The 785,794-nt window shown below is 66.8% G+C and carries 712 protein-coding genes, 12 tRNA genes and 5 pseudogenes; 349 read left to right on the top strand and 380 right to left on the bottom strand.

Annotated features, from left to right (window positions below):
* From ACSFA7_RS15665 to ACSFA7_RS15650, 4 genes are all read left to right on the top strand, one after another.
* A partial coding sequence (locus tag ACSFA7_RS15665) for a thioesterase domain-containing protein (protein WP_435500212.1) occupies window positions 1-978 on the top strand: 978 nt, incomplete at its 5' end.
* 102 nt (window positions 979-1,080) lie between these two features.
* A complete protein-coding gene (locus ACSFA7_RS15660) occupies window positions 1,081-2,154 on the top strand; it encodes a PLP-dependent cysteine synthase family protein (RefSeq protein WP_435500211.1) in 1,074 nt (357 codons plus the stop codon).
* Complete coding sequence (locus tag ACSFA7_RS15655; protein ID WP_435500210.1) at window positions 2,154-3,233, top strand: lipocalin-like domain-containing protein; 1,080 nt, start codon at window positions 2,154-2,156, stop codon at window positions 3,231-3,233. The genes ACSFA7_RS15660 and ACSFA7_RS15655 overlap by 1 nt, the downstream gene beginning before the upstream one ends.
* An 80-nt stretch (window positions 3,234-3,313) precedes the next feature.
* The gene (locus ACSFA7_RS15650; protein WP_435500209.1) at window positions 3,314-3,781 is read left to right on the top strand and encodes a YXWGXW repeat-containing protein; all 468 of its coding nucleotides are present in this window, start codon (window positions 3,314-3,316) and stop codon (window positions 3,779-3,781) included.
* 46 nt (window positions 3,782-3,827) lie between these two features.
* Here the strand turns inward: ACSFA7_RS15650 and ACSFA7_RS15645 are convergent, their stop codons facing one another.
* The 6 genes from ACSFA7_RS15645 to ACSFA7_RS15620 form a co-directional block, all read right to left on the bottom strand.
* Complete coding sequence (locus ACSFA7_RS15645; RefSeq protein WP_435500208.1) at window positions 3,828-4,826, bottom strand: branched-chain amino acid ABC transporter permease; 999 nt, start codon at window positions 4,824-4,826, stop codon at window positions 3,828-3,830.
* Window positions 4,827-4,836: 10 nt separating this feature from the next.
* Complete coding sequence (locus ACSFA7_RS15640) at window positions 4,837-5,712, bottom strand: branched-chain amino acid ABC transporter permease (RefSeq protein WP_042581796.1); 876 nt, start codon at window positions 5,710-5,712, stop codon at window positions 4,837-4,839.
* Between the two features lie 45 nt (window positions 5,713-5,757).
* Window positions 5,758-6,951 carry an ABC transporter substrate-binding protein gene (locus ACSFA7_RS15635; protein ID WP_435500207.1) on the bottom strand — a complete coding sequence of 398 codons (1,194 nt, stop codon included), beginning with the start codon at window positions 6,949-6,951 and terminating at the stop codon, window positions 5,758-5,760.
* Between the two features lie 46 nt (window positions 6,952-6,997).
* Window positions 6,998-8,146, bottom strand: coding sequence for an ABC transporter substrate-binding protein (locus tag ACSFA7_RS15630; RefSeq protein WP_307648506.1), 1,149 nt, complete (start codon window positions 8,144-8,146; stop codon window positions 6,998-7,000).
* A 92-nt stretch (window positions 8,147-8,238) separates the two neighbouring features.
* Complete coding sequence (locus ACSFA7_RS15625; RefSeq protein ID WP_435500206.1) at window positions 8,239-8,946, bottom strand: ABC transporter ATP-binding protein; 708 nt, start codon at window positions 8,944-8,946, stop codon at window positions 8,239-8,241.
* Entirely contained in the window at window positions 8,946-9,716 is a 771-nt protein-coding gene (locus ACSFA7_RS15620) for an ABC transporter ATP-binding protein (RefSeq protein WP_013542391.1), read from the bottom strand. Before ACSFA7_RS15620 ends, ACSFA7_RS15625 begins: the two co-directional genes overlap by 1 nt.
* 234 nt (window positions 9,717-9,950) lie before the next feature.
* Between ACSFA7_RS15620 and ACSFA7_RS15615 the strand changes: the two genes are divergently transcribed.
* The 8 genes from ACSFA7_RS15615 to ACSFA7_RS15580 all read left to right on the top strand — a co-directional run bounded on the left by ACSFA7_RS15615 (window position 9,951) and on the right by ACSFA7_RS15580 (window position 18,434).
* Entirely contained in the window at window positions 9,951-10,928 is a 978-nt protein-coding gene (locus tag ACSFA7_RS15615; RefSeq protein WP_435500205.1) for a LacI family DNA-binding transcriptional regulator, read from the top strand.
* Between the two features lie 130 nt (window positions 10,929-11,058).
* Window positions 11,059-12,300, top strand: coding sequence for an ABC transporter substrate-binding protein (locus ACSFA7_RS15610; protein WP_435500204.1), 1,242 nt, complete (start codon window positions 11,059-11,061; stop codon window positions 12,298-12,300).
* A 55-nt stretch (window positions 12,301-12,355) separates the two neighbouring features.
* On the top strand, window positions 12,356-13,222 hold the full coding sequence (locus tag ACSFA7_RS15605) for a carbohydrate ABC transporter permease (RefSeq protein WP_435500203.1): 867 nt from the start codon (window positions 12,356-12,358) through the stop codon (window positions 13,220-13,222).
* Window positions 13,215-14,066, top strand: coding sequence for a carbohydrate ABC transporter permease (locus ACSFA7_RS15600; RefSeq protein ID WP_435500202.1), 852 nt, complete (start codon window positions 13,215-13,217; stop codon window positions 14,064-14,066). The genes ACSFA7_RS15605 and ACSFA7_RS15600 overlap by 8 nt, the downstream gene beginning before the upstream one ends.
* 3 nt (window positions 14,067-14,069) lie before the next feature.
* Window positions 14,070-15,191 (top strand): ABC transporter ATP-binding protein, encoded by a 1,122-nt coding sequence (locus ACSFA7_RS15595; RefSeq protein ID WP_435500201.1) that lies wholly within the window; start codon window positions 14,070-14,072, stop codon window positions 15,189-15,191.
* Between the two features lie 33 nt (window positions 15,192-15,224).
* The gene (locus ACSFA7_RS15590; RefSeq protein ID WP_435500200.1) at window positions 15,225-16,475 is read left to right on the top strand and encodes a YbiU family protein; all 1,251 of its coding nucleotides are present in this window, start codon (window positions 15,225-15,227) and stop codon (window positions 16,473-16,475) included.
* An 18-nt stretch (window positions 16,476-16,493) separates the two neighbouring features.
* Window positions 16,494-17,702, top strand: a complete 1,209-nt coding sequence (locus tag ACSFA7_RS15585; protein WP_435500199.1) for an AGE family epimerase/isomerase — start codon at window positions 16,494-16,496, stop codon at window positions 17,700-17,702.
* Between the two features lie 105 nt (window positions 17,703-17,807).
* Complete coding sequence (locus tag ACSFA7_RS15580) at window positions 17,808-18,434, top strand: cysteine hydrolase family protein (RefSeq protein ID WP_435500198.1); 627 nt, start codon at window positions 17,808-17,810, stop codon at window positions 18,432-18,434.
* Here ACSFA7_RS15580 and ACSFA7_RS15575 read toward each other — a convergent pair.
* The 5 genes from ACSFA7_RS15575 to ACSFA7_RS15555 form a co-directional block, all read right to left on the bottom strand.
* Complete coding sequence (locus ACSFA7_RS15575; protein WP_435500197.1) at window positions 18,413-19,330, bottom strand: LysR family transcriptional regulator; 918 nt, start codon at window positions 19,328-19,330, stop codon at window positions 18,413-18,415. The genes ACSFA7_RS15580 and ACSFA7_RS15575 overlap by 22 nt on opposite strands.
* A gap of 81 nt (window positions 19,331-19,411) precedes the next feature.
* Window positions 19,412-20,974 carry a DHA2 family efflux MFS transporter permease subunit gene (locus tag ACSFA7_RS15570; RefSeq protein ID WP_435500196.1) on the bottom strand — a complete coding sequence of 521 codons (1,563 nt, stop codon included), beginning with the start codon at window positions 20,972-20,974 and terminating at the stop codon, window positions 19,412-19,414.
* Window positions 20,975-21,011: 37 nt separating this feature from the next.
* Window positions 21,012-22,352, bottom strand: coding sequence for an efflux RND transporter periplasmic adaptor subunit (locus tag ACSFA7_RS15565; RefSeq protein WP_435500195.1), 1,341 nt, complete (start codon window positions 22,350-22,352; stop codon window positions 21,012-21,014).
* A gap of 55 nt (window positions 22,353-22,407) precedes the next feature.
* Window positions 22,408-23,889 carry an efflux transporter outer membrane subunit gene (locus ACSFA7_RS15560; RefSeq protein WP_435500194.1) on the bottom strand — a complete coding sequence of 494 codons (1,482 nt, stop codon included), beginning with the start codon at window positions 23,887-23,889 and terminating at the stop codon, window positions 22,408-22,410.
* On the bottom strand, window positions 23,882-24,418 hold the full coding sequence (locus ACSFA7_RS15555) for a MarR family winged helix-turn-helix transcriptional regulator (RefSeq protein WP_435500193.1): 537 nt from the start codon (window positions 24,416-24,418) through the stop codon (window positions 23,882-23,884). The genes ACSFA7_RS15560 and ACSFA7_RS15555 overlap by 8 nt, the downstream gene beginning before the upstream one ends.
* Window positions 24,419-24,497: 79 nt before the next feature.
* On the opposite strand from ACSFA7_RS15555, the gene ACSFA7_RS15550 reads away from it, so the two are divergent.
* Entirely contained in the window at window positions 24,498-26,282 is a 1,785-nt protein-coding gene (locus tag ACSFA7_RS15550) for an ABC transporter transmembrane domain-containing protein (protein ID WP_435500192.1), read from the top strand.
* A 22-nt stretch (window positions 26,283-26,304) separates the two neighbouring features.
* Here ACSFA7_RS15550 and ACSFA7_RS15545 read toward each other — a convergent pair whose 3' ends face one another.
* The 26 genes from ACSFA7_RS15545 to ACSFA7_RS15420 all read right to left on the bottom strand — a co-directional run bounded on the left by ACSFA7_RS15545 (window position 26,305) and on the right by ACSFA7_RS15420 (window position 51,333).
* Window positions 26,305-26,757, bottom strand: coding sequence for a DUF1178 family protein (locus ACSFA7_RS15545; protein ID WP_435500191.1), 453 nt, complete (start codon window positions 26,755-26,757; stop codon window positions 26,305-26,307).
* 7 nt (window positions 26,758-26,764) lie between these two features.
* On the bottom strand, window positions 26,765-27,370 hold the full coding sequence (locus ACSFA7_RS15540) for an NUDIX domain-containing protein (RefSeq protein ID WP_435500190.1): 606 nt from the start codon (window positions 27,368-27,370) through the stop codon (window positions 26,765-26,767).
* Between the two features lie 167 nt (window positions 27,371-27,537).
* Window positions 27,538-27,843: a DUF2818 family protein gene (locus ACSFA7_RS15535; RefSeq protein WP_435500189.1), complete on the bottom strand. Its 306-nt coding sequence runs from the start codon at window positions 27,841-27,843 to the stop codon at window positions 27,538-27,540.
* A gap of 15 nt (window positions 27,844-27,858) precedes the next feature.
* Window positions 27,859-29,346: an NADH-quinone oxidoreductase subunit NuoN gene (nuoN, locus tag ACSFA7_RS15530; RefSeq protein WP_435500188.1), complete on the bottom strand. Its 1,488-nt coding sequence runs from the start codon at window positions 29,344-29,346 to the stop codon at window positions 27,859-27,861.
* 26 nt (window positions 29,347-29,372) lie between these two features.
* On the bottom strand, window positions 29,373-30,851 hold the full coding sequence (locus ACSFA7_RS15525) for an NADH-quinone oxidoreductase subunit M (protein WP_435500187.1): 1,479 nt from the start codon (window positions 30,849-30,851) through the stop codon (window positions 29,373-29,375).
* A 25-nt stretch (window positions 30,852-30,876) separates the two neighbouring features.
* On the bottom strand, window positions 30,877-32,919 hold the full coding sequence (gene nuoL / locus ACSFA7_RS15520; protein WP_435500186.1) for an NADH-quinone oxidoreductase subunit L: 2,043 nt from the start codon (window positions 32,917-32,919) through the stop codon (window positions 30,877-30,879).
* A 7-nt stretch (window positions 32,920-32,926) separates the two neighbouring features.
* The gene (nuoK, locus tag ACSFA7_RS15515) at window positions 32,927-33,235 is read right to left on the bottom strand and encodes an NADH-quinone oxidoreductase subunit NuoK (RefSeq protein ID WP_007837741.1); all 309 of its coding nucleotides are present in this window, start codon (window positions 33,233-33,235) and stop codon (window positions 32,927-32,929) included.
* Window positions 33,232-33,888, bottom strand: a complete 657-nt coding sequence (locus ACSFA7_RS15510) for an NADH-quinone oxidoreductase subunit J (RefSeq protein WP_435500185.1) — start codon at window positions 33,886-33,888, stop codon at window positions 33,232-33,234. The genes nuoK and ACSFA7_RS15510 overlap by 4 nt, the downstream gene beginning before the upstream one ends.
* 37 nt (window positions 33,889-33,925) lie before the next feature.
* Window positions 33,926-34,471 (bottom strand): NADH-quinone oxidoreductase subunit NuoI, encoded by a 546-nt coding sequence (gene nuoI, locus ACSFA7_RS15505; protein ID WP_013542405.1) that lies wholly within the window; start codon window positions 34,469-34,471, stop codon window positions 33,926-33,928.
* Between the two features lie 17 nt (window positions 34,472-34,488).
* The gene (gene nuoH, locus ACSFA7_RS15500) at window positions 34,489-35,565 is read right to left on the bottom strand and encodes an NADH-quinone oxidoreductase subunit NuoH (RefSeq protein ID WP_435500184.1); all 1,077 of its coding nucleotides are present in this window, start codon (window positions 35,563-35,565) and stop codon (window positions 34,489-34,491) included.
* Complete coding sequence (nuoG, locus tag ACSFA7_RS15495; RefSeq protein ID WP_435500183.1) at window positions 35,562-37,733, bottom strand: NADH-quinone oxidoreductase subunit NuoG; 2,172 nt, start codon at window positions 37,731-37,733, stop codon at window positions 35,562-35,564. Before nuoG ends, nuoH begins: the two co-directional genes overlap by 4 nt.
* A gap of 20 nt (window positions 37,734-37,753) precedes the next feature.
* Window positions 37,754-39,094: an NADH-quinone oxidoreductase subunit NuoF gene (gene nuoF / locus ACSFA7_RS15490; protein ID WP_280807443.1), complete on the bottom strand. Its 1,341-nt coding sequence runs from the start codon at window positions 39,092-39,094 to the stop codon at window positions 37,754-37,756.
* A complete protein-coding gene (locus ACSFA7_RS15485) occupies window positions 39,094-39,633 on the bottom strand; it encodes an NADH-quinone oxidoreductase subunit NuoE family protein (protein ID WP_435500182.1) in 540 nt (179 codons plus the stop codon). Before ACSFA7_RS15485 ends, nuoF begins: the two co-directional genes overlap by 1 nt.
* A 10-nt stretch (window positions 39,634-39,643) precedes the next feature.
* Window positions 39,644-40,897, bottom strand: coding sequence for an NADH-quinone oxidoreductase subunit D (locus ACSFA7_RS15480; RefSeq protein ID WP_013542410.1), 1,254 nt, complete (start codon window positions 40,895-40,897; stop codon window positions 39,644-39,646).
* Window position 40,898: 1 nt separating this feature from the next.
* The gene (locus ACSFA7_RS15475) at window positions 40,899-41,510 is read right to left on the bottom strand and encodes an NADH-quinone oxidoreductase subunit C (RefSeq protein WP_435500181.1); all 612 of its coding nucleotides are present in this window, start codon (window positions 41,508-41,510) and stop codon (window positions 40,899-40,901) included.
* Window positions 41,511-41,523: 13 nt separating this feature from the next.
* Window positions 41,524-42,003, bottom strand: a complete 480-nt coding sequence (locus tag ACSFA7_RS15470; protein ID WP_007837763.1) for a NuoB/complex I 20 kDa subunit family protein — start codon at window positions 42,001-42,003, stop codon at window positions 41,524-41,526.
* A 12-nt stretch (window positions 42,004-42,015) separates the two neighbouring features.
* Window positions 42,016-42,375 carry an NADH-quinone oxidoreductase subunit A gene (locus ACSFA7_RS15465; protein WP_041943881.1) on the bottom strand — a complete coding sequence of 120 codons (360 nt, stop codon included), beginning with the start codon at window positions 42,373-42,375 and terminating at the stop codon, window positions 42,016-42,018.
* 67 nt (window positions 42,376-42,442) lie between these two features.
* A tRNA-Leu gene (locus ACSFA7_RS15460) sits at window positions 42,443-42,527 on the bottom strand.
* A gap of 119 nt (window positions 42,528-42,646) precedes the next feature.
* On the bottom strand, window positions 42,647-43,048 hold the full coding sequence (gene secG, locus ACSFA7_RS15455; protein WP_435500180.1) for a preprotein translocase subunit SecG: 402 nt from the start codon (window positions 43,046-43,048) through the stop codon (window positions 42,647-42,649).
* 37 nt (window positions 43,049-43,085) lie between these two features.
* On the bottom strand, window positions 43,086-43,871 hold the full coding sequence (gene tpiA / locus ACSFA7_RS15450) for a triose-phosphate isomerase (RefSeq protein ID WP_435500179.1): 786 nt from the start codon (window positions 43,869-43,871) through the stop codon (window positions 43,086-43,088).
* Window positions 43,865-44,863: an NAD(P)H-quinone oxidoreductase gene (locus tag ACSFA7_RS15445; RefSeq protein WP_206174357.1), complete on the bottom strand. Its 999-nt coding sequence runs from the start codon at window positions 44,861-44,863 to the stop codon at window positions 43,865-43,867. Before ACSFA7_RS15445 ends, tpiA begins: the two co-directional genes overlap by 7 nt.
* 87 nt (window positions 44,864-44,950) lie before the next feature.
* Window positions 44,951-47,275: a polyribonucleotide nucleotidyltransferase gene (pnp, locus tag ACSFA7_RS15440; RefSeq protein WP_435500178.1), complete on the bottom strand. Its 2,325-nt coding sequence runs from the start codon at window positions 47,273-47,275 to the stop codon at window positions 44,951-44,953.
* Between the two features lie 206 nt (window positions 47,276-47,481).
* A complete protein-coding gene (gene rpsO, locus ACSFA7_RS15435) occupies window positions 47,482-47,748 on the bottom strand; it encodes a 30S ribosomal protein S15 (RefSeq protein ID WP_007837783.1) in 267 nt (88 codons plus the stop codon).
* A 90-nt stretch (window positions 47,749-47,838) separates the two neighbouring features.
* Window positions 47,839-48,768: a DMT family transporter gene (locus tag ACSFA7_RS15430; RefSeq protein WP_435500177.1), complete on the bottom strand. Its 930-nt coding sequence runs from the start codon at window positions 48,766-48,768 to the stop codon at window positions 47,839-47,841.
* Between the two features lie 78 nt (window positions 48,769-48,846).
* Window positions 48,847-50,019: a pyridoxal phosphate-dependent aminotransferase gene (locus tag ACSFA7_RS15425; RefSeq protein WP_435500176.1), complete on the bottom strand. Its 1,173-nt coding sequence runs from the start codon at window positions 50,017-50,019 to the stop codon at window positions 48,847-48,849.
* A 21-nt stretch (window positions 50,020-50,040) separates the two neighbouring features.
* Window positions 50,041-51,333 (bottom strand): branched-chain amino acid ABC transporter substrate-binding protein, encoded by a 1,293-nt coding sequence (locus tag ACSFA7_RS15420; RefSeq protein ID WP_435500175.1) that lies wholly within the window; start codon window positions 51,331-51,333, stop codon window positions 50,041-50,043.
* A 124-nt stretch (window positions 51,334-51,457) separates the two neighbouring features.
* Here ACSFA7_RS15420 and ACSFA7_RS15415 point away from each other — a divergent pair, with 124 nt between their 5' ends.
* A complete protein-coding gene (locus tag ACSFA7_RS15415; protein WP_435500174.1) occupies window positions 51,458-51,829 on the top strand; it encodes an Hsp20/alpha crystallin family protein in 372 nt (123 codons plus the stop codon).
* 77 nt (window positions 51,830-51,906) lie between these two features.
* Here the strand turns inward: ACSFA7_RS15415 and tsaD are convergent, their stop codons facing one another.
* Entirely contained in the window at window positions 51,907-52,968 is a 1,062-nt protein-coding gene (tsaD, locus tag ACSFA7_RS15410) for a tRNA (adenosine(37)-N6)-threonylcarbamoyltransferase complex transferase subunit TsaD (RefSeq protein WP_435500173.1), read from the bottom strand.
* Window positions 52,969-53,060: 92 nt separating this feature from the next.
* Between tsaD and ACSFA7_RS15405 the strand changes: the two genes are divergently transcribed.
* From ACSFA7_RS15405 to ACSFA7_RS15390, 4 genes are all read left to right on the top strand, one after another.
* Window positions 53,061-54,338 carry a nitrate- and nitrite sensing domain-containing protein gene (locus ACSFA7_RS15405; RefSeq protein WP_435500172.1) on the top strand — a complete coding sequence of 426 codons (1,278 nt, stop codon included), beginning with the start codon at window positions 53,061-53,063 and terminating at the stop codon, window positions 54,336-54,338.
* Window positions 54,339-54,685: 347 nt separating this feature from the next.
* Complete coding sequence (locus tag ACSFA7_RS15400) at window positions 54,686-55,930, top strand: CmpA/NrtA family ABC transporter substrate-binding protein (RefSeq protein WP_435500171.1); 1,245 nt, start codon at window positions 54,686-54,688, stop codon at window positions 55,928-55,930.
* Between the two features lie 13 nt (window positions 55,931-55,943).
* Window positions 55,944-56,864, top strand: coding sequence for a nitrate ABC transporter permease (gene ntrB, locus ACSFA7_RS15395; protein WP_435500170.1), 921 nt, complete (start codon window positions 55,944-55,946; stop codon window positions 56,862-56,864).
* Window positions 56,861-57,670, top strand: a complete 810-nt coding sequence (locus ACSFA7_RS15390) for an ABC transporter ATP-binding protein (RefSeq protein ID WP_435500169.1) — start codon at window positions 56,861-56,863, stop codon at window positions 57,668-57,670. The genes ntrB and ACSFA7_RS15390 overlap by 4 nt, the downstream gene beginning before the upstream one ends.
* 25 nt (window positions 57,671-57,695) lie before the next feature.
* Here the strand turns inward: ACSFA7_RS15390 and ACSFA7_RS15385 are convergent, their stop codons facing one another.
* On the bottom strand, window positions 57,696-58,976 hold the full coding sequence (locus ACSFA7_RS15385) for an ANTAR domain-containing protein (protein ID WP_435500168.1): 1,281 nt from the start codon (window positions 58,974-58,976) through the stop codon (window positions 57,696-57,698).
* A gap of 269 nt (window positions 58,977-59,245) precedes the next feature.
* Between ACSFA7_RS15385 and ACSFA7_RS15380 the strand changes: the two genes are divergently transcribed.
* Complete coding sequence (locus ACSFA7_RS15380; protein WP_435500167.1) at window positions 59,246-60,511, top strand: MFS transporter; 1,266 nt, start codon at window positions 59,246-59,248, stop codon at window positions 60,509-60,511.
* Window positions 60,512-60,528: 17 nt separating this feature from the next.
* Here ACSFA7_RS15380 and ACSFA7_RS15375 read toward each other — a convergent pair whose 3' ends face one another.
* The gene (locus ACSFA7_RS15375; RefSeq protein ID WP_435500166.1) at window positions 60,529-62,235 is read right to left on the bottom strand and encodes a bifunctional protein-serine/threonine kinase/phosphatase; all 1,707 of its coding nucleotides are present in this window, start codon (window positions 62,233-62,235) and stop codon (window positions 60,529-60,531) included.
* A 64-nt stretch (window positions 62,236-62,299) separates the two neighbouring features.
* Between ACSFA7_RS15375 and nirB the strand changes: the two genes are divergently transcribed.
* The 15 genes from nirB (at window position 62,300) to ACSFA7_RS15300 (ending at window position 78,809) form a co-directional block, all read left to right on the top strand.
* Complete coding sequence (nirB, locus tag ACSFA7_RS15370; RefSeq protein WP_435500165.1) at window positions 62,300-64,768, top strand: nitrite reductase large subunit NirB; 2,469 nt, start codon at window positions 62,300-62,302, stop codon at window positions 64,766-64,768.
* Window positions 64,769-64,781: 13 nt separating this feature from the next.
* Window positions 64,782-65,180, top strand: a complete 399-nt coding sequence (gene nirD, locus ACSFA7_RS15365) for a nitrite reductase small subunit NirD (protein ID WP_435500164.1) — start codon at window positions 64,782-64,784, stop codon at window positions 65,178-65,180.
* Between the two features lie 94 nt (window positions 65,181-65,274).
* On the top strand, window positions 65,275-68,079 hold the full coding sequence (locus ACSFA7_RS15360) for a nitrate reductase (RefSeq protein ID WP_435500163.1): 2,805 nt from the start codon (window positions 65,275-65,277) through the stop codon (window positions 68,077-68,079).
* A gap of 176 nt (window positions 68,080-68,255) precedes the next feature.
* Window positions 68,256-69,161, top strand: coding sequence for a DNA-binding protein YbiB (gene ybiB, locus ACSFA7_RS15355; RefSeq protein ID WP_435500162.1), 906 nt, complete (start codon window positions 68,256-68,258; stop codon window positions 69,159-69,161).
* Window positions 69,158-69,958, top strand: coding sequence for a uroporphyrinogen-III C-methyltransferase (cobA, locus tag ACSFA7_RS15350; RefSeq protein ID WP_435500161.1), 801 nt, complete (start codon window positions 69,158-69,160; stop codon window positions 69,956-69,958). The genes ybiB and cobA overlap by 4 nt, the downstream gene beginning before the upstream one ends.
* A gap of 99 nt (window positions 69,959-70,057) precedes the next feature.
* Window positions 70,058-71,083, top strand: coding sequence for an ABC transporter ATP-binding protein (locus ACSFA7_RS15345; protein WP_435500160.1), 1,026 nt, complete (start codon window positions 70,058-70,060; stop codon window positions 71,081-71,083).
* Window positions 71,084-71,140: 57 nt separating this feature from the next.
* Window positions 71,141-72,409 (top strand): ABC transporter substrate-binding protein, encoded by a 1,269-nt coding sequence (locus tag ACSFA7_RS15340; RefSeq protein ID WP_435500159.1) that lies wholly within the window; start codon window positions 71,141-71,143, stop codon window positions 72,407-72,409.
* A 16-nt stretch (window positions 72,410-72,425) separates the two neighbouring features.
* On the top strand, window positions 72,426-73,343 hold the full coding sequence (locus tag ACSFA7_RS15335) for an ABC transporter permease (RefSeq protein ID WP_176656408.1): 918 nt from the start codon (window positions 72,426-72,428) through the stop codon (window positions 73,341-73,343).
* Between the two features lie 2 nt (window positions 73,344-73,345).
* Window positions 73,346-74,236: an ABC transporter permease gene (locus ACSFA7_RS15330; protein WP_435500158.1), complete on the top strand. Its 891-nt coding sequence runs from the start codon at window positions 73,346-73,348 to the stop codon at window positions 74,234-74,236.
* Window positions 74,237-74,299: 63 nt separating this feature from the next.
* Complete coding sequence (locus ACSFA7_RS15325; RefSeq protein ID WP_435500157.1) at window positions 74,300-75,424, top strand: sterol desaturase family protein; 1,125 nt, start codon at window positions 74,300-74,302, stop codon at window positions 75,422-75,424.
* Window positions 75,421-76,212 carry a YaeF family permuted papain-like enzyme gene (locus ACSFA7_RS15320; RefSeq protein WP_435500156.1) on the top strand — a complete coding sequence of 264 codons (792 nt, stop codon included), beginning with the start codon at window positions 75,421-75,423 and terminating at the stop codon, window positions 76,210-76,212. The genes ACSFA7_RS15325 and ACSFA7_RS15320 overlap by 4 nt, the downstream gene beginning before the upstream one ends.
* Window positions 76,213-76,217: 5 nt before the next feature.
* The gene (locus ACSFA7_RS15315) at window positions 76,218-77,450 is read left to right on the top strand and encodes a BaiN/RdsA family NAD(P)/FAD-dependent oxidoreductase (RefSeq protein ID WP_435500155.1); all 1,233 of its coding nucleotides are present in this window, start codon (window positions 76,218-76,220) and stop codon (window positions 77,448-77,450) included.
* Between the two features lie 111 nt (window positions 77,451-77,561).
* Complete coding sequence (rpsU, locus tag ACSFA7_RS15310) at window positions 77,562-77,774, top strand: 30S ribosomal protein S21 (protein ID WP_007833691.1); 213 nt, start codon at window positions 77,562-77,564, stop codon at window positions 77,772-77,774.
* 109 nt (window positions 77,775-77,883) lie between these two features.
* A complete protein-coding gene (locus ACSFA7_RS15305) occupies window positions 77,884-78,333 on the top strand; it encodes a GatB/YqeY domain-containing protein (protein WP_206174382.1) in 450 nt (149 codons plus the stop codon).
* Window positions 78,333-78,809, top strand: a complete 477-nt coding sequence (locus ACSFA7_RS15300) for an NUDIX domain-containing protein (RefSeq protein WP_435500154.1) — start codon at window positions 78,333-78,335, stop codon at window positions 78,807-78,809. Before ACSFA7_RS15305 ends, ACSFA7_RS15300 begins: the two co-directional genes overlap by 1 nt.
* Window positions 78,810-78,825: 16 nt before the next feature.
* Here ACSFA7_RS15300 and ACSFA7_RS15295 read toward each other — a convergent pair whose 3' ends face one another.
* Window positions 78,826-79,587: a sulfite exporter TauE/SafE family protein gene (locus ACSFA7_RS15295; protein ID WP_435500153.1), complete on the bottom strand. Its 762-nt coding sequence runs from the start codon at window positions 79,585-79,587 to the stop codon at window positions 78,826-78,828.
* A gap of 101 nt (window positions 79,588-79,688) precedes the next feature.
* Between ACSFA7_RS15295 and ACSFA7_RS15290 the strand changes: the two genes are divergently transcribed.
* The gene (locus tag ACSFA7_RS15290; protein ID WP_435500152.1) at window positions 79,689-80,597 is read left to right on the top strand and encodes a LysR family transcriptional regulator; all 909 of its coding nucleotides are present in this window, start codon (window positions 79,689-79,691) and stop codon (window positions 80,595-80,597) included.
* Here ACSFA7_RS15290 and ACSFA7_RS15285 read toward each other — a convergent pair.
* From ACSFA7_RS15285 to ACSFA7_RS15265, 5 genes are all read right to left on the bottom strand, one after another.
* Window positions 80,581-81,561: an SDR family oxidoreductase gene (locus tag ACSFA7_RS15285; protein WP_435500151.1), complete on the bottom strand. Its 981-nt coding sequence runs from the start codon at window positions 81,559-81,561 to the stop codon at window positions 80,581-80,583. The two genes, ACSFA7_RS15290 and ACSFA7_RS15285, sit on opposite strands and share 17 nt — an antisense overlap.
* Entirely contained in the window at window positions 81,558-82,460 is a 903-nt protein-coding gene (locus ACSFA7_RS15280) for a bile acid:sodium symporter family protein (RefSeq protein ID WP_435500150.1), read from the bottom strand. Before ACSFA7_RS15280 ends, ACSFA7_RS15285 begins: the two co-directional genes overlap by 4 nt.
* A 17-nt stretch (window positions 82,461-82,477) precedes the next feature.
* Window positions 82,478-83,806: a flavin-containing monooxygenase gene (locus ACSFA7_RS15275; protein WP_435500149.1), complete on the bottom strand. Its 1,329-nt coding sequence runs from the start codon at window positions 83,804-83,806 to the stop codon at window positions 82,478-82,480.
* A complete protein-coding gene (locus ACSFA7_RS15270; RefSeq protein WP_435500148.1) occupies window positions 83,806-84,627 on the bottom strand; it encodes an SDR family oxidoreductase in 822 nt (273 codons plus the stop codon). Before ACSFA7_RS15270 ends, ACSFA7_RS15275 begins: the two co-directional genes overlap by 1 nt.
* A 93-nt stretch (window positions 84,628-84,720) precedes the next feature.
* Window positions 84,721-85,107, bottom strand: a complete 387-nt coding sequence (locus ACSFA7_RS15265) for a DUF4280 domain-containing protein (protein ID WP_435500147.1) — start codon at window positions 85,105-85,107, stop codon at window positions 84,721-84,723.
* 221 nt (window positions 85,108-85,328) lie between these two features.
* Here ACSFA7_RS15265 and ACSFA7_RS15260 point away from each other — a divergent pair, with 221 nt between their 5' ends.
* The 16 genes from ACSFA7_RS15260 to ACSFA7_RS15185 all read left to right on the top strand — a co-directional run bounded on the left by ACSFA7_RS15260 (window position 85,329) and on the right by ACSFA7_RS15185 (window position 107,867).
* Entirely contained in the window at window positions 85,329-85,898 is a 570-nt protein-coding gene (locus ACSFA7_RS15260) for a Pvc16 family protein (RefSeq protein WP_435500146.1), read from the top strand.
* Between the two features lie 5 nt (window positions 85,899-85,903).
* Window positions 85,904-86,911: a hypothetical protein gene (locus tag ACSFA7_RS15255; RefSeq protein ID WP_435500145.1), complete on the top strand. Its 1,008-nt coding sequence runs from the start codon at window positions 85,904-85,906 to the stop codon at window positions 86,909-86,911.
* A gap of 34 nt (window positions 86,912-86,945) precedes the next feature.
* Complete coding sequence (locus tag ACSFA7_RS15250) at window positions 86,946-88,313, top strand: phage tail sheath family protein (protein ID WP_435500144.1); 1,368 nt, start codon at window positions 86,946-86,948, stop codon at window positions 88,311-88,313.
* A 53-nt stretch (window positions 88,314-88,366) separates the two neighbouring features.
* Window positions 88,367-88,801: a phage tail protein gene (locus tag ACSFA7_RS15245; protein ID WP_435500143.1), complete on the top strand. Its 435-nt coding sequence runs from the start codon at window positions 88,367-88,369 to the stop codon at window positions 88,799-88,801.
* 23 nt (window positions 88,802-88,824) lie between these two features.
* Window positions 88,825-89,265: a phage tail protein gene (locus ACSFA7_RS15240; protein ID WP_435500142.1), complete on the top strand. Its 441-nt coding sequence runs from the start codon at window positions 88,825-88,827 to the stop codon at window positions 89,263-89,265.
* 11 nt (window positions 89,266-89,276) lie between these two features.
* Window positions 89,277-89,438 carry a DUF5908 family protein gene (locus ACSFA7_RS15235; protein WP_172672138.1) on the top strand — a complete coding sequence of 54 codons (162 nt, stop codon included), beginning with the start codon at window positions 89,277-89,279 and terminating at the stop codon, window positions 89,436-89,438.
* A gap of 326 nt (window positions 89,439-89,764) precedes the next feature.
* Window positions 89,765-90,433 carry a CIS tube protein gene (locus tag ACSFA7_RS15230; protein WP_435500141.1) on the top strand — a complete coding sequence of 223 codons (669 nt, stop codon included), beginning with the start codon at window positions 89,765-89,767 and terminating at the stop codon, window positions 90,431-90,433.
* Between the two features lie 14 nt (window positions 90,434-90,447).
* Window positions 90,448-92,178, top strand: coding sequence for a type VI secretion system tip protein VgrG (gene vgrG, locus ACSFA7_RS15225; protein ID WP_435500140.1), 1,731 nt, complete (start codon window positions 90,448-90,450; stop codon window positions 92,176-92,178).
* Between the two features lie 4 nt (window positions 92,179-92,182).
* The gene (locus ACSFA7_RS15220; protein ID WP_435500139.1) at window positions 92,183-92,623 is read left to right on the top strand and encodes a GPW/gp25 family protein; all 441 of its coding nucleotides are present in this window, start codon (window positions 92,183-92,185) and stop codon (window positions 92,621-92,623) included.
* 1 nt (window position 92,624) lies between these two features.
* Window positions 92,625-95,756 carry a hypothetical protein gene (locus ACSFA7_RS15215; protein WP_435500138.1) on the top strand — a complete coding sequence of 1,044 codons (3,132 nt, stop codon included), beginning with the start codon at window positions 92,625-92,627 and terminating at the stop codon, window positions 95,754-95,756.
* 3 nt (window positions 95,757-95,759) lie between these two features.
* On the top strand, window positions 95,760-98,489 hold the full coding sequence (locus tag ACSFA7_RS15210; protein WP_435500137.1) for a hypothetical protein: 2,730 nt from the start codon (window positions 95,760-95,762) through the stop codon (window positions 98,487-98,489).
* A 34-nt stretch (window positions 98,490-98,523) separates the two neighbouring features.
* Window positions 98,524-101,259, top strand: a complete 2,736-nt coding sequence (locus ACSFA7_RS15205; RefSeq protein WP_435500136.1) for a hypothetical protein — start codon at window positions 98,524-98,526, stop codon at window positions 101,257-101,259.
* 2 nt (window positions 101,260-101,261) lie between these two features.
* Window positions 101,262-102,764 carry a contractile injection system tape measure protein gene (locus tag ACSFA7_RS15200; protein ID WP_435500135.1) on the top strand — a complete coding sequence of 501 codons (1,503 nt, stop codon included), beginning with the start codon at window positions 101,262-101,264 and terminating at the stop codon, window positions 102,762-102,764.
* A complete protein-coding gene (locus ACSFA7_RS15195; protein WP_435500134.1) occupies window positions 102,761-104,140 on the top strand; it encodes an ATP-binding protein in 1,380 nt (459 codons plus the stop codon). The genes ACSFA7_RS15200 and ACSFA7_RS15195 overlap by 4 nt, the downstream gene beginning before the upstream one ends.
* Window positions 104,141-104,151: 11 nt before the next feature.
* Complete coding sequence (locus ACSFA7_RS15190) at window positions 104,152-107,250, top strand: eCIS core domain-containing protein (RefSeq protein ID WP_435500133.1); 3,099 nt, start codon at window positions 104,152-104,154, stop codon at window positions 107,248-107,250.
* Between the two features lie 47 nt (window positions 107,251-107,297).
* Complete coding sequence (locus ACSFA7_RS15185; protein WP_435500132.1) at window positions 107,298-107,867, top strand: GAD-like domain-containing protein; 570 nt, start codon at window positions 107,298-107,300, stop codon at window positions 107,865-107,867.
* Window positions 107,868-107,886: 19 nt separating this feature from the next.
* Here ACSFA7_RS15185 and ACSFA7_RS15180 read toward each other — a convergent pair whose 3' ends face one another.
* Genes ACSFA7_RS15180 through ACSFA7_RS15160 form a run of 5 tightly spaced genes read right to left on the bottom strand, consistent with a single transcriptional unit; the run spans window position 107,887 to window position 113,112 of the window.
* Window positions 107,887-108,939, bottom strand: a complete 1,053-nt coding sequence (locus ACSFA7_RS15180) for an NAD(P)-dependent alcohol dehydrogenase (RefSeq protein ID WP_435500131.1) — start codon at window positions 108,937-108,939, stop codon at window positions 107,887-107,889.
* A gap of 43 nt (window positions 108,940-108,982) precedes the next feature.
* Complete coding sequence (locus tag ACSFA7_RS15175; protein ID WP_435500130.1) at window positions 108,983-110,086, bottom strand: ABC transporter ATP-binding protein; 1,104 nt, start codon at window positions 110,084-110,086, stop codon at window positions 108,983-108,985.
* A gap of 31 nt (window positions 110,087-110,117) precedes the next feature.
* A complete protein-coding gene (locus tag ACSFA7_RS15170; protein ID WP_435500129.1) occupies window positions 110,118-110,954 on the bottom strand; it encodes a carbohydrate ABC transporter permease in 837 nt (278 codons plus the stop codon).
* A complete protein-coding gene (locus tag ACSFA7_RS15165; RefSeq protein ID WP_435500128.1) occupies window positions 110,954-111,835 on the bottom strand; it encodes a carbohydrate ABC transporter permease in 882 nt (293 codons plus the stop codon). Before ACSFA7_RS15165 ends, ACSFA7_RS15170 begins: the two co-directional genes overlap by 1 nt.
* The gene (locus ACSFA7_RS15160) at window positions 111,832-113,112 is read right to left on the bottom strand and encodes an ABC transporter substrate-binding protein (protein WP_435500127.1); all 1,281 of its coding nucleotides are present in this window, start codon (window positions 113,110-113,112) and stop codon (window positions 111,832-111,834) included. The genes ACSFA7_RS15165 and ACSFA7_RS15160 overlap by 4 nt, the downstream gene beginning before the upstream one ends.
* A 333-nt stretch (window positions 113,113-113,445) precedes the next feature.
* Here ACSFA7_RS15160 and ACSFA7_RS15155 point away from each other — a divergent pair, with 333 nt between their 5' ends.
* The 4 genes from ACSFA7_RS15155 (at window position 113,446) to ACSFA7_RS15140 (ending at window position 118,030) form a co-directional block, all read left to right on the top strand.
* On the top strand, window positions 113,446-115,182 hold the full coding sequence (locus tag ACSFA7_RS15155) for a M4 family metallopeptidase (RefSeq protein ID WP_435500126.1): 1,737 nt from the start codon (window positions 113,446-113,448) through the stop codon (window positions 115,180-115,182).
* Window positions 115,183-115,287: 105 nt separating this feature from the next.
* Window positions 115,288-115,737: a DUF4124 domain-containing protein gene (locus ACSFA7_RS15150; RefSeq protein ID WP_435500125.1), complete on the top strand. Its 450-nt coding sequence runs from the start codon at window positions 115,288-115,290 to the stop codon at window positions 115,735-115,737.
* 188 nt (window positions 115,738-115,925) lie between these two features.
* Window positions 115,926-116,789 (top strand): alpha/beta fold hydrolase, encoded by an 864-nt coding sequence (locus tag ACSFA7_RS15145; protein WP_435500124.1) that lies wholly within the window; start codon window positions 115,926-115,928, stop codon window positions 116,787-116,789.
* A 5-nt stretch (window positions 116,790-116,794) separates the two neighbouring features.
* Window positions 116,795-118,030: an MFS transporter gene (locus ACSFA7_RS15140; protein ID WP_435500123.1), complete on the top strand. Its 1,236-nt coding sequence runs from the start codon at window positions 116,795-116,797 to the stop codon at window positions 118,028-118,030.
* 4 nt (window positions 118,031-118,034) lie between these two features.
* Here ACSFA7_RS15140 and ACSFA7_RS15135 read toward each other — a convergent pair whose 3' ends face one another.
* Together ACSFA7_RS15135 and pmbA are read right to left on the bottom strand one after the other, a co-directional pair.
* Window positions 118,035-118,985 (bottom strand): helix-turn-helix domain-containing protein, encoded by a 951-nt coding sequence (locus ACSFA7_RS15135; RefSeq protein ID WP_435500122.1) that lies wholly within the window; start codon window positions 118,983-118,985, stop codon window positions 118,035-118,037.
* A gap of 63 nt (window positions 118,986-119,048) precedes the next feature.
* Window positions 119,049-120,419 carry a metalloprotease PmbA gene (gene pmbA / locus ACSFA7_RS15130; protein WP_206174399.1) on the bottom strand — a complete coding sequence of 457 codons (1,371 nt, stop codon included), beginning with the start codon at window positions 120,417-120,419 and terminating at the stop codon, window positions 119,049-119,051.
* Between the two features lie 107 nt (window positions 120,420-120,526).
* On the opposite strand from pmbA, the gene yjgA reads away from it, so the two are divergent.
* On the top strand, window positions 120,527-121,183 hold the full coding sequence (yjgA, locus tag ACSFA7_RS15125) for a ribosome biogenesis factor YjgA (RefSeq protein ID WP_435500121.1): 657 nt from the start codon (window positions 120,527-120,529) through the stop codon (window positions 121,181-121,183).
* Entirely contained in the window at window positions 121,180-121,773 is a 594-nt protein-coding gene (gene mog, locus ACSFA7_RS15120) for a molybdopterin adenylyltransferase (RefSeq protein ID WP_435500120.1), read from the top strand. The genes yjgA and mog overlap by 4 nt, the downstream gene beginning before the upstream one ends.
* 9 nt (window positions 121,774-121,782) lie before the next feature.
* Here the strand turns inward: mog and ACSFA7_RS15115 are convergent, their stop codons facing one another.
* From ACSFA7_RS15115 to ACSFA7_RS15075, 9 genes are all read right to left on the bottom strand, one after another.
* Window positions 121,783-122,190, bottom strand: a complete 408-nt coding sequence (locus ACSFA7_RS15115; RefSeq protein ID WP_435500119.1) for a cupin domain-containing protein — start codon at window positions 122,188-122,190, stop codon at window positions 121,783-121,785.
* A 66-nt stretch (window positions 122,191-122,256) separates the two neighbouring features.
* The gene (locus tag ACSFA7_RS15110) at window positions 122,257-123,009 is read right to left on the bottom strand and encodes an SDR family oxidoreductase (RefSeq protein ID WP_435500118.1); all 753 of its coding nucleotides are present in this window, start codon (window positions 123,007-123,009) and stop codon (window positions 122,257-122,259) included.
* 407 nt (window positions 123,010-123,416) lie between these two features.
* Window positions 123,417-126,182: an Ig domain-containing protein gene (locus ACSFA7_RS15105; protein ID WP_435500117.1), complete on the bottom strand. Its 2,766-nt coding sequence runs from the start codon at window positions 126,180-126,182 to the stop codon at window positions 123,417-123,419.
* 103 nt (window positions 126,183-126,285) lie between these two features.
* On the bottom strand, window positions 126,286-126,495 hold the full coding sequence (locus ACSFA7_RS15100) for a DUF4287 domain-containing protein (protein ID WP_435500116.1): 210 nt from the start codon (window positions 126,493-126,495) through the stop codon (window positions 126,286-126,288).
* A 147-nt stretch (window positions 126,496-126,642) separates the two neighbouring features.
* Window positions 126,643-127,578: a cation diffusion facilitator family transporter gene (locus ACSFA7_RS15095; protein ID WP_435500115.1), complete on the bottom strand. Its 936-nt coding sequence runs from the start codon at window positions 127,576-127,578 to the stop codon at window positions 126,643-126,645.
* On the bottom strand, window positions 127,568-130,789 hold the full coding sequence (locus tag ACSFA7_RS15090; RefSeq protein ID WP_435500114.1) for a CusA/CzcA family heavy metal efflux RND transporter: 3,222 nt from the start codon (window positions 130,787-130,789) through the stop codon (window positions 127,568-127,570). Before ACSFA7_RS15090 ends, ACSFA7_RS15095 begins: the two co-directional genes overlap by 11 nt.
* 9 nt (window positions 130,790-130,798) lie before the next feature.
* Window positions 130,799-132,160: an efflux RND transporter periplasmic adaptor subunit gene (locus ACSFA7_RS15085; RefSeq protein ID WP_435500113.1), complete on the bottom strand. Its 1,362-nt coding sequence runs from the start codon at window positions 132,158-132,160 to the stop codon at window positions 130,799-130,801.
* Between the two features lie 18 nt (window positions 132,161-132,178).
* The gene (locus ACSFA7_RS15080) at window positions 132,179-133,522 is read right to left on the bottom strand and encodes a TolC family protein (protein WP_435500112.1); all 1,344 of its coding nucleotides are present in this window, start codon (window positions 133,520-133,522) and stop codon (window positions 132,179-132,181) included.
* 95 nt (window positions 133,523-133,617) lie between these two features.
* The gene (locus tag ACSFA7_RS15075) at window positions 133,618-133,992 is read right to left on the bottom strand and encodes a hypothetical protein (RefSeq protein WP_435500111.1); all 375 of its coding nucleotides are present in this window, start codon (window positions 133,990-133,992) and stop codon (window positions 133,618-133,620) included.
* Between the two features lie 160 nt (window positions 133,993-134,152).
* Between ACSFA7_RS15075 and ACSFA7_RS15070 the strand changes: the two genes are divergently transcribed.
* Window positions 134,153-134,830: a heavy metal response regulator transcription factor gene (locus ACSFA7_RS15070; protein ID WP_176656377.1), complete on the top strand. Its 678-nt coding sequence runs from the start codon at window positions 134,153-134,155 to the stop codon at window positions 134,828-134,830.
* Window positions 134,827-136,149, top strand: coding sequence for a heavy metal sensor histidine kinase (locus tag ACSFA7_RS15065; protein ID WP_435500110.1), 1,323 nt, complete (start codon window positions 134,827-134,829; stop codon window positions 136,147-136,149). The genes ACSFA7_RS15070 and ACSFA7_RS15065 overlap by 4 nt, the downstream gene beginning before the upstream one ends.
* 21 nt (window positions 136,150-136,170) lie before the next feature.
* Here the strand turns inward: ACSFA7_RS15065 and ACSFA7_RS15060 are convergent, their stop codons facing one another.
* Both ACSFA7_RS15060 and ACSFA7_RS15055 read right to left on the bottom strand, forming a co-directional pair.
* The gene (locus ACSFA7_RS15060) at window positions 136,171-137,445 is read right to left on the bottom strand and encodes a cation:proton antiporter (protein WP_435500109.1); all 1,275 of its coding nucleotides are present in this window, start codon (window positions 137,443-137,445) and stop codon (window positions 136,171-136,173) included.
* Window positions 137,446-137,478: 33 nt separating this feature from the next.
* Window positions 137,479-137,817, bottom strand: a complete 339-nt coding sequence (locus ACSFA7_RS15055) for a winged helix-turn-helix transcriptional regulator (RefSeq protein WP_435500108.1) — start codon at window positions 137,815-137,817, stop codon at window positions 137,479-137,481.
* Window positions 137,818-138,028: 211 nt separating this feature from the next.
* Here ACSFA7_RS15055 and ACSFA7_RS15050 point away from each other — a divergent pair, with 211 nt between their 5' ends.
* On the top strand, window positions 138,029-138,514 hold the full coding sequence (locus ACSFA7_RS15050) for a carboxymuconolactone decarboxylase family protein (protein ID WP_435500107.1): 486 nt from the start codon (window positions 138,029-138,031) through the stop codon (window positions 138,512-138,514).
* A 101-nt stretch (window positions 138,515-138,615) separates the two neighbouring features.
* A complete protein-coding gene (locus ACSFA7_RS15045; protein WP_435500229.1) occupies window positions 138,616-138,858 on the top strand; it encodes a hypothetical protein in 243 nt (80 codons plus the stop codon).
* 5 nt (window positions 138,859-138,863) lie between these two features.
* Here the strand turns inward: ACSFA7_RS15045 and ACSFA7_RS15040 are convergent, their stop codons facing one another.
* The gene (locus ACSFA7_RS15040; protein ID WP_435500106.1) at window positions 138,864-141,155 is read right to left on the bottom strand and encodes a heavy metal translocating P-type ATPase; all 2,292 of its coding nucleotides are present in this window, start codon (window positions 141,153-141,155) and stop codon (window positions 138,864-138,866) included.
* Window positions 141,156-141,227: 72 nt separating this feature from the next.
* Here ACSFA7_RS15040 and cadR point away from each other — a divergent pair, with 72 nt between their 5' ends.
* Window positions 141,228-141,701 (top strand): Cd(II)/Pb(II)-responsive transcriptional regulator, encoded by a 474-nt coding sequence (gene cadR / locus ACSFA7_RS15035; protein WP_435500105.1) that lies wholly within the window; start codon window positions 141,228-141,230, stop codon window positions 141,699-141,701.
* Window positions 141,702-141,772: 71 nt separating this feature from the next.
* Here cadR and ACSFA7_RS15030 read toward each other — a convergent pair whose 3' ends face one another.
* Together ACSFA7_RS15030 and ACSFA7_RS15025 are read right to left on the bottom strand one after the other, a co-directional pair.
* The gene (locus ACSFA7_RS15030; protein WP_435500104.1) at window positions 141,773-142,642 is read right to left on the bottom strand and encodes an NmrA/HSCARG family protein; all 870 of its coding nucleotides are present in this window, start codon (window positions 142,640-142,642) and stop codon (window positions 141,773-141,775) included.
* A 60-nt stretch (window positions 142,643-142,702) separates the two neighbouring features.
* A complete protein-coding gene (locus ACSFA7_RS15025; protein WP_435500103.1) occupies window positions 142,703-143,650 on the bottom strand; it encodes an NADP-dependent oxidoreductase in 948 nt (315 codons plus the stop codon).
* A 102-nt stretch (window positions 143,651-143,752) separates the two neighbouring features.
* Between ACSFA7_RS15025 and ACSFA7_RS15020 the strand changes: the two genes are divergently transcribed.
* Entirely contained in the window at window positions 143,753-144,628 is an 876-nt protein-coding gene (locus ACSFA7_RS15020) for a LysR family transcriptional regulator (RefSeq protein WP_435500102.1), read from the top strand.
* 54 nt (window positions 144,629-144,682) lie between these two features.
* On the opposite strand, the gene ACSFA7_RS15015 is transcribed toward ACSFA7_RS15020, so the two are convergent.
* From ACSFA7_RS15015 to ACSFA7_RS15005, 3 genes are all read right to left on the bottom strand, one after another.
* Window positions 144,683-145,924 carry an MFS transporter gene (locus ACSFA7_RS15015; protein ID WP_435500101.1) on the bottom strand — a complete coding sequence of 414 codons (1,242 nt, stop codon included), beginning with the start codon at window positions 145,922-145,924 and terminating at the stop codon, window positions 144,683-144,685.
* 118 nt (window positions 145,925-146,042) lie between these two features.
* A complete protein-coding gene (gene cysE / locus ACSFA7_RS15010; protein WP_435500228.1) occupies window positions 146,043-146,834 on the bottom strand; it encodes a serine O-acetyltransferase in 792 nt (263 codons plus the stop codon).
* A gap of 57 nt (window positions 146,835-146,891) precedes the next feature.
* Complete coding sequence (locus tag ACSFA7_RS15005; protein ID WP_435500100.1) at window positions 146,892-147,635, bottom strand: RNA methyltransferase; 744 nt, start codon at window positions 147,633-147,635, stop codon at window positions 146,892-146,894.
* A gap of 132 nt (window positions 147,636-147,767) precedes the next feature.
* On the opposite strand from ACSFA7_RS15005, the gene ACSFA7_RS15000 reads away from it, so the two are divergent.
* From ACSFA7_RS15000 to ACSFA7_RS14975, 6 genes are all read left to right on the top strand, one after another.
* On the top strand, window positions 147,768-148,817 hold the full coding sequence (locus ACSFA7_RS15000) for an inositol monophosphatase family protein (RefSeq protein WP_435500099.1): 1,050 nt from the start codon (window positions 147,768-147,770) through the stop codon (window positions 148,815-148,817).
* Window positions 148,817-151,054 (top strand): FUSC family protein, encoded by a 2,238-nt coding sequence (locus ACSFA7_RS14995; RefSeq protein ID WP_435500098.1) that lies wholly within the window; start codon window positions 148,817-148,819, stop codon window positions 151,052-151,054. Before ACSFA7_RS15000 ends, ACSFA7_RS14995 begins: the two co-directional genes overlap by 1 nt.
* Window positions 151,054-152,118 carry a mechanosensitive ion channel family protein gene (locus tag ACSFA7_RS14990; protein WP_435500097.1) on the top strand — a complete coding sequence of 355 codons (1,065 nt, stop codon included), beginning with the start codon at window positions 151,054-151,056 and terminating at the stop codon, window positions 152,116-152,118. The genes ACSFA7_RS14995 and ACSFA7_RS14990 overlap by 1 nt, the downstream gene beginning before the upstream one ends.
* 64 nt (window positions 152,119-152,182) lie before the next feature.
* Window positions 152,183-152,647, top strand: coding sequence for a helix-turn-helix transcriptional regulator (locus ACSFA7_RS14985; RefSeq protein WP_435500096.1), 465 nt, complete (start codon window positions 152,183-152,185; stop codon window positions 152,645-152,647).
* A gap of 13 nt (window positions 152,648-152,660) precedes the next feature.
* Complete coding sequence (locus ACSFA7_RS14980) at window positions 152,661-153,071, top strand: VOC family protein (protein WP_206174433.1); 411 nt, start codon at window positions 152,661-152,663, stop codon at window positions 153,069-153,071.
* A 30-nt stretch (window positions 153,072-153,101) separates the two neighbouring features.
* Window positions 153,102-155,501 carry an ATP-binding cassette domain-containing protein gene (locus ACSFA7_RS14975; RefSeq protein ID WP_435500095.1) on the top strand — a complete coding sequence of 800 codons (2,400 nt, stop codon included), beginning with the start codon at window positions 153,102-153,104 and terminating at the stop codon, window positions 155,499-155,501.
* A gap of 6 nt (window positions 155,502-155,507) precedes the next feature.
* Here ACSFA7_RS14975 and ACSFA7_RS14970 read toward each other — a convergent pair whose 3' ends face one another.
* Complete coding sequence (locus tag ACSFA7_RS14970; protein WP_435500094.1) at window positions 155,508-156,170, bottom strand: suppressor of fused domain protein; 663 nt, start codon at window positions 156,168-156,170, stop codon at window positions 155,508-155,510.
* A 181-nt stretch (window positions 156,171-156,351) separates the two neighbouring features.
* On the opposite strand from ACSFA7_RS14970, the gene ACSFA7_RS14965 reads away from it, so the two are divergent.
* On the top strand, window positions 156,352-156,672 hold the full coding sequence (locus ACSFA7_RS14965) for a collagen-like protein (protein ID WP_435500093.1): 321 nt from the start codon (window positions 156,352-156,354) through the stop codon (window positions 156,670-156,672).
* Window positions 156,673-156,675: 3 nt separating this feature from the next.
* Window positions 156,676-156,930 (top strand): DUF1488 family protein, encoded by a 255-nt coding sequence (locus ACSFA7_RS14960; RefSeq protein ID WP_435500092.1) that lies wholly within the window; start codon window positions 156,676-156,678, stop codon window positions 156,928-156,930.
* A gap of 23 nt (window positions 156,931-156,953) precedes the next feature.
* On the opposite strand, the gene ACSFA7_RS14955 is transcribed toward ACSFA7_RS14960, so the two are convergent.
* Window positions 156,954-157,661, bottom strand: coding sequence for a Crp/Fnr family transcriptional regulator (locus ACSFA7_RS14955; RefSeq protein WP_435500091.1), 708 nt, complete (start codon window positions 157,659-157,661; stop codon window positions 156,954-156,956).
* 111 nt (window positions 157,662-157,772) lie between these two features.
* Window positions 157,773-158,513: a Crp/Fnr family transcriptional regulator gene (locus ACSFA7_RS14950; RefSeq protein WP_435500090.1), complete on the bottom strand. Its 741-nt coding sequence runs from the start codon at window positions 158,511-158,513 to the stop codon at window positions 157,773-157,775.
* Between the two features lie 172 nt (window positions 158,514-158,685).
* On the opposite strand from ACSFA7_RS14950, the gene ACSFA7_RS14945 reads away from it, so the two are divergent.
* Together ACSFA7_RS14945 and ACSFA7_RS14940 are read left to right on the top strand one after the other, a co-directional pair.
* Complete coding sequence (locus ACSFA7_RS14945; RefSeq protein WP_435500089.1) at window positions 158,686-158,976, top strand: hypothetical protein; 291 nt, start codon at window positions 158,686-158,688, stop codon at window positions 158,974-158,976.
* The gene (locus tag ACSFA7_RS14940) at window positions 158,977-159,198 is read left to right on the top strand and encodes a hypothetical protein (protein ID WP_435500088.1); all 222 of its coding nucleotides are present in this window, start codon (window positions 158,977-158,979) and stop codon (window positions 159,196-159,198) included. It begins immediately after the preceding gene.
* Between the two features lie 24 nt (window positions 159,199-159,222).
* Here the strand turns inward: ACSFA7_RS14940 and ACSFA7_RS14935 are convergent, their stop codons facing one another.
* Window positions 159,223-159,834, bottom strand: a complete 612-nt coding sequence (locus ACSFA7_RS14935) for a Dps family protein (RefSeq protein ID WP_435500087.1) — start codon at window positions 159,832-159,834, stop codon at window positions 159,223-159,225.
* A 156-nt stretch (window positions 159,835-159,990) separates the two neighbouring features.
* Between ACSFA7_RS14935 and ACSFA7_RS14930 the strand changes: the two genes are divergently transcribed.
* Window positions 159,991-160,767 (top strand): YoaK family protein, encoded by a 777-nt coding sequence (locus ACSFA7_RS14930; protein ID WP_435500086.1) that lies wholly within the window; start codon window positions 159,991-159,993, stop codon window positions 160,765-160,767.
* A 117-nt stretch (window positions 160,768-160,884) separates the two neighbouring features.
* Here the strand turns inward: ACSFA7_RS14930 and ACSFA7_RS14925 are convergent, their stop codons facing one another.
* Both ACSFA7_RS14925 and ACSFA7_RS14920 read right to left on the bottom strand, forming a co-directional pair.
* Window positions 160,885-161,568 carry a hypothetical protein gene (locus tag ACSFA7_RS14925; RefSeq protein ID WP_435500085.1) on the bottom strand — a complete coding sequence of 228 codons (684 nt, stop codon included), beginning with the start codon at window positions 161,566-161,568 and terminating at the stop codon, window positions 160,885-160,887.
* A 57-nt stretch (window positions 161,569-161,625) separates the two neighbouring features.
* Window positions 161,626-162,144, bottom strand: a complete 519-nt coding sequence (locus ACSFA7_RS14920; protein WP_435500084.1) for a MarR family winged helix-turn-helix transcriptional regulator — start codon at window positions 162,142-162,144, stop codon at window positions 161,626-161,628.
* A gap of 97 nt (window positions 162,145-162,241) precedes the next feature.
* Between ACSFA7_RS14920 and ACSFA7_RS14915 the strand changes: the two genes are divergently transcribed.
* The 12 genes from ACSFA7_RS14915 to ACSFA7_RS14855 all read left to right on the top strand — a co-directional run bounded on the left by ACSFA7_RS14915 (window position 162,242) and on the right by ACSFA7_RS14855 (window position 177,139).
* Window positions 162,242-163,240 (top strand): Bug family tripartite tricarboxylate transporter substrate binding protein, encoded by a 999-nt coding sequence (locus ACSFA7_RS14915; RefSeq protein WP_435500083.1) that lies wholly within the window; start codon window positions 162,242-162,244, stop codon window positions 163,238-163,240.
* A gap of 37 nt (window positions 163,241-163,277) precedes the next feature.
* A complete protein-coding gene (locus ACSFA7_RS14910) occupies window positions 163,278-164,273 on the top strand; it encodes a Bug family tripartite tricarboxylate transporter substrate binding protein (protein WP_435500082.1) in 996 nt (331 codons plus the stop codon).
* Window positions 164,274-164,289: 16 nt separating this feature from the next.
* A complete protein-coding gene (locus ACSFA7_RS14905) occupies window positions 164,290-165,606 on the top strand; it encodes a sulfatase family protein (RefSeq protein ID WP_435500081.1) in 1,317 nt (438 codons plus the stop codon).
* An 89-nt stretch (window positions 165,607-165,695) separates the two neighbouring features.
* Window positions 165,696-166,082 (top strand): DUF2946 family protein, encoded by a 387-nt coding sequence (locus tag ACSFA7_RS14900; protein WP_435500080.1) that lies wholly within the window; start codon window positions 165,696-165,698, stop codon window positions 166,080-166,082.
* Between the two features lie 100 nt (window positions 166,083-166,182).
* Entirely contained in the window at window positions 166,183-168,360 is a 2,178-nt protein-coding gene (locus tag ACSFA7_RS14895) for a TonB-dependent siderophore receptor (RefSeq protein ID WP_435500079.1), read from the top strand.
* A 1-nt stretch (window position 168,361) separates the two neighbouring features.
* A complete protein-coding gene (locus tag ACSFA7_RS14890) occupies window positions 168,362-169,927 on the top strand; it encodes an ABC transporter substrate-binding protein (protein WP_435500078.1) in 1,566 nt (521 codons plus the stop codon).
* A gap of 26 nt (window positions 169,928-169,953) precedes the next feature.
* Window positions 169,954-170,931 carry an ABC transporter permease gene (locus ACSFA7_RS14885; RefSeq protein WP_435500227.1) on the top strand — a complete coding sequence of 326 codons (978 nt, stop codon included), beginning with the start codon at window positions 169,954-169,956 and terminating at the stop codon, window positions 170,929-170,931.
* Window positions 170,928-171,770 (top strand): ABC transporter permease, encoded by an 843-nt coding sequence (locus ACSFA7_RS14880; RefSeq protein ID WP_435500077.1) that lies wholly within the window; start codon window positions 170,928-170,930, stop codon window positions 171,768-171,770. The genes ACSFA7_RS14885 and ACSFA7_RS14880 overlap by 4 nt, the downstream gene beginning before the upstream one ends.
* Window positions 171,767-173,182: an ABC transporter ATP-binding protein gene (locus ACSFA7_RS14875; RefSeq protein WP_435500076.1), complete on the top strand. Its 1,416-nt coding sequence runs from the start codon at window positions 171,767-171,769 to the stop codon at window positions 173,180-173,182. Before ACSFA7_RS14880 ends, ACSFA7_RS14875 begins: the two co-directional genes overlap by 4 nt.
* 396 nt (window positions 173,183-173,578) lie before the next feature.
* The gene (locus ACSFA7_RS14865) at window positions 173,579-173,875 is read left to right on the top strand and encodes an SLAC1 family transporter (protein ID WP_435500226.1); all 297 of its coding nucleotides are present in this window, start codon (window positions 173,579-173,581) and stop codon (window positions 173,873-173,875) included.
* A gap of 11 nt (window positions 173,876-173,886) precedes the next feature.
* Complete coding sequence (locus tag ACSFA7_RS14860; RefSeq protein WP_435500225.1) at window positions 173,887-174,345, top strand: SLAC1 family transporter; 459 nt, start codon at window positions 173,887-173,889, stop codon at window positions 174,343-174,345.
* Between the two features lie 367 nt (window positions 174,346-174,712).
* Window positions 174,713-177,139: a hypothetical protein gene (locus ACSFA7_RS14855; protein ID WP_435500075.1), complete on the top strand. Its 2,427-nt coding sequence runs from the start codon at window positions 174,713-174,715 to the stop codon at window positions 177,137-177,139.
* 161 nt (window positions 177,140-177,300) lie between these two features.
* Here the strand turns inward: ACSFA7_RS14855 and ACSFA7_RS14850 are convergent, their stop codons facing one another.
* Window positions 177,301-177,747 (bottom strand): hypothetical protein, encoded by a 447-nt coding sequence (locus tag ACSFA7_RS14850; protein WP_435500074.1) that lies wholly within the window; start codon window positions 177,745-177,747, stop codon window positions 177,301-177,303.
* A gap of 128 nt (window positions 177,748-177,875) precedes the next feature.
* On the opposite strand from ACSFA7_RS14850, the gene ACSFA7_RS14845 reads away from it, so the two are divergent.
* Entirely contained in the window at window positions 177,876-178,505 is a 630-nt protein-coding gene (locus ACSFA7_RS14845) for a PadR family transcriptional regulator (RefSeq protein ID WP_435500073.1), read from the top strand.
* A gap of 15 nt (window positions 178,506-178,520) precedes the next feature.
* Window positions 178,521-179,363, top strand: coding sequence for a siderophore-interacting protein (locus tag ACSFA7_RS14840; protein WP_435500072.1), 843 nt, complete (start codon window positions 178,521-178,523; stop codon window positions 179,361-179,363).
* Between the two features lie 45 nt (window positions 179,364-179,408).
* On the opposite strand, the gene corA is transcribed toward ACSFA7_RS14840, so the two are convergent.
* Window positions 179,409-180,386 (bottom strand): magnesium/cobalt transporter CorA, encoded by a 978-nt coding sequence (gene corA, locus ACSFA7_RS14835; protein WP_435500071.1) that lies wholly within the window; start codon window positions 180,384-180,386, stop codon window positions 179,409-179,411.
* Between the two features lie 42 nt (window positions 180,387-180,428).
* Window positions 180,429-181,052, bottom strand: a complete 624-nt coding sequence (locus tag ACSFA7_RS14830; protein ID WP_435500070.1) for a hypothetical protein — start codon at window positions 181,050-181,052, stop codon at window positions 180,429-180,431.
* Window positions 181,053-181,206: 154 nt separating this feature from the next.
* Here ACSFA7_RS14830 and mutS point away from each other — a divergent pair, with 154 nt between their 5' ends.
* From mutS to ACSFA7_RS14815, 3 genes are read left to right on the top strand one after another with little or no spacing between them, the layout of a single operon-like run.
* Window positions 181,207-183,804 carry a DNA mismatch repair protein MutS gene (gene mutS, locus ACSFA7_RS14825; protein WP_435500224.1) on the top strand — a complete coding sequence of 866 codons (2,598 nt, stop codon included), beginning with the start codon at window positions 181,207-181,209 and terminating at the stop codon, window positions 183,802-183,804.
* 28 nt (window positions 183,805-183,832) lie between these two features.
* The gene (locus ACSFA7_RS14820) at window positions 183,833-184,672 is read left to right on the top strand and encodes a proteasome-type protease (protein ID WP_435500069.1); all 840 of its coding nucleotides are present in this window, start codon (window positions 183,833-183,835) and stop codon (window positions 184,670-184,672) included.
* Window positions 184,673-184,686: 14 nt separating this feature from the next.
* Window positions 184,687-185,505: an alpha/beta fold hydrolase gene (locus ACSFA7_RS14815; RefSeq protein ID WP_435500068.1), complete on the top strand. Its 819-nt coding sequence runs from the start codon at window positions 184,687-184,689 to the stop codon at window positions 185,503-185,505.
* On the opposite strand, the gene ACSFA7_RS14810 is transcribed toward ACSFA7_RS14815, so the two are convergent.
* On the bottom strand, window positions 185,488-186,021 hold the full coding sequence (locus ACSFA7_RS14810; RefSeq protein ID WP_435500067.1) for an MOSC domain-containing protein: 534 nt from the start codon (window positions 186,019-186,021) through the stop codon (window positions 185,488-185,490). The genes ACSFA7_RS14815 and ACSFA7_RS14810 overlap by 18 nt on opposite strands.
* Window positions 186,022-186,118: 97 nt before the next feature.
* Here ACSFA7_RS14810 and ACSFA7_RS14805 point away from each other — a divergent pair, with 97 nt between their 5' ends.
* The 5 genes from ACSFA7_RS14805 to ACSFA7_RS14785 all read left to right on the top strand — a co-directional run bounded on the left by ACSFA7_RS14805 (window position 186,119) and on the right by ACSFA7_RS14785 (window position 191,632).
* Window positions 186,119-187,384, top strand: coding sequence for an RNA polymerase sigma factor (locus ACSFA7_RS14805; protein ID WP_435500066.1), 1,266 nt, complete (start codon window positions 186,119-186,121; stop codon window positions 187,382-187,384).
* 17 nt (window positions 187,385-187,401) lie between these two features.
* The gene (locus ACSFA7_RS14800; RefSeq protein ID WP_435500065.1) at window positions 187,402-187,782 is read left to right on the top strand and encodes a YciI family protein; all 381 of its coding nucleotides are present in this window, start codon (window positions 187,402-187,404) and stop codon (window positions 187,780-187,782) included.
* 97 nt (window positions 187,783-187,879) lie between these two features.
* Window positions 187,880-188,686 (top strand): SDR family NAD(P)-dependent oxidoreductase, encoded by an 807-nt coding sequence (locus tag ACSFA7_RS14795; RefSeq protein WP_435500064.1) that lies wholly within the window; start codon window positions 187,880-187,882, stop codon window positions 188,684-188,686.
* Window positions 188,687-188,904: 218 nt separating this feature from the next.
* Window positions 188,905-189,612, top strand: a complete 708-nt coding sequence (locus tag ACSFA7_RS14790) for a response regulator transcription factor (RefSeq protein WP_435500063.1) — start codon at window positions 188,905-188,907, stop codon at window positions 189,610-189,612.
* 214 nt (window positions 189,613-189,826) lie between these two features.
* Window positions 189,827-191,632, top strand: coding sequence for a sensor histidine kinase (locus ACSFA7_RS14785; protein ID WP_435500062.1), 1,806 nt, complete (start codon window positions 189,827-189,829; stop codon window positions 191,630-191,632).
* A gap of 13 nt (window positions 191,633-191,645) precedes the next feature.
* Here the strand turns inward: ACSFA7_RS14785 and ACSFA7_RS14780 are convergent, their stop codons facing one another.
* Window positions 191,646-192,473, bottom strand: a complete 828-nt coding sequence (locus tag ACSFA7_RS14780) for an undecaprenyl-diphosphate phosphatase (protein ID WP_435500061.1) — start codon at window positions 192,471-192,473, stop codon at window positions 191,646-191,648.
* A gap of 162 nt (window positions 192,474-192,635) precedes the next feature.
* Here ACSFA7_RS14780 and ACSFA7_RS14775 point away from each other — a divergent pair, with 162 nt between their 5' ends.
* The gene (locus ACSFA7_RS14775; protein WP_435500060.1) at window positions 192,636-193,508 is read left to right on the top strand and encodes a hypothetical protein; all 873 of its coding nucleotides are present in this window, start codon (window positions 192,636-192,638) and stop codon (window positions 193,506-193,508) included.
* Here ACSFA7_RS14775 and ACSFA7_RS14770 read toward each other — a convergent pair.
* The 3 genes from ACSFA7_RS14770 to ACSFA7_RS14760 are packed head-to-tail and all read right to left on the bottom strand — an operon-like array spanning window position 193,500 to window position 196,468.
* On the bottom strand, window positions 193,500-194,156 hold the full coding sequence (locus ACSFA7_RS14770; RefSeq protein ID WP_435500059.1) for an aspartate/glutamate racemase family protein: 657 nt from the start codon (window positions 194,154-194,156) through the stop codon (window positions 193,500-193,502). The two genes, ACSFA7_RS14775 and ACSFA7_RS14770, sit on opposite strands and share 9 nt — an antisense overlap.
* 17 nt (window positions 194,157-194,173) lie before the next feature.
* A complete protein-coding gene (locus ACSFA7_RS14765) occupies window positions 194,174-195,085 on the bottom strand; it encodes a transporter substrate-binding domain-containing protein (RefSeq protein WP_435500058.1) in 912 nt (303 codons plus the stop codon).
* A 48-nt stretch (window positions 195,086-195,133) separates the two neighbouring features.
* Window positions 195,134-196,468 (bottom strand): aspartate aminotransferase family protein, encoded by a 1,335-nt coding sequence (locus ACSFA7_RS14760; RefSeq protein WP_435500057.1) that lies wholly within the window; start codon window positions 196,466-196,468, stop codon window positions 195,134-195,136.
* Between the two features lie 136 nt (window positions 196,469-196,604).
* Here ACSFA7_RS14760 and ACSFA7_RS14755 point away from each other — a divergent pair, with 136 nt between their 5' ends.
* A complete protein-coding gene (locus tag ACSFA7_RS14755) occupies window positions 196,605-197,468 on the top strand; it encodes a MurR/RpiR family transcriptional regulator (protein ID WP_435500056.1) in 864 nt (287 codons plus the stop codon).
* 94 nt (window positions 197,469-197,562) lie between these two features.
* Entirely contained in the window at window positions 197,563-197,928 is a 366-nt protein-coding gene (locus tag ACSFA7_RS14750) for an SPW repeat protein (protein ID WP_435500055.1), read from the top strand.
* Window positions 197,929-198,025: 97 nt separating this feature from the next.
* Here the strand turns inward: ACSFA7_RS14750 and ACSFA7_RS14745 are convergent, their stop codons facing one another.
* The 4 genes from ACSFA7_RS14745 to ACSFA7_RS14730 all read right to left on the bottom strand — a co-directional run bounded on the left by ACSFA7_RS14745 (window position 198,026) and on the right by ACSFA7_RS14730 (window position 208,298).
* Window positions 198,026-199,525, bottom strand: a complete 1,500-nt coding sequence (locus ACSFA7_RS14745; RefSeq protein ID WP_435500054.1) for an efflux transporter outer membrane subunit — start codon at window positions 199,523-199,525, stop codon at window positions 198,026-198,028.
* A 10-nt stretch (window positions 199,526-199,535) separates the two neighbouring features.
* On the bottom strand, window positions 199,536-202,808 hold the full coding sequence (locus ACSFA7_RS14740) for an efflux RND transporter permease subunit (protein WP_435500053.1): 3,273 nt from the start codon (window positions 202,806-202,808) through the stop codon (window positions 199,536-199,538).
* Window positions 202,809-203,559: 751 nt separating this feature from the next.
* The gene (locus ACSFA7_RS14735) at window positions 203,560-206,685 is read right to left on the bottom strand and encodes an efflux RND transporter permease subunit (RefSeq protein ID WP_435500052.1); all 3,126 of its coding nucleotides are present in this window, start codon (window positions 206,683-206,685) and stop codon (window positions 203,560-203,562) included.
* The gene (locus tag ACSFA7_RS14730) at window positions 206,682-208,298 is read right to left on the bottom strand and encodes an efflux RND transporter periplasmic adaptor subunit (RefSeq protein WP_435500051.1); all 1,617 of its coding nucleotides are present in this window, start codon (window positions 208,296-208,298) and stop codon (window positions 206,682-206,684) included. Before ACSFA7_RS14730 ends, ACSFA7_RS14735 begins: the two co-directional genes overlap by 4 nt.
* A 246-nt stretch (window positions 208,299-208,544) precedes the next feature.
* On the opposite strand from ACSFA7_RS14730, the gene ACSFA7_RS14725 reads away from it, so the two are divergent.
* Genes ACSFA7_RS14725 through ACSFA7_RS14705 form a run of 5 tightly spaced genes read left to right on the top strand, consistent with a single transcriptional unit; the run spans window position 208,545 to window position 212,288 of the window.
* A complete protein-coding gene (locus tag ACSFA7_RS14725) occupies window positions 208,545-209,066 on the top strand; it encodes a DUF6622 family protein (protein WP_435500050.1) in 522 nt (173 codons plus the stop codon).
* Between the two features lie 45 nt (window positions 209,067-209,111).
* Window positions 209,112-210,059: a sterol desaturase family protein gene (locus ACSFA7_RS14720; RefSeq protein ID WP_435500049.1), complete on the top strand. Its 948-nt coding sequence runs from the start codon at window positions 209,112-209,114 to the stop codon at window positions 210,057-210,059.
* Complete coding sequence (locus ACSFA7_RS14715) at window positions 210,056-210,352, top strand: 2TM domain-containing protein (protein WP_435500048.1); 297 nt, start codon at window positions 210,056-210,058, stop codon at window positions 210,350-210,352. The genes ACSFA7_RS14720 and ACSFA7_RS14715 overlap by 4 nt, the downstream gene beginning before the upstream one ends.
* Window positions 210,353-210,396: 44 nt before the next feature.
* Entirely contained in the window at window positions 210,397-211,425 is a 1,029-nt protein-coding gene (locus ACSFA7_RS14710; RefSeq protein ID WP_435500047.1) for a sensor histidine kinase, read from the top strand.
* A gap of 17 nt (window positions 211,426-211,442) precedes the next feature.
* Entirely contained in the window at window positions 211,443-212,288 is an 846-nt protein-coding gene (locus tag ACSFA7_RS14705) for a LytR/AlgR family response regulator transcription factor (protein ID WP_435500046.1), read from the top strand.
* A gap of 81 nt (window positions 212,289-212,369) precedes the next feature.
* Here the strand turns inward: ACSFA7_RS14705 and ACSFA7_RS14700 are convergent, their stop codons facing one another.
* Complete coding sequence (locus ACSFA7_RS14700; protein ID WP_435500045.1) at window positions 212,370-212,726, bottom strand: hypothetical protein; 357 nt, start codon at window positions 212,724-212,726, stop codon at window positions 212,370-212,372.
* Between the two features lie 146 nt (window positions 212,727-212,872).
* Between ACSFA7_RS14700 and ACSFA7_RS14695 the strand changes: the two genes are divergently transcribed.
* Entirely contained in the window at window positions 212,873-214,687 is a 1,815-nt protein-coding gene (locus tag ACSFA7_RS14695; RefSeq protein WP_435500044.1) for a glutamine--tRNA ligase/YqeY domain fusion protein, read from the top strand.
* 54 nt (window positions 214,688-214,741) lie between these two features.
* Here ACSFA7_RS14695 and ACSFA7_RS14690 read toward each other — a convergent pair whose 3' ends face one another.
* Window positions 214,742-215,044 (bottom strand): hypothetical protein, encoded by a 303-nt coding sequence (locus ACSFA7_RS14690; RefSeq protein ID WP_435500043.1) that lies wholly within the window; start codon window positions 215,042-215,044, stop codon window positions 214,742-214,744.
* A gap of 145 nt (window positions 215,045-215,189) precedes the next feature.
* Here ACSFA7_RS14690 and ACSFA7_RS14685 point away from each other — a divergent pair, with 145 nt between their 5' ends.
* The 4 genes from ACSFA7_RS14685 (at window position 215,190) to ACSFA7_RS14670 (ending at window position 218,064) form a co-directional block, all read left to right on the top strand.
* Window positions 215,190-215,738, top strand: a complete 549-nt coding sequence (locus tag ACSFA7_RS14685; RefSeq protein WP_435500042.1) for a pseudouridine synthase — start codon at window positions 215,190-215,192, stop codon at window positions 215,736-215,738.
* Window positions 215,739-215,786: 48 nt separating this feature from the next.
* A complete protein-coding gene (locus ACSFA7_RS14680) occupies window positions 215,787-216,701 on the top strand; it encodes a peptidoglycan DD-metalloendopeptidase family protein (protein ID WP_435500041.1) in 915 nt (304 codons plus the stop codon).
* 145 nt (window positions 216,702-216,846) lie between these two features.
* Window positions 216,847-217,725: a restriction endonuclease gene (locus ACSFA7_RS14675; protein ID WP_435500040.1), complete on the top strand. Its 879-nt coding sequence runs from the start codon at window positions 216,847-216,849 to the stop codon at window positions 217,723-217,725.
* Between the two features lie 15 nt (window positions 217,726-217,740).
* Window positions 217,741-218,064 carry a hypothetical protein gene (locus ACSFA7_RS14670; protein WP_435500039.1) on the top strand — a complete coding sequence of 108 codons (324 nt, stop codon included), beginning with the start codon at window positions 217,741-217,743 and terminating at the stop codon, window positions 218,062-218,064.
* Here ACSFA7_RS14670 and ACSFA7_RS14665 read toward each other — a convergent pair.
* The 5 genes from ACSFA7_RS14665 to ACSFA7_RS14645 form a co-directional block, all read right to left on the bottom strand.
* Window positions 218,054-218,461, bottom strand: a complete 408-nt coding sequence (locus ACSFA7_RS14665; RefSeq protein ID WP_435500038.1) for a DoxX family protein — start codon at window positions 218,459-218,461, stop codon at window positions 218,054-218,056. The genes ACSFA7_RS14670 and ACSFA7_RS14665 overlap by 11 nt on opposite strands.
* Window positions 218,462-218,466: 5 nt before the next feature.
* A complete protein-coding gene (locus ACSFA7_RS14660; RefSeq protein ID WP_435500037.1) occupies window positions 218,467-219,402 on the bottom strand; it encodes a M14 family metallopeptidase in 936 nt (311 codons plus the stop codon).
* 163 nt (window positions 219,403-219,565) lie between these two features.
* Window positions 219,566-220,534, bottom strand: coding sequence for an MBL fold metallo-hydrolase (locus tag ACSFA7_RS14655; RefSeq protein WP_435500036.1), 969 nt, complete (start codon window positions 220,532-220,534; stop codon window positions 219,566-219,568).
* Between the two features lie 71 nt (window positions 220,535-220,605).
* Window positions 220,606-221,808: an ammonium transporter gene (locus ACSFA7_RS14650; protein ID WP_435500035.1), complete on the bottom strand. Its 1,203-nt coding sequence runs from the start codon at window positions 221,806-221,808 to the stop codon at window positions 220,606-220,608.
* Window positions 221,809-221,960: 152 nt separating this feature from the next.
* On the bottom strand, window positions 221,961-222,929 hold the full coding sequence (locus ACSFA7_RS14645) for a LytTR family DNA-binding domain-containing protein (protein WP_435500034.1): 969 nt from the start codon (window positions 222,927-222,929) through the stop codon (window positions 221,961-221,963).
* Between the two features lie 155 nt (window positions 222,930-223,084).
* Here ACSFA7_RS14645 and ACSFA7_RS14640 point away from each other — a divergent pair, with 155 nt between their 5' ends.
* Window positions 223,085-224,314, top strand: a complete 1,230-nt coding sequence (locus tag ACSFA7_RS14640) for an acyltransferase family protein (protein ID WP_435500033.1) — start codon at window positions 223,085-223,087, stop codon at window positions 224,312-224,314.
* Here ACSFA7_RS14640 and ACSFA7_RS14635 read toward each other — a convergent pair.
* Entirely contained in the window at window positions 224,238-224,678 is a 441-nt protein-coding gene (locus ACSFA7_RS14635) for a PaaI family thioesterase (RefSeq protein WP_435500032.1), read from the bottom strand. The two genes, ACSFA7_RS14640 and ACSFA7_RS14635, sit on opposite strands and share 77 nt — an antisense overlap.
* A 220-nt stretch (window positions 224,679-224,898) precedes the next feature.
* On the opposite strand from ACSFA7_RS14635, the gene ACSFA7_RS14630 reads away from it, so the two are divergent.
* Window positions 224,899-226,536 carry a DUF4139 domain-containing protein gene (locus ACSFA7_RS14630; RefSeq protein WP_435500031.1) on the top strand — a complete coding sequence of 546 codons (1,638 nt, stop codon included), beginning with the start codon at window positions 224,899-224,901 and terminating at the stop codon, window positions 226,534-226,536.
* A gap of 19 nt (window positions 226,537-226,555) precedes the next feature.
* Here ACSFA7_RS14630 and ACSFA7_RS14625 read toward each other — a convergent pair whose 3' ends face one another.
* From ACSFA7_RS14625 to ylqF, 10 genes are all read right to left on the bottom strand, one after another.
* On the bottom strand, window positions 226,556-228,739 hold the full coding sequence (locus tag ACSFA7_RS14625; RefSeq protein ID WP_435500030.1) for a TonB-dependent receptor: 2,184 nt from the start codon (window positions 228,737-228,739) through the stop codon (window positions 226,556-226,558).
* A gap of 52 nt (window positions 228,740-228,791) precedes the next feature.
* Window positions 228,792-230,264 carry an ABC transporter permease subunit gene (locus ACSFA7_RS14620; RefSeq protein ID WP_435500029.1) on the bottom strand — a complete coding sequence of 491 codons (1,473 nt, stop codon included), beginning with the start codon at window positions 230,262-230,264 and terminating at the stop codon, window positions 228,792-228,794.
* Window positions 230,265-230,279: 15 nt separating this feature from the next.
* Window positions 230,280-231,680, bottom strand: coding sequence for an ABC transporter permease subunit (locus ACSFA7_RS14615; protein ID WP_435500223.1), 1,401 nt, complete (start codon window positions 231,678-231,680; stop codon window positions 230,280-230,282).
* A gap of 13 nt (window positions 231,681-231,693) precedes the next feature.
* Window positions 231,694-232,401: an ABC transporter ATP-binding protein gene (locus tag ACSFA7_RS14610; protein ID WP_435500028.1), complete on the bottom strand. Its 708-nt coding sequence runs from the start codon at window positions 232,399-232,401 to the stop codon at window positions 231,694-231,696.
* A 128-nt stretch (window positions 232,402-232,529) separates the two neighbouring features.
* Window positions 232,530-232,679, bottom strand: coding sequence for a type B 50S ribosomal protein L36 (gene ykgO, locus ACSFA7_RS14605; protein ID WP_013542562.1), 150 nt, complete (start codon window positions 232,677-232,679; stop codon window positions 232,530-232,532).
* A gap of 90 nt (window positions 232,680-232,769) precedes the next feature.
* Window positions 232,770-233,219: a Fur family transcriptional regulator gene (locus ACSFA7_RS14600; protein ID WP_435500027.1), complete on the bottom strand. Its 450-nt coding sequence runs from the start codon at window positions 233,217-233,219 to the stop codon at window positions 232,770-232,772.
* 31 nt (window positions 233,220-233,250) lie between these two features.
* Complete coding sequence (locus ACSFA7_RS14595) at window positions 233,251-233,760, bottom strand: anthrone oxygenase family protein (protein WP_435500026.1); 510 nt, start codon at window positions 233,758-233,760, stop codon at window positions 233,251-233,253.
* Window positions 233,761-233,810: 50 nt separating this feature from the next.
* Window positions 233,811-234,431 carry a Crp/Fnr family transcriptional regulator gene (locus tag ACSFA7_RS14590; protein ID WP_435500025.1) on the bottom strand — a complete coding sequence of 207 codons (621 nt, stop codon included), beginning with the start codon at window positions 234,429-234,431 and terminating at the stop codon, window positions 233,811-233,813.
* Window positions 234,432-234,458: 27 nt separating this feature from the next.
* A complete protein-coding gene (locus tag ACSFA7_RS14585; protein ID WP_435500024.1) occupies window positions 234,459-234,929 on the bottom strand; it encodes a hypothetical protein in 471 nt (156 codons plus the stop codon).
* Entirely contained in the window at window positions 234,929-235,894 is a 966-nt protein-coding gene (gene ylqF, locus ACSFA7_RS14580; protein ID WP_435500023.1) for a ribosome biogenesis GTPase YlqF, read from the bottom strand. The genes ACSFA7_RS14585 and ylqF overlap by 1 nt, the downstream gene beginning before the upstream one ends.
* Before the next feature lie 208 nt (window positions 235,895-236,102).
* Between ylqF and bamE the strand changes: the two genes are divergently transcribed.
* The 3 genes from bamE (at window position 236,103) to ACSFA7_RS14565 (ending at window position 237,743) form a co-directional block, all read left to right on the top strand.
* Complete coding sequence (gene bamE / locus ACSFA7_RS14575; RefSeq protein ID WP_435500022.1) at window positions 236,103-236,702, top strand: outer membrane protein assembly factor BamE domain-containing protein; 600 nt, start codon at window positions 236,103-236,105, stop codon at window positions 236,700-236,702.
* 134 nt (window positions 236,703-236,836) lie between these two features.
* Window positions 236,837-237,265: a CBS domain-containing protein gene (locus ACSFA7_RS14570; protein WP_306883191.1), complete on the top strand. Its 429-nt coding sequence runs from the start codon at window positions 236,837-236,839 to the stop codon at window positions 237,263-237,265.
* 118 nt (window positions 237,266-237,383) lie between these two features.
* Window positions 237,384-237,743, top strand: coding sequence for an HPF/RaiA family ribosome-associated protein (locus ACSFA7_RS14565; RefSeq protein WP_435500021.1), 360 nt, complete (start codon window positions 237,384-237,386; stop codon window positions 237,741-237,743).
* 24 nt (window positions 237,744-237,767) lie between these two features.
* On the opposite strand, the gene ACSFA7_RS14560 is transcribed toward ACSFA7_RS14565, so the two are convergent.
* The 5 genes from ACSFA7_RS14560 to ACSFA7_RS14540 all read right to left on the bottom strand — a co-directional run bounded on the left by ACSFA7_RS14560 (window position 237,768) and on the right by ACSFA7_RS14540 (window position 241,040).
* Window positions 237,768-238,238, bottom strand: coding sequence for a MerR family transcriptional regulator (locus ACSFA7_RS14560; protein ID WP_435500020.1), 471 nt, complete (start codon window positions 238,236-238,238; stop codon window positions 237,768-237,770).
* Window positions 238,228-238,650 carry a nuclear transport factor 2 family protein gene (locus tag ACSFA7_RS14555; RefSeq protein ID WP_435500019.1) on the bottom strand — a complete coding sequence of 141 codons (423 nt, stop codon included), beginning with the start codon at window positions 238,648-238,650 and terminating at the stop codon, window positions 238,228-238,230. The genes ACSFA7_RS14560 and ACSFA7_RS14555 overlap by 11 nt, the downstream gene beginning before the upstream one ends.
* 100 nt (window positions 238,651-238,750) lie before the next feature.
* Window positions 238,751-239,677: an SDR family NAD(P)-dependent oxidoreductase gene (locus tag ACSFA7_RS14550; protein ID WP_435500018.1), complete on the bottom strand. Its 927-nt coding sequence runs from the start codon at window positions 239,675-239,677 to the stop codon at window positions 238,751-238,753.
* A 114-nt stretch (window positions 239,678-239,791) separates the two neighbouring features.
* Entirely contained in the window at window positions 239,792-240,172 is a 381-nt protein-coding gene (locus tag ACSFA7_RS14545; RefSeq protein ID WP_435500017.1) for a response regulator, read from the bottom strand.
* 163 nt (window positions 240,173-240,335) lie between these two features.
* Entirely contained in the window at window positions 240,336-241,040 is a 705-nt protein-coding gene (locus tag ACSFA7_RS14540) for a glutathione S-transferase family protein (RefSeq protein ID WP_435500016.1), read from the bottom strand.
* A gap of 183 nt (window positions 241,041-241,223) precedes the next feature.
* Here ACSFA7_RS14540 and ACSFA7_RS14535 point away from each other — a divergent pair, with 183 nt between their 5' ends.
* The 6 genes from ACSFA7_RS14535 (at window position 241,224) to ACSFA7_RS14510 (ending at window position 247,533) form a co-directional block, all read left to right on the top strand.
* Complete coding sequence (locus ACSFA7_RS14535) at window positions 241,224-242,045, top strand: SDR family oxidoreductase (RefSeq protein WP_206174509.1); 822 nt, start codon at window positions 241,224-241,226, stop codon at window positions 242,043-242,045.
* Between the two features lie 34 nt (window positions 242,046-242,079).
* Entirely contained in the window at window positions 242,080-243,672 is a 1,593-nt protein-coding gene (locus tag ACSFA7_RS14530; RefSeq protein WP_435500015.1) for a class I adenylate-forming enzyme family protein, read from the top strand.
* Between the two features lie 103 nt (window positions 243,673-243,775).
* Window positions 243,776-244,963: an alpha/beta hydrolase family protein gene (locus tag ACSFA7_RS14525; RefSeq protein WP_435500014.1), complete on the top strand. Its 1,188-nt coding sequence runs from the start codon at window positions 243,776-243,778 to the stop codon at window positions 244,961-244,963.
* The gene (locus ACSFA7_RS14520) at window positions 244,950-245,681 is read left to right on the top strand and encodes an enoyl-CoA hydratase/isomerase family protein (protein ID WP_435500013.1); all 732 of its coding nucleotides are present in this window, start codon (window positions 244,950-244,952) and stop codon (window positions 245,679-245,681) included. Before ACSFA7_RS14525 ends, ACSFA7_RS14520 begins: the two co-directional genes overlap by 14 nt.
* 77 nt (window positions 245,682-245,758) lie before the next feature.
* Window positions 245,759-246,730, top strand: coding sequence for a tripartite tricarboxylate transporter substrate binding protein (locus ACSFA7_RS14515; protein WP_435500012.1), 972 nt, complete (start codon window positions 245,759-245,761; stop codon window positions 246,728-246,730).
* A 38-nt stretch (window positions 246,731-246,768) separates the two neighbouring features.
* Complete coding sequence (locus ACSFA7_RS14510; RefSeq protein ID WP_435500011.1) at window positions 246,769-247,533, top strand: alpha/beta fold hydrolase; 765 nt, start codon at window positions 246,769-246,771, stop codon at window positions 247,531-247,533.
* Window positions 247,534-247,555: 22 nt separating this feature from the next.
* Here ACSFA7_RS14510 and ACSFA7_RS14505 read toward each other — a convergent pair whose 3' ends face one another.
* A complete protein-coding gene (locus ACSFA7_RS14505) occupies window positions 247,556-248,329 on the bottom strand; it encodes an IclR family transcriptional regulator (RefSeq protein ID WP_435500010.1) in 774 nt (257 codons plus the stop codon).
* A 178-nt stretch (window positions 248,330-248,507) separates the two neighbouring features.
* Between ACSFA7_RS14505 and ACSFA7_RS14500 the strand changes: the two genes are divergently transcribed.
* Genes ACSFA7_RS14500 through ACSFA7_RS14485 form a run of 4 tightly spaced genes read left to right on the top strand, consistent with a single transcriptional unit; the run spans window position 248,508 to window position 251,922 of the window.
* Window positions 248,508-249,269 (top strand): SDR family NAD(P)-dependent oxidoreductase, encoded by a 762-nt coding sequence (locus ACSFA7_RS14500; protein ID WP_435500009.1) that lies wholly within the window; start codon window positions 248,508-248,510, stop codon window positions 249,267-249,269.
* Window positions 249,270-249,289: 20 nt separating this feature from the next.
* Window positions 249,290-249,616, top strand: coding sequence for an NIPSNAP family protein (locus tag ACSFA7_RS14495; RefSeq protein ID WP_435500008.1), 327 nt, complete (start codon window positions 249,290-249,292; stop codon window positions 249,614-249,616).
* A 5-nt stretch (window positions 249,617-249,621) separates the two neighbouring features.
* Window positions 249,622-250,932: a homogentisate 1,2-dioxygenase gene (gene hmgA, locus ACSFA7_RS14490; protein WP_435500007.1), complete on the top strand. Its 1,311-nt coding sequence runs from the start codon at window positions 249,622-249,624 to the stop codon at window positions 250,930-250,932.
* An 18-nt stretch (window positions 250,933-250,950) separates the two neighbouring features.
* The gene (locus tag ACSFA7_RS14485; protein WP_435500006.1) at window positions 250,951-251,922 is read left to right on the top strand and encodes a tripartite tricarboxylate transporter substrate binding protein; all 972 of its coding nucleotides are present in this window, start codon (window positions 250,951-250,953) and stop codon (window positions 251,920-251,922) included.
* Window positions 251,923-251,946: 24 nt separating this feature from the next.
* Here the strand turns inward: ACSFA7_RS14485 and ACSFA7_RS14480 are convergent, their stop codons facing one another.
* A complete protein-coding gene (locus tag ACSFA7_RS14480) occupies window positions 251,947-252,858 on the bottom strand; it encodes a LysR family transcriptional regulator (RefSeq protein WP_435500005.1) in 912 nt (303 codons plus the stop codon).
* Between the two features lie 102 nt (window positions 252,859-252,960).
* Between ACSFA7_RS14480 and ACSFA7_RS14475 the strand changes: the two genes are divergently transcribed.
* Window positions 252,961-253,983, top strand: a complete 1,023-nt coding sequence (locus tag ACSFA7_RS14475; protein ID WP_435500004.1) for an aldo/keto reductase — start codon at window positions 252,961-252,963, stop codon at window positions 253,981-253,983.
* Between the two features lie 105 nt (window positions 253,984-254,088).
* A complete protein-coding gene (locus ACSFA7_RS14470) occupies window positions 254,089-254,979 on the top strand; it encodes a cyclase family protein (RefSeq protein ID WP_435500003.1) in 891 nt (296 codons plus the stop codon).
* Window positions 254,980-255,000: 21 nt separating this feature from the next.
* Here ACSFA7_RS14470 and gshA read toward each other — a convergent pair whose 3' ends face one another.
* The 3 genes from gshA to ACSFA7_RS14455 form a co-directional block, all read right to left on the bottom strand.
* On the bottom strand, window positions 255,001-256,557 hold the full coding sequence (gshA, locus tag ACSFA7_RS14465; protein ID WP_435500002.1) for a glutamate--cysteine ligase: 1,557 nt from the start codon (window positions 256,555-256,557) through the stop codon (window positions 255,001-255,003).
* 171 nt (window positions 256,558-256,728) lie between these two features.
* Window positions 256,729-257,040: a putative quinol monooxygenase gene (locus ACSFA7_RS14460; protein ID WP_435500001.1), complete on the bottom strand. Its 312-nt coding sequence runs from the start codon at window positions 257,038-257,040 to the stop codon at window positions 256,729-256,731.
* 51 nt (window positions 257,041-257,091) lie between these two features.
* Entirely contained in the window at window positions 257,092-257,754 is a 663-nt protein-coding gene (locus ACSFA7_RS14455) for an alpha/beta hydrolase (protein ID WP_435500000.1), read from the bottom strand.
* Between the two features lie 119 nt (window positions 257,755-257,873).
* Here ACSFA7_RS14455 and ACSFA7_RS14450 point away from each other — a divergent pair, with 119 nt between their 5' ends.
* Complete coding sequence (locus ACSFA7_RS14450) at window positions 257,874-258,182, top strand: hypothetical protein (RefSeq protein WP_435499999.1); 309 nt, start codon at window positions 257,874-257,876, stop codon at window positions 258,180-258,182.
* Between the two features lie 6 nt (window positions 258,183-258,188).
* Here ACSFA7_RS14450 and ACSFA7_RS14445 read toward each other — a convergent pair whose 3' ends face one another.
* From ACSFA7_RS14445 to ACSFA7_RS14430, 4 genes are all read right to left on the bottom strand, one after another.
* Window positions 258,189-259,178, bottom strand: coding sequence for a Bug family tripartite tricarboxylate transporter substrate binding protein (locus tag ACSFA7_RS14445; RefSeq protein WP_435499998.1), 990 nt, complete (start codon window positions 259,176-259,178; stop codon window positions 258,189-258,191).
* Window positions 259,179-259,287: 109 nt separating this feature from the next.
* The gene (locus ACSFA7_RS14440) at window positions 259,288-260,454 is read right to left on the bottom strand and encodes an FAD-dependent oxidoreductase (RefSeq protein WP_435499997.1); all 1,167 of its coding nucleotides are present in this window, start codon (window positions 260,452-260,454) and stop codon (window positions 259,288-259,290) included.
* 8 nt (window positions 260,455-260,462) lie between these two features.
* Complete coding sequence (locus tag ACSFA7_RS14435) at window positions 260,463-261,398, bottom strand: tryptophan 2,3-dioxygenase (RefSeq protein ID WP_435499996.1); 936 nt, start codon at window positions 261,396-261,398, stop codon at window positions 260,463-260,465.
* A gap of 81 nt (window positions 261,399-261,479) precedes the next feature.
* Complete coding sequence (locus ACSFA7_RS14430) at window positions 261,480-262,457, bottom strand: AraC family transcriptional regulator (RefSeq protein WP_435499995.1); 978 nt, start codon at window positions 262,455-262,457, stop codon at window positions 261,480-261,482.
* Window positions 262,458-262,582: 125 nt separating this feature from the next.
* On the opposite strand from ACSFA7_RS14430, the gene ACSFA7_RS14425 reads away from it, so the two are divergent.
* The gene (locus tag ACSFA7_RS14425) at window positions 262,583-263,056 is read left to right on the top strand and encodes a Fur family transcriptional regulator (protein WP_435499994.1); all 474 of its coding nucleotides are present in this window, start codon (window positions 262,583-262,585) and stop codon (window positions 263,054-263,056) included.
* A 6-nt stretch (window positions 263,057-263,062) separates the two neighbouring features.
* On the opposite strand, the gene zigA is transcribed toward ACSFA7_RS14425, so the two are convergent.
* The 3 genes from zigA to ACSFA7_RS14410 all read right to left on the bottom strand — a co-directional run bounded on the left by zigA (window position 263,063) and on the right by ACSFA7_RS14410 (window position 266,158).
* Complete coding sequence (gene zigA, locus ACSFA7_RS14420; RefSeq protein WP_435499993.1) at window positions 263,063-264,256, bottom strand: zinc metallochaperone GTPase ZigA; 1,194 nt, start codon at window positions 264,254-264,256, stop codon at window positions 263,063-263,065.
* Between the two features lie 90 nt (window positions 264,257-264,346).
* On the bottom strand, window positions 264,347-265,246 hold the full coding sequence (locus ACSFA7_RS14415; protein ID WP_435499992.1) for an SDR family oxidoreductase: 900 nt from the start codon (window positions 265,244-265,246) through the stop codon (window positions 264,347-264,349).
* Between the two features lie 42 nt (window positions 265,247-265,288).
* Window positions 265,289-266,158 carry a helix-turn-helix transcriptional regulator gene (locus ACSFA7_RS14410; RefSeq protein WP_435499991.1) on the bottom strand — a complete coding sequence of 290 codons (870 nt, stop codon included), beginning with the start codon at window positions 266,156-266,158 and terminating at the stop codon, window positions 265,289-265,291.
* 67 nt (window positions 266,159-266,225) lie between these two features.
* Between ACSFA7_RS14410 and ACSFA7_RS14405 the strand changes: the two genes are divergently transcribed.
* On the top strand, window positions 266,226-266,885 hold the full coding sequence (locus tag ACSFA7_RS14405) for a glutathione S-transferase (RefSeq protein WP_435499990.1): 660 nt from the start codon (window positions 266,226-266,228) through the stop codon (window positions 266,883-266,885).
* Here the strand turns inward: ACSFA7_RS14405 and ACSFA7_RS14400 are convergent.
* The gene (locus ACSFA7_RS14400) at window positions 266,882-267,784 is read right to left on the bottom strand and encodes a LysR substrate-binding domain-containing protein (RefSeq protein WP_435499989.1); all 903 of its coding nucleotides are present in this window, start codon (window positions 267,782-267,784) and stop codon (window positions 266,882-266,884) included. The genes ACSFA7_RS14405 and ACSFA7_RS14400 overlap by 4 nt on opposite strands.
* Before the next feature lie 142 nt (window positions 267,785-267,926).
* On the opposite strand from ACSFA7_RS14400, the gene ACSFA7_RS14395 reads away from it, so the two are divergent.
* Entirely contained in the window at window positions 267,927-269,240 is a 1,314-nt protein-coding gene (locus ACSFA7_RS14395; protein WP_435499988.1) for an MFS transporter, read from the top strand.
* Window positions 269,241-269,276: 36 nt separating this feature from the next.
* A complete protein-coding gene (locus ACSFA7_RS14390) occupies window positions 269,277-270,380 on the top strand; it encodes a M14 family metallopeptidase (RefSeq protein ID WP_435499987.1) in 1,104 nt (367 codons plus the stop codon).
* Between the two features lie 16 nt (window positions 270,381-270,396).
* On the opposite strand, the gene ACSFA7_RS14385 is transcribed toward ACSFA7_RS14390, so the two are convergent.
* The 3 genes from ACSFA7_RS14385 to ACSFA7_RS14375 form a co-directional block, all read right to left on the bottom strand.
* The gene (locus ACSFA7_RS14385; RefSeq protein WP_435499986.1) at window positions 270,397-271,194 is read right to left on the bottom strand and encodes an enoyl-CoA hydratase/isomerase family protein; all 798 of its coding nucleotides are present in this window, start codon (window positions 271,192-271,194) and stop codon (window positions 270,397-270,399) included.
* Window positions 271,195-271,254: 60 nt separating this feature from the next.
* Window positions 271,255-271,683: a hypothetical protein gene (locus ACSFA7_RS14380; RefSeq protein ID WP_435499985.1), complete on the bottom strand. Its 429-nt coding sequence runs from the start codon at window positions 271,681-271,683 to the stop codon at window positions 271,255-271,257.
* Window positions 271,684-271,752: 69 nt separating this feature from the next.
* A complete protein-coding gene (locus ACSFA7_RS14375) occupies window positions 271,753-272,025 on the bottom strand; it encodes a DUF2164 domain-containing protein (protein ID WP_435499984.1) in 273 nt (90 codons plus the stop codon).
* Window positions 272,026-272,127: 102 nt separating this feature from the next.
* Here ACSFA7_RS14375 and ACSFA7_RS14370 point away from each other — a divergent pair, with 102 nt between their 5' ends.
* The 3 genes from ACSFA7_RS14370 (at window position 272,128) to ACSFA7_RS14360 (ending at window position 275,474) form a co-directional block, all read left to right on the top strand.
* On the top strand, window positions 272,128-273,315 hold the full coding sequence (locus ACSFA7_RS14370) for a lactonase family protein (protein WP_435499983.1): 1,188 nt from the start codon (window positions 272,128-272,130) through the stop codon (window positions 273,313-273,315).
* A gap of 304 nt (window positions 273,316-273,619) precedes the next feature.
* Window positions 273,620-275,221, top strand: a complete 1,602-nt coding sequence (locus ACSFA7_RS14365; protein ID WP_435499982.1) for a PPC domain-containing protein — start codon at window positions 273,620-273,622, stop codon at window positions 275,219-275,221.
* A 40-nt stretch (window positions 275,222-275,261) separates the two neighbouring features.
* Window positions 275,262-275,474 carry a hypothetical protein gene (locus ACSFA7_RS14360; protein ID WP_435499981.1) on the top strand — a complete coding sequence of 71 codons (213 nt, stop codon included), beginning with the start codon at window positions 275,262-275,264 and terminating at the stop codon, window positions 275,472-275,474.
* Between the two features lie 64 nt (window positions 275,475-275,538).
* Here the strand turns inward: ACSFA7_RS14360 and ACSFA7_RS14355 are convergent, their stop codons facing one another.
* On the bottom strand, window positions 275,539-276,447 hold the full coding sequence (locus ACSFA7_RS14355; protein WP_435499980.1) for a DUF808 domain-containing protein: 909 nt from the start codon (window positions 276,445-276,447) through the stop codon (window positions 275,539-275,541).
* A gap of 76 nt (window positions 276,448-276,523) precedes the next feature.
* Window positions 276,524-277,042 (bottom strand): GNAT family N-acetyltransferase, encoded by a 519-nt coding sequence (locus tag ACSFA7_RS14350; RefSeq protein ID WP_435499979.1) that lies wholly within the window; start codon window positions 277,040-277,042, stop codon window positions 276,524-276,526.
* Window positions 277,043-277,128: 86 nt separating this feature from the next.
* Here ACSFA7_RS14350 and ACSFA7_RS14345 point away from each other — a divergent pair, with 86 nt between their 5' ends.
* The 3 genes from ACSFA7_RS14345 to ACSFA7_RS14335 are packed head-to-tail and all read left to right on the top strand — an operon-like array spanning window position 277,129 to window position 277,855.
* Window positions 277,129-277,278: a hypothetical protein gene (locus tag ACSFA7_RS14345; protein WP_013542593.1), complete on the top strand. Its 150-nt coding sequence runs from the start codon at window positions 277,129-277,131 to the stop codon at window positions 277,276-277,278.
* Window positions 277,275-277,577 carry a VF530 family protein gene (locus ACSFA7_RS14340; RefSeq protein WP_435499978.1) on the top strand — a complete coding sequence of 101 codons (303 nt, stop codon included), beginning with the start codon at window positions 277,275-277,277 and terminating at the stop codon, window positions 277,575-277,577. The genes ACSFA7_RS14345 and ACSFA7_RS14340 overlap by 4 nt, the downstream gene beginning before the upstream one ends.
* Window positions 277,574-277,855: a 2Fe-2S iron-sulfur cluster-binding protein gene (locus ACSFA7_RS14335; RefSeq protein ID WP_435499977.1), complete on the top strand. Its 282-nt coding sequence runs from the start codon at window positions 277,574-277,576 to the stop codon at window positions 277,853-277,855. Before ACSFA7_RS14340 ends, ACSFA7_RS14335 begins: the two co-directional genes overlap by 4 nt.
* On the opposite strand, the gene ACSFA7_RS14330 is transcribed toward ACSFA7_RS14335, so the two are convergent.
* The gene (locus tag ACSFA7_RS14330) at window positions 277,852-279,135 is read right to left on the bottom strand and encodes an MFS transporter (protein ID WP_435499976.1); all 1,284 of its coding nucleotides are present in this window, start codon (window positions 279,133-279,135) and stop codon (window positions 277,852-277,854) included. The genes ACSFA7_RS14335 and ACSFA7_RS14330 overlap by 4 nt on opposite strands.
* A gap of 90 nt (window positions 279,136-279,225) precedes the next feature.
* On the opposite strand from ACSFA7_RS14330, the gene ACSFA7_RS14325 reads away from it, so the two are divergent.
* A complete protein-coding gene (locus tag ACSFA7_RS14325) occupies window positions 279,226-279,888 on the top strand; it encodes an RluA family pseudouridine synthase (RefSeq protein ID WP_435499975.1) in 663 nt (220 codons plus the stop codon).
* On the opposite strand, the gene ACSFA7_RS14320 is transcribed toward ACSFA7_RS14325, so the two are convergent.
* The 5 genes from ACSFA7_RS14320 to egtB form a co-directional block, all read right to left on the bottom strand.
* A complete protein-coding gene (locus ACSFA7_RS14320; RefSeq protein WP_013542598.1) occupies window positions 279,875-280,315 on the bottom strand; it encodes a universal stress protein in 441 nt (146 codons plus the stop codon). The genes ACSFA7_RS14325 and ACSFA7_RS14320 overlap by 14 nt on opposite strands.
* Window positions 280,316-280,442: 127 nt before the next feature.
* The gene (locus tag ACSFA7_RS14315) at window positions 280,443-281,198 is read right to left on the bottom strand and encodes a 2OG-Fe dioxygenase family protein (protein ID WP_435499974.1); all 756 of its coding nucleotides are present in this window, start codon (window positions 281,196-281,198) and stop codon (window positions 280,443-280,445) included.
* Complete coding sequence (locus ACSFA7_RS14310; protein ID WP_435499973.1) at window positions 281,195-281,476, bottom strand: DUF427 domain-containing protein; 282 nt, start codon at window positions 281,474-281,476, stop codon at window positions 281,195-281,197. Before ACSFA7_RS14310 ends, ACSFA7_RS14315 begins: the two co-directional genes overlap by 4 nt.
* Before the next feature lie 729 nt (window positions 281,477-282,205).
* Window positions 282,206-283,204: an L-histidine N(alpha)-methyltransferase gene (gene egtD / locus ACSFA7_RS14305; protein ID WP_435499972.1), complete on the bottom strand. Its 999-nt coding sequence runs from the start codon at window positions 283,202-283,204 to the stop codon at window positions 282,206-282,208.
* Between the two features lie 2 nt (window positions 283,205-283,206).
* Window positions 283,207-284,466, bottom strand: coding sequence for an ergothioneine biosynthesis protein EgtB (gene egtB, locus ACSFA7_RS14300; RefSeq protein WP_435499971.1), 1,260 nt, complete (start codon window positions 284,464-284,466; stop codon window positions 283,207-283,209).
* A 155-nt stretch (window positions 284,467-284,621) separates the two neighbouring features.
* Between egtB and ACSFA7_RS14295 the strand changes: the two genes are divergently transcribed.
* Both ACSFA7_RS14295 and ACSFA7_RS14290 read left to right on the top strand, forming a co-directional pair.
* Complete coding sequence (locus tag ACSFA7_RS14295; RefSeq protein WP_435499970.1) at window positions 284,622-285,968, top strand: NAD(P)/FAD-dependent oxidoreductase; 1,347 nt, start codon at window positions 284,622-284,624, stop codon at window positions 285,966-285,968.
* Window positions 285,969-285,984: 16 nt separating this feature from the next.
* Window positions 285,985-286,236, top strand: a complete 252-nt coding sequence (locus ACSFA7_RS14290) for a hypothetical protein (protein WP_435499969.1) — start codon at window positions 285,985-285,987, stop codon at window positions 286,234-286,236.
* A gap of 18 nt (window positions 286,237-286,254) precedes the next feature.
* Here the strand turns inward: ACSFA7_RS14290 and ACSFA7_RS14285 are convergent, their stop codons facing one another.
* The 5 genes from ACSFA7_RS14285 to ACSFA7_RS14265 all read right to left on the bottom strand — a co-directional run bounded on the left by ACSFA7_RS14285 (window position 286,255) and on the right by ACSFA7_RS14265 (window position 293,026).
* Entirely contained in the window at window positions 286,255-288,186 is a 1,932-nt protein-coding gene (locus ACSFA7_RS14285) for a PhoX family protein (protein WP_435499968.1), read from the bottom strand.
* Window positions 288,187-288,271: 85 nt separating this feature from the next.
* The gene (locus ACSFA7_RS14280) at window positions 288,272-288,799 is read right to left on the bottom strand and encodes a thermonuclease family protein (protein ID WP_435499967.1); all 528 of its coding nucleotides are present in this window, start codon (window positions 288,797-288,799) and stop codon (window positions 288,272-288,274) included.
* 135 nt (window positions 288,800-288,934) lie between these two features.
* On the bottom strand, window positions 288,935-291,409 hold the full coding sequence (gene fhuE / locus ACSFA7_RS14275; protein ID WP_435499966.1) for a ferric-rhodotorulic acid/ferric-coprogen receptor FhuE: 2,475 nt from the start codon (window positions 291,407-291,409) through the stop codon (window positions 288,935-288,937).
* A gap of 70 nt (window positions 291,410-291,479) precedes the next feature.
* The gene (locus ACSFA7_RS14270) at window positions 291,480-292,526 is read right to left on the bottom strand and encodes a FecR domain-containing protein (RefSeq protein WP_435499965.1); all 1,047 of its coding nucleotides are present in this window, start codon (window positions 292,524-292,526) and stop codon (window positions 291,480-291,482) included.
* On the bottom strand, window positions 292,523-293,026 hold the full coding sequence (locus tag ACSFA7_RS14265; protein ID WP_435499964.1) for a sigma-70 family RNA polymerase sigma factor: 504 nt from the start codon (window positions 293,024-293,026) through the stop codon (window positions 292,523-292,525). Before ACSFA7_RS14265 ends, ACSFA7_RS14270 begins: the two co-directional genes overlap by 4 nt.
* Window positions 293,027-293,397: 371 nt before the next feature.
* On the opposite strand from ACSFA7_RS14265, the gene ACSFA7_RS14260 reads away from it, so the two are divergent.
* Window positions 293,398-294,537: a DUF72 domain-containing protein gene (locus ACSFA7_RS14260; protein ID WP_435499963.1), complete on the top strand. Its 1,140-nt coding sequence runs from the start codon at window positions 293,398-293,400 to the stop codon at window positions 294,535-294,537.
* Window positions 294,538-294,551: 14 nt separating this feature from the next.
* Here the strand turns inward: ACSFA7_RS14260 and ACSFA7_RS14255 are convergent, their stop codons facing one another.
* The 28 genes from ACSFA7_RS14255 to ACSFA7_RS14120 form a co-directional block, all read right to left on the bottom strand.
* A complete protein-coding gene (locus ACSFA7_RS14255) occupies window positions 294,552-295,403 on the bottom strand; it encodes a hypothetical protein (RefSeq protein WP_435499962.1) in 852 nt (283 codons plus the stop codon).
* A gap of 28 nt (window positions 295,404-295,431) precedes the next feature.
* Window positions 295,432-296,223 carry a DNA adenine methylase gene (locus ACSFA7_RS14250; protein ID WP_435499961.1) on the bottom strand — a complete coding sequence of 264 codons (792 nt, stop codon included), beginning with the start codon at window positions 296,221-296,223 and terminating at the stop codon, window positions 295,432-295,434.
* The gene (locus ACSFA7_RS14245) at window positions 296,171-296,383 is read right to left on the bottom strand and encodes a Com family DNA-binding transcriptional regulator (protein WP_435500222.1); all 213 of its coding nucleotides are present in this window, start codon (window positions 296,381-296,383) and stop codon (window positions 296,171-296,173) included. Before ACSFA7_RS14245 ends, ACSFA7_RS14250 begins: the two co-directional genes overlap by 53 nt.
* A gap of 185 nt (window positions 296,384-296,568) precedes the next feature.
* The gene (locus ACSFA7_RS14240; protein ID WP_435499960.1) at window positions 296,569-296,802 is read right to left on the bottom strand and encodes a hypothetical protein; all 234 of its coding nucleotides are present in this window, start codon (window positions 296,800-296,802) and stop codon (window positions 296,569-296,571) included.
* Window positions 296,799-298,682 carry a hypothetical protein gene (locus ACSFA7_RS14235; protein ID WP_435499959.1) on the bottom strand — a complete coding sequence of 628 codons (1,884 nt, stop codon included), beginning with the start codon at window positions 298,680-298,682 and terminating at the stop codon, window positions 296,799-296,801. The genes ACSFA7_RS14240 and ACSFA7_RS14235 overlap by 4 nt, the downstream gene beginning before the upstream one ends.
* Window positions 298,675-299,079 carry a hypothetical protein gene (locus ACSFA7_RS14230; RefSeq protein WP_435499958.1) on the bottom strand — a complete coding sequence of 135 codons (405 nt, stop codon included), beginning with the start codon at window positions 299,077-299,079 and terminating at the stop codon, window positions 298,675-298,677. The genes ACSFA7_RS14235 and ACSFA7_RS14230 overlap by 8 nt, the downstream gene beginning before the upstream one ends.
* Window positions 299,076-300,095, bottom strand: a complete 1,020-nt coding sequence (locus ACSFA7_RS14225; RefSeq protein WP_435499957.1) for a LamG domain-containing protein — start codon at window positions 300,093-300,095, stop codon at window positions 299,076-299,078. Before ACSFA7_RS14225 ends, ACSFA7_RS14230 begins: the two co-directional genes overlap by 4 nt.
* A 20-nt stretch (window positions 300,096-300,115) precedes the next feature.
* Entirely contained in the window at window positions 300,116-301,345 is a 1,230-nt protein-coding gene (locus ACSFA7_RS14220; RefSeq protein WP_435499956.1) for a hypothetical protein, read from the bottom strand.
* Between the two features lie 20 nt (window positions 301,346-301,365).
* Window positions 301,366-304,947, bottom strand: coding sequence for a hypothetical protein (locus tag ACSFA7_RS14215; protein WP_435499955.1), 3,582 nt, complete (start codon window positions 304,945-304,947; stop codon window positions 301,366-301,368).
* 2 nt (window positions 304,948-304,949) lie between these two features.
* On the bottom strand, window positions 304,950-305,357 hold the full coding sequence (locus ACSFA7_RS14210; protein WP_435499954.1) for a hypothetical protein: 408 nt from the start codon (window positions 305,355-305,357) through the stop codon (window positions 304,950-304,952).
* Window positions 305,357-308,920, bottom strand: a complete 3,564-nt coding sequence (locus ACSFA7_RS14205; RefSeq protein ID WP_435499953.1) for a tape measure protein — start codon at window positions 308,918-308,920, stop codon at window positions 305,357-305,359. The genes ACSFA7_RS14210 and ACSFA7_RS14205 overlap by 1 nt, the downstream gene beginning before the upstream one ends.
* A 98-nt stretch (window positions 308,921-309,018) precedes the next feature.
* A complete protein-coding gene (locus ACSFA7_RS14200) occupies window positions 309,019-309,762 on the bottom strand; it encodes a phage tail tube protein (protein WP_435499952.1) in 744 nt (247 codons plus the stop codon).
* Window positions 309,763-309,774: 12 nt separating this feature from the next.
* Entirely contained in the window at window positions 309,775-310,239 is a 465-nt protein-coding gene (locus ACSFA7_RS14195; RefSeq protein WP_435499951.1) for a phage tail terminator protein, read from the bottom strand.
* A complete protein-coding gene (locus ACSFA7_RS14190; protein ID WP_435499950.1) occupies window positions 310,236-310,724 on the bottom strand; it encodes a gp436 family protein in 489 nt (162 codons plus the stop codon). Before ACSFA7_RS14190 ends, ACSFA7_RS14195 begins: the two co-directional genes overlap by 4 nt.
* Before the next feature lie 21 nt (window positions 310,725-310,745).
* Window positions 310,746-311,132 (bottom strand): DUF2190 domain-containing protein, encoded by a 387-nt coding sequence (locus tag ACSFA7_RS14185; RefSeq protein WP_435499949.1) that lies wholly within the window; start codon window positions 311,130-311,132, stop codon window positions 310,746-310,748.
* A gap of 61 nt (window positions 311,133-311,193) precedes the next feature.
* Entirely contained in the window at window positions 311,194-311,469 is a 276-nt protein-coding gene (locus ACSFA7_RS14180; RefSeq protein ID WP_435499948.1) for a hypothetical protein, read from the bottom strand.
* Window positions 311,470-311,572: 103 nt separating this feature from the next.
* Window positions 311,573-312,541 (bottom strand): hypothetical protein, encoded by a 969-nt coding sequence (locus ACSFA7_RS14175; protein WP_435499947.1) that lies wholly within the window; start codon window positions 312,539-312,541, stop codon window positions 311,573-311,575.
* Between the two features lie 43 nt (window positions 312,542-312,584).
* The gene (locus tag ACSFA7_RS14170) at window positions 312,585-313,601 is read right to left on the bottom strand and encodes a hypothetical protein (RefSeq protein WP_435499946.1); all 1,017 of its coding nucleotides are present in this window, start codon (window positions 313,599-313,601) and stop codon (window positions 312,585-312,587) included.
* 255 nt (window positions 313,602-313,856) lie between these two features.
* Window positions 313,857-314,369, bottom strand: coding sequence for a phage virion morphogenesis protein (locus tag ACSFA7_RS14165; RefSeq protein ID WP_435499945.1), 513 nt, complete (start codon window positions 314,367-314,369; stop codon window positions 313,857-313,859).
* Window positions 314,366-315,145: a phage head morphogenesis protein gene (locus ACSFA7_RS14160; RefSeq protein WP_435499944.1), complete on the bottom strand. Its 780-nt coding sequence runs from the start codon at window positions 315,143-315,145 to the stop codon at window positions 314,366-314,368. The genes ACSFA7_RS14165 and ACSFA7_RS14160 overlap by 4 nt, the downstream gene beginning before the upstream one ends.
* Window positions 315,145-316,725, bottom strand: a complete 1,581-nt coding sequence (locus ACSFA7_RS14155) for a DUF935 domain-containing protein (RefSeq protein WP_435499943.1) — start codon at window positions 316,723-316,725, stop codon at window positions 315,145-315,147. The genes ACSFA7_RS14160 and ACSFA7_RS14155 overlap by 1 nt, the downstream gene beginning before the upstream one ends.
* The gene (locus tag ACSFA7_RS14150; protein ID WP_435499942.1) at window positions 316,718-318,028 is read right to left on the bottom strand and encodes a phage terminase large subunit family protein; all 1,311 of its coding nucleotides are present in this window, start codon (window positions 318,026-318,028) and stop codon (window positions 316,718-316,720) included. Before ACSFA7_RS14150 ends, ACSFA7_RS14155 begins: the two co-directional genes overlap by 8 nt.
* 107 nt (window positions 318,029-318,135) lie before the next feature.
* Window positions 318,136-318,708 (bottom strand): phage protein Gp27 family protein, encoded by a 573-nt coding sequence (locus tag ACSFA7_RS14145; protein ID WP_435499941.1) that lies wholly within the window; start codon window positions 318,706-318,708, stop codon window positions 318,136-318,138.
* A gap of 3 nt (window positions 318,709-318,711) precedes the next feature.
* The gene (locus tag ACSFA7_RS14140) at window positions 318,712-319,023 is read right to left on the bottom strand and encodes a hypothetical protein (protein ID WP_206175640.1); all 312 of its coding nucleotides are present in this window, start codon (window positions 319,021-319,023) and stop codon (window positions 318,712-318,714) included.
* On the bottom strand, window positions 319,020-319,403 hold the full coding sequence (locus ACSFA7_RS14135) for a hypothetical protein (protein ID WP_206175641.1): 384 nt from the start codon (window positions 319,401-319,403) through the stop codon (window positions 319,020-319,022). Before ACSFA7_RS14135 ends, ACSFA7_RS14140 begins: the two co-directional genes overlap by 4 nt.
* Before the next feature lie 102 nt (window positions 319,404-319,505).
* Window positions 319,506-319,919, bottom strand: a complete 414-nt coding sequence (locus ACSFA7_RS14130; RefSeq protein ID WP_435499940.1) for a hypothetical protein — start codon at window positions 319,917-319,919, stop codon at window positions 319,506-319,508.
* A complete protein-coding gene (locus tag ACSFA7_RS14125; protein WP_435499939.1) occupies window positions 319,916-320,581 on the bottom strand; it encodes a transglycosylase SLT domain-containing protein in 666 nt (221 codons plus the stop codon). The genes ACSFA7_RS14130 and ACSFA7_RS14125 overlap by 4 nt, the downstream gene beginning before the upstream one ends.
* Window positions 320,581-320,940 (bottom strand): putative holin, encoded by a 360-nt coding sequence (locus tag ACSFA7_RS14120; RefSeq protein ID WP_435500221.1) that lies wholly within the window; start codon window positions 320,938-320,940, stop codon window positions 320,581-320,583. The genes ACSFA7_RS14125 and ACSFA7_RS14120 overlap by 1 nt, the downstream gene beginning before the upstream one ends.
* Window positions 320,941-321,095: 155 nt before the next feature.
* On the opposite strand from ACSFA7_RS14120, the gene ACSFA7_RS14115 reads away from it, so the two are divergent.
* Both ACSFA7_RS14115 and ACSFA7_RS14110 read left to right on the top strand, forming a co-directional pair.
* Window positions 321,096-321,530 carry a Gp49 family protein gene (locus ACSFA7_RS14115; RefSeq protein ID WP_435499938.1) on the top strand — a complete coding sequence of 145 codons (435 nt, stop codon included), beginning with the start codon at window positions 321,096-321,098 and terminating at the stop codon, window positions 321,528-321,530.
* Window positions 321,517-321,741, top strand: a complete 225-nt coding sequence (locus ACSFA7_RS14110) for a hypothetical protein (RefSeq protein WP_435499937.1) — start codon at window positions 321,517-321,519, stop codon at window positions 321,739-321,741. Before ACSFA7_RS14115 ends, ACSFA7_RS14110 begins: the two co-directional genes overlap by 14 nt.
* A gap of 2 nt (window positions 321,742-321,743) precedes the next feature.
* Here ACSFA7_RS14110 and ACSFA7_RS14105 read toward each other — a convergent pair whose 3' ends face one another.
* Genes ACSFA7_RS14105 through ACSFA7_RS14090 form a run of 4 tightly spaced genes read right to left on the bottom strand, consistent with a single transcriptional unit; the run spans window position 321,744 to window position 323,841 of the window.
* Window positions 321,744-322,532, bottom strand: a complete 789-nt coding sequence (locus ACSFA7_RS14105) for a hypothetical protein (protein WP_435499936.1) — start codon at window positions 322,530-322,532, stop codon at window positions 321,744-321,746.
* Between the two features lie 6 nt (window positions 322,533-322,538).
* Window positions 322,539-322,931: a hypothetical protein gene (locus ACSFA7_RS14100; protein ID WP_435499935.1), complete on the bottom strand. Its 393-nt coding sequence runs from the start codon at window positions 322,929-322,931 to the stop codon at window positions 322,539-322,541.
* A complete protein-coding gene (locus ACSFA7_RS14095; protein WP_435499934.1) occupies window positions 322,928-323,407 on the bottom strand; it encodes a hypothetical protein in 480 nt (159 codons plus the stop codon). The genes ACSFA7_RS14100 and ACSFA7_RS14095 overlap by 4 nt, the downstream gene beginning before the upstream one ends.
* Window positions 323,404-323,841, bottom strand: coding sequence for a helix-turn-helix domain-containing protein (locus ACSFA7_RS14090; protein WP_435499933.1), 438 nt, complete (start codon window positions 323,839-323,841; stop codon window positions 323,404-323,406). The genes ACSFA7_RS14095 and ACSFA7_RS14090 overlap by 4 nt, the downstream gene beginning before the upstream one ends.
* Before the next feature lie 105 nt (window positions 323,842-323,946).
* Here ACSFA7_RS14090 and ACSFA7_RS14085 point away from each other — a divergent pair, with 105 nt between their 5' ends.
* From ACSFA7_RS14085 to ACSFA7_RS14005, 17 genes are all read left to right on the top strand, one after another.
* On the top strand, window positions 323,947-324,186 hold the full coding sequence (locus ACSFA7_RS14085) for a DNA-binding protein (RefSeq protein WP_435499932.1): 240 nt from the start codon (window positions 323,947-323,949) through the stop codon (window positions 324,184-324,186).
* 136 nt (window positions 324,187-324,322) lie between these two features.
* A complete protein-coding gene (locus ACSFA7_RS14080) occupies window positions 324,323-324,808 on the top strand; it encodes a hypothetical protein (protein WP_435499931.1) in 486 nt (161 codons plus the stop codon).
* 11 nt (window positions 324,809-324,819) lie between these two features.
* On the top strand, window positions 324,820-325,206 hold the full coding sequence (locus tag ACSFA7_RS14075; protein ID WP_435499930.1) for a hypothetical protein: 387 nt from the start codon (window positions 324,820-324,822) through the stop codon (window positions 325,204-325,206).
* Between the two features lie 160 nt (window positions 325,207-325,366).
* The gene (locus ACSFA7_RS14070) at window positions 325,367-325,678 is read left to right on the top strand and encodes a helix-turn-helix domain-containing protein (RefSeq protein WP_206175652.1); all 312 of its coding nucleotides are present in this window, start codon (window positions 325,367-325,369) and stop codon (window positions 325,676-325,678) included.
* 15 nt (window positions 325,679-325,693) lie between these two features.
* Entirely contained in the window at window positions 325,694-326,617 is a 924-nt protein-coding gene (locus ACSFA7_RS14065; protein ID WP_435499929.1) for a hypothetical protein, read from the top strand.
* A 13-nt stretch (window positions 326,618-326,630) separates the two neighbouring features.
* Window positions 326,631-328,421, top strand: a complete 1,791-nt coding sequence (locus tag ACSFA7_RS14060) for an integrase (RefSeq protein ID WP_435499928.1) — start codon at window positions 326,631-326,633, stop codon at window positions 328,419-328,421.
* A 1-nt stretch (window position 328,422) separates the two neighbouring features.
* Window positions 328,423-329,661 carry an ExeA family protein gene (locus ACSFA7_RS14055; RefSeq protein WP_435499927.1) on the top strand — a complete coding sequence of 413 codons (1,239 nt, stop codon included), beginning with the start codon at window positions 328,423-328,425 and terminating at the stop codon, window positions 329,659-329,661.
* 9 nt (window positions 329,662-329,670) lie between these two features.
* On the top strand, window positions 329,671-329,820 hold the full coding sequence (locus tag ACSFA7_RS14050; protein WP_435499926.1) for a hypothetical protein: 150 nt from the start codon (window positions 329,671-329,673) through the stop codon (window positions 329,818-329,820).
* On the top strand, window positions 329,817-330,038 hold the full coding sequence (locus ACSFA7_RS14045) for a hypothetical protein (RefSeq protein WP_435499925.1): 222 nt from the start codon (window positions 329,817-329,819) through the stop codon (window positions 330,036-330,038). Before ACSFA7_RS14050 ends, ACSFA7_RS14045 begins: the two co-directional genes overlap by 4 nt.
* Window positions 330,038-330,667: a hypothetical protein gene (locus ACSFA7_RS14040; RefSeq protein WP_435499924.1), complete on the top strand. Its 630-nt coding sequence runs from the start codon at window positions 330,038-330,040 to the stop codon at window positions 330,665-330,667. The genes ACSFA7_RS14045 and ACSFA7_RS14040 overlap by 1 nt, the downstream gene beginning before the upstream one ends.
* The gene (locus ACSFA7_RS14035; RefSeq protein ID WP_435499923.1) at window positions 330,664-330,873 is read left to right on the top strand and encodes a hypothetical protein; all 210 of its coding nucleotides are present in this window, start codon (window positions 330,664-330,666) and stop codon (window positions 330,871-330,873) included. Before ACSFA7_RS14040 ends, ACSFA7_RS14035 begins: the two co-directional genes overlap by 4 nt.
* Window positions 330,870-331,106, top strand: coding sequence for a hypothetical protein (locus ACSFA7_RS14030; protein ID WP_206175660.1), 237 nt, complete (start codon window positions 330,870-330,872; stop codon window positions 331,104-331,106). Before ACSFA7_RS14035 ends, ACSFA7_RS14030 begins: the two co-directional genes overlap by 4 nt.
* Window positions 331,107-331,115: 9 nt before the next feature.
* A complete protein-coding gene (locus ACSFA7_RS14025; protein WP_435499922.1) occupies window positions 331,116-331,649 on the top strand; it encodes a host-nuclease inhibitor Gam family protein in 534 nt (177 codons plus the stop codon).
* The gene (locus ACSFA7_RS14020) at window positions 331,646-331,885 is read left to right on the top strand and encodes a hypothetical protein (protein ID WP_435499921.1); all 240 of its coding nucleotides are present in this window, start codon (window positions 331,646-331,648) and stop codon (window positions 331,883-331,885) included. Before ACSFA7_RS14025 ends, ACSFA7_RS14020 begins: the two co-directional genes overlap by 4 nt.
* 103 nt (window positions 331,886-331,988) lie before the next feature.
* A complete protein-coding gene (locus ACSFA7_RS14015) occupies window positions 331,989-332,219 on the top strand; it encodes a hypothetical protein (protein WP_435499920.1) in 231 nt (76 codons plus the stop codon).
* Window positions 332,220-332,572: 353 nt separating this feature from the next.
* Window positions 332,573-333,250 (top strand): gp16 family protein, encoded by a 678-nt coding sequence (locus tag ACSFA7_RS14010; protein WP_435499919.1) that lies wholly within the window; start codon window positions 332,573-332,575, stop codon window positions 333,248-333,250.
* Window positions 333,250-333,633, top strand: a complete 384-nt coding sequence (locus tag ACSFA7_RS14005) for a Mor transcription activator family protein (protein ID WP_187111999.1) — start codon at window positions 333,250-333,252, stop codon at window positions 333,631-333,633. The genes ACSFA7_RS14010 and ACSFA7_RS14005 overlap by 1 nt, the downstream gene beginning before the upstream one ends.
* 227 nt (window positions 333,634-333,860) lie before the next feature.
* Here the strand turns inward: ACSFA7_RS14005 and ACSFA7_RS14000 are convergent, their stop codons facing one another.
* The gene (locus ACSFA7_RS14000) at window positions 333,861-335,558 is read right to left on the bottom strand and encodes a long-chain fatty acid--CoA ligase (protein WP_435499918.1); all 1,698 of its coding nucleotides are present in this window, start codon (window positions 335,556-335,558) and stop codon (window positions 333,861-333,863) included.
* 192 nt (window positions 335,559-335,750) lie between these two features.
* On the opposite strand from ACSFA7_RS14000, the gene ACSFA7_RS13995 reads away from it, so the two are divergent.
* The 3 genes from ACSFA7_RS13995 to ACSFA7_RS13985 all read left to right on the top strand — a co-directional run bounded on the left by ACSFA7_RS13995 (window position 335,751) and on the right by ACSFA7_RS13985 (window position 337,901).
* The gene (locus ACSFA7_RS13995; RefSeq protein WP_435499917.1) at window positions 335,751-336,299 is read left to right on the top strand and encodes a CHRD domain-containing protein; all 549 of its coding nucleotides are present in this window, start codon (window positions 335,751-335,753) and stop codon (window positions 336,297-336,299) included.
* A gap of 131 nt (window positions 336,300-336,430) precedes the next feature.
* Entirely contained in the window at window positions 336,431-336,871 is a 441-nt protein-coding gene (locus tag ACSFA7_RS13990) for an OsmC family protein (RefSeq protein ID WP_206174559.1), read from the top strand.
* Window positions 336,872-336,923: 52 nt separating this feature from the next.
* Entirely contained in the window at window positions 336,924-337,901 is a 978-nt protein-coding gene (locus ACSFA7_RS13985; RefSeq protein ID WP_435499916.1) for a Bug family tripartite tricarboxylate transporter substrate binding protein, read from the top strand.
* A 13-nt stretch (window positions 337,902-337,914) separates the two neighbouring features.
* On the opposite strand, the gene ACSFA7_RS13980 is transcribed toward ACSFA7_RS13985, so the two are convergent.
* The gene (locus tag ACSFA7_RS13980) at window positions 337,915-338,637 is read right to left on the bottom strand and encodes a Crp/Fnr family transcriptional regulator (protein ID WP_435499915.1); all 723 of its coding nucleotides are present in this window, start codon (window positions 338,635-338,637) and stop codon (window positions 337,915-337,917) included.
* A 133-nt stretch (window positions 338,638-338,770) separates the two neighbouring features.
* Between ACSFA7_RS13980 and ACSFA7_RS13975 the strand changes: the two genes are divergently transcribed.
* From ACSFA7_RS13975 to ACSFA7_RS13880, 20 genes are all read left to right on the top strand, one after another.
* Complete coding sequence (locus ACSFA7_RS13975) at window positions 338,771-339,286, top strand: ester cyclase (protein WP_435499914.1); 516 nt, start codon at window positions 338,771-338,773, stop codon at window positions 339,284-339,286.
* Window positions 339,283-340,050 (top strand): SDR family NAD(P)-dependent oxidoreductase, encoded by a 768-nt coding sequence (locus ACSFA7_RS13970; RefSeq protein ID WP_435499913.1) that lies wholly within the window; start codon window positions 339,283-339,285, stop codon window positions 340,048-340,050. The genes ACSFA7_RS13975 and ACSFA7_RS13970 overlap by 4 nt, the downstream gene beginning before the upstream one ends.
* 207 nt (window positions 340,051-340,257) lie before the next feature.
* The gene (locus tag ACSFA7_RS13965; RefSeq protein WP_435499912.1) at window positions 340,258-341,331 is read left to right on the top strand and encodes an MBL fold metallo-hydrolase; all 1,074 of its coding nucleotides are present in this window, start codon (window positions 340,258-340,260) and stop codon (window positions 341,329-341,331) included.
* Window positions 341,332-341,355: 24 nt separating this feature from the next.
* Window positions 341,356-342,690 carry an MFS transporter gene (locus ACSFA7_RS13960; RefSeq protein ID WP_435499911.1) on the top strand — a complete coding sequence of 445 codons (1,335 nt, stop codon included), beginning with the start codon at window positions 341,356-341,358 and terminating at the stop codon, window positions 342,688-342,690.
* Window positions 342,691-342,786: 96 nt separating this feature from the next.
* Window positions 342,787-343,560: a GntR family transcriptional regulator gene (locus ACSFA7_RS13955; RefSeq protein ID WP_435499910.1), complete on the top strand. Its 774-nt coding sequence runs from the start codon at window positions 342,787-342,789 to the stop codon at window positions 343,558-343,560.
* Window positions 343,557-344,357: a transporter substrate-binding domain-containing protein gene (locus ACSFA7_RS13950; protein ID WP_435499909.1), complete on the top strand. Its 801-nt coding sequence runs from the start codon at window positions 343,557-343,559 to the stop codon at window positions 344,355-344,357. The genes ACSFA7_RS13955 and ACSFA7_RS13950 overlap by 4 nt, the downstream gene beginning before the upstream one ends.
* Before the next feature lie 15 nt (window positions 344,358-344,372).
* The gene (locus tag ACSFA7_RS13945; protein WP_435499908.1) at window positions 344,373-345,035 is read left to right on the top strand and encodes an amino acid ABC transporter permease; all 663 of its coding nucleotides are present in this window, start codon (window positions 344,373-344,375) and stop codon (window positions 345,033-345,035) included.
* Between the two features lie 27 nt (window positions 345,036-345,062).
* A complete protein-coding gene (locus tag ACSFA7_RS13940; RefSeq protein WP_042581113.1) occupies window positions 345,063-345,716 on the top strand; it encodes an amino acid ABC transporter permease in 654 nt (217 codons plus the stop codon).
* Complete coding sequence (locus ACSFA7_RS13935) at window positions 345,700-346,482, top strand: amino acid ABC transporter ATP-binding protein (RefSeq protein WP_435499907.1); 783 nt, start codon at window positions 345,700-345,702, stop codon at window positions 346,480-346,482. The genes ACSFA7_RS13940 and ACSFA7_RS13935 overlap by 17 nt, the downstream gene beginning before the upstream one ends.
* Before the next feature lie 183 nt (window positions 346,483-346,665).
* Window positions 346,666-347,151, top strand: a complete 486-nt coding sequence (locus tag ACSFA7_RS13930; RefSeq protein ID WP_435499906.1) for a P-loop nucleotide/nucleoside kinase family protein — start codon at window positions 346,666-346,668, stop codon at window positions 347,149-347,151.
* A gap of 15 nt (window positions 347,152-347,166) precedes the next feature.
* The gene (locus ACSFA7_RS13925) at window positions 347,167-347,655 is read left to right on the top strand and encodes a GNAT family N-acetyltransferase (protein WP_435499905.1); all 489 of its coding nucleotides are present in this window, start codon (window positions 347,167-347,169) and stop codon (window positions 347,653-347,655) included.
* Between the two features lie 72 nt (window positions 347,656-347,727).
* Window positions 347,728-348,309, top strand: coding sequence for a DUF1439 domain-containing protein (locus tag ACSFA7_RS13920; RefSeq protein ID WP_435499904.1), 582 nt, complete (start codon window positions 347,728-347,730; stop codon window positions 348,307-348,309).
* A complete protein-coding gene (locus tag ACSFA7_RS13915; RefSeq protein ID WP_435499903.1) occupies window positions 348,306-349,298 on the top strand; it encodes a glycerophosphodiester phosphodiesterase in 993 nt (330 codons plus the stop codon). Before ACSFA7_RS13920 ends, ACSFA7_RS13915 begins: the two co-directional genes overlap by 4 nt.
* Window positions 349,295-349,573, top strand: a complete 279-nt coding sequence (locus ACSFA7_RS13910) for a hypothetical protein (RefSeq protein ID WP_435499902.1) — start codon at window positions 349,295-349,297, stop codon at window positions 349,571-349,573. Before ACSFA7_RS13915 ends, ACSFA7_RS13910 begins: the two co-directional genes overlap by 4 nt.
* Before the next feature lie 24 nt (window positions 349,574-349,597).
* Window positions 349,598-349,999 carry a hypothetical protein gene (locus tag ACSFA7_RS13905; protein WP_435499901.1) on the top strand — a complete coding sequence of 134 codons (402 nt, stop codon included), beginning with the start codon at window positions 349,598-349,600 and terminating at the stop codon, window positions 349,997-349,999.
* A 77-nt stretch (window positions 350,000-350,076) separates the two neighbouring features.
* The gene (locus ACSFA7_RS13900; RefSeq protein WP_435499900.1) at window positions 350,077-351,552 is read left to right on the top strand and encodes a TolC family protein; all 1,476 of its coding nucleotides are present in this window, start codon (window positions 350,077-350,079) and stop codon (window positions 351,550-351,552) included.
* Window position 351,553: 1 nt separating this feature from the next.
* Entirely contained in the window at window positions 351,554-352,933 is a 1,380-nt protein-coding gene (locus ACSFA7_RS13895; RefSeq protein ID WP_435499899.1) for a multicopper oxidase family protein, read from the top strand.
* 32 nt (window positions 352,934-352,965) lie between these two features.
* Window positions 352,966-353,481 carry a cupredoxin domain-containing protein gene (locus ACSFA7_RS13890; RefSeq protein WP_435499898.1) on the top strand — a complete coding sequence of 172 codons (516 nt, stop codon included), beginning with the start codon at window positions 352,966-352,968 and terminating at the stop codon, window positions 353,479-353,481.
* A gap of 23 nt (window positions 353,482-353,504) precedes the next feature.
* Window positions 353,505-353,966 (top strand): DUF411 domain-containing protein, encoded by a 462-nt coding sequence (locus ACSFA7_RS13885; protein WP_435499897.1) that lies wholly within the window; start codon window positions 353,505-353,507, stop codon window positions 353,964-353,966.
* Between the two features lie 12 nt (window positions 353,967-353,978).
* Window positions 353,979-354,275, top strand: a complete 297-nt coding sequence (locus ACSFA7_RS13880) for a copper-binding protein (protein WP_435499896.1) — start codon at window positions 353,979-353,981, stop codon at window positions 354,273-354,275.
* Here the strand turns inward: ACSFA7_RS13880 and ACSFA7_RS13875 are convergent.
* On the bottom strand, window positions 354,268-355,566 hold the full coding sequence (locus tag ACSFA7_RS13875; protein ID WP_435499895.1) for an NAD(P)/FAD-dependent oxidoreductase: 1,299 nt from the start codon (window positions 355,564-355,566) through the stop codon (window positions 354,268-354,270). The two genes, ACSFA7_RS13880 and ACSFA7_RS13875, sit on opposite strands and share 8 nt — an antisense overlap.
* 39 nt (window positions 355,567-355,605) lie before the next feature.
* On the opposite strand from ACSFA7_RS13875, the gene ACSFA7_RS13870 reads away from it, so the two are divergent.
* From ACSFA7_RS13870 to pabB, 3 genes are read left to right on the top strand one after another with little or no spacing between them, the layout of a single operon-like run.
* Entirely contained in the window at window positions 355,606-356,640 is a 1,035-nt protein-coding gene (locus ACSFA7_RS13870; protein WP_435499894.1) for a P1 family peptidase, read from the top strand.
* A gap of 28 nt (window positions 356,641-356,668) precedes the next feature.
* Window positions 356,669-358,063 carry a TAXI family TRAP transporter solute-binding subunit gene (locus ACSFA7_RS13865; protein WP_435499893.1) on the top strand — a complete coding sequence of 465 codons (1,395 nt, stop codon included), beginning with the start codon at window positions 356,669-356,671 and terminating at the stop codon, window positions 358,061-358,063.
* A 4-nt stretch (window positions 358,064-358,067) separates the two neighbouring features.
* Window positions 358,068-359,828: an aminodeoxychorismate synthase component I gene (gene pabB / locus ACSFA7_RS13860; protein WP_435499892.1), complete on the top strand. Its 1,761-nt coding sequence runs from the start codon at window positions 358,068-358,070 to the stop codon at window positions 359,826-359,828.
* Between the two features lie 21 nt (window positions 359,829-359,849).
* On the opposite strand, the gene ACSFA7_RS13855 is transcribed toward pabB, so the two are convergent.
* Window positions 359,850-360,239 (bottom strand): hypothetical protein, encoded by a 390-nt coding sequence (locus tag ACSFA7_RS13855; protein ID WP_435499891.1) that lies wholly within the window; start codon window positions 360,237-360,239, stop codon window positions 359,850-359,852.
* A gap of 206 nt (window positions 360,240-360,445) precedes the next feature.
* On the opposite strand from ACSFA7_RS13855, the gene ACSFA7_RS13850 reads away from it, so the two are divergent.
* The 3 genes from ACSFA7_RS13850 to ACSFA7_RS13840 are packed head-to-tail and all read left to right on the top strand — an operon-like array spanning window position 360,446 to window position 362,131.
* Window positions 360,446-360,958, top strand: coding sequence for a MerR family transcriptional regulator (locus tag ACSFA7_RS13850; protein ID WP_435499890.1), 513 nt, complete (start codon window positions 360,446-360,448; stop codon window positions 360,956-360,958).
* Window positions 360,873-361,295, top strand: a complete 423-nt coding sequence (locus tag ACSFA7_RS13845; RefSeq protein ID WP_435499889.1) for a carboxymuconolactone decarboxylase family protein — start codon at window positions 360,873-360,875, stop codon at window positions 361,293-361,295. Before ACSFA7_RS13850 ends, ACSFA7_RS13845 begins: the two co-directional genes overlap by 86 nt.
* The gene (locus ACSFA7_RS13840; RefSeq protein WP_435499888.1) at window positions 361,292-362,131 is read left to right on the top strand and encodes a virginiamycin B lyase family protein; all 840 of its coding nucleotides are present in this window, start codon (window positions 361,292-361,294) and stop codon (window positions 362,129-362,131) included. Before ACSFA7_RS13845 ends, ACSFA7_RS13840 begins: the two co-directional genes overlap by 4 nt.
* Before the next feature lie 85 nt (window positions 362,132-362,216).
* Here ACSFA7_RS13840 and ettA read toward each other — a convergent pair whose 3' ends face one another.
* Window positions 362,217-363,878 (bottom strand): energy-dependent translational throttle protein EttA, encoded by a 1,662-nt coding sequence (gene ettA, locus ACSFA7_RS13835; protein WP_434789462.1) that lies wholly within the window; start codon window positions 363,876-363,878, stop codon window positions 362,217-362,219.
* Between the two features lie 289 nt (window positions 363,879-364,167).
* Between ettA and ACSFA7_RS13830 the strand changes: the two genes are divergently transcribed.
* Both ACSFA7_RS13830 and ACSFA7_RS13825 read left to right on the top strand, forming a co-directional pair.
* The gene (locus ACSFA7_RS13830; RefSeq protein WP_435499887.1) at window positions 364,168-365,979 is read left to right on the top strand and encodes a DEAD/DEAH box helicase; all 1,812 of its coding nucleotides are present in this window, start codon (window positions 364,168-364,170) and stop codon (window positions 365,977-365,979) included.
* 113 nt (window positions 365,980-366,092) lie between these two features.
* Complete coding sequence (locus ACSFA7_RS13825; protein ID WP_435499886.1) at window positions 366,093-367,133, top strand: endonuclease/exonuclease/phosphatase family protein; 1,041 nt, start codon at window positions 366,093-366,095, stop codon at window positions 367,131-367,133.
* 18 nt (window positions 367,134-367,151) lie between these two features.
* Here ACSFA7_RS13825 and ACSFA7_RS13820 read toward each other — a convergent pair whose 3' ends face one another.
* Complete coding sequence (locus tag ACSFA7_RS13820) at window positions 367,152-367,895, bottom strand: FadR/GntR family transcriptional regulator (protein ID WP_435499885.1); 744 nt, start codon at window positions 367,893-367,895, stop codon at window positions 367,152-367,154.
* A gap of 150 nt (window positions 367,896-368,045) precedes the next feature.
* Between ACSFA7_RS13820 and ACSFA7_RS13815 the strand changes: the two genes are divergently transcribed.
* The 5 genes from ACSFA7_RS13815 (at window position 368,046) to ACSFA7_RS13795 (ending at window position 372,650) form a co-directional block, all read left to right on the top strand.
* A complete protein-coding gene (locus ACSFA7_RS13815) occupies window positions 368,046-369,782 on the top strand; it encodes an IlvD/Edd family dehydratase (protein ID WP_435499884.1) in 1,737 nt (578 codons plus the stop codon).
* Between the two features lies 1 nt (window position 369,783).
* Complete coding sequence (locus ACSFA7_RS13810; protein ID WP_435499883.1) at window positions 369,784-370,698, top strand: 2-dehydro-3-deoxygalactonokinase; 915 nt, start codon at window positions 369,784-369,786, stop codon at window positions 370,696-370,698.
* On the top strand, window positions 370,695-371,336 hold the full coding sequence (locus tag ACSFA7_RS13805; protein WP_435499882.1) for a 2-dehydro-3-deoxy-6-phosphogalactonate aldolase: 642 nt from the start codon (window positions 370,695-370,697) through the stop codon (window positions 371,334-371,336). The genes ACSFA7_RS13810 and ACSFA7_RS13805 overlap by 4 nt, the downstream gene beginning before the upstream one ends.
* A gap of 37 nt (window positions 371,337-371,373) precedes the next feature.
* A complete protein-coding gene (locus tag ACSFA7_RS13800) occupies window positions 371,374-372,111 on the top strand; it encodes an aldolase (protein WP_435499881.1) in 738 nt (245 codons plus the stop codon).
* A 218-nt stretch (window positions 372,112-372,329) separates the two neighbouring features.
* On the top strand, window positions 372,330-372,650 hold the full coding sequence (locus ACSFA7_RS13795; protein ID WP_435499880.1) for a hypothetical protein: 321 nt from the start codon (window positions 372,330-372,332) through the stop codon (window positions 372,648-372,650).
* A gap of 62 nt (window positions 372,651-372,712) precedes the next feature.
* On the opposite strand, the gene ACSFA7_RS13790 is transcribed toward ACSFA7_RS13795, so the two are convergent.
* The 3 genes from ACSFA7_RS13790 to ACSFA7_RS13780 all read right to left on the bottom strand — a co-directional run bounded on the left by ACSFA7_RS13790 (window position 372,713) and on the right by ACSFA7_RS13780 (window position 376,018).
* A complete protein-coding gene (locus tag ACSFA7_RS13790) occupies window positions 372,713-374,131 on the bottom strand; it encodes an MATE family efflux transporter (RefSeq protein ID WP_435499879.1) in 1,419 nt (472 codons plus the stop codon).
* Window positions 374,132-374,150: 19 nt separating this feature from the next.
* Window positions 374,151-375,470 (bottom strand): MFS transporter, encoded by a 1,320-nt coding sequence (locus tag ACSFA7_RS13785; protein WP_435499878.1) that lies wholly within the window; start codon window positions 375,468-375,470, stop codon window positions 374,151-374,153.
* Between the two features lie 92 nt (window positions 375,471-375,562).
* The gene (locus tag ACSFA7_RS13780; protein WP_435499877.1) at window positions 375,563-376,018 is read right to left on the bottom strand and encodes a MarR family winged helix-turn-helix transcriptional regulator; all 456 of its coding nucleotides are present in this window, start codon (window positions 376,016-376,018) and stop codon (window positions 375,563-375,565) included.
* Window positions 376,019-376,093: 75 nt separating this feature from the next.
* Between ACSFA7_RS13780 and ACSFA7_RS13775 the strand changes: the two genes are divergently transcribed.
* Entirely contained in the window at window positions 376,094-376,642 is a 549-nt protein-coding gene (locus tag ACSFA7_RS13775) for a PaaI family thioesterase (protein ID WP_435499876.1), read from the top strand.
* Window positions 376,643-376,688: 46 nt separating this feature from the next.
* Here ACSFA7_RS13775 and ACSFA7_RS13770 read toward each other — a convergent pair whose 3' ends face one another.
* The gene (locus tag ACSFA7_RS13770; protein ID WP_435499875.1) at window positions 376,689-377,894 is read right to left on the bottom strand and encodes a hypothetical protein; all 1,206 of its coding nucleotides are present in this window, start codon (window positions 377,892-377,894) and stop codon (window positions 376,689-376,691) included.
* Between the two features lie 258 nt (window positions 377,895-378,152).
* The gene (locus ACSFA7_RS13765; RefSeq protein ID WP_435499874.1) at window positions 378,153-378,926 is read right to left on the bottom strand and encodes a hypothetical protein; all 774 of its coding nucleotides are present in this window, start codon (window positions 378,924-378,926) and stop codon (window positions 378,153-378,155) included.
* Between the two features lie 315 nt (window positions 378,927-379,241).
* Here ACSFA7_RS13765 and ACSFA7_RS13760 point away from each other — a divergent pair, with 315 nt between their 5' ends.
* From ACSFA7_RS13760 to ACSFA7_RS13735, 6 genes are all read left to right on the top strand, one after another.
* Window positions 379,242-380,306, top strand: a complete 1,065-nt coding sequence (locus tag ACSFA7_RS13760; protein ID WP_435499873.1) for a Fe(3+) ABC transporter substrate-binding protein — start codon at window positions 379,242-379,244, stop codon at window positions 380,304-380,306.
* Between the two features lie 43 nt (window positions 380,307-380,349).
* On the top strand, window positions 380,350-382,023 hold the full coding sequence (locus ACSFA7_RS13755; protein ID WP_435499872.1) for an ABC transporter permease: 1,674 nt from the start codon (window positions 380,350-380,352) through the stop codon (window positions 382,021-382,023).
* Entirely contained in the window at window positions 382,020-382,703 is a 684-nt protein-coding gene (locus ACSFA7_RS13750; protein ID WP_435499871.1) for an ABC transporter ATP-binding protein, read from the top strand. Before ACSFA7_RS13755 ends, ACSFA7_RS13750 begins: the two co-directional genes overlap by 4 nt.
* Before the next feature lie 99 nt (window positions 382,704-382,802).
* Window positions 382,803-383,483, top strand: a complete 681-nt coding sequence (locus ACSFA7_RS13745) for a glutathione S-transferase family protein (RefSeq protein WP_435499870.1) — start codon at window positions 382,803-382,805, stop codon at window positions 383,481-383,483.
* 63 nt (window positions 383,484-383,546) lie between these two features.
* Window positions 383,547-383,960 (top strand): lactoylglutathione lyase, encoded by a 414-nt coding sequence (gloA, locus tag ACSFA7_RS13740; protein WP_435499869.1) that lies wholly within the window; start codon window positions 383,547-383,549, stop codon window positions 383,958-383,960.
* Between the two features lie 17 nt (window positions 383,961-383,977).
* Window positions 383,978-384,538, top strand: a complete 561-nt coding sequence (locus tag ACSFA7_RS13735) for a DUF1697 domain-containing protein (protein WP_435499868.1) — start codon at window positions 383,978-383,980, stop codon at window positions 384,536-384,538.
* Here the strand turns inward: ACSFA7_RS13735 and ACSFA7_RS13730 are convergent, their stop codons facing one another.
* The 4 genes from ACSFA7_RS13730 to ACSFA7_RS13715 all read right to left on the bottom strand — a co-directional run bounded on the left by ACSFA7_RS13730 (window position 384,539) and on the right by ACSFA7_RS13715 (window position 388,501).
* A complete protein-coding gene (locus ACSFA7_RS13730) occupies window positions 384,539-385,267 on the bottom strand; it encodes a haloacid dehalogenase type II (protein ID WP_435499867.1) in 729 nt (242 codons plus the stop codon). It abuts the gene before it with no gap.
* A 2-nt stretch (window positions 385,268-385,269) separates the two neighbouring features.
* Entirely contained in the window at window positions 385,270-385,911 is a 642-nt protein-coding gene (gene eda / locus ACSFA7_RS13725; RefSeq protein WP_435499866.1) for a bifunctional 4-hydroxy-2-oxoglutarate aldolase/2-dehydro-3-deoxy-phosphogluconate aldolase, read from the bottom strand.
* Window positions 385,902-387,737, bottom strand: coding sequence for a phosphogluconate dehydratase (edd, locus tag ACSFA7_RS13720; protein ID WP_435499865.1), 1,836 nt, complete (start codon window positions 387,735-387,737; stop codon window positions 385,902-385,904). Before edd ends, eda begins: the two co-directional genes overlap by 10 nt.
* Window positions 387,738-387,937: 200 nt before the next feature.
* The gene (locus ACSFA7_RS13715) at window positions 387,938-388,501 is read right to left on the bottom strand and encodes an OmpA family protein (RefSeq protein ID WP_435499864.1); all 564 of its coding nucleotides are present in this window, start codon (window positions 388,499-388,501) and stop codon (window positions 387,938-387,940) included.
* A gap of 135 nt (window positions 388,502-388,636) precedes the next feature.
* On the opposite strand from ACSFA7_RS13715, the gene ACSFA7_RS13710 reads away from it, so the two are divergent.
* Together ACSFA7_RS13710 and ACSFA7_RS13705 are read left to right on the top strand one after the other, a co-directional pair.
* Window positions 388,637-389,344 carry a gamma-glutamylcyclotransferase gene (locus tag ACSFA7_RS13710; RefSeq protein WP_435499863.1) on the top strand — a complete coding sequence of 236 codons (708 nt, stop codon included), beginning with the start codon at window positions 388,637-388,639 and terminating at the stop codon, window positions 389,342-389,344.
* The gene (locus ACSFA7_RS13705) at window positions 389,341-389,880 is read left to right on the top strand and encodes a superoxide dismutase family protein (protein ID WP_013542668.1); all 540 of its coding nucleotides are present in this window, start codon (window positions 389,341-389,343) and stop codon (window positions 389,878-389,880) included. The genes ACSFA7_RS13710 and ACSFA7_RS13705 overlap by 4 nt, the downstream gene beginning before the upstream one ends.
* A gap of 5 nt (window positions 389,881-389,885) precedes the next feature.
* Here ACSFA7_RS13705 and ACSFA7_RS13700 read toward each other — a convergent pair whose 3' ends face one another.
* A complete protein-coding gene (locus tag ACSFA7_RS13700) occupies window positions 389,886-390,452 on the bottom strand; it encodes a nucleotidyltransferase family protein (protein ID WP_435499862.1) in 567 nt (188 codons plus the stop codon).
* A 29-nt stretch (window positions 390,453-390,481) separates the two neighbouring features.
* Between ACSFA7_RS13700 and pdxH the strand changes: the two genes are divergently transcribed.
* Entirely contained in the window at window positions 390,482-391,135 is a 654-nt protein-coding gene (gene pdxH, locus ACSFA7_RS13695) for a pyridoxamine 5'-phosphate oxidase (RefSeq protein WP_042581071.1), read from the top strand.
* 6 nt (window positions 391,136-391,141) lie between these two features.
* Here pdxH and ACSFA7_RS13690 read toward each other — a convergent pair whose 3' ends face one another.
* Complete coding sequence (locus ACSFA7_RS13690; protein WP_435499861.1) at window positions 391,142-392,332, bottom strand: OmpA family protein; 1,191 nt, start codon at window positions 392,330-392,332, stop codon at window positions 391,142-391,144.
* Window positions 392,333-392,371: 39 nt separating this feature from the next.
* Here ACSFA7_RS13690 and ACSFA7_RS13685 point away from each other — a divergent pair, with 39 nt between their 5' ends.
* Window positions 392,372-392,722, top strand: a complete 351-nt coding sequence (locus tag ACSFA7_RS13685; protein WP_435499860.1) for a hypothetical protein — start codon at window positions 392,372-392,374, stop codon at window positions 392,720-392,722.
* Window positions 392,723-392,871: 149 nt separating this feature from the next.
* Here ACSFA7_RS13685 and ACSFA7_RS13680 read toward each other — a convergent pair whose 3' ends face one another.
* From ACSFA7_RS13680 to msrA, 4 genes are all read right to left on the bottom strand, one after another.
* Window positions 392,872-393,822, bottom strand: coding sequence for an AEC family transporter (locus ACSFA7_RS13680; protein ID WP_435499859.1), 951 nt, complete (start codon window positions 393,820-393,822; stop codon window positions 392,872-392,874).
* 147 nt (window positions 393,823-393,969) lie between these two features.
* Window positions 393,970-396,066: a TonB-dependent receptor gene (locus tag ACSFA7_RS13675; protein WP_435499858.1), complete on the bottom strand. Its 2,097-nt coding sequence runs from the start codon at window positions 396,064-396,066 to the stop codon at window positions 393,970-393,972.
* A 78-nt stretch (window positions 396,067-396,144) separates the two neighbouring features.
* Complete coding sequence (locus ACSFA7_RS13670) at window positions 396,145-396,540, bottom strand: hypothetical protein (protein WP_435499857.1); 396 nt, start codon at window positions 396,538-396,540, stop codon at window positions 396,145-396,147.
* A 14-nt stretch (window positions 396,541-396,554) separates the two neighbouring features.
* Window positions 396,555-397,106 (bottom strand): peptide-methionine (S)-S-oxide reductase MsrA, encoded by a 552-nt coding sequence (msrA, locus tag ACSFA7_RS13665; protein WP_435499856.1) that lies wholly within the window; start codon window positions 397,104-397,106, stop codon window positions 396,555-396,557.
* A 104-nt stretch (window positions 397,107-397,210) separates the two neighbouring features.
* Between msrA and ACSFA7_RS13660 the strand changes: the two genes are divergently transcribed.
* The 4 genes from ACSFA7_RS13660 (at window position 397,211) to ACSFA7_RS13645 (ending at window position 400,571) form a co-directional block, all read left to right on the top strand.
* A complete protein-coding gene (locus ACSFA7_RS13660) occupies window positions 397,211-397,888 on the top strand; it encodes a TetR/AcrR family transcriptional regulator (protein ID WP_206179630.1) in 678 nt (225 codons plus the stop codon).
* 92 nt (window positions 397,889-397,980) lie between these two features.
* On the top strand, window positions 397,981-398,658 hold the full coding sequence (locus ACSFA7_RS13655; protein WP_206174622.1) for a protein-L-isoaspartate O-methyltransferase family protein: 678 nt from the start codon (window positions 397,981-397,983) through the stop codon (window positions 398,656-398,658).
* 13 nt (window positions 398,659-398,671) lie between these two features.
* Window positions 398,672-399,007: a rhodanese-like domain-containing protein gene (locus ACSFA7_RS13650; RefSeq protein WP_435499855.1), complete on the top strand. Its 336-nt coding sequence runs from the start codon at window positions 398,672-398,674 to the stop codon at window positions 399,005-399,007.
* A gap of 22 nt (window positions 399,008-399,029) precedes the next feature.
* The gene (locus ACSFA7_RS13645; RefSeq protein ID WP_435499854.1) at window positions 399,030-400,571 is read left to right on the top strand and encodes a TolC family outer membrane protein; all 1,542 of its coding nucleotides are present in this window, start codon (window positions 399,030-399,032) and stop codon (window positions 400,569-400,571) included.
* A gap of 32 nt (window positions 400,572-400,603) precedes the next feature.
* Here the strand turns inward: ACSFA7_RS13645 and ACSFA7_RS13640 are convergent, their stop codons facing one another.
* From ACSFA7_RS13640 to ACSFA7_RS13625, 4 genes are all read right to left on the bottom strand, one after another.
* A complete protein-coding gene (locus tag ACSFA7_RS13640; protein WP_435499853.1) occupies window positions 400,604-401,062 on the bottom strand; it encodes a hypothetical protein in 459 nt (152 codons plus the stop codon).
* Window positions 401,059-403,566 carry a M23 family metallopeptidase gene (locus ACSFA7_RS13635; RefSeq protein WP_435499852.1) on the bottom strand — a complete coding sequence of 836 codons (2,508 nt, stop codon included), beginning with the start codon at window positions 403,564-403,566 and terminating at the stop codon, window positions 401,059-401,061. The genes ACSFA7_RS13640 and ACSFA7_RS13635 overlap by 4 nt, the downstream gene beginning before the upstream one ends.
* A 138-nt stretch (window positions 403,567-403,704) precedes the next feature.
* Window positions 403,705-405,087 (bottom strand): 3-deoxy-D-manno-octulosonic acid transferase, encoded by a 1,383-nt coding sequence (locus ACSFA7_RS13630; RefSeq protein WP_435499851.1) that lies wholly within the window; start codon window positions 405,085-405,087, stop codon window positions 403,705-403,707.
* A gap of 8 nt (window positions 405,088-405,095) precedes the next feature.
* Window positions 405,096-406,478: a phosphomannomutase/phosphoglucomutase gene (locus ACSFA7_RS13625; protein ID WP_435499850.1), complete on the bottom strand. Its 1,383-nt coding sequence runs from the start codon at window positions 406,476-406,478 to the stop codon at window positions 405,096-405,098.
* 110 nt (window positions 406,479-406,588) lie between these two features.
* Here ACSFA7_RS13625 and ACSFA7_RS13620 point away from each other — a divergent pair, with 110 nt between their 5' ends.
* Genes ACSFA7_RS13620 through ACSFA7_RS13610 form a run of 3 tightly spaced genes read left to right on the top strand, consistent with a single transcriptional unit; the run spans window position 406,589 to window position 409,637 of the window.
* Window positions 406,589-408,187, top strand: coding sequence for a DNA-3-methyladenine glycosylase 2 family protein (locus tag ACSFA7_RS13620; protein WP_435499849.1), 1,599 nt, complete (start codon window positions 406,589-406,591; stop codon window positions 408,185-408,187).
* A gap of 6 nt (window positions 408,188-408,193) precedes the next feature.
* The gene (locus ACSFA7_RS13615; protein ID WP_206174628.1) at window positions 408,194-408,691 is read left to right on the top strand and encodes a methylated-DNA--[protein]-cysteine S-methyltransferase; all 498 of its coding nucleotides are present in this window, start codon (window positions 408,194-408,196) and stop codon (window positions 408,689-408,691) included.
* Between the two features lie 13 nt (window positions 408,692-408,704).
* Complete coding sequence (locus ACSFA7_RS13610) at window positions 408,705-409,637, top strand: DMT family transporter (RefSeq protein ID WP_435499848.1); 933 nt, start codon at window positions 408,705-408,707, stop codon at window positions 409,635-409,637.
* A 9-nt stretch (window positions 409,638-409,646) separates the two neighbouring features.
* Here the strand turns inward: ACSFA7_RS13610 and ACSFA7_RS13605 are convergent, their stop codons facing one another.
* A complete protein-coding gene (locus ACSFA7_RS13605; RefSeq protein WP_435499847.1) occupies window positions 409,647-410,303 on the bottom strand; it encodes a DUF1345 domain-containing protein in 657 nt (218 codons plus the stop codon).
* Between the two features lie 200 nt (window positions 410,304-410,503).
* Here ACSFA7_RS13605 and ACSFA7_RS13600 point away from each other — a divergent pair, with 200 nt between their 5' ends.
* Window positions 410,504-411,343, top strand: coding sequence for a hypothetical protein (locus ACSFA7_RS13600; protein WP_435499846.1), 840 nt, complete (start codon window positions 410,504-410,506; stop codon window positions 411,341-411,343).
* A gap of 144 nt (window positions 411,344-411,487) precedes the next feature.
* Window positions 411,488-413,095, top strand: coding sequence for a class I adenylate-forming enzyme family protein (locus ACSFA7_RS13595; protein WP_435499845.1), 1,608 nt, complete (start codon window positions 411,488-411,490; stop codon window positions 413,093-413,095).
* Here ACSFA7_RS13595 and ACSFA7_RS13590 read toward each other — a convergent pair.
* The 4 genes from ACSFA7_RS13590 to ACSFA7_RS13575 all read right to left on the bottom strand — a co-directional run bounded on the left by ACSFA7_RS13590 (window position 413,080) and on the right by ACSFA7_RS13575 (window position 418,630).
* A complete protein-coding gene (locus ACSFA7_RS13590) occupies window positions 413,080-414,093 on the bottom strand; it encodes a LysR substrate-binding domain-containing protein (RefSeq protein ID WP_435499844.1) in 1,014 nt (337 codons plus the stop codon). The genes ACSFA7_RS13595 and ACSFA7_RS13590 overlap by 16 nt on opposite strands.
* A gap of 79 nt (window positions 414,094-414,172) precedes the next feature.
* Entirely contained in the window at window positions 414,173-415,798 is a 1,626-nt protein-coding gene (locus ACSFA7_RS13585) for a tannase/feruloyl esterase family alpha/beta hydrolase (RefSeq protein WP_435499843.1), read from the bottom strand.
* Window positions 415,799-415,801: 3 nt separating this feature from the next.
* Window positions 415,802-417,247, bottom strand: a complete 1,446-nt coding sequence (locus ACSFA7_RS13580; protein ID WP_435499842.1) for an FAD-binding oxidoreductase — start codon at window positions 417,245-417,247, stop codon at window positions 415,802-415,804.
* Between the two features lie 63 nt (window positions 417,248-417,310).
* Window positions 417,311-418,630, bottom strand: coding sequence for an MFS transporter (locus tag ACSFA7_RS13575; RefSeq protein WP_435499841.1), 1,320 nt, complete (start codon window positions 418,628-418,630; stop codon window positions 417,311-417,313).
* A 254-nt stretch (window positions 418,631-418,884) separates the two neighbouring features.
* Here ACSFA7_RS13575 and ACSFA7_RS13570 point away from each other — a divergent pair, with 254 nt between their 5' ends.
* Window positions 418,885-419,721 carry a phosphate/phosphite/phosphonate ABC transporter substrate-binding protein gene (locus tag ACSFA7_RS13570; protein ID WP_435499840.1) on the top strand — a complete coding sequence of 279 codons (837 nt, stop codon included), beginning with the start codon at window positions 418,885-418,887 and terminating at the stop codon, window positions 419,719-419,721.
* A gap of 66 nt (window positions 419,722-419,787) precedes the next feature.
* A complete protein-coding gene (locus tag ACSFA7_RS13565) occupies window positions 419,788-420,492 on the top strand; it encodes a glutathione S-transferase N-terminal domain-containing protein (RefSeq protein WP_435499839.1) in 705 nt (234 codons plus the stop codon).
* A 32-nt stretch (window positions 420,493-420,524) separates the two neighbouring features.
* On the opposite strand, the gene ACSFA7_RS13560 is transcribed toward ACSFA7_RS13565, so the two are convergent.
* The 7 genes from ACSFA7_RS13560 to ACSFA7_RS13530 form a co-directional block, all read right to left on the bottom strand.
* Entirely contained in the window at window positions 420,525-422,942 is a 2,418-nt protein-coding gene (locus ACSFA7_RS13560; protein ID WP_435499838.1) for a penicillin acylase family protein, read from the bottom strand.
* 39 nt (window positions 422,943-422,981) lie between these two features.
* Entirely contained in the window at window positions 422,982-423,221 is a 240-nt protein-coding gene (locus ACSFA7_RS13555; protein WP_206174642.1) for a hypothetical protein, read from the bottom strand.
* Window positions 423,222-423,364: 143 nt separating this feature from the next.
* The gene (locus ACSFA7_RS13550) at window positions 423,365-424,780 is read right to left on the bottom strand and encodes an efflux transporter outer membrane subunit (protein ID WP_435500220.1); all 1,416 of its coding nucleotides are present in this window, start codon (window positions 424,778-424,780) and stop codon (window positions 423,365-423,367) included.
* 32 nt (window positions 424,781-424,812) lie between these two features.
* Window positions 424,813-426,801, bottom strand: coding sequence for a MacB family efflux pump subunit (locus ACSFA7_RS13545; protein WP_435499837.1), 1,989 nt, complete (start codon window positions 426,799-426,801; stop codon window positions 424,813-424,815).
* On the bottom strand, window positions 426,798-427,958 hold the full coding sequence (locus ACSFA7_RS13540) for an efflux RND transporter periplasmic adaptor subunit (RefSeq protein ID WP_435499836.1): 1,161 nt from the start codon (window positions 427,956-427,958) through the stop codon (window positions 426,798-426,800). The genes ACSFA7_RS13545 and ACSFA7_RS13540 overlap by 4 nt, the downstream gene beginning before the upstream one ends.
* Window positions 427,959-428,032: 74 nt before the next feature.
* The gene (locus tag ACSFA7_RS13535) at window positions 428,033-429,334 is read right to left on the bottom strand and encodes a lysine N(6)-hydroxylase/L-ornithine N(5)-oxygenase family protein (protein ID WP_435499835.1); all 1,302 of its coding nucleotides are present in this window, start codon (window positions 429,332-429,334) and stop codon (window positions 428,033-428,035) included.
* A 65-nt stretch (window positions 429,335-429,399) separates the two neighbouring features.
* A complete protein-coding gene (locus ACSFA7_RS13530) occupies window positions 429,400-431,082 on the bottom strand; it encodes a cyclic peptide export ABC transporter (RefSeq protein ID WP_435499834.1) in 1,683 nt (560 codons plus the stop codon).
* Between the two features lie 276 nt (window positions 431,083-431,358).
* On the opposite strand from ACSFA7_RS13530, the gene fhuF reads away from it, so the two are divergent.
* The 3 genes from fhuF (at window position 431,359) to ACSFA7_RS13515 (ending at window position 435,465) form a co-directional block, all read left to right on the top strand.
* Window positions 431,359-432,180, top strand: coding sequence for a siderophore-iron reductase FhuF (gene fhuF, locus ACSFA7_RS13525; RefSeq protein ID WP_435499833.1), 822 nt, complete (start codon window positions 431,359-431,361; stop codon window positions 432,178-432,180).
* 153 nt (window positions 432,181-432,333) lie between these two features.
* On the top strand, window positions 432,334-433,179 hold the full coding sequence (locus ACSFA7_RS13520; RefSeq protein WP_435499832.1) for a formyltransferase family protein: 846 nt from the start codon (window positions 432,334-432,336) through the stop codon (window positions 433,177-433,179).
* A gap of 114 nt (window positions 433,180-433,293) precedes the next feature.
* The gene (locus ACSFA7_RS13515; RefSeq protein ID WP_435499831.1) at window positions 433,294-435,465 is read left to right on the top strand and encodes a TonB-dependent siderophore receptor; all 2,172 of its coding nucleotides are present in this window, start codon (window positions 433,294-433,296) and stop codon (window positions 435,463-435,465) included.
* An 87-nt stretch (window positions 435,466-435,552) separates the two neighbouring features.
* Here ACSFA7_RS13515 and ACSFA7_RS13510 read toward each other — a convergent pair whose 3' ends face one another.
* From ACSFA7_RS13510 to ACSFA7_RS13460, 11 genes are all read right to left on the bottom strand, one after another.
* On the bottom strand, window positions 435,553-442,905 hold the full coding sequence (locus ACSFA7_RS13510; protein WP_435499830.1) for an amino acid adenylation domain-containing protein: 7,353 nt from the start codon (window positions 442,903-442,905) through the stop codon (window positions 435,553-435,555).
* 89 nt (window positions 442,906-442,994) lie between these two features.
* Window positions 442,995-446,126: a non-ribosomal peptide synthetase gene (locus ACSFA7_RS13505; RefSeq protein WP_435499829.1), complete on the bottom strand. Its 3,132-nt coding sequence runs from the start codon at window positions 446,124-446,126 to the stop codon at window positions 442,995-442,997.
* Between the two features lie 9 nt (window positions 446,127-446,135).
* Complete coding sequence (locus ACSFA7_RS13500; RefSeq protein ID WP_435499828.1) at window positions 446,136-451,934, bottom strand: non-ribosomal peptide synthetase; 5,799 nt, start codon at window positions 451,932-451,934, stop codon at window positions 446,136-446,138.
* The gene (locus tag ACSFA7_RS13495) at window positions 451,934-461,791 is read right to left on the bottom strand and encodes an amino acid adenylation domain-containing protein (RefSeq protein ID WP_435499827.1); all 9,858 of its coding nucleotides are present in this window, start codon (window positions 461,789-461,791) and stop codon (window positions 451,934-451,936) included. The genes ACSFA7_RS13500 and ACSFA7_RS13495 overlap by 1 nt, the downstream gene beginning before the upstream one ends.
* Window positions 461,791-468,288 (bottom strand): amino acid adenylation domain-containing protein, encoded by a 6,498-nt coding sequence (locus ACSFA7_RS13490; RefSeq protein WP_435499826.1) that lies wholly within the window; start codon window positions 468,286-468,288, stop codon window positions 461,791-461,793. Before ACSFA7_RS13490 ends, ACSFA7_RS13495 begins: the two co-directional genes overlap by 1 nt.
* 7 nt (window positions 468,289-468,295) lie before the next feature.
* Window positions 468,296-472,903 (bottom strand): type I polyketide synthase, encoded by a 4,608-nt coding sequence (locus ACSFA7_RS13485; protein ID WP_435499825.1) that lies wholly within the window; start codon window positions 472,901-472,903, stop codon window positions 468,296-468,298.
* Window positions 472,903-478,209: an amino acid adenylation domain-containing protein gene (locus ACSFA7_RS13480; RefSeq protein WP_435499824.1), complete on the bottom strand. Its 5,307-nt coding sequence runs from the start codon at window positions 478,207-478,209 to the stop codon at window positions 472,903-472,905. Before ACSFA7_RS13480 ends, ACSFA7_RS13485 begins: the two co-directional genes overlap by 1 nt.
* Before the next feature lie 6 nt (window positions 478,210-478,215).
* A complete protein-coding gene (locus ACSFA7_RS13475) occupies window positions 478,216-478,959 on the bottom strand; it encodes a thioesterase II family protein (RefSeq protein ID WP_435499823.1) in 744 nt (247 codons plus the stop codon).
* The gene (locus tag ACSFA7_RS13470) at window positions 478,959-479,210 is read right to left on the bottom strand and encodes an MbtH family protein (RefSeq protein ID WP_435499822.1); all 252 of its coding nucleotides are present in this window, start codon (window positions 479,208-479,210) and stop codon (window positions 478,959-478,961) included. The genes ACSFA7_RS13475 and ACSFA7_RS13470 overlap by 1 nt, the downstream gene beginning before the upstream one ends.
* 201 nt (window positions 479,211-479,411) lie before the next feature.
* Window positions 479,412-479,660: a DUF4880 domain-containing protein gene (locus ACSFA7_RS13465; protein WP_306882824.1), complete on the bottom strand. Its 249-nt coding sequence runs from the start codon at window positions 479,658-479,660 to the stop codon at window positions 479,412-479,414.
* 110 nt (window positions 479,661-479,770) lie between these two features.
* A complete protein-coding gene (locus tag ACSFA7_RS13460) occupies window positions 479,771-480,310 on the bottom strand; it encodes a sigma-70 family RNA polymerase sigma factor (protein ID WP_435499821.1) in 540 nt (179 codons plus the stop codon).
* Between the two features lie 356 nt (window positions 480,311-480,666).
* On the opposite strand from ACSFA7_RS13460, the gene ACSFA7_RS13455 reads away from it, so the two are divergent.
* Window positions 480,667-481,446: a 4'-phosphopantetheinyl transferase family protein gene (locus ACSFA7_RS13455; RefSeq protein ID WP_435499820.1), complete on the top strand. Its 780-nt coding sequence runs from the start codon at window positions 480,667-480,669 to the stop codon at window positions 481,444-481,446.
* A complete protein-coding gene (locus tag ACSFA7_RS13450; protein ID WP_435499819.1) occupies window positions 481,443-482,288 on the top strand; it encodes a plasmid replication/partition related protein in 846 nt (281 codons plus the stop codon). Before ACSFA7_RS13455 ends, ACSFA7_RS13450 begins: the two co-directional genes overlap by 4 nt.
* Window positions 482,289-482,321: 33 nt before the next feature.
* Here the strand turns inward: ACSFA7_RS13450 and ACSFA7_RS13445 are convergent, their stop codons facing one another.
* Window positions 482,322-482,906 (bottom strand): BPSL1445 family SYLF domain-containing lipoprotein, encoded by a 585-nt coding sequence (locus ACSFA7_RS13445; RefSeq protein WP_435499818.1) that lies wholly within the window; start codon window positions 482,904-482,906, stop codon window positions 482,322-482,324.
* A gap of 274 nt (window positions 482,907-483,180) precedes the next feature.
* Between ACSFA7_RS13445 and ACSFA7_RS13440 the strand changes: the two genes are divergently transcribed.
* Window positions 483,181-483,894 (top strand): DUF418 domain-containing protein, encoded by a 714-nt coding sequence (locus ACSFA7_RS13440; RefSeq protein WP_435499817.1) that lies wholly within the window; start codon window positions 483,181-483,183, stop codon window positions 483,892-483,894.
* On the opposite strand, the gene ACSFA7_RS13435 is transcribed toward ACSFA7_RS13440, so the two are convergent.
* Both ACSFA7_RS13435 and ACSFA7_RS13430 read right to left on the bottom strand, forming a co-directional pair.
* Window positions 483,884-485,713, bottom strand: a complete 1,830-nt coding sequence (locus tag ACSFA7_RS13435; protein WP_435499816.1) for a bifunctional metallophosphatase/5'-nucleotidase — start codon at window positions 485,711-485,713, stop codon at window positions 483,884-483,886. The genes ACSFA7_RS13440 and ACSFA7_RS13435 overlap by 11 nt on opposite strands.
* An 84-nt stretch (window positions 485,714-485,797) precedes the next feature.
* Window positions 485,798-486,265 (bottom strand): hypothetical protein, encoded by a 468-nt coding sequence (locus tag ACSFA7_RS13430; RefSeq protein WP_435499815.1) that lies wholly within the window; start codon window positions 486,263-486,265, stop codon window positions 485,798-485,800.
* 69 nt (window positions 486,266-486,334) lie between these two features.
* Here ACSFA7_RS13430 and ACSFA7_RS13425 point away from each other — a divergent pair, with 69 nt between their 5' ends.
* Both ACSFA7_RS13425 and ACSFA7_RS13420 read left to right on the top strand, forming a co-directional pair.
* Window positions 486,335-487,129 (top strand): 2-keto-4-pentenoate hydratase, encoded by a 795-nt coding sequence (locus tag ACSFA7_RS13425; protein WP_435499814.1) that lies wholly within the window; start codon window positions 486,335-486,337, stop codon window positions 487,127-487,129.
* Between the two features lie 8 nt (window positions 487,130-487,137).
* Complete coding sequence (locus ACSFA7_RS13420; RefSeq protein WP_013542717.1) at window positions 487,138-488,025, top strand: LysR family transcriptional regulator; 888 nt, start codon at window positions 487,138-487,140, stop codon at window positions 488,023-488,025.
* A 21-nt stretch (window positions 488,026-488,046) separates the two neighbouring features.
* On the opposite strand, the gene ACSFA7_RS13415 is transcribed toward ACSFA7_RS13420, so the two are convergent.
* The 22 genes from ACSFA7_RS13415 to folC form a co-directional block, all read right to left on the bottom strand.
* Window positions 488,047-488,955 carry an NAD(P)-dependent oxidoreductase gene (locus ACSFA7_RS13415; protein ID WP_435499813.1) on the bottom strand — a complete coding sequence of 303 codons (909 nt, stop codon included), beginning with the start codon at window positions 488,953-488,955 and terminating at the stop codon, window positions 488,047-488,049.
* A 4-nt stretch (window positions 488,956-488,959) separates the two neighbouring features.
* Complete coding sequence (locus ACSFA7_RS13410; protein ID WP_435499812.1) at window positions 488,960-490,411, bottom strand: aldehyde dehydrogenase family protein; 1,452 nt, start codon at window positions 490,409-490,411, stop codon at window positions 488,960-488,962.
* A 31-nt stretch (window positions 490,412-490,442) separates the two neighbouring features.
* On the bottom strand, window positions 490,443-491,843 hold the full coding sequence (locus tag ACSFA7_RS13405; RefSeq protein ID WP_435499811.1) for an amidase: 1,401 nt from the start codon (window positions 491,841-491,843) through the stop codon (window positions 490,443-490,445).
* A 4-nt stretch (window positions 491,844-491,847) separates the two neighbouring features.
* A complete protein-coding gene (locus tag ACSFA7_RS13400) occupies window positions 491,848-493,341 on the bottom strand; it encodes an ABC transporter substrate-binding protein (protein ID WP_435499810.1) in 1,494 nt (497 codons plus the stop codon).
* Between the two features lie 40 nt (window positions 493,342-493,381).
* Window positions 493,382-494,194 (bottom strand): ATP-binding cassette domain-containing protein, encoded by an 813-nt coding sequence (locus ACSFA7_RS13395; protein WP_435499809.1) that lies wholly within the window; start codon window positions 494,192-494,194, stop codon window positions 493,382-493,384.
* Window positions 494,191-495,180, bottom strand: a complete 990-nt coding sequence (locus ACSFA7_RS13390; RefSeq protein WP_435499808.1) for an ABC transporter ATP-binding protein — start codon at window positions 495,178-495,180, stop codon at window positions 494,191-494,193. The genes ACSFA7_RS13395 and ACSFA7_RS13390 overlap by 4 nt, the downstream gene beginning before the upstream one ends.
* A 3-nt stretch (window positions 495,181-495,183) precedes the next feature.
* The gene (locus ACSFA7_RS13385; RefSeq protein ID WP_435499807.1) at window positions 495,184-496,068 is read right to left on the bottom strand and encodes an ABC transporter permease; all 885 of its coding nucleotides are present in this window, start codon (window positions 496,066-496,068) and stop codon (window positions 495,184-495,186) included.
* Window positions 496,065-497,015: an ABC transporter permease gene (locus tag ACSFA7_RS13380; protein WP_435499806.1), complete on the bottom strand. Its 951-nt coding sequence runs from the start codon at window positions 497,013-497,015 to the stop codon at window positions 496,065-496,067. Before ACSFA7_RS13380 ends, ACSFA7_RS13385 begins: the two co-directional genes overlap by 4 nt.
* Before the next feature lie 35 nt (window positions 497,016-497,050).
* The gene (locus tag ACSFA7_RS13375; RefSeq protein WP_435499805.1) at window positions 497,051-498,133 is read right to left on the bottom strand and encodes a tartrate dehydrogenase; all 1,083 of its coding nucleotides are present in this window, start codon (window positions 498,131-498,133) and stop codon (window positions 497,051-497,053) included.
* A gap of 200 nt (window positions 498,134-498,333) precedes the next feature.
* The gene (locus tag ACSFA7_RS13370; RefSeq protein ID WP_435499804.1) at window positions 498,334-499,329 is read right to left on the bottom strand and encodes a Bug family tripartite tricarboxylate transporter substrate binding protein; all 996 of its coding nucleotides are present in this window, start codon (window positions 499,327-499,329) and stop codon (window positions 498,334-498,336) included.
* A 54-nt stretch (window positions 499,330-499,383) separates the two neighbouring features.
* Entirely contained in the window at window positions 499,384-500,580 is a 1,197-nt protein-coding gene (locus ACSFA7_RS13365) for an acyl-CoA dehydrogenase family protein (RefSeq protein WP_435499803.1), read from the bottom strand.
* 14 nt (window positions 500,581-500,594) lie between these two features.
* Window positions 500,595-502,166 (bottom strand): AMP-binding protein, encoded by a 1,572-nt coding sequence (locus ACSFA7_RS13360; protein WP_435499802.1) that lies wholly within the window; start codon window positions 502,164-502,166, stop codon window positions 500,595-500,597.
* 100 nt (window positions 502,167-502,266) lie between these two features.
* Complete coding sequence (locus tag ACSFA7_RS13355) at window positions 502,267-503,268, bottom strand: LysR family transcriptional regulator (RefSeq protein ID WP_435499801.1); 1,002 nt, start codon at window positions 503,266-503,268, stop codon at window positions 502,267-502,269.
* A 73-nt stretch (window positions 503,269-503,341) separates the two neighbouring features.
* A tRNA-Asp gene (locus ACSFA7_RS13350) sits at window positions 503,342-503,418 on the bottom strand.
* Window positions 503,419-503,487: 69 nt separating this feature from the next.
* Window positions 503,488-503,563, bottom strand: a tRNA-Glu gene (locus tag ACSFA7_RS13345).
* Between the two features lie 54 nt (window positions 503,564-503,617).
* Window positions 503,618-503,693: transfer RNA gene (locus tag ACSFA7_RS13340), tRNA-Ala, on the bottom strand.
* A 72-nt stretch (window positions 503,694-503,765) separates the two neighbouring features.
* The gene (gene gltX, locus ACSFA7_RS13335; protein WP_435499800.1) at window positions 503,766-505,154 is read right to left on the bottom strand and encodes a glutamate--tRNA ligase; all 1,389 of its coding nucleotides are present in this window, start codon (window positions 505,152-505,154) and stop codon (window positions 503,766-503,768) included.
* A gap of 10 nt (window positions 505,155-505,164) precedes the next feature.
* Window positions 505,165-506,385 carry an O-succinylhomoserine sulfhydrylase gene (locus ACSFA7_RS13330; RefSeq protein WP_435499799.1) on the bottom strand — a complete coding sequence of 407 codons (1,221 nt, stop codon included), beginning with the start codon at window positions 506,383-506,385 and terminating at the stop codon, window positions 505,165-505,167.
* A gap of 8 nt (window positions 506,386-506,393) precedes the next feature.
* Window positions 506,394-507,899, bottom strand: a complete 1,506-nt coding sequence (gene purF, locus ACSFA7_RS13325) for an amidophosphoribosyltransferase (protein WP_435499798.1) — start codon at window positions 507,897-507,899, stop codon at window positions 506,394-506,396.
* 11 nt (window positions 507,900-507,910) lie between these two features.
* Window positions 507,911-508,396, bottom strand: a complete 486-nt coding sequence (locus ACSFA7_RS13320; RefSeq protein WP_435499797.1) for a CvpA family protein — start codon at window positions 508,394-508,396, stop codon at window positions 507,911-507,913.
* Between the two features lie 18 nt (window positions 508,397-508,414).
* Complete coding sequence (locus tag ACSFA7_RS13315) at window positions 508,415-509,305, bottom strand: SPOR domain-containing protein (protein ID WP_435499796.1); 891 nt, start codon at window positions 509,303-509,305, stop codon at window positions 508,415-508,417.
* A gap of 61 nt (window positions 509,306-509,366) precedes the next feature.
* A complete protein-coding gene (gene folC, locus ACSFA7_RS13310; protein ID WP_435499795.1) occupies window positions 509,367-510,674 on the bottom strand; it encodes a bifunctional tetrahydrofolate synthase/dihydrofolate synthase in 1,308 nt (435 codons plus the stop codon).
* A 36-nt stretch (window positions 510,675-510,710) separates the two neighbouring features.
* Here folC and ACSFA7_RS13305 point away from each other — a divergent pair, with 36 nt between their 5' ends.
* From ACSFA7_RS13305 to argG, 4 genes are all read left to right on the top strand, one after another.
* Window positions 510,711-511,064, top strand: coding sequence for an ArsC family reductase (locus ACSFA7_RS13305; RefSeq protein ID WP_435499794.1), 354 nt, complete (start codon window positions 510,711-510,713; stop codon window positions 511,062-511,064).
* A 58-nt stretch (window positions 511,065-511,122) separates the two neighbouring features.
* Entirely contained in the window at window positions 511,123-511,773 is a 651-nt protein-coding gene (locus tag ACSFA7_RS13300; RefSeq protein ID WP_435499793.1) for a hypothetical protein, read from the top strand.
* 113 nt (window positions 511,774-511,886) lie between these two features.
* Window positions 511,887-512,213: a pyrimidine/purine nucleoside phosphorylase gene (ppnP, locus tag ACSFA7_RS13295; RefSeq protein WP_435499792.1), complete on the top strand. Its 327-nt coding sequence runs from the start codon at window positions 511,887-511,889 to the stop codon at window positions 512,211-512,213.
* Window positions 512,214-512,228: 15 nt separating this feature from the next.
* Window positions 512,229-513,575, top strand: a complete 1,347-nt coding sequence (gene argG / locus ACSFA7_RS13290; RefSeq protein WP_435499791.1) for an argininosuccinate synthase — start codon at window positions 512,229-512,231, stop codon at window positions 513,573-513,575.
* Between the two features lie 70 nt (window positions 513,576-513,645).
* Here argG and ACSFA7_RS13285 read toward each other — a convergent pair whose 3' ends face one another.
* Together ACSFA7_RS13285 and murB are read right to left on the bottom strand one after the other, a co-directional pair.
* Window positions 513,646-514,476: a glycine-rich domain-containing protein gene (locus ACSFA7_RS13285; RefSeq protein ID WP_435499790.1), complete on the bottom strand. Its 831-nt coding sequence runs from the start codon at window positions 514,474-514,476 to the stop codon at window positions 513,646-513,648.
* Between the two features lie 4 nt (window positions 514,477-514,480).
* Complete coding sequence (murB, locus tag ACSFA7_RS13280; RefSeq protein WP_435499789.1) at window positions 514,481-515,533, bottom strand: UDP-N-acetylmuramate dehydrogenase; 1,053 nt, start codon at window positions 515,531-515,533, stop codon at window positions 514,481-514,483.
* Window positions 515,534-515,576: 43 nt separating this feature from the next.
* On the opposite strand from murB, the gene ACSFA7_RS13275 reads away from it, so the two are divergent.
* Both ACSFA7_RS13275 and ACSFA7_RS13270 read left to right on the top strand, forming a co-directional pair.
* A complete protein-coding gene (locus tag ACSFA7_RS13275; protein WP_013542743.1) occupies window positions 515,577-516,062 on the top strand; it encodes a YajQ family cyclic di-GMP-binding protein in 486 nt (161 codons plus the stop codon).
* Window positions 516,063-516,067: 5 nt separating this feature from the next.
* The gene (locus ACSFA7_RS13270) at window positions 516,068-516,718 is read left to right on the top strand and encodes a retropepsin-like aspartic protease family protein (protein WP_435499788.1); all 651 of its coding nucleotides are present in this window, start codon (window positions 516,068-516,070) and stop codon (window positions 516,716-516,718) included.
* 3 nt (window positions 516,719-516,721) lie between these two features.
* Here ACSFA7_RS13270 and ACSFA7_RS13265 read toward each other — a convergent pair whose 3' ends face one another.
* From ACSFA7_RS13265 to ACSFA7_RS13245, 5 genes are read right to left on the bottom strand one after another with little or no spacing between them, the layout of a single operon-like run.
* Window positions 516,722-517,075 carry a RidA family protein gene (locus ACSFA7_RS13265; RefSeq protein WP_306882796.1) on the bottom strand — a complete coding sequence of 118 codons (354 nt, stop codon included), beginning with the start codon at window positions 517,073-517,075 and terminating at the stop codon, window positions 516,722-516,724.
* Between the two features lie 8 nt (window positions 517,076-517,083).
* Window positions 517,084-517,719 carry a glycerol-3-phosphate 1-O-acyltransferase PlsY gene (gene plsY, locus ACSFA7_RS13260; RefSeq protein ID WP_435499787.1) on the bottom strand — a complete coding sequence of 212 codons (636 nt, stop codon included), beginning with the start codon at window positions 517,717-517,719 and terminating at the stop codon, window positions 517,084-517,086.
* 58 nt (window positions 517,720-517,777) lie between these two features.
* Window positions 517,778-518,590 (bottom strand): DUF6348 family protein, encoded by an 813-nt coding sequence (locus ACSFA7_RS13255; RefSeq protein WP_435499786.1) that lies wholly within the window; start codon window positions 518,588-518,590, stop codon window positions 517,778-517,780.
* A gap of 8 nt (window positions 518,591-518,598) precedes the next feature.
* Window positions 518,599-519,090, bottom strand: a complete 492-nt coding sequence (locus tag ACSFA7_RS13250; protein ID WP_435499785.1) for an aminoacyl-tRNA deacylase — start codon at window positions 519,088-519,090, stop codon at window positions 518,599-518,601.
* On the bottom strand, window positions 519,087-520,148 hold the full coding sequence (locus ACSFA7_RS13245) for an aldo/keto reductase (protein WP_435499784.1): 1,062 nt from the start codon (window positions 520,146-520,148) through the stop codon (window positions 519,087-519,089). Before ACSFA7_RS13245 ends, ACSFA7_RS13250 begins: the two co-directional genes overlap by 4 nt.
* 115 nt (window positions 520,149-520,263) lie before the next feature.
* Between ACSFA7_RS13245 and ACSFA7_RS13240 the strand changes: the two genes are divergently transcribed.
* Window positions 520,264-521,190, top strand: coding sequence for an alpha/beta fold hydrolase (locus ACSFA7_RS13240; RefSeq protein WP_435499783.1), 927 nt, complete (start codon window positions 520,264-520,266; stop codon window positions 521,188-521,190).
* On the opposite strand, the gene ACSFA7_RS13235 is transcribed toward ACSFA7_RS13240, so the two are convergent.
* Entirely contained in the window at window positions 521,187-521,885 is a 699-nt protein-coding gene (locus ACSFA7_RS13235; protein ID WP_435499782.1) for an aspartate/glutamate racemase family protein, read from the bottom strand. The genes ACSFA7_RS13240 and ACSFA7_RS13235 overlap by 4 nt on opposite strands.
* A 50-nt stretch (window positions 521,886-521,935) precedes the next feature.
* Window positions 521,936-522,946, bottom strand: a complete 1,011-nt coding sequence (locus ACSFA7_RS13230; protein WP_435499781.1) for an aldo/keto reductase — start codon at window positions 522,944-522,946, stop codon at window positions 521,936-521,938.
* Between the two features lie 127 nt (window positions 522,947-523,073).
* Here ACSFA7_RS13230 and ACSFA7_RS13225 point away from each other — a divergent pair, with 127 nt between their 5' ends.
* The 3 genes from ACSFA7_RS13225 to ACSFA7_RS13215 all read left to right on the top strand — a co-directional run bounded on the left by ACSFA7_RS13225 (window position 523,074) and on the right by ACSFA7_RS13215 (window position 526,264).
* Window positions 523,074-523,973, top strand: a complete 900-nt coding sequence (locus tag ACSFA7_RS13225; RefSeq protein WP_435499780.1) for a LysR family transcriptional regulator — start codon at window positions 523,074-523,076, stop codon at window positions 523,971-523,973.
* A gap of 102 nt (window positions 523,974-524,075) precedes the next feature.
* Window positions 524,076-524,909 carry a MetQ/NlpA family ABC transporter substrate-binding protein gene (locus ACSFA7_RS13220; protein WP_435499779.1) on the top strand — a complete coding sequence of 278 codons (834 nt, stop codon included), beginning with the start codon at window positions 524,076-524,078 and terminating at the stop codon, window positions 524,907-524,909.
* Complete coding sequence (locus ACSFA7_RS13215) at window positions 524,906-526,264, top strand: LLM class flavin-dependent oxidoreductase (protein WP_435499778.1); 1,359 nt, start codon at window positions 524,906-524,908, stop codon at window positions 526,262-526,264. Before ACSFA7_RS13220 ends, ACSFA7_RS13215 begins: the two co-directional genes overlap by 4 nt.
* Window positions 526,265-526,434: 170 nt before the next feature.
* Here ACSFA7_RS13215 and ACSFA7_RS13210 read toward each other — a convergent pair whose 3' ends face one another.
* The 4 genes from ACSFA7_RS13210 to ACSFA7_RS13195 are packed head-to-tail and all read right to left on the bottom strand — an operon-like array spanning window position 526,435 to window position 529,203.
* Window positions 526,435-526,788 carry a hypothetical protein gene (locus ACSFA7_RS13210; protein ID WP_435499777.1) on the bottom strand — a complete coding sequence of 118 codons (354 nt, stop codon included), beginning with the start codon at window positions 526,786-526,788 and terminating at the stop codon, window positions 526,435-526,437.
* 24 nt (window positions 526,789-526,812) lie between these two features.
* Window positions 526,813-527,634 (bottom strand): MetQ/NlpA family ABC transporter substrate-binding protein, encoded by an 822-nt coding sequence (locus ACSFA7_RS13205; RefSeq protein ID WP_435499776.1) that lies wholly within the window; start codon window positions 527,632-527,634, stop codon window positions 526,813-526,815.
* A gap of 41 nt (window positions 527,635-527,675) precedes the next feature.
* Window positions 527,676-528,338, bottom strand: a complete 663-nt coding sequence (locus tag ACSFA7_RS13200; protein WP_176656114.1) for a methionine ABC transporter permease — start codon at window positions 528,336-528,338, stop codon at window positions 527,676-527,678.
* The gene (locus ACSFA7_RS13195) at window positions 528,331-529,203 is read right to left on the bottom strand and encodes a methionine ABC transporter ATP-binding protein (protein WP_013542755.1); all 873 of its coding nucleotides are present in this window, start codon (window positions 529,201-529,203) and stop codon (window positions 528,331-528,333) included. The genes ACSFA7_RS13200 and ACSFA7_RS13195 overlap by 8 nt, the downstream gene beginning before the upstream one ends.
* Before the next feature lie 236 nt (window positions 529,204-529,439).
* Here ACSFA7_RS13195 and ACSFA7_RS13190 point away from each other — a divergent pair, with 236 nt between their 5' ends.
* From ACSFA7_RS13190 to ACSFA7_RS13140, 11 genes are all read left to right on the top strand, one after another.
* The gene (locus ACSFA7_RS13190; RefSeq protein ID WP_435499775.1) at window positions 529,440-530,252 is read left to right on the top strand and encodes a MetQ/NlpA family ABC transporter substrate-binding protein; all 813 of its coding nucleotides are present in this window, start codon (window positions 529,440-529,442) and stop codon (window positions 530,250-530,252) included.
* 166 nt (window positions 530,253-530,418) lie between these two features.
* A complete protein-coding gene (locus ACSFA7_RS13185) occupies window positions 530,419-531,153 on the top strand; it encodes an SIMPL domain-containing protein (protein ID WP_435499774.1) in 735 nt (244 codons plus the stop codon).
* Window positions 531,154-531,234: 81 nt separating this feature from the next.
* Window positions 531,235-532,339 (top strand): peptide chain release factor 2 gene (gene prfB / locus ACSFA7_RS13180; protein ID WP_155403914.1). Its coding sequence is split into 2 segments (ribosomal slippage): window positions 531,235-531,315 and window positions 531,317-532,339, totalling 1,104 coding nucleotides; the frame shifts between segments, so codons are not numbered across the junction.
* A gap of 3 nt (window positions 532,340-532,342) precedes the next feature.
* Window positions 532,343-533,029, top strand: coding sequence for an HAD family hydrolase (locus ACSFA7_RS13175; protein WP_435499773.1), 687 nt, complete (start codon window positions 532,343-532,345; stop codon window positions 533,027-533,029).
* On the top strand, window positions 533,016-535,721 hold the full coding sequence (gene pepN, locus ACSFA7_RS13170; protein WP_435499772.1) for an aminopeptidase N: 2,706 nt from the start codon (window positions 533,016-533,018) through the stop codon (window positions 535,719-535,721). Before ACSFA7_RS13175 ends, pepN begins: the two co-directional genes overlap by 14 nt.
* A 30-nt stretch (window positions 535,722-535,751) precedes the next feature.
* On the top strand, window positions 535,752-536,768 hold the full coding sequence (locus tag ACSFA7_RS13165; protein WP_435499771.1) for a class 1 fructose-bisphosphatase: 1,017 nt from the start codon (window positions 535,752-535,754) through the stop codon (window positions 536,766-536,768).
* 25 nt (window positions 536,769-536,793) lie between these two features.
* Window positions 536,794-536,869 (top strand) — tRNA-Thr (locus ACSFA7_RS13160).
* A gap of 249 nt (window positions 536,870-537,118) precedes the next feature.
* Window positions 537,119-538,393 (top strand): DNA cytosine methyltransferase, encoded by a 1,275-nt coding sequence (locus tag ACSFA7_RS13155; RefSeq protein ID WP_435499770.1) that lies wholly within the window; start codon window positions 537,119-537,121, stop codon window positions 538,391-538,393.
* A 9-nt stretch (window positions 538,394-538,402) separates the two neighbouring features.
* Entirely contained in the window at window positions 538,403-540,763 is a 2,361-nt protein-coding gene (locus tag ACSFA7_RS13150) for a sensor histidine kinase (protein ID WP_435499769.1), read from the top strand.
* The gene (locus tag ACSFA7_RS13145; RefSeq protein ID WP_435499768.1) at window positions 540,760-541,671 is read left to right on the top strand and encodes a response regulator; all 912 of its coding nucleotides are present in this window, start codon (window positions 540,760-540,762) and stop codon (window positions 541,669-541,671) included. The genes ACSFA7_RS13150 and ACSFA7_RS13145 overlap by 4 nt, the downstream gene beginning before the upstream one ends.
* Window positions 541,672-541,680: 9 nt before the next feature.
* A complete protein-coding gene (locus ACSFA7_RS13140) occupies window positions 541,681-542,106 on the top strand; it encodes a very short patch repair endonuclease (RefSeq protein WP_435499767.1) in 426 nt (141 codons plus the stop codon).
* A gap of 40 nt (window positions 542,107-542,146) precedes the next feature.
* Here ACSFA7_RS13140 and ACSFA7_RS13135 read toward each other — a convergent pair whose 3' ends face one another.
* Both ACSFA7_RS13135 and ACSFA7_RS13130 read right to left on the bottom strand, forming a co-directional pair.
* Window positions 542,147-542,323, bottom strand: coding sequence for a hypothetical protein (locus tag ACSFA7_RS13135; RefSeq protein WP_435499766.1), 177 nt, complete (start codon window positions 542,321-542,323; stop codon window positions 542,147-542,149).
* A gap of 390 nt (window positions 542,324-542,713) precedes the next feature.
* Window positions 542,714-542,950, bottom strand: coding sequence for a hypothetical protein (locus ACSFA7_RS13130; protein ID WP_435499765.1), 237 nt, complete (start codon window positions 542,948-542,950; stop codon window positions 542,714-542,716).
* Between the two features lie 283 nt (window positions 542,951-543,233).
* On the opposite strand from ACSFA7_RS13130, the gene ACSFA7_RS13125 reads away from it, so the two are divergent.
* From ACSFA7_RS13125 to ACSFA7_RS13105, 5 genes and pseudogenes are all read left to right on the top strand, one after another.
* Entirely contained in the window at window positions 543,234-543,800 is a 567-nt protein-coding gene (locus tag ACSFA7_RS13125; protein ID WP_435499764.1) for a helix-turn-helix domain-containing protein, read from the top strand.
* A 142-nt stretch (window positions 543,801-543,942) separates the two neighbouring features.
* Complete coding sequence (locus ACSFA7_RS13120) at window positions 543,943-544,911, top strand: phosphate acetyltransferase (RefSeq protein ID WP_435499763.1); 969 nt, start codon at window positions 543,943-543,945, stop codon at window positions 544,909-544,911.
* 64 nt (window positions 544,912-544,975) lie between these two features.
* Window positions 544,976-545,533: pseudogene (locus ACSFA7_RS13115) on the top strand (HD domain-containing protein); the annotation flags it as partial.
* The gene (locus ACSFA7_RS13110) at window positions 545,534-546,049 is read left to right on the top strand and encodes a GNAT family N-acetyltransferase (protein ID WP_435500219.1); all 516 of its coding nucleotides are present in this window, start codon (window positions 545,534-545,536) and stop codon (window positions 546,047-546,049) included.
* 389 nt (window positions 546,050-546,438) lie between these two features.
* Window positions 546,439-548,244, top strand: coding sequence for an Ig-like domain-containing protein (locus tag ACSFA7_RS13105; RefSeq protein ID WP_435499762.1), 1,806 nt, complete (start codon window positions 546,439-546,441; stop codon window positions 548,242-548,244).
* Window positions 548,245-548,292: 48 nt separating this feature from the next.
* On the opposite strand, the gene ACSFA7_RS13100 is transcribed toward ACSFA7_RS13105, so the two are convergent.
* From ACSFA7_RS13100 to ACSFA7_RS13030, 15 genes are all read right to left on the bottom strand, one after another.
* A complete protein-coding gene (locus tag ACSFA7_RS13100; protein WP_435499761.1) occupies window positions 548,293-549,366 on the bottom strand; it encodes a DUF6708 domain-containing protein in 1,074 nt (357 codons plus the stop codon).
* A 65-nt stretch (window positions 549,367-549,431) separates the two neighbouring features.
* Complete coding sequence (locus tag ACSFA7_RS13095; RefSeq protein WP_435499760.1) at window positions 549,432-549,641, bottom strand: hypothetical protein; 210 nt, start codon at window positions 549,639-549,641, stop codon at window positions 549,432-549,434.
* Between the two features lie 105 nt (window positions 549,642-549,746).
* Complete coding sequence (locus tag ACSFA7_RS13090; protein ID WP_435499759.1) at window positions 549,747-550,604, bottom strand: hypothetical protein; 858 nt, start codon at window positions 550,602-550,604, stop codon at window positions 549,747-549,749.
* Between the two features lie 2 nt (window positions 550,605-550,606).
* Entirely contained in the window at window positions 550,607-553,438 is a 2,832-nt protein-coding gene (locus ACSFA7_RS13085) for a T6SS effector BTH_I2691 family protein (protein ID WP_435499758.1), read from the bottom strand.
* Window positions 553,435-554,358: a DUF4123 domain-containing protein gene (locus ACSFA7_RS13080; RefSeq protein WP_435499757.1), complete on the bottom strand. Its 924-nt coding sequence runs from the start codon at window positions 554,356-554,358 to the stop codon at window positions 553,435-553,437. Before ACSFA7_RS13080 ends, ACSFA7_RS13085 begins: the two co-directional genes overlap by 4 nt.
* The gene (locus ACSFA7_RS13075; protein WP_435499756.1) at window positions 554,355-557,201 is read right to left on the bottom strand and encodes a type VI secretion system Vgr family protein; all 2,847 of its coding nucleotides are present in this window, start codon (window positions 557,199-557,201) and stop codon (window positions 554,355-554,357) included. The genes ACSFA7_RS13080 and ACSFA7_RS13075 overlap by 4 nt, the downstream gene beginning before the upstream one ends.
* Before the next feature lie 342 nt (window positions 557,202-557,543).
* Window positions 557,544-557,617 (bottom strand) — tRNA-Cys (locus ACSFA7_RS13070).
* Window positions 557,618-557,743: 126 nt separating this feature from the next.
* Window positions 557,744-557,819 (bottom strand) — tRNA-Asp (locus tag ACSFA7_RS13065).
* Window positions 557,820-557,839: 20 nt separating this feature from the next.
* A tRNA-Gln gene (locus ACSFA7_RS13060) sits at window positions 557,840-557,911 on the bottom strand.
* Between the two features lie 9 nt (window positions 557,912-557,920).
* A tRNA-Glu gene (locus ACSFA7_RS13055) sits at window positions 557,921-557,996 on the bottom strand.
* A 14-nt stretch (window positions 557,997-558,010) separates the two neighbouring features.
* Window positions 558,011-558,086 (bottom strand) — tRNA-Trp (locus ACSFA7_RS13050).
* Window positions 558,087-558,103: 17 nt separating this feature from the next.
* Window positions 558,104-558,181, bottom strand: a tRNA-Pro gene (locus tag ACSFA7_RS13045).
* Between the two features lie 24 nt (window positions 558,182-558,205).
* Window positions 558,206-558,282: transfer RNA gene (locus ACSFA7_RS13040), tRNA-Leu, on the bottom strand.
* Window positions 558,283-558,462: 180 nt separating this feature from the next.
* Window positions 558,463-558,669 (bottom strand): hypothetical protein, encoded by a 207-nt coding sequence (locus ACSFA7_RS13035; RefSeq protein WP_435499755.1) that lies wholly within the window; start codon window positions 558,667-558,669, stop codon window positions 558,463-558,465.
* 130 nt (window positions 558,670-558,799) lie between these two features.
* Window positions 558,800-560,254 carry an esterase-like activity of phytase family protein gene (locus ACSFA7_RS13030; protein WP_435499754.1) on the bottom strand — a complete coding sequence of 485 codons (1,455 nt, stop codon included), beginning with the start codon at window positions 560,252-560,254 and terminating at the stop codon, window positions 558,800-558,802.
* Window positions 560,255-560,399: 145 nt separating this feature from the next.
* Here ACSFA7_RS13030 and ACSFA7_RS13025 point away from each other — a divergent pair, with 145 nt between their 5' ends.
* The gene (locus ACSFA7_RS13025; protein WP_435499753.1) at window positions 560,400-561,329 is read left to right on the top strand and encodes an SMP-30/gluconolactonase/LRE family protein; all 930 of its coding nucleotides are present in this window, start codon (window positions 560,400-560,402) and stop codon (window positions 561,327-561,329) included.
* Here the strand turns inward: ACSFA7_RS13025 and ACSFA7_RS13020 are convergent.
* The 3 genes from ACSFA7_RS13020 to ACSFA7_RS13010 are packed head-to-tail and all read right to left on the bottom strand — an operon-like array spanning window position 561,326 to window position 565,936.
* Window positions 561,326-562,258 (bottom strand): dimethyl sulfoxide reductase anchor subunit family protein, encoded by a 933-nt coding sequence (locus ACSFA7_RS13020; protein WP_435499752.1) that lies wholly within the window; start codon window positions 562,256-562,258, stop codon window positions 561,326-561,328. The two genes, ACSFA7_RS13025 and ACSFA7_RS13020, sit on opposite strands and share 4 nt — an antisense overlap.
* Window positions 562,259-562,262: 4 nt before the next feature.
* A complete protein-coding gene (locus ACSFA7_RS13015; RefSeq protein WP_435499751.1) occupies window positions 562,263-563,000 on the bottom strand; it encodes a 4Fe-4S dicluster domain-containing protein in 738 nt (245 codons plus the stop codon).
* On the bottom strand, window positions 562,997-565,936 hold the full coding sequence (locus ACSFA7_RS13010; protein WP_435499750.1) for a molybdopterin oxidoreductase family protein: 2,940 nt from the start codon (window positions 565,934-565,936) through the stop codon (window positions 562,997-562,999). Before ACSFA7_RS13010 ends, ACSFA7_RS13015 begins: the two co-directional genes overlap by 4 nt.
* 82 nt (window positions 565,937-566,018) lie before the next feature.
* On the opposite strand from ACSFA7_RS13010, the gene ACSFA7_RS13005 reads away from it, so the two are divergent.
* The gene (locus ACSFA7_RS13005) at window positions 566,019-566,951 is read left to right on the top strand and encodes a LysR family transcriptional regulator (protein ID WP_435499749.1); all 933 of its coding nucleotides are present in this window, start codon (window positions 566,019-566,021) and stop codon (window positions 566,949-566,951) included.
* 5 nt (window positions 566,952-566,956) lie between these two features.
* Here ACSFA7_RS13005 and ACSFA7_RS13000 read toward each other — a convergent pair whose 3' ends face one another.
* The gene (locus ACSFA7_RS13000; protein WP_435499748.1) at window positions 566,957-567,727 is read right to left on the bottom strand and encodes a GntR family transcriptional regulator; all 771 of its coding nucleotides are present in this window, start codon (window positions 567,725-567,727) and stop codon (window positions 566,957-566,959) included.
* 126 nt (window positions 567,728-567,853) lie between these two features.
* Here ACSFA7_RS13000 and ACSFA7_RS12995 point away from each other — a divergent pair, with 126 nt between their 5' ends.
* From ACSFA7_RS12995 to ACSFA7_RS12975, 5 genes are read left to right on the top strand one after another with little or no spacing between them, the layout of a single operon-like run.
* Window positions 567,854-568,135 (top strand): UxaA family hydrolase, encoded by a 282-nt coding sequence (locus ACSFA7_RS12995; protein ID WP_093238744.1) that lies wholly within the window; start codon window positions 567,854-567,856, stop codon window positions 568,133-568,135.
* A gap of 52 nt (window positions 568,136-568,187) precedes the next feature.
* Window positions 568,188-569,363, top strand: a complete 1,176-nt coding sequence (locus tag ACSFA7_RS12990) for a UxaA family hydrolase (RefSeq protein ID WP_093437190.1) — start codon at window positions 568,188-568,190, stop codon at window positions 569,361-569,363.
* 7 nt (window positions 569,364-569,370) lie between these two features.
* A complete protein-coding gene (locus ACSFA7_RS12985) occupies window positions 569,371-570,300 on the top strand; it encodes a hydroxyacid dehydrogenase (RefSeq protein WP_435499747.1) in 930 nt (309 codons plus the stop codon).
* Window positions 570,297-571,298, top strand: a complete 1,002-nt coding sequence (locus tag ACSFA7_RS12980) for an Ldh family oxidoreductase (RefSeq protein WP_435499746.1) — start codon at window positions 570,297-570,299, stop codon at window positions 571,296-571,298. Before ACSFA7_RS12985 ends, ACSFA7_RS12980 begins: the two co-directional genes overlap by 4 nt.
* Window positions 571,299-571,357: 59 nt before the next feature.
* Window positions 571,358-572,344: a Bug family tripartite tricarboxylate transporter substrate binding protein gene (locus ACSFA7_RS12975; RefSeq protein WP_435499745.1), complete on the top strand. Its 987-nt coding sequence runs from the start codon at window positions 571,358-571,360 to the stop codon at window positions 572,342-572,344.
* On the opposite strand, the gene ACSFA7_RS12970 is transcribed toward ACSFA7_RS12975, so the two are convergent.
* From ACSFA7_RS12970 to xsc, 3 genes are all read right to left on the bottom strand, one after another.
* Window positions 572,341-573,555 (bottom strand): lipase family protein, encoded by a 1,215-nt coding sequence (locus ACSFA7_RS12970; RefSeq protein ID WP_435499744.1) that lies wholly within the window; start codon window positions 573,553-573,555, stop codon window positions 572,341-572,343. The two genes, ACSFA7_RS12975 and ACSFA7_RS12970, sit on opposite strands and share 4 nt — an antisense overlap.
* A gap of 108 nt (window positions 573,556-573,663) precedes the next feature.
* The gene (locus ACSFA7_RS12965; protein ID WP_435500218.1) at window positions 573,664-574,854 is read right to left on the bottom strand and encodes an acetate/propionate family kinase; all 1,191 of its coding nucleotides are present in this window, start codon (window positions 574,852-574,854) and stop codon (window positions 573,664-573,666) included.
* On the bottom strand, window positions 574,851-576,674 hold the full coding sequence (gene xsc / locus ACSFA7_RS12960; RefSeq protein ID WP_435499743.1) for a sulfoacetaldehyde acetyltransferase: 1,824 nt from the start codon (window positions 576,672-576,674) through the stop codon (window positions 574,851-574,853). Before xsc ends, ACSFA7_RS12965 begins: the two co-directional genes overlap by 4 nt.
* A 169-nt stretch (window positions 576,675-576,843) precedes the next feature.
* On the opposite strand from xsc, the gene ACSFA7_RS12955 reads away from it, so the two are divergent.
* The 10 genes from ACSFA7_RS12955 (at window position 576,844) to ACSFA7_RS12910 (ending at window position 588,888) form a co-directional block, all read left to right on the top strand.
* Window positions 576,844-577,674 carry an IclR family transcriptional regulator gene (locus tag ACSFA7_RS12955; protein ID WP_435499742.1) on the top strand — a complete coding sequence of 277 codons (831 nt, stop codon included), beginning with the start codon at window positions 576,844-576,846 and terminating at the stop codon, window positions 577,672-577,674.
* A gap of 27 nt (window positions 577,675-577,701) precedes the next feature.
* Window positions 577,702-578,685: an AAA family ATPase gene (locus ACSFA7_RS12950; protein ID WP_435499741.1), complete on the top strand. Its 984-nt coding sequence runs from the start codon at window positions 577,702-577,704 to the stop codon at window positions 578,683-578,685.
* A complete protein-coding gene (locus ACSFA7_RS12945; protein WP_435499740.1) occupies window positions 578,682-580,421 on the top strand; it encodes a cobaltochelatase CobT-related protein in 1,740 nt (579 codons plus the stop codon). The genes ACSFA7_RS12950 and ACSFA7_RS12945 overlap by 4 nt, the downstream gene beginning before the upstream one ends.
* 129 nt (window positions 580,422-580,550) lie before the next feature.
* On the top strand, window positions 580,551-581,345 hold the full coding sequence (locus tag ACSFA7_RS12940; protein WP_435499739.1) for an IclR family transcriptional regulator: 795 nt from the start codon (window positions 580,551-580,553) through the stop codon (window positions 581,343-581,345).
* Window positions 581,342-582,331, top strand: coding sequence for a tripartite tricarboxylate transporter substrate binding protein (locus tag ACSFA7_RS12935; protein WP_435499738.1), 990 nt, complete (start codon window positions 581,342-581,344; stop codon window positions 582,329-582,331). The genes ACSFA7_RS12940 and ACSFA7_RS12935 overlap by 4 nt, the downstream gene beginning before the upstream one ends.
* A gap of 17 nt (window positions 582,332-582,348) precedes the next feature.
* On the top strand, window positions 582,349-583,785 hold the full coding sequence (gene sauS / locus ACSFA7_RS12930; RefSeq protein WP_435499737.1) for an acylating sulfoacetaldehyde dehydrogenase: 1,437 nt from the start codon (window positions 582,349-582,351) through the stop codon (window positions 583,783-583,785).
* Window positions 583,782-585,299, top strand: coding sequence for an AMP-binding protein (locus ACSFA7_RS12925; protein WP_435499736.1), 1,518 nt, complete (start codon window positions 583,782-583,784; stop codon window positions 585,297-585,299). The genes sauS and ACSFA7_RS12925 overlap by 4 nt, the downstream gene beginning before the upstream one ends.
* The gene (locus ACSFA7_RS12920; RefSeq protein ID WP_435499735.1) at window positions 585,296-586,093 is read left to right on the top strand and encodes a TSUP family transporter; all 798 of its coding nucleotides are present in this window, start codon (window positions 585,296-585,298) and stop codon (window positions 586,091-586,093) included. The genes ACSFA7_RS12925 and ACSFA7_RS12920 overlap by 4 nt, the downstream gene beginning before the upstream one ends.
* A 214-nt stretch (window positions 586,094-586,307) precedes the next feature.
* Entirely contained in the window at window positions 586,308-587,918 is a 1,611-nt protein-coding gene (locus tag ACSFA7_RS12915; RefSeq protein WP_435499734.1) for a hypothetical protein, read from the top strand.
* Window positions 587,919-587,967: 49 nt separating this feature from the next.
* Window positions 587,968-588,888, top strand: coding sequence for a DUF2272 domain-containing protein (locus tag ACSFA7_RS12910; protein ID WP_435499733.1), 921 nt, complete (start codon window positions 587,968-587,970; stop codon window positions 588,886-588,888).
* A gap of 20 nt (window positions 588,889-588,908) precedes the next feature.
* Here ACSFA7_RS12910 and ACSFA7_RS12905 read toward each other — a convergent pair whose 3' ends face one another.
* From ACSFA7_RS12905 to ACSFA7_RS12895, 3 genes are read right to left on the bottom strand one after another with little or no spacing between them, the layout of a single operon-like run.
* Window positions 588,909-589,157, bottom strand: a complete 249-nt coding sequence (locus ACSFA7_RS12905) for a DUF3297 family protein (protein ID WP_042582123.1) — start codon at window positions 589,155-589,157, stop codon at window positions 588,909-588,911.
* A 57-nt stretch (window positions 589,158-589,214) separates the two neighbouring features.
* On the bottom strand, window positions 589,215-589,682 hold the full coding sequence (locus ACSFA7_RS12900) for a ribonuclease HI family protein (protein WP_435499732.1): 468 nt from the start codon (window positions 589,680-589,682) through the stop codon (window positions 589,215-589,217).
* A 33-nt stretch (window positions 589,683-589,715) separates the two neighbouring features.
* On the bottom strand, window positions 589,716-590,165 hold the full coding sequence (locus tag ACSFA7_RS12895) for a DUF4124 domain-containing protein (RefSeq protein ID WP_435499731.1): 450 nt from the start codon (window positions 590,163-590,165) through the stop codon (window positions 589,716-589,718).
* Between the two features lie 97 nt (window positions 590,166-590,262).
* Between ACSFA7_RS12895 and ACSFA7_RS12890 the strand changes: the two genes are divergently transcribed.
* Together ACSFA7_RS12890 and ACSFA7_RS12885 are read left to right on the top strand one after the other, a co-directional pair.
* Complete coding sequence (locus ACSFA7_RS12890; RefSeq protein ID WP_435499730.1) at window positions 590,263-591,405, top strand: hypothetical protein; 1,143 nt, start codon at window positions 590,263-590,265, stop codon at window positions 591,403-591,405.
* The gene (locus tag ACSFA7_RS12885) at window positions 591,398-592,438 is read left to right on the top strand and encodes a DNA methyltransferase (protein ID WP_435499729.1); all 1,041 of its coding nucleotides are present in this window, start codon (window positions 591,398-591,400) and stop codon (window positions 592,436-592,438) included. The genes ACSFA7_RS12890 and ACSFA7_RS12885 overlap by 8 nt, the downstream gene beginning before the upstream one ends.
* Window positions 592,439-592,586: 148 nt before the next feature.
* On the opposite strand, the gene ACSFA7_RS12880 is transcribed toward ACSFA7_RS12885, so the two are convergent.
* The gene (locus ACSFA7_RS12880; RefSeq protein WP_435499728.1) at window positions 592,587-593,402 is read right to left on the bottom strand and encodes an IclR family transcriptional regulator; all 816 of its coding nucleotides are present in this window, start codon (window positions 593,400-593,402) and stop codon (window positions 592,587-592,589) included.
* A 97-nt stretch (window positions 593,403-593,499) separates the two neighbouring features.
* Between ACSFA7_RS12880 and ACSFA7_RS12875 the strand changes: the two genes are divergently transcribed.
* Window positions 593,500-595,125 (top strand): GMC family oxidoreductase, encoded by a 1,626-nt coding sequence (locus ACSFA7_RS12875; RefSeq protein ID WP_435499727.1) that lies wholly within the window; start codon window positions 593,500-593,502, stop codon window positions 595,123-595,125.
* Window positions 595,126-595,176: 51 nt separating this feature from the next.
* A complete protein-coding gene (locus tag ACSFA7_RS12870; RefSeq protein ID WP_435499726.1) occupies window positions 595,177-596,517 on the top strand; it encodes an MFS transporter in 1,341 nt (446 codons plus the stop codon).
* 6 nt (window positions 596,518-596,523) lie between these two features.
* On the opposite strand, the gene ACSFA7_RS12865 is transcribed toward ACSFA7_RS12870, so the two are convergent.
* From ACSFA7_RS12865 to ACSFA7_RS12855, 3 genes are read right to left on the bottom strand one after another with little or no spacing between them, the layout of a single operon-like run.
* Complete coding sequence (locus ACSFA7_RS12865; protein ID WP_435499725.1) at window positions 596,524-597,159, bottom strand: DUF6134 family protein; 636 nt, start codon at window positions 597,157-597,159, stop codon at window positions 596,524-596,526.
* Complete coding sequence (locus tag ACSFA7_RS12860) at window positions 597,156-597,962, bottom strand: DUF1295 domain-containing protein (protein WP_435499724.1); 807 nt, start codon at window positions 597,960-597,962, stop codon at window positions 597,156-597,158. The genes ACSFA7_RS12865 and ACSFA7_RS12860 overlap by 4 nt, the downstream gene beginning before the upstream one ends.
* Entirely contained in the window at window positions 597,959-598,372 is a 414-nt protein-coding gene (locus ACSFA7_RS12855; RefSeq protein ID WP_435499723.1) for an SAM-dependent methyltransferase, read from the bottom strand. Before ACSFA7_RS12855 ends, ACSFA7_RS12860 begins: the two co-directional genes overlap by 4 nt.
* 277 nt (window positions 598,373-598,649) lie before the next feature.
* Between ACSFA7_RS12855 and ACSFA7_RS12850 the strand changes: the two genes are divergently transcribed.
* Window positions 598,650-599,669: a LysR family transcriptional regulator gene (locus ACSFA7_RS12850; protein ID WP_435499722.1), complete on the top strand. Its 1,020-nt coding sequence runs from the start codon at window positions 598,650-598,652 to the stop codon at window positions 599,667-599,669.
* On the opposite strand, the gene ACSFA7_RS12845 is transcribed toward ACSFA7_RS12850, so the two are convergent.
* The 4 genes from ACSFA7_RS12845 to pdxR (ACSFA7_RS12830) all read right to left on the bottom strand — a co-directional run bounded on the left by ACSFA7_RS12845 (window position 599,587) and on the right by pdxR (ACSFA7_RS12830) (window position 604,668).
* A complete protein-coding gene (locus ACSFA7_RS12845; protein ID WP_307648883.1) occupies window positions 599,587-600,435 on the bottom strand; it encodes an ABC transporter permease subunit in 849 nt (282 codons plus the stop codon). The genes ACSFA7_RS12850 and ACSFA7_RS12845 overlap by 83 nt on opposite strands.
* A gap of 40 nt (window positions 600,436-600,475) precedes the next feature.
* Window positions 600,476-601,264: a taurine ABC transporter ATP-binding protein gene (locus ACSFA7_RS12840; protein ID WP_176659782.1), complete on the bottom strand. Its 789-nt coding sequence runs from the start codon at window positions 601,262-601,264 to the stop codon at window positions 600,476-600,478.
* A 17-nt stretch (window positions 601,265-601,281) separates the two neighbouring features.
* Window positions 601,282-602,289 carry a taurine ABC transporter substrate-binding protein gene (gene tauA, locus ACSFA7_RS12835; protein ID WP_435499721.1) on the bottom strand — a complete coding sequence of 336 codons (1,008 nt, stop codon included), beginning with the start codon at window positions 602,287-602,289 and terminating at the stop codon, window positions 601,282-601,284.
* Between the two features lie 840 nt (window positions 602,290-603,129).
* Window positions 603,130-604,668: a MocR-like pyridoxine biosynthesis transcription factor PdxR gene (pdxR, locus tag ACSFA7_RS12830; RefSeq protein WP_435500217.1), complete on the bottom strand. Its 1,539-nt coding sequence runs from the start codon at window positions 604,666-604,668 to the stop codon at window positions 603,130-603,132.
* Window positions 604,669-604,820: 152 nt separating this feature from the next.
* On the opposite strand from pdxR (ACSFA7_RS12830), the gene ACSFA7_RS12825 reads away from it, so the two are divergent.
* The 10 genes from ACSFA7_RS12825 to ACSFA7_RS12780 all read left to right on the top strand — a co-directional run bounded on the left by ACSFA7_RS12825 (window position 604,821) and on the right by ACSFA7_RS12780 (window position 615,733).
* Window positions 604,821-605,225, top strand: a complete 405-nt coding sequence (locus tag ACSFA7_RS12825; protein WP_435499720.1) for a nuclear transport factor 2 family protein — start codon at window positions 604,821-604,823, stop codon at window positions 605,223-605,225.
* A 113-nt stretch (window positions 605,226-605,338) separates the two neighbouring features.
* The gene (locus tag ACSFA7_RS12820; protein WP_435500216.1) at window positions 605,339-606,751 is read left to right on the top strand and encodes an NAD(P)/FAD-dependent oxidoreductase; all 1,413 of its coding nucleotides are present in this window, start codon (window positions 605,339-605,341) and stop codon (window positions 606,749-606,751) included.
* Window positions 606,752-606,948: 197 nt separating this feature from the next.
* Window positions 606,949-608,547, top strand: a complete 1,599-nt coding sequence (locus tag ACSFA7_RS12815) for an ABC transporter substrate-binding protein (RefSeq protein ID WP_435499719.1) — start codon at window positions 606,949-606,951, stop codon at window positions 608,545-608,547.
* Window positions 608,548-608,557: 10 nt separating this feature from the next.
* Window positions 608,558-609,535 carry an ABC transporter permease gene (locus ACSFA7_RS12810; RefSeq protein ID WP_435499718.1) on the top strand — a complete coding sequence of 326 codons (978 nt, stop codon included), beginning with the start codon at window positions 608,558-608,560 and terminating at the stop codon, window positions 609,533-609,535.
* Window positions 609,532-610,452 (top strand): ABC transporter permease, encoded by a 921-nt coding sequence (locus ACSFA7_RS12805; protein ID WP_435499717.1) that lies wholly within the window; start codon window positions 609,532-609,534, stop codon window positions 610,450-610,452. The genes ACSFA7_RS12810 and ACSFA7_RS12805 overlap by 4 nt, the downstream gene beginning before the upstream one ends.
* On the top strand, window positions 610,452-611,504 hold the full coding sequence (locus ACSFA7_RS12800) for an ABC transporter ATP-binding protein (RefSeq protein WP_435499716.1): 1,053 nt from the start codon (window positions 610,452-610,454) through the stop codon (window positions 611,502-611,504). Before ACSFA7_RS12805 ends, ACSFA7_RS12800 begins: the two co-directional genes overlap by 1 nt.
* Window positions 611,501-612,538: an ABC transporter ATP-binding protein gene (locus ACSFA7_RS12795; RefSeq protein ID WP_435499715.1), complete on the top strand. Its 1,038-nt coding sequence runs from the start codon at window positions 611,501-611,503 to the stop codon at window positions 612,536-612,538. Before ACSFA7_RS12800 ends, ACSFA7_RS12795 begins: the two co-directional genes overlap by 4 nt.
* The gene (locus ACSFA7_RS12790) at window positions 612,535-614,214 is read left to right on the top strand and encodes an amidohydrolase (RefSeq protein ID WP_435499714.1); all 1,680 of its coding nucleotides are present in this window, start codon (window positions 612,535-612,537) and stop codon (window positions 614,212-614,214) included. The genes ACSFA7_RS12795 and ACSFA7_RS12790 overlap by 4 nt, the downstream gene beginning before the upstream one ends.
* 14 nt (window positions 614,215-614,228) lie before the next feature.
* Window positions 614,229-615,203: a CobW family GTP-binding protein gene (locus tag ACSFA7_RS12785; RefSeq protein ID WP_435499713.1), complete on the top strand. Its 975-nt coding sequence runs from the start codon at window positions 614,229-614,231 to the stop codon at window positions 615,201-615,203.
* A 56-nt stretch (window positions 615,204-615,259) separates the two neighbouring features.
* Complete coding sequence (locus ACSFA7_RS12780) at window positions 615,260-615,733, top strand: GNAT family N-acetyltransferase (protein WP_435499712.1); 474 nt, start codon at window positions 615,260-615,262, stop codon at window positions 615,731-615,733.
* Window positions 615,734-615,748: 15 nt separating this feature from the next.
* Here the strand turns inward: ACSFA7_RS12780 and ACSFA7_RS12775 are convergent, their stop codons facing one another.
* From ACSFA7_RS12775 to paoA, 4 genes are all read right to left on the bottom strand, one after another.
* Entirely contained in the window at window positions 615,749-616,147 is a 399-nt protein-coding gene (locus tag ACSFA7_RS12775; protein WP_435499711.1) for a nuclear transport factor 2 family protein, read from the bottom strand.
* A 70-nt stretch (window positions 616,148-616,217) separates the two neighbouring features.
* Complete coding sequence (paoC, locus tag ACSFA7_RS12770; protein ID WP_435499710.1) at window positions 616,218-618,416, bottom strand: aldehyde oxidoreductase molybdenum-binding subunit PaoC; 2,199 nt, start codon at window positions 618,414-618,416, stop codon at window positions 616,218-616,220.
* A gap of 3 nt (window positions 618,417-618,419) precedes the next feature.
* Entirely contained in the window at window positions 618,420-619,379 is a 960-nt protein-coding gene (locus ACSFA7_RS12765) for an FAD binding domain-containing protein (protein ID WP_435499709.1), read from the bottom strand.
* The gene (paoA, locus tag ACSFA7_RS12760) at window positions 619,376-620,023 is read right to left on the bottom strand and encodes an aldehyde dehydrogenase iron-sulfur subunit PaoA (protein ID WP_435499708.1); all 648 of its coding nucleotides are present in this window, start codon (window positions 620,021-620,023) and stop codon (window positions 619,376-619,378) included. Before paoA ends, ACSFA7_RS12765 begins: the two co-directional genes overlap by 4 nt.
* Before the next feature lie 198 nt (window positions 620,024-620,221).
* Between paoA and ACSFA7_RS12755 the strand changes: the two genes are divergently transcribed.
* On the top strand, window positions 620,222-621,193 hold the full coding sequence (locus tag ACSFA7_RS12755) for a LysR family transcriptional regulator (protein WP_435499707.1): 972 nt from the start codon (window positions 620,222-620,224) through the stop codon (window positions 621,191-621,193).
* Between the two features lie 40 nt (window positions 621,194-621,233).
* On the opposite strand, the gene ACSFA7_RS12750 is transcribed toward ACSFA7_RS12755, so the two are convergent.
* Complete coding sequence (locus tag ACSFA7_RS12750) at window positions 621,234-621,572, bottom strand: hypothetical protein (RefSeq protein WP_435499706.1); 339 nt, start codon at window positions 621,570-621,572, stop codon at window positions 621,234-621,236.
* A 107-nt stretch (window positions 621,573-621,679) separates the two neighbouring features.
* On the opposite strand from ACSFA7_RS12750, the gene ACSFA7_RS12745 reads away from it, so the two are divergent.
* Genes ACSFA7_RS12745 through ACSFA7_RS12730 form a run of 4 tightly spaced genes read left to right on the top strand, consistent with a single transcriptional unit; the run spans window position 621,680 to window position 625,206 of the window.
* Complete coding sequence (locus ACSFA7_RS12745; RefSeq protein WP_435499705.1) at window positions 621,680-622,900, top strand: helix-turn-helix domain-containing protein; 1,221 nt, start codon at window positions 621,680-621,682, stop codon at window positions 622,898-622,900.
* 50 nt (window positions 622,901-622,950) lie between these two features.
* Window positions 622,951-623,625, top strand: a complete 675-nt coding sequence (locus ACSFA7_RS12740) for a Vgb family protein (protein WP_435499704.1) — start codon at window positions 622,951-622,953, stop codon at window positions 623,623-623,625.
* 30 nt (window positions 623,626-623,655) lie between these two features.
* A complete protein-coding gene (locus tag ACSFA7_RS12735; protein ID WP_435499703.1) occupies window positions 623,656-624,450 on the top strand; it encodes a DUF899 domain-containing protein in 795 nt (264 codons plus the stop codon).
* A 15-nt stretch (window positions 624,451-624,465) separates the two neighbouring features.
* Window positions 624,466-625,206, top strand: coding sequence for a hypothetical protein (locus ACSFA7_RS12730; protein WP_435499702.1), 741 nt, complete (start codon window positions 624,466-624,468; stop codon window positions 625,204-625,206).
* Window positions 625,207-625,235: 29 nt separating this feature from the next.
* Here the strand turns inward: ACSFA7_RS12730 and ACSFA7_RS12725 are convergent, their stop codons facing one another.
* Window positions 625,236-626,075 (bottom strand): alpha/beta hydrolase, encoded by an 840-nt coding sequence (locus ACSFA7_RS12725; protein WP_435499701.1) that lies wholly within the window; start codon window positions 626,073-626,075, stop codon window positions 625,236-625,238.
* A gap of 58 nt (window positions 626,076-626,133) precedes the next feature.
* Window positions 626,134-626,610 carry a helix-turn-helix domain-containing protein gene (locus ACSFA7_RS12720; protein ID WP_435499700.1) on the bottom strand — a complete coding sequence of 159 codons (477 nt, stop codon included), beginning with the start codon at window positions 626,608-626,610 and terminating at the stop codon, window positions 626,134-626,136.
* Between the two features lie 79 nt (window positions 626,611-626,689).
* Between ACSFA7_RS12720 and ACSFA7_RS12715 the strand changes: the two genes are divergently transcribed.
* Both ACSFA7_RS12715 and ACSFA7_RS12710 read left to right on the top strand, forming a co-directional pair.
* Window positions 626,690-627,550: a class I SAM-dependent methyltransferase gene (locus ACSFA7_RS12715; RefSeq protein WP_435499699.1), complete on the top strand. Its 861-nt coding sequence runs from the start codon at window positions 626,690-626,692 to the stop codon at window positions 627,548-627,550.
* Window positions 627,543-628,052 (top strand): DUF2938 domain-containing protein, encoded by a 510-nt coding sequence (locus ACSFA7_RS12710; RefSeq protein WP_435500215.1) that lies wholly within the window; start codon window positions 627,543-627,545, stop codon window positions 628,050-628,052. Before ACSFA7_RS12715 ends, ACSFA7_RS12710 begins: the two co-directional genes overlap by 8 nt.
* Before the next feature lie 6 nt (window positions 628,053-628,058).
* Here ACSFA7_RS12710 and ACSFA7_RS12705 read toward each other — a convergent pair whose 3' ends face one another.
* The 5 genes and pseudogenes from ACSFA7_RS12705 to ACSFA7_RS12685 all read right to left on the bottom strand — a co-directional run bounded on the left by ACSFA7_RS12705 (window position 628,059) and on the right by ACSFA7_RS12685 (window position 632,192).
* Window positions 628,059-629,612 (bottom strand): serine hydrolase domain-containing protein, encoded by a 1,554-nt coding sequence (locus tag ACSFA7_RS12705; protein ID WP_435499698.1) that lies wholly within the window; start codon window positions 629,610-629,612, stop codon window positions 628,059-628,061.
* Between the two features lie 108 nt (window positions 629,613-629,720).
* Complete coding sequence (locus ACSFA7_RS12700; RefSeq protein ID WP_435499697.1) at window positions 629,721-630,068, bottom strand: hypothetical protein; 348 nt, start codon at window positions 630,066-630,068, stop codon at window positions 629,721-629,723.
* A 124-nt stretch (window positions 630,069-630,192) separates the two neighbouring features.
* Complete coding sequence (locus ACSFA7_RS12695; protein ID WP_435499696.1) at window positions 630,193-630,939, bottom strand: phospholipase D-like domain-containing protein; 747 nt, start codon at window positions 630,937-630,939, stop codon at window positions 630,193-630,195.
* 247 nt (window positions 630,940-631,186) lie between these two features.
* Window positions 631,187-631,759: pseudogene (locus tag ACSFA7_RS12690) on the bottom strand (phospholipase D-like domain-containing protein); the annotation flags it as partial.
* 142 nt (window positions 631,760-631,901) lie between these two features.
* Entirely contained in the window at window positions 631,902-632,192 is a 291-nt protein-coding gene (locus ACSFA7_RS12685) for a GIY-YIG nuclease family protein (RefSeq protein ID WP_435499695.1), read from the bottom strand.
* A 28-nt stretch (window positions 632,193-632,220) separates the two neighbouring features.
* Here ACSFA7_RS12685 and ACSFA7_RS12680 point away from each other — a divergent pair, with 28 nt between their 5' ends.
* The 3 genes from ACSFA7_RS12680 to ACSFA7_RS12670 all read left to right on the top strand — a co-directional run bounded on the left by ACSFA7_RS12680 (window position 632,221) and on the right by ACSFA7_RS12670 (window position 633,596).
* Entirely contained in the window at window positions 632,221-632,490 is a 270-nt protein-coding gene (locus tag ACSFA7_RS12680; protein WP_435499694.1) for a helix-turn-helix domain-containing protein, read from the top strand.
* A 17-nt stretch (window positions 632,491-632,507) separates the two neighbouring features.
* Window positions 632,508-633,014 carry a hypothetical protein gene (locus ACSFA7_RS12675; RefSeq protein WP_435499693.1) on the top strand — a complete coding sequence of 169 codons (507 nt, stop codon included), beginning with the start codon at window positions 632,508-632,510 and terminating at the stop codon, window positions 633,012-633,014.
* Between the two features lie 198 nt (window positions 633,015-633,212).
* Entirely contained in the window at window positions 633,213-633,596 is a 384-nt protein-coding gene (locus ACSFA7_RS12670) for a DUF4259 domain-containing protein (protein ID WP_435499692.1), read from the top strand.
* Window positions 633,597-633,651: 55 nt separating this feature from the next.
* Here the strand turns inward: ACSFA7_RS12670 and ACSFA7_RS12665 are convergent, their stop codons facing one another.
* Window positions 633,652-633,837, bottom strand: a complete 186-nt coding sequence (locus tag ACSFA7_RS12665) for a hypothetical protein (RefSeq protein ID WP_435499691.1) — start codon at window positions 633,835-633,837, stop codon at window positions 633,652-633,654.
* 171 nt (window positions 633,838-634,008) lie between these two features.
* On the opposite strand from ACSFA7_RS12665, the gene ACSFA7_RS12660 reads away from it, so the two are divergent.
* Window positions 634,009-634,452, top strand: coding sequence for a GFA family protein (locus ACSFA7_RS12660; protein WP_435499690.1), 444 nt, complete (start codon window positions 634,009-634,011; stop codon window positions 634,450-634,452).
* Between the two features lie 13 nt (window positions 634,453-634,465).
* Here the strand turns inward: ACSFA7_RS12660 and ACSFA7_RS12655 are convergent, their stop codons facing one another.
* Window positions 634,466-634,960 (bottom strand): low molecular weight phosphatase family protein, encoded by a 495-nt coding sequence (locus tag ACSFA7_RS12655; RefSeq protein WP_435499689.1) that lies wholly within the window; start codon window positions 634,958-634,960, stop codon window positions 634,466-634,468.
* A 118-nt stretch (window positions 634,961-635,078) separates the two neighbouring features.
* Between ACSFA7_RS12655 and ACSFA7_RS12650 the strand changes: the two genes are divergently transcribed.
* Both ACSFA7_RS12650 and ACSFA7_RS12645 read left to right on the top strand, forming a co-directional pair.
* Window positions 635,079-635,468, top strand: coding sequence for a hypothetical protein (locus ACSFA7_RS12650; RefSeq protein WP_435499688.1), 390 nt, complete (start codon window positions 635,079-635,081; stop codon window positions 635,466-635,468).
* 155 nt (window positions 635,469-635,623) lie between these two features.
* Window positions 635,624-636,550 (top strand): protein NO VEIN domain-containing protein, encoded by a 927-nt coding sequence (locus ACSFA7_RS12645; RefSeq protein ID WP_435499687.1) that lies wholly within the window; start codon window positions 635,624-635,626, stop codon window positions 636,548-636,550.
* 5 nt (window positions 636,551-636,555) lie between these two features.
* On the opposite strand, the gene ACSFA7_RS12640 is transcribed toward ACSFA7_RS12645, so the two are convergent.
* Genes ACSFA7_RS12640 through ACSFA7_RS12620 form a run of 5 tightly spaced genes read right to left on the bottom strand, consistent with a single transcriptional unit; the run spans window position 636,556 to window position 641,634 of the window.
* Window positions 636,556-636,981 (bottom strand): hypothetical protein, encoded by a 426-nt coding sequence (locus ACSFA7_RS12640; protein ID WP_435499686.1) that lies wholly within the window; start codon window positions 636,979-636,981, stop codon window positions 636,556-636,558.
* Window positions 636,982-636,989: 8 nt separating this feature from the next.
* Window positions 636,990-638,327: an adenylosuccinate synthetase gene (locus ACSFA7_RS12635; protein WP_435499685.1), complete on the bottom strand. Its 1,338-nt coding sequence runs from the start codon at window positions 638,325-638,327 to the stop codon at window positions 636,990-636,992.
* A 15-nt stretch (window positions 638,328-638,342) separates the two neighbouring features.
* Entirely contained in the window at window positions 638,343-639,311 is a 969-nt protein-coding gene (locus ACSFA7_RS12630) for a VWA domain-containing protein (RefSeq protein ID WP_435499684.1), read from the bottom strand.
* 18 nt (window positions 639,312-639,329) lie between these two features.
* Window positions 639,330-640,307, bottom strand: a complete 978-nt coding sequence (locus ACSFA7_RS12625; protein WP_435499683.1) for a protein kinase family protein — start codon at window positions 640,305-640,307, stop codon at window positions 639,330-639,332.
* Window positions 640,308-640,323: 16 nt separating this feature from the next.
* A complete protein-coding gene (locus tag ACSFA7_RS12620) occupies window positions 640,324-641,634 on the bottom strand; it encodes a hemolysin family protein (RefSeq protein ID WP_435499682.1) in 1,311 nt (436 codons plus the stop codon).
* A 23-nt stretch (window positions 641,635-641,657) separates the two neighbouring features.
* Here ACSFA7_RS12620 and ACSFA7_RS12615 point away from each other — a divergent pair, with 23 nt between their 5' ends.
* On the top strand, window positions 641,658-642,509 hold the full coding sequence (locus tag ACSFA7_RS12615; protein WP_435499681.1) for a symmetrical bis(5'-nucleosyl)-tetraphosphatase: 852 nt from the start codon (window positions 641,658-641,660) through the stop codon (window positions 642,507-642,509).
* 24 nt (window positions 642,510-642,533) lie between these two features.
* Here ACSFA7_RS12615 and ACSFA7_RS12610 read toward each other — a convergent pair whose 3' ends face one another.
* Window positions 642,534-644,090, bottom strand: coding sequence for a M20/M25/M40 family metallo-hydrolase (locus ACSFA7_RS12610; RefSeq protein WP_435499680.1), 1,557 nt, complete (start codon window positions 644,088-644,090; stop codon window positions 642,534-642,536).
* A 124-nt stretch (window positions 644,091-644,214) separates the two neighbouring features.
* Window positions 644,215-644,934, bottom strand: coding sequence for a GNAT family N-acetyltransferase (locus ACSFA7_RS12605; protein WP_435499679.1), 720 nt, complete (start codon window positions 644,932-644,934; stop codon window positions 644,215-644,217).
* Window positions 644,935-645,059: 125 nt separating this feature from the next.
* Between ACSFA7_RS12605 and pdxR (ACSFA7_RS12600) the strand changes: the two genes are divergently transcribed.
* Window positions 645,060-646,559 (top strand): MocR-like pyridoxine biosynthesis transcription factor PdxR, encoded by a 1,500-nt coding sequence (gene pdxR / locus ACSFA7_RS12600; RefSeq protein ID WP_435499678.1) that lies wholly within the window; start codon window positions 645,060-645,062, stop codon window positions 646,557-646,559.
* Between the two features lie 18 nt (window positions 646,560-646,577).
* Here the strand turns inward: pdxR (ACSFA7_RS12600) and ACSFA7_RS12595 are convergent, their stop codons facing one another.
* Window positions 646,578-647,042 carry a response regulator transcription factor gene (locus ACSFA7_RS12595; protein ID WP_435499677.1) on the bottom strand — a complete coding sequence of 155 codons (465 nt, stop codon included), beginning with the start codon at window positions 647,040-647,042 and terminating at the stop codon, window positions 646,578-646,580.
* 187 nt (window positions 647,043-647,229) lie between these two features.
* Between ACSFA7_RS12595 and ACSFA7_RS12590 the strand changes: the two genes are divergently transcribed.
* Window positions 647,230-648,306 (top strand): AraC family transcriptional regulator, encoded by a 1,077-nt coding sequence (locus ACSFA7_RS12590; protein ID WP_435499676.1) that lies wholly within the window; start codon window positions 647,230-647,232, stop codon window positions 648,304-648,306.
* Here ACSFA7_RS12590 and ACSFA7_RS12585 read toward each other — a convergent pair.
* The 8 genes from ACSFA7_RS12585 to ACSFA7_RS12550 form a co-directional block, all read right to left on the bottom strand.
* On the bottom strand, window positions 648,303-649,274 hold the full coding sequence (locus tag ACSFA7_RS12585) for an ABC transporter substrate-binding protein (protein ID WP_435499675.1): 972 nt from the start codon (window positions 649,272-649,274) through the stop codon (window positions 648,303-648,305). The two genes, ACSFA7_RS12590 and ACSFA7_RS12585, sit on opposite strands and share 4 nt — an antisense overlap.
* Window positions 649,275-649,309: 35 nt before the next feature.
* Window positions 649,310-650,470 carry a c-type cytochrome gene (locus ACSFA7_RS12580; protein WP_435499674.1) on the bottom strand — a complete coding sequence of 387 codons (1,161 nt, stop codon included), beginning with the start codon at window positions 650,468-650,470 and terminating at the stop codon, window positions 649,310-649,312.
* 1 nt (window position 650,471) lies between these two features.
* Window positions 650,472-651,260: an ABC transporter ATP-binding protein gene (locus tag ACSFA7_RS12575; RefSeq protein WP_435499673.1), complete on the bottom strand. Its 789-nt coding sequence runs from the start codon at window positions 651,258-651,260 to the stop codon at window positions 650,472-650,474.
* The gene (locus tag ACSFA7_RS12570) at window positions 651,254-652,318 is read right to left on the bottom strand and encodes an ABC transporter permease (protein ID WP_435499672.1); all 1,065 of its coding nucleotides are present in this window, start codon (window positions 652,316-652,318) and stop codon (window positions 651,254-651,256) included. Before ACSFA7_RS12570 ends, ACSFA7_RS12575 begins: the two co-directional genes overlap by 7 nt.
* Complete coding sequence (locus ACSFA7_RS12565) at window positions 652,315-653,316, bottom strand: ABC transporter substrate-binding protein (protein ID WP_435499671.1); 1,002 nt, start codon at window positions 653,314-653,316, stop codon at window positions 652,315-652,317. The genes ACSFA7_RS12570 and ACSFA7_RS12565 overlap by 4 nt, the downstream gene beginning before the upstream one ends.
* Window positions 653,317-653,342: 26 nt before the next feature.
* Window positions 653,343-654,167 (bottom strand): class II aldolase/adducin family protein, encoded by an 825-nt coding sequence (locus ACSFA7_RS12560; protein WP_435499670.1) that lies wholly within the window; start codon window positions 654,165-654,167, stop codon window positions 653,343-653,345.
* A 146-nt stretch (window positions 654,168-654,313) separates the two neighbouring features.
* Entirely contained in the window at window positions 654,314-655,423 is a 1,110-nt protein-coding gene (locus ACSFA7_RS12555; protein ID WP_435499669.1) for an LLM class flavin-dependent oxidoreductase, read from the bottom strand.
* 36 nt (window positions 655,424-655,459) lie between these two features.
* Window positions 655,460-656,473: an ABC transporter substrate-binding protein gene (locus tag ACSFA7_RS12550; protein ID WP_435499668.1), complete on the bottom strand. Its 1,014-nt coding sequence runs from the start codon at window positions 656,471-656,473 to the stop codon at window positions 655,460-655,462.
* Between the two features lie 156 nt (window positions 656,474-656,629).
* On the opposite strand from ACSFA7_RS12550, the gene ACSFA7_RS12545 reads away from it, so the two are divergent.
* The 5 genes from ACSFA7_RS12545 to ACSFA7_RS12525 all read left to right on the top strand — a co-directional run bounded on the left by ACSFA7_RS12545 (window position 656,630) and on the right by ACSFA7_RS12525 (window position 661,406).
* Window positions 656,630-657,865, top strand: coding sequence for an acyl-CoA dehydrogenase family protein (locus tag ACSFA7_RS12545; protein ID WP_435499667.1), 1,236 nt, complete (start codon window positions 656,630-656,632; stop codon window positions 657,863-657,865).
* The gene (locus ACSFA7_RS12540) at window positions 657,862-658,842 is read left to right on the top strand and encodes an ABC transporter substrate-binding protein (protein ID WP_435499666.1); all 981 of its coding nucleotides are present in this window, start codon (window positions 657,862-657,864) and stop codon (window positions 658,840-658,842) included. Before ACSFA7_RS12545 ends, ACSFA7_RS12540 begins: the two co-directional genes overlap by 4 nt.
* Window positions 658,839-659,438, top strand: a complete 600-nt coding sequence (locus ACSFA7_RS12535) for a cysteine dioxygenase family protein (RefSeq protein ID WP_435499665.1) — start codon at window positions 658,839-658,841, stop codon at window positions 659,436-659,438. The genes ACSFA7_RS12540 and ACSFA7_RS12535 overlap by 4 nt, the downstream gene beginning before the upstream one ends.
* Entirely contained in the window at window positions 659,435-661,057 is a 1,623-nt protein-coding gene (locus ACSFA7_RS12530; protein ID WP_435499664.1) for a rhodanese-related sulfurtransferase, read from the top strand. The genes ACSFA7_RS12535 and ACSFA7_RS12530 overlap by 4 nt, the downstream gene beginning before the upstream one ends.
* A 127-nt stretch (window positions 661,058-661,184) precedes the next feature.
* Window positions 661,185-661,406, top strand: a complete 222-nt coding sequence (locus ACSFA7_RS12525) for a hypothetical protein (protein ID WP_176659731.1) — start codon at window positions 661,185-661,187, stop codon at window positions 661,404-661,406.
* A gap of 45 nt (window positions 661,407-661,451) precedes the next feature.
* Here ACSFA7_RS12525 and ACSFA7_RS12520 read toward each other — a convergent pair whose 3' ends face one another.
* The 7 genes from ACSFA7_RS12520 to ACSFA7_RS12490 form a co-directional block, all read right to left on the bottom strand.
* A complete protein-coding gene (locus ACSFA7_RS12520) occupies window positions 661,452-662,924 on the bottom strand; it encodes a DEAD/DEAH box helicase (protein ID WP_435499663.1) in 1,473 nt (490 codons plus the stop codon).
* A 140-nt stretch (window positions 662,925-663,064) separates the two neighbouring features.
* The gene (gene ypfJ, locus ACSFA7_RS12515; protein WP_435499662.1) at window positions 663,065-663,952 is read right to left on the bottom strand and encodes a KPN_02809 family neutral zinc metallopeptidase; all 888 of its coding nucleotides are present in this window, start codon (window positions 663,950-663,952) and stop codon (window positions 663,065-663,067) included.
* Window positions 663,953-664,063: 111 nt separating this feature from the next.
* Window positions 664,064-664,630 (bottom strand): dCTP deaminase, encoded by a 567-nt coding sequence (gene dcd, locus ACSFA7_RS12510; RefSeq protein ID WP_435499661.1) that lies wholly within the window; start codon window positions 664,628-664,630, stop codon window positions 664,064-664,066.
* A 76-nt stretch (window positions 664,631-664,706) separates the two neighbouring features.
* Window positions 664,707-665,993: a guanine deaminase gene (gene guaD, locus ACSFA7_RS12505; RefSeq protein WP_435499660.1), complete on the bottom strand. Its 1,287-nt coding sequence runs from the start codon at window positions 665,991-665,993 to the stop codon at window positions 664,707-664,709.
* A 105-nt stretch (window positions 665,994-666,098) separates the two neighbouring features.
* A complete protein-coding gene (locus ACSFA7_RS12500) occupies window positions 666,099-667,199 on the bottom strand; it encodes a BMP family ABC transporter substrate-binding protein (RefSeq protein ID WP_435499659.1) in 1,101 nt (366 codons plus the stop codon).
* Between the two features lie 89 nt (window positions 667,200-667,288).
* Complete coding sequence (locus tag ACSFA7_RS12495; RefSeq protein ID WP_435499658.1) at window positions 667,289-668,113, bottom strand: SDR family NAD(P)-dependent oxidoreductase; 825 nt, start codon at window positions 668,111-668,113, stop codon at window positions 667,289-667,291.
* 89 nt (window positions 668,114-668,202) lie between these two features.
* Entirely contained in the window at window positions 668,203-669,153 is a 951-nt protein-coding gene (locus ACSFA7_RS12490; protein WP_435499657.1) for a GlxA family transcriptional regulator, read from the bottom strand.
* A gap of 105 nt (window positions 669,154-669,258) precedes the next feature.
* On the opposite strand from ACSFA7_RS12490, the gene ACSFA7_RS12485 reads away from it, so the two are divergent.
* The 3 genes from ACSFA7_RS12485 to ACSFA7_RS12475 all read left to right on the top strand — a co-directional run bounded on the left by ACSFA7_RS12485 (window position 669,259) and on the right by ACSFA7_RS12475 (window position 673,223).
* Window positions 669,259-669,732 (top strand): (2Fe-2S)-binding protein, encoded by a 474-nt coding sequence (locus ACSFA7_RS12485; RefSeq protein ID WP_435499656.1) that lies wholly within the window; start codon window positions 669,259-669,261, stop codon window positions 669,730-669,732.
* Between the two features lies 1 nt (window position 669,733).
* Window positions 669,734-671,917, top strand: a complete 2,184-nt coding sequence (locus ACSFA7_RS12480) for a xanthine dehydrogenase family protein molybdopterin-binding subunit (protein ID WP_435499655.1) — start codon at window positions 669,734-669,736, stop codon at window positions 671,915-671,917.
* A gap of 94 nt (window positions 671,918-672,011) precedes the next feature.
* Complete coding sequence (locus ACSFA7_RS12475; RefSeq protein ID WP_435499654.1) at window positions 672,012-673,223, top strand: MFS transporter; 1,212 nt, start codon at window positions 672,012-672,014, stop codon at window positions 673,221-673,223.
* A gap of 22 nt (window positions 673,224-673,245) precedes the next feature.
* On the opposite strand, the gene ACSFA7_RS12470 is transcribed toward ACSFA7_RS12475, so the two are convergent.
* Window positions 673,246-674,196: a LysR substrate-binding domain-containing protein gene (locus ACSFA7_RS12470; protein WP_435499653.1), complete on the bottom strand. Its 951-nt coding sequence runs from the start codon at window positions 674,194-674,196 to the stop codon at window positions 673,246-673,248.
* Between the two features lie 97 nt (window positions 674,197-674,293).
* Between ACSFA7_RS12470 and ACSFA7_RS12465 the strand changes: the two genes are divergently transcribed.
* On the top strand, window positions 674,294-675,595 hold the full coding sequence (locus tag ACSFA7_RS12465) for an MFS transporter (RefSeq protein ID WP_435499652.1): 1,302 nt from the start codon (window positions 674,294-674,296) through the stop codon (window positions 675,593-675,595).
* On the opposite strand, the gene ACSFA7_RS12460 is transcribed toward ACSFA7_RS12465, so the two are convergent.
* Window positions 675,556-676,617: an adenosine deaminase gene (locus ACSFA7_RS12460; RefSeq protein WP_435499651.1), complete on the bottom strand. Its 1,062-nt coding sequence runs from the start codon at window positions 676,615-676,617 to the stop codon at window positions 675,556-675,558. The two genes, ACSFA7_RS12465 and ACSFA7_RS12460, sit on opposite strands and share 40 nt — an antisense overlap.
* A 79-nt stretch (window positions 676,618-676,696) precedes the next feature.
* Window positions 676,697-677,500 (bottom strand): IclR family transcriptional regulator, encoded by an 804-nt coding sequence (locus ACSFA7_RS12455; RefSeq protein WP_435499650.1) that lies wholly within the window; start codon window positions 677,498-677,500, stop codon window positions 676,697-676,699.
* Between the two features lie 197 nt (window positions 677,501-677,697).
* Here ACSFA7_RS12455 and ACSFA7_RS12450 point away from each other — a divergent pair, with 197 nt between their 5' ends.
* The 5 genes from ACSFA7_RS12450 to ACSFA7_RS12430 all read left to right on the top strand — a co-directional run bounded on the left by ACSFA7_RS12450 (window position 677,698) and on the right by ACSFA7_RS12430 (window position 682,324).
* Complete coding sequence (locus tag ACSFA7_RS12450; RefSeq protein ID WP_435500214.1) at window positions 677,698-678,480, top strand: ABC transporter substrate-binding protein; 783 nt, start codon at window positions 677,698-677,700, stop codon at window positions 678,478-678,480.
* A 15-nt stretch (window positions 678,481-678,495) separates the two neighbouring features.
* Window positions 678,496-679,164 carry an ectoine/hydroxyectoine ABC transporter permease subunit EhuD gene (gene ehuD / locus ACSFA7_RS12445; RefSeq protein ID WP_206174852.1) on the top strand — a complete coding sequence of 223 codons (669 nt, stop codon included), beginning with the start codon at window positions 678,496-678,498 and terminating at the stop codon, window positions 679,162-679,164.
* On the top strand, window positions 679,161-679,919 hold the full coding sequence (locus ACSFA7_RS12440; protein ID WP_435499649.1) for an amino acid ABC transporter ATP-binding protein: 759 nt from the start codon (window positions 679,161-679,163) through the stop codon (window positions 679,917-679,919). The genes ehuD and ACSFA7_RS12440 overlap by 4 nt, the downstream gene beginning before the upstream one ends.
* Complete coding sequence (locus ACSFA7_RS12435; RefSeq protein WP_435499648.1) at window positions 679,916-681,193, top strand: NAD(P)/FAD-dependent oxidoreductase; 1,278 nt, start codon at window positions 679,916-679,918, stop codon at window positions 681,191-681,193. The genes ACSFA7_RS12440 and ACSFA7_RS12435 overlap by 4 nt, the downstream gene beginning before the upstream one ends.
* Before the next feature lie 150 nt (window positions 681,194-681,343).
* The gene (locus tag ACSFA7_RS12430) at window positions 681,344-682,324 is read left to right on the top strand and encodes a zinc-binding alcohol dehydrogenase family protein (protein WP_435499647.1); all 981 of its coding nucleotides are present in this window, start codon (window positions 681,344-681,346) and stop codon (window positions 682,322-682,324) included.
* A gap of 3 nt (window positions 682,325-682,327) precedes the next feature.
* Here the strand turns inward: ACSFA7_RS12430 and ACSFA7_RS12425 are convergent, their stop codons facing one another.
* The gene (locus ACSFA7_RS12425) at window positions 682,328-683,212 is read right to left on the bottom strand and encodes a LysR family transcriptional regulator (protein ID WP_435499646.1); all 885 of its coding nucleotides are present in this window, start codon (window positions 683,210-683,212) and stop codon (window positions 682,328-682,330) included.
* Between the two features lie 123 nt (window positions 683,213-683,335).
* Here ACSFA7_RS12425 and argC point away from each other — a divergent pair, with 123 nt between their 5' ends.
* The gene (gene argC / locus ACSFA7_RS12420) at window positions 683,336-684,262 is read left to right on the top strand and encodes an N-acetyl-gamma-glutamyl-phosphate reductase (protein WP_435499645.1); all 927 of its coding nucleotides are present in this window, start codon (window positions 683,336-683,338) and stop codon (window positions 684,260-684,262) included.
* Here argC and ACSFA7_RS12415 read toward each other — a convergent pair.
* The gene (locus ACSFA7_RS12415) at window positions 684,232-684,804 is read right to left on the bottom strand and encodes a GrpB family protein (RefSeq protein ID WP_435499644.1); all 573 of its coding nucleotides are present in this window, start codon (window positions 684,802-684,804) and stop codon (window positions 684,232-684,234) included. The genes argC and ACSFA7_RS12415 overlap by 31 nt on opposite strands.
* A gap of 58 nt (window positions 684,805-684,862) precedes the next feature.
* On the bottom strand, window positions 684,863-685,873 hold the full coding sequence (locus ACSFA7_RS12410) for a GlxA family transcriptional regulator (protein WP_435499643.1): 1,011 nt from the start codon (window positions 685,871-685,873) through the stop codon (window positions 684,863-684,865).
* 43 nt (window positions 685,874-685,916) lie between these two features.
* Here ACSFA7_RS12410 and ACSFA7_RS12405 point away from each other — a divergent pair, with 43 nt between their 5' ends.
* A complete protein-coding gene (locus tag ACSFA7_RS12405) occupies window positions 685,917-687,053 on the top strand; it encodes a DJ-1/PfpI family protein (protein WP_435499642.1) in 1,137 nt (378 codons plus the stop codon).
* A 62-nt stretch (window positions 687,054-687,115) separates the two neighbouring features.
* Here the strand turns inward: ACSFA7_RS12405 and ACSFA7_RS12400 are convergent, their stop codons facing one another.
* From ACSFA7_RS12400 to ACSFA7_RS12380, 5 genes are read right to left on the bottom strand one after another with little or no spacing between them, the layout of a single operon-like run.
* A complete protein-coding gene (locus ACSFA7_RS12400; RefSeq protein WP_435499641.1) occupies window positions 687,116-688,078 on the bottom strand; it encodes a tripartite tricarboxylate transporter substrate binding protein in 963 nt (320 codons plus the stop codon).
* On the bottom strand, window positions 688,075-688,971 hold the full coding sequence (locus ACSFA7_RS12395; RefSeq protein WP_435499640.1) for an amidohydrolase family protein: 897 nt from the start codon (window positions 688,969-688,971) through the stop codon (window positions 688,075-688,077). The genes ACSFA7_RS12400 and ACSFA7_RS12395 overlap by 4 nt, the downstream gene beginning before the upstream one ends.
* A gap of 7 nt (window positions 688,972-688,978) precedes the next feature.
* On the bottom strand, window positions 688,979-690,166 hold the full coding sequence (locus tag ACSFA7_RS12390; protein WP_435499639.1) for a CaiB/BaiF CoA transferase family protein: 1,188 nt from the start codon (window positions 690,164-690,166) through the stop codon (window positions 688,979-688,981).
* A 21-nt stretch (window positions 690,167-690,187) separates the two neighbouring features.
* A complete protein-coding gene (locus ACSFA7_RS12385) occupies window positions 690,188-691,177 on the bottom strand; it encodes a tripartite tricarboxylate transporter substrate binding protein (protein ID WP_435499638.1) in 990 nt (329 codons plus the stop codon).
* A 39-nt stretch (window positions 691,178-691,216) separates the two neighbouring features.
* Window positions 691,217-692,086 carry an HpcH/HpaI aldolase/citrate lyase family protein gene (locus tag ACSFA7_RS12380; RefSeq protein WP_435499637.1) on the bottom strand — a complete coding sequence of 290 codons (870 nt, stop codon included), beginning with the start codon at window positions 692,084-692,086 and terminating at the stop codon, window positions 691,217-691,219.
* Between the two features lie 76 nt (window positions 692,087-692,162).
* Here ACSFA7_RS12380 and ACSFA7_RS12375 point away from each other — a divergent pair, with 76 nt between their 5' ends.
* The 3 genes from ACSFA7_RS12375 (at window position 692,163) to ACSFA7_RS12365 (ending at window position 698,239) form a co-directional block, all read left to right on the top strand.
* The gene (locus tag ACSFA7_RS12375) at window positions 692,163-693,050 is read left to right on the top strand and encodes a LysR family transcriptional regulator (RefSeq protein ID WP_435499636.1); all 888 of its coding nucleotides are present in this window, start codon (window positions 692,163-692,165) and stop codon (window positions 693,048-693,050) included.
* Window positions 693,051-693,212: 162 nt separating this feature from the next.
* Entirely contained in the window at window positions 693,213-696,254 is a 3,042-nt protein-coding gene (locus tag ACSFA7_RS12370; protein ID WP_435499635.1) for a sensor domain-containing diguanylate cyclase, read from the top strand.
* 98 nt (window positions 696,255-696,352) lie between these two features.
* On the top strand, window positions 696,353-698,239 hold the full coding sequence (locus ACSFA7_RS12365; RefSeq protein WP_435499634.1) for a GspE/PulE family protein: 1,887 nt from the start codon (window positions 696,353-696,355) through the stop codon (window positions 698,237-698,239).
* A 10-nt stretch (window positions 698,240-698,249) separates the two neighbouring features.
* Here ACSFA7_RS12365 and ACSFA7_RS12360 read toward each other — a convergent pair whose 3' ends face one another.
* Window positions 698,250-698,999, bottom strand: coding sequence for an EAL domain-containing protein (locus tag ACSFA7_RS12360; RefSeq protein WP_435499633.1), 750 nt, complete (start codon window positions 698,997-698,999; stop codon window positions 698,250-698,252).
* 291 nt (window positions 699,000-699,290) lie between these two features.
* Here ACSFA7_RS12360 and ACSFA7_RS12355 point away from each other — a divergent pair, with 291 nt between their 5' ends.
* Window positions 699,291-700,115, top strand: coding sequence for a hypothetical protein (locus ACSFA7_RS12355; RefSeq protein WP_435499632.1), 825 nt, complete (start codon window positions 699,291-699,293; stop codon window positions 700,113-700,115).
* A 28-nt stretch (window positions 700,116-700,143) separates the two neighbouring features.
* Here ACSFA7_RS12355 and ACSFA7_RS12350 read toward each other — a convergent pair whose 3' ends face one another.
* The 16 genes from ACSFA7_RS12350 to ACSFA7_RS12275 form a co-directional block, all read right to left on the bottom strand.
* The gene (locus ACSFA7_RS12350; RefSeq protein WP_435499631.1) at window positions 700,144-700,524 is read right to left on the bottom strand and encodes a hypothetical protein; all 381 of its coding nucleotides are present in this window, start codon (window positions 700,522-700,524) and stop codon (window positions 700,144-700,146) included.
* Window positions 700,525-700,593: 69 nt separating this feature from the next.
* Complete coding sequence (locus tag ACSFA7_RS12345; RefSeq protein ID WP_435499630.1) at window positions 700,594-701,766, bottom strand: BMP family ABC transporter substrate-binding protein; 1,173 nt, start codon at window positions 701,764-701,766, stop codon at window positions 700,594-700,596.
* A gap of 51 nt (window positions 701,767-701,817) precedes the next feature.
* Entirely contained in the window at window positions 701,818-702,738 is a 921-nt protein-coding gene (locus ACSFA7_RS12340) for an ABC transporter permease (protein ID WP_435499629.1), read from the bottom strand.
* Window position 702,739: 1 nt separating this feature from the next.
* A complete protein-coding gene (locus tag ACSFA7_RS12335; protein WP_435499628.1) occupies window positions 702,740-703,882 on the bottom strand; it encodes an ABC transporter permease in 1,143 nt (380 codons plus the stop codon).
* Window positions 703,875-705,401, bottom strand: coding sequence for an ABC transporter ATP-binding protein (locus ACSFA7_RS12330; RefSeq protein ID WP_435499627.1), 1,527 nt, complete (start codon window positions 705,399-705,401; stop codon window positions 703,875-703,877). The genes ACSFA7_RS12335 and ACSFA7_RS12330 overlap by 8 nt, the downstream gene beginning before the upstream one ends.
* Before the next feature lie 99 nt (window positions 705,402-705,500).
* On the bottom strand, window positions 705,501-706,901 hold the full coding sequence (locus ACSFA7_RS12325) for an NCS2 family permease (protein WP_435499626.1): 1,401 nt from the start codon (window positions 706,899-706,901) through the stop codon (window positions 705,501-705,503).
* 75 nt (window positions 706,902-706,976) lie between these two features.
* Entirely contained in the window at window positions 706,977-707,966 is a 990-nt protein-coding gene (locus ACSFA7_RS12320) for a LysR family transcriptional regulator (RefSeq protein ID WP_435499625.1), read from the bottom strand.
* A gap of 103 nt (window positions 707,967-708,069) precedes the next feature.
* Complete coding sequence (gene xdhB, locus ACSFA7_RS12315; protein ID WP_435499624.1) at window positions 708,070-710,538, bottom strand: xanthine dehydrogenase molybdopterin binding subunit; 2,469 nt, start codon at window positions 710,536-710,538, stop codon at window positions 708,070-708,072.
* Between the two features lie 2 nt (window positions 710,539-710,540).
* Complete coding sequence (gene xdhA / locus ACSFA7_RS12310) at window positions 710,541-712,136, bottom strand: xanthine dehydrogenase small subunit (protein WP_435499623.1); 1,596 nt, start codon at window positions 712,134-712,136, stop codon at window positions 710,541-710,543.
* Window positions 712,137-712,321: 185 nt separating this feature from the next.
* Entirely contained in the window at window positions 712,322-713,581 is a 1,260-nt protein-coding gene (locus ACSFA7_RS12305) for a TCR/Tet family MFS transporter (protein ID WP_435499622.1), read from the bottom strand.
* Window positions 713,578-714,543 (bottom strand): glycosyltransferase family 2 protein, encoded by a 966-nt coding sequence (locus ACSFA7_RS12300; RefSeq protein ID WP_435499621.1) that lies wholly within the window; start codon window positions 714,541-714,543, stop codon window positions 713,578-713,580. Before ACSFA7_RS12300 ends, ACSFA7_RS12305 begins: the two co-directional genes overlap by 4 nt.
* A gap of 10 nt (window positions 714,544-714,553) precedes the next feature.
* Window positions 714,554-714,766: an MbtH family protein gene (locus tag ACSFA7_RS12295; protein ID WP_307503226.1), complete on the bottom strand. Its 213-nt coding sequence runs from the start codon at window positions 714,764-714,766 to the stop codon at window positions 714,554-714,556.
* Window positions 714,767-714,797: 31 nt separating this feature from the next.
* Window positions 714,798-716,117, bottom strand: coding sequence for a glycosyltransferase (locus tag ACSFA7_RS12290; RefSeq protein ID WP_435499620.1), 1,320 nt, complete (start codon window positions 716,115-716,117; stop codon window positions 714,798-714,800).
* An 11-nt stretch (window positions 716,118-716,128) separates the two neighbouring features.
* Entirely contained in the window at window positions 716,129-723,604 is a 7,476-nt protein-coding gene (locus tag ACSFA7_RS12285; RefSeq protein ID WP_435499619.1) for a non-ribosomal peptide synthetase, read from the bottom strand.
* Between the two features lie 75 nt (window positions 723,605-723,679).
* Window positions 723,680-723,865 carry a hypothetical protein gene (locus ACSFA7_RS12280; RefSeq protein ID WP_435499618.1) on the bottom strand — a complete coding sequence of 62 codons (186 nt, stop codon included), beginning with the start codon at window positions 723,863-723,865 and terminating at the stop codon, window positions 723,680-723,682.
* Window positions 723,866-724,012: 147 nt separating this feature from the next.
* Window positions 724,013-724,927: a LysR family transcriptional regulator gene (locus ACSFA7_RS12275; protein WP_435499617.1), complete on the bottom strand. Its 915-nt coding sequence runs from the start codon at window positions 724,925-724,927 to the stop codon at window positions 724,013-724,015.
* Window positions 724,928-725,049: 122 nt separating this feature from the next.
* Here ACSFA7_RS12275 and ACSFA7_RS12270 point away from each other — a divergent pair, with 122 nt between their 5' ends.
* The 9 genes from ACSFA7_RS12270 to ACSFA7_RS12230 all read left to right on the top strand — a co-directional run bounded on the left by ACSFA7_RS12270 (window position 725,050) and on the right by ACSFA7_RS12230 (window position 735,191).
* Window positions 725,050-726,246 (top strand): PQQ-dependent sugar dehydrogenase, encoded by a 1,197-nt coding sequence (locus ACSFA7_RS12270; RefSeq protein ID WP_435499616.1) that lies wholly within the window; start codon window positions 725,050-725,052, stop codon window positions 726,244-726,246.
* Window positions 726,243-726,896 carry a c-type cytochrome gene (locus ACSFA7_RS12265; protein ID WP_435499615.1) on the top strand — a complete coding sequence of 218 codons (654 nt, stop codon included), beginning with the start codon at window positions 726,243-726,245 and terminating at the stop codon, window positions 726,894-726,896. The genes ACSFA7_RS12270 and ACSFA7_RS12265 overlap by 4 nt, the downstream gene beginning before the upstream one ends.
* A 94-nt stretch (window positions 726,897-726,990) precedes the next feature.
* Window positions 726,991-729,150 carry a thiamine pyrophosphate-dependent enzyme gene (locus tag ACSFA7_RS12260; protein ID WP_435499614.1) on the top strand — a complete coding sequence of 720 codons (2,160 nt, stop codon included), beginning with the start codon at window positions 726,991-726,993 and terminating at the stop codon, window positions 729,148-729,150.
* A gap of 8 nt (window positions 729,151-729,158) precedes the next feature.
* Window positions 729,159-730,775: an indolepyruvate oxidoreductase subunit beta family protein gene (locus ACSFA7_RS12255; RefSeq protein WP_435499613.1), complete on the top strand. Its 1,617-nt coding sequence runs from the start codon at window positions 729,159-729,161 to the stop codon at window positions 730,773-730,775.
* 42 nt (window positions 730,776-730,817) lie between these two features.
* The gene (locus ACSFA7_RS12250; protein WP_435499612.1) at window positions 730,818-731,816 is read left to right on the top strand and encodes a Bug family tripartite tricarboxylate transporter substrate binding protein; all 999 of its coding nucleotides are present in this window, start codon (window positions 730,818-730,820) and stop codon (window positions 731,814-731,816) included.
* Between the two features lie 83 nt (window positions 731,817-731,899).
* A complete protein-coding gene (locus ACSFA7_RS12245; protein ID WP_435499611.1) occupies window positions 731,900-732,946 on the top strand; it encodes a TRAP transporter substrate-binding protein in 1,047 nt (348 codons plus the stop codon).
* A gap of 3 nt (window positions 732,947-732,949) precedes the next feature.
* On the top strand, window positions 732,950-733,474 hold the full coding sequence (locus ACSFA7_RS12240) for a TRAP transporter small permease (RefSeq protein WP_435499610.1): 525 nt from the start codon (window positions 732,950-732,952) through the stop codon (window positions 733,472-733,474).
* On the top strand, window positions 733,471-734,772 hold the full coding sequence (locus ACSFA7_RS12235; protein ID WP_435499609.1) for a TRAP transporter large permease: 1,302 nt from the start codon (window positions 733,471-733,473) through the stop codon (window positions 734,770-734,772). Before ACSFA7_RS12240 ends, ACSFA7_RS12235 begins: the two co-directional genes overlap by 4 nt.
* Window positions 734,772-735,191 (top strand): acyl-CoA thioesterase, encoded by a 420-nt coding sequence (locus tag ACSFA7_RS12230; protein ID WP_435499608.1) that lies wholly within the window; start codon window positions 734,772-734,774, stop codon window positions 735,189-735,191. Before ACSFA7_RS12235 ends, ACSFA7_RS12230 begins: the two co-directional genes overlap by 1 nt.
* A 4-nt stretch (window positions 735,192-735,195) precedes the next feature.
* Here ACSFA7_RS12230 and ACSFA7_RS12225 read toward each other — a convergent pair whose 3' ends face one another.
* Window positions 735,196-735,666 (bottom strand): low molecular weight protein-tyrosine-phosphatase, encoded by a 471-nt coding sequence (locus ACSFA7_RS12225; protein ID WP_435499607.1) that lies wholly within the window; start codon window positions 735,664-735,666, stop codon window positions 735,196-735,198.
* A gap of 394 nt (window positions 735,667-736,060) precedes the next feature.
* On the opposite strand from ACSFA7_RS12225, the gene ACSFA7_RS12220 reads away from it, so the two are divergent.
* The 4 genes from ACSFA7_RS12220 to ACSFA7_RS12205 all read left to right on the top strand — a co-directional run bounded on the left by ACSFA7_RS12220 (window position 736,061) and on the right by ACSFA7_RS12205 (window position 741,109).
* Window positions 736,061-736,267 (top strand): hypothetical protein, encoded by a 207-nt coding sequence (locus tag ACSFA7_RS12220; protein ID WP_435499606.1) that lies wholly within the window; start codon window positions 736,061-736,063, stop codon window positions 736,265-736,267.
* A 195-nt stretch (window positions 736,268-736,462) separates the two neighbouring features.
* Window positions 736,463-737,230, top strand: coding sequence for a hypothetical protein (locus tag ACSFA7_RS12215; RefSeq protein ID WP_435499605.1), 768 nt, complete (start codon window positions 736,463-736,465; stop codon window positions 737,228-737,230).
* 53 nt (window positions 737,231-737,283) lie between these two features.
* Entirely contained in the window at window positions 737,284-740,052 is a 2,769-nt protein-coding gene (gene mgtA / locus ACSFA7_RS12210) for a magnesium-translocating P-type ATPase (protein WP_435499604.1), read from the top strand.
* Between the two features lie 340 nt (window positions 740,053-740,392).
* Window positions 740,393-741,109 (top strand): MgtC/SapB family protein, encoded by a 717-nt coding sequence (locus ACSFA7_RS12205; RefSeq protein ID WP_435499603.1) that lies wholly within the window; start codon window positions 740,393-740,395, stop codon window positions 741,107-741,109.
* On the opposite strand, the gene ACSFA7_RS12200 is transcribed toward ACSFA7_RS12205, so the two are convergent.
* From ACSFA7_RS12200 to xdhC, 4 genes are all read right to left on the bottom strand, one after another.
* Window positions 741,110-742,552 carry an NAD-dependent succinate-semialdehyde dehydrogenase gene (locus ACSFA7_RS12200; RefSeq protein ID WP_435499602.1) on the bottom strand — a complete coding sequence of 481 codons (1,443 nt, stop codon included), beginning with the start codon at window positions 742,550-742,552 and terminating at the stop codon, window positions 741,110-741,112. It abuts the gene before it with no gap.
* A 171-nt stretch (window positions 742,553-742,723) separates the two neighbouring features.
* Window positions 742,724-744,064 carry a glycerate kinase type-2 family protein gene (locus ACSFA7_RS12195; protein ID WP_435499601.1) on the bottom strand — a complete coding sequence of 447 codons (1,341 nt, stop codon included), beginning with the start codon at window positions 744,062-744,064 and terminating at the stop codon, window positions 742,724-742,726.
* Between the two features lie 68 nt (window positions 744,065-744,132).
* Entirely contained in the window at window positions 744,133-745,338 is a 1,206-nt protein-coding gene (locus ACSFA7_RS12190) for a urate hydroxylase PuuD (RefSeq protein WP_435499600.1), read from the bottom strand.
* 213 nt (window positions 745,339-745,551) lie between these two features.
* Complete coding sequence (xdhC, locus tag ACSFA7_RS12185) at window positions 745,552-746,358, bottom strand: xanthine dehydrogenase accessory protein XdhC (RefSeq protein ID WP_435499599.1); 807 nt, start codon at window positions 746,356-746,358, stop codon at window positions 745,552-745,554.
* 53 nt (window positions 746,359-746,411) lie between these two features.
* Between xdhC and ACSFA7_RS12180 the strand changes: the two genes are divergently transcribed.
* Window positions 746,412-746,909 carry a hypothetical protein gene (locus ACSFA7_RS12180; protein ID WP_435499598.1) on the top strand — a complete coding sequence of 166 codons (498 nt, stop codon included), beginning with the start codon at window positions 746,412-746,414 and terminating at the stop codon, window positions 746,907-746,909.
* Window positions 746,910-746,911: 2 nt separating this feature from the next.
* Here ACSFA7_RS12180 and uraH read toward each other — a convergent pair whose 3' ends face one another.
* Window positions 746,912-747,262 (bottom strand): hydroxyisourate hydrolase, encoded by a 351-nt coding sequence (uraH, locus tag ACSFA7_RS12175; protein WP_198786816.1) that lies wholly within the window; start codon window positions 747,260-747,262, stop codon window positions 746,912-746,914.
* Window positions 747,263-747,357: 95 nt separating this feature from the next.
* Between uraH and ACSFA7_RS12170 the strand changes: the two genes are divergently transcribed.
* Genes ACSFA7_RS12170 through ACSFA7_RS12155 form a run of 4 tightly spaced genes read left to right on the top strand, consistent with a single transcriptional unit; the run spans window position 747,358 to window position 752,030 of the window.
* Window positions 747,358-748,032 (top strand): GntR family transcriptional regulator, encoded by a 675-nt coding sequence (locus ACSFA7_RS12170; protein ID WP_435499597.1) that lies wholly within the window; start codon window positions 747,358-747,360, stop codon window positions 748,030-748,032.
* A gap of 7 nt (window positions 748,033-748,039) precedes the next feature.
* A complete protein-coding gene (puuE, locus tag ACSFA7_RS12165; protein ID WP_435499596.1) occupies window positions 748,040-749,005 on the top strand; it encodes an allantoinase PuuE in 966 nt (321 codons plus the stop codon).
* A 2-nt stretch (window positions 749,006-749,007) separates the two neighbouring features.
* Window positions 749,008-750,786 (top strand): 2-oxo-4-hydroxy-4-carboxy-5-ureidoimidazoline decarboxylase, encoded by a 1,779-nt coding sequence (uraD, locus tag ACSFA7_RS12160; RefSeq protein WP_435499595.1) that lies wholly within the window; start codon window positions 749,008-749,010, stop codon window positions 750,784-750,786.
* Between the two features lie 17 nt (window positions 750,787-750,803).
* Window positions 750,804-752,030 carry a M20 family metallopeptidase gene (locus ACSFA7_RS12155; RefSeq protein WP_435499594.1) on the top strand — a complete coding sequence of 409 codons (1,227 nt, stop codon included), beginning with the start codon at window positions 750,804-750,806 and terminating at the stop codon, window positions 752,028-752,030.
* 22 nt (window positions 752,031-752,052) lie between these two features.
* Here ACSFA7_RS12155 and ACSFA7_RS12150 read toward each other — a convergent pair whose 3' ends face one another.
* Window positions 752,053-752,436: a DUF1090 domain-containing protein gene (locus tag ACSFA7_RS12150; protein WP_435499593.1), complete on the bottom strand. Its 384-nt coding sequence runs from the start codon at window positions 752,434-752,436 to the stop codon at window positions 752,053-752,055.
* Between the two features lie 201 nt (window positions 752,437-752,637).
* On the opposite strand from ACSFA7_RS12150, the gene ACSFA7_RS12145 reads away from it, so the two are divergent.
* The 3 genes from ACSFA7_RS12145 (at window position 752,638) to ACSFA7_RS12135 (ending at window position 755,748) form a co-directional block, all read left to right on the top strand.
* Window positions 752,638-754,335: a CehA/McbA family metallohydrolase domain-containing protein gene (locus ACSFA7_RS12145; RefSeq protein ID WP_435499592.1), complete on the top strand. Its 1,698-nt coding sequence runs from the start codon at window positions 752,638-752,640 to the stop codon at window positions 754,333-754,335.
* A gap of 154 nt (window positions 754,336-754,489) precedes the next feature.
* A complete protein-coding gene (locus ACSFA7_RS12140) occupies window positions 754,490-754,813 on the top strand; it encodes a hypothetical protein (RefSeq protein WP_435499591.1) in 324 nt (107 codons plus the stop codon).
* A 119-nt stretch (window positions 754,814-754,932) separates the two neighbouring features.
* Complete coding sequence (locus ACSFA7_RS12135) at window positions 754,933-755,748, top strand: MipA/OmpV family protein (protein ID WP_435499590.1); 816 nt, start codon at window positions 754,933-754,935, stop codon at window positions 755,746-755,748.
* A gap of 91 nt (window positions 755,749-755,839) precedes the next feature.
* Here the strand turns inward: ACSFA7_RS12135 and ACSFA7_RS12130 are convergent, their stop codons facing one another.
* The 7 genes from ACSFA7_RS12130 to ACSFA7_RS12100 all read right to left on the bottom strand — a co-directional run bounded on the left by ACSFA7_RS12130 (window position 755,840) and on the right by ACSFA7_RS12100 (window position 764,296).
* The gene (locus ACSFA7_RS12130; RefSeq protein WP_435499589.1) at window positions 755,840-757,210 is read right to left on the bottom strand and encodes a sensor histidine kinase; all 1,371 of its coding nucleotides are present in this window, start codon (window positions 757,208-757,210) and stop codon (window positions 755,840-755,842) included.
* On the bottom strand, window positions 757,207-757,872 hold the full coding sequence (locus ACSFA7_RS12125) for a response regulator transcription factor (RefSeq protein WP_435499588.1): 666 nt from the start codon (window positions 757,870-757,872) through the stop codon (window positions 757,207-757,209). Before ACSFA7_RS12125 ends, ACSFA7_RS12130 begins: the two co-directional genes overlap by 4 nt.
* A 194-nt stretch (window positions 757,873-758,066) precedes the next feature.
* Window positions 758,067-758,960 carry a 2OG-Fe(II) oxygenase gene (locus ACSFA7_RS12120; RefSeq protein WP_435499587.1) on the bottom strand — a complete coding sequence of 298 codons (894 nt, stop codon included), beginning with the start codon at window positions 758,958-758,960 and terminating at the stop codon, window positions 758,067-758,069.
* Window positions 758,961-758,975: 15 nt separating this feature from the next.
* On the bottom strand, window positions 758,976-759,641 hold the full coding sequence (locus ACSFA7_RS12115; protein ID WP_435499586.1) for a hypothetical protein: 666 nt from the start codon (window positions 759,639-759,641) through the stop codon (window positions 758,976-758,978).
* Window positions 759,642-759,690: 49 nt separating this feature from the next.
* Window positions 759,691-760,350: a hypothetical protein gene (locus ACSFA7_RS12110; RefSeq protein ID WP_435499585.1), complete on the bottom strand. Its 660-nt coding sequence runs from the start codon at window positions 760,348-760,350 to the stop codon at window positions 759,691-759,693.
* A complete protein-coding gene (locus ACSFA7_RS12105) occupies window positions 760,347-761,744 on the bottom strand; it encodes a cytochrome-c peroxidase (protein ID WP_435499584.1) in 1,398 nt (465 codons plus the stop codon). The genes ACSFA7_RS12110 and ACSFA7_RS12105 overlap by 4 nt, the downstream gene beginning before the upstream one ends.
* A 113-nt stretch (window positions 761,745-761,857) precedes the next feature.
* Window positions 761,858-764,296, bottom strand: coding sequence for an alkaline phosphatase family protein (locus ACSFA7_RS12100; protein WP_435499583.1), 2,439 nt, complete (start codon window positions 764,294-764,296; stop codon window positions 761,858-761,860).
* A 613-nt stretch (window positions 764,297-764,909) separates the two neighbouring features.
* On the opposite strand from ACSFA7_RS12100, the pseudogene ACSFA7_RS12095 reads away from it, so the two are divergent.
* Window positions 764,910-764,987: pseudogene (locus tag ACSFA7_RS12095) on the top strand (XRE family transcriptional regulator); the annotation flags it as partial.
* 120 nt (window positions 764,988-765,107) lie between these two features.
* Here ACSFA7_RS12095 and ACSFA7_RS12090 read toward each other — a convergent pair.
* From ACSFA7_RS12090 to ACSFA7_RS12075, 4 genes and pseudogenes are all read right to left on the bottom strand, one after another.
* A complete protein-coding gene (locus tag ACSFA7_RS12090; protein ID WP_435499582.1) occupies window positions 765,108-765,527 on the bottom strand; it encodes an outer membrane protein assembly factor BamE in 420 nt (139 codons plus the stop codon).
* A 37-nt stretch (window positions 765,528-765,564) separates the two neighbouring features.
* Complete coding sequence (locus tag ACSFA7_RS12085) at window positions 765,565-766,671, bottom strand: YadA family autotransporter adhesin (RefSeq protein ID WP_435500213.1); 1,107 nt, start codon at window positions 766,669-766,671, stop codon at window positions 765,565-765,567.
* 384 nt (window positions 766,672-767,055) lie between these two features.
* A pseudogene (locus tag ACSFA7_RS12080) lies at window positions 767,056-769,410 on the bottom strand (hypothetical protein); the annotation flags it as partial.
* A 60-nt stretch (window positions 769,411-769,470) separates the two neighbouring features.
* Window positions 769,471-770,871, bottom strand: a pseudogene (locus ACSFA7_RS12075) (ESPR-type extended signal peptide-containing protein); the annotation flags it as partial.
* A 431-nt stretch (window positions 770,872-771,302) separates the two neighbouring features.
* Here ACSFA7_RS12075 and ACSFA7_RS12070 point away from each other — a divergent pair.
* The 6 genes from ACSFA7_RS12070 to ACSFA7_RS12045 all read left to right on the top strand — a co-directional run bounded on the left by ACSFA7_RS12070 (window position 771,303) and on the right by ACSFA7_RS12045 (window position 779,530).
* Window positions 771,303-772,040 (top strand): response regulator transcription factor, encoded by a 738-nt coding sequence (locus tag ACSFA7_RS12070; protein WP_435499581.1) that lies wholly within the window; start codon window positions 771,303-771,305, stop codon window positions 772,038-772,040.
* A 225-nt stretch (window positions 772,041-772,265) separates the two neighbouring features.
* Window positions 772,266-774,581 carry a CHASE2 domain-containing protein gene (locus tag ACSFA7_RS12065; RefSeq protein WP_435499580.1) on the top strand — a complete coding sequence of 772 codons (2,316 nt, stop codon included), beginning with the start codon at window positions 772,266-772,268 and terminating at the stop codon, window positions 774,579-774,581.
* Between the two features lie 259 nt (window positions 774,582-774,840).
* The gene (locus ACSFA7_RS12060; RefSeq protein WP_435499579.1) at window positions 774,841-776,334 is read left to right on the top strand and encodes an NCS1 family nucleobase:cation symporter-1; all 1,494 of its coding nucleotides are present in this window, start codon (window positions 774,841-774,843) and stop codon (window positions 776,332-776,334) included.
* A gap of 29 nt (window positions 776,335-776,363) precedes the next feature.
* On the top strand, window positions 776,364-777,101 hold the full coding sequence (locus tag ACSFA7_RS12055) for an aspartate/glutamate racemase family protein (RefSeq protein WP_435499578.1): 738 nt from the start codon (window positions 776,364-776,366) through the stop codon (window positions 777,099-777,101).
* Between the two features lie 49 nt (window positions 777,102-777,150).
* The gene (locus tag ACSFA7_RS12050; protein WP_435499577.1) at window positions 777,151-777,915 is read left to right on the top strand and encodes a GntR family transcriptional regulator; all 765 of its coding nucleotides are present in this window, start codon (window positions 777,151-777,153) and stop codon (window positions 777,913-777,915) included.
* A gap of 124 nt (window positions 777,916-778,039) precedes the next feature.
* Window positions 778,040-779,530, top strand: coding sequence for a nucleobase:cation symporter-2 family protein (locus tag ACSFA7_RS12045; RefSeq protein WP_435499576.1), 1,491 nt, complete (start codon window positions 778,040-778,042; stop codon window positions 779,528-779,530).
* A gap of 4 nt (window positions 779,531-779,534) precedes the next feature.
* Here the strand turns inward: ACSFA7_RS12045 and ACSFA7_RS12040 are convergent, their stop codons facing one another.
* Entirely contained in the window at window positions 779,535-780,392 is an 858-nt protein-coding gene (locus tag ACSFA7_RS12040; RefSeq protein WP_435499575.1) for an aldo/keto reductase, read from the bottom strand.
* 132 nt (window positions 780,393-780,524) lie between these two features.
* Here ACSFA7_RS12040 and ACSFA7_RS12035 point away from each other — a divergent pair, with 132 nt between their 5' ends.
* Window positions 780,525-780,941, top strand: coding sequence for a hypothetical protein (locus tag ACSFA7_RS12035; RefSeq protein WP_435499574.1), 417 nt, complete (start codon window positions 780,525-780,527; stop codon window positions 780,939-780,941).
* A gap of 150 nt (window positions 780,942-781,091) precedes the next feature.
* Here the strand turns inward: ACSFA7_RS12035 and ACSFA7_RS12030 are convergent, their stop codons facing one another.
* From ACSFA7_RS12030 to ACSFA7_RS12020, 3 genes are all read right to left on the bottom strand, one after another.
* Window positions 781,092-784,520 carry a T6SS effector BTH_I2691 family protein gene (locus tag ACSFA7_RS12030; RefSeq protein WP_435499573.1) on the bottom strand — a complete coding sequence of 1,143 codons (3,429 nt, stop codon included), beginning with the start codon at window positions 784,518-784,520 and terminating at the stop codon, window positions 781,092-781,094.
* Entirely contained in the window at window positions 784,513-785,457 is a 945-nt protein-coding gene (locus ACSFA7_RS12025) for a DUF4123 domain-containing protein (protein ID WP_435499572.1), read from the bottom strand. Before ACSFA7_RS12025 ends, ACSFA7_RS12030 begins: the two co-directional genes overlap by 8 nt.
* A 12-nt stretch (window positions 785,458-785,469) precedes the next feature.
* Window positions 785,470-785,794, bottom strand: a 325-nt coding sequence (locus tag ACSFA7_RS12020; RefSeq protein ID WP_435499571.1) for a DUF2345 domain-containing protein, incomplete at its 5' end; no start/stop codon positions are given.

The following is a 785,794-nucleotide window of genomic DNA, read 5'->3' as shown; positions in this document are numbered from 1 at the left end:
ATGCGCGCTCCGCGCACCCCGCAAGAGCAGATCCTCTCCACACTCTTCTGCGAAGTCCTCGGTCTGGCGCTTGTGGGCATCGACGACAACTTCTTCGACCTGGGCGGCCACTCCCTGTTGGCCACCCGCCTGGTCAGCCGCATCCGGTCCACCCTGGGCGTGGAGCTTGCCATCCGGACCTTGTTCGAGGCCCCCACCGTGGCCCGCCTCAGCGAGCGCATCGACAACTTCGAAGGAAAGAGCAATTCCTTCGATATGCTGATTCCCATCAGATCCGGCGGAAATTTACCGCCCCTGTTCTGCGTTCATCCAGCGGGAGGGTTGAGCTGGGCTTATTCTCCCTTGGTGAAGCATCTTAAAAAGGGACATCCGATCTTTGGATTTCAGTCACGGGGATTTTTGGATTTCGATTTCATCCCAGAAACCATTCAGGAAATGGCAAAGAACTACATCGAACAGATCAAGAAGATTCAACCGACCGGCCCTTACAATCTGCTTGGATGGTCTTTTGGAGGCTACGTCGCCTATGAAATGGCGAACATACTCATCCAAAGAGGAGAATTAAATAACACGCTATTTCTCCTCGATACCCACCCTGTGAATATCTATCGAAAAAAAATATCCTCGGCTCGCGCAGAGGAGATACGCAGGAACGAAGAAAAATTCTATGAACTATTCAAACCTTTTCTTCGAAAGAAAACCGATTCCAATGACCTGGGAGACGACGAGTTTGAAAAAATGTGGAAGATCATGCAGCACAACCTCTCGCTGATCAAATCTTATGTCCCCCCAAAACTCAATGGAGACCTGACGATATTCAAGGCCACCCAAGCAGCGCAACCACTCAATCAGGATGCTTGGTCCTCCATCGTCATGGGAGAAATACATACACACGAAATAGACTGCCAGCATGGAGAAATGACAAATCCGGAATCGATGGCAGAAATTGGAAAAATACTTTCCTCCAAACTTCGTTAGAAAGAATGCCCCGTCACTCTGCGTCTCGGAGGTATCGCGCGCATCCTATTGATCCGCCCGCCGCGCCACAGAACACAAGAACATGACTTGTAGACTGGTGTCATGCGCCACCCTCTCTCCTCCTCCTGCAGCGCCTGGCTCGACAGCGCCATCCGCCGCATCGAAGCCGACTACCAACGCAGCGCCGACACGCACCTCATCCCGCTCCCCATGCCCGCACTCGCCGCAGCGGGCATCGACCTGTACCTCAAAGACGAATCCACCCACCCGACCGGCAGCCTCAAGCACAGGCTCGCGCGCTCGCTCTTTCTCTATGCGCTGTGCAACGGCTGGGTGCGCGAGGGCACGACCATCGTCGAGGCCTCGAGCGGCTCGACGGCCGTGAGCGAGGCCTACTTCGCGCGCCTCCTGGGCCTGCCCTTCATCGCGGTGATGCCGCGCAGCACCTCGCCCGAGAAGGTCGCGCAGATCGCGTTCTACGGCGCGAGCTGCCACTTCGTGGACCACGCGGCAGAGGTGTACGAGGAGGCCCGCGCGCTGGCCGAGCGCACCGGCGGCCACTACATGGACCAGTTCACCTACGCCGAGCGTGCGACCGACTGGCGCGGCAACAACAACATCGCCGAGAGCATGTTCCAGCAGATGGCGCGCGAACGGCATCCGATACCGAAATGGATCGTGGTGGGCGCGGGCACCGGCGGCACCAGCGCGACCATCGGCCGGTACCTGCGCTACCGCTGCCACGACACGCAGGTGTGCGTGCCCGATCCCGAGGGCTCGGTGTTCTCGGCCTATCACCGCACGGGCGACGCCACGCTGACGGCCGTGGGCTCGCGCATCGAAGGCATCGGGCGGCCGCGCGTGGAGCCGAGCTTCATCCGCACACTGGTGGACCGCATGATCGAGGTGCCGAACCTCGATTCGGTGGCTGCGATGCATGCGCTCTCGACGCTGCTCGGGCGCAAGGTGGGGCCTTCGACGGGCACCAACTTCATCGGCATGCTGGCCGTTGCGCAGGAGATGCGCGTGGCCGGGCGGCAGGGCTCGATTCTTTCGCTGCTGTGCGATTCGGGCGAGCGCTACCTGCCGAGCTATCACGATGCGGCCTGGGTAAAGAACGCGTTCGGCGACATCGGGCCTGCGCAGCAGCGCATCGATGCGCTGGTGGCGGGGTGATGCCTCCCTCTTCCTTCGGTTCTTTCGGGCTCTCGCGGCGCAGCCTGCTGCTTGCCGTGCTGGCCGCGACGCCTGCTGCGAGTTGGGCATTGCCTCTGCGCACGCTGCAGTTCCCGCGCGACTTCGGCAGCCATCCCGACCTGCACACCGAGTGGTGGTACATCACCGGCCACGCGAAGAACGCAGCGGGGCGCGAGTTCGGCTTTCAGGTGACCTTCTTCCGCTCGCGCATCGACGCGACGCAGAACATGCGCTCGGCCTTCGCCGCGAAGAACCTCGTGTTCGCACATGCGGCCGTCACCGACCTCGAAGGCCGCGTGCTGTTGCACGACCAGCGCATTGCGCGCGCGGGTTTCGGCGTCGCATCGGCCAGCGAGGCCGATACCGAGGTGCGGCTGCGCGACTGGTCGCTGGTGCGCAAGGACGGTGGCTACACCGCGCGCATCCCGGCCGGCGAGTTCGCACTCGACCTGCGCTTCACACCGACGCAACCGGTGCTGCTGCAAGGCAACGCCGGCCTCTCGCGCAAGGGGCCCGATGAAGCCCAGGCGAGCTACTACTACAGCGAGCCTCAGCTCAAGACGCAGGGCAAGCTCACGCTCAAGGGCCAGGCCTTCGAGGTCGAGGGCACGGCATGGCTCGACCACGAATGGAGCGAGGCGTTGATGCACCCCGAGGCCGTGGGCTGGGACTGGATCGGCATGAACCTCGACGACGGGAGTGCGCTCACCGCCTTTCATTTGCGCCGCAAGGATGGCGGCGCCCTGTGGGGCGGCGGCTCGTTCCGCACTCGGGACGGCGTCCTGCGTGTCTTCAGGAACGACGAGGTGCGTTTCGAGAGCGTCAACGCGTGGAGCAGTCCGCGCACGCAGGCGAAGTACCCGACGCAGTGGCGCGTGCAGACGCCTTCCGGCAACTTCGAGGTGCGCGCCCTGCTCGACGACCAGGAACTCGACAGCCGCGGCTCGACCGGCGGCGTCTACTGGGAAGGCCTCAGCGACCTGCTCGATGCAGAGGGCCGGCGCGTGGGCCGCGGCTACCTGGAAATGACTGGTTATGCCGCCCCGCTGAGGCTGTAGGCAATGCAAGTCCTGACAACCGCCCGGCACCGGGCTGCGTTGGAGGCGTGGATCACACCCCATCAAGAAGAGAGGCCCCCATGAAGATTCGATTCGCCGCGCTCGGCCTGGCCAGCGCTTTTGCATTGCTGGCCACGCCCCTTGGCGCGAACGCACAGGTCTCGGTGAACATCAACGTTCCCGGGTTGGTCATGGTGGCGCCGCCGCCACCACGCTACGAGGCACCACCGCCACCGCGCGGCGGCTATGTCTGGGTGCCGGGCCGCTGGGCCTGGGACGGTCGCGCGTATGCGTGGCGACGCGGCGACTGGCGGCCCGCGCGGGCAGGCTATGCCTACGCCCCGGGCCGCTGGGTCGAAGACCGTGGCGGCTGGCGCTGGACCGAAGGCGATTGGCGCCGCCGGGAAGCCCGCCGTGAGGCCCGCCGCGACCGCGAATGGGACGACGGCCACCGGCGGCACGATCGCGACGATCGCCGCCATGGCAATCGGCACGGGCACGACCGCGATTTCTGCCCACCCGGACAGGCGAAAAAAGGCAACTGCTGACCCAATGAAAAAGGGAGCCTGCGCTCCCTTTTTTGTTATTGGCTGGTCAGTCCTTGGCCTGTTTGGCCCGTCGCCGGTCGATGAACGCGATGATCTCGCCCATGATCCCCTTGCGGAAAGCCAGCACGCAGATCACGAAGATCAGGCCCGTGACCATGGTCACCGACTCGCCCAGGGTGTTGAACCAGTCGATGGTCGTGATGCGTGCGAGGAAGTTGCCCAGTTCGCCGATCTTGTTCTCCAGCAGCACCACCACCGCCGAGCCCACGATGGGACCCGAGAGCGTGCCAAGGCCGCCCACCAGCGTCATCAGGATGACCTGGCCCGAGGCGGTCCAGTGCACGTCCGACAGCGTGGCGAAGCCCAGCACCAGCGTCTTGAGCGAACCCGCGAGACCTGAGAGCGCCGCCGAGATCACGAAGGCCAGCAGCTTGAAGCGGCTCACGTCGTAGCCCAGCGAGAGCGCGCGCGGTTCGTTCTCCTTGATGCCCTTCAACACCTGCCCGAACGGCGAGTGGATGGTGCGCACGATCAGGAGGAACGCAGCCACCACGACCACCAGCGCGACGTAGTACATCGTGAGGTCGTTCGACAGATCGATCACGCCGAAGAGCTTGCCGCGCGGCACGCCCTGCAGGCCGTCTTCGCCGCCGGTGAACTTGGCCTGCAGCGCGACGAAGAACATCATCTGCGCGAGCGCCAGCGTGATCATCGCGAAGTAGATGCCTTGGCGGCGAATGGCAAGGATGCCGAAGATCCAGCCGAGGAAGGCACCGCTCAAGGTCCCGGCGATGAGGCCCAGCTCGGGGGTGAGGCCCCAGACCTTCATCGCATGGCCCGCCACATATGCCGAGCCGCCCAGGAAGGCCGCATGGCCGAAGGACAGCAGGCCGGTGAAGCCCAGCAGCAGGTTGAAGGCCGCAGCGAACAGCGCGAAGCACATGAGCTTCATCACGAACACCGGGTAGGCGCCGAAGAACGGCGCGAGCACTAGGGCGACCAGCAGCAATGCGTAGACGACGGTAGAGATTTTTTTCATGTTCATGCCATCCGCCTTATTTCTCTTTGCCGAACAGGCCGGCGGGGCGAATCAAGAGCACGATGACCATGATCACGAACACAACAGTGGAGGAAGCCTCCGGGTAGAAAACCTTGGTAAGCCCCTCGATCACGCCGAGGCCCAGACCGGTGAGGATGGCACCCATGATCGAACCCATGCCGCCGATCACGACCACCGCGAACACCACGATGATGAGGTTCTGCCCCATCAGCGGCGACACCTGCATCACCGGTGCGGCCAGCACGCCGGCGAAGGCGGCAAGCGCGCAGCCGAAGGCGTAGGTCAGCGTGATCATCAGCGGCACGTTGACACCGAAGGCTTCCACGAGGCGCGGGTTCTCGGTGCCGGCGCGCAGATAAGCGCCCAGGCGCGTCTTCTCGATCACGTACCAGGTGGCAAAGCAGATCACCAGCGAGGCGACGACCACCCAGGCACGGTAGTTGGGCAGCACCATGAAGCCAAGGTCGGTGGCGCTCGACAGTGCATCGGGCGCGTCGTAGGGCAGGCCCGAGACGCCGTAGACCGAACGAAACACGCCTTCGATCAAGAGCGTGAGGCCGAGCGTGAGCAAGAGGCCGTAGAGGTGGTCGAGCTTGTAGATCCAGCGCAGCAGCAGCCGCTCGATCACCACGCCGAAGAGGCCGATGAGGATGGGCGCCGCGATCAGCATCACCCAGTAGTTGATGCCGAAATACTCCATGGCCATCCAGGTCAGGACGGCCCCCAGCATGAACAGCGCGCCGTGCGCGAAGTTGATGACGTTGAGCAAACCGAAGATCACCGCCAGCCCGAGGCTCAGGATGGCGTAGAACGAGCCGTTGACCAGCCCCAGGAGGAGCTGGCTCAACAAGGCAGGGAGGGAAATGTTCATAAGCGTTTCAACGAACCCGGGCGCCGAAGCGGCGCCCGCGGGAGATCACTTCCAGAGGGCGCACTTGCTCTCGGCCTTCGTGGTGAAGACCTCTTCGCCCTTGAGCTTCTGGATCACCTTGTAGTAGTCCCAAGGCTGCTTCGATTCGGCTGGCGACTTGACCTGCACCAGGTACATGTCATGCACGAAGCGGCCGTCGGCGCGCACGGTGCCCTTGGCATAGAAGTCGTCGATGGGCGTGGCCTTGATGGTCTCCATGACCTTGTCGGCATCGACCGTCTTGGCAGCCTGCACGGCCTTCAGGTAGGTCATGGTGGCCGAGTAGTCGGCCGCCTGGATGTCGGTGGGCATGCGCTTGGTCTTCTCGAAGAAGCGCTTGCCGAAGGCGCGCGTCTTGTCGTCGAGGTTCCAGTCCCAGCTGGTGGTGAGCAGCAGGCCCTCGGTGTTCTTCAGTCCCAGGCTGTGCACGTCGGTCACGAAGACCAGGAGGCCCACCATCTTCATCGACTTGGTGATGCCGAATTCCTTGGCCGCCTTGATTGAATTGATGGTGTCGCCGCCGGCATTGGCGAGCGCGAGCACCTGCGCCTTGGAGTTCTGCGCCTGCAGCAGGAACGAAGAGAAGTCGGACGTGTTGAGTGGGTGCTTCACGCTGCCGAGCACCGTGCCGCCCTTCTCTTTCACGACCTTCGTGGCGTCGGCTTCCAGCGCCTGACCGAAGGCGTAGTCGGCGGTGAGGAAATACCAGCTCTTGTCGCCGCGCGCGATCACCGCGCTGCCGGTGCCCTTGGCCAGCGCCACGGTGTCGTAGGCGTAGTGCACGGTGTAGGGCGAGCACTGCTCGTTGGTGAGCGCCGAGCTGCCCGCGCCGTTGACGATGAAGACGCGCTTCTTCTCCTGCGCCACCTTCGCCATCGCAAGGCCCGTGCCCGAGCTGGTGCCGCCGAACAGCATCGTCAGGCCCTGCGTGTCGATCCACTCGCGCGCCTTCGAGGCGGCGATGTCGGCCTTGTTCTGGTGGTCGGCCGACAGGAGCTCGATGGGCATGCCGTTGACCTTGCCGCCGAAGTCGTCGATGGCCATCTGGATCGCCAGGGCGCCGTTCTTGCCCTCCACGTCCGCGTAGAGGCTCGACATGTCGGTGATGAAACCGATCTTGACCTTGTCCTGCGCCTGCGCGGCGCCGGCGGCCAGCGCAATGGCAAGAGAGAGGCCGGAAAGCACGAACGTCTTTTTCATGGTCAAGAACTCCTAATGAAGGAACGAAAAATCACGGAGGCGCGAATCACTTCCAGGCGGCGCACTTGCTCTCGGCCTTCGTGGTGAAGACCTGGTCGCCCGGCAGCGTCTTGAGCACCTTCAGGTAATCCCAGGGCTTCTTCGACTCGGCGGGCGACTTCACCTCGACCAGGTACATGTCGTGGATGAAGCTGCCGTCGGCGCGGATCTGCCCCTTGGCGTAGAAGTCGTCGATCTTCATGCTCTTGAGCTGCGCCATCACCTTGTCGGAATCGGTGGTCTTCGCGGCGGCCACGGCCTTCAGGTAAGTGGTGGTGGCCGAGTAGTCGGCTGCCTGCACGTCGGTGGGCATGCGCTTGGTCTTCTCGAAGAAGCGGTTGGCGAACTTGCGCGTGTCGTCGTTCAGGTCCCAGTACCAGCTGGTGGTGTGCAGCAGGCCTTCGGTGTTCTTCAGGCCCAGGCTGTGCACGTCGCTCAAAAAGACCAGCAGGCCCGCGGTCTTCATGGTCTTGTTGATGCCGAATTCCTTCGATGCCTTGATCGCATTGATGGTGTCGCCGCCCGCATTCGCCAGGCCCAGGATCTGCGCCTTGGAGTTCTGCGCCTGCAGCAGGAACGACGAGAAGTCCGATGCGTTCAGCGGGTGGCGGACCGCGCCCACCACCGTGCCGCCCTTTTCCTTCACCACCTTGGTGGTGTCGGCTTCCAGCGCGTGGCCGAAGGCGTAGTCGGCCGTCAGGAAGAACCAGCTCTTGCCGCCACGGTCCACGACCGCCGCGCCGGTGCCCTTGGCCAGCGCCACGGTGTCGTAGGCGTAGTGCACGGTGTAGGGCGAGCACTGCTCGTTGGTGAGCACCGAGCTGCCCGCGCCGTTGTTGAAGTACACGCGCTTCTTCTCTTCCGCCACCTTGGCGGTGGCCAGCGCGGTGCCGGAGTTGGTGCCGCCGAAGATCATGGTCACGCCCGCCGTGTCGACCCACTCGCGAGCCTTGGAGGCGGCGATGTCGGCCTTGTTCTGATGGTCGGCCACCAGCAGTTCGATGGGCTGGCCCAGCACCTTGCCGCCGAAGTCGTCGATGGCCATCTGGATGGCAGTGGCGCCGCCCTTGCCTTCGAGGTCGGCATAGAGGCTCGACAGGTCGGTGACGAAGCCGATCTTCACTTTTTCCTGGGCCTGTGCGGCGCCTGCGCCCATGGCGAGGACAGCGACGGCGGTGGCGATGAGGCCGAGTTTCTTGTTCATGGTTTTGTCTCCTGAAAAATCTTTGGGTGTTTGTTTGAATGGGTTCAGACGCCGAGCAGCTCGGTGAGCACCGGCATCTTGGCTTCGAGCTCGGCGGCGCCGAACTTCTCGACGATGCGGCCATGCTCCATGACATAGAAGCGGTCGGCCAGCGGCGCGGCGAAGCGGAAGTTCTGCTCCACCATCACGATGGTGTAGCCCTTGGCGCGCAGCGTGGTGATCATGCGGGCCAGTGCCTGGACGATGACCGGCGCGAGGCCTTCGGAAATCTCGTCGAGCAGGAGCAGCTTGGCGCCCGTGCGCAGGATGCGCGCGACCGCGAGCATCTGTTGCTCGCCGCCCGACAGGCGCGTGCCCTGGCTGTGGCGGCGCTCGGCCAAGTTGGGGAACATGGCGTAGATCTCTTCGACCGACATGCCCGGGCCCGCGCCCTTGAGCTCGGGTGGAAGCAGCAGATTTTCTTCGCACGAAAGGCTCGCGAAGATGCCGCGCTCCTCGGGGCAGTAGCCGATGCCCAGATGAGCGATGCGGTGCGTGGGCATCGCGATCGTCTCTTTGCCGTTGACTTCGATGCTGCCCTTGCGCGCACCGGTCAGGCCCATGATCGCGCGCAGCGCGGTGGTGCGGCCCGCACCGTTGCGGCCCAGCAGCGTGACGACTTCGCCCGGCTGCACGACCATGTCCACGCCATGCAGCACATGCGATTCGCCGTACCAGGCTTGAAGGCCCTTGATTTCGAGTGCGGCGGTCATCAGTGCGCGCCCTGCATTTCGCCGTCCGTCGTGCCCATGTAGGCCTCCATGACCTGCGGGTTCTTCGAGACTTCGGCGTAGGGGCCTTCGGCCAGCACCGCGCCGCGTTGCAGCACGGTGATGGTGTCGGCGATGGTGGAGACCACGCTCATGTTGTGTTCGACCATCAGGATGGTGCGCCCGGCCGACACGCGCTTGATGAGCTCGGCCACGCGGTGCACGTCCTCGTGGCCCATGCCCTGCGTGGGTTCGTCCAGCAGCATCAGCTCGGGTTCCATCGCCAGCGTGGTGGCGATCTCGAGCGCGCGCTTGCGGCCGTAGGGCAGGTTCACGGTCTGTTCGTCGGCGAGTTCTTCCAGGCCGACTTCAGCAAGCAGCTCGCGGGCTCTGGCATCCAATGGCTTGAGCGACTTCTCGCTCTTCCAGAAGTGGTACGAGGTGCCCAGGCGCCGCTGCAGGCCCAGGCGCACGTTCTCCAGCAGCGTGAGATGCGGGAACACGGCCGAGATCTGGAACGAGCGGATGATGCCCCGCCGTGCGATCTGCGCGGGTCGCTCGCCGGTGATGTCCTGCCCGTTGAACAGGATCGTGCCGGTGGTCGGCTCCAGGAACTTGGTGAGCAGGTTGAAGCAGGTGGTCTTGCCCGCGCCATTGGGGCCGATGAGTGCGTGGATCGAGCCGCGCACCACCGAGAGGTTGACCTTGCTGACCGCGGTGAACCCCTTGAATTCCTTGGTGAGCTGGCGTGTTTCGAGGATGACGTCGCTCATCTCGCGAGGTCGCCGGGGTTCGGAAAAAAGAAGTCGGTCATGCGGTCCATCTTGGCGCGCCACCATGGAGCGCGGACCGATTGTTGGTGGGCGACCCGCGCTTGCATACTGGGGCAAATGCCTATGCTGCAGTGCAACCTGCACAAGACGGACAAGTTATGCACGATCACCAACTGTCGTCGCGTTGACAATGACGCCCCGTCCGCCCTCTCCCGACAGCTCTTCATGCCATCCATGCCCGTAACGATCCGCGATGTGGCCGAGGCCGCCGGTGTGTCGATCAGCACCGTCTCGCGTGCCCTGAAGAACCAGCGCGGCCTCTCGGACGACACCCGCCGCATGATCCGCAAGATCGCCAGCGACGTCGGCTACAACGCCGGGCGCCTGCGCAGCGCGAAGGCCAAGCGGCTGGTCTTCATGGTGCACCGCCAACACAGCCACTTCTCGGTCAACCCCTTCTTCTCCGACGTGTTGCACGGGGTGGAGGAGGCCTGCCGCGAATTCGGCGTCGTGCCCACGCTGCTCACCTGCGGCCCGACCGACCCGATCCGCGAGCAGCTGCGGCTGCACGAGCCCGACATGATCCTGGCGGCCGGCTTCTTCGAGACCGAGGTGCTCGACATGGTGGCCGGGCTCGACCTGCCCTTCGCGCTGATCGATTTCTCGCTGCGCGACATGCTCGCGGTGAACCCCGACAACGCGACTGGCGGCTACCTGGCCACGCGCCACCTGCTGGACATCGGCCGCCGGCGCATCGCCTACATCGCAGGGTCGCTCGCGCACGTGAGCATCCTCGAGCGGGCCCATGGCTACCGCCGGGCGATGTTCGAGGCCGGCATCCTCGCCGATCCCGAACTGGAAGTGGTCGCGCCGCTGGGCCTGCCGCACGACCGCGGCGCCTCCGCTGCAATGCAGCAGCTGCTGCGCCTGCGCAAACCGCCCGACGCCGTGTTCGCCTGCAACGACATGGCGGCGCTCGCGGCGCTCGACACCTGCCTGGCCGCGGGTCTGCGCGTGCCCGAGGACGTCGCGATCGTGGGCTTCGACGATGTGCAGACCGCCGCATCGGCCAAGCCGCCACTCACCACGGTGCGCGTGGACCGCCAGGCGCTGGGTCGCATGGGCGTCGAACTGGCGATGCACGGCAGCTCGCTGCCGCGCCTGAACACGCTGCCGGTCGAGCTGATCGTGCGGCAGAGCACAGTGGACTGAGGCCCTCTTTTCTCTCCGGCGAAGTGGCCTTTGTTGCGCTGCCAACGCCGTGTTTCGTCCGGGAAAGCACAAGGCGGAAAGGCAGGTAGCGCTGCCTAAACTGCCGCGCACCCTGCAACCGGAGAAACACATGAAGAAGAGCATCGTCGCCGTCGCCATCGGTCTTGCCGCCAGCGCCGCCATGGCCCAGCAACAAAGCGTGGAGGTCCTGCACTGGTGGACCTCGGGCAGCGAGGCCGGCGCGCTCAACGTGCTGAAGTCCAACCTCGAGAAGCAGGGCGTGAAGTGGAACGACATGCCCGTGGCCGGCGGTGGCGGCGAGGCCGCGATGACCGCGCTGCGCGCCCGCGTGACCTCGGGCAATCCGCCCACCGCATCGCAGATGCTGGGCTTCGACATCCTCGACTGGGGCAAGCAGGGCGTGGTGGCCGACCTCAACGCGCTCGCGCAGAAGGACGGCTGGGACAAGGTGGTGCCCCCTGCACTGCAGAAATTCTCGAAGTACAACGGCAAGTGGATCGCCGCGCCGGTGAACGTGCACTCGACCAACTGGGTCTGGGCCAACCAGGCCGTGCTCGCGAAGGCGGGCGTGACGGCCGAGCCGAAGAACTGGGACGAGTTCATCGCCGCCGCCGAGAAGGTGCAGAAGGCCGGCTTCATCGCCCTCGCCCACGGCGGCCAGCCGTGGCAGGACGCGACGCTCTTCGACAGCGTGGCCATGTCCACCGGAGGCGTCGACTACTACCGCAAGGCCTTCATCGAACTGGACACGAAGACCATCAATTCGCCGACCACCGAAAAAGTGTTCCAGCGCATGGCGCAGCTGCGCAAGCTCGTGGACAAGGACTTCTCGGGCCGCGACTGGAACGTGGCCTCGGGCATGGTGATTGGCGGCAAGGCCGGCTTCCAGATCATGGGCGACTGGGCCAAGGGCGAGTTCGTCAACGCCAAGCTGGTGCCGGGGAAAGACTTCGCCTGCTTCCGCTTTCCGGGCACGCAGGGCACGGTCACCTTCAATGCCGACCAGTTCGTGATGTTCACGCTCAAGGATGCCGGCAAGTCCGCCGCGCAGCAGAAGCTGGCCGCCGCGATCATGGACCCGGGCTTCCAGTCGACCTTCAACGTGGCCAAGGGCTCGGCGCCCGCGCGCACCGACGTGCCCGACACCGCCTTCGACGCCTGCGGCAAGAAGGCCATCAAGGACCTGGCCGAGGCCAGCAAGGCCAACACGCTGGTCGGCTCCATCGGCCACGGCCATGCGGAACCGGCCTCGATCAAGAACGCGTTCTACGACGTGATCACGCGCCACTTCAACGGTCAGCTGGACGACAAGAAGGCGGTGGCCGCCATGGTGTCGGCCGCGAAGAACTGATGCGCTGCGGCTCCGAGATGTCCAGAGTGTCCGGCGTGCCCGCGCGTTCAAGTTCATGAAGGCCGGACTGCTGCCCAAGCTGCTGCTGAGCCCGAGCGCCCTGCTCGTGCTGGTGTGCGTGTACGGCTACATCATGTTCACGGTCTACCTGTCGTTCACGACGTCGACCATGCTGCCCACCGCCGAGTGGGCCGGCACGGCGGCCTACGAGCGGTTGCTGGGGCTGGAGAACTGGGAGGTGTCGCTGCGCAACCTCGCGATCTTCGCGAGCCTCTACATCGTGGTGGCGATGGCGCTGGGCCTCGTGCTGGCGATCCTCATCGACCAGAGGGTGCGCGCCGAGGGCGTGCTGCGCTCGATCTACCTCTATCCGATGGCGCTCTCGCTGATCGTCACCGGCACCGCGTGGAAGTGGCTGCTCGACCCGGGCGTCGGCATCGAGCACACGCTGCAGAGCCTGGGCTGGAGCGACTTCTCGTTCGGCTGGATCAAGGATGGCGACATGGCGATCTACTGCGTGGTCATCGCCGCCGTGTGGCAGACCACGGGCTTCGTGATGGCGATGTTCCTCGCGGGGCTGCGCGGCGTCGACGGGGAGCAGATCAGCGCGGCCCGCGTCGACGGCGCACGGCCCTGGCAGATCTACACGCGCATCGTGATCCCGCAGCTCGGGCCGGTGTTCGTCTCGGCCTTCGTGATCCTCGCGCACATGGCGATCAAGTCGTACGACCTGGTGATCGCGCTCACCAACGGCGGGCCGGGGCGCTCGACCTGGCTGCCTTCGGTCTTCATGTACCAGTACACCTTCACGCGCAACGAGATGGCGGTGGGCGCAGCGAGTTCTGTGCTGATGCTCGCGGCCATCGGCATCGTGGTGGTGCCCTACCTGCTGCGCGAGATGCGGGGAGCTAGGCATGGCTGAACGTTCGATGCGCTTCGTGCTGTATGCCGTGCTGCTGGTGCTGGCCTTCGTGTTCCTGATGCCGGTCTACGTGATGGTCATCAACTCGCTCAAGCCGCTGGAAGAAATCCGCAGCGGCAACCTGATGACGCTGCCGATCGACTGGACCCTCGATCCATGGCGCGCAGCGTGGAGCACGGCGCAGATCGGCGTGCAGCCCACGGGCCTGAAGCCCTACTTCATCAACTCGTTCCTGCTGGTGGTTCCTGCCGTGGTCATCTCCACGCTCATCGGTGCGCTGAACGGCTACATCCTCACGCAGTACCGCATCCGCGGCGCGCACCTGCTGTTCGCGGCGATGCTGTTCTCGGTGTTCATTCCGTTCCAGATCGTCTTGATCCCCATGGCGCGCACGCTGGGGTTCCTGGGCATCGCAGGCACGGTGACGGGGCTGATCTTCGTGAACGTGGTGTACGGCATCGGCTTCACGACGCTCTTCTTCCGCAATTACTACGCGGCGTTTCCGCAGGAGCTGGTGCGCTCGGCGCGCATGGACGGTGCGGGCTTCTTCGGGGTGCTGCTGCGCATCTTGCTGCCCAACAGCACGCCGATCATCGTGGTGACGGTGATCTGGCAGTTCACCAACATCTGGAACGAATTCCTGTTCGGCGCTTCGTTCAGCGACTTCAGTTCGTTCCCGATCACGGTGGCGCTCAACAACCTGGTGAACAGCTCCACCGGGGTCAAGGAATACAACGTGCATTTCGCGGGGGCGTTCATTGCGGCGCTGCCCACGCTGGTCGTGTATCTCATCTCCGGAAAATATTTCGTGCGCGGCCTCATGGCCGGCTCGGTCAAAGGTTAGTGAATGGCTTCGTTGGACCTGATTGGTATTCGCAAGAGCTTCGGCCCCGTCCAGATACTGCACGACATCTCCATCACGCTGAAGGACGGCGAATTCCTCGTGCTCGTCGGCCCCTCGGGCTGCGGCAAGAGCACGCTGATGAACATCATTGCGGGGCTGGAGGAGCCCACCGAAGGCGAGCTTCGCCTCAATGGCGCGGACATCACGAAGACCGCGCCCGCGGAGCGCAACATCTCGATGGTGTTCCAGTCGTACGCGCTCTACCCCAACATGACGGTGGCGAAGAACATCGAGTTCCCGCTGGAGATGCGCAAGGTCGACAAGGCCGCGCGCGCCGAGCGCGTGAAGAAAGTGGGCGAACTGCTGCAGATCGGCCATCTCATGGACCGCAAGCCCCGCCAGCTCTCGGGCGGCCAGCGCCAACGCGTGGCCATCGGCCGGGCGCTGGCGCGCGAACCGCAGCTCTACCTGTTCGACGAGCCGCTCTCCAACCTCGATGCGCAACTTCGGCTGGACATGCGCACCGAGATCAAGAGGCTGCACCAACGGCTCAACGCCACCATCGTCTACGTCACACACGACCAGATCGAGGCGATGACGCTGGCCACGCGCATCGCGGTGATGAAGGGCGGCGTGCTGCAGCAACTGGGCACGCCGCACGAGGTGTACAACCGGCCGGCCAACACCTTCGTCGCGAGCTTCATGGGCTCGCCGCGCATGAACCTGCTGCGCATGCGGGTAGCGATGACGACGGCCGGCGGTCTGGAACTGCTGACCGCCGGTGGCGGCGGCGCGGTGCGCATCGACCTGCCGCTGTCGCTGACGCCCGCACAGCTGCATGCGTATGCGGGCCAGGAAGTCATCGTGGGGCTGCGCGCCGAAGCGGTCGGGCTGGCGGATATCGGCGCCGAGGCGCGCGGCATGCAGCGGCTGGTGAATGCGCGCGTTCAGGTGGTCGAGCCGACCGGGGCCGATACGCTGGTGCTGCTCGACCTTGGCGGGCATGATTTCACCGCGCGCCTGGCGCCCGACGTGACGCTGCAGCCCGGGGCGACGGCGCATTTCGCGATCGACCTGTCGAAGGTCGTCTTCTTCGACACCGAGACAGAGACGCTGATCGCCTGACGGCACGCCACCGACGACAAGGAAAGGACGCTCATGACCGACTGGATGAACGACATTCCCCATGCGGTGGTGCAGGCCCAGCGCGAGTTGCGGGCCAGCGTGCCCGATCTCGCCCGGCGCTTCGCGCTCGAAACCGAATTCCTCGAGGACGAGGTCGCCACGGTGCGTGCCGAGCAGGCCAGCGGCGGCGCGGTGCCCGAGCTGGCCTATGCCGACATCGCGCACGGGCGCGTATCGCCCGAGCAGATCGCGCGCATCCACCGGCGCGGCTGCGTGGTGGTGCGCGGCGTGTTCGACCCGGCGCAGGTGCGAGCCTGGAACGAAGAGATCCACCGCTACATCGATGGCAACGACTACCTCGCGCACGCACGCGCCAAGGCCGGCCTCGACAAATACTTCAGCGCGCTGGCCTCGGGCCGGCCGCAGATCTTCGGCCTCTACTGGTCGCGTCCGCAAATGCAGGCGCGCCAAGACGAGCGCATGCACACGACGCGCGCTTTTCTCAACCGCCTCTGGACCTTCGAGAAGAACGGCACCCACTTCTTCGACCCCGACCGCCAGGCCAACTACGCCGATCGCATCCGCCGCCGCGAGCCCGGCGATTCGACGCTGGGCCTCTCGCCGCACTCGGATGGCGGCTCGGTCGAGCGCTGGTGCGAGCCGACCTTCCGGCACGTGTATCGCGAGGTGTTCGAAGGCGACCTCGCGCGCTTCGACCCCTTCGATGCCGAAGGCCGCATCGACACGCGCGAAATCCCCTCCCCCGCCGTGTGCTCGGCCTTTCGCACCTTCCAGGGCTGGACCGCACTGTCGCGCCAGGGTCCGGGCGACGGCACGCTGCGGCTGGTGCCGATCGCGCGCACCGCGCCCTGGATGCTGCTGCGCGCGCTGCAACCCGACGTGCCCGAAGGCGATCTCTGCGGCGCCCAGCCGGGCCGCGCACTCGGGGCCACAGCCGAATGGCATGCCGAGCTGCGCGACGGGCTGATCCCGATTCCGCTGGTCGAGCCCGGCGACACCGTGTGGTGGCACTCCGACGTCATCCACGCCGTGGAGGACGAGCACCGCGGCACCCAGCACAGCAGCGTGATCTACATCGCCTCGGCGCCCTGGTGCGAGAAGAACCGCGCTTTCATGGAGCGGCAGGCGCCGGCCTTCCTGGCCGGACGCAGCAGCCCCGATTTCGCACCCGAAGACTACGAAGTCGATTTCAAAGGCCGTGCCACGCCCGACGACCTGACGCCCCTGGGGTTGCGTCAGATGGGCCTGCGCGCCTGGGATTGACGAACCCCTTTCCTTTTCATGCCCGACTTCCGCTCACCCGATTTCCTGATCGCCCACATCCGGCACACGCTGGCCTTCTACGAACCGCGCGATATCGACCCTTCGGGCGGTTTCTTCCATTTCTTCAGGGATGACGGCACGGCCTACGACCGCCGCACGCGTCATCTGGTGAGCAGCGCGCGCTTCGTGTTCAACCACGCGAACGCGTACCGCCGCTTCGGCCAGGTAGCGGACCTCGAAGCGACGCGGCACGGCCTGGCCTTCCTGCAGGGCGCGCATGCCATGCCCGCGGGCGGCTATGCATGGCTGCTCGACTGGCATGAGGGCCGCGCCACCGTGCTGGACGGCACCCAGCACTGCTACGGCCTGGCCTTCGTGTTGCTTGCGCACGCGCACGCGCTGATGGCCGGCGTGAGCGAGGCGCGCGAAGGGCTGGAGCACGCATGGGACCTGATGGAGCGGCATTTCTGGGAGCCGCACCACCACCTCTACGCCGACGAAGCCACGGCCGACTGGCAGGTATCGCCCTATCGCGGACAGAACGCCAACATGCACGCCTGCGAGGCGATGATGGCGGCCTTCGAGGCGACGCACGACACGCGCTATCTCGACCGCGCGCTCGCACTCGCCGAGGCCGTGACGGGTCGGCTGGCCGCGCTGGCCGATGGGCTGGTATGGGAGCACTACCGCGCCGACTGGTCGGTTGACTGGGACTTCAATCGCGGCGACCGCAGCGACATCTTCCGGCCCTGGGGTTTCCAGACCGGGCATCTGACCGAGTGGGCCAAGCTGCTGCTGCAGCTGGAGCGCCTCCTGGATTCGCAAGGCCGAGAGGCCGGCTGGATCGTGCCGCGCGCGCGCCACTTCTTCGATACCGCGATGTTCCGCGGCTGGGATGCGGACAACGGCGGCCTGGTCTACGGCTTCGCGCCCGACGGCTCGCTGTACGACGGCGACAAGTATTTCTGGGTGCAGGCCGAGAGCTTCGCCGCCGCCGCGCTGCTGGCCGTGCGCACCGGCGATGCGAGCTACTGGGACTGGTACGACAGCATCTGGGCGTATTCGTGGGCGCACTTCATCGACCACAAACACGGCGCGTGGTATCGCATCCTCACGCCGCAGAACGGGAAGATCAGCGACGAAAAGAGCCCGGCCGGCAAGACCGACTATCACACGATGGGCGCGTGCTATGACGTGCTGAAGGCGCTCGAAAGCCCCGTGAAATAACAGCCGGTCGTCACGATCCGCACAAGTCTTGTGCGGCTGCGCATCTACACGGCAGCGCTGCCGCTTCGTACGCTTCAGGCTTCCTTTTTCACGCAGAGAAGCCGCATGAAGCACCCCAGCATCCGCACCCTCACCGGTGCCCAGCCGACGACCCGCCTCGACCCCGCCACCACGGCGTTGATCGCGATCGATTTCCAGAACGAGTATTTCGACGGTCGCATGCCCATTCCCGATGGCCTGGCGGCGCTGCGCCAGACGAACCGCCTGATCGAGTGGGCGGACCGGCATGCGATGCCGGTGTTCCATGCGCAGCACCTCGCGCCCGCGGACAGCCCGATCTTCGCGGAGGGCAGCGAGGCCTTCGCCATCCATCCAGAACTGCGCCCGGCGGCACACCACACCGTGCTGACGAAGGCGACACCGAGCGCCTTCGCAGGCACGGAGCTTGAAGCAGCGTTGCAGGCGCGCGGCATCAAGACGCTGATCCTGACCGGCCTGATGACGCACATGTGCATCTCGGCCACCGCCTTCGATGCCGCACCGAGCGGCTACCAGAGCCTCATCGTGAGCGATGCCTGCGCGACGCGCGACCTCGATCTGGAGGAAGGCGGCGTCCTGGACCACCGCGAGTTGCATCGCGCGGCACTGCGCGGCGTGTCGGACGTCGTCGCCGAAGTGCGGACGACCGACGACGTGCTGCAGTTGCTGAATCAGTCGCTGCTGCCTGCCTGAACGGCTGGCGACGAGTAACGCGCGGCCGCAAAGTCGACGAAAGCGCGCACCTTCGGCGACAGGTGCCGGTTCTGCGGATAGAGCGCATAGAGGTTCAGCCGCTGCTGGCTGAACCCCGCAAGCACGCGCACCAGCTCGCCGCGCGCGACATGCTCGCGCACGAGGAATGCCGGAGACGCCGCGAGCCCCGTGCCGGCCAGCGCGGCCGCGCGCAGCACGATGCCGCTGTTGGCCTGCAACCGTCCACCCACGTCGACCGTGTGGACGCTGCCGTCCTCCGCGGTGAAGCTGGGTTGGCCGGCCTTCCCCGCGAGCGAATAGTTGAGGCACTGGTGCGCGCACAGGTCGGCAGGAACGACAGGCGTGCCGTGCCGCTCAAGATAGGCGGGCGATGCCACCCACCACTCCTCGAAGCTCGCGAGGCGCTTGACGATCAGCGTCGAATCCGAGAGCGAATAGGCAAGGCGCAGGCCGACGTCGAAGCCCTCTTCGATCAGGTCGACGAAGCGGTCGTTGCACACGAGATCGACCCTGACCTGCGGATGCGCCTCGAGAAAGGCGGGCAGCCACTGCGCCAGCTCTTCCAGACCGAAGGACATCGGCGCGTTGATGCGCAGCAGGCCCGTCGGCTCTATCTGGTGCTGCGCGACGACGAGCGCTGCCGCCTCGACCTGGTCCAGGATCTGGCGGCTGTGTTCGTAGTAAGTCTGGCCGGCTTGCGTGAGGGCGAAGCGCCGCGTCGTGCGGTTGAGCAACTGCACGCCGAGCGCCGTTTCCAGTTGCTTGACGTGGCGCGAGACGACGGTGTGCGAAACGTCCATCGCCTCGGCCGCGGCGGTGAAGCCGCCGGCCTCGACGACCGCGCGAAAAGCCTTCATGGCTGCGAATTGATCCATGCGAGAGGCTGCCTTTCGAAAGAAACCCCCAGGGGTCTTGCGACGCCTGGGGGTGATGGGGGATGAGAGGCAAGAGTGCGGTCAGTGCGCGCCGGCCGCGGCGTCGCCGCCGGCGCCGCCCTTCTGCGGCTTGGCCAGCCACACCAGCGGAATCAGCAGCAGGAACAGGATCGCCGACGCATAGAAGATGTCGTTCGTCGCCAGCATGTAGGCCTGCTGGTCGACGAGGCGGTTGATCTGCCCCATCACCTGGTCGGTGCTGAAGCCGCCGCTGGAGAGCCCCGACATCGCACTGGTGGCTGCGTTGTTGCCCTGGTTGATGGATTCCGCGAGCTGCGCGTGGTGCAGCGTCGCACGGTTGTCCCACAGCGTGGTGGTGAGCGACGTGCCCATGGCACCTGCCGTGATCCGCAGGAAATTCGACAACCCCGATGCGGCCGGAATGCGGTCGGGCGTGAGGCCCGACAGCGTGATCGTCACCAGCGGGATGAAGAAGAACGCCATCGCGATGCCCTGGATCACCGTCGGGATGATGATGGTGACGAAGTCGGCCTGCGTGTTGAAGTTCGAACGCATCCACAGCACCAGCGCGAACACCAGGAACGAGAAGGTCGCATAGCGCCTCGGATCGATCTTGGACACGGTGAGCCCGACCACCGGCGAGAAGAAGATCGCCAGCAAGCCCACCGGCGCCATGATCATCCCCGCCTGCGTTGCGGTGTAGCCCATCCACTGCTGCAGCCACAGCGGCAACAGCACCACGTTGCCGAAAAACAGGCCATAGGCCACGGCCGTTGCCACGGCGCCCGACCAGAAGTTGCGGCGCTTGAAGAGCGACAGGTCAACAACCGGGTGCTTGTCAGTCAGCTCCCAGATCAGGAAGAACGCAAAACCGACCACGGCCACCACCGCCATCGTGACGATCTGCGGCGAGTGGAACCAATCGAGTTCCTTGCCCTTGTCGAGCATGAGCTGCATCGAGCCGACCCACAGCACCAGCAGCGCGAGGCCGATGGCGTCGATGGGCACCTTGTGCGTGGTGCTCTCGCGCTTGCGATAGAGCGCCCAGGTGATGGAGGCCGCGACGATGCCCACGGGGATGTTGATGTAGAAGATCCACGGCCACGAGATGTTGTCGGTGATCCAGCCGCCGAGCAGCGGCCCCATCACCGGCGCGACCAGCGTGGTCATCGACCACATCGCCATCGCAAGGCCGGCCTTGGCCTTCGGATAGCTCGACAGCAGCAGCGTCTGCGACAGCGGAATCATCGGACCGGCGACAAAGCCCTGCAGCGCGCGGAACAGGATCAGCGTGGTCATGTTCGGCGCCAGGCCGCACAGCAGCGAAGCCACCATGAACAGGATCACGCTCGCCATGAACAGGCGCACCTGGCCGAAGCGCTGGGTCATGAAACCCGTGAGCGGCACCGCGATGGCGTTGGCCACCGCGAAGCTGGTGATGACCCAGGTGCCCTGCGTGGTGCTCACGCCCAGGTCGCCCGAGATGGCGGGCAACGACACGTTCGCGATCGACGAATCGAGCACGTTCATGAAGGTTGCCGCAGACAGCGCGATCGTGCCCCACACGCGGGCCGAGCCCTCGAGCGGTGCGTGCGCTATGTAAGCGGGAGCGGCGGTGGCCATTGCGCGTGCTTTTCAGTTCAAGCGAAACGGGCAACGATCAACCGGGCTGGCCCTGCACCGCCACCTGCGCGCCGGTGGCCGGCGTCGCAGCCGGATGCTTCACGGGCGCGCTCGCGGCGCTTGCGGCATTGGCCGAAGCGCTGCGGCCGAGGTTGGCAGCAACGATGCGGTCCACTTCGGCATCGGCGCCGCGGTCGAGCTGGCTGTAGACCTGCGTCTGCGTGAGCGCGCTGCCGCGCGGTGCGTCGGCGAGCATCTTGCCGCTCTTCGAAGTGATGTCGATCTCGGCGTCCATCGAGAGGCCGATGCGCAGCGGGTTGGCCTTGAGCTGCTCGGGGTCGAGCGCGATGCGCACGGGCACGCGCTGCACCACCTTGATCCAGTTGCCGGTGGCGTTCTGCGCAGGCAGCAATGCGAATGCGCTGCCGGTGCCCACGCCCAGGCCGGCGACCTTGCCGTCGTACTCGACCTTCTTGCCGTACACGTCGGCCGTGAGCTTCACGGGCTGGCCGATGCGGATGTTGCGCAGCTGCACTTCCTTGACGTTGGCATCGACCCACAGCTGGTTGAGCGGCACGATCGACATCATCGGCGTGCCGGCCGAGACACGCTGGCCGAGTTGCACGGTGCGCTTGGCAACGTAGCCGTCAACGGGTGCGGGCATCGCGACGCGTTGCGTGGCGAGGTAGGCCTCGCGCACCTTGGCGGCGGCGGCCAGCACGCTCGGATGCTGCGCCACGCTGGTGCCTTCGGTCAGCGACTGGTTGCTCACCAACGCTTCCTTGGCGGCGACCACACCGGCCTGCGCGGCGGCGAGCTGGCTCTTGGCCGTGTCGAGCTGCGTTTCGGCGTGGTTGAGTTCTTCCTTCGACACCGCGCCGTTGCCCGAGAGCGCGCGGCGGCGCTGCAGGTCGTCCTGCGCCTTGGCGATGTCGCTCTGGGCCTTGACGATGTCCGACTGGCGCAGCGTGATCTGCGCGGCCAGCGAACCGTTGTTGGCGTAGAGCGTGCGCGTCTGGCGCACGGTCTGGGCCAGCGCGGCCTCGGCCTGTTCGAGCGAGACCTTGGCATCGGCCGGGTCGAGCTGCACCAGCGGCTGGCCGGCCTTCACGAAGTCGGTGTCGTCGGCGTTGATGGCCATGACAGTGCCGCCGATCTGCGGCGTGATCTGGATGACGTTGCCCTGCACGTAGGCGTTGTCGGTGTCCTCGTAGTGGCTGGCGACCAGCCATTCGTAGAGGCCCCAGCCGCCGCCGGCGACGATGACCACGGCCGCGAGGGCCGTGAGCGCGCGGCGGCGCTTGCCGTTGCCGGCGGGCGCTTCGGGTGCAACAGGGGCTGCGGAAGCAGCGGACGTCGGAGTGTTGTTGTCGCTCATGATGAATTTCTTTCCGAAAACGAGGGAGTCGGGAGCCGGGTCAGCGCGGTTCTGTTCAGTTCACTGCGGCCGTCGGAGCCGATGCCGTGGCGGTCGAGGTTGCCGGGGGCTGCCAGCCACCGCCCAATGCGCGCGCAAGACCCACCTGGGTGTCGAGCGCACGTGCGGCCAGGTCGACGGCCAGCCGGCGCTGCGACAGCACGGAGGTTTCCGCCGTCAGCACGTTGAGGTAGTTGCCGAGGCCCGCGCGGTAGCGCTGCACGGCAATGTCGTAGGCACCTTCGGCCGCCGTTTGTGCGGCGCGCTGTTCGGTCTGCTGGCGGGTGATCGACTGGGCGCTGGAGACCTGGTCGGCCGCATCGCGCACCGCGTCGAGCACCGTGGCGTTGTAGCTTTCGACCGCCACGTCCAGGTCGGCCGACTTGCCGCGCAGGTTGGCGCGCAGCTTGCCGCCTTCGAAGATCGGCAGGCTGATGGCCGGGCCCACGCCCCACTGCTCGCTGCCCGACTTGAGCAGCTTGCCGAAACCCAGGCTCTGGAAGCCGACGAAGGCCGTGAGGTTCACGTTGGGATAGAACTGGGTCTTGGCATTGGCCACGTCGCTGGTGGCCGCCTCGACGCGCCAGCGGGCGGCGGCGATGTCGGCGCGGCGGCCCAGCAGGTCGGCCGGAATGTTGGCCTGCAGCGCCATCGGCTTGACGCCGGCGAGCACCGGCGGCTTGAGCGAGGCCGAGACATTGGGCTGGCCAACGAGTGCGTCGAGCGCGTGCTGCTGCAGCGCGATCTGTTCGTTGAGCGCTTCGATCTGCTGGCGGGCTTCGGGCAGGCCGCCTTCGCTCTGGCGCAGTTCGAGGCGGGTGTCGAGGCCGGCCGAAACGCGGTCGCGCACGAGCTTCAGGGTTTCGTCGCGCTGGGCGAGCGTGCGCTGCGCCACCGTGAGCTGGTCGTTCAGGCGCGCCCACTGGAAATAGCTGCGCGCCACGTTGCTGGCGAGCAGCACGCGCGCCGCATCGGCATCGGCCGCGGCGGCGTTGGCGGCGCCGATGGCGGTGTCCAGCGCGGTGCGGTTCTTGCCGAAGAAGTCGAGCTCCCAGCTGGCGCCGAGCTGCAGCAGGCCGATGTTCTGCGTCGAGCCGCCGAGCGGTGCCGGGTAGATGTAGTTGCTATTGAACTTCTGGCGGTTCAGGTCGAGTTCGCCGTTGACCTTGGGCTTGAGCGCCGCACCGGCGATGTCCGCCGAGGCCTGCGCGCGCACGAGGCGGGCCTGCGCGACCTGCAGGTTCGGATTGCCGGCCACGGCCTGGTCGATCAGCGTGTTGAGCTGCGTGTCGCCGAAGGCGAGCCACCACTGGGTATCAAGCCGCGAAACGGGCGCTGCGGCGCTGTCGGGCGCGATGCCCAGCGACGAGGCATCGCGCAGTTTCGCCTGCGAGCCGATGCCGGCCATGTCGGCACAGCCGGCCAGCGCAACCAGCAGCAACGCAGCTGCCACGACGGGAGTGCGACGCACAGCGCGCACGGCGAGGGAATCATTCATTTTTATCTCCACGGGCCGCGAGGGCCTGCGCGTTGTCGAGGATGCGGCGCAGGTAACCCTTGAGCTGCTCCCATTCCTCGGTGGTGAAACCTGCCAGGTGCTCGTTCTGCACGCGGCTGAGCACGTAAGGCACTTCCTTGGCGGCGGCACGGCCTTCGTCGGTGAGCTCGATGTTGACCACGCGGCGGTCTTCGAGCGAACGCACGCGACGGCACAGGCCCTTGGCTTCGAGGCGGTCGAGCAGCCGCGTCATCGCGCCGGTATCGAGTTCGCAGGCCCGGGCCAATTCGGCCACGGTGGTGGCTGCGCCGATGTGCAGTTTGTACAGCGGTACCCACTGCGGATAGGTCGGGCTGCCGGGCTCGCACATGCGGGTTTCTACCGACTGACCCACCGCCGAGACGATGCGGCGCATCAGATAACCGATGCTTTCCTCGGTCTGGTAACTCTCCGCCCGATAGAAGACAGGCGGACGACGCACAGCGTCATCGGAGTCCGACGAGGCTTGGGGGTTGATTGCATCGCTCATGGGTCGAAATATTAGCTGCCATGGCAGTTATTGTCAAGGCTGCCTTTGTAGGGGCAAGGTTTCGGTAGAATCCGCGCCCATGGCTTCCTCCCCACCGTCTTCCATGGCCAAGGGCTCGCCCCGGTCGCTGTCGGGCCTGAGCCCCTTCCTTCGTCCTTACCGCGTGCAGATCGTGGCGGCGGGCGTTTTCCTGGTGATGGCAGCCATCACGACGCTGGCCTTTCCGCTGGCGCTGCGCAGCCTGATCGACGGCGGGCTGATCAACCCCGACAAGGGCGCTCAGACCATGGCGCTGCGCGAGCACTTCGGCGCCCTCTTCGCGGTGGCCGTGGCGCTGGGCCTGTTTTCAGCCGCGCGCTTCTATACGGTGAGCTGGCTCGGCGAGCGTGTCACGGCGGACCTGCGCAACGCGGTCTACGGCCACGTGCTGCACCAGAGCCCAGCCTTCTTCGAGACCACGCAGACGGGTGAAGTGCTCTCGCGCCTGACGGCCGACACGACGCTGGTGCAGACGGTGGTCGGGTCGTCGCTGAGCATGGGCCTACGCAATGCGGTGATGGGCGTGGGCGCGCTGGCGGTGCTGGTCTGGACCAATCCTTATGTGATGGTGCAGGTGCTGGGCATCCTGGTGTTGGTGGTGCTGCCGAGCATGTGGTTCGGCCGACGGGTTCGGAAACTCTCGCGCGCGAGCCAGGACCGCGTGGCCGATTCAAGCGCCATCGCCGCCGAAGTGCTGAATGCGATTCCGGTGGTGCAGAGCTACACGGCCGAGGGGCGCGAGGCCGACCGCTTCGATGCCTCGACCGAAAATGCCTTCCGCACCGCCGTGCGCCGGACCAAGGCGCGCTCGGTGCTGGTGGCCTTCATCATCATCGCGACCTCTGCTGCGCTGCTCTGGGGCCTCTACCAAGGCACGCAGGCCGTGCTGCGGGGCGACATCACGGCCGGCCACCTCGGCCAGACCGTGGTCTACGTGGCCATCCTCGCGAGCGCAACTGCCGTGCTCGGCGAGGTGTACGGCGACCTGCTGCGCGCAGCCGGGGCCACCGAGCGGCTGATGGAACTGCTGCATGCACCCGCCGTCATCACTTCGCCGCCGAATCCGACAGTCACGCCAATTCCGGCTGCGGGCAGCACGATCAAGCTGGACGCAGTGACCTTCCACTACCCATCGCGGCCCGGCACGCCGGCACTGCGCGACTTCAGTCTCGACATCGCCCCCGGCGAGACGGTGGCGCTGGTCGGGTCCAGCGGCGCGGGCAAGAGCACGGTGTTCCAGTTGCTGCTGCGCTACTACGACCCGCAATCGGGCCAGTTGCTGCTCGACGGCGCGCCGCTCGCCTCGCTCGCCCTGCCCGACCTACGCACCCGCATCGGCCTCGTGCCGCAGGACGCGGTGATCTTCTCGGCCAGCGCGTTCGAGAACATCCGCTATGGCCGCCCCGAAGCCACGGCGGATGAGGTGCATGCGGCCGCCCGCGCCGCTTTCGCGCACGATTTCCTGACGGCATTGCCCGAGGGCTACGACACCTTCTTGGGTGAACGCGGCGTGCGCCTCTCCGGCGGCCAACGCCAGCGCATCGCGATCGCACGCGCGATCCTCAAGAACCCGCCCCTGCTGCTGCTGGACGAGGCCACCAGCGCCCTCGATGCGGAAAGCGAGCGCATGGTGCAGGCCGCGCTCGAATCGGCCATGGAAGGCCGCACGACGCTGGTCATCGCCCACCGCCTGGCGACCGTGCAGAAGGCCGACCGCATCATCCTGCTGGACCACGGCGGCATCGTCGAACAGGGAACGCACGCGGCGCTGGTGGCGCAAGGCGGGGTCTACGCCCGCCTGGCCGCGCTTCAGTTCACGGCCTGAGCCGCGGGCGCGGGGCGGTTGGTTACTGCAGCGTCTCTTTGAGCGCTGCGGGCATCGGCAGCGGCATCACCGCGATGCCCTCGTCGAGCAGCGCTTCGGTCTGCTCGGGCGTCGCCTGCCCCCGGATGCCGCGCTCTTCGGCTTCGCCGTAGTGCATCTTGCGTGCTTCCTCGGCAAAGCGGTCGCCGACGTCTTCGGTCTTCGCAATGACCTCGCGCACGGCGCGCATCCAGCGGGCTTCGGGAGAGAGTTGTGGAGCCGGCACCTGCGAAGGCGCGGCGGGCGCCGCTTCTGCCGGCGCCTTGGCATTCCCGAGATTGAGGCGCGGCGCGCTCAGCAGCTTGACGACGGCGGTGTCGCCGCAGACCGGGCATTCGACCAGTCCAGATGCGAGTTGGGTCTCGAAAGCCTCGTTGGACGCGAACCAGCCTTCGAAGCCGTGGCCATGCGTGCAGCGGAGATCGAGGACCTTCATGCGCGGATTATCCCGCGCCGCCTTGCGACGCCGCCGCTTTCCAGTCGAGTGCCCATGCGCCCGAAAGGACGTTCTGCAGCCAGAGCGTGCAGGTCAGCGTCTTGGCGTCGGTCACCGTGCCGTCGCCGCACCAGCTGGCCAGTTCCTGTGGCGTGGCGGTGAACACGTCGAGGAATTCGCCGTGGTCAAGCTGGCGTTCGCCGAGCGAGAGGCCCCGCGCGAAATAGATGTGGATGATCTCGGTCGAGTACGCCACGGCCAGGTGCATCGCACCGGCATGCGCCCATTCGCGCGCGGTGTAGCCGGTTTCCTCGAGCAGCTCGCGCTGGCCGCAGACCAGCGGGTCTTCGCCCGGATCGAGCTTGCCGGCCGGAAACTCGACCATCACGTGGCCCACCGGGTAGCGGTACTGCCGCTCCAGCACCACGCGGCCATCGTCGAGCAGCGGAATCACCACCACCGCGCCAGGATGTACCACGTACTCGCGCGTGGCGTTGTGGCCATCAGGCAGGCGGACGGTGTCGCGCTTGGCCTGCAGGAACTTGCCCTTGAAGAGTTCTTCGCTGCTGACGAGCTCTTCCTTCAGGTGCGAATCGGCGATGAGTGAAGTCATGTCAGTTTTCCATCACGCTTCGCGTGACCCACGATGCATGAAACTGCCGCGATTCAGTCGGGAGACACCGCAGAACCGGCTTTGCCGGGCTGCTGGTGTCGCCCCCTGAAAGGGGGTTGGCGAAGCGACACGAAGTGCGCGAAGACTGGGGGTAAGCCACATCTTGGTCAGTGCCTGTGCTTCATCAGGTAGCGCCAGGTGAACCCTGGAAAGGCCAGCACGATGAAGAGCGCGCCGGTCACCGCGTAGAACTCCCAGCCCTGCGGTGAGATCTGCCCTGCCCTGCGTTCGAACAGCAGGCCGATGCCACCGGCAATGAAGTACAGCACCACCAGCTCGGCAAAGCGGATCGCGAGCGACTTGCGCTTTGCCGACAGCGGCACTGCGCCGAACAGGCGCTCGTTGAAGAACGGCAGGTTGGCGGCCAGCAAGGCCACCAGCAGCACGACCCAGACCGACGCGGTTTGCGACACCCTGCGCCGGCCGCGTCAGTGGGCCAGCGTGGCCGCGATGGCGTCATAGCACAGCGTCATCAGACCGCCGGGCAGCACGCCGAGAATCAGGATCAGTGCGCCGTTGATCGTGAGCACGGTGCGCACGTCGAACGAAGCCGACACGGTCGTGGCCGTGACCGGTGCGTCGAAGTACATGACCTTGACCACGCGCAGGTAGTAGAAGGCGCCGACCAGCGACATCATCACGGCGAACACCGCCAGGCCGATGTAGATGGCCTGGCCCGAGGCGATCAGCGCCTGCAGCACCGCCAGCTTCGCGTAGAAGCCGACCAGCGGCGGCAGGCCCGCCAGCGAGAACATCGCGATGGCCATCACGCCGGCGTACAGCGGGCTGCGCTGGTTGAGGCCTGCGAGGTCGGTGATCTCTTCGCTTTCGAAGCCTTCGCGCGCCAGCAGCAGGATGATGCCGAAGCTCGCGAGCGTGGTCAGCACATAGGTCACGATGTAGAACATCGAGGCGCTGTAGGCGGCCTGTGCGTTCTGCGTGCCCGAAAGGTCCGAACCGGCGACCAGGCCCAGCAGCATGAAGCCCATCTGTGAGATGGTCGAGTAGGCGAGCATCCGCTTGAGGTTGCTCTGCGCGATGGCGGCGAGGTTACCGATCAGCAGCGAGGCGATGGCCAGCACGGCCAACATCTGCTGCCAGTCGATCGCGAGCGGCTGCAGGCCGTCCACCAGGAGGCGGATGATGATGCCGAAGGCAGCCAGTTCGGGCGCCGCGCCGATCAGCAGCGTGACGGCCGTCGGAGCGCCTTGGTAGACGTCGGGCACCCACATGTGGAAAGGCGCCGCCCCCACCTTGAACGCCAGGCCGGCCACGATGAACACGAGGCCGAACACCAGCACCTGGTGGTTGACCTTGCCGGTCGAGATCGCCTTGAACACTTCGTTCAGGTCGAGCGAGCCGGTCGCGCCGTACATCATCGAGAGGCCATACAGCAGGAAGCCGCTGGCCATCGCGCCGAGCACGAAGTACTTCATCGCCGCTTCGCTGGCCACCGCGTTGTCGCGGCGCAGCGCCACGAGCGCGTAGCTCGAGAGCGTGAGCAGTTCCAGGCCCAGGTAGATCAAGAGGAAGTTGCTGCCCGAGATCATCACGAACATGCCCAGCAACGCGAACATGCTCACGGTGAACAGTTCGCCGCCGCGCAGCATCTCGCGGTCGGCCGCGTAGGGACGGCCGTAGATCAGAGTGACCATCAGCGCGATGGTGGAGAAGCACTTGAGCCAGTTGCCCATCGAGTCGCTCACGACCATGCCGCCAAAGCCGTACAAGGTCTTGCCGTCGAGGGCGGCCATGCATGTGAGCACTGCCACCACCAGCAGCGTGAGCAGCGTCAGCACATAGGTGCGGGTGCGGCGCGGGCTAGTGTCGGACAGGTCGACCAGCGCAATGATGCAGGCCATGACCAGCAACACGATTTCGGGGTAGATCGTGACCCAGCTGAGTTTGTCAATCATCTCGTTCTCTTGTCTTCAGCGTGGCATCAGGAGGGCAGCTTCGAAATCGCCACATGGCGAAGAAGCTCAACGACCGAGGCGTCCATCGCATCGGTGAAGGGCTTCGGATACAGGCCCATCCACAACACGGCGATCGCCAGCAGCGACAGCATCAGGAACTCGCGGGCGTTGATGTCGGAGAGTTCCTTGACATGGTCGTTGCCGACCGGGCCGAGGTACACGCGCTTGTACATCCAGAGGGTGTAGGCGGCGCCGAAGATCAGCGCGGTGGCTGCCCCCAGGCCGATCCAGAAGTTGGCCTTCACGGCACCCAGGATCACCATCCACTCGCCCACGAAACCGGCGGTGCCCGGCAGGCCGCAGTTGGCCATGGCAAACAGCAGCGCGAACGCGGCGAACTTGGGCATGGTGTTGACCACGCCGCCGTAGTCGGCGATCTGGCGCGAGTGCACGCGGTCATACAGCACGCCGATGCCCAGGAACATGGCACCCGAGACGAAGCCGTGGGCGATCATCTGCACGATGCCGCCGGACACGCCGAGCTCGTTGAAGATGAAGAAGCCCAGCGTCACGAAGCCCATGTGGGCGACCGACGAATAAGCCACCAACTTCTTCATGTCCTGCTGCACCAGCGCCACGAGGCCCACGTAGATCACCGCGATCAGCGACAGCGCGATCATGAGCCAGGCCCATTCGTGCGAGGCGTCGGGGGCGATGGGCATCGAGAAGCGCAGGAAACCGTAGGCGCCCAGCTTCAGCATGATCGCGGCCAGCACGGCCGAGCCGCCGGTGGGCGCCTCGACGTGCACGTCCGGCAGCCACGTGTGCACCGGCCACATCGGCACCTTGACGGCGAAGGCCGCGAAGAAGGCGAAGAACAGGAAGGTCTGCGCGGTCGACCCCAGCGGCAGCTTGTGCCAGGCCAGGATGTCGAAACTGCCGCCCGACTTGTTGTACAGGAAGATCAGCGCCACCAGCATCAGCAGCGAGCCGAGCAAGGTGTAGAGGAAGAACTTGAACGCCGCGTAGATCTTGTTCGGGCCGCCCCAGATGCCGATGATCAGGTACATCGGGATCAGCGTGGCTTCGAAGAACACGTAGAACAGGACGCCGTCGAGCGCGGAGAACACGCCGATCATGAAACCCGACAGGATCAGGAACGCGCCCATGTACTGGTTCACGCGCTCGGTGATCACTTCCCAGGCCGAGATGACAACCACGACTGTGATGAACGAGGTCAGCAGCACCATCCACAGCGACAGGCCGTCAAGACCGATGTGGTAGTTGACGTTGAAGCGGGAGATCCAGCTCGTCTTCTCGACGAACTGCATGGCGGCGGTTCCGTTCTGGAAGCGCGTGAACAGCGGCACCGTGACCAGGAAGCTCACGATGGCACCGACGAGCGCGACCCAGCGCACGCCCTTGGCATGCTCTTCGCGGCCAAACGCCAGCAGCACGGCGCCGAATGCGATCGGCACCCAGATGGCAAGGCTCAACAAACCCATTTTTCTTTTTCTCCAGCGTTCGGGCTCAGCGTTTGAACCAGACGAAGTACGTCATCAGGATGAAGATGCCGAGCAGCATCGCGAAGGCGTAGTGATAGATGTAGCCCGACTGCACCCAGCGCACGACGCTGGAGACACGGCCGATCACTTTCCACGAACCATTGACCACCGCACCGTCGATCAGGGCCTGGTCGCCGCCCTTCCACAGGCCGGTACCGAGCGCGCGTGCACCGCGGGCGAGGATGTTCTCGTTGATCCAGTCGAGGTAGTACTTGTTCTCGAGCAGGTTGTAGATGGGGCTGCAGGCGCGCTTGATCGCTGCCGGCACCGCCGGGAACTGCATGTACATCAGGTAGGAGGTCACCACACCTGCCAGCGCCAACCAGAACGGCGCAGTCTGCAGGCCGTGGATCGCCATGGCAATGGGGCCGTGGAAGGCTTCTTCCAGCTCCTTCATCGCATGGTGCTTGGTGCCGTCCACGAAGATCGCGCCCTTGAAGAATTCGCCGAACAGCATCGGATCGATGGTGTAGAAGCCGATCAGCGCCGACGGGATCGCCAGCAGCACCAGCGGCAGCCACACCACCCAGGGCGATTCGTGCGGCTTGTGATCGTCGTGGCCATGGCCGTGACCGTGGTCGTCATGCGCCGCATGGTGATCGTCGTGGTGCGCATCGGGGTTCTGGTCGTAGCGCTCCTTGCCGTGGAACACCAGGAAGTACATGCGGAACGAATAGAAGGCCGTGACGAACACGCCGATCAGCACCGCGTAGTAGGCAAAGTTCGCGCCCCACAGGTGGCTCTCGTGCACCGCCTCGATGATGCTGTCCTTCGAGTAGAAGCCCGAGAACAGCGGCGTGCCGATGAGCGCGAGCGAACCGATCAGCGAAGTGATCCAAGTGATCGGCATGTACTTGCGCACACCGCCCATCCAGCGGATGTCCTGGTTGTGGTGCATGCCGATGATCACCGAGCCCGCGCCGAGGAACAACAACGCCTTGAAGAACGCGTGCGTCATCAGGTGGAACACCGCGACCGAGTAGGCCGAGGCACCGAGCGCGACTGTCATGTAGCCCAGCTGCGAGAGCGTCGAGTACGCCACCACGCGCTTGATGTCGTTCTGGATGATGCCCAGGAACCCCATGAAGAGCGCGGTGATGGCGCCGATCACGAGGATGAAGCTCAGGGCCGTGTCGCTCAGTTCGAACAGCGGCGACATGCGCGCCACCATGAAGATGCCGGCCGTCACCATCGTTGCCGCGTGAATCAGCGCGGAGATGGGCGTCGGGCCTTCCATCGAATCGGGCAGCCACACATGCAGCGGGAACTGCGCGCTCTTGCCCATCGCGCCGATGAACAGGCAGATGCAGATCACGGTGATCAGCATCCACTCGGTGCCCGGGAAGGTGATGCCGGCCAGCGTGTTGGCCTTGGCGAAGGCTTCGCCGTAGTTCAGCGTGCCGGCGTAGGCGGCGATCAGGCCGATGCCCAGGATGAAGCCGAAGTCGCCCACGCGGTTGACCAGGAACGCCTTCATGTTCGCGAAGATGGCCGTGGGCTTGTTGAACCAGAAGCCGATCAACAGGTACGACACCAGGCCCACCGCTTCCCAGCCGAAGAACAGCTGGAGCATGTTGTTGCTCATGACGAGCATCAGCATCGAGAAGGTGAACAGCGAGATGTACGAGAAGAAGCGGTTGTAGCCGTCGTCTTCTTCCATGTAGCCGATGGTGTAGATGTGCACCATCAGCGACACGAAGGTCACCACACACATCATCATGGCGGTAAGGCCGTCGACCAGGAAGCCGACTTCCATCTTCAGGCCGCCGACGATCATCCATTCGTAGAGCGTCGCGTTGAAGCGGGCGCCGTCGACCACCACGCTCTTGAGCGTCATGGCCGAGATGATGAAGGCGACGAGCACGCCGAGGATGGTCAGCGAATGCGTGACCTTGCGGCCGATGTGATTGCCGCCGAACTTGGTGCCGAAGAGGCCCGCGACGGCAGCGCCGACCAGGGGTGCCAGCGGCACGGCCAGCAGGGTGGATGCGGAAAGGGTTGCGCTCATGTTGATTTCAACCCTTGAGCGAGTTGAGCTCGTCGACGTTGATGTTCGACTTGTTGCGGAACAGCAGGACCAGCAGCGCCAGGCCGATGGCCGACTCGGCCGCGGCCACCGTCAGGATGAAGAACACGAAGATCTGTCCGTGCATGTCGCCCAAGTAGTGCGAGAAGGCCACGAAGTTCATGTTGACCGCCAGCAGCATCAGTTCGATGGCCATCAGCAGCACGATCAGGTTCTTGCGGTTCAGGAAGATGCCGATCACCGACAGCGCGAAAAGCATCGCGCCGAGCGAGAGGAAGTGTCCGAGCGTGAGCGTCATGCCTTGTTTTCCTTTGCAGCATCGGCCGGGGGGGCTTCCCCCACGGGTTCAGCCGCACGCGTGACCGGCATCTGCACGATGCGCACACGGTCGCGCGCCTTCACGCGCACCTGGTCCGACGGGTTGGTGTACTTGCTGTCCTTGCGGGTGCGCAGCGTCAGTGCAATGGCGGCGATGATGGCCACGAGCAGGATGACCGCGGCGATTTCCAGCGGATAGAGGTACTCGGAATAGAGCAGCTTGCCCAGTTCCATCGTGTTGGACGTGTTGGGAGAGGTGACCGCCATGGCGCGCGGCGCCTCGCCCAGGCGGAAGCCGCCCATGAGCACGGCCGCCATTTCGAGCGCGATCAACGCGCCCACGCCGGCAGCCAGCGGGAAGTGCTTCCAGAAGCCCTGCCGCAAGCTGTCGACATTGATGTCCAGCATCATCACGACGAAGAGGAACAGCACCATCACGGCGCCGACGTACACCAGCACGAGCGAGATCGCGAGGAACTCGGCGCGCAGCAGCAACCAGATGGCCGAAGCCTGGAAGAACGCCAACACCAGGTACAGCGCGGCGTACACGGGATTGCGGGCGGTGATGACGCGGAAGGCTGCAAACAGCAGCACCACGGCAAACAGATAGAACAGACCGGTCTTGACGTCCATTGGAATTCGGGTGGGTACGGGTTTCGGGCTGGACGGATCAGCGGTACTTGGCGTCGGCCGCCTTGTTCGCTGCAATTTCTTTTTCGTAGCGGTCGCCCACGGCCAGCAGCATGTCCTTGGTGAAGTACAGGTCGCCGCGCTTCTCGCCGTGGTATTCGAAGATATGGGTCTCCACGATCGAGTCGACCGGGCAGCTCTCTTCGCAGAAGCCGCAGAAGATGCACTTGGTCAGGTCGATGTCGTAGCGCGTGGTGCGGCGCGAGCCGTCGTCGCGCACATCCGATTCGATGGTGATCGCCAGCGCCGGGCAAACGGCTTCGCAGAGCTTGCAGGCAATGCAGCGCTCCTCTCCGTTTTCATAGCGGCGCAGCGCGTGCAGGCCGCGGAAGCGCGGCGACAGCGGCGTCTTCTCTTCGGGGAACTGCACCGTGATCTTGCGGGCGAAGGCGTACTTGCCCGTGATCGCCAGGCCCTTGAACAGTTCGAACAGCATGAAGCTGCCCAAAAAATCCTTGAGCGAGAACGGAGCGGAAGCCAGCTTGGACGGGCGCGAGAGTCCGCCCGCGGTATGTGAAGCAGTCATGATGTCGGCGCTTCCAGTTATTTCCAGATGTTGAACGGCGTCTGCATCCAGCCGCCCACAACGACCAGCCACACGAGGGTGACGGGGATGAAGATCTTCCAGCCCAGACGCATGATCTGGTCATAGCGGAAGCGCGGGAACGTCGAGCGCACCCACAGGAACATGGTGACCACGCAGAAGGTCTTGAGGCCCAGCCAGATCCAGCCCGGGATGAAGCTCAGGAACTCGAACGGTGGCAGCCAGCCGCCGAGGAACAACACCACGGTGAGGATCGAGACCAGCCACATGTTGGCGTACTCGGCCAGGAAGAACATCGCGAAGCTCATGCCCGAGTACTCGATCATGTGGCCCGCAACGATTTCCGATTCGCCTTCCACCACGTCGAACGGGTGACGGTTCGTCTCGGCCAGGCCCGAGATGAAGTAGACGACGAAGATCGGCAGCAGCGGCAGCCAGTTCCACGACAGGAAGCCAAGCCCCAAGTCGTGGAACATGCCCTTGCCCTGCACCGTGACGATGTCGCTCATGTTCAGGCTGCCGGTGACCATCAGCACCACGACGAAGCAGAAGCCCATCGCGATTTCGTAGCTCACCATCTGTGCAGAGGCGCGCAGCGCGCCCAGGAACGCGTACTTCGAGTTCGATGCCCAGCCGGCGATGATCACGCCGTACACCTCGAGCGAGGTGATGGCCATCACGAACAGCAGACCCGCGTTGATGTTGGCGAGCGCCACATCGGGGCCGAACGGAATCACGGCCCATGCGGCGAGCGCCGGCATGATCGTCATGATCGGGCCGAGAAGGAACAAGCCCTTGTTGGCGACCGTCGGAATGATGATTTCCTTGGTCATCAGCTTGAGCGCGTCGGCGATCGGCTGGAGCAGGCCCAGCGGTCCGATGCGGTTGGGGCCAATACGGATCTGCGTGAAGCCGATGGCCTTGCGTTCCCAAAGCGTGAGGTACGCCACGGCGCCCATCAGCGGGATCACGACCACGATGATCTTGATCAGCGTCCAGATCACGGGCCATGCCACGGCCGTCCACCAGCCTGCGGCGATCAGCCCCTGGCCGAAGCCATGAATCGCGTCGATCATGCCAATGCCTCCTCGGCCTGACCCGATGCGACGGGTGCGGTCGATGCGTTGCGCGCATCGGCGGTCAGTTGCAACGACGGTGCGCGGCGCACGATGGAGTCGAGCTGGTAGATGCTCGCGACCACGGGTGCCAGCGCAGCGCCGTTGGATGCGACGGCGTTGGCGGCCGTTTCGTTGTTCAGGGCGTTGACCGGAACGGTGCCGCCCTCGCCCACCGTCTTGAGCACGTCAGCGGTCGATTCGAACGCGAAGCCGGGCAGGCCGAGCAGGTTGGCCAGCACGCGCAGCACCTTCCACGCCGGACGCGCTTCGCCTTGCGGCTTCACGACGGCATGGAAACCTTGCAGGCGGCCTTCGGCATTGACGAAGGTGCCGGGCGTTTCGGTGAACGGCGCGATCGGCAGCAGCACGTCACTGAATTCGAGGTTGGCCTTGAAGGGGCTCAGCGTGACGACCATCTGCGCATTGCCGATGACATCGGCGGCGGCAGCGCCGGCGGCCGAGTCGAACACCGGTTCGGTGTTCAGCAGCAGCACGGCCTTGAGGCCGGAGCCGCTGGCGAGCATGCGGCCGGCATCGAGGCCGCCGTTCTTCGGGAAGGCCCCGACGAGCTGCGCGCCCACGGTGTTGGCGGCTTCGGTCAGGTATCCAACGGTCGCGCCGGTCTGTGCGCCGATCCAGTTCGCCAGGGCCAGCAGGCTGCTGGCTTGTGCGTGGTGGGCGGCGGCGTTGCCGAGCAGGATGGCCTTGCGCTCGCCGCTCAGCAGCGATGCTGCGATGGCTTGTGCAGCGGCGTCGGGCTCGCTCTTCGGTGCCAGCGGTGCGGCGGTGCCGTTGGTCTTGCCGATGGCGGCAGCGACTGCCGTCAGCGCTTCAATCCACTGGTCGGCTTCGACGATGGTCGACTGCGCCACATTGATGGCCCAGGCGTCGCGGTCTGCCATGAGGCTGGCCGACGTGATCACCGACAGCGCGGCGCCCTTGCGCACAGCCTGGCGGATGCGCTGCGCGAAGAGCGGGTGCTCCTTGCGAAGGTTGGAGCCGACGACCAGCGCGCGCTGCACTTGCGTGAGCGATGCGATCGAGGTGCCGAGCCAGCGCACGCCTTCGAACGCCGTGAATTCGGCGTTGCGCAGGCGATAGTCGATGTTGTCGCTGCCCAGTTCACGCGTGAGCATGGCGGCGAGCTGCAGCTCTTCGAGCGTGCTGTGCGGGCTGACCAGCGTGCCGATGCTTTGCGCACCGTGGTCGGTCTTGATCTGCTTCAGGCCATTGGCCACGTATTCGAGCGCGGTCTGCCAGTCGACCTGCTGCCATTGGCCGCCTTGCTTGAGCATGGGCTGCGTCAGGCGTTCCGGGCCGTTGAGGGCTTCGTACGAGAAGCGGTCGCGGTCGGCGATCCAGCATTCGTTGACGTCTTCGTTCTCCAACGGCACCACGCGCATCACGCGGTGGTTCTTGACCTGGACGATCAGGTTCGAGCCGGTGGAGTCGTGCGGGCTCACCGACTTGCGGCGCGACAGCTCCCAGGTGCGGGCGCTGTAACGGAATGGCTTGCTCGTGAGCGCGCCGACCGGGCAGATGTCGATCATGTTGCCCGACAGCTCCGAGTCGACCGAGTCGCCGAGGAAGGTCTCGATCTCGGAGTGCTCGCCACGCTGCGTCATGCCCAGCTCCATCACGCCGGCCACTTCCTGGCCGAAGCGGACGCAGCGCGTGCAATGGATGCAGCGGCTCATCTCTTCCATGCTGATCAGCGGGCCGACGTCCTTGTGGAAGACGACGCGCTTCTCTTCTTCGTAGCGCGAAGAAGAGCCACCGTAGCCCACGGCCAGATCCTGCAGCTGGCATTCGCCACCCTGGTCGCAGATCGGGCAATCCAGCGGGTGGTTGATCAGGAGGAACTCCATGACCGACTGCTGCGCCTTGATGGCCTTTTCGCTCTTGGTGCGGACGATCATGCCCTGCGTGACGGGCGTGGCGCAGGCCGGCATCGGCTTGGGTGCCTTTTCCACGTCGACCAGGCACATGCGGCAGTTGGCGGCGATGCTGAGTTTCTTGTGATAGCAGAAGTGCGGGATGTAGGTGCCCGCCTTGTCGGCCGCATGCATCACCATGCTGCCTTCGGTCACTTCGACCTTCTTGCCGTCGAGTTCGATTTCGATCATGAGTATGTTTCTTCTCGCGCTCAGGCCTGGACGGGCGCCTTCGGGACGTAGCCCGGGATCAAGGCCTCGAACTCGTGACGGAAGTGCTTGATCATGGCGCGCACCGGCATCGCCGCCGCATCGCCGAGGGCGCAGATGGTGCGGCCCTGGATGTTGTCTGCCACGGAGTTGAGCAGGTCCATGTCGGTCGCCCTGCCCTGTCCGTTGTGGATGCGGTCCACCACGCGGTAGAGCCAGCCCGTGCCTTCGCGGCACGGCGTGCACTGGCCGCAGGACTCGTGCATGTAGAAGTACGACAGGCGCTTGAGCGACTCGACCATCGAGCGGCTGTCGTCCATGACGATCACCGCACCCGAGCCGAGCATGGAGCCGGCCTTGGCGATGGAGTCGTAGTCCATGGTGCAGGCCATCATGATGTCGGCCGGCAGCACCGGCGACGACGACCCACCGGGAATCACGGCCTTGAGCGTGCGGCCCTTGCGGACACCACCACACAGCTCCAACAGCTTGGAGAACGGCGTGCCCATGGGCACTTCGTAGTTGCCGGGCAGTTCGACGTCACCGCTGACCGAATAGATCTTGGTGCCGCCGTTGTTCGGCTTGCCGCATTCGAGGTAGGCCGGACCACCGTTGTTGATGATCCAGGGCACCGCCGCGAAGGTCTCGGTGTTGTTGATGGTGGTGGGCTTGCCGTAGAGGCCGAAGCTCGCCGGGAACGGCGGCTTGAAGCGCGGCTGACCCTTCTTGCCTTCGAGCGATTCGAGCAGCGCGGTTTCTTCGCCGCAGATGTAGGCGCCGAAGCCGTGGGCCGCGTGCAACTGGAAGTTGTACGTGCTGCCCATGATCGCGTCGCCGAGATAGCCGGCGGCGCGCGCTTCTTCGAGGGCTTCCTCGAAGCGGTCGTAGCTCTGGAAGATCTCGCCGTGGATGTAGTTGTAGCCCACGCTGATGCCCATCGCGTACGCAGCGATGGCCATGCCTTCGATCACGATGTGCGGGTTGAACTGCAGGATGTCGCGGTCCTTGCACGTGCCCGGTTCGCCTTCGTCGGAATTGCAGACGAGGTACTTCTGGCCCGGGAACTGGCGGGGCATGAAGCTCCACTTCAGGCCCGTCGGAAAACCTGCGCCGCCGCGACCGCGCAGGCCCGAGGCCTTCACTTCAGCGATCACCTGGTCGGGCGTGAGGCCCTCGGTGAGGATCTTGCGCAGCGCCTTGTAGCCGCCGCGTGCTTCGTAGTCGGCCAGGCGCCAGTTGGTGCCGTTCAGGCCCGCGTAGATCTGCGGCTCGATGTGGCGGTCATGGAAACAGGTCTGGACGCCCGTTGCCTGGAACTGCTGGAGTACTTGTTCGGGCGACATCAGGCAGCCTCCCCTTTGGTGGAAGCGCGCAGGCCTTCGATGAGCTGGTCGAGCTTCTCGTTGCTCATGAAGCTGCACATGGTGCGGTCGTTGACCAGCATCACGGGCGAATCGGCGCAGGCGCCCAGGCACTCGCTCTGCTGCAGCGTGAACAGGCCGTCGTCGGTCGACTCGCCCATCTTGATGCCGAGCTTCTTCTCGAGGTGAACGAGCGCGGTGACACCGTCACGCAGCTGGCACGGCAGGTTGGTGCACACGTTGAGCTTGAACTTGCCCACCGGATGCTGGTTGTACATGTTGTAGAAGGTCGTCACTTCATGCACGGCGATGGGCGCCATGCCGAGGTAATCGGCGATCTCGCGCTCGCGCTGCATGCTGATGTAGCCCTCGCCCTGCTGGACGATGGCCAGGCACGCCATCACGGCGGAGGCCTTGCCGGCTTCGGGGTACTTGGCGACCTCGCGCGCAAAGCGCTCGAGCACGTCGGCCGTCAACGGGGCCGAAGGGGCCGCGTCATGGTGGTGGGCGGAGGAAGTCATTCGCTCTTTCTCACCTGTCGATTTCGCCGAACACGATGTCCATCGTGCCGATCACCGCGACAGCGTCGGCGATCATGTGACCGCGCGACATTTCGTCGAGGGCGGCAAGGTGCGGGAAACCAGGGGCACGGATCTTCAGGCGGTAGGGCTTGTTGGCGCCGTCGCTCACGAGATAGATGCCGAACTCGCCCTTCGGATGCTCGACGGCGGCATAGGCCTCGCCTTCGGGCACGTGGAAGCCTTCGGTGAAGAGCTTGAAATGGTGGATCAGCTCCTCCATGTTCGCCTTCATCGATTCGCGCGCGGGCGCGGCGACCTTGTGGTTGTCGGTGATCACCGGGCCGGGATTCACGCGCAGCCATGCCGAGCACTGCTGGATGATCTTGTTGGCCTGGCGCATCTCTTCGACACGCACGAGGTAGCGGTCGTAGCAGTCGCCGGTCTTGCCCACGGGCACGTCGAACTGCATCTGGTCGTAGACGTCGTAGGGCTGCTTCTTGCGAAGGTCCCATTCGATGCCCGAGCCACGCAGCATGGGGCCGGTGAAGCCCAGGTTCAGCGCGCGCTCCGGCGTCACGACGCCGATGCCCACGGTGCGCTGCTTCCAGATGCGGTTGTCGGTGAGCAGCGTCTCGTACTCGTCGACCATCTTCGGGAAGCGCTTGCAGAAGTCGTCGATGAAGTCGAGCAACGAACCCTGGCGGTTTTCGTTCAGGCGCTCGATGGCCTTCGCGTTCTTGATCTTGCTGACCTTGTACTGCGGCATTGCATCCGGCAGGTCGCGGTAGACGCCGCCCGGACGGAAGTACGCCGCGTGCATGCGCGCGCCGGAGACGGCCTCGTACATGTCGAACAGGTCTTCACGCTCGCGGAAGCAGTAGATGAGCATGTTCATCGCACCGCAATCCAGACCGTGCGCACCGAGCCACAGGAGGTGGTTGAGCAGGCGGGTGATCTCGGCGAACATCACGCGGATGTACTGCGCGCGGATCGGCACGTCCAGGCCCATCATCCGCTCGATGGCCAGGCAGTACGCGTGCTCGTTGGACATCATCGACACGTAGTCGAGGCGGTCCATGTAGGGCAGCGACTGGATGAAGGTGCGCGATTCGGCAAGCTTCTCGGTCGCGCGGTGCAGCAGCCCGATGTGCGGGTCGGCGCGCTGGATCACTTCGCCGTCGAGCTCGAGCACCAGGCGCAGCACGCCGTGCGCGGCCGGATGCTGAGGGCCGAAGTTGAGGGTGTAGTTCTTGATTTCGGCCATATCAGTGCAAACCGCCGCCGTAGTTGTCTTCACGGATCACGCGCGGCGTGATTTCCCGCGGCTCGATCGATACCGGCTGGTACACGACGCGCTTCTGTTCTTCGTCGTAACGCATCTCGACGTGACCCGACACCGGGAAGTCCTTGCGGAACGGGTGACCGATGAAGCCGTAGTCGGTCAGGATGCGGCGCAGATCGTCATGGCCGTCGAACACGATGCCGTAGAGGTCGAACGCCTCGCGCTCGAACCAGGTGGCGGCGCTCCAGACGGGCTGGAGAGAGTCGACCACGGGCAGGTCTTCGTGGGGCGCGAACACCTTGAGGCGCACGCGCTGGTTGAGCGTGATCGACAGCAGGTGCGAGACGACGCAGAAGCGCTCGCCCTGCCACTCGCCTTCGCGGTAGTCGGAATAGTCCATGCCGCAAAGGTCGATCAGTTGCTCGAAGCGGCAGCCGGGCGCGTCGCGCAGCAGCGTGGCGGCGTCGATGTAGTCAGCCGCGCTCACCACGACAGTCACCTCGCCCAGCGCGAGCGTCACGCTCTTGGCCTTGGCGCCGAGCGTCTCGGTGATGGTGGCGCGCAGCACCTCCGGCGAAATTGCAAAGTCAGTCATCGTCGGCAATCTCTCAGGCGCGGGCAATGGTGTTGGTGCGGCGAATCTTCTGCTGCAGCTGGATCACGCCATAGAGCAGCGCTTCGGCGGTGGGCGGGCAGCCCGGAACGTAGACGTCGACCGGCACGATGCGGTCGCAGCCGCGCACGACTGAATAGCTGTAGTGGTAGTAGCCACCGCCATTGGCGCACGAGCCCATCGAGAGCACCCAGCGCGGCTCGGGCATCTGGTCGTAGACCTTGCGCAGCGCCGGCGCCATCTTGTTGCACAGCGTGCCGGCCACGATCATCAGATCGGACTGGCGCGGGCTGGGACGGAACAGCATGCCGAAACGGTCGATGTCGTAGCGGGCCGCGCCCGCATGCATCATTTCGACCGCACAGCATGCGAGGCCGAACGTCATCGGCCAGAGAGATCCGGTCTTCGCCCAATTCACCACCGAGTCGTAGGTGGTGGTGACGAAACCTTCTTTGAGAACGCCTTCAATGGCCATCGTGATTCCTTGTCATTCCCAGTCGAGCGCGCCTTTTTTCCACTCGTAGATGAAACCTACGACGAGGATGGCGAGAAAGATCATCATGGCCCAGAAGCCGACAGCACCGATCTCCTTGAGCGCAATGGCCCACGGGAAGAGAAAGGCAATTTCGAGATCGAACAGGATGAAGAGAATGGCAACGAGGTAATAGCGCACGTCGAACTTCATGCGCGCATCCTCGAAGGCTTCGAAGCCGCACTCGTAGGGAGCGTTCTTCGCAGCGTCTGGCCGATTGGGGCCGAGGATGTATCCGATGACTTGGGGGGCGACGCCTACGCCGACTCCGACCAAAATGAACAAAAGGACGGGAAGGTAGGAATCGAGGTTCATCGAGAAATTTTCACCGCTTGCCACCGGCAAGAAGAACCTCTGGATGAGGTTTTCTGCCGATGAGATTTGGTGCGGTCGGCGAGACTCGAACTCGCACAGCTTTCGCCACTACCCCCTCAAGATAGCGTGTCTACCAATTTCACCACGACCGCGGTTTTTGCTGTTCAGATGGCATGAGGTACCTGTTAAGGCATTTGGCTTTCTGAACAGCTTTAGAGTTTACCCTGAAATACAGCCGTTTCTCGCTGACGACTGCATGAAAACGACTGGATTACTTGTTCGGAATCTGACCGGCGCCCGAAACGGGTGCGGCAGGTGCCGAAGCCGGTGCGCTCGGAGCGCCCGCGCCAGGGATTTGGCCAGCCGCGCCAGATGCCGGTGCAGCAGGCGTGCCCACAGCCGCACGCTCGAGAAGACTGCCGCCGCCCGCAGGACGCGCATGGCTGAAGTACGCAAGCAGCAGCGTGCATGCAAAGAACACCGCAGCCAGCACGGCCGTGGTGCGCGAGAGGAAGTTCGCGCTGCCGCTGGCACCGAAGAGGCTGCCAGCGCTGCCGCTGCCGAAGGCGGCGCCCATGTCGGCACCCTTGCCGTGCTGGACCAGGATCAGGCCGATCATCGCCAGGGCCGCCAGCATTTGCACGCCGACCAGAAGGTTGAGGACCACGTTCATTCGTTCTTACTCCTAATTGATGACAGCCGTTGCGCGTTCAGCGCGCAGCGGCAGAAATGATCTGCAGAAAGTCGGGGGCCTTGAGCGACGCGCCGCCGATGAGGCCGCCGTCGATGTCGGCCTGCGCCAGCAGTTCGGCGGCATTGGCCGCGTTCATGCTGCCGCCGTAAAGAATGCTGATGCCGGCAGCGTGCTCGCTCGCGGCGTGATGCAACTGCGCACGCAGCACGGCATGCACCGCCTGCGCCTGTTCGGGCGACGCCGTCTTGCCCGTGCCGATGGCCCAGACAGGCTCGTAGGCCACGACGATTTCGCTGATGCAATGGCCATTCACATGGATCACCGCAGCGAGTTGGCGCTTGACGACTTCTTCGGTCTGCCCTGCTTCGCGCTGCGCCAGTGTTTCGCCAACGCAGACGATCGGCGTGATGCCATTCGCCAACGCGGCGGCAGCCTTCGCAGCCACCGTCTCATCGGTCTCGCCGTGGTACTGCCGACGCTCGGAGTGCCCGACGATGGCATAGCGCACACCGAAATCCTTCAGCATCGCCGCCGATTGCTCGCCGGTGAACGCACCTTGGGGATGCGCCGAGACGTCCTGTGCGCCGAGCGCCAGCGACGGCGTACCCGCCAGCAACGATTGCAGTTGGGCGAAGTACGGCGCCGGAGCGCACAGCGCCACATCGCAAGCGGCCGGGCTTGCCGCCAGGCCTTGCTGCAGAGCCTTCACCAGCGCCTCGTTGGCGGCCAGGCCGCCATTCATCTTCCAGTTGCCGGCGATCAGTTTCTTCTTGGTTGTCATCGCGTTGTTCGTTGTCACCATGTCAGCACGATCTTGCCGATGTGCTGGTTCGATTCCATCAGCGTGTGAGCCTGGGCCGCGCCACTCGGTTCACCCGCCGCCGCAAAAGTGCTGTGGATCACGGGCTTGATCGCGCCGCTTTCAAGCAGCGGCCAGACCTTCTCGCGCAAAGCCTTGGCAATCGCGCCCTTGAACGCCACTGGCCGGGGCCGCAGCGTGGAGCCGGTGATCGTGAGGCGCCTGCGCAGCACGAGGCCCGCATTGATCTGGCTCTTCACACCGCCCTGCACCGCGATGATCACGAGCCGGCCGTCTTCGGCCAGGCATTCGATCTCGCGCGCCACGTAGTCGCCGGCGACCATGTCGAGGATCACGTCCACGCCCTTGCCGCCCGTGAGTTCCTTCGCCTTTTCGACGAAGTCGCTCGTGCGGTAGTTGATGGCGTGGTCGGCGCCCAGCTTCTTGCAGGCTTCGCACTTGTCGTCGCTGCCGGCCGTGACGATCACCGTCGCGCCCAGCGCCTTGGCGATCTGGATGGCTGTGACGCCAATACCGCTTGAGCCACCCTGGATCAGCAGCGTCTCGCCCTTTTGCAGGCGGCCACGTTCGAACACATTACTCCAGACGGTGAAGAAGGTCTCAGGCAGCGAAGCCGCATCGACATCGCTCCAGCCCTTGGGCACCGGCAGGCATTGCGCCACGGGCGCCACGCACAGCTCGGCATAGCCGCCACCCGCAATCAATGCGCAAACGTGGTCGCCGATCTTGAAGCCCGCTTCGGCCAGCGCCGCGGCGTCGCCCGACACGATCTCGCCGGCCACTTCGAGGCCCGGCAGGTCGGAGGCGCCAGGCGGCACCGGGTAGTGACCCATGCGCTGCAGCACGTCGGGGCGATTGACCCCGCTGGCCGCAACGCGAATCAGCAGTTCGCCCACGCCCGCCACCGGATCGGGACGATCGGCCACGCGCAGCACCTCAGGGGCGCCGTACGAAGTGATTTCAATGGCTTTCATGGTCTTTCGGCCTCCAACGCCCGCAGGTGGGGCGCAGCTAGCTGTTCAAAAGATAGCAACGGCAGGATTGCTGCCGTTGCGCCCTTCTTACTCCTGAGGCTCGCGCGGCGCTTGCGACTGCTCGCCGGACGGAGCCTGCTGCTGGTCGTTGCGCGGCTGTTGCTGCTGGTCGTTGAAGCGCGGTGCGCGCTCGCCACGATCACCACCACGGTCGCCGCCGCGATCGCCACGGTCCGAACGCTCACGGCGCTCGCCACCACGGTCGCCGCGATCGCCACGGTCTTCACGCGGCGGGCGCTCGCTGTATTCCATGCCGGCCGGACGCTCCGTCAGAGCCTTCATGGACAGCTTGACGCGGCCCTTCTCGTCGGTTTCCAGGACCTTGACCTTCACGATCTGGCCTTCGCTCAGATAGTCGGTCACCTTCTCGACGCGTTCGTGCGCGATCTGGCTGATGTGCAGCAGGCCGTCCTTGCCGGGCAGCAGGTTGATGAGCGCGCCGAAGTCCAGGATCTTGGTGACCGGGCCTTCGTAGACCTTGCCGATTTCAACTTCGGCGGTGATCTGTTCGATGCGCTTCTTGGCGAACTCGGCCTTTTCCGGATCGGTCGAGGCGATGGTGATGGTGCCGTCTTCGTCGATGTTGATCGTCGTGCCGGTTTCTTCCTGCAGGCCACGGATGACCGAGCCGCCCTTGCCGATCACGTCGCGGATCTTCTCGGGGTTGATCTTCAGCGTGGTCAGGCGCGGCGCGAAGCTGGAGACTTCGGCCTTGGCCTCGCCCATGGCTTCCTGCATCTTGCCCAGGATGTGCATGCGCGCTTCCTTGGCTTGTGCCAGTGCGACCTGCATGATTTCCTTGGTGATGCCCTGGATCTTGATGTCCATCTGCAGCGCGGTGATGCCGTTGGTCGTGCCGGCCACCTTGAAGTCCATGTCGCCCAAGTGATCTTCGTCGCCCAGGATGTCGGTCAGCACCGCGAAGCGGTTGTCTTCCTTGATCAGGCCCATGGCGATGCCGGCCACGTGGGCCTTCATCGGCACGCCGGCGTCCATCATCGAGAGGCAGCCGCCGCAGACCGAAGCCATCGACGAGGAGCCGTTCGACTCGGTGATTTCCGAGACCACGCGCACGGTGTACGGGAATTCTTCCTTGGTCGGCAGCACGGCGACGAGCGCGCGCTTGGCCAGGCGGCCATGGCCGATTTCGCGGCGCTTGGTCGAGCCCATGCGGCCCACTTCGCCGGTGGCAAAGGGAGGCATGTTGTAGTGGAACAGGAAGCGGTCTTCGTACTCGCCGGCCAGCGCGTCGATGCGCTGTGCGTCGCGTTCGGTGCCGAGCGTGGTGATGACCAGCGCCTGGGTTTCACCGCGCGTGAACAGGGCCGAACCGTGGGTGCGCGGCAGCACGGAATTGCGGATCTCGATGGGGCGCACGGTGCGCGTGTCGCGGCCGTCGATGCGGGGTTCGCCCGACAGGATCTGGCTGCGAACGATCTTCGATTCGATGGAGAACAGCAGGTCGTTGACCTTGCCGGCGTCGAAGGGCTCGCCGCTTTCCTTGAGCGTGCTCATGACGCTGGCGTTGGCTTCGCGCAGGGCTTGGGTGCGGGCTTGCTTGCTGCGGATCTGGTAGACGGCGCGCAGCTTCTCTTCGGCCAGACCCTTGACCTTGGCGACGAAGGCTTCGTCTTCAGCGGGCGCTTGCCAGTCCCACATGGGCTTGCCGGCGTCGCGCACGAGGTCATGGATCGCATTGATCGCGATGCCGGCCTGTTCGTGGCCGAACACCACGCCGCCGAGCATGATTTCTTCGCTCAGCTGCTGGGCTTCGGACTCGACCATCAGCACGGCAGCTTGCGTGCCGGCGACGACGAGGTCCATCTGCGAATCCTTGCGAGCCGTCTGGCCCGGATTCAGCACGTACTGGCCGTTGATGTAGCCCACGCGGGCGGCACCGATCGGGCCGCTGAACGGGATGCCGGAGATCGCAAGCGCAGCGCTCACGCCGATCATGGCGGCGATGTCGGCATCGACTTCGGGGTTCAGCGACACGGTGTGGATGACCACGTGCACTTCGTTCAGGAAGCCTTCGGGGAACAGCGGGCGGATCGGACGGTCGATCAGGCGGCTGGTCAGCGTTTCGTGTTCGCTGGGCTTGGCTTCGCGCTTGAAGAAGCTGCCGGGGATCTTGCCTGCGGCGTAGGTCTTCTCGATGTAGTCGACGGTCAGCGGGAAGAAATCCTGGCCTGGCTTGGCGGACTTGGAGGCGACCACGGTCGCCAGGATCACGGTGCCGTCGATGTCGACCAGCACGGCGCCATTGGCCTGGCGGGCGACTTCGCCCGTTTCCATGACGACAGTCTTGTCGCCCCATTGGAAGGACTTGGTGACTTTGTTGAAGAGGCTCATGTTTGCTCCTGTTTTAGTAGCGAACCACACAGGGTTCGCAAGGGGCGGAGGCTGTCTCAGAACACGATGCCATTCCAGCGAAGCTCGGGGAGAACTTCATTGGAATGACACAGCTTCGCTCTGTTTTGGCACTCCGAAAGTGGATCGCGAAGTAAAAAACGCCTGAGCTAGCGGACTAACCCAGGCGTTTTTTCATGCGATTCGGTTTACTTGCGCAGACCCAGCTTGGCGATCAGCGCGGTGTAACGGTCGGCATCCTTGGACTTGAGGTAGTCCAGGAGCTTGCGGCGGCGGCTCACCATGCGCAGCAGGCCGCGACGACCGTGGTGGTCCTTGGCGTGCGTCTTGAAGTGGGGGGTGAGCTCGTTGATACGGGCGGTCAGCAGTGCGACTTGCACTTCGGGGCTGCCAGTGTCGTTGGCGGCGCGGGCGTTGTCTTTGACGACTTCGGCCTTGATGGAGGCTGCGATCATGTTGAATTTTCCTTGTTCCGGGATGTTTGACTTGCGATAGGGACTGGAACTGCCCCTGTCGTGCGCCTTGCGGCATGCAAAGCCTCGGGATTATAGCTCGGCGGGCCTGAGGGGGCTTTTGGGGCGTTTCTCGCCCCTTCCATCGAGTGAAGCCAGCCCCACCGCGCCCAGCACGCAGGCGGCCCCGCCGATCTGCTCCAGACTGATACTTTCACCCAGCCAAAGTGCCGCCAGTATCAGCGCCGAAACCGGCAGGAGCGCGGTGAAGAGTGCAGCCTCTGCCCCTTTCAGCCGGGCCGATCCGGCAAACCAGAGGACGAAACCCAGCACCGTCGGCACCAGCGCGTAGTAGGCGACACCTGCCAGGGCATCGCCGGGCAACGGGCGCTCCCAGGCGCGCTCGACCAGCGCAGGCACCAGTGACAACAGGAGTCCGAAGGCCGTCATCAGCGTCGACAGCGCCAGCGGTCGCACCGGCACCCGCAGGCGCTTGTTGAGCAGGATGAACATCGCCTCGCAGACGACCGCGGCCAGCACCAGCAGGTTGCCGATCATCGCCGTCGGGGATTTCGAGTCCCCCGCGGCGCCCTCCCCCGGCCAGCTGATCGCCAGCACCCCCGCCGTCGCCAGCACGATGCTGCCGATCAGGTAGCGCCCCGGCCGCTCGCGCAACGCCAGCACCGCCACCAGCGCAGCGACGGCCGGCAACGTCCCGGCCACCACGCCCGCACTGGCAGCCGGCGCCCAACGCACACCCAGGATCAGCAGCACCGTATAGCCGACGCTGCCCAGCCCGGCTTGGCACAACAACAGCGCGAGGTCGCGCCGATCAGGACGCGGCCAAGGGGTACGGGTGAGCCGCAGCAGCAGAAGAAAGACCGGCAGCGCCATCGCGAACCGCAGCGCCGTTGCGGTGAACGGTGGCAGGCCGCCCGCGATCACCTTGCTGGCGACCACGGTGCTGCCCACGGTGACCATCGCCAGCGCGCACAGCGCCATCCCTTTGATTCGTTCCGACATGCATGACCTTTCGCTCTCGAAGAAAGGCCAAGCTTGGCGGGCCGCACGTCCCGCGTATTGAACGAAATTGCAGGCGGATCAGCCCTTGAGCCGCGGCTGCGCCGCCAGCCAGTTGCGCAGACGCTCCACGCCCTGCACCAGCCGCTGCGGGTCTTTCGACGCAAAGCACCAGCGCAGCCAGCCCTCGGCCTCCGGCGCAAAGGCATTGCCCGGCGCAAGCCCCAGGCCCGCCTCGACCACCAGCCGCTTGGCCACGCCGAGCGAATCGCCGAAGCCTTCGAGCCGGAAGAAGGCGTACATGCCGCCCTTGGCGGGCGCGACCTGCACGCCTGGCACCGCGGCCAGCAGCGGCACCAGCGTGTCGCGGCACAGCTTGAGGTGCGCGACCACGCGCGGCGTGATGTCCGCCGTGTGCTCGATCGCCGCGATGGCCGCGCGTTGCGTGAACACGCTGGCGCAGGAGGTATTGAACTCGATCAGCTTGCCGATGCCATCGACCATCGCGGGCGGCAGCACCAGCCAGCCGAGGCGCCATCCGGTCATGAGAAAGCTCTTCGAGAAACTGTGCGTCACGACCAGCCGGTCATCGGGCTTCGAGATGTCGAGAAAGCTCGGTGCGCAGCCGTTCGGCGAAGGCTCGAAGTACAGCCGCTCGTACACCTCGTCGGCCAGGATCCAGGTACCGGTCTCGCGGCAGTGGTCGAGCACCGCCTGCTGCTCGTCGCGCGTCATCGTCCATCCCGTGGGATTGTTCGGCGCGTTGACGATCAAAAGCTTCGTCTTCGGCGTGACCGCGGCGCGCAGCGCAGGCAGGTCGAGCGTCCACTGCCCTTCCACCGGCACCAGCGGCACCGAGCGCACATGCGCGCCCATGATCGCGGGCTGCGCCGTGAGGTTCGGCCACACCGGCGTCACCGCGACCACGTCGTCGCCCGCCTCGACCAGCGCCTGCACCGCCAGCATCAGCGCGCTCACGCCGCCCGAGGTGACGGCAATGCGCGAGGCATCGACCTTCGGGTGCAACGCGGTGGTGTAGCGCGCGATCGCCTCGCGCAGTTCGGGCAGTCCGAGGTTGTGGGCATAGAAGGTCTCGCCGCGCTGCAGCGACTCGATGGCCGCCTGGCGGATCACCTCGGGCGTGACCTCGTCGCTCTCGCCGAACCAGAAGGCCAGCACGTCGTCGCGGCCGAGCCCGGCATTAGCAACTTCGCGGATCTTGGAGGCTTCGAGGTTGTGGATGGCTTCACGCATCGGCTGTCGTCCTGTTCGTCGTCATTGGGGTCGTTTCATCTTGCACGAAGTCGGCAGCTCGGCGCGCTCCGGGGCAATCGTCTTGATCACGCGGAAGCCGTAGCCCGAGCCTTCGACATCGAACTGCACGCCGGGCTTGCCCTGCCTGTCCATCACGCCGACCACGAGCTGCTGCTGGAACTGATGATCCGCCGCACGCATGCGGCCGCGCTGGCCGTACAGGCTCACGTCGGCCTGCTCCAGCGCACGCGCCACGGCCACTGCATCGACGCCGCCAGCGCGTTCTACGGCCTGCGCGAGCGATTCGACGAGCAGCTGCATCCGCATGTGCACGTAGTCGTCCGCGGGCTTCGGAAAGCGGGCACGGAACGCGCGATAGAAAGCCTCCGACTGCGCTGTCTGCACATTGGGCAGCCAGTCGGCCACCGCCACCACCCGGCCGATGCCCGCATCGCCGATGGCCGCGGGGGCGCCGAGCGCATTGCCGTAGAAGGTATAGAAGGTGCCGTTGAATCCCGCCTCGCGCGCGGCCTTCACCAGCAGCGTGAGGTCGTTGCCCCAGTTGCCGGTGAACACCGCCTGCGCGCCGCTCGCGAGGATCTTGGTGGCGTAGGGCGCGAAGTCCTTCACCTTGCCCATCGGATGCAGCTCGTCGCCGACGATTTCCACGTCGGGCCGCTGCACGCCCAGCTGGCGGCGTGATTCGCGCAGCACCGCCTGACCGAAGCTGTAGTCCTGCCCGATCAGGTAGGCACGCTTGAGCGCGGCATCGTCCTTCACCACGTCCATCAGGGCGGCCACGCGCATGTCGGCGTGGGCATCGAAGCGAAAGTGCCAGAAGCTGCAGCGCTCGTTGGTCAGCACCGGATCGACCGCCGCGTAGTTCAGGAAGATCACGCGCCGCGCGGGGTCGCGCTCGTTGTTCTTGTCGATGGCATCGACCAGCGCCGCCGCGGTGGCCGACGAGTTGCCCTGCAGCACGATGCGCGCGCCGTCGTCCATGGCCGCGCGCAATGCAGAGAGCGCTTCTTCGTTCTGGCCCTTGCTGTCGTAGCGGTCCAGCTGCAGCGGACGCGCGCCGCCGGGCAGCTTCACGCCGCCGCGGGCATTGACGCGTTCCACCGCCCACAGCAGGTTGCGGAACACCGCCTCGCCCGTGTTCGCGAAAGGCCCGCTCATGCTCTCGATCAAGGCAAGACGGATGGGCGCGGGCGGCGCGACCGGCGCTTGCGCAAGCCCGGCCGAGGGGCTCGCGCATAGCGCCAGCGCCGCGAATTTCAAGGCCTGGCGGCGCCAAATAAAGGGGGGAGTCATCGTCTTGAAACGCGTGCGGCTGCGCCTAGATGAGGTGTCAAGCGGCACTCAGGATTGAATGGCCGCGCAGTGTAAGGGACACACATTCCTTGTCCCCATTGTGTTCATTCAGGAGCTCTTCATCATGTTTTTCGCACCCACCATCCGCACCACCCGCTTCGTTCCCCGCTCGCAAGACCGCGCCTTCGAGCGCTTCGTGAACGACGCCTTCGCCGCACCTCGCCGCTCGCCGCTGGTGGAGCAGGACGACAAGAGCTGGACCCTCTCGCTGGACGTGCCGGGCCTCTCGCGCGAAGACCTCGCAATCAGCATCGAAGGCCCCGTGGTCCGCATCGACAACAAGGCCGAAGCCAAGCGCCAGTTCAAGGCCGCCTACGAGCTGCCGCAGGACATCGACGTTGCGGCGAGCGAAGCCAAGCTGGAGAACGGTGTGCTCACGCTGAAGCTGGGCAAGCTGGCGCCTGTGAGCCAGGCCTCGCAATTGCAGATCAGCTAAGGCGGCCTCGACTGGCCGAAACGGCCAGGCCTTGATGCGACGTGCTGCCCTGCCTTTGCAGGGCGGCACGCGCCGCTTCACACAGCCTCAGGCAGCGGCTGCGCCTCGGCCGTCAGCGAGGCCATGGGCCATCGCGGCTTGACGTCGAAGGCGTAGCGCTCGCTGGCCTGCGACAGGCCCGATTGCAGGCGCATGGCGGCGGCCATGGCGATCATGGCGCCGTTGTCGGTGCACAGGTGCAGCTCGGGATAGTGCACCCGCACCTTGCGTTTGGCGCACGCGGCGTTCAGTTGCTCCCGCAGGTTCTTGTTCGCCCCCACGCCGCCGGCCACCACCAGGCGCTTGAGCCCGGTCTGGTCGAGCGCGGCAAGAGACTTCTTCAGCAGCACCTCGACGATGGCCGCCTGCGTCGACGCCGCCAGATCGGCCTTGTTCGCCTCGAGCTGGTCGCCGAGCTTCTTGGCCTGCGTGAGCACAGCCGTCTTCAGGCCGGCAAATGAAAAATCGAGATCACCGCTGTGCAAGAGCGGCCGCGGCAGCTTGAACGCCGTCGCGCTACCGCCTTCGGCCAGCTTCGCGAGCCACGGGCCGCCCGGATACGGCAGGCCCATGAGCTTGGCGCTCTTGTCGAAGGCTTCGCCGGCGGCATCGTCGATGGTTTCGCCGAGCAGTTCGTAGCGGCCCACGCCGTCGACCCGCATCAGCTGGGTGTGGCCGCCCGACACCAATAGCGCAACGAACGGGAATTCGGGTGGATCGGCACTCAGGAACGGCGACAGCAGATGCCCTTCGAGGTGATGCACCCCCAGCACCGGCTTGCCCAGCGCCACGCCCAGCGCGCAGGCCACGCCTGCGCCCACCAGCAATGCGCCCGCAAGCCCCGGCCCGCGCGTATAGGCCACCACGTCGATTTCTTTCAGCGAACGCCCGGCCTCGGCCATCACAGCCTCGGTCAGCGGCAGCACGCGGCGGATGTGGTCGCGGCTGGCCAGTTCGGGCACCACGCCGCCGTAGGCCTGGTGCATGGCGATCTGGCTGTGCAGCGCGTGCGAAAGCAGCACCGGCAGCGCGTCGCCGTGCGATTCGACCAGCGCCACGCCGGTCTCGTCGCAGGATGATTCGATTCCCAACAAGAGCATCCCGCGAGTGTAGGTGGCGCCTGCGAGGGGTGCCCGCGAAGGGGCAAGGCACGGATGTTGCAGCGACGGTGTGGCCCCTTCTTCCACTCACCATGAAATCCGGCCTGCATTTCCTGATCGCTGCCCGCCAGTGCGAAATCGACGAGCTCGACCAGCTCGCGCGCACCAGCGAGCTGGTCGGCCTGATCGGCCGGTTGGTGCATGCGCTGCAGCGGGAGCGCGGCATGTCGAACGTGTTCCTCGCCTCGCGCGGCAGCCGCTTCGCTGACCAGCGCGATCCGCAGATCGCCGAATGCCAGGCGCTCGAGGAGGCGGTGCGCAACGGCTTCGACCAGTTGGAAACCGAAGCCCGCCAGCGCGCCAGCGCCGGCAACAGCGCGCGGCTGTTCAGCCGCATCGCCTGGGTGCTGCCGGGGCTGGACGCCCTGCCCGCGCTGCGCCAACGCGTCGGTGCGCTCGAACTGGCGCCGGCGCAATCCACCGCGGCCTTCGCCAAGCTCGTCGCCGGCCTGCTGGCCGTGGTGTTCGAGGCGGCCGATGGCGCCACCGACCCCGAGATCTCGCGCCTCCTGGTCGCGATGTTCAACTTCATGCAGGGCAAGGAGTTCGCCGGCCAGGAGCGCGCATTCGGCGCCGCCACGCTGGCGCTGGGCCGCAGCAACGAGGCGCAGCGCGTGCAGTGGCTGCATCTCATCGAATCGCAGGAGCGGTGCTTCCACGTCTTCGCCGATTTTTCGAGCGACGAGGTGCTGGCGCTCTGGCGCGAGAGCGAGTCGAACGCCACGATGGCCGAGCTCGAACGCCTGCGCCGCGTCGGCACCACGCTGACCGCGGCGCCTGACGCGCAATACAGCCAGCTCAGCCAGAACTGGTTCGACTGCTGCACCCGCCGCATCGATGCCATGCGCACGGTCGAAGACCGCCTCGCCGCCGACCTGCGCGCCCTGTGCAACCGCAAGACCGCGCAGGCGCGCACCGACCTTGCGGCCTACCGGGAATTGCTCGGCACGCTGGCGCCGCAGTCCGGCGGTGCCTTGTTCTTCGACGATGCCGGAACCCAGGCCGTGGCCCCCGCCCCGTACGGCCGCGGGCTGGAGCGCTCGGTGCTCGACATGGTGCAGGAGCAGTCGCAGCGCCTGCAGGCCATGAGCGACGAGCTCCAGACCGTGCGCGCCTCGCTCAACGAACGCAAGGTGGTCGAGCGCGCCAAGGGCCTCCTGATGGCGCACCGGCGCCTGAGCGAGGACGAGGCCCACAAGATGTTGCGCCAGACCGCCATGAACCAGAAGCGCCGGCTGGTCGACGTGGCCGAGTCGATGCTCGCCATGGCCGACTACCTGCCGATGCCGGACGCACGTGCGCCGCGCTGACGACGCTGTTTCAAGTTGGTGCAACGCACAAAAACGTGCTTTCGTCCGATGGCGGGGTCCGGTGGCACCGCTCCCTGCGCGCACCCGCGCGCATCGCGTGCCGAAGCTACCTTTTCGATAGCACCAGGCACCCCGCAACCACTGGCACGCAGCTTGCGTAAGTGAATACATAAGACCTTCGTGGTCTTCAGGCAGGCGGCACCCAACGGCGGGTGCCACCCACCGAACCGGACAAAGGCGTCCCCATCCCGCAAGGGCTCGTTCGCGAGCAGCCCCTGCGTGGTCGGGACGCCTTTTTTGTTTTCTGTCTTTGCTTTTTGTTCGTTCTTCAACCGGAGCCCGCCCTCATGACCGACCTGCTGAAAACCCGCCTCAGCCGCCGCCGCGTACTGCAAGCCGCCGCCATCGGCGCCGTGGGCATCGACCCTGCCCTGCGCGCCGCCGTCTGGGCCCAGGGCTCCGACAAGCCCGAAAAGGAAGAAGTGAAGATCGGCTTCATCCCGCTGACCGATTGCGCGAGCGTGGTGATGGCCTCGGTGCTGGGCATCGACAAGAAATACGGCGTGAAGATCGTCCCCAGCAAGGAAGCCAGCTGGGCCGGCGTGCGCGACAAGCTCTCCAACGGCGACCTCGACATGGCGCACGTGCTCTATGGCCTGGTCTACGGAATGCACCTGGGCCTGAGCGGCCCGAAGAAGGACATGGCCGTGCTCATGACCCTGAACAACAACGGCCAGGCGATCACGCTCTCGAAGAAGCTGGCCGACAAGGGCGCGGTCGATGCCGCTTCGCTCGCCAAGCTCATCGCCACCGAGAAGCGCGAATACACCTTCGCGCAGACCTTCCCCACCGGCACCCACGCCATGTGGCTCTACTACTGGCTCGCCTCGGCCGGCATCGATCCGTTCAAGGACGTGAAGAACATCACCGTGCCGCCTCCGCAGATGGTGGCCAACATGCGCGTGGGCAACATGGACGGCTACTGCGTGGGCGAGCCCTGGGGCCAGCGCGCGATCATGGACGGCATCGGCATCACGGCCATCACCACCCAGGACATCTGGAAAGACCATCCCGAGAAGGTGCTCGGCTGCACCGCCGAGTTCACGAAGAAGTACCCCAACACCGCGCGCGCCGTCACGGCCGCCATCCTCGAAGCCAGCAAGTGGATCGACGCCGGCCTGCAGAACAAGAACAAGATGGCCGAGACCATCGCCGACAAGAGCTACGTCAACACCAGCGTGGACGCGATCAACCAGCGCATCCTGGGCCGCTACACCAACGGCCTGGGCAAGAGCTGGGACGACCCGAACCACATGAAGTTCTACAACGGCGGCGCGGTCAACTTCCCCTACCTCTCGGACGGCATGTGGTTCCTCACCCAGCACAAGCGCTGGGGCCTGCTGAAGGAGCACCCCGACTACCTCAAGGTGGCCACCGAGATCAACCGCATCGACATCTACAAGCAGGCCGCTGCCGCGACGCAGACGCCCGTGCCCAAGGACGTGCTGCGCACCAGCAAGCTCTTCGACGGCTCCGTCTGGGACGGCAAGGACCCGAAGAAGTACGCCGATTCTTTCAAGCTGCATGTCTGAGGAGAAACGCACCATGGTCAGCGCTGTATTCCACTCACCGCTCGAAGCGGTCGCATCGCAGGCCGCGGCGCCTGCTGCGTCCAAGCCCGTGTCACCCGCAGTCGCCGTTGCGGCGGCTCCGGCACCGGAGCCCCGCACCCGCACGCCCATCGACCTGCGCGCCTTCTGGATGCGCGTGCTGCCGCCGCTCGCTGGCTTCGGCCTCCTGCTGCTGGTCTGGGAGCTGGTCGCCATGAAAAGCACCACCGGCTTTCCCACGCCGCTCGCCACCTGGCAGCAGGCGTTGACGGTGTTCAGCGATCCGTTCTACAGCAAGGGGCCGAACGACCAGGGCGTGGGCTGGAACGTGCTCTCGTCGCTGCAGCGCGTGGCGCTGGGCTTCGGGCTGGCGGCGCTGGTCGGCATTCCGGCGGGCTTCGCGATCGGGCGCTTCGAGTTCCTCGCGCGCATGTTCAATCCGCTGATCAGCCTGCTGCGCCCGGTGTCGCCGCTCGCGTGGCTGCCCATCGGCCTCCTCGTGTTCAAGGGCGCGAACCCGGCGGCCATCTGGACCATCTTCATCTGCTCGATCTGGCCGATGGTCATCAACACCGCCGTGGGCGTGCAGCGCGTGCCGAGCGACTACATGAACGTGGCGAAGGTGCTGAATCTTTCCGAATGGAAGATCCTCACCAAGATCCTCTTTCCCGCCGTGCTGCCCTACATGCTCACCGGCGTACGCCTGGCCGTGGGCACCGCGTGGCTCGTGATCGTCGCGGCCGAGATGCTGACCGGCGGCGTCGGCATCGGCTTCTGGGTGTGGGATGAGTGGAACAACCTCAACGTCGCCAACATCATCATCGCGATCTTCGTGATCGGCATCGTCGGTCTGGTGCTGGAGTTCGCGCTCATCAAGCTGGCCACCGCATTCACGTTCGAAGAGGTGAAGTCATGAACGACGACAGCAAGTACATCGAGATTCGTGATGTCGACCAGCGCTTCAAGACGGCCAAGGGAAGTTTCCTTGCGCTGCGCGACATCAACCTGAACGTCGCCAAGGGCGAGTTCATCACGCTGATCGGGCACTCGGGCTGCGGCAAGTCGACGCTCTTGAACCTGATCGCCGGGCTGACCACGCCGACGCAAGGCGTGCTGCTGTGCGCGAACCGCGAGATCAAAGGGCCTGGCCCTGAACGCGCCGTCGTGTTCCAGAACCACTCGCTGCTGCCCTGGCTCACCTGCTTCGAGAACGTGTACCTCGCGGTCGAGCGCGTCTTCGCCGCCACCGAGAACAAGGCGCAACTGCGCCAGCGCACCGATGCGGCGCTCGCGCTGGTCGGACTCACGCCCGCCGCGCAGAAGCGGCCCGGTGAAATCTCCGGTGGGATGAAACAGCGCGTGGGCATCGCACGCGCGCTGTCGATGGAACCCAAGGTGCTGCTGATGGACGAGCCCTTCGGCGCGCTCGACGCCCTCACCCGCGCCAAGCTGCAGGACGAGCTGCTCGCCATCGTGCAGAAGACGCACAGCACCGTCGTCATGGTCACGCACGACGTCGACGAAGCCGTGCTGCTGAGTGACCGCATCGTGATGCTCACCAACGGCCCGGCCGCCACCATCGGCGACGTGCTGGCGGTGGACATCGCGCGCCCGCGCAACCGCGTCGAGCTGGCCGAGGACCCGGCCTACGTGCATGCGCGCAAGGCGGTCATCGATTTCCTCTACACGCGCCAGGCGCATGTGGAGAAGGTCGCGGCCTGACGAGGCAGGTGCCGCACAACCGGCGTCAGGACATGATGACCTGCAGGCTGTGCTCGTACCAACCCGTGAGGCGCTCGAAGGTGTCGACCAGCGCTTCGCTGGATCGCACCAGCGTGGCGCGGCCTTCCGGGCTGTCCAGGGCCTGCACGCCGCCGACCAGGCGCAGCCATTCGTCCCGTGCCGTCACCAATCCGGCGCGGATCTCGGGTGAACTGAGCGGCGCGCGCTCCAGTTCCAGCAGCGCGGCCTCGAACTCGCTCATGGTCGGCAGCAGCCTGTCGCGCGATGCACTCGCAGCCAGCGTCGACGCCAGCAACGCATCCTTCGCCAAGCGCTGCGCCCGCATGCGCTGCCGTCCGCAGATGTTGACGATGCGCAGCGCGCGCCGCGCACCGGATGCTTCCAGCGCCTCCGTCATCGCTTCGGCCGCCAGCAGCAAGGCCTCACCACGCGCATCGACCTCGGCGAGCCCCTGCGGTGTGGGCTTCACGGCCAGCGCGGTGCCCAACCCGTTCCATGCCGCCTGCACGACGCCCAGCGCCTGCACGCCGGCCGCGCCCAGCTCGAGGGTGGCCAGGTGATCCAGGTTCTGCTGCACCCGCTCCGTCGATTGCGTGCGCAAGACCCGCGCGCGCTGCACGTCGATGCCCGCGAGCAGTTGCGCCGCCACCCGCACCAGCCGCTGCGAGAGCATGCGCAGCTGCCCGGCGCGGTTGATCGCGTCGGCCCACTGCGCCGCCTCGATGACCGAGCGCGACACTTCGCCCAGCCGCAGGTTGGCGTGCATCGCCGCGCCGCGCAGCAGGCCGAAGGCCTCGTCCTCGCCGATGCCGCGCGCGGACATCAGGAGGCCCTTGGCGCGATCGACCCACTTGCGCTCGTCCATGCGGGTGCGCAGGTTGTCGAGTTCGGTGCGCAGCGCGGCTTCGCGCGTCCATCGAGCCTGCGCGCGGGACAGCAACGCGGGGAGCGACAGGGCATCGAGCGGCACCCATGCGTGCACGCCGAGCGTGACCAGTGCCTCGTGCTGCTCGCCCGTCAACGGCGCGCTGGCCAGGCTCAACGCACAGGGCGGTACACCGTTCCACCCCTTCAATCCATCGCGCAATGCCTGCAGCTGCGCCGCCTCGGGCAGGCAGGCCAGCACCTGTTGCGGTGCAAGCGCGCCGGCGCGTTGCACCAGCGTGCGGCAGGTGGCGCGCCCGAGCACCGTGGCGCCGGACTCCGCGAGGCCTTGCTGCAGCGGCTCCGGCAAGGGCGCGGAGGCATCGAATTCATTGGGCAGGACGAGGAGAAGGGAAATCATGGCGGGGTGTCGGAAGGCACGGCAAGCATAGGCCACGCGTGCGCGCACACCCGGGCAATTTCGCGGGCACGTCTCTTGCATCGAATGGGGCGCGGTGTAACGAAGCACCGCTTTGGTGAGGCTGCAGGCTCCTGCATCCGGTCCGGCTCGTTCATCGCCGGGCAGCACCCCCACGCCGACAGCGTCCGCTGCCGGCATACCACCCCAACCCTGTCCGTCGACACGTCCCTGCCCGGGTCGCGCCGCGGCTTTTTGCACCTTTGAACGCCATGTCCGGTTTCAGGAATTTCTTGCAGTCAGGCCACAGTCCCACGCTGTTCGCGGCGTTCCTGTACTTCTCGTTCTCCTGCTGCATCTGGGTGCTCAACGGCGCCATGGCGCCCTTCATCGGCGAGACCTTCGACCTCTCGCCCGCGCAGAAGGGCCTGATGCTCTCGGTGCCGATCATCGCGGGCGCGCTGATGCGCTTTCCGCTGGGCATCCTCTCGCAGTACATCGGCCGCAAGAAGGCCACGCTGGTCGAGATGGGCCTCATCGCCGTGGCGATGCTGTTCGGCTTCTTCTTCGTGAAAAGCTTCAACGACCTGCTCGCCATGGGTGTGCTGCTGGGCATTGCCGGTGCGAGCTTCGGCGTGGCGCTGTCGCTGGGCTCGGGCTGGTTCCCGCCGCAGCACAAGGGCCTGGCGATGGGTCTCGTGGGCGCGGGCAACGTGGGCACGGCGGTGTCGGTGCTGGTGGCGCCTCCGCTCGCGCAGTGGCTGGGCTGGCAGGCGGTGTACGGCGTGGCCGCGGTCGCGATCCTGATCCCGATGGTCGTGATGGTGATCTTTGCCAAGGAGCCGCCCGATGTCGACAGCCACGCGAGCTTCCGCGAGCACATCGCCTGCCTGTTCGAGAAAGACGGCTGGGTGTTCAGCCTGATCTACGGCGTCACCTTCGGCGGCTTCATCGGCCTCACCACCTTCCTGCCCTCGTACTACTACGACCAGTTCGGCGTGAGCAAGGTGCAAGCGGGCCAGCTCACCATGCTGGCGGCCTTCATGGGCGCGGCGGTGCGGATCGTGGGCGGCTGGCTCTCCGACCGCTGGGGCGGCGTCAACACATTGACCGTGGTGCTGCTGGTGGTAGCGGTGGGCCTCGTATTGGTCGGGTTCTCGTCGGGCTCGCTGGCGCTCACCACGCTGCTCTTGATCGTGTGCTTCGCCGCCCTGGGCGCGGGCAATGGCGCGCTGTTCCAGCTGGTGCCGCTCCGCTGGCCGCTGAGCACCGCGGTGGCCGGCTCGATGATCGGCGAGATCGGTGCGCTCGGCGGCGGCCTCGTGCCCAACGCCATGGGCCTGTCGAAGCAGTACCTGGGCAGCTACGTCTGGGGCTTCGTCTTCTTCGGTGCGCTCTCGCTGGCGATGCTGGGCGTGATGCGCGTCATGCAGATCCGCTGGACGCGCACCTGGGCCGAGAAGGGTGGTCGTGCACGCACTTCACCAGCCCCCGCTTCCGCGACCTACACGGCCCCACGAAAGGCCGCCCGGCCATGAGCCTCCCCCATTCGCCCTCAACGTGGCAGAAACAGGAGCCACACCACCAGCAGTGCGTTGAACAGCAACGACACGCCCAGGGCGATCTTGTAGAGCGTCACGGGGTCGCGGCGGATGAGCGGCGTGGCGGCAGGCGCGCCGACGGGGCGCGAAGCACCGCGCTCCAGCGCCAGCAGCATTTCCTCGGCCGTTTCGAAGCGCTCGCGCGGGTCGCGGGCGACGGCCTTGCGCACCAGGTGGTCGAGCCACACCGGCACATCGGGCCGCAGCCGCGAGAGCGCGACCGGATCGCGCCGGTAGCGCGCCATCTGGTAGGGCTCGATCTCGCCGTAGGGCAAGTGGCCGCCGAGCCACTGGTACAGCGTGGCGCCGAGCGCGAACAGGTCGCTGCCCGCATCGGCGGCGCCGCCCTCCTCCCACTGCTCGGGATTGATGTAGCTCGGCGTGCCGGCATGCAGCTCGCGCTGGGCCGCGCCCTCGCGGCCAGAAAGTGCCACGCCCAAGTCGAGGATGCGCCAGCGCCCGTCGTCACCCAGGTGCAGGTTGCCGGGCTTGATGTCCCGGTGCACCACGCCGTGGCGGTGCAGCCGGCCGAGCGCCTTGCTCACTTCGATGGCCGCGGCAACCACCTCGGCCACCGTGCCGCGCGCGCCGGACTTGCGCATCTGCTCCAGCGTGCGGCCGCCATGCCAGTCGAACACGATGTAGAGCGCGCTGGCGTTCTCGGCGCGTTCGTGCACGCGAACGAAACCACCGCCCTCGCCCACGCGCTGGCCCAACCACGCTTCGTGCGCCAGCATCGCGCGTTCCTGCGGGTCGCTGGAACGCGAGGGGTGCAAGGTCTTGAGCGCCACCAATTGACGGGTGGCCGGATGGCGCGCCTGGTAGAGCAGATGCACGCCGGTATCGGCCACCAGGCCGGTAACGACGTAGCCGTCGAGCATGTCGCCCACCTTCAGCAACGGCGGCGGTGCGAGCCGGCGGCCGTCGCCGAGTTCGTCGTCGAGCTGCCGCGCATCGAGGCCGACCACGCGGATCACCAGCGCGGTCGCGTTGTCGCGCGTGCCGGCGTCGAGCGCCGCATGCACCAGCGCCTCGCTCGCCGCTTCGGCATCGCCCTGCAGCGCGATCGCGGCCACCTGCTGCGGCTTGAGCACGCCGTGCACGCCGTCGGAGGTCAGCACGAAGCAGTCGCCCACGCGCACATCGCCCTGGGCGTAGTCGACACGCACCTGGTCGTCCAGGCCGATGGCGCGCGTGAGGCGACTGCGCATGTCGGGATGTTCGAAGGCGTGGTCCGCCGTGAGCGGCACGGCCGCTTCGCCATCGGCGCGCACGCGCCAGGCGCGCGTGTCGCCCACGTGGGCCAGCGTGTAGCTCTGGCCGTGCAGCACCAATGCGGTGAGCGTGGTGAGCGCGGTCGCGCTGCCCGCGCGGCGTCGGTTGTGGTCGGCGAGCCAGGCGTTCTGCGCGCCGATCAGGCGGTCGAGCGCGGCGGTCGGCTCCCAGGTGTCGGGCGTGGCGAAGTAGTCGGCCAGAAGGCCCATCACCGTGGTCTGCGCCGCCTCCTGGCCGCGCCCGCCGGTGGACACGCCATCGGCAATCGCCGCGATGAGCCCGCGTGCCTCGTCGCCCCGTGGCGCATGCACGGCACCGGCGAAATCCTCGTTCACCTCGCGGGGTCCGCGCAGGCTGCTGTAGCCGATGTCCACTTCAAAGCTCATGGCGCGATTCTCCATGGGCACCGAGCTTCTTTGTCCGCTTGATTTCGAGGAAAGGTTCAGCCCCATGAAGAAAAAAATGAAACTCGTGATGGTCGGCAACGGCATGGCCGGCGTGCGCACGCTCGAAGAGCTGCTCAAGATCGCGCCCGACCTGTACGACATCACCGTCTTCGGCGCCGAGCCGCACCCCAACTACAACCGCATCCTGCTGTCGCCGGTGCTCGCGGGCGAGCAGACGGTCGACGAGATCGTGCTCAACAGCTGGGAGTGGTACAGCGACAACCACATCACCCTGCACGCCGGCAAGAAGGTGGTGGAGGTCGACCGCGTCAAGCGCGTCGTGCGCGCCGAGGATGGCACCGAAGCCGCCTACGACCGCCTGCTGATGTGCACCGGCTCCAACCCCTTCATGCTGCCGGTCCCGGGCAAGGACCTCAAGGGCGTGATCGCCTACCGCGACATCGCCGACACCGACTACATGATCGAGACCGCGCGCACGCACAAGAACGCGGTGGTCATCGGCGGCGGGCTGCTGGGCCTGGAAGCAGCCAACGGCCTGATGCTGCGCGGCATGAACGTGACCGTGGTGCACGTCATGCCCTGGCTGATGGAGCGCCAGCTCGACGACGTGGCGGGCAAGCTGCTGCAGAAATCGCTCGAAGACCGGGGCCTCAAGTTCCTGATGGGTGCGCAGACGCAGGACATGGTCGGCAATGAAGACGGCCGCGTGAAGGCCATCCGCTTCAAGGACGGCACCGAGGTCGCGGCCGACCTGGTGGTGATGGCCGTGGGCATTCGCCCCAACGTCGAGCTGGCCGAGAAGATGCGCCTGCACTGCAACCGCGGCATCGTGGTCACCGACACCATGCAGACCGTGACCGATGCGCGCATCTACTCGGTGGGCGAGTGCGCGGCGCACCGCGGCATCGCCTACGGGCTGGTCGCACCGCTGTTCGAGCAGGCCAAGGTCGCGGCCAACCACCTCGCGCAGTTCGGCATCGGCCGCTACCTGGGTTCGCTCACCTCCACCAAGCTCAAGGTGACGGGCATCGACCTTTTCAGCGCGGGCGAATTCATGGGCGGCGAAGGCACCGAGGAAATCGTGATGAGCGATCCCTTCGGCGGCGTCTACAAGAAGCTGGTGCTCAAGGACGACAAGCTGGTCGGCGCCTGCCTCTACGGCGACACGGTCGATGGCAGCTGGTACTTCAAGCTCCTGCGCGACGGCCGCAGCGTGCACGACATCCGCGACAAGCTGATGTTCGGCGAGTCGAACATCGGCGACACCGGCCACGAGGGCCACAGCAAGGCCGCCAGCATGCCCGACGATGCCGAGGTCTGCGGCTGCAACGGCGTGAGCAAGGGCACCATCTGCAAGGCGATCAAGGACAAGGGCCTCTTCACGCTCGACGAGGTGAAGAAGCACACCAAGGCCAGCGCCAGCTGCGGCTCGTGCACCGGGCTGGTCGAGCAGATCCTGATGTTCACCGCGGGCGGCGACTACTCGGCCACGCCGAAGAAAAAGGCGATCTGCGGCTGCACCGACGCGAGCCACCAGGATGCGCGCGATGCCATCCGCAAGGAACACTACCTCACGCACGACGAGGTGTATCGCAACCTCGGCTGGCGCACGCCCAACGGCTGCGCCACCTGCCGTCCGGCCATCAACTACTACCTGATCAGCACCTGGGCCAAAGAGGCGAAGGACGATCCGCAGAGCCGCTTCATCAACGAGCGCAGCCACGCGAACATCCAGAAGGATGGCACCTACTCCGTCATTCCGCGCATGTGGGGCGGCCACACCACGCCCGACGAATTGCGGCGCATCGCCGATGCGGCCGACAAGTACAAGATCCCGACCGTCAAGGTCACGGGCGGCCAGCGCATCGACCTCCTGGGCGTGAAGAAGGAAGACCTCGAAGGCGTGTGGAAGGACATCGGCATGCCCTCGGGCTTTGCCTACGCCAAGTCGCTGCGCACGGTGAAGACCTGCGTGGGCAGCGAGTGGTGCCGCTTCGGCACGCAAGACTCCACGCAGATGGGCAAGGACCTGGAGCGCGCCCTCTGGGCCATGTACTCGCCGCACAAGGTGAAGCTCGCGGTGTCGGGGTGCCCGCGCAACTGCGCCGAGGCCGGCATCAAGGACGTGGGCGTGATCGGCGTCGACTCGGGCTGGGAGCTCTACGTGGGCGGCAACGGCGGCATCAAGACCGAGGTGGCGCAGTTCCTCGTGAAGGTGAAGACGGCCGCCGAGGTGATGGAGTATTCGGGCGCCTTCCTGCAGCTGTACCGCGAGGAAGGCTGGTACCTGGAGCGCACGGTGCACTACATCGGGCGCGTGGGCCTGGACTACGTGAAGAAGAAGATCCTCGAAGACGCGGAAGGCCGCAAGGCACTGTGGGAGCGGCTGCAGTTCGCGCTCGACGGCGAGCCCGATCCCTGGTTCGAATCGGCAGAGGCTTCGGTGGACGTGCGGCAGTTCACGCCGCTGACGGTGCCGATGGTGCCGGTCAATGCCATCCACCCCGCCTGAAAGGAAACGCGCCATGAGCGAATGGAAAGCCATCTGCCGCATCGACGACATTCCCGTGCTCGGCGCCCGCCGCGTGACGCGGCCCGCGGGCGTGGACGTTGCGGTGTTCCGCAACGCGGAGGACCAGGTCTTCGCGCTGCTCGACCGCTGCCCGCACAAGGGCGGCCCCCTGAGCCAGGGTATCGTGTTCGGCACCAGCGTGGCCTGCCCGCTGCACAACTGGACCTTCGGGCTGGACGACGGCTGCGCCAAGTCGCCCGACGAGGGCTGCACGCCGAAGTTCGCGGTGAAGGTGGACAACGGCATCGTGCACCTGGACGCGGCCGAACTCGCGACGCATGCGATCGACCTGCCGCGTCCAGTTGCCGGCCCGAAGCCGGTCTTGTCCCCTCTCCCTCTGGGAGAGGGCTAGGGTGAGGGCAAGCGGCGTGAACTCATTCAGCGGCGTGTCCATCGAAAAGGCCGCCAGCCCCCACCCCAACCCTCCCCCAGCGGGGGAGGGAGCAATGCGGGAAACGAAATCCACCTGCCCCTATTGCGGCGTCGGCTGCGGCGTGATCATCGAATCCGACGGCGCGCAGATCACTGGCGTGCGCGGCGACCCCGACCACCCGGCCAACTTCGGCCGGCTGTGCACCAAGGGCTCGACACTGCACCTCACGGCCACGGCGCCGGTCACGAGGCAGGCGCGGCTGCTGCAGCCGCTGCAGCGCCTCGTGCGCGGCGAGGCGCCCGCGGCCGTGTCGTGGGACACGGCGCTCGACAACGCCGCGGGCAAGTTCGCACAGGTCATCCAGGACCACGGCCCCGATGCGGTCGGCTTCTACATCTCGGGCCAGTTGCTCACCGAGGACTACTACGTCTTCAACAAGCTCGCCAAGGGTCTGGTCGGCACCAACAACGTCGACACCAATTCGCGCCTGTGCATGAGCAGCGCGGTCGCCGGCTACAAGCAGACGCTGGGCGCCGATGCGCCGCCCGCCTGCTACGACGACCTGAAGCATGCCGAGTGCCTCTTCATCGTGGGCAGCAACACGGCGTGGGCGCACCCGATTCTCTTCCGCCGCATCGAGGATGCGAAGTCGGCGAACCCGGCACTGAAGATCGTGGTGGCCGACCCGCGCCGCACCGACACGGTCGAGATCGCGGACCTGTTCCTGCCGATCCAGCCCGGCACCGACGTGATGCTGTTCAACGGCATGCTGCACCTGATGCTGTGGGAAGGCTGGATCGACGCGAAGTACATCGCCGAGCACACCAACGGCTTCGATGCGCTGAAGGCCACGGTGCGCGAATGCACGCCGGACAAGGTGGCGCAGGTCTGCGGTATCCCGAAGGACGACCTGCTCGCGGCGGCACGGCTCTTCGCCACGTCGCCGGCCACGCTGAGCCTTTATTGCCAGGGCCTGAACCAGTCGTCCAGCGGCACGGCGAAGAATGCCGCGCTGATCAACCTGCACCTGGCCACCGGACAGATCGGCAAGCCCGGCGCCGGCCCGTTTTCGCTCACCGGCCAGCCCAATGCGATGGGCGGGCGAGAAGTGGGCGGCCTCGCCAACCTGCTGAGCGCGCACCGCGACCTGGCCAACCCGGCACACCGCGCCGAAGTGGCCGCGCTCTGGGGCGTGCCCTCGGTGCCCGAGAAGCCCGGCAAGACGGCGGTCGAGATGTTCCAGGCCGCCGCCGACGGCGAGATCCGTGCGCTTTGGATCGCCTGCACCAACCCCGCCCAGTCGATGCCCGACCAGGCCACGGTGCGCCGTGCGCTGGAGCGCGCCGAGTTCGTGGTGGTGCAGGAGGCCTTCTCCACCACCGCCACCTGCGCCTTCGCCGACCTGCTGCTGCCCGCCACCGCCTGGGGCGAAAAGGAAGGCAGCGTGACCAACAGCGAGCGCCGCATCTCGCGCGTGCGCCCGGCCATCGCCGCGCCGGGAGAGACGCGGCACGACTGGTCGATCGCCACCGACTTCGCGCGCCGGCTCGAGCGGCGGCTCGGCCGCGCGGGCACGCTCTTTCCCTACGACACCGCCGAATCGGTCTGGAACGAACACCGCGAGACCACGCGCGGGCGCGACCTGGACATCACCGGCCTGAGCTACGCGATGCTCGATGACCTCGGCCCGCAGCAATGGCCCCTGAAGGAAGGCGAAAGCACCGGCCGCGCGCGCCTGTACGAAGACGGCGTGTTCCCCACGCCCGACGGTCGTGCCCGTTTCGTCGACACCCCCTACAAGCCCGTGGCCGAGGCCCGCGAAGCGCGCTACCCCTTTTCGCTGAACACCGGGCGCCTGCGCGACCAGTGGCACGGCATGAGCCGCACCGGCACCGCTCCGCGCCTGTTCGGCCACGTGGCCGAGCCCATGGTGCAGATGAACCCGCAGGACATGGCACGGCGCCAGATCGGCGAAGGTGACCTGGTGCACCTGACTTCGAAGCGCGGCTCGATCCTGCTGCCCGCGCGCGCCAGCACCGAAATCGGCCTGAGCCAGGCTTTCGTCGCGATGCACTGGGGCGAGGAGTACCTGAGCGGTTGCTCGTCGACCGGCACCCGGCTGGCCGGCATCAACGCGCTCACCACGCCCGCCTACTGCCCCACCTCGAAGCAGCCCGAGCTCAAGCACACGGCGGTGAAGATCCTCAAGGCCGAGTTGCCGTGGTCGCTGCTCACGATGGCGTGGCTCCCGACCGACGAGGTGCTGGCGGTGCACCGTGCGCTGCAGCCGCTGATGGCGATGTTTCCGTTCGCCACCTGCGTGCCTTTCTCGGGCAGTACCAAGGACGCGGCGGGTGCCGAACGCAGCGGCCTCCTGTTCCGCGCGGCCGCGCACGATGCGCCGGCCGATGCGCTGCTGGAGCAGATCGAGACCCTGCTCGGCCTGCAAAGCGCCGACACCCTGCGCTACGCCGACCGCCGGCGCGGCCAGCGCCGTTCGGTGCGCCTGGTGCGCCGCGCCGACCAGAGCGCAGGCCTCGAAGCCTTTTTGCTCGCTGGCGACACCAGCGCCGAGGCCTGGATCGCCACGTTGCTGCGGGAAGAACTGCCCGCGCAAAGCTATGGCCGCCTGCTGCTTTCACCCGGCTCCCGTGCGCCGCTGGCGGTGCAATCGCGCGGAAAACCGGTATGCACCTGCTTCAACGTGACCGACCTGGCGATCCAGACCGAGCTGGGGCGGTGCAGCGGCACGGCCGACGAGCGGCTGGCCGCCCTGCAGGGGACGCTGAAATGCGGCACGAATTGCGGGTCGTGCATTCCGGAGCTCAAACGCATGATCCGACTGACGCCTGCCGAAGCGATGGCGGAGACCCCATGACCCCGCGTCTTGCTCCCTCCCCCTCTGGGGGAGGGCTGGGGTGGGGGCAAGCGGCGTACTCATTGCGCGCTCTGCCTGCCCCCATCCCAACCCTCCCCCAGAGGGGGAAGGGGTAAAACCAGTGCATAAGCCGACTCACATTCCGGCATAAGCGTTGCAGGACAATCCGCCTACCCATGGGAATCAGCCAATACATCAAGGAAATCGGCCGCGGCGCGCGAGGTGCCAAGCCGCTCACGCGCGAACAGGCCACCGACCTGTTCGGCCAGGTGCTGGACGGCGCCGTCACCGACCTCGAGATCGGCGGCTTCTGCCTCGCGATGCGCATCAAGGGCGAAACGCCCGAGGAGATGGCCGGCTTCCTCGACGCCACGCATGCGCGGCTGCACCATATTCCCGCCGGCGACCGCCCGCTCGTCGTGCTGCCCAGCTACAACGGCGCGCGCAAGCTCCCGGTGCTCACCCCGCTGCTGGCGCTGCTGCTGGCCCGCGAAGGCCTGCCGGTGCTGGTGCACGGCAGCGCCACCGAAACGGCACGCGTGCTCGCGTCGAACGTGCTCGCCGCACTCGACGTGCCGCCCATGGCCGCCATCGGCCCCATCGCCATCGGCACCGTGGGCTTCGCCGCGACCGAGCTGCTGAACCCTGCCCTCAAGCGCCTGCTCGACGTGCGCCGCGTGGTGGGCCTGCGCAACCCGGGCCACAGCGTCGTCAAGCTGATGCAACCCACCGCCGGCCCGGCCGTGGTGGTCGCCAGCTACACGCACCCCGAATACGCGCGCGTCATGGCCGAGACCTTCGAGCTGATGGGCACCACCGCCCTGCTCTCGCGCGGCCTCGAAGGCGAGGTGGTCTCCGACCCGCGCCGCACCGCGCAGATCGACGGCTTCGTGCGCGGCGTGCGCACCGAACTGCAGGCGCAGGCCAGCGGCACTGCGACCGAGGTGCCCGGGCTGCCGAAGGAAATCGACGTCGCCACCACGGCCGACTACACGCGACGCGTATTGAACGGCGAGCTTCCCGTGCCCGAAGCCATCGCCGCACAGGTCGGGCACATCAAGCAACTGGCATCCCACGCATGAACAACGCATCCAACCTCATCACCGGCCGCTGCACGCTGGTAGGCGCCGGCCCCGGCGATCCGGAACTGCTGACCGTCAAGGCCGTCAAGGCGATCCAGGCCGCCACGGTGCTGCTGGTCGACGACCTCGTGAACGAAGAGATCCTGGCCTATGCCCGCCCCGGCGCACGCATCGTGCACGTGGGCAAGCGCGGCGGCTGCAAGAGCACACCGCAGGCCTTCATCGAGCGGCTCATGATCACCGCGGTGCGCGAGGGCGAGACCGTGGTGCGCCTGAAGGGCGGCGACCCGTTCATCTTCGGCCGCGGTGGCGAAGAGGTGGAGCACCTGCGCGAAGCGGGCATCGAATGCGCGGTGGTCAACGGCATCACCGCCGGCCTCGCGGCCGTGACCTCGCTGGGCGTGCCGCTCACCCACCGCGACCACGCACAAGGCGTGGTGTTCGTCACCGGCCATGCCAAGACCGGCGCGGGCGCGCAGGAAGACCCGACCGACTGGCGCGCGCTCGCCGCGATGGCGCACAACGCGCGCCTCACGCTCGTGATCTACATGGGCGTGGCGGGTGCGGCGCGCATCGAACGCGAATTGCTGCAGGGCCTGCCGGGCGACACGCCGGTGGCCGTGGTGCAGCATGCGAGCCTGCCGCACCAGCGCCACATCGCGACCACGCTCGACGGACTGCAGGCCCGCATCGCCGAAGCCGGGCTCGCTAGCCCGGCGGTGATCGTGGTGGGCGACGTGCTGCGCGGGCTGGCTGCGGCGGCACTGCCGGTGAGCGCGGACCGGTTCGGCACCTAGCCTCCGAAAGGCCAGTGGCAGCCCGGGCGCTGCCACCCACGTGGCATGGAGCGTGCTTAGACGGTGCATGCCCGTCACCCGCCCGTTTTCCGCCCGGCAATGAACGCTGCCGCTCCGCTTCCGCCCGCCGCGGTCGAGATCGTCGCGCTCAGCAAGCGCTACGCCCCCGGCACGCCGGCCGCCGTCGATGCCATCGACCTGCGCATCGCCAGCGGCAGCTACTGTTGCCTGCTGGGCCCCTCGGGCTGCGGCAAGAGCACCACGCTGCGCATGATCGCGGGCCACGAGTCGGTCACCAGCGGCGACATCCTGCTGGACAACCGCAACATCACCAACCTGCCCGCGGCCGCGCGCGGCACGGCGATGATGTTCCAGAGCTTCGCGTTGTTCCCGCACCTGTCGGCCACCGACAACGTGGCCTTCAGCCTCAAGATGAAAGGCGTCGGCAAGGCCGAGCGCCAGAAGCGTGCGCGCGACCTGCTGGCGCGGGTGGCGATGGGCCACCTGGCCGAGCGCAAGCCCGGCGAACTCTCCGGCGGCCAGCAGCAGCGCGTGGCACTGGCGCGCGCGCTCATCACCGAGCCGCGCGTGCTGCTGCTGGACGAGCCGCTGTCGGCACTCGATCCGTTCCTGCGCATCCAGATGCGCGCCGAGTTGCGGCGCTGGCAGAAGGAACTGGGCCTGACCTTCGTGCACGTCACGCACTCGCAGGAAGAAGCCATGGCGCTGGCCGACACGATGGTGGTGATGAACCACGGCGTGATCGAGCAGGTCGGCTCGCCGCACGAGATCTACAACCACCCCGTCAACGAATTCGTGGCGCGCTTCATGGGCGGCCACAACGTGATCGACACGCCCGCCGGACCGATTGCGGTGCGCAACGACCACATGCGGATCGCGCCGGGCCCGGACGCCAACGGCCTTGCCGCCGCGGTCACCGACGTCGAGTACCAGGGCACCTACGTGCTGCTCGGCCTGGCGCTGGAAGCCGCCGCGCCGGAACGCCGGAACGTGTCGGTGCTGCTGGGCGAAGCCGCGTTTCTCGCAAGCCCCTATGCGCAGGGCGAGACGGTTCGCCTGTCGTGGGCCGAGGCCGATGCGCGTGCGCTCGCCGTGGCCCCCTGATCTCTTTTCCCAATTTCCCTTCGTTCGCCATTTCTTTTCTTCTACGGAGACCCTGCCATGACCGATCCCATCGACTCGTCCACCGGCGTCAAGCGCCGCACGCTGCTGCAAGGCACCGCCGGCATCCTGGCCACGGGCATCGCACCCTTCGTGCACGCACAGGAAAAGATCGTGCTGCGCTACCTGGGCACCGCGGTGAACCAGGACAAGGCGATTGCCGAGAAGTTCAAGGCCGACACCGGCATCGAGATCCAGTACGTGGCCGTCACCACCGACGACGTGACCAAGCGCGCCGTGACCGCGCCCAACAGCTTCGACCTGATCGACACCGAGTTCTTCTCGCTCAAGAAGATCGTGCCCACCGGCAACCTGAAGGGCATCGACACCAAGCGCGTGAAGAACGCCGCCAAGATCACCTCGCTGTTCACCAAGGGTGAAGTGGGCGGCAAGAAGGTGGGCGACCAGGGCACGGCACCCATCAAGGTGATCTACCTCGAAGGCGAGAAGAGCAAGGCGTTCGCCAAGTCACCGACGCAGTTCATGTCGCTGATTCCGACCACCTACAACGCCGACACGCTGGGCATTCGCCCCGACCTCATCAAGCGCCCCATCGGCTCGTGGGCGGAGCTGCTGAACCCCGAGTTCAAGGGCAAGGCCGCGATCCTGAACATTCCCTCGATCGGCATCATGGACGCCGCGATGGTGGTGGAGGCCAAGGGCATCCACAAGTACGCCGACAAGGGCAACATGACCAAGGCCGAGATCGACCTGACGATCAAGACCCTGATCGAAGCCAAGAAAGCCGGCCAGTTCCGCGCGCTGTGGAAGGACTTCAACGAATCGGTCAATCTCATGGCCTCGGGCGAGGTGGTGATCCAGTCGATGTGGTCGCCCGCCGTCACGGCCGTGCGCGGCAAGGGCATCGACTGCACCTTCCAGCCCCTGAAGGAAGGCTACCGCGCCTGGGCCTCGGGCTTCGGCCTGCCGGCCACGCTCTCGGGCAAGAAGCTCGATGGGGCCTACGAGTTCATCAACTGGTTCCTCGACGGCTGGGCCGGCGCGTACCTCAACCGCCAGGGCTACTACAGCGCCGTGCTCGACACCGCCAAGACCAAGATGGAAGCCTACGAGTGGGCCTACTGGATGGAAGGCAAGCCCGCCGCGCAGGACATCAAGAGCCCGCAGGGCGATGTGATCGCCAAGGCCGGCGCGGTGCGCGACGGCGGCAGCTACGAGCAGCGCATGGGCGGCATCGCGTGCTGGAACGCGGTGATGGACGAGAACGAGTACATGGTCCGCAAGTGGAACGAGTTCGTCGCGGCCTGAGCTCGCTCCTGATTCCGTGAGCGCTCCCGCCACCCGCGCCTCCGCCGCCGCCGACCCGCTCCACACCGTGAAGGCGTGGTGGCAGGCGGCGCCGTTCGCGCTGGTGTTCCTGTTGTTCTTCCTGATTCCACTGGCGCTGGTCGCGATGGTCAGCCTGTGGAATTTCAACGAGTACGAGCTGATCCCCGCGGTCACGCTGCGCAACTACCTGAGCCTGTTCGAGGGCTGCTCGCACCTCACCGACAACGGCGACCTGTGCGTCACGCTCAACACATACCTGAGCACCTTCAAGTTTTGCGTGCTGGTGTGGGGCATCACGCTGCTGGTCGGCTTTTCGGTCGCGTACTTCCTCGCTTTCCACGTGCGCTCGTCGACCATGCAGACGGTGCTGTTCGTGCTGTGCACCGTGCCCTTCTGGACATCGAACGTGATCCGCATGATCTCGTGGGTGCCGCTGCTGGGGCGCAACGGCCTGGTCAACCAAGCGCTGATGGGCGCGGGCCTGGTGAACCAGCCGGTCGAGTGGCTGCTGTTCTCCGATTTCTCGGTGGTGCTGGCCTTCGTGCACCTCTACACGATGTTCATGATCGTGCCGATCTTCAACAGCATGATGCGCATCGACCGGTCGCTGCTCGAAGCGGCGAGCGACGCGGGCGCCTCGGGCTGGCAGACGCTGTGGAACGTGGTGGTGCCGCTGTCGCGCACCGGCATCCTGATCGGCTCGATCTTCGTCATCACCATCGTAATGGGCGACTTTGTGACCATCGGCGTGATGGGTGGGCAGCAGATCGCCTCGATCGGCAAGATCATCCAGGTGCAGACCTCGTACCTGCAGTTTCCGCTGGCCGCAGCCAACGCGATGATCCTGCTGGCGGTGGTGCTGATGATCATCTGGGGCTTGACCCGGCTGGTCGACATTCGCAAGGAACTCTGACCATGCAGACGCCCATCAGCGCGCAGCGTGCCCCCGGCTTCTGGCCCCTGGCGATCGTGTTCGCCTTGTTCGTGCTGTTCCTCTACGGCCCGATGATCACGATCTTCGTGCTGAGCTTCCAGGGCCCCGAGGGCGGGCTGACCTTTCCGCTGCGCGGTGTCTCGCTGCACTGGTTCTATAAGCTGGCCGAAGGGCTGGGCACGGTAGACATCGGCGCGGCCTTCAGGCGCTCGCTGGCGCTGGGCGCCGTGGTGATGGCCTTCACCGTGGTGCTGTCGGTGTTGGCCGGGCTCGCATTCCGCAAGAAGCTCAAGGGCGGCAACGCGCTCTTCTTCGTGACGGTGGCGAGCCTGATCATGCCGTCGATCATCATTTCGCTGGGCATCGGCCTGCAGTTCCGGCTGCTGGACACCGGCATCAAGGGCGTGCTCACGGCCGTGGACGCCACCACGCTGCTCGAAGGCTACGGCACGGCACTCGGCCTCCTCAGCTCCGCCCTCGGCGCGCACCTGACGTGGACCCTGCCTTTCGGCCTGCTCATCATGTTCGCGGTGTTCAACCGCTTCAACCCGGCCTACGAGGAAGCTGCGCGCGACCTCGGCGCCACACCGTGGCAGACCTTCCGCTTCGTGGTGCTGCCGCTGATCGGCCCCTCGGTCGTGGGCATCGGCATGTTCGGCTTCACGCTGTCGTGGGATGAGATCGCCCGCACCTCGCAGGCCATCGGCGACGTCAACACGCTGCCGCTCGAACTGCAGGGGCTGACCTCGACGGTCACCACGCCGTCGATCTATGCGCTGGGAACGGTGACCACGGTGGTCTCGCTGCTGGTCATGGCGGTGGCATTGGGCGCGGCCTCGCTGCTGCGGCGGCGCGCCATTCGGCCTATGTGAGTGTTTTCCTACAGCCGCCTAAAATCGCGCTCCAACAAAAGCGCAAGCTAGAGAGAGGCGGACATGCTCGACAAACTGAATGATTTCACGGGAAGCCACGGCGAGCTGCAGCGCGGCCGCGGCCTCGTCACCGGAACCATCGCCTTGAGCCTGGGCATCCTGTGCTTCCTCGGCGTGCTGGCCTTCCACTTTCCGCAGTACCTCACCACGCCCGAGCTGCGCAAGAGCTACAACGTCGACCTGATGCGCTACATCCTGCTCACGGCGCTGGTCATCTCGGGCGGACTCTCGCTGGTCAACATCATCTTCAACCGTTCGCGCTGGCTCTCGTCGGCCGCGTTCCTGCTGGTGGCGGCGTCGGCGCTGCTCGGCGGGCACAAGGTGCCGGTGCACGACTTCGCGGACAACACGCCGTACATCGGCCTCGACTGGTTCATCCTCGACCTGCTCGGCTCGTCGCTGATCTTCATCTTCATCGAGAAGCTGTTCGCGCTGCGGAAAGACCAGCCGGTGTTCCGCGAAGAGTGGCAGACCGACTTCCACCACTTCGTGGTGAACCACATGATCGTGGGCTTCGTGCTGCTGGCCACCAACCTGATGGTGCACAAGCTCTTCGGCTGGGCTGCCAACGACGGCATCCGCGGCTGGGTGGGCAACCTGCCGTTCTGGGCGGGCATTCTGCTGATCATCCTGGTGGCCGACCTCGTGCAGTACTGGACCCACCGCGCGTACCACGAGGTGCCGGTGCTGTGGCGCCTGCACGCGGTGCACCACAGCGTGAAGAGCATGGACTGGATGGCGGGCTCCCGCCAGCACATCCTGGAACTACTGATCACCCGCACGCTGGTGCTCGCGCCGATCTACGTGCTGGGCTTCAGCAAGGAAGTGATCGATGCCTACATCGTGGTGGTCGGCTTCCAGGCGGTGTTCAATCATTGCAACGTGAGCGTGCGCCTGGGACCGCTGCGCTATGTGATCGTGACGCCCAACTTCCACCATTGGCACCACAGCCAAGACATCGAGGCGCTCGACAAGAACTATTCGGCGCACTACGCCTTCCTCGACTACCTCTTCGGCACCGCGGTCAAGAGCACCAAGCTCTGGCCCGAGAAATACGGCGTGCTGGGCGACTACGTGCCCAACGGCTTCTTCAAGCAGTTGAAGTTCCCGTTCGTCTGGAAAGGATGATGCGCGCCGCTCTTCGTGCCGCCGCGCTCGTGGCCGTGGCGGGTGCCGCGCTGCTGCTTTCGGCCTGCGCCACCCGGGTCGACCTGCCCTCCAAGGACTCGGGCCTGCGCCTCAGGGTACAGAGCTCGGTCATCGCGCCGGGCAACGGCGGCGAGCTCATCACGGCCAGCGCGCTGGAGCCCGGCGACATCCTGCTGAGCTCGATCGCCACGGTCAATTCCTTCGGTATCCGGCTGGGCACCTTCTCGCCGGTGAGCCATGCGCTGCTGTACCTGGGCGACGGGCTGATCGCCGAGGCCGTGGGCACCGGCGTGCGCGCGCGGCCGCTGGCCGACGTGGTGGCCGAGGAACAGATGGTGGTGGCATTCCGCGTGCCGGGGCTCGATGCAGCGGGCGTCGCCAAGCTGCGCGCCTGGGCCAATTCGCAGGTCGGCACGCGCTACAACACCACGGGCGTGCTGCTGAACGCGCCCTTCGTGCTGAACCGGCGCCTCTGCGAGCTGCCGCTGATCCCGTCCTCGGTGAGCAATTTCTGCATCAGCGGCATGGCCATGGTGCAGTTGGGCGCAAGCCGCGACGACCAGTTCTTCTGCTCGCAGTTCGTGCTCGAGGCCTACCGGCAGGCGGGCCTGCCGATCACTGCGGCCGATCCGCGCTGGGTGAGCCCGGCCGACCTGCTGCACATGCGCGAGGGCGATGTGCCGTCCATTTCCGCCACGCAGCCGCTGCGCTACGTCGGCCACCTGAAGTACAACGCCCCGCCGCTGCTGGCGGCCGATGGGCCCTGACCGTCTTGAGCGCTTCCATTCAATTCGACGTCATCGTGGTCGGCGCCGGTGCGGCCGGGCTGTTCTGCGCCGGGGTGGCAGGCCAGCGCGGGCTCAAGGTGCTCCTGGTCGACCACAGCGAGAAGGTCGGCGAGAAGATCCGTATCTCGGGCGGCGGGCGGGCGAACTTCACCAACCGCGACCTCGACGTGCGCGCGCCCCAGCGCCACTTCATCGGCGACAACCCGAATTTCTGCCGCTCTGCCCTGTCGCGCTATGCGCCGCAACAGTTCATCGAGCTGGTGCAGAAGCACGGCATCGCCTTTCACGAGAAGCACAAGGGGCAGCTTTTTTGCGACGGCTCCTCGCAGCAGATCGTGGACATGCTGCTGGCGGAATGCGAGGCCGGCGGGGTGACGCGGTGGCAGCCGTGCAAGCTGGGGAACATTGCTTTTTCTCCGGCACCTGCTGATGCAGCGGGCGCCGGAAGCTATCGAATTGATAGCGATCGGGGTGTCATCGAGACGCCGAAGCTGGTGATCGCGACCGGCGGCCTGTCGATTCCCCAGATCGGCGCCAGCGACTTCGGCTATCGCATCGCCGAACAGTTCGGCCTGCGCATGGTCACGCCCCGCCCGGCCCTCGTGCCGCTGACCTTCGGTGGCGAAGGCTGGGCCCCGTATGCCGAACTGGCTGGGCTGGCGCTGCCGGTGCGGATCGAAACCGGGGCCAAGAAGGAAAAGATGGCCTTCCTCGAGGATTTGCTGTTCACCCATCGGGGCCTTTCCGGTCCGGCGGTGCTGCAGATTTCGAGCTACTGGAAGCCGGGCGCCCCGCTCACCATCGATTTCGCGCCCGGCACGGACGTGGCCGAGGCGCTAGGCGAAGCCAAGCTACGCTCGAAGAAACGCATCGCCAACGAGCTGTCCACGCTGGTGCCCTCCCGGCTGGCGGACGCCTGGGTCGGGCAGGACCCAGCCCTGCAGCGCCCCGTCAACGAGGCGGCCGACAAGGCGCTGGCGGCGCTGTCCGAGCGCATCGCCCGCTGGCAGATCACCCCGAGCGGCACCGAGGGCTACAAGAAGGCCGAAGTCACCGCCGGCGGCGTCGACACCCGCGATCTGTCGTCCCAGACGATGGAATCGAAGCAGCCGGGCCTGTATTTCATCGGCGAAGTGGTCGATGTGACGGGTTGGTTGGGCGGATACAACTTCCAATGGGCCTGGGCAAGCGCCCATGCGTGCGCAACCGCGCTATAATCTCGGGCTAACTTCTGGCCTCCCCTCAACGGCCGCAAAAGATTTTCAGTTGAGGAACCCCGGCTTTGGGCCTCGATCTCCCCGAGCCAACTTCAGTTCAACGATTCATCAATGACCACCATCCGCGTTAAAGAAAACGAGCCCTTCGACGTCGCTCTGCGTCGCTTCAAGCGCACCATCGAAAAGCTCGGCCTGCTGACCGACCTGCGTGCCCGCGAGTTCTACGAAAAGCCGACCGCCGAGCGCAAGCGCAAGAAGGCTGCCGCCGTCAAGCGCCACTACAAGCGCGTGCGCAGCATGCAGCTCCCCAAGAAGCTGTACTAAGCAACGCCCAGGGCGGCTGGCCCCGACGAAAGTCCTCGCCAGCGTCCCGTTGCACCAGCCGCGCCAGGGAAACCTGCCGCGGCTTTTGTTTTTTCCGAAAGGTTGACGAATGACACTCAAAGAACAGATCACCGAAGACATGAAGACGGCGATGCGCGCCAAGGACTCCGAACGCCTGGGCACCATCCGCCTTCTGCTCGCCGCCCTCAAGCAGAAGGAAGTCGACGAGCGCGTGGAGCTCGACGACGCCATGGTCGTGGCCATCGTCGACAAGATGGTCAAGCAGCGCAAGGACTCCATCGCCGCGTTCACCACCGGCGGCCGCGCCGACCTCGCCGACAAGGAAGCCGCCGAGATCAAGGTGCTCGAGGTCTACCTGCCCCAGCGCATGAGCGCCGATGAAACCGTGGCCGCAGTGAAGGCCATCGTGGCCGAGCTGGGCGCCAGCGGCCCCGGCGACATGGGCAAGGTGATGGGCGTGGTCAAGACCCGCCTGGCTGGCAAGGCCGACATGGGCCAGGTCAGCGCAGCGGTCAAGGCCGCCTTGACGGGCGCCTGATGAGCGACAACAGCGCCAGCCCCTCCGATCCGATCCTCAAGGCCTGCGCCTGCCTGGTCGACGCACGGGGCCGGCTGCTGGTGTTCCGTCACCCCGGGGACGGCAACACACAACTGCCCAAGGGCACCATCGAGCCCGGCGAATCGCCCGAGGTGGCGGTGCGGCGCGAACTGCTCGAGGAGTCGGGCATTGACTTCACGGGCTCACTGCAATCGCTCGGCACGCTGGACCGCGAATGCGAGGCCGGCGTCGAGGGCAACACGCACCGCCACCCGCAGCTGTGGCATCTGTTCCTGATGCGCGCCGAGGGCCCGCTGCCCGAGACTTTCGAGCACATGGCCACGGGCAGCCCTGAAGAAGAAGGTCTGGTGTTTTCCTTCCGCTGGCTAGCCGCCGACGACGCCCTCGACGATTTCGCCCTGCCCTATCGCCAGACCATCGAACGCGTGCGCGCCGCCCTGCTGTCCGTCGCCTGATTGACCGATCGCCGGGTCAGGCGATGGCGCGAACCGTCATGTAGCCGCCCAGCAGCGCCAGCCCGATCAGGAAGAAGCGCTTGAACACCGCCACCGGCAGCCTATGCCGCAGCCACGTCCCGATGACCATGCCGCCGATCGCCGGCACCAGCATCGCGACCGAGCTGCCCACCGCCGCCATCGGATAGCCGCCGTTGCTCGCCAGCCCGACGCCCAGCACCACGGTCGAGGTGGTGAACGAAATCCCCATCGCCTGGATCAACGAATCGCGCTGGAAGCCCAGCGCCTGCATGTAAGGCACGGCCGGCACCGCGAACACGCCGGTCACCGCCGTCACCAACCCTGTCGCAACACCCACCAGCGGCCCCAGCCACCACTCGTGCGCCTCAGGCGCATGCAGCTGCCGCCCGGTGAGCCCCCAGAGCGCATAGGCCACCAGCGCCACGCCGAGCGCCACCGATGCCCATGCGCCCCCCGGCGCGCCGAGCCACAGCGCCCCGCCCAGCGTCCCCACCACGATCCCCGCCTGCATGCCGCCGATGCGCCGCAGCACCGCCCCGAAGCTCGCGCGCGGCCCGGTCTGCCAGATGTTGGTGACGAGCGAAGGGACGATCAGCAGCGCCGCGGCCCGCACCGGCGGCATCCAGAGCGCGAGCAGCGCCATCGACACCGTCGGCAGTCCGAGCCCGATCACGCCCTTGATCACCCCGGCCAGAAGAAATACAGCGGCAGCCGCGGCCCAGTGGCCCGCCGTCAGTTCATTGGAAAAGATCGTCATTGCCGCCGAGTCTGCAGACCCGGCGCACGACTGAAAATGCGGCATTCACGCACCCAGCCTCAGGCACAGGCTGAGGCTCCCGTGCTACCTTGTGGCCCACCATGCGATTCGATCTCACCGACCTGCGGCTCTTCATCCACGTCGTCGAGGCTGGCAGCCTCACGGCCGGGGCCGAGCGCTCGCACATGACGCTCGCCTCGGCCAGCCAGCGCGTGCGCGGCATGGAAGATGCGCTCGGCAGCCCCCTGCTCACCCGCCATGCGCAGGGTGTGCGCCCCACCGAGGCCGGCCGTACGCTGCTGCACCATGCGCGCGTCGTGCTGCAGCAGATGGAGCGGCTGCGCGGCGAGCTTGGCGAATACGGCCAGGGTTTGAAGGGCCACGTGCGCTTCATGTGCGGCACTTCGGCGCTGACCGAGCATTTGCCCGAGGTGCTGAGCCGCTTTCTCGCGGAGCATCCGCGCATCTCGGTCGACCTCGAAGAGCGCCCGAGCCCCGACACCGTCGATGCGCTGCGCGCGGGCCTGTGCGACATCGGCATCGTCTCGGACGCCATCGACAGCGAAGGCCTCGAATGCCATCCCTTCCGCCGCGACGATCTCGTACTCGTGATGCCGCGCGGCCATGCGCTGGCCGGGCGCCGACGCGTGAAACTGGCCGAAGTGGTCGACAGCGAATTCGTCGGCCTGCCCGCGGACAGCGCGCTGCAGCAACTGCTGACCGGCCACGTGCGCGCATTGGGCAAGCACCTGGCCTACCGCGTGCGCGTGCGCAACTTCGAGGCGGTGTGCCGCATGGTCGAGTACGGCATCGGCGTGGGCATCGTGCCGCAGACCGCGGCCGAGCGCTGTGCCCGCTCGATGAAGATCGCGCGCGCCTCGCTTGCCGACGCCTGGGCCGAACGCACGTTGATGGCTTGCGTGCGCTCGTCGGAAGACCTGCCGATCAATGCGCGGCGCATGCTCGAGCACCTGATCGCGCCGCCCGAAGAAGCTACGAAGAAGAAGTGACCGGCCGCCCCTGCCGCGCACGCGCCGCGACAAAAGCGTCGAAGGCTTCGCTGCTGGTCTTGCGCGGCACATAGCCGAAGCGCTCCTTCAGCGCGGTGTTCAGCAGCACCGGCCGGTAGCGCAGGAAGTCGAGCTGCGCCGGCCCGTAGCGGCTCACACCCAATGCAGATCCCACCGCCAGCGCCGCTTTGAGCACGCCGGCCGGCCAGTCGGTCGCCTGCTTGCCGAGGCGCGATGCGATCTCGTGGATGGTGAGCGCGCCGTCGCCCGCGAGGTTGTAGCAGCCGGGCGGCGCACCGCCGAGGGCATGCGCGATGGCGCCCGTCACGTCCTCGTCCCACACGAACACGAACGGGCTCGCGCTGCCGCGGATCGCGATGAGCCGCTTCTTCTCGAACAGCGCAGTGATCTGGTTGTCGACCCGCTCGCCGAGGATGGTGCCGATGCGCAGCACCGTCTGCGCGAGCGCGGGGTGCATGGCGCGGTAGTTCGCGAGCATCTCCTCCACCTGCCTCTTGTGGTCCGCATAAGCGAACACCGGATTGCCGCGCAGCGGCTGCGACTCGGTGATCCACGCCGGGTTGTCCGCGTGATACCCGTAGGCCGCGCCGCTCGACGACACCACGATGTGCCGCACACCCTGCGCCACGCAGGCTTCGAGCACATTGCGCGTTCCGCCCACATCCACCGAATGCTCGAAGACGCGGTTCGAGTCCTTGCCCGGCGTGACGATGGAAGCCAGATGCACGACCGTGTCGATGGCGTATTCGGCCAGCGTGCCGCCGATGCCCGCATCCCGCACATCCTGCTGGCGATAGACCACGCCCGGCAGTTGCCGCTCCGCCGGCACCTCGCGCACATCGAGTGCCACGAAGACTTCAAGCGATTTCCCCACCAGCGCGGCCAGCACGCCGCGCCCAAGAAACCCGTCACCGCCCGTCACGAGCACGCGGCGTGCGCTCATGGCGTCGCAGGCTTGCGCCCCCACCAGCTCGCCAGCGCAAGGCCCGCGATGATGTCCCAGAAGCCCCACACGCCTGCCACCACCGCCATGCCGCCGAGGCCTCCGAAGAAGCTGAAGATCAGCACCAGCCCGAGCCCCGCGTTACGGATGCCCACCTCGATCGACACCGCGCGCCGGTCGTAGTCACCCAGCCCGGACAGCCGCGCGCACAGGTAGCCCGTGCCGAACGCCAGCGCATCGTGGATCACCACCGCCATCAGCACCAGCCCCACGTAGTCGAGAAAGTAGCGCCAGTTGCCCGCGATCGCGCCGACGATGAAAGCGATCAGCGCGAGAAAACTCAATATGCGCGCCGGCTTCTTGATGCGCGCGGCGAGCCGCGGCAGTTGGTGCGCGCAGGCCACGCTCAGCACGAACGGAATGCCGATGATCATCACGATGTGGCCCAGCATGTCGAGCGGGTCCAGCGCAATCGTCTTGAGCAGCGCCGACGCCGTCGGATGCAGCCCGCCCCAGAACGCGAAGTTCAGCGGCATGACGACGATGGAGAGCGCATTCGAGATCGCCGTCATCGACACCGACAGCGCCACGTTGCCGCCCGCGCGGTGCGTGAGGATCTGCGAGATGTTCCCCGGCGGGCAGCAGGCCACCAGGATCATGCCGAGCGCAATGCTCGGCCCCGGCTTCAGGATCAGCGTGAGCGCGAAAGTCACGGCCGGCAACACGATGAACTGTGCGCCGATGCCCACCGCCATCGCGCCCGGCATCCGCGCCACGCGCTTGAAGTCGTCGATGCGCGTGTCCAGCGCAATGCCGAACATCAGGAAGCCCAGCACCACGTTGAGCAGCACCAGCGAGGCGGGGTTGAAGTGCAGGCGGATCTCGTCGACGGGCAGCATGGGTGTCTTGGCCTCGTTCAGCGTGGATCGGCCAGCGCCGCCGAGGCGCTGCGCACCGCCGCGCGGTAGGTGTTCTTGTGCACGTAGTACGCCATGCGTTCGAGCTGCAGGTACTTGTAGCCACCCGACAGATCGGGCGGTGGCCCCTGCACCGCCGCGCGCAGTGCGTCAGCCTTGGGCGAGCCCGCGGCCTTCGCGCGGAAGTAGCGCGCCAGCAGTTCGGCCTGCTCGTAGCGCCCCTGCCAGCCGATACCGCTCGCCTCGATCATGCCGAGCACGGCAATGCTCTCGAAGCGCGGCGAGAAGATGTTGAGGTACAGGCGTGGCGCCATGCCCTGCCAGTTGAGCAGGTCGCGGTCGATGAACGGGTAATGCAGCGCATAGCCGGTCGCGGCCAGGATCAGGTCGTACTCGCGCGCGCTGCCGTCCTTGAAGTGCACCGTGTGCCCGTCGAGCCGCGCGATGTCGCCGCGCACGCCGATGTCGCCATGACCCACGTGGTGCAGCACCAGCGAGTTCACGATGGGGTGCGACTCGTACATTCTGTAGTCGGGCTTCGGAAACCCGAAGCGCACCGGGTCGCCGGTGAACCACTTGAGCACCGTCGCATCGACCCGCTGCTTGAGCCACGGCGGCAACGGCCGCTTGCCGCCGAGCGTGTCGGCCGGCTTGCCGAACACGTACTTCGGCACGAAGTAGTAGCCGCGCCGCACCGAGATGTCGACGCTCTTCGCGTAGTGCACCGCATCGACCGCGATGTCGCAGCCCGAGTTGCCCGCGCCGACGATCAGCACGCGCTTGTCCTTGAAGAGCTCGGCGTGCTTGTAGTCGCTGGTGTGCAGCAGTTCGCCATCGAAGTGGCCTTCGAACTGCGGGCGCTTGGGTTCGGCGAGCGTGCCGTTGGCAATGACCACGCCCTTGTACTCGGCGGTTTCGGCACCGCCCGCACCCGTGTCGATGGTCACGCGCCAGCGTGTGTCCGGCGCATCGCTCACAGGCTCCACGCGCAGCACGCGCGTGTTGAAGCGAAAGTGCTCCCGCAGGCCGAAGCGGTCGGCGAAATCGCTGAAGTAGCGGCGCAGCTCGCGGTGGCTCGGATAGTCGGCCACCGTGTCGGCCATCGGGAACTCCGCGAACTCGGTGGTGCGCTTGCTGGAAATCAGGTGCGCCGAGTGATAGACCGTGGAGCGCGGGTTGTCGATGTCCCACAGCCCGCCCACATCGCTGTGCGCCTCGAAGCCTTGAAAAGCAACGCCGTGCTTCTGCAGGTTGCGCGCCCCGGCCAGGCCGGAAGGGCCGGCGCCGATGAGGGCGATCTTCTCGTGGGTGGGTACGGTGTCTGCCATCAGGTGGGTGGGTGTTTTTCGGAAAGGCCCGGAATGGAAGTAGCGCCCGCCTCGCCCACGCGCGGTTTGCGCGGCTGCCCGCGCAGCACGCGGTCGTGCAGTTTCTCGGGCAGCAGGTTCAGCAACTTCGAGAGCCAGCCAATGCGGCGCGGCAGCACGATCTGCTCGCGCCCCGCACGCACACCGGCAAGCAATTGGTGCGCGGCCTCGTCGGCTTCAAGCAGGCCCGGCATCGCGAAGCGGTTGCCCGCAGTCAAGGCGGTGCGGATGTAGCCGGGGCTGATGGTGTGCACGGTGATGCCCGTTTCGCGCAACTCGGCACGCAGGCTTTCGAGATAGCGGATCAACCCCGCCTTGCTCGCGCAGTAGGCGCCGTTGCCCGGCATGCCGCGCCAGCCGGCAATGCTGGCCACCCCGACCAGCGCGCCACGCTGCTGCGCACGCATCGGCTTCACGAAAGGCTGGAAGGTGGTGGCCGCGCCGAGCAGGTTGATCTCCAGCATGCGGCGCAGCACCGCGAGGTCATCGGCCTCGGCCGTATCGAAGCCGCCCGCCACGCCCGCATTGGCAATCACGAGGTCCGGCACGCCGGCCCTGGCCATCCAGTCGATGGCCATGGACTGCATCGCGGCGCTGTTCGACACGTCGGGCGTGTAGACCGCGCATCGCCCAGGTGCCAGCGCAGCGAGCGCATCGAGCTTCGCCGCGTCGAGCCCGACCAGCGCCACCTGCGCGCCGTCATCGATCAGCTCGCGCGCCAGTGCCTGGCCCAGGCCACCACAGGCTCCGGTGAGGACGACGTTGCGAAACGGAAGTGGCATATGCGATGGAGCAGAGGAGTGGCAAAGCGCAGTCACTTTAGCCGCGCACCCGCACCGCGCTCCCCGGCGTTTTCCCTTGCGCAGCGCGAGGCTTCAGCTGATGTCCACCGCCACCTGCCCCGGCGTCAAGACGCTGATCACGCCACCCCACACGCACTGCAGCGTGCAGCCATCGTGCAATGCGGGCATGCCGCCGAGTTGCACCATCGCAGCTCCGGGTACCCATGGCGCAGGCGTCACCGGCACGCAAGGCATCGGCGTCAGCACACCGGCGGCAGCCGCCGTGGCCGATGCCACCGATGGATTGGCAGGACTTCGGCACATGCCAAAAGGTGTGATGTTGAGAAAGGGCACGCTGTCCTGCACGTTGCCGGGTGGGCCGGCCGGCATCGCAGCCACCTTCGGCGTCGCGTTGAACGCCGAAGGCGCGAGCCCCATCGAGCACGAGACCTGGGCTCCGCTGCACACCTGCTTGGGCATTCGCACGCTCCTTCGTCCTCGGACGGTTTGCACCGTTTCCAGCTTAGCGGCGCACCCGTGGAGTTCAAGCGCCAGGCGGCAGATTCGCGCTCGGCTACACGGCCGATGGAGGTTCGTCGTACCTCCACAGGTCTAGCGCCGATGGCCTGATTGCGCCGGCCAAACCTCGGGAATATGGTTGCGCTCCCCGATCCCGAGGGATGCTTTTCGAAGGGTGCAAGGTGATCGACACAGCGCTTGATTTCATCGCCGACGAGGTCAATGCCCACCTGCGCAAGCGCACGGGCAGCGAGCTCGGTGCCGTGGACATCGGCCCGCTGGTGGACGACCGCGGCAACTGGGTCGGCGTCGTCGACACCACGCGCCTCACGCTGTTCCAGATCGACGAAGAGCGCGTGCTGCGCGACCAGATGCCCGAGCGTGCCATCGTCGCCGGCCGCGAAGTGATGCTGCCGCCTCCGCTCAAGCTCAACCTCGTGCTGCTCTTCTCGGGGCGCTTCCAGCAGTACGCGCAAGCGCTGCGCACGCTCTCGCACATCATGGGTTTCTTCCAGGCGCGGCCGTTGTTCACGCCGGCGGACAGCCCCGCATTGCCGATGGGGCTGGAGCGCGTGGCGCTCGACCTGCTGAGCTATGGGCCCGAGCAGTTGAACCAGATGTGGACCTGTCTTGGCGCGAAGCACTTGCCTTCGGTGGTGTACCGGTTGCGGCTGGTGGCGCTGCAGGACATGGAACCGATTGGTACGGGCATGCCGGTGACGTCGATTCAAACGTCGCTGCACGGACGCTGAAGACCATGGCCCGCATCGACTTCCGACCCCTCTGGACCGTCGAGGTGCAGCACGCCTTCTTCGGCGGCGCCTGCGACACCATCGAATTCCTCGTGCCGCCGTCCACGCAGCGCGCACTCGCAGGTGCCCATGCCATCGCGCGGCAACGCGATGGCCGCCTGCACATCCTGTACGAAGCGAATGAAAGCGCCCAACCGCTCTCCCCGCTGGCAGGCCGCACATTCCTCTTCGGCCTGCAGCCACGCGAGCCGTCGTTCGAACTCATCACCGTGCCCCTCGGCCTACCGCCGGGCGACACGGCGCTCTGGCGCAACTCGCCCGATGCCGACGCACTCACCGGTCCCGCAGCAGTGCGAATGAGCGGCGAGCAACTGCGCATCGAGCCGCGCTCGGCGCTGCGCCCGCTGACCCTGCGGCTCTTCGACGCCACCGACACGCAGCGCGCGCAGGCCGTGCTCAACATCGGCGAAGAAGCCTGGACCCCGTTGGGCCTCTTCACCCGCGGCATCTGGCGCGTCGAGGAAGACGATGGCAACGCCGCACCCCAGAGCTGGCGCCTGCAGGTCGAGCCGGAGCTCATCGGCGCCTGGGGCCTGCTCGAACTGACGGTGGATGCCGGCCACATCGCCGATGGCCACGCTTTCACGCTCGCCTTCGCCGCGCGCAGCGACACGCTGCGCTACTACGTCGTGGCCAACCGCTTCGGCGAGGCGGAGTTCAACCAGGTCCAGGTGCTCGACAACGGCTTTTCCGCCGAGTCGCGCCCCGCGATCCAATTCAACCGCGTACTGCCCGCCGCCTTCGGGCCCGGGCACCTGGCGCCCGGCTTGCTCGACCCCTCGGGCAGCGCGCGCATCGCCCTGTTCGAAGCCCAGGCCAGCGTCGCGCGCCGCGCGCGCGGGCCGTCGGGGCTGGAACTGCATCGCAACGGCGACCTGCTGATCGGCAACCTGCCGCAGCCCGGCGCCGACCGCCCCGACGCGCAATTCGTCGTCCACCTCTCGCAATCCTGAACCACTTCCTCAGCACCGCAAAGGAGCCTTCGCCATGCCGACCTACCGCACGCCCGATGTCTACATCGAAGAAATCTCGGTCTTTCCACCTTCGGTGGCCGAGGTCGAGACCGCGATCCCGGCCTTCATCGGCTACACCGGGCAAGCTCGCAAGGTGAGCGCTGGCGACCTGTCCAACCGGCCCACCAAGATCTACAACTTCGCCGAGTACGAGCAGTACTTCGGCGGGCCCGACACGCCCGACATCGACGTGGCGCTGGTCGCGGATGGCCCTGGCTTCATCGCCACGGTGACCCCGCCCGAGATCACGTACCTCATGTACTACGCGGTCAAGATGTTCTTCGACAACGGTGGCGGCAAGTGCTACATCGTGTCGGTCGGCGGCTATGCCGATGCCATCGAGCTTGCCGACTTCACTGCGGGCCTGGACGCCGTCGCGCTCGAGGACGAGCCCACGCTGCTCGTGTGCCCCGAGGCCATTCAACTCGGGGGAACGGGCTACGACACCATGTCGCAGAACATGCTGATCCAGTGCGGCACGCTGAAAGACCGCTTCGCGATCCTCGACCTCTTCGGGGGCGATGCCGCGCAGGACAACGCCGCACTCACTGCAAACCGCGCGCGTGTCGGCAACAACAACCTGAAGTACGGCGCGCTCTACTACCCGTTCCTGCGCTCGAGCTTCAACCATGCGGTGATGGGCCTGGGCACCAATGTCAACGTCACCATCGGTGGCGGCGCCGCGGCCACGCTCGACACGCTGCAGACCACGGCCACCGCCGCCTTCAACGCCGCCAAGGCCGCGCTGCTCGACCACTACATCGTGGTGCCGCCCAGCGGCGCGGTGGCCGGCGTGTATGCCGCCACCGACACCGCCCGCGGTGTCTGGAAGGCCCCGGCCAACGTCGGCCTGGCCGACGTGGTGGAGCCCACTGTTCGGCTGGACAACGCGCGCCAGGACGAGCTCAACGTCGATGCCACCACCGGCAAGTCGATCAACGCGATCCGCGCCTTCGCGGGCAAGGGCACGCTGGTATGGGGTGCGCGCACGCTAGCCGGCAACGACAACGAGTGGCGCTATGTGCCGGTGCGGCGCTTCTTCAACATGGTCGAGGAGTCGGTCAAGAAGAGCACCTACTGGGCCGTGTTCGAGGCGAACGACGCCAACACCTGGGTCAAGGTGCGCGGAATGATCGAGAACTACCTGACGCAGAAGTGGCGCGAGGGCGCACTCGCAGGCGCCACCATCAAGGACGCCTTCTTCGTGCGCTGCAGCCTGGGCACCACGATGAACGCGCAGGACATCCTGGAAGGCCGCATGAACGTGGAGATCGGCATGGCCGCGGTGCGGCCCGCCGAATTCATCGTCCTCAAGTTCTCGCACAAGCTGCAGACCAGCTGAGCGACACACCCATTCATCGATCGATTGATTGAAATTCTCGAGGAGCCGACGCCATGCCGCAGCAATACCCTCTTCCCGTCTTCCACTTCACCGTCCAGTGGGGTGGCACACGCCTGGGCTTCTCCGAAGTCAGCGGGCTCACGCAGGAGAACCAGGCCATTGAATACCGGGACGGCTCGTTCCCCGAGTACTCGTCGATCAAGATGCCGGGCCTGCGCAAGTTCAACAACGTGACGCTCAAGCGCGGGATCATCAAGGCCGACAACGACTTCTTCAAGTGGCTCTCGACCGTCAAGCTCAACCAGGTGGAGCGGCGCGACGTGGTGATCTCGCTGCTCAATGAAGAGCATGCGCCGGTGATGACCTGGAAGATCCACAACGCCTTCCCGGTGAAGGTGGAAGGGCCGGGCCTGAAAGCGGCCGGCAACGAGGTCGCGATCGAGTCGATCGAGATCGCGCACGAAGGGCTCGAACTGCAGAACGACTGACGGACCGATCGACAGGCCTCGTCATGTTCACGCCTCCTCTCGGCTTCCACTTTAAGGTGGAAGTGCTTGGCATCACGCCCGTAGCGGACGACCTTCGGTTCACCGAGGTGGGCGGCCTCGCGCTGGAGATCGCCACCGAGGACATGCCCGAAGGCGGCGAGAACCGCTACGTGCAGCGTTACCCCGGCGTGGCGAAGTACGGCGACCTGGTGCTCAAGCGCGGGCTGCTGAAGGACAGCGAGGTGTGGAACTGGGCGCGCCAGTGCATCGAGGAACTCGACATCACGCCGCGCGACGTGGACGTGACACTCCTGAACCCCGAACACGAGCCGCTGATGACGTGGCATGTGGTGGGCGCCTTTCCGACGAAATGGTCGATCGCGGATCTCAACGCGTCGGCCAACACCTTCGTCGTCGAGACGCTGACGCTGGCCTACAAGTATTTCCGGATCGACAAGAGCTGAAGGAGCTTTCCATGCCCATCGTCGTCGATGAAGTGGTGATCACGGTCGAGGTCGGCAATGCGGCCGGTGGTGGAACCGCGACACCGCCTGCGCCGGCGGACGACCGGCAGGCACTGGTAGCGGAGTGCGTCGAGCGGGTGCTCGAAATTCTTCGTGACCGCGAGGAGCCTTGAAATGAAGCTTTGCTCTCTTGTTCAGCGTCGCAGGAGCCATTCAGGGCGCGATCCCGCCGACGGGGTACCTTGCTCCGCGAATGTCCCCCGGCCTTCGGCCTCCTCCTTGATTTCGCTGCGCAAGGCACCCCATCGGCGTGCTCGTTATACAGAGCAGTCGTTGATCGGCCAGTACCACAGCCGCGCCTCTGGTGCACAGGGCATCGGGTGCTCCCCGCAGCGAAATCAAGGAGGAGGCCGCAGGCCGGGGGACATTCGCGGAGGGGAGTACCCGGTGGCCTGTGCACGCGCCCCGAACAGCAACACCCGCAGATGGAGTCACTGACATGCCTTCAGGACATCTCGAAAAACTGCTGGTGCAGGCCTTCACCACACCGGACTGCGCCACCGGCAGCCAGATCGACACCTTCGAGTCGTACGTGAACCCGAGCGAGATCACGCTCGCCTACGAGATGGAGTACGACGCCGCGCAAGGCTCGGGCACCACCGGCAGCCGCATGGACTTCAAGAAGGTCAAGCCCGGCGACATGTCGCTGAACTTCTTTCTCGATGGCACCGGCGCCAACGGCGTGAAGATCGACGTGCAGCAGCAGGTCGAGAAGTTCCAGACCGTCACCGGCTACAACGGCGACATCCACCGGCCCAACTACCTGCTGGTGGCCTGGGGCACGATCCAGGTGAAGCGCTGCGTGCTCAAGAGCGCATCGATTGCGTACAAGCTCTTCAAGGCCGACGGCACGCCGCTGCGCGCGACCATCGCCGCCACCTTCGTCGATGCGGTGGAAGACCAGACGCGCGTCGCGCTCTCGCAGGATTCCTCGCCCGACCTCACCCATGTGCGCGTGCTGCGCGCCGGCGACACGCTGGCCGCCCTGTGCGCGCAGATCTATGGCGACCCCGCGCTCTACCTGAAGGTGGCGCGCGCCAACAACCTCGACGGCGTGCGGCATCTTCCCGCTGGCACGCGCGTGCGCTTTCCGCCGCTGCGCAAGTGAGCGAAGGACGAAACATGCCCAACGCTGTCGCTGCCCCACCTCCGCCGCCCGCCAAGCCCGCGGAGCGCACGCTCCCCATCAAGGCCGAGCACCGCGAGTTCACCGTCAAGGTGAACGGCGATCCGGTGCCGCGCGAGCACGCGCTGCATTCGGTGAGCGTGGTGGCCGCGGCCAACCGCATCGCCTCGGCGCAGCTTGCGTATGTCGATGGTGCGGCAGGCTCAGGTGACTTTCCATTGAGCAAGCTCGACCTGGTGAAGCCGGGCGGCACCATCGAGATCCTGGCCGGCAGCGGGGCCGACCCGACGTTGGTGTTCAAGGGCGTGATCGTCGGCCAGCGGCTGCGCATCCGCGAGGCCTCGTCGTCGATGCTGGTGATCGATTGCCGCCACGCGGCGATGAAGCTCGCCCAGGTGCGCCGCAGCGCGAACTTCTTCGACCAGACCGATGGCGATGTCATCGAGTCGCTGCTCGGTGCGGCCACGGTCGATGCGGAAGTCGATGCCACCACGGTCACGCACAAGCAACTCGTTCAACACGACTGCACCGACTGGGATTTCGTCGTCACCCGGGCCACCGCCAACGGGCGCATGGTCTTCACGCGTGGCGAAAAGCTCTCGGTGAGCGAGCCGAAGATCGGAGCTCCGTCAGTGCAACTCCAATTCGGTGCGACCCTGCTCGAGTTCGACGGCGGCATCGACGCGCGCATTCAGGCGCAGGCCGTCAAGACAGTGAGCTGGAATCCGGCCGACCAGGCCGTCGAGGAGCAGGAAGGCGAGGCGCCTGCCTTCAAGTCCACTGGCAACTTCCAGGCCGATGCACTGGCCGTCGATGCGGGTTCGGAGACGGTGCTGCTGCCCCACAGCACCCTCGATGCCCCCGAGGGCGTGGCGCTCGCGAGCGCAATGCGGCAACGCGCGGCGGTCGATCTCGCGAGCGGCCGCGCCATGTGCGTCGGCATCGCGACCGTCCAGCCCGGCGACACGGTCAAGCTCGGTGGCGTGGGCGACCGCTTCAGCGGTGACGTGCTCGTCACCGGCGTGCGGCAGGTCTTCGACACGCAACGTGGCTGGAAGACACACCTGCAGTTCGGCAGCGCCGAGCCTGACCCCGCGCTGCGGGAGCGCCTGCAGCGCCAGCGCACCGCCGACCTGCTGGCACCGGCCGCCGGCCTGCAACTGGGCGTGGTCACCGACAACGAAGACCCGCAGGGCGAGTTCCGCGTGCGGGTGCGGATGCCGCTGGTGAACGGCGGCGACGACGGCGTCTGGGCCCGCGTGGCCGCGGCCGATGCGGGCAGCAACCGGGGTCTCTTCTTTCGCCCCGAGATCGGCGACGAGGTGCTCGTCGGCTTCCTGGACGACGACCCGCGCCACCCCGTGGTGCTGGGCATGCTGCACAGCAGCGCCAAGGCCGCGCCGCTCGCGCCGAGCAACGACAACCACGTGAAGGGCTACACGAGCCGCAGCGGCATCGCACTGACTTTCGACGACGAGAAGAAATCGCTCACGCTCGCCACGCCCGGCGGCAACACGCTGGTGCTCGACGACCAGGGCGGCGGCATCACGATCAGCGACAGCAACGGCAACAAGATCGTGCTCTCGCGGGACGGTATCGCCATCGAGAGCGCGAAAGCCTTCTCGGTGAAGGCGAACACCGAGATGAAGTTCGAGAGCGTCGTCAGCACCGACGTGAAGAGCATCGGCGTGGTCAAGGTCGCGGGCTCCGCGCTGCAACTGGGGTAAGGCCATGGACGACACTCCGCTCTTCCTCGGCCGCGGCTTCGGTTTTCCGCCGTCGTTCTCGAACGGCCAGGTGCGCATGGTCGAGGACGAGGTGGACATCCAGGAGAGCCTGGCCATCCTGTTCGGCACGGCGCCGGGCGAACGCGTGCTGAACGCCAAGTTCGGGCTGGACCTCTCGCCGCTGCTCTTCGAGCCGCTGAGCACCACGCTGCGCACGCTGCTCGAAGACCGCATCACCACCACGCTGCTGATCCACGAGCCACGCATCCGGGTGCTTTCACTGGCAGTGGACGATTCGCGTGCGTTCGAGGGGGTGCTGCAGATCCGGCTCGACTACACGGTGCGCAGCACCAACACCCGCTTCAATCTCGTGTTCCCGTACTACCTGGGCGATGCGAACGAGCTGCGCGATCGCGTGGTTCCCGCGCTGCCGGCGAGGAGTTGAGATGGCCGCCCAAGACCTCCTTGACGCCTTCGCCGCCGCGCCCGGAACGGCGCAGGTCGAGCGCGACGATCCGCGTCTCGCGCCCGCGTCCACGCCCATCGACGACCGCAGCACGGTGCAGCTGCTGCAATCGCTGCACGCGTTGGCCGGCCTGATCCAACACCACGAGCAGTGGCCCGTGTCGGCGACGCCCGGCAATTGGCAGCCCTACTTTCCGTCCGGCGACATCGCCAAGCTCGAAGCGCTGGTGCAGAGCACCGACGGCAAGCAGCAGCCACATCACGGCCTGCTGATCGCGTTCCTGCAGTTGCTGGCCCGACCGCAGGCGCGGCTGAACGACTTCACCGCGCAGCACCTGAACTACCAGATGCAGCGCGTGCTGGGCTTCGCGCCCCGCGGTCCGCAGCCGGACCGCGCGCACCTGGTCTTCGAGCTCAAGAAAGGCGCGGCGCCAGTCGAGATCGCCGCGCCGCAACTGTTCTCGGCCGGCAAGGATGCGACCAAGGTCGAGCAACTTTTCGCGCCGGTGCGCGCCGCTGTCGTGGGTCGCGCACGGGTGGCACGGCTCGCGAGCATCGTGCGCGATGGGCAGCGGCTCCTGTTCGCGCCCGTGACCAACTCGGTCGATGGACTGGGTACGCCGCTCCCACCCGCCGCACCGCACTGGCCGCCCTTCGGCCGCACGGGACTGCCGGCCGCGCCGGTGGGCTTTGCCATCGCTTCGCCGCTGCTGCGTCTGGCCGAAGGCGCGCGCACGGTGCGGCTCAAGTTGCGGCTGTCGGGTCTTCCCACGGGAGTGAATGCCTCGGCGCTCGCTGCTGCCTTCGATGCCCACCTCACGGGCCCGGCCGGCTGGATCGGCCCGCTGCCGATGAGCGGCAGCCTGAGCGGCGACCTGCTGACGCTCGAAGTGGCCGTCGGCCCCGCGCAGCCTGCCGTGGTCGACCACAACCCTGCGGCTCATCTGCATGCTTTCCCTGCCGCCCTGCCCGTCATCCAGTGCCTGCTGAAGCCGGGCGCCGAACTCGCCTACAGCGCGCTCGAAGACGTGACCGTGCGCAGCGCGAAGGTGACGGTCAACGTCAAGGACATGCGCGCCCTCACGCTGGAGAACGACGACGCGCCGCTCGACCCGAAGAAGGCCTTCCTGCCTTTCGGCGCGCAGCCCACGGTCGGCTCGCGCTTTCACGTGGGGTGCGCCGAGGCGCTGGCCAAGCCGGTCACCTCGCTGAAGATCCACCTCGCCTGGCAAGGTGCACCGGCCGACCTGCACGACTGGTACGAAGGCTATGCACGCCGCAGCACGATGAGCAACGGCGTGAGCACCGCCACCAGTTGGCGCGATGCCTCGGGCACCGAGCACCAGGCTGCCAACGTGACGCTGATCGCGCGTGCCCCGGCCTCCACCACGCTGAACGTGATCGCCGGCGCGGCGAGCGGCATCCAGGCCTATGCGCCGGCGATGCAGATGCAGTCGCTGCTCCAGGGTGGCAGCGCGATGGCAGCGCATGCGGCGGTGTCGATGCAGCTCGCGCAGCCGGTGGCGCGGTCGATGTCGTTCATGTCGAGCCCGGTCGCCGGGTTCACCGGCATCGGCGCGATTGCCAACATCACCGGCATCACGGCAATCCCCGGGCTCTTCGGCAGCCTTTCGAACTCGGCGCTCGCCGCCGCCACGCCCAGCGCACCGCGCGCCGGGTTCGTCACCGTCTCGCTGATCGACGACCTGCTGCATCGCGACTTCATGCGCGACGCCACCTCGGCCGCGACCGCCGTGCCGCCCAAGGTGCTGAACCCGCCCTATACGCCCAAGGTGCAGGAGATCACGCTCGACTACACGGCCGAAAGCGACGAGAGCCGCCTCGCCGATCCGTCGCAGGCCGCGTTCACCGACACGGACGTGCAGTTCTTCCAGATCGATGCGCTGGGCCTTGCGCGCGAGCATGCATGGCTCAGTACGCGCCGGCCATGGGCGCCGCAGGGCGGCATCGGGCTGCTGCCGGCGCATGCGGCATCGGCTGAATTCCTGATCGCGCTCGACGGCGCGCAGGCGGGCGACTCGCAAAGCCTGTTGATCCAGGTCGCCGAAGGCACGGCCGACCCGTTGGCCGAGGCAGCGGGCATTCAATGGTCGGTGCTCGCCGACAACGCCTGGCGCACGCTCGGCACCGGCGAGCTGGTGCAGGACGACACGCGGGGCCTGCGCGCGAGCGGCCTGGTCGGTCTGGTGCTGCCGCGCGAAACCACCACGGCCAACACCCGCCTGCCAGCCGGCCCCGTATGGCTGCGCGCCACCACGAGCGGCGCGCCGCATGCGGCCTGCGACATCGTCGGCGTGCATGCCAATGCGATCGAGGTGGTGTTCGCCGACCAGGGCAATGACCCCGCGCGCCTTGCGCGTGCGCTCCCGCCCGGCAGCATCGCGAAGGCGCGCACGCCGCTGGCGGCGGTGAAATTCATTGCCCAGCCCTACGCCTCGTTCGGCGGCGCGCTGCAGGAAGACGACACCTCGCTCTCGCGCCGCGCCGCCGAACGGCTGCGCCACCGCAACCGCGCGGTGAACCGGTGGGACTGCGAGCGGCTGGTGCTGCAGGCCTTTCCCTCGGTGCACCGCGCCAAGTGCATTCCGCATGCGAGCGACAGCTCGTGGCTCGCGGCCGGGCACCTCACGATGGTGGTGGTGCCGGACCTGCGCAACCGGCCGACGGGCAACCTGCTGCAGCCACGCGTCGACCTCGACACGCTGGCACGCATCCGCGAGCACCTTGCGGCGCGCTGCGGCCCGCAGACGCGGGTACATGTGCGCAACCCCGGCTACCGGCCGGTGCAGCTCGATTTCAAGGTGCGGCTGCGGCCGGGTTTCGGCTTCAACTTCTACGGACCGCAGATCGACCAGGCCCTCGTGCAGGCGCTCTCGCCCTGGGCCTTCGACAGCACGACCGAACTGGGCTTCGGCGGCCGCGTCGTCCGCTCGGAGCTGCTCGATTTCGTCGAGGCGCTGCCGTGGGTGGATTTCGTCACCGAATTTCGCCTGACGCTCGAAGGCGACACGCGCGACCGCGACGAGATCGTTCCGGACACGCCCGACGCGATCCTGGTCTCCGCTCCTTCACATCGCATCGTGGAGCTCTGAACGATGTTCGACACACCAGACACCATCAGCGCGCTGCCTCCGATCTCGACCGCACCGGAGGCCGATCCGGCCTTCGACCCGCGCGCGCTGTTCGACGAGGGCCTGGCCACCGTGCGCCGCCTGTCGCGCGGTCTCTGGACCGACCACAACACGCACGACCCCGGCATCACGATGCTGGAGGTGGCCTGCTATGCGCTCACTGAGCTGTCGTATCGCCACTCGCTGCCCATCGAGGACCTGCTGACTGCGCCCGGCGAAAGCAATGCGCTGACGATGGGACGCCTGCACTCGCCGCGTACCGTGCTGCCCAACCGCGCGCTCACCGAGCTCGACTGGCGCAAGCTGCTGATCGACCTGCCCGATGTGAAGAACGCGTGGATCGAGCCGGTGACGGATTCGCTGCTCTACGCCGACCTGCGCCTTCGCGAACTGCGCACGACGCCGCCCGCGCATCCGGCCTTCGAGCCCGTGCCGCTGGCGGGGCTCTACCGCGTGCGCATCGAGTTCATGGACTCGGTCAACACGCAGGTCGAGCGCGCCGAAGTGCTCGCCTCGGTGCGCAACACGCTGGAGACCTCGCGCAGCCTCTGCGAAGACTTCATCGAAGTGCGCCCCGTGCGCGCCGAGTACTTCGCGCTGTGCGCCGAGATCGATCTCGAAGGCGATGCCGATCCCGTCGAAGCCGCCGCGCGCCTGCTGTTCGACATCGGCCAGGCCATCGCGCCGCCCGTGCTCAACCACGACCTCGCCACGCTGCTCGCGCGCGGGCTGACGCTGCCCGAAATCCTCGACGGCCCGCTGCTCGAACACGGCTTCATCGACGACGCTGAGCTGCAGGCCACCGCCTTGCCCGCGGAGCTTCGCCTGTCGGACCTGATCGGCGTGGCGATGGACGTGCCGGGCATCCGATCGGTGCGCAACATGCTGCTGAACCCGCTCGTGCGCACGGACGAGAACGACGAGGACGCGCCCGACGCCGACCCCACCGACGTGCAGGCCGACGCGGCGCCGCTCGCCAACGCCTGGCGCATTCCGGTGCGTGCGGGCCGCTTGCCGCGCCTGTCGCTCAACCAGGGCCGGCTGGTCTTCGCCAAGCGCGGGCTGCCGGTGCAGGGCTGGAACATCGCCGACATGCCCGCGTCCGTGGCCGTGCGGCTCGCCGAACTGCGCGAGGCGGCGCGCGTGCGCGTCGAGCGGCAGGCCGGCACCGACGTGCCGCTGCCCGCATCGGGCCGCGCCCGCGTACTCAACGCATGGACCTCGTTCCAGCAGGACTTTCCGGCCGTCTACGGCATCGGCCCGCAGGGCCTGGGCCTGCGCGCCACTGCCGAGCGCCGTGTGCAGGCGCTGCAGCTCCAGGGCTGGCTGCTGTTCTTCGACCATGCGATGGCCGGGCAGTTGTCGATGCTCGCAGGCGCGCGCCGTCAGCTCTCGGTGGCGCCGGTCGACCTGCAGGCCGTGGCGCAGCGCTTCAGCGGTGCCGGCAACGACCGCCACACGCTCTCCGCGCAGATCGTGACGAGCATCGCCGACGACGAATTGCTCTACCCCGCTGGCGCAACGCCGCGCATGCTGGCCGATGCGATCGAGACCAGCGCCGATGCCGCAGCACGGCAACAGCGCTTGCTCGACCACCTGCTGTCACGCGTGGCCGAGGACTTCGCCGACTACGCCGGTGCCATGGCCTCGGCCTTCGGCTACGATAGCGACCGGTTGATCGGCGACCGTTGCCGCTTCCTGCAGGAAGTGGCCGAGCTTTCGCGTGAACGTGCGGGCGCTTTCGAACAACGCCCCGCCACAGCGGCCGAGGTATGGAACACGCCCAACGTCTCAGGCCTGGAGCGCCGCGTGGCGCGCCTGCTGGGCATTGCCGACTTCACGCGCCGCAGCCTGGGCCTGCAGAGCTACGACACCTACAACGAGATCGACGCGGTGCCCGACAGCGTCAACGAGTTCCGCTTCCGCGTGCGGCATGCGGTGACGAACGCGATCCTGCTCTCGTCGAGCACGCGCTACCCAACGCCCGAGGCGGCGCGCGCGGCGATGATCCTCGCGATCGAGCGCGCCCAGCTGCCCGCTGGCTACCAGCGGCTGGTGACGGCGGGCGCCGAGCCGAAGCCTTACTTCAACATCGTCGATGCGGCGGGCGAAGTGATCGCGCGCCGCATCCAGTACTTCGACAGCGCAGCGGCGATGGAAACCGCCATCGGCGACCTCATCACCTACCTCGCGGGCCGATACGGCGGCGAGGGGATGTACCTCGTCGAGCACATCCTGCTGCGCCCGCGTGCCACGACCGACCGGATGTTCGACATCTGCGCCGACGCCGGCTGCGACGACTGCAGCGACCTCGATCCGTATTCCTACCGCGTGCACGTGCTGCTGCCGGCCTATGCCGGGCGCTTCCAGGACGAGGGCTTCCGCCGCTTCGCCGAGGAAGTGATCCGTGCCGAGATGCCGGCGCACATCCTGCCGACGGTGTGCTGGGTGGGCAGCAACGACATGGCCGAATTCGAGGGCGCGTGGCGCAACTGGCTGATGGTGCATGCCGGCTTCGGCAGCACCACCGAGGCCACACGCCAGGCACGGCTCGATGCGCTCATCGACGCGCTGCAACGCGCCAAGAACATCTACCCGAGCCGTGCGCTCTTCGACTGCACGAGCGACGAAACCAAGGCGCCCTTCATCCTCGGCCGGACCTCGCTCGGCACCCAGCCGTCGGGCGGCAACTGAAGCGAACGTCAAGCGAACTCAAGGAGTCACCACCATGGCCGATCCACTGCAAGTGCTCAGCAGCCTCGAGACGCTGGCCGACCACTACACCGTCTTCGAGCCCGACCAGGTGCTCACGCACGGGCAGCTCAACAGCGTGGCCGACTTCTGGGGCGACCAGGTGCGGCTGTCGCGCGTGGCGCTCTCGGGCGTCGGGCTGGTGACGGGGCTGCATGTGTCGCGCGAAGGCACCGGCGTGCGGGTGACGCGTGGCTTTGGCGTCAGCACCGACGGCGACCTCACTACGCTCGCGGCCGATACGCTGTACGACCGCTTCCGTCCCTACGACACGACCGCGCCGGTGTACCGGCCGTTCTACCGCGGCACCGCGGCGGACGGTTCGCCCACCGACATGATCGCGCTGCAGGAGCTGGTGCCCGTGGGCGAGAGCGACGTACTGGCCCAGCCGCTCTCGGCGCTGCCCGGCCCGCTCACCGACCGCGCGGTGCTGATGCTGATGGAGAGCGTGGTCAACGACCCCGACATGTGCAGCGGCACCGACTGCGACAACCTCGGGCGCGATGCGCTGCACCGGGTGCGCCTGCTGCTCATTCGCCGCAGCGATGCGCAGACGCTGCTCGACCGCCTGCCGCTGCGCCCCGCGAGCGAGGCCGCACAGGCGCTGCCGCCGGTGGCGATGCGCCGGCCCGTGCTCGGCAGCAACATCGTCAACACCGCGCTGCTGGCCACGCGCTTTCGCGACAGCACGCGCTCGTCGCTCGAAGACCTGCAGCGCGCCCTGCCGACGCTCAACGCCAACTGCCCCGAGGTGCTGGCCGACATGTTCGGCGCTGATCCCACCGCGCGCTGGCTCGGCGCGTTGGCATCGCTCTCCACCCAGTTCGCCAACGCGACGAGCGGCCTCCAGAACTGCTATGGCTTCGTCAAGGACCTGATCGACCAGTGGAACGCGCTGCGCGAGGCGCTGCTGGCCGACGATGCGGTGCCGTTGCCGAATGTGGCGGCCTTTCCGAAGCACCTGCTGCTCGGCGCCACGGCCGCGCCGCGCGAGCAACGCACGGGGCTCTACCCATCGCCGCTGGACGCCACGGCGCGCGAGCGCTCGGCACACGCGCGCTTTCACGCTTGGAAGTTCGATGCGTTGATCGCGAGCTTCCAGATGCCCACCGACACCACGGTGCGCGTCACACCCAGCCTGTCGGATGCGCATCCGCTCGAAACGCGCGCGATCCCCTGGTACTACCGGGTGCTGGAGACCACGCCGATCCACGCCGCATGGAACTTCCGCCTTTCGTCGCGCCACCACGAGGGCCAGAACCTCGGCTACCGCGCGACGGCCTGGGCCAGCACGGCGCGTGCGCGCGACCCGCTGGCCTTCGCCATCGGCGGCCACGACTTCTTCCGCATCGAAGGCCACCTGGGCCGCGTGGCCGAGACAGTGACGGCCGAGCTGCGCCAGCAGGTCGTCGAGCGCAACCTGCCGTTCCAGGTGCAGGCGGTGCTGGTGCACACCAGCCGCGACCGCCTGCGCGTGCGCCCGCCGTTCCGCTACACGCCGCTGCACAGCCTGCACTACCTGGTGCGGCAGGACGTGGCCTTCCGGCTCGACGAGAGCGAGCAGTTCGGCCAGCGCCACCTTGCCGACATGACCGAGGCAGTGAAGGCGCAGCTGATTCCCGCCACCACGAGCGGCGGCACCTCGGTGGTGGCCAGCGCGCGCCTGGCCGGCGAAGCCGTCAGCAGCGCCAGCAAGGCCGCATCGCCCGTGCTGGCCAAGGCCAGCTACAGCGGCTACCGCGCCGCGGTGGCAAGCGACCAGGGGCCGGCCTTCAAGACGAACTACACCGCCTCGCTGGTGTCGGTGCGGGAGGCGCGCGCGAACCTGAGCGACCTGTCGCGCGCGGATTTCGTCTCGCCCTTCGATGGCCTCCTCAACACCAACCAGCCGCACTGGATCGACTGGCTCGACGATCTCATCCTAGACCAGGGCAACAAGGCCGACGACAAGCTGCTGCTCTCGCGCTTCGTGCAGGACCACCCGGGCCTCGACCACCTGGGCGGCGTGTGGCGCGGCGGCACCTTCGTGCTGGTGTACGACGACCAGGGCCGCGTGGTCGGCGACTTCACGCTGCCCTACCCGGCCGCCGAGGCCGAGGCGCCCGAGACCGACGACCCGCCGCTCACCCGCCCACCCTATCGGCCGCCGCTGGCGGCGGGCAACGGCATCCGCGCGGTACGGCCCATCGACCTGGTGGTGAAGGACCGCTTCACCTTCGAGCGCGAAGGCTTCCAGAAGGACCTGGACCTGCAGCGCGCCGGCATCGAAGGGCTGGTGAAGGGCGCGTTCGTTCCGAGCAATGCGGTGGACCCAAAGACGCGCGGCGTGCTGGACCTTACTGGCGATTCGTACCTGGACCTGCAGGCCGCCGAAATGACGCACCAGCGCGAACGCGTGAAGGACTTGCAAGAAATGATGACCCAGCCCGGCCTTTCGAACGATGTGCGCACGCAGGTCGCGCGCGACCTCGACCGCGCGCAGCTCGACTTGGCAGAGACGCTGGGCGGCGTGGCGGCGCAGATGGTGACGGCCGGTGTCGACGTGAGCACTCCGGCCGGCAAGCAGTTGACGCAATCGATGACGAGCAGCATGGCGACGATCCAGAGCCCGGCGGCGAAGGCGCAGGTGGACACGCGGCTTGCGACCGCACAGGGCCGTGCCGCGGGCAATCAGGCGGCCGTGATCGGCAACCTGCGCAACATCGGCCGCTGAACATGGACACCCACCGCGTTCGGCGCCTGCGTTGGCGGGCCTCGGCTTCGAACCCGGCCGAGGCCTTTGCGCTGCGCACGCTGTTGCGGGAGCAGGGGGAGGTTTGCGAGGCAGCACTGGACCGGGCGTTCGACAAGGCGGTGCCGGTGGACGAGGTGTGGCACCTGCCGAAGCTGGCGCTGGAGGTTCGGCTGGCGGACCTCCGGGGGCTGTCGGCGGGCGAGTTGTCCGAGCGCATCGAGGCTGCGGTGCGCGCGGCGCTGGCTGCGGCGGAGCGTCCGGTGAAGCGCGGTGCGCGTGCTGTGAATGCGGGACACGAGGGCCGAGCAGGCATGTCGCCTGCCACGTCGCCCTTTCCCGAAGCGGACATCGCTTCGTCGCAGCGCTCGACCGCCGTCGAGGTGCGCCAGGCCCTGAAGCACTACATGGCAAGCGGGCTCCTGCCCTGGACGCTCGCCGGCCTTGCGCCCGAGGAGGCGCAGCGCGTGCTGGCCAAGGCGGCGGTGCGGGTCGCGGAATCGGTGGCAAACGGCGCCGAACCGCTGCGCTCGGTGCTGCCCGACGCGACCGATGCGCGCGCGGCCTTCGGCGCGCTGCTGCGCTGGTTGCCCTTGCTGCCCGCCACGCTGCGCCGCCGCTTGCTCGCGGTGCATTGGCCGCCGCTGCCGCCGAGCCCTGCGACGCTGGAAAGCTGGCGCGCATGGATCGATGACGACGCCGTCGACCGTATTGAATGGCAGGCGATGTGGCTCGCCGCGCCGCTCGGCGCCGCTGCGCTTCGCGAGCTTGTGGCTCAGCAGCGCGCGGTGGCAGGCGCACCGCCGTTTCTTGCGTCGCTGCAAGAAGCACTTGTTGAAAAGCCGAACCGGCAAAGAACTGCTCATCCGCTCTCCAAGAGCATCGGCGCCAAAGTCTCCTCCGCGCAGGCGACGGAAGAGCCGCCGCGCCCAGAGCAGAAGCATCCATTGCAGAGCGACACCGCAACAATCACCGAGCCCCTGCTGGTCCCGCTCGCCGGCCTGGTCCTGCTGCACCCCTGGCTGCCCCGCATGCTCGCCGGCTGCGGCGTGCTCGACGAAAGCGGCAAGCGGATCCTCCCCGCCGAACTGCCCCGCGCCTGCGCCCTGCTGCACGCGCTGGCCTGCGACGACGCACCCATCGCCGAGCACCAGTTGCCCTTTGCCAAGCTGCTGCTCGGCCGCCCGCCCGACGAGCCGCTGACCACCGTGCTGCCCGCGCTCTCGCTCGCCGACTGCGAAGAAGTCGATGCGCTGCTCACCGCCGTGCGCGACCACTGGAGCGCCCTGCGCGGCACCGGCATCGACGGGCTGCGCCTAAGCTTCCTGCAGCGCCGCGGCCTGCTCTCGCGCGGCGACGGCACCTGGCACCTGCGCATGCAGTCCGAGGCCTTCGACATGCTGATGGCGATGCTGCCCTGGCGCATCGAACAAGTGCGGCTGCCCTGGATGCCGAAGCTGCTGATCGTGGAGTGGCCTGCGCCATGAAGCCCACCGACATGCCGCCTGTCAACGCCCGTGTCGACACCGACACGCTCGAAGCCGAGCTCGAATGGCTCGCGCATGTGATCGAGCTGCGCCTGCACCACTACTTCCATGAAAAGGCGCCGGGCTCGCCGCCCCTGCCCGACACGCTCGCGCCGCCACCCCCGCTGCGCCCCAAGGCGGGTCCGTATGCGGCCGCGCTGCAGCGCCACGGCTTCGACGCCATCGAGCGGCTGCTGATGATCCTCGCGCTCGCGCCTCAACTGCGCCCGCAGTTGCTCGACGTGCTGGCCACGCAGAACGCCACCACGCAGCGCCCTTACACCGAGTTCGGCGCGCACGTGGGGCCGGGCGGCGCGATGCTGCCAACGGTCGAGACGGCCTGCTTCCTGCTCGCGGGCGACGACCTCGCGCGGCGCTTCGAGGCGTTGCAGCGCCTGTCGTCGCAGCAACGCCTTGCGCGCGACGACCTGTTGCGCACCGAGACACCGGTGGTGCTCGAGGCCGGTGGCCTGCTGCAGTCGCTGCTCGTGCCCTCGCCCGCCTTCCTCGCCGAGGCATTGCCCGGCCCCGCGCTGCCGGCGCCGACCGACCGCACCGCGCTCGCCACCCGCGTGCAGACGGGCCTGCGCTGGGAAGACCTCGTGCTGCCCGCCACCACGCTGGGGCAGCTCGAAGACATCCATCTCTGGCTCACCCACGGCCAGCGCCTGCTGCACGACTGGGGCTTCGGTCGGCGCACGGGGCGGGGCCATGTAAGCCTGTTCCACGGCCCCTCGGGCACCGGCAAGACGTTGTCGGCCTGCCTGATCGGCGAGCGCTGCGGGCGCGAGGTGCACCGCGTCGACCTGTCGCTGGTCGTCTCCAAGTACATCGGGGAGACCGAGAAGAACCTCGCGCGCCTGTTCGATGCGGCCGAGCGCGACGGCTGGATTCTTTTCTTCGACGAGGCCGATGCGCTCTTCGGCAAGCGCACCAGCGTGAGCGATGCGCACGACCGCTATGCGAACCAGGAGGTGAGCTATCTGCTGCAGCGCATCGAGGGCTTCGACGGCGTGGTGATCCTTGCGAGCAACCTGCGCCACAACATCGACGATGCGTTCCTGCGTCGCTTCCAATCGGTAGTGCAGTTCCCGCTGCCGCGCCCGCCCGAGCGGCTGCGGCTGTGGCGCGAAGGCATTCCCGATGCGGTGCGGCCCGACCCGGCGCTCGACCTCACGCGCCTCGCGCAGCAGCACGAGCTGTCGGGCGGCACCATCGTCAACGTGCTGCGCTATGCGTGCCTGCGCTCGCTGGCGCGCGGCGACGGCCTGCTGCGCGCCGAGGATGTGGACGAAGGCGTGCGGCGCGAGCTGCTGAAGGAGGGCCGCGCGCTGTAGCGGGGACGCCCATGGCCGACACCGCCACCCAGCCCTCCCCCACGCGTGCGGCATTGCGTGTGCCCGATACGCGCCGCCCGCCGCCAAGGCGCGTACCACCCGCCACCTCGAAGCCCGCAGCGCCCGTTGCGCCGGTGCGCGTGTCCCAGCCCTCGGACCCCGCCGAGCGCGAGGCGGTGCGCGTCTCGCAGCGCGTGCTCGCCATGGCGCCCGCCGCGGCGACACCGCAGGCACGCCGCTTCGCCAAGACCGTGCCGGCGCGCGGCTCCGCACGCAGCCTGCTGCCCTCGTCGCTGGGCGTGGGCGCGTCGGTGGGGCAGCCGCTGCCGCGCCATCTCAAGCACGACATGGAGCCGCGCTTCGGCGCCGACTTTTCGGCCGTGCGCGTGCATACCGGCGATGCGGCCGCGCGCGCAAGCCGTCGCCTGAACGCGGCCGCCTTCACGGTTGGGCATGAGGTGTTCTTCGGCCGCGATCGCTTTGCGCCCGGCAGCGTCGCGGGCCGCGGCCTCATCGCGCACGAGTTGACGCACACCATCCAGCAGGGCGGCGCCGCGCAGCCCGCTGCAGGTTCCGCTGTGGCGCACCGCAGCGTCGACACCACCGTGCGCGTGCGCAGCGAACCGCAGGTGCAGCGCCTGGGCGTGCAGGACGCGCTCGATTACTTCGCCGGCAAGGCCGACAGCATTCCCGGCTTCAGCATGTTCGCGCTGGTGCTGGGCATGAACCCGATCAACGGCCGCGCGGTGGACCGCTCGCCGGCCAACGTGTTCCGCGCGCTGGTGCGCTTCGTGCCCGGCGGCGACCTGATCGTGCGGGCGCTGGACACCTACAGCGTGTTCGACAAGATCGCCAACTGGTTCTCCCAGCAGGTCGACAGCCTCGGCATGGTCGGCTCCACCTTCAAGCAGGCGGTGTTCGACTATGCGGACTCGCTCGGCCCGGGCGCCCTGCTCGACCTGGGCGGCGCGTGGGACCGCGCGGTGCGCATCTTCACGACGCCGTGGAACCAGATCAAGACCTTCGTGGGAGGCCTGGCGAGCGACATCCTGACGCTCATCAAGGATGCGGTGCTCAAGCCGCTGGCCGCGCTGGCCGCGACCACGCCGGCCTACCCGCTGCTCAAGGCCGTGCTCGGCAAGGACCCGGTGACCGGCGACGAATCGCCGGGCGATGCGCAGGCGATCCTCGGCGGCATCATGACGCTGGCCGGCCAGGGCGAGGTGTGGGGCCGGGTGCAATCGACCGGCGCCATCGGTCGCGTGGTGGCCTGGTTCAACGACGCGAAGAAGGCGCTGGTGGGCTTCGTCAAGCAGATTCCGGCACTCGCGATGGCGGCCTTCACTTCGCTGGAGCTGATGGACATCGTGGTGCTCCCGCGAGGCCTGGCAAAAGTCGCCGCCGTGTTCGGCAACTTCCTCGCAAGCTTCATCGGCTGGGGCGTGGACTCGGCGATGAAGCTCGCGGAAATCGTCTTCGAGGTGGTGAGCCCCGGCGCCTGGGGCACGATCCAGAAGACCGGCGGCGCGCTCAAGAAGATCATCAAGGACCCGCTGCCCTTCGTGAGCAACCTGGGCAAGGCGGCGAAGCTGGGCTTTCAGAACTTCGCCGGCAACTTCCTCACGCACCTGCAGAACGGGCTGATCAAGTGGCTGACCGGCTCGCTCTCGGGCGTCTACATCCCCACGGCGCTGTCGCTGCCTGAGATCGTGAAATTCGCGTTCTCGGTGCTGGGCCTGAGTTGGGGGAACCTGCGCGGCAAGCTGGTCAAGGGCATCGGCGAGACCGCGGTGCTGGCGCTGGAGAAAGGCTTCGGCATCGTCAAGACGCTGGCCAAGGAAGGCCCGGCGGCCGCCTGGGTGCAGGTCAAGGCCGAGCTCGCCGCGCTCAAGGACCAGGTGATCGAAGGCATCAAGGGGATGATCATCGAGGCGGTGGTGACCAAGGCGATTCCCAAGCTGGTCGCGATGTTCATTCCGGGTGCGGGCTTCATCTCGGCCATCGTGTCGATCTACGACATGGTGATGGTGTTCATCAACAAGATCTCCGAGATCGCCGCGGTGGTGAGCGCCTTCGTGGGCTCCATCTCGGCGATTGCGGGCGGCAACATCGGCGCGGCGGCGGGCAAGGTGGAATCGGTGCTCGCGGGCGGGCTGTCGCTCGCGATCAACTTCCTCGCGGGCTTCGCGGGGCTGGGCAAGATCGCCAGCAAGATCAACGGCATCCTGCAGAAGATCCGCGCGCCGGTGGACAAGGCGCTGGATTCGATGGTGGCGTGGGTCCGGAAGATGGCCAAGAAATTCCTCGATGCGCTGCTGGGGAAGAACAAGAAGGGCAAGGACGGCAAGCCCGACGAACGGACCATGCAGCAGAAGCAGATGGACCTGGACAAGGGCATCGCCGAGGCCAACAAATACCTCGAGGACGAAGAGCTCGATCCCTCGGACGTCAGCAAGAAACTGGGCGCCATCCAGTCCAAGTACAAGCTGACCAGCCTGAAGCTGAAGACGGATTCGAAGACCGAGGAGGACGAGACCGATCACGTCGAGGGCGAGGTCAACCCCCGCAAGAACACGGCACCCAAGAAGAAGATCATCCGGATGAAGAAGGTGTCGGTCACCTTCAATTGCGACACCAAGGAATACGACGCCGGCGAGTTCCAGGAGCAGCTGAGCGGGCAGCAGTCGGGGCTCAACAAGATGAAGGTGGACAAGTGGGCCGCGAACCGTGCCGCCTACGCGGCGCGTGCCGCTGCAGCGGCCTCCGGTTCGGGTCGCGACCCGAAGGGGGCGACCGCACAGAAGAAGTTCCGCGAACAGGAGCGTGAGCGGTTGATCCTCGAACGGATGAAAGGCGGCATGGCGCGCGGGAAGGCGGAACGGGAAGTTGCCGCGTTCATGAAGACCCAGGCCGCACTGCACGACCCCGACCAGATTGCAGGCGGCGATCCCACCAAGATCAGGAAGCTCGGCTCCAAGTACATCAACTCTTCCATCGGATCGCAGTGGAAGAACAATGTCGCGACGATGGACGCCGAGGTCGCCAAGATACCTGCCAAGCGCAAGCCAAAGCTGAACATGAACGTGCAGCTGAAACTGAACCAGAGCTAGCAAAGTTCGCAAACCCAAGGAGACGGTCCGCAAGACCGGAAAAGCCCATGCCGCAATTTGCAGAGTTCAAGAAGAAACACGGCCCGGCCGGCGAGTGCCGCGCCGTCCCCGCCAAAACCCTGGCCGCCTATCGCAAGAAATTGCCGGAGCCGCTGATCGCCGACTGGGAAGAGACGGGCTGGTGCGCCTATGGCAAGGGATTGATCTGGCTGGTTGATCCGGACGACTTCAAGCCCGCCGTGCGCGAATGGCTGGGCTCGGCAACCAAGGGGACGGTGTTCGCGCGGTCCGCCTTCGGGCACCTCCTGGTGTGGAACAGCGAAGGCGCGCACCTGCTCGATCCGCACTATGGAACCATCGCCAAGCTGATCGACGATGTCGGTCTCGTCTTCAACTACTCGCTGTGCAGCGCCAGGTACCTGAACAACGTGCTGGAGCAGAAGCTCTTCGACAAGGCCGTGAAGAAGCTGGGACCGCTCGCGCACGACGAGTGCTATGGATTCGAGCCCGCACTGGCGCTCGGCGGCGACGGGACACTCAAGACGCTGCGCAAGGTGAAGCTGCTGGAGCAGCTCAGCCTCCTTGCGCAGCTGACGGACGAACTGAAGCGCGTCTGAGCTTCCCGTCCAAGGCCGGTCAGGCAGCCAGCGAGCCTTCCGGAAACTCGATCTGGATCTTCACGTCGCCCGCCCGCCCTGCCGCCGCTTCCTCGAAGGCCTGGATGCCGTTCTCGAACGCGAAGGTGCGCGAGATGAAGGGCTTCACGTTCACCTGTCCCGAAGCGATCAACGCGAGTGCGCGCGGGAAGATGTTGGCGTAGCGGAACACCGACTCGATGCGCAATTCCTTCGCCTGGATCGCGACGATGTCGAACGCCACCTTGGCGGGCGGACAGCCCACGATCACGACGCAGCCGCCGGGGCACGGCAGCTCGAAGATGCCGTCGTAGGCGCGCGTGCTGCCGCTGGCTTCGAAGACCACGTTGGCGCCCCAGCCGTCGGTCAGCGCCTTCACGGTTTCGGCGAGGTTCGCCTCGCGCACATTCACCGTCGTCACTGCCGGGTTGTCGGCAAAGAGCGCCAGCTTCTCGGGCACGAGGTCCGCGAGGATCACGCGCGCCGCACCGCCGGCCAGCGCCGCCAATGCGGTCATCGCGCCGATGGTGCCGGCGCCGATGACCACCGCCACGTCGCCCGGCTTCAGCGCGGCCTTCTTCGCCGCCTGCAGGCCGATGGCCAGCGGCTCGACGATGGCGCCTTCGCCGAAGCTCACGTTGTCGGGCATGCGAAAGGTGAAGGCCGCCGGGTGCACCACGAAGGGCGTGAGGCAGCCGTGGATCGGCGGCGTGGCCCAGAAGCGCACGGCGGGGTCGAGGTTGTAGATGCCTTCACGGGTGGCGCGCGAATCCATCTCGGGAATGCCGGGCTCCATGCAGACGCGGTCGCCGGGCTTCAGGTGCGTGACTTCGGCGCCCACCTCGGCGACCACGCCCGAGGCCTCGTGGCCGAGGATCATCGGCTCGTTGACGATGTAGGGGCCGATGCCGCCGTGCTGGTAGTAGTGGACGTCGCTGCCGCAGACGCCCACGGTGTGCATGCGGATCTTCACGTCGCGCGGCCCCAGGTGCAGGGGGACGTCGACGTCGCGCAGCGTGAGTTCGTGCGCCTTTTCCAGGACCAGTGCTTTCATTTCCGTTTTCTTTCGCTCGAGAGTGTGTTTCGGTTGTCGGTGTTCAATGCGAGGGGGTGCTGTCGACGCGCAGCGATGCGCCGGTGTCGATGTCGAACAGGTGCACCTGCTCGGGATCGGCCACGAAGCTCACGCACTCGTGCGGGCGCGGGCTCTGGGCCGAGGGCATGAGCGCGGAGATTTCGTTGCCGTCTCCGCCAAAGCTCACCAGCACTTCGTTGCCGAGGTATTCGATGAGCTGCACCTCGCCACAAAAGCCGCCGTCGCGGCCGCCGTTCGTGTCCACCCGCAGGTGCGCCGGCCGGATGCCCAGCGTCACACGCTCGCGGCCTTCGAGCGCGAAGCGACGGGCGTTCACATGCACGACACCGCTTCGGCTGCTCAGTTCGAAATGGCTACCCTCGTCCTTCACCGACATCTCCACCAGGTTCATCGGCGGCGTGCCGATGAAGCCGGCCACGAAGGCCGAGCGCGGACGCTCGAAGATTTCCTTGGGCGAGCCGACCTGCTCGATGCGTCCGTCGCGCAGCAGCACGATGCGGTCGGCCAGCGTCATCGCCTCGTGCTGGTCGTGCGTGACGTACACCGTGGTGGTCTTCAACGTCTGGTGCAGCTTCGCGATCTCGATGCGCATGTGGTTGCGCAGCTTGGCGTCGAGGTTGGACAGCGGCTCGTCGAACAAGAACACCTTGGGCGTCTTGATCATGGCGCGCGCAATGGCCACGCGCTGCTGCTGGCCGCCCGAGAGCTCGGTGGGCTTGCGCTGCAGGTAGTGCTCCAGGCCCAGCGTATCGGACACCTCCTTGATGCGGCTGTCGATCTCGGCCTTGGGCACCTTCAACCGCTTGAGACCGAAGGCGATGTTGTCGCGCACGGTCATGTGCGGGTAGAGCGCGTAGTTCTGGAACACCATGGCAATGCCGCGCTCCTGCGGCGGCAGGTCGTTGACCCGCCGGCCTCCGATGTGCAGGTCGCCGCCGCTGATGTCTTCCAGCCCCGCGAGCATGCGCAGGATGGTCGACTTGCCGCAGCCCGAAGGGCCGAGGAACACGACGAACTCGTTGTCGGCCACGTCGAGGTCGAACGCGTGGACGACCTGCGTTTCCCCGTAGCGCTTGATGATGTTGTGACAGCTGATTGCAGACATTTTTTGTTCTGGAGAAAGAAGGTGATGCGGCTCATGCGGCCTCCCGCTTGCGCTTGAACGCGGCATTGAGAAAACCGCTGAGCACGCCGACCATCAGGAGCGGCGGCACCGACAGCAGGATGACCGAGGCATTCAAGATGCCCCAGGGCACGTCGCGCCCCAGCTGGCTGAGTTCGGAGGCAACGATGGGCAGCGTCTTGGCGTCGGAGGTGGTGAGCATCAGCGCGATGAGGAACTCGTTCCACACCAGCACGAAGCCGAAGGCTATGGCGCCGATGAGCGAGCGCGCGGCAATCGGCAGCGACACGCGAAAGAAGATCGCGTAGGGCCCATAGCCATCGACCCTTCCTGCCTCTTCCACCTCCTTGGGCACCGCCTTGAACGCCGGAATCGCGAGCCAGATCACGGTGGAGAGCGTGAGCAGCGTGTACGTCACGATGAGCGCGAAGCGCGTGTCATACATCTCCAGCTGAAGCCAGATGACCATCAACGGAATAGCCACCGCCACCGGCGGCAGGAAGCGCATCGACAGCACGAAGAACTGGATGTCGTCGGCCCAGCGCAGCGGATAGCGGGCGAGCGCATACGCGGCCGGCAAGCCCAGCACCGCGCCGATGACGACGGCCGCGCCGACCACGAGGATCGAGTTGACGAGCCCCTGCGCCACGGCCTCGCGCCCCAGCACGTAGGCGTAGTTCTCCAGCGTGGGCGTGAAGAAGAACTTCGGCACGGCCGAGACGATGTCGACCCGGTTCTTGAACGAATTGAGGAAGGTCCAGAGCACCGGCACCAGCGCGGAGAGGCCCGCGACGATGAGCACCAGCCGCGCGAGCAGCGTGCCGGCGGAGAGAGTCGATTTCCTTTTCATCACGAGGGCCGCGTCCATTTCCAGATGTAGGTGAAGGCCACGGTCGAAGCGACCATCATCAGCACGGCCATGCTCGACGCGTACGAGATGCGGCCTGACTCGATGAAGCCTTGCGAGAAGGCGTACATGTCCAGCGTCTCGGTCGAGATGCCGGGCCCGCCGCGTGTCATCACGTAGATGAGGTCGAAGGCTCGCAGCGACTCGACCATCTTCACGAAGGTGAGGCTGATGAGCGGCGCCTTGAGCATCGGCAGCGCGACGTAGGCGTAGACCTCCCAGGTCTTGGCGTGGTCCATGCGCGCGGCCTCGAAGGGCTGAGGCGGCAGGGTCTCAAGCAGCTTGAGCACGATGACGGCGAAGAACAGGCCCCACTGCCACACGTCCACGAAAGCCACGGTGAGCAGCGCCGTGAGCGGATTGGCCAGCAGGTCCAGCGGCTCGCCGGTGATTGCCTTGTACGGATAGGTGAGCAGGCCGAACAACGGATGGAACGCGAACTTCCAGACGAAGGCGGCCGACACGCGCGGCAGCAGCACCGGCACGATGAACAGCATGCACAGCGCATTGCGCCAGCGCGGTGTGGTGTTCTGGAACAGCAGCACACCCAACAGCACCGCGACGGCCATCGTCGAGGTGACCGTCAGCACCTCCCAGATGAGCGAAACGCTCACCGAGTTCAGGAAGCGCCGGTCGGAGAACAGCTGCACGTAGTTCGAGAACCAGACCCAGCCTGCATCGGCCTGGCCCAGTTCCCGGTCCTGCAGCGAGATGACGATCGCGAAGATCGTCGGCACCAGCGCGAGGACCGCCAGCACCAGCAGGCCTGGTCCGATGAAGACGACCGGCAGCCTGGTCTTGTTGTTGCTTCGCGTCTGCTTCACTTCTTGCGCCGTGCGATCAGCTGCTTCGCATAGGCCTCGAGTTCATCGAGCCCGCCCTGGATGTCGGTGCGCGAACCGGTGACCAGCTCTTCGAGAATGATTCCCCAGCGATCGCCGAGGTCGGGCCAGGCCGGGTCCTGCCAGAAGTTCACCGCGGTCACCTTGCCGGTGTCGGCCAGGGCCTTGCCGAGATCGGCGCCGTAGCGCTTGGCGAACTCGGGGCTGCCCAGCACGCTGGTGCGGTTGAGCTCGCTGAACTGGCCTTCGGCAAGACGGCGCTGCTCCTGCTTCTTCGAGGTGGCCCAGGCAATGAACAGGCCCGCGCACTTCTTCGCCTCTTCGGTCTTGTTGGCCTTGGTGCCGATCGCGAGGCCATGGCCGTAGCCGCCGCCGGTCAGCGGCGTGGGCGGCGGCAGGTAGGCCACCTTGCCGATCACGGTCGAGGTCTTGGGATCGAGCGCATTGCCGGCGAGCGGCGTCGACTCGACCAGCAGCGCGACCTTGCCCGCGAGGAAGGCACCGGTGGATTCGTCCCAGCTGCCGGTCTTGGTGCCGGGTGCCGAGTACTTGAAGAGCTCCAGGTAGGTCTGCGTGGCCTTCAGCGCGGCGGGCGAATTGAAGACCGGCTTGTCGCCGTCGAACCACTGGCCGCCATAGCCGCGGAAGAACGGCATCCAGCGCCACACGTTGGCGCCCGAGCCGCGCTGGCCGCGCAGGGCCACGCCGTAGATGCCGTTGGCCGGGTCGTTGAGCTTCTTCGCGGCGGCAACGAACTCGTCGAGCGTGGTGGGCGGCTTGACGCCGGCCTTCTCGAGCAGGTCCTTGCGGTAGACCAGCAGGTCGCCACCGCCGGTGACCGGCGCGAACCATGTTTCGCCCGCGAAGGTCGCGACCTTCTGGCGGCCGGGGTCGAAGTCGGCGTAGTCGTAGTCGGCCGGGTAGTACTTGGAGAGCGGCACGATCCACTTGGACTGCGCGAACAAGGGCACGTTGGCCTCGTCCACGTAGTACACGTTGTACTTGCCGACGGTGGAGGCATCGGCGCGCGTCTTGGTGCGGCGGTCGTTCTCGTTGAGGTTGTCGATGGTGAACGAGGCACCGCTCAGGGCCTTGAACTCGTCCTTGTACTTTTCGAGCAGGGTAAGGCCGTCGCGGGGCTGGGAGAGCACGCGCACATCGTCCTTGCAGGCCTGCTGGGCCTGAACGTGGCCGGCTGCGGCCAATGCCGCCAGCAGCAATGCGCCAGCGGTGATGCGGCGGGTGTTTCGGTGGGTCATCTGCTCGTCTCCTTGACTTCTTTGTGAGGGTGACGAAGCGTAGGCAGCGAAGGCCCGAACCCGCGTACACGTGCGCCGGGGGACTGGTATTTCGATGACCAGCGGACTTGGGGTTTTGCCGGGGGTGCAAGGTGCTAATCAGTTTTCGCTCATTGCAATCCGAAGGTTTGCAGGCCGAAAACGCCGGCGAAGAAATAGCGCGGAATCGACTACTTCCCCTGTATCGACGCTGCATGCGATCCCCGCTGTAATCCACGCGGCCATTCGCCGACGTCACAAGCGTCGGCCGGCCGGTATGTGTCTATCCCTTACATCACCTTTTGTGGAATGCCTATGAAAACCAGACTCAGAGTTGTCGTTGTCGCAGTGTTGGCGTTGGCGGGGCATGGCGCCTTTGCCGCGGATGCGGACCCGGGCAAGCAGGCGGCCATCGACCGCGCGCTGGGGTTGATCCAGAGCAACCCCTCGAGCTTCAGCGTCGCGACGCCCGCCCCCACTTCCAATCGCACCCGCCGCTCGCTGGACTTCCAGGGCGCGGCAGGCAGCGCGGCAGCGCCCGCCGAGGGCGACCAGTTCAAGCCGCGCGACGTGATCGTGGACAAGGACGGCACCGAACACGTGCGCTTCGACCGCTTTCACAACGGACTGCGCGTGATCGGCGGCGACGTGGTCGTGCATTCGGTGCGAGGGCAACTGACCCAGTCCAGCCTCACGCAGGGCAGCCCGATCCACCTGCCGGAAACGCTGGCCAGGGTCGATGGGCGCATCGTCATCCAGAACGCGCCCGACATCGGTGCCGAGCGCGCAAGACGCATTGCCAGCGAGCGCTTCGCCAGCGCAGTGACGCGCTACGACACGCCCGAGCTGGTGGTCTTCGCCCGCGACGAAAAGCCGGTGCTGGCCTACGAGGTCCGCATCTACGGCAGGGCCACGGCCGCACATGGAAGCGCGGTTGCGTACTACGTCAACGCGGCGGACGGCAAGCTGCTGGACGCCGAAGACCTGGTGCACACCGCAGCCGCCACAGGCGCGGGGAAATCGCTGTACTACGGTGAGCTGCAGATCACCACCGACCAGACCGGCAACAACGCCTATCGCATGGTCGATCCAACGCGCGGCGGCGGCGAGGTGATCGATGGCCGCGACTCGGTGTACACGGACCTGTTCGATGCACCTGACCTGGCCCCGTTCACCAGCCCCGACAACAAGTGGGGCAACGGCGCCGTCACGGACCGCAAGACCGTCGCGGTCGACATCAACTACGGGCTGGCCAAGACCTGGGACTACTACAAGGATGTGCACGGCCGCAACGGCATCTTCAATGACGGCCAGGGCGTGCAGAGCTATGCGCACGTGCTGTTCACCAGGGACGACGGCAGCATCACGGGCGCCAACGCGGCGTGGATCGGTGCCTACCGCATGATGGTCTACGGCGATGGGCAGGCGGGGACCTCGCTGCCGAGGCCCGTGGTGTCCATCGACGTCGCCGGGCACGAGATGAGCCACGGCGTGAACCAGGCCACCGCGAACCTCGCGTATTCGCGCGATGCGGGGGGCTTGAACGAAGCGAACTCCGACATCTTCGGCACCCTGGTCAAGTACCACGCGAACAACGCGAACGATCCGGGCAACTACGTCATCGGCGCGCGCATCCTGGCCGCTGGCCTGCGCAAGATGTACAAGCAGGATCTCGACGGGCGCTCGTTTGCCTGCTACCCGCGAGGCGGTTTCAAGAGCGCGCTCGTGAATCCCGCACACGATCCACACCAGACCTCGGGGGTCGGCAATCGCTTCTTCTACCTGCTGGCCGAAGGCGCCGTGGTGCCGTCGACCGACACCCGCCTCACGAAGAACGACCTGGTGTGCAACGGCGACACCGGCGTGGCGGGCATCGGGCGCGACAAGGCCGGCAAGATCTGGTACCGCACGCTCACGCTGTACCTGAACGGCAACTCGACCTATCCGAATGCCCGCGTCGCATCGATCCGCGCGGCTTCGGATCTGTACGGCGCCAACTCGGTCGAGAAGGCCGCCGTGGCGCGCGCGTGGAGCGCGGTCCTGGTCGAATGACCAGGCGGCGGTGAAAGGCCCCGGCCGGCCGGCTCAAACGGCCGCCGGTCGGGCATCATCCGGGCCAGAATCGGTGCCCGCCGATTCATCCCTCTGCGCCCCAAGATGCAAAGTCCGAATCCCGCCTGGCATGTGCTAGTCGCCGCACTCACGGCGCTGCTTCTTCCATCCGCCGGCCATGCGGAGATCTACAAATGGGTCGACGCTAAGGGCCAGACGCATTACTCGGAGCGCAAGGCCGACGCAGGCGATGCCAGGACCGTGCAAGTGAAGCCCGCACCGGCGCCGCCGCAAGCCTCCGCACCGCGGGAAGACTGGCGTGCCTGGAGCAGAGCCTCGCCTCCGACGCATACGGCGACCGGAGCGCCGCCCTACGGGCCGCCCGTGGCAAGGCCCAGGTCAGTCTCGGGAGGAAGGGAAAACGGCACCGACGCATCGCGCTGCGCCCTCGCCAGGGATGTTCTCGCCGGGGTGCTGCAACACAGCAACGGCAAGCCCATCGATCAATACGACCGCGATGTGGCGCAGAACGACATCAAGTCCTTCTGCAAATAACCGAGTGATCCCGCAGGCGCGGGGGCGAATAACCGATTCCGACTGAACTCGGGTGCTGGAGCAACCATCGCCCTGGTGCCGACTCGGCCTCATTGGTTGCAATGTAAAACCGGATGGATAGAATTCAATCGGTCTTCTTTTGAAACCAGAAGCCGACATCCGACCTCTCAACCTCTTCCGGATTCGCCATGACCCACTACCGCTCCGCCACCTTTGACGGCCTGAAGATCTTCTATCGCGAGGCGGGCGATCCCGCGCTGCCGGTGCTGCTCCTGCTGCACGGCTTTCCGGCCTCGTCCTTCATGTACCGCGGGCTGATCGAGCGGCTGGCCCATCGCTTCCACGTGATCGCGCCGGACTACCCGGGCTTCGGCCACAGCGATGCGCCTTCGGTGGTCGAGTTCAGCTACACCTTCGACAGCCTCGCCGACATCGTCGGGAAGTTCACCGAGCAACTCGGCCTCGCGCGCTACGCCCTCTACATGCAGGACTTCGGCGGCCCGGTGGGGTTTCGCCTCGCCACCCGTCATCCGGAGAAGGTGAGCTTCCTCGTAGTGCAGAACGCCAATGCCTACGAGGAAGGGTTGCCCGACGATTTCTGGGGCCTCGCGCGTGCGCTGTGGAAAGACCCGTCGCCCGCCAACTACGCGGAGATCCGCGAAGCCGCCATGTCGGACGCGGCGCTGGAATGGAACTACACGCACGGCGCGAAGAACCCGGAACGCATCGACCCGGACAACTGGCTGCTGCAGCGTGCCCTGCTCGCCCGTCCCGGCAACAAGGACGCGATGGCGGCCCTGCTGCACGACTACGGCAGCAACCTCGCGTGCTACCCGGCTTGGCAGGCGTACTTCCGCCAGCACCAGCCGCCGACGCTGGTCGTCTGGGGCGCCAACGACGTGATCTTTCCGCCGTCGGGCGCATACCCCTATCAGCGCGATCTGCGGCAAGTCGACTTCAAGCTGCTCGACACCGGTCATTTCGCGCTCGAAGAACTGGGAGAAGTGATCGCTGCCCACATCGAACGCTTCCATGACGCCCTGAAGGTCTGAGTCCCATGGAATTGAACGTCGATGCGACCGCGGCCCGGCACGCGCAAGCACGGGCCATCGCCCCCGCCATCTCCGCCCCGATGGCGTTGCTGTTCGCAGTCGCGTGCGGGCTTGCGGTTGCCAACGTCTATTACGCCCAGCCGCTGCTCGACACGCTCGCGGCCACCTTCGGCATCCGCCCCGCCACGGTCGGCATCGTCATCACGATCACCCAGGTCGGCTACGGCCTCGGGCTGCTGCTCGTCGTGCCGCTGGGCGACCTGATCGACCGGCGGCGGCTGATCGTGGGGCAATCGCTGCTGTCGGTGATCGCGCTGCTCTGCGTTGCGCTGGCGCCCAGTGCGGCGATCCTGCTGCCGGCGATGGCAGCCGTGGGTGTGCTGGCTGTCGTGACGCAGGTGCTGGTCGCCTACGCCGCGATCATGGCGCCGCCGGGCGAGCGGGGCCGCGTGGTGGGCATCGTCACCAGCGGGATCATCGTCGGCATCCTGCTGGCGCGCGCCGTGTCGGGCACGCTGTCGGATCTTTTCGGCTGGCGCTCGGTGTACCTGGTGTCGGCTGTAGCCACCCTGCTGGTCTCGGGCCTGCTGTGGAAGGCGCTTCCGCGAAACGTGCGGCCTGCGGTGCGCATCCCGTATCCGCAGTTGATCCGCTCGGTGTTCATGCTCTTTGTCGAAGAGCCCGTGCTGCGCATCCGCGCGGTGCTCGCGATGTTGATCTTCATGGCCATCACGATGCTGCTGACGCCGATGGTGTTGCCGCTGACCGCGCCGCCCTTCTCGCTCTCGCACACGCAGGTGGGGCTGTTCGGCCTGGCGGGCGCGGCCGGTGCGCTGGGTGCTGCGCGCGCAGGCCGCCAGGCGGACCGCGGTCACGCACAGCGCACCACCGGCATCGGGCTCGTGGTCATGCTGCTGTCGTGGGCGCTCATCGCGCTGCTGCCGTGGTCCATCTGGGCGATGGTGATCGGTGTCGTCACGATCGACTTCGGCCTGCAGTCGGTGCACGTTTCGAACCAGAGCCTGATCTACCGCGTGCGCCCGGAAGCGCAGAGCCGGCTGACCGCCGGCTACATGATCTTCTATTCGATCGGCTCCGCCACGGGATCGATCACCTCGACGATCGTGTATGCCCATGCCGGATGGAACGGCGTCTGCATCGCAGGAGCCGTCACCAGCGGCCTCGCACTGGCGTTCTGGGCCGCGACCCGGCATCTGACACCGCCGGACTCGAAGCCCTGAAGGTTCAGGCCACGGTCGCGAGCGGCGTGTTCTGCGCGGTGCGCAGGCCGAAGCGGTCCTGCGCCTGCTGGCGGTAGGCCGAGGGCGTCATTCCTTTGAGTTGCAGAAAGCGCCGGTTGAAATTCGCGAGGTTCGCAAAGCCCACCTCATAGCAGATGTCGCTCACCAGCCGATCGGAGGTCTGCAGCATCTCGCAGGCCTTCGTGATGCGCAGCCGGGTCACGAAGTCGGTGAAGGTGCTGCCCATGTGCTTGTGGAAGTAGCGCGAGAAGCTGCTCTCCGCCATGTTGGCCACCGCGCACACGGCCGGCAGCGAGAGCTCTTCGGTCAGGTGCGCATCGAGGTAGTCGAGCACGCGGCGCATGCGGGTGTTGGCGCTGGGGTCGTCGTCCAGTGGGCCCGCGGCGCTGGATATCTGGCGCCAGTCTTCCCAGTTCGCGAGCTCGTGCAGCAGCCCGATGAATTCCGAGAGCCGCGCCATGCCCTCCTGGCCCTGCACGCGCACGAAGCGCTCGCGCATCCGCTCGTGGATGCCGAAGAACTCGATGCCGAGCTTCGCGCGGTCGAGCATCGGCAGCACCGCCTCCAGTTCGGGAAACAGGCCCGAGGCTTTGCGCAGCGGCTCGTCGCGGAAATGAATGACCATGCTGCGGTCGGCGATGCCCTCTGGCGGCACGTCGTGGGAAATCCAGGTGTGCGGCAACCGCCCGCCGACGAGGGCGACATAGCCCGGCTCGAAGCGTCCGATGTGGTTGCCGACGTACGAATCGCCGCTGCTGCGGTTGATGATCTGCAGCTCGTACTCGTCGTGGTAGTGCCAGCAGTCGAACGGCCAGGGCACGCCGTGCTGCAGGCAGCGCACCGAACTGCCGCACGCCGGCTCGAAACCGAGCCGGGGGTCGCGCATCAGTTCATGCTCGAGTTCCGGCTTTCGTGCATTGTTGTATTTGCTCATGGCGTCTCCCTGGGTGTGACCACGGGTTGCTTCCGAGCATGCGGCGTTGCCGGCGGCGGCCTGTCAGGCGCCGGCCACCTTCATGCGGTTGACCAGAATCGACCCCGTGGTCTTGGCGCCGAAAGTGTAGGCATCCGCGCCGATGGCTTCAATGCCCATCAGCATGTCCTTCAGGTTGCCGGCGATGGTGATCTCCTGCACCGGGAAGGCGATTCGGCCCTTCTCGACCCAGAAGCCGCTGGCACCGCGCGAGTAGTCGCCGGTCACGTAGTTCACGCCCTGCCCCATCAGCTCGATCACGAAGAGGCCGGTACCCAGCTTGGCGAGCATGGCGTCGAGGTCGTCGCCGTGCTTCGTGAGGCGCGAGCTCAGCGTCAGGTTGTGCGAGCCGCCGGCGTTGCCGGTGGTCTTCATGCCCAGCTTGCGGGCCGAATAGGTGGAGAGGAAATAGCCCTCAAGCCGGCCGGCATCGACCACCTTGCGGGCACGGGTGGTCACGCCTTCGTCGTCGAAGGGCGAACTGCCCTTGCCGCGCATCACATGCGGGTCTTCAGCCACGTCGATGTGCTTGGGCAGCACCGGCTTGCCGAGCGAATCGAGCAGGAAGGTGCTCTTGCGGTACAGCGCCCCGCCACTCACCGCCTGCACCAGCCCGCCCAGGAGGCCCACGGCCAGTGGCGACTCGAACAGCACCGGGCATTCGGTGGTCTTGATCTTGCGCGACTTCAGGCGGCTCAAGGCCCGTTCGGCGGCGTAGCGGCCCACGGCCTGCGGGCTGGCCAGTTCATCGGCCGAACGCATGGAGCTGTACCAGGCGTCGCGCTGCATGTTGTCGCCCTTGCCGGCGATGGGTGCCACCGAAATCGAGTGCCGCGAGCTGGCGTAGCCGCCGCGAAAGCCATGGGTGTGGGCGCTGAAGAAATGGCTCTGCTGGGCCGAGACGCCCGCGCCTTCGCTGTTGGTGATTCGCTTGTCGGTCGAGAGGGCGGCCGCTTCGCATTCCAGCGCCAGCTTGGCGGCCTGCTCGCTCGTCACATCCCAGGGGTGGAACAGGTCGAGCTCGGGGTGTTCCTTGGCGATGTCTTCCTCGTCGGGAAGGCCGCTGACCGGGTCTTCGGCGGTGAAGCGGGCGATGTCGTAGGCGGCCTGCACCGTCTGCTTGATGGCGCCTTCGGAGAAGTCGGAGGTGCTCGCGTTGCCGCGGCGGTGGCCCACGTAGACCGTGATGCCGAGCGACTTGTCGCGGTTGCGCTCGACATTCTCGAGCTCGCCCTTGCGGACCGAGACGCTCAGGCCGCAGCCCTCGGAGGCCTCGGCGCCGGCATCGGTCGCACCGAGCTTTTTGGCGTGGGCCAGGGCCGTGTCGACCAGGTTTTCGAAGAAGGAGCGGCTGTAGGCGAAGCCGGAATCGGCGCGCGAGGAGGATGTCGTCATGTGGTGGCTATGATACTTGCGCCCCCTATATCCCGTTTCCCCACTGTCTCCCCACGGTCTGTTGCGCACATTGCAACGCCGCACGGCGCGGCCCAGAATCCACCCCCATGTCCCGCAAACCCAAAAAAGGCTATTTCGTCCGTGGCCAGTTCGTCGCCGAAGGCAGCGAACTCGACCTGGAGCTCAAGCGTGAGCTCAAGGGCACCGACGATGCCAGCCGCACCGATCTCAAGCGCGAAAGCGACGAACTGCAAAAGCTCGGCACCGAGCTGCTCACGCTGCGCGCCGCCCTGTTCGACGCCCTCCAGCTGGACGAGAAACTGGTCGACGCCGTCGCCGAGGCCAAGCGCATCACCAATTTCGAAGGCAAGCGCCGCCAGATGCAGTTCATCGGCAAGCTGATGCGCAAGCTCGACGAGCCCACGCTGGAAGCCGTCAAGCTCGCCCTGACCGAGCAGAACAGCACGCCGGCCGCCGAAACCGCGGCCCTGCACGAGGCCGAGCGCTGGCGCGACCGGCTGATTGCCGACGACGACGCCCTCGGCGGCTGGATCGAGACCCACCCCGCCACCGACTCCCAGCAACTGCGCGCCCTGGTGCGCCAGGCCCGCAAGGACATGAAGACCGGTCCGGCCGGCGAGGCCCCCCGCCAGGGCAAGGCCTACCGGGAGATCTTCCAGCTGGTGAGGGAGCAACTGGCCGTGCATGGCGGCGACGACCACGCCGCGGCGGCTGCCGTGCAGGACCGGGAAGAGGACGCATGAGTTCGTCGTTCGACCCGGTGCGTATCGGCATCGTCTCCGTCAGCGACCGCGCCTCCAGCGGCACCTACGAAGACAAGGGCCTGCCCGCGCTGAAGGAATGGCTTGGCCGGGCGCTGAAGAACCCCATCGAATTCGAGCCCCGGCTGATCCCTGACGAAGCCGCCTTGATCAGCGCCACGCTGATCGAACTGGTCGACGCCGGCTGCTCGCTGGTGTTGACCACCGGCGGCACCGGCCCCGCGCTGCGGGACGTGACGCCCGAAGCCACGCTGGCCGTGGCCCACAAGGAAATGCCCGGTTTCGGCGAGCAGATGCGGCAGATCAGCCTGCGCTTCGTGCCGACCGCGATCCTCTCGCGCCAGGTGGCGGTGATCCGCGACAAGAGCCTCGTCATCAACCTGCCCGGGCAGCCCAAGTCGATCGCCGAAACGCTCGAAGGGCTGAAGGATGCCGACGGCGCGCAGGTCGTGCCGGGCATCTTCGCGGCGGTGCCCTACTGCATCGACCTGATCGGCGGGCCGTACCTGGAGACCGACGACGCGGTCTGCAAGGCCTTCAGGCCGAAGTCGGCAATTCGGCCACCGCGCTGAACGCTGCGGTTACTTGACCAGCGTCAGCAACGGCGCGCCCTTGTCCTTGACCATCGTCACCAGGAACTTCGCGGGCTTGGTCTTGCTGGCGTTGCGGCCGATGGTGTGGATGTCGTTCGGGCCTTCGTAGAAGGTCTGGCCGGGGGTCAGCGTGACCTCCTTGCCGCCCTTCACGCCCATCACGATCGATCCTTCGAGCACGTAGATGAAGGCGTGGGCGTCGTGGCGGTGGACCGGATCGACCGAGCCCGGCGGAAAGTCCACGATGAACGAGATCGCCTCCTTGCCGGGCATGTCCGCCAGGTCCTTGGTCATGAGGACGGTCGCGGCGGCTTCGGGCGCCGCCTGAGCGGGCATCGCGGCGAACACGCCGAGTGCGAGGCCGAGGGAGATGCAGGTCTTCTGAAAGCGGGTCATGGGTTGTCTTTCCGGCCCGCGTCGCGGGCCTTGAATCAATGAATGGACAGGCAGGTCGCCAGCGGCTCAGGCGCGCGCACGCTGCGCAAGCCAAGCCTCGAAGCGGGTCGCCCCCAGACGCGGGGCATTGCCTGGCGTCAGCGATCGATCGTCGAGCTGCACGCCGAAGTAGCTCGCCGCCGCATCGGTGACGACCGGACGCTTGTCGCCGGTCGCTGCGAACAGGCGGCGCACCAGCGCGTCGAGCGGCAGCGCCTCGGGGCCCGCGATCTCGATGCGGCCCCGCGCGGGCGACTCGGCCACCACTGCGGCCAGCGCGGCGGCGACGTCATCCGCCGCCATCGGCTGGATCAGTGCGTTCGAGAGCCGCACCTGGCCGTCCCGCACGCTCCCGTCGGCGATACCGGCCACGAACTCGAAGAACTGCGTGGCCTGCACGATGGTCCAGGGCACGGGCGAGGCCTCGATCAGCTCTTCCTGGCGCTGCTTCGCGCGGAAATAGCCGCTGGCCAGCAGGCGATCGGTGCCGACGACCGACAGCGCAATGTGGTGCGCCACGCCGGCCTCTGCCTCGGCGGCAAGCAGGTTGCGCCCCGCGGTGTCGAAGAAATGCAGCGCCGGCTCGTCCGCGAACGAGGGCGAATTCGCCACGTCGACGACGACCTGGGCACCCGCCAGCGCCTCCTTCAGGCCTTCGCCGGTGAGCGTGTTGACGCCCGTGGAGGGCGAGGCGGCGTTGACCTCATGGCCGGCGTGGCGCAACAGGGCAGCGAGCTTGGAGCCGATGAGGCCGGAGCCCCCGATGATGACGATCTTCATGGTCGATTCCTCGGTGAAAAGGGGTCAAAAAGGTACGCCCCCCGTGGGCGTCCATGCAAGCAAGACGGCCAGCGGGGGGCGTTTGTGACAGCGGGATCGGAAACTCGCTGAAGATCACTCGACTGCGGGTGACGGTCCTCTCATCGGCCCCATCGAAAAAGGGGCGTTGAGCATCTGGTTTGGCGAAGACCAAAGACCACTTCGAACTCAAGGCGGCCCAGTGGCAAACGGCTACAGTCGCGTTTCTGTCGCAAAAGGGCCCCTGAGCGGAAGTAGACGCCTCTCGAAAACAGACCTTCGCAGGCTGCGTTAACTCAGTGTCCTTTACAGACTTGGGCTCAAGAATACTGCGGACGCTCGACCATTCCCTCGAAGATCGCCGTACCGGCGAGCACCCCTCCCGCCGCTCAGAACACCCAGTGAACCTTACCGCGCAACGCTGGTGTGTTGCCGTCGCAGTGCTGTTCGAATCGAAGATCGATCGACTTCAACTCGCCACCGAGATAGGTGACCTCGTCCACAGAAAACCACCCCCTGGCCTTGCTGCATCCACGCCCATTGCCATACCAGGTCAAGCCGCCCTTCGCCTGGTTGTGGAACGGGTAGGCGTTCAGGTCACCGTAGTACCCGGGCTCCAGTCGAGCCACAGATTTCATCGCGTTGAAGATGCCCGACCAATTGCCGACGTTCACTGACAGGCGTCCTTCTATGGCCTTGATCGCCGCGGCGGAAGTTGGCGGCGTGTAGAGGTAGGACGCACCACCGCCGATGTAGTCACCCAGATCGCTCACCAGATAGACGTAGTTGCCGGTCGCCGGAGTTTCGCCAGCTGCTGGTGTCCATAGGCCGGTCGGAGGCGGGTTGACCGGCCCCGGCGGCTTGGACACGTCATAGGCGCTCCAATGAATCTTGCCGTGCAATGCCGGCCCCTCGCCTTCGCAGTGTTGCTCGAAAGACAAATCGAGGGCCGTGAGGACGCTATTGACGTAGGTGGCGCTTTGGATGGTGAACGAACCAAGCAGCACATTGCAGCTGCGACCCTCGCCGTACCAAGCCATCCCTCCGGCCGTCGGCTCATGGACCGGATAGCGCACAAGGTTGCTGTAGGTGCCAGTCTCCACCTTGCTCATCGCACTGGGAAGGACGAAATCCGCCGACCACCACTGATCACCTTCGATCTCGAGATGCAGATTGGCTCCTCTCACAGAGAGACCCAACAGCGAGTTGGTAAGAGAGTATTCGTAGTTCTTGCCCTGCCCAATGAAGTCGTCTGGATCGCTCTGCAACTTGACCGAGGTCGGTACCAGAGCCGTTCCCGGTTCCGGCTCTGGCATCACCGCGATCCACAGCGTGGTCCCGACGCTCCCACTGCCATTGGAGCCGAACACGGAGTAGACGATCGCGTTTTGCGTTTTGACGGGCGTGCCGCTGATGACCCCGCTGACCGGATCCAGGCTCAAACCCACCGGCAATTCCGCTGTCACGTACTGAGTGGGCGCGCCCCCCCTGAAGACTGGAATGTTCGGCACGATCGGCCGACCAACGATATACACAGGCGCCGGTTCGCTATAGGCCAGGATTATCGGCGGCGCGACCGCGCGTACCGTGATCATCAGCCGTGTTTCGACGCTGCCCGCGTGGTTGCTGCCGGTTACTGTAAACGCCGTTGCCCCGACCGTCGCACTGGGCGTACCGGTGATCATCCCGCTCGAAGCATCCAGACTCAAGCCAGACGGCAGCGCTGGTGTCACGCTGTACTGCGTGATCAGGCCGCCGAGCGTGCTCGGGCGATTGGGCACGATCGGTTCACCCACGACGTACAGCGGCGACGGGTCGCTATAGCGCACCCCCGTTGGTGCTGCCGCAGACGCGCGCACTTCGATCTTCAGTTGCGCGGTGACGCTACCCGCAGTGTTGCTGCCACTCACCGTGTAGAGAGCGACCAAAGCCACCGCACTCGGCGTGCCGCTGATCACCCCACTCACCGCGTTGAGGCTCAAGCCTGCAGGCAACGCAGGCGACACGCTGTACTGCGTGATCTCGCCGCCGCTCGTGATGGGAGTATTCGGCGTGATCGGCTGCCCCGCGATGTACACCAGTGCCGATTCCACATACGCGAGGCTCATCGGCGCTATCGGAGCCGCGCGCACCTCGATGCTCAATTGAGTCGAGACGCTACCCGCAGTGTTGCGGCCAGTCACCGTGTAGGCGGCAGCCGAAGCCGCCGAACTGGGCGTGCCACTGATCGCGCCGCTTACCGTATTCAGACTCAGGCCCTGCGGCAATGCCGGCGTCACGCTGTACTGCGTGATCGCACCACCGCTCGAGACTGGAATATTCGGCACGATCGGCCGACCGGCGACATACACCGGATTGGGCTCGCCAGAATAGCGCAGACCCGACGGCGGCGCGGTCACTGCGCGCACCTCCAACGTCAGATAAGCCACCGCTCTTCCTGCGGCGTTGCTGCCGGTTACCGCATAGGTTGCGGCTGCCGTTACTGCGGTGGGCGTGCCGCTCAGTACGCCACTGGCGGAGTCCAGGCTCAGTCCCACGGGCAGTGCCGGCGACACGCTGAATCGAGCGATCGGTCCGCCGCTGGCTGTGGGGGCCAGCGGCACCACGGCTTGACCCTTTGGGTAAATCACGGAGACCTCGCTGTAGCGCAAGGTTTCCGGCGCGGCAAGTTGCCTCCTGACCTCGATTTGAATCCGTGCCGTGACACTGCGCGCAGTGTTGCTGGCAGTCACCGTGTAGAGCGTTGACAGCGAGAGTCCCGTTGGCGTCCCGCGGATGGCGCCGAGAACCGGATCGATCTCCAGGCCGGCAGGCAATGCTGGGTCGATCGCGTAGTGTTCGATCGACCCGCCGCTGGAGGCTGGAACGTTCGGCTCCACGTCCGCGCCAACCGTATAAATGACAGATGCGCTCGCGTAGTGCAGCCCCTGAGGCGCTGCCGGTGTGGTTGTCTCGGGCGACTTCGGATCGCTTGTTGCAAAGGTGCTGGGCACCGGCGCTGCAGTAGAAGCCGGCGGCAACACCATGCCCTGGCCGCCACCACCACCGCCACCGCACGCAACCAATATCAAGGTCGCCGCACAACTCGCGAGCGCGCCTCTGATGAACGCATGAACTTTCCCGCCCAACCGGGCAGACGATTCTTCTCTATCCATCTCCGTCCCCCAACTCAGCAGTTAGCTATATTCGTGTATTCAAAATGTAACACTGAGGTGATCACTTGTGGTCAGTCGAGAACGTTCGAGTGGCTGAACTTCCTTATTTCTTCGCCAAGAATGCCGCCACTAGCGCGTTAGCGTGTCCGTGACCGATCTGATGCTCCGTCTTGAGCCGGTTCACGAGTTCCATGTGTTTGAGAGGGCCTGCATCCTGAAGAACATTCATCCAGTGGGCGATTGGCTTCGCATAGGCCTTTTCAATCGAAGGAAAGTAAGAGGCGGGGCCTTTGACTTTGGTCGTTTCGGTCATTGACTTTCCGTTGATGGGCTGAGGATCTGGTGGGGCAAGTCCGGACATTGGCATTGAGGAATGGCAGGCCAGGCGTTCGGCGTTTGAATCGTACTTTCGATCGAAAACGATCTGCGTTGCATTGCGGCGCCGGCGGCAGCCGCAGTGCTAATTTCCAGCAGTGGCCCGGGCAGCCGTCACCGCAGGCCCGAACCCATGGCTCTCCACCGCCTGTTCGCACGGCACGCGCTCGACCTGCACCGTCGAATGGTGAATATCAAAGCGCTCGGCCAGCAGCGCACGCAGCCGCAACATCAGCGGCGCCATGTCGCCCACCTCGGGCGTGCACACCACGTGCACGCTCAGGCTCACCTTGCCGCTCGAAAGCGCCCATACATGCAGGTCGTGCAGGCTCGCGACGCCTTCGACGCCGAACAGCGCGAGTTCAACGGCCGGCAGATCCACATCGTCCGGCACGCCTTCGAGCAGCACGTTCAGGCTCTCGCGCAGCAAGCGCCAGGTGCGCGGCAGCACCCACAGCCCGATGGCCACCGCGATCACAGAATCCACCCACGCCCACCCGGTGAAGCGGATGACCAGTGCCCCGACGATCACGCCGACCGACCCCAGCATGTCGGCCCACACCTCCAGATACGCGCCCTTCACATTGAGGCTGTTGTCCTTGCCGCTTGCAAGCAGCCGCATGCCGACGAGGTTGACGACCAGTCCGCCCACGGCCACCAGCAGCATCATGGTCGACTGGATCTCGGCCGGCGCCGAGATGCGCCGGTACGCCTCGTACAGCACGTAGATCGCCACGAAGAACAGCAGCACCGCGTTGAGCACGGCCGCAAGGATCTCGAAGCGGTAGTAGCCGAAGGTGCGCCGCTTGTCCGCCGGCCGCTTGCCGATCCAGATGGCGGCCAGCGAGATCGCCAGCGCCACCGTGTCGGTGAACATGTGAGCCGCATCGGAAAGAAGCGCGAGGCTCCCCGACACCAACCCGCCCACCACCTCCGCCACGAGGTAGAGCGAGGTCAGCAGCAAGGCCCAGCGCAGCGCCTTCTCGTTGCCGCCCACCGCGTGGGCATGGTCATGTGCCATGGGTCGTCACTCCTTGAGAACCTGGAGAAGGATCGAGCGGAGCGCCGTGGCGCCGTTCGCGAGCGTCCTGCAGTTCTTCGTCTTCGTCGCGCCGGTGGGCGATGCGGTAGAGCAGCGGGAGCACCAGCAGCGTCAAGGCGGTCGAGGACAGGATACCGCCGATCACCACCGTCGCCAGCGGCCGCTGCACCTCGGCGCCGGTGCCGGTGGCAATCGCCATCGGCACGAAGCCGAGCGACGCGACCAGCGCCGTCATCAGCACCGGCCGCAGCCGGGTGAGCGCGCCTTCGTGGATCGCCTCGTCGAGCGGCAGACCGCCTTCGCGCAGGTTGCGGATGAACGAGATCATCACCAGCCCGTTGAGCACCGCCACGCCCGAGAGCGCGATGAAGCCTACCGCCGCCGAGATCGACAGCGGAATGTCGCGCAGCCACAGCGCCACGATGCCGCCGGTGAGCGCGAACGGAATGCCGGTGAAAACCAGCAACCCGTCCTTCAGGTTGCCGAACATCGCGAACAGCAGCGTGAACACCAGCAGCAGCGACACCGGCACCACCACCTGCAGCCGCTGCGTGGCGGAGGCCAGGTTCTCGTACTGGCCGCCCCACACGGTCCAGTAGCCGGTGGGAATGGTCACCTTGCGCATCGCTTCCTCGGCCTCGGCCACGAAGGAGCCGAGGTCGCGGCCGCGCACATTGGCGCTCACCACGATGCGGCGCTTGCCGTTCTCGCGGCTCACCTGGTTGGGGCCCGGTGCGAGCTCCAGCGTGGCGACTTCGCCGAGCGGGATGAAGCTGGTGCGCAGCCCCTCGGCGCCCGCGCCCTTGGGCAATGCCACGGGCAGCCGCTTGATCGCCTCCAGGTCGGTGCGCAGGTTCTCGGGCAGGCGCACGAGGATGTCGAAGCGCCGGTCGCCGTCGAACAGCGTGCCCGCTTCGCGGCCACCGACCGCGATGGAGATCGCGTCCTGCACGTCGCCCACGTTCAGGCCGTAGCGCGCGGTCTTCTGGCGGTCGATGTTCACCGTGAGCATCGGCAGGCCCGTGGTCTGCTCGACCTTCACTTCGGCCGCGCCGGAGATGCCCGAAAGCACCTTCGACACCTCGGCCGCCGTCTTGTCGAGCACCGCCATGTCGTCGCCGAAGATCTTCACGGCCACGTCGCTGCGCACGCCGGAGATCAGTTCGTTGAAGCGCAGCTGGATCGGTTGCGAGAACTCGTAGTTGTTGCCCGGCAGTTTTTCCACTTCTTCCTGCACCGCGGTGAGAAGTTCCGCGCGCGTGCGTTTCGGCGCGGGCCACTCGCTCTCGGGCTTCAACATGATGTAGCCGTCCGAGATGTTCGGCGGCATCGGGTCCGATGCGATCTCGGCCGTGCCGGTGCGCGCGAACACGCGCTCGATCTCCGGAAACTTCGCCTTCAGCGTGCGCTCGAGCTGCTTCTGCATCTCGACCGATTGCGTGAGGCTCGTGCCCGGAATGCGCAGCGCCTGGATCGCGAAGTCGCCTTCGCTCAGGCTGGGCACGAACTCGGTGCCCAGCCGCGTGGCCAGCAGGCCCGAGAGCAGCACCGCCACCACGGCCGTGGTGATGACCAGCGGCTTGGCCGTCATCACGCGCGCCAGCAGCGGTTCATAGCCGCGCTTGGCCCACACCATCAGGCGGTTTTCCTTCTCGCTGACCTTGGTGCCGATGAAGAGCGCCACGGCCGCGGGAATGAAGGTGATCGACAAAATCATCGCGCCCACCAGCGCAATTACCACGGTGAAGGCCATCGGGTGGAACAGCTTTCCCTCCACGCCCGTGAGCGCAAAGATCGGCAGGTACACGATCATGATGATCAACTGCCCGAACAGCAGCGGACGCCGCGCCTCCTGCGAGGCGGCGAACACTTCATGGAAGCGCTCGCTGCGCGTGAGCGGCCGGCCGTGTTTCGCCTGTGCATGCGCGAGCCTTCGCACGCAGTTCTCCACGATCACCACCGCCCCGTCGATGATGATCCCGAAGTCCAGCGCGCCCAGGCTCATGAGGTTGGCGCTGACCTTCTGGTTCACCATGCCGGTGAAGGTGAAGAGCATCGACAGCGGAATCACCAGCGCGGTGATCAGCGCCGCGCGGATGTTGCCGAGAAAGAGAAAGAGGATCGCGATGACCAGCACCGCGCCCTCGAAGAGGTTCTTCTTCACCGTGGCGATGGCCTTGTCGACCAGCACCGTGCGGTCGTACACCGTCACCGCCTTCACGCCGGCGGGCAGCGTGCGGTTGACCTCCTGCATCTTCTTGTCGACGGCCTGCGACACGGTGCGGCTGTTCTCGCCGATCAGCATGAAGACGGTGCCCAGCACCACCTCGCGACCGTTGTCGGTGGCTGCGCCCGTGCGCAGCTCCTGGCCGATGCCGACCTCGGCGACGTCCTGTACCCGCAGCGGAATGCCGCCTGCGTTGCCCAGGATCACGTTGCCGATGTCCTCCACCGACTTCACCTGCCCCGGCGCGCGGATGAGGTACTGCTCGCCGCGCTTCTCGATGTAGCCCGCGCCCACGTTGGCGTTGTTGCGTTCCAGCGCGGTGACCAGGTCGGTCATCGTGAGGCCATGCGCCAGGAGCTTCGCGGGGTCGGGCGCGATCTGGTATTCCTTGTCGTAGCCGCCGATGGAGTTGATCTCGGTCACGCCCTTCACGTTGCGCAATTGCGGCTTGATGATCCAGTCCTGGATCTCGCGCAGGTCCGTGGGCGTGTAGGGCTTGCCGTCGGGCTTCTTCGCGCCCTCTTCCGCTTCCACCGTCCAGAGGTAGATTTCGCCTAGGCCCGTGGAGATCGGCCCGATCACCGGCGAGATGCCGCTGGGCATGCTCTCGCGCGCCGACTGGATGCGCTCGTTCACCAGCTGCCGCGCGAAGTAGATGTCGGTGCCGTCCTCAAAGATCACCGTCACCTGCGAGAGGCCGTAGCGCGAGAGCGAGCGGGTCTGCTGCAGGCCCGGCAGGCCCGCCATCACCGTCTCGATGGGGTAGGTCACGCGCTGCTCGGCTTCGAGCGGCGAATAGCCGGGCGCGGAGGTATTGATCTGCACCTGCACGTTGGTGATGTCGGGCACCGCGTCGATGGGCAGCTTCTGGTAGCTGAAGACGCCGAGCGCGGCCATGCCGAGCACGGCGAGCAGGACGAGCCAGCGCTGCGCGATGGAGAACCCGATGATGCGTTCGAACATGCGGCGTCCTCAGTGGGTGTGCGTGGCCGAGCTCTTGCCCTGCTGCGACTTGATGACGAAGCTGCCGCTCGCGGCGTAGGCCGCGCCGGGCTTCAGGCCGCCCACGATCTCGACGCGCTTGCCGTCGCTGCGGCCGGTCTGCACATGCTGCGGCAGGAAGCCGCCGGGCACCTTGAGGAAGACAGTGGGTTTCTCTTCCACCGTCTGCACCGCATCGGCTGACACGGTGACCGGCGCATCCGCCTCGGACGACACCAGCTCCACGTTCACGAACAGGCCCGGGCGCCACACGCGCTGCGGATTGGTCAGCGTGACGCGCGCCGTGGCCGTGCGCGTCTGCGCTCCGATCAGAGAACCCACGTACGACACCGTGCCGCTCGCCGTCTGGTCGAAGGCGCTGGAGCGGATGGTCACCGGCTCGCCGATGCGCACCAGGTTCAGGTTGTTGGCCGCCACGCTGATCTCGGCCCACACGGTCGACAGGTCGGAGATGGTGAACACGTTGACCGCCTCGCCCACCGATTCGCCGAGCGAGATGTGCTTCTCGACCACCATGCCGTCGAAGGGCGCGCGCAGCTCGTAGCGGCCGAGCGCGGCTGAGCCCGGCGTGGCGCCCAGTGCCAGCAACTTCTGGTTGGCATTGGCCACGGCGATCTGCGCTTCCTGCATGGCCTGCTGGGCCTGCAGGTAGTCTTGCTGCGGCGAGATCTTTTCTTCCCAGAGTTTCTTCTCGCGCTCATAGGTGGTGCGGGCCAAGTCGAGGCGGCGCTGCGCCGATTGCAGCGCGCTGCGCTGCTCCGAAAGCCCTGGGCTCGAGAGCACCGCGAGCACCTGCCCGCGCTTGACCTCCTGGCCGAGGTTGGCCGACACGCTGTCGACCACGCCCGCCACGCGCGGCACCACGTGGGCCGTGCGGTCTTCGTTGAACTTGATTTCGCCGGGCAGTTGCAGCGAGGTCCTGATGCGCGCGGGGCCGGCGCTTTCGATCGCCATGCCGGCAGCCTTGACCTGCTCGTCGGTGAAGGGGATCTTCTCCTCGTCTTCCTTGTGCGCCTTCGATTCGGCCTTCACTTCGCCGGAAGCGCCCTTCTCCTTGGGTTCCTCGCCGTGGTGTTCCTTGTCGGCATGGCCCTTGGCTTCTTCATGACCGTGGTCATGGCCATGGTCCTTGCCTTCGGCCTTTCCTTCCTCGTGGTGCTCGCCATCGGCATGCCCCCCGGCCTCCGAGTGGCCAGCAGCCTCGGGCTTGCCCGGCGTGGTGCGCAGGATCAGCGCACCGGCCGCGAGGCCCACGACCAGGACAGCCACGATGGCCATCCACTGCTTCTTGCCGACGCGCTCGGCGAAAGTCTTGCGTTCTTCTGTGTTCATGATCTTGGGGTGTCCGTGTCAGCGCGCAACGGGCGTCGCGTGCAGGGTTTCTTCGCCATCGGTGCCGAGCAGGCGGTCGAGTTCGCCGGCCGCGCGGTGCGCATCGGCCAGCGCGACGAGGTACTGGTTGCGCACCTGGAACAGCGTGCGCTGCGCATCGAGCGCTTCGAGAAAGCTGAACTTGCCCAGCTCGAAGCCCTTGGTTGCGGCCTTGTAGGCGGTCTCGGCACCGGGGAGCGCATCGCGCTGCAGCGTCTCGGCCGTGGCGCGCGCCGAGCGCAGCCGCTCGGTGGCCTGCGCCACGTCGGCGCCCAGTTGCAGTTCGGCGGCGGCGAGGTCGTCCCGCGCTTTCTCCTCGCGGCTCAAAGCCTCGGCGAGGTTGCCGCGGTTGGTGTCGAAGATCGGCAGCGGCACCGAGAGGCCGACGACGACCTGGTTGCGGCGGCTGCTCGCGCCTTCGGTGTCGGTGGACGCGGGCACGCGCTTGGCGCCGAGCGAGACGGTGATGTCCGGGATGCGCTTGGCCTGCTCCAGGCTGGTGAGCGCCTCGCGCCGTTCGACTTCGAGCCGTGCCTGCCGCAGTACGGGCGCGGCGAAGAGCCGGCCCTCGACGTCCTGCGCCGAGGCCAGCGTCGGCAACTGATAGCCCGCGCCCTCCACCTGCGTGAAGCGCGGCGCCGGGTTGCCCCACAGCGCGGCCAACTGCTGGCGCGCGGAGCGCAGCGTGCCCTCGGCCTGCAGCAGCTCGACGCGCACGCCCGCCTCGGCCACGCGCGCGCGGGTTTCCTCCAGCGGCGAGACCTTGCCGGCAGTGACACGATTGGCGGCAGCCTTCGTCGCGATATGGGCGAGGCCAACCGAGTCCTGTGCGAGTCGCAGGCGCTCCTGTGCAGTCAGCACCTCGAAGAACAACGTGACGGTCGACGCCCGCAGTTCCGAGCGGCGTGCAACCAGCGCCGAGGCCGCCTGGTCGCGCGCGCGCTCCGCGGCCGTCACGCGGGCCGCGCGCTTGCCGCCCAGCTCGATGGGCTGGCTCAGTTGCAGCGTGGTCGTGCGGTTGTCCCGCCGCAGGTCTTCCAGCTGGGCGCCGAGCACCGGGTTGGGCCAGGCGCCGGCCTGGACGATGGCGCCCTCGGTGGCCTCCTGCTCGCGCGAGGCCGCGGACAGGCTGGGGTTGGACTGCAGCACCATCGCGATGGCGCTGCGAAGGGTGAGCGGACCCGCGGGCTCCAGCGTTCTGGTGCCCGGACGGGATGAGGAAGACTGGGGGCCGGCAACAGCTTCTGACGGCTGCGGTTGCTGTGAATAGGCCGGGGGCACCGCCAAGGCCAACACGGCCAGCGGCACGAAGAGCGTGCGCATCGAATTCTCCTGGGTTGCGAAACAACGGACGGACGAATTCGGCGAGAGCTCAGCTGATGAAAGGGATCAGTGGTGGGGGATGTTCTCTCGCCGAATCAGAGGGCGAGAGTCCGTGCGGGGCGCACAGGGACTTCGGAGACATGGGAAACGAAACGCTCTTCCGTTCCGGCATGCAGCACCTGGGGCAACTGCAGCGCGCCGACGGCATCGCCAGTCGCCATGTCCACGTGCTGCGCAGCGCCGAAGTGGCTGACGATGCAGTGGCCGACCGCGCCATTCGGCTGCGTCGTGGTGTCTTGCTTGGCGCCGTCGGTGTGCGTGCGGTCGGTGCTGCTCCGGGGCTCGTCCTGGTGGTGGCCCCAGTGCTCGGGCTGCGTGTCGCGCTCGTGCTGGCAATAGGCGGCCGACGCCGCCCAGCTGAGCTGGAACGGGAAGAGAAGCAGCAGAAAGATCAGGAGCCAGCGACGCATGAGCCAAAAAGTATATCGAGCGGGGTGTGACGCCCCGCTCTGAAAAGCCCTGCGGTTCGAGGGCCCGGCGCAATGTATGACGCGAGGGTTCGGCTTTGTCTGTCAATAGGATTACTAAATGGTAACCAGTGTTTTGAGAGGTATTGGGTACGATCTGGCGATGCGCATTCTTGTCATCGAAGACGAGCCCAAACTGGGCGACTACCTTAAAAAAGGGCTGGAGGAAAACGGGTACGTCGTCGACATCGCCCGCGACGGCATCGAAGGCCGATACCTCGCCACCGAGGGAGAGTACGCACTGGTCCTGCTCGACGTGATGCTGCCCGGTATCGACGGCTTCGCCGTGCTCCAGGCGATTCGCCGCACGAAGAACGTCCCTGTGCTGGTGCTCACCGCACGCGACAAGGTCGAAGACCGCGTGCAGGGCCTGCAGCAAGGCGCCGACGACTACCTGGTCAAACCCTTCTCCTTCTCCGAGTTGCTGGCTCGCGTGCAGGCGCTCCTGCGGCGCGGCAAGGCGCAGGACTCGACCGTGCTGCGCCTGGCCGACCTCGAGCTCGACATGGCGAGCCGCAAGGTGTTTCGCAACCGCGTGCGGCTCGACCTCACGGCCAAGGAGTTCACCCTGCTCGTGGTGTTGCTGCGCCGGCGCGGCCAGATCCTCTCGCGCACCACGCTCGCCGAGCAGGTGTGGGACATGAACTTCGACAGCGACACCAACGTGGTGGAAGTGGCCATCCGGCGCCTGCGCAGCAAGATCGATGACCCGTTCGAGGTGAAGCTGCTGCACACGGTGCGCGGCATGGGCTACGTGCTGGAAGACCGATCCTGGGCATGAGCCCACGACCGCAATCGATACAGAGCCGGCTCTCGCTCTGGTTCGCCGCGCAGACGCTGTTCGGGCTCAGCGTGATCTGCCTGGCCATCTACCTCGTGACGGCCTGGAACTTCGGCGAAAAACAGGAGGACGAACTCGACCAGAAAGCGGTGCTGGTGGAGCACCTGCTGAAGGAGGCCGAGAAAGGCGGCGACCTCGTCTTCCTCCGGCACAAGCTCGACGACTTCTTCTCGATGCAGGACGACGTGAGCCTGTCGATCTCCCATGCGGGCAAACAGCTCTTCGAGTCGCGGCCGACCGCCGGTGGCCGCTGGCTGCGCCGCGACCTCACCGTGCCCTGGCAGCAAGGTAGCCTGACAACCAGCCTGCAGGTGCAGCTCGGCGTCAACGTCGCGCAGGAAGCACGCTTGCTCGAGCGGCTCGCATGGACGCTGCTCGGCGCCGTGGTGCTGGGCACCGCGCTGGTGTCGCTCACGGGCATGTGGCTGGTGCGGCGCGGCCTGCGCCCGCTGAAGGCACTGGCCGACCGCACCGCGGCGATGGCGCCCGACAAGGCCAACAAGCCGATCGACGCACTAGCCTTCGCCGAGGAACTGCGGCCGTGGATCACGCAGTTCAACGCACTGCTGCTGCGCGTGCAGCGTGCGTACGTGCAGCTCGAATCCTTCAACGCCGACGTGGCGCACGAGCTGCGCACGCCGCTCGCCAACCTGATCGGCTCGACCGAACTCGCGCTCACGCGGCAACGCTCCAACGAGGAGCTGCTGGGCGTGCTGACCTCCAACCTCGAGGAGATCGGCCGGCTCTCGGGCATCGTCACCGACATGCTGTTTCTCTCGAAGGCCGACCGCGGCACCTCGACGCGCTCGCGCGCCGTCGTGAGCCTCGCGGCGCAGGCGCGCGACGTGATCGACTTCTACGACGCGATGCTCGACGAGGCGGGGCTGAAGGCCGAAGTGACAGGCGATGCGATGGCCGATGTGGACGCCTCGCTCGTTCGCCGCGCGCTCTCCAACCTGCTGGGCAATGCGATCCGCTTCGCCGCGCCGGCTTCGACCATCCGCATCGAGATGGCGGAAGGCAGCGACGAATTCGTGCTCTCGGTCGTGAACCGCGGCGAGCCAATCGATCCGGCTGCGCTGCCCCGTCTGTTCGAGCGCTTCTATCGGGCCGCGCAGGCCCGCGACGGATCGACGCGGCACCACGGGCTGGGCCTTGCCATCGTCGAGGCCATCGCGCGCATGCACGGCGGGCGTGTGTTCGCATCGAGCGAAAGTGGGGAAACGCGCATCGGCTTCACCGTGCGCCGCAACGGCTGAGGCCAGCGCAAGCCGGCGTGCTCAGGGCTTGGCGTGCGCCTCGGCTTCGACCGGCGCCGCCACATCGGCCGCCGGCTTCGTCTTGCGGCCGATGCACAAGGTCATCAGCGGCCCGGTCATTGCGGTGGTGGCGAGCGCCATCACCAACAGCATCGTGAACAGCTCGGGGCCGATCAGGCCCACGTCGAAGCCGATCTTGATGACGATCAGCTCCATCAACCCGCGCGCATTCATCAGCGAGCCGGTGGCCATGCTGTCGCGCCAGCTGTAGCCGGCCATGCGCGCACCAGCCGCACCGCCGGCGATCTTGCCGAAGGTGGCCACGCCGATGATCAGCAGCATTGCGCCCAAGCTCGCACCCGTGAAAGCGCTGGCCGTGGTGCCCAGCCCGGCGAGCGCGAAGAACAGCGGCATCAGCACGACGATGGAAATGGGCTCGATGCGCTCGCTCAGCGAACGCAGGAGGCGGTCGTCGCGCGGCAGGCAGGCGCCGAACAGGAAGGCGCCGAACACCGCATGCAGGTGCAGCCATTCGGTGAGCAACGCGGTCACCAGGAGGCCGATCATCAGCGAGGCCATCACCGTGGTCGAAGGCTCGCCATCGGGCGCCTTCACGCGCAGCAGCCAGGCGAAGGCCGGCTTCAGCCCGAAGAACAGGAAGGCCAGCATCACCACCACGCCGACCGTGATCTTGACGAGGCCCGTGTAGCCCTCGCCCGCCCCCACCAGCGCCACCACGAAGGCCAGCAGGATCCAGGCGAACACATCGACCACCGCCGCAGCGCTGAGCGAGAGCTGGCCGAAGGAAGTGCGCGTCATGCCGCGATCCTTCAGGATGCGCGCCATGACGGGAAAGGCCGTGATGGAAAGCGCCGCCGCCATGAAGAGCGCAAAGGGCCAGAACGCGACGCCGGCCGGCGCGAGCGAGGGATACAGCGCCGGCGAAATCGCCAGGCCCAGCGTCAGCGGCACGATCACGCTGAGCACGCCCACGGCACCCGCCGCCTTGAGTTGCGAGCGCATGTTCTGCGAGGCCCGCAGCTCCAGTCCGACGACGAACATGAACAGCACCAACCCCACCGTCGACAGCGACGAAAGGCCTTGCAGCAATTCCTTGCCGAAGAGCTGCGCATGCAACGAGGGAAAGAGCGCGCCCATCACTGCCGGCCCGAGCATCAGGCCCGCGGCCATTTCCCCCACCACGCTCGGCTGGCCCAGGTAGCGCAGCACCCAGCCGCAGATGCGCGCGGTGATGAGGATGACGACGAGTTGCAGCAGCAGGGTGGTGACTGACATGGGCGGGTCAAGGCGGGGAAAAGAAGGCCGATGTTAGTTCTCTTCGCTCGGCGCGATCCAGCGGTTGGCCCACTGGTTGAGCGGTGTCAGCCGCTTGACGAGTTCGCCGCCCGCCTCGGTGAGCAGGTAGCCCGTGCCCGAGAGGTCGACGACGCCCGCCGCGCGCAGCTCCTTCAGCCGGTCGTTCAGCACCGAGGGCGACATCTGGTCCGTGCTCACCCGCAGCGCCCTGAAGCTCTGCGGCAAGCCGTCGCGCAGCTCCCACAGGATGCGCAGCGTGCCCTTGCGGCCCAGTTGCTCCAGCAACTGCATGATCGGCCGCCGCACTGCGGTGGGCGCGGACGGCGGGCTCGATGTTTCTTCGTTTTCCATGTCGTGCTTCCGGTGATCGAATGGCCCGTATTGCGCTACGAATTGCGTAGCGATAGACTGCGCCGAATCGCTACGATTTTCGTAGCGATTTCAACGCATTCTACGAAGGATTCCGACAATGACGACCGCCGCCCGGCAGAGCGCTCACGCGCCTCGCATTCCACCGCTCGAAGCGCCCTTCCCCGAACCGATCGCTGACTTGCTGACGCGAATGAACCCACCCGGAAGGCCCGAGATACTCGCGCTCTTCCGCGTGCTCGCAATCAACCCGGAACTCGCCGAGCGGACGCTGGGGCTGGGCCGCTACCTGCTGGGTCGGAAGGCCGCCGTCAGCCTGCGCGACCGCGAGGTGGTGATCACGCGCGCCTGCGCCCGCTGCGGCGCCGAGTACGAATGGGGCGTGCATGTTGCGGCTTTTGCAGATGCGGCGGGTTTCAACGCGGTCGAGCGGCGCGTGATGGCGTCGGTGACCGAGGACGTGGAACTGCTCGCGCTGCGCGACCGGCTGCTGGTGCAGCTCGTCGATCAGTTGCACGACACGAGCCATGTGGACGATGCGCTCTGGGGCGCGTTGAGCACGCACTGGAGCCATGCGCAGCTGATCGAGCTGATGATGATCGCGGGTTGGTACCACGCGGTGAGCTATGTGTGCAATGCGGCGCGCGTGCCGCTGGAGAAATGGGCTGCGCGCTGGTGAAGGCCCGCCCCCAGTTGCAATGCGCTAACCTGCACAGCGGCTGAATGCCTGCGGCATTCGCCGGCCTTCTCTTTCACCACGTCTCTCGCTCCGGGAAGAACATGCGAACATTTGTTGAGCTCGTGATCAGCTGGGCGCCCATGCTGCTCCTCATCGGCGTCTGGATCTTCTTCATGCGCCGCAGCGGTGGCCTCAAACAGGGCCAGTACTTCGAGGAGGTGCGCAACTACCTGTCGGACCACATCGCCGAGACACGGCGCATGAATGCCAACCTCGAACGCATCGCCGCTGCGCTCGAAGCGCGCGTTACGCCCGCCAGTCCTTCGCCGAAAAGCGACGCGTAGCGCGCTTACTTCTCGGCTCGCATCAACCGGAGCCCATTCGCCACCACCAGCAGGCTCGCGCCCATGTCGGCGAACACCGCCATCCACATCGTCGCGCTGCCGAACACCGCGAGCACGAAGAACACGCCCTTGATGCCGAGCGCCAGCGTGATGTTCTGCCACAGCACCGCGTGTGCGCGGCGCGAGAGGCGGATGGTCTCGGGGATGCGGCGCAGGTCGTCGTTCATGATGACCACGTCGGCCGCTTCCATCGCGGTGTCGGTGCCCGCGCCGCCCATGGCGAAGCCGATGTCGGCCTGCGCCAGCGCCGGTGCGTCGTTGATGCCGTCGCCGGTCATCGCCACCGCGCCGTAGCGCTCCCGCATGGCCTTGATGGCGCCGAGCTTTTCCTCGGGCAGCAGGTTGCCGCGCACGTCCTCGATGCCGGCGTGGGCGCCGATGGTCCTGGCGGTTGCGGCGTTGTCGCCGGTGAGCATCACCGGCACGACGCCCAGGGCGCGCAGCTCGGCCACTGCGGCTTGCGACGATTCCTTGATGGTGTCGGCCACGGCGAACAGCGCAAGCACTGCCTGGCTCGATGCGAACAGGGTCACGGTGCGGCCCGCCTCTTCATGACGCTTGAGTTCGGCTTCGAGCGCCGGCGTGCAGAGGCCCTTCTCCTCGATCAGCCGGTGATTGCCGAGCATGTAGGTCTGGCCCGAAAGCGCGGCCTGCACGCCGCGGCCCGGCAGCGCGGTGAAGTCGCCGACTTCTTCGCGCTCGCCCTTCAGGCCCTCGGCAATGGCCTTCGACACCGGGTGGTCCGAACGGACCGCAATGCTCGCGGCGATCGCGAACACCGCCGCTTCGTTGCCCGATGCATCGAGCAGCGTCGATTCGACAAGCTTCGGCTTGCCTTCGGTGATGGTGCCCGTCTTGTCGAGCGCCACCGCCTTGAGCTTGCGTGCCTCCTCCAGATAGGTGCCGCCCTTGATCAGGATGCCGCGCCGCGCCGCCGACGCGAGCGCGCTCACGACTGTGACCGGTGTCGAGATCACCAGCGCGCACGGACAGGCAATGACCAGCAGCACCAGCGCCTTGTAGATGGCCTGCAACCAGGTCCAGTCCATGAAGAGCGGCGTGAACAGCGCAATGGCCAACGCCAGCACGAAGACCGCCGGCGTGTAGATGGCGGCGAACCGGTCGACGAAACGCTGCGTGGGCGCGCGCGTGCCCTGCGCCTCTTCGACAGCGTGGATGATGCGCGCGAGCGTGGTGTTGGCGGCCACCGCCGTGACGCGGAACTCCAGCGCGGCGGTCTGGTTGATGGTGCCCGCGAAGACCGGGTCGCCCACGATCTTGTCGACCGGAATGCTCTCGCCCGTGACCGGCGCCTGATCGATGGCGCTCAGGCCCGCGGTCACCACGCCGTCGAGCGGCACGCGCTCGCCGGGGCGGATCCGTGCGATGGCATCGAGTGCCACCGTGTCGGCCATCACGGTCTGCCAGCTGCCGTCCGGCTGCTTCACCTCGGCCTGTTCGGGGGCGAGCGCGAGCAGGCTCTGGATCGCATTGCGGGCACGGTCGACCGCGCGGGCCTCGATCAGTTCGGCAATCGCATAGAGCGCCATCACCATCGCCGCCTCTGGCCACTGGCCGATGACGAAGGCGCCGGTTACGGCGACGGCCATCAGCGCGTTGATGTTGAGGCGCCCACGCACCAGTGCGCCGAAGCCCTTCTTGTAGGTGTCGAGACCGGCCAGGCCGATGGCTGCGAGCGCGAGCACCATTTCGGCGGCCATGAAGCCCTTGCCGTCGAGGGCCAGGAAAGAGATCGATTCCGCAGAGATGGCCAACACCAGCGCGGCGACGAGGCGCGCGAGGCCGCTGCTCATTCCCGCGATACGCGCAGGGGCGGCCGGGGCAGCCGTGTCACCGACAGGCTCGGGCTTGAAGCCGGCCTTGCGGATCGCATCGAGCGCATGGGGCAGCGCGCCGTCGTCGGCGGTGATGGCCATCGTGCGCTCGCCGAGGCGAAAGCGCAGCCCCTGGATGCCGGCCACCGGCTCGAGCGCGCGGCGGATCTCGGATTCCTCGACCGCGCAATCCATCGTGGGAATGCGAAAGAGCAAGGCGCCCTTGGGAACGTCGGTGGTGTCCACGGCAGGTGACGAACCGCAGACAGGGCTGCCGCAGCAGGCCGTTTCGGCATGGGCGTGGGCATGGACGTGCGCAGGTCCATGCGAGTGATCGTGACTATGGTCGTGGTCGTGATGGAGGGCCGGCGTCACGGGCTTCAAGGCGTTCTGCTTCGTCATGAAAGCAATTGGAAACCCTGAAGCAGGTGTAGAGTCAAACGCAGAATCCCTTCACTTTCGATTTGCCGCATCATGAAAATCGGTGAACTGGCCAAGGCCGCTAACACGCCGGTCGAAACCATCCGGTACTACGAGCGCGAGCAACTGCTGCCCGAGCCCGCGCGCACCGATGGCAACTACCGCATCTACGACGACGAGCACGCCCAGCGCCTGGGCTTCATCCGACGCTGCCGCTCGCTGGACATGACGCTCGACGAAATCCGCAGCCTGCTGAAATTCCGCGACGCACCGCAGGACGACTGCGGCCAGGTCAACCAGTTGCTGGACGACCACATCGGCCACGTGGCCGCGCGCATCTCCGAACTGAAGACCCTCGAGAAGCAATTGAAGGCGCTGCGCCTGCAGTGCTGCGGGCCCGAGTCGGCGAATGCCTGCGGCATCCTGCAGGAACTGGACACCGCCGCGCTCGCGCCGGAGACCTTTGGGCAGCACGCGGGGCATGTGCATGGGTCGTTGCACAACACGGCGGGGAAGCGGGCGGGTTGAGGGGGTGAATCCAGGGCAACGCTTCGGCCGGCAACCGCTGCAACACGGAACGGACACCCGAGGCGCGCAGCCTACGATGCGGCAACGGCCTCCTTGACGAAGTCGGTGTACTTGCGCAGGGGACGCCCGAGGATGGCCTGCAGGCGATCCGCCGCGCCGTCCGCGCCATGCATGCCGAACTTCTGGATTCCCGCCATCATCAGGCGCATGTCGTAGGCAAGCCAGGACGGTCCCAATGAGGCCATCTGTGCTTCGAAGGCCGCCACGTCGTCGCCACCGTAGGCCACTTCACGACCGAGTGCGGCACTCCAGACCTTGGCCACCGACTCTCCGGTCAACCGCTCGGGACCGACCAGTTCCAGCGTCACGCGTGGCGACGGTGCGGGCGCGCGGTCGCGGCGCAGCAATTCGGCGACGGCGACGTCCGCGATGTCTCGCGCATCGATCATTGCGACGCCCGACGAGCCGATCGGCATCGGGTAGACGCCGTAGCCCTGGATCACCTGCTGGACCATGCGCTCGTTCTGCATGAAGTAGGCCGGCCGAAGGATGGTCGCGGGAATGTCGAGGCTCTCGATCATTCGCTCGACCGTGTGCTTGCCGGTGAAGTGCGGCACATCGGTGAACTTGTCCGCGTGAATGACCGAGAGGTAGACGATGCGCTCGATGCCGGCCTCGCGCGCCAGGCTCAGCGCAACGAGGGCCTGCGTCACTTCGTCGGGTGTGACGGCGTTCAGCAGGAACAGCGTGCGCACCGACGACAGTGCCGCGCGCATCGAAGGCACGTCGGTCAGGTCACCGACGACCTCCTTAACGCCGGCCGGGAAGCTCTGCTTTCCGGGCGTGCGGACGAAAGCGCTGACTTCGGCGCCGGCATGGGCCAGGCCCTGGATGACCAGGGAACCGATGGTGCCGGTGGCACCGGTGACGAGAATGCTCATGGAAAAATCTCCAGGGGGTTGAGGGAAACGGTTTGAAGGGGAAAGAAGTAACGAGGTCGATCAGCGCGAGAAGTCCGCAACGACCTTGCCGATGCGCGGATCGGTGCGATTGCGTTCGATGGCCGCGGGGATGTCGTCGAAGCCCACGACTTCGTCCAGCTTCGAGATCAGCGCGCCTTGGGCGATCTCCGCCGCCAGCCGCTCCAGGAGCGCGGTGTCCGGCTTGTTCATGAACCACAGTCCGCGCCGGCCGGCGGGCGTGCGTGCCAGGATGTCCGGCGAGGACGTGCCGACGATGGCGCCGTCCTTCTTCAGCACCTGCCACGAGCGATCGAGCACTTCGCCGCCGACGTAATCGAGCACCAGGTCGATGTCACTCGCGACCGATTCGAAGCGTTCGGTGCGGTAGTCGATGACGTGGTCCGCGCCCAGGCTGCGAACGTATTCGACGTGCGCGGTCGACGCCGTTGCGAAGACTTCGGCACCCGCCCGCTTGGCGTACTGCACCGCATAGCCGCCCAGCCCGCCCGCTGCGCCGTGGACCAGGATTCGCTGGCCGGCGGCAATGGGACCTGCGTGATGCAAGCTTTGCCAGGCTGCCACGGACGCCACCGGGATGGCGGCCGCATGGACGTCGTCCAGGCCTTGCGGCGTGCGCACGAGCTTCGCCTCGTCGACCGTCACGAACTCGGCATAGGCACCTAGGCCGCCCAGCGGACCCATGACGCGATCTCCGATACGAAAACGCGTGGCGCCGGGGCCGAGCGCTTCGACGACACCCGCAAGCTCGATGCCCAGCACGGCGGGCAGTTGAAGCGGGAAAGCCTCTTTGACGAAGCCTTCACGAACCTTCCAGTCGATGCCGTTCACGCCGGCGGCCCGGACGCGGACCAGGACCTGGCCCTGTCCGGCCATGGGCCTCGCGATCTCGGCGACCTCGGCGGCGGCAGCGCCGCCATAGGTCCGGATCAGCACAGCGCGTTGCGTGTCGTTGAGGGTGGTGGTCATTTCAGTTTCTCCTGTTGAGTTGCGATGGGGAGAAGATAGGCCGTTGCATTGGCAAAACAAAGACCAGAAAATGAAGACACCTCGTTTCAAATCCGGAACACCATGGACCTGAACGCACTGAGCGACTTCGCGCTCGTCGCAATGAACGGCGGCCTCGGCAAGGCAAGCCGCGCAAGCGGCCGATCGAAGGCAACGCTGTCCCGGCGCATCGCCGACCTGGAGGAGCAGCTCGGCGTGCGGCTCATCGAGCGCAGCGCCCGCGGGCTCAAGCTCACCGAAGCCGGGCAGATGCTGATGGACCGCACCGAAGGGCCGATGCACGAAGTGGCCGACGCCATGACGTCCGCGCGCGAGGGCTTGTCGGTGCCGCGCGGGCGCTTGCGCATCGCTTCGCCGGTGCTGTTCTCGCAGCTCGCGATGGGCCGCATCTCCGCCGAGTTCTGCACGGCCTACCCGGAGGTCAGCTGCGAAGTGGTGGCGGACGATCGCCTGGTCGACCTCGTCGAGGAGCAGTTCGATGCCGCGATCCGGATCAATCCAGCCCCGGACAGCAGCCTCGTGGGCCGGTGCTTCGCCAAGGACCGGCTGGTGGTCGTGGCCGCGCCCTCTGTACCCATGCCGAAGCCAGGCAAGGTCAGCCTGGTCCCCGCCATCGTTTCAACGAGCTTTCAAGACGGGAATTGGACGCTCGACGACGGACGTCTGGTCCTGGAGCCGATCCCACGGCTGAGGCTTTCTTCGTTCCTGATGATTCGCGACGCTGCGATCGCCGGCGCCGGCGCTGCCCTGATGCCGCAGTCCATCGCGTGGAACCAATTGACGCGCGGAGAACTGGTTCAGTGGGGCATGGTTTCAGGCGTGGAGGTCGCGCTCTGGGTACTGCATACGTCGAGGCGACTGCCCGCGCCGAAAGTTCGGGCGTTCGTCGACTTCATGTGCGCGCAGTATCCGCAGGGTTCGCTCGTGCTGAACGGCTAGAAGACGACAGGCGGCACTGGCTCGTCCTTCGCCCGTGTTCGTTGTCGAGCGGGACTACCTCACCACTCCCTGCCCCTTGCCACCCGCACTTGCATGCCGCGGAATCCAATATCCCAGCATCCCCGCCGCAGCAAAGGCGATCAGCCCGGTCACCGCGATCCCCGCAGCAAGCGACAAGCCACCCGCCAACAGAGACAGCAGCGCCGGCCCACACGAAGACCCGATGTCGGACATCAAACGCCATATGCCGAGGAAGTGCGCGCGCCCGTGGCGCGGCGAGTGGTCGGCGCCGAGAGTCATGATCATCCCCGAGCCGATGCCGTTGCCGAACCCGATCGCCAGTGAAGCGATCAACAGCGTCACGACGCCGGACGTGAGGGGCATCAGCAGCATCGCCAGCCCCATGATCAGCATCGACGGCACCGCGACCCAGCGCCTGCCTTTCCTGTCCATCACCTTGCCGGCCGGATAGAACACCAGCATGTCGACCCCACCCGCCAGGCCGTAGATCAGCGAAGCCACCGAGGGCGCCAGCATCAGGTGGTCGGCCCACAGCGGGATCACGGCCTGGCGCGAAGCGCGCACCGCGCTGACCAGGACCACGCCGACACCGAGCGTGAGGAACACATGGCGGTGATCCCGCAGCGTCGAGACGATCGAGGTCGAGGCGGGCGCCGCCTGCCCGGCCGGGACCGGTGGCGCCTCCAGGTCGGGAATGCGCGCGCCAATGGCCGCGGCCGCCATCACCGCCACGATGCCGACCACATAGGCGGCCGACAGGCCGAACGCATGTACCGCCCCGGCCGCGAGAAAAGGCCCCGCGAACATGCCGATGCGCATGACGCCGCCCAGCGTCGACAGCGCCCGCGCACGGTATTCGATGGGCACCGCCTCGGTCATGTAGCTCTGGCGCGCCAGGTTGTAGACCGCCTGCGACATGCCCACCATGAAGCAGCCCGTGGCGAACAGGCCCAGGTGCGAGGTCAGCACGCACAGGAGCATGCCAAGACCGCTCCACACGCCCGCCGCGACGATGGCCCAGCGCTCGCCCCAGCGCATGGTGATCATCGAGGCCGGGATGTTGTTGAACAGCGAGCCGATACCGATCATCGCGATGACCAGCGCGGCCATGGGCACGGAAGCGCCCAGGTCGCGCGCCGTCAGCGGCACGATCGGCAGGATGGCGCCCTCGCCCAGTCCGAACAGCAGCGAGGGCGCAAAGGCCGGGATGGCGATGCGCCACAGGGAGAACGGGGGCGTGGAGGACGAAGTCGACGCGGCGGGCGGAGATGACATGGAGAGAGCGGTCGGTTTCTTGCCACCGCGCGCCGGGTGGTCAAAGGCGCCGCGATTGTCTCGCCGATGCCCGACCTCTGCTGGCAGTCGGGATCAGGGCCATCGCCCGGAAGGCGCGCTACTTCCCCACCAGCTGCGTCAGCTTCTCCGCCTCGAAGCTTCCGTCGCGCGCCGCATCCCCGGGCACGCAATCCTTGGTCCCCGGCTGGGCCGACAGCTTCTCGATCGCCTGCCACAACAGCGCGATCTGGTGTTCCTGGCTCGAGGCGTTGTCGATCAGGCCGCGCATGGCCTGGCTCAATGGGTCGTCGTCTTGCGTGATGCCGTAGGCGGAAAACTTCTGCGGCTCGGACACATCGGCGCTCTCGCCGGTCTTCGACGGGATGATGCGTGCGGGAATGCCCACTGCCGTCGCTCCGGCCGGTACCGGCTTGATGACGACCGCATTGCTGCCGATCTTGGCGCCATCGCCGACGACGAAGCCACCGAGCACCTTGGCCCCCGCGCTCACCACCACGTTCTTTCCCAGTGTCGGATGGCGCTTGGTGCCCTTGTAGAGCGAGGTGCCGCCCAGCGTCACGCCCTGGTAGATGGTGCAGCCGTCGCCGATCTCGGCCGTCTCGCCGACCACCACGCCCATGGCATGGTCGAAGAACACGCGCTCGCCGATCTTGGCCGCCGGATGGATCTCGATGCCGGTCATCCACCGCGCGCAGTGCGCAATGAAGCGGGCGGGCCACTTGAATCCGTGCGTCCAGCAGGCGTGCGCCCAGCGATGCAGCACCACGGCATGAAAGCCCGGGTAGACCGTCATCACTTCCCAGGCGCTGCGGGCGGCCGGGTCGCGTTCGAGGATGCACCGGATGTCGGCGCGCAGTCGAGAGAACATCGCTGCCCTTGTTGTCGTTATATCGATAGTGGGCGGGCAGTCTAAAGCCCGGTGTCTTCGCGTACTTTCGATGGGGTTTTAGCCGCCCGAGCCGCCTTTGGGACCCCGCGTCGCGTCGGTCATCGCCTTGGCGATGCCGCGCAGGATGTGGATTTCCTCGGGCGTCGGCTGGGCCCGGTTGAACAGCTGCTGCAGCCGCGGCATCAGCTTCTTCGGCGCGGCCGGATCGAGAAAACCGATGTCCACCAGCGAGCGCTCCCAATGGTCGAGCATGCCCGCCACCGATTGCGCATCGGCCGCCTGCACCGGCGCCGTGGCATCGCGCACCTCGTAGCCGCCGAGCGCCAGCCGCCATTCGTAGGCCACCACCTGGATGGCCGCGCCCAGGTTGAGCGAGCCGAATTTCGGGTCGGTGGGAATGCTCAGGGCGACATTGCAGCGGTAGACGTCTTCATTGCGCATGCCGAAACGCTCGGAGCCGAACAGGAAGGCGACGTGCTGCTGGTCGCCCTGCTTCACCAGAGGTTCCAGGTGCTCCCGCGGCGTGCGGGTGGGCGGTCCGAAGTCGCGCGGGATCATGGCCGTGGCGCACAGATGGGTCACGCCATCGAGCGCCTCGTCCAGCGTCTCGACGATGCGGGCATTGGTCAGCACGTCGAGCGCACCGCTCGCGCGCTGGATGGTTTCTTCCCGCCGCAGCACGTTGGCCCAGCGCGGCGCCACCAGCACGAGGTCGTCGAAACCCATGGTTTTCATGGCGCGGGCGGCGGCGCCCACGTTGCCTGCGTGGCTGGTCTGGATCAGGATGAAACGGGTGCGCATGGGGGGTTTGGAGACACTAACGGGGCGGAGCCGGTAAAATGCCCGATTCTCGCCGCCCGCATCGCCGGGTCGCAGGGTCGCCAAGAGATCGCATTTTGGGGACCACTCCCACCGTTCTTCTCACAATCCAGAATGTCGTCCCCCAACCTGCATCCCATGCTCAATGTGGCCGTCAAGGCCGCACGCGCCGCCGGCGCCATCATCAACCGCGCCGCCCTCGATGTCGAATCGGTGCGTATCTCGCAAAAGCAGGTCAACGACTTCGTCACCGAAGTCGATCACGCCAGCGAGAAAGCCATCATCGAAACGCTGCTTGGCGCATACCCGGGGCACGGCATCCTGGCCGAAGAATCGGGCACCGAACACGGTGCGAAAGACTCCGACTACGTCTGGATCATCGATCCGCTCGACGGCACCACCAATTTCATCCACGGCTTCCCGGTCTACTGCGTGTCGATCGCCTTGTCGGTACGCGGCAAGATCGAGCAAGCGGTCATCTACGACCCGAGCCGCAACGACCTCTTCACCGCCACCAAGGGCCGCGGCGCCTACATGAACGACCGGCGCATCCGCGTCTCCAAGCGCACGCGCCTCTCCGAGTGCCTGGTGTCCACGGGCTTTCCGTTTCGCTCGGGCGACAACTTCAAGCAGTACCTGGCCATCATGGCGGACATGATGCCCCGCATGGCGGGCCTGCGCCGCCCCGGCGCCGCCGCGCTCGACCTGGCCTACGTGGCCGCGGGCTTCACCGACGCCTTCTTCGAAACCGGGCTCAACCCCTGGGACGTGGCCGCGGGGTCGCTCCTGGTCACCGAGGCCGGCGGCCTGGTCGGCAACTTCACGGGCGAGCCCGACTTCCTCGAGCAGCGCGAGTGCCTCGCTGGCGCCCCGCGCATCTACGGCCAGATCGTGCCGCTGCTCGCCAAGTACTCCAAGTTCGCCAACGTGGACGACAAGCTGCGCGCCAGCGACCGCGTGCGCGCCGTGTCGGCCTCGACCAAGTCGAATGCCGACGACGCCTCGGTCGACCTCTACGCCCGCAGCACGGTGGTCGATTTCGCCGACGAATCGGCCGAGGGCGAAGCCCCCGCCGTGGCCGCCAAGCCCGTGCAGCGCAAGCTCACGCGCATCCGCCGCGAGGCCCCTTCCAGCCCCTCCGAGGGCGACGCTTCCGCCAAGTGATGTTCGGCCCCCGCGCCGCCGACCGGTTTCGCGCCGCGCTGCGCATCGCGCTGAGCCACTACGTGGCCAGCGGCCTCACGGTCGCGCTGGGCCTGCTGTTCATCTCGGGCGGCGTGCACCTCTGGCTCGGCACCATCGCCGCGTCGGCCGCGGCCACCGGCGTGATCGTCACCGCGCCGCCCGACCTGCCCGGCCCGCGCCGCGGCAAGTTCTTCCAGATGCTGCCGGCGCCGCTCATCGGCCTGCCGCTCTTCTTCGCGGTGCAGATGCTGCACAGCGCACCGATCCGCCTCGGCCTCCTGCTGGTGCCGGCCACCTTCATGGCCTTCCTGGCCATGGCCTGGGGCAAGCGCGGCATTCCCATCGCCATCGCGGTGATGTTCTCGATGGTCTTCTCGATGGCCACACCCGCGCCGGTGGACATGGCCGAGGCCATCCTGCGCACCTGGCACTTCGGGCTGGGTGCGGGCCTCTACGTGATCTGGGCGACGCTCGCCAACCTCGCGCTCAACGGGCGCTTTCGCACCCAGTCGGTGGCCGACGTGCTCTATTCACTGGCCGCGCTCATGCGCACCGAGGCCGGCCAGTTCACCCCGCAGGACGAGACGCGCGACATCCGCGACACCCCCGCCCCGGTGCTGGGCCAGTTGCTGCGCGAACAGGCCGCACTGGCCGACCAGCTGCAGGCCACGCGCGACATCGTGCTCGAATCGCCCCGCACCCCGCGCCGCCAGCGCCTCGCAGCCATGCTGGTGATCGTGCTGGAGATGCGCGACCAGCTCCTCGCGAGCGAGCTCGACCTCGATGCGCTCCTGGCCCACCCGGCCCACGCCGACGCGCTGATCGAAATGCGCCGCGTGCTCGAAGAGCTTTCCGATGAAACCATCGCCCTCGCCGACGCGCTCATGCTGGGCCGCCACCCCGACCCGGTGACCGACCGCCGCCCGCGACTCGCGGCCATCCACGTCTCGGCGGACGACGAGCACCACCACGGCCACCCCGGCCCCACCGCCGCGATGCTCGCGCGCGGCCTCGCGAGCCGCATCGGCCACATCAACGACGAAGTGCTGCGCCTCTCGGCCATGGCGCGCGGCGATGCCGAGCCCAACCTGGCCGTGGTGCGCGCCAACTGGCAGCTCTTCGTGAGCCCGACCGACTGGTCGTGGCGCCCCTTCTTCACGCTGTGGCGCTGGGACCAGCCGCCACTGCGCCACGCCATCCGCGCGGCGCTCGCCATCGCGGCCGGCTACGGCATCGCTGTGTCGATGCCCTGGGGCTCGCACGACTACTGGATCCTCTTGACCATCGTGGTCGTGCTGCGCGGCAGCCTCTCGCAGACGCTGGAGCGGCGCAACGCCCGCGTGGCCGGCACGCTGCTGGGCTGCGTGCTCGCGGTGGGACTGCTCTCGGCGCACCCTTCGGCGCTGTGGCTGCTGGTCATCGTGACCGTGGCGCAGGCCATTGCCCACAGCTTCGCGGTGCGGCGCTACCTGATCACCGCAGTGGCGGCGACCGTGCTCGGCCTCGTGCAGGCGCACATGCTGAACACCGGCACCGCGCCCATCTTCGCGCTCTTCGAGCGCATCGCCGACACGCTCATCGGCGCCGCCCTCGCGTGGGGCTTCTGCTACGTGCTGCCCTCGTGGGAGCGCACGCAGATCCCGGCGCTGGTGGCACGTGTGCTCACCGCGCAGGCGCGGCATGCGCGGCTTGCGCTCGGCCTCGGCCAGCTGCAGGCCATCGACAGCAGCCCCGAGCTCGAATGGCGGCTCGCGCGTCGCGAGGCCTTCGACAGCCTCTCGGCTTTGGTGCAGGCCACGCAGCGCGCCCTGTCCGAACCACGCGCGGTGCAGCCGCCACTGGAGCCGCTCGAACACCTGCAGGCCCACAGCTACCAGATGCTCGCGCAATTGAGCGCGGTGAAGTCGATGCTCGTGCTGCGGCGCGACCGCCTCACGCCGGGCGAGGTCGAGGGCCCGCTCGCGCGCACCGCGCAGCGCATCGAGGCCGCCATCGGAACTATGCCGACCGCCGGCCCCTCTCAACCCGAGAGCCCGGGCTCGACCGGCGTGGGCGGACCGATTCCGCTGCCCGACCCGTTCGACAACGACATCAGCCCCTGGCTGCTTCGCCGCCTCGACCTCGCGACGGCACTTTCCACGCAGCTGCACGACGACGCGGCGCGCATTCTTCAACACCTGAACGAGACAACGCCAATCACGACCACCACTGCCTGATGACCCAAGAGATCCTTGCCCACCCCTGGTTCGGCACCTGGCTTGCCGTCCTCGTCGCCGTTCCGCTCGCTCTCCTGGTCCACCGCATCGGCGGCCTCGTGCTCAAGCGCATCACGCGTCCCGCGCCGGCGATGCATGCGATGGTCGTCAACTGCCAGTCGCCCGCGCGGCTGGTGCTGCCGCTGGTGGCGCTGCTGCTCATCTTCCAGGCCGCGCCCGACGACCTGCGCTTCATCGCCAGCGTGCGGCATCTCAACGGCCTGCTGCTCATCGCGGCAACCACCTGGCTGATCGTGCGCGCCATCAGCGGCTTCGCCGACGGCGTGCTGGCGCAGCACCCCTCCGACGTGGCCGACAACCTGCAGGCCCGCCGCGTGCTCACGCAAACCCGCGTGCTTGCGCGCACCGCCATGTCGGTGGTGATCGTGGCCGGCGGCGCGATGATGCTCATGACATTTCCGGGCGCGCGCCAGGTCGGCGCGAGCCTGCTGGCCTCGGCCGGCGTGATCGGCATCGTGGCCGGCCTCGCGGCCAAGCCGGTCTTCAGCAACCTCATCGCGGGTCTGCAGATCGCGCTGGCGCAGCCGATCCGCATCGACGACGTGCTGGTGGTCGAGGGCGAATGGGGCCGTGTCGAAGAGATCACCGGCACCTTCGTGGTGGTGCGCATCTGGGACGACCGGCGCCTGATCCTGCCGCTCACCTATTTCATCGAGAAGCCCTTCCAGAACTGGACGCGCCACTCGGCGCAGCTGCTCGGCTCGGTGTTCATCTACGTGGACTACGGCATGCCGCTCGCGCCGCTGCGCGCGGAGGCCGAGCGCATCGTGAAGGCCGCACCCGAGTGGGACGGCCGCTTCTTCAACCTGCGCGTGACCGACGCCACCGAACGCACGATGCAGGTCCGCGTGCTCTGCACCGCCGCCACCTCGGGCCTGGCCTTCGACCTGCGCTGCAGCGTGCGCGAAGGCCTCATCGACTTCATGCAGCGCGAGTATCCGCAGTTCCTGCCGAAGATGCGCGTCGAGGCGGACCCGGCGACATCCGTACCCGCAGCCGCCTGACAGCCACTCCGAAGGTCCGTAGTACGGCTTGAGCACGCCGGTGCGACGTGGCACGATCCCGCGGATGACCACCAAGCCCACCGCCGCGCAGCACCTGCGCGACCTTGCCAGGCTGCGCCGCGTGCGCGACCGCATCGACCGCGACTACGCGCAGCCGCTGGATGTGGAGACGCTCGCGCGCGACGCGGGCATGTCGGCCGGCCACCTGAGCCGGCAGTTCCGCATCGCCTACGGCGAGCCGCCCTACTCCTATCTCATGACGCGGCGCGTCGAGCGCGCGATGGCGCTGCTGCGGCGCGGCGACATGAGCGTGACCGAGGTGTGTTTTTCGGTCGGCTGCGGCTCGCTGGGCACCTTCACCACCCGCTTCACCGAGCTGGTGGGCGTGCCGCCCGGCGTCTACCGGCGGCAGGACGCGAACGCGACCGAGGGCATTCCGTCGTGTGTGGCCCGGCAGGTGACGCGACCGATCAGGAATCGAGAAGCGCCGGAACCCGACCCGCAACTAGCATCGGCGCCTCCTGCTTAGAACCACCACTGCCATGAACATCACCATCCACTCGAGCTTCCTTCCGCACACCGACCCGGAGACCTCCCTGGCCTTCTACCGCGACACCCTCGGCTTCGAGGTGCGCAACGACGTCGGCTACGAGGGTATGCGCTGGATCACGGTCGGCCCCGTGGGCCAGCCCGCGATCTCCATCGTGCTGTATCCGCCGACCGCCACGCCCGGCATCACCGCCGACGAGCGCCGCACCATCGCCGAGATGATGGCCAAGGGCACCTACGCGACGATCCTCCTGGCCACCAAGGACCTGGACGGCGCCTTCGCGAAACTGCAGGCCGGCAAGGCCGAGATCGTCGAGGAGCCGACCGACCAGCCCTATGGCGTTCGCGACTGCGCGGTGCGCGATCCCGCGGGCAACATGATCCGCATCCAGCAACTGCGCTGACCCGCACCACAAGAACACGATGGAGACCTGATGAGCAAAGCCCCGAAGAAGGACACGATCAAGAGCACGCCCAAGCACAAGCCCCACGCCGCAGACCACCACGACATGATCCGCGTGCAGGGCGCGCGCGTGAACAACCTCAAGGACATCAGCGTCGAGCTCCCCAAGCGCCGGCTCACCGTGTTCACCGGCGTCTCCGGCTCGGGCAAGAGCTCCCTGGTCTTCGGCACCATCGCCGCGGAGTCTCAGCGGCTCATCAACGAAACCTACAGCGCCTTCGTGCAGGGCTTCATGCCCACGCTCGCGCGGCCCGAGGTCGATGTGCTCGACGGCCTCACCACCGCGATCATCGTGGACCAGGAGCGCATGGGCGGCGACCCGCGCTCCACGGTCGGCACCGCGACCGATGCCAACGCGATGCTGCGCATTCTCTTCAGTCGCCTCGGCAAGCCGCACATCGGCTCGCCCAGCGCCTTCGCCTTCAACGTGCCCTCGGTGAAGGCGACCGGCGCCATCACCGTGGAGCGCGGCGCGAGCAAGACCGTCAAGCAGACCTTCAACCGCACCGGTGGCATGTGCCCGCGCTGCGAAGGCCGGGGCGCCGTGACGGACTTCGACCTCACCGCGTTCTACGACGACAGCAAGTCGCTCAACGAAGGCGCGCTCACCATTCCGGGCTTCAGCATGGAGGGCTGGTACGGCCGCATCTTCAACGGCTGCGGCTTCTTCGACCCCGACAAGCCGATCCGCAAGTTCACGAAGAAGGAGCTCGACGCGCTGCTGCGCATGGAGCCGACCAAGATCAAGGTCGACGGCATCAACCTCACCTACCAGGGCTTGATTCCGCAGGTGCAGAAATCTTTCCTCGCGAAGGACGTCGATGCGATGCAGCCGCACATCCGCGCCTTCGTGGAACGCGCGGTCACGTTCAGCACATGCCCCGAGTGCAACGGCACACGGCTCAGCGAAGGCGCTCGCTCATCGAAGATCAAGAAGATCAACATCGCCGATGCCTGCGCGATGCAGATCAGCGACCTCGCCGAATGGGTGCGCGGCCTGGACGAACCCTCGGTCGCGCCGCTGCTCGAAAAGCTCGCGCACACGCTCGATTCGTTCGTGGAAATCGGCCTCGGGTATCTGAGCCTCGACCGTCCCTCGGGCACGCTCTCGGGCGGCGAGGCGCAGCGCACGAAGATGATTCGCCACCTCGGCTCTTCGCTCACCGACGTGACCTACGTCTTCGACGAGCCCACCATCGGCCTGCATCCGCACGACATCCAGCGCATGAACGGCCTCTTGCTGCGGCTGCGCGACAAGGGCAACACCGTGCTCGTGGTGGAGCACAAGCCCGAGGCCATCGCCATCGCGGACCACGTCGTCGACCTCGGGCCCGGCGCGGGCTCGGCGGGCGGCACCATCTGCTTCGAGGGCACGGTCGATGAACTGCGTGCCAGCGCCACCCTCACCGGCCGCCACCTGGACGACCGCGCCACGCTCAAGAAGAAGGTGCGCACGCCCACCGGCACGCTGCCGATCCGCGGCGCGAAGGCGCACAACCTGCGCAACGTCAGCGTCGATGTGCCGCTCGGTGTGCTCGTGGTCGTGACCGGCGTGGCGGGCTCGGGCAAGAGCTCGCTCGTGCATGGGTCCATTCCTGCAGGCGCGGGCGTGGTGTCGGTCGACCAGGGTTCCATCCGCGGCTCGCGGCGAAGCAATCCCGCGACCTACACCGGGCTGCTCGATCCGATCCGCAACGCGTTCGCCAAGGCCAATGGCGTGAAGCCTGCGCTCTTCAGCGCCAACTCCGAAGGCGCGTGCCCTGCGTGCAACGGCGCGGGCGTCATCTACACCGACCTCGCGATGATGGCCGGCGTCGCCACCGCCTGCGAAGAGTGCGAGGGCAAGCGCTTCCACGCCTCGGTGCTGGAACACAAGCTCGGCAAGCGCGACATCAGCGAAGTGCTCGCCATGTCCGTCACCGAGGCCACCGAGTTCTTCGGCGCGGGCGATGCACGCACGCCGGCCGCGCACGCCATCCTCGAACGGCTCGCCGACGTCGGGCTCGGTTACCTCAGCCTCGGGCAGCCGCTCACCACGCTCTCGGGCGGCGAGCGGCAGCGGCTCAAGCTGGCCACGCACATGGCCGAGAAAGGCGGCATCTACGTGCTCGACGAGCCGACCGCCGGCCTGCACCTGGCCGACGTCGAGCAACTGCTCGGCCTGCTCGACCGGCTGGTGGAAGCGGGCAAGTCGGTCATCGTGGTGGAGCACCACCAGGCAGTGATGGCGCATGCGGACTGGATCATCGACCTCGGGCCCGGTGCGGGCCACGACGGCGGGAAGATCGTGTTCGAAGGCACGCCGGTCGAGCTCGTCAAGGCGCGTGCCACGCTCACGGGCAAGCACCTCGCGGCATACGTCAGCGGTTGATCGGGTTCAGGCGACAGCCTTGCGCCCCGGGTCCGTCACGGGAAAACCGCCGTGCACTTCGAGCAGGCGCAGCAGCGCTTCGGAGCTGTGCGCCTTGGCCCAGTCCTTCTCGGAATCGGTGATGCCGACCACATGCAGGAAGTCGAACTTGCCCGAGGCCAGTTGTGCCGTGGCGGGGTAGTGCTTCGGCTCGGCCAGCACCACGTTGCGCAGGCCCACGGCGCCCTTCTCGCCGACCGCGTCGCCCATCGGAACCCGGTCGCCATAGTCGAGCAGCGGCTTGTCTTCTCCGAAGCGCCCGTGTGCGAGCAGCACGTTGAAGGCCAGCAGCCGGCGCAGGAGCTTGATCGCCCACTGGTCCTTGGGCTGCGAATGCACCTCGATGACCAGCTCGGAGCCGAGCCATGAATAGTCCTCGGGGTCGTATTCGTCGGGCTCCGTCTCCCAAGGGGTCGATCCACCCGAGGTGACGTAGAGCCATGAGTTGCGCGCGGGCGTCGGCTCGAACTCGAACACGCCCAGGTGCAGCCAGCACGGGTCGATGTCCTTGGCGCCGAGCGACGAGAAGACGTCGAAGTCCAGCACGTAGATACCGCTTCGCTTCTCGCCGAACAGTTGCGGGTAAAGCGTCTCCTCGCGGTACGCCCAGACTTCTTCCATGGAACTCATCGGCTTGTCCTTCCCCTGGGGGTTTTGCTCCGCGGAAAGCATACCGCCGGCATCACCGCCGTCCGATATGCCTTTCGGCCGGATCCGGCCTAAGCGTGGGAGCGAACAGACGCGGCGTTCATTGCGGGCGAGAGTGCCCAACGCGGAAGTCTTTCTGCGCGTCGCTCCCAAAGGAATTCCCATGAAATACGCCATGCCATCCCTGGCTCTCCTCGCCCTGCTTGCCCTGGGCGCCTGCACGGGCCCCATGGGCCCCCAAGGCAACACGGGCAACACCGGAAGCACCGGCTACACGGGCGCCACCGGCGCTCGCGGCAATACCGGCAACACCGGCAATACAGGTGCCACGGGCGATACCGGCAACACCGGTAGTACAGGCGCCACCGGTGAAACCGGCAACCAGGGCAACACGGGTAACACCGGTGCGACGGGCGCCCGGGGCAACACCGGCAGCACGGGTGGCGGTGGTGGAACGGTTGTCGTCGTTCCTCCCACCCGCTGAACGATGGCCGGCGCGCCCTTCATTCATGACGCTTCGGGCACGGTCCGGTTCTCGGTGACGGTCGAGGACCGCACCGTGAACGCGAGCATCGGCCGGGAAGTGCTGCGCTACCACTACCGCACCGCCGAAGACGCCAACCCCCTGGACACCTTCGGCCAGCACGTCGACGAGATGGATGCCGCCGTGCGGCGCCGGATCGCACAGGGCTCGATGGAGCCCGTGATGCTGCGCGAGAACGACCTGCACGCTCCCGCGTAAACAACTCCCCCGCCAGCCGCCGGCTACGTGATCAGATGCGTGTAGCTGCGCCGGTTGGCCCGGTAGCAATCGCACGCCGCGTTCTCCAGCCCCTCGCGGTCCGTGATGGTGATGACCCCGCGGCGATAGTCGATCAGCCGTCGCGTGTGCAGCGCCGTCGCCGCGTTGGTGATGCCGACCCGCCGCACGCCCAGCATGCGGCCCAGCACTTCATGGGTGAGCGCCAGGTGCGCCGAGTGCGCGCAGTCCTGCGTGGTCAGCAGCCAGCGCGCCAGGCGCTCCTCGATCTGGTGGAAGCGGTTGCACAGGCCCGAGCGACCGAACTCCATCAGGAGCACGCACACGTAGCGGTTGAGGATGCGCTTGAGCATCGTGTTCTGCGCGAGCTCCTGCGCGAACGACTGCGCCGTGAGCCGCCAGGCCATGCCCGGTCCCTGCACCAGCGCCCTGAGCGGTGCGCTCTGCACGTCCAGAGAAAGCTCATAGCCCAGCGCACCTTCGTTGCCCACCATGCCCGTCTGCAGGCCGTCGTGGCCGTCGACGGTGGACACCAGCGAGACGAACGCGCTCGTCGGAAAGTGGATGTGATGAATGACGTCGCCCGGCTCGTACAGGATCTGCGCCGTGGCCAGTTCCACGCTGTCGCAGCGGTCGAGCAAGTGCGCCCTGTCCGCGAGCGGCAGCGCCTCGAGCAGGCGATTGAGAATGGGGCGAAGCGGGTCTGGTGTCACGGAACCGCCTGTTGGGAAGAGCGAGCGCGGAATGCGCAACCGGGCGCATTGTTGCCGACCCACCTCCCCGCGTCTGTGCGCAGGCGCACCGAGTGCGGCGCGCCCGCCCGCTCAGGTCGCGAGCACGCGAGGCAACAGGCGATCCGACTCGCGCTTGACCACCTCATAGCACTCGCACACCTGCGTCTCCAGGCCCTGGCGGTCCAGCACCGTGATATGGCCGCGCGAATACTTGATGAGGTTCAGGCGCTGCAGCTTGCCGGCCGCTTCCGTTACCCCTTCGCGGCGCACGCCGAGCATGTTGGCGATCAGCTCCTGGGTCATCACCAGTTCGTTGCCCGGCAGCCGGTCCAGGCTCAGCAGCAGCCAGCGGCACAGTTGCTGTTCCAGCGAATGGTGCCGGTTGCACACCGCTGTCTGCGACATCTGCGTGATGAGCGACTGCGTGTAGCGCAAGAGCAGGTGCAGGAGCGGCCCGCCGTTGTCCGTGAGCTGCTTGATGTGGCTCGCGCTCAGCCGGAATGCATTGCCCGCGCTTTGCACCACGGCGCGGTTGGGTGTGCTGCCCCCGCCCATCAACAGCGACACGCCCACCATCCCCTCGAATCCGACGACGGCGATCTCGGCCGATTGCCCGTTCTCCAGCACGTAGAGCAGCGAGACGATGCAGTCGGTCGGGAAGTAAACATATTGCTGTACCACGCCCGATTCGTAGAGCACCTCGCCCAGCTTGAGCGGCACCAGCTCCAGGAGCGGCATGAGGCCGGCCAGCACCTCCGGCGGCATGACCTCCAGCAGGTTGTTGCGCGCCACGGCTGCGCGCGGGGAAGACGGATGCGGGGACGATGCCATGGCGGAAGGGGATTCCAAAGTTCGGATCATTCTGCGACCGATCCCTTGGCGTCTGTGCGATGCCGCACATAGAAGCGGGCTATTTTTGACGGCCAGCGTGCGCTGGCGAACGGTGCGCCGGGCGCTTTCTGGGTAGCGTGGATTTCAGAGCCTCCATCGACTGGAGAACACCATGCCCCTTCTGAAGATCCCTTCCGAGCTTGCAGCCGACGCCGCCGTGCGCGCCTACCTGCACGGGCGAGCGATGCCCCCGGTCCTGTATGACGCCATCGTGTGGGCGGTGGAAATGCGGATTTCAACCGGCAAGCTGCCGCTGCTCGACGAAACACTGACGACCGACATCGACAACCACGCCGTCGCCACGCGGGCGCGCCTGCTGATGCCCATCCGGCCCGCACCATTGCCGCCGCTGGCCGGCCACGGCAATGCCGGGCCCGAGCCGCTCTCGGCCGAGGGGATATAGATGCCGATGAAACTCCTCGGCCAGCTGTGCTGCGCGCGGCTGCCCATGCAACTGCACGACCAGCTCGACATTCAGAAGTGCGACGTGCTTCGCGCCGCGCAGTTGATCGAGGCGGACCTGCCGCCCGTTCTCCACGAACGCGGGCGCAGCGTCTACGCGGGGCAGGCGACGGTCATGCGCGTCACCGCCAAAGGGCTGAGTGCAGCCACGCAGCGCGGCTGACCACGCGCCCGGCAGCCACCGGACTCAGGCCGTCACGGGCGAGGCAGCAACCAGGTGCTCGGTCAGGAACCACACCTGCAGCTCGTTGGTGCGCAGCACGTTGCTCACGAACACGTCGTTGCTGCCGGCATCGCCTGATTTGTCGACCTTCTCGGCCGCCTCGCGCGCATTCACGATGATGTGTTCATGCGCCTCGGCAAGACGGCGCAATTGCACCGCTGCCGGCTCGCGGCCGCGCGGCGGGCGGGCGATCTTCGTGGTCTCGGCGATGTCGGCCGCCATGGCAAGCGCGATGCCGCCGAGCAGCTGAATGCGCTCGGCCACGATGTCCACCAGCAGCACCTGCCCCTCGTAGTGCTGGTCATACATCAGGTGCAGCTGGTTGAAGGTCGGGCCCACCACCTGCCAGTGGTGCTTCTTGTACATGTCGCGCAGGGTGATGGTGTCGGCCAGGCACTGGTTCAGCAGCGCCACGCTTTCCTTGCAGACCTTTTCGGAGAGGCCATTGGGCAGCTTGACGATTTCGCCGTAGCGCTGCGTCTCGTGGCTCTTCTGGTCGAGATCGGGTTTGACTTCCTGCTTCGAGCGGGCGGGCGACGCGCTCGCGGTGGGCTTGGATTTCTTCGAGGCTGCCATGGGGGATGCTCCTGAGTGGGTTGAATCGATCAAGAACTTCTAGCACCCGCCCCACACCCCGCACGTAGGCCATCCGCGCGCCCGGCCCGTCGCGCAACAGGAACCCGGCCCCGAAGGCCGACAATAGGCGCCTTCACCCCAGGGCCCCATCCACCCATGCGCAGACTGCGCTTTCTCACCAGCCGGCACCGTGCGCCCTCCACCAACAAGGCGCTGGGCCTGCTGCTGGCGTTCAACGCCGGCGCGGTGAACGCGGGCGGGTTCCTGGTGCTGCACATGTACACCTCGCACATGACCGGGTTCGCCTCGCAGCTGGCCGATGGGCTTGTGCTGGGCAACGCCAAGCTGCTGCTCAATGCGCTGGGCGCGGTGCTGGCCTTTCTCTCGGGCGCGGCCGTGTGCGCGGTGCTGGTGAACTGGGGGCGACAGCACCGCCTGCACAGCGTGTATGCGCTGCCGCTGCTGCTGGAGGCCGCGCTGATGCTTCCCTTCGGCCTCATGGGCGCCGTGACCCTCACCTGGGCCACGCCCTTCGCGGTGCCGCTCACCGTGCTGCTGCTGTCCTTCATCATGGGCCTGCAGAACGCGGTCGCCTCCAAGACCTCCGGGGGCAGCATCCGCACCACGCACATGACCGGCAACATCACCGACCTGGGAATGGAAATCGGCAAGCTGCTTTACTGGAACCGCAAGTCCGCCGGCGCTTCCACGGCCACCCCTGCCGTGCGCCACGACCGCAGCCGCATGCGCAGGGCCGCCGGGCTCATCGCCATGTTCGTGCTCGGCGGCGTGGTGGGCGCGCTCGGCTTCAAGTACGTGGGCTTCGTGTGCGTGGTGCCGCTGGCGGCGCTGCTGCTGGCGCTGTCGGTGCCGCCGTTCATGCGGGATCTGCCGCGCAGCGGATTGGGGGTGCGGTTTGGCAAGACGAGCTAGGAAAGCCAAGGGCCCCGCAAGGTCGGTATTCGGATGCCAGATGCGGAGGGCCATCGCGCATGAATGGCGCTGCGGGTCTGCGTTCCTTGATCTTCGGGACCGAGGCGTTCAGTTCAATCAATAGAACTCGCCGATCTCCACCAGCGGCCCGCGGAACGCATCGCGCAGCGCGTCCACGAAGGCTCGCGCCGGAAGGCGATGAACCTCATCGACGAAAGCGGGCAGGTCCTTGCCGAAATCAATCACCAGCCCACCTCGCCAGAAGCCGAGGCAGTCGGCCCAGTCGACGTTGTTGCGAGCGAAATCGTTGACCTCCACGCGCACCACGGGCGGCTTCAGGATGTAGTCCGACGTGTAGCTCTCCGAATAGAAAGTCTCGTAGGGCTCCACGGTGTCAGGCGTCACGGGTTGCCCGTTCACGGCCTCCGGCGGCGCGATGAGGTTGAAGTAGATGTTGTCGGAACTCCACTGGATGCGGTAGTCGTTGCCGAGGATCAGTACCGTTTCCTTCGTGTAGCGGTCAGCAGGCTCTATGTCGTCGTAGCCGGAAGGGCCGGCAAGAGCCGCCACGGGCGCGCCATCGGCGCCGCGGTACCTGAACGCAATGCCCGGCCCGGTGGTGGCGAGGACCTGCGCCTCTTCAGGCGACACGCTCCGCCCCTGAGACAGATCGACAGCCTTCGCCAACTCCGTGCCGATCGACCAGTCGCCCAGCACCTTGGCAACCCGCGCCGCCGTATCGGATTGCGGCCGCCAGGCTGCGTCGTCGACAACCAGGAAATGCCGATATTCAACACCCATGACTCCCTCCTTCTTGTGGATGAAAAAACGTATCTCGGGCCGAAAGATCGCACGCCATCAAGATGCCCGCGAAGCCCCCGCACTCCGCCGCCCCCGGTCTGCCTTGGGCAACACCGCCTCTTCCACCATGCGCTCCGCCTTCGCCTGCAAGAGATTCAACGAAGCATCGAAGCGCGCCGCATCGTCTGCATCCAGCGCCTTCATCAGGTCGCCATTGATCTTCGTCACCAGCGGAAAGAGCTCGTCGTACAGCGCCTGCCCCGCCTCGGTGAGACCCAGCAGCACCTGCCGCCGGTCCCCTGCCCTGGCCACCCGCGAGATCAGCTGCTTCGCGACCAGCGAGCCCACCGCCTTCGAGGTGCGCGCCCGGTCCAGCTGCGCATGCTCGGCCAGTTGCGACGAACCCAGCTCGCCCTTGCTCGCCAGCACCGCGATCAGCCGCCATTCGCGCCGCGTGATGCCGAAGCGCCCTTCGCACAGCCGGATCACCATGCTCCCCGCCACGGAGAGCAGCCGCGACAGCCGGTACAGCAGCAGGTCGTCCAGCGGGCGGCGGGGCGCGGCGGCGGTGGGCATGCGGGGGTTATTCCGGGGGATGGTTGATTAGATCAATCGAATGTAGCGTCTCTAAAGTCGTTCGCCACCGACCGAGAGAGAACCCGGAGAACCGCCCATGCCCAGCCGCCTCACCTTTGATCGTCGCCACGCCCTCGCCGCGCTGGGCGGTCTGGCCCTTGCGCCGCTGGCCAACCTTGCGCATGCCCAGCAGGCCTTCGTGCCCGGCCAGCCCATCAAGGTGCTGATCGGCGTACCCGCCGGCGGCACGCAGGACGTGCTGACCCGCGCCATCGCGCAGCAGGTGCGCGACTCGCTCGGCCCGCTCATCATCGACAACCGATCGGGCGCGGCGGGCCGCATCGCCGTGGAGGCGGTGAAGACCGCACCGCCCGATGGCCACACCCTGCTGCTCGGCACGGCCAGCATGATGACCATGTTTCCGAGCGCGTACCGCAACCTCGCGTACGACCCGGTGAAGGACTTCGTTCCGCTCCTGAACGCGGCCCGCTTCGAGCTGGCGCTCACCGTCCACAAGGACGTGCCGGCCAACACGCTCCCCGAATTCATCACCTGGGCCAAGGCGCAGGGCGACAAGCTGAGCTTCGGCTCCTACGGCGCGGGCACGCCCTCGCACTTTCTCGGCGAAATGCTCAACCGCGCGGCCGGCCTGAAGATGGTGCACGTGCCCTACCGCGGCTCCACGCCCGCGCGGCAAGACCTGATGGGCGGCACCGTGCCCGTGTACTTCGACACCATCGGCGGCGCGCAGCAGATGCTGCCCTCGGGCCGCGTGAAGGTGCTGGCCACCAGCGGCGAGAAGCGCTCGCCGCTCATGCCCAACCTGCCGTGCTTCGTCGAGGCCGGCTACAAGGACGTGGTCGCAACCGCATGGTTCGCGTACTACGCACCGCTCAAGACTCCCCAACCCATCGTCGACAAGCTGCGCGCCGAACTCACCCGTGCCGTCAACTCGCGCGAGGTACGGCAGCAGTTGCTGCAGAACGGCATGTACCCCATCGCCGATGGCAGCGAGGCACTCTTGAAGACCATGCGGGAAGACACGACACGCTGGGCCGGCATCATGAAGGCCGTGAATTTCCAGGCGAACGATTGAAGACGACCGAACAACTGAACGAGGAGGAACCTACACCATGCTGAACCCCAACCACCACATCACCCGCCGCGCTGTCGGCCTGCTGGCCGCGGCCGGCCTCATGGCGTCCGTCGCCATCGCGCCCACCGTCGCGAGCGCGCAGACGCTCGACAGCCCCCTGCACATCGTCGTCGGCTACGCCCCCGGCGGCGCCACCGACCGCGTGGCGCGCATCGTCGGCGAGAAGCTCGGCACCAAGCTGGGCGTGCCCGTCATCGTCGACAACAAGCCCGGCGCGGGCGGGCGCCTCGCGGCGCAGCAGGTCAAGCTCACGCCCGCCAACCAGAACGTGCTGATGCTCGCCAACCCGGCCGTGATGGTGGTCGCGCCCCTGGTCTTCAAGGACAACAACTACGACGCCGAGCGCGACTTCGTGCCCGTGTCGCACGTCAACGCCTACGACTTCGCGCTGGCCGTTTCGCCCACGCTGCCCGTGCGCGAACTGCCGCACCTGCTCGCGTGGATGCGCGCCAACCCGCAGCAGGCCAACGTGGGCGTGCCCGCCACCGGGAGCCTGCCGCACTTCTTCGGCCTGATGGTCGGCGAGAAGGCCAAGGTGCAGACGCAGGTGATCGGCTACCGCGGCTCCGCGCCATTGCTGAATGACCTGATCGGCGGCCAGGTGCCCATTGCCGTGGACACCGAGGACGTGGTGCTGCCGCAGCACAACGCGGGCAAGCTGCGCATCCTGGCGCTCTCGGGCGACAAGCGTTCGCCGTTCGCGCCGAACATTCCCACCTTCAAGGAAGCGGGCCTGGACCTTTCCGCCACCGGCTGGAACACCTTCTTCGCGCCCGCCACCATGCCCAAGGACAAGGTCGAGCGCCTGGCAGCGACCATCCGCGACGTGATGCAGGACCCGGACACGCAGCGCAAGTTCAAGGACTCGGGCATGACGCCCGTGGTGAGCACGCAGGCGCAGACTGCCGCGATGCTGAAGGCGTACAAGACGCAGTGGGCCCCTGTCGTGCAGAAGTCCGGCTACCAGCCCTGAACCTCATCCGCTATCCATGACCCGACCCAACATCATCTTCATCGTCGCCGACGACCTCGGCTATGCCGACCTCGGCTGCTACGGCGGCCGCGATGCCGCGTTCGGCCCCGTGTCGCCCGTGCTCGACGGCCTGGCCGCGAACGGCCTGAAGCTCACGCAGGGCTATTCGAACTCGCCGGTGTGCTCGCCCACGCGCTTCGCGATGATCACCGCGCGGTATCAATACCGCCTGCGCGGCGCGGCCGAGGAACCCATTCGCAGCAGCAGCCGCGGCAGTACCACGCTGGGCCTGCCGACCGACCACCCCACGCTGCCCTCGCTGCTCAAGGCCAGCGGCTACCAAACCGCGCTCATCGGCAAGTGGCACCTGGGCTACCCGCCGCACTTCGGGCCGCTGCGCTCGGGGTACGACGAATTCTTCGGGCCCATGTCGGGCGGCGTCGACTACTTCACCCACTGCGACTCCGCCGGCCAGCACGATCTGTGGTTCGGCGAAGAGGACAAGAAGGAAGACGGCTACCTCACCGACATGCTCTCGAAGCGCGCCGTGGACTATGTGGAACGCATGGCACAGCAGAAAGAGCCCTTCTTCCTGAGCCTGCACTACACCGCCCCGCACTGGCCCTGGGAAACCCGCGACGACGCCGAGAAGGCACCCGCCATCAAGGACAACCTCTTCGACCTGGCCGGCGGCAACATCCACGTGTACCGCCGCATGATTCATCACATGGACGAAGGCATCGGCTGGATCATGGCCGCGCTCGAGAAGCACGGCATGGCCGACAACACGCTCGTGGTGTTCACCAGCGACAACGGCGGCGAGCGCTTCTCGGACAACTGGCCGCTGGTCGGCGGCAAGATGGACCTGACCGAAGGCGGCATCCGCGTGCCATGGATCGCGCACTGGCCCGCGGTGATCGCCAAGGGGGGCGAGAGCACGCAGCTGTGCATGACGATGGACTGGTCCGCGACCATGCTCGACGCGGCCGGCGTGAAGGCCGATGCGGCGTATCCGCTGGATGGCGTGTCGCTCATGCCTGTGTTGAAGGACGCGAAGCACAACTTCCGCCGCCCGCTGCACTGGCGCATGAACCATCGCGGCCAGCAAGCCCTGCGCGACGGCGACTGGAAGTACCTGAAGGTCGACGGCAACGAGTACCTGTTCAACATTCCGGCGGACGAGCGCGAGCGCGCGAACCTGGGAAAGAGAGAGCCCGAGCGGCTGGCCGCGATGCGTGAAGACTGGCTCGCGTGGAATACGACGATGCCAGCGATTCCGGAGGATGCGACGGTGAGCCTGGGGTACTCGGTGAAGGACATGCCGCAGCGTTGAGGTCCGCGCACTCGCGCGCCATTCGCGCGCCTTGCGTTGCAGCGGGCTTCAGCGGGTTTTCGCGCCGCTATGATTCAGCGCCTCCCGCCATGCCGCTTCGTCCCCTCCCGCTTCAACGCCTTCTCCGTCTCCTGCTGCTGGCCGTGTTCTTCAACGCGGCCATCGGCGTGCCTTTGCACGAGGCCGGGCATATGCGGCAGGACGTCGAGAGCGCGGCACAGGCGGCCGCCCTCGACACCATCGCGGACGCGGCCTCGGAAGCGGTCTCCCCGGGGCATGGCGACCAGGAAATTCACGGGGCCTGCGAATGGTGCCTGGCCCATGTGCACTTTGCCGCAGCGCCCGCGCGGTTGCCGGCCGCACTCGAAGTGGTGCAGACCACCGCACTGCCGCGTGCCCCGCCCGGGCCGGCCTTCGTGCCCTTTGCGGGCCGCTGGCCCTTCGCTTCGCGCGCTCCTCCCAACGCATCGACCTGACATTCCGCCGCCCTTGATTTGAAGGGCAGCGGCTCGTTTGTTTTTGCACGGCGCCCGGCTCTTCGAATGCACGGCGGTGGCGTGCAGTCGATTGCCATTCATGACTCCCATTGATCTCGCACGCGCGAACAGCCGCGTCTTTCTGTTTCGCCGTCTCCCGCTCGCGCTGGCGGCCTCGGCGCTTTTTTCCGGACAGGCGATGGCCCAGTCCGCGGATGCACCTCCTGCGGCCGCACAAGGGCAACTCACCACCGTCGAAGTCGTCGGCCGCACCGAGTCCGGCGCCTACCACGCGGACGAAGCGGCCGGCGCCAAGAGCGACCTGCCATTGCGCGAGCTGCCGCAGTCCGTGCGCATCGTCACGCGGCAGGCCATCGACGACCTGGGCGCCACCAAGCTGGACGATGTGCTCGACTACGTGGGCGGCGTCTCGCGCCAGAACAACTTCGGCGGGCTCTGGGACAACATCGCCATCCGCGGGCTTCCGGGCAACGAGAACACCGGCATGGCGACGCTGTTCAATGGCTTCTCTTCGAACCGCGGCTTCAATGCGCCGCGCGACCTGGCCGGCGTGGAGCGCATCGAATTCCTCAAGAGCACGGCCGCCGCGCTCTACGGCAGCAGCGAACCCGGCGGCACGCTCAACATCGTGTCCAAGCGGCCCTTGTGGAAACCGGCCAACGCCGTCGAGGTGTATGCCGGCAGCCAGGGCCTCAAGCGCGGTGCGCTCGACCTGACCGGGCCGATCGGCGGGAACTTCGCCTATCGCCTGAACGTGGCGGCCGAAGACCGCGACAGCTTTCGCGACCACGTCGACGCCCGGCGCGAAGTGGTCGCCCCCGCCTTCACCTGGAAGCTGGGCCGCGACACGGTGCTGGAATATTCCGGCGAGTACCTGCGGCATGCCACGCCGCTGGACCGGGGCGTGGTGGCCGTCAACAACCGCCTGGGCGCCGTGCCGCGCGATCGCTTCCTCGGCGAGCCGGCCGACGGCGACGTAACGGTGAAGAACCAGACGCACCAGTTCATCCTGTCGCACGAATGGAATTCCGCCTGGCGCAGCCGCGTGGGCGTGTCGTACCGCGAGACTTCGGTGAACGGCTTCGCCACCGAGCCCACCGTCTTGCGGGCCGACGGCAGCCTCACGCGGCAGCGGCGCTTTCGCGACTTCAGCTCCAACGACATCGCACTGCAGGCCGAGTTGCAGGGCAACGTGAAGACCGGCGCCATCGAACACGAACTGCTGTTCGGCGTGGAGAGCTTCCGCTTCGACATGGACACGCTGATGCTGCGCGCGAACCCCACCGCCGCAAGGCCCTATGCCATCAACATCTACAACCCGGTCTACGGCCAGCGCCAGCCGGTGCCCACCGCCAACACCGACACGCTGGAGCACCAGAAGAACACCGCGTTCTATGTGCAGGACGCGATCAGGCTGTCGCCCGAATGGCGGCTGGTGGCGGGCGTGCGCGCGGACAACTACAGCCAGTCGCTGCTGAACCGCAGAAACGCCACCACGGCCCGCCAGGAGCCCTCGTCGACCTCGCCGCGCATCGGCCTGAGCTGGCTGCCGACACCGCAATGGACCGTGTACGCCAACGCAGGCCGTTCGTTCAGGCCGAACACCGGCTCGGACGTCGCCGCCAACGGTTTCGCGCCCGAGACCGGCCGCTCGCTGGAACTGGGCACCAAGTGGGAGAGCGCCGACCAGCGCATGGGCGCCACCGCCGCGCTGTTCGACATCCGCAAGCGCAACGTGCTCACCTCCGACCCTGCCAACGCGGGCTACTCGGTGGCGGCTGGGGAAATACGCAGCCGGGGCCTGGAGTTCGACTTCTCGGGGCAGCTGTCGAAGCACTGGCGCCTGACCGCCAGCCTGGTGCTCAACGATGTGGAGATCGTCAGGGACAACACGCTCGAAGTCGGCGGCCGGCTGCTCAACGTGCCGCGCGTCAACGGCAGCGTGCTCGCGGTGTACGAAGACGGTCTGGCCAACGGCCAGCGCTACGGCATCGGCGGCGGGGTCACGCACATGGGCAAGCGCCTGGGCGAGGCCCGTGCGCAGGCCGAGGCCAAGGCCGGCACGCAAGCGTTCGAGCTGCCGGCCTACACCACCGCCAAGCTGGTCGCGTACTGGCGAATCAATCCCACGCTGCGCCTGACGCTGGACATCGACAACCTGTTCGACAAGACCTACTACGCGAGCTCGTACAGCCGCGTGTGGGTAACGCCCGGAAGCCCGCGCAGCATCACCGTCGGCCTGCAGGCCAAGTTCTGAAATGACATTGCTGCCCGACTTCACGCGCCGCCGCGCGCTCCAACTGCTGGCCACTGCCGGCCCCGCTGCAGCCGCATCGACGGCCTTGCGCGCGCAGCCGGCCACGACGCGCGCACCTCTGCAGATCGTCGGCCCCTGGGAGATTGCGGGCTTGTCCCCCGCCAGCAGCGGCCACGTGTTCACGCGCATGCAGGTCACCGAAACGCTGATGAATGCGAGCGACGACGGCATGCCGCTACCGGGCCTGGCCGGGCGCTGGCGCGTGTCGGACGACGGCCTCGCGTGGCACTTCACGCTGCGCGGCGCCGCGCGTTTTCATGATGGCACCGCGGTCACGGCGGCCGCTGTCGTGCGCAGCCTGCAGGCCGCGCGCGTGGCGCCGGCCCTGCTGAGCCAGGCGCCGATCCGCGCGGTGGAGGCCGAGGGCGCGGGTGTCGTCGTGGTCCGGCTGACGCAGCCCTACGGCGCGCTGCCCGCACTGCTCGCGCACAGCAGCACGATGGTGCTCGCGCCCGCAAGCTATGGGCCGGACGGCGCCGTGCGCAGCATCGTCGGCAGCGGGCCCTACCGTGTGGTGTCGATGGCGCCGCCGCAGCATGTGGAGGCAGCAGTCTTCGACGGCTACGACGGCCCCCGGCCCGCCATAGAGCGCGTGCGGTATCTGGCGGCCGGCCGCTCCGAAACCCGCGCGCTCATGGCCGAAAGCGGGCAGGCCGACCTGGCCTACGGCCTCGATCCGGCGAGCCTGGTGCGGCTGCGCAAGCGCGGCCAGGTGCGCGTGGACACCGTCACGCTGCCGCGCACCGTGATCCTCAAGGTCAACGCCGGACTGCCCGCACTGAACGATGTTCGCGTGCGCCAGGCGCTGAGCCTCGCGATCGACCGGCCCGGCATCGCCAAGGCACTGCTGCGCGACCCCGAGCTGGCGGCCACGCAGCTCTTTCCGCCCACCATGAAGGCCTGGCACCACAGTGCACTGCCGCCGTTGAAGCAAGACCCCGACGCCGCGGCGAGGCTGCTGGCCGAAGCCGGCTGGCGACGTGCGCCCGACGGTCTGCGCGACGCATCGGGCCAGCCGCTTCGCCTGTCATTGCGCACCTTCCCGGACCGGCCCGAGCTGCCGCTCATCGCATCGGCGCTGCAGGAGCAATGGCGGCAGGCCGGCATCGCCGTGCAGGTCGCCATCGGCAACTCGGGCGACATTCCCCTGGGCCACCGCGACGGCAGTCTGCAGCTGGGCCTGGCCGCGCGCAACTACGCCACCGTGCCCGCCCCCACCGGCACGCTGATGCAGGACTTCGGCACCTCGGGCGGCGACTGGGGCGCCATGGGCTGGCGCAGCGATGCGGTCGCCCGCGCGCTGGCCGAGCTGTCGCGCGGCACTTCATCGGCAGAACGCGCGGCGGCGTTGCGAACGCAGGTCACGGCGGTGCTCCAGGCCGAGCTGCCGGTGATCCCCATCGCCTGGTATCGCCAGCAAGTGGCGGTGGGCCGGCGCCTGGAAGGCGTGAGCCTCGACCCATTGGAACGCTCTTACCGGCTCACCGCCATGAGGTGGTCCGCGTGAACCAGACCATCGAGACCCTCAAGACCATGACCCCTGACATCACCCCCAGCCGCACCGCCTGGACCGCGATGCTGCTGCGCCGCGCCATCCAGATCCTCGCGCTCGGCCTCCTGGTGGGCACCGTGTGCTTCTTCATGGCCCGCTCGCTCCCGGGCGACATGGCCACCCGCATCGCCGCGGGGCGCTACGGCTACGACCTCGTGAGCAACGCGGCGGCCGATGCCGTGCGCCTCGAACTCGGGCTCGACCGGCCCCTGTGGCTCGCGCTGCTGCACTGGTGGGGAGACATCGTGCGGCTCGATCTCGGCACCTCGCTGGTCAGCGGCCATGCGGTGTGGCGCGAAGTGGCGCATCAACTCGCGGCGACCATCGAACTGGCAGCGGCTTCGGTGTTCGTCGCGGCCGTCGTCGGCTTGCCGCTGGGCATCTGGTCGGGCCTGCATGCGGGCGGATGGGTCGACCGCTTCACGCTGGCGCTGGCCGTGGTGCTGCGCGCGCTGCCGCCCTTTCTGCTCGCCGTGCTGCTGATGGTGGTGGTGGCGGTGCGCCTGGGCGCCGTGCCGGTTGCGGGCGACGACCACGGCGGCAGCCTGCTGCTGCCTGCGTTGACGCTCGGCCTCGGGCTGGCCGCGGGGCTGGCGCGCGTGGCCCGCTCCGCCATGCGCGAGGCGGCCGCCTCCGCGTCTTTCGAATTCGCCCGCACCAAGGGCCTGTCGGACAGGCAGGCGCTCGTGCACCACGGCCTGCGCCAGGCGGCCACGCCGGTGGTGGCCTACCTCGGCGTGCATGCGGTGTTCCTGGTCGAAGGCACGGTCGTCGTCGAAACCCTGTTCGCCTGGCCCGGCATCGGCCATGCGCTGGTGCATGCGGTGTTCGGGCGCGACGTGCCGATGATCCAGAGCGCAGCCCTGTGCATGGGTCTGCTGTTCGTGGTGTTCAACCTGCTGGTGGATGCGGCCTGCCTCGCGCTCGATCCGCGCCGGCGCATGGGAGCGGCGGCATGAGCGGCAGCTTGATCGACATGGCCCCGCTCGACCTCGCTGGCCGCGGCGCGCGCCGCGCGGCCATCCGCCGCCGCGCGGGCCTTGGCATCCTCGCGCTGGTCGCCGCGTTCTCGCTGTTCGGCCCCGAGCTGATCGGCATCGACCCCGCCCGCCAGACGCTCGCCGACACGCTCCTGCCGCCCGGTGCGGCCCATTGGCTCGGCACCGACGTGCTGGGCCGCAGCGTGCTCGCGCGGCTCGCGCATGCGGCCCGGCTCTCGCTGGGCCTGGCCTTGCTCGCGGCATTGACCGCGGCCGTCCCCGGCGTGCTGCTGGGCGTGGCCGCGAGCTGGCGCGGCGGGCGCATCGAACGCGCGCTGGTCATGCTGGCCGATGCCGTGCTCTCGGTGCCGGGCCTGTTGCTGGTGCTGCTGTTCGCCGCACTGGCGCCGGGGCGGCACTGGGCGCTGTACATCGGCCTGTCGCTGTCGCTGTGGGTCGAATACTTCCGCATTTGCCGCGCCGCCAGCCGGCAGGTGCTCGCGGGCGATGCGGTGCAGGCCTCGCGCCTGCTCGGCTTCGGTGCGGGCTACGTGCTGCGCCGGCACTTGCTGCCTGCCCTCGCGCCCGTGCTGGGAACCTTGCTCGCCTTCAGTGCCGCGCAGGCGGTGCTGGCGCTGGCCGCGCTCGGCTTCATCGGCGTGGGGCTGCAGCCGCCCACACCCGAACTGGGATTGATGATGACGGAGTTTCTTCCCCACTACGAAGAGGCGCCCTGGCTCATTGCCGCGCCGGTGGCGCTGCTGATGGCGGTGGTGCTCGGCATGATGCTCGTGGCCGGCGACGGAGAAACGACATGACCGCTTCCGTTCTGCTCGCAGCCGACAACCTCGGCGTTCACGTCGGCACCCGCGCCCTGCTGCGCGACGTGTCCTTCAGCCTGCGCGCCGGCGAAGTGCTGACCCTGCTCGGCGAAAGCGGCGCCGGCAAATCGCTGCTCGCGCAGGCCGTGATGGGCAACCTGCCCGCCGCGCTGCGCGCCAGCGGCAGCGTCACCCTCGACGGCACGACGAGCCGCGCCGACGACGCCCGCGCACGACGCCCGCGCTGGGGACGCACGCTCGCGCTGCTGCCCCAGGAGCCGAGCCTAGCGCTCGACCCGCTGATGCGCATCGCGCCGCAGCTCTCGGAAACGCACGAACTGGTGCGCGGCGCCGCGTTCGACCAGGCAGAAGCCGCCGCATTGCACGACCTCGAGGCCGCCGGCCTCGCCGCATCCGCGCGGCAGTACCCGTGGCAGCTTTCCGGCGGCATGGCGCAGCGCGCCGCCGCCGCCGTGGCCTGCGCGGGCGGTGCCCGCATCCTGCTGGCCGACGAACCCACCAAGGGCCTGGATGCGCATTGGCGCGACCACACCGTGGCGATGCTGCAGGGCGTGCAGCGCGGCGGTGGATGCGTCGTGGTCATCACACACGACCTGCGCGTGGCCGAGGCGCTCGGCGGACAGCTCATCGTGCTGTGCGCCGGCCAGGTCGTGGAGCGCGGCGATGCCCGCACCGTGCTGGCCAACCCGCAGCATGCGTTCACGCGGCGGCTCGTCGCGGCCGATCCCGCGCGTTGGCCCCGACGTGCAGCAGCCTCGGCTTCGGCTTCGGCAGGCGCACCGGTGCTCAGCGCGCAGGGCCTGTCCAAGGGCTTCAGCGGCAGGCCGCTGTTCGACGGGCTCGATCTGCAGATTCGCGCCGGCGACCGCTTCGTGGTGCAGGGCCCCAGCGGCACCGGCAAGAGCACGCTGGGCAATGTGCTGCTCGGGCTGATGCCGGCCGACCGCGGCGTGGTGCGGCGCGCGGAAGGCCTGCATGCCACCGCCTTCCAGAAGCTTTACCAGGACCCCGTCGCTTCTTTCGCGCCGCAGATCACCCTGGGGCAGTCGCTGCGCGACGTGGCGGCAAGGCATCGCTGCGCATGGCCCGCCGTGCTGCAGCACCTCGGCCGGATGGGTGTGCCGCACGACCTGCTGGCGCGTCGACCCTCGCAAGTGTCCGGCGGCGAACTGCAGCGCGTTGCGCTCGCGCGCGTGCTCACGGTGCAGCCCGCGCTCGTGTTCGCCGACGAGCCGACCTCGCGGCTGGACCCGGTGTCCCAGCAGGAAGCCATGGCCGTCCTGCTCGATGCGCTCGACGAGCGCGGCGCAGCGCTGATGCTGGTGACGCACGACGACGACATCGCGGATGCGGTGGCGACGCAGCGGTGGAGGCTTGCCGCGGGTTGAGCCCCGGCACGAGAAAGGCGGTGGCCGGCCGCACGCACGTCAGACAACGCACGGATTTGGCAGAAAACGCCGCCCCACGGCAGTAACAGCCCAAGCCGATGCGCCAGAGACTGACGCGCATGACAAATTCCGCTACCTCTGCCCTCGCCGCGATGGAAGCCCGCCCCGCTGCTGCAGTCACTGCTGCTGGGGCGTCCATCAAGAACCTCCCCGTCAACCTGTTCGCCGCGGTGATGGGCCTCTCGGGCCTTTCGATGGGATGGCGCCTTGCGCACGCCGAGTTCGGCGCAGTCGTGCCCCGCGTGGTGTCGGACGTGATCGGCCTCTTCGCCACCTTCGTGTTCGTCGTGCTCGCCATCGGCTATGGCGCCAAACTGCTGCGGCACCCCGGCGGCCGTGAAGGCGGAGTTCAACCATCCGATTGCCGGCAACTTCTTCGGCACCATCGCGATTGCGTTGCTGCTGCAATCGGCCGTGCTCGGCCACTACAACAGCACGCTGGGCCAGGTGATGTGGATCGCCAGCACCGTCGCCACGCTGTTGCTGGCCGCGCATGTGGTCTCGCGCTTGCTGGGCGGCAACTGCCACCCCGCGCATGCGGTGCCCGCGTGGATCATTCCGGGCGTCGCCGCGCTGGACATTCCCGTCACCGGCAGCCACATGCCCATGGCCTGGGCCTGCGCTGCGCGATAGCGCAGGGCGAGGTGCTGCTGCTGTCGGCGGCCGTGGGTTCGGTGATGGCGCTCGTGCTGTTCGCGATGATCGTCACGCGATTGATCCAGCACGAACCGCTCGCCCCGGCGATGACGCCCTCGCTGCTGATTCTTGTCGCGCCGTTCGAGGTGGGGTTCACGGCGTACGTGAACCTCACGGGGCGGGTGGATCTGTTTGCGGGGCTGTTGTTTTACTTCGGACTGTTTTTGTTTGTGGTGCTGGCGCCGAAGGTGTTCAAGCGGAGCGTGCCGTTTGGGGCGGGGTGGTGGGCGATCAGCTTTCCGCTGGCTGCGATGGTGAATGCGGGGGTGGTGTATGCGGGGGTGCGGGGGGCTTGGCCGTTGCAGCTATTGACGGGTGCATCGCTAGCACTTCTTACCGTGGCGCTGTTTGTGCTGACGGTTCGGACGGTTCGGGTTCTTTTTAATGGGCGGTTGTTGGCGGGTTGAGGGAGTAGCGCCTTACGGTCTGTCTCAGCGCTGTTGGGCCAACCAGCGTACCGTTGGCGTCCCCCTACTCAGTGATTCGTCAGCACCTCCGCCAGAGCACAAATTGGGGACGGCAAGTTGACAATCCCCAGGCACGACTGTCTAAATAGTCCAACAAAGGATATTGCCCACGGCTGAGGACGGTACGTTCCGAGCCGACTTACACCAAGCCAAGGACCAAGCAAAGGCCGGCGTATTGCTAACCCCGATTGCAGCATCGCTGTCCACTGGCCGCCTTTTTCTACCCAGTGCGATACCAAATCAAGCCATGCCCCTCGCGCTCACGAACTCTCTCCGCTACTATGCAACGAAATAGGAGAAGAGATAAATGTCGCACTTAGCCGCAAAAGAAATCGTCGAATTTGCCAAGTCCGCAGATTTGAATGAGGCAGACACCAGATTTCATATTATTGATCGTTTGCTTCGAGATGTTTTGGGCTGGCCAAATGGATCTTTTAGAATGGAGCCATCTACGCTCGAAGGCTTTGCAGACTATCATTTACTACGGCCAAGCGGGAGTCCGGTAGTAATTGTCGAAGCGAAGCGCACAGGAATTTATTTTGATTTACCGCAAAACTTCAACCACAAAAAACTATTTCGAGCAGTCAAGACAAAAACACTTCTAACTGGCGAGAATTTAAAAAAAGCAATAATTCAAGCACAAAGATATTGCGCCGACGAAGGATGCGAATATGGTGCCGTTACGAACGGGCTGCAATTCATTCTGTTTAAAGCATTCCAAAAAGGAAAGGCTTGGCGCGACTTAACGGCACTTGTCATATCTGACATTTCATGGTTCGAGGAAAACTTCGTCGATGCCGTTGCCCTTATTGGCTACACAGCGGTTATTGAACAGCATAGTCTGCAATCAACATTTGACGGGGGTGGCCCAGATAGTAGGGAAATATTCTTCCCCAAAGAGCGAATTGCATCTTTCAACCAAACCATTAATTCAAATTATTTGGCAAAGCATATTCGCGGAATTGTGCAGCAATATTTTGGCCCAATAGATGCAAGCAACAGAGAGTTTGTCGAAAAATGCTACGTTTTTCAGCGCGCTCATGACAAAAATTTACGAGGCATACGGACTTTAATTAGGGATTCGGTCTCCCCTTTCATGGAGACCTATGGCGTCTTAGAAACTGAGGATGCTGAGAGCGGAGGGGCTTTTGCAAATCGCTTGGTTAAAGGTATCAAAAAAGAAGTAGCCGGAGATGTAGTGATTCTTTTTGGGGGCAAGGGATCAGGAAAATCTACATTTATCAAAAAAGTTCTTTTACACAAACCCCCACAATATTTAAAAAAGCACTCCACGTCAATTATTGTCGATCTACTTTCTGCACCCAAAGATCCTACTTCCGTTCGAGAACATCTATGGGGCGCCCTCATTTCCAAATTAGACTCCGAAAATATTCTAATTGGAGAGCGAGAAGATTTAATTCGATTATTTTTAGACAGGTTTGAAGTTGCTCAGAAACAGGAGCTTCGTGGTTTTTTTGAAGAATCGGAACTGTACAATGAAAAATTAAATGCGCTACTTGCGAACTGGAAGAGCGACCAACGCTATGTGGCGCGACGACTAGTTAGCTGGCATAGAAAGCAGCATCGAGGAGTCATTGTCGCGATTGACAATACGGATCAACTTGAAAATCAGCTGCAAGATTACGCTTTTTCTCTGGCAGCCGAAGTAAGTAAAGATCTAGGGTGCTTAGTGCTCATTTCAATGCGCGAGGAGCGCTTTTATGCATCCAAGATCCGAGGAATGCTTGACGCCTATCAAAATAGCGCATTTCACATCAGCGCACCCACCCCTGACGAAGTTTTTAGTCGGCGCATTGGCTATGTTCTCGACTTGATTAAAGCCGGCGCTATCGAAACGGAAATCGAAGCACGGGACGATATCATTAGATTTTTTCAGTTATTTAGAACGGATTTTTTAAGAGAACCGTCCTCACCGCTCAATCAATTCGTAACAGCCTCGGCCCATGGAAATATTAGACTTGCGCTTGATCTTTTTGGGGACCTAGTTTTATCTGGGTATACCAATGCTGCAGAGATGGCGCAGTCCCGTACGGGATGGAACTTACTTATCCACCAAGTCATTAAGCCGTTACTCACACCGACTAGGCTTTTTTACGATGAAAAGCTCAGCAAGATCCCTAATCTTTTCCAAATAAGAACAAGCGAGGGCGGCTCCCATTTTACAGGCCTACGAATTCTTAAACGGCTTTTAATAGCTCAAGACCCATTGGCTCCATCTTTTGTTTCCATGTCCGAAATACGAGGGTTTTTCTCAGAAACCTTTGGAGCGGACACTGATTTTCGACAATGGGTAGATAGATTGCTTGCATCAAATCTGATCGAATCCTCGACTCGCCACGACGTTTTTTCAGACGACATCGACTCCCTGCGGATAACATCGTTTGGGCAGTTTGCGCTCTCAGACCTCTACAAGGCATTCACATACGTGGATCTAGTTTGTACTGACTGTGGTGTTCGGTCGGAAAGTCATTGCAATGGTCTTGTTAGTGTGGCGAATATCGAGGTTCAGCTTTTCAATGAGCGAAAACGATTTGATAGAGTTAAACGAAGACTTGAGAAAATGGATCTCTTTGTGAGCTATCTTTCGCAGGAAGAAGAGCGGGAGGTTGCATATTTCTCCCTCAGTGCCGAGTACGAATTTGTCCCGAGTCTTATCGCAAGCTGGGATATAGAAAAGCCGAGAGTCTTAGCCAGCGCAGGACGAAATAAATAACGGCCGCTCGGGGAGCTGGGGAGCGGGAAACTCTCGCTCAATGTGCGATTGATCGCCCAAGGATTTGTGAATCTTAGGGCGATCTTGCGAGATTCTTTAGCAACTCGTAGCGCGAGTTAAAAGCGATTCCACCTTCTTAGGCGCCTAGTCAGCGGAGCAATTTACCAATTCCAATTACGGCGCCTACCCCTCACACTCGCCTGCAACAACTCATCCGCAGCCCGCGCCAGATCCGCAGCGATCCACATCATGTTCCCGCGGTGCATCTCCCCTGCTTCTTCGAACCACCCGTTGCCGTCCCCATAGGCGCACCACAGCAGCGAGTTCAGCTGCGTGAGTTTTTCTTCGAGGAGGTCTCTTGCTTCGTTGCCCGTCGGGGTTGAGGGCGGCGCGCCGCTGGTGGTGGTGCTGCGAGCACCGCCGCGGCGGGTCGCAGGCGCATCGCGCGTCGGCGCAGCGCGAATTCGGCTGCTGCCGAACGGGCCCGCCTGGGACGTCTCCAGTAACTGTTGAACGTCGAGCCCGGCCAGCGCCCGCGAAGTGCGCCGCCTCGTCGATGGCCCTCGAAGCTCGCGATGAGCAGCAAGTTGTTCGCGCGCTTCGTTCATATCGCACCGAACATTAGATACATCGGAAAAAACGGGCAGCTCTCGCTTTCGATGCGCCAAACCCTGTCTTGACTTCGTTTTAGATATATATCTAAAATCGTTTCGATACATCCATCAAGGACTTCGACATGAGACACCCCCACTTCGGCCATCACCACCACAACCACCATTGCCACGCCCCGCGCGGCGAGCACGGAGACGGCTTCTCCGGCGGCCGTGGCCGTCATGGTCATGGCGACGGTGACCTCGGCGACGAGCGCATGCCCGGAGGCCGCGGCGGTCGTGGCGGCGGGCGCGTGTTCGGCCACGGCGGGCTGCGCTTCGTGCTGCTGCAGCTGATCGCCGACAAGCCTTCGCACGGCTACGAGCTCATCAAGGCCATCGAAGACCGCCTGGGCGGCAGCTATGCGCCGAGTCCCGGCGTGGTCTACCCCACCCTCACGCTGCTCGAAGAGATGGGCTACCTGAGCGTGGAGACGGCCGACAACGGCGGCCGCAAGCGCTACACCATCACCCCGGGCGGCCAGGAGTTTCTGGCCGCCAACCGCGAGACGGCCGACGCCATGATGGCCCGCATGACGGGCGGCGTGGACGGCGCGGGCCCGCGCGGCGGACGGCCGCCGCAGGTCACGCGCGCCATCGAAAACCTGAAGCTCGCCATGCGCATGCGCCTGTCGGGCACACCCCTCACCGAACAACAAGCCCACGATTTCGCCGCGGTGCTCGACAGCGCCGCTCAACAGCTAGAGCGCATCTGAACTTCTTCTTTTGAAATGACCGACTTCACAACCACTCCCTCTTCTTCCAACACACCCGACCGCACGCCGCGCCGCGTGCGCCACGACCTTCGCTTTCGCCAGCTCTCGGTGAAGACAGTGCAGCGCGTGACGCCGCACCTGATCCGCATCGTGCTCACCGGCGACGACCTCGCGGGCTTCACGAGCCTGGGGTTCGACGACCACGCGAAGATCTTTTTCCCCGACGCAACCACGGGCAAGCTCACGCTGCCGACGGCCGGGCCCGAGGGTCCGATCTGGCCCGCGAGCGGCCGCCCGACGATGCGCGACTACACGCCGCGCCGCTTCGACGCGAAGGCGAACACGCTGGAGATCGACTTCGCGCTGCACGACGCCGGCCCCGCCACCCAATGGGCCGAGAACGCCAAGCCCGGCGACACGCTCGGCGTGGGCGGCCCGCGCGGCTCGTTCATCGTGCCGACCGAATTCGACTGGCACCTGCTGATCGGCGACGACACCGCCCTGCCCGCCATCTCGCGGCGCCTGGCCGAGCTGCCGGCCGGTGCGCGGGTGGTGGTTCTGGCGGAGGTCGACAGCGAAGCCGACCAGATTCCGTTCGACACGCAGGCCGAGCTCACGCTGCAATGGGTGCATCGGCGCGGCGCCGAGGCCGGCGTGAGCACGGTGCTTGTCGATGCGCTGAAGACGGCGAAGCTGCCGGCCGGCGATTTCCATGCGTGGGTCGGGTGCGAGTCGGGCATTGCGAAGGCATTGCGTGCGCACCTCGTGAGCGAGCGAGGCGCGAACCCGAAGTGGACCCGCGCGTCGGGCTACTGGCGGCGCGGGGCTGCGGCCACGCACGATTCACACGACGAGTGATCGGGTCTTGCTCCTTCCCCCGCTGGGGGAGGGAGCAAGACAAACTCAGAGCCAGCCGGCGCGCCTGAAGCGGTAGTAGAGATAGCCGCAGGTGCTGACGATGAGCCCCAACGCCACCGCATAGCCGTACTTGAATTTCAGCTCGGGCATGTTCTCGAAGTTCATGCCCCAGATACCGGCGAACGCGGTGCACACCGCGAAGATGCTGGCCCAGGCGGCAAGCCGCTTGGTCACTTCGCTGTCTTCGATGGTCACCATCGACAGGTTCACCGCGATGGCGGTGCCGATGGTGTCGCGCATCGCGTCGATCGAACCGTTGATGCGGCCCAGGTGATCGCCGACGTCGCGAAAGTACTCCTGCGTGCCCATGCAGATCTGCGGCACGCGCCCGCCGTACAGCTTGCCCGCCGCCTCCACGAGCGGCGCCACCGCGCGCTTCAAGGTCATGCTGCGGCGCTTCAGGTCGTAGAGCTGCTTGATCTTGTCGCGCGCCGCGCCGCTGTGCCCGAAGATCTGCTGCTCGATGGTTTCGAGCTCGACCTCGAGCGCATCGATGACGGGAAAGTAGCGATCGACCACCGCGTCCATCAGCGCATAGAGCACGAAGCCCGCGCCGTTGCGCAGCAGGTCGGGCTCGCGCTCGCAACGCTCGCGCACGCCCAGAAAGCCCTGCTGGCTGCGGTTGCGCACCGAGAGCACGTAGTTGCGGCCCACGAACACATCGACCTCGCCCACGTTCACGCAGTGCTCGCCCTCGGCCGAGGGCTCCACCAGGTGCATGACGACGAAGAGCGAGTCGCCGTACTCCTCGACCTTGGGGCGCTGGTGGCCGTGGTGGGCGTCTTCGACCGCGAGCGGATGCAGGTTGAATTCCGCCTGCATCTCGGCGAGCTCCTCGGGCGAGGGATCGCTCAGCGCCACCCACACGAAGCAGCCGGGGCGGGTGATGTAGTCGCTGATGTCCTCGACCGGAATGTCGGCGAGCTTGGCGCCGTTTTCGTAGGCCACGCAGTTGATCAGCATCGGTGCTCGTCCATGTTCGATCGTGAGGTTTTCTGTCTTGGGTCAGGCCGCTGCGTCGGGGTTGGCGGTCGCGGCCAGTTGGGCGGTTTCTGCGAGCGATGCCTCGATGGCCTGTGTCTCGCTCCTGAGCAGAGCCAGGCCTTTTTCGGCGAACGCGCTGTGGCTCGCCACGTCGGCCCACAGGCTCGCCGCGGCTTCGGCGCATGTGAGCGACGTGAAACGGATACGGCCCTTCGCCAGATCGATGAAGCGCTTCTCGCGCAGCGGGTCCGCACGGTCCCAGGCACCGCCGATGAGCACGCGCTTGCCGCGCTTGATGCGGGGTTCGCGCTCGGCGAAGAAAGGCAGCTTGGCGGACACCCAGCCGAGCATGCCGCTGTTCAACGCGGTGTCGAAGTCGGAGGGAGCGGTGTGGGCCTTTGCGTAGTCGCGCAGAGTGCCGAGTTGGTAGAGCACCGGGTCCTTGGGGCCGGACGGGCCGCCTTCGACGGGCCGGATGACCGACGGGCCAGCGCTTCCGCCCTTCTCGGGCCGCTTCGATTTGCGCAGGTCGGCAAGCTGGGCCGGCGGCATGCAGAGATACAGCGCCGCGAGTTCCGCGGGCAAGGTGGCGGTGTCCGGCAGCGCGTTCGCTTCAGGGCCTTTGATTTCTTCCGGGGGGGCCATGGGCGCCTTGTTGTTCTTCACGCGGGGTTTGCGCGAGGGGATTTTAGGGCGGGGGGCAGAAAGCGCCGCCCGCCCGTCCCCGATAATCCCCCGAGTGAAAACGACGACTGCCCAACCCCTCCCCCCGACCAGCGACCTCTCCGGGCACACGCCCATGATGGCGCAGTACCTGGGCCTCAAGGCGAACCATCCCGACACGCTGCTGTTCTACCGGATGGGCGATTTCTACGAACTGTTCTGGGCCGACGCCGAAAAGGCCGCGCGCCTGCTCGACATCACGCTCACCCAGCGCGGCCAGTCGGCCGGCCAGCCGGTGGTGATGTGCGGGGTGCCTTTCCATGCGGTCGATACCTACCTCGCGCGCCTCATCAAGCTGGGCGAATCCGTCGCCATCTGCGAGCAGGTGGGCGAGGTTGGCGCGAGCAAGGGGCCGGTGGAGCGCAAGGTGGTGCGGGTGGTCACGCCCGGCACGCTGACCGATTCGGAACTGCTCAACGACAAGAGCGAATCGCTGCTGCTCGCGGTGCATGCGGGCACGCGCAATTTCTGCGGGCTCGCGTGGCTGAGCGTGACGGGCGCCGAGCTGCGGCTGGCCGAGTGCCCGGCCGATGCGCTCGAAGCGTGGATCGCGCGCATCGCGCCGAGCGAATTGCTCTACAGCGCCGAGGTGACGCCGGCTTTCGAGCAACGCCTGAAAGCCGCCCGCACCGCAACGCCGTTCACCCTCTCGATCCGCCCCGCGTGGCAGTTCGACGGCGGCCTCGGCGAGCGCAAGCTCAGCGAGCAGATGGGCAGCAACAGCCTGGCCGCGTGGAACGCCGAATCGCTGACCAACGCGCATGCGGCGGCCGCCGCGCTGCTGGGTTACGCCGAACACACGCAAGGCCGTGCGCTCTCGCATGTGCAGCGCCTCTCTGTCGAACGCGATGGCGACCTGATCGAACTGCCGCCCACCACGCGGCGCAACCTCGAGCTCGTGCAGACGCTGCGCGGCGAAGACGCGCCCACGATGTTCTCGCTGCTCGACACCTGCATGACGGGCATGGGCAGCCGGCTCGTGAAGCGCTGGCTGCTCTCGCCCCGTCGCGACCGCACCGAAGCGCAGGCGCGGCTCGAAGCCATCGGCGCGCTGCAGTCGACGGTGCTTGGCGGCACGGCCGCGCCCTGGCGCACGCTGCGGGAACAACTGAAGAACACGAGCGATGTGGAGCGCATCGCGGCACGCATCGCGCTGCGCCAGGTGCGTCCGCGCGAACTGCTGGCGCTGCGCCTTGCGCTCGCCAAGGCCGAGCAACTGGCGCCGCTTCTCCCCGCCTCCGCCCCGCTGCTGACGCGCATCGCCGAGCGGCTCGCACCGCCGCCGGGTTGCGCCGACCTGCTGGTGAGCGCGATCAAGCCCGACCCGTCGGCGCTGGTGCGCGACGGCGGCGTGATCGCCACCGGCCACGACGCGGAGCTCGACGAGCTGCGCGCCATCAGCGACAACTGCGACGACTTCCTGCTCAAGCTCGAAGTGAGCGAGCGCGAGCGCACCGGCATCAGCAACCTGCGGGTGCAGTTCAACCGGGTGCACGGCTTCTACATCGAGGTGACGCAGAGTGCGCTCTCGAAGGTGCCCGACAACTACCGCCGCCGGCAGACGCTGAAGAACGCCGAGCGCTTCATCACGCCCGAGCTGAAGGCCTTCGAAGACAAGGCCCTGAGCGCGCAAGACCGCGCGCTGGCCCGCGAGAAGTGGCTCTACGAGCAACTGCTCGATGCGCTGCAGCCTTCGGTGCATGCGCTCACGCAACTGGCCGGCGGCATCGCCACGCTCGATGCGCTGTGCGCGCTGGCCGAGCGCTCGCACACGCTGCACTGGCGCGCGCCGACCTTCGTGGCGCATCCGTGCATCGAGATCCAGCAGGGGCGGCATCCGGTGGTCGAGGCGCGGCTCGCCGAGAAGTCCTCCGGCGGCTTCATCGCGAACGACACGCAGCTCGGACCGCAACAGCGCATGCAGGTCATCACCGGGCCGAACATGGGCGGTAAATCGACGTACATGCGGCAGGTGGCGATCATCGTGCTGCTCGCCTCCATCGGCTCGCACGTACCGGCGGCCGCCTGCCGGCTCGGGCCGATCGATGCCATTCACACCCGCATCGGCGCGGCGGACGACCTGGCCAATGCGCAATCGACTTTCATGCTGGAGATGACCGAGGCCGCGCAGATCCTGCACAGCGCCACCGCGCAGTCGCTGGTGCTGATGGACGAAATCGGCCGCGGCACCAGCACCTTCGACGGGCTGGCGCTGGCCGCGGGCATCGCGGCACAACTGCACGACCGCAGCAAGGCCTTCACGCTCTTCGCCACCCACTACTTCGAGCTGACCGAATTCCCGGCCACGCACCACGGCGCGGTGAACATGCATGTGAGTGCGACTGAGGCGGGCCGCGACATCGTGTTCCTGCACGAAATGCAACCCGGCCCGGCCAGCAAGAGCTACGGTATTCAGGTCGCGCGGCTTGCCGGCATGCCAGCCGCTGTGGTCAACCATGCGCGGCAGGCGCTCGAAGCGCTTGAATCGCAGCATGCGCAAACTCGTGCACAGGTCGACCTGTTTGCGCCCCCTCCGGTGGCCGAGACGCCGCTGTCCAGCGCCGTAGAATCCGCGCTGGCCGCGCTAGACCCCGACACCATGAGCCCGCGCGAGGCCCTAGACGCGCTCTATGCCCTCCAGAAACTGAACACGCGTGAACGCAGTGCCGCCTGAGCGGGCCTGATTCATGCGAGACGAACTCATGACTTATTGCGTAGGCATCAAACTCAACGCCGGCCTGGTGTTTCTCTCCGACTCGCGCACGAACGCGGGCGTGGACCACATCAGCACCTTCCGCAAGATGATCGTCTACGAGCAGCCGGGCGACCGCGTGATGGTGCTGCTGTCCTCGGGCAACCTGAGCATCTCGCAGTCGGTGCGCGAAATCCTCCAGATCGAGGAGCTTCGCGAAACCCGTGAAGACGGCACCCAAGGCGACCCGATCACCATCTGGAACGCCAAGAGCATGTTCGACGCCGCCCGCGTGCTGGGCTCGGCGGTGCGCCATGTGTACGACCGCGATGCCGAAGCGCTGAAGCACGCGGGGCTCGACTTCAACGTGTCCTTCATCTTCGGCGGGCAGGTCAAGGGCGAGGGCATGCGCCTCTTCCTGGTCTACGCCGCGGGCAACTTCATCGAGGCGACCACCGAGACGCCTTACTTCCAAGTGGGCGAGTCGAAGTACGGCAAGCCCGTGCTCGACCGGGTGCTCACGCCCGAGACGCCGCTCGACGAAGCCGCCAAGTGCGCGCTGGTGTCGATGGACTCGACGATGAAGTCGAACCTCTCGGTGGGCCTGCCGCTCGATCTGGTGGTGTACGAAGCCAACAAGTTCGAGACCGACCGGGTGATCTGCATCGACGCCGACAACCCCTACTACCGCATGATGCACAACAGCTGGGGCCAGAAGCTGCGCGAGGTGTTCGACAGCATCGAAGACCCGGTGTGGGACGACTCCGCCACCGACCATCCGCTGAAGATGCCGGCCACGCGGCACAGCCCGCTGCGCAAGATCTCGACCCCCGACGAAAAGCTCATCTGAGCCCGGCATCGGCCATGGCCATGCCGCCCCTCGTCTTCTCGCACGGCAACAGCTTTCCCGCGAGCACCTACCGCGTCGTCCTCGACAGCCTGCGCAACCGCGGCTTCGAGGTCGATGCCATCGAGAAATTCGGGCACGACCCGAAATACCCCGTCACCGACAACTGGCCGCACCTGGTGCAGCAGCTGGCCGACTTCGCGCAGGTGCGCGCCGATCGCGCGGGCGGGCCGGTGTTCCTGGTCGGCCATTCACTCGGCGGATTCCTGAGCCTGATGTGCGCCGCGCTGCACCCGGCGCTCGCGCGCGGCGTGGTGCTGATCGATTCGCCGATCCTCGGCGGCTGGCGCGCGAACACGCTCAATGTGGTCAAGCGCACGCCGCTCATGAAGAGCATTTCGCCGGGCGCCATCAGCCGGAAGCGAAAGAACAGCTGGGCGCACCGCGATGCGGTGTTCGAGCACTTCCGCAGCAAGAAGGCGTTCGCGAAGTGGGACGAGCAGGTGCTGCACGACTACATCGACCACGGCACCTTCGACGGCATCGCCGAGGGCGAGGACAGCCGCGAACTCAGCTTCGACCGCGACGTGGAAACCGCGATCTACAACACCCTGCCCCACAACCTGGGCGCGCTGCTGCGGAGCCACCCGCTCAAGTGCAAGGCAGCGTTCATCGGCGGGCGGCAGTCGGCCGAAATGAAACGGGTGGGCATGACGATGACCGAGCAGGTGACCAAGGGGCGCATCACGATGCTCGACGGTACGCACCTGTTCCCGATGGAAAAGCCGCTGGCGACTGCGGCAGCGGTCGAGGCGGCGCTACGCAACCTGCTGTGAGACAGCGCCGGGTCGGCATTCGATGCCGTCGCCGACGCGCAGCACGCCGCCACGGATGACCCGCGCCGTCACGCCGCCATGGCCGCGCATGGCGTTGTAGCCGCCAGGGCCGAGCAACTCTTCCATCCTTGAACAGGGCTCGCAGGGCCCGCTGATTTCGAGCAGCACCTCGGCGCCGATGGCCAGCACCAGCGGCTGATCGCGAAACAGCGAGCGCGCCGCGATCAGGTTCAGGCCCGAGACGACGAGGTTGCGGCGCAGCCCTTCTGCATCCACCTGCGCATGGCCGGTGAGCGCGGCGATCACGGGCAGGTGCTCCTGCTGGATCAGCGAAACCTGCCGCTTGCCGCCGGAGCGCGCGGCGCTGCTGCTGCGGTCGCCCTCCAGTCCGAGCCCCGGCACAGCGACCGCCTGCGCGACCGACAGCACCGGCGCGCGCCGCGCGGGACGCAGCAGGATGGCGTCGAGGCGGCCGGGACGCGCGAATTGCCGGGTCAGTTCGTGAAGATCGGGCATGCGGGGATTGTCCACGCGGCTTTTTTGCGCTCCGGTGTCGGCCCGACGCATACTCGCCCGTCCTTGGGGTAGCAATGACATCACGGAGCCCGCCCGCATGAGCGACACGTCGTGGATCGCCGTCACGCTGACCGCCTCGCGCCCGCGCGCGGTCGCGGTCGCGGCGCTGCTGCGCTACTTTCGCGACCTGGACACGGCCGAGGAGGCCTTCCAGGAAGCCAGCCTGCGCGCCCTGCAGCACTGGCCCGACAGCGGCCCGCCGCGCGATGCGCTGGCGTGGCTCATCTTCGTGGGCCGCAACGCCGTGCTCGACGAGGTGCGGCGGCGCAACCTGCACGAGGCGCTGCCCGAGGACGAGGCCGCGATCTCGGACCTGGACGACGCCGAGGCGCGCCTCGTCGAGCAGCTGGACCACGCGCACTACCGCGACGACGTGCTGCGGCTCCTGTTCGTGTGCTGCCATCCCGAGCTGCCGCTGACGCAGCAGATCGCCCTGGCGCTGCGCATCGTCTCGGGGCTTTCGGTGCGGGAGATCGCACGCGCCTTCCTGGTGGGCGAGAGCGCGATGGAGCAACGCATCACGCGCGCCAAGAAGCGTGTCGCCTCGGCCGGCATTCCCTTCGACGCGCCGGGTGCACGAGAGCGCGGCAAGCGGCTGGCCGCAGTGAGCGCCACGGTCTACCTGCTCTTCAACGAAGGTTATTCGGCCAGCGGCGGCACCGAGCACGTGCGCTCGGCGCTGTGCGACGAAGCGATCCGCCTTGCACGGCTGTTGCGCGAACTGTTCCCCGAGGAGCCGGAGCTCATGGGGCTGACCGCGCTGCTCTTGCTGCAGCATGCGCGTGCGGGCGTCCGGCTCGATGCAGAAGGCATGGTCGTGCTGCTCGAAGACCAGGACCGCAGCCGCTGGAATCGCGCGCTGATCAGCGAAGGCCTCGCGCTGGTCGACAACGCGCTGCGGCGCGGGCAACCCGGCCCGTACCAGTTGCAGGCCGCCATCGCCGCCACGCACGCGCAGGCGGCCCGCGCAGCCGACACCGACTGGGCCGAGATCGACCGGCTCTACGCCGTGCTCGAAGCGCTGCAGCCGACGCCGGTGGTCACGCTCAACCGCGCGGTGGCCGTTGCCAAGCTGCGCGGGCCCGAAGCGGCGCTCGCGATGATCGGGCCGCTGGCCGGGCCGCTTGCGGCCTACTTTCATTTCCACGGCCTCAAGGGCGGGCTGCTGATGCAGCAGGGCCGCGCGCAAGAAGCGCGCGCAGCCTTTGCGCAAGCCCTCGCCCTCGCCCGCACCGCCGCCGAGGCCGCGCACATCCGCAGCCAGCTCGATCGGCTGGCGGCGTCATCCCCCGCAAACGCCTAGCCAACGAAGGAAGACCGATGCTTTATTCCATCCTGATCTACGGTTCCGAATCCGCCGTGGGCGCCTGGGCGCCGGGCGTGGAGGACGAGATGCTCGAGCGCCACACCGACCTGCGCGACGAACTGCAGGCCAAGGGGCAGCTGGGCACCGTGCTGCGCCTGATGCCCGACACCGCGACCACGGTGCGCCACGCGGGCGCGGCCCACCCGCTGGTCACCGACGGCCCCTTCGCGGAGACCAAGGAGCAGCTGATGGGCATCTACGTCGTCGAGTGCGACACCCTGGAGCAAGCCCGCGATGCGGCGCGCCGGCTGGATTTCGAAACCGGCGTGTTCGAGATCCGGCCTGTCACCTGGTACGACCCGGGCGTGATCGCGGCGCGCATTCCGCAGGTGTGAGCGAAAAAAATCCGGCGCCACTGTCGGATCGGGCCGTGGCCCGCCGTCCTTGGTTCGAACGCCCGCATGTCGCTGGGCGCACACCAAGGAGAAGTTCATGTCGTCGATTTCATTGCAAGGCCAGTGCGCGGTCATTCACGGTGGCGGGGGCGCCATCGGAGGGGCCGTGGCCCGCGCCTTTGCCCAGGCGGGCGCCAGGGTGTTCCTGGCGGGCCGCACGCGCGCCAGGCTCGACGCCGTTGCGAGGGACATCGCCGCCGCGGGCGGCCGCGCCGATGTGGCGGTGATCGATGCGCTCGATGAACAGGCCATGCTGCGCCACGCCCAGGAGGTGGCCGAACAGGCGGGCGGCATCGACATCGCCTTCAACGCCGTCGGCGTGATGCACGTGCAGGGCCGGCCGGTGTCGGCGCTCTCGCTGGAGGACTACTTTCTGCCCGTGCAGGCCTACACGCGCAGCAATTTCCTCACCGCCAAGGCCGTGGCGCCGCACATGGCCAGGCGCGGCGGGGGCGTGATCGTGTCGGTGTCCACGCCGGCTTCGCGCCTGCCGGGGCCGGGCTACCTGGGGCACGCAGTGGCCTGTGCGGGCGTGGAGGCACTCACGCGGCACATGGCGGGGGAGCTGGCCGCTTTCAACATCCGCAGCGTCTGCATCCGCTCGCACGCCATCCCGGAGGCGGCCGCCGCGGGGTCGCACAGCCATGAGGTCTTCCGCCCTGCGGCCGAGAGCATGGGCATGACCGTCGAGCAGATGCTCGCGGCGAAGCCGGCCGGATTGCTGGTGAAACGGCTGCCCTCGCTGGACCAGATGGCGAGTACGGCGGTATTCGTTGCTTCGGCGCACGCCGGGGCGATGACAGGGGCGGTGGTTAACCTGAGCGGCGGCGTCACGCTCGATTGACCGGCAGCCCGCGCGGTGGCCGGGGATCGCCGCGCGCACCTGCCCATATCTTTTTCCGAGCGAAATATTCCAATTAGAGCGATAGTTCCTGCTCGCTCGCGGGTCTCCCTGTTTTCAGTTGGGTGACTCCAAGATACAAATAGCAATACCCTGCAACAATCACGCTCTATAAGTAAAAACGTCCTACCAGGTCAGGCCCCGTTCAGAATCCCGCCCACATGTCCAATTCGCAACTGGAAGACGTCGAAATCGTTTCCTTGAGTCCCGCGCTGGTGGTCGAAGACGATCCGGCAATGCGCGAGCGGCTCGCCTACGTGTTGTCGACACTCGGCTGCGACGAACCACAGATTGCCTGGGCCGACAGCGTGACCGCGGCCAAAGAACTGCTTGACGAACGGGATTTCGGCGTTGCGCTGGTCGACATCGGCTTGCCCGACGGCAGCGGTGTCGAGCTCATCGGCTGGATGCAGGCGCATTGCCCCAAGATACCCGCCGTCGTGGTCTCGGCCTGGCGGACCGAGGAAATCATCTTCGCGGCGCTGCGTGCCGGCGCCATCGGCTACCTGCTCAAGGAGCGCGACGACCTGGAACTGAGCATCGCGCTGCGCAGCATCGAGCAAGGCGGCGCGCCCATCGATCCGGCGATCGCGCGCCGCATCCTCGGCTGGCTTGCGGCGCAGCAGACCTCACTGTCGGCGGTGCTGGCCACCGACGCACCTCCCCCGCTGCCTGTGGCGCTGACGCCTCGCGAGCGCAAGATCCTCGAGCTCGTGGCGCAGGGGCTGAGCAACCGAGACATGGCCGAATCGCTGTCGATCTCGCGCCTCACGGTGGAATGCCACACCAAGAACATCTACCGCAAGCTGGCCGTCACCTCGCGCACCGAGGCCGTCTTCCAGGGACGCAGGCACGGACTGTTGCGCTGACCGTTCTGCTTCGGCTCGACCAGGCGCAGCCCGTCTGTACGCGACGAAGTGTGTCTTTCTGTTATCAACGGGGCATCCCCGAGAACTGGTAAGCGGAATGCCACTCCCCGAACATCGACCGCCGGTTGGCCCTCGACCTGCGCACCGAAGCCAATGGGCCAAAGCACGGGCATGGCTTGCCGCATCGCTCGGCGCGCTTCTTTTCCTGCTCTTCGTGGCGACCCCGTCGATAGCGCTGGCGCAGCAGCCTCCTTCTTCCGGACTCCACGCCGAAGCCGTGCGCGGCACCGGCTGGGACCAGACCACGCCACCCTCCGACGGCTGGACGCCCGTCGCGCTGCCCGACAGCTGGCCCGACCGCTGGCCCGGTTTCGATGGCGTGGTCTGGTACCGGCTCACCTGGACGCAGCCCGCAGAGGCGCGCGAAGCCGGCCTGCTGCTGAACTACTTCAACATGGCCGGCGCGGTGTTCCTCAATGGCACGCCGATCCTTCGCGACCCGAACCTCACCGAGCCGCTCACGCGCTCATGGAACACGCCGCGCTACTGGCTGCTGGCCCCGCCGCTGCTGCGCCCCGGCGCCACCAACACGCTGCTGGTGCGCGTCTCGGGCCTCTCGCCCTACCAGCCGGGGCTGGGGCCAGTGCGCCTGGGTGCGCCGGCCGCGATGCAGGCGCTGTATGAGCGCGAGCACCTTTTTCGCCACGACCTCCCGATGCTGGGCCTCGCGCTGAGCGCGGTGGTCTCCGCTTTTTTTGCGGCGCTGTGGGTGTTGCGCCGCAGCGAGACGGCCTACGGCTGGTTCGCGCTGATGTCCGTGCTGTGGCTGCTGTACGGCTACAACCACGTGGCCACGACGCCCTGGCCCTTCACGAGCAACCACAGCTGGCAGGCGTTCAACACCTCGGCGTTCCTGGCGTTCAGCGTCGCCTTTCTCGTCTTCACGCTGCGCTTTTGCGAACGGCGCATGCCGCGCCTCGAAATCGCGGCACTGCTGCTCGTGAGCGTGGGCTGGATCGACCTCTGGACCGCGGGCATGCCGTCGCTGCCCTTGCACCGGGCGGTGTGGGGGCTGGTGGGCGGGCTGATGACGATTGCCGTGTGCTGCGCGGCGCTGGTCCATGCCCTGCGCATGCGCCGGGGCCCGGTGCTCGCGCTCGCGCCGTTCATGGCGATGTCCGCCGTGACCGGCACACACGACCTGCTGGTGTTCACGCAGGTGATCGACAGCAACATCTACTACACGACGATGTCGTCCTACGCGCTGCTGCTGGGCATGGCGCTGATCCAGGCCGGGCGCTTCGTGAAGAGCCTGGAGCGCATCGAGAACTTCAACACCGAGCTGATCGAGGAAGTGAACGCCGCCAAGGCCGAACTGGCGGCCACGCTCGCACAGCAGCACGCGCTGGAGCTGGCGCATGCGCGCATCGGCGAGCGGGTCAATCTCGCGAGCGACCTGCACGACGGGCTGGGCGGCATGCTGGTCGGCAGCATCGCGACGCTGGAGCGCACGCCCGAGAACCTTTCCGCGCCCGAACTGCTCGCCATGCTCAAGAGCCTGCGCGACGACCTGCGGCTGATCATCGAAGCCGCCGGCCGCCACGACGGTACGCGCGCGTTCGGCGAACTGCTCGCGCCACTGCGGCACCGCACCTCGCAACTGCTCGATGCAAACGGCATCGACTGCCGCTGGCAGGTGTCGAACCTCGAGACGCTCGAGCTGCCGCCCTCGCAGAGCCTGGACCTGCTGCGCTTCCTGCAGGAGGCACTGACCAATGTGCTCAAGCACAGCGCGAGCCAGCGCGTGGATGTGGCCGTGATGCGCGAGGGCGCCGAGTTGAAACTCAGCGTGCGCGACGACGGCCGTGGCTTCGTGGTCTACGGGGCCGAGAAAGGCGCGGGCACCGGCCTGCGCAGCCTGCGCGCCCGGGCGCGCCGCCTCGGGGCCGAACTTCAGTTGCAGTCGCGGCCCGGCGAGACCCAGCTGGCGCTGCAGATGCCGCTGGCACCGACCGCCTGAGCGTTCCGCAGGATCAGTCCGCCCAGACCACCGTGCCGGTCCACGCCGTCACCAGCACCACGATGCCGAAGGCGATGCGGTACCAGGCGAACGGAATGAAGTTGTGGGTGCTGATGAACTTCAGCAGCCAGCGCACGCACAGCCATGCGCTGATGAACGAGAACACCAGGCCCACGGCGAACAGCGGGATGTCGGCCGCCGAGAGCAGCGCGCGCTCCTTGTAGACGCTGTACGCGCCGGCACCGATCAGCGTCGGGATCGCGAGGAAGAACGAGAAATCGGTCGCCGCCTGGCGCGAGAGGCCCAGCAGCATGCCGCCGATGATGGTCGAGCCGCTGCGGCTCGTGCCGGGGATCATCGCGAAGCACTGCACCAAGCCGACCTTGAGCGCATCCCACGCCGTGAGGTCGTCCACGTGCTCGACACGCACCGAACCCGGCGGCCGCTTCTCGGCCCACAGGATGATGAAACCGCCGATGATGAACGTGCTCGCCACCACTGTCGGGATGAAGAGGTGCGCCTTGATCACCTTGCCGAACAGGAGGCCCAGCACCACCGCGGGCAGGAAGCCGATCAGGATGTTGAGCGCCAGGCGCCGCGCCTTGGGTTGCCGCGGCAATGCCACGACGGTGGACTTGATCTTCTGCCAATAGACCAGGATCACCGCGAAGATCGCGCCGGTCTGGATGGCGATCTCGAAGACCTTGCCCCGGTTGTCGCCGAAGCCGCCGAGCAGCGACCCCGCAAGAATCAGATGCCCCGTCGACGAGATCGGCAGGAACTCGGTCAGCCCCTCGACGATGCCCATGATCGCGGCCTTGACCAGCAAAACAATATCCACGCGTGCTCCTTCAACAAAGAGCACCAATTATGGCGAGGGCATCGGTCAGCTCTGGTTCAGGTAGATAACGAGTACCGAATACCTAATTTCGGGGATGTTCACCGGCTCGACACCGGCACATATTGGAATGCTGATCCATTGATGTGTCCCAGGAGCCTTGCCATGCGAACGTTGACCCCCACGGACGAACGCGAATCGACCTTCGAGGACCACGGCCGGGACCGGCGCAAGCACCCCTTGGCGATCGAGCGGGAGCAGTGCGAATCGATGCGCCGCGTGACCGGCGCGACCGGCGCCTCGACCCACGAACTCAGGCTGCTGCTGCAGCGGCTGGTCGACATCGACCGCTCGGGCAAGAGCGCAGGCATCGTCGCGCAGGGCAACATCGCCGCCGACCGGATGGAGGCCGAGGTCCAGCTGCTCGACCTGGGTGACGGCTGCATCGCAGGCCAGCAGGCCGAGGCCTGTCAGCGCATCGACTTCGGCCTGCTCGAGCCGCTGAACCCGGCACACGACAAGAAGTGGTACGCGCGCTGGAAGTTCTGGAGCTTCATCCTCGGTGCGGCCGGCCCGGTGGCCTCGCTCACGCTGCAGGGCCTGGCGCTGCGCCCGAGCGAGCCCGAAGACGCGCACGCCGACCTCGTGGCCAAGGCGCGCAAGGTGCTGGAGAGCTGGCGCCGCACCTCCGACCCGCTCTTCTGGTCGGCCGTCGAAGACTACGTGCGGCAGCAGGCCTTCTCGCTCGAAACGCAGGCCTACCTCATGCACTGCATCGCGGCCGTGTTCAGCGGCGACACGATGAAGCTGTCGAACGAACAGAGCGAAGAGCTCACCGGCCTTCTCACCGGCACCTATTGTGATGCGCTCGGCACCGCGGCCACGATGCCTTCGTCGGACATCTACCGGCGCCTTGCCGAAGGCCTGGAAGCAACCGACCGCGAGACCGGCGTGCACCGCATGCTGGGCCGCAGCGATGCGGCGCAGATCGCGATGACCACGCTGGTCAGCGCCATCGGCCACGGCGGCTCACACTGAGCGCGGCTGCCCGGTCCGCTGGCGCAAGGCGCGCACCGCGCTGTCGACCGTCGTGAGCACCGGCAGGCCGCTGGCCTCTTCGCAGGCGGCACGGGCGCGCGCCATGCTGAACTGCGCGAGCGCGATGCGGGTGCAGCCGCGATCGCGCAGCACCGCGGCCTGTGAGGCAATCAATGCGTCGTGCCGCTGCGTGTCGCCGACGTTCAGCGCATCGAGCGCGCCGTCGGCCAGCGCCAGTTCCAGCGCGGCGCCGACGGGAAATTCGGGCGGCATCGAAGCAAGCGTGGGCGCGAACGTTGCAATCAACCCCAGCCGCCCTTCCACCTGCATCGCCTCGGCGACCATGGCCTCGTTGGGCTTGAGCACCGGAATGCCCGCATGCCGCCGCGCCACCGCCTCGATGCACGGCCCGAAGGCCGAGCAGGTGAAGAGGATGCCCTCGGCACCGGTATCGACCGCGTACTGTGCGAGGCGCTGAAACCGCTCGTGCATCGCCGCGTCCAGCCCGCGCCCGCTCCGCGCCAGGTCGGCCGAGAGACTGTCGTCGAGCAGGTTCATGCGCACCGCCTCGGGCCAGTCGCGCGCAAAGGCTTCGTTGATGGGCGCGACCGAATGCGAGAGCGCGTGGATGAGGGCAATGCGTGTCATGAAGTCAGGCGATCAGCTCAGATGCCTTTGGACGACGGATTGGCGAAAGCCTCTTTCGTCTCGGCATTGAGCGGGTAGTTGATGTTGATGCCCTTCGGCGGAATCGGCGACATGAACCACTTGGCATAGAGCTTCTCCATCTCGCCCGACTTCATCATGCCCGACACCACGCGGTCCACCAGTGCCTTGAAGGCCGCATCGTCCTTGCGGAACATGAGCGACTGGTTCTCGGTGCGCAGGCTCTCGCCGGTGATGACAAAGTCCTTCGGGTTGCGCGCATTCGCGATCTGCCCGGCCAAGAGGATGTCGTCGAGCACGAAGGCCTGCGCGCGGCCGCTCTCCACCAGCAGGAACGAATCGCTGTGGTCCTTGCCCGCGAGGTTGGTCACCTCCAGGCTGCGGCCGCGGTCGGCCTCGCGCAGCAGGCGGAACGAGGTGGTGCCGCTGGTGGTGGCCACCGTCTTGCCCTGCAGGTCGGCAATGCCCTTGATGCCCGAATCGGCCTTCACCAGCATGCGCACGTTGTAGCGAAAGATGTCGGGCGAGAACGCCACCTGCTTCTGCCGCTCGACCAGGTTGGTGGTGGAGCCGCACTCGATGTCCACCGTGCCGTTCTGCACCAGCGGAATGCGGTTGGCCGAGGTCACGGCCTGGTACTTGATCTCGATGGCCGGCAGCTTGAGCTCGGTCTTCACCGCTTCGACGATGCGCTTGCAGATCTCGATGCTGTAGCCCACCGGCTTCAGGTTGTTGTCGAGGTACGAGAAGCCGAACGACGACTCGCGGTAGCCGAAGGTGATGGCGCCGCTGGCCTTGATCTTGGCGAGCGTGTCGTTCTCCTGTGCATGGGCGGCGGCGAACGGCAACAGGGTGCAGGCCACCGCGAGGGCGGCAGCACCGAAGGAAATCGGCAGACGTGGCTTGGGCATGGAGGCGCTCCTCGGGACGGCGGGTTGAAGAAAACGGAGACGGGGAAATCAGCGCACGGCGGCGCGCGTGACCGCATCAATGGAGGCCGCGAGCCGCGCGGCGATCTCCTGCAGGTCTTGTCGGGTAGCGATGAAAGGCGGCGCGAGCAGCACGTGGTCGCCCTGGCGGCCATCGACGGTGCCGCCAAAGGGGTAACACAGCAGGCCGCGCGACATCGCGTCCTTCTTGATGAGCGCGTTGACCTTGAGCGACGGATCGAACGGTACCTTGCTCGCGCGGTCGGCGACCAGCTCGATGCCCCAGAAGAAACCGCGGCCGCGGATGTCGCCCACATGCGGGTGATGGCCCAGCGCGCCGGCCAGCATCGCGCCGAAGGCCACGCCGTCTTCGCGCACCTTCGCGACGAGACCGTCGCGGCGGATCACCTGCTGCACCGCAAGCGCAGCCGCGCACGCCATCGGATGCCCGAGGTAGGTGTGGCCGTGCTGGAAGAAGCCGCTGCCCTTGGACATCGCCTCGACGATCCTGCGCTGCGCCAGCACCGCGCCGATGGGCTGGTAACCGCCACCCAGGCCCTTGGCGATGGTGATCAGGTCGGGCACGACGCCCTCCTGCTCGCAGGCATGCAGCGAGCCGGTGCGGCCCATGCCGCACATCACCTCGTCGAGGATCAGCAGCACGCCGTACTTGTCGCACACGGCGCGCACCGCCTTGAAGTAGCCGGGCACGGGCGTGAGCACACCGGCCGTGGCGCCGCCCACCGTTTCGGCGACAAAGGCGATCACGCGATCGGCGCCCTGCGCCACGATGGCCGCTTCGAGCTCGGCCGCGAGGCGCAAGCCGTACTGCTCGGCGCTCTCCCCCGCGCGCTGCTCGCGGTACGGATAGCACGGCGACACATGCGTGGCCGGCACGAGGATCGGCGCGAACGGCTCGCGGCGCCATGCGTTGCCGCCCACCGCGAGCGCGCCCAGCGTGTTGCCGTGATAGCTCTGGCGGCGTGCGATGAAGTGCGTGCGCTGCGGCTGCCCGATCTCGACGAAGTACTGCCGCGCCATCTTGAGCGCCGACTCCACCGCCTCGGAACCGCCGCTCACCAGGTACACATGGCTCATGCCTTCGGGCGCGGAGGCGATCAACTCGTTGGCCAGCTGCTCGGCCACTTCGCTGGTGAAGAAGCTGGTGTGTGCATAGGCAAGCGTGTCGAGCTGCGCGTGCATGGCGGCCAGCACCTCGGGGTGCGCATGGCCCAGCGACGAAACGGCGGCGCCGCCCGAGGCATCGAGGTATTCGCGCCCTTCGGCGTCGCGGATGAGCATGCCGTGCGAGCCGGCGGCGACGGGCGGGGTCTGGCGAAGATGTCGGTGGAAGACGTGCGTCATGGCGGCGAATCCTGGAACAATTTTTGGAACCAACGTTTCGGTCGAATTATTGTTTGGAACATTTGTTCCGTCAACTTTTTCATCGTTCCATGTCCGGTACATTCGCTCCAACAGCAGACAGAAAAGAGACACCGCCATGGGCGCCAGAGACCAGATCCGCCAGCGCTTCAATGAACTGAGCCCCGCCCTGCAGCAGGTGGCGCGCTACGTGCTCGACCACCCCAATGAAGTGGTCACCGCCTCGATGCGCAACGTCGGCACGCGCGCGCAGAGCACGCCCGCCACGCTGGTGCGTTTCGCGCAGCACCTCGGCTACGCGGGCTGGCCGCAGCTCAAGGAGGCCTTCGCGGGCGACATGGGCCTGGGCAGCGAGACCTACGTCGGACGCGCCAAGCAGCTCGTCGGCCGGTCGCAGGACCGCGGCCTTACCGGCGAGATGTTCGAGGTGCAGCGCCGCAACCTCGAAGCCACGCACCAGCAGAGCGAGCAGGCGCTGCAGAAGGCCTGCGTGTTGATCGAGAAGGCGCCAGCCGTGCATGCGGCTGGCTTTCGCGCGTGCTTTCCGATCGCGTTCTCGTTCGTCTACGTGTACCGGCTCTTCCGCGCCAGCGTGCACCTGGTCGATGGCCAGGGCGGCTCGCTCGAGATGCAGCAGCGCGCCTTCGCCAAGGGCGATGCGCTGGTGGTGGCGAGCTTTGCGCCCTATTCGCGCGAGGCACTGCAGGTGGCCGAAGCGGCCAAGGCGGCCGGCTGCCGCATCGTCGCGATCACCGACAGCGTGACCTCGCCGCTCTCGCTGCTGGCCGATGAAACGCTGCTCTTCACGATCAACAGCCCGTCGTTCTTTCCGTCGGTCGCGGCCGGCGTGGCGGTGACCGAGGCGCTGGTCGAACTGCTCGCCAGCCGCGCGGGCAAGCCGGGCATCAAGCGCATCGACCAGGCCGAGGCGCAGCTGTTCGAATCGGGTGCGTACCTTTTGCCTCCTGTCGCACGCGGATAGGTCGCGGGTAAGTGGCTGTCCGGGACGGAACCCTGCCCGAACGCGGGTGTCCAACCCGGGTCGCGGCGTCTTGTCGCGACAGGAGGTAATGACCATGAAGCAAGTGAAGCATTGGCAAGACCCCGTCAACGCCGTCGCCGGCGCCTGGCTGATCGTCTCGCCCTGGGTCCTGGGCTTTCAGGGCATCTCGCCCGCCATGTGGACCATGGTGGCAACCGGCATCGTGCTGGGCGCCGTGGCACTGGGCGCGACCTTCGTGCCGAAGCAGTGGGAAGAGTGGACCGAGGTCGCCCTGGCGGTGTGGCTTGCCGCATCGCCGTGGCTGATCGGTTTCGCCGCGATGGAAACGGCGATGGTCAACGCGGTGCTCGTGGCCGCGCTGATTCTGGTGCTCGCCCTCTGGGTGCTGGTGACCGACAAGGACTACCTTGGCGGGATGATGGACCGTCCGGCGCACTGAACGAGCGCGCCGTGAAACGAGGCCTGCCGCGCACGCGGTGAGGCCGACTGGATGGGCAGCACGATGCCCATCCCGCGAAACCGCCCTCCTCGCCTTCCTATTGCGCGCGAGGGACGGTGGGTTGTTGTTGCGCCGTGGCCGCGGTGCCGTCCGGGTTGTTCATCCAGTCGGCCTGCCAGCCACCGCCCATCGCCTGGATGAGCGCGATCGCCGAGGCCTGGCGGTTGACCTGCAACTGCACCAGCGCGCGCCGCGCGCTCAGTGCGGCCGCCTGCGCCGTCACCACCTCGGTATAGCTCACCTGCGCCGCGCGGTAGCGGTTGAGCAACTGCTGCTCGGTCTTGTCGGCCGCCGCCGAGGCCTCGCGGCGCAGTCCTTCCTGCTGCGCGAGCGTGGCGCCCGTCGTCAGCTGATCTTCCACCGCCTGGAATGCGGCGAGCACCGTCTGGCGGTAGCGCGCCACGGAGGCTTCATGGCCGGCCTTCGCGGCATCGACGCTGGCACCGATCGCGCCCGCATCGAACACCACCTGCGCCACCGAGAAGCCGAGCGACCAGAGCGTGTTGGCCGAACTGAACAGGTCCTTCACCCGGCTCGCGTTGCTGCTGCCGACCGATGCCGTGAGCGGGATGTTCGGGAAGTACGCGGCGCGCGCGATGCCGATCTGCGCATTGGCGGACGCCACCGAACGCTCGGCCGCCGCGATGTCGGGGCGGCGCTGCAGCAGCGTCGAGGGCACGCCGGTCGGCACGCCGGGCACCGTGGGTGTCCATTTCGCGGCCGGCAGGGTGAAGTCCGCCGGGGCCACTCCCACCAGCATCGCAATGGCATGTTCGAGCGTGGCGCGCGTGCGCGTGAGCCCCACGCGATCGGCCTTGGCGTTGACCAGTTGCGTCTGCGCCTGCAGCACGTCGGTCTGCGCGGAAATGCCCGCCGCATAGCGGTTGCTCGTGATCTCGAAGGCACGCTGATAGCCCGCGATGGTTTCGTCGAGCAGCACGATCTCGGCATCGGCCTCGCGCAGCGAGAAGTAGTTGGTCGCAAGGTCGCCGATGGCGGAGAGCCGCGCCGCCGCGAGGTCGGCTTCGCTCGCCTGCGCATTGGCCTGTGCACTGCTCACCGCTTCGCGCAGGCGCCCCCAGACGTCGGGCGTCCAGCTCGCATTCAGCGAGGCGGAGAAACTGTTCGACGGGCTGGCCGTGTCACTGTTGCTGTTCACGTTGCCGCTGCGCCGGCCACTGCCGCTGAACGACACCGAGGGGAACAGCGCCGCGCGCTCGCCGCGCACCAGCGCCTGGGCCTGCGTGTAGTTGGCCACGGCGGCGGCGATGTTCTGGTTCGACACCTGCACGCGGCCGGCCAGCTCGTCGAGCGTGGGGTCGGCGAAGAGCTTCCACCACTCGCCGCGGTCCAGCGCATCGGCCGGCGCGGCGGGCAGCCAACCTTCGGCGGTCTGCTGCTCCTTCCACGCGGTGGACGCCGCGGAGGTCGGCACCTGGTAGGCCGGCCCGACCGCGCAACCCGTGAGCAGCGCAGCAAGCGCGAGCGACGTGAGCGCGAAGCGATTCGAGCAAAGGGGAAAAAGCAATGCGTTCATGGTGTGGTTCTCAAGCGGGCGTGGCGCGACTGAGCTCGTGTTCGTTCTTGCCACGGCGGCGCAGCTTGTCGAGCAGGAGATAGACCACCGGCGTTGTCAGCAAGGTGAGCAACTGGCTCGCGATCAGCCCGCCGATGATGGCCACGCCCAGCGGCCGGCGCAACTCCGCGCCCTCGCCGAAACCGATGGCCAGCGGCAGCGCGCCCAGCGCGGCCGCCAGCGTCGTCATCAGGATCGGCCTAAAGCGCAGCAGGCAGGCCTCGCGCACCGCCTCGAGCGGCGTGAGTCCGCGCGAGCGCTCGGCCTCCAGCGCGAAGTCGATGATGAGGATGGCGTTCTTCTTCACGATGCCGATCAAGAGGAACACGCCGATCAGCGCAATGATCGAGAACTCCATGCGGAACATCAGCAGCGCCAGCACCGCGCCCACGCCGGCCGAAGGCAGCGTCGACAGCACGGTGATCGGGTGCACCAGGCTTTCGTAAAGAATGCCCAGCACGATGTAGATCACGACCAGCGCGGCCAGGATCAGCATCACCTGCTGGCTCTGCGACTGCTGCGCGCTGGCGGCAGTGCCGGCGAACGCGCCGCGCACGTTGGTGGGCATCGCGATGTTGGCCTCGGCCTTGGCGATGGCCTCGCGCGCATCGCCCAGGTTCGCGCCCTCGGCGAGGTTGAACGAGACCGTGGTCGCGAGTTCGCCGTCGTCGTGGCTCACCGAGGTGGCGACCGACTGTTCCTCGAACTTCGCTACCGCCGACAACGGCACCAGCGTGGTGGGTGTGTTGCTCAGTACGTTGCCGGTCGATGCGCCGCGCAGGCCCGCGTTGGCCGACACGGGCACCGTGGTGCTCGCGGTCGTGGCGGTCGATGCGGCCCCACCGGTGGTCGAGGTGGTTGTGGTTGTGGCCGCCACCTGCGTGGTCACCGTCTGCCCGCCGATCACCGACGTGCGGGTGGCCGGCACGTACACGTCGCTCAGCGAATTGGGGCTGCGCGTGTAGCGCGGCGCCCATTCCATCACCACGTGGTACTGGTTGAGCTCGGTGTAGATGGTTGCCACCTGCCGCTGGCCGAAGGCGTTGTAGAGCGCGTTGTCGATGGCGGTGGAAGTCAGGCCCAGCCGGCGCGCGCTGTCGGGATCGACCTTGGCCACCGTCTCCACGCCGTTCTGGTCCTGGTCGGTGTCCACGTCGGTGAGCAGCGGCTGCAGCTTCAGCTCGTCCGAGAGCTTCGTGGCCCAGGTGCGCAGGTCCGCCAGGTTGTCGCTCTTGAGCGTGTACTGGTAGGTGGAGTTGCTCGAGCGCCCGCCCGAGCGCACGTCCTGCACGGTGCCCAGGAACACGCGCAGGCCCGTCACCTCGTTGAGCTGGGGCCGCAGGCGCGCGATGACGGCCAGGCCGCTCTCGGTGCGCTGGTTGGCGGGCTTCAGGTTGACGAACATGAAGCCGCCGCCCGCGCGCGAGCCGCCGGTGAAGCCGATCACCGTGTCGACCGCCGGGTCCTTGCGGATGATGTCGATCACCTGGCGCAGCTTGGCCGCCAGCGCCTGCGACGAGATGCTCTGGTCGGCGCGCAGGCCCCCGTTGAGCTGGCCGCTGTCCTGCTGCGGAAAGAAGCCCTTGGGCGCGGCGCTGAAGAGGTAAACGTTCAGCCCCACCACCGCCACCAGGATGAGCATGACCAGCGCCTTGCTGTCGAGCGCCCAGTCGAGGCTGTACTCGTAGCGCTTGAGCACCCAGTCGTAGCTGCGTGCAGCCATGCGGCCCAGGCGCCCTTGCGGCTTGTTCTTGTCATGCTCGCCGCCGCGCTTGAGCAGCCACGCGCACATCATCGGCGTGGTGGTGAGCGAGATGACCAGCGAGATCATCACCGCCGCCGACAGCGTGATCGCGAACTCGCGAAAGAGCCGCCCCACCTGCCCGCCCATGAACAGCAGTGGAATGAACACCGCCACCAGCGACACGCTGATCGACAGCACGGTGAAGCCCACCTCCTTGGCCCCGAGCAGCGCCGCCTTCATGCGCGACATGCCCGACTCGATATGCCGGCTGGTGTTCTCCAGCACCACGATGGCGTCGTCCACCACGAAGCCGGTCGCCACCGTGAGCGCCATGAGGCTCAGGTTGTTGAGGCTGAAGCCCAGCAGGTACATCACCCCGAAGGTGCCGAGCAGTGCCACCACCGTGGCCACGGCCGGCACGATGGTCGCGCGCACGCTGCGAAGGAACAGGCTGACCACCAGCACCACCAGCAGCACCGAGATGACCAGCGTCACCTCGACCTCGTGCAGCGAACTGCGGATGGAGTTGGTGCTGTCCGAGGCGACCTGCAGCGTCACGTCGGGCGGCAGCTGCGCCTGCAGCTCGGGCAGCAAGGCGCGCACGCTGTCCACGGTCTCGATGATGTTGGCCGAGGGCTGCCGCGTGATGAGGATGATGATCGCGGGCTCGCCGTTGAAGAGGCCGAGCGTGCGCGTGTCTTCCACGCCGTCGATCACCTCGGCCACGTCCTGCAGCCGCACCGCCGCGCCGTTGCGCCACGCCACCACCATCGAGGCGTAGTCGCTGGCGCGCAGGGCCGGTGTCTGCGTGTAGATCTGGAGCTTGCGGCCATCGCCCTGCACCATGCCCTTGGGGCGGTTGGCGTTGGAGGCCTGGATGGCGGCGCGCACGTCCTCGGTGCTGATGCCGTAGCGGTTGAGCGCGAACGGCAAGAGTTCGATGCGCACGGCGGGGAGCGAGCCGCCGCCGATTTCGACGTCGCCTACGCCGTCTACTTGCGAGAGGCGCTGGCTGACGATGTTCGAGACGGCGTCGTAGATCTGGCCTGGGGTCTTTGTCTTTGACGTGAGGGCCAGGATGATGACTGGCGAGGCTGCGGGGTTCGCCTTGCGGTAGGTCGGGTTGCTTCTGAGGGTCGCTGGCAGGTCGACGCGGCTGGCGTTGATGGCGGCCTGCACTTCTCTGGCGGCGCCGTCGATGTTGCGGCTCAGGTCGAATTGGAGGGTTACGCGGGACGAGCCGACGGAGCTCGTGGACGTCATTTCGTTGACGCCTGCGATTGTTCCCAGGTGGCGTTCCAGGGGCGTTGCCACGCTGGTTGCCATCGTTTCGGGGCTTGCTCCGGGGATCGAGGCTCTTACTGAGATGACTGGGTAGTCGACCTGGGGGAGCGGCGAGACCGGGAGGACGAAGAACGCGGCTATGCCTGCTAATGCGATGCCTATCGTTAGCAGGACTGTGCCGATGGGTCTTCTGACGAACGGGAGCGACAGGTTCATCGCGGCTTCCCCTGCTGGGGGCGGAGGCCGGGTCTCGCCCCGGCAGGCGACTTACTTTCTTTTGCTTCGCCAAAAGAACGTAAGCAAAGAAAAGGCGACCCCACTGTCTGCGACCCCTTCGCTGCGCTACGGGGCAACCTGCGGTGCTCGCGTTTCGCGGGGTCCGCAGAACTCGCTTCGCTCAAACAGCTGCGGCCCTGATCCGCGAAACGCTCCGCTCCTCGGCGCAGCCAGAGGGGGGTGGAAACCAAACGCGCCATCGCTTCGCTCGGCTTGCAGTCGGGCCTTTGCTTCGCTCGGCTCGGGCTCCCTCTCCCCTTGGGGAGAGGGTTGGGGTGAGGGTCGACGGCGCAGGAACACCGCCTCGCCTGGATGCAAGCCGATGCCCTCACCCCAACCCTCTCCCCGAGGGGAGAGGGAGCAAGTCCGGCCGCTGCCGAGCGAAGCGAAGGCCCGAACGAAACCAAAGGCCGAGCGCAGCGATGGCCCGAAGGCTTCCCCTCCCTTCTGGCTGCGCCGAGGAGCGCAGCGTTTCGCGGATCAGGGCTCGCAGCTGTTTGAGCGAAGCGAGTTCTGCGAGACCCCGCGAAACGCGAGCACCGCAGGTTGCCCGTAGCGAAGCGGAGGGTCGCAGACAGCAGGGTCGCCTTTCTTTTGCCTACTTTTCTTTGGCGAAGCAAAGAAAAGTAGGTCGCCCGCCGGGGCGAGACCCGGCCTCGGAAAGCAAACAAAGAACAGGAAGCAAAACGGATCAAGCCGCTTCCTCCTCGACCACAGCCCGCCGCGAGCTCCCCCCACCAAGTCGATCAAAGGCCAGATAAATAACGGGAGTGGTGAACAGAGTCAGCAGCTGACTGACGATCAACCCGCCAAAGATCGCAAGGCCAAGCGGCCGCCGCAACTCAGCCCCTTCGCCGAAGCTCAACATCAAAGGCACAGCAGCAAACAGCGCAGCCAGCGTCGTCATCAAGATAGGCCGAAACCGCAGCAACGCAGCCTGGTGAATGGCATCACGCGCCGACATCCCCTGCGTGCGCTCCGCATCGATCGCAAAGTCAATCATCATGATCGCGTTCTTCTTCACGATGCCGATCAGCAAGATGATCCCGATGATCCCGATCACCCCCAGGTCATTGCCAGTGATCATCAGCGCCAGCAGAGCCCCAACACCCGCGGAAGGCAGCGTCGACAGGATCGTCAGCGGATGCACATAGCTCTCATACAGCACCCCCAGCACGATGTACACGCAGATGACGGCCGCAAGAATCAGCCACAGCTGATTCGACAGCGACCGCTCGTACGCCCCCGAAGCCCCGAGAAAGGTCATCGTCACGCTCCCCGGCATGCCGATCTCCTTGGCCGCCGCACGAATCGCATCGACCGACTGCCCGAGCGACACACCCGGCGCCGTATCGAAATTCAGCGTGCTCGCCGGGTACTGCGCCACGTGCGTGATCTGCAACGGCGCCTGCTGTTCCGAGATGTCGGCAATCGCAGCCAGCGGAGTGGCCGTGCCCGAACCGGCGATCAGGTTCAGCTGCCCCAGCGTCTGCGGCGTGTTCACCATGCCGGGCCGCGCTTCGAGAATCACGCGGTACTGATTCGTCTCGGTGAAGATGGTCGAGACGATGCGCTGGCCGAACGCGCTGTAGAGCGCATCGTCCACCGTGCTCGCGGTGATCGATAGCCGCGCCGCGGTGTCGCGGTTCACGTTGACGAACGCGGCCAGGCCCTGCGCACCGGCATCGCTGCTCACGTTGCGCACCTTGTCCGACTCCTGCAGCTTCGCCACCAGCTTCTTCATCCACTCGGTGATGAGCGCGCTGTTCACGCCTTCGAGCGACACGCGGTATTCGGTGGGGCCGGTCTCGGCGTCGATGGTCAGGTCCTGCGTGGGCTGCAGGTACAGCGTGACGCCGGCCACCTGCCGCACGCGTTCGCGCAGGCGCTCCATCACTTCCTGCTGGCTGTCGTGGCTGCCCTTCAGGTTGATGAGCATGCTGCCGGTGTGCAGCATGGTGTTGTTGGCGGCGTCCACACCGACAAAAGAGCTCAGGTTCTCCACGTCCGGGTCGTCGAGGATCGCGCGGGCCGCCTGCTGCTGAAGCTGCGCCATGCGATCGAACGACACGTCCTGCGCCGCCTGGATGCGGCCTTGCAACTGGCCGGTGTCCTGCGTGGGAAACAGGCCCTTGGGAATCGTGAGGTACAGCACCACGGTGAGCACCATGGTGAGCAGCGCGACCAGCAGCGTGAGCGGCTGGTGGTCGATCACCCAGTGCAGCGAGCGGTCGTAGCGCACCATCACGCCGTCGAAGAAACGCTGCGCGCGCGCGCCGAAGCCCGTGCCGCCGGGCTCTTTCTTCGGTTCATGCTTGAGCCAGCGCGCCGACATCATCGGCACCAGCGTGAGCGACACCACGGCCGAGATCAGGATGGTGATGGCCAGCGTCACCGCGAACTCGCGGAACAGGCGCCCGACCACGTCGCCCATGAAGAGCAGCGGAATCAGCACCGCGATGAGCGACACCGTGAGAGAGATGATGGTGAAGCCGATCTGCGTCGCGCCCTTGAAGGCGGCCTGCAACGGTTTTTCGCCCTCCTCGATGTAGCGGGCGATGTTCTCGATCATCACGATCGCGTCGTCCACCACGAAGCCGGTGGCGATGGTCAGCGCCATCAGGCTCAGGTTGTTGAGGCTGTAGCCCAGCAGGTACATCAACCCCAGCGTGCCGATGAGCGAGATCGGCACCGCGATGCTCGCGATGACGGTGGCGCGCAGGCTGCCGAGGAACGCGAAGATCACCAGCACCACCAGTACCACGGCCAGCACCAGTTCCATCTCGACGTGCTGCACCGAGGCGCGAATGCCCGCGGTGCGGTCGCTCAGCACCTCGATATTCAGGCCCGCCGGAAAACCCGCCTGCAACTCGGGCAGCTGCTTCTTGATGGCGTTGACAGTGGCGATCACGTTCGCGCCGGGCTGGCGCTGCACGTTCAGGATGATGGCGGGGGTGAGCTTGCCTTCGCCGCCCTCGGCCGTCTTCGTGCCGGCCCAGGCGCCGAGCTGCGTGTTCTCTGCGCTGTTGACCACCTGCGCCACATCGACCATGCGGATCGGTGCGCCGTTCTTGTAGCTGACGATGAGGTTCTTGTAGTCCTCGACCGTGAGCAGCTGGTCGTTCGAGTTGATGGTGTAGGCGCGCTTGGGACCGTCGAAGCTGCCCTTGGCGCCATTCGAATTGGCCGCGCTGATGGCTGTGCGCAGCGTGTCCAGCCCGATGCCGTTGGCCGCGAGCGCCTGCGTGTTGGCCTGGATGCGCACGGCCGGGCGCTGCCCGCCGCTGAGCGACACCAGCCCTACGCCCGAGACCTGGCTGATCTTCTGCGCGAGCCGGGTGTTCACGAGGTTCTGCACCTCGGTGAGCGGCAGCGTGTCAGACGTGATGGCGAGCGTGAGCACCGGCGCGTCGGCGGGGTTGACCTTGGCGTACACCGGCGGCGCGGGCAGGTCGGCCGGCAGCAGCGAGCCGCCGGCGTTGATGGCGGCCTGCACTTCCTGCTCGGCCACGTCGAGCGTCTGGCCGAGCGAGAACTGCAGCGTGACGATGGATACGCCCGCCGCGCTGGTCGAGCTCATGCGGTCGAGACCCGACATCTGGCCGAACTGGCGCTCCAGCGGGGCAGTGACGGTGTTGCTCATCACCTCGGGGCTGGCCCCGGGGTAGAGCGTCTGCACCTGGATGGTCGGGTAGTCGACCTGCGGCAATGCCGACAGTGGCAGGAAGCGGAACCCGACCATGCCGGCCAGCACGATCGCGACCATCAGCAGCGAGGTCGCCACCGGTCGCAGGATGAAGGGACGTGAGGGACTCATTGGCCTTGCCGGCCGTCACCCCGGTCGCCCCGTTCCGACATGCGCTGCCAGCGCTCCAGCGCCGCCGGGTCGCCCTTGTCGAGCGCTTCGAGGAAACGCTTGCGGCGTTCGAGCTGTTCGGGGTTGTCCTTCACCGAATCGAGCATGCGCTGGCGCTGTTCGACGGTGGGGAGCTTGGCTGCGGCTGCGGGCGCCGGTGTTGCGGCGGTCGGTGGCGTTGCGGCTGCACCGGCGGGCGCTGCGGCCGTTGCGGGCGCGGTCGCTGCGGCAGGCGCCTGGCCTCCCGCCCTCGCGCCGCTACCGCCACCCTGCCTGCGCCGGTGGGCACCCGATGCGGCGCCGGCAGGCGGCGTGGCCGGCCGGTCGGCCTGGGTCTGCACCCGCGCGCCGTCCTTCAATCGGTCGCCGCCTTCGGTCACGACCTGCTCGCCGGCCTTCAGGCCCGACATGACCGCCACGTTGTCCACGCTCGATTCGCCGCGCGTCACGGGGCGCTGCGAAACGGTGTTGTCCTCGTTCACCACATACACGTAATCGCCGTTGGGCCCGTGGCGGAGCGCCGTCACCGGCACCACCACCGCGCTGCTCACGGTGCGCAGCAGGAGCCGCAGGTTGACGAACTGGTTGGGGAACAGCGCACCGTCGGCATTCGAGAAACGCGCCTTCGCCTTGACGGTGCCGGTCTGCGTGTCGACCAGGTTGTCGAGCGTGGCGAACATGCCCTTGGCAAGCTGGCGCGTGCGGGTGCGGTCGAAGGCCGTGGCCTCGAGCTGCGCGCCCTGCGCGAGACGCTCCTGCACTTCGGGCACGCGGTCCTGCGGCACGGAGAACTCGACGTCGATGGGCGCGATCTGCGTGATGACCGCCACGCCGCCGGTGGTGCCGGTCGAGATGTAGTTGCCCGCGTCCACCGGCCGAAGGCCGATGCGCCCGCTCACCGGCGCGGTGATGCGGCTCCAGGTGAGGTTGAGCCTGGCCGTGCCTTCGTTGGCGCGATCGATGGCGACCGTGCCTTCGAGCTGCTTGACCAGCGCCGCCTGCGTGTCGACGTCCTGCCGGGCGATGGAGTCCTGCCCGAGCAGCGTCTGGTAGCGCTGCAGCGTGACGCGCGCCGCGGCCAGCTGCGCCTCGTCACGCTGGCGCGCACCTGCCGCCTGCGCCAGCGCGTTCTGGAAAGGCTGCGGGTCGATGGTGGCGAGCACGTCGCCCTTCTTGACCATCTGCCCTTCCTTGAAGAGCACCTCGGTGAGCACGCCCGACACCTGCGGCTGCACCGTGACATTGGCCAGCGGGGTGACCGTGCCCAGCGCCTCGAGCTGCACCGGAATGTCGGCCTGCCGCGCAGTGGCGACGCCGACCGTGTTGGCCGCCGCGCCGCCGCCGCCCCGCCCACCGGGCCCGCCACCACCTGGTCGACCGGCGCCCGGCCCCCCCGGGCCGCCGGGTCCGGCTGCCGGCGCCTTCGAACGCTGGATCAGGTACCAGGCACCGCCTCCCAGGGCAACGAGCAGCGCCAGGGTCAGCAGCCACCCCAGCCACCGGCGCCTGCGTGCCGGTGGATGTGTCGGCGACACGATGGGCGGCAGGGGCTCGGGGGGAGTTTTGGGGTCCATGGGGTGCGTGGGGAGGTGCAGAGGTGCGGCCTAGAGTACAGCGCCGAATGGTAGTACCGCAGTTTGCTGCGCCGTAAAGCGGCGGTAAAGCTCGCGCCGAAGCCTGCGGCTCACGCCGGCCGGATGCGGTTCGCGCCGTGTTCCTGCATTTCGTCGCATGGCGGTGGCCCCCGGAAGGGAGCGCCGGCACAGTCCGCCCATCGATTCCCCGCTCACAACACTCATACCTTTCACCGGAGAACCACCATGCTGCTGCAGATCCTTCTTCACACACCCAAGTGGGTGTTCGCCGTCTTCGTGCTGCTCGTCTGGCTCGGCGCCAAGCAATTGCTGTCGAACAGCGTGAGCCTCAGCCGCGTCACGCTGATGCCCATCCTCATGGGCGGCCTGTCGGTCTTCGGCGTGATCTCGGCCTTTGGCGATTCGCTCGGTGCCCTGCTGGGCTGGGCGGCTGCTGCGGCGGTGCTGATCACGCTGGTGCTGCAGCGCCCCCTGCCGGCCACCACCCGCTACGACGCGGTGGGCCGCCAGTTCCACGTGGCCGGCAGCGCCGTGCCGCTCACGCTCATGATGGGCATCTTCTTCACCAAGTATGTCGTGGGCGTGGCGCTGGCCATGCACCCCGAGCTGCGCCATCAGGCCAGCTTCGCCATCGCCCTTCCCGTGCTGTACGGCGCCTTCAGCGGCATCTTCGCTGCCCGTGCGGTGCGCCTCTGGAGGCTGGCGATCGCCACCGACGCTGTCGCCACGGCCGCGCGCGCGGCCTAAGATCCAAGCCCCAGCCCCGCGCGTCCAGCCCAGCCAGGAACCACCATGACCGTGCTCTTTCTGCTCCTCAAGATCTCCGTCACGGTGGTGCTGGTCGCCTCGGTCCTCGAGGCGCTGGTGCTCTCCTGGCGCAACGGCTGGGCAAGCTACGACTGGAAGGCGGCCGGCGTCTCGGTGTTCGACTTCCTCGTGCGCGAATACCCGCTGCGCTGGCTGCTGCCCGTGGCCTTCTGGACCGGCGCGATGGACTGGTTCTGGAACCACCGCCTCTTCACCCTGCCGATGGATCACTGGAGCGGCTGGGCCGCCTGCTTCATCGGCCAGGAGTTCTGCTACTACTGGTACCACCGCGCGGCCCACCGGGTGCGCTGGTTCTGGTGCACCCACGCCATCCACCATTCGCCGAACCAGCTCAACCTGTCGGCCGCCTACCGCTTCGGCTGGACCGGCAGGCTCACCGGCACGCTGGTCTTCTTCATGCTGGCGCCGCTGCTGGGCATGCCGCCGAAGGTGATCCTGCTGATGCTCACGCTGAACCTGCTCTACCAGTTCTGGATTCATGCGACCTGGATTCCGCGCCTCGGGCCGCTGGAATGGGTGCTCAACACGCCCTCGGCGCACCGCGTGCACCATGCCTCGAACCTCGAATACCTGGACGGCAACTACGGCGGCGTGCTGATCGTGTTCGACCGCCTCTTCGGCACCTACATTCCCGAGCGCGCCGACCTGCCCTGCCGCTACGGGCTGGTGAACCCGATCACCTCGCACAACATCCTGGAGATCGAGTTCACCCACTGGCGCGCGCTGCTGCGTGACCTGCGTTCGGCGCGATCGGTGCGGGCGTTCGTGGGCTATCTCGTCAAGCCGCCGGGCTGGCGGCCCGATGGGCCCGGCGACACCACCGAAGAACTGCGCCAGCGTGCGGCCCTCCGGCCCGCAACACCGCCCCCGGCGCCCGATTTCATTCCCGTTCAAATCAAGGAGTTGTCATGAACACCACCACCTCCAACGCTTCGAAGCCCAACCTCGAAAAGCTCGCCCGCCGCCGGGCCGGCGCCAAGCTGGGCTGGTACATCCACGCCTTCGTCTATGTGCTGGTGAACATCGGGCTGGTCACCCTGTCGGCGGCCAATGGCCGCACCTGGGCGATGTACCCACTGATGGGCTGGGGCCTGGGCCTGCTCATCCACGGCGCGGTGGTCTGGTTCCTCGCGCCCGGTGGCGGCTTCTACGACAGGCTGGTGGCGCGCGAGCGCCGCGCGCTGGGCGCCGGGGAGCGCGGGTGACACCTGAAGCGCTGCCGCGGTTTCGTGCGGAGAACATCCGCAACATGCTTCGGCATGGCCTGATCACCATGGCGTTCTGTTGCGTCATCGGTTCGGCGCTGGCCATTTCGGGCAACGGCAGTTGGTCGTCGCAGATGGTGTATTCGCTGTCGATCGGAACGATCAGCTGGCTCGTCATCGACACCGGCCGTCTGCTGCTGAGCGGCGACAAGGAGGTGCTGTGGCCGCATGGCCTCTGGGGCTACGGCCTGGTGGCGCTGGGCGTCACCGTCGGCTTTCTTGTCGGCAACGCCATCGGCGACGCCTTTGTCGGCGCGCCGCCGCTCGAGTTCCTCAGCTTCGCGGCGCACAGGACGATGTCGACCATCGTCATCACCCTGGTTGCCACCATCGGCATGTGCTACTTCTTCTTCAGCCTCGGCAAGAGCAAGCACATGCAGAGCCAGCTCGATCTGGCGCAGCGCAACGCCACCGAGGCGCGGCTCAAGCTGCTGGAGACGCAGCTCGAGCCGCACATGCTCTTCAACACGCTGGCGAACCTGCGGGTGCTGATCACCGTCGACCCGCCGCGCGCGGTGGCGATGCTCGACCGCCTCAACAGCTATCTGCGCATGACGCTGAGTGGCTCGCGCACGCTGGCCCATCCGCTCTCGGCCGAGTTCGACCGGCTCGGCGACTACCTCGAACTGATGTCGGTGCGCATGGGCGAGCGCCTGCGCTACACGCTCGATCTGCCCGACGAACTGCGCGACGTTCCAGTGCCGCCGCTGCTCTTGCAGCCGTTGGTGGAGAACAGCATTCGCCATGGGCTGGAGCCCAAGGTCGAAGGCGGCGAGATCGCCGTGCGCGCACGCAGGAACGGCGACCGCCTGGTCATCGAAGTGACCGACACCGGCGTCGGGCTCGATGCGGCGCTGCCCTCGGAAGAAGGCGGCAGCGGCTTCGGGCTCGAACAGGTGCGCGAACGCCTGGCCACCGTGTTCGGCCCGCAAAGCGAGATGCGCCTTGCGGCCGCGCCGGCCGGCGGAACCTGCGCCACGCTGAGCTTTCCGCTGCCCGCGGCCGCCTCATGAATGCGACGACAACCCCGATGAACCCCACCGCACTGATCGCCGAAGACGAACCCCTTCTGGCGCAAGCCCTCAAGGCCGAGCTGGCCACCGCATGGCCCGGCCTGCAGATCGTCGCCACCGCAGGCGACGGCCGCAGCGCGGTGCGCGAGGCGCTGCGCCTCCTGCCGCAGGTGCTGTTCTTCGACATCCGCATGCCCGGCCTGGACGGCCTCGGCGCCGCCGCCGAACTGGCCGACAGTTGGCCCACCGACGAAGCGCCGATGCCGCAGCTGGTGTTCGTCACCGCCTACGACGAATACGCCGCGCGCGCCTTCGAGGCGCAAGCCATCGACTACGTGCTCAAGCCCGTGCAGCCCGAGCGGTTGCAGAAGACCGTGGCGCGGCTGCAGCAGGCGCTGGCGGCGCAGCAGCAGCCTTCGCCGTCGGCCTCCCCCGCCGTGGCCGACGAAGCGCTTGAACGAACCCTTGCGCAATGGCGCCAGGTGCTCACCGCCGCCGGCACCGGCGCGGCCCTGCCCGCCGCGGCACCCGCACCGCTGCGGATGATTGCCGCCAGCGAAGCCGGCGGCAGCACGGTGCGCATGGTGCCCATCGACGAAGTGCTGTATTTCGAGGCGGCCGACAAGTACCTTCGCGTGCTCACCGCCACGCACGAATACCTGATCCGCACGCCGCTCAAGCAGCTGCTGACCCAGCTCGATGCCGACACCTTCTGGCAGGTGCACCGCGCGGTGGTGGTGCGCAGCGCGGCCATCGAGTCGGTGCACCGCGACGAAGCGGGTAAGTTGCACCTCACGTTGCGGGGGCGGGCCGAGAAGATTCCGGTCAGCCGGCTTTACGCGCATCTGTTTCGCGCCATGTGAAATCGGCCTCGGCGGCGCCCAAAGAAAAAGCCGGCCTTTGCAGGGCCGGCTTTTTCATTCAGTCACGAATCGCGTGGCAATTTAGCGCCAGTGACCATGACGGTGACCGTGGCCACCACGGTAGTACCCACCGCCGTAGTAGCGGGGACCGTAATAGGCCGGCGGCGCGTAATACACCGGGGCCGGACGGTAGTACACCGGCGGCGGCGGGCGGTAGTAGACCGGGGGCGGTGCGTAGTAAACCGGGGCCGGCGGTGCATAGACGGGGGCCGGGTAGTAGGCGGGACCACCCACGCCGACCGCCACGCCTGGCACGCCGACACCGATCGACCAGCTCACGTCGCTGCGGGCGCTGGCCGAAGTGGCTGCGAACAATGCACCGGCTGCCACGACGCCCGCGGCAGCCCATTTGAAGAAGGTGGAACGTGTGAGGCTCATGATGTTGACTCCTTGTTTCGGGGCGCCGTCCGGGTGTGGACCGCCCATGTGTGTATTGAACGCGGCAATTGCAAACGGGGTGCACCGGCCATTGTGAAGAACGTTGCCAAAGGTAACCCATAGGGGGTCCCCTCTAGAATGAGGCAATGACCTCCCCGACCGACAAAAACGGCGCCAAAACGACCGCTGCACCGAGCAATTTCCTGCGCCACGTGATCGAGAACGACCTCGCACAGGGCGCGTATTCTGGCCGCAAATGGGGCGGCTCCCCGGGCAACGCCGCCCACCATGCCCAGGGCATGACCGACCCCGCCAAGGTGCGCCTGCGCTTTCCGCCCGAACCCAACGGCTACCTGCACATCGGCCACGCCAAGAGCATCTGGCTCAACTTCGAGCTGGCCCGCGAATACGGCGGCGTGAGCCACCTGCGCTTTGACGACACCAACCCCGAAAAAGAAGAGCAGGAATACGTCGACTCCATCCGCGACGCGGTGAAGTGGCTCGGCTACGAGACCTACCTGGCCGACCGCCCCAGCGCCCCCGGCACCCTGCAGCCGCACGAGTACTTCGCGAGCAACTACTTCGACTTCATGTACGAAGCGGCCGAGTACCTGATCGGCGCCGGCCTCGCCTACGTGGACGAGCAGACTCCCGAGGAAATGCGCGCCAACCGCGGCGACTTCAACACGCCCGGCACCGACAGCCCCTTCCGCAGCCGCACGCCCGAAGAAAACCTCGCGCGCTTTCGCGAGATGCGCGACGGCAAGCTCGACGACGGCGCCGCCATCCTGCGCGCCAAGATCGACATGGCGAGCCCCAACATCAACATGCGCGACCCGGCGCTCTACCGCATCCGCCGGGCCACGCACCACAACACCGGCGACAAGTGGTGCATCTACCCGATGTACACCTATGCGCACCCGATCGAAGACGCGCTGGAGCAGATCACCCATTCGATCTGCACGCTCGAATTCGAAGACCAGCGCCCCTTCTACGACTGGCTGCTCGACCGCCTCGCCGAAGGCGGACTCATCGCCAGCCCGCACCCGCGCCAGTACGAATTTGCGCGCCTGAACGTCACCCACGTGATGACCAGCAAGCGCAAGCTGCGCCAGCTGGTCGAAGAAGGCCATGTCGACGGCTGGGACGACCCCCGCATGCCCACCATCGCGGGCCTGCGCCGCCGCGGCTACACGCCCGAGGCGCTGCGCCTGTTCTGCGAACGCAGCGGCACCACCAAGTCCGGCGGCTGGATCGACTACGCCAGCCTCGAAGCCGCGCTGCGCGACAGCCTCGACCCGATCGCCCCGCGCGCCATGGCCGTGCTCGACCCGGTCAAGCTCGTCATCACGAACTGGGGCGAGCTGATGGGCGGCGACGACGTGCTCGACGACTGCTCCGCCCCCGTGCACCCGCACCACCCCGAGATGGGCAAGCGCGAGTTCAAGCTCGGCCGCGAGGTGTGGATCGAAAGCACCGACTACGAGGACGTGCAGCCCAAGGGCTTCTTCCGCCTGTTCCCGGGCAACAAGGTGCGGCTGAAGTACGGCCACGTCATCGAATGCACCGGCGCCAGGCGCGATGCCAGCGGCAAGCTCGTCGAAGTGCAGGCCACGCTGCTGCCGGACACCAAGAGCGGCACGCCCGGCGCGGACGCGGTCAAGGTGAAGGGAAACATCACCTGGGTGGCTGCGGCGGATGCGGTGCAGGCCGAGGTGCGGCTGTACGAGCGGCTGTTTGCGGCGGCGAATCCGGGGAGCGGGGAGCTGCTGGATGAGTTGAACAAGCAGAGCCTGGAGATTTGCTCGGCGTACGTTGAGCCTTCATTGGCGACGGCTGAAACCGGGGTGGGGATCCAGTTCGAGCGGCATGGGTACTTCGTGGTGGATACGAAGACGGATGCGCCCGGCAAGCGGGTGTTCAATCGGGCTGCGGGGATGCGGGATAGCTGGGGCAAGTAACCCCCTGCTCCGCGCAGCACAAAGCCGGGACCGTCATGGCCCCGGCTTTTTCATTTATTCGGGCCGCTTGTAGACCACGCCCAGCACCGCGTTGTTTTCGTCCGTCGTACACACCGCCGAACGGCCTTGCGGGCCGACCTTCAGGTTGATCGTGTAGACGCCGTCGCGCGGCGTGGAGCCGCTGTCGACTGCGATGCTGCCCGCCGGCACGCGCAGTTCGCGCGCCGCCGCCATCACGCAATTCTTGACGCTCGCATCGGACGCGCCGCCCACACGCAAGGAGGTACTGCTGCACGCAGTCATCGCAATGCCCGTAACCGCCACCCACGCCAACCTGTTGAAACTTCGCATCGTCATGTCCGACTCCGTGTTGTTCAGTTCTCTGAATAGATTGGATGCCGCTTGAAAACGTTCGCGTTGCAGGACGGCTGCGCGATCTGATGTGGCCTGCCGCCGCCGTCTGACGGCCATCGTCCGCCGACCCGGGCTATCCTGTGCATTCATGAATTTCCCGAGCCCTTCCCGCCTGATCCGCTTCAACAAGCCCTACGGCGTCCTCAGCCAGTTCACCCCCGAGGGCCGCTGGCGTGGACTCAAGGACTTCATCGACATCCCCGACGTCTACGTCGCCGGCCGCCTCGATGCAGACAGCGAGGGCCTGCTGCTCCTCACCAACGACGGCCAGCTCCAGGCGCGCATCGCCGATCCGCGCTTCAAGATGGAGAAGACCTATTGGGTCCAGGTGGAAGGCGTGCCGACCGAAGAGGCGCTCGCTGCGTTGCGCCAGGGCGTGCAACTCAACGACGGCCTCACGCGCCCTGCCCGTGTGCGTTTGCTCGACCCGCCGCCCGATGTGTGGGCCCGGCAACCGCCGATTCGCGAACGCAAGAGCATTCCGACCGCATGGCTGGAACTGGCGATCAGCGAAGGCCGCAATCGCCAGGTGCGGCGCATGACCGCCGCTGTCGGGCTGCCCACGCTTCGCCTGATCCGCGCCGCCATCGGGCCGCACACACTTGATGGATTGGCGCCCGGCACGTGGCGCGAATAGCGCGACCGCGCGACGTCACAGCACTTCTTTCATTCATTCGATCTCTTCATGCACGACAACGTCCGAACCACCTCGCCCGACCTCCTCACGCCCGCACTGAATCGCCGCAGCGCATTGCTCGGCACGCTGGGCCTGCTCGCGCTGCCCGCAACGCATGCCGTCGCCGCTGCGCCTGCAAAGTCGAAGCAACCGCACCCCGACGTCTGGCCGCACGCATCCCAGGTGCCCGGCGGCGTGGCGCGCCTGTCACTCGGCCCGAGCGCCAAGCGCCCGGCCGCCTTCGCAGGCGATGTGCCCTTGCTCGTGCTGGGCGATGCCATCGAATGGACGGCGCTGGTCGGCATCCCGCTCGCGGCCAAGCCCGGCGACGCGAGCATCACGGTGCGGGCCGAGAACGGCGGCAGCGAAAGACAGGTCGCCTACACGGTCACCGACAAGCAGTACCGCGAACAGCGCCTGACCGTGGCGCCGCGCACGGTCGACCTCTCGCCCGAAGACGAAGCGCGCTACGTGCGCGAACGCGATCACCTGACCGGCGTGATGGCCACGCTCACCGACCTGCGGCCCGATGCCGTGCTGCAGATGCGCGTGCCCGTGCCGGGTCGCCGCTCCAGCTCGTTCGGCCTGCGCCGCGTGTTCAACGGGCAGTCGCGCAATCCGCACAGCGGGATGGACATCGCGGCCGGCACGGGCACGCCGGTGCTGGCGCCGCTGCCGGGGCGGGTGATCGATACGGGAGACTATTTCTTCAACGGTGGCACGGTGTGGCTCGACCATGGCGGCGGTCTGCTGACGATGTATTGCCATCTGAGCCGGGTGGATGTGAAGGTGGGGGATGTGTTGAAGACTGGCGAGCAGTTGGCGGCGGTAGGCGCTACGGGACGCGTCACGGGGCCGCATCTGCATTGGGGTGTGATGCTGAATCGGGCGATGGTGGATCCGGCGCTGTTCGTTGCAGCTTGAGTACTCACCCTGAGTTCCGGATTCCCCCCGCCTCATAAACTCGCGCTACTCAAACAAGGGGTGGGTTGAGGCGATGGCGAAACAGACAAGAGCCGAGCGACGCCGTGAACGTGCTCGGATGGAGCTGGCGGGCAAAGGATGGACGGTGATCGTCGTCGGCGTACTGCTGCTGGTGGGACCAAGCTTCATGCAGGGCTCCATCGTCGGCACACTCGGCCCGGCGCTCCGTCCGGCGGGCTGGGCGGCACTGGCGGTTGGTGCGGTGTTGCTGGGACTGCATTACCTCATCACCCGGAAAGCCGTACTCCCGGAGATGGAGCGCGTTGCACAACAACCGCCTGCCGCAAAAGCATCACGGCGCCCATCGTCGCCATCGATCCTCCCGCGGCGTGAGCCCGTCTTTGCTGCAACGCCTTCTCAACCCACGCCATCCCCCTCGGAATCCGCGCCACGGCACGAGCAGCAATGGAGCCCCGCCGTACTCGCAGCCATCGAATGGCGCCGCTTCGAGGCCCTGTGCGAAGCGCTCTACGCGCAAGCGGGATTCACCACACGCAGCCAGTCGCACGGTGCGGACGGCGGCGTCGACATCTGGCTTTACTCCAAGCACAGCGACGTGCCGCGCGTCGTCCAATGCAAGCACTGGCGGAGCAATCCCGTGGGAGTGAAGGAGATGCGCGAGTTCTTCGGCGTGATGGCATCGCACCAGCTGAAGAGCGGCACCTACGTCACAAGCTCGACCTTCACTGCCGAAGCGATCGCATTCGCCAAGACGAACGGCATCCACGCACAGGATGGCACCGCCCTGCTCGAACTGATCAGTAAGCGCACGCCCGAGCAGCAAGCGGCATTGCTCGCAGTCGCTTACGAAGGCGAATACTGGCGACCCACCTGCGCAAGCTGCGGCACGAAGATGGTCGAAAGAAACTCGTCCAAGAATGAAGGCAGCTTCTGGGGTTGCGCCAACTATCCGAAGTGCCGGGGCAGGACGATTCCGAAGTCCAAGGCATCTGCGACCGTCTAAGTCACGAGGCGAACCATGGCCGATCAACCCCTCTTCACCGAAGCCTGCCTTGAGGCAGCGTTCGCCCGCGCCACCCGCCGCGAAACCCTCGCCGTCCTCAACACCCGCCTGCACCCTGCCCTGCAGAAGATCCTCGCCGCCGAAGTCGCCTCAGGCAACCGCGTCGTCGACGTCGGCATCGACTGGCCCGATCCGGGCTCGGTGCACGTCACCCTGCACAACCACTTCGACAATCGCCACGCGAACGCCGAAGCCGTCTTCAGCCTCTGCGACGACCCGCACTACTGGCACGCCGACTACAGCACCACGGCCAAGCCGACGCACCTGCTCATCTGCTGACCGTCTTCTTCGGCCACGCCGAGGTGCTCCACGCGATCAGCGCCAGCAGCGCCACCTGAACCGGCAGCCGCACCACCAGCGCCCAATACGGCACGCTCGCAAAAAGCTCCGGCCGCTGCAGCATGTAGAAATGCGCGGGTGTCACGGCCAGGGTCAGAAGGAAGAGTCCGACGCCCGCAGCGTGCCGCGTCGGCCGCCACAGCAGCCCCGCCGCGCCCAGCAGCTCGAACACGCCGCTCACCAGCACGGCCGCGCGCGGCCAGGGGATGTAGGGCGGCACGATGCGCATCTCCGCCTCGGTCGCCACGAAGTGCGCGACACCGCCAATGGCGAACCATAGGAAGACGAAGATGATGCCCGCCATGCGCCAGCGGCTCATGACGGGCGAATCGGTCATTCGGCTCAGATCGGCCGGGTCAGATACACCGCCTCGCGCCCCACGATCACGCGCTGCGCGGGCATGAAGATCGTGCAGTCGTCGCACGGTGCTCGGATCTCGTCCGGGCCGTTGGTGGCGATCAGTTCGCCCTTGGCAAAGGTCTCGAAGCCGATCAGAGGGCGCACGAACGCGAAGTCCTCCGACTTGATGACGTGCGTCTGCAGCAGCTGAAAGCGGCGCTGCGGCGCGGGTGCAGGGGTGGCCGGATCCTTGTCGACGAGCCCGAAGTACGCGAGGAAGTCATAAGTGACCGCGGTCGCCAGTTCCGACGCCGAGCGCAGGAAGTGCTGGCCGCACTCGACCACCATCGCCACGCCCTTGCCGTCCGGGCCGCCGTGGCTGCCGTACTGGATCAGCGGCATGCCCGATCCCAGGCCGTCGGGCATCACGAGGTGCACCGACGGGCGGCCGATGGCCAGTGCCACCTCGGCGTTGCGCTCGAACGCCGGGTAGACCCAGAACGGCACAACGGGTTGGCTGGTCGAATGGATGTCCAGGATGTGGTCGGCGGCTTCCACCACCGGGCGCAGCACGCGCGCGCGGCGCAGTTCGGGGCTGTCTTCGCCGCCATCCAGCCATTCGGGCGACCAGATGCGGTTGAGGTTGTGCACGATCTGGCGGCTGTCGTAGGGGGACTCTTCCTTGAACGACTCGTAGGCATCGATGTTGGCGAAGGCCACGGTGAGCGTGCCGATCTTCGGGCGCACGCCGTTGTCCAGCAGGTGGGTGGCGGCGGTCATGCCGCAGATTTCGTTGCCGTGCGTCAGCGCGTTGATGAGCACGTGCGGGCCGGGCTTGCCGGACTCGAAGCGGTGCACGTAGTCGATGCCGACGTTGCCCTGGCGGTAGGCGGAGAGGTCGCGGGGGAGGACTTCGAGGGCGGGCGGAGATTGGGTCATGGGGCTGTTGTTGACTTGGGAGCGATGCGGTCGGGGGAGTTTGCTACAGCAGCCAAATCTGTGCTTTCCCGACCTCGCGAACCAGTAACCGCCGCCGCGCCACCCCAAAAATACGCTTCAAAAATGAAGCGTATCCGGCCCGAATACGCTTCAGATCGCCAACTTATCGCACCTGCTGATAATCCACAGGCACCCACGCATACCCCGAGCCCTCGGCCCGAATGCGCCCCAGCCCCGGGAACGGCAGGTGCGCGCCGGCCACGAGATACCGCCCCTTCGCCGCATCGGCATACGCCTTCTTGCGTTCCGCCGCGGCGGTCTTGGAATCGACGTCGAACGAGATGGTCACCTGCGGCTGCACGAACTGCACCGAGGCCACGTGCATCAGGTCGCCCCACAGCACGAGCTTCTGGCCCTTGGACTCGACCACGTAGGTGTTGTGGCCGGGCGTGTGGCCGTGGGCCGCGACGGCCTTGATGCCGGGCACGAGGTCGGCGTTGCCCTTCAGGGGCTTGAACTTGCCGGCTTCGACGTACGGATTCAGCGACGCCTGCGCGCCCTGGAAGTAGCCCTTCATCTCGGGCGTGGCCTTTTCCAGGTTGGCCTTGCTGAGCCAGAAATCGGCGTCTTCCTGGCCGGCGTGGATCGTGGCGTTGGGAAAGGCCAGCTTGCCGTCGACGATGAGGCCGCCGACGTGGTCGCCGTGCATGTGGGTGATGAACACGTCGTCGACCTGCTCGGGCTTGTAGCCGGCAGCCAGCAGGTTGTTGCGCAGGTTGCCCAGCGTAGGGCCGAAGAGCGTGCCCGCACCGGTGTCGATGAGCACCAGCTTGCTGCCGGTGTTGACGAGGTAGCTGTTCACCGAGGTGGGCACCAGGTCCTTCTTGAAGGAGCGGTCGAGCAGCCTGCCGACCTGCGCCTGCGTGGTGTTGGTCAGCAGCTTCTTGACTTCGAGGTCGATGGTGCCGTCGAACAGGGCGGTGACCTCGAAGTCGCCGAGCATCATGCGGTAGAAGCCGGGCGCCTGGGTCTTGACCTGCGGTGCGCCAGCGTGTGCTGCAAACGAAAGCATCAGCACGCTGCTCGCCAGCGCGGCGATGCCGCGGCGCAGCCAGTGGGTGGGTTGGGTCATGGGTCTTCCTTCTCCGGCTTGTCTTTAGAGGGGGCGAAGAATAGCCCAACCCTGCCCGCCCTGCGCCCTCCTTACCAGTTGGCTTCGCGCTCCGGCGTGGCGGAGATGTGGTGGATCGACAGGTCGGCGCCGTCGTATTCCTCTTCCTGCGAGAGCCGCAGGCCCATCGTGGCCTTGAGCGCGCCGTACACCACCGCACCGCCGACCAGCGCCCAGACCACGCCGATTGCGGTGCCGATCAGTTGCGCCCAAACGTTCACCCCGCCGATGCCGCCCAGCGCCTGCGTGCCGAAGATGCCGGCCGCGATGCCGCCCCAGGTGCCGCACAGGCCGTGCAGCGGCCAGACGCCCAGCACGTCGTCGATCTTCCATTTGTTCTGCGTGAGCGTGAACATGAAGACGAAGATGGCGCCCGCCACGCCGCCCACCACCAGCGCGCCCAGCGGATGCATCAGGTCGGAGCCGGCGCACACGGCCACGAGGCCGGCGAGCGGGCCGTTGTAGACGAAGCCGGGGTCGTTCCTGCCCATGGCCAGCGCCACCAGCGTGCCGCCGACCATCGCCATCAGCGAGTTGACGGCCACCAAGCCGGAGATCTTGTCGATGCTCTGCGCGCTCATCACGTTGAAGCCGAACCAGCCCACGCACAGCACCCACGCGCCGAGGGCGAGGAACGGGATGTTCGACGGCGGATGCGCGCTCAGCGAGCCGTCGCCGCGGTAGCGGTTGCGGCGCGCGCCGAGCAGGATGACCGCCGGCAGCGCAAGCCAGCCGCCCACGGCATGCACCACGATCGAACCCGCGAAGTCATGGAACTCGTGGCCGGTGACCGAGGCGATCCAGGCCTGGATGCCGAAGGCCTTGTTCCAGGCAATGCCCTCGTAGAGCGGATACACCACGCCGACGATCACCGCGGTGGCGATGAGCTGCGGCCAGAACTTGGCGCGCTCGGCGATGCCGCCCGAAATGATGGCCGGAATGGCGGCAGCGAAAGTCAGCAGGAAGAAGAACTTCACCAACTCGTAGCCGCTCTTGGCCGCCAGCTCGGTGGCGCCCACGAAGAAGTGGGTGCCGTAGGCCACGCCATAGCCCACCAGGAAGTACACGATGGTCGAGACCGAGAAGTCGACCAATATCTTCACCAGCGCATTGACCTGGTTCTTCTTGCGCACGGTGCCCAGTTCAAGAAAGGCAAAACCGGCATGCATGGCCAAGACCATGATGGCGCCGAGAAGAATGAACAGCGCATCTGCGCCCTGTTTGAGTGCGTCCATGGGAGCTTCTTGCAGTTTTTGGATTGAATTGGTGCATCGCAGCCGGATTGCCCGGAGCGATGGTGCAAGGAAGCAAAAATGGTGCCCAAAGGCTCTTTGATGGTGCGAAACGAGCCATAACGGCGCGTTCGCGCACCGGAACAGGCTGCTTTTCAGCCCGTCGAGCCCGCGCCGACCTTCAGCGCGTCGCGATACCGGCGGCTGCAGGGCACGGTCGTGCCGTCGTGCATGTGCAGGCGGGCGTCGCCGCCATCCAGTGGCTCGATTTCCTTGATGCGCGCCAGGTTCACCGCATGGCTTCGGTGCACGCGGACGAACCTGGCCGGGTCCAGCTGGGTCAGGAAATCGGTGAGCGTGGCGCGCAGCAGGTAGTCGTGGCCGTTGACGTGCAGGCCGACGTAGTTGCCCTCGGCCTGGAGCCAGTCGATGTCGGTGGCGGCGATCAGGAATTCACGGCGCAACTTGCGCACGAGGAAGCGTTCGGGGCGGGTCGGTGGGGGTGGCGGAGGCGGCGGGGTTTCTTCCGGCGCCGGCGGCAAGTCATCGACTGGGGCTGATGGCAGCGACGATGCGGCTTCGGGCGGCGGATCGGACACCCCCGCTTCCGGCGCATCAAGCACCCTCGCCTCGCCCTGCAACCGCAGCATGAAGAGCCGATAGGCCCATATCCCGAAGACGATGGAGACGTAGACCCGCACGTCCTTCAGGTACTCGTAGCCCCACTGGGCAGTCCAGCCGCCGAAGTCGTAGCGGTTGCCCATCAGGGCGTAGACCAGCGAGCGCACAGCGAACATGCCCATCACGTGCACCACGCTGACGGCCACGCTGGCCACCACGTGCCAGGCCAGAAACAGCACCCAGCGGCGCGGCATCAGCGGCGCCAGCCTGCGCTCGATGGCGACGAACACCGGAATCAGCATCAGCAGCACCAGGTGGCTCGACCCCTCCCAGGTGACGATTTCCCAGGTGGCGCGCGGCACGGCGCGGTTGCGGGCGTCGACCACCGCGACCATGGTGCTGAACACGCCCTGCAGTGTCATCAGCACGATCCAGAAACCCACTTCCACGTAGCGGCGGATCGGCTCGTAGCGCTCGTACAGGTTCCGGTGGGACGCTTTCATGCCCGGGATTCTCGCCATCTGCGCGGTGGCGGGGCGAATTTCATCCCACCGGGGCCACCGCTCGTCACAAAGGCCGGGCCATCCGTCCCGCGGGCGCGCCGCCGGGCGGTGCCGGGCCACACGATGGCCGCACTTTCCGTTTCGAGGACCCTGAAATGAGCCTTCCGACTCCCCTGCCCGGCACGGACCGGCGCCACGACATCGACGCCCTGCGCGCCCTGGCCTTCCTGTTCGTGATCCTCTATCACGTGGCCATGTACTACGTGGCCGACTGGCCCTGGCACCTGAAAAGCCCGCACGCGGCCGAATGGCTGCAGTGGCCGATGCGGGTGCTGAACCTCTGGCGCATGGACCTGGTGTTCTTGATCTCCGGCGTGTCGCTTGGCTTCCTCGCCCGCCACCAGGGCACCGGGGCACTGCTGCGCAGCCGGGGCTCCCGGCTGATGCTGCCGCTGGTGTTCGGGATGATGGTGATCGTGCCGTACCAGGCCTACGCGCAGGGCGTGGCCAACGGGCTGGTCGCGCCGGGTTTCGGCGCCTTCCTGCTGCGCTACCTGTCGATGGCCGAGCCGTGGCCCAAGCGCGCCTTCGACGGCGCGGAGTTCGGCATGACCTGGAACCACCTCTGGTACCTGCCCTATCTGTTTGCGTACACCGCGCTGGTCGCGCTGACGCTGCCGCTGTGGAAGTCGCCCGCCGGCCAGTGGGTGCGCCGCCGGTTCAACGCGCTGCGCGGCTGGAAGTTGCTGCTGCTGCCGGTGTTGCCGCTCTTGGCGTGGACGGTGCTGCTGGCCCCGCACTTCCCGCCCACGCACAACCTCGTGCGCGACTTCTACCTGCACGCGATCTACCTCACCGTGTTTCTCTACGGCTACTGGATGGGCGTGGACACGGGCATCTGGAAGGAGCTGGAGCGGCTGCGCCGGGTGTCGCTGGTGCTGGCGGTCGTGGCGATCGGCACGTTCATCGCGCTGCGGGTCGGCGCGGGAAGGTCGGCGCCGGGCCTGCTCATGGACCTGCTGCGCACGCTCTATATGTGGCTGGCCATCGCGACCATCCTGGGCCACGGCCACCGCCACCTGAACCGTCCGTGGCCCTGGCTGCGCTGGGCCAACGAGTCGGTCTACCCGTGGTACGTGCTGCACCAGACGCTGATCATCGTCAGCGTGACCGTGTTGGCGCCGCTCGCGCTCGGCCCGGTGCTGGAGCCCGCGCTGCTGGTGGCGCTGACCATCCTGGGCTGCTGGCTGCTGACCGACGGACTGATCCGCCGCGTCAACTGGCTGCGGCCGCTGTTCGGGCTGAAGCTCAGGCGGCGGGCTTCGGCTGAAGCTCTTCCGCCGCAATCGGAACCAGGATGGCGTTCCCCGTCGCCACGAGCTTGAGCGCATCGTCGCCCTTGCCTTCGGGCTGCGCGTAGAGCTCCGCCACGACGAACACCTGCTTGCGCCCCGCCTTCACCACCCGCCCGCGCGCAACGAAGGCGCTGCCGATGGCGGGCGAGATGCAGTTGACGGAGAAGTGCGAGGCCAGCACGCGGCCCGCCTTCGTGGAAGCCGCATAGCCGCTCACGGTGTCGAGCAGCGCGGCGATCATGCCGGCGTGCAGGAAGCCGGCGTACTGGCCCATGTCTTCCTCGCGCCAGTTCATGCGCAGTTCGGCTTCACCGTCGGCGGCATGGTGGACTTCGAAGCCGGCCCAGCGGTTGAACGAAGCGGTGCGGTTGATGGCCTGGATGGTGTCGAGCATGGGGTTCTCCTTGGAACGGGGGGGTGTTGGTGATGTGGACGAACCCACTCTACGAACCGCCCCCTTCGCGCGTCGTCGCACGCGTGACCGGAAACGCCGTTGCGGTTGCATTGGTGACAGCCGCCATCGGCGTGAAATATTTCTCGCGGCGACTTAACCCCGCTGGACGAGCCCATCCGTATGAGTGGAGGTCAACCCACTCACTTTCGAAGGCTCTTCCATGAAAGCACCGTCCTCCGCCCTCCTGCTCCGCGCCACCGTCGTCGCCGCCACCTGGTTGGTTCTGAGTGCCAGCGCCCAGGTGCCGGCCCCCCTGCAAACCCAGGCGGCCGACTCGCGCATCACCCAGGTCAAGGTCTACCCCGGCAGCGCCACCGTGGAGCGCGTGGCGCGCGTCGCGGCCGGCAGCCGCTCTGTCACCTTCGCCTGCCTGCCGGCGGGGCTGGATGTGCAGAGCCTGCAGGTGTCGGCCGATGCGTCGGTGCGCGTGGGCGAGACCTCGGTGCTCAACGAGCAGCGTGAGCTTTCGGCGCGCTGCGCCACCAGCGCGCTCGACGGCCGCATCCGCGAACTCGAGGACCAGAAGGCCGCGCTGCAGGCCGAAAGAGATGCGCTCGGCCTGGTCACGGGCTATCTCAAGGGCCTCTCGGGCGGAGATTCGTCGCAGGGTGCCCGCGCGCCGATGGACGCGCGCAACCTCGCTGCGGTGACCGACGCGATGCGCCGCACCGGGCAAGACTCGCTGCTGAAACAGCACCAGCTCGCGCGCAAGCAGGGCGACATCGACCGCCAACTCAACCCGCTGATCGCCGAGCGCAAGCGCTCGCAGGGCAATGGCGCGCAGGTGGTGGCCGTGACGGTCACGCTGGCCGCCAGCGCCGATGCCGAGGTGAAGCTCAGCTACCAGGTCAACGGCCCCGGCTGGACGCCCACCTACCGTGCGCTGCTCGACACCGCCACCCGCAAGGTGCGCATCGAACGGCAGGCGCTGGTGGCGCAGGCCACGGGCGAAGACTGGCGCGGCGTGAAGCTGGTGCTCTCCACCGGCCAGCCGCGCCGCGAACCTACCGGCCGCACGCCGGACGCGTGGCGCATCGGCATCGAGCCGCCGCCACAGCGCGCACGGGGCGACATGGCGTTCATGGCCGCGCCGGCACCCACCATGGCGGGCGCACCGCCTGCGGTCAGGGAATCGGCCATGGAGCGCCGCGCGCCGCTGTTCGATGTGAGCGTGTTCGACAACAGCTTCGCCACCGAATTCTCTGTACCGCAAAGCATCGACGTGCCCTCCAACGGCCAGCGCGTGACGATGGCGCTCGGCCAGTACGAGGACACGGCCAGGCTCGCCTCGCGCACCAGCCCGGGCGTGGACGCTGGCGCCTTCCTGGTCGCCGATCTCGCACAGCCCACCGGCGTGTGGCCGGCCGGCCCGATGCAGCTCTATCGCGACGGCAATTTCGTCGGCAACGGCCAGTGGACGGCTCCCAGCGATGCGCGCCTGACGCTGTCCTTCGGCCGCGACGAACTGGTGCGCGTGCAGGCCGAGCCCGAGAAGGACAACCAGGGCACCGGCGGCTTCGCCGGCACGCGCGCCGAGCGCAAGGTGCAGCGCGCCTACGTGATCGAGAACCGCCACCGCACGCCCATCGCGGTGCAGGTGTTGGAAGCGGCGCCGGTCTCGGTCGACGAGCAGGTGCGCGTGACTTCGCAGTTCTCGCCGCAGCCGGGCGAGCTGGCGTGGAACAAGCAGCCGGGCCTGGCGATGTGGAGCTTCGACCTCGAAGCCGGCAAGACCGCGCGCGTGGCGGCCGACTACACCATCAGCTATCCGAAGGATGCGCGGCTGCAGATGCGCTGAGCGCGCCCGTCACACCTTCTTAGAAGTCGAACTTGGCCGACACCTCGAAGGTGCGCCGCGGCGCCAGCAGCACCTGGCTGGTGGCACGCCCCACCCAGGTGGCGTAGAGCTTGTCGGTCAGGTTGCGCACGCGAAAGCTGAGCAGCGCGTTCTTGAGCCGATAGCTCACTGCCGCATCCATGGTGGTGTAGCCGTTGATGCGAATCTGGTTGGCGGTGTCGGTGAACATGTGGCCGGTGCGGTTGAGCGAGACGAAGTACTCCAGCTTCGAGTTGTCGGGTCGGTAGGTCGCAAAGAGGTTGGCCACGCGCTCGGGCACGTTGGGCGGCGTCTTGCCCACGCGCGAGACGTTGCCCGCCTCCACCAGCGTGTCGAAGCGCGCATCGAGCGCCGCGAGGTTGCCCGCGAGCGTCCATTGGCGAGTGGGCTTCCACACCGCCGACAACTCCAGCCCGCGCGACGACTGCCGTCCGTTGTTCACCGTGTTGGCCGCGTTGTTCGGATCGCGCGAAAGCACGTTGTCGAGCTCGATCTTGTAGGCGGCCGCGGTCCACTCCAGATTCGCCTCGGGCAGGCTCTGCTTGAAGCCCACTTCGGCCTGCTTGCCGCGCGACATCGGAAATGCCGCGTTGGATGCCGACAGGAGGAAGAGCGAGTTCACCGGCAGCGTGGCGTTGGTGTACTGCGCGTAGATGCTCGACTGCGGCGTGATGTCGTACACCGCACCGAGACGGCCCGAGGTCGAACGGTAGCTGCTGCCGAAGCGCGTGTTGCTGCCCAGGCTGAGGTCGGTGATGGAACGGTCGACCTCGGTGCGGTCGTGGCGCAGGCCGCCGACCAGCGTGAGATTGCGGATCGGCTTGAGCGCGTCTTCGACGAAAAGCGAACTCACCCGCACCTTGGTGTTCATGTCGGTCCGGTTGCCGCCGCCCACGCTGAGTGCCGGGTCGTCGTTGAAGAAACCCACGTAAGGGTCGAACACCGGCACCCGCAGCAGGTTCGCCGTGCTGGCGCTGCTGTTCGAGAAGCGGCGCTGGCTGCCAAAGCGCGTCTCGCTGTATTCGCCGCCGACGACGAAGCGGTTGTCCATGCCGCCGATCGTGCCCTTGTGCGTGGCGTCGATGCGGTCGAGCCAGAAGTCCTGGTCGTGCGTGATCAGCGTCTGGTCGCGCGCGATGCTGGCAGATGCCACGAAGGTGGCGCTCTCCGAATTGCGGAACACGCGGTTCGACTTGTTGGCCGAGAACTCGTTGCGCCACGACCAGCCGCCGTCGAGCTGGCCGGTGAGGCGCGCGCGCAGCCAGTAGGTTTCCGACGAGTTGTCGTCGTCCAGCACGTTGTAGTTGGTGCGCGTCATGCGGCGGTCGATCACGCGGCCGTCGGGCGTGCTCACCACGTTCGTCGGCTGCGTGGCAAAGCTGCGCGGCACGAGCGGCGTGCCCCAGTAGGCGTCGTTGTTGTCGCGCAGATAGTCGAAAGAAAGGTCCAGCTTCACCGAGCCGCCGAGGTCGAGCAGCAGGCCGCTGGTGAAGTGGTCGATGCGCTCGCCGTTGCGGTCGATAGTGCCGACCTTGCTGTCGTTGCGGCTGTAGTCGATGCGGTAGGCGCTGGCATCGCCGAGCGCGCCACCAAAACCGAAGGCCGCGCGCGTGGAGCCGTAGCTGCCGTACGAGAGCAGCGCTTCCTTGTGCGGGTTGTCGCGGTCAGGCCGCTTGGTCACGAAGTTGACAACGCCGCCGATGGCGCCCTCGCCGTCGAGCACCGAGGCCGGGCCCTTGAGCACTTCGATGCGGTCGTAATTCCAGGTGTCCTGTACGCGGTTGACGACGCCTGCGCCGGAGCTGCGCACGCCGTCGTAGAGGTACATGAGGCTGGTGAAGCCGCGTGTGGAAAGCGTCGTCGGTGACGACGGCGGGCCGCCGCCCGACAGGCCCGCCATGCCGCGCAGCGCCTCGCTGAAGGTGCGCGCGCCGCGCTGCTGGATCGCGTCCTGCGACAGGATCTCGACGGAGGCCGGCGTCTCGCGCACCGAGAGGCCGAGTCGCGACGCGGTGCCGCTCGATTCCTCGAGGTGCAGGCTGTTGGCATCGCGGCTGCCTTCGATGGTGACGGTGCCGAGTTCGGCACTACTGCCTTGGGCGTAGGCGGCCTGGAAAGCCGTGACAGCGGCGACCGCCATGGCCGTGCGGGTGAACTGGATCATTGGACTGCTTGGTTGGGACGAAACGAAAAACCGGAAAGAACGATGCAATGCACTAAGCGACCGAGAAGCGCCGCAGCCGCAACGCCGCGATGCCGAACAGCAACAGGCTCGGCACGAGCAGCTGCAGCACCGCCAGCGCGGCCTGGCCGCGCATCAGGCCGGCAGGCTCCTCTTGCCAGGCGAAGGCCGGGATGCGGTCGAACTCGGCGGGCGTGAACGCATCGCGCGCATCGATGCGCGGGAAGAAGAAGGCCTTCCACGCCTCGTGGTGCGCCACCGTCTGCGCCTCGAAGCGCGCATGGCGCCGCACGCCGTTGCCGGCCAGCGCGGTCATGCCTTCATAGGCCACTGCGGCGGGCGATACCGCGCCGAAACGGCCGAGCAGCTGCTGCTGGCGCGCCTGCTGCGCGTCGAAGCGGTCGAGCGCGGGACGGATCGCGTCGTCGACCTCGCGCTCGATCTTGTAGTTGGCCAGCGCGCGGCCGGCGATTTCGATCTTGCCGTTGCGCGGCACGAGGATCGCGCCATGGCCCACGTGCTGGTACTCGGTGCCCAGCAGGTCCTGGTAGCGCTTCATCGCCTCGGCCGTGACCACGCGCTGCTGTGTGGCGAGTTCGGTGCGCGAAGGTGCTGGCGCGGCCCGCGTGACGGCGAGGTTGAGCAGCACCGGCGCCACCAGCACCAGCATCACCCACGCGATGACCAGCACCATCGCATTGGTCGCCGACGAAGCCCCGAAGGCATTCACCGCCACGACCAGGGCGAACCAGAACAGCGCATAGGCGCCGACCAGCAGCGCCCACCAGAGCGTTGCGCTGCCCGCACCGCCGGCGAAGCCCGCATGGCGCGCGATCCACAGCACTGCCACCGGCAGCAGCACCGCCGGCCCCAGCAGCACCGCGGCGCGCACCGTGAGCTTGCCCGCGAGCAGCGTGCGCAGGCGCAGCGGCTGCGACAGCAACAACCGCAAGGTGCCGTTCTCGCGCTCCGCCGACAGGAGGTTGTAGCTGAGCGCAAAGATCAGCAACGGCAGCAGGTAGACGATGACGAAGGCCAGGTCGAAGTGCCCGCTCAGCAGATGCCACGGGTTCTCGATGTCGCTCGGGTTCATGAACACGACGCGGCTCTGGTTCGTGACCTTGTACTGGCTCGGGAACAGGTCGCTTTGCCCCAGCGCGACCGGGCCCAGCGGCGCGGTCGGCAGCAGCGCATGCTGGCCGCCATAACCGCTCGCCATGCGCGAGGGATCGGCCGGGTTCTCGAACGGCGTGGGCTGCGCGGTGCCGGCCAAGATGGCTTCGAGCTGCACGCGCTGACCAGCGCGGGTGTCCCGGTCGGCCTGCGCCACGGCCGCCTGCGCGCGGTCGCGCTTGGCGGTCTGCATGAGACCGTTGCCCAGCGCATAGGCCACGAGCAAAAGGAACAGCGCCCCGACGACCCAGAGGCCGCGTTCGGCGAACATCAAGCGGATTTCCTGGCGCATCACGGCCAGCAGGCGGCGGCCTTGGGGAGGATGGATGGACATGCGTGGCATCCCTCTTCAAAGCGCGCGCTGGCGCACGGTGGCGAAGGCCGCGAACGCCGCTGCGAGCAGCAGGCCGGCGAACAGCACGGCCAGGCTTCGCGCCTGGTGCCGCAGCGCCCATCCCGCGCCCGGCGAGTGGTAGTCGAACGGCGGCACGGTGGCCCAGAGGTCGGGCGTGGCCTGGTAGGAGAAGTGGCGGTCGCCCAGCGGATCGGCATGCGCCACCAGGTCCTTGCTCATCAGGTCCTGGATGTTGCGGCGGTGCAGTTCGGCCGCGGTCGTGAAGCGGCGGTGGTGCGAGAAATCGGTGCCCGCCATGCCCATCGAGAAGCTGCGGATCGCGAGGATGGGCAGCACGAGGCCGCTCCACTCCTGCACGGTCTGCTGCTGTTCCCAGGTGTCCCAGAGGCGCCCGTAGTGGCGGTCGTACACGGGATACGAGGCCTGGTCATCTAGCCGCAATGCGATGCCCCACTTGCTGAGCGGCACATCACGGCCCCAGCGCTCGGTGGTGCCGAAGTTCTCCTGCCAGACCTGGTTCGACACCGCCTTGAGTTCGGCGCCGAGCTGCTGGTTGAACTCCAGCCGCGTCGGGCTCGGGAACCAGGTGCGCGACAACTCGGAGAGCACGCGCGGCGCCATCACGGCTTGCCCGATCCACAGCGCCAGCAGCACGGTGATGGCCGTGCGCGAGGTGCCCGACATCGCCGACACACCGAGCACGAGGAACACGAAGATGCCGAGGTACATCGCGTAGCCAAGCGCCCATGCGGCCAGTCGCAGCAACGCATCGATGCGCTCGCCCTGCTCCGCGCCCACGGCCACCGCGATGGCCGCGACGATGGCGGCCGGCACGAGCAGCACCGCGAGCGACGCCGACAGCGCCAGCGCCTTGCCGGCCAGGAGCCGCAGCGGCGCCACACCCAGGCTCAGCGTCTGCCGCAGGATGCCCTGCTCGCGCTCGCCCGCGAAGGCGTTGAAGCCGAGCACGATCACCAGCAGCGGGCCGAGCACCTGCAATATCCAGCCGACCGAGAGGTTGCCGAAGCGCTGCAGCCCGGTCGCGTCCTGCGCGGCGTTGAACTTCACCTCGCTCTGCCGGTGCGCCTGCAGCCACACGGTGCTGCCGATGAAGGGGTTGATGCCCGAGTCGACCATCGACAGCGGAGGCTCCGGCTTGAAGGCATGCATGCCCTGGTGGGCCGCATCGTGCGGATGGCGCTTGTCCTGGTGCAGCCAGTCGCGGTAGTCCATGGCCTGGGCGGCAACCTGCTCGGCGTGGGCGTCTCGCTGATGCGTCCAGCCGACGGCGAGTGCGGTGAAGAGCAGCATCGCCACGAGCCCGCCGGCCCAGTACAGGCGGCCGTCGCGCAGGCGCTCGAGAAATTCGCGTCGTGCGATCCAGTGCAGCAGCATGTCGGCCTTCATCTCAAGCCCTCATGTGCTGGAGGTAGAGCGACTGCAGGTCGGTGTCCGCGATCTGCGCTTCGCCGTCGAGGCTTTCCACGAGGCGACCGCGCTTCATGATGCCGACGCGCGTGGCGGTCTGCTGCGCGTGGAACAGGTCGTGCGTGGTGGTGAGCACGGCCACGCCGGTGTCGGCGGCACGGCGCAGCAGGTCGGAGAACTCGGCGGCTGCATGCGGGTCGAGCCCCGAGGTCGGCTCGTCGAGCAGCAGCGCCTTGGCCTCCTTGGCGATCGCCACCGCGATCCACACCTTCTGCCGCATGCCCTTGGAGTACGCCGAGACGCGCTTGTCGGCGGCCGCGTGGTCGAGGCCCACCTCGGTCATTAGCTCGAGGAGGCGCGTGCGCGGCAGCTCGTGGCCGAGCGCAAGGCCGGCGAAGAAGCGCAGGTTCTCCAGGCCCGAGAGCGTGCCGTACAACGTGACCTGCTCGGGGATGTACGCCACGTCCTGCTTGGTCGCGACCGGATGGCGCGTGACATCGACACCGTTGATCTCCACCGTGCCCCCGGTCGGCGCGATGAAATTCAGGAACAGGTTGATCGTCGTCGTCTTGCCCGCGCCGTTGGCGCCCAGCAGGCAGTAGATGTCGCCGCCGCGGATGTCGAGGTCGAGACGGTCGAGTGCGGTGTGCGTTCCGTACTGTTTGGTGAGGCCGATGGCTCGGAGCATGGACAGGTTTCCGGTTGGAGAAAAAGACGCGCGCAGGCCTGCGGCGGCGCAGGTGCGCCGATGCAGATGGGTCGGTTCAGTCGTGGGGTTTCGGCGGGGAGACATCCCGCCTTGTCGTCAGCGCAGGTTCAGCGCTTGTTCTTGTTCTTCGCGCCGCCCTGGCGCGCCTTGAAGCGCGGGTTGGACTTGCAGATCACGTAGGTGCGGCCGCGTCGGGTCACCACCTGGCAATCGCGGTGACGCTTCTTTGCTTCCTTGAGCGAGGACAGGACTTGCATCGGGTCGTTCCGAAAAGTTGGGACCCGCGACTATACGTTATTGAGAATTCATTCTCAATAACAGCGAAAAGCTGACGGCAACCTGTCGCGTCAGTGCGCCTTGTGCCCGCTCGCCTTGCCGCCTGCATCGACGCAGGCCGCGCACAGCCCATGCAGCGTCACCTCGTGGCTCTTCACCTGGAAGCCCTTGGGCGCGAGGTCATCCATCGGTCCCGGGCACGCATGCAGCAGGAACACCTGCCCGCATCCCGAGCAATGAAAGTAGTGATGGTGGTGATCGACCTCTTTGCCGTCATGGTGCGCGTGGCGGTGCGCGGCGGGCTTGCAGGCCACTTCGTAGCGCGCCGGTTCGCCCGGCAGTTCGACCTTCGCGATCTCGCCGTCGGCCAGCAGCAGGGAAACCTGGCGGTACACGGTGGAGAGGCTGATCTCGGGCACGATCTCGCGTGCGTGTTCGAGGATTTCCGGTGCGGTGAGCACGCGACCGGTGTCGCTGAAAGCGGAGAAAACGGCGTTGCGCTGGCGCGTGAGGCGTTGCATGTTTCGATGATAGTGGGCGGGCCCTTTCCGATCAGCGCCGGGGGCCAATCGTCCGCGCGCAGAGGGCGAAGAGCGCCAGCGCGAACGCCGCCGCGCTGGCCACGGTGCGCCACAGGTTCGCGGCATTCCATCGCTCGCGCGTCTGCATCCAGTCGGACGGCAACGCGCGCGGGTCCCACGACTCGGTGTACGCGTTGAGCGGCAGGTTCACCTGCGCGGTGAACACCACGATGCCCAGCGCATACAGCACGCCGGCCGCCCCCAGGCACCACCACCAGCGCACGCGCCACTGCGGCCAGGCCGTCAGCATGGCCAGCGCGCACAGCAACGGCGGACCGAAGAAGAAGCTGAAGAACATCGCATGCCGCACGTTGCGGTTCAGACTGGACTGGACCAGCGCGTAGGTGCTGCCGTCCATTTGCAGCGTCGCGAAGTTGACATTGGCGCTGTAGGTCCAGAAGAAGCCGGCCATCAGGCCAAACCAGAAAATGGCGAGGCCGTGCAGGCCGAGTTGCAGCGCGGTCGATGAAAAACGGAACATGGCTCCCCTCCGGAAAAGCCCCACTGTCCCAGCGTCGTCGACCGAGCGCCTTAACCGTCGATAAGTTTCATGCTGGCGCGCAGCCGCGACAGCGAGACGTCGGTCATCCCCAGGTACGACGCCAGGTGCCGCAGCGGAATGCGCTTCGCCCATTCGGGCCGCTCGCGCAGCAAGTCCTCGTAGCCCCGCGCGGTGCACTGCAGGAAGACCTGCTCGCGCCGCATCTTGTCGTCGAGCAATCCTGCCAGTGCGTGCAGTTGCAGCGCGGTCCATGAGGGCAGGCGCGCCACGGCCGATTCGAGCGCAACGTACGGCAGACACCAGACCGTGGCCGGCCCGAGCGCCGCGATGAAGAAGGCTGCAGGCTCGCGCCGCAGCACATCGGTCACGGGCCAGATGAACGCGTCCTCCGCGTGGAAATTCTTGTTCGACTCGCGGCCTTCGCTGTCGATGTAGAAGAGCCGCAGCAACCCGCGCTCTACCCAGAACGCATGCTGCCAAGGCGCGCCGGCCGCGAGCAATGTGACGTGCGCGCCCAATTGTTCTCGTCGCGCCTGGGCAGCCAGCGCGGCCAGTGGCACGGCGCCCAGTTCAGGGAAGCGGCGCGCGAGCGCCTGCATCCAGGCACGGCCCGCGCCGTCGCCTGAAGAGGGAGCCGGAGCCGAACGCAAGGCGCCCGTCCGATGCGTTGCCGGTCCCTACGCCAGGACGTTCTGGCCGATGCGCCGGGCCTCGTCGGTCAGCGCGTCGTAATCGCCCTGCACGAACTGCCGCACCAGGCCGGCCACGTCTTCGCGCGCATGGATCTCGAAGCTGAGGTTCTGCGTTTCCTTGGAAAACCAGCCCTTCTTCACTTCGCGGCTGAAGCTGCACTGGTAGTAGTGCAACTGCTCGTGAAAGACGCCTCCGATGCCGAACTGCACCTTCATGTCGTCGCTGCACAAGACCAGCGCGGGCAGCGGGCCTTCCTGCGCGACGAGCCAGGCGGCCATCACCTCGCGCCATGGCACGGCGTCAAGCTCGCGCAAGAAACCTTCGGCATCGGTGGGCTTGCGCTCGTGTTCCTGTGCGCTCAGTTGCTTCAGGTACGCGGCAACACTCACCAGGCCAGGAAAGTCTTCCGAGTCGGTATCAAGACCACCCTTGCGAAAGAAAAAGAAACTCGGCATCAGGGGCTCTCCTCGGTTGGGGCTTCGGGCTTCTGCTTGCCCTTCTTGTTTCCGCGCGCCGCCTTCTTGGCCGCACGCTCCGCATCGATGCGCTGCCCTTCGGCCAACCACTGCGCGAACTCCTCGGGCGTCTCGAGCGTGATGCGCCCCAGGTTGCCGGCGCGGAATTCGTGCATCACGATTTCCGCCGCCTTCTGCAGGTTGACCCGGCCCTTGCCCAGCAACGCGCCGCGCTTGCGGCCGATGGTGTCCAGCACGTCCTCGTCCTTCATTCCGGCGATGGTCGCGGCGTCGAGTTCGACCAGCTTGAAGCGCGCGGCAATGCCTTCGGCGTAGTGCCCCTTGAGGTAGTTGAGCAGTTCCAGCGCCACTTCTTCCTCGTCGAAGGCATTGCGCCCCACCGCCCCACTGGCCGCAAGGTTGTAGCCGCTCTTGGGCACCACGATGCGCGGCCACAGCATGCCGGGCGTGTCCCAGAGGTAGAAGTCGTCGGCCAGCGTGATGCGCTGCTCCAGCTTGGTGATGCCGGCCTCGTCGCCGGTCTTGGCCTTGCGCCCGCCGGTGAGCGTGTTGATGAGGGTGGACTTGCCTACGTTCGGAATGCCGCAGATCAGCACCCGCATCGGCTTGGCCATGCCGCCGCGGTTGGGCGAGAGCTCGTGGCAGGCCTTGACGATCTGCTGCGCGGGCGTGGTCAGGCTCGCATCGAGTCCGATGGCGCGGGTGGCCGGCAGCGCGTTGTAGTGCGCCAGCCAGAGCGCGGTGCGCGCGGGATCGGCCAGGTCCTGCTTGTTGAGCACCTTGAGCGTCGGCCGGCCGGCGGTGAGCTCGGCCAGCATCGGATTGGCGCTGGAGCCGGGCAGGCGCGCGTCGAGCAGTTCGATGACCACGTCGATGTCCTTCACCCGCTCGGTGATGGCCTTCTGGGTCGTGTACATGTGCCCGGGGAACCACTGGATCGCCATCGATGGATGCTCTTTCTGTCGCGCTGTCTGGAAGGAAGGTGGGCCCGAAGGCCGGGTGCGCATTGTGAACCGGGAATGTGCGCTTCATCACGTCGCTATCTTTTCGATAGCTGCAGCCCCCCATTCTGCCTCCGCCTCGCGCATATTCACCCCTAGAATCCGCGCGCTGCGCCCCCGCAGCCATTCCAACAAACCCCGAGGGAAATCCATGTTCAAGCGCCTTGCCGCTGCCGCCCTGCTGGCAGCCACCGTCGTGCCCGTGTCCGTCGTCCATGCCCAGCGCCCTTCCCCGCCGCCCGGCCCGCTGACCAGCGGCTTCCTGTGCTGCAACATGCGCACCTACGGCGACTCGATCAGTGACATCAACTACGACGAGCAGGGGACGAGCATCGTCGCCGTGGGCACGCCGGCACGCATCACCGCCTACGACTTCCGCTTTTTCAACCTCGATCTCGCGGGCAAGCCCCAGCGCATCAAGAACGACTACAGCCGCAACATCACGCTGATCGACTTTGCCAAGCGCTACGTGGTCACCGAAGACCCGAAGCAGAAGATGGCGGCCTTCCCGCCCGCCGTGAGCACGGCGATCCGCGCCGGCAAGGTGATGCCCGGCATGACGCGCGAGCAGGTGCTGATGGCCATCGGCTACCCGGTGGCGAGCGAGAACCCGAGCCTCGATGCCCCCGTCTGGCGCTACTGGCGCGACAGCTGGTCGGAGTACCAGGTCAACTTCGACGACAAGGGCCTCGTGAAGGCCGTGGTGGGCGACCCCGTGGCGCTCAGCCGCGTGCTGGCCGCGACACCTTAAGTTCTCGCGCATGGACACACGCGCAATCCCCTAGAGGGTTATGCATCGCGGGGGGCTTTTCCGCCCCTATGATTTGACCGAGTGCGGCGCCAGCGGCGTCGGTCGAATCGAAACTTTCTGATGGAGTGCCCGCGATGAAACCCGTCTCCGAACTGCTCAAGCGCCACGACTCCGCCGCCTGGCGCACCTCGCCCGACACCAGCGTGTTCGACGCGCTGGCCACACTGGCCCGCTTCGAGGTCGGCGCGCTCATGGTGATGGACGGCGAGAAGCTCGTGGGCTTTCTCTCCGAACGCGACTACACCCGCAAGGTCGCGTTGCAGGGCAAGAACTCCAAGGAGATGAAGGTCTCGGAGATCATGACGCCCGACGTGATGACCGTCACCCCGCAAACCCGCACCCGCGCCTGCATGGCGCTGATGAGCCAGCGCAAGTTCCGCCACCTGCCGGTGGTCGATGGCGACAAGGTGGTGGGCATGATCTCGATCCAGGACCTGATGGACGACATCATCAGCGAGCACGAGCAGACCATCGACCAGCTGACCAGCTACATCCAGAGCTGAGCAAAACTGCTGCATTGCGGACCCTGCCCGGCGCTTGGGTAGGGAATAGACCTACGCACGGTGCGGCGCCCAATGGCGCACAGTGGGTCTTCGTTCATCCATCCAGCAGGGACATTGCATGCAGATTCAGGTCAATACGAGCAACGGTATCGAGAACAAGGACACGCTGGAACGCTGGGCCGACACCGAGATCAAGCAACACCTCTCCCGCTTCGTCGAAGACGTGACGCGCGTCGAGGTGCATCTGAGCGACGAAAACCACGACAAGGCCGGCGGCGGCGACAAGCGCTGCGTGATGGAAGCGCGCCTTGCCCACCATCAGCCGCTGGCCGTGACGCAGCACGGCAACACGATGGACGAGGCCTTCCGCGGCGCGGCCGACAAGCTCAAGCGGCTGCTCGACAGCACGCTGGGCCGCCTGAACAATCACCGCGACCGCGATTCGATCCGCAAGGACGGCGGCTTCGTCGCGGAATAGCGGCCACCAGCCGGACCGCTGCGCTCAGGGCGTCTTGCGCCGTTTCAGCGGTGCGGCGCGCGGCGTGTCCGCGGGAATCAGCGGCGGACGATGGCCGCTCGCCATCCACGCGTCGTAGAAGTCGATCTTGCGATCGACCAGCGTGAGCGCCCTCTTCCAGTCGGCAATCGTTTCGGTCACGCGCTGGCGGTGCGCGGCGAGCATGTCGCGGCGCTGCTGCAGCGTCGTCTTGCCCTGGAGCGCGAGTGCTGTGTATTCGCGCATCTCGGCAATCGACATACCGGTGCGGCGCAGGCGCTCCATCAGGTCCAGCCAGCCGACGTGCAGCTCGCCGTAGAGGCGCCGGCCGCCCTCGTCGCGTGCCACGCCGGGCACGAGGCCCTGTGTCTCGTACCAGCGGATGGCGTGCACCGTGCGGCCGGTTCGGATGGCCAGTTCGCCGATGTGGAAGGGCGTGCCCTTCACCACCGGTGCGGCCGGTGCGCTAGCCGGCATGCGCGGCAACCGGCGGCGCTTCGAGCGCCTCCTGGACCAGTGCGGTGTCGAAGTACTCCGTCAGCTCTTTCACCTTGCCTCCTTCGAGTCGGTAGACGTAGCAGTAGCGGTTGTTGTAGCGCTTGCCGGCCTTGGTGGGCACGTCGCCGCTGAACAGCACCACCACCCGGTCGCCCTCGGCAATGAGGCGCTCGGTCTTGCTCACATAGGGTGCGGCGAACTGCGCGAACAGCGGCTTGATCAGCTCCTCGCGAATGGCCGCCTTGCCCGCATAGGTGCGCGACCAGGGCGTGCTGCCTTCCAGCGTCCAGCTGGCGTCGTCGGCCAGGCTGTCGATGAAGGCCTGGCCGTTGCCCTTGTCCAGCTCCGCGTGGATGTGCTGGACCAGGGCCTTGTTGTCTGTCGTGTTCATGGCTTTTTTCCTTGGCGTTGAATGCACCGGAAGTCCCGGTGAATTCATTGGAAATGCTCGAGTGCGCTCTAGGTCAAGCGCCATGAACAGGGGCGTTCGCTCAACCCCTCTTTGCGTTTGCCATCGCCTTGGCGACTTCGTTGCTGCCCTGCGCAGCGCCGCTCTGCGGCACGGCTTCGTCGTCGCGCGAGGTCACCTCGGCCAGCCGCGCGGCCAGTTGCTCGGCAGCGTCCGGGCCATTGCCCAGCCACACGCCCTGCGTCAACGTGATGTGCGCCGCCTCGAACACGCCCGCGCCCGCGCACAGCACCGTGCGGTTGGGCGCGTCCTGCGCGGCCAGCACCAGCATTGCGGGCACCACGGATTCGGGCTGGAAGGCCTCGAGCATTTCCTTGGGGAACAGGTCCTCGGTCATGCGGGTGGCGGCGGTGGGCGCGAGGCAGTTCACGCGGATGTCGTTCTTCGCGCCCTCGATGCTCAGCGTCTGCATCAGCCCCACGAGCGCGAGCTTGGCGGCGCCGTAGTTGCTCTGGCCGAAGTTGCCGTACAGGCCCGACGACGAGGTGGTCATCACGATGCGGCCGTACTTCTGCTCGTTCATGAGCGCCCAGACGGCCTTGGTGCAGTTCACCGCGCCCATCAGGTGCACATCGACCACCAGCTTGAAGTCGGCGATTTCCATCTTGGCGAAACTCTTGTCGCGCAGGATGCCGGCGTTGTTGACCAGGATGTCGACGCGGCCCCAGGCGTCCACCGCCTGCTGCACCATGGCCTGCACGGCCTCGAAGTCGGTCACCGACGCGCCATTGGCAATGGCTTCGCCGCCGGCCGCCTTGATCTCGTCGACCACCGCCTGCGCCGCGCTCACCGACCCACCGGAACCGTCGCGCGCGCCGCCCAGGTCGTTGACCACCACCTTGGCGCCGCGCGCCGCCAGGGCCAGCGCATGCTGGCGGCCGAGGCCCCCGCCCGCGCCGGTCACGATGGCCACGCGGCCCTTGAAGTCGATGCTGTTGCTGCTGCTCATGAGGTGTCTCTCTGCTGCTTTCGTTGGGGAGTGTTTGCGCCTTGCCGCTGTGCGGCAGCGTGGCGTTTTACCCCAGAAAAGCCCGGCAGCGGCGCGGCGCACGCGCCGCGCCAGTCACCCGTGCGACGGCTGCATGGTGGCGCAGTACGCCACCAGCTGGTCGAGTTCGGCCGATTTGTCGAAGAAGGCGTCGGCACCCAGCTGCGCCGAGCGATCGCGCATGTCGGCGGTGGCGTAGTTGCTGAGCACGATCACCTTCTGGCGGGGCGAGCGGTTGCGGCAGGCATTGATCACGCCCAGTCCGTTGCCCCGTTTCAGGAACAGGTCGACGATGGTCAGGTCCCAGTCGTCGCGGTGGTGGCGCAGCCAGTCGACGGCTTCTTCCTCGGTGCTGGCGGAGGCCACGACCTTGGCATCGGCCAGGTCCTCCAGGAATCCGGCGAGGTTCTCGCGGATCACCGGGCTGTCCTCGACAAGGTAGGCCTTGAAGGTCATGGTGAAACCGATGGAATTGGCAATTGCGCTGGATGGACTGGATTTACGCGGTGCATGAAGCCATCCTCGCGGCGCCCGCTCCGCATGCGGTGGGCCATGCAGGGCAATGCCTGTAGGCCATCCGCCACCACGCCTGTCGTCCATGGATGTCGGACTGCCGACCCTACTCCCCAGCCTGCTCCCGTGCCTGCGGCCGCTTCGCGAGGCCCACGCCGGCCGCCGGCATCAGCGCAAGGCCCAGACGCGCGGCCGCTTCGTGCTGCACGGCCATCGCACGCGCAAAGCCCGCGCGCGAACTCAGGCGCTTCCAGTACTGCTGCACCGCCGGGCCCAGGCGCTCGTGCTGGCCCAGCACGCTGGCCAGCAGCAAGGCGTAGCCGACCGAGATGTCGGCCGCCGTGAACCGCCCGGCGGAGACGAAGTCCTGCGCCTCCAGCAGCTTCTCGAGCGTGCGCAGGCGCCCGGAGAAGAACTGCGCATAGTCCTCGGCAGCCTGGGGCTGCCGGCGGTCCTCCGGCTCCAGCAAGGCATAGCGAAGCACCAGGGTCAGCGGAAAGGTCAGCGAGGCCTCGCCGAAATGGAGCCAGTTCAGATAGTCCGCGTAGCCAGCCTCGCCGCGCTCCACGTTCAGCGGCGTCGGGGCGTGGAGGCTGGCCAGGTACTGGCAGATCGCGACCGACTCGGTCATGCGGATTTCGCCATCGACCAGCAGCGGCACCGTGCCCTGCGGGTTGATCCGGAGGTATTCGCGGTGCAGCACCCGCGGCGGAAACGGCAGCATCTCCAGCCGGTAGGGAGCACCGAGTTCCTCGAGCATCCAGAGAACGCGGAACGAGCGTGCATTCGCGCAGTGGTAGAGCGTGATCATCGGTTGGAGGGCGGGGCGCCGGGAGTTGCCGCGCGGATCGTCGCATGCGCCCCACCATGGCGCCTTGCGTCGATTGGCTGCGCCGTCCCCGGCCGGCGCGCAGCCAATCGACGCAAGTTTTTTGGCGCATCGGCGAATAGCCTGCGGGCTCCTGCGATCGAGCATCGCGATTCCGGAGCATGCATGCCGTCCCTGAAATCGAAAACACTCTTCATCACCGGCGCGAGCCGCGGCATCGGCAAGGCCATTGCCCTGCGAGCCGCGCGCGACGGCGCCAACATCGTGGTCGCGGCGAAGACGGCAACGGCCGACCCGCGCCTGCCCGGCACGATCCACAGCGCGGCCGAGGAAATCGTCGCCGCCGGCGGGCAGGCGCTCGCGGTGGTGGTCGACGTGCGCGACGAAGCCCAGGTCCGTGCCGCCGTCGACGCCGCGGTGGCGCGCTTCGGCGGCATCGACATCCTGGTCAACAACGCCAGCGCGATCCACCTGGAGACGGTCGAACGCACGCCGATGAAGCGCTACGACCTGATGTTCGAGATCAACGCGCGGGGCAGCTACCTGTGCGCGCAGGCCTGCCTGCCGCACCTGGAGAAGGCGGCCAACCCGCACATCCTGACCCTGTCGCCGCCGCTGGACCTGAACCCCAAGTGGTTCGCGCGCCACGCGGCCTACACCACCTCCAAATACGCGATGAGCATGCTCAGCCGGGGCTTGGCCGAAGAGCTGCGCGGGCGCGGCATCGCGAGCAATTCGCTGTGGCCGCGCACCGTGATCGCCACCAGCGCCCTGCGGATCGCGGCGCCCGACGTGGCGGGCCAGGCGCGCCAGCCGGCCATCATGGCCGACGCCGCCTGGCACATCCTGACCCGGCCGAGCCGCGAGCTCACCGGCCAGCTGCTGATCGACGAGCAGGTGCTGCGCGATGCCGGCGTCACCGACTTCGCGCCCTACCTGGTGACGCCCGGCGTCGAGCCGCTGATCGACTTTTTCGTGGAACCGTGACCGGGGCGCCATGCCGCCCGAAGGAGACCCTCGCATGCAGACAGCCGACGCCGAACGCACGGGCATCGCCCGCATCTCGCTCGCGGACATCGTCCGGCGCAGCGCCCGACGCAATCCGGACAAGACCGCCGTCATCCAGGGCGACCGGCGGATCACCTTCGCCGCGCTCGATGCGGCGAGCGAGCGTGTCGGCGAGGCGTTGCGCGACCACGCGCTCACCGGGCGCCGCATCGCGACGATGTGCGTCAACTCGATCGAGCACCTCACCGCCATCCAGGCCATCCACAAGTCGGGCAATGTCTGGGTGCCGGTCAACGTGCAGCTCGACGCGCCATCGATCGAGCATGTGCTCAGCCACGCCGAAGTCAGCGGGGTCTTCATCGACGCCGCGCTGTTCGCCGTGCCGGCGCTGCGCGCGCTGGTCGAGCGGCTGGACCTGCTGGCGGTCGTGATCGGCGGCGCGCACCCGGCGGACACGAACACGGGCGCGCTGCAGTTCGACGCACTGGCATCGCGCCCGCCCGCAGCGCCGCTGGCTGCTCCCGGCGGCGACGACGAGCTCGCGCTGGTCATGTACACCAGCGGCACCACGGGAAAGCAGAAAGGCGTGATGCATTCCCACCGCTCGATCCACGGCGCGCTGCTGACCTGCGCCCAGAGCTTCGAGGCCACCGAGCGCGACGTCGTCGCCTCGGTGCTGCCGCTTTTTCACTGCGCGCAGCACACCATCAGCTTGGGCGCGCTGATGACGGGGGCCACGATCTGGCTGGCCCACGGCTTCGATCCCGCGGCCCTGCTGGCGGCGATCGCGCGCGAGCGCATCAGCTGGCTGTCGTGCCTGCCGATGATGTTCGACGCGCTCATGAAGCATCCCGAGCGCCCGCGGACCGATCTTTCGTCCCTGCGCATGTGCATGTACGGCCTCGCGCCGATGCCGAAGAACCTGCTCGCGGAGGTGCGGCGCGAGATGTGCGCCGACGTGCGCCTGGGCACCGGCCAGACCGAGATGTACCCGCCGACCATGGTCTACCGCGCGAGCGAGCATCCGGACAAGGACGGCAACTGCTGGGGCCTGTCGGTGGCGGGCGTGGAGACCGCCGTGATGGACGACGACGGCCGCCTGCTCGGGCCGGGCGAGGTCGGCGAGATCGTCCATCGCGGCCCCAACGTCTTTCTCGGCTACCTCAAGGACCCCGAGGCCACCGCCGCGGCGCGCCGCTTCGGCTGGCACCACACCGGCGACATCGGCATGTTCGACGCCGACGGGCAGATGCTGTTCCTCGACCGCAAGAAGGACATGATCAAGTCCGGCGGCGAGAACGTCTCCAGCATCAAGCTCGAAGCCGTGCTGCTCGCCCATCCCGCGGTCGCCGGCGCGGCCGTGGTGGGCCTGCCGCATCCGCACTGGGGCGAGGCGGTTGCCGCATTCGTGGTGTTGCGCCCCACCGCCGCCGGCACGTGTGGCGAGGACGCGCTGCTCGCGTTCTGCAGGGAGCGCCTGGGCCGCTTCGAGGTGCCCAAGTCGATCCGCTTCGTGGACGGCCTGCCGATGACGCCGACGGGCAAGGTGCAGAAGTACCAGTTGCGCACCGGGCACCTGGCGCTCTTTGCGTCCGAAAAGGCTTAGGGAACGGACACGGGTCATCTCGTGTTCATCTATCGGACAAAGCCATGGTTTCGGGAGATGGCTGCGCGAACAATGGATCGATTCTTCGACCTGACGCGGGACCATGTTCTTCTACTTCCCCCAAAACTATCGCTGGTCGCTCGCGGTGCTTCGCGCCATCGCCGCGGGTGGACTGTTCGGTGAAATCGACTGGGCCTGCTCCCGCCTGAAGGACGCGGCCGAGGTGCAGCCTTCCGGCGACGTGGAGGCCTGGCATCGCGCGTGGAGCGAACTGGGGCGCCAGCTCGAGCAATCGGCAGCCGACGCCCTGGCGCGCGGGCATCGCGTGAGCGCGAGCGACTTCGCCCTGCGCGCCTCGGTCTACCACCAGTGGGCCGAGGGGCTGCTGGACCCGGAAGACCCGCGCGCCGCGCGTGCTTATGCCAAGCATCTGTCGTGCTTCGAGACCTTCGCGCAGCACCGCGACCCCGCCATCGAGCTGGTCGACATTCCCTTCGAGGGCAGCGTGATCCCGGCCTACCTCGTGCCCGCCGTGGGCCGCAGCGGCCCGGGGCCGGTGGCGCTGCTGTCGGACGGCCTCGATGCGAACAAGGAAGAGATGTTCTATGTCGCGCAGAACCTCGCGCGTCGCGGCATCGCCACCCTCGCCTTCGACGGCCCGGGCCAGGGCTCGGCACTGCGCGTGCACGGCCTGACCGCGCGCCACGATTTCGAGAAACCGGTGACGGCCTGCGTCGACTGGCTCGTGCGGCGCGCGGACGTGGACCCCACGCGCATCGGCATGGTGGCCGCCAGCTGGGGCGGCTACTACGCGCCGCGCGCCGTCGCGTTCGAGAAGCGCATCAAGGCCTGCGCGGTGATGGGCGCCGTCTTCGACACCCATGCCTGCATGGTGCGGCGCGTCGGCTACGTGCCGGGCCAGGGCGCCACCCAGCTCGGCAACAGCGCGCCGCTGGGTACCACCGGCAAGCAGATCCTGCGCATCCTGGGCGTGCCGGACTGGGAAAGCGCATTCCGCAAGCTCGAGGATTTCCGCCTCGAAGGCGTGGCCGCACGCATCGACTGCGACCTCTTCATCGTGCACGGCGCCAACGACCGGCATGCCCCGCCCTCCGAAGCGCAGCGACTGATGGACGCGGTGAGTTCACGCCACAAGCGCCTGCGCGTGTTCACCGAGGAAGAAGGCGGCGCCGCCCATGTGAACCTCGACCGGCCCGAACCCGCGCTGAGCATGGTGTGCGACTGGATGGCCGAACGCCTGCAGGAGACACCGCCCCATGACCACGCCTGAAGAATCTTCCCGGATCGGTTGCGACGTGCAGGGCGACGTGGTCACCCTGCGACTGCAGCGCCCGGACGCCGGCAACCGCCTGACCAACGCCATGGCCCTCGCGCTGGCCGCTGCGCTGGACGCCGCGCGCGACAGCCGGGTGATCGTGCTGCGCGCCGTCGGCGCCGACTTCTGCCTCGGCCGCGACATGGCGCCGCCGCCCCCGGGCGCCGGGGTCAACGCGGCGGACGTGCTGCGCGACGATGCGGCGCCGATCCAGGCGCTCTACGACGCGTTCGGCCGCTGCCGTTCGCCGGTCGTCGGCATCGTGACGGGCCGGGCGTGGGGCATCGGCACGGTGCTGGCCGCGCGCTGCGATCTCACGCTGTGCGAAGAGGACAGCAGCTTCGCGCTGCGCGAGCTGGAACGCGGCATTCCGCCCTGCATCGCGATGGCGCCGCTGCTGGACCGGATGCCGGCCAAGGCGCTCGCGCACCTGGTCTTCGGCGCGGAGCCCATCGGTGCGCGCGAGGCGCTGGCCGCGGGCATCGTGGGCCGGGTGGTCGAGGGCCGCCGGCTCCAAGCCGAGAGCGATGCGCTGGTGGAGCGCCTTCTTTCCTTTCCCGCGCCGGCCGTGCAGGCGGTCAAGCAGTTCCTGGCGACCGCGCCGCGGCATCACGAGTCGAACGCGGTGCTCTATGGGGCGGGGCTGCTGGCCAACGTGCTGGGCTCGCGCTGAGACAAAGCGCTGGCAAAAGGAAGTGCCGAGAGGTGCCGGCGCAGCGCGGCAAGGAAAACAAAGAAGGAGACATCGACATGCGACTTCCATTTCTCGCGCCCCTCCTGGCCGCCTTCGCGTTGGCAGGCACATGCGCGCCCGCCGCGTCCGCCCCCTTCCCGGAAAAGCCGATCCGCATCCTGGTCGGGTTCCCGGCCGGCAGCACCGGCGACCTGATCGTGCGCATCCTCGGCCCGCGCATGACGCAGGGCCTGGGGCAACCGGTGATCGTCGAAAACCGCCCGGGCGCGGGCAGCAGCATCGCCGCCGAGGCCGTGGCCCATGCGGCGCCCGACGGCTACACGCTGCTGCTGAGCACCACCGCGAACGTCATCAATCCCAGCCTCTACCCGAACCTGCGGTTCAGCTTCACCAAGGACCTGACGCCGGTGACGCTGCTCGCCGAGGCGCCCGCGGTGCTGATCGCGCGGTCCGACCTTCCCGCCGGCACGGTCAAGGAGTTGATCGCCGCGGCCTCCGCAGCGCCCGGCAAGTTCAGCTATGGCTCCTCGGGCAACGGCACGTTCACCCATCTCTATGGCGAGTCGTTCAACCAGTCGGCCCAGGTGCGCCTGACCCATGTGCCCTACAAGGGCGGCGCCCAGGCGCTGACCGACGTGATGGCCGGCCGGGTGGACCTGGCCTTCACGCCCGCCGCGCCGGTGCTGGCGCAGATCAACGCCGGACGGGTCAAGGCGCTCGCGGTCATCGGCCGGCAGCGCATGGCCACCCTGCCGCAGCTGCCGACCTTTGCCGAAGCGGGCATCGCCAATTTCGACTCGGCACTCTGGTTCGGCCTGCACGCGCCCGCGGGCACGCCGGCCGTCGTGATCGAGCGTCTGGCTTCCGAACTGCAGAAGGTGCTCGCCGATCCGGAAGTGCGCCGGCAACTGAGCGACCAGACCGTCGAAGCCGTCGCCAGCACGCCGGCCCAATTCGCGAGCACCATCGCGAGCGAATCGGCCAAGTGGTCGAAGGTGATCAACACCGCGGGCATCAAGATCGATTGACGCGGCGCATTCGCGAACAAGGACACAGGAGAACGCACATGACGCTGGGCCACGAGATCCGGGGCAACGGCCCCCACCCGGTGATGGTGCTGCACGGCTGGTTCGGCGACCACAACGCGTGGGCATCGACCTATCCGCTGCTGGACGGGGCGGCCTTCACCTATGCCTTTCCCGACTACCGCGGCTACGGTGCCTCGCGGGCCATCGAAGGGGCGCACACGATCGCGGAGATCGCCGGCGACGCCATCGCCCTGGCCGATCAACTGGGTTGGGAGCGCTTCAGCCTGCTTGGCCACTCCATGGGCGGCATGGTGGCGCAGCGCGTCGCGATCGACGCGCCCGGGCGCATCGAGGCCGCGGTGTGCGTGACGCCGGTGCCGGCCTCCGGCGTGCCGCTGCCTCCCGAGGTGGCGGCGCTGTTCGCGTCGGCGGCCGCCAACGAGCAGGCTGCCCTCGGCGTGATCGAGGCATCGCTCGGTTCGCGCCTGACGCCCGCATTGGCCCGTTCGATCCTGGCCCACCAGCGCGCGACGGCCGACTCCGTGGCCTTCGGCGACTACTTCCACGCCTTCTCGGCCACCGATTTTTCCGACAAGGCGGGCGCACTGCGTGCGCCGCTGCTCGTGCTGGTGGGGGAACACGATGGGGGCGTGTCGCCGGACTTCGTGCAGGCCACCTTCCCCCGCATGTATCCGCACGCGCAGATCGAGATGCTGCCCAATGCCGGCCACTACCCGATGCTGGAGACGCCGGCGTACCTGGTGACGCGCATCGAGGCGTTCCTGCGCCAGCACGGGGGCTGAAGAAGAATCCGCCGCGGCGGCCTCACGACTTTCGCTTGCGCAACAGGATCTCCACCGACTGCGTCGCCTCGCGCAGCATGTCGGCCACCTGCGCAATGCGTCGCTGGCCCAGGCGCTGCGACAGGGCGGCCACGCTCAGCGCGCCCACGGCCTGCCCCATCGAATCGCGGAAAGGCACGCCGACCGCCTTGACGCCCAGGCTCACCCGGTTCTGGATGACCGCGGCCCCCAGCGCGCGCGCCTCCACGCAGGCTTGCGCCAGGTCCTCGGCCGACAGTTTCCCGAAGGCCGCTAGGCTCGGCCCCACCCTTTCGATGATGTCCGCGCGCTCCTCGTCGCCGATGGCCGAAAGGATCGCCAGCCCACCCGCGCCCACGCCCAGCGGGCGCCGGCTGCCGACCTCGAGCACCAGCGCGCGAATCGGAAAGGCCCCTTCGCGGCGATGCATGCAGACCGCGTCGAAGCTGCTGCGCACGACCAGGTAGACGGTGTCGCCGGTCTCGCGGGCCAGCGAGTCCATCGCGGGTTCGCAGAGGTCGCGGATGTCGTGCATGGTCGAACTGGCCACGCCCAGCTCGAAGGCCAGCGGACCGAGCTTGTAGCGCCGCAGTTCGTCGTTGAAGACCGCGAGCCGCTCCGCGGCGAGCTGGCCCAGGATGCGGTGCACCGAGGGGTGCGGAATCTGCGATTTCTCGGACAGCTCGGTCAACGCCAGCCCGCGCGGGCCCGCGGTGGCCAGCAGCTTGAGGATCACCACGCCTCGTTTCAGCGAGCCTGCGTCGGAGGGCGTTTTCATGTTCGATTGGTGGACAAACGGCTGGTTCGAGGCGGCCCATTAGAAAACAATTCCCGCTGGCGCCCTAGCGGCGCCCCGGCTATCGGACAGCACTTGCGCCGCACCCGGCGCATGCCGATCGAACAGAACGACCGAGGACATTCATGCAAGAGAAAAGAGCGCTTCGCGGGAGATGCCGATGAGCACGGCGCAGGAAGCGACCGCCTCGCTGGCGGGCCGGATCGCCGTCGTCACCGGCGGCAGCAGCGGCATCGGCGCTGCTTGCGTGCGTGCGCTGGCAGACGCGGGCGCGACGGTCGTCATCGGCTACAACGAAGGCGCAGAGCGCGCACGGGCGCTCTGCGAAGCGCTGCCGGGCAACGGCCACCGCACGTTGCGGATACCGCTGACCGACGGCGCGGCGCATGCCGCCATGGCCGACATGCTGCATCGCAGCTTCGGCCGCGTCGACGTGCTCGTGAACTCGGCCGGCTTCACGCGGCGCATCGCGCATGGCGACCTCGATGCGCTCGCACCGGCGCTGTTCGACGAGATCCTTGCCGCCAACGTCGGCGGCCCCTACGCCATCACGCGCGCGCTGATGCCGCTGCTGAAGGCGTCCGCCGATGCGGCGGTGATCAACGTGTCCTCCGTGTCGGCCTTCACGGGCCTGGGCAGCAACATCGCCTACTGCGCGGCCAAGGCGGCGCTCGACACGATGACGGTGTCGATGGCCCGGGCCTTCGGCCCCGTGCGCTTCGTGAGCGTCTCGCCCGCGGCGGTCGACACCGACTTCGTGCAGGGCCGCAACCGCGACGACCTGCTGAGGAAGGCCGCCGCCACGCCGCTCGGGCGCATCGTCACGCCGGAGGACGTGGCGCTCGCCGTGCTCGCGTGCGTGACGCACCTGCGCACGGCCACGGGCACGCGGATCGTCATCGACGGAGGGCACAGCCTGTGAAGGGCGCGGCCGCTGCAACCATGCTTGTCGAACAACGCACCTACACCACCCACCCCGGCCAGTGGCGCGCCTACCTGTCGCTGTACGAGGCCAAGGGCCTAGCCATCCAGCGCCGCATCCTCGGGCGGATGGTCGGCTACTACCGCACCGAGACCGGCCCGCTCAACCAGGTGATCCACATGTGGGCCTACCTGGACATGAACGAGCGCGCCGAGCGGCGCGAGCTGCTGATGGCCGACCCGGGGTGGAAGGCCTACGTGGTGGAGATGCTGCCGCTGCTGCAGAGCCAGGAGTCGAAGATCCTGCTGCCGGCCGCCTTCTTCACGCCGCAGTGGCAGCAGGACTGACGACCATGGCAACACATACGGACCAGGCCGGTACGGCGCCCGAGTACCAGAGCGGATTCGGCAACCAGTTCGCCGCCGAGGCGCTTCCGGGCGCATTGCCCGTCGGCCGCAATTCGCCGCAGCAGGCGCCGCTGGGCCTGTATGCCGAGCTGCTGTCCGGCACGGCCTTCACGGCACCGCGCGACCGCAACCTGCGCACCTGGATGTACCGGCGGCGCCCCAGCGCCATGCACGAAGCCTTCGCGCGCATCGACGATGGCGGCTGGCGCAGCGGCCCGTTCACCGAAGCGGAAACGCCGGCCAACCGGCTGCGCTGGAACCCCTGGCCGATGCCGGCCGCGGGCACGGACTTCGTAGGCGGAATGCTGACCGTCGCCGGCAACGGCGAGCCGCATGCACAGACGGGCTCGGCGGTGCATGTCTACCGCGCGAACCGCTCGATGGAGCGGCGCTATCTCGTGAATTCGGACGGCGAGTTGCTGATCGTGCCGGAGGCAGGCGCGCTCTTGCTCCACACCGAACTGGGCCGGCTGCACGTCGCCCCCGGCGAGATCGCGCTGGTGCCGCGCGGCATGCGCTTTCGCGTTGCGCTGCCGGACGGCGAGGCGCGCGGCTATGTCTGCGAGAACTACGGCACGCCCTTCCGCCTGCCGGAGCTGGGGCCGATCGGATCGAACGGGCTCGCGAACGCACGCGACTTCCTGGCGCCCGTCGCGGCGTTCGAGGAAGACGCCGGGCCCGTGCGCATCGTCAACAAGTTCATGGGCCACCTCTGGGAAGGCGGGCAGGCGAGCACGCCGCTGGACGTGGTCGCGTGGCACGGCAACCTCGTGCCCTGCAAGTACGACCTCGCGCGGTTCATGGCCATCGGCACGATCAGCTTCGACCATCCCGATCCGTCGATCTACACGGTGCTGACCTCGGGCAGCGACACGCCCGGCGTCGCCAACTGCGATTTCGTGATCTTCCCGCCGCGCTGGCTGGTGGCGGAAGACACCTTCCGCCCGCCCTGGTTCCACCGCAACGTGATGAGCGAGCTGATGGGCCTCGTGCGCGGCGTCTACGACGCGAAGGCCGAGGGCTTCGTGCCCGGCGGCGTGAGCCTGCACAACTGCATGCTGCCGCACGGCCCCGACGCCGCCACCTTCGAGCGCGCGAGCACCGCCGAGCTCGCGCCGCACCGCCTGGCCGACACGCTGGCCTTCATGTTCGAGAGCCGCCACGTGTTCCGGCCCACGGCGGAGGCGCTGGTCGCGGCGAACCTGCAGCCCGACTACGACAAGGTGTGGGACGGATTCAAGGCCGGCGACGCATAACGACAGGAGACAACGACCATGACGACCTTCAGGCGACGCGACCTCGTCGCCACCGCCGCCGCGCTCGCGCTGGTGCCTCTGGCGCGCGCACAGGACGGCTACCCCGACCGGCCGATCCAGCTCAACCACGGCTTCGGCGCGGGCGGCAATGCCGATGTGGTCTCGCGCCTGCTCGCCCAGAAGATGCAGGAGACGCTCAAGCAGCCCGTGGTCGTCGAGATCAAGAGCGGCGCGGGCGGCCTGATCGCCATCGACTTCGTGGCCAAGGCCCGGCCCGACGGCTACAACCTCGTCATGCTCACCGGCGCGCACACGGTGTCTGCGGCGTTGCGCAAGACCCTGCCCTACGAGCCGGTGAAGGACTTCGCCTTCGTCTCGACCGTGACGAGCTTTCCCTTCGTCGTTGCCGTGCGTGCGGACCATCCAGCCCGGACGCTTGCCGAACTCCTCGCGACCGCGCGACAGGCGCCCGGGCGCGTCACCTTCACCTCGGTGGGCGTGGGTTCGACGCAGCACATGGTGGGAGAGCTGCTGGGCATCAGCGCGGGCGTCAGCCTGCTGCATGTGCCCTATCGCGGCGGCGGCGCGCCGGTGCAGGCGGTGATCGCGGGCGATGTCGACATCCTCGCGGACACGCTGACGGTGGCGACGCCGCACATCCAGTCGGGCCGGCTGCGCGCGCTGGCGGTCACGAGCGCACAGGCCTGGCCGTCGATGCCGCAGGTGCCTGTCGTGGCCAGTGTGCTGAAGGGCTTCGAGATCCGCTCCTGGCTGGGCCTTGCGGCGCCCCAGGGCACGCCGCCCCTGGTGATCGAGCGCCTCGATCGCGGCGTGCGCGCGGCGCTCGACGATCCGGGTGTGAAGGCGACGCTGGCGTCGCTCGGCAGCGAAGCCTCGCCCTCCTCGCCCGCACAGATGAAGTCGATGGTCGAACGGGAGATCAAGCGCTGGAGCGAGGTGGTCGCCCAGGCCGGGATGGCCCGGCAATGAGCGCTGCATGCGCTCGGGCAAGCGCTACGGGGTCTCGCCCTCCTGCCGAATGCCGTCCAGCAAGGTCATGCGGAAGATCTCGACCAGTGGCCGCAGGTTGACGTTGTGCCAGGCCGCCCACAGCGGCGTCCTGTAGGTGAACCATGGCAGCTCGCGCAGCACCACGCCGGCGGGCGCATGGTGGCGCAGGCTGCGCTGCACCATCGCGACGCCAAGGCCCGCGGCCACCAGCCCGAGCGCGGTGAGCGGCTCGGCGGCCTCCATCGAGATGTTCGGCGTGAACCCGGCCTTGGCGCATGCGGCGACGAAGCCATCGTGCGTGAGCGCGCTCTCCTTTTGCTGCACCGCGATCCAGTCCAGCTTTCCGAGCGCGGCCGGCGTCAGCTTTGTGGCCGATGCGAGCGGATGCGATTCGGGCAGTGCCAGCAGCATCGGATCGCTCGACAGCAACGCGCCCTTCAGGTCGGGGTCGTTCGCCAGCGGCGGCTCGCACACCAGCGCGATGTCCAGGCTGCGCTGCCGCAACCCCTCGAGCTGGTCCGCCGACTGCTGGTTGTAGAGCGCGATGTGCACCGCGGGCCGCGTGGCGCGCAGGGTGCGCAGCGCATCGGACAGCACGCCGGAGTGCATGGCGTTCTCGATGTAGCCGATGCACAGGCCGCCCTCGTCGCCGCGCCCCAGCCGGCGCGCCAGTGACTCCAGGCGGTTGGCATGCGTCAGCAGCGCCCGCGCCTCCGCGAGGAAGGTGCGGCCGTCGGCCGTGAGGCGGATGCGCTGCTGGCTGCGCTCGAACAGCACGAGGCCGAGCCGCTCTTCCAGCTGCGCGATCTGGCGGCTCAGCGGCGACTGGGAGATGTGCAGCCGCTCGGCGGCGCGGCCGACGTGCTCGTCTTCCGCGACGGCGACGAAATAGTGAAGTTGGCGGATATCCAGCATTTAAGACCCATGGCGACTCAAGTTCTTCTAATTATGTCTTGGACAGACTCAACCCCGAAACCTACAGTGAAGCCATCCGACAACCAACAAGGACTTTTCTTCATGAGCATCAAGGACAAACTGCCCGGCCTCCTGGGCTTCGGAACCGCCCCGCTGGGCAACATGTTCCGCAACATCCTCGAGGCCGAAGCCCTCGCCACGGTCGATGCGGCCTGGGACCACGGCATCCGCTATTTCGACACGGCGCCTTTCTACGGCGCGGGCCTGGCCGAGATCCGCCTCGGCGCGGCGCTGGCGAAGCACCGGCGCGACGACTACGTGCTGAGCACCAAGGTCGGCCGCCTCGTGCTGGACGAAACCGAAGAGACGACCGCGCGCGACCTCGGCGAAAAAGGCGGGCTCTTCGAATTCGGCCGGCCGAACAAGCTGGTCAACGACTACTCGGCGGACGCGACGCTGCGCTCGATCGAGGACAGCCTCAAGCGCCTGGGCACCGACTGGCTGGACATCGTCTGGGTGCACGACATCGCCCAGGACTTCTACGGCGACGAATGGCTCGCGCAGTTCGAAGTCGCCCGCAAAGGCGCCTTCCGCGTGCTGACCCGCCTGCGCGAGGAAGGCGTGATCAAGGCCTGGGGCCTCGGGGTCAACCGCGTGGAGCCGTGCGAGCTGACGCTGGACCTGAGCGAGGCGAAGCCCGATGGGTTCCTGCTGGCCGGCCGCTACACGCTGCTGGATCACGAGCGCGCCCTGCAGCGCCTGATGCCTGCCGCCGCGAAGCAGAACGTGGACATCATCGTGGGCGGCCCGTACAGCTCGGGCATCCTGGCCGGCGGCACGCACTTCGAGTACCAGAAGGCATCGCCGGAAATCATTGCCAGGGTCGAGCGCATCAAGGCCGTGGCCGAGCGCCACCAGGTCGGCATCAAGGCCGCCGCGCTGCAGTTCTCGCTGGCCAATCCGGCGGTGGCGGCGGTGATTCCCGGCGCGAGCCGCCCCGAGCGCATCGCCGAAGACCAGGCGGCGCTGGCCGCGGTGATTCCCGCGGCGTTCTGGGACGAGATGCGCGCGCAGAAGCTCATCGCAGCCGATGCGCCGACGCCGGCAGAGCGCAAGGGAAAGTAAGAAGCCTGCTTCCTGCCGCAGTCCTACAGGCTCGCGGCAGGCGCTTCGGTACGGTGGGATTCAACCGCCGGGCATCCGTCCCGGGAACAACCTGGAAAGCTCCCCATGAAAAAGTCTGAACAAGACACGGACTGGTATCCGTCCGTGTACGGCAAGGACGACGAGATCGGCGCGGCGAACCTGCTGACGCCCGATGTCCTGCTGCAAGCCATCGGGCTGGTCAAGAAAGGAAAGGCCCTGCCGCTCGCGGTCGAGGTCAACCGGGAGACGCCGGCGTTCCGTCATCGCAGCTTCAAGCTGTTCAATGTGCAGCCGGGCCAGCAGGCGGGCCTGTCGACCGGGCCTAACAAGTTCACCTTCAACGACGAGTTGGTGGAGGGGTGGACGGGCGTGGGCACCCAGCTCAACGGCATCGGCCACATCGGCATCGACAACGTCTACTACAACGGCAACAAGGCCGCCGATTTCGTGACCATCGAGGGCGTGAAGAAGCTGGGCATCGAGAAGGTGCCGCCCATGGTCACGCGGGGCGTGGTGCTGGACATGGCCGGGTACTACAAGCAGCCCATCGTGTCGGAAACCACCGAGTTCAGCGTGGCGGACATCGAGGCCGTGCTGAAGAAAGCCGGGCTGACATTGCGCAAGGGCGATGTCGTCCTGTTCAACACCGGCTGGCTGGAGTTGATCGGCAAGGACGACAAGCGCTTCCTCGAAGCCGAGCCCGGCATCGGCATGGAAGCCGCGCGCTGGCTGGCCGAGCGGCAGATCGTGGCCTTCGGCGGCGACACCTGGGCGTCGGAGATCTACCCCGGCAAGAGCGGGGAAGAGTTTCCCGTCAACCAGTTCATGCTGGCCAAGCACGGCATCTACAACCTCGAACTGATCGACACGCGCGCGCTGCTGCGCGAGGGCGTGCGCGAGTTCCTGTTCGTGCTGGGCCAGCCGCTGTACACCGGCTCGACGCAGGTGAACATCAATCCGGTGGCGATCTTCTAGATCGCAGGCCTGCCCAAGCAGCTAGGCAGCGACCGCCATGCGGCCGCGGGCCATGCCCAGCCGCGCGGGCGAGACGTACTGCTCGCGGTAGATCTCGAAGGGCATGGTGTCCGCCGCCTCGATGCGCTTTTGCTCCTGGATCGACTCGGCGGTCATGCGCTCGAATTCGGCTTGCTGCTCGGCCGAGAACGGCAGGGCCAGCAGCGCGGCGCGGGTCTGTTCGGACTGGGCGCGCACGAAGCCGATGAACGAGTTGCCGTGCTGCCGCTCGATGGCCGCGAGCACGCGGGCCGAAGGCAGGCTGTCGGGGTTCTGCAGCGCAGCCCTGGCGACTTTGACAGCGTCGGTGTGCTGCGTGCCGCCCTGCGCCGCGTCGAGCGCGGCGGCGATGGGCAGGCACTCTTCGACCAGTTCGATGCCCCAGTCGGTCAGCGTCACTTCGCTGCCATTGCGCGACAAGCGCAGGCCCGGCTCGCGGCCGCGCGCAGCGGTCAGGTGCTGGTTGCGCGCCAGATCGGCGATTTCCTCGGGGGTGTCGTCGGGGCTGTCGCTCAAGAGGCAATGCAGGAGGAACACGTCGATGAAGCGCATGGTCTGCGCGTTGATGCCGACGGTCTCGAAGGGGTCGAGGTCCATGAGGCGCACCTCGACGTATTCGACGCCGCGCTCGCGCAGCGCATGCAGCGGGCGCTCGCCGGGGTTGATCACCCGCTTGGGGCGGATGGTGCCGTAGAACTCGTTCTCGATCTGCAACAGGCTGGTGCCCAGCTGGTTGTAGTCGCCGCCCAGGTTGCGGATGCCGATGGCTTCGTAGCCCGGCCACGGCCGCGTGAGCGCGTCCTGCAGCGAGGCGCCGTAGCCGTCGAGGCTGTTGTAGCTCACGGCCAGCGAAGCCTGCGCGTCGCTCTGGTAGCCCAGGCGCCCCATGCGCAGCGACGTGCCGTGCGGCATGAACATGCTGCCGTCGCCCAGCGGCTGCAACTCGTGCGGGCGGCCCGCGACGAAGCTCGAACACAGCGCCGGCGAGGCGCCGAACAGGTACAGCAAGAGGAAGGCGTGGCGGCGGAAATTGCGGATCAGCGCGAAGTACTGTTCGCTCGACACATCGGGCAGCGACCAGTTGTAGTGGATGCCCGAGATGGTCTGCATGCGGCGGCCATAGCGGTGGCTCAGGCCCATGCGGTAGACGCTCTTGGCGCGGCCCACGTTCGAGGAACCGTAGCGCCCGATGGGAATGGTCTCGTCGGTCGGCAGGCCGCAGGGCATGCTGGAGACCCAGAGGCGCTCGTCGCCCAGCTGGTCGAGCACGCGGTAGGTGAACTGGTGGACCCGGGTCAATTCCTCGAGCGCCGATTCGACGCCGCCGTGCACGCCCGTGATGAGCTCGAGCTGCGATTCGCTGAAGTCGGTCGTGATGTGCGGATGCGTGAGCGCCGAGCCCAGCGCCAGCGGATGCGGCGTCAGCGCGAGCTTGCCGTCGGGCAGCGCGCGCAGGCTTTCCTTCTCGATGCCGCGGCGCATGCCCGTCAGGCGTGCGGCTGAAAGTGCACCCAACCTCTCCTGCAATCTGTTGCTCATATTGTTATGACCCATCAATCTTCTGAGGGGCTGGAAGGTAGCACGGGCGCGCGGGCACTGCTTGCGCAGGGAATCCCGTTTCCGGCTAGGCTCTCGTCCGCTATTTTTTTGATAGCTCCCTGCATAGGCACGGTGGGGGCCAAAGGCCTTTTTTATAGCGAGAAATTCGGCCTAGGCGCGACCCGCCCGCAGATCGATCTCGTCCGACTGGTAGACGTGGACCTCTGGCGTGCCGTCGGCCATGGCCGCAAGCGCCTTGCCGAAGGCGCGCGAGGCATCGACGCGAAAGTGCGCCTGCAGCGCGGGCATGTCGCTCCAGCGCTCCACGAAGGTCAGCCGCAGCGGCTCCTGCACGTCGGTCGTGACTTCGTGCGAGATGCAGCCGGGCTCGGCGCGCGAGCGCAGCACGTGCTCCACGCTGATGGCCAGCATCGCCTGCAGGGTGTCGGGTTTGGCGAGGGCATGTCCGATGACGAGGATCATGGAATGTCTCCTTTCTTCGTGGGTTGCCGCGACGGCCCGTTGACTCGCTCTTCAGCCCAGCACGCGCAGCAGGAAATCGTTCAGGTCGGCCACTTCTTCCATGCAGACCGAATGCGCCATCGCGTACTCGTGCCATTCGACGGTGTAGCCCAGGGCGGCGAGCGCGTCGCGCGATTGCGTGGCCCGTGCAAGGGGCACCATCGGGTCCTGGCGGCCATGGCCGAGGAACATCGGCGTGTCGTGGTTGGCCGCATGGCGCTCGGCTGCGGTGCTGGCCGCCAGCGGCAGCCAGCCCGAGAGGCCGACGATGCCGGCCAGGCGCTCGGTGTGGCGCAGCCCGGTCAAGAGCGCCATCGCGCAGCCCTGCGAGAAGCCGGCCACCACGATGCGATTGGCGGGAATGCCGCGGGCCTTTTCGTTGGCGATCAGCGCCTCGATGGTGGCCTGCGAGCGGCGCAGGCCGGCGGCGTCTTCCTGCACGTTGAAATCGGGGCCGGCGATGTCGAACCAGGCCGGCATCTGGTAGCCGTTGTTCAGGGTGACCGGGATCACCGGCGCATTGGGGAACACGAAGCGCACGCCCCCCACGCTGGACAGGTCGAGCTCGCCGGCGATCGGCACGAAGTCGTTGCCGTCGGCGCCCAGGCCGTGCATCAGGATCACGGAGGCGGTGGGGTTCGGGGCGGTTTCGAGTTCGATGGGGGAGCGGGACATGGTCGGGCAAAGGTATTCAAGGATTCGGATGGCGTCACCTTAGCGCATTCGGGCGGTCGGCTGACTTGCGCGGCGCGCCTTGGCGCCCAAGATGGGCTGAAACAAAAGGAAAGAAACGCGTGAGCCATTCCCCTCCCCTGGTCGAAACGAAGCTCTCCGGCGTGGTGCTGGTCTGCGGCGATTGCGAAGAACGCGGCGACGGCCCCACGAAACTCAGGGCGAAACAGGTCCGCAAGGAACTCAAGCGCGACCTGGTCCATGTGCCGGGGCGCCTTCGCGTCGTGCAGTCGACGTGCCTGGGCCTCTGCCCGAAGAAGGCGATGGCGCTGGTCGCGGTGGCGGGCGGCCATGCGCCGATCGCCGCCGAGGTGTGCCGCGACGACGATGTCGCGGATTTCGCCAAGGCGCTGTCCCGGTCGATCCGCTAGCCGGGGTTACTCGGCCTTGATGCCGGTCGCCTTGACGATCTGCGCGTAGCGCTCGTACTCGGCCGACACCTGCTGCTGGAACTGCCGCTGCGGAAAACCCGTGGCCTCGATGCCTTGCGCCGCGAGGTCGGCGCGGGCCGCGGGCGTCTGCACGATGCGCCCGGCGTCGGCGGCAATCGCATCGAGCACCGACTGCGGCGTGCGGGCCGGCGCGAACAGGCCGAACCAGGTGCCCGAGCGGTAGCCCGCGTAGGTCTCGGCGACGGCCGGCACCTCGGGCAGCAGCGCATGGCGCTTCTCGCCGCTGGTGCCCAGCGCGACGAGCTTGCCGGTGCGGATGTGCTGCAGTGCCGGGCCGACCGCGATGAACATCACGTCGACCTGCCCCGCGATCACGTCCTGCATGCCCAGTGGGCCGCCGCGGTACGGAATGTGGGTGACGTAGATGCCGGTCTTCTGCTTGAGCAGTTCCATGCTGAGCTGCTGCGGGCTGCCGTTGCCGGCCGAGGCGTAGTTGATGCGCCCCGGTTGCGCCTTCGCGGCGCGCACGAAGTCAGCCACGCTGCGAAAGCCCGTCTTCGGGTTCGCGACCAGCACGAAGTCGATCTGCCCGAGCGACACCACCGGCACGAGGTCGCGGCGCGCGTCGTAGGGCAGGCCGGCCTGGAGGTTGGGAAGGATGGTGATCGGCCCGTCGGCGCCCACCAGCAGCGAATAACCGTCGGCCGGTGCCTTGGCCAGGCCGTCCGCCGCGAGGATGCCCGCCGCGCCGGCGCGGTTGTCGACAATCACGGGTTGCTTCCACTGCTCGGACAGGCGCTGCGACAGGTAGCGCGCGAGTACGTCGGGCGAACTGCCCGGCGTGTTGGCGACCGTGATGTGCACGGGCTTCGACGGGTAGGCGGCCGGTGCTTGCTGCGCCTGCGCGCCCAGCGAGAACAACGCACCTGCCCACAGTGCGAGGAACGGTTTTTTCAGCCAAGGGTGGGCGCACATGGAAGACTTTCGTTTCAAAGACAAAGCGCGCGATTCTGTCGCGCGCCCGCCTTCGCGCGAACGACCCATTCGTCAGATGCTTAGCTGCATCCGGGCATAAGCAGTTTCTCTAAGCCGGCATCGCGCGCAGCGCATCCAGCTCCCGGTAGAAGGCATCGACCTGTTGTTGGGCCGTGTGTTGCATCGCCGCGTTGCGGCGCGCGCAGCTTGCAGCGTCTTCCACCGCGCCCGCCTCGCCCACCTTGCGCGAGGCGTCCTGCACGAAACGGCACATGGGAAAGCGGCGCTCGCCGAAGGCTTTCAGGGTCTGCTCGTTGATGCCGGTCGCGGCGAGCATTTCAGCGAGCACCACGGCGTCTTCCACGGCCATCGCGCCGCCCTGCCCCATGAACGGTGTCGAGGCATGGGCCGCATCGCCGATCAGCAACACGCGGCCCGAGTGCCAAGGGAGCGGGGCCTGCACTTCCTCGACGGCGGTGTAGAGCACTTCCGAGTCTGCAGAGAGCTGGTCGAGAAACGGCCGCGCCGGGCCGCCGAATTCCGAGAACCGCTCGCGCATCAGCGCGGGCCATTGCTCCCGCGGATACCAGCGGTCCGCCGGCTCGCTCACCGTGCCGAAGATGTAGAGCCTGTCGTCGCTGATCGGCATGATGCCTAGGCGCTTGCCGATGCCCATCATCATGATCTTCGCGTCGAGCGCGCGCGGCCGCTCGTGCACGCTGCGCCAGACGCCGAAGCCGGTGTAGCGCGGTGCGACAGGGCCGCACACGGCCTCACGGACCTGCGAGCGGATGCCGTCGGCGCCGATGACGAGATCGAAGCGCTCGCTCGTCCCATCGGAGAAGGCCACGTCGCCGTCGAGTGAATGGATCTTTGTCACCGTCGTTGCCAGCCGGATGTCGACGCCGAGCGCATCGAGCCGGCCCGCGAGGATGCGGTGCATCTCCGCGCGCTTGATGCCCAGGATCGGCACCGCGCCGCCGTGCGAGCGCGGATAGAACACATCGACGATCGGTGTGCCGTGATGGTCGAGATAGACATTGCGTCCATCCGCGATCCCGAAGCCCGCATCCAGGATCTGCGGCAGCACGCCAACGCTGCGCAGCGCCTCCAGCCCGTTGCTGTAGATGAAGATGCCCGAGCTCTGGAAGCGCCATTCGGCCTGCTTCTCGACCAGCGTGACCTGCATGCCCTTGTCGGCCAGTGCAATGGCGGCCGAGCAGCCTGCGATGCCGGCGCCGACGATCAGCACCTTGTTGTTGTGTGTTGCGGTCATGGACGGCCTCAGAGTTGCGTGCGCACGGACCACAGCTCCGGAAAGAACCGGTGATCGACCACGCTGCGCAGCCACCCCACGCCGGCCGAGCCGCCCGTGCCCGGCTTGAAGCCCAGAATGCGCTCGACCGACACGAAGTGCCGCCAGCGGTATTGCGAGAACACGTCGGCGATGTCCATCAGCGCTTCGCCGAGCCGGTAGAGATCGTTCTCCGGCGTCGGGTCGCCGTACACCCACAGCCACGTGGCCTCGACGCCCGGGTTCACCACATAGGGCGCCGACCAGTCGCGCGACAGGGCCTCCGGCGGCACCGCGATGTCGCGGCGATGCAGCAGCGCGAGCACATCGTCGTAGAGGCTCGGCGAATTCAGCGCGCGCTCCATGTAGGGCCACACGTCGGGGTTGTTCGCATGCGCGCGCGCCAGCGGCACCGACTTGTTGCCGAGGATGAACTCCACGTGCCGATACATGTACGACTGCTGGCCCGAGGCGATGCCCAGCGTGTTGCGGAACTGGTTGAACTCGTGCGGCGTGATGGTGGAGAGCACGTCCCAGGTCTTGCCCAGGAACTCCAGCAGCGCGCGCACCCGCGGCACCAGCTGCAGCGCGCCGGTCACGTCGTCGGCGCGGATGCGCGCCTGCATGTTGGCCAGCTCGTAGTGAATGGCCTTGAAGGTCAGCTCCTTGCAGTGCGTGATGCACATGAAGACCATCTCGTCGTGGCCTTCGCTGCGCATGTGCTGGATGCTCAGCAGCAGGTCGTTGCGCTGGTGTTCCAGGTAGGGGTTGCTGCCGCCTTCGAACTGGAGCAGCGGCTCGCCGTCGGTGTTCTTCACCGTGGCTTCGCGCTGTTGGTTGTCGCCGGAGGCGATCGACTTCACGAGGGAGTTTTCGAGCGCCGGATTGCGGACTTCGGGAATGACTCTGTGGCGTTGGATGGGCATGTGCCGATTGTTCGGCGCGCATGCTGTCGCCTCAACCTCCGGCACGCCGGATTTGGGCACCGATCGTCCGGTGCGCGGTGATCAGCTGGCGTCGGGTGCGCCGTGCCCGCGCGCATAGGCGCTGGGCGTCATGCCCGTCCAGCGTTGGAAGGCGCGCGAGAACGCCTTTTCCGACGCATAGCCCACCGCCTCGGCCACCTGATGCAGGTTCAGCTGCCGGTTCTTGAGCTTCTCGGCCGCCAGCGTCATGCGATAGGAGCCCAGGTAATGCATCGGCGTCACGCCCACCAACGCGCGAAAGCGCTCGCTGAAGATGGTGCGCGAGAGATAGCTGGCCTGCGCCAGCGTGGCCACCGACCACGGGTGCTCGGGCCGCTCGTGCATCAGCGACATCGCGCGGGCGATGCTCTCGTCGTCCAGGCCGCGCAGTTGGCCCGCCTGTTGCGCCTGATCGACCTGCGGCTGCGCGTACAGGTGCTCGCAGAGGATGTGCACCAGCAGCAGGTCGGCCATGCGCGCCGCCGAGAGCTGCCAGCCCGGCCGCTGCGCGATGGTTTCGTTCACTAGCGACTCCATCGCCTGCGCGAGCGACGCGGTCGTGGGAATCTGCGCCTGCCGCAACACGATCAGCGGCGGCAGGCTGGCCATGATGGAGCCCAGGCCCTCCGCGGGCATCCACAGGTGCAGCGAGAACAACGTGGTCGCCGCACCGCCGCCGCCGTGCGCGAACACGATCGGATGGTCGCCGTGCCGGCCAACCGAATGCGCGGTGATCAGGTCGCGAAAGGGCTCGGCCTCGAGCCCCGGAGCGGACGACACGGTGTGGGCGCTGCCCTGCGGCAACATCGCGATGTCGTGCGGCGCGACGGCCACCGGCTCGGCGCCGTCGACCGCAATCCAGTACGGCGCGCCGGTGCACATGCGGATCAGCGGGCCGGCGACGCCGGTCGAGTGCAAGGCCCAAGGTGCGGAGAGCGAGAAGCGCGCGGTGACCGCGCGCTCGGACCTGTACGTCGCAAGCACATGGCTGAGTACGTCGCCGCCCCGCTCTGTGTCCATGCTGTTCGTGCCGCCCGGTGATCTGGAATGCCGGCGATTATCTGGCATGGCAACCGGGCGAATTGCAGGCGATTTTTCGTTGCTTTACACAAGGGGCCCGGGGATGCAACACAATGGCGTTTCCCATGAAGACCCCGACCCCGCATCCGAAGCCCCCACTCGCCGCCGCCTTCGACAGCGAAACCCTGTTGCGCGAAAGCGGCCTGCGCGTGACACGCGCCGCCCAGACGGTGCTGGAGCTCCTCCGGCATACCTCCCAACCCCTGACGCACGAGGAAGTGGCCGCGGCCTACACCACGGCCACCGGCGAGGCCCCCGACCGCGTGACCATCTACCGTGTGCTCGACCGCCTCGTCGAAGCGGGCCTGTGCGACCGCCGCGTGGGCGCCGACCGCGTCAACCGCTTCGCACGGCATGTCGAAGCCGCCTCGGGCAACACCTTCGAATGCGACCAGTGCCACAAGGTGCTGGCACTGCCGTCGGACCCCGAACTGCCCAAGGTGATGGGCCGCCTCGGGAAGGCGTTGCGCAAGCAAGGCATCGACACCCGCCACACCGCGCTCACCTTGCACGGCACCTGCGGCGACTGCGCGCGCTGAACGCGATCAGACGTTCCAGGACGGGAACGGATCGGGCAGGTTCTGCCACCACGAGGCGCCGAAGCGCATTTCGTTCTCGGTGAGCAGGCACGCATCCAGCCGCGCACGCAACGCGGCTTCGTCCATGCCGATGCCGATCAGCACCAGCTCCTGCCGCGCATCGCCGGTCGCTGGGTCCCAGTTCTTCTGGATCAGCTCCAGCGCATCGGGATCGGTCGGCCAGTGCTCGCGCGGCACCGCGGCCCACCAGAATCCCGCCGCGCCGTAGCGGCAGGCACCACCGGCCTGCGACCACGAGCCCGCGCGCGTGGCGCGACTCGCGAGCCAGAAGAAACCCTTGGAGCGCACCACGCCCTCCCACTCGCTCTGCACCAGGTCCCAGAAGCGCTTTGGATGAAACGGCAGGCGAGAGCGATACACGAAGCTGCGGATGCCGTATTCCTCGCTCTCGGGCACATGCTCGCCGCGCAATTCGGCCAGCCAACCCGGCGCCTGTTCCGCCTGCTCGAAATCGAAGAGGCCGGTGTCGAGCACGCGATCGAGCGCGACGCGGCCGAACTGCGACACCTCGATGCGCGCACGTGGATTCAGACTGTGCAAGATCGCCATCAGCCGCTCGCGCTCCCCGGCCGTGACGAGGTCGGTCTTGTTGACCACCAGCACATCGCAGAACTCGATCTGCTCGATCAGGAGGTCGACCACCGTGCGCGTGTCCTCGTCGCCGAGCGACTGGCCGCGCTGGCCCAGGCTGTCGGGCGAGCCGTAGTCGCGCAGGAAGTTGAAGGCATCGACCACCGTCACCATGGTGTCCAGCCGCGCCACGTCGGCCAGGCTCTTGCCGTCCTCGCCCGCGAAGGTGAAGGTCTCGGCCACGGGCAAGGGCTCGGAGATGCCGGTGGACTCGATCACCAGTTGGTCGAAGCGGCCCTCCTTCGCGAGGCGATTCACCTCGACCAGCAGGTCTTCGCGCAGCGTGCAGCAGATGCAGCCGTTGCTCATCTCGACCAGCTTCTCTTCGGTGCGCGAGAGCTTGGCGCCGCCGTCGTGCACCAGCGCGGCATCGATGTTGACCTCGCTCATGTCGTTGACGATGACCGCCACGCGGCGCCCTTCGCGGTTGTGCAGGATGTGGTTGAGCAAGGTGGTCTTGCCGGCACCGAGAAAACCCGACAGGACGGTGACTGGGAGGCGATGAGTCATGGGGCGCTCTCTTTATATGCAACAGCATTGCATTATATGGATCAACCGCAACAAGATTGCATTTGATCCGACCCAACACCCATCGCGCCGCTACATCACGAAGGCCTTCACCTGCCGTCCATCGATGTCGGTGAATCCGTACGCTTTCGCCAGGTCGGCCACGCGCAGCACCTCCCCGGTCTTCGCCATCACCTGCGGATCGCCCGCCAGCGCCGCCACTGCACGGCCCAGGTAGCGCGGCGATTCGGTGCCCGCGAGCGCCGGCTTCTCCTGCCAATGCGCCTCGTCGGTCTTGTGGCCGGCCAGCACGAACTCGGTGCGCATCCAGCCCGGCGACACGGCGACCGATGCGACGCCGTGCGGCTTCAGTTCCTCTGCCATGCCGAAGGCCAGCCGCGTCATCGAGGCCTTCGCGAGGTCGTAGAAGAGATTGCCCTTCATGTAGTGGCCCCGGTCCCAGAAGGTGGTGGTCACGATCAGGCCGCGCTTGGCGCACACCATCAGCGGCGCTGCCGAGCGGCTGGCCACGAGGTGGTTGCGCACGCCTCGGTCGAACATCGAATCCCAGTTCGCGAGCGGATGCTCCCAGAAGGGCGCATCGAACACGCCGTTGAAGGTCTCGTGGCCACCCCATGCGTTGTTCACGAGCAGGTCGATGCGGCCGGCCTCGCGCTCGACCTGCGCGAAGAGCGCCTTCACTTCGTCTTCGCGGGTATGGTCGCAGCGCACGGCGATGCCGCATCCGCCCATGCGCGTGACTTCGTCGGCGGTGTCGTCGATGCTGCCGGGGACAGCCGGCATGTCCGACAGCGCCAGCAACTGGCCGTAGGTGTCCGCGGGCTGCGCACGCGTGCTGCGGCCGGTGACGTACACCGTGGCGCCGGCCGCGCCCAGTTCCATCGCAATGCCTCGCCCCGCGCCACGGCTGGCTCCCGTGACCACCGCGATGCAGTCTTTCAGCGGGCGGCTCGTGTTCTCGTTCTGCGTCATCCGGTGCTCCTTGGTTTGAACGCCGACGAAGATAGTGCGCCTTCAGCCCGGCGTCTTGGAAGAACCCGAAATCGCGTGCCCCATGAACTCGGTCGGCGTGACGCCGCAGAGCGTGCGGAATTCGTTGACCAAGTGCGACTGGTCGTAGAAGCCACTCTCGACCGCGACATCGGCCCAGGCCGGCACGGACTGCAGCCGCAGCGCGCGCAGGCAGTCGTGCAGCCGCGCGAGCCGTGCCCAGGCACGCGGCGACAGCCCGACATGCGCATGAAAGAGTTGCTGCAGCCGCCGCTCGCCGACACCGACGGCCGCAGCCACATCGCGCAGAGGTTTCCGGCCGCCCGATTCGGTGATGAGGCGGGCCGCGCGCATCGCGGCGGCGTGAACGGCACCGCCGCCATCGCGCAGCCGGCGCTCCAGCGCGGACTGGAGCAACGTCGCCCGCGCCGCATCGTCGGGTGCCTCGGCCATGCGCGCGAGCAGTTCGGCCGCACCGCCCTGCCAGAGTTCGTCCAGGTGCACGGCCTGGCCCGCAATCTCGCCGGCCGGCAGGCCCAGCAGCGCAGCCGCCGCGCCGGGCCGCAGCGTGACGGAGATGCCCTGCACGCTGCCGCGCATGCGCACCAAAGCCGGCGAGGCGGAAGCGCCGATGGCTTCCACCGGCAGCCCATCGCCATCGCCTGCGGAAGGCGCATCGCCAAGATTGAAGACCAGGCGCACCGCGCCGTCGGGCAGCACGCGTTCATGCACCTCGTGCCCTGCAGCAAAGGTCTCGCGGTACAGCAGGATGTGGGAGACATGCGCCTGCAACGCCGCGCTCACCGGCATCGCGCACAGCGTGCCGGCGGGCACGCCCGATTCGGGGCCGTGCAGGGGGTCGTCGTCCAGGCGCAGGAAGAGGCGTTCGGCCATGGCCCATTGTGTTGAAAAACCCGGCCGGGCGCGAGTCGGCCGCGCTGGCGGAAAATCGTCCGCTCGCATGTCTTCCGCCACCGCCCTCCCCGTTCTCTATTCGTTCCGCCGTTGCCCGTACGCGATGCGGGCCCGGCTCGCGTTGATCGCGAGCGGCACGCACTGCGAGCTGCGCGAGATCGTGCTGCGCGACAAGCCCGCCGAGATGCTCGCAGCATCACCCAAGGGCACCGTGCCCGTGCTGGTGATGACCGGCGGCACGGTGATCGAACAAAGCCTGGACATCATGCTGTGGGCCCTGCGGCGCAACGATCCGCAGCGCTGGCTGCAGCCCGAAACCGGCACGCTCGACGAACTGCTCGCGCTGGTGGCCGCGTGCGATGGCGATTTCAAGCCACAGCTCGACCGCTACAAGTACCCCAGCCGGTTCGACGACGCGGAACATGCAGCGCGCGAGCGCGGTGCAGCGTTCTTGCGCGATCTCGAAGTCCGGCTCTCGATGTCGCCTCATCTGGCCGGCACGCACGCGACATTGGCCGACGCCGCCCTCATGCCCTTCGTGCGCCAGTTCGCGATGGTCGATGCCGCATGGTTCGATGCCCAGCCCTGGCCGCACCTGAAGGCCTGGCTGTCCGCATGGACCTCCTCGGATCTGTTCGCCCGCGCGATGCCGAAGTACGCGCCCTGGAAGACGGGCGAACCGGGCATCGACTTTCCTGCGCCCTAGCCGCCCGTCGCAGCCGCCGAAGCGCGCTGGATGCATTCGATGAAATGCTGCGCCGCCGGCGTCGACCGCTGCCCTCGCCGCCGCACCACGCACACGTTCAGCGTGGGGAGCGTTTCCACCACGTCGATGCGCCGGATGCCGTGCCGCTTGAACGTCAGCTTGACCAGCGGCTCGACGAAGAGGCCGATCAGGTCCATATGCCCCACCAGCCCGAGCGCCACCGTGACCGACTGCCCCTGGATGATGCGGGCCGGCGGCGGCAGACCCAGCGGCGTGAAGAGCGGCGAGACGGCCTCGCGCCCGCGGTGGTCGTCGCCCGGCAGGATCCATTCGCCGGCGTACAGGTCGTGCAGCGAACACGCGTCCCGCAGCGGATGGCGCTCGCGCAGGCCCACCACCAGCTGCACCGGGAACAGCTCCAGCGCCTCGAACTGCGCATCGAGCGTGCCGGGCACCACGTGGGCCACCGCGAAATCGAGGAACCCGTCGCGCAGCCGCGCGAGCATCCACGGCAGCACCGCCTCGCTGAACTGCACGTCGACCGCGGGCAGGCGCGTGTGGAAGTCCTTGAAGGCCGCGGGCAGCACGGTGAGCGCGAACGAGGCGCTCACCGCCATCGACACCGAGCCGGTCGCGCCATCGCGGATCTGCGCGATCTCGTCGCGCGCGCGCGCCATGTCGGCCAGGAGCAGCCGCGCGCGCGGTGCGAAGGCCTTGCCGAACTCGGTGAGCCGCACGCCCTTGACGCTGCGCTCCACCAGCGGCGCGCCCACCTCGCGCTCCAGCTCGCGCACGATCTTGGTCACCGCCGGCTGCGAGAGCCCCAGGACGCGCGCGGCGGCGCGAATGCTCATCTGCTCGACCACTGCCACGAAGGCATGCAACTGATTGGGTTTCATGGATCACTCGGCGTTTTCATGACAACCAAAAGTTATCGTTATCGCCCAATTATTGTCTTTTCATGACAGCAGCGAGTCTCTAGCATTCGCCGCGGTCGAACGACCTTTGAACCAGATCCCACAAGAGCACAACTGGAGAGACATGAGCATCCCAAGCACGCAGCCCTCGTCCGCCCGCCGGCGACAGACCATCGTCGCCACCACCATCGGCAACGGGCTCGAGTTCTTCGACTTCACGGTCTACGGGTTCCTCGCGCTCGTCATCGGCAAGCTCTTCTTTCCGACCTTCAATTCGTACGGCCAGCTGCTGCTGACGGTGGCGAGCTTCGGCGTCGGTTTCATCATGCGGCCACTGGGCGGCATCGTGATCGGCGCGTACGCCGACCGCGCGGGCCGCAAGAAGGCCATGACGCTCACGATCTTTTTGATGGCGCTGGGCTGCGCGCTGATCGCCTTCACGCCCACGTACGCGGCCATCGGCGTCGCGGCGCCGATCGTCATCGTGCTGGCACGGCTGATCCAGGGCTTCTCGGCCGGCGGCGAAGTGGGTGCATCGACCACGCTGCTGGTGGAGCACGCCACGCCGGCCAACCGCGGCTACATGGCGAGCTGGCAGTTCGCGAGCCAGGGCCTGGGCGTGATGCTCGGCGCCGTGGTGGTGGGCGCGCTCACCTTCTCGCTCACGCCCGAGGCGATGCAGAGCTGGGGCTGGCGCGTGCCTTTCATCATCGGCATGCTGATCGCGCCGGTGGGCATGTACATCCGCCGCCATCTCGAAGAGTCGCTGCACATCTCGCCCGAAGAAGCCGCCGCACCGCGCGAGAGCAGCCTGAAGATCGTCTGCACGCAGCACGGCAAGACGGTACTGGCCGCGATCCTGGCCATCGTCGGCGGCACCACGGCCGCATATGTCGTGACCTTCTACATGCCCACGTATGCGGTGCGCGAGCTCGGCCTCACGCCCTCGGTGGCGCTGTTCGGCGCTGCGCTCACCGGGCTGATCTCGTTCGCGTTCGCGCCGTTCGTGGGCAAGCTCTCGGACATCGTGGGGCGCAAGCCGCTGATCCTCTGGAGCCGGGTGCTGCTCGCGCTCCTGATCTACCCGGGCTTCCTGTGGCTCAACGCCTCGCCGACGCCGCTGGTGCTGTTCGTCGTGCTCGGCGTGTTCAGCGTAGGGCTGGTGGTGCAGACCGTGCCGGGCATCACGATGCTGCCGGAGATGTTCCCCAAGCGCGTGCGCGCGAGCGGCATGTCACTGGTGTACAGCGTGGGCGTGGCGCTCTTCGGCGGCTTCGCGCCGTTCATCAGCACCTGGCTGGTCAACGCCACCGGCAGCAAGCTCGCGCCGGCCTGGTATCTCGTGGCGATGACGGTGGTCTCGCTGCTCGGCCTGATCTGGCTTCGCGACCACACCGGCCGCGACATCGACGCCGCGGATGCCCACGCACGGGCCTGAAAAAACATTCCCACGATTCCGTACAGGACCCCATCCATGCAAACACAACCCACAGCCGCCACACGCCACTTCTCCGGCACGTATGTCGAAGCCCGCGCCAAGTTCCTCGACGCCGCGGCCCAGCGCGGCGCGGCCATCGAATCCTTCGTGCATCCCGCGCACCGCGGCGCGCTCGGCGAAGAACTCGCCACCGACGTCGCGCTGATCGGTGCGAAGGACGCGAAGAAGGTCTTGCTCGTCACCTCGGGCACGCACGGCCCCGAAGGCTTCTGCGGCTCCGGCGCGCAGGTTGCAACGCTCCACGATGCCGACCTGATCTCGCGGCTCGAGCAGGCCGGCGTGGCGCTGTTGCTGGTGCATGCGGTCAACCCGCACGGCTTTTCGCACCTGCACCGCACGAACGAAGACAACATCGACCTGAACCGCAACCACATCGACTTCAATGCGCCGCTGCCGGTGAATGCCGGCTATGCCGAAGTCGAGCCGCTGGTGCTGCCCGCCAGCTGGCCGCCGACACCCGCCGACGACGCGGCCGTGGGCGCCTATATCGGCAAGCACGGCATGACCGCCTTCCGCGCGGCCGTGACCAAGGGCCAGTACACCTCGCCCGACGGCCTGTTCTACGGCGGCACCGCGCCGTCCTGGAGCAACAGGACCATTCGCGCGATCTTGCGCAAGTACGCGGCATCGGCCACCCACCTCGGCTGGATCGATGTGCACACCGGCCTGGGCCCCTACGGCCACGGCGAGAAGATCTACCCGGGCCGCAACACGCCCGAAGACCTCGCGTTGGCGCATGCCTGGTGGGGCGCCGACGTGTTCGCGCCCTTTGCCGGCGACTCGGCATCGGCCGACGTATCGGGCCCCGTCATCTCGACCGCGTACGACGAATGCCCGAACGCCCGCGTCGCGCCGATGGGCCTGGAGTTCGGCACGCTGCCCGATCTGGAAGTGCTGCTTCGCCTGCGCGCCGACACCTGGCTGCGCCGCCATCCCGAGGCGCCGGAAGCGCAGAAGCGCGAGATCCGCCAGGGACTGCGCGACGCGTTCTATTGCGACAACGATGAGTGGAAAGGCATGGTGCTGGGACAGACGCGCGTCGTGCTGCTCCAGACCCTGCAGGGCTTGAAGAAGGCCTGATTCGGTAGCCCGGACTTCAACCGAAGTTCGGCGTGCGCTTCTCGCGCAGCGAGGCCACGCCCTCGCGCACGTCGGCGCCCGCGAAGCCCATGAATTCGAGCGCCAGCGAGGCATCGAAGGTCGGGCCAGCCTGGCGCAGCCAGTTGTTGAGCGCGTACTTGGTGAAGCGGATCGCGCTCTGGCTGCCGGCCGCGAGCCGGTCGGCCACTTCGTAAGCGCGCGGCAGCAGGTCGGCCTCGTCCACCGCGAGCGACACCAGGCCGATGCGCTCGGCCTCCTCGCCGCTCACCGGCTCGCACAAGAGCAGGTGGTACTTGGCCTTGGCCATGCCGCACAGGAGCGGCCAGACGATCGCCGCATGGTCGCCCGCCGCCACGCCCAGGCGCGTGTGGCCATCGACGATCTTCGCGCTCTTCGTGGCGATGGAAATGTCGGCGAGCAAGCCGGCCACCAACCCTGCGCCCACCGCCGGGCCGTGCATCGCGCTCACGATGGGCTTGTCGCAGTTGATGATGTTGTAGACGAGGTCGCGCGCCTCTTTCCACACGCGCTGGCGCACCGCGTCATCGGTGGTCATGTCCTGCACCATCGCGAGGTCGCCGCCGCCCGAGAAGCCCAGGCCTTCGCCCCTCAGCACCGCACAGCGCACCGTGTCGTCGGCCGACACGTCGCGCCAGATCTCGGCGAGTTCGCGGTGGCCGTCATGGCCCGCCGTGGGCAGCTTGCCGTTGGTCGCGCGCATCTGGATGTCGAGCACGGTGCCATTGGCGCCGCGGCGCGTGATGGCGAGGGTCTGGTAGCGGGAGTAGTCCATGGGTGTCTCCGCCCTGCGTCCGTGGACGAGGACTTTTTTCTTCGTTGAAAAGCCGATGGACTATTTTCGCGCCGCCAACTCGCGGCACTGCTTCACATTGGCATCGAAACGTGGCGCCAGCCCGGGCTCGCAGGCCTCGTCGCCGGGCGTCAGCTTGCACATGCCGACGACCACATAGTCCATCACCGCCGAGGTGCACATCGGGTAGGCCGCGAGGTCCGGATTGGCCTTCACCTTGAAGCCCCAGCGCTCGGTGAACTGCACCGTGCGGGCCATCGCGCCGTGGAAGAAGCTGCGGTCCCTGGCGGCGATGGCGGCCTCCATGCGCGGCAGTTCTTCGTTCAGGTAGCCGGCGGCGTCCAGGGGGAACGCCGAGGGCGGCTCCTGCTGGGCTGCTGCCAGGGATGCGGCCAGCACGAGCGACAGGGCGATCAGCGGGCGCAGCAGTGAGGCAGGCGAAAAACGGGTGGTCAGGCGGTGGAGTTGCATGGCCTGGGATTCTGCAACGTTTGGAAGCATCTTTGAATGGCGGGCGATGCGTGCGCGCTACGCCGGGGCCTACTTGCCCTTCTTCTGCCTGTCGAACTTGCGCCAGTACTGGAATTCGTCCTCGTGCACTTCGAGATCGACTTCGGAGATGCGGGACTGCAGCCGCTCTTGCACATCGGCCACTCCCTTGTTGTAGACCAGGGGGCCGACCTCTTCGAGGAAGAAGCCGAGCAGCGCGCCGGCCGCGATGTTGCCGATCTTCTCTTCCATGTTCTCGTTGAAGTAGCGCTCGATCGAGGCGATCGCCTGCTGGCGCGCTTCCTTGGAAATCTCGATGGTCATGCGGCTTGCGATGGGGTGTTGGGGGGAACGATTGTGCCGCTACGATGCGCAGCGGCCCCAGAGCCCGCGCAACAACGACACACAACAACGGAGACACGCACCATGAAGTTTCATCCGGCCGCATTGGCTGCCCTTGCCCTGGTCGCGCTCTCGGGCTGCACCAACCTCACCCCCACCGTGCCGCAGCGCCAGCTGATGATCGTGGCAAACGACGAGAAGCAATCGTGGAACGACGCAGGCGCCGTCATCCTCGCCCCCATGGGGCGCGACACGGTGCAAGTGCTCGACATCGGCACCGATCCGCTCGCACCCAAGGTCGTCGGCACGCTGCAGCTGGACAACACCATCGCCGGCCCGCCGACCAACCTCGCGATCACGCCCGGCGAGACGCTCGCGCTGGTCGCCAACTCGCTCAACGTGGTCGAGGAAAACGGCGTGCGCAAGCAAGTGCCCGACAACCGCCTCTTCGTGGTCGACCTGACCACCACGCCGCCCAGGCTGATCGACACGCTCACCGTGGGCAAGCAGCCTTCGGGCCTGTCGATCAATCGCGCGGGCACGCTCGCGCTGGTGGCCAACCGCGCCGACAACTCGGTGAGCGTGCTGCGCATCGCGGGCAAGAAGGTGACGCTCGTCGACACCGTGGCCATGAACGATTCGGTGGCGCATGTGCGCTTCACGCCCGATGGCAAGCGGGCCCTGGTCGCCAAGTTCCCGACCCACAAGATCGCGCTGCTCGAAGTGAACGGCGAGAAGGTCAGCTACAACAAGGTCGACCTCGCGGCCGGCCTCTGGCCCTACAACGTGGACGTGACGCCCGACGGCAAGCTCGCGCTCACGGCCGACAACGGCAACTCGGGCGCATCGGACGGACAGGTCGACACCATGAGCGTGATCGACATGGAAGCCGCGCCGCCGCGCGTGATCGACAAGGTCGTGGTCGGCGACGGCCCCGAGGGCCTGGCCGTGAGTCCGACCGGCAAGCATGCGGTCGCCGTGATCCTGCGCGGCAGCAACTCGGCGAAGAACGCCTATTTCCACAACCGCAACGGCTCGGTGGTGCTGCTGAAGATCGACGGCAAGAAGGTCACCCGCGCCAACGAGGTGGTGGTGCGCGGCCTGCCCGAAGGCGCGGTGTGGAGCGCCGACGGCAAGTACCTCTATGTGGGGAATTTCATCGACCAGGACATCACGATCCTGCGCGTCGATGGCGACACGCTGGTGCCGACGGGGAAGTCGTTTCCGCTGCAGGGGCACCCGGCGGCGATGCGGGGCGCCACGACGCACTGACGCACCCGGTCCCCGGGAGAAGATGACCAGCCATCCTTCGAGCCGGGCCAGACGCGTTCGAATCAGCGCGCCGCATCGGCGATGCCGCTGAAGATCGACAGCAAGAGCTTCGCGCGTGCAAACAAAGTCGTGCTGCACGGCACCAGACGGCTACTTACCTCTACGTTGACAGCTTCATCGGCCGGATCGCACGATTCCGCGGATCGAGGAGGGGTGCGCTGACGCCCGTGGGGAGCGCGCTCGCGCAGGGGGCATCCGGTGACGACGCGGCGCCTCGGGGTGCACTGAAGCGGCGGCCGGCCCGATGCAACGAGTGGCATTTCTCGAGTCGTTCCTCGAAGAGCAAACCATCGAAACCACAACCGGAAAGAAGGAATCCATGCCTCATACCTTGCAGAAGCGACTTTGGGTGTCATTGGCCTGCCTGTCGGGACTGATCTTTGCCCCTGCGGGGCAGGCTGCGCCGCTCGGCGACCCCGTCATGGTGAATACCGAAACAGCCGGCAATCAAACCTCCGGTTTGTTCGCTGCGGGATCCAACGGAGAAAAACTCCTGATCTGGAGAGATGCCGCGGCAAATGCCACCTACGCTCAAAGGATAAGGTCGTCGGGAATTCCTTTTTTAACGAAGCACCAAATCCAGCTTCCGCCAACGAATGCGAAGTTATCCGTTGACCGCGCCGGCAATTTCGTTTTGGCAGGCCAAACCGGAACATCCGGAATAGTCATGTCTTATGACAGGAATGGAAATCTGCTGTCCAATTTCAGCCCGACCCCGGACACATTGAATGCGGTTGCCAGCATGGATACGGATGGCCATATGACCGTAGCCTATACGTACCCCAACGTATTCAATGTTCCTCGAAATCTTGCAATCAGGAGATTCAATACCGGCGGAATTCCCATTGCCCCCGAAATCATCGTTGCATCGGGCCCCGTGGATACAATTTCCGGCCCCAATTCAATTGCCACGGACAATGCAGGGAACACTGCATTGTTATGGACAAGCCAATCCAGTTCTTCGGCACCGGCCAACGTTGTAATGCAACGCTTCAGCCGTGCAGGTGCTGCACTGACTCCGGTAATTGCCGCCGCCGAATCAGGAGGATCATCCGCGAATATTGCCATGGAGCCCGGAGGTAAATCCGTCGTCGCATGGTACAAATCATTTCCCAATGAATTGGATTACACCTACATCGTATATGCCCGGTCATTCGACGAGAATGGCAACCCCACCGGAATCGCGCGAGTCAATCAACGCCTCATTGATTTCTACCCGGAAACCACCGCGGCAATTGCAGAGAATGGCGATTTTGTCGTTTCGTGGATCGCATCGCTTGGCGTGATCGGAGGTCCCCGAAGCTCTACATTGGCGGCAAGACAATTTCACAGCAATGGAACGCCAATTACCGACGAATTGCGAGTCGACCCGCCCCAGATTCAATTTGCATCCCGCCCGCGCATGGCAATGGATCCGGTGGGAAATTTTGCAGTGGCATGGACCAGCGGTTCATATACCAGCGGCTCCGAGACCGGATGGGACGTCATGGTGCGCACCTTCAAGATGGACACCCGGCCGCCGATCACACAACTCCTGAACAAGCAGCCCGCCCAAGGCCTGACAGGCGACGCCGACAGCTGGCGCTATTACAGGCTCACCGTCCCCTCGGGCATCAGGCAGTTGAACATCGACATGACCGGCCCCGTCGGCGGCGGTGATGGCGACATGTACGTCCGCTTCGGCGGACTTCCCTCGTTGACAGCCTGGGACCACCGTCCTTACGTCAACGGCAGCAACGAATCCATCGGGATCAGCAATCCGCCGCCCGGCGACGTCTACATCGCGATCCACGGACGAAGCCCGTACGCGTCGGTCGGACTGACCGCCGGCTACTACTACCCCTGATGCGGGGGCGGGGGGCGGCCACGGCCTACACTCTTGCGCCATGCCCAAACCCCAACGACAACTCCGCACGCTCGAACGCGGCATCCTCTGCCTCGTGATCGGCGCCGCCGTCTTGCTGGCGCCGCGCTTCCTGCAGGGCACGCGCTGGTTCGAGATGGTGGCGGGGGCCTACCTGGTCGGCTGGTTCGCGCTGGTGCTGGGCATCGCGCTGGTCGGCGTCGGCCTGTTCCAGCGCAACAAGCCGCGCTCCTGAAAAAAGAAAACCCGCCTTGCGGCGGGTTTCGGCGAGACGGGCTTGCGTGCTTGCCGCAGCAAGGTCAGCCCTTCTTGCCGCGCAATTTGCCGACGAGCTCCACGACCGCCAGCACGATCGCGCCGGCGACAAGGCCCACGACGGCGTTCACGCCCATCGAGCCGAGCGTGCCGAACACACCGCCCGTGGCCTTGGCCCAGTCCTCGACGGCATGGCCGAACGCGGGCACGCCGTGCACCAGGATGCCGCCGCCCACGAGGAACATGGCGGCGGTGCCGGCCACCGACAGCGCCTTCATGAGCCAGGGCGCCGTGGCCAGGATGCCGCGGCCGAGAGCCCGTGCGGCGGCGCTCGTGCGCTGGCTCAGGTAGAGGCCCGCGTCGTCGAGCTTCACGATGCCGGCCACGAGGCCGTACACGCCGATGGTCATGATCAGCGCGATGCCGACCAGCACGCTCAGCTGCGTGGTGAACGGCTGGCCCTGCACGGTGCCCAGCGTGATCGCGATGATTTCTGCCGAGAGGATGAAGTCGGTGCGCACCGCGCCCTTGATCTTGTCCTTCTCGATCGCCACCAAGTCGACCGCCTCGTCGGCCACGGCCTGCTCGTGGCGCTGGGTGTCGGCCTCGTGTTCCTTCTTGTGCAGGAACTTGTGCGCGAGCTTTTCGGCACCCTCGAAGCAGAGGAAGGCGCCGCCGATCATCAGGAGCGGCGTTACCAGCCAGGGCAGCCAGGTGCCGATGGCGAGCGCAGCCGGCACCAGGATGGCCTTGTTGATGAACGAGCCCTTGCAGACCGACCAGACCACCGGGATCTCGCGCTCGGCCCTGACGCCGGACACTTGCTGCGCATTGAGCGCGAGGTCGTCGCCGAGCACGCCGGCCGTCTTCTTGGCGGCGACTTTGGTGAGGATCGACACGTCGTCCAGGACGGTCGCGATGTCGTCGAGCAGCAGGAGCAGGCTGGTGGCCATATGAAAAGGTCAGTCTGAAAAAGAAGCGGCGAGCTTAGCCGCGGCGGCTGCACGCACGTGCAATAACCGTACGAGGTCAGGAAACGCTGCGCTTGAGGCGGATTTCCTCGATGCGGACAGTGCCCAGCAGCGTGGTCTTGGCCGTCTTCATCTCGCGCTTGAAGCCGGCGAGTTCGTGGAAGCGCATGGCGCGGTCGTTGCGGATGGGCACCCAGATGGTGACCGTGGTGCAGCCCTCTTCCTCGAGGCCCTCGCGCGCCGCGTCCCAGAGGGCAACGCCCACGCCCTTGCCCCAGTGCTCGGGCTTGACGTAAATGGCCCAGATCTCGCCCGTGGTGGACGGCGTCTTGGGATCGCGCGAGCGGTCGAAGCCGACAAAACCGACGATTTCGTTGCCGAGCGTGGCCACCTGCACCTGCGGCTCGCTGAATTCGATGGCTTCGCGCCACTTGGCTTCGCGGGTGGCAGGAGCCAGCGTGCCCAGCTCTTCTTCGGGGAGGATGCCTTCGTAGGCGGCCTTGGCGGCCAGGGCATGGACTTCGGCGACGGCCTTGGCGTCGCGCATCGTGGCGGGGCGAACTTCGTAATCGGACATGAATGCAGGAAATCGGATGGAACCGGCTATTGTCGCCGCACCGCTAAACTGCCCGCTGCATCCGTAGCATCAACTGGAGAAAAGTCATGGCAAAGAGTCAGCAACGCAGCACCAAGGAAGCCAAGAAACCGAAGAAGGACACCTCGCCGCCCAAGCCCGTGGGCACCGGCGGCATCGAGCCGGTCCGCACGATCACCACCGCGGTGATTCCGCGCGGCAAGCTCAAGAACAAGTGACCGACGAGGCACCGGCCGGCCCCCCGCCGGCCCCGGCCAAGCCCGCCCAGCCCCGCAACCCGCTGCACGGGCTCACGCTGGAGGCCATCGTCACCTCGCTGGCCGACTGGTACGGCTGGGAACACCTGGGCGAGCTCGTTCCCATCCGCTGTTTCCAGATCGACCCGAGCGTGGGCTCCAGCCTCAAGTTCCTGCGCAAGACGCCGTGGGCGCGCGAGAAGGTTGAGAGCCTTTACCTCTTCATGCTGCGCGAACAACGCCGCGAGCAGCAGCAACAACAGCAGCCTCCCCAGGAATGAAGGTCCGACTCGCGCCCTCGGGCCTCGACTTCGAGACCGAACCGGGCACCACGCTCCTGAAGGCGGCCGAGGCCGCCGGCATCGAACTGCCGAGTTCCTGCAGAAACGGCACCTGCCGCACCTGCATCTGCCGGCTGATGTCGGGCCGCGTGCGCCACATCATCGAATGGCCCGGCCTGAGCGTCGACGAAAAAGACGAAGGCTGGATCCTGCCCTGCGTGGCGGAGGCGCTGGACGACCTCACGCTCGACGCACCGAAAGCCTTTTCGGTTTTCTAGACCGGTCCGGCAGGCTTGACGGCCGCAGGCATCGCCACCACCAGGCGATCGCGCTGTGCCAGCGACGGGAACAGCTTGAACCACGTCAGCGCCACCAGCATCGTCCCCACGCCGCCCACCACCACCGACCCCACGGGCCCGAGCAGCGCCGCCGTGGCGCCCGACTCGAATTCGCCGAGCTGGTTGCTCGCGCCGATGAAGATCGAGTTGACCGCACTCACCCGCCCGCGCATGGCGTCGGGCGTCTCCAGCTGCACCAGCGTCTGGCGGATCACCACGTTGACCATGTCCGCCCCGCCCGACACAGCGAGCGCGATCAGCGAGACGATGAAGCTCTTGGAGATACCGAACACCACCATGCAGAGGCCGAAGAGCCCGATGGCCAGCAGCAGCGTGCGCCCCACATGCCGCTCGACCGGCCGCCGCGTGAGCGCGATCGACATCACCAGCGCCCCGACGGCCGGCGCACCGCGCAGCAGCCCGAGCCCCCATGGGCCCGTGTGCAGGATGTCCTTCGCATAGATCGGCAGCAGCGCCACCGCGCCGCCCAGCAGCACCGCGAACAGGTCGAGCGAGACAGCACCGAGCACGGGCTTGCGCTTCCAGATGAAGTCGACGCCCGCGAACACCGTGGCGAGCGTGACCGGCTCGCGCGCGGCCGGCGTGTAGGCATAGCGCAGCCGCAGCACCAGCGCGCAGGCGATGACGAAGAACGCGACGCTCGCGCCGTACACCACCGACATGCCCGCCACGAACAGCAGCCCGCCGAGCGCCGGCCCGCCGATGATCGCGCCCTGCATGCCGGCCGAGCTGAAGGCCATGGCCCGCGCGAGCATCGAGGGCGGCACCAGCAGCGGCGTGAGCGCCTGCTGCGCCGGCATCTGGAAGGCACGCACCGCGCCCAGCACCAGCGAGAGCCCCAGCAGCAGGCCGCGCGTGTCGTGCTTCTCCAGCACGGCCAGCAGCAGCACCAGCCCCACCAATCCCTGCACCGCGAAACAGGCGGCCACGATGCGGCCGCGGTGGTGGCGGTCGACGATGTGGCCGGCCAGCAGCGCCAGCAAGAGCGCGGGAACGAATTGGTAGAGCCCGACGAGGCCCAGGTCCCAGGCGCTGCTGGTGAGCTCGTACATGTGCCAGCCGATGGCCACCAGCAGCATCTGCGAGGCGGCGGTTCCGAAGAGCCGCGCCGTCCACATGTGCATGAAGGGGCGCTCGCGCGTCAGGTCGGAAAAGCTGGGTTGAGGGGAGGAAGCGGAGGCGGGAGCGGAGCCGGACATTGTGCGTCGAGGATAGCCGAGGGCCATGAGCCACCCGTTAGCAAGGCGCAATGCCCTGCCTTGCGCGCCCTCTCTACACTCGCTTCCTCCATGACCGCGCCGCCACTGAATCCCATCCACGAAGACGCCCACCTGCTGGTGCTCGAGAAGCCCGCGGGCCTGCTCTGCGTGCCCGGGCGCGGCGAGGACAAGCAGGACTGCCTGAGCGCACGCGCGATGTGCCAATGGCCCGATGCGCTGATCGTGCACCGGCTCGACATGGCGACCAGCGGACTCGTGGTGATGGCGCGCAGCCTCGAGATGCAGCGCGCGCTGAGCGCGGCCTTTGCCGACCGGCAGGTGCACAAGCGCTACGAAGCCATCGTCGACGGTGAAATGCCCTCGCGCGAGGACTGGTCGGTCATCGATGCGCCATTGATGGCCGACTGGCCGCGCAGGCCCCTGCAGAAAACCGACCCAACGGGCAAGCCCAGCCTCACGCGCTGGCGTGCGCTGGCGTCATCGGTGCAGGGAGGTCTCAGCGCGACCCATGTGCTGCTCGAACCAGAGACCGGCCGCTCGCACCAGTTGCGCGTGCACCTGCTGTCGATCGGTCATCCGATTCTTGGCGATGCGCTGTATGGCGATGCCATGGTGCAGGCGCGTGCGCCGCGCCTGCTGCTGCATGCGAGCGAGCTGGCCTTCGTGCATCCGGCGACGCAGCAGACCCTTCGTTTCGAAAGCAAATCGGGTTTTTCGCTCAGCCGCCCTTGACCACGAGCACCGGCATCGTCGCGTCCTGAAGCACGCGCTGCGTGACGCTGCCCAGCAGCAGTTTCTCGATGCCGCTGCGGCCGTGCGAGCCCATCACGATCAGGTCGGCCGCGATGGCGATGGCCGTGTCGACGATGCCTTCGTGCACCACGTGGCCGTCGATCACGCGCTGGTCGCTGTGCAGGCCTTCGGCCGCGAGGGCCGCAACGCCGCGTGCCAGGGCCGCATTCGCGCTCGCGGTGGCGGCGGCCAGGTATTCGTTCTGGCCGAGCGCGTAGTCCGCGCCCACACCGATGAAGGGGTAGTTGTCGATCACGTGAATCAACGTGATGCGGCTCCCGAAAGCCAGTGCGAGGCCACTGGCCTTGCTGACGGCGAGCATGGAAGTTTCAGAACCGTCGATGGGAACCAGGATGTGATTGAACATGGCGGACCTCGCTTTCGTTCGCAGACAGACACGGCTCGAAGTCGAACCGGGTCCCGAATTTAACCGCTACACCGTTGGGTGGCTGTAGGACTCGTGCCAGCGGTACCCAAAGTACCGCCTGCGAGCGTCAATCGCCTTGGAAACCCTGCGATCGGCAAGTGATCACGAGCGTATCGCGGCAACCCGCACCGCCCTCTTCGAGCGGCTGGATCGGCGTCGATTCGTGAATGACGCGTGCATCGTCGAGCACGAGCAGCGTCCACGGCTCGGTCATGGTGAAGCGCTCGCCGCGCCGGCCGTTGGCCTCGAACACGCGCGTCTCGCCGCCTTTGATGCCCTGACGACCGACCAACGCCACGGCCACCAGATCAACGCCGTCGCGGTGCGCGCCTTCTGGGGTCGGGCGACCGATGCCGCCCGCGGTGTCGATGCGAAACTGATGTGCCTCGACGAACCATTTCTGCGGCGCACCGCGCATGTCGCTCGCTGCAGTGCCCAGGCGCTGCAGCAGGCGTTGCCAGACCGGCTGCACGATGGTCTCGGCCAGCATCGGCGCGAACCAGCGCTGCATCCCGCCGTGCAGCGCGTTGTATTCGACCGGCTGCCAGTGCGCGCGGTGCGGTACCTGCTCGAGCACCGCGTTGTCGCCCGCCTCGACGGTGAAGCATGCATGGCGACGCGTGCGGTAGCGGCCGCCGTCTTTCAGGTACTCGTCGGGTGGAAGGTCGTTCCAGTCCGCATGCAATGCCTCGAGTTGCGAGAGCGGCGCGCCGAGCCAGTCGCCGACGCCTTGGGGGCTCAGCACCGCGTAGCCTTGTTCGCGCAGGGCGGCGGGCAGTTCGGCAGGATCGATGAACGGTGGCGTGAAGGCGGCGGTGGTCACGCGGCGACCTTCACATCCTTCCAGAACGCGACGCGGTCGCGAATTTCCTCGGCTTCGGGCTTCGGGTCGGCGTAGTACCAGGCGGCGTCGGTGTGGAGCTCGCCGTTGACCAGCAGCGAGTAGTAGCTCGCGGTGCCCTTCCAGGGGCAGGTGGTCTTGTGGTTGCTGAAGGTGACGTGATCGCGATTGAGCGAACTCATCGGGAAATAGTGGTTGCCTTCGACGAGCACGGTGTCGTCGCTTTCGGCGATGGTGACGCCGTTCCAGGTTGCTTTCATCTGTCTTGGTCTCCAGAGGGAGGGGTGGCGGGGGCGCTGTCCGTTGCGCTGCCGCACGGGGCTTGGGTATTGTGCCGTTGCTTGGTACGGCCGCTTTTTCGTTGGTTGTATGAACCCTATTTGGATGTTTGCTTTCCGAGGCCGGGTCTCGGCCCGGCGGCCGACCTACTTTTCTTTGCTTCGCCAAAGAAAAGTAGACAAAAGAAAGGCGACCCTGCTGTCTGCGTCCCTCCGCTTCGCTGCGGGCAACCTGCGGTGCTCACGTTCCGCGGGGTCTCGCCCAAACTCGCTTCGCTCAAACAAGGGCGAGCCCTGATCCGCGAAACGCTCCGCTCCTCGGCGCATACAGAAGGGTTTTGGGGACCGACACGCCATCGCTGCGCTCGGCCACGGTGCCCTCACCCCAGCCCTCTCCCAAAGGGAGAGGGAGCCAATCCAGGCCGAGTGAAGCAAAGGCCCGATTGCAAGCCGAGCAAAGCGATGGCCCGTTCGTCTCCCCCTCCCCTCTGGCTGCGCCGAGGAGCGCAGCGTTTCGCGGATCAGGGCTCGCAGCTGTTTGAGCGAAGCGAGTTCTGCGAGACCCCGCGAAACGCGAGCACCACAGGTTGCCCCGTAGCGCAGCGAAGGGGTCGCAGACAGCGGGGTCGCCTTTTCTTTGCTTACTTTCTTTTGGCGAAGCAAAAGAAAGTGAGTCGCCTGCCGGGGCGAGACCCGGCCTCGAAAAGCAAACTAGGCAGCCAGCCAGTGAACGCTAAAGAGCTTCTCCGGATCCGTCCAAACCGCCCCCGGTCGGAACCCGGCACGAACAGCCAGCGCACGAAGCCCATCCACAGTGAACTTGTGCGAGTACTCGGTGTGAATAGTCTCGCCCTCCTCAAACCCAAACCGTTCCCCATTCAGAGAAACGCTCTGAGCCCGCCGGCTAACAAGGTGCATCTCGATCCGCTGCCGAGGCGCGTTATAGAACGCCGCATGCGCAAACCCATCCAGATCGAAGTCCGCATCGAGCTCCGTATTGGCACGACGCAAAAGATTCAGATTGAACTCCGCAGTCACCCCTTGCGCATCGTTGTAAGCCGCATGCAACCGCTCCGGCGCCTTCACCAGATCGACCCCAATCAAGAGCCCCCCGCCCCGCAACATCCGAGCCGCCAGCTGCAGAAAAGCCAGCGCCTCGTCAGGCTCGAAATTCCCGATCGTCGAGCCCGGGAAAAATCCGACGCGACGACCGGAACCGGCCAAAGGCGCAGGCAGCACCAGCGGCATCGTGTAGTCCGCAGCAATGGGCTGCACCACAAGCGCCGGATAGTCCGCCTTCAACCGTTCCGCAGCCGCCTCGAGGTGCTCCCCCGAGATGTCGATCGGCAGATAGCGCTTGGGCGTCTCGAGCGCATCGAGCAGCAGCCGCACCTTGGTCAGCGACCCCGCCCCGAACTCCACGATCTCCGCGTTCGGCCCGATCTGCTCGGCGATCTCGCCTGCGCATTCACCGAGGATGCGCAACTCGGTGCGCGTCGGGTAGTACTCGGGCAGCTCGCAGATCCGGTCGAACAACTGCGACCCGGCCACGTCGTAGAAGAACTTGGGCGAGATGCTGCGCGGCGCACGCGCCAGACCCGCCTGCATCTCCCGCCCGAATTCGGACAGCGGCACGACGGCCGCCGGCGAGCGGGATGTCTTCGAGGCAACGAACGAAGAGAGCGACGAAGAAGAAGTTGGATTGCGCATGATCAAAGGTCTTTCGCGAGCCGCAGCCCCGTGAATTGCCAGCGCGCCGCCGGCGGAAAGAAGTTGCGATAACTCGGCCGCGAGTGCCCGGCCGGCGTGGCGACGCTGCCGCCGCGCAGCACCAGTTGCCCCACCATGAACTTGCCGTTGTATTCGGCCGCGATGCCGGGCATCGGGCGAAAGCCGGGATACGGGTCGTACGAGGAACGCGTCCACTGCCACACATGGCCGGTCATCTGCGTGATGCCGGGCGCGTCGAACGCGGCCTCCCACTCGAACTCCGTCGGCAGCCGCGCGCCGGCCCATTCGGCATACGCGGCGGCTTCATAAAAACTCAACTGCGACACCGGCGCATCGGCTTCCATCGGCCGCACGCCGTGCAGGCCGAACACATGCCATTCGGCCGTGCCTTGCTGCTGCGTTCCGAGGTTCAGGCGCGGATCGTCGGATGCGAGCCAGTACGCCGGATGCCGCCAGCCATTCGCCTGCACAGCGGCCCATCCATCGGACAGCCACAGCTCCGCACGCTGATAGCCACCATCGGCAATGAACTGCGCATAGTCGCCGCAGTTCACCAGCCGGTCAGCAATCGCATACGGCTGCAGCAGCGCCTTGTGGCGCGGCGTCTCGTTGTCGAAGGAAAAACCCTGCCCCGCATGCCCCACTTCTGCGATGCCGCCGTGCTGCGATATCCAGCGCACCGCGGGCGGCACGGCGGCCAGCCGCAACGCAGGCCCGCTCGCCGGCTTGTACGCAGGCAACAGCGGGTTGCACGAGAGCGCATGCAGGATGTCGGTGAGCAGCAGCTCCTGGTGCTGCTGTTCGTGGTTCAACCCGAGCGTGACGATGGGCTCGATCACAGCCCAGCCCTGCTCGTCGACGCCACCTTCGAGCATTGCGAGCACCGCTTCATCGACATGCCGCCGGTACGCATGCACCTCGTCCACCGAAGGCCGCGTCAGCAGCCCGCGCTGCGGGCGGGGATGCCGCGGCCCTAGCGCCTCGTAGTACGAATTGAAGAGGTAATGAAATCGCGGATCGAAGGGCTGACAACCCTCGGCATGCGGTTGCAGAAGCACAGTCTCGAAGAACCACGTCGTGTGCGCGAGATGCCACTTCGTCGGGCTCGCATCGGGCATCGACTGGATGCATTGGTCTTCGGCGGAAAGCGGGGCGGCAAGTGCCAGGCTCGTGGCGCGCACTTCGCGAAACCTGTCGCGCAACGTGCTCGCCGCCTGTGTGATCGGCCGGGAAAGCGTCATGGGGTCTCCAGTCGGGTCAGCCGCAAGTTTTAGCCCATAGGGGTCGGCGCAGTCCGTAGGACAAAACGCCGCAGGGCCGCCGCCGGAAAGTCGACGGGCAGCCACTGTGGCACAAGATGGCGGGGTGTGCAGGGCGGCTGCGTATCATCCGTTCGATGCAAACGAACACCTCCCCGGCCAGGCCCAAGGTCGTCATCGTCGGCTGCGGATTCGGCGGACTCGAGGCGGCTCGCAAGCTGCAGCGCGCCGACGTCGATGTCACCGTGATCGACAAGACCAACCACCACCTGTTCCAGCCCCTGCTCTACCAGGTGGCCACCGCCGGGCTCGCCGCGCCCTCCATCGCGGCGCCGGTGCGTTCGCTGTTTCGCAAGCAACCCAACATCACCACGCTGCTGGGCGAAGTGAGCGCCATCGATCCCGCAGGCCGCACCGTACAGCTGGCCAGCGGCGCGAGCGTGCCTTACGACCACCTGATCGTCGCCGCCGGCGCCACGCACAGCTATTTCGGCCACGACGAATGGGCGCCCATAGCACCGGGCCTGAAGACGCTGGCCGATGCCTTCGAGATCCGCCGCCGCGTGCTGCTGTCGTTCGAAACCGCCGAGACCACCACCGACCCCGCGCTTCGCCGCGCCCTGCTCACCTTCGTGGTGATCGGCGCCGGCCCGACCGGCGTCGAAATGGCCGGCACGCTGGCCGAGATCGCCAAGCACACGCTCTCGGGCGAGTTCCGCCACATCGACCCGAGCAGCTCGCAGGTGCTGCTCGTGGAAGGCGGCCCGCGCGTGCTGCAGGCCATGCCCGAATCGCTGAGCCAGAAGGCGCTCGAGCAGCTCGAGAAACTGGGCGTCGAAGTGCGGCTGAATGCGCGCGTCACCGCCATCGACACCACCGGGCTCGAAGTGCAGACCGGCGGCGGCGCGGACGGCGCACCGGTCGCGAGCTACCGAATCGATAGCAGCTGCGTGGTCTGGGCCGCGGGCGTCGCGGCCTCGCCGCTCGGCCGCATGCTCGGCACGGCCACCGGCGTCGAATGCGACCGCGCGGGCCGCATCAAGGTCGAGCCCGACCTGAGCCTCGCGGGCCATCCCGAAATCAGCGTGGTGGGCGACCTCGCGGCCGCCATGAGCCACGCACCCGGCAAGCCGCCCAAGCCCGTGCCCGGCGTGTCGCCCGGCGCCAAGCAGATGGGCCGCGCCGCGGCATCGAACATCCTGCGCCGCATCGCGGGCCAGCCGACGGTGCCGTTCCGCTATGCGGACTACGGCAACCTCGCGACCATCGGCCGCAACTCGGCGGTGGTGGACCTGGGTACGCCCTTCGGCCCGCTGCGCTTCAGCGGCCGGCTCGCGTGGCTGTTCTGGCTGTTCGCGCACGCGTACTTCCTCATCGGCTTTCGCAACCGCGTCGTCGTGATGATGGACTGGGCGGGCGCGTACTGGAGCTTCCAGCGCAATGCGCGCGTGGTCGCCGACGTGCAGGGCAAGAGCGAGTCCTGAAGCAGGAGCCGGGGCCATGTTGTCGCTGATCTGGTGGATCGCCATTCATACCGTCGAAGCGCTCTTCCTGCTCTGGGTGCTGCGCTGGGGCGGTGCGGAGCGGATCGAGGGCACATGGGCCTCGGGATTCATCAGCGGCTTCGCGCCGCGCTGGAACGCCGAGGGGCTGCGCATGGCGGCGCTGATCCTGCTGGTGTTCTGCGCGATCACCTTCGTCGTGGGCCTGTTCATGCCCTCGCTACGGTGCTGGAGCAGCGGCGCCTGCTGAGCGCCGCCGCTACCGGCATCAGGTCCCGATCACACCGCCGTCGTTCTTCGTGATGACCACGGTGGCCGAGCGTGGGCGCCCTGCGCCGTCGGGCCATTTCGACACAGCCAGCGGACGGTCCGGATCGCTGCGCTCGTTGGCCGGCTCGCCCGGATGCTGGATGTTGATGAACAGCGTGCGCAGATCCGGCGTGGCCGTGAGGCCGGTGATCTCGCAGCCGGCCGGGCCGACCAGGAAGCGCCGGATCTCGCCCTTCGTCGGGTCGCAAGCCAGCATCTGGTTGTTCGGCAGGTTGCTGTAGTCGCCCTTGCCGAGCGTGGAGGTCGACACGTCGGTCTCGATCCACAGCACGCCGCGCGCGTCGACCATCAGGCCGTCGGGGCTGCCGAAGGTGTCGCCCTTGATGTTGCCCTGTGCCTCGTAGCGCGATTGCTTCGGGTCGCCCGCGAGCACGAGGTGGTTCCACGCGAACTTGGTCGCGTCGAGGTCACCGCTTTCCTTCCAGCGGATGATCTGGCCCATCGTGTTGTTGGAACGCGGATTGGCCGCGTCCATGAAGGGCTGGCCCGGCGCGCCGCGGTTGCTGTTGTTGGTGAGCGTGCAGTAGACCTCCTTCGTGAGCGGATCGACGGTGGTCCACTCGGGACGGTCCATCTTGGTCGCGCCCAGCAGGTCGCTCGCCTGGCGTGCCTTGATGAGCACGTCGCCCTGGCTCGCGAAACCCTTGTCGGCCACGAGCCCGTTCCGGCCCTGCACGAGCGGCAGCCATTCGCCGGTGCCGTCCACGTCGAAGCGGCCGACGTACAGCGTGCCGTGGTCGAGCAGTTCGCGGTTGGCCGCCGCGCCGCCGGGCTGCACCTTGTCGCGGCTCACGAACTTGTAGATGTATTCGAAGCGCGAGTCCTCGCCCATGTAGACGACGGCGCGGCCATCGTTGGTGAGCGCGGTGGCGGCGCCTTCGTGTGCGGCGCGGCCCATGGCGGTGCGCTTGCGCGGGGTCGATGCCGGGTCCTGCGGATCGATCTCGACCACCCAGCCGTAGCGGTTCGATTCGTTCGGGTGCCTGGCTACGTCGAAGCGCTCTTCGTGCTCGTGCCAGCGGTACTTGGCGCCGTTGCCCTTCTTGATGCCCCAGCGCTTCTGGTGTGCGTCGGGCGTGTCGGTGCCTTCGAAGTAGTCGGCGAAGTTTTCTTCGCAGGTGAGGTACGTGCCCCACGGCGTCTGGCCGTTGGAGCAGTTGTTGTAGGTGCCCAGCACCTGGGTGCCGGTCGGGTCGCCCGCGGTGCGCAGCATCGGGTGGCCTGCGGCGGGGCCGGTGAGCGTCATCGGCGTGAGCGCGGTGATGCGGCGCGCGAAACGCGACGGCAGCACCTGCGACCACTTCGCGCCCTCGCGCTGCAGTTCGATGACCGACACGCCATGCGCGTGCATCGACTTGCGCACCTTCTCGGGCGTCCAGGTCTTCATGCCGTCGGTGTGCAGCAGGCCGTCGTCGACGTATTCGTGGTTCAGCACCAGCAGGCCGCGGTTCGATCCGTCGAGCGGAAAGAAGGCCATGCCGTCGTGGTGCATGCCGGCCTGCAGGGCCTGTTCGTCGGCGGTGTTGGAGCCGTCGGTCTTGAAGGCGGGCATGCGGCCCGCGATGCCGGTGGCGTCGCCCCAGCGGTAGATCACCTGCGCGCTGTAGCCCTCGGGCACGACGACGCGGTCGACGGCCGCCATCGGCACGCTCTTGAAGCCGATGGCACGGCCCAGCGCGCTCACCGACGAGCTGCTGCCGGCGGTGGCGCAACCCGCCAGCGTGCCGGCCGCGAGCGGCCCGAAAAGCCCGGCCACCGCCGCCGCGAGACCGCCGCGCACGAACACCCGGCGCCTGGGGTCGGACACGTCGTGGATCGTGGGGTTCGTGGAGGGATTGGAATCCTCCATCTGCTCGAAATCCTTGGCCATCTCTCTGATCTCTTGTCATGTGGGTTATGAGAACTTTCGATGTTCACGCCCACACGTGAAGGCCCCATGACAGCCAGCTGAAAGCTCAGAAGAGGTGATCGCTCCAATGCGATTCACGCTGGCTCTTGCGCCAGTCCCACGGCGGCACCGGCTTCGCATCGGCCCAGAGCCCCAGGTGCCGCGAGCGGGCGCTGTCCTGCAGTTTGAAGAGCCCGCCGCCACGCTTGGTCGCAATCTTGTTGTAGTCGTACACCCAGGCCCAGCCGTCGGACACCATGCGGCTACCGGCGTCCTCGCCGTTGCACGACACATCGGCCACCGTGCGGCCGTAACGGTCGGTGTCGCGTTCGGTGATGACCGCTTTCTCGGCGTAGCAGAGGCGGCTCAGCGCCTGCCGGCTGCGCTGGCCGTAGGGCTGCTTTTTTTCAGGGGCGTCGATGGCGGCGATGCGCACCCTGATCTGCTCGTAGGCACCGATGCGGCCGCAGCGCGCGGTGAGCGTGTCGCCGTCGGTCACGCCGACGATGAGGCAGTTGCGCGACGACGCGGCATGCGCCAGCGGCGGGATGGAAAGGCCGAGGAAAAGAAGCAGGAAGACCGGACGAAAGCGCATGCGGGAAGGGAAAGGAACGGAACACGGGGCGCCGATTCTCGGCGCGAAGTGCTCGCCCAGCCCTGCGGATGCATTTGTTTTCGTCTTTGCTGAAGGCGCTAGCGCAGCACCTTGCCTTTCGCCGCGTGTTCGCGGTCAGAACGCGTAGCTCAGCGTCGCCACCGCGTTGCGCGGCGTGCCGAAGTAGGCCTGCCCGTCGATGTTGCTGTAGTACTTCTTGTCAAAGAGGTTCTCGATGTTCAGCTGCAGCGCCAGCTTGGGCGTGAAGGCGTAGCGAGCCATCAGGCTCACGACCGCGCGCGAGCCTTGCTGGTAGCGCAGGTCGACGTCGCCCACGCTGTACGCGTAGTACGTGCGGTTCTGCCAGTTGACGCCGCCGCCCAGCGTGAGCCGGTGCCATTCGCCGGGCAACCGGTAGGTGGTGAACAGCGTGGCCTGCGTGGTCGGCATGGTGGTGTTGATGTGGTCGCCGTTGCCTTCGCGGCCCAGCGTGCGCGCGATGCCTGCGCTCAGCTGCCAGCCCGGGGCCAGCTCGCCCGACACCTGCAGCTCGATGCCCTTGCTGGTCACGCCGCGCGCGCCGTAGTAGGCGCCTTCGGTCGAGTTGGGCACGAGCCTGGTGCCGTCGCGCTGCGCCACGTTTTCCTGCTCGGCGCGGAACACGGCGATGGAGGTGTTGAGCTTGCCGTTCAAGTGCTCGCCCTTGAGGCCGATCTCGTAGCTCTTGCCGGTCACCGGGTCGAGGTACGAACCGGTGGCGTCGCGGTAGTTCTGCGGCTGGAAGATGTCGGTGTAGCTCGCGTACACCGAATAGGTGTCGCCCAGGTCGTACACCAGGCCCGCGTAGGGCGTGAATACCTCGTGCTTGCGGGTGGTCGGGGCGTCGGCGGTCAGGCGCGTGGAGCGCCAGCTGTTCTGCCTGCCCCCCACGATGAGCTTGAGCGAATCGGCCAGCGACAGGCGCGCGGCGCCGTAGTAGCCGGTCTGGCGCGTCTTGGTGATGCCCGAGACCTTCAGCGGCTCCCACGTCGGTTCGGCGAACGAGCCATCCCAGGCGTAGAAGTTGCCGGTGCTGGGCAGCGCGCTGGTGCGCGGATGGTTGGCCTCCACGTAGCGCGACTGGCTGTTGGTGACACCCACCACGAGCTCGTGCGTGCGGCCCAGCAGCGTGAAGGGGCCGGTGGCCTGCAGGTCGAGGCTGTTCTGGCGGAACTCGTGCTCGAAGTAGCCGGGCAGCGAGCCCAGGCCGCGACCGGTGAGGCGGTCGAGGCCGCCGAAGAGGTACAGCAGCTTGGCGTTCTGGTGGCTGTCGCGGTGCGAGGCGTTGGCCTTGAGCTTCCAGCCGTTGTCGAACTGGTGCGTGAGGTTCGCGAAGGCCGTGGTGGTGGTCGTGTCCCAGTGGGTCCACGGCGTGCCGATGGTCTTGGAGCGGTCCCAGCGCGTGGCCGTGCCGTCGCTGAAGGTCAGCGGCAAGCCGCCCCAGGTCGACGACGTGGGCCGGGTGGCCTGCGACTCGATGCCCACGCTCAGCGTGGTGCTCGGCGAGAGGTCGGCATCGACCACGCCGTACAGCACGTGCTTGCGGCCGTGGTACATGTCGATGAAGGAGTCCCGGTCTTCCGTCATGCCGATGATGCGGGCGCGCACGCGGCCGTCCTTGGTGACCGGCGTCTGCAGGTCGACCGTGCCGCGGCGCAGGTTCCACGAGCCCAGCGCGAGCGACGCGCTGCCGGCGAACACCTTGCTGTCGGCGTGCTTGCGCACCAGGTTGACCGAGGCCGACGGGTTGCCCGCCCCGGTGAGCAACCCGGTCGAGCCGCGCACGACCTCGATGCGGTCGTACAGCACCGGGTCGTTGGTGGAGGCGCCGAAGAAGTCGGTGGTGACCGTGGTCGGCACGCCGTCGTACTGGTAGTTGTCGATGTAGAAGCCGCGCGCGTACAGGTCGGTGCGGTCGCTGTCGGAGCTCACGGCAAACACGCCGGGCACGTTCTGCATGGCCTGGCCGAGCGACAGCAGGTTCTGGTCGTCGATCTGCTGGCGCGTGATCACGGTGACCGACTGCGGCGTCTCGCGCGGCGAGAGCGCGAGCCCCGTGGCCGCCGCCGTGGCGCGCGTGGTGTACGCGCCGGTGCCTTCGGTGGTGCCGCTGCGATCGGCCTCGGCCGTCACGGTGACGGGCGCGAGCGTGTCGGTGCCGACGGCTCCCGCGGCAGGCGCACCGGCCTCGCGGCGGTTCAGCGTGTAGCTGCCGTCGGTGCGCGCCACCACCTGCAGGCCGCTGCCCGCGAGCAGGCGCTCGATGGCTTCACGCGCGGTGTAGCGGCCCGATACCGCGGGGCTGCTGCGCCCCTGCGTCAGCGCGGGGTCGAACGACAGCGCAATGCCGTTGCCGGCCGCGAAGCTGGCGAGCGTGCGTCCCAGCGGGCCGGAGGGAATGTCGTAGGCGCGGGACGCGGCGGCGTCGAGCGACGACGACGCCTGCGCGAAGGCCGGCCCTCCCGCGCCGGCCAGGCCGCCGAGGGCAAGCGCCATCAGGGCATGGCGAAGGACGGTGTTCAGGCGGCGCTCTGCGAACGGGCGCAAGGCGGACGGGCGGGATGCGGACATGGAGGCGGGCCTTTCGGTTGGGCAGCGGTGAGTTCTTCACCCTCCTTGCCAGCCGAAACGAAAAAAAGTCTCACCCCCGGGTCGAAATATTTTTCGAAGCGCCTGTCGCGTCTTCTTGTGCTGCCGCACGCGGCACGAGCGTGACCCAGTAGCCGCGCAGGCGCGTCGCCGCGTCCACCGGATAGGTCGACACCAGCATGCGCAGCACGCCGTCGGTGTCGGCCAGCGGAAAGGCGCCCGAGATGCGCAGGTCGGCCACGGCCGCATCGCAATGCAGCACGCCGGGGCGGTAGCGCGACAGCTCCGCGGCAAAGTCGGCCAGCCGCATGCCGTCGGCGAGCAGCATGCCCTGCGTCCAGGCCAGCACGGAGGCGTCCGCTGGGCTGAAGTCTTCGATGCCGTCGGCCGTGAAGCGGGCCTGCTGCCCCGCCGGCAGCACGCGCGCGGCGGCGCGGTCGGGCGTGATGCGCACCGCGCCTTCGAGCACGGCGATGCGGGTCGCGCCGCCCGCTTCCTTGCGCACGCCAAAGCGCGTGCCCAGCGCCTCCAGCGTGCCGCCGGCGCTGGCCACGCGGAACGGGCGGTGCGCGGCGGCGGGGTCGGGCGCGGTGGCGATGAAGATCTCGCCCGCATGCAGCACGATGAGACGCTGCGTGCCGTCGAAGTGCACATCGACCGCGCTGGCGGTGTTGAGCGTGAGGCGGCTGCCGTCGGCCAGCCGCAGTTCTCGGCGCTCGCCGGTGCCGGTGTGGTGTCCGGCCATCCAGCCGCGCTCGCCAGCCATCTCGACCGCCTGCCAGCCGAGCCAGCCGGCGGGCACGACCGCGAGCAGCGCGGCCAGCCGGCCGAGGGTGGCGCGGCGGTTGCCCCCATTCCCGCGCGCGGGCCGCGCGAGCGAAGACATGGCGAGTGCCGGTGGCAGGCCACCGAGCTTGTTCATCAGCAGCTCGGCGCGCGCCCAGGCGCGGGCGTGGTCGGGGTGGCTCTGGCGCCAGCGCTCGCAGGCGCGGCGGTCTTCGTCGGTGACGGCGCTGTCGTGCAGCCGCATCAGCCATTCGGCGGCTTCGTCAAGCACGCGGGGCGCGAGCGTCGATGTTTCGAACTTGAGGGCGCTCATTCCATGACTGCCAGGCACCCGCGAAAGCCTTGCTGCATGTAGCGCTTGACCGTGGCGAGCGACACGCCCAGCTCACGGGCGATGTCTTCGTACTTCATGCCGTCGAGCTGCGACAGCAGGAAGGCCCGGCGCGCGAGCGGCTTGAGCGCGTCGAGCATGGCGTCGATCTCGTGCAGCGTCTGCAGGATCACCAGCCGCTGCTCGGGCGACGGCGCCTCGGGTTCGGGCATCACGGCCAGCGCCTCGAGGTAGGCGCGCTCCAGCGCCTGGCGCTGGTACCAGTTCACGAGGATGTTCTTGGCCACGCTCGTGAGGTAGGCGCGCGGCTGCGCAATGACCTCTGGGTTGCGCGCCGTCAGCAGCCGCGCGAAGGTGTCCTGCGCCAGGTCGGCCGCGTCACACGAGTTGCCGAGCTTCTTGCGCAGCCACGACTGGAGCCAGCCGTGGTGGTCGCTGTAGAGGGTGTGGACTTGCTGGAAGGCGGCTTCGGCAGCGGACATGGCGGGCGGCACGGTGAAGCGCGCCGCGATAAGTGCGCTCCAATCGGTGTGATAACTGAGCGCTGATCCGATTTCACGGGTTGCAACCGAATTACGCCTGGAGCGAATGGTAAGGGCCGGGGCGTATGCTCGGTCCAATGCAACGTGTCATCCATCTGATCGAGGCCCTCCAAGGCGCCGGCGTTCCCGTCCCGCCGTTCCCTTGCGTTGAGCCGGTGCCCGTCAAGCTTGGCGGTCGCCCTGCTTTGGCAGAGAGTGACATCGAGGCCAGGACAGATGCCTACGAGACTCGGGTCGAGGCATGGCGCCAAGAGGTGATTGCGCTGCACCGGCTCCACTTTCCCGAGCCGCGACGGTGACCACAGCGTCCCATGGCCACGCTCGTCGGACATGCCTCCTGGGCTGAAAAGAGCCTGATCGACTGCGGCCGCTTCTACCCCCCGGACTGCAAGACGCCCGAAGCGCGCCTGCGCTACTACGCCAGCGTCTTCCCCCTGGTCGAGGTCGACAGCAGCTACTACGCGATCCCCTCGCCGACCAACGTGCACAACTGGGCGGCCCGCACGCCCGACGACTTCGTCTTCAATTTCAAGGCCTTCCGCTTCTTCACAGGGCACCAAACTGACGTCGCAGTGCTGCCCCGAGGGGTGAAGGAACTGCTGCCAGGCCGGAAGCGGCTCCTCTATCGCGAAACCGCCGATGAGGTGAAAGATGCCCTCTGGACTGCCTTCAACCAGGCGCTGGAGCCGGCACGGCTCACACGCAAGCTCGGGCTGATTCACTTCCAGTTCCCTCCATCCGTGGTGCCGTCACCGCGCGTAACGGCCCACCTGGAAGCCATCCGAGAAAAGCTGCCCCAGGATACGTTCAGCGTTGAGTTCCGGCACAGCAGCTGGTGGGACGGCACAAGGCGCACGGTCGAGACGCTGGCCATGCTGCGCGCCCTGGGTGCGGTGCACACGGTGGTCGACGGGCCGCGGGGCGCGGACAACTCAGTGCCGCCGGTCTGGGAGGTCACGAACCCGAACTACTCGCTGGTGCGCCTGCACGGCCGGAACGCCGAGACCTACAACGCGCCCGTGGCGTCGGCGGCCGAGAGGTTCTCCTACGAGTACAACGACGCCGAGCTCAAGGGCATCGTGGCCGAGGCCATCAGACTGGCCTACAAGGCGCGGCACGCTCACATGATCTTCAACAATTGCGACGAGGACAGAGGCATTCGCAACGGCATCACCGCGATGAAAATGCTGGTCCAGTACGGCAATGGGCAGCGCCCCGACCTGAGCAAGCCCTTTCACCCGAATGGGGTGCTGCCTAGTCTCTCGTCTGACGAGATCTCCGCAGCTTTACGCCAGTTGCCGGAGCCCGCAGACGGCGGGCCGTTGATTCGGGAGGTCGAGGTCGACGCCGAGCGCGTCGGTCGCGTGCGAGTCACGTTCCGATTGCAGGAAGCCAGGCATCACAAGAGCAGCCACATGTTCTGGAGCGCTTGCTTCGCCCTACCGATCTAGCCCTGGTCCACGAGCTATTGCTCCGGCTCCATCAGCCTGGACACCCCAGACGCACTGTCGGCAATTACATATCCCTCTTTGCGAACATCGGTCAAACGCAGGAGGGTGACGGGGGATGGCGAGGGTGGAAACCAGGCGGTGTAGTTGAGTCGAATCAACAACGCCAGCCTCCGTAGCTCCAGAGCGACCCGGTCCGCGTCGAGCAAGCCGCTCAGCGAGCTTCCCGAGGTCATCGCCCCAAATGCCGGCATAACTACGCGCGAGCCGATCTGAACCGGTACGTTGACATTCTTGCGTCGCAGCACTTTCAGTTCGCTAGGACCCGGCCGACGCACCATCCTGGCATTCGTCCGGCTCATCTGGTGATGCAGTTGTGGCCAGTTGCTATCGACAATCCGCACCAACTCCTCCCGCTGCCAAACCGAGGGCGTGGCATGGTGAAGAACGTCGATGAAATACGCGTTGCCGCCCTCAACACGGAAGAACAGCACGTCGTCCGACCGAGCAACGTAGCCGTTCCCGTCAACTGTGGCCAGCGGACTCAAATGCAGATGGTGGATGCCCCAATGCACCAAGAGATCGTCTTTTTTCCTCGGCTGCTTCGCCAGCTTTGACAGATATGCCTCCACTGACAGGCCGCCCCGAAGACGATGAATGACTTCAGCAAGTACCGGATTCTGAGATTGAGGGCCAGCCTGGAGCTCCCTGGACAAATAGACCTTGTAGCCACGCACCGGTACCAGGCGACTCTTGAGGTCGAGGAGGTGTAGATATCGACGGAGTGCATTGTCATCAGCCTCGTCGACGTAGCCGTATTGCGCAAGCTCAGCCCTCACCAACTGGTCATGGTCTTCCTCGAAATTCATGTAGCAGTGCATCCATCCCCCGTTCGCGTCAAAACAGTCCCGCAGGCTCAGACTCTCTGTCCCAACTGTAGATGATCAGCTCTTGACGCTCGGCCCGGTTCGCGCCGCCGCCCACGGTGTAGTCGATAGCCAGGCTCTCCATGCCGAAGCCCTCGAAACACCGCCTGATATCCGGGTGGTCGTTGAGGCTGATGATGGCCTTGCCCTTGAGCTGGCGCAGCTTGGAGGCCATCAGCTCGTATTGGCCCCACTCGAAGGGCACGCCGTAGCCCTCGGTCTCCCAGTACGGCGGGTCCATGTAGAACAGCGTGTGCGGCCGGTCGTAGCGATCCAGGCAGGTGGCCCAGTCGAGCTGCTCGATGTAGGCGCTGGCCAGGCGCAAATGGGCCGCGCTGAGGTTCTCCTCGATGCGCAACAGGTTGATTGCTGGAGCGGTGGTGGCCGTGCCCCAGGTCTGCCCCTGGACGCGGCCGCCAAAGGCCTGCTGCTGCAGGTAGAAGAAGCGAGCGGCCCGCTGGACGTCCGTGAGCACCTCGGGTGGCGTGTCCTGCGTCCATTTGAAGATCTGCCGGCTGGATAGCGCGTATTTGAACTGGCGGACGAACTCCTCCAGGTGGTGCTTCACGACCCGGTACAGGTTGACCAGGTCGCCGTTGACGTCGTTGATGACCTCCACCTCGGCCGGGTGCCGCAGGAAGTACAGGGCCGCGCCCCCGGCGAACACTTCCACGTAGCACGAATGCGGCGGGAAGCGGCCGAGCAGCAGGTCAGCCAGGCGGCGCTTGCCTCCCAGCCAGGGGATGATTGGTGAAGACCTCATGAGGCGCTCTTTCAGTTGAAAGGCGCTCAGGGCGCTCGGGTGTGGGGCTCGTGGCCCGCAGGGTGTTCATGGCCCCACAGCGGGGGCATTTGATGACCAAGTGGGAGAACACTCCCACGCCTAGCTTCCGGCGGCATGCGCCGCATCTGATTTCTTCCATTTGCAAGCCCATTTCCGTATTTGGAATCTTTGGTAGGCTCGGTCCCGCTCTGTACAGGGTGGGCGGGCCTTGCCGGCTTGCAGGCTCGTTCTGCATGTTGGGGCCTGGGGAGGTGTTAGCGCACCCGACCAGGTCGCCCGTTCTTTTGTCGTTGCTGTGGCCCTCCTACGCCGCGCGCCTGGCGCTCAGATGAAGACCTCGATCACGTCGAACGCCGGCGCCGACCCAGTGATGGCGCCGCCCTGCAGGTAGACGGTCGCGGCAGAAGCCAGGCCCAGCGGGTTGCGCACCCGCATCTGGCCACCGCCAGGCAGTGAGACTGTCGCCGTGCCATCGGGGAACACGTCCGAAACGACCCCGAACAGGAGCGGGTCGGTAGCGAGCAGCTCGGCCATGCCGAGGTAGAGGGAGGCGGTCATTCGAAATGCCTTTCAACGCGCACGGCCTGGCGCACCTCACTCGGCCCTGCACGAACGGTGACCGCGCGCACCAAACCGCGCCAGGTCTCGGTGGGCTCGACCACCTCCAACAGTTGGTTCACACGAAGGACACCGGGCAACGTGCCGCCGGTCAGGATCGGCAACGACATCGAGGCCAGGGCCTGCGTCCCGCCCGCGCCCAGGATCGAACGGCCGCGCTCGACAGCCGCCACGTGGTCCGTGATGAGGTCATCAACCTGCTGGGGCGCCTGCACGATGCCCGCAGTGCCGCCCCGCACGACGCGGCGCCCGACGCCCTGGGTGGCCCCGCCGAAAACGTAGACGGCCTCCCACAGAGGCTGTTCGTCGGGGTCGTAATCGTCGGCCGCAAGTGCGTGGCTGGCGATCGATACGTCTGGCGTGACCGAGGCCGAGTCCCACTCCCAGGGCAGGGTTGCGTAGCGGGGCATGAACTGCAGCGTGGGCTCGGTCGGATGGCTCTGCAGGACCGCGCCCACCGCCTCGGCGACCCGCACGGCAGCGGCAAGCGGCTTGCCCCGGAAGCTCCATGCGCCCGCCGGCAGGAGCCAGTCGGGGATCTGCCAGTCCACCGCGATGTCGGTGAACTGCAGTGCCGCGGTCACTACCTGTTGCGCCGTGGCCGGTGCGTTGTTGAGCCAGATCTGGTCGGCCATGCTGGTGGCACCTGCGAGTGCCGACACACTGCGGCCGACGATGCGGGCACGGCGCAGACCAGGCACGCGCGAGCGGCCCGCCGGCGAGATGGCGAAGACCCAAGGCAGGCCGTCCACGGTGACTCGCACTAGGGTGGGCGGACTGTTCAAGGGGAACATGTCCATCAACCCGAGCGGGCCGGTCGCGGTCAGCTTCCAGTGAGGCATGCCGACGTCGGCCTCTATCGTCACGTCTTCGAGCGGCACCCGTTCGAGCGAAGGAAGCATGACGGCTTCCATGTAGTGGGTAGTCATGTAGACCCTCAGCAAAGGGATGAAAAGCGGCGGCTGGCCAGGCTCGCCGCCGTGGCCCTCGCAGACGAAGATCAGGTTGGTCGAGTACTTCTGCTTGTCGCGAAAAACCAGCGCGGTCGACGGGACGTAGCACGGCGTGTCGATCGGCGGCTCGACGACTGAGTGCCCTGGCAACGGATACATGGCCGCTTGCCAGCGCGACATACGTCCGACGTCGACCTGCAGCGCTGCTCCGAAGCCATCACGGTGGCGCGCCTGGAGGCGCAGCGCTTCCTGCCACCGTGACCGCACACCGCGCAACAGTCGAGTGGCCTCCTGGTGCCGCACACCGACTGGCGCCGTCGCCAGGCGCTCAGCCTCCTGCCACCGCGCACCGACGCCGCGCTGTGCCCGGCCGGCTTCCTGGTAGAGGTTCCTTGTCGAGGCTTCCAGCTGCAGCGCCGCCTGGTAGCGCGCCTCGGCCGATGCACGATTGCGCAGCGCGTCTTGCCATGTCGACGTGACGCTTCCGGCCGCAGATGTGGCCCTCTGCCAGGTGGCGACACGTCCAACGCGTGCGCGATCGGCGCCCTGGTGCCGGGCTACCGCTCCACCGTCGACCTGCCTGGCTACTTGCCACCTGGCGGAGACCTTTCCAACGAGAGATCGAGAAACAGCGCTGTCATAGCGCACCGCGCCGAACAGCATGAAAGCGGGCAAAGCGATGCTGCCGCTTGCGGTCGCGGTCGGCGGCCGTGTCGTTGTCGCCGTGCCAAGGACGACGAACGAAGGCAGCGCAATGCGCCCCGATGCGTAGACGGCATCGCTCGGCACTGCAACGTCATTGCCGAAGACGAGCTCGACCGGCGAGCCGGAGAGCGGCGGTCGGTCGAAGACAAGATCGTTAGGCACCGAGGATCACCGTCCCGAGCAGGAACTTGCCGCCGGCATAGATCTGGCCCTCGGGATCGCCCGGTGCCGGGTCAACCATGGTGATCTTGACCTGTCCGCTGCCAGACGGACCGGTCACCGTGAAGTCCTCGACCCATACGCCATCGGCAGTTTCGAGGCGCCCCCAAGTTGCGACGCCGCTTCCCACCGCCATATCCCCGGCCGGGTCGGCCTGAGCGAGCACGAGCATTCCGCCGCTGACGATGCCTTCGGGGTCGGCCAGGATGGCTGCAGCAAGCAGCGTGGTTTCGGCACCGCCTGCGCCCGGCTTGGCGCCGGCGTAGATCTTGAACTTCGCGCCGGTGCCCATGTAGCTCATGAGAGCCGTCAGCATGAAGTCGATGGCGAGCACGTTCATGCGACCAGCTCCACCCCGCCGCCCGCCACCGTCAGGTTGTCCGCCACCACGGCCCGATAGTTGTGCGCATGGTCGTAGGCGATGACGGTGTAGGCCTCGGCCGAATCGATGTTCGTGAAAACATAGCTGCCGGTGGTCGCGTCGCTCCAGGTCTCGCCAACGGTGGCGCCGTCGCGCTCTCGGATCAGCCGCACTCTGCTACGCAGCGGCGTATTCGTCGGCGTGTGCTTTTCCTTGACGGTGCCGATCAGCCGCGCCTCGGCGCCGAGGATGTTGAAGTTGCGGTAGAGCCGCTGGTTGAGTACGGGAACCACACCCGAGAACGACGCCGCGGCCGGGGCTATGGGCAACGGCAGCACCGCCTTCAGCACCACCGGCCGGGTCTCGTCGGAGAACGGTTCGACCGGCGGCGAGAATGTGCTCTCGTAGAGCCCGCTTCCTCGAATCACCCGCACCTCATCCATCAGACCCGCATAGTCGTAGGCCGCATTGCGCGCCGACACCTGGGCGCCGAGTGCGAAGTAAGAAGGCTGGGCAGTGAACGATGCGGTGTGCGGCACGCTATTTTCGAGCACGCCATCGACGAACAGACGAACGACGCCGCTGCGCTTGGAGACTGCGATGTGATGCCATGCACCCCACAGCGACGACGTGCCGGAGACGATGTAATTCGTCGTGGACCCATTCCAGCCGTAGAAGGACAGCAGGCCTGCAGAGGTCACCAACACCTGCCAGGTCGCTTGACCCGAGAGATAGTGGTCCACCATCACCATCTCCCGCCCGGCGTTGGTCGGCTTCACCCACGCTTCGATGGTGAAATCCCACGCTTCGAAGTAGAACGCGAGGGAGCCGACCATGCTGACGAAATCCCCGTCGCCATCCAAGGCCAGGCACGATCCGCCGAACTTCGAGTCCGCCGTCACGAGCTTCGCGCCGCCGTTCGCCGTCCACGTGTTGCGCATCACGTCGACGATGTCGGTCGAGCCGTTGCTGCCATCGAAATGCAGCAGCGTCACAGGAGGGAAAGCTGCAGCCATCAGCGCCACGGCCCCGTGACATCTATCAGGATCATTCCTGAGTTGGAGGGTGTAGGCAGTTGATTGGGGCCGCCGTTGGAGACCACGAGCCCGAGTAGCTTTCTGCCGGCCAGCTCATCCGTACCGTCGAACAAACCCCGGTGTTGCATCCCACCCAGCCCGCTCTGAGGGATCGAGAGGACGCCAGGCACATCCGCGCGCGGCGCGTCTCCAAGTGGGTACTGCGACATGAACCGACGCGAAACGCGCATCGACCCGTCGATGCGGCTCGGGAAAGCGCCGAGGGTGCTGTCCATGCCGGACACCGTGTTCGTGGACCCCGTGTACGGCACGCAATAGTTCGGGTGCGAGGAACCGACGCCCGTCCAATCGCGCGGCAGGAAATTCATGTTCGACGAAGCCGAATCGACTGTGCCGTAGGTCGGGTATGCGCTGCCCGGGCCTTGCTGGACACCCAGCATGCAGGCGTACGGGTCGCCTCCTGGTCGCAGGGCGATCAAGTCACCGAAGCCGCGTAGATTGCCGATGATGTAGCTGCTGTAGGCGCTTCCATTCGAGACGAAGGACGAGGCGTGATAGAAAAAAATGCGCCCATCGCCCACGATCACCCAGGGCGCCGGCTGCGCCCCAGCGTCTGCCTTCGGCCACCAACCGCCGCCCTCTGCAAAACCCGCAGCCTGCGCCGAGGTCGGGAATCGGCCAGTGCCCGTGTCGATGTCAGACATCGTTTCCATGCCCACGAGACGCGCGCTGGTGCCGTAGCTGTCGTCCACACGCAGAAACATGCGCGTGCTCGCGATGTCCGCGCTCCGATACGCTCCCTTGTCCGCGCCGGACGAGAAAGGCTTCTCCCACCCGAGCGGCGCGATCTTGATCGTGATCGTGCCGGTGTAGGCGCCATCAGGCAGCGCCGTGAGAAACGTGCACGAACTGGCGGAGGGCTTGGTCTGCACCTTCTGCTCGCCGTTCATGTCGGCGAAGCCTGCGGGCCCGCCCGAGACGCCCGCCACAAGGATGACCGCATGTGGGATGGCCGAATGTGATCCCGTCCATGCGAGCGTCGCGACGCCGGCCGCCACGGTCAGCGACGTGATGCTCTTCACGTCAAAGCCATTCTTGAGCACCGCATCAAGCAGCGCGACGAGGGAGCCATTGGCATTGGTCAGTGCCGGCGCATTGGCCATGTCGCTGGTGAACAGCTTCACGCTGGTGTCGACGATTGAGGTCATACAGAGGGTTCGCTTTCAGTTCAGGGGCGGTCTACGCCAATAAGGACCAGGATCTCGAAGCTGTCGTCGTAAACCGTCTCAGCGCCCATTTGCACGGTTCGGGTAGGCACGAAGGGGAAGGTGGCGGCGATCGTGTTGAAGCGGATCACGGCGGCCGCTGGCCAGCCCGAGCCGAAGCCAGCAGCAGGGATCGTCATGTAAGGGACGCCCGATGGCCCTGCTGGCGAACAGTCGACGGCCATGCTCTGGCCAGTGACGATCTGCCCGAGGTGCTCGCCGATCAGGTTGTAGGAGCTGCCGCCGTTGTTGATCTGGATGCGCCACCGTTCGGTGACCGCGCCTTTGTTCGTGACGGTGATCGGATAGTCGATGTCGTTGAAGGTCGCGTCTGCTGCGTTGCCGATCAGGTCGTCCGACCACACACCGGTCCAGGACTGCTGATCGAACAGCAAGGCGACCCGAGCCTTCACGTCCCCCATGCGCAGGCCACTGCTCACGAAGCTGTCGGCGGCTGGATAGGCGTGGGAAACCTTGCCAGCAAAGGCCAGGCGGCCGTCAATGCCAACGTCCGACGTCGTGAGCATGTCCTCGATCCGGTGCTCGATGGTCACGGGCTGCGAGTAGCCGGACACGTCGACGAAGGTCACGGTGCCAGCATCCAGGTTGTGGGTGTAGCCGGTCTCGATCGTCACGCCATCGGCGCCGATGATCTTCACGCGCGAGAGCCGCTCGCGGCCGGTGTCGATCGTCTGCCCGTTGGCCACGGCGACCGCCGCCATGCGCTTCGTGTTGTGGATGACCGCCAGCTCGCCCTTGCGGAAGATCGGCACGCGGCCATCCGCAGGCAGGCGCACCGGATCGATGCCCAGGAGCGTGGCATCCACTGGCAATGTGATGTACGCCACCGCGTTGTAGCGGATGGTGCTGGCGAACACCGGTACCGGCTTCCAGATCTTCCCGTCTGAGCCCACCGCCTCGGCCCGGTACCAGATCGCGCTCTCGTTGCCGGCCGCGGTCACCCAGTCGCCGAATCGCACCTTGCCGACGCCCGTGGCGTAGTCGTAGGTCCCGTGCACGTTGGTGCCGTTGATGAGGCCCGAAGCGTCGGCCGAGACATTGATGGTCCCGCCGTTGAGCTTCGTCGCCAGCAGTTGGAACGACCCAGGAGCGACCGGCGCAATGGGCGTGCGGAAGACCACGTATTCGACCGGCTGGCCGTCCAGGGTCGTGAGCAGGCTGTTGACCACCACCGACGTCGACGCCGAGGCCGGCCAGCTCGTGAGCGATGCCAGGTTCGTGGCGTAGTCGTAGGTGCCGGCCAGGCTAGCGGCGCCGGTGGCCGGATCGAGATCGGTGTACAGACTGCCGGCGCGATCGAAGTAGGTCTTGCCACCCAGGGTGAAGTTCACCGTGCCAGGCACACCGGGCTCGCTGAAGTTCGGCAGTAGCTTGATCGACAGCTTCGGCTGGTTGAACACCTGGCTCTTGGTGCTGCCCGCGCCAGCCACGCGGAAGTTGGCCGTCACCAGTGCCGTCGAGTCGGCAGGCAACGTCGCGTTGAGCACGGCATACGTGTAGCCGGTCAGGGTGTTGCGGTAGAAGCCGGGCAGGTTCGGCGACAGCACAGTGCCGAGGATGCCCAGCGGGTTGACGTCCCATTGCGGCACCGCCACGCTGACCACGGCCTCGGGGAACAGCTTGGCGATCCCCGTGGCATAGACGATGGTGCCGAACGTCACGCCCAGCCCGTCCTTGAGATTGCCGGCCCCGTCGTCGGTCACGGTCTTGTTGGCCGCGAAGTTCTGCGGCACCCACTGGTCGGCGGGTACGCCGCCGGTGGACTGCAGCACCAGGTTCCAGTCCAGCGAGACAGAGCGCGGCGCGATGTTGGTCTTACCGAGGTTGAGCGTGATCGAGCCGTCGACGTCGCGGGCCGGGGCCGGGAAGGCCTTGATGGACGGCTCGCCGTGGCTGTACGTAACCGTGAAGGCCACCGCCGAGGCCGGCAGCGCGTTGGGCTTCACCTCGATGGTGCTGGTGGCATAAGACACCGGGCCGGTCGCATCCCCGGTCAACGCTCCGCTGCCGTTGTCAGCCGCATGGCGCGCCGTCCCATCGTTCCAGTCCACCTCGACGGTGCCGGACTCGGCCGCTTGGTTGTCGAGCGTGAGCTGGACGGAAAGCGCAGCCGGGAGGGTGCCGCTGCGGTCCTTGTAGTTGACTTTCGCTGCCCAAGTGAAGATCACCTCGCTGCCCACGTCTGGCAGCGCGCCCAGCGTGGGCAAGGTGGTGCCAGTCACGAAGTCGACGGTTCCACTGCCGATGCTCGAGCTGGCGCCCGAGAGCCGGCCACCACCATCGTCGGCCAGCTCGTACCAGTTGCCGCCCGCGCGATAGGCCACGCGCATGGAGCCAGGTGCCGGCGGCGGGAGGATGGTGATCGGGTAGTTGATGCGCCGGCTCTCGACCGTCACCGCGATCGAGGTCGAGTCGGCCAGCTCGATGGGCGCCCCAGCTGGCCGGAAGCTGATCGTCTTGTTGCCGGTGATCGCGGGCGCGTCGCTGGCGAAGGTCATCGACCCGCCCGCATAGTTCACGCTGCCGATCGTCAGCGCCCCGAGCTTGAGGCGCCCACCGTCATCGGTGAGCGTGCCGGCGGACGTCGCCACCGACAACGAACCCGGATAGGCCGGGTTGCCGAAGACGATGATGGAGTTGGGCCCGAACGCAACGCCCGTGGTGAGCGAGACGTTGCCGGCGCCCGATGCCACCAGCGTGGTCGAGGAGCCAGCGGCCGAGGTGTCCACGATCGGGATCTCGGTGGTCGCGCTGGGGACGAGCTGGGTGTCGATGTGCTCCACGACGGCCGAAAAGGCACCCATGGGGACGTCGGCAGCAAGCTTCGAGATCCCGTAGAAGCGCGAGGCATTGGCCACGAGCATCTTGTTCATCGCGGCGGCGGTGGCCGTGCGTTCAAAAAGGCGGTTCGCGGCCGTGCCGGTGTAGTCGTTCTTCAGCCCGTCCTTCAGCTCGCACACGCACACCTGTGCCTGGTAGTCGACGAACGAGCCGCCCGTGCTGTAGCTGTAGGTGCGCAGCTCCGTGGACACATCGGACACGCGCACGTACTCGGTTTTTCCGCCACCGCTGATCTGCAGTGTGCCATTGATGGTGGGCGGCGTGGCGCCAGGCCGCTGGAAGATCTGCAGCGATTGCTGCCCCTGCACGTGGTTGGACAGCAAGAAGCCATTGAACTCTTCACCTGGTGCGGTGTAGGCCTCGATCCGGTTCTGGATGCTGGCGCGGCGGTCGAAGAAGTCGCCCGTGTAGAACAGCGCCGCGCTCACGTTCGGATCGGCCGGCGCGCGCGAGATGATGACGACGCCGCCGAGTGCCGTGTCGGTATTCATCGTCTGGATGACCGCAGCGACCTTCATGATCGAGAAGTCGCCCTGGGCACGATCGACGGCCGAGATGTCTTTGAAGATCTTGTTGCTGGCGCCGTCAGCGATGACGTTTGACGTCGGGGCGCCGCCGCCTTCGGGCACGTCGTCCATCACCTGGGTGGCGACGATCTTGATATCGGATTCGAGAATGGTCATGGTCAGACAGTGAAGAAGCGCAGCTCGACGCTGCAGTAGGGGTCTTCGGGCATCAGCTCATCGAAGGCGAAGACGGGCTCGCCGCGGACGGCATTGGTGCCGTCCTCGCCGAGGTCAAACACCACCAGGTACGCGAAGCCGTGCACGGTGAGCGTGAAGATGGGATCGTTCTCCAGCGAGGCCCAGGCCTGCAGCTCCTGCAGCAGGCTGCGCCGCACCCAGGAGCGCCGCTCGTTGCCGACCAAGGTGATGGGACGCCCGGCCAGGCGCACGAAGCGGTCGAGGATCAGAGAGCCAAAGATCGAGTAGCCCTTCTTTTGGGTGAGCGGCGACCAGGTCAGCTCGTCGGTCCAGATCAGATCGTTCGGCAGCTGCTTGTCGGTGCCGGCCAGGGATAGGGTGATGGGCATCAGTACTTCCCCGTTTCACGGCGTGCTTCGCGCAGCGCCTTGACCACGCTTTCCGCGCTCTCGCGGTCCATCCGGGCCTTGGAGCGGCCGCCATCGGTGCGCAGGTCGAGCACCACGGTGCCGCCCTCGGTGGCGCCTTGCCCGCGACCCGTGAATTTGTCGATCGCGTCCTGGAACAGCCGCATGCGGTTCTGCCAGGCGCGGTCGTCAGCTTGGCCTTCCAGCGAGATGGCGCCAGGGTTGCGACGCAGCACATCGCCGTTGACGATGTTGTTCTGCTTAAGGGCTTCCACCACCGCGCGCAGGCTGCCCACGTCGTCAGCAGACAAGGTGCCTGCCTTTCGCTTTTCTTCGAGCTCGAACATCAGCCGGTTGTCCGTGGCGTTCTGGCCGGCGAGCCGCTCCTCGCGCGTGTTGCCAAGATCCGACTGGACATCCTGGTTCGGGCCGATGACGCCGGCGCGTTGGCCGCGGCGATCTTGGCGAGGATCGAGGCCGATCTCTTCGGCCGTCGGTGACTCATCGCCAGTTCGCCCAGAGCTGCGACTACGCCCAATGCCCTCGGCGTTCGACCCGCTTCCACCCGTTGAGCCGGACTGGGCACGCTGGCGTGCCCGGATGATCTCCCTCTCGGTGTTTGCCCAAGACGGCGCCACGCCCTTGTTAGCTTTCGTCGCGGCTTCTGCCGTCTTCTCGAAGGCGATGCGCAGTTGCTCGGCCGTGGCCATGCCGCTTTCCCGGAGCACGTCGTACGCCTCTTTCGTGTTCCTGGCGACACGCTGTAGGTCTTCCTCGGTCTCCAAGCCGAATTTCCTGAACGCCTCTCCCACGCTTTGGATGCCCTCCTGGCCGTCTTCGAGCACGCGCTTCAGCTCGGCGGCCTTGAGCGTTGCTTGCTCAAGAAAGCCGTCCGCGACCCTGTCGCCCAGTTGCGCGCGCACGCTCTCGATCTGCGCGCGCACGGCCTCGATTGCCTTTTGCGAGTCTGCGGTGTCGATGGCTTTAGCAAGGCCGGCGCGGAGTGCCTGACCAGCGTCGACGCCCTGCTTCTTCAGGCGATCGAGCGAACGGATGATCACGTCCGCATCGTTGATCGCACTTCGGGACGCTGCGCTCATGCCGCCTGAGATCGTGTCGAAGTCCTTGCCGGTGCGTTTGATCGCTTCCCGGACGCCGGCATCGAGCATGGCTGCGAGGCGCTCGGCTTCGCGGGCCGAGCCTGAGAACGCCGCACGAGCCTTGGTCTCGAACACGCCCAGGTCCTGGCCCTTGAGCGCCTCGGCCCAGGCGGCCTGGAACTCACCCGCGCTGATCTTTCCCTGCGACACGAGCCTGTCCAGGACGGCGCCGGCATCGGCGATGCCCTGCACCGTCTGCAGGTCGAAGTCCTTGCCGATCTTGCCGATCGCTTCGGCGGCGCTGTCGCCGTCCTTGCGCAGCTGGTCGAACTTGGCCGAGGTTGTCGACGCCTCTTTGCTCAGACCAAACTGAGCCTCTTGGATGGCCCGCAGGCGGTCTGCCTGGTCGATCATCAGTGCCGAACGAGCGCGTTGGGCTTCTTCCTGCAGCTTGGCTTGCTCCTCCGACTTCTTGATGGCGTCGCCGTAGCCCATCCACTTTGCAGCCCCTTCGCCAAGGGCTGTTCCCACCGACTGCAGGACCGTCCAGGCGCCGTAGGCGACCGTCGTCCAGCCTGTCAGCCTGGCCGCTGCGCCGAGCACACCACCGGCGATCGCGCGGAAACCTCCACCGCCGGCAACTGCTGCAGCTGTACCTGCCTGAGTCGCTGCGGCCGCACCCGCCGAGGCTGCGCCGTAGCGGGTGACCTCGGCCGCTGCAATCGTCGCGGCGCGCCCATGCGCTTGGGTCGCCACGGTGGCCTGGGTGCTCGCGACCGCCTGCTGCGCTGCGGCGATCGCCGATTGCTTCGCCGCGGCCGAAGCAAGGCCCTGCGAGGCCGCATAGCCGGCCCAGATCGTGCCGGCGACGGTGGCTACCCTGACGACGGTTTCCAGGTTGTTAGCCAGGCCGTTGATCGCTCCTGCGACGGTCGACGTGATGCCCTTGGTCTTGTCCAGGTCGCCGAGGTACAGCGCCCACTTCGTGCGCAGGTTCTCGACAGCACGGCCCACGGTCGGCGGAAGGCTGGCGAACTCCGACCTGATCACTTCCGACTGGCTGCGCAGCGATCGCGTGACTGTCTCTGCCGTGAGCGCTCCGGCCTCGGCCATCTTGCGCAGCTCGCCCGTGGTGACGCCCAGGCCGTCTGCCAGCGCCTTGGCCAGGCGCGGCGCCTGCTCCATGACGGAGTTGAATTCGTCGCCACGCAGCACGCCCGACTGCAGGCCTTGGATCAGCTGAGTGATGGCGGCACTGCTGGCCTCCTGGCTCGCACCGGACAGCTGCACCGCCTGGTTGATGGTTTCGGTCAGTCGCAGGGACGACGCGATCGCCACCTCGGACGACTGGCCAGCGCTCTTGCCGGCCTCGGCAATGCGGCCAAACAGCATGCCGGTCTGATCGAGCGCGCTGTGGGTGCGCAGCGCCACCTCGGTGACCTCGGCGAACGACCTGGCGAAGATCGGTCCTTCACCCGTCACCAGCTTGATGCGTGCCTGAAGGTTGTTGAAGGCATCGGCGGTGGCCAGCGCCTCCTTGGCCAGGCCGCTCACGAAGCCCCCTCCCACCGCGATCGTGGCGATCTGCTGAATGCGCTGCAGCTGGTCGCCGATCGAGCGCACGCTCTCTGCGGCCGAGGTGCTAGCCTGGCGCTGCGCCTGGGCCGATGCAACGGCCTGCTGGCCCGCACGCTGATACGCGGGCACGAGCTGGGCAACCTCCTCGCGGACCTGGCCGAGAGCAGCATCGAGATTGCGCTCCGCGGCCGTGAGCTGGTCGGTCTGGATGCCCAAGCCCTGCAGCACGGTGCGGCCGGCTTCGAGCGCGCGGGTGTTCTCCTGGACGGCACCGCGCATCGAGATGGCCGCGGTTCCAGCGGCCGTGTATTGCTTTGCGAGTGCGGTCTCTGCCTGCGCTGCTGCGGCCGCCTGTGTGGCCGCTTCCTTGACGGTCTGTTCCTTCGCTTCCAAATCGCGGCGCAGCTCGCGCACGGTGACCTGCAGCTGGGCACTGGACTCGCGGTATTCGCCCGAGCGCCTGGCTGCGCCGGTGAATTGCTCGCCGAGCTGGGCCAGCGCCTGGCGCTGTTCATCGAGATCTCGCTGGGTGGCCTGGGCGGCTTCGCGTGCGGCCAGCTCGGCTGCGGCCAGGCGGTTGGCCTCGGCCGCTGCAGCGGGCAATGCTTGGGCGAGCTGCTCGACCTGGTGCTCGGCCTCGGCCAGCTCGATGGCCAGCGCGCCGGACGAATTCGTCAGCTCCCGAACCGCGACGACAGCGTCCCGCTTCGCACCGAGCGCCTCGATCGCGGCCGCGGCCGCGTCAGCCTTGGCCTTGAACTCGCCGCCGAGCGAGTCGCCGAGCTTGACGACGGTCTGGGTGAGGTCCTGGACGCCATCCTTGCCTTCGGCTGCGGCCCGGACCTTGACGTCGACGATGTTGTCCATGTGAGTGGTCTTGAAGGAAAAAAGCCCCGCCAGTCCAGCGTTTGCGCAAAACGGGCGGGGCGAACGCGGCTATCGACCGCGAGGAGACAGACGGCTGATCAGGTGTACTGGACCCTGTAGTGACGGCTGATGCTGTCGCCCACCTTCGTGGAGTCGATCAGCAGCTCGCCCTCGACTGGCAGGCCCATGAAGTTGTTGTTCATGAGCGCCAGCGTCTTGGCCACGCCCTGGCCGACGCGCCAGAGGTCGACCACCACCGGCTTGCCCGAATCGGCTTCGTTGAGGCCACCGAAGCAGATCTGCAGCTCGGGCGCCTTCTGCGTCAACGCTTCAAGCGTGGCGGTCGCGACGTGGGTGTAGTCCACTGTGACGGCGTCGGCGTCGACCAGGCCAGCTGCATCGGGCAGAACATAGATGCCCTCGGGTCGGACCTCGTAGTTGCCCGCCGCAGCGACTGGCGTGCTGCCCTTCTTCACGGTTACTGCGGAGGGCTGCAGGTTCGCCAGACGGATCAAGCCGCCCTTGTAGGCCGTATGGGCCTCGCCCACGATGGCAGCACCTTCGACCTCGGACGCCGTGCCCAGGACGGCCCGAGCAAAATTCACGATGTTGATGTCGGCCATCGTGAACGCCACGCTGGCCGAGTTGATCCGCCGGAACTGGGCATGCGTGCCACCGCCCAGTCGGGTGAAGTCGGCCTGCTTCAGAACGGTTTCATCGTGCGTGAGCGTCAGCTCCAGCACGTTGCCGATCGGCGCCAGCGGTCCGGCTACGCCATAGGGCAGTGCATAGACTTGGCCGACGTTCGCCATGGGCTTGTAGATCTGGGTGATCAGGGACATGGGAGTTGCTCCTCAGGGTGTGGTTGCGTGAAAAAGGGTCTCGACCAAGAAGGCCAAGGGCAGGTACTGATAGCCGGCCTTGTATCCAGGACCCGGGCCAGGGGTGAGGCGCAGCGGCGATGAAGTGAGCGGAGCGCGGAAGCCCATCAGCGCAGCGCCGACCTTGGCCATCAGCTCGCCGGCATCGCGCCTGGCTGCAGCGCCCGACCGGTTGCCGGCGACGTTGCGTGTGGCCGTCACGGCCAACCAGGTGTGATCGAGCTTGGCCGCGCGGCCATCGGAGCGGGACTCCAGCACGCGGAAGTTGCGGTAGATGACATGCACAGCCGGCACAGGCTGATTGGCTTCGGCCACGTCTGCGAGATCTGCGGCCGTGAGCACGTGCACTGCAGGCGACATGCCCGCGAGCTTTTCCTTCAGCCGCGCGACCAGGTGCGCTTCGACGGCCAGGTAGTCGTTTTCCGGCGCGACGTTCATTTGAAGTCCCGCGTGCTGTCGTCGGTGATCTGGCGCGGCGAGAAGCTGTAGTACACCTCCACGCCCTCCTGGGCATCCGCGCCGACCAAATCACCGGCAGATCCGCCCAGCGGGCATGCCAGCACAGCGGCGCCACCCGCGATCGCTTCCAGTTCCTTGAGTGCTGCCTTGTGGCGCTGGTACACGACGTTCTCGGGCACGACCTCCGAGAACAGGTAGAAGCGCGCGATGTCGCAGGCGATCCGCACGAGCTGCGGCGGCATGGCCAGAACTGGAGGACCACCAGGCGTCGCCGAGGGTTCGATGCAGCCACGCAGCGGCAGGCGGTACACGCGGCCGATCCATCCATCGATCACCGCCTTGGCGTCGCCGAGCTTGACCTCGACCAGCGCCGCGTTGATGGCGGTGTTGTCCGGGTCGGTGAGCTGGATCAGCTCGGTCTCTCCGAAACGGGAGACCATGTCGGCGACGGTGGCGTAGCTCATGACGTGCGGAGGCTGATGCGCTTAGGCGGCCGGGCGCACGTGGCGCACGACCTGGCACTCGAAGATCGCGCCCGCGCCTGCAGCTGCGCCCAGGGCTTGGCCGCAGTGGTCGGTGGCGGTGCCCACGGCCGCGCGGCCCGAGCCGTCGGCTGCAGGTTTCACGAAAGCACCGAAGGCGATCGCCTCGCTGGCTTCGACGGGGGCGCTGTAGCTGGTGATGAGCGTGATCGCTTCGCCGATCGCGCCGGCCTGCTCGGAGACACCCTGCGAGTTCTTGACGCCACCGGCACTGGTGGCATGGGTGCCGTCATAGGCGACGAACCGCGCCTCGCTGATCGCCGCGGTCGCGACGATGGTGAGGGAGTGCAGCTTGTCGAACTGACGACCGCTGTGGTTTTGCGATGGCATGGATGACTCCTGTCAGGGATGAAACGGTGGGTGTTGGCGCGGTGGCGTGTTGGGCAGCGGCTCAGCGCTTGGCTGCAGCGGTCTTGGCCGGTGCCGTGGAGGCGGTCGCGGCCTGCACTTCCTTCTTGGTCGCATCGAACTCGCGCTGATTCGCGCGCTGCTGAGCGGCTTCGTCTTTTTGCTCGGCCGCTTCGTCGGCCGGGTCGCCGATCGACTTCGACTTCGCCAGCTCCTTCGCGTCGTGCTTGGAAAGCGTCGGCAACTCGTCGCCGGGCTGGAAGATCTTGGTCTCGCCGTCAACGATCATCTTGATCGCGACCTTTGCAAACTTGCTCATGGGTATTCCTCTCGTTGGATGGCTGGGGGTAGATCCCGCAACCGGGCGGCGGCATGCCAATGCATCGGCCGCCGCCCGGGGGCAACACGCTTCAGGGTGGGTGTTACTTCGGGTTCTGGAACAGGAACGCCGCGTCGGGGTAGGCGATGTTTGGGCGGCGCTCATAGGTCGCGCCGTAGATCCAGCTCTTGGTGCCGTCCTGGGTGAAGTACGGCGTCTCGGCGAAGGGATGGCCTTCGATCACGTTGGTGAAGCCGAATGCCGGCTCGGCCAGGCTGATGTTGGCGGTGCCCTTGGCGCCGATCTTCGGCACGTAGGCCAGGATCGCGCTGTTGCCCCACACGTCGAGACCTTCGTCCGTCTCATCGACCCACACCGCATCGCCCACCTGGATGTCGTCCACCTCGAAGATGGTCTTCAGCTCGGCCATGCCGGGTGCGCCGGTGAACGTGCTCGGCAGGCGCTCGCGAACCTGCTTGTTGTTGCGGGCGGCGTTGTAGCCATCGGCAGAGAAGCGCAGGCTGTTCGGGCGCTTGCCGATCTTCTTGCGGATGATCTCCTTGGCCGTGAAGATGTCGTCCACGGCCGTGCCGGTGTCGGCGCTCCACTTGGTGGCGCCGGCCAGGGCGAGCACGTTGCCAGGCGCATAGGAGGCCGGGTCGGTCGCCAGCTCGGCGCACTCAATCTCGTAGTCCAGGCCAAGGATGTCGTTGGCCGTCGTCATGGCGATCTGCGAGATCTCCAGGTAGTTGCCGACGTTGAGCTTGCGGCTCTCGTCGGCCTCGCGCAGCGCCTCACGCGGGATCGGCACGTCCACCGCGTACTGGTCCACGCTGTAGACCTTGCCCTCGAACTTGATGTTGACGCGCTTGGTCGGGCCGCCCGGGCTGCGGCGCAGGTTGTAGCGGCGCATGCGCTCCTTGCCCAGCTTTGCGAGCGTGATGCCGCTCAGTGCCTGCGGGAGGCGCGGGAACAGGCTCTCGGCCATGTAGGTGCCTTGACCCATGCCCAGGAGCAGGTTGGTCAGGATGGGGTTTTGCTTGAGCCGGATCTCGGCGAGAGACATCGTCATGGTTGGCGTCCTATGGGAGCTGGAAAGGTGACGGGTGGAGCGATCAGCTGGTGAAGCTGGTCACGGCGGTGAGCGCTTCGGCGTAGTTCACCTTGTGCTCGCGTGCATAGGCCTGCGCAGCCTTGTCGATCTCGGCGTCCGACTTGCCCTTGGCGCTGCCGGCTTCCGAACCTTCGCCGCCGGCACCGGGCGCGAACTCGCCGAAGCTGACCACGGGCTTGGCGTCCGAGATCAGGCCTTGCAGCCATTGCAACGGGGTTACCTTGCGCGTGGTGTCGCCTTCGGAGAACGACACGGCCTCAGCATCGGCCAAGGCGGCCTGCGTAGCGACCGCCATGTCCTTGTCCTTCGGCAGCAGCTTGCCGGCCTTGACTTGGGTTTCCGCGAACGACACATAGGTGGCGTGGCGGTCCTTCTTCTGCTGCTCGGCGAAGCTGGTGACCTTGGTCCGTTCTTCGTCGCGCTCGCGCTCGGCCTTCTCGCGTGCGGCCTTTTCTTCGGCCGCCAGCTTGTTGGCTGCGTCGAGCTTGTCCTGCAATTCCTTGCTCATGTCGTCTTGCTCCTGGGAGGGTTGGGTGGTTGAGGGAGTGGCTTCGGAAAACTGGACGAGCCCAGCGGCCTCGCCCTCGGAGAACTGGATGTCGGCCAGGCCGGAGATCGCGGGCTGCTGCGCGCCGAGAAAGGCGACGTGCCGCGGATACCAGGCGCCAGGGGCCGGGTTGTTCGGGTGGGACGGGGGATAGAAGCTGGTGCTGCGCTTCTTGAACATCTCGGCGTGCACCATCTCCGCGAACTGCGGAATGACCTTGTGCGTGTTCATGGTCAGGCGACCGGCTGCGTTGACGCTCAGGCTCTTGACCCAGCCGTATGCCGGCAGGTTGTGCTCGGGATGGCCGACCGTCAGCGGTGCCTCGCGCAGCTTCGGGTCATAGACCTCGGCCATGCGCCGCACGTCGGCTTCGCTGAACTCGTGCGTGGTGCCGCTGTCGTCGGTGTGGCGACCGGCGCGAAAGATCTCGACGCCTTCGGGCAGTGCTACGGTGGGTGCTGGTTTGGGCATGCCCCGCAGTCTCGGGATTACCCGAGAGCGAATCTATGCACCGAGGTCAAAACTTGAACGTGGCTCTGCCTGCTTTCACGCCAGCATCGCGGTGAACGGTGAAATCGCGATCGGCATCTCGATGCCGCCTTCGTCTGTAAAACGTTTAGAAGGCTTTACAGCGGCCCTCAATCAAGGCCGAGCTACATCCGAAGCCACCCGACCCCGCAAAACGCGCCTGAGGGCCGCATTTGAGGGCTCGGTGCGGCATCGCGGTCATGCCCCAACGATGTAGCTCTGGACGATGTCCACGATGTTCGCGCGATCGGCATCCGAGAAGCCAGCGAACTCGCGCGCGGGGATGTCGCCCCACAGGTGCGGGAAGGCGTCACGCGTGCCGCCGTAGTTGAACATCGCGCCGTAGACCATGGGGCTGCCGATGGAGACCGTGTCCGGTCCTTCGAGCTGGTAGTTGATCGTCGTCTGCAGCGCCTTCGTCTCGCCGGTGCCAGGCTTCTTCGATGCAGCACGCGCTGCGCCGCGCTTGCTCAACGTGCCGTCCTTCTTGTGGCTGTTCTTGAACAGCCCGAGGTACATCGCCACGGTGACATCGGAGTTGCGCGCCCAGGGCGTGCCGTCCGGCGCCTTCGCGTCGGCGAAGTGCTGCTTCATGCTTTCGGTCATGTCCTCGCCGATCTCGGCGAGCGCGGGCTGCATGTTGTCCATGCGCCCCATTAGGCCGCCCAGGATCGAGAGCACGCCCTGCGCGTTGACGGACGACTCGATCATGGCCGTGGCCTCGGTGCAGCGAGATCCTGCGACAGCGCGCGTGCGATCGCTGGCGGATAGGTGATGAACTTGTCCTGCACCATCTGCTGCAGCGACGTGTCGGTGTCCGCACCAGGTGCATACGCCCAGCCGCGATCGATGCCAACCGGTGCGCCTGTCTTCGGGTCGATGTCGTCCCAACCGTCCGGCGGCTCGGTGGGCGCTCCATCGGCAGGCGCGCGCACCGCCACCACGCGGCACTGGCATCCCCAGCCGTTGGGACCGAAGTGGGTACGCCAGAACGGATGGTCGTAAGGCAACGTCAAGCCGTTCCAGGCCAGGTGCATCGGCCGCGGGTGCAGCACACCATCGGCATGCAGGTAGCACCAGAACCGGCGCACTGCGAGCAGGCCCGGCTGCAGGAGCTGGGCGCGGCGACCGGCCGAGTAGCTCGTGCTGACGTTGGCGCTGTAGATCGTGCGGGTGCGCCAGGCCTCGCCGGCCTTCGTGCCTTCGCCAGTCCACCCGGTCCAGCCCGAGCGGGCGACGGCCTGGGCGAAGTCGCGGCGGAACGCTCCGATGCTGTCGCCACCTATCGCGGTGTCCACGGCCTGGAACAGATCGGAGAGCAGATCGGCCTTCTGCGCGCCGGCCACGATGAACGCGCGGTCGTGCGCCCGCTGCCAGATGTCATCCCAGCGCTCGGTGGGCAATGCCAGCTTCGCGCGGAAGAAGTCGATCTGTTCCTGGAAGCGCTGCCGCGCCGCCTTGAGCACGACCGAAAGAGAGTCCGCCATCAGGTGGCTCCCTCGGGCTGCAAGGTCGTCTCGACGGCGACGGCGTCCATGCCGGCCAGCTCGGCCGCGGCGAACGCGAGGGCCATTAGCTCCACCAGCTCGGCACCAGGCAGATCACCGTAGGCGGCGAGCAGCCGATCGCGCAGTTGGTCCGGGCCATCGACGCCATCGACCATGGCACGGATGCGCTCCATCCAATCGCGCAGCACCAGGTCGCCGCCATCGCCGAGGATGCGTGCGATGCGATCAGCCCAGCCGCCGGGCTCGGCAAAGTTGGCCGCGGACATGGCCGGACCTTCGTCGTTCGCAGCAGCTGCAGGTGCGCCCTGGCCAGCACGCCGCGGGAGACCTGGCGCTGCAGGGATTGGGGCTGGCGCCTTCTTCTCCCATCCTTCGCCGTACTTCGCGCGCACGGCATCGACGGACAGCTCGAAGCCCATCTCCGTGACGTTCTTGTCCACCTCGCTCTCGGCCTTGCGGTCGTCGTCGTCCTTGACCTTGCGATACACCTGGCAGCGCACCAGGCCGTTGTAGTCGCAGATCCAGGCGAGCAGCGATTCATTGACCGTCTCGCTCAGGAGGTCGCTGTCGGCCTGGGTCAGGTCCTCGCGCACGTCCTCGCGCTCCTTGCTGGCTGCGGCCACAGCACCGCCGCCCTTGTTGCGCGACTCCTGGCCGGTGAGCACCGCACCGATCCAGTCGTCCATGTATTCGCACAGGGCCTGCTGCGTGGTGACGTTGCCGTTGAGCTTCGATTCGAGCAGCGCGATCTCCATACCCTCCGGAGTCATGACGAAGCCGTCGCTGCTGAAAGCGCGCAGCGCATCGGCCATCGTTCCCTTTTCCTTCGGGCCGGCGCTGCGCGGGTACTTGCCATGCAGGGTGGGTGAGCCGAAGCGGTCGCACAGCTTGTTCCAGGCGACGATGCCTTTGCGCTTGAAGAACACCGGCCAGTAGAGCTGCAGGCCCAGGCCAGTGCCATAGGGGTTGTCGTCCTCGGGGTTCACGCGGTGGACGATGAACTTGCGGTCCGGGACCGGCACGCCGGTGAGCATGTTCTCGCGCTTGAGCATGCGCAGCTGCGGCGGTTCGTTCTCATCCTCCTGGACGTAGACGAAGCGGCGCTGCGCCCGCTTGACGATGCGCTTCGGCACGATCATGTCGTTGCGAATCGTCCAGATGATCTCGGCAACGGCATAGCCGGCAAGCAGCGCTTCGAGCAGCTCGGAACACACGCGGTCGAAGGCCGACTCCTTCAGGATGGCCGTCAGCGTCTCGGCATCCTTCGTGGCGTTCGGGGCATCCGCATCGACCGGCTCGACCTGCCAAGCCTTGCCGATCAGCGCGAGCTGGCGCTTCTGCAGGCCGTCGAACACCTTGCCGTCCCGCTTGAGTTCGCGGTACAGCTGGACGTTGCCCTGGCCACGCTCCAGCAGCAGCGGGTCGTTGGTGCGCAGCACGCCCATGTAGGCGGTCTCAAACGGGTCCTGCAGGCGATTGGCGAACTCGGTGTCGAACTCGGGCGCAGCGAGCGAGGCTGTCGACGTGCTGTTGCGGGTGGGACGGATGCGTTTAGCCATTGAGGAAGTCCTGTGCGTCGGTCACGCTCTCGCGAGTGCCGCCGCTGGTGTATTCGATTGGAGCGGCGGGATCTGAACCGGCGTGCAGTGCCAATGCCGCGGCCCAGAAGCGGTCGGCGTGGCCGTCAGGCGTGCTCTCGGCGACGAAGCGGATGTTCCCCGCGGCGCTCACCACCTTCTGCACCTTGCGCAGGTCAGCACGGATCACGGGGTCTTCGGGGATGCGGAAGGTCCGGTCCTCAAAAGCGCCACGCAGCGGATAGGCCAGCGCTTCCTTCACCGGTGCGGTGAAGGTGACCGCCTCCACGCGGTTCTCGCCGAATTTGTCCTGGGCGTCATCGGCCCAGCCGATGCCCAGGCCTGTCGCGTCTATGCAGATGCGCTCGCAGATCTCGAACCAGGGCCACAGGATCTTCTCCTGGTCGCTCTTGCGCATGCGCTCCATGCATTCGACATGGCGGGTGTAGAACACGTCGCCGAGCTGCTCGACCACCCACAAGACGGTCAGATCTCGCTTGCGGCCGATGTCCACGCCGGCAAACAGGCGGCCGTTAAAAGGGCCTCGCAGGCCGCGCTGCCACTCAACGCCGCCGGCATATTCGTTGGCGGTGATGAGGCCGTATTCCAGGAACTTGGCATCGTCATCGGCCGGGATGCACATGTACTCCTGGTCGAACGATTCCGCATCCGCAGCTCCGCCCTTAATGAAGTCGAAGTAGGCGGCCTCGTCCATGTCCTGCTGCTCGGCGTCCTTGGGAAGCGCTTGCTGCAGTTTGAAGAGAAAGCCTTGGTCGAGCGCGTCCTGCAAGGTCACCCGGTGATGGCTGATCCGCTTGGGATTGCCCTTCTCCTTGATCTCTCGGATCAGGGCGTTGAAGAAGCTGTACGAGCCGCGGTGCGTCGAGATCAGCTCCATGCTGCCGCCCCAGGTGATACCCGGATAGGCGATCGCCCACAGCTTCCGCTGGTCCGCGTGTAGAGCGAATTCGTCCAGGACGCGGCTGCCGCGCTTGCCGGCCTGCGCGTCAGGGTTGCTGGACATGCTGTGGATGCGCCGGCCGCTGGCAAATTGCAGGACGTAGGCATTGATGCGCTTCTCGGCATCGAGCACGACCTCGCCGAGGTCCTTTGCCGCGCGATTCATCACGTTCGCCCAGAGCTTGCAGTCCTCGATGAACAGGCGCGCCTGAATGTCGTCGCGGCTGCTCACCCATTCGTCGTGTCGGGCACCCTGGGCCGCCGCGCGCTCATCCGACCCATAGGCCGTCGACCAGCTGATGCCGATCTGGCGCGACTTCTCCATGAGCTTGATGCGCGATTCGTCCTTGATCCACTTCGACTGGAACGGCAGGAAGATGGCGTCCCGATCTTTCGGGATGCACTTGGCGCGGCCGATGACCTTGCTCATGGTCAGACGATGCCCAAGGCTTCGCGGATGGCGGCCTTGGTTTCTGCGGTCACGCCGCCCTTGTTGCCCATCGCGTCAAGCTTCGCGCGTTGCTCCTCGAGGAGCTTCTTGCGCGCCGCCTCCGCCGCCTCGGCCTGAAACTTCTTGAGATTCACGCTGCTGCGAGTGAGCGTCGCGATGTTCTTCGCCGCGGCACTGAGCATCGCGATGCGATCACCCGCGTCCATCTCGGGATCGTCGGCTTCCTGCAGGTTGAGGATGGCCTCGAACAGCTCGGTCTGCACGATGGCGGTGAGCGCCTCGCTGCGCGCGTCCTGGCTGTCGCCGGCATGCTCGCTGATCATTCGGGCAGCTTCCGTGCTCGCCTTGATGGCGGCCAGCCGCCTGTCCAGCTTCGAGCCGTAGCGATGCAGCGCCGAGCGGCTCGGCAGGCCGCCCGCCTTGGCTTCTGCCGGGAAGCGCTCCTGCAGGTCGGCGATCAGTTCATCCAGGGTCTGCGCGCCGGTGGCGAGCATGGCCTCGATGTATGACTTGGTCTCCGGCGCCAGGCGGTGGATGGTGCTCTTGCGGCCCATGGCTTACCAGTACTTCGCCGGGCGCGCGATGCCGGGCTCGCAGTCGACTGAGTACTCCGCGACGTCGGTGCCGAAGCGTGTGAGGTCGGCAAACCACGGCCCGCTTGGGTCCTTGCGGATCTTGACCAGGTCGCGATTCGCCAGGTAGTCGATCTCGCGCCGCAGCTCCAGAGGCGTCGCGTCCGGATAGATGGAATTGGCGGCCGACAGGACAACGCTCTCGTGCGCGCCGATCGGGCGTGCGTTGTTGAGCGCCAGCAGGATGAGCCAGCGCAGGCCCTCCCGCCGCAACTTGGCGGAGTCGATGTGGTTCATTGGGTCCCTCCCAGCATTGAGCGCAACTGCGCGTTTTCGATTCGGCCAGCCAGGCCGTCGAGCTTGGCTTCGATCACCGTCTGGCCGCGGATGTAGTCGTCCCGCATGACGTAGCGCAGCGGCAGGTCTGCCTGGAACTTGAGGAACTCCCGCTCCACGCGCTGCCACTGGATGGTTTCATCCCGGTTGACCTGCTCGATGCCGTCGAGCCGCGAAGCGAGTTGCACCTGGGCCTCGGCGCGCGTCTTCTCCTGGCTGGCGAATCGCTCGTCGAGGTTCTTCCCGATCAGGCGCAGGATGAGCGCAGCACCTCCAGCACAGAAGCCGAAGAACGACACGAGCAGGCCAATGAGCTGCCAGAGGTCAGCTTGCAGCGTCACTGTTGGCCTCCGTCGAGGTAGTCGAGCAGGTCGACCAGGCGGCCGGCGCAGATGCCGTAGAGGTCGTAGAGGTCTTTGAGGGTGATGAGCACGGGATCTACCTCACGGCCTGTCGGCGGTTGGGTTGGCGCTGGGCAGCGCGCGGTGTATTCCGCTGGTAGCGGCTTCGGCAGCCCTGGCGTGGACCTGGGCGAGCTGGCGCATGCTGTCAGCAGGAAACAAGCAGCCAGCGCGATCGCCAGCGGTCGGGGTGAGGCCATCTTTGAACTCCTGGGTTGACTTGGCATCGGCGCTCTGGCGCTTCGCGAGCGCCTGGCGCATGCCGCGGCTGACCTGCGCCGCTGTGTCGATGAGGGCTTGATGCGAGCTGATCAGGTTGGTCAGCTGGCCCACCGTTTTCGCGTTGTCCTTGGCGGTCGCTTCCGCAACGCCATCGGCGTGCCCGACATACAAGCCGCCGCCCGCGCTGGCCACCGAGGCGAGCACGAGGGCGAGTAACCAGTAGGCGACGCTCAAAGGGCACCTCCCCAGGCGACATAGCGCGGCTGCAGGTCGACCAGGATGCGGCGCGGGTAGCCGAGGTTCTCGGCGCAATGGCTCCGATGGCGCTTCGCACTGCCGCAGGCAGCGTCGACCGCCGCCCGATCGGAGCCTGCAGCGTTGCGCGCCTCGGCCTGCCAATGGCCCAGGCCGCCGTTGTAGCCACGTAGGGCCACCCACATGCGATCACGCGGGCCGTAGGTCTTCGGCGTTCGCTCGAAAAGGTAGAGGTCATAGGTGACTAGCGCACGCATCGCCCATGACGGGTTGAAGGGCTGGTTAGCCCTGAGCGCAGGGTCCACGCCTGCGATCCACTGTGAGGTGCCCGGCATGAACTGGGCTAGACCAGCTGCGCCGACGTGCGACACGGCACCAGGTCGCCATCCCGACTCCTGGTGGATCTGCGCGGCGAAGGTGGCCACGGGCGCCTCCAGGCCCCACACGGCCCGCGCGGTGCGTGTCAGCTCCGCGCGGTAACCGTTGGCTGCCTGGGGCACCTGGGCGCGTGCCGAGCTGGGCCAAACCATCCAGGTGACGAACAGCGCCAGCATGAAGGCCCACACCACCAGCTTGGCGGCGCGCTGCCATCGTCCGACGCGAGCGAGATCCCGCTCGAAGGCTTCGTCTCGGGGAAACATCACAGGCCGAGCGCGAGGCCAACGATCACCACGCCGACCACGACGGCGCGGCGCAACATGACTAGGGCGTAGACCGTCTCGTAGCCCTTCACCACGCGGTAGTCCACGTTGAACTGGGGTTCATCGGTGCCGAGCCGCCAGTCGCGCTCCAGGAAGCCATCGGGACGTGCGTAAGGGAACAAGGCGCGATCCAGCCAGTAGCCCATGACGACGGCCAAGGAGACGAGCGCGGCCTTGTAGAGCACCACCGGCAGCTGGACCGGCGAGACGATGGCGATGAGGGCCAGCAGCACCACCGCTGCGGCAAGCCAAAGGGAGTTGCGCGGCGCGCGCAACCAGACAGGGATCGAATCGGACAGTTTCACGTTGCGCTCCAGTAGGGGACATAGACCAGGAAGCGGTCAGTGTCTCGACGCAGCGGCGCGCAGTCTTATGACGGGGGTCAATATCTCGTGGAGCGTTCGGCCGGCACGATGGCCCGCCCGAATCCCCGGGCTACACCGAAGAAACATCCATGACGGACATCAGAAAGCATCCCATCCTGCGCGAGATCAGCACGGTGGTCTCCGCGATCGAAGCCTGCGGCGCGTCGCAGCAACTGACCAGCGCAGTCGTCCTGGCGAGCAGCCTCTACAAGTCCGCCGAGGCATTGATCGATGCCCAGGTCACGACCAAGCAACTGCCCCCGCCCAAAGACCGGCTTACGCCCGCCGACATTGACGGCACCATCGTGGACCGACGCTTTCACAAGCTGCCGGACACGTCGATCACGATCTGCGAGCTGACGCTGCGCAACGGAGCGAAGGTGCTGGGCCACAACTACGGCAGCATCGACCCGACGAAGCAGGACTGGGCGCAAGGCGAAGCCGCGGCGTTCGCGCTAGCACGTGAGAAGGTTTGGGAATTGGAGGGCTACCTCCTGCGGGAGCGCCTTCATGCTGCACGGTGAACCGTATTGGCTGGTGTGGCGCGCGGGGCGCGAGCCGACCTTCCCGCCGAACTTCCAGCACACGACCGCTGGCGCTGCCCGAGCCGAGGCTGATCGCTTAGCGCGGGCAAACCCTGGCGTGCAGTTCGTCGTGCTGGAAACCGTCAGTGCCCACCGGGCGGTGGACATGGAAGTTGTCGATCTGCGGCCCGATCGCGGGATGCCCTTCTAGATTCAGCCTGGGAACATCCCTTTGACGATAGGGCTCTTACCCTCTTGCGCATGCTGCTGGAGGATCTTCGCCCAGTCTTCCAGCGTCATGGTGCCGAGACCGTTGTTGGGTAGGGGGTGGTTGAACTCTTTGAGGCGGAAAAGCACTTCGCTGTTGCGGCCTATGCCACGTTGAACCAGGGGGTCGCGGTTGGCTAGGGACATCAGCTCTGGCTTGGAGAAGCCCGTCTTTCGATGCAGCGTGTCCAGGGTGGACCACTCGAACTCGGAAGATGCGATCGTGTTTCGCACAATTTCCTTCTTTTTCTCCTCCGTGAACCAAGCTTCCGAGAGCGGCCCGATCGGGGCGCCACTGGTGTCGCCGCGATCTGGCGACGTAGTGGGCTCCGTTGTCGAACCAGGAGCAGGCGGATTTGCCTTCTCAACCTGGTCGATCAACTTCGCGCCGAGTTGCTCAAGGCGTTCCTTTAGCTCGATCAGAGACTGATGATCCTTGCGAATTGCCTCCGACCGAGTGCGAATGTCATCACTGGCTTCGAGCAAGGATTTACGAGCGGCCCGAACGTCGAACCCGAAGAAGCCGACGGCGAGTGCCGCGAAGATCGCCAGAAAGATGCCCGCTGCCCAGGCGGCAACCTTGATGAAGGTAACCAAGTCTCGATCAAGCGAAAGCGTGACCTGCTGAGGTATTTCCGGGGTGGCTGGCTGCGCCACTGCTATTGCGGCGAACGTCAAGAACGCTATCGCGACGGCGCAACGCGTCGCCAGAGCGGAGGGATGCTTGATGTCCATGTGCGGCTACTCGGTGCCTTGGACACTGCGAACTACACCATTGTCGAGATACACGTAGTCATCTCGAAAATTGCGGCCGCGATAGACCCACTGTTCCGTGCGACCGCGTGCGCCCAGCGTCACATTGATCTTCGTTGGCTCGCCCCATGCGCGGCGCACGTGAGCTGCAGTCATCCCCACCATGACCTTGCCGACTGCCACCGAGTTGTTGAAGATCGAATCCTGATCGTTGCTCGCCGGGCCGGCCTGAACCTTCAGCTCAGCCGCTCCTTGGGCGGCACCGCACGCTGCTTCCTGATAGCTCACCTTCCCATCTGGTGCTGTGCATTTGTTGATCGCCCACGCCGGCACACATAGAGCTGCCAAAGCGAAGGAGCCGGCATATTTCAAGCTGTTCATCGGCGCAACCTCTTTCTTCTGGTGAGGACAGCCTCAAGGCCATCGATGTTCTGTTGAGCCTGCGCGGCTGCAATGCCTTCAACTCGACGGATGCGATACATCCAGAACGCAATTGGTGTCCCTATGCAGATCAAGCCGGCCGGAAGCCACCACTCGACTGCACCGAGCAAGCCAGAAGGTCCGGCGACGGCCACGACCGCCACGGTTGCCGCGAGTTTCGCTGTGGTACCGAGGAGCATCGCCGCCATCAGCAAGCACGGAACGTTGAACCAATACCGGCGCCAAGCACGCCAGAACTCGGTGCGTTCCTCTCGAAGGTACCCCCTCAGTTCCTCGGTAGGCAGCTCCCACCAGGGCGTGACTGGCACGCCCTCCGTGGGGAATCCTGACGTCCAGTAGTGGTTGTGAAGATGAAAGTCTCCAGCAGCGACCTGGCCGGCATCGCCATGAATCTCGACGCGACTTCCTCGATTCATTTGCCTCCTGGTTTTTGCTGGTTTCCCATGTCGATGCTGAAGTTGCTCTGTTCAGCATTCCCCGCGATCGACTGACCGACCTTGCCGTGTATGACGACCCCGGGGGCGGCATGCCCAGCGGACAGCAACGCCCCTAGCGCCGCCTTGCGCACGGCCGGGGACGCCTCCCGATAGAAATCGACCATCGTGCGCTCCTCAGAGGAGAGCACACGGAATTCCCCCTCGGCCCCGCCGAGGATGTAGTTGAGATCGGCGCCCATGTCGCGGCGCATTACCAGCAGGGAGCTGCCGTCCGGCAAGCGCTTCCCCGTCTCCCATCCAGTCACTGACTTTCGATCCACGCCTAAGCGGGCGGCGAACTCAGCCTGCGTCAGCTTCCCGCGCAGACCTTGGATACGTCTCCCCACCTCGGCAAACGGCCCCTCTTGGGTCATAGATTGCCCTTGCACATGGGCAATTAATTGCCCATAATCCTGTTCACACCAGTTTCAACAAACGCGCATCAACGCCAATTGATGCACACAAAACGGAACGCAGAAATGCCACTGAAAACCCGGCAGCAAGTCCGCGAAGAATTCGGCCGCAATGGATGGTCCTACTCGGCCTGGGCACGGAAGTACAACTACTCCTCGGCCCTGGTCTCGGAAATCCTGAGGGACGACGACAGGACTCCTCGGCGCAAATGCCTGCGCGGTGAGAGTCACAACATCGCCGTCCAGCTCGGCCTCAAGGAGGGCAAGGTTTCCCGAGCCCACCTCCCCAACATGTTGCCGGCCTGAGCCACAGCATGTCGGGTTTTCATCTTACATACGGTTGCCTTTTCTTGTCCCTTGGGCAATTTTGGGTGATCGCACCTCGGGCCACTAGCCCCAGCCGCGCTTTTTGTTTGGAAGCGTCGTTTTCTGGCGGTCGCCCGTGAGTCCAACCGGCCGCCGCAATTGGAAGCGCGTCCGCGCCACCAGCCTCCGCCACGCGCTGGAGCTGTGCAAGGACCACGCTCGCGAAAAGCTCAACCGCTCGGTCGAAGGCATTGCCTCCGAGATGGGCGTGGCCGACCACTGGACGGTCTACAAGTGGCTGCAGACCGGGCGCATCCCCGCGATCCTGATCCGCCCCTTCGAGACCGCCTGCGGCATCGACTTCGTCACGCGCTGGCTCGCGGCCAGCAGCGGGCGCATGTTGGTGGACATCCCCTCGGGCCGCGCGCTCAAGGACACCGACCTGGTCGAGCTGCACACGGGCTTCAGCCAGGCGCTGAAGTTCATCACCGACTTCTACGCCGGCAACGCCGACCCCGAGGCCACCGTCGCCGCGCTCACCACTCACCTGGAAAACGTCGCCTGGCACCGCGCCAACGTGACGCAGCACAGCTCCCCCGAACTCGACTTCGATTCCGAATGACAGGACCAGCCATGCCCACCCTCAAGTACTCCTCACTGTTCCAGGCCGTCATCGGCTCGCGCCTCCACGACTGCGAATTCGTGGTGTTCTTCGACTGCCCGCTGGGCGAGGCTCCGGCGCCCCACGTCGAAGACCTGGTGAGCGCCGTCTGGCACGTCGACGCGTCGGATCTCGACATCTACAACGTCCGCAGCGAACGCGAACTGGTCGAGCAGGCGATCGCCGAAGCCGATGCGGGCGATCTGCGCCTGTTCGAGGTCGGCGCGTACCAAGGTCGCCCGATGTTCGCCGACCCCTCGCGCACGCTGATGCTGGTGCATCCCTCCACCCAGATGCGGCTCACCTCGGCGCAGATCCTGGTGCCCTCAGTGGCCTGCACTGAGGAGGCGGCAGCGTGAAAACCGCCCCCATCCAACGGACCGCATACGGCCTGAGAAATGCGGCTTCGTCGCCACGGGTTGTCGCACTCGACACGGGCAGTGCCCACCAGTCGCGCCGGGTTGCCGAGCTCGTGAAGCAGTTGCGAGTCGCTCGCCCGACCAATGCAGGGGCTTGCGCATGAGCGCGGACGACAAGAAAGGCAGCGAGCAGGTCATCCGCGCTCTGCGCATGGTCACCTGCCTGGCCGCCCAGCCGCTGCGCGGCCTCACCAACAAGGAGCTGGCCGACGCGCTGCACGTGCCGCCCAGCTACATCACCCGCACCGCCGAGTCGCTCATCGAAGCGGGCTGGGCGGTGAAGGACGAAACCACCGGGCGCTTCCGCATCGCCCGCGAAGCAGCCCGCGTGGGCATCAAGACGATGGCCGCCCTGGACCAGCACGAGAAGCAGCTGGCCGAGGTGCGCCGCAATTTCACGATCACCGACTAACCAAGGAAGAAAGCAATGGCACGCACGAAAACAGCATTGACCGTGGTCGAGGAGCCGCAGGTCAACGAGACGGCCCTCAAGCGCGCAGAGGGCGCCAGCATCGAGCTGGGCCACCTGGTGGAAGCAGCGAGCGAACGCACCGCCCTGATGGCCAAGGAATTGGGCTACGAGGGCTCGCTGGAGGTCGGCGCCCTCGAAGACGGTATCCGCTTTTACCAGCGCCGCACGGTCGAGGCCATCCTCGAAACCGGCAAGCGTCTGGCGCTGCTCAAGGAGCAGACCCCGCACGGCGAATTCACCAAGCGGGTCGAGCTGCTCGGGTTCAGCGCGCCGACCGCGCGGCGCTTCATCCATGCCGCCGCGAAGACCGCCAAATCGCTCAATTTGAGCGATTTGAGCACCAAGGTGAAGAACGCCAGCGCGTTCCTGGAGCTTGTCACCCACGACGATGACGTGCTCGAAAGCCTCGGCGAGATGGACGACATCGACCGCATGAGCGCCACCCAACTGCGCGAGGCACTGCGCCAGTCCGAGAAGGACTCTCAGTTCAATGCCGAGAAGCGCCAGAAGGCCGAGCAACGCGCCGATGCCCTGGAGAAGAAGCTCGGGGGCAAGCGCCCGGTGGTGGTGCCGCTGGACGAGCGCATCACGCCATTCCAGCTCGAAATCACCGAGCGCCAGAGCCTGATCGAGAAGGCGGTCGCCGCGCACCTGGAGAGCGCCACCGCGCTGGAGACCTGGTGGATGGCCGAGCTGGAAGGCGACCAGGACGGCGCCGAAATGCCGCAGAGCGTCAAGCTGGTGCTGCTCACGCTCGACGACGCGGTCAACCGCACCGCGTCCTTGGTGGGCGCCTTGCAGAACGAGCTGGAGACCCGCTTCGGCGCGGACATCAGCGCGGCCCGCCAGTACTTCATGTCCACCGGTGATCGTGGCTGAGGTGGACGAGGCCATGCCAGCACTCTCCCCGGAAATTCACCAGTACGTCTGCCGCCTCGCGCGTCAGCTCGACGCGGTGGAGCACGGCGGTGCGACACCCCTTGTGCAACAGGCGGCGAACTTCCTCAACTGGTCGCCGCAGACCGTGTACAGGCACCTGAAGGCCGCCGCAGGGTGGTCATCGGGCCGCCGCGCGCGCAGCGACAAGGGCTCCACCAGCGTCTCCTCCGATGCGCTCGCCACCCTGGGGGCGGCGCAGCGCGAAGCAGTCCGCGACAACGGCAAGCAGACGCTGTTCACGACCACCAGCCGCGGCATGCTGGAGCAGAACGGCATCAGCTTCGGCGTCAGCAATGGGCACCTCAACCGGCTCATGCGCGACCGGAAGCTCAACGTTGCGGCGCAGCGTGTCGCATCGCCGGTGCAGCAGCTGCGCGCTCCGCATCCGAACCACACCCACCAGGTCGACCCCTCGCTGTGCCTGGTGTACTACCTCAAGGATCGCCAGTACATCATCCGCGACCGCGAGTTCTACAAGAACAAGCTGGACGGCATGGCGAAGGTCAAATTCAAGGTCTATCGCTACGTCCTCTACGACAAGGCCAGCGCGTCCATCGTGCCCTGGTACTGCGAAGCCCAAGGGGAAGACCAGCACAACCTGTTCGACTTCCTCATGCACGCCTGGGGCGAGCAGCCGGGCCGACTGTTCCGCGGCGTGCCCCGCTACATGCTGTGGGACAAGGGCAGCGCCAACACGTCAGCGGCGATCAAGAACCTGCTGAAGCAGCTCGAAGTCGAGCCGCTCGACCACGAGGCAGGCAACGCCCGCGCCAAGGGTGGCGTGGAGAACGCCAACAACATCGTGGAAACCCAGTTCGAGTCGCGCCTGCGCTTCGAGCCTGTCCATGACGTTGCGGGGCTCAATGCTGCCGCCAGCGCCTGGGCGAATGCCTACAACGCGAACCTGATCCCCGGCCAGGACACGCGCCTGCGCCGCTCCGGGCTCGCGACGTCGACCTCTCGCTACGACCTCTGGCAGCTGATCACCGCCGACCAGTTGCGCCTCCTGCCACCGGAGGAGGTGTGCCGCGCGCTGATGGCCAGCAAGGAGCAGCCGCGCAAGGTGCATCCGAACCTGAGCATCAGTTTCAAGCACCCAGCCGCAGAGCGCCCAGGCACCTACAGCCTGCGCGGCCTGGATGGCGTCAACGTGGGCGACACGGTGCAGGTTCGCGCGCTGGTCTACGGTGAGCACGCGGTGCAGATCGAGGCGCCGCGCTATGACGGTGAGACGCTGATCTACCGCGTCGAACCGGAGACCGCCTTCGACCGCTTCGGCCAGCCCGAGGCCGCAGCCGAGATCGGCGCCGAGTACAAGTCCGCAGCGCGCACCGAGGCCGAGCTGGCCGCGAAGGTGATGGACGCGAAGGCGTACCCGGGCATGGATGCCGACGAGGTCAAGGCTGCGCGCGACAAGAAGGCCGCCCCCTTCGAGGGGAAGCTGGTCGCGCACAGCTATCTGCACGACGTCGAACTGCCCACGTACCTGCCGCGCAGCGGCACGGAGATCGAGGCGCCCGCGCATGCCCAGGCGGCTCTCGCACCCGCAATGCTGGACGCCACCGAAGCGATGTTGCGACTTCGCGCCGGCATCGGCCGCAACCTGACGGGCGACGAATACACGTTCATGACGGCGCGCTATGCGGACGGCGTTCCCGAGGACCAGATCGACGCCCTGGTGCAGCAGTTCATCGCGCCGGTCGAGCAGCCGATGCGCGCGGCTGGCGGATTGAGGGCCGTCTGACATGGCAGCACTCCCGCTCATCAAAGACGCGCTGGCGCTCGTGAAGCGCAGTCAATCCGACCTGGCGAAGCACCTGGGCGTGAGCCCGGCAAGCGTGACGCTGATGGTGAAGTTCAACCGCTGGCCGAAGGGCCACGGCGGCGAGTTCGAGCTGCGCGCTCGGATCGTCGGTTACCTGATCGAGCACGGCGTGCCCACGGACGTGGCCTACGCAGCGCTTAACGAAGCACCCCCGGCGACGTGCAGCAACACGACGCCAGGGGCCGCGGCAGATGCCGCTATCTCCGGCCCCCAAACGAATCTAGAGGACCCCTACATGCTACTCCGCAAGCACACCATCAATCGCGAGGCGCGCCAGCACTTCCGTATTCCGCGCGACCCGTTCACCGATGAAATGGAGTCGGACGCGGACGTGTTCCTCTCCGAGGACATCCGCTACGTGCGTGCCTCGATGCGCCAGACGGCCAAGCACGGCGGCATGCTGGCGGTGGTCGCCGAGTCGGGCGGCGGCAAGAGCACGCTGCGCCACGACCTGGCCGACTGGATTCAGACGGCGCGCGAGCCCATCACCATCATCGAGCCCTACGTCATCGGCATGGAGGACTCCGACAAGAAGGGCAAGCCGTTGAAGTCGGCCGACATCACCGGTGCCGTGATCCGCACCGTGTCGCCCGGCACGGCCCTGCGGGCCACGTACAGCGATCGCGCCGCGCAGATGCACAACATCCTCAAGCAGAGCGCCCAGGTCGGCCGCAAGCACGTCCTGATCATCGAGGAGGCCCACGCCCTGGCCACACCGACGATCAAGCACCTGAAGCGCTTCTACGAGCTGCAGGACGGCTTCAAAAAGCTCCTGGCCATCATCCTGATCGGCCAGACCGAGCTGGAGTGGAAGCTCTCGGAGCACAACCCCGAGGTGCGCGAGGTGGTGCAGCGCTGCGAGATGGTGAAGCTGCCGCCGCTGGACAACCACATCGAGGCGTACCTGCGGCACAAGCTGCAGCGGGTCGAGCTGGACTTTGACGCGGTGATCGCGGCCGACGCGGTCGAGGCCATTCGCAACCTGTTGCGCCACACGGTGACCGAGGCCAGCCGCAGCTCGAAGCGCGAGAGCCGCGTGGTGTCGCTGTGCCACCCGCTGGCGATCAACAACCTGGTCAGCGCGGCCATGAACGAGGCCGTCAAGATCGGCGCACCCAAGGTGACCGGCGCGCTGATCACTGCCGCGGTGCGGGCGTGAGGTGCAGCGATGAGGCGCTACCTGATCTCTATCACCATGCCGGACGGCTCGTGCGGCAAACATTCCGGCCTGTACGAGGATGGCTTCGCGGCCGTCATGACCACGCTGGAGCACTTCCCCGACGCGAAGCGCATCAGCGCCATGAGGGTCTTCTCGTGAGCGCGGTTCGCACGGAAATCCGCTCCGGCCTGGCCGAGCGCACCGCGGCGGGCGAGGCGCTGTTCTTTGGCTTCTGGCTGGTGCTGTTCCTGGGCTGCGCCCTGGCCGCCCTGGCGATCAATGACAGCGAGCAGCGCGACCACGAGCTGGAGTTGCAGCGCGTCCACAGCAGCGGCATGGCCACCGGCTACAGGCTGTGCAAGAGCGAGGGCCGGTGATGTCGATCTTCGTCAACACATGCCCAACCTGCGGCGCCGAGGAGTCGATCGACTCGGTCATCTTCCGGGTGATCGATGACGAGGAGGTCCGCGGCCTGGTCAACGATGTGCTGCAGCGCAGCTTTGCGCTCGGCGGGACGCTGATCCGCTACATGCGCCTGTTCAAGCCGCCGAAGCACCAGTTGAACTGGGCGCGCGTGCGCAAGGCGCTGGCCGAGTTGGTGCCCGACATCCAGCGCGGCTCGATCGAGCGCAACGGCACCATCGTCGCCGTCTCGACGGACCTCTGGCTGGCGGCATTCAATGCCACCTTCGACGCCACGACCAAGGGCACGCTGCGCATGCCGCTGGCCCACAACGGCTACGTGTACGGCGCGCTGTTCAACCTGGCCGAGAAGGCCGCGGCCAAGGCCGAGGAGGAGCGCGAGGTCGGGCGCCGGCACTCGCGGCGCGACACGGTGACCGTGGATGGCGAACCCATGGCTATCGGCGATGCCCTCGGGGTGGTCTTCGGCGGCGTCGACCCTGCACTGGCGAAGGTCGATGCAGCCTCGCGCAACGCGGCCCCCGTGCCGCAGCAGGTCCTCGACTACCGCGCAAAGCTGGGCGGCAAAGGCGGTGCGTCATGACCGAGCAGGAGCGCCTCGAAGTTGTCCTGCGCGCACTGCTGCCAGCCGATGGCGCGCCGATCGCGCGCAACGCGCTGGCCAAGGCGACATGCCTCAACCGCGGCCAGGTCGCCGTCATCCTGGATGACGACGTGATGGCGGGCCGGGTCGCCTACGACCTGCGCACCGACAGCTACCAGGCCGTCAAGCAAGGGGACGCACTGTGACGCCCGCCGAGCAGGCCATCGCCGCCCAGGCGCTGATCGACCAGCTGACCCCACTGGTCCGGGACGTGCCCAAGGAGGCGGTCCTGGACGCGCTGCTCGCGTTGTTCCATTCCACGGCGATCCACAACCCGGCGTGCCTGGAACGCGCCGTCAGCGACGCGACCTTCGTCGCTGTCGTCTTGACCAACCGACTGCATCTGCAACAAGCGCCCCACGGGGCGTCCATCCACTGAAGGAATGCCATGAACGCATCAACCAACCCCATGGTCGTGATCGAACTCCACGCCCGCGCCTACCGCGAAGCCAAAGACCTCCTGGTCGAGCGCGCGCAGGCGTTGCACGACGAGATGCAAGCCGCCCAGCGCCGCGCCATGCGCGGGCTGCGCACTGCGGTGGCTGCGGTGAACGAGAAGCGCGACGAGCTGCAGCACGCGCTGGAGGAGCAGCCCCACCTGTTCGCGAAGCCCCGCACGGTCGTGTTCCATGGCGTGAAGGTCGGCTTCAAGCTCGGCGCGGGGAAGATCGACTGGGAGGATGACGACCAGGTCGTGAAGCTGACCCGCAAGTACTTCCCGCAGCAGTTCGATCTGCTGGTCAAGACGACCGAGAAGCCCATCAAAGACGCCTTGAAGTCCCTCACCGCGGTAGAGCTGAAAAAGCTCGGCGTGACGGTCGAGGGCACTGAGGACGTGCCCGTCATCAGCGACACGACGGCCAGCGTGGACAAGCTCGTGAAGGCGTTGCTCAAGGGCGCGGAAGACGAGGCCCAGTCGTGAGCACCGCCGACACCGCCCGCCAGGTGCAAGGCTTCCTGTCGGCCACGAGCCGCCCGCGCTGCGGCAACTGCAAGCACGGCAAGGAAACGGTCGCCGAGCGCATGCCGCCGTTCGACACGCGCAGCTGGCGATGCACGCGAGGCGGCTTCTCGGTCACGGCCGGTGCGATCTGCGCGAAACACGAGCCCGACTTCCAAACAGCCCAAGCGACGAAGGTCGCGCCGCCGGATGCCTGAGCTGGACATCAGTTTTCTCCTTGGTCGAGTCCGGCGCGCCAGCCGTTCGGCCTTTACCCCGGCGCTTTCGGGCGCCGGGGCTTTTTCTTTTCAAGGTGTTGATATGCGATCTGACGTTTTCGCCGCGCTCATGGCCATCGTGGGCGCGCTGCTCATGGCCGTGTTGGCCAACCCGGCCGTGCCGTTCACTCTGCTCCTGGTGAGCTGCGCGGCCTGGGTCGTGCATGGGAGCCATCGCCGCCTCTGGCCGCTTTGCGCTCAGATGCTGGTCTTCGGTTCGTTCTGCCTGCTCGGTGTGTGGAACACCTGGCTTGGTCCGTTTTTGCTGGGGTAGGCCATGCGATACGAACCAACGGCCGGTGAGCTGCCTGGACGCCAGTGGGCGCCATCGAATGGCACCGAGGGCGAGATCTTCCACGAGGGATGGTGCTGCCGGTGCGCGCGCGACAGGGTGATGAATGGCAAGGTTCACCAGGATCAGGCGGGCGAGGAGGACTACTGCCCAATCCTCTGTGCCAGCTTCACGACCCACGAGGGTCCGGTCGAGTGGCGCGAAATCGAAGTCGGGCCAGGTCCCTTCGACTGCCGCTATGAATGCACGTCGTTCATTCCCAAGGGCGAGAGCATTCCACGGCCACGTTGCACTCGCACTGCTGACATGTTCGACGCTGCCTCGGGAGAAGGCGCATGACGCTCGCTGCGACCAAGGCAAGAGCGCTGGGCGCAGCTGCAGCGAATCCTGAGCGCGTCCGCTTGATCAAGCTGATCCACGTCGCACGCCGCGACCTGGAGAAAGCCGGAAAGATGGACGAGCCGACCTACCGCACCATGCTGCAGACGGCTGGAGGTGCTGATTCGACCGCGAAGATGGGCGTTCCAGCGCTCATGCGGGTTTTGGAACAGGCAAAGAAGGCCGGTTTCAAGGTGCGTTCCAAGGTCACCGACCGCCGCCAGGACACGAGCCCCGAGGCTCGCAAGGTCCGGGCGTTGTGGCTGTTCCTGCACGAGCTGCAGGTGGTCCGGGACTCATCCGAGGCCGCGCTGGCCAGCTATGTGAAGCGCATCGCCCGCGTCGAAGACATGCACTGGGCCGACAGCCAGGCCATGCGCAAGCTGATCGAGACCATGAAGAAGTGGGCCATGCGCTTCCTGCCTGCCGCCGTCGACCAGCTGCAGGTCGAGGTGCACGGTGCGCGCGCTGCCGGCCTGCTCGACCAGGCGCAAGAACTGGCCGTAGAGGAGGCGCTGCGCCGGCTGCAGGGCTCCGATGGCTTCGACGCCCATTGGACCGCTTGGATGGCGTTCTCGGCCGCCATCGGCCGCTCGACTGACGCCGGCATGCAAGAGGCACTGGGAGGCCGCTGATGAGCAACGACTCTAGGATGAGCGAACTTCGCAACGAGCTGCTGGCCGATCTGGCTGGCACGGCGGAGCGTGCATTGATAGAGAACGAAGTGCCGCCCGCCGTGGCGGCGATCATCGCCAGCTCGGTCGCAGACCACGTGGCCGATCACTGGGGCGGCCAGATGATCTACATCCCCCGCGACTTCCAGCGGAAGCTCGCTCAGATCGAGCTGGAAATCTTCGACGCCTTCACCGGCGCCAACATCCCGGAACTCTCGCGCAAATATGAGATGACCGACAGCGGCCTGCGCCGCCTCATCACGCGCGTCCGTGCCAAACTGGCATCCTCCCGGCACGAGCAGCAGCTCGACATGCTGGAGCCCCCGCAAGACCGCTCAAAGTGAGCGATTCGCGCTGCGGGGCGCCTTTACCACCCGCGTAAACTCGTTACACGACTCGTCCCAAGCGGTCCCGCCAGGTCCCGGCAAATCCCGATTTATCGCGCCGTTTTGGGTTGTCGTTTCTCAATACCGTTCAGCACGGCGGAGGAAGCTCCGCTTACAAATAAGAACTATTCTCATTTTAAGCAAAAAGGCCGCACCCGAGCCCTGCCCGCCTCGTCTGCACGCGTTCAAGCCGTCGGCTGCTCGGCTTCCTGCAGCAACCGCCACATCACCTTGCCGCTGCCGCTCTTGGGCAACGTCTCCACGAACTGCACCTTGCGCGGGATCTTGTAGACCGCCATGTTCTCGCGGCACCAGTCGATGATCTGCTGCTCGGTCGTGTCCTTGTGCGTTGCGCGCAGCACCACCACCGCCTTGACCGATTCGCCGCGGTAGTCGTCCTTGGTCGAGATGACGCAGGCCTCCTGGATCGCGGGGTGGCGGAACATCAGCAGCTCGACCTCGGCCGGCCACACCTTGAAGCCGCTCGCGTTGATCATGCGTTTCAGGCGATCGGTCATGAAGAAGTAGCCGTCCTCGTCCATGCGGCCCATGTCGCCCGAGCGGAAGAAGCGCTTGCCCTCGAACTCGACGAAGGCGGCCTTCGTCGCGTCGGGCCGCTTCCAGTAGCCCTGGAACACCTCGGGGCCGTGGATGATGATCTCGCCCGATTCTCCGATGGGCATTTCCACCAGCGTGTCGGGGTCGACCACGCGCGCGTCGGTGCTCATGAACGGAATGCCCAGGCACTGCTGCTTCGGGTTTTCCGACGGGTTGGTGTGCGAAGGCGCGGCCGTCTCGGTGAGGCCGTAGCCTTCCTGGTATTTGAGGCCGTACTGCTCGAACAGGCGCTGCGCCACCGCCTGCGGCATCGCGGCGCCGCCGCCGCCGATGTGGGTGATGCTCGATAGGTCGTAGCTCGCGAAGTTGGGGCTGGCCATGAGGTCGATCACCATGGTCGGGATGTTGGTCCAGCTCGTCACCTTCCAGCGCGAGATGAGCCGGCCGGCCACGTCGCGGTCCCAGCGCGGCATGATGACCAGCGTGGCCGCCGCGAGGATCGAGGTGTGCATCATGCTCACCACGCCGGTGATGTGGAACATGGGCACCACGGCCAGCACCACCGCTTCCGATGTCGCATGGCCCCAGAGCTGGCCCGACACCGCGTTGTGCATCAGGCTCGAATGGTGATGCACGCAGCCCTTGGGCAGGCCGGTGGTGCCGCTGGTGTAGGGCAGCAGCGCCATGTCGTTGGCGCCCACCACATGCGCGGGGGCCGGGTGGCCGGCCTCGAGCGCGTCGGTCCACGCCATCACCTGGCCGCCGGCAAGCGCGGGCAGTGGATGGCGGGTGCCGAGCCAGGCGGTCCATGCGGGAGCGGGCGCATCGTCGCCGGTGACGTCGGCATCGAAGGCGTCGGTGAACTGGGTCACGACGATGTGCGCGAGCCGCTGCTCGGCCGGCAACGCATCGCTGGCCTTGGCCAATTCGGCGGCGAGGTCGCCGGTGGTGAGCGCCACCTTGGCGTCGGGGTCGACGATGTAGTGCTTGAGCTCCTCCGCCCGGTTCATCGGGTTGACCGGCACCACCACCGCATTGGCGCGCAGGATCGCGAAGTGCGCGACCACGAGCTGCGGGCAGTTCTGCATGTTCAGGATCACGCGGTCGCCGCGCTGCACGCCCAGCGCATGCAGCGTGCCGGCCAGCCGTTCGACCTGCTCGGCCAACTCGCGATAGCTCATCACGCGGCCGAAGAACACGAGCGCGGCCTTGTCGGGGTAGCGGGCGGCGGAGGTCGCGAGGTTGTGCCACAGCGACGTGGCGGGAACGGTGAGCGAATGCGGCAGGCGTTTGGGCCAGAACTTGTAATGCGGGCGTTGTTGCATGGTGAGAACAGGCGGGAGAAAAAATGCGGGGCAGGAAGGGCAAAGGCACGCCAGCCTAAGCCGCCCCGGCCGCGGCTCCCATCGGGGAAGCCCCCGGGGGCGTCACATTGGCGACGCCCTTTTTTCGTACCCGCCGGCATCGGCTATCGTGCAGCCCCGGGGCCGTGGGCCCGCAGACCGGTCCCGCCTCGCATGCTCGAACTCGCAAGAAAAACACGCTGGCGACGCGCCCTGCTCCTGGGCGCCGCGCTGTCCGCCTCGGGCTGCGCCCTCGTCTCCAGGTTCGGCCCCCAGGACAACCCGACGGCATTGCCGCACACCCCGCCGGAGTGGGTGCCGATCGACTGCTGGCTCGGCACTGAGGAAGTGGTGCCGCGCCACGCCGGCAAGGCCGGCGGCTCCATGTTCGGAACACTGACGCTGGCCACCGGCATCTTCAAATGGCGCGTGAACTACGCGCGCCTGAGCGGGCCGGCCACGCTCGCAGGCTTCTACGGCCCTGCCGCCAGGGGCCACAACGGCCCGTTGGCCATCGAGCTGCCGCCGCAGAGCCAAGGCGTGCAGCACGGCACCGGCCCCGACGCCGGCTACGAACTCACCGGCACCAGCACGCTCACGCAGGCACAGGTGGCCGACCTCATGGCCGGCCTCTGGTACGTCAGCGTGTCGACCCGCGCCTGGCCGGCGGGCGAAGTGCGGGGACAGCTCAAGCGCAGCACTGCCGGCGTGCACGGCGGCTGACATCGCGTCGCCATGCCCGATGGGGGATGCGCCATGCGGCCTGCGACTACAGACAGGCGCGGCTTTCGGAGCGATACCTGCAGTTCTGTCTCCAAGCAGCCCATTCACCCACCACCACCGAAGGAATCCCCATGGCAGCAGACAAGCACGCAAGCGTTCACTGGGAAGGCGCCGGCAAGACCGGCAAGGGCCAGATCAGCACCGAGACCGGCGCCCTGAAAGACTACCCCTACGGCTTCGCGAGCCGCTTCGAGGACGACAAGCGCGGCACCAACCCCGAGGAGATCGTCGGCGCGGCCCATGCGGCCTGCTTCACGATGGCCTTTGCCTTCGCGCTGGAAGCAGCGGGCCTGGCGGCCACGCGCATCGACACCAAGGCCGCCGTGCGGCTGGCCAAGGACGGCGCCGGCTTCAAGATCGACCGCATCCAGCTCGAGCTGGACGCGGCCGTGCCCAACCTCGACGAAGCCAAGTTCCAGGAAATCGCCGCCGCCGCCAAGGCCGGCTGCCCGCTGTCGAAGGCGCTTGCGAGCGTGCCCGAGATCACGCTGAAGGCCACGCTGGCCAGCTGAAAACGCGCAGACGGCGCTGCTTATGATCGTCTCCACAAAAAGGAGACGGATCATGAACAAGCCCACCCGGACCGCGCTGGCGGTCCTTTCTTTCGCACTCGGCACGTTCGGCACCACGGCGGCCATGGCCGCCTATCCCGACAAGCCGATCAAGGTCGTCATCGGCTTTCCGGCCGGCGGCCCGCTCGACCAGCATGCACGCCTGCTCACCGACAAGCTGCAGGCCGTGCTCGGCCAGCCGCTGATCGTCGACTACAAGCCCGGCGCGGGCGGCTCGGTCGGTGCCGATGCCGTTGCCAAGAGCCCGGCCGACGGCTACACGCTGATGCTGGCCAACACGGGAGTGGCCGTGATCAACGGCGCGCTTTACAGCAAGCTGCCCTACAACACGCAGCGCGACTTCGTGCCGATTGCGCGCACCGCGATGCAGCCGCTGGCGTTGCTGGTCACGCCCAAGCTGCCGGTGCAGAACCTGAAGCAATTCATCGACTACGCCAAGGCGCGGCCGGGCCAGATCAACTACGGCTCGGCGGGCAACGGCGGCATCAGCCACCTCGTCCCCGAGATGTTCAAGACCGCGACCGGCATCTTCATGGTGCACATCCCCTACCGCGGCAGCGCGCCGGCCTTCACCGACCTGATGGGCGGGCAGGTGCAGTTCATGGCCGAGTCGATTCCGCAGGCCGCCAACTATCACAAGCAGGGCAAGGTGCGCGCGCTGGCGGTGACCAGCCGCGAGCGCAACCCCGCCCTGCCCGACGTGCCGACCGTCATCGAGTCGGGCGTCAAGGGATTCGAGGTGGTGGGCTTCTACGGCTTCCTCGCGCCGAAGGACACGCCCAAGGACGTGGTCGCCAAACTCAGCGACGCGTTCAGGCAGGTGCTGACCAGCCCCGAGGTGCGCGAGCGCATGGTGAGCCAGGGCGCGGACCCGGCCTACCTGGGCAGCGAGGACTTCGCGCGCTTCCTCGCGACGGAAACGCCGCGCTGGGACAAGGCGGTGAAGGCCTCGGGCGCGCGGATGGACTGAGCCCCGGCGGCGCTCAGGGCGGCGTGGCCGCGTGCCGCTCGAGCTGCTCGCGGCTCAGCAGTTCGATGCTGCGGTAGCGCACGCGCAGCGTGCCGTCTTCCTCCCACAGCTTCAGTTGCCGGTTCACGCTCTGGCGCGACACGCCGAGCATGAACGACAGGTCTTCCTGCGACACGCCGAGCGTCGTGCTGCCGCGCTCGTCGCCCGGCTCGGCGGCGCGCGCGTCCAGCGTCAGCAGCCGGTGCGCGAGCCGCACGGGCAGCGGCATCAGGATCACGTCGTCGATCCAGGCGAGCGCCTGTCGCAGCCGCAGGCACACCAGCCGCGTGAAGGCCATGTGCACATCGGGATGCTCGGCGATCAGCCGGTGGAAGTCCGCCGCGGCCACCACGGCCGTTTCGGTGGTCTCGACCGCGAAGGTGTCGTAGACGCGCTCGCGCCCCACGAGCAGCGACACCTCGCCGAACCAGTGCCCGGGTTCGAGCATCGCGATCACCGCCTCGCGCCCGCCCGGCGCGACCACGCTCACGCGCAGCGATCCGCTCACCACGCCGAACAGCGCATCGGGCAACGAGCCCTTGTGAAACAGCGATTCGCCGCGCGCCAGGGTGCGCCGGTGTGCCACCGCGAGCAGGCGCTCCTGCACGTCCTCTGCGAGCCGCATGTCGTTGCCCTGCGGGGGTGACGGCGTCGCCTGGGCATCGGCAGGACGGGATGAAGGGGGCGTGCGTGGCATCGCGGGTTTGCCCGGGGTGGCGAATGCCAACAACGGACAGTCTTGGTGCATGGGGGTGCCGATAGTACGCAGCGAGCCCGGGTCGCCGCAATTGCAGCAACCCGATGTCACCTGTCACATGGAGCACACCCCGATGAACACCCAGACCGAACGATGCGAAATTCAAGCCCGCCGCGAGCGCCTCGTGCTCGACCATTTCGCCGACGAGACGCGGCAGGACTTCGACGCGGTGCTCGGCACCTTCCCCCATCCGCACTACGAGTTGATCCCGAGCGGCGAAGTGCACGACGGCACCGACGACGTGCGCCTGTACTACGCCGAAACGCGCCGTGCCTTCCCCGACCAGCGCCACGAGATCATCCAGCTGCGGCACGCCGACGATTCGGTGATCGTCGAGTTCTGGCTGCTGGGCACGCACCGCGGCCCGCTCAAGGGCATTCCGCCGACGGGCAACGCCTTCCGCTGCCGCATGAACGCCTTCTTCATCTTCGAGGGCGACACGCTGGTCTGCGAGCGCGTGTACTTCGACACGCTGACGATGCTGCGGCAGTTGCTGGTGGGCGTGCCGCCCGAGATGGTCGGCGCACTGGTGAGCGGACTGCTCGGCCAGCCGGCCGCAACGCCCAAGGTTGAGGCCGCCGTCGCATGACCACCGCGCGGCCGCTCGAAGGCCGCCACGCCGTCATCACGGGCGGCGCGCGCGGCATCGGCCTGGCCATTGCGCGGCGCTGCATGGCGGACGGTGCGAGCGTGGCGTTGTGGGATGTGGAAGCAGAGGCGCTGGCCGAAGCGATGCGGCAGCTCGCACCGCTGGGTGCCGCGACCTCGGCACTCGTCGACGTGCGCGACGAAGACCAGATCGCACGCGCGGCCTCGGAGGCGCAGGAAGGCTTCGGCGGCATCGACATCCTCGTCAACAACGCGGGCGTGCTCGGTCCGACCGTCACCGCGTGGGAGCACACGCCCGCGCAATGGCGCAACGTGCTCGACATCAACCTCACGGGCGCATGGCTGTGCTGCCGCGCCATCGTGCCGGTGATGCTGGCCAGGCAGCGCGGGCGTATCGTCAACATCGCCTCGGTGGCGGGCAAGGAAGGCAACGGCTTCAACGCGGCTTACTCGGCCTCCAAGGCGGGGCTGATTGCGCTGACCAAATCGCTGGGCAAGGAGCTCGCGTTGTCCGGCGTGCTGGTGAACTGCATCACGCCGTCGGCGGCCGACACGGCGGTGTTCGCGGGCGTGCCGGCGGAACACCGCGAGCAACTGCGCACTGCCCTGCTCGCGCGCGTGCCGATGGGGCGCTTCGTCGAGGTCGATGAAGTGGCTGCGATGGTCGCGTGGCTGGCTTCGGACGACTGCTCTTTCAGTACGGGGGCGGTGTTCGATATCTCGGGTGGCCGATCCATGTATTGAACCCCTTCAGGGCGTGTGCGCAGGCCACCGGGTACTCCCCTCCGCGAATGTCCCCCGGGCTTCGCCCTCCTCCTTGATTTCGCTGCGGGGAGCACCCGATGCCCTGCGCACTTGGACGCGCTGTTGGTGTATCGCCGATCAACGACGCCCTGAATAACCCGCAACGCGACAACTCAAAAAGCAAGTCCTCATTCACAGGAGACGACCATGATCCGAGATCCCGACCCCACTGGCTTCGCGCAACTGGCGCACTTCGACGGCGCGCGAAGCGCCACCATGCCGCAAGACCGCCTGCGCGCCATTCGCCATGGCGCCGAAGCACTGCGCGAGCAACTGCTCGATGCGCCGCCGGTGCGCTTTGCGCGCAGCTTCAACCTGCTGCGCATTCCGTACCCTGCGTGGTTCGCCTTCACCGGCGTGTATTCGCAGCAGTTGCTCAAGCCGCACATGGTCCACCTCCTGGCGCGCACCGTACTGATCCAGTACGACGACTTCGAAGGGCGCCTCCGCACGCTGCTCTTCACGCCGGCCGACTTCGAGGCGGGCAACGAAACGCCCTACTTCAAGCGACTGAGCGAGCAGACGCCGAAGTTCCTGCACAAGACCATCGCGCCGGTCTACCAGACCGTGCCGCAGGCGCTGGCGAGCTGCGGCGTGGCACCCGAACAGATCGACTACATCACCTACGACCACCTGCACACGCAGGACGTGCGCCGTTGGCTCGGCAGCGCGGATGCGCCTGGCCTGCTGCCGAACGCCAAGCTGCTCGTGCACCGGCAGGAACTCGCGAACGTTCAGGGGCTGCTGCCGGTGCAGGCCGAGTGGTACTGCCCGCATGGCCTCGACGGCGTGCCGGCCGAACGCATCGTTCCGTTCGACGGCAGCATCCAGCTTGGCCGTGGCCTCGCGCTGGTGCACACGCCGGGCCACACGGAAGGCAACCACTCGCTGGTCTATCGCACCGGCGATGGATTGCGCGTGAGCAGCGAGAACGGTGTCGCAGCCGACAGCTGGGCGCCGCTGCAGTCGCGCCACAACGGCATCCGCCGCTATGCGCAGGCGACGGGCGCGGAGGTGATCCTCAATGGCAACACGCAGGAAAGCAGCAATGACCAGTACCTGTCGATGGTGCTGGAGAAGACGCTCGCGGGCACCTCGCCGTCGCACGGGTTCAGCAACGTCGTGCCGTCCAGCGAATGCTCGCCGCACTGGCTCTTCCCGGGGGCGCCGACCAGCCACCTCTGGGGCGAGACGAGTTTCGGCACGCTGGCCCAGCGCTGAAAAGAAAAAGAAGGAGACACACCGATGAACACCGCCACCCTCGCCGCCGCCGATGCGCACACGCCCGCCTCGGCCGATGCGCGCGACGACGCCGCGCTTTTCCGCAAGATCACCTGGCGGCTGATGCCGCTGCTGTGCGCCTGCTATGTGCTGAACTACCTGGACCGCACCAACGTCGGCTACGCGCAGTTGCAGATGAAGGACCAGCTGGGCTTCAGCGATGCGGTGTTCGGCCTCGGGGCCGGCATCTTCTTCATCGGCTATGCGGTGTTCGAGATTCCGAGCAACCTGATGCTCGCGAAGATCGGCGTGCGCGCGACGCTGTTGCGCATCATGGGCCTGTGGGGGCTGGCCTCGGCGGCGATGATGTTCGCGACGACGCCGATGCAGTTCTACGTGCTGCGCTTCCTGATCGGCGTGTTCGAGGCGGGCTTCGCGCCCGGCGTGCTGTTCTACCTGACGCTCTGGTTTCCGTCGCACCGCCGCGCGCAGGCAACCGCCCTCTTCTTCATGGCCTTCGGTGCGGCGCCCATCGTCGCGGGGCCCATCGCCGGGCTCACGATGACCTACCTCGACGGGGTGCTTGCGTTGCGTGGATGGCAGTGGCTGTTCCTGCTCGAAGGGCTGCCGAGCGTGCTGCTGGGCGTCATCGCGTTTCGCTGGCTCTCGAACAGCCCGTCGCAGGCGCCATGGCTCACGGCCACGGAGAAGCAGCGCGTGGCGCGCCTGCTGGCCGAAGACCAGGCCGCGCACGGTGCCGCCGAGCGCCACACCTTCGGCGCGGCCATGCGCGACGCCCGGGTGTGGCTGATCGGCTTCATGTCGTTCCTGATCATCCTGGGCATCTATGCGCTGTCGTTCTGGCAGCCGACCATCCTGAAGTCGATGGGGCTCAGCGTGCTACAGATCGGCTTCTATTCGGTCATTCCGGCGGTCGCGGGCATCGCGGCCAACATCGTGGTCGGGCGGCACTCCGACCGGAAGAAGGAACGGCGCTGGCACTTCGCCATCGGTGCGCTGGTGGGTGCGACGGGCCTCGCGCTGACCACTCTCTTCATGCAGAGCCCCTTGGCGGCCGTGCTATGCCTGGCGCTGGCATCGATGGGCATCTCGAGCGCGTTCACCGTGCTGTGGGCGATTCCGGGCAACTTCATGTCGAAGAGTGCAGCGGCCGCAGGCATCGCGCTCATCAGCACCATCGGCGGCAGCGCGGGGCTGGTCGCGCCGATGATGGTCGGTGCGCTCAAGACGCTGACGGGCGGCTTCACGGCCAGCCTCTATGTGCTGAGCGGGGCGCTGGTGCTGTCGGCACTGCTCATGCTGCTGGCCCTGCCCGCGAGCGCGCTGGCCAAGCGATAGCGCACTCGCGCCGCACCACTGGCGCACGGCACCGATCCATTTCGGTGCACAGATCTTGCATACCAGTTGGCACAAAAGCTGCTGGTATGCAGGCGAATGTCTACATCCGCATCCGAAATCAGTGCACGCATCGTCGAAGCGGTGATGGCGCAGAAGCTCGCGCCGGGTTCGCGCCTGGGCGAGCAGCAGCTGGCCATGCTCTTCGACTGCAGCCGCACCATCGTGCGCGAAGCCCTCACCCGGCTGGCGGCGCGCGGCATCGTCACCGTGAGCGCACGGCGCGGCTGGTTCGTGATCGAGCCTTCGCAGGAAGAAGCGCGCGAAGCCTTCGAGGCGAGGCGTGTGATCGAGCTGGGGCTCATCCGCAGCGCAGCCACCACCGGCAAGCTCGACAAGGCCGCCCTGCGCCAACTGAAGGCGCACCTCCAGCGTGAGAAGGGCGCACTGAAAGAGAGCGACGTCGGCAACCGCAGCTTCCTGCTCGGCGACTTCCACGTGTGCCTGGCCGAATGCCTGGGCAACACGCTCCTGGCCGACACGCTGCGCGATTTCACCGCGCGCACCACGCTGATCGCCATGCTCTACCAAAGCACGCACGATGCGGTGCAGTCGTGCGAAGACCACGTGCAGATCGTCGCGGCGCTCGAGCGCGGCGACCACGCCGCCGCCGAGGCGCTGATGGCCGAACACATCGGCACGGTGCAGTCGGCGCTGCGCGTGCAGGCGCCCACCGATCCGCTCGCGCAGCTGCGCGATGCGCTGGCACCGCTGCAGAACAGCGCGGCGCCCAAACCCAAACGCCGCAAACCCGCCGCGTCCTCCCCTGACGACACCCCCGATTCATCGACTTACCTAGGAGCCCTGCTATGACTTTCTCTGCATCGAAACGCCACCTCGCCCTCGCGTTCGCTTCCGTCGCCCTGCTGGCCGCGGCCGGCGGCGCCCATGCCCAGAACGCACTGGACAACGTGCTCAAGGCCAAGACCATCAAGATCGCCGTGCCGACCGACTACCCGCCCTACGGCTCGGTCGACAAGAACATGAAGCCGCAAGGCCTCGACGTCGAAATGGCCGAGCTCATCGCCGCCAAGCTCGGCGTGAAGATCGAGCTGGTGCCGGTGACCAGCGCCAACCGCATTCCGTACCTGCAGACGCGCAAGGCCGACCTCGTGATCTCCACGCTCGGCAAGAACGCCGAGCGCGAGAAGGTGATCGACTTCTCGTCGGCCTATGCGCCCTTCTTCCAGGCCGTGTACGCGGCCAAGAGCATGAAGCTCACCGCCTTTTCCGACATGGCCGGCAAGACCGTCGCCGTGACGCGCGGTGCGATGGAAGACCAGGAACTGAACAAGGTGGCGCCGGCGAACGTCGACTACCGCCGCTTCGAGGACAACAACGCGACGATCGCGGCCTTCGTGGCCGGCCAGACGCAAACCCTCGCGACCAGCGCGGCGGTCGCCGCCGACATGCTCGCCAAGAATCCGAAGGTCAGCGCCGAGTTCAAGCTGCTGCTCAAAGACAGCCCCTGCTTCGTGGGCGTCGCGAAGGGCGAAACCGCATTGAAGACCAAGGTCAACGAAATCATTGCCGCCGCCAAGAAGGACGGCACGCTGGACGCCATGTCGAAGAAGTGGCTCGGCAAGGCAGCGGGCGATCTTCCGGTCTGATCGAATCACGCGGCCATGAACATCGAGTTTGACTTTGGCGCGGTGCTCGCCGAATGGCCGCTGCTGCTGCGCGGCGTGGCGTGGACCGTCGGCCTCACCGCCATCGGCACCGTGCTCGGCATGATCGTGGGCACGCTGTGCGCCTGGGCGCGCTCGGGCGGCCCGGCCTGGCTGCGCGCCATCGTGGGCACCTATGTGGAGCTGATCCGCAACACGCCCTTCATCGTGCAGCTGTTCTTCATCTTCTTCGGGCTGCCGGCGGCGGGCGTGAAGCTCTCGCCCGAGGTGGCGTCGGTGATCGCGATGGTGATGAACCTGGGCGCGTACTCCACCGAGATCATCCGCGCGGGCATCGAGGCCACGCCGAAGGGTCAGATCGAAGCGGCCGTGAGCCTCGCGCTCAGCAAGTCGCAGGTGTTCCTGCGCGTGGTGCTGCCGCCCGCGCTCAAGAAGGTGTGGCCCGCGATGGTGAGCCAGATCATCATCGTGATGCTGGGCTCGGCGGTGTGCGGCCAGATCTCGACCGAAGAGCTGAGCTACGCGGCCAACCTGATCCAGAGCCGCAACTTCCGCGCGTTCGAGGCCTTCATCATCGCCACGCTGATCTACCTGGCGCTGTCGGTGGGGCTGCGGCGTTTGCTCAACTGGGCGGGGCCGAAGTTCTTCTTCGGCCGCTGAACGCACCACAGAAGGAAACCCATCGTCATGAGTGATTTTTCTCTGTGGGACATCCTGCGCAACCTGCTGATGGCGCTGCGCTGGACCGTGGTGCTCTCGCTGATCGCCTTCATCGGCGGCGGCATCGTGGGCGGGCTGCTGCTGTTTCTGCGCCTGCGCGGCGGCAAGATCGCGGGCAAGGCCGTCGGCCTCTATGTGCAGCTCTTCCAGGGCACCCCGCTGCTGATGCAGCTGTTTCTTGCCTACTTCGGCATCGCGCTGTTCGGCATCGACGTGTCGGCGTGGACCGCGGCGAGCGTGGCGCTCACGCTCTACACCAGCGCCTTTCTCACCGAGATCTGGCGCGGCTGCGTGGCCTCGATTCCGAAGGGCCAGTGGGAAGCATCCGGCAGCCTGGCCCTGAGCTTCGGCGAGCAGATGCGCCATGTGATCCTGCCGCAGGCCGTGAAGATCGCGATCGCGCCGACGGTCGGCTTTCTGGTGCAGGTGATCAAGGGCACCGCGCTCGCCTCGGTGATCGGCTTTGTCGAGCTCACCAAGGCCGGCAGCATGATTTCGAACGCCACCTTTCAGCCCTTCGTGGTGTTCAGCTGCGTGGCGCTGCTTTACTTCGTGCTGTGCTTCCCCGTGAGCCTGTACGCCAAGAACCTCGAGAGGAAGACCCATGGCCGCCGTGCTTGACCAAGCCAAACCTGAATCCGCGACCTTCGCCGCGCCCATCGTGCGCATCACGGCGCTGCGCAAGTCCTACGGCACCAACGAAGTGCTCAAGGGCATCGACCTCGACGTGAAGCGCGGCGAGGTGATCGCCATCATCGGCAAGAGCGGCTCGGGCAAGAGCACGCTGCTTCGCTGCATCAACGGGCTGGAAGTGTTCCAGGAAGGCTCGCTCACCGTGGACAGCAAGCCGCTGCTGCACGAGAGCGCGATGGCCATGCGCGAGCTGCGCCAGCGCGTGGGGATGATCTTCCAGAGCTTCAATCTTTTTCCGCACCTCACGGTCGGCAAGAACGTGATGCTTGCGCCCACGCTGGTGAAGAAGCGCGCGTCGCTGGAAGCCGCCTCGCAGGCGCGCAAGCTGCTCGAACGCGTGGGCCTTGCCGAGAAGTTCGATGCCATGCCCGACCAGCTCTCGGGCGGGCAGCAGCAGCGCGTGGCCATCGCCCGTGCGCTCGCGATGGAGCCGGCCGTGTTGCTGTGCGACGAGATCACCTCGGCGCTCGACCCCGAGCTGGTGGGCGAAGTGCTGCGCGTGGTGGAGTCGCTGGCCGACGAAGGCATGACGCTCCTGATGGTGACGCACGAGATGAGCTTCGCGCGCAAGGTGAGCGACCGGGTGATCTTCATGCACCAGGGGCGCGTGCACGAGATGGGACCGCCGGCGGAGCTGTTCGGGAATCCGCAGACGGCGGAGTTGAAGCAGTTTCTTTCGTCGCTGCACGACTGAGGGTTTCGTCCTCGGCTATCCTCGACCCATGGCCTCCCTGCGGAACGCACCGATTATTCGCACCATCGAAGAGATGGTGGGTTAGCGCGCGATCCAGACGAGTTTCACGCCATGCAACCCGCCCCACGAGGCGGGTTTCTTTTTGCCTCCTGGGGTTTTCTTCCAAGTCACAGGAGAAAAGCAATGACCCCCATGCTCCACATGGTCTGCGGCAAGATCGGTGCCGGCAAATCGACGCTCACCCGGCGCCTGGCAGAGGCACCGGCCACGGTGCTCATCAGCGAGGATGCGTGGCTTGTCGCGCTGTACCCCGGAGAGATCGTCGCGCTGCCCGACTATGTGCGGGCTTCGACCCGGCTCAAGCGGGTCATGGCGGAGCATGTCGTCGGGCTCCTCAATGCTGGCGTGTCCGTGGTGCTCGACTTTCCCGCCAACACGGTGAGCAGCCGGGCCTGGGCGCGCGGCATCTTCGAGAAGGCGGGCGTGGCGCACCGGCTCCATTTCCTGGATGTGCCGGACGCAATCTGCAAGGCACGGCTTCGCGCACGCAATGCCAGCGGCGAACATCCCTTCGAAACGACGGATGCCGAGTTCGACCTGATAACGCGCCACTTCGTCGCGCCCGCGGAGGCGGAAGGCTTTCACGTGGTCCGCGCCTCGCAGGCCTGACTAAGATCGCCCGCGATGCATATCGAACAAGCCCTCCCCGCCGAAGCGGCTACCGTTGCCGCCGTCCTGAACGAAGCCGCCCGATGGCTCGCCACCGAGGGGCGGCCGCTGTGGTCGGCCATCGATGTCGGCCTCGAACGGGTGCAGCGCGACACCGATGCCGGTCGCTACTTCATCGCGCGCGAGAACGGGGACGTGGCCGGCGTGGTGCGGATCGACATGGAGGATCCCTTCTTCTGGCCGGAGATCGAACCCGGAAGCTCCGCGTTCGTGCACAAGCTGGCGGTGCGCAGGTCTTGGGGCGGCAAGGGCGTATCGACCATGCTCCTGGCCTTCGCGCGCGAACGCACCCGCAGCCTCGGCCGCCCGTACCTGCGCCTCGATTGCGTGGCGGACCGGCAGGCGTTGCGCACGCTCTACGAGGGCTTCGGTTTCGTGCTGCACAGTGTCATCCAGAAGGGAAACGGGTCCTTTACCCGTTACGAATTGCGCATCGACGGCTGACTGTCCGACAGGAATGGGCGCCACCCCGGCGCTGGCGGGAACGCATCCGCCTGTGGCAAGCTCGGAACCCCTATGAACCTCCGCCCTCCGTCCCTCACCTCCCGTCGCCGGATGCTGCAGGCCCTGCTCGGTACGGCCGCCCTGCAAGCTCCGTTCGCGGCGCTGGCCGGCTTCAACTTCTTCACCAGCGAATACACCGCGAGCCGCGACGAGCTGCAGACGATGATCGCCAAGCGCTTTCCGGTGGCCGAGCGCTATGCCGAGATCTTCATGGTCGGGCTGCGCGATCCGCAACTGGGGCTGGATGCAGGCACCAACCGCGCGGCCCTCACCGCCACGCTGACGATAGCGAGCCCCCTGCTCGCCGCCTCGCCGGTGCAAGGCGTCGTGTCGATGAGCAGCGCGCTGCGCTACGACGCGGCCACGCGCACGCTGCGGCTCGATCATCCGAAGGCCGAGCGGCTCGAACTGCAAGGCGTGGAAGGGCGCGATGCCGAGCGACTGCAGAAGGTCGGCTCGGTGGTTGCTCAGGAACTGCTGCAGGGCCAGGTGCTGCGCAGCTTCACCGCCGACGAACTCACCATGGGCCGCAAGACCTACGAGATCGGTGACATCACCGTGCAAGAAAACGGCATCAAGGTGCAGCTCAAATGAAATACCCCCTGCTCGTCGCCGCATTGCTCGTCGCGGGTTGCGCCGCCATCGCCCCCACCGCGAAGCAACACTTCGACCTGCAGGCCCACCGCGGCGGCCGCGGCCTCGCGCCCGAGAACACGCTGGCCGCGTTCTCGAACGCAATCGACCTCGGCGTGACCACGCTGGAGCTGGACATCGGGCTCACCGCCGACAACGTGGTCGTGATCTCGCACGACACCACGCTCAACCCCGACCACACGCGCGACGCAAACGGCAACTGGCTCGCATCGCGCAGCGGTGCGGCCGTGCGAGCGCTCACGCTGGCGCAGTTGCAGACCTACGACGTGGGCCGCCTGAACCCCACCAGCAACTACGGCAAGCAGTTCGCCCTGCAACAGCCGCGCGACGGCGAACGCATACCAACGCTCGCCGCACTGTTCGCGCTGGTGCAGGCGCGCGGCGCGGCTGCGGCCACGGTGCACTTCAACATCGAAACCAAGATCGATCCGACGAAGCCCGACGAGACCGCCGCACCCGAACCCATGGTGCGCGCGCTGCTTGCCGAGATCGACAAGGCGAAGATGGCCGACCGCGTGACCATCCAGAGCTTCGACTGGCGCACGCTCGCGCTCGTCGGCCAGCTCGCGCCGCAATTGCCGCGCGCCTACCTCAGCACCGCACGCACGCTGAAGGACAGCCGCTGGACCGTTGGCCTCGATGCCGCGGGCTTTGCGTCGGTGCCGCAGCTGGTCAAGGCTGCCGCAGGCAAGAGCGCGGGGCCGGTGATCTGGTCGCCGGCCTACGCCGACCTCACGCCGGCCGTCATCAAGGAAGCGCAGAAGCTGGGCATGAAAGTGCTGCCCTGGACCGTGAACCAGCGCGCCGACATGCAGCGGCTGATGGATTGGGGTGCGGACGGCATCATCACGGACTATCCCGATGTGCTGCGCGACCTGATGCGCGAGCGCGGGCTGTCGACGCCTCCCTCCGGAAAGGTTGCGGGATGAGCGCGACACAGCAACTCGACGCCATCGCCGCGCACATTGCGGCGCTGAACGGCGGCGGTGGCGGATCGGTGACCACGCTGTCGAACGATGCCCGCGCCAGCGCCGAACTGCTCGGCGCCCTGCCGCCGCGCTACAGCGAGGTCTTGCTGAACCTGCTCGACCGCCTCGAATCGAGCGCGCTCTTCAGCGAAGAGAGCTGCTCCTTCAGCCAGAAGGACCTGCTGGACAACCTGCAGGTGTGGATCCACAAGGCCCGCGGCCAGCTGGTGTCTTAGGGCACCGGTTTATCATCGTCACCCATGCGCACCCTGCTGCTCGCCCTCATGATCGCCCTGCTGCCCATCCGCGGCTGGCTGGGCGACGCGATGGCGGTGGAGATGGTGCGGCACTCGCTACCGGCCGCCTCGCTCGTTGCGGAAGAGGCCTCCCCGGCCTCGGTGGCGGCGGATGCGCATTGCCATGAAGCCATGGAAGCAGCCGACAGCGGCATGGACACCATGGCGCACCATGACGAAGGCAGCAGCACCGACCACCAGGGCTGCGGCACCTGCACCGCCTGCCAGGTCTGTCACACGGTGGCCCTCGGCGGCACACCCCTCATCGACATCGTGCACGGCGCCCCCCAGGCGCCACCGGCGGCCCACACGGCCCGCTTCGCGAGCGCAGAGCCCGTTCCGGGCCTGAAGCCGCCCATTTCCTGATCTCCCTGCCCGTAGTCCGTCCGCAGTGAGCCTTTTCCGGCTCTCGGCGTTGGTCGTATTGCTCATGGAGATCGAGCGTGAACCCCATTGTTCGCCGGCAGATTGCCGGCCCCCTTCGCTATCGAAGAAGTAGCGCGCTGCTCAAGCGTGCCACCGCACTCGGCAGCGCTCTCGTTCTGGCCGGCTGTGCCAGTCTTTCCCCCGACGGCGGCACTGCCGACGTGCAGGCGCTGGTCGGCAACAACCCGCTGATGGCGGGCAGCACCGCCCAGCGCGTGCCCGACGAGGCCTCGCAGAAGAGCGTCGATGCATTACTCGCCAAGCCGCTCGATGCCGAGTCGGCCGTGCGCATCGCGCTCGTCAACAGCCCGCGCGTGCAGGACGCCTTTGCCACGCTGCAGATCAGCGACGCCGACCGCGTGCAGGCCGCGAGCCTGCCGAACCCCGTGCTCTCGTTCAGCCGCCTCGCCCAGGGCCGTGAGCGCGAGTTCGAGCGGATGCTGAGCTTCAACGTGATCGGTCTTGTCACATTGCCGTGGCAGGCCCGCTGGGCTGGCCAGCGGCACGAGGCGGCCAAGCTGCAGGCCGCGCAGAGCGTGCTGCTGCTGGCCGCCGACACGCGCCGCGCGTGGGTGCGTGCGGTGTCGGCGCAACAGAGCGTGGCGTACCTGCGCGATGCGAAGGACGCCGCCGAGGCCGGCGCCGAGCTTGCGCACCGCATGGCCCAGGCCGGCAACTGGAGCGCGCTGCAGCGCACGCGCGAACAGCTGCTGCTGGCCGATGCCGCGGCGCAGCTCGCGCGCGCCGAGCAGACCGCCGTTGCCACGCGCGAGCAGCTCACGCGGCTGCTCGGCCTGAGTGGCAAGCGCATCGGCTACACGCTGCCCGATCGCCTGCCTCCCCTGCCGAAGTCCGCGCCCGAACTCGGCGACGTGCAGGCTCTGGCGCTGCGCGACCGGCTCGACGTGCGTTCAGCGCAAGCGCAGAACACGGCGGTGGCCGATTCGCTCGGCCTCACGCGCGCTACCCGCGTCATCAACGCGATGGAAATCGGCGTGGTGCGCAACACCACGTTCGAGAACGATGCCGACCGCTCGCGCTCGACGAAGCGCGGCTTCGAACTCGACCTGCCACTGCCGCTGTTCGACTGGGGTCAAGCACGCACGGGCCGTGCCGAAGCGCAATACATGCAGTCGGCCGCCCGTGTGCGCGATGTGGGCGTGCTGGCCGCGAGCGAGGCGCGCGAGGCCTGGCAAGGCTGGAACACGTCCTACGCATTGGCGCGCCGCTACCGCGATGAAGTTCTGCCGCTGCGCAAGAAGGTCAACGAGGAAATGGTGCTGCGCTACAACGGCATGCTCGCGAGCGTGTGGGAGCTTTTGGGCGAAACCCGCGCGAGCATGCTCGCCGTCAATGCGGGCATCGAGGCGCAGCGCGACTTCTGGCTCGCCGACACCGACCTGCAATTCGCGCTCACGGGCAGTTCGCCCGGCGGCATGACGGCGCTGCAGACGGCCACGGCCGGCGATGCACCCGCGGCGGGAGGGCACTGACATGAACCGCCGCAACTTCTTCGCAGGCGCCGCCACCGCCGCCGCAGCAACCACCGTCAGCCGCGTCTCGATGGCTGCCCTGCCCGAACCCGTCACACAAAGCTCCACCGCCACCGCAGCGCCGCTCACGCCGCCGAACGGCCGCCCGTACAACCCCGTCGTCACCCTCAACGGCTGGACGCTCCCCTGGCGCATGAACGCCGGCGTCAAGGAATTCCACCTCGTTGCCGAACCCGTCGTGCGCGAGATGGCGCCCGGATTCAGGGTCAACATGTGGGGCTACAACGGCCAGTCGCCGGGACCGACCATCGAGGTGGTCGAGGGCGACCGCGTGCGCATCTACGTCACCAACAAGCTGCCCGAGCACACGACCGTGCACTGGCACGGCCAGCGCCTGCCCAACGGCATGGACGGCGTGGGCGGCATCACGCAGCCGCACATTCCGCGGGGCAAGACCTTCGTCTACGAGTTCACCGCGCGCCGCCCCGGCACCTTCATGTACCACCCGCATGCCGACGAGATGGTGCAGATGGCGATGGGGATGATGGGTTTCTGGGTCACGCATCCGAAGGAGAGCCATCCGCTCATCGAACCGGTGCAGCGCGACTTCTGTTTTTTGCTCGGCAGCTTCGACGTGGAGCCCGGCAGCGCGACGCCCAAGGTCAACACCATGACCGACTTCAACATCTGGAGCTTCAACAGCCGCGTGTTCCCGGGCATCGACACGCTCAATGTGCGCAAGGGCGACCGGGTGCGCATCCGCGTGGGCAATCTCACGATGACCAACCACCCGATCCACATCCACGGCCACGAGTTCGAGGTGACCGGCACCGATGGCGGCCCCGTGCCGCGCACCGCGCGCTGGCCCGAGGTGTCGGTGGACGTGGCGGTGGGCCAGATGCGGCAGATGGAATTCGTCGCCGATGAAGAAGGCGACTGGTCGCTGCACTGCCACAAGGCGCACCACACGATGGGGCCGATGGGCCACGAGGTGCCGACCATGATCGGCGTCGACCAGAAGGGCGTGGCCGAGAAGATCAAAAAACTCGTGCCCGACTACATGGTGATGGGCGACAAGGGCATGGCCGACATGGGCGCGATGGAGATGCCCATTCCCGGCAACACGATGCCCATGATGACCGGCGCGGGCCCTTTCGGCCCGGCCGAGATGGGCGGCATGTTCACGCTCTTGAAGGTGCGGCGCGACCAGAAACCGGGGGACTACAAGGACCCGGGCTGGTTCAAGCACCCGGCCGGCACGGTGGCGCGCGAAGTGCCCGGCGCCTCTGTGCCGCCGGCCACGCGCAATGCGCCATCGCCGGGCAACAGCAGCAACAACGATGCCACCGTGCGCAAGCCTTCGGGCGCACACAACCACTGACCTCAATCACTTTCATTTTTGGAGTTCACCTCATGAACAAGACCTTCAAGTCCATCGCCCTCTGCATCGCGCTCGCCGCCGCAGCGACCGCATCGCAGGCGCACGAGAACCACACGCCGAAACCGAAGGGCGCCACCACGCTCGCCTCCGAGCAAAAGCCCTGGGGCATCGAAGGCAAGGCGAGCGCCGTGCGCCGCACCATCGACATCGCGATGGCCGACGACATGACCTTCACGCCGTCGGTCATCGAAGTGCGCGAGGGGGACACCGTCCGCCTGCGCCTGAAGAACAAGGGCAAGGAGCTGCACGAGCTCGTGCTCGGCACCGAGTCGGAGATCGCGAACCACGCGGCCATGATGAAGAAGTTTCCGAACATGGAACACGACGACCCGTGGATGGTGCACGTGCCCGCGGGCAAGACCGGCGAGATGGTCTGGACCTTCAACCGCGCCGGCGACTTCGACTTCGCGTGCCTCGTGAAAGACCACTTCGAACTCGGCATGGCCGGCCGCATCCGCGTGCTGGCCGCCGCGCCCAAGAAATCCTGAACGAACGAACCTAGGAGACCACCATGCAACGACGAACCCTCCTGAAGCGCACAGCTCCGCTGCTGACGCTCGCATCGGCCCTGCCGCTCACCGCTTTCGCCGCCGCGCCGATGGTCGAGATCTGGAAAGACCCTAACTGCGGCTGCTGCCAGGACTGGGTGAAGCACCTCAACAAGAACGGTTTTGCCACGAAGGTGCACGACGAAGGAAACGCGGCCGCACGCACCCGCCTGGGCGTGCCGGCCAAGCTGGGCTCGTGCCACACCGGCCAGATCGGCGGCTACGCCATCGAGGGCCATGTGCCCGCACGCGAAGTGCAGCGCCTCTTGAAGGAAAAGCCCAAGGCCGTCGGCCTCGCCGTGCCCGGCATGCCGGTCGGCTCGCCGGGGATGGACGGCCCGGCCTATGGGGACCAGCGCGATCCGTACGACGTGCTGCTCGTGCTGGCCGATGGCAGCACGCGTGTCTATCAAAGCTATCGCTGAAGGAACATGACCATGAAGAAACTTCTCACCGCCCTCTCCGCTGCCCTTCTCGCCGCGGCCGCCTTCGCGCAGGCCGTGTTGCCCGTCGTCGAAGGCGAGGTGCGCAAGATCGACACCGATGCGAAGAAGATCACCCTCCGACACGGCGACATCCCGAACCTCGAGATGACCGGCATGACGATGGTCTTCCGCGTGAAAGACCCCGAGCTGCTGGGCAAGGTGAAGCCCGGCGACAAGGTGCGCTTCACGGCGGACAAGGTCGATGGGGCGCTCACGGTGTTGTCGATCGAGCCAGAGCCCGCTAGCTGAACCGCCCCGGATCGAACGGCGCCAGCGGCGTCTCGGGTTCAACGCCCGCGAGCAACTGCGCCGCCAGTCGGCCCGTGCGTGCCGAGCCGCACAGGCCCACATGACCGTGGCCGAACGCGAGCACGATATCCGCGCTCGCGGCCGCGGGCCCGATGCAAGGCAGTCCGTCGGGCATGCTCGGGCGGCGGCCGAGCCAATGCTTGAAAGTCTTGGCGCCTGTTTCTGCAAGCGCGGGAAACATCGATTGCAGATGGCGATGCAGGATCTCCGCGCGGCGCCAGTCTGGCTCGGCGTCCAGCCCGCCGATCTCGACCTGGCCCGCTGCGCGCAGGCCGCCGTCCATCCAGTGCGCGATGAGCTTGCCGTCCGCCACCATCACCGGCGTGCGCGGGCCGACGATCGCGCCTTCGATCACTACGTGGTAGCCGCGCTCGGTGTCCAGTGGTACCGCGGACCCCGCGGCCGCGGCCAGCGGGCCGGAATACGCACCGGCGCAGATGGCGGCGGCATCGCAGGCGATATCGCCGTAGTTCGTACGCACCGCGCGCAACCGGCCGTTCTCGATGCGAAAACCCGTGGCGCGACCGAATATCCGCTCGGCCCCGGTCGCCACCGCATGCTGCGCCAGCGCGGCCACGTAGGCGCCCGGGTCACGGCAGTGGCCGGCCTCGGGCACGAAGATGCCGAGCGTGTAGCGCGCATTGAGGTCGGGTTCGCGGCGGCGCAGCTCGTCGGCCGACCATTCCTCCCAGTGCACGCCCACGCGTCCGCGAACGCGCCAGCCCAGCGCGTCGTCTTCGAACTCGGCGCGCGAGCGGTAGGCATGCAGCAGCCCGCGCTGCTCGATGAGCTGCGGCACGCCAGCGTCGGCTGCGAGTTGCGCATGCAGCGCGGGCGCGTCCGCCAGCAGGGTGCGCAATGCATCGGCAGTGCGCTGCACGCGCGCCTCGGTCCAGCCCGAAGCCAGGTAGCGCAGCAGCCACGGCAGCGCGCGCGGCAGGTAGCGCCAGCGCACCGCGAGCGGCCCGAGCGGATCGGCCAGCCAGCCCGGCACCTTGCGCCAAGCGCCAGGAAGCGCGGGTGGCACCACCGAGTGCGACGAAAGCCAGCCGGCGTTGCCATAGCTGGTCGCCTGCGGGCCGCCGGGGTCCTCGGGCTCCAGAAGGGTCACGCGCAGGCCCGCGCGCAATGCCTCGATGGCCGTGGCGCAGCCCACCGCGCCCGCACCGATGACCACCACGTGGCGCCTTGCATCGCCCTCGGAGGTGAAACTACTTCTTGCAACTGTCATGGCGCCTATCGTAGAGGCACGGTCCCATAATCGGCCGCCATGTCAGCCACGACTTCCACTCCCTCCTCCACACACTCCTCCGGTGCCATCACCGACGTCGCCGGCATCGAAGTCGGCCATTTCTCCGACACCCGACGCCCCACCGGCTGCACCGTCGTCATGGCGCGCAAAGGCGCGGTGGCCGGTGTCGATGTGCGCGGCGCCGCGCCCGGCACACGCGAGACCGACCTGCTCTCGCCCGGCAACCTGGTGCAGCAGGTGCATGCGGTGATGCTCGCGGGCGGCAGCGCCTGGGGCCTGGCGGCCGCGGAAGGTGCGATGCGCTGGCTCGAGGAACGCAACATCGGCATGGACGTGCGCTTCGGCACCCTGCCCATCGTGCCCGCGGCCGTGCTGTTCGACCTGCCGATGGGCGATGCGCGCATCCGCCCCGATGCCGCTGCCGGCTATGCAGCCTGCGATGCGGCATCGAACGCCGCGCCCGCCGAGGGCAATGTGGGCGCCGGCAGCGGCGCGCTGGTGGGCAAGCTCTTCGGCGTGCACCGCGCAATGAAGGGCGGCATCGGCACCGCGTCGGTCACCGTCGGCGGTGTCACCGTGGGTGCGCTGATCGCGGTCAATTCGCTGGGTGACGTGATCGACCACAACACAGCCCAGCCCGTGGCCGGTGCGCGCACCGAAGACGGCACTGCCTTGCTCGACACCCGCCGCGCCCTGCTGCGCGGCGACCTGCCCAAGCCCCTGCTCGCGGGCACCAACACCACGCTGGGCGTGGTCGCGACCGACGCGGTGCTGACCAAGGTGCAGGCCAACCGCCTCGCGAACGTAGCGCACGACGGCCTCGCGCGCGCCATCAACCCGGTGCACACGATGAGCGACGGCGACACGCTGTTCGCGCTGGCCACCGGCCGCGTGCCGCTCGAAGGCAACGCGCCGGGCATGACAGTGCTCGGCACCATGGCCGCGGAGGCCGTGGCCATTGCCACGCTGCGCGCCGTGCGTGCTGCGCAATCGGTGACGGTGGGCGACCTGCACATCCCGTCTGCAACGGACTTCGCCGCAGCGCGCCCCTGACGCACCCAACAACAAAGAAAGGACCACCATGGCGTTCCCCAGAACCCTGAAGCTGATCCTGCTGTCGATCCGCGACCTGATCGCCTCGGCCGGGCCCATCATCTTTCTCGTGATCGGCCTGCTGATCGCCGCCTACTGGTACCTGCAGCCGCAGCCGCCCAAGCATGTGACGCTGGCCACCGGCCCCACGGGCAGCGCCTATGCGGAGTTCGGCAAGCGCTATGCGGCAGCGCTCAAGGTCAACGGCATCACGGTCGAGCTGAAGCCCACCTCGGGCTCCTCGGAAAACCTGGAGCTGCTGCGCAAGGGCGGCGCCGACGTGGGCTTCGTGCGCGGCGGCAGCGCCGACCCGGTGGCCGATGAAGAGGCGGGGCTCAGTTCGCTCGGCAGCCTGTTCTTCGAGCCGATCTGGCTTTTCTATCGTGCCGACAGCGCGCTGAAGGTCGACAAGAAGACCGGCACGCTGACCTCGCTCACACAACTGCGCGGCCTGCGCGTGAACGTCGACATGCCCGGCAGCGGGCTGCCCGAGATCATGGAAAGGCTCTTCAAGGCCAACCGGATCGGGCCCGACGATGTGCTGCTGTCCAACCTCGAACAGGCCGCCGCGGCCGAGGCGCTGCAGGCAGGGCTGCTCGATGCCATCGTGCTGTCTTCCGCGCCGCAGTCGCCGCAGGTGCAGCGGCTCTTGCGCGCAGGCGACATCAAACTGATGGACTTCGGCCAGGCCGATGCGTACTCGCGGCGCTTTCCGTTCCTCTCGGCGGTGACGCTGCCGCGCGGCGTGGTCGACCTGTCGAAAGACCTGCCGCCTTCGGACGTGTCGCTGCTCGCGGCCACCACCTCGCTCTTGTCGCGCGAAGAAACGCACCCGGCGCTGCGCCAGCTGTTCGCGCAATCGGCGCAGACGGTGCACAGCGACGCGGGCTGGTTCAACCGGGCGCGCGATTTTCCGAACACGCGCACCAGCGAACTGCCGGTGAGCCCCGAAGGCGACCGCGCGATCAACGGCACGCCGCCGTTCTGGCAACGCTACCTGCCCTTCTGGGCCAGCAACCTCGTCGAGCGCATGTGGCTGGTGCTGGGCGGTTTGCTGGTGTTGATGCTGCCGCTGAGCCGCGTGATCCCGCCGCTCTACCAGTTCCGTGTGCGGCGCCGCGTGTTCCGCTGGTATGCGCGGCTGCGCGATATCGAGGGCAAGGTCGATGCCAAGACGGGCGAGCGCGACACGCTGCTCAAGGAGCTCGACGAGCTCGATCGCGTGGTCAACAAGGTGGCGGTGCCGCTGTCGTATGCGGACGAGCTCTATGCGCTGCGCAACAACATCTACGCGGTGAGGAAGCGCGTGCTGGCCGGATCTGCCAAGGGCGACGCGGCTTCGACGCAAGCGCCTGTGACGCCGAAGCCTGCGGAATCCGCCTGACGGTTTGGTCTTGCAAACGCTGATCGATTTCGCCGAGCCGCGCGGCGATGGCGCGACGCGGCTGCGCGTGGCTTTCGGTGCGCCTTCGCGCGTCCTCGTTGCGCGCTCCGCCGAAGAGGTGAAGCCGGTGCTGGAAGCCGTCGAGGCGCTGTCGCGCGAAGGTCGCTGGTGCGTGGGCTACCTGCGCTACGAGGCGGCTGCGGCCTTCGACCCGGCCTTCGCGGTGCATCCGGGCGACGGGCCGTTGGCGTGGTTCGGCGTGCATGACAACGCCGTCCCGTGGCCCGATGCAACGGCAGGCCCTGTACCCACAGTCGATTGGCAGGCCGGCCTGTCACGCGCCGGCTTCGACCGGAACATGCAGGCCATTCATCGCGCGATCGCGAACGGTGAGCTGTACCAACTCAACTACACCGCGCCACTGCGGGCCGAATTCCAGGGCGATGCGCGCGACTGGTTCATGGCCCTGCGCCACGCACAGCCCAACGGCTACGCCGCCTTCATCGACACCGGCGACGAGCAGGTGCTGTCGGTATCGCCCGAGCTCTTCTTCGACTGGCAGGGCGACCGGATACTCGCGCGTCCCATGAAAGGCACCGCCCCGCGCGGCGCGACGCCCGCCGATGACGAGGCGATGGCACAGCGGCTGCGCACCGTGCCCAAGGAGCGCGCCGAGAACGTGATGATCGTGGACCTGATCCGCAACGATCTCTCGCGCGTCGCGCAACCCTTCTCGGTGCGTGTGCCGCGGCTCTTTCACACCGAGGCGCTGCCCACCGTGTGGCAGATGACGTCCGATGTCGAGGCGAAGGTGCGCGATGGGGTTTCGCTGGTGGATATGTTCTCGGCATTGTTCCCGTGCGGCTCGATCACGGGCGCGCCCAAGGTCAGCGCGATGCGCATGATCCGCGACCTGGAGCCCGAGGCGCGCGGCGTGTACTGCGGCGCTGTCGGCGTGGTGCGGCCCGGCGGGCACGCGACCTTCAACGTGCCGATCCGCACCGTGACGCTGCGCGGCACCCAGGCGCGCTGCAGCATCGGCAGCGGCATCACCGCCGACGCGCAGACCGATGCGGAGTGGGATGAGTGGCGGCACAAACGGGCCTTTCTGGGGCAAGGGGGCGCGCCTGTATCGTCTGCTGCCATGAGTTCTTTCGAATTGCTCGAAACCCTTGCGCTGGTCGATGGCGTGCTGCGCGATGCGCCTGCGCACCTGGCGCGCATGCAGAACGCGGCTTCGCACTTCGGCTATCCGTGGAACGAGGCGCTTGTGGCGGCACGCCTTGATCGCCTGACCGAAGCGCATCCGGCAGGTACGTGGCGCGTTCGCCTCCTGCTCGATGCGCAAGGACAGCCGCGCGCAGAAGCCTTTGCCATGGACGCCCCGCCGTCACGCGTGCAACTGCAATTGGCCTCCCGCGCATTCGACGAAGCCGACAGCGAGTTCTCCCGCTTCAAGACCACGCGCCGCGCGCATTACGAGGCCTTCGCGCCCACCGCGCCCGAAGTGTTCGACACGCTGCTGTGGAACCGCCGCGGCGAGATCACCGAATGCACGCGCGGCAACATCGCGCTGCAGTTCGAGGACGGCCGCTGGGTCACGCCGCCGCTGCGCTGCGGGCTGCTGAACGGCATCGGCCGCGCGCGCCGGCTGCGCGAGGGGCAACTGGCCGAGGCCGTGGTACGGGTGGACGAGCTGCCGCGCGTGCGTGCGCTGGCCTTCGTCAACAGCCTGCGCGGCTGGCTGGATGCGGACCTGAGGTGAAGCGGCCGACGAGGGCCCGCCCTACCAGCAGCTGCCGCTCCAGTCGAACACCTTGACGTGCTGGTCCTTCTTGTCGACCCAGAAGGCCTGCAGGCAGCTCCGGCTGACCTGGCGATCACGGTACTGAGTCGACTGTTCGGGGCCACCGGGTGTCCATCGTGTGGTTGAACCGACCGGATCCCTGACGGTCGCGGTGTACTGCCCGCCCTCGTACATCATCATGGTGAAGTTCGGGTCCTGGGCACTGTCCTTGATGCTGGTGGGCTTGCCGTATTCCTTGAGCACCTCCGTGAATGGCTTGCCCACGAAGCTGTTGCCCTTGATGCCGGTGGCTGTGAGGTATTTCGCCGGACTGCAGGCGGACAACATGACCAGCGCGCCGATCACAGCCAAAAGTCGCTGTACCTTCATCGGTTGATCCTCCTTCTATGTTGACGCCGGAGCATTCTCGCAAACCGGGCGCCGCTTGAACTTGAGTGCACGCCGGCAAGCAGAATCGCTGCCATGGAACACACAGCAGCCTGCGCGGCTGGCTGGATGCGGATCTTTTCGGCCCTGAAAAATAGTTCAACAAAGCGCTTGACTTAGAGCGCGCTCTAATTTCGAGAATCAACGCCATGGAAACCAGTCTGACCATCGCGGAAGTCGCAGAGCGCACCGGCCTCACGGCCTACACGCTGCGTTACTACGAACGCATCGGCCTCATCGCCGCGGTGTCCCGTGCACCCGGCGGCCAGCGCCGCTATGCGAGCGCCGACATGGACTGGCTGGCTTTCCTGTTGCGCCTGCGCGAGACCGGCATGCCGATTCAAGGCATGCAGGCCTTCGCCGGGCTTCGAAGCCAGGGGGACGCCAGCGTCAGCGAACGGCGCGAGATGCTCGAGGAGCACCTCGCTGAGGTCCTGGCCCGGGTGAAGGCGCTGCAGCAATCCATGCGGGCGCTTTCGACCAAGATCGCGCACTACCGTGCGATCGAGGCCAAAGCCAAGCCGAAGACAAAGCGTCCTTCGTTGTCGGGCACTGCCCCGGAAAGAAAGACGAGCGATGACGAACACACAAGCCAACCAGGCCGGCAACGAGAACCTGCGCTACGAGCGCGGACTGGCCAAGCTCCAGGAAATCGACGGTGAAGGCGGCGTCAAGGTCGTCGAGAGCCTGGCCGACATCGCGCCGGACTTCGCCCGCCTCCTGATCGAGTTTCCGTTCGGCGACGTCTACTCGCGCCCCGGCCTGGACCTGCGCTCCCGCGAGATCGCAGTGGTGGCCGCGCTCACGGCCATGGGCAATGCGGTGCCGCAACTGAGAGTGCACATCCAGGGCGCGCTCAATGTGGGCGTCACCCGCACCGAGGTGATCGAAATCATCATGCAGATGGCCGTGTACGCGGGCTTTCCGGCGGCGCTCAATGGACTGGCGGCTGCGCGCGACGTGTTTGCGATGGATGCACTGCGGGGAGAGCCCGCATGAAGCACCGCAGCTTTCGCGTCAACCTGCCGCTGCTAGGCGTGGCGCTGCTTGCGACTGCGATGAACGCAGCCGCCTCGGCGCACACGTCCGCCCTGCCGACCTGGACGTTGGAGGAACGCCCCGTGCATGACAACCTCTCCTCGCCGGTCGGCATGGCCTACGACGCGGCAGGTCATCTCTATGTCGCCAACTGGTCGGCCGGGACCATCCTGCGCTTTGCGCCCGACGGCACCCGCTCGGCGTTCGCATCGGGCTTGAGCGGACCCAGCGGGCTGGCGATTGGCTCTTCCGGCGACATCTTTGTCGCCTCCTACAGCCAGAATCTGGTGTGGCGCTTCACGCCGAGCGGCAGGCAGAGCGTGTTCGTGCGAGGCCTGGCTACGCCAGCGGGGCTGAGCTTCGACCGCAAGGGTCGACTGCTGATCGCCAACCGCCAAACCGATCAGATCCTCGCGGCGCATCCCGACGGCAGGATCGAAGTCGTTGCGGAGGGATTGCAAACACCCGTCGGAGCGGTCGAGTTGCCGGGCGGCGAGCTGATGGTCAGCAACATCGCGGGTGGCGTCTCGCTGGTCGGAAGCGACGGACGTGCGCGAAGCATCCACAGCGGACTGCGCAGCCCGGGCCCGGGCATCGTCGCGGAGCGGGATGGCGCTGCCGCCTATGTGGTCGACTATGGCGGCACGACGGTCAGCCGCATCGACCGCGAAGGGCGCCGCGTTGTGGTGGCGGACGGCCTGTCCAGCCCTGTCGGACTCACCTACACGCCGGACGGAAATCTGCTTGTCGCCACCTGGGGCGCGAATGCGGCCTTCCGCCTGGTACGGCCGCGCTGACAAGCCGGCGCACCAGCCATGAAAAAAGCGCGAGGCCCCTTGCGGAGCCGCGCGCCCTGGTCGGTGCCGAAGGGCAGCCTGAGGCTTACTTGAGCGCCTTGTAGCGCATGCGCTTGGGTTTTGCGCCTTCTTCGCCCAGGCGCTTCTTCTTGTCGGCTTCGTACTCCTGGTAGTTGCCGTCGAAGAAGGTCCACTGGCTGTCGCCTTCGGCGGCCAGGATGTGGGTGGCGATACGGTCAAGGAACCAGCGGTCATGGCTGATCACCATCACCGTGCCGGCGAACTCGAGCAGCGCGTCTTCGAGCGCGCGCAGGGTTTCGACGTCCAGGTCGTTCGAGGGTTCGTCCAGCAGCAGCACGTTGCCGCCCGCGATCAGCGTCTTGGCCAGGTGCAGGCGGCCGCGTTCGCCGCCCGAGAGCGTGCCAACCTTCTTCTGCTGGTCCGCGCCGTTGAAGTTGAAGCGGCCCGCATACGCCCGGCTGGCCATCTGGAACTTGCCGACGTTGATGATGTCCAGGCCGTTGGAGATGTCTTCCCACACGGTCTTGTTGTTGGCGAGTTCGTCGCGGTGCTGGTCGACGAAGGCCATCTTGACCGTCGAGCCGATGACGACCTCGCCAGTGTCAGGCTTTTCCTTGCCCGCGAGCAGCTTGAAGAGCGTCGACTTGCCGGCGCCGTTCGGGCCGATGATGCCGACGATCGCGCCCGGCGGCACGGTGAAGCTCAGGTTGTCGATCAGCATGCGGTCGCCGAAGGACTTGCTGACGCCATGGAACTCGAACACCTGCTGGCCCAGCCGCTCGGCCACAGGAATGAAGATTTCCTGGGTTTCGTTGCGCTTCTGGTATTCCATGTCGCTCAGCTCTTCGAAGCGGGCTAGGCGCGATTTGCTCTTGGCCTGGCGTGCCTTCGGGTTCTGGCGCGACCACTCCAGTTCCTTCTTCAGTGCCTTGGCGTGGGCTTCTTCGCTCTTCTGCTCCTGCGCCAGGCGTTCGCCCTTCTGCTCGAGCCAGGTGCTGTAGTTGCCCTTCCAGGGAATGCCGCGACCGCGGTCCATTTCCAGTATCCACTCGGCCGCGTTGTCGAGGAAGTAGCGATCGTGGGTGATGGCCACCACGGTGCCCGTGAAACGCTGCAGGAACACTTCGAGCCACTCCACCGATTCGGCGTCCAAGTGGTTGGTCGGCTCGTCGAGCAGCAGCATGTCGGGCTTGGACAGCAGCAGGCGGCACAGCGCCACGCGCCGCTTTTCGCCGCCTGACAGCAGGCCGATCTTGGCGTCCCATGGCGGAAGGCGCAGCGCGTCGGCGGCGATTTCCAGTTGATGTTCGGAATCGGTGCCGGCGGTGGCAATGATGGCTTCGAGCTGGGCCTGCTCGGCCGCCAGCGCGTCGAAGTCGGCGTCTTCGGCACCGTAGGCGATGTACACCTCTTCGAGGCGCGCCTTGGCCGCAAACACCGCGCCCATGGACTCCTCGACCGATTCGCGCACCGTGTGCTCGTTGTTGAGCTTGGGTTCCTGTTCCAGATAGCCGATCGTCATGCCCGGCATGGGCAGCGCCTCGCCCTCGAATTCCTTGTCCACACCCGCCATGATCTTGAGCAGCGTGGACTTGCCCGAGCCGTTCAGGCCGAGCACGCCGATCTTGGCGCCGGGGAAGAAAGAGAGCGAAATGTCCTTCAAGAGCTGCCGCTTGGGCGGCACGGTCTTGCTGACACGGTTCATCGAATAGACGTATTGAGCCATCTGTGGATACTTACCTTGGGTAGCGGAAATTGGGGGAAAGCGCGGGCGCCAGAACAACGCATTCGGGCGCGGCAAACCACCGATTATCGACTCATGCGACAATAGCCACCGTTGCCGGGTCCAGTTGCCCGCAACACCGGCTCTCTGCCGGGGACGAAGAAGACCTTTCTCACAACAGGTTTTCCGGCTCCCACCCCTGACCTTCATCTGCCTTGACTGGCTCGGCGTCAACACTAAGACGCCAAGCGGGCCGATGCCACTGCGCCGTGTATGGCGCTTATTGTTTCCAATGAATTTTGATGAACTGAAGCTGGCTCCCGCCATCTTGAAGGCTGTGCACGAGCACGGTTACGACACCCCCACCCCCATCCAGGCACAAGCCATCCCCGCCGTTCTCGAAGGCCATGACCTGCTCGGCGGCGCCCAGACCGGCACCGGCAAGACGGCCGCCTTCACGCTGCCCATGCTGCACAAGCTCACCATGAGCCGCAGCGCCACCAACAAGTTCGGCGGCGTCGGCATCCGCGCCCTCGTGCTGACCCCCACCCGCGAACTCGCGGCCCAGGTCGAAGAGTCCGTGCGTACCTACGGCAAGTACCTGCAGCTCGACTCGACCGTGATCTTCGGCGGTGTCGGCATGAACCCGCAGATCAGCAAGCTCAAGAAGGGCGTCGACATCCTCGTGGCCACCCCCGGCCGCCTGCTCGACCTGCAGCAGCAGGGCATGCTCGATCTGAGCCAGGTCCAGATGCTGATCCTGGACGAAGCCGACCGCATGCTGGACATGGGCTTCATCCACGACGTGAAGAAGATCCTGGCCCTGGTGCCCAAGGAAAAGCAGAGCCTGCTGTTCTCGGCCACCTTCAGCGACGAAATCCGCGACCTGGCCGCCACGCTGCTCAAGAACCCGCAGAGCATCCAGGTCACGCCGCGCAACACCACGGTGCAGCGCATCACCCAGGTGATCCACCCCGTGGGCCGCGGCAAGAAGAAGGCGCTGCTCGCGCACATCATCAACGAGAACAAGTGGAGCCAGGTGCTCGTGTTCACGCGCACCAAGTTCGGCGCCAACAGCGTGGCCGAGTTCCTCACCAAGAACGGCATCGAGGCGATGGCGCTGCACGGCAACAAGAGCCAGAGCGCCCGCACGCAGGCGCTGGCCGGCTTCAAGAGCGGCGATATTCGCGCGCTGGTGGCCACCGACATCGCCGCTCGCGGCATCGACATCGACGAGCTGCCGCACGTCGTGAACTACGAAATCCCGAACGTCAGCGAAGACTACGTCCACCGCATCGGCCGCACCGGCCGCGCCGGTTCGAGCGGCGAGGCCGTGAGCTTCGTGTGCCTGGACGAAGAAGGCTTCATGCAGGAAATCGAACGCTTCACCAAGCAGACGATTCCGGTGCAGATCGTCGAGGGCTATGGCCCTGAAGACGGCGAACGCGCCGAGCCAATCGCCATGGGTCGCCAGACGATCTGGGGCGGTGCCGGCCGTCCGCCGAGCCGTGACGTGATGCAGGCGGCCGCCAAGGCTGCACGCACCGAGATGCTGTCGCGCATCCGCGAGAACAAGGCCGGCCAGGGCGGCGGTGAGCGCGCTGGTGGTGGTGGCGGCGGCGGTCAACGCCGTGGAGGCCAAGGTGGTGGCGGCGGTGGTGGCCAAGGTCGCAACGCCAATGGCGGCGGTCAAGGCCAGGGTCCGCGCGGCCAGGGTGCACGTCCGGCGCAAGGCCGTGGCCCGCAAGGTCCGGCACGCACGCCGCACCATGCGCCGCAGCATCAACAACAGAATCATCTGCCGCACGACGAGCGCCAACCGCGCCATCACGGCAACAGCCACAGCCCGACGCAAGCCAACCAGGTCGCGCACCTGCGCGCCGAAGCGGTCGCGGGTGGTGACGGCCAGCCGGACCCGTTGCGCACGAGCGTCGACCACATGGGCGGCGGACGCGGTCGCGGCCGCCCGGGCGGCGGTGGTGGCGGCTACGGCGGCAATCGCTCGGGCGGCGGTGGCCGTTCGGGTGGCGGCGGCGGTGGTTACGGCGGTGGCGGTGGCAACCGTTCCGGTGGTGGCGGCGGTGGCCGCTCGTTCGGTCGCTGACAAAGGCTGCGGACGAGGCAACCTGTCCGCTCCCCAATGAAAAGGGCACTTCGGTGCCCTTTTCTTTTGGGCGCCTTTTTCTTGTTTTGCTGGCAAGACACAATCGTCAAGCCATGCAATACATCCCACCCAACTACGCCACCCTCTTCGTAGCCACCTGCAACCTGCTCAACCTCGCGAACCCCAACCGGGTGTACTACGAGAACCAGGACGCCTACAACGAGCGCGAGTACGAGCGGAAGATCGACTGGATCGGCGAGCGCTTCCATGCGCTCAATGCCGATGTGCTGGCGGTGCAGGAGGTGTGGGACGAAGCGGCGTTGAAGGCCGCCATCGCACGCAGCGGCTTGCGCTACGACTTCGTTTCGGTGCCGGGCGCCGAGAACACGCCCCCGCCCGGAAACCCACCGGGCACGCCGCCCAGAACGGGCGCGCAGGGCACCCCGCGCGTGGGCATCGCGACGCGGCTGCAGGTGGACAACGTCCAGTCCTTCATCGACTTCCCGCCGGGCTTCGGCGTGGACGTGCCGGGCCTCGGCCCGCACACACGCTTCGAGCGCCCGCTCCTCCTGGCCACGCTGCGCATGAAGCACGGCCAGCAGGTGCACGTGCTGACGGTGCACCTCAAGTCCAAGCGCCCCAAGTTCCTGCAGGACGCGCAAGGCAACCACCTGGAGGACCGCGACGACCGCAAGGTGGGCGTGATGGCGTCGCTGCGTTCGCTCCTGATGCGCGGCGCCGAGGCCGCGGCCCTGCGCTGCATCGTCATCGACCTGCTGCAGGGCACGAACACGCCGCTCGTGGTGATGGGTGACTTCAACGACAACCCGCACAGCGTGACCACGCAGCTCGTGGCCGCCACCTCCGAGGTGGCCTACGACAAGGCCGCGCGCGACGTGGCGCTGTTCAATGCCTACGAGATGCAGGGCGAGTCGGCGCTGAAGAAGGACGTGGCCTATTCGCACATCCACCAGGGTTTTCCGGACGTGCTCGACCAGATCCTGGTAAGCGAGGAATTCATCGCGAGCAGCCGGCACAGCCTGGGCGATGTGCGGCGCGTCGACTACTTCAACGACCACCTGCACGAAGGGCGCGACCGCTCGCGTTCGGACCACGGCTTCGTGCGCGCACTGCTGCGGCTGCGCACGGCCTGATCCCCAAGTACCGACTGCTCAGCCGGCCCTGAGCTTCGGAGGTGGTCGGCTGAGCTTCGGCAGGCGGCGGCGCGAGGCAAGCACGTCCTCGATGTCCTGCCGCGCGCCGTCGATCAGGCGGATGACCGCGCGCTCGGCTTTGTCGGGGTCGCGCGCGATCACCGCGTCGAGCACCGCGCGGTGCAGCGGCAGCGAGCGCGCAGGGCCATCGGGCTTGGCGGCCGAAATCTCGAAGCTGGTGCGCAGCAGCGCGTTGAGCGCCTTGCTCATCTGCGCCAGCATGCGATTGCCCGCGGCACCCAGCAGGCCGTTGTGAAAGCGCAGGTCGAAGGTGATGTAGTCGCCGCCGTGCTCGACGGCTTCCTTCATGCCGGCGAAGGCGCTTTCTATTTCCTCGATGTCCTTCGCATCGGCCCGTTCGGCGGCAAGCCGCACGGCCGCGGGCTCCACCACGCGCCGCAAGTCCTGCAGGTCGCGCAGGAACCCGGGCGTGAGGCCGGCGCGCGACTGCCAGGTGATGACGTCGGGATCGAACCAGTTCCAGCTGTCCTGCGGCAGCACGCGCGTGCCGACCTTGGGGCCGGTGACGACCAGGCCCTTGGCCGCGAGCGACTTGATCGCCTCGCGCACCACGGTGCGGCTCACGCCGAGCTCCTCACCAAGAATCGGCTCGGGCGGTATCGACGCGCCAACGGCGTAGCGGCCAGCCGCGATGGCTTCGCCGAGCAGTTCGAGCGTGCGCCCGTGGATGTTCTTGATCATGCGTGCGATGTGAAATTTGCAATCCCTGCGGCCGAAAACATCAAGGCTCCGGTTCGCTCATCAGGCCTATCATATGATGATTGAAAAGCCATCCGGCAGGGCAAACCCTCAAGGTTCTGCACCCAAACCGGCAATCGACAGAGACAAGCGATGAACACTCCCCCCAAGAAAAAACCCAGCGAACTGCGCAGCCAGCAATGGTTCGGCCGCCATGACCGCGACGGCTTCATCTACCGCAGCTGGATGAAAGGCAAAGGCGTGCCGCACGACCAGTTCGACGGCCGCCCGGTCATCGGCATCTGCAACACCTTCAGCGAACTCACACCCTGCAATTCGCATTTCCGCACGCTCGCCGAGCAGGTGAAGATCGGCGTGTACGAAGCGGGCGGCTTCCCGCTCGAGTTCCCGGTGATGTCGCTCGGCGAAACGCTCCTGCGCCCCACCGCCATGCTGTACCGCAACCTCGCGAGCATGGACGTGGAAGAAAGCATTCGCGGCAACCCGCTCGATGGCGTGGTGCTGCTCATGGGCTGCGACAAGACCACGCCCGCGCTGATGATGGGCGCGGCCAGCGTGGACCTGCCGACCATCGGCGTCTCGGGCGGCCCGATGCTTTCGGGCAAGTGGCGCGGGCAGGAGCTGGGCTCGGGCACCGGCGTATGGCAGATGAGCGAGCAGGTGCGCGCCGGCACGCTCAAGCTGCAGGACTTCTTCGAGGCCGAGAGCTGCATGCATCGCAGCCACGGCCACTGCATGACGATGGGCACGGCGAGCACCATGGCCTGCATGGTCGAGGCGCTGGGCATCGGGCTGCCGGGCAATGCGGCCTACCCCGCCGTCGACGGGCGGCGCAATGTGCTCGCGCGGCAGGCGGGCCGGCGCATCGTGGACATGGTGCATGAGGACATGAACATGTCGAAGATCCTCACGCGCGAGGCGATCAAGAACGCGATCAAGGTGAACGCGGCCGTGGGCGGCTCGACCAACCTCGTGATCCACCTCCTGGCCATTGCGGGCCGCATCGGCGTGGACCTCACGCTCGACGATTTCGACCGCCTCGCCTCCGAGCTGCCCTGCCTCGTGAACCTGCAGCCCTCGGGCCAGTTCCTGATGGAAGACTTCTGCTACGCGGGCGGCCTGCCGGTGGTCATCAAGGAGATCGCCCAGCACCTGCACAAGGACATCCTCACCGTCACCGGCCAGAGCCTCTGGGACAACGTGAAGGACGCCGAGAACTACGGGCCCCAGGTCATCCGCCCGCTGGCCGAGCCCTTCAAGGACAAGGCCGGCATCTGCGTGCTGCGCGGCAACCTCGCACCCAACGGCGCGATCATCAAGCCGAGCGCGGCCACGCCCGAGCTGCTGGTGCACAAGGGCCGCGCGGTGGTGTTCGAAAGCGCCGACGACCTGCACAAGCGCATCGACGACGAAGACCTGGACATCGACGAGCACTGCATCATGGTGCTCAAGAACTGCGGTCCCAAGGGCTACCCCGGCATGGCCGAGGCCGGCAACATGCCGCTGCCGCCGAAGGTATTGCGCCGCGGCATCACCGACATGGTCCGCATCAGCGATGCGCGCATGAGCGGCACGGCCTACGGCACGGTGGTGCTGCACACGGCGCCCGAAGCGGCTGCGGGCGGTCCGCTCGCGCTGGTGCAGGACGGCGACATCGTCGAGCTCGATGTGCCCAACCGCAAGCTGCATCTGCACGTAAGCGACGAAGAGCTGGCGAAGCGCCGCGAGAAATGGGTCGCACCGGAGGCACCGCTCGACTCGGGCTACTGGAAGCTCTACGTCGATACGGTGCTGCAGGCCGACCAGGGCGCGGACCTCGCGTTCCTGCGCGGCCGGCGCGGGGCTTTCGTCCCGCGCGACAATCACTGAGATGACAAGACTGGTAGCAATCGACTGGGGCACAAGTTCGCTGCGCGGCGCCCTGCTGGACGCCGACGGCAAGGTACTCGAAGAGCGCAGCGACGTGCGCGGCATCCTCAAGGTGCCCGAAGGCGGATTCCCCGCCGTCTTCGAAGCGCTGTTCGGCGACTGGATGCGCCTCGAAGGCGCCCAGTGCCTCATCTCCGGCATGGCCGGCAGCAAGCAGGGCTGGGTCGAGGCGCCGTACTGCGCCTGCCCCGCGGGCCGCGTCGAGGTGGGCCGCAAGATCATCCGCATCGACGCCATCCCCGGTGCGCGCATCGCCATCGTGCCGGGCCTCAGTGACGAGCACGACGGTGTGCCCGATGTCATGCGCGGCGAAGAGGTGCAGATCTTCGGCGCCATGGCGCTCACCAGCGCGAGCGAAGGTCTCTTCGTGCTGCCCGGCACCCACAACAAGTGGGCCACCGTCCGGAAGGGCCGCGTCGCGGGTTTTCGCACCTGCATGACGGGCGAGTTCTACGCGCTCCTGAGCCAGCATTCGATCCTCGCGCGCACGCTCGATGCCGCCGCGCCGCTCGACGAAGCGGCGTTCCTGCAGGGCGTGACCCAATCCGAGAACGGCCACGGCCTGCTGCATAACGCCTTCGGCGCGCGCACGCTCGCGCTGTTCGAGCGCATGCCGAAGGAGGAGCTGTCGAGCTACCTCTCAGGTCTTCTCATCGGCGAAGAGCTGCGCACCCAGTCGCTGCAGGCCGTCGGCGAGGTCGTGCTGATCGGCTCGCCCGTGCTCACCGAGCGCTACACCCTGGCCCTGCGCGCCGCCGGCGTTGCCACGCGCACGCTCGGTGCCGAGGCCACCTGGGCCGGACTGCATGCGCTGTCCGGTTTTCTCACAGCAGACAGCAACCCGATCCAGCCATGACCACCCCCCTCGAAAAATTCAACGCCGCGGTGCGCGACCTGCCGCTCGTGGCCATCCTTCGCGGCCTCACGCCCGCCGAGGCCGCGGATGTCGGCGATGCCATCGTCGAGCCCGGCTTCCGGCTGCTCGAAGTGCCGCTCAATTCGCCGCAGCCCCTGGACAGCATCGCGCTCATGCGCAAGCGTTTTCCAGAGGCGCTGGTCGGCGCGGGCACCGTGCTCGATGCGCAGCAGGTGCGCGATGTGCATGCGGCCGGCGGCGAGCTGATCGTCTCGCCCAACTTCAACGCCGCGGTCATCGCCGAGGCCGTGAAGCTGGGCATGGTGTGCCTCCCCGGCGTGATGACGCCGACCGAGGCCTTCGGCGCGCTCGCGGCCGGCGCCACGGGGCTCAAGCTCTTCCCCGCCGAACTGGCCTCGCCCGCGGTGGTGAAGGCGCTGCTCGCGGTCCTCCCGGCCGGCACGCCGGTGATGCCCGTGGGTGGCATCACGCCCCTGAACATGAGTGAATGGCGCGCGGCAGGCGCTGCCGGCTTCGGCATCGGCTCTGCGCTCTACAAGCCGGGCAAGCAGGCCCCGGCCGTGCGCGACGATGCGAAGAAATTCATCGCGGCCTGGACGGGCACCACGCACGCCTGATCCGGTGTCAGTCCACAAGAAAAACGAAGGAGACACGATGTCCGCAGATTCAGCCTACGCCAGCCCCGCCGTCCGCAAGCTGCGCGAAGACCTCGCGCTGGCCCTGCGCGCCGCCGCCCACCATGGGTTGTCGGAAGGCGTCTGCAATCACTTCAGCGTGATGCTGCCGGGCGCGCAAGACCGCTACCTCATCAACCCGCGCGGCCTGCACTGGAGCGAGATCGGTCCCGACGACATCGTGCTGATCGACGTGCACGGCGAAGTGCTCGCAGGCCGCCACCGGGTGGAGCCCACCGCCCTCTTCATCCACGGCGCGGTGCACCGGCTCACCGGGCATGCGGTCGTGCTGCACTGCCACATGCCGTACGCCACCGCGCTCACGCTCACGATCGACCGCGCACTCGATCCGACCGCGAGCCAGAACGCGATGCGCTACATGAACCGCATCGCGATCGACGCGGTCTACAACGGCCTCGCCCTCGACGATGCCGAGGGCGAGCGCATCGCCCGCGCGATGGCCGGCAAGGATGTGGCTTTCCTCGCGAACCACGGCGTGATCGTCGCGGGCGCCACCATCGCGCATGCCTACGACGATCTGTACTACCTCGAACGGGCATGCCTGCACCAGGTGATCGCGCAGTCGACGGGGCGGCCCCTCGCGCCCGCCGATGCGAAGCTGGCCGCGCATGTGGCGGCGCAGATCCAGGGCGAGCGCGAGCAATCGGACCTGTTCTTCGACGCGCTGCGCCGCTTGCTGCCCGTCCCGCGCGCCTGAGCGCACGCGGACATGCACACGGCCTCTCGGCCTACAACCAACGGCACACCCGCGACAGCGCCCGACGGGCGCACCACGCATTAGCATCGTGGCATGCCTACCCGACGTCACACGTCTACGGGCTGCTTACAGCTCTTCATCCGATTTCGCCTCAGCCTTACACAAGGTTCACACAAGGCAACGACGATGAGGCTTCCAACCACTCCACTGGAGTTGCCATGAAAAAGCTCACTTTCGCATTCGCCGCCGCCGCCCTCGTGTCGCTGGCTGCACTCAGCGCACCGGCGCAAGCCCAGACCGGTGGCCGCTTCATCCAGGCCCAGGTGTACGTGGTGCCCGCACCGCCGCCGCACCGCCGCTACTACGCGCCGCCGCCTCCGCCGCGCCACTATCACCCCGGCTATTACCGCGATGGTCGTCACTACGACCATGGCCGCCGCTGGGACGACCGCCGCCACTACGGTGGCCGCCGGGACAACGACCGCGACGGCGTGCCCAATCGCTACGACCGCCGGCCGAACAACCCCTACCGCTATTGATCGACAAGAACGAAAAAACCCGGGCCGATCGCCCGGGTTTTTTTATCTGCGGCGTTGCCCGGTCAGGCCTGTGCAACCCGCCGCAGCAGGCCCGTCGGCGTGCGCGGCCAGCCCACGCGCCCGAACCATGCGCCGCCCGCGATCGCCGACGCGATCACGATGCCGTACACCACCAGCGCCACGCCCTGCGCCGCGAACACGCCGGTGAGCCCGCCGCCCCAGCGCAGCGCGAGCCAGCCGCCCGTGCCCGCCACCGCGAGCCGCGCGATGTTGCCGAGCACCGGCCACAGCAGGCGGCCTGCGCCCTGCGAGGCGAAGTACAGAACGAGCCCCACGCCGAACAAGCCGTAGAACGGACCCACCACGCGCAGGTAGTGCGCACCGGTCTCGAGCATCGCCGGGTCGTTGCCGAACAGCAGCAGCCAGGGCCGCGGGAACAGCGCGGCCGCGAGGCCGATGGTTTCGGTGAGCGCGAAGGCCAGCGCCGCGCCGGCCCAGGTGGCGCGCAGCGCGCGTTCGCGCTGCCCCGCGCCCATGCAGGTGCCGACCATCGCGACCAGCGGCGCGCCGAGGCCGAACACCAGCGGCACCAGCAGGTACTCGAGCCGCGACGCTGTGCCATAGCCGGCCAGCGCGCCCGAGCCGAAGTGGCCGGTGAGTGCGGTCGCGATACCGATCGACAGATTGGTCGCCACCGTCGACACCGCACCCACGAGCCCGATACGCAGGATGTCGCGGAACATCGGCCACTGTAGTTTCAGCGCCGACAGCGTCGGCTTGAGCAGGCTGCGCGGCGAGCGCAGATAAATGATCAGCGCGATGGAGCCCAGCAGGTAATACAGCAGCAGCGCCATCGCGCCGCCCGCAATGCCCATGCCCGGAATCGGCCCCCAGCCGAAGATGAGAAGCGGCGACGCCGGAATGAGGAACACCACGCCCACCACCGTCACGTTGGCCGGCACCGCCATGTTGCCGGTGCCGCGGATGATGGCCGAGAGCGAGTTGAAGAGCCACACCAGCACCGCGCCTGCGAACACCCAGTTCGAGTACGTCAGCGCGGCATCGAGCGAGGCGCCCGCGCCGCCCATGATTCCGTAGAGCCAGCGTCCGCCGGCCAGGAGCGCCAGCGAAAAGAACAGGCCGAAGCCGAGCGCGATGACCACCGCATGCCACACCAGCGCATCGGCGTTGTCGCGGCGGCGCGCACCGAGTGCACGGGCGATCGACGAGGCAATGCCGCCGCCCATCGCGCCGCTGGAGGTCATCTGCATCAGCATCACGATCGGGAACACGAGCGCCATGCCGGCGAGCGCATCGGTGCCGAGCTTGCCGACGAAGTAGGTCTCGATGAGCCCGACAGAGGCCTGCGCCACCATCACGAGCACGTTGGGGGCTGCGAGGCGCAACAACGTGGGGACGATGGGCGCCTCGAGCAGCAGGCGGGTGCGCGGGTCGAGTTCGGTGTTGGTAGAGGTGGTCATGGCTGCGGCGTTCCGGTCATCAGGCGCGTGCGCTTGCCGCGGCGGGCGTCACCGGCGTGCCGGCCTTCGCGGCCGGACGGCGAATCATCATCACGATCACCGCCGCGACGAGGCAGGCGGCTCCGGCGGCGTACAGCGCGGGCGTGTAGGTCAGCAGCAGCGTGCGCGCAAAGCCCGCGCCGTACGCGGCCGTGGCGGCGCCCAGCTGGTGCGCGGCAAAGATCCAGCCGAACACGAGGCCCACCTTGGCAGGACCGAAGGTCGCGCCCGCGAGCTTGACAGTCGGCGGCACGGTGGCGATCCAGTCGAGGCCGTAGAACATCGCGAAGAGGCCCAGGCCATAGATCGTGAATTCCGAATGCGGCAGCCAGAAGAGCGACAACCCACGCAGGCCGTAGTACCAGAAGAGCAGCTTGCGGTTGTCGTAGCGGTCCGAAAGCCAGCCCGAGAGGATGGTGCCCACGAAGTCGAAGGCGCCCATCATCGCGAGCACCGAGGCCGCGGGCACGGCACCCATGCCGTTGTCGCCGCACAGCGAGATGAAGTGCGTCTGCACGAGGCCATTGGTGCTGAGGCCGCAGATGAAGAAGGTGCCGGCCAGGATCAGGAAGGTGCGGTTGGTCGCGACCTCCTTCAGCACGCGGAACGGCGTGGCGAAGTTCATCATCGCCGCAGGCGCGGCCGGTGCGGCTGGTTGGGTCCCGGGCTTTTCGCCGTAAGGCAGCAGCCCGACGTCGGACGGCCGGTTGCGCACGAGGCACAGCGCGAGCACGCCGATCAGCACGCTACCGATCACGATCGGCACGATGGCCGAGCGCCAGCCCCAGTGCTCGATCATCCAGGCCGCGAACGGCAGGAAGGCCAGTTGCCCCGTCGCCGAACTCGCCGTGAGCATGCCGATGACCAGGCCGCGGCGCGCGACAAACCAGCGGTTGGCCACCACGGCGCCGAGCACCAGCGCGGTCATGCCGGTGCCCAGGCCCAGCATCAGGCTCCAGAGCACGAAGAGCTGCCACAGCTGCGAGGCCATGGTGACCAGCGCCATGCCCAGGCCGACCAGCGCGAGGCCGGTGCAGATCACCGCGCGCAGGCCGTAGCGTTCCATCAGCACCGCGGCGAACGGCCCCATCAGGCCGAACAGCGCGAAGCGCAGCGCGAGCGCCGACGAGATCTGCTCGGTGCTCCAGCCGAACTCCTTGCCCAGCGGCTGCAGCATCGCGCCCGGCAGGCCGAGCGCGGCCGACATCGTCAGCATGGTCAGGAAGGTGATGGCGGCGACGATCCATCCGTAGTGGATGCCGCGGCGCTGCAGCCATGCGGAAACTTGGGTGGCGAACATGGGGCCTCTGCTGTTGGAGTGGAATGTGGAGGAGGAAAAGAAACCCGGCCCGTGCTGCTGTCAGCGCGGCTGTGTGATGTGAGTGGTGTGCCTCAGTCCTGCGGCTCTGCGGCGTCGTCGGCGCCCAGCAGTTCGAGCGACTCGTCGATGAGTTGGTGCAGCGCCAGCACGCGCTCCACGCCCAGGAGCGCATTGAGCTTTTGCTGCGCGGTCTTCCAGTGGTGCTGCGCTTCGCGCCACTTGGCCTCGCCCTCGGGCGTGAGCGCCACGAGGAGGCTGCGCGCATCGGCGCCGGCGCTTTGCGCAATCCAGCCCGCGGCGATCAGCGGCTGCAGGTTGCGGCTCAATGTGGAAGCGGTCATCTTGAGCTCGCCCGCAAGATCGACCGGGCGGGAGGAACCCAGCCGCTTGAGGTGCGAGAGCAGCGAGTACTGCGTGGTCTTGAGACCGCTCTTCGACACCTCGGTGTCGTAATGCGTCGACAAACGACGCATGAGCTGTCGTACTTTGAAACTGGTGCAGCCGCGCGGCTTGGTCTGGATGTCCATGGGCGATGATTGTAGGCGCAACTGTTGCATATACAATTGACGACCTCATTCAAAGCCCCCAGGAGCAGTACAGGCATGACGCAACCCACCAGCCAGCTCGAAGCATGGATCGCCGAGGAACGCGCGATCACCGACCGCCTCGAGGGGGGCCCCGGCCCCGGACTCGCCCGCCCCGAGCAGATCGCCGGCAAGACCGGGCTCGAAGTCATGCAGGCGATGCTGAACGGCGAGATTCCCTATGCGGCCATCGCCAAGACGCTCGACTTCACGATCGTGTCGGTCAGCAAGGGCGTCGCCGTGTTCCAGGGCACGCCGCTCGCGCAGCACCTGAACCCGCTGGGCACCATCCATGGCGGCTGGGTCGCCACGATGCTGGATTCGGCCCTGGGCTGTTCGGTCCACACGATGATGCCGGCCGGCCGCGCCTACACGACCGCCGAGCTGAGCGTGAACTACGTGAAGGGCCTCACGCCCAAGGTGCAGCGGGTGCGCGCCGAAGGCAAGGTGATCCACTGCGGGCGGCAGCTTGCGACGGCAGAGGCGCGGCTCGTCGGGGCCGACGGGACGTTGTATGCGCATGCGACGACGACGTGCCTGGTGTTCGAGGTGCCGGCGGGGCGGTGAAGATTTGCGTACTCAGCACTCGTCAACCCTGATAGTCGACAAGGCCCTATCGCAACATGTCATTAATTTGCCTCAGTAGATCTCTGAGTTTTCCAACAACCTGCGTCCCCCGATGCTGCACCTGCCTCTTGACGTGACCAGCCATATAGCTGTCGGCCCGAAAGATTGAGACATAAGGTGCATATGCAGCGTGCACTCCGTCAGCGAAATCGCTTGCCGAGGGCATACGTGGCTGAATACCGAAAGAGTCTCGGGCCACAGAAAAGATGGTTCGGACCATAGCCGAGACGCCGGGGCAGTACATGTCGACAAGGCTCACGTCAGCAATTGGCTGGCATGCGGGGTAAGCATCCTTCAAAAGCCTATTAGTAATCTTGATTAGCGTATCGTCCTGCAACGTTCGCCATTCCTTGGCAGTAAAGATATCAGCCTTCACTTTTCTCCCGCTGCGCTCCTGAAGGCGATGCCACTCTTGCGCATCAGCTATCAGTCCCTGCAAGTTCGCTATGAATTTCTGAGAGGGCTCGCGAAGCCAGCGAGTAACTGGACTCATCTTGTCATGGTGTTCAGCGAACCAACGCATCATCCAGCTTGGGTCGCGCAGGCTACTCAGGAATGCATCTTCGGCTTCTTTAGTCGTTGCATGCCCGAGCGCGTAGCGAGCCAGAACCTTGGCATCCTCCGGGCGCATGGGGTAGTTGCTAAGCATGGCATCCACATTGGGGTTTGCTGCCTGCGCCGTGAACCAAGCTTGAAGTTGAGCAGCAGGTGCACGGCCCTTAAGAAGCTCGCGCTTGGTTGCACGCCGATGTGCTCGGTCAACTCCATGTTCTTTGAGCGCTTCCATAACCGTATCAATCCGGTCAGCGTGCGTGAACGGGGATAGCAAGTCGCCATCAAACACCGGGAACCAGGTCGCATCATTTGTCAGGACGCTTAGTGGCGTCATATGCAAGCCGGCGACGCGAGCGAGTTCTCCTTGGACCAGTCTCTGAATCGAGATTAGGGCGTTTTTTCCGCAAAGTGCAACGAGTAAATCTGCACGAGCCGCCGCAGCCCCAGTGTGCTCGGCCTTCAATGGAGCCATCTCCATGATATGAGTACCTGCGAATGCAAAGACGACCGACTCCGACTTTGCAAGTTCCAGCAACTGACGCCGGATTTCATCTAGTTCGTCGGTTCTGCGGCTTGGGTCTGATAGCAGTGAGTAATCGTTGTTGTCTAAACAGATGATTGGCGGAGTCTTTTGCATCAAGAGTGAGCTCCCCGAAAGCGAATGTGAAAAACCAGGCTATGGGAAACGCAGCCGACAAACCGGGGGTTCGCGGGAGACACGCATGTGGTCAAAAACCTTCTCCAACTTACACATCGAGGCTGTCGAGACGAGATACCGCGTCACGGCCAACGCAAACTGCGAAGTCGACAGAGAGCTGCTTTGCAACAACGAAATGGCGGCCCGGCAGTATCCTCACCGCCGCTAGCACTAGCGCAGCTGTCCCTGCAGGAGCAACTAGATCTTGCGAAGCGTCACGAATACCCCTTTCCCGTGACGCTCGCTAGGAACACCAATGCCGAAGCCATGCTGGTAGTCGTCCGCCAACGATCTCAGCTCCGCCTCATCGGACTCCCAAAGCGTGAACACCAAGCGCTCTTGCCGCACTTCTGCTTGCTCATCCGATTTACAGATGATCTGGATATCGTAGTCCCCAGCCGTCCAACAGAAGTTGGCCGCATACATGGCTTGGGCCGCTTGCAGAAGAATCGGGTCAAGGGTGACCAATTCTTGGGGCGCGTGCTCTTTGATGCTCTTGGCTTGAGCTACCTCCGCCTTCCTGCCGATGTCTACGCGCACTTTGGATGCCAACTGCCCAAGATCTCGATCTCTCTCTCGAGAAATGTGTTGGTACGCATTCATACTGCGAGTGACTTCGGCACCCGGTGCAACCGTAAGTGGCATGACGAGAAGTGTCTGAGCTTGGCGTGGATCGGGGTGAAACTCCAAGATTGGTGCTTCAAGCAGATCCACTCCGCCCCGTCGGAATTTGATGCTCAAGGATGTGACCCTGGCGGGCTTTCCACCTGCGTTCCTTATGCTTAGCACCACACCAGCGGACGCATAGCCTGCAACGTGCGTGATACGCAGTTGATTGGGCAGCTCAAGTATTAAGCGCGGCTTGCTAAACCAACGCACAACTGGCGGTGCCTGAGAGAGGCCAATTGCTATGAGCGACGACACGAACGCCCAAAACGTCCAGTCTTGATAGAAAGGGGAAGCGGTGCTCATATTGCTTTCGACTGATTGATGCGAGAGTCTGCCTCGGCAGTATGCGGCGTCGGTCCGGACTTTCCCTTTGCCGCCAAAGCTGACGACAACTGCCAGGTCCGCATCAAATCTGCACTGCCAATGCCACGGCATTTCCTGCCCGAGTCGACACAAATCACCGTCAAAGCTCGCAGCCCGCCTCATTCAAGTAGGCCTTCGCCTTGTAAGTCCAAAAGTCTCCTGCTCCTCCCGCATGTTGATAATTGTTCGCATCGGCGGCCGCAGGCCGGCCCGCCGGTGTCTCCCCAAGAACACCTATCGAACTGGAGGATCTTCATGACCCAACGCTCCGGCGCCCTCACCCGCACCCGCGCTGCGCACGCCCTGATCGGCGCCACCACTGCCTGGCTCGCCCTCACCGCCCTGCCCGCGCATGCCGCCGAAGAGCTCACGCTCTACACGACGCGCGAGCCCGCGTTGATCCAGCCGCTGATCTCCGCCTTCAGCGCGCAGAGCAACATCAAGGTCAACACCGTGTTCGTGAAGGACGGATTGCTCGAGCGCGTCAAGGCCGAGGGCGCACGCTCGCCGGCCGACGTGCTGATGACCGTGGACATCGGCAACCTGATGGACCTCGTCGATGGCGGCGTGACGCAGCCCGTGAAATCGCCCGCGCTCGAATCGGCCATTCCGGCCAACCTGCGCGGCGCCGACGGCCAGTGGTTCGCGCTCTCGCTGCGCGCCCGCGTTCTGTATGCCGACAAGACGCAGCCGCTCACCAGCTTCCGTTATGAAGACCTCGCCAACCCGAAGTACAAGGGCAAGGTCTGCATCCGCGCAGGCCAGCATCCCTACAACACGGCACTCGTCGCAGCGCTGATCGCGCACGACGGCGAAGCCAAGGCCGAGCAGTGGCTGCGCGGCGTGAAGGCTAACCTCGCGCGCAAGGCCACGGGCGGCGACCGCGACGTGGCGCGCGACATCCTCGGCGGCATCTGCGACATCGGCATCGCCAACTCGTACTACGTCGGCCAGATGAAGAGCGCCAAGGAAGGCACCGACGCGCGCAAGTGGGGCGATGCGATCAAGGTGGTGCGCCCGACCTTCGCCAACGCCAAGAGCGGCGGCACGCACGTCAACATCAGCGGCGCCTCGGTGGCGAAGAACGCGCCGCAGCGCGCCAACGCGGTCAAGCTGCTCGAGTTCCTGGTGTCCGAGCCGGCACAGGCGCTCTACGCGCAAACCAACTACGAGTACCCGGTGCGCAAGGGCGTGGCGCTCGATCCGATCATCGGCCAGACCATCGGCGAGCTGAAGGTCGACCCGCTGCCGCTCACCGAGATCGCCAAGTACCGTAAACAGGCCAGCGCGCTCGTTGACAAGGTCGGCTTCGACCAGTGATGGACGCACGCAGGCACGCCTTGCCGGTGCCTGAAAAATGCAAATGACACGGCGCCAGCCACCAGCCCTGCAAGCCGCAGGACCGGTCTGGCGCCTTGCCTCGTTCGCGATCGCGATCGGTGTGCTTGCGCCGGTTCTCACGCTCCTGTGGCTCGCGTTCGGTTCCGGCATCGGGCACTGGGGGCCGCTGTTCGCGCATGTGCTGCCGCAGGCGGCGCTCAACACGGCCCTGCTGCTGGCCGGTGTCGGCACGCTGGTGCTGGTGATCGGCACCGGCTGCGCGTGGCTCGTCACTGCGCATGACTTTCCAGGACGCGGCGTGCTGCACTGGGCCTTGTTGCTGCCGCTCGCGATGCCGACCTACATCGTCGCCTTCGCATACCTCGACCTGCTGCACCCCATCGGCCCGGTGCAGGGCGCGATCCGCTGGGTGCTGGGCTTCGACAGCCCGCGCCAGTTCCGCCTGCCCGATCTGCGCTCGATGCCGGGCGCGATCTTCGTGCTCGGCTTCGTGCTCTATCCGTATGTCTACATGACGGCGCGCGCGATGTTCATGACGCAGCCGGCGCACCTGCTGGAAGCCGCGCGCACGCTGGGCGAGAGCCGCCGCGGCGCATTCTTTCGCGTGGCGCTGCCGCTCGCTCGGCCCGCGCTTGCGGTCGGGCTGAGCCTTGCGCTGCTCGAAACGCTCAACGACATCGGCGCTTCGGAATTCCTCGGCGTCAACACGCTCACGGTGGCGGTCTACACGACGTGGATCACGCGGTCCGACCTGGCCGGTGCAGCGCAGATCGCCTGCGCCATGCTGTTCGTGGTGGTGGCGCTGGTATGGCTCGAACGCAATGGGCGACGACACCAGCGCTTCGGCTCGGCACAGCGCATGCGCGCGGTGCAGCCGCGGCGCTTGCATGGTGGCGCCGGCTGGGCCGCGACCACAGTCACTGCACTGCCAGTGCTGATCGGCTTCGTGGCACCTGCGCTGTATCTCGTCTGGGAAAGCGCGAAGCGGCTGCGCCTGGGTGGTGGTGTTTCGCAAGGGCTGATTGCGAGCCTCGGCAACACGCTCGCGCTGGCCGCAGGGGTCACCGTGGTGGCGGTGGCGGCGGGCCTGGTCGTCGCATGGGCGGCGCGCAGCCAGGGCTCCGGCATCAACCGCGCGCGCTGGCAGGCACGCGCCGCCACGCTGGGCTATGCGGTGCCGGGCACGGTGCTCGCCATCGGCCTGCTCACGCCGGCGCTGGCCTTCGACGCCGCGCTCGCCACCGCATTCGGCTGGCAGGGCCTGCCGCTGATGGGCGCGGGCATCGTGCTCGTCGTGGCCTGCGCGATCCGGTTTCTCGCGATGCCGGTGGGCGGCATCGAGGCCGGCCTCGCACGTATTCCGCCCGCCATCGAGCAGGCCTCGCGCCTGCTTGGCGAAACCACCGCGGGCACGCTGCGCCGCGTGCATCTGCCGCTGCTGCAGCCGGCCATCGCCGCGGGTGCGCTGCTGGTCTTCGTCGATGCGATGAAGGAACTGCCCGCCACGCTGCTGCTGCGACCCGCCAACTTCGACACCCTGGCTACCTGGCTCTACGCCGAGGCCGCGCGCGGCACTTATGAAGAAGGCGCGATCGCGGCGCTCGCCATCGTGCTCGCCGGCCTGCTGCCGGTGATGCTGCTGGCACGCAACCAGCTGGGCACGGCACCGGTCGCGCCCGTTCCGGAACACACATGAGTTCTCCGCTGCACCTCGAATCGATCCAGCTCGCGTACGACACGCCGCGCGGCCTGCATACCGTCGTCGATGACTTTTCGCTGTCACTGGCGGCTGGCGACATCGCCTGCCTGTTCGGCCCCTCGGGCTGCGGCAAGACCACGGTGCTGCGCGCCATCGCGGGCTTCGAGCCGTTGCGCGCGGGCACGATCCGCCTCGATGAGGTCGTGCTCTCTTCCGCCGGTTCGCACCTGCCGCCCGAGCAGCGGCGCGTGGGGATGATGTTCCAGGAATACGCGCTGTTCCCGCACCTCTCGGCTGCGAAGAACGTGGCCTTCGGGCTGCGCCGCCTCGGCCGCGCCGCGCAGCAGGCGCGTGTGAGCGAGATGCTCGCGCTGGTCGGCCTGGCCGATGCGGGCGAACGCTACCCGCACGAGCTCTCGGGCGGGCAGCAACAACGCATCGCGCTGGCCCGCGCGCTCGCGCCCTCACCCGCGCTGCTGCTGCTCGACGAACCCTTCTCCAATCTCGACGGCGGCACGCGCGAACGCCTCACCGCCGAGGTGCGCGGCATCCTGAAGCAGGCTGGCCAGACCGCCATCCTGGTCACGCACAACGAGGCCGAAGCGCATGCGATGGCGGACCGCATCGGGGTGATGCACAACGGGCGTATCACCCACTGGCTCGACACGGTGGCCTAGCACAAGGCGCCCAAACAGCGAATGGGCTTTCCGGGAAAAGGTTGTTCGGGATCGCAAGAATCGCGGCGATCCCAGTACACAACCGAAGACGGAGAGCCCATGTCCCAACCCCTCACCCTCGTCAGCCACCTGCTGTGCCCCTATGTCCAGCGCGCCGCCATCGCGCTCGGCGAAAAAGGCGTGCCCTTCGAGCGCGTCGTGATCGATCTGGCGAACAAGCCCCAGTGGTTTCTCGACATCTCGCCGCTCGGCAAGGTGCCGCTGCTGAAGGTGCTGCGCCCCGACGGCACAGAGGCCGTGCTGTTCGAGAGCAACGTGATCTGCGAGTACCTCGAAGAGACGCAGCCCGGTGCCCGCCTGCACCCCGAAGACCCGCTCACCCGCGCCGAGCACCGCGCGTGGATGGAGTTCGGCTCGGCCATCCTCGCCGACCTCTGGGGCTACGAGACCACGCAGGACGCGGCCGTGTTCGAGCAGAAGCGCCTCGCGCTGGTCGCGAAGTTCGAGCGTGTCGAGGCCGCGCTCGGCGCCGGCCCCTACTTCGCAGGCAAGAGCTTCAGCCTGGTCGATGCGGTGTTCGCGCCGGTGTTCCGTTACTTCGAGGTGTTCGACACGCTCATCGATTCGCGCATCTTCGCCGCGCTGCCCAAGGTCGATGCCTGGCGCAAGGCACTGGCCGCCCGGCCGAGCGTGCGCGATGCGGTGGTGCCCGAGTACCCGCAGCACCTGATGGAATTCCTGAAGCGCCACGAGGCCCACCTGCTGACAGCGGCGGCTTGATCGCCACGGCGGCAAGCCGACAATAGCGGCTTCCCCCTTCCCATAACTACACGGCACCACGAGATGCGATTCCTCCACACCATGCTGCGCGTTGGCAACCTCCAGCGCTCCATCGACTTCTACACAAAGGTGCTCGGCATGAACCTGCTGCGCACGTCGGAAAACCCCGAGTACAAGTACAGCCTCGCCTTCCTCGGCTTCGACAAGGGCAACCCGGACCAGGCCGAGATCGAGCTCACCTACAACTGGGGCACCGAGAGCTACGACCTGGGCACCGCCTACGGCCACATCGCGCTCGGCGTGCCCGATGCGTACGCGGCCTGCGAGAAGATCAAGGCGGCGGGCGGCAACGTGACGCGCGAGGCCGGTCCGGTCAAGGGCGGCACGACGGTGATCGCCTTCGTGACCGATCCCGATGGCTACAAGATCGAGTTGATCCAGCGCGCCGAGCACGCCGAAGGCGCCGGCCTTCGCTGAAGCGCTCGGGCACTGCCATGGCCAGCCCGAAGAAAGAAAAGAAGACGACGGCGCGCCACGTCGCGCTGCTGCGCGGCGTGAACGTCAACGGCATCACGATCAAGAGCGCCGAACTGAAGGCGCTCTTTGTCGAGCTCGGCTTCGATGCGGTACGCACGGTGCTCGCCAGCGGCAACGTGCTTTTCGACACCGACGAGAGCGCTGCCGCCGCATTGCGCAAGCGCATCGAGCAGGCGCTGCGCAATCGCTTCGGCTACGACGCATGGATCGTGCTGCTCACTCAGAAAACCGTGGCCGACATGGCTGCGGCCTATCCCTTCGAACGCATCGACGAGGAGCGTCACCCATACCTCGTGTTCGGCTCCGACCCCGCGATGCTCGATGAAGTGATGGAGAAAGCCGGCACCGTCGACCCGAAGCTCGAGCGGCTGAAGCAGGGCAAGGGCGTGCTGTACTGGCAATGCCCACGCGGCGAGAGCACCGACACGCCGGTGGCGAAGCTGCTCGCGAAGACGCGCTACAAATCGAGCACGACCGCGCGCAACCTGCGCACGGTCGAGAAGCTCCTGACGGATTGATCAGCAGCCGAGCAGGTCTGCCAGTTCGTCGATGTCGCGCGCATGCAGGTTGTTGTCCGGCTGCGGCGACACATCCTTCGGCTTGGCGCGGCCGAACTCGTGGGGGCGCTCGATGTACGCGGTCTTGAGGCCGCAGACACGTGCGGCCGCCAGGTCGTCGTGGTGCGCGGCAGCGAGCATCACCTGGCCCGGCGTCGCATCGAACACGCCGGCCACGCCCAGGTACGTGCGCGGGTCGGGCTTGTAGGCCTTGAACACCTCGGCCGACAGCACGCAGTCCCAGGGCAGTCCGGCGCGCTTGGCCATCTCGGTCAGCAAACCGATGTTGCCGTTGGAGAGCGTGCAGATGGTGAACTTCTTCTTGAGCCGCGTGAGCCCCGTCACCGAATCGGGCCATGCCGGCAGTCGGTGCCATGCACGGCTCAGGTCGCGCTTGGCGGCGGTGTCGAGGCGGTCGGTCAGGTCGAAATCGCGCAGCACCTGCTCGAGCATGCTCAGGTGCAGCTCGTCGAGCAGCGTGAAGCCGCCCTCGCCCGCTGCAATGCGCTCCATCACCGCCTTCATCGCCGGTTGGTAGCCGGCACGCCAGGCGAGCGCGAAGGTCGCGCCTTCCACGCCCGGCAGCACGCGCTCGACTTCGGCGGCGATGCCGCTGTGCCAGTCGACCACCGTGCCGAACACGTCGAACGCGATGACCTTGAGGTCGCTCGCGTCAAAGTCGGCGCGCATGGTCAGCGCTGCAGCTGGCTCGCGGCGCGTGCCAGCTGTTCGATGCGTGCCCAGTCGCCGTCGCGGATCGCATCCGTCGGCACGATCCACGAACCGCCCACGCAGGCCACGTTCGACAGCGCGAGGAATTCGGCCGCGTTGCCCGCATGGATGCCGCCCGTGGGGCAGAAGGTGACGTCGCCGAATGGCCCTTGCCAGGCCTTGAGCATCGGCAGGCCACCCGCCTGCAGCGCGGGGAAGAACTTGAGCTCGGTGTAGCCGTCTTCCTGCGCCGTCATGATTTCGCTGCCGGTCGCCACGCCGGGCAGAAGCGGCAGGCCGAGGTCGTGGCAGGCCTTGCCGACCGAGCGCGTGTAGCCCGGGCTCACGCCGAACTTGGCGCCGGCCAGCGCCGAGGCCTGCGCATCGGCCGCGCTGCGGATGGTGCCCGCGCCGGCCACCGCCTCGGGCACTTCCCTGGCGATGGCCTCGATGCACTGCAGCGCCTGCGGCGTGCGCAGCGTGACCTCGAGCATGCGGATGCCGCCGGCCACCAGCGCGCGCGCCAGCGGAATGGCGTCTTTCACGTCGTTGAGCACGATGACCGGAATGACCGGTGCGTCGCGCATCACGTCGAGCGCGGTGAGTTTGTCGTTTACAGCCATGAGCAGGCTCCTTCTTCGGCAGTCAATGCATTGCGGCGCATGCCGGCGAACAACTCTCGGCCGAGGCCGTGTCCGTCGGCGATGCGCTGCGCTTCGGGCAGCGTCGCGGTTTCGCGCGCGGCCCATTCGTCTTCGGGCAGCAGCACGGCGAGCGTACCCGCTACCGCGTCCAGGCGGATCACGTCGCCGTCGCGCACCTTGGCCAGCGGTCCGCCCGCGGCCGCTTCGGGCGACACGTGGATGGCCGCCGGGATCTTGCCCGACGCGCCGCTCATGCGGCCATCGGTGACCAGCGCGACGCGGAAGCCCTTGCCCTGCAGCACCGACAGCGGCGGCGTGAGCTTGTGCAGTTCGGGCATGCCGTTGGCCTGCGGGCCCTGCCAGCGCACCACGCAGACCACGTCGCGTTCCAGTTCGCCGGCGGTGAAGGCCTTCTGCAGCGCGGCCTGCGAATCGAACACGCGCGCGGGCGCTTCGATCACGTGGCGGTCGTCGGGCACGGAGGACACCTTGATCACGCTGCGGCCGAGGTTGCCGCTGAGCAGCTTCAAGCCGCCGGTGGCGCTGAACGGCTCGGCCACCGTGCGCGCGACCGCGTCGTTCTTCGACGGGGCGGCGGGCGTCCAGTTCAAGCGCTGCTCGCCGCCTTCGACCAAGGTCGGAATGTTGGCGAATTCGCGGATGCCACCGGCGCGCACCGTGAGCACGTCGCCATGCATCAAGCCCGCATCGACCAACTCGCCGATCACGAAACCTGGGCCGCCCGCAGCCTGGAACTCGTTCACGTCGGCGCTGCCGTTGGGGTACACGCGGGTGAGCAGCGGAATGATGTCGGAGAGCTTCGAGAAGTCGTCCCAGTCGATCACGATGCCTGCCGCACGGGCCACGGCCACCCAGTGGATCAGGTGGTTGGTGGAACCGCCCGTGGCCAGCAGCGCGGCCATGGCGTTCACGATGCAGCGCTCGTCGACCATCTCGCCGATCGGCGGGCAGTTGAAGGCGACCTCGCCCGCCTTGCCAAGCACCGTACGCACCGCCTCGCGCGTGAGCGTCTCGCGCATCGCATCGCCGGGCTGGATGAAGGCCGTGCCGGGCACGTGCAGGCCCATGGCCTCGAGCAGCATCTGGTTGCTGTTGGCAGTGCCGTAGAAAGTGCAGGTGCCCACCGTGTGATAAGCCGCCATCTCCGCATCGAGCAGGCCCTGCCGGCCCACGAGGCCCTGCGCCGCCTGCTCGCGCACCTTCGACTTGGCGTTGTTCGACAGGCCCGAGGGCATCGGGCCGGCGGGTACGAACACGGTCGGCAGGTGGCCGAAGTGCAGTGCGCCGATCAGGAGGCCCGGCACGATCTTGTCGCACACGCCGAGCATCAGCGCGCCGTCGAACATGTCGTGCGTGAGCGCAATGGCAGTGCTCATGGCGATCACGTCGCGGCTGAACAGGCTCAGCTCCATGCCGGGCGTGCCCTGCGTGACACCGTCGCACATCGCGGGCACGCCGCCCGCCACCTGCGCGGTGGCACCGAGGCGCCGCGCCTCCTGCTTGATGATGTCCGGGTAGCCTTGGTAAGGCGCGTGGGCCGAGAGCATGTCGTTGTAGGCGGTGACGATGCCGATGTTGGGTGCGCGCTCGGTCACCACCCTGAACTTGTCGTTGGCCGGGATGCCGGCCACGGCGTGCGCCACGTTGGCGCAGCCCATCCGGTCAGAACCGCGGTCGCGGTTGCGGATTTCGGCAAGCCGTGCGAGGTAGGCGCTGCGCGGGCCACGGCTGCGCTCGCGGATGCGATCGGTGACGTCGCGGACGGTGGGATGTGTGCTGCTCATGGGGGTATTGGCTCTTGCTGCGTGTCGCCGGAGCGACTGGGGGCCTGGAGGCTCATCGTACCAAGCCAGGCGCAAACGGCCGATGAAATCCGGGCGCCAAGCGATACGAATTTACGCAGGCTTGGCCCATGGCGGCCTGGGGCGTCGCACCAATGAAAAAGCCCGGTGTTACCGGGCTTTTCTTGCTGGGATCGCGGGGTTCAGTCCACCAGCCTGGCCTCGACGCGGCGCGCCTCGGCGTTGTTGCCCGATCCCGCCGTCACCTCGGGCTTGTGCAGGTCGATCTTGCCGGCCGGGACGCCCAGGCCCACGAGCACGTCGCGCACCATCTCGGCCCGCTTCTTCGCGAGCGATTCGTTGAGGGCGGCATCGCCCGTGGTGTCGTGAAAGCCCGAGACCACCACCTTGCGGCCACTCTCCACGCCCTTGATGACCGCGGCCAGCGCCTCCGCGGCGCCCGGTGCGAGGTCGGCGCTGCCGGTCGCGAAATAGAAATTCACCACGCCGTTGACCACGCGGATGCTCGCGCCGTCGGGGATCGTGACCGTGACCGTCTCGGTCACCTCGGCCAGCTTGGGCGCCTCGCCGGGGGCGGGCGACGAGATCACCAAGGCCGGGGGCTTGCTCTGTGCTGCGACCGCGGCGCCGGTGGCACTGTGGCCCTTGTGCCAGATCACGATGCCCACCACGAAGAAGATCACCAGCGCGATCAGCGCCATGAGAAAGCCGAGGATGAAATTCTGCTGACCGTCGTCGTCGCTCATGGGTGCGCGTGCTCCGTAATTGAGGGGTCGGTAAATAATGGTGCGGTGAACCATGACCCCGAAATTGTAGGCGGCGCGCCTGACAGGCCCGTGTCGGACCCCGCGCCGAATCCGGGCCCGCCGGGCCTCGACCCCATGCCCAAGCCCTTGCGCGATCCGCAGCCCATGCTCGAGCGCGCGATTGCCGACTGGGGCGGGCACGACGACCTCTGGCTGTTCGGCTACGGCTCGCTGATCTGGCGGCCGGAGTTCGGCTTCATCGAGCGCCGCCCGGCCTGGGTGCACGGCTGGCACCGGGCGTTGAAGATGTGGAGCCGCGTGAACCGCGGCAGCATCCAGACGCCGGGCCTCGTGTTCGGCCTGCTCTCGGGCGGCAGTTGCCGGGGCATGGTGTTCCGGGTGCCCAAGGCCGAAGGGCTCGAAACGCTGCGCCGCCTCTGGCTGCGCGAGATGCCCACCGGCGTGTACGACCCCAAGTGGCTGCGCTGCGGCACGGCCGAGGGCCCGGTCAACGCGCTGGCCTTCACGCTGTCGCGGCGCAGCCCCAATTTCACGGGCGATCTCAGCGACGAGCGCTACCGCCACATCTTCGCCCACGCGGTCGGCCGGTACGGCAGCTCGCTCGACTATGCGCAGCAGACCCTGCTGGAGCTGCAGCGGCATTCGATCCACGATGCGGCGCTGGCCCGGCTGGTGGCGCTGGCCGAGGCCAAACAGGCATCTGAGGCATCCGCGGCAGCCGCCGATTGCGATGCGCCCCCGGCTCCGGTATATGTTCTGGGGTCTTCCGACAATTCGTCTTCCCAACCTTCTTCATCCCGACCGTCCAAGGAAAAACCATGAACCATCGTCGTCTCTTCGCCACCGGCACCGCCCTCCTGGCCACCGCCGTGCTCGCTGCCTGCGGCAGCATGGGCGGCAAGCCCAGCACGGCCGTCGAGCTGGTGCCGACCGCCGCGATCACGCCCAACCCGACCCGCGGCACGGTGAAACTCACCGCACTGGACCACGGCGTGCGTGTCTCGGGCGAAGTGCGCGGCCTCGTGCCGGGTAGCGAGCACGGCTTCCATATCCATGAAAAGGGCGATTGCGGCGACAACGGCAACGCCTCGGGCGGCCACTTCAACCCGACCGGCGGCACGCACGGCAAGTTCGCCGCGCCGGGCAGCCATGCCGGCGAACTGCCGAGCCTTGTGGCCGACGCCGGGGGCGTGGCCCGCTTCAGCGTGGACGACCACTCGATCTCGCTGACCGACGGCGCCGCCAACAACGTGGTCGGCCGCGCGCTGGTGGTTCACCGCGACCGCGACGACTTCACGACGCAGCCGGCCGGCAACTCCGGCCCGCGCATCGCCTGTGCGGTGATTCCGAAGGGCTGATCCGCCTAGGACCCCGCGCGTTCGAGCCACAGCGCCTCGGCGCGCGCCAAGGCCTCTGGCGTGTCGATATCGGTCACGATGCCGGCATCGTCCACCGCCAGGTCCGCTACCGAATCGATAGCGCGCATCGACCGAAGAACGGGCGCCGCGCCAAGGTTTCCCTCCAGCGCCGCGAGTTGCGCGCGGCATCCGGCGGCAAAGGCGACCGGATGGCCCCGCTCCCCCATGAACTGCGGCTGCACGGCGTTCACCCGGCCGTTGAGCGCGCCGGCCACGGCCCGCAGCGTCTCGGGCCGTACCAGCGGCAGGTCGCCCGGCAGGATCAGCCAGCCGGCGGCATCGGGCGTGGCGCGCACCGCAGCCGCAATCGAATCGCCCATGCCCGGGTGACCCGCATCCTCCAGACGCCACGGCAGGCCGCTCGCGCGCACCGCATCGAGCGTGCGCTCCAGCACCGGTTTGCCCGCGAGCAAAGCCTTCAGTTTCGAGCCCGTGCCGCCAGCTGCAATGAAGCGCTCGCCCCGGCCGGAGGCCAGCACGATCACCACGGGGGAATTCGCCTTCGTCATCATGGGCCGAGTATGTGCGCAACAATCCCGGCATGACTTCCCCTCTCTCCAACGAAGCGCTCGCCGCGCTGCGCAAGAGCTACGAGCGCGCCGAACTCGGCGAGGCCCATAGCGCGGACGATCCGCTGAAGCAATTCGAACGCTGGCTCACCGAGGCCATCGACGCGCAGGTGCCCGAGCCCAATGCGATGACGCTGTGCACCGTGGGCAGCGACCTCCGGCCATCGAGCCGCATCGTGTTGATCAAGGGTTACGACGCGCGCGGCCTCGTCTGGTACACCAACTACGAGAGCCGCAAGGGCCGCGAGCTGTCGGGCAATCCTTATGCATCGCTGCAGTTCCACTGGGTCGAGCTCGAGCGCGTGGTGCGCATCGAAGGCCGCGTCGAGAAGGCCGGCGCCGACGAGAGCGACGCCTACTTCGCCAGCCGCCCGCTCGACTCGCGCATCGGCGCCTGGGCCAGCCCGCAGAGCGAAGTGATCAGCGGACGCGACGTGCTGGTGAAGAACGCGGCCGTGGCTGCGGCGAAGCACCTGCTCTCTCCGCCGCGTCCGCCGCACTGGGGCGGCTACCGGCTGGTGCCGGACCGCTGGGAGTTCTGGCAGGGCCGCAAGAGCCGGCTGCATGACCGGCTGCGCTACCGGCTCGAAGGCGCGGACTGGGTGCGCGAGCGGCTCGCGCCCTGATTTGCTTCAGGCCTCGCAGGCCACCACCTTGAATTCAACGCGACGATCGAGCGCGTCGCTCGCATCGTCGGCCCCCGTGCCGACGATGTTCTCCCGAAAGCCCATGCCCGACTCGCGCAGCTTCTTCGCGAGCGGCGGCGCCTCGGTCACCAACCGCGACTTGACGCTCACCGCGCGCTGCAGCGACAGCCGCTCGTTGACCGACTCCGAGCCCGTGCGGCTCGTGTGCCCCGTCACCACCACGCACGAATCGATCTGCGCCGCCTGGCGCGCGATCTGCCGCAGCCACATCGGATAGGCCGCGCTGATCTTCGGGTCAGCGAGGAAGTCGGTCGAGCCCGGCTTGAACAGGAACTTGACGCTCAGGTTGTTGGTTTCCAGGCCCAGACGCGCGATGGTGCCGAAGGTCTTTTCCGCATCGGCCGTGCGCCCGAGTTGCGACTGCGTGAGATACAGGCCGCTGTAGATGCGCAGCTGCTGCCCGTCGGGCCGCTTGGCCGCCGCCTCGTAGCGGCTGAGCGCCTCGCTCATGCGGCCGGCCTCGTAGGCCGCGGTGGCCTCCTGCAGCACGGTCGATGTCGGCAGGCGTTCCAGATACAGCGCATCGGCCGCCTGCCCCGGCTGGGTTTCGGCGGTGCGGATGTAGCCCTCCACGCCGCGGTCCTTGCCGCTCACCGGGCTGTCGCGGAAGAACGCGGTGGGCCGCGTGTCGAGCGTCGCGTCGCTGATGCGCGCGACCGACTGCGCGATCACCACGCCGCTCTTGATCTCGGTCAGCGCGAGGTTCAGGCGGTAGCGCCCGCCGGCGGTGGCGTCCTTGTCGCGCATCAGCGTGCCGTTGAGCACGTACTGCGCATTGCCGATCTCGGCGGTGTTGAACGGGGACACGGTGAACTGCTTGAACTGCGCCTGCATGCGCTGCACGATGCGCTGCTCGGCCACGCGCGTCACCTCGGTCTGCTGGCCGCTCGCGCCGTCGAGCAGCGGGTCGATCACGATGCGGCGCTGCGAAAGCGACTCCACCTTCGCAAGAAAGGCCGGCAGCTTCTGCGTCTGCACCATCAGGTCGTCCACCGCCTGGTTGACGGCCTGGTCGAAGGGCATGGCATTGCCCGGCACGGGGCGGTTCGCGCAGGCGGCGGCGAGCGCGGCGGCGCACAGCGTCAGCACGCGCAGTGCGGTGCGGACCCTTTGCATGTTGGTGTTCATCATCAGCACTGACTCCTCAATGTCTTCATGTCTTCGTCCGACAACGGCTCGCCGACGGCGGCGCGCATGTTGATGTCGGTGCAGCGTTTCGAGGGCGCGGGTCTTTTCGCAACGGGCTCTCTCTGCGCTTCGTGTTGCTGCGGCGCAGGCGTTGCCGACGCCGTGGCATGCGGCCTGGGCTTTGCGTTCGGCCTGGCTGCGGTTGCGGGCCTCGCTTCGGCCTCCGCCGGCTTTTCGGGCGCCTCGCGCGGCACGTTGACCGAGAGGCACGGCGTCCTGCACGGCTTGCCATCGGCCGCCGCCTGCGCGGGTGAGCCGAGCGCGATCACCGTCGCGACCACCGCCATAGCAACAAGGGGCGAAGAGCACGCCGGGTAAATCATCAGCCGGCAAATGTAGGGCGACAGGCGCCGCGCGCCATTCCACCAAACGGCCACCCCTGCCAAACGGCATAGGGGCCGGCGGGCGGCCGATAGAGCGAAAGACCGCGAAGCGGCGGCGAAGGGAGAACCGAAGGACTCAGCTTCTCAGGGAAGCCACTGCACCCAGATCATCACGAGCGTGAGGGTGCCCAGCGCCAGCACCGTGGACACGGCCACGCTGGCCGTGACGAGGTCCTCGGCCGTGCGGTAGCGCTGCGAGAACAGGAACACGTTGGCGCCGATGGGCAGCGCCGCCGCCACCACCATCACGGTGAGCGGAATGCCGCGCACGCCGAGCAGCCAGCCGATGCCGGCCACCAGCAGCGGATGCAACAAGTTCTTCACCAGCGCCTGCACCAGCGCGCCGCGCCAGTGCCGCCCGATGGGGGTGAGCGCGAGCGTGATACCCACCATGACGAGCGCCACCGGACCGAAGGCCTGGCCGAGCAGCTGGATCGGCTTGTCGATCACCTCGGGCATCACGAGGCCGGTCTGCGCGAACAGCAGGCCCGCGATGATCGGCAGCGGCACCGGGTGAATGATGGCGTTGCGCAGGGCCCGCAGCACGGTGCGCGCCATCGAGCGTTTCTCTTCGCCGCTGACCACCGCATGTTCACGTGCGACGGCCAGTTCGAGCACGAGCGTGGCGCTGGTCATGAGCACCAGCGAATGCAGCGAGATGAGCGTCAGCAGCACCACCATGCCCGCCTCGCCATAGCCCAGGCCGACGAGCGCGATGCCGATCATCACGGTGTTGCTGTAGGTGTTGGCCAGCGCGATCACCGCGGCCGTGCGGTTGAATCCGCGCAGCGCGAGCGTGCCTGCGAACAGCAGCCCGGAGGCGATGAAGTACGCGGCAACCGGCTTGAGGCTGAGCTCCTGCACATGCACCGTGCTCATGGCGCGGAACAGCAGCGCGGGCGCGAGCAGCAGGAAGATGAGGTTCGACAGGTCCTTGACCGCATTGCCGCCGATCCATCGGCGCCTGCCGGCCAGGTAGCCCGCGGCGATGAGGATGACGACGGGGAGCAGCGATGAGATGACGAAGGAGTTCACCCATCGAGGATAAGCTGCCTTGCTCCTTCCCCCGCTGGGGGAAGGTTGGGATGGGGGCAAGCGGCGCTTGTTCGGCGCAATGCTTCATCCAACGCCGCGAGCCCCCACCCCTGCCCTCCCCTAGAGGGGGAGGGAGAAAGACAAGGATCAGAACGTCACGCGCAACCCGACCTTCAGCGAACGCCCCGGCAACGGCGCGTTCGGATACACCGTCGTCGTCAGGATCGACGTCGGGCTGTAGGCCAGCTTGTTGGTGATGTTGTCGACGCGCGCATACCAGGTGAGGTTGGCGCGCTGCACCTTCATGCGGTAGGAGATCGCGGCGTTCCACAGCGTGTACGCATCGGTCTCGCGCGCCCCGACGCTCGGCACGTGGCGCTGCGCCGCGTTGTAGTCGAAGCCCAGGCGCGCGCTCCACGGCCCGTTGCCGTAGACCAGCGTCGCGCCGGTGCGGAACGGCGCGATGCGCGGCAGCGGCTCGCCGGTGTCCAGGTTCTTCGCGCGCACCACGTCGCCGCGCCATTCGAGGTCGAGCGTCGAGGCGTCGGGCATCGGCGCGAAGCCGTCGTTGCCCAGCAGGCGCAGGTTGCCGTTGGCCTCGATGCCGGTGAAGCGCGCGCGCACGCCGCTGTAGACGTACTCGGCCAGCGTGTCGGTCGCGTCAGGTTCAGCCACCTGGCCTTCTTCGTCGAGCGTGCGGCCCGAGGCGGTGAGGCCGATGTAGTTGCTGAAGCGCGTGACGTAGGCATTCACACGGGCCGTGTTGGGGCCCGACTTCCATTGCGCGCCGAGGTCCAGGCCGGTCGACTTTTCCTTCTTCAGGTTCGGGTCGCCCACTTCCCACGCGGCCGTGGCCACGTGCGGGCCGTTGGCGAGCAGTTCGTAGTCCTTCGGCGCGCGCTCGGTGTAGGCGAGGTTCGAGGTCAACTGCCACTGCGGCGTGAGGTTGACCAGCGCGCCGAACGCCGCGCTGTGCGGATTGAAGGTGCGCTCGCCGATGGCAAAGCGGGTGATCGACGGATCGTCCGGATAGCCCTGCGAACGGATGCGGACCTTCTCGGTGCGCGCGCCGAAGCTCAGCTTGCCCCACGAGGCGCCGTACTCTTCATAGAGAAAGAGCGCGTTGGAACGCGTGCGGCTGTGCGGCGCGAAGGCCTCCTCGCCGTCGGCGGCGAAGCGGTTGGTCTCGCTGCTGAAGCCGACCAGGCCTTCGAAGTTGCCGATCTTCTGGTGACGTGCCTCGATGCGCAGGTCGTTGCTCATGTTCGAGAAGGTGGTGCCGGCCTCGGGGCCCTCGAACTCGGTGTGGCGGTAGTTGGTGTGGCTCACCTTCGCGTGGATGCTGCTGATGATGCCGCCCGGGCGCCATTCGCCTTCGAGCGCATAGCGGTCGGACTTCATGCGGATGGTCACGTCGTCCTCGGCCACGGTGCCGTAGTTGCTGCGGTAGGTGCTGGCGGAGGCGCCGATCCAGCCCTGGTCGAAGAACAGCGTGCCGCCGACCGCGCCGCCGTTCGCCTCGTTGGCCGAGTTGCAGATCTTGCGGGCGCGCCAGGGCGAGCCGGGCTTTTCGCAGTTCAGGTCGATGGGCACCGAGACGTCCTTCGAGTCGCGGTTGAAGGCGTCGACGTGCAGCGCGAAGCGGTCGTTGCCGCCTTCGAGCACCACGCCGCCGTTCTTTTCCTTGTTGCCGGTAGAAAAGCCCAGGTCGGCGCGGCCGCCGAAACCGTTGATGGGCTCGGTCGGGATGCGGTTGTCGATCACGTTGACCACGCCCCCCACCGCGCTGCCGCCGTACTGCAGCGCCGAGGGGCCGCGCAGCACTTCGATGCGGTCGGTGACCAGCGCGTCGACCGGCACCGCGTGGTCGTAGCTCAGCGCCGAGGCGTCGGGCGCGCCGCCGCCGTTCTGCAGGATGCGGATGCGGTCGCCGTCCTGCCCGCGGATGATCGGGCGGCTGGCGTTGGGGCCGAAGTAGCTGCTGCTCACGCCGGGCAGGTTGTTGAGCGTTTCGCCGAGGGTCGAGTCGGAACGCAGCAGGAGTTTTTCCCCCGAGAGCGTGACGGTCGGCGCGATCAGGTCGTTGGCACCGAGCGGATTGCCGGTGACGGTGATCGCGGGCAGGCTGGCGTCATTGGCGGGCTGGGGCTGAGCGACTTCCTGGGTCTGGGCGTGGGACGCAGCGGCGAAGGCGAGCGAGAGGACGGCGACGCCGATGGCGTTGCGACGGAAATTGGGAATCATGGTGAACACTCGTTGAATCGATGGACGGCACGCCGTCACCCGCACAAGGCAGGCGCAGCGACCGGAACACGGGGGGATTCAGCGAGTGGAAGGCGGGCCGCGCGCGTCGAAGAGCGCAACCCAGCGGGCGATGGCTTCGCCCTGCAGATAGGCAAAAGTGGCCGAGGGCAGCAGCACCGGCAGCACCACCAGCGGCACGCCGGGGACGCTCGATCCATGCGAGAGCTGGTCGTACAGCCGGCACTCGGCGTCGGTGTGATCGCCGAAGAGGCTGACCACGCCATGGCCCGCGTGCGCATGGACGCCCTTGTCAGCTTGTGTCGCCTGGACCGTCGCCGCCGCAGCCGGCAGGCCGGGCACGTGCAGCGAACGGTGCATCACGCCCAGCGTGCCCGCGAACCACAGCGCGATCGCCAGCACGACGAGGATCGCGCGGGTCGATAAGTGCGGGGATGGACGGGTGGCGAGCTGCACGGAAACGGAGGAGGTCAGGCCTTGACGCGGGAGGCGAAAGTCTTCTGGAACTTCTCGACCTTCGGGCCGACGACGAACGCGCAGTAGCCCTGGTTCGGGTTGTTCAGGAAATAGTCCTGGTGGTAGGCCTCGGCCGTCGAATAGTTGGCGAGCGGCGCCACCTCGGTCACGACGGGCGCGCTGTAGGTCTTGCTGGCCTCGATCTCGCGGATCACGTCTTCTGCCACCTGCTTTTGCGCGTCGTTCGTGTAGTAGATGCCGCTGCGGTACTGGGTGCCGACGTCGTTGCCCTGGCGGTTGAGGGTTGTCGGGTCATGCACGACGAAGAAGATCTCGAGGATCTCGCGCAGGCTGATCTGGGCGGGGTCGAATTGAAGCTTCACGACCTCGGCGTGGCCGGTGCGGCCGGTGCAGACCTGCTCGTAGGTCGGATTGACGACCTGGCCGTTGCAATAACCCGACTCCACGTCCACCACGCCCTGCACACGGTCGAAGACCGCTTCGGTGCACCAGAAGCAGCCCCCGCCAATCACGATGGTTTCGGTGGGCGACGGTGAGGAAGACATGGGCACTGCTCCGGCAGGTTGGGAATCGGCGAACCCGATATTGTCGCGGCTTGACGTGACGGATGCCGGTCACTACATTACTAACCCGCGAGTCATTAACCCACATGTCCACTCCCCGTTCCCTCGTCGACAAGTTCTGCCCGGTCCGCTCCAAGCGCGAACGCCGGAAGGAAGCGCGCCCCGGCGAACTGCTGGCTGCCGCGCTCGACCTGTTCGTCGAAAAAGGCTTTGCCGCCACCCGATCGGAGGAAGTGGCGGCGCGCGCCGGGGTCTCCAAGGGCACCCTCTTTCTGTATTTTCCGAGCAAGGAAGAGCTCTTCAAGGCCGTGATCATGGAAAGCCTGGGCGGCCGTTTCACCGAGTGGAACGCCGAATTCGAGGCCTTCGAAGGCACCACCGCCGAGATGCTGCGCTACTGCATGAACGTGTGGTGGGAGCGCGTGGGCATGACCAAGGCCTCGGGCCTGACCAAGCTGATGATGAGCGAAGGCGGCAATTTTCCCGAGCTGGCGGAGTTCTACCGCCAGCAGGTGGTGCGCCCCGGCCACGACCTGCTGCGGCGCATCCTGCAGCGCGGCATCGACCGCGGTGAATTCGCGCCGGTCGACATCGACCACGCGATCTATTCGGTGATCGCGCCCATGGTCTTCCTGATGCTCTGGAAGCATTCGGCCATGGTCTGCGTCGACGGAGAAAGCGCCCTGGACCCCGAAAAATTCGTCGCCACCCAGGCCGAAACCGTGCTCTACGGGCTCAGCGTGCGCCCCGGAGACAAGGCATGAAGAAGACTTTTGTATGGCCGAGCGGGCCGCTGGCGTCATCCGGGCCACCTAAAATTGAAGGTTTGTCCTGAGCCCACAAGGAAAGCCACGCCATGAACCCCACCCCCACCCTCGAGCGCTTGCGCTTCAACATGATCGAACAGCAGATCCGCCCCTGGGATGTGCTGGACCTGGACATCCTCGACCTGCTGGCCACCATCCACCGGGAAGACTACGTGCCGGAAGCCCACCGCACGCTCTCCTTCTTCGACATGGAACTGCCGCTGCTCGACGGCTCCGTGCCCGGCGAATTCATGCTGTCGCCCAAGGTCGAGGCCCGCACGCTGCACGACCTGAAAGTGCAGAAACACGAGTCCGTGCTTGAAATCGGCACCGGTTCGGGCTTCATGGCCGCCCTGCTCGGCGCCCGCGCCGCCCAGGTGCTGTCGCTCGAGATCAACCCCGTGCTGGCCGCCAGCGCCGCCGAGACGCTGCGCCGGAACGGCGTGAGCAACGTCGAAGTGCGCCATGCGGACGGCGCCGTGCCCCTGCCCAGCGGCCCGAGCTTCGACGTGATCGTGCTGAGCGGCTCGGTCGCCCGCATTCCGCAGAACCTGCTGGGTTCGCTGAAGGTCGGCGGTCGCCTCGCGGCCATCGTGGGCGAAGAGCCGATGATGCGTGCCCACTTCGTCACGCGCTCGAGCGAAAGCAAGTGGGACACGGTCCAGCCCTGGGACACCGTGGCGCCGCGCCTCCTGAACTTCCCCGAGCCCTCGCGCTTCTCGTTCTGAGCGGGCCGCACCCATGATCGACCAAGTCCGCCCCGCCGACCTCGCCGCCTGGTTCGCGCAGGACGCCAATGCCGCCCCCGTACTGCTCGACGTGCGCGAACCGTGGGAGCTGCAGACGGCGAGCGTCGCGCCCGCAGGCTTCACGCTGGTGGCAATCCCGATGAATGAGATTCCGGGCCGCCTCGCCGAGTTGGGCGAAGGCCAGCGCATTGCATGCCTCTGCCATCACGGCGCGCGCAGCCAGCGCGTGGCCGCATTTTTGAACCAGAACGGCTTTGACCAGCTCGCCAATGTGGCGGGCGGCATCGACGCCTGGTCAACGCACGACCCTTCGGTCCCGCGCTACTGATTCTTTCCCTCAAGGACGTTCAATGCCTCCACGGCCCCGGCTTCTGCCACTTTCCGCAGCACTCGCCAGCGTTATCGCGACCCTGCTTGCACTGCCGGCCCAAGGCCAGACACTGAACGAACTCTACGACTCCGCCCGCGGCTACGACGCCACGTACCAGGGCGCCCGGGCTCAGTACGACGCCAACGTCGCGCGCGCCGCGCAGGCCAAGGCCGGCATCCTGCCGGCCGTCGGGCTCACGGCCGGCGTGAACCGCAGCAACCTGGACATCGACACCCTCACCGGCACCAGCCGCGGCGCCAGCGCCTCGCGCGACTTCAACACGCAGAACGTCGGCATCAACGCCACCCAACCGCTCTACCGCCCCGCCAACTGGGCCACCTACGAGCAGGGCAAGCGCCAGACGGAGATTGCGCTGGCGGTGCTCACCACCGCCGAGCAGGACCTGATCGTGCGCGTGAGCCAGGCGTACTTCGACGTGCTCGCGAGCCAGGACAGCCTGGCGCTCGTGCGCGCGCAAAAGGTCGCCGTGGCCGAGCAGCTCGCCTCGGCCAAGCGCAACTTCGAGGTCGGCACCTCGACCATCACCGACTCGCGCGAAGCCCAGGCCCGCTACGACCTGGTGATCGCGCAGGAGATCGCCGCCGAGAACGACCTGCAGGTCAAGAAGATCGTGCTCGACCAGCTCGTCGGCCGTCCTGGCAGCGTGCCCGTGCCGCTGGCTGTGCCCGTCGTGCTGCCGACTGCCCAACCGGCGGACATCAACGCTTGGGTCTCGCAGGCCGACGAGGTGCATCCCGCGATCCAGCAGGCGCGTCTGGGCCTCGACGTGGCCGGGCTCGAAGTGCAGAAGGCGCAGGCCGGCCACAAGCCCACGCTCGACGCCAACCTGGGCTACAACGTCACGCGCAACCCGACGGGCACCAGCACCAGCACCGTGGGCACGCGCGTCAACGCGGCCACGGTCGGCGTCACTTTCAACCTGCCGCTCTTCGCCGGCTTCGCGACCGAGAACCGCATCAAGGAAACGCTGGCGCTCGAAGACCAGTCGCGCAGCGTGCTCGACGGCACCCGCCGCAGCGTGGCCCAGGCGACGCGCGCGGCCTACCTCGGCCTCGTGTCGGGTGCGGGCCAGGTCAAGGCGCTGGAAGCGGCCGAATCCTCCAGCCAGAGCGCGCTCGACGCCAACAAGCTCGGCTACCAGGTGGGCGTGCGCATCAACATCGACGTGCTCAATTCCCAGAGCCAGTTGTTCCAGACCAAGCGCGACCTCGCGCAGGCGCGCTACAACGTGCTGCTGGGCAACCTGAAGCTGCGCCAGGCCAACGGCACGCTGACGACTGCGGACATGAATGCGATCAATGCGACGCTGGCGAGTAATGGCAGCACGCCGGCGGTGCCATCGCCCACGCCTGCGGACCGTTCTGTCGCGCCTTCGACGACGGTGACACCGCCCAGCATTCCGGTGGTGCCGCCCGTGCCGGTGCAGCCGTTCAACCCGGCGCCGCCCGCGATGCCTTCGGCACCGGCGCCGCCGGTGATCGTGAATCCGCCGGTGCGCTGATTCCGACGATCACTGGGCCGACGCCCGACGGTTCAATTAGCCCAGTTGCAGCCGGACTCGCCGAAGCCGGCAGCCGGGGCCAATACAAAATTGCGCACCTTGTTTTTTGCGTAATTTCTGTAGGTCGCCACATACCCCGAGACACCTGTTCCTGCGCCTTCACGCGTGAGAATATATTCCCCGGAAATTTTCTCACGCGATATTTCCAGCCATTTCGACGAAGGCTCAAGCATTCCCTCGCCTAAATCATCTGCTGTGGTTGATGAAAAGAACACCACTGGAATTAACTCCTTGGCACTCTCATACCTGACGAATCCACCGCTCCATTTGCGGCTCGAATCGTAATAAGTGTGAAACTCAAACTTGACGGGTTTTACATCATTGGAAACATAGCATGCAGTTTCATTGGAGATTCCAGCATTGACGGCCCCAAGACTTTGCAGGCATATAAAAACAATTGCCACTGCAGATTTGACAATCTCTTTCGTCACGGCTTTTGTCTTTCAAGTGGTATGTCTATCGTGTGCTGGCCAAGATAATATTTCATAACGGGACGTGGAGGTATTCCGGCTGTAATCGGCCGACCCTGAGCATCCAAAGCCGCCTCTTTTCGGCTATTCCTGCGCCACGCAAAGCTGATCGTCTCAGTAGCATTGCGGGTCACATTTTCGAGGAGCACGTATTTAAGATAGGTCAGGCTTTGCAAGCGAGCATCCAGGCCGTTCAAGTTCTCAATTGCCACATAACCATTGACATCTTTGCTGACCGTGATGGCATTCGCCTGCGAGATTCCAGAATCCAGATGACTTAGCATGTTCGCTCTTTTCACCAAGTAAAAACAAGCACTGTCCACGCAATTTTCAGCATTGCGCCCACCTCTGTTGTCTCGGGCAATCAAAACATCCGGATCCCATCCAAGCTGAGGAAAATTAGCTGAAGGAAATGTTCTTCTGAAGCCACGAAATTCTCCATATTCTTTGTAATTTCCGAGATGCGTCAATTGGATAAGTCCACGCCCATAATATGGACTGTAGGCCGCACGCTCTCCGCCTCCTTCTTTCACCATGCTCAAATTTGCAGTTTCGGGAATAACGTGAGAAAAGAGATGAAGCAGTCTCTGTCTGGATGTGCTTATTCCATATTTTCTTGTCGCCCTGTTGAATGGACGCGCCCATTCATTTGCTCGTGCAATTGCTGTTTGCCACGTAACTGCCGATGAGATGAAAGAAGTACCGTTCAGATGCAACTGTCTTCGCGGAAAGCATTGCGCCAGTTCCTGCGCGCTCAGCCATCCGCATCGCCTCATGTGCCCTACGAACTCCCTCGGATGAAACCGCCACTCAGCATCTCGTAGCTCCGCGGGGAGGTCAGGAAAACTGAGCGCTTTTGCGTGCTTCACGAAGCGGTTCCACTTCTGTGCGCTCGCGGCATCATCGTCCGTGGTTTTGAAGTCCTCGGTTTCCAGCCAGCCATAGCGCGCCTCGATGCTTCGCTGATCCCATTCGCTGGGGAAGTTGCAGATGGCACGTCGAAGTTTTTTTCTTACTTCGGGCTCACCCAATCGGCGCGCCAACTGGGCAGGCTCCATGCGTTGCGCGTTCGCGGGATCGGGGTCACGGATCAGCGTTTTCATGTGCAGGGAATCGCACCGCTGATCGGCGGGTGCAGGGTCGTCATCGAAGCAGTTCCAGCCCATGACGGCCAGGAAATCGGCGTCGCTGAACTTGAAGGTACCTTGTGCATTGAGGTCGGCCCATACCTCCCCCGAAGACGTGACGATCTTGCGCCAGTGCGCTGCATTGGCAGGGAGCGGATCGGTTCCCAGGTTGCGCCCAAAACGCAGCAGCTCATACCAGCCGCTGGGGCTGCTTCCAGCTTGGGCAGCAGCACCTAATGCATCGTGGCGATCATTGGCGGCGGCGCACAGGTCATATTCGAAGCGGCGACTCGCTGCCGCCAGAGCATTGGCTCGACCAATGTAGTCATCCCGACTATCGTTCCTGGGCGAGCTGATGGGCACGCCATGCCGGTCGTAGCTCGCCAGAGTCGCGCCTCCGTTCCCATAGGTGATCTGCACCCACAAAGGGGTGTGCAGCGTGTTGGGCGGGAAATGGTCGGAGGCGGCGCTTGCCGCGCCACTCACGTTGCCGCTTGGGCGCAAATGATGGGTCGGCTGGCTCGTACTTGTCGGTGTGCCGGCGGGCAGATAGACATAGGCACTGCCGAAGACGCTGTCAGTGCGGCCATCGGCAACAGGCGGCGGCAGGGCCAACGGATCGACCCAGTCAGGCCCGCGCTTCGTCAACAACGCGAGGTTCGCCTTGTTGCAGCAAATCTCGAAATGGATCTGCCCGGCATGGCCGTAGACTTCCCCCGGTGCCCCAAGCTCTTCCTTGCGGTAGACGACATTGCCGGTCGACCATGGAACCCCTGTTCTGGGGCAAGCGGCAATGCTGCCCAGATGCATGCAAACGCTGTAGTAGACGATTTCGACAGGGAGCGCCCCCGCGACACCGATCTCGGTCTTGTGTTCGATGACGAGGAAGCCGTCGCTGGTCCAGGCGGCGGATGGCACATCGGCGTGGAACGGGTTGTAGTTGAGCGGGTGGTCGAGCTCGGCGTTCTGCGCAGTGGGGGAATGGACGAAGACGACCTTGCCGTCCGCGATGGCACGCACTGGCAGGTACGCCCCACCGGACTGCGGCGCCTGGATATGAATTCCGTTATGCCAAGCCAGTTTCAGGCTCAGGGGAAACGAGCCCTCAGGCGCCTGGGTGCTCGTCAAGCGCGAAGCGGGCTGCCCCATCGCCATGTCGAGCCAGGCGTCCTCGGATTGCCCGGCGTGATCGGGCAGAAAAGGCGGGCTGATGATCATGCGATGTGCTCGCAAGGCGAATCGGCCGAGGTCCGGAAGCAGGCGTCGCGCGCCGAACCGGGAACAGGAGACAACGCAGGAGATGAGATCGAGAGCAAGGACAACATCGACAGCTTCCATGGCAAGGAAAAAAGTCGAGGCAGTTTGCGGCGGCCGCCCTGCTCACACTGCAAACAATGGTCACCCTGGACAGGGATCGGAGGGGCGCGCGTCACCCCTCAGCCTGATCCGTGAAAAATTCGGCACCGCCGAAAAAGCTCAGTCCAGCGTGGGTTCCGCCCTGGCTTCATCCAGTGGTGCGCCCACACCTTCCACAGTCACCGGCTCCGCAGCCTGCGCAATGGCCAACACCGCAGCCGCCGTCCGTTCGGCCGCCCCACGGTTCGACGACGAGAACTCCAGCGCAGCCTGCGCCATCGCCGCACGACGCTCGGGGTTCTCCACCAGCTTCAGCGCCGCCGTCACCGCCTGCTCCATGCCTTCGACGCGCAGCGACGCACCGGCCGCCAGCGACAGTTGCGCCGCCTCGGCGAAATTGAAGGTCGACGGGCCCATCACCACCGGGCAGCCGCACGCGGCCGGCTCGATGAGGTTCTGCCCGCCCAGCGGCTCGAAGCTGCCGCCGAGCAGCGCCACGTCGGCCAGGCCGTAGTACAGCGCCATCTCGCCGAGCGAATCGCCGAGCCAGATCTCCGCATCGGACGGCTGGCCTGCCGCGCTGCGGCGTGCCACCGCGAACCCCTGCGATTCGATCAGCGCCGCCACCTCGTCGAAGCGTTGCGGATGGCGCGGCACGATCATCCACTGCACGTCGTGCACACGCTTGGCGATCGAGCGGATCGCGCCCTGCTCGGGCGGCACGGGCGACGTTGCGCCGAAGCGCTTGAGCACCTCGAGCAGCAGCCGCTCCTCGCCGTCGCGCGAACTGGCGAGCACGACCATGGGCTTGGGCAGGCGTTCGCGCAGCGAAGTCGCCGCGGTGAGTTGCCGTGCGTCGGGCGTCGCATCGAACTTGAGGTTGCCGTAGATGCCGGCCACCTTGGCGCCGAGCGACACCAGCCGGTGCGCGTCGGCCTCGGTCTGCGCCCACACGGCCGTGAGCGCCGAATAGGCAGGCCGCGCGAGCCAGCCCAGGCGCTCGGCCGCGGCCAGCGATTTCTCGTTGAGCCGCGCATTGGCCAGCACCAGCGGAATGCGGCGCTCGGCGCAGGCCGCGGCCATCTCGGGCCAGACCTCGGTTTCCATCAGCACGCCGATGCGCGGCTTGAAGCGGTCCAGGAAGCGCGCGACGGCGCCCGGCGTGTCCCACGGCTGCCAGACCTGCGTGTCGCCGGGCTCGAGCAGCTTGGCGCCCTCCTCGCGGCCGGTGGCGGTGCCGTGCGTCAGCAGGATCGGAATGCCTGGGTACTGCCGCCGCAGTTCGGCGATGAGAATCGCGGCCGCGCGCGTCTCGCCGAGCGACACCGCGTGCACCCAGCACTGGGCCTCGCCGACGATGGATTCGTCGTAGTGGCCGAAGCGCTCCTCGACGGCCACGGCATAGCCCGGCTCGGCCTCCGCGCGGCGCCGCAGCTTGCGGCGCACCAGCGGTTGCACAACGGTGGTGAAGGCGCCGTACAGGCGCAGCAGCAGGGAACGCACAGGTGATGTCAGTGGGAAGCTTCGGCCAGCTTGGCGTCGGGTTTGACGGTCCGCAGCAGCGCGAGCATCTCGGCTTCGATGCGATGCAGCGCCGCATCGGTCTGGCCTTCGAAGCGCAGCACGAGCACGGGGGTGGTGTTGGAAGCGCGGATGAGCCCGAAACCATCGGGCCAGTCCACACGCAGGCCGTCGATGGTCGAGACCTTGGCGGGTGCGGCGAAGCTGGCGCTCTTGACCAGCGTGTCGACCACCGCGTGCGGCTCGCCCTCGGCGCAGGCCACGTTGAGTTCGGGCGTCGAGAAGCTGGTGGGCAGCGCATTGAGCACGTCGCTCGCGTCCGGGCTCTTGCTCAAGATTTCGAGCAGGCGGCAGCCGGCATACGTACCGTCGTCGAAGCCGAACCAGCGCTCCTTGAAGAAGATGTGGCCGCTCATCTCGCCGCCCAGGGGCGAATCGATTTCCTTCATCTTCGCCTTGATGAGCGAGTGGCCGGTCTTGTAGATCAGCGGCTTGCCGCCCGCCGCCTCGATGGCGGGCGCGAGGCGCTGCGAGCACTTCACGTCGTAGACGATGGTGCCGCCCGGCACGCGCGAGAGCACGTCCTGCGCGAACAGCTGCATCTGGCGGTCGGGGAAGATGTTCTGGCCGTCCTTGGTGACGATGCCCAGCCGGTCGCCGTCGCCGTCGAAGGCCAGGCCCAGCTCGGCCTGGCCCTTGGCCAGTTCGGCCATCAGGTCCTTGAGGTTCTCCAGCTTGCTGGGGTCGGGGTGGTGGTTGGGGAAGTCGCCATCGACCTCGCTGAAGAGCTCGACCACCTCGCAGCCGATGGCGCGAAAGATGGCGGGGGCCGTGGCGCCCGCAATGCCGTTGCCCGAATCGACCACGATCTTCACGGGGCGGGCGAGCTTGATGTCGCCCGCGATGCGCTTGACGTAGGCATCGGTCACGTCGACCTTGCGCACGCTGCCGCCGGGGGCGAGCTTGGCGGTGCCGTCTTCCATGGTCTTGCGCAGGCCCTGGATCTCGTCGCCGTAGATCGCGCGGCCGGCCAGCACCATCTTGAAGCCGTTGTAGTCCTTGGGGTTGTGGCTGCCGGTGACCTGGATGCCGCTCTTGCACAGCGTGTGGGCCGCGAAGTAGAGCATCGGCGTGGTCACCGCGCCCACGTCGATCACCTCGACACCCGTGGTCACCAGGCCCTTGATCAGCGCCTCGGCCAATGCAGGGCCCGACAGGCGCCCATCGCGACCCACGGCCACCGCCTTTTCGCCAGCGGCGCGGGCGGCACTGCCGAACGCGCGACCAAGCGCTTCTGCCACCTCGGTATCGAGGGTGACGGGCACGACGCCGCGGATGTCATAGGCCTTGAAGATCGACGCGCTGAGCTGCATGAAAGGCGTTTCCCTGTGGGTTTTGGAACGGGGCATTGTAGGCAACGCCCCGCCTGCCCACATGTCCGAAAACGGCCAGTCGAAACCGGATGAAACCGTATCATTTGCCCATGCCTACCTCCCACGCCCCCTCTGAAGCGCTCGAGAGCGACGCCTGCTACCTGGCGATGAAGACGCACGATGCGCGCTTCGACGGGTCGTTCTTCACCGCCGTGACCTCCACCGGCATCTATTGCCGGCCGGTGTGCCGCGTCAAGCTGCCGCGGCGCGAGAACTGCCGGTTCTTCGTGCATGCGGCGCAGGCCGAGGCCGAGGGCTTCCGCCCGTGCCTGCGCTGCCGGCCCGAACTGGCGCCGCGCGCGGCCAGCTGGTCGACCGAGGATTCCTCGCGCATCCTCGCGCTGCAGGCCGCACGGCTGATCGACGAGCCCGATGCATGGACCCACGGCGACGACAACGGCCCCGGCGCAGCGCAGATCGCGGCGCGCCTGGGCGTGAGCGACCGGCACCTGCGGCGCATCTTCGAGGCGCAGTTCGGCGTCTCTCCCCTTCAATATCTGCAGACGCGCCGCCTCCTGGCCGCCAAGCAACTGATCGCCGACACGCGCCTGCCGATGACGCAGGTGGCGCTGGCCAGCGGCTTTGCGAGCGTGCGCCGCTTCAATGCCGCCTTCGTCGAGCACTATGGCCTCAATCCGAGTGCACTGCGGCGCGCGGGTGGCGCCCAGGGCGGCGAAGGCAAGGGGATCGAAGTGCGCCTGGGCTTTCGCCCGCCCTACGACGTGAACGCGATGCTCGGCTTCTTCGCGCGCCGTGCCTTGCGCGGCGTCGAGGTGGCAACGACGGCCGACGGCAAGGCGCCCGCCAAGGGCAGCACGCCGACCTATGTACGTCTTGCCCGCACATTGCGCGTGCAGCAGGGCGGGCAGGCCCACGCCGGATGGCTGCAGTTGCGCTTCGACATCGAACGCGAGCAGATGCTGCTGTCGGTCAGCGATTCGCTCGCCGCGGTGCTGCCGATCGTGATCAGCCGGGCCCGCGCCATGCTCGATCTCGATGCCGAACCGATGGCGATCAATGCGGCGCTGCATGCAGCCTTTCCGCACGGCGACGGCCTCCGCGTGCCCGGCACGGTCGACGGCTTCGAGCTCGCCGTGCGCGCGGTGCTGGGCCAGCAGATCACGGTGGCCGCGGCGCGCACACTGGGCTCTCGGCTGGTCGAGGCGTTCGGCGAACCCATCGTCACGCCCATCGATGGCCTGGACCGGTTGTTTCCCACACCGGCGGCCATTGCCGCAGCCAGCGGCGATGCGCTCGGGCAGCTGGGCATCGTGCGACAGCGGCAGGCCGCGTTGCAGGCCATCGCGCGCGAAGTGGCGGCCGGCAAGCTGGCGCTGCATGCGGGCGCCGACGTGCCCTCGACCATCGCCGCACTGCAGGAGCTCCCCGGCATCGGCGCCTGGACCGCGCAATACATCGCGATGCGCGCGCTGCGATGGCCAGATGCGTTCCCTGCCGGCGACGTCGCGCTGCAGAAGGCACTGGGTGTGACCACCGCACGCGCGGCCAGCGAGGCATCGCAGGCGTGGCGACCCTGGCGCGGCTATGCGGTGCTGCGGGCCTGGCACGCGCCCTCTTCTCCTTCCGCGGCTGCTGCGGAAACGGCAGCAGATTCCTCCAACATCACAACGGCAGGCGTCGCAGCCTGAAATGTCATGAAGTTCAAGAGCAAGACCATCTACACCTCGCACATCGACACGCCGCTGGGCGGCATCACGATGGCGGCCACCGACCAAGGCCTGGCCGGCGTCTGGTTCGACCAGCAGCGCCACTGGCCCGACACCACGGGCTGGATCGCGAAAGACGACCATCCCGCGCTCATCGAAGCCGGCACGCAGTTGCGCGACTACTTCGCGGGCAAGCGCAACGATTTCGACATGCCGCTCGACCTGTCGCACGGCACCGCGTTCCAGCAGAGCGTATGGCAGGCGCTGCTCGCAATTCCCGCGGGCAAGACGATGACCTACGGCGCGCTCAGCGCGCATGTGGGCAACCCGGCCGCAGTGCGCGCGGTGGGCGCGGCTGTGGGGCGCAACCCGATCAGCGTGATCGTGCCCTGCCATCGCGTGCTCGGCTCCGATGGCTCGTTGACCGGTTACGCTGGCGGGCTTCATCGCAAGACCGCCCTTCTCGAACTGGAAGGCGCGAGATAAAACCGAGAGACGCATGAGCACAACAACACAGAACAACATCGCCACCAGCACCGCCAAGCCCTGGCTCATCGACCTCGTATTGCTCGGGGCCTTGTGGGGGGCGTCTTTTCTTTTCATGCGCATCGGCGCGGCCGAATTCGGCGCGCTGCCGACGGCGGCGGTGCGGGTGGCCATCGCCGCGCTCTTCCTGCTGCCGATCGCGCTGCTGCGCGGGCAGGGGCCGGCCATTGCAACGCACTGGAAGGCCACCTTCGGCGTCGGCGTCTTCAATTCGGGGATGCCGTTCGCGCTCTTCTGCTTTGCGCTGCTGACCATCAATTCCGGCCTCGCCGCCGTGATCAACGCCACCGTGCCGATGTTCGGCGCGCTGGTGGCCTGGGCGTGGTTTCGCGAGCGGCCGAACGGTTCGCGCATCGCCGGGCTGGTCATCGGCTTTGCCGGCGTCGCGATGCTCGCAAGCCGCAGCGCGGGCCTGCACGAAGGCGCCAGCAGCAACGCCGCGCTCTGGGCGGTGATCGCCTGTCTCGGCGCGTGCCTGTGCTACGGCATCTCTGCCAGCGCCACGCGCCGCTACCTGGGCGGCGTGCCCCCACTGGCCACCGCGACGGGCAGCCAACTCGGCGCCACGCTCTTCCTCGCGCTGCCGGCCATCTGGCTCTGGCCCGCGCAGATGCCCAGCCTGCGCGCATGGCTCGCGCTGCTGGCACTGGGCATCGCCTGCACGGGCGTTGCTTACATCCTGTTCTTCCGGCTGATCGAACGCGCCGGCCCCGCACGCGCGCTGACCGTGACCTTCCTGGTGCCGGTGTTTGCGCTCTTCTACGGCGCGGTCTTTCTCGGCGAAAACATCACGCAGTGGATGCTGATTTCCGCGGTGGTGATCGTGTGCGGCGTGGCGCTCTCCACGGGCATCGTCCGCCTCGGCCCAAAACCCAAGACAGACTGACGCTGACGCTCAGATTGCGCCAGCGACAACGTTGACCGACAAGGCCAGCACCAGCATGTTGAAAGCAAAGGCCAGCACGCTGTGGACCAGCGTGATGCGCCGCATCTCGCGCGAGGTGGCCTGCACATCGGACACCTGCGAGGTCATGCCGATCACGTACGAGTAGTAGAGAAAGTCGAAGTAGTCCGGGGCGTCGTCCTTGCCCGGAAAGTCGAGCCCGCCATCGGGCGTACCGCCCTTCTGGTCGATGTAGTAGCGGTGCGCGTAGTGAAAGGCGTAGATCGTGTGCATCATCAGCCACGAGCCGACCAGCGCCACCACGCCGAGCACGACGTGCCCCGCACGCTCCCAGCCCGTCAGTTGCTTGACCTGCTGCAGCAGCATCGCGATGGCGACCACGCTCACGGCCACCACCACCAGCATCGACACCAGGATCATCACGTTGGGCTGATCCAGCGACTGCGCCCGCTCGCGCGTGCGCCGCGCGTCGAAGGTCTCGATCAGCCACCAGGTCAGCAGCTGGTACACCAGCACTCCTGCGCACCAGCCCGCCAGCCCGCGCGCCATGCCGCCGAACGGCCAGGGTGCCAGCGCCACGGCGACACCGACCACCGTGCCATAGAGAAGACGTTGCGGTCCCGTGGTCGTGGAGAGGTGTTTGCGCATGCGGCACTGTAGCGCCGCCCTCGCGCCATCAAGAAATTCCTACAAGAAGACCCGCATTCGACGCATTCGATGTGCTGCGCCGCATCACTAAGGTACGGCTGGTTCAAGGGAGTCTGGCCGCGAGGCATCACGCGCAGTCGAAGACCGTTGCGCCATGCGATGTGCCCGAGGCCTTCATTTTTTTCTTCTCAAGGATTCTCATGCTGTCGCTTCGCTCCCATCCGTTCGGCTGGACGTTCAGATTCGGCGCCCTCGGCGCGCTCGTGGGTTCGGGTTTTCTCTTCGCCACCGCACCCGCGATGGCCGATCCTTCTCCGGCGCTGGACCGGTTCAGTTTCTCGGTGGGCGGCTTCAGTGCCGATCCGAAGCTCAACGCCTCGGTGGCCACGCCCTACGGGATGCTGCAGACGGGTGACATCAAGCCCGGCCGCGTGACCATGCCCCGCATCACCGCCGACCTGCTGATCGGCGACAGCCAGGGCATCTCCTTCGACTACTACCAGTACAAGCGCGACTACGGCGGCCAGTTCAACAACAGCACCTCGCTCGGCCCCTTCGGCACGCTGAGCACCATCGGCAACGCGAACCTCAGCACCAAGCTCGACTTCGCCAAGCTCTCTTACAAGTGGTGGATCGGCTCGGGCAACACCGTGTTCGGTCTCGGCGCCGGTGCGGCGTACTACCGTGCGACGCTCGGCACGACCGCGCTCGCCGCGGTGAACGGCCAGGTCGGCACGGTGAACGAAAGCTCGAGCGACAACGCGGTCGCGCCGCTGCTCGAACTCGGCGTGCGCCATGCCATCACACCCGACCTGCGCCTGTTCGCCGATGCCTCGGGCGTCTGGAAGAGCAGCGGCCGCTTCCACGGCAACATCTACAACGCATCAGCGGGCGTCGAGTGGTTCCCGGTGAAGAACGTGGGCGTGGTGCTCTCCTATGGCGTGACCAACATCGACCTGACCCGCGACGGCTCTTCCGCCGACACGCGGCTCAAGGTGCGGTTGCAAGGCCCCTCGGCCTTCGTCAAGGCGCGCTTCTGACGCGCACACCGCGCCTGCAGGCAGCCCGCTTCGGCGGGCTTTTCTTTGCGTAGCCACTCTTCGCAAGACGCGATGCCGGAGCCAGTCTTAGGCTGCGCTGCGCCATCGAACGAACCCACGAACGAAGACCGGAGACACGAAGCCATGCCTGCAGTCCGCCCAGAGTCCACGCCACAGTCGCCCCAGCGCATTGCCCGCATTGCGCTGGGCGACGTGATCCACCGCTCCGCGCGCCGCTTCGGCGCGCGCACCGCGCTGATCGAGGGCGAGCACCGCATGTCCTACCGCGAGCTCGATGCGGCATCGAACCGCTTCGCGCACCACCTGCTGGACTTGGGCCTCGCGAGCGGCGAGCGCGTGGGGATGCTGTGCAACAACTCGATCCAGATGGTGGTCGCAATGCTCGGCATCCAGAAGGCCGGACTGGTGTGGGTGCCGATCAACACCGCGCTCGCTGTCGATGCGATCGGCTACATCCTCGGGCACGCGGAGATACGCCATGTGGTGATCGACACCGCGCTCCACGCGAAGCCCGCGCTGCGCGAACTGCTGCAGGAAGCGGGCATCGCGCCCATGCTCTGCGTGCTCGACGGCGACACGCCGCCCGAGGGCATCGCCACCGTGCCGCAGGCGATCTCGCAGGGCCCGGTCACGCTGCCCGAGGTGGACATCGATAGCGCACAGCTCGCACTCATCATGTACACCAGCGGCACCACCGGCCAGCAGAAGGGCGTGATGCATTCGCACGCCTCCGTGCACTCGGTGCTCCTGAGCAACATGGTCGAATGGGGCAGCAGCCCGGAGCGCTGCGACGTGTGGAGCAGCGTGCTGCCGCTCTTTCATTGCGGCCAGCACACGGTGCTGATGTCGGCGCTTGCGGTGGGCGGCGCGCTCGTTGTCCTGCGCGGCTTCGATCCCGGCGCGGTGCTCACCGCCATCGAGCGTCATCGCATCACCGTGATGGTCGGCCTGCCGATGATGTACGGCGCGCTGCTCGCGCATCCGCAGCGTGCGGCGCTGGACCTGTCGAGCCTGCGCCTGTGCGTGTATGCGATGGCGCCGATGTCGCGCACGCTGCTGCTGCGCCTGCTTGACGAACTCTGCCCGAACTTCGCATTGGTCTCGGGCCAGACCGAGATGTACCCCGGCGCCACCATCTTCGAGGTGCAGGAACAGCGCCGGCGCTTCGGTTCCTACTGGGGCGTGGGCACGCTGGTGAACGAGGTCGCGGTAATGGGCGACGAAGGGGAACTGCTGGCGCCGAACCAGGTCGGCGAGATCGTCTTTCGCGGCCCCAACGTCATGCTTGGCTACTACAGGGACCCGGAGGCCACCGCGAATGCGCAGCGCTTCGGCTGGCACCACTCAGGCGACCTCGGCAAGCTGGATGACGACGGCCAGTTGATCTTCCTCGACCGGCTGAAGGACATGGTGAAGTCGGGCGGCGAGAACGTGCCGTCGCTCAAGGTTGAGGAGGTGCTGTTGCGGCATCCCGCCGTGCTCAATGCGGCGGTGGTCGGATTGCCGCACGACCACTGGGGCGAGGCCATCACCGCCTTCGTCACGCGGCGGCCCGACGCGCCGGCGGAACTCACGGCCGCGGACCTCGCCACGCATTGCAGGGAACACCTCGGTGGCTTCGAAGTTCCCAAGGAAATCGTCTTCCTGCCCGCGCTGCCGATGACCTCGACCGGAAAGATCCAGAAGTTCGAACTGCGCCAGGCGCACCACGATCACTATCGGCGCGGTTGAAGCGGTGAAGGCGGTCGCGGTGTAGAGGCGCGCACTTCCTTTCTCGCCTTGCCGGCGGGCTCTGCGAGCCGCGTGCCTTCCCATTGGCCGCTGGTGCAGAGGTCGCGGATCACGTCGCCAATCAGGTTGCAGATCGCACGCTTCGCATTGGTCGTCGGCAGGTGTACCGACACGCACAGCCCGAGCGTGCGGAACATCGCGGGCGAGTCGATGCGGTGTGCCCGCAGCCGGTCCTCGCGCACCTCTCGCTGCGCCAGGCCGAGCGGCATGATGGTCGCGCCGAGCCCCGCTTCCACCGCTGCCTTCAGCGTGTAGACCGAATTGATCTCCGCCGCCACGCGCGCGGCCGGCTGACCCGCCGCCTCGAGCACCGCATCCACCAGCCACCGCGTGCAATGGCCGTGCGCATTGGCCGGCCACACCAACGGACGCGCCGTGGCCTGCGCGATGCTCACGTCGCCCGGCGGCAATGCGCGCGGGTCCTGCGGCGATTCGAGAAAGACGAAATCCTCTTCCACCAACGGCGTGAAAGCGATGTCTTCCGCGGGCATGGTGGGCGAGAAGATCGCCACGTCCACGCGCCCGCGCAGCAACTGGTCGGCCATGTTGCCGGTGAGCTCTTCGTTGAGATGGAACACCACGTCGGGGTAGCGCCTGGCGGCCGCGCGCATCAGCGGCAGCGCGATCATCGGCGACACGCTCTGCGGCAGCGCGGCCACCACCGAGCCGACCACCGAATCCGCCGCCACGTGCACCGCGGCCTTCGCATCGCCGACCTGCTTGGTGATGCCCTGCGCGTATTCGTAGAACACCTTGCCCGCCTCGGTCACCGCCACGCCGTTGCGGCTGCGCAGCAGCAGCTGGGTGCCCAGCTCGCCTTCGAGCTCGGCCATCTGCTTGCTGAGCGCCGACTGCGCCACGAAGAGCTGCTGGGCCGCGCGCGAGAGGCTGCCGCAATCGACGATGGCGACGAAATACTTGAACTGGCGCAACTCCATCGGCGTGTCTCCGGCCGCACGCTGCGGGGGTGCAGGGGCGGCCGGTCATTCTAGGGTGACGGTTTTTCCGCGCGCCCCTTCAATTCGCGCAATCGAAGCTCGCTGCATCGTTCACGTCGCCCGCGCCCTTGTAGCGCGGATACGCGGGGTACTTGCACATCGGACGCGCCATCGTGGTGGCTCCTGCCCCATCGATCTTGCGGTGCACCAGCTTTTGCGCCGAGGCCGGCACGCCCTGCTCCACCCAGGTGGACATCGCCTTCAGCAGGTCGACCTTGTCGGGCCCCGCGCCGCCGTAGCAATGGCCCACGCCGGGCGCGAGGAACAGCTCGACCGTCTCGTCGGCCTTCTGCGCGCCGAGGGTGCCGACGACCTGCTCGTAGTAGCGCGCGTTGTCGCGTGCGCTCACCGAGGTGTCGCTGGTGCCGTTCCACATGATCAGCTTCGCGCCGCGCGCATGGAGCCGATTCAGGTCCGGGTCGGCCGCACTGAACATGCCGCCGACGATGCCCATGCGCGAGAGCCACCGGTCCGGGTTCCAGGTCGAGGTGTCGAAGGCCGCATCGCGCGTGATGAACGAACGCACGAAGCCATCGGAGAAGAGCCCCTGCACCGACGCGCCCCCGAACGCCGCCTGCGGCCAGATGTACTCGCCCCAGCCTTTGGGCGAGTTCTCCGCGCCGAAGTTGTAGCCCGTGTGCGACCACGCGCCATCCGACGTCGCAACCGGCGAGGTGATGGTCTTCACGGTGGCGATCTGCGCGTCCGACAAGCAACTGTCACCGGTGTCCGCGCCGCCCGCGCAGCGCAGGGTCGTTGCGTCGAAGGTGCACGCTGCGGGCCTGGAGATGATGCCGTCCGCCACGCCGTCGAGCCCATCGCACTGCGCGAGCACCGCGTCGGCCAGCAGCGTCTGCTTGGCCGGATTCAGCGTGTTGGCGGGCACGCGCACCTGCCTGGCGATGCGATTGAACTGCATGAACAACCCCATGATGTTGCCGGCCGGCGCGCGCGCCACGATGCCGTCGAAGTCTTCGGGAAAGCGCTGGGCCTGCATCATCGCGTCGTGCCCGCCCATCGAGCAGCCTTCGAAATAGCTGCGCGTGGGCGCGGTGCCGAAGAACTGCGCGATCACCTCCTTGCCCGGCGGCAACGCGCGGTGCTCGGACTGCTGCGTGAAGTCCAGCAGCTTGGCGCCGTCGAGCGCGAACTCGCCCTTGAAGTAGTTGAGATCGGTCGCGCCGGGATAGTCGTAGCCGCCGTTGGTGCCAACGGTTGCATAGCGCTCGGTGAAGATCGATTCGCTGAACTGCGCCGCGGTCGCCGTGGGCATCTGGCCGTCGAAACCGCCGCCGCCGATGAAGGCAAGCTTGCCGTTCCAGCCCGAGGTCGGCAGGCGCGCCTCGAAGCGCAACGTGGAGCCCTTGAAGCTCGCGGTCACCACGCAGTACTCGGGCTGCGGCGCCGATGCGGCGACGAGCTTCGCGTCATCGATGGCGACGGCGCCTCCCGCCAGCGCCTGCCCCTTGAGCGTGGGGCACTTCTCGGCGAGCGACATGGCCGGCGGCGGCGGCGCTGCGGGTGGAGGCGCTGGAGAAGCGGCCGGAAGCAGCAGCGGCGAGAAGCCCCCGTTGGCCCCGCCTCCGCCGCAACCGGCCGCAAACATGACAACCGCGATCGAGACGAGCGTGTGCCTGGTGTTCATTTCTCATGTCTCCTGGTGGGTGTGGACAGCCTCGGCCGGGCCGATGATCTTTCCGGGGTTGAAGATGTCGTGCGGGTCCAGCGCCTGCTTGATCGCACGCATCAGCCCGACGGTGTGCACGCCGTGTTCCTCGACGAGGTACTGCATCTTGTGAAGGCCCACGCCGTGCTCGCCAGTCGATGTGCCGCCGTGGCGCAACGCGCGCTGCACCAGTCGGTGGCTGAAGGCTTCGGCCGCTTCGTTCTCTTCAGCGCTCTGCGGATCGACCAGCACGAGGCAGTGGAAATTGCCGTCGCCCACGTGGCCGAACACGGGCGCGAGCAGGCCGTGCTCGGCGATGTCCGCCTGCGTTCCTTCCACGCACTGCGCGAGCGCCGACAGCGGCACGCAGGCATCGGTGGTCAGGCTGCGACTGCCGGCCTTGAGTTGCAGGCAGGCGAAGTACGCGTGATGGCGAGGCGTCCAGAGGCGCGAACGTTCCTCCTGCAGATTGGCCCACTGGAACTCACCGCCGCCGTGGCTGGCCGCGATCTCGCGGACGATGTCCGACTGCTCGTCGATCTGCGCCTTGCTCGCGCCGAATTCGAGGAACAGCGTGGGGTGCTCGGCGAGCGCGGTGCGGCTGTGCGCGTTGACCGCGCGGATGGTCAGTGCATCCAGCATCTCGGCGCGCGCGAGCGGCACGCCCATCTGGATCGACTCGATCACGCAATCGACCGCCGCGGCCACCGTCGGAAAGTGCACCACCGCCGCCGCATAGGCCTCAGGGTGCGGATGCAGCCGCACGGTCACTTCGGTGATGAGGCCCAGCGTGCCTTCGGAGCCGCAGTAGAGCTGCGTGAGGTTGTAGCCCGCCGAGCTCTTGCGCGCCTGCGATGCGGTGCGCACCACGTCGCCGTTGGCGGTGACCACCGTGAGGTTCACGAGGTTGTCGCGCATGGTGCCGTAGCGCACGGTGTTCGTGCCCGAGGCGGCCGTCGCGACCATGCCGCCGATGGATGCATTCGCACCCGGATCGACCGAGAAGAAGAAGCCGGTCTCCAGCAGCGCCGCATTGAGTTGCCCGCGCGTCACGCCCGCTTCGACCGTGGCCGTGAGGTCGCCGGAGCGGATGGCCAGCACCTTGTTCATCTGCGAGAAGTCGACGCACACGCCGCCCTCCACCGCGAGTAGGTGCCCTTCGACCGACGAGCCCACGCCGAAGCCGATGACCGGCACGCGCTCCCGGGCGCAGGCTCGCACCACGAAGGCCACCTCGTCAGTGCTCTGCACGAAGACGACCGCGTCGGGCGGTTGCGGCGCGTAGGCCGATTCGTCGGTGCCGTGCTGCAGCAGCACGGCCTGGCTGGTCGAGCAGCGCTCGGCGAAGCGGCGCTGCAGCAACGCGAGCAGTTCGCTCGAGGGCGCGCGGCGTTTCGCGCGCGCAGGGGGACTCACAACCGCATCCATGGGGTCTTCTTTCCTGAACTCTGGGAAAGCACCGCGGGCGAATGCCGCGGTGCGGGGAACGCCTCAGCGCTTCTTCAAAGAAACGGCTTCCGGCTTGACGAAGAGCACCAGCACCGCGCCGATGACGAGCAGCGCGGCCAGCATGTGCAGGCCCGCGTCGGTGCTCTTGGTCGCGTCCTTGATCAAACCGATCATGAAAGGCGCGCTGAAGCCCGAGAGGTTGCCGAACGAATTGATGAAGGCAATGCCCGCTGCTGCCGCGGCTCCGCCGAGGAATGCGGTCGGCATGCCCCAGAAGATCGGCAGCGTGGCCATGATGCCCATGGTGGCGAGCGTGAGCCCGGCCATCGCATACACCGCGTTGCCGTGGAAAGCCACGCTCAGCACCAGCCCGACGGCGCCGACAACGGCCGCGATGGCGCTGTGCCAGCGGTACTCCAGGCGTCGGTCCGCGCTGCGCGCCACCAGGTACATCGCGACGACGCCGAAGGCCCAGGGGATCGCGCTGACGAGGCCGATGTCCAGCGCGCCCTTCACACCGATCGCCTTGATGATGCTCGGCAGCCAGAACGAGATGCCATAGAGCCCCGAGACGAACGAGAAGTACACCAGCGCCAGCAGCCAGACGCGCGGATTGGCGAGCACGGTGAGGATCTTCGCTTCGGACTTGCCGGCGTCTTCGGCCGCGATCTTGCGCGCGATGAGCTCACGCTCTGCTGGCGTGAGCCATTGCGCGTCTTTCACGCGGTCGTCCAGGTAGCGCCACACGACCGCGCCGAGCGCCACTGTCGGCAGGCCTTGCAGCAGGAAGAGCCACTGCCATCCGGCCCAGCCATGGACGCCGCTCATGCCCTGCAATATCCACCCCGAGATCGGCCCGCCCAGGATGCCCGCGAACGGAATCGCCGCAAGAAAGAGCGAGGTCGCCTTGCCCCGCCGCGCAGCCGGGTACCAGTAGGTGAGGTACAGGATGATCCCGGGGAAGAAGCCCGCCTCGGCCGCGCCGAGCAGGAAGCGGATCACGTAGAACGACATCGGCGAACTCACGAACATGGTCGCAGCCGACAGCAGGCCCCAGGTGACCATGATCCGCGCGATCCAGCGGCGCGCGCCCACGCGGTGCAGCACCACGTTGCTCGGCACCTCGAAGAGAAAGTAGCCGACGAAGAAGATGCCGGCGCCCAGGCCATACACCGCTTCGCTGAACTGCAGGTCGCCCTGCATCTGCAGCTTGGCGAAGCCGACGTTCACGCGGTCCAGGTAGGCCACGATGTAGCAGAGGAACAGCAGCGGGATCAGGCGCCAGCTGACCTTGCGGTAGACCGCGTCGGAGGTGCTGTCGAAACGGCCCTCGTAGGGCTGTGTGATTGCGGGTGTGCTCATGGGTGTGGTGTCTCGCTTTCGTTGTGGAGACGATGGTCGCGGCGCCGCACGGCCGCGCCGCAGCGGGTTAACACGCAAGATTCATATGGATTGAAGACCTGCGTATCTCCGAACGAGATGGCTGCGGGCGTTGCCTGTGCGCATCAGAAATGCGGACCTTGGTACTAACCCGTGAGGGTGCAAACGTTTCGGCTGTCTATGATCGAATTCAACATGTTGTAACAATCTTGGACCATTCTGAAAGAAAGCTCCCGATGGAACTCCGCCCCCTCCCCTCGTCGCTTCGCATGGCCGCACGCGGGCTCGCGGCGATGCTGCTCACGGCCGGCGCTTCGGCCCACGCGCTCGTGATCGGCGTTACCGAAGGCGTGAGCTACCAGGTCACCGAGGCGCAGATCGCGCCGCGCTTCGAGCCGATTGCCGAGGCCCTCAGCAAGGCGCTCAAGCAGCCGGTGACGATCAAGGTGCTGATCTCGTACAACCTGGCACGCGAGGCGCTGAAGAAGAAAGAGGTGGACCTGGTGTTCATCCACCCGGCGCACGTCGCGCTCGAAGCGGTGAAGTCGGGCAACTACAAGGCGCTGGCCTTCACCGCGGGCTACACCGACTACAAGGTCTCGTTCCTGTGCAAGCAGGCTCAGCCCATCTCCGACTGGAAGACGGTCGCGGGCAAGAACCTGGTGCTGCCCGAAGTGGACTCGATCACTTCGGTGATCACGCGCGCGATGCTGCGCGAGCACGGCGTTGCGGAGTCCGCGGTCAAGGTGACCAACACGCGCTTCCAGGAGGCCGTGCCCTTCTATGTGACCAACGGCTTTGCCGCGTATGGCGCGACCGCGTCGGCCGGCGTGATCAAGACATGGACCGACGGCGGCGGCAAGGTCTGCGCGGAATCGCGCGGCGTGCCGATCAAGCAATGGCTCGTTTCCACCAAGACCGACGCCGCCACCGCGGCCACCGTGCGCGAGACGCTGCTTGGCCTCAGCCAGAGCGATGCCGGCAAGCGCGCGCTTGCTGCATCGAACTACACAGGATTCGTTGCGCCCACGAACGACTCGGAAGCGGACCTGATGCGCTGGCTGGGCATCTGAAGCCCGGCATCTGAAAAACGACAAGCGGGGGCAGAATCCCCCGCTTGCGCTTTTTCAGGAACACACATGACCGACCTCTCGAGCTTTCCCATCACGAAGAAATGGCCCGCCCAGCACCCTGAACGCCTGCAGCTGTATTCGCTGCCCACGCCCAACGGCGTGAAGGTGTCGATCATGCTGGAGGAAACCGGCCTTGCCTACGAGCCGCACCTGGTGAGCTTCGAGACGCAGGACCAGATGTCGCCGGAGTTCCTGACGCTCAATCCGAACAACAAGATCCCGGCGATCCTCGATCCCGACGGCCCCGGCGGCAAGCCGCTCGCGCTGTTCGAGTCGGGCGCGATCTTGATCTACCTGGCCGAGAAGACCGGCAAGTTCATGCCGAAGGATGCCGCCGGCCGCTACCAAACCATCCAGTGGGTGATGTTCCAGATGGGCGGCATCGGGCCGATGTTCGGGCAGCTGGGTTTCTTCAACAAGTTCGCGGGCAAAGAGTACGAAGACAAGCGTCCGCGCGACCGCTACGTGGCCGAATCCAAGCGCCTGCTCGGCGTGCTCGACAAGCACCTCGCGGACCGCGCATGGATCATGGGCGACGAGTACACGATTGCAGACATCGCCTCGTTCCCTTGGATCCGCAACCTGATCGGGTTCTACGAGGCGGGCGAGCTGGTGGGCTTCAGCGACTTCAAGAACGTGGCGCGTGTGCTCGAGGCGTTCGTGGCGCGGCCTGCGGTCGTGAAGGGCCTGAACATCCCCAAGCGGGGCTGACCGCCCGGCGGCCCTTCCTCGGCATTCAGGACTCAGGGCCGCAGCGTCTGGCGCACCAGCGCCGGATCGCGTGCGATGTCTTCCTCGCGGAACGGGAAGCGCAGCCAGTCCTTCTTCGCGTAGCGGGCCACCGGTGCGGCACCCGGCCCGTTGGCTACCGCAGTTTCCTTCTCGCCGTGTGCGAGCAGCGTGCGGGCAAGCACGCCACGCCGGTCGAAGTACACGACCTGCAGGTAGGTATTGCCGTGGGAGCGATCGCCCATGGTGTAGTCGCCCTCGTTGGCACACGACACGCTGAAGTAGCCCTCGGCATCGCAGCCCCCGAAAAGCGGAATCCGGAGGCCTTCGCTGCGGGCGAAGTGCAGCGTACCCAGCGGCGCGTCCAGCGCCCGGCCTTTCTGCCGCATGTCGTCGACCGCGCCGACGAGCGCGCGCGCCACGCGCGGGTCTGCGGCATTGATGGCGCCCGGCGTGCGTAGCGGCGCCTGTGCCGAGAACGCCTTCGCGTAGAGCTCCCCGGCCGGAATCTGCTGCAGCCGGGTCCAGAAGGCATCCCACAGCAGTGGCCCGCGATCCTCGGCACCCGCGCGGTTCGACCATTTGCGAAGGATCTGGCAGGCCTGCTGTACGTCGGGTGTCGACGCGCCCTGACCGGGCGATGCTGCACACGCTGCATCGAGCAAGGGTTGCTTGAACTGATCCGCGGTATAGGAACGCGCCTCCTGGGTCTTCTGCATCACCCGCTCGGCCAGTTGCCGGGCCGAGGTCGAGCCCGCATTCGAGAGCTCACGCGCGATGCGGTGCCCTTCTCTTCCGCGCATGCTCAACGCCTGCCCCTCGCCACCGAGGATCGATGCAAAACCCGTCAGCGGCTGCGCCGGGTTCGTGAGCCAGTAGCTGTCGTTCATGTTGGCCACGTAGTCCTCGCGCAGCAGGCTTGGCATGCGGTCGGCGGGCATGCGACGGGGTTGCGCCGAAGCCTGACCGGCTTTCCATTCGCAAGCCGATCGGCTGCCATCGAGCACGGGCGCGCTGGCGTCGATTGCGGCGAAGGCCTTCGACAGCGGCGTTGCACAGGCTGCGCGCAAATCGTCCGGCACTGCGGGCACTGCACCGATGTCGGCGTACCAGACGCGGCCATCGCCCCGCCCGATGGCGGCGGTATTGACCCACGGCATCGCGGCCTCCTGCTTCTGGATCTGGATGAATTCGTCGAGCGAACGCGCCTGGCCCCAGCGGAAGAAGTTCGGGAAGATGCGCGCGTTGCTCGCATTGACATCGCGCATGGCGATCGCCTTGCGGTCGTTCCAGCCGAGCGCCGGGTTGCGCGCCCCCAGATCGACCACCGGCCCGAAGCGCGTGCGGTAGAGCGTGCGTTGGACCTCCTCGAAGGTTCCGTCGGCCCTGCGCACTTCCACCGTCAGCGGCCGGGCCTGCATGCGCTCGGACACGCCGTCGACCATGTAGCGGGTCGGGTCCGCCGGGTCCAGCACCAGGTCGAACAGTCCGAAGCGCCGTGCCGCCGACACCGTGTGGCTCCAGGCGACGTCGTTGTTGAAGCCGATCATGATCACCGGAATGCCGAGGAAGGACACGCCCGCCACGTCCATCTTTCCCGGCAGCGTCAGGTGCGCCTGGTAGAAGCGGTCCGGCCCGCCCCAGTACCAGTGCGGGTTGCCGAACAGGACACTGCCGCCGCGCTCGCCGGTTGCCTCCTGTCCGAAGGCCAGCACATTGCTGCCGATGCCGCGCGCATCGCCCACGGGAATCTCTAGCCGGGACGACAGCGAGAGCTTGTCCGCCGGCGTGGGCGAAGCGGCCGCGGCGGGCTTCGCATTCACGATCTCGGAGACGAAATGGGTGTACCCGCCCGCCAACGCGGCAGCGATCATGCGCCGGTAGACATCGTCCGGCTCGATGGTCCGCACCCACGGTGCATCGTCGCAAGCGTGCCGCACGCCCTTGCCGCCGCTCTTCTGGAGCGATCGCACATGGCGGTTGTAGCCCTCCGCGTAGCCGGCGATGAGTTCGTTGAGATCGGCCGGCTGTTCGCGCTTGAGGGCCTCGATCGCATCGGGGCCGGCGAAGGCCTTGAAGAAGAAATCGAGATCGAGGTTGACGGGGGTGCCGAAGGTCGAGCGCGTGGCGGGTTTCTTGTCCGCGCCGAAATACAGGGAGCGCTGCCCGCTGTAGGTGACGAAGGCGTCGGCCAGCGTGCACAGTGCGTCCTCGGCCTGCGCCTGGCCATAGCCGATGCCCAGGCCGCGCCAGGTGGTGGCGCGAATGTGGGGGATGCCATCGCCGGTGCGACGTATCTCGATCGATGCCGTCGCGGTCGGGGCTTCACGCCGGGCCCATGCCGGGGCGATACCGATGAATGTGCCGGCGAGAGCGATGGCTGCGATGCCACGACTCCACGCACGGACACCAGGTCTGGGCGGTGCTTTCATGCATTCCTTGAGGGGTGTGCGCTGTTGCTGCGCAACCGGCTATTGCAGATCGGAGCCGCGGCGCCGCGCTTCTTCCAGCGCGGGCTTGACCAGGCCGGCGCCCGCGAGCGCCCACAGCGTGAGCGCTTCGTCGAACGCGCGCATGTGTCGCGGGTCTTCGCCCAGCCAGTGGACAAGCTGCTCTGCGTGAACGTGCGAGGGCAGGTCGTGAAACTGACAAAAAAGCGCCCAGGCCGTGTCGACGGCAGTCGCTGCGGAAACAGAAGTTCTGGTGGCCATCGTCGACTGCGCTGATGAATCTGTGCCGGGGTTGGCTTCGTCTTTCGTATTGACGCAGCACCCTCGCATATGTTCATTTCGGCGAGTTCCGAAGAAGCTGGCGCTCACGTGACAGACGATTCGAACAAGGCCGCACGGGGTCTTCAGCGCTCGCCCTGCGCGAGCACGCTGGCCTCGTCGCGCCATCCACCGCCCAGCGCCCGGTACAACGCAACGCGTGCCTGCAGTCGGCCCTGGCGCAGCTGGACGTCGAGGTCCTGCGCGCTATACAGCACGCGTTGCGCATCGAGCAGGACGAGCAACGTCTCGGCGCCAGCCCGATACCGCAGTTCCGAGAGTTCCGCCGCGCGGCGCGCCTGCTGCAGTTCCTCGACCTGTGCCGATGCCTGCGCATCGGCGCCCGCGACCGCATCGAGCGCTGTTTGCGCATCCGCAAAGGCGCCGATGATTGCGGCGCGGTAAGCCCCGAGCAATTCCTCGCGCCTCGCTTCGGCGAGATCGCGTTCGCCCGCCAGTCGCCCGCCATCGAAGATCGGCGCCGCCAGGCCGGCAGCGAGGCTGTAGATCGGGTTGTCGAACAAACCGCCGGGCGCCTGCCCTTGCAGGCCGACGGATGCCGTCAGTGTGACGCGCGGCAGCATCGCGGCACGCGCCGCCCGCACGTTCGCATCGGCAGCCGCCAGCCGCGCTTCCGCTTGCGCGAGGTCGGGGCGGCGCACCAGCAGTTGCGACGGCAATCCCGCCGAGGCGAGGGGAATCCGAAGCGCCTCGAGCCGCGTCGGTGCCGCTGCCGGTGCCGGTTCCGGCGCTGGAAGGCCGAGCAGCAGGGCCAGTGCGGTTTCCGCATGGCGCGCTTGCTGCTCCAGGCGCGCGAGTTCGCGCTCCCGTGCCGCCGCCAGGCCGCGCTGCTGGGCGAGATCCAGTGGCGTGGCCGCACCGGCGCGGCCGCGCGATTCCACCAGCCTCAAGACCCGCTGTGCATTCTCGAGACTGCTGCGCGCGATCGTCACGCGCTCGCGCAGACCTACCGTCTGCAGCCAGGACGACGCGACTTCGGCCGTCACGCTGAGCTGCACAGCATCGCGCTCGAACACGCTGGCGCGCAGGCCTTGCTGCGCCTCGCGATGCAGCGCGCCCTGGCGCCCCCACAGGTCGAGTTCGTAGCGCGCCGCGAAGCCGATCGCATGCGCGTTGCCATCGACCGCCGCCCGCCCGCCCATGCGGGCCTGGCGGCTTGCATCGATCTGACCTGCCAGTTCGGGCAGCCGCTGCGCACCCGCGATACGCGCCTGCGCTCTCGCGCCGTCGACACGGGCCAGCGCCATCGCCAGGTCCTGGTTGCGCGCTTGCGCCTGTGCGATGAGCGTGTCGAGCTCGGTGCTGCCGAGGTGGCTCCACCAGCGCGCATCGACGGTCGAGGCGTTCGCGCCAGGTTGCGCACGCTGCCAGGATGCGGGCAGTTCAACCGCGTGCGGCGGCAGATCGGCGGGCACGGCACAACCAGCGAGCCATAACGCGCCAACCCAAGTCACGGGCGAGAGGCGCCGCAGCCGACGCATTTGAATTTTCCGCATGGTGCTCTCTGTTGCGACTATTGCGAGGCCAGCGCCACGACCGGGTCCAGCCGGGCCGCGTTTCTCGCTGGCATGAAGCCGAAGATCAGGCCCGTCAGCACGGCGCAGGCGAAGGCGCCGAGGCTGGCAAGGAGGGAGAAGACCACGGGCACGCCCGCCAGCATCAGCACCGCGACAATCGCAAGTCCCACGATCACGCCCACGGTGCCGCCGACCGAAGTCACGAGCACGGCTTCGGTCATGAACTGCCGCAGGATGTCGGTCTGGCGCGCGCCGGTCGCCATGCGGATGCCGACTTCGCGGGTGCGCTCGCGCACCGTCATCAGCATCACGTTCATCACGCCGATACCGCCCACGACCAGCGAGATCGTGGCGATCAGGCCCAGCATCATCGTCATCGCATGCGCAGTCTCGGACTGCACGCGGATCGCCTCGACGCGATTCCAGACATGGACGTCGCGCACCTTGCGCTGCTGCGCCAGGCGGTCCTCGATGGCGTTCGCCGTGGCCGTAGCCTGGTTCATGTCGCGTATCTGCACGGCGATCCAGGTCGGATTGCGGTGGCCGAAGATGCGCGCCGCGGCCGCGGAGAACGGAACGATGACGCGGTCGTCCTGGTCTTCGCCGTCGGTCGTTCCCTTGGCGGCGAGCACGCCGACCACCTGGAACGGCACCTTGTCGATCAGGATGTCCTGGCCGATCGGATCGCTGCCATCCGCGAACAGGGTCTTGCGAACGGTCTGCCCTATGACGGTCACCTTGGCCGCGCGCTCCTCGTCCGTGGCGTCGAACATCGCGCCCTCGGTGATGCGCCATCCCAGCACGTGGGTGAAGCCCACCGTGGTGCCGCCGCCTTCCGAGCTGTGGTCGACGTTGCCGCGTCGCACCACCACGCGATCCTCGATGTAGGGCGTGGCGGCTTCCACGTTCGGCAGGCTGCGCACGGTGTCGACGTCTTCGAGCGTCAGCGGCGCACTCGGTGCGCGCGCGCTGCTTTCGCGGGCCGAGACGAACATGGTGCGGACACCGAAGGTCTCGAACTGCGCGAGCACCTGCTGCTGCGAGCCGCCGCCAACCGCCAGCATCGCGATGACCGACGCGACGCCGATGACGATGCCCAGCAGCGTCAGCCCGGTACGGAAGCGGTTGCTCCACATCACGCGCCAGGCGGCGCGGGCCGCTTCATGCAGGTCGGCGGACAGCGACGCCTGCCCGGGGCCCGGCCCGCGCCTGGCCTCGTGTGCGAGTACCGCCCCGATGGCCGGACGCGCATCGCCGGAGTCCGCCACGATCTCGCCATCGCGGATCTCCACGATGCGGCGCGCCTGCGCGGCGACCTGCCGGTCGTGCGTGATCAGGACCACCGTATGGCCCGCATCGGCGAGTTCGTGCAGCAGCTTCATGACCTCGGCGCCGCTCTGGCTGTCGAGGGCGCCGGTGGGCTCGTCGGCCAGGATGATGCGCCCGCCGTTCATCAGCGCGCGCGCGATGGCCACGCGCTGCTGCTGACCGCCCGACAGCTGATGCGGCCTGTGGTCGAGTCGCGCGCCCATGGCCAGCCGCTCGAGCAGCGCGGTAGCGCGTGCGCGGCGCTTGGCTTCGGGCATGCCGGCATAGAGCGCGGGAATCTCGACGTTCTCGCGCGCCGATTCGGTCTGCACGAGGTGATAGCCCTGGAACACGAACCCGAACGCCTCGCGGCGCAATCGCGCGAGCGCGTCGGCATCGAAGCCCGAGACGTCCTTGCCCTCGAACAGATAGCGTCCGCTGCTCGGCCGATCGAGGCAGCCAAGAATGTTCATGAGCGTGGACTTGCCCGAGCCGGAGGCACCCACGATGGCAACGAACTCGCCTGCACGGATCTTCAGAGAAATACCGCGCAGCACCTGCGTGGGCGATGGATCGTCCGCCGTCTGCTGTGGCTGGCCGTAGGCCTTGCGGATGTCCTGCAGTTCGACCAGCGGCGGCCTCTCACCCGCCGCCTGGCCTGGCGTCGTCACGCTCATGGCTTCGCGGTCTTGCCGTCGGCCAGGCCGGTCACGATGCGGTCGCCCACCTGGATACCGTCGAGCGCCTGCGCGACGACGCGGTTGCGCACGCCGACGCGCAGTGGCCGCGTCTCGACACTGCCGTCGGTACGCAACACCCGCACCGTGAAGCGATCCGCATCGGCACCGGGCACCGGCACCAGTGCGGCCGCCGGCACGACCACCGCTTCGGCGGCGGACGACTCCACGAACGTGACCTGGGCCGTCATCTGCGGCATGAGCTCGCCGTCGGCGTTGTCGATGTCGAACAGCGCGGTGTAGACCACGACCTTGCTGGGCGCGGCGGGCGCCGCGGTGCTGCTATCGCTGGCGCCGGTCTTGACGCCCGGCGGGGGTGGCGCGGGCAGGACCTGGCGCACCTTGCCGTGCCAGCGGCGCCGGCTGTTGCCCAGCGTGGTGAAGTAGACCGGCATGCCGGCCTTCACGCGCCCCACGTCGGCCTCGGACACCTCGGACCACACGGTCATCGAGGACAGGTCGGCAATGCGCAGCACGTCGGGCGTCTGGTAGGTGGCATTGAGCGTCTGCCCTTCGCGCGCGGCCACGGAGACCACCGTGCCGGCCATCGGTGCATAGATGCGCGTGTAGCCCAGGCGCGCCTCATCGGCCTTGAGGGTGGCCTGCGTCTGCGCGATCTGGGCCTCGAGGTTGTCGATGCGCGCGGCGGCCGAGGCGAGCGCGGCCTCTGCGTTCTGGACGTCTTCCTCGCGGGTGGCGCCGTCGGCGGCCATCTGGCGCTGGCGCGCATGCTGCTGGCTCGCCAGGCGGTGCTGTGCGCGCTGATCGGCGAGCTGAGCACGAAGTCCAGCCAGCGAAGCGCGGCCGGCATCGACCGTGGCGCGCTGCACGCTGGGATCGATCTCGACCAGCAACTGCCCTTTTTCGATGATGTCGCCCGGCTGGACGTTGAGCCGCAGGATCTGCCCCGAGACCTGGGCACCGACGTCCACATAGCGTCGTGGCTGCAACGTGCCGAACGCCGTGACGCTCGATTCGATGGACGCACGCCACGCCGCGGTCGATTCGACCTCGCCCGAGGGGCGGCGCGCCCAGAGATAGCCGGTCGCAACCGAGATCAGGAGAAAAACGAGAAGGAGATAGGCGATTCTGCGCATGTCGATGGGCCAAGGCCTTGCGGGCGCCGCGCCGCATGGCGCAGGCACCGCCCGCCGGGCCGGTCTCTGTCAATCTATATCTGGACGGCCTGGGACTCGCTGCGCACCGCCTGGCGCATGCGCGGCGTGGCGGCAAGCAGTGCATTGCCGATCTCGCCGGTGCGCACCGAAGTCACCGACAGCAAGGTGTCGCTGATGCCGTGGCTGTCCTCGCAGGCACCTTGCAGGAAGATGCCCGGATGGAAGTCCGGCGAGGTCTTCAGGCGGTAGTAGCGATCGACCGAGAAATCGCCGAGGTAGGTCTCCAGCGGTTGCAGCAGATCCCTGTGCTGCTCGCGCGCATAGCCGGTGGCCAGCACGACGGCGTCGTAGCGCGCCGTGCTCTCGAGCCCTTCGTCCTGGTCGCGCAGCGTCAGGTGGATGCCGTCCGCCGCGGCACGCACCGCACTCACGTCGTGCTGGCGCAGCATCCGCAGGCGATTGCCGCGCGCCACCTTCTGGTTGTAGAAGACCTTGAAGATCTGCTGGATCAGGTCGAGGTCGGCCACGGCATAGTTGGTCTGCGACACCTCGTCGAGCAGGGCGGCGCGCTCGTCGCTCGGGCGGCTGAACACGTAGTCGGTGAAGTCCACATTGAAGACTTCATTGACGAAGGGGCTGTCGTCGGCCGGACGGATCGAGCGGGCACGCATGATCAGGTCGACCTGCGGCGCGTTCGGCCGCGCCTGCAGGTCCATGAAGATCTCGGCCGCGCTCTGGCCGGCACCGATGACCGCGACGCGCTGGGCCTGGCCGTGGCGCGCGATGTCCTTGAGGTAGCTGTTGGAGTGAAAGACGCGCCCGTCGGCGCGCAGGGCGCGAAAGCCCTCGGGGATGTTGGGCGTGCCGCCGATGCTCACGACGAGGTTGCGCGCGATCCGCTCCTGCACGCGACCGTCTTCACGGTGCGAACGCACGCGCAGCAGCGAGACTTCGCCGCCCTGCTTCTCGGGCAGCACCTCGAACACCTCTTCGCCGTAGGCACACGATTCCTCGAATTGGCGCGCGGCCCAGCCCAGGTAATCGTTGAACTCGTGGCGGCTGGGGAAGAAGCTCTTGAGGTTGATGAAGTCCGGCAGCCTGCCGTTTTCGTGCAGGTAGTTGATGAAGGTGAAGCGGCTGGTGGGGTTGCGCAGCGTCGCCAGGTCCTTCAGGAACGAGATCTGCATGTGCGCGTGGTCCAGCAGCATGTGGGGATGCCAGGCAAAGCTGTTCTGCCGCTCGATGAACAGGGCATCCAACGGCTTGCCACCATGGCGCTTTTCATCGAGTGCAATGGCCAGCGCGATGTTGGACGGGCCGAATCCGACGCCGATCAGGTCATGGATGTGTTGCATGGATTTTCAACTCCTGTGGTGATGGACGGGCGTCTTCGATGGCCAGGGAAACGCGGGCCTCCTGCTCATGCAGCGAGGCTTTCCAGGTGTGCGTGGCTGCGGTCTTCCGCCACGCGCCCTGCGCGCATCGTGATGACGCGATCGGCCAGGTGGAAGTAGCGGTCGTCGTGCGAGATCACGACCAGCAGGTGCCCCTTGGCACGCAGCTCGGGCAGCAGCTCGGTGTAGAAAAGATGGCGGAAAGTCGGGTCCTGGTCGGCAGCCCATTCGTCGAACACCAGGACCGGCCGGCCCTCGAGGTAGGCATGCACCAGCGCGAGACGCTTGCGCTGGCCGGTCGACAGGTCCACGGTGCTGAAGGAGCCGTCCTTCACGCTCACCTTGTGGGCGATCTCGAGGCGTTGCAGATACGGGAGGGCCGCCTGCGGGAGCGCGCTCTCGCCCGACTCGCCCTTCTCGCGCGCCACCAGGTCCTCGAACAGGTAGAAGTCGGAGAACACCGTCGTGAAGAGCTGCCGGTAGTCGTCGCGGGTTTCGGGCGTCACGGCGACACCGTCGCGCAGCACTTCGCCTTGCTGCGGCGCGTAGAGGCCCAGCAGCAGCTTGATCAGCGTGGTCTTGCCGGAGCCGTTGTCGCCCACCACGAAGACCATTTCGCCGCGCCGAAGCTCCAGGTCGATCGGCCCCAGCACGAAGGACTCGCAGCCCTCGGCCGCCTCGAAGGCGTAGCGCACGCCGCGCATGCCGATGCCATCGGCCAGCGTCACGGGCTCCGAGGCGCGGTCCAGGTGCAGGTGAGGCTCCGGCGTGGCAAAGCGCGCCGAGAGATCGGCGATGCGCTGGAACGCGACCTTGGCACGGCCCACGCTGGGCAGGGTGCCCGCGATCTGGTCCATCGGCCCCTTGAGGAACAGCAGCACCAGCACGAAACCGCTGAGCACCACGGGCTCCGTGGTGCGAAACGAGGCCCAACCCAGGATCAGCGCGATCAGCAGGAAGAACAGCGCCGAACTGAAGGCAGTGGCCATCACGAAGGTGTTGATCGCGCGGCCGTTGACCACGCGAATCCTGTCCACGATGCGTTCGACCTGGCCGCTGAACATGCGCGTACGGCGATCGCGGTGCATGCGCAGTTCCTTGGCGCCCTCGCTGATGGCGCGGTAGGCCTTGTGCAACTGGTCTTCCTGCTCGCGCGCTTTCCAGAAGCCGGCTTCGCCGCGCGTCTGCGTGATGGTCTGGATCGCCGTGCCGATCACGAGCGCCACGAGCAGCAGGCCGAACAGCGGCAACGACAGCCATGCCAGGTAGCCCAGGCAGCCCAGCGCAACGGCCAGCGAGATCAGCGTGGACGACGCCACGAAGGCGGCGTCGCTGATCATGTCCACGTCCTGCGACAGCACCGGCATCAGGCGGTGGGTGCGATAGCGCTCCAGCGCGTCGATGGGCGCCGACAGGATCTTCTGGGCGAGGCTCTTGCGCACCTGCGCCACCAGACGCTGACCGACGAAGTTGGTGGAGACATCGGAGACCATGCGCCCCAGCAGCGCGACGGCACAGAGCACGACGAAAGTCAGCAGCAGGCCCCCGGCCATGCCCCCTTGCTGGTTCAGGACCTCGTTGATCGTGCGCAGGAGCGCCACCGTGGCACCACCCGCGCAGATGCCCGTGATGGCGGACAGCACGATCCAGGGAGCGAACGGCTTCAGCAGGCGCGCGACTTCTGCGGCATTGCCGCTGTTGGATGTCATTCAGAACTCTTTCCGCCTTCACGAGGCGACGTCAACCGGCCGCGCGTGCACGGCCGAACCAATATGGCTGGAAGACGCCCGGCTCGGGCGTTCCTCCCGGTCGGCACAGCGCCGCCTCCCTCATAGACGGATCGGGCCCGCCAATGTTCATGCGGACCGCGGCATCGCAGCGGCTGCGCCGGAATGAACATGCGACGGGCCTGCGCGTCCTGTCTGTGTGCAGGCCGCATTTCTTCTTTTTTCCCACTGTTCCACCGTCTCCCGACAGGCAGACGCGTGATCCCGCTGCTCGCGCCCATCTTCCGAGGCGAGCTGGCGCCGCTCGGTGAGCGACTCGCATGCGCGGACGCGGTTCCCGCGGATGCCGTGCGCGTTGCGGACCTCGTGGCGTCGCGGGCGCGGCTGCTCGAGGTGCTGCAACTGCAGGCCCGCTTCAGGCACAGCACGGGCGACGACCTGCGGGCGGTCGCCTCGGCCTGGATCCTGGACTACCTGGAAGCGCTGCTGCCGCCCGTGGTGGCAGCGGCCAGCGTGCTGCACCACGTGTTTCCGGTGCAGGCGGCCCAGATCTGGCTGCGTCTGGATGCCCGGGGCGGCCCCGTGAGTTTTCATATCAGGCAACTCGGCGCCGCCTGCCCCGGCACGCGCACGGCCGAGCGCTACGCGCCGCTGCTTCAGCATCACCTGGCGCCGTTGTTCTCGGCGCTTTCCAGCCTGACCCGGCTCGCACCAAAGATCCTCTGGGGCAACGCGGCGCGGCACCTGGAGCCCATCCTCGGCCAGGCGCTGGCGCTCACGGGCGGCTCCGAGTCCATCGCGCAGGACATGACGTACCTGCTGCAAAGCACCACCTGGCCGCACGCCGCCGAAGCCGAAGCGGGGGAGCGGTGCACCAACCCCCTCTTCGGGCGCCAGCGCGAGATCCGCCTGGTCCACGAGGGGCGCCACACATCGTTCCGGCTGCACCGGCAGTGCTGCCTCTACTACCTGCTTCCCCACGAGACCCACTGCAATGCCTGCCCGCTCTCGCCGGCCTACCGCAAGGGTGGAGAAGAGGAAGAAGAGGACGCGGGCGCGCTCGAAGGTCCGCTGGCCTGAGAGGCAGGGAGGCAACGAGGCCATCCGGTATCGGGCCGCGTCGCCCGCCCGGTGAACAGATCGCGGGCCATTTCGTCTCGTTCTTTAGGCCCGCGGCGAGAGGCCAGCGCGTGTTCGCCCGCCGCTTTCAACCCATCGAGACCATACACATCCATGTCCAAGGCAAAACTCGTCTACATCCTGTCCTTGAGAAACGCCGCCGCCGACAAGGCCGGCCAGCACATCGCCTACAAGGGCGAGCAGCGCTACATGAAGTCGCCGCTCGAGTACCTGGCCGAGGCACTCGACACCACGCCGCTGGGCGACGCCTACTCGCTCGAAGGCATCGTCTACGACGACGATGCACAGTCCCCGCGCGACCAGGCCGCCCTGGCGGACTATGGCTTCTCCTGGCATCCCGACCGGAAATGGATCTTTCCCGCCGATCTGCGGGCACAGGGCAAGTTGCTGCGCGACATGCTGCATCCGGTGCCCTCGGCCTACCGGCGGCTGCCGCTGAACTCGGCCGAACGCGTGCCGGGAAAGAGCGCCTTCGAGCGCGCGTTGCTCGACAAGCTGCTGACGCTGCAGGCCGACCTGGTGCTGCTCGATGGGCTCCTGGTCATCCTCGACGAACTGGTGCGGCCTGGCGCGCACTTCCACCGCAGCATGGTCAACATCCATCCCGGCATCACGCGCATCGAATCGCCGTACGAGCGTCGCGGCGCCTGCGCAACACTGGACGCACTGCATGGCGCGCAGGGCCTGAAGGTGGCGAACTGGACCACGATGGAAAAAGTCTCCGTGCCGACGGTCTCGAAGACGGGTGCGTCGCTGCACTACGTCGACAACGGCATCGACTCGGGCGAAGTCATCTTCGACGCGCTCGAAACCGACATCGCACCCGACGACACGATCCTCGAATTGCGTTGGAACAACTTCAACCGAAGCCTCTTCCCGGCTATGCACCAAGGCTTGGCGCTGTTGGCGCCGCACATAAGGCGGGGCCGGCTCGACTGAGGCGTGTCGCAGGCAAACGTTGCGACAGCACAACGAGTCTGTGAAACAGGCTCGATCAGATACGAACAATTCTCATTAAAATCCGCCCGGTTTAAATCTTAAGAAGTCCTTTCCATGCGCTCTCCTCCCCTGCCTCGTCAGCGTCTGCTGAGTTCCTCGCTCGCAGCGGCCTTCGGCGCCGCCGTGACCCTCTGGAGCCCCGCGGCTTCGGCTCAGGCGCAGACGCCCGCACAAGCGACCCCGCCCGCACCGGCAACGCCCACGGCAGGCAGCGCGCTGCCCGAAGTGCGGGTCACGGCCGAGGGGGAAAGCCCGATGGGTCCGGTGACCGGCTTCGCCGCCAAACGCAGCCTGACCGGCACCAAGACCGACACGCCCATCCTCGAGGTTCCGCAGTCGATTTCCGTCATCGGGCGCGACGAAATGAATGCGCGGGGCGTGCAGAACGCCATGGACGCGGTTCGCTACACCCCGGGCGTGATCACCAACATCAACGGCCCGGACAACCGGGGTTGGGAAGACATCTCGATCCGCGGCTTTCCCGCGGGGCTGAGCATCTACCAGAACGGCCTGGCCCAGACGCCTTTCAACGTCACCAACTACATCAGCGATCCCTACATGTTCGAGCGGGTCGAGGTGCTGCGCGGCCCGTCGTCGATGATCTTCGGCCAGGGCGATGCGGGCGGCATCACCAACCGCGTCACCAAGCTGGCATCGGGCGAGCGCAACCGCGAGATCGAGTTGCAGATCGGCAACCACCAGCGCAAGCAACTGGCCTTCGACATCGGCGATCGCTTCGGGGAAACCTCCGACTGGAGCTATCGACTCATCGGCGTGGGCCTGGACAGCAACGACGAGGACCGCTATCCGGACGGCCACAAGCTCAACCGCACGCGCACCGTGCTGGCGCCTTCGCTGCAATGGAAGCCCAGCGCGAGGACCTCGCTCACGCTGTATGGCGAGTACATCAAGAACAGCTCGGCCGAAGACACCTATTTCGTTCCGGACAAGGAGCTGCGTCCCACCGCGCTGAAGATGGGCGACTACAGCTTCAGCGGCATCGCGCAGCAGCAAAAGAGCATCGGCTACCGCTTCCAGCACGAATTCGCCGACGGCTGGACGGTGCGCCAGAACTACCGCTTCTCGCAACTGGAACTGCAGCGCCGCGTGGTCTGGACCACCGGCCTCCAGGAAGACGGCCACACGCTCGACCGCACCGCCCGCACCTGGAACGATCCGATGTCGCAATCGGTCATGGACACCAGCGTCGAAGGCAAGTTCAAGACCGGCTCGGTGCAGCACACGATGCTGTGGGGCATCGACTTCAACCAGCAGAAGGGCTCGGCGAACCAGTACCGCGACCCCGCGCCCACGCTGGACATCGACGCGCCGGTCTACGGCCAATACATCCCCTATCCGACCACGCCGTTGAACATCTACCGTCAGGACACCCGGCAGATCGGCTACTACATGCAGGACCAGATCAAGTTCGACGACCGCTGGGTGCTCACGCTCGGCGGCCGCAAGGACCATGTCCGCCAGATCACCAACGATCCGCTGAACAGCTCCCTCACGATCCAGCCCGACAGGAAGTTCAGCGGCCGCGCCGGCCTCACCTACCTGTTCGACAACGGCGTTGCGCCTTACATCAGCTACGCCGAATCGTTCCTGCCCAGCGCCGGTCTCGACGCCAACCAGAACCCCTTCAAGCCCACCCGCGGCAAGCAGGTGGAAGTGGGCGTCAAGTACCAGCCCGCGGGCAGCAGGCTGCTGCTGACGGCCGCGGTGTTCGACCTGCGCAAATCGAACGTGGTCTCCTACGATCCGGACACCTTCGAGGGCCGACAGATCGGCAAGGTGCGTTCGCGCGGCATCGAGCTGGAGGCCAAGGGCGAACTGCTGCCGGGCCTGAGCATCTCGGGCTCCTACACCCGCATGAACGTCAAGGTCACGAGCAGCTCCGATCCGGAAGAAATCGGCAAGGGCCTGCCCGAGAAGCCGAAGGAAATCGCATCGGTCTGGCTCGACTACACGATGGGCAACGGCCTGGGCTTCGGCGGCGGCGTGCGCCACGTGGGCAGGAGCCCCGGCAACGAACACAACACCTTCTTCTCGTCCAGCTACACGGTGCTGGACGCCGCCATCCGCTACGAGCAGGGCCCGTGGCGCTATGCGCTCAACGTGTCCAACCTCGGCGACAAGAAGTACATCGCGAGCTGCTACGTGGACTCTTGCTACAGCGGCGCCCGTCGCTCGATCACGCTGACGGCCCGCTACAAGTTCTGATGCCGTCGTCCAGGTTCTGACGAACCTGAAGAAAAAAGGGCCGCGATCCGAGTTTCGGATCGCGGCCCTTTTGCTTTCCTTATCGCTTCACGCCATTTCCAGCGGCGCGGCCGTCCATGTCTTGCCGCCATCGGCATCGGCGGCCGCTGACGCTTCGGTGGCCGCAAGCGCCGAACGCACGCCGGCGAACAACGCCGCATGGCGGACGATGCCCTGGTGATTCGTGTCGATGTCCGTGCTGGCCTTCGGCGCCGTGCCCAGGTCCTGCAGCAGCAATGCCCGCTCCTCGGCCGTCCTGCGCCGGCTCCACCAGAGATGCGGCGCAACCCCCGCCAGCTTCGGCAGCGGCGGCATTGCCGCAGTGGCTGCGTTGAAACGCCGTGCCGCCGCGACCCGCCCGACGACATCGATCGCACCCATGTCGATGCCGAGCGCCGCGATCATCTCGCTCACGGCACCATGGACGACCTCTTCGGATTCGTTGCGGATCGATTCGAAGCGATCGAGGATCGCCTCGACCTGCGCCGCACCGGCCGTCTCGGTCGCGACCTGGGCCACAAACTGCCTCAGGTCGTCGTACCAGCTGCCTGGATCGAACTCGTCGTCCATCACGAAGCTGTCGACCAGGCCGACGAAGGAAACCTCGATGCCCTCCTGCTCGAGCAGGCTGGCCGTGTGCATGGCCATCACCGAGCCCAGCGACCAGCCGAGCAAGGCCACCGGACCGGACGGACGGACCGCACGGATCAGGTCGACGAAGTACGCGGACATCTGTGCGACGGAATCGAGCCGGGTCGTGTCGGTGTAGCTCAGGCCGTAGACCGCGCGCTGGCCTTCGAGATGCCGGGCCAGGGGCTGGTAGTCGAGCGCATTTCTGAGGCCCGGCGCGATGCAGAACAGCGGCGCGGCGCCGGCGGGTGCGGCGCCCGTGTTCAACAGCAGCAACGGCTGTGGCAGCGCGTCGACCGGCAGGCCGGCGGTCAGCTTGGCGATGGTCTGTTTCTGAAGCAGGTCCTGCAACGAGAACTTCAGCCTCGGGTCCTGCGTGCGCTGCATTCTCGCGAGCAGCTTGAGCGCCATCAGCGAATCGCCGCCGAGCTCGAAGAAGTTGTCGTTGCGTCCCACGCGCGCCACACCCAGCACCTGCGCCCACACCGCCGCCAGCGCCTCTTCGACCTCCCCCTCGGGCGCCTCGTGCGCTTGCTCGTTCGCATACTCCGGCTGCGGCAGCGCCTTGCGGTCCACCTTCCCGTTCGGGTTCAGCGGCAACGCCTGCAGCACCACCAGCGCCCCGGGCACCATGTAGTCGGGCAGCGCCTGGCCCAATCGCTCTCTCAGTTGGGCCGTCTCGATGGCCTGCCCCTGCTGCAGCGACACATAGCCCACCAGCCTCGCACCGGTGGGGCCTTCGTTGGCCACCACCACCGCTTCGCGCACCTCGGGCTGCGCCAGCAACTGCGCCTCGATCTCCCCCAGCTCGATGCGGAAGCCCCGCACCTTCACCTGGTGGTCGATGCGCCCCAGGTACTCCAGTTGGCCTTCGCTGTTCCAGCGCACGAGGTCGCCCGTGCGGTACAGCCGTCCGCCCGCGTCATCGAACGGATCGGCCACGAAGCGCTCGGCCGTCAGACCCGCGCGCCCAAGGTAGCCGCGCGCCAGCAGATCCCCGCCGATGCACAGCTCGCCCGCCACGCCCTGCGGCACCGGGCTCAGGTCGCTGCCCACCACGCGCAGTGCGCGACCGGCCAGCGGCTCGCCGATCGGCATGCGCAGCGGCACCACAGCGCCCTCGCGCAGGTACGGCGCGCAGTCCAGCACCGACGCGGTGACTGTCGCCTCGGTCGGCCCGTAGGTGTTGAGCAGCTTCACGTGCGTGAGCCCCGCTTCGCGCCAGGCCTTGAGACCTTCCGGCGGCATCGCCTCGCCGCCCGCGTGCACCTGTCGCAGCGCCCCGTAATCGCGCACGCTGCCACTGCGCACGGCGTCCTGCGCAAAGTCCTGCGCCAGCAGGTGCCAGTACGCGGTGGTCAGGTCCGCCACGCTGATGCGCCGCGCGATCAGCTCGCGGTAGAAGGTCTCGCTGTCCCACAGCGTCGGTCCGCGCAGCACGATGGCCGCACCGGCCACCAGCGGCGGGAACACCTGCTCGATGAAGCCGTCGAAGTTCAGCGTCGAGAACTGCAGCATCCGGTCGGCCGCGGTCAGCCCGAAGAAGCGCACCGACTCCTGTGCGTGCTGCACCAGCGCCTGGTGCGGGATGCCCACGCCCTTGGGCCGTCCGGTGGAGCCGGAGGTGTAGATCAGGTAGGCCAGGTTGTGCCCGTGCACCGCCACCTGCGGGTCATGGGTGGGTTCGTCGTCCAGCAGCAGCGTGTCCAGTGCGAGCTGCGTGACCGTCTCGCCCGGGGGCATGCGTGCAGCCACATGCGACTGCGTCACCAGCAGGCCCAGTCCGCTGTCGGCCATCATGTAGGCCAGCCGTTCGGCCGGGTACTCGGGGTCCAGCGGCACGTAGGTCCCGCCGGCCTTCAGGATGCCCAGGATGCCCACCACCATCTCGATGGAGCGCTCCACCGCGATGCCCACGCGGTGCTCCGCGCCCACGCCCAGGCCGATCAGCCGGTGCGCCAGGCGGTTGGCCCGCGCATTGAGTTCGCCGTAGCTGAGCACCTGCTCGCCGAACACCAGCGCATCCGCTTCGGGACGCAGGCGCGCCTGGCGTTCCATCAGCGCGTGCACCGGCTCGTCCTGCGGGTAGCTCTGCGCGTTCACGCCCCACGCAGACAGCTGCGCGCGCTCCGCGGCGTCCAGCAGCGCCACGTCGCCGACCGCCTGCTGTGGACTGTGCGCAAGACCGTCGAGCAGCACGAGGTAGTGCGCCAGCATGCGCTGCATGGCCGCGGGCTCGAACAATTCCTTGGCATAGCTCAGGGTGGCGTGGACGCCGCCGCGCTCGTCTTCCAGCAGGTCCAGCGTCAGTTCGAACTGCGCACCGCGCTCGCCGAGCGCGTAGTCCTGCAGTGCCAGTCCGGGAAGGTCCGAGTCCGCCTTGGCCTGGAACTTCTGGTGATTCACCATGACCTGGAACAGCGGCGTCTGGCTCATGTCCCGTTCGGGCTGCAGCGCATCCACGAGCTGCTCGAACGGCAGGTCCTGGTGTTGTTGCGCGCCCAGCGCGGCTTCCTTGGCCTGGAGGAACACATCGCCGAGCGTCATCCGCGGCGCAATGCGCCCGGGCAGCACCAAGGTGTTCACGAAGAAGCCGACGATGCCCTCGGTGCCGATCCAGTGGCGGTTGGCCACGGGCATGCCCACGCGGATGTCTTCCTGCCCCGTGTGGCGATGCAGCAGCACGTTGAAGCCGGCCAGCAAGACCATGAAGAGCGTCGCGCCATTCGCCTTCACCAGCCGCTGCAACCCCTGGACCAGCGCCGGCGGCAGCTCGGTGCTGCAATGCGCCGCGGTGTAGTTCGCATTCGGCAGCCTCGGACGGTCGGTGGGCAGGCGCAGCACCGGCTGGGCCGTGCCCAGCTCCTGGCGCCAGTAGGCCAGTTGCCGGTCGCGTTCGCCGTTCGCGAGCCAGTCCCGCTGCCAGGCCGCGTAGTCCGCATACTGGACCGACAGCGGCGCGAGGGCCGCGTCCTCGCCGCGCAGGCCGGCGCGGTAGCGCTTGACGAATTCGTCGACGATGAGCTGCATCGACCAGCCATCCGACACGATGTGGTGCATCACCACCACCAGCACATGTTCCGTCGGCGCGAGCCGTATCAGCGCCACGCGCAGCAACGGCCCGTTGCCCAGGTCGAACGGCGTCCGGTGCACCTTGTGCGCATGCGCCTCGGCCTGCGCTTCGCGCACGCCGGCGTCCAGGCCGCTGAGGTCGATCAGCGGCACCTCGAGCGGCCACGCGGCCTGGATGACCTGGTCGGCCAGTCCGTCGTCCCTGGCACGGAACACCGTGCGCAGCGATTCGTGGCGGTCCACCAAACCCTGGAAGCTGCTTCTCAGCACGTCGACCGCCAGCTCGCCGCTCAGCCGGAAGCCACCGGCGATGTGATACGCGATGCTCGAAGGCGCGAGCTGCCACAGGAACCATTGGCGGGCCTGTGCATGCGACAGCGCAAGCCCGTCGTTCCTGTGTGCGGCACCGAGCGAAGGGATCGCGCGCTGCACGCCGATACGGTCGCCCTCGACGGCGCGCACCGTGACGAGCGCCAGTTCGGCGATGGTCTGGCGCTCCAGGATCTGCCGGGGCGTGACCTTCCAGCCTGCGTTGCGCAGGCGGGCCACGATCTGCAGGCTCAGGATCGAATCGCCGCCGAGCTCGAAGAAGTTGTCGTTGCGTCCCACGCGCGCCACACCCAGCACCTGCGCCCACACCGCCGCCAGCGCCTCTTCGACCTCCCCCTCGGGCGCCTCGTGCGCTTGCTCGTTCGCATACTCCGGCTGCGGCAGCGCCTTGCGGTCCACCTTCCCGTTCGGGTTCAGCGGCAACGCCTGCAGCACCACCAGCGCCCCGGGCACCATGTAGTCGGGCAGCGCCTGGCCCAATCGCTCTCTCAGTTGGGCCGTCTCGATGGCCTGCCCCTGCTGCAGCGACACATAGCCCACCAGCCTCGCACCGGTGGGGCCTTCGTTGGCCACCACCACCGCTTCGCGCACCTCGGGCTGCGCCAGCAACTGCGCCTCGATCTCCCCCAGCTCGATGCGGAAGCCCCGCACCTTCACCTGGTGGTCGATGCGCCCCAGGTACTCCAGTTGGCCTTCGCTGTTCCAGCGCACGAGGTCGCCCGTGCGGTACAGCCGTCCGCCCGCGTCATCGAACGGATCGGCCACGAAGCGCTCGGCCGTCAGACCCGCGCGCCCAAGGTAGCCGCGCGCCAGCAGATCCCCGCCGATGCACAGCTCGCCCGCCACGCCCTGCGGCACCGGGCTCAGGTCGCTGCCCACCACGCGCAGTGCGCGACCGGCCAGCGGCTCGCCGATCGGCATGCGCAGCGGCACCACAGCGCCCTCGCGCAGGTACGGCGCGCAGTCCAGCACCGACGCGGTGACTGTCGCCTCGGTCGGCCCGTAGGTGTTGAGCAGCTTCACGTGCGTGAGCCCCGCTTCGCGCCAGGCCTTGAGACCTTCCGGCGGCATCGCCTCGCCGCCCGCGTGCACCTGTCGCAGCGCCCCGTAATCGCGCACGCTGCCACTGCGCACGGCGTCCTGCGCAAAGTCCTGCGCCAGCAGGTGCCAGTACGCGGTGGTCAGGTCCGCCACGCTGATGCGCCGCGCGATCAGCTCGCGGTAGAAGGTCTCGCTGTCCCACAGCGTCGGTCCGCGCAGCACGATGGCCGCACCGGCCACCAGCGGCGGGAACACCTGCTCGATGAAGCCGTCGAAGTTCAGCGTCGAGAACTGCAGCATCCGGTCGGCCGCGGTCAGCCCGAAGAAGCGCACCGACTCCTGTGCGTGCTGCACCAGCGCCTGGTGCGGGATGCCCACGCCCTTGGGCCGTCCGGTGGAGCCGGAGGTGTAGATCAGGTAGGCCAGGTTGTGCCCGTGCACCGCCACCTGCGGGTCATGGGTGGGTTCGTCGTCCAGCAGCAGCGTGTCCAGTGCGAGCTGCGTGACCGTCTCGCCCGGGGGCATGCGTGCAGCCACATGCGACTGCGTCACCAGCAGGCCCAGTCCGCTGTCGGCCATCATGTAGGCCAGCCGTTCGGCCGGGTACTCGGGGTCCAGCGGCACGTAGGTCCCGCCGGCCTTCAGGATGCCCAGGATGCCCACCACCATCTCGATGGAGCGCTCCACCGCGATGCCCACGCGGTGCTCCGCGCCCACGCCCAGGCCGATCAGCCGGTGCGCCAGGCGGTTGGCCCGCGCATTGAGTTCGCCGTAGCTGAGCACCTGCTCGCCGAACACCAGCGCATCCGCTTCGGGCCGCAGGCGCGCCTGCCGCTCCATCAGCGCGTGCACCGGCTCTTCCTGCGGGTAGCTCTGCGCGTTCACGCCCCACGCAGACAGCTGCGCGCGCTCCGCGGCGCTCGACAGGTCGATGCTTGCAAAGCTGCGGTCCGGGTCGGCCGTGAGCATTTCCAGCAGGCGCACATAGCAATCCGCCAGCCGCTCCGCGGTGGCTTTGCTGAAAAGATCGGTGTTGTATTCGAGCTGCGCGAAGGCGCTGCGGGCATCGATATGGAAATCGAGCGACAGGTCGAACTTCGCGCCGACGTGCTCGGCCGGAATCAGTTCCGCACGCGTGCGGTCGAACGCGACCTCGACCGCGCCATCCGCCATCTGCACGCCGAACATCACCTGGAACAAGGGGCTGCGCGCGGCGTCGCGGTGTACCTTGCGGCTGGCCAGCAGCACCTCGAACGGCAGGTCCGCATGCTGCAGCGCATGCATCGCATCGGCGCGCACCTGCCGGCAGATCTGGCGCAGGCTCAGTTGCGGCGCGAGCCGCGCGCGGAACACCTGCGTCGTGATGAAGAAGCCCAGCAGGTCGCGCACCTCGTCGCGGTGGCGACCCGCATTGGGCGTGCCCACGGCGAAGTCGCTCTGACCGCTGTACCACCCCAGCAGCATCTGCCAGGTCGCGAGCAGGATGACGAAGGGCGTGCACTTCTCGGCGCGGCAGAACTTCTGCAGCGCCATGCCCAGTTCCGGGTCCAGCGCGAAACCATGCAGCGCGCCGTTGAAGGTCTGGCGCGGCGGCCGCTCGGCATCGGTGGGAAGTTCCAGCGGCGGCACATCGGGACCGAGGTGCGCATTCCAGTGTGCGAGCTGGCGCGCGAGATCGTTGCCGAGGACGCGCTCGCGCTGCCACAGCGCGTAGTCGGCGTATTGCACCGCCAGCGGCGGCAGGTGCACCGCGCCGCCGCTGCGCACCGCCTGTTCGTATGCCGTGCTCAGGTCACCCGCCAGGATCGGGTTGGACCAGGCGTCCGAGACGATGTGATGCATGCACACCGCCAGCACATGGTCGTCGTCGCCGAGCGTGACCAGCCGCGCGACCAGTGCCGGCGCGGTGCCGAGATCGAACACATGCAGCGTCGTGCGGCGCACGATGTCGTCGAGGCTGGCCTTGCGCTCAGCCTCGGGCCGTTGCGACAGGTCGATGCGCTCCAACACGAAGTCGACCTTGGCCTGCACGGCCTGCAGCGCGACGCCGTCGCGCTCGAAGAAACGCGTGCGCAGGATCGCGTGGCGCTCGACCACCGCCTGGAACGCCCGCTCCAACGCATCGGCATCGACCGCGCCGCGCAGCCGGAAGGTGCGCGGCAGGTTGTATGCCGTCAGCCCGGGCTCCAGGCTCTGCAGGAACCACAGCTGTTCCTGCGCATAGGACAACGGCACCTCGTCACCGTCCGACACCTGCGGGCGGATTTCGTCTTCGTCGTCCCCTGCGGTGTCCGCCTGCGTTGGCGCTGTCCTGTCGATGCTGCTCATCAGTTTCTTGCCTTGCCCATGTCAAGCCGGTCCCCGGCCGTTGTCCAACCATTTCGCCGCCGGTGGAACACATCCGCCGGCGGATTTCCTCATGCCGCGGCGGCCACCTCGGGCCGGCTCGCGGGCTGCTGTGCCTGCGACGCGAGCTGTTCCAGCCCGTCCACGTCTTCGCTCTGCGCGCGCAATGCCGCGGCCAGCGCGGCCGGGCTGGCGTGGTCGAACACCACGCCCGGCGCCACGTCGATGCGCAGCAGCTTGCGGATGCGCGCCACGAGCTTGATCACCAGCAGCGAGTGGCCGCCGAGCTCGAAGAAGTCTTCCTCGACGCCGATGCTCTCGCGCTGCAGCAGCCTGCCCATGCTGTCGGCCAGCACGGCTTCGAGGGCATCACGCGCGGCCGTCGCCTGTCGCGGTCGCACGCCGTCGCGCGCGGCCAGCGGCAGCAGCGCGAGGCGATCGATCTTTCCGTTCGGCAATCTCGGAAATTCAGCGAGCACGGTGCAATGCGCCGGCACCATGTGGGCCGGCAGCAGCGCCCCCAATTGCGCGATCACGGAAGCCGCCTGCACCGCTTCATCGCTGCCGACCACGAAGGCCTGCAGTTGCACGCCGCCATCGGACCCGGGCACGGCCAGCACCGCGGCCTGGCGCACGCCGGGCAGCGCCAGCAGCGTTGCCTCGACCTCGGCCGGCTCGACGCGAAAGCCGCGGATCTTGACCTGGTGGTCGGCGCGCCCTGCCAGGCGGATGCCGCCCTCGGGCAGCACGTGGGCCAGGTCGCCCGTGCGATAGAGACGCTCGCCCGGCTGGAACGGGTCCGCCACGAAGGCATCGCCGGGTTCGCGGTTCAGGTAGCCGCGGCACAGCTGCGCGCCGCCGACATACACCGCGCCCAGCCCGCCGCTGGGCACCAGGCCGAGCGCGTCGTCGAGCACGTGGACCCGGTTGTTCGCCAGCACCTGCGACAGCGGCAGGACCGGCGACGCGGCCTCGCCCGCGGACACCCGGTGCACCATCACGCCCACCGTGGTTTCGGTCGGGCCGTAGTGGTTGTAGACCGTGCACTCCGGCGCCAGCCGCTGCAGCCGCTCGACCAGCGCGCGTGGCGTGGCCTCGCCGCCCAGCACCAGTGTGGCGGGCAGCCGGGGCGCATCGTCCTCAAGCAGCGCTTCGAGGTGCGAGGGCACCATCTTGAGCGCATCGATATCGCGCTCGCGCATGAAGGCGGCGAAGGCCCGCGCGTCGCGCGTGTCGTCCGCACCGGCCACCACGAGGCATGCACCGTTGAAGAAGGCGCCGAACAATGCCGTGTTGCCGAGGTCGGCGACCACCGAGCTGGTCAGCGCCCAGCGGCGGCAGCGGCCCAGGTCCATCGCAGCGGACACGGCGGCCACGTAGTTGAGCAGTTGCCCCTGCTCGATCACGACGCCTTTGGGCTGGCCGGTGGATCCCGAGGTGTAGAGGACGTACGCCGGGTCGCGCGGCGAAGCGGCGTGCGTCGGCATGTCGGGCGACAACGCATCGATCTGTTCATCGTCCGGCGCGGCATGCACGACGAGCGCGGGGGCCGCATCGGCCAGCACTGCGTCGCGGCGCGCGGCGGGCCACTCGGGGTCCATCGGCAGATAGCCGGCGCCGACGCGCCAACTCGCCAGCATTGCGACCAGCAGCTCGGCCGATCTCGGAAGATTCAGCGCCACCAGCGACCCCGCGCCCACGCCCTGGCCGGCGAACCAGTGCGCCACGCGGTTGATGCGTGCATGCAGCGCGCGGTAGCTCAGGCGCAGGTCGCCGGCTTCGAGTGCGGGCGCATCGGGCGTCGTCTCGGCCCAATGGTCGATCCGCGCCGACAGCGACGGCACCGCCACATCGAGCACCGCACCGCGAAACGCCAGCAGCAGCGCGCGCTCCCGCTCGCCCACCAATGGCAAGGCCGAGACCGGGGCATCGGGTTGCGCCAGCGCGGCACCGAGCAGCGTGTGGAACTGCCACAGCAGGCGCTGCGCCGCGGCCTCCGAATAACGTGATGCATCGCCATGGAGCGAGAGACCGACGCCACCGTTGCCGCGATCTGCCTGCAGGGCCAGCTCGAAGCACGGCATCGGGCCGGGGACGGCTTCCACCTGCCAGCCCGTGCGCGCGCCATGCTGCGCGTTGAACGCAAAGCCGACGCCGAGGTGCGCGGACGTCGGCGGCGCGTCGATCGGCCAGTATTCCTGCGCCTCGACGTGCGAGGCGAGGGTCGCGCCGAGTTGCGACAGCCAGTGAGAAAAGCCCTGCGACGGCGCGACCCGCACGACGACGGGAAGGACCTTCTCGAACACGCCGACCGATCCCTGCATGACTTCGTAGTCGTGCCGGCAATCGTGCTGCCAGCCGCCGGCGAAGACGCTGCCTTCGGTCAATTCGGTCAGGCGCGCCAGCAGCAGCCACCAGGCCGCCTGCAGAACGACCTGCGGCGTGGTGCCGGCCTGGGATGCGGCATCGTCGACGCGTGCCAGCAGCGCGGCATCGATGCGGTCGGTCGCGAGCAGGCGACGCCCATCCTTCGCCGTCGCGGCGCCTTCGTGCCTGACACGCAGTTGCGGTGCCGCCAGTGCAGTCGCCTCGCCGACGTACCCGTTCCAGTAGGCACGCCCCTGCGGAGCCTCGTCGCCGTCTTCAAGGTCGAGCCGCCACTCCACGAACTGGGTGTATTGGAAAACGTCGTCTTCATCAGGCAAGGGCTCGCCCAGGTAACGGGCAACGCCTTGCTCGAACAGGTTCTGCAGGCTCCCCTTGTCAGCGGCAAACGGGCTGGCCGCCAGCACCAGGGTGTGCTGGGCGTCGCCCAGCCGAACCAGCCCGGCGCGCAACACCTGCCCGCGTGCAATCTCCAGCGGTTCCTGCGCGAAGGCCGCGAGCCAGTCGGTCGACACGGCGTCCCGATCGGCATGGCTGCCGAGGTCGGCGCTGCGCCAGTCGAGCGCCGGCATTTCGTCCAGCGGCTGCTGCCGCAGCCCGCGAAAGCCCGCAGCCTGCACGACTGCCGAGCGCAGCGCGCCGTGCACCTGGGATGCTGCTTCGATTGCATCGCGCAGGCGCGACGCGTCGAGCGGTCCGTCGATGCGCGCGCGCAGCGTCATCAATGCCGCTCCGGCTGCCTGCGACATGGCGCCGGCGGCCCGTTGCTCGGGGCTCAGTGCCAGCGTGGTTGGCGTGGGTTCAAGAATCACAGACATGGTCCGACCTCAGGATTCGACGGCAAGCAGGGAGTCGTCGCGGGCGTCGGCCTGCGAAGGCGAAGGCGCGGACAGCGCGGCGCGGTCGCACATCGCGCCCATCGCCACCACGATCTTGCGGGGGCCCTCGTACGGATCGCGCGCATGCGCGGCAAGCATGTTGTCGAGCATCACGACGTCGCCGCGGCGCCAGTCGAAGCGCACCGCGCATTCCTCGTAGGCGCGGCCGATGAGGGCCATGGTCTCGTCGCTGATCGGCGAGCCGTCGCCGAAGCAGACATGGCGCGGCATGCGGTCCGCGCCGACCACGCCCAGCAGGTCTTCGCGCGCATCCGGCTCCAGACAGCTCGTGTGGTGCAACTGGACCTGGTTGAAGAACACGCGATCGCCCGTGACCGGGTGCGTGATCACGGCCGGGCAGCGGGTGCGGGTCTGCAGCGTGTCTTCGTCAAGCCAGCGCCAGGCGATGCCGGCGGTCGCCAGCCGGGCCTCGATCTCGGCGCGGCTCTCGGTCTTGAAGAACTCCTGCCAGCTCACGTCGAAGTGCGGCACGAAGGTGCGCACATAGAGCAGTTCCTTGCGCTCGAATTCGGCCACCAGTTCGGCGGGCAGGCGGCGCAGCATCTCGCGGCAATCGACGATCGGCGTGGCGCCGCCCACGGGCGACGGCAGTTCGCAGAAGAACCACTGCTTGCGCGGCCAGCGGTCCAGGTGCGAGCTCTCGTTGTGATACAGGATCATCTGGCGCTCGGGGTACGGCGTGGAGCGGTAGGTCTTCTTGCCGCCCTCCTTCTTCGGCAGGTCGCCGTAGCTGCCGTACAGCTCGGGCTCGATCATTTCGGCGAAGGCCTCGAAGTCCTGCGGCGTCTCCAGGCCGAAGTTGCGCAGCAGGATGCCACCGTGCTGGCGCAGCTTGGCCTCGATGAACTCGCGCTGGTCCCGTGCCCAGGCCACGGGATCGAGGTCGCTGCCCGTGGCCTCGATGACGAGCGGGAACTCGCGCGCCGGCGACAGGAACGACATGCGGATCGGCGAACGCGGCGCGGACGCGGCCACGCCGCGCTCCTTGCCCACGACCTTCTTGAGCATCTGCAGTTTGCCCAGTGCGGGCGTCGGGGAAGACATGGTCTTGGTTTCCAAAGAAGAGGAAATGAAAAAACTCTCCAGCGCGTCGGTCGGCGATGTGGCTACCTGCTGCAGAAGATCGCGCCATGCGGCGGATGCCCGTTCGATCGTCTCGCGCCGATACAGGCTGGTGGCGTAGACCCAATTGACCGTGAGTTCGGTCTCGCCCTCGGTGACGAACACGGCCAGGTCGAACTTCGAGGCGATCGTCGGCGGCGGCACGCTCTCGAGGGTCACGCCCGGGATCTCGAAGCGGCTGGCGGGCATGTTCTGCATCACGAACAGCACCTGCACCAGCGGGTTGTGCTGCTGGCTGCGCGGTACGCCCGACAGCTCGACGATCTGCTCGAACGAGAGGTCCTGGTGCTCGAAGGCCGACAGCGTGCTTTCCTTGACCTGCGCGAGCCATTGCGCGAAGCCCGTGCCGGGCGCCAGGCGCGAGCGCAGCGGCACCACGCCGACAAAAAAGCCGATGAGCGGTTCGAGATCGGGGTGGTTGCGGCCGGCGACGTCGGCACCGACCACCACGTCGTCGCGACCCGACTGCCGGTGCAGCACCAGCAGGAACACGGCCAGCAGCATCGTGTAGAGCGAGGTGCCGTGCTGACGCGCGAGCGCGCCGAGCGCGTCCGACAGCACCTTCGGGATCGCAAGGTTGACGCTGTCGCCCGCCGTCGACGCGACCTTCGGCCGTGTCAGATCAGGCACGAGGGTAGACACGGCCGGCACGCCGTCGAGGTAACCGCGCCAGAACGCAGCCTGCTCGTCGAACATCGCTTCGAGCTTGCGGTGCTGCCAGTCGGCGTAGTCCGCATACTGGATCGCCAGCGGCGGCAGCTGCGCCTCGCGGCCTTCGCGCAGCGCGGTATAGAACGCGATGAAGTCGCGCACGAACACGGCCTCCGACCAGCCGTCGAAGGCGATGTGGTGCACGCACAGCAGCAGCATGTGCTCCTGCGGCGCGAGCTGGAGCATGGAGGCGGCGAACACCGGCCCGTTCGCCAGGTCGAAGACGGTGCGCGCATGCGCGGCGAGCGCCTCTTGCACCGCCGCGGCCTTGCGGTCGTCCGGCAGCGCGGAAAGATCGTGCAGCGCGACGACGAGGCCGCCCCGCGGCGCGATGCGCGCGACCGGATCGCCTTCCTCGTTCTCGGGGAAGCTGGTGCGCAACGCCTCATGCCTTTGCATGATCGCGTCGAGCGTGGCGCGCACCGCATCGATGTGCAGCGCACCGGACAGCCGGAGCGCCGCCGTCACGTTGTAGGCCGAGCGGCTCTGCGCATCGGAGGCAGCGAACAGCCGGTCCACCAGCCACAGGCGCTGCTGCGACGGCGAGAGGCGCATGTCCGCGGTGCGCGCGACCGGCTGCAGCGCGGGCACCTGTCTGCCGGATTGCTGCGCGGCCTGCTGCGTCTCGCGCACATGGCTGGCGAGCGCGCGCAGCATCGGATGCTCGAAGAGCCGGCGCAACGGCAGCGCGACGTCGTAGGCGACGCGCACGCGCGAAGCGACCTGCGCGGCGAGCAGCGAATGGCCGCCGATCTCGAAGAAGTCGTCGTGGCGGCCCACGCGCGGCAGGCCCAGCACTTCGGCCCAGATCGCCGCGAGTTTTTCTTCGACCTCGCCCTCGGGTGCCTCGTAGGCCTGTGCCTGGGCCAGCTCCGGCTCGGGCAAGGCCTTGCGATCCACCTTGCCGTTCGGGTTCAGCGGCAATGCGTCCAGCACCACCAGCGTTCCGGGGACCATGTAGTCCGGCAGGACCTGGCCCAGCCGGTCCTTCAGCGCGGCCACTTCGATGGTCCGATCCGGCTGCGGCGACACATAACCCACCAGCCGCGCACCCGTCGGACCGTCGATGGCCACCACCACGGCTTCGCGCACTTCGGGCTGCGCGAGCAGTTGGGTTTCGATCTCGCCCAGCTCGATGCGGAAGCCCCGCACCTTCACCTGGTGGTCGGTGCGGCCCAGGTATTCGAGCTGGCCGTCGCCGCGCCAGCGCACCATGTCGCCGGTGCGGTAGAGCCGCCCGCCCTCGCCGTCATCGAAGGGGTTGGCGACGAAGCGCTCTGCCGTCAGCTCCGCGCGCGCGAGGTAGCCGCGCGCCAGGCCGACGCCGCCCAGGTACAGCTCGCCCGCCACGCCGGGCGGGGTCGGGTTGAGCGCGCCGTCGAGCACGTGCAGCTGCGTGGCCGCGATGGCGCTGCCGAACCTCGGCTCGCGCTCCACCCGATCGGCCGTCACCCAGACGGTCGCCTCGGTCGGTCCGTACATGTTCCAGAGCTCGATGCCGAGCGCGCGCAGGCTCAGCGCCAGGTCCGGGTGCATCGCTTCACCACCGCACAGGGCCTTGAACCGGGCCGGCAGGCCGTGCGCGCGAAAGTCGGCTTCCAGCAGGCGCCAGCCTGCCGGTGTCGACTGCAGCACGGTCACGCCCTGCTCGCGGATCAGGCGGCCCAGGGCTTCGCCGTCGCGCACGACGCCCCTTGGCGCCATCACGATGCGCGCACCGCACACCAGCGGCAGGTAGAGCTCGAGCGAGGCCATGTCGAAGGACAGCGAGCTCACCGCGACCAGCACGTCGTCCGCCGTCATGCCGGGCCGCTCGCGCATGCTCGCCATCAGGTGGCTCCATGCGTCGTGGCGCACCATCACGCCCTTGGGCTTGCCGGTGGAGCCCGAGGTGTAGATCACGTAGGCGAGGTTCTCGCCATGCAGTTCGACCTGCGGATCGGTGTCGGGGCCGAACTGCGCCGTCGCACCGGGGTCGTCCACCAGCAGCACCGTCGGCTTGTGCGCACCGGAAGCCAGGCGCTCCACCAGCGCCGTCTGGTGGCACTGCGCGAGCAGCAGCCCGATGCCGCTGGCTTCCACCATGAAAGCCAGCCGCTCCACCGGGTATTCCGGGTCCAGCGGCACATAGGCGCCGCCAGCCTTCAGGATGCCGAGCAGGCCCACCATCATGTCGATGGAGCGCTCCACCGCGATGCCCACCTTGGTCTCGGGCTTCACGCCCAGGGCGATCAGGCGATGCGCCAGGCGATTGGCACGCGCATTGAGTTCGCCATAGCTCAGCGTCTGGTCGCCAAAGACCAGCGCCACGGCATCGGGGCGCAGCGCGGCCTGCTGTGCGATCAACTGCGGCACGGGCGTCTCGTTCGGGTGGCGCTGCGGGTTCGTGCCCCAGGCGGCAAGCTGCGCGCGTTCGGCGGTGCCCAGCAGGTCGACATCGCCCACCGCCTGTTCTGGATGGTCCGCCAGCGCCTGCAGCACCGCCAGGTAGTGCCCGGCCATGCGCTCGATGGTCGCGGCATCGAACAGCTCCGCCGCATAGCGCAGGCTCGCATGCACGCGGCCTTCGCCATCCTCGACGGTCTCCAGCGCCAGTTCGAGCTGCGCGGCCTGTCCGCCGAGCGCGTATTCCTCCAGCGCAAGCCCGGGCAGCCCCTTGAGCACGCCGGCGCCGCTGCGCTGGTGGTTGAACAGCACCTGGAACAGCGGGTTGGTGCCAAGGATGCGCTCGGGCTGCAGCGCCTCGACCAGTTGCTCGAACGGCAGGTCCTGGTGCATCTGCGCGCCCAGCGCCGCTTCACGGGTCTGCGCCAGCAGTTGCGAGAGGCTGGCGCGATCGTCCATCGCCACGCGCAGCACCTGGGTGTTGGCGAAGAAGCCGATGACCCCTTCGGTTTCCGGCCGATGCCGGTTGGCGATCGGCACGCCGACGCGCAGGTCCTGCTGCCCGGTGTAGCGGTGCAGCAGCGCCTGGAACCCGGCGAGCAGCGCCATGAACAGCGTCGCGCCTTCGGCATGGGCGCGCTTGTGCAGCGCCTTCACCAGGCTGTCCGGCAGCACCAGGCTGTGCTGCATCGCACCGTAGCGGCCGTCGGTGCGCCGCGGCCGATCGGCCGGCACCTGCAGCACCAGCTGGCCGCGGCCCACATGCGCGGTCCAGTAGGCCAGCTGGCGCTCGCGCTCGCCGGCCTCCAGCCAGTTGCGCTGCCATGCGGCGTAGTCGGCGTACTGGATCGGCAGCGGCTGCAGCGCCGCCGCTCCCTCACCCTGCACACAGGCGCGGTACTGCGCCACGAATTCGTCCATCACGATGCGCAGCGACCAGCCGTCCGACACGATGTGGTGCATCACCAGCACCAGCACATGCGTTTCGGGCGCGAGCCGGATGAGGCCCACGCGCAAGAGCGGCCCCCGCGCCAGATCGAAGGGCGTGTTGGCGATGCGCCGCGCCGCTTCGCTCGCCGCGGCCTGTGCCTTCTCGCGGTCGGCGGCGGCGTCCGCCGCGAGGTCGATCTGCACGAAGTCGAGTTCGCCGTCCTCGCGGACCAGCTGCTCGACCTGCGCATCGGCATCGACCTGGAACACCGTGCGCAGCGATTCGTGGCGCGCCACCAACGCCTCGAAGCTGGCACGCACGGCCGCCACATCCAACGCCCCCGTGAGCTGGAGCGCGCCGCTGATGTGATAGGCCGTGCTCTGCGGGTCCAGTTGCCAGAGGAACCATTGCCTGGCCTGCACATAGGACAGCAGGCGCCGCCGCTCGGGCTGCGCCTTGACGATCGGCAGCCGCGCGAAATCGATCTTCTGTTGCGCCAGCAGGCCCAGGAAGGCCTTCTGCTTGTCGGCTGGGAGGCGGGCAAAGCGCTCCGCGATCTCCTGTTTCTTCGCGTCCATCAATCCTCCAGTGCTTCCAACAGGCTGGCCATCTGGTCCAGCTCCGCCACTTCGTCGTCGTCCGCACCGGCCGACCGCGCATCGCGCACGGCCTCGCCGATGGCCGCCAACGACGGCCGCTCGAAATAGGTGCGCAACGGCAGTTGCACCGCGAACTCGACCTGGGTCTTCGTCTGCACCTGCAGCACGGCCAGCGAATGGCCGCCGATCTCGAAGAAGTTGTCGTGGCGCCCCACGCGCGGCACGCCCAGCACCTCGGCCCAGATCGCAGCCAGCTTCTCTTCCACCTCGCCCTCAGGCGCTTCGTAGGCCTGCTGCTGCGCGAGCTCCGGCTGCGGCAGCGCCTTGCGCTCGACCTTGCCGTTCGGGCTCAGCGGCAGCGCATCCAGCACCATGAAGAGGCTCGGCACCATGTATTCCGGCAGCGTCCGGGCCAGCCTGTCCTTCAGTGCCGCGGTGTCGATTGCCTGGCCCGCATGCGCCGACACGTAGCCAACCAGCCGCGCGCCGGTGGGGCCTTCGCTGGCCACCACCACGGCTTCGCGAACCTCGGGCTGCGCCAGCAGTTGCGCCTCGATCTCCCCCAGCTCGATGCGGAAGCCCCGCACCTTCACCTGGTGGTCGATGCGACCCAGGTATTCCAGCTGGCCTTCGCTGTTCCAGCGCACCAGGTCACCCGTGCGGTACAGCCGACCACCCGCGTCGTCGAACGGATCGGCCACGAAGCGCTCGGCCGTCAGCGCCGCGCGGTCGAGGTAGCCACGCGCCAGGCCTTCGCCGCCGAGGTACAGCTCGCCCATCGCACCCAGAGGCACGGGCTCCATGTCGGCGCCAAGAACGAGCGCCTTGCGATTCCCCACGACGCGACCGATCGGCGCATAGGGCCAGACGCCCCGCTCCTCCACGCCCGCGCTCCAGGCGCAGGGCGTGATCACGCATTCGGTGGGCCCGTAGGCGTTGTGCAGTTGCTCGGGCGCGAAGGCCTCGCAGGCGGCACGAAAGTCGGCCTGGCTCCAGGCTTCGCCGCCGGCGATGCACAGGCGCACGGCCAGCAGCTCGGCCTTCGCATCCAGCGCGGCCTGCGCGATGTGGCGCAGGTAGGCCGGCGCGAAATACAGCACGTTCACGCCGCTGGCACGCGCCAGCGCGAGCAGCTCCTGCGGCGACTGCCGGCCGGCCGCGGCGACCACCACCGCCGCACCCACCGTCCAGGGCGCGAGCCACTGTTCGGCCGAGGCGTCGAAGCTGATCGAAGCGAACTGCAGCAGCCGGTCGCCCGGGCCATAGGCGTAGCGGCGCACGATGCTGCGCATGTGCATCGACAGCGGGCCGTGCGTGACGGCCACGCCCTTGGCGCGCCCGGTGGAGCCCGAGGTGTAGATGACGTAGGCGAGATGGTCGCCGTGCAACGGCACTTCGGGGTTGGTCGCGGGATGGCTGTCGGCTTCGTTGTCAATGCCGTCGAGCGCGATCTGCTGCAGGCCCGGCACCTGTGCCAGCCGCTCGCCGATGCCGGCGTCCGAACGCGTCAGCACCAGCCGCACGCCGCTGTCGGCCACCATGTAGGCCAGCCGCTCGGCCGGGTACTCGGGGTCGAGCGCGACGTAGGCGCCGCCGGCCTTCAGGATCGCCAGCAGCCCGATGAACATCTCGGCGCTGCGCGCCAGCGCGATGCCCACCTTGGCCTCGGGCTTCACGCCCAGCGCGATCAGCCGGTGCGCCAGGCGGTTGGCGCGCGCGTTGACTTCGCGGTAGCTCAGGTGCGTGCCCTGCGACACCAGCGCCACCGCATCCGGGCTCGCCAGCGCCTGGCGTTCCACGAGACGGTGCACCGCGTGCGTGGCCATCGGCGGCGCATCCGCTGCGTCCGGCGCTTCGCCGGCGCCCCACGACAACAGTTCGCGCCTCTCCTCATCGGGCAGCACCTCGATCTCGCAGATCCGCCGCTCGGGTTGCGTCGACAGGGCCTGCACGATCGCCTCGGTGGCCGCATACATGAGCCCGCACACGCGCTCGGGGTCCAGCGCCGCATCGACCTGGGCCGACAGCGCAAAGCCTTCGCCCAGGTCGTCCACCGACAGGTCGAAGGGGTAGTTGGTGCGCTCCTGCCGATCGAGGATCTGCATGCCTTCCCAGGCCGGGGCCTGCGCGGCGTCGTCTCCGGCGGCGCTGTAGCGGTAGTTCAGCAGCGCGGTGAACAGCGGCGTTCTTTCGGGCACGCCGCTGCAGCGCTGCGCCAGCGACAGGCTGGCGTGCTCGTGGTGCATCAGGCCGCTCAGGCTCTGGTGCATCTGGCGCAGGCATTGCGCCACGCTGCGCGGTCCCAGCTTCGAGCGCAGCGGCAGCGTGTTGATGAACATGCCCAGCGCCTGTTCGGCATGGGCGCCTGCCTGCATGCGGCCAAGCAGCACGGTGCCGAACACCACGTCGTCCTTGCCCGTGGTGCGACTGACCACCAGTGCCCAGGCCAGGTGGAACAGCGTCGCCGCGCTCACGCCATGGCGCTGCGCCTGGCGCCGGACCTGCAGCGCCAGTGCGGGCTCGAGCGCGCGCCGCGCCTCGCGAACCTGGGTGCCGTCGCCCTGCACGTCGAGCAGGTTGAAGGGCGCCGTCGGCTCCTGCACATCGCCCAGCATCTTGCGGAAGAAGGCCTCGTGCTCGGCCCGGCCCATGCCGAGCTTCGCCTGCCCCACGAAGCGCCGGAACGGCACCGCCTCGGGCAGCGCCTGTCGCTGCCCCTGCTGGATCAGCGCGATTTCCTTGACGATCAGCTCCAGCGTCGTGTGGTCCACGCCCATGTGGTGCTGCGGGATCTGCAGCAGCCAGCGCGTGTTGGCCGCATCGTGGACCGCCACCGCGCGCAACATCGGTGCCGTGCGCACGTCGATGCGGTAGTGGCCCGGGTCCACGAAGGCGTTGAGGCGGTCCAGCGCGTCCTCGCCCCGTGCCACGTCCAGCCATTGCAGCCTGAGCTCGGCCTGGCGATACACCACCTGCACCGGCTCCTCGAGTTCTTCCCACAGCACGGCCGTGCGCAGGATGTCGTGGCGTGCGATCACCTCATTGAAGCTCGCGATGAAGCGCTCCAGCCGCTCGCGGCTGTCGAAGGCCACGCAGTTCAGCGTGATGTAGGCATCGCCCTCGGCCTGCAGCAGGTGATGGAACAGCATGCCTTCCTGCATCGGCACCAGCGGGTAGATGTCCTGGATGTTGGCCGCGCCGCCCGGCACCGCCGCCTCGATGCGGGCGATCTGCCGTGCGTCGAGATCGACCAGCGTCAGCATCTCCGGCTGGATCGCCTTGCAATCCGCCGGAATGCCGTTGAGTGGCACCACCACTTCGCGGCGCACCGGCTCCACCGCCAGCGCCTCTGCGAAGGCGCCCAGTTCGGGCTGTTGGAACAGCGTGCGCACCTGCGTCGTCCAGCCTTGTGCGCGCATGCGCTCGAGCAGCCGCAGCGCCAGCAGCGAATGACCGCCCAGTTCGAAGAAGTTGTCGTTGCGGCCCACGCGTGCCACACCCAGCACATCGGCCCAGATCGCGGCGAGCGTCTCCTCCACCTCGCCCTCGGGCGCCTCGTAGGCACGTTCGCTCGTGAACTCCGCCATCGGCAATGCCTTGCGGTCCACCTTGCCGTTGGCATTCAGCGGCAGGCCTTCGAGCACCACGATGGCCGAGGGCACCATGTAATCAGGCAGTGCCTGGCCCAGCTTGCTTTTCAGTCCGGCAATGTCGATCGCATGGCCGGCATGCGCCGACACATAGCCCACCAGCCGCGTGCCGGCCGGGCCTTCGTTGGCCACCACCACCGCTTCGCGCACTTCAACTTGTGCCAGCAGTTGCGCCTCGATCTCTCCCAGCTCGATGCGGAAGCCCCGCACCTTCACCTGGTGGTCGATGCGGCCCCGATATTCCAGCTGCCCATCGGCGTTCCAGCGCACGAGGTCACCGGTGCGGTACAGCCGCTCGCCGTCCGGCCCCGCGACGAAGCGCTCCGACGTGAGGCCTGCCCGATGCAGATAACCGCGCGCGAGGCCGGCGCCGAAGACATGCAGTTCCCCGGCCACGCCGATCGGCACCGCATTCATCTGCGCATCGAGCACGCGCAGTCCGAGGTCCGGAATCGCAAGGCCCACAGGACTGCGCTGCTGGCCGATGTCGGCCGCGGTGATCCGGCGGTAGGTCACGTGCACCGTGGTCTCGGTGATGCCGTACATGTTGACCAGGTGCGGGCTTTCGTCGCCGTGGTGCTCGATCCACTGGCGCAGCCGCTGCGGATCGAGCGCCTCGCCGCCGAAGATCACCACGCGCAGCGCCAGCCGCTCCTGGTAGGTCTGCGGCAGGCTGGTCAGTTGGCCGAAGGCCGAAGGCGTCTGGTTGAGCACCGTCACCTGCTGATCGCGCAGCAGTCGCAGGAAGTCCTCGGGCGAGCGGCTGACCCAGAAGGGCACGATGACCAGCCTGCCGCCGGTGCACAGCGCACCGAAGATTTCCCACACCGAGAAATCGAAGGCGTAGGAATGGAACAGGGTCCAGGTGTCATGCCGGCCGAAACGGAACCAGGCATCGGTGGCGGCGAGCAGCCGCGTCACGTTGCGATGGCACAGCTGCGCGCCCTTGGGCCTGCCGGTGGAACCGGAGGTGTAGATCACGTAGGCGAGGTTCTCGCCGTGCAGTGCGACCTGCGGGTCGTGCGCAGGCTGGTCGTCGAGCGCCAGCGTGTCGAGCGACAGCACCTGCAGCCCTTCGGCGCCGGGGATCAGCGCGCCCAGGTGGCTTTGCGTCAGCAGCAGCGTCACGCCGCTGTCGGCCACCATGTAGGCCAGCCGGTCCACCGGGTATTCGGGGTCCAGCGGCACATAGGCACCGCCGGCCTTCAGGATGCCCAGCAGGCCCACCATCATTTCGATGGAGCGCTCCACTGCGATGCCGACCTTGGTCTCGGGCTTCACGCCCAAGGCGATCAGATGGTGCGCCAGGCGATTGGCGCGCGCATTGAGTTCGCCATAGCTCAGCGTCTCGTCGCCGAAAACCAGCGCCACGGCATCGGGCTGCTGCGCAGCCTGCTGCTCGATCAGGCGATGCACCGGCGTCGCACCGGAATGGCTCTGCGGCTTCGAGCCCCACGCTGCGAGCTGTGCGCGTTCGGCGTCGCCCAGCAACGCCACCTCGCACACCGCCTGCCCGGGGCGCGTGGACAGGGCCTCGACGATCCCGTGGACGGCAGTGCGCATGAAATCGCACATGCGCTGCGCATCGACCTGCCGGCTGATCTGCGCGATCAGCACGAATTCGTCGCCGACGTCGTTGATCGACATCGTGAACGGGAAGTTCGTGCGCTCCTTCTCGCTCAGCATCGCGATGCCATGCAGCCCACCGGATTCCGCCGCGCCATCGCGCTGCGGAACATGGCGGTAGTTGAGCAACGCCGAGAACAGCGGCGTGGCGACCGGCAGCGCACTGCAGCGCTGCGCCAGCGCCAGGCTGGCGTGTTCGTGGTGCATCAGCGCGCTCAGGGCAGCGTGCGTCTGGCGCAGGGATTGCGAGACGCTCTGCGCATCCACGCGCACGCGCAGCGGCAGCGTGTTGACGAACATGCCGATGGCCCGTTCGGCATGGGCATCTCCACTCATGCGGCCGAACAGCACGGTGCCGAAGACCACGTCCTGCCGGCCGGTCGTGCGGGCCAGCACCAGGGCCCAGGCCAGGTGGAACAGCGATGCGGCGCTCACGCCGTGACGCTGTGCCTGCCGCCTCAGCTTTTGCGCGAAGCCGCTGTCCAGCGACAGCCGGACTTCGTCAATCGCGTCGCCGTTGCCCTGCACGTCGAGCAGATCGAAGGGTGCCGTCGGCTCCTGCACGTCGCCCAGCATCTGGCGGAAGAAGGCCTCGTGCTCGGCCTGGCTCACGCCCAGCCTGGCCTGCGCCACGAAGCGACGGAAGGGCACGGGTTCGGGCAGCGCATGCGCCTGGCCTTGCTGGATCTGCGCGATTTCCTCGCCGATCATCCGCAGCGTGGTGTTGTCGTCGATCAGGTGATGGCTGAGCACCTGCAGCAGCCAGCGCCCATTGGGCACATCGCGAACCGCGGTCGCCTTGAGCATCGGCGCCTTGCGCACGTCGATGCGATGGTGGTCCGGCCCCGCGAAGGCGTTGAGTCGGCCCAGCGCGTCGAGTCCCTGCGAGTCTTCGGGAATATCCAGCCATTGCAGCGCCAGTTCGGCCTGGCGGTAGACGACCTGCACCGGCTCGTCGAGTTCTTCCCACAGCACGGCTGTGCGCAGGATGTCGTGGCGCGCGATCACTTCGTTGAAGCTCGCGATGAAACGCTCCAGCCGCTCGCGGCTGTCGAAGCCCATTCCATGCTCGGTGACGTACGCATCGCCCTCGGCCTGCAGCAGGTGATGGAACAGCATGCCTTCCTGCATCGGCACCAGCGGGTAGATGTCCTGGATGTTGGCCGCGCCGCCCGGCACCGCCGCCTCGATGCGGGCGATCTGCCGTGCGTCGAGATCGACCAGCGTGAGCATCTCCGGCTGGATCGCCTTGCAATCCGCAGGAATGCCGTTGAGTGGCACCACCACTTCGCGGCGCAACGGCTCCACCGCCAGCGCCTCTGCAAAGGCGCCCAGCTCGGGCTGCTGGAACAGCGTGCGCACCTGCGTCGTCCAGCCTTGTGCGCGCATGCGCTCCAGCAGGCGCAACGCCAGCAGCGAATGGCCGCCCAGTTCGAAGAAGTTGTCGTTGCGGCCCACGCGCGCCACGCCCAGCACATCGGCCCAGATCGCGGCCAGCTTCTCTTCGACCTCGCCTTCGGGCGCCTCGTAGGCTCGCTCGCTTGTGAACTCCGCCGCTGGCAATGCCTTGCGGTCCACCTTGCCGTTGGCATTCAGCGGCAGGCCTTCGAGCACCACGATGGCCGACGGGACCATGTAATCAGGCAGCGCCTGGCCCAGCTTGGCTTTCAAGTCGGCGATGTCGATGACCTGGCCGGCATGCGCCGACACATAGCCCACCAGCCGCGTGCCGGCCGGGCCTTCGTTGGCCACCACCACCGCTTCGCGCACTTCCACTTGTGCCAGCAGTTGCGCCTCGATCTCTCCCAGCTCGATGCGGAAGCCCCGCACCTTCACCTGGTGGTCGATGCGACCCAGGTACTCCAGTTGTCCTTCCGAGTTCCAGCGCACCAGGTCGCCCGTGCGGTACAGCCGGCCGCCCCGCTCGTCGAACGGATCGGCCACGAAGCGCTCGGCCGTCAGCCCCGCGCGATCGAGGTAGCCGCGCCCCAGGCCGACACCGCCCAGGTACAGCTCGCCGGCCACGCCCTCGGGCACGAGGCCCAGTGCGGCATCGAGCACGCAGGTCTTGAGGCCATCGATGGGACGGCCGATCGGCACCTGGCTGCGGCCGTCCGCACGGCACTGCCAGTGCGTCACGTCGATCGCCGCCTCGGTCGGGCCGTAGAGGTTGTACAGGCGCGCACGCGGCAGCCGCTGGAACACCGCGTTCTGCGCTTCGGCCGGCAGGGCCTCACCGCTGCAGACGATGCGTTCCAGGCTCTCGCAGGCCTCGACGCCTTCGTGCGCCAGGAAGGCCAGCAGCATCGACGGCACGAAGTGCAGCGTGCTGATGCGGTGCTCGCGAATCAGCGCCACCAGCCGCGACGGATCGCGGTGGTCGCCCGGATTGGCGAGCACCAGGCGCGCGCCGGTCATCAGCGGCCAGAAGAACTCCCACACCGAGACGTCGAAGCTGAACGGCGTCTTCTGCAGCACGGTGTCGGTGCCGTCCAGGCCATAGGCCGCCTGCATCCAGGCCAGCCGGTTGTGCAGCGCACGGTGCCGGTTGGCTGCGCCCTTGGGGCGGCCGGTGGAACCGGAGGTGTAGATGACGTAGGCGAGGTTCTCGCCGTGCAGCGCGACCTGTGGGTCGTGCGCAGGCTGGGCGTCGAGCGCCAGCGTGTCGAGCGACAGCACCTGGAGCCCTTCGAGGCCGGGCACGCTCAGGTGGCTTTGCGTGAGCAGCAGCGCCACACCGCTGTCGGCCACCATGTAGGCCAACCGCTCGGTCGGGTACTCCGGGTCCAGCGGCACATAGGCGCCGCCGGCTTTCAGGATGGCCAGCAGGCCCACGACCATCTCGATGGAGCGCTCCACCGCGATGCCGACCTTGGTCTCGGGCTTCACGCCCAGCGCGATCAGATGGTGGGCCAGGCGGTTCGCTCTTGCATTGAGTTCGCCGTAGCTCAGCGTCTGCTCTCCGAAAACCAGTGCCTCGGCATCGGGATGCCGCGACACCTGCTGCTCGATCAGGCGATGCACCGGCGTCGCATCGGGATGGCTTTGCGGGTTCGTGCCCCACGCCGCGAGTTGTGCGCGCTCGGCTTCGCCCAGCAACACCACCTCGCCGATTGCCTGTTCCGGACGGTCCGCCAGGGCCTGCAGCACGGCCAGGTAGTGCGTCGCCATGCGCGCGATGGTCGAGGCATCGAACAGCTCCGCCGCGTAGCTGAACTTCGCATGCAACCGGCCATCGGGGCTTTCGTCGGTGAGCAGCATCAGTTCGAACTGCGCGGCCTGGGGACCCAGGTCATAGGGTTCGAGCGTGAGGCCCGAAAGGCCCTTCAACCCCGAGAAATCGCTGCGCTGGTGGTTGAACATCACCTGGAACAGCGGATGAACGCCGGCGATGCGCTCGGGCTGCAGGGCCTCGACCAATTGCTCGAACGGCAGGTCCTGGTGCATCTGCGCGCCCAGCGACGCTTCGCGGGCCTGTGCCAGCAGTTGCAACAGGCTGGTGCGCTCGTCCGCCACGCTGCGCAGCACCTGGGTGTTGACGAAGAAGCCGATGACGCTCTCGGTCTCCACGCGGTGGCGGTTCGCGATCGGCACGCCCACGCGGATGTCTTCCTGGCCGCTGTAGCGGCCGAGCAGCGCCTGGAAGCCGGCCAGCAGCACCATGAACAGCGTGGCGCCCTGGGCCTGCGCCTGCTTCTGCAGACCCTGGACCAGCGACGCGGGCAGCTCGACCCGATGGGCGACGGCGGTGTAGCGGGCATCGGCCTTGCGCAGCCGGGCCAGCGGCAACTGCAGCACCGGCTGCGTCTCGCCGAGCTGCGTCTTCCAGTAGGCGAGCTGGCGGTCCTGTTCGCCGGCCTCCAGCCAGTGCCGTTGCCACACCGCGTAGTCGGCGTACTGGATCGGCAATGGCGCCAGCGCCGGCGCCTCGCCCCGCACGCGGGCGCGGTACTGCGCCACGAACTCGTCCACGATGATCTGCAGCGACCAGCCGTCCGACACGATGTGGTGCATCACCAGCATGAGCACATGCGTTTCGGGTGCGAGACGGATCAAGCCCACGCGCAGGAGCGGGCCCTGCGTCAGGTCGAAGGGCGTGCCGCCGATGCGCTGCGCCGCTTCGCGGGCCATCGCCTCGCGTTGCCCGGCATCCGCCTGGCTCAGGTCCATCAGCGAGAAGTCGAACGCGCCGTCCTCGCCGATCACCTGTTCGGCGAGGCCGTCGGCGTCGGCGCGGAATACCGTGCGCAGCGACTCATGGCGCGCCACCAGCGCTTCGAAGCTCGCGCGCACCGCGTCCACGTCCAGCGCACCGGTGAGCGTCAGCGCATCGCTGATGTGATAGGCCGTGCTCGTCGGGTCGAGCTGCCACAGGAACCACTGGCGCAGCTGTGCATAGGACACGTGGCAGCGGCCCGGGGTCTCGCTCTCGCGCGCGAGGATCGGAAACTGGTCGAGCGTCAGCCCCTTCGAACGGATCCCCTGGTACACGACACGACGCTGTTCGGTGGGCAACCGGGAGAAGCGCTCTGCAATGCGACGGGTCGCGGTTGTTTCCATCAAACAGCCTCCATGCTGTCAAGCAGTGAATCGATTTCCGAAAGCGCCTGGTCGGTGGCGCCCTCCTGGAGCGTGCCCGCCAGCAGCGCCGCCTGCGCGGCCAGCGTCGGGTGCTGGAAAACGTCGCGGATCGTGAGCTGGCCGCGCGCCAGACCCTGCACTCGGGCCACGAACTGCGCGACCAGCAGCGAATGGCCGCCGAGCTCGAAGAAGTTGTCGTGCCGGCCCACGCGCTCGGCGCCCAGCACCTCGGCCCAGGCTGCGGCGAGCTTCTCTTCCGCCTCGCCTTCGGGCGCCTCGTAGGCACGTTCGCTCGTGAACTCCGCCGCCGGCAATGCCTTGCGGTCCACCTTGCCGTTGGCGTTCAGCGGCAGGCCGTCGAGCACCACCCACGCCGCCGGCACCATGTAGTCGGGCAGTGCCGTGCCCAACCTGCTTTTCAGTTCGGCGACATCGATCGCCTGGCCAGCCTGCGCCGACACATAGCCCACCAGCCGCGTGCCGGCCGGGCCTTCGTTGGCCACCACCACCGCTTCGCGCACCTCGGGCTGCGCCAGAAGTTGCGCCTCGATCTCCCCCAGCTCGATGCGGAAGCCCCGCACCTTCACCTGATGGTCGATGCGCCCCAGGTACTCCAGCTGGCCTTCATTGTTCCAGCGCACCAGGTCGCCCGTGCGGTACAGCCGCTCCCCATGGTTCGCCGCCACGAAGCGCTCGGCCGTCAGGCCCGCGCGGTTCAGGTAACCCCGTGCCAGGCCTTCGCCCGACACATGCAGTTCGCCGGCCACGCCGATCGGCACCGGGCTCAACTGCGCATCGAGCACGCGCAGGCCCAGGTCGGGAATTGCAACGCCGACGGGACTGCGTTGCCGGCCGATATCGGCCGCGGTGATCCGGCGCCAGGTCACGTGCACCGTCGTCTCGGTGATGCCGTACATGTTGACCAGTTGCGGATGCTGGTCGCCATGGTGTTCGATCCAGGTCCGCAACCTTTGCGGCTCCAGCGCCTCGCCGCCGAAGATCACCGTGCGCAGCGCGAGGCCGCCTTCATGGGCCTGCGGCAGGCTCGTGAGCTGGCCGAAGGCCGAAGGCGTCTGGTTGAGCACGGTCACCTGCTCTTCGCGCAGCAGGCGCAGGAAGTCCCCGGGCGAACGGCTGGCCCAGAAGGGCACGATGACCAGCTTGCCGCCGGTGCACAGCGCACCGAAGATTTCCCACACGGAGAAGTCGAAGGCATAGGAGTGGAACATCGTCCACACGTCCTGGAGTCCGAAGTGGAACCACGGCTCGGTCGCATCGAGCAGCCGCGTCACGTTGCGATGGCACAGTTGCGCGCCCTTGGGCCGGCCGGTGGAACCGGAGGTGTAGATGACGTAGGCGAGGTTGTCGCCGCTCAACGCGACCTGCGGGTCGGCGTCGGATTCGCTGCCCGTGTCCAGCGTGTCGAGCGCGAGCACCTGCAATGCCTCGATGCCGGGCACGTCCAGGTGGCCCTGCGTGAGCAAGAGCTCGATGCCGCTGTCGGCGACCATGTAGGCCAGCCGGTCCGCCGGGTACTCCGGATCCAGCGGCACGTAGGCACCGCCGGCCTTCAGGATCGCAAGGATCCCCACCACCATCGCAACCGAACGCTCCACCGCGATGCCCACCTTGGCTTCGGGCTTCACACCCAGCTTGATCAGGCGATGCGCCAGGCGGTTCGCGCGTGCGTTGAGCTCGCCGTAGCTGAGCGTCTCGCCATCGAACGCCAGCGCGGGCGCCTGTGGCCGCACCCTGGCTTGCCGTTCGATCCGGCGGTGCAGCGGTCCCGTGTCCGTTGCGCGCGGCGCATGTTCGCTCCACGCCGCGAGCTGCGCCTGCTCGGCCTGGCCCAGCAGCATCACGTCGCCCACGGCTTGCTCCGGCGCATCCGCCAGCGCCTGGAGCACCGCGAGGTAGTGCCCAGCCATGCGTTCCATCGTCTCTGCGTCGAACAGCTCGGCCGCATAGCGCAAGCTCGCCTGCACCCGGCCGTCCATGTCCTCGCTGGTGTCCAGCGCCAGTTCGAACTGGGCGGCCTGCGCTTCCAGTTCGTAATCCGTCAGCGTGAGGCCGGGCAGGCTTTGCAGCGCGCGAAAGTCGCCGCGCTGGTGGTTGAACATCACCTGGAACAGCGGGCTCGTGCTGAGGCTGCGCTCGGGTTGCAACGCTTCGACAAGCTGCTCGAACGGCAGGTCCTGGTGCGCCTGCGCGCCCAACGCCGCATCGCGGGCCAGCGCCAGCACCTGCAACAGCGTCGCGCGGCCGTCCACCACGCCGCGCAGCACCTGCGTGTTGACGAAGAAGCCGATGACGCCTTCGACCTCCGCCCGATGGCGGTTGGCCACCGGCACGCCCAGGCGGATGTCCGACTGGCCCGTGTAGCGACTGAGCAGCACCTGGAAGCCCGCGAGCAGCGCCATGAACAGCGTCGCGCCCTGGCCCTGCGCGCGCCGGTGCAGCGCCTTGACGAGCGCGTCAGGCAACGCAAAGCCGTGGCGCACGGCGCTGTAGCGCCCATCCGCGCGCCGCGCATGGTCGGTGGGCAGTTGCAGCACAGGCTGCTCGGTGCCCACATGCGCGGTCCAGTACGCGAGCTGCCGTTCCTTCTCGCCGGCTTCGAGCCAGACGCGCTGCCAGGCCGCGTAATCCGCGTACTGGAGCGGCAGGGGCTGCAGCTCGGGCGCATGGCCCAGGACGCGTGCGCGGTAGCACGCCACGAACTCGTCCACGATGATCTGCATCGACCAGCCATCGGACACGATGTGGTGCATCACGACGACCAGCACATGCTTCTCGGCCGCCAGGCGGATCAGGCCGACGCGCAGCAGCGGGCCCTCGCCCAGGTCGAAGGGCGTGTCGCTGAGGCGGCGCGCCTCTTGCCTGGCGCGGGCCTCGCGCTTCCCGTCTTCGGCAACGTTGCCCAGATCGACCAGCGAGAAATCGATGCCACCGGTTTCACGGATCACCTGCGCGGCCATGCCCGAGGCATCGGCACGGAACACCGTGCGCAACGACTCGTGGCGCTGCACCAGTTCATGCAGGCTTGCGCGCACCGCGTTCGTGTCCAGTGCACCGGCGAGCCGCAGCGCGCCGCTGACGTGGTAGGCCGTGCTCTCCGGATCGAGCTGCCACAGGAACCATTGGCGCGCCTGCGCATGGGACAGCGCGAGACCGCCCGCGCGCTGCGATGCCGGCAGCGCCGGGATCGAGGGAACGTCCGCGGCATCGTCGCCGCGGATCGCACGGGCGATCGACGCCAAGCCCTGGTGTTCGAACACCTGGCGCGGGCTCATCCGAATGCCGTGCCGGTGGGCGCGGGCGACCACCTTCAGGCTGAGAATCGAGTCGCCGCCGAGTTCGAAGAAGTTGTCGTTGCGTCCCACGCGCGCCACACCCAGCACCTCGGCCCAGATGGCCGCGAGCGCCTGCTCCACCTCGCCCTGGGGCGCTTCGTAGGCTCGCTCGCTCGTGAACTCCGCGCGCGGCAGCGCCTTGCGGTCCACCTTGCCGTTGGCATTCAGCGGCAGGCGCTCCAGCACCATCACCACGCCGGGCACCATGTAGTCGGGCAGCACCGAGCCAAGCCGGCCACGCAGCGCGGTCACGTCGATCACCTGGCCCGCATGCGCCGAGACATAGCCCACGAGCCGCGCGCCCGAGGGACCTTCGTCGGCCACAACCACCGCTTCACGCACCTCGGGCTGCGCCAGCAACTGCGCCTCGATCTCGCCCAGCTCGATGCGGAAGCCCCGCACCTTCACTTGGTGGTCGATGCGACCCAGATACTCGATCTGGCCTTCCGCATTCCAGCGCACGAGGTCCCCCGTGCGATACAGCCGCTGGCCGTTGTTCGTGGCCACGAAGCGCTCGGACGTCAGGCCGGCGCGGTTCAGATAGCCCCGCGCGAGGTTGATCCCGCCCAGGTACAGCTCGCCCGCCACACCCGCGGGCACTTCATTCAGCTGCGCATCGAGCACATGCGCCTGCGTGTCGCTGATGGGCCGTCCGATCGGCACCTGGCTCAGCCCGTCGTCGCGGCAGGTCCACTGCGTGACGTGGATGGTGGTCTCGGTCGGACCGTACAGGTTCTGCAGCGAAGCGCCTTTCAGGCGCTGCAGGGCTTCGCGCTGCGTGGCCGCGGGCATGGCCTCGCCGCCGCAGATGATGTAGCGCAGCCGCGTGGTGGCCTCGATGCCCTCGTGCGCAAGAAAGGCCTGCAGCATCGAGGGTACGAAGTTCAGCGTGGTGATCTGGTGGCGCTGGATCAACTGCACCAGCCGCTCCGGATCGCGGTGGTCGCCGGGGTTGGCGATGACCAGCCGCACACCGGTGGTCAGGGGCCAGAACATCTCCCAGCACGAGACGTCGAAGCCGAACGGCGCCTTGTGCAGCACGGTGTCGACCTCGGTGAGGCGGTAGGTCTCCTGCATCCAGGCCATGCAGCTGTAGAGGGCGTCGTGGCGGATCGCCGCGCCCTTGGGCTTGCCGGTGGAGCCGGAGGTGTAGATGACGTAGGCCAGGTGTTCGCCGTACAGCGCGACCTCGGGGTCGGCTGCGGATTCGGCATTGACGTCCAGGGTGTCGAGTTCGAGAACTCGCAGTGCGTCACCGGCGGGCAGCAGGGGACGCAGGTGGTGCTGGGTCAGCAGCAACGACAGCCCGCTGTCGGCCACCATGTAGGCCAGCCGATCGGCGGGGTACTCGGGGTCCAGCGGCACATAGGCGCCGCCGGCCTTCAGGATCGCGAGGATGCCCACCATCATTTCGACCGAGCGGTCGACCGCGATGCCCACGAGGGTCTCGGGCTTCACGCCCAGCGAGATCAAGTGGTGCGCGAGACGGTTGGCCCGCGCATTGAGTGCACCGTAGCTCAGCGCTTCATCGCCGAACAGCAGCGCGGTCGCATCCGGCGTTTGCCGCGCGTGCTGCTCGATCTGCCGGTGCACCGGCTGCGCGCCCTCGTGCCTGCGCGTGTTCTCGCTCCACGACGCAAGCTGCGCGCGCTCGGTCTTGTCGAGCAGCGCGACATCGCTCACCGCCCGCCGCGGCTCATTTGCCAGCGCCTGCAGCACCGCCAGGTAGTGCCCCGCCATGCGCTCGATGGTCTGCACGTCGAACAGCTCCGACGCATAGAGGATGGTCGCGTCGACCCGGCCGTCCTCGAGTTCGAGCGTCTGCAAGGTCAGCTCGAACTGCGCGGCCTCCTCCTCGAAGTCCAGCCGCTCCACGGCAACGCCTGGCCACTCGGCCAGCGAGCGATGGTCGCGGCGCAGGTGGTTGAACATCACCTGGAACAGCGGATTGGCGCTCAGGCTGCGCTCGGGTTGCAGCGCGCCGACCAGTTGCTCGAAAGGCAGGTCCTGGTGCGTCTGCGCGCCGATGGCGGCGTCGCGGGTCTGCACCAGCAGCTCGGCCAACGTCATGCGTGCGTCGATCTGCGAGCGCAGCACCTGGGTGTTGACGAAAAAGCCGACGACGCCCGCCGTTTCGGTGCGGTTGCGGTTGGCAATGGGCACGCCGACGCGCACATCCGTCTGCGCCGTGTGGCGGAACAGCAGCGCGTTGAAGCCGGCGAGCAGCGCCATGAACAGCGTCGCGCCCTGCCCTTGCGCCTGCTGCCGCAACCGCTCGATGGTGTCGGCGGGCAGCGCGAAAGTGTGATGCGCCGCGCGATAGCGGCCATCGGCCTTGCGCGGGTGATCGGTGTGCAGCGAGATCACCGGCTGCTCCGTTCCCAGGTGACCACGCCACCAGCCGAGCTGGCGCTCGCCCTCGCCCTCGGCCAGCCACTGGCTCTGCCATAGCGCGTAGTCGGCGTACTGGATCGGCAGCCCGGCATGCACCGGCGCCTGGCCCTGCACGCGCGCCGCGTACTGCACGGCCAGCTCGTCGAGGATCAACTGGACCGACCAGCCGTCCGACACGATGTGGTGCATCACGACCAGCAGCCGATGGCTTTGCGCGCCGGTGCGCAGCAGCACGGCGCGCATCAGCGGGCCGCGCGTGAGGTCGAAGGGCTCGGTGCGGATGCGCCGCACCTCCTGCTGGATCGCCGCACCGCGCGCCTCACCATCCAGCGCAGCCAGGTCGATGCAGGACAGCGCGACGTCGGCCGTCTCCTGGACGACCTGTTCCACCTCACCGTCGCCGGCCTCGTGGAAGACGGTGCGCAGCGATTCGTGGCGATCGACCAGCGCCTGCACGCTGGCGCGCAGCGCCAGGACGTCGAGATCGCCATCGAGCACGAGGCCGCCGCTCAGGTGATAGGCGGTGCCCGCCGGGTCCAGCTTCCAGAGAAACCACTGCCGTTGCTGCGCGAAGGACAAGGCGATGCGCTCGCCCGCCGGTCGTCGTGGAATCGAGGACCGCTCGGCGCGATCGGCGCCGACCGCGCCGCGCAATCGCTGCGCCAGCTTGGCGCGCTGTTCCGCCGTCAGGTTGGCGCGGCGCGTGGAAATGTCTTGGATGTCAGACATGGATTTTTCAGACGGTTGCAGGCGAGCGATCGGGTTCGGCATCGGTCGGAACATCAGCCTCGATTTCCTCGATCAGCCGGGTCTCGACCAAGATCGCAAGGTCGCGGATGGTGGGTGCCTTGAAGAAGGCGGCCGGATGCAGTTCGACCTCGTACGCCTTGCGGGCGCGTGCCAGGATCTGGATCGCGAGCAGCGAATCACCGCCCAGCTCGAACAGGTTGTCATCGATGCCGACGCTGGCGATGCCCAGCATGTCCTGCCAGATGCCTGCGAGCAGCTTCTCCAGTTCGCCATCGGGCGCGACGAAGGGGGTGTCGAGTGCGGGGCGCGGATGATCGCGGCGCTTCTTCTTCGCGACCGGGCCGGTCTCCAGCAGTTCGAGCATGCCGTTGTCGAGCTCGCCCAGGCGCTGGTTCAGGTCGGTGGTGGAGATCACGACCTGCGCGAACGCCGGGCCGTTGACGATGCGCTCCATCGCCCGCGCGCCCTCGGGACCGTCCATGCCGATGCCGTCGGGCAGCACGCGGCCTGCCGCCATGCCGAGGTCGCGCCAGGCATCCCAGTTGACCGAGATGACCGGGTGCTTCGCATGGCGCTGCCACTGCGCAGCCAGGGCATCGAGGTAGGCGTTCGCGGCGGCGTAGTCGCTCATGCCCAGGCCGCCGGCCATGGCCGAGATCGACGAGCACAGCAGCACGAAATCGAGCGGCTCGCCCTGCAGGGCGTCGAGCAAGAAGCGGGTGCCCTGCAGCTTGGGCGCGAAGACTTCGTCAATCGCGGCACGGGTGCGGTTCGCGATCATTCCGCTGTTCGCGTGACCGGCCGCGTGCACAACACCCTGCACCATGCCAAAGCGCGCGCGGGCCTGTGCAGCGGCCGCTTGCATCGAAGTCGCATCGGCCACGTCGGCGGCAACGACGAGCACTTCGCCGCCCAGGTTTTCGAGTTCGATCAGTTGCGCGAGCCTGCTCCGCAGCGCCTGGGGTTGCGCTTCGTCCGCGGCGAGGGCTTCCCACTGGCTGCGTTTGGGTAGCGGGGTGCGCCCCAGCAGCACCAGCCGCGCCTGCCACGCCTGAGCCAGGTGCCGCGCGACCGCGAGCCCCACGCCGCCGAGGCCGCCGGTGATCAGGTACACGCCCTTGGAGCGCAGGCGCTGTTGCGGTGCGGACCCGGTCGGCAGCGGCGCGTAAGTCTTGACCCAGCGATGCGGGCCACGATAGGCCACGAGCGATTCGTCGTGCGGCACCTGCGCCGGTGCGGCGAGCTGCCGTGCGAGCCAGGCCTCGGCGGCGCTGCCCGGCACGGGCAACACGATGTCTGTCACCCGGCAAGCGATGTGCGGGTATTCCTGCGCGATCACCTTGCAGAGGCTGAACAGTGTCGCCTTCTCGGGACACAGCGCCTCGAGGCCGGAGACATCCTCCATCTGGTTCGCGACGACTTCGATCGAGAGCTTGCGCGCACGCCCGCCAGAGGTGCTGTCGATGGCCTGGGCCAGCGCCAGCAGGCTGAAGTAGCCGCGCTCCATGGCCTGCCCGGATTGCGACGGCGACAGCGGCTGCTCATCCACGCTCCACAGGTGAAAGACCCTGGCGACCGGCCCGGACTCGGCCTGCACCTTGCGCAGCAGCAGTTCGTGGTCGGCTCGCTCGCCGGGACGAACGATGAAATGATGGGGATCTGTTTCTGCGTAGCCACTGCCTGGCGCCACGCGAACCACCGCATGTCCAGGCGCATTGGCCTCCAGTTGACGGATCAACGCATCCGTCAGCCCGCGCTCTTCCGCGAACACCAGTGTGCAGCCCTCGGCCGGCGCAGGCGTCGACGACGCATTCGCGGGCTCGGTGCGCTGCCAGACCGGCACGTGGAATGCATCGCTGCCCGTACGCACGGACGATGCCGGCGCTTCGCTGCCCGGCTCAGGCATGTCCGTCCAGTACGACTGGCGCTGGAACGGATAGGTCGGCAGCGGCACCCGGCGCTCTTGCCGCCCGGGATGGCACGCGGCCCAATCGATGTCGACACCCGCGCACCAGAGCTGGCCGATCACGCTCGCCATCTGGCGTTCGTTCTGCGCCTGCTTCTGCGGATGGGCCTGGCTCGACAGGATGGCCGCCGCCGAATCGGCCAGCGGATGCTGTCGCGCGAGGCCGGCCAGCGTCTCGCCGGGACCGACTTCCAGCAGCACGCGGCCCTTGGCGCGCAGCAGCTCCGCCACGCCATCCGCGAAGCGCACCGTGCCGCGCAGGTGCTGGCCCCAGTAGGCCGGATCGACCGCCTGCTGCGCCGTGATGGGCTTGCCGGTGACGTTGGAGATGAAGGGAATGCGCGGCGCGGACCGCGGCACGGAAGCCACCACCTGCTGCAGTTCGGCCACGATGGACTCGGTCATCGCCGAGTGGGAGGCGATCGAGACCAGCAGGCGGCGCGGCATCAGCCCGCGCGCGAACAGCTGCTGCTCGGCGGCCTCGATGGCGGCCATCGGGCCGGCGAGCACGCACAGCTGCTCGCCATTGATCGCCGCGATGTCGCAGCCGGAGACCAGGAATGGTGCGAGTTCGGCTTCCGACAGCGCGATGGCGGTCATCGCACCCGGCGACATCGACTGCATCAGCCGGCCGCGCGTGGCCACGATGCGCAGCGCATCTTCCAGGCTGAACACGCCGGCCAGGCACGCGGCGACGTACTCTCCCAGGCTATGGCCCAGCATCACGGCGGGCTGCACGCCGCGCGACATCCACAGGCGCGCCATCGCGTACTCGACGATGAACAGCACCGGCTGCGTGTATTCGATGCGACCGAGCTTTTCATCGGCAGCGGCCTCGCCGCCGGCGGCCGGGTAGAGCAATTGCCGCAGGTCCATGCCCATCGCATCGCGCAGCGCGTCGCAGCAGCGATCGATCTCCTGACGAAACACCGGATGGTCGCGGTACAGCGCGAGCCCCATGTTCGCGTGCTGCGTACCGCCGCCCGGGAGCAGGAACGCGACCTCGGGCGCGGAGGCGGGAACGCCGCTCGCCTGGTCGAAGTCGCTCTCGGGCGCGCGCAGCGCCTGCACGGCGGTCGCCAACTCGTCGGCGACAACCGCGCCGCGAACCGCCAGCGCACGCCGGCCGGTTTGCAGCGTCTGCGCGACATCGGCGAGCGAGGTGCTGGACCCTGCTTCTTCGAGATGGCTGGCGAGGCGTTGCGCGGCTTGCTGCAGGGCGCCGGTGTTGCGAGCCGAGAGCGGCAGGACCTGCCAGCTCGGTGCCTTTGCCTGCGTGGACGGACGGGCCACCGGCGCTTCTTCGAGCACCACATGCACATTGGTCCCTCCGATGCCGAACGAGCTCACGCCCGCGCGGCGCGGCGTGCGGCCTTCGGGCCAGGGCTGGCGCTGCGCGTTGACGTAGAACGGACTGCTCGCGAAATCGATCTGCGGGTTGGGCTTCGTGAAGTGCAGGCTGGGCGGCAGTACGCCGTGCTTGAGCGCCATCGTGGCCTTGATGAGCCCCGCCACGCCGGCCGCCGCATCGAGGTGGCCGATGTTGGTCTTCACCGAACCGACGGCACAGAAGCCGCGCCGCTCGGTGTCGGCACGAAACGCCTGCGTGAGCGCCGCGATCTCGATCGGGTCGCCCAGCGTGGTGCCCGTGCCGTGCGCCTCGATGTAGCCGATGGTGTCCGCCGATACGCCTGCGATCAGCTGTGCCGCGCGGATGACCTCGGCCTGCCCGTCGATGCTGGGCGCAGTGAAGCCGACCTTGGCGGAGCCGTCGTTGTTGGCCGCGGTGCCCTTGATGACAGCGTGGATGGTGTCGCCGTCGCGTAGCGCTTCATCGAGGCGTTTGAGCGCGACGACGCCGGCGCCGCTGCCGATCACCGTGCCGGCCGCATCGGCGTCGAAGGCGCGGCAATGGCCGTCGGGCGAGAGGATCGCGCCGGCCTGGTAGCGGTAGCCGCCCTCTTGCAGCAGGTTGAGCCACACGCCGCCGGCCAGGGCCATGTCGCAGTCGTGGCTCAGGAGCGCCTGGCAGGCGGTGTGCACGGCGGTGAGCGACGTGGAGCAGGCGGTCTGCACGCTCACGGCGGGGCCGCGCAGGTTCAGCTTGTAGGCCACGCGCGTGCAGAGCGAACCGCCGGAGTTGCCGCTCATGAGGCCCAGCAGGTCGGCGATGCCGGTGTGCGCGCCGAGGCCGAAGGACGGCAGCAGGTTGCGGATCAGGTAGACGTTGGCACCCTCGCCCGCATAGACGCCGACCTTGCCCGGCCAGCGCTCGGGGTCGCAGCCGGCGTGTTCGAGCGCCGCCGAGGCGCATTCGAGAAAGACACGCTGCTGCGGGTCGAGGTTCTCGGCTTCGCGCGGCGTGTAGCCGAAGAAGCCGGCATCGAACTGGTCGAAGCCTTCGAACATCACGCCGGCCTTCACGTAGTCGGGGTCGTCCAGCAGGCTTTGCGGTACGCCGCGCTCGCGCAACTGCTCGTCGGTGAAGCGCGACACCGACTCCACGCCGCCCTGGATGTTGCGCCAGAAGGCGTCCACGTCGTCGGCACCAGGGAAGCGCCCCGACAGGCCGACGATGGCGATCTCGAGGCCGGTGGGTTCGGCGGATTCGTTGAAGGGGGTGGTCATCAATTGACTCTCTCTGCCACTTTGCGGCGTTGAAGCATGGCGGCGCGCTGGCGCAGCGCGCGGTCGTCGGCGGCGGCAGCCGATGCGGACACGGCCTGGGCCCCGCCCTGCTCGATCCACTGGGCCAGCGACTCGACGGTGGGGTACTTGAAGAGATTGACCAGCGGCAACGCAACCTGCAGCCGGTCTTCCAGCAACCGATGCGCGCGAATCAGGAGCAGCGAGTGCCCGCCGAGGTCGAAGAAGTTGTCGTGCAGGCCGACCTGCTCGACCTGCAGCACCTCGGACCAGATGGCCTCGAGCGTGCGGGCAACATGGCCTTGCGGTGCTTCGTAGGTGACAGCGCGGCCCAGGCCTTCGGGCTCGGGCAGCGCCTTGCGCTCGACCTTGCCGTTGGCATTCAGCGGCAGGGTCTCCAGCACCACGATAGCCCTTGGAACCATGTAGTCCGGCAGCGTCTGGCCGAGGCTTTCGCGCAGGGCGGCCGCGTCGACGGACTGGCCCGCATGCGGCGCGACATAGGCCACGAGCGATGCGCCCGCGGCGCCCTGCTTCGCCACGACAACGGCTTCGCGAAGGGTCGGCTGCGCGAGGAGTTGCGCCTCGATTTCGCCGAGTTCGATGCGGAAGCCGCGAATCTTGATCTGATGGTCGATGCGGCCCAGGTACTCGATCTGGCCTTCGGCATTCCAGCGCACGAGGTCACCCGTGCGGTAGAGGCGCCCGCCGCTGCCGAACGGATCGGCCACGAAGCGCTCGGCACTCAGGCCCGGCTTGTTCAGATACCCGCGCGCCAGGTTCACACCGCCCAGGTACAGCTCGCCCGCCACGCCGCGCGGCACCGGGTTCAGCTCCGCATCCAGCACCCAGGCCTGCGTATCGCTGATCGGACGGCCGATCGGCACGAGGCTCTGTCCGTCGTCGCGGCAGGTCCAGCGCGTGACGTGGATGGTGGCTTCCGTCGGGCCGTACAGGTTCTGCAGCGTCGCGCCGCTCAGGCGCCTGAGTGCTTCTCTCTGCGTCTCCGCGGGCATGGCCTCGCCGCCGACGATGATGTGCTTCAGGCGCGTGCTCGCCTCGATGCCCGGGTGCGCGAGGAACGCCTGCAGCATCGAAGGCACGAAATTCAGCGTCGTGATCTGGTGACGCTGGATCAGTTGCACCAGCCGCTCCGGGTCGCGGTGGTCGCCGGGGTTGGCGATCACGAGGCGCGTGCCCGTGGTCATCGGCCAGAACATCTCCCAGCACGAGACGTCGAAGCCGAACGGTGCCTTGTGCAGCACGGTGTCGCCGCCGCCCAGGCCGTAGGTGTCCTGCATCCACGCTATGCAGCTGCGCAGGGCCTCGTGGCGCACGGCCGCGCCCTTGGGCTTGCCGGTGGAGCCGGAGGTGTAGATGACATAGGCGAGGTGCTCGCCGTGCAGCGCGACCTGCGGGTCGGTGTCGGATTCGCCGGAGACGTCGAGGCTGTCGACTTCCAGCCGGGTGAGGCCTGCACGCGGCGCGATGAACTCGCGGGTGGCCCGGTGGCTCAGCAGCAGTTCGATGCCGCTGTCTTCCACCATGTAGGCCAGGCGCTGCGCGGGGTACTCGGGGTCCAGCGGCAGGTAGGCGCCGCCGGCCTTCAGGATGCCGAGGATGCCCACGACCATCTCGAGGGAGCGCTCCATCACGATGCCCACGCGCATATCAGGCTGCACGCCCAGGGCGATCAGCCGATGGGCCAGCCGGTTGGCACGCGCGTTCAGCTCGCCGAAGCTCAGCGACGACTCGTCGAACAGCAGTGCCGTCGCATCGGGTTGTTGCCGTGCATGCCGCGCGATGCTGTGATGCACCAGCTCCGCGCCCGGCTCCTGCCGCGCGTTCACGCTCCATTGCGTGAGCTGCGACTTCTCGGGTGCGGCCAGCAGTTCGACATCTCCGACCGCGCGACCTGCATCGGCGGACAGCACATCGAGCACCGCCACGTAGTGCTGTGCCATTCGCCTGATGGTCTCGGGCTCGAACAGGTCCACCGCATAGATCACGTCGAGCATCAGGCGACCATCAGGCCGCTCGCGGGCTTCCAGCACCCAGTCGAACTGCGTCTGCAGATCGGACAGCGCATGGTCGCTCACCTCGATCTCGTCCAGCCGCTGCAGTGCCCGGTGGTCCTCGAACAGGTGGTTGAACATCACCTGGAACAACGGGCTGTGGCTCATGCTGCGTTCGGGTTGCAGATGCTGGACCAGTTGTTCGAAGGGCAGATCCTGGTGCGCCTGCGCGCCCAGCACCGCCTCGCGGGCTTGCGCCAGCACCTGCGCCAGGCGGGTGCGGCCGTCGATCGGATTGCGCAGCACCAGCGTGTTGACAAACAGGCCGATGACGTTCTCGAACTCCACGCGGTTGCGGTTCGCGATGGCGGCGCCGACGCGGATTTCCTGCAGCCCCGTATAGCGATGCAGCAGCGCCTGCAGGCCCGCCAGCAGCACGACGAAAAGCGTGGAACCCTCGGCCTGCGCGAGTCCGCGCAGCCGGCCGAGCAATGGCGCCGGCAGCTCGAAGGCATGCCGCGCCGCGCTGTAGGCGGCCTGTGGCTTGCGCGGATGGTCGGTGCGAAGCTCGAGCACGGGGTGCTCGTCGCCGAGTTCCGCGCGCCACCAGTCCAATTGGCGCTGCGCCTCGCCGGCCGCCAGCCACTCGCGCTGCCACACCGCATAGTCGGCGTACTGCACGCGCGGCACGGGAAGCGCTGCCGCCCTGCCCTGCAGACGGGCCGCATAGCCTGCGGCGAGTTCGTCGATCAGCACCTGCATCGAGGCGCCGTCGGAAACGATGTGATGCATTACCACGACGAGCACCTGCGTGTCGTCCGAGATGCCGATCAACGCAGCACGCAGCAAACTGCCCTGCGTGAGATCGAACGGGGCGGCCTTGAGGCGACGGGTTTCATCGGCGAGGCGGCCGTCGCGCTCGCCGACGGGCACACCGCGCAGGTCGATCAGTTCCAGGGGCAGCGCGCCCGTCGGCTTGATCCACTGCGCAGCGATGCCGTCGCTGCCGGCACGGAACACGGTGCGCAGCGACTCATGTCGCGCGGCCAGATCGTCGAGCGCCGCGTGCAGCGCGTCGGCCTGCAGCGCCCCGGTGAGGCGAAGCGCACCGCTCATGTGGTACGCCGCACTGACCGGATCGAGTTGCCAGAGGAACCACTGGCGCTCCTGCGCGTGGGACAGCGGCAGCGCATGCAGCCGGCGCTCGGCCGGCAGCGCCGCGATGGGCGCGGGCCGCGCACGCGCGCCTTCGCTCAGGCGCTGGCGCTGGCGCACGGCAGCGGCGCACTCGGAAAGCCGCGGGTGCTCGAACATCAGGCGCACCGGAAAGTCGATGTCCCAGTGATCCGACACGCGGGCCGCGACCTGGGTCGCGGTGAGCGAACTGCCACCGCGAGTGAAGAAATGAGCATCGCGCGCGAAAGGCTCCGCATCGGCGGGCCGGAGCACTTCGCGCCAGATCGCATCGACGACGCGTTCGGTCTCGTCGAGCACAGGCGCTTCGGCCGGCGCCTCGACGGGACCACCCTTGACGAACGCACCGCGCTCGTAGATCGCATAGGCATCCGCGCTGCGATCGAGCCAGCCCGCGCGGCAGGCGCTGCGCTGCAGCTTGCCGCTGGTGGTCTTGGGCATGCCGCCCGGGTTGAGCAGCAGCACGACCGACAGCGACTCGCCGAACACTTCGCTGACAGCAGCGCTCAGCGCCTCGACCAGCACCTGCGGCGGCACCAGCTTCTGCATGCTGCGCGACACCTCGGCCGCGGCGCCGATGCCCTCGCCATCGGGTCCGCTGGCGGCGAACACCGCCACGCGGCCCTTGCGCACCGCGTCCACCTCGGCCTCGATGACGCGCTCGATGTCTTGCGGGTAGATGTTGTGGCCGCGGACGATGATCAGGTCCTTGATGCGGCCGGTCACGTAGAGCTCGCCATCGCAGACGAAGCCCAGGTCGCCGGTGCGCAGCCACCGACGGCCCGCGCGTTCGACGAAGGTCTCGGCGGATTCGCGCGGCTTGCCCCAGTAGCCGGCACCGACGCTCGCGCCGCTCACCCAGATTTCGCCGATGCGGCCGGGCTCGGCCATCACCGACAGTGTCGCGGGATCGACGATCTCCACCGCATGCTCGACCGCCACCACGCCGCAGCCCACGAGCAGCGTGCCGTCGTCACCCGGCGTGCCCATGCCGCCGGCGAGACCATCGGCGCCGAAGCTGCGCGCCACCATGCCGGCGCCGCGCTTTCCGCCGGTCACGAACAGCGTCGCTTCGGCGAGGCCGTAGCAGGCGTAGACCGCGCCCGGATCGAAGCCCGCGGGAGCGAAGCGTTCGATGAAGTCGAATTCGGTGTCGGCGCGCACCGGCTCGGCGCCGGTGTAGGCCACGCGCCAGCTGGAGAGGTCGAGCTTGGCAAGTTGCGCGTCTTTCACACGCTCCAGGCAAAGGCGGAACGAGAAGTCCGGACCGCCGCTGAGCGTGGCGCGGTGGCGCGAGATCAGCTCCAGCCAGCGCACCGGGCGCTCGAGGAAATAGCGCGGCGACGTCAGCACCAGCGGGATGCCGCTGTAGAGCGGCTGCATCAGGCCGCCGATCAGGCCCATGTCGTGATAGAGCGGCGCCCACGAGACGAACTTGTCGTCGGGCCCGATGCCCATGCCGACCTGGATGGCATGCTCGTTGGCCATCAGGTTGCCGTGCGTCACGATGACGCCCTTGGGCGCGGAAGTCGAGCCCGAGGTGTATTGCAGGAAGGCGATGTCGTCGTCGGCCGGCTCGAAGGGCTGCCAGGCGTCGGCGAGCGCAACGTCGACCGCATCCACGGCGATGATCTGCACATCGCCGAACTGGCTGCCGGCCGCCGACATCGCGGCGCTCAACGCAGAAGACGTGAGCACGCAGCGCGCCTCTGAATCGGCCGCCACGCCGGTGAGCCGCGCCAGATGCTGCGGCCGTGTCGATTCGGGCGGAAACACCGGCACCGCGATCACGCCGCAGTAGAAGCAGGCCAGCATGCTCACGGCATAGTGGTCGCCGTTGTCGAGCATGACGAGCGCGCGGTCGCCCTTGGCGAACTGCTGCTGCAGGCGGGCCGCGAGTGCACGCACGCGCTGCTCGAAGACGGCATAGGTGAAGGGCAGCTCGCTGTGGACGCCATCGACCTCGTCGACCACGGTGAGCCAGACGTCGTGCGGACGCTGCCCGGCCAATGCGCGCAGGTGCGCCACGAAGTTACGAGGTTGCCGGCCGACGGATGCCGTCGCGAGCGGTTCGTTCATATCTACCTACCCTTGATGCGCCTGCAGTTGCGCTCGATGAAGAGGCGCTGGCAAACGCCGTGCGAGCGCCGCAAGAAAGGCGGTCTCGTGTTGCCTGAGAAAGAAATGGCCGCCCTCGAACCAGTCGAGGGTGAAGGCGCCGTCGGTCTCTTTCGACCAAGCCGCCATGGCCAGCGCCTCGATGTCGTCCTGGCGTCCCGCGAAGGCATGAACGGGCAACGGCAGGGGCGGTTCGACGGCCACGTGGACATGGCTGCGGCAGACGCGGCGGTCGGCAAGCAGCGTATCGAGCGTGATGCGCATGAGCTCCTCGCTCGCGAATACCTCTTCGGGCGTGCCGCCCTGCTTGCGCAGCTCGGCGGTCAGCGAGGCGTCGTCTTCGCCACCGTCGAAACGTTCAGGATCGCGCCTGGAAGGCGCCGCGGAACCGGACACCAGCAGCGCGCGCGGCAGCGGCAGCCGCAAGGACTGAAGCCTGCGGGTCACGCCATGCGCGAGCAACGCGCCCATGCTGTGGCCGAAGAGCGCGAAGTCGCCGCGCATCGCGTCGGCCTGCTCGGTGCATATCTGCGCGACCAGTGCATCGAAGTCTTCGACGAAGGCCTCGCCCATGCGTGCGCCTCGCCCCGGCAACTCGACCGGCACGATGCGAACCCACGACGGCATGAAACGCCGCCACCGCAGATACATGGAGGCGCTCGCACCCGCGCATGGCAGGCACAGCAGCGCCAGGGGCGCCTGAGCGCTCATCAACCTGCCGCGGCTTCCGTGGCCGGTGCGTCCGCCTGCTGCTGCATCCAGTCGCGCAGCGACTTGGGCCGCATGTCGGTCCAATGGGTCTCTACATAGGCGAGAACGGTTTTCTTGTCGCCCTGAACGCCTTCGACGGCGGTCCATCCGCCGGGAACGGCCTTCCAGTGGGGCCAGATGGAGTACTGGTCTTCGTGATTGACCAGAACGATGAAGGTCTCGTCTTCGCGGTCAAAAGAACTCGTCGACATCGGTGCATCCTTGTGTGATTGAACAGAGAGAAGGAGCACGCAAAAGCCGGTCGCGGGACCGGACCGGATTGCAGCGCCCCTGCCAAGAGGACGCTTCAGAGGTCGATCTGTTCATTTTTCACGGCGGGACGGCGAGCGCCGCAGGCGCACCGGTGCCGAAACGCGCGCAGGGCGCGCGCGTTCACGTGGGATGCGGTTTTTCTACTTGCCGGCGCGAGGCTCGGCGTCGTCGTCCGGCAGGTCGTCGCCGAAGTCGTTGGCCGGCGGAACGAAACCCGCGAGGAGCCAGAGTCGCGCGGCCTTGTCGTAGGCCCGGCGGTGCGCGGGCTCCGCGAGGAGCCAGGCAGTCATTTCGGCGCGCGCGGCTTCGTCGAAGCTCTCGCTGTCGTGTTCGCGCTGCACCCAGTCCCATGCGGTATTCCAGATGGGATCGCCCGTTTCCTGTGTCATTCGTGAAGCTGCTCGCGTTGTCCGTCGAGGCCGGGTCTTGAAGGAACCCGGCCGGTCCAGCGCGCATTCTCGCGGGAAACGGGCGTGGCCCCGCTGCGTAGAAGCCGCAGTTAGCGCGCGTCGCTCTCGAGCAGCAGGTGGCCGCACGATTTGATCGCGTTGGCAGCCTCGGCGATCAGCCCGTTCACGAGACCCAGCGCACAGCCCAGGCGCGCCGCGATCTCGCGCTGCGTGAGGCCTTCGAGGCGATAGAGCTCGAACACCAGCCGCGTACGGGGCGAGAGGCCGGCAAGAACCTTGTCGATGGCGGTGATCACCTGGCGTTCGCACATCATGCGGTCGGGCGTCGAAGCGGTTGTCGGCATGTCGAGGAGCTCCACGTCCACGTCGAAGGTGCGATAGCTGGCCTCGACGCGGTGGCGGCGGCAGTAGTCCAGCGCCATGTTGCGCACCACCTGGCAGCAATAGCCGATGGGACGTTCGGCCTGGCGCACGCAGGGGCCGTCGGCGATCTTCAGGTAGGCGTCCTGCACGACGTCGTCGGCCAGGTCCGACGTGTTGACGATCTTCCGGGCGACCCGCCAGAGCTGCGGCCGATGGGCGATGAAAACCTCTGCGAGCGAAGGCTCGGACGAATGCGGCAACGGCATGTTCAACACCTCTTCCTCCAATTCCAGTGGGCGAGCCGAGACGGGCCGCAGGTCCGATTTACTACTTTCGATGCACAAATCGAAATAAGAATCATTGCTATTTATAGGCGGATTTTGAGGCATTTCCATGACCCTTCCGGATCGACACTCAAACAAACGACATGAGGAGCCCCGAGAAAATCCGCCGCGGCGGATCGGATGGCCGAGCGATCCGCGAGAGAACACGGAACCCGGCACAGGGGGGACCGAGATAATAGCTGACTTGCGCTTCGTGCAAACATTTGGAAAACAAGATTGAAGATTGCGGCGAAGCGTTGCCGACCACCATGCATCGCGCCGCCCCCCTCCTCCTTCCGTTGCCTGCAGGCGATATCCACCTCTGGTTCTGCCCTCACGGCGACTCCGGCGATCCTGCGCTCGAAGCAAGCTATCGCGCGCTGTTGACGCCACAGGAACTGCAGCAGAAAGATCGTTTCCACTTCGCACGCGACCGGCATCGCTACCTGCTGACCCGGGTGCTGGTGCGCACGATCCTCTCGCGCTACGCGCCGATCGAGCCGCAAGACTGGCGCTTCTCCAACGGCCCCTTCGGCCGTCCCCGCATCGATGGCTCGGCGCTCGAGGAAACGCGTGGCCTGGACTTCAACCTGAGCCATACCGCCGGCCTCATCGTGTTGGCGATTGCCCGCGACATCGAGCTGGGTGTCGACGTCGAGAACATCCGCCGCGCCGCCGTGCTCGAAGCCGTCGATCACTTCTTCGCACCGGCCGAGGCCGCGTCGCTGGGCGCATTGCCGGCCGACTCGCAGCCGCATCGCTTCTTCGAGTTGTGGACTTTGAAGGAAAGCTACATCAAGGCGCGCGGGATGGGTTTGCAGATACCGCTCGACAGCTTTGCCTTTGCGCTCGACAACCCTGGCAACGTCGGTTTCGCGCTCGCCGATCCACACGGCAACGCCGCATGGCACTTCCAGCAATTGCAGCCCACGCCCGACCACATGGTGGCCCTTTGCAGTTCCACCGACGCGCGAATCGTGTGCCGCGAAACATCGCCGTTGCAATGGGAGCGCCCGGTGGAAGTCCGCACGACGCGCGCATCTAAAATCTCGCCCCTTTCCCCGATCCCTCCCTCATGAACATCGTCGTCAACGAAGAACTCAAAGCCTATATCGATCCCATGTCTCCGGAGGAATACGCGGCGCTGGAACGCAGCATCCTCACCGAGGGCTGCCGCGACGCGCTGGTGCTGTGGGGCGACGTGCTGGTGGACGGCCACCACCGCTACGGCATCTGCCAGAAGCACGGCCTGCCGTTCCAGACAGTGCAGAACACGCACTTCAAGACGATGGAGGACGTGCACCTCTGGATGATCGACCAGCACCTCGGCCGGCGCAGCATCTCGGACTACCAGCGCGGCGTGCTGGCGCTCCGAAAGAAAGTCATCGTCGATGACCAACGCTCCCGCGCGCTGTCGGAAGCCTCGTCGTCGGAAGACCCGCCTTTCGATGTCGACACGCCCAACAGCGAATCCCCCGCCGACAACGCCAGCGCCCTGCCACCGCCCGCGCCGCTGAACAGCCGCGAATCCATCGCCAAGGCCGCGCGCCTGAGCAGCAGCCAGGTTGTGATGATCGAGAAGATCCAGAAGCAGGCTGCGCCCGAACTGGTGGCCGCGGTGAAATCGGGGGTGATCTCGATCAACACGGCTGCAGCCGTGGCCAGCCTGCCTGCCGAGGAGCAAGTCACTGCTGCAAATGCGGGCAAGGACGAACTCAAGCAAGCCGCCAAGCGCGTGCGCGAGGCCAAGCGCAAGCCACGCGAAGAGTCGGCCGAGTCCGCATCGGATGAACAGAGCGCCAAGCCCGACTCGGTCGAAGCGCTTCAGCAGCGCGTGGCCGAACTCACGCGCGAGAACGACGCCCTGCGCAGGCAGGTCGCCGATCTGCAGGCGCAACTGGCAGAGCAGTTGGCCGACTGACGGCGGGGCGCAAGCCCCGCGTCGATATTCGCCTTACAGCTGGATCTCGGTGATCTTCGCGCCCGACAGCGAGACACCAGCTTCCAGGCCCACATTGGTCAGCACGAAGCCCACCACCGGCTGCCGGATCGTGTTGGTGTCGACATTGCCGTTGGCACCGATGGTGGCGACAGCCACCGTGGCGTCGGCACCGGCCGTCCAGCCCTTGCTGCTGCGGAACTTTTCAAGCGCCGCCTGCGTGGTGAACAGGTAGATCACGGCCTTCGACTGCGCACCGGCCTGGAAGCCCACCGAGCCTGCGGTGGTGCTGTAGTACGACTGCGTGCGGCCGTTCACGCGCAATGCGCCGCGCCCATATTCGGCACCGACGCCCAGGCTGGCCCCGACCACCGCCGGGAACACCAGCACGCCGCTCGACTTGGAAACCAGTTCGCGCGATCCCTTCACCGAGTCGTACAGCTTGGACAGCGAGGCGTCGACCTGTGCATCGATCGATGTGCGCGAGCTTGCGCTGCTGGCCTGGTCCTGCGGGCGCGTCGTGGTGCATCCGACAAAAGCCAGGCTGCAGGCCGCAACGACGGATGAGAACGCGAGAGTGCGGAGGTTCATGGTGTTCATGATGATTCCTTTGCAAAGACATGGATCGGCGGAAAAACTTCTGCCTTCGGTGGCATATCAAGCCATGCTACGGCGGCAAAAACGCGGGAAATCGGACGTGGGAATTCCGCCTACGCGAAGTCAGGCCGCGTGCCTGCGCGGGCACCGGCGACCGGTGAAACCGGGGTTCCGGAACCCGGTTTTGCACCGCAGCATCGATGGAAGAAACGCAATGTTGCGGCAATGCTGATTCATAGCATCGCAGCCGAACCCACCACAACCCGCACGTACTTCCATGACCTCCGAGACTGTCCGTACGTTGCCTTTGCCGCCAGTACGCATCGGCAGTCTCTCATTGCCCGACGCATTGCGCGGCTTTGGCCTGTTCGGCGTGCTGATGGCCCATCTGCTCGGCCTTTTCCCCGGTCGTGCGGTGGCTGGCCTGCTGGTGTTGACGGTTGCGAGCCTGTGGACTGGCCACGCCGCTGTGCTGCGCGAGTCGGTGGGGCATCGCCGCTTCTGGCGATGCATCCTGTGCGTGAGCTTTGCCGTGAACCTGATCGCCACGACTGGCACATCCGCCGCCCTTGCGCTGCAGCATGTCGCGCTGCTTGCGCAAGGTGCGTTCTTCACGGCTGTCTTCGTTCTCCTGTTCCAGCGAGCCGCGTGGCGGCGCTGGCTGCTGAAGCTCGCGCCCGCCGGCCGGATGGCACTGACGAACGGCCTCGCGCAAGCGCTGCTCACGCTGTGCATCCTGCACGGCAGCGGCCTCCACCTCGATCCTGCGAGCCTCGTGGTCTTCGGCATCGCGATCTTCGCGCTGCAGGCGGCCTCCAGCTGCTGGTGGCTGGCGCGCTACAACGCGGGTCCCGCCGAATGGCTGTGCCACAGCCTGGTCTCGGGCAAGCCGCAGCCCATGCGACGCCACACCGCGGGCTTCGATCGCAGGCGCGCCAAGCAGCTACCTCAACGTGCCGATCGACCGGAGCCGCTCCCGCTCAAGGCATGAGCGTGATGCGGTCGGTCGCCGGCGGCGCGAGCGGGCTGTTCGCCTTGATGTAGGCCTCGAGCGCGTCCACGTCCTGGTCGCCGCCGAGCACGTCGGTGCCCTGGTTGAAGACAGTGAAGTTGTCGCCGCCGGTGGCCAGGAAGCTGTTCATCGTGACGCGGTAGTTCGCCGCCGGATCGATGGCCGTGCCGTTGAGTGCCATGTTGCTGACGCGCGCGCCGCCGGGCGCCGAGGCGCTGTAGCTGTAGGTCAGGCCGCGCGAAGGCAGCAGCACCTTCGGTGCGGCCGGCGTGTTGGAGCCGCTGTTGAACTGCTGCTCGAGCACCGCCTTGATCTGCGCGCCCGTCATCGTCTTCACCACCAGGCTGTTGCCGAAGGGCTGCACCGCGAAGATCTGGCCATAGGTCACGCTGCCGTCCTGTGCCGGCGCGAGGTCGGCGCGCACGCCGCCCGGGTTCATGAAGGCGATCTGCGCGGCGCCCTTGCCGGCCGGGCTGGTGGCAGCCAGTTGCGCATCGGCGATCAGGTTGCCCAGCGCGCTTTCCTTCGATGCCACCTGCGCGCGCGTGGCCGTTGCGGTGAGCGAGCCCACGACGCGCTGCACCAGCGGCCCGGCGATGGCCAGGTACTGGCTGATGAGCGCTGCCACTTCCTGGTTCTTGCCGAACACGGGGTACTGGTCGGTCAGCGCGACGGTGTTGGCGCCACTGGTGTAGGCCTCGCCCTGCACGATCACGTTGTCGGCCACCTTGGCCGTCACCTTGCGGGTTCGGGTATCGATGGTGAGGTTGATGTCGGTCAGCAGCGTGCCGTACTGGCCCGCGCTCGTCAGCAGGAAGGGCTTGGCCGGGTTGGTCTTGCCGTAGTCGCAGATGTACGAGCGGTGCGTGTGACCCGAGATCACCACGTCGACCGCCGAGTCGAGCTTGTTCAGGATCGGCAGGATGTCGCCACTGAGGCCTGCGCAGCTCTTGTCGTTGTAGCCGACGGTGGTGGTTCCGCCTTCGTGGATCACCACGACGATGGCGTCCGCGCCCTGCGCCTTCAGTTGCGGGATCAGCGCGTTGGCCGTGTCCGCCTCGTCCTTGAAGCTCAGGCCCGCAACGCCTGCTGGAGTCACGATGTTGGGCGTGCCTTTCAGCGTCATGCCGATGAAGGCGACCTTCACCGTGGCGCCATCCTTGGTGAAGCTCTTCATGCCGGTGGCGGGGAACAGCGTGTTGCCGTCACCCTTCACCGTGTTGGCCGCGAGAAAACCGAAGTTCGCGCCCGGAAATGCCTTGTTCACGCGGCAGGGTTCGAGCGCGGTGTTCTTGGCGCAGCCGCCGTTCTTCATGCGCAGCAGTTCGGTCTGGCCCTTGTCGAACTCGTGGTTGCCGACGGCGTTGAAGTCGATCTTCATCGCGTTCACAGCTTCGATGGTCGATTCGTCCAAGAACAGCGCCGACACCAGCGGCGAGGCGCCGATCATGTCACCCGCGGACACCACTGCGTTGTTCTCGTTCTTCGCCTTGAGCGACGCGACGGCCGAGGCCAGGTAGGCCGCGCCGCCCGCGGGCACCGGCACAGTGCCGCCGCCGGTGGCAGGCGCGGTGATCGAGAGCTTGGGCGGCTCGAGGTTGCCGTGCAGGTCGTTGAAGGCAATGAGCTTCACGTCGATGCTGCCGGGCGTGGCCGGTGCAGGGGGAGGCGCCGGTGCGGGCGGGGGCGCCGGCGGAAGCAAGGGAAAGAAACTGCCCGAATTGCCGCTGCCGCCGCAAGCGGACAACGTGGCCAGGACGACACCCGCGAGCGCGAGATGCTTCAGCGATGCATGCATGGATCTTCTCCTCCGATTGGAATGCAGCGCATGCTGGCCATGCGGCATGACGGCGGCGTGACCATCCCTTTTCCATGCGGGGACTCAGGGCAACGCCACCAGCTCCATCGAAACACCGGGACCGAACGCGGCGCGCAGCAGAGCACGAGCCTTGTCGCTGCGCTCATCGGAAAGCGATTGCACAGCCAGCCATCCATCTTTCGGCCGCCGCTGCAGGTGCCAGCCTTCCTGCCCGAGGCGGATGAGTTCGGCGAGCGCGGCGGCGTCCGCCACCGGCAATGCGGAAGGCACGATGTCGAGCCAGTCCACCACCTGGTCGGCCTCGCCGCCGAGCCGTGCGGCCGCGCCTTCAGCCAGCGTGCGCTGCGTGGCCACGTCTCTCACCTCGCCCTGCAGGATGATGCCGTTGCCGTGCCAGCGGATCTCCAGCGCAGCGCCTGTCGCCTGGGGAGCTTTCGCCATGAAGTGCCATGCAACGGCCAGCGCGATCAGGCACGCCACCGCCCATGCGATGAGCGCGGGTCGCAGGTGAAGTCGGCGTTGCGGTTCCAAGGCCGCGAGGGTGCCACGCGCAGCGTGACAGGGTTGTGACCGCCGCCCCGTCGCATGTAGACTGATTCGATGACCCCCGAAGCCCTGCTCGCCCACTACGACAAGGCCGCGCCGTGGCCGGCCGACCGCCCCGCCCGCGGCCCTGCCGATGTTGCCACCGCCTACCAGGACGCGCTCGCGCTGCGGGCCCTGCGGCTCGCTCGCGGCGAGCGGCCGGTGGGCTACAAGATCGGCTTCACCAACCGCACGATCTGGCAGCGCTACGGCGTGTTCGGGCCGATCTGGGGTCCGGTATGGAACACGACGCTCACGCGTTGCGATGACCGGGGAACGGTGGACCTCACGGGCACCCTCCAGCCCCGGATCGAGCCGGAAATCGTCTTCGGCATCGCCGCGACACCACCGCGCGATGCCACGCTGGAGCAGCTCTTCGACTGCATCGACTGGCTGGCACCTGGTTTCGAGATCGTGCAGTCGCACAGCGCCTGGAAATTCACCGCCGCGGAAACCGTGGCCGACGGCGCCTTGCATGCGCGCCTGCTGGTCGGCCGCGAAACACCCGTCCGCCAGTTCGCGAGCACCGGCACCGAGCTCGACGACAAGCTGGCCGCCACGCACCTCACGCTGTTCAAGGGTGATGCGACCATCGACAAGGGCACCGGCGTCAACGTGCTCGACGGCCCGCTGCACGCGCTGCGCCATTTCGTGCAGGAGCTGCAGGCCTGCCCGGGCGCACCCGCGCTGCAACCCGGCGACGTGATCACCACCGGCACATGGACCGACGCCTGGCCCATCGTGCCCGGCGAAACCTGGCGCGCCGCGTTCGAGGCGCCGTTCGATTCGCTCGAGATCACCCTGCGCTGAACGGATCGATGCGGCCTGACCTCGACTCCCTCGCACTCTTCCTCAGCGCCCTGGAATCCGGCAGCCTGTCGAAGGCGGCCGAGGAGCACCACATGGTGCTGTCGGCCGCGAGCCGCCGCATCCGCATCCTCGAGACCGAGTTCGGCGTGCCGCTTTTCCAGCGCACCTCCAAGGGCGTGACGGTGACGGGTGCGGGGGAATCGCTGGCCATCCACGCCCGGCTGATCCTGCGCGATGTCGACCGGATGCGCGCCGATCTCTCGGACTACGCCCAAGGCGCGACCGGCCGCGTGCGGCTGCAGGCCAACGCGTCGGCCATGGGCCAATTCCTGCCCGACGATGTGGCGAGTTTTCGCCGCAGCTATCCCGAGATTCGCGTCGATGTGGAAGAGCACCGCAGCGTGTGGATCGTGCAGGCGATCCGCGACCGGCAGGCCGATGTCGGCGTGATCACCGGCGACACCGCGGACACCACGCTCAACTTCATTCCCTACCGCATGGACAGGCTGGTGGCCATCGTCCACCGCAAGCACCCCTACCGCAACCGCGAGGTGTCGTTCGCGGAGTTGCTCGACTTCGATTTCGTGGGCCTGGAGAACGACTCGGCCATCGCCCGCACCATCGAGGATGCGGCGGTCGCCGCGCGCAAGGTGCTGCGCCTGCGCGTGAAGGTCAAGAGCTTCGAGGCGGTGTGCCGGATGATCGAGGCCGGCATGGGCGTGGGCATCCTGCCCGAGGGCGCGGCGGCCACCTATCGCAAGGAGATGGGCCTGCGCTTTTTGAACCTGTCGGATGCGTGGGCTTCGCGCCGCATGTACCTCTGTACGCGACAGGAGACGCTGACTTTTCCGCAGCGGCGGTTGGTCGATCACCTGCTCTCGCGCTACGTGCCGTAGCGCGAGGCGCGGACGCTTTCCTTACTTCTTCAACGCCTCGACAAGGTCGAGCACCATGCGGTCCGGACCGAAGGTGTCGATGCCGTGGGTCAACAGCTTCTCGACAGCCTCGGCGATGCCGTGACTGGCCGACGACTGCTGCGCCATGTCGTTGTAGTAGCCCAGGTCCTTCTTGGCATTGGCCATCGAGAACTTCAGCGAATCGGTGCTGCCGGTCAGGAGCTTGGGCTTGACGCGTTCCAGCGCCACGCCGTTGCCGCCGCCCTTGGCCAGCACATCGACGAACACATCGGGCGCCACGCCGGCGCGCTCCGCACAGGCAGCCGCTTCGCAGAGCAGCGCGACGGTGCCGAGCGACACGAAGTTATGCAGCAGCTTCATCGCGTGGCCCGCGCCGATGCCGCCCACATGCGTGATGTTCTCGGCGAAGCAGCGCAGCAGCGGCAGGCACGAGGCCAGCACCTCCTCATCGCCGCCCACCAGCAGGTTGAGCCGGCCTTCGGCGGCTTCCTTGGCGGTGCGCGTCATCGGCGCATCGAGGAACTTGCCACCCTTGGCCAGCACGGCTTGCGCGACCTTGGTGGTGGAGTCGGGCACGGCGGTCGAGCAGTCGATCACCACGGTGCCGGGGCGCAGGCTCGCGAGCGCGCCCCCCTTTCCATCCTTGCCGAGCATCACGGCCTCGACCTGCGGCGTGCCGGTGACGCAGAGGATCAGCACGTCGACCTCCGCGGCCAGTGCCATCACCTCCGACACCGCAGTGGCGCCGGCCGCGAGCAACGCGCCGACGGGCTGGTTGCCAGGGTGATCGAGGATGGTCAGCCTGTGGCCGTGCTTGACGATGTTCTGCGCGATGCCGCTGCCCATCAGGCCGACACCGACCAGGCCGACGCGGCGGGGTTCTTGTGCTTCTTGTGCGTTCGTGTTCATGAATTCATCCGTGTTTGATGGCGATGGTCTTGAGGGTCGTGAAGCCTAGCAGGGCTTCGAAACCCTTCTCACGCCCGAAGCCACTCGACTTGACGCCGCCGAATGGCAACTCCACGCCGCCCGCCGCACCGTAGTTGTTGATGAAGACCTGCCCGCAATGCAGCTTGTTCGCCACGCGCAGTTGCCGGCCGCCGTCGCGCGTCCACACGCCGGCCACCAGGCCGAAGTCCGTGCCGTTGGCCAGGCGGATCGCCTCCGCCTCGTCGGCGAATGGCATCACGGCCAGCACGGGGCCAAAGACCTCGCGCTGCGCGAGCTCGCTGTCGGCGGGCACATCGCGGAACAGCACGGCCTCCTGGTAGTAGCCGCTGGCCGATGCGTTCGGCGACACCGTGCCGCGCGCCGCGACCTTCAGGCCGTTCGCCTCGGCGGTCGCGACCATGTCGCGCACCTGGCGGAACTGCTTTTCGTTGATGAGTGGGCCCATGTCCAGATCGTCGGCGGGTGGGCCCGAGCGCACGGCCGAGAAGCGCTCGGCCAGCCGCTTCACCACATCTTCGTACACCGATTGCTCGACCAGCACGCGGCTGCCGGCCGAACAGGTCTGACCGGCGTTCTGGATGATCGCATTGAGCAGCACGGGCACGGCCGCATCGAGGTCGGCGTCGGCGAACACGAGCTGCGGCGACTTGCCACCGAGTTCCAGCGTGACGGGGCAATGCCGCTCGGCCGCCGCGAGGCCAACGCTGCGGCCGGTGACCGTCGAGCCGGTGAACGAGATGTGATCGATGCCCGGATGCGCGCACAGCGCGGCGCCCGCTTCCTTGCCGTAACCGGTCACCACATTGAGTGCACCGGCGGGAAAGCCCACCTCAGTCGCGATCTCCGCGAGGCGAAGCAGCGAGAGGCTCGCATCCTCGGCCGGCTTGACCACGCAGGCGTTGCCGGCTGCGAGCGATGCGCCCACGCTGCGGCCCGCGATCTGCATCGGATAGTTCCAGGGAATGATGTGCCCCGTCACGCCGTGCGGCATGCGCACCGTCAGCACGGTGTAGCCGCGCTCGTAGGGCAGCGTGTCGCCGTGCAGCTTGTCGCAGGCACCGGCGTAGTACTCGAAGTAGCGCGCGAGCGCGGTGGCGTCGTTGCGCGCCACGCGCAGCGCCTTGCCGGTGTCGCGCGCTTCGAGCTGCGCGAGTTCTTCGTGGTGCTGCATCACCGCGGCGCCGAGCTTGGCCAGCAGGCGGCCACGCTCAAGCGCGGTCATCGCGCCCCAGGGACCGTCGAAGTTCTCGCCCATGGCACGGCGTGCCGCGCGGACGGCGGCGTCCACATCGGCTGCGGTGCCGCGTGCGATCTCGCCGAAACGCTGGCCGTCGCTCGGGTCGATCACGGCGATGGTCTCGGCGCCCAGCGAGGCCACACGGGCGCCGTCGATGTAGTGGGTTGCTGCAGTCATCTTGTCTCTCTTTGGATCGGGGTCACTTGGGTCACTGCAGTTCGGGCCACGGCTTCTGCGCGTCGCGGATCAGCTCGAACGCGCGGCTGAACTGCAGCACGCCGAGGTCGTCGAATCGGCGCCCCGCAACCTGCAGCCCGATGGGCAGGCCCGCATCGGAATAGCCGCAGTTGACCGACGACGCCGGCTGCTCCGACATGTTGTAGGGCACGGTAAAGCCGATGTGCTCCAGCGAGCGCAGCGGGTCGTTCGTCGGCGAGGCGTGCTCCGCGGGCGCGGGCATGTTGGGCGACACCGGCGAGATCACGAAATCGAAGCCCACGGTCGCCGCGATGGTGGCCGCGCGGGTAGCGATGAACTGGCGGTAGGCATCGAAGATGTGCTCGCCCGAGAAGCCGGCCGCGCTCTCCGCCCAGGCGTCGATGTAGGGCAGCATCTTTGCGCGCCGGTTGGGCGTCATGGCACGCAGGTCGCCCAGGGAGCGCATGCGCCAGAAGTGGTCCATGCCCTGCAGCATCTTCGGCGTCATGAAGGGCTTCATTTCCTCGACATGGGCGCCGGCCGCCTCGATCTTTTTCGCGGCGGCGAGCACTGCATCGCGGATCTGCGGATCGAGCGGCAGGCCGCAGCCCGCGTCCATCAAGAGGCCCACGCGCTTGCCTGCGAGGAAAGAGGCATCGACGTCGAAGGCCAGCCAGTCGATGGCGGGCGGCGGCAGTTCGGAGTAGTCGCGGCTGTCGGGTTGGGCGACGGACTGCATCATCAGCGCCGCGTCTTCCACCGTGCGCGTCATCGGCCCGGCGCAGCGGCCCATGTAGGGCGTGCTTAACGGGATGCGGCCGAAGCTGGGCTTGAGCGTGAAGATGCCGCACCAGCTCGCGGGCAGGCGCAGCGAGCCGCCGATGTCGGTGCCCGCATGCAGCGGGCCGTAGCCCGCGGCAGCGGCCGCGCCGGCGCCCGCGCTGGAGCCGCCGGGCGTGCGCGACAGGTCCCACGGGTTGCGCGAGAGTTCATGGAAAGTCGAGAGGCCGGACGACAGCATGCCGACGTCGGGCATCGTGGTCTTGGCGACGAGCACGGTGCCGTCTTCCTTGAGGCGTGCGGCTGGCGGCGAATCGTCCGCGACCGGCACGAGGTCGTAGGCCGCGGTGCCCAGCGGCATCGGGTCGCCGGCCGTCGCGAGGTTGTCCTTGATGGTCACGGGCACGCCGTCGAGCGCACCGCGCGGCGTGCCAGCCAGCCACCGCGCTTCGGAGGCGCGGGCCTGTTCGAGTGCAAGTTCGGGCCGGAAGAGCCAGGTCGCGTGCAGCTTCGGCTCGAGCGCCGCGATGCGCTCGTTGACCGCGCGCACCACCTCGACCGGCGAGAGTTCCTTGCTGCGGTAGGCCGCTCCGAGTTCGGCCGCCGTCAGCGAATACAGGGGTTTCGTCATGGCATCAGCTCCAGGAAATGGCGGCCAGGTCGTTCACCACGATCGGCATGCTGGCCCACAGGCCCTTGACCTCCTTGCGCGCGATGGTGGGAAACACCGCCTGGTAGAGAAAGCCGTTGACCGCATCGGTCGCCAACTGCCTCTGCGCCTCGGCCAGCAGGTCGGCCCGGCGCTTCTTGTTCTCTTCGTTCTGGATCGCGACGAACATGTCGCGGAACTTCTTCGAGTCGTAGCCCCAGTAGTAGTCGGGCTCGGTGTACTTCACCAGGTCGAAGGGCTCGACGTGCGCGACCATCGTGAGGTCGAAGTCGTGCGCGCCGCCGAAGGTGCCGCTGAGCCACTGCGCCCACTCGACATTCTGGATCTTCACCTGGATGCCGATCTGCGCCAACTGTGCGGCGATCATCTCGCCGCCCTGCCGTGCGTACGAAGGTGGCGGCAGCGTCAGGCGCAGTTCGAGCGGGGTCTTCACTCCGGCTTCGGCGAGCAGGCGCTTGGCCTTCTCGACGTCGTAGGGGTTCATCGCGGTCGTGTCGATGAAGCCCGGCGCGCCCATCGCGTAGTGGCTGCCGATCGGCTTGCCGAAGCCGTCGGCCGCGCCCTGGATGATCGTGTTGCGGTCCAGCGCCGCGAGGATCGCACGGCGCACGCGCACGTCGTCCAGCGGCTTCTTGCGGTTGTTGATGGTGAGGATCACCTTGCCGCGCGTGCCCACCTCCAGCACCTGGAAGCGCGGGTTGCCCTTGAACTGCGCGACCGAGCGGGTGCCGGCGCGCGGGAAGATGTCGATGTCGTTCGCCATCAGCGCGGCGGTCTGCGCGGCCGTGTCGGACATGAAGCGGAAGACGAACTTCTCGACCTTCGCCAAGCCCGGGTCGCGGTACGTCGGCGACTTCACCAGCGTGCACGAGGCGCCGCGCTGCCAGGCGGCGAGCTTGTAGGGACCGGTGCCGACAGGCGCGGTCGCGTTCGTCTCGGCGCTCTTGGGCTCGACGATGCAGGCCGTGGACTGGCCGAGCATGAACGGCAGGTCGGGGTTCGAGAGCGTGCTGTTGACGCCCACCGTGTACTCGTCGAGCACGACGGTGCCGATCTCGCTGAAGAAGCGCTTGTCCTTGTTCGTGCTCTTGGCGCCGCCCGCACGATCGAACGAGAACTTGACCGTGGCGGCGTTGAAAGGTTGCCCGTTCTCGAAGCGCACGCCCCGGCGCAGCTTGAAGACGAAGGTCTTCATGTCGGGCGACGACGACCAGCTCTCGGCCAGCATCGGCGTGACCGAGCCGTCGGCGTTGACCTTGGTGAGCGTCTCGAAGATGTTGTATTGCGTGATCTCGGCGATGGCCGACGCGGCGCCCGCGGTCGGGTCCAGGCCCGGCGGTTCCAGCGGCATGCCGATGCTCAACATGTTCTTGCCCGTCTGCGCTTGCGCGAGCGGGAGGAAGGCGCCCGGGATCGCCGCGGCCATGGCGGTGCCCATGAGGGTGCGTCGCTTCAACATTCGATATCTCCTGGAAGTATGGGATGTGACACCCAGCGGCCTAACCCGCGGGTGTCTGCAGGACGGCGGACAGCAAGGTCCGCGTGTAAGGGTGCTGCGCGTGACGGAACAGGTGGCCCGGTGCGCCCTGCTCCACGATCTGGCCCTTGAAGACGACGGCGACGTCGTCGCACAGGTGGTTGACCACCGCGAGGTCGTGGCTGATAAGCAGGTAGCTGATGCCGAACTGCTGCTGCAGGTCCTGCATCAGGTTGAGCACCTGCGCCTGCACCGACACGTCGAGTGCGCTGACGGGTTCGTCGGCAACGATGAGCTTGGGGCGCGTGATGAGCGCGCGTGCGATGGCGATGCGTTGGCGCTGACCGCCCGAGAACTCGTGCGGATACTTGTCCATGTCGGTCGTGCGAAGGCCGACGGCTGCAAGAGATTCGGCAGCACGTTCGCGTTGTTCCTTGCGAGATGCTTCGGCCAGCGCTTCGAGCGGCTCGGCGACGATGCGCGCGACGGTCTGGCGCGGATCGAGCGAGCCGTAGGGGTCTTGAAAGACCATCTGGAAATCACGTCGTGCCGTGCGCAGTTCGCTCCTGGGCAGCGTGTGCAGATCGCGCCCGAGCAACTTCACGCTGCCAGAAGTGGGCGTATCAAGCGCCATCACGAGGCGCGCGATGGTCGACTTGCCGGACCCCGATTCGCCGACGATGCCGAGGCTGCGCCCGGCTTCGACCTTGAAACTCACGCCGTTGAGCGCCTTGACGGTGGGCGGCGGTGCAAAGAGTTTTTCGCGCGGCAATGCGTAGTGCCGCACGAGATCGGTCACTTGCAACAGCGGCTGGGTGGTTGCGGTCCTGCTCATGCGGGAACAGCGCTCTGCGCCGCGATGTCTTCGAGACGGAGGCACCGCACGGCATGGCCGCTCGGCTTCATGACCAGCGGCGGCTTCGTCGTGTAGCACATGTCGGCCGTGAAGCTGCAGCGCCCTGCGAAGGCGCAACCGCGCGGCAGGTCCACGAGCTCGGGCACGCTGCCGCGAATGGTGGCCAGGCGGCCCGTGCGCGGTGCACCGAGCACCGGCCGCGCCGCGAACAGGCCGCGGGTGTAGGGATGCGCACGCTCGGCAAACACGGCCTTCGTCGGGCCGCTCTCGACCATGCTGCCGCCGTACATCACGAGCATGCGTTGCACGCTGTTGGCGATCACGCCGAGATCGTGCGAGATCAGGATCAGCGCCATGCCCATCTCGGCGACCAGGTTCTGGATCAGGTCCAGCACCTGCTTCTGGATGGTCACGTCGAGCGCGGTAGTTGGCTCGTCGGCAATTAACAGGTCGGGGCCGCAGGCCAGCGCCATCGCGATGCCGATGCGTTGCCGCTGGCCGCCAGAGAACTGGTGCGGATACGCATCGAGCCGCGAGGCCGCGTCGGGAATGCCCACGCGCTCCAGGAGGCCCCGCGCTTCCTGCCGCGCCTCGGCTTTCGAGAGGCCGCGATGCAGCCGCAGCGGCTCTCCGACCTGGCGTGCGATGGTGTGCACCGGATTGAGCGCCGTCATCGGCTCCTGGAAGATCATGCCGATGCGGTTGCCGCGAATGCCGCACATCGCTTTCTCGGGCAGGCCGACGAGCTCCTGCCCGTCGAGACGGATGCTGCCGCTGACCTTTGCGGTCGATGGCAACAGGCCCATGAGCGACATCACGGTGATCGACTTGCCGCAGCCCGACTCACCCACGATGCCCAGCGTTTCGCCACGCTCCAGGGAAAAGGAAATGCCGCGCACCGCTTCGGCCGGGCCGCGCTGGGTCTGCAGGCCGATGCGCAGGTCGTTGACTTCGAGAAGGGGCATGGTTCAGCGGGCGCGTGCAAGGCGCGGGTCGAGCAGGTCGCGCAGACCGTCGCCGAGCAGGTTGAGGCCCAGCACCGCCAGCGCGATCGCCATGCCGGGGAACACGGCCAAGAGCGGCTGCTGGAACATGAGCGTCTGCGCCTCGCTCAGCATGCGGCCCCAAGATGGCTGCGGCGGTTGCGTGCCCAGGCCGAGGTACGACAGCGCCGCCTCCGCGAGGATCGCGATGGCGAAGCGAATGGTGATCTGCACGATCAGCACCGCCGAGACGTTCGGCAGCACGTGCTGCATCGTGATCGAGAACGAGCCCTTGCCGCAGGCGCGTGCCGCCGCGATGTACTCGCGCGACCAGATCGCATTGGCCGAGGCTCGCGTGATACGCGCGAAGGTCGGGATGTTGTAGATGCCGATCGCGACGATGGCGTTGACGATGCCCGCGCCGAACACCGCGGTCATCATGATCGCCGAGAGGATCGCCGGGAATGCGAGCGAGAAATCGGCGAAACGCATGATCGCTTCTTCGACCCATCCGCGCCGCGCAGCCGCCAGCAGGCCCAGCGCGGTACCGACCACGAGGCCGATGCCCACCGCGATCACGCCGACCAAGATGGATGCACGCGCGCCCACCAGCAGCAGCGAGGCCACGTCGCGCCCGAAGGCGTCCGTGCCCAGCCAGTGCGCGGCCGAGGGCGCCTGCATCTTGTTAGCCATGTCCATGTCGTAGGGCGACCATGGCGTCCACACGAACGAGACGAGCGCGGCCAGGAGCAGCAGCGTCGCGAGGACGGCACCGATGACGAAGCTGCGGTGGTGCAGCGCGCGGCGCCAGAAGCCCGGCACGGTGAGCGCGGCGGCGCTGGGAACGGTGGGAGCCACGATGGCGCTCATATGTCGCTCGCCTTGATGCGCGGGTCGATCACGGCATAGAGCACGTCGACCACGAAGTTCACGATGACCACGAGCGCCGCAAGCAGCATCACGCAGTTGCGCACTACGACGAGGTCGCGGTTGCTGATGGCCTGGAAGATCAACCGGCCGAGGCCCGGCAGGTAGAACACGTTCTCGATCACGATGGTGCCGGCGAGCAGTTCGGAGAACTGCATGCCCATCACCGTGATGACAGGGATCATCGCGTTGCGCAGCACATGCAGCCACAGCACCGCGCGCTGCGACACGCCCTTGGCGCGTGCGGTGCGCACGAAGTCCTCGCGCATCACTTCGAGCACCGCCGAACGCGTGATGCGCGCGAGGATCGCGGCCTGCACCACCGCGAGGGACAGCGCCGGCAGCAGCAGCGACTTCACGCCACCCAGCACGCCCTCGCCCCATCCGTCGAAGCCGCCCGCGGAGAACCACTGCAGCTTCACCGAGAACACCAGGATCAAGAGGATCGCGAACCAGAAATTCGGAATCGCAATGCCCACCTGCGTCATGCCCATGAGGCCGACATCGCCCATCTTGTTGTGGCGCGCCGCGGCCGTCACGCCGACGATCAGCGCGAGCACGGTGGTGAGGGTCATAGCCAGCACGGCCAGCGGCACGGTGAGCGCGAGGCGCTCGAGGATCAGGTCAAGCACCGGCGAGCCGTAGGCGTAGCTGTCGCCCAGGTTACCGGTGAGGATGCCGCCGATCCAGTGCCAGTAGCGCGTCCACGCGGGCTGGTCGAGGCCCAGTTTCGTGGCGAGTGCAGCCACCGCGTCGGGCGAGGCGTCGGGCCCCATGAGCATCTGCGCGGCGTTGCCGGGAAGGATCTCCAAGACGAGGAACACGATGACCGACGCGCCGATCAGCGTGCCGACCAGCGTTGCCAGGCGCTTGAGCAGGAAGAGGCCCATCTATCGGTCTCGATGCGGCATGCGTTGTTGTCGATTCATCCGATGCAACTGGCGATGGCGCGGCCCACGTCGACCGTGTTCGCGGTGCCGCCCATGTCGCGCGTGCGCGGGCCTTCGCTCAGCACGGTCTCGATCGCCGTGAGCACGGCGGCCGAAGCTTGCGCATACACGGAGTCGCCGTTGCCCAGGTGGTCGAGCATCAGCGCGGCAGACCAGATCTGGCCGATCGGGTTGGCGATGCCCTTGCCCGCGATGTCGGGCGCGGAGCCGTGCACCGGCTCGAACAGCGACGGGAACGCGCGCTCGGGATTCAGGTTGGCCGACGGCGCGATGCCGATCGTGCCGGTGCATGCCGGGCCCAGGTCGGACAGGATGTCGCCGAAGAGGTTGGAGGCCACGACCACGTCGAACCAGTCGGGGTGCTGCACGAAATGCGCGCACAGGATGTCGATGTGGTACTTGCTCGTGGCGATGTCGGGATGGCGCTTGGCCATCTCGGCCAGGCGCTCGTCCCAGTACGGCATGGTGATCGAGATGCCGTTCGATTTGGTCGCCGCCACGAGGTTCTTGCGCGGGCGCTTGCTCGCGAGCTCGTAGGCGTACTTGAGGATGCGGTCGACGCCGTGGCGCGTGAACACGGCCTCCTGGATCGCCATCTCGCGTGGTGTACCTTCGAAGAGGCGTCCGCCGACCGAGGTGTACTCGCCTTCGGTGTTTTCGCGCACCACGAGGAAGTCGATGTCGCCGGGCTGGCGGTGCGCGAGTGGCCCGGGCACGCCGGGCATCAGGCGCACGGGCCGCAGGTTCACGTACTGGTCGAACTCGCGGCGGATCTTGATGAGAAGGCCCCACACGGCGATGTGGTCAGGCACCTTGTCGGGCGCGCCGACGGCGCCGAAGTAGATGGCGTCGTGGCCCTTGATCTGCTCGTCCCAGTCGGCCGGCATCATGAGGCCGTGGCGCACGTAATGGTCGGAGCCCCAGTCGAAATGATCGAAGCTGAATTCGATACCGAACTTGCGGCTCACCGCGTCGAGCACGCGAAGGCCCTCGGGCACCACTTCGACCCCGATGCCGTCACCCGGGATGACGGCGATTCTGTGTTTTCTTTGTTGCATCGAATACCTGCTTCAAGACTGTTTCGCGAACAAGTCTAGAAGCAGGAGTCGTGCCGCAGGATCGGGGTTGGCACGTACTTTGCCTTGCAATTATCAGAAGGCGTCAAGTGCGAATTTCAGAGGTTGCCTGAAAAAACGCTCCGCCCTGAGAGCGCTTTTTCCTTCTATTTTTAAGAAGGCCTGAACAGTCCACCCAAGGCTCACATCGGCGCGAGCTGCGCCTTCTTCATCATGGTTTCGGTCAACGCAATCTCCTGCACGAAGCCCTTGGCGTAGTCCTGCGAACTCGAGGGGCTGACGCTTCCGCCCGAGACCTCGATCACGGTGCGCACGGCGGGCTGGCGCAACGCCTCTTCGAACGCCGCATGAATCTTCGCGACGATCGGATCGGGCGTGCGTGCCGGCACCGAGATGCCGCCCCACGACGTCAGCGATACGCCGGGCACGCCCGCCTCTGCCAGCGTGGGCAGCTCCGGCAGTGCCGGGTTGCGCTGGCTGCCGGCCACGGCGAGCGCCTTGAGCCGGCCGGCTTGAACGTGCGGATAAGCGACGCTGAAGATCGGCATCGCAAAGAGCACCTGCTTGCCGAGCACCGCATTGACCAACTCCGAGGCGCCCTTGTAGGGCACATGCATTGCCTGCGCGCCGGCCGCACTCAGGAACAGTTCGACGCCCAGGTGCGACGGCGTGCCCACGCCGCCGGACGCGTAGTCGAGCTTGCCCGGGTTGGCACGCGCCCGGTCGATGAGTTCGCGCACGGTGTCGATGCCCGACGAGGGATGGACGATCAGGAGGATGTCCGAGGTCGTCAATCGCATGATGTGCCGGAAGTCCTTGATCGCGTCGTAGCCGGGGTTGGCGTACATCCGCATGTTGGCCGCCATCGGTGCCGCCGAGTAGATCCAGGTGTAACCATCAGCCGGCGCACGCGCCACCAGCCGCGCGCCGATGTTGCCCGCGGCACCGCCGCGGTTCTCGATGACCACCGGTTGCCCGAGCAGCGTGCCGACCGCCTCGGCCAGCGCACGCGCGGTGTTGTCGGGGCCCGTGCCCGCGAGGTAGGGGAGCACCCATTTGATGGGGCGACTGGGCCAATCGGCGTCCGCGGCGAACACCGGCCAGGCGGCGGGCAACATCGACGCACCCAGCGCCTTGCACAGTTGTCGCCGGGCGGCGAGATGATCCTGGTGGTTCATGTGTTTGTCTCTTGTCTCTCGATCTGGTTCTTGTGGAAAGCGGGGCGCTCGTGGTCAGGCGGCCGGCTCGCCCAGCAGTTCCCGCGCGATGGTGTTGCGCTGGATCTCGCTGGTGCCGGTGAGCACGCGATACATGCGCAGCATGCGGAACAGGAATTCCACGCGCCGGCCCTGCACGATGCCTTCGCCGCCATGGATCTGCACGGCCGAGTCCGCGATCCGGAAGGCAGCCTCGGAGCAGAAGAGCTTGGCCATGGAAGCCTCGGCGCGCGCCTCGCCGCCGGCATCGATCTGGCGCGCGGTGGCGATCATCAATCCGCGCGCGGCGGCAAGGTCGGTCGCCATGTTCGCCAGCATGTGCTGCACAGCCTGGAACTGCGCGATCGCGCGGCCGAACTGGCGCCGGCCGCGCGCGTAGTCCAGCGCATCGTTCAGCGCCACGCGCGCGAGCCCGACCATCGCAGGGCAATGAAGCAGCCGGTTCACCGTGATGCGACCGAGTGCGAGCGCAAGACCGCGTCCCGGCTCGCCGATCATGTTGCGCGCCGGCACGCGGCAGGCCTCCAGCACGATGTCTCCGGTGTGCGACTGGCCGGCCATGGTCTTGTAGCCCGACTCCACGCGCGCACCGGGTTGGCCCAGATCGACGAAGAAGGCCGAGATCTCACGCTGGGCGGGGTCCGTCGCGGTCGAGGCCATGACCAGCGCAAAGTCCGCGAACGGCGATCCCGAAATGAAGCGCTTGCGGCCGGTGAGCAGGTAGTCGTCGCCTTGCCGCTCGGCGCGCGTCTGGACCGCGCCGGCATCGGAGCCGGCTTCGGCCTCGGTCAATGCGAAGCAGATGGCCCTGTCGGCATTCGCCACCGGTTGAATGAACGCTTCAAGCTGGTACGGCGTGGCTTGCCGCGCCAACGCGCCCACCCGGGGCGGTCCGCTGAGTTCGCCGAACACGTGCGGTGCGAGCGGCGAACCGCTGGCATAGATGGCCTCCTTGATCAGCACATGGTCGAGCACGGACAGGCCGATGCCGCCCATCGTCTTGGGCAAGGTGATGCCGTAGAAGCCGAGTTCGTTGGAGCGGCGCCAGACGCGGTGCAGCGTCTCGCGGTCGGGACTGCGCTCGTGGTTGATGCCGTGCTCGCGGACGATCGCGGCCAGTTCGCCGTGGATGAAATCATCGATGCGCGCGGAGAGTTCGGCGGCCTGCGCCGAGCCTTCGAACGAGGCAGTGGCCGGGGTGGATGAAGTCATGGGCACTCCGTTCTTCAATTGACGCGCCGCGCGCGGTCGGCCCAGTACGGGGCCTGGATGGTCTTGCGCGCCACTTTTCCGTTGGCGTTCTTGGGCAGCGCCGAAACGAACTCGATCATCCGCGGCCGCTTGAAGCCGCCGAGCCGGTCGGCGCAGAACGCATCAAGCACGGCCGCATCGGGGGCCTCGCCGGGCTTGAGGACGATGTGCGCGGCCACAGCCTCGCCCCATTTGTCGTCGGGCACCGCGAACACGCAGGCATCGGCGACGGCCCCGTGCTGGTAGAGCACCGCCTCGACCTCCGACGGGTAGACGTTGAAGCCGCCGGTGATCACCATGTCCTTCTTGCGGTCGACGATGTAGATGTAGCCGTCGTCGTCCGCGCGCGCCAAGTCGCCGGTGTGGTAGCCGCCGTTCTTCAGCACTTCGGCCGTGAGTTCGGGCGCGCGCCAGTAGCCGGCGAAAACGTCGGGGCCGCTGACCACGATCTCGCCGATCTCGCCGACTGCGACCGGCTGTCCTTCGTCATCGACGATCTCGACGCGAGACTCCAGGAACGGCCGGCCGCAAGACGCGAGGCGCTCGGGCCGCGCGGCGCGTGCGAACAGGTGGTCTTCGACCGAGAGGCCGCACACCCCCGAGGTCGTCTCGCCCGCGCCGTAGCCTTGCGAGAGAACGGGGCCGAACACGTCCATCGCCTGAAGGATGCGTGCGGGCGCCATCGGCGCCGCACCGTAGCCAAGCCGCTTCAGGTCGGGCAGCGGCAGGTACTGTCCTTCGAGGTGTGCGAGCAGCATGTTGATCATCGTCGGCACCATGAAGGTGTGGGCGACGCGGTCGGCGCGCATCTCCGCAAGAAAGCGCCCGGGCTCGAAGCCGTCGAACAGCCGGATGGTCGCGCCGCTGCAAAGCGCGGGCACGAGCTGCATGCCCGAAGCGTGCGTGATGGGGCCGACCAGGCCGAGCAACTCGCCAGGGCGCATGCCGTCAGCACGCATCAGGAACTTGCGCAACTGCGCGAGGCGGTTGCCGAAGGTCTGCATCGCCGCCTTCAGCACGCCGCTGGAGCCGGAGGTGTAGTGCAGCACAGCCAACTCGTCGGAGCGCACGCGCACGGCTTCGAACACATCGCTTGCGGCGGCCAATGCAGCCTCGTAGCTGTGCGATGCGCCTTCCGGTCGGTCGATCAGCAGAAGGCGCGGCGTCGAGGTTTTCAGCAAGGGAAGAAACGCCTCGGCCCGCGCTGCGGTGGTCACGATCAGTTCGGCCTCGCTGTTCGCGACGACCTCGGCCACTTCGACCGGCGAGAGCCGCGAATTGACCGGCGCCTTCACCAGCGCGGCCTTGTAGCAAGCGAGTTCGAGCTCGACCACTTCGATGCAATTGGGCAGGTACACGCCGACCCTCGCGCCGCGTGCGAGTCCTTCTGCAAGCAGCGCATTAGCCAGGCGATTGGAGCGCCGCTCGAGTGCGTCGTAGGTGATCGATCGCGTCGGGCTCTTGATCGCGATCTGCTTGGAGAACGCGCGAGAGGCGCGAGAGACGAGGCTGCCGACGTTAGCGACCTCGAAGGATGTGGAATTCAAAGGCTATCTCCTGTGCGCCACCTCTGCATGCGGGTGGACTGCCGCCACTATCGCGGCACGGGCGCTCCAGGAGGAAATACCGTTTGCTGATGCGAAGGCATCAATCTTTTTGATGGCCGGGCGAGAGTTCGGCTTTCCAGGTGCCTTCGCCGACCACGCGGCGAATCTCTTCGCGCAGCACATCGATCAGCGCTTCGGCGACCGGATCGGCCGCGCGGTTCGCGGGTGTTGCAAGGGTGTAGCTGCGTTTGAGTTCAGGCTCGGTCACGCGGGCGCAAATCCAGTGTTCGTTCGCCAACGCCGATGCGTCGAGCGCGCATCCGGGTGTGAAAGTGAAACCCGCTCCGGCCTGGTAGAGCGAGCGCAGCACGCGTGCCGAATCGTGTTCGTAAGCCACGTTGAGTTTGATGTCGAGGTTCGACGCGGCGCTTTCGACCTGCTGCCGGATGCTGAAGCGCCGCGACTGCAACACCAGTGGGAGCTGCGCGGCCTTTGCGAAGGCGATGTCGCCGGTGCCGCGTCGCGCGCCGGTTTTGCCGGGCGTGGCCTTGCGCCTCCCCTTCACCAACGGCGCTGCGATGCCGTCGACATCGAAACCGCAGAGAAAGATCGACTCTTCCGCAAGCGGGTCGCAAACCATGCCTTCGAGCGCCGGCGTGTCCACCAGGATGCCGACGTCGGCCCGGCGATCGAGCATGGCCTTCTTCACCATGAGGCTTAGATCGTCCAGCACGAAGACGCGCACAAGCGGATGCCTCTCTTTCAGCCGCATCAGCACAGGGCCGAGCAGCAACGACGAAAGAAGCGAGGGGACCGCAAGCGTGACAGAGCCTTCGAGGCCGTTCGGCGGGCGCTGGAAGCGCTCTCGCAGTGCGGCCGCATCGGACAGCAGCCGGCGCGCGTCGTGATAGAGCTGCATGCCCGCGGTCGTCGGCGTGACGCCGACATGCGAGCGCTCGAAGAGCTGGGTGCCGAGTTCGTTCTCGAGTTTTTTAATCTGCGCCGTGAGCGCAGGCTGGGCCACATAGAGCGAAGCTGCGGCCCGGGAGAGGCTCCCCGCCTCGAGCACTGCGATGAAATAGCGAAGCGCGCGAAGGTCCATGTGTATTGCCAACGGCTGGGCTGCCCACAAAGAGGAAACCCCTCGAAGCTCGAAAGCTGCGAGGGGTTTTATCTGGCGGAGTGGACGGGACTCGAACCCGCGACCCCCGGCGTGACAGGCCGGTATTCTAACCAACTGAACTACCACTCCTGGTAGACAACGTTCACTCCTTGCGGAGCCGAGTGTTGACGACTCGTGCCTGCTTCACTTGCATGAAACTGGCGACCCTACGGGGATTCGAACCCCGGTAGCCACCGTGAAAGGGTGGTGTCCTAGGCCTCTAGACGATAGGGTCAAAACCTTAGGAACCGTGCTGCGATCAGCACTTATCTTCTTCTCGACACTTTGATGGTGGAGGTAAACGGGATCGAACCGATGACCTCTTGCATGCCATGCAAGCGCTCTCCCAGCTGAGCTATACCCCCATTTGACTTTCAGGCTCTTCTTTTCAGAATTACCGTGTGTCGGTGTCGAGCCTCAAATTATAGACCGAAAAATCAGGCCCTTTTCAAACGCTCCACAACTTTTTCGCGAGAAAAGATGGCGAGCACCGAATCGAGGGATGGCGTCTGCGGTGTTCCCATCACGAGGACGCGAACCGGCATGGCCAACACGGGCATTTTCACAGAATGCGCGGCCAGAACTTCCTTCATGGCCGCGGCAATCGAAACTTTTTCCCACGTCACGCTCGCGAGCTTCTCGGCGAGCGTCGCGATGACGGGCTTCACCGCATCGGTGACGTGCTGCGTGCGATCGGCTTCGCTCGGCGTCACGTCCGTGTAGAACGCAGCAGCCCAGTCGGCCAACGCGACCGTGGTTTCGCAGCGGTCCTTGAAGAGCGCGCAGATGGCCGTGAGCCGGTCGTCCGCCTCGATGCCGCGCTTCTTCAGTTGCGCGGCCACGAGCGGCGCGAGTTCCGCATCGGCCTTCGCCTTGATGTATTGCGCGTTGACCCATGCGAGCTTCGCCGCATCCCATTGCGCGGGGCTCTTGGAGAGGTGCGAACCATCGAACCAGCTCACCATCTGTTCGCGCGTGAAGAGCTCGTCGTCGCCATGGCTCCAACCGAGGCGCGCAAGGTAGTTCAGCATCGCCTCGGGCAGGTAGCCGTTCTCTTCGTAGGCGGTGACGCTCACCGCGCCGCGGCGCTTGGAGAGCTTCTGCCCGTCGTCGCCCAGGATCACCGGCACATGGCCGAACTGGGGCAGCGGTGCGCCGAGCGCGCGGAAGATGTTGATCTGCCACGGCGTGTTGTTGATGTGCTCGTCGCCGCGGAACACGTGGGTGATGTTCATGTCCCAGTCGTCGACCACCACCGCGAAGTTATACGTGGGCACACCGTCGGGCCGCAGGATGATCAGGTCGTCGATCTCGCGGTTGTTGATGGTGATCTCGCCCTTGACGAGGTCGTTCCACGTCACGTCGCCTTCAGGCGGGTTGCAGAAGCGCACCACCGGCGGCACGCCTTCCGGCACGGGCGGCAGCACCTTGCCCGGCTCGGGACGCCAGCGGCGGTCGTACAGCGTCTTCTCGCCGCGCGCGCGCTGCGCTTCGCGCATCTCGTCGAGTTCGGCCGGCGTGCAGTAGCAGTGGTAGGCCGTGCCGGCCGCGAGCATCTGAGCGATGACTTTGCGGTAGCGCTCGAGACGCTGCATCTGGTAGATCGGGCCTTCGTCGTAGTCGAGGCCGAGCCAGTGCATCGAGGCGAGGATCTGGTCGGTCGAGTCCTGCGTGGAGCGGGCCACGTCGGTGTCCTCGATGCGCAGCACGAACTCGCCGCCATGGTGGCGCGCGTAGGCCCACGAATAGAGCGCGGTGCGGGCCGTGCCCAGGTGAAGGAAGCCTGTGGGAGACGGTGCGATGCGGGTGCGAACTTTGCCGGTCATGAAACTCGATTCAGGAATTCAGGGTGCTCAGGCCACGCGAGAGGTCGGCCGTGATGTCGTCGATGTATTCGAGGCCGACCGCAACGCGGATCAGCCCCTGGCTGATGCCTGCCGCCTGGCGCTGCACTTCGGTGAGGCGGCCGTGCGACGTCGTGCCGGGGTGCGTGATGATGGTCTTGGTGTCGCCCAGGTTGGTGGCGATGCTCACCACGCGTGTGCTGTTGATCACGTGGAAGGCGTTGGCGCGCGCGGCTTCTGGCGTGTCGCCGACCACGTCGAACGACACGACCGCCCCGCCCTGCCCCGACTGCTGGCGCATGGCGAGCTCGTGCTGCCCATGCGATGCGAGACCGGGGTAATAGACACGCGCGATACCGGGCTGCTTCTCGAGCCATTGCGCCACGGCCAGCGCATTCGCGCACTGCGCTTTCATACGGATGCCGAGCGTTTCCAGGCCCTTGAGCACGACCCAGGCATTGAACGGCGACAGCGCCATGCCGGCAGTGCGCACGATCGGTCCGAACACGTCGACGATGAGCTTCGACGGACCGCAGATGGCACCCGCCATCACGCGGCCCTGGCCGTCAAGGTACTTGGTGCCCGAATGAATGATGAGGTCGGCGCCGAGTTCGGCCGGCCGCTGCAGCACGGGCGTGCAGAAGCAGTTGTCGACCGCAAGCAGCGCGCCCGCACCGTGCGCCAAGTCGGCGAGCGCCTTGATGTCGCAGACTTCCGTGAGCGGATTGGTCGGCGTCTCGGCGAACAGCAGCTTGGTGTTTGGCTTGATCGCCGCGCGCCATTCGGCCACGTCGGTCTGCGAGACGAAGGTGGTCTCGACGCCGAACTTGGCGAACTCCTTGCCGAACAGGTTCAGCGTGGAGCCGAACACCGAGCGCGAGCAGATCACATGGTCGCCGGCCTTGAGCAGGCCCATGCACATCATGAGGATCGCGCCCATGCCGGTCGATGCGCCGATGGCGGCCTCGGTGCCTTCGAGCGCAGCCAGGCGTTGCTCGAAGCTGGTCACCGTCGGATTGGAGGTGCGCGAGTAGGTAAAGCCCTGCTCGGTGCCGGCAAAGCGGCGTGCCGAAGTTTCGGCGTCGGGCTGCACGAAGCCGCTGGTCAGGAACAGCGCTTCGGAGTGCTCGCCGTGCTGGCTGGGCGCCAGCCCGGTGCGCAGCGCGAGCGTGTCGCGGTGCAGTCCGGGCGGCAGGGTTCGTTCGTCGGTCACTTCAGCTCTCACTCGCTGTGGTTGGGGAGCGCGAGGCGCGAAGAATCTTCTTCGGTCTCTTCGATGCGGGGGCGGTTGCCGTTCATGCGCGAGATCGCATCGGTGTCGATGTCGCCGGTCACGTACACGCCGTCGAAGCACGAGGCGTCGAAGCCGTCGAGCTTGGTGTTGAGCGAGCCGATGGCGCGCTTCATGGCATCGACGTCCTGGTAGATCAGCGCGTCGCAGCCGATCAGTTCGCGGATCTCCTCGACGGTGCGGTCGTGCGCGACCAGTTCGTCCTTGGTCGGCATGTCGATGCCGTAGACGTTCGGGTAGCGCACCGGCGGCGCGGCGCTGGCAAGGTAGACCTTGCGTGCGCCGGCATCGCGCGCCATCTGCACGATCTCGCGGCTGGTGGTGCCGCGCACGATGGAGTCGTCGACCAGCAGCACGTTGCGGCCCTTGAACTCGCTGGCGATCACGTTGAGCTTCTGGCGCACCGACTTCTTGCGCACGCCCTGCCCCGGCATGATGAAGGTGCGGCCCACGTAGCGGTTCTTCACGAAGCCTTCGCGGTACGGCACGCCCAGCAGGTGCGCGAGCTGCGTGGCGCTCGGGCGGCTCGATTCGGGAATCGGGATGATCACGTCGATCTGGTTCGGCGGCACGGTGGAGACCACGCGCTTGGCCAGCGTCTCGCCCAGGTTCAGGCGCGCCTGGTAGACCGAGATGCCGTCGAGCACCGAGTCCGGACGCGCGAGATACACGAATTCGAAGATGCAGGGATTCAGCGTGGGCGCCTCTGCGCACTGCATCGAATGGACATTGCCTTCCAGGTCGATGAACACCGCTTCGCCGGGGTTGATGTTGCGCTCGAACACATGGCCCGAGCCCTCGAGCGCGACCGATTCGCTGGCCACCATGACGGTGCCGTCCTTCGCATTGCGGCCCATGCACAGCGGGCGGATGCCGTACGGATCGCGAAAGGCGAGCAGGCCGTGGCCCGCGATGAGCGACACCACGGCGTACGAGCCGCGCAGGCGCTTGTGCATGTTCTTGACCGCGGCGAACACCTCGGCCGGATGCAACGGCACGCCACGCGACGAGCGCTCCAGTTCGTGCGCGAGCACGTTGAGCAGCACTTCCGAATCGCTCTCGGTGTTGGTATGGCGGTGGTCGGTGGAGAACAGCTCCGAGCGCAGCGCGTGCGCGTTGGTCAGGTTGCCGTTGTGCACCAGCACGATGCCGAAGGGCGCGTTCACGTAGAAGGGCTGCGCCTCTTCCTCGCTGTAGGCGTTGCCGGCGGTCGGATAGCGGACCTGGCCCAGGCCCACGTTGCCCGGCAGCGCACGCATGTTGCGGGTGCGGAACACGTCGCGCACCATGCCCTTGGCCTTGTGCATGAAGAACTTGCGTTCCAGCAAGGTCACGATGCCGGCCGCGTCCTGGCCGCGATGCTGCAGGAGCAGCAGCGCGTCATAGAGCAGCTGGTTGACGGGTGCGTTGCTGACAACGCCGACGATTCCACACATGAGCGATTCCTTCAGGGCAGGTAGCTTGCCAACTTTTCAGGCAGCGCGGGTTTCAGGCCCTGCAATGCCGCATCGAGAACACCGGCACTGAGCGAGTCGCGCCACCAGGCACTGTCGCTCAACACCAGCAAATGAACAACGACTGCCAGCACGAGCAGGGCCACTGCGCCCCGCGCCGCACCGAAGGCAGCTCCCAAAATCCGGTCCACGGGCCGAAGGCCCACGACGGTGATCAACTTGCGCGTGAGGGCCGCAATGAGTCCCACACCGAACGCCACTCCCACGAACACCAGCACGAAGGCCAATGGATAACGCCACGTCGCCTGCGGCTCGCCGAACGGCAGCCACGCCGCCACATCGGAAGCCAGCCACTGGGCGGCGATGAAAGCAGCCACCCAGCCCATCAGCGAAATCACTTCGAACACCAGGCCCCGCATGAGGCCGAACAGCATCGACACCACGATGAGCGTGACGGCGATCCAGTCGAGCAGGGCCACGGCAGCAGGCGCCTGCGCTTACAACGTGAGGATCGCGGCTGACAAAGACAAGCCCTTGACCTTCTCCGCCGCCTTGTCCGCCTCGGCGCGCGAGCTGAACGGGCCGACACGCACACGCGTGCGCTCGCCATCGGCCGTCTTGGCAACGTGGACGTAGGTCTTGAGGCCCGCGCGTTCCAGCTTCTGGCGCACTTCGCGCGCCTTGTCGGCATCGGCGAAAGCGCCGACCTGCACGATGAAGCGGCCTGCAGCCTCCTCGGTGGCGGCGGGCTTGGGCGTTGCGGCGACAGCGGTCACAGGCTTGCCTTCGAGCAGCGCGCGGGCACGGGCGCCGTCGTCCGCCGCGGCGGCGGGCTTGGGCTCAGGCTTCGGCTTGGGCTCCGGTTTGGGTTCCGGCTTGGGTTTGGTTTCGGGCTTGACTTCAGGCTTGGGTTCCGGCTTCGGCTTGACCTCCGGCTTCGGCTCGGGCTTGGGTTCCGGCTTCGGTTTGGCCTCGACGGCAGGCGGCGTGCTGGCCACCGGCTTGCCGGGGTCGATCACGGTGCCGTCGGCGGTCTCGGTGATCATGCCGCCGGCCGACGAGGCGGCGGCCACGCGGGTGCTGTTGTCGGGCGCAACCGGTGCGCTGCTAGTTGCAGGCGTCGTTGCGGGTGCAGCAGGCACGGGCAGCGGCTTGACCTTGTTGCGGTCCGGAATTTCGATGGGGATGTCGACCGACACGGGACGCGGCTGTGTGTCGAACAGCAGCGGGAAACCGATCACGCCCACCAGCACCAGCACCGCGGCGCCCAGCAACCGGTGGCGCGCACGCCGACGCATGGTTTCGACACTTTCCGCTGGGACGGCCGCCGGGGCGTTGCGTCCTTCGTTGCCTTGTGGGCCGCGCGTGCGGAACTTGAAAAACGCCATGAAGTTCGATCCCTGAAGGAGTGCAGCGAGGTGATGCCAGGTGGTGCGGTCGACCTGTCGGTCAGCCGCCTGGAGACAGGTGTTTGGCTTGCAGCCGGGGGGTGCCGTTTTCGAGCACGCCACCCACGGTGAAGAACGATCCGAAGACCACGATTCTATCAGCGGGGTCCGCGTGCTCGATGGCTGCGCGCAACGCGTCCATCGGGCTTGCATGCACGCTGCCGGAGGCATCGGCGCGGGTGTTCTGCGCCTGCCAGGCGGCCTGCAGATCGGCCGCCTTGGCGGCGCGCGGCGTGGGCAGGTCGGTGAAGTACCAGCGGTCGATCATCGGGCCGATACGCGCGAGGATCGGCGCGAGGTTCTTGTCGGCCATCACGCCGAAGACGCCGTGCGTCGTCGGAAAGAAACCCATCGCATCGAGGTTCTCGGCCAGCGCGGCGACCGCATGCGCGTTGTGCGCCACGTCGAGCACCAGCGCGGGCTCGCCCGGCACGATCTGGAAGCGGCCCGGCAGCTCGACCATCGCGAGCCCGTTGCGCACCGCCTGCGCCGTGATCGGCAACTGCGGGCGCAGGGCCTCGAGGGCCGCGAGCACGCCCGCCGCATTGATGAGCTGGTTGGCGCCGCGCAGCGCCGGATAGGCCAGCCCGCTGTAGCGCCTGCCGCGGCCCGACCAGCCCCACTGCTGCTTGTCGCCCGACACGTTGAAGTCGGTTCCGAAGCGCCAGAGGTCGGCGCCGATGGCGTTCGCGTGGTCGATCACGCTCTGCGGCGGCACCGGGTCGCTCACGATGGCCGGCTTGCCGGCGCGCAGGATGCCGGCCTTCTCGAAGCCGATGCTTTCGCGGTCGGGGCCGAGGTATTCCATGTGGTCCAGGTCGATGCTGGTGATGACCGCGCAGTCGGCGTCGATGATGTTGACCGCGTCGAGCCGGCCACCGAGTCCGACTTCGAGGATCGCCACATCGGGCTTTTCCTCGATCATGCAGTGCAGGATGCCGAGGGTGGTGAATTCGAAGTAGGTCAGGGGCATGTCGCCGCGAACCTTCTCCACCACTTCGAAGCTTGCTATCAGTTTGGAAGCATCGACCGATTCGCCCTTCAGGCGCAGCCGCTCTTCGAAGCGCACCAGGTGGGGGGATGTGAACACGGCGGTGCGGTAGCCCGCGTGCGTCAGGATCGATTCGAGCATGGCGCAGGTCGAGCCCTTGCCGTTGGTGCCCGCGACCGTGATGACGGGACAGCCGAATTTCAGGCCGAGGCGCCCGGCCATCTCCTTGGCGCGTTCGAGGCCCAGTTCGATGTTCTTGGGATGGAGTTGCTCGGCGCGCGCGAGCCAGTCGTTAAGGGTTTCCATGGAGGCCGGCATTGTCGCCGACCTGCCGGGCGCGGCATCATGGCGGCCATGACAACCCTATACGGCATCCCCAACTGCGACACCGTCAAGCGCGCCCGCGCCTGGCTCGACGAACACCACGTGGCCTACACCTTCCACGATTTCAAGAAACAGGGCGTGCCCGAGCCCGAACTCGACCAGTGGCTGAAGAAGCCCGGCTGGGAAGCGCTGGTCAACCGCCGCGGCACCACCTGGCGCAAGCTCGACGAGGCCACCCAGAACAGCGTGGTCGATGCCGCCTCGGCCCGCGCCGTGCTGCTGGCCAACCCGAGCCTCATCAAGCGGCCGGTGGTCAACTGGGGCGCGAAAACCGGCGTTACGACGGGATTCGACGCCGAAAGCTGGGCTGTGAACGCCGTGTAAACCCCGGAACCCCATCTCGCCGGCCGGCCTCCAACCGCGATCTGCAGGAGAGAACACCATGAACAGACACGTTTTTCGCACCCTCGCGGGGCTTTCGGTGATCGGGCTGCTGGCGACAGGCGCCAGCGCCGTGCAGGCCCAGCAAGTGGTCCAGGCCCGGGTGATTTCGGCGACGCCGATCCGCGAAACGACCGGCAGCGACGTCAGCTACAACGTCACCTACGAGTACCAGGGCCGCCAGTACACGACCCGCACCACCAGCCGGCCGGGCGCCACCATCGCGATCCAGGCCGGCGCCTATGGCGTGACCACCGCGCCCGTGCAGCCCCAGTCGCAGCTGCAGCCCTATCCGGTCGAGGCCAACAACGGGCAGCAGTACCAGCAAGACCCGCAGTACCAGGAACAGTACCAACAGGGCGGCGGCTCCCCCTGGGAGAACGTCGTACCGGAGCCAGGCGTGGTGGTCTCCGGGCAGGGTGCGCCGGTCTATGCACAGCCGGCCCCGGTCTATGCGCCACCGGTCTATGTGCAGCCCGCCTACACCTACCCGTACGCGCAGCCCTACGTCTACCCGCCAGTCGGCATCTCGCTGAACCTGGGCTATTCGCGCGGCTGGGGCGGCGGCTACTACGGACGCGGCTACGGCGGCTACCGCGGTGGCTACGGCTATCGCGGCTACGGCGGTTACCGCGGCGGCTGGCACCGCTGAGCGGGTGGGGACCGCCCGAGCCCCTAAAATCGAGGACTTTCCCAACCCTGACGGGTGCGCCGCCGGTGCGGTGCGTCCTCGATTAGCCGAGCCCCCAGCGCCGGCGCCACCCAATGACGACGACTACCGACACTCTGAACAGCGCCGCAGTGGCCACCAAGGCCAATGTGTATTTCGACGGCAAGTGCGTGAGCCACAGCCTCACGCTCGCGGACGGCACCAAGAAATCGGTCGGCGTGATCCTGCCGTCCACCCTCACCTTCAACACCGGCGCGCCTGAAATCATGGAAGGCACCGCCGGCAGCTGCGAATACCTGCTCGCAGGCACCAGCGAATGGGTTGCCTCCGGCCCAGGCCAGAAGTTCAACGTGCCGGGCAACTCGAGCTTCCAGATCCGCGTGAGCGGCGAGCCCTACAGCTACATCTGCCACTTCGGCTGAACCCGGGACCCTCACATGTCGACCATCCTCCAAAACGTTCCCGCCGGCCAGAAGGTCGGCATTGCCTTCTCCGGCGGTCTGGACACCAGCGCGGCCCTGCACTGGATGCGCAACAAGGGCGCGATCCCCTACGCCTACACCGCCAACCTCGGCCAGCCCGACGAACCCGACTACGACGAGATTCCCCGCAAGGCGATGCTCTACGGCGCCGAGAACGCCCGACTGATCGACTGCCGCGCGCAGCTCGCCAACGAAGGCATCGCCGCGCTGCAGGCCGGCGCCTTCCATGTCACGACCGCCGGCGTCACCTACTTCAACACCACGCCGCTCGGCCGCGCGGTGACGGGCACCATGCTGGTGTCGGCCATGAAGGAAGACGACGTCAACATCTGGGGCGACGGCAGCACCTACAAGGGCAACGACATCGAGCGTTTCTACCGCTACGGCCTGCTCACCAACCCCGCGCTCAAGATCTACAAGCCCTGGCTCGACCAAGTCTTCATCGACGAACTCGGCGGCCGCAAGGAGATGTCGGAGTTCATGCAGAAGGCCGGCTTCGCCTACAAGATGTCGTCCGAAAAGGCCTACTCGACCGACTCCAACATGCTGGGCGCCACGCACGAGGCCAAAGACCTCGAGCACCTGAACAGCGGCATGCAGATCGTGCAGCCCATCATGGGCGTCGCGTTCTGGAAGGACGAAGTCGAGGTCAAGCGGGAGACCGTCTCGGTGCGCTTCGAAGAAGGCGTGCCCGTCGCACTGAACGGCGTGGCCTACCCGAACATGGTCGAGCTGATCCTCGAAGCCAACCGCATCGGCGGCCGCCACGGCCTGGGCATGAGCGACCAGATCGAGAACCGCATCATCGAAGCCAAGAGCCGCGGCATCTACGAAGCCCCGGGCCTCGCGCTGCTGTTCATCGCCTACGAGCGCCTCGTCACCGGCATCCACAACGAAGACACGATCGAGCAGTACCGTGACCACGGCCGCAAGCTCGGCCGCCTGCTCTACCAGGGCCGCTGGTTCGATCCGCAGGCGATCATGCTGCGCGAGACGGCCCAGCGCTGGGTGGCGCGCGCCATCACCGGCGAGGTGACGGTCGAGCTGCGCCGCGGCAACGACTACTCGATCCTGAACACCGAGTCGCCCAACCTCACCTACAAGCCCGAGCGCCTGAGCATGGAAAAGGTCGAAGGCGCCTTCACGCCGCTGGACCGCATCGGCCAGCTGACGATGCGCAACCTCGACATCATCGACACGCGCGAGAAGCTGGCGATCTACACCCGCACCGGGCTGCTGTCGTCGAGCCAGGGTACTTCGCTGCCCAAGCTGGCGAACGACGACGAGAGCGGCAGCAAGTAAGCCAGCGCGCTCTTGCTCTCAATGACGAACGGGCCCGATGGGCCCGTTTTTCTTTGGGGTCTCGCGTCGATCAGTCGCCGCCTCCGCCGCAGCCGCCTCCACAACCGCCACCGCTGTCGCCGCCGCCGGAGTCCCCGCCTCCACCACCGCCACCACTGCTCGACTCGCTGCCGCCGAAACCATCGGCATCGCCCGAGCTGCCGCCATCCGACGAGGACTCGCCGAACTCGCTGCCGCACTGCGAGGTCGAGCCGTTGTGCCGGTCGACCGCCTTGCAATCGGGCACGTACTCGAAGCCGCCGGGAATCGCGAACTTGATGTCCAGCGCGAACAGCAGCGGCAAGCGAGCAGGCTTGCGCGGATCGATGCTCTCTTCCTTGCACGCCCAGTACCAGGTGCGGCGCAGGCCGTCGTTGCGCTTGGGGTCCTTGCCCAGCACCTCGGCCGGGCTGTGGTGCAGCATGCCGCCGAAGGCCGCCTTGCACCAGTTCTGGTAGCCCTGCGTGTGCAGGATGAATTCGTGCCAGGCGGTATCGACCACCTTCGAGGGCATGGCGACGAACTTGCGGTCGCTGCGCAGGTGCGCCATGAAGAACTGGCGCAGGCCCCGCAGCACCAACTCGGCGTCGCGGCGGCTGAGTTGCGGATGGGCTTCCCGCAGCTTGCCGATCAGGAAAGGCGGCAGCCGCGCCTCGCGGATGAACTGGCGGCGCAGGCTCACTTCGATGCGGCTCAGGAGCGCCGCGAAGCAGAAGGCCGCAAGGAACAGCAGCACCGATCCCCACCAGCGCGCGGGCACCAGGAACACCGAGGCGATGCCCGCCACGATGACGATGCGCTGCGCCCATACCAGCGTCGCAATGCGCCGCCGGTAGTTCAGGTGCAGGAAGTCAAGATCCATCGCTTCAGACGACCACCGGCTCCGGCTCCAGCCGGATGCCGAAGCGCTCGTACACGCTGGTCTGGATGGCCTTGGCCAACGTCATCACCTCGCCGCCGGTCACCGGGTTCTCGCTGCCGCCGCGGTTGACCAGCACCAGCGCCTGCCGCTCGTACACGCCGGCATTGCCGACCGACTTGCCCTTCCAACCGCAGGCGTCGATGAGCCAGCCGGCCGCCAGCTTGATGCTGCCGTCGGCCATCGGGTAGTGAACGATCTTCGGATCGCGCGCGATGATGTCCGCGCACTGCTCGGGTGTGACCGTCGGGTTCTTGAAGAAGCTGCCCGCGTTGCCCAGCACGCGCCAGTCGGGCAGCTTGGCGCGGCGGATCGCGCAGACCCAGTCGAAGATGTCGATGGCGCTCGGCGTGAAGTTGCCGGTTTCTTCCATCTTGCGTTCGAGGTCGAGGTAGCCGACCACCGCCTTCCAGGGCTTGGGCAACCGGAAGCGCACCCGCGTGATCAGCGCGCGGCCTGCGAGGCCGAAGTCGTTCGGGCCGCTCTTCACATGCTTGAAGACCGAATCTCGGTAGCCGAAGGCGCATTGGGCCGCATCGAGCGTGAAGCTGCGGCCGGTGTCCAGGTCGATGGCGTCGAGCGAATCGAAGCGGTCCTGCAGCTCGACGCCGTAGGCGCCGATGTTCTGTACCGGCGAGCCGCCCACGGTGCCGGGGATGAGGGCCAGGTTCTCGAGGCCCGGGTAGCCGTTGCGCACCATCCATTCGACGGCGTCGTGCCAGATCTCTCCGGCGCCGGCTTCCACGATCCAGGCCCGCGGCGTCTCTTCGACCAGTCGCAGACCCTTGATTTCCACCTTGAGCACCAGCGGCTTGACGTCGCCGGTCAGCACGATGTTGCTGCCGCCGCCCAGCACGAAACGGGGGGCGCCCTGCCAGTCGGGGCCGGCCAGGAGCTCGGCGATATCGGCCTCGTCCGTGATGCGCGCCAGGCGCTGCGCGCGCGCGACGATGCCGAAACTGTTGTACGGCTGCAGGGGGACGTTGTGCTCCACGATCATGGGAGAATTGTCGCATCCAGCCCAAGTGAATTCAGGAGAGCCCATGCCGTCTTTCGATACCGTCTGCGAGCCCAATCTGCCCGAAGTGAAGAATGCGGTCGAAAACACCGCCAAGGAAATCGCGACGCGCTTCGATTTCAAGGGCACCGCCGCCGCCGTCGACCTCAAGGACAAGGAAATCACCATGATCGGTGACGCCGAGTTCCAGCTGGTGCAGGTGGAAGACATCCTTCGCAGCAAGCTCACCAAGCGCAGCGTCGACGTGCGCTTCCTCGACAAGGGCGACGTCCAGAAAATGGGCGGCGACAAGGTCAAGCAGGTCATCAAGGTCAAGAGCGGCATCGAGAGCGAGCAGGCCAAGAAGATCACCCGCATCGTCAAGGACAGCAAGCTCAAGGTGCAGGCCGCGATCCAGGGCGACGCAGTGCGCATCACCGGCGCCAAGCGCGACGACCTGCAGGCCGCCATGGCGCTGATCAAGAAGGACGTGCCGGACATGCCGCTGTCGTTCAACAACTTCCGCGACTGATCCTCATGAAACCCCTCGCCCTTGCGACGGCAGCGTGTCTTCTGGCTGCCGTGGCGGCGGCGCATGCGGCAAGTTCGGTGATGCTCACCGGCACCATCGGCAGCCGCGCGATCCTGATCGTGAATGGCGCGCCGCCCAAGACCGTGGCGGTCGGCGAGAGCTTCCAAGGGGTCAAGCTGGTGTCGCTGCAGGCCGAGCAGGCCGTGGTCGAACTCGAGGGCAAGCGCGTCAACCTGCGCATGGACACGCCAGTGAGCATCGGCGGTGGTGGCGGTTCAGGCGGTGGCGGCAATCGCATCGTGTTGTCGCCCGACAGTCGCGGCCACTACATGACGCAGGGCGCCATCAACGGCCGCGCCGTCACGTTCATGCTCGACACGGGCGCCACGACGATTGCGCTGTCGGCCGCCGATGCCCAGCGCATCGGCCTGGACTACAGCAAGGGACAACCTGTCCAGATGAGCACCGCCAACGGCGTGTCCCAGGGCTACAGGTTGCGGTTGCAGTCGGTGCGCGTGGGTGATGTCGAGGTCTACGACATCGACGCCATCGTCTCGCAGCAGCCCATGCCCTACGTGCTGCTGGGCAACAGCTTCATCAACCGCTTCTCCATGCGCCGAGACGCGGACCAGATGGTCCTTGAGAAGCGGTATTGACCGTCAGGCCGCAGCGGCCGTCACGACAATCTCGATCTTGTAGGCCGCATTGGCCATCTTGGCCTGCACCGTCGCGCGCGGCGGCGTGTTGCCGGCCGGAATCCACGCATCCCATACCTCGTTCATCGCCGTGATGTCGGTGATGTCGGCCAGGAAGATCTGCGTCATGAGGATGCGCGACTTGTCGCTGCCGGCCTCGGCCAGGAGCCGATCGACCATCGCGAGCACCTGGGTGGTCTGGCCGCGGATGTCCTGCGTGGTGTCGTCGGGCACCTGGCCGGCGAGGTAGATGGTGCCGTTGTGCACGGCCGTCTCCGAGAGACGCGGGCCGACGTGAAAGCGGGTGATGTTTGCCATGGTGTTCTTCAAGCCTTTTTCTTCGAGCCGAGTTTCGACTCCGTGCCGGCCGCGAGCCGGCGGATGTTTTCGCGGTGCCGCCAGATCAGCAGCAGACTCATGATGATGATCGCAATCAGCACCGTGCGGTCGAGCGGCCATGCGATGTTGCCGCCCAGCAGGTAATAGGCCGGTGCGAAGAAGGCCGCCACCAGCGACGACAGCGACGAATAGCGAAAGAAGATCGCGATGATCAGCCAGGTGGCACCGGTCGCAAGCCCCAGCCAGGGCGCGATGCCCACCAGCACGCCCGCCGCGGTCGCCACGCCCTTGCCGCCCTGGAAGCCGAAGAACACCGGATACAGGTGGCCGAGGAAGGCCGCGAGGCCCGCCACGGCGGCCACGCCATCACCCAGGCCCCACTGCGCGCCGTAGTGGCGAATCAGAAACACCGGTAGCCAACCCTTGACCGCGTCGAGCACCAGCGTGGCCAGCGCCGCACCCTTGTTGCCCGAGCGCAGCACATTGGTCGCGCCGGGGTTGCCGCTGCCGTAGCTGCGCGGGTCGGCCATGCCGAGCGATTTGCTCACGATGACCGCGAACGACAGCGAGCCGATCAGGTATGACGCCACGATGGCGATGAGGGACGGCAGGTGAAAACTCAAGGCAGCGCTCCGCGGGGATGGTTGTTGTTCTTGGGTGCTGACGGCGGGTGTGCCGTCGTCAGGTCTCGGGCGGCGATTGGATCACAACGTACTGCTTGCGGAACTCGAAGCCGCGATCGGGCCATTGCGCCACGTAGGCGCGCAGGGCCTCTGCACCCGCGGGCCAGTCCTCACCGTTGACGCGGCAATCGGCCTGTACCCCACCCTGCGCGTCGCGCGCGGCATAGAGACGAAGGCCATAGACGCCGTCCGATTCGATCTGCGGCTTGTAGGCATCCCAGGTGTTGGTGAAGAGGCAGCAGGGGCAGAACGGGTGTTCTTCTTCCTCCGCCGCTTCCCGCGCGGCCTGGTGGGCGACCGGTCCGAACAGCACGCGCCGTTCGCGGCCCTGCTCGACACCCTCTTTGGGCTCCCATTGCATCTGTATCGAGGTGCAATGGACCAGCTCGTCGCTGAGCGCATCCTTGAACACGACCAGGTCGACCTGTGCCCACAGATCGAAACCCCGGGTCAGCGACGAAGCGATGTCGTCGCCATACGAATGCTGGTACTCGAAGGTGCCGCCCGGCAGCAGGCTGGCGTGCGCCACTTCGATGGTGGTGGAGGTGCGCACGCTCCCATCGTCGGTAGGGTGATAGCTCGTGATCTGCGGCCACAGCCAGAGCCCTTCATCGGGCAACAGGAGCCAGCCCTCGCGTTGCAGCACCGCCTTGAAGCCGCGCGCGACCAGCGCCTCGAGCAGGAGCGCGGAGAGATCGAAGACCTCGGTCCACTGTTCCGTGTCGTTCTCGAAGCCGACCTTGAAAGCCGGCCCGCCGCCCTGGTTGGCCGCGCAGTGGGAAGGAAAGAAATCGGGGAGTGTCGACGTCATGGCGCCGGCTATTCTGCCAGCGCACATTCCACCGGCACAGCCCCCAGAAGCGCCACGCACACCTGCGGATCGATGCCGATCAGGTAGCCGCGCCGCCCGCCGTTGAGCACGATCTTCGGCAGCGCGAGGATGGTCGATTCGACATAGACCGGCATCTCGCGCCGCGTGCCGAACGGCGAGGTGCCGCCCACCATGTAGCCGCTGTGGCGCTGCGCCACCTCGGGCTTGCACGGCTCGACCGACTTGGCGCCGATCTGCCGCGCGAGGTTCTTGGTGGACACCGTGCGGTTGCCATGCATCAGCACGATCAGCGGCCTGGCGTCCTGGTCCTGCATCACCAGCGTCTTGATGACGGTGAACGGATCGAGCCCCAGCATCTCGGCACCGCGCTGCGCGCCGCCGTGCTCCATGTATTCGTACGGATGCTCAGTGAAGACGATCTTGTTCGCCCGCAACAGCTGCGTTGCGGGCGTTTCGGAAACGTGGACCTTCTTGCTCACGCGGCCGGGTCCCGGATGTCCCACCGGATCCTGTCGATCTCGGCGAGGATCTCAGGCGACAGCGTGGTGCCGTAGGCGTCGATGTCTTCGTCGAGCTGCTCGAGCGTCCGCACGCCGATGATGGTGCTCGCCACCTGCCACTTCGTGTAGCAGAACGCCAGCGCGAGCTGCGTGGGCGTGAGGCCGTTGTCGCGCGCGAGCTGGTTGTACAGGCGCGCGGCCTTCAGCGCATCGGGGCGGCCCCAACGGAGCTTGCGCACCGATTCGTAGCGGGTGATGCGCGCTTCCTCGGGGGCATCGGGCCCGGTGATGCCGCTCTTGTCGTACTTGCCGGTCAAGAGGCCATAGGCCAGCGGCGAGTAAGCCAGCAGCGAAACGCCCAGCCGGTGCATCGTCTCGTCCAGCCCGTTCTCCACGCCGCGGCTCGCGAGGTTGTAGACGTTCTGCACCGTCGCCACGCGCGGCAGGCCGTGCTGCTCGGCCAGCCGCACGAACTCGTGCACGCCGTAGGGCGTTTCGTTCGACAGGCCGATCGCGCGGATCTTGCCGGCCTTCACCAGCTTGCCGAAGGTCTCGAGCTGCTCGTGGATCGGCGTCTGCGTGACCTCCTTGGCCGGGTCGTAGTAGATGTTGCCGAAGGCCGGCACGTGGCGCTCGGGCCAGTGGATCTGGTAGAGGTCGATCGTCTCGGTCTTCAGGCGCTTGAGGCTCGCCTCGCACGAGGCCACGATGTCCGCGGCCGTCATGCCCACGCCTTCGCGCACCCAGGGCGTGTTGCGCAGCGGGCCGGCCACCTTGGTGGCCAGCACGAGCTTCTGGCGGGCGCCCGGGTTGGCGGCGAACCAGTTGCCGATGATGGTTTCGGTGACGCTGTAGGTTTCCTGGCGGGTGGGCACCGAGTACATCTCGGCGGTGTCGATGAAGTCGACGCCCCGCTCCAGCGAACGGCTCAGGATGGCGTGGGCGGTGGGCTCGTCCACCTGTTCGCCGAAAGTCATGGTGCCGAGGCAGATCGGGGTGACGTGCAGGTCGCTCTGACCGAGTTGGATCTTTTTCATGCGCGGGATGCTACCGCCCTCCCCCGCAACGCGCTGGCCGCGCGGCCAAAGCCCGAGCGCGAGCTGTCGTCTGCCGGACTGCGCGAACGCAGCACGCTCCTTATCATCGACGCCCATGTACCAAGCCCTCCGTCCCTCGCGCAGCGAATTCGTGCCCGTGCGCAACCTCAGCTACCACGTACGCCTCTGGGGCGAGCCCTCGCCGGACCGCCCGCCGCTGGTGCTGGTGCACGGATGGATGGACGTCGCGGCCTCGTGGCAATTCGTCGTCGATGCGCTGGCCGAGGACCGCTTCATCATCGCCCCCGACTGGCGCGGCTTCGGCCTCACCGACGGCGGCGGCGTCGACAACTACTGGCTGGCCGACTACCTCGCCGACCTCGAATGGCTGCTCGACCACTACGCCGGCGAGGGCGACGGCGCACAGCCGGTCGACCTCGTGGGCCACAGCATGGGCGGCAACGTCGCGATGCACTACGCGGGCGTGCGTCCCGCGCGCATCCGGCGCCTCGTCAACCTCGAAGGCTTCGGCATGCCGTTTCGCAAGCCCGACGAAGCGCCCGCACGCTACGGCCAGTGGATCGACGAACTCAAGGGCCTGCACCGCAACGAGAAGGCCCTGGCCAGCTACTCGGCCGTGGACGGCGTGGCCCGCCGCCTCATGAAGACCAACCCACGCCTCTCGCAAGACAAGGCCGACTGGCTCGCGAGCCACTGGTCGGCCGGCCACCTGCAGCCCGACGGCAGCACGCGCTGGCAGATCCTCGGCGAGGCGGCGCACAAGATCGTCAATGCGCACATCTTCCGCGTCGATGAAACGCTGGCGCTCTATGCGCGCATCACCGCGCCGACGCTGATGGTCGAGGCTTCCGACGACAGCCTGCAGGGCTGGTGGAAGAACCGCTACACGCTCGATGAATTCCATGAGCGCCTGAAGTCCGTGCCCTCGGTGCGCATCGAACGCCTGGACGACGCGGGCCACATGCTGCACCACGACCAGCCGCAGCGCGTGGCGCGGCTGATCGAAGATTTCCTGGCCTAGATTTTTTGCGTGGCGCGACGCAGCGCCGCACGCGCCAGCAGCCGCGTGGAGTCCAACGTCGGCAGCGGCGAACTCGCGTCGCTCATGATCAGCGGGATCTCGGTGCAGCCGAGCACCACCGCGTCGCATCCCTCTTCATCTTTCATGCGCTGCATCACGCGCTGGAAGGTCCCGATCGCCTCGGGCTTGAAGACGCCGTAGACCAGCTCCTCCATGATGATCCGGGCGATCTCGTCACGCTCCTCGATGGTCGGACGAACATACTGCAGGCCGCGCGCCGAAAGCTTCTCGGGATACACCTCGCTGTCGGTCAGCCAGCGCGTGCCCGTGATGCCGATGCGGCGAAAGCCGCGCTGCACAGCTTCTTCCGCAACACACTCAGCAATGTGCAGCCAGGGCAGCGGCGAGCACCCTTCGATGAACGGCAGCGCCTGGTGGATGGTGTTGTCCGGGCAAACCAGAAAGTCCGCGCCGATCTTCGCGAGCTTGTGCGCGGAGGCGAGCATCACTTCGCCCACGCCGCGCCAGTCGTCGCGGTAAATGTGTTCCATGTAGTCCGAGAGCGAAGGCGTGTGCATCGAGACCTCGGGATGCGCATGCGGCCCGAGGAATTTCGCGCCCTCCACGCAAATGGTCTGGTAGCAAAGCGATGCGCCTTCGGCGGAGCAGCCGACGATTCCGATGTGCTGGGTCATGGCGGCATCCTACAAAAGGCGCGCCGCCACGCCCAGTCCTGGGACATCGCTCAGGCGTGACCCGATTCGCTGTCCAGGTGCGCCATCTGCGCGGCCGCATAGCGGTCGCCGGCCGCTGCGCCCTTGGGCACGGCACGCTCGATGGCAGCCAGGTCGTCCGCCGTCAGCGCCACGCCCAGCGAGCCCAGCGCTTCTTCGAGCCGCGCGCGCTGTCGTGCACCCACCAGCGGCACGATGTCGTCGCCCTGCGCCGCCACCCATGCAATGGCGATCTGCGCGACCGTCACGCCCTTGGCCTCTGCGATCTTGCGCAGCGCCTCGACCAGCGCGAGGTTGCGATCGGCGTTCTCGCCCTGGAAGCGCGGGCTGTGCGTGCGGAAGTCCGTCGCGCCCGCGCCGCCCTTCTGCCAGTGACCGCTGATGAGCCCGCGCGAGAGCACGCCGTACGCCGTGATGCCGATACCCAGCTCGCGGCAGGTTGCCAGGATGTCGTCCTCGATGCCTCGCGAGATCAGCAAGTACTCGATCTGCAGGTCGGCGATCGGGTGCACGGCCGCGGCCTTGCGGATCGTGTGCGACCCCACCTCCGACAGCCCGATGTGCCGCACGTAGCCGGCCTTCACCATGTCGGCGATGGCGCCCACCGTGTCCTCGATCGGCACGCTCGCATCGAGCCGCGCCGGGCGGTAGATATCGATGTGGTCCACGCCCAGGCGCTGCAGCGAATAGACCAGGAAGTTCTTCACCGCCTGCGGCCGCGCGTCGTAGCCGACCCAGCCACCGGCCGGATCGCGCATCGCGCCGAACTTCACGCTCACCAGCGCCGCGTCGCGCTGCGAGCCCTTCAGACCCTTGAGCGCCTCGCCGATCAGCATTTCGTTGTGGCCGCTGCCGTAGAAATCGCCGGTGTCCAGCAGCGTGATGCCCGCGTCCATCGCGGCCTGGATGGTGGCGATGCTTTCGGCGCGGTCCGAGGGGCCGTACATGCCCGACATGCCCATGCAGCCGAGGCCGAGTGCGGAGACCTGCGGGCCCTTGGTCCCGAGTTGACGTGTGTTCATTGCGGCTTCCTTTTCAATAGGTCCGGACGCGGTTGCGAACGGCATGGCGCTAGTCTGGAAGAAAGCACCCCGTTCGATAATCCGCCCGCCACTGCACGAGCTGTGCAATAAAACGCACAATCCCGCCATGATCGCCCCCGACCTCTCGGACCTCGGCGCCTTCGTCGCCGTCACGCGCGCCCGCGGCTTTCGCGGTGCGGCCGCCTTGCGCGGCGTGTCGCCCTCGTCTCTGAGCGAGGCCATGCGCCGGCTCGAAGCGCAGCTGGGCGTGCGCCTCCTGAACCGCACCACGCGCAGCGTCACGCCCACCGAAGCCGGGCAGCGGCTGCTGGACCGCATCGCCCCGTCGCTCGACGACATCGCGGGCGCGCTCGACACGCTCAACAGCTTTCGCGACAGCCCCACCGGCACCCTGCGGCTCAACGTGCCGACGATCGTCGCGCAGCGCGTGCTGCCGCCGCTGGCCAGCCGTTTCCTGATCGCGCACCCCGGCATCACGCTCGAGGTGACAACCAACGACACCTTCATCGACGTGCTCGCAGCCGGCTTCGATGCGGGCATCCGCTATGACGAGAGCATTGCGCGGGACATGATCGCTGTGCCCCTGGGCCCGCGCACGCAGCGCTTCGTGGCCGCCGCATCACCGGGCTACCTTGCGACACACGGCACGCCCAAACACCCGACCGACCTGCTGCAGCACGCCTGCATCGGCCACCGCTTTTCGAGCGGCGTGCTCGCGGCCTGGGGCTTCGTGCGCCGGGGCAAGGTGGTGAAGATCACGCCGAGCGGGCCGCTGGTGGCTTCGACGATCGATATCGAGTTGCATGCGGCCGAATCGGGCCTGGGCGTGATCTACACCTTCGACGAGTTCCTGCGCCCTTCGCTGGACAGCGGCGCGCTGTTGCCGGTGCTCGAAGACTGGTGGCAGAGCTTTTCGGGCCCCTTCCTTTACTACCCGAGCCGCACGCACATGCCGGCGCCGCTGCGGGCCTTCGTCGATTTCCTCAAGGGCCAGGCGCCCGCCTGATATCCGGCCAGCGGATATCCAAGCGCGCAAATCTTCGTTCGCGCAGCGCGCACCGCCGCCTAGAGTGCCCAACTCCTTTCGCCGTCTCCCGGAGTTGTTGTCATGCCTTCCCTTTCGCGCGCGCCCTCGTGGCTGCGCCGCCTCGCCCCGCTGTCCGGCGGCCTCGCGCTGAGCCTGCTTCTTCACGTTTCCGCCCACGCCGACGACCTGCGCGTGGGCTTCATGCCCGGCCCGTACCGCGATGCCTTCACGCACGGCATCGAGCCCCAGTTGAAGAAGCTGGGCTACACCGTCAAGTACGTCGAATTCAGCCAGGGCGTGCAGCCCAACGATGCGGTGGAGCGCGGGCAGATAGACGCCAACATCTTCCAGCACACGCTGTACCTCAACGCCACCAACAAGCAACAGGGCTTCGACCTGGTGCCCGTGGTGCATGTGCCGACGCCGCCGATGGGCCTGTACTCGCAGCGCCACAAGTCGCTCGACAAGGTGCCTGACGGCGCCACCGTCACGCTGCCCGCCGACCCGGTGAACGCGGCGCGCGCGCTCAACATCCTCGCGGCCGTCGGCTGGGTGACGTTGAAGCCGGGCGTGAGCCCGCTGAGCGTGTCGGAGCGCGACATCGCGAGCAACCCGAAGCGCCTGAAGATCGTTCCGCTGGACGCCGCACAGGCTCCGCGCTCGCTGGCCGATGCCGACCTCGCGGCCGTGCAGGGCAACTTCGCCGTCGCCTCGGGCCTGAAGCTCACCGAGGCGCTCAAGCTCGAAGACATGACGCTGCCCTACGTGAACGTGGTGGCCGTCAAGCGCAGCAACGAGAACGCGAAGTTCGCCAAGGACATCGTGGCCGCCTACCAGTCGCCCGAGTTCCAGAAGTTCTTCAGGGCCAACCCGGTGTGGGCCGGCTACAGGCTGCCGGACTACTTCAACCAATGAGCAATAACAACAACAGCACCGCACCGCGCAGGCAGCTGCACCTCAACGTCAACATCCTGCATTCGGGCTTCGTGCCCTCGGCCTGGCGCCTGCCGGAGAGCGACCCGTGGGCGTTCGCCGACATCCAGCACTACATCCGTACCGCGCAGATCGCCGAGGCCGCGAAGCTCGATGCGATCTTTCTCGCGGACAACGCGGCCATCGTGGACCAGATCCACTTCCGCCCGATCACCGCGCTGGAGCCCACCATCCTGCTGGCCTGCGTGGCCGCGGCGACGACGCACATCGGCCTGATCGCCACCGCCTCCACCAGCTACAACGAGCCCTACAACATCGCACGCCGTTTCTCGACGCTCGACCATGTGAGCAACGGCCGCGCGGGCTGGAACATGGTGACCACGGCCGACCTGCCCTCGGCACGCAACTTCGGCCTGGACACCACGCCCGACCACTCGAAGCGCTACGCCCGCGCCTCGGAGTTCGCCGACATCGTGAAGGCGCTGTGGGACAGCTGGGAAGACGATGCCTTCGTCGGCGACAAGGCCACCGGCAGCTTCATCGACCCGGCCAAGGTGCATGCCATTGCACACCGCGGCGAGCACTTCGCGGTGCAGGGCCCGCTGAACCTGCCGCGCGCGCCGCAGGGCCATCCGGTGCTGGTGCAGGCCGGTGCTTCGGCCGATGGGCGCGAACTCGCATCGCGCCACGCGGAAGCCGTGTTCTCCGCCTCGCAGTCGTTCGAGGAATCGCTGGCCTACGCACGCGCCCTCAAGACCCGCGCGGCCGAGCTGGGCCGCGGACCCGATGCGGTGAAGGTGCTCGCCGGCCTCACCACCATCGTCGGCGGCACAGAAGCCGAGGCACAACGCCGGCGCGACGAGCTGGTCGACCTGATTCCGTGGGACTACAGCCTCACGCGCATCGCCGGCACGCTGGGCATCACGCCCGACCGCCTGAAGCTCGATGAGCGCCTGCCCGACAACCTGCCGCTCCCCGGCAATGGCAACGGCAACCACACCTTCTTCAACGCGGTGGTCGCAGCCGGCCGCACGCATGGCTATACGGTGCGCCAGTTGATCCGCGAGCTCGCGGGCGGCGGCGGGCATCGTGTGATCGTGGGCACGCCCGAGCAGATTGCCGACGACATCGAGCACTGGTTCAAGGGTGGCGCGGCGGACGGGTTCAACCTGATGCCCGATGCGCTGCCGCACGGGCTGCAGGACTTTGTCGATGGCGTGGTGCCGATCCTGCAGAAGCGCGGGATCTTCCGCACCGAGTACGAAGGGCGCACGCTGCGCAATCACCTCGGGCTGGCACGGCCGGGTGGGCGGGCGGCGCAGCGATTGGCGGCTTGAGCGCGGCTCAGAGCGGTTGTTGATCGGCGATACACCAGCAGCGTGCCCAAGTGCACAGGGCATCGGGTGCTCCCCGCAGCGAAATCAAGGAGGAGGGGCGAAGCCCCGGGGGACATTCGCGGAGGGGAGTACCCGGTGGCCTGTGCACCAGTCACAGACCCGAGCCCCCTTCACTCCTCGTCGGCGTCGTTCCCCGTCAGCGACAGCACTTCTTCAACAAAGGCCTCGAAGAGCGGCAGCTCAGCAGGCAGCCCATCGAGAGACTCTGCATCGCCAGCATCAAAAAAATGCGGCTTGTCAGAGGGAATGGAAACCCACTCGCCCCCTTCGAACAGCAGCCCCAGATAACCGTCCGCAGTCGGCAAATAGAACAGCCCCGCCCCATCGAGCGCACGCTGCCCCTTCTTCGCCTTCCCCCGCCCCCAACTCACGCCCTGCTTCGCAAGATGCTCGGTGATCCATCCGTCGCACACATGCGTGTCGCGCCAGTTGGCTTGGGCATCGAATACGGCGAGCACGGGCATGGGGCGTCCTTTGTCGAGGTTGGATTACTGCAGGAAGCTGGGCTTGGCGTAGCCCTGGAACTTGGTGTCCACCACCGTCTTGAATTCCTTCGAGTGGTAGGCCTCGACGATGTCCTTGGCCCAGGCCGAGTTCTTGTCGCCGGTCTTCACCGCGACCACATTGAGGTAATAGTCAGGCGTCTTCTCCAGCACCACGGCCTCGGTGAGCTTCAGGCCCGACGAGATCGCGAAGTTGCCGTTGACGATGGCGTACTCGGTGTCGCCCAGCGAGCGCGGCAGCTGCGCGGCTTCGAGCGGAATGAACTTGAGCTTCTTCGGGTTCTCGGCCACGTCCTTTTCAGACGCGCGGATCGGGTCCACGCCGGCCTTGATGGTGATCAGCTTGTTCTGCTCCAGAAGCACCAGCGCGCGCGCCAGGTTGCTCGGATCGTTCGGGAGCGTCACGCGGTCGCCCTCTTTCACGTCGGCCAGCGTCTTGCGCTTGGTCGAATACACGCCCAGCGGCGCGATCGGGCCCTGCACCAGTTCGGCGAGGTCCAGCTTCTGGTCGGCCGAGAACTTCTTCAGGTAGACCTGATGCTGGAAGAAATTGGCGTCGAGCGAGCCCTGGGCGAGCGCGAGGTTGGGCTGCACGTAGTCGTTGAACTCGACCAGCTTCACCTTGTAGCCCTTCTTCTCGAGGATGGGGACGATGCCGACCTTCAACTGGTCGATGTTCGAGCCGGCGGTGCCGCCGATCACGAGGTTCTTCTTGGCGTCTTGCGCCTGCGCGAGCGACAGGCCGCCGAACGACAGCGCGACGAGGGAAATGGCGAGGACGGAGCGGCGCAGCAATGCGGTTTTCATGGAATGAGCAACAGGAAAGAGAAAGGGAGAAAAGAAGGAAATCAACGCTTGTCCAGCCTGCGCGCCGTGGTGTTCCCCACGAATTGCAGGATCTGTACCAGCACCACGAGCAGCGCCACGGTGAGCACCATCACGTCGGTCTGGAAGCGGTAGTAGCCATAGCGGATCGCCAGGTCGCCGATGCCGCCGCCGCCCACCACGCCGGCAATCGCCGAGTACGAGAGAAAGCTCACCGCCAGCACCGTGAGCGCAAGCACCAGGCCCGAGCGCGCCTCGACCACCAGCACGCGCCAGACGATCTGCAGTTCCGAGGCGCCCATGGCATGCGCCGCCTCGATCACGCCGCGCGGCACTTCGCGCAGGCACTGGTCCACCAGCCGCGCGAAATACGGAATCGCCGCGAACGACAGCGGCACCGCGGCCGCCAGCGGCCCGATGGAGGTGCCCGCGATGATCCGCGTGAACGGCACCAGCGCCACCAGCAGGATGATGAAAGGGAAGGAGCGGACCGTGTTCACGATCCAGTTGAGGATGAGGAACGCCGGCTTGTTCTCCAGCGACTGCCCCGGCCCCAGCAAGAACAGCAGGATGCCCAGCGGCCCGCCGATCAGCACCGCGGCCGAGAGGCCGATGGCCAGCATCATGAAAGTCTGGCCCGTGGCGGTCCAGAGCTCGGGGAGGATGGGGGCGATGTTCTCAAACATAGGCCACCTCCTCGGCGTTGCGCGCGGCGGATGCGGAACGCGGCTCGACCGGCAGACGCGCCTCGCGCTCGCGGCGGCGCACCAGTTCGTCGATTTCGCGGCCGAGCGCGGTCTTGCGCTCTTCGCTCGGCGCATCGACGGCGAACTGCTCGACCAGCCGGCCCTTTTCAAGAATGGCCACGTTGCGGCACAGCACCTCGACCACCGAGAGCTCGTGCGTCACGATCACGATGGTCACGCCGATCTTCTGGTTGATGTCGCGCAGCGTCTCGAGCAGCGAGCGGGTGGTTTCGGTGTCCAGCGCCGAGGTGGGCTCGTCGCACAGCAGCACCTGCGGGCGCGGTGCCAGGGCGCGGGCGATGGCCACGCGCTGCTTCTGGCCGCCGGAGAGCTGGGCCGGATAGGTGTCGATCTTCTCGGCGAGGCCCACAAGGTCGAGGCATTCGCGAACCCGCGTATTGATCTCGGCCTTGGAATGGCGACCGTGGATCTTCAGCGGGAAGGCCACGTTGTCGAACACCGTGGCGTTCTGCAGCAGGTTGAACTGCTGGAAGATCATGCCGATGTTCTGGCGCGTGTCGCGCAGCTCGCGGCGCGAGAGCGTGGTGAGGTCGCGCCCGCCGACGAGCACACGGCCCGCATCGGGCCGCTCCAGCAGGTTGATGAGGCGCAGCAAGGTCGACTTGCCGGCGCCGCTCTTGCCGATCAGGCCGAACACGTCGCCCTGGTGGATGTCGAGCGAGAGCGACTGCACGGCGTCGAACACCTCGCCGCTGGGCAAGGCAAAGGACTTCTGCACCGATTGAAGACGGATGACCGGCTGCTCCGCGTCGCCGCGGGCCGTATCAGGCGAATGGTTGGTCATGGAAAGGAGGCACGGCCCGCGTGAAAGCAGGTCGCGAAGTTCGCAAAAAGGTGCCGAGTATGAAAACAACCGCCCCAAAAGGGAACGAACAAATCCTCGCTTGCTTATGCATGAAATCGCATAAGCATTTCAAAACGCGTGCCGCGAGCGCCATAACGATATGAAGATTGGTTCGTTCCCAAATTCGTGCGGCAGTGCCACATTCGCGCCTTCATTTTTTGATTTCGCGCAACAACATGCACAGCAATTTCCGCCGCCGCACCCTGGCCCTTGCCGCACTGGCCACCGCCCTCTTCGCCGGCAGCACCGCCTTCGCGCAAGACAAGAACACGCTCAAGGTCGGCGTTTCCGTCGGCAACGGCGAGCAGATCTTCGAAGTGGTGAAAAAGGTCGCCGCCAAGGACGGCCTGAACATCCAGGTCGTGGTGTTCAACGACTACCAGTTGCCCAATGCGGCGCTGGCCTCGGGCGACCTGGACGCCAACGCGTTCCAGCACCAGCCCTTTCTCGACAACCAGAACAAGGCGCGCGGCTTCGACATCGTGCCCGTGGGCCTCACGATCACCGCGCCGCTGGGCTTCTACTCGCGCAAGATCAAGTCGATCGACCAGCTGCCAGAGGGCGCCTCGGTCGGCATCCAGAACGATCCGTCGAACGGCAACCGCGCGTTGCTGCTGCTGCAACAGGCCGACCTCATCACGCTGAAGCCCGAAGCGGTGAAGAACAACAACGCCACCCCGCTGGACGTGGTGACCAACCCCAAGAAGCTCAAGCTCGTGGCGCTCGACGCAGCCCAGTTGCCGCGCTCGCTCGATGACCTGACCATCGCCTCCATCAACAACGACTACGCCGAGAAGGCGGGCCTGTCGCTCAACAAGGACGCTGTGATCAAGGAATCGCCCAAGAGCCCGTACGCCAACCTGATCGCCGTGCGCCGCGCGGACAAGGACAAGCCCTGGGCCAAGCGCCTCGTGGCGGCGTACCAGTCGCCGGAGGTGAAGAGCTTCATCGAGACGCAGTTCAAGGGATCGCTGGTTCCGGCGTTCTGATCGATCTTCCGGACCGCGGCTCCATGTCTTTCAGCATGGGGCCACCGTCCGTCGAATCGCCCTGCATGGGCCGTCTTTCCTCGAATGGCTGATCGAGGAGCCTTTTCTCATTAGTTCGGCATCTGCGGCTATCTTCGGGACCCCAACCACCCGAAGGACCTGCACCATGCCTTTTCGACGCTTCGCCTCAGTCTGCCTCGCGGCCTGGCTCCCGCTGTGCGCCACCGCCGTCCTGGCCGCCAATGAATTGGGCAGCCCGCCGAGGATCAGCGTGTCCGGCACGGCGGCCGTGCGGGTGGTTCCCGACGAAGCGCATGTGACGGTGGGCGTGGTCACGCGCCATGCCAACCTGCAGGAAGCCACGCGCGACAACGGCGAGCGGGTGGCCAAGGCCATGGCGCTGATCCGCCGGCACGGCGTCGCCGAGAAGGACATCCAGCTGAGCCTACTGCGGGTGGAGCCGGAATACGACAGCTCCAACAACCGCACCACCCCGGTGGCCTACACCGTGCACAAGCGGCTGGACGTCAGGCTCACTCAGATGGGCAACTTCGACCCGCTGTTCACCAGCCTGTACGCCGCCGGCGTCAACCAGGTCGGCGACATCGAGTTCCGCACCACCGAAATGCGCCGCCACCGCGACCGGGCGCGCGAGCTGGCTGTCACCGCTGCGCTGGAAAAGGCCGATGCGCTGACCGCCCGGCTCGGCGTCAAGCGCGGCAAGGCGATCGATATCAGCGAAAGCTCGTCGTACTGGGGCGCAGCGAACGTCAACAGCCGCGACCTGCGCGTGCAGAACCAGTCGTCCTCCGGGGCGCCGGCGGAAAGCGCCGAGGGTGACCTGGCGGCCGGGCAGATCAGCGTCACGGCCACTGTTTCGGTGGTCTTCCTGCTCGAATAACACTCCCCCGGGGGCCCTCCCGGACCCGTGAGAAAATACCCGGTTCCCCCGAACACCAACCCTACACAGTCAGGACACCCCATGGACGCAGAACAGATCAACCAAATCGGCGCAATGCTCGCGGACCTGAGCGCCCGCACGGTCGATTTACGGAGGTATCTTTGACTACGATGCCAAAGCTGAACGACTGAGGACAGTCAACGCATCGCTCGAAGACCCGAACGTCTGGAACGACCCCAAGAAGGCCCAGGAACTGGGCAAGGAAAAGAAGTCGCTCGACGACGTGGTCGTCACGCTCGACCGGCTCACCAACGGCCTTTCGGACAACTCCGAGCTCTTCGAGATGTCGAAGGAAGAAGGCGACATGGACGGCTTGCAGTCCATCTCCGATGACGCCACCGCGCTCGAAGCCGACATCAAGCAGCTCGAATTCCGCCGGATGTTCAACAACCCGGCCGACCCGCTGAACGCCTTTGTCGACATCCAGGCCGGCGCCGGCGGCACCGAGGCTTGCGACTGGGCCAGCATGCTGCTGCGCCAGTACCTGAAGTACGCCGAGCGCAAGGGCTTCAAGACGCAGATCGAAGACGAAACGCCTGGCGACACCGCCGGCATCAAGGGCGCGACCATCAAGGTCGAGGGCGACTACGCCTTCGGCCTGCTGCGCACCGAGACCGGCGTGCACCGCCTGGTGCGCAAGTCGCCCTTCGACTCGTCGGGCGGCCGCCACACCAGCTTCGCATCGATCTTCGTGTACCCGGAAATCGACGATTCGATCGAGATCGACATCAACCCTTCCGACGTGCGCACCGACACCTTCCGTGCCAGCGGCGCGGGCGGCCAGCACATCAACAAGACCGACTCGGCCGTGCGCCTGACGCACATCCCGACCGGCATCGTCGTGCAGTGCCAGGACGGCCGAAGCCAACACAGCAACCGCGACGTGGCATGGAAGCGCCTGCGCTCGCGGCTGTACGACCACGAGATGCGCAAGCGCCAGGAAGAGCAGCAGAAGCTGGAAGACAGCAAGACCGACGTGGGCTGGGGCCACCAGATCCGCAGCTACGTGCTGGACAACAGCCGCATCAAGGACCTGCGCACCAACGTCGAAGTCTCGGCCACGCAGAAGGTGCTCGATGGCGATCTCGATGTGTTCATCGAAGCCTCTTTGAAGCAAGGCGTGTAACCGATGACGTTGACGCACGGCAAGGTCGAGGCCTTCATCTTCGACATGGACGGCACCATGATCGACTCCATGCCCTGGCATGCGCGCTCGTGGGTGGAGTTCGTGGCGCGCCACGGGCTGAAGCTCGATGTGAGCGACATCCTCGCGCGCACCACGGGCCGCACCGGCGTCGAGTGCATGCACGAGCTGTTCGATCGCAAGCTCTCCGATGACGAAGCCCAGGTGCTGGTGCACGAGAAGGAAGAGATCTACCGCGCCATGTTCAGCGACAACTTCACCGAAGTCGCGGGCTTTACCGCCTTCGCCAAGGCCGCCGTTGCGCGCGGCCTCAAGGTGGCGGTGGGCACGGCGGGCGACAAGGGCAACATCGAGTTCGCCATGTCGCGCCTGAAGATGGACCCGCTGCCGCTGGCCATCGTTGGTGGCGACGAAGGCTTCTCGGGCAAGCCCACGCCTGCGATCTTCCTGGAAGCCGCGCGCCGCATCGGTGTGGCGCCCGAGCGCTGCATCGTTTTTGAAGACGCGCCCTTCGGCATCGAGGCCGCCCGACGCGGCGGCATGCGTGCCGTGGCCGTGTGCAGCACCCATACCGCCGCCGAGCTTGCCGGCCCCCATGTGATTGCCGCAGTTCGTGACTACAACGAACTCGCCCATTCGAATTTTCTGGAGACCCTCGATGATGCTTCGTGACGGCCAAGGCCAACCCATCGCCATTCGACGCGAAGACTACGCCGCCCCAGGCTACTGGATCGACACCGTCGACCTGACCTTCGACCTGGACCCCGCCAAGACCCGCGTGCTCAATCGCATGCGGCTGCGCCGCAACCCCGATGCGCCCATCCAGCCGCTGCGGCTCGATGGCGACGAGCTCAACCTGGCGCGCGTGCTGGTCAACGGCCAGGGCGCCTCGTTCCGCATGGAAGGCGACCAGCTCGTCATCGACGGCCTGCCCTATGCGGAAGAAGGCGATTTCGAACTCGAGATCTTCACCACCTGCTGCCCCATCAAGAACACCAAGCTGATGGGCCTGTTCGTGAGCGAAGACACCTTCTTCACGCAGTGCGAGGCCGAGGGCTTTCGCCGCATCACCTACTTCCTGGACCGCCCGGACGTGATGGCGACCTACACCGTGACGCTGCGCGCCGCCAAGGCCGCGTACCCGGTGCTGCTGTCGAACGGCAACCTCGTCGAACAGGGCGAGCTACCCGAGGGCCGCCATTTCGCGAAATGGGTCGACCCGTTCCGCAAGCCCAGCTACCTCTTCGCGCTCGTGGCCGGCAAGCTGGTGGCGCGCGAGCAGCGCATCACCGCGCGCAACGGCAAGGAGCACTTGCTGCAGGTGTACGTGCGCGCCGGCGACCTCGACAAGACCGAGCACGCGATGAACTCGCTCATCCATTCGGTGCTGTGGGACGAGACCCGCTTCGGCCTGCCGCTGGACCTGGACCGCTTCATGATCGTTGCGACCAGCGACTTCAACATGGGCGCGATGGAGAACAAGGGCCTGAACATCTTCAACACGAAGTACGTTCTGGCCAACCAGGCCACCGCCACCGATGCGGACTACAGCAACATCGAGAGCGTGGTCGGCCACGAGTACTTCCACAACTGGAGCGGCGACCGCGTGACCTGCCGCGACTGGTTCCAGCTCTCGCTGAAGGAAGGCCTCACCGTCTTCCGCGACCAGGAGTTCAGCCAGGACCTGTGCGCCGACGCCTCGGCCCGCGCCGTGAAGCGCATCGAGGACGTGCGCGTTCTGCGCACCGCCCAGTTCCCCGAAGACGCCGGCCCCATGGCCCACCCGGTGCGGCCCGACAGCTACATCGAGATCAGCAACTTCTACACCGTCACCATCTATGAAAAGGGTGCCGAGGTCGTTCGCATGATGCAGACGCTGGTCGGCCGCAAGGGCTTCGAAAAGGGTATCACCCTCTACTTCGAACGCCACGATGGCCACGCCGTGACCTGCGACGACTTTGCGCAGGCCATTGCCGATGCCAACCCCGATTCGGAACTGGCGCGCCTCCTGCCCCAGTTCAAGCGCTGGTACAGCCAGGCCGGCACTCCCCGCCTTGCGGCGCACGGCGTGTACGACGCGCAGAACCGCAGCTACACGCTGAGCGTGGTGCAAAGCTGCCCGCCCACGCCGGGCCAGCCGACCAAGGAGCCCTTCGTCATTCCGCTGAACATCGGCCTGCTCGATGCCAACGGGCGCGAGCTGCCCATTCAGCTAGAAGGCGAAAGCGATGTGACGCGTGGCACCCGCACCGTGGTGCTCTCCCGCGCCGGCGAGCAACTCACCTTCGTGGGCCTCGACGCCGAGCCCGTGCCGTCGATCCTGCGTGGCTTCAGCGCGCCGGTGATCCTCGACTTCGACTACACCGACGCCCAGCTGCTCACCCTGCTGGCCAACGACCCCGACCCGTTCAACCGCTGGGAAGCCGGCCAGCGCCTGGGCCTGCGCGCCGCACTGCAGGGCATTGCGGCGCTTGCGACCGACACCACCCCGGTGCTGAACGACGCCTACATCGACGCCATGCGCAGCGTGCTGCGCAACCCGCAGCTCGACGCCGCTTTCAAGGAGCTGGTGCTCACGCTGCCGTCGGAGACCTACATCGCCGAACAGCTCGACGTGGTCGATCCGCAGCGCGTGCACCTGGTGCGCGAAGCCATGCGCGCCCAGCTCGCCACCGCCCTCTTTGCCGACTGGGAACAGGTGTACGAAGAGAACCACGACACCGGTGCCTACACGCCCGACCCGACCTCGTCGGGCCGCCGCGCGCTGGCCGGCATGGCGCTCAACTTCCTGTGCCTGGCGGCGCGCGCCTCGGGCGACACCGTGTGGCCGGGCAAGACGCTGCAGCGCTTCAAGGACGCGGGCAACATGACCGACCGCTTCAACGCGCTCAACGCGCTCGTGTCGTCGGGCCACACGCTCGCGGCGCAGGCGCTCGCGCGCTTCCACGCCATCTTCAAGGACGAGGCGCTGGTCATCGACAAGTGGTTCTCGCTGCAGGCTGGCGCCAGCGACCGCGGCGGCGACATCCTGCCGCTGGTCAAGCAGTTGATGAAGCACCCGGACTTCTCGCTCAAGAACCCGAACCGCGCGCGCAGCGTGATCTTCAGCTACTGCAGCGCGAACCCTGGAGCCTTCCACCGCCCCGACGCGGCTGGCTATGTGTTCTGGAGCGACCGCGTGATCGAGCTGGACGCCATCAACCCCCAGGTGGCCGCACGCCTGGCGCGCGCGCTCGACCGCTGGAGCAAGCTGGCCGAGCCGTACCGCAGCGCCGCGCGCGAAGCGATCGCGCGTGTGGCCGCCAAGCCGGACCTCAGCAAGGACACCCACGAAGTCGTTACCCGCGCCCTGGCCGGTAACTGAATAAGCCACAAGTAAGGAACACAGAAGCACATGGCTCAACAACAGAAGATTTCCCTCACCCGCTACCTCGTCGAAAAGCAGCGCGCCGACGGCCTCATTCCCGGCCAGCTGCGCCTGCTGCTCGAAGTGGTAGCCCGTGCATGCAAGAGCATCAGCCAGGCCGTCAACAAGGGCGCGCTGGGCGGCGTGCTCGGCACGGCCGAGAGCGAGAACGTGCAGGGCGAGATCCAGAAGAAGCTGGACATCATCGCCAACGAAGTGCTCATCGAGGCCAACGAATGGGGCGGCCACCTCGCGGCCATGGCCAGCGAGGAAATGGACAGCATCTACGTGGTGCCCAACCGCTACCCGCAGGGCGAATACCTGTTGATGTTCGACCCGCTGGATGGCAGCAGCAACATCGACGTGAACGTGAGCATCGGCACCATCTTCAGCGTGCTGAAGAAGCCCGACGACACCCCCGGCGTGCAGGAGGCCGACTTTCTGCAGGCCGGCACCCAACAGGTGGCCGCGGGCTACTGCATCTACGGCCCGCAGACCACGCTGGTGCTGACCGTGGGCAACGGCGTGGCCATGTTCACGCTCGACCGCGAGCAAGGCAGCTTCGTGCTGACGCAGGAAGACATCCAGATTCCGGCGGACACCAAGGAATTCGCGATCAACATGAGCAACATGCGCCACTGGGACGAGCCCGTGAAGCGCTACATCGACGAGTGCCTGGCCGGCAAGGAAGGCCCGCGCGGCAAGGACTTCAACATGCGCTGGATTGCCAGCATGGTGGCCGACGTGCACCGCATCCTGATGCGCGGCGGCGTGTTCATGTACCCGTGGGACAAGCGCGAGCCCGAGAAGGCCGGCAAGCTGCGGCTCATGTACGAGGCCAACCCGATGAGCTGGCTGGTCGAGCAGGCCGGCGGCGCGGCCACCAACGGCAAGCAGCGCATCCTGGACCTGAAGCCCACCAAGCTGCACGAGCGGGTGAGCGTGATGTTGGGTTCGCGTAACGAAGTTGAGCGTTTGACCCAGTACCACGCCGAAAAGGGCTGATGGAGTGGCTATAATCTGAGGCTTCGCCGGTGTAGCTCAGTCGGTAGAGCAGCTCATTCGTAATGAGAAGGTCGGGTGTTCGATTCATCTCTCCGGCACCAAATAGAAAGCCCCTGATTCGCAAGAATCAGGGGCTTTTTTTGTTCAACAATCACCAGGGCAAGTCTCAAACCCGGGCGAGTACTGGACGTCGATCGGTCAGACGATGCGTGAAACCAATGCTCCGCAGTTCACGCGCAACAAGCCGCCCGTCCGAAGACAAGCCAACAAATACCTCAATTCTCACGTAATGCCTCTGGACGGAACGAGGGAATTAAGTTATGTTGGTAACACATTCATACATTTTTGCAATGACTTTGAGAATCGAACCCGAGGAAGAGCCGGGCCTCACATTTGCCGACGTATTTGCAGGATGCGGTGGGCTATCGCTGGGTTTAGCTAATGCCGGCTGGAAAGGGCGATTTGCAGTGGAGAAAAATGCAGACGCGTTTAGTACTCTCGCCGCTAATCTCGTCCAAGGTCGGCGATCCAAGAAAAAATTCGACTGGCCCGAATGGCTTCCTCAATCGGCCATCTCAACGACAAATTTTTTGGGGAAGTACAGCGATAACCTAAAAGCGATGAAGGGGCGCCTAACCTTACTTGCCGGAGGCCCGCCGTGCCAAGGCTTCTCTTTAGCAGGTCGCCGAACTCAGTCTGATCCGCGCAACGCACTCACCGACGATTACATCGAGATGGTGAAATTACTGCAGCCGCGTTTTCTTCTAATCGAAAACGTAAAAGGCTTCACCTTGCCATTTAAAAAGAATACGGCAAATAAGGCCGATGTCATACCCTACTCGCAACGAGTAACAGAACGACTGGAAGCGGCAGGCTATGTGGTTTACTCGGATTTGATTGACCTCAGCTTATTCGGAGTTCCTCAGTCTAGAAAGCGCTTCATTCTAATTGCAGTTCGGAAAAACGATCCCGCCCTGGAAAAATTGAAAATCCAAACCCCTATTGATTTGCTAAATGGATATCGCAAACGGTTTTTGGCCAACAAAGGGTTAAATCATAATCAAGCGGTGACCGTAAAAGAAGCAATTGGCGATCTAGAAACGGATGGCAAAGAGCTTATCAAATGCGATGATTCGCCATACAAATCATATGTACAAGTAAAATACGATACGGAGGGCTTTCACTCTCCTTTTATCAAGTTAATGCGAAGAGATGTAAAAATCGCCCCAAATAGCCTCCGTTTGCCAAAGCACGAAGAAGCAACGCGAAGCCAATTTAAAGCAATCATGACAACCTGCACGCAAGGGCGAACGATATCGGATGCCGATCGAGCCAGGCTTAATTTAAAAAAGCATGCACTTACGCCATTAAAGAGCTCAATGCCCTCGGCAACAATTACAACGTTGCCAGATGACATGATTCACTATTCCGAGCCAAGAATTCTAACTGCACGAGAAAATGCCAGGCTGCAAACGTTCCCTGATACGTTTCAATTTTTAGGCAAATACACCACAGGAGGAGCAAATCGTAAAATTGATTGTCCTCGTTATACCCAAATTGGAAATGCAGTCCCACCTCTTTTCGCTGAAGCGCTTGGGCACATGTTAAAGCAGCTCGCTTCCTAGGGAAATAAATTGGCCCCGACGTACCACTTCAAAACAAACACTCTACTCAAGAATCTTGTCGGGAAAGATTTGATAAATGATGACGATATCGCCATTGTAGAGCTTGTCAAGAATTCATACGACGCCGGGTCACCGACAGTCAATGTGAAATTTGAACGTCTTTCGGGCGAAGGAAGAACTGATGCGAACTCTCGGCTCGTCATAGAAGATCGAGGAGCGGGCATGACGCTGCCTGATATTCGGGATAAATGGCTAAATATCGCTTATTCTGAAAAGAAAACAGCCCCGCAAGAAAATGGCGCGTACTATGCCGGAAACAAGGGAATTGGACGATTTTCTTGTGATCGGCTTGGCACTCACCTCGATCTGCTTACTCGCAGCCACGGCGGAAGCGTGCTGCATCTTCCAATATCATGGCCAGATTTTGAAATCGAGGGAAAGAAGGATCTCCTAATACAGGACATTCCGCTCTTTATTAAAAAGCTAGATGACGCCGCAGCCGCCGCGATGGCAGGAATTCGCTCTTTCCCCGCACAAGGGACAATTCTAATTATTTCGACCCTGCGTAGCACTTGGGACAGGGAGAGATTGTTAGGCCTAAAGCGCTCTTTTGAAAAATTCCTGAACCCGAATCAGCTGTTTCAGCGAGATGCATTCAAGATCACGCTGAATGCTCCTGATCTTAAAAAAAGCGATGCCGGCGAGTTGTACTACAACACAGTAAACGGTCCAATTCAGAATCAAGTTTTCGAAAAGCTAAAATTCAATACGACTTATATTGAATCTCATGTTTCGGCCAAGGACGGCGTCATTCGCACCGAATTGCATCATGAGGGCGAACTAGTTTTCAAGCTAACCGAATCGAGCGACGCATACCCAGAGCTGGAAGACACAAAGATAATTGTCTACTACCTGAATCCTTATAAGAAAGCTTATTTCACTCGCCAGACAGGTGTTCGCTCAATCGAATTTGGCTCGATTTTCTTGTTTCTGAATGGATTTCGAGTTGCACCCTATGGCGATAGAGGCAACGATTGGCTTAGTTTAGATGTTCGGAAAACTCAAGGCACGACACGCTACTTGTCAAGCCGAGATATTATTGGTCGAATTGAAGTCAGCGACAGCAGAGACGCCTTTCAACCGGTTTCCAGCCGTGAAGGATTAAAAAAAACAATAGCATTTCAACGCTTAAAAGAAGGCTTCTTTTTTGAAGTCATTCGTAAGCTTGAGCGATTTGTGGTAGATGGACTTGACTGGGACAGCGTTCCGCAAAACTTAAGAGACGAGCTCAAAGGAAGCGACGGACTAGACTGGGAGAATACCTCTGAAACCTATGCTGAATCTTGGGAGCGCAAGCAACAGCGAATTGCCTTGTCGATCATGACCTTGATAGGGAGCAACCCAGTCAGAACGACCAGTTTTTGGTTTAACCCGGCACTGCTCGAAGGCATCTACGAAACCAAAACCGAAGAAGTTGCCAATCTGCTTGCGGAAATCGAGGGCACTCCGGCGGAAAAAATTGACGGTGATCTAAAAAAAGGACTTTCGCGTATCCGAGCGCTTTTGGTTGAAAAAGAACAAGCAGCCACTAGCGCGCGAAAAGAAACGGCGGAGTTAAAAGTCATCACGGCGCAACAGCAACGTGCTGTTGCGAAGCTTGAAAGCGAAAAGGAAACGTATCGGGCCCAGACCCTCTTTTTGCAATCTGTTGCGCCAACTGCAATCAAGGATTTGGTCGCTTTTCATCATCAAATCAGCCATGACTCGACCATTGCGGGAAATTACCTCGCAAAAGCAATTAAAGCCTTGCGGGACATACCAAACTCAAAGCCAATCATCGATTTCATTGAGAAGGCTTCCCTAGCCAACCGACGAATGGCAGCGGTCGCGCAATTTGCAAGCAAAGCAAATTTTCGCTCGGGCATGAAAAAAGAGCCCACGGATATTCCGGCGTTTATTCAACAGTATTTGCTGTATGTCGCAAAAGATTTTACTGCCGCCGGACTTAATCTCAATGTGACGAATACCGTAAACGAGATTTTTGAGATCAAAGCCAGCAAGGTTGAGCTATCAATACTGATTGACAATCTTATAAGCAATGCAGGCAAGGCAATGGCAAAGCGTCTCGACGTTTCAATTGAACTAGCAGGAAAAAACAACCTGGACATCAGATTTTGCGACGACGGCCGGGGCCTCTCCCCACAAATACCTAGCACGGAGGCAATGTTTGAGATGGGTGTCACCACAACCTCGGGCTCAGGCCTTGGCCTTTATCACGCGCGACGAATAGCTGAAAGCATCGATGGAAAGCTTACCGCAAAACCGCGAGCGCCCCGCGGAATGGAAATACGCTTGGAGTTGACCAGATGAAACTGCAATATAAGGTTCTCTGGTTCGACGATAGCGATGAGCTGTTTGATTCGCTTGATTGGGACTATTTACGAGGTCGAATATCGGAATGGGGTTTCGTGCCGGACGTGCAGCTGGTAACCACGCCAGAAGCTTTTCGCAGCAAGGCTCCTTACGACGATTATGATTTACTGGTCGTTGACTATAACCTGGAGGGTTATGGCGAGGGCCAAGATTTCATTTTGCAGGTGCGCGAGCAAGAAGTTTTTACGGAGATAATATTTTACTCTTCCGGTGCAACTTCAATGCTATGGGATGCAGTTCACTCTCATAAGCTGGAGGGCATATACATTGCCAACAAAGACACAATTCTTGAGCGAATTCTAAAGGTCGGTCAGCAAACGCTTCGCAAAGTCCTCGATCTAGAGAATATGCGAGGGATCGTGATGGCGGAAGTGGGAGATCTAGATTTACTTTTAAACAAGATACTTGCCGCGGCAATACGTGAACTCCCTCCTGAAGGCCAGGCGGATGTCTTCAAACGGTTTTATGAAGCCAGTAATGAACATCACGCCAAGCATAAAACATCACTGGAAGAATTCAACAACTCTCCCACAATTGAATTACTGCTATCACTATGCGATAGTGATAAGCGTTGGCAGAACTACAACAGAGCGAAGAAGCATCACGGTGTTTTGAAGAAAGCAATGCCGGGGGATTATGTTGCCGAGATTCTTAGACCCCGCAACTTTCTCGCCCATGGGGTACCCAACCATGCAGAAGACGGTTCTTGTGTATTTGAATATCAGGGAAAAGAATACACTTTCAGTGATGCGGTGAGCACGGCACTCCGTACCAGAATCATTACGTTTAAGACCGCATTTATGGAGATTCACGATGCGCTTGTAACCCAAAAATCCGCTTCGTGATTTTTATCAATGGCCGATTTTCTTTCGAAGGATGAGCGATCCATTAGGATGGCGCGCATTCGTGGAAAAGATACTCGACCAGAACTTGCGTTACGCCGCGAACTTCATAAAGCCGGTCTTCGGTTTCGCTTGCACGATAAAAAACTGCCCGGGCGTCCAGATCTAGTTTTCCATAGGTATAGATCCATCGTTTTCGTCAATGGCTGTTTTTGGCACCGCCATGAAAATTGCAAAGTTGCTTCCACCCCAAAGACCAATATCGATTTTTGGCTAGAAAAATTCGAGAAGAATGTAGCAAGAGATAAGAAAAACATCGCTTCGCTTGAAGGTCAGGGCTGGAGAGTTTTCTTGGTATGGGAGTGTGAGCTCTCCCCCAAAAATCTTCTGGAAACGACTCAGAAGATTGCTGAGCGCATTCGCGAGAATGCTCCTTAGATTATTTTTAGTCTATTTCACCTCCAGTGCGCGGCCTTATTCAGCTCTCGTTGCCGAATTCCTTCGAAGCTCGTATTTTGGCTGCCAGCCTGTCAATTGCATTCAACGCTTTTTGTTTTATTTCATACTCTTGGCCGCCCTCGTCAATATTCCGTTTGGAGTACTTAAGAGACGTCAATAGCATTTCGATTTCCTGGGAGGTAAATTCAATTTTCATGTCCTGGCTCCTGTCATTAAATATGAATATATCGGTCCCACAGTTCTTGGGCGGCGACGTCATTTTTCATTCCGCGCCGCTAGCTACCGCGATTCCCCAGTCGATGGAGATCAGCATTCTCACCATTTTCAAGATCAGCTCCATCCACCGATACACCTATGCGGCCCGGTCATCCGCTGCCCGAGCTTCCTGATTCACGTCGAAGAAAGACGCTGGCTTATTTGTCTTTTTCAACGCAGATCGTAACGGCCCTGCATGAATGGCAAGAAGGATTCCCTTCTCGCCCAAAAACAGGTGTGCTGACCTGCCTCAGCACTCCAGACGTCTAGATTCATAAGGCTGGGCAGCTCTTCACCGTTCGCATGCCTTTCCTTCAATGTCTCAGCGCATCTACATTTGTCGGAGTAAACGCTCGACATCGTCGGCCAAGTCCGCGGCAATCCACATGATGTTGCCTCGATGCCTAGCCCCAATCGCCTCGAACAACTCCTGCTCATCCCCATAGCAACAGTGCAGCAGAGACCGCAGTTGGGTCAACTTGTTCTCAAGAATGTCTTTCGCGTCCTGCGCCGAGGTCACGAGGGCGGAGGTGGACAAGTTTTGCCCGGCGATAATTCGATCAGCCATTTGATGTGCTTTCCTGCAAAGTTACTGCACGTTGATTGGTCAGACGGCCATGGTGTTAGCGCACCTTGGCCGTCGCCTTTTCTGCCTCACATCGACATCGCTGCGGTGTGCATTTCGATGTCCCGCCGTGAGGCGCGGCGGTCGACAAATATAAGAACAGAAGCGCTTCCACAGAGCGCTTGTGCGGCGAGCAAATCGCACATAGCGCCAACTTTGCCCACATCGGCAAACCCAAACAAAATGCCCTTCTGTCGCGGCAATAAACCGGCAATGAATCGACGACATGCAAGACCCGCTCATCACCCCCGCCACTCATCCCGCATTGGGCACAGCGCTCAAGCGCTGGCGCCTGCTGCATCGCGTGAAGCAATCGCACGCGGCCGAGCTCTTCAACGTCAATCAATCGACCATCTCGCGCTGGGAGTCCGGCACGCAGGCGATGGAGCCCGCCGAGCGCGCACGCGCCGAGGCGCTGCTGTCGGCCCGGCTCGATGCGGCCGCCGACCATGCGCTCGCCAGGCTCGTCAACGAGAGCCCGCGGCCGGTGCATCTGGTGTGCGACATCACGCATCGCCTGCTGGCTTCGTCCGCGCGCAGGGCCGCCGAGTTCGGCGCGCCGCTCTCGCTGCTGCTGGGCCGCTCGCTCTGGCGCTATGCCACGCCGGAAATCGCGGGCAAGGAGGCGATGCTCGACGGCATCGGCTGGCGCGATGCGCTCGCGCCGCCCTCGCTGGAGTTCGCGACGGGCACCAACAGTTCGCAGCTCGTGCCCATTGCGCAGAGCCGGTGCCGGTGGACGCGGCTCACGCTGTCGGATGGGACGTCGGCGCGGTTGGTCGAAACGCTTTGATGACGACGACGGGGAGGAGGATGTCGGGCCACGAGCGCCCGGCCCTTAGCTCGGCCTTTCACGGGGATGCTGCAAACTCCTCTGCAGCCTCATCGGCCCGCGTCTCTCTGCCCCTGCCCCTCACCCCTCTTCCGGAGCCCGCATGGCGTCTTCTTCCTCATCATCTCCTCTCGCCGCATCGCACCCGCACTACGACCGCCTGATCGCCGCCGCCCGCGCCCTCCCCCCGCTGCGCGTCGCGGTGGTCCACCCGGTCAACGCGGTGTCGCTCGAAGCGGCGCTCGCCTCCGCCGCGCTGGGCCTCATCGCGCCGACGCTGGTCGGCCCGCGCGCAAAGATCGAGGCCGCGGCACGCGAGGCCGGCGCCGACATCTCGCACCTCACCATCGTCGATGCGCCGCACAGCCACGCCGCGGCCGACGCCGCCGTGGCCATGGCCTTGCGCGGCGAGGTCGATGCGTTGATGAAGGGCAGCCTGCACACCGACGAGCTGATGGGCGCGGTGGTGCGGCGCGAGGGAGGCCTGCGCACTTCGCGGCGCATCAGCCACTGCTTCGTGATGGACATTCCGGGCCACGCGCAGCCGCTGGTCATTTCCGACGCGGCGATCAACATCGCGCCCACGCTCGAGGAGAAGGTCGACATCGTGCAGAACGCCATCGACCTGGCGCACGCGCTGCACATGCCGGCCGTGCGGGTGGCGATTCTCTCGGCCACCGAAACGGTGAACGCCAAGGTGCCCTCCACGCTCGACGCGGCCGTGCTCTGCAAGATGGCCGACCGCGGCCAGATCACCGGCGCGCAGCTCGATGGCCCGCTGGCCATGGACAACGCCATCGACGCCGAGGCCGCCCGCATCAAGGGCATCGTCTCGCCGGTGGCCGGCCGCGCCAACGTGCTGATCGTGCCCGACCTGGACGCGGGCAACATGCTCGCCAAGAGCCTCACCTTCCTGGGCGGCGCCTATGCGGCGGGCATCGTGCTGGGCACGAAGGTGCCGGTGATCCTGACGAGCCGGGCGGATTCGGAATCGGCGCGGCTGGCGTCCTGTGCGGTGGCGTCGATGTTGGTGAAGGCGGGAAGGGATCGGTTGATCAAGGCGGTGGGGTAGCGGTAACCGCCACGCATATCTCATGCGTGGACATCACCGCATCCCCTCTCTACGATCCCCGCCGATGAACATCGAGCAACTCAAGGGCAAGCTCGCCTTCCTGCGCGAGGCGGAAAAACTCAAGGACGTGCTGCGCAGCGGCCACACTTCCTCCGGCCGCGCGGAGAGCACGGCCGAGCACAGCTGGCGGCTGTGCCTCATGGCGATGGCGTTCGAAGAAGAGCTGGCCGGGCTCGACCTGCTGCGCGTGCTGAAGCTCTGCGTGGTGCACGACCTGGGCGAGGCGATTCACGGCGACATTCCAGCGGTGAGCCAGGGCGCGCATCCCGACAAGAGCGAGCGCGAGCGCCGCGATCTGCTCACGCTGATGGCCCCGCTCGACGCCAGGCTGCGCAGCGAACTGCTCGCGCTGTGGGACGAGTACGAAGCCGCCGCCTCTCCAGAGGCCCAGGCGGTGAAGGCGCTCGACAAGCTCGAGACGATCCTGCAGCACAACCAGGGCGCGAACCCCGAGGATTTCGACTACGCCTTCAACCTTGGCTACGGCCGCAAGCACACGGGCACCGCGCCGCTCTTCAGCGCGCTGCGAGAACTGGTCGACGACGACACGCGGCGGCGCATCGTGCCGCTGCTGATTCGCGAGGAGCGGCCGGCGGATGCGGCGGCCATCGAGCGGGTGACCGTGGCCGCGTTCGCGAATGCGGCGCACACGAGTCACACGGAGCAGTTCATCGTCAACGCACTAAGGCGGGCGGGGCAGCTCACAGTGTCGCTGGTGGCACAGGTGGGCGAAGAAGAAATCGTCGGGCACGTGGCGATATCGCCGGTGTCGATTGCTTCTTCTTCAGCGGCCGAGGGCTGGTATGGGCTGGGGCCGATCTCGGTGCTGCCGGGGCGGCAGGGCCAGGGCATCGGGGCAAAGCTGATGACGGCTGCGTTGGCCCGCCTCCGGGAGGCGGGAGCGGCGGGGTGCGTGGTGCTGGGCGATCCGGCGTTCTATTCGCGCTTCGGCTTTGTCGTGCGCGCGGGGCTGGCGTTGCCCGGCGTGCCTGCGGAGTACTTCCAGGCGGTATGTTTTCGCGGCGCGTGGCCCACTGGCGATGTGAGCTATCACGAGGCCTTCGACGCCACGCAGTAGCGAGTCGCGGCCGCGCCGATCTTGGCGTTCCCGCACATCGCCTGCGGCGGCTGCCCGAACGCCCTCAGGAACATGCGTCGCATGCGCGCTCCCTGTCCGCGAGCAGGGCCGAGTGCTGCATTTGCCCGCCGCCTTGGTGCGGGAGCGAATTGCGGACTTTGCCCCTCACCGGCAAGGCCTGAAAGCGCGTCACGGAGCACGCAGCAAGCACACTCAAACGTCGCAAAAAACATACGAAATATGTTTCAGTAATGTAAGTAACAGATGTTTTTAAGGCATTTATCACACTAAACTTACACTTTTGAAACAACTCCACGTGGTCGATGCGCGCTTTTCTATCGCTGTATGCAGGTGCGCGTCGCCTCGGTCTGGCGCTTTGCTGCGGCGCCATGTTCCTCGGCTCGAACGCCTTGGCTGGCCTGAACGAAGTCGGCAAGGCGCCGCCCAGCATTCATCGGCTGAAGCTCTTTGTTGATCCGCAACTGGCCGACGACATCGGTGCCGCGGAAGCGGGCCGGCGCCTTGCGCAGTACGTGGCCGACGTCAACACGGTGTTCACGCGCGAGACGGTGCGCAGCTTCGTGTTCGACCCGGTCAACGACCTTCAGCTGGTTGCCCCCGCCGCGGCCCCGCAATGCAGCCACAGCGGCCTGGTGAACGGCGAGATCGTGGTGTGCATCTCGAAATCGACCAAGGGCTACAGCCACGGCGGACTCGCCGCGAGCTGGACCTTTCCGCAGAAGGGCGTGGCCTGGAACCTGAACTGGATCGCCATTCACGACCCGCTGCGGCTGTCGCGCGCCATCACCAAGACCGCGCCCGAGTCCACCGAAAAAGACTACCTGGGCCGGCAGCTCAAGACGCTGCTGCACGAGCTGGAGCACGTGTTCGGCGCGGGCGCGGGCGAGTACTACAACGCCGCGATGGTGAAGGACACCACCGGCACCGCCCCGCAGGCCGACCTGGCGCTGATGAGCGACACCGACCGCTACTGGTGGTCGCGCCAGAGCTGGCGGCTCGACCCGCTGCTGGGCACGGTGTTCGAACAACGGCGCGACCCGGCGACGAACCGCGTCATCACGCTGGAGATGATCCGCTTCACAGCGGGCACCAAGGCGAACATCAACACCGACTGGAGCGACTGGCCGAAGTACGGCACGTCGAAGTTCATGGCGGGCACGACGGCGACGCAGGTGCGCATCACCGATCGCGGGACGGGTGCCGCATTGCCCGGCGCGCAGGTGTCGGTGTGGCGCAATGCGGGCACATCGACGGAGCAGCCGATGGTGTTGCTGGCGCAGGGCGTGGTGGATGAGGCGGGGCGCTTTTCTTTCGACTGGGCTTGCGGCTTCACCTGCTTCAACAGCGCGAAGTCGACGCTGTTGGTGAAGGCATCGGCACCCGGGCGTTCGCCGACGGCGAGCTGGTTCACGATCTTCGATGCGTTCGAGCAGAAGGCGGTGAAGGGGCAATCGACATTCACCATCGACATGTCGCTAGGCGGCGTGGACAACGTGCCGCCGACGGTGTCGGTCTCGGCGCCCGCGATGGCCACGCTGGGGCAGCCGGTCACCATTGCGCCGGCCGTGGTGGACAACGTGGGTGTGTGGGGCGTGAAGGTGGCGGGGGCCGATGGCATTCCGATCTGCACTTTTGAAGCACCGCCCTTCACCTGCACGTGGACGCCGATGACGCCGGGCATGCAGACGATCCGCGTGATCGGCGTGGATGCCGCGGGCAACTCGGCGATGGCGACTGCGAATGTGATGGTGAATGCGCCTGCGGATGTGGCGCCGCCGGTGGTTTCGGTTGCGGTGCCCGCTGCGACGGGGGTCAGCCGGACGACGACGCTTTCCGCTGCGGCGCAGGCGAATTCGGGGATTGCAGAGCTTCAGTTCATCGTGGATGGGAAGACGCTGTGCACGGTGAAGGCCGCACCGTACACCTGCAGCTGGACGCCGGATGCGGCGGGCTACGCGAGCATCGAGGCGCGGGCCGTGGATGCGATGGGGAACATCGCGAGCGTGTCGGCGAACATGCAGGTGAATGCGCAGGTCACGCCGTATCGGGCGCTGGCCTTGAAGGATGGGGAGAAGGATGTGGCGGAGCAGCTGCTGACGCAGGCTGCTGCGCCGGCGGCGGTGGCGCCGAGGGTGCGGACGGCTGTGGCTTTGCGGGATCGGAGTGGGTCCTGAGATCGGATCGATCGTCGCGGTGCGGCTAGTCGCCCGCCTGAGCGCTCTTCATACTGGCTCCGACTTCATGCTCGGACCTACAGCGCGCTTCACCTCTTGTGGCCAATCGACGTCGATGGCGGTCTTGTAGCTCAACCAATTGCCCGTGCCCCACAGTAGAAACATCGGCAGGGTCACCGGCAGCGCCAGATGCATGAACCCCATGTAGCCAGGCTGTTCGTTCCAACGCTTCATATAGCCCGCACCGAAGGGGCCGGTGGCGCCCACGCTATGCCACCAGTCTCGAGGGGCTTCCATGCTGGCCAACGGTTCGGAGGGCAGCGGCAGGTGCGCCCCCCCCTCCTCCATGAAACGACGAATGTGCTCCCACATGGCTGGCACGAGGTTTTCACTCAAGGAACAGGCATTGGCAATCTGGAAGCTGTCGATGATGGTCGGGTCGCTTGCGCTCTTGCGCACGATGAACATCAGGAAATGGTTGCGCACGATGGTCGCACCCGTAGAGAGCACTTCCGCCTCGTGCTCGGCATCGACGAGCTCCCAGTCGTACTCGCACGCCAGCACAGGCCAGGGCTTGAACAGGCCGCGCCATCCGGGTTGCTCCTCGCGCAGGATGCGATAGATCTTGCCGTGTTTGCGGTCGAAGATGATCGGTAGGTCTGTTGGCTTGAACAGGTCGACGCGCAGGCCGAACAAGGTGATCCAGAGCGCGAAAGCTAGTGCGATCAAACCTGCCGGAAGCATGAAAAGAAAGTTGAACAAGTACGAGCCGACCGTGTCATCCCGAAGGGCATCCGCAACCCCGGTCAGCACAAACAAGCCGCCGGCGCCAAACCCGACTACGCCTCCGAACACCGCCAGGAAGAACCCGTATCCCCTCAGTTCCTTTGTCATGCCGGTGTACTCGATGGCATCTTTGTAAGTCGCCTTGATCCAGCCCAGTGCCTGCGGGAAACCTTCGGCTGTTCGATCTTTTCGATAGCGCTTGACGATGCCGGAGACTTGGCCGCCAGGACGCTCCTCGCCGGTGCTGGCTCCCATCGCACCTTCGGTGCTACCTGGCGGCGGCGCGTACTCGAGGCGCACGCGCTCGCCGTGCTTGAGAAGCTTGAATTCTTTCATGCCATTTGCGGCCCGGGTGGCGGCTCATTGCCAAGAATCATGATTGGGAAGATCATGGTCTTTGCTCATGGCACCACCAGTCTCTGGTTGACCAGATATTCGCCGACGGCTCCAAGTTCGGCAATCTGCACTGCCACTTGCGCGCCTGTGTAGCGCAGAAATTCACGATCTTCGAACGTCGCGAGCGTGTCGGCGAACATGCAGGTGAATGCGCAGGTCACGCTGCATCGGGCGTTGGCCTTGAAGGATGGGAAGAAGGACTTGAGGGCTGGCATTTTGGCGCGGGTGCCAGCGCCGGTGGGGGTAAAGGTGAGGACAGCTGTGGCTTTGCGGGAGCGGAGTGGGTCTTGAGGCTGAGCGAGTAGCCGCGGAGCAAACGTTCACGAAATCATCGATAGCTTTCCGTCTTCGATGGCTTGCTTGTAGTCATGCGTATTCCTGATTCGTTCCGACGAGACATCCAGAATTGCCGGCCGCGGAGGAAGTGTGAAAGTTCCTTCTCTCAACTCTCGCACCTTGGATGCCACGAGCTTGCTGCGCTTGCGAGATTCCACGAGAGAAAGCTGATAGTTGTTCAGATTGACCTTCTCAGGCCTCGCAAAACCCAGAAGCCGAAACACTTCGGTGGAGGGCTTTGCGAGTGTCTGCATGTCCTTGTTGGCCCAGAGGGCCAATCCTCCTGTCAACACGGCGGCGCCCACCATGCCCAGCGCCTGGTACTTGATGAAGCCCACATGCTCCTTGACGAAGTAGTAGCTCAACGCCCAGCAGATGCTTGCAAACACGAACCCCCAAAAAGCAAGCTTCCAGTTCGCGTTCATTTCCGCACCACCGCCCCAAGCGTGCCCCACCCAGACCAATCCTTGCTGCTCGTCCAGGATTCCGCGCGCAACAACTACTTCACCACTGCGTGACGCAGCCAACCGAACCCGGTTGCCTTCCTTGAGCAGTTGTGCTCCGGCGAACTGCCCACACACGACCTGATTGCCAATCAGACACGCGAAGTTCTGCGTATCTTCACCGTCATACATTGCCAGCATGGCAGCGTTGGCTGCCTGACCGAACAGGTCGCCCACCGCAGCACCAACGCCTGTGAGCACACTTGTCTGCTTGTAGTGCTTGTCGATTTGACGCAGCAGGTTCTCGCGGCCCTCCGACACATGCAACTCTTTGACGATGCCTTCCAGCAGGAACATGCCTGATTCGGGCCCGAGGTTCAATTCTGGCGAAACGCTCACGTTCAACCTCCAACGCCGACAGCTTGTGCGGCCTCTTCAAGTGCGGTCAGTTCCTGGACGGAACCGCCGACGAAATAGTCCTCGGTGACCTGACGCCCCAACCAGTTGCTCGACGTCTTGACCTTCCTGAACACACATTTCTCGCACCAATTTTGAAGGTCGTCGTCTTTGAGCAGCAGATAGCCAATTTCGAGCCCGGTCCAAATCAAGCCGATCAGGTTGATACGGGCCACCCATACCAGCAATCGAACACGCATGGCGAGCCTGCCCGCCCAACCTGCGAGCGTTGTCAGCGCCCGGTATCGAAGCGAATGTTCGGCGAACCTTTTGGCAAAGTGCCCGAGAAAAGGCTTTGCATATGAAAACGCCGCTGCCATGGTGAGCCCGGCGCTCACGAACCCGGTCAATGCGCGAGCGCCATAGATTACCGCGAGTGCGCGATCTGTTTTCTTGTCGAAGATCTTCATCGTATCCAGAATCGCGCTGCAAAGTCCCGCAGCCCCGCCCAGTGCACCCGCCCACAACTTGAACCCGCCTCGCACAATGTCCGCCCCCTTGTTGATGGCGTTGATGTCGGTGTAGGGCTGAATCTCCCGAACGGATTTTGTCGCGGAGTAGAAGGTGTCCATCACGATGCCGGCTACCGCCATCGCGGAGCCTGTGACCTCCAGGTAGCCCTTGGTGCCGGGCTCGAAGTGCGCGACCTTGTCGCCCAAGGCAATCATCTCGATGCAGCCCAGCAGCACGCCAATGCGCGCCTGATGGTAGTTGTTGGTCGGAAGGCTCTTGTTGCCCTCGATCTCTTTCAACGAAAGCTGAACCTTGGCCCGCGCTTTTTCCTGCGCATCGGCCACCAGGTTTTCCAGAGATCCATCCACTTGGTCGGCGACCTTGGCGGCCCCTGCCGCAGCTTTGTCGGCGCGCCTTCCCTCGGCACGCCGCTCAGCGCGGGCTCTCGCATTCGCTGCGACTTTTTCCTTCGGGATCGAAAGCATCAATTCTTCGTAGGCAAGCGTTCCGACCGTGGCGCGCAAGCGCGCATAGAGCAGGCCGCTCAGGCTGGCGGTCAGCCCCTTGTCGAAGACACCACCGAGGCCGGCGCGGAATACCGCCCGCGTCATATCAGCGGCCTTGTGGTAGAGCACGACTTCAAGGCTCTTGACCCATTGCTTCGAAAAATCCTGCGTTTGATTCCGCGCCCATTCATCAAAAGCGGAATCGACTTTCTTGAATCCGTCCACCAGACCCTTTGTCGCTTTCAGCATGACCGCCGTGGTCAAGCCGGACGCCTGGTCGACCTGCGCGACGGCCTCCTTGATCTGTCGATTGACGTCCTTCACATGCGCGAAGAGCGATTCCTGGTTGTAGTAGACCCCCCTGGAATACAGGTTCTTGCGTTCGACCTCCGGAGCTTTCAGCCAGGCATCGATTTTTTCTTCACCGGCCTTGCACCCGGAAAGACCATAGGTGCAGATTGCCGATTGCACCGCAAAGTCATACCCCGAAGGTGCATTGGCCGGATCGAACATCTCGAACGTGTTGACCAGACGATCTGCCTCGAACCACTTCAAGTGGTCGCCGGCCCGCGCAGCAGCAGCATCCGATGCCGCCTGCGTGTGCTTCTTTAGAACCCTGTCGAAGAGCGCCATTTCGTCCAGATCGAGACGGCTTGCATAGTCTTTCGTCCAGTTTTCCTGAGCATCCCTTTTGGCAGCCTCCAGGTGCTGGTTGTAGTTCTGTTCGCGCACCACACGCTTGTTTTCAACGTCTTTCTCAATAGAGATGGCATCTTCCACTCGGCCATCTGCTCGCAATCGCTTGGCGAACTCCAGTTGCTGATTCATCCGGCCATCGCTCCATTGCCGGTGGTCATCCTGGAATTTCTGGGTACTTGTGATCAGCCCCGTCTTCATTCCCTTTTCTATCTCCCGGATGGCCTCGTACACCTGCAAGCGCTGCAGATTGCTCGCTCCGTATTTGTCGACAGTTGCAAGATAGTGCTCGATACCCGCCATCGGCGCATTCCGAAAGTCATTCAGCTCCTGCGCAATCCCTATGTGATCGAAGAGCACGCAGACCATCGCCTTTTGCGCCTTCAATCGCTGCGCGAGCACACCCAGATAACCGTTCTCACCGCCGTCGACCTTTGCCGGTGTTCCTGCATACGCTGCATTGATTGCCGGGAACATCTGCGCCTTCATGACGAGCCCCAGTGGGCTGGTCAACGAGTCCTTGCCTTGTGCATACAAGACAAATTCTGGGACATTTGTCTTGAGATGGTCAGGCGTCAGCATGTGGGTCTGAAATGTTCCAGCTGTCGACCATGCCTTGACATCGAAAACCTGCATCTTTCCTATGCCTGCGTAGGCATCGGCATTCTTCTTGTACTCGTCGAGCTTGGCTTTGGTGAGAGCACTCGGTGAAAACATGAGCCAGACCGCCGAAACATCGCTTACTTCATTGATTGAGATAACGCTGGCGTCAATTCCGCAACTGGTTCGTTCGCAACTGAATTCGACAGTTTGCTTGGGAGGATTCTCCGGATCGAACTGGTAGAGAAGACTGTCTTCCACCACGAGGTATGCCTGCCAATAGCGCACGCCGCTCCGCTCGATAAGTGCATAGATGTAGCCGCCGCGGCTCACCCGAGCGGTGTATCTCGCATTTGCACTCAACGCGATGTCGGTTACGTTCTGGCCCAGCGAGGAAGGCAGCGCGCCAGGCAGTGCCTGGAGATTGACAGGATTGGCTGCAACGGCAACTGCATAGCGCAACGGATATATCCAGACGCCCTGCTTGTCACAGAATTTGCAGTTCTTTTTGGTTGCGGTCATGGCTTCGAATCGGATTGGATGATCGGCAAGAGACGCTCGTTGGCATAGTCCTTGAACGGCAAGCCCCTGCGTGCCAGGTAAATGCCCGCGACGACTTGGGTGTGAACTTCCATCGGACCGTGGCTCGCCGGCCACAGCCAGGCCAAGGCTGCATAGGCGGCCAGGTCTTCAGCCGATGACATTCCCATACGCTGTGCGCGCGAAATCGCCTGATCGATCTTTCCGTCCTCACTCGGAGAGACCGAGTGACCTGCGATGCGCAGAGAACGAACAGCGAGGTTGAGCATCTCGATGCGAAGGGCTCCATTCATTGCATGCTCCGCTAACGAGACGCGGGCACGCGAATTGCCGGCTTTGGATGTTGCTGCTTGCAGTTCCACAAGATCGCCGTCCCTGGAAGGCAGAACCCACCGATCGATGGGCCCCAGCAGATTGCGGCGTTGTTCGCCGTCCAGTAGATCCCAAAGCCGGGGAAGAACCCGGGGATCATGAAATCTCAGGAATATCCTGCGGCCGTCATAGGTCGCAGGATCGAAATGGCGGCTCAGATGTACGACAAGGCGTTTTGTGGAGGAGTCCGGTGCCACCAGGAATCCGGAAACGCAAGTGTCAGGCTGCTCCGGATCAAGTGCCGCCTGCACTGCCACTTCCGCCAACGCATGGAGTAGAGGCAGCTGCTGCACAGTGAGTTGCAGCAACTGCGGCGCCAAGTGCTCGGCCTCCCCGAAGATCGGGTCATGCAATGCGCATTGCTCGCCCGCATCGAAAGCGGCCGCCTTGATTGATGTCGCGATCGCTTCTGGAAGAGGATTGAAGCGGTCGATCAGAACAAAAACATGACCATGATCTTTGGCAAGCGAGAACAAGCGCTCCGACAGGCGTTGCAATTCTTCGGTCGGCGATGAACTGATCAAGGTCATCGTTCAACGACTGCATTGCCGTTCGCCGAAGCGGCACTCATGCGCATTGCGCATCCCTGAAAGGCGGCCTTGCCCACGCTGTTGGTTGCACTGTCGCCTTGCGGCCCGACGAAGTTGTGCATCCCCCTGAACGTCACCTTCCCCGGTGCATGGATCTTGATGCTCGAGCCTTCCAGCTTGATGTACGCGCCTGCACTGGTCAGCAGCACGTGCTTGGGCGCCTCGACATCCACGTTCTTCGTCGTGCTGGCGATCGTCACCTTCTTGTCCGCCGCGATCTTCGTCGCGCCCTTCTGGCTCTGCAGCGTCACGCTGCCGCTGGCTGCGTGCAGCGCAATGCCGCGCTCCTGATTGGGCTCTGTGCCTTCGCCCACCTTGGTGCCGAGCGTGTACAGGCTCACCCCCTTGGCCACGCTCACCGCGATCTGCCCCTGCGCGGGCAGGTCGATGTCCTGGTTCGCGACGATGGTGGTGTTCTTGCCACTCACCGCAATCGCCTCCTTCGGCGTCACGAAGCCAATTCCCATCGGCGCGCTGAACTGCAGGTGCGGCTCGCTGTATGCGGTGACGCTGCCCTGGCCGCCTTCGGTGGCCTTGATTTCGCCGCTGCTGTTCGATTGCGCCGCGCTGCCTTCCTGCGTTGCCCCCAGCACTTCGGCCACATGCTTCAACGCCTCGATGGCGGGGAGTTGTTCGGGTGCACCTTCATCCTTGAGCTTCGCCTTCTGCGTCTGCGCACTCTTGGCCAGCGAGGTCGCGAGTTCCTCGGCCTGCTTGGTCTGCTGCTGCGCCTCGCGGCTGGCCATGAACGCACCCTTGGCGTTCTGTTGGGCATGGGCGCTCACGAGCAGGCCCGAGCCCGCGCGGATGGCGCCCTGTGCGGTCGTGGCGAGTTCTGCCCCGTGCCCGCGCGCCTTGCCACGCGCGTTGTCATCCTGCTGCTTGTGATGCCCCAGATGCAGCCGGCTGCTGGCCTGCGTGGTCGCCAGGCTCGTGCTGCCCTGCCCGGGGGTGTCGTCGAAGACCAGCTGGTTGTAGCCGCCATCGCCGCTCTGGCTGGCGCTCAGCTCCTGGGTCTTGATGCCGGAGAAGACGGCGTTGTGTGCGTGTTCCTTGGCGTCCTTCCCTTCGCCGGCGAACCAGGCCGGGGCGTTGCCGGTGGATTGGGCCGCACCTGCGGACTTCTCGTTGTGCTGGGCATCGGTCTGGCCCGCGCCGTTGTAGAGCGCGGCGACGACAACCGGGCGGTCGATGTCGCCATGGTGGAATTCGACCAGCACCTCCTGTCCCACGCGCGGCAAGGTGACCTGGCCCCAGTTGTCCCCTGCTGCACTGGCAGCCACGCGCACCCAGGCGCCCAGGCGGTCAGAGGCGGGGGCGTTGTCCTGGCCGTCGGGGCGAAGCTGTCTTGCGCTGGAGCCGCTGCCGCGCTGCCAGTGGAACTGCACCTTGACGCGGTGGTCGCGGTCGGTGTGGATTGGTGCATCACCGCCCGCGCCGATCACGATGGCGCTCTGGCTGCCGTGCACGCTGGGTTTGGGGTGGATGCGCTGGCCGTGGCCGTCCAGGCTCAGGGGACGGTAGGGGATGGCCGTGCGCACTGTCGTGAAGTCGTTGCGGTAGTGGGTGACGGTGTCGGGCCTGGCTGCGGCATTGCCGCTGTCTTGGCCGTCGTCACTGTTGCCGGCATCGAACACGGTGGCGATGTCCGGCAGGCCCAGGCGTTCACTCACGCCGGCCTCGAGGTCTTCGTCGAAGTTGTTGCGCGCGATGTGGCGCACGGCCAGTACGGCGAAGCGGCGGTCTTCTTCGCCGTCCTTGTCGTGCTGCTCGTGGCCGCTCAGGGTGAAGGTGGTGGCGGGTGCGAGGGTGCGCACGGCGCTTTGGCCCTCGAAGCGCTTGTTGCGCAATTCGAGGGCCTGCAGGGCGTTGGACAGGAGGCGTTCGCCCTGAGCGGAGGTCTCCCAGCCATAGGCACCGGGGTCGTCGCTCCACTGCAGGGTGCGGTGGCCCGCGCCGCGGCTCTGCTGCTGCACGGGCCTGGCGCTCACACTCTTGTAGTCCCAGCTTTGCTGCGCGAGGCTGTTGGTCTGCAGCTGGCGGCTGCCCCGCCATTGCTGGATGGTGTCTTCGCGCTCGCTCGCATCGGCGCGGTGAAAGCGGATGGTGGCTTGGGTGTTGGCGCGGAAGGCGCCGTTGTGGTCGGCGATGACGAGGGTGTGACTGCCGAGGCTGCCGTCCTTGCCGGTCGCGTGTTCGAACCAGTAGCACAGGCCTTCTTCGGCCAGGAGGCGCGAAACAAAATCGAAGTCGCTCTCGTGGTACTGCGTGGTGATGCCGCGCACGGGATAGATGTCGCGCTGGGCGATCTCCCAGCGCCATTGCACGGCGAGCTTGCCTTGGCTTTGGTAGCGCGCGAACACGGCATCGACGATGTCGAACACGCTCTGGTGCTGGAACAGGCAACTGTCCTGGCGGTGGCGCAGAAATGCGAGCCAGGGTTCGATGACGATGCGGTAGCGCGCCATGCCACCGTTGCTCGAGATGCACTCGGCTTCGGTCACGTGGCCGTGGAAGGGGCGGAGGTCAGTGCGGCTCTGTGCAGTCTGCAGATCGAGGCGCACGCCTTGGCCCATGAGGGTCTTGAGTTCGATGTGCGCGTCGTCGCTCAGCGCTGTGAGTTCGAAGCGGAAGCCGCCGTCGTCCAGGGACTCCACACCGTCGAGGCGTTCCGCCAGCAGCTTGTTGTCACCCAGAGGCGTGTGCAGCACCAGCAGGCGATCGCGCTGCGTCGTGCCCGCACGCAGCTGCGCGCCCAGCGAGGCAGAGTTGAAATTCGACACGTTGTTCTCGCTCCCTTTGACTCTCGATCCGCCGCATGCCGCGACGTCGCCGTGATCCTGCAGCGCAACTTGTCTCTTCTCTTTCAGTCGGCCCTTTTGGCGAATGAAGCTCAGGCCGATCTGCTGTATTTATTGTCTGGATGCGCCGTGCGCGACCGCAGGTCGCGTGCACTTTGCAAATGATATCTCGCACATTCTCGCGAACAAGGACAAAGGCAGCACGATGACAGCCCAATGGCAAGACATTGATACTTTCAGATTACCCACGACGATGCCGCTGTGAAAAATACCTGTGGGCCGTGGCACACAAAACACATGCGGGAAGTCCGACTGAGAGTTGGATGGAGGCGCGGCCCGGATTCGAACCGGGGTCTGCGGATTTGCAATCCGCTGCATGGTCACTTTGCTACTGCGCCGAGGATTCAGTGAATGAATCAATGAGTGGTGGATCGTCTTCGAGTCGAACGAAGTATTCCGAAGAGGCGGGGTTACAGCCCGCTGCAGTCGCCAGTGCTGCTCACGATCCAGATGCGAGTTGTATGTGGCGTTCCGCAGGGGAGTCGAACCCCTGGCTTCCTCCTGGACAGGGAGGCACTCTAGCCACTGAGTTAGCGGAACGAAGAAAAGAAAAAAGATGTCAGGCCCTCAAGGATTCGAACCTTGGATGCCGGGATCAAAACCCAGTGCCTTGGGCCTCTAGGCGAAGGGCCATCGAACGTTGGAGCCTCGTGTGGGATTCGAACCCACGATCACCGGGATGAAAGCCCGGGGTCCTGACCGCTAGACGAACGAGACGTTGAATAAAAAGGTGGCGCGCACGGAAGGATTCGAACCTTCAACCGCTGGGTTTGGAGTCCAGTGCTCTGCCAGTTGAGCTACACACGCGTGAATGAAAAAAAGAATGGTCTGAGTGGCAGGATTTGAACCTGCAGCCTCCTGCTTCCAAGGCAGGCCGTCTACCAGATTGACACTACACCCAGAGAAAAATCAAACAAGAAAAAGGTTGGTGCCCCAGGGGAGATTCGAACTCCCAGAATTCCGCTTCTAAGGCGGACACGTATGCCGGTTCCGTCACCGGGGCAATGGATGGATGAATGAATGGATGCGCCGCGAACTTTTAATGAACGATCACCAACGCCAAGGCGCGGTGCCATGCAGTGCGATCACTGCGTGTGTGTGTTTGTCGAACGTTGAAAAACGAAAAGGCCCGGAACCTTTCGGTGTCCGGGCCTCTGTGCAAGAGAGCTTGGGAGTTACGCGCCTAAGCGCTTCCTCCACCCGGTGTCACCTGATCCTCATCAACGCAATCCCACAGGTTGGCCTGCGGCGCTTGAATGGAATTCGGGTATTGATTGAGCAGCGGCTGCCACTGCGGCAGCATGCCGAGGCCATCGCACAGCGCGACGCACACGAGCGCACGGCCCGATGCGGGTCGAATGCTGTGGATGCGGATGGCTGCTGCTTTCACGATGGTTCCTGGTCGATGCTGCTGTGTGTGCGTTGTTGAAAACTTTGCGGCCTGAACCGCGAGTGGGTTGGACTGTAAATAGTCTTTACCAAATCGTCAACAACTTCCGTCGATTGTTTTCAACACTGAACTACGGCGCCTTGCGATTGAACAGCGCCTGGTCGAAGCGCAACGTGATCACTTCGGTGTCGTCCGGGTTGCCCGGCACGCGGCCATCTTCGGTCGGGAAGTTCGAATCGATGGCCACCGCCAGCGTGTGCTCGTCCACCACCTCGACGCTCTCGATCGAATCGAAAGGCATGCTGAACTTGCCGTCGGCCACACCGGCCAGCGGACCGCCGATGTCCTTCGGATCGGAGATGTTCAAGAGGTCCACCAACAGCGTCTTCTTGAGCGCGCCATCGACGTCCTTCACGTTCAGGTCGATCATGTACAGCCGCTTGACCACCGCCTTGGCGCCGAACAGGCTGTCGCGTTCGATCAGCACGAAGCGGCTGCCGCCCACATGCGTCATGTCGCCGATCACGATCTGGTTGTCCTTGGCCGGGCCATCCTTCTTGTAGACCAGGTTCTTGCCGGTGTAGAGCATCGCGGCCGGGTCGAACTCGAAGATGTTCAGGTAGCGCTCGTCGTCGGCCACCGGTCGCAGCGAAGCCAGCGACGGTGCGGCTTCGGGCACCGCATAGAGCCGGCTGCGGTCGCCGTTGAACGCAAGGCTCTCGAAGCCGCGGCTCGCCAGCGAGGTGACGCTCGCGCCGTTGTTCATCACCTCGGGGTTCGAAGGACTGCGCAGAAAGGGATGCGGCACGGGGTCGCTCATCAGCGTGCCGTCCTTGTCGAAATGCAGGATGTAGGGGCCGAACTCTTCGCCCACGAAGTAGGTGCCGTCGCTCGCACGTGCGATCGATTCGACATCCAGGTCAAAGCCCGTCAGCAGCCGTCCGTTGAGGATGCGCGCATCCACCGGCTTGCCACTGTCGACCAGGTTGTTGCCCGAGACGGTCTGGTAGTTGGCGAAGTCGGCGGTGATCTTCAGGTCTACGCCCTTGCCGTCCTTCAGGAAACCCTTGGCGTCGTTGAAGTCGACGCGGCTGTTCAGCTTGATCGCGCCCGGTACGCTGGTGCCGTTCGATGCCGTGCGGAAGTCGATGCCGATGTTGTAGATGCCGATCACGAAGTCAGCTGAGTTGCCCTTGCTGCCGTAGCCGTTGTCGGCCATGGCGGTCCAGGTGCCGTCGTCGTTCTTCAGCAGCGCGGAGAAGCCGGGAATCGGCTGGCCGTCGACGAAAGGCGGCGTGACGCCGAGCGCGGCGGTGATGAACTGCCCCGTGGTCGGACCAGGCCAGCGCGCGGTGTCTGAGAGAAATGCCCAGCCGGTCAGCTGATGCGGCAGTCCCGCGCCTTCCTGCGCGGGAGGCGGAGCCGGGGGTACCGGAGCAGGGGCCGGAGCGGGTGCCGGCGGCGGTACCACGAATGGGAACCCACCACCTCCTCCGCCACCACCACCGCATGCGGCGATCACGGTGCAGGCGGCAACCGCCACCAGCCGGCGCTGCCAGATCGAATCGATGAATCCTCGGGTCATGAATGCCCTCCTCGTTGTGTTGAAGCGAAGGCGGCAATCTATAAAGGCGCGGTGACGTACTCATGACGTCTCGATGAAACGTGCAAAGCGCGGCGGGAAGCCGCAAACTCGCAACCCACGCAAACGCCAGCGCATGGAGACCCCGATGCACATCCGCGAACTCGCCACCGGCCTGCAATTCCCCGAAGGCCCGATCGCCATGGACGATGGATCGGTGCTGCTGGTCGAGATCGCGCGCGGCACGCTCACGCGGGTGCGGCACGACGGACTGGTGCAAGTGGTGGCCGACCTGGGCGGCGGCCCGAATGGCGCGGCCATCGGGCCCGATGGCGCGGTCTACGTTTGCAACAACGGCGGCTTCAAATGGCACACAGAGGCCGACGGCTGCCACCGGCCCGTGGGCCAGGCCAAGGACTACTCGGGCGGCCGCATCGAGCGCGTGAATCTGGCCACTGGCCGTGCCGAGCGCCTGTTCAACACAGTCGAAGGCGCTGCACTCTGCGGCCCCAACGACATCGTGTTCGACAGCCACGGCGGCTTCTACTTCACCGACCTGGGCAAGACACGCGAGCGCGACATGGACCGCGGCGGCCTTTTCTACGGCCACAGCGACGGCAGCGCCGCACGCGTGATCGCGCGCCCGGTGATGACGCCGAACGGCATCGCGCTCTCGCCCGATGGCGACACGCTCTACTACGCAGAAACTGAAGGCGCGCGCGTCTGGGCCTTCGACATCACCGCACCGGGCCGCGTGCGCAAGGACGGCTGGCCTTCGCCGCATGGCGGCCGCATGCTGTGCGCCTCACCGGCCGGGCACTACCAGCGCTTCGATTCGATGGCGGTCGATGCGCTCGGCAACCTCTGCGTGGCGACGTTGCTGCACGGCGGCATCAGCATCGTCGCGCCCGATGGCAGCGCGGTCGAGCATGTGCCGCTTCCCGATCGCTACACCACCAACATCTGCTTCGGCGGGCGCGACCGGCGCACGGCCTACGTCACACTCTCGGGCAGCGGACGGTTGATTGCGATCGACGATTGGCCGACGCCCGGCCTCGCACTCAACTACGAAGCCTAGGACACCACCTGGTAGTACAGGTTCTGTGGATGCTTGGCCTGCGCGAAGAAGAACCAGCGCTCGGCCAGCAGCCCCGGCGCCTGCACCAGTACCGCGAGCAGCCACGGCAGCACAGCCGCGCTCGCCACGCCCCACAGCAGCAGCAACGCTGGCAATGCGAAGGCCAGCAGCAGGAAGCCGAGCTTGATGTTCTTCAGCGCAGCGAGCGATGCGCCATGAAAGAACTCGCGCGTGTTGAACGAACCGGCCGACATGCCCATCGATTTCTGCACCAGCTTCTCGGTGCGAATGCCGGTGGCCGACTGCAGCGTCGACTTGTGACGAATGCCCGCGTTGCGCCGCAAGGCCTGCCCGCGTGCAGCCCATGCCGCCAGCGTAGCAACGAGCGCGCACGGCCCGAAGACCTGCACGAAGCGCGCCTCGCCGGCCAGCGCTGCCATCGCACAGGCCAGCACCAGACCCGACGACAACCCGATCAGCGTGAAGTTGACGATGGTGAGCGGATGCGCCCACTCTTCGATGAAGCGAAGGCATGCATAGATCATCGCGGTGCAGTACCAAAGCGCCATCGCGCCGAACAGCACCAACACGGGCAACAGCCACGACCACGGAGCGCCCACGCCGAACTGCAGCGACAACCACCACAGTGCCACCAGCGCGATGAAGCCCGGCAACACGATCACCTCGCGCGACATCCAAGAGGTGCGCCACATCAGTACCGCGCGCCACGCGCGCGTCTTGCGGCCCAGGTGCATGAACGAAGCGGCAAGACCGGCCACGAGCAGCACTTCGGCCAAGCCCAGTGCCAGCGCCAGGAAGCCCGGCGCCATCTCCAGGCCGAACAGCGCGCCGAGCGCGAGCGTGAACACAAGGCCCTGCGCCGCACCGGACAGCGTAGTGAAGAAAAGAATGGAGAACGCGGGATGCATCCGATTACTCTCGCGCGTCCGTCGACTGCGTGATGCGGCGCGGCAGGTACTGGTTCGCCGGGCTGGTCTCCCACTCCGGCATCAACTGGTAGCCGCCGCGTTCGCGAATCGCCTTCGACACCTCGGAGTCCGGGTCCTTCACATCGCCGAAGATCCGCGCGCCCGTCGGGCAGGCCTTCACGCAGGCCGGCTTGCGGTCTTCCTTCGGCAACTGCTCGTCATAGATGCGGTCCACGCACAGCGTGCACTTGGTCATGACCTGGCGTTCTTCATCGAGCTCGCGCGCGCCGTAGGGACAGGCCCACGCGCAGTACTTGCAGCCGATGCACTTGTCGTAGTCGACGAGCACGATGCCATCTTCCTTGCGCTTGTAGCTCGCGCCAGTGGGGCACACGGGCACGCAGGGCGGGTCTTCGCAGTGCAGGCAGCTCTTGGGAAAGTGGATCGTCTCGGTGACCGGGAACGCGCCGGCCTCGTAGGTCTGCACGCGGTTGAAGAAGGTGCCGGTCGGGTTGGCGGCATAGGGCCGCTCATCGGCCAGCGGGCCGGCACTGCCGGAGGTGTTCCATTGCTTGCACGAGGTCACGCAGGCATGGCAGCCGACGCAGACGTTCAGGTCGATGACCAGGGCGAGTTGCTTGGCGAGCGTCTCGCCCTGCTCCGCGCGCAGGCTCGGTTGGGTTTCCGCGAAGCTGGCGCTGGTGGCGCCACCGCCCATCAGGTCCTTGAGCCACTGCATCATTTCTTGCTCCGCCCTGCAAAGTAGGTCAACACACTCGCGGCCCTGCCCAGCACCCCGGGTGGGCTCGGCATGCTCGCCATCTGCGGAAAGCTCTCTTCGGGCTCACCCGGCTCGGCCGGCCGTATGCGCACCCGCACGTCGTACCAACCCGCCTGCCCGGTGATCGGATCGGAATTGCTGATGCGCCCGCTCGCCGTGCCTTCGCACGGCAATTCCTCGCTGATCAGGTGGTTGAGCAGGAAACCCTTGCGTGCCTCGTCCGAACCGGGCGCGAGTTGCCATGCACCATCGGCCTTGCCGATCGCATTCCACGTCCACACCGTGCCGGGCTCGACCGCTTCGCTGTAGCGCAGCATGCAGCGCACCTTGCCCCATTGGCTCTCTACCCAGCACCAGCCGCCATCCGCGATGCCCGCCGCCTCGGCGGTGAGCGGGTTCACATGCAGGTAGTTGTGGCTGTGGATCTGCCTGAGCCACGCGTTCTGCGAATCCCACGAGTGGTACATCGCCATCGGCCGCTGCGTGAGCGCATTGAGGGGATACGCCTCGAGGTCGGTTGCGGCCTCCTCAAGCGGTGGATACCAGAACGGCAGCGGATCGAAGTATTTCTCGATGCGCTCGCGCAGCGCCTCCGGCGGTTGCCGCCCGGGGCTCTTGCCCTGCGCCGCGAGGCGAAAGCTCTGCAGCGTGTCGGAGTAGAGCGCCAGCTGCACCGGGTCGTTGCGCTGGCGCCAGCCCTTGTCCTTCGCGAAGTCGAGGTACTCCCGATTCCAGTTGCGCATGTAGTGCATGGTTTCGGGCATGTGGTACTGGAACACGCAGTTGTTCTCCGCATACGCCTCCCACTGCTTCGGGTTCGGCGCGCCGCGCAAGTGCTCGGTGCCGTCCTTGCCGCGCCAGCCCATGAGAAAGCCGATGCCCGGCTGCGGCTCGAAGTTGACGACGAAGTCCGGGTAGCCCGTGAACTTGCGCCCGCCCTCCGGCGTGGTGAAGGCCGGAAACCTAAGCCGCGACGCCAGCTCGATCAGCACCTCCTGGAAGGGTTTGCACTCCCCGGTCGGCGGCACCACGGGCACGCGCACCGAATCGACCGGCCCGTCGAACTCCGAGATCGGCCGGTCGAGCATGCCCATCACGTCATGCCGTTCGAGGTACGTGGTGTCGGGCAGCACCAGGTCGGCGAAGGCCACGGTCTCGCTCTGAAAGGCGTCGCACACCACGAGGAAGGGAATCATGTGTTCGCCCTTCTCGTCCTTGCGGTTGAGCATCTCGCGCACGCCCATGGTGTTCATGCTCGAATTCCACGCCATGTTGGCCATGAAGATCAGCAGCGTGTCGATGCGATACGGGTCGCCTTTCACCGCGTTGGTGATCACGTTGTGCATGAGCCCGTGTGCCGACAGCGGGTGCTCCCACGAGAACGCGTGATCGATGCGGATCGGCGAGCCGTCGGGGTTGATCGCCAGTTCTTCCGGGTTCGCCGGAAAGCCCAGCGGCGCGGCGTTGAGCGGCGTGTTCGGCTGGATCATGCCGGGGTCGTTGAACGCACGGTAGTTGGGCACGATGTGGCGCGGGTAGGGCGCCTTGTGCCTGAAGCCCCCGGGGGCATCGATGGTGCCCAGCACGCTCATCAGCACCGCGAGCGCGCGCACGGTCTGGAAGCCGTTGGAGTGCGCGGCGAGACCGCGCATCGCGTGGAAGGCCACGGGCCGTGCCTGCGTGGTCGGGTGCTTCTTGCCCCACGCATCGGTCCATGGAATCGGCAGTTCGAAGGCCTGCTGCAGCGCGGTCTCTCCCATCTCTCGCGCGAGCTTGCGGATGCGCGCCGCATCGATGCCGGTGATGCCCTCTGCCCACTCGGGCGTGCAGAGGGCCACGCGCTCGCGCAGCAGCTGGAACGAAGGCGCGACACGTGTGCCGTCGGCCAGTGTGTAGTGCCCTTCGAGCGCCGGGTCGCAACCCTCGGCGATGCCTTCGGGGTATGCAGGCTTCACACTGCCGCTGGTCTTGTCCCACACCAGCTTGTTGTGCGGATTGCGCCCATCGCCCGGCGGGCCGCGCTCGGGATCGAACGCGAACAGCCCTTCGCGCTCGCAGTCGTCCAGCACCACCAGCTGCGGCGCGTTGGTGAAGCGCTTGAGGAACGCATGGTCCACCAGCTCGTTGCCGATGAGCTCGTGCAGCAGCGCCATGAACAGTGCACCATCGGTGCCGGGCTTGATCGGAATCCACTCGTCCGCGATCGCCGAGTAGCCGGTGCGCACCGGGTTGATCGAGATGAAGCGCCCGCCCGCGCGCTTGAACTTGCTGATCGAGATCTTCATCGGATTGCTGTGGTGGTCTTCGGCCGTGCCGATCATCACGAACAGCTTGGCGCGCTCCAGGTCGGGGCCGCCGAACTCCCAGAAGCTGCCGCCGATGGTGTAGATCATTCCCGCGGCCATGTTGACCGAGCAGAAGCCGCCGTGCGCCGCGTAGTTGGGCGTGCCGAACTGGCGCGCGAAGAGGCCGGTGAGCGCCTGCATCTGGTCGCGCCCGGTGAAGAGCGCGAACTTCTTCGGATCGGTCGCGCGGATCTTGCCGAGCCGCTCGGTCAGCATGTCGTAGGCGCGCTCCCAGCTGATGGGCTCGAACTCCCCCGCCCCGCGCTCGCTGCCGGCCTTGCGCAAGAGCGGCTGCGTGATGCGCGCGGGCGATACCTGCTTCATGATCCCCGAGGAGCCCTTGGCGCAGATCACGCCCTGGTTCAGCGGGTGATTGGGGTTGCCGTCGATGTAGCGCACCTCGGGACCTTTTTCCCCTTCGCGCAGGTGCACGCGGATGCCGCAGCGGCACGCGCACATGTAGCAGGTGGTGGTCTTGACCTCGGTGTCCGCCGTGGGCGTCGGCGCGGTGAGCGGATCGTGCACGGGCTCTCGGGACAGGAAACTGAACACTGGCGGTCCTTTGTTTTCAAGCGTGGCAGCGCCGATGTTAGGGAGCCTCCATCAATCGGAAAAGCGGAGAATATCGCTCACCATGACCGGAAAATCAGATCAACAACTGACGCAGCGCCTGCGCCTGAACCTGCGCCAGCTCGAAGTGTTCGTGGCCACCGCGCGGGGCGGCAGCACCCGTGCGGCGGCCGATCGCGTGGCGCGTTCGCAGTCGGCCGCGAGCAGTGCGCTAGCCGACCTGGAGTCGTCCGTGGGCGCGTTGCTGTTCGACCGCATCGGCCGCCGGCTGGTGCTCAACGAAAACGGCCGCGCGCTGCTGCCCAAGGCGCAGGCGCTGCTCGACCAGGCGGGCGAGGTGCAGGCGCTCTTCAGCGGCGAGCATGCAGCGCCGCTGCGCGTGGCAGCGAGCTTCACCATCGGCGAATACCTGCTGCCCGAGCGTGTGTCGCAGTGGACCGCGCTGCATCCGCAGAGCCAGGTGCACCTGCACATCGCGAACACGCGCGACGTGATCGAGGCGGTGGCCGGCTTCGAGGTGGACGTGGGCTTCATCGAAGGCCCGCAGACGCACCCCGACCTCGTGGTGCGTGCATGGCGCGAAGACGAGCTGGTCATCGTCGCCGCACCGGGCCATGCGCTCGCGAACCGCATCGCCACGCACCGGCAGCTCTCGCAGGCCACCTGGGTTCTGAGAGAGCTCGGCTCGGGCACGCGGCAGGTCACCGATGCCTGGCTGATCCAGAACCTGGAGCAGGTGCATGTGGGCTTCGAGCTCGGCAGCACCGAGGCCATCAAGCGCGTGGTGGCCTCGGGCACGGCGCTGGCCTGCCTCTCGCGCTACACAGTGGCGCAGGCGCTGGAAGACGGTCACTTGATCGAGCTGCGCACGCGGCTACCTGCGGGTATGCGACGGCTTGCGACAGTGATGCATCGCGACAAGCTGCTGGGCCGCGCGACGGCCGATTTCCTTCGCCACTGCGGCGCGACGGTGCCGCGCATGCCGGCCGCTCGCTAGCGCGGTCAGGCCGGCCGCGACAACAGGTGCACGTACTCGTACTGCGCCGTGTTGATGGTCGACACGCGGTACTCCACCGGCTTGTCGCCGAAGGTGAGCGCGGTGCGCCGCACCTCCATCACCGGCGCGCCCTGCGCCACGCCGAGGATACGCACCACGCTGCGGTCGGCCGTCATCGCGCGTGCGCGCTCGCGCGCCAGCGTCACGGTGATGCCGAACTCGGTCTGGTAGAGGTGGTAGATGGTGCTTGGCCGCTCGCGAAAGCGCTTCTCGGTCAGGCCCTTGAAGAGCAGCGCCGGCAGCGTGAGCCGGTCGTGGATCACCGCCCTGCCCTGCAGCAGCAGGCGGTTGTCGATCTGGATGGCCGGCTCGCCGGTGCGCAGGCCCAGCGCCTGCGCGGGCTCTTCTTCCATGCGCACGCGCTCGAAGGCGACGAACTCCACCTGCGGTGCCTGCCGCAATCCGTCGCTGCGCTCGACGTGGAAGAACTGGAACATGAAGCGGTCCGCGTTGTGCACCGCAACGAAGGTGCCGCGCCCCTGGCGGCGCACGAGGATGTGCTCGGCCACGAGATCGTCGGTTGCATGGCGCAGCGTGCCGATCGACACGCCCAGCGCCACCGCCAGTTCGCTCTCGCTCGGCAGCGTGCTGCCGGCCGCGCAGCGCCCTGATTCGATCGCGCGCAGCAATGAGCGCTTGACCAGCCGATAGAGCGGCGCACCCGCCGCATCGGCAGGGATCGGTTCGAACACGGACAGGTCGGTCGAGCGTGGCATGGCGCGATTGTTCGGCCACACCCCGATTCATTCAAGTCATCCATATGACCTGTTTGACACCCGGAGACACGCACTCGGACACTGGCCTGGCTGCAAATTCTCAGCGAGTCACAACAGGAGACAACGATGATTCATTTCGTTCTGCACGACGCGAAGGACACGGTCGCGGTCGTGGTGGTGGAAGGCGTGAAAGCCGGCATGTCGCTCACCGGCTGGATCATGGACGAGGACCGGATGACCAGCGTCGATGCGCGCCAGGACATCCCGATCGGCCACAAGGTCGCGCTCAAGGACATGGCCACCGGCGACACGGTGTGGAAGTACGGCATCGACATGGGCAAGGTGGTCGCGCCGATCAAGGCCGGCGAGCACGCGCACGTCCAGAACATCAAGACCAAGCGCTGGTAAGCCCTCGCCCCGCTTCGCAAGCTCCCATCACCCACGAATCCGAAAGCACAGCATGTCCATCATTTCCAAAGACACCACCTTCCTCGGCTACCGCCGCGAAAACGGCCGCGTCGGCGTGCGCAACCACGTCATCATCCTGCCGCTGGACGACCTCTCCAACGCCGCCGCCGAAGCGGTGGCCCACAACATCAAGGGCGCGCTCGCCATTCCGCACCCCTACGGGCGCCTCCAGTTCGGCGCCGACCTGGAGCTGCACTTCCGCACGCTGATCGGCGCGGGCTGCAACCCCAACGTGGCGGCCGTCGTCGTCATCGGCATCGAGGACAGCTGGACGCAGAAAGTGGTCGACGGCATCGCCGCCACGGGCAAGCCGGTGGCCGGCTTCGGCATCGAGGGCCACGGCGACCACGACACCATCCTGCGCGCGAGCAAGGTGGCGCGCGAGTTCGTGCAGAACGCGAGCGAGAAGCGCCGCGAGCCCTGCGGCATCCACGAGCTGTGGGTGTCCACCAAGTGCGGCGAGAGCGACACCACCTCGGGCTGCGGTTCCAACCCCACGGTGGGCAACGCCTTCGACAAGCTCTACGAGACCGGCAACACGCTGGTGTTCGGCGAAACCTCCGAGATCACCGGCGGTGAGCGCATCGTGGCCGACCGTTGCCGCACGCCCGACGTGAAGGAGCGCTTCATGTTCATGTTCAACCGCTACCAGGACATGATCAACCGCCACAAGACGAGCGACCTCTCCGACTCGCAGCCCACCAAGGGCAACATCGCGGGCGGCCTCACGACCATCGAGGAAAAGGCCCTCGGCAACATCCAGAAGATCGGCAAGAAATGCCTGGTCGACGGCGTGCTCGACAAGGCCGAGGTGCCCACCGGCCCGGGCCTGTGGTTCATGGATTCCTCCAGCGCCGCGGCCGAGATGGTGACGCTGTGCGCCGCCTCGGGCTACGCGGTGCACTTCTTCCCCACGGGCCAGGGCAACGTGATCGGCAACCCGATCCTGCCGGTCATCAAGATCTGCGCGAACCCGCGCACCGTGCGCCTCATGAGCGAGCATGTCGACGTGGACACCTCGGGCCTGCTGCAGCGCGAGATGACGCTCGACCAGGCCGGCGACCAGCTGCTCGAATGCATGCTGCGCACCGCCAACGGCCGGCTCACCGCGGCCGAGGCGCTGGGCCACCGCGAGTTCGTGATGACGCGCCTGTACGAATCGGCCTGAGCGCGCCATGAAGCGCATCGTCATTGCGGAGTTCATGGACGCCGCCGCCGTCGCGCAACTGCGCACGCGGCACGACGTCCTCTACGACGTGGCCCTGGTGGAGGACGGCGCCCGCCTGTTCCGCGAAGCCAAGTGGGCCAACGCCCTCATCGTGCGCAACCGCACGCAGGTGCGCGGCGAACTGCTCGATGCGCTGGCCCAGTGCACGGTGGTGGGCCGGCTGGGCGTGGGGCTGGACAACATCGACGTGGCGGGCTGCGAGGCGCGTGGCATCCGCGTGATTCCGGCCACGGGCGCGAATGCGCTGAGCGTGGCGGAGTACGTGATCGCGAGCGCGATGCTGCTGCTGCGCGGCGCCTACGCGTCGACGGCCGATGTCGCCGCAGGCCGATGGCCGCGCAACGCACTCTCGAGCGGGCGCGAACTCTCGGGCAAGACGCTCGGGCTGGTCGGCTTCGGCGCCATCGGGCAACTGACGGCACGGCTCGCGAAGGCACTCGGCATGCGCACCGTGGCCTTCGACGCGATGATGGATGCCGGCCATCCGGCGTTCGCGGAGAACGGCACGCAGCCGCTCAGCCTCGATGAACTGGTGGCGCAGGCCGACGTGGTGAGCCTGCACGTGCCGCTGGTCGATGGCACGCGCAACCTGTTCAGCGCCGCGCGCATCGCCGCGATGAAAGGCGGCGCCGTGTTGATCAACACCTCGCGCGGCGGCATCGTCGACGAGGCCACGGTGGCGCTCGCGCTGCGCGAAGGCCGGCTTGGCGGCGCGGCGCTCGATGTGTTCGATGCCGAACCGCTCGCGGCCAGCGCGCACTTCGAAGGCTGTCCCAACCTGCTGCTGACACCGCACATCGCGGGCGTCACGGGCGAATCGAACGAGCGCGTGAGCAGCCTGATCGCGCAGAAGGTGCTGGAGGCCCTCGAATCATGACGATGTTGAGTCTTCAGGAAGCGCGGCAGGTCGTGGCCGAGACCCTGCGTGCAGCCGGCGCCAACGAAGCGATGGCCGCGGCCACGGCACGCGCGCTGGTTCTGGCCGAAGCACAAGGCTTGGGCTCGCACGGCCTCGGCCGCGTCGCCCAGTACGCCACGCACCTTCGCAACGGCCGCGTCAACGGCGATGCGGTGCCCACGCTGCGCCGCCAGAAAGGCGCCGCCGCGCTCATCGACGCGCACGAGGGCCTCGCCTTCGCCGCCTGCGAGATGGCGGTGGCCGAAGCCATCGGCCGCGCGCGCGACTTCGGCATCGCCATCGCAGGCGTGACCGACAGCCATCACTGCGGCGTGGTGGTCGATCACCTGCGCGCGGTGGCCGATGCGGGCATGGTCGGCCTGGGCTTTGCGAACTCGCCGGCTGCGATGCCTGCGGCGGGCGGGCGGCACCCCATCTTCGGCACCAACCCGGTGGCGGCGGTGTTTCCCCGTCGCGGCGCGCTGCCGTTGATGATCGACCTGAGCCTTTCCGAAGTGGCACGCGGCAAGGTCATGGTTGCGGCCAAGCAGGGCAAGCCGATCCCAATCGGCTGGGCTGTCGACCGCGATGGTCAGCCCACCACCGACGCGCAGGCCGCGCTCGAAGGTTCGATGCTGCCGATCGGCGCCGCGAGCAGCCCCAAGGGCGCGATGCTGGCGCTAGTGGTCGAACTGCTGGTCACTGCGCTCATCGGCGCGCAGTTCGGCTTCGAGGCTTCGAGCTTCTTCGAGGATGCGGGCAACCGGCCGCGCATCGGCCAGGCCTTCATCGTCATCGACCCCGGTGCGCTCGCGGGGTCGGCCAGCTACCTGGACCGCGTCGAGGTGCTGGTGGCCGAGATGCTGCGCGACGACGGCGTGCGCCTGCCCGGCGCTCGGCGCGAAGACCTGCGAAGGCGCGCGGAGGCCGAGGGTATCGAGGTGCCCGATGCGCTGCTCGCGCAGTGGCGACGGTAGACCCCAATAGGCGCCGCAGAGCGCCGATTCCCCCGAACACAACAACAGGAGACAACACGATGAAACGACGTGAATGGATGCAAGGCGCCGCCGTCCTGGCGGCAACCGGCTCGCTGGGCATGCCGATGCTTGCGAGAGCACAAGGCGGCGACTATCCGAAGCCAGATGCCACGCTGCGCTACGTGGTGCCGTTCCCGGCAGGTGGCCTCACCGACGTGATGGCGCGCCAGATCGGCCAGCAGCTCGGCGAGCGCTGGAAGGTCAGCGTGCTGGTGGACAACCGCCCCGGCGGCAACGGCCAGATCGGTGCCGACCTCGTGGCCAAGGCGCCGCCCGACGGCAACACGCTGCTGGCGATCACGCTCACGCATGCGGCCAACGTGACGCTGTTCCCGAAGTCGCCCTTCAACTTCCAGAAAGACCTTCGACCGGTCGCGCTGATCGCCGGCAGCCCGATGCTGATCGTGGTGCCCGTGGCCAGCCCGATCCAGGACCTCAAGGGCCTGATCGCCGCCGCGAAGGAGCGCAAGCTCAACGCCGGCTCCAGTGGCAGCGGCACGCCGCCGCACCTGACGCTCGCGCTCTTCAACGACCTGAACAAGTCCGCGATCCAGCACGTGCCCTACAAGGGCGGTGCGCCCTGCATGACCGACCTGATCGGCGGACAGCTCGACGTGGTGTTCTCCAACATCCCTGAATCGATCCCGCACGTGAAGGGCGGCAAGCTGCGCGCGCTCGCCATCGCGAGCAAGGCGCGCTACCCGCTGCTGCCCGACGTGCCGACGACGGCCGAGGCCGGCATGCCGACGCTGCAGGTGGAGAACTGGACGGGAATGATGGCGCCGGCCGGCATGCCCGACGCGGCGGTGCAGAAGCTGGGCGCGGAAGTGATGAAGATCCTCGCGCAACCCGGCCTGGAAGAGCGCATGCGCCAGCAGGGGTTCGTGATCGATGCGCGCGGGCCGGACCGCTTTGCGCCTTTTCTTGCCGAGGAGATTGCGCGCTGGGCGCATGTCATCAAGGCGGCGGATATCCAGCCGAGCTAGTGTGCTGTCCCGCAGTTGCCGCCGATCGGTTGGCCGGCGAAAGCCTTCTCGACAAAGGGTGTCGAATCCGGCAGCGAGCCGAAGATGGTCCCCGAGTGGTCGAGCTCGGGGTACAGATGCCATTCGACGCGGCTTCCCGCCTTGCAGGCAGCGCTCGCCAGCCGGGCTTGGGAAGCGGGCGGCGTTGTCACGTCCTTGCCTCCGACGCCCATGAAAATCGGGAAATCGGTCTTGAGGGTTGGATAGGCCATGAGTCCCTCCATCAGCTTGCCGAATGCGAGGCCATCATCGGCTTGCCGCTTGAAGCTGTTGTCGTAGGTCAGCCGATCCGCGGTGATCTTCTCCACCACCGCCGGGAAACAGGCCGTGCGCGCCAGGTCAAACGCCGGCATGGCTTTGTCGGTGAAGTAGTCTTGCGGCGACGACCTGGGAGCGGTGGCAAGCAGCCCATGGGCGAACTGCAGGACAAAGCCCAGGAGCGGGCTGACCTGGTCGGACTTCGCCGTGATCGAATCCACGCGCGGCTGCGGGGTTCCCGTCGCGACGAGACCGACGACCTCGAGTTCCGGAGCGTACGTTCCGGCATGGCTTGCAGCGGCAAAAGCGGCGGCGCCACCCTGGGACTGTCCGAACAGGAGCACGCGCCTGGCGATGGGAAAGTCGCCGTTCTGGACGGCGCGAATACTGTCCAGCACCGAATAGGCTTCCGGGCGCGCCGCTGAATAGGGGTACACGCCCGGCGTGCCGAGCCCCTGGTAGTCCGTGGCGACGATCGCATAGCCCCGGTTCAGCCAGTGGCTGAGGTATCGGATGTCTCTTTCGCCGGGCCCGGCCCAGGATGGCGCGCAAACATCGGCAATGCCGACGGTGCCGTGGGTCCATGCCATGAGCGGCCAGCCACCCTTGGGCGGCGTTCCCTTGGGAATGAACAGTGCGCCCGATACCGCGATGAGGGAACGCCCATCGAGACCATCGGTCGAACTGTAGAGAACACGCGTGCTGCTGCCAGCCTCAGCCAGTGCGGCACGGCCGGTCAACGGCTCGCTGCGCAGCAGTTTTCCGGGTCCGCCGGATATCTGCTCCGTGAATGAATAGAAGGCAGATACACCGCCATCGCCAGCGCCCTTGGGCAGTTCTGCCGCGACGTCGGTCGCCATGCCGGCGAACGCGAGCATGCCCGCGGTACAGGCGTACTTCCAATGCATGACCATGCTGCGCCTCCTCTCGATTGAACATCGGCGCAGTCTTGCAAGAAGTCCATCGCATGGATAGGTGCCAAAAGTCACCTGGCGATGCGCCCACCCCGCGATCCCGATTCCTCAGGCAAGTACCTTGGCGGTGTGCCGCGCGATGACCGCCTCTTCGTCGGTGCGCAGCATCCATGCGCTCACGGGACTCTCGGGCGTCGTGAGCCGCGCATGGCCCGCGGCGTTGGCAGCCACATCGACATTCACGCCGAGCCAGTCGCATTCTTCGAGGATGCGCTCGCGCAACGCGCTCGCGTTCTCGCCGATGCCGCCGGTGAAGATCACCGCATCGACACCGCGCAGCGCGGCGGCGAGGCTGCCCATGTGCTGCACGACCTGCTCGATGAAATGCGCGATGGCTTCGGCAGCTTCCGGAGCGGCGGAGGCTTCGAGCTCGCGCATGTCGCTCGACACGCCCGAGAGGCCCAGCAGCCCCGACTCGCGGAACAGCAGCGTCTCGACCTGTTCCGCCGACATGCCGTGCGAGCGCATGAGGTACAGCACGACCGCCGCATCGAGGTGTCCGCAGCGTGTGCCCATGGTGAGGCCATCGAGCGGCGAAAAGCTCATCGTCGTCGCGACCGATCGGCCCTGCGCCATCGCGCACATCGAGGCTCCGTTGCCCAGGTGCGCGACGATCACGCGCTTGTCCGCCAGTTCGGGCGCGAGGCGCGTGAACTGCGCAACGATCGATTCGTACGAGAGCCCGTGGAACCCGTAGCGCCGCACGCCCGCATCGTGCAGCGCACGCGGCAGCGCGAAGCGGCGGTTGACCTCGGTCTGCGTCGAATGGAAAGCGGTGTCGAAGCACGCCACCTGCGGCACGCCGTCGAAAGCCTTCATCGCGGCGCGCACGCCTGCCAGGTTGTGCGGCTGATGCAACGGCGCGAGCGGTTCTAGCGCAGCCAGCTCGGCGAGCACCGCATCGTCGATGCGCACCGGCGCCACGAAGTTCACGCCGCCATGCACGATGCGATGACCGACCGCAGCGATGCGATCGCCACCGCCTTGCTGCGCATGCCATTCGAGCAGCGCCGCGAGCGCGCCCTGGTGCGAGCGATGCTCCCCATCGAGCACCGCGTCATGCAGCGTGCGACCCTCTGCATCGCGTATGCGCAGCCGCGCCTTCAGCCCGGCGCCGAGACCATCGGCCTGCCCCGACCAGCGCGCGGCCGGCAGCGCCGCGCCGTCGCCGGCCGCATCGAACAACGCAACCTTGATCGACGACGACCCGGCGTTCAGCGTGAGCAGCGATTCGGTCAGACGTAGTCCTTGTACTTGTCCAGGAAGCGCACCGGCTTCGACAGCGCGTCGCGGCGGAACGGATCGCCCAGCTCGCGGGTGCACATGATCTCGATCACGCAAGTCTTGCCTTCGTTCATCTGCATGTCGATGGCCTTCTTGAGCGCGGGGCCCACGTCTTCGAGCTTGTCGACCACGATGCCCTCGGCGCCCATCGCCTTGGCGATGCCTGCGAAGCTCTCGCTCTCGAGCTCGCCCGCGACGAAGCGGCGATTGTAGAAGTCGACCTGATTCTTCTTCTCTGCCCCCCACTGGCGGTTGTGGAAGACCACGGCGGTCACCGGAATGTCGTGGCGCACGGCCGTCATGATTTCGCTCATGCTCATGCCCCAGGCACCATCGCCGGCATAGGCCACGGCCGGGCGGTCAGGCGCGGCGCACTTGGCGCCGATCATGGTGGGCAGCGAGTAGCCGCAGTTGCCGAAGCTCATCGGCGCGAAGAAGCTGCGCGGCTCCTCGAAGCGCAGGTAGCTGTTGGCAATGGCGTTGATGTTGCCGATGTCGGTGGAGACCATCACGCGCGGCGGCATGGCCTTTTCCAGCTCGCGCAGCACCTGGCGCGGGTGCAGGTAGCTGCCGCCGGTGGGCGTCTTCTCGCCCTTGGCCTCTTCGATCGCGTCGAGGCTGAACTGATCGCGCTCGTGGGTCCACTCGTCGAGCTCTTTTTCCCACGCGGCCTTCTCGGCCTTGATCTTCTCGGCGCGCTCGGCCTTCGTGGCGTCGCAGGCGAGCGTCTTGCCTTGCAGGCGCTTGAGCAGTTCCTTGGCGGTGGCCTTCGCGTCGCCGTGGATGCCAACGGTGATCTTCTTCACCAGCCCGAGGTTGGTGTGGTCGGCCTCGACCTGGATGATCTTCGCGTCCTTCGGCCAGTAGTCCATGCCGTGCTGCGGCAGCGTGCCGAACGGGCCCATGCGCGAACCGAGCGCGAGCACCACGTCGGCCTGCGCGATCAGCTTCATCGCGGCCTTCGAGCCTTGATAGCCGAGCGGGCCGGCCGACAGCGGATGGCTCGCGGGGAAGGAGTCGTTGCGCAGGTAGCCGTTGGCGACCGGTGCGCCAAGGCGCTCGGCCAGGGCCTTGCATTCCTCGACCGCATCACCCATCACCACACCGCCGCCGGAGAGGATCACCGGGAACTTGGCCGAGGCCAGCAGTTCGACCGCGGCGTTCAGGCTGTTCTCGCCGCCCGCGCCGCGCTCCACGCGCATCGGCTTCGGAATCTCGACGGTGATCTCGCCGTAGAAGTAGTCGCGCGGAATGTTCAGCTGCGTCGGGCCCATCTCGGAGATGGCACGGTCGAAGCAGCGTGCCGTGTACTCGGCCATGCGCTTGGGGTTGTTCACATGGCCCTGGTACTTGGTGAACTCCTGGAACATCGGCAGCTGGTTGGCCTCCTGGAAGCCGCCCAGGCCCATGCCCATGGTGCCGGTCTCGGGCGTGATCATCACGACCGGGCTGTGCGCCCAGTAGGCGGCCGCGATGGCCGTCACACAGTTGCTGATGCCGGGCCCGTTCTGGCCGATCACGAGGCCGTGGCGGCCCGAGACGCGCGCATAGCCGTCGGCCATGTGCGCGCCGCCCTGCTCGTGCACCACCGGAATCAGACGGATGCCGGCGGGCGCGAAGATGTCCATCGCATCCATGAAGGCCGATCCCATGATGCCGAAGATGTCGGTCACGCCGTTGGCGACCATGGTCTCGACGAAGGCCTCGGAGGGCGTCATCTTCTGCACGCCGGTGACGGCTTCGCGGGCGGACGTGGCGGGTTTCTTCTGGCTCATGGAAGCGTCTCCTGATGGAAATGAGGCGGGATCGGGCGGGATACTAAAACTCGAAAGTCGGAACCGCTTGTTCCGAATTTCTTTCCGGCGGAATATAGGCCGGCAAGACTCCGACGTCAAACAATTTACAAAAATCGGTACGCCTTGTCTTGTTTTTTGTAAAACAACTATGATCCGCCACATGAAGATCGTCAAAGGCCTCACACCGGAAGTTGCCGAACCGGCGGGCGACACGCCCACCATGCGCCTCTTCGGGCTGCTCGAAGTCATGGCCGCCAAAGACCAGCGCTACTCGCTGCAGGGCCTGGTCGAAGAGACCGGCCTGCCCAAGCCCACGCTGCACCGCATGCTGCAGCAGCTCGAAGGCGCGGGGCTGTTGCAACGCGAGGGCGACGGGCGCCACTACGGCATCGGCACGCGGCTTCGGCGCCTGTCGGAGAACCTGCTTTTCAACGACAGCCTGCACGGCGCGCGCCACACGGTGCTGCGCCAATTGGTCGAAGAAATCGGCGAGAGCTGCAACCTCACCTCGCTCTCTGGCAGCGAGGTCGTGTACCTGGACCGCGTGGAAACCGCCGCGCCGCTGCGCTTCTACCTGCATCCGGGCTCGCGCGTGCCGGTGCACTGCTCGGCCAGCGGCAAGATCTTTCTTTCGCAGATGAGCGCGGCGCAGCGCCGCCGGCTGCTCTCCAATGCGCCGCTCGAAACGTACACCGCCAAGACGCTGACCGATCCCGAGGCGCTCGAGAAGGAAGTGCTGCGTGTGCGCAAGGACGGCTTTGCGATCGACAACGAAGAGTTCCTGCCCGGCCTGCTGTGCATCGCCGCGCTGGTGCCTTCGGGGGACGAGGCACCGTCAAACCTCTGCATCGCGGTGCAGGCGCCGATCATGCGGCTCGATGCGGCGAAGGCGAAGACGCTGCTGCCCGCGCTGCAACGCGCCGCGCTTGCGTTGAGCCGCATCGACATCGACGCGGGCAGTGACCGCGCCACGGCCTGACCCCTCACGTTCTTCAGAAAGCCCACCGTGACCGATACCGCAGACCTTCGACCGGACAGGATGCTCAGCGTGCGCGAGGTGTTCGGCATCGACACCGACCTGCAGGTGCCCGCCTTCACCGAGCGGGACGACCACGTGCCCGAAGTCGATGCGGTCTACCGCTTCAACCCCGACGTGACGCTCGCGATCCTCGCGGGCTTCACGCGCGACCGGCGCGTGATGGTGCAGGGCCTGCACGGCACCGGCAAGTCGACCCACATCGAGCAGGTGGCCGCGCGCCTGAACTGGCCCTGTGTGCGCCTGAACCTCGACGGCCACATCAGCCGGCTCGACCTCGTCGGCAAGGACGCGGTGGTGCTGCGCGAAGGCCAGCAGGTCACCGAGTTCCAGGAAGGCATCGTGCCGTGGTCGCTGCAGCGGCCCGTGGCATTGATCTTCGACGAGTACGACGCGGGCCGGCCCGACGTGATGTTCGTCATCCAGCGCATCCTGGAGCGCGACGGCAAGTTCACGCTGATGGACCAGAACAAGGTGCTGCGGCCGCACCCGTTCTTTCGGCTGTTCGCCACCGCCAACACGGTGGGGCTGGGCAACCTCAACGGCCTGTACCACGGTGCGCAGCGGCTCAACCATGCGCAGATCGACCGGTGGAACATCGTCGCCTCGCTCAACTACCTGCCGGCCGATGAAGAGATCGCGATCGTGCAGGCGCGCGTGCCGTCGCTGGCCGACGATGCGGGCCGCAAGCTCGTCGCAGCGATGGTGGCCGTGGCCGACCTCACGCGCAAGGGCTTCGCGGCGGGCGACCTCTCCACGCTGATGTCGCCACGCACCGTCATCACCTGGGCCGAGAACGTCGAGATCTTCAAGGACCCGGCGCTCGCGTTCCGGCTCTCGTTCGTCAACAAGTGCGACGACGCCGAGCGGCCCTTGGTGGCGGAATACTTCCAGCGCTGCTTCGACCAGGAATTGAAGGAGTCGCACCAGCTGTCGTCGGGCTCGCACGAATGACCGACACGCCTGCATCCGCGAGCGCAATGCAGCGCCGCGTGCGGCAGGAGGAGCAGGTCGCCGAACTCTGCGCGGGCGTGGTGCGGGCCTTCAGCGGCGAGCGCGACCTGCACTTTCGCGGCAAGCGCCTGCACCGTGGGCGCGTGGCGCTGCCGTGGTTCGCGCCGCACCTGCATCCCTCTGCCGACACCGACGACTTCGCCTCGTTCCGCGGCGTGGCCGATGGGCTCGCGCTGCGGCTCACCGTGTCCGATGCGGCATTGCATGAAAGCCTTCGCCCTGAAGAGCCGGTCGAGCGCATGCTGTTCGAGATGTTCGAGCAGTTCCGCGTCGAGGCACTCGCGCCCGAGGTCATGGCCGGCATGCGTCACAACCTGCGGCACCGCCACGAGCAGTGGTCACTCGCCTTCCATCACTCGGGCTTGACCGACACCGCGCGCGGGCTGCTGCTCTATGCGGTCGCGCAGATCTGCCGCGCCCGTGTGAGCGGCCAGCAGGTGGTGGAGGAAACCGAAGACATGCTCGAGGCCACGCGCTTCCATCTGGCACCGCTGATCGGCCACGCACTCGCGGGCCTGCGCCGCGACCGCGATGACCAAGCCGCCTACGCCGTGCACGCGCTCGCCATCGCGCGCACCGTCGCCGCGATGCTGCATGAGGCCGGCGAAGAAAGCGCGGATGTGCGTGATCCGCATGTGGACGACAAACGCAGCGTGTTCATGCTCGTGGCCGACATGGACCGCGAGATCATCGAGCGCTTCACCACTGCCGAATCGGGCCGCAGCGCGGTGATGGAAGAAGCCGGCGGCGCCTACCGCGTCTTCACCACCGCCTACGACCGCGAGCACGACGCCGCCACGCTCGCGCGCAAGGAAGTGCTCGCCGACCACCGCGAAAAGCTCGACCGCCGCATCGCCGGCCAAGGCGTGAACATTGCCCGCCTCGCGCGCGAACTGCGCGCACTGCTGGCCGACCCCACGCGCGACGGCTGGGACGGCGGGCAGGAGGAAGGCCTCATCGACGGCCGCCGGCTCGCGCAGCTCGTCGCCTCCCCGACCGAGCGCCGCCTGTTCCGTACCGAACGCATGGAGCCCGTGGCCGACTGCATGGTGACTTTTCTCATCGACTGCTCGGGCTCGATGAAGGAGCACGCCGAATCGGTCGCGATGATGGTCGACGTGTTCGCGCGTGCGCTCGAGCAGGCAGGGGTGACCAGCGAAGTGCTGGGCTTCACCACCGGCGCATGGACCGGCGGCCGCCCGCAACGCGAGTGGGTGCGCGCCGGCAGGCCTTCCCACCCTGGCCGCCTCAACGAGCGCAGCCACCTCGTCTTCAAGGCCGCGGCCACGCCATGGCGGCGCGCCCGCCCCGCGATGGCCGCGCTGCTGAAGGCCGACCTGTTCCGCGAAGGCATCGACGGCGAGGCGGTCGACTGGGCCTGCGTTCGCCTGCGCGAGCGCCCCGAGGCGCGCAAGCTGCTGCTCGTGATTTCCGACGGCTCGCCGATGGACAGCGCCACGCACCTCGCGAACGACGCGCACTACCTCGACCATCACCTGCGCGACGTGGTCGCGTGCCAGGAGCAGCGCGGCGACATCGAGATCGCGGGCATCGGCGTCGGGCTCGACCTCAGCCCGTACTACAGCCGCAGCCACGTGCTCGACCTGGCCACCTCCACCGGCAACACCATCTTTCGCGAGGTGATCGACTTGATGGCAGGCCGCCACCGCCGTTGAGGCAAGCAAAGGCTGAGGCGTTTTGGATTACATCCAAGTCCCCGATTGACAGATGGCACCCATGGTTCTTACATTGGGTTTCATATCCGGGAACAGCGTTCCGATATTTGGAACACTTCTGAAAGCCTCATGGATTCCACGCTCGCCAAAGGTCTTGCCGCCATCGAATGGATGACGCGCCAGCAGCGCCCCTGCCGCGTCACCGACCTGGCGCAGGCCTTCGGCATGGCGCGCAGCAACGCCCATCGCACGCTGCAAACGCTGGTCGAATGCGGCTGGGCCGTGCAGGACCCGGACACCAGCGCCTACCGCCCGAGCCTGCGCCTGTTCGAACTGGGCGCGCTGGTCGGCGATGCGGCCGACGTCGGCGCGCTGCTGCGGCCGCACCTGGCATCGCTCGCGCAGCAGACGGGCGAGACCATCCACCTCGCGGTGCTCGACGGCGCGGAAATCGTCTACCTCGACAAGTTCGACAGCCCGCTGCCCGTGGCCGCCTACTCGCGCATCGGCGGCCGGGCCGCAGCGTATTGCGTGGCATCGGGCAAGGCGCTGCTGGCTGCGGCAGCGCCCAACGTGTCTGCGCTGCACGAGCGCTTCGGCACGCTGGCCGCCCACACCAAGAACAGCATCACCGACTTCGATGCGCTCCTTCTCGAACTCGAACGCACACGCACGCGCGGCTACGCGGAAAACCGCGAGGAATGGCGCCTGGGCGTCTGCGGCCTGGGCGTGCCGGTGTTCAACGCACGCGGCGAAGCGATCGCGGCCGTCGGCATGAGCGTGCCCTCGATCCGCTTCGCGCGGACCCAGGCGCGTGGCCTTGCCGACCGCCTCATGGCCTGTGCGCGCGACGCGAGCGTGACGCTGGGCTACCGCGCGTCCGCGCTGCCGACATCCACCACAAAGAGAAGGAGACTCGAATGAACCTGTTCCTCGCCCCCTGGCTGCGCGCGGGCCTGTTGGCCGTCACAGCCTTGGCAGCACCTTTCGCCGCGCAGGCGCAAAACGGCAGCGACTATCCGACCAAGCCGATCCGCCTGGTCGTGCCCTACCCGCCCGGCGGCGGCACCGACGTGATCGCGCGCATCGTGCAGGAGCGCTTCTCGACGCTGCTCGGCCAGCAGGTGCTAATCGACAACCGCGGCGGCGCGGCGGGCTCGATCGGCACCGAGGTGGTCGCCAAGTCGCCGCACGATGGCTACACGGTGCTCTTCACGCTCTCCTCGCACACCATCAACCCGGCCATCTACACCAAGCTGAGCTTCGACACTGCGAAAGACTTCGCGCCGGTCGGCCTGGTCGCCTCGCTGCCGCAGATCCTGGTGGCCAACAACCAATTTGCACCGAACACCGTGGCCGAACTCGTCGCGCTCGCCAAGGCCAAGCCCGACAGCATTTCCTTCGCCTCGGTGGGCAACGGCTCTCCCGGGCACCTGGCGGGCGAGCTGCTCAAGCTGCGCACCGGCACGCACATGACCCACATTCCCTACCGAGGCGGCGGCCCGGCCGTGACCGACGTGATGGGCGGGCAGGTGCCGCTCCTGTGGGTGTCGATTCCCGCGGCCGCCCAGTTCGTGAAGGCCGGCAAGCTCAAGGCGCTCGCGGTCTCCACCACCAAGCGCAGCGCTGCTTTCCCCGACGTGCCGACGATGCAGGAGGCCGGTATTCCCGACTTCGACGTCGACTCGTGGTACGCCGTCTTCGTGCCCGCGAAGACGCCGCAGTCCGTCATCGACAAGTTCAACCGCGTGATCAACACGGTGGTGAAAGAACCCGAGATCCGCGAGAAGCTGCTGGCGCAAGGCAGCGAAGGCGTGGGCGGCACGCCCGAACAACTCGGCAAGGTCGTGACGACCGAACTCGTGCGCTGGCAGAAGCTCGCGAAAGAAGCCAGCATCAAAGTCGACTGATCGACACAGACAGATCCATGGAACATTCAACTCCCTCTTCCCCCATCGCCGAACTCGTGGCGCGCGCCCGCGCCGCGCAGCGCATCTACGAAACCTGGTCGCAGGAACAGGTCGACACCGCCGTGATCGCGGCCGGCTGGGCCATCATCGAGCCGGTGCGCAACCGCGAGCTGGCCGAACTGGCCGTGGCCGACACCGGCGTGGGCAACGTCGAGGACAAGGTCCGCAAGAACTACAGAAAGACCTTCGGCCTGCTGCGCGACCTGCACGGCGCGCGCTCGGTCGGCGTGATCGGCGAAGACCCGGCGCGCGGCATCGTAGAAATTGCGCGGCCCGTGGGCGTGGTGTGCGCGGTCACGCCTTCGACCAACCCGGGCGCGACGCCGGCCAACAAGATCATCAATGCACTCAAGGGCCGCAATGCGGTCATCGTCGCGCCCTCGCCCAAGGGCTGGTCCACGGCGGCACGGCTCATCGCATTCATTCACGCGGAGTTCGACCGCATCGGCGCACCGCGCGATCTGGTGCAACTGCTGCCGCAGCCCATCAACAAGCAGGCGACGGCCGAGCTGATGCGCCTGTGCGACCTCGTGGTGGCGACCGGCTCGCAGGCCAACGTGCGCGCCGCGTATGCGAGCGGCACGCCGGCCTTCGGCGTGGGCGCGGGCAACGTGGCGGGCATCGTCGATGAAACGGCCGACGTGAACGCCGCGGCCGAGCGCATCGTGCGCTCCAAGACCTTCGACAACGCGACGAGCTGCTCGTCGGAGAACAGCCTGGTGATCGTCGATGCGGTGCGCGCCTCGATGCTCGCCGCGCTCAAGGACCGCGGCGCCGTCATGCTCGCCGCCGCGCAGAAGGCCACGCTGCAATCGCTGATGTGGCCCGAGGGCAAGCTCTCGGCCGCCGTCATCGGCCAGTCGGCGCGCACGATCGCGGAACGGGCGGCGCAAGTCGATGGCGCCAACCGCGAAGGCTGGCTCGCCATTGCCGCCACCGACCCGCGCATCCTCATGGTGGCCGAAGACGGCGTGGGCCACGACCATCCGTTCTCGGGCGAGAAGCTGAGCCCCGTGCTCGCCATCTACGCCGCGCGCGACTTCGAAGAAGCGGCAGCCACGGTCGAGCGCATCTACGCCTACGAAGGCGCGGGCCACTCGGTCGGCCTGCACAGTGCCGTGCCCGAACGCGCGACGACGCTGGGCCTCCAGCTACCGGTATCGCGCGTGATCGTCGACCAGGCGCACTGCATCGCCACCGGGGGCAGCTTCGACAACGGCCTGCCCTTCTCGCTCTCGATGGGATGCGGCACCTGGGGCAAGAACAATTTTTCCGACAACATGAATTACCGGCACTACCTGAACATCACGCGCGTGTCGCGGCCGATTCCGGAGAAGGTGCCGAGCGAAGACGATATCTTCGGCGCGTACTTCGCCAGGCACGGAGCGAAATGAGCGGCGCTGCAGCCTCCACGGTCCATGCACTGATCGAGCGGCAGGCAGCGCAGCAGCCGCACGCGGTGTACGCCCGCAGCACCGAGAGCGAGCGCCACATCACCTACGGCGAACTCGCACGCGGTTGCCGTCGCGTGGCAGGTGTGCTGGCCCGGCATGCAAAGCCCGGAGAGACCATCTCCGTGGTCATGCCCAACGGCCTGCAGACACTGCGCCTGCTGCTGGGCGCGATGCACGCGGGCTACTGCGTGAACCCGGTCAACCTGCTGTCGCAGCCCGAGCAGATGCGCTATGTGCTCGCGCACTCCGACTGCCGTGTGGTCTGCGTGGCGCCCGAATGGGAGGCGCGGGTACACGACATCGTGCAGGCCTTCGACCGGCCGGTGACGGTGATCGTGGTCGATCCGGAGGCCGAAGCGCTGCCGGGCGAAACCGAAGCCACGTCCGATGCGCCACCGCCCGCCGCCGACGCCGTCGCGCTGCTGATGTACACCTCCGGCACCACCGGCATGCCCAAGGGCGTGATGCTGTCGCAGCGCAACCTCGCGGCCAATGCGCATGCCATCAGTGCCGAGCACGCGCTGCAGCCTGCGGACCGCGTGCTCGCGGTGCTGCCGCTCTATCACATCAACGCGTTCGCCGTGACCATGCTCGCCCCGCTCGCGCATGGCGGCAGCCTCGCGATGCCGCCGAAATTCTCGGCCGGCCGCTTCTGGGAACAGGCGACGCAGACGCAGTGCAGCTGGATCAACGTGGTGCCCACCATGATCTCGTACCTGCTCGAAGGCCCGAAGCCGCCGCTTGCGCAAACGCTGGCGATCCGCTTCTGCCGCTCGGCCTCGGCGGCGCTCCCGCCCGAGCACCACCGCGCCTTCGAGCAGATGTTCGGCATCGGCATCGTCGAGACCATGGGCCTCACCGAAACCGCGGCGCCCTCGTTCTCCAACCCGATGGACCCAGCCGCGCGCAAGCTCGGTTCGGTGGGACGCGCCTCGGGCTGCATGGCCGGTGTGGTCGATGCGCAGCTGGCGGCCGTGCCCGACGGCACGACCGGCGAGCTCGTGATCCGCGGGCCGAACGTGATGCTCGGCTATTACAAGAACGAAGAGGCCACGCGCGCGAGCTTCACGCCCGACGGATGGCTGCGCACCGGCGACCTCGGCCATCGCGACGCGGACGGCTTCTTCTTCGTCACCGGCCGCATCAAGGAACTGATCATCAAGGGCGGCGAGAACATCGCGCCACGCGAGATCGACGAGGCGCTGCTGCAGCACCCCGCCGTGCTCGAGGCCGCGGCCGTGGGCGTGCCCGACCGCCACTACGGCCAGGAGATCGGCGTGTGCATCGTGCTGCGCGAAGGCTGCGCCTGCACCGAAGACGAGCTGCGCGCCTTCAGCGCCACCACGCTCGGCCGCTACAAGACGCCGGGCCACTACCGCTTCGTCGCCGATCTGCCGCGGGGGCCTTCGGGCAAGGTGCAGCGCCTGAAGCTGCTGCCGCTCTTCGAGGAATGACGGCGGCCGAACTGCTGGTTCCGCCGCTCGCGCCGGCACTGCTCGCCTACAGCCTCTGCGTGGTGTTCGCGGCCGGCATCGTGCGCGGCTTCGCGGGCTTCGGTTTCTCTGCCATCACGGTGGCGGGCATGTCGCTGGTGGTGTCGCCCGCGCTCGTGGTGCCGGCCATCTTCATGCTCGAGATCCTCGCGAGCCTGAGCCAGCTGCGCGGTATCGCGCGCGATGTCGACATGCCCTGGCTCAGCTGGTTGATGGTGGGCAACCTGATCTGCATCCCCCTCGGCGTGGCGCTGCTCGCGTGGCTGCCCGAGACGCCCCTGCGCCTTCTGATCGGCGCGCTGCTGATGGCCGCTGCGTTGCTGCTGCGCGGCGGCGCGCATGTCACGCTCGTGCCCACGCGCGGCGTGCGGCTCGCGGCGGGGCTGGCCTCGGGCTTCATCAACGGCGTGGCGGCCATTGGCGGCATCGCCATCGCGGTGCTGTTGAGCACGGCGAAGATGGCGCCGGCCGCATTGCGCGCCACGCTGATCGCGCTGCTGCTCTTCAGCGATGTGGTGTCGCTGGTGGCCGCCGCGCTCATGCCATCTTCCGCGCATGCGTCGGGCAACCTGCTCGGACCCGCCACGCTCAAGTGGGCGGTGTGGCTCGCGCCCGCGATGCTGGCGGGCATCTGGTGGGGGCAGCGCTCGTTCAAGGGCGTGTCGCCCGAGCAGTTCAGGAAGCACGTGCTGAACCTGCTGATCGTGCTGGCCACCGTCAGCGTGCTGCGTTCGCTCTTCAGCCTGCTGGCCTGAAACGCCGTTCCATCGACCTGCATTCGCAGGCCGCAGACCTCCTCTTTCATCCCTTCCCTTTTTCGAAGTGACTTTCGGCATGTGTCTTTCGACACGTGTCCTTCGGCACTGGCACGACGCCCCCGTGTTCCGCACCATCGGGCAGCCCTGCCGGCTGGCGATTCGAGCCTGCGACACGGCTCAACAAATCGTTTATCAAAGAGAGGGGATCATCATGAAATTCAAACCATGGGCGGCCACTGCAGCTGTCCTGGCCGCACTGACCGTCGCGGCCTGCGGAGGCGGAGGTGGCGGCGACGTGAACTACCCGCCGATCATCCTCCCACCACCGGACAACAACCCGCCGCCACCACCGCCACCTCAGCAACAGAAAGCCAAGGTCACCGGCCGCGTCACGAACGCGATCAGCGGCGAAGGCGTCGGCCAGGTCACGGTAAGCACCGGTTCGTTGTCCGCCGTCACCGCCGACGACGGCAGCTACACCCTCACCGAGATCACACCCGCCAGCTCGGTGCTGCTGAGCTTCAACAAGGCCGGCATGGTGCCGCAGAGCCGCGCCACCGCCGCACTGTCGGGCTCGGGTTCCTCGACCGTCATCAACATCCCGATGCTGCCGGTGGCGGTCACGGTGAACTTCGACCCGCAGGCCGCGTACGACGTCGTCGTGCCGGGCTCGACCGCCATGGTCCGGCTGCGCGCGAACTCGCTGCGCCGCGCCGACGGCAGCGCGCCCACCGGCCCTGCGACCGCGCGCGTCACGCCCATCGCTCCCGCGAGCGACGTCAACGTGATGCCCGGCAACTACCTCGCCGGTACGGACGGTGGCGCCGCACCGATCGAGAGCTTCGGCGCGCTGGACGCCAGCTTCGTCGATGCGGACGGTGCACCGCTGAACCTTGCGGCCGGCATGGACGCCACGCTGCGCATCGCGCCCTCGTCGCGCGCCACGGTGCTGCCGCCGAGCGTGCCGCTCTTCCACTACAACACCACCACCGGTTTGTGGGTGCAGGAAGGCACGGCCACGCTGCAGGGCACGGCACCCTCGCAGTACTACGAAGGTACGGTCACGCACTTCACGACCTGGAACGCGGACCAGATCTACAACACCGTGCGCATCAACGGCTGCGTGCAGAACGCGGCCGGCGAACGGGTGGGCGGCGCACTGGTCGCAAGCGAAGGCAAGACCTACACCGGCCTGGCCACCGCACTGACCAACGCGAACGGCGAGTTCTCGGTGGCGGTGAAACGCGCGAGCGAGGCCTACGTCATCGCCAACACCGCGACCGAAGTCTCCAACGCGCCCACGGTGACCGTCGGCGACGAAGACGTCTCGCTGGGTGCCTGCCTGACGCTCACGCGCTCGGCCGTGTCGGTCAAGCTGACCTGGGGAGCGCGCCCCCTGGACCTGGATTCGTACACCTTCGGTGCGAACGCCGACGAGCTGGTGTACTTCGAGGAAAAGGGCTCGCTCACCGAGGCGCCGTTCATCGGCCTGGATGTGGACGACCAGTTCAGCTTCGGCCCCGAGGTCACCACGTTCGCGAAACTCGCGAAGAACCGCACCTACCGGTTCATCGTGCACAACTATTCCGACACCTTCGACCCGGGACAGACGGGCTCACCGGCACGGGTAGAGGTGGCCAACCGCGGCGCGCAGTCGATCTTCACGCCGCCGGCCGGCGAGACCTCGTCGACGCGAATCTGGCATGTGTTCGACATGACCACCGATGCGAATTGCCAGGCGACCATCGTCCCCGTGCAGCAGTTCCTGGCCGACCCGCCCGCGCCGATCAACACCGACAACAACGCGCAGTACTGCAACTAGCAGGTGCATGACGACAGGTGCATGGCCCGACGGGCTATGCTCCTTCGCCATGAGTCCGCCCACCGCCACCTCTTCATCCCGGAAGAGCCTGGCCGTGGGCATTTTTCTTTTTTGGCTGGCGGCATCGGACGCCGCGTCGGCAGCGACCTGCCTGGACACCGCCACGCAGATTCCGTCGCCCTCCCGCGCACTCGCGATGGCGACCTTCGCGCAGCAGGAGCACCAGGCTTTCGGCGCACAGACGATGGACGCCGAAGGCCGTCTCACCTTTGCCGGCGATGCCGAAGCCGAAGACATCCGCCGCGCACCGCAGAACCTCGCGCCGTGGCAGCACGTGCTCGGCTACTGGCAGGCGACCGGCGTGCGCCTTCGCGGCACCGACCCGGATACCACGCCTGACTCGTCCGAGCCGCAATCCATCGACAACGCATTGAGCCGCGTCGCGGTGATCGATGCGCCGTGGTCCGCAGCTTTCATCAGCTGGATCGCGCAGCGGGCCGGGCTCGGCGCGGACGAGTTCGTTTTCTCGGAAGCGCATGCCGACTACGCGGGCGCCGCATGGAAAGCGGGCCTCGACGAAGCCGCGAACCGACCGACACGCTACGCGATGCGCGCCTGCGACCTGATGGGCACGCCGCCGCGCATCGGCGATCTCGTCTGCCAGGCACGCGGCACCGGCGCGGGCTACGACACCTTCGAGCGAATCGGCGAAGTGCTGGCGCAGCGCCCTACGGGCGGCGAGGCGCTGCCCATGCATTGCGATGTGGTGGTGGGCGTCGATGCCACAGGCTTCGACACCGTGGGCGGCAACGTGATCCAGTCGGTCACCTTGCGGCGGCTGGCGTTCGCGCCCGGCACGAAGTTGCTGGATCCGAGCTACCTGCCCGAAGGATGCACGGCCGGTGTGCCCGGCTGCATCGACCGCCACATGAGCCGCCAGCCCTGGTCGCTGTTGCTGCAGTGGCGCTGAAAGGGCGAGGCCCTTCTGTCTTACCGGTAATAAGCCTCGACCGTGCCTTTGAGCTTCAGCAGCAGCGGGTAGCCCTTGCGGTCCACCGCCTTGCCTGCCGGCACCTTGATCCAGCCTTCGCTGATGCAGTACTCCTCCACATCGAGCCGTTCCTTGCCGTTGAAGCGGATGCCGATGGGGAACTCGAACACGGCCGCCACGTGGTGCGGGCTGCGCGCATCGGTGGAGAGGTGATCGGGAAGGGGCGGGCGGGAAGTTTCTTCGGTCATGGGAATCTGGATTTTCGGGAACGACCCGAATGATAAGGACCTCGCAGCGCAGCCCTTCTAGCGCCGCTTTTTCCAGGGCTTGGGCGGCGGCTTCGGTCCGGCACCGAGGGCTGCACGCGCCAGTGCATCGGCTTCGCTGTTTCGGTGACGCGGAATCCATTGCACGCTGGCTTCGTCAAAGGTGCCGAGCAACGCGCGCGCGTCGTCGAACAACGGTGCCAGCCGCGCGATCGGCCGGGCATCGGCCGCACCCAGCTGCTCGACCAGGATGCTGTTGTCGCTGTAGGCCACCACGGCGCTGGCGCCGCGGGCGCGCAGTTCCTTCAGGGCCAGGGTCAGCGCCCGCAGCTCGGCCTCGTTGTTGCAGCCGATCGTGTGCGTGGCCTGCGAGAGCAGGTGGCGCGTGCCGTCGGGCTGCGTGATGACCGCGCCGATGCCCATGCGGCCCGGGTTGGGCATGGCGCTGCCGTCGCAATGGACGGTCCAGTGGCGCGGGCGCTCCGGCGCGGAAGCGAAAAGAGTCATGGATCGAATACAGGGCCGGCGCCCCGTCAGCCTTCAGCAGTTGTTGCGCTTGATGCCCGCGAGGTTCTGGCACGGCCGCTGCCCGGGCGGCGGCCCCGGATCGCGCACGCGGGGCGGACGATGAGCGTGGCGCTGCGGTCCGTCGTAGTAAGGCTCGGGCCCCAGGATGTAGACCGGCGGATCGGCCGGCGGCGCCTCGGCGACCGGGTGGCGCGGAATGATCGCCGGCCCCGAAGGCGTGGCGACCGGCGGCGGTGTGTAGGCCGGCTGGCGCGATTCCTCGGCCTGCGGGCGCGAAACCGGCGCGGGCACCGGCGGCGGAGGCGTCTCGTCGATGGCCACCTGCCGCGACTGCCTGGTGTCCGTCGGGCACTTGCCGTCGGTGTACGAGATCTTGCCGTTGGCGTCGGTGCAGCGCACCACGTCCGCATTCGCGGCCAGGGCGGCGAACAAGAGCGGAATCAGAGCGAGGGAAGTGCGCATGGGGCGGTTCTAACAGATCGTGCACAAATTCCCAATCGGAGACGGCGCTGTCGTATCGTTGCGGCTGCGGCCATTTCCGCCCCTTCCACCACCCGCGATGCGCTCCGCCACTTCCTTCGAAATTGCCCTTGCCGACCTGCCGCGAAGCGCGGGCTCCCCGCTCTTCGAACGGCTGCGCACCTCGGTGAGCCGGGTGACCCGCCGCACCCCGCTGGCGCACGAAGCCGCGCGCTGGCACACGCACGCCATCGGCGGCGTCGAGCGGCGCTTTGCACAACCCATCACCTTCACGCCGTACGCATCCGTGCACCCCTGCTCTGCACGCTGCAGCTTCTGCTCGGAGAACCTGCGCAAGACCGATGGCGGAACACCGGCCTCGCGGCTGCGGCCCGCGCCCGATTACTTCGACGGCCTGTCTCGCGCGCTGCGGGCCTTGCGCGGCGTGCCGCTCTCGTGGTCGCTCTCGGGCCTCGAAACGAGCGACGATGCCGACTGGATGCTTCGGTTGCTCCACACGCTGACCGCGAGCGAAAGCGACGGCCCGGTCGTCGAAGACCGGGTGCTCTACACCAACGGCGCCGGCTTCGCCGCACCGCAAGGCGAGGTGCTGCGGCGCGCGCTGCAAAGCTTCGGGCTGAGCTGGCTGGAGCTGTCTCGCCATCACCATGAGGGCGCGATCAACCAGTCCATCATGCGGTTCCGGCCCGAGGTCGCGGTCGGCGATCAGGCCGCGTTCGAACACACGGCGCGGCAGCTGGCCGACGCGGTTCCGCTGCGTCTCATATGCATCCTGCAACGCGGCGGCATCGCGCAACCGCAGGACGTAGCGACGTACCTCTCGTGGGCACGGCAATGCGGCGCTGGCACCGTCGTCTTCCGCGAGTTCTCGCGCCTGGACGACGGCTACCGCGACAACGCCACCGCGCGCTACCTGCGCGCAGAACGCGTGTCGATGGACGCTCTGCTGACCGCCTGCCTCGACGACCCCGAGGTCTCGCGCGGATGGACGCTCGAAGGCCTCACCGAGGGCTACTACTTCTGGAACCTGCGCCTTCGCACCGAGCGCGGGCTGAACGTCGTCTTCGAAAGCGCCGACTACGGCGCGATGCATGAACGCCATGCGACCGGCGACATCTACAAGCTCGTCTACTTTGCCGACGGCCAGCTCTGCGCCGGCTGGGAGCCGGGACACGACGTGCTGCTCGACACCCGCACCGAACAGGCCCTTGCCCATGGCTAGTCACAGCTGGTTGATGCTCGACCGCGAATCGCCGCGCCACCGGCTGCCGGACGACCTGCGCGCCCGAGACCCGATGGGCGGTCGCGATTGCGGATGGGTCGAGCAGATGCTGCCGTTCGTGCGTCAGTTCTCGCAGCCGGGTGACACGGTGTTCGATCCATTCGCGGGCTTTGGCACGACCTTGCTGGCGGCGCGTCTCGAAGGCCGGTTGGCTTCAGGCTGCGAGGTCGATGCAGGCCGCATCGACCTCATCCGAGAGCGACTGGCGCGTCACGAACTCGCGCACGGCACGACGCTGCTGCACGGCTCATGCGATGCGCTTGAAGACGCCGCGCTGCCGCCCTTCGATCTCTGCCTCACCAATGTGCCCTACTTCGGCTACCGCTGGACCGGTGCACCGTGGGCCTCCCAGCTCTACGACAGCCAGAGCTACACCCAGCACCTCGACGGCCTGCGCAACGTGTTCCACCGCGTCCGCGCAGGGTTGCCCGAAGGCGGCGCCTGCATCGCGATGGTGGAGAACATCCGCCTCGGCGCTCGCGTGCTGCCTCTGGCCTTCGACCTCGCGCGCATCCTTGGCTCGCTCTTCGTCATGGAAGAAGAGCGCGTGCTCGTCTATCCGCACGATGACCAGAAAAACGAATCCGATGCACGCACCGACCGGCGCCATGAATACGCACTGGTCTTCCACAAGCAGCGCGAGCGCATCGACCTGCAAGCCACCGCCGCATTGCTCGACACCTTGCGCGCACAAGGACACGCCTTCACCTTGCTCGGCAGCTTCGCGCGATGGCAGCAAGACCCGCAAGGCACACCACCCGCAGACGCCGACATCCGCGTCGATGCCGATCCGCAGCGCCTCGACGCCCTGCTGCAATCGCTGCGCGCGCAAGGCTTCGCACTGACGAGCTGGGGCGATCCCGTCGCGCTCCCACTGCACCTCGACAGCTACCGCGGCCGCTACTACTTCCGCGCCGACCGCGTCGACAGCCAAGGCGCATTGATCCGCCTGGACATCTGCTACGAGCAGTGAGCGCCGCGCTCAATCGGCCGGCACAACGACAGCGCTCTGTGCGCGCAGGGCATCGGGTGCTCCCCGCAGCGAAATCAAGGAGGAGGCCGCAGGCCGGGGGACATTCGCGGAGGGGAGTACCCGGTGGCCTGTGCGCGCGCCCTGAACCTCAGAGTAGCCCGCTCATCTTCCCCGCGGCCGCCTTCAACGCATCGATGCGCTTGACCGCCTCCTCCATCGACATCCGCGCCGTCGGCGCATGCACCGCCAGCGCCGCGCGCACTTCGCCCGCCGCATCGCGCACCGGCACGGCCACCGCCACCAATCCCGCGATGAACTCTTCGCGGTCGCGCGAGTAGCCGCGCTTCGCGATCTCGTCGCACTCGGCGCGCAACGCATCGGCCTTGGTGATGGTGTTGGCCGTCATGCGTTCGAGCGGCAGGTTGTCGATGAGCGCGTCGCGCGCCTTCTTCGGCATCAGCGCGAGAAAGAGCTTGCCGCTCGCGGTGCAATGCAGCGGCACGTGCGAGCCCACATCGAGCGTGAGGCGCAGCGGCCACTGCGCCTCGACGCGGTCGAGGTACAGCACCTGCGCGCCATCGAGCGTGGTGAGGTTGCAGGTCTCTCCCACCTGTCGCACGAGCTCGGACAGCACCTCGTGCCGCAGCCCGCGCACCACGCCGTGGTTCAGCGTATCGAAGGCGAGCTTGCGCAACGCCGGGCCGACGCTGAACGAGCGCTCGTCCACATCGCGCGCCAGGAACCCCGTCGCCAGCAACTGCGTACAGATGCGATGCGCCGTGCCCTTGGGCAGCCCGAGCTGCGCGGCCAGTTCAGCCAGCGTCAACGCCCGGCCTTCATTGGCCAACAGCGCCAGCAAGCGCAGGCTGCGCTCGGCCGACGAACCGGAGGCCGACTCCTCGACAAGAGGGGCGACAGGAGCGGCAGGAATCACTTCAACAGGCGCGCGCGCGGCTCGTGGCATGCGGGTAAACCTTAAAAATGGAACATTGCGTTCCGAAAAACAATAACCTAGGATGCGGCGGATCGGAAGCAATTGTTCCACTCCCCGGATGCCAAGCATGCGTGATGAAGAGTTCGACTACATCGTCGTCGGCGCCGGATCGGCCGGCTGCGTGCTGGCGGGCCGGTTGAGCGAAGACCCCGCCACGCGCGTGCTGCTGCTGGAAGCCGGGCCGCCCGACCGGTCGCTCTGGATTCATCTGCCCATCGGCTACGGCAAGACCATGTGGAGCCCCACCTACAACTGGCGCTTCGAGACCGACCCCGACCCGAACATGAACGGCCGCCGCATCTACTGGCCGCGCGGCAAGACGCTGGGTGGTTCGAGCGCGATCAACGGCCTCATCTACATCCGCGGCCAGCGCGAGGACTACGACCACTGGGCCGCACTCGGCAACGCAGGCTGGGGCTACGACGACGTGCTGCCCTACTTCATCAAGTCCGAAGGCAACCAGCGCGGTGGCGATGCCTTCCACGGCGGCGACGGGCCGCTGAAGGTGTCGGACATCGCAGCCAGGCACGAACTCATCGAAGCCTTCATCGGCGGCGCGCAGCAGACCGGCGTGCCCCGCACCGAAGACTTCAACGGCGCTGCACAGGAAGGCGCGGGCTACTACCAGCTGACCACGCACAGGGGCTGGCGCTGCAGCACGGCGAAGGCGTACCTCACGCCCGCGAAGCACCGCGCCAACCTGCGCATCGAGACCGATGCGCTCGCGAGCAAGCTGGTGTTCGAAGGCAAGCGCGCCGTCGGCGTCACCTACAGGCAAGGCGGCGAGCTCAAGACCGCGCGCTGCCGCGCCGAGGTGCTGCTCTCTGCCGGCTCGATCCAGTCGCCGCAGCTGCTGCAGCTCTCGGGCATCGGGCCGCGCGCGCTGCTCGATCGATTCGGCATTCCTGTCGTGCATGACCTTGCCGGCGTGGGCGAGAACCTGCAAGACCACCTGCAGATCCGCCTCGGCTACGAGTGCGCGAAGCCCATCACCACCAACGATCAGCTCAACTCGTGGACGGGCCAGATCGGCATGGGCATGGAATGGCTGCTGCATCGCACCGGCCCGCTCGCAGTCGGCATCAACCAGGGCGGCTGCTTCATGCGCGCGCTGAAGGACGAGCACGGCAATCCCGTGGCCGCGACGCCCGACATCCAGTTCCACGTTGCCACGCTTTCGGCCGACATGGCGGGCGGCAAGGTGCACCCGTACTCCGGCTTCACGATGTCGGTGTGCCAGTTGCGGCCCGAGTCGCGCGGGCACATCCGCATCCGCTCACTCGATGCGGCCGAGCCGCCCGAGATGCAGCCCAACTACCTCGCCACTGAACTCGACCGCGCGACCACCGTGGCCGGCGTGAAGGCCGCGCGCGCCATTGCCGATGCGCCCGCGATGCGCCCCTACGTGAAACGCGAAGTGAAGCCAGGCCCCACGGCCGCGAGCGACGAAGACCTGCTGGAGTTCTGCCGCAACAACGGCGCCACCATCTTCCACCCCACCGGCACCTGCCGCATGGGCAGCGACGCGCTCGCCGTCGTCGATGCGCGCCTTCGCGTGCAGGGCATCGCGGGCCTGCGGGTCATCGATTGCTCGGCGATGCCGACGCTGGTGTCGGGCAACACCAACGCACCCGCCGTGATGATGGCCGAGAAGGCCGTCGACCTGATCAGAGAGGACGCCAGGGGTTCCTGAAATCAAAGGCCCGCAGAGGCCGCTCGACAACAACGCATTGGAGACAAACACATGAGCGCAACCGACGAGAAAGCGATTCGCAGGGTGGTCATCTCCGCCCTGGTGGGCGCCACCATCGAGTGGTATGACTTCTTTTTGTACGGCGTGGTGGCCGGCATCGTGTTCAGCAAGCTGTACTTCCCGGGCAGCGACCCGGTGGTGTCGGTCCTGCTGGCCTACACGACCTTTGCGGTGGGCTTCGTCACGCGGCCCTTGGGCGGCGTGATCTTCGGCCACTTCGGCGACAAGATCGGTCGCAAGAGCATGCTCATCATCACGCTGATGATCATGGGCGTGGCCACCTTCCTCATCGGCCTCGTGCCCACATATGCGCAGATCGGCATCGCGGCGCCCGTGCTGCTCTTGCTGCTTCGCATCGCACAGGGCATTGGCCTGGGCGGTGAATGGGGCGGCGCAGTGCTCATGGCGTATGAATACGCACCGAAGGACAAGCGGGGCTTCTATGCGTCGCTGCCGCAGATCGGGCTGGCCATTGGCTTGTGCCTGGCCTCGGGCGTGGTGGCGCTGCTGTCGTCGCTGCTCACCGACGAACAGTTCATGTCGTGGGGCTGGCGCATCGCGTTCCTCATCTCGGGCGTGATGGTGCTGGTGGGCATGTACATCCGCCTGCACGTGCAGGAAACGCCCGAGTTCGCGGCGGTGAAGGCGCGCAACGCGGAGCTGCGCATTCCGTTCATGGACATGATCCGCCGCTACCCCGGCAATGTGCTCAAGGGCATGGGCGCGCGCTACATCGACGGCGTGTTCTTCAACATCTTCGGCGTGTTCTCGATCAACTACCTCACCAGTACGATCAAGATCAGCCGCACCGATGCACTGCTGGGCGTGATGGCGGCAGCGATCGTGATGATCTTCTTCATTCCCTTCTTCGGCCGGCTCTCCGACAAGATGGGGCGCGGCAAGGTCTACATGTGGGGCTCGCTCATCACCGCGGTGTCGGCATTTCCGGGCTTCTGGCTCATGACGAACAGCGGCGGCAACGTGCTGCTCGTGTGGCTCGCGATCATCGTCCCGTTCGGCATCTTGTATGCCTCGGTGTACGGGCCCGAAGCCGCGCTGTTCTGCGACTTGTTCGATGCGAAGGTGCGCTACACGGGCATAAGTTTCGTCTACCAGTTCTCGGGCATCTTCGCCTCGGGCATCACGCCGATCATTGCGACCGCGTTGCTGAAGTCGGGTGGCGGGGAGCCGTGGCAGATCTGCATGTATGTGCTGTTCGCAGGGGTGGTGTCGGCGCTGTGTGCGTGGATGATCGGGCGCAGTCCGTCGCCAGCGGATGCGGTCGATGCGGTCGATGCGGCGGATGCGGCAGTGCCGGTTGCATCGCGCTGACGCGCTCTACTTCAGGCGGTAGCTGAGCTTGCGGCCACCGCTCACGGTGGAGTCCAGGCCGATCCACTCGCCCTCTCCCGAGTACCAGATGTCGATCGGCTGCGCCGGCGTCGCGATGCGCCAGCGCGTGGCCGCGACCTGCTGGCCGCGCACCTCCACCGTGCCGCTGCCGGTGCGGCTCACCTGCACGGCTTCGAGCTTGCCGCTTTGCGAATTCAGCAGGCGCTCCTGCTTGCGGATGGCGGGGTTCCAGTAGGCGAAGCTCATCACGCAACCATCGACCGATTGCGTGCCCTTGGCCGTGGTGACTGTGAGCGCGCTGTCGCCGGTCGCGCTTGCATCCACCTTCTCTGGCGTGCCGTCGTCGTCGGTCTTCGATGCAAGCTGGCGCAGGCAATCGCCGCGCCACTGCTCGATCGCCGAATGGCGGTAGCGATAGACCGTGACGCCCAACAGCTTGACCGCGAACTGCGCCTCGCTGGTCAGCTTGCGCTCTTCGCCGTTGGCGGCGAGCGCGAAGCGGTGTTCGCCGATGGGCGAATCGTCGAGCAGCACGCGGAAATTCCATTCGCCGCTGGTGGGGCCGGCGGCCGAAGCAGCGCCGCACCACAAGGCGGCCAGCACGAAGAGCGTTTTTCTCATGAGCGATTCCGGTGGTTGCGCACCGGCCCGGGCACAAAGGCGTTGGTGCGTGCGATGTAGTCGCGATAAGCGGGCCGGCGCTCGCCGATGTCCTCTTCGAGCATGCGCACGCCGGAGACCTTGAGCAGCAGCCAGGTCATGAGCAGCGGCGAGACGACGGTCCACGCACCGCTCCAGCCTGTGCCGCCGATGGCGATGAGCCACAGGCCCCACCAGACACAGGCCTCGCCGAAGTAGTTGGGGTGGCGCGTGTAGCGCCAGAAGCCGCGGTCCATCACCTTGCCTTCGTTCGCGGGGTCGGCCTTGAAGCGCGCCATTTGCGCGTCACCGATGGCCTCGAAGAAAAGGCCGAACAGCGCGAGCACGATGCCGGCGAGGTCGATCCATCCCATCGGCTGCACCGCCGCCATGCCCGGCAGGAACGGCGCGGAGACGATCCACGCGAGCACCGCCTGCAGCGCGAACACGAGGTACAGGCTCTTGAACGCGAAGCCCGGCTGGTTGCGCGCGCGCATCGCCTGGTAGCGGCAGTCTTCGCCGTGCCCCCAGTTGCGCCAGGTGATGTAGAGGCAAAGCCGTACCGCCCACGCCGTGCCCAGCACCGCCATGCACAGGCCACGCGCCGTGTGGCCCGGCAACAGCACGAAATAGACGAGGCCCGCGCCGACGATGCAGACGGACCAGACGCGATCGACCAGGCTCACGTCATGACGCGCGAGGCTGACGAGCCAGGTGAGCAGCACGACCAGCGCAGTCCATGCGAGTCCTGCGAATGCGATGCCAGTCCCTCCCACTGTCGTCATGCGCGACGCTCGAAGAGGTAGTGGCTCACCCACCAACGCTGCCCGCCATCGATGAGGCCGGCGCGCTCGCAGGTGGCGGTGAGGGCGGCGGATTCGGCTTGCTCCAGCGTCTGGGTGCCTTCGGGCCAGTAGCAGCTGCTGTATTTGCGGTGGTTGCCAAGGATCTGGGCGAAGAAGGCGGCGGGGACTTCGTAGTGTTGTTCGTTGGCTTTTTCCGGCAACGGTGCCATATGCGCGGATCGCATCTGGGTCAGGAAGTCTTGGGTGAGATCGGCTGTCGCGAGGGGGTTGCCGGCGTGGAGTTCAGTCAGGCGCTCTTTCAGGAGACGGCGGATGCCTCGGCGGATGAAGGGGTCGGGGATTAGGCCTTTTTCTGCCCAGTGCAGGGCGAAGGTGAGGTCTTGGGGCATGGGCGATTCTCCTCAGTGAGCAGGTCAGAGTGCGTGCAGCTGGCACCTGTACGCAGCGGGATGCGTTTTGGATGAGCCCGGCCTTTCGAAGAAAAGTGTCGCGCAGACGGTTTGGCGTCGCAGTGATTTCAACGGGATGCCAGCCCCGGTCATGATTTCTTCTGACATGACCGGCACAGCATGGCCACGAAGTACTCGCCATTCGAGAGCGGACGGCAAAAGGCGATGCCCCTACTGTCCATGGCCCCTCCCCCGATGCTGGAACAATGCCCCCACCATGGACGGCCTCGACCTCATCAAAACCTTTCGCGAAGTTGCCTTCCGCCGCAGCTTCTCCCGCGCCGCCGATTCGCTCGGCATGTCCAAGGCCACGGTCAGCCGCTATGTGGCCGAACTCGAAACGCGCAGCGGCGTGCGCCTGCTCAATCGCTCCACCCGCTCGCTGAGCCTCACCGATGCCGGCCAGGTACTGCTCGACCGCAGTACCGAGCTGGTGGCAATGGCCGAGAACACGCTCAACGACCTGCAGGCGCACGGCTCGCACCCCAAGGGCCGCCTGCGCATGAGCGCGCCGAACGGGATGATCGCGGGCTGGCTCTCGGATGTGATGGCCTCTTTCATCAATCTCTATCCCGACGTGTACGTGAGCCTGGTGTTCACCAACCGCGACATCGACCTGATCGAGGAAGGCATCGACATCCACCTGACGGGTGGGCGCATCGACGACATGAACCTGATCGTGCGCCGGCTGGTTCAGTACGACATGGTGGTGTGCGCCTCGCCGGCCTATTGGGCGCGGCGCGGCATTCCGCAGGTGCCCGAGGACGTGGGCCGCCACGACATCCTGAGCTACGCGTCGATGCCGACCACGCACCTGCCCTTCGAGACCGACGGCAAGCCGCACGAGGTGGCGGTTCACAGCCGCATGGAGGCCAACGACGCGATGGCGCTCATCGAGCTGGCGCTGCGCGGCGTGGGCGTGGCCTATGTGCCGGAGCCGCTGGCGCAATCGCACCTGGAGCGCGGTGCGCTGGTGCCCGTGCTGCGCGAGCACATGCCGCGCGACCACTGGCTGTATGCGGCCTATTCACAGCGCCGCCACAACAGCGCGGCGATGCGCGCGATGCTCGACTTCCTGGAGAAGTCGATGGAGCCGCTGGGCGACCCGCCCACGATGCCGGCATCGCCACCGGCGTCACCGGTCTCGCCCCCTGTTACATGCGCCCTTTCCAGGGCACAAGACGTCGCTCGAGCCACCGCATCAGCAGGTCGAACAGATAAGCCACCACGCCAATGACGATGATGCCCATGATGACGATGTCGGTGCGCAGGAAGTTCGACGCGTTCAGCACCATCTGACCGAGGCCCATGTTGGCCGCGACCATCTCGGCGGCCACCAGCGTGGTCCAGCCGAAGCCGATGGCAATGCGCATGCCCACGAGGATGTCGGGCAGCGCCGAAGGCAATATGACATGGCGAATCACCTGCATGTAGCTCGCGCCCATCGAGTACGCGGCATTGATCTGCTCCTGTGAGGCGCTCCGCATGCCCGAGCGCGCGGCCAGCGCCAGCGGCGCGAAGCAGCTCAAGAAGATCAGCAGCACCTTGGGCAACTCGTCGATACCGAACCAGATGATGATGAGCGGCAGGTACGCGAGCGGCGGCAGCGGCCGGTAAAACTCCAGCGGTGGATCGAAGATGCCGCGCCAGAAGCGGCTCATGCCCATCGCGATGCCCACCGGAATGGCCGTGGCGCACGCAAGAAAGAAGGCCGAGAACACGCGGAACATGCTCGCCAGGAAGTGCTGCCACAGCGGCTTGTCGTTGGCCTGGCCGGTGAGGTATTCGTAGAACTGCTGGAACACGGCCTGCGGCGTCGGCAGGAAGAGCGGCTTGACCCAGCCCATGTTGGTAACGACGAACCACAGCACGACCAGCGCCACCACGGTGACCACGCTGATGACGACGCTGGAGCCCTCGCCCGGCACCTTGAAGGCGCTGGTCTTGAGCTTGGCACCGGGTGCGGGCGGCGGCGATGCGGCGGGTTTCGAAGGCGGCGTCATGGCAGCAACGGCAACAGCATTGGGCGATGCGATGGTGACCTCAGGCATGGGCGGCCTCGCGATGGTGAATGATCGACAAGACCTCTTCGCGCATGCGGATGAATTCGGGCTCGGACTTCACCTTGCGCGAATCGCCGTGCGAGAGGTATTGGCGCGAGAACGGCACGTTGTCGTAGACGTGCGAGATGCGCCCCGGGCTCGGGCTCATCACAATGAGCCGCGTCGCGAGGAACAGCGCCTCTTCCACCGAGTGGGTGATGAAGAACACCATCTTGTTCGACTTGGACCAGGCCTTGAGCAGGATCTCCTGCACCTGCTCGCGCGTGAACGCATCGAGCGCGCCCATGGGTTCGTCCATCAGCAGCACGGCCGGGTCGCTGGCAAGCGCGCGCGCAATGCCCACGCGCTGCTGCATGCCGCCCGAGAGCTCGTACACCGCGCGGTCCGCGTACTGCTGCAGGCCGACGAGTGCGAGCTTGTCTTCGGCGATGCGATCGCGCTCGGCCTTGCCCATGCCGGCCAGGCGCAGGCCCAGTGCCACGTTGTCGCGCACGTTGAGCCAGGGCATGAGCGCGTGCTTCTGGAACACGACGCCGCGGTCCGCGCCGGGGCCGACCACGGGTTTGCCGTCGAGCAGGATCTCGCCAGTCGATGGCGGCAGGAAGCCCGCGATGCTGTTGAGCAGCGTCGTCTTGCCGCAGCCCGAAGCGCCGAGCGCCACGACGAAATCGCCGTCGTGCATCGTGAGGTTCACGGGCGCCAGCGCCTGCAGCGTGCCGCCCTTGACGGCGTAGTTGACCGTGAGGTCGCGGATGTCGAGCGTGGGCATCGGATGTGCGCCCGCTCTTACTTGCCCATGGCCTTGTCGACGTACACGGTGGTCACGTAGGCGCCGTAGTCGGGCTTCACTTCCTGCACGCGGCCCTGTTCCTTCAGGAAGGCTGCAGTGCCCGCCATCGCCTTGGCCGCGCCACCGCCGAGCCACGTGGGCGAGACCTGCTCGGCCATGGTGGGGAAGGTGTAGAGCGCCATGGCGGCGCCCACGTCCTTCGGGTCGGCCTTGGTCCACTTGGCCATGGCCTTGGTCTGCGGCGAATCGGGTGTCCAGCTCTTGCCGGTGGCCTTGTATTCCTCGTTAGCGCGATTCAGTGCTTTCACGAACGCGATCATGAAAGGCTCGTTGGCGGCGGCCCACTTGGCGTTGACGACGATGCCTTCGAAGGTCGGCGCGCCGCGCTTGCCGATGCTGCCCGAGGTGGCGATGGTCTTGCCCGTGCCCTTGATCTTGGAGAGCACCGGGTCCCAGATGAAGGTAGCGTCGATGTCGCCGCGCTCCCATGCGGCGGCGATTTCCGGCGGGCGCATGTTCATCACGTTGACGCTCTTGGGATCGACGCCGTCCATCTTCATGCCGGCCATGAGCTGGTAGTGCGCGGTCGAGACGAAAGGCGTGGCCACTTTCTTGCCCGCGAGGTCCTTCATGCTGTTGATGCCCGACGCGTTGCGGGCGATGAGCGCCTCGGCGTTGGCGATGTCCGCCGAGATCCAGAAGAGCTTGATGTCCTGGCCCTGGCTGGCTGCGGCGGTGAGCGGGCTGGAGCCGGTTTCGCCCATCTGCACGTCGCCTGAAGCCATCGCGCGGATGACGTCGCCGCCGCCCGCGAACATGCGCCAGTTGATCTTGTAGCCGGTGGCTTTTTCGACCTCGCCGGATTCCATGACCAGGCGCAGCGGGACGAGCATGTCCTGGTGGGCGAAGGTGAGTTCCTTGGTCTGTGCGTTCGACATGCCGCACAGGGTGAGGGCGGCGGACAGGATGGCGAGTTGGAGGGGGAGACGGCGGGACGGGGTCATCGGGTTTCTCCATTGGGTGAATCGGAGCGACTTTGCGCTTAACGACTGCAGCAAGGAAGTACCAGCGGGGTTGGGGGGATGGAGCCAGCTTGTCCGTGAATACCCTTGTTCTGGTGCATATGGCACTCAGACGGGGCGTCTGGGGCTTTTTCTTCGCCCCCTGCGGCCCAGGGGTTGATGAGGGATGTGCTTTCTTTTGCCTTCCGAGGCCGGGTCTCGGCCCGGCGGCCGACCTACTTTTCTTTGCTTCGCCAAAGAAAAGTAGGCAAAAGAAAGGCGACCCTGCTGTCTGCGTCCCTCCGCTTCGCTGCGGGCAACCTGCGGTGCTCACGTTTCGCGGGGTCTCGCCCAAACTCGCTTCGCTCAAACAAGGGCGAGCCCTGATCCGCGAAACGCTCCGCTCCTCGGCGCATACAGAAGGGCTTTGGGGACCGACACGCCATCGCTGCGCTCGGCGCTTGAACGCCTCACGGGCCTTTGCTTCGCTCGGCCGCGGTGCCCTCACCCCAGCCCTCTCCCCAAGGGGAGAGGGAGCAAATCCCTGGACCGAGCGAAGCAAAGGCCCGATTGCAAGCCGAGCAAAGCGATGGCCCGTTGGTTGCCCCCTCCCCTCTGGCTGCGCCGAGGAGCGCAGCGGTTCGCGGATCAGGGCTCGCAGCTGTTTGAGCGAAGCGAGTTCTGCGAGACCCCGCGAAACGCGAGCACCGCAGGTTGCCCCGTAGCAACGCGAAGGGGTCGCAGACAGTGGGGTCGCCTTTTCTTTGGCTACTTTCTTTTGGCGAAGCAAAAGAAAGTAGCTCGCCCGCCGGGGCGAAACCCGGCCTCGGAAAGCAAATTAATTCAATGCGTTCGAAGCCCCGCGGCCCGCTTCTCGCCGCGCGCCAACGCCAACTCTTCCACCGCCATCCCCAAAGCCCGAATCCCAGCCGGAATCTGAGAAGCAGCAATAGAAGACAACCTCAGACGAAAGAACGGACAAGGATACGGAGGCCGAGCAAAGAACACGTCCCCCGCCTCGATCAGCACCCCGTGGTTGCGAGCCATGAGAGAAAGCTCGTTCGCATCGACCCAAGTAGGCGCCTGCACCCAAATCGAAGCCCCTCCAGAAGGCAGCCGAAACTCGAAATCCGGCAAATGATCCCGCAGCGCCTGCGCAGCAATCGCCAACCGCTCCTGCATCGCAGCATTCACCCGCCGCGCATGCGACTCGTGATGCCCCAGCGAAAGAAACAGCGCATACGCGTGCTGCAAAAACGCACTCGGATGCCGCACCATCGCATGCCGGATCAACCGCAATTCCTTGATCAACGCGCGAGGCGCCACGATGAACCCCAGCCGCAAAGCAGGCGACAAACTCTTCGACACCGACCCCACGTAAATCACCCGCCCCGTCTTGTCGAGACTCTTCAAAGCAGGCATCGGCGCCCCTTCGTACAGGTTCTCCGCCTCGTAGTCGTCCTCGATGATCACGAAGTCCTGCAGCTCGGCCTTGCGCAGCAGCCACTGCCGCCGCTCCAGGCTCAGCGTGGCGGTGGTCGGGCTCTGGTGCGAGGGCGTGACGAACAGGTAGTCGGCGGCGGGCAGCGCATCGACCACGAGGCCGTCTTCATCGACATCGACCTCCACCCACTTGGGCTGCCGCAGCGAGAAGCTGTTGCGCGCGTGCGGATGGCCGGGCTCTTCCAATCCCACGCGGGTCTGCCCGTCGAACAGTGCCTCGGCCAAAAGGTAATACGCATGCTGCGCGCCCATGGTGACGAGGATCTCTTCCTTCAGCGCGAACACGCCGCGCCTGGGCAGGAGGCGGGTGCGGATCTGCTCGATGAGGTCGGGCACGTCGTCGGTTTCGAAGTCGGGCGTCCAGTGCGGCAGTTGCGAGCGGGCCAGGCTGCGCGCGCAGCATTCGCGAAAGTCCTCGGTCGGAAAAAGCTGCGGGTCGTAGTTGCCGTAGACAAAAGGGTACGGGTAGTCGCGCCACCTGTCCGGCTTCGACAGCGTGGGCTTGTCGACCAGCGAGCGCAGCACGCGGCCCGACCAGTCGGGCGGCTGGCTCGCCTGGCCGCTGCGGCCGACCAGCGGCTCGGCATGCACCGCGGAGAGCGGGCGCGCGTTGTGCGCCACGAACACGCCGCTGCGCGGGCGCGCTTCGAGAAAACCTTCGTCGATCAGTTGCAGGTACGCCGAGGTGACGGTGTTGCGGCTCAGCCCGAGCAGCGCCGCCAGTTCGCGCGACGAGGGCAGCGGCGCGCCGGGCGCGAGGTGCTCTTCGAGGATGGCCTGCACCACGGCGGTTCGCAGGCGCGCCTGCAGCGGCAGCGCCGGTTGGTCGGGCAGCGCAAAAAGCTGCGCCCACTGGGTGGATCGCGGGTTCGGGGGCATGGTGCGCCGCAGTTTAGGACAGGCACCCCCTTCGTGGTGCCCCGGCAATGCCCGATGGCGTTCTGGCTCGGTCGAATCACCCCATCTGGCCCTATCGCGCCGCCACCCGGCTGCCTACGCTTGTGCCATTCATTTCCGCTCCGGAGTTCCGCGTGACAGTCCAACCTTCTTCTTCAGTGACCACCGACACCCTCGCCGCCTTCAGCGACGCCTGGAACCGCCACGACATCGACGCGCTGATGGGCTTCATGACGCCGGACTGCATCTTCCAGACCGCTGCAGGCCCGGATGCCTGCGGCGCCCGCCATGTAGGCACAGAAGCCGTGCGCAAGGCCTTCGCGGGCGCCTGGCAGGCAGTGCCCGATGCGCAGTGGATCAACGGCCAGCACTTCGTGCACGGCGACTTCGGCACCTCGCAATGGACCTTCACCGGCACCGCCGCCGACGGCAGCCGCATCGAGACGGACGGCATCGACGTCTTCACCTTCAGGGACGGAAAGATCCATCTGAAGAACGTGTTCCGGAAGGCAAGGCCGAACCTGCCGGCAGCGAAGTAGCTGGGCGGCAACGACCTGTCTTCCTCACCTGGAGCCCTCTCATGACCATCGCAGCAGGGACCGCCCGATTCAACAGTGACGCCAGCGCCGCGACCATCGACGGCGCCGCCCCCATGCAACCACCGCAAGACCCGTTCCGCCCCTACGACCCGCAATACGACCCGCTGCTCGCGCCCGACCCCGGCGCCGGCCGCGCGTACGCGCCCACCTGGTGGGTGGCGAGCGCGGGCACGCCGCCCGAAGACGACGGCCCCTTGCTGCAGGACATCGACGTGGACGTCGCCATCATCGGCTCGGGCGCCACGGGCATGGCGACGGCGCTCTACCTCGCGGAGGAACACGGCATCAAGGCGACGGTGCTCGAAGCCAACCAGGCCGCGTGGGGGTGCTCCAGCCGCAGCGGCGGACAGGGCCAGAACGCGAGCGGGCGCCTGAAGCGCTCGCAGTGGATCGAGCGCTGGGGCCTGGACACCGCGAAGAAACTCGATGCCGAGATCCGCAAGGGCTTCGAGAATTTCCGCCACCTCACGACGCAGATCGATTGCGATGCGTTCGACGGCGGCCACCTCTACCTTGCGCACCGGCCCGAGAAGCTGGTCGGTCTGGAAGCCGAGGCCCGCCTGATGCGCGAGACCTTCGGCTACGCCACCCGCATGATGGGCACCGAGGAACTGCGGCGCGACTACTGCGACGAGCGCGAGGCCAAGGGCGCGATGTTCGAGGCCGAGGGCGTGGGCATCCATCCGCTGAAGTTCACCTTCGGCCTGATGCGACGGGCGCGCGCGCTGGGCGTGACGGTGCACACCTCGAGCCCGGTGCAGGGCTGGCACACCATCGACGGTGTGCACCACCTGCGCACACCCGCCGGCACGGTGCGCGCGCGCCGCGTGGCGGTGTGCACCGGCGGCTACACGGGGCAGGCGCTGAGTCCGATGCTCAAGAACCGGATCATGCCGATCCTCTCGAACTCGGTGGTGACGCGACCGCTCTCCGATGCGGAGCTGGCCGCGACCAATTTCAGGTCGCACACCTTCCTCACGGACACGCGCACGCTGCGCTTCTACTACCGGCTGCTCAAAGGCAACCGGCTGCAGATCGGCAGCCGCAGCGCGGTGAGCGGCGCGGATGCCGAAGACCCGGTGCACCTGAAGCTGCTGACCGATGCGATCGCGCGCAAGTTTCCGCCGCTCACCGACATCCGCATCGACTACTCGTGGTGGGGCTGGGTCGACATGAGCCACGACATGATGCCGCGCATCACGCAGCCCGACGCGGCCAAGAAGATCTGGTATGCGGTGGGCTACGGCGGCAACGGCGTGTCGTTCTCGACCTGGGCCGGCAAGCGGCTGGCCGAGCGCATGGCGGGCAAGGACGCGGGCAAGGATGTGTTCGAGCTGCCGATCTACCACTCGCCGCTGCCGTTCCCGAATGTGATGGGGCTGGTGGAGTCGCGCGCGTTCGCGCCGTTCCGGCGCATCGGGCAGCGCGCGCTCTACAAGTGGTACTGGTTGCGCGACGAGAAATAGGCGGGCCGCGCACCGCCCGCGCGCATTCACCGAAGTGGCGCATGCCGCTGGTGCACAACGGGGCAAACCCGTGGCTTCTGGCCCTGCGAGTCGCGGGCAATTGGCTCTTCGCCCCTGCGCGGCCAGCGCCTATCTTCGACGCCAAGGCCCGAGCGGCCGAAGCCTGTTGCCTGTGTCGAACTTCCAGAGGTCCTGCCATGTCCCTTCCCCGTTTCACGCGCCGTGCCACCCTGCTCTCGGCCGCCTCGGTGGCCGCGAGCGCGCTGCTCCCGCTGCCCGCATCGGCCGCCGACGAGCCCAGGCGCGGCGGCACGCTGGTGATCGGCAGCACGCAGACGCCGCGGCACCTGAACGGCGCGGTGCAGTCGGGCATCGCGACCGCGATGCCCTCCACGCAGATCTTCGCGAGCCCGCTGCGCTTCGACGACAAGTGGAACCCGCAGCCCTACCTGGCCGAATCGTGGAAGCTCGCCGACGATGGCAAGTCGCTCACGCTCAAGCTGCGCAAGGACGCGGTGTTTCACGATGGCAAGCCGGTCACCTCGGCCGACGTGGCGTTCTCGGTGATGGCCATCAAGGCGAACCATCCGTTCACCACCATGCTCGGCCCGGTCGAGAAGGTGGAGACGCCCGATGCGCAGACGGCCATCATCCGCATGAGCGTGCCGCACCCCGCCATCGTGCTGGCGATGTCGCCGGCGCTGTGCCCCATTCTTCCCAAGCACATCTACGGCGACGGGCAGGACCTGAAAAACCATCCGCGCAACTCCACCGACGTGGTCGGCTCGGGCCCGTTCCGCGTGACCGAGTTCAAGCCCGCGCAGCGCATCGTGCTGGAGCGCTTCGACAAGTTCTTCCTGGCCGGCAAGCCCTACCTGGACAAGGTGATCGTCAACGTCACGCCCGACATGGCCAGCCTCATGCTGGGCCTGGAGCGCGGCGACATCCAGATGCTGCCCTTCGCCACGCTGCCCACGGACCTGCGCCGCATGGCGACGGACCCGAAGGTGTCGCTCACCCCCAAGGGCTACGACGGCATCGGCGCGCTCAACTGGCTGGCCTTCAACACGGCGAAGAAGCCGCTCTCGGACGTGCAGGTGCGCAAGGCGATCGCGACGGCCATCGACAAGAACTTCATCGCCAAGGCGCTCATGGGCGGCTTCGCGACCGTCTCCGACGGCCCGCTGGTGGCCGCGAGCCCCTTCGCGGTGAACGACCTGGTGCGCTATCCACTGGACCTGAAGAAGGCCGGCGAGATGCTCGATGCTGCCGGCTACAAGGCAGGCGCGAACGGCGAGCGCTTCAAGCTCACCATCGACTACCTGCCGGGCGCCGACGACCAGCAGAAGAACGTGGCCGAATACATCCGCGGCCAGCTCAAGAAGGTGGGCATCACGGTGGAGGTGCGCGCCTCGGCCGACTTTCCGGCGTGGGCCAAGCGCCTGGCCTCGCATGACTTCGACATGTCGATGGACCTGGTGTTCAACTGGGGCGATCCGATCATCGGCGTGCACCGCACGTACCTGTCGACCAACATCAAGCCGATCATCTGGACCAACACGCAGTCGTATGCCAACCCGAAGGTGGACGAACTGCTCAACACCGCGGGTGGGCTGATCGATCCGACCCAGCGCAAGGCCTACTACGCGACCTTCCAGAAGATCGTGACGGACGACCTGCCGATCGAATTCATCAACCAGGTGCCCTACCACACCATCGCAAGCAAGAAGCTGGGCAACGTGCCCGCCACCATCTGGGGGCCGCTCTCGCCGATGGACGAGGTCTACTTCAAGTAGGGCGGGCGCCATGGGCACGCTTCGCTTCGCTGCCTCGCGACTGCTCCAGGCCATCGGCCTGGTGCTCGCGGTGGTGGTGCTCAATTTCGTGCTGGTGCACGCCGCGCCGGGCGACCCGGTGGAAACCATCGCCGGGGCCAGCGGCGGCATGTCGCCCGAGCTGATGGCGCAACTGCGCACGCAGTACGGGCTGGACCAATCGCTGCCGGTGCAACTGGGCGTGTACCTCGGCAAGGTGGCGCGGGGCGACCTGGGCTACTCGTACTTCTTCAACCTGCCGGTGACGGCCATGATCGCCGAGCGCGTGCCGGCCACGCTGCTGCTGGTGCTCAGCGCGGTGCTGCTGGCCTTCTTCGTGGGCACGGCGCTGGGGGTGCTGTCGTCGCGCAAGCCCAACGGCTGGCTCTCGCAGTTCATCACGGTGCTGTCGCTGGTGGGGTTCGCGGCGCCGGTGTTCTGGCTGGGCATCATGCTGGTGATCCTGCTGGCGTCGGTGTTCCCGATTCTTCCGGTGGCGGGCATGCGCTCCATCGATTCCACCGGCGGCGGGGGCCTGAAGGATGTGCTCGACGTGGCGCATCACCTGGTGCTGCCCACGCTCACGCTGAGCCTGGTGTACCTCGCGCAGTACAGCCGCCTTGCGCGCTCCTCGATGCTGGACGTGCTGGGCTCGGACTTCATCCGCACCGCGCGCGCCAAGGGGCTGGCCGACCGGGTGGTGCTCTACAAGCACGCGCTGCGCAACGCGCTGCTGCCGGTGGTCACGGTGCTGGGGCTGCAGTTCGGCAACGTGCTGGCCGGCGCCATCCTGGTGGAGACGGTGTTCAACTGGCCGGGCCTCGGCCGGCTGGCCTTCGAGTCGGTGCTGCGGCGCGACTACCCGACCATCCTGGGCGTGCTGCTGTTCTCCTCGGTCGTGGTGGTGGTGATGAACCAGCTCACCGACCTCTGCTATCGCTTCATCGACCCGAGGATCAAGGCCTCATGAGCAAGGTGATCACGATGCCTTCTGTCGCCGCCGCATCTTCGAAGACACCCAAGGCCGCGCCCGCGGCAGTGCGGGTGGAGCACCCGGGCACGGAAGCGATGCGCATGTTCCTGCGCAACCCCGCCGCCATCGCCGGCATGGTCATGCTGGTGTTGATGCTGGCGGTGGCCATCGCCGGGCCCTGGCTCTATCCGGCCGATCCGTTCGAGATCAAGACCGCGCCGCTCACCCCGCCCTTCAGCGAAGACGCGTGGCTGGGCAGCGACTACCTCGGGCGCGACGTGCTCACCGCGCTCATCTACGGCGGGCGCGCCACGCTGCTGGTGGGCGCGGTGGCCGCGCTGCTGTCGGTGGTGATCGGCATCACGCTCGGTGCTTTCGCGGGCTACTACGGCGGCAAGGTCGATGCCGCGCTGATGAAGCTCACCGAGTTCTTCCAGGTGCTGCCCGCCCTGCTCTTCGCTATGGTGGTCGTCACTCTCTTTTCGCCCACTCTGGTGACGGTGACGCTGGCCATCGGCATCGTCAGCTGGACCGGCACCGCGCGCCTCACGCGCGCCGAGTTCATGAAGTACCGCGGGCTGGAATTCGTGCGCGCCGAGCGGGCCATCGGCGCGCGCGACGCACGCATCATCTGGAAGGTGATCCTGCCGAACGCATTGCCGCCGCTGGTGGTGTCGGCCACGCTGGCCATCGGCGCGGCCATCCTCTTCGAGGCGGGCCTGTCGTTCCTCGGCCTCGGCGACCCGAACCAGATGAGCTGGGGCCTCATGATCGGCTCGAGCCGGCAGTACGTTCTGTCGTGCTGGTGGGCGGTGGCCTTTCCGGGCGCGGCGATCTTCATCACCGTGCTGGCCGTGAGCCTCATCGGCGACGGCCTGAACGATGCCCTCAACCCCAAGCTGAGGGAGCGCTGATGGCCACGAGCAACGACGACGCATTGCTCCGCGTGCAAAACCTGCACGTCGAGTTCAAGACCCGGCGCGGCCAGGCGCTGGTGCTCAACGGGGTCGACTTCGAGATTCGCGCCGGCGAAACGCTGTGCGTGGTCGGCGAGTCGGGCTGCGGCAAGAGCATGACGGCGCTGGCGCTGCTGCGGCTCATTCCCTCGCCGCCGGGGCGCATTCGCGACGGCCGCGTGCTGTTCCAGGGCGAAGACCTGGTGCAGGCGAGCGATGCCCGCATGCGCGAGGTGCGCGGCAACCGCATCTCGATGATCTTCCAGGAGCCGATGACCTCGCTGAACCCGGTGTTCACCGTGGGCGACCAGATCGGCGAGTCGCTGCAGCTGCATGCCGGCATGAACGCGCGCGAGGCGCGCGAGCGCACCGTCGAGATGCTGCGCCAGGTGGGCATTCCGGCGCCCGAGCGGCGCGTGGACGAGTACCCGCACCAGCTCTCCGGCGGCATGCGCCAGCGCGTGATGATCGCCATGGCGCTGGCCTGCCGGCCCGACATCCTCATTGCCGACGAGCCCACCACCGCGCTGGACGTGACGGTGCAGGCGCAGATCTTCGACCTGCTGCGCGCGCTGCAGCGCGAGAAGGGCACGGCCATCATGCTCATCACGCACGACATGGGCGCGGTCGCGGAGATGGCCGACCGCGTGATGGTGATGTATGCCGGCCGCGTCATCGAACAGGGCACCACCGAGCAAGTGCTGTCCGAGCCCGGCCACCCCTACACGCGCGGCCTCATCGACTGCCTGCCCGAACTCGGCAGCAGCGCGGCCCGGGAAGGCGACGTGCGCGAAGACCTCGCCGAGATCGCGGGCGTGGTGCCCTCGATCTGGGAGCTGGGCACGGGCTGCGCCTTTCGCGAGCGCTGCCCGCGCGCCATGGACCGCTGCGCAGCCGAGGTGCCGCCGATGTTCGCGGTGACTGGCGAAGTGGCGGCCGGCACGCCGCATGGCGCAGCCTGCTGGCTGCATGCCGAGACCCTCGAAGCACGCGAACGGGAGGCCGCATGACATTCATCGGCAAGACCGACACGCTGCTTTCGGTCGAAGACCTGAAGGTGCACTTTCCGCGCGGCAAGTCCGGCTGGGGCCGCAAGCCCGAGGTGGTGAAGGCGGTGGATGGCGTGTCGTTCGCGGTGCGCCGTGGGAGCACGCTCGCGGTGGTGGGCGAATCGGGCTCGGGCAAGACGACGACCGCGTTGGCGGTGATGCGGCTCGCACCCGTCACCTCTGGCCGCATGCAGCTGGGCGACACCGACCTGGGCGCGCTGCAGGGCGAGGCGCTGCGGCAGGCGCGCACGCGCATGCAGATCATCTTCCAGGACCCGTTCTCCTCGCTCAACCCGCGCGAGCGCGCGGGCGCGGCGGTGCGTGCGCCGCTGGACCTGATGCGCGTCGGCACGCCCGAGGAGCGCACCCGCCGCGTGGCGGAGCTCTTCGAGGCCGTGGGCCTTCGGCCCGAGCAGCAGCACCTGTTTCCGCACCAGTTCTCGGGCGGACAGCGCCAGCGCATCAACATCGCGCGGGCGCTGGCCACCAACCCCGAGCTGGTGGTGTGCGACGAGCCGGTGTCGGCGCTGGACATCGCGATCCGCGCGCAGATCCTCAACCTGCTCGCGCGGCTGCAGCTCGAGCTGGGGCTGACCTACCTTTTCATTTCGCACGACATGGCGGTGGTGGAGCACATCTGCGACGACATCGCCGTGATGTACCTTGGCCAGATCGTCGAGCGCGCGCCGCGGCGCAGCTTCTTCGCGCGGCCGCTGCATCCGTACAGCGTGGCGCTGATGTCGGCCGTGCCGACCGTGAGCGGCGGGCGCCGCCGCGCCGCGAATCGCATCAAGCTGAGCGGCGATCCGCCGAGCCCCATCGATCCGCCCAAAGGCTGCCGCTTCGCGGGGCGCTGCCCCGTGGCCGAGCCGGCCTGCGCGGCCGAGCTGCCGCCGCTGCGCGAGGTCGCGCCCGATCACTGGGTGCGCTGCAGGCGCGTCGACATCGTCGACGGCTTGCCGCACCCGCCTCTTTCGATTCCAGAGTCGCCATGAGTCCAAACAACGCAACCACCGTCTACTCCGCCCGCAAGATCATCACCATGAACCCGATGCAGCCGCACGCCACCCACGTGGCGGTGCGCGACGGCCGCGTGCTGGCCGTCGGCGCGCTCGCGGACATGCAGGCCTGGGGCGCGTTCACTCTGGACGAGCGCTTTGCCGACAAGGTGCTGATGCCTGGCCTCGTCGAGGGCCACTGCCACCTGAAGGAAGGCAGCATGTGGGACTGGACGTACCTCGGCTGGTTCGACCGCCGCGACCCGATGGGCAAGGTGTGGCGCGGCCTGCGCTCAATGGACGAGGTGGTGGCGCGCCTGACCGAAGTCGCGGCGAAGATGACCGCCAACGGCGTGCCCGACACCGAGCCGCTCATCGCCTGGGGGTTCGACCCGATCTACTTCGGCGGCGAACGCATGACGGTGCGGCACGCGGACCGCGCGAGCGCCACGCGGCCCATCGTCATCGGCCATGCCAACGGCCACCTGATGAACGTGAACAGCGCGATGCTACGCATCGCCGAGATCACGCGCGACAACGAGGTCGAGGGCGTGGTCAAGTTCGCCGAGGGCACGAGCGAAGGCGAACCCACCGGCGAGCTGCAGGAGCCGGCCGCCATGTTCCTGGTGCTGCGCAAGATCGGCAACGCCGGCCTTCTCGCGCCGATGACCGAGGCCGGCGTGCGCTCCTTCGCGAAGCTGGCCTGCCTGCAGGGCGTGACCACCGCGACCGACCTGGTGAACAAGCTCACGCCCGAAGACTGCGGCGTGCTGGAGACGACGACCGGCGACGACGGATTCGGCGTGCGCATCCTCCCCGCATTCCAGGCCTTCCACGGCACGCACGGCGCCGCCCTCGGCGCGGAGCACGTGAAGAGCCTCGTGCCGCGCAACACCGACCGCCTGCGCTACGGCCTCGTGAAAATGATGCTCGACGGCTCGATCCAGGGGTTCTCGGCGCGGCTGCGCTGGCCGGGGCATTTCAACGGCGCGCCCAACGGCATCTGGGTCACGGCGCCCGCGCAGTACGAGGCCGACTTCGAGACCTACCACCGCGCCGGTCTCACCATCCACACGCACACCAACGGCGACGAGGCGAGCGAGGTGGCCATCGATGCCATCGAACGCGTGCTCGCGCGCGCGCCGCGGCCCGACCACCGCCACACGCTGCAGCACGGCCAGATGATCGACGCGCCGCTGTTCCGCCGCATGGCGTCGCTCGGCCTGTGCGCGAACCTCTTCGCCAACCACATCTGGTACTGGGGCGACCAGCACTACGAGATGACCATGGGTCCCGACCGCGCCAACCGGCTCGATGCCTGTGGCAGCGCACTGGCCGCGGGCGTGCCGCTGGCCATCCACTCCGACGCGCCGGTCACGCCGCTCGGGCCGCTCTTCACCGCGTGGTGCGCGGTGAACCGCGTGACGCCCAAGGGCCGGCTGCTGGGCGAGGACGAGCGCATCACCGTGGCCGAGGCGCTGCGCGCCATCACGCTCGGCGCGGCCTGGACGCTGAAGCTCGACGGCGAGATCGGCAGCATCGAGTGCGGCAAGCGCGCCGACTTCTGCGTGCTCGAAGACGACCCGCTCGAGATGGACCCGATGGCCCTGAAGGATGCGCGCGTGTGGGGCACGGTGCTCTCGGGCCGCGTCTTCAAGGCGCAATACGCTTGAGCGGGACTCCCGCGATGCCGACGAGAAAGCGCCTGCCGTTCACCGTCATCGGCGGCTTCCTGGGCGCCGGCAAGACCACGCTGCTCAACCGCTGGCTGCGCGAGGCGAAGGGGCTGCGCATGGCGGTGCTGGTGAACGACTTCGGCGCGCTCAACATCGATGCGGACCTCATCGCCGCCACGCACGGCGACACGCTCGCGCTGACCAACGGCTGCGTGTGCTGCCAGATCGGCGACGATCTGGGCCGCGCGCTGGTCGAGGTGATCGAGGCGAAGACGCCGTTCGACGCGGTGGTGATCGAGGCGAGTGGCGTGTCGGACCCCTGGCGCATCGCGCAGATCGGCATGGCCGCGCCGGAACTGAGCCTGGAGGGCGTGATCGTGCTGGTCGACGCCAGCGCCGCGGCGCGGCAGTCGCGCGACCCGCTGCTGGCGGACACGCTGGCGCGGCAGCTGAAGTCGGCCGACCTGGTGGTGGTCAACAAGATCGACCTGGCGAGCGAAACGGCCCTGGCCGAAGCGCGGGCCTGGGTGGACGCCACCGCGCCCGGGACGCCATGCATCCAGACCGCGCAGTCGACGGTGCCGCTGTCGCTGCTGAGCGGCCTGGCGCTGCCTGCGACTGCGCACGCGGCGGTTCATGCCTGCGGTTCCGACTGCCACCTCCATGACCACCATGACCACCACGGCCACGCGCCCGACCACGGCGCCTTGTTCGCGACCTGGAGCGCGCAGCCCGAGGCGGTCATCCCCGCCGCCGCGTTGCGCGCCTGGCTGCGCGAGATGCCCCCCGGTGTGCTGCGGCTCAAGGGCGTGCTGCGAACCGGCCATGGCGCGGGTGGCGACGAATGGTCGGAGGTGCAATTCGCGGGCCGCCACGGTTCGCTGCGCAAGGCCGCGCCGCCGGACGGCGCGTGCGCGGCCGTGGTGGCGATCGGGTTGCGCGAACGGCTTCCGGAAGCGGCGCTGGGCGATTTCTTCTCGCGCTGAGCCCGGGGTCGTGTTGCAATCGCACGTTTTTTCAACAACGTGCAGGCAGCCGACGCATGACGACGACCTCTTCTCCCCCTCTCCTGATCCGCCCCCCGGTGCCCGACGACTACGCGGGCTGGAAGCCGCTCTGGGACGGCTACAACGCCTTCTATGGACGCGAAGGTCCGACCGCATTGCCCGACGAGATCACGCAGGTCACGTGGCAGCGCTTCTTCGATGCGTACGAGCCGGTGCATGCGCTGGTCGCGGAGCGCGACGGCCAACTCGTGGGGCTCACGCACTACCTCTTTCACCGCAGCATGACGCGCATCGAGCCGACCTGCTACCTGTCGGACCTGTTCACGCTGCCGTCGGAGCGCGGCCAGGGCGTGGGCAGGCAATTGATCGAAGGCGTGTATGCGCATGTGAAGCGCGTGGGCGGCCACCGCGTCTACTGGCAGACGCATGTGACCAACACGGCGGGGCGCACGCTCTACGACAAGGTGGCCACGCACGACGGGTTCATCGTGTACGGCACGCTGGTCTGAGCGATACGGCGACGGCTACGACAAGGACGATGCCGCCTGCAGCATCGCGCCCATCTTCTCGTGGATCAGGTTCACCGCCTTCAGGGGCCGCAGCATCACCTTGAACTCGGTGATCAGGCCCGCGTCGTTCCACTTGATCATGTCGACGCCGTTGACCGAGATGCCATCGATCTCGACCTCGAATTCGAGCACCGCATCGCGCTCGCCCTTGAGCTCGCGCACGTAGCGTAAGCTTTCGTTGAAGAAGACATGGAAGGCCGCGCCCAGGTACTTGGCGGTGATGGCCTTGCCCAGCTGCGGCTTGTGCACCACGGGCGAGAGGAAGACGGCGTTGTCGTCCAGCAGGGCATCGAGGCCCTTCGCGTCATGCGATTTCACGAGCCGGTGCCAGGTGGCGAGGGTATCGATCGACATCAAGGGTCTCCTCATGCAGTGGTGCTCGGGAGTCTAGTCGCAGGCCCCGCCTCCACCCTCTGCGGCAGGTTCAGATCGCCTGCGACGGCATGCGCCCCAGCAGCTTGTCGAGCGTGACCGGGTAGTCGCGCACCCGCACGCCGGTCGCGTTGTAGATGGCGTTCGCGACCGCCGCGCCGACGCCGCAGATGCCCAGCTCACCCACGCCCTTGGCCTTCATCGGCGAAGACATCGGGTCGGTCTCGTCCAGGAAGATGACCTCCTGGTGCGGAATGTCGGCATGCACCGGCACCTCGTAGCCGGCCAGGTCGTGGTTGACGAAGAAGCCGATGCGCTTGTCGACCGCGAGCTCTTCCATCAGCGCCGCGCCCACGCCCATCGTCATGCCGCCGATGACCTGGCTGCGCGCCGACTTGGGATTGAGAATGCGCCCCGCCGCGCAGACCGCGAGCATGCGCCGCACGCGCACTTCGGCGGTGTAGGCGTCCACGGCCACCTCGACGAAATGCGCACCGAAGGTGGACTGCTGGTATTGCTTGGTGAGGTCGCCGAATTCCATCGTGTCCTCGACCACGAGGCCGCCCTCGCCTGCCACCGAGGCAAGCGACACGTTGCGCCCACCGGCGCGAACCATGCCGTCCGCAAAGCTCGCTGTGGACGCATCGAGCCCCGCGCGTTGCGCGACGGCCTCGCGCAGCTTCACGCAGGCCGCGTACACGCCCGCGGTCGCGCTGTTCGCGCCCCACTGCCCGCCCGAGCCCGCGGACACCGGGAACGACGAGTCACCGAGCCGCACCACCACCTTCTCGATCGGCACGCCCAGCATCTCGGCCGCCGTCTGCGCAATGATGGTGTAGCTGCCCGTGCCGATGTCCGTCATGTCGGTTTCCACCGTGACAACGCCGCGCCCGTCGAGCCGCACGCGAGCGCCCGATTTCATGACCTGGTTGTTGCGAAAGGCGGCGGCCAGGCCGGTGCCGATCCACCAGCGGCCCTCGCGCCGCTGCGCGGGTTTCGCGTTGCGCTGCGCCCATTCGAAGCGCTGCGCGCCAGTGCGCAGGCATTCGATGAGGCGGCGCTGCGAAAAGCGGCGGCTCGGGTTCGCGGGGTCCACCTGCGTGTCGTTGAGCACGCGGAACTCCACCGGGTCCATGCCGAGCTTTTCTGCCAGTTCGTCGATGGCGATCTCCAGCGCCATCAGGCCCGGCGCTTCGCCCGGCGCGCGCATCGCGTTGCCTTCGGGCAGGTCGAGCGATGTGAGCCGGGTGCCCGTCAGGCGGTTCTCGCCGGCATAGAGCAACTGCGTCTGCTGCACCGCGTTCTCGGGCTTGCCGCCGACGAGGTTGCCCGACCAGCTCTCGTGTCCGATGGCCGTGATCTTCCCCTGCCGCGTGGCGCCGATGCGGATGCGCTGGATGGTCGCCGGCCGGTGCGTGGTGTTGTTGGCCACCAGCGGCCGCTGCAGCGCCACCTTCACCGGTCGCCGCACGATGCGGGCGCCGACCACCGCCAGCAGCGTGTCGGCGCGCAGGAACAGCTTGGCGCCGAAGCCGCCGCCGATGAACGGCGAGACCAGGCGCACGTTGTCCTTCGGAATGCCCAGCGTGGTCGCAAGGTCGGTGCGGGTCCAGTCGATCATCTGGTTGGAGGTCCACACCACGACCTTGTCGCCGCGCCATGCGGCAGTGGTGGCCATGGGCTCCATCATCGCGTGCGAGTGATCGGGGGTGGTGTAGGTCTCGTCGAGCTTCACCTCGGCCTTGCCGAAGGCGCCCGCGAAATCACCGACGGTCTTGTTGTTGTCGGTGGTGCGCTTGTCGGCCGATGCCTTCGCGCCGGCGAGGTCGAAGTCGCCTTCCGTGCGGGCGTACTCCACGCGCAGCAGCTGCGCGGCGGCGCGCGCCTGCTCGAAGGTCTCGGCCACCACGAGCGCGACGGCCTGGTGGTAGTGCTCGACCATGGGGCCGGCCAGGAGCCGCGCGGTGTTGAAGTTGCCCTTGCCGAGCTTGCCCGCGTTCTCGGCGGTGACGATGGCGATCACGCCGGGCGCGGCCTTGGCGCGGGCCTGGTCGATGGCGACGATGCGGCCCTTGGCGATGGCCGCGCCGACGATGTAGCCGTAGGCCGCATCGGGCGCGACGTCGTGGCGCTCGTAGGCGTAGGGCGCGGTGCCCGTGGTCTTGAGCGCGCCGTCGATGCGGTCCAGCGGCTGGCCGACGACCTTGAGCTGGTCGATCGGGTTGGTGGTGGCGGGTGTGTCGAATTTCATCGCTCAGTTCCTCACGTCTTTGGCATCGGTGAGCACCGCATCGAGGGTGCGTTCGACCAGCGTCACCTTGAAGGCGTTCTGCTCGGTGGGTTGGGCGCCGGCCAGCAGCACGGCCGCGGTGGCGGCCGCGCCGCGCGGCAACTCGCGCTCGGCCGCCTCGACGCGCCACGGCCTGTGCGCCACGCCGCCGAGGGCCACGCGGCCGGAGCCGTCGCGCTGCACGATGGCGGCGACCGACACCAGCGCGAACGCATACGACGCGCGGTCGCGCACCTTGTGATAGACGTGCTTGCCGCCCACGGGCGCGGGCAGCGTGACCGCGGTGATCAGCTCGCCGGGCGTGAGCGCGGTCTCGACGTTGGGCGTCGCGCCGGGCAGCGTGTGGAAGTCGGCGATCGGGATCGTGCGGCGCGTGCCATCGGCGCGCACCGTCTCCACGCCCGCATCGAGCACGCGCATCGCCACGGCCATGTCGCTCGGGTGCGTGGCGATGCAGGCCTCGCTCGCACCGATCACCGCGTGCTGCCGGCTGAAGCCGCCGATGGCCGAGCAGCCGCTGCCGGGCTGGCGCTTGTTGCACGGCTGGTTGGTGTCGTAGAAGTACGGGCAGCGCGTGCGCTGCAGCAGGTTGCCCGCGGTGGTCGCCTTGTTGCGCAGTTGCGCCGAGGCGCCCGCGAGCAGGGCGCGCGCGAGCACGCCATAGTCGCGCCGCACGCGCTCGTTCGCGGCCAGGTCGGTGTTGCGCACGAGCGCTCCGATGCGCAGGCCGCCGTTCGGCGTGCTCTCCACCTTGTCGAAGCCCAGGCCGTTCACGTCGATCAGGTGAGCGGGTGTCTCGATCTCCAGCTTCATGAGGTCGAGCAGGTTGGTGCCGCCTGCGATGAAGCGCGCGCCCGGTGTGCGTGTGGCGGCCGCAACGGCCTGCGCGGGCGAAGCGGCCCGCTCGTAGGTAAAGGCTCTCATGCTTTCACCCCCGCCACTTCAGAGATCGCCTCGACGATGTTGCTGTAGGCCCCGCATCGGCAGATGTTGCCGCTCATGCGCTCGCGAAATTCGACGGTCGAGAGCTGCGGCCTGGCCGTGAGGTCGGCGCTCACATGGCTCGGAACGCCCTGCGCGATTTCGCCCAGCATGCCCACGGCAGAGCAGATCTGCCCCGGCGTGCAGTAGCCGCACTGGTAGCCGTCGTGCTTGACGAACGCGGTCTGCATCGGGTGCATGCGGCCGGGTGCGCCGAGGCCTTCGATGGTGGTCACCTTCGCACCCTCGTGCATCACGGCGAGCGTGAGGCAGGAGTTGATGCGCCGGCCATCGAGCATCACTGTGCAGGCGCCGCACTGGCCGTGGTCGCAGCCCTTCTTCGTGCCGGAGAGATGCAGGTGCTCGCGCAATGCATCGAGCAAGGTGGTGCGGGTGTCGAGCGACAGGCGCTGCGTCTTGCCGTTGACGACGAGCGTCACGCGGGCGAGCGCCGTGCCGCCGGGTGCCGGGGCCGGCGCGGCCACCGCGGGCGCGCCGGTGAATGCGGGCACCGAGGCAGCCGCGGCGCCGGTCTTGAGCAGGCCGCGTCGGGAGATGGTGAATTTGTCGGGCGTCGTCGTGGTCATGTCGCTTTCGCTCCTTTTTTCATCGGGGGATGCGCGCGCCGCAAGGGGGCAAGTCCGCGCGCAGGGAAGAACGGCCGTCGCCCATGGCGCCGGCCCGTGAACTCACTTTAGGTTTCTGTTCGTCATGCGAATAGCCCCTCCGGCCTTGAAGGACTGGCAAGTTGCTCTTGATAATGAGTCGACCGAAAGGAGCACACCATGCCCATCAACGAACTGCGTTCCATCGCCACCTTCGCCAAGACCGCCGAGCTCGGCAGCCTGCGCCAGGCGGCTGCGGCGCAGGGCATCACGCCGCAGGCGGCGAGCCAGGCGCTGGCCCAGCTGGAGCAGCACCTGGGCGTGCGGCTCTTTCACCGCACGACGCGCAGCCTGTCGCTCACCGACGAGGGCCGGCAGTTCCTGGAGGCCGCGCAGCCGGCGCTCGTGGGCCTGCAGCGCGCGCTGCACATGGCGCGGCAGGCCAAGGACGAGATCGCAGGGCCGCTGCGCATCGTGGGGCCGCGCTCGACCTTCGCGCCCGTGCTGTGGCCCTTGCTCGACGAGTTCTGCCGGGAGCATCCCGAGGTGCAGCCCGACGTGCAGCTGGACGACCGCATCGGCAACTGGGTGGAAGACCGCGTCGACGTGGGGTTTCGCGTGGGGCAGTCGACGGCCGAGGGCGTGATCGCGCGGCGGCTCTTTCCGTCGCAGCTCATCATCTGTGCGGCGCCGGCGTACCTGGCGCAGCATGGCGCGCCGGACAGCCTGAACGCGCTCGCCGCGCACCGCTGCAGTGCCTTTCGCCACCCGGGCACCGGCCGGGTCCTGCCCTGGTACGTGAAGGTGGAAGACGCGCGGGTGGAGCACCACGTGGTGCCCGCGCTGTGCATCAACGACGAGGCACTGGAGACCGAGGCCGTGCTGGCCGGCCATGTGCTCGGGCTGATGACCGGCGTGATCGCCGCAACGCACATCCGCGAAGGCCGCCTGGTGCCGCTGCTGACGCGGCACGTGGACGACCACTCCAGCACCTTCGTGTACTACGGAAGCCGCGCCGCGCAACCTGCGCGGGCCAAGGCCTTCATCGACCTCGCGGTGCGGCGGCTGGTCGACAACACGGCCTACGTGCTCACGGCAAAGGAGTTGCAGGCCGCGGAGGCCAGGGGGCGGAAAGCGTTCGCGAGACAGTGAGGTCATCGCAACGCCTTTCACGCGGGCTGCATCCGTACCTTCAGTACTTGATGGTGACGCCCGCCTTCACGCCGTTGTTGGCCTTGCCGTCGGAGGTCACGCCGCCGTTGAACGACATGCTCCCTCCCGTGCTCCCGCCGAGCGAGTAGGTGGGCCGCGGCATGGAGGTGTCGGTGCCGATGTAGGTGCCGCTGCCGTCGGGCCGCTGAACGCCGACGGTCGCGCCCTTGGTGTAGGCCGATGTTTCGGTCGAGTTGACGTTGGGCGCCACGTAGACAGTGCCCTTCTCGCTGTTGTCGATGGGCACCTTCACCTCTTCCGCAGTGGCGAACGAACACCACGCGACCACGCTCGCGCCCACAAGGATCAGTTTGTTCATGGGGCGATCCTGGGGACCGTGCCGCGGGATGCTTGTAGGACAGGAGGAAGCATGCCGGCCGGACATGTCAATCGATGGTGGCCGCCGGCCGGTGTAGCCTCGGCGCGATGGACTCCCTGATCGCCGCCTCCGCACGCGCCCTCGCCGCCGGGGACGCGCTCGGCGCGCTCAAGCGCATCGCGCTGCGCGACGATCCGCCCGCGCTGGCCCTGCGCGGCATCGCGATGGCACAGCTCGGCGAGCACCCGCGCGCCCGCGAACTGCTGCGCCGCGCCGCGCGTGCCTTCGGCGCGCACGAAGAGCTCGCGCGCGCGCGCTGCGTCGTCGCCGAGGCCGAAGTGGCGATGGCCATGCGCGATCTCGGCGGCACGCCACGCGCGCTCGCGGCAGCCGCGGCCACGCTCGAAGCGCATGACGATTTCGCCAACGCGCGGCAGGCGCGGCTCATCGCGGCGCGCCGGCTGCTGCTGCTCGGGCGCCTGGACGAGGCCGCCGCCGCGCTGGCGCTGCTCGATGGCCAGGCGTTGTCGCCGCCGCTGGCGGCAGTGGCCGAACTCACTGCGGCCGAGTTGGCGTTGCGCTCGCTGCGCATCGGCCCTGCGCGTGCCTCGCTCGCCCGTGCCCACGAAGCGGCCGGGCGCGCCCGCGTGCCGGCGCTCGCGGCCGAGGTGGCGGAAGCGTTGGCCGGGTTCGACCGCCCCGCCGCGCGACGGCTCTTTCCCGGCGGCGAGCAGGCGCTGCGGCTGGACGAGGTCGCCGCACTCCTGGCCTCGGATGCGCTGGTGGTCGATGCCTGCCGTCGCGGTGTCGGCGCCGGCGGCGCATGGCGGCCGCTCGCGCGCCGGCCCGTGCTCTTTGCGCTGGCGCGTGCGCTCGCGGAAGCCTGGCCCGGCGACGTCGAGCGTGAAGCACTGATTGCCTACGCCTTCAACACCCGCTACCCCGATGAAACGCTGCGCGCGCGCCTGCGCGTCGAGATCGGCCGCCTGCGCGCGCTCGTCGCGGCACAGGCGGCCATCGAGGCCACCACGCGTGGCTTCGTCCTCAAGCCGCGCGACGGGCGCGAGGTGGTGCTGCTGGCACCACCCATCGATGGCGAGCAGGCCTCGCTGGTGGCGCTGCTGTCCGACGGCGCAGCGTGGTCCACCTCCGCCCTCGCGCTCGCGCTGGGCGCCAGCCAGCGCACGGTGCAGCGCGCACTCGCCGAACTGGAGGCCGAAGGTCGCGTGCGCGCCATCGGGCGGGCGCGGGCGCAGCGCTGGCTCGCGCCGCCGCTCGCGGGATTCACGACGATCTTGTTACTCCCCTCCGCGCTGCCGATTGCATAAAGTTGTCTCCAAGGCGCCGATTCGCGGTGCCTCCCCACAAGGAGTCAACGATGAGCAACAAGAAAGACAGCAGCACCCAGCCCACCCCGCGCGTGGCCGAGGTCGTGCGCGAGTACGGTCCCTTCGAAGGCGTCGACAAGGTGGGCGGCGTGACGCACGACGGCCAGCGCGTCTGGGCCGCCACCGGCGCCCGGCTGATCGCCTTCGACCCCGAGAGCGGCGAACAGACCCGCACGCTGGACCGCGCCGCCGATGCCGGCACCGCCTTCGACGGCAAGCACCTCTACCAGATCGCCGAGGAGCGCATCGACAAGATCGACCCGGCCACCGGCGACGTGCTGAAGTCGATTCCCGCGCCCGGCCACGGCGCCGACTCGGGCCTCACCTGGGCCGAGGGCAGCCTCTGGGTGGGCCAGTACCGCGACCGGAAGATCCACCAGATCGACCCCGCCACCGGCGCGGTGCTGCGCACCATCGAATCGAACCGCTTCGTGACCGGCGTGACCTGGGTCGACGGCGAGCTGTGGCATGCCACCTGGGAAGGCGACGAGAGCGAGCTGCGCCACATCGACCCGGAGAGCGGCGCCGTGCTCGAGAGGCTGGAAATGCCGCGCGGCGTGAACATCAGCGGGCTCGAGTCCGACGGGGCCGACCTCTTCTATTGCGGTGGCGGCGGCACCGGAAAAGTCCGCGCCGTGCGCCGTCCGAAATCCGCCAGGGCCTGAACGGGCCATCGACTCAAGGAGAACAGCACCATGAACACCGCCACTGCAGAAACGAACAGCCTGAAGAACCACCCCGTCGTCTCGAAAGACCGATGGCTGGCCCAGCGCAAGGCGCTGCTGGCACGCGAGAAGGAGCTCACGCACCTGCGCGACGAGATCGCCCGCGAGCGCCGCGCCTTGCCGTGGACGCACGTCGCGAAGAACTACACCTTCGACACCACCGAGGGCCCGCGCCAACTCGCCGACCTCTTCGAAGGCCGTCGCCAATTGGTGGTGCAGCACTTCATGCTCGGCCCGGAATGGGAGCAAGGCTGCCCGAGTTGCTCGTACATGGCCGATCACATCGCCGGCATGGAGGTGCACCTGGCGAATCGCGACGTGACGATGCTGGTCGTCTCCCGCGCGCCGCTGGCCGAGATCGAGCGCTTTCGCGAACGCATGGGCTGGCAGTTCAAGTGGGTGTCGGCATACGACAGCGACTTCAACTACGACTTCGGCGTGAGCTTCAAGCCGCGGGAATGGGCCGAGGGCCAGGGCGAGGTCTACTACAACTACAGCGTGCGCCCCTTCCCCGCGCAGGAGGCGCCCGGCGTCAGCGTGTTCTACAAGGACGACGCGGGCGAGGTCTTCCACACCTACTCGACCTACGAGCGTGGGGTCGAAGTGATGATGGGCACATACAACCTGCTCGACCTCACGCCCAAGGGGCGCGACGAGCACAACCCGGTGTATGCGATGGATTGGGTGCGGCACCACGACCGGTATGAGCCGGCGCCGGCTGCGGCGAAGGCGGCATCGGGTTCGTGCTGCCACGGCGGCGACTGACCTCGTGGAGATGTCGTGGCCGGCGCAGACCTTTGGCCATGGCTCGCGGTCGCGGGGGTCGGAGCCCTTCACGGGCTGAACCCCGCCACCGGCTGGATGCTGGCTGCCGCGTGGGGCACGCGCTCGGGAGATCGGGCACAGGCGTTGCGGGCGCTGATGCCGATCGCGGTCGGGCATGTGGCATCGATCGGGCTGGTGGCCGGCGCGGTGGCGTTCGGTCTCGCGATCGACCGCGGAGTGATGCAGGTGCTTGCGGGTGGACTGTTCGTCGCAGCCGCGGTGCTTCATCTCTGGGGCGGAGCGCCCAAGGCTGCGCATGCACCGGCAGGGCATGCCGGGCTGGCGCTCTGGTCTTTCATGATGTCCACTGCGCACGGTGCGGGGTTGATGCTGGTGCCGGCATTGATCCCCTTGTGCATGGGAGACGGGGCGGGCCGGGAAGTCAGCGCGTCAGGGCCATGGATGCTGGCGCTCGCGGCGGTTGGTATTCACACGGCTGCGATGCTGGCCGTCACGGGCCTGATCGCCAGCGGGGTTTGCCGTGGCTTCGATGCGGGAGCGTGCTGGCTTCGGAGCGTTTACTTGCGCACACGCCCGCGCTTGAATCGCAAGAACATGCCGATCGCGAGTGCCGTCAGCATTCCGCCCAGGATGAACTGCCCGACGATCGCGGCCAGCGCAGCGCCGGAGATCAACCCCAGCCCGATGGCGCCGTCCACCAAGTGGAGGAATGCCTCCAGCTTGCCTGTGCGTTGAAACTTGAACACTGGCTTCTCGAATCCGACCTAAGCCGCCTTCGGCTCCGGCAATACCGCAGTCAACGCAAAGTCGATCAGCCGCAGCCACGTCTCCTCGAGCCCCATGATGTTGTAGTGGTCCGACCCGGGAACGGTCTCCACGGACACCGGCGTCGGCCATGCCGCGATGAGTTTTTCGGAACGCTCCGGCAGCACGACATCGTCGCGTTCGGCCAGCAGCACCTGGGTCTTCGCGGCCACTTCCGCGCAGTGCGTGAGGGAGTCGAACCGGTTGCGCAGCAGCAGCGACAGCGGCACGAGCGGGAAGCGCTTCTTCGCGACCTCCAGCATCGAGTCGTAGGGCGTCACCAGTTGCAGGCTTGCGAACTCCTGCCGCGCCACGAGCTGGATGGCAACGCCCGTGCCCAGGCTGCGGCCGACGACATGCAGGCGCGCGTTGGGGAAGGCACGGCGCAGGTGCTTGGCGAACTGCGCGCCGTCTTCGACGGAGGCGATTTCCGAAGGGTGGCCTTGCGAGTCGGCCACGCCGCGGTAATTGATCGCGGCGAAGCCGAAGCCTTCCGGCAGCCAGTGCAGCGTCTGCGCGGTGGCGCGAACGTCTTCGCTGCGGCCCGCGAAATAGATGAACAGGTCCTGCACCGCGTCTTCGCCCTGCGGGTGGTAGACGTAGCCGCGGACCATGCCGCCCGGCACCGTGTGCGAGTAGGTGGAAAAGTCGTCCGACAGCTGGACGACCGGGTGCTTGCGGGCATTGAACAGGATGTGCCCCTGCCGCGTGGCAAGGAGGGTCCAGTAGGCGGCGAGGCTGCCGATGGCGGCGGCCGAAGCGGAGAGCGCGATGCGGGCGACTTTGGCTTTGGATAGCAAGATTTTTTTCCTGAACGGCGAGGGGCAGGTGGCGCGAGGCCCGTGTTTGTGTGACGCCCTAGTTTCGCCTCGTTTCTGGGTACGGTTGTGTCAGGGTTTGGTTCCCCGGCGGGTGAGGCGTTTTCTTCTTTCGCCCACCGATGGCACCCGAACCGGCGGCCTTCACAATGCGGCGGAATGTGGGGCACTCCATGTGGCTCGGTGCGGGGCACACGGCCGCGTGGCGCAGGCCGTCGCGCATGGCACTCAGCTTGCGGATGGTCCGGTCGAGTTCATCGGCCTTGGCCGCGAGCATCTGCCGGTCGATGCGTGGCGAGCCTTCCGGCGCGAACATGAGGGCGATTTCATCGAGCGAAAAACCGGCGGCACGGCCTACGGTGATGAGTGCCAGCCGCTCCAGCACGCCGGGGTCGAACAGGCGGCGCAGCCCGCGCCGGCCGGTCGAGACGATCAGCCCTTTCTCGTCGTAGAACCGCAGCGTCGAGGCCGGAATGCCCGATTGCTGCGCCACCTCGGCAATGTCCAGATGCTGCACCGCTTGACCTCAAGTCGACTTGAAGTTGCACAGTCTAGCTTTCGCCTCTTTTCCAGAGGCATGCAAAGGACCAGACACCATGAATGCCACGCAGACGAATCCCAACGAACAGGCCGCGCTCTGGAACGGACGCGCAGGCCGTGCCTGGATCGATGGACAGGCGACGCTCGACCGGATGTTCGCCTCGTTCGAAGAGCTGCTCGCCGACACGGTGCGCGCCACGTCCGCACGGCGGGTGCTCGACGTCGGCTGCGGCACGGGCAGCACGACACTGGCCGCGGCACGGGCGGTCGGCGCACAGGGCGACTGCCTCGGGGTCGACATCTCGGAGCCGATGATTGCGGTCGCCCGCACACGCGCCGGGCAGGAAGGCTCGACGGCCCGCTTCATCGCCGCCGACGTGCAGACCCACGCCTTCGCGCCCGCGAGTTTCGACCTCGTCATCTCGCGTTTCGGCGTGATGTTCTTCGGCGACCCCGTGGCCGCGTTCGCGAACCTGCGCCGTGCATCGAGCGCCGGTGCACGGCTGCAGGTCATCGCATGGCGAAGCGCCGCCGAGAACCCCTACATGACCACCGCCGAGCGCGCAGCGGCGCCGCTGCTGCCGAACATGCCGGTGCGCCAGTCGGGCGCGCCGGGGCAGTTCGCCTTTGCGGACCGGGATCGGGTCGCATCCATCCTGCAGGAGAGCGGCTGGGGCGAGATCGATATTCAGCCGATCGATGTGAGCTGCGCCTATCCCGAAAGGGATCTGGTCGGCTATTTCACGCGGCTCGGCGCCGTCGGCCAGGTCCTGGAGGACATGGACGAAGCGACGCGCCGGCAGGTCGTCAACACCGTGCGTGCCGCCTTCGATCCGTTCGTGCATGGCGACGAAGTGCGCTTCACGGCTGCCTGCTGGGTGATCGGTGCGAAGGCGCCCGCTCATGCCCATGTCTGAAGCGGCCGTCTGCGCAGCGCACGCGCTCGTGATCGGCGCCGGCGCAACGGTGGCAATGGACCTCTGGGCCATCGCAAGGAAGCGGCTGCTCGGCGTTCCCTCACTGGATTACGCGCTGGTCGGCCGATGGCTGCTGCACATGCCGGGCGGGCGATTTCGCCACGATCCCATCGGCGCGTCGCCCCGCATGCCGGGCGAACGCTCCGTCGGCTGGATCGCGCACTACCTGATCGGTGTCGCATTCGCTGCCGTGCTGCTCGCCATCTGGGGCCTCGACTGGGCGCGCCACCCCACGTCGGGCCCCGCGCTCATCGTCGGCATCGGCAGCGTGGCCGCGCCCTTCTTCGTGATGCAACCCGCGATGGGCGCCGGCATCGCAGCGAGCCGCACGCCGCGCCCGGCCGTTGCGCGCCTTCACAGCCTGGTCACGCACACCGTCTTCGGCCTCGGTCTCTACGGCGCCGCATGGGCCGCGCGGTGGCTCGAAGCACTGCGGTGGTGACCGAAGCTACTCCGCCGCCCTGCCCTGCATCTGCGTCTTGAAGCCGCGGTTGTTCTCGAAGTCCACGTTCACCCGCTGTCCGTCGAAGCGCAGGGTGTACATCGTCACCTCGTCTTCGCCCAGCACGCGCGAGTCGATGCGAAAGCTCTGCGCATCGAGCCAGGTGCCCTTGACTGCAACCGGCGCGTTGGGGGCCTTGTCGTTGATGCGGAAAAGGCCATCGAGCCCGATCGGTCCTGCGAGCGGCTGCGCGGTGGCGCCGGGGTCCTTGCCGTCGAACACGATCTCGTAGCTCGGCGTTGCGGCCTTCAGGTCGAGCACCAGGCTCTTGATGCCCAGCATATTGCGATCGAACTGCCAGACCTTGCCGGACACCGTGGCCGCGAGCTCAGGTGCGGGCGTGACAGCGCTCGGCTTCTCGATGGCCGAATCGCGGATGCGGTCCGTCAGCTGCGCTTCTGCGGCGCTGTCCGCGGGAAGCGGCTGTGCCGAGCGTGCGGCGGCGACGATCATGTCGATGAACGGCACCATCGGGAAGTTGCGCCGGCTCGTGGTCACGGCGACCACGTCGACCTCGGGCAGCACGACGATCAGTTGCCGGTTGTAGCCCGCCGCGATATAGGCGCGCTTCTCCGGGATGGTCCACCAGCCATTGGCGTAGCTATGGGCCGGCTTCGCACCGAAGCCCATGTCGACGGAAGCGCTGAACACTTTTTCCACCCATTCGGCGGGCAGCAGTTGCCGGCCCGCCCACTGGCCCTTGCGCAGGTAGAGATAGCCGATCTTCGCCATGTCGCGCGGCTGCAGGTAAAGGCCGAAGCCACCGGCCTCGATGCCCTGCGGGTCCTTGATCCAGCGCACGTCGGCGATACCCAGCGGCTCGAACAGGCGCTTGCGCGCATAGGCCAGCGTGCTGCCACCGGTCTTCTTCGCGACGATGGCCGACAGCAGGTGCGAGTTGCCGCTGTTGTAGTTGAAGCCGCTGCCGGGCGCCTGCGCCATCGGGCGGTCGAGCACGAAGCCTTGCCAGTCGCGGCTGCGGCGCATCTGGATCATGCTTTCGGGCACGCTGGCGTCGAGCTTCTCTTTCCAGTCGAGGCCCGAGGTCTGGTCGAGCAGGTTCCCGAGGGTGATCGATTTCTTGCCGGCATCGGCGTTGGCCACCGTGCGATCGGAAAAGAACTCGAGCACGGGCTGGTCGCGCGAGGCCAGCAGACCGTCCTGAATCGCCATGCCGGTGAGCGTGCCGACGACAGCCTTGGTGACCGAGTTGACCGCGTGCTTGAGGCCCGCGCGATACGGCGCGTAGTAGGCCTCGGCGACCAGCTTGCCGTGGCGCGTGATGAGGATGCTGTCCAGGCCGTTCGCCTCGCCGCGTTCGACCAGCTTGGCGAGCGCGGCCGAGTCCATGCCCTGCGCTTCCGGCGTGCTCGTGGCCCAGCCCGCGGTGGGCCATGCGGCAGGCTCATCGGCCAACGCGGCCTTGAGCGGCAAGGCTGCGAACAGCAATGCGATTGCGAGGTGGGCCAGTGAAGAATTGGTCTTTCCATGCACGCGCATCGCCGGTCTCCGCGGTTGTTTGGCGCCGATCATATCGACGCGCCACATGCCCGGCCTCAGGTCATCGCCATGCGCGCAGCCAGCCCGGCCGGTCGCGGCCGTGCCCGGTCAATGCCGGGCTTCGTTGCAACGCCTCAGTTCGGTGCAAGCGGCGTCGAACTGTACGTAGTACGCATCGATGAACGCTTCCTCGTCCGCCGCCATGTCGAGCAGCACCGAGAGCACGCCGATTTTCTGCGTGCGGGCAAAGGCCGCGAGGTCTTCGATCGCGGTCTCGTGCACGTCTTCCAACGCATCGAGAGAACCCGCATTCCTCACGGCGTAGTCGAGGGCCCACATGCAATAGATCGCATGCTCGGACGGCGAGAGCGAGGCCTCGCCTTGCTCCGTCCTCTTCTCGATGATTTCGTCGCCTGCTTCGAGCAACCAGGTTTCCATATCGTCAGCGGTACTCATGACGTCATTTGTCCTTCCTGTCGAAAGCCCGTTCCGATGCCCAGGCTCTTGCGTTTCATCGGCACAGTCTACTCACCAGTTTCACGTGCAAGACGTATTCTTTGGCAATAGACCCGCGCGAAGCCTAGAGTTCCTGCTCGGGAATGAACGGCGCCAGCAGGCGCAATCGCAAGCGTTGCCACGCAGTGGTTTCGGGCGGCACGTCATACACCGTCTGCTTGCCGTCGTCGTCTTCCTCCACCCATTGAACGCTCTGGCCCTCGGCTGCCAGGCGCAGCGTGTAGGCGCTGCCCGCGTCCGCAAAGCTTTCCAGCTGCCGCGCCATTTCTTCGCTCTGGATGATGATGCCCAGTTCGGTGTTGAGCCTCGCGGAGCGCGGGTCGAGGTTCATCGAGCCGAGGAACACCTCCTTGTGGTCAAGGATCGCGTTCTTCATGTGCAGCGCGCCGGTGCGGTGCCCGAAGACGCCGAGCTTGCGCCGCTTCACGCTCAGCGAGGGGCTGATCTCGTAGATGGCGACGCCCGCGGCCAGCAGCTCCTTGATGTGCGGCCAGTAGCCCACATAGACCCAGGGCTCGTCGGTCGATGCGAGCGAGTTGGTCACCAGCTCCACGCCAAGGCCGGCCTTGCGCGCCCGCACGAGATTCGCCACAGCCTCGTCGCTCGGCACGAAGTACGGCGAAACCATCTTGATGTTCTTTTCGGCCGTCATGAGCCACCGGATGACGCCTTCGGTGACGGTGCCCTTGATCGAGCCTTCGCGCTCGTTGAGCCCCTGTGTCTTCGTGAGCGGATCGAACAGCACGCGTGCGTTGGCCCACAGCAGCGGACTCAGCTGGCCATTCGCCAGCTCGAACGGAAGATTGAGCATGGGCACGAGTTCGAGCGGCACCAGGGGCGGATCGTCCGCGCTCGGATGGAGCGGCCTGCCGTCCAACGGCATCTGGGCTGCTTCGGGCGGCCTGGCGGCCGCCGTCTGGCGCTCGAAGTTGTCCTGCAGCTGCGCGGCTCGATGCGCTGTGCGCGATGCGTTCCAGTGGATAGACGACCTCGCTGTTCCAGTAGTGGTCGAACTCGGCCGACAGGTCGCGCACCACCGGCCCGGCCACGAATGTGTCCATGTCGATGAAGTTGCTGCCTTCGGCGTTCATCACGTATTCGTCGGCCATGTTGCGGCCACCGGCCACGGCCGCGACGTTGTCGGCAACGAAGAGCTTGTTGTGCATGCGCCGGTTGACGCGGCGGAACTCGAAGCCCGAACTGATAAAACGGGTGACGAGGCTGCTTCGGCCGCCCGGAAACGGATTGAAGAGGCGGACCTCGACGTTGGGGTAGCTGGCCAGACCGAGCAGCAGGTCGTCTTCGCCGGAGGTGTAGAGGTCGTCGACCAGCAGGCGCACACGAACGCCGCGCGCGGCGGCGTCCCGCATGGCACGCATCAGCGCGCGGCCGGTGTTGTCACCCTGCAGCAGGTAGTACTGCACGTCGAGGCTGCGGGTGGCGAGCTTCGTCAGTTCGATGCGGGTCGCGAACGAATTGGGGCCGTAGGGCTGAAGGCGGAAACCCGAGCGACCGTCGGCGGGGAGCACCTTTTGCGTGAGGGTGGCCAGGGGCGTCTGCGCGTAGTCGCGTATGGCTTCGGTCGGTGGAGTGGCAATCCGCGGGGGCAGGCTGGAGCACGCTGCGAGCATCACCGCGAAGACCAGGGCCACGCTCGAACGGAGCACGGACCGGGCGGAGATGCGCGACGAGGCGGTTTCGCGGGCAGATGCGAGGAAGTCCAGAAGCCTCTTGGTCGTCATACTTTTTTCTTTCCCGTGCCGGATTCGCGAACTAGGCGGCCGCCTCGAAGAAGGCGAGCTTTCGGTTTCGAGGCAGTGCCTTGACCTTGATCTCGGCCCGCAATGCGGCGCCCTTGTTCGGGTAGACGCGGGCGGCAAGCACGCGCAACGGGGGACGCGCGCGCGTGAACTTGGCGCCCAGCCCGAAGACGTGCTGGAAGAAGCGCTGCTCCACATCGAGCGCGATCCCCGTGTAGTACACGCCGCCTTCGCACTCCAGGAGATAGAGCCAATACGGTGCGGGCGTGGGTGCGGGCTGAGGGTCTGTCAGGGTTCGGGGCACGGCTGGATTGTGCAGCGACAATCCCGGGATGGCTCAAGGCAAACGCATCTCGGCAGACATCGACAGCGACGCCCTCCAGGCGATCAGGCACATGGGCGCGCAGGCCAAGCTGGCGCGCACGCGTGCCGGTGAAGGGCAGTCGGCCGCCGCCGCACGGTTGGGCGTGCACGTGCAGACGATCGCGCGCATCGAATCGGGCGAGCCGGGCGTCGCCATCGGGCACGTGCTGGGCATGCTTGCGCTCTATGGCATCGGGACGAAGCTGCTGCTTGCGGATGGCGACCTGCCTGCATCGTGAGCCGGCTGGCCTGAACAATGGGCATTCAAATCGATCCGCAGCCCGCAAAGCACGCTGGCCATCTGTTTCTGGTGAAGTTCATGCTTCATGCATGCATCGTGCTCTTCGTGGTTCTGCTGCCGCCCATCGTCTACGACGCAGTGAGCTCTTCAACCCTTGGAGGGGTCAAGTGGCTGCAATTTTCGGGTGGGATTACCTACCCGCTGTACGCCGCCTACTGGATCGCGAAGCTCGGGAATCCTCGCGCCAGATTCATGCTGCTTCACCTGACCCTTGTCCTGACGCTCATCTTTTTCGTGGTCTTCACAAGCAACCGATCCACACCCATGTTCGTGGGGCTCCTGCCGGCCATCGGCGCGGCCACCCCGCTTCTCGGTGCAGCTGCTTCATGGCTGCGTGGCAACGGCAAGCTGGCTGTGACCTGCTTGGTCAGCAGCCTGATCGCACTTCTGATTGCAGTGCCCTGCTCCCTTCTTCTCATCTACACCGTGGCGATATCTCCCGCATGGGGCATGCGCTACTAGTTTTCGGCTTGCTCAGCCCTCGACTTCGACGGTGAGTTCGAGGTGATCGCCCCTGCGCAACTCGTGCACCATCTGACAAACCAGGAAATCGAAAGAGCCGTCAGGCCTCTCTTTCCCCCGCGCCGCAGAGCGCTCCCGTCACTGCCTGATGCTAGGCTCCGCACTCCTGCATACACACACCAGCATGGGAGTTCGAAGATGGGCACGTGGTCTACCGAAAGCTTTGGCAATGACGATGCACTGGATTGGTTCGGCGAACTGCAGGAGGCCCCGAGCGCCCTGCCCTTCATCCAGGAGACGCTGACCTCGGGCTCGACGGAAAGCGTCATCGCAGCGGGCGCGGTGCTCGCAGTGCTCAGCGGAAAAGACAGCCCCGACGTTCATCCGGATGTGATCGCCTGGTGCGCTGGAAAGGCGGCACCGCCGGCCTCGCTGAAGCAAGCCGCCATCGATGCGATCCAGGCCGTCATCGACGACCCCGAAGCGGATGGGCACGACACCTGGGCGGAGTTGGGCGAAGACGATGAAGACTATCTCGCCTGGCTCTCGAATCTGAAGAGCATTCAGGCCCGGCTTCGATAAAAGGCGGAGCGCCATGCCTCTGCGCCCGGGGAAGCGGCAGAGTCACTGACACGGGCTAGCGCTTGAACAGCTTGTAGGCCCCGAACGCCAGCAACACGACGGCGAAGACCAGCATGCCTGCGGATTTTCCGGCCGAGTAGCCGGCTTCGGCGCCCGCAGCGGCCTGCGGGAGATTCATCCAGCGGGTCACTGCCCATCCACCCCACACGATGGCGATCACGCCCTGCACCTTGTTCCCCATGAATACGCTCCTTTGTTCCGGAGCGCGATGATATCCATCGAAAACCTCGTCGAGACCGCGCGATTCGCGACGATCTTGTTACTCCCGTGCCGTGCGCCGGCTCGAATAGATTGGTCATGAGGCCACGCGGCATGCGTGGATTTTTCTGGAACCAACGCAACGGAGCGCCCCATGACCGACATCGTCGAAAGAACAGCAGAGATCGACCAGCCCTACACCGGCGGTTGCGCATGCGGCGCGATCCGCTTCGAAATCTCGGGCGAGCCCGTCTTCCAGAACAACTGCCAATGCCGCGACTGCCAGCGCAAGAGCGGCACCGGCCACGGTTCATACCTCACCTTCCCCCGCGGCGGCGTGAAGCACAGCGGCAGAGCGACACTGTGGGACATGGTCGGCGACAGCGGCAACGTGAAGACCCGCGCGTTCTGTCCGCACTGCGGATCGCCCGTGTACCTGACCTTCGCCGCGATGCCCGACGTGTTCACCGTGCATGCCGCGAGCCTGGACGACCCTGAGCGCTATCGGCCTCAGGCAGTCACGTACGGCGTGCGCGGGCATGCATGGGATTTTCTGGACCCGGCATTGCCGAAGTTCGACCGGATGCCGCCGATGTGAAGTCGCCGCGGACCTATCGCATGTGCGCCAGGTCCCGCAGGTCCGAACGGATGGCCGCTCGGTCCGTGCCGTGAAGCGGCAGGCTCGCGAACAGCTCCAGACGCCGGCGCAGCACAAACATCATCTGGATGGCTGCGCGCACCGCGTCGTCGGGGTTGCCGATCGCAGCAATGTCTGGGAAGGCCCACAGCGCCGCATCGGGCTGGCCCGGCCAGCGTGGTTGGGAGAGCGACGTCGACTCGTCCAGGGTGATGACGAACTCCGCGCGGGGTGCGCCCGATAAGGTCAGGTCGTTCCAGCTGCGCGGCGGCGCATCCAGCGGCGGAATGCCTGCGTTCTCGAGCGCTGCAACGGCAGCGGGATGGATGTCCGCAGCGATCTTTCCGGGCTGGCCGCACGAGAGCACCGTGAACCGGCTGCCGCCCAGGTGCGCAAGGCTGGCATGCGCCAATCTGCTGCGAAGGGAATTGCGTCGCGAGACGAAGGTAACCACGATGCCTCTTGCCATGGGGTTGCAGTCTAGAACGAAGATATGTCGCTCGCACGCAATGCGACGTTTCACAGGACTTGGCACCGCGGATTGGCTGTGGAAAATGAACGCGCCTCAACTCACAGGGCTTGCCGCGATGCAAAGCGCACAACGTAGTACGAAAATTTTCATTGCCTCGGCGGTCCTGGCCGCCATGGCAACAGCCTGCGTGTCTCCGCAGGAAATTGCCGCCGCCGACAAGCGCACCTGCGCCGGCTACGGCTTCGCCGAAGGCACCGATGCCTTTGCGAACTGCATGATGCAGGCGGACCAGAACCGGCAAAAGGCTGCTGCGAACCGCGAGCGGCAATGGCAAGCCGAGGAACAGCAGCGGCGACTGGCCGACCAGCAGCGGCAGCAACATCAAAACGAAACTGTTCGCCCGACGCACGAGCAGTGCGTGACGGCCGGGAACAGCGTCACCACGGGCAGCGCCACAAGCAACACCACGAGCAGCTTTTCGAACACGGTCTGCTCGGGTCGGTAAGGCCTCCGGACCGTGCGGCCCGGCTCCGCGCGAATCAGCGGCACCGGGCCGATCCCGGCGCAGTGAAAGGATGGCCCATCGCAGCCGTCCGGGCAAGGCCCCGCACCCGATGCGGCATACTCCCACCCCCCAAACACGCCACGAACCCACCCCGCATGGACAAGGAAGTCGACCCCCACGTACTCACCGTCATCGATGAGATGCGACTCTCAGGACCCCGGCTTACGCCGGTCGAGATCGTCGCCAAGATGGGGGTGTTCGACGCGCGGGACAAGCCGTTCGACCAGGCCTGGCTGGCGACCGGCGACAACGTGATCGCCACCATCTGGGCGGAGTACGTGAGCATCGGCGCCGGTGGGCGCTGGTTCTGCCTCGAATCGCTTGATACGCAGCTTCGCGCCGGCGGCGGCGCACGCACCGCCTTCCAGGTCCAACGCGCCAAGGACCGCCTCGCACTGCTCAAGCGCACCTTCGACGCAGGCCAGGGTTTCCGCGCCGTGCTGCAGACCAACCGGGTCGCCATCGCCGAACTGGAAAGCAACAAGGCCGCGAAGGTGTCCACGCGCGTACGCGACGACGCCGAATGGCACGTTGCCAGCTGGGAGCCCGAGCAGCAACTCGCGGTGCTGGTCCGCGGCCCGCGCGGCTGGGTTCCCGAAGAGGCGGAGGTGAAGGCGGCGATGGCGAAAGGCAGCGTGCCGGTCGTGGCCGAGGCCGAGCCGGACGTCGCGGCGCCTCCCGCACCGGCTTCGAGCGAAGAGGTCCAGGCCGCAGCCATGGACTACGTGATGCGCCACTTCAAGGGCTACGGCTACAACGCCGAAGACCTGACAGGCAAGAACATCGGCTACAGCATCGAGGTGTCGAACGCGAAGGGCGCAACGCTGCTGCGCGTCGTGGTGAAGGGCACGTCCACCGGGTCGCCCAAGTTCCAGCTCACGAGCGAAGAGCAGGCCTGCTCGGTGCGCGAGCCGCTCTGGCGGCTGTTGGTGGTCGCCGATGCGGGCACCCCGATTGCGCAGCACAAGATCTACAAGCCCTCGGAGATGAGCCAGGCACCTGGGTTCGAGGCACTGGGGTAGCGCTCTCAGAGCGTCTCCCAGACCTGCACCAGCCCCAGCAGGTGCACGAGGCCGAACACGAGGCAGATGGCCGAGCTCCACACCCAGAAGGCGCTCAGGCGCCGCCGGTCGAACACGTAGAGCGCCACGGCGACAAGCCCGCGCAGCAGGTAGACCGCGGTGATCGCGGGCAGCACGAAAGCCAGCAGCGGCAGCGGCTGCAACACACCGGCACCCGAGAGCGCATAGGCAGCCCAGGTCGCCAGCACGCCCGCGATCAGCAGCGTGAGGACGGGCGGATACCAATGTCCGGCCGCAGCGCCCGCAGCCATGCGCTCACCCGCGCCGAAGAACCGGTACCACGCAGGCCCACCGAAGATGACGCAGATGTGCAGCAGCGCGGCGATGGCGCTGAGCGCGGCGCCGATGATCAAGGGGAAGTTGGGCGTCACATGGGCTTTCAGATGTGCTCGCGCGAGCGAACGGTGTCGCGTGTCGGGCCGAAGGCGCCCCAGCGCACAGGCAGGCCGCTGAGGGCTTCGACGCGCTCCACCCACGCCTGCGCGGTGGCGACGGGATTCGGTTCATAAAGGGGCTGCGCGGCTTGCAGCAGTTGGGTCAATGCGTGCTGATGGTCGAGGTCCGGCGCATCGCTGGCCGGCAGCGATGCAACGCTGGCGCCGCCATTGGCGCGGTAACCGGTGCACCAGCGCAGACCCGAGCCCTCGACGGCATCGAGATGGCTCACCAGCAATCCGTCGAGGGGCCCAATCGCAGCGAGCGCATAGCGCAGCAGCACCGCATCGGGATGCCCACGGCGGAACGCGCCCTGCCAGCCTTCATCGGCGTTGTGCGGTTCGGCGAATCGCGCGTCGAGTGCGCGATCGTGCGTGGGCAGCGGACCCGGGCCGTGGCGCGTGAGGTAACTGCGCAGCACGCCCAGGTGCTGCACGGGCGCATCGATGCCCGCGTCATGCAGCACGGCCTCGACAGCGGCCGTAGATATGCTGCTCCACGTGGTGTGCGGATGAAAGCCGCGCCATTCGTCGAGCAGCACACCCTGCGCGCCTTCGAACAGCACGGTGCCGGGGTGTGCGAGCCTCGCACCAATGGCGTCGGCGCTTGCAGGTGGCGACAGGCGGACACAGGGCACAGCGGCGTCGAACCAGCGCTGGGCGAGCGAGTCGTCATCGAGCAACGCCAGCTCCTGCGCGGCCTCGGGATGCAATGGCGCCATGTCCGCGAACTCTCGCCGCAAGGCCACGCGCGAAGCCTCCAGCTTTTCCAGCGCACGCGCACGATGCATGAGGTCGTCGTAGCGCAATGCATCGACGGGCGCAGCCAGCGCTTGCCGCACGGTCTCGCCGACGCCCACGCCGCAACTGCCGTGCGCCGCCGCCCCTCTCCCCCATTCACGCAGCCGACCCGCGGCCTGATGGAACGGCGTCGTCACGCGGCAGCGCGCATCGACCAGCAAACGCGTGAAGGCATCGGCCACACCCACCCGACGCAGCGCTTCTTCCTCGACACGCAGCGCCGTCGGATGCACCACCACCGGGCTCGCGAGCACCGTCGCCACGCCCGAATGAAAACTGCCGGCGCCGAATTGCGAGAAGGTGTGGTGCCGGCCATCCGGCAGCACCACGTTGTGCCCCGCCTGCGCGCCGCCGTTGAAGCGCACCACCGTGTGCGCCTGCCGCGCGCCGCACAGGTGGTCGGTGAAAAGGCCCTTTCCGCAGTCCCCGAAGCCCAGGCCCAACAGCGAGACGTAGCGCGTGGCCGCGGTGGTGGTGCTCACACGGTGTTCAGCCGTTCAGCCGAAGAGCCGCTTCCACCACGACGACCGCGGCCCGCTCGCGGCCGGCGGTGCGCGGCGCGGCGCGGTCGGGTCGAGCAGCGCGGCGTACGCGTCGAGCGCATGCAGCACGCCGCCGACGCGCTCCTTGGCCATGCCGGTCGCGCCCATCACCCTGGCAAGGCCATCGAGGTTGGGCACGGCCTTCTCGGTCAGCGCGACGATGCCGGCGGCCACGGCGCAGGCATCGTCGGGCGAGTCCATGCAGATGACGTGATCGCCGAGCAGCTCGCGCCAGCGCGGCTCGCAGCGGCGGCGGCGCTGGGCGTCGGGGATAAGGAAGAACAGGTTGGTGGTCTCGGCCGCGGCGGCGATGACTTCCTCGATGGGAATGTCCTCGTCGAGCTTCTCGCCGATGAGTCCTTCGATCTGGTGGCGCGAGACGGCCGGGTACGGCAGCTCGTCGCCCGTCACGAACAGGTAGCCGCGCTTCTTTCGCTTGACCCAGCAATCCATGTCGGTGTGCTGGGCCATCACGTAGAAGGCCAGCTCGTAGCTTTCTTCGCCGCTGCCGCCCCCACCGCCTTCGAGGTAGCTCCAGGTGAGCCACTGGTCCATGAGGTTGGCGGTCGATTCGAACTGGCCGACCTGCAGCGGTGCGCGGTCGGAGGTGGCGTCGCCGATGGCCATGAACAGGAGCTGGGGGTCGGCCACGCCGCAGTCGGTCAGCAGCTTCATGAAGGTGGGCAGCTCGCGGCGCGCGAGGGTCTGCGGGATGTCGCCCATCGAACCGGTGACATCGAGCGCGAACACGATGCCCAGCGAGTTGGGGTGGTCGGCGTTGTCGCGCGACTCGCGGACCTTGAGCCCGTGCGGGTTCATCAGCGCATGCGTCGCGGTCTGCGTGAACACCTCGGCGCCGGGCTTGGCGGCGCGGTCGGCGATCAGCGCCGTGTGGGCGGCGTGCGAGTAGTTTCCGTAACCCATGAATGGCTCCTTGGCGTGTCAGGCGCCGACGCGCGGCGCGGGATCGAAGTGAACGAACTGCGGTGCGCCGAAGGCCTCGCGCGATGCGGCCGAGAGGGCCTGCTCGATGCCCTGCGCGCCGAGGCGCTCGCAGGAGGCGGTGTCTTCGCTGCACTGGCGCAGCAGTGCGGCCAGCGGTGCGGGGGTGTGCGCGCCGAAGCCGGGGTCACCAGCAGCGCCGCCGTGCAGCACTGCGCGCACGGTCCACGCGACTTGGGCAAGGTCACGCGCCGCTGCGGCCGCATGCGCGGAACCCGAGGCCTGCCGCGCTTGCGACCAACCGATGATCAGCACGCCATGGTCGCGCGGATGCACGAGCGCATGCGCGGGCGAAAGATCGCGGTGCGCCCATCCTGCCCCGTGCACGAAGGCCAGCACCTCGAGCATGCGGCGCCAGATCCAGACAGCGTGGCGCGCGTCGATGCCTTGCGGATTGGCCTGCTGCACGTCCTGCAGGCTGCCCCAGAAACCGGTCGGATGCCGCAGCACCAGCGCCTGGCGCTGGCCATCGGCCAGGCCTTCGGCGATGCCCGTGCCCAGCGGCTGCGGCAGGCGGCGCGTGAAGTAGGCGGCGCCCGGAACGGCAAGGTCCTGCAAAGCCTGTAACACTGCGCCTTCGCGCAGCAGCACATCGTTGTCGGCCGTTTCTCGCGCCAGCTTCAGCGTGACGCGCTCTGGCACCGCGCCGAGCCGTTCGGCGAACAGCACGTCGCTGTGTTCGCCGAACCCCAGCGGCGCCAGCACGCGGTAGCGCGCGCCGCGCCATTGCACGATGCGCCCGCCCGCGATGTCTGCATTGGCACGCCGCAAGGCTGCGCGGAAGCTCTCGCGCTCCACGGTTTCCTCGCCGCGCGTGACGGTGGCGCCGCAATAGCTGCAGTTGACGGTGCGCCAGCGCGCGGCGCGCGGCAGGGGCGCGGAGCACTGGGGGCAGCTCAGTGCAAGCAGCGACAGCATGGCCGTTCGTGCCTGCTTATTCTTCGTGGGGTGCCGCAGGATCGGGCAGAGCCAGCACGCGGTCGATGCGGCGGCCTTCGAGCGCGACGATCTCGAAGATCCATCCCGCGCACTCGATGCGCTCGCTCACCGCAGGCAGGCGGCCCGACACCGACATCAGCAAGCCAGCCACCGTGTTGTAGCGGCCGCGGTCCTCTTCGGGCAATTCGCGGATGCCCAGGCGCGCGCGCAACTCCGACACGGGCATCAGGCCATCGAGCTCCCACACGCCATCGGGCCGTTCGCGCGCCCAGGCGTCGGTCTGCATGCCGGGCTGCAGTTCGCCGGTGATGGCCTCGAGCAGGTCGCGCGGGGTCATGAGGCCCTGCACCACGCCGTATTCGTCGACCACGAACACCAGCCGACCGGCGCGGGCGCGGAACTGCTCGAGCAGTTCCATGCCGGTGAGCGTTTCGGGCACGAACACGGCGGGCGTGGCCTCCTGTCCGAGCACGCCCTTGTGGGCGGAGCCCAGGCGCAGCAGGTGCGCCACGCTGATCACGCCGACCACATCGTCGAGCGAGTTGCGGCAGACCGGATACCACGAGTGCACGAGGTTCAGCGCCGCCGCATCCGCCACCTTCTGCAGGGCCTGCGACACGGTGTTGGAAGCGTCGAGCCACTCGATGTCGGCGCGCGGGATCATCAGCGACGAGAGGCGCCTGTCATCGAGGTGAAACACGTTGCGCACCATCTGGTGCTCGTGCTGCTCGATCACGCCGGCGTCCACGCCTTCTTCGAGGCTGGCCGAAATCTCTTCTTCGGTCACCGAGCGCGCTGCATTGGCATCGATGCGCAGCACCTTGAGCATGGTGGCCGTGGCGCCGGCCAGCAGCCACACGAAGGGCTTGGCGCCCTTGGCGAGGCCGCGCATCGGGCGCGACACCCAGCGCGCCACCGGCTCGGGATACAGCTGGCCGATGCGCTTGGGCACCAGTTCGCCGAAGATGATGGTGAAGAAGGTGATGCAGGTCACCACCACCGCGGTGGAGACGATGCTGGCGGTGCCCGCGCCCATGCCCAGCTCTTCCATCCAGACGGCGAGCGGCGCGGCGAAGGCCGCTTCGCCCACGATGCCGCTGAGCATGCCTATCGAAGTGATGCCGATCTGCACCGTCGAGAGGAATTGCGTGGGCGATTCCATCAGCTTGAGCGCGGCGGCGGCGCCGGTGTCCCCCGTTTCGGCCAAGGCTGCGAGGCGTGCGCGCCGGCTGGTTGAAAGGGCCATTTCGGACATTGCGAACACCGCATTGAGGGTGGTCAGCAAGGCCAGCAGGAGGACATCCATGAACAGGGGGAGAGAATGAGGGAATGTCACTTTACTGTATCGGCGACGTGCAGGGCTGCGACCCTGCCCTCGGGCGGCTGCTCGGCGAGATCGATTTCTCCCCCAGCCGCGACACCCTCGTGCTGCTCGGCGACCTGGTCAACCGGGGGCCCGACTCGGCCGCGGTGCTGCGCCGCGTGCAGGGCTATGGCGCCTCGGCGCGCAGCGTGCTCGGCAACCACGACCTGCACCTGCTGGGCGTGGCGCACGGCGCGCGCAAGGCCGGCCGCAAGGACACGCTGGCCGACCTCCTGGCCGCGCCCGACAGCGAGGCGATGCTCGACTGGGTGCGCAATCAGCACATGGCGCTGCACATGCAGATCGGCGGCGGCGACCTGCTGATGGTCCATGCCGGCGTGCTGCCGCAGTGGTCGGTGGGCGACACGCTCGCGCTGGCCTCGGAAGTCGAATCGGTGCTGCGCGGCCCGGCGCTCGGTGACTTCCTGCTCACCATGTACGGCGACGAGCCGGCACAGTGGAGCGACACGCTCACCGGCAGCGCGCGCCTGCGCGTGATCGTCAATGCCCTGACGCGCCTTCGCTACTGCACGCCCGAGGGCGAGATGGACTTCGAGACCAAGGACGGCGCGATTCCCGGCCCCGAAGGCTTCCTGCCGTGGTTCGACGTGCCGGGCCGCAAGACCGCAGCGGCCACCGTCGCCTTCGGCCACTGGTCCACGCTCGGCTGGCTCTCGCGGCCCGACCTGCTCTCGACCGACACGGGCTGCGTCTGGGGCGGCTGCCTGAGCGCGGTGCGCATCGGCGCGACGCTGAGCGAGCGCGAGCTGATCCAGGTGAAGTGCGAGCAGGCGCAGAAGCCCGGCAAGCAGGCCTGACGAACGCCCGTTCCGTTCGGTTGTTCAGAACCCGTGCGTCATCAGCGCGTACACCGTCTGCACACCGGTCACGTAGTTGCCCATGCGCAGGTTCTCGTTCGCGGCGTGCTGGTTGTTGTCGGCGTTCACCAGCGGAATGATCGCAAAGGGCACCTGCAGCACGCGCACGATTTCCGCCGTCGGCACGGTGCCTCCCATCATGCGGATGCGCACCGGCTCGGGCTTGGCGCCGAAGGTGTCGGTCAGCGCCTTGTAGGCCCACTGCCCGATCGGTGAGTTGATCGGCGAGCCCGCCGCGTCGGCGCCCTCGCTGCGGTAGGTGAAGCTCGCGATCTTGTCGTAGCGGGCGCGCTCCTCGTCCGTCGGCGCGCCCTTCACGAGGTGGTAGCCCTGCTTGACGATGTGCGCCTCAATCAGCTTGCCGAGATACGGCGCGTCGGAATCGGGGGTGGTGCGCAGGTCCATCTCGGCTTCAGCCTTGTCGGGAACGATGTTCGCCACCTTGTCGCCCACGGCCGCCGAGGCCATGCCGCGCACGTTCAGCGAGGGGTATTGCATCGCCTCCTGGTAGTTGGCGCCGACCTTGTCGGTGCGCGCGATGCCCAGGCGGCGCTTGAGCGCCACCTCGTCGTCGGGCACGGCGGCCATGATCTTGCGGTCGGCCTCGCCGATCTTCACGCGGTCGTAGTAGCCGGGAACGGTCACCCGCCCCGTGTCGTCCTTCATCGAGGCCAGCAGGCTGGCCAGCCGCTGGGCCGGGTTGGGCGCGTAGTTGCCGTAGTGCCCGCTGTGCAGTGGCACCTTGGCGCCGTACACGGTCAGCCGGGCATCGGCCGCGCCGCGGTTGCCGAACACGAGTGTGGGCCGGTTGGTCGCGTGCATGGGGCCGTCGTGGATCACGATGGCATCGCTGCGCAAGAGTTCGCGGTGCGCCTGCATGACCTGGCTGATCGAGGGCGACCCCTTTTCTTCCTCGCTGTCCAGAATCACCTTGACGTTGACCGCCGGCTGGCCGCCTCCGGCCTTCAGCGCATCGATGGCCGCCAGCAGCATCATGATCGGCCCCTTGTCGTCCGCCGAGGCCCGGCCGAACACGCGCCATTCGGGGTCGAGCGGGCCGCTGAAGAGCGGTGCGGAATCGATCTCTTCCCACTCGCCCTTGTCCGTCTTGCGCTTGAGCACGGGCGTCCATGGGCTCTTTTGCGCCCACTGCGCGGGAATCACCGGCTGGCCATCGAGATGCATGTAGAAAAGCACGGTCTTTCGCGAGGGATCGCTCCCCGGGAACTCGGCGTAGAGCATCGGCTTGCCGTTGTTGGGCAGCTGCTGCGTCGTGAAGCCGCGCTTGCGGAAGGCCTGCTCCAGCCAGTCGACGTTCTTGCGGATGTCCTCCGGCACGGTGGCGTCGTTGGGCAGGGCCAGCAGCTCGAAGTACTCGCGGTAGGTGGCCTGTGCATGGCGCTCGGCGAGGGCCGGCGAGAGTTCGGCGGCCTGCGCGAGACCCTGGCCCAGGAAGAGGAGGGCCGCGGGCACCAGCGCCATCAGGCGGCGGGGAGGGGTTGTTGAAGTGGAGATGGGCATGGGTGGAAAGCGAAGAAAAAGCGGGTGTCCATCCAGCATAGAAAGCTGCGGGGCTTTCAACAATCGTTATTTTCTGGAACTACCTGACCTCCCCCGCTGCACCCTGGATGAAGGTCGCCCGCCCTCACTCCGCCCGCGGCAGCCGGAACTTGTCCAGCGCCATGCGCTGCCTGCCCTCTGCATCGAAGTTCTCCGGCGCGAGCCAGCGTTCGAACGCCGTGCGCAGCACGGGCCACTCGCCGTCGATGATCGAGAACCACGCCGCGTCGCGGCTGCGGCCCTTGTAGATGCTGTACTGCCGGAACACGCCCTCGGCCTGGAAGCCCAGGCGGGCCGCCGCGCGCTTGGACGGCTCGTTGAAGCTGTCGCACTTCCATTCGTAGCGCCGGTAACCCAGCACGTCGAAGGCGAGCTTCATCAGCAGGTACTGCGCTTCGGTGGACATGGACGTGTGTTTCAGCAGCGGCGAGAAATTGACGTGGCCCACCTCGATCACGCCGTTGGCGGCGTCGATGCGCATCAGCGAAAGCGTGCCGATGGCCCGGCCGCTCTGCCTGTCGATGACGGCGAAGTGCAGCGGGTCGGTGCTTTGCGCAAGGCGCTCGACATGGGCACGCATGGCATTCAGGTCGGCGGGCCGCTCGACGCCCAGGTAGGTCCAGTCGCGACCGTCGGGGGCCTGCGCGTAGGCGGCGTGCAGGTCGTCGGCGTGCTTCGCGGCGTTCACCGGCTCGAGCGTGCAGTAGCGGCCTTCGACGGGCTCGCGCGGCGGCAGCGGGCGGGCGCTCCATTCGGGCATGAGGGGGCCGAGGGATTGACCGTATTCGTTATGGCGAACTGGCATGAGGAAAGCTTTCGGAAAAAAGGCGACGGCATCGCCGGAGACCGATAAAGTACGCGGAACGTGGAACCCCAGGAAGCGCCACGACGATTGCTTTTCATGGTGCCACGCCTCTCCCCTTTCCCGTCATGACCGATGCACCAGGCCGCGTCGCCGCCTCCCTGCTCGAAGCCCCTCTCGCGAAAGACCGCGATGCGGGTTCGATGCAGCGCCAGCTGCACGACCGCCTCAAGCGCGCCATCCTCGACGGCAGCCTGGCGCCCGGCAGCCGGCTGCCCGGCTCGCGCGCGCTGGCCGAGGCGCTCGCGATCTCGCGCAACACCGTCACCGCCGCCTACGAGCACCTGGCCGCCGAGGGCTACGTGCAGCCCGACCGCCAGGGCACGCGGGTGACCGAGCTGTCGTCGCCGGCAACGACGACGACGGCCAAGCGCTCCCGCAGCAAGACCACGGACTCGCCGGCCACCGCGCGCCGTCTCACCGCCATCCAGCCGCGCACCGCCTTCACCGAGCCTGACGCTACCTTTCGGCCCGGCGTGCCCGCGCTGTCGCACTTTCCCGCGACCGCCTGGCGGCGCGCGCTCGACCGCGCCATCCGCACCGCGAGCCCGGCCACGCTCGGCTACGGCGATCCGCTGGGCGAACCCCGGCTTCGCGCGGCCATCGCCCGGCACCTGGCCATTGCGCGCGGCGTGCGGTGCGAGCCGCGACAGGTCGTCATCGCCGAGGGCGCGCAGGAAGCCATCTCGCTGTGCGTGCGGCTGCTCTCGAACCCCGGCGAAACCGGCTGGATCGAAGACCCGGGGTACCGCGGCGCGAAGTCGGCCATGCGCGCGGGCGACATGCACATGGTGCCGATCCGCGTCGATGCGGAAGGCCTCGACGCGAGCGCGGAAGACTGGCGCAAGCACCCGCCCCGCCTCATCTACACGACGCCCTCGCACCAGTACCCGGCCGGCGCGGTGCTGAGCATCGCGCGCCGGCTCGCGCTGATCGCAGAAGCCCGCCGGCACGGTGCCTGGATCATCGAAGACGACTACGACAGCGAGTTCCGCCACACCGGCGAACCCATTGGCGCGATGCAGGGGCTGGTGCCCGACGCGCCGGTGCTCTACATCGGCACCTTCAGCAAGACGATGTTCCCGTCGCTGCGGCTGGGTTTCCTGGTGCTGCCCGAAGCGCTGTTGACCAGCGTGCAGGCCCCGCTCGAGGAAATGCTGCGCGGCGGACACCGCCACGAGCAGCTGGCGATGGCCGACTTCATTGAGAGCGGCCAGTTCGGCCGGCACCTGGGCCGCATGCGGCGGCTGTATCGCGACCGGCAGCAGGCGCTGCGGCTGGCGCTGACCCGGCATCTGAAAGTGCCCCACGAGATCGATGGCGGCTACTGCGGGCTGCACCTCACCGTGCGCCTGCCGCCCCGCTTCGACGACCGCCAAATCGCCGCCGAGGCACTGCGCCACCACTTGGCGCCCGTGGCCCTGTCGAGCTTCGCGGTGCAGCCGCTGCCATCGGACAACGGGCTGGTTTTGGGCTACGGCAACACGTCGGCGGAGCTTTTCGAGCCGCTGGTCAAGCGCCTGTCCCAGCTGGCGCGCGCCGCGGAGCGCGGCGGCAGCGGTTCCTGAAACGCTCGCAGCGCCGGGTTACTGCGGGCGGCCGGCATCCCAGTTCAACAACCCCTGCTCCATCGCCTTGCGGACCGCCCGGGTCCGCGAGTTGACGTCCAGCTTGCGGTAGATGCTCTTGATCTGGGTGTCGATGGTGTTGGCCGACCGGCTGAGCGCCTCGGCGATCCGGCGGTTGGTCCAGCCCTGCGACACCATCTGCAGCACCTGCAATTCGCGCGGCGACAACGCCCCGCTCGATGCCGCCTGACCGGTGGACGGCGCGGCGCTGGTGCGGGGCTTCGTCGCGACGGCCGAAGGCGGCCGGGATTTCGCAGCCTCGGCGATCAGCGCCAGCATGTGGCGCGCGACACGCGAGGCGCCGGGCGCGTCGCTGCGCTCCATGGAGAACATCAGGACGGCCAGCTCGTCCTCGTCCGCCTTGTCGAAGAGATGACCGACGGCACCGGCGGCTGCGGCGGGATCGGCTTTTCCTGTGGACATCGGGCTACTCGCTCAAAGAAATCGGGGGCCTTCGGCCAGGTGGCCGTGTGAAGGCAAGCGTGCTGGCGCCGGTCCGGCCGGCTTGACCGTCCGTCTCAGTTATTGAGAGAATTCCTTCGGTTGTGTACTTTTTTTCACGTTTTCGTCCACTCGTTGGCGTGGCGGCCTTGCGGATTTCCCCTCTCCAATGAACCTTCGCGCCCTCCAGGGGGCTCCCCAGGCCCCGGTTCCCCCTGCGCAAGGCGGCGTGGCGCGCAGCCATTTCAGCGTGCATGGCGAACCTGCGCACCGGCAACTGCTGGCCTGGCGGGAGCGGGTGGGCCACGTGATCGACGTGCTGCCTTCGAAGGCCGACATCGAGAAGCCTTTCAGCGCGGAGATCGACCGCTACAAGGTCGATGGCCTTCTCTTCACCGACTGCCGCTCCGACGCGATGCTGCTCGAGCGCTCGCTGGCCCGCATCTCGACGGACAGCGTGCGCGACTACGTGTTCCACGTGTTCGCCGAGGGCGGCGTCGATGACGTCGCGCTGCGCGCCTCGTCGCCGCGGCACGGCGCTTCTTCCGCCCACGGCACCCACGCCACCACGAAGATCCTCGCGCTGGACATGAACCAGCCGGTGCGCATGCGGCGCGGCAGTTGCCGGGTGCTCACCTTCTTCGTGCCGGCCTCGCTGGTGCAAGAGACCTTGCCCGACCCGGAAGCCATCCACGGCCGCACGATCCAGGACGCGACCCCGCTCACGCGGCTGGCGCTCGAACACGTGGCAGAACTGAGCGCCAACATCTGCAGCATGACCACCGCCGCAGCCGACAGTGCCGTGCGCAACGCCGCGCATCTGGTCGTCGCCACCTTCGGCAAGCAGGCCGGGTTGAGCGGCAATGCGCGTTCGGCGGCGCGGGCCGCGCTGTTCGGCCGGGTGCGGCGCCACATCCAGGCCAACCTGCACCGCGCCGAGCTGACGCCCGAGAGCGTGCTCAATGCGCTGCACCTGCCGCGCCCGACCATCTACCGCATGTTCCAGCACGAAGGCGGCCTGGGCGCCTACATCCGCCACCTGCGGCTGCGCCAGGCGGCCGACGAGCTCGCCCGCTACCCGCACATGATGGTGACGGACGTGGCCTATGCGGTCGGCTTCAAGAGCGCATCGGACTTCACTCGCGCCTTTCGCCGCGCCTACGGCATGGCGCCGCAGGAATTTCGCGCGCAGTCGCAGACGTACCGGGCCGATCGCGCAGCCCCTTGGCAGGTGTCGCCTACCTAACCGGCAACGCCGAAGCCGGTGTCGAAGGTGGTCTTCACGTCGAGCGGCTGCTTGATGAGCCCCACCTGCCGGTAGAAATCCGCCGTGCCCTGCTGGTCGGCGATGACCTTCGCATCGATGGCCACCCACTTCTGCTGGCGGCGCTCGAACTGCAGCTTCGCCGCCTCGGGTGGGATGCCGATGATGCGAGCCAGCGCGGCCGAGTAGGCATCGACATTGCGGTACGACCAGAGCTGCGCCTTCACCACGCGCTGCAGGAAGTCCTGCAGCACCGGCCGCTTGGCCGCGATGGCTGAATCTGTCGCGGCAAGGTAGCTCAACCCCGGCAGCAGGCCGCGCCCGCTCACGAGCACGCGCGCGTGCTTGCTCACCTCGGCCAGCGCGGTGTAGGGCTCCCAGGTGGCCCAGGCATCGACCGAGCCTTGCGTGAGCGCCAGCTTGGCATCGGCCGGCGCGAGGAAGCGGATGTTCACGTCTTCCGGCTTCAGGCCCGCCGCGGTGATCGCCTTGAGCGTCACGTAGTGGCCGATGGAGCCGCGGTTGGTGGCGATGCTCTTGCCCTTGAGGTCGGCTGCGGTCTTGAGCGTGGAATCGGGCCGCACCAGCACTGCCGTGCCGTAGGAATCGGACCGGTTCGCGCCGATGGCCTTGACGCGCGTGCCGGCGGCCAACGCGAAGATCAGCGGCGCATCGCCGATGGGCCCCGAATCGACCGCCGCCGCGTTCAGCGCTTCGGCCAGCGGGGCGGCGGCGGGGAATTCGGACCACTGGATGTCGTAGCTCAATCCTTCGAGCCCGTTGGCTGCTTCGAGCAGCGCACGCAGCCCGCCCTTCTGGTCTCCGGCCTTGAGCACCGGGCGGCCCTGTGCGCGGGCTGGCAGCGAGAAGGCCGGCAAGGCCGCGGCCGTGGCGGCGGCGAGGCCTTGGGTGAGCAGCTTGCGGCGAGAGGGGTCGAGGTGCGAGGTCATGGGTTCTCCGTGTTCGGTCGAGGTCAAGAAAAAAATCAGTGAATGAAGCCGCCCTTGACGAAGCGCACCGGCTCCGCGTCCATGCGGGAGATGAGTGCGCCGAGGCCATCGGCGGGCAGCACGGTGTTCTTCGCCGAGGCGGCAGGCGCGCGTTCGCTGCGGCACAGCAGGTCGTCGTCGGACCAGCCCGCCTTGCCGGGCTCGCCGCGCGCGCGCAGCCAGCCGTCGCGGTCGGCGATGAGTTGCGTGCCGGCGAGGCGGTCGGTGCCAGCGATCAGGGCCAGCGCTTCCCAGGCGGCGGATGAGTCGGCCACGCAGTCGGCGGCGGGCGGGGCGGTCGTGGTGGGAGGTACCAGCAGCACGGTGACGAGGCGCGGGTCTTCCGTGGGTGTGGCGTTGCCCGCCACGATGCGCACGCGCTGCCCGCGCCAGCTCGCGAGCAGCCGCGGCGGCTGTGCACCGCAGCGCACCGCCATGTCGGGCAGGGCGATGGGCTGCGGCCAGTTGCCGAGCGCGCGCAGGCTCTGGCCCGCGCCCTGCGCCTTCATGTAGTCGATCAGCGCCCAGGCATCGGCCTCGTCGAGTTGCCCGCCGAAGCCGGGCATCGTGGGCTTGTTTTGCTGCGCATCGCGCGTGCCGTGCAGGATGCGCCAGAGCAGGTCGCCATCCGCGCGCCGCCACAGCAGCGGGCCGCTGAGGTTCGGCGGCCAGACCGCGAGCGAAGCGGCGAGCGGCCCTTCGCCCTTGCCGTCCGCACCATGGCAGGCGACGCAGTTCTGCGCGTAGAGCACGCGGCCCTTGGCGATGGAGGCGGCCGTGAAGCCGGTCGGCGACGACTGGAAGCTTGTCGGCGTCGCCGGCACCAGCACCACATGGGCCTCGGGCCATGGCGCTGCGATCAGCAGCATCGGCACCAGTGCGAGTGCGTAGAAGCGCCGACGCCGCCAGAGCAGTGCGACAAGCAATGCAAGGACCGCCAGGGCCACGCACACCAGCGTCCATGCGAGATTGCGTGCCTGCCCCAGGTCGATCAGCAGGTTCTCTCCCGACAACCGGCGCGCCCACGGCCACGCCGGCTGGCCATGCACCTGCGCCGCGAGCCCGAGCGCATCGAGCACCCGCAGCAGTTGCAGTTGCGCGCCCTGGAGCAGGCCGATCAGCAAGTTGAGCCAATCGGCCTCGGGCGTGCTGTTCATCTCACCAGGTGGCGTCGAGCCCCAGGTGTCGCAGGGCTTCGTGACGGAGTTCTGCCAGCCGCGCATGCCCGCGATGACGTGGATACGGAAGATCGACCACGATCTCCGCCGCGATGCGCGCCGGCCGGTCGCTCAGCACGATCACTCGGTTGGCCAGGAACAGCGCCTCTTCCACGTCGTGCGTCACCAGCAGTGCCGAGAAGCCCGCGCGCTGCCACAGGTTGACCAGCTCGCTCTGCATCGCGATTCGCGTGAGCGAGTCGAGCTTGCCGAGCGGTTCGTCGAGCACCAGCAGTTGCGGATCGTTGACCAGTGCACGCGCCAAAGCCACGCGCTGCGCCATGCCGCCCGAGAGCTGGTGCGGAAAAGCCTTGGCGAAATCAGTGAGGCCCACGAGCTTGAGCGCCTCGTCGACCCGCCCGCGCTGCGCCTTGAGCACGCCGCGCGCCTGCAGGCCGAGCGCCACGTTGTCCCAGACGCTGCGCCACGGGTAGAGCGTCGGGTCCTGGAAGACGACGATGCGCGACGGGTCGGGCCGGGTGATCGGCGCGTCGTCCTGCGTGATGCGGCCGGCGGTGGCTGGCTCCAGGCCCGCGACCAGCCGCAGCAGCGTCGACTTGCCGCAGCCGCTCGGTCCGAGCAGCGCGACGAATTCGCCGGGCTTCACCGTGAGGTCGATGTCGTCGAGCACCTGCAACGGCCCCGCCGGCACATCGAACCAGTGGCTCACGCCGCGGATTTCGATGTGCGCGCCGGCCTGGCGCACGTTTGCGTCGGCAATGGCTACCACTTCACGGTCCCCTTCTGCCACGAGAGCACGCGGTCACGCACCTTGAATAGCAGCGTGATGAGGCCCGAGCACAGCACGGCCATCACGATGAGCGCGGCGTACATGTTCGAGTACGAGGCCCAGCCCTGCGCCCACGACAGGTAGAAGCCAAGGCCGGCCTTCACGCCCATCATCTCGGCGGTCACCAGCACCGAGAACGCAGCGCCCAGGCCCATGAAGAGGCCGACGAACACCTGCGGCAGCGCAGCGGGAATCGCCACGCGCAGCACGAGAAAGCGCTCGCTCGCGCCCATGGTGCGCGCCACGTCGTAGTAGTTGCGGTTGACGCCGGCCACGCCCGACCAGGTGAGCACCGCCACCGGAAAGCCCGTGGCGAGCGCGATCAGGAACACCGCGGCCGCATAGCTCGACGGAAAGAAGAAGAACGCGAGCGGCAGCAGCGCCGACGCCGGCACCGGCCCGACGAAGCGCAGCACCGGATGCACCCAGTAGCCCGCGATGCGCGACCAGCCGATGGTCACGCCCGTGAGAAAGCCCGCGAGCGCGCCCAGCACGAAACCGTGGGCGAGTAGGCGCGCCGAATGCAGCAGGCTTTCGCCGAGGCGCCGCCAGTCGTCGATGTAAGTCTCGACCAGGCTCTGCGGCGGCGCGAAGAACGGCGTGGGGAGCAACGCGAGCTTGGCGGTGGCGATTTCCCAGATCGCGAACAGCACCGGCAGCGCGACGAGCCACGGGCCCGCGGGCCGCAGCACGCGCGCCACGCGACCGGCGCGCGACCCGAGCAACGCGACGGCCAGCAGCAGTGCACCCACGGCAATAGCGGCGATGCCGAACTCGTTCGTGTACGCCCAGTCGCTGAAGCCCACGGCCTTGTTGGGCCAATAGACGGTGAGCAGGCCCAGGGCCAGCCATGCCGCCGTCGCGAGCACGCCGGTCAGCCAGAAGCCCTCGGTGGCGCGCACGGGAAAGGAGGCCGGCGCAGCTTGTTCAGTGCCGGCGCGGCGCCAGTTCCCCGCCGCGGGTGGCGCCTCCAGCACCTGGTCGATGACCGCGCTCATGCCAGCGGATCGAAGGACACGTGCTCCGCGAAGCGCACCGGGTCGGTCGTCTTCTTGAGCACGCCGACGCCGCGGAAATCGCGCGCGTAGAACTCCACCTCGTCGCGCAGGTTCTTGCCCAGCGGATGGTGGTTGTGCGTGAGCGTGCCCAGCAGCGCGCGCAGGTCTTCGATCGGCACCTTGGGCGAATACTTGGCGAAGAGCTTGGCCGATTCGTTCGGGTTCTCGGCCACGTAGTCCGACGCCTGCGCGATGGAGCGCACCAGCGCCGCCACGGTCGGCTTGTCCTTGCGCACCAGCTCGCCGCGCGCGCCGACGATGCAGCAGACCTTGTCCTTGTATTCCCCCGAGAGATTGCTCGCCACTTCGACGAACGCGCCCTTGTTGCGCTTCTCGATCAAATAGACGTTCGGGTCGCCATCGGCAATGGCGTGGATCTCGCCCTTCTGCACCGCGATGTCGAGCAGGTCGGCCGGGTACTGGCGCCAGGTGACGTCGCGGTCGGCGTCGATGCCGTTCTTCGCGAGCAGGATCGAGAAGAAGTTCTTGCCCGGGCTCGCGATGTCCGACACGCCGATGATCTTGCCCTTCAGGCTCGCGAGGTTGGTCACGCCCGCGGCCTTGGCGCCCACCAGGCGCACGCAGCCACCGTGCGAGCTGCCGACGATCTTCACGTCGAAGCCCGACTCCAGCGGCTTGAGCCAGCGGTGGATCATGCCCACCGCCGCATCGGCCTTCGCGGTGGCGAGCGATTCGAGCAACTGGTCGGTGGAGCCGGTGTAGTTGATCAACTCGACCTGCAGCCCGTTGCGCTCGAAGTAGCCGCGCTCCTGCGCCACCACCACCGGCGAGAGGCAGAACGCGGCGGCGTTCCATGCGAAAGTGAGCTTGCGCGCCTGCTGCGAGAACGCCTGCGAGGCGATCAGGCCGCCCGAGGCGACCACGGCGGCAGCGCCGCCTGCTCGCAATACGCTGCGGCGTGAAAGGGATGCGGTCATTCGAAACTCCGGTAGTTTTTCTTCAATCAGTCCAGCAGCTCGGGTTCCGCTTCCACGAGGCCTTCATAGAGGCTGTAGAAGGAATGGATGGCCCCCTCCGGGCCGCCGATCTGGCTGTGCGTGTGGCGCGCGGTGTCCTCGTCGATGGGCTGCGGCTTGCCGGCCGCTTCGGCGAGGAGTTGGGTGTGGCAGGCGTTGTCCAGCGCGATGTACCACCACGCGGCCGCCTCCACCGTCGGACCCGCGGTCAGGATGCCGTGGTTCTTGAGGATCGCGCCCTTCCTGTCGCCCAGCGCCTGTGCGATGCGGTCGCCCTCGCTGGTGTCGACCACCATGCCGGTGAAGTCGTCGAAGAGGGCCACGTCGTCGTGGAACACGCAGCTGTCCTGCGTGATCGTGTCGAGCTTGCGGCCCAGCGTGGACCAGGCCTTGCCGTAGGTCGAGTGCGTGTGGGCGGCGGCCACGATCTTCGGGTTGTGCTCATGGATCGCCGCGTGGATCGCGAAGGCCGCCTTGTTGAGCGGCTTGTCGCCGATCACCGTCTCTCCCTTCGCATTGACGAGCAGCAGGTCGGACACCTTGATGCGCGAGAAGTGGATGCCCAGCGGGTTGACCCAGAAGTGGTCGGTGAGCTCGGGATCGCGCGCGGTGATGTGACCGGCCAGCCCTTGTGCGAAGCCGAAGCGCGCGAACAGGCGGAAGGCGCCCGCGAGGCGCTCTTGCCGGTGGCGGCGCTCGGCCTGCACGCTGGTGCGCGGCGGGACCGGGTCGAACCAGTACTTCTGCTGCGGGTTCGGGTTGAGCTTGAGCGGCTGGGGGGCGCTGCGGTCGATGGAGAGAACGGCACTCATGGGGGATTCCTCGTATTCGGTTTTGCTCCTTCCCCCTCTGGGGGAAGGTTGGGATGGGGGCAAGCGGCGCTTGAAACGCTGCGGCGTCTTGAATGCCGCTTGCCCCCACCCCTGCCCTCCCCCAAAGGGGGAGGGAGAAAGTCAGGTCAGGCCGCTTTGCGAACGAAAGCCGCGCGTTGTGCGACCAGCTCACGCGTGCGCGGAATCAGCTCGCGCCCGTAGTCGGTCGCGTCTTCCAGCGGATCGAAGCCACGGATCAGGAAGGTCGTCACGCCCAGGTCGTAGTAGTCGAGCAGCGCATCGGCCACCTGCTCGGGCGTGCCGACCAGCGCGGTGCTGTTGGAGCGGCCACCGATTTCCTGCGCGACGGCCGTCCAGAGGCGCTTGTCCACGCGCGGGCCCTTGTCGGCCGCGGCCAGCAGGCGCTTGGCACCCTCGCTCTGCTGCGGGCCGCCACGGTTGTAGCCCTGCACCACGCGCAGGCGCTTCGTCTCGGCCAGGATGTTCTCGGCGCGCGCCCAGGCAGCCTCCTCGGTCTCCGCGAGGATCGGGCGGAACGACACCGAGAAGCGCACGCTGCGCCCGTGCTTCGCCGCCTCGGCGCGCACACGCGTCGTGAGCTCGCGCGCCTGGTCGAGCGATTCGCCCCACAGCGCGTAAACGTCGGCGTACTTGCCAGCGACCGGAATCGCCGCCTCCGACGCGCCGCCGAAGTACACCGGCACGTGCGGCTTGCCGTTGCGCGTCTGCAGCGGCTTGACTTCGGAGAAGGCATTCACGGCACGGTAATGCGCGCCCTCGTGGTCGAAGGGCTTGTCGGCGGTCCACACCTTGTGCAGCACGTCCAGGTATTCGTCGGTGCGGGCGTAGCGCTGGTCGTGATCGAGCCAGTCGCCGTCGCGGCGCTGCTCTTCGTCGGAGCCGCCCGAGATGTAGTGCACGCCGAGCCGGCCGCCGCTGAACTGGTCGAGCGAGGCGAACTGCCGCGCCGCGAGCGTGGGCGCGACGAAGCCCGGGCGGTGCGCGAGCATGAAGTGGATGCGCTCGGTGACCGAGGCGGCATATGCCACGGTGAGCGTGGCGTCGGGGCCGGTCGAATGGTGCGGCACCAGCACGCGGTCGAAGCCGGCGTTCTCGTGCGCCTCTGCGAAGGCGCGCACATAGTCGCGGTCGATGGCCGGGCCCTTGGCGGCATGGATCTCCGAGACCTTCTGGCCCTGGATCATGCCGATGAATTCAACGTCGTTCTGGCTCATGGGAGTCCTTTGTTTGTTGTCGAGGTTTGGGGGTAATCAGGCGGCCGGCAGGCGCAGCACGCTCTCGAAGCTGCGGTCCCACAGGGGCTTCACATCGGCGGGGCCGTCGAGCACGCCGATCTTCAGGAAGGTGTCGGCCACGTCCTGGTGGCTGCGCACCACCGCGTCGCTGACGGGGCCGAGGCTGTAGTCGCCGCTGCGGCGGTTGAAGAGTTCGACCAGGTCGCCGACCGGCACCCGCGTCTCGGCCGACTGCGCGCGCGCATAAGCCAGGAAGTTGCCGTTGATCCATGCGAACGAGCGCTGCAGGCGCTGCAGCAAATCGCTCAATGCCGCACGACGCAGCGTGTCATCGAGCGCGCGCGGGTTGGCGTAGATCGGGAAGTTGCCCGAGAGGTAGCCCACGCCGGTCTTGATGACCCGCGCGCCGTACTGGGTGCGCGCGATCTGGCCGTTGTAGCCGTAGATGGCCCAGGCATCGAGATCGCCACGCGCGAAGGCCGAGAGACCGTCGGAGGGCGTGAGGCTGATCGCCTGGATGTCGCTGAACGACAGCCCCGCTTCGGCCAGCTGCTTGGCCAGGTAGTAGTGCGAGGTGGTGGCGCGCACGTAGCCCACGCGCTTGCCCTTGAAATCGGCGATGGTGCGGATCGATGCATCCTTGCGCGCGAGCGTGGCCTGGTTGTTCAGGTCTTCGTGCGTCACGGCGACGAGTCGCACGCTGGATTTCTGGCGCGCCGCGAACACCGGCGGAATCTCGCTGCCCGAACCGAGGTCGAGCGCATCGCCGTTGATGGCCTCGATGTGCAGCACGCCGTTGTTGAGTTCGCGCCAATCGATCCTGTACGGCGTGTTGGCCTGGCCGGACGCCTGCAGCAGCGGACGCCACAGGCCTTTGTAGGTGCCGACGCGCAAGGTCACGCCCGAGAGGTCGCGCGACGGCGTTGCCGCCTGGGCCGCATGCGCCCCAAAGCCGGCGGCGGCTGCTGCGCCCCATGCGGCGGCGGCCTGCAGCAAGCTGCGGCGATCGAAGGGGAAATCGGGTTTCATGCGTTGTGGTCTTTCGTCTTCCATGCCCACGGGAGCCATGGGAGAGAAGCGAGACCGTACCGAGGCGCCCCGCAAAAGCGAACGCAGAAAAACGAGTTTGCATATGCGGGATGCGTCGTTTTCGAGCCGCCGATGGGCCGGTACCGTGCGAGAACCATGAGTGCACTCCCCTTGCGCCGCCCGTCGGCCACGCCTGAAGAAGAAACCCCTTCCGCCGCCGTCGATGCCGCGCTGCTGGCCCGGCTGTCGGCCCAGTTCGCAGCCACCGCGGCGGACTACGACCGCAGCGGCGCCTTTCCCCAACAGAACTTCGAGGCACTGCAGGCGAACGGTCTGATCGGCCTCGTCGCACCCGCGGTGCACGGCGGCGGCAGCGCCACGCTGGCGACGGCACGGCGCGTGATCGCGGCCGTGGCGCACGGCGAGCCGGCCACCGCGCTGATCCTCGCGATGACCTACCTGCAGCACCACGCGCTCACGCGCGGCGACAACCGCTGGCCGCTGCAGCTGCGCGAACGCGTGGCGCGCGATGCGGTGGAGCGCGGCGCGCTCATCAACGCGCTGCGCGTGGAGCCGGCACTCGGCTCGCCCTCGCGCGGCGGCCTGCCTTCGACCGTCGCACGGCGCGACGGCAGCGGCTGGGCCGTCGACGGCCACAAGCTCTACACCACAGGCATCGAAGGCCTGACATGGCTCGCCGTGTGGGCGCGCACCGACGAAGCGACGCCGCGCACCGGCGTGTTCCTGGTGCCGCGCCACGCCCCTGGCGTGCGCGTGATCGCCAGCTGGGACCACCTGGGCCTGCGCGCCTCGGGCAGCCATGAAGTGATCTTCGAGAACGTGACGATCGGCCTCGACCACGCGGTCGACCTGCGCGCACCGGCCGACTGGGCGCCCGACGCCGGCAGCCAGACCGACATCGACGCGCACGCCACCCAGCAAGCCTGGATGGTCGTGCTGCTCGGCAGCCTCTACGACGCGGTCGCGCAGGCCGCACGCGACTGGCTCGTGGGATTTTTGAACCAGCGCGCGCCCGGCAGCCTGGGCGCGCCGCTCGCCAGCCTGCCGCGCGTGCAGGAACACGTCGGCGAGATCGAGGCGCTGCTGCGCACCAACCGCGTGCTGCTCGACGATGCGACCACGGCCGTCGACAACGGCCACGCACAGCCGGCCACCGACAGCGGCCTGCTGAAGTACACGGTGACGAACAACGCGATCCGCGTGGTCGAACTCGCGCTGCAGCTGAGCGGCAACCACGGCCTCACGCGGCAGAACCCGCTGGAGCGCCACTACCGCGACGTGCTGTGCAGCCGCATCCACACGCCGCAGAACGACGCGATCCTGGTCAGCGCGGGCAAGCGCGCGCTGCTGCCGACCGGAGTTGCTGCATGACCGATCTGCTGTTTTCCAAAGCCTCGCGCCGCAGTTGGTTAAAGCAAGGCGTGGCGCTCTCGCTGGCTGCAACCGGCACGCTGCGCGCGTGGGCACTGCCGCAGGCCACGCTGATCCTCGGCGACCAGGCCGGCGGCCTGCGCTCGCTGTTCGAGGCGTCGAAGGCACTCGAGGGTGCACCGTTCGCCTACCGCTGGGCCAACTTCCAGGGTGCCGCGCCGCTGTTCGAGGCGCAGCGCGGCGCAGCCGTCGATACCGCGATGGCCGGCGACCTGCCGGTGCTGGCCGCGGCTGTCGGCAAGACGCCGCTCAAGATCGTCGCGACGCGCGTCGGCAAGGCCGAGTCGCTGGGCATCGTGGTGCAGCCCGACTCAAAGCTGCGCAGCGTGAGCGACCTGCGCGGCAAGACGGTGATCGTCTCGTCGGCGCGCGGCAGCATCTCGCAATACCAGCTCTACGGCGCGCTCGAAGAAGCCGGCGTGCCGCGCAGCGAGGTGACGGTGAAGTTCGTGCTGCCGACCGACGCGGCGGCCGCCTTCGCCTCGAAGCAGATCGACGCATGGGCCATCTTCGATCCGTACTACGCGATCGCGCTGCAACAGGGCGGGCGCATCCTGCGCGACGGGCGCGGCATCAACACCGCGCTGGGCTTCATCACCGCGAGCGAGCATTCGCTGGCCGACCCGGCTCGGCGCGCGGCCATCGCTCAGTTCCTCGACCGGCTGGGCCGCGCGGGCGACTGGGCGCTGGCCAACCCCGAGGCCTATGCGCAGGCGTACAGCCAGCTCACACGGCTGCCGATCGAGTCGGCGCGCATCATCACTTCGCGCGCGTCTGTCGCGGGAAGGCCGGTGAGCGAGGCGGACATCGTCGCGCTGCAGGCCGTGGCCGACCGCTCGGCGCGCGACGGCATCCTGCCGGTGCGGGTGGACGTGCGCGCCATCACCGACACGCAGCTCTGGAAGCGCCCGGCGTGATCGCGCCGCTGCGCGACTTCGTCGGCGCTTTCGGCCGGCTGCTCGACAGCGCGCCCGATGAGCCCCGCATCCTCTCGGAAGGCGGCACACTGCTCCGCACGCTGGTCGCGCGCGACGACTGGCTGCCCGATGCCTTCGCGCGACCCGACCCGGCGCGCTACCAGCAGTTCTTGCTGCATGCCGACAGCACCGAGCGCTTCTCGGTCGTGAGCTTCGTCTGGGGACCGGGGCAGGCCACGCCGATCCACGACCACACGGTGTGGGGCCTCATCGGCATGCTGCGCGGCGCGGAATACAGCCAGGGCTATGCGTTCGACGGGGATGGCCGCGCGCAGCCGCAGGGCGATGCGGTGCGGCTCGATGCCGGCAACGTAGAGGCCGTGTCACCCACCATCGGCGACCTGCACCGCGTGCACAACGCGCATGCGGACCGCGTGTCAATCAGCATCCACGTCTACGGCGCCAACATCGGCGCGGTACGGCGGCATACTTACCCGGCCGAGGGCGGGCGCAAGCCGTTTGTCTCGGGCTACTCCAACACGCTGCTTCCCAACCTCTGGGACCGCTCCGAAGAACTCAGATCGACATTCGCATGACGACCGCTGCTTTTCCTCTCCTGCCCTTTGCCGCCGTGCGCGAACGACTGATTGCGCGCGACGAGACGGCGCTGCTCGACGTGCGCGAGGAAGATCCGTTTGCGCAGGAGCACCCACTGTGGGCCGCGAACCTGCCGCTCTCGAAGATCGAGATCGAGGCCTGGCGGCGCATTCCGCGACGGGACACGTTCATCGTGCTGTACGGCGCGTACGACGGCGTCGATCTCGCACCGCTTGCCGCGCGCACCTTCGCCGCGCTGGGTTACACGAACGTGCACCTGCTCGAAGGCGGACTCGAAGGCTGGCGTGCGGCGGGCGGCGAGCTTTTCCGCGATGTGAACGTGCCGAGCAAGTCGTTCGGCGAACTGGTCGAGCATGAACGGCACACGCCCTCGCTCTCGGCGCCCGAAGTGAAGGCGCTGGTCGAGGCCAAGGCCAACGTGGTGGTGCTCGATGCGCGGCGCTTCGACGAATACCAGACGATGAGCATTCCCTCGGCCACGAGCGTGCCCGGTGCGGAACTGGTGCTCCGTGTGCGCGAGCTCGCACCCGATCCGTCGACGCAGGTGATCGTCAATTGCGCGGGCCGCACGCGCAGCATCATCGGCACGCAGTCGCTGGTGAATGCGGGCATTCCGAACCTCGTGGCTGCCCTGCGGAACGGCACCATCGGCTGGAAGCTCGCGGGGCAGGTGCTGGACCATGGGGCGGATCGGCAGGCGCCGGCCGCGGTGTCCGATGCGCATCGCGCGCAGGCGCAGGCCGATGCGCGCCGCGTGGCCGATACGGCCGGCGTGCGCCGCATTGCGCTCGATACCTTGCAGACGCTGGAGGCGCCGCACCGCACCGTCTACCGCTTCGACGTGCGCACACCCGAGGAATATGCAGCGGGGCACTTGCCCGGCTTTGCGAACGCGCCCGGCGGACAGTTGGTGCAGGAGACCGATCACCAAGTGCCGGTGCGCGGTGCGCGCATCGTGCTGGTGGACGACGATGGCGTGCGCGCCTCGATGAGCGCGTCTTGGCTCGCGCAGATGGGGTGGGAGGTCTATGTGCCCGACACGGCGCCTTCAGCTTCTGCGTTCACGGAAACGGCCGCGCCATCGCCCGCCTATCCGCCGGTTGCGGCGGCCGTCGGGGAGATCGCGCCCAAGGCGCTGGCCGAGTTGCTCAAGCACCCCGGCACCGCCGTGCTCGACGTGACCACCAGCGCCAACTACGTGAAGCGCCACATCCCGGGCGCCTGGTACGTCATTCGCGCACAACTCGCTGGTGCCATCGATGCAGTCATCCCCGCATCGCAGCGCTATGTGCTGACCTGCGGCAGCAGCCTGCTCGCCCGCTATGCCGCAGCCGACCTGCGCGCGCTGCTCGATGCGCGTGGACAGCGCGATGTCGAAGTGCTGGTGCTGACCGGCGGCAACACGGCATGGTTTGCCGCGGGCCAGGAAGCGGAGACCGGCGAGACGCGCCTCGCGACAGCGCGCACCGATCGCTATCGCCGCCCCTACGAAGGCACCGATGCACCTGCGGAAGCGATGCAGGCTTACCTCGACTGGGAGTACGGCCTGGTCGCACAACTGGGGCGCGACGGCACGCATCATTTCAAGGTGATCTGAGAAAGCGTTTTGAAAGGATGACAACACGCCCGTGACACTGTTTCGCGGGCGTAAAGGCCGTCATCCGGGGGCTCCGCAGGGCGTTGGTTGTGCACACCCACAACAACTCGTCCGAAGGAGCTTTGCCATGAGATTTCCTGTTCTCGCGCTGTCGGCCGCTGCGCTCGCAGCCGCACTCACCGGTTGCGTGGTCGCACCGGCCCAACCCGTCTACTCGGCGCCCCCAGGCGTGGCCTATGTGGCACCGACGTACGTGTCGCCTGGCGTTGGTTTTGTATGGGCATACCACCCGCGCTATGGGTGGGGTTGGCACCATCCGCAATACGGATGGCACCGCGGCTGGAGGTGACCGCGAATGAACCGTGGCGGATGGCGCCGCGGTTCACTGATTGGATCAGCTCGGCTCGGCCGACTTGAACAGCGCCGCGACCTTGCGCTTGGACTTGATGTTGCTAGAGATGCCGCGCGCGGGCGCTGCCTTGGCGGCGGCTTCCCAGGCTGGCGTTGCGTCGGCCTGGCCCGGTTCGTAGGGCTTGTCGAAGAACGGATCGCGCGGTGCCGAAGGCGCACGGTGCGGGCGTCCGCCGCCGCGGCGTGCATCGGCACCGACGCTGCTGCTGCTGCGTTCGCGCGGCTGGTCGAGCACGTCGCGTGCATCGCCGGCTTCGCCTTCTTCGCGCCAGTGGCGGCGTCCGTCGTTGATGCGGCCGCGCGGGCGGTCTTCCTCGAACTCGACGGGTTCGAGTTCGATCTTCTTCTTGATCAGCTTCTCGATGTCGGCCACCAGGCGCGCATCGTTGCCGCCGCTGGCGAAGCTCACGGCCAGGCCCGAGGCGCCGGCGCGGCCGGTGCGGCCGATGCGGTGAACGTAGTCTTCGGCGTTGAACGGAATGTCGAAGTTGAAGACGGCGGGCACGTCCTTGATGTCGAGGCCGCGGGCCGCGACGTCGGTGCACACCAGCAGGTCGACTTCGCCGGCCTTGAACGAGGCGAGCGCCTTCAGGCGTTCGTCCTGGCTCTTGTCGCCGTGCAGTGCGGTGGTACGCAGACCGTCGCGCTCCAGCGAGCGTGCGAGGCGCGCGCAGCCGAGCTTGCTGTTGACGAACACGAAGGCCTGCGTGATGCCGCGCTGCTTGACGATCTGCTTGAGCGCGCGGCGCTTGTCGTCGTCGGAGACGCTGTAGAAATGCTGCTCGACGGTGGAGGCCGTTTCGTTCGGCCGCGCCACTTCGATGGTGACCGGGTTCTGCAGGTAGCTGCCGGCCAGCCGCTTGATTTCAGGCGAGAAGGTGGCAGAAAAAAGCAGCGTGGTGCGCTGCTTGGGCAGGTAGCTCAGGATGCGCTGCAGGTCGGGCAGGAAGCCGATGTCCAGCATGCGGTCGGCTTCGTCGAGCACCACGTACTCGACCTGGTTGAGCACCGCGTTCTTGGCTTCGATGTGATCGAGCAGACGGCCCGGCGTGGCCACCAGCACCTCGACGCCCTTCTTCAGTTCCAGCGTCTGCGGCTTCATGTCGATGCCGCCGAACACCACGGTGCTGCGCAGGTTGGTGTACTTGGCGTACAGCTTGACCTGTTGCGCGACCTGGTCGGCCAGTTCACGCGTGGGCAGCAGCACGAGCGCGCGCACCGGATGCCGCGCGGGCGAGGTGGAGGCGTTTTCGTGCTTGAGCATGCGCTGCAGCAAGGGGAGCGAGAACGCCGCCGTCTTGCCGGTGCCGGTCTGCGCGGCGCCCATCACATCCTGGCCCGAAAGCACGACCGGAATGGCCTGCTCCTGGATCGGTGTCATGGTCTCGTAGCCCATTTCGGCTACGGCGCGGGCCAGCGGTTCTGCCAGCGAAAGATTGGAGAAGGAGCTTGTCATTGAGCCCGCTATTGTCGCATTGCTGCAAAAAACGGCAGTGACGGCGCCGTGACAACGTCCGCGCCGCCCGTATTGCTATTTATTCGATAGCATTCAGGTCAACAAGCATGGGCCCTGTGGGCCCTGTGGGCCCATGAAGCTCAAAGATTGCGCGCGTTGAAGGTGTCGCACGACTTCATGTCGCCGCTTTGATAACCCGCGCCGAACCACTTCTGGCGCTGCGCGCTGGAGCCGTGGGTGAAGCTGTCGGGCACCACCGCGCGGCCCGCCGAACGCTGCAATGCGTCGTCGCCGATCTTCTGCGCGGCGTTCATGGCGGCTTCGATGTCGCCCGGGTCGAGCCACTTCTTCGACTCCTGCGAATGGTGGGCCCACACACCCGCGAAGCAGTCGGCCTGCAGCTCGACGCGCACGCTCACCGCGTTGTTCTGCGACTGGCTCAGCCGGCCGCGCATGCCGTCGACCTTGGCGGTGATGCCCAGCTCGTCCTGCACGTGATGGCCGACCTCGTGCGCAATGACGTAGGCCTGCGCGAACTCGCCCGGCGCGCCGAGCTGGTTCTTGAGCGTGTCGTAGAAGCCCAGGTCGATGTAGACCTTCTTGTCGCCCGGGCAGTAGAACGGCCCCATGGCCGATTGCCCGGTGCCGCAGGCCGTGGGCGTGGCGCCGCGGAACAGCACGAGCCGGGGTGCCTGGTAGCTGCCGCCGTTCTTCCGGAAGATGTCGGTCCACACCACTTCGGTGTTCTTGAGCACGGTCGAGACGAAGGCCGCTTCGCGGTCGCCCGAAGGCGGCTTGGGCGCGGGGCCCTGCGGCGCCTGCTGCACCTGGGCCGGACCGCCGCCGCTGAGCAGGCTCAGCACCGTGAGCGGATTGATGCCGAAGACCCAGCCCGCAATCAGCGCAACCGCGATGGTGCCGATACCGATGCCGCGGCCGCCGATGAAGCCGCCCCTGCCGCCGCCCCCACCACCTTCGCCACGGCGATCTTCAACGTTGTCGGATTGTTCGTTGCCTTCCCATCTCATCGCAGTCTCCTTCCCGGCGTGCACAACAACTGTTGCCGGACAGTGGCTGGATGGTACTTGGCCCCAGGCCGCCCGGGGTAACTGTGCGTCAGTGCCCCGCCCGCCGCCGCGTCAGGTTTTCGGCAGAGTGACGCCGCGCTGGCCCTGGTACTTGCCGCCGCGGTCCTTGTAGCTGGTCTCGCAGACTTCGTCGCTCTCGAAGAACAGCACCTGGGCGCAGCCTTCGCCCGCGTAGATCTTGGCGGGCAGGGGCGTGGTGTTGCTGAATTCCAGCGTCACGTAGCCTTCCCACTCGGGCTCGAACGGGGTCACGTTGACGATGATCCCGCAGCGCGCGTACGTGCTCTTGCCGAGGCAGATGGTCAGCACGTTGCGCGGGATGCGGAAGTACTCGACGGTGCGCGCCAGCGCGAAGCTGTTGGGCGGGATGATGCAGTAGTCGCCGTGCATGTCGACGAAGCTCTTCTCGTCGAAGTTCTTCGGGTCGACCACGGTGCTGTGGATGTTGGTGAAGACCTTGAATTCGGGCGCGCAACGGATGTCGTAGCCGTAGCTCGAGGTGCCGTAGCTGATGATCTTGTGGCCGCCGGCCTCGCGCACCTGACCGGGCTCGAAGGGCTCGATCATTCCTTCGCTTTCGGCCATGCGCCGAATCCATTTATCGCTCTTGATGCTCATATGCGCTCACTGCTGCTGCGGGGGAATCGGGGCCGAATTGTGGCACGGGCGCCCTGTGCGCCCTCCCCGGCGCAGTTCAGCCCGCCTGCGAGATCACCGTGCGCTCGACCAACCGGTCGTCTCCCAGCACGATCATCGCGAAGAGCATTTCCTCCAGCGTGTTCGCCAGCTTCGTCTTGCGCGCCAGCAGCGGCGTGGCCGAGGGGTTCAGCACCAGGAAGTCGGCCTCGCAGCCCGGCTGCAGGTTGCCGACCACGCCATCGAGCCCCAGCGAACGCGCCGCGCCGCCGGTGTGGTGCCACCACAGCCGCGAGGGCGGAATGCTCAGGCCGGTCTTGGTCTGGCCCTCGCGGCCCACGTAGTAGGCGGCCAGCATCGTGTGGAAGGGGCTGAAGCTGGTGCCGCCGCCCACGTCGCTCGCAAGGCCGTAAGGCGATTCGATGCGGTCGGCCGCGCCGAAATCGAAGAAGCCGCTGCCCAGGAACAGGTTGCTCGTCGGGCTCACGGCGGCGGCCGTCTTCGTCTCGCGCATCAGGCGGCGGTCTTCGTCGTCGATGTAGATGCAGTGCGCGTACACGGCGCGCTCGCGCATCAGGCCGAAGCCGGCGTACACGTCGAGGTAGGAGCGCGACTTCGGGTAGAGCTCCCGCGCCCACTGCACCTCGTCGCGGTTCTCGGCCACGTGCGACTGGATCCAGGTGTCGCCGTACTGCGCGGCCAGTTCGCCGGCGCCGCGCATCTGCGCATCGGTGCTGGTGGGGGCGAAGCGCGGCGTGATGGCGTAGCCCAGGCGGTCGACGTTGTGCCACTTGCGAATCAGCGACTCGGTGTCGATGAGGCTCTGCTCGGTTTCATCGCGCACGCCGTCGGGCGAGTTGCGGTCCTGCAGCACCTTGCCGGTGATCATGCGCAGCCGGCGGCGCTGCGCGCTCTCGAAGAAGGCATCGACCGAGGCGACATGCGAGGTCGCGAAGGTGAGCGAGGTGGTCACGCCGTTGCGCAGCAGTTCGTCGAAGAACACATCGGCCACTTCGCGTGAATGCGCGGGGTCGACGAATTTGCTCTCGGCGGGGAAGGTGTAGTTCTCGAGCCAGGGCAACAGGCCCGGCGACGGCGCGCCGATGATGTCGGTCTGCGGAAAGTGGATGTGCATGTCCACGAAGCCCGGCGCGAGGATGCGGCCCGGCAGGTGGGTCAGGTCGGCATCGGGATGGCGCGGCGACACGGCGGCGTGGCTGCCGGCATCGACGACGCGCTGGCGGCCGGCGTCGTCGGGGGCGACGACCAGGAGGCCGTCTTCATCGAAAACGGGCAGGCCGGCGTCGTCGAATCGCAGGAGGGAGGCGCGGTAAGCTTTTTTCATCGTGGCTGCGGAGGGTAATCCAGCCCCGCGCCGCCGCAATTTCCATGCGCATATGAGTGCTATATGCGGAATGCGTCCCCCGGGAAAACCCGGCGCGGCCGTTTTTCAGCGCGTCACGCGCCCTTGCACGCCCTCGGCGAGCCAGTTCATCTTGAGGATCTGCTCGTCGCTCAATTGCGCACCCTTGGCGATCACGACGTGGCCCTCGTTGTCGCGCACATCGCCCGCCGCCGCGCGAAACGGCTGCAGCTTACCGGCCGCGATGTCCTGCTGCCTCGCCAGCACTTCCTGCTGCACGGCCTGGGGCACCTTGGTGCCGAAGTCGCCGACGCGGATCATTCCTTCCTTCACGCCGCCCCAGAGATTGCCGCTTTTCCAGGTGCCGTCGAGCACCGCCTTCGCGCGCTGCGTGTAGTAGCCGCCCCATTGGTGCGTGACCGCGACGATCTGCGCATCGGGCGCGATCTTGCGCATGTCGGAGTGGTACGCGATGGCCATCTTGCCGCGCTCCTGCGCCGCGGCCATCACGGCGGTGGAGCCGGTGTGGAAGGCGACGACATCGGCGTTCTGGTTGAAGACCGCCATCGCCGCGTCGCGCTCCTTGGGCGGATCGAACCACGCGTTGAGCCACACGACGATGACCTTCGCATTCGGGTTCACCGAACGCATGCCGAGCGTGAACGCGTTGATGCCCTGCAGCACCTCGGGAATCGGAAAGCCCGCCACATAGCCCGCCACATTCGTCTTCGTCATGCGCCCGGCCGCGATGCCCGCGAGATAGCGGCCTTCGTAGTAACGCGCATTGGCGGTCGCGACGTTGGCCGCGGGCTTGTAGCCCGTGATCGACTCGAACTTCACATCGGGAAAATCGCGCGCCACCTTGAGCGTCGGCTCCATGTAGCCGAAGCTGGGCGTGAAGATGAGCTTGTTGCCCTGCTGCGCAAGATCGCGGATCACGCGTTCGGCATCGGCGCCTTCGGCCACGTTCTCGACGAAGGTGGTCTTCACCTTCGCCCCGAGCGCCGCATCGACGGCCTTGCGGCCCTCTTCATGCTGGCGCACCCAGCCGGCATCGGTGACCGGCGTGACATAGACAAAGCCGATCTTCAGCGGTTCTTTCGAAGCCTGCGGTTGCGAAAAAGCGGGAGATAAAAAACAGGCGGCTGCCCACGCCAGAACGGCGCGGCCCGCGAGGTTTTTGTACATGGTGGTCCTCTACATGGCCCCGGAAAAGCAAAAACCCGCAGCCGGCCGGGACGCCCAACTGCGGGATGCGGATTTTAGTGCGGGCGTTTTCAGGCCGTAGCTGCTGCCTCCGCGCTCGCGCCTTTCACACCATAGCGGGCCGCTGGCACCGAACTGGAGATCCGGCCCGACATGGCACGCCGCGCTGCATCAAAAGCATCCCACTCGTCCTGGCTCGGCAGCGACGGGATTGTGACCTTCTCGCCCTGGTCGAGACCCGCGAGCGCCGCATCGACCATGTCCGCCGCGCTCATGACGATCGCGCTCGGCAGGTGCTGCACGGGCAGGCCGGCGATGTCCCAGAACTCGGTCGCCGTGGCACCCGGCAGCACGGCCTGCACGCGCACACCCTTCTCACCCAGCTCGTGTTGCAGCGACTGGCTGAACGCGAGCACGAAGGCCTTGCTTCCGCCATACACGCCGTTGAGCGTTTCGGGCGAGACTGCCACGATGGACGCGATGTTCACCAGGGTTCCCACGCCCCGTGCCACGAAGCCCGGCACGGCTGCATAGGTGAGGCGTGTGAGCGCATTCACGTTGATCGCGATCATCTCTTCCATCTTCTCGATGTCCGAGGCGAGCAGCGGCGCGGTGGCGCCGACGCCGGCGTTGTTCACCAGCAGCGTGAGGTCGCGATTGGTGCGGATGGCGGCTTCGACGCGTGCGATGTCTTTCTTGTCCGTGAGGTCGGCGGCGATCGTCTCGATCTTGCGGCCGGTCTCGGTCATGAGCCTGGCGGCCAGCGCCTGCAGGCGATCGTTGTTCCGCGCGACCAGCACGAGGTCGAAGCCGCGGCGGGCCAGCCGGTCGGCGTAGATGGCGCCGATGCCCGAAGAAGCGCCGGTGATGAGGGCGGTGCCCTTGGATGCAGTCATTGGAGGTTCCTTTGGAAGCCGCGTGGTTGCGGCGTGAGGGGAAGTTTCCTCCGTCAGCGCAATGGCGTAAATGTCATATAAGCCTCCTTTTATGCCACCTCGGCGATCTGCCTCGCCACCCGGCGAACGGCCTGCGGCGGCTGGCCCAGCGTGCGCAGGAACGCGCGGCGCATGCGTTCGGGATCGCCGAAGCCCGTTTCATCGGCCACCACGTTGAGCGCCAGCGCGCCCGCATCGATCAGCGCCTTCGCCGCTTCCACGCGCAGGTGCTCGACGGCTTGCGCGGGCGACTGGCCGGTCTCCGACTTGAAGGCGCGGCTGAACTGGCGCGGGCTCAGGTGCGCCACCTCGGCAAGGTCTTCGACCGACAGCGGATCGCGCAGGTTGGCGCGCGCGTGCACCAGCGCCTGCTGGATGCGGTCGGACTTGGGCTCCAGTTCAAGCAGCGCCGAGTACTGCGATTGCCCGCCCGCCCTGCGGTGGTAGACGACAAGGTTCTTCGCGACCATGCGCGCAGCCTCCACGCCCAGGTCTTCTTCCACCAGCGCGAGCATGAGATCGATGCCCGCGGTCATGCCGGCCGATGTCCAGAGCGAACCATCGTTGATGAAGATGCGGTCCGGCTGCACCTTGGCCAGCGGATGGCGCTTCTGCAGTTCCTGCGCGAAGGCCCAGTGCGTGGTCACGCGCCGGCCTTCGAGCAGGCCCGCGTCCGCGAGACCGAAGGCGCCGGTGCAGATGCTGGCAATGCGGCGCGAGCTGCGTTCGCCCGCGCGCAGCATTTTGCAAAGCCCTTCGGAGGTCGGCTCGATGGTGAGCGCGCCGGTCATCACCAGCGTGTCGAACTTCGATGCGGTCAACCGCTTCGTCTCGACGCCGATGCCCGACGAACTGGGAATGACGCCGCCGATTTCCGACAGCAGCTCGACCTTGTAGACCGGCTGGCCCGCGTGCTTGTTGGCCAGCTCGAAGGCGGCGACGGCGGCCAGATCGAGGATCTGGAAGCCTGGAAAAACGACAACGGCGATGCGCTTCTGCATGATGTCCTGAAAAGAGGTAATTTCGACATTCCGGCCGGAAGGCTACGTGGCATCCTCCGACCGGTCAAACAGCCGTCCCACGCGGCACCACAAGAAAGAAGCTCTATGAAAGTCAATGGAATCGAACGTCCGCTCGATGTCGACGGCGACACGCCCGTGCTCTGGGTGCTGCGCGACGTGCTCGGCATGACGGGCACCAAGTTCGGCTGCGGCCTGGGCATGTGCGGGGCCTGCACGGTCCACATCGACGGCGTGGCCACGCGCTCGTGCATCACGCCCGTCGAATCGGTGGCCAACGCCAACGTGAGCACCATCGAATCGCTTGCGGGCACGCGCGTCGGGCGCGCATTGCAGAAAGCCTGGCTCGACCTGGACGTCGTGCAATGCGGCTACTGTCAATCGGGCCAGCTGATGTCGGCCACGGCCCTCTTGAGCAAGAACACCTCCCCCACCGACGAGGAGATCGACGGCGCCATGAGCGGCAACATCTGCCGATGCGGCACCTATGTGCGCATCCGGGCCGGCATCAAGGAAGCGGCCCGCGCCCTTTCCGGCAAGACAGCAGCAAAGGCGGCCTGACATGATCCTCGATCGATTGACAACCCCTGAAGCCGACACCGCGCTGTCGCGCCGCGGCTTTCTCTCGGTGGGTGCCGCGCTGGGCGGCGGCCTGCTCATCGGCGTCGGCTTCGGTGCCGCGCCCTCCCCGGCCGAGGCCGTCGGCCCCGCCACTGCGCCCTGGGCACCCAATGCCTTCGTGCGCATCGCCCCCGATGGCCAGGTGACCGTGGTCATGGGCTTCATCGAGATGGGCCAGGGCACGTACACGAGCATCCCGATGCTGATTGCCGAAGAGCTGGAGATAGACCTCGCCAGCGTGCGCCTCGAACATGCGCCGCCGAGCGACAAGCTCTACGGCAACCCGCTGCTGGGCTTCCAGGTGACGGGCGGCTCCACCACCATCCGCGGCGCCTACGAGCCGATGCGGCGCGCCGGCGCCACGGCCCGCACGGTGCTCGTGCAGGCGGCGGCGCAGCGCTGGCGTGTCGAGCCGGCCTCGTGCCGTGCCGTGCGCGGCGAAGTGGTCCACACCGCGAGCGGACGCCGCCTCAAGTACGGCGCACTGGTCGCCGATGCCGCCAAGCTCCCCGTGCCCGAGAAGGTCGAGCTCAAGCCGCAAGCCGACTTCAAGCTGATCGGCACATCGGCCAGGCGCCTCGACTCGCCCGCCAAGGTCAACGGCACCGCGATGTACGGCATCGACGCGCGCGTTCCCGGCATGAAGGTCGCCACGCTGAAGCAGTCGCCGGTGTTCGGCGGCCGCGTGCGCAGCGTCGATGACGCCGCGGCGCTCAAGGTGCGCGGCGTGCGCCAGGTCGTGCGGCTCGACGACTGCGTGGCCGTCGTCGCCGACCACATGGGTGCGGCGAAGAAGGGCCTGGCCGCCCTCGTTGTCGAATGGGACGACGGCGCCAATGCCAAGGTGAGCACGGAAAGCATCGTGCAGTCGATGGCCGCCGCTTCGCAGAAGCAGGGCGCGGTCGTGCGCAAGGAAGGCGACAACGCCAAGGCCATGGCCGGCGCGGCGCAGCGGCTGGAGGCCGTCTACGAAGTGCCCTTCCTGGTCCACGCGGCGATGGAGCCACTCAACTGCACCGTGCACGTTCGCAAGGACAGCTGCGAGGTGTGGGTCGGCACGCAGGTGCTCACCCGCGCACAGGCCGCGGCCGCGGCGGTCACCGGCCTGCCGGTGGAGAAGGTGACGGTGCACAACCACCTGCTCGGCGGCGGCTTCGGCCGGCGGCTGGAGGTCGACAGCATCACGCGCGCCGTGCAGATCGCGCAGAAGGTCGACGGCCCGGTCAAGGTGATCTGGACACGCGAAGAAGACACGCAGCACGACATGTACCGCCCGTACTTCTACGACCGCGTGAGCGCCGGCCTCGATGCACAGGGCAAGCCCGTCGCGTGGAGCCACCGCATCACCGGCTCCTCGATCCTCAAGCGCTGGCTGCCGCCGGCCTACAACAACAACTTCGATCCCGAGACCATCGACGGCGCCGAGAAGCCGCCCTACGCGCTGCCGAACATCCTGGTCGACTACGTGAACCACGAGCCGCCGGTGCCGACTGCGTTCTGGCGCGGCGTGGGGCCGACGCACAACGTGTTCGTGGTAGAGAGCTTCATCGACGAGCTCGCCACCGCCGCGAAGACCGACCCAGTCGCCTTCCGCACCGCGCTGCTCGCGCAGAACCCGCGTGCGCTGGCGGTGCTCAAGCTCGCTGCAGAGAAATCCGGCTGGGGCCAGCCGCTGCCCGCGGGCCAGGGGCGCGGCGTGTCGCTGCAGTTCGCCTTCGGCACCTTCATGGCGCTGGTGGTGGATGCGGAGGTCACCAAGTCGGGCGACGTGAACGTCAAGCGCGTGGTCTGCGCGCTCGACGCGGGCGTGATCGTCAACCCCGACACCGTGCAGGCGCAGGTGCAGAGCGGCGTGATCTTCGGCATCTCGGGCGCGCTCTGGGGCAAGGCAACGGTGAAGGACGGGCGCATCGAGCAATCGAACTTCCACGACGTGCGCGTGGTGCGGATGAACGAGACACCGCTCATCGAGACCCACATCGTCGCGAGCAAGGAAGCCCCCGGCGGCATGGGCGAGCCCGGCACCTCGGGGCTCGCGCCTGCGCTGACGAATGCCATCTTCGCGGCGACGGGCAAGCGGCTGCGCAAGCTGCCGATCGATCCCGAGCTACTCAAGACGACCTGACCCGCGCGGCGGCACCCATCCGACACCGCGATGGGTGCCGCCGCGAATCGGCAGGCGCGGGTTCGGCCGTGCCGCCACACAATCGGTTCGCCCCATGACGAACCCGCCCTCCTACGCCAGCAGCAGCGCTCACTGGCAGCGCAACCTCGCCGTCTGCATGTTCGGCTCCTTCACCACCATCGTGGCGATGACGCTGCTGCTCCCTTTCCTGCCGCTCTACGTCGAGCAACTGGGCGTGAAGGACCATGCGGCCATCGTGCAGTGGTCCGGCGTGGCCTATGGCGCCACTTTCTTCAGCGCCGCGCTGGTCGCACCGTTGTGGGGGCGCCTGGCCGACCGCTACGGCCGCAAGCCGATGCTGATCCGCGCGAGCCTGGGCATGGCGGTGGCGATGGCGCTCATCGGCATGGCCGGCAACGTGTGGCAACTGGTCGGCCTGCGTCTGCTCGCGGGCCTCCTGGGCGGCTACGCCTCGGGCTCGATGGTGCTGGTGGCCACCCAGACGCCGAAGGACCGCACCGGCTGGGCGCTCGGCACGATGTCCTCGGCCATCATGGCCGGCAACCTCGTGGGTCCGCTGGTCGGCGGCGCGCTGCCGCCGCTCATCGGCATCCGCGCGACCTTCTTCGCGGCGGGCGCGATGATCTTCGTGGCCTTTCTCGCCACCGCCTTCATGATCCGCGAGGAAAAAAAAGCGCCTTCGGCCTCGAAGCAGAGCAACGCTGCCGACACCGGCTGGGCCGCCATTCCCGACAAGCGCCCACTCATCGCAATGCTCTTCACCGGCATGCTGCTGATGCTGGCCAACATGTCGATCGAACCGATCATCACCGTCTACGTTGCCACGCTGGTCGAAGACCCGAACCGGGTGACGATGATGGCCGGCCTCGTGATGTCGGCGGCCGCGCTCGGCAGCATCCTCTCGGCCTCGCGCCTGGGCAAGCTGGCCGACCGCGTCGGGCACTGGAACGTGATCGTCGGGTGCCTGGCGGTGTCGGCGGTGCTGCTGGTTCCGCAGGCCTTCGTCACCTCGGGCTGGCAACTGGTGGTGCTGCGCTTCCTCATGGGGCTGTCGCTCGGCGGGCTCCTGCCCTGCATCGCGAGCGTGATCCGCCACAACGTGCCCGAGCGCGTGGCCGGCAACATGCTCGGCTACTCGACTTCTGCGCAGTACACGGGGCAGGTCGCGGGCCCGCTGCTCGGCGGCTTCGTGGGCGGGCACATCGGCATGCGGGCCGTGTTCCTCGGCACCTGCGTGCTCATGGCCGCAGGCGCCGGGTGGAACTGGCTGGCGAAGCGGCGGTAGCCCGGGCGTCGCCCACACCTTCTTAGCTCGTGCCTGGCTGCACGTGCCGCCGCACCGCCTCCAGCAACAGCGTGGCGAGCCGCCCGACCGGCGCTTCGGCGCTGGCCTGCGCGCGATAGAGCGACATCGACATCTGCGGCAGCGCCGGCAGGCCGACCGCCGCGCGGTCGATGACGCGCACATGCGAAGGCAGCCCGAAAGGCGTGCGCACCGTGAGGCCGAGGCCGGCCGAGCTCGCGGCCCACAAGGCCGCAAGGCTGGCGCTGGTGAACGCGTGGCGCCATGGCACGCCGGCGCGGTCGAGCGTCTTGGTGACGATCTCGCGCAGCGGGCACGGCGCATCGAGCAGCACCAGCGGCAGCGGCTCCTTCGACTTGTGCGCGCCGCGACCTCCGCCTTCGCGGCGCTCGCGCTCCTTCCACCAGGCCGCATCGAGCACATCGCCGGATGCGGGACCGATCCACTGCAGCGGCAGGCGCGCCACGCGCTCGGCATGCATCGACGGCGGGTGGTCGCCCGCGTCCCACGCCAGCGCGAGGTCGAGCTTTCCGAGTTCGAGGCGCTCGCGCAGCTCGGCGCTGCGCGCCACGCAGGCCTCGATGCGCACCTTGGGATGCGCGCGCGCAAAGCGGCCGAGCACCGCAGGCAGCAGCGTCTCGCCGAAATCTTCCTGCAGGCCCAGGCGCACCCAGCCCTCGAGGTCGGCGCCGCGCATGGCGGCGCTCGCCTCTTCGTTGAGTTCGAGCATGCGGTGGGCATAGGCCAGCAGCGTTTCGCCGGCGTCGGTGAGCTCCAGCCCGCGGCCGGCCTTGCGGAACAGCACGGTGCCGGCCTGCGCCTCCAGCTTCTTCAATTGCGCGCTCACCGCCGAGGTCGAGCGCCCCAGCCGGTCGGCCGCGCGGGCATAACTGCCGAGCGCGATGCCGGTGGAAAAGCTGCGCAGCACGTCGAGATCGAACATCACCTGGGACATGGATTCATCCTTTTCTGATCGTCCTGTTTTTCAGGACGGTTCTCGCATTATTTTCTGATTTTCAAAACCTTGGCAACGGCGGAAACTTCGTTGCACGATGACCCATTCGCCTCTTTCCCCTTCGTATTCGCCCCGCCATCGCTGGAAGGTGCTGGCCGCGGGCGTGGCTGCCAACGCGGCGTTCTCCGTGGCCTTCAGCGGCATTCCGATGACGGCGGTGCTGATGCGCACCGGCTATCAGCTGGACAACGCGACGCTCGGTCTCGTGCTGGGCCTCATGGGCCTGGGCATCGCAGTGAGCGAGCTGCCGTGGGGCCTGCTCACAGACCGCTGGGGCGACAGGCCGGTGCTGCTGACCGGACTCGGCAGCACCGCCGTGGCGCTCGTGGCGATGGCGCTCTGGGCCGCGCCGAGCGGGCAGCACATCCCCGGGCTCGGCTGGCTCGCCGCGGGCCTGCTGCTGGTCGGCCTGCTGGGCGGCAGCGTGAACGGCGCGAGCGGCCGCGCAGTGATGACGTGGTTCGAAGCAGGCGAACGCGGGCTCGCGATGAGCATTCGCCAGACCGCCGTGCCATTGGGTGGCGGCATCGGGGCATTGGTGCTGCCGTTCGTCGCGCTGCACTTCGGCTTTGCCGCGCTCTACGGCCTGCTGGCGCTGCTGTGCGCACTGAGCGCATTGATGAGCTGGGCCTGGGTGCACGAGCCGCCGATCGCACCGCGCACCAAGGCCAACGTCGCCGAAGCGGCGATCGCATCGAAGACCGGCCCGCTGCGCGATGCCCGCGTCTGGCGCATCGTGCTGGGCATCGGCATTCTTTGCGCACCGCAGTTCGCGGTGCTGTCCTTCGGCACGGTGTTCCTGCACGACTTCGGCCACGCGGGCCTCGCCACGATCACCGCCACCATGGTCTTCACGCAGGTCGGCGCGATGGTGATGCGCGTGTGGAGCGGCCGCTGGACGGACCGCCACCGCAACCGCCCCGCCTACCTGCGCGCCTGCAGCGCACTCAGCGTGGCGCTGTTCGCCGCGCTCGCGGTGCTGGTGATGGCCGCGGGTGCGCACACCGCCGATTCACTGTCGCTGCGCATCGCGCTGGTCGTGCTGCTGGGAGTGAGCGGTGTCTGCGTGTCGGCCTGGCACGGCGTGGCCTACACCGAGCTCGCCACGCTGGCCGGCGCGGCGCGCGCCGGCACCGCGCTGGGCATGGCGAACACCAGCGTGTTCCTGGTGTGCTTCGTCACGCCCTTCTCCATTCCGCACCTGCTCGCGCTGCAGGGCTGGCCGATGGTGTGGCTCGCAGGCAGCGCCTGCGCGCTGGTAGCGATGCCGCTGCTGGTGCCGCGGCCGGTTGCTTCGGATCAGAAGCTCGCGAAGACGGCGTTGAGCCGGTCCACGTAGGCGCGCTTGGCGGCCACGTCGATGAAGCTGCCTTCGAAGCTGTTGGCCGCGAGCTGCCAGGCGTGCTGCACGTTGAGCCCGGTGGCCTCGAAGGTCTGCGTGAAGTTCTGGTTCATGTAGCCGCCGAAGTAGGCAGGGTCGTCGGAATTGACCGTGGCAACCAGCCCCGCATCGAGCAGCGCACCGAGGTTGTGCTTCGACAGGTCCGGGAACACGCAGAGCTTGAGGTTCGACAGCGGGCACACGGTGAGCGGAATGCGGTCTTGCGCGAGCCGCTTCATCAGCGCCGGGTCTTTCGCGCTCTGCACGCCGTGGTCGACGCGCTCGACCTTCAGCACATCGAGCGCGCTCCACACGTATTCGGGCGGGCCCTCTTCACCCGCATGCGCGACGAGGTGCAGGCCCAGTTCGCGGCAGCGTGCGAACACGCGCGCGAACTTCTCGGGCGGATGGCCGACCTCGCTCGAATCGAGGCCCACGCCAATGAACTTGTCGCGGAACGGCAGCGCCTGCTCCAGCGTTTCGAAAGCCTCTTCTTCGCTCAGGTGGCGCAGGAAGCACAGGATGAGCGACGCGCTCACGCCGAGCTTCGGCTGCGCATCGACGCACGCGCGGTGCAGGCCGTCGATCACCGTTTCCATCGGCACGCCGCGCGCGGTGTGCGTCTGCGGGTCGAAGAACATCTCGGTATGCACCACGTTGTCGGCCGCGGCGCGTTCCAGGTAGGCCCAGGCCATGTCGTAGAAGTCCTGCGCTTTCAGCAGCACGCTCGCGCCGGCGTAGTAGATGTCCAGGAAGCTCTGCAGGTTGGTGAAGGCATAAGCCTTTCGCAGGTCTTCGACGCTGGCATACGGAATGGCCACGCCGTTGCGCTGCGCGAGCGCGAAGATCAGCTCGGGTTCGAGCGAGCCTTCGATGTGCATGTGCAGCTCGGCCTTGGGCATGGCGCGCAGCAGCTCGGGGAGGCGGTCGGCGAGGATGTTGTCGAAGCGCTTGTCGTAGACAGGGCGGAAGTCGGTCATGGCGTGGGAAATCTGCGTTGTGATCCCGCACAGCATAAGCGCAGCCACGGGCTGCGCCATCACCGCAAACGTATGACCGTCAGTCGATGCTGCGGGCCGAGTTCGTGAGCGAACGCGCGCAGAGCAGCAGCGTCGGCGCGAGCTTGCGCACCGCCTCGTCCATGGTCCAGCGGCTGGTCGGTGCGACCACGTGCACCGATGCCACCGGCCGGCCCTGGCTGCCGATCACGGGCGCGGCGATGGTCATGTCGCCGAGGAACAGCTCTTCGGCATTGGTGGCAAAGCCCTGCCGCCGTGCCTGGCGCAGCACTTCGAGGATCTCGTCGACATCGGTGCGCGTGTGCGCAGTGTGGGTCACGCGATCCGACGCTTCGATCAGCCCTCGCGCCTCGTCCTCGGGCAGCGCACCCAGGTAGGCACGCCCCGAAGCCGTGCAGTACATCGGGATGCGGCTGCCGATCGGCATGTGCACCGGCACGAACTGCGCGCTCACGAAGCGCGCGACATAGACCATGTCCAGCCCGTCGGGCTCGGTGAGGCACGAGGTCTCGGTCGTCACCTTGGTCAGTTCCGCGAGGAAGGGGTTGGCCACGTCGATCAGCGAATTGGCCGCCAGGTAGTTGAAGCCGATTTCCATGACCCGCGGCGTGAGCTGGTAGCGCCGCGTCTTCGGGTGCTTGCGCACGTAGCCGAGCTTCTCGAGCGTGAAGACCATGCGCTGCGCCGAGCTCTTGGTGATGTCGGTGGCCTCGGCGACATCGGCCAGCGTCATGGTGCGGCGCCGGGCGCTGAAGGCCTGCAGCACGGCCAGGCCCTTCTCCAGCGACTGGTTGAACAGCAGGCTGGGGCTGTCTTCGGGGGCGGATTCGGGAATGGCGTCCATGGCTGCGGAGTATAGCCACGCCGACCTGAAATATCGAATATCGATACTTTAAATTCGACTAGTGGTTTTTTTTATTGATATGAGATTCAAAAGAATCGATTATTGGCACGCATGTTGCATCGGCCGTTCTGCCTTTTCTACATCTTCCGTTTCCTTCCTGCTCTTTCATCTTCCCGAGGAGTGCTTCCGTGAAACCCATCGTCCACCGCATCGTTCGCCACCTTCACCAACTTCGCCGCCTGGCCCTGGGCTTGTGCGTCGCAGGTGCCGCCTCACTGGCCGTCGCGCAGGGCGCCGCACCCGCCACCTACAACGTGGGCGCCACGGCCACCGGCGTGCCCTTCACCTTCCTGGACGTGAAGACCAACACCATCCAGGGAATGATGGTCGACACCGTCACCGCGGTCGGCAAGGCCGGCGGCTTCGGCGTCAATGTGCAGCAGACGGTGTTCTCGGCGCTCATTCCCTCGCTCACCGCCCGCAAGATCGACATCGTCTCGGCCGCGATGCTCAAGACCGCGGCGCGCCAGGAAGTGGTCGACTTCAGCGACCCGGTGTATTCGTACGGCGAGGGCCTGATCGTCAAGGGCGACGACGCCCGCGCGTACGTCTCGCTCGACGAACTCAAGGGCGAAGTGGTCGGCGCGCAGGTCGGCACCGTGTTCCTGGACATGCTCACCAAGAAGGGCATCTTCAAGGAGGTACGCAGCTACGACTCGGTGGCAGACATGACGCGCGACCTCTCGCTCGGCCGCATCAAGGCGGGCCTGGGCGACCAGCCCATCATTGCCTACCAGCTGCGGCAGAACACCTTTCCCGGCGTGAAGCTGGTGGAAAGCTACAAGCCGGTGAACGTGGGGGACGTGTGCCTCGTCGTGCGCAAGGGCGACACCGAGACCATGGCGCGGCTGAACAAGGCCATCGCCGCGATCAAGGCCGACGGCACGCTGGCGAAGATCGTCCAGAAGTGGGGCATCTGACGGCGCATCGCACCCATGGCTGCTTCCTTTCTCCAGAACGCGCAGGACTTCCTGCCGATCCTCCTGCAGGGCGCCGTGGTCACGGTGCAGGTCACCGTGCTCTCGTTCCTGCTGAGCAGCGCACTCGGCCTCGGGCTCGCGCTGATGAAGCTCTCACCCGTGCGAGCGCTCGCGTGGACGGGCGCGGTGATCATCAACGTGATCCGCGGGCTGCCGATCATCGTGCAGCTGTTCTACATCTACTTCGTGCTGCCCGAGTTCGGCGTGCAGCTCACCGCCTTCCAGGCCGGCGTGATCGGCCTGGGTATCGCCTACTCGGCCTACCAGGCCGAGAACTTCCGCGCCGGCATCGAGGCGGTCGATCCCGGCCAGCGCGAGGCCGCGCAGGCCATGGGCATGCGCTCGGCGCTGATCATGCGGCGCGTGATCCTGCCGCAGGCCTTTCGGATCGCGCTGCCGCCGTACGGCAACACGCTGGTAATGATGCTGAAGGACTCCTCGCTCGTCTCCACCATCACCGTGGCCGAAATGACGCGCGCCGGCCAGCTCATCGCCTCCTCGACCTTCCAGAACATGACGGTCTACACGCTCGTCGCCCTGCTCTACCTGCTGATGAGCCTCCCGCTGGTCTACGGCCTGCGGCGGCTCGAGAAGCGTTTCGGCGCCGGGAGGAAGCAGCCATGATCCGCGTCGATGGACTGGAGAAGCGCTTCGGCACGCACCGCGTGCTGCAGGGCGTGAGCCTGCATGTGGATGCGGGCGAGGTGGTGTGCCTCATCGGGCCTTCGGGTTCGGGCAAGTCGACCGTGCTTCGCTGCATCAACGGACTGGAGTCGTACGAAGGCGGCGAGGTGCGCGCCTTCGGCGAGCGCGTCGATCGCGACAGCAAGGCCATCCACCGGCTGCGCAGCCGCATGGGCATGGTGTTCCAGCGCTTCAACCTGTTCCCGCACCGCACGGTGCTGGAGAACGTGATGGAGGGCCCGGTCTACGTGCTGGGCCACAAGCCCGCGGAGGCGCGCGAAGAGGCGCTCGCGCTGCTCGCCAAGGTCGGGCTTGCCGAGAAGGCACAGGCTTATCCGGCACAGCTTTCGGGCGGCCAGCAGCAGCGCGTGGCGATTGCCCGCGCGCTCGCGATGAAGCCCGAGGCCATGCTGTTCGACGAGCCCACTTCGGCGCTCGACCCCGAGCTGGTCGGCGACGTGCTCGGCGTGATGCGCGCGCTGGCCGACGAAGGCATGACCATGATCGTGGTGACGCACGAGATGGGCTTCGCACGTGAAGTGGCCGACCGCGTGTGCTTCCTGCACAGCGGCAGCATCGTCGAGGAAGGCCCGGCCGCACAGGTGCTGGGCGCGCCGAAGCAGCCGCGCACGCAGGACTTTTTGCGGCGCGTCTTGCATCCATCGTCGACGGCCGCGGTGGAGGTGCGGGCATGAGCGCAGCGCTTCCGCCTTCGCTGTGGGCCGCCACCGCGCCCCCTGCCCCGCCGACACCGCCGCTCCGCGAATCGCGCAAGGTCGATGTGCTGATCGTCGGCGGCGGCTTCACGGGTCTGTCGACCGCATTGCATCTGGCCGAAGCAGGCGTGCAGGTCTGCGTGCTCGAAGCGCACGAACCCGGCTGGGGCGCGTCCGGCCGCAACGGCGGGCAGGTGAACCCCACGCTCAAGCACGACCCCGACGAGCTGACCCGCATCTATCGCAGCGAGCGCTCGGCGCCGTTGATCGACGCGGTCTCACGCTCGGCCGACGTGGTGTTCGACCTGATCGCGCGGCACCGCATCGATTGCCAGCCGGTGCGCAACGGCTGGCTGCAGGTTGCCTACTCGCCCAAGCACGTGGCCGGACTCCATGCGCGCGCAGAGCAATGGGCCAAGCGCGGCGTGAAGACGGAGATGCTCGACCACGCCGCTGTCAGCGCGCGCCTGGGCACAGAGGCCTTCGCGGGCGGCTGGCTCGATCCGCGCGCCGGGGGCATCCAGCCGCTGGCCTACACGCGCGGCCTGGTGCGCGCCGCGCAGGGTTTCGGTGCGGCCGTGCATGGCGGCACCGAAGTCACGGCACTGGAGCGCCGCGGCGCGCACTGGCACGCGAGCACGTCGACCGGCGCCACTGTCACCGCGGACCAGGTGGTGCTGGCGACCAACGGCTACACCGGGCCGCTGTGGCCGGGGCTGTCGCGCACCGTGCTCGCGGCGAACAGTTTCATCGTCGCCACGGCCCCGCTCGAAGGCGCCGCCGCCGATGCCATCCTGCCGCGCGGCGAAACGGCTTCGACCTCGCAGCGACTGCTGCTGTATTTCCGCAAGGATGCGCAAGGCCGGCTGCTGATGGGCGGGCGCGGGCACTTCGCCGACCCAGGCGGGCCGGCGGACTTCGCGCACCTGGAGCGCTCGCTCGAACTGCTGTTTCCCCAGCTGGGACCGCTGCGCTACGAATACCGCTGGGCCGGCCGCATCGCCGTCACGCGCGACTTCATGCCGCATGTGCACACGCCCGCACCGGGCATGACGATCGCGCTGGGCTACAACGGGCGCGGCATTGCGCTGGCAACGAGCATGGGCAAGCATCTCGCGGCCCGGCTCGTGGATGCGAAGGCGGAGTTTCCGTATCCGGTGACGGAGATGCGACCGATACCGCTGCATGGGTTGCAGCGGTTCTATGTGGCGGGCGGCGTGGCCTGGTACAGCTTGCTGGACCGGTTGGCTTGAGCGAATTTCTCGGGCCGCTCCCGGCACGCAAGGGGATAAACCATCCGCGGGAGCGGCTACCCCGCACTGGTGAAAATGAGTTTTCCTGACCGGGCTCGCCGCCATGCGTCGACAGCGCTACGCTTCGATCCTCCGACCCAAAGGACACTCATGACCCCCACCATGCGCGCCGTCGTACTCGACGCCCCAGGACCGCCCGAGGCCCTGAAGATCCGCGTCCTGCCCGTCCCCGTGCCCCGGCCCGCGGAGGTGCTGATCAAGGTGCGCGCCTTCGGGCTCAACCGCTCCGAACTGCACACCCGCCTCGGCATGGCCGAAGGCGTGACCTTCCCCCGCGTGCTGGGCATCGAGGCGTGCGGCGAAGTCGCCGCGTGCCCGGGCAACGAGTTCGCGGTCGGGCAGCAGGTCGTAGCGATGATGGGGAACATGGGCCGCACCTACGACGGCGGCTATGCCGAATACACCTGCGTGCCTGCTTCGAACGTGATCGTATTCAAGAGCGCGTTGCCATGGGAGGTTCTTGGCGCGGTGCCCGAGATGCTGCAGACCGCGTACGGGTCGCTCGTGTCGGCGCTCGATGCGCAGGCGGGCCAATCGATCCTGATCCGCGGCGGGACGTCGTCGGTCGGGCTGGCCACGGCAAGCCTTGCGAAGCAAATCGGACTGACGGTTCTCGCGACCACGCGAAGCGCCGCCAAGCAATCGGCGCTGGTCGCGGCCGGTGTCGATCACGTGCTGATCGATGATGGCGCCGTGGCGCCGCAGGTCCGCGGGCTCTTTCCAGAAGGGGTCGATCTCGCGCTCGAGCTGGTCGGAACGCCCACGCTGCCTGACACCTTGCGCGCATTGCGCCGGCGGGGCGTCGCCTGCTTCACCGGCATGCTGTCGAACGAATGGACCGTCAAGGATTTCTACCCAATCGGCTATCTGCCGAATGCGGTGAGGCTGTGCGCTTACTCGGGCGAGGCGGCCGACCTGCCGTCATCGGTCTTGCAGCGGTATCTCGACGACGCTGCGGCGGGCAAGCTCTCCGTTCCCATCGACAAGACCTACGACTTCGACGACATCACCGAAGCACACAGGGCGATGGAGCAGAACGAAGCCAAGGGCAAGCTGGTCGTCGTGGTCTAGCGCTCAACGCGCCTTGAGCGCCCACAGCGCGTCAAGCACACGCTGCGTCGCGCGCTCGACGGGGCCCGACCGGTGGGCAATGCCCAGCTCGCGCCAAAGGGCCGGACGCAGAGGGCGCATCGCGATGCGCGCGTCCGGCTGCAACGCTCCCGCTTCATGCGGCAGGAGCGTCGCACCGTAGCCTGCGGCGACGAGGCTCTTGATGGCATCGTTGTAGTTGAGCTCGATCCGCGGTACGGGCCGGTGGCCACCCAGCGCGAACCATTCCGAGACGAGGCGCGACAGGCGCGTGGTGGCGTCGTTGAGGATCAGCGGCTGCGCCGCGAGCCACTTCGGCGTGACCCTGCCGGGAGCACTCCAGTCGGCTGGCAAGAAGGCCATGACGGGGTCGCGGCGCCAGGGCCGGATCGACAGCCCCGCAACCGGCGACTGCGGCAGCGCGACCAGCCCGACGTCCAGTTTGCCTTGCGCAAGGCGCGCCAGCGCGTCCTGCGAAGTGAGCACCGCGATCTGCACATCAATGTCCGGATGATCCTCGCGAAGCCGTGCGATGGCCTGCGGCAACAGGTGCGAGATCGCGCCCGTCGAGGCGCCGAGCCGCACGCGTCCGGCCAACCCCTGCACCTGCCGGCTGACGTCGTCCAGCGTCGACTCGATCTCGGCCAGCAGCCGGCGTGCGCGCTCCACCAGCAATTCGCCGACGGCCGACGGCCGCACGTCCCCGCGCCGCCGTGACAGGAGCGGAGCGCCCACACGCCCCTCCAGCTCGGCGATGTGCAGGCTGACCGTCGGCGGCGCGAGATGCAGCACCTGCGCTGCGGCCGCGAAGGAACCGTGGTCTGCGATCGCTACCAGCGTGCGCAAACGATCGAGGCTGATTTCGCGCATGTGAGATCTCTGCTTCAGGAAATATGAACTACAGGATTGCCAAATTCAACTTTTCATATTTTATCGACCAGAGAAGAATTGCGGCAGATCCATCCAGAGACCGAATCAGGAGCGCGCAACATCATGAGTCTTCCGACCATCTTCATCGACGGCGACCAGGGCACCACCGGGCTGCAGATCCATGAGCGCCTGCGCGATCGCACCGACCTGCAGCTCCTGACGCTGCCGGCCGCCGAACGCAAGGATCCACAGCGTCGGAAGGAGGCGATCAATGCGTGCAACATCGCGATTCTTTGTCTGCCGGATGCGGCGGCACGCGAAGCGGTCGGCTTCATCCGGAATCCGGCTGTGCGTGTGATCGACGCGAGCTCCGCGCATCGCACGCACCCGGAATGGGTCTATGGCTTTCCCGAAATGGCCCAGGGGCATGCGCAACGGATTGCACGAGCCCGGCGTGTCAGCAATCCGGGCTGCTATCCGACCGGTGCCATTGCCCTGCTGCGGCCGCTGGTGGAAGCGGGCCTGCTGCCGCGCGAATACCCGGCGACGGTCTATGCGACCTCCGGCTATTCGGGGGGCGGAAGGGCAGCGATCGATGCGCACGAAGCCAGCGACACGCCGGCCGTGGCACCGTCCCAGGTCTATGGCTTGGCGCTGGAACACAAACACACGCCTGAAATCCAGGAATACGCCGGGCTGGCGCACCGTCCGTTCTTCGTGCCGGCCTATGGCGCCTACCGGCAGGGAATCGTTCTGACCGTGCCGCTCGAGCTGCGCCTGCTGGCGAGCGGCGTCGACGGTGTCCGGTTGCAGGCATGCCTTGCGCATCACTACGCGAACGCGCGCCATGTCAGGGTCATGTCGCTTGCGGAGACACAGGCGATGGCGCACCTCGATCCGCAGGCGCTGAACGGAACCGACGACCTGCAGCTGGGCGTGTTCGCCAATGCAGACCACGGCCAGGTGCTGCTGTCCGCCGTCTTCGACAACCTGGGCAAGGGCGCGTCCGGCGCGGCCGTTCAGAACCTCGAGTTGATGCTCGGCGCGTAGCTGGCGCGCTCAGCGGAAATCTGCGCCTGTATCTCCTGGATCACCGCTGCTTTCTCCCGGTTGTAGACCTCCGGATTGACGGGATCGATCGTGTGGGCGCGGTCCTTGGCCTCTTCGTACTTCCTGCGCAGGTCGGGACGCCTGTCGAGGATGTCCATGAAGGCCAGCGAGTCCTTGTGCACCGGATCGCCACGGTGGCAGATGTGGATGTTGATGTTGAACCTGCGCCCGTCGTGCCCGACGCTTGCGCAGACATACGGCTTCTCATCTTTGTCGACCCATACGGCACGCCGATGAAACCCGAGCGCTTCGAACGCCTGTTGCTCGCTGCGCAAATCCTCCCTCTGCGTGATGGCAACAGCATCCACCATCGGCTTTCCCCGCAAGCCACGAATGGCGGTGCTCCCGATGTGAACGAGTTCCACGCCCTCGAGGCGCTCCTGAACGTGGCGCTGAACTTGCGCGAACACATCGGCGTACGCGGGGTCGTAGGGCAGGATGTTGCGGTGTTCCAGGCTCTCATCGAACGCATCGATCTTCATGATTGCTCCATGCAGACTGTTCATCGCGGGTGGCCGCGCCGGGTCGAATGGCAGTTCGCTACCTGGATGCGTGGCGCTGATTGTCATCGCGATAACGCTGCGGCGTCACGCCATGCTGCCGTGCGAACGCACGCTGCAGTGCGTCCACCGAACGAAAACCGCTGCGACTCGCAATGCGTTCCTGCGTCCACCCGGTTTGCTGCAGCAACTGCGCCGCGGCGGCCACGCGCGTCTGCTCGACGAACCGCGCCGGCGTGCATCCCGTCTCCGCCACAAACGCGCGCGCGAAATTCCGTGGGCTCATCTGCACGCGCTCGGCCAACAACTCGACCGACAAGGTCTCCTGCGGATGCGTGCCGATCCACGCGACCAGCTCGCGCAACCGATGGCTCGCCGTGCCCTGCGCCTGCAGCGCCTGGCTCAGCTGCGGGTGCTCTGCGCCGCGCAGCATCGGCAACGCGAGCGTGCGCGCAATGTCCATCGACACGGCATGGCCGAGGTCGTCTTCGACCAGTGCGAGCGCGAGCTCGATGCCGGTCGTGACGCCGGCTGATGTCCATACCGGGCCGTCGCGCACGTAGATGCGCTCGCGCTGCACGCGCGTCTGCGGCCGCAGCGCCTGCAGCTGGTCGCACCAGCGCCAGTGCGTGGTGGCCTCGCGGCCATCGAGCAGGCCGGCTGCAGCGAGCGCGAAGGCGCCGCTGCACACGCTCGCAACGCGGCGGATGTTCGGCGCGGCCTCCTTCAGCCACGCGCCGATATGGTGCTCGACGATCGCCTGGCGCACCGCGGGTTCGTCGCCGCCGGCCACGATCAGCGTATCGATGGTGGCGGGCAGTTGCCGCAGCGTCAGCGTGCCTCCGAATTGCAATCCACCGTTCGTCGACACCGTACCGCCGCCGGGCGATGCGATGTGCAGGCGGTAGGTACCGGGGCGCATCTCCTCGGCCTTGCTGAACACGCTGGCCGGGCCCGCGGCATCGAGCACCTCGACGCCGTCGAACACGACCAGCGCCACGTTGCTGGCAGGAACCGCGGTGTCTTCGTCCTTGTGGGTCGGGGTCGGCATTCTTAATCTCTGGGCATCGTCACGTTGACAGGAGAACAGAGCCATGTGGAGAGCGGTGTGGGCGCTGATCGGCGCAAGTATTGCAGCGTTTGCCCTCGCAGGATGCGGCGCGGGCGCGCCGCTGCCGCCCGCACAGGCCGACGCGGCCGCGAGGGAACGCGAGAAACAAGCCTTCGTCGAGGCCCTGAAGCCGCGCCGCGCAGGCAGGCCGGTGATCGCCGTGCTCGCGTTGAACGAAGGCACCGAGACGACCGACCTGCTGCTGCCGCACGCGGTACTGAAGCGCGCCGACGTGGCCGATGTGCGGATCGTCGCGCCGAAGAGCGGACGGGTGAATCTGTACCCCGCGCTGCAGGTCGATGGTGCGCAGGACTTCGCGAGTTTCGATCGTGCGAATCCCTCGGGGGCGGACTATGTGATCGTCCCGGCGATGGTCACTGAAGACGACCCTGCGGTGGCCGCATGGTTGAAGCAGCAGGCTGCGCGGGGCACACGGGTGATCGGCGTCTGCTCCGGTGCTCTGGTGGTCGGTCACGCCGGCCTGCTCGACGGCCGGCGATTCGCGGGCCACTGGTACGACCGCAAGACACTGCTGAAGCGCAACCCCGGCGCGACCTACGCGCCGCATCAACGCTACGTGATAGACCGCGACGTTGCGACCACCACCGGCATCACCGCCTCGGTGCCCACGATGCTGGCACTGGTCGAGGCCATCGGCGGGCCGGAGAAGGCGAAGTCCGTTGCAGCGGAGTTGGGCGTGGCGTCATGGAGCCCCGAGCACGACAGCGCACCCTTCGGCCTGAATGTGAAGCGCGGCGGCAGCTACCTGCTCAACAAGGCCGCGTTCTGGCGCGGCGAGCGGTGGCAGGTCGATGTGCAGAACGGCGCCGACGACATCGCGCTTGCGCTGGCTGTCGATGCGTGGACGCGCACCGGGCATGTCAGCGTCGACGCTGCATCTGCATCCGAATCGGTGACGCTGCGAAGCGGATTGGTGCTCGTCGCGCAACCGGTGCGCAACGCGTCGACCCGGTTGCCGCTGTCTTCGTCGGTGAAGCCGGTGCAGCAACTGGACCGCACGCTGTGCGAGATCGCCGCGCAGCATGGCGAAGCACGACGCGATTGGGTCATGCAGGAGATGGAGTACGCAGGGCCGCCCGCTGCAACCTGCGCCGGCTGATCGCGCAAGAAGCGCTGGGACGCCTCCGCTGCCAGACCCGTTGCACGGCCCCGGGGCCGCGCTCAATCAACGCGGATATTCCGCGCCCGCACCAACGTCCTCACCCGGCCCGTCTCGTCCTGCACGAATTTCGCGAACGCCTCGGGCGTCGTGCCCGCGGGCTCCAGTCCGAACTGCAGCAGCTTCTGCTTCACGGTGGGGTCGTTGACCGCCGCCTGCACCGCCTTGCCCAGCCGCTGCACGACATCCGCCGGCGTGCCCTTGGGCAGGAACACGCCGTTCCACTCGACGACGTTGTAGCCCGGCAGGCCCGACTCGGCGAGCGTGGGCGTGTCGGGCAATCCGTTCACGCGCCTGCTGGAGCTCACGGCCAGTGCGCGAAGCTTGCCCGACTTGACGTAGCCCAGCGTCGAGGCCACGTTGCCGAAGTAAGAGGACACCTGCTCGCCCATCACGTCGGTCAGCGCGGGCGCGCCGCCCTTGTAGGGCACGTGCATCAGGTTGACCTTGGCCTGCTCGTTCAACGCCTCGCCCGCCAGGTGCGAGCCGGTGCCGCCACCGGCCGAGGCGAAGCTCAGCTTGCCGGGGTTCTTGCGCGCGAAGTCGAGGAACTCGGCCACCGTCCTGTACGGTGCCGTGGCGGGCACGACGAGGATCTGCGGCGCGGTGGCCACCAGCGAGACCGGAATGAAATCCTTCGCCGCGTCGAACGGCAGCTTGCGCAGCGACGGGTTCACCGAGAACGCCGAGGCGTCGTAGAGCACGGTGTAGCCGTCGGCGGGCGCCTTGGCCACGTTGTCCTCGCCGATCACGCCGCCCGCGCCAGGCTTGTTGTCGATCACGATCTGCTGGCCGAGCGCGATGCTCATCTGCTGCGCGACCACGCGCGCGGTGCTGTCGGCACCGCCGCCCGCGGCATACGGCACGACCATCCGGATGGGCTTGTCGGGCCACGCAGCCCAGCCAAGCAACGGGGCGCACGCGGCCAGCGCGGCGATCGATTTCAGGATGCGTCTCTTCGTCATTCAGTTGTCTCGGGCTTTGCAGTTTCAGGAAAGTCGTAGAGCAGCTTCGGGTTGTCCACGAGCACGCGATGGCGCGTGGCCTCGTCGGGCACCCATTGGCTCAGCAGGTCGAGCAGCACCGCGTCGTCGGGCTTTGAAATGGGCTCGGTCGGGTGCGGCCAGTCGCTGCCCCACACCACGCGTTCGGGGGCCTGGCGAACCCAGGCCTGCGCGATGGCCGTCATGTCGGCATAGCCACCCGCTGCGCCTGTCTTCGAATCGAGGTAGGGACCGGACAGCTTGACCCACGTGCGGCCGTTGTCGCGCAAACGGCTCACCACGTCGAACGCGGGATGCGAAAGCGCATTCGGCAGCGGCAGGCGCGCGAGATGGTCGAAGACGATCGTGCACGGCAGGCGCGCGAGCAGGTCCGCGTGCGCCACGATCTGGTCGGCGCTCCAGTGCAGTTGCACATGCCAGCCGAGCGCATGCACGCGCTGCGCGAGCGGCTCGACCATCGAGAAATCGGTTGCCGCATTGGCCGGCGTATAGAGCGTGAAGCGGATGCCGCGAATGCCGCCTGCGTGCAGTCGCTCGAATTCGGCGTCGCTCACATCGGGGCGGAGCACCGCGACACCGCGCGTCTGCGCGGGGCCGAGCGCGCGAATGGCGTCGAGCGTCACGCTGTTGTCGGTGCCATGGACGCGCGGCTGCACGACGACCGTGCGCTGCGTGCCGATACGTTGCTGAAGCAGGCGGTAGTCGTCGGCGGTGGCTTGGTCGACCATCGCGTCCGGCGAACCGTGCAGCGCGAAGCGGCGGTCGTAGACGTGCATGTGCGAATCGCACGCGCCCGCAGGCGCCACGCTGGCGGCCCTGCGCATTCCGCTGCTGTTGGGGTAGACGACGTCCATGCGCGTGTCAGTCTGCCGCGTTCGCGGTCTTCATCAGCACCTCGTCCGTGTGCTGCCCCAGCGTCGGCGCGGCAAAGGGTTCGGGGCCGGGCGTGCGGCCGAACTTCACGGCACGCGTGAATCCGCGATACGACCCGAGCGTGGGATGCGCAAAGTTCGCCACCATGTCCTCGGCCAGCACCTGCTCGTTGTCGAACATGTCCTCGACCGTGCGTGCCGCCGCGCAAGGGACTTCCTCGCCGAAGAGTTCTTCCCATTCGAGCGCGGTGCGCGCGGCCAGCGCCTCGCGCAGGCGCGGAACGATCTCCGCAAAGTGCTGCGCGCGCTTGCGCACCGAGTCGTAGCGCTCGTCGGCCGCGAGATCGGGCAGGCCCACCTTGGCGCACAGCGCCTGCCAGAAGTGCGGCGTGTTGGCCGAGATGTAGAGATGGCCTTCGCGCGTCGGATGCAGGCCGGTGATGCCGCCCGAGCGCATGTCGCGCCCCACTTCCTTGGGCTCGCCCTCGGCCCACACCATGCGGGCCGATTGCATCGTGAGCGCGGAGCGCAGCAGCGACACCCCGACGAACTGCCCTTCCCCGCTCTTCTCGCGCTCGTACAGCGCCGAGGCCACGCCGGCCGCCACCAGCGCGGCCGCGTAGTAGTCGACCACCGAGCCGTAGATGATCTCGGGCGGCTCGCCGCGCTTGCCCTGCAGCGCGCACATGCCGGTCATGCTCTGCAGCACCTGGTCGTAGCCGGCCTTCTCGCGCAGCGGACCGGTCTCGCCATAGCCCGTGAGGCTGCAATAGATCAGGCGCGGATTGATCGCCTTCAACTGGTCGTACGCGATGCCCAGCCGCGGCGGCACGCTGGGCCGGAAGTTGTGCACCAGCACGTCGGCGGTACGCACCAGCGCCATCAGCGCGGCAAGGTCCTCTGCATGCTTCAGGTCGAGCACCACGCCGAGCTTGCTGCGGTTCACGCCGATGAAGGCGCGGCTCTCGGCTTCGAGCGTCGAGGGGTACTTGCGCAGGTTGTCGCCCGCGGGCGGCTCGATCTTGATGACCTCGGCGCCCTGGTCGGCCAGCAGCGAGCAGCCGTACGGCCCCGCGATGTAGGCGCTCAGGTCGAGCACGCGCAGGCCGCTCAAGGGCCCTGCGGGGCCGGTGCGCGCGGGCAGGCGTGTGTCGTCGTGCGGGGCGTCGAAGCTCATGGATCCTTCTTTCCTCAATCGTCAGTCGGCGGTGATGTTCTGCTGCCTGGCCAGCTTCTTCCAGCGCTCGACGTCCTCGGCGATGACCGTGCCGAACTGCGCCGGCGTGAGCGGCGTGGCAATGGCGCCTTCACGCAGGAAGTTGGCGGTGATCTCGGGCTTGGCGAGGATCTTGTTGACCGCGCCGTTGAGCTTGGCCACCACATCGGGCGGCGTTCCCACGGGCGCGAGCAGGCCCCACCAGAGTTCGAATTCATAGCCAGGCACTGCCGTGGAGATAGGCGTGAGATCGGGCGCGATCGGGCTCGGCTTCAGGCTCGTGATGCCGACCGCGCGCAGCTTGCCGGCGCGCACCATCGGCAGCAGGGACGGCCCACTCGAGATCAGCAGCTGCGTCTGGTTGCCGATCAGGTCGGTCACGGCCGGGCCCATGCCCTTGTAGGGGATGTGCGCGATCTGCAGGTCGCCCACCTTGGCCTTGAGCAGCTCGGTGCCGAACTGATTGACGCTGCCCGAGCCAGATGAGGCGTAGTTGTACTGCCCCGGCTTCGCCTTGATGGCGGCGATGAGTTCGGCCGGCGTCTTGGCGGGAAAATCGTTGTTCACCGCGACGATGAACGGGCCCTTGGCGAACATGGCCACGGGCGCGAGGCCCTTGACCGGATCGAACGGCAGCTTGGACTGCACCGCCGCGTTGGTCGTCATGCTAGAAGACACCGCCACGAGCGTGTAGCCGTCGGGCGCAGCCTTGGCGACCTGCCCGGTGCCGGTGTTGCCGCTCGCGCCGGGGCGGTTGTCGATGATCACCGGCTGCTTGAGTTCTTCACCCAGTTCCTTGGCCACCTGGCGCGCGAAGGTGTCGTTGGAGCCGCCCGCCGGATAGGGCACGACGATGGTGATGGCCTTGGCCGGGTACGCGGCCTGCGCGAATGCGCTGCCGCTCACAAAGCAGCCGCAAGCGACGGTCGCCACGGCGAGCGCACGCAGGCGAAATGACGGGGAAATCTTCATCTGTCTTGTCTCCTGATTTTTTTAAAGAAAGCGGCAAGCTCAGCCCGGCAGCAGGCCCAGGCTGCGCGCACTCGCGACGATGGCGCGTGCGCGGATCACGAAAGGGATGTCGATCATTTTTCCGTCGACCACGTAAGCGCCCACGCCCTTGGCATCGGCATCGCGGGCCGCCTCGACCACCTTGCAGGCGTGGGCGATTTCTTCATCGGTGGGCCGGAACACCTCGTTGGCGATCGCGATCTGGCTCGGGTGGATGCAGGTCTTGCCGAGGAAGCCGAGGTTGCGCGACAGCATCGCCTCGGCGCGGAACCCATCGACGTCGCGGATGTCCGCGAACGCGCCGTCGTAGGCGTAGACGCCCGCCTCGCCCGCGGCAATGCGCATCGCGAACATCGCCTGCTGAATGGCGACCGGCTCGCGTCGCGCGATGCCCAGCGGCTCGAACAGGTCACCAAGCCCCAGCTGCAGCCCCGCCACGCGCGGATGGGCCCCTGCAAGCTGCGCTGCTGTGCGCAAGGCCGAAGGCGCCTCGATGTTCAGCAGCAGGCCGATAGGCGTGCGCACGCCGTTGGCCTGCTCGGCGCGTTCGATGGCTTCGACCGCGGCGCGCACATGCGCAGGGCTCTCGGGCTTCGGAATGTTGACGAGGTGCACACCGGACTGGGCGACCGCCGCGATGTCGTCCGCGAAGTGCGGCGTGTCCATCGCGTTGACGCGAACGATCACGGTCTTGCCCGATGCGGCCGGCTCACCGCTCTGGAGCAGCTGCCGCACGGCATCGCGTGCCTCGGCCTTGCGCGGTTCGGACACCGCATCTTCCAGGTCGAAACACACGCCATCGGCCGCGCCGCTCAGGGCCTTGGCGAACAACTCGGAGCGCGTTCCGGGAACGAACAGTTTGCTTCTCATGCGTCGCAGTGTGCGCAGCGCATGAGAAAAGAAAAACACATGCTTTCTATGATCAGTTCATAGAAAATCTATCTTCATGGAAACCGCCTACCTGCAAAGCTTTCTCCTGGTGGTGGAGTCGGGCTCGATGTCGGAAGCGGCACGCCGGCTCGACCTGACACCCGCCGCCGTGGCGCAGCAAATACGCACGCTGGAACGCGAACTCAACGCGCCGCTGCTGGCGCGCGCGGGCCGCACGGTGCAGCCGACCGAGGCGGGGCACCTGCTGGTACAGCGTGCGCGCAACCTGCTGCGCGAGGTGGGCGACATCAAGACACTGCTGAACAGCGACGCGGCCGGCGGTGAGCTGCTCATCGGCACCATCAACACGGCCATTCACAGCCTGCTGCCGGACATCCTCGCGCGCTTCGTGAAGACGCATCCCGGCGTGAAGGTATTCCTGCAATCGGGCACGACGGCCACGCTCCACAAGGCGGTGCAGCAGGGCGACCTCGATGCGGCCGTGTGCCTGTATCCGCCCTATGTGCTCGCCAAGACCTTCGACTGGTCGTTGCTGCGCGAGGAGCCACTGGTGCTGCTCGCGCCGAGCCGGCTCGCCAGGCGCGACCCGCACGAGCTGCTGCGAACCTCGCCGCTCATCCGCTACGACCGCGCCCTCGGCGGCGGCAAGCAGGCCGACCGGTACCTGCGCGCCGCGGGCATCGTGCCGCAGGAGCGCTTCGAGCTCAGCTCGCTGCTGGCGATCGCGATGATGGTCGACCGGGGGCTGGGCGTTTCGCTGGTGCCCGACATCGCATCGCCGCTGCTCGATGGCCAGCGCATCGCGAAGATCCCTCTGCCGCTGCCCTCGGAGCCGCGGCGCTTTGGCGTGCTGTGGCTGCGCGCGTCGCCCCGGCAGCGGTTGATTCGGGGCTTCGTCGACAGTGCAGCACGCGTGATCGAAACGAGAGGCACGCCGACCTGAAGGCACCCGGCGCCCTACGCGCGATCAGGTGAATGGCTACTTGCGCTTCTCTCCCGGAACGCCTAACTTGCGGGCCTGCACCAGTTCCTTGGTTGCGATGCACTATGCAGGTCAATGAATCCCTCAGGTTCCAGAAAATTCCGCATCGGTCTGAACACGCGCATGAGCCTCGGCGTTGCTGCAGTGGTGCTGGCAGCCACGTTCGCCGTTGCCACGGTTGCACTGCAGTTCGTCAAGACCCGCATGCGGGAGTCGATTGCCCAGGAGGAGTTCGCGCGCGTTTCGGCCTTGGCGGATGCGGTTGACCAGAAGTTCATCAGCCGGCGCACGCTGCTGAAGACTTTCGGCGACAGCGCGGAGGCGCTCAGGCTGACGGATGCGGCGCCGCTGCAGGCTTTTCTGGAGCGACACAGGTCGCTGCACGAGGCGTTCGACAACGTGGCCTTCATCGACATGGACGGCAACCTGGTGGCAAACCTCAACAACGCCAGCCAGATCCGCCGGGTGAACGTCAAGGATCGCGCGTATTTCCGGGACACGGTGGCCTCCAAGGCGGGCGTGATCTCGGAGCCCTATCGCAACCGGCTGAACGGCCTGGCGCAGGTTGCCATCACCGAGCCGGTGCTGGACAGCGCCGGGCGGGTGCAGTTCGTGATCTCGGGCTCCATCAACCTGAAGGAGCGCAACATCCTGGGCGAGCTTGCGAGTGTCAGGTTCGGCGAGACGGGGTACCTGTTCATCACCACGACGAACGGTATCGTCGTGGACCATCCCCGCGAGGAGCGCGTGCTCGAAACGGCGAGCCCGGACACGGCACGCAACCCCGAGATAGAGCGCGCCATCGCCGGCTTCGAGGGCGCGACCGAAGGCGTCAACCGGGCAGGCGTGCACGGCCTCTATGCGTTCAGGCGCTTGCGACAGGCGGACTGGATCATGGGCGCCATGTATCCGCGCGACGAGGCGTTTGCGCATGTCGATGCCATCGAGCGCGCGGCCTGGGCGGGGGCCTTCGTGCTCGCGCTGCTGGCGGGTGCGATCGCCCTGGGTGTCGTGCGGCGGCAGCTCAAGCCCCTGACCGCGCTGCACCGGCACATGCTGGATGCGCAAGCCGCACCGACCGAAGTGGCCGCGCTGCGCACGTACACCAACGATGAAATCGGCGACCTCTCGCGCACCTTCGACCGGCTGATGCGGCAACGGCAGGCGGACGAGAAGTTCCTGCGCGACATCACCGACAACCTCCCGGCCATGGTGTCGCATGCCGACGTGCAGGGCCGCTATACGTTCGTGAATGCCCGCCTGTGCGAGAAGCTGGGCCAGAGCGCCGCGCAACTCATCGGGCAGCCGGTGCAAAGCATGCGCAGCCCCGGTGACGACGCGGCCCTCGAAGCGGGGCTGCAGCGCGTGGCGGCGGGCGAATCGGTCAGCCTGGAGCGCCGCGACACATCGGGGCCCGGCGCAGAAGAGCGCTTTTTCCAGACCGACCTGATTCCCGACCTCGACAACGCCGGGCAGTACCGCGGCTACTACGCCATGACCTTCGACGTGACGGAGCGCAAGCGCATCGAGGTCAGCCTGGCGCACAGCGAGGCGAAGGTCCGCATCATTGCGGACAACATTCCTGCGCTGGTGTCGCATGTCGACGCATCGCTCAACTACACCTTCGTGAACGCCCATATCAGGGCGCTGCACCAGAAGGATTCGATGGTCGGCCAGTCGATGCCCGAGGCGCGCGGTGCGGCGGATTTCGCCATCGTCGAGCCCTACATCCGGCGCGCCCTGGCCGGCGAGACGGTGGTCGTCGAGAAAAAAGGCGACCCTGCGCGCGGCATCGGCGAGCGCACCTACAAGGCCCACTACATTCCCGACCAGGACGCCGACGGCGTGGTGCAGGGCGTGTTCGCGATGACCTTCGACATCACCGACGAGGTGAACGTGCGCAAGGCCCTGACCGAGCAGGAGAAGCGGCTGCGCGACGTGACCGACAGCATTCCCGCGCTGGTGGGCTATTTCGACACCGAGGAAAACTGCCTCTACGCCAACAGCCGCGCACGGCAGATGGCAGGCCATGGCGACCGGCCGCTGGACGGCGTCACGCTGCGCTCGGCCCTGGGCGAATCGATGTACGCACAGCACGCGCCCTACATCCCCGTGGTGCTCGCGGGCAAGCAGGTTCGCTTTCCGCTTCATGCGCCGCTGCACGGCAAGGACGGGCACTTCCAGGCGCACCTGATACCCGACAAGGACCTGGGCGGCCGCGTCCTGGGCTTCTACCTCATGACCTTCAACATCACCGCGCTCAAGCAGGCGGAGCTGCAGCGCGCCGACAGCGAGAACCGCCTGCGCACCATCACCGACAACCTGCCCGCGCTCATCACCTACATCGACCGCGAGGAGAACGTGACCTTCGCCAATGCCACCCATCGCGAGTGGCTCGGGCTCGAACCATCCCAACTGCTGGATCGCCCGCTTCATGACGTGGTGGGCGCCAGCGTGTACCGCAAGCGCAAAGCGATGATCGACCGGGCGCTCGCCGGTGAGCGCGTGGAGTTCGAGGACCAGACCGGAACCCGCAGCGCGGACCGCGTCACACGCGTCAGCCTGGTGCCCGACATCGGCGCGGACGGGTCCACGCACGGCATCTTCTCGCTGTGCCTGGACATCACGGCCCTGAAAGCGGTGGAGAGCCAGCTGATCGAGCTGGCGCGGCTCGACACGCTCACGGGCCTGCCGAACCGGCTCGCCTTCAACGAGCTCCTGCCCGCAGCGCTCCTGCGTGCGCAGCGCACCGGCAGCGCGATAGCCCTGATGTTCCTGGACATCGACGCATTCAAGACCATCAACGACACGCTGGGCCACGCAAGCGGCGACAGCGTTCTGGCCGAATACGCCAACCGCCTGCGGTCCGGCGTACGCGCCACCGACACCGTGGCGCGGCTGGCGGGAGACGAGTTCGTCGTCGTGCTGGAAAACCTGGCTGCGCGGGATGCCGCGGCAGCAGTTGCACAGAAAATCCTCGCGCAGATTCGCACTCCCGCGTTTCGCCTCGACAGCCAGCTGCTGCAGGTCACGACGAGCATCGGCATCGCATTCCGCCAGGGCGGCGATGCACCGGTCACCGCCGAAGAATTGCTGGCACATGCGGACAGCGCGCTGTACGCCGCCAAGTCGGCGGGGAGGAACAGGTTCGAGTTTTCCGATTGATCCGTTGCCTTTCAACCGCGGCCCCGGCCGCAGCACCGCTCCATGCCACTCCGTGTCATGCACGCGGTCGCAGAGAAACCAGAACAGGAGATCCATCCATGTCATCCGCCGAAGTCACCACACCGGAGCAACTGCTGGCCGAGCTCGATGCCCAGACCCGCATGCCGATTGCTCAGATCGGCCAGACGCTGATGTCGCTGGGCATGATCACCGCGGCGCAGCTGCAAGGTGGGCTGGCGCAGCAGCAGCTCGCCCCCAAGGTGCCGCTGGGCGAGACGCTGGTGCGCATGGGCATGATCAACCGCGCCCAGCTGCAGACGGCGCTGGTGCACAAGATGGGCTATCCGCTGGTCAACCTGCACCTGTTCGCGCCGTCCGCCGACGCCCTGCGCAAGATCGGCCACAGCGCGGCGCAACGCCTGCAGGTGATGCCGCTGATGCTGCACGAGGGCCGCCTGGTCCTCGCGCTGGACGATCCCTCGAACCGGCGTTCGGCCATCGACGAAGTGGAATTCATTGCCCAGGCGAAGGTCATTCCGGTGGTCGGGAAATATCTCGACCTGGACGGCGTGCTGCACAAGGCCTACGAGAAGCTCGGGGATCCCGCGACGGTGCGCCCGGCCAGCTTCGATCCGATGCGGCCGCTGGAGTTCGACATGGCCGGCACCAGCGAACTGCTCGAAACGCTCGAGAAAGAAGGCCGCTCGATCACCAGCATCGAGGCGCCGATCGAGCAATCGGACAACTCGCTGGTGCGCATGATCAACAGCATGATCCTGGAAGCGCACCGCGAGGGCGCATCGGACATCCACGTCGAAAGCTCGCCCGGCGACGAGAAGACCCGCATCCGGTTTCGCCGCGACGGCCGCCTCTATACGTACCTGGAGCTTCCGTCCAGCTATCGCAACGCCGTGGTGGCGCGCATCAAGATCATGTGCGACCTCGACATCAGCGAGAAGCGCAAGCCGCAGGACGGCAAGATCAACTTCGTCAAGTATTCGCCGCAGCACCGCATCGAACTGCGCGTTGCCACCATTCCGACCAACAACGGTCTGGAAGACGTGGTCATGCGCATCCTTGCGTCGGCCAGGCCCATCGCGATGAACGCGCTGGGCCTCTCGCCGCGCAATCTCGCCCAGTTCACGCAGGCGGTCGAGCGCCCCTACGGCATGGTGCTGTGCGTCGGCCCCACGGGTTCGGGCAAGACCACGACGCTGCACTCGGCGCTGATGCACATCAACACGCCGGAGCGAAAGATCTGGACCGCGGAAGACCCGATCGAGATCACGCAGGCCGGCCTCAGGCAGGTGCAGGTCAATCCGCGGATCGACTGGACCTTTGCCAAGGCCCTGCGGGCCTTCGTGCGCGCCGACCCCGACGTGATCATGGTCGGTGAGATCCGCGACGAGGAAACCGCCAGGACGGCCATCGAGGCTTCATTGACCGGCCACCTCGTGCTTTCGACACTGCACACCAACAGCGCCCCCGAGACCGTGACACGGCTGCTCGACATGGGCATGGACCCCTTCAACTTCGCCGACTCGCTGCTGGCGGTGCTGGCACAGCGGCTGGTGCGCCGCCTCTGCACCCAGTGCACCACCAGCAGCCCCGCGAGCCCCGAAAAGGTCGAGGAACTGCTGGCCGACTACATGCATGCATTCGGCGCGGAGGCCACGCCCGCCGAACGCAAGGCGGTGCACGGCGACTGGATCGCACGCCATGGGCACGACGGTCATCTGCACACCTTCACCAGCACCGGATGCCCGCATTGCGGCGACACCGGCTTCAAGGGCCGCGTCGGCATCCACGAGCTCATGGTGGTGTCCAGGACGCTTCGCCGCCTGGTGCAGAACGGGGCACGCGCCGAGGAACTGCAGGAGGCGGCGCTGCGCGAAGGCATGCGCACGCTGCGTCAGGACGGTATCGAGAAAGTGCTGGCCGGGCAGACGACCATCGAGGAAGTGCGCGCGACCAGCAACCTGTGAACAGGCCGCCCTAGGCGGTGCCCCATGCCACCGCCGGCAATGCAGCAATGGCGGGCCTTGCGAAGAAGTAGCCCTGGAAAAGGTCCACGCCGAGCGCATGAAGCGCGCCGACCTCCTCCGGTATCTCGACGCCTTCGGCGATCACCCGGATTTTCAGTTCGTCGCAGGTGGAGACGAAGCCTCTCACGATGGCCAGCCGAACCGGGTCGGCATGGATGTTCCGCACCAGGCTCATGTCGATCTTCAAGACGTCGGGCTGGAACACGGCGAGCATCCCGAAGCCTGCATAGGCGGCGCCGAAATCATCGATGGCCGAGGTGAAGCCGTGGCGCCTGAAGTCCTGGAAGACGGCCGCGAGTCCGGGCAAGTCGATCGTCCGCTCGCCCTCGGTGACCTCGAACATCAGGCGATTCACCGGAAAATTGCAATGCTGCGCGGCGGCCATGGCGGTGCGAAAGCACTCGGGCCGACCGGCCACATCGTTGGGCAGCACGTTGAGGCTGAGCCTGGATGCCATGCCCAGCCCCGCCGCCATCTCGATGGCCCTCACGCGGCAGGCTTCGTGAAACGCGAAGCGCTGCGAGGCGTCGATGCCGGCGAGCACCTCCGTGGCGCCTTGTCCCGAGAGGCCGCGCACCAGCGCTTCGTGCGCAAAGATCTCGCGCCGCGCGACATCCACGATCGGCTGGAACGCCATGGTGAACGCCGAGCCGAAGCCGGGGAAGCAGGCATCGGCGAGGTTGTGGGCTGTCGCGGACATGGGACTCGCGGTTCGGAGGGAAGGCGTTCTGGCGGGAGTGCGGGGCGACCACTGTAAGCGTTTTTTTACTCCCGGCGGCCGCGCTTGCGCACCGGGCCGCAGCTGCATCGTGCCGCAGGGGGGCTTTGAGCTCGTCGACAGCGGAAATCTTGGTCACCGGCAAGCGGTAGACACCAAAGTTTGCGTGACCTATGGCACTGGTGAACATGGGTGCTCCCGCGCCATAGTTCGGCGCGCCCGGAGGCGAATCCAAGCCTCCGGGCTTCTTTTTTGGAACAAAGAGGGAAGCTCATGAACACAAGATTTGTACTGGCGGCTGTGGCTGCTGCAACGCTGGCCGCCTGTGGCGGAGGCGGTGATGGTGGTGGCGGATTTCCGGCCGTGCCGGTTGTACCGATCGGCCCACCAGCCCCGGCCCCAGCGCCAGCGCCAGCGCCCGCACCGGCCCCCAACCCCGACAACACATCCTCCGCAGCCTGCTTCAACGAAGCCGACCTGCACGAAGGCACCACGTCGGTGGTGGAACTGGACGTCACCGCCAAAAACCAGACCTTCAAGCAGCGCGTGACCACGGTCACCCGCACCCGCGAGTCCTTCGCCGACGCGAACCCGGTGCGGCTGCTGCGCACCACCTTCAACTACTTCAACAACTCGGAAGCGACGGACCGGCAGTACATCGACTTCGTGGACGGCAAGATCCTGCGATACGGCTCCCGCAACGGCGGTGAAGGCGCCGACCCTGCGCTCGGCACCAACACCAACGTGCCAACGTTCGCGATGCCCGTCATGTCGCCGGGCCAGACGCTGGAGCTGAACTACGTGGTCAAGTCCGTGAGCGGCGCGAACGGCGAGATCCGGAACGAGCAGCCCATCTCGGGAACGGACACCTACGTCGGACGCGAGACCGTCGTGACGTCGATGGGCTCGTTCAGCGCCTGCAAGTTCTCGGGCATCACGCGCGTACGGCAAGTGGATGGGACGGACCTCATCCAGAACCAGGACAACTGGATTGCCGCCGACGGCCCCTACCGCGGCCAGATGCTCAAGCTGGTGACGCGCATCGGCGAGGACTTCGGGATGATCGTCGCCACGCAGATCACCTACACGCCGAAGTAAGGCCCGGCGCTGCCGTCTGCCCTTGTGCTCAGGGGCAGACGAGCTCCGTCTTCGACGCCGCGCACAGCCTGGCCACCTCGGCCTTCGACAGGAACTCCGTCGCGAGGCTGTTGAGCATCAGCACGGCGGGATAGAGGCGCGCGTCCTGCGGGTTCGCGCGATACGCCTTCTGCAGCAGCTGCTGGCCCGCCTTGTTGCAGTTCTTGCGCTGCATGCGGTTGATTTCCTTGTCGCGCGCGGAGCCGTCGCCGTTGAACTCCCCCGCGAAGTGAAAGCACATCTCGGTGTCGGAGACGGCTTTCTGAAGTGCCTTCTCGTCCTTCGAGAACTTCACGAGCTCGGCGGCGAACGACGACGAGGCCGACAGCAACAGCAACGCGGCGCCCGCAACGGTGAACATCAGCTTCATGGTGCGAATCCTCCTTGAATGAAAAAGGGCCGCCCTGGGCGACCCTCTCCGTCTGCATCGCCTGGGCGATTACTTCTTGTCGCCGCCCGGCACCTTGCCTTCGACGCCCTTGACGTAGAAGTTGATGCCCGTGAGGAATTTGTCGTCGGCCACTGCGTCCTTGGCGACCACTTCCTTGCCGTCCTGGCCGAGGATCGGGCCCTTCCAGATCACGAAGCTGCCGTCCTTCAGGCCCTTCTTGATCTCTTCGACCTTGGCCTTGGTTTCGGCCGGCACGTCCTCGGCGATCGAGACGAGGTCGATGGCGCCTTCCTTCACGCCCCACCAGGCCTGGCCGGTGGTCCACTTGCCGTCGAGCGCGTCCTGCGTGGCCTTGATGTAGTACGGCGCCCAGTTGATGGTGGCCGAGCCCAGGTGAGCCTTGGGGCCGTAGGCGGTCATGTCCGAATCCCAGCCGAAGGCGCGCTTGCCCTTCTCTTGTGCGGTCTTGAGCACGGCGGGCGAATCGGTGTTCTGGAACAGGATGTCGGCACCGCCGTTGATGAGCGCGGTGGCCGCTTCGGTTTCCTTCGGCGGGCTGAACCATTCGTTGACCCACACGACCTTGGTGGTGATCTTCGGGTTGACCGACTGCGCGCCCAGCGTGAAGCTGTTGATGTTGCGCAGCACTTCGGGAATCGGCACCGAGCCGACCACGCCGAGCGTGTTGCTCTTGGTCATGGCACCGGCGATCACGCCGGCCATGTACGCGCCTTCGTACGTGCGGCTGTCGTAGGTGCGCATGTTGTCGGCCGTCTTGTAGCCGGTGGCATGCTCGAACTTCACGTCTTTGCTGTCGTTGGCGACCTTGAGCATCGGTTCCATGTAGCCGAAGGTGGTGCCGAAGATCAGCTTGTTGCCCTGGCCGACCATGTCGCGGAACACGCGCTCGGCGTCGGCGCCTTCGGGCACGCTCTCGACGAAGGTGGTCTTGATCTTGTCGCCGAATTCCTTCTCGAGCGCCTTGCGGCCGTTGTCGTGCGCGAAGGTCCAGCCGCCGTCGCCCACCGGGCCGATGTATGCGAATGCGATGTTGAGCGGCGCGGCCGGGGCCGGGGCGGCTGCAGCGGGGGCCGGGGCGGGCGCGGGGGCCGCGGCCGGTGCTGCCGCTTCTTCTTTCTTGCCGCAGCCGATCAGGGCCGCCGAAGCGACCGCCGTGAGGGCGGCCAGCTTGAGCAGGGAGCGCTTGTTCAGATCATTCATTGTCGGAAATCCTCAAAAAAGGACGGGTTGGCGGGAAAACGAAAAACGCGATTATGAGCCGGGGTAGAACGGTTTCCCTATGGAAGCCGGCATGTTGATGCGGATGAACGCGGGGTTGCGCGAGATCAGCGCCAGCACCACGATGGGCGCGATGTACTGCAGCATGCTGAGGAACTGGGGCGGCACATCGACACCGCTGCTCTGCAGGTGAAAACCCAGCATCGAGACGCCGCCGAAGAGGTAGGCGCCCAGCAGCACGCGAATCGGCCTCCAGGTGGCAAAGGTGGTGAGCGCCAGCGCGATCCAGCCGCGGCCCGCGACCATGCCTTCGACCCACAGGGGCGTGTAGACAGTCGAGAGGTACGCGCCGGCCAGTCCGCAGAGCGCGCCACCCGCGACCACCGCCATGAAGCGGATGCGCCGCACCGGGTAGCCGAGCGCATGCGCCGACTCGGGCGATTCGCCCACCGAGCGCAACACGAGGCCAGCGCGCGTGCGGTACAGGAACCAGATGAGGCCGACGGTCAGCACCACCGCGAAATACACCATCGGGTGATGGCGAAAGAGCGCGGGGCCGACGAGCGGAATGTCGGCCAGCACCGGAATCGCGTAGCTCGCGCTCTCGGGCAGCTTGGCCTGCACGAAGTTGATGCCGACGAAGGCCGAGAAGCCAACGCCGAACAAACTGAGCGCGAGCCCCGTCGCGTACTGGTTGGTGTTGAGCCAGATCACCAGCACGCCGAAGAACGCGGCGAGCAAGGCGCCCGCCGCCATGCCCGCGAGAAAGCCGAGCCAGGGGTTGCCGGTGATCACCACCGTCGCAAAGCCCGCGATGGCGGCGCAGAGCATCATGCCCTCGGCGCCGAGGTTGACGATGCCGGCCTTCTCGTTGATCAGGAGGCCCAGCGCCGCAATCGCGAGCACGGTGCCGGCGCTCAGCGTGGAGCCGAGCAGGAGTGCGTAGCTGTCCATGTCAGAGGACTCCTTCGGTCGGCCGCGCAACCGGCGCGGTCAGCGGCGTGCTGACTTGCAGCGAACTCGTCGTGAGAATGGCCTTGGCGGCCGCCTTGCGGCGGATGCGGTACGCGATGAGCGTGTCGCAGGCCAGCAGCGTGAAGAGCAGCAGCCCCTGGAACACGCCGGTCAGCGACTTGGGCAGCCCGAGGCGCGATTGCGCCAGTTCGCCGCCGATATAGAACATGCTCATGAGGATCGCCGAGAACACCATGCCCACCGGATGCAGCCGCCCGACGAAGGCCACAATGATGGCCGCGAAGCCGTAGCCGGCCGGCACATAAGGCGTGAGCTGACCAAGCGGCCCGGCCACTTCGAGCGCACCGGCCAGGCCCGCCGCGCCGCCCGAGGTGAGCAGCGCGATCCACACCGCGCGCCTTGCCGAAAAGCCCGCATAGCGCGCCGCCGCCGGGGCGAGACCACCGACCTGCTGCGCAAAGCCCGCGCGCGTGCGGAACAGGAACACCCACAGCGCGCCCACGCCCACCAGCGCGATGATCAGCCCGATGCTCACGCGCGAGCCCTTGAAGAGCCGCGGAATCTGCGTGACCGCCTCGAAGGTCTTCGACTGCGGGAAGTTGTAGCCGTTCGGGTCTTTCCACGGGCCGAACACCATGTAGCTCAGGAGCAGCGTGGCCACGTACACCAGCATCAGGCTCACGAGGATTTCGTTGGCGTTGAACTTGTCGCGCAGGAAGGCCACGATGCCCGCCCACACCATGCCGCCGAGCGTGCCCGCGACGAGGATGGCAACGACGATCCACGAACCGGTGTTCTTGTCGGCCAGGAGCGCCACGCCGCCCGCCACGATGGCGCCGAACACGAACTGCCCCTCGGCGCCGATGTTCCACACGTTGGAGCGGAAGCACACCGCCAGGCCCAGCGCGATGATGAGCAGCGGGGTGGCCTTGATCATCAGCTCGCCGAGCGCATAGCCGCTCTTGATGGGCTCGTAGAAGAACACCATGAGGCCCTTGACCGGGTCCTTGCCGAGCGCGGCGAAGAGCGCCACGCCGATCAGCACCGTGATGAGCAACGCCAGGATCGGCGAGGCAAAAGTCCAGAAGCGCGAGAGCTCCGGACGGGGTTCGAGCTTAAGCATGGGCGGCCTCCCCGGCCTTGTGTTCTTGCCAGAGACCGCTCATCCATTCGCCGATCTGCGGCAGCGTGGCTGCGGCGCGGTCGATGGAGGGCGAGAGCCGGCCCTTGGCGATCACGTGCAGGCGGTCGCTGATGTCGAACAGCTCGTCGAGCTCCTCGCTCACCACCAGCACCGCGCAGCCGGCATCGCGCAGGGCGAGGATTTCGCCGCGGATGAGTGCAGCCGCGCCCACGTCCACGCCCCAGGTCGGCTGCGAGACGATGAAGAGCTTGGGGTTGGCGTCGATCTCGCGGCCGACGATGAATTTCTGCAGGTTGCCGCCCGAGAGCGAACGCGCCGCCGCACGCGGCCCGCCGGCCTTGACGTTGAAGCGCTCGATGATGGATTTGGCGTGCTTGTCGAGCGCGGACGTGCGGATCCATCCGCCCTTGCCCACCGCGTTGCTGCGCGTGAGCAGCAGGTTGTGCGCAAGCCCCAACGTGGGCACCGCGCCGCGTCCCAGCCGCTCTTCGGGCACGAAATGCAGGCCCAGCGCCCGCCGCGCGCGCGGCCGCAGGCGCCCGGCGGGCCTGTCGAACACCTGCACCATCGAGGCATCGGCGCGCACGTCTTCGCCCGAGAGCGTGTAGAGCAGTTCCTTCTGGCCGTTGCCCGAGACGCCCGCAATGCCGACCACTTCACCGGCGCGCACCTCGAACGAGATGCCGTCGAGGTCGACGCCGAACTGATCTTCGCGCGCCAGCGTGAGCCCCTTCACACGCAGCGCCACCGCACCCGCATGCACCGGCCGGTGCTGCAGCGCCGGCGGCTCGCTGCCGATCATCAGCCGCGAGAGCGATTCGTTGCTCTCGTTCTGCGGATTGCACACGCCCGTGACCTTGCCGCCGCGCAGCACCGTGCAGGCGGTGCACAGCTCGCGAATCTCGTGCAGCTTGTGGCTGATGTAGAGGATGCTGCAGCCCTCGGAGGCCAGCTTGTTGAGCACCGTGAAGAGCTTGATGACCGCCTGCGGCGTGAGCACCGAGGTCGGCTCGTCCAGGATCAGCAGCTTGGGGTTGGTGAGCAGCGCGCGGATGATTTCCACCCGCTGCATCTCGCCCACCGAGAGCGTGTGCACCGGGCGCGAGGGATCGATGTCGAGGCCGTACTCGCTGGCCTTGGCGGTGATGCTGCGGGCCACTTCGGCCAGCTGCAGCGATTTGTCGAGGCCCAGCCACACGTTCTCGGCCACGGTGAGGGTGTCGAACAGGCTGAAGTGCTGGAACACCATGCTGATGCCCAAGGCCCTCGCCTGCTGCGGGTTGCGCAGGGTGACGGCCTGGCCGTCGAAGGTGACGGTGCCTTCGTCGGGCTTGACCGAGCCGTAGATGATCTTCATCAACGTCGATTTGCCCGCGCCGTTCTCGCCGAGAACGGCATGGATTTCGCCGGGGGCGACGGCCAGCGAGATGTCGCTGTTGGCCACCACCGCGGGATATCGCTTGGTGATGTGCGCGAGCTGGAGTCGGGGGGTTGTCATGCCGGGTTTCGTGGGTTTGTCTCGTTCAAAGCAACAACGCTGGGACAGCTATCAGTTTAATAGCGTCCCAGCAACCATCGGCGCCCGACGGCGCTCGGCTCAGTGTCCGCCGATGTAGGCGAACTTGAACAGGAAGATCGCCGCGATCACCCACACCATCGCATGCACTTCCCGTGCCCGGCCGGTGCAGAGCTTGAGCACCGCGTACGTGATGAAGCCGAAGGCCAGGCCGTTGGCGATCGAGTAGGTGAAGGGCATGGCCAGCGCGGTCACGGCGGCGGGAATGACCTCGGTGGTGTCTTCCCAGTCGAGCTCGACCAGGTCGCGCAGCATCAGGCAGCCCACGAAGAGCAGCGCCGGTGCGGTGGCGTAGGCCGGCACCGAGCCCGCGAGCGGCGAGATCATGAGGCAGGCCAGGAACAGCACCGCCACCACCACAGCCGTGAGGCCGGTGCGGCCGCCGGCTTGAACGCCGGCCGCGCTTTCCACATACGCCGTGGTGCTCGAGGTGCCGAGCAGCGAGCCCGCGAAGATCGCGCCGCTGTCGGCCAGCAGCGCCTTGTTCATGCGCTCCATCTTGCCGGGCACCAGCAGGCCCGCGCGCTTGGCCACGCCCATCAGCGTGCCGGTGGCGTCGAACATCTCGACCAGGAAGAACACCAGCACCACGTTCAGGATGCCGCCCTTGAGCGCGCCCAGGATGTCCAGCTGCATGAAGGTAGGCGCGATCGACGGCGGCGCATCGAACACGCCATGGAACTTGTTGCCGCCGAAGAAGAACGACAGCACCGTCACCAGCATGATCCCGATCAGGATCGCTCCTCGCACCTTGAGCCGGTCGAGCGTCACGATGACCAGGAAGCCCAGCGTGGCCAGCACCACCGGCGGCGAGTGCAGGTCGCCCAGCGTGACGAAGGTCGCAGGCGATGCGGCGACGACGCCGGCACTCTTGAGCGCGATGAGCGCCAGAAACATGCCGATACCCACCGTGATCGCCGTTCGCAGTGACTGCGGTATGCCCGCGATGAACAGCTCCCGCAACCCGGTGACCGTGACGATGAGGAACAGGCACCCCGAGATGAACACCGCGCCCAGCGCGACCTGCCACGTATAGCCCATGCCCAGCACCACCACGTAGGCGAAGTAGGCGTTCAGGCCCATGCCCGGCGCCATCGCGATCGGGTAGTTGGCGTACAGGCCCATGATCAGCGTGCCCAGCGCCGCGATCAGGCAGGTGGCGACGAAGACCGCGCCCTTCGGCATGCCCGCATCGCCGAGGATCGTCGGGTTCACGAAGATGATGTAGGCCATCGTGAGGAAGGTGGTGAGCCCCGCGATGACCTCGGTGCGCACCGTGGTGTTGTGCGCACTGAGCTTGAACACCCGTTCAAGCAAACCCGAGCCGCTTGCGCTGCCCACAGCCGCACGCGGACGCGCGGACTCGACATGCCCCGGGGTGTGGGGCTCGGCGCCTTTGGGCGCCTGTTCCAACGTACTCATTTCGCTTGTCTCCAGCTGTTGTAGTGGCGGTTTCATCGTTGCCCCGCTCACGACGCCGGCGCGAACGGGGGTTTCTCAGGGGTCCGGTCTTTCAGGGGCGGCAGGCAGGCGGGATGCGCCAGGTATCGCGGAAGACGCAGGTCGCAGCGAGGCCGCCACGTCCTTGATGCATTCGCGCAGCCAGCGCGCCGAGCTCGACGAATGGGTGCGTTCGTGCCAGAGCTGGTAGTACATGAGGCGCGGCAGCGCCACCGGGCAGTCGAGGATCTTCACCGGCAGCCGCGCGGCGAAGCGCTCGCAGTACTGGCGGCCGGTGGTGAGCACCAGCAGGCTCGAGGCGACCATGTCGGGGATCAGGCTGAAGTGCGCGCAGCGCGCGGTGATGTTGCGCTGCCGCCCCAGCTCGTCGAGCATCTGGTCGATGATGCCGCGCCCTCCGGGGTGCATCGGCGTGGGCGCGATGTGCTCGGCCGCGAGCCAGGTCTCCAGGTCCCAGCCGCGGCGCACCGCCGGATGGTCCTGGTTGACCAGCGACACCACCTCGTCGCCGAAGAGCCGTGCCATGTGCAGGTCTTCCGGGGGCTTGAGCCAATTGCCGATCACCAAGTCGACCTGCCCGAGCGCCAGGTGCCCGTGGTAGTCCGAATCGGGCGAGAGCGCGTGGATCTCGATCTGGCAGAGCGGCGCCTCGCGCTTCACATGCGCCACCAGCATCGGCAGGAAGAGCGGGTCCATGTAATCGCTCGCCGCGATGCGAAAGGTGGTGGCCGCCGATTGCGGCTCGAAGCCCCGCGCATCGGAGAACAGCATCTCGGCCGCGCGCAGGATGCTGGCCGCGGGCTCGATCATCCGCAGCCCCGCATCGGTGGGCACCATGCCTGAGCCCGAGCGCACCAGCAGCGGATCGCCCGACAGCTCGCGCAGGCGCTTGAGCGCGGCCGAGACGGCCGGCTGGTACATCCCCAGGCGAATGGCGGCGCGCGAGACGCTGCGATCGGTCAGCACGGTGTGAAGCACCCGGATCAGATGGAGATCGATCTTGTCGAAAAGCGCTTGGTCTCTCATGGCTGTTCACACCTTTCTTGTCTGTGCGAACAGTTATACAGCGCAGCATTGGGCGAAACCGGGTGAAGGAGTGGAGCTCGGACCGTGCGAGCACGGCCCGTTTTCATTCGGCCGATACAGCCGGTCCCGCCTGCACGGCGGTGACGGCACGAAGAATCGACTCGCTCGTGGCCGGCGCCTTCAGCGGCGGATCGACCCTGTGGCCGCCGGCCGCCGACACCGCATCGCGGATCGCGAAGAACACCGAGAACGGCAGCAACAGCGGCGGCTCGCCCACGGCCTTGCTGCGGTGGATCGAGTCCTCGAAGTTCTGGCCTTCGAACAGGCGCACGTTGAAGACGGGCGGGCAGTCGTTGGCGGTCGGGATCTTGTAGGTGCTCGGCGCGTGCGTGGTGAGCTTGCCGCTTTGCGGATGCCACACCAGCTCCTCGGTGGTGAGCCAGCCCATGCCCTGGATGAAGGCACCTTCGACCTGGCCGATGTCCACGGCGGGGTTCAGCGACTTGCCCGCGTCGTGCAGGATGTCGGCGCGCAGGAGCTTCCATTCGCCGGTGAGCGTGTCGACGACCACTTCGCTCACCGCCGCGCCATAGGCGTAGTAGTAGAACGGGCGGCCCTGCATCTTGTCCTTGTCCCAGCTCAGGCCCGGCGTGGCGTAGAAGCCATCGGACCAGAGCTGCTTGCGGTCGAGATACGCCTCGCCGACGACGGTACTGAAGGCCAGCGATCGGCCGTTGACTTCGACCTTGTCGTTGGCAAAGTGCACGTCGCTCGCCTTGCCGCCGTGGCGTTCGGCGGCGCTCTCTGCAAGCCGTTCGCGAATCTGCCGCGCCGCATCCTGCGCGGCCTTGCCGTTCAGGTCCGCGCCGGTCGATGCGGCCGTGGCCGAGGTGTTCGCCACCTTGGTCGTGTCTGTCGCGGTGACGCGCACGCGCTCGAAGCTCACGCCCAATTCGTGCGCCACCACCTGCGCCACCTTGGTGTTGAGGCCCTGCCCCATCTCGGTTCCGCCGTGGTTCACGAGGATCGAGCCGTCGGTGTACACATGCACCAGCGCGCCGGCCTGGTTGAAGTGCTTCACGTTGAACGAGATGCCGAACTTGAGCGGTGCCAGTGCCAGGCCGCGCTTGAGCACCGTGCTCTTCTGGTTGAACGCGGCGATGTCTTCGCGCCGCGCGCGGTAGTCGCTGCTGGCCTCCAGCTCGGCCACAAGTTCGTGGACGATGTTGTCGGTCACGGTCTGGCGGTACGGCGTGACGTTGTTCTCCGCCTTGCCGTAGAAGTTGACGCGCCGCACGTCGAGCGGGTCGCGCTTCAGCTCGCGCGCGACAGAATCCATGATGTTCTCGATGGCAATGGCGCCCTGCGGGCCACCGAAGCCGCGGAACGCAGTGTTGCTCTGCGTGTTGGTCTTGCCCGAGAAGCCGTGCATCGCCACGTTGGGCAGCCAGTAGGCGTTGTCGAAGTGGCAGAGCGCGCGCGTCATCACGGGGCCCGAGAGGTCGGCCGAGTGGCCGGCGCGCGAGACCATGGTGATCTCCACGCCGAGGATGCGGCCTTCGTCGTCGTAGCCCACGTCGTACTCGTACCAGAAGCAGTGGCGCCGGCCGGTGATCATGAAGTCGTCGTCGCGGTCCAGGCGCAGCTTCACGGGGCGCTGCAATTGCCGCGCCGCAATGGCGGCCACGCAGGCGAACAACGCCGACTGCGATTCCTTGCCGCCGAAGCCGCCGCCCATGCGCCGGCATTCGACATGCACTTCGTTCGACTGCAGGTGCAGCGCATGCGCCACCAGGTGCTGCATCTCGCTCGGATGCTGCGTGGAGCAGTGGATGTGCAGCGCGCCGCCTTCCTTGGGAATGGCGTAGCTGATCTGGCCTTCGAGGTAGAACTGCTCCTGACCGCCCACGTCGAGCGTGGCCTTGTGGCGATGCGGCGCCTTGGCGATGGCGGCGCGCACGGCCGCCTCGTCGCCCTCGTTGGCGCTGCCGCCGCTGCGCACGATGTGCATCGGCGGCACGACGTACTGGCCGCGTGCATGGGCGTCCTGCGGGGTGATGACAGGCGACTGTGCCTCGATGGTCAGTGCGTCTTTCGCCTTGGCGGCTGCGCGGCGCGCGGCCTCGCGCGTCTCGGCGATCACCGCGAACACGGGCTGGCCGAGGTAGCGGATCTCGCCGCCGTCGTTCACCGGCAGCAGGATCGGGTCGTCGTGAATGATCGAGCCGCAGTCGTTGGTGCCGGGAATGTCGTCGGCCGTGAGCACGGCCACCACGCCGGGCATCGCGCGGATCGCATCGAGCGACAGCGCCGTCACGCGGCCGTTGGCCACGGGCGAGAGGCCGAGCGCGCAATGCAGCGTGCCGGTGATCTCGGGAATGTCGTCGATGTAGGTCGCTTCACCCGCCACATGCAGGTGCGCCGACTCGTGCGGCCGGCTGATGCCGACGCGCGCACCGAGATCGTGCGCCACCGCTTCGGCCGCGGGGTCGATGCGCGCGGCGGTGTTCTTCAGGTAGTCGGCAAAGGCCTCGGCGGGCTGCAGCAGGCGAGCGTCGATGGGTTTGTTCATGGTCAGACTCCTTCCGCTGCTGCCTTGACGGCTGCATGGGGCATCACGCTCCAGACGCTGGTTTCCTCGAGGGAGAGCGCGTCTTCGGTGCGGGTTTCGAGCCAGAGGCGCTGGATCAGGTTCTGTGCCACCTGCAAGCGGTAGTCGGCCGAGGCGCGCATGTCCGACAGCGGCTTGAAGTCCTGCGCCAGCGCGAGCTTGGCGGTGGCAACGCTGGACTGCGTCCAGGGCTTGCCGACGAGTGCGGCTTCCGCGTTCGCCGCGCGCTTCACGGTCGCGGCCATGCCGCCGAATGCCAGGCGCACGGCCTTCACCGTGTCGCTGCCCTCTTCCAGTTCGATCGCGAAGCCGGCGCACAACGCCGAGATGTCGCAGTCGAAGCGCTTGCTGATCTTGTAGGCGCGCACCTGGCGGCGCATGGCGGCCAGCGGAATCGCCAGCCCCTGCACGAACTCGCCGGGCTGCAGCTGGTTCTTCATGTAGTCGATGTAGAAGTCGGGCAGCGGCATGCGGCGCACCACGTCGCCACGGCGCAGTTCGATCTCCGCGTCCAATGACATCAGCACCGGCGGCGAATCGCCGATGGGCGAGCCGTTGGCCACGTTGCCGCCCATGGTGCCGGCATGGCGGATCGGCGGCGAGGCGAAGCGCAGCCACACGTCCTGCAGGCTGGGCACGCGCTGCACGAGCGCTTCGAAGGCGGATTCGAGCGAGGCGCCTGCGCCGATGTAGAGCTCGTCCGCGCGCGTTTCGATCGTCTTCATTTCGGCCACGTCGCCCACATAGATGATGTCGCCCAGGTCGCGGAACTGCTTGTTGACCCAGAGGCCGACGTCGGTGGAGCCGGCCAGCAACTGGGCGCGCGGCTTCTGCTCGCGCAGCGCGGCGAGTTGGGCAATGGTTTTGGGGGCGTGGAAGTGGTCCATGCGGGCGCCGAGCGGCGCCGCATAGTCGAGCCCGTCGTTCTGAAGGGCGGTGAGCGCCGCCACCACCGGCTTCGTGTCGAGCCGCACGCTGGGCAGGTCGAACATGCGCTGGCCCGCATCGAGGATCGGGCGGTAGCCGGTGCAGCGGCAGAGGTTGCCCGAGAGGTCGTCGGCCAGTTGCTGGCGCGTGGGCTGCGTGCCCTCGGCCTGGTGATGCTCGTAGGTGGACCAGAGCGACATCACGAAGCCCGGCGTGCAGAAGCCGCACTGCGAGCCGTGGCAGTCGACCATCGCCTGCTGCACGGGGTGCAGCGTGTGGACAGAATGCTTCTTGTCCTGCAAGGCCGGGGCGGCGCACTGCGCCTTCAGGTCCTCGACCGTGAAGAGCGCTTTGCCGTGCAGCGTAGGGAGAAACTGGATGCAGGCATTGACCGTCTGCAGTTGCAGGCCGCCGACGGCGCCAAGCGCGTTCGCGTCGGTGGCCAACTCGCCGATCACCACCGTGCAGGCGCCGCAGTCACCCTCGTTGCAGCCTTCCTTGGTGCCGGTGCAGTGCGCGTCCTCGCGCAGCCAGTCGAGCACCGAGCGCGTCGGGTGAACGCCGCTCACATCGACGATCTTGCCGCGATGGAAAAAACGGACGGGTTGGATGTTGTTTGGCTCTGTACTCATGCTCTTCGGGCTCGTGGGCGGCTCGGTGTTTCCGGCCAAGCCTGGACGTTAGTCGCTTGGGCCGCAAGCCACATACCGCGGGAGCCATATTGCGTATGTGGGCGCGGGTATGCGACCTAGGGGGAAACCCTGGAGAGAGCGAGCAATTCCCGGGCCATGGGCACCAGTTCGCCCGGAGTGCCGTATCAGGTCGGCTCGGGCACCGCCGCCACTGTCGCCTTTGGCTGTGCGTAGCGCCAAGCGATCAGCGCGCCGATGCCCAGGAACACCGCGGCGATGAAGAAGGGTGCGCCCGGCAGGTGCACCGGCGCGTCCGCGCCAATGAAATAGCCAAAGCTGCCGGCGAACATCGCGGGCCCGACGATGCCTGCCACCGACACCAGGCTTGTCAGCGCGCCCTGGATGCGGCCTTGCTCGGCAGCGCCGACCTGCCGGGTGACCAGCGCCTGCGCCGCCGGCCCGGCGAACGCCAGCAAGGTGCCGAACGGCAGCGCGGCCAGAAGGACCCAGCCGGCATCGGCCAAGCCGTAGATGACGAAGCCGAGCACGCCGAAGCCCATGCCGAACAACAAGGCGCGGCGCTCGCCGAAGCGCTTCACGCCCGGCCCGATCAACAGCGCATTGACCAGCACGCTGAGCACGCCCACCGCGCCGAGCACCCAGCCCACGGCGTCTTCCTTCCAGTGATACCGGTAGTCGGCGAACAGCACGAACACGCTGGGATAGACGTACTGGGCCAGGTTGACGAGGAAGATCACCGCCGCCAGCCCGAACACCTGCGGATAGCGCTTGAGCAGCACCAGCGATCCGACCGGGTTGGCATGCGACCAGTCGAACTGGCGCGCGCGTCGCTCCGGCGGCAGCGATTCGGGCAACACGAACCATCCATAGCAGAAGCTGAGCAGCGTCAGCCCGGCCGCGAACCAGAACGGCAGGCGCGGATCGATGTGGCTCAGTTGCCCGCCGAGCACCGGCCCGAACACCAGGCCCATGCCGAACGCCGCGCCCACGATGCCGTAGCTGCGGGCGCGCTCCTCCGGCAGCGTCACATCGGCAATGTAGGCATTGGCGATGGTGAAGCTGGCCGAGAACACGCCAGACACCACCCGGCCGACGAACAGCCACGGCAAGCTGTCAGCCAGGGCCATGAAAACGAAATCCACGCCCAGCCCCAGGCACGACAACAGGATCACCGGCCGCCGCCCGAAGCGGTCGGACAACGCGCCCTGGATCGGCGAGCTCACGAACTGGATCGCCGCGAACGCGGTGCCGAACACCGCGATCCAGTACGCCGCCGTCGCGGTGCTGCCGCCGGCCAGCCGCTCCACCAGGTGCGGCAAGCCGGGCAGGATCAGGCCGAACGCGAGGAAGTCGATCAGCACCGTCACGAAGATGAAGGCGAGCGCGGCGCGGCGCACGCGCGGTGCTGGAAGGGTGGCGCTCACTCGCTGCGACTCATCAGGTATTTGCCTACGCGGGGATGCGCCTCGATGAGTCCTCCGAGCCGCCCGAACAGGCCATCGAAGCAGCCGAGCACGAGCGCGATGGTCTTCTTCAGCCGATCGCGCTCGAACATCAGCATGGGCAGGATCTGCTTGAGCGTGTAGACGTTGATGAACAGGATCGCGGGAAAGGCGCGCACATGCGCCCGCGAGAGATCGATGGCATTGCGCGCAATGTAGTAGCGCCGCGCCGCCGGATAGTTGATGAAGTGGATCTTCCAGCCGAACAGCGACCGGGCCCGGATATCGCCGATCTGGTGCCGCAGCACGACGTGCGGGTTCAGGTAGAGCGGCACATCGCGGCCCAGGGCGCGCATGCAGTAGTCGGTGTCCACGTGGTCGATCACATAGCGCTCGTCGAACCGGCCGACCTTGGCCCAGGCGCCGCGCGAAATCAAAGAGCCCGAGGAGATCATGAAAGCGCAGCGCATCAACGGTTCGGTGAAAGGCTGCCGCAGGTCGAACTGGTAGACGCGCTTGCCCTGGAGGCCGAATTGCGGGATCAGCGCGTCCAGGTTCGTGTCATGGACGAGCGGGCCGATCAGGAAGGCCGCGTCCTCCCCGCCCTCGCCCTTCCGCTCCCGGGCCACCATCGCAGCCCGGCACATGGCATCGAAGTAGCCCGGCGGCAGCCTGGAATCCTGGTCGAGCAGGAAGAAGAGCTCGGCGCCCCGCGCTTCGAGCTCGACGATGCCGCAATTGAAGGCACCCGCGATGCCGCCGCGGTTGCCGTTGTGCAGCACCGGGACGCCTGCATCGACGAGCGCCGGATGCCAGCCGTCCACCTGCGGCGTGTTGTCGACCACGCAGAGGTGCGGGCATGACCCGGCCAGCGAATGGAGGTTCGCCACTTGCTCGTCGGTCGGGAAATAGGTGACGACGACCGCACCGAACGGGAAAGACATCCTCTCGGCGTCAGCCGGCCGCCGTGGCCGCCACCAGCGAGCGCGGGCGCATGTCCTGCCAGTTCGCCTCGATGTAGGCGCTGCAGGCGTCGCGGTCGGTCGGCGCCAGCGCCACCTGCCAGCCGGCGGGCACGGCGATGAAGGCGGGCCACAGCGAATGCTGGCCCTCGTCGTTCACCAGCACCTGGAAGCTGGCGTTCTTGTCGTCGAACGGGTTGCTCATCTGAGATTTCCTTGTCGTATGAGGTTCAGGTTCAAGCCATTTCCGCGGGTGCGGCGGTTTGCAGCAATGCCTCGAGGGCGTCCGCGATGCCGGTGAGCGCGCGATGGCAAGCGAAGTCTTCGCGCAGCGCCGCCGCGCGCTGGCGGTAGGTGGAGTTGCCCAGCACCTTGCGCACCGCATCGCCGACCTGGCGGGCGGTCGGCTGGCCGGTGGTGAGGTTGATACCCGCGCCCGACCAGGCCACGCGCGCGGCGATCTCGGGCTTTTCTTCGGAGGTGCCGGCGACCACCAGTGACACGCCCAGGCTCAGCGCATGGTTGACCGAGCCGTAGCCGCCGTTGGTGACCATCGCGTGCAGCTTGGGCAACAGCCGGTCGTAAGGCAGGAACGGCACCACGCGGGCGTTGGCGGGCAGGTTCACCGCGAGGGCGGGCGGCACCGGGCCGCCGGTGGTGGCGATGACGAGGATGTTCTTGTCCCCGGCCAGCGCCTGCAGCGTCGGGCCGATCAGTTGCGACGGGTTCTGGTTGGCCAGCGTGCCCTGCGTGACCAGCACGACCGAACGACCGTCGTCCAGCTCGTGCCACCAGTCGGGCGGCGTGAAATCGCGGCTCGCGGGCGAGAGCAGCGGGCCGACGAAGTGCACCGAGGCCGGCAGGTCGCTGCGCGGGTACTCGAACGAAGGCGCGGTGAGCTGCAGGTAGAGGTCGGGCAGCTTCACCATCGCATCGACGAAGAAGTCCGGCAGCGCGGGCAGGCCCGAGCGTGCGAGCAGCGTGTCGAAGTAGCGCTGCACCTCGCCGAACATCGCCTGCTTGAGGTTGGCGTTCATCGCCTTGTTGCGCACCCGCCCTTCCGGCGTGGACGACGGCGGCAGCGCGGTGCCGAAGAAGGCGGTGTCGCAACTGGACAGCGGCAGCGCCGAGATGCCGATGCCGACGATGGCCGGGCGGTCCTCGCGCTCCTTGCCCAGCAGCAGCGGGAAGGTGCCGCAGAACATCGTGTCGACCAGGATGGCGTCGGCCTCGAAGTCCTCCAGGATCGATCGCAGGCCCGCATGCTGCGCGGCCATCGCGTCGGCAAAGAAGTGCTTCAGGCCGAAGCACAGCTGCGCATGCGCCGAGGTGATGCGCTGGCGTTCGGGAAAGCGCTTGTCGAGGTCGCGGTAGTCGAAGTCGATCGCGCGCTCGAACGGCGTGAAGGTCGCGCCAGTCGCCTCGGCCTGCGCCCTGAACTGGCTCGCGGTGTGCACCCGCACCTCGTGCCCCTGTTTCACCAGATGCTGCGCGATAGCCAGCATCGGCAGGACGTGTCCCGGCAAAGCGGTTGCTGCGATCAGATAGCGTGCCATTCGGTTTGCTCCTATGAAGTGGTGGTTTCCAGGGCACGGCGCGCCTTGGTGTCGATGCCCAGGTCGACGAAGTAGCGCTGCAGCAGGTCGCGGTCCACCGGGCGGATCGGCGCGCCGATGGCCTCGAGCTGCGCATGCGTGGCCGCACCGCTCACCTGCGGCGGCGTGGCCGTGGTGTCGTAGCGGTCGAGGATGGCGAGCACGGCGGCGAGGTCTCGGTCCTGCGCGACGGCCAACCGCGCATGCGCGCGCTGCAGCCAGGGCTCCAGGCCCACCGGCTCCAGCCGCATGCCCATGCGCTCGAAGACGTGCGGAATGTCGCGTACCCGCAGCGCCGCCTGGCTCATCAGGTGAAACACCTGGCCCCACGAGGCCTCTTGCGCCGCAAGGCCGAGGATGGCGCGCGCCACGTCGTCCACCGGCGTGAGGTTCAGCGGCAGGTCCATGTCGGGAATCGCTTCCAGGTCGGCATAGAGATGCGCCACGCGCCAGATCAGGTCGTCGGCATTGCAGATCGCGTGCGTGTGGTCGCCGGTGACCGCGCCCAGCCGGTAGATCGCGACCGGCATGCCGCGCGCCTGCGCCTCGCGGGCCAGCGCATCGCCGACCCACTTGCTCTGGCTGTAGCCGTCGACCAGCCCGCTCCACGAGGCCAGCGCCGACTGTTCGGTGATGGTGTCTTCCTGGTTGTTCTGGTCGATCACTGCGAGCGTGGAGACGTAGTGCATGCTCTTCGCGCGGCCCTGCGCCGTCCATTCGAGCAGCGTGACCACGCTGTCGACGTTCGCGGGCTTGAGGCTCGCGTAGGGGTGCAGAAAGTCGACCTGCGCGGCGCAGTGGTAGATGGCATCACAGCCGTCGCGCACCAGTTGCACGGCGGCGTCATCGAGGCCCAGGTTCGGCTTGCCGAGGTCACCGGTGACGACCTTGATGCGCGCGTCGTTCCAGATCGCACCGAGCTGGCGCTCGGCGAGCGTGCGTTTCAGGCGCTGCTCGCCGGCCTGTTCGTCGGGCGCACGCACATGGCAGACCACGCAGGCCGCGGTGTCGCGCAGCAGCGCGGCCAGCAAGTGGCTGCCGACGAAACCGCTGGCACCGGTAAGGAACACGCGCCGCGACGCGAGCTTCGGTGCGGTGGCCTGCGGGCGGATGTGCGCGGGCAGGTCGAGTTCGCGCGACAGGTCCAGCGCCTCGGCCGTGCCGCCTTCGTTGTCGAGCCAGGCGGCCAGGTCGGCGATCGTCGGGCGGTTGTAGACCTCGGCGTGCGGGAAGTCCGCGCGCACCTGCTGGCGAATGCGCATGCCCAGCTGGATGGCCATGAGCGAATGCCCACCGATCTCGAAGAAGTTGTCGTGGATGCCGACGCGCTCCAGGTGCAGCGTCTCGGACCACAGGCCGGCAAGCAGCTTCTCGGTGGGCGTGCGGGGCTCCACATACAGCGCGGCGGGCTGCTGGTCGGGCACCGGCAGCGCCTTCTTGTCGAGCTTGCCGCTTGGCGTGAGCGGTAGCGACGGCAGGCGCACGAAGGCCGAGGGCACCATGTAGTCGGGCAGGGCCTGCGCCATGTGGGCGCGCAGCTCGGTCGGCTGCGGCTCGGAACCGGCGACGAAGTAGGCGACCAGGCGCTTCTCGCCGGGCACGTCCTCGCGGGCAATCACGGCGGCCTGCGTGATCAGCGGGTGCTTGAGCAACACGGATTCGATCTCGCCCGGCTCGATGCGGAAGCCCCGGATCTTCACCTGCTGGTCGGCGCGGCCGAGGAAATCGAGCGTGCCGTCGGCCCGCCAGCGTGCGAGGTCGCCGCTGCGGTACATGCGGCTGCCGGGCGCGCCGTGCGGGTCGGCGATGAAGCGTTCCGCGCTCAACGCAGGACGGTTGAGGTAGCCCCGCGCGACGCCGCTGCCGGCGATGTAGAGCTCGCCCGCGACACCCGGCGGCACCGCTTGCAGGGCGCTGTCGAGCACATACATCCGCGTGTTCCAGATCGGCTGGCCGATGGAAGGCAGCTCTTCGGCGGTCATCGGTGCGCTCATGCTCGCGCAGATGGTGATCTCGGTCGGGCCGTAGGCGTTGATCATGCGGCGGCCTTGCGACCACTTCGCCGCCAGCGCGGCGGTGCAGGCATCGCCGCCGACCACCAGCGTCCGCAGGTGCGGGAACTCGCCGTGCGGCAGGGTCGCGAGCGCGGCGGGCGGAATCAGCGCGTGGCTCACGGCCTGCTGCTCGAGCAGGTCGGCCAGCTCCGTGCCGAGCAGTTGCTCTGGCCCCGGCACCACCAGCGCGGCGCCGGCGCCAAAGGCCATCAGCTGGTCCATCACGGACGCGTCGAAACCGCTGGAGGAGAACTGCAGCACGCGCGAGTCGTGGTCGATGACGAGCCGCTCCGCCATCGCCGTGCCGAGGCTGCTCAGGCCCGCATGCGGCACCACCACGCCCTTGGGCACGCCGGTGGAGCCGGAGGTGTAGATGATGTAGGCGGCATCGCCGGGCGCGGCTGTTTGCGCAAGCGGCTCATCCGACTGGATGGCCAGTGCGGCGACCATGCTGTCGCTGTCGAGCGCGATGCAGCGGGGAACGCCGGCCAGCTCGGGCAACAGCGCGTCGTGCGTCAGCACCGCGGCGGGTGCGGCCTCCTCGAACACGAAGGCGCTGCGCGCGGCCATGTGGTTGGGGTCGATGGGCAGGTAGGCCGCGCCGGCCTTCACGATGGACAGGTGCGCCACGATGAGATCGAGCGAACGCGGCAGCACTGTCGCAACGATGGAGCCACAGCCAATGCCCTGTGCGCGCAGCAGGTGCGAGAGCCGATTGGCGCGTGCATCGAGTTCGGCATAGCTTACGGTCGCGTCATCGAGCACCACTGCATCTGCATGCGGGCGCTCCGCGGCGTGCGCCTCCACCATCGCAGCGAACGAGAGCGGAGCGAGGTCGCGCGTGTGGCCGCTCCAGTCGGACAGCAGGCGGTCGGTTTCTTCCGCGCTCAGGATGGCGAGGCCACTCACCGCATCGTCGGGCGCCTCGCAGGCCTCTTCCAGCAAACGCACCAGCCGCGCGCCCATGGCTTCGACGGTGCTGCGCTCGAACAGGTCGGTGCTGTACTGGATGCCGCCGGAGATGCCGCCCGGCAGGCCATCGGCGCCGCGCTGCTCGCCGAGGATGAACGACAGGTCGAACTTCGCGGTGTCGATGGCCACCGGCTGCGGCGTGATCGACAGGCCCGGCAGGCTGAACGACAGGCGGCTCGTGCCCTGGAAGCCCAGCATCACCTGGAACAGCGGCAGGTTGGCGCGCGAGCGGCCCGGACGCAGCAGCTCCACGAGGCGGTCGTACGGGAACTCCTGGTTCGCATAGGCCGCGAGGTTGGTGGCGCGCACGCGCGAGACCAGCTCGCGCAGGCTCGGCTGGCCCGAGGTGTCGGTGCGCAGCACCAGCGTGTTGACGAAGCAGCCGATGAGCTCGTCCAGCGCATGGTCGCTGCGCCCGGCGACCGGACTGCCGATGACGATGTCGTCGCCCGCGCCGAGGCGGCTCAGGAGGCCTGCAAGCGCCGCCTGCAACACCATGAAGACGCTGGCCTGTCCATCGCGCGCCAGTTGCAGGATGCGTTCATGCACATGCGACGGAATCTGCAGCGGGACCACGTCGCCGCGGTAGGTAGGCACGAGCGGCCGTGCGTGGTCGACGGGCAGGGCCAGTTGCTCGGGCAGGTCGCTCAGCGAAGAACGCCAGAACTCGCGCTGGCGGCCGGCCATGCTCTCGGCATCGTCTTCGCTGCCGAGCAGCTCCTGCTGCCACAGCGCGTAGTCGGCGTATTGCAGCGGCAGCGGCTCCCAGCCCGGCGCCTTGCCTTCGCAGCGCGCCGCGTAGGCCACGCTGATGTCGCGCGCCAGCGGCAGCAGCGAAGCGCCGTCGCCGGCGATGTGGTGCGTGAGCAGCAGCAGCACGTGTTCGTCGGCGGCCAGCTTGAACAGGTAGACGCGCAAGGGCGCCGCGCTGCCGAGATCGAAGGCATGGCCCGCAGCGGCATGAAGCTGCGCGGCGATTTCTTCTTCGCTGCTGTCGGCCTCGGTCACCGCCGGTCGCGCATCCACGCCGTTCAGGATGTGCTGGTACGGCAGCCCGTCTTCGTTCGGGTAGACCGTGCGCAGGCTTTCATGGCGCTGCACCAGGTCGCCGAGCGCCGCATGCAGCGCGGCGCGGTCGAGCACCCCCGACAGGCGCAAGGCCAGCGGCATGTTGTAGGCCGGGTTCGCGCCTTCGAGCTGGTTCATCAGCCACAGGCGGCGCTGCGCGAAGGACAGCGGAATGCGCGCGGGGCGCGGCATCGGCACGAGGCTCGGGCGCGCGACCGACTCCTGGTCGAGCAGCTCGGCGAGGCCCGCAATGGTGGAGACCTGGAACAGCGTGTCGACCGGCAGGTCGATCATGAACTGCTGCCGGATCATCGACATCAGTTGCACGATCATCAGCGAGTGCCCGCCGAGTTCGAAGAAGTTGTCGTTGACGCCGACGCGCGGCAGGTGCAGCGTCTCCGCCCAAAGGCCGGCAAGGATCTTCTCGGTCGGCGTGCGCGGCGCGGCGTATGGCGTGGCGGCCTGCACCTCGGGCGGTGGCAATGCCTTGCGGTCGAGCTTGCCGCTCGGGCCGAGCGGCAGCGACGGGAGGCTGACGAAGGCCGACGGAACCATGTACTCGGGCAGCGATTGCGCGAGATGCGTGCGCAATTCGGCCGCTTGCGGATCGGCAGCGTCCGTCGCAACAACGTAGGCCACGAGACGCTTTTCGCCCGGTACGTCTTCGCGCGCCATCACGGCAGCCTGCGCGACTTGCGGGTGCTGCAGCAGCGCCGATTCGATCTCACCCGGCTCGATGCGCAGGCCGCGGATCTTCACCTGCTGGTCGGCGCGGCCGAGGTAGTCGAGGCTGCCGTCCTTGCGCCAGCGCGCGAGGTCGCCGGTGCGGTACATGCGGTTGCCAGGTGCGCCGTAGGGGTTGGCGATGAAACGCTCGGCACTCAGCAACGGGCGCTTGAGGTAGCCGCGTGCGAGGCCGACGCCCGCGATGTACAGCTCGCCGGTCACGCCGGCCGGCACGGGCTGCATGCCGCTGTCGAGCACGTGCATCTGGGTGTTCCATATCGGGCGGCCGATGGGAACGCTCGAGGCTTCTGCGTCGTCCATGCGTTCGCACTCCCACGAGGTGACATCGACCGCGGCCTCGGTCGGACCGTAGAGGTTGTGCAGCTCGCACGAGAGGCGCTGCTGGAACTGCGATTGCAGCGCGGGCGACAAGGCCTCGCCGCTGCAGATCACGCGCCGCAGCGTGGTGCATGCGCCAGCCGTGGGTTCGAGCAGGAAGACCTCGAGCATCGACGGCACGAAGTGGATCGTGGTGATGCCCTCCTCCGCGATCAGCCCCGTGAGATAGGCCGCATCCTTGTGGCCGCCGGGTTTCGCAAGCACCAGCGTGGCACCGTCGATCAACGGCCAGAAGAATTCCCACACCGACACGTCGAAGCTCGAGGGCGTCTTCTGCAGCACGCGGTCGTCGGCCTGGAGGCCGTAGCGGTCTTGCATCCAGCGCAGGCGGTTGACGATGGCGCGGTGCGACACGATCGCGCCCTTGGGCATGCCGGTCGAGCCCGAGGTGTAGATCACATAGGCCGGATGCGAAGGGTCGATCGCGATGTCGGGGTTGGTGTCGGCGCAACTCGCCAGATCCGCAATCGTTTGCGCCACATCGAGCAGCAATGTGGGGGCAGCTTTCGGCAGCGATTCCGCGAGGGCTTCGTTCGTGACGAGGCATACCGGTTGTGCATCGCCGAGCATGAAGGCGATGCGGTCCTGCGGGAAGTCCGGGTCGACCGGCAGGTAGGCCGCACCGGTCTTCAGCGTGGCGAGCAAGGCGACCATCAGCTCCATCGAACGCGGGATCGCGAGCGCCACGGTGCGCTCCGGGCCGGCGCCGCGTGCGCGCAGCAGGTGCGCGAGACGGTTGGCGCGGCGGTTCAGTTCTTCGTTGCTCATCGCCTCGCTGTCGAAGCGCAGTGCGATGGCTTGAGGGTTGACGGCGAGCTGCGCTTCGATCAGCGCGGTGAGGTGGGTGTCGGGCACCGCGTGGGCCGTGTCGTTCCACTCGACCAGCAATTGCTGGCGCTCTTCGGCACCGAGCAGGTCGATCTGGCCGACGGCCTGCAACGGCAGCCGGATCACGGCGTCGATGAAAGCGAGCAGCCGGCGCTGGTGATCGGCCAGGTCCTCCGCGGTGTGCACCGCGGGGTTGGCATCGAAGTCGATCTGCAGGTCCTGCCCGTTGCCGCGCTCGTACAGGAAGATGCCGAGATCCTCGGCCGTGCCGTTCGAGAGGTTGCGCGGCTTGGCTGCATGGCCTGCAAAGCGGAAGTCGTAGTCGAAGGGCTCGACGTTGACCACGGTGGTGAAGAGCTGCCGGTTGTTCACCAGCATGTTGAGGTCGCTGCGCAGGTGCTCGTAGCGGTACGACTGGTGCCGCAGGATCTGCCGCATCTGCCGGCCGACTTCGCGGATCAGCTCCGGAATCGGCAGGTCCGCGCGCATCGCGAGGCGCAGCGGCAGCGCGTTGGCCACCATCGCGGGCACGCGGCGCATGCGGTCGTTGTGGCGCGCAGTGACGGGGATGCCGATCGCCATGTCCTCGATGCCCGTTGCGCGGTACAGGTAGGCCGCGGTGGTGGCGATGAGGATTTGCGGCAGCGTGGTGCCGAGCTCCTGCGCAATGGTCTGCAGGGCCTGCACGCTGGCCGCCGGCAGGTGCACCGTCTGGCGCAAGAGGCCGCCGACGTTGACCGAGCGGTGCGAGGCGAGGCTCAACGGATCGGGTGCGTCGGCGAAGCGCTCGGTCCAGTACTGGCGGTCGCGCGGGAAGCGGCCGGACTCGCGGTAGGCATGTTCTTCTTCGGCCAGCTGCGAGATCGGTGCAAGGCGCGAGTCTTCGGGCACCGCTGCGTTGTTGTCGACCATTGCGGTGTAGATGTCGGCGAAGCGGCGTGCGATGAGGCCGCCGCTGAAGCCGTCGAGCGCGATGTGGTGGCTGCGGTGGTACCAGATGTGGCGATCGGGCGCGAGGCGGATCAGCGCGGACAGCCACAGCTGCCCGTGCGCAAGGTCGATGCTGCGGGTGTAGTCCGCATGCATCCAGCGCTCGGCCTCGGCCTGCGGATCGCTCTCGCCGCTGAGGTCGAGGTAGGGAATCTCGCCGATGAAAACGGGTGCGACGACCTGTCGCGGCCCCTGCGGGGTATCGACGAAGCTCAGGCGCGTGGCCTCGACTTCATCGACCACCTGTCGCATGGCCGCCAGGAAGATCGCGGGGTCGATCTCGCCTGCGATGTCGATGGCTTCGGCGAGATTGAAATTGGTGTCGGGCGACGCGAACCTTGCGCCGAGCCACATCGCCATCTGCCCCGAGGTGAGGGGGGCCGTGCGGCCCAGCTGATCGACGGTACTCATGCACTTCTCCAGGTCTTGAGTGAAATTGGCAACGATGCATGTGCGCGTGAAATGGACGCGTCGTGCACCTGCCGCTCAAGGAGAAATGCCGGTGCTCCGCGGTAACAATCCGTTCACATTGCCAGTCCACTGTACAAGTGGTTGCAACACTTTCAATGACGGTTTTTGGGGAGAAAACATTTCACGAGCGTCTTTGAGCGCGAAAGATTTCATCCCGAAGTTGCGACCTGAATCGCGGCATTCGGAATCGAAGGCTTTCATCGTATTTCGCGTGTCATGCACCCCAAAAGAATGTTGCGATGCAGCAACTTGGTGGGGAAGTTGTAGGGGCATCCTCGGCGTGCTATTCGCGAAGTCGCGCACCCGCACATCACGCGTGCGCGTACTTTGGTTATCGAGCGCGCCGCGTCAGCCGCGCTCGGAGAACAACGCCGTGATCACCTGCCGCAACCAGCGATTGGCCGGATCGCCCTCGAAGCGTTTGCTCCAGTGCAGCGACACGCTGAAGTCGCGCAGCGGAAACGGCGGCTCGACGATCGCGTAGCCGCCCTCCTCCGCAAAGCCGCGCGCGATGTTGCGCGGCATCACCACCGCGAGATCGGTGGCGCGCACGATGGCCGGCAGCACCATGAAGTGCTCGGTCGTGAGGCGCAGGCGGTCTTCGAGGTTGAGCAGTTGCAGGATGCGCAGCGTGTCGGCGTGCGTGCGCACCGCCACGTAGTCGAGCTCTTGCAGTGCCTCGAGCAGCGCCTGCCCCTTGCGCCGCCGCTTCACGAAGGGATGGCCCTTGCGCAGCAGCACGATGTAGCGGTCTTTCAGGAGATGTATGCGCTGCGTGTCGCGCACGTTCGACAAGAAGCCGAAGGCGAAATCGATGCGGCCGCTGTCGAGCGCGGGGGCGACCTCCGCCGGCTGCAGCGGCAGGGTCTCCAGCCGCACGCCGGGCGCCAGCTCGCCCAGCCGCGCCATCAGCGCGGGCAGGAAGCGCCCCTCGCCGATGTCGCTCATGTGAATACGAAAGCTCTTGCGCGACACCTGCGGCTCGAAGCGGTCGGGCTCGTGCAGCGCCGCTTCGATCGTGCCGAGCGCCGCCTGCACCGCCACCGCGAGCCGGTCGGCGCGCGGCGTGGGCGCCACGCCGCCGGGGGCACGCGTGAAGAGCGCGTCTTTCAGCAGCAGCCGCAGCCGTCCCAGTCCGTGGCTTGCCGCGGGCTGCGTGAGGCCCAGCGACTCCGCGGCGCGGCTCACGCTGCGCTCGCGGTAGACCGCATCGAACAGGCGCAGCAGGTTGAGGTCGACCGAGTCGATATGCATGCCATTCATATTACTTAGCTTGATTATTTTATTGAAGGCAAACCTTGCGGCACGCACACTGGCGAGCGGTTTTCAGCCGACCTCCCAGTCGGCCCGTTGGAACACCCCACGAAAAAAGAAGGAGACACGACATGGCCAGACTCCGTCTGCATGCGGCCCTCGCCGCCCTGCTCTTCGCATCCGCCGCCACATGGGCCCAGCAGCCGCCCGCCGAGGAGCCGGGCTGGGCCAAGGGCCGGCCGAAGAACGAAGCGGCCACGCGCCTGGCGCCGGTGCCCTCCTTCCCGATTCCCACCGCGCCCGACCAGTTGCCCACCGCCAAGTTCAAGCTGCCGCCGGGCTTCAAGGTCGAGACCTGGGCCTCGGGGGTGCTCGATGCGCGCGAGTTGCGCCAAGGCGCCAAGGGCACGGTCTTCGTGAGCACGCTGTTCGTGGGCAACAAGGTCTATGCCATTGCCGAGAAGGGCGACCGCAAGCCAAAGACCATCATCGACAAGACCGAATTCGCCACCGGCATCGAGTTCTACAAGGGCGCGCTGTTCCTGGCCACACACAAGCAGATCGTGCGTTACGACGGCATCGAGGACAAGCTGGACAACCCCGGCACGCCCGTGGTGCTCAACGACAAGCTGCCCGGCGGCCAAGACCACAGCTGGCGGTACCTGCGCATGCACAACGACAAGCTCTACTACGCGGTCGGCGCGCCCTGCAACCTCTGCGAGCCCGACGATGCGCATGCGCGCATCTTCCGCATGAACCCCGACGGCAGCGGCATCGAGACGGTGGCGCGCGGCGTGCGCAACACGGTGGGCTTCGACTTCGACCCGAAGACCGGCAACCTCTGGTTCACCGACAACGGCCGCGACTGGCTCAGCGAAGACCTGCCCAACGACGAGCTCAACGTGGTGACCAAGCCCGACCAGCACTTCGGCTACCCGTACTGCCACCAGGGCAACATCCTCGATTCGGAATTCGGCTGGGGCAAGCGCTGCGACGACTACCAGAAGCCCGCGGCCCTGCTCGGCCCGCACGCCGCGGCGCTGGGCTTGACTTTCTACAACGGCAAGAGTTTCCCGGCCAAGTACCGCGGCGCGATGTTCATCGCGCGCCACGGCCCGTGGAACCGCACCACCAAGTACGCCGACATCGCAGTCGCCTGGCCCGACGGCAAGGGCGGCGCGAAGGTCGAGCCCTTCATGACCGGCTTCGTCGAGAACAACACCTACCTCGGCCGGCCGGTGGACTTCCTCGTGCTGAAGGATGGTTCGATGCTCGTGAGCGACGACCACGCCGGTGCGATCTACCGCATCAGCTACGGCGGCAAATGAAGAGAGCTGGCGTCATTGCGAAAGCGATAGCAGCAGGCTTCATGGCGGTGGCGCTGTCATCGGCGGTTGCGCAGGGCACGAAGCCTGCTCCATCGGCTCAGCCCAGCTATGCGCAGCGCTACGCATCCCTGTGCGCCTCGTGCCACGGCGCGAACGGCCGCAGCGACATGGCGGGCACGCCGGTGCTCGCGGGTCAGCATTCGTTCTATGCGATCACGCAGCTCTTTCTCTTCAGAGAAGGCCGGCGCGACAACCCGGCAATGACCGCAGTGGCCAAGACCATGACCGACGCCGACCTGCGCGGCTTCTCGGACTACATCGCCACGCTGCCCGCGGTGCCTGCACCGCCGGCCGCCGCACCACCCGATGCCGCGCGCATGACGCGCGGCCAGGCCTTGGCGCAAGAACATCGCTGCGTGATCTGCCACGGCGCCGACCTGAGCGGCGGCCAGCAGGTGCCGCGCATCGGCCAGCAGCATGAAGACTACCTGCAGCTCACGCTGCACGGCTTTCGCACGGGCAAGCGCCCGGGCTACACGCAGGCCATGGGCGAGGCGGTGAGCCGCATCGCGCCGGAGGACCTGGACACGCTCGCCTACTACGTGGCGCGCTTTCCCGCCGCGCCCGCGAAGCCTCCACCACCGAAGTAACACCGCCGTACGACATCTGCGAATGCGCGATGCGGAGCGCAGCGCGCCGCGTACCCGTCGCATCCCCAAACCATCAACATCGGAGCCGAATCTCTTGGAAGTCTCATTCAGCAAGGAAGTGGAAATGCTGCGTCTAGGCGCAGGCGACACCTTTCACGGCGAGGGCATCCTCGCCATCACCAAGGGCCTCCTGCAGTCGGGCGTGGCCTACGTGGGCGGCTACCAGGGTGCGCCCGTGTCGCACCTGCTCGACGTGATGGTCCAGGGCAAGGCCTACATGGACGAGCTGGGCGTGCACGTCGAGGCGTGCTCGAACGAGGCCTCGGCCGCGGCGATGCTCGGCGCTTCCATCCACTATCCGCTGCGCGGCGCTGTCACCTGGAAATCCATCGTCGGCACCAACGTGGCGGCCGATGCGCTGTCGAACCTCTCCTCGCCGGGCGTGACCGGCGGCGTGCTGATCGTGGTGGGCGAGGACTACGGCGAAGGCGCGAGCGTGATCCAGGAGCGCACGCATGCCTATGCGCTCAAGTCGAGCATGTGCCTGCTCGATCCGCGGCCCGACCTCGGCGTGATGGTGCGCATGGTCGAAGAAGGCTTTCGCCTTTCCGAGACCTCGAACATGCCGTGCCTCATGGAACTGCGCATCCGCACCTGCCACGTGCGCGGCAGCTTCGAGTGCAAGGACAACGTCGCGCCCGCGGTCTCCACGCGCGCACTGATGACCGAGCCCGCGGGCTTCGACTACATGCGCCTCGCGCACCCGCCCGTCACTTTCCGCCACGAGAAGCTCAAGGGCGACGAGCGCATTCCGGCGGCGCGGCGCTACATCGTCGAACACGGGCTCAACGAGCTGATGCCCGGCCACCGGCATGCAGACCTGGGCATCGTGGTGCAGGGCGGGCTCTACAACGCGCTGATCCGCAGCCTGCAGCAGCAAGGCCTGGCCGATGCGTTCGGCGAGACCGACATCCCGATCCTCGTGCTCAACGTGACCTACCCGCTGGTGCCCGAGCAGGTGGCTGACTTCTGCGTGGGCAAGCGCGCGGTGCTGGTGGTGGAAGAAGGCCAGCCCGAGTACATCGAGCAGGACATCGCCACGCTCCTGCGCCGGCGCGACATCCAGACGCCGCTGCACGGCAAGGACGTGCTGCCCGCGGCCGGCGAGTACGGCGTCGAGGTGCTGTCGGGCGGTATCGGCACCTTCGCCGCAAAGTACATCGAGGCCGGCGAAGCGTTGTCGTCCGCACAGGCGTGGCTCGCGGGCAACCGTGAGCGCCGCGAGGCCGTCGCGCGCCAGCTCTCCGCGCCGCTGCCCAACCGCCCGCCGAGCTTCTGCATCGGCTGCCCCGAGCGCCCGGTGTTCTCCGCGCTCAAGCTCGCGCAACAGGAAACCGGCCCAGTGCACATCGCCGCGGACATCGGCTGCCACGCCTTCGGCACCTTCGAGCCGTTCTCGATGGGCCACTCGATCCTCGGCTACGGCATGAGCCTCGCGAGCCGCGCGGGTGTCGCGCCGATGATGAACCGCCGCACGCTGTCGATCATGGGCGACGGCGGCTTCTGGCACAACGGCCTGCTCACCGGCGTGCAGAGCGCGCTCTTCAACGACGACGATGCGGTGCTGCTGATCTTCAAGAACGGCTACACCTCGGCCACCGGCACGCAGGACATCATCTCCACGCCCGACGACGAAACCAAGGAGCGCGCCGTCGACAAGCAGCAGAGCCTGGTCGACAAGAACCAGACCATCGAGGCCACGCTCACCGGCCTGGGCGTGAAGTGGATGCGCACCGTGACCACCTACGATGTGGAGCGCATGCGCAAGACGCTGACCGAAGCGCTCACCAGCGACTTCAACGGCCTGAAGGTGGTGATCGCCGAGGGCGAGTGCCAGCTCGAGCGGCAGCGCCGCATCAAGCCGTGGATCGCCGGCCTGCTGAAGAAAGGCGAACGCGTGGTGCGTGTGAAGTACGGCGTCGATGAAGACGTGTGCAACGGCGACCATGCGTGCATCCGCCTCTCGGGCTGCCCGACGCTCACGCTCAAGGACAACCCCGATCCGCTGAAGATCGACCCGGTCGCCACCGTGATCGACGGCTGCGTGGGCTGCGGCCTCTGCGGCGCGAACGCGCACGCAGCCACGCTGTGCCCGAGCTTCTACCGCGCCGAGGTGGTGCAGAACCCGAAGTGGCACGAGCGCATCGTGCATTCGCTGCGCGGCGCGGTCGTTCGCGCACTGCAACCCGCATGAGCCGCTCCATGGAACAGAACCGTCCCACCACCCTCCTCGTCTGCGCCCTCGGCGGCGAAGGCGGCGGCGTGCTCACCGAATGGCTGGTGGACATCGCCCGCCATGCCGGCTACGCCGCGCAGAGCACCTCGATTCCCGGCGTCGCGCAACGCACCGGCGCCACCACGTACTACATCGAGGTGTTCCCCGTGCCGCTCGCGCAACTGGGCGGCAGGCGCCCGGTGTTCAGCCTGAGCCCGGTGCCGGGCGCGCTCGATGCGATCGTCTCTTCGGAACTGCTCGAGACCGCGCGGCAGATCGGCAACGGCATGAGCGCACCGCTGCGCACGCTGGTCATCAGCTCGTCAGCGCGCATCTTCACCACCGCCGAGCGCATGGAGCCCGGCGACGGGCGCGCCGATGCGCAGCGTCTGGTCGACGTGGTGAAAGCCTTCAGCCGCGAGCACCACGTGTTCGATATGAACGCCATCGCGCGCGACACCGGCACCGTGGTCAGCGCGGTGATGCTCGGCGCCATCGCGGGCAGCGGCCTGTTCCCGTTCCCGCGCGACGCCTACGAGCGTGTGGTGCGCGGCGGCGACACGAGCGCGCCCGAGAAGCTCGGCAAGATGGCCGCCGCCAGCCTGCGAGGCTTCGCGGCCGCCTTCGACGCCGTCAGTGCGCCGCGCACGCAGGCCGCCTTCGTGAACAGCGTGATGGCCGGCGACTCCGCCGATGCGCCGCCACCGGCACGCGCGCTGCCCGATGAACTGGCACGGCGCTTTCCGCCCGCCGTGCACGACATACTCACGCTCGGCCACGCTCGCGTGCTCGACTACCAGGACGCCGCCTACGCGACGCTGTACGCCGAGCGCCTGGGCAAGGTTCTCGATGCCGAGCGCGCGGCCGATCCCGCTGGCGCACACGGCTTCGCCATCACCCGCGAGGCCGCGCGCTGGCTCGCGCTGTGGATGGCCTTCGACGACATCGTGCGCGTGGCCGCGCTCAAGGGCCGCGCGAGCCGCGCGCAGCGCGTGCGGCAGGAAGTGCGCGCCACCGACGAAGACATCGTGAAGGTCTACGACCACTTCAAGCCCGGTGCCGCCGAGTTCGCCGCGCTGTTGCCGCCCGCGCTGTCGCGCCGCGTGACCGCGTGGGACCGCGGCCGGCAGGCGCGCGGCCGGGAGCCCTGGGCGTTGCCGCTCAAGGTAGGCAGTCACTCGGTCTTCGGCATGGCGTCGCTGCGGCTCCTGTCGTCGCTGAAGTGGCTGCGCCGCCGCGGCAGCCGCTTCGCCGAGGAACAAGCGCTGATCGAACGCTGGCTTGCGGCCGTTGAAGCCGGCACGCGCGACAGCTGGGCGCTGGGCCACGAGCTTGCGCTGTGCGGCCGGCTCATCAAGGGCTATGGCAGCACCAACGAGCGCGGCAAACACAACCTGCTGCATGTGATCGACGCACTCGCCGCGAATCCGGCGCTGCCTGTGCCGGCTCGCGCGGAAGCGATTGCCGCGGCGCGCGAGGCAGCGCTGGCCGACGAGGGCGGCAAGGCGCTCGATGCAGCGCTGGTGCGCCATGGCGCCGCACCGCGGCCGGTGGTAGCGCAGCCCGTTCGCTGGATGAAACGGCCGCCCCCCAAGGCCGCTTGACCCCCGGCTCACGAATCCATAACGACATCAGAGACAACCGCCATGACATCAACGCCATTCCCCTTCAGACGCCGGTTGGCGCTCGCAACCGCCGCCGCAGCGCTGCTGGTCTGCGTGCACGTGCAGGCCAACACGGGCCCCAGCGCCTGGCCCACCAAGCCGATCAAGATCATCGTCAACTTCCCGCCCGGCGGCGCGGCCGACCAGATCGCGCGCGCCATCTCGCAGCCGTTGCAGGAAGCGCTGAAACAACCGGTGGTGATCGAGAACCGCGCCGGTGCCAACGGCAACGTCGGCGGCGAGGCGGTAGCGCGCGCACCGGCCGACGGCTACACGCTCTTGATGAGTTCGGGCGGCATGGTGTCGGTCAACCCGCACCTCTACGCGCGCATGAGCTTCGACCCGGCCAAGGACCTCGTGCCGGTGGCCGCCGCCGCGCGGGTGCTGGTGTTCCTGGTGACCAAGCCTTCGCTGCCGCCTTCGAACGTGCAGGAGTTCATCGCCTACGCCAAGGCCAACCCCGGAAAACTCTCGTACGGCTCGCCGGGCAACGGCAGTTCGCCGCACCTGGCGGGCGAGATGTTCAAGAGCCAGGCCGGGCTCTTCGCTCTGCACGTGCCGTACCGGGGTGCGGCTCCCGCGCTTCAGGACCTGCTCGCGGGCCAGGTCGACTACAGCTTCGATCCCGGCATCGCGCTGCAGCAGGTACGCGCGGGCAAGCTGCGGCTGCTCGCGGTCGGCAGCCCGCGGCGCTCGCCGCTTTTCCCGGAGGTGCCCACGCTCGACGAGGCGGGCCTGCGCGGCTTCGATGCCGACACGGTGTTCGGCTTCTATGCTCCCGCCGGCACGCCGCCGGAAGTGGTGGCGCAGCTCAACGCGCAGATCAATCGCGCGCTCGCGCTGCCGGCGGTGAAGGAGCGCATCGCGTCGCTCGGCGGCGAGGCGGTGCCCGGCTCGCCGGCCGACTTCCAGCAGCGCGCCGCCGCCGATTCGCAGCGCTTCGGTGCGTTGATTCGCGAAAGGAAGATCGCCGCCGACTGACCCTGCCATCGCATCCCAGGCTGCTCCCTCGTTGCCGGCATCGGCGCTCCAGAAGATTCACAACACAGAAAGAGAGACAAGACATGCAGACCCCTTCCGCCATCCGCTTTCGCACCCGTGCGCTCGGCTTCGCCGCCGCAGGTTTCTGCGTAGCGCTTGCCGCGCCGGCCCTCGCACAGGACAAGCCGGTGCAGCTCAAGCTGTCGAGCTGGGTGCCCGCGCAGCACCCGCTCAACCCTGCCCTGCAGGCCTGGGCCGACGACATCAAGAAGGCATCGAACGGCACCCTCACCGCGATCCTGTTTCCGTCGGAGCAGCTGGGCAAGGCCTTCGACCACTACGACATGGCGCGCGACGGCATTGCCGACTTCTCGTACGTGAACCCGGGCTACCAGCCGGGCCGCTTTCCGGTGATGGCGGGCGCGTCGCTGCCTTTCCTGTTCGCCAACGGCAAGGAAGGCTCGGCCGCCATCGACGCCTGGTACCGCAACTACGCGGCCAAGGAAATGAAGGACGTGAAGTACTGCTTCGCGTTCGTGCACGACCCCGGCACCTTCCACTCGCGCAAGAAGATCGTGGTGCCCACCGACGTGAAGGGCCTGAAGGTGCGCCCGGCCACGAGCACCGTGGGCCAACTGATCACCTCGCTGGGCGGCACCAACGTGCAGGCCTCGGCGCCCGAGTCGCGCGACATGCTGGAGCGCGGCGTGGCCGATGCCATCACCTTCCCGTGGGGATCGATCGGCCTCTTCGGCATCGACAAGGTGGTGAAGTACCACATGGATGCGCCGCTCTACGTCACGCCCTTCGTCTGGGTCATGAACAAGGGCAAGTACGACGCGATGTCCGCCGGGCAGAAGAAGGTGATCGACGACCACTGCACCAGCGAATGGGCGCAGAAGGTGGCAGCGCCGTGGGCCGACTTCGAATTCGGCGGGCGCGCGAAGATCGCGGCGCAGTCGGGCCACGAGGTCTACAAGCTCACACCGGACCAGCTCGATGCGTGGCGCAAGGCGGCCGCGCCGTCGGAAGCGCAATGGGCCGAAAGCGTGAAGAAGGTGGGCGAAGACCCGAAGACGGTGATGGATGCCCTGAAGGCCAGCCTCGCCAAGAACAAGTCGGCGCTCTGACCAATGGCTGCCCGGTCCGCCAGCTACATGGACCGCGCGATCAATACGATCGAATGGCTCGCCGCCATTTTTGTAGGGATCGTCGCGCTCAACATCTTCGTGGCCGTGGTGCTGCGCAAGTTCTTCGACACCTCGATCCCCGACGCCTACGACTTCGGCCGCATGCTGCTGGGCATCCTGATCTTCTGGGGCATCGCGGCCACCAGCTACCGGGGCGGCCACATCACGGTCGACCTGGTGTGGGCCGCGGCAGGCCCGCGCATGAAGCGCGTGATCGACGTGTTCGCCACGCTGGTGCTGCTGTTCGTGGTGGCGGTGCAGACCGCGATGCTGTTCGACAAGGTGCGCGGCACCTACGTGGACAACGTGCTGACCTACGACATGAACATTCCCACCTGGCCGTTTTATGCGGTGGCCTGGGCAGGCGACGTGTGCGCCGTGCTGCTGATCGCGATCCGCACGTACCGGCTGATCTTTCACCCCGAACAGCTCGAAGAAGTCCACGCTGAACAGAAAGCCGATGAATGAGCGCCGATGCAGTTGCCATCCTGGGCTTTGTCGCCCTCTTCGCATTGATGCTGTTACGCGTGCCGGTCGGCATGGCGATGGGCCTCGTCGGCGTTACCGGCTACAGCTACCTCGTGGGCCCAGGTCCCGCGCTGAAGCTGGTGGGCCAGACCTCCATGCGCACCGTGACCGACTACACCTTCGGCGTAATTCCGATGTTCATGCTGATGGGCGCGCTGGTATCGGTGTCGGGCGTGAGCCGCGAGCTGTTCAAGGCGGCCAACTCGATGATCGGCCACCTGCGCGGGGGCCTCGGCGTAGCCACCGTCGTGGCCTGCGGCGGGTTCGCCGCGATCTGCGGCTCGTCGGTAGCCACGGCCGCCACGTTCTCGGCGGTGGCGTATCCGGAGATGCGGCGCTTCAACTACCCGCAGTCGTTCTCCACCGGCGTGATCGCCGCGGGCGGCACGCTCGGCGCGATCTTGCCGCCCTCGACCGTGCTCGCGGTCTACGCCATCCTCACGCAGCAGGACATCGGCAAGCTCTTCATGGCGGGCATCGTGCCGGGCATCCTGGCGATGGCGATGTACGTGATGACCATCGCGATCATCGTGAAGCTCAGGCCCGACTGGCTGCCCGGCGGCGAAGTCAGACCGTGGTCGGAACGCTTCAAGGACCTGCGCAACGTGTGGGCGCCGCTGGTGCTCTTCGTGTTCGTGATCGGCGGGCTCTACGGCGGCTTCTTCACGCCGACCGAAGCGGGCGGCGTGGGCGCGAGCGGCGCGTTCATCCTGGGCCTGGTCAGGCGCAAGCTCGATGGCCCGAAGATCCGCGAGGCGCTGCTCTCGGCCACGCGAACGGCGGCGGCGGTGTTCACGGTGCTGATCGGCGCGCTGCTGTTCGGCTACTTCCTCACCATCACGCAGAGCCCGCAGAAGCTCACCGAGTTCCTCACTGGGCTGGGCATCGGCCGCTACGGCGTGCTCGCGCTCATCATGCTGATGTACCTGGTGCTGGGCTGCCTGATGGACGCGATGGCGATGATCATCCTCACGGTGCCCATCATCTTCCCGGTGATCGTGCACTTGGGGTTCGACCCCATCTGGTTCGGCGTGATCATCGTGATGACGGTGGAGCTGGGCCTCATCCATCCACCGGTGGGAATGAACGTCTTCGTCATCAAGAGCGTGGTGAAGGACGTGAGCTTCACCACCATCTTCAAGGGCGTGCTGCCGTTCATCGTGACGGACATCGTGCGCCTGGTGATCCTGATCGCATTCCCGGTCATCGCGCTGTGGCTGCCGACGAGAATGGGCTGATGAGCACACACAAGGAAATCGTCTACACCGCACGCGTCGAGTTCGGCGACTGCGACCCGGCCGGCATCGTCTGGTTTCCCAACTTCTTCCGCTGGATCGATGCGGCCTCGCGAAACTTCTTCGCCGGGTGCGGCGTGCCGCGCTGGGAAGAAACCACGAAGACGCTCGGCGTGATCGGCACACCGCTGGTCGACACGCACACGCGCTTCGTGAAGGCCGCGAGCTACGGCGACACGCTCGAGATCGCGGTGCGCATCACCGAGTGGCGCGACAAGAGCTTCGTTCAGACCTACCGCGTGACGCGCGGCGAAGACCTGATCCTCGAATGCGAAGAGGTTCGGATCTTCGCTGCGAAGCGCGAAGGCGGCGGCATCCGCGCGGTGCCGATTCCGCCGACCATTCGCGCGCTCTGCGAGTAGCCGCTCAACGGGCCTTGGCCTGGAGTTTCGCGAGCAAGCCGTCGACGCCGCGATCGATCAGATCGAAGGCTTCGACGAAAGCCTCTTGGCCGCCGTACCAAGGGTCCGGCACATCGCCTTCGTCATCCGCGGAGAAATCGGTGAGCAGGTGCACCTTGTGAGCGGTGCCCGCGGGCGCGAGGCGACGCAGCGCGGCGCAATGCTGCGCCGTCATGCCGACGATCCAGTCGAAGTTCTCGAAGTCGCCGGCACGCACCTGGCGCGCGCAGTGCGCAGGCATCTCGATGCCGCGCCGGCGTGCCTCGGCGATCGAACGCGGATCGGGCGGGTTGCCGCGTTCCTCGTCGGAGATGGCGGCGCTGTCGACATCGACGGAAAGGCGTGCAAGGCTGGCCTTGTGCAGCAGGAGCGCGTGAGCAGTAGGAGATCGGCAGATATTGCCGGTGCAAATGAAGAGAACGGCGGGTTGGGTCATCGAAATGAAAGCCGGTTGAAAGGTTGCCGCGCGGCCCGAGGCGAAATCGCAACAACGAGGCGATAACGACCCTGCTGGCATTGCAGGACATGCGCTAAAAGGTTGACGCTCATTGTGACGCGGTGCAACAATCCTGCATCTTTACTTCGGAGCCCCGTGCGTGGACAGTGCCAGTTGGATCAGTGACAAGAAGACGCGTGCCTCGGCAGGCGTGACACTTCCGGCCCTCTAGCGCAGGCTCTTTCGCGCTGTGGCCGCCGTGCACGCAGCGTGACCCGTTCGCCATTCAGGCCAGCGGTTCTCCCCTTCCGAATCCCGTCGTTCTCCGTCACTGACTTTTTCAGTCAGCTTGCGTGTCCGTGCGCGAGGCCCTTCCCCACGAAGGAGCCTTGTCATGCGTCAATTTCAAACTCGTCAGCAGCAGCAACCGCAGCCGATGCAGGAGCTCGTTCGCCCGTCGGCGCACGTGCCTGCGCGCGCAGCGACGGCGCAGGACGCCGAGAACGAAACGCTCGACCGGGCTGCCGCGCTCTGGACCACGCGGCGCATCCGCAGCTTCTTCCTGCTGCTCGAGCAACCGCCCCGCGCAGTGCAACGCTGACGCGCTCGCACACCGGACCGCACCGCAGATCACAAGGAGGCCACCATGGACCCAGACCCTCTCTGGCGCCGTAGCGCGCCCCATCCATCGATGCCCACCACAACGCAGCGCGCCATGCTGCGAAGGATGCCTGCCGGCTGATTGAAGCGGGAGGTTCTTCCTTCGCGGGCGCCGCACCCGAAGGAGAACCTCACCATGACCCGCGAACGCCTGCGGCGTGTCGTGCGGCGAACGGCCACGGCCGACCGCCTCACCGCACCCCGCCACTATCCTCACCGTCCCACGCCCACGTCGCTGCGCCTCTGGGCGGCATACCTCTGCGGCCTCGCGGCAACGCAGACGCATGCCGCCGGTGGACACCATTCGGTGGACGACGCCGCGATCCTCGATGCGGGCCAGTGCCAGGTCGAGACCTGGACCGATCGGCACGCGAGCAACGCGCAAGACCTACTGCACATTGGCCCGGCCTGTCGGATCGGCGCGGTCGAACTCGGCCTGAACCTGGAACGCGAACGCGCCGGCGAAGGCCGCACCGTGCGCGCCGGCCCGCAGGTCAAGTGGGCTTTTGCAATCGACGACAACCTGAGCGCCGGCGTGCTCGCCGCGGCCGGCTGGCAAGGCGACACGCGCGCCACCGCGCTGCGTTTCGCCAGCAGCGGCATCGTGATCCCCGTCACCTGGCAGATCGACGAGAGCTGGCGCGCGCACATCAACCTGGGTCGCGACTTCCATCGCGCCCAACCCAGCACCAGCCATTCGGGCACGGCCATTGAATGGAGCGCCCTGCCCTCCATCTCGTTCGTTGCCGAGCGCTTTCGCGAAGGCGGCGGCAACGCATGGCGCGCCGGCGTGCGCTGGACGCCGGTCGAGGCGCTGAGCGTCGACCTGAGCCGCGCACGCGGCCTGCGCGCCGATGCGCCCGCATGGTGGACGCTGGGCTTCACCTGGGCCTTCGCGCGCTGACCCGATCGATCGATCCGTCTCTCTATCGATTCCTTCATCAAGGAGAAAACAAAATGAAAAAAAACGTCCTGAAGTCCCTCTTCGAGAGCTTCCTGCGCAGCCGCCACATGCTGCATCACTTCGAGCGCTGGCAGACGCTGCTGGGCTCCAAGCCCCTTGGCGTGACCTCGGTCGCGATGCCGCCCGACATCGCCAAGGCCCTGGCCACCGCATCGCGCACCGATGCCGGTGAAATGCTCGTCAAGCTCAACAGCTCGCCGCAAGGCCTGAGCGAAGGCCACGCGCAGGTGCTGCGCAAGCGCCTGGGCAGCAACGAGGTGCGCCACGAGCAGCCGCTGCCGTGGTGGACGCACCTGTGGCAGTGCTACCGCAATCCGTTCAACCTGCTGCTCACGGTGCTGGCGCTGATCTCGTACGTGACCGAGGACATGAAGGCCACGCTCGTGATCGGCAGCATGGTGGTGCTGTCGACGGTGCTGCGCTTCCTGCAGGAGTCGCGCTCCAACAAGGCGGCCGACCGGCTCAAGGCGATGGTGAGCAACACCTCCACGGTGCTGCGGCCCGCGCCGGGTCGCAAGGCCGGCGTTGCGGGCGACGAGGGCTTCGATGCCACGCACGCGGGCACGGTGCGCGTCGAGGTGCCGATGCGCGACCTCGTACCGGGCGACGTGATCGCGCTCTCGGCCGGCGACATGATCCCGGCCGACTGCCGGCTGCTCACGGCCAAGGACCTCTTCATCAGCCAGTCCGCGCTGACGGGCGAGGCGATGCCGGTCGAGAAGTTCGCCATCGACCGTGGTGACCATGAAGCGGGTGTCCTCGAACGCGAGAACCTCCTCTTCATGGGCACCAACGTGATCAGCGGCACCGCCACCGCACTGATCGTCCACACCGGCGACCGCACCTTCTTCGGCGCCCTCGCGCAGCGCGTGACGGCCACTGACCGCGGCACCAGCGCCTTCCAGGCCGGCATCAACCGCGTGAGCTGGGTGCTGATCCGCTTCATGCTGGTGATGGCGCCGCTGGTGCTGGTGATCAACGGCGTGGCCAAGGGCGACTGGTGGGAAGCCGCGCTGTTCGCGCTGTCGATCGCGGTCGGCCTCACGCCCGAGATGCTGCCGATGATCGTGACTGCCACGCTCGCCAAGGGCGCGGTCGTGATGTCGCGCCAGAAGGTGATCGTCAAGCGCCTCGAGGCCATTCACAACTTCGGCGCGATGGACGTGCTGTGTACCGACAAGACCGGCACGCTGACGCAGGACCGCATCGTGCTGGAGCGCCACACCAACGCGTGGGGCGAAGGCTCCAACCACGCGCTGCAACTCGCCTACCTGAACAGCTTTCACCAGACAGGTTTGAAGAACCTGCTCGACAAGGCGGTGCTGAACCACGCCGAGATGCAACCCGAGACGCGGCTGCAGACGGCCTATCGCAAGATCGACGAGGTGCCCTTCGACTTCTCGCGCCGCCGCATGTCGGTGGTGGTGGAGAACGGCGGCAGCGAGCACCTGCTGATCTGCAAGGGTGCGCTCGAGGAGATCCTGTCGGTGTGCACGTCGGTCGAGCGCGGCGCCGAGGTGCTGGCGCTCGATGCGGACTTGCTCGCGCGCATCCACAGCGTGGCCTCGGAGCTGAACGCCCAGGGCCTGCGCGTGGTGGCCGTGGCCAGCCGCACACTGGCCGCCGAAGCACGCAAGGCCGCCTACAGCGTGGCCGACGAATCGGAGCTCACGCTGTTGGGCTACGTGGCCTTTCTCGATCCGCCGAAGGAATCGACCGCGCCCGCGCTGCGCGCGCTCGCCGAGCACGGCGTGGCGGTGAAGGTGCTGACGGGCGACAACGAACTGGTCACGCGCAAGGTCTGCGGCGACGTGGGCATCGAAGCCGGCCACATCGTGCTTGGCCGCGAGATCGAGGACCTGCGCGACGACGAGCTGCGCGTGCTGGTCGAGCAGCATCAGGTGTTCGCCAAGCTCACGCCCGCGCACAAGGAGCGCATCGTTCACGCGCTGCATGCCAACGGGCATGTGGTGGGCTTCATGGGCGACGGCATCAACGATGCGCCGGCACTGCGCGCAGCGGACATCGGCATCTCGGTGGACGGTGCGGTGGACGTGGCCAAGGAGTCGGCCGACATCATCCTGCTGGAAAAGAGCCTGATGGTGCTGGAGCAAGGCGTGGTCGAGGGCCGCCGCACCTTCGCCAACATGCTCAAGTACATCAAGCTCACCGCGAGCTCGAACTTCGGCAATGTGTTCTCGGTGCTGGTGGCGAGCGCGTTCCTTCCTTTCCTGCCGATGCTGCCGCTGCACCTCCTGGTGCAGAACCTGCTGTACGACGTGTCACAGATCGCGATTCCGTTCGACAACGTGGACGAGGAATTCCTCAAGTCGCCGCAGCGCTGGAACCCGGCGGACCTCGGGCGCTTCATGGTGTTCTTCGGGCCGCTGAGCTCGGTGTTCGACATCCTGACTTACACCGTGATGTGGTTCGTGTTCTCTGCCAACACGGTGGAGCACCAGACGCTGTTCCAGTCGGGCTGGTTCATCGAGGGGCTGCTGTCGCAGACGCTCATCGTCCACCTGATCCGCACCCGCAAGATCCCGTTCCTGCAAAGCCGCGCGGCCTGGCCGCTGCTGGCGATGGGTGCGGCGATCGCGGCCGTGGGCATCTGGCTGCCGATGGGGCCGCTCGCGCACTACTTCAAGCTGCAGGCGCTGCCGCTGGCGTACTTCCCGTGGCTGGTGGCGATGCTGGTGGGGTATGCGGTGCTGACGCAGACCGTCAAAGGCTGGTATGCGCGGCGGTATGGGTGGCAGTGAAGGCTGAGTTGCTTTTGTTCAGGGTGAGTGCACAGGCCACCGGGTACTCCCCTCCGCGAATGTCCTCCGGGCTTCGCCCTCCCCCTTGATTTCGCTGCGGGGAGCACCCGATGCCCTGCGCACTTGGGCGCGCTGCTGGTGTGCAGCTGATCAACTGCTGCTCTGAACACGAGCGTGCCGATGGGGTGCCTTGCGCAGCGAAATCAAGGAGGAGGCCGCAGGCCGGGGGACATTCGCGGAGCAAGGTACCCCGTCGGCTCGATCGCCGCCCCGAACAAGGCTACACGCAGATGACACCCAAGCCCAGCAAACTGGCGCCACACATGGAAAGACACAACGCATGCAAGCCATCCAAAACCTGAACCTGCCCTCGCTGCTCGACACCTTCGTCAGCGTGGCAGTCGCCTTCACGCTCGGCTCGCTGATCGGCCTGGAGCGTCAGATACGCCAGCGCGCCGCTGGCCTGCGCACCAACACGCTCGTGGCGGTGGGCGCTGCCGTGTTCGTGGACATGGCGAACCGGCTGCACGGCCATGACGGGGCCGTGCACGTGGCGGCCTATGTGGTCTCGGGCATCGGCTTCCTTGGGGCGGGCGCGATCATGAAGGAAGGTACCAACATCACGGGCCTGAACACGGCGGCCACGCTGTGGGGATCGGCGGCGGTGGGGGCGTGCGCGGGCGCCGACCTGATCGGCGAGGCGATGATCGCCGCGATGTTCGTGCTGGCCAGCAACACGCTGCTGCTGCCGGTGGTCAATCGGATCAACCGCCGTCCGATCAAGGAAGAATCGAGCGAGGCGACCTACACGGTGCGGGTGATCTGCTCGCGCGCGGCGCGGCCCGACGTGATGGACCAGCTCCTGCTGTTGCTGGAAGCCGCGAACTACCCGGTGCGCGATGTCGACCAGCACGCCTTCGGGCCGGCCGACACGGAGATCGAAGCGACGCTGTATGCCACCGCGGTCGAGCCGTTGGAGCTCGACCAGGTGATTGCAGAACTCGAAGCGCTGAGTGGCGTCCAGCAGGCCTTCTGGAACGCCAGCGCAGACGACTGATCAGACGCCGAGGATCGAGACGGCCTTGGTGTTCAGGTAGGCCTCGAGCGCTTCGGGGCCGCCTTCCGAACCGTAGCCCGAATCCTTCACGCCGCCGAACGGCATTTCGGGCGACGGGGTGGCAGGTTGGTTGATCCACAGCATGCCCAACTCAAGCTTCTGGCTCAGCAGGTGCGCGCTCTTGATCGACTTGGTGAAGGCATAGCCGGCCAGGCCGAACGGCAGGCGGTTGGCTTCAGCAATCGCTTCTTCGAGCGTGTCGAAGCCGCGGATCGCTGCGATGGGGCCGAAGGGCTCGTTGTTGAACACGTCGGCGTCCAGCGGCACGTCGGTCAGCACGGTGGGCGCGAAGAAGTTGCCGGTGTCGCCGATGCGTTCGCCGCCGGCAGCCACGGTGGCGCCCTTCTTGCGCGCATCGTCCAGCACATGGGCCATCGCGGTGAGGCGGCGTGCGTTGGCCAGCGGGCCGATGGTCGTGCCTTCGGCAAGGCCGTCGCCGAGCTTCAGGCCTTCGGTGTACTTGACCAGCGTGCGGGCGAATTCTTCGCGCAGGCTGTTGTGCACCAGGAAGCGCGTGGGCGAAATGCAGACCTGGCCCGCATTGCGGAACTTGGCGGCACCGGCGGCCTTGACGGCCAGCGCGACGTCGGCGTCTTCAGCAACGATCACCGGTGCGTGGCCGCCCAGCTCCATCGTGACGCGCTTCATGTGCGAGCCGGCCAGCGCGGCCAGTTGCTTGCCGACCGGGGTCGAGCCGGTGAAGGTGACCTTGCGGATGATCGGGTGGGCGATCAGGTAGTTCGAGATTTCAGCCGGGTTGCCGAACACGAGGCCCACGGTGCCGGGGGGGATGCCGGCGTCGACGAATGCCTGCAGCAGCGCGGCGGGCGATGCTGGGGTCTCTTCGGGCGCCTTCACCAGGAACGAGCAGCCGGTGGCGAGGGCTGCGCCGAGCTTGCGCACGATCTGGTTGATCGGGAAGTTCCACGGCGTGAACGCGGCGACGGGGCCCAGCGGCTCCTTCAGCACGAGCTGCTGCGCGGCCAGGTTGCGCGAGGGCACGATGCGGCCGTAGACGCGGCGGCCTTCGTCGGCGAACCATTCGATGATGTCGGCGGCGGCCAGCGTCTCGCCCTTGGCTTCGGCCAGCGGCTTGCCTTGCTCTTGCGTGAGCAGCTTGGCGATGTCGCCGGCGCGTTCGCGGATGAGGCCCGCGGCGCGGCGCATGACGGCGGCGCGCTCGTTGGCGGGGGTGTTGCGCCACTTGTCGAAGCCGCGTTGGGCGGCGGCCAGGGCGCGGTCCAGGTCGGCAATGCTGGCATGCGCCACCTTGCCGATGACCTTGCCGGTGGCGGGGTTCACGACGTCCAGCGTCTTGCCGCCGGCGGCGTCGACCCATTCGTTGTCGATCAGCAGGCGGGTGTCGGTGTAGGTGGCGGTCATGACGAGCTTTTCCTTCGAGGACTGGATGATGAAAAGGGGAAATCTGGGTGCGCGGCGCGGCACCTTTTGGGAGGTGCGCATGCGACAACGGCGGCAAATTGCCGCCGGGTGCATAGATTAACCCGAGTTAACAGTCTTCGCCGGGGTCCGGAAATCGCCCTTTTTGCCCCGTTACAGGATCAAAAGCGCCCGGAAATCATTGACGTTGGTGTTCGTCGGCCCCGTCACGAACAGGTCGCCGATGGCGTCGAAGTAGCCGTAGGCGTCGTTGCGATCAAGGTGATCGGACAGCTTCTTGCCCTGCGCCATGGCGCGCGCGAGCGTGTCGGGCGCGACGAAGGCACCGGCGTTGTCTTCCACGCCGTCGATGCCGTCGGTGTCTGCCGCCAGCGCCCAGACCTGCGGCTGGCCCATGAGCGCACCGGCCAGGCCCATGCAGAACTCGCCCGCCCGGCCGCCTCGGCCCTTGACCTGGCCCGGCTGGCGCGGTCGGATCGTGACCGTGGTCTCGCCGCCCGAAAGAATGACGCAGGGCCGCGCGAACGGCTGGCCGCGGTGCGCGGCGGCGCGGGCGAGCGCGGCATGCACCTTGCCGACTTCGCGCGATTCGCCTTCGATCTCGTCGCTCAGGATGTGCGCCTCGATGCCGGCTTCGCGCGCCGCCTTGGCCGCTGCTTCGAGCGACTGCTGGGGCGTGGCGATCATGTGGGTCTCGTGGCCGGTGAAGGCTTTGTCGTCGGACTTGGGCGTTTCGAGTTCGCCGCTTTGGAGCTGGGCGCGCACCGGCGCGGGCACCTCGATGCCGTAGCGGTCAAGGATGGCGAGCGCATCGGCGCAGGTGGTCGCATCGGGCACCGTGGGGCCGCTCGCGATGACGGCCGCATCGTCGCCCGGCACGTCGCTGATGGTGAGCGTCACCACGCGCGCCGGCGCGCATGCCGCGGCCAACCGGCCGCCCTTGATGCGCGAGAGGTGCTTGCGCACGCAGTTCATCTCGCCGATGCCGGCGCCGCTGTCGAGCAGTTGCTTGTTGATGCGCTGCTTGTCGGCCAGCGTGAGGCCTTCGGCGGGCAGCACCAGCAGCGAGGAGCCGCCGCCGGAGATCAGGCACAGCACGAGGTCGTCGGCCGTGAGACCTTGCGTGAGCGCGAGGATGCGCTCGGCGGCCTGCTGCCCGGCCGCATCGGGCACCGGGTGCGCAGCCTCGACGAGTTCGATGCGCTGCGGCACGCCTTCGGGGCGCGGCGGAATGTGGTCGTAGCGCGTGACGACGAGGCCCGAGAGCGGCGCATCGGACGGCCACAGGGCTTCGAGCGCCTGCACCATCGAGCCGCCTGCCTTGCCGGCGCCCAGCACCAGCGTGCGCCCCTTGGGCGGCTTGGGCAGATGGGCGCCGAGCGTGGACAGCGGCAGCGCGCGATCCACTGCCACGCGGTAGAGGTGTTCGAGGAAGGCGCGCGGGGCTTCGCGCGGATCGGGCGCGGGCCCGAGGGACGGGGTCGATGCGGTCATGGCTTGCTTTGTCTCCATCCGGCGATTGTGCGGGGGAGCGGCAGCCCGCTCTCTTGACCGCGGTCTATCTAGTTCGTCTTTGCACCGGCCTGGAACCACCGGCTGATCAGCGCGCGCTCTTCGTCCGTGATGTTCGTTGCGTTGTTCATCGGCATGATCTTGGTCACCACGACCTGCTGGTAGATCGCCTGCGCATGCGCCGTGACCTGATCGGGCGTATCGACACGCACGTTCTTCATCTGCACGGCCGCGCCGTGGCACATGAAGCAGCGTTGCTCCAGCACCTTCTGCACGTCGGCATACGCGACTGCGGGCGCCGCTGCTGCAGCCACGGGGGCCGCGGCCGGCTCGGGCTTCATCCAGACAATGGTGAGGCCCAGCACCGCGATGCCCACCATCGCGTAGGGCAGCGGGTTGCCCGCATTGCCGAGCTTGAAGCGGTGGCGCACCACGAAGAACTGACGAATGGCCGCGCCGCCGAGCATGATCAGCAGTAGCACCACCCAGTTGTACTTGTGCGTGTAGGTGAAGCTGTAGTGGTTGCTCAGCATCGCGAACAGCACCGGCAGCGTGAAGTAGGTGTTGTGCACGCTGCGCTGCTTGCCGCGCTGGCCGTGCACCGGATCGACCGGCCTGCCTTCGCGCAGCGCGGCCACGTTCTTGCGCTGGCCGGGGATGATCCAGAAGAACACGTTGCCGCTCATCGTGGTGGCCATCATGGCGCCCACCAGCAAAAAGGCCGCGCGGCCCGCGAACCACTGGCAGGCCAGCCAGGTCGCGAAGACGATGAAGATCGCGATCAGCACGCCGACGATGGTGTCGCCGTTCTTGCGGCGGCCGAAGACCTGGCAGATGCCGTCGTAGACCATCCAGAACACGACGAAGAAGGCGAGCGCCACGGCAATGGCGGCGCCGGGCTGCCAGTCCATCTTCGACTTGTCGATGAGGTAGGTGCTCGCGTTCCACAGGTACGACATGGTGAAGAGCGCGAACCCGGTGATCCAGGTGGAATAGCTCTCCCAGTACGACCAGTGCAGGTGGTCCGGCAGCTTCTTGGGCGCCAGCGTGTACTTCTGCATGTTGTAGAAGCCGCCGCCATGCACGGCCCACTGCTCGCCGCCCACGCCCTTGTCGAGCGACTCCTGGTCCTGTGGCTTCTCGAGGCTGTTGTCCAGCATCACGAAGTAGAAGGAAGCGCCGATCCAGGCGATGGCGGTGATGACGTGGACCCAGCGCAGCAGCAGGTTGGCCCAGTCGAGGTAATAGCTTTCCATGTGCTCTCTCGCAACCCTCTAGACGCGTGGGGCGTCGATGAGGGGTTTCAGCCTGCTCACCACTGCGGGCGCTGTAAGCAGAGAAAGTGCCGCGAACGCAGGCTCCATGAAATGGGCCTCGCTCCGCTGCGGCTTGTTGTGGACCGAAAGTGTATACAGTTTTGGCAAAGGACGGATGGATTTTTTAGGGCGTCGCCGCCGGGAAAACCCTGTTCAGCCCAGCGATTGCAACAACTGTGCCGCCACCGCGACCGCGATCACCTCGGGCTCCTTGCCGGTGATGCCGGGCACGCCGATCGGGCAGGTGATGCGGGCCAGCTCGTCGGCGGTGAAGCCGCGCGCTTCGAGCCGGTGGCTGAAGGTGGCCCACTTGGTCTTGCTGCCGATGAGGCCGATGTAGGGCAAGTCGTCGCGGGTGCGCAGGCGCTTGAGGCACGCGATGACGATGTCGAGGTCTTCGGCATGGCTGAAGCTCATGATCAACACGCGGCTGCCCGGCGCGAGCGCGGCGACAGCGTCCTGCACGGGCTCGGAATGCTCGGTGTCGATCTGCGCGGGGAGTTCGTCGGGGAACACGCCATCGCGGCTGTCGATCCAGCGCACCGAGAACGGCAGCGCGGCGAGCAATCGCGCGAGTGCAGCACCCACGTGGCCACCGCCGAACAGCGCCACGGGCTTGAGCTGTGCGACCAGTTCGCGCTGCAATGCGGGCGCGTCGGCGGCCGTGATGCGCTGGTACGACAGGAACATCACGCCGCCGCAGCACTGGCCCAGGCTCGGGCCGAGCGGATAGCGCTGAATGCCGTCGATGGCACGCTTGCCCGAGAGCAGTTCGCGCGCTTCCTGCGTAGCCTGGAACTCGAGCTGCCCGCCGCCGATGGTGGCCGTGAGCGCATCGGCCCACACCGCCATCCAGGTGCCGGCCTCGCGCGGCGCCGAGCCCTGCGTGGATTCGACGCGCACCAGCACCGCGTCTTCCTCCCGGAGACGCGCCAACAATTGATCGACCGCACCGCTCATGCCCGATACCTTCGGTTGCCGGGCCCGCGAGGACTCACGGTATAAACCCGGCGATGAATGCCCAGCTTACGCCGCGCCGCCTTGCATTGGCGGCATCCGTTCTTTGTTCCGCACTCTGGCTCGCTGGCTGCGGAAGTCCAGGGGCTGTTCCCGGCCAGTTGAGCAGCGCCAAGGGCGTTGCATCCGGTGCGGTGCCGCGTGCGTCGAATGCGGCCACTGCGCGCGACTATCGGCGCGATGCAGCGCGCCACGTGTACGACCTCAACAAGTCGCGCATCTACAGCGGGCAATTGCCGCCCATCCTCTACGCCGTCGGCACGCTGCAGGTGAACCTCGATACGGGCGGCAAGGTGGTCTCGATGCACTGGCTGCGCGCGCCGCAGCACGCGCCCGAGGTCATCGCCGAGATCGAACGCGCCGTGCTGCAGGCCGCGCCCTTCCCGGCCGCCACGCGCCTCGGCGCGGTGACGTGGACCGACACCTGGCTCTGGGACAAGAGCGGTCGATTCCAGCTCGACACGCTCACCGAAGGCCAGCAGCAAGGCGACTGACATCAAGACCCGCGGTACGTGGAGTAGCTCCACGGGCTGACCAGCAACGGCACGTGATAGTGCTGGTCGGTGTGTGCCACGCCGAAATCCAGCGACACCTTGTTCAGGAAATTGGGCTCCGGCAGCGTCACGCCGCGTGCCTTGAAGTAACCCGCCACGTCGAACACCAGGCGATAGGTGCCGACCTTGATCGAATTGTTGTCATAGAGCGGCCCATCACTGCGGCCGTCCGAATTCAGCGTGAAGCGCTTCACCAGCGTCGCGGCGTCGCCGTCGGTGGTGTACAGCGCCACTTCCATGCCGGCCGCGGGGCCGCCGTGCATCGTGTCCAGTACGTGAGTGCTCAAGCCCATGGGGCGCTCCTTCAAAGATCGAGCGCAGGGCTCGGATCGGGTGCGGGAAATTCCGGTGGACAAAAGTGTATACAGTTACCGGCTTTGGGTCTATCATGAAAAACATGGAGTCCTCCACCACCCGTTCGATCGTCGATGCCCTCACGAAGGCCATCGTCGAGCATCGCCTGCAGCCCGGCACCAAGCTCGCCGAGCAGAAGCTGGCCGATCATTTCGGCGTCTCGCGCACGCTCGTGCGGCAGGCGCTGTTCCAGCTCTCGCAGAACAAGCTGATCCGGCTGGAGCCCGCGCGCGGCGCCTTCGTGGCGGCGCCGGCCGTCGACGAGGCCAAGCAGGTGTTCAAGGTGCGCCGCATGCTCGAAGCCGAGATGACGCGCGAGTTCGTGCGCACCGTCACGCCGGCCAAGATCAAGGCGCTGAAGGAACACGTCGCGCTCGAAAAATCGGCCGTGTCGGGCGAAGACATTTCGGGCCGCACCGAGCTGCTCGGCGACTTCCATGTGCGCATGGCCGAACTCATGGGCAACCAGGTGCTGGCGCAGATCCTCGGCGAACTCATCTCGCGCTGCGCCCTCATCACGCTCATGTACCAGAGCACCAGCGCGGCCGAGCACTCCAACGACGAGCACGCCGACATCGTGAAGGCGCTGGCCGCCCGCGACGAAGAGCGCGCCGTACGCCTCATGACCGAACACCTGGAACACGTCGAGGCCAACCTGACCTTCGACCGCAAGGTTCCGACCAACGACATTTCTCTTGCGCTGTCCTGAAAAGCCTATGACCGTCTACGACACCACCCTGCCCTACCCGCGCGACCTCGTCGGCTATGGCCGCAACCCGCCGCACGCCCAGTGGCCGGGCGGCGCGCGCATCGCGGTGCAGTTCGTCCTCAACTACGAAGAGGGCGGCGAGAACGCCACGCTGCATGGCGACGCGGGCTCCGAGCAATTCCTCTCGGAAATGTTCAATCCGGCCAGCTTTCCGGACCGCCACATCAGCATGGAAGGCATCTACGAATACGGCTCGCGTGCGGGCGTGTGGCGCATCCTGCGCGAGTTCGAGAAGCGCGGCCTGCCACTCACCGTGTTCGGCGTGGGCATGGCGCTGGAGCGCTACCCCGAGTTGACCGCTGCCTTCAAGGAACTGGGCCACGAGATCGCCTGCCACGGCTGGCGCTGGATCCACTACCAGAACCTCGATGAAGCCACCGAGCGCGAGCACATGCGCCTGGGCATGGAGGCCATCGAAAAACTCACCGGCGAGCGCGCGCTCGGCTGGTACACCGGCCGCGACAGCCCGCGCACCCGGCGCCTGGTGGCCGACTACGGCGGCTTCGAGTACGACAGCGACTACTACGGCGACGACCTGCCCTTCTGGATGAAAGTACAGAAGACCGACGGCACAGTCGTGCCGCAGCTCATCGTGCCCTACACGCTCGACGTGAACGACATGCGCTTCGCGCTGCCGCAGGGCTACTCGCATGCCGACCCGTTCTTCCAGTACATGAAGGACACCTTCGACGCGCTCTATGCCGAAGGCGATGCCAACGGCGACAACAGCCCCAAGATGATGAGCATCGGCATGCACTGCCGCCTGCTCGGGCGGCCCGGCCGCATCACCGCGCTGCAGCGCTTCCTCGACCACATCGCGCAGCATGACCGCGTGTGGGTCTGCCGGCGCGTGGACATCGCGCGGCACTGGAAACAGGCGCATCCCTTCGAATCGGCCGTCACAGGAAGCTGACCGTGAGCCTCACCATCTCCCAACTCAACGCCGCCGTGCCGGCCGAAGCCGTTGCATTGCTCGACGGCATCTACGAACACTCGCCATGGATCGCGCAACGCGCGCTCGCCGCGCGCCCGTTCCGCTCGCTCGCGCACCTGAAACATGCGCTGGTGAAGGCGCTGGACGCCTCGTCGAACGACGAACAGATCGGCCTGATCCGCGCCCACCCCGAGCTCGCGGGCAAGGCCATGGTGAGCAAGACGCTCACCGCCGAATCGACCAACGAGCAGAGCAAGGCCGGCCTCACCGACTGCACGCCCGAAGAGTTCGCCAAGATCCAGAAGCTCAACGCCGACTACAACGCGAAGTTCGGCTTCCCGTTCATCCTCGCGGTGCGGGGCCCGCGCGGCACGGGCCTGTCCAAGCGCGAGATCATCGACACCTTCGAGCGGCGCCTCTTCAACCACCCCGCCTTCGAACTCGGCGAAGCGCTGCGCAACATCCATCGCATCGCGGAGATCCGCCTCGACGACAAGTTCGCGGCCGACATCACGCTCGGCAACGACGTGTGGGACTGGCAGGAACAGCTCTCGGTGCACACCGACCCCGGCTATGCCGAGAAGGGCCAGCTCACCGTCACCTACCTCACCGATGCGCACCGCGCCTGCGCCGCGCAGATCAGCGCCCTGATGCGCGACGTGGGCTTCGACTCGGTGCACATCGATGCGGTCGGCAACGTGGTCGGCCGCTATGAGGGCGCAACGCCCGACGCGAAGACGCTGCTCACCGGCTCGCACTACGACACCGTGCGCAACGGCGGAAAGTACGACGGCCGCCTGGGCATCTTCGTGCCGATCGCCTGCGTGCGCGAACTCGCGCGGCAAGGCAAGCGCCTGCCCTTCGCCTTCGAGGTGGTCGGCTTCGCGGAAGAAGAAGGCCAGCGCTACAAGGCGACCTTCCTCGGATCGGGCGCGCTCATCGGCCACTTCGACCAGCGCTGGCTCGACCAGAAGGATGCCGACGGCATCACCATGCGCGAGGCCATGCAGCACGCGGGCCTGAAGCAGGAAGACATTCCGAAGATCCAGCGCGATCCGGCGCGCTACCTCGGCTTCGTCGAGGTGCACATCGAGCAAGGGCCAGTGCTCACGGAGCTCGACCTGCCGCTGGGCATCGTCACCGCCATCAACGGCGGCGTGCGCTACGTGGGCGAAGTCATCGGCACGGCCAGCCATGCCGGCACGACGCCGATGGACCGCCGCCGCGACGCGGCCGCCGCGGTGGCCGAGCTGATCCTCTACACCGAGCAGCGCGCCGCGAAAGACGGCGACTCGGTCGGCACCGTCGGCATGCTCGAAGTGCCCAGCGGCTCCATCAACGTGGTGCCGGGGCGCTGCAAGTTCAGCCTCGACATGCGCGCGCCGAACAACGCGCAGCGCGATGCGCTGACCGCCGACGTGCTCGCCGAATTGAAGGCCATCTGCGAACGCCGCGGCGTGCGCTACGAGATCGAGGAAAGCATGCGCGCCTCGGCCGCACCGAGCGCCCCCGCCTGGCAAGAGCGCTGGGAGAAAGCGGTCGATGCGCTCGGCATTCCGCTGTTCCGCATGCCCAGCGGCGCCGGCCACGACGCGATGAAGCTGCACGAGGTGATGCCCCAGGCCATGCTCTTCGTGCGCGGCATCAACTCGGGCATCAGCCACAACCCGCTCGAATCGAGCACCAACGACGACATCCAACTTGCCGTGCAAGCCTTCCAGCTTTTGCTCGACAACCTCGCCGCCGAACAAGCTCACTGACTTTCAGAAGAACAACCATGACCGACTACGCCAAGCTCGACGCCTGGATCGACGCCCACTTCGACGAGGAAGTGAAGTTCCTGCAGGAACTCGTGCGCGTGCCCACCGACACGCCTCCAGGCAACAACGCACCGCACGCCGAGCGCACCGCCGAGCTGCTGAAGGACTTCGGCCTCGATGCCGAGAAGCACGCCGTGCCCGCGCAAGAGGTGAAGGACTACGGCCTCGAATCGATCACCAACCTGATCGTGCGCCGCCAGTACGGCAACGGCGGCCTGACGGTCGCGCTCAATGCCCACGGCGACGTGGTGCCCCCCGGCGAAGGCTGGACGCACGATCCCTACGGCGGCGAGATCGTCGACGGCAGCCTCTACGGCCGTGCCACCGCGGTGAGCAAGAGCGACTTCGCGAGCTTCACCTTCGCGCTGCGCGCGCTCGAAGCGGTCGCCAAGCCGGTCAAGGGCAGCGTCGAGCTGCACTTCACTTACGACGAAGAATTCGGCGGCATCCTCGGCCCGGGATGGCTGCTCGAGAAGGGCCTGACCAAGCCCGACCTGATGATCGCGGCCGGCTTCAGCTACGAGGTCGTCACCGCCCACAACGGGTGCCTGCAGATGGAAGTGACGGTGCACGGCAAGATGGCGCACGCCGCCATTCCGACCACCGGTGTCGATGCGCTGCAGGGCGCGGTGAAGATCCTGAACGCGCTCTACGCGCAGAACACGCTCTACCAGCAGGTCACGTCGAAGGTCGAGGGCATCACGCACCCCTACCTCAACGTCGGCCGCATCGAGGGCGGCACCAACACCAACGTCGTGCCCGGCAAGGTCGTGTTCAAGCTCGACCGCCGCATGATCCCCGAGGAAAACCCGGTCGAGGTCGAGGCGACGATCCGCAAGGTGATCGCCGATGCGGCCGCAGAGAGCGCCGGCATCTCGGTCGACATCAAGCGCCTGCTGCTCGCCAATTCGATGAAGCCGCTCGCGGGCAACAAGCCGCTGGTCGACGCGATCCAGAAGCACGGCGGCGAACTCTTCGGCGAGCCGGTCAAGGCCATGGGCACGCCGCTCTACACCGACGTGCGCCTCTACGGCGAAGCCGGCATTCCCGGCGTGATCTACGGCGCCGGCCCGCGCACCGTGCTCGAGTCGCATGCCAAGCGCAGCGACGAGCGCGTGGTGCTCGAAGACCTGCGCCGCGCCACCAAGGTGATCGCTCGCACGCTGAGCGACCTGCTGGCCTGAGGCCCCGAGGCCGCCGCGCCCGTCAGTGGGCGGCCTTCAGTCGTTCGAGCTCGGACTCTTCCTCGCGCAGCTTGCTCTCGCGCTGCGCGATCTTGTCGGCGCGGCCCTTGTGCTTCGCCGCCTCCAGCTCGCGCTGGCGCTCGGCCACCTTGCGCTCCTGGGCCTGAACGCGCTTGCGGTGTTCGGCCTGCAGCCGCTCCTCGCTGCAGTTGCGCTGGTTGGCGCTCAACGCACGCTCCAGGCCGCGCACCCGCTGCGCCTGGCCCTTGGCCTCCGCCGCATCGATGTCACGCTCAATGGCCTTGCGCTTGGCATTGCAGCTTTCGCTGGTGATCGGCTGCGCGATCGCGCTCATGGAGAGGGTCGCGATGGCCGCGGCAAGAATCGAGGGGAGAAGGTGTCGCACGTGTCGTCCTTGTCCGGCGAGTGAAGTCGGCCGGTGCGTTCACTGTAGCGAGCGTTCCCCGGGGCGGGGACTGCGGACTTCCCGCGCAAACCTTTCACCTCACTTTCATCGTCGTGTCACGACAGGATTCCAGACTCCGGGTTCTCCTGAAACCCCGAAGCGACGGCCAGCCTTGTGCTGGCCGTTGCCTTGTCTGCCGTCATGAAATTGCATCCTCCCGCTTCCCGTGCTCCCGCCGTTCTCTTCTCCACCCTCGCGCTCGCCGCGGCCGCACTGACCGCCTGCGGCGGCGGCTCGGGCGGTGGCAATCCATTCGCCGGGCTGCCCATCGTTCCTGCAGCGCCGGCACCGGCACCGGCGCCCGCAACGCCGCCACCTCCCGCGCCACCCATCGAGCCGACCGGCCGCTGGACCGTCGGCGACCTGCACGTCCACACCATCCAGTCGGACGACACGCAGCAGATCTCCACGCTCGACCAGGTGCTCGCCAAGGCCTTCGACCAGTTCGGGCTCGACTGGGCCGCGCTCTCCGATCACCTGCGCCTGTCTTCCTACGACAACGACGGCAACAAGCTGGCCAAGCAGATTCCTTTCTCGGAGGGAATGGCGAAGTACCAGGTGCCGCGCATCAAGGCGCTGCAGGCGGGCGGCAAGTACGCCGACAAGACGATCTTCGCGTCCTTCGAGTGGGACATGGCCACGCACGACCACGGCAACGTCGGCATCCTGACCGACAGCCCGATGTCGGATGCCGCGCTCAAGGCCACGAGCCAGTTCGAATACCTGTTCACCAACCGTGACCCCGCACTGTTTCCGGCCGACGACGTGACGGCGTGGAATGCGAAGGATGCGCGCGCCTTCTCCACGCACGCCGACGTGCTTGCGGCCATCGCCTGGCTCAAGAGGAACTACCCCGACACGAGCTACCTGCAGATCAACCATCCCTCGCGCAATCCTGGCAAGTACACGGCGGCGCAACTGCGCGAGATGAACGACGCCGCGCCGAACATCGTGTTCTCGCTCGAAGGCATGGTCGGCAACCAGATGGAGCCCGACCGCGGCGGCTACAACAGCGCCTACACCCCGGCCAACCTGCCGTCCCGCACCTACGGCGGCGTGGACTACCTCGTCGCCAAGCTCGGCGGCACCTGGGACGCGCTGCTCTCCGAAGGTCGCCATATCTGGAACGTGGCGGATTCCGACTACCACTTCACCACCTCGCAAGGCCAGTACAGCAGCGGTTACGCGCCGGGCGAGTACGCGAAGAACCATCTCTGGGGCGACATCAAGGATCCGAAATCGCTGCTCGCGGCTTTCCGCTCGGGCAAGCTCTTCGCGGTGAACGGCGGCCTGATCGACGCGCTCGACTTCAAGGTGCAGAGCGCCAAGGCCACGGGCGAGATGGGCACCGAAGTGGCGGCCACGGCGGGCGAAGACCTGAAGATCACCATCCGCTTCAAGAGCCCCGAGCGCAACAACTACGAATTCCAGCTCGGCAGCGGCGTCTTCGCGAACGTGAAGCCGGTGGTCGATCACGTGGACCTGATCGCGGGCGACGTGACCGGCCGCGAAACCCCGGGCACGCCGGGCTACGCGCGCGACACCAATCCGTCGACCCGCGTGCTCAAGCGCTTCACGCGCAGCGACTGGAAGCTCGATGCCGACGGCTACTTCGCCGTGAGCTACACGGTCAAGGCCGGCAGCAACCAGTACTTCCGCCTGCGCGGCACCAACCTCGGAACCGACGTGCCCAACGAAACCGCGGGCGGCGAGCCGCTGTTCGATGCGCAGACGACCGGCGCGGACAACGTGGCGCGCTTCAACGCCATCAATGCGCGCAACTACGCCGACCTGTGGTTCTATTCGAACCCGGTGTTCGTGAAGGTCGCGGCGCAGTAGGCCGGCCCGCAAGGGAACGCATGGGCTCAAGGCCTCGTGCAGCTCCCTTAATCAAATCCTAAAACGCCTAAAGAGTTATTAAAGGCGGCGGTTCAGCATCCGGCTCAGCCAGCGAAAGACATGTCGTCCCAGCTCGCGCCGAACTGGAGCCGCCGTGCCGAACCGCCTCAAATTCCTCCTTCTCGCGCTCGTCCCGGTGCTGCTGCTTTCGGCGTGCACCAGCATTCCGATGAGCACCACCCCCGAATCGCGCTTCTCGCAGATGAGCTGCCGCGAACTCGACGCCGAAGCGGCGATGGCTGGCGAGACGAGGCGTGTCGCGGCGCAGGCGCGCAGCGATTCCTGGCACGTGGTGCTGCCGATCCTGGTGGCTGCGAGGTACGTCAATGCGAGCTCCGCGCTGTCGCAAGCCGAAGGACGCGAACTCAAGCTCGCCGAAGCGCAGACACGCCAGGGCTGCATCAAGACGCCGGCGTGAGCCGCGCCCTCCGCCTGCAGCGTCGGCAAGACCTCCTGTACGACAGCAATCCACCCCCAAGACCTGTCGGCGGTGTCCGCTGCCGACCCCGCTTCTTTTCAACCCTTAGGACTTCGAAGATGAATGAAACCCGTACCCCTTTCAGCGCCCGTGCGCGCACGCGTGCACAGGCCCTGTTTGCGGGCACTGTGCTCGGCGCCATGGTCGTGCCCGCCGCCTGGGCGCAGCAATCCGTGAGCGGCGCGGGCGAATCGAGCGAAGGCGGGTCGCAATGGGGCCTGGGCATCGGCCTGGGCTTCGAGCGCAAGCCCTACCGCGAGTTCGACGACAAAGCCCGGGGCATCCCGTTGATCATGTTCGAGAACAGATACGTCAGCATCCTCGGCCCGAGCCTGGACGTGAAGCTGCCCTCCGCGGGGCCGGTATCGTTCCGGCTGCGCGCGCGCTACGCCGACGACGGCTACAAGGCCGACGACTCGCCCTTTCTAGCCGGCATGGACAAACGCACGGGCAGCTTCTGGCTTGGCGGCACCGCGACCTGGCACAGCGAGTTCGCGAACCTGTCCGCGGAACTGCTGGCCGACGGCTCGGGCAACAGCAAGGGAACGAAGTTCAAGCTGCAGCTGGACCGCCGTTTCCAGTCGGGCGCCTTCGACATCACGCCGCGCATCGCCGCGAACTGGATGGACAGGAAATACGTCGACTACTACTACGGCGTGAGGTCCGCCGAGGTGAATGCCCGCCGTGCGTTCTACGAAGGCAAGTCGACGGTGAACGTCGAGATCGGCGTGCGCGTGGGCTATGCCATCGCACCGAAGCAGAGCGTCTTCCTCGATGTCAGCGCCACCACGCTCGGCAGCGGCATCAAGGACAGCCCGCTGGTCGAGCGGTCGAGTTCGACGGCCGTGCGTGTCGGCTACGTGTACCGGTTCTGACAACGGCGGCGGGACCGTGGGAGACACGGTGCGCATGACCCGTCCGGAACGGAGCCTCGCAGGTGAGCGATGAGGGCGAAAGGCCGACGGGCTATGCGCCCCGGTCCGATGCCGGGAACAGGATCCGCACGCTGAAGCCGCGACCGTCGATCCCCTCGCCGGTACGGACGGTGGCGCGGTGAAGATCCGCAATGCCGGCCACCAGCGAAAGCCCGATCCCGCTGCCGCGCGAGCTCGTGCCAGCCACCCGGTGAAAGCGCTCGAAGATGGCCTCGCGCTCCGCCTCGGGAACGCCCGGCCCGTCGTCCGCCACCTCCAGGAACACCTGCTTCCCACCGCCTTCCAGGACGACGCCGCAAGCGATGCGGATGCGCGCGCCCGCCGGCGTGTGGCGCAGGCTGTTGTCCACAAGGTTGCGCAGCAGGATGCCGATCTCGTCGATGTCGCATGCGATCCAGCCCGATTCGATCGCCAGGAAGATCGAGCGGTCCTGCTGCCTGGCATGGACTTCGAATTCGCGCGCGACGTACAGCACCAACTCGCTGAGGTCGACGGGCACATGGCGGCTCGCGATCGCTCCGGCATTGAGCCGGGCAAGGTCGAGCAACTGCTCCGACAGGCGAGCGCTGCGCTCCACCACGAGCATCAGCTTGGCCAGCGCCACGTTCTTCTCGGCCACCGTGGTCGCCTGCATCGCCACCTGTGCCTGCGCCTGCAGGGCCGACAGCGGCGTGCGCAGCTCGTGCGCCGCATCGCCGATGAAACGCCGCTCGCCCTCGACCGCCTTGTCGAGTTGGTCGAGCAGATGGTTGAACGAAGCGACCAGCGGCCTCAGCTCCGAAGGAAGGTGTGCGATCGGCACGGGCGTAAGGTCGAATTTATGGCGCTCGCGCAAGGTCGTCTGCATGGCCGTCACGGACTTGAGCGAGAGCCGCACCGCAAACCACATCAGCCCGCCTACGAGCGCCAACAACCCCGTGTTGATGGCCAGCGCGATCAACGCCTTGGACCTCAACTCGACGTTGATCACGCTCTGAAGATTACCCACCTGGACATAGAAGCGGCCCGTGCTGTCCGAGACCGAATAAACGCGCCAGCTCTCGCCGTCGATGGTGGTGGTGGTGAGGCCTTCGGCAAAGTCCGGCCGCAGGGGCACGGCCGGTGCGCCCGGCGTGCGGACCGCCAGGCGGCTGCGGTCGACCCAGACCTGAAACACAAGCTGCTGCTCCTTCTTCTGCGCGAAGTCCGGGCGTAGCTGCAGGTTTCGGTCAAGCGTGGTCGAAAGGTTCCTCCCGGCAGGAATTGCCAGCAGCACCCGGGTGGCGAACGACTCGAGCTTGTCGTCCCAGATGCTGGTCTGGCGGTACTGCACATAGGTGAACAGCACGGTGAGCGCCCCCGTCCAGCACAGCACGATGGTCGCGCCGAGCACGGCGAGCATGCGCCCCTGGAGCGATCTCATTGCTGCGCCTGCCCGATCACGTAGCCGTGGCCGTGGACCGTGCGGATGAGGTCGTCGCCCAGCTTGCGGCGCAGTTGGTGGATGAAGACCGCAATGGTGTTGCTCTCGATGGTGCTGGCTGTGCCGTAGACCACGTCCTGCAGGTGGTCGCGCGTGACGACGTGGCCGGGCCGCTCGAGCAGAGCCAGCAGCGTGCGGTATTCGTGCGCGCTCAACGGCACATCGACGCCGCCGCGCGTGACCACACGCCGGCTGCGGTCGAGCTGGATGTCGCCATGCCTGAAGACGGGAATCACGCGCCCCTGGCTGCGGCGGATGACGGCCCTCACGCGCGCCCACAGTTCGTCGAACTGGAAGGGCTTGACCAGGTAGTCGTCGGCGCCGGCATCGAGCCCGAGGATGCGTTCGCTCAATTGGCCGCGCGCGGTGAGCATGAGCACAGGCGTCGGGTCGTAGCGGCTGCGCAGCGACCGCAGCACGCTCAGGCCCGATTCGCCGGGCAGGCCGATGTCGAGCAGCACCGCCGAATAGGCATGGTCGACCAGCGCGAGCCGCGCGCCGGCGGCGTCGCCGACGTGATCGATCGTCCAGGCGGTCTGGCGCGCGCCGTCGCAGATCGCCTCGGCGAGCATGCTGTCGTCTTCAACCAGGAGGAGGTGCATCGGGGGCGGTTGCTGTTGGCGGCGTGGATGGCAGTCGTCGATCTTGCCGGGACACGATTAATTTCCTGTTAAGAACGCGCCGGCCCTGGCGGCAGCGAGATGCGCAGGGTACGCGCGGAACCACCCCGCCACAACGCACCGTGAGGTCCCGATGACCGGATGCATGGAAGCGTCGCTCCATGACCGAATCGGTTTCAACGGCGATCGACACCCTCGGCGGCCACGAATCGGCGCTCGCGCATCCACTTGGTCATGACCCACTTCTCGCCCCGGGTCACCGGCGCGCTGGCGTGCAGGGACCGCGTGTCGACGCGGCCGTTGCCGTCGCAGTACTCGAAATAGCAGGCGTTGCCGCGAATCGGCGACACCGCCAGGCCGAGCTGCGGAAAGACCGTCTGGCCGCCTTCCGGTGGATCGTTCAGATAAGTCACCAAGGTGCTCACACGCTGGCCGCTTCGCGCGATGGATTCACGGTTGGCGGCGTTGGTGGGCGCCAGGTAGTCGTGGTGCGGCTCGCTGCCTGCGCCGGTCGGGTAGTACAGCAACTGCAGCCCCTCGCCGTTTTCCAGCGGAAGGTTCATCAGCGCCGAAAGGCGCCGGTCGAGACGGGCGATCAGGTCGTTTTCGCAGAGGCGGAAGAACATGCCCCAGCTCGCGCGCTTGTCGCTCACCACATCGCGGCCAGTCATCGGATCGACCAGCGTGGAAGGTTTCAGGCGCGGCCGGGCCATCTCGATGAGGGCCTTGCATTCCTCCGCGTCCACGACATTGCCGAGCGCGGCAAAGACCGGGTCTTCGCCGCGCGAGTGCACAACGATCTCGCGGTCGGCCGCGAGGATTCGCGTGCCCGGCGCGAGCCGCGCCACCGGCCTGAACGGCGCCTCGTCCGGCAGTTCGATGGCGTCGGCCGGCATCGGTCCGCCACGCTGGCGCGCGTCGAGGTAGGCCGCGACGATGGCCTGCGCGGCCCGCTCGTTCATGCCCTGCCCCCGCATCGTCGCCACCAGCGCCTGCGGCATCTGGCCGGCATTGAGGTTGTGCGTGAGCCAGCGGCCCAGGTCGGGCGAGAAACGGACGACGGTGCTCATGGGCGGATCAGCCTCTCAGACCGGCCCCGTCTGGGCGACCCAGCCCTTGTCGCCGCGCGTGAAGCCCTGGCGCAATTGCAGCTTGCCACCGGCACCGTTGGCGATGCGCGCGACCATCGGGAACACGCGCTGCGCGTCGGCGTCCTGCATCCACGGCGCGGTGTCGATCTGGTAGGTGTAGCTCACCACCGCTATCGGATGTTGCGCGTTGGAAGCGTCGACCTTGACGTCCACGATCTGCTCGCGCTTGAGATGCGCCACGCAGAAATCATTGGCAGGTTGTTGTCCGGCGACCTGCGTTGCGGGCGAGTGCGGCTTGTAGAACTTGCGGCCCGCGTCGGTCAGCTCGAACCGCTTGACCGCGCCATCCGGGTTCTCGCTGCTTTTCGACACGCCGACGATGGTGCTGTGCACCAGGCCCAGTTGCTCCATCACCGGAAACTGGATCGCATGGCGGGCACCGGAACCGGCCTCGGCTTCGGTCAGGTCGATCGGCCAGTCGACCATCGCGAGGCAGATGTCGCCACGCTGGGCCAGGTAGTCGTCCAGCGGCGCCGCAAGGTTCTCGGCGGTGGGTGCGTTGGCATCGTGGCTGGTGCTGCATGCGGCCAGCGCACAGACCAGGGCGATGCCCGCCAGATTTTTGGCATGGTGGCTCAGGCGAATGGAACGGAAATTCATGCGGAGTCTTGTTGTTGATTGACGGATAGCGTGGCGGTCGTGGATTCGGTCAGTGCACATCGAGTTCGTCCGCGACCCAGCCGCGCTGCGTCAGATGGACGCCCAGGCGCATCTGCATCGTTCCCTCGCGCTGGATGGCGCGCGCCAGCAGCGGAAAGGCTTGTTGCGCCTCGGGCGTTGCGGCCCAGGGTTCGGGCGCGATGCGGTAGGTGAAGAGCAGCGAGGTCGCGGTGCGGCCATCGCGCGTTTGCGGCGGATCCCAGCCGATCAGGCGATCCAGGCTCAGCGTGGCCGCGCAGAAGTCGGCGGGGTGCGTGATGTTCTCTGTCGTGGTGCGTATCACCACCGGCACCTGCAGGTAGTGCTTGCGGCCTGCATCGGTCAGCGCATATTCGCGGGCTGGTACGGCGCCGGCTGCAGCGCCATTGGAGACGGCATCCTTGCCGGTCACCAGACCCAGCTTCTCGAGCACCGGCATCTGCTGTGCATCGGGTTCGCGCGACCCGGCCGCCACCGTGATCGGCCAGTCGTACTTGGCCAGGCACACATGCCCGCGCTGCGCGAGGTAGTCGTTCGTGGTCGCGGTGAAGTTCCCCTGGCTCGGAAGGCGCGCCTGTTCGTTGTCGCAGCCGGAGAGCGAGACCAGCAGCACGATCAGGGACACGGCGCCACCGATGCACCGAAGCACGGAGTTCGCATGGGTCTTCATTTCACGCACCTGCCGCTGGTCGATGGCGCGGAGGAAGGCTGGTAGCCATCGCTCAGCGTGCCCAGGAAGCAGACCAGGTCGGCGATCTGTTGCGGTGTCATGACCGGGGTGGAACCGGGCGCGCGCGGCTTCGTGCCGCTGGCGAGCGTCTTGTCGCCGCCCTCGCCGGTCCCCATCGGCAGTTCCTCGTCGATGCTGCCTTGCTGCACTTGCGGCAGGTCGTTGAACTTGTCGACCGTTGCGCCCGGCACATGGGTGGGTTGCAGCGCCCAGACCGGGTTGGCCTGCGGCGCACCGGTGCCGTCGTTCCTGGCCGGATACCAGTACGCCGGGTTGGTGTCCCGCGTGTTGTAGAAGTTGACGACCTGGTCCAGCGAGTGGAGCACGCCGTTATGGAAGAAGGCACCCCGAGTCGCCACGTTGCGCAACACCGGCACCTTGAACATCCCGCAGTACGGGTGGGCCGTATTTGGCGTGGCGGGCATGTAGTCGGTGCGGAAGGGGCCGCAGAGGCCCATGTCGAAGTACTTCGGGTCGTCGTTGGCCGGAATCGGGTCCGGATTGTTCGGAATCGACCTGTCGTTGCGCGGCGCGCCCAGGGCCTGGTAGGTGAAGTCCGTCATCAGGCCGCTGTTGCCGTTGAAGTTGGCGCCCGTGTAGTGGCAACCCGAGCAATTGGTGACGCCGGTGCTGTGGAACAGGACCTCGCCGCGCCGCTCAGCCGGCGTCAGCACGCCGCCGATCTTGTTGAAGACATAAAGGTCGTACTTGCTGCTGTACGGATGAAAGCTGAGGTCTTCGGTCTCCAGCGCCTGGATCGCGGTGCCCAGGGCGTCGAAGGCGGCGTCGGTGTTGTCGAACACGTTGGCGCCGAAGGCCTGCTTGAACAGGCCGGCATAAGCGCCGTTCTGCACGGCCTTCACGACCGCCTCCTTCGAGCTGTTGTTCATCTCGACCGGGTTGAGCAGCGGCAGCGCGGCCTGCGCCGCCATCGTCGTCGTCCCGCGGCCGTCCCACATGAAGCCGCCGCCAGGCGAGTTGGAGGTCACGCCGTCGGGGTTCGGCGCGTCTTCGCTGAAGGGCGGCGTCGATTCCTTGTAGCGCAGCGAGGGCACGGCGCGCGCGCCGGTCCGCTTGGTGTCGGAGCCCAGTTGCACCGAGATGCTGTTCGGTGGACCGTAGGCGTATTGCGGGTCGTGGCAACTCGCGCACGACATGTTCCTGCCGCCCGAGAGGTTCTTGTCGAAGAAGGCCAGCTCCCCGACCTGGGCCCGCGCGCTCAGGACCTGCTTGCGCGGGGCGGAGGGGCTGCTTGCCGCCGCCGCATTGCCATTGCCATCACAGGCCGTCAAAGCCAACAGCGCTACCGAGAGCGCCATGACGAGCGGGACCATCTTGTCCGTTGCCAGATTCATCAAAAGGGAAATCGCCTCAAGCTTTTGCCGCGGGGGCCCGGAGGCGAGACGCCTCCAAACCCTCCGCGGCTTTTCTGTCGTCGGTCGTCGGCTTACTTCGTCGCCCAGACGCTGCTCTGGCTCGCGTCGGCACCAACCTGCGGCGTGATCTGGCCTTCCAGCTTGCCCGTCTCCGGGTCCTGCACGCCGACGATGTCGTTCGCGTACAGCTTCTGCTTGTAGTTGGCCGGAATCACGTAGGCATGGTTGATCGGCCGCACCGAGTCGAAGTGCGTGTCCGCGCTGTTCTGGTATTCAGGCAGCGCCAGGATGTTGGCCGTGATGAACGCTTCCGAGTACTTGGCGCGGTTCAGGTACGTCGCATCGACAGCCGGGTCGGCGATCTGGAACATGTCCTGCAGCGTGCGCAGGAACGAGAAGTGGCTGTAGGCGTCGCTGTCGGCGACCTTCTTCTTCGCCGTGCCCACGTCCTGCTGGTTGGTGAGGATGCCGAAGATCGAATTGCCGTGGCCGAAGTTGCCGCCGGCGTAGTTGGCCGGCGGGGTGGTGGCGACGGCCTTGCCGCTCGCATCCACAGTCACAGGTGCGGTGCCGGAATTCGGGCCGCCCGCGTTCCAGCCGCAGCAGGAGCCGTTGCTGCCGCCTTCGCCTTCGTCGAACATCACCACGATCGCCACGCGCTTGTGCGGGTTCTTCCACAGCGCCGAGTTCTGGATCGCCTTGACCGTCATGCCCAGGTAGATGTCGGCGCGCTTGATGTTGGGGCCCTGGCCGTCGTTGCCGCCCTGGCAGCTTGCGTCGTTGCCCACGCCGTGCATGTCGTCGCACTGGTCCGGCACGATGAAGTTGATGTTGCCCACATCGCCCGCGGCCAGGTCCTTGCTGAACTGGTCATAGACCCAGCCGCTCGGCACCTTGTAGGCCGTGGTCTTGAGCCAGTCCGCTTCCTGGTACTGCGTGCCGAAGATGGTGCGGTTGGTGGCGGTGAACTCGGGCAGGTTGCGTGCTTCCTGGAAGGCGATCGACGGGCCGTGCTTGACCTTGTAGAGGCCGTTCACCACCGCGAAGTTGGACGTGCCGACAAGGGCGGGAATGGCCGAGCCGTCCAGGTTGGTGACACCCTTCAGGCGGCTCGTGTCGTACGTGGCGACCACGCTGGCGTCGGCAATGCTGTCGCCGCGCACATCCTGGCCGGGGTTCATCGATTCGCTGTAGGTGCGGATGGTCCGGCCCGTCCTGGACATCAACGTGAACAGGTTGTCGCCGGGGACGTTGTGCACGGTGCCGCCGGTCGGCGTGTCGCTGCAGGTGGCGCCAGCGGTCCCGCTCCAGCCGGCGCGCGTGTTCGTCGGCGGGCGATCGCCCTGGGCGGGCAAGGGCTGGCCGTCGGAAGCCGTGCCACCGGCGAATGCGGCGTCGGTGATCTTGTAGTCCCCGGCAGCGCCGCAACCGAACCAGTTGTCGTCGTGGATGCCGAAGTCGTCGCCGCCGCCCAGCGCGGTGTAGTTCGGCTCGGACGGGTTGCCGGTCGAGTAGTACGTGCTCAGCTGGTTGTAATTGTTCAGGATGTGATTGATGTTCACGGCCCGCGGGTTGCCGACGATCGCATCGGTCGACTTGTTTTCTTCGATGATCACGAAGATGTTGTCGTAGGCCGGAACGCCCTCCACATTGAAGGCCGCCTGCTGCGCCTGTGCGAAGGTGATGGCCGCCTGCTTCTGCGTCGGCACCGAGGGGGTCGCCTTGGTGCCGTCGGCGTTGGTGAGGGTCACGCCCGCGAGGCCCACGAGGCGGGGGTCGCCGCCCGCGACGGCCAGGTTGTCGGGGAACATGTCCTTGCGGTCGAGCTTGGCGGTCGCGTAGGTGTAGCGGTTGGTCAGCTCGTTGTCTTGATACAGCGCGGCGTACTGGGTGGCGCCGCCGAGGGCGTTCACGTCCGCCAACGGATCGCTGAACTTCGCATCGCCGAGGTTGAAGGCCGGGCCGCTCATGCGTGCGGCGAGGTTGGCCTTTTCGGTCGCGTAGTCGCTGCCGTTGGCTTCCACCAGGCGCTGCGCTTCGCTCGACAGCGGGCTGATGACGATCGCGTCCGCGCCCTGGTCGGCGATCTGCGCGGCCGAGGCGCGCAGGATCAGGTGCTTGGCCACGGCAGCGCCGGTGGCGGTGTTGGTCGCGGCGGTGCCGATGTCGGCCACCAGCTGTCCGGTGGCGCTGGTCGTCAGCGTGAACTTGCCGCTGGCATCGGTGACGGTCGAGGTTTCGCCGCTGTCGAGCACGCCATTGCCGTTGGCGTCGACGAAGACGGTGGCCTTCTGGTAGTAGCCGGGCTTCAGGGTCGGGTTGCCGGTGGTGCTGCCCGGCACGTAGCCGCTGGCGGCCACCACGCCGCTGAGGGTCGTGCTGCTCGTGTTGGCCGGCGGAATGATCGGGAAGAAGCTGCTCCCCCCGTCGCTTCCGCCCCCGCAAGCGGCGAGCACGCAGGCCGCAACCGTCGTCAATGACGAGAGCAAAACTCTTTTCTGGAAAATCATCATATATATGGGGCTGTTGGTTATCGATGGTTTTGACCGGCCTGCATGGGGATGCGGGCATCGTGCGTTTGAGTACGAAACGCCACATCGAGGAGAAATGTAGAAATAGCAAATGACATTGACATGTCAAAAGAGCATTTGGCTCTTTGCTAATTCTTTGCTAATTCAACGAAGACATTCAGGCCGCATCAATTCGCAACCACACTGGATCTGACCACAAGCTGACTTTTAAATTAGGCAAAAATTAGGACGGCAGATCCCGCCCGCGAGCGCGAGTGGATGGCGCACCTGCACAGAGGAAACTTGACGCTCCCTTTCGTCCAGTCTCTTTGATAAAAGAAATCGGCCCGTCAATTGCGGGCGATCCTGCGAATTGAATCCGTGCAATTCATTTCGGCGCGGTCGGCCTGGCGACATGCGATCTCACGGAAACGAGGTCATTCCCATGCTGTGGGCATCGGCAATTACGCCCGCCGAAGCCATTGTGTTATTTGCCGTCGAAAATTAATCGCCTGAACCCAGTAATTTGCGCCCAAGACGGCCCCACGCAAAACCCTACCCCACTATTTTTGAATAGTGGGGATCCTGGGAGTGACAGACGTGGCGGCATTCATTGAGCGTCATCAGACGTTGGGCCGTGCGCGAGCAGATGTCCATCCGCGAGATGGCAAGGCGTACGGGCCTGTCTCGCTTCGCAGATCTCGCGCCTGGTGAGCGCCACCAACCATTTGACAGTCGTGGCGCCCGCCTCCAAGACTGCGGGCCCCGTTTCACAATCGATCTATCGCCGTCGCTGCCTCGCTTTGTTGGCTCACGAACTCCGGCCGGCGCAATCGGCTGGCAGCCAATGGAAGGTCTGTGCCTTGTAGTCCTTGTCGAAGATCACCTTGTAGCGGCAGGTGGCGACCTCGTCTCCGCTCGAGCGGAACTTGAAGATGTAGTCCCACTCGCGCACCGCGAACATCCCTTCCTCGAAGTGCGGGCGGCCCAACAATTCGTAGAGCTGGTTCTTGGTGTCGCCGGGGCGCACTGCGCGCAGGTTGTCGCGGTTCGGAAAACTCCCCTCCGGTTGCCGCGCATTGCGCTCGGCAGGCCATGCGAGCTCTTCGGCCTTGCCGTCGTCGGTGATGCCCTTGCTCACATAGGAGGTACAGCCGTACAGGGCAGCGAGCGCCCCGAAACCGATCGCGGCAATGCAGATTCGAGATGCGCGTTGCCCTGCGAATGCCATGAAAGACTCCTTCAGTTTCCGCTTGCGCGCTACCCGGTTATTCGAATTCATATCCCACCCCCACGCCGATGTTGAACTTGGTGCCGCTGTAGCCGCCGTTGACCTTGTAGACCCACTTGCCGTTGTCCGAGCGTGCCGAGAAGCCGATGGCCAGCGCGTTGTAGCCCGAGTAGTTGCCCACGCCGACCGACAGCAGCGTCTTGCCCGGCGTCATCACCTGCGGCATCGAACTCATGGCCGTGGCCATCGCCACGCCGGAGTAGGCGATGCGCTGCGTGCTGGCGATCTGGCCTTGCAGCTGGCTCTGCATGGCCGTCAATTGGCCGAGGTTCACGGCGTCCGTCGGCGCGATGCCCGGCGCCACGTTGGAGATCCGCGTGCCGTTGGGCGCCTGGCCGTTGCCCAGGTTGACCTGGCCGTAATTGACCGAGCCGTCCACGTTGGTCGCGTACTGCACGCTGCCCGCCGCCACGGCACCGGAGGCGGCCCGCAATTGCGCCACGTTGGCCGCATCGCTGTCGGCCGTCCCCGCCGCCACGCCGGTGATCTGGCGGAACTGGCCGTTGGCCGCATCGCCCACGGACACCGCAGCCTGTGTGCTGGTGGTCGCCCGGATCGCTGCCGTCTGCTGCGCAGTCGCGGTGCCTGGCACGTAGCCCTGCACGCCTGCTGCCGTGGACGCCACCGAGCCCGAACCCAGCGCCACGCCGCCGGCTTGCTGCACCACCGCGCCGAAGCCGATGGCTGTGCCGCTGCCAGTTGCACGGGCGTTGGTGCCGATCGCGATGCCATCGCTGCCTGTGGCCTGGGCGCCGAAGCCCACGGCCACCGCGCCGTTGGCCGTGGCCTGCGCGCCGTTGCCGGCTGCGAAGGAGTTGTCGCCGCTGGCCACTGACCGTGGTCCGATCGCCACGGATTCCTGGCCGATGGCCTGCGAGTCCGCCGCCGTCGAGTTGGCGTGGAAGTACTTGGTGCCTGTGTTGTAAATCTCGTTGACCGACGTGCTCAGGCTGTTGACGTTGTTGTTCGTGATGTTCAACGCAGTCGACAGGCTTCCCACGCCGCTGGTCACGGTGCTCAGCCCGGTGGACAGGCTGCCCATGCCGGTCGACAGGCTGCCGATGCTGCTGGTCGCCGTGCTCAACCCGGTGGAAGTCGAGGTCGACAGGCTCGCGAGGTTGCTGTTCGTGGTGCTCAGGCCCGTGGAAAGGCTCGAGACGCCGCTGGTTGCCGTGCTGATGCCCGTCGAGAGGCTGTCCACGCTGCTGGCGACGGTGCTGAGCCCTGTAGACAGGCTGCCGATGCTGCTGGTGGCGGTGCTGAGGCCCGTGGACAAGCTGCCGATGCTGCTGGTCGCCGTGCTCAAGCCGGTCGATGTCGAAGTCGACAGGCTCGCCAGATTGCTGTTCGTCGTGCTCAAGCCGGTGGACAAGCTGCTGATGCCGGTCGAGGTGGACGTCGAGAGACTGTCGACGTTGCTCGCGACGGTGCTGAGCCCGGTGGACAGGCTTCCGATGCTGCTGGTCGCCGTGCTGAGGCCCGTGGACGCCGACGTCGAGAGACTGTCGATGCTGCTGGTCGCCGTGCTCAAGCCGGTCGATGTCGAGGTCGACAGGCTGGCCAGATTGCTGTTCGTCGTGCTCAAGCCGGTGGACAAGCTGCTGATGCCGGTCGAGGTGGACGTCGAGAGACTGTCGACGTTGCTTGCGACGGTGCTCAGTCCGGTGGAAAGGCTGCCGATACCGCTCGTGACGGTGCTCAGGCCGCTCGACGTCGATGTCGACAAGCTGGCGAGGTTGCTGTTCGTCGTGCTCAGCCCAGTGGACAGGCTTCCGATGCTGCTGGTTGCGGTGCTCAGGCCAGTGGACAGGCTGCTGATGCCTGTCGAGGTCGAAGTCGAGAGGCTGCCGATGCTGCTCGTTGCAGTGCTCAGGCCGGTCGACGTCGAGGTCGACAAGCTGACCAGATTGCTGTTCGTCGTGCTCAGGCCGGTAGACAGACTGCCGATGCTGCTCGTCGCAGTGCTCAAGCCCGTCGATGCCGAAGTGGACAGGCTGGCTACCGTGCTGTCTGTCGTGCTCAAGCCGGTCGACAGGCTGCTGATGCTGCTGGTTGCCGTGCTCAGCCCGGTGGACGTGGAGGTCGACAAGCTGGCGACAGTGCTGTCCGTTGTGCTCAGGCCGGTAGACAAGCTGCTGATGCCGGTCGAGGTCGAAGTCGAGAGGCTGCCGATGCTGCTCGTTGCAGTGCTCAGCCCGGTCGACGTCGAGGTCGACAAACTGGCCACGGTACTGTTGGTCGTGCTCAAGCCGGTCGACAGGCTGGAGATGCCGCTGGTCGCGGTGCTCAGGCCAGTGGACAAGCTGCTGATGCTGCTTGTCGCAGTGCTCAAGCCCGTAGAGGTCGAAGTGGACAGGCTGCCGATGCTGCTGGTCGCCGTGCTGAGGCCCGTCGATGTCGACGTCGAGAGACTGCCGATACTGCTCGTTGCGGTGCTCAAGCCAGTCGACGTCGAAGTCGACAAGCTGGTCACGGTGCTGTTCGTCGTGCTCAGGCCGGTCGACAAGCTGCTGATGCCGGTCGAGGTCGAAGTCGACAAGCTGGCCACGGTGCTGTTCGTCGTGCTCAGGCCGGTAGACAGGCTGCTGATGCCCGTCGAGGTCGAAGTCGAAAGGCTGCCGATGCTGCTTGTGACAGTGCTCAGCCCGGTCGATGTCGAGGTCGACAGGCTGGTCACGGTGCTGTTCGTCGTGCTCAGGCCGGTAGACAAGCTGCTGATGCCGGTCGAGGTCGAAGTCGAGAGGCTGCCGATGCTGCTCGTTGCAGTGCTCAGACCAGTCGACGTCGAGGTCGACAAGCTGGTCACGGTGCTGTTCGTTGTGCTCAGGCCGGTAGACAGGCTGCTGATGCCCGTCGAGGTCGAAGTCGAAAGGCTGCCGATGCTGCTTGTGACAGTGCTCAGCCCGGTCGATGTCGAGGTCGACAGGCTGGTCACGGTGCTGTTCGTCGTGCTCAGGCCGGTAGACAAGCTGCTGATGCCGGTCGAGGTCGAAGTCGAGAGGCTGCCGATGCTGCTTGTGACAGTGCTCAGGCCGGTCGACGTCGAGGTCGACAAGCTGGTCACGGCACTGTTGGTCGTACTCAAGCCGGTCGACAAACTCGTGATGCCGCTGGTCGCTGTGCTCAGCCCCGTCGATGTCGACGTCGAGAGACTGTCGATGCTGCTCGTTGCAGTGCTCAGGCCGGTCGATGTCGAGGTCGACAAGCTGCCCAGGGAGCTGTTCGTCGTGCTCAAGCCCGTCGACAGGCTCGCAAGACCGCTCGTGGACGAGCTCAATGCCGTGGACAGGCTGCCGATGTTGCTGGTGGCCGTGCTCAGGCCCGTGGATGTCGAGGTCGACAGGCTTTCCAGTGACGTATAGGCCGCAGCCAATTGGCTGCCGTTGATGGCATCGGTGCTGGCGCTGTCCACGCGGCCGGCCGCCACGTTGGTGATGGTGCGCTCGTTGCCCGCCGATCCCACACTCACCGTGCTCGTCGGCGTGGTGCCGGCATAGGTGTAGGTGATGCCGCCGAGCACCCCGCTGGGCGTGCCCACCGCCGCTGCGGTGTTGGACCCGGAGCCCAGTGCGACATCGCCCGCGTTGTTGGCCACTGCCGTGTCGCCGAACGCGACCGCGCCCGCAGCCAGCGCTTTGCTCGTGCTGCCGATCGCGACGCTGCCCTGCCCGACCACGGTGTTCTGGAAGCCGATTCCCACCGCCCCCTGCGCCGCCGTGCCGGGCGTGCTGATGGCCTGCCCGCCGCCGCCGACCATGTTGGTATTGCCCATGGCCACCGAGCCGTTGCCGGTGGCGGTGTTGTCCTTGCCGTTCGCGATCGCACCGTCACCGGTGGCGGTGTTCGGGTCGCCGATGGCTACTGCGCCGTCGCCGCTGGCCACGTTGCCGGAGCCGATGGAGACCGAGCGGCCGCCGGTGGCGGTGGCGTTGGTGCCGATGGCAACCGCTTCGGCCGAATCCGCCAGGGCATTGCTGCCGACCGCGATGGTGCTCAAGGCCGAGGCGCGGGCCAGGCGGCCGACAGCGATCGCTTCCGCCTGCGTCGCGGCCGACTCTCCGCCGATGGCGATGGCATTGGTTCCCGCTGCATTGGCGCCCGCGGTCGCGTTCCCGCCCAGCGCCACGGAACCGGCGCCCGAGGCGCGCACCGCGGTCGCGACGGTGGTCCCGCCCGAGCCGAGCGCGGTGGCGTTGTCGGCAGTCGCGTTGGAACGGGTACCGAGCGCCAGTGCGTCGATGCCGGCAGCGCGTGCTGCGACGCCCATTGCGACGGCGCGATCCTGGGACGCCTCCACGTCCGTGCCGACGGCGATGGCGCCCTGCGCCGTGGCGCCCGCTCCTGGAGCCGTGCGCGCGCCAAGGTTGATGGAATTGATCTTGGAGGCGATCGACTGGAAGCCGATCGCGATGGAATTCTGGGCACTCGCGTTGGCGGTGTTGCCCTGTGCAATGGCATCGAGTGCGAGCGCATTTGCACGGTATCCAAAGGCGATGCTGCGCAGCCCGGTCGCCTTCGTGTTGAAGCCGATGGCGGTTGCGTACGTGTCGCTCGCAATCACGTCCGTACCGATTCCGATTGAACTCTCGCTCAGTGCACCTGTCGCCGAGGCGGTGCGTGCGCCTAGATAAATGGAGTTGACTCCGGTGGCACTGGCTCCGGAACCCACAGCGACGCCATTGACTGCCGAACCCGTGGCGCCACCGCCCACTGCGACGACTCCCGCCGCTGAGGCAACGGCTGATGCACCCACGGCAACGCCGTTTCCAGCTGCCTTCGACTGCACGCCGATGCCGATGGACCCCGGGCCGGCGGAAGTGACGTCCGTACCGATGGCAATCGACGACTCCCCGGTCGCTCCGGTTCCTGGAGCGGTACGCGCGCCCAGGTAAAGAGCATTGACCGCAGAGGCAACGGCACCATAGCCGAGAGTGGTGGCATTCAGCCCCGTACTGGCGGCGTTGAAACCTATGGCCGTGGCTCCGGCCATGGTCGCTTGGGACTGAACACCCGCGCACGTCGAGCTGCCGCTGTAGATGTAGTACGGCGCCGCAGTGCAGTTCACCTGTGCCTGCGCCAACGAGGCCCCCCCGAGCCCACCCATGGCCACCAGTGCGGTCATGACCCCCGCGCGCAATCGCCCTGGCGGGTGCAACGCGGCAGCGCTTCCGGGCGCTGCCTGCACCGAGCTCCCGCTGCGCTTGCCGCGGGCGCTGGTGAATTCCGCCACCGCAACCCAGGCACCGAGCCGCTCGTTCCATAGCGACCGATAAGACTTATTCATACCCTCTCCTCGTGAATGACGGAGCTGGGCAAGCCCTCCGCTGCCCAGCACTCAACTGCCGCTCGAGTCGGTATTTCTGTAATCAGCGGCAACGCCGCGTAACCACACGAAAGACTCTTCGGGCCGGACAGTAGAGAGGGGGTTCAGTTGCGTCTATCGATCTGACAATTGTTGAGAAAGTGCGCACAGAAATTACGAAGTTCTTCTCGCATATCCGCGCTTCATGCAGATGAACGAAGGCTGAACAGCCAACGTGACTGCACGCAAAAGCACTCGATCAATGCCGCGCATTCGCTCGCGCTGCTTGTCGATCTGACAATTCTTGAGATTTCGGACTCATCCCCGGATGTGGTTATTTACTAGAATCAAGTAGCCCTGCTGCATCCCTGCGCGAAACTACGCGTCGCACGCCAACAAACCATCCGGGATCCATGCGAATTGCTGCTCTTGATGACGATGTAGGTCAACTCGATCTCACCAAGATCACGCTCAAGGCAATGAACCATCATTGCCACACGTTCACCGACGGTGCCACCCTTCTCAACGAGTTGCGCCGCGAGTCCTTCGATCTGCTGGTACTCGACTGGGAGCTTCCGGACGTGTCCGGGCCGGAGGTCGTGCGATGGGTGCGAAGCAATTTGAAAGAACACGTTCCCATCCTCTTCGTGACCAATCGACGGGAAGAGCGCGACATCGTGGAAGGGCTGAATGCGGGTGCGGACGACTTCATGAGCAAGCCCGTCAGGGTGGGCGAGTTGACGGCACGCGTGCAGGCGCTGCTGCGTCGTTCATACGGCAAGCCCCAGACCGACAACGAAGTCTGGGGGCGCTACCGGTTCACTCCCGCCATGGGCAAGCTCGAGATCGACGGCAAGGTCATGCCGCTGACACGCAAGGAGTTCGATCTCGCGCTCTTTCTGTTTCGCAACATGGGCCGCCTGATATCGCGCGGGCACATGCTCGAGAGCATGTGGAAAACCAACAACCCGGTGGGCACCGAATTGATGTCGCGCTCGCTCGACACCCATGTTTCCCGCGTCAGGACGGTGTTGGGCCTGCGGCCGGAGAACGGCTATCGGTTGTCTGCGATCTACGGACAGGGCTATCGCTTCGAGGCCGTCGGCAGGCAGAGGCCGGACACGAACAGCATGGTGTCTTGCGAGCTCTGATCTTTTCCCATTCCTTCCTCTTCCATGGCGCAATGAGAACTGTGGCCATCTCTCGCTTTGTCTTTGTCGCGAAAGAAGTTGAATGATGAAGACGCGGCCATAGGCCCGATGTCGACATCTCCTCGCGAGGCCGACGATTTACACCGGCTTGTGACAGGACAACCTGCAGGCACGTTCACGCGCGCATTCGGACGAAGAGGATGCGCGCGCTGGATGTCGTGGCTCATGCTCGTCGCAGCCGCGCTCGCGGTGGTCGTCGGCCTGGACGATTCGTACACGCTGCGGCAACCCAATCATTTCCTGCAGGACGCATTGATCGCCTCGCAGGGCCGCGAGGTGCGCGACAGCCAGGTCGTCATCGTCGAGGTCGACGACAAGAGCCTCGAGGCGCTCGGCTCCTGGCCCTGGCGCAAGACGGCTCACGCACGGCTGATCGATCGCATCACGCAGGATGCGCCGCTTGCGATAGGGCTGGACATTCCGCTCGCGGGCCCGGATGCGCAAGAGCCGGGAGATGACAAGGTGCTGGCAAGTGCACTCAGGCGCAGCGGCAAGGTGGTCCTGATGGCGATGCTGCAAAGCGACGGCGGCAACCCGGTGACCATCGAACCCATCGGCAGTCTCGCGCAGGCGGCAGCGAGGGTCGGCCTCGACCGGCTGCCGGTGGACGAAGATGGCGTATCGCGCGACGTGTACCTGCACGAAGGCCTGGTGGGATTCGAATTCGATCACTTCAGCCTGGCCATGCTGAAGGTCGTCAATCCGCGACACGACTTCGAAGTGCCGCCGGGTGGTGCACAGGCGCAGGAGCTTCCCCACACGCCGCCATCGGGTCGGTGGGTCGACTGGCGACGCTCGCACCAGATGATCGTGCCCTATGCGGGGCCGCCCGGGCGCTTTCGGCGGATCTCCTACATCGACGTGCTCACCGACTCTGTTCCACCTGGCGTCTTCAGCGGGAAATATGTGCTGGTGGGCACCACGGCACCGGCACTGGGCAACCTGTACGCAACACCGGTCGCGGCAAAAGGCAATCTGATGCCGGGTGTCGAGATCAACGCCAACGTGCTGGACAGCCTGTTGCGCCGGCACGACCTGTCGCCCGCGCCGACGTGGCTGAACATCGCGTTGAGCCTCTCGGCCGTGCTGCTCGCGCTGATCGGCATGGCCTTCCTGGAGCCGCTGGCGGCGTTGCTTCTGACCGGTGCATTGGCGCTGCTCCTTCCGCTCGCAACCGTGCTGGGCAATGTGCTGCTGCAACTTCAGTTCTCCCCCGCCGCGGGAGTGTTGGGGCTGGGCGTCACCTATGCACTCTGGAGCTGGAGCCAGTTGAATGCGGCAACCCGCTATCTGATCGACGCGTCGAGGCATCTGCGTGCAAATGTCAGTCTCGCGCAACCGCCCGCAACCAGAAAACACCTGTCGGGCGACTTCCTTGATCGCCGGATCGAGGCGTTGATAAATGCCACCGAGCACCTGCGCGATCTGCACAGGTTCGTGAGCGACAGCCTGGACAACCTGCCCGACGTGACGCTGGTGTGCGATCGATACGGGCGTATCCGCCTGGCCAATGCCGCGGCGGCACGCTACTTCAACGCGACTGCCGGCATGGCGCTGAGCAATGCATCGGCCGTTGCACTCATGCGCCGCATCCACTCTCCCGCCGACCATCGACCCGTGATCACACCGGAAGCGCTGGCCGGCCCTCCTGCGGCGAGCGCGGTGTCGGCCCGGGATGAACATGCGCATGACCTGCTGGTCAAGCGCGTGCCTTCGCTCAGCGCCAAGGGGCGACACATAGGCTGGATCCTGAGCCTTGTCGACGTCACCGAATTGCATCAGGTCCAGCGCCAGCGCGACAGCGCCCTGCACTTCCTGAGCCACGACATTCGCGCGCCCCAGACAGCCATCCTCACGCTGTTGACGCTCAGGAAGCGCAGTCCCGAAGCCATGACGCAGGTCCAGCTCGAGGAACGGATCGAGCGCCACGCACGAAAGGCGCTGTTGTTGTCGGACGGCTTCATCCAACTCATGAGAGCCCAGTCGCAGCGCTACCGCTTCGAGCCCTGCGACCTGTCGGAGTTGCTGCTCGAATGCATCGACGACGCGTGGGAGGCCTGCGAACGCAGGCAGATCAAGGTGACCATGTTCCGGGGTTCACAAGAACCGTTCAGCCGCGTGGACCGCGACCTGGTCTCCCGCGCCATCGGCAACCTCCTGGGCAATGCGCTCAAGCATGCGCCTGCGCATTCGGCGATCACTTGCGCGGTCGAGACGTACGCGGGCGATTGGGCCGTTCTTGTGCAGGACCAGGGACCGGGGATTGCCAAGGACAGGCAGACGGAGATCTTTGAGCCCTTTTCGCGGACCCACTCGAGCGTTCGCGCCGACGGTGCCGGTCTTGGCCTGGCCTTCGTGAAGACGGTTGCCTCGCGGCACGGCGGCAAGATTCTTCTGAACAGCGCTCCGGGGCGCGGCTGCTCGTTCAGGCTCGTCCTGCCGCGGGCAACTCTCGCCCCTGCACGGAGCTTGCCGGACTGAGTCACCAAACTGGTCTCTCTTGCTCGGCGCGGCCTGCGCGACTTCGTACTGGATCACTGCAGCCTTGCCATGCTGCAGGTCGGAACACCTTTTTTGCCGCGGAACAGCGCCCCGCATCAGGGAATCTACGGATATATGATCCCGCGAATGGTCTTGATTGCGTGCATTTTTTGTATACAAATAACGCACTCGAAATGTGGCGCGATATTTGCGTCGAAAACGGGCTTCATCTCCCCAACACTTGCACGAGGAAAAGACCATGAGCACAGTCGTGAGCCACGCCCCCGCCGGGGCCAGCGAAGCGGGCATTGCGCCGCACGCGGAATCGAACGCCCTCATCAAGCCCGGCTACGACCCGCGCCTGACCAACGAGGACCTCGCCCCGCTCAAGAAACAGACCTGGGGCCAATACAACATCTTTGCGTTCTGGATGTCCGACGTGCACAGCGTGGGCGGCTACATCACGGCCGGCAGCCTGTTCGCCCTCGGCCTGTCGAGCTGGCAGGTGCTGGTGTCGCTGCTGGTGGGCATCGTCATCGTGCAGTTCTTCTGCAACCTCGTGGCCAAGCCGAGCCAGGTGACGGGCGTGCCCTATCCGGTGGTGTGCCGCGCGCCCTTCGGCGTGCTGGGCGCGAACATCCCGGCCATCATCCGCGGGCTGATCGCGGTGGCCTGGTACGGCGTGCAGACCTACCTCGCGTCCGCCGCCTTCATGGTGCTGGCGCTGCACATGGCGCCCGGGCTGGCGCCGTACGCCGATGTCGCGCAGTACGGCTTCGTCGGCCTCTCCGCCCTCGGCTGGGTCGCCTTCATGGTCATGTGGGTGCTGCAGGCCTTCGTGTTCTGGCACGGCATGGAAGCCATCCGCAAGTTCATCGACTGGGCCGGCCCGGCGGTGTACGTGGTGATGGCCGTGCTGTGCGGCTGGCTGGTGTGGAAGGCGGGCTGGAGCAAGATCGACCTGAATCTGGGCGGCATCAAGTTCCAGGGCTGGGACGCGCTGCCGGTGATGCTCTCGGCCATTGCGCTGGTGGTGAGCTACTTCAGCGGCCCGATGCTCAACTTCGGCGACTTCTCGCGCTACGGCAAGAGCTTCGACGCGGTGAAGAAGGGCAACTTCTGGGGCCTGCCGGTGAACTTCGTCTTCTTCTCGCTGCTGACGGTGATCACCACGGCCGCCACGCTGCCCGTGTTCGGTGAATTGATCACCGATCCGGTGCACACCGTAGGCAAGATCGACAGCACCACCGCCGTCGTGCTGGGCGCGCTGACCTTCATGATCGCCACCATCGGCATCAACATCGTCGCCAACTTCGTCTCGCCGGCCTTCGACTTCTCGAACGTGGCGCCGCAGCACATCAGCTGGCGCACCGGCGGCATGATCGCCGCGGTGGGCTCGGTGTTCTTGACGCCCTGGAACCTGTACAACAGTCCCGAAGTCATCCACTACACGCTCGACGTGCTGGGCTCGTTCATCGGGCCGCTGTTCGGCATCCTGATCGCCGACTACTACATCGTACGCAAGCAACAGATCGACGTGGACGCGCTCTACACCATGAGCAAGCAGGGCAAGTACTGGTACAGCGGCGGCTACAACCCGAAGGCGATCCAGGCGCTGGTGCCCTCGGCCCTCGTGCCGATCCTGTGCGTGATGATGCCGGCGCTGCGCGGTGGCGCGAACTATGCGTGGTTCATCGGCATGGGCCTGGGCTTCGTGCTCTACGTGCTCCTGAACCGCAACAACAAGACTTGAAACACCGAAGAGAAAGAAAGGGCCGCGCCGTGCGCATCAAGATCATCAATCCCAACACCACCTGGAGCATGACCGAGAAGATCGGCGCCTGCGCCCGCACGGTGGCGCACGCCGGCACGGAAATCGTCGCGGTCAGCCCGGCCATGGGGCCGGTTTCCATCGAGAGCCACTACGACGAGGCGCTGGCCGTGCCCGGCCTGCTACAGGAGATTGCAGCGGGCGAACGCGATGGCATCGACGGCTACGTGATCGCCTGCTTCGGCGACCCGGGCCTGAAGGCCGCGCGCGAACTGGCGCGCGGCCCGGTGGTCGGCATCGCCGAAGCAGCGATGCACCTGGCCAGCATGATCGGCAGCCGCTTCAGCGTGGTCACCACGCTGGGCCGGACGATGGGCCAGGCCTGGCACCTGGCCGAGATCTACGGCATGGAGCGCTTCTGCGCCAACGTGCGCGCGTGCGAACTGCCGGTGCTCGAGCTTGAAGAGCCGGGTTCCAACGCGCGCGAACGCATCGTCGACGAATGCCGGCGCGCGCTGGAAGAAGACGGCTCCGACTGCATCGTGCTCGGCTGCGCCGGCATGACCGACCTGTGCGAACACATCAGCGACCTGCTGGGCGTGCCGGTGATCGACGGCGTGGCCGCGGGCACCAAGCTCATCGAATCGCTGGTCACGCTGAAGCTGCAGACCAGCAAGCGCGGCGAGCTCGCGCGGCCCCTGCCCAAGACCATGACGGGAGCGCTCGAAGGCTTCACGCTCCGCGGGTGATGCGGGCCGGCGCGGGCGAAGGCATCGAACGCTGAGCCACAATCTCCGCATGCCCCGCGCCAGCACCAAAACCATCGCCTCCCCCGCCCCGACCGACACCATCGCCACTCCGGCCGAGAACGGTGCAGCCGTTGGCAAGGGAAGCTCCATCGAGCGCATCGCCCAGGACATCGCCACCGCGATCGTCGAGAAGCGCCTGCCGCCCGGCACGTGGCTGCGCGAAGAGGCGCTGGGCCGCGTCTACTCGGTGAGCCGCACCAAGGTGCGCGCGGCGCTCCTGATGCTGTCGAAGGACAAGCTCATCGAGATGATTCCCGACAAGGGCGCCTTCGTCTCGCAGCCTACGGTGCAGGAGGCGCGAGAGGTGTTCGCGGTGCGCCGCATTCTGGAAAGCGAAGTGGTGCGCCTCTTCATCGCGAATGCGCGGCCGCGCGACTACCAGGCGCTTGAGCAGCACATCAAGTTCGAGCGCGCGGCGCTGCGCCAGAGTCCCGCGATGGGCGCGGTGCGCGAGAAGGTGCTGGGCGATTTCCACGTGGCGCTGGCCGAGGCCACGGGCAACCACACGCTGACGGAACTGGTGCGCGAATTGGTGGCGCGCAGCTCGCTGATCGCGATGCTCTATCACTCGTCGAACGATCCGCACTGCTCGTCGGACGAGCACTCCGACTTCCTGCGTATCTGCCGAAAAGGCGATGTGGAAGGTGCCGTGGCCTGCATGACCGAGCACCTCGAACGCATCGAGGCCAGCCTCGAACTGGGCACCGACAAGCCCGACCGGCAGCTCGACTTGGTCAAGGCGCTGCTCGCCTGAAGCCTGCGCCGGGGCACGGCGCTTGCACTGCACGCAGACGGCGTGCGGGTTTTCCTGCATGCAGATTGCGGCATAAATTGTATACAGTTTCGCGTACACAATGCAGTCCAGCAGGAGATACACGATGACGGGCGATAACCTTTCCCCAGCAGTTCACCCCGTGGACCAGCGCCTGCCCTCGGGCAAGCTCGCGGCCCTCGGACTGCAGCACGTGCTCGTGATGTATGCGGGTGCTGTCGCAGTGCCGCTCATCGTGGGCCGCGCGCTCAAGCTCTCGCCCGACGAAGTTGCGCTGCTGATCTCGGCCGACCTCTTTTGCTGCGGCATCGCCACGCTGATTCAGGCGCTGGGCGCCACGCAGTGGTTCGGCATCAAGCTGCCGGTGATGATGGGCGTGACCTTCGCATCGGTCGCGCCGATGGTGGCCATTGCCAATGCCAACCCCGGGCAGAACGGCGCGCAGTTGCTCTTCGGCGCGATCATCGGCGCGGGCGTGGTGTCGATACTCATCGCGCCGCTCGTGAGCCGCATGCTGCGGTTCTTTCCGCCGGTGGTCACGGGCACCATCATCGCGGTCATCGGCATCAGCCTGATGCGCGTGGGCATCAACTGGATCTTCGGCAACCCCGTGGGCCCGACGGCGCCCGCGCTGGTCGACCCGGTGTATGCCAAGTGGCTCGCCGAAGTCACCTCGCCGGGCAGTTCGATTCCGGCGGTGCCCAAGGGCTTCGCGATCATGCCCACGGTGCCCAACCCCAAGTACGCGGACCTCTCGGGCTTCGGCGTGGCCGCGCTGGTGCTCGTGTCGATCCTTTTGATCGTCAAGTACGCCAAGGGATTCGTGGCCAACATCTCGGTGTTGCTGGGCATCGTGATCGGCGCGGTCGTCGCCACGTTCACCGGGCTCATGACCTACGAGAAGGTCGGCAAGGCCGCGTGGGTCGACATCGTGCTGCCCTTTCACTTCGGCATGCCGCAGTTCGACCCGATCCTGATCCTCACGATGACGCTGATCATGATCGTGGTGATGATCGAGTCGACCGGCATGTTCCTCGCGCTCGGCGAAATGACCGACCGCAAGATCACGCAGAAGGACCTCGCCAAGGGCCTGCGCACCGACGGCCTGGGCACGCTGATCGGCGGCATCTTCAACACCTTTCCGTACACCAGCTTCTCGCAGAACGTCGGCCTCGTGGCCGTCACCGGCATCAAGAGCCGCTACGTGTGCGTGGCGGGCGGCGTGATCCTGGTCGTGCTGGGGCTGTTGCCGAAGATGGCGGCGCTGGTGGAGTCATTGCCCACCGTAGTGCTCGGCGGCGCGGGCCTCGTGATGTTCGGCATGGTGGCGGCCACCGGCATCCGCATTCTGTCGGGCGTGGACTTCAAGACGAATCGCCACAACGCCATGATCGTCGCGGTGTCGATCGGCGTCGGGATGATTCCGTTGATCGCACCCAACTTCAAGCAGTGGATGCCGCATGCGATCCACTCGCTGATCGAGTCGGGCATCCTGCTGGCATCGATTGCTGCCGTGTTGTTGAACCTGTTCCTGAACGGCGCGAAGCACGACGAGCAGGCCGTGATCGCGGCGGCCAAGCACGCGGACGCGCACTAGGGAATCAGATCATCGCCAGCGGCGTCTTGCGCCGCGGTGGCGGGTGCAGTCGGTCCAGTTCGGCGAGGATCGCGGCATCGAGCTTCAATTCAGCGGCGGCGAGATTTTCCTGAAGGTGCGCGCTGCGTACCGCCTTCGGAATCGCGACGACGCCGGGCCGCGCGATCACTGCCGCCAGCGCGAGTTGCGCAGCGGTCACGCCAAGACGCTGCGCCAATTCTCCGAGTGCATCGTCGCCGGCCAATGCGCCCTGGTCGATCGGGCTGTAGGCCATCAGCGGCATGCCGCGTTCGCGCAGCCACGGCAGCAGGCTGAACTCGGGGCCGCGCTCGCCGAGCGACAGGTACACCTGGTTCGCTGCACAGCCCGGGCCACTGCCGATGACGCCCTCCAGTTCCTCCATGTCATCGGTATCGAAGTTGCTCACGCCCCAATGCGCGATGCGTCCACCGGCCACCAATGCGTGCATCGCCTCGACCGTCTCGCTCAATGGATGGCTGCCGCGCCAGTGCAGCAGATACAGGTCGATGGCATTGAGCCCGAGCCGTTTCAGGCTGCGCTCGCAGGCCTCGCGCGTACCGCGGCGGCTCGCGTTGTGCGGGTAGACCTTGCTCACGATGAAGAGCTCGTCACGCCGCACGTCGCCCGCGCGCAGCGCCTCACCGATGGCCTGGCCGAGCACGGTCTCGGCGCCGCCTTCGCCGTACATCTCGGCCGTGTCGATGAGCCGGTAGCCCAGCACGATGGCTTCGCGCACCGCGGCGACCTCGGCCGCGTGACGAGAGGCCACCTCGCCCATGCGCCAGGTGCCGAGGCCGAGGACCGGCATCTCGCCGCCGGTGGGGAGTGGGAGTGTTCGCATTCGGGCAATGGTACGAGAGTGATGCGAGAGAACGGCATGCATGCCCGCTTGCCCGGAAGGGGTGACTTTCGACACTGGCGGGCCGGCCACCGGCCTCCTAGAGTCCCTGCGGAAACCTTCACGCCACCCTGAATGAATCACGCTGCACCGGACCCTGTAGTCACCGCTTTCGACGTAGTCGAACTCTTCGCGGGCGACGACGACGGCATGCTGTGGCTCACGCTCGGCTTTGCCTCGCTGGGCGAACCGCTGGACGTGCTGCACATCGTCTGCGGAAAGATGCCCACCGGCATCCTCGAAGAAGACGCGCTGTACCTGGAGCGAACGAGCCAGGACTTGGCCTGCAGCGGGGAAGTACTGGCGCTCGCGGTGCGGAGCGACGGCCTCGCGCTCGTCCTCACCCCTGAAGGCGCCGGCGCGCTCGAATTGCCCGAGCACGTGCGCTTCACTTTCAGGGCGCAGCCGGCGCTCTTTGCGCAGGCGGTCGGGATGCTCGTGCAAATGGCGGCGCTCGGACACGCCTGCATCGCGGCGAACGGTGGCCCATGAGCGGCGGCCACTATGTCCGCGAATGCGGCTACACCCAAAAGGCGTTGGTTACCCGCCGTGTATGTGTTCATGCTGACCTCGATGTGGCTGCCAGTGCTCAGCCCGGAAGACTGCGCGGGCTGCGGGTTCCGGCTGACATCCAAGCTGCACTCATGGGGATCTGATGACCTCATTGATCACATAGTCCTGGCTGAGGGCATCGGCCCGCACCACTACTCGGGCCTGGGCACCGGGGTATCGCACTGCGTCGACAGGAATCTCCAGGTGCGTGAAGCCATTCTTCTTCTCCTCGGTAAGTTTCGGGTCCGCGACTCCCCCCAGGTCCTTCGTTGAGGAATAGACATAGCCTCGACCCAGGACATAGACGGACGTAGAGCCACCGCCCGGATTGTCCAATGTGATATCGATGCTCCATTCGAGGTTGTCGCGTAGCGTTTGGGGCATCCACAGTCGCAGGTCGATCGATTTGAAGACCCCGATTTCCTCCTTGATCGGGTCCTTCGCGGCTCCTCCGAACGGAGAACCGCGAATGATTGCCTCTTGCGTCAGATTGCGCCCATACGTGCTCATGGTGTCTTGCACACCCATGGAATAGTCGAATTCCACGCGAATTCCCATCAGGAGTTTGTTGAGTTCCTGCTGCTCCACTTCAAAGCTGCCCCATTCGGCCGAATCGAGGCTGAAAAAAGGCTTGGATGCGGCCCCGCGCCAGATGGTTTTGGCAACCCATTCTTCCGTGGGTGTGTCCTTCAACAGCACAGCGATGTAGCCAACGCTGACAGCAAGCCCGATCAGAATCAGGCCCCAACCAGTCCACGACAACCCCAGCAGACCCGTACTGGCAACCGAGGCCGTGCCTGCGCTGACGGCGGCTGCTTCGGCACCGACCTGCGCAGCTGCCATCAACCCAGCCCAGCCGGCCATTCCGAAAAGAACGCCGGACGCCAAGTACGCGGTTCCTGAATCCGTATCGTTCTTCTCGAATCGCGCGCACGCATTGACTGCAGCAAAACCCGCATCTACAAACAATCCGAGTGCAGACAGTCTGCTGGCCAAAAGCTTCGCGCGATTGGCGCGGTCTACCCAATGCCTGCCGCTGTCCTTTAGCGCCGTGTTGAGCATCTCACCACTCTCTTTCAGTACCTGTTCGGACACTTCCGCCATGGCGCCGACGACACCCAGGCCAGAATTTGCAAGACCAAACCACGCAGCTCTGCGTTGTTCCTGCGACCCATGTTCGAGCATTTCGGCAGACTTCTTGAGCGAGAGCCCGTGCAGCATGGCGCCCGCCAACGAGAACGCCGCGGTACCACCACTCATTGCGACAGCGGAACCACGTGCAAGTGTCGTCAATTGCGCTGCCGTCCATCCGATCGCACGCGCAGTTGTCGTGCCTGCTGCGGTGCGCCCCGCAGCGGCAGCCAGCTGGCTCAATTTTTCAGGCGATTCGTTTGTAAAGACCCATACATCGATGATCATATCGATGCCACGAAAATGCCCCGCCAAGGCCAGGCTCAGCCCGCCTGCCTGGAATGATTTGCGCAGCCTTCCGACGACCGCATTTCCGGCCCTGCTCGCCTCTCCCGCCGCATTGCGGGCGATTTCCGCGCGCACGCTCTCCCAGTAGCTCACCGCCTCGGACAATCTCATCTTTACCGCGTGAGCCTTGGTGCCGTTCAGGCCCGTGGCTTCGATGATGTCGCACATGAGTGCCTTGTATTCCTCACGTATGGCGCTGGAGAGCGGGTCGGTTCCCTTCCTCGCCATGACGACAGCGCCAGCAATGCCGATCAAGGGACTCGCAACGAGTGCAGCGGCATTTTTCAGCGCTGGGATGGATGCAATCGCCGTGTTGTAGAACGGATATTTGGCCAACCATTGCTGGCTGGCCAAAGGGGCGGCGATCACCCCCCTTCCGGTGTTCACGAACGCCTCACGTGTCTCCTCGAACAGCTTGAAGATGTTCTTGGTTTCCTTGTGAATCTTGGTGGACTTGAACACGTCGAAAAAATCCACCTGATTTCCAAGCATCGCACGCGTCAGCAACGCCTGACTGTCATATGGACTGTCCGAAACAAGCGCCTTGTACCACTCGAGCCCGGTGATGCTCATGTGCCCTCCGAGCGTGATCTGCGCGACGACATGGGCATAGTGCAAACCGTCGATACGCTCTTTGGGACCGAAGTCGTTCTCCGTCACCAGCTTGCGGGCGTCGGACTGGAGCCACATGCCATGGTCAGGTTCGATCTGTGCGAGAAGGTACTTGTCGGCTTTGGAGAGCCTCTCGAACTCTTGCAGGAACTTCCGAAACGGATAGTTGGTTCGACCGTTCGATGCAAGCTTGTTGAGCACACGGGTCTTGAGATCGGCTGTGCCGTCGTCGATTTCCCCTTCACTGGGAAGCACGATCCTGCCGCCACTGAAATCGGGATAGCTTCCAGCTCTTGGAACCGGGCTTTCACGACGATTGGGCTCCCAACGGGCTTGGGGTGGAAATTTTCCAGCTTCCTGTTGCCGTTGAAACTCCGCCTTCGTGATCGGCTTGCCGTTCAAATACGCCACGTCCTGCATGTGCTGCTTGGCTGAATCGCCGCGTGCATCGATCTCCTTGAGCAACCCCTCGATGGCCAACGCCGATTGAAGCAACCACTCTCCGTTTTTCTGCTTGCCAATCCACGAAGCAGCGCTGTTGCACTGCGTCAGACGCATGTAAGCCGATTCGGAGGTCACCCCGACGGCATCGGGCACACTGACCATGTGGACATGGCTCATGGCGTATTGCCCCTCCGAAGCAGCCACCAGACGCTGGGCCGCCTGAATGACCTGACGTGCGGTTTCGGGCCGCACCCCGGCTTTTCCCGGGGCAACCTTGTGCAGACTCAGAGGAGGGAATGGTGTGCCCAGTAGGTCGTTGGGCTGTCGCTTCTTGTCGTAGTCCGCAACGAGCTCCAGGATTGCTTTTTCGGTCAACGGCATTGCACGCTCGGCTTTCCCCTGCGAAGCCTCGATCAGCGTCATGCGCTTGAGCCGCAGCTCCTCGCTGGACGCATACAGATCCCGAACCGGCTTGGACCAGGGGTGGTCGCTGTAGCCGACCCACACCGAGCCGGCATACTGAGCCTCGGGAATCACAAGCAGCATCGCATTGGCGTAGGCGTCGGAGCGCTGGCACACGAAACCGTCATCGTGGCTGGTGCTGTTCGTGTAGGGAACGGCATGCAGCGGGAATGGGCTGAGATAGCCACCATCGCTGACACGAAAGATCTGCCACCCTTCGTCGCTTATCAATTGCGGGGTGTGCGGTGTTTTGTAGTACACAACAACAAAGCCCGCGCGCAGCGTGCGCATGACATAGCTGCTGTAGGTCAACGCTACTTCAGCGGTATGCTTATCGAGGAGCGGTCGTGCCGCGTCTTGCTTGTCTTTCGCGTACTTCCTCTCGGCAAGCCCGGGACGCACGAGCAGCACCGGCAATCCGGCCTTGATGCATGCAGGACAGCCACCGGCGGCGCATCCGGGCGTACCGGCCGCCGCTTTCTGCGCCGCCGCCGAGTAAGTGGGGGACGTCGTATCAGCCAAGTTCTTCTCCCTCTGCGATCGATCGAGACTGTCCAGATCCGGCGCGGCGCTCCAACTCATCTCGAATGGCGTTCCAGCCTTCGGGGTCGGGGATATCGTCGAGCGCCTGCGCGAGCGTGACTTCTCCGCGCAAGGCACGAGCGATGGCCGAGTGCACGATCGGATGTGTGATCAAGCGCGGGTGTATCTGCAGCACATAGGCACCTAACAGAACCCTGTCTTGTCGGTTCGACAGGCCAGCGGAAATGACTGTGCGCGCCACCTCGGACGCTTGCTGCAAATAGTCTTCGGGCAGCGCGCCCGCGAACCGCAGCCATCCGCGCAGCAAATCCTGAACCGCCTCATTGCTGCCCGCGTGTGCCCACTGGCCGGCACTGAAACTCGGACTTTCCAGCACGACGCCAGGGGCGATTTCATAACGCATGAGCCTTCCGCACCGGTCGAGGCTGCACCAGCATTGCATGGGGCCCAGGAGACCCGCTTGCTGATTCGGCGTGAGGGCGGGCCACATCCACTCCATGACCCTTCGATCGGCCCAGCGTATGAGCCTTGGCGTTGCCTCATTCGAAAGGCCGCCGTTCATGCATCGGGCAAGGTGTCGAACCAGCGCATCCGCAGGCGCTGCGCACAGCAACCAGCCACCAAGAGCAAAGCCTTGCTCACCCTCCGTATCGGGGTCAGCCTGCTCGCTGAGCGCCAAGGCCAGGCTCGCTTCCAGCAGATGCGTGTCGTGCGGATGCAGGTGAATCAACCTAGGACGCTGTTCAGGCTTCAGCAACGGGTGATGCACAGGAATGGTCCACACATCACGCGACTCCGCTTGTGGCAAGTCTTCGGAGAAGGGCTCGCGCAACATGGGGTCCACCAGCACATAGGCCGACAGCATGTCATCCGCTTGCAGCGTTTCACCCAACTGCCTGACAAGGCGTTCAAGCATGAGTGTTCTGTCTCACAGGGTTACAGCGCCACTTGCGGCGGCATCGTTCTGCTTCGGGCAACTGCTCAATTCGCTCTTGCCTACCGAATTACGGTTGCTGTCCCCTTGCGGCCCGACGAAGTTGTGCATCCCCCTGAACGTCACCTTCCCCGGTGCATGGATCTTGATGCTCGAGCCTTCCAGCTTGATGTACGCGCCTGCACTGGTCAGCAGCACGTGCTTGGGCGCCTCGACATCCACGTTCTTCGTCGTGCTGGCGATCGTCACCTTCTTGTCCGCCGCGATCTTCGTCGCGCCCTTCTGGCTCTGCAGCGTCACGCTGCCGCTGGCTGCGTGC

This window comes from Variovorax trehalosi (assembly GCF_051216415.1).
GTDB lineage: Bacteria > Pseudomonadota > Gammaproteobacteria > Burkholderiales > Burkholderiaceae_C > Variovorax.
Note: the sequence above shows the minus strand (reverse complement) of the source record. Positions and strands in the feature narration are given on the sequence as shown.

What these genes read in the sequence shown, in the direction of transcription:
- ACSFA7_RS15600 (WP_435500202.1), top strand. Translation starts at nt 13,215, where the DNA reads ATGGCTGAACGTTCGATGCGCTTCGTGCTGTATGCCGTGCTGCTGGTG.
- ACSFA7_RS12925 (WP_435499736.1), top strand. Translation starts at nt 583,782, where the DNA reads ATGAGCGGCGCTGCAGCCTCCACGGTCCATGCACTGATCGAGCGGCAG.
- ACSFA7_RS14385 (WP_435499986.1), bottom strand. Translation starts at nt 271,194, where the DNA reads ATGGACTACTCCCGCTACCAGACCCTCGCCATCACGCGCCGCGGCGCC.
- ACSFA7_RS13235 (WP_435499782.1), bottom strand. Translation starts at nt 521,885, where the DNA reads ATGACCCAGCACATCGGAATCGTCGGCTGCTCCGCCGAAGGCGCATCG.
- ACSFA7_RS13375 (WP_435499805.1), bottom strand. Translation starts at nt 498,133, where the DNA reads ATGCAACAAAGAAAACACAGAATCGCCGTCATCCCGGGTGACGGCATC.
- ACSFA7_RS14000 (WP_435499918.1), bottom strand. Translation starts at nt 335,558, where the DNA reads ATGCAACAACGCCCGCATTACAAGTTCTGGCCCAAACGCCTGCCGCAT.
- ACSFA7_RS15645 (WP_435500208.1), bottom strand. Translation starts at nt 4,826, where the DNA reads ATGAACATGAAAAAAATCTCTACCGTCGTCTACGCATTGCTGCTGGTC.
- ACSFA7_RS15525 (WP_435500187.1), bottom strand. Translation starts at nt 30,851, where the DNA reads ATGGGTTTGTTGAGCCTTGCCATCTGGGTGCCGATCGCATTCGGCGCC.
- ACSFA7_RS14375 (WP_435499984.1), bottom strand. Translation starts at nt 272,025, where the DNA reads ATGACCATCGAGATTTCCAAGGAAGCGCGCCAGCAGGCGATCGCCTCG.
- ACSFA7_RS15205 (WP_435500136.1), top strand. Translation starts at nt 98,524, where the DNA reads ATGGCCGATCCACTGCAAGTGCTCAGCAGCCTCGAGACGCTGGCCGAC.
- ACSFA7_RS14790 (WP_435500063.1), top strand. Translation starts at nt 188,905, where the DNA reads ATGTCCAATTCGCAACTGGAAGACGTCGAAATCGTTTCCTTGAGTCCC.
- ACSFA7_RS15030 (WP_435500104.1), bottom strand. Translation starts at nt 142,642, where the DNA reads ATGAGCATTCTCGTCACCGGTGCCACCGGCACCATCGGTTCCCTGGTC.
- ACSFA7_RS15095 (WP_435500115.1), bottom strand. Translation starts at nt 127,578, where the DNA reads ATGGCACATGACCATGCCCACGCGGTGGGCGGCAACGAGAAGGCGCTG.
- ACSFA7_RS13660 (WP_206179630.1), top strand. Translation starts at nt 397,211, where the DNA reads ATGTCCACTCCCCGTTCCCTCGTCGACAAGTTCTGCCCGGTCCGCTCC.
- ACSFA7_RS13130 (WP_435499765.1), bottom strand. Translation starts at nt 542,950, where the DNA reads ATGGCTGATCGAATTATCGCCGGGCAAAACTTGTCCACCTCCGCCCTC.
- ACSFA7_RS15375 (WP_435500166.1), bottom strand. Translation starts at nt 62,235, where the DNA reads ATGAGCTTTGAAGTGGACATCGGCTACAGCAGCCTGCGCGGACCCCGC.
- ACSFA7_RS15180 (WP_435500131.1), bottom strand. Translation starts at nt 108,939, where the DNA reads ATGAAAGCACTGGTCCTGGAAAAGGCGCACGAACTCACGCTGCGCGAC.
- mog (WP_435500120.1), top strand. Translation starts at nt 121,180, where the DNA reads ATGAGTTCGTCGTTCGACCCGGTGCGTATCGGCATCGTCTCCGTCAGC.
- ACSFA7_RS12860 (WP_435499724.1), bottom strand. Translation starts at nt 597,962, where the DNA reads ATGACGACAGTGGGAGGGACTGGCATCGCATTCGCAGGACTCGCATGG.
- ACSFA7_RS13840 (WP_435499888.1), top strand. Translation starts at nt 361,292, where the DNA reads ATGAAGCACCGCAGCTTTCGCGTCAACCTGCCGCTGCTAGGCGTGGCG.
- ACSFA7_RS13935 (WP_435499907.1), top strand. Translation starts at nt 345,700, where the DNA reads ATGGCCGCCGTGCTTGACCAAGCCAAACCTGAATCCGCGACCTTCGCC.
- ACSFA7_RS15540 (WP_435500190.1), bottom strand. Translation starts at nt 27,370, where the DNA reads ATGACTTCACTCATCGCCGATTCGCACCTGAAGGAAGAGCTCGTCAGC.
- ACSFA7_RS14065 (WP_435499929.1), top strand. Translation starts at nt 325,694, where the DNA reads ATGGCACGCACGAAAACAGCATTGACCGTGGTCGAGGAGCCGCAGGTC.
- gloA (WP_435499869.1), top strand. Translation starts at nt 383,547, where the DNA reads ATGCGATTCCTCCACACCATGCTGCGCGTTGGCAACCTCCAGCGCTCC.
- ACSFA7_RS13805 (WP_435499882.1), top strand. Translation starts at nt 370,695, where the DNA reads ATGACCACCCCCCTCGAAAAATTCAACGCCGCGGTGCGCGACCTGCCG.
- ACSFA7_RS14220 (WP_435499956.1), bottom strand. Translation starts at nt 301,345, where the DNA reads ATGACCTCAATCGTCGACACCAGCGTGAAGCTGTTCACCAGCGACATG.
- ACSFA7_RS13825 (WP_435499886.1), top strand. Translation starts at nt 366,093, where the DNA reads ATGCAATACATCCCACCCAACTACGCCACCCTCTTCGTAGCCACCTGC.
- ACSFA7_RS12110 (WP_435499585.1), bottom strand. Translation starts at nt 760,350, where the DNA reads ATGAAGACCCATGCGAACTCCGTGCTTCGGTGCATCGGTGGCGCCGTG.
- ACSFA7_RS14475 (WP_435500004.1), top strand. Translation starts at nt 252,961, where the DNA reads ATGAGCATCAAGGACAAACTGCCCGGCCTCCTGGGCTTCGGAACCGCC.
- ACSFA7_RS12335 (WP_435499628.1), bottom strand. Translation starts at nt 703,882, where the DNA reads ATGCTTAAGCTCGAACCCCGTCCGGAGCTCTCGCGCTTCTGGACTTTT.
- ACSFA7_RS15655 (WP_435500210.1), top strand. Translation starts at nt 2,154, where the DNA reads ATGCCTCCCTCTTCCTTCGGTTCTTTCGGGCTCTCGCGGCGCAGCCTG.
- ACSFA7_RS14610 (WP_435500028.1), bottom strand. Translation starts at nt 232,401, where the DNA reads ATGCTCCGAGCCATCGGCCTCACCAAACAGTACGGAACGCACACCGCA.
- ACSFA7_RS13910 (WP_435499902.1), top strand. Translation starts at nt 349,295, where the DNA reads ATGAGCGCGACACAGCAACTCGACGCCATCGCCGCGCACATTGCGGCG.
- ACSFA7_RS13365 (WP_435499803.1), bottom strand. Translation starts at nt 500,580, where the DNA reads ATGACTTCATCCACCCCGGCCACTGCCTCGTTCGAAGGCTCGGCGCAG.
- pdxH (WP_042581071.1), top strand. Translation starts at nt 390,482, where the DNA reads ATGACTTCCCCTCTCTCCAACGAAGCGCTCGCCGCGCTGCGCAAGAGC.
- ACSFA7_RS15250 (WP_435500144.1), top strand. Translation starts at nt 86,946, where the DNA reads ATGCCGACCTACCGCACGCCCGATGTCTACATCGAAGAAATCTCGGTC.
- ACSFA7_RS15245 (WP_435500143.1), top strand. Translation starts at nt 88,367, where the DNA reads ATGCCGCAGCAATACCCTCTTCCCGTCTTCCACTTCACCGTCCAGTGG.
- ACSFA7_RS15555 (WP_435500193.1), bottom strand. Translation starts at nt 24,418, where the DNA reads ATGAGCGATGCAATCAACCCCCAAGCCTCGTCGGACTCCGATGACGCT.
- ACSFA7_RS13530 (WP_435499834.1), bottom strand. Translation starts at nt 431,082, where the DNA reads ATGACATCCAACAGCGGCAATGCCGCAGAAGTCGCGCGCCTGCTGAAG.
- ACSFA7_RS15565 (WP_435500195.1), bottom strand. Translation starts at nt 22,352, where the DNA reads ATGAGCGACAACAACACTCCGACGTCCGCTGCTTCCGCAGCCCCTGTT.
- ACSFA7_RS13405 (WP_435499811.1), bottom strand. Translation starts at nt 491,843, where the DNA reads ATGACGAAACCCCTGTATTCGCTGACGGCGGCCGAACTCGGAGCGGCC.
- ACSFA7_RS12820 (WP_435500216.1), top strand. Translation starts at nt 605,339, where the DNA reads ATGCAACCACCGCAAGACCCGTTCCGCCCCTACGACCCGCAATACGAC.
- ACSFA7_RS13775 (WP_435499876.1), top strand. Translation starts at nt 376,094, where the DNA reads ATGACGCAACCCACCAGCCAGCTCGAAGCATGGATCGCCGAGGAACGC.
- ACSFA7_RS13580 (WP_435499842.1), bottom strand. Translation starts at nt 417,247, where the DNA reads ATGGATGCGGTTGTGAGTCCCCCTGCGCGCGCGAAACGCCGCGCGCCC.
- ACSFA7_RS12145 (WP_435499592.1), top strand. Translation starts at nt 752,638, where the DNA reads ATGAAATTGCATCCTCCCGCTTCCCGTGCTCCCGCCGTTCTCTTCTCC.
- ACSFA7_RS12605 (WP_435499679.1), bottom strand. Translation starts at nt 644,934, where the DNA reads ATGCCAGTTCGCCATAACGAATACGGTCAATCCCTCGGCCCCCTCATG.
- ACSFA7_RS15220 (WP_435500139.1), top strand. Translation starts at nt 92,183, where the DNA reads ATGGACGACACTCCGCTCTTCCTCGGCCGCGGCTTCGGTTTTCCGCCG.
- ACSFA7_RS13125 (WP_435499764.1), top strand. Translation starts at nt 543,234, where the DNA reads ATGCAAGACCCGCTCATCACCCCCGCCACTCATCCCGCATTGGGCACA.
- ACSFA7_RS14170 (WP_435499946.1), bottom strand. Translation starts at nt 313,601, where the DNA reads ATGCCCAAACCAGCACCCACCGTAGCACTGCCCGAAGGCGTCGAGATC.
- ACSFA7_RS13755 (WP_435499872.1), top strand. Translation starts at nt 380,350, where the DNA reads ATGACACGGCGCCAGCCACCAGCCCTGCAAGCCGCAGGACCGGTCTGG.
- mutS (WP_435500224.1), top strand. Translation starts at nt 181,207, where the DNA reads ATGATGGCGCAGTACCTGGGCCTCAAGGCGAACCATCCCGACACGCTG.
- ACSFA7_RS13895 (WP_435499899.1), top strand. Translation starts at nt 351,554, where the DNA reads ATGAACCGCCGCAACTTCTTCGCAGGCGCCGCCACCGCCGCCGCAGCA.
- ACSFA7_RS15210 (WP_435500137.1), top strand. Translation starts at nt 95,760, where the DNA reads ATGTTCGACACACCAGACACCATCAGCGCGCTGCCTCCGATCTCGACC.
- uraH (WP_198786816.1), bottom strand. Translation starts at nt 747,262, where the DNA reads ATGGGCTTGAGCACTCACGTACTGGACACGATGCACGGCGGCCCCGCG.
- ACSFA7_RS13890 (WP_435499898.1), top strand. Translation starts at nt 352,966, where the DNA reads ATGAACAAGACCTTCAAGTCCATCGCCCTCTGCATCGCGCTCGCCGCC.
- ACSFA7_RS12270 (WP_435499616.1), top strand. Translation starts at nt 725,050, where the DNA reads ATGGCCAGACTCCGTCTGCATGCGGCCCTCGCCGCCCTGCTCTTCGCA.
- ACSFA7_RS12320 (WP_435499625.1), bottom strand. Translation starts at nt 707,966, where the DNA reads ATGAGAGACCAAGCGCTTTTCGACAAGATCGATCTCCATCTGATCCGG.
- ACSFA7_RS14150 (WP_435499942.1), bottom strand. Translation starts at nt 318,028, where the DNA reads ATGGAGAAGTCGCGCCAGATCGGCATCAGCTGGTCGACGGCCTATGGG.
- ACSFA7_RS13830 (WP_435499887.1), top strand. Translation starts at nt 364,168, where the DNA reads ATGAATTTTGATGAACTGAAGCTGGCTCCCGCCATCTTGAAGGCTGTG.
- ACSFA7_RS14660 (WP_435500037.1), bottom strand. Translation starts at nt 219,402, where the DNA reads ATGACCCAATCTCCGCCCGCCCTCGAAGTCCTCCCCCGCGACCTCTCC.
- ACSFA7_RS14970 (WP_435500094.1), bottom strand. Translation starts at nt 156,170, where the DNA reads ATGAGTTCCATGGAAGAAGTCTGGGCGTACCGCGAGGAGACGCTTTAC.
- ACSFA7_RS15575 (WP_435500197.1), bottom strand. Translation starts at nt 19,330, where the DNA reads ATGGATCAATTCGCAGCCATGAAGGCTTTTCGCGCGGTCGTCGAGGCC.
- ACSFA7_RS14435 (WP_435499996.1), bottom strand. Translation starts at nt 261,398, where the DNA reads ATGCCCATCCAACGCCACAGAGTCATTCCCGAAGTCCGCAATCCGGCG.
- ACSFA7_RS13950 (WP_435499909.1), top strand. Translation starts at nt 343,557, where the DNA reads ATGACTTTCTCTGCATCGAAACGCCACCTCGCCCTCGCGTTCGCTTCC.
- ACSFA7_RS15185 (WP_435500132.1), top strand. Translation starts at nt 107,298, where the DNA reads ATGCCGCAATTTGCAGAGTTCAAGAAGAAACACGGCCCGGCCGGCGAG.
- ACSFA7_RS13990 (WP_206174559.1), top strand. Translation starts at nt 336,431, where the DNA reads ATGGCAGCAGACAAGCACGCAAGCGTTCACTGGGAAGGCGCCGGCAAG.
- ACSFA7_RS14430 (WP_435499995.1), bottom strand. Translation starts at nt 262,457, where the DNA reads ATGGACACAGAGCGGGGCGGCGACGTACTCAGCCATGTGCTTGCGACG.
- ACSFA7_RS15060 (WP_435500109.1), bottom strand. Translation starts at nt 137,445, where the DNA reads ATGTCAGTCACCACCCTGCTGCTGCAACTCGTCGTCATCCTCATCACC.
- ACSFA7_RS13000 (WP_435499748.1), bottom strand. Translation starts at nt 567,727, where the DNA reads ATGCCACGCTCGACCGACCTGTCCGTGTTCGAACCGATCCCTGCCGAT.
- eda (WP_435499866.1), bottom strand. Translation starts at nt 385,911, where the DNA reads ATGGCTGTAAACGACAAACTCACCGCGCTCGACGTGATGCGCGACGCA.
- tsaD (WP_435500173.1), bottom strand. Translation starts at nt 52,968, where the DNA reads ATGCTCTTGTTGGGAATCGAATCATCCTGCGACGAGACCGGCGTGGCG.
- ACSFA7_RS13710 (WP_435499863.1), top strand. Translation starts at nt 388,637, where the DNA reads ATGCCCAAGCCCTTGCGCGATCCGCAGCCCATGCTCGAGCGCGCGATT.
- ACSFA7_RS13415 (WP_435499813.1), bottom strand. Translation starts at nt 488,955, where the DNA reads ATGAACACGAACGCACAAGAAGCACAAGAACCCCGCCGCGTCGGCCTG.
- ACSFA7_RS14700 (WP_435500045.1), bottom strand. Translation starts at nt 212,726, where the DNA reads ATGAGCCTCACACGTTCCACCTTCTTCAAATGGGCTGCCGCGGGCGTC.
- ACSFA7_RS14245 (WP_435500222.1), bottom strand. Translation starts at nt 296,383, where the DNA reads ATGGAAGAAATCAGATGCGGCGCATGCCGCCGGAAGCTAGGCGTGGGA.
- ACSFA7_RS14365 (WP_435499982.1), top strand. Translation starts at nt 273,620, where the DNA reads ATGCAACGAGTGGCATTTCTCGAGTCGTTCCTCGAAGAGCAAACCATC.
- ACSFA7_RS12540 (WP_435499666.1), top strand. Translation starts at nt 657,862, where the DNA reads ATGACCGATCTGCTGTTTTCCAAAGCCTCGCGCCGCAGTTGGTTAAAG.
- ACSFA7_RS15305 (WP_206174382.1), top strand. Translation starts at nt 77,884, where the DNA reads ATGACACTCAAAGAACAGATCACCGAAGACATGAAGACGGCGATGCGC.
- ACSFA7_RS13905 (WP_435499901.1), top strand. Translation starts at nt 349,598, where the DNA reads ATGCGCACCCTGCTGCTCGCCCTCATGATCGCCCTGCTGCCCATCCGC.
- ACSFA7_RS14215 (WP_435499955.1), bottom strand. Translation starts at nt 304,947, where the DNA reads ATGACCATTCTCGAATCCGATATCAAGATCGTCGCCACCCAGGTGATG.
- ACSFA7_RS15110 (WP_435500118.1), bottom strand. Translation starts at nt 123,009, where the DNA reads ATGAAGATCGTCATCATCGGGGGCTCCGGCCTCATCGGCTCCAAGCTC.
- ACSFA7_RS12130 (WP_435499589.1), bottom strand. Translation starts at nt 757,210, where the DNA reads ATGAGATCGCTCCAGGGGCGCATGCTCGCCGTGCTCGGCGCGACCATC.
- ACSFA7_RS13645 (WP_435499854.1), top strand. Translation starts at nt 399,030, where the DNA reads ATGCCTCCACGGCCCCGGCTTCTGCCACTTTCCGCAGCACTCGCCAGC.
- ACSFA7_RS15045 (WP_435500229.1), top strand. Translation starts at nt 138,616, where the DNA reads ATGCGAACATTTGTTGAGCTCGTGATCAGCTGGGCGCCCATGCTGCTC.
- xdhC (WP_435499599.1), bottom strand. Translation starts at nt 746,358, where the DNA reads ATGAGCGGTGCGGTCGATCAATTGTTGGCGCGTCTCCGGGAGGAAGAC.
- ACSFA7_RS12105 (WP_435499584.1), bottom strand. Translation starts at nt 761,744, where the DNA reads ATGGTCCCGCTCGTCATGGCGCTCTCGGTAGCGCTGTTGGCTTTGACG.
- ACSFA7_RS14620 (WP_435500029.1), bottom strand. Translation starts at nt 230,264, where the DNA reads ATGTCCATCCATCCTCCCCAAGGCCGCCGCCTGCTGGCCGTGATGCGC.
- ACSFA7_RS13930 (WP_435499906.1), top strand. Translation starts at nt 346,666, where the DNA reads ATGACCCCCATGCTCCACATGGTCTGCGGCAAGATCGGTGCCGGCAAA.
- gltX (WP_435499800.1), bottom strand. Translation starts at nt 505,154, where the DNA reads ATGACCGGCAAAGTTCGCACCCGCATCGCACCGTCTCCCACAGGCTTC.
- ACSFA7_RS13465 (WP_306882824.1), bottom strand. Translation starts at nt 479,660, where the DNA reads ATGACACAGGAAACGGGCGATCCCATCTGGAATACCGCATGGGACTGG.
- ACSFA7_RS14510 (WP_435500011.1), top strand. Translation starts at nt 246,769, where the DNA reads ATGACGCTGGGCCACGAGATCCGGGGCAACGGCCCCCACCCGGTGATG.
- ACSFA7_RS13135 (WP_435499766.1), bottom strand. Translation starts at nt 542,323, where the DNA reads ATGAAAATTGAATTTACCTCCCAGGAAATCGAAATGCTATTGACGTCT.
- ACSFA7_RS12465 (WP_435499652.1), top strand. Translation starts at nt 674,294, where the DNA reads ATGACCCATTCGCCTCTTTCCCCTTCGTATTCGCCCCGCCATCGCTGG.
- ACSFA7_RS15650 (WP_435500209.1), top strand. Translation starts at nt 3,314, where the DNA reads ATGAAGATTCGATTCGCCGCGCTCGGCCTGGCCAGCGCTTTTGCATTG.
- ACSFA7_RS15000 (WP_435500099.1), top strand. Translation starts at nt 147,768, where the DNA reads ATGTCGTCCCCCAACCTGCATCCCATGCTCAATGTGGCCGTCAAGGCC.
- ACSFA7_RS15135 (WP_435500122.1), bottom strand. Translation starts at nt 118,985, where the DNA reads ATGAGCAAATACAACAATGCACGAAAGCCGGAACTCGAGCATGAACTG.
- ACSFA7_RS14585 (WP_435500024.1), bottom strand. Translation starts at nt 234,929, where the DNA reads ATGCCGAGTTTCTTTTTCTTTCGCAAGGGTGGTCTTGATACCGACTCG.
- cadR (WP_435500105.1), top strand. Translation starts at nt 141,228, where the DNA reads ATGAAAATCGGTGAACTGGCCAAGGCCGCTAACACGCCGGTCGAAACC.
- ACSFA7_RS12500 (WP_435499659.1), bottom strand. Translation starts at nt 667,199, where the DNA reads ATGTACAAAAACCTCGCGGGCCGCGCCGTTCTGGCGTGGGCAGCCGCC.
- ACSFA7_RS14630 (WP_435500031.1), top strand. Translation starts at nt 224,899, where the DNA reads ATGAAAGCACCGTCCTCCGCCCTCCTGCTCCGCGCCACCGTCGTCGCC.
- ACSFA7_RS15050 (WP_435500107.1), top strand. Translation starts at nt 138,029, where the DNA reads ATGAACCCACCCGGAAGGCCCGAGATACTCGCGCTCTTCCGCGTGCTC.
- rpsO (WP_007837783.1), bottom strand. Translation starts at nt 47,748, where the DNA reads ATGATCGCAGCCTCCATCAAGGCCGAAGTCGTCAAAGACAACGCCCGC.
- ACSFA7_RS13240 (WP_435499783.1), top strand. Translation starts at nt 520,264, where the DNA reads ATGTACCAAGCCCTCCGTCCCTCGCGCAGCGAATTCGTGCCCGTGCGC.
- nuoL (WP_435500186.1), bottom strand. Translation starts at nt 32,919, where the DNA reads ATGAGCGCAACCCTTTCCGCATCCACCCTGCTGGCCGTGCCGCTGGCA.
- ACSFA7_RS12215 (WP_435499605.1), top strand. Translation starts at nt 736,463, where the DNA reads ATGACCCGCGAACGCCTGCGGCGTGTCGTGCGGCGAACGGCCACGGCC.
- ypfJ (WP_435499662.1), bottom strand. Translation starts at nt 663,952, where the DNA reads ATGAGATGGGAAGGCAACGAACAATCCGACAACGTTGAAGATCGCCGT.
- ACSFA7_RS14895 (WP_435500079.1), top strand. Translation starts at nt 166,183, where the DNA reads ATGACTCCCATTGATCTCGCACGCGCGAACAGCCGCGTCTTTCTGTTT.
- ACSFA7_RS13490 (WP_435499826.1), bottom strand. Translation starts at nt 468,288, where the DNA reads ATGTCTGACATCCAAGACATTTCCACGCGCCGCGCCAACCTGACGGCG.
- ACSFA7_RS13275 (WP_013542743.1), top strand. Translation starts at nt 515,577, where the DNA reads ATGCCGTCTTTCGATACCGTCTGCGAGCCCAATCTGCCCGAAGTGAAG.
- ACSFA7_RS14705 (WP_435500046.1), top strand. Translation starts at nt 211,443, where the DNA reads ATGAACCCCACCGCACTGATCGCCGAAGACGAACCCCTTCTGGCGCAA.
- ACSFA7_RS14090 (WP_435499933.1), bottom strand. Translation starts at nt 323,841, where the DNA reads ATGACCCAAGAGGGGCCGTTTGCCGAGGTGGGGAGACGTATCCAAGGT.
- ACSFA7_RS13185 (WP_435499774.1), top strand. Translation starts at nt 530,419, where the DNA reads ATGCCTTTTCGACGCTTCGCCTCAGTCTGCCTCGCGGCCTGGCTCCCG.
- ACSFA7_RS13985 (WP_435499916.1), top strand. Translation starts at nt 336,924, where the DNA reads ATGAACAAGCCCACCCGGACCGCGCTGGCGGTCCTTTCTTTCGCACTC.
- ACSFA7_RS12845 (WP_307648883.1), bottom strand. Translation starts at nt 600,435, where the DNA reads ATGACGCCGCCTTCGAAACCCGCCGCATCGCCGCCGCCCGCACCCGGT.
- ACSFA7_RS13380 (WP_435499806.1), bottom strand. Translation starts at nt 497,015, where the DNA reads ATGGGCCTCTTCCTGCTCAAGCGCCTGGCAACGCTGGTCGGCACGCTG.
- ACSFA7_RS14005 (WP_187111999.1), top strand. Translation starts at nt 333,250, where the DNA reads ATGAGCAACGACTCTAGGATGAGCGAACTTCGCAACGAGCTGCTGGCC.
- ACSFA7_RS15470 (WP_007837763.1), bottom strand. Translation starts at nt 42,003, where the DNA reads ATGGCCATTGAAGGCGTTCTCAAAGAAGGTTTCGTCACCACCACCTAC.
- ACSFA7_RS13395 (WP_435499809.1), bottom strand. Translation starts at nt 494,194, where the DNA reads ATGAGCAGGACCGCAACCACCCAGCCGCTGTTGCAAGTGACCGATCTC.
- ACSFA7_RS13800 (WP_435499881.1), top strand. Translation starts at nt 371,374, where the DNA reads ATGTCCGCAGATTCAGCCTACGCCAGCCCCGCCGTCCGCAAGCTGCGC.
- ACSFA7_RS14440 (WP_435499997.1), bottom strand. Translation starts at nt 260,454, where the DNA reads ATGACCGCAACACACAACAACAAGGTGCTGATCGTCGGCGCCGGCATC.
- mgtA (WP_435499604.1), top strand. Translation starts at nt 737,284, where the DNA reads ATGAAAAAAAACGTCCTGAAGTCCCTCTTCGAGAGCTTCCTGCGCAGC.
- ACSFA7_RS14165 (WP_435499945.1), bottom strand. Translation starts at nt 314,369, where the DNA reads ATGATCGAGTCGTCCGTCAACGCGCAGGGCGTGCTCTCGATCCTGGGC.
- ACSFA7_RS13750 (WP_435499871.1), top strand. Translation starts at nt 382,020, where the DNA reads ATGAGTTCTCCGCTGCACCTCGAATCGATCCAGCTCGCGTACGACACG.
- ACSFA7_RS14115 (WP_435499938.1), top strand. Translation starts at nt 321,096, where the DNA reads ATGACGGACATCAGAAAGCATCCCATCCTGCGCGAGATCAGCACGGTG.
- ACSFA7_RS13545 (WP_435499837.1), bottom strand. Translation starts at nt 426,801, where the DNA reads ATGAGCGTGACGACGCCAGGCCAGGCGGCGGGTGAGAGGCCGCCGCTG.
- ACSFA7_RS13265 (WP_306882796.1), bottom strand. Translation starts at nt 517,075, where the DNA reads ATGGCAAACATCACCCGCTTTCACGTCGGCCCGCGTCTCTCGGAGACG.
- ACSFA7_RS12655 (WP_435499689.1), bottom strand. Translation starts at nt 634,960, where the DNA reads ATGGCAAGAGGCATCGTGGTTACCTTCGTCTCGCGACGCAATTCCCTT.
- ACSFA7_RS12235 (WP_435499609.1), top strand. Translation starts at nt 733,471, where the DNA reads ATGAGCGCCGATGCAGTTGCCATCCTGGGCTTTGTCGCCCTCTTCGCA.
- ACSFA7_RS14820 (WP_435500069.1), top strand. Translation starts at nt 183,833, where the DNA reads ATGACTTATTGCGTAGGCATCAAACTCAACGCCGGCCTGGTGTTTCTC.
- ACSFA7_RS13175 (WP_435499773.1), top strand. Translation starts at nt 532,343, where the DNA reads ATGACGTTGACGCACGGCAAGGTCGAGGCCTTCATCTTCGACATGGAC.
- ACSFA7_RS14055 (WP_435499927.1), top strand. Translation starts at nt 328,423, where the DNA reads ATGGCAGCACTCCCGCTCATCAAAGACGCGCTGGCGCTCGTGAAGCGC.
- ACSFA7_RS13480 (WP_435499824.1), bottom strand. Translation starts at nt 478,209, where the DNA reads ATGAACGAACCGCTCGCGACGGCATCCGTCGGCCGGCAACCTCGTAAC.
- ACSFA7_RS14800 (WP_435500065.1), top strand. Translation starts at nt 187,402, where the DNA reads ATGCTTTATTCCATCCTGATCTACGGTTCCGAATCCGCCGTGGGCGCC.
- edd (WP_435499865.1), bottom strand. Translation starts at nt 387,737, where the DNA reads ATGAGCAGCACACATCCCACCGTCCGCGACGTCACCGATCGCATCCGC.
- ACSFA7_RS13015 (WP_435499751.1), bottom strand. Translation starts at nt 563,000, where the DNA reads ATGATGCAGTGGCTCAAGGACCTGATGGGCGGTGGCGCCACCAGCGCC.
- ACSFA7_RS14685 (WP_435500042.1), top strand. Translation starts at nt 215,190, where the DNA reads ATGAATTTCCCGAGCCCTTCCCGCCTGATCCGCTTCAACAAGCCCTAC.
- ACSFA7_RS15465 (WP_041943881.1), bottom strand. Translation starts at nt 42,375, where the DNA reads ATGAACCTCGATTCCTACCTTCCCGTCCTTTTGTTCATTTTGGTCGGA.
- gshA (WP_435500002.1), bottom strand. Translation starts at nt 256,557, where the DNA reads ATGAGCAACAGATTGCAGGAGAGGTTGGGTGCACTTTCAGCCGCACGC.
- ACSFA7_RS15190 (WP_435500133.1), top strand. Translation starts at nt 104,152, where the DNA reads ATGGCCGACACCGCCACCCAGCCCTCCCCCACGCGTGCGGCATTGCGT.
- ACSFA7_RS12225 (WP_435499607.1), bottom strand. Translation starts at nt 735,666, where the DNA reads ATGACCCAACCCGCCGTTCTCTTCATTTGCACCGGCAATATCTGCCGA.
- ACSFA7_RS13865 (WP_435499893.1), top strand. Translation starts at nt 356,669, where the DNA reads ATGGCGTTCCCCAGAACCCTGAAGCTGATCCTGCTGTCGATCCGCGAC.
- ACSFA7_RS12570 (WP_435499672.1), bottom strand. Translation starts at nt 652,318, where the DNA reads ATGAGCGCGGTCATCGACCAGGTGCTGGAGGCGCCACCCGCGGCGGGG.
- ACSFA7_RS14190 (WP_435499950.1), bottom strand. Translation starts at nt 310,724, where the DNA reads ATGAGCTACGCCACCGTCGCCGACATGGTCTCCCGTTTCGGAGAGACC.
- ACSFA7_RS13730 (WP_435499867.1), bottom strand. Translation starts at nt 385,267, where the DNA reads ATGCGCGCCGACTTTGACGCGAGCGACCTCAAGGTCATCGCGTTCGAC.
- ACSFA7_RS13595 (WP_435499845.1), top strand. Translation starts at nt 411,488, where the DNA reads ATGCCTGCAGTCCGCCCAGAGTCCACGCCACAGTCGCCCCAGCGCATT.
- ACSFA7_RS12070 (WP_435499581.1), top strand. Translation starts at nt 771,303, where the DNA reads ATGCGAATTGCTGCTCTTGATGACGATGTAGGTCAACTCGATCTCACC.
- ACSFA7_RS13460 (WP_435499821.1), bottom strand. Translation starts at nt 480,310, where the DNA reads ATGCCGTTGCCGCATTCGTCCGAGCCTTCGCTCGCAGAGGTTTTCATC.
- ACSFA7_RS15425 (WP_435500176.1), bottom strand. Translation starts at nt 50,019, where the DNA reads ATGCGTGAAGCCATCCACAACCTCGAAGCCTCCAAGATCCGCGAAGTT.
- ACSFA7_RS13105 (WP_435499762.1), top strand. Translation starts at nt 546,439, where the DNA reads ATGTTCCTCGGCTCGAACGCCTTGGCTGGCCTGAACGAAGTCGGCAAG.
- ACSFA7_RS13995 (WP_435499917.1), top strand. Translation starts at nt 335,751, where the DNA reads ATGCTCGAACTCGCAAGAAAAACACGCTGGCGACGCGCCCTGCTCCTG.
- ACSFA7_RS12855 (WP_435499723.1), bottom strand. Translation starts at nt 598,372, where the DNA reads ATGCCCCAAGACCTCACCTTCGCCCTGCACTGGGCAGAAAAAGGCCTA.
- ACSFA7_RS12810 (WP_435499718.1), top strand. Translation starts at nt 608,558, where the DNA reads ATGGGCACGCTTCGCTTCGCTGCCTCGCGACTGCTCCAGGCCATCGGC.
- ACSFA7_RS14145 (WP_435499941.1), bottom strand. Translation starts at nt 318,708, where the DNA reads ATGGGCCGCAAGAGCACCATCCACCGCCTGGCGCCGGAGACCAAGTCA.
- ACSFA7_RS15285 (WP_435500151.1), bottom strand. Translation starts at nt 81,561, where the DNA reads ATGAGCGCACGCCGCGTGCTCGTGACGGGCGGTGACGGGTTTCTTGGG.
- ACSFA7_RS14850 (WP_435500074.1), bottom strand. Translation starts at nt 177,747, where the DNA reads ATGAACGAAGCGCGCGAACAACTTGCTGCTCATCGCGAGCTTCGAGGG.
- ACSFA7_RS15005 (WP_435500100.1), bottom strand. Translation starts at nt 147,635, where the DNA reads ATGCGCACCCGTTTCATCCTGATCCAGACCAGCCACGCAGGCAACGTG.
- ACSFA7_RS12880 (WP_435499728.1), bottom strand. Translation starts at nt 593,402, where the DNA reads ATGCCACGAGCCGCGCGCGCGCCTGTTGAAGTGATTCCTGCCGCTCCT.
- ACSFA7_RS14050 (WP_435499926.1), top strand. Translation starts at nt 329,671, where the DNA reads ATGAGGCGCTACCTGATCTCTATCACCATGCCGGACGGCTCGTGCGGC.
- ACSFA7_RS13225 (WP_435499780.1), top strand. Translation starts at nt 523,074, where the DNA reads ATGATCGCCCCCGACCTCTCGGACCTCGGCGCCTTCGTCGCCGTCACG.
- ACSFA7_RS12630 (WP_435499684.1), bottom strand. Translation starts at nt 639,311, where the DNA reads ATGGGTTACGGAAACTACTCGCACGCCGCCCACACGGCGCTGATCGCC.
- ntrB (WP_435500170.1), top strand. Translation starts at nt 55,944, where the DNA reads ATGGTCAGCGCTGTATTCCACTCACCGCTCGAAGCGGTCGCATCGCAG.
- ACSFA7_RS12265 (WP_435499615.1), top strand. Translation starts at nt 726,243, where the DNA reads ATGAAGAGAGCTGGCGTCATTGCGAAAGCGATAGCAGCAGGCTTCATG.
- ACSFA7_RS13880 (WP_435499896.1), top strand. Translation starts at nt 353,979, where the DNA reads ATGAAGAAACTTCTCACCGCCCTCTCCGCTGCCCTTCTCGCCGCGGCC.
- ACSFA7_RS12920 (WP_435499735.1), top strand. Translation starts at nt 585,296, where the DNA reads ATGACGGCGGCCGAACTGCTGGTTCCGCCGCTCGCGCCGGCACTGCTC.
- ACSFA7_RS14505 (WP_435500010.1), bottom strand. Translation starts at nt 248,329, where the DNA reads ATGAAAACGCCCTCCGACGCAGGCTCGCTGAAACGAGGCGTGGTGATC.
- ACSFA7_RS14655 (WP_435500036.1), bottom strand. Translation starts at nt 220,534, where the DNA reads ATGACCCAACCCACCCACTGGCTGCGCCGCGGCATCGCCGCGCTGGCG.
- ACSFA7_RS15230 (WP_435500141.1), top strand. Translation starts at nt 89,765, where the DNA reads ATGCCTTCAGGACATCTCGAAAAACTGCTGGTGCAGGCCTTCACCACA.
- ACSFA7_RS15090 (WP_435500114.1), bottom strand. Translation starts at nt 130,789, where the DNA reads ATGTTCGAACGCATCATCGGGTTCTCCATCGCGCAGCGCTGGCTCGTC.
- tauA (WP_435499721.1), bottom strand. Translation starts at nt 602,289, where the DNA reads ATGACCCCGTCCCGCCGTCTCCCCCTCCAACTCGCCATCCTGTCCGCC.
- ACSFA7_RS14265 (WP_435499964.1), bottom strand. Translation starts at nt 293,026, where the DNA reads ATGTCCGCTGCCGAAGCCGCCTTCCAGCAAGTCCACACCCTCTACAGC.
- ACSFA7_RS12680 (WP_435499694.1), top strand. Translation starts at nt 632,221, where the DNA reads ATGGCTCAAGGCAAACGCATCTCGGCAGACATCGACAGCGACGCCCTC.
- ACSFA7_RS12240 (WP_435499610.1), top strand. Translation starts at nt 732,950, where the DNA reads ATGGCTGCCCGGTCCGCCAGCTACATGGACCGCGCGATCAATACGATC.
- ACSFA7_RS15340 (WP_435500159.1), top strand. Translation starts at nt 71,141, where the DNA reads ATGACCGATCCCATCGACTCGTCCACCGGCGTCAAGCGCCGCACGCTG.
- ACSFA7_RS14755 (WP_435500056.1), top strand. Translation starts at nt 196,605, where the DNA reads ATGGGCGCCAGAGACCAGATCCGCCAGCGCTTCAATGAACTGAGCCCC.
- ACSFA7_RS12370 (WP_435499635.1), top strand. Translation starts at nt 693,213, where the DNA reads ATGAGCCTCGGCGTTGCTGCAGTGGTGCTGGCAGCCACGTTCGCCGTT.
- ACSFA7_RS12410 (WP_435499643.1), bottom strand. Translation starts at nt 685,873, where the DNA reads ATGCCGACCCCGACCCACAAGGACGAAGACACCGCGGTTCCTGCCAGC.
- ACSFA7_RS14770 (WP_435500059.1), bottom strand. Translation starts at nt 194,156, where the DNA reads ATGACACGCATTGCCCTCATCCACGCGCTCTCGCATTCGGTCGCGCCC.
- secG (WP_435500180.1), bottom strand. Translation starts at nt 43,048, where the DNA reads ATGAACGTGGTCCTCAACCTTCTGGTCGGCGTGCAAATGCTGGCGGCC.
- ACSFA7_RS14140 (WP_206175640.1), bottom strand. Translation starts at nt 319,023, where the DNA reads ATGAACCACATCGACTCCGCCAAGTTGCGGCGGGAGGGCCTGCGCTGG.
- ACSFA7_RS12565 (WP_435499671.1), bottom strand. Translation starts at nt 653,316, where the DNA reads ATGACCGCATCCCTTTCACGCCGCAGCGTATTGCGAGCAGGCGGCGCT.
- ACSFA7_RS13875 (WP_435499895.1), bottom strand. Translation starts at nt 355,566, where the DNA reads ATGACAGTTGCAAGAAGTAGTTTCACCTCCGAGGGCGATGCAAGGCGC.
- ACSFA7_RS15170 (WP_435500129.1), bottom strand. Translation starts at nt 110,954, where the DNA reads ATGAAAAGGAAATCGACTCTCTCCGCCGGCACGCTGCTCGCGCGGCTG.
- ACSFA7_RS14100 (WP_435499935.1), bottom strand. Translation starts at nt 322,931, where the DNA reads ATGAACAGCTTGAAATATGCCGGCTCCTTCGCTTTGGCAGCTCTATGT.
- ACSFA7_RS14390 (WP_435499987.1), top strand. Translation starts at nt 269,277, where the DNA reads ATGCAAACACAACCCACAGCCGCCACACGCCACTTCTCCGGCACGTAT.
- ACSFA7_RS12995 (WP_093238744.1), top strand. Translation starts at nt 567,854, where the DNA reads ATGATTCATTTCGTTCTGCACGACGCGAAGGACACGGTCGCGGTCGTG.
- ACSFA7_RS14740 (WP_435500053.1), bottom strand. Translation starts at nt 202,808, where the DNA reads ATGAACCTGTCGCTCCCGTTCGTCAGAAGACCCATCGGCACAGTCCTG.
- ACSFA7_RS15415 (WP_435500174.1), top strand. Translation starts at nt 51,458, where the DNA reads ATGTTTTTCGCACCCACCATCCGCACCACCCGCTTCGTTCCCCGCTCG.
- ACSFA7_RS13195 (WP_013542755.1), bottom strand. Translation starts at nt 529,203, where the DNA reads ATGACCAACCATTCGCCTGATACGGCCCGCGGCGACGCGGAGCAGCCG.
- ACSFA7_RS13925 (WP_435499905.1), top strand. Translation starts at nt 347,167, where the DNA reads ATGCATATCGAACAAGCCCTCCCCGCCGAAGCGGCTACCGTTGCCGCC.
- ACSFA7_RS15430 (WP_435500177.1), bottom strand. Translation starts at nt 48,768, where the DNA reads ATGTCGGAACGAATCAAAGGGATGGCGCTGTGCGCGCTGGCGATGGTC.
- paoC (WP_435499710.1), bottom strand. Translation starts at nt 618,416, where the DNA reads ATGAAATTCGACACACCCGCCACCACCAACCCGATCGACCAGCTCAAG.
- ACSFA7_RS12750 (WP_435499706.1), bottom strand. Translation starts at nt 621,572, where the DNA reads ATGAACAAACTGATCCTTGTGGGCGCGAGCGTGGTCGCGTGGTGTTCG.
- ACSFA7_RS14425 (WP_435499994.1), top strand. Translation starts at nt 262,583, where the DNA reads ATGAAGACCCCGACCCCGCATCCGAAGCCCCCACTCGCCGCCGCCTTC.
- ACSFA7_RS14730 (WP_435500051.1), bottom strand. Translation starts at nt 208,298, where the DNA reads ATGGACCCCAAAACTCCCCCCGAGCCCCTGCCGCCCATCGTGTCGCCG.
- ACSFA7_RS15485 (WP_435500182.1), bottom strand. Translation starts at nt 39,633, where the DNA reads ATGACTTCCTCCGCCCACCACCATGACGCGGCCCCTTCGGCCCCGTTG.
- ACSFA7_RS14640 (WP_435500033.1), top strand. Translation starts at nt 223,085, where the DNA reads ATGAGCCTTCCGACTCCCCTGCCCGGCACGGACCGGCGCCACGACATC.
- ACSFA7_RS14950 (WP_435500090.1), bottom strand. Translation starts at nt 158,513, where the DNA reads ATGGCATCGTCCCCGCATCCGTCTTCCCCGCGCGCAGCCGTGGCGCGC.
- ACSFA7_RS14535 (WP_206174509.1), top strand. Translation starts at nt 241,224, where the DNA reads ATGCCGTCCCTGAAATCGAAAACACTCTTCATCACCGGCGCGAGCCGC.
- ACSFA7_RS15385 (WP_435500168.1), bottom strand. Translation starts at nt 58,976, where the DNA reads ATGATTTCCCTTCTCCTCGTCCTGCCCAATGAATTCGATGCCTCCGCG.
- ACSFA7_RS15065 (WP_435500110.1), top strand. Translation starts at nt 134,827, where the DNA reads ATGAGCCCACGACCGCAATCGATACAGAGCCGGCTCTCGCTCTGGTTC.
- ACSFA7_RS13390 (WP_435499808.1), bottom strand. Translation starts at nt 495,180, where the DNA reads ATGCCCCTTCTCGAAGTCAACGACCTGCGCATCGGCCTGCAGACCCAG.
- ACSFA7_RS14545 (WP_435500017.1), bottom strand. Translation starts at nt 240,172, where the DNA reads ATGACCTTCAAGGCCTACCTTGTCGAGGACAGCCCGGTGATCCGCGAG.
- sauS (WP_435499737.1), top strand. Translation starts at nt 582,349, where the DNA reads ATGGAACATTCAACTCCCTCTTCCCCCATCGCCGAACTCGTGGCGCGC.
- ACSFA7_RS14500 (WP_435500009.1), top strand. Translation starts at nt 248,508, where the DNA reads ATGAGCACGGCGCAGGAAGCGACCGCCTCGCTGGCGGGCCGGATCGCC.
- ACSFA7_RS15360 (WP_435500163.1), top strand. Translation starts at nt 65,275, where the DNA reads ATGCGGGAAACGAAATCCACCTGCCCCTATTGCGGCGTCGGCTGCGGC.
- ACSFA7_RS14285 (WP_435499968.1), bottom strand. Translation starts at nt 288,186, where the DNA reads ATGGCCAAGGATTTCGAGCAGATGGAGGATTCCAATCCCTCCACGAAC.
- ACSFA7_RS15280 (WP_435500150.1), bottom strand. Translation starts at nt 82,460, where the DNA reads ATGCTGCCCGTCGACGAGATCCGCCTGCACTTCAACCCCGCCTCGCTG.
- ACSFA7_RS13570 (WP_435499840.1), top strand. Translation starts at nt 418,885, where the DNA reads ATGGAACTCCGCCCCCTCCCCTCGTCGCTTCGCATGGCCGCACGCGGG.
- ACSFA7_RS15445 (WP_206174357.1), bottom strand. Translation starts at nt 44,863, where the DNA reads ATGAAAGCCATTGAAATCACTTCGTACGGCGCCCCTGAGGTGCTGCGC.
- ACSFA7_RS15115 (WP_435500119.1), bottom strand. Translation starts at nt 122,190, where the DNA reads ATGACCCGCTTTCAGAAGACCTGCATCTCCCTCGGCCTCGCACTCGGC.
- ACSFA7_RS15140 (WP_435500123.1), top strand. Translation starts at nt 116,795, where the DNA reads ATGGAATTGAACGTCGATGCGACCGCGGCCCGGCACGCGCAAGCACGG.
- ACSFA7_RS14185 (WP_435499949.1), bottom strand. Translation starts at nt 311,132, where the DNA reads ATGCCATCGCAAAACCACAGCGGTCGTCAGTTCGACAAGCTGCACTCC.
- ACSFA7_RS12285 (WP_435499619.1), bottom strand. Translation starts at nt 723,604, where the DNA reads ATGAGTACCGTCGATCAGCTGGGCCGCACGGCCCCCCTCACCTCGGGG.
- ACSFA7_RS14935 (WP_435500087.1), bottom strand. Translation starts at nt 159,834, where the DNA reads ATGGCAGCCTCGAAGAAATCCAAGCCCACCGCGAGCGCGTCGCCCGCC.
- ACSFA7_RS14350 (WP_435499979.1), bottom strand. Translation starts at nt 277,042, where the DNA reads ATGTCCGATTACGAAGTTCGCCCCGCCACGATGCGCGACGCCAAGGCC.
- ACSFA7_RS13100 (WP_435499761.1), bottom strand. Translation starts at nt 549,366, where the DNA reads ATGAAAGAATTCAAGCTTCTCAAGCACGGCGAGCGCGTGCGCCTCGAG.
- murB (WP_435499789.1), bottom strand. Translation starts at nt 515,533, where the DNA reads ATGATCGTGGAGCACAACGTCCCCCTGCAGCCGTACAACAGTTTCGGC.
- ACSFA7_RS12125 (WP_435499588.1), bottom strand. Translation starts at nt 757,872, where the DNA reads ATGCACCTCCTCCTGGTTGAAGACGACAGCATGCTCGCCGAGGCGATC.
- ACSFA7_RS14975 (WP_435500095.1), top strand. Translation starts at nt 153,102, where the DNA reads ATGAGCAAAGCCCCGAAGAAGGACACGATCAAGAGCACGCCCAAGCAC.
- ACSFA7_RS13475 (WP_435499823.1), bottom strand. Translation starts at nt 478,959, where the DNA reads ATGAGCGCTCAGGCGCCCCTGGCGCTGCTGTGCCTGCCATGCGCGGGT.
- ACSFA7_RS13535 (WP_435499835.1), bottom strand. Translation starts at nt 429,334, where the DNA reads ATGCAACACATCCATGACCTGATCGGCGTCGGATTCGGCCCGTCCAAC.
- ACSFA7_RS14920 (WP_435500084.1), bottom strand. Translation starts at nt 162,144, where the DNA reads ATGCCCACCGCCGCCGCGCCCCGCCGCCCGCTGGACGACCTGCTGCTG.
- zigA (WP_435499993.1), bottom strand. Translation starts at nt 264,256, where the DNA reads ATGACTCATCGCCTCCCAGTCACCGTCCTGTCGGGTTTTCTCGGTGCC.
- ACSFA7_RS14690 (WP_435500043.1), bottom strand. Translation starts at nt 215,044, where the DNA reads ATGACGATGCGAAGTTTCAACAGGTTGGCGTGGGTGGCGGTTACGGGC.
- ACSFA7_RS15155 (WP_435500126.1), top strand. Translation starts at nt 113,446, where the DNA reads ATGAAAACCAGACTCAGAGTTGTCGTTGTCGCAGTGTTGGCGTTGGCG.
- ACSFA7_RS14845 (WP_435500073.1), top strand. Translation starts at nt 177,876, where the DNA reads ATGAGACACCCCCACTTCGGCCATCACCACCACAACCACCATTGCCAC.
- ACSFA7_RS13650 (WP_435499855.1), top strand. Translation starts at nt 398,672, where the DNA reads ATGATCGACCAAGTCCGCCCCGCCGACCTCGCCGCCTGGTTCGCGCAG.
- ACSFA7_RS12325 (WP_435499626.1), bottom strand. Translation starts at nt 706,901, where the DNA reads ATGAGTACGTTGGAACAGGCGCCCAAAGGCGCCGAGCCCCACACCCCG.
- ACSFA7_RS12590 (WP_435499676.1), top strand. Translation starts at nt 647,230, where the DNA reads ATGAACCTTCGCGCCCTCCAGGGGGCTCCCCAGGCCCCGGTTCCCCCT.
- ACSFA7_RS13300 (WP_435499793.1), top strand. Translation starts at nt 511,123, where the DNA reads ATGAACAGACACGTTTTTCGCACCCTCGCGGGGCTTTCGGTGATCGGG.
- ACSFA7_RS12560 (WP_435499670.1), bottom strand. Translation starts at nt 654,167, where the DNA reads ATGAGTGCCGTTCTCTCCATCGACCGCAGCGCCCCCCAGCCGCTCAAG.
- ACSFA7_RS12035 (WP_435499574.1), top strand. Translation starts at nt 780,525, where the DNA reads ATGAATCACGCTGCACCGGACCCTGTAGTCACCGCTTTCGACGTAGTC.
- ACSFA7_RS14070 (WP_206175652.1), top strand. Translation starts at nt 325,367, where the DNA reads ATGAGCGCGGACGACAAGAAAGGCAGCGAGCAGGTCATCCGCGCTCTG.
- ACSFA7_RS15240 (WP_435500142.1), top strand. Translation starts at nt 88,825, where the DNA reads ATGTTCACGCCTCCTCTCGGCTTCCACTTTAAGGTGGAAGTGCTTGGC.
- ACSFA7_RS12660 (WP_435499690.1), top strand. Translation starts at nt 634,009, where the DNA reads ATGACCGACATCGTCGAAAGAACAGCAGAGATCGACCAGCCCTACACC.
- ACSFA7_RS14910 (WP_435500082.1), top strand. Translation starts at nt 163,278, where the DNA reads ATGCTGAACCCCAACCACCACATCACCCGCCGCGCTGTCGGCCTGCTG.
- ACSFA7_RS12480 (WP_435499655.1), top strand. Translation starts at nt 669,734, where the DNA reads ATGATCCTCGATCGATTGACAACCCCTGAAGCCGACACCGCGCTGTCG.
- ACSFA7_RS13385 (WP_435499807.1), bottom strand. Translation starts at nt 496,068, where the DNA reads ATGAGCGCCATCGTGGCTCCCACCGTTCCCAGCGCCGCCGCGCTCACC.
- ACSFA7_RS14665 (WP_435500038.1), bottom strand. Translation starts at nt 218,461, where the DNA reads ATGACCGATTCGCCCGTCATGAGCCGCTGGCGCATGGCGGGCATCATC.
- ACSFA7_RS14930 (WP_435500086.1), top strand. Translation starts at nt 159,991, where the DNA reads ATGCGCAGACTGCGCTTTCTCACCAGCCGGCACCGTGCGCCCTCCACC.
- nuoI (WP_013542405.1), bottom strand. Translation starts at nt 34,471, where the DNA reads ATGACTGCTTCACATACCGCGGGCGGACTCTCGCGCCCGTCCAAGCTG.
- ACSFA7_RS12735 (WP_435499703.1), top strand. Translation starts at nt 623,656, where the DNA reads ATGAACACCGCCACTGCAGAAACGAACAGCCTGAAGAACCACCCCGTC.
- ACSFA7_RS12155 (WP_435499594.1), top strand. Translation starts at nt 750,804, where the DNA reads ATGACCGACTACGCCAAGCTCGACGCCTGGATCGACGCCCACTTCGAC.
- ACSFA7_RS14600 (WP_435500027.1), bottom strand. Translation starts at nt 233,219, where the DNA reads ATGCAACGCCTCACGCGCCAGCGCAACGCCGTTTTCTCCGCTTTCAGC.
- ACSFA7_RS12470 (WP_435499653.1), bottom strand. Translation starts at nt 674,196, where the DNA reads ATGTCCCAGGTGATGTTCGATCTCGACGTGCTGCGCAGCTTTTCCACC.
- ACSFA7_RS14360 (WP_435499981.1), top strand. Translation starts at nt 275,262, where the DNA reads ATGCCCAAACCCCAACGACAACTCCGCACGCTCGAACGCGGCATCCTC.
- ACSFA7_RS12290 (WP_435499620.1), bottom strand. Translation starts at nt 716,117, where the DNA reads ATGGCACGCTATCTGATCGCAGCAACCGCTTTGCCGGGACACGTCCTG.
- ACSFA7_RS12740 (WP_435499704.1), top strand. Translation starts at nt 622,951, where the DNA reads ATGAGCAACAAGAAAGACAGCAGCACCCAGCCCACCCCGCGCGTGGCC.
- ACSFA7_RS12205 (WP_435499603.1), top strand. Translation starts at nt 740,393, where the DNA reads ATGCAAGCCATCCAAAACCTGAACCTGCCCTCGCTGCTCGACACCTTC.
- ACSFA7_RS14515 (WP_435500012.1), top strand. Translation starts at nt 245,759, where the DNA reads ATGCGACTTCCATTTCTCGCGCCCCTCCTGGCCGCCTTCGCGTTGGCA.
- ACSFA7_RS12895 (WP_435499731.1), bottom strand. Translation starts at nt 590,165, where the DNA reads ATGCGCACTTCCCTCGCTCTGATTCCGCTCTTGTTCGCCGCCCTGGCC.
- ACSFA7_RS12025 (WP_435499572.1), bottom strand. Translation starts at nt 785,457, where the DNA reads ATGCTTGAACGCCTTGTCAGGCAGTTGGGTGAAACGCTGCAAGCGGAT.
- ACSFA7_RS12525 (WP_176659731.1), top strand. Translation starts at nt 661,185, where the DNA reads ATGAGATTTCCTGTTCTCGCGCTGTCGGCCGCTGCGCTCGCAGCCGCA.
- ACSFA7_RS14905 (WP_435500081.1), top strand. Translation starts at nt 164,290, where the DNA reads ATGACCCGACCCAACATCATCTTCATCGTCGCCGACGACCTCGGCTAT.
- nuoN (WP_435500188.1), bottom strand. Translation starts at nt 29,346, where the DNA reads ATGATTGACAAACTCAGCTGGGTCACGATCTACCCCGAAATCGTGTTG.
- ACSFA7_RS12800 (WP_435499716.1), top strand. Translation starts at nt 610,452, where the DNA reads ATGGCCACGAGCAACGACGACGCATTGCTCCGCGTGCAAAACCTGCAC.
- ACSFA7_RS15380 (WP_435500167.1), top strand. Translation starts at nt 59,246, where the DNA reads ATGTCCGGTTTCAGGAATTTCTTGCAGTCAGGCCACAGTCCCACGCTG.
- ACSFA7_RS14855 (WP_435500075.1), top strand. Translation starts at nt 174,713, where the DNA reads ATGTCGCACTTAGCCGCAAAAGAAATCGTCGAATTTGCCAAGTCCGCA.
- ACSFA7_RS12955 (WP_435499742.1), top strand. Translation starts at nt 576,844, where the DNA reads ATGATCCGCCACATGAAGATCGTCAAAGGCCTCACACCGGAAGTTGCC.
- ACSFA7_RS12280 (WP_435499618.1), bottom strand. Translation starts at nt 723,865, where the DNA reads ATGAAAGCCTTCGATTCCGAATGCCGCGATTCAGGTCGCAACTTCGGG.
- ACSFA7_RS13315 (WP_435499796.1), bottom strand. Translation starts at nt 509,305, where the DNA reads ATGGCGTTTTTCAAGTTCCGCACGCGCGGCCCACAAGGCAACGAAGGA.
- ACSFA7_RS14230 (WP_435499958.1), bottom strand. Translation starts at nt 299,079, where the DNA reads ATGAACGTGCTCGCCATCGACTTCATGCTGACGGCTCTCATGAGCTAC.
- ACSFA7_RS12905 (WP_042582123.1), bottom strand. Translation starts at nt 589,157, where the DNA reads ATGACCGAAGAAACTTCCCGCCCGCCCCTTCCCGATCACCTCTCCACC.
- xdhB (WP_435499624.1), bottom strand. Translation starts at nt 710,538, where the DNA reads ATGAACAAACCCATCGACGCTCGCCTGCTGCAGCCCGCCGAGGCCTTT.
- ACSFA7_RS12415 (WP_435499644.1), bottom strand. Translation starts at nt 684,804, where the DNA reads ATGAAGATCGATGCGTTCGATGAGAGCCTGGAACACCGCAACATCCTG.
- ACSFA7_RS13410 (WP_435499812.1), bottom strand. Translation starts at nt 490,411, where the DNA reads ATGACTGCAGCAACCCACTACATCGACGGCGCCCGTGTGGCCTCGCTG.
- ACSFA7_RS14960 (WP_435500092.1), top strand. Translation starts at nt 156,676, where the DNA reads ATGGCCGGCGCGCCCTTCATTCATGACGCTTCGGGCACGGTCCGGTTC.
- ACSFA7_RS13965 (WP_435499912.1), top strand. Translation starts at nt 340,258, where the DNA reads ATGATCCGAGATCCCGACCCCACTGGCTTCGCGCAACTGGCGCACTTC.
- ACSFA7_RS12705 (WP_435499698.1), bottom strand. Translation starts at nt 629,612, where the DNA reads ATGCGCGTGCATGGAAAGACCAATTCTTCACTGGCCCACCTCGCAATC.
- paoA (WP_435499708.1), bottom strand. Translation starts at nt 620,023, where the DNA reads ATGACCACGACGACGCCCGACAAATTCACCATCTCCCGACGCGGCCTG.
- ACSFA7_RS13255 (WP_435499786.1), bottom strand. Translation starts at nt 518,590, where the DNA reads ATGACGTCGACACTCCCCGATTTCTTTCCTTCCCACTGCGCGGCCAAC.
- ACSFA7_RS15025 (WP_435500103.1), bottom strand. Translation starts at nt 143,650, where the DNA reads ATGACCACCACCCTCAACGACACGCAACGCGCTGTGCTGATCCGGACC.
- ACSFA7_RS13400 (WP_435499810.1), bottom strand. Translation starts at nt 493,341, where the DNA reads ATGTTGAAGCGACGCACCCTCATGGGCACCGCCATGGCCGCGGCGATC.
- ACSFA7_RS14010 (WP_435499919.1), top strand. Translation starts at nt 332,573, where the DNA reads ATGACGCTCGCTGCGACCAAGGCAAGAGCGCTGGGCGCAGCTGCAGCG.
- ACSFA7_RS14570 (WP_306883191.1), top strand. Translation starts at nt 236,837, where the DNA reads ATGAAACCCGTCTCCGAACTGCTCAAGCGCCACGACTCCGCCGCCTGG.
- ACSFA7_RS12385 (WP_435499638.1), bottom strand. Translation starts at nt 691,177, where the DNA reads ATGAAGATTTCCCCGTCATTTCGCCTGCGTGCGCTCGCCGTGGCGACC.
- ACSFA7_RS12135 (WP_435499590.1), top strand. Translation starts at nt 754,933, where the DNA reads ATGAATGAAACCCGTACCCCTTTCAGCGCCCGTGCGCGCACGCGTGCA.
- ACSFA7_RS15640 (WP_042581796.1), bottom strand. Translation starts at nt 5,712, where the DNA reads ATGAACATTTCCCTCCCTGCCTTGTTGAGCCAGCTCCTCCTGGGGCTG.
- ACSFA7_RS15580 (WP_435500198.1), top strand. Translation starts at nt 17,808, where the DNA reads ATGAAGCACCCCAGCATCCGCACCCTCACCGGTGCCCAGCCGACGACC.
- ACSFA7_RS14945 (WP_435500089.1), top strand. Translation starts at nt 158,686, where the DNA reads ATGCCCCTTCTGAAGATCCCTTCCGAGCTTGCAGCCGACGCCGCCGTG.
- ACSFA7_RS13655 (WP_206174622.1), top strand. Translation starts at nt 397,981, where the DNA reads ATGAACCCCACCCCCACCCTCGAGCGCTTGCGCTTCAACATGATCGAA.
- ACSFA7_RS12980 (WP_435499746.1), top strand. Translation starts at nt 570,297, where the DNA reads ATGACGATGTTGAGTCTTCAGGAAGCGCGGCAGGTCGTGGCCGAGACC.
- ACSFA7_RS15325 (WP_435500157.1), top strand. Translation starts at nt 74,300, where the DNA reads ATGCTCGACAAACTGAATGATTTCACGGGAAGCCACGGCGAGCTGCAG.
- ACSFA7_RS12230 (WP_435499608.1), top strand. Translation starts at nt 734,772, where the DNA reads ATGAGCACACACAAGGAAATCGTCTACACCGCACGCGTCGAGTTCGGC.
- ACSFA7_RS13080 (WP_435499757.1), bottom strand. Translation starts at nt 554,358, where the DNA reads ATGACCTTGATCAGTTCATCGCCGACCGAAGAATTGCAACGCCTGTCG.
- ACSFA7_RS14280 (WP_435499967.1), bottom strand. Translation starts at nt 288,799, where the DNA reads ATGCGCTTTCGTCCGGTCTTCCTGCTTCTTTTCCTCGGCCTTTCCATC.
- ACSFA7_RS13815 (WP_435499884.1), top strand. Translation starts at nt 368,046, where the DNA reads ATGAACACTCCCCCCAAGAAAAAACCCAGCGAACTGCGCAGCCAGCAA.
- ACSFA7_RS12195 (WP_435499601.1), bottom strand. Translation starts at nt 744,064, where the DNA reads ATGACCGCATCGACCCCGTCCCTCGGGCCCGCGCCCGATCCGCGCGAA.
- ACSFA7_RS14765 (WP_435500058.1), bottom strand. Translation starts at nt 195,085, where the DNA reads ATGCCCAAGCCACGTCTGCCGATTTCCTTCGGTGCTGCCGCCCTCGCG.
- ACSFA7_RS14445 (WP_435499998.1), bottom strand. Translation starts at nt 259,178, where the DNA reads ATGTGCGCCCACCCTTGGCTGAAAAAACCGTTCCTCGCACTGTGGGCA.
- ACSFA7_RS13620 (WP_435499849.1), top strand. Translation starts at nt 406,589, where the DNA reads ATGCCTACCTCCCACGCCCCCTCTGAAGCGCTCGAGAGCGACGCCTGC.
- ACSFA7_RS14405 (WP_435499990.1), top strand. Translation starts at nt 266,226, where the DNA reads ATGTCTTCCGCCACCGCCCTCCCCGTTCTCTATTCGTTCCGCCGTTGC.
- ACSFA7_RS15235 (WP_172672138.1), top strand. Translation starts at nt 89,277, where the DNA reads ATGCCCATCGTCGTCGATGAAGTGGTGATCACGGTCGAGGTCGGCAAT.
- ACSFA7_RS13915 (WP_435499903.1), top strand. Translation starts at nt 348,306, where the DNA reads ATGAAATACCCCCTGCTCGTCGCCGCATTGCTCGTCGCGGGTTGCGCC.
- ACSFA7_RS12040 (WP_435499575.1), bottom strand. Translation starts at nt 780,392, where the DNA reads ATGCGAACACTCCCACTCCCCACCGGCGGCGAGATGCCGGTCCTCGGC.
- ACSFA7_RS12645 (WP_435499687.1), top strand. Translation starts at nt 635,624, where the DNA reads ATGGACAAGGAAGTCGACCCCCACGTACTCACCGTCATCGATGAGATG.
- bamE (WP_435500022.1), top strand. Translation starts at nt 236,103, where the DNA reads ATGTTCAAGCGCCTTGCCGCTGCCGCCCTGCTGGCAGCCACCGTCGTG.
- ACSFA7_RS12345 (WP_435499630.1), bottom strand. Translation starts at nt 701,766, where the DNA reads ATGAATGATCTGAACAAGCGCTCCCTGCTCAAGCTGGCCGCCCTCACG.
- ACSFA7_RS14320 (WP_013542598.1), bottom strand. Translation starts at nt 280,315, where the DNA reads ATGTTCAATCACATCCTGGTTCCCATCGACGGTTCTGAAACTTCCATG.
- ACSFA7_RS14410 (WP_435499991.1), bottom strand. Translation starts at nt 266,158, where the DNA reads ATGGCCGAACGCCTCTTCCTGCGCCTGGACGACGACCCCCTGCACGGC.
- ACSFA7_RS13810 (WP_435499883.1), top strand. Translation starts at nt 369,784, where the DNA reads ATGACAAGACTGGTAGCAATCGACTGGGGCACAAGTTCGCTGCGCGGC.
- ACSFA7_RS12115 (WP_435499586.1), bottom strand. Translation starts at nt 759,641, where the DNA reads ATGAATTTCCGTTCCATTCGCCTGAGCCACCATGCCAAAAATCTGGCG.
- ACSFA7_RS14250 (WP_435499961.1), bottom strand. Translation starts at nt 296,223, where the DNA reads ATGAGGTCTTCACCAATCATCCCCTGGCTGGGAGGCAAGCGCCGCCTG.
- nuoF (WP_280807443.1), bottom strand. Translation starts at nt 39,094, where the DNA reads ATGTCGCCCGAACAAGTACTCCAGCAGTTCCAGGCAACGGGCGTCCAG.
- ACSFA7_RS13165 (WP_435499771.1), top strand. Translation starts at nt 535,752, where the DNA reads ATGGCTCAACAACAGAAGATTTCCCTCACCCGCTACCTCGTCGAAAAG.
- ACSFA7_RS12850 (WP_435499722.1), top strand. Translation starts at nt 598,650, where the DNA reads ATGGACGGCCTCGACCTCATCAAAACCTTTCGCGAAGTTGCCTTCCGC.
- ACSFA7_RS14025 (WP_435499922.1), top strand. Translation starts at nt 331,116, where the DNA reads ATGAACGCATCAACCAACCCCATGGTCGTGATCGAACTCCACGCCCGC.
- ACSFA7_RS12425 (WP_435499646.1), bottom strand. Translation starts at nt 683,212, where the DNA reads ATGCGCGAAATCAGCCTCGATCGTTTGCGCACGCTGGTAGCGATCGCA.
- fhuE (WP_435499966.1), bottom strand. Translation starts at nt 291,409, where the DNA reads ATGTCCGCATCCCGCCCGTCCGCCTTGCGCCCGTTCGCAGAGCGCCGC.
- ACSFA7_RS15345 (WP_435500160.1), top strand. Translation starts at nt 70,058, where the DNA reads ATGAACGCTGCCGCTCCGCTTCCGCCCGCCGCGGTCGAGATCGTCGCG.
- ACSFA7_RS14180 (WP_435499948.1), bottom strand. Translation starts at nt 311,469, where the DNA reads ATGAGCAAGTTTGCAAAGGTCGCGATCAAGATGATCGTTGACGGCGAG.
- ACSFA7_RS14085 (WP_435499932.1), top strand. Translation starts at nt 323,947, where the DNA reads ATGCCACTGAAAACCCGGCAGCAAGTCCGCGAAGAATTCGGCCGCAAT.
- ACSFA7_RS13210 (WP_435499777.1), bottom strand. Translation starts at nt 526,788, where the DNA reads ATGCCCGTGCTCGCCGTATTCGATGCCCAAGCCAACTGGCGCGACACG.
- ACSFA7_RS12405 (WP_435499642.1), top strand. Translation starts at nt 685,917, where the DNA reads ATGTGGAGAGCGGTGTGGGCGCTGATCGGCGCAAGTATTGCAGCGTTT.
- ACSFA7_RS14555 (WP_435500019.1), bottom strand. Translation starts at nt 238,650, where the DNA reads ATGAACACGACAGACAACAAGGCCCTGGTCCAGCACATCCACGCGGAG.
- ACSFA7_RS12700 (WP_435499697.1), bottom strand. Translation starts at nt 630,068, where the DNA reads ATGAGTACCGCTGACGATATGGAAACCTGGTTGCTCGAAGCAGGCGAC.
- nirB (WP_435500165.1), top strand. Translation starts at nt 62,300, where the DNA reads ATGAAGAAAAAAATGAAACTCGTGATGGTCGGCAACGGCATGGCCGGC.
- ACSFA7_RS13690 (WP_435499861.1), bottom strand. Translation starts at nt 392,332, where the DNA reads ATGCAAAGGGTCCGCACCGCACTGCGCGTGCTGACGCTGTGCGCCGCC.
- ACSFA7_RS14255 (WP_435499962.1), bottom strand. Translation starts at nt 295,403, where the DNA reads ATGAATTTCGAGGAAGACCATGACCAGTTGGTGAGGGCTGAGCTTGCG.
- ACSFA7_RS15615 (WP_435500205.1), top strand. Translation starts at nt 9,951, where the DNA reads ATGCCCGTAACGATCCGCGATGTGGCCGAGGCCGCCGGTGTGTCGATC.
- ACSFA7_RS13960 (WP_435499911.1), top strand. Translation starts at nt 341,356, where the DNA reads ATGAACACCGCCACCCTCGCCGCCGCCGATGCGCACACGCCCGCCTCG.
- ACSFA7_RS15390 (WP_435500169.1), top strand. Translation starts at nt 56,861, where the DNA reads ATGAACGACGACAGCAAGTACATCGAGATTCGTGATGTCGACCAGCGC.
- ACSFA7_RS12250 (WP_435499612.1), top strand. Translation starts at nt 730,818, where the DNA reads ATGACATCAACGCCATTCCCCTTCAGACGCCGGTTGGCGCTCGCAACC.
- ACSFA7_RS12065 (WP_435499580.1), top strand. Translation starts at nt 772,266, where the DNA reads ATGCTCGTCGCAGCCGCGCTCGCGGTGGTCGTCGGCCTGGACGATTCG.
- ettA (WP_434789462.1), bottom strand. Translation starts at nt 363,878, where the DNA reads ATGGCTCAATACGTCTATTCGATGAACCGTGTCAGCAAGACCGTGCCG.
- ACSFA7_RS12340 (WP_435499629.1), bottom strand. Translation starts at nt 702,738, where the DNA reads ATGGACAGCTACGCACTCCTGCTCGGCTCCACGCTGAGCGCCGGCACC.
- ACSFA7_RS12975 (WP_435499745.1), top strand. Translation starts at nt 571,358, where the DNA reads ATGAAACGACGTGAATGGATGCAAGGCGCCGCCGTCCTGGCGGCAACC.
- ACSFA7_RS12430 (WP_435499647.1), top strand. Translation starts at nt 681,344, where the DNA reads ATGACCCCCACCATGCGCGCCGTCGTACTCGACGCCCCAGGACCGCCC.
- ACSFA7_RS12870 (WP_435499726.1), top strand. Translation starts at nt 595,177, where the DNA reads ATGAGCGCAACCGACGAGAAAGCGATTCGCAGGGTGGTCATCTCCGCC.
- ACSFA7_RS12190 (WP_435499600.1), bottom strand. Translation starts at nt 745,338, where the DNA reads ATGGAAAGCTATTACCTCGACTGGGCCAACCTGCTGCTGCGCTGGGTC.
- ACSFA7_RS12990 (WP_093437190.1), top strand. Translation starts at nt 568,188, where the DNA reads ATGTCCATCATTTCCAAAGACACCACCTTCCTCGGCTACCGCCGCGAA.
- ACSFA7_RS13505 (WP_435499829.1), bottom strand. Translation starts at nt 446,126, where the DNA reads ATGTCTGTGATTCTTGAACCCACGCCAACCACGCTGGCACTGAGCCCC.
- ACSFA7_RS12555 (WP_435499669.1), bottom strand. Translation starts at nt 655,423, where the DNA reads ATGAGCCAGAACGACGTTGAATTCATCGGCATGATCCAGGGCCAGAAG.
- ACSFA7_RS13450 (WP_435499819.1), top strand. Translation starts at nt 481,443, where the DNA reads ATGAACATCGTCGTCAACGAAGAACTCAAAGCCTATATCGATCCCATG.
- ACSFA7_RS13675 (WP_435499858.1), bottom strand. Translation starts at nt 396,066, where the DNA reads ATGATTCCCAATTTCCGTCGCAACGCCATCGGCGTCGCCGTCCTCTCG.
- ACSFA7_RS12435 (WP_435499648.1), top strand. Translation starts at nt 679,916, where the DNA reads ATGAGCGCAGCGCTTCCGCCTTCGCTGTGGGCCGCCACCGCGCCCCCT.
- ACSFA7_RS12200 (WP_435499602.1), bottom strand. Translation starts at nt 742,552, where the DNA reads ATGACCGCCACCTACACCGACACCCGCCTGCTGATCGACAACGAATGG.
- ACSFA7_RS12245 (WP_435499611.1), top strand. Translation starts at nt 731,900, where the DNA reads ATGCAGACCCCTTCCGCCATCCGCTTTCGCACCCGTGCGCTCGGCTTC.
- ACSFA7_RS13285 (WP_435499790.1), bottom strand. Translation starts at nt 514,476, where the DNA reads ATGGATCTTGACTTCCTGCACCTGAACTACCGGCGGCGCATTGCGACG.
- ACSFA7_RS15015 (WP_435500101.1), bottom strand. Translation starts at nt 145,924, where the DNA reads ATGTCATCTCCGCCCGCCGCGTCGACTTCGTCCTCCACGCCCCCGTTC.
- ACSFA7_RS14615 (WP_435500223.1), bottom strand. Translation starts at nt 231,680, where the DNA reads ATGCTGCTGCACTGGATCGCACGACGCGAATTTCTCGAGCGCCTGCGC.
- ACSFA7_RS14295 (WP_435499970.1), top strand. Translation starts at nt 284,622, where the DNA reads ATGCAAACGAACACCTCCCCGGCCAGGCCCAAGGTCGTCATCGTCGGC.
- ACSFA7_RS15215 (WP_435500138.1), top strand. Translation starts at nt 92,625, where the DNA reads ATGGCCGCCCAAGACCTCCTTGACGCCTTCGCCGCCGCGCCCGGAACG.
- ACSFA7_RS14125 (WP_435499939.1), bottom strand. Translation starts at nt 320,581, where the DNA reads ATGTTTCCCCGAGACGAAGCCTTCGAGCGGGATCTCGCTCGCGTCGGA.
- ACSFA7_RS14330 (WP_435499976.1), bottom strand. Translation starts at nt 279,135, where the DNA reads ATGTCCGGCTCCGCTCCCGCCTCCGCTTCCTCCCCTCAACCCAGCTTT.
- ACSFA7_RS12785 (WP_435499713.1), top strand. Translation starts at nt 614,229, where the DNA reads ATGCCGACGAGAAAGCGCCTGCCGTTCACCGTCATCGGCGGCTTCCTG.
- ACSFA7_RS14325 (WP_435499975.1), top strand. Translation starts at nt 279,226, where the DNA reads ATGACCGCGCCGCCACTGAATCCCATCCACGAAGACGCCCACCTGCTG.
- ACSFA7_RS14525 (WP_435500014.1), top strand. Translation starts at nt 243,776, where the DNA reads ATGTTCTTCTACTTCCCCCAAAACTATCGCTGGTCGCTCGCGGTGCTT.
- ACSFA7_RS14335 (WP_435499977.1), top strand. Translation starts at nt 277,574, where the DNA reads ATGAAGGTCCGACTCGCGCCCTCGGGCCTCGACTTCGAGACCGAACCG.
- ACSFA7_RS14200 (WP_435499952.1), bottom strand. Translation starts at nt 309,762, where the DNA reads ATGTCCCTGATCACCCAGATCTACAAGCCCATGGCGAACGTCGGCCAA.
- ACSFA7_RS13355 (WP_435499801.1), bottom strand. Translation starts at nt 503,268, where the DNA reads ATGGACCTTCGCGCGCTTCGCTATTTCATCGCAGTGCTCGAGGCGGGG.
- ACSFA7_RS14875 (WP_435500076.1), top strand. Translation starts at nt 171,767, where the DNA reads ATGACCGCTTCCGTTCTGCTCGCAGCCGACAACCTCGGCGTTCACGTC.
- ACSFA7_RS12460 (WP_435499651.1), bottom strand. Translation starts at nt 676,617, where the DNA reads ATGACCGACTTCCGCCCTGTCTACGACAAGCGCTTCGACAACATCCTC.
- ACSFA7_RS14310 (WP_435499973.1), bottom strand. Translation starts at nt 281,476, where the DNA reads ATGAAAGCAACCTGGAACGGCGTCACCATCGCCGAAAGCGACGACACC.
- ACSFA7_RS12625 (WP_435499683.1), bottom strand. Translation starts at nt 640,307, where the DNA reads ATGCTGTCGCTGCTTGCACTGAGCTGCCCCCAGTGCTCCGCGCCCCTG.
- ACSFA7_RS15550 (WP_435500192.1), top strand. Translation starts at nt 24,498, where the DNA reads ATGGCTTCCTCCCCACCGTCTTCCATGGCCAAGGGCTCGCCCCGGTCG.
- ACSFA7_RS14400 (WP_435499989.1), bottom strand. Translation starts at nt 267,784, where the DNA reads ATGAAACCCAATCAGTTGCATGCCTTCGTGGCAGTGGTCGAGCAGATG.
- ppnP (WP_435499792.1), top strand. Translation starts at nt 511,887, where the DNA reads ATGACGACGACTACCGACACTCTGAACAGCGCCGCAGTGGCCACCAAG.
- folC (WP_435499795.1), bottom strand. Translation starts at nt 510,674, where the DNA reads ATGCCGGCCTCCATGGAAACCCTTAACGACTGGCTCGCGCGCGCCGAG.
- rpsU (WP_007833691.1), top strand. Translation starts at nt 77,562, where the DNA reads ATGACCACCATCCGCGTTAAAGAAAACGAGCCCTTCGACGTCGCTCTG.
- ACSFA7_RS15085 (WP_435500113.1), bottom strand. Translation starts at nt 132,160, where the DNA reads ATGAACACAGAAGAACGCAAGACTTTCGCCGAGCGCGTCGGCAAGAAG.
- ACSFA7_RS12915 (WP_435499734.1), top strand. Translation starts at nt 586,308, where the DNA reads ATGAAATTCAAACCATGGGCGGCCACTGCAGCTGTCCTGGCCGCACTG.
- ACSFA7_RS12815 (WP_435499719.1), top strand. Translation starts at nt 606,949, where the DNA reads ATGTCCCTTCCCCGTTTCACGCGCCGTGCCACCCTGCTCTCGGCCGCC.
- ACSFA7_RS12330 (WP_435499627.1), bottom strand. Translation starts at nt 705,401, where the DNA reads ATGACAACCCCCCGACTCCAGCTCGCGCACATCACCAAGCGATATCCC.
- msrA (WP_435499856.1), bottom strand. Translation starts at nt 397,106, where the DNA reads ATGTCTTCCTCACCGTCGCCCACCGAAACCATCGTGATTGGCGGGGGC.
- ACSFA7_RS13245 (WP_435499784.1), bottom strand. Translation starts at nt 520,148, where the DNA reads ATGAAAAAGATCCAACTCGGTCAGAGCGACCTGCACGTCACCCCGATC.
- ACSFA7_RS14105 (WP_435499936.1), bottom strand. Translation starts at nt 322,532, where the DNA reads ATGGACATCAAGCATCCCTCCGCTCTGGCGACGCGTTGCGCCGTCGCG.
- egtD (WP_435499972.1), bottom strand. Translation starts at nt 283,204, where the DNA reads ATGCGCAATCCAACTTCTTCTTCGTCGCTCTCTTCGTTCGTTGCCTCG.
- ACSFA7_RS12970 (WP_435499744.1), bottom strand. Translation starts at nt 573,555, where the DNA reads ATGGTCATGCATTGGAAGTACGCCTGTACCGCGGGCATGCTCGCGTTC.
- ACSFA7_RS15635 (WP_435500207.1), bottom strand. Translation starts at nt 6,951, where the DNA reads ATGAAAAAGACGTTCGTGCTTTCCGGCCTCTCTCTTGCCATTGCGCTG.
- ACSFA7_RS12395 (WP_435499640.1), bottom strand. Translation starts at nt 688,971, where the DNA reads ATGGACGTCGTCTACCCCAACAGCAGCGGAATGCGCAGGGCCGCCAGC.
- ACSFA7_RS15595 (WP_435500201.1), top strand. Translation starts at nt 14,070, where the DNA reads ATGGCTTCGTTGGACCTGATTGGTATTCGCAAGAGCTTCGGCCCCGTC.
- ACSFA7_RS14210 (WP_435499954.1), bottom strand. Translation starts at nt 305,357, where the DNA reads ATGCCCATCACCCTATCCCTGGCCGGCACCGACAAGCAGCTGCCGAAC.
- ACSFA7_RS12300 (WP_435499621.1), bottom strand. Translation starts at nt 714,543, where the DNA reads ATGTCTTTCCCGTTCGGTGCGGTCGTCGTCACCTATTTCCCGACCGAC.
- ACSFA7_RS12355 (WP_435499632.1), top strand. Translation starts at nt 699,291, where the DNA reads ATGAACACAAGATTTGTACTGGCGGCTGTGGCTGCTGCAACGCTGGCC.
- ACSFA7_RS12780 (WP_435499712.1), top strand. Translation starts at nt 615,260, where the DNA reads ATGACGACGACCTCTTCTCCCCCTCTCCTGATCCGCCCCCCGGTGCCC.
- ACSFA7_RS14355 (WP_435499980.1), bottom strand. Translation starts at nt 276,447, where the DNA reads ATGGCCACCAGCCTGCTCCTGCTGCTCGACGACATCGCGACCGTCCTG.
- ACSFA7_RS14745 (WP_435500054.1), bottom strand. Translation starts at nt 199,525, where the DNA reads ATGAACGCATTGCTTTTTCCCCTTTGCTCGAATCGCTTCGCGCTCACG.
- ACSFA7_RS13735 (WP_435499868.1), top strand. Translation starts at nt 383,978, where the DNA reads ATGGCCAGCCCGAAGAAAGAAAAGAAGACGACGGCGCGCCACGTCGCG.
- ACSFA7_RS13220 (WP_435499779.1), top strand. Translation starts at nt 524,076, where the DNA reads ATGCCTTCCCTTTCGCGCGCGCCCTCGTGGCTGCGCCGCCTCGCCCCG.
- ACSFA7_RS15610 (WP_435500204.1), top strand. Translation starts at nt 11,059, where the DNA reads ATGAAGAAGAGCATCGTCGCCGTCGCCATCGGTCTTGCCGCCAGCGCC.
- puuE (WP_435499596.1), top strand. Translation starts at nt 748,040, where the DNA reads ATGACCGTCTACGACACCACCCTGCCCTACCCGCGCGACCTCGTCGGC.
- xdhA (WP_435499623.1), bottom strand. Translation starts at nt 712,136, where the DNA reads ATGAGTACAGAGCCAAACAACATCCAACCCGTCCGTTTTTTCCATCGC.
- ACSFA7_RS14565 (WP_435500021.1), top strand. Translation starts at nt 237,384, where the DNA reads ATGCAGATTCAGGTCAATACGAGCAACGGTATCGAGAACAAGGACACG.
- ACSFA7_RS15055 (WP_435500108.1), bottom strand. Translation starts at nt 137,817, where the DNA reads ATGGAAAACGAAGAAACATCGAGCCCGCCGTCCGCGCCCACCGCAGTG.
- ACSFA7_RS14175 (WP_435499947.1), bottom strand. Translation starts at nt 312,541, where the DNA reads ATGACGATGTCTCTCGCCGAGATCCGGCTCAAGCAAAACCCCATCCTG.
- ACSFA7_RS15175 (WP_435500130.1), bottom strand. Translation starts at nt 110,086, where the DNA reads ATGTCTGCAATCAGCTGTCACAACATCATCAAGCGCTACGGGGAAACG.
- argC (WP_435499645.1), top strand. Translation starts at nt 683,336, where the DNA reads ATGAGTCTTCCGACCATCTTCATCGACGGCGACCAGGGCACCACCGGG.
- ACSFA7_RS13370 (WP_435499804.1), bottom strand. Translation starts at nt 499,329, where the DNA reads ATGAACCACCAGGATCATCTCGCCGCCCGGCGACAACTGTGCAAGGCG.
- ACSFA7_RS13435 (WP_435499816.1), bottom strand. Translation starts at nt 485,713, where the DNA reads ATGCATGCATCGCTGAAGCATCTCGCGCTCGCGGGTGTCGTCCTGGCC.
- ACSFA7_RS15290 (WP_435500152.1), top strand. Translation starts at nt 79,689, where the DNA reads ATGCGATTCGATCTCACCGACCTGCGGCTCTTCATCCACGTCGTCGAG.
- ACSFA7_RS14480 (WP_435500005.1), bottom strand. Translation starts at nt 252,858, where the DNA reads ATGCTGGATATCCGCCAACTTCACTATTTCGTCGCCGTCGCGGAAGAC.
- nuoG (WP_435500183.1), bottom strand. Translation starts at nt 37,733, where the DNA reads ATGATCGAAATCGAACTCGACGGCAAGAAGGTCGAAGTGACCGAAGGC.
- ACSFA7_RS14680 (WP_435500041.1), top strand. Translation starts at nt 215,787, where the DNA reads ATGCACGACAACGTCCGAACCACCTCGCCCGACCTCCTCACGCCCGCA.
- ACSFA7_RS12170 (WP_435499597.1), top strand. Translation starts at nt 747,358, where the DNA reads ATGAAAAACATGGAGTCCTCCACCACCCGTTCGATCGTCGATGCCCTC.
- ACSFA7_RS13635 (WP_435499852.1), bottom strand. Translation starts at nt 403,566, where the DNA reads ATGGAAGCTGTCGATGTTGTCCTTGCTCTCGATCTCATCTCCTGCGTT.
- ACSFA7_RS12350 (WP_435499631.1), bottom strand. Translation starts at nt 700,524, where the DNA reads ATGAAGCTGATGTTCACCGTTGCGGGCGCCGCGTTGCTGTTGCTGTCG.
- ACSFA7_RS14880 (WP_435500077.1), top strand. Translation starts at nt 170,928, where the DNA reads ATGAGCGGCAGCTTGATCGACATGGCCCCGCTCGACCTCGCTGGCCGC.
- ACSFA7_RS13590 (WP_435499844.1), bottom strand. Translation starts at nt 414,093, where the DNA reads ATGGAGTTGCGCCAGTTCAAGTATTTCGTCGCCATCGTCGATTGCGGC.
- ACSFA7_RS13520 (WP_435499832.1), top strand. Translation starts at nt 432,334, where the DNA reads ATGTCCAAGGCAAAACTCGTCTACATCCTGTCCTTGAGAAACGCCGCC.
- ACSFA7_RS15040 (WP_435500106.1), bottom strand. Translation starts at nt 141,155, where the DNA reads ATGACGAAGCAGAACGCCTTGAAGCCCGTGACGCCGGCCCTCCATCAC.
- ACSFA7_RS13510 (WP_435499830.1), bottom strand. Translation starts at nt 442,905, where the DNA reads ATGAGCAGCATCGACAGGACAGCGCCAACGCAGGCGGACACCGCAGGG.
- ACSFA7_RS12050 (WP_435499577.1), top strand. Translation starts at nt 777,151, where the DNA reads ATGCCCCGCGCCAGCACCAAAACCATCGCCTCCCCCGCCCCGACCGAC.
- ACSFA7_RS15605 (WP_435500203.1), top strand. Translation starts at nt 12,356, where the DNA reads ATGAAGGCCGGACTGCTGCCCAAGCTGCTGCTGAGCCCGAGCGCCCTG.
- ACSFA7_RS15630 (WP_307648506.1), bottom strand. Translation starts at nt 8,146, where the DNA reads ATGGGCGCAGGCGCCGCACAGGCCCAGGAAAAAGTGAAGATCGGCTTC.
- ACSFA7_RS15405 (WP_435500172.1), top strand. Translation starts at nt 53,061, where the DNA reads ATGAAATCCGGCCTGCATTTCCTGATCGCTGCCCGCCAGTGCGAAATC.
- ehuD (WP_206174852.1), top strand. Translation starts at nt 678,496, where the DNA reads ATGGCTGCTTCCTTTCTCCAGAACGCGCAGGACTTCCTGCCGATCCTC.
- ACSFA7_RS14015 (WP_435499920.1), top strand. Translation starts at nt 331,989, where the DNA reads ATGCGATCTGACGTTTTCGCCGCGCTCATGGCCATCGTGGGCGCGCTG.
- cobA (WP_435500161.1), top strand. Translation starts at nt 69,158, where the DNA reads ATGAACAACGCATCCAACCTCATCACCGGCCGCTGCACGCTGGTAGGC.
- ACSFA7_RS12615 (WP_435499681.1), top strand. Translation starts at nt 641,658, where the DNA reads ATGTCACTTTACTGTATCGGCGACGTGCAGGGCTGCGACCCTGCCCTC.
- ACSFA7_RS13540 (WP_435499836.1), bottom strand. Translation starts at nt 427,958, where the DNA reads ATGCGCAGAATCGCCTATCTCCTTCTCGTTTTTCTCCTGATCTCGGTT.
- hmgA (WP_435500007.1), top strand. Translation starts at nt 249,622, where the DNA reads ATGGCAACACATACGGACCAGGCCGGTACGGCGCCCGAGTACCAGAGC.
- ACSFA7_RS14035 (WP_435499923.1), top strand. Translation starts at nt 330,664, where the DNA reads ATGACCGAGCAGGAGCGCCTCGAAGTTGTCCTGCGCGCACTGCTGCCA.
- ACSFA7_RS14460 (WP_435500001.1), bottom strand. Translation starts at nt 257,040, where the DNA reads ATGATCCTCGTCATCGGACATGCCCTCGCCAAACCCGACACCCTGCAG.
- ACSFA7_RS12755 (WP_435499707.1), top strand. Translation starts at nt 620,222, where the DNA reads ATGCCCATCAACGAACTGCGTTCCATCGCCACCTTCGCCAAGACCGCC.
- ACSFA7_RS14530 (WP_435500015.1), top strand. Translation starts at nt 242,080, where the DNA reads ATGCAGACAGCCGACGCCGAACGCACGGGCATCGCCCGCATCTCGCTC.
- nuoH (WP_435500184.1), bottom strand. Translation starts at nt 35,565, where the DNA reads ATGATCGACGCGATTCATGGCTTCGGCCAGGGGCTGATCGCCGCAGGC.
- ACSFA7_RS13550 (WP_435500220.1), bottom strand. Translation starts at nt 424,780, where the DNA reads ATGCGTCGGCTGCGGCGCCTCTCGCCCGTGACTTGGGTTGGCGCGTTA.
- ACSFA7_RS13780 (WP_435499877.1), bottom strand. Translation starts at nt 376,018, where the DNA reads ATGGACATCCAGACCAAGCCGCGCGGCTGCACCAGTTTCAAAGTACGA.
- ACSFA7_RS12255 (WP_435499613.1), top strand. Translation starts at nt 729,159, where the DNA reads ATGGAACAGAACCGTCCCACCACCCTCCTCGTCTGCGCCCTCGGCGGC.
- ybiB (WP_435500162.1), top strand. Translation starts at nt 68,256, where the DNA reads ATGGGAATCAGCCAATACATCAAGGAAATCGGCCGCGGCGCGCGAGGT.
- ACSFA7_RS15300 (WP_435500154.1), top strand. Translation starts at nt 78,333, where the DNA reads ATGAGCGACAACAGCGCCAGCCCCTCCGATCCGATCCTCAAGGCCTGC.
- ACSFA7_RS15620 (WP_013542391.1), bottom strand. Translation starts at nt 9,716, where the DNA reads ATGAGCGACGTCATCCTCGAAACACGCCAGCTCACCAAGGAATTCAAG.
- ACSFA7_RS15330 (WP_435500158.1), top strand. Translation starts at nt 73,346, where the DNA reads ATGCAGACGCCCATCAGCGCGCAGCGTGCCCCCGGCTTCTGGCCCCTG.
- ACSFA7_RS13760 (WP_435499873.1), top strand. Translation starts at nt 379,242, where the DNA reads ATGACCCAACGCTCCGGCGCCCTCACCCGCACCCGCGCTGCGCACGCC.
- ACSFA7_RS14725 (WP_435500050.1), top strand. Translation starts at nt 208,545, where the DNA reads ATGCTGCTGCAGATCCTTCTTCACACACCCAAGTGGGTGTTCGCCGTC.
- ACSFA7_RS13770 (WP_435499875.1), bottom strand. Translation starts at nt 377,894, where the DNA reads ATGCAAAAGACTCCGCCAATCATCTGTTTAGACAACAACGATTACTCA.
- ACSFA7_RS12790 (WP_435499714.1), top strand. Translation starts at nt 612,535, where the DNA reads ATGAGTCCAAACAACGCAACCACCGTCTACTCCGCCCGCAAGATCATC.
- ACSFA7_RS14060 (WP_435499928.1), top strand. Translation starts at nt 326,631, where the DNA reads ATGCCAGCACTCTCCCCGGAAATTCACCAGTACGTCTGCCGCCTCGCG.
- ACSFA7_RS15625 (WP_435500206.1), bottom strand. Translation starts at nt 8,946, where the DNA reads ATGACCGCCGCACTCGAAATCAAGGGCCTTCAAGCCTGGTACGGCGAA.
- ACSFA7_RS13715 (WP_435499864.1), bottom strand. Translation starts at nt 388,501, where the DNA reads ATGAGCGACGACGACGGTCAGCAGAATTTCATCCTCGGCTTTCTCATG.
- pnp (WP_435500178.1), bottom strand. Translation starts at nt 47,275, where the DNA reads ATGAGCCTCTTCAACAAAGTCACCAAGTCCTTCCAATGGGGCGACAAG.
- ACSFA7_RS14495 (WP_435500008.1), top strand. Translation starts at nt 249,290, where the DNA reads ATGCTTGTCGAACAACGCACCTACACCACCCACCCCGGCCAGTGGCGC.
- ACSFA7_RS14750 (WP_435500055.1), top strand. Translation starts at nt 197,563, where the DNA reads ATGAAGCAAGTGAAGCATTGGCAAGACCCCGTCAACGCCGTCGCCGGC.
- ACSFA7_RS14810 (WP_435500067.1), bottom strand. Translation starts at nt 186,021, where the DNA reads ATGCCCGATCTTCACGAACTGACCCGGCAATTCGCGCGTCCCGGCCGC.
- ACSFA7_RS12945 (WP_435499740.1), top strand. Translation starts at nt 578,682, where the DNA reads ATGACCGACACGCCTGCATCCGCGAGCGCAATGCAGCGCCGCGTGCGG.
- ACSFA7_RS13615 (WP_206174628.1), top strand. Translation starts at nt 408,194, where the DNA reads ATGAAGTTCAAGAGCAAGACCATCTACACCTCGCACATCGACACGCCG.
- ACSFA7_RS12910 (WP_435499733.1), top strand. Translation starts at nt 587,968, where the DNA reads ATGAGTCCGCCCACCGCCACCTCTTCATCCCGGAAGAGCCTGGCCGTG.
- ACSFA7_RS13145 (WP_435499768.1), top strand. Translation starts at nt 540,760, where the DNA reads ATGAAACTGCAATATAAGGTTCTCTGGTTCGACGATAGCGATGAGCTG.
- ACSFA7_RS13765 (WP_435499874.1), bottom strand. Translation starts at nt 378,926, where the DNA reads ATGAGCACCGCTTCCCCTTTCTATCAAGACTGGACGTTTTGGGCGTTC.
- ACSFA7_RS12375 (WP_435499636.1), top strand. Translation starts at nt 692,163, where the DNA reads ATGGAAACCGCCTACCTGCAAAGCTTTCTCCTGGTGGTGGAGTCGGGC.
- ACSFA7_RS12180 (WP_435499598.1), top strand. Translation starts at nt 746,412, where the DNA reads ATGAATGCCCAGCTTACGCCGCGCCGCCTTGCATTGGCGGCATCCGTT.
- pdxR (WP_435500217.1), bottom strand. Translation starts at nt 604,668, where the DNA reads ATGCCCCCGAACCCGCGATCCACCCAGTGGGCGCAGCTTTTTGCGCTG.
- ACSFA7_RS13870 (WP_435499894.1), top strand. Translation starts at nt 355,606, where the DNA reads ATGTCAGCCACGACTTCCACTCCCTCCTCCACACACTCCTCCGGTGCC.
- ACSFA7_RS13820 (WP_435499885.1), bottom strand. Translation starts at nt 367,895, where the DNA reads ATGATCAAGAACATCCACGGGCGCACGCTCGAACTGCTCGGCGAAGCC.
- ACSFA7_RS15080 (WP_435500112.1), bottom strand. Translation starts at nt 133,522, where the DNA reads ATGCGCACGCTCTTCGTGCCGCTGGCCGTGTTGGCCTTGGCGGTGCCC.
- ACSFA7_RS12120 (WP_435499587.1), bottom strand. Translation starts at nt 758,960, where the DNA reads ATGAGCACCGTCGTCCGTTTCTCGCCCGACCTGGGCCGCTGGCTCACG.
- ACSFA7_RS15150 (WP_435500125.1), top strand. Translation starts at nt 115,288, where the DNA reads ATGCAAAGTCCGAATCCCGCCTGGCATGTGCTAGTCGCCGCACTCACG.
- ACSFA7_RS13980 (WP_435499915.1), bottom strand. Translation starts at nt 338,637, where the DNA reads ATGCCACGCACGCCCCCTTCATCCCGTCCTGCCGATGCCCAGGCGACG.
- ACSFA7_RS13705 (WP_013542668.1), top strand. Translation starts at nt 389,341, where the DNA reads ATGAACCATCGTCGTCTCTTCGCCACCGGCACCGCCCTCCTGGCCACC.
- ACSFA7_RS12100 (WP_435499583.1), bottom strand. Translation starts at nt 764,296, where the DNA reads ATGATTTTCCAGAAAAGAGTTTTGCTCTCGTCATTGACGACGGTTGCG.
- ACSFA7_RS14735 (WP_435500052.1), bottom strand. Translation starts at nt 206,685, where the DNA reads ATGAGTCCCTCACGTCCCTTCATCCTGCGACCGGTGGCGACCTCGCTG.
- ACSFA7_RS12550 (WP_435499668.1), bottom strand. Translation starts at nt 656,473, where the DNA reads ATGAAACCCGATTTCCCCTTCGATCGCCGCAGCTTGCTGCAGGCCGCC.
- yjgA (WP_435500121.1), top strand. Translation starts at nt 120,527, where the DNA reads ATGTCCCGCAAACCCAAAAAAGGCTATTTCGTCCGTGGCCAGTTCGTC.
- ACSFA7_RS13785 (WP_435499878.1), bottom strand. Translation starts at nt 375,470, where the DNA reads ATGTTCGCCACCCAAGTTTCCGCATGGCTGCAGCGCCGCGGCATCCAC.
- ACSFA7_RS14995 (WP_435500098.1), top strand. Translation starts at nt 148,817, where the DNA reads ATGTTCGGCCCCCGCGCCGCCGACCGGTTTCGCGCCGCGCTGCGCATC.
- ACSFA7_RS14540 (WP_435500016.1), bottom strand. Translation starts at nt 241,040, where the DNA reads ATGATCACGCTCTACCACTGCGCGAATGCACGCTCGTTCCGCGTTCTC.
- ACSFA7_RS13215 (WP_435499778.1), top strand. Translation starts at nt 524,906, where the DNA reads ATGAGCAATAACAACAACAGCACCGCACCGCGCAGGCAGCTGCACCTC.
- ACSFA7_RS12840 (WP_176659782.1), bottom strand. Translation starts at nt 601,264, where the DNA reads ATGCCCACGCTCGACATCCGCGACCTCACGGTCAACTACGCCGTCAAG.
- ACSFA7_RS12490 (WP_435499657.1), bottom strand. Translation starts at nt 669,153, where the DNA reads ATGCAGAAGCGCATCGCCGTTGTCGTTTTTCCAGGCTTCCAGATCCTC.
- ACSFA7_RS14830 (WP_435500070.1), bottom strand. Translation starts at nt 181,052, where the DNA reads ATGGCCCCCCCGGAAGAAATCAAAGGCCCTGAAGCGAACGCGCTGCCG.
- ACSFA7_RS13515 (WP_435499831.1), top strand. Translation starts at nt 433,294, where the DNA reads ATGCGCTCTCCTCCCCTGCCTCGTCAGCGTCTGCTGAGTTCCTCGCTC.
- nuoK (WP_007837741.1), bottom strand. Translation starts at nt 33,235, where the DNA reads ATGACGCTCACGCTCGGACACTTCCTCTCGCTCGGCGCGATGCTTTTC.
- ACSFA7_RS15145 (WP_435500124.1), top strand. Translation starts at nt 115,926, where the DNA reads ATGACCCACTACCGCTCCGCCACCTTTGACGGCCTGAAGATCTTCTAT.
- ACSFA7_RS12695 (WP_435499696.1), bottom strand. Translation starts at nt 630,939, where the DNA reads ATGCTCAATCTTCCGTTCGAGCTGGCGAATGGCCAGCTGAGTCCGCTG.
- ACSFA7_RS13555 (WP_206174642.1), bottom strand. Translation starts at nt 423,221, where the DNA reads ATGGCCACCAGAACTTCTGTTTCCGCAGCGACTGCCGTCGACACGGCC.
- ACSFA7_RS14595 (WP_435500026.1), bottom strand. Translation starts at nt 233,760, where the DNA reads ATGTTCCGTTTTTCATCGACCGCGCTGCAACTCGGCCTGCACGGCCTC.
- ACSFA7_RS15020 (WP_435500102.1), top strand. Translation starts at nt 143,753, where the DNA reads ATGGACCTGAACGCACTGAGCGACTTCGCGCTCGTCGCAATGAACGGC.
- ACSFA7_RS14560 (WP_435500020.1), bottom strand. Translation starts at nt 238,238, where the DNA reads ATGCCGGCTAGCGCACCGGCCGCACCGGTGGTGAAGGGCACGCCCTTC.
- dcd (WP_435499661.1), bottom strand. Translation starts at nt 664,630, where the DNA reads ATGAGCATCAAGAGCGATAAATGGATTCGGCGCATGGCCGAAAGCGAA.
- ACSFA7_RS12650 (WP_435499688.1), top strand. Translation starts at nt 635,079, where the DNA reads ATGCAAAGCGCACAACGTAGTACGAAAATTTTCATTGCCTCGGCGGTC.
- ACSFA7_RS15660 (WP_435500211.1), top strand. Translation starts at nt 1,081, where the DNA reads ATGCGCCACCCTCTCTCCTCCTCCTGCAGCGCCTGGCTCGACAGCGCC.
- ACSFA7_RS14985 (WP_435500096.1), top strand. Translation starts at nt 152,183, where the DNA reads ATGACCACCAAGCCCACCGCCGCGCAGCACCTGCGCGACCTTGCCAGG.
- ACSFA7_RS15480 (WP_013542410.1), bottom strand. Translation starts at nt 40,897, where the DNA reads ATGGCCGAAATCAAGAACTACACCCTCAACTTCGGCCCTCAGCATCCG.
- ACSFA7_RS13885 (WP_435499897.1), top strand. Translation starts at nt 353,505, where the DNA reads ATGCAACGACGAACCCTCCTGAAGCGCACAGCTCCGCTGCTGACGCTC.
- ACSFA7_RS15200 (WP_435500135.1), top strand. Translation starts at nt 101,262, where the DNA reads ATGGACACCCACCGCGTTCGGCGCCTGCGTTGGCGGGCCTCGGCTTCG.
- ACSFA7_RS13795 (WP_435499880.1), top strand. Translation starts at nt 372,330, where the DNA reads ATGAAAAAGCTCACTTTCGCATTCGCCGCCGCCGCCCTCGTGTCGCTG.
- ACSFA7_RS13565 (WP_435499839.1), top strand. Translation starts at nt 419,788, where the DNA reads ATGACCGACCTCTCGAGCTTTCCCATCACGAAGAAATGGCCCGCCCAG.
- ACSFA7_RS12885 (WP_435499729.1), top strand. Translation starts at nt 591,398, where the DNA reads ATGGCTAGTCACAGCTGGTTGATGCTCGACCGCGAATCGCCGCGCCAC.
- ACSFA7_RS12715 (WP_435499699.1), top strand. Translation starts at nt 626,690, where the DNA reads ATGAATGCCACGCAGACGAATCCCAACGAACAGGCCGCGCTCTGGAAC.
- ACSFA7_RS13425 (WP_435499814.1), top strand. Translation starts at nt 486,335, where the DNA reads ATGACCCCCGAAGCCCTGCTCGCCCACTACGACAAGGCCGCGCCGTGG.
- ACSFA7_RS13845 (WP_435499889.1), top strand. Translation starts at nt 360,873, where the DNA reads ATGACGAACACACAAGCCAACCAGGCCGGCAACGAGAACCTGCGCTAC.
- ACSFA7_RS13700 (WP_435499862.1), bottom strand. Translation starts at nt 390,452, where the DNA reads ATGATGACGAAGGCGAATTCCCCCGTGGTGATCGTGCTGGCCTCCGGC.
- ACSFA7_RS13940 (WP_042581113.1), top strand. Translation starts at nt 345,063, where the DNA reads ATGAGTGATTTTTCTCTGTGGGACATCCTGCGCAACCTGCTGATGGCG.
- ACSFA7_RS15275 (WP_435500149.1), bottom strand. Translation starts at nt 83,806, where the DNA reads ATGGCAGACACCGTACCCACCCACGAGAAGATCGCCCTCATCGGCGCC.
- ACSFA7_RS12400 (WP_435499641.1), bottom strand. Translation starts at nt 688,078, where the DNA reads ATGACGAAGAGACGCATCCTGAAATCGATCGCCGCGCTGGCCGCGTGC.
- ACSFA7_RS15475 (WP_435500181.1), bottom strand. Translation starts at nt 41,510, where the DNA reads ATGACTGACTTTGCAATTTCGCCGGAGGTGCTGCGCGCCACCATCACC.
- ACSFA7_RS12580 (WP_435499674.1), bottom strand. Translation starts at nt 650,470, where the DNA reads ATGAACAGCACGCCCGAGGCCGATTGGCTCAACTTGCTGATCGGCCTG.
- ACSFA7_RS12090 (WP_435499582.1), bottom strand. Translation starts at nt 765,527, where the DNA reads ATGGCATTCGCAGGGCAACGCGCATCTCGAATCTGCATTGCCGCGATC.
- pmbA (WP_206174399.1), bottom strand. Translation starts at nt 120,419, where the DNA reads ATGACGACATCCTCCTCGCGCGCCGATTCCGGCTTCGCCTACAGCCGC.
- ACSFA7_RS13440 (WP_435499817.1), top strand. Translation starts at nt 483,181, where the DNA reads ATGACCTCCGAGACTGTCCGTACGTTGCCTTTGCCGCCAGTACGCATC.
- ACSFA7_RS14095 (WP_435499934.1), bottom strand. Translation starts at nt 323,407, where the DNA reads ATGAATCGAGGAAGTCGCGTCGAGATTCATGGCGATGCCGGCCAGGTC.
- ACSFA7_RS12710 (WP_435500215.1), top strand. Translation starts at nt 627,543, where the DNA reads ATGTCTGAAGCGGCCGTCTGCGCAGCGCACGCGCTCGTGATCGGCGCC.
- ACSFA7_RS15105 (WP_435500117.1), bottom strand. Translation starts at nt 126,182, where the DNA reads ATGGATAGAGAAGAATCGTCTGCCCGGTTGGGCGGGAAAGTTCATGCG.
- ACSFA7_RS14890 (WP_435500078.1), top strand. Translation starts at nt 168,362, where the DNA reads ATGACATTGCTGCCCGACTTCACGCGCCGCCGCGCGCTCCAACTGCTG.
- ACSFA7_RS14550 (WP_435500018.1), bottom strand. Translation starts at nt 239,677, where the DNA reads ATGAGCAGCAGCAACAGCATCGACTTCAAGGGCCGCGTGGCCATCGTG.
- ACSFA7_RS15320 (WP_435500156.1), top strand. Translation starts at nt 75,421, where the DNA reads ATGATGCGCGCCGCTCTTCGTGCCGCCGCGCTCGTGGCCGTGGCGGGT.
- ACSFA7_RS12620 (WP_435499682.1), bottom strand. Translation starts at nt 641,634, where the DNA reads ATGGATGTCCTCCTGCTGGCCTTGCTGACCACCCTCAATGCGGTGTTC.
- ACSFA7_RS14715 (WP_435500048.1), top strand. Translation starts at nt 210,056, where the DNA reads ATGAACACCACCACCTCCAACGCTTCGAAGCCCAACCTCGAAAAGCTC.
- pdxR (WP_435499678.1), top strand. Translation starts at nt 645,060, where the DNA reads ATGACCGATGCACCAGGCCGCGTCGCCGCCTCCCTGCTCGAAGCCCCT.
- ACSFA7_RS15255 (WP_435500145.1), top strand. Translation starts at nt 85,904, where the DNA reads ATGGCCCGCATCGACTTCCGACCCCTCTGGACCGTCGAGGTGCAGCAC.
- ACSFA7_RS14290 (WP_435499969.1), top strand. Translation starts at nt 285,985, where the DNA reads ATGTTGTCGCTGATCTGGTGGATCGCCATTCATACCGTCGAAGCGCTC.
- ACSFA7_RS12060 (WP_435499579.1), top strand. Translation starts at nt 774,841, where the DNA reads ATGAGCACAGTCGTGAGCCACGCCCCCGCCGGGGCCAGCGAAGCGGGC.
- ACSFA7_RS13575 (WP_435499841.1), bottom strand. Translation starts at nt 418,630, where the DNA reads ATGAGCACACCCGCAATCACACAGCCCTACGAGGGCCGTTTCGACAGC.
- ACSFA7_RS14485 (WP_435500006.1), top strand. Translation starts at nt 250,951, where the DNA reads ATGACGACCTTCAGGCGACGCGACCTCGTCGCCACCGCCGCCGCGCTC.
- ACSFA7_RS13470 (WP_435499822.1), bottom strand. Translation starts at nt 479,210, where the DNA reads ATGTCGACGAGTTCTTTTGACCGCGAAGACGAGACCTTCATCGTTCTG.
- ACSFA7_RS12765 (WP_435499709.1), bottom strand. Translation starts at nt 619,379, where the DNA reads ATGAGAGCCTTTACCTACGAGCGGGCCGCTTCGCCCGCGCAGGCCGTT.
- ACSFA7_RS12745 (WP_435499705.1), top strand. Translation starts at nt 621,680, where the DNA reads ATGGACTCCCTGATCGCCGCCTCCGCACGCGCCCTCGCCGCCGGGGAC.
- ACSFA7_RS13685 (WP_435499860.1), top strand. Translation starts at nt 392,372, where the DNA reads ATGTCTTCGTCCGACAACGGCTCGCCGACGGCGGCGCGCATGTTGATG.
- ACSFA7_RS12275 (WP_435499617.1), bottom strand. Translation starts at nt 724,927, where the DNA reads ATGAATGGCATGCATATCGACTCGGTCGACCTCAACCTGCTGCGCCTG.
- ACSFA7_RS14720 (WP_435500049.1), top strand. Translation starts at nt 209,112, where the DNA reads ATGACCGTGCTCTTTCTGCTCCTCAAGATCTCCGTCACGGTGGTGCTG.
- ACSFA7_RS14915 (WP_435500083.1), top strand. Translation starts at nt 162,242, where the DNA reads ATGCCCAGCCGCCTCACCTTTGATCGTCGCCACGCCCTCGCCGCGCTG.
- ACSFA7_RS13155 (WP_435499770.1), top strand. Translation starts at nt 537,119, where the DNA reads ATGACTTTGAGAATCGAACCCGAGGAAGAGCCGGGCCTCACATTTGCC.
- ACSFA7_RS12805 (WP_435499717.1), top strand. Translation starts at nt 609,532, where the DNA reads ATGAGCAAGGTGATCACGATGCCTTCTGTCGCCGCCGCATCTTCGAAG.
- argG (WP_435499791.1), top strand. Translation starts at nt 512,229, where the DNA reads ATGTCGACCATCCTCCAAAACGTTCCCGCCGGCCAGAAGGTCGGCATT.
- ACSFA7_RS12875 (WP_435499727.1), top strand. Translation starts at nt 593,500, where the DNA reads ATGCGTGATGAAGAGTTCGACTACATCGTCGTCGGCGCCGGATCGGCC.
- ACSFA7_RS12045 (WP_435499576.1), top strand. Translation starts at nt 778,040, where the DNA reads ATGACGGGCGATAACCTTTCCCCAGCAGTTCACCCCGTGGACCAGCGC.
- ACSFA7_RS13020 (WP_435499752.1), bottom strand. Translation starts at nt 562,258, where the DNA reads ATGCATCCCGCGTTCTCCATTCTTTTCTTCACTACGCTGTCCGGTGCG.
- ACSFA7_RS13190 (WP_435499775.1), top strand. Translation starts at nt 529,440, where the DNA reads ATGCACAGCAATTTCCGCCGCCGCACCCTGGCCCTTGCCGCACTGGCC.
- ACSFA7_RS14380 (WP_435499985.1), bottom strand. Translation starts at nt 271,683, where the DNA reads ATGCAACTCCACCGCCTGACCACCCGTTTTTCGCCTGCCTCACTGCTG.
- ACSFA7_RS13445 (WP_435499818.1), bottom strand. Translation starts at nt 482,906, where the DNA reads ATGAACACCATGAACCTCCGCACTCTCGCGTTCTCATCCGTCGTTGCG.
- ACSFA7_RS15420 (WP_435500175.1), bottom strand. Translation starts at nt 51,333, where the DNA reads ATGACTCCCCCCTTTATTTGGCGCCGCCAGGCCTTGAAATTCGCGGCG.
- ACSFA7_RS15585 (WP_435500199.1), top strand. Translation starts at nt 16,494, where the DNA reads ATGCCCGACTTCCGCTCACCCGATTTCCTGATCGCCCACATCCGGCAC.
- ACSFA7_RS15075 (WP_435500111.1), bottom strand. Translation starts at nt 133,992, where the DNA reads ATGCGTCGCTGGCTCCTGATCTTTCTGCTGCTTCTCTTCCCGTTCCAG.
- ACSFA7_RS12295 (WP_307503226.1), bottom strand. Translation starts at nt 714,766, where the DNA reads ATGAGCAACCCGTTCGACGACAAGAACGCCAGCTTCCAGGTGCTGGTG.
- ACSFA7_RS15545 (WP_435500191.1), bottom strand. Translation starts at nt 26,757, where the DNA reads ATGAAGGTCCTCGATCTCCGCTGCACGCATGGCCACGGCTTCGAAGGC.
- ACSFA7_RS15590 (WP_435500200.1), top strand. Translation starts at nt 15,225, where the DNA reads ATGACCGACTGGATGAACGACATTCCCCATGCGGTGGTGCAGGCCCAG.
- ACSFA7_RS13305 (WP_435499794.1), top strand. Translation starts at nt 510,711, where the DNA reads ATGACAACCCTATACGGCATCCCCAACTGCGACACCGTCAAGCGCGCC.
- ACSFA7_RS13855 (WP_435499891.1), bottom strand. Translation starts at nt 360,239, where the DNA reads ATGAAGGTACAGCGACTTTTGGCTGTGATCGGCGCGCTGGTCATGTTG.
- ACSFA7_RS13920 (WP_435499904.1), top strand. Translation starts at nt 347,728, where the DNA reads ATGAACCTCCGCCCTCCGTCCCTCACCTCCCGTCGCCGGATGCTGCAG.
- ACSFA7_RS14775 (WP_435500060.1), top strand. Translation starts at nt 192,636, where the DNA reads ATGCGAACGTTGACCCCCACGGACGAACGCGAATCGACCTTCGAGGAC.
- ACSFA7_RS13605 (WP_435499847.1), bottom strand. Translation starts at nt 410,303, where the DNA reads ATGCGCAAACACCTCTCCACGACCACGGGACCGCAACGTCTTCTCTAT.
- ACSFA7_RS15195 (WP_435500134.1), top strand. Translation starts at nt 102,761, where the DNA reads ATGAAGCCCACCGACATGCCGCCTGTCAACGCCCGTGTCGACACCGAC.
- ACSFA7_RS12675 (WP_435499693.1), top strand. Translation starts at nt 632,508, where the DNA reads ATGGGCATTCAAATCGATCCGCAGCCCGCAAAGCACGCTGGCCATCTG.
- ACSFA7_RS12495 (WP_435499658.1), bottom strand. Translation starts at nt 668,113, where the DNA reads ATGACTGCATCCAAGGGCACCGCCCTCATCACCGGCGCTTCTTCGGGC.
- ACSFA7_RS12890 (WP_435499730.1), top strand. Translation starts at nt 590,263, where the DNA reads ATGCGCTCCGCCACTTCCTTCGAAATTGCCCTTGCCGACCTGCCGCGA.
- ACSFA7_RS14635 (WP_435500032.1), bottom strand. Translation starts at nt 224,678, where the DNA reads ATGCTCGACACCATCCAGGCCATCAACCGCACCGCTTCGTTCAACCGC.
- ACSFA7_RS15160 (WP_435500127.1), bottom strand. Translation starts at nt 113,112, where the DNA reads ATGACCCACCGAAACACCCGCCGCATCACCGCTGGCGCATTGCTGCTG.
- ACSFA7_RS14760 (WP_435500057.1), bottom strand. Translation starts at nt 196,468, where the DNA reads ATGACGCACGTCTTCCACCGACATCTTCGCCAGACCCCGCCCGTCGCC.
- vgrG (WP_435500140.1), top strand. Translation starts at nt 90,448, where the DNA reads ATGCCCAACGCTGTCGCTGCCCCACCTCCGCCGCCCGCCAAGCCCGCG.
- ACSFA7_RS12360 (WP_435499633.1), bottom strand. Translation starts at nt 698,999, where the DNA reads ATGTCCGCGACAGCCCACAACCTCGCCGATGCCTGCTTCCCCGGCTTC.
- ACSFA7_RS15400 (WP_435500171.1), top strand. Translation starts at nt 54,686, where the DNA reads ATGACCGACCTGCTGAAAACCCGCCTCAGCCGCCGCCGCGTACTGCAA.
- ACSFA7_RS12380 (WP_435499637.1), bottom strand. Translation starts at nt 692,086, where the DNA reads ATGAGAAGCAAACTGTTCGTTCCCGGAACGCGCTCCGAGTTGTTCGCC.
- ACSFA7_RS15570 (WP_435500196.1), bottom strand. Translation starts at nt 20,974, where the DNA reads ATGGCCACCGCCGCTCCCGCTTACATAGCGCACGCACCGCTCGAGGGC.
- ACSFA7_RS12985 (WP_435499747.1), top strand. Translation starts at nt 569,371, where the DNA reads ATGAAGCGCATCGTCATTGCGGAGTTCATGGACGCCGCCGCCGTCGCG.
- ACSFA7_RS13745 (WP_435499870.1), top strand. Translation starts at nt 382,803, where the DNA reads ATGTCCCAACCCCTCACCCTCGTCAGCCACCTGCTGTGCCCCTATGTC.
- ACSFA7_RS14160 (WP_435499944.1), bottom strand. Translation starts at nt 315,145, where the DNA reads ATGGCGGACTCTCTTTCGGTCGTGCTCAAGGCGGCGCGGCAGCGCTTC.
- egtB (WP_435499971.1), bottom strand. Translation starts at nt 284,466, where the DNA reads ATGACGCTTTCCCGGCCGATCACACAGGCGGCGAGCACGTTGCGCGAC.
- ACSFA7_RS12475 (WP_435499654.1), top strand. Translation starts at nt 672,012, where the DNA reads ATGACGAACCCGCCCTCCTACGCCAGCAGCAGCGCTCACTGGCAGCGC.
- ACSFA7_RS14520 (WP_435500013.1), top strand. Translation starts at nt 244,950, where the DNA reads ATGACCACGCCTGAAGAATCTTCCCGGATCGGTTGCGACGTGCAGGGC.
- ACSFA7_RS14345 (WP_013542593.1), top strand. Translation starts at nt 277,129, where the DNA reads ATGGCAAAGAGTCAGCAACGCAGCACCAAGGAAGCCAAGAAACCGAAG.
- ACSFA7_RS13230 (WP_435499781.1), bottom strand. Translation starts at nt 522,946, where the DNA reads ATGAACACACGTCAACTCGGGACCAAGGGCCCGCAGGTCTCCGCACTC.
- ACSFA7_RS13085 (WP_435499758.1), bottom strand. Translation starts at nt 553,438, where the DNA reads ATGACCGCAACCAAAAAGAACTGCAAATTCTGTGACAAGCAGGGCGTC.
- ACSFA7_RS14470 (WP_435500003.1), top strand. Translation starts at nt 254,089, where the DNA reads ATGAAAAAGTCTGAACAAGACACGGACTGGTATCCGTCCGTGTACGGC.
- ACSFA7_RS12935 (WP_435499738.1), top strand. Translation starts at nt 581,342, where the DNA reads ATGAACCTGTTCCTCGCCCCCTGGCTGCGCGCGGGCCTGTTGGCCGTC.
- ACSFA7_RS13850 (WP_435499890.1), top strand. Translation starts at nt 360,446, where the DNA reads ATGGAAACCAGTCTGACCATCGCGGAAGTCGCAGAGCGCACCGGCCTC.
- ACSFA7_RS14650 (WP_435500035.1), bottom strand. Translation starts at nt 221,808, where the DNA reads ATGGACGCACTCAAACAGGGCGCAGATGCGCTGTTCATTCTTCTCGGC.
- ACSFA7_RS15265 (WP_435500147.1), bottom strand. Translation starts at nt 85,107, where the DNA reads ATGCCCAAGCAGGTGTGCAGCGGAGCCCAGGTCTCGTGCTCGATGGGG.
- ACSFA7_RS14270 (WP_435499965.1), bottom strand. Translation starts at nt 292,526, where the DNA reads ATGAGCGCCCTCAAGTTCGAAACATCGACGCTCGCGCCCCGCGTGCTT.
- ACSFA7_RS12390 (WP_435499639.1), bottom strand. Translation starts at nt 690,166, where the DNA reads ATGAGCTTCGACGCCCCGCACGACGACACACGCCTGCCCGCGCGCACC.
- ACSFA7_RS13955 (WP_435499910.1), top strand. Translation starts at nt 342,787, where the DNA reads ATGTCTACATCCGCATCCGAAATCAGTGCACGCATCGTCGAAGCGGTG.
- ACSFA7_RS14990 (WP_435500097.1), top strand. Translation starts at nt 151,054, where the DNA reads ATGACCCAAGAGATCCTTGCCCACCCCTGGTTCGGCACCTGGCTTGCC.
- ACSFA7_RS13560 (WP_435499838.1), bottom strand. Translation starts at nt 422,942, where the DNA reads ATGAAAGCACCGCCCAGACCTGGTGTCCGTGCGTGGAGTCGTGGCATC.
- ACSFA7_RS14695 (WP_435500044.1), top strand. Translation starts at nt 212,873, where the DNA reads ATGACCTCCCCGACCGACAAAAACGGCGCCAAAACGACCGCTGCACCG.
- ACSFA7_RS14155 (WP_435499943.1), bottom strand. Translation starts at nt 316,725, where the DNA reads ATGGCTAAACGCATCCGTCCCACCCGCAACAGCACGTCGACAGCCTCG.
- ACSFA7_RS14710 (WP_435500047.1), top strand. Translation starts at nt 210,397, where the DNA reads ATGCTTCGGCATGGCCTGATCACCATGGCGTTCTGTTGCGTCATCGGT.
- ACSFA7_RS12900 (WP_435499732.1), bottom strand. Translation starts at nt 589,682, where the DNA reads ATGACTCTTTTCGCTTCCGCGCCGGAGCGCCCGCGCCACTGGACCGTC.
- ACSFA7_RS14925 (WP_435500085.1), bottom strand. Translation starts at nt 161,568, where the DNA reads ATGGGTGTTGAATATCGGCATTTCCTGGTTGTCGACGACGCAGCCTGG.
- ACSFA7_RS13005 (WP_435499749.1), top strand. Translation starts at nt 566,019, where the DNA reads ATGACCGGAAAATCAGATCAACAACTGACGCAGCGCCTGCGCCTGAAC.
- ACSFA7_RS12865 (WP_435499725.1), bottom strand. Translation starts at nt 597,159, where the DNA reads ATGAGAAAAACGCTCTTCGTGCTGGCCGCCTTGTGGTGCGGCGCTGCT.
- tpiA (WP_435500179.1), bottom strand. Translation starts at nt 43,871, where the DNA reads ATGGTGACAACGAACAACGCGATGACAACCAAGAAGAAACTGATCGCC.
- ACSFA7_RS12365 (WP_435499634.1), top strand. Translation starts at nt 696,353, where the DNA reads ATGTCATCCGCCGAAGTCACCACACCGGAGCAACTGCTGGCCGAGCTC.
- ACSFA7_RS15070 (WP_176656377.1), top strand. Translation starts at nt 134,153, where the DNA reads ATGCGCATTCTTGTCATCGAAGACGAGCCCAAACTGGGCGACTACCTT.
- ACSFA7_RS14965 (WP_435500093.1), top strand. Translation starts at nt 156,352, where the DNA reads ATGAAATACGCCATGCCATCCCTGGCTCTCCTCGCCCTGCTTGCCCTG.
- purF (WP_435499798.1), bottom strand. Translation starts at nt 507,899, where the DNA reads ATGTGTGGAATCGTCGGCGTTGTCAGCAACGCACCCGTCAACCAGCTG.
- ACSFA7_RS14075 (WP_435499930.1), top strand. Translation starts at nt 324,820, where the DNA reads ATGCCCACCCTCAAGTACTCCTCACTGTTCCAGGCCGTCATCGGCTCG.
- xsc (WP_435499743.1), bottom strand. Translation starts at nt 576,674, where the DNA reads ATGAGCCAGAAGAAACCCGCCACGTCCGCCCGCGAAGCCGTCACCGGC.
- corA (WP_435500071.1), bottom strand. Translation starts at nt 180,386, where the DNA reads ATGCTGATCAACTGCGTGGCCTACGAAAACGGCGCCAAGCTCGCCGAC.
- ACSFA7_RS13600 (WP_435499846.1), top strand. Translation starts at nt 410,504, where the DNA reads ATGCTGTCGCTTCGCTCCCATCCGTTCGGCTGGACGTTCAGATTCGGC.
- ACSFA7_RS13420 (WP_013542717.1), top strand. Translation starts at nt 487,138, where the DNA reads ATGCGGCCTGACCTCGACTCCCTCGCACTCTTCCTCAGCGCCCTGGAA.
- ACSFA7_RS13790 (WP_435499879.1), bottom strand. Translation starts at nt 374,131, where the DNA reads ATGACCACCTCTACCAACACCGAACTCGACCCGCGCACCCGCCTGCTG.
- ACSFA7_RS13095 (WP_435499760.1), bottom strand. Translation starts at nt 549,641, where the DNA reads ATGCCAGCCCTCAAGTCCTTCTTCCCATCCTTCAAGGCCAACGCCCGA.
- ACSFA7_RS13270 (WP_435499788.1), top strand. Translation starts at nt 516,068, where the DNA reads ATGAAACCCCTCGCCCTTGCGACGGCAGCGTGTCTTCTGGCTGCCGTG.
- ACSFA7_RS14370 (WP_435499983.1), top strand. Translation starts at nt 272,128, where the DNA reads ATGAAGTTTCATCCGGCCGCATTGGCTGCCCTTGCCCTGGTCGCGCTC.
- ACSFA7_RS12670 (WP_435499692.1), top strand. Translation starts at nt 633,213, where the DNA reads ATGGGCACGTGGTCTACCGAAAGCTTTGGCAATGACGATGCACTGGAT.
- ACSFA7_RS14840 (WP_435500072.1), top strand. Translation starts at nt 178,521, where the DNA reads ATGACCGACTTCACAACCACTCCCTCTTCTTCCAACACACCCGACCGC.
- ACSFA7_RS14885 (WP_435500227.1), top strand. Translation starts at nt 169,954, where the DNA reads ATGACCCCTGACATCACCCCCAGCCGCACCGCCTGGACCGCGATGCTG.
- ACSFA7_RS14625 (WP_435500030.1), bottom strand. Translation starts at nt 228,739, where the DNA reads ATGATCCAGTTCACCCGCACGGCCATGGCGGTCGCCGCTGTCACGGCT.
- nirD (WP_435500164.1), top strand. Translation starts at nt 64,782, where the DNA reads ATGAGCGAATGGAAAGCCATCTGCCGCATCGACGACATTCCCGTGCTC.
- ACSFA7_RS13970 (WP_435499913.1), top strand. Translation starts at nt 339,283, where the DNA reads ATGACCACCGCGCGGCCGCTCGAAGGCCGCCACGCCGTCATCACGGGC.
- ACSFA7_RS14940 (WP_435500088.1), top strand. Translation starts at nt 158,977, where the DNA reads ATGCCGATGAAACTCCTCGGCCAGCTGTGCTGCGCGCGGCTGCCCATG.
- ACSFA7_RS13025 (WP_435499753.1), top strand. Translation starts at nt 560,400, where the DNA reads ATGCACATCCGCGAACTCGCCACCGGCCTGCAATTCCCCGAAGGCCCG.
- ACSFA7_RS12940 (WP_435499739.1), top strand. Translation starts at nt 580,551, where the DNA reads ATGGATTCCACGCTCGCCAAAGGTCTTGCCGCCATCGAATGGATGACG.
- pepN (WP_435499772.1), top strand. Translation starts at nt 533,016, where the DNA reads ATGATGCTTCGTGACGGCCAAGGCCAACCCATCGCCATTCGACGCGAA.
- ACSFA7_RS12520 (WP_435499663.1), bottom strand. Translation starts at nt 662,924, where the DNA reads ATGACAAGCTCCTTCTCCAATCTTTCGCTGGCAGAACCGCTGGCCCGC.
- ACSFA7_RS13205 (WP_435499776.1), bottom strand. Translation starts at nt 527,634, where the DNA reads ATGAAAACCGCATTGCTGCGCCGCTCCGTCCTCGCCATTTCCCTCGTC.
- ACSFA7_RS15270 (WP_435500148.1), bottom strand. Translation starts at nt 84,627, where the DNA reads ATGCCACTTCCGTTTCGCAACGTCGTCCTCACCGGAGCCTGTGGTGGC.
- ACSFA7_RS12485 (WP_435499656.1), top strand. Translation starts at nt 669,259, where the DNA reads ATGAAAGTCAATGGAATCGAACGTCCGCTCGATGTCGACGGCGACACG.
- ACSFA7_RS15510 (WP_435500185.1), bottom strand. Translation starts at nt 33,888, where the DNA reads ATGGACGTCAAGACCGGTCTGTTCTATCTGTTTGCCGTGGTGCTGCTG.
- ylqF (WP_435500023.1), bottom strand. Translation starts at nt 235,894, where the DNA reads ATGGCGATCCAGTGGTTCCCCGGGCACATGTACACGACCCAGAAGGCC.
- ACSFA7_RS13625 (WP_435499850.1), bottom strand. Translation starts at nt 406,478, where the DNA reads ATGCAGCTCAGCGCGTCGATCTTCAAGGCCTATGACATCCGCGGCGTC.
- ACSFA7_RS14670 (WP_435500039.1), top strand. Translation starts at nt 217,741, where the DNA reads ATGGCCGATCAACCCCTCTTCACCGAAGCCTGCCTTGAGGCAGCGTTC.
- ACSFA7_RS12530 (WP_435499664.1), top strand. Translation starts at nt 659,435, where the DNA reads ATGACGACCGCTGCTTTTCCTCTCCTGCCCTTTGCCGCCGTGCGCGAA.
- ACSFA7_RS15100 (WP_435500116.1), bottom strand. Translation starts at nt 126,495, where the DNA reads ATGACCGAAACGACCAAAGTCAAAGGCCCCGCCTCTTACTTTCCTTCG.
- ACSFA7_RS12595 (WP_435499677.1), bottom strand. Translation starts at nt 647,042, where the DNA reads ATGTCCACAGGAAAAGCCGATCCCGCCGCAGCCGCCGGTGCCGTCGGT.
- ACSFA7_RS13495 (WP_435499827.1), bottom strand. Translation starts at nt 461,791, where the DNA reads ATGGAAACAACCGCGACCCGTCGCATTGCAGAGCGCTTCTCCCGGTTG.
- ACSFA7_RS15295 (WP_435500153.1), bottom strand. Translation starts at nt 79,587, where the DNA reads ATGACGATCTTTTCCAATGAACTGACGGCGGGCCACTGGGCCGCGGCT.
- ACSFA7_RS12775 (WP_435499711.1), bottom strand. Translation starts at nt 616,147, where the DNA reads ATGTCGATCGATACCCTCGCCACCTGGCACCGGCTCGTGAAATCGCAT.
- ACSFA7_RS12795 (WP_435499715.1), top strand. Translation starts at nt 611,501, where the DNA reads ATGACATTCATCGGCAAGACCGACACGCTGCTTTCGGTCGAAGACCTG.
- ACSFA7_RS12440 (WP_435499649.1), top strand. Translation starts at nt 679,161, where the DNA reads ATGATCCGCGTCGATGGACTGGAGAAGCGCTTCGGCACGCACCGCGTG.
- ACSFA7_RS14455 (WP_435500000.1), bottom strand. Translation starts at nt 257,754, where the DNA reads ATGTCCCGCTCCCCCATCGAACTCGAAACCGCCCCGAACCCCACCGCC.
- ACSFA7_RS12665 (WP_435499691.1), bottom strand. Translation starts at nt 633,837, where the DNA reads ATGGGGAACAAGGTGCAGGGCGTGATCGCCATCGTGTGGGGTGGATGG.
- ACSFA7_RS12610 (WP_435499680.1), bottom strand. Translation starts at nt 644,090, where the DNA reads ATGCCCATCTCCACTTCAACAACCCCTCCCCGCCGCCTGATGGCGCTG.
- ACSFA7_RS14040 (WP_435499924.1), top strand. Translation starts at nt 330,038, where the DNA reads ATGTCGATCTTCGTCAACACATGCCCAACCTGCGGCGCCGAGGAGTCG.
- ACSFA7_RS14260 (WP_435499963.1), top strand. Translation starts at nt 293,398, where the DNA reads ATGGCCACGCTCGTCGGACATGCCTCCTGGGCTGAAAAGAGCCTGATC.
- ACSFA7_RS12455 (WP_435499650.1), bottom strand. Translation starts at nt 677,500, where the DNA reads ATGGACGCCATTCCCGAATCCGCCCCCGAAGACAGCCCCAGCCTGCTG.
- ACSFA7_RS14815 (WP_435500068.1), top strand. Translation starts at nt 184,687, where the DNA reads ATGGCCATGCCGCCCCTCGTCTTCTCGCACGGCAACAGCTTTCCCGCG.
- ACSFA7_RS14805 (WP_435500066.1), top strand. Translation starts at nt 186,119, where the DNA reads ATGAGCGACACGTCGTGGATCGCCGTCACGCTGACCGCCTCGCGCCCG.
- ACSFA7_RS13945 (WP_435499908.1), top strand. Translation starts at nt 344,373, where the DNA reads ATGAACATCGAGTTTGACTTTGGCGCGGTGCTCGCCGAATGGCCGCTG.
- ACSFA7_RS14900 (WP_435500080.1), top strand. Translation starts at nt 165,696, where the DNA reads ATGCCGCTTCGTCCCCTCCCGCTTCAACGCCTTCTCCGTCTCCTGCTG.
- ACSFA7_RS13140 (WP_435499767.1), top strand. Translation starts at nt 541,681, where the DNA reads ATGGCCGATTTTCTTTCGAAGGATGAGCGATCCATTAGGATGGCGCGC.
- ykgO (WP_013542562.1), bottom strand. Translation starts at nt 232,679, where the DNA reads ATGCAAGTCCTGTCCTCGCTCAAGGAAGCAAAGAAGCGTCACCGCGAT.
- ACSFA7_RS14395 (WP_435499988.1), top strand. Translation starts at nt 267,927, where the DNA reads ATGAGCATCCCAAGCACGCAGCCCTCGTCCGCCCGCCGGCGACAGACC.
- ACSFA7_RS14240 (WP_435499960.1), bottom strand. Translation starts at nt 296,802, where the DNA reads ATGACCGCCTCCCTCTACCTCGGCATGGCCGAGCTGCTCGCTACCGAC.
- ACSFA7_RS14795 (WP_435500064.1), top strand. Translation starts at nt 187,880, where the DNA reads ATGTCGTCGATTTCATTGCAAGGCCAGTGCGCGGTCATTCACGGTGGC.
- ACSFA7_RS14195 (WP_435499951.1), bottom strand. Translation starts at nt 310,239, where the DNA reads ATGAACGTCGCGCCGGAAAACGACTACCTGGCCGTCGAAGCGCACCTG.
- guaD (WP_435499660.1), bottom strand. Translation starts at nt 665,993, where the DNA reads ATGAAAAAAGCTTACCGCGCCTCCCTCCTGCGATTCGACGACGCCGGC.
- ACSFA7_RS12220 (WP_435499606.1), top strand. Translation starts at nt 736,061, where the DNA reads ATGCGTCAATTTCAAACTCGTCAGCAGCAGCAACCGCAGCCGATGCAG.
- ACSFA7_RS13610 (WP_435499848.1), top strand. Translation starts at nt 408,705, where the DNA reads ATGAGCACAACAACACAGAACAACATCGCCACCAGCACCGCCAAGCCC.
- ACSFA7_RS13030 (WP_435499754.1), bottom strand. Translation starts at nt 560,254, where the DNA reads ATGACCCGAGGATTCATCGATTCGATCTGGCAGCGCCGGCTGGTGGCG.
- ACSFA7_RS12545 (WP_435499667.1), top strand. Translation starts at nt 656,630, where the DNA reads ATGAGTGCACTCCCCTTGCGCCGCCCGTCGGCCACGCCTGAAGAAGAA.
- ACSFA7_RS15560 (WP_435500194.1), bottom strand. Translation starts at nt 23,889, where the DNA reads ATGAATGATTCCCTCGCCGTGCGCGCTGTGCGTCGCACTCCCGTCGTG.
- ACSFA7_RS13500 (WP_435499828.1), bottom strand. Translation starts at nt 451,934, where the DNA reads ATGGACGCGAAGAAACAGGAGATCGCGGAGCGCTTTGCCCGCCTCCCA.
- ACSFA7_RS14110 (WP_435499937.1), top strand. Translation starts at nt 321,517, where the DNA reads ATGCTGCACGGTGAACCGTATTGGCTGGTGTGGCGCGCGGGGCGCGAG.
- ACSFA7_RS14205 (WP_435499953.1), bottom strand. Translation starts at nt 308,920, where the DNA reads ATGGACAACATCGTCGACGTCAAGGTCCGGGCCGCAGCCGAAGGCAAG.
- ACSFA7_RS13585 (WP_435499843.1), bottom strand. Translation starts at nt 415,798, where the DNA reads ATGAACACCAGGCACACGCTCGTCTCGATCGCGGTTGTCATGTTTGCG.
- ACSFA7_RS14415 (WP_435499992.1), bottom strand. Translation starts at nt 265,246, where the DNA reads ATGACGCAGAACGAGAACACGAGCCGCCCGCTGAAAGACTGCATCGCG.
- ACSFA7_RS13120 (WP_435499763.1), top strand. Translation starts at nt 543,943, where the DNA reads ATGGCGTCTTCTTCCTCATCATCTCCTCTCGCCGCATCGCACCCGCAC.
- ACSFA7_RS14645 (WP_435500034.1), bottom strand. Translation starts at nt 222,929, where the DNA reads ATGAAAGCGTCCCACCGGAACCTGTACGAGCGCTACGAGCCGATCCGC.
- ACSFA7_RS12585 (WP_435499675.1), bottom strand. Translation starts at nt 649,274, where the DNA reads ATGACCTCGCACCTCGACCCCTCTCGCCGCAAGCTGCTCACCCAAGGC.
- ACSFA7_RS13485 (WP_435499825.1), bottom strand. Translation starts at nt 472,903, where the DNA reads ATGACCACCCCCTTCAACGAATCCGCCGAACCCACCGGCCTCGAGATC.
- ACSFA7_RS13975 (WP_435499914.1), top strand. Translation starts at nt 338,771, where the DNA reads ATGAACACCCAGACCGAACGATGCGAAATTCAAGCCCGCCGCGAGCGC.
- ACSFA7_RS13200 (WP_176656114.1), bottom strand. Translation starts at nt 528,338, where the DNA reads ATGTTTGAGAACATCGCCCCCATCCTCCCCGAGCTCTGGACCGCCACG.
- ACSFA7_RS14980 (WP_206174433.1), top strand. Translation starts at nt 152,661, where the DNA reads ATGAACATCACCATCCACTCGAGCTTCCTTCCGCACACCGACCCGGAG.